847 protein-coding genes, 14 tRNA genes, 4 pseudogenes, 1 riboswitch and 2 other annotated features (2 of these 868 only partly in view) are annotated in these 920231 nt (G+C 53.4%); of the genes and pseudogenes, 501 read left to right on the forward strand and 364 right to left on the reverse strand.

Features of this window, described 5'->3' with window-relative positions; translation table 11 throughout:
- Nucleotides 1–936 carry the final stretch of an NADP-dependent oxaloacetate-decarboxylating malate dehydrogenase gene (gene maeB / locus AAGR08_RS04710; protein ID WP_345828790.1) on the forward strand. Its footprint begins 1344 nt before the window's first position, so 936 of the gene's 2280 nt are visible here — the last part of the coding sequence; the start codon falls outside the window, past its left edge; the stop codon is at nt 934–936.
- 180 nt (nt 937–1116) lie between these two features.
- On the opposite strand, the gene hemF is transcribed toward maeB, so the two are convergent.
- The gene (hemF, locus tag AAGR08_RS04715) at nt 1117–2028 is read right to left on the reverse strand and encodes an oxygen-dependent coproporphyrinogen oxidase (RefSeq protein WP_345828791.1); all 912 of its coding nucleotides are present in this window, start codon (nt 2026–2028) and stop codon (nt 1117–1119) included.
- 47 nt (nt 2029–2075) lie between these two features.
- Complete coding sequence (amiA, locus tag AAGR08_RS04720; protein WP_345828793.1) at nt 2076–2933, reverse strand: N-acetylmuramoyl-L-alanine amidase AmiA; 858 nt, start codon at nt 2931–2933, stop codon at nt 2076–2078.
- A gap of 211 nt (nt 2934–3144) precedes the next feature.
- Here amiA and AAGR08_RS04725 point away from each other — a divergent pair, with 211 nt between their 5' ends.
- The 11 genes from AAGR08_RS04725 to AAGR08_RS04775 all read left to right on the forward strand — a co-directional run bounded on the left by AAGR08_RS04725 (nt 3145) and on the right by AAGR08_RS04775 (nt 12903).
- Nucleotides 3145–3570, forward strand: a complete 426-nt coding sequence (locus AAGR08_RS04725; protein ID WP_097096498.1) for a GNAT family acetyltransferase — start codon at nt 3145–3147, stop codon at nt 3568–3570.
- Nucleotides 3570–4031, forward strand: coding sequence for a DUF2919 domain-containing protein (locus AAGR08_RS04730; RefSeq protein WP_097096499.1), 462 nt, complete (start codon nt 3570–3572; stop codon nt 4029–4031). The genes AAGR08_RS04725 and AAGR08_RS04730 overlap by 1 nt, the downstream gene beginning before the upstream one ends.
- Before the next feature lie 63 nt (nt 4032–4094).
- A complete protein-coding gene (locus tag AAGR08_RS04735; RefSeq protein WP_345828794.1) occupies nt 4095–4709 on the forward strand; it encodes an RpoE-regulated lipoprotein in 615 nt (204 codons plus the stop codon).
- 98 nt (nt 4710–4807) lie between these two features.
- The gene (locus tag AAGR08_RS04740; protein WP_345828795.1) at nt 4808–5704 is read left to right on the forward strand and encodes a Dyp-type peroxidase; all 897 of its coding nucleotides are present in this window, start codon (nt 4808–4810) and stop codon (nt 5702–5704) included.
- A gap of 242 nt (nt 5705–5946) precedes the next feature.
- Nucleotides 5947–6963 carry a sulfate ABC transporter substrate-binding protein gene (locus AAGR08_RS04745; RefSeq protein WP_345828797.1) on the forward strand — a complete coding sequence of 339 codons (1017 nt, stop codon included), beginning with the start codon at nt 5947–5949 and terminating at the stop codon, nt 6961–6963.
- A complete protein-coding gene (gene cysT, locus AAGR08_RS04750; RefSeq protein WP_097096503.1) occupies nt 6963–7796 on the forward strand; it encodes a sulfate/thiosulfate ABC transporter permease CysT in 834 nt (277 codons plus the stop codon). Before AAGR08_RS04745 ends, cysT begins: the two co-directional genes overlap by 1 nt.
- Nucleotides 7796–8668 carry a sulfate/thiosulfate ABC transporter permease CysW gene (gene cysW, locus AAGR08_RS04755; RefSeq protein ID WP_097096504.1) on the forward strand — a complete coding sequence of 291 codons (873 nt, stop codon included), beginning with the start codon at nt 7796–7798 and terminating at the stop codon, nt 8666–8668. Before cysT ends, cysW begins: the two co-directional genes overlap by 1 nt.
- Nucleotides 8658–9746, forward strand: a complete 1089-nt coding sequence (gene cysA / locus AAGR08_RS04760; RefSeq protein WP_097096505.1) for a sulfate/thiosulfate ABC transporter ATP-binding protein CysA — start codon at nt 8658–8660, stop codon at nt 9744–9746. The genes cysW and cysA overlap by 11 nt, the downstream gene beginning before the upstream one ends.
- A 71-nt stretch (nt 9747–9817) precedes the next feature.
- On the forward strand, nt 9818–10699 hold the full coding sequence (gene cysM, locus AAGR08_RS04765) for a cysteine synthase CysM (protein ID WP_345828799.1): 882 nt from the start codon (nt 9818–9820) through the stop codon (nt 10697–10699).
- A gap of 165 nt (nt 10700–10864) precedes the next feature.
- A complete protein-coding gene (locus AAGR08_RS04770; protein ID WP_097096507.1) occupies nt 10865–11545 on the forward strand; it encodes a response regulator transcription factor in 681 nt (226 codons plus the stop codon).
- Nucleotides 11542–12903: an ATP-binding protein gene (locus AAGR08_RS04775; protein ID WP_097096508.1), complete on the forward strand. Its 1362-nt coding sequence runs from the start codon at nt 11542–11544 to the stop codon at nt 12901–12903. Before AAGR08_RS04770 ends, AAGR08_RS04775 begins: the two co-directional genes overlap by 4 nt.
- Before the next feature lie 100 nt (nt 12904–13003).
- Here the strand turns inward: AAGR08_RS04775 and crr are convergent, their stop codons facing one another.
- The 5 genes from crr to cysZ form a co-directional block, all read right to left on the reverse strand.
- Nucleotides 13004–13507, reverse strand: a complete 504-nt coding sequence (gene crr / locus AAGR08_RS04780) for a PTS glucose transporter subunit IIA (RefSeq protein WP_097096509.1) — start codon at nt 13505–13507, stop codon at nt 13004–13006.
- Between the two features lie 41 nt (nt 13508–13548).
- Nucleotides 13549–15276: a phosphoenolpyruvate-protein phosphotransferase PtsI gene (ptsI, locus tag AAGR08_RS04785; RefSeq protein ID WP_097096510.1), complete on the reverse strand. Its 1728-nt coding sequence runs from the start codon at nt 15274–15276 to the stop codon at nt 13549–13551.
- Nucleotides 15277–15433: 157 nt separating this feature from the next.
- A complete protein-coding gene (gene ptsH / locus AAGR08_RS04790; RefSeq protein ID WP_007889063.1) occupies nt 15434–15691 on the reverse strand; it encodes a phosphocarrier protein Hpr in 258 nt (85 codons plus the stop codon).
- Nucleotides 15692–16079: 388 nt separating this feature from the next.
- The gene (cysK, locus tag AAGR08_RS04795; RefSeq protein ID WP_345828818.1) at nt 16080–17051 is read right to left on the reverse strand and encodes a cysteine synthase A; all 972 of its coding nucleotides are present in this window, start codon (nt 17049–17051) and stop codon (nt 16080–16082) included.
- A 140-nt stretch (nt 17052–17191) separates the two neighbouring features.
- Nucleotides 17192–17950 carry a sulfate transporter CysZ gene (gene cysZ / locus AAGR08_RS04800; protein WP_345828820.1) on the reverse strand — a complete coding sequence of 253 codons (759 nt, stop codon included), beginning with the start codon at nt 17948–17950 and terminating at the stop codon, nt 17192–17194.
- A 217-nt stretch (nt 17951–18167) separates the two neighbouring features.
- Here cysZ and zipA point away from each other — a divergent pair, with 217 nt between their 5' ends.
- From zipA to AAGR08_RS04815, 3 genes are all read left to right on the forward strand, one after another.
- On the forward strand, nt 18168–19139 hold the full coding sequence (gene zipA / locus AAGR08_RS04805; protein ID WP_345828822.1) for a cell division protein ZipA: 972 nt from the start codon (nt 18168–18170) through the stop codon (nt 19137–19139).
- Between the two features lie 68 nt (nt 19140–19207).
- Nucleotides 19208–21226, forward strand: a complete 2019-nt coding sequence (ligA, locus tag AAGR08_RS04810; protein WP_345828823.1) for an NAD-dependent DNA ligase LigA — start codon at nt 19208–19210, stop codon at nt 21224–21226.
- A gap of 1 nt (nt 21227) precedes the next feature.
- The gene (locus tag AAGR08_RS04815) at nt 21228–21449 is read left to right on the forward strand and encodes a DUF3820 family protein (protein ID WP_345828825.1); all 222 of its coding nucleotides are present in this window, start codon (nt 21228–21230) and stop codon (nt 21447–21449) included.
- Between the two features lie 28 nt (nt 21450–21477).
- On the opposite strand, the gene AAGR08_RS04820 is transcribed toward AAGR08_RS04815, so the two are convergent.
- The gene (locus AAGR08_RS04820) at nt 21478–22479 is read right to left on the reverse strand and encodes a bile acid:sodium symporter family protein (protein WP_097096516.1); all 1002 of its coding nucleotides are present in this window, start codon (nt 22477–22479) and stop codon (nt 21478–21480) included.
- Nucleotides 22480–22581: 102 nt separating this feature from the next.
- Between AAGR08_RS04820 and AAGR08_RS04825 the strand changes: the two genes are divergently transcribed.
- The gene (locus AAGR08_RS04825) at nt 22582–23502 is read left to right on the forward strand and encodes a LysR substrate-binding domain-containing protein (protein ID WP_345828828.1); all 921 of its coding nucleotides are present in this window, start codon (nt 22582–22584) and stop codon (nt 23500–23502) included.
- Here AAGR08_RS04825 and AAGR08_RS04830 read toward each other — a convergent pair.
- The 5 genes from AAGR08_RS04830 to AAGR08_RS04850 form a co-directional block, all read right to left on the reverse strand.
- The gene (locus tag AAGR08_RS04830; protein WP_097096518.1) at nt 23499–23831 is read right to left on the reverse strand and encodes a FlxA-like family protein; all 333 of its coding nucleotides are present in this window, start codon (nt 23829–23831) and stop codon (nt 23499–23501) included. The genes AAGR08_RS04825 and AAGR08_RS04830 overlap by 4 nt on opposite strands.
- A 171-nt stretch (nt 23832–24002) precedes the next feature.
- Nucleotides 24003–24078: transfer RNA gene (locus AAGR08_RS04835), tRNA-Lys, on the reverse strand.
- A 4-nt stretch (nt 24079–24082) separates the two neighbouring features.
- Nucleotides 24083–24158: transfer RNA gene (locus AAGR08_RS04840), tRNA-Val, on the reverse strand.
- Between the two features lie 41 nt (nt 24159–24199).
- Nucleotides 24200–24275, reverse strand: a tRNA-Val gene (locus AAGR08_RS04845).
- A 52-nt stretch (nt 24276–24327) separates the two neighbouring features.
- Nucleotides 24328–24403, reverse strand: a tRNA-Val gene (locus AAGR08_RS04850).
- 272 nt (nt 24404–24675) lie between these two features.
- Here AAGR08_RS04850 and gltX point away from each other — a divergent pair.
- Nucleotides 24676–26097, forward strand: coding sequence for a glutamate--tRNA ligase (gene gltX / locus AAGR08_RS04855; RefSeq protein ID WP_345828830.1), 1422 nt, complete (start codon nt 24676–24678; stop codon nt 26095–26097).
- A 40-nt stretch (nt 26098–26137) separates the two neighbouring features.
- On the opposite strand, the gene AAGR08_RS04860 is transcribed toward gltX, so the two are convergent.
- On the reverse strand, nt 26138–26491 hold the full coding sequence (locus tag AAGR08_RS04860; RefSeq protein WP_008102134.1) for a YfeC-like transcriptional regulator: 354 nt from the start codon (nt 26489–26491) through the stop codon (nt 26138–26140).
- A gap of 111 nt (nt 26492–26602) precedes the next feature.
- Nucleotides 26603–27391 carry a formate/nitrite transporter family protein gene (locus tag AAGR08_RS04865; protein WP_097096520.1) on the reverse strand — a complete coding sequence of 263 codons (789 nt, stop codon included), beginning with the start codon at nt 27389–27391 and terminating at the stop codon, nt 26603–26605.
- Between the two features lie 351 nt (nt 27392–27742).
- Between AAGR08_RS04865 and AAGR08_RS04870 the strand changes: the two genes are divergently transcribed.
- Nucleotides 27743–27818, forward strand: a tRNA-Ala gene (locus tag AAGR08_RS04870).
- Nucleotides 27819–27863: 45 nt separating this feature from the next.
- Nucleotides 27864–27939: transfer RNA gene (locus AAGR08_RS04875), tRNA-Ala, on the forward strand.
- A gap of 235 nt (nt 27940–28174) precedes the next feature.
- On the opposite strand, the gene AAGR08_RS04880 is transcribed toward AAGR08_RS04875, so the two are convergent.
- Complete coding sequence (locus AAGR08_RS04880) at nt 28175–29365, reverse strand: NupC/NupG family nucleoside CNT transporter (RefSeq protein ID WP_097096521.1); 1191 nt, start codon at nt 29363–29365, stop codon at nt 28175–28177.
- Nucleotides 29366–29732: 367 nt separating this feature from the next.
- Between AAGR08_RS04880 and AAGR08_RS04885 the strand changes: the two genes are divergently transcribed.
- Complete coding sequence (locus AAGR08_RS04885) at nt 29733–30974, forward strand: Nramp family divalent metal transporter (protein ID WP_097096522.1); 1242 nt, start codon at nt 29733–29735, stop codon at nt 30972–30974.
- A gap of 45 nt (nt 30975–31019) precedes the next feature.
- Here the strand turns inward: AAGR08_RS04885 and AAGR08_RS04890 are convergent, their stop codons facing one another.
- Both AAGR08_RS04890 and mgrA read right to left on the reverse strand, forming a co-directional pair.
- Nucleotides 31020–31376, reverse strand: coding sequence for a DUF2502 domain-containing protein (locus tag AAGR08_RS04890; protein ID WP_345828835.1), 357 nt, complete (start codon nt 31374–31376; stop codon nt 31020–31022).
- A gap of 159 nt (nt 31377–31535) precedes the next feature.
- Nucleotides 31536–32525, reverse strand: a complete 990-nt coding sequence (mgrA, locus tag AAGR08_RS04895; protein ID WP_345828836.1) for an L-glyceraldehyde 3-phosphate reductase — start codon at nt 32523–32525, stop codon at nt 31536–31538.
- A 214-nt stretch (nt 32526–32739) separates the two neighbouring features.
- Between mgrA and AAGR08_RS04900 the strand changes: the two genes are divergently transcribed.
- Complete coding sequence (locus AAGR08_RS04900) at nt 32740–34395, forward strand: thiamine pyrophosphate-binding protein (protein WP_345828837.1); 1656 nt, start codon at nt 32740–32742, stop codon at nt 34393–34395.
- Nucleotides 34396–34555: 160 nt separating this feature from the next.
- Entirely contained in the window at nt 34556–35521 is a 966-nt protein-coding gene (glk, locus tag AAGR08_RS04905; RefSeq protein WP_097096526.1) for a glucokinase, read from the forward strand.
- 32 nt (nt 35522–35553) lie between these two features.
- On the opposite strand, the gene AAGR08_RS04910 is transcribed toward glk, so the two are convergent.
- On the reverse strand, nt 35554–36279 hold the full coding sequence (locus tag AAGR08_RS04910) for a LytTR family DNA-binding domain-containing protein (protein ID WP_345828839.1): 726 nt from the start codon (nt 36277–36279) through the stop codon (nt 35554–35556).
- Nucleotides 36276–37967, reverse strand: a complete 1692-nt coding sequence (locus AAGR08_RS04915) for a sensor histidine kinase (protein WP_097096528.1) — start codon at nt 37965–37967, stop codon at nt 36276–36278. The genes AAGR08_RS04910 and AAGR08_RS04915 overlap by 4 nt, the downstream gene beginning before the upstream one ends.
- Before the next feature lie 319 nt (nt 37968–38286).
- Between AAGR08_RS04915 and AAGR08_RS04920 the strand changes: the two genes are divergently transcribed.
- Nucleotides 38287–38811 (forward strand): GNAT family protein, encoded by a 525-nt coding sequence (locus AAGR08_RS04920; protein ID WP_345828840.1) that lies wholly within the window; start codon nt 38287–38289, stop codon nt 38809–38811.
- A gap of 118 nt (nt 38812–38929) precedes the next feature.
- On the forward strand, nt 38930–40165 hold the full coding sequence (alaC, locus tag AAGR08_RS04925; RefSeq protein ID WP_097096530.1) for an alanine transaminase: 1236 nt from the start codon (nt 38930–38932) through the stop codon (nt 40163–40165).
- Between the two features lie 41 nt (nt 40166–40206).
- Here alaC and ypdK read toward each other — a convergent pair whose 3' ends face one another.
- From ypdK to AAGR08_RS04940, 3 genes are all read right to left on the reverse strand, one after another.
- Entirely contained in the window at nt 40207–40278 is a 72-nt protein-coding gene (ypdK, locus tag AAGR08_RS04930) for a membrane protein YpdK (protein WP_099686956.1), read from the reverse strand.
- 202 nt (nt 40279–40480) lie between these two features.
- Complete coding sequence (locus AAGR08_RS04935) at nt 40481–41509, reverse strand: HlyD family secretion protein (RefSeq protein WP_345828841.1); 1029 nt, start codon at nt 41507–41509, stop codon at nt 40481–40483.
- Between the two features lie 5 nt (nt 41510–41514).
- Nucleotides 41515–43116, reverse strand: coding sequence for an MFS transporter (locus AAGR08_RS04940; protein ID WP_345828843.1), 1602 nt, complete (start codon nt 43114–43116; stop codon nt 41515–41517).
- A gap of 151 nt (nt 43117–43267) precedes the next feature.
- Between AAGR08_RS04940 and AAGR08_RS04945 the strand changes: the two genes are divergently transcribed.
- The 4 genes from AAGR08_RS04945 to AAGR08_RS04960 all read left to right on the forward strand — a co-directional run bounded on the left by AAGR08_RS04945 (nt 43268) and on the right by AAGR08_RS04960 (nt 45859).
- The gene (locus AAGR08_RS04945; protein WP_345828845.1) at nt 43268–44053 is read left to right on the forward strand and encodes an IclR family transcriptional regulator; all 786 of its coding nucleotides are present in this window, start codon (nt 43268–43270) and stop codon (nt 44051–44053) included.
- Between the two features lie 7 nt (nt 44054–44060).
- Nucleotides 44061–44513, forward strand: a complete 453-nt coding sequence (locus AAGR08_RS04950; protein WP_097096534.1) for a universal stress protein — start codon at nt 44061–44063, stop codon at nt 44511–44513.
- A 9-nt stretch (nt 44514–44522) separates the two neighbouring features.
- Nucleotides 44523–45326, forward strand: coding sequence for a hypothetical protein (locus AAGR08_RS04955; protein WP_345828847.1), 804 nt, complete (start codon nt 44523–44525; stop codon nt 45324–45326).
- 251 nt (nt 45327–45577) lie between these two features.
- Nucleotides 45578–45859: a membrane lipoprotein lipid attachment site-containing protein gene (locus tag AAGR08_RS04960; protein WP_097096536.1), complete on the forward strand. Its 282-nt coding sequence runs from the start codon at nt 45578–45580 to the stop codon at nt 45857–45859.
- 67 nt (nt 45860–45926) lie between these two features.
- Here the strand turns inward: AAGR08_RS04960 and AAGR08_RS04965 are convergent, their stop codons facing one another.
- Together AAGR08_RS04965 and AAGR08_RS04970 are read right to left on the reverse strand one after the other, a co-directional pair.
- Complete coding sequence (locus tag AAGR08_RS04965) at nt 45927–46079, reverse strand: hypothetical protein (protein ID WP_176519157.1); 153 nt, start codon at nt 46077–46079, stop codon at nt 45927–45929.
- A 284-nt stretch (nt 46080–46363) separates the two neighbouring features.
- On the reverse strand, nt 46364–47581 hold the full coding sequence (locus AAGR08_RS04970) for an MFS transporter (protein WP_345828849.1): 1218 nt from the start codon (nt 47579–47581) through the stop codon (nt 46364–46366).
- A 269-nt stretch (nt 47582–47850) separates the two neighbouring features.
- Between AAGR08_RS04970 and AAGR08_RS04975 the strand changes: the two genes are divergently transcribed.
- Entirely contained in the window at nt 47851–48090 is a 240-nt protein-coding gene (locus AAGR08_RS04975) for a hypothetical protein (RefSeq protein ID WP_097096538.1), read from the forward strand.
- Nucleotides 48091–48128: 38 nt separating this feature from the next.
- On the opposite strand, the gene AAGR08_RS04980 is transcribed toward AAGR08_RS04975, so the two are convergent.
- On the reverse strand, nt 48129–49028 hold the full coding sequence (locus tag AAGR08_RS04980; RefSeq protein WP_345828850.1) for an EamA family transporter: 900 nt from the start codon (nt 49026–49028) through the stop codon (nt 48129–48131).
- Nucleotides 49029–49209: 181 nt separating this feature from the next.
- On the opposite strand from AAGR08_RS04980, the gene AAGR08_RS04985 reads away from it, so the two are divergent.
- Nucleotides 49210–50079 carry an AraC family transcriptional regulator gene (locus tag AAGR08_RS04985; protein ID WP_345828852.1) on the forward strand — a complete coding sequence of 290 codons (870 nt, stop codon included), beginning with the start codon at nt 49210–49212 and terminating at the stop codon, nt 50077–50079.
- Between the two features lie 134 nt (nt 50080–50213).
- Here the strand turns inward: AAGR08_RS04985 and AAGR08_RS04990 are convergent.
- Together AAGR08_RS04990 and AAGR08_RS04995 are read right to left on the reverse strand one after the other, a co-directional pair.
- A tRNA-Arg gene (locus AAGR08_RS04990) sits at nt 50214–50288 on the reverse strand.
- Between the two features lie 87 nt (nt 50289–50375).
- Nucleotides 50376–51290, reverse strand: a complete 915-nt coding sequence (locus AAGR08_RS04995) for a formate/nitrite transporter family protein (protein WP_345828854.1) — start codon at nt 51288–51290, stop codon at nt 50376–50378.
- 244 nt (nt 51291–51534) lie between these two features.
- Here AAGR08_RS04995 and ccmA point away from each other — a divergent pair, with 244 nt between their 5' ends.
- Genes ccmA through mlaA form a run of 10 tightly spaced genes read left to right on the forward strand, consistent with a single transcriptional unit; the run spans nt 51535 to nt 59290 of the window.
- Nucleotides 51535–52149 carry a cytochrome c biogenesis heme-transporting ATPase CcmA gene (ccmA, locus tag AAGR08_RS05000; RefSeq protein ID WP_345828856.1) on the forward strand — a complete coding sequence of 205 codons (615 nt, stop codon included), beginning with the start codon at nt 51535–51537 and terminating at the stop codon, nt 52147–52149.
- Nucleotides 52149–52808: a heme exporter protein CcmB gene (gene ccmB, locus AAGR08_RS05005; RefSeq protein ID WP_097096543.1), complete on the forward strand. Its 660-nt coding sequence runs from the start codon at nt 52149–52151 to the stop codon at nt 52806–52808. Before ccmA ends, ccmB begins: the two co-directional genes overlap by 1 nt.
- Before the next feature lie 57 nt (nt 52809–52865).
- Complete coding sequence (locus tag AAGR08_RS05010; protein WP_345828857.1) at nt 52866–53606, forward strand: heme ABC transporter permease; 741 nt, start codon at nt 52866–52868, stop codon at nt 53604–53606.
- Complete coding sequence (ccmD, locus tag AAGR08_RS05015; protein WP_345828859.1) at nt 53603–53833, forward strand: heme exporter protein CcmD; 231 nt, start codon at nt 53603–53605, stop codon at nt 53831–53833. Before AAGR08_RS05010 ends, ccmD begins: the two co-directional genes overlap by 4 nt.
- Nucleotides 53830–54315 (forward strand): cytochrome c maturation protein CcmE, encoded by a 486-nt coding sequence (gene ccmE / locus AAGR08_RS05020; protein ID WP_097096546.1) that lies wholly within the window; start codon nt 53830–53832, stop codon nt 54313–54315. Before ccmD ends, ccmE begins: the two co-directional genes overlap by 4 nt.
- Entirely contained in the window at nt 54312–56270 is a 1959-nt protein-coding gene (locus AAGR08_RS05025; RefSeq protein WP_345828861.1) for a heme lyase CcmF/NrfE family subunit, read from the forward strand. Before ccmE ends, AAGR08_RS05025 begins: the two co-directional genes overlap by 4 nt.
- Entirely contained in the window at nt 56267–56824 is a 558-nt protein-coding gene (locus AAGR08_RS05030; protein ID WP_097096548.1) for a DsbE family thiol:disulfide interchange protein, read from the forward strand. The genes AAGR08_RS05025 and AAGR08_RS05030 overlap by 4 nt, the downstream gene beginning before the upstream one ends.
- Nucleotides 56821–57276 carry a cytochrome c-type biogenesis protein gene (locus AAGR08_RS05035; RefSeq protein WP_345828863.1) on the forward strand — a complete coding sequence of 152 codons (456 nt, stop codon included), beginning with the start codon at nt 56821–56823 and terminating at the stop codon, nt 57274–57276. The genes AAGR08_RS05030 and AAGR08_RS05035 overlap by 4 nt, the downstream gene beginning before the upstream one ends.
- The gene (gene ccmI / locus AAGR08_RS05040; RefSeq protein WP_345828865.1) at nt 57276–58487 is read left to right on the forward strand and encodes a c-type cytochrome biogenesis protein CcmI; all 1212 of its coding nucleotides are present in this window, start codon (nt 57276–57278) and stop codon (nt 58485–58487) included. Before AAGR08_RS05035 ends, ccmI begins: the two co-directional genes overlap by 1 nt.
- A 35-nt stretch (nt 58488–58522) precedes the next feature.
- A complete protein-coding gene (gene mlaA, locus AAGR08_RS05045) occupies nt 58523–59290 on the forward strand; it encodes a phospholipid-binding lipoprotein MlaA (protein WP_097096551.1) in 768 nt (255 codons plus the stop codon).
- Between the two features lie 46 nt (nt 59291–59336).
- Here the strand turns inward: mlaA and fadL are convergent, their stop codons facing one another.
- On the reverse strand, nt 59337–60623 hold the full coding sequence (fadL, locus tag AAGR08_RS05050; protein WP_097096552.1) for a long-chain fatty acid transporter FadL: 1287 nt from the start codon (nt 60621–60623) through the stop codon (nt 59337–59339).
- A 358-nt stretch (nt 60624–60981) separates the two neighbouring features.
- On the opposite strand from fadL, the gene AAGR08_RS05055 reads away from it, so the two are divergent.
- The 4 genes from AAGR08_RS05055 (at nt 60982) to sixA (ending at nt 65563) form a co-directional block, all read left to right on the forward strand.
- Nucleotides 60982–61278: a YfcZ/YiiS family protein gene (locus tag AAGR08_RS05055; RefSeq protein ID WP_097096553.1), complete on the forward strand. Its 297-nt coding sequence runs from the start codon at nt 60982–60984 to the stop codon at nt 61276–61278.
- A gap of 167 nt (nt 61279–61445) precedes the next feature.
- Nucleotides 61446–62756: an acetyl-CoA C-acyltransferase FadI gene (fadI, locus tag AAGR08_RS05060; protein ID WP_345828868.1), complete on the forward strand. Its 1311-nt coding sequence runs from the start codon at nt 61446–61448 to the stop codon at nt 62754–62756.
- Nucleotides 62756–64885, forward strand: a complete 2130-nt coding sequence (gene fadJ / locus AAGR08_RS05065; protein WP_345828870.1) for a fatty acid oxidation complex subunit alpha FadJ — start codon at nt 62756–62758, stop codon at nt 64883–64885. Before fadI ends, fadJ begins: the two co-directional genes overlap by 1 nt.
- A gap of 195 nt (nt 64886–65080) precedes the next feature.
- A complete protein-coding gene (gene sixA / locus AAGR08_RS05070) occupies nt 65081–65563 on the forward strand; it encodes a phosphohistidine phosphatase SixA (RefSeq protein WP_097097672.1) in 483 nt (160 codons plus the stop codon).
- Between the two features lie 46 nt (nt 65564–65609).
- Here sixA and smrB read toward each other — a convergent pair whose 3' ends face one another.
- Nucleotides 65610–66158 carry an endonuclease SmrB gene (gene smrB / locus AAGR08_RS05075; protein ID WP_097096556.1) on the reverse strand — a complete coding sequence of 183 codons (549 nt, stop codon included), beginning with the start codon at nt 66156–66158 and terminating at the stop codon, nt 65610–65612.
- A gap of 159 nt (nt 66159–66317) precedes the next feature.
- On the opposite strand from smrB, the gene prmB reads away from it, so the two are divergent.
- The 6 genes from prmB (at nt 66318) to AAGR08_RS05105 (ending at nt 71076) form a co-directional block, all read left to right on the forward strand.
- The gene (prmB, locus tag AAGR08_RS05080; RefSeq protein ID WP_097096557.1) at nt 66318–67250 is read left to right on the forward strand and encodes a 50S ribosomal protein L3 N(5)-glutamine methyltransferase; all 933 of its coding nucleotides are present in this window, start codon (nt 66318–66320) and stop codon (nt 67248–67250) included.
- Between the two features lie 46 nt (nt 67251–67296).
- The gene (aroC, locus tag AAGR08_RS05085; RefSeq protein WP_345828872.1) at nt 67297–68382 is read left to right on the forward strand and encodes a chorismate synthase; all 1086 of its coding nucleotides are present in this window, start codon (nt 67297–67299) and stop codon (nt 68380–68382) included.
- Nucleotides 68383–68390: 8 nt separating this feature from the next.
- Complete coding sequence (gene mepA, locus AAGR08_RS05090; RefSeq protein WP_097097673.1) at nt 68391–69215, forward strand: penicillin-insensitive murein endopeptidase; 825 nt, start codon at nt 68391–68393, stop codon at nt 69213–69215.
- Between the two features lie 136 nt (nt 69216–69351).
- Nucleotides 69352–70149: a sulfite exporter TauE/SafE family protein gene (locus tag AAGR08_RS05095; RefSeq protein WP_097096559.1), complete on the forward strand. Its 798-nt coding sequence runs from the start codon at nt 69352–69354 to the stop codon at nt 70147–70149.
- A 67-nt stretch (nt 70150–70216) separates the two neighbouring features.
- Entirely contained in the window at nt 70217–70762 is a 546-nt protein-coding gene (locus tag AAGR08_RS05100) for an elongation factor P hydroxylase (RefSeq protein ID WP_097096560.1), read from the forward strand.
- Between the two features lie 32 nt (nt 70763–70794).
- Nucleotides 70795–71076: a YfcL family protein gene (locus AAGR08_RS05105; protein WP_007889229.1), complete on the forward strand. Its 282-nt coding sequence runs from the start codon at nt 70795–70797 to the stop codon at nt 71074–71076.
- Nucleotides 71077–71105: 29 nt separating this feature from the next.
- On the opposite strand, the gene mnmC is transcribed toward AAGR08_RS05105, so the two are convergent.
- Entirely contained in the window at nt 71106–73118 is a 2013-nt protein-coding gene (gene mnmC, locus AAGR08_RS05110; protein ID WP_345828876.1) for a bifunctional tRNA (5-methylaminomethyl-2-thiouridine)(34)-methyltransferase MnmD/FAD-dependent 5-carboxymethylaminomethyl-2-thiouridine(34) oxidoreductase MnmC, read from the reverse strand.
- Nucleotides 73119–73273: 155 nt separating this feature from the next.
- Here mnmC and fabB point away from each other — a divergent pair, with 155 nt between their 5' ends.
- Both fabB and AAGR08_RS05120 read left to right on the forward strand, forming a co-directional pair.
- Nucleotides 73274–74494 carry a beta-ketoacyl-ACP synthase I gene (gene fabB, locus AAGR08_RS05115; RefSeq protein ID WP_097096561.1) on the forward strand — a complete coding sequence of 407 codons (1221 nt, stop codon included), beginning with the start codon at nt 73274–73276 and terminating at the stop codon, nt 74492–74494.
- Between the two features lie 273 nt (nt 74495–74767).
- Nucleotides 74768–75949 (forward strand): arabinose transporter, encoded by a 1182-nt coding sequence (locus tag AAGR08_RS05120; protein ID WP_097096562.1) that lies wholly within the window; start codon nt 74768–74770, stop codon nt 75947–75949.
- Here the strand turns inward: AAGR08_RS05120 and AAGR08_RS05125 are convergent.
- The gene (locus tag AAGR08_RS05125) at nt 75912–77348 is read right to left on the reverse strand and encodes a PLP-dependent aminotransferase family protein (RefSeq protein ID WP_345828879.1); all 1437 of its coding nucleotides are present in this window, start codon (nt 77346–77348) and stop codon (nt 75912–75914) included. The two genes, AAGR08_RS05120 and AAGR08_RS05125, sit on opposite strands and share 38 nt — an antisense overlap.
- Nucleotides 77349–77434: 86 nt before the next feature.
- Between AAGR08_RS05125 and AAGR08_RS05130 the strand changes: the two genes are divergently transcribed.
- Nucleotides 77435–77878, forward strand: coding sequence for a rhodanese-like domain-containing protein (locus AAGR08_RS05130; protein WP_345828880.1), 444 nt, complete (start codon nt 77435–77437; stop codon nt 77876–77878).
- Here the strand turns inward: AAGR08_RS05130 and flk are convergent.
- The gene (flk, locus tag AAGR08_RS05135; protein WP_097096565.1) at nt 77875–78906 is read right to left on the reverse strand and encodes a flagella biosynthesis regulator Flk; all 1032 of its coding nucleotides are present in this window, start codon (nt 78904–78906) and stop codon (nt 77875–77877) included. The genes AAGR08_RS05130 and flk overlap by 4 nt on opposite strands.
- A gap of 112 nt (nt 78907–79018) precedes the next feature.
- Nucleotides 79019–79924 carry a DMT family transporter gene (locus tag AAGR08_RS05140; RefSeq protein ID WP_345828881.1) on the reverse strand — a complete coding sequence of 302 codons (906 nt, stop codon included), beginning with the start codon at nt 79922–79924 and terminating at the stop codon, nt 79019–79021.
- Nucleotides 79925–80018: 94 nt separating this feature from the next.
- Between AAGR08_RS05140 and AAGR08_RS05145 the strand changes: the two genes are divergently transcribed.
- The 15 genes from AAGR08_RS05145 (at nt 80019) to hisP (ending at nt 94170) form a co-directional block, all read left to right on the forward strand.
- The gene (locus AAGR08_RS05145; RefSeq protein ID WP_345828883.1) at nt 80019–80798 is read left to right on the forward strand and encodes a helix-turn-helix transcriptional regulator; all 780 of its coding nucleotides are present in this window, start codon (nt 80019–80021) and stop codon (nt 80796–80798) included.
- A 57-nt stretch (nt 80799–80855) separates the two neighbouring features.
- The gene (pdxB, locus tag AAGR08_RS05150) at nt 80856–81980 is read left to right on the forward strand and encodes a 4-phosphoerythronate dehydrogenase PdxB (RefSeq protein ID WP_345828885.1); all 1125 of its coding nucleotides are present in this window, start codon (nt 80856–80858) and stop codon (nt 81978–81980) included.
- A gap of 102 nt (nt 81981–82082) precedes the next feature.
- A complete protein-coding gene (locus AAGR08_RS05155; RefSeq protein ID WP_007889262.1) occupies nt 82083–83093 on the forward strand; it encodes an aspartate-semialdehyde dehydrogenase in 1011 nt (336 codons plus the stop codon).
- Nucleotides 83094–83095: 2 nt separating this feature from the next.
- On the forward strand, nt 83096–83899 hold the full coding sequence (gene truA / locus AAGR08_RS05160; protein WP_176519212.1) for a tRNA pseudouridine(38-40) synthase TruA: 804 nt from the start codon (nt 83096–83098) through the stop codon (nt 83897–83899).
- A gap of 36 nt (nt 83900–83935) precedes the next feature.
- Nucleotides 83936–84589, forward strand: a complete 654-nt coding sequence (locus AAGR08_RS05165; protein ID WP_097096570.1) for a DedA family protein — start codon at nt 83936–83938, stop codon at nt 84587–84589.
- Between the two features lie 132 nt (nt 84590–84721).
- Nucleotides 84722–85630 carry an acetyl-CoA carboxylase, carboxyltransferase subunit beta gene (gene accD / locus AAGR08_RS05170; protein WP_097096571.1) on the forward strand — a complete coding sequence of 303 codons (909 nt, stop codon included), beginning with the start codon at nt 84722–84724 and terminating at the stop codon, nt 85628–85630.
- Nucleotides 85631–85754: 124 nt separating this feature from the next.
- Nucleotides 85755–87020 (forward strand): bifunctional tetrahydrofolate synthase/dihydrofolate synthase, encoded by a 1266-nt coding sequence (folC, locus tag AAGR08_RS05175; RefSeq protein ID WP_345828887.1) that lies wholly within the window; start codon nt 85755–85757, stop codon nt 87018–87020.
- Nucleotides 87010–87759 (forward strand): cell division protein DedD, encoded by a 750-nt coding sequence (gene dedD, locus AAGR08_RS05180; protein WP_097096573.1) that lies wholly within the window; start codon nt 87010–87012, stop codon nt 87757–87759. Before folC ends, dedD begins: the two co-directional genes overlap by 11 nt.
- Nucleotides 87760–88010: 251 nt before the next feature.
- Nucleotides 88011–88496: a colicin V production protein gene (gene cvpA, locus AAGR08_RS05185; RefSeq protein WP_064739347.1), complete on the forward strand. Its 486-nt coding sequence runs from the start codon at nt 88011–88013 to the stop codon at nt 88494–88496.
- A gap of 36 nt (nt 88497–88532) precedes the next feature.
- A complete protein-coding gene (gene purF / locus AAGR08_RS05190; protein ID WP_097096574.1) occupies nt 88533–90050 on the forward strand; it encodes an amidophosphoribosyltransferase in 1518 nt (505 codons plus the stop codon).
- A gap of 116 nt (nt 90051–90166) precedes the next feature.
- Entirely contained in the window at nt 90167–90736 is a 570-nt protein-coding gene (locus AAGR08_RS05195; protein ID WP_345828892.1) for a UbiX family flavin prenyltransferase, read from the forward strand.
- A gap of 278 nt (nt 90737–91014) precedes the next feature.
- The gene (gene argT, locus AAGR08_RS05200) at nt 91015–91797 is read left to right on the forward strand and encodes a lysine/arginine/ornithine ABC transporter substrate-binding protein ArgT (RefSeq protein ID WP_097096576.1); all 783 of its coding nucleotides are present in this window, start codon (nt 91015–91017) and stop codon (nt 91795–91797) included.
- Between the two features lie 191 nt (nt 91798–91988).
- Complete coding sequence (locus AAGR08_RS05205) at nt 91989–92675, forward strand: histidine ABC transporter permease HisQ (protein WP_097096577.1); 687 nt, start codon at nt 91989–91991, stop codon at nt 92673–92675.
- Nucleotides 92672–93388 (forward strand): ABC transporter permease, encoded by a 717-nt coding sequence (locus AAGR08_RS05210; RefSeq protein ID WP_097096578.1) that lies wholly within the window; start codon nt 92672–92674, stop codon nt 93386–93388. Before AAGR08_RS05205 ends, AAGR08_RS05210 begins: the two co-directional genes overlap by 4 nt.
- An 8-nt stretch (nt 93389–93396) precedes the next feature.
- Nucleotides 93397–94170: a histidine ABC transporter ATP-binding protein HisP gene (hisP, locus tag AAGR08_RS05215; RefSeq protein WP_097096579.1), complete on the forward strand. Its 774-nt coding sequence runs from the start codon at nt 93397–93399 to the stop codon at nt 94168–94170.
- A 206-nt stretch (nt 94171–94376) separates the two neighbouring features.
- Here hisP and AAGR08_RS05220 read toward each other — a convergent pair whose 3' ends face one another.
- Nucleotides 94377–95324 (reverse strand): sugar-binding transcriptional regulator, encoded by a 948-nt coding sequence (locus tag AAGR08_RS05220; RefSeq protein ID WP_097096580.1) that lies wholly within the window; start codon nt 95322–95324, stop codon nt 94377–94379.
- A 195-nt stretch (nt 95325–95519) separates the two neighbouring features.
- Here AAGR08_RS05220 and dalD point away from each other — a divergent pair, with 195 nt between their 5' ends.
- The 3 genes from dalD to AAGR08_RS05235 are packed head-to-tail and all read left to right on the forward strand — an operon-like array spanning nt 95520 to nt 99703.
- On the forward strand, nt 95520–96914 hold the full coding sequence (gene dalD, locus AAGR08_RS05225; protein WP_345828894.1) for a D-arabinitol 4-dehydrogenase: 1395 nt from the start codon (nt 95520–95522) through the stop codon (nt 96912–96914).
- A gap of 10 nt (nt 96915–96924) precedes the next feature.
- A complete protein-coding gene (xylB, locus tag AAGR08_RS05230; protein ID WP_345828896.1) occupies nt 96925–98394 on the forward strand; it encodes a xylulokinase in 1470 nt (489 codons plus the stop codon).
- Nucleotides 98395–98422: 28 nt separating this feature from the next.
- Nucleotides 98423–99703 carry an MFS transporter gene (locus AAGR08_RS05235; RefSeq protein ID WP_345828897.1) on the forward strand — a complete coding sequence of 427 codons (1281 nt, stop codon included), beginning with the start codon at nt 98423–98425 and terminating at the stop codon, nt 99701–99703.
- A 34-nt stretch (nt 99704–99737) separates the two neighbouring features.
- Here AAGR08_RS05235 and AAGR08_RS05240 read toward each other — a convergent pair whose 3' ends face one another.
- Entirely contained in the window at nt 99738–100634 is an 897-nt protein-coding gene (locus tag AAGR08_RS05240; protein ID WP_097096582.1) for a TIGR01777 family oxidoreductase, read from the reverse strand.
- A gap of 204 nt (nt 100635–100838) precedes the next feature.
- On the opposite strand from AAGR08_RS05240, the gene yfcF reads away from it, so the two are divergent.
- Entirely contained in the window at nt 100839–101480 is a 642-nt protein-coding gene (gene yfcF, locus AAGR08_RS05245) for a glutathione transferase (RefSeq protein ID WP_345828899.1), read from the forward strand.
- 110 nt (nt 101481–101590) lie between these two features.
- Complete coding sequence (yfcD, locus tag AAGR08_RS05250; RefSeq protein ID WP_097096584.1) at nt 101591–102136, forward strand: NUDIX hydrolase YfcD; 546 nt, start codon at nt 101591–101593, stop codon at nt 102134–102136.
- A gap of 64 nt (nt 102137–102200) precedes the next feature.
- Here yfcD and pta read toward each other — a convergent pair whose 3' ends face one another.
- Complete coding sequence (pta, locus tag AAGR08_RS05255) at nt 102201–104345, reverse strand: phosphate acetyltransferase (RefSeq protein ID WP_176519158.1); 2145 nt, start codon at nt 104343–104345, stop codon at nt 102201–102203.
- A 73-nt stretch (nt 104346–104418) separates the two neighbouring features.
- Nucleotides 104419–105621, reverse strand: a complete 1203-nt coding sequence (ackA, locus tag AAGR08_RS05260) for an acetate kinase (RefSeq protein WP_345828902.1) — start codon at nt 105619–105621, stop codon at nt 104419–104421.
- 337 nt (nt 105622–105958) lie between these two features.
- On the opposite strand from ackA, the gene yfbV reads away from it, so the two are divergent.
- The 3 genes from yfbV to AAGR08_RS05275 all read left to right on the forward strand — a co-directional run bounded on the left by yfbV (nt 105959) and on the right by AAGR08_RS05275 (nt 107730).
- On the forward strand, nt 105959–106411 hold the full coding sequence (gene yfbV, locus AAGR08_RS05265; RefSeq protein WP_097096587.1) for a terminus macrodomain insulation protein YfbV: 453 nt from the start codon (nt 105959–105961) through the stop codon (nt 106409–106411).
- A 150-nt stretch (nt 106412–106561) separates the two neighbouring features.
- A complete protein-coding gene (locus AAGR08_RS05270) occupies nt 106562–107056 on the forward strand; it encodes a YfbU family protein (protein ID WP_097096588.1) in 495 nt (164 codons plus the stop codon).
- Between the two features lie 14 nt (nt 107057–107070).
- Nucleotides 107071–107730, forward strand: a complete 660-nt coding sequence (locus tag AAGR08_RS05275) for a sugar phosphatase (protein WP_345828905.1) — start codon at nt 107071–107073, stop codon at nt 107728–107730.
- Between the two features lie 26 nt (nt 107731–107756).
- On the opposite strand, the gene yfbR is transcribed toward AAGR08_RS05275, so the two are convergent.
- Together yfbR and AAGR08_RS05285 are read right to left on the reverse strand one after the other, a co-directional pair.
- Nucleotides 107757–108356, reverse strand: coding sequence for a 5'-deoxynucleotidase (gene yfbR / locus AAGR08_RS05280; protein WP_064739333.1), 600 nt, complete (start codon nt 108354–108356; stop codon nt 107757–107759).
- A gap of 182 nt (nt 108357–108538) precedes the next feature.
- A complete protein-coding gene (locus AAGR08_RS05285) occupies nt 108539–109756 on the reverse strand; it encodes a pyridoxal phosphate-dependent aminotransferase (protein WP_097096592.1) in 1218 nt (405 codons plus the stop codon).
- A gap of 969 nt (nt 109757–110725) precedes the next feature.
- Between AAGR08_RS05285 and lrhA the strand changes: the two genes are divergently transcribed.
- The 15 genes from lrhA (at nt 110726) to AAGR08_RS05360 (ending at nt 127980) form a co-directional block, all read left to right on the forward strand.
- Nucleotides 110726–111649: a transcriptional regulator LrhA gene (gene lrhA, locus AAGR08_RS05290; RefSeq protein ID WP_097096593.1), complete on the forward strand. Its 924-nt coding sequence runs from the start codon at nt 110726–110728 to the stop codon at nt 111647–111649.
- A 658-nt stretch (nt 111650–112307) separates the two neighbouring features.
- Nucleotides 112308–112751: an NADH-quinone oxidoreductase subunit A gene (locus tag AAGR08_RS05295; protein WP_064739331.1), complete on the forward strand. Its 444-nt coding sequence runs from the start codon at nt 112308–112310 to the stop codon at nt 112749–112751.
- A gap of 15 nt (nt 112752–112766) precedes the next feature.
- Nucleotides 112767–113447, forward strand: a complete 681-nt coding sequence (locus AAGR08_RS05300; protein WP_007889318.1) for an NADH-quinone oxidoreductase subunit B — start codon at nt 112767–112769, stop codon at nt 113445–113447.
- Nucleotides 113448–113563: 116 nt separating this feature from the next.
- Nucleotides 113564–115363, forward strand: a complete 1800-nt coding sequence (gene nuoC / locus AAGR08_RS05305) for an NADH-quinone oxidoreductase subunit C/D (protein WP_097096594.1) — start codon at nt 113564–113566, stop codon at nt 115361–115363.
- Between the two features lie 2 nt (nt 115364–115365).
- The gene (nuoE, locus tag AAGR08_RS05310; protein WP_007889323.1) at nt 115366–115881 is read left to right on the forward strand and encodes an NADH-quinone oxidoreductase subunit NuoE; all 516 of its coding nucleotides are present in this window, start codon (nt 115366–115368) and stop codon (nt 115879–115881) included.
- 2 nt (nt 115882–115883) lie between these two features.
- The gene (gene nuoF, locus AAGR08_RS05315; protein WP_176519213.1) at nt 115884–117224 is read left to right on the forward strand and encodes an NADH-quinone oxidoreductase subunit NuoF; all 1341 of its coding nucleotides are present in this window, start codon (nt 115884–115886) and stop codon (nt 117222–117224) included.
- Between the two features lie 102 nt (nt 117225–117326).
- The gene (nuoG, locus tag AAGR08_RS05320; protein WP_345828910.1) at nt 117327–120050 is read left to right on the forward strand and encodes an NADH-quinone oxidoreductase subunit NuoG; all 2724 of its coding nucleotides are present in this window, start codon (nt 117327–117329) and stop codon (nt 120048–120050) included.
- Nucleotides 120047–121024 carry an NADH-quinone oxidoreductase subunit NuoH gene (gene nuoH / locus AAGR08_RS05325; protein WP_007889331.1) on the forward strand — a complete coding sequence of 326 codons (978 nt, stop codon included), beginning with the start codon at nt 120047–120049 and terminating at the stop codon, nt 121022–121024. Before nuoG ends, nuoH begins: the two co-directional genes overlap by 4 nt.
- 11 nt (nt 121025–121035) lie before the next feature.
- Nucleotides 121036–121578: an NADH-quinone oxidoreductase subunit NuoI gene (gene nuoI, locus AAGR08_RS05330; RefSeq protein WP_007889332.1), complete on the forward strand. Its 543-nt coding sequence runs from the start codon at nt 121036–121038 to the stop codon at nt 121576–121578.
- A gap of 10 nt (nt 121579–121588) precedes the next feature.
- Entirely contained in the window at nt 121589–122140 is a 552-nt protein-coding gene (gene nuoJ, locus AAGR08_RS05335; protein ID WP_097096596.1) for an NADH-quinone oxidoreductase subunit J, read from the forward strand.
- Nucleotides 122137–122439: an NADH-quinone oxidoreductase subunit NuoK gene (gene nuoK / locus AAGR08_RS05340; RefSeq protein ID WP_007889334.1), complete on the forward strand. Its 303-nt coding sequence runs from the start codon at nt 122137–122139 to the stop codon at nt 122437–122439. The genes nuoJ and nuoK overlap by 4 nt, the downstream gene beginning before the upstream one ends.
- Nucleotides 122436–124271 (forward strand): NADH-quinone oxidoreductase subunit L, encoded by a 1836-nt coding sequence (gene nuoL, locus AAGR08_RS05345; RefSeq protein ID WP_345828911.1) that lies wholly within the window; start codon nt 122436–122438, stop codon nt 124269–124271. Before nuoK ends, nuoL begins: the two co-directional genes overlap by 4 nt.
- Before the next feature lie 84 nt (nt 124272–124355).
- Nucleotides 124356–125876 carry an NADH-quinone oxidoreductase subunit M gene (nuoM, locus tag AAGR08_RS05350; RefSeq protein WP_097096598.1) on the forward strand — a complete coding sequence of 507 codons (1521 nt, stop codon included), beginning with the start codon at nt 124356–124358 and terminating at the stop codon, nt 125874–125876.
- A gap of 6 nt (nt 125877–125882) precedes the next feature.
- The gene (gene nuoN / locus AAGR08_RS05355; protein ID WP_097096599.1) at nt 125883–127340 is read left to right on the forward strand and encodes an NADH-quinone oxidoreductase subunit NuoN; all 1458 of its coding nucleotides are present in this window, start codon (nt 125883–125885) and stop codon (nt 127338–127340) included.
- Between the two features lie 187 nt (nt 127341–127527).
- A complete protein-coding gene (locus AAGR08_RS05360) occupies nt 127528–127980 on the forward strand; it encodes a GNAT family N-acetyltransferase (RefSeq protein ID WP_345828913.1) in 453 nt (150 codons plus the stop codon).
- Between the two features lie 28 nt (nt 127981–128008).
- Here the strand turns inward: AAGR08_RS05360 and AAGR08_RS05365 are convergent, their stop codons facing one another.
- The gene (locus tag AAGR08_RS05365; protein ID WP_345828915.1) at nt 128009–129667 is read right to left on the reverse strand and encodes a glucan biosynthesis protein; all 1659 of its coding nucleotides are present in this window, start codon (nt 129665–129667) and stop codon (nt 128009–128011) included.
- A 308-nt stretch (nt 129668–129975) separates the two neighbouring features.
- Here AAGR08_RS05365 and elaB point away from each other — a divergent pair, with 308 nt between their 5' ends.
- Nucleotides 129976–130284: a stress response protein ElaB gene (gene elaB / locus AAGR08_RS05370; RefSeq protein WP_008105125.1), complete on the forward strand. Its 309-nt coding sequence runs from the start codon at nt 129976–129978 to the stop codon at nt 130282–130284.
- A 145-nt stretch (nt 130285–130429) separates the two neighbouring features.
- Nucleotides 130430–131626 (forward strand): nicotinamide mononucleotide deamidase-related protein YfaY, encoded by a 1197-nt coding sequence (locus AAGR08_RS05375; RefSeq protein WP_345828916.1) that lies wholly within the window; start codon nt 130430–130432, stop codon nt 131624–131626.
- A 54-nt stretch (nt 131627–131680) separates the two neighbouring features.
- Here AAGR08_RS05375 and yfaE read toward each other — a convergent pair whose 3' ends face one another.
- The 4 genes from yfaE to ubiG form a co-directional block, all read right to left on the reverse strand.
- Nucleotides 131681–131941: a class I ribonucleotide reductase maintenance protein YfaE gene (gene yfaE / locus AAGR08_RS05380; protein WP_061717835.1), complete on the reverse strand. Its 261-nt coding sequence runs from the start codon at nt 131939–131941 to the stop codon at nt 131681–131683.
- Nucleotides 131942–131943: 2 nt separating this feature from the next.
- Nucleotides 131944–133074 (reverse strand): class Ia ribonucleoside-diphosphate reductase subunit beta, encoded by a 1131-nt coding sequence (gene nrdB / locus AAGR08_RS05385; RefSeq protein WP_007889356.1) that lies wholly within the window; start codon nt 133072–133074, stop codon nt 131944–131946.
- Nucleotides 133075–133126: 52 nt separating this feature from the next.
- Nucleotides 133127–135412: a class 1a ribonucleoside-diphosphate reductase subunit alpha gene (nrdA, locus tag AAGR08_RS05390; protein ID WP_097096603.1), complete on the reverse strand. Its 2286-nt coding sequence runs from the start codon at nt 135410–135412 to the stop codon at nt 133127–133129.
- A gap of 531 nt (nt 135413–135943) precedes the next feature.
- Nucleotides 135944–136669, reverse strand: a complete 726-nt coding sequence (ubiG, locus tag AAGR08_RS05395) for a bifunctional 2-polyprenyl-6-hydroxyphenol methylase/3-demethylubiquinol 3-O-methyltransferase UbiG (protein WP_097096604.1) — start codon at nt 136667–136669, stop codon at nt 135944–135946.
- Nucleotides 136670–136845: 176 nt separating this feature from the next.
- Between ubiG and gyrA the strand changes: the two genes are divergently transcribed.
- Together gyrA and rcsC are read left to right on the forward strand one after the other, a co-directional pair.
- Entirely contained in the window at nt 136846–139485 is a 2640-nt protein-coding gene (gene gyrA, locus AAGR08_RS05400) for a DNA topoisomerase (ATP-hydrolyzing) subunit A (RefSeq protein WP_097096605.1), read from the forward strand.
- 164 nt (nt 139486–139649) lie between these two features.
- Entirely contained in the window at nt 139650–142505 is a 2856-nt protein-coding gene (gene rcsC, locus AAGR08_RS05405; RefSeq protein WP_345828918.1) for a two-component system sensor histidine kinase RcsC, read from the forward strand.
- A 39-nt stretch (nt 142506–142544) separates the two neighbouring features.
- On the opposite strand, the gene rcsB is transcribed toward rcsC, so the two are convergent.
- From rcsB to AAGR08_RS05420, 3 genes are read right to left on the reverse strand one after another with little or no spacing between them, the layout of a single operon-like run.
- The gene (gene rcsB, locus AAGR08_RS05410) at nt 142545–143195 is read right to left on the reverse strand and encodes a response regulator transcription factor RcsB (RefSeq protein ID WP_007889370.1); all 651 of its coding nucleotides are present in this window, start codon (nt 143193–143195) and stop codon (nt 142545–142547) included.
- Nucleotide 143196: 1 nt separating this feature from the next.
- Nucleotides 143197–145860: a phosphotransferase RcsD gene (gene rcsD, locus AAGR08_RS05415; protein WP_097096607.1), complete on the reverse strand. Its 2664-nt coding sequence runs from the start codon at nt 145858–145860 to the stop codon at nt 143197–143199.
- Between the two features lie 20 nt (nt 145861–145880).
- Entirely contained in the window at nt 145881–147035 is a 1155-nt protein-coding gene (locus AAGR08_RS05420) for an MFS transporter (RefSeq protein ID WP_345828921.1), read from the reverse strand.
- Nucleotides 147036–147597: 562 nt separating this feature from the next.
- On the opposite strand from AAGR08_RS05420, the gene AAGR08_RS05425 reads away from it, so the two are divergent.
- The 4 genes from AAGR08_RS05425 to ompC all read left to right on the forward strand — a co-directional run bounded on the left by AAGR08_RS05425 (nt 147598) and on the right by ompC (nt 154480).
- On the forward strand, nt 147598–149403 hold the full coding sequence (locus AAGR08_RS05425) for an Ig-like domain-containing protein (protein ID WP_345828922.1): 1806 nt from the start codon (nt 147598–147600) through the stop codon (nt 149401–149403).
- A 72-nt stretch (nt 149404–149475) separates the two neighbouring features.
- Nucleotides 149476–151608, forward strand: coding sequence for a type I secretion system permease/ATPase (locus AAGR08_RS05430; protein ID WP_345828924.1), 2133 nt, complete (start codon nt 149476–149478; stop codon nt 151606–151608).
- Complete coding sequence (locus AAGR08_RS05435; protein ID WP_345828926.1) at nt 151605–152774, forward strand: HlyD family efflux transporter periplasmic adaptor subunit; 1170 nt, start codon at nt 151605–151607, stop codon at nt 152772–152774. Before AAGR08_RS05430 ends, AAGR08_RS05435 begins: the two co-directional genes overlap by 4 nt.
- A gap of 596 nt (nt 152775–153370) precedes the next feature.
- The gene (gene ompC / locus AAGR08_RS05440) at nt 153371–154480 is read left to right on the forward strand and encodes a porin OmpC (protein WP_345828927.1); all 1110 of its coding nucleotides are present in this window, start codon (nt 153371–153373) and stop codon (nt 154478–154480) included.
- Nucleotides 154481–154503: 23 nt separating this feature from the next.
- Here ompC and AAGR08_RS05445 read toward each other — a convergent pair whose 3' ends face one another.
- The gene (locus tag AAGR08_RS05445) at nt 154504–155067 is read right to left on the reverse strand and encodes a TetR/AcrR family transcriptional regulator (RefSeq protein ID WP_345828928.1); all 564 of its coding nucleotides are present in this window, start codon (nt 155065–155067) and stop codon (nt 154504–154506) included.
- Nucleotides 155068–155160: 93 nt separating this feature from the next.
- On the opposite strand from AAGR08_RS05445, the gene AAGR08_RS05450 reads away from it, so the two are divergent.
- Entirely contained in the window at nt 155161–155616 is a 456-nt protein-coding gene (locus AAGR08_RS05450) for a nuclear transport factor 2 family protein (protein WP_345828930.1), read from the forward strand.
- A 6-nt stretch (nt 155617–155622) separates the two neighbouring features.
- Here the strand turns inward: AAGR08_RS05450 and AAGR08_RS05455 are convergent, their stop codons facing one another.
- Together AAGR08_RS05455 and AAGR08_RS05460 are read right to left on the reverse strand one after the other, a co-directional pair.
- On the reverse strand, nt 155623–155775 hold the full coding sequence (locus tag AAGR08_RS05455; protein WP_345828932.1) for a hypothetical protein: 153 nt from the start codon (nt 155773–155775) through the stop codon (nt 155623–155625).
- A gap of 147 nt (nt 155776–155922) precedes the next feature.
- Entirely contained in the window at nt 155923–156036 is a 114-nt protein-coding gene (locus AAGR08_RS05460) for a response regulator (protein ID WP_345828934.1), read from the reverse strand.
- Nucleotides 156037–156177: 141 nt separating this feature from the next.
- On the opposite strand from AAGR08_RS05460, the gene apbE reads away from it, so the two are divergent.
- The 3 genes from apbE (at nt 156178) to AAGR08_RS05475 (ending at nt 159708) form a co-directional block, all read left to right on the forward strand.
- On the forward strand, nt 156178–157215 hold the full coding sequence (gene apbE, locus AAGR08_RS05465; protein WP_345828936.1) for an FAD:protein FMN transferase ApbE: 1038 nt from the start codon (nt 156178–156180) through the stop codon (nt 157213–157215).
- 14 nt (nt 157216–157229) lie between these two features.
- The gene (alkB, locus tag AAGR08_RS05470; protein WP_345828938.1) at nt 157230–157871 is read left to right on the forward strand and encodes a DNA oxidative demethylase AlkB; all 642 of its coding nucleotides are present in this window, start codon (nt 157230–157232) and stop codon (nt 157869–157871) included.
- Nucleotides 157872–158055: 184 nt separating this feature from the next.
- On the forward strand, nt 158056–159708 hold the full coding sequence (locus AAGR08_RS05475) for a multidrug ABC transporter permease/ATP-binding protein (RefSeq protein WP_345828939.1): 1653 nt from the start codon (nt 158056–158058) through the stop codon (nt 159706–159708).
- Nucleotides 159709–159861: 153 nt separating this feature from the next.
- Here AAGR08_RS05475 and AAGR08_RS05480 read toward each other — a convergent pair whose 3' ends face one another.
- From AAGR08_RS05480 to AAGR08_RS05500, 5 genes are all read right to left on the reverse strand, one after another.
- Complete coding sequence (locus tag AAGR08_RS05480; RefSeq protein WP_345828940.1) at nt 159862–160587, reverse strand: 4'-phosphopantetheinyl transferase superfamily protein; 726 nt, start codon at nt 160585–160587, stop codon at nt 159862–159864.
- A gap of 77 nt (nt 160588–160664) precedes the next feature.
- Entirely contained in the window at nt 160665–160868 is a 204-nt protein-coding gene (locus AAGR08_RS05485) for a hypothetical protein (RefSeq protein ID WP_097096619.1), read from the reverse strand.
- A gap of 358 nt (nt 160869–161226) precedes the next feature.
- Nucleotides 161227–161303: transfer RNA gene (locus tag AAGR08_RS05490), tRNA-Pro, on the reverse strand.
- A gap of 70 nt (nt 161304–161373) precedes the next feature.
- Entirely contained in the window at nt 161374–163128 is a 1755-nt protein-coding gene (gene yejM / locus AAGR08_RS05495; protein WP_097096626.1) for an LPS biosynthesis-modulating metalloenzyme YejM, read from the reverse strand.
- A 22-nt stretch (nt 163129–163150) separates the two neighbouring features.
- Nucleotides 163151–163378 carry a YejL family protein gene (locus tag AAGR08_RS05500; RefSeq protein ID WP_007889427.1) on the reverse strand — a complete coding sequence of 76 codons (228 nt, stop codon included), beginning with the start codon at nt 163376–163378 and terminating at the stop codon, nt 163151–163153.
- A gap of 158 nt (nt 163379–163536) precedes the next feature.
- On the opposite strand from AAGR08_RS05500, the gene yejK reads away from it, so the two are divergent.
- A complete protein-coding gene (gene yejK, locus AAGR08_RS05505; protein ID WP_345828942.1) occupies nt 163537–164541 on the forward strand; it encodes a nucleoid-associated protein YejK in 1005 nt (334 codons plus the stop codon).
- Between the two features lie 53 nt (nt 164542–164594).
- On the opposite strand, the gene AAGR08_RS05510 is transcribed toward yejK, so the two are convergent.
- The 3 genes from AAGR08_RS05510 to AAGR08_RS05520 all read right to left on the reverse strand — a co-directional run bounded on the left by AAGR08_RS05510 (nt 164595) and on the right by AAGR08_RS05520 (nt 170751).
- Nucleotides 164595–168380, reverse strand: a complete 3786-nt coding sequence (locus tag AAGR08_RS05510; RefSeq protein ID WP_345828944.1) for a S6 family peptidase — start codon at nt 168378–168380, stop codon at nt 164595–164597.
- A 200-nt stretch (nt 168381–168580) separates the two neighbouring features.
- On the reverse strand, nt 168581–168865 hold the full coding sequence (gene rplY / locus AAGR08_RS05515; RefSeq protein ID WP_097096629.1) for a 50S ribosomal protein L25: 285 nt from the start codon (nt 168863–168865) through the stop codon (nt 168581–168583).
- Nucleotides 168866–168996: 131 nt separating this feature from the next.
- Nucleotides 168997–170751, reverse strand: a complete 1755-nt coding sequence (locus AAGR08_RS05520; RefSeq protein WP_345828947.1) for a DEAD/DEAH box helicase — start codon at nt 170749–170751, stop codon at nt 168997–168999.
- Between the two features lie 164 nt (nt 170752–170915).
- On the opposite strand from AAGR08_RS05520, the gene rsuA reads away from it, so the two are divergent.
- The 3 genes from rsuA to AAGR08_RS05535 all read left to right on the forward strand — a co-directional run bounded on the left by rsuA (nt 170916) and on the right by AAGR08_RS05535 (nt 173561).
- Nucleotides 170916–171638, forward strand: a complete 723-nt coding sequence (gene rsuA, locus AAGR08_RS05525; protein WP_097096631.1) for a 16S rRNA pseudouridine(516) synthase RsuA — start codon at nt 170916–170918, stop codon at nt 171636–171638.
- 12 nt (nt 171639–171650) lie between these two features.
- The gene (locus tag AAGR08_RS05530) at nt 171651–172844 is read left to right on the forward strand and encodes a Bcr/CflA family multidrug efflux MFS transporter (RefSeq protein WP_345828948.1); all 1194 of its coding nucleotides are present in this window, start codon (nt 171651–171653) and stop codon (nt 172842–172844) included.
- Between the two features lie 390 nt (nt 172845–173234).
- Nucleotides 173235–173561, forward strand: coding sequence for a hypothetical protein (locus AAGR08_RS05535; protein WP_097096633.1), 327 nt, complete (start codon nt 173235–173237; stop codon nt 173559–173561).
- Here AAGR08_RS05535 and yejF read toward each other — a convergent pair.
- The 9 genes from yejF to yeiP all read right to left on the reverse strand — a co-directional run bounded on the left by yejF (nt 173558) and on the right by yeiP (nt 184490).
- Nucleotides 173558–175144: a microcin C ABC transporter ATP-binding protein YejF gene (yejF, locus tag AAGR08_RS05540; RefSeq protein ID WP_345828951.1), complete on the reverse strand. Its 1587-nt coding sequence runs from the start codon at nt 175142–175144 to the stop codon at nt 173558–173560. The genes AAGR08_RS05535 and yejF overlap by 4 nt on opposite strands.
- On the reverse strand, nt 175145–176167 hold the full coding sequence (locus tag AAGR08_RS05545) for a microcin C ABC transporter permease (protein WP_097096635.1): 1023 nt from the start codon (nt 176165–176167) through the stop codon (nt 175145–175147). It abuts the gene before it with no gap.
- Complete coding sequence (locus tag AAGR08_RS05550) at nt 176167–177258, reverse strand: microcin C ABC transporter permease YejB (protein ID WP_097096636.1); 1092 nt, start codon at nt 177256–177258, stop codon at nt 176167–176169. The genes AAGR08_RS05545 and AAGR08_RS05550 overlap by 1 nt, the downstream gene beginning before the upstream one ends.
- Nucleotides 177259–177268: 10 nt before the next feature.
- Entirely contained in the window at nt 177269–179077 is a 1809-nt protein-coding gene (locus AAGR08_RS05555; protein WP_345828953.1) for an extracellular solute-binding protein, read from the reverse strand.
- A 65-nt stretch (nt 179078–179142) separates the two neighbouring features.
- Nucleotides 179143–180708: a cyclic di-GMP phosphodiesterase gene (locus AAGR08_RS05560; RefSeq protein WP_345828955.1), complete on the reverse strand. Its 1566-nt coding sequence runs from the start codon at nt 180706–180708 to the stop codon at nt 179143–179145.
- A 284-nt stretch (nt 180709–180992) separates the two neighbouring features.
- Nucleotides 180993–181568 carry a bifunctional murein DD-endopeptidase/murein LD-carboxypeptidase gene (gene mepS, locus AAGR08_RS05565; protein WP_097096639.1) on the reverse strand — a complete coding sequence of 192 codons (576 nt, stop codon included), beginning with the start codon at nt 181566–181568 and terminating at the stop codon, nt 180993–180995.
- Nucleotides 181569–182082: 514 nt separating this feature from the next.
- Nucleotides 182083–182790: a phosphatase PAP2 family protein gene (locus tag AAGR08_RS05570; RefSeq protein WP_345828956.1), complete on the reverse strand. Its 708-nt coding sequence runs from the start codon at nt 182788–182790 to the stop codon at nt 182083–182085.
- A gap of 44 nt (nt 182791–182834) precedes the next feature.
- Nucleotides 182835–183809, reverse strand: coding sequence for a GTP-binding protein (locus AAGR08_RS05575; protein WP_345828958.1), 975 nt, complete (start codon nt 183807–183809; stop codon nt 182835–182837).
- 108 nt (nt 183810–183917) lie between these two features.
- A complete protein-coding gene (yeiP, locus tag AAGR08_RS05580) occupies nt 183918–184490 on the reverse strand; it encodes an elongation factor P-like protein YeiP (protein ID WP_097096642.1) in 573 nt (190 codons plus the stop codon).
- A gap of 152 nt (nt 184491–184642) precedes the next feature.
- On the opposite strand from yeiP, the gene AAGR08_RS05585 reads away from it, so the two are divergent.
- The gene (locus AAGR08_RS05585) at nt 184643–184897 is read left to right on the forward strand and encodes a YkgJ family cysteine cluster protein (RefSeq protein WP_097096643.1); all 255 of its coding nucleotides are present in this window, start codon (nt 184643–184645) and stop codon (nt 184895–184897) included.
- A gap of 125 nt (nt 184898–185022) precedes the next feature.
- On the opposite strand, the gene AAGR08_RS05590 is transcribed toward AAGR08_RS05585, so the two are convergent.
- Nucleotides 185023–185190, reverse strand: coding sequence for a hypothetical protein (locus tag AAGR08_RS05590; protein WP_345828960.1), 168 nt, complete (start codon nt 185188–185190; stop codon nt 185023–185025).
- A 136-nt stretch (nt 185191–185326) separates the two neighbouring features.
- Between AAGR08_RS05590 and fruB the strand changes: the two genes are divergently transcribed.
- Genes fruB through fruA form a run of 3 tightly spaced genes read left to right on the forward strand, consistent with a single transcriptional unit; the run spans nt 185327 to nt 189106 of the window.
- Nucleotides 185327–186457 carry a fused PTS fructose transporter subunit IIA/HPr protein gene (gene fruB, locus AAGR08_RS05595; RefSeq protein WP_345828961.1) on the forward strand — a complete coding sequence of 377 codons (1131 nt, stop codon included), beginning with the start codon at nt 185327–185329 and terminating at the stop codon, nt 186455–186457.
- Nucleotides 186454–187392, forward strand: coding sequence for a 1-phosphofructokinase (gene fruK, locus AAGR08_RS05600; RefSeq protein WP_097096645.1), 939 nt, complete (start codon nt 186454–186456; stop codon nt 187390–187392). Before fruB ends, fruK begins: the two co-directional genes overlap by 4 nt.
- Nucleotides 187393–187408: 16 nt before the next feature.
- Nucleotides 187409–189106 carry a PTS fructose transporter subunit IIBC gene (fruA, locus tag AAGR08_RS05605; protein ID WP_345828963.1) on the forward strand — a complete coding sequence of 566 codons (1698 nt, stop codon included), beginning with the start codon at nt 187409–187411 and terminating at the stop codon, nt 189104–189106.
- Nucleotides 189107–189187: 81 nt separating this feature from the next.
- On the opposite strand, the gene nfo is transcribed toward fruA, so the two are convergent.
- Nucleotides 189188–190033 (reverse strand): deoxyribonuclease IV, encoded by an 846-nt coding sequence (gene nfo / locus AAGR08_RS05610; protein WP_345829864.1) that lies wholly within the window; start codon nt 190031–190033, stop codon nt 189188–189190.
- Between the two features lie 56 nt (nt 190034–190089).
- Nucleotides 190090–191136 (reverse strand): YeiH family putative sulfate export transporter, encoded by a 1047-nt coding sequence (locus AAGR08_RS05615; protein WP_345828965.1) that lies wholly within the window; start codon nt 191134–191136, stop codon nt 190090–190092.
- Between the two features lie 239 nt (nt 191137–191375).
- Here AAGR08_RS05615 and yieE point away from each other — a divergent pair, with 239 nt between their 5' ends.
- The 4 genes from yieE (at nt 191376) to AAGR08_RS05635 (ending at nt 195854) form a co-directional block, all read left to right on the forward strand.
- Entirely contained in the window at nt 191376–192242 is an 867-nt protein-coding gene (gene yieE / locus AAGR08_RS05620) for a DNA-binding transcriptional regulator YeiE (protein ID WP_097096648.1), read from the forward strand.
- 136 nt (nt 192243–192378) lie between these two features.
- On the forward strand, nt 192379–193845 hold the full coding sequence (locus AAGR08_RS05625) for an amino acid permease (protein WP_097096649.1): 1467 nt from the start codon (nt 192379–192381) through the stop codon (nt 193843–193845).
- Nucleotides 193846–193989: 144 nt separating this feature from the next.
- Complete coding sequence (locus tag AAGR08_RS05630; RefSeq protein ID WP_097096650.1) at nt 193990–195069, forward strand: iron ABC transporter permease; 1080 nt, start codon at nt 193990–193992, stop codon at nt 195067–195069.
- Nucleotides 195069–195854 carry an ABC transporter ATP-binding protein gene (locus tag AAGR08_RS05635; RefSeq protein WP_097096651.1) on the forward strand — a complete coding sequence of 262 codons (786 nt, stop codon included), beginning with the start codon at nt 195069–195071 and terminating at the stop codon, nt 195852–195854. The genes AAGR08_RS05630 and AAGR08_RS05635 overlap by 1 nt, the downstream gene beginning before the upstream one ends.
- Nucleotides 195855–195909: 55 nt before the next feature.
- Here the strand turns inward: AAGR08_RS05635 and fghA are convergent, their stop codons facing one another.
- The 3 genes from fghA to AAGR08_RS05650 form a co-directional block, all read right to left on the reverse strand.
- A complete protein-coding gene (fghA, locus tag AAGR08_RS05640; protein ID WP_345828967.1) occupies nt 195910–196752 on the reverse strand; it encodes an S-formylglutathione hydrolase in 843 nt (280 codons plus the stop codon).
- A gap of 12 nt (nt 196753–196764) precedes the next feature.
- Nucleotides 196765–197889, reverse strand: coding sequence for an S-(hydroxymethyl)glutathione dehydrogenase/class III alcohol dehydrogenase (locus AAGR08_RS05645; protein WP_097096653.1), 1125 nt, complete (start codon nt 197887–197889; stop codon nt 196765–196767).
- Nucleotides 197890–197958: 69 nt separating this feature from the next.
- Nucleotides 197959–198870, reverse strand: coding sequence for a LysR family transcriptional regulator (locus tag AAGR08_RS05650; RefSeq protein ID WP_345828968.1), 912 nt, complete (start codon nt 198868–198870; stop codon nt 197959–197961).
- A 100-nt stretch (nt 198871–198970) separates the two neighbouring features.
- Here AAGR08_RS05650 and AAGR08_RS05655 point away from each other — a divergent pair, with 100 nt between their 5' ends.
- The 7 genes from AAGR08_RS05655 (at nt 198971) to mglC (ending at nt 207208) form a co-directional block, all read left to right on the forward strand.
- Nucleotides 198971–200101, forward strand: a complete 1131-nt coding sequence (locus AAGR08_RS05655; RefSeq protein WP_345828970.1) for a YbfB/YjiJ family MFS transporter — start codon at nt 198971–198973, stop codon at nt 200099–200101.
- A 124-nt stretch (nt 200102–200225) separates the two neighbouring features.
- Complete coding sequence (folE, locus tag AAGR08_RS05660; RefSeq protein ID WP_097096656.1) at nt 200226–200891, forward strand: GTP cyclohydrolase I FolE; 666 nt, start codon at nt 200226–200228, stop codon at nt 200889–200891.
- Between the two features lie 52 nt (nt 200892–200943).
- On the forward strand, nt 200944–202104 hold the full coding sequence (yeiB, locus tag AAGR08_RS05665) for a DUF418 domain-containing protein YeiB (RefSeq protein WP_345828972.1): 1161 nt from the start codon (nt 200944–200946) through the stop codon (nt 202102–202104).
- A gap of 142 nt (nt 202105–202246) precedes the next feature.
- Nucleotides 202247–203287 carry an HTH-type transcriptional regulator GalS gene (gene galS / locus AAGR08_RS05670; protein WP_097096658.1) on the forward strand — a complete coding sequence of 347 codons (1041 nt, stop codon included), beginning with the start codon at nt 202247–202249 and terminating at the stop codon, nt 203285–203287.
- Nucleotides 203288–203592: 305 nt separating this feature from the next.
- Nucleotides 203593–204588, forward strand: a complete 996-nt coding sequence (mglB, locus tag AAGR08_RS05675) for a galactose/glucose ABC transporter substrate-binding protein MglB (protein ID WP_345828974.1) — start codon at nt 203593–203595, stop codon at nt 204586–204588.
- A gap of 70 nt (nt 204589–204658) precedes the next feature.
- Nucleotides 204659–206179 (forward strand): galactose/methyl galactoside ABC transporter ATP-binding protein MglA, encoded by a 1521-nt coding sequence (gene mglA / locus AAGR08_RS05680; RefSeq protein ID WP_345828976.1) that lies wholly within the window; start codon nt 204659–204661, stop codon nt 206177–206179.
- 18 nt (nt 206180–206197) lie between these two features.
- Nucleotides 206198–207208 (forward strand): galactose/methyl galactoside ABC transporter permease MglC, encoded by a 1011-nt coding sequence (gene mglC, locus AAGR08_RS05685; protein ID WP_097096661.1) that lies wholly within the window; start codon nt 206198–206200, stop codon nt 207206–207208.
- Nucleotides 207209–207249: 41 nt separating this feature from the next.
- On the opposite strand, the gene sanA is transcribed toward mglC, so the two are convergent.
- The 5 genes from sanA to AAGR08_RS05710 all read right to left on the reverse strand — a co-directional run bounded on the left by sanA (nt 207250) and on the right by AAGR08_RS05710 (nt 212052).
- Nucleotides 207250–207969, reverse strand: coding sequence for an outer membrane permeability protein SanA (gene sanA, locus AAGR08_RS05690; protein WP_097097677.1), 720 nt, complete (start codon nt 207967–207969; stop codon nt 207250–207252).
- A 135-nt stretch (nt 207970–208104) separates the two neighbouring features.
- Nucleotides 208105–209802, reverse strand: a complete 1698-nt coding sequence (locus tag AAGR08_RS05695; protein WP_345828979.1) for an NAD-dependent malic enzyme — start codon at nt 209800–209802, stop codon at nt 208105–208107.
- 160 nt (nt 209803–209962) lie between these two features.
- On the reverse strand, nt 209963–210859 hold the full coding sequence (gene cdd, locus AAGR08_RS05700) for a cytidine deaminase (protein ID WP_345828981.1): 897 nt from the start codon (nt 210857–210859) through the stop codon (nt 209963–209965).
- Between the two features lie 124 nt (nt 210860–210983).
- Nucleotides 210984–211676 (reverse strand): CidB/LrgB family autolysis modulator, encoded by a 693-nt coding sequence (locus AAGR08_RS05705; protein WP_097096664.1) that lies wholly within the window; start codon nt 211674–211676, stop codon nt 210984–210986.
- Complete coding sequence (locus AAGR08_RS05710) at nt 211669–212052, reverse strand: CidA/LrgA family protein (protein ID WP_345828983.1); 384 nt, start codon at nt 212050–212052, stop codon at nt 211669–211671. The genes AAGR08_RS05705 and AAGR08_RS05710 overlap by 8 nt, the downstream gene beginning before the upstream one ends.
- A gap of 125 nt (nt 212053–212177) precedes the next feature.
- Here AAGR08_RS05710 and AAGR08_RS05715 point away from each other — a divergent pair, with 125 nt between their 5' ends.
- Nucleotides 212178–212564, forward strand: coding sequence for a DUF559 domain-containing protein (locus AAGR08_RS05715; protein WP_345828985.1), 387 nt, complete (start codon nt 212178–212180; stop codon nt 212562–212564).
- Nucleotides 212565–212961: 397 nt separating this feature from the next.
- Here AAGR08_RS05715 and metG read toward each other — a convergent pair whose 3' ends face one another.
- On the reverse strand, nt 212962–214995 hold the full coding sequence (gene metG / locus AAGR08_RS05720) for a methionine--tRNA ligase (RefSeq protein WP_345828987.1): 2034 nt from the start codon (nt 214993–214995) through the stop codon (nt 212962–212964).
- Nucleotides 214996–215156: 161 nt separating this feature from the next.
- Between metG and apbC the strand changes: the two genes are divergently transcribed.
- Entirely contained in the window at nt 215157–216269 is a 1113-nt protein-coding gene (gene apbC, locus AAGR08_RS05725) for an iron-sulfur cluster carrier protein ApbC (protein ID WP_345828989.1), read from the forward strand.
- Here the strand turns inward: apbC and AAGR08_RS05730 are convergent.
- Nucleotides 216266–216718 carry a GNAT family N-acetyltransferase gene (locus tag AAGR08_RS05730; RefSeq protein ID WP_345828991.1) on the reverse strand — a complete coding sequence of 151 codons (453 nt, stop codon included), beginning with the start codon at nt 216716–216718 and terminating at the stop codon, nt 216266–216268. The genes apbC and AAGR08_RS05730 overlap by 4 nt on opposite strands.
- A 314-nt stretch (nt 216719–217032) precedes the next feature.
- Here AAGR08_RS05730 and ahpC point away from each other — a divergent pair, with 314 nt between their 5' ends.
- On the forward strand, nt 217033–217596 hold the full coding sequence (ahpC, locus tag AAGR08_RS05735; protein WP_007889514.1) for an alkyl hydroperoxide reductase subunit C: 564 nt from the start codon (nt 217033–217035) through the stop codon (nt 217594–217596).
- Between the two features lie 71 nt (nt 217597–217667).
- Nucleotides 217668–219236: an alkyl hydroperoxide reductase subunit F gene (gene ahpF / locus AAGR08_RS05740; protein WP_345828993.1), complete on the forward strand. Its 1569-nt coding sequence runs from the start codon at nt 217668–217670 to the stop codon at nt 219234–219236.
- Nucleotides 219237–219304: 68 nt separating this feature from the next.
- On the opposite strand, the gene AAGR08_RS05745 is transcribed toward ahpF, so the two are convergent.
- The gene (locus AAGR08_RS05745) at nt 219305–219508 is read right to left on the reverse strand and encodes a hypothetical protein (RefSeq protein ID WP_097096670.1); all 204 of its coding nucleotides are present in this window, start codon (nt 219506–219508) and stop codon (nt 219305–219307) included.
- Nucleotides 219509–219743: 235 nt separating this feature from the next.
- Nucleotides 219744–219839, forward strand: a riboswitch (TPP riboswitch).
- 33 nt (nt 219840–219872) lie between these two features.
- Between AAGR08_RS05745 and thiM the strand changes: the two genes are divergently transcribed.
- The 3 genes from thiM (at nt 219873) to fbaB (ending at nt 222655) form a co-directional block, all read left to right on the forward strand.
- On the forward strand, nt 219873–220658 hold the full coding sequence (gene thiM, locus AAGR08_RS05750; protein ID WP_345828995.1) for a hydroxyethylthiazole kinase: 786 nt from the start codon (nt 219873–219875) through the stop codon (nt 220656–220658).
- Nucleotides 220655–221455: a bifunctional hydroxymethylpyrimidine kinase/phosphomethylpyrimidine kinase gene (gene thiD, locus AAGR08_RS05755; RefSeq protein WP_345828997.1), complete on the forward strand. Its 801-nt coding sequence runs from the start codon at nt 220655–220657 to the stop codon at nt 221453–221455. Before thiM ends, thiD begins: the two co-directional genes overlap by 4 nt.
- A 147-nt stretch (nt 221456–221602) precedes the next feature.
- Entirely contained in the window at nt 221603–222655 is a 1053-nt protein-coding gene (fbaB, locus tag AAGR08_RS05760) for a class I fructose-bisphosphate aldolase (protein ID WP_345828999.1), read from the forward strand.
- A 90-nt stretch (nt 222656–222745) separates the two neighbouring features.
- On the opposite strand, the gene AAGR08_RS05765 is transcribed toward fbaB, so the two are convergent.
- The 5 genes from AAGR08_RS05765 to AAGR08_RS05785 all read right to left on the reverse strand — a co-directional run bounded on the left by AAGR08_RS05765 (nt 222746) and on the right by AAGR08_RS05785 (nt 227781).
- Complete coding sequence (locus AAGR08_RS05765; RefSeq protein WP_097096687.1) at nt 222746–223432, reverse strand: GntR family transcriptional regulator; 687 nt, start codon at nt 223430–223432, stop codon at nt 222746–222748.
- A 98-nt stretch (nt 223433–223530) separates the two neighbouring features.
- The gene (locus AAGR08_RS05770; RefSeq protein WP_097096688.1) at nt 223531–224991 is read right to left on the reverse strand and encodes a mannitol dehydrogenase family protein; all 1461 of its coding nucleotides are present in this window, start codon (nt 224989–224991) and stop codon (nt 223531–223533) included.
- Nucleotides 224992–225035: 44 nt separating this feature from the next.
- Entirely contained in the window at nt 225036–226319 is a 1284-nt protein-coding gene (locus AAGR08_RS05775; RefSeq protein WP_097096689.1) for an MFS transporter, read from the reverse strand.
- 83 nt (nt 226320–226402) lie between these two features.
- The gene (locus tag AAGR08_RS05780) at nt 226403–227413 is read right to left on the reverse strand and encodes a Zn-dependent oxidoreductase (protein WP_097096690.1); all 1011 of its coding nucleotides are present in this window, start codon (nt 227411–227413) and stop codon (nt 226403–226405) included.
- A gap of 292 nt (nt 227414–227705) precedes the next feature.
- Nucleotides 227706–227781, reverse strand: a tRNA-Asn gene (locus tag AAGR08_RS05785).
- A gap of 309 nt (nt 227782–228090) precedes the next feature.
- On the opposite strand from AAGR08_RS05785, the gene AAGR08_RS05790 reads away from it, so the two are divergent.
- Nucleotides 228091–229212 carry a Gfo/Idh/MocA family oxidoreductase gene (locus AAGR08_RS05790; RefSeq protein WP_345829003.1) on the forward strand — a complete coding sequence of 374 codons (1122 nt, stop codon included), beginning with the start codon at nt 228091–228093 and terminating at the stop codon, nt 229210–229212.
- Nucleotides 229213–229417: 205 nt separating this feature from the next.
- Here the strand turns inward: AAGR08_RS05790 and yegS are convergent, their stop codons facing one another.
- The 8 genes from yegS to AAGR08_RS05830 all read right to left on the reverse strand — a co-directional run bounded on the left by yegS (nt 229418) and on the right by AAGR08_RS05830 (nt 243071).
- Nucleotides 229418–230317, reverse strand: coding sequence for a lipid kinase YegS (gene yegS, locus AAGR08_RS05795; protein ID WP_345829005.1), 900 nt, complete (start codon nt 230315–230317; stop codon nt 229418–229420).
- Nucleotides 230318–230548: 231 nt separating this feature from the next.
- Complete coding sequence (gene yegQ, locus AAGR08_RS05800; RefSeq protein WP_345829007.1) at nt 230549–231916, reverse strand: tRNA 5-hydroxyuridine modification protein YegQ; 1368 nt, start codon at nt 231914–231916, stop codon at nt 230549–230551.
- 145 nt (nt 231917–232061) lie between these two features.
- Nucleotides 232062–232769 carry a two-component system response regulator BaeR gene (gene baeR, locus AAGR08_RS05805; RefSeq protein WP_097096694.1) on the reverse strand — a complete coding sequence of 236 codons (708 nt, stop codon included), beginning with the start codon at nt 232767–232769 and terminating at the stop codon, nt 232062–232064.
- Nucleotides 232770–232778: 9 nt separating this feature from the next.
- Complete coding sequence (gene baeS, locus AAGR08_RS05810) at nt 232779–234164, reverse strand: two-component system sensor histidine kinase BaeS (protein ID WP_345829010.1); 1386 nt, start codon at nt 234162–234164, stop codon at nt 232779–232781.
- Nucleotides 234161–235567, reverse strand: coding sequence for a multidrug transporter subunit MdtD (gene mdtD / locus AAGR08_RS05815; RefSeq protein ID WP_097096696.1), 1407 nt, complete (start codon nt 235565–235567; stop codon nt 234161–234163). Before mdtD ends, baeS begins: the two co-directional genes overlap by 4 nt.
- Nucleotides 235568–235651: 84 nt before the next feature.
- Nucleotides 235652–238720 carry a multidrug efflux RND transporter permease subunit MdtC gene (mdtC, locus tag AAGR08_RS05820; protein WP_345829011.1) on the reverse strand — a complete coding sequence of 1023 codons (3069 nt, stop codon included), beginning with the start codon at nt 238718–238720 and terminating at the stop codon, nt 235652–235654.
- Entirely contained in the window at nt 238717–241839 is a 3123-nt protein-coding gene (locus AAGR08_RS05825) for an MdtB/MuxB family multidrug efflux RND transporter permease subunit (RefSeq protein ID WP_345829013.1), read from the reverse strand. Before AAGR08_RS05825 ends, mdtC begins: the two co-directional genes overlap by 4 nt.
- Nucleotides 241839–243071, reverse strand: a complete 1233-nt coding sequence (locus AAGR08_RS05830) for an MdtA/MuxA family multidrug efflux RND transporter periplasmic adaptor subunit (RefSeq protein WP_097096699.1) — start codon at nt 243069–243071, stop codon at nt 241839–241841. Before AAGR08_RS05830 ends, AAGR08_RS05825 begins: the two co-directional genes overlap by 1 nt.
- Nucleotides 243072–243309: 238 nt before the next feature.
- Here AAGR08_RS05830 and AAGR08_RS05835 point away from each other — a divergent pair, with 238 nt between their 5' ends.
- Both AAGR08_RS05835 and AAGR08_RS05840 read left to right on the forward strand, forming a co-directional pair.
- A complete protein-coding gene (locus tag AAGR08_RS05835) occupies nt 243310–244272 on the forward strand; it encodes an aldo/keto reductase (protein WP_097096700.1) in 963 nt (320 codons plus the stop codon).
- 216 nt (nt 244273–244488) lie between these two features.
- Complete coding sequence (locus AAGR08_RS05840) at nt 244489–245823, forward strand: carbohydrate porin (protein ID WP_345829016.1); 1335 nt, start codon at nt 244489–244491, stop codon at nt 245821–245823.
- A gap of 74 nt (nt 245824–245897) precedes the next feature.
- On the opposite strand, the gene yegD is transcribed toward AAGR08_RS05840, so the two are convergent.
- The 3 genes from yegD to AAGR08_RS05855 all read right to left on the reverse strand — a co-directional run bounded on the left by yegD (nt 245898) and on the right by AAGR08_RS05855 (nt 250657).
- Nucleotides 245898–247250 (reverse strand): molecular chaperone, encoded by a 1353-nt coding sequence (gene yegD / locus AAGR08_RS05845; protein ID WP_097096701.1) that lies wholly within the window; start codon nt 247248–247250, stop codon nt 245898–245900.
- Between the two features lie 77 nt (nt 247251–247327).
- Nucleotides 247328–249892 (reverse strand): diguanylate cyclase, encoded by a 2565-nt coding sequence (locus AAGR08_RS05850; RefSeq protein WP_345829017.1) that lies wholly within the window; start codon nt 249890–249892, stop codon nt 247328–247330.
- A gap of 150 nt (nt 249893–250042) precedes the next feature.
- On the reverse strand, nt 250043–250657 hold the full coding sequence (locus AAGR08_RS05855) for a phosphatase PAP2 family protein (RefSeq protein WP_345829018.1): 615 nt from the start codon (nt 250655–250657) through the stop codon (nt 250043–250045).
- A gap of 229 nt (nt 250658–250886) precedes the next feature.
- On the opposite strand from AAGR08_RS05855, the gene udk reads away from it, so the two are divergent.
- The 3 genes from udk to asmA all read left to right on the forward strand — a co-directional run bounded on the left by udk (nt 250887) and on the right by asmA (nt 254123).
- On the forward strand, nt 250887–251525 hold the full coding sequence (udk, locus tag AAGR08_RS05860) for a uridine kinase (RefSeq protein ID WP_007888949.1): 639 nt from the start codon (nt 250887–250889) through the stop codon (nt 251523–251525).
- 72 nt (nt 251526–251597) lie between these two features.
- Nucleotides 251598–252179: a dCTP deaminase gene (gene dcd, locus AAGR08_RS05865; RefSeq protein ID WP_007888946.1), complete on the forward strand. Its 582-nt coding sequence runs from the start codon at nt 251598–251600 to the stop codon at nt 252177–252179.
- A 144-nt stretch (nt 252180–252323) separates the two neighbouring features.
- A complete protein-coding gene (asmA, locus tag AAGR08_RS05870) occupies nt 252324–254123 on the forward strand; it encodes an outer membrane assembly protein AsmA (protein WP_345829022.1) in 1800 nt (599 codons plus the stop codon).
- A gap of 270 nt (nt 254124–254393) precedes the next feature.
- Here the strand turns inward: asmA and AAGR08_RS05875 are convergent, their stop codons facing one another.
- Nucleotides 254394–255953: a TerC family protein gene (locus AAGR08_RS05875; RefSeq protein ID WP_097096706.1), complete on the reverse strand. Its 1560-nt coding sequence runs from the start codon at nt 255951–255953 to the stop codon at nt 254394–254396.
- 791 nt (nt 255954–256744) lie between these two features.
- Between AAGR08_RS05875 and wbaP (AAGR08_RS05880) the strand changes: the two genes are divergently transcribed.
- From wbaP (AAGR08_RS05880) to gndA, 22 genes are all read left to right on the forward strand, one after another.
- Nucleotides 256745–258178: an undecaprenyl-phosphate galactose phosphotransferase WbaP gene (wbaP, locus tag AAGR08_RS05880; RefSeq protein WP_097096707.1), complete on the forward strand. Its 1434-nt coding sequence runs from the start codon at nt 256745–256747 to the stop codon at nt 258176–258178.
- 303 nt (nt 258179–258481) lie between these two features.
- Nucleotides 258482–259612 carry a polysaccharide export protein gene (locus tag AAGR08_RS05885; protein ID WP_097096708.1) on the forward strand — a complete coding sequence of 377 codons (1131 nt, stop codon included), beginning with the start codon at nt 258482–258484 and terminating at the stop codon, nt 259610–259612.
- A 9-nt stretch (nt 259613–259621) separates the two neighbouring features.
- Nucleotides 259622–260056, forward strand: coding sequence for a protein tyrosine phosphatase (locus AAGR08_RS05890; RefSeq protein WP_097096709.1), 435 nt, complete (start codon nt 259622–259624; stop codon nt 260054–260056).
- 12 nt (nt 260057–260068) lie between these two features.
- Nucleotides 260069–262246 (forward strand): tyrosine-protein kinase Wzc, encoded by a 2178-nt coding sequence (gene wzc, locus AAGR08_RS05895; protein ID WP_345829025.1) that lies wholly within the window; start codon nt 260069–260071, stop codon nt 262244–262246.
- Nucleotides 262247–262554: 308 nt separating this feature from the next.
- Nucleotides 262555–263472 carry a glycosyltransferase family 2 protein gene (locus AAGR08_RS05900; protein ID WP_345829027.1) on the forward strand — a complete coding sequence of 306 codons (918 nt, stop codon included), beginning with the start codon at nt 262555–262557 and terminating at the stop codon, nt 263470–263472.
- A 72-nt stretch (nt 263473–263544) separates the two neighbouring features.
- The gene (locus tag AAGR08_RS05905) at nt 263545–264297 is read left to right on the forward strand and encodes a glycosyltransferase family 2 protein (RefSeq protein WP_097096712.1); all 753 of its coding nucleotides are present in this window, start codon (nt 263545–263547) and stop codon (nt 264295–264297) included.
- 154 nt (nt 264298–264451) lie between these two features.
- A complete protein-coding gene (locus tag AAGR08_RS05910; RefSeq protein ID WP_345829029.1) occupies nt 264452–265486 on the forward strand; it encodes a glycosyltransferase family 4 protein in 1035 nt (344 codons plus the stop codon).
- A gap of 57 nt (nt 265487–265543) precedes the next feature.
- Complete coding sequence (locus tag AAGR08_RS05915; RefSeq protein WP_097096715.1) at nt 265544–267754, forward strand: phage tailspike protein; 2211 nt, start codon at nt 265544–265546, stop codon at nt 267752–267754.
- Nucleotides 267755–267980: 226 nt separating this feature from the next.
- Complete coding sequence (wcaK, locus tag AAGR08_RS05920; protein ID WP_097096716.1) at nt 267981–269243, forward strand: colanic acid biosynthesis pyruvyl transferase WcaK; 1263 nt, start codon at nt 267981–267983, stop codon at nt 269241–269243.
- Between the two features lie 4 nt (nt 269244–269247).
- Nucleotides 269248–270471: a glycosyltransferase gene (locus AAGR08_RS05925; RefSeq protein ID WP_097097680.1), complete on the forward strand. Its 1224-nt coding sequence runs from the start codon at nt 269248–269250 to the stop codon at nt 270469–270471.
- On the forward strand, nt 270468–271808 hold the full coding sequence (locus tag AAGR08_RS05930) for an MOP flippase family protein (RefSeq protein WP_097096717.1): 1341 nt from the start codon (nt 270468–270470) through the stop codon (nt 271806–271808). The genes AAGR08_RS05925 and AAGR08_RS05930 overlap by 4 nt, the downstream gene beginning before the upstream one ends.
- Before the next feature lie 326 nt (nt 271809–272134).
- The gene (gene galF / locus AAGR08_RS05935) at nt 272135–273028 is read left to right on the forward strand and encodes a UTP--glucose-1-phosphate uridylyltransferase GalF (protein ID WP_345829032.1); all 894 of its coding nucleotides are present in this window, start codon (nt 272135–272137) and stop codon (nt 273026–273028) included.
- 49 nt (nt 273029–273077) lie between these two features.
- On the forward strand, nt 273078–274091 hold the full coding sequence (gene galE, locus AAGR08_RS05940) for a UDP-glucose 4-epimerase GalE (RefSeq protein WP_345829034.1): 1014 nt from the start codon (nt 273078–273080) through the stop codon (nt 274089–274091).
- Between the two features lie 537 nt (nt 274092–274628).
- Complete coding sequence (locus tag AAGR08_RS05945; RefSeq protein WP_345829036.1) at nt 274629–276050, forward strand: mannose-1-phosphate guanylyltransferase/mannose-6-phosphate isomerase; 1422 nt, start codon at nt 274629–274631, stop codon at nt 276048–276050.
- Between the two features lie 9 nt (nt 276051–276059).
- On the forward strand, nt 276060–277445 hold the full coding sequence (gene cpsG, locus AAGR08_RS05950) for a phosphomannomutase CpsG (protein WP_345829038.1): 1386 nt from the start codon (nt 276060–276062) through the stop codon (nt 277443–277445).
- Entirely contained in the window at nt 277438–278232 is a 795-nt protein-coding gene (locus AAGR08_RS05955; protein WP_345829039.1) for an ABC transporter permease, read from the forward strand. Before cpsG ends, AAGR08_RS05955 begins: the two co-directional genes overlap by 8 nt.
- Entirely contained in the window at nt 278232–279452 is a 1221-nt protein-coding gene (locus AAGR08_RS05960; protein WP_345829041.1) for an ABC transporter ATP-binding protein, read from the forward strand. The genes AAGR08_RS05955 and AAGR08_RS05960 overlap by 1 nt, the downstream gene beginning before the upstream one ends.
- Nucleotides 279445–280683 carry a class I SAM-dependent methyltransferase gene (locus AAGR08_RS05965; RefSeq protein WP_345829043.1) on the forward strand — a complete coding sequence of 413 codons (1239 nt, stop codon included), beginning with the start codon at nt 279445–279447 and terminating at the stop codon, nt 280681–280683. Before AAGR08_RS05960 ends, AAGR08_RS05965 begins: the two co-directional genes overlap by 8 nt.
- Nucleotides 280683–284333: a glycosyltransferase gene (locus AAGR08_RS05970; RefSeq protein WP_345829045.1), complete on the forward strand. Its 3651-nt coding sequence runs from the start codon at nt 280683–280685 to the stop codon at nt 284331–284333. The genes AAGR08_RS05965 and AAGR08_RS05970 overlap by 1 nt, the downstream gene beginning before the upstream one ends.
- A 42-nt stretch (nt 284334–284375) precedes the next feature.
- Nucleotides 284376–285518 (forward strand): glycosyltransferase family 1 protein, encoded by a 1143-nt coding sequence (locus AAGR08_RS05975; RefSeq protein ID WP_345829047.1) that lies wholly within the window; start codon nt 284376–284378, stop codon nt 285516–285518.
- Complete coding sequence (locus tag AAGR08_RS05980) at nt 285515–286627, forward strand: glycosyltransferase family 4 protein (RefSeq protein ID WP_345829049.1); 1113 nt, start codon at nt 285515–285517, stop codon at nt 286625–286627. The genes AAGR08_RS05975 and AAGR08_RS05980 overlap by 4 nt, the downstream gene beginning before the upstream one ends.
- A 129-nt stretch (nt 286628–286756) precedes the next feature.
- Nucleotides 286757–288166 (forward strand): NADP-dependent phosphogluconate dehydrogenase, encoded by a 1410-nt coding sequence (gndA, locus tag AAGR08_RS05985; RefSeq protein ID WP_345829051.1) that lies wholly within the window; start codon nt 286757–286759, stop codon nt 288164–288166.
- 32 nt (nt 288167–288198) lie between these two features.
- Here the strand turns inward: gndA and AAGR08_RS05990 are convergent, their stop codons facing one another.
- The 12 genes from AAGR08_RS05990 to hisL all read right to left on the reverse strand — a co-directional run bounded on the left by AAGR08_RS05990 (nt 288199) and on the right by hisL (nt 298089).
- Nucleotides 288199–289311, reverse strand: coding sequence for a succinylglutamate desuccinylase/aspartoacylase family protein (locus AAGR08_RS05990; RefSeq protein WP_345829053.1), 1113 nt, complete (start codon nt 289309–289311; stop codon nt 288199–288201).
- Nucleotides 289312–289423: 112 nt separating this feature from the next.
- Nucleotides 289424–290221: an ABC transporter substrate-binding protein gene (locus AAGR08_RS05995; protein WP_345829055.1), complete on the reverse strand. Its 798-nt coding sequence runs from the start codon at nt 290219–290221 to the stop codon at nt 289424–289426.
- A 66-nt stretch (nt 290222–290287) separates the two neighbouring features.
- The gene (locus AAGR08_RS06000; RefSeq protein ID WP_345829057.1) at nt 290288–290764 is read right to left on the reverse strand and encodes a YbaK/prolyl-tRNA synthetase associated domain-containing protein; all 477 of its coding nucleotides are present in this window, start codon (nt 290762–290764) and stop codon (nt 290288–290290) included.
- An 88-nt stretch (nt 290765–290852) separates the two neighbouring features.
- Nucleotides 290853–291464, reverse strand: a complete 612-nt coding sequence (hisIE, locus tag AAGR08_RS06005) for a bifunctional phosphoribosyl-AMP cyclohydrolase/phosphoribosyl-ATP diphosphatase HisIE (RefSeq protein WP_345829059.1) — start codon at nt 291462–291464, stop codon at nt 290853–290855.
- A complete protein-coding gene (gene hisF, locus AAGR08_RS06010) occupies nt 291458–292234 on the reverse strand; it encodes an imidazole glycerol phosphate synthase subunit HisF (RefSeq protein WP_097096741.1) in 777 nt (258 codons plus the stop codon). The genes hisIE and hisF overlap by 7 nt, the downstream gene beginning before the upstream one ends.
- Nucleotides 292216–292953 (reverse strand): 1-(5-phosphoribosyl)-5-[(5-phosphoribosylamino)methylideneamino]imidazole-4-carboxamide isomerase, encoded by a 738-nt coding sequence (hisA, locus tag AAGR08_RS06015; protein WP_345829063.1) that lies wholly within the window; start codon nt 292951–292953, stop codon nt 292216–292218. Before hisA ends, hisF begins: the two co-directional genes overlap by 19 nt.
- A complete protein-coding gene (gene hisH / locus AAGR08_RS06020) occupies nt 292953–293543 on the reverse strand; it encodes an imidazole glycerol phosphate synthase subunit HisH (RefSeq protein ID WP_097096743.1) in 591 nt (196 codons plus the stop codon). Before hisH ends, hisA begins: the two co-directional genes overlap by 1 nt.
- Nucleotides 293543–294610, reverse strand: a complete 1068-nt coding sequence (gene hisB, locus AAGR08_RS06025; RefSeq protein WP_345829065.1) for a bifunctional histidinol-phosphatase/imidazoleglycerol-phosphate dehydratase HisB — start codon at nt 294608–294610, stop codon at nt 293543–293545. The genes hisH and hisB overlap by 1 nt, the downstream gene beginning before the upstream one ends.
- On the reverse strand, nt 294607–295683 hold the full coding sequence (gene hisC / locus AAGR08_RS06030) for a histidinol-phosphate transaminase (RefSeq protein ID WP_345829067.1): 1077 nt from the start codon (nt 295681–295683) through the stop codon (nt 294607–294609). Before hisC ends, hisB begins: the two co-directional genes overlap by 4 nt.
- Nucleotides 295680–296987, reverse strand: a complete 1308-nt coding sequence (hisD, locus tag AAGR08_RS06035; protein WP_345829069.1) for a histidinol dehydrogenase — start codon at nt 296985–296987, stop codon at nt 295680–295682. The genes hisC and hisD (AAGR08_RS06035) overlap by 4 nt, the downstream gene beginning before the upstream one ends.
- A 4-nt stretch (nt 296988–296991) precedes the next feature.
- Nucleotides 296992–297891, reverse strand: a complete 900-nt coding sequence (gene hisG, locus AAGR08_RS06040) for an ATP phosphoribosyltransferase (protein WP_097096747.1) — start codon at nt 297889–297891, stop codon at nt 296992–296994.
- Nucleotides 297892–297944: 53 nt separating this feature from the next.
- Nucleotides 297945–298066 (reverse strand) — a sequence feature (His leader region).
- A complete protein-coding gene (gene hisL, locus AAGR08_RS06045; protein ID WP_100396937.1) occupies nt 298042–298089 on the reverse strand; it encodes a his operon leader peptide in 48 nt (15 codons plus the stop codon). It overlaps the preceding feature by 25 nt.
- Before the next feature lie 176 nt (nt 298090–298265).
- Here hisL and AAGR08_RS06050 point away from each other — a divergent pair, with 176 nt between their 5' ends.
- Nucleotides 298266–299093 (forward strand): SDR family oxidoreductase, encoded by an 828-nt coding sequence (locus AAGR08_RS06050; RefSeq protein WP_345829071.1) that lies wholly within the window; start codon nt 298266–298268, stop codon nt 299091–299093.
- A 61-nt stretch (nt 299094–299154) separates the two neighbouring features.
- On the opposite strand, the gene AAGR08_RS06055 is transcribed toward AAGR08_RS06050, so the two are convergent.
- Entirely contained in the window at nt 299155–300432 is a 1278-nt protein-coding gene (locus AAGR08_RS06055) for an FAD-binding oxidoreductase (RefSeq protein WP_345829073.1), read from the reverse strand.
- 74 nt (nt 300433–300506) lie between these two features.
- On the reverse strand, nt 300507–301271 hold the full coding sequence (puuD, locus tag AAGR08_RS06060; protein ID WP_345829075.1) for a gamma-glutamyl-gamma-aminobutyrate hydrolase: 765 nt from the start codon (nt 301269–301271) through the stop codon (nt 300507–300509).
- Between the two features lie 210 nt (nt 301272–301481).
- Between puuD and AAGR08_RS06065 the strand changes: the two genes are divergently transcribed.
- Both AAGR08_RS06065 and AAGR08_RS06070 read left to right on the forward strand, forming a co-directional pair.
- Complete coding sequence (locus AAGR08_RS06065; protein WP_176519214.1) at nt 301482–302900, forward strand: glutamine synthetase; 1419 nt, start codon at nt 301482–301484, stop codon at nt 302898–302900.
- 373 nt (nt 302901–303273) lie between these two features.
- Nucleotides 303274–304632: an APC family permease gene (locus tag AAGR08_RS06070; RefSeq protein ID WP_345829077.1), complete on the forward strand. Its 1359-nt coding sequence runs from the start codon at nt 303274–303276 to the stop codon at nt 304630–304632.
- An 84-nt stretch (nt 304633–304716) separates the two neighbouring features.
- Here the strand turns inward: AAGR08_RS06070 and ygbI are convergent, their stop codons facing one another.
- Nucleotides 304717–305478 carry a DNA-binding transcriptional repressor YgbI gene (ygbI, locus tag AAGR08_RS06075; protein WP_097096753.1) on the reverse strand — a complete coding sequence of 254 codons (762 nt, stop codon included), beginning with the start codon at nt 305476–305478 and terminating at the stop codon, nt 304717–304719.
- 258 nt (nt 305479–305736) lie between these two features.
- On the opposite strand from ygbI, the gene ltnD reads away from it, so the two are divergent.
- The 5 genes from ltnD to AAGR08_RS06100 all read left to right on the forward strand — a co-directional run bounded on the left by ltnD (nt 305737) and on the right by AAGR08_RS06100 (nt 310780).
- Complete coding sequence (gene ltnD / locus AAGR08_RS06080; RefSeq protein WP_097096754.1) at nt 305737–306645, forward strand: L-threonate dehydrogenase; 909 nt, start codon at nt 305737–305739, stop codon at nt 306643–306645.
- 2 nt (nt 306646–306647) lie between these two features.
- On the forward strand, nt 306648–307907 hold the full coding sequence (gene otnK, locus AAGR08_RS06085; RefSeq protein ID WP_345829080.1) for a 3-oxo-tetronate kinase: 1260 nt from the start codon (nt 306648–306650) through the stop codon (nt 307905–307907).
- On the forward strand, nt 307904–308530 hold the full coding sequence (locus AAGR08_RS06090; RefSeq protein WP_345829082.1) for an aldolase: 627 nt from the start codon (nt 307904–307906) through the stop codon (nt 308528–308530). The genes otnK and AAGR08_RS06090 overlap by 4 nt, the downstream gene beginning before the upstream one ends.
- Nucleotides 308530–309309 (forward strand): HPr family phosphocarrier protein, encoded by a 780-nt coding sequence (locus AAGR08_RS06095; RefSeq protein ID WP_345829084.1) that lies wholly within the window; start codon nt 308530–308532, stop codon nt 309307–309309. Before AAGR08_RS06090 ends, AAGR08_RS06095 begins: the two co-directional genes overlap by 1 nt.
- A 118-nt stretch (nt 309310–309427) precedes the next feature.
- Nucleotides 309428–310780: a GntP family transporter gene (locus tag AAGR08_RS06100; protein ID WP_345829086.1), complete on the forward strand. Its 1353-nt coding sequence runs from the start codon at nt 309428–309430 to the stop codon at nt 310778–310780.
- Between the two features lie 118 nt (nt 310781–310898).
- Here the strand turns inward: AAGR08_RS06100 and sbcB are convergent, their stop codons facing one another.
- Nucleotides 310899–312320, reverse strand: a complete 1422-nt coding sequence (sbcB, locus tag AAGR08_RS06105; protein ID WP_345829088.1) for an exodeoxyribonuclease I — start codon at nt 312318–312320, stop codon at nt 310899–310901.
- 202 nt (nt 312321–312522) lie between these two features.
- Between sbcB and dacD the strand changes: the two genes are divergently transcribed.
- The 4 genes from dacD to tmaR all read left to right on the forward strand — a co-directional run bounded on the left by dacD (nt 312523) and on the right by tmaR (nt 316023).
- Nucleotides 312523–313689: a serine-type D-Ala-D-Ala carboxypeptidase DacD gene (gene dacD, locus AAGR08_RS06110; protein ID WP_176519162.1), complete on the forward strand. Its 1167-nt coding sequence runs from the start codon at nt 312523–312525 to the stop codon at nt 313687–313689.
- Between the two features lie 88 nt (nt 313690–313777).
- Nucleotides 313778–314242 carry a GyrI-like domain-containing protein gene (locus tag AAGR08_RS06115; protein ID WP_097096761.1) on the forward strand — a complete coding sequence of 155 codons (465 nt, stop codon included), beginning with the start codon at nt 313778–313780 and terminating at the stop codon, nt 314240–314242.
- Nucleotides 314243–314482: 240 nt separating this feature from the next.
- Nucleotides 314483–315541: an FUSC family protein gene (locus AAGR08_RS06120; protein ID WP_097096762.1), complete on the forward strand. Its 1059-nt coding sequence runs from the start codon at nt 314483–314485 to the stop codon at nt 315539–315541.
- Between the two features lie 161 nt (nt 315542–315702).
- Entirely contained in the window at nt 315703–316023 is a 321-nt protein-coding gene (gene tmaR / locus AAGR08_RS06125; RefSeq protein WP_008110563.1) for a PTS system regulator TmaR, read from the forward strand.
- A gap of 114 nt (nt 316024–316137) precedes the next feature.
- Here the strand turns inward: tmaR and AAGR08_RS06130 are convergent, their stop codons facing one another.
- Nucleotides 316138–317202 (reverse strand): LacI family DNA-binding transcriptional regulator, encoded by a 1065-nt coding sequence (locus AAGR08_RS06130; RefSeq protein ID WP_345829094.1) that lies wholly within the window; start codon nt 317200–317202, stop codon nt 316138–316140.
- A 99-nt stretch (nt 317203–317301) separates the two neighbouring features.
- Here AAGR08_RS06130 and AAGR08_RS06135 point away from each other — a divergent pair, with 99 nt between their 5' ends.
- Nucleotides 317302–318069, forward strand: a complete 768-nt coding sequence (locus AAGR08_RS06135; protein WP_097096764.1) for a YdcF family protein — start codon at nt 317302–317304, stop codon at nt 318067–318069.
- Between the two features lie 117 nt (nt 318070–318186).
- Here AAGR08_RS06135 and AAGR08_RS06140 read toward each other — a convergent pair whose 3' ends face one another.
- Entirely contained in the window at nt 318187–319098 is a 912-nt protein-coding gene (locus tag AAGR08_RS06140; RefSeq protein ID WP_345829095.1) for a ketopantoate reductase family protein, read from the reverse strand.
- Between the two features lie 211 nt (nt 319099–319309).
- On the opposite strand from AAGR08_RS06140, the gene fusA reads away from it, so the two are divergent.
- Nucleotides 319310–321406: an elongation factor G gene (gene fusA, locus AAGR08_RS06145; protein WP_345829096.1), complete on the forward strand. Its 2097-nt coding sequence runs from the start codon at nt 319310–319312 to the stop codon at nt 321404–321406.
- Between the two features lie 347 nt (nt 321407–321753).
- Nucleotides 321754–323367 carry an ABC transporter substrate-binding protein gene (locus AAGR08_RS06150; RefSeq protein WP_345829098.1) on the forward strand — a complete coding sequence of 538 codons (1614 nt, stop codon included), beginning with the start codon at nt 321754–321756 and terminating at the stop codon, nt 323365–323367.
- Nucleotides 323368–323444: 77 nt separating this feature from the next.
- On the opposite strand, the gene AAGR08_RS06155 is transcribed toward AAGR08_RS06150, so the two are convergent.
- From AAGR08_RS06155 to AAGR08_RS06170, 4 genes are all read right to left on the reverse strand, one after another.
- Nucleotides 323445–324392, reverse strand: coding sequence for a fimbrial protein (locus AAGR08_RS06155; RefSeq protein ID WP_345829099.1), 948 nt, complete (start codon nt 324390–324392; stop codon nt 323445–323447).
- A gap of 9 nt (nt 324393–324401) precedes the next feature.
- Nucleotides 324402–326972, reverse strand: a complete 2571-nt coding sequence (locus AAGR08_RS06160; protein ID WP_345829100.1) for a fimbria/pilus outer membrane usher protein — start codon at nt 326970–326972, stop codon at nt 324402–324404.
- A 101-nt stretch (nt 326973–327073) separates the two neighbouring features.
- Complete coding sequence (locus tag AAGR08_RS06165) at nt 327074–327760, reverse strand: molecular chaperone (RefSeq protein ID WP_097096770.1); 687 nt, start codon at nt 327758–327760, stop codon at nt 327074–327076.
- An 88-nt stretch (nt 327761–327848) separates the two neighbouring features.
- Nucleotides 327849–328364: a fimbrial protein gene (locus tag AAGR08_RS06170; RefSeq protein ID WP_345829102.1), complete on the reverse strand. Its 516-nt coding sequence runs from the start codon at nt 328362–328364 to the stop codon at nt 327849–327851.
- A 441-nt stretch (nt 328365–328805) separates the two neighbouring features.
- On the opposite strand from AAGR08_RS06170, the gene AAGR08_RS06175 reads away from it, so the two are divergent.
- The 5 genes from AAGR08_RS06175 to AAGR08_RS06195 all read left to right on the forward strand — a co-directional run bounded on the left by AAGR08_RS06175 (nt 328806) and on the right by AAGR08_RS06195 (nt 334239).
- The gene (locus tag AAGR08_RS06175) at nt 328806–329330 is read left to right on the forward strand and encodes a GNAT family N-acetyltransferase (protein ID WP_345829104.1); all 525 of its coding nucleotides are present in this window, start codon (nt 328806–328808) and stop codon (nt 329328–329330) included.
- A gap of 131 nt (nt 329331–329461) precedes the next feature.
- Nucleotides 329462–330454 carry an ABC transporter permease gene (locus AAGR08_RS06180; RefSeq protein ID WP_345829105.1) on the forward strand — a complete coding sequence of 331 codons (993 nt, stop codon included), beginning with the start codon at nt 329462–329464 and terminating at the stop codon, nt 330452–330454.
- A complete protein-coding gene (locus AAGR08_RS06185; protein WP_345829106.1) occupies nt 330451–331284 on the forward strand; it encodes an ABC transporter permease in 834 nt (277 codons plus the stop codon). The genes AAGR08_RS06180 and AAGR08_RS06185 overlap by 4 nt, the downstream gene beginning before the upstream one ends.
- Complete coding sequence (locus AAGR08_RS06190; RefSeq protein WP_345829107.1) at nt 331281–332888, forward strand: ABC transporter ATP-binding protein; 1608 nt, start codon at nt 331281–331283, stop codon at nt 332886–332888. The genes AAGR08_RS06185 and AAGR08_RS06190 overlap by 4 nt, the downstream gene beginning before the upstream one ends.
- Before the next feature lie 10 nt (nt 332889–332898).
- The gene (locus tag AAGR08_RS06195) at nt 332899–334239 is read left to right on the forward strand and encodes an LLM class flavin-dependent oxidoreductase (RefSeq protein WP_345829109.1); all 1341 of its coding nucleotides are present in this window, start codon (nt 332899–332901) and stop codon (nt 334237–334239) included.
- 64 nt (nt 334240–334303) lie between these two features.
- Here the strand turns inward: AAGR08_RS06195 and AAGR08_RS06200 are convergent, their stop codons facing one another.
- Nucleotides 334304–335089, reverse strand: a complete 786-nt coding sequence (locus tag AAGR08_RS06200; protein WP_345829111.1) for a PhnD/SsuA/transferrin family substrate-binding protein — start codon at nt 335087–335089, stop codon at nt 334304–334306.
- On the reverse strand, nt 334986–336053 hold the full coding sequence (locus tag AAGR08_RS06205; RefSeq protein ID WP_345829113.1) for a fatty acid desaturase: 1068 nt from the start codon (nt 336051–336053) through the stop codon (nt 334986–334988). The genes AAGR08_RS06200 and AAGR08_RS06205 overlap by 104 nt, the downstream gene beginning before the upstream one ends.
- A 204-nt stretch (nt 336054–336257) precedes the next feature.
- Here AAGR08_RS06205 and AAGR08_RS06210 point away from each other — a divergent pair, with 204 nt between their 5' ends.
- The 3 genes from AAGR08_RS06210 to AAGR08_RS06220 all read left to right on the forward strand — a co-directional run bounded on the left by AAGR08_RS06210 (nt 336258) and on the right by AAGR08_RS06220 (nt 338100).
- Entirely contained in the window at nt 336258–337280 is a 1023-nt protein-coding gene (locus tag AAGR08_RS06210; protein WP_345829115.1) for an LLM class flavin-dependent oxidoreductase, read from the forward strand.
- Nucleotides 337281–337485: 205 nt separating this feature from the next.
- Nucleotides 337486–337674 carry a type II toxin-antitoxin system HicA family toxin gene (locus AAGR08_RS06215; protein WP_097096781.1) on the forward strand — a complete coding sequence of 63 codons (189 nt, stop codon included), beginning with the start codon at nt 337486–337488 and terminating at the stop codon, nt 337672–337674.
- A 15-nt stretch (nt 337675–337689) separates the two neighbouring features.
- Nucleotides 337690–338100, forward strand: coding sequence for a type II toxin-antitoxin system HicB family antitoxin (locus AAGR08_RS06220; RefSeq protein WP_345829117.1), 411 nt, complete (start codon nt 337690–337692; stop codon nt 338098–338100).
- Between the two features lie 33 nt (nt 338101–338133).
- Here the strand turns inward: AAGR08_RS06220 and AAGR08_RS06225 are convergent, their stop codons facing one another.
- The 3 genes from AAGR08_RS06225 to AAGR08_RS06235 all read right to left on the reverse strand — a co-directional run bounded on the left by AAGR08_RS06225 (nt 338134) and on the right by AAGR08_RS06235 (nt 341078).
- On the reverse strand, nt 338134–338961 hold the full coding sequence (locus AAGR08_RS06225) for a glycosyltransferase family 8 protein (RefSeq protein WP_345829119.1): 828 nt from the start codon (nt 338959–338961) through the stop codon (nt 338134–338136).
- An 18-nt stretch (nt 338962–338979) separates the two neighbouring features.
- A complete protein-coding gene (locus tag AAGR08_RS06230) occupies nt 338980–340362 on the reverse strand; it encodes a D-arabinono-1,4-lactone oxidase (RefSeq protein ID WP_345829121.1) in 1383 nt (460 codons plus the stop codon).
- A gap of 74 nt (nt 340363–340436) precedes the next feature.
- The gene (locus tag AAGR08_RS06235) at nt 340437–341078 is read right to left on the reverse strand and encodes a TetR family transcriptional regulator (RefSeq protein WP_345829123.1); all 642 of its coding nucleotides are present in this window, start codon (nt 341076–341078) and stop codon (nt 340437–340439) included.
- Nucleotides 341079–341290: 212 nt separating this feature from the next.
- On the opposite strand from AAGR08_RS06235, the gene AAGR08_RS06240 reads away from it, so the two are divergent.
- The 5 genes from AAGR08_RS06240 to AAGR08_RS06260 all read left to right on the forward strand — a co-directional run bounded on the left by AAGR08_RS06240 (nt 341291) and on the right by AAGR08_RS06260 (nt 346509).
- The gene (locus AAGR08_RS06240) at nt 341291–342118 is read left to right on the forward strand and encodes a MetQ/NlpA family lipoprotein (protein ID WP_097096785.1); all 828 of its coding nucleotides are present in this window, start codon (nt 341291–341293) and stop codon (nt 342116–342118) included.
- 12 nt (nt 342119–342130) lie between these two features.
- Nucleotides 342131–343261 (forward strand): ATP-binding cassette domain-containing protein, encoded by a 1131-nt coding sequence (locus tag AAGR08_RS06245; RefSeq protein WP_345829125.1) that lies wholly within the window; start codon nt 342131–342133, stop codon nt 343259–343261.
- Complete coding sequence (locus AAGR08_RS06250) at nt 343242–343901, forward strand: methionine ABC transporter permease (RefSeq protein ID WP_345829127.1); 660 nt, start codon at nt 343242–343244, stop codon at nt 343899–343901. The genes AAGR08_RS06245 and AAGR08_RS06250 overlap by 20 nt, the downstream gene beginning before the upstream one ends.
- 95 nt (nt 343902–343996) lie before the next feature.
- On the forward strand, nt 343997–345196 hold the full coding sequence (locus tag AAGR08_RS06255; RefSeq protein ID WP_345829129.1) for a M20 family metallopeptidase: 1200 nt from the start codon (nt 343997–343999) through the stop codon (nt 345194–345196).
- An 11-nt stretch (nt 345197–345207) separates the two neighbouring features.
- Entirely contained in the window at nt 345208–346509 is a 1302-nt protein-coding gene (locus tag AAGR08_RS06260) for an NtaA/DmoA family FMN-dependent monooxygenase (RefSeq protein ID WP_345829131.1), read from the forward strand.
- Here the strand turns inward: AAGR08_RS06260 and AAGR08_RS06265 are convergent.
- Nucleotides 346506–349214: an AAA domain-containing protein gene (locus AAGR08_RS06265; RefSeq protein WP_345829133.1), complete on the reverse strand. Its 2709-nt coding sequence runs from the start codon at nt 349212–349214 to the stop codon at nt 346506–346508. The genes AAGR08_RS06260 and AAGR08_RS06265 overlap by 4 nt on opposite strands.
- A gap of 212 nt (nt 349215–349426) precedes the next feature.
- Here AAGR08_RS06265 and AAGR08_RS06270 point away from each other — a divergent pair.
- Nucleotides 349427–349537, forward strand: a pseudogene (locus tag AAGR08_RS06270) (diaminopimelate decarboxylase); the annotation flags it as partial.
- A gap of 60 nt (nt 349538–349597) precedes the next feature.
- Complete coding sequence (locus AAGR08_RS06275; RefSeq protein ID WP_097096792.1) at nt 349598–349900, forward strand: helix-turn-helix domain-containing protein; 303 nt, start codon at nt 349598–349600, stop codon at nt 349898–349900.
- 141 nt (nt 349901–350041) lie between these two features.
- On the opposite strand, the gene AAGR08_RS06280 is transcribed toward AAGR08_RS06275, so the two are convergent.
- A tRNA-Asn gene (locus AAGR08_RS06280) sits at nt 350042–350117 on the reverse strand.
- Nucleotides 350118–350624: 507 nt separating this feature from the next.
- On the opposite strand from AAGR08_RS06280, the gene AAGR08_RS06285 reads away from it, so the two are divergent.
- From AAGR08_RS06285 to nac, 4 genes are all read left to right on the forward strand, one after another.
- A complete protein-coding gene (locus AAGR08_RS06285; RefSeq protein ID WP_345829134.1) occupies nt 350625–351548 on the forward strand; it encodes a sugar ABC transporter substrate-binding protein in 924 nt (307 codons plus the stop codon).
- A 32-nt stretch (nt 351549–351580) separates the two neighbouring features.
- Complete coding sequence (locus AAGR08_RS06290) at nt 351581–353065, forward strand: sugar ABC transporter ATP-binding protein (RefSeq protein WP_345829135.1); 1485 nt, start codon at nt 351581–351583, stop codon at nt 353063–353065.
- A gap of 14 nt (nt 353066–353079) precedes the next feature.
- A complete protein-coding gene (locus AAGR08_RS06295; protein WP_097096795.1) occupies nt 353080–354111 on the forward strand; it encodes an ABC transporter permease in 1032 nt (343 codons plus the stop codon).
- 591 nt (nt 354112–354702) lie between these two features.
- Nucleotides 354703–355620, forward strand: coding sequence for a nitrogen assimilation transcriptional regulator NAC (gene nac, locus AAGR08_RS06300; RefSeq protein WP_097096796.1), 918 nt, complete (start codon nt 354703–354705; stop codon nt 355618–355620).
- 15 nt (nt 355621–355635) lie between these two features.
- Here the strand turns inward: nac and AAGR08_RS06305 are convergent, their stop codons facing one another.
- The 8 genes from AAGR08_RS06305 to fliE (AAGR08_RS06340) are packed head-to-tail and all read right to left on the reverse strand — an operon-like array spanning nt 355636 to nt 362602.
- Nucleotides 355636–356055 carry a flagellar protein FlhE gene (locus AAGR08_RS06305; RefSeq protein WP_345829137.1) on the reverse strand — a complete coding sequence of 140 codons (420 nt, stop codon included), beginning with the start codon at nt 356053–356055 and terminating at the stop codon, nt 355636–355638.
- Nucleotides 356052–358154, reverse strand: a complete 2103-nt coding sequence (gene flhA, locus AAGR08_RS06310) for a flagellar biosynthesis protein FlhA (protein ID WP_097096797.1) — start codon at nt 358152–358154, stop codon at nt 356052–356054. Before flhA (AAGR08_RS06310) ends, AAGR08_RS06305 begins: the two co-directional genes overlap by 4 nt.
- Complete coding sequence (flhB, locus tag AAGR08_RS06315; protein ID WP_345829139.1) at nt 358154–359299, reverse strand: flagellar biosynthesis protein FlhB; 1146 nt, start codon at nt 359297–359299, stop codon at nt 358154–358156. Before flhB (AAGR08_RS06315) ends, flhA (AAGR08_RS06310) begins: the two co-directional genes overlap by 1 nt.
- Nucleotides 359300–359317: 18 nt before the next feature.
- Nucleotides 359318–359944: a protein phosphatase CheZ gene (gene cheZ, locus AAGR08_RS06320; protein ID WP_345829140.1), complete on the reverse strand. Its 627-nt coding sequence runs from the start codon at nt 359942–359944 to the stop codon at nt 359318–359320.
- The gene (gene cheY, locus AAGR08_RS06325) at nt 359944–360330 is read right to left on the reverse strand and encodes a chemotaxis response regulator CheY (protein ID WP_097096800.1); all 387 of its coding nucleotides are present in this window, start codon (nt 360328–360330) and stop codon (nt 359944–359946) included. The genes cheZ and cheY overlap by 1 nt, the downstream gene beginning before the upstream one ends.
- The gene (locus tag AAGR08_RS06330; protein WP_345829141.1) at nt 360320–361408 is read right to left on the reverse strand and encodes a chemotaxis response regulator protein-glutamate methylesterase; all 1089 of its coding nucleotides are present in this window, start codon (nt 361406–361408) and stop codon (nt 360320–360322) included. Before AAGR08_RS06330 ends, cheY begins: the two co-directional genes overlap by 11 nt.
- Nucleotides 361405–362262 (reverse strand): CheR family methyltransferase, encoded by an 858-nt coding sequence (locus AAGR08_RS06335; protein ID WP_097096802.1) that lies wholly within the window; start codon nt 362260–362262, stop codon nt 361405–361407. The genes AAGR08_RS06330 and AAGR08_RS06335 overlap by 4 nt, the downstream gene beginning before the upstream one ends.
- Before the next feature lie 16 nt (nt 362263–362278).
- Entirely contained in the window at nt 362279–362602 is a 324-nt protein-coding gene (gene fliE / locus AAGR08_RS06340) for a flagellar hook-basal body complex protein FliE (RefSeq protein ID WP_345829143.1), read from the reverse strand.
- A 278-nt stretch (nt 362603–362880) separates the two neighbouring features.
- Between fliE (AAGR08_RS06340) and fliF (AAGR08_RS06345) the strand changes: the two genes are divergently transcribed.
- From fliF (AAGR08_RS06345) to fliR (AAGR08_RS06405), 13 genes are all read left to right on the forward strand, one after another.
- Nucleotides 362881–364581 (forward strand): flagellar basal-body MS-ring/collar protein FliF, encoded by a 1701-nt coding sequence (fliF, locus tag AAGR08_RS06345; protein WP_345829144.1) that lies wholly within the window; start codon nt 362881–362883, stop codon nt 364579–364581.
- The gene (gene fliG / locus AAGR08_RS06350) at nt 364578–365564 is read left to right on the forward strand and encodes a flagellar motor switch protein FliG (RefSeq protein ID WP_097096805.1); all 987 of its coding nucleotides are present in this window, start codon (nt 364578–364580) and stop codon (nt 365562–365564) included. The genes fliF (AAGR08_RS06345) and fliG (AAGR08_RS06350) overlap by 4 nt, the downstream gene beginning before the upstream one ends.
- On the forward strand, nt 365551–366273 hold the full coding sequence (locus AAGR08_RS06355; protein ID WP_097096806.1) for a flagellar assembly protein FliH: 723 nt from the start codon (nt 365551–365553) through the stop codon (nt 366271–366273). The genes fliG (AAGR08_RS06350) and AAGR08_RS06355 overlap by 14 nt, the downstream gene beginning before the upstream one ends.
- On the forward strand, nt 366270–367634 hold the full coding sequence (gene fliI / locus AAGR08_RS06360; protein ID WP_345829146.1) for a flagellar protein export ATPase FliI: 1365 nt from the start codon (nt 366270–366272) through the stop codon (nt 367632–367634). Before AAGR08_RS06355 ends, fliI (AAGR08_RS06360) begins: the two co-directional genes overlap by 4 nt.
- Before the next feature lie 4 nt (nt 367635–367638).
- Nucleotides 367639–368088: a flagellar export protein FliJ gene (fliJ, locus tag AAGR08_RS06365; protein WP_097096808.1), complete on the forward strand. Its 450-nt coding sequence runs from the start codon at nt 367639–367641 to the stop codon at nt 368086–368088.
- Nucleotides 368085–369191: a flagellar hook-length control protein FliK gene (locus AAGR08_RS06370; RefSeq protein ID WP_345829147.1), complete on the forward strand. Its 1107-nt coding sequence runs from the start codon at nt 368085–368087 to the stop codon at nt 369189–369191. The genes fliJ (AAGR08_RS06365) and AAGR08_RS06370 overlap by 4 nt, the downstream gene beginning before the upstream one ends.
- Nucleotides 369192–369319: 128 nt before the next feature.
- The gene (locus AAGR08_RS06375) at nt 369320–369823 is read left to right on the forward strand and encodes a flagellar basal body-associated FliL family protein (protein ID WP_097096810.1); all 504 of its coding nucleotides are present in this window, start codon (nt 369320–369322) and stop codon (nt 369821–369823) included.
- 5 nt (nt 369824–369828) lie between these two features.
- A complete protein-coding gene (fliM, locus tag AAGR08_RS06380; protein ID WP_097096811.1) occupies nt 369829–370827 on the forward strand; it encodes a flagellar motor switch protein FliM in 999 nt (332 codons plus the stop codon).
- A gap of 7 nt (nt 370828–370834) precedes the next feature.
- The gene (gene fliN / locus AAGR08_RS06385) at nt 370835–371215 is read left to right on the forward strand and encodes a flagellar motor switch protein FliN (RefSeq protein WP_097096812.1); all 381 of its coding nucleotides are present in this window, start codon (nt 370835–370837) and stop codon (nt 371213–371215) included.
- Complete coding sequence (gene fliO, locus AAGR08_RS06390) at nt 371215–371613, forward strand: flagellar biosynthetic protein FliO (RefSeq protein ID WP_345829149.1); 399 nt, start codon at nt 371215–371217, stop codon at nt 371611–371613. Before fliN (AAGR08_RS06385) ends, fliO (AAGR08_RS06390) begins: the two co-directional genes overlap by 1 nt.
- Nucleotides 371613–372359: a flagellar type III secretion system pore protein FliP gene (gene fliP, locus AAGR08_RS06395; RefSeq protein WP_345829150.1), complete on the forward strand. Its 747-nt coding sequence runs from the start codon at nt 371613–371615 to the stop codon at nt 372357–372359. The genes fliO (AAGR08_RS06390) and fliP (AAGR08_RS06395) overlap by 1 nt, the downstream gene beginning before the upstream one ends.
- A gap of 10 nt (nt 372360–372369) precedes the next feature.
- Nucleotides 372370–372639, forward strand: coding sequence for a flagellar biosynthesis protein FliQ (gene fliQ, locus AAGR08_RS06400; protein ID WP_097096815.1), 270 nt, complete (start codon nt 372370–372372; stop codon nt 372637–372639).
- Nucleotides 372639–373418, forward strand: coding sequence for a flagellar biosynthetic protein FliR (gene fliR, locus AAGR08_RS06405; protein WP_345829151.1), 780 nt, complete (start codon nt 372639–372641; stop codon nt 373416–373418). Before fliQ (AAGR08_RS06400) ends, fliR (AAGR08_RS06405) begins: the two co-directional genes overlap by 1 nt.
- A 14-nt stretch (nt 373419–373432) precedes the next feature.
- Here the strand turns inward: fliR (AAGR08_RS06405) and AAGR08_RS06410 are convergent, their stop codons facing one another.
- Nucleotides 373433–373957, reverse strand: coding sequence for a hypothetical protein (locus AAGR08_RS06410; protein ID WP_345829153.1), 525 nt, complete (start codon nt 373955–373957; stop codon nt 373433–373435).
- Complete coding sequence (locus AAGR08_RS06415) at nt 373923–374744, reverse strand: winged helix-turn-helix domain-containing protein (RefSeq protein ID WP_097096818.1); 822 nt, start codon at nt 374742–374744, stop codon at nt 373923–373925. The genes AAGR08_RS06410 and AAGR08_RS06415 overlap by 35 nt, the downstream gene beginning before the upstream one ends.
- A gap of 807 nt (nt 374745–375551) precedes the next feature.
- Here AAGR08_RS06415 and AAGR08_RS06420 point away from each other — a divergent pair.
- Nucleotides 375552–376727, forward strand: coding sequence for a chemotaxis protein (locus AAGR08_RS06420; protein WP_097096819.1), 1176 nt, complete (start codon nt 375552–375554; stop codon nt 376725–376727).
- 596 nt (nt 376728–377323) lie between these two features.
- On the opposite strand, the gene AAGR08_RS06425 is transcribed toward AAGR08_RS06420, so the two are convergent.
- On the reverse strand, nt 377324–378784 hold the full coding sequence (locus AAGR08_RS06425) for a flagellin (RefSeq protein ID WP_345829154.1): 1461 nt from the start codon (nt 378782–378784) through the stop codon (nt 377324–377326).
- A gap of 314 nt (nt 378785–379098) precedes the next feature.
- On the opposite strand from AAGR08_RS06425, the gene fliD (AAGR08_RS06430) reads away from it, so the two are divergent.
- The 3 genes from fliD (AAGR08_RS06430) to AAGR08_RS06440 are packed head-to-tail and all read left to right on the forward strand — an operon-like array spanning nt 379099 to nt 381359.
- Nucleotides 379099–380604 (forward strand): flagellar filament capping protein FliD, encoded by a 1506-nt coding sequence (fliD, locus tag AAGR08_RS06430; RefSeq protein ID WP_345829155.1) that lies wholly within the window; start codon nt 379099–379101, stop codon nt 380602–380604.
- 43 nt (nt 380605–380647) lie between these two features.
- Nucleotides 380648–381058 (forward strand): flagellar export chaperone FliS, encoded by a 411-nt coding sequence (gene fliS / locus AAGR08_RS06435; RefSeq protein WP_345829156.1) that lies wholly within the window; start codon nt 380648–380650, stop codon nt 381056–381058.
- Nucleotides 381048–381359, forward strand: coding sequence for a flagellar protein FliT (locus AAGR08_RS06440; RefSeq protein WP_345829157.1), 312 nt, complete (start codon nt 381048–381050; stop codon nt 381357–381359). Before fliS (AAGR08_RS06435) ends, AAGR08_RS06440 begins: the two co-directional genes overlap by 11 nt.
- A 316-nt stretch (nt 381360–381675) precedes the next feature.
- Here AAGR08_RS06440 and flgN read toward each other — a convergent pair whose 3' ends face one another.
- From flgN to flgA, 3 genes are all read right to left on the reverse strand, one after another.
- Nucleotides 381676–382122: a flagellar export chaperone FlgN gene (gene flgN, locus AAGR08_RS06445; RefSeq protein ID WP_097096824.1), complete on the reverse strand. Its 447-nt coding sequence runs from the start codon at nt 382120–382122 to the stop codon at nt 381676–381678.
- A 22-nt stretch (nt 382123–382144) separates the two neighbouring features.
- Nucleotides 382145–382438 (reverse strand): flagellar biosynthesis anti-sigma factor FlgM, encoded by a 294-nt coding sequence (flgM, locus tag AAGR08_RS06450; protein WP_097096825.1) that lies wholly within the window; start codon nt 382436–382438, stop codon nt 382145–382147.
- Nucleotides 382439–382510: 72 nt separating this feature from the next.
- Nucleotides 382511–383215 carry a flagellar basal body P-ring formation chaperone FlgA gene (flgA, locus tag AAGR08_RS06455; protein WP_097096826.1) on the reverse strand — a complete coding sequence of 235 codons (705 nt, stop codon included), beginning with the start codon at nt 383213–383215 and terminating at the stop codon, nt 382511–382513.
- A 257-nt stretch (nt 383216–383472) separates the two neighbouring features.
- Between flgA and flgB the strand changes: the two genes are divergently transcribed.
- From flgB to AAGR08_RS06560, 21 genes are all read left to right on the forward strand, one after another.
- On the forward strand, nt 383473–383886 hold the full coding sequence (flgB, locus tag AAGR08_RS06460; protein WP_097096827.1) for a flagellar basal body rod protein FlgB: 414 nt from the start codon (nt 383473–383475) through the stop codon (nt 383884–383886).
- A gap of 6 nt (nt 383887–383892) precedes the next feature.
- Nucleotides 383893–384297 carry a flagellar basal body rod protein FlgC gene (flgC, locus tag AAGR08_RS06465; RefSeq protein ID WP_097096828.1) on the forward strand — a complete coding sequence of 135 codons (405 nt, stop codon included), beginning with the start codon at nt 383893–383895 and terminating at the stop codon, nt 384295–384297.
- Nucleotides 384298–384308: 11 nt separating this feature from the next.
- Nucleotides 384309–385007 carry a flagellar hook capping FlgD N-terminal domain-containing protein gene (locus tag AAGR08_RS06470; protein WP_097096829.1) on the forward strand — a complete coding sequence of 233 codons (699 nt, stop codon included), beginning with the start codon at nt 384309–384311 and terminating at the stop codon, nt 385005–385007.
- Between the two features lie 29 nt (nt 385008–385036).
- A complete protein-coding gene (gene flgE / locus AAGR08_RS06475) occupies nt 385037–386272 on the forward strand; it encodes a flagellar hook protein FlgE (protein ID WP_345829158.1) in 1236 nt (411 codons plus the stop codon).
- Between the two features lie 11 nt (nt 386273–386283).
- The gene (locus AAGR08_RS06480; RefSeq protein WP_345829159.1) at nt 386284–387021 is read left to right on the forward strand and encodes a flagellar basal body rod protein FlgF; all 738 of its coding nucleotides are present in this window, start codon (nt 386284–386286) and stop codon (nt 387019–387021) included.
- A gap of 21 nt (nt 387022–387042) precedes the next feature.
- Nucleotides 387043–387825 carry a flagellar basal-body rod protein FlgG gene (gene flgG / locus AAGR08_RS06485; RefSeq protein ID WP_097096832.1) on the forward strand — a complete coding sequence of 261 codons (783 nt, stop codon included), beginning with the start codon at nt 387043–387045 and terminating at the stop codon, nt 387823–387825.
- A 59-nt stretch (nt 387826–387884) separates the two neighbouring features.
- On the forward strand, nt 387885–388586 hold the full coding sequence (gene flgH / locus AAGR08_RS06490) for a flagellar basal body L-ring protein FlgH (RefSeq protein WP_097096833.1): 702 nt from the start codon (nt 387885–387887) through the stop codon (nt 388584–388586).
- Nucleotides 388587–388593: 7 nt separating this feature from the next.
- Nucleotides 388594–389715 (forward strand): flagellar basal body P-ring protein FlgI, encoded by a 1122-nt coding sequence (locus AAGR08_RS06495; protein ID WP_097096834.1) that lies wholly within the window; start codon nt 388594–388596, stop codon nt 389713–389715.
- Nucleotides 389715–390650 carry a flagellar assembly peptidoglycan hydrolase FlgJ gene (gene flgJ / locus AAGR08_RS06500; RefSeq protein ID WP_345829162.1) on the forward strand — a complete coding sequence of 312 codons (936 nt, stop codon included), beginning with the start codon at nt 389715–389717 and terminating at the stop codon, nt 390648–390650. The genes AAGR08_RS06495 and flgJ overlap by 1 nt, the downstream gene beginning before the upstream one ends.
- A 105-nt stretch (nt 390651–390755) precedes the next feature.
- A complete protein-coding gene (gene flgK / locus AAGR08_RS06505; RefSeq protein ID WP_345829163.1) occupies nt 390756–392390 on the forward strand; it encodes a flagellar hook-associated protein FlgK in 1635 nt (544 codons plus the stop codon).
- A 10-nt stretch (nt 392391–392400) separates the two neighbouring features.
- Nucleotides 392401–393294, forward strand: a complete 894-nt coding sequence (flgL, locus tag AAGR08_RS06510) for a flagellar hook-associated protein FlgL (RefSeq protein ID WP_097096837.1) — start codon at nt 392401–392403, stop codon at nt 393292–393294.
- A 77-nt stretch (nt 393295–393371) separates the two neighbouring features.
- Nucleotides 393372–395009 carry a methyl-accepting chemotaxis protein gene (locus AAGR08_RS06515; RefSeq protein WP_345829165.1) on the forward strand — a complete coding sequence of 546 codons (1638 nt, stop codon included), beginning with the start codon at nt 393372–393374 and terminating at the stop codon, nt 395007–395009.
- A 169-nt stretch (nt 395010–395178) separates the two neighbouring features.
- Nucleotides 395179–395910, forward strand: a complete 732-nt coding sequence (locus AAGR08_RS06520) for an RNA polymerase sigma factor FliA (RefSeq protein ID WP_097097683.1) — start codon at nt 395179–395181, stop codon at nt 395908–395910.
- 353 nt (nt 395911–396263) lie between these two features.
- A complete protein-coding gene (gene flhD / locus AAGR08_RS06525) occupies nt 396264–396626 on the forward strand; it encodes a flagellar transcriptional regulator FlhD (protein ID WP_097096839.1) in 363 nt (120 codons plus the stop codon).
- Entirely contained in the window at nt 396619–397197 is a 579-nt protein-coding gene (gene flhC, locus AAGR08_RS06530; RefSeq protein ID WP_097096840.1) for a flagellar transcriptional regulator FlhC, read from the forward strand. Before flhD ends, flhC begins: the two co-directional genes overlap by 8 nt.
- Nucleotides 397198–397280: 83 nt before the next feature.
- Entirely contained in the window at nt 397281–398180 is a 900-nt protein-coding gene (gene motA / locus AAGR08_RS06535) for a flagellar motor stator protein MotA (protein ID WP_097096841.1), read from the forward strand.
- On the forward strand, nt 398177–399094 hold the full coding sequence (gene motB, locus AAGR08_RS06540) for a flagellar motor protein MotB (RefSeq protein WP_345829167.1): 918 nt from the start codon (nt 398177–398179) through the stop codon (nt 399092–399094). The genes motA and motB overlap by 4 nt, the downstream gene beginning before the upstream one ends.
- Nucleotides 399081–401012, forward strand: coding sequence for a chemotaxis protein CheA (gene cheA, locus AAGR08_RS06545; protein ID WP_097096843.1), 1932 nt, complete (start codon nt 399081–399083; stop codon nt 401010–401012). Before motB ends, cheA begins: the two co-directional genes overlap by 14 nt.
- Before the next feature lie 47 nt (nt 401013–401059).
- The gene (locus AAGR08_RS06550; RefSeq protein ID WP_097096844.1) at nt 401060–401554 is read left to right on the forward strand and encodes a chemotaxis protein CheW; all 495 of its coding nucleotides are present in this window, start codon (nt 401060–401062) and stop codon (nt 401552–401554) included.
- Between the two features lie 207 nt (nt 401555–401761).
- Nucleotides 401762–402721: an HTH-type transcriptional regulator Cbl gene (cbl, locus tag AAGR08_RS06555; RefSeq protein WP_008109354.1), complete on the forward strand. Its 960-nt coding sequence runs from the start codon at nt 401762–401764 to the stop codon at nt 402719–402721.
- Between the two features lie 165 nt (nt 402722–402886).
- A complete protein-coding gene (locus AAGR08_RS06560; RefSeq protein WP_345829170.1) occupies nt 402887–403729 on the forward strand; it encodes an oxidoreductase in 843 nt (280 codons plus the stop codon).
- Nucleotides 403730–403924: 195 nt separating this feature from the next.
- Here AAGR08_RS06560 and AAGR08_RS06565 read toward each other — a convergent pair whose 3' ends face one another.
- Nucleotides 403925–404254, reverse strand: a complete 330-nt coding sequence (locus AAGR08_RS06565) for a hypothetical protein (RefSeq protein WP_345829172.1) — start codon at nt 404252–404254, stop codon at nt 403925–403927.
- 186 nt (nt 404255–404440) lie between these two features.
- On the reverse strand, nt 404441–406606 hold the full coding sequence (locus tag AAGR08_RS06570) for an EAL domain-containing protein (RefSeq protein WP_345829173.1): 2166 nt from the start codon (nt 406604–406606) through the stop codon (nt 404441–404443).
- 305 nt (nt 406607–406911) lie between these two features.
- Here AAGR08_RS06570 and phnF point away from each other — a divergent pair, with 305 nt between their 5' ends.
- The 13 genes from phnF (at nt 406912) to phnE (AAGR08_RS06635) (ending at nt 417761) form a co-directional block, all read left to right on the forward strand.
- Nucleotides 406912–407628: a phosphonate metabolism transcriptional regulator PhnF gene (phnF, locus tag AAGR08_RS06575; RefSeq protein WP_345829174.1), complete on the forward strand. Its 717-nt coding sequence runs from the start codon at nt 406912–406914 to the stop codon at nt 407626–407628.
- Nucleotides 407625–408071, forward strand: coding sequence for a phosphonate C-P lyase system protein PhnG (phnG, locus tag AAGR08_RS06580; RefSeq protein WP_345829175.1), 447 nt, complete (start codon nt 407625–407627; stop codon nt 408069–408071). Before phnF ends, phnG begins: the two co-directional genes overlap by 4 nt.
- Nucleotides 408071–408646 carry a phosphonate C-P lyase system protein PhnH gene (gene phnH, locus AAGR08_RS06585; protein ID WP_097096850.1) on the forward strand — a complete coding sequence of 192 codons (576 nt, stop codon included), beginning with the start codon at nt 408071–408073 and terminating at the stop codon, nt 408644–408646. The genes phnG and phnH overlap by 1 nt, the downstream gene beginning before the upstream one ends.
- The gene (locus AAGR08_RS06590) at nt 408646–409722 is read left to right on the forward strand and encodes a carbon-phosphorus lyase complex subunit PhnI (RefSeq protein ID WP_345829176.1); all 1077 of its coding nucleotides are present in this window, start codon (nt 408646–408648) and stop codon (nt 409720–409722) included. Before phnH ends, AAGR08_RS06590 begins: the two co-directional genes overlap by 1 nt.
- Nucleotides 409715–410563 (forward strand): alpha-D-ribose 1-methylphosphonate 5-phosphate C-P-lyase PhnJ, encoded by an 849-nt coding sequence (locus tag AAGR08_RS06595; RefSeq protein WP_345829178.1) that lies wholly within the window; start codon nt 409715–409717, stop codon nt 410561–410563. The genes AAGR08_RS06590 and AAGR08_RS06595 overlap by 8 nt, the downstream gene beginning before the upstream one ends.
- Nucleotides 410553–411314 (forward strand): phosphonate C-P lyase system protein PhnK, encoded by a 762-nt coding sequence (gene phnK, locus AAGR08_RS06600; protein WP_097096853.1) that lies wholly within the window; start codon nt 410553–410555, stop codon nt 411312–411314. Before AAGR08_RS06595 ends, phnK begins: the two co-directional genes overlap by 11 nt.
- A 203-nt stretch (nt 411315–411517) precedes the next feature.
- The gene (phnL, locus tag AAGR08_RS06605) at nt 411518–412222 is read left to right on the forward strand and encodes a phosphonate C-P lyase system protein PhnL (protein ID WP_097096854.1); all 705 of its coding nucleotides are present in this window, start codon (nt 411518–411520) and stop codon (nt 412220–412222) included.
- Nucleotides 412219–413355, forward strand: a complete 1137-nt coding sequence (gene phnM / locus AAGR08_RS06610) for an alpha-D-ribose 1-methylphosphonate 5-triphosphate diphosphatase (protein ID WP_345829179.1) — start codon at nt 412219–412221, stop codon at nt 413353–413355. The genes phnL and phnM overlap by 4 nt, the downstream gene beginning before the upstream one ends.
- Nucleotides 413355–413885 (forward strand): ribose 1,5-bisphosphokinase, encoded by a 531-nt coding sequence (gene phnN, locus AAGR08_RS06615; RefSeq protein WP_345829180.1) that lies wholly within the window; start codon nt 413355–413357, stop codon nt 413883–413885. The genes phnM and phnN overlap by 1 nt, the downstream gene beginning before the upstream one ends.
- A gap of 265 nt (nt 413886–414150) precedes the next feature.
- On the forward strand, nt 414151–414981 hold the full coding sequence (phnC, locus tag AAGR08_RS06620; protein ID WP_345829181.1) for a phosphonate ABC transporter ATP-binding protein: 831 nt from the start codon (nt 414151–414153) through the stop codon (nt 414979–414981).
- Nucleotides 414982–415007: 26 nt separating this feature from the next.
- Nucleotides 415008–415934, forward strand: a complete 927-nt coding sequence (phnD, locus tag AAGR08_RS06625; protein ID WP_097096858.1) for a phosphonate ABC transporter substrate-binding protein — start codon at nt 415008–415010, stop codon at nt 415932–415934.
- A gap of 82 nt (nt 415935–416016) precedes the next feature.
- Complete coding sequence (gene phnE / locus AAGR08_RS06630; RefSeq protein ID WP_097096859.1) at nt 416017–416880, forward strand: phosphonate ABC transporter, permease protein PhnE; 864 nt, start codon at nt 416017–416019, stop codon at nt 416878–416880.
- Nucleotides 416877–417761, forward strand: coding sequence for a phosphonate ABC transporter, permease protein PhnE (phnE, locus tag AAGR08_RS06635; RefSeq protein ID WP_345829183.1), 885 nt, complete (start codon nt 416877–416879; stop codon nt 417759–417761). Before phnE (AAGR08_RS06630) ends, phnE (AAGR08_RS06635) begins: the two co-directional genes overlap by 4 nt.
- Here the strand turns inward: phnE (AAGR08_RS06635) and AAGR08_RS06640 are convergent.
- Nucleotides 417715–420303, reverse strand: coding sequence for an ATP-binding protein (locus AAGR08_RS06640; RefSeq protein ID WP_345829185.1), 2589 nt, complete (start codon nt 420301–420303; stop codon nt 417715–417717). The genes phnE (AAGR08_RS06635) and AAGR08_RS06640 overlap by 47 nt on opposite strands.
- Before the next feature lie 144 nt (nt 420304–420447).
- Between AAGR08_RS06640 and AAGR08_RS06645 the strand changes: the two genes are divergently transcribed.
- From AAGR08_RS06645 to AAGR08_RS06670, 6 genes are all read left to right on the forward strand, one after another.
- A complete protein-coding gene (locus tag AAGR08_RS06645) occupies nt 420448–421953 on the forward strand; it encodes a sugar ABC transporter ATP-binding protein (protein ID WP_097096862.1) in 1506 nt (501 codons plus the stop codon).
- 10 nt (nt 421954–421963) lie between these two features.
- Nucleotides 421964–422947: a ribose ABC transporter permease gene (locus AAGR08_RS06650; protein WP_097096863.1), complete on the forward strand. Its 984-nt coding sequence runs from the start codon at nt 421964–421966 to the stop codon at nt 422945–422947.
- Nucleotides 422948–423115: 168 nt separating this feature from the next.
- Nucleotides 423116–424054, forward strand: coding sequence for an ABC transporter substrate-binding protein (locus tag AAGR08_RS06655; RefSeq protein WP_097096864.1), 939 nt, complete (start codon nt 423116–423118; stop codon nt 424052–424054).
- A gap of 61 nt (nt 424055–424115) precedes the next feature.
- Nucleotides 424116–424799 (forward strand): D-lyxose/D-mannose family sugar isomerase, encoded by a 684-nt coding sequence (locus tag AAGR08_RS06660; RefSeq protein ID WP_345829187.1) that lies wholly within the window; start codon nt 424116–424118, stop codon nt 424797–424799.
- A gap of 11 nt (nt 424800–424810) precedes the next feature.
- Nucleotides 424811–425671, forward strand: a complete 861-nt coding sequence (locus AAGR08_RS06665) for a ketose 1,6-bisphosphate aldolase (RefSeq protein WP_345829189.1) — start codon at nt 424811–424813, stop codon at nt 425669–425671.
- Between the two features lie 3 nt (nt 425672–425674).
- A complete protein-coding gene (locus AAGR08_RS06670; protein WP_345829191.1) occupies nt 425675–426724 on the forward strand; it encodes a carbohydrate kinase family protein in 1050 nt (349 codons plus the stop codon).
- Here the strand turns inward: AAGR08_RS06670 and AAGR08_RS06675 are convergent.
- Entirely contained in the window at nt 426661–427407 is a 747-nt protein-coding gene (locus AAGR08_RS06675; protein ID WP_345829192.1) for a response regulator transcription factor, read from the reverse strand. The genes AAGR08_RS06670 and AAGR08_RS06675 overlap by 64 nt on opposite strands.
- Before the next feature lie 404 nt (nt 427408–427811).
- Here AAGR08_RS06675 and AAGR08_RS06680 point away from each other — a divergent pair, with 404 nt between their 5' ends.
- Complete coding sequence (locus AAGR08_RS06680) at nt 427812–429110, forward strand: NCS2 family permease (RefSeq protein ID WP_345829194.1); 1299 nt, start codon at nt 427812–427814, stop codon at nt 429108–429110.
- A 263-nt stretch (nt 429111–429373) separates the two neighbouring features.
- Entirely contained in the window at nt 429374–429835 is a 462-nt protein-coding gene (locus tag AAGR08_RS06685) for a hypothetical protein (RefSeq protein WP_345829196.1), read from the forward strand.
- 50 nt (nt 429836–429885) lie between these two features.
- Here the strand turns inward: AAGR08_RS06685 and AAGR08_RS06690 are convergent, their stop codons facing one another.
- Entirely contained in the window at nt 429886–431334 is a 1449-nt protein-coding gene (locus AAGR08_RS06690) for an AMP nucleosidase (RefSeq protein WP_345829197.1), read from the reverse strand.
- 429 nt (nt 431335–431763) lie between these two features.
- Between AAGR08_RS06690 and AAGR08_RS06695 the strand changes: the two genes are divergently transcribed.
- The 7 genes from AAGR08_RS06695 to AAGR08_RS06725 all read left to right on the forward strand — a co-directional run bounded on the left by AAGR08_RS06695 (nt 431764) and on the right by AAGR08_RS06725 (nt 438636).
- A complete protein-coding gene (locus AAGR08_RS06695; protein ID WP_345829199.1) occupies nt 431764–432879 on the forward strand; it encodes a branched-chain amino acid ABC transporter substrate-binding protein in 1116 nt (371 codons plus the stop codon).
- An 82-nt stretch (nt 432880–432961) separates the two neighbouring features.
- Complete coding sequence (locus AAGR08_RS06700; protein WP_097096871.1) at nt 432962–433876, forward strand: branched-chain amino acid ABC transporter permease LivH; 915 nt, start codon at nt 432962–432964, stop codon at nt 433874–433876.
- 10 nt (nt 433877–433886) lie between these two features.
- Nucleotides 433887–435167: a high-affinity branched-chain amino acid ABC transporter permease LivM gene (gene livM, locus AAGR08_RS06705; protein ID WP_345829200.1), complete on the forward strand. Its 1281-nt coding sequence runs from the start codon at nt 433887–433889 to the stop codon at nt 435165–435167.
- A complete protein-coding gene (locus AAGR08_RS06710; RefSeq protein WP_345829202.1) occupies nt 435160–436035 on the forward strand; it encodes an ATP-binding cassette domain-containing protein in 876 nt (291 codons plus the stop codon). The genes livM and AAGR08_RS06710 overlap by 8 nt, the downstream gene beginning before the upstream one ends.
- Nucleotides 436028–436777: an ABC transporter ATP-binding protein gene (locus AAGR08_RS06715; RefSeq protein WP_345829204.1), complete on the forward strand. Its 750-nt coding sequence runs from the start codon at nt 436028–436030 to the stop codon at nt 436775–436777. Before AAGR08_RS06710 ends, AAGR08_RS06715 begins: the two co-directional genes overlap by 8 nt.
- Nucleotides 436778–436897: 120 nt before the next feature.
- Nucleotides 436898–438310 carry an EmmdR/YeeO family multidrug/toxin efflux MATE transporter gene (locus AAGR08_RS06720; protein ID WP_345829867.1) on the forward strand — a complete coding sequence of 471 codons (1413 nt, stop codon included), beginning with the start codon at nt 436898–436900 and terminating at the stop codon, nt 438308–438310.
- A 158-nt stretch (nt 438311–438468) separates the two neighbouring features.
- Nucleotides 438469–438636 carry a hypothetical protein gene (locus AAGR08_RS06725; protein ID WP_345829205.1) on the forward strand — a complete coding sequence of 56 codons (168 nt, stop codon included), beginning with the start codon at nt 438469–438471 and terminating at the stop codon, nt 438634–438636.
- 99 nt (nt 438637–438735) lie between these two features.
- Here the strand turns inward: AAGR08_RS06725 and AAGR08_RS06730 are convergent, their stop codons facing one another.
- The 3 genes and pseudogenes from AAGR08_RS06730 to AAGR08_RS06740 all read right to left on the reverse strand — a co-directional run bounded on the left by AAGR08_RS06730 (nt 438736) and on the right by AAGR08_RS06740 (nt 440580).
- Complete coding sequence (locus tag AAGR08_RS06730; RefSeq protein WP_345829206.1) at nt 438736–439248, reverse strand: molecular chaperone Tir; 513 nt, start codon at nt 439246–439248, stop codon at nt 438736–438738.
- A gap of 61 nt (nt 439249–439309) precedes the next feature.
- The gene (locus AAGR08_RS06735) at nt 439310–440146 is read right to left on the reverse strand and encodes a macro domain-containing protein (protein ID WP_345829207.1); all 837 of its coding nucleotides are present in this window, start codon (nt 440144–440146) and stop codon (nt 439310–439312) included.
- Between the two features lie 218 nt (nt 440147–440364).
- Nucleotides 440365–440580 (reverse strand): annotated as a pseudogene (locus AAGR08_RS06740) (hypothetical protein).
- A gap of 474 nt (nt 440581–441054) precedes the next feature.
- Here AAGR08_RS06740 and AAGR08_RS06745 point away from each other — a divergent pair.
- From AAGR08_RS06745 to AAGR08_RS06760, 4 genes are all read left to right on the forward strand, one after another.
- Nucleotides 441055–441861 carry a hypothetical protein gene (locus AAGR08_RS06745; protein WP_064387424.1) on the forward strand — a complete coding sequence of 269 codons (807 nt, stop codon included), beginning with the start codon at nt 441055–441057 and terminating at the stop codon, nt 441859–441861.
- Nucleotides 441858–444314 (forward strand): DEAD/DEAH box helicase, encoded by a 2457-nt coding sequence (locus AAGR08_RS06750; RefSeq protein WP_345829210.1) that lies wholly within the window; start codon nt 441858–441860, stop codon nt 444312–444314. Before AAGR08_RS06745 ends, AAGR08_RS06750 begins: the two co-directional genes overlap by 4 nt.
- 895 nt (nt 444315–445209) lie before the next feature.
- Nucleotides 445210–446490: a hypothetical protein gene (locus AAGR08_RS06755; protein WP_014229976.1), complete on the forward strand. Its 1281-nt coding sequence runs from the start codon at nt 445210–445212 to the stop codon at nt 446488–446490.
- A gap of 9 nt (nt 446491–446499) precedes the next feature.
- Nucleotides 446500–447618, forward strand: coding sequence for a hypothetical protein (locus tag AAGR08_RS06760; protein ID WP_345829212.1), 1119 nt, complete (start codon nt 446500–446502; stop codon nt 447616–447618).
- Nucleotides 447619–447729: 111 nt separating this feature from the next.
- Here the strand turns inward: AAGR08_RS06760 and AAGR08_RS06765 are convergent, their stop codons facing one another.
- Together AAGR08_RS06765 and AAGR08_RS06770 are read right to left on the reverse strand one after the other, a co-directional pair.
- The gene (locus AAGR08_RS06765; protein WP_345829213.1) at nt 447730–448686 is read right to left on the reverse strand and encodes a threonine/serine dehydratase; all 957 of its coding nucleotides are present in this window, start codon (nt 448684–448686) and stop codon (nt 447730–447732) included.
- A 115-nt stretch (nt 448687–448801) separates the two neighbouring features.
- Nucleotides 448802–449830: an NAD(P)-dependent alcohol dehydrogenase gene (locus tag AAGR08_RS06770; protein ID WP_014229973.1), complete on the reverse strand. Its 1029-nt coding sequence runs from the start codon at nt 449828–449830 to the stop codon at nt 448802–448804.
- Between the two features lie 102 nt (nt 449831–449932).
- Between AAGR08_RS06770 and AAGR08_RS06775 the strand changes: the two genes are divergently transcribed.
- Together AAGR08_RS06775 and AAGR08_RS06780 are read left to right on the forward strand one after the other, a co-directional pair.
- The gene (locus tag AAGR08_RS06775) at nt 449933–450856 is read left to right on the forward strand and encodes a LysR family transcriptional regulator (RefSeq protein ID WP_014229972.1); all 924 of its coding nucleotides are present in this window, start codon (nt 449933–449935) and stop codon (nt 450854–450856) included.
- A 367-nt stretch (nt 450857–451223) separates the two neighbouring features.
- Nucleotides 451224–452171: a zincin-like metallopeptidase domain-containing protein gene (locus AAGR08_RS06780; RefSeq protein WP_345829214.1), complete on the forward strand. Its 948-nt coding sequence runs from the start codon at nt 451224–451226 to the stop codon at nt 452169–452171.
- Between the two features lie 193 nt (nt 452172–452364).
- On the opposite strand, the gene mobC is transcribed toward AAGR08_RS06780, so the two are convergent.
- The 26 genes from mobC to araD (AAGR08_RS06910) form a co-directional block, all read right to left on the reverse strand.
- Nucleotides 452365–453111: a MobC family replication-relaxation protein gene (gene mobC / locus AAGR08_RS06785; protein ID WP_345829215.1), complete on the reverse strand. Its 747-nt coding sequence runs from the start codon at nt 453109–453111 to the stop codon at nt 452365–452367.
- Between the two features lie 9 nt (nt 453112–453120).
- The gene (locus AAGR08_RS06790; protein WP_345829216.1) at nt 453121–454980 is read right to left on the reverse strand and encodes a type IV secretion system DNA-binding domain-containing protein; all 1860 of its coding nucleotides are present in this window, start codon (nt 454978–454980) and stop codon (nt 453121–453123) included.
- 699 nt (nt 454981–455679) lie between these two features.
- Complete coding sequence (locus tag AAGR08_RS06795) at nt 455680–455982, reverse strand: TrbM/KikA/MpfK family conjugal transfer protein (RefSeq protein WP_345829217.1); 303 nt, start codon at nt 455980–455982, stop codon at nt 455680–455682.
- Nucleotides 455983–456042: 60 nt separating this feature from the next.
- Nucleotides 456043–457062: a P-type DNA transfer ATPase VirB11 gene (gene virB11, locus AAGR08_RS06800; RefSeq protein WP_345829218.1), complete on the reverse strand. Its 1020-nt coding sequence runs from the start codon at nt 457060–457062 to the stop codon at nt 456043–456045.
- A complete protein-coding gene (gene virB10 / locus AAGR08_RS06805) occupies nt 457052–458371 on the reverse strand; it encodes a VirB10/TraB/TrbI family type IV secretion system protein (RefSeq protein WP_345829219.1) in 1320 nt (439 codons plus the stop codon). Before virB10 ends, virB11 begins: the two co-directional genes overlap by 11 nt.
- A complete protein-coding gene (gene virB9 / locus AAGR08_RS06810; protein WP_345829220.1) occupies nt 458368–459258 on the reverse strand; it encodes a P-type conjugative transfer protein VirB9 in 891 nt (296 codons plus the stop codon). The genes virB10 and virB9 overlap by 4 nt, the downstream gene beginning before the upstream one ends.
- Nucleotides 459255–459938, reverse strand: a complete 684-nt coding sequence (locus AAGR08_RS06815) for a type IV secretion system protein (protein WP_345829221.1) — start codon at nt 459936–459938, stop codon at nt 459255–459257. The genes virB9 and AAGR08_RS06815 overlap by 4 nt, the downstream gene beginning before the upstream one ends.
- Before the next feature lie 222 nt (nt 459939–460160).
- Nucleotides 460161–461192, reverse strand: a complete 1032-nt coding sequence (locus AAGR08_RS06820) for a type IV secretion system protein (protein WP_345829222.1) — start codon at nt 461190–461192, stop codon at nt 460161–460163.
- Nucleotides 461193–461263: 71 nt separating this feature from the next.
- The gene (locus AAGR08_RS06825) at nt 461264–461539 is read right to left on the reverse strand and encodes an EexN family lipoprotein (protein WP_345829223.1); all 276 of its coding nucleotides are present in this window, start codon (nt 461537–461539) and stop codon (nt 461264–461266) included.
- 11 nt (nt 461540–461550) lie between these two features.
- On the reverse strand, nt 461551–462279 hold the full coding sequence (locus tag AAGR08_RS06830; protein ID WP_345829868.1) for a type IV secretion system protein: 729 nt from the start codon (nt 462277–462279) through the stop codon (nt 461551–461553).
- A gap of 22 nt (nt 462280–462301) precedes the next feature.
- The gene (locus AAGR08_RS06835) at nt 462302–465049 is read right to left on the reverse strand and encodes a VirB3 family type IV secretion system protein (RefSeq protein ID WP_345829224.1); all 2748 of its coding nucleotides are present in this window, start codon (nt 465047–465049) and stop codon (nt 462302–462304) included.
- 11 nt (nt 465050–465060) lie between these two features.
- Nucleotides 465061–465339, reverse strand: coding sequence for a TrbC/VirB2 family protein (locus AAGR08_RS06840; RefSeq protein WP_345829225.1), 279 nt, complete (start codon nt 465337–465339; stop codon nt 465061–465063).
- Entirely contained in the window at nt 465336–465980 is a 645-nt protein-coding gene (locus AAGR08_RS06845; RefSeq protein ID WP_345829226.1) for a lytic transglycosylase domain-containing protein, read from the reverse strand. Before AAGR08_RS06845 ends, AAGR08_RS06840 begins: the two co-directional genes overlap by 4 nt.
- Before the next feature lie 72 nt (nt 465981–466052).
- Nucleotides 466053–466274 carry a hypothetical protein gene (locus AAGR08_RS06850; protein ID WP_345829227.1) on the reverse strand — a complete coding sequence of 74 codons (222 nt, stop codon included), beginning with the start codon at nt 466272–466274 and terminating at the stop codon, nt 466053–466055.
- A gap of 393 nt (nt 466275–466667) precedes the next feature.
- Nucleotides 466668–466877: a TraR/DksA family transcriptional regulator gene (locus tag AAGR08_RS06855; protein WP_345829228.1), complete on the reverse strand. Its 210-nt coding sequence runs from the start codon at nt 466875–466877 to the stop codon at nt 466668–466670.
- The gene (locus AAGR08_RS06860; protein ID WP_345829229.1) at nt 466861–467454 is read right to left on the reverse strand and encodes a DUF2857 domain-containing protein; all 594 of its coding nucleotides are present in this window, start codon (nt 467452–467454) and stop codon (nt 466861–466863) included. Before AAGR08_RS06860 ends, AAGR08_RS06855 begins: the two co-directional genes overlap by 17 nt.
- 25 nt (nt 467455–467479) lie before the next feature.
- On the reverse strand, nt 467480–467665 hold the full coding sequence (locus tag AAGR08_RS06865) for an AlpA family transcriptional regulator (RefSeq protein ID WP_095101072.1): 186 nt from the start codon (nt 467663–467665) through the stop codon (nt 467480–467482).
- A gap of 144 nt (nt 467666–467809) precedes the next feature.
- On the reverse strand, nt 467810–468736 hold the full coding sequence (locus AAGR08_RS06870) for a hypothetical protein (protein ID WP_345829231.1): 927 nt from the start codon (nt 468734–468736) through the stop codon (nt 467810–467812).
- A 221-nt stretch (nt 468737–468957) separates the two neighbouring features.
- Nucleotides 468958–469641 (reverse strand): porin OmpL, encoded by a 684-nt coding sequence (gene ompL, locus AAGR08_RS06875; protein ID WP_345829869.1) that lies wholly within the window; start codon nt 469639–469641, stop codon nt 468958–468960.
- Nucleotides 469642–469880: 239 nt separating this feature from the next.
- Nucleotides 469881–470762 carry a sulfite exporter TauE/SafE family protein gene (locus AAGR08_RS06880; RefSeq protein ID WP_345829232.1) on the reverse strand — a complete coding sequence of 294 codons (882 nt, stop codon included), beginning with the start codon at nt 470760–470762 and terminating at the stop codon, nt 469881–469883.
- Nucleotides 470763–470771: 9 nt separating this feature from the next.
- Nucleotides 470772–471539, reverse strand: coding sequence for an SDR family oxidoreductase (locus AAGR08_RS06885; RefSeq protein ID WP_123754986.1), 768 nt, complete (start codon nt 471537–471539; stop codon nt 470772–470774).
- Entirely contained in the window at nt 471539–472423 is an 885-nt protein-coding gene (locus AAGR08_RS06890) for an NAD(P)-dependent oxidoreductase (protein WP_345829234.1), read from the reverse strand. Before AAGR08_RS06890 ends, AAGR08_RS06885 begins: the two co-directional genes overlap by 1 nt.
- Entirely contained in the window at nt 472424–473299 is an 876-nt protein-coding gene (locus tag AAGR08_RS06895) for an SMP-30/gluconolactonase/LRE family protein (RefSeq protein ID WP_345829235.1), read from the reverse strand.
- Nucleotides 473292–474170 (reverse strand): aldose 1-epimerase, encoded by an 879-nt coding sequence (locus tag AAGR08_RS06900; RefSeq protein ID WP_345829237.1) that lies wholly within the window; start codon nt 474168–474170, stop codon nt 473292–473294. The genes AAGR08_RS06895 and AAGR08_RS06900 overlap by 8 nt, the downstream gene beginning before the upstream one ends.
- Entirely contained in the window at nt 474170–474961 is a 792-nt protein-coding gene (locus AAGR08_RS06905) for an aldolase/citrate lyase family protein (protein WP_345829238.1), read from the reverse strand. Before AAGR08_RS06905 ends, AAGR08_RS06900 begins: the two co-directional genes overlap by 1 nt.
- Before the next feature lie 9 nt (nt 474962–474970).
- Nucleotides 474971–476722 carry an L-arabinonate dehydratase gene (araD, locus tag AAGR08_RS06910; RefSeq protein WP_345829239.1) on the reverse strand — a complete coding sequence of 584 codons (1752 nt, stop codon included), beginning with the start codon at nt 476720–476722 and terminating at the stop codon, nt 474971–474973.
- Nucleotides 476723–476938: 216 nt separating this feature from the next.
- On the opposite strand from araD (AAGR08_RS06910), the gene AAGR08_RS06915 reads away from it, so the two are divergent.
- Together AAGR08_RS06915 and AAGR08_RS06920 are read left to right on the forward strand one after the other, a co-directional pair.
- A complete protein-coding gene (locus AAGR08_RS06915) occupies nt 476939–478705 on the forward strand; it encodes a solute:sodium symporter family transporter (protein ID WP_345829240.1) in 1767 nt (588 codons plus the stop codon).
- A complete protein-coding gene (locus AAGR08_RS06920; protein WP_345829241.1) occupies nt 478681–479709 on the forward strand; it encodes a LacI family DNA-binding transcriptional regulator in 1029 nt (342 codons plus the stop codon). The genes AAGR08_RS06915 and AAGR08_RS06920 overlap by 25 nt, the downstream gene beginning before the upstream one ends.
- Before the next feature lie 44 nt (nt 479710–479753).
- Here AAGR08_RS06920 and AAGR08_RS06925 read toward each other — a convergent pair whose 3' ends face one another.
- Both AAGR08_RS06925 and AAGR08_RS06930 read right to left on the reverse strand, forming a co-directional pair.
- Nucleotides 479754–480539, reverse strand: a complete 786-nt coding sequence (locus tag AAGR08_RS06925; protein WP_345829242.1) for a DeoR/GlpR family DNA-binding transcription regulator — start codon at nt 480537–480539, stop codon at nt 479754–479756.
- A 38-nt stretch (nt 480540–480577) separates the two neighbouring features.
- A complete protein-coding gene (locus AAGR08_RS06930; RefSeq protein WP_345829243.1) occupies nt 480578–481474 on the reverse strand; it encodes a sugar kinase in 897 nt (298 codons plus the stop codon).
- Nucleotides 481475–481646: 172 nt separating this feature from the next.
- On the opposite strand from AAGR08_RS06930, the gene yihU reads away from it, so the two are divergent.
- From yihU to AAGR08_RS06970, 8 genes are all read left to right on the forward strand, one after another.
- Nucleotides 481647–482537, forward strand: a complete 891-nt coding sequence (yihU, locus tag AAGR08_RS06935; RefSeq protein WP_345829244.1) for a sulfolactaldehyde 3-reductase — start codon at nt 481647–481649, stop codon at nt 482535–482537.
- Nucleotides 482538–482561: 24 nt separating this feature from the next.
- Entirely contained in the window at nt 482562–483449 is an 888-nt protein-coding gene (locus AAGR08_RS06940) for an aldolase (protein WP_345829246.1), read from the forward strand.
- Between the two features lie 32 nt (nt 483450–483481).
- Nucleotides 483482–484492: an alcohol dehydrogenase catalytic domain-containing protein gene (locus tag AAGR08_RS06945; RefSeq protein ID WP_345829248.1), complete on the forward strand. Its 1011-nt coding sequence runs from the start codon at nt 483482–483484 to the stop codon at nt 484490–484492.
- A 69-nt stretch (nt 484493–484561) separates the two neighbouring features.
- Nucleotides 484562–485989, forward strand: a complete 1428-nt coding sequence (locus AAGR08_RS06950) for an MFS transporter (RefSeq protein ID WP_345829250.1) — start codon at nt 484562–484564, stop codon at nt 485987–485989.
- 94 nt (nt 485990–486083) lie between these two features.
- Nucleotides 486084–487457: an MFS transporter gene (locus AAGR08_RS06955; RefSeq protein WP_345829251.1), complete on the forward strand. Its 1374-nt coding sequence runs from the start codon at nt 486084–486086 to the stop codon at nt 487455–487457.
- Entirely contained in the window at nt 487447–488340 is an 894-nt protein-coding gene (locus tag AAGR08_RS06960) for an aldose 1-epimerase (protein ID WP_345829252.1), read from the forward strand. The genes AAGR08_RS06955 and AAGR08_RS06960 overlap by 11 nt, the downstream gene beginning before the upstream one ends.
- 26 nt (nt 488341–488366) lie before the next feature.
- Nucleotides 488367–488708, forward strand: a complete 342-nt coding sequence (locus AAGR08_RS06965) for a hypothetical protein (RefSeq protein ID WP_345829253.1) — start codon at nt 488367–488369, stop codon at nt 488706–488708.
- A gap of 355 nt (nt 488709–489063) precedes the next feature.
- Nucleotides 489064–489312 carry a hypothetical protein gene (locus AAGR08_RS06970; protein WP_345829255.1) on the forward strand — a complete coding sequence of 83 codons (249 nt, stop codon included), beginning with the start codon at nt 489064–489066 and terminating at the stop codon, nt 489310–489312.
- A gap of 768 nt (nt 489313–490080) precedes the next feature.
- Here AAGR08_RS06970 and AAGR08_RS06975 read toward each other — a convergent pair.
- Nucleotides 490081–491139 (reverse strand): YeiH family protein, encoded by a 1059-nt coding sequence (locus AAGR08_RS06975; RefSeq protein ID WP_345829257.1) that lies wholly within the window; start codon nt 491137–491139, stop codon nt 490081–490083.
- Nucleotides 491140–491502: 363 nt separating this feature from the next.
- On the opposite strand from AAGR08_RS06975, the gene AAGR08_RS06980 reads away from it, so the two are divergent.
- The gene (locus AAGR08_RS06980; protein WP_123754975.1) at nt 491503–492249 is read left to right on the forward strand and encodes a GntR family transcriptional regulator; all 747 of its coding nucleotides are present in this window, start codon (nt 491503–491505) and stop codon (nt 492247–492249) included.
- On the opposite strand, the gene AAGR08_RS06985 is transcribed toward AAGR08_RS06980, so the two are convergent.
- The 4 genes from AAGR08_RS06985 to AAGR08_RS07000 all read right to left on the reverse strand — a co-directional run bounded on the left by AAGR08_RS06985 (nt 492236) and on the right by AAGR08_RS07000 (nt 496108).
- Nucleotides 492236–493231, reverse strand: a complete 996-nt coding sequence (locus AAGR08_RS06985; RefSeq protein ID WP_345829259.1) for an Ldh family oxidoreductase — start codon at nt 493229–493231, stop codon at nt 492236–492238. The two genes, AAGR08_RS06980 and AAGR08_RS06985, sit on opposite strands and share 14 nt — an antisense overlap.
- Nucleotides 493228–494550: a C4-dicarboxylate transporter DctA gene (dctA, locus tag AAGR08_RS06990; protein ID WP_345829261.1), complete on the reverse strand. Its 1323-nt coding sequence runs from the start codon at nt 494548–494550 to the stop codon at nt 493228–493230. Before dctA ends, AAGR08_RS06985 begins: the two co-directional genes overlap by 4 nt.
- 101 nt (nt 494551–494651) lie before the next feature.
- Nucleotides 494652–495821 (reverse strand): UxaA family hydrolase, encoded by a 1170-nt coding sequence (locus AAGR08_RS06995; protein ID WP_095101116.1) that lies wholly within the window; start codon nt 495819–495821, stop codon nt 494652–494654.
- A 2-nt stretch (nt 495822–495823) separates the two neighbouring features.
- Complete coding sequence (locus tag AAGR08_RS07000) at nt 495824–496108, reverse strand: UxaA family hydrolase (RefSeq protein WP_095101118.1); 285 nt, start codon at nt 496106–496108, stop codon at nt 495824–495826.
- Nucleotides 496109–496480: 372 nt separating this feature from the next.
- Between AAGR08_RS07000 and hisD (AAGR08_RS07005) the strand changes: the two genes are divergently transcribed.
- Genes hisD (AAGR08_RS07005) through AAGR08_RS07020 form a run of 4 tightly spaced genes read left to right on the forward strand, consistent with a single transcriptional unit; the run spans nt 496481 to nt 500932 of the window.
- Nucleotides 496481–497794 (forward strand): histidinol dehydrogenase, encoded by a 1314-nt coding sequence (gene hisD / locus AAGR08_RS07005; RefSeq protein WP_095101120.1) that lies wholly within the window; start codon nt 496481–496483, stop codon nt 497792–497794.
- A 10-nt stretch (nt 497795–497804) separates the two neighbouring features.
- A complete protein-coding gene (locus AAGR08_RS07010) occupies nt 497805–498560 on the forward strand; it encodes an SDR family oxidoreductase (protein ID WP_095101122.1) in 756 nt (251 codons plus the stop codon).
- Between the two features lie 29 nt (nt 498561–498589).
- Nucleotides 498590–499918, forward strand: a complete 1329-nt coding sequence (locus tag AAGR08_RS07015; RefSeq protein WP_123754973.1) for an MFS transporter — start codon at nt 498590–498592, stop codon at nt 499916–499918.
- A 6-nt stretch (nt 499919–499924) separates the two neighbouring features.
- Nucleotides 499925–500932, forward strand: a complete 1008-nt coding sequence (locus tag AAGR08_RS07020; protein ID WP_345829266.1) for an alcohol dehydrogenase catalytic domain-containing protein — start codon at nt 499925–499927, stop codon at nt 500930–500932.
- A 416-nt stretch (nt 500933–501348) separates the two neighbouring features.
- Here AAGR08_RS07020 and AAGR08_RS07025 read toward each other — a convergent pair whose 3' ends face one another.
- The 4 genes from AAGR08_RS07025 to AAGR08_RS07040 form a co-directional block, all read right to left on the reverse strand.
- The gene (locus tag AAGR08_RS07025; RefSeq protein ID WP_345829268.1) at nt 501349–502599 is read right to left on the reverse strand and encodes an integrase arm-type DNA-binding domain-containing protein; all 1251 of its coding nucleotides are present in this window, start codon (nt 502597–502599) and stop codon (nt 501349–501351) included.
- A gap of 161 nt (nt 502600–502760) precedes the next feature.
- A tRNA-Asn gene (locus AAGR08_RS07030) sits at nt 502761–502836 on the reverse strand.
- A gap of 103 nt (nt 502837–502939) precedes the next feature.
- A complete protein-coding gene (mtfA, locus tag AAGR08_RS07035) occupies nt 502940–503716 on the reverse strand; it encodes a DgsA anti-repressor MtfA (RefSeq protein WP_097096909.1) in 777 nt (258 codons plus the stop codon).
- Nucleotides 503717–503915: 199 nt separating this feature from the next.
- The gene (locus AAGR08_RS07040; protein WP_097096910.1) at nt 503916–504596 is read right to left on the reverse strand and encodes a hypothetical protein; all 681 of its coding nucleotides are present in this window, start codon (nt 504594–504596) and stop codon (nt 503916–503918) included.
- Between the two features lie 589 nt (nt 504597–505185).
- Here AAGR08_RS07040 and AAGR08_RS07045 point away from each other — a divergent pair.
- Nucleotides 505186–505884 (forward strand): phosphohydrolase, encoded by a 699-nt coding sequence (locus tag AAGR08_RS07045; RefSeq protein ID WP_345829271.1) that lies wholly within the window; start codon nt 505186–505188, stop codon nt 505882–505884.
- A gap of 76 nt (nt 505885–505960) precedes the next feature.
- Entirely contained in the window at nt 505961–506209 is a 249-nt protein-coding gene (locus AAGR08_RS07050) for a hypothetical protein (RefSeq protein ID WP_097096912.1), read from the forward strand.
- A gap of 41 nt (nt 506210–506250) precedes the next feature.
- On the opposite strand, the gene AAGR08_RS07055 is transcribed toward AAGR08_RS07050, so the two are convergent.
- Nucleotides 506251–507852: a methyl-accepting chemotaxis protein gene (locus tag AAGR08_RS07055; protein WP_345829273.1), complete on the reverse strand. Its 1602-nt coding sequence runs from the start codon at nt 507850–507852 to the stop codon at nt 506251–506253.
- Between the two features lie 124 nt (nt 507853–507976).
- Complete coding sequence (gene dcm / locus AAGR08_RS07060) at nt 507977–509368, reverse strand: DNA (cytosine-5-)-methyltransferase (RefSeq protein ID WP_345829274.1); 1392 nt, start codon at nt 509366–509368, stop codon at nt 507977–507979.
- Between the two features lie 128 nt (nt 509369–509496).
- Between dcm and vsr the strand changes: the two genes are divergently transcribed.
- The 5 genes from vsr to AAGR08_RS07085 all read left to right on the forward strand — a co-directional run bounded on the left by vsr (nt 509497) and on the right by AAGR08_RS07085 (nt 511776).
- Entirely contained in the window at nt 509497–509973 is a 477-nt protein-coding gene (gene vsr / locus AAGR08_RS07065; protein WP_345829276.1) for a DNA mismatch endonuclease Vsr, read from the forward strand.
- Between the two features lie 70 nt (nt 509974–510043).
- Nucleotides 510044–510316 (forward strand): hypothetical protein, encoded by a 273-nt coding sequence (locus tag AAGR08_RS07070; RefSeq protein ID WP_345829278.1) that lies wholly within the window; start codon nt 510044–510046, stop codon nt 510314–510316.
- 15 nt (nt 510317–510331) lie between these two features.
- Complete coding sequence (locus AAGR08_RS07075) at nt 510332–511234, forward strand: DUF808 domain-containing protein (RefSeq protein ID WP_345829279.1); 903 nt, start codon at nt 510332–510334, stop codon at nt 511232–511234.
- Between the two features lie 44 nt (nt 511235–511278).
- On the forward strand, nt 511279–511413 hold the full coding sequence (locus tag AAGR08_RS07080; RefSeq protein WP_320204517.1) for a hypothetical protein: 135 nt from the start codon (nt 511279–511281) through the stop codon (nt 511411–511413).
- Between the two features lie 180 nt (nt 511414–511593).
- Nucleotides 511594–511776 carry a DUF2158 domain-containing protein gene (locus AAGR08_RS07085; RefSeq protein ID WP_097096918.1) on the forward strand — a complete coding sequence of 61 codons (183 nt, stop codon included), beginning with the start codon at nt 511594–511596 and terminating at the stop codon, nt 511774–511776.
- Nucleotides 511777–511828: 52 nt separating this feature from the next.
- Here the strand turns inward: AAGR08_RS07085 and AAGR08_RS07090 are convergent, their stop codons facing one another.
- The 3 genes from AAGR08_RS07090 to AAGR08_RS07100 form a co-directional block, all read right to left on the reverse strand.
- A complete protein-coding gene (locus AAGR08_RS07090; RefSeq protein ID WP_097096919.1) occupies nt 511829–513049 on the reverse strand; it encodes a glycosyl transferase in 1221 nt (406 codons plus the stop codon).
- A 26-nt stretch (nt 513050–513075) separates the two neighbouring features.
- Nucleotides 513076–513873 (reverse strand): mannosyl-3-phosphoglycerate phosphatase-related protein, encoded by a 798-nt coding sequence (locus AAGR08_RS07095; protein ID WP_345829282.1) that lies wholly within the window; start codon nt 513871–513873, stop codon nt 513076–513078.
- Between the two features lie 356 nt (nt 513874–514229).
- Complete coding sequence (locus AAGR08_RS07100; RefSeq protein ID WP_097096921.1) at nt 514230–514463, reverse strand: DUF2525 domain-containing protein; 234 nt, start codon at nt 514461–514463, stop codon at nt 514230–514232.
- 311 nt (nt 514464–514774) lie between these two features.
- Between AAGR08_RS07100 and AAGR08_RS07105 the strand changes: the two genes are divergently transcribed.
- Entirely contained in the window at nt 514775–514933 is a 159-nt protein-coding gene (locus AAGR08_RS07105) for a YqaE/Pmp3 family membrane protein (RefSeq protein ID WP_097096922.1), read from the forward strand.
- Between the two features lie 68 nt (nt 514934–515001).
- Nucleotides 515002–515196, forward strand: coding sequence for a protein DsrB (gene dsrB, locus AAGR08_RS07110; RefSeq protein ID WP_097096923.1), 195 nt, complete (start codon nt 515002–515004; stop codon nt 515194–515196).
- Between the two features lie 101 nt (nt 515197–515297).
- On the opposite strand, the gene AAGR08_RS07115 is transcribed toward dsrB, so the two are convergent.
- The 15 genes from AAGR08_RS07115 to fliF (AAGR08_RS07185) all read right to left on the reverse strand — a co-directional run bounded on the left by AAGR08_RS07115 (nt 515298) and on the right by fliF (AAGR08_RS07185) (nt 529294).
- Complete coding sequence (locus AAGR08_RS07115; RefSeq protein WP_345829286.1) at nt 515298–517001, reverse strand: methyl-accepting chemotaxis protein; 1704 nt, start codon at nt 516999–517001, stop codon at nt 515298–515300.
- Between the two features lie 263 nt (nt 517002–517264).
- Nucleotides 517265–517900 (reverse strand): transcriptional regulator RcsA, encoded by a 636-nt coding sequence (rcsA, locus tag AAGR08_RS07120; protein ID WP_097096926.1) that lies wholly within the window; start codon nt 517898–517900, stop codon nt 517265–517267.
- Between the two features lie 630 nt (nt 517901–518530).
- A complete protein-coding gene (gene fliR / locus AAGR08_RS07125) occupies nt 518531–519319 on the reverse strand; it encodes a flagellar biosynthetic protein FliR (protein WP_097096927.1) in 789 nt (262 codons plus the stop codon).
- A complete protein-coding gene (gene fliQ, locus AAGR08_RS07130) occupies nt 519319–519588 on the reverse strand; it encodes a flagellar biosynthesis protein FliQ (RefSeq protein WP_097096928.1) in 270 nt (89 codons plus the stop codon). Before fliQ (AAGR08_RS07130) ends, fliR (AAGR08_RS07125) begins: the two co-directional genes overlap by 1 nt.
- Nucleotides 519589–519628: 40 nt before the next feature.
- On the reverse strand, nt 519629–520360 hold the full coding sequence (gene fliP, locus AAGR08_RS07135; RefSeq protein ID WP_097097688.1) for a flagellar type III secretion system pore protein FliP: 732 nt from the start codon (nt 520358–520360) through the stop codon (nt 519629–519631).
- 2 nt (nt 520361–520362) lie between these two features.
- Nucleotides 520363–520755 carry a flagellar biosynthetic protein FliO gene (fliO, locus tag AAGR08_RS07140; RefSeq protein WP_097096929.1) on the reverse strand — a complete coding sequence of 131 codons (393 nt, stop codon included), beginning with the start codon at nt 520753–520755 and terminating at the stop codon, nt 520363–520365.
- Nucleotides 520756–520757: 2 nt separating this feature from the next.
- On the reverse strand, nt 520758–521168 hold the full coding sequence (fliN, locus tag AAGR08_RS07145) for a flagellar motor switch protein FliN (RefSeq protein ID WP_008105402.1): 411 nt from the start codon (nt 521166–521168) through the stop codon (nt 520758–520760).
- Nucleotides 521161–522168: a flagellar motor switch protein FliM gene (gene fliM / locus AAGR08_RS07150; protein WP_097096930.1), complete on the reverse strand. Its 1008-nt coding sequence runs from the start codon at nt 522166–522168 to the stop codon at nt 521161–521163. The genes fliN (AAGR08_RS07145) and fliM (AAGR08_RS07150) overlap by 8 nt, the downstream gene beginning before the upstream one ends.
- A gap of 4 nt (nt 522169–522172) precedes the next feature.
- A complete protein-coding gene (gene fliL / locus AAGR08_RS07155) occupies nt 522173–522658 on the reverse strand; it encodes a flagellar basal body-associated protein FliL (RefSeq protein WP_097096931.1) in 486 nt (161 codons plus the stop codon).
- A 130-nt stretch (nt 522659–522788) separates the two neighbouring features.
- Nucleotides 522789–524051: a flagellar hook-length control protein FliK gene (locus AAGR08_RS07160; RefSeq protein WP_097096932.1), complete on the reverse strand. Its 1263-nt coding sequence runs from the start codon at nt 524049–524051 to the stop codon at nt 522789–522791.
- The gene (gene fliJ / locus AAGR08_RS07165; RefSeq protein ID WP_097096933.1) at nt 524048–524491 is read right to left on the reverse strand and encodes a flagellar export protein FliJ; all 444 of its coding nucleotides are present in this window, start codon (nt 524489–524491) and stop codon (nt 524048–524050) included. The genes AAGR08_RS07160 and fliJ (AAGR08_RS07165) overlap by 4 nt, the downstream gene beginning before the upstream one ends.
- 22 nt (nt 524492–524513) lie before the next feature.
- Nucleotides 524514–525875: a flagellar protein export ATPase FliI gene (gene fliI / locus AAGR08_RS07170; protein ID WP_097096934.1), complete on the reverse strand. Its 1362-nt coding sequence runs from the start codon at nt 525873–525875 to the stop codon at nt 524514–524516.
- Complete coding sequence (fliH, locus tag AAGR08_RS07175) at nt 525875–526576, reverse strand: flagellar assembly protein FliH (RefSeq protein WP_097096935.1); 702 nt, start codon at nt 526574–526576, stop codon at nt 525875–525877. Before fliH ends, fliI (AAGR08_RS07170) begins: the two co-directional genes overlap by 1 nt.
- Nucleotides 526569–527561 (reverse strand): flagellar motor switch protein FliG, encoded by a 993-nt coding sequence (gene fliG / locus AAGR08_RS07180; protein WP_097096936.1) that lies wholly within the window; start codon nt 527559–527561, stop codon nt 526569–526571. The genes fliH and fliG (AAGR08_RS07180) overlap by 8 nt, the downstream gene beginning before the upstream one ends.
- Complete coding sequence (gene fliF, locus AAGR08_RS07185) at nt 527558–529294, reverse strand: flagellar basal-body MS-ring/collar protein FliF (protein WP_345829295.1); 1737 nt, start codon at nt 529292–529294, stop codon at nt 527558–527560. The genes fliG (AAGR08_RS07180) and fliF (AAGR08_RS07185) overlap by 4 nt, the downstream gene beginning before the upstream one ends.
- 256 nt (nt 529295–529550) lie before the next feature.
- On the opposite strand from fliF (AAGR08_RS07185), the gene fliE (AAGR08_RS07190) reads away from it, so the two are divergent.
- From fliE (AAGR08_RS07190) to AAGR08_RS07200, 3 genes are all read left to right on the forward strand, one after another.
- Nucleotides 529551–529862, forward strand: a complete 312-nt coding sequence (fliE, locus tag AAGR08_RS07190; protein ID WP_345829297.1) for a flagellar hook-basal body complex protein FliE — start codon at nt 529551–529553, stop codon at nt 529860–529862.
- Between the two features lie 120 nt (nt 529863–529982).
- The gene (locus AAGR08_RS07195) at nt 529983–530690 is read left to right on the forward strand and encodes a YnfC family lipoprotein (RefSeq protein ID WP_345829299.1); all 708 of its coding nucleotides are present in this window, start codon (nt 529983–529985) and stop codon (nt 530688–530690) included.
- A gap of 154 nt (nt 530691–530844) precedes the next feature.
- Nucleotides 530845–531996, forward strand: a complete 1152-nt coding sequence (locus AAGR08_RS07200) for an integrase core domain-containing protein (protein WP_345829300.1) — start codon at nt 530845–530847, stop codon at nt 531994–531996.
- A 77-nt stretch (nt 531997–532073) separates the two neighbouring features.
- Here the strand turns inward: AAGR08_RS07200 and AAGR08_RS07205 are convergent, their stop codons facing one another.
- Together AAGR08_RS07205 and AAGR08_RS07210 are read right to left on the reverse strand one after the other, a co-directional pair.
- Entirely contained in the window at nt 532074–533285 is a 1212-nt protein-coding gene (locus AAGR08_RS07205) for a diguanylate phosphodiesterase (RefSeq protein ID WP_345829301.1), read from the reverse strand.
- A 120-nt stretch (nt 533286–533405) separates the two neighbouring features.
- Nucleotides 533406–534053 carry a S24 family peptidase gene (locus AAGR08_RS07210; protein ID WP_345829303.1) on the reverse strand — a complete coding sequence of 216 codons (648 nt, stop codon included), beginning with the start codon at nt 534051–534053 and terminating at the stop codon, nt 533406–533408.
- A 144-nt stretch (nt 534054–534197) separates the two neighbouring features.
- Here AAGR08_RS07210 and AAGR08_RS07215 point away from each other — a divergent pair, with 144 nt between their 5' ends.
- The 4 genes from AAGR08_RS07215 to AAGR08_RS07230 all read left to right on the forward strand — a co-directional run bounded on the left by AAGR08_RS07215 (nt 534198) and on the right by AAGR08_RS07230 (nt 535839).
- Complete coding sequence (locus tag AAGR08_RS07215; protein ID WP_097096942.1) at nt 534198–534587, forward strand: hypothetical protein; 390 nt, start codon at nt 534198–534200, stop codon at nt 534585–534587.
- Entirely contained in the window at nt 534568–534897 is a 330-nt protein-coding gene (locus AAGR08_RS07220) for a hypothetical protein (protein ID WP_345829305.1), read from the forward strand. The genes AAGR08_RS07215 and AAGR08_RS07220 overlap by 20 nt, the downstream gene beginning before the upstream one ends.
- Nucleotides 534898–534907: 10 nt before the next feature.
- Nucleotides 534908–535417 (forward strand): hypothetical protein, encoded by a 510-nt coding sequence (locus AAGR08_RS07225; RefSeq protein WP_345829307.1) that lies wholly within the window; start codon nt 534908–534910, stop codon nt 535415–535417.
- A 155-nt stretch (nt 535418–535572) separates the two neighbouring features.
- Nucleotides 535573–535839, forward strand: coding sequence for a hypothetical protein (locus tag AAGR08_RS07230; protein ID WP_097096944.1), 267 nt, complete (start codon nt 535573–535575; stop codon nt 535837–535839).
- Nucleotides 535840–535859: 20 nt separating this feature from the next.
- Here the strand turns inward: AAGR08_RS07230 and AAGR08_RS07235 are convergent, their stop codons facing one another.
- Nucleotides 535860–536099, reverse strand: a complete 240-nt coding sequence (locus AAGR08_RS07235) for a DinI-like family protein (protein ID WP_007891408.1) — start codon at nt 536097–536099, stop codon at nt 535860–535862.
- A 168-nt stretch (nt 536100–536267) separates the two neighbouring features.
- Here AAGR08_RS07235 and iraP point away from each other — a divergent pair, with 168 nt between their 5' ends.
- Complete coding sequence (gene iraP, locus AAGR08_RS07240) at nt 536268–536561, forward strand: anti-adapter protein IraP (protein WP_097096945.1); 294 nt, start codon at nt 536268–536270, stop codon at nt 536559–536561.
- A gap of 193 nt (nt 536562–536754) precedes the next feature.
- Here the strand turns inward: iraP and AAGR08_RS07245 are convergent, their stop codons facing one another.
- From AAGR08_RS07245 to AAGR08_RS07255, 3 genes are all read right to left on the reverse strand, one after another.
- Nucleotides 536755–537078 carry a DUF6388 family protein gene (locus tag AAGR08_RS07245; RefSeq protein WP_097096946.1) on the reverse strand — a complete coding sequence of 108 codons (324 nt, stop codon included), beginning with the start codon at nt 537076–537078 and terminating at the stop codon, nt 536755–536757.
- 293 nt (nt 537079–537371) lie between these two features.
- Nucleotides 537372–538661: a sugar ABC transporter substrate-binding protein gene (locus tag AAGR08_RS07250; RefSeq protein WP_345829311.1), complete on the reverse strand. Its 1290-nt coding sequence runs from the start codon at nt 538659–538661 to the stop codon at nt 537372–537374.
- 11 nt (nt 538662–538672) lie between these two features.
- Nucleotides 538673–540217 (reverse strand): methyl-accepting chemotaxis protein, encoded by a 1545-nt coding sequence (locus tag AAGR08_RS07255; RefSeq protein WP_345829312.1) that lies wholly within the window; start codon nt 540215–540217, stop codon nt 538673–538675.
- A 219-nt stretch (nt 540218–540436) separates the two neighbouring features.
- Here AAGR08_RS07255 and yedD point away from each other — a divergent pair, with 219 nt between their 5' ends.
- Complete coding sequence (yedD, locus tag AAGR08_RS07260) at nt 540437–540910, forward strand: lipoprotein YedD (protein ID WP_345829313.1); 474 nt, start codon at nt 540437–540439, stop codon at nt 540908–540910.
- Between the two features lie 93 nt (nt 540911–541003).
- Here yedD and fliT read toward each other — a convergent pair whose 3' ends face one another.
- Genes fliT through fliD (AAGR08_RS07275) form a run of 3 tightly spaced genes read right to left on the reverse strand, consistent with a single transcriptional unit; the run spans nt 541004 to nt 543201 of the window.
- The gene (gene fliT, locus AAGR08_RS07265; RefSeq protein WP_097096949.1) at nt 541004–541357 is read right to left on the reverse strand and encodes a flagella biosynthesis regulatory protein FliT; all 354 of its coding nucleotides are present in this window, start codon (nt 541355–541357) and stop codon (nt 541004–541006) included.
- Nucleotides 541357–541764 (reverse strand): flagellar export chaperone FliS, encoded by a 408-nt coding sequence (gene fliS, locus AAGR08_RS07270; protein WP_097096950.1) that lies wholly within the window; start codon nt 541762–541764, stop codon nt 541357–541359. The genes fliT and fliS (AAGR08_RS07270) overlap by 1 nt, the downstream gene beginning before the upstream one ends.
- A 12-nt stretch (nt 541765–541776) precedes the next feature.
- Entirely contained in the window at nt 541777–543201 is a 1425-nt protein-coding gene (gene fliD / locus AAGR08_RS07275) for a flagellar filament capping protein FliD (RefSeq protein ID WP_097096951.1), read from the reverse strand.
- Nucleotides 543202–543538: 337 nt separating this feature from the next.
- Here fliD (AAGR08_RS07275) and AAGR08_RS07280 point away from each other — a divergent pair, with 337 nt between their 5' ends.
- From AAGR08_RS07280 to AAGR08_RS07350, 15 genes are all read left to right on the forward strand, one after another.
- Nucleotides 543539–545215: a FliC/FljB family flagellin gene (locus AAGR08_RS07280; protein WP_345829315.1), complete on the forward strand. Its 1677-nt coding sequence runs from the start codon at nt 543539–543541 to the stop codon at nt 545213–545215.
- Nucleotides 545216–545491: 276 nt separating this feature from the next.
- The gene (uhpA, locus tag AAGR08_RS07285; protein ID WP_097096953.1) at nt 545492–546082 is read left to right on the forward strand and encodes a transcriptional regulator UhpA; all 591 of its coding nucleotides are present in this window, start codon (nt 545492–545494) and stop codon (nt 546080–546082) included.
- Nucleotides 546082–547578 carry a signal transduction histidine-protein kinase/phosphatase UhpB gene (gene uhpB, locus AAGR08_RS07290; RefSeq protein WP_345829317.1) on the forward strand — a complete coding sequence of 499 codons (1497 nt, stop codon included), beginning with the start codon at nt 546082–546084 and terminating at the stop codon, nt 547576–547578. Before uhpA ends, uhpB begins: the two co-directional genes overlap by 1 nt.
- A 12-nt stretch (nt 547579–547590) precedes the next feature.
- The gene (locus AAGR08_RS07295; protein ID WP_141400272.1) at nt 547591–548919 is read left to right on the forward strand and encodes an MFS transporter; all 1329 of its coding nucleotides are present in this window, start codon (nt 547591–547593) and stop codon (nt 548917–548919) included.
- 137 nt (nt 548920–549056) lie between these two features.
- Complete coding sequence (gene uhpT, locus AAGR08_RS07300) at nt 549057–550448, forward strand: hexose-6-phosphate:phosphate antiporter (RefSeq protein ID WP_345829318.1); 1392 nt, start codon at nt 549057–549059, stop codon at nt 550446–550448.
- Nucleotides 550449–550629: 181 nt separating this feature from the next.
- Nucleotides 550630–551832: a flagellin lysine-N-methylase gene (gene fliB, locus AAGR08_RS07305; RefSeq protein WP_097096957.1), complete on the forward strand. Its 1203-nt coding sequence runs from the start codon at nt 550630–550632 to the stop codon at nt 551830–551832.
- A 294-nt stretch (nt 551833–552126) separates the two neighbouring features.
- Nucleotides 552127–553095, forward strand: coding sequence for an HNH endonuclease signature motif containing protein (locus AAGR08_RS07310; protein ID WP_345829319.1), 969 nt, complete (start codon nt 552127–552129; stop codon nt 553093–553095).
- Between the two features lie 143 nt (nt 553096–553238).
- Nucleotides 553239–553961, forward strand: coding sequence for an RNA polymerase sigma factor FliA (locus tag AAGR08_RS07315; RefSeq protein WP_097096959.1), 723 nt, complete (start codon nt 553239–553241; stop codon nt 553959–553961).
- Nucleotides 553962–554012: 51 nt separating this feature from the next.
- Nucleotides 554013–554516 carry a flagella biosynthesis regulatory protein FliZ gene (gene fliZ, locus AAGR08_RS07320; protein ID WP_007891377.1) on the forward strand — a complete coding sequence of 168 codons (504 nt, stop codon included), beginning with the start codon at nt 554013–554015 and terminating at the stop codon, nt 554514–554516.
- A gap of 126 nt (nt 554517–554642) precedes the next feature.
- A complete protein-coding gene (locus AAGR08_RS07325; RefSeq protein ID WP_345829324.1) occupies nt 554643–555629 on the forward strand; it encodes a D-cysteine desulfhydrase in 987 nt (328 codons plus the stop codon).
- A gap of 159 nt (nt 555630–555788) precedes the next feature.
- Nucleotides 555789–556589, forward strand: a complete 801-nt coding sequence (gene tcyJ, locus AAGR08_RS07330; protein WP_097096961.1) for a cystine ABC transporter substrate-binding protein — start codon at nt 555789–555791, stop codon at nt 556587–556589.
- Nucleotides 556589–557257 carry a cystine ABC transporter permease gene (gene tcyL / locus AAGR08_RS07335; RefSeq protein ID WP_064739084.1) on the forward strand — a complete coding sequence of 223 codons (669 nt, stop codon included), beginning with the start codon at nt 556589–556591 and terminating at the stop codon, nt 557255–557257. The genes tcyJ and tcyL overlap by 1 nt, the downstream gene beginning before the upstream one ends.
- Nucleotides 557254–558006: an L-cystine ABC transporter ATP-binding protein TcyN gene (tcyN, locus tag AAGR08_RS07340; protein WP_345829325.1), complete on the forward strand. Its 753-nt coding sequence runs from the start codon at nt 557254–557256 to the stop codon at nt 558004–558006. Before tcyL ends, tcyN begins: the two co-directional genes overlap by 4 nt.
- 236 nt (nt 558007–558242) lie before the next feature.
- The gene (locus tag AAGR08_RS07345; protein WP_345829326.1) at nt 558243–559328 is read left to right on the forward strand and encodes an acyltransferase family protein; all 1086 of its coding nucleotides are present in this window, start codon (nt 558243–558245) and stop codon (nt 559326–559328) included.
- A gap of 450 nt (nt 559329–559778) precedes the next feature.
- Nucleotides 559779–560861, forward strand: coding sequence for an acyltransferase family protein (locus tag AAGR08_RS07350; RefSeq protein ID WP_097096964.1), 1083 nt, complete (start codon nt 559779–559781; stop codon nt 560859–560861).
- Nucleotides 560862–560928: 67 nt separating this feature from the next.
- On the opposite strand, the gene putA is transcribed toward AAGR08_RS07350, so the two are convergent.
- On the reverse strand, nt 560929–564873 hold the full coding sequence (putA, locus tag AAGR08_RS07355) for a trifunctional transcriptional regulator/proline dehydrogenase/L-glutamate gamma-semialdehyde dehydrogenase (protein WP_097096965.1): 3945 nt from the start codon (nt 564871–564873) through the stop codon (nt 560929–560931).
- A gap of 390 nt (nt 564874–565263) precedes the next feature.
- Here putA and putP point away from each other — a divergent pair, with 390 nt between their 5' ends.
- The 10 genes from putP (at nt 565264) to AAGR08_RS07405 (ending at nt 574297) form a co-directional block, all read left to right on the forward strand.
- Nucleotides 565264–566748 carry a sodium/proline symporter PutP gene (putP, locus tag AAGR08_RS07360; RefSeq protein ID WP_345829327.1) on the forward strand — a complete coding sequence of 495 codons (1485 nt, stop codon included), beginning with the start codon at nt 565264–565266 and terminating at the stop codon, nt 566746–566748.
- Nucleotides 566749–566996: 248 nt separating this feature from the next.
- Nucleotides 566997–567830 (forward strand): iron uptake transporter permease EfeU, encoded by an 834-nt coding sequence (gene efeU / locus AAGR08_RS07365; protein WP_345829870.1) that lies wholly within the window; start codon nt 566997–566999, stop codon nt 567828–567830.
- Between the two features lie 55 nt (nt 567831–567885).
- The gene (gene efeO / locus AAGR08_RS07370) at nt 567886–569004 is read left to right on the forward strand and encodes an iron uptake system protein EfeO (RefSeq protein WP_097096968.1); all 1119 of its coding nucleotides are present in this window, start codon (nt 567886–567888) and stop codon (nt 569002–569004) included.
- Nucleotides 569005–569006: 2 nt separating this feature from the next.
- Entirely contained in the window at nt 569007–570284 is a 1278-nt protein-coding gene (gene efeB / locus AAGR08_RS07375; RefSeq protein WP_097096969.1) for an iron uptake transporter deferrochelatase/peroxidase subunit, read from the forward strand.
- A gap of 296 nt (nt 570285–570580) precedes the next feature.
- Nucleotides 570581–570784 carry a hypothetical protein gene (locus tag AAGR08_RS07380; protein WP_097096970.1) on the forward strand — a complete coding sequence of 68 codons (204 nt, stop codon included), beginning with the start codon at nt 570581–570583 and terminating at the stop codon, nt 570782–570784.
- Nucleotides 570785–570856: 72 nt separating this feature from the next.
- On the forward strand, nt 570857–571645 hold the full coding sequence (phoH, locus tag AAGR08_RS07385) for a phosphate starvation-inducible protein PhoH (RefSeq protein ID WP_008105319.1): 789 nt from the start codon (nt 570857–570859) through the stop codon (nt 571643–571645).
- Nucleotides 571646–571827: 182 nt separating this feature from the next.
- Nucleotides 571828–572403 (forward strand): DUF308 domain-containing protein, encoded by a 576-nt coding sequence (locus AAGR08_RS07390; RefSeq protein ID WP_345829329.1) that lies wholly within the window; start codon nt 571828–571830, stop codon nt 572401–572403.
- A 38-nt stretch (nt 572404–572441) separates the two neighbouring features.
- Complete coding sequence (locus AAGR08_RS07395; protein ID WP_345829331.1) at nt 572442–573494, forward strand: catalase family peroxidase; 1053 nt, start codon at nt 572442–572444, stop codon at nt 573492–573494.
- A complete protein-coding gene (locus AAGR08_RS07400) occupies nt 573494–574033 on the forward strand; it encodes a cytochrome b/b6 domain-containing protein (protein WP_345829332.1) in 540 nt (179 codons plus the stop codon). Before AAGR08_RS07395 ends, AAGR08_RS07400 begins: the two co-directional genes overlap by 1 nt.
- A gap of 36 nt (nt 574034–574069) precedes the next feature.
- Entirely contained in the window at nt 574070–574297 is a 228-nt protein-coding gene (locus AAGR08_RS07405; protein ID WP_345829333.1) for a hypothetical protein, read from the forward strand.
- A gap of 99 nt (nt 574298–574396) precedes the next feature.
- On the opposite strand, the gene AAGR08_RS07410 is transcribed toward AAGR08_RS07405, so the two are convergent.
- Together AAGR08_RS07410 and rihB are read right to left on the reverse strand one after the other, a co-directional pair.
- On the reverse strand, nt 574397–575647 hold the full coding sequence (locus AAGR08_RS07410; protein WP_345829871.1) for a NupC/NupG family nucleoside CNT transporter: 1251 nt from the start codon (nt 575645–575647) through the stop codon (nt 574397–574399).
- A 134-nt stretch (nt 575648–575781) separates the two neighbouring features.
- On the reverse strand, nt 575782–576720 hold the full coding sequence (gene rihB, locus AAGR08_RS07415) for a ribosylpyrimidine nucleosidase (RefSeq protein WP_097096975.1): 939 nt from the start codon (nt 576718–576720) through the stop codon (nt 575782–575784).
- Nucleotides 576721–576853: 133 nt separating this feature from the next.
- On the opposite strand from rihB, the gene yeiL reads away from it, so the two are divergent.
- The 3 genes from yeiL (at nt 576854) to AAGR08_RS07430 (ending at nt 578872) form a co-directional block, all read left to right on the forward strand.
- On the forward strand, nt 576854–577540 hold the full coding sequence (gene yeiL / locus AAGR08_RS07420) for a transcriptional regulator YeiL (RefSeq protein ID WP_345829334.1): 687 nt from the start codon (nt 576854–576856) through the stop codon (nt 577538–577540).
- A gap of 177 nt (nt 577541–577717) precedes the next feature.
- A complete protein-coding gene (locus tag AAGR08_RS07425; RefSeq protein ID WP_345829336.1) occupies nt 577718–578302 on the forward strand; it encodes a TetR/AcrR family transcriptional regulator in 585 nt (194 codons plus the stop codon).
- Between the two features lie 30 nt (nt 578303–578332).
- Nucleotides 578333–578872, forward strand: a complete 540-nt coding sequence (locus tag AAGR08_RS07430; RefSeq protein ID WP_097096977.1) for a nuclear transport factor 2 family protein — start codon at nt 578333–578335, stop codon at nt 578870–578872.
- A gap of 252 nt (nt 578873–579124) precedes the next feature.
- On the opposite strand, the gene AAGR08_RS07435 is transcribed toward AAGR08_RS07430, so the two are convergent.
- Nucleotides 579125–579212, reverse strand: a tRNA-Ser gene (locus tag AAGR08_RS07435).
- 244 nt (nt 579213–579456) lie between these two features.
- Between AAGR08_RS07435 and phoA the strand changes: the two genes are divergently transcribed.
- The gene (gene phoA / locus AAGR08_RS07440; RefSeq protein ID WP_345829337.1) at nt 579457–580863 is read left to right on the forward strand and encodes an alkaline phosphatase; all 1407 of its coding nucleotides are present in this window, start codon (nt 579457–579459) and stop codon (nt 580861–580863) included.
- Nucleotides 580864–580933: 70 nt separating this feature from the next.
- On the opposite strand, the gene gap is transcribed toward phoA, so the two are convergent.
- The 3 genes from gap to AAGR08_RS07455 all read right to left on the reverse strand — a co-directional run bounded on the left by gap (nt 580934) and on the right by AAGR08_RS07455 (nt 584596).
- On the reverse strand, nt 580934–581944 hold the full coding sequence (gene gap, locus AAGR08_RS07445; RefSeq protein WP_097096981.1) for a type I glyceraldehyde-3-phosphate dehydrogenase: 1011 nt from the start codon (nt 581942–581944) through the stop codon (nt 580934–580936).
- Between the two features lie 78 nt (nt 581945–582022).
- Complete coding sequence (locus AAGR08_RS07450; protein ID WP_345829339.1) at nt 582023–583003, reverse strand: helix-turn-helix domain-containing protein; 981 nt, start codon at nt 583001–583003, stop codon at nt 582023–582025.
- A 357-nt stretch (nt 583004–583360) separates the two neighbouring features.
- Nucleotides 583361–584596, reverse strand: coding sequence for an acyl-CoA dehydrogenase family protein (locus AAGR08_RS07455; RefSeq protein WP_097096983.1), 1236 nt, complete (start codon nt 584594–584596; stop codon nt 583361–583363).
- A gap of 302 nt (nt 584597–584898) precedes the next feature.
- Here AAGR08_RS07455 and AAGR08_RS07460 point away from each other — a divergent pair, with 302 nt between their 5' ends.
- The 10 genes from AAGR08_RS07460 (at nt 584899) to AAGR08_RS07505 (ending at nt 595394) form a co-directional block, all read left to right on the forward strand.
- Entirely contained in the window at nt 584899–586512 is a 1614-nt protein-coding gene (locus AAGR08_RS07460) for an ABC transporter substrate-binding protein (protein WP_345829341.1), read from the forward strand.
- Nucleotides 586509–587528 (forward strand): ABC transporter permease, encoded by a 1020-nt coding sequence (locus AAGR08_RS07465; RefSeq protein ID WP_345829342.1) that lies wholly within the window; start codon nt 586509–586511, stop codon nt 587526–587528. Before AAGR08_RS07460 ends, AAGR08_RS07465 begins: the two co-directional genes overlap by 4 nt.
- A complete protein-coding gene (locus AAGR08_RS07470) occupies nt 587525–588382 on the forward strand; it encodes an ABC transporter permease (RefSeq protein ID WP_345829344.1) in 858 nt (285 codons plus the stop codon). The genes AAGR08_RS07465 and AAGR08_RS07470 overlap by 4 nt, the downstream gene beginning before the upstream one ends.
- Nucleotides 588382–590004 (forward strand): ABC transporter ATP-binding protein, encoded by a 1623-nt coding sequence (locus AAGR08_RS07475; protein ID WP_345829345.1) that lies wholly within the window; start codon nt 588382–588384, stop codon nt 590002–590004. The genes AAGR08_RS07470 and AAGR08_RS07475 overlap by 1 nt, the downstream gene beginning before the upstream one ends.
- Before the next feature lie 19 nt (nt 590005–590023).
- On the forward strand, nt 590024–591403 hold the full coding sequence (locus AAGR08_RS07480; RefSeq protein WP_097096988.1) for an NtaA/DmoA family FMN-dependent monooxygenase: 1380 nt from the start codon (nt 590024–590026) through the stop codon (nt 591401–591403).
- Nucleotides 591404–591558: 155 nt separating this feature from the next.
- Nucleotides 591559–592398 carry a DUF817 domain-containing protein gene (locus tag AAGR08_RS07485; RefSeq protein WP_345829347.1) on the forward strand — a complete coding sequence of 280 codons (840 nt, stop codon included), beginning with the start codon at nt 591559–591561 and terminating at the stop codon, nt 592396–592398.
- Nucleotides 592399–592519: 121 nt separating this feature from the next.
- Nucleotides 592520–593728, forward strand: a complete 1209-nt coding sequence (locus AAGR08_RS07490; protein WP_345829348.1) for a multidrug effflux MFS transporter — start codon at nt 592520–592522, stop codon at nt 593726–593728.
- Between the two features lie 343 nt (nt 593729–594071).
- Nucleotides 594072–594350 (forward strand): hypothetical protein, encoded by a 279-nt coding sequence (locus AAGR08_RS07495; RefSeq protein ID WP_345829349.1) that lies wholly within the window; start codon nt 594072–594074, stop codon nt 594348–594350.
- A 236-nt stretch (nt 594351–594586) separates the two neighbouring features.
- Nucleotides 594587–595129, forward strand: coding sequence for a TetR/AcrR family transcriptional regulator (locus AAGR08_RS07500; protein WP_345829872.1), 543 nt, complete (start codon nt 594587–594589; stop codon nt 595127–595129).
- A 61-nt stretch (nt 595130–595190) separates the two neighbouring features.
- A complete protein-coding gene (locus AAGR08_RS07505; protein ID WP_097096992.1) occupies nt 595191–595394 on the forward strand; it encodes a hypothetical protein in 204 nt (67 codons plus the stop codon).
- Nucleotides 595395–595469: 75 nt separating this feature from the next.
- On the opposite strand, the gene AAGR08_RS07510 is transcribed toward AAGR08_RS07505, so the two are convergent.
- The 4 genes from AAGR08_RS07510 to AAGR08_RS07525 are packed head-to-tail and all read right to left on the reverse strand — an operon-like array spanning nt 595470 to nt 599449.
- Nucleotides 595470–596783, reverse strand: a complete 1314-nt coding sequence (locus AAGR08_RS07510; RefSeq protein WP_097096993.1) for an MFS transporter — start codon at nt 596781–596783, stop codon at nt 595470–595472.
- Complete coding sequence (locus AAGR08_RS07515) at nt 596776–597411, reverse strand: hypothetical protein (protein WP_345829350.1); 636 nt, start codon at nt 597409–597411, stop codon at nt 596776–596778. Before AAGR08_RS07515 ends, AAGR08_RS07510 begins: the two co-directional genes overlap by 8 nt.
- 2 nt (nt 597412–597413) lie before the next feature.
- Nucleotides 597414–598757 carry an amidase gene (locus AAGR08_RS07520; RefSeq protein WP_345829351.1) on the reverse strand — a complete coding sequence of 448 codons (1344 nt, stop codon included), beginning with the start codon at nt 598755–598757 and terminating at the stop codon, nt 597414–597416.
- A gap of 11 nt (nt 598758–598768) precedes the next feature.
- Entirely contained in the window at nt 598769–599449 is a 681-nt protein-coding gene (locus AAGR08_RS07525) for a DUF2848 domain-containing protein (RefSeq protein WP_345829353.1), read from the reverse strand.
- A 114-nt stretch (nt 599450–599563) separates the two neighbouring features.
- On the opposite strand from AAGR08_RS07525, the gene AAGR08_RS07530 reads away from it, so the two are divergent.
- The 36 genes from AAGR08_RS07530 to AAGR08_RS07705 all read left to right on the forward strand — a co-directional run bounded on the left by AAGR08_RS07530 (nt 599564) and on the right by AAGR08_RS07705 (nt 639753).
- Complete coding sequence (locus AAGR08_RS07530) at nt 599564–600238, forward strand: GntR family transcriptional regulator (RefSeq protein ID WP_345829354.1); 675 nt, start codon at nt 599564–599566, stop codon at nt 600236–600238.
- Between the two features lie 357 nt (nt 600239–600595).
- On the forward strand, nt 600596–601093 hold the full coding sequence (gene tssB / locus AAGR08_RS07535) for a type VI secretion system contractile sheath small subunit (RefSeq protein WP_345829355.1): 498 nt from the start codon (nt 600596–600598) through the stop codon (nt 601091–601093).
- A 29-nt stretch (nt 601094–601122) separates the two neighbouring features.
- Nucleotides 601123–602670, forward strand: a complete 1548-nt coding sequence (gene tssC, locus AAGR08_RS07540; RefSeq protein ID WP_345829356.1) for a type VI secretion system contractile sheath large subunit — start codon at nt 601123–601125, stop codon at nt 602668–602670.
- A 15-nt stretch (nt 602671–602685) separates the two neighbouring features.
- On the forward strand, nt 602686–604026 hold the full coding sequence (gene tssK / locus AAGR08_RS07545; protein WP_345829358.1) for a type VI secretion system baseplate subunit TssK: 1341 nt from the start codon (nt 602686–602688) through the stop codon (nt 604024–604026).
- The gene (gene tssL / locus AAGR08_RS07550; RefSeq protein ID WP_345829359.1) at nt 604023–604697 is read left to right on the forward strand and encodes a type VI secretion system protein TssL, short form; all 675 of its coding nucleotides are present in this window, start codon (nt 604023–604025) and stop codon (nt 604695–604697) included. Before tssK ends, tssL begins: the two co-directional genes overlap by 4 nt.
- A complete protein-coding gene (locus tag AAGR08_RS07555; RefSeq protein WP_345829360.1) occupies nt 604694–606379 on the forward strand; it encodes an OmpA family protein in 1686 nt (561 codons plus the stop codon). The genes tssL and AAGR08_RS07555 overlap by 4 nt, the downstream gene beginning before the upstream one ends.
- Before the next feature lie 3 nt (nt 606380–606382).
- On the forward strand, nt 606383–606874 hold the full coding sequence (hcp, locus tag AAGR08_RS07560) for a type VI secretion system effector Hcp (RefSeq protein ID WP_097097003.1): 492 nt from the start codon (nt 606383–606385) through the stop codon (nt 606872–606874).
- A gap of 203 nt (nt 606875–607077) precedes the next feature.
- Nucleotides 607078–609681, forward strand: coding sequence for a type VI secretion system ATPase TssH (gene tssH / locus AAGR08_RS07565; RefSeq protein ID WP_345829363.1), 2604 nt, complete (start codon nt 607078–607080; stop codon nt 609679–609681).
- A gap of 43 nt (nt 609682–609724) precedes the next feature.
- Nucleotides 609725–612103: a type VI secretion system tip protein VgrG gene (gene vgrG / locus AAGR08_RS07570; protein WP_345829365.1), complete on the forward strand. Its 2379-nt coding sequence runs from the start codon at nt 609725–609727 to the stop codon at nt 612101–612103.
- A 2-nt stretch (nt 612104–612105) separates the two neighbouring features.
- Complete coding sequence (locus tag AAGR08_RS07575; RefSeq protein ID WP_345829367.1) at nt 612106–612912, forward strand: DUF4123 domain-containing protein; 807 nt, start codon at nt 612106–612108, stop codon at nt 612910–612912.
- Nucleotides 612909–613427 carry a DUF3304 domain-containing protein gene (locus tag AAGR08_RS07580; RefSeq protein WP_345829368.1) on the forward strand — a complete coding sequence of 173 codons (519 nt, stop codon included), beginning with the start codon at nt 612909–612911 and terminating at the stop codon, nt 613425–613427. The genes AAGR08_RS07575 and AAGR08_RS07580 overlap by 4 nt, the downstream gene beginning before the upstream one ends.
- A complete protein-coding gene (locus AAGR08_RS07585; RefSeq protein WP_345829370.1) occupies nt 613427–613960 on the forward strand; it encodes a DUF3304 domain-containing protein in 534 nt (177 codons plus the stop codon). Before AAGR08_RS07580 ends, AAGR08_RS07585 begins: the two co-directional genes overlap by 1 nt.
- Nucleotides 613948–616350, forward strand: a complete 2403-nt coding sequence (locus tag AAGR08_RS07590) for a DUF2235 domain-containing protein (RefSeq protein ID WP_345829372.1) — start codon at nt 613948–613950, stop codon at nt 616348–616350. The genes AAGR08_RS07585 and AAGR08_RS07590 overlap by 13 nt, the downstream gene beginning before the upstream one ends.
- A gap of 69 nt (nt 616351–616419) precedes the next feature.
- Nucleotides 616420–616677, forward strand: coding sequence for a PAAR domain-containing protein (locus tag AAGR08_RS07595; protein WP_345829374.1), 258 nt, complete (start codon nt 616420–616422; stop codon nt 616675–616677).
- 238 nt (nt 616678–616915) lie between these two features.
- On the forward strand, nt 616916–617380 hold the full coding sequence (locus tag AAGR08_RS07600; RefSeq protein WP_345829375.1) for a hypothetical protein: 465 nt from the start codon (nt 616916–616918) through the stop codon (nt 617378–617380).
- Between the two features lie 26 nt (nt 617381–617406).
- Nucleotides 617407–617922, forward strand: coding sequence for a DUF3304 domain-containing protein (locus tag AAGR08_RS07605; protein ID WP_345829873.1), 516 nt, complete (start codon nt 617407–617409; stop codon nt 617920–617922).
- Nucleotides 617922–618452, forward strand: a complete 531-nt coding sequence (locus AAGR08_RS07610) for a DUF3304 domain-containing protein (RefSeq protein ID WP_345829874.1) — start codon at nt 617922–617924, stop codon at nt 618450–618452. Before AAGR08_RS07605 ends, AAGR08_RS07610 begins: the two co-directional genes overlap by 1 nt.
- Nucleotides 618452–618982, forward strand: a complete 531-nt coding sequence (locus AAGR08_RS07615) for a DUF3304 domain-containing protein (RefSeq protein ID WP_345829875.1) — start codon at nt 618452–618454, stop codon at nt 618980–618982. The genes AAGR08_RS07610 and AAGR08_RS07615 overlap by 1 nt, the downstream gene beginning before the upstream one ends.
- Complete coding sequence (locus AAGR08_RS07620; protein ID WP_345829877.1) at nt 618982–619512, forward strand: DUF3304 domain-containing protein; 531 nt, start codon at nt 618982–618984, stop codon at nt 619510–619512. The genes AAGR08_RS07615 and AAGR08_RS07620 overlap by 1 nt, the downstream gene beginning before the upstream one ends.
- Entirely contained in the window at nt 619512–620042 is a 531-nt protein-coding gene (locus AAGR08_RS07625) for a DUF3304 domain-containing protein (RefSeq protein WP_097097695.1), read from the forward strand. The genes AAGR08_RS07620 and AAGR08_RS07625 overlap by 1 nt, the downstream gene beginning before the upstream one ends.
- Nucleotides 620030–622468, forward strand: a complete 2439-nt coding sequence (locus AAGR08_RS07630; RefSeq protein WP_345829376.1) for a DUF2235 domain-containing protein — start codon at nt 620030–620032, stop codon at nt 622466–622468. Before AAGR08_RS07625 ends, AAGR08_RS07630 begins: the two co-directional genes overlap by 13 nt.
- Nucleotides 622469–622520: 52 nt before the next feature.
- Entirely contained in the window at nt 622521–623123 is a 603-nt protein-coding gene (locus tag AAGR08_RS07635) for a CDP-alcohol phosphatidyltransferase family protein (protein WP_097097009.1), read from the forward strand.
- Nucleotides 623116–624045 (forward strand): phosphatidate cytidylyltransferase, encoded by a 930-nt coding sequence (locus AAGR08_RS07640; protein WP_345829378.1) that lies wholly within the window; start codon nt 623116–623118, stop codon nt 624043–624045. The genes AAGR08_RS07635 and AAGR08_RS07640 overlap by 8 nt, the downstream gene beginning before the upstream one ends.
- An 8-nt stretch (nt 624046–624053) precedes the next feature.
- Nucleotides 624054–624686, forward strand: coding sequence for a lysophospholipid acyltransferase family protein (locus AAGR08_RS07645; protein ID WP_097097011.1), 633 nt, complete (start codon nt 624054–624056; stop codon nt 624684–624686).
- Nucleotides 624683–626446 carry a bifunctional alpha/beta hydrolase/class I SAM-dependent methyltransferase gene (locus tag AAGR08_RS07650; protein WP_097097012.1) on the forward strand — a complete coding sequence of 588 codons (1764 nt, stop codon included), beginning with the start codon at nt 624683–624685 and terminating at the stop codon, nt 626444–626446. The genes AAGR08_RS07645 and AAGR08_RS07650 overlap by 4 nt, the downstream gene beginning before the upstream one ends.
- A complete protein-coding gene (locus tag AAGR08_RS07655) occupies nt 626439–627758 on the forward strand; it encodes a phosphatase PAP2/dual specificity phosphatase family protein (protein WP_345829379.1) in 1320 nt (439 codons plus the stop codon). The genes AAGR08_RS07650 and AAGR08_RS07655 overlap by 8 nt, the downstream gene beginning before the upstream one ends.
- Nucleotides 627740–628141: a hypothetical protein gene (locus AAGR08_RS07660; protein ID WP_345829381.1), complete on the forward strand. Its 402-nt coding sequence runs from the start codon at nt 627740–627742 to the stop codon at nt 628139–628141. The genes AAGR08_RS07655 and AAGR08_RS07660 overlap by 19 nt, the downstream gene beginning before the upstream one ends.
- 82 nt (nt 628142–628223) lie before the next feature.
- Nucleotides 628224–628481, forward strand: coding sequence for a PAAR domain-containing protein (locus tag AAGR08_RS07665; protein WP_097097015.1), 258 nt, complete (start codon nt 628224–628226; stop codon nt 628479–628481).
- 101 nt (nt 628482–628582) lie between these two features.
- Nucleotides 628583–629596 carry a hypothetical protein gene (locus tag AAGR08_RS07670; RefSeq protein WP_345829383.1) on the forward strand — a complete coding sequence of 338 codons (1014 nt, stop codon included), beginning with the start codon at nt 628583–628585 and terminating at the stop codon, nt 629594–629596.
- On the forward strand, nt 629589–632996 hold the full coding sequence (locus tag AAGR08_RS07675) for an ImcF-related family protein (protein ID WP_345829385.1): 3408 nt from the start codon (nt 629589–629591) through the stop codon (nt 632994–632996). Before AAGR08_RS07670 ends, AAGR08_RS07675 begins: the two co-directional genes overlap by 8 nt.
- The gene (gene tssA / locus AAGR08_RS07680) at nt 632996–634567 is read left to right on the forward strand and encodes a type VI secretion system protein TssA (RefSeq protein WP_345829387.1); all 1572 of its coding nucleotides are present in this window, start codon (nt 632996–632998) and stop codon (nt 634565–634567) included. Before AAGR08_RS07675 ends, tssA begins: the two co-directional genes overlap by 1 nt.
- 62 nt (nt 634568–634629) lie before the next feature.
- Nucleotides 634630–636384, forward strand: coding sequence for a type VI secretion system baseplate subunit TssF (gene tssF / locus AAGR08_RS07685; protein ID WP_345829389.1), 1755 nt, complete (start codon nt 634630–634632; stop codon nt 636382–636384).
- Complete coding sequence (gene tssG, locus AAGR08_RS07690) at nt 636348–637421, forward strand: type VI secretion system baseplate subunit TssG (RefSeq protein WP_097097020.1); 1074 nt, start codon at nt 636348–636350, stop codon at nt 637419–637421. The genes tssF and tssG overlap by 37 nt, the downstream gene beginning before the upstream one ends.
- A 13-nt stretch (nt 637422–637434) precedes the next feature.
- Nucleotides 637435–637941, forward strand: coding sequence for a type VI secretion system lipoprotein TssJ (gene tssJ, locus AAGR08_RS07695; RefSeq protein WP_097097696.1), 507 nt, complete (start codon nt 637435–637437; stop codon nt 637939–637941).
- Nucleotides 637938–638393 carry a type VI secretion system baseplate subunit TssE gene (gene tssE, locus AAGR08_RS07700; RefSeq protein WP_097097021.1) on the forward strand — a complete coding sequence of 152 codons (456 nt, stop codon included), beginning with the start codon at nt 637938–637940 and terminating at the stop codon, nt 638391–638393. The genes tssJ and tssE overlap by 4 nt, the downstream gene beginning before the upstream one ends.
- 43 nt (nt 638394–638436) lie before the next feature.
- Entirely contained in the window at nt 638437–639753 is a 1317-nt protein-coding gene (locus tag AAGR08_RS07705) for a VasL domain-containing protein (RefSeq protein WP_345829392.1), read from the forward strand.
- Nucleotides 639754–639951: 198 nt separating this feature from the next.
- Here AAGR08_RS07705 and ychF read toward each other — a convergent pair whose 3' ends face one another.
- Together ychF and pth are read right to left on the reverse strand one after the other, a co-directional pair.
- The gene (ychF, locus tag AAGR08_RS07710; protein WP_097097023.1) at nt 639952–641043 is read right to left on the reverse strand and encodes a redox-regulated ATPase YchF; all 1092 of its coding nucleotides are present in this window, start codon (nt 641041–641043) and stop codon (nt 639952–639954) included.
- A 111-nt stretch (nt 641044–641154) separates the two neighbouring features.
- On the reverse strand, nt 641155–641742 hold the full coding sequence (gene pth, locus AAGR08_RS07715; RefSeq protein ID WP_345829394.1) for an aminoacyl-tRNA hydrolase: 588 nt from the start codon (nt 641740–641742) through the stop codon (nt 641155–641157).
- Between the two features lie 257 nt (nt 641743–641999).
- Between pth and ychH the strand changes: the two genes are divergently transcribed.
- A complete protein-coding gene (gene ychH / locus AAGR08_RS07720) occupies nt 642000–642275 on the forward strand; it encodes a stress-induced protein YchH (RefSeq protein ID WP_097097024.1) in 276 nt (91 codons plus the stop codon).
- Here the strand turns inward: ychH and AAGR08_RS07725 are convergent.
- The 4 genes from AAGR08_RS07725 to lolB form a co-directional block, all read right to left on the reverse strand.
- Entirely contained in the window at nt 642272–643447 is a 1176-nt protein-coding gene (locus AAGR08_RS07725) for a GGDEF domain-containing protein (RefSeq protein ID WP_345829396.1), read from the reverse strand. The genes ychH and AAGR08_RS07725 overlap by 4 nt on opposite strands.
- 227 nt (nt 643448–643674) lie before the next feature.
- On the reverse strand, nt 643675–644622 hold the full coding sequence (gene prs / locus AAGR08_RS07730; protein ID WP_006118899.1) for a ribose-phosphate diphosphokinase: 948 nt from the start codon (nt 644620–644622) through the stop codon (nt 643675–643677).
- A gap of 136 nt (nt 644623–644758) precedes the next feature.
- On the reverse strand, nt 644759–645616 hold the full coding sequence (gene ispE, locus AAGR08_RS07735) for a 4-(cytidine 5'-diphospho)-2-C-methyl-D-erythritol kinase (protein ID WP_345829428.1): 858 nt from the start codon (nt 645614–645616) through the stop codon (nt 644759–644761).
- Nucleotides 645613–646236 (reverse strand): lipoprotein insertase outer membrane protein LolB, encoded by a 624-nt coding sequence (gene lolB / locus AAGR08_RS07740; RefSeq protein ID WP_097097027.1) that lies wholly within the window; start codon nt 646234–646236, stop codon nt 645613–645615. Before lolB ends, ispE begins: the two co-directional genes overlap by 4 nt.
- A gap of 216 nt (nt 646237–646452) precedes the next feature.
- Here lolB and hemA point away from each other — a divergent pair, with 216 nt between their 5' ends.
- Genes hemA through kdsA form a run of 6 tightly spaced genes read left to right on the forward strand, consistent with a single transcriptional unit; the run spans nt 646453 to nt 651760 of the window.
- Nucleotides 646453–647709 (forward strand): glutamyl-tRNA reductase, encoded by a 1257-nt coding sequence (hemA, locus tag AAGR08_RS07745; protein WP_345829430.1) that lies wholly within the window; start codon nt 646453–646455, stop codon nt 647707–647709.
- A 41-nt stretch (nt 647710–647750) separates the two neighbouring features.
- Entirely contained in the window at nt 647751–648833 is a 1083-nt protein-coding gene (gene prfA, locus AAGR08_RS07750; RefSeq protein ID WP_345829432.1) for a peptide chain release factor 1, read from the forward strand.
- Nucleotides 648833–649666, forward strand: coding sequence for a peptide chain release factor N(5)-glutamine methyltransferase (gene prmC / locus AAGR08_RS07755; RefSeq protein WP_345829434.1), 834 nt, complete (start codon nt 648833–648835; stop codon nt 649664–649666). Before prfA ends, prmC begins: the two co-directional genes overlap by 1 nt.
- 9 nt (nt 649667–649675) lie before the next feature.
- Nucleotides 649676–650074 carry a SirB2 family protein gene (locus AAGR08_RS07760; RefSeq protein ID WP_097097031.1) on the forward strand — a complete coding sequence of 133 codons (399 nt, stop codon included), beginning with the start codon at nt 649676–649678 and terminating at the stop codon, nt 650072–650074.
- Complete coding sequence (gene sirB1 / locus AAGR08_RS07765; protein ID WP_097097032.1) at nt 650071–650880, forward strand: invasion regulator SirB1; 810 nt, start codon at nt 650071–650073, stop codon at nt 650878–650880. The genes AAGR08_RS07760 and sirB1 overlap by 4 nt, the downstream gene beginning before the upstream one ends.
- Nucleotides 650881–650905: 25 nt before the next feature.
- Nucleotides 650906–651760, forward strand: a complete 855-nt coding sequence (gene kdsA, locus AAGR08_RS07770; RefSeq protein WP_097097033.1) for a 3-deoxy-8-phosphooctulonate synthase — start codon at nt 650906–650908, stop codon at nt 651758–651760.
- A gap of 74 nt (nt 651761–651834) precedes the next feature.
- On the opposite strand, the gene chaA is transcribed toward kdsA, so the two are convergent.
- Nucleotides 651835–652920 (reverse strand): sodium-potassium/proton antiporter ChaA, encoded by a 1086-nt coding sequence (chaA, locus tag AAGR08_RS07775; RefSeq protein WP_345829436.1) that lies wholly within the window; start codon nt 652918–652920, stop codon nt 651835–651837.
- A gap of 367 nt (nt 652921–653287) precedes the next feature.
- Between chaA and chaB the strand changes: the two genes are divergently transcribed.
- Both chaB and AAGR08_RS07785 read left to right on the forward strand, forming a co-directional pair.
- Nucleotides 653288–653518, forward strand: a complete 231-nt coding sequence (gene chaB / locus AAGR08_RS07780; protein WP_097097035.1) for a putative cation transport regulator ChaB — start codon at nt 653288–653290, stop codon at nt 653516–653518.
- Nucleotides 653519–653757: 239 nt separating this feature from the next.
- A complete protein-coding gene (locus AAGR08_RS07785) occupies nt 653758–654432 on the forward strand; it encodes a gamma-glutamylcyclotransferase (protein ID WP_176519168.1) in 675 nt (224 codons plus the stop codon).
- A gap of 5 nt (nt 654433–654437) precedes the next feature.
- On the opposite strand, the gene AAGR08_RS07790 is transcribed toward AAGR08_RS07785, so the two are convergent.
- The 8 genes from AAGR08_RS07790 to AAGR08_RS07825 form a co-directional block, all read right to left on the reverse strand.
- Nucleotides 654438–655856, reverse strand: a complete 1419-nt coding sequence (locus AAGR08_RS07790) for a serine/threonine-protein kinase (RefSeq protein ID WP_345829438.1) — start codon at nt 655854–655856, stop codon at nt 654438–654440.
- A 66-nt stretch (nt 655857–655922) separates the two neighbouring features.
- Nucleotides 655923–656873 (reverse strand): hypothetical protein, encoded by a 951-nt coding sequence (locus tag AAGR08_RS07795; protein WP_345829439.1) that lies wholly within the window; start codon nt 656871–656873, stop codon nt 655923–655925.
- A gap of 13 nt (nt 656874–656886) precedes the next feature.
- A complete protein-coding gene (locus AAGR08_RS07800; protein WP_097097039.1) occupies nt 656887–657663 on the reverse strand; it encodes a PP2C family serine/threonine-protein phosphatase in 777 nt (258 codons plus the stop codon).
- Nucleotides 657660–658775 (reverse strand): type VI secretion system-associated FHA domain protein TagH, encoded by a 1116-nt coding sequence (gene tagH, locus AAGR08_RS07805; protein ID WP_345829440.1) that lies wholly within the window; start codon nt 658773–658775, stop codon nt 657660–657662. The genes AAGR08_RS07800 and tagH overlap by 4 nt, the downstream gene beginning before the upstream one ends.
- 33 nt (nt 658776–658808) lie before the next feature.
- The gene (tagF, locus tag AAGR08_RS07810) at nt 658809–659507 is read right to left on the reverse strand and encodes a type VI secretion system-associated protein TagF (protein ID WP_345829441.1); all 699 of its coding nucleotides are present in this window, start codon (nt 659505–659507) and stop codon (nt 658809–658811) included.
- A 13-nt stretch (nt 659508–659520) separates the two neighbouring features.
- A complete protein-coding gene (gene tssM, locus AAGR08_RS07815) occupies nt 659521–661635 on the reverse strand; it encodes a type VI secretion system membrane subunit TssM (protein ID WP_097097697.1) in 2115 nt (704 codons plus the stop codon).
- A complete protein-coding gene (gene icmH / locus AAGR08_RS07820) occupies nt 661635–662849 on the reverse strand; it encodes a type IVB secretion system protein IcmH/DotU (protein ID WP_097097042.1) in 1215 nt (404 codons plus the stop codon). The genes tssM and icmH overlap by 1 nt, the downstream gene beginning before the upstream one ends.
- A gap of 84 nt (nt 662850–662933) precedes the next feature.
- The gene (locus AAGR08_RS07825) at nt 662934–663428 is read right to left on the reverse strand and encodes an SH3 domain-containing protein (protein WP_345829442.1); all 495 of its coding nucleotides are present in this window, start codon (nt 663426–663428) and stop codon (nt 662934–662936) included.
- 360 nt (nt 663429–663788) lie between these two features.
- Between AAGR08_RS07825 and AAGR08_RS07830 the strand changes: the two genes are divergently transcribed.
- Genes AAGR08_RS07830 through AAGR08_RS07845 form a run of 4 tightly spaced genes read left to right on the forward strand, consistent with a single transcriptional unit; the run spans nt 663789 to nt 667900 of the window.
- A complete protein-coding gene (locus AAGR08_RS07830) occupies nt 663789–664253 on the forward strand; it encodes a hypothetical protein (RefSeq protein WP_345829444.1) in 465 nt (154 codons plus the stop codon).
- An 8-nt stretch (nt 664254–664261) separates the two neighbouring features.
- Entirely contained in the window at nt 664262–665413 is a 1152-nt protein-coding gene (flhB, locus tag AAGR08_RS07835) for a flagellar biosynthesis protein FlhB (RefSeq protein ID WP_097097043.1), read from the forward strand.
- Complete coding sequence (gene flhA, locus AAGR08_RS07840; RefSeq protein WP_345829446.1) at nt 665406–667493, forward strand: flagellar biosynthesis protein FlhA; 2088 nt, start codon at nt 665406–665408, stop codon at nt 667491–667493. The genes flhB (AAGR08_RS07835) and flhA (AAGR08_RS07840) overlap by 8 nt, the downstream gene beginning before the upstream one ends.
- Nucleotides 667493–667900 (forward strand): flagellar protein FlhE, encoded by a 408-nt coding sequence (locus AAGR08_RS07845; protein WP_097097045.1) that lies wholly within the window; start codon nt 667493–667495, stop codon nt 667898–667900. Before flhA (AAGR08_RS07840) ends, AAGR08_RS07845 begins: the two co-directional genes overlap by 1 nt.
- A gap of 45 nt (nt 667901–667945) precedes the next feature.
- Here AAGR08_RS07845 and AAGR08_RS07850 read toward each other — a convergent pair whose 3' ends face one another.
- From AAGR08_RS07850 to galB, 8 genes are all read right to left on the reverse strand, one after another.
- The gene (locus AAGR08_RS07850; RefSeq protein WP_345829449.1) at nt 667946–669259 is read right to left on the reverse strand and encodes a cytochrome c; all 1314 of its coding nucleotides are present in this window, start codon (nt 669257–669259) and stop codon (nt 667946–667948) included.
- Nucleotides 669260–669269: 10 nt separating this feature from the next.
- Nucleotides 669270–670871, reverse strand: a complete 1602-nt coding sequence (locus AAGR08_RS07855) for a GMC family oxidoreductase (protein WP_345829451.1) — start codon at nt 670869–670871, stop codon at nt 669270–669272.
- Complete coding sequence (locus AAGR08_RS07860) at nt 670864–671391, reverse strand: sugar dehydrogenase complex small subunit (protein ID WP_097097048.1); 528 nt, start codon at nt 671389–671391, stop codon at nt 670864–670866. Before AAGR08_RS07860 ends, AAGR08_RS07855 begins: the two co-directional genes overlap by 8 nt.
- A gap of 15 nt (nt 671392–671406) precedes the next feature.
- Nucleotides 671407–671862, reverse strand: a complete 456-nt coding sequence (locus tag AAGR08_RS07865) for a heme-binding protein (RefSeq protein ID WP_097097049.1) — start codon at nt 671860–671862, stop codon at nt 671407–671409.
- A 115-nt stretch (nt 671863–671977) separates the two neighbouring features.
- Entirely contained in the window at nt 671978–672862 is an 885-nt protein-coding gene (locus tag AAGR08_RS07870) for a DUF1932 domain-containing protein (protein WP_345829454.1), read from the reverse strand.
- Nucleotides 672863–672865: 3 nt separating this feature from the next.
- Nucleotides 672866–673954 carry a 4-oxalomesaconate tautomerase gene (locus AAGR08_RS07875; RefSeq protein WP_345829456.1) on the reverse strand — a complete coding sequence of 363 codons (1089 nt, stop codon included), beginning with the start codon at nt 673952–673954 and terminating at the stop codon, nt 672866–672868.
- A gap of 3 nt (nt 673955–673957) precedes the next feature.
- Nucleotides 673958–674671 carry a 4-carboxy-4-hydroxy-2-oxoadipate aldolase/oxaloacetate decarboxylase gene (locus tag AAGR08_RS07880; protein ID WP_345829457.1) on the reverse strand — a complete coding sequence of 238 codons (714 nt, stop codon included), beginning with the start codon at nt 674669–674671 and terminating at the stop codon, nt 673958–673960.
- On the reverse strand, nt 674668–675408 hold the full coding sequence (gene galB / locus AAGR08_RS07885) for a 4-oxalmesaconate hydratase (RefSeq protein ID WP_097097053.1): 741 nt from the start codon (nt 675406–675408) through the stop codon (nt 674668–674670). Before galB ends, AAGR08_RS07880 begins: the two co-directional genes overlap by 4 nt.
- Before the next feature lie 128 nt (nt 675409–675536).
- On the opposite strand from galB, the gene AAGR08_RS07890 reads away from it, so the two are divergent.
- Nucleotides 675537–676763, forward strand: a complete 1227-nt coding sequence (locus AAGR08_RS07890; RefSeq protein WP_345829458.1) for a LysR family transcriptional regulator — start codon at nt 675537–675539, stop codon at nt 676761–676763.
- Here AAGR08_RS07890 and aroQ read toward each other — a convergent pair whose 3' ends face one another.
- From aroQ to argS, 5 genes are all read right to left on the reverse strand, one after another.
- A complete protein-coding gene (gene aroQ, locus AAGR08_RS07895; protein ID WP_345829459.1) occupies nt 676764–677195 on the reverse strand; it encodes a type II 3-dehydroquinate dehydratase in 432 nt (143 codons plus the stop codon).
- Nucleotides 677192–678031 carry an amidohydrolase family protein gene (locus AAGR08_RS07900; RefSeq protein ID WP_345829461.1) on the reverse strand — a complete coding sequence of 280 codons (840 nt, stop codon included), beginning with the start codon at nt 678029–678031 and terminating at the stop codon, nt 677192–677194. The genes aroQ and AAGR08_RS07900 overlap by 4 nt, the downstream gene beginning before the upstream one ends.
- Complete coding sequence (locus tag AAGR08_RS07905) at nt 678031–679290, reverse strand: gallate dioxygenase (RefSeq protein ID WP_345829463.1); 1260 nt, start codon at nt 679288–679290, stop codon at nt 678031–678033. The genes AAGR08_RS07900 and AAGR08_RS07905 overlap by 1 nt, the downstream gene beginning before the upstream one ends.
- Before the next feature lie 17 nt (nt 679291–679307).
- Complete coding sequence (locus AAGR08_RS07910) at nt 679308–680687, reverse strand: aromatic acid/H+ symport family MFS transporter (RefSeq protein ID WP_097097057.1); 1380 nt, start codon at nt 680685–680687, stop codon at nt 679308–679310.
- A 454-nt stretch (nt 680688–681141) separates the two neighbouring features.
- Nucleotides 681142–682872, reverse strand: coding sequence for an arginine--tRNA ligase (gene argS, locus AAGR08_RS07915; protein ID WP_097097058.1), 1731 nt, complete (start codon nt 682870–682872; stop codon nt 681142–681144).
- A 605-nt stretch (nt 682873–683477) separates the two neighbouring features.
- Here argS and AAGR08_RS07920 point away from each other — a divergent pair.
- Nucleotides 683478–684038 carry a VOC family protein gene (locus AAGR08_RS07920; RefSeq protein ID WP_345829880.1) on the forward strand — a complete coding sequence of 187 codons (561 nt, stop codon included), beginning with the start codon at nt 683478–683480 and terminating at the stop codon, nt 684036–684038.
- Here AAGR08_RS07920 and AAGR08_RS07925 read toward each other — a convergent pair.
- Complete coding sequence (locus tag AAGR08_RS07925) at nt 684035–685174, reverse strand: PatB family C-S lyase (protein WP_345829465.1); 1140 nt, start codon at nt 685172–685174, stop codon at nt 684035–684037. The genes AAGR08_RS07920 and AAGR08_RS07925 overlap by 4 nt on opposite strands.
- An 84-nt stretch (nt 685175–685258) precedes the next feature.
- On the opposite strand from AAGR08_RS07925, the gene cutC reads away from it, so the two are divergent.
- From cutC to AAGR08_RS07940, 3 genes are all read left to right on the forward strand, one after another.
- Nucleotides 685259–686011 carry a copper homeostasis protein CutC gene (gene cutC, locus AAGR08_RS07930; RefSeq protein WP_345829466.1) on the forward strand — a complete coding sequence of 251 codons (753 nt, stop codon included), beginning with the start codon at nt 685259–685261 and terminating at the stop codon, nt 686009–686011.
- Between the two features lie 236 nt (nt 686012–686247).
- The gene (locus AAGR08_RS07935; RefSeq protein WP_345829467.1) at nt 686248–687105 is read left to right on the forward strand and encodes a hypothetical protein; all 858 of its coding nucleotides are present in this window, start codon (nt 686248–686250) and stop codon (nt 687103–687105) included.
- Between the two features lie 156 nt (nt 687106–687261).
- Nucleotides 687262–687882, forward strand: a complete 621-nt coding sequence (locus tag AAGR08_RS07940; RefSeq protein WP_345829469.1) for a LysE family translocator — start codon at nt 687262–687264, stop codon at nt 687880–687882.
- A 3-nt stretch (nt 687883–687885) separates the two neighbouring features.
- Here the strand turns inward: AAGR08_RS07940 and cmoB are convergent, their stop codons facing one another.
- The 3 genes from cmoB to AAGR08_RS07955 all read right to left on the reverse strand — a co-directional run bounded on the left by cmoB (nt 687886) and on the right by AAGR08_RS07955 (nt 690480).
- Entirely contained in the window at nt 687886–688854 is a 969-nt protein-coding gene (gene cmoB / locus AAGR08_RS07945; protein ID WP_345829471.1) for a tRNA 5-methoxyuridine(34)/uridine 5-oxyacetic acid(34) synthase CmoB, read from the reverse strand.
- Nucleotides 688851–689579 carry a carboxy-S-adenosyl-L-methionine synthase CmoA gene (gene cmoA / locus AAGR08_RS07950; RefSeq protein ID WP_345829472.1) on the reverse strand — a complete coding sequence of 243 codons (729 nt, stop codon included), beginning with the start codon at nt 689577–689579 and terminating at the stop codon, nt 688851–688853. Before cmoA ends, cmoB begins: the two co-directional genes overlap by 4 nt.
- A gap of 79 nt (nt 689580–689658) precedes the next feature.
- On the reverse strand, nt 689659–690480 hold the full coding sequence (locus AAGR08_RS07955; RefSeq protein ID WP_345829474.1) for a DUF72 domain-containing protein: 822 nt from the start codon (nt 690478–690480) through the stop codon (nt 689659–689661).
- Between the two features lie 233 nt (nt 690481–690713).
- On the opposite strand from AAGR08_RS07955, the gene aspS reads away from it, so the two are divergent.
- The 6 genes from aspS to ruvB all read left to right on the forward strand — a co-directional run bounded on the left by aspS (nt 690714) and on the right by ruvB (nt 696195).
- Nucleotides 690714–692495, forward strand: a complete 1782-nt coding sequence (gene aspS / locus AAGR08_RS07960; RefSeq protein WP_345829475.1) for an aspartate--tRNA ligase — start codon at nt 690714–690716, stop codon at nt 692493–692495.
- A complete protein-coding gene (gene nudB / locus AAGR08_RS07965) occupies nt 692495–692926 on the forward strand; it encodes a dihydroneopterin triphosphate diphosphatase (protein ID WP_097097068.1) in 432 nt (143 codons plus the stop codon). The genes aspS and nudB overlap by 1 nt, the downstream gene beginning before the upstream one ends.
- Before the next feature lie 241 nt (nt 692927–693167).
- Nucleotides 693168–693911, forward strand: coding sequence for a YebC/PmpR family DNA-binding transcriptional regulator (locus AAGR08_RS07970; protein WP_097097070.1), 744 nt, complete (start codon nt 693168–693170; stop codon nt 693909–693911).
- Nucleotides 693912–693948: 37 nt separating this feature from the next.
- Nucleotides 693949–694476, forward strand: a complete 528-nt coding sequence (gene ruvC, locus AAGR08_RS07975; RefSeq protein WP_345829477.1) for a crossover junction endodeoxyribonuclease RuvC — start codon at nt 693949–693951, stop codon at nt 694474–694476.
- A 91-nt stretch (nt 694477–694567) separates the two neighbouring features.
- Nucleotides 694568–695182 (forward strand): Holliday junction branch migration protein RuvA, encoded by a 615-nt coding sequence (ruvA, locus tag AAGR08_RS07980; RefSeq protein WP_007889559.1) that lies wholly within the window; start codon nt 694568–694570, stop codon nt 695180–695182.
- Nucleotides 695183–695190: 8 nt separating this feature from the next.
- Nucleotides 695191–696195 carry a Holliday junction branch migration DNA helicase RuvB gene (ruvB, locus tag AAGR08_RS07985; RefSeq protein WP_007889560.1) on the forward strand — a complete coding sequence of 335 codons (1005 nt, stop codon included), beginning with the start codon at nt 695191–695193 and terminating at the stop codon, nt 696193–696195.
- Nucleotides 696196–696202: 7 nt separating this feature from the next.
- On the opposite strand, the gene znuB is transcribed toward ruvB, so the two are convergent.
- The gene (znuB, locus tag AAGR08_RS07990; protein ID WP_097097072.1) at nt 696203–696988 is read right to left on the reverse strand and encodes a zinc ABC transporter permease subunit ZnuB; all 786 of its coding nucleotides are present in this window, start codon (nt 696986–696988) and stop codon (nt 696203–696205) included.
- Complete coding sequence (znuC, locus tag AAGR08_RS07995) at nt 696985–697740, reverse strand: zinc ABC transporter ATP-binding protein ZnuC (RefSeq protein WP_345829482.1); 756 nt, start codon at nt 697738–697740, stop codon at nt 696985–696987. Before znuC ends, znuB begins: the two co-directional genes overlap by 4 nt.
- 77 nt (nt 697741–697817) lie before the next feature.
- On the opposite strand from znuC, the gene znuA reads away from it, so the two are divergent.
- The 3 genes from znuA to lpxM all read left to right on the forward strand — a co-directional run bounded on the left by znuA (nt 697818) and on the right by lpxM (nt 701236).
- Nucleotides 697818–698789: a zinc ABC transporter substrate-binding protein ZnuA gene (znuA, locus tag AAGR08_RS08000; RefSeq protein WP_345829483.1), complete on the forward strand. Its 972-nt coding sequence runs from the start codon at nt 697818–697820 to the stop codon at nt 698787–698789.
- A 13-nt stretch (nt 698790–698802) separates the two neighbouring features.
- Nucleotides 698803–700131, forward strand: a complete 1329-nt coding sequence (gene mepM / locus AAGR08_RS08005; protein WP_097097074.1) for a murein DD-endopeptidase MepM — start codon at nt 698803–698805, stop codon at nt 700129–700131.
- Between the two features lie 127 nt (nt 700132–700258).
- The gene (gene lpxM / locus AAGR08_RS08010; RefSeq protein WP_345829485.1) at nt 700259–701236 is read left to right on the forward strand and encodes a lauroyl-Kdo(2)-lipid IV(A) myristoyltransferase; all 978 of its coding nucleotides are present in this window, start codon (nt 700259–700261) and stop codon (nt 701234–701236) included.
- Between the two features lie 77 nt (nt 701237–701313).
- On the opposite strand, the gene AAGR08_RS08015 is transcribed toward lpxM, so the two are convergent.
- From AAGR08_RS08015 to AAGR08_RS08025, 3 genes are all read right to left on the reverse strand, one after another.
- Nucleotides 701314–702546, reverse strand: a complete 1233-nt coding sequence (locus tag AAGR08_RS08015; RefSeq protein WP_345829486.1) for an MFS transporter — start codon at nt 702544–702546, stop codon at nt 701314–701316.
- Nucleotides 702547–702632: 86 nt separating this feature from the next.
- The gene (gene pyk / locus AAGR08_RS08020) at nt 702633–704075 is read right to left on the reverse strand and encodes a pyruvate kinase (protein WP_097097077.1); all 1443 of its coding nucleotides are present in this window, start codon (nt 704073–704075) and stop codon (nt 702633–702635) included.
- A 107-nt stretch (nt 704076–704182) separates the two neighbouring features.
- The gene (locus tag AAGR08_RS08025) at nt 704183–705037 is read right to left on the reverse strand and encodes a MurR/RpiR family transcriptional regulator (RefSeq protein WP_345829487.1); all 855 of its coding nucleotides are present in this window, start codon (nt 705035–705037) and stop codon (nt 704183–704185) included.
- 371 nt (nt 705038–705408) lie between these two features.
- On the opposite strand from AAGR08_RS08025, the gene zwf reads away from it, so the two are divergent.
- Nucleotides 705409–706884: a glucose-6-phosphate dehydrogenase gene (gene zwf, locus AAGR08_RS08030; protein WP_097097079.1), complete on the forward strand. Its 1476-nt coding sequence runs from the start codon at nt 705409–705411 to the stop codon at nt 706882–706884.
- 187 nt (nt 706885–707071) lie between these two features.
- Nucleotides 707072–707713, forward strand: coding sequence for a bifunctional 4-hydroxy-2-oxoglutarate aldolase/2-dehydro-3-deoxy-phosphogluconate aldolase (locus tag AAGR08_RS08035; RefSeq protein ID WP_345829488.1), 642 nt, complete (start codon nt 707072–707074; stop codon nt 707711–707713).
- A gap of 189 nt (nt 707714–707902) precedes the next feature.
- Here the strand turns inward: AAGR08_RS08035 and purT are convergent, their stop codons facing one another.
- Nucleotides 707903–709081, reverse strand: a complete 1179-nt coding sequence (gene purT, locus AAGR08_RS08040; RefSeq protein ID WP_345829489.1) for a formate-dependent phosphoribosylglycinamide formyltransferase — start codon at nt 709079–709081, stop codon at nt 707903–707905.
- A gap of 161 nt (nt 709082–709242) precedes the next feature.
- On the opposite strand from purT, the gene AAGR08_RS08045 reads away from it, so the two are divergent.
- Both AAGR08_RS08045 and AAGR08_RS08050 read left to right on the forward strand, forming a co-directional pair.
- Entirely contained in the window at nt 709243–709884 is a 642-nt protein-coding gene (locus AAGR08_RS08045) for a DUF533 domain-containing protein (RefSeq protein WP_345829491.1), read from the forward strand.
- 125 nt (nt 709885–710009) lie between these two features.
- Nucleotides 710010–712073, forward strand: coding sequence for a prolyl oligopeptidase family serine peptidase (locus AAGR08_RS08050; RefSeq protein ID WP_345829493.1), 2064 nt, complete (start codon nt 710010–710012; stop codon nt 712071–712073).
- Here AAGR08_RS08050 and exoX read toward each other — a convergent pair.
- Nucleotides 712067–712735 carry an exodeoxyribonuclease X gene (gene exoX / locus AAGR08_RS08055; RefSeq protein WP_345829495.1) on the reverse strand — a complete coding sequence of 223 codons (669 nt, stop codon included), beginning with the start codon at nt 712733–712735 and terminating at the stop codon, nt 712067–712069. The genes AAGR08_RS08050 and exoX overlap by 7 nt on opposite strands.
- A gap of 3 nt (nt 712736–712738) precedes the next feature.
- On the reverse strand, nt 712739–712969 hold the full coding sequence (locus AAGR08_RS08060; RefSeq protein ID WP_345829496.1) for a DNA polymerase III subunit theta: 231 nt from the start codon (nt 712967–712969) through the stop codon (nt 712739–712741).
- Between the two features lie 153 nt (nt 712970–713122).
- On the opposite strand from AAGR08_RS08060, the gene copC reads away from it, so the two are divergent.
- From copC to AAGR08_RS08090, 6 genes are all read left to right on the forward strand, one after another.
- Nucleotides 713123–713500, forward strand: coding sequence for a copper homeostasis periplasmic binding protein CopC (gene copC, locus AAGR08_RS08065; protein WP_097097086.1), 378 nt, complete (start codon nt 713123–713125; stop codon nt 713498–713500).
- A 3-nt stretch (nt 713501–713503) separates the two neighbouring features.
- Nucleotides 713504–714385: a copper homeostasis membrane protein CopD gene (gene copD / locus AAGR08_RS08070; RefSeq protein WP_345829498.1), complete on the forward strand. Its 882-nt coding sequence runs from the start codon at nt 713504–713506 to the stop codon at nt 714383–714385.
- Between the two features lie 33 nt (nt 714386–714418).
- Nucleotides 714419–714766: a DUF2511 domain-containing protein gene (locus tag AAGR08_RS08075; protein WP_176519220.1), complete on the forward strand. Its 348-nt coding sequence runs from the start codon at nt 714419–714421 to the stop codon at nt 714764–714766.
- Nucleotides 714767–715831: 1065 nt separating this feature from the next.
- A complete protein-coding gene (locus tag AAGR08_RS08080) occupies nt 715832–716044 on the forward strand; it encodes a cold-shock protein (protein ID WP_007889586.1) in 213 nt (70 codons plus the stop codon).
- 2 nt (nt 716045–716046) lie between these two features.
- Complete coding sequence (locus tag AAGR08_RS08085) at nt 716047–716190, forward strand: cold-shock protein (protein ID WP_097097704.1); 144 nt, start codon at nt 716047–716049, stop codon at nt 716188–716190.
- 329 nt (nt 716191–716519) lie between these two features.
- Nucleotides 716520–716687, forward strand: coding sequence for a hypothetical protein (locus AAGR08_RS08090; RefSeq protein ID WP_176519171.1), 168 nt, complete (start codon nt 716520–716522; stop codon nt 716685–716687).
- A 48-nt stretch (nt 716688–716735) separates the two neighbouring features.
- Here the strand turns inward: AAGR08_RS08090 and AAGR08_RS08095 are convergent, their stop codons facing one another.
- Complete coding sequence (locus AAGR08_RS08095; RefSeq protein WP_345829499.1) at nt 716736–717017, reverse strand: DUF6388 family protein; 282 nt, start codon at nt 717015–717017, stop codon at nt 716736–716738.
- Nucleotides 717018–717273: 256 nt separating this feature from the next.
- On the reverse strand, nt 717274–718005 hold the full coding sequence (locus AAGR08_RS08100; RefSeq protein ID WP_345829501.1) for a class I SAM-dependent methyltransferase: 732 nt from the start codon (nt 718003–718005) through the stop codon (nt 717274–717276).
- Between the two features lie 255 nt (nt 718006–718260).
- Between AAGR08_RS08100 and AAGR08_RS08105 the strand changes: the two genes are divergently transcribed.
- Nucleotides 718261–718908, forward strand: coding sequence for a metallophosphoesterase (locus AAGR08_RS08105; RefSeq protein WP_345829503.1), 648 nt, complete (start codon nt 718261–718263; stop codon nt 718906–718908).
- A 3-nt stretch (nt 718909–718911) separates the two neighbouring features.
- Here the strand turns inward: AAGR08_RS08105 and rsmF are convergent, their stop codons facing one another.
- From rsmF to yebS, 3 genes are all read right to left on the reverse strand, one after another.
- Nucleotides 718912–720336: a 16S rRNA (cytosine(1407)-C(5))-methyltransferase RsmF gene (gene rsmF, locus AAGR08_RS08110; protein WP_097097118.1), complete on the reverse strand. Its 1425-nt coding sequence runs from the start codon at nt 720334–720336 to the stop codon at nt 718912–718914.
- A 72-nt stretch (nt 720337–720408) separates the two neighbouring features.
- Complete coding sequence (locus AAGR08_RS08115; RefSeq protein ID WP_097097119.1) at nt 720409–723048, reverse strand: PqiB family protein; 2640 nt, start codon at nt 723046–723048, stop codon at nt 720409–720411.
- A complete protein-coding gene (gene yebS / locus AAGR08_RS08120) occupies nt 723017–724261 on the reverse strand; it encodes a membrane integrity lipid transport subunit YebS (protein WP_097097120.1) in 1245 nt (414 codons plus the stop codon). Before yebS ends, AAGR08_RS08115 begins: the two co-directional genes overlap by 32 nt.
- A 217-nt stretch (nt 724262–724478) precedes the next feature.
- On the opposite strand from yebS, the gene AAGR08_RS08125 reads away from it, so the two are divergent.
- From AAGR08_RS08125 to htpX, 4 genes are all read left to right on the forward strand, one after another.
- Nucleotides 724479–724979 carry a GAF domain-containing protein gene (locus AAGR08_RS08125; RefSeq protein ID WP_007889607.1) on the forward strand — a complete coding sequence of 167 codons (501 nt, stop codon included), beginning with the start codon at nt 724479–724481 and terminating at the stop codon, nt 724977–724979.
- Between the two features lie 96 nt (nt 724980–725075).
- Entirely contained in the window at nt 725076–725753 is a 678-nt protein-coding gene (gene proQ, locus AAGR08_RS08130) for an RNA chaperone ProQ (RefSeq protein WP_097097122.1), read from the forward strand.
- 19 nt (nt 725754–725772) lie between these two features.
- Nucleotides 725773–727812, forward strand: a complete 2040-nt coding sequence (prc, locus tag AAGR08_RS08135) for a carboxy terminal-processing peptidase (protein WP_345829506.1) — start codon at nt 725773–725775, stop codon at nt 727810–727812.
- Between the two features lie 219 nt (nt 727813–728031).
- A complete protein-coding gene (gene htpX, locus AAGR08_RS08140; RefSeq protein ID WP_097097124.1) occupies nt 728032–728913 on the forward strand; it encodes a protease HtpX in 882 nt (293 codons plus the stop codon).
- A gap of 48 nt (nt 728914–728961) precedes the next feature.
- On the opposite strand, the gene AAGR08_RS08145 is transcribed toward htpX, so the two are convergent.
- Entirely contained in the window at nt 728962–730344 is a 1383-nt protein-coding gene (locus AAGR08_RS08145) for an MFS transporter (RefSeq protein ID WP_097097125.1), read from the reverse strand.
- 193 nt (nt 730345–730537) lie between these two features.
- Between AAGR08_RS08145 and kdgR the strand changes: the two genes are divergently transcribed.
- Nucleotides 730538–731329, forward strand: coding sequence for a DNA-binding transcriptional regulator KdgR (gene kdgR, locus AAGR08_RS08150; RefSeq protein WP_097097126.1), 792 nt, complete (start codon nt 730538–730540; stop codon nt 731327–731329).
- Nucleotides 731330–731365: 36 nt separating this feature from the next.
- Here the strand turns inward: kdgR and AAGR08_RS08155 are convergent, their stop codons facing one another.
- Nucleotides 731366–731602, reverse strand: coding sequence for a YobH family protein (locus AAGR08_RS08155; protein ID WP_097097127.1), 237 nt, complete (start codon nt 731600–731602; stop codon nt 731366–731368).
- Between the two features lie 223 nt (nt 731603–731825).
- Here AAGR08_RS08155 and AAGR08_RS08160 point away from each other — a divergent pair, with 223 nt between their 5' ends.
- The 4 genes and pseudogenes from AAGR08_RS08160 to rlmA all read left to right on the forward strand — a co-directional run bounded on the left by AAGR08_RS08160 (nt 731826) and on the right by rlmA (nt 734113).
- The gene (locus AAGR08_RS08160) at nt 731826–732101 is read left to right on the forward strand and encodes a YebO family protein (RefSeq protein WP_097097128.1); all 276 of its coding nucleotides are present in this window, start codon (nt 731826–731828) and stop codon (nt 732099–732101) included.
- A 696-nt stretch (nt 732102–732797) separates the two neighbouring features.
- Nucleotides 732798–732869 (forward strand): annotated as a pseudogene (locus AAGR08_RS08165) (DUF2627 domain-containing protein); the annotation flags it as partial.
- 87 nt (nt 732870–732956) lie between these two features.
- Nucleotides 732957–733166 carry a transcription antiterminator/RNA stability regulator CspE gene (gene cspE / locus AAGR08_RS08170; protein WP_008110414.1) on the forward strand — a complete coding sequence of 70 codons (210 nt, stop codon included), beginning with the start codon at nt 732957–732959 and terminating at the stop codon, nt 733164–733166.
- 140 nt (nt 733167–733306) lie between these two features.
- Nucleotides 733307–734113 carry a 23S rRNA (guanine(745)-N(1))-methyltransferase gene (gene rlmA / locus AAGR08_RS08175; RefSeq protein ID WP_345829510.1) on the forward strand — a complete coding sequence of 269 codons (807 nt, stop codon included), beginning with the start codon at nt 733307–733309 and terminating at the stop codon, nt 734111–734113.
- Here the strand turns inward: rlmA and AAGR08_RS08180 are convergent.
- The 4 genes from AAGR08_RS08180 to manX form a co-directional block, all read right to left on the reverse strand.
- Nucleotides 734110–734568 (reverse strand): DUF986 family protein, encoded by a 459-nt coding sequence (locus AAGR08_RS08180; RefSeq protein ID WP_345829512.1) that lies wholly within the window; start codon nt 734566–734568, stop codon nt 734110–734112. The two genes, rlmA and AAGR08_RS08180, sit on opposite strands and share 4 nt — an antisense overlap.
- A 92-nt stretch (nt 734569–734660) precedes the next feature.
- Nucleotides 734661–735506 carry a PTS mannose transporter subunit IID gene (locus AAGR08_RS08185; protein WP_097097131.1) on the reverse strand — a complete coding sequence of 282 codons (846 nt, stop codon included), beginning with the start codon at nt 735504–735506 and terminating at the stop codon, nt 734661–734663.
- Between the two features lie 14 nt (nt 735507–735520).
- Nucleotides 735521–736321: a PTS mannose/fructose/sorbose transporter subunit IIC gene (locus AAGR08_RS08190; RefSeq protein ID WP_097097132.1), complete on the reverse strand. Its 801-nt coding sequence runs from the start codon at nt 736319–736321 to the stop codon at nt 735521–735523.
- Between the two features lie 58 nt (nt 736322–736379).
- Nucleotides 736380–737345: a PTS mannose transporter subunit IIAB gene (gene manX, locus AAGR08_RS08195; RefSeq protein ID WP_345829514.1), complete on the reverse strand. Its 966-nt coding sequence runs from the start codon at nt 737343–737345 to the stop codon at nt 736380–736382.
- 510 nt (nt 737346–737855) lie between these two features.
- On the opposite strand from manX, the gene AAGR08_RS08200 reads away from it, so the two are divergent.
- Nucleotides 737856–739421, forward strand: a complete 1566-nt coding sequence (locus AAGR08_RS08200) for a TerC family protein (protein WP_345829515.1) — start codon at nt 737856–737858, stop codon at nt 739419–739421.
- 55 nt (nt 739422–739476) lie between these two features.
- On the opposite strand, the gene AAGR08_RS08205 is transcribed toward AAGR08_RS08200, so the two are convergent.
- The 4 genes from AAGR08_RS08205 to pabB form a co-directional block, all read right to left on the reverse strand.
- Nucleotides 739477–741039, reverse strand: a complete 1563-nt coding sequence (locus AAGR08_RS08205) for an EAL domain-containing protein (protein WP_345829517.1) — start codon at nt 741037–741039, stop codon at nt 739477–739479.
- Nucleotides 741040–741270: 231 nt separating this feature from the next.
- On the reverse strand, nt 741271–742635 hold the full coding sequence (locus AAGR08_RS08210) for an L-serine ammonia-lyase (protein WP_345829519.1): 1365 nt from the start codon (nt 742633–742635) through the stop codon (nt 741271–741273).
- A gap of 192 nt (nt 742636–742827) precedes the next feature.
- Nucleotides 742828–743397: a CoA pyrophosphatase gene (locus AAGR08_RS08215; protein ID WP_097097136.1), complete on the reverse strand. Its 570-nt coding sequence runs from the start codon at nt 743395–743397 to the stop codon at nt 742828–742830.
- 1 nt (nt 743398) lies between these two features.
- Nucleotides 743399–744754, reverse strand: a complete 1356-nt coding sequence (pabB, locus tag AAGR08_RS08220; protein WP_345829521.1) for an aminodeoxychorismate synthase component 1 — start codon at nt 744752–744754, stop codon at nt 743399–743401.
- Between the two features lie 113 nt (nt 744755–744867).
- Here pabB and AAGR08_RS08225 point away from each other — a divergent pair, with 113 nt between their 5' ends.
- Nucleotides 744868–745065, forward strand: coding sequence for a YoaH family protein (locus tag AAGR08_RS08225; protein ID WP_008110398.1), 198 nt, complete (start codon nt 744868–744870; stop codon nt 745063–745065).
- A 13-nt stretch (nt 745066–745078) separates the two neighbouring features.
- Here AAGR08_RS08225 and AAGR08_RS08230 read toward each other — a convergent pair whose 3' ends face one another.
- Nucleotides 745079–745423 (reverse strand): RidA family protein, encoded by a 345-nt coding sequence (locus tag AAGR08_RS08230; RefSeq protein WP_097097139.1) that lies wholly within the window; start codon nt 745421–745423, stop codon nt 745079–745081.
- 124 nt (nt 745424–745547) lie between these two features.
- Between AAGR08_RS08230 and AAGR08_RS08235 the strand changes: the two genes are divergently transcribed.
- The 5 genes from AAGR08_RS08235 to rnd all read left to right on the forward strand — a co-directional run bounded on the left by AAGR08_RS08235 (nt 745548) and on the right by rnd (nt 751965).
- Nucleotides 745548–747458, forward strand: a complete 1911-nt coding sequence (locus AAGR08_RS08235; protein WP_345829526.1) for an ATP-dependent DNA helicase — start codon at nt 745548–745550, stop codon at nt 747456–747458.
- A 52-nt stretch (nt 747459–747510) separates the two neighbouring features.
- On the forward strand, nt 747511–748209 hold the full coding sequence (gene tsaB / locus AAGR08_RS08240) for a tRNA (adenosine(37)-N6)-threonylcarbamoyltransferase complex dimerization subunit type 1 TsaB (RefSeq protein ID WP_345829528.1): 699 nt from the start codon (nt 747511–747513) through the stop codon (nt 748207–748209).
- A gap of 59 nt (nt 748210–748268) precedes the next feature.
- On the forward strand, nt 748269–748862 hold the full coding sequence (locus tag AAGR08_RS08245) for a Slp family lipoprotein (protein ID WP_345829530.1): 594 nt from the start codon (nt 748269–748271) through the stop codon (nt 748860–748862).
- Nucleotides 748863–749068: 206 nt separating this feature from the next.
- Complete coding sequence (gene fadD, locus AAGR08_RS08250) at nt 749069–750745, forward strand: long-chain-fatty-acid--CoA ligase FadD (protein ID WP_141400251.1); 1677 nt, start codon at nt 749069–749071, stop codon at nt 750743–750745.
- Nucleotides 750746–750843: 98 nt separating this feature from the next.
- Nucleotides 750844–751965: a ribonuclease D gene (gene rnd, locus AAGR08_RS08255; protein WP_345829533.1), complete on the forward strand. Its 1122-nt coding sequence runs from the start codon at nt 750844–750846 to the stop codon at nt 751963–751965.
- Between the two features lie 54 nt (nt 751966–752019).
- Here the strand turns inward: rnd and minE are convergent, their stop codons facing one another.
- Genes minE through minC form a run of 3 tightly spaced genes read right to left on the reverse strand, consistent with a single transcriptional unit; the run spans nt 752020 to nt 753846 of the window.
- Nucleotides 752020–752289: a cell division topological specificity factor MinE gene (gene minE / locus AAGR08_RS08260; RefSeq protein ID WP_007889661.1), complete on the reverse strand. Its 270-nt coding sequence runs from the start codon at nt 752287–752289 to the stop codon at nt 752020–752022.
- 3 nt (nt 752290–752292) lie between these two features.
- Nucleotides 752293–753105 (reverse strand): septum site-determining protein MinD, encoded by an 813-nt coding sequence (gene minD, locus AAGR08_RS08265; protein WP_007889662.1) that lies wholly within the window; start codon nt 753103–753105, stop codon nt 752293–752295.
- Between the two features lie 33 nt (nt 753106–753138).
- On the reverse strand, nt 753139–753846 hold the full coding sequence (minC, locus tag AAGR08_RS08270) for a septum site-determining protein MinC (RefSeq protein ID WP_345829536.1): 708 nt from the start codon (nt 753844–753846) through the stop codon (nt 753139–753141).
- 153 nt (nt 753847–753999) lie between these two features.
- Between minC and AAGR08_RS08275 the strand changes: the two genes are divergently transcribed.
- The 3 genes from AAGR08_RS08275 to AAGR08_RS08285 all read left to right on the forward strand — a co-directional run bounded on the left by AAGR08_RS08275 (nt 754000) and on the right by AAGR08_RS08285 (nt 755713).
- The gene (locus AAGR08_RS08275) at nt 754000–754275 is read left to right on the forward strand and encodes a YcgL domain-containing protein (protein WP_345829538.1); all 276 of its coding nucleotides are present in this window, start codon (nt 754000–754002) and stop codon (nt 754273–754275) included.
- A gap of 267 nt (nt 754276–754542) precedes the next feature.
- Complete coding sequence (locus AAGR08_RS08280; RefSeq protein WP_345829540.1) at nt 754543–755202, forward strand: fumarylacetoacetate hydrolase family protein; 660 nt, start codon at nt 754543–754545, stop codon at nt 755200–755202.
- A gap of 64 nt (nt 755203–755266) precedes the next feature.
- Entirely contained in the window at nt 755267–755713 is a 447-nt protein-coding gene (locus AAGR08_RS08285; protein WP_007889667.1) for a YcgN family cysteine cluster protein, read from the forward strand.
- A 40-nt stretch (nt 755714–755753) separates the two neighbouring features.
- Here AAGR08_RS08285 and dsbB read toward each other — a convergent pair whose 3' ends face one another.
- Nucleotides 755754–756284 (reverse strand): disulfide bond formation protein DsbB, encoded by a 531-nt coding sequence (gene dsbB / locus AAGR08_RS08290; RefSeq protein ID WP_345829541.1) that lies wholly within the window; start codon nt 756282–756284, stop codon nt 755754–755756.
- A gap of 308 nt (nt 756285–756592) precedes the next feature.
- On the opposite strand from dsbB, the gene fadR reads away from it, so the two are divergent.
- The gene (gene fadR, locus AAGR08_RS08295) at nt 756593–757312 is read left to right on the forward strand and encodes a fatty acid metabolism transcriptional regulator FadR (RefSeq protein WP_097097149.1); all 720 of its coding nucleotides are present in this window, start codon (nt 756593–756595) and stop codon (nt 757310–757312) included.
- Nucleotides 757313–757345: 33 nt separating this feature from the next.
- Here the strand turns inward: fadR and AAGR08_RS08300 are convergent, their stop codons facing one another.
- Nucleotides 757346–758881, reverse strand: a complete 1536-nt coding sequence (locus AAGR08_RS08300; protein WP_097097150.1) for a SpoVR family protein — start codon at nt 758879–758881, stop codon at nt 757346–757348.
- Nucleotides 758882–759375: 494 nt separating this feature from the next.
- On the opposite strand from AAGR08_RS08300, the gene AAGR08_RS08305 reads away from it, so the two are divergent.
- Nucleotides 759376–760677 (forward strand): D-amino acid dehydrogenase, encoded by a 1302-nt coding sequence (locus AAGR08_RS08305; protein ID WP_097097151.1) that lies wholly within the window; start codon nt 759376–759378, stop codon nt 760675–760677.
- Nucleotides 760678–760698: 21 nt separating this feature from the next.
- Nucleotides 760699–761769, forward strand: coding sequence for a catabolic alanine racemase DadX (gene dadX, locus AAGR08_RS08310; protein WP_345829543.1), 1071 nt, complete (start codon nt 760699–760701; stop codon nt 761767–761769).
- Here the strand turns inward: dadX and AAGR08_RS08315 are convergent.
- The 6 genes from AAGR08_RS08315 to yeaG all read right to left on the reverse strand — a co-directional run bounded on the left by AAGR08_RS08315 (nt 761762) and on the right by yeaG (nt 770485).
- The gene (locus tag AAGR08_RS08315) at nt 761762–762955 is read right to left on the reverse strand and encodes a multidrug effflux MFS transporter (protein WP_097097153.1); all 1194 of its coding nucleotides are present in this window, start codon (nt 762953–762955) and stop codon (nt 761762–761764) included. The genes dadX and AAGR08_RS08315 overlap by 8 nt on opposite strands.
- 118 nt (nt 762956–763073) lie before the next feature.
- Entirely contained in the window at nt 763074–764540 is a 1467-nt protein-coding gene (gene wbaP / locus AAGR08_RS08320) for an undecaprenyl-phosphate galactose phosphotransferase WbaP (RefSeq protein WP_097097154.1), read from the reverse strand.
- A gap of 376 nt (nt 764541–764916) precedes the next feature.
- On the reverse strand, nt 764917–765150 hold the full coding sequence (locus AAGR08_RS08325; protein ID WP_097097155.1) for a DUF1480 family protein: 234 nt from the start codon (nt 765148–765150) through the stop codon (nt 764917–764919).
- 77 nt (nt 765151–765227) lie between these two features.
- Nucleotides 765228–766955: a potassium/proton antiporter gene (locus AAGR08_RS08330; protein WP_097097156.1), complete on the reverse strand. Its 1728-nt coding sequence runs from the start codon at nt 766953–766955 to the stop codon at nt 765228–765230.
- A 230-nt stretch (nt 766956–767185) separates the two neighbouring features.
- Nucleotides 767186–768460 (reverse strand): YeaH/YhbH family protein, encoded by a 1275-nt coding sequence (locus AAGR08_RS08335; protein WP_345829547.1) that lies wholly within the window; start codon nt 768458–768460, stop codon nt 767186–767188.
- A gap of 90 nt (nt 768461–768550) precedes the next feature.
- Nucleotides 768551–770485, reverse strand: coding sequence for a protein kinase YeaG (gene yeaG, locus AAGR08_RS08340; RefSeq protein WP_097097158.1), 1935 nt, complete (start codon nt 770483–770485; stop codon nt 768551–768553).
- Nucleotides 770486–770892: 407 nt separating this feature from the next.
- Here yeaG and AAGR08_RS08345 point away from each other — a divergent pair, with 407 nt between their 5' ends.
- Nucleotides 770893–771642, forward strand: coding sequence for a MipA/OmpV family protein (locus AAGR08_RS08345; RefSeq protein WP_345829549.1), 750 nt, complete (start codon nt 770893–770895; stop codon nt 771640–771642).
- Nucleotides 771643–771722: 80 nt separating this feature from the next.
- Nucleotides 771723–772574 carry an aldo/keto reductase gene (locus tag AAGR08_RS08350; protein ID WP_345829550.1) on the forward strand — a complete coding sequence of 284 codons (852 nt, stop codon included), beginning with the start codon at nt 771723–771725 and terminating at the stop codon, nt 772572–772574.
- A gap of 12 nt (nt 772575–772586) precedes the next feature.
- Here AAGR08_RS08350 and AAGR08_RS08355 read toward each other — a convergent pair whose 3' ends face one another.
- Both AAGR08_RS08355 and gapA read right to left on the reverse strand, forming a co-directional pair.
- Nucleotides 772587–773459, reverse strand: coding sequence for a D-hexose-6-phosphate mutarotase (locus tag AAGR08_RS08355; RefSeq protein WP_097097161.1), 873 nt, complete (start codon nt 773457–773459; stop codon nt 772587–772589).
- 74 nt (nt 773460–773533) lie between these two features.
- Nucleotides 773534–774532: a glyceraldehyde-3-phosphate dehydrogenase gene (gene gapA, locus AAGR08_RS08360; protein ID WP_007889697.1), complete on the reverse strand. Its 999-nt coding sequence runs from the start codon at nt 774530–774532 to the stop codon at nt 773534–773536.
- Nucleotides 774533–774870: 338 nt separating this feature from the next.
- On the opposite strand from gapA, the gene msrB reads away from it, so the two are divergent.
- Together msrB and AAGR08_RS08370 are read left to right on the forward strand one after the other, a co-directional pair.
- Nucleotides 774871–775281 carry a peptide-methionine (R)-S-oxide reductase MsrB gene (msrB, locus tag AAGR08_RS08365; RefSeq protein WP_345829552.1) on the forward strand — a complete coding sequence of 137 codons (411 nt, stop codon included), beginning with the start codon at nt 774871–774873 and terminating at the stop codon, nt 775279–775281.
- Nucleotides 775282–775283: 2 nt separating this feature from the next.
- Nucleotides 775284–775565, forward strand: coding sequence for a DUF1315 family protein (locus AAGR08_RS08370; RefSeq protein ID WP_345829553.1), 282 nt, complete (start codon nt 775284–775286; stop codon nt 775563–775565).
- A 35-nt stretch (nt 775566–775600) separates the two neighbouring features.
- Here the strand turns inward: AAGR08_RS08370 and pncA are convergent, their stop codons facing one another.
- The 3 genes from pncA to sppA form a co-directional block, all read right to left on the reverse strand.
- Nucleotides 775601–776209 carry a bifunctional nicotinamidase/pyrazinamidase gene (pncA, locus tag AAGR08_RS08375; protein WP_097097164.1) on the reverse strand — a complete coding sequence of 203 codons (609 nt, stop codon included), beginning with the start codon at nt 776207–776209 and terminating at the stop codon, nt 775601–775603.
- A gap of 15 nt (nt 776210–776224) precedes the next feature.
- Nucleotides 776225–777238, reverse strand: coding sequence for an asparaginase (gene ansA, locus AAGR08_RS08380; RefSeq protein ID WP_097097165.1), 1014 nt, complete (start codon nt 777236–777238; stop codon nt 776225–776227).
- Between the two features lie 85 nt (nt 777239–777323).
- Entirely contained in the window at nt 777324–779183 is a 1860-nt protein-coding gene (gene sppA / locus AAGR08_RS08385; protein ID WP_345829556.1) for a signal peptide peptidase SppA, read from the reverse strand.
- Nucleotides 779184–779352: 169 nt separating this feature from the next.
- On the opposite strand from sppA, the gene AAGR08_RS08390 reads away from it, so the two are divergent.
- The 4 genes from AAGR08_RS08390 to AAGR08_RS08405 all read left to right on the forward strand — a co-directional run bounded on the left by AAGR08_RS08390 (nt 779353) and on the right by AAGR08_RS08405 (nt 783341).
- Nucleotides 779353–779904, forward strand: a complete 552-nt coding sequence (locus AAGR08_RS08390; RefSeq protein WP_345829558.1) for an NAD(P)H nitroreductase — start codon at nt 779353–779355, stop codon at nt 779902–779904.
- A 153-nt stretch (nt 779905–780057) separates the two neighbouring features.
- Nucleotides 780058–781101 (forward strand): selenide, water dikinase SelD, encoded by a 1044-nt coding sequence (gene selD, locus AAGR08_RS08395; protein ID WP_345829560.1) that lies wholly within the window; start codon nt 780058–780060, stop codon nt 781099–781101.
- Nucleotides 781102–781122: 21 nt separating this feature from the next.
- A complete protein-coding gene (locus AAGR08_RS08400; RefSeq protein ID WP_345829562.1) occupies nt 781123–783045 on the forward strand; it encodes a DNA topoisomerase III in 1923 nt (640 codons plus the stop codon).
- The gene (locus AAGR08_RS08405) at nt 783045–783341 is read left to right on the forward strand and encodes a YnjH family protein (protein ID WP_097097170.1); all 297 of its coding nucleotides are present in this window, start codon (nt 783045–783047) and stop codon (nt 783339–783341) included. Before AAGR08_RS08400 ends, AAGR08_RS08405 begins: the two co-directional genes overlap by 1 nt.
- A 33-nt stretch (nt 783342–783374) precedes the next feature.
- Here AAGR08_RS08405 and xthA read toward each other — a convergent pair whose 3' ends face one another.
- The 5 genes from xthA to AAGR08_RS08430 all read right to left on the reverse strand — a co-directional run bounded on the left by xthA (nt 783375) and on the right by AAGR08_RS08430 (nt 786015).
- The gene (xthA, locus tag AAGR08_RS08410) at nt 783375–784181 is read right to left on the reverse strand and encodes an exodeoxyribonuclease III (protein WP_345829564.1); all 807 of its coding nucleotides are present in this window, start codon (nt 784179–784181) and stop codon (nt 783375–783377) included.
- Nucleotides 784182–784299: 118 nt separating this feature from the next.
- Nucleotides 784300–784384: transfer RNA gene (locus AAGR08_RS08415), tRNA-Tyr, on the reverse strand.
- Nucleotides 784385–784424: 40 nt separating this feature from the next.
- Nucleotides 784425–784509 (reverse strand) — tRNA-Tyr (locus AAGR08_RS08420).
- A gap of 144 nt (nt 784510–784653) precedes the next feature.
- A complete protein-coding gene (gene purU, locus AAGR08_RS08425) occupies nt 784654–785502 on the reverse strand; it encodes a formyltetrahydrofolate deformylase (protein ID WP_097097172.1) in 849 nt (282 codons plus the stop codon).
- A 57-nt stretch (nt 785503–785559) separates the two neighbouring features.
- Complete coding sequence (locus AAGR08_RS08430; protein ID WP_097097173.1) at nt 785560–786015, reverse strand: YchJ family protein; 456 nt, start codon at nt 786013–786015, stop codon at nt 785560–785562.
- 96 nt (nt 786016–786111) lie between these two features.
- Between AAGR08_RS08430 and rssA the strand changes: the two genes are divergently transcribed.
- The 5 genes from rssA (at nt 786112) to AAGR08_RS08455 (ending at nt 791627) form a co-directional block, all read left to right on the forward strand.
- The gene (gene rssA, locus AAGR08_RS08435) at nt 786112–787017 is read left to right on the forward strand and encodes a patatin-like phospholipase RssA (RefSeq protein WP_097097174.1); all 906 of its coding nucleotides are present in this window, start codon (nt 786112–786114) and stop codon (nt 787015–787017) included.
- 102 nt (nt 787018–787119) lie between these two features.
- Entirely contained in the window at nt 787120–788136 is a 1017-nt protein-coding gene (gene rssB / locus AAGR08_RS08440; RefSeq protein WP_097097175.1) for a two-component system response regulator RssB, read from the forward strand.
- Nucleotides 788137–788329: 193 nt separating this feature from the next.
- Entirely contained in the window at nt 788330–789238 is a 909-nt protein-coding gene (gene galU, locus AAGR08_RS08445; RefSeq protein ID WP_007892362.1) for a UTP--glucose-1-phosphate uridylyltransferase GalU, read from the forward strand.
- 23 nt (nt 789239–789261) lie between these two features.
- Complete coding sequence (locus AAGR08_RS08450; protein WP_345829570.1) at nt 789262–790605, forward strand: UDP-glucose/GDP-mannose dehydrogenase family protein; 1344 nt, start codon at nt 789262–789264, stop codon at nt 790603–790605.
- A 14-nt stretch (nt 790606–790619) separates the two neighbouring features.
- Nucleotides 790620–791627, forward strand: coding sequence for an NAD-dependent epimerase (locus tag AAGR08_RS08455; RefSeq protein ID WP_345829571.1), 1008 nt, complete (start codon nt 790620–790622; stop codon nt 791625–791627).
- Nucleotides 791628–791723: 96 nt separating this feature from the next.
- Here the strand turns inward: AAGR08_RS08455 and hns are convergent, their stop codons facing one another.
- A complete protein-coding gene (hns, locus tag AAGR08_RS08460) occupies nt 791724–792131 on the reverse strand; it encodes a histone-like nucleoid-structuring protein H-NS (protein WP_097097178.1) in 408 nt (135 codons plus the stop codon).
- Between the two features lie 413 nt (nt 792132–792544).
- On the opposite strand from hns, the gene tdk reads away from it, so the two are divergent.
- The gene (gene tdk, locus AAGR08_RS08465; protein WP_345829573.1) at nt 792545–793165 is read left to right on the forward strand and encodes a thymidine kinase; all 621 of its coding nucleotides are present in this window, start codon (nt 792545–792547) and stop codon (nt 793163–793165) included.
- 53 nt (nt 793166–793218) lie between these two features.
- On the opposite strand, the gene adhE is transcribed toward tdk, so the two are convergent.
- Entirely contained in the window at nt 793219–795894 is a 2676-nt protein-coding gene (gene adhE / locus AAGR08_RS08470; protein ID WP_345829575.1) for a bifunctional acetaldehyde-CoA/alcohol dehydrogenase, read from the reverse strand.
- 446 nt (nt 795895–796340) lie between these two features.
- On the opposite strand from adhE, the gene AAGR08_RS08475 reads away from it, so the two are divergent.
- From AAGR08_RS08475 to oppF, 7 genes are all read left to right on the forward strand, one after another.
- Complete coding sequence (locus tag AAGR08_RS08475) at nt 796341–796988, forward strand: YchE family NAAT transporter (RefSeq protein ID WP_345829577.1); 648 nt, start codon at nt 796341–796343, stop codon at nt 796986–796988.
- Between the two features lie 593 nt (nt 796989–797581).
- Complete coding sequence (locus tag AAGR08_RS08480) at nt 797582–799195, forward strand: ABC transporter substrate-binding protein (protein ID WP_345829579.1); 1614 nt, start codon at nt 797582–797584, stop codon at nt 799193–799195.
- 157 nt (nt 799196–799352) lie between these two features.
- On the forward strand, nt 799353–800993 hold the full coding sequence (oppA, locus tag AAGR08_RS08485; RefSeq protein WP_345829581.1) for an oligopeptide ABC transporter substrate-binding protein OppA: 1641 nt from the start codon (nt 799353–799355) through the stop codon (nt 800991–800993).
- An 80-nt stretch (nt 800994–801073) separates the two neighbouring features.
- Complete coding sequence (gene oppB / locus AAGR08_RS08490) at nt 801074–801994, forward strand: oligopeptide ABC transporter permease OppB (RefSeq protein WP_007892378.1); 921 nt, start codon at nt 801074–801076, stop codon at nt 801992–801994.
- A gap of 15 nt (nt 801995–802009) precedes the next feature.
- Nucleotides 802010–802918 (forward strand): oligopeptide ABC transporter permease OppC, encoded by a 909-nt coding sequence (oppC, locus tag AAGR08_RS08495; protein ID WP_007892380.1) that lies wholly within the window; start codon nt 802010–802012, stop codon nt 802916–802918.
- A gap of 11 nt (nt 802919–802929) precedes the next feature.
- Nucleotides 802930–803949: an ABC transporter ATP-binding protein gene (locus AAGR08_RS08500; protein WP_097097183.1), complete on the forward strand. Its 1020-nt coding sequence runs from the start codon at nt 802930–802932 to the stop codon at nt 803947–803949.
- On the forward strand, nt 803946–804950 hold the full coding sequence (gene oppF / locus AAGR08_RS08505) for a murein tripeptide/oligopeptide ABC transporter ATP binding protein OppF (RefSeq protein WP_345829583.1): 1005 nt from the start codon (nt 803946–803948) through the stop codon (nt 804948–804950). Before AAGR08_RS08500 ends, oppF begins: the two co-directional genes overlap by 4 nt.
- A 43-nt stretch (nt 804951–804993) precedes the next feature.
- Here the strand turns inward: oppF and AAGR08_RS08510 are convergent, their stop codons facing one another.
- Complete coding sequence (locus AAGR08_RS08510; RefSeq protein WP_196250121.1) at nt 804994–805323, reverse strand: HI1450 family dsDNA-mimic protein; 330 nt, start codon at nt 805321–805323, stop codon at nt 804994–804996.
- 37 nt (nt 805324–805360) lie between these two features.
- A complete protein-coding gene (gene cls, locus AAGR08_RS08515) occupies nt 805361–806821 on the reverse strand; it encodes a cardiolipin synthase (RefSeq protein WP_097097185.1) in 1461 nt (486 codons plus the stop codon).
- Between the two features lie 162 nt (nt 806822–806983).
- Between cls and AAGR08_RS08520 the strand changes: the two genes are divergently transcribed.
- Entirely contained in the window at nt 806984–807157 is a 174-nt protein-coding gene (locus AAGR08_RS08520; RefSeq protein ID WP_097097186.1) for a YciY family protein, read from the forward strand.
- A gap of 189 nt (nt 807158–807346) precedes the next feature.
- Here AAGR08_RS08520 and AAGR08_RS08525 read toward each other — a convergent pair whose 3' ends face one another.
- A complete protein-coding gene (locus AAGR08_RS08525) occupies nt 807347–807643 on the reverse strand; it encodes a YciI family protein (protein ID WP_007892393.1) in 297 nt (98 codons plus the stop codon).
- 204 nt (nt 807644–807847) lie between these two features.
- On the opposite strand from AAGR08_RS08525, the gene tonB reads away from it, so the two are divergent.
- Nucleotides 807848–808576: a TonB system transport protein TonB gene (tonB, locus tag AAGR08_RS08530; RefSeq protein ID WP_345829586.1), complete on the forward strand. Its 729-nt coding sequence runs from the start codon at nt 807848–807850 to the stop codon at nt 808574–808576.
- Nucleotides 808577–808630: 54 nt separating this feature from the next.
- On the opposite strand, the gene yciA is transcribed toward tonB, so the two are convergent.
- The 4 genes from yciA to AAGR08_RS08550 all read right to left on the reverse strand — a co-directional run bounded on the left by yciA (nt 808631) and on the right by AAGR08_RS08550 (nt 810883).
- On the reverse strand, nt 808631–809050 hold the full coding sequence (yciA, locus tag AAGR08_RS08535; protein ID WP_097097188.1) for an acyl-CoA thioester hydrolase YciA: 420 nt from the start codon (nt 809048–809050) through the stop codon (nt 808631–808633).
- Nucleotides 809051–809104: 54 nt separating this feature from the next.
- Complete coding sequence (locus AAGR08_RS08540) at nt 809105–809644, reverse strand: septation protein A (protein WP_097097189.1); 540 nt, start codon at nt 809642–809644, stop codon at nt 809105–809107.
- 60 nt (nt 809645–809704) lie between these two features.
- Nucleotides 809705–810439, reverse strand: coding sequence for a YciC family protein (locus tag AAGR08_RS08545; protein WP_345829589.1), 735 nt, complete (start codon nt 810437–810439; stop codon nt 809705–809707).
- An 84-nt stretch (nt 810440–810523) separates the two neighbouring features.
- Nucleotides 810524–810883: a YkgJ family cysteine cluster protein gene (locus AAGR08_RS08550; protein ID WP_345829591.1), complete on the reverse strand. Its 360-nt coding sequence runs from the start codon at nt 810881–810883 to the stop codon at nt 810524–810526.
- Between the two features lie 245 nt (nt 810884–811128).
- Between AAGR08_RS08550 and ompW the strand changes: the two genes are divergently transcribed.
- Complete coding sequence (gene ompW / locus AAGR08_RS08555; protein ID WP_345829593.1) at nt 811129–811761, forward strand: outer membrane protein OmpW; 633 nt, start codon at nt 811129–811131, stop codon at nt 811759–811761.
- Nucleotides 811762–811808: 47 nt separating this feature from the next.
- Here ompW and AAGR08_RS08560 read toward each other — a convergent pair whose 3' ends face one another.
- The 6 genes and pseudogenes from AAGR08_RS08560 to AAGR08_RS08585 all read right to left on the reverse strand — a co-directional run bounded on the left by AAGR08_RS08560 (nt 811809) and on the right by AAGR08_RS08585 (nt 818983).
- Nucleotides 811809–812123: a BON domain-containing protein gene (locus AAGR08_RS08560; RefSeq protein ID WP_097097193.1), complete on the reverse strand. Its 315-nt coding sequence runs from the start codon at nt 812121–812123 to the stop codon at nt 811809–811811.
- A 292-nt stretch (nt 812124–812415) separates the two neighbouring features.
- The gene (gene trpA / locus AAGR08_RS08565) at nt 812416–813219 is read right to left on the reverse strand and encodes a tryptophan synthase subunit alpha (protein ID WP_345829595.1); all 804 of its coding nucleotides are present in this window, start codon (nt 813217–813219) and stop codon (nt 812416–812418) included.
- Nucleotides 813219–814412 carry a tryptophan synthase subunit beta gene (gene trpB / locus AAGR08_RS08570; protein ID WP_097097195.1) on the reverse strand — a complete coding sequence of 398 codons (1194 nt, stop codon included), beginning with the start codon at nt 814410–814412 and terminating at the stop codon, nt 813219–813221. Before trpB ends, trpA begins: the two co-directional genes overlap by 1 nt.
- Nucleotides 814413–814458: 46 nt before the next feature.
- Nucleotides 814459–815820: a bifunctional indole-3-glycerol-phosphate synthase TrpC/phosphoribosylanthranilate isomerase TrpF gene (gene trpCF, locus AAGR08_RS08575; RefSeq protein WP_176519222.1), complete on the reverse strand. Its 1362-nt coding sequence runs from the start codon at nt 815818–815820 to the stop codon at nt 814459–814461.
- 7 nt (nt 815821–815827) lie between these two features.
- Nucleotides 815828–817421 (reverse strand): annotated as a pseudogene (gene trpD / locus AAGR08_RS08580) (bifunctional anthranilate synthase glutamate amidotransferase component TrpG/anthranilate phosphoribosyltransferase TrpD).
- Nucleotides 817421–818983, reverse strand: coding sequence for an anthranilate synthase component 1 (locus tag AAGR08_RS08585; protein WP_097097199.1), 1563 nt, complete (start codon nt 818981–818983; stop codon nt 817421–817423). The pseudogene trpD and the gene AAGR08_RS08585 overlap by 1 nt, the downstream one beginning before the upstream one ends.
- 23 nt (nt 818984–819006) lie before the next feature.
- Nucleotides 819007–819111 (reverse strand) — a sequence feature (Trp leader region).
- 154 nt (nt 819112–819265) lie between these two features.
- Between AAGR08_RS08585 and AAGR08_RS08590 the strand changes: the two genes are divergently transcribed.
- The gene (locus tag AAGR08_RS08590; protein WP_345829597.1) at nt 819266–820150 is read left to right on the forward strand and encodes a PHP domain-containing protein; all 885 of its coding nucleotides are present in this window, start codon (nt 819266–819268) and stop codon (nt 820148–820150) included.
- 12 nt (nt 820151–820162) lie between these two features.
- Nucleotides 820163–820783, forward strand: coding sequence for an L-threonylcarbamoyladenylate synthase (locus AAGR08_RS08595; RefSeq protein ID WP_097097201.1), 621 nt, complete (start codon nt 820163–820165; stop codon nt 820781–820783).
- Here AAGR08_RS08595 and AAGR08_RS08600 read toward each other — a convergent pair whose 3' ends face one another.
- Nucleotides 820784–821440 carry a serine protease gene (locus tag AAGR08_RS08600; protein ID WP_345829598.1) on the reverse strand — a complete coding sequence of 219 codons (657 nt, stop codon included), beginning with the start codon at nt 821438–821440 and terminating at the stop codon, nt 820784–820786. It abuts the gene before it with no gap.
- A gap of 820 nt (nt 821441–822260) precedes the next feature.
- Between AAGR08_RS08600 and rluB the strand changes: the two genes are divergently transcribed.
- Complete coding sequence (gene rluB / locus AAGR08_RS08605) at nt 822261–823136, forward strand: 23S rRNA pseudouridine(2605) synthase RluB (protein WP_097097203.1); 876 nt, start codon at nt 822261–822263, stop codon at nt 823134–823136.
- 37 nt (nt 823137–823173) lie between these two features.
- Here the strand turns inward: rluB and cobO are convergent, their stop codons facing one another.
- Together cobO and AAGR08_RS08615 are read right to left on the reverse strand one after the other, a co-directional pair.
- Complete coding sequence (gene cobO / locus AAGR08_RS08610; RefSeq protein ID WP_345829600.1) at nt 823174–823761, reverse strand: cob(I)yrinic acid a,c-diamide adenosyltransferase; 588 nt, start codon at nt 823759–823761, stop codon at nt 823174–823176.
- Nucleotides 823758–824522, reverse strand: coding sequence for a YciK family oxidoreductase (locus AAGR08_RS08615; protein ID WP_345829602.1), 765 nt, complete (start codon nt 824520–824522; stop codon nt 823758–823760). The genes cobO and AAGR08_RS08615 overlap by 4 nt, the downstream gene beginning before the upstream one ends.
- Nucleotides 824523–824696: 174 nt before the next feature.
- Between AAGR08_RS08615 and sohB the strand changes: the two genes are divergently transcribed.
- Complete coding sequence (gene sohB, locus AAGR08_RS08620; protein ID WP_345829604.1) at nt 824697–825743, forward strand: protease SohB; 1047 nt, start codon at nt 824697–824699, stop codon at nt 825741–825743.
- Nucleotides 825744–825769: 26 nt separating this feature from the next.
- Here the strand turns inward: sohB and AAGR08_RS08625 are convergent, their stop codons facing one another.
- The gene (locus AAGR08_RS08625; RefSeq protein ID WP_345829605.1) at nt 825770–826018 is read right to left on the reverse strand and encodes a DUF2498 family protein; all 249 of its coding nucleotides are present in this window, start codon (nt 826016–826018) and stop codon (nt 825770–825772) included.
- 371 nt (nt 826019–826389) lie between these two features.
- Between AAGR08_RS08625 and topA the strand changes: the two genes are divergently transcribed.
- The 4 genes from topA (at nt 826390) to acnA (ending at nt 834118) form a co-directional block, all read left to right on the forward strand.
- Entirely contained in the window at nt 826390–828987 is a 2598-nt protein-coding gene (gene topA / locus AAGR08_RS08630) for a type I DNA topoisomerase (protein ID WP_345829606.1), read from the forward strand.
- Between the two features lie 192 nt (nt 828988–829179).
- A complete protein-coding gene (gene cysB / locus AAGR08_RS08635; protein ID WP_007892425.1) occupies nt 829180–830154 on the forward strand; it encodes an HTH-type transcriptional regulator CysB in 975 nt (324 codons plus the stop codon).
- 494 nt (nt 830155–830648) lie between these two features.
- Nucleotides 830649–830807 carry a YmiA family putative membrane protein gene (locus tag AAGR08_RS08640; protein ID WP_097097209.1) on the forward strand — a complete coding sequence of 53 codons (159 nt, stop codon included), beginning with the start codon at nt 830649–830651 and terminating at the stop codon, nt 830805–830807.
- A 629-nt stretch (nt 830808–831436) separates the two neighbouring features.
- Nucleotides 831437–834118 (forward strand): aconitate hydratase AcnA, encoded by a 2682-nt coding sequence (gene acnA, locus AAGR08_RS08645; RefSeq protein WP_345829609.1) that lies wholly within the window; start codon nt 831437–831439, stop codon nt 834116–834118.
- 34 nt (nt 834119–834152) lie between these two features.
- Here acnA and ribA read toward each other — a convergent pair whose 3' ends face one another.
- Nucleotides 834153–834746: a GTP cyclohydrolase II gene (gene ribA, locus AAGR08_RS08650; protein WP_097097212.1), complete on the reverse strand. Its 594-nt coding sequence runs from the start codon at nt 834744–834746 to the stop codon at nt 834153–834155.
- A 229-nt stretch (nt 834747–834975) separates the two neighbouring features.
- On the opposite strand from ribA, the gene pgpB reads away from it, so the two are divergent.
- From pgpB to yciH, 5 genes are all read left to right on the forward strand, one after another.
- Nucleotides 834976–835740, forward strand: coding sequence for a phosphatidylglycerophosphatase B (gene pgpB / locus AAGR08_RS08655; protein ID WP_345829611.1), 765 nt, complete (start codon nt 834976–834978; stop codon nt 835738–835740).
- A 128-nt stretch (nt 835741–835868) separates the two neighbouring features.
- Nucleotides 835869–836174: a LapA family protein gene (locus tag AAGR08_RS08660; protein WP_097097214.1), complete on the forward strand. Its 306-nt coding sequence runs from the start codon at nt 835869–835871 to the stop codon at nt 836172–836174.
- A 6-nt stretch (nt 836175–836180) separates the two neighbouring features.
- Nucleotides 836181–837350: a lipopolysaccharide assembly protein LapB gene (gene lapB, locus AAGR08_RS08665; RefSeq protein WP_097097215.1), complete on the forward strand. Its 1170-nt coding sequence runs from the start codon at nt 836181–836183 to the stop codon at nt 837348–837350.
- 202 nt (nt 837351–837552) lie between these two features.
- The gene (gene pyrF / locus AAGR08_RS08670) at nt 837553–838260 is read left to right on the forward strand and encodes an orotidine-5'-phosphate decarboxylase (protein WP_345829613.1); all 708 of its coding nucleotides are present in this window, start codon (nt 837553–837555) and stop codon (nt 838258–838260) included.
- Nucleotides 838260–838583 (forward strand): stress response translation initiation inhibitor YciH, encoded by a 324-nt coding sequence (yciH, locus tag AAGR08_RS08675; protein ID WP_097097217.1) that lies wholly within the window; start codon nt 838260–838262, stop codon nt 838581–838583. Before pyrF ends, yciH begins: the two co-directional genes overlap by 1 nt.
- Before the next feature lie 73 nt (nt 838584–838656).
- On the opposite strand, the gene osmB is transcribed toward yciH, so the two are convergent.
- A complete protein-coding gene (osmB, locus tag AAGR08_RS08680; RefSeq protein ID WP_097097218.1) occupies nt 838657–838875 on the reverse strand; it encodes an osmotically-inducible lipoprotein OsmB in 219 nt (72 codons plus the stop codon).
- A 338-nt stretch (nt 838876–839213) separates the two neighbouring features.
- Between osmB and araD (AAGR08_RS08685) the strand changes: the two genes are divergently transcribed.
- The 3 genes from araD (AAGR08_RS08685) to AAGR08_RS08695 all read left to right on the forward strand — a co-directional run bounded on the left by araD (AAGR08_RS08685) (nt 839214) and on the right by AAGR08_RS08695 (nt 842139).
- Nucleotides 839214–839912 (forward strand): L-ribulose-5-phosphate 4-epimerase, encoded by a 699-nt coding sequence (araD, locus tag AAGR08_RS08685; protein WP_345829614.1) that lies wholly within the window; start codon nt 839214–839216, stop codon nt 839910–839912.
- A 231-nt stretch (nt 839913–840143) separates the two neighbouring features.
- Nucleotides 840144–841127, forward strand: a complete 984-nt coding sequence (gene kdgT, locus AAGR08_RS08690) for a 2-keto-3-deoxygluconate transporter (protein WP_097097220.1) — start codon at nt 840144–840146, stop codon at nt 841125–841127.
- A 145-nt stretch (nt 841128–841272) separates the two neighbouring features.
- A complete protein-coding gene (locus AAGR08_RS08695) occupies nt 841273–842139 on the forward strand; it encodes a crotonase/enoyl-CoA hydratase family protein (protein WP_097097221.1) in 867 nt (288 codons plus the stop codon).
- Nucleotides 842140–842154: 15 nt separating this feature from the next.
- Here AAGR08_RS08695 and pdeR read toward each other — a convergent pair whose 3' ends face one another.
- The 5 genes from pdeR to AAGR08_RS08720 form a co-directional block, all read right to left on the reverse strand.
- A complete protein-coding gene (pdeR, locus tag AAGR08_RS08700; RefSeq protein ID WP_097097222.1) occupies nt 842155–844140 on the reverse strand; it encodes a cyclic di-GMP phosphodiesterase in 1986 nt (661 codons plus the stop codon).
- 155 nt (nt 844141–844295) lie between these two features.
- On the reverse strand, nt 844296–844592 hold the full coding sequence (locus tag AAGR08_RS08705) for a YbdD/YjiX family protein (RefSeq protein WP_097097223.1): 297 nt from the start codon (nt 844590–844592) through the stop codon (nt 844296–844298).
- Nucleotides 844585–846651 (reverse strand): carbon starvation CstA family protein, encoded by a 2067-nt coding sequence (locus AAGR08_RS08710; RefSeq protein ID WP_345829616.1) that lies wholly within the window; start codon nt 846649–846651, stop codon nt 844585–844587. Before AAGR08_RS08710 ends, AAGR08_RS08705 begins: the two co-directional genes overlap by 8 nt.
- A gap of 184 nt (nt 846652–846835) precedes the next feature.
- The gene (locus AAGR08_RS08715; protein ID WP_097097225.1) at nt 846836–848770 is read right to left on the reverse strand and encodes an exoribonuclease II; all 1935 of its coding nucleotides are present in this window, start codon (nt 848768–848770) and stop codon (nt 846836–846838) included.
- A 124-nt stretch (nt 848771–848894) separates the two neighbouring features.
- Entirely contained in the window at nt 848895–851201 is a 2307-nt protein-coding gene (locus AAGR08_RS08720) for an FdhF/YdeP family oxidoreductase (RefSeq protein ID WP_345829618.1), read from the reverse strand.
- 244 nt (nt 851202–851445) lie between these two features.
- On the opposite strand from AAGR08_RS08720, the gene AAGR08_RS08725 reads away from it, so the two are divergent.
- Nucleotides 851446–853035 carry a PTS transporter subunit EIIC gene (locus AAGR08_RS08725; RefSeq protein ID WP_097097227.1) on the forward strand — a complete coding sequence of 530 codons (1590 nt, stop codon included), beginning with the start codon at nt 851446–851448 and terminating at the stop codon, nt 853033–853035.
- A 61-nt stretch (nt 853036–853096) separates the two neighbouring features.
- On the opposite strand, the gene AAGR08_RS08730 is transcribed toward AAGR08_RS08725, so the two are convergent.
- Nucleotides 853097–853282: a general stress protein gene (locus tag AAGR08_RS08730; protein ID WP_097097228.1), complete on the reverse strand. Its 186-nt coding sequence runs from the start codon at nt 853280–853282 to the stop codon at nt 853097–853099.
- A gap of 300 nt (nt 853283–853582) precedes the next feature.
- Between AAGR08_RS08730 and AAGR08_RS08735 the strand changes: the two genes are divergently transcribed.
- On the forward strand, nt 853583–854479 hold the full coding sequence (locus tag AAGR08_RS08735; RefSeq protein WP_097097229.1) for a LysR family transcriptional regulator: 897 nt from the start codon (nt 853583–853585) through the stop codon (nt 854477–854479).
- On the opposite strand, the gene AAGR08_RS08740 is transcribed toward AAGR08_RS08735, so the two are convergent.
- The 9 genes from AAGR08_RS08740 to pspF form a co-directional block, all read right to left on the reverse strand.
- A complete protein-coding gene (locus tag AAGR08_RS08740) occupies nt 854476–855597 on the reverse strand; it encodes an oxidoreductase (RefSeq protein WP_345829621.1) in 1122 nt (373 codons plus the stop codon). The two genes, AAGR08_RS08735 and AAGR08_RS08740, sit on opposite strands and share 4 nt — an antisense overlap.
- A gap of 200 nt (nt 855598–855797) precedes the next feature.
- Nucleotides 855798–856586 (reverse strand): enoyl-ACP reductase FabI, encoded by a 789-nt coding sequence (fabI, locus tag AAGR08_RS08745; RefSeq protein ID WP_007892455.1) that lies wholly within the window; start codon nt 856584–856586, stop codon nt 855798–855800.
- A gap of 139 nt (nt 856587–856725) precedes the next feature.
- The gene (gene sapF, locus AAGR08_RS08750; RefSeq protein ID WP_097097231.1) at nt 856726–857529 is read right to left on the reverse strand and encodes a putrescine export ABC transporter ATP-binding protein SapF; all 804 of its coding nucleotides are present in this window, start codon (nt 857527–857529) and stop codon (nt 856726–856728) included.
- A 2-nt stretch (nt 857530–857531) separates the two neighbouring features.
- Nucleotides 857532–858527 (reverse strand): putrescine export ABC transporter ATP-binding protein SapD, encoded by a 996-nt coding sequence (sapD, locus tag AAGR08_RS08755; protein ID WP_097097232.1) that lies wholly within the window; start codon nt 858525–858527, stop codon nt 857532–857534.
- Nucleotides 858527–859417 carry a putrescine export ABC transporter permease SapC gene (sapC, locus tag AAGR08_RS08760; protein ID WP_097097233.1) on the reverse strand — a complete coding sequence of 297 codons (891 nt, stop codon included), beginning with the start codon at nt 859415–859417 and terminating at the stop codon, nt 858527–858529. Before sapC ends, sapD begins: the two co-directional genes overlap by 1 nt.
- Nucleotides 859404–860369 carry a putrescine export ABC transporter permease SapB gene (gene sapB, locus AAGR08_RS08765; protein ID WP_345829625.1) on the reverse strand — a complete coding sequence of 322 codons (966 nt, stop codon included), beginning with the start codon at nt 860367–860369 and terminating at the stop codon, nt 859404–859406. Before sapB ends, sapC begins: the two co-directional genes overlap by 14 nt.
- Before the next feature lie 2 nt (nt 860370–860371).
- Nucleotides 860372–861994, reverse strand: coding sequence for an ABC transporter substrate-binding protein SapA (sapA, locus tag AAGR08_RS08770; protein ID WP_097097235.1), 1623 nt, complete (start codon nt 861992–861994; stop codon nt 860372–860374).
- Nucleotides 861995–862292: 298 nt separating this feature from the next.
- Nucleotides 862293–863720, reverse strand: coding sequence for a trehalose-6-phosphate synthase (locus AAGR08_RS08775; RefSeq protein ID WP_345829628.1), 1428 nt, complete (start codon nt 863718–863720; stop codon nt 862293–862295).
- Between the two features lie 274 nt (nt 863721–863994).
- Nucleotides 863995–864987 carry a phage shock protein operon transcriptional activator gene (gene pspF / locus AAGR08_RS08780; RefSeq protein WP_097097237.1) on the reverse strand — a complete coding sequence of 331 codons (993 nt, stop codon included), beginning with the start codon at nt 864985–864987 and terminating at the stop codon, nt 863995–863997.
- Between the two features lie 164 nt (nt 864988–865151).
- Between pspF and pspA the strand changes: the two genes are divergently transcribed.
- The 7 genes from pspA (at nt 865152) to tyrR (ending at nt 871076) form a co-directional block, all read left to right on the forward strand.
- Nucleotides 865152–865817, forward strand: coding sequence for a phage shock protein PspA (gene pspA, locus AAGR08_RS08785; protein ID WP_097097238.1), 666 nt, complete (start codon nt 865152–865154; stop codon nt 865815–865817).
- 64 nt (nt 865818–865881) lie between these two features.
- Nucleotides 865882–866109 carry an envelope stress response membrane protein PspB gene (gene pspB / locus AAGR08_RS08790; RefSeq protein WP_097097239.1) on the forward strand — a complete coding sequence of 76 codons (228 nt, stop codon included), beginning with the start codon at nt 865882–865884 and terminating at the stop codon, nt 866107–866109.
- A complete protein-coding gene (gene pspC / locus AAGR08_RS08795; RefSeq protein WP_345829630.1) occupies nt 866106–866453 on the forward strand; it encodes an envelope stress response membrane protein PspC in 348 nt (115 codons plus the stop codon). Before pspB ends, pspC begins: the two co-directional genes overlap by 4 nt.
- A 147-nt stretch (nt 866454–866600) precedes the next feature.
- Nucleotides 866601–866849, forward strand: a complete 249-nt coding sequence (gene pspD, locus AAGR08_RS08800; RefSeq protein ID WP_345829631.1) for a phage shock protein PspD — start codon at nt 866601–866603, stop codon at nt 866847–866849.
- Nucleotides 866830–868227: a YcjX family protein gene (locus tag AAGR08_RS08805; protein ID WP_345829633.1), complete on the forward strand. Its 1398-nt coding sequence runs from the start codon at nt 866830–866832 to the stop codon at nt 868225–868227. Before pspD ends, AAGR08_RS08805 begins: the two co-directional genes overlap by 20 nt.
- Nucleotides 868224–869297 (forward strand): YcjF family protein, encoded by a 1074-nt coding sequence (locus AAGR08_RS08810; RefSeq protein WP_345829635.1) that lies wholly within the window; start codon nt 868224–868226, stop codon nt 869295–869297. Before AAGR08_RS08805 ends, AAGR08_RS08810 begins: the two co-directional genes overlap by 4 nt.
- A 213-nt stretch (nt 869298–869510) precedes the next feature.
- The gene (gene tyrR, locus AAGR08_RS08815; protein ID WP_097097242.1) at nt 869511–871076 is read left to right on the forward strand and encodes a transcriptional regulator TyrR; all 1566 of its coding nucleotides are present in this window, start codon (nt 869511–869513) and stop codon (nt 871074–871076) included.
- A 95-nt stretch (nt 871077–871171) separates the two neighbouring features.
- On the opposite strand, the gene tpx is transcribed toward tyrR, so the two are convergent.
- The gene (gene tpx, locus AAGR08_RS08820; RefSeq protein WP_345829637.1) at nt 871172–871675 is read right to left on the reverse strand and encodes a thiol peroxidase; all 504 of its coding nucleotides are present in this window, start codon (nt 871673–871675) and stop codon (nt 871172–871174) included.
- 154 nt (nt 871676–871829) lie between these two features.
- Between tpx and ycjG the strand changes: the two genes are divergently transcribed.
- Nucleotides 871830–872816 carry an L-Ala-D/L-Glu epimerase gene (ycjG, locus tag AAGR08_RS08825; protein WP_345829638.1) on the forward strand — a complete coding sequence of 329 codons (987 nt, stop codon included), beginning with the start codon at nt 871830–871832 and terminating at the stop codon, nt 872814–872816.
- Here the strand turns inward: ycjG and mpaA are convergent.
- A complete protein-coding gene (gene mpaA / locus AAGR08_RS08830) occupies nt 872785–873498 on the reverse strand; it encodes a murein tripeptide amidase MpaA (RefSeq protein ID WP_345829639.1) in 714 nt (237 codons plus the stop codon). The genes ycjG and mpaA overlap by 32 nt on opposite strands.
- A gap of 207 nt (nt 873499–873705) precedes the next feature.
- On the opposite strand from mpaA, the gene AAGR08_RS08835 reads away from it, so the two are divergent.
- From AAGR08_RS08835 to AAGR08_RS08850, 4 genes are all read left to right on the forward strand, one after another.
- Nucleotides 873706–875325, forward strand: coding sequence for a peptide ABC transporter substrate-binding protein (locus tag AAGR08_RS08835; RefSeq protein ID WP_345829640.1), 1620 nt, complete (start codon nt 873706–873708; stop codon nt 875323–875325).
- A gap of 176 nt (nt 875326–875501) precedes the next feature.
- On the forward strand, nt 875502–875924 hold the full coding sequence (locus tag AAGR08_RS08840; RefSeq protein ID WP_097097247.1) for a DUF2231 domain-containing protein: 423 nt from the start codon (nt 875502–875504) through the stop codon (nt 875922–875924).
- Nucleotides 875921–877213, forward strand: a complete 1293-nt coding sequence (locus AAGR08_RS08845; RefSeq protein ID WP_097097248.1) for a sorbosone dehydrogenase family protein — start codon at nt 875921–875923, stop codon at nt 877211–877213. Before AAGR08_RS08840 ends, AAGR08_RS08845 begins: the two co-directional genes overlap by 4 nt.
- 594 nt (nt 877214–877807) lie before the next feature.
- On the forward strand, nt 877808–879190 hold the full coding sequence (locus AAGR08_RS08850; protein WP_345829641.1) for an aminopeptidase P family protein: 1383 nt from the start codon (nt 877808–877810) through the stop codon (nt 879188–879190).
- Between the two features lie 4 nt (nt 879191–879194).
- Here the strand turns inward: AAGR08_RS08850 and AAGR08_RS08855 are convergent, their stop codons facing one another.
- The 4 genes from AAGR08_RS08855 to uxuA form a co-directional block, all read right to left on the reverse strand.
- A complete protein-coding gene (locus AAGR08_RS08855; protein ID WP_345829643.1) occupies nt 879195–880088 on the reverse strand; it encodes a LysR family transcriptional regulator in 894 nt (297 codons plus the stop codon).
- 25 nt (nt 880089–880113) lie between these two features.
- Nucleotides 880114–880887 carry a Uxu operon transcriptional regulator gene (gene uxuR / locus AAGR08_RS08860; RefSeq protein WP_097097251.1) on the reverse strand — a complete coding sequence of 258 codons (774 nt, stop codon included), beginning with the start codon at nt 880885–880887 and terminating at the stop codon, nt 880114–880116.
- 115 nt (nt 880888–881002) lie between these two features.
- Nucleotides 881003–882418, reverse strand: a complete 1416-nt coding sequence (gene uxaC, locus AAGR08_RS08865) for a glucuronate isomerase (protein ID WP_345829645.1) — start codon at nt 882416–882418, stop codon at nt 881003–881005.
- Entirely contained in the window at nt 882418–883623 is a 1206-nt protein-coding gene (gene uxuA / locus AAGR08_RS08870) for a mannonate dehydratase (RefSeq protein WP_345829646.1), read from the reverse strand. Before uxuA ends, uxaC begins: the two co-directional genes overlap by 1 nt.
- Before the next feature lie 228 nt (nt 883624–883851).
- Between uxuA and AAGR08_RS08875 the strand changes: the two genes are divergently transcribed.
- Nucleotides 883852–885153: an MFS transporter gene (locus AAGR08_RS08875; RefSeq protein ID WP_097097254.1), complete on the forward strand. Its 1302-nt coding sequence runs from the start codon at nt 883852–883854 to the stop codon at nt 885151–885153.
- A 14-nt stretch (nt 885154–885167) separates the two neighbouring features.
- Nucleotides 885168–887561 (forward strand): glycoside hydrolase family 31 protein, encoded by a 2394-nt coding sequence (locus AAGR08_RS08880; RefSeq protein ID WP_345829647.1) that lies wholly within the window; start codon nt 885168–885170, stop codon nt 887559–887561.
- A 117-nt stretch (nt 887562–887678) separates the two neighbouring features.
- Here the strand turns inward: AAGR08_RS08880 and AAGR08_RS08885 are convergent, their stop codons facing one another.
- Nucleotides 887679–888224: an NUDIX hydrolase gene (locus AAGR08_RS08885; RefSeq protein ID WP_345829648.1), complete on the reverse strand. Its 546-nt coding sequence runs from the start codon at nt 888222–888224 to the stop codon at nt 887679–887681.
- Nucleotides 888225–888280: 56 nt separating this feature from the next.
- A complete protein-coding gene (locus AAGR08_RS08890; RefSeq protein WP_345829650.1) occupies nt 888281–889183 on the reverse strand; it encodes a ParB/Srx family N-terminal domain-containing protein in 903 nt (300 codons plus the stop codon).
- A 133-nt stretch (nt 889184–889316) separates the two neighbouring features.
- Between AAGR08_RS08890 and AAGR08_RS08895 the strand changes: the two genes are divergently transcribed.
- Nucleotides 889317–889949 (forward strand): DapH/DapD/GlmU-related protein, encoded by a 633-nt coding sequence (locus tag AAGR08_RS08895; protein WP_345829651.1) that lies wholly within the window; start codon nt 889317–889319, stop codon nt 889947–889949.
- Nucleotides 889950–890031: 82 nt separating this feature from the next.
- Here AAGR08_RS08895 and AAGR08_RS08900 read toward each other — a convergent pair whose 3' ends face one another.
- The gene (locus AAGR08_RS08900; RefSeq protein WP_345829653.1) at nt 890032–891000 is read right to left on the reverse strand and encodes a GT-D fold domain-containing glycosyltransferase; all 969 of its coding nucleotides are present in this window, start codon (nt 890998–891000) and stop codon (nt 890032–890034) included.
- Between the two features lie 763 nt (nt 891001–891763).
- Between AAGR08_RS08900 and AAGR08_RS08905 the strand changes: the two genes are divergently transcribed.
- Complete coding sequence (locus tag AAGR08_RS08905) at nt 891764–894124, forward strand: membrane-bound PQQ-dependent dehydrogenase, glucose/quinate/shikimate family (protein ID WP_345829655.1); 2361 nt, start codon at nt 891764–891766, stop codon at nt 894122–894124.
- An 80-nt stretch (nt 894125–894204) separates the two neighbouring features.
- Here AAGR08_RS08905 and AAGR08_RS08910 read toward each other — a convergent pair whose 3' ends face one another.
- Nucleotides 894205–894597, reverse strand: a complete 393-nt coding sequence (locus tag AAGR08_RS08910; RefSeq protein WP_345829657.1) for a VOC family protein — start codon at nt 894595–894597, stop codon at nt 894205–894207.
- The gene (locus AAGR08_RS08915; protein WP_345829659.1) at nt 894594–895757 is read right to left on the reverse strand and encodes an MFS transporter; all 1164 of its coding nucleotides are present in this window, start codon (nt 895755–895757) and stop codon (nt 894594–894596) included. The genes AAGR08_RS08910 and AAGR08_RS08915 overlap by 4 nt, the downstream gene beginning before the upstream one ends.
- Nucleotides 895758–895897: 140 nt before the next feature.
- Here AAGR08_RS08915 and AAGR08_RS08920 point away from each other — a divergent pair, with 140 nt between their 5' ends.
- The gene (locus AAGR08_RS08920; RefSeq protein ID WP_345829661.1) at nt 895898–896668 is read left to right on the forward strand and encodes a DeoR/GlpR family DNA-binding transcription regulator; all 771 of its coding nucleotides are present in this window, start codon (nt 895898–895900) and stop codon (nt 896666–896668) included.
- A 210-nt stretch (nt 896669–896878) separates the two neighbouring features.
- Nucleotides 896879–897595 carry a GntR family transcriptional regulator gene (locus AAGR08_RS08925; RefSeq protein ID WP_097097263.1) on the forward strand — a complete coding sequence of 239 codons (717 nt, stop codon included), beginning with the start codon at nt 896879–896881 and terminating at the stop codon, nt 897593–897595.
- A gap of 1 nt (nt 897596) precedes the next feature.
- On the opposite strand, the gene AAGR08_RS08930 is transcribed toward AAGR08_RS08925, so the two are convergent.
- The gene (locus AAGR08_RS08930) at nt 897597–898796 is read right to left on the reverse strand and encodes an enolase C-terminal domain-like protein (RefSeq protein ID WP_345829663.1); all 1200 of its coding nucleotides are present in this window, start codon (nt 898794–898796) and stop codon (nt 897597–897599) included.
- A 302-nt stretch (nt 898797–899098) separates the two neighbouring features.
- Here AAGR08_RS08930 and AAGR08_RS08935 point away from each other — a divergent pair, with 302 nt between their 5' ends.
- Nucleotides 899099–900466, forward strand: coding sequence for a PTS transporter subunit EIIC (locus AAGR08_RS08935; RefSeq protein ID WP_345829665.1), 1368 nt, complete (start codon nt 899099–899101; stop codon nt 900464–900466).
- Between the two features lie 77 nt (nt 900467–900543).
- On the opposite strand, the gene AAGR08_RS08940 is transcribed toward AAGR08_RS08935, so the two are convergent.
- Nucleotides 900544–901560 carry a lipoate--protein ligase A gene (locus AAGR08_RS08940; RefSeq protein WP_345829667.1) on the reverse strand — a complete coding sequence of 339 codons (1017 nt, stop codon included), beginning with the start codon at nt 901558–901560 and terminating at the stop codon, nt 900544–900546.
- A 202-nt stretch (nt 901561–901762) separates the two neighbouring features.
- Between AAGR08_RS08940 and AAGR08_RS08945 the strand changes: the two genes are divergently transcribed.
- A complete protein-coding gene (locus AAGR08_RS08945) occupies nt 901763–902443 on the forward strand; it encodes a type 1 glutamine amidotransferase domain-containing protein (protein WP_345829668.1) in 681 nt (226 codons plus the stop codon).
- Between the two features lie 87 nt (nt 902444–902530).
- Complete coding sequence (locus tag AAGR08_RS08950; protein WP_345829669.1) at nt 902531–903139, forward strand: TetR/AcrR family transcriptional regulator; 609 nt, start codon at nt 902531–902533, stop codon at nt 903137–903139.
- A 119-nt stretch (nt 903140–903258) separates the two neighbouring features.
- On the opposite strand, the gene AAGR08_RS08955 is transcribed toward AAGR08_RS08950, so the two are convergent.
- Nucleotides 903259–903717 carry an RpiB/LacA/LacB family sugar-phosphate isomerase gene (locus AAGR08_RS08955; protein ID WP_097097269.1) on the reverse strand — a complete coding sequence of 153 codons (459 nt, stop codon included), beginning with the start codon at nt 903715–903717 and terminating at the stop codon, nt 903259–903261.
- A gap of 446 nt (nt 903718–904163) precedes the next feature.
- On the opposite strand from AAGR08_RS08955, the gene AAGR08_RS08960 reads away from it, so the two are divergent.
- The 6 genes from AAGR08_RS08960 (at nt 904164) to AAGR08_RS08985 (ending at nt 910855) form a co-directional block, all read left to right on the forward strand.
- Nucleotides 904164–905498, forward strand: a complete 1335-nt coding sequence (locus AAGR08_RS08960) for an MFS transporter (protein ID WP_345829671.1) — start codon at nt 904164–904166, stop codon at nt 905496–905498.
- Between the two features lies 1 nt (nt 905499).
- Nucleotides 905500–907245 carry a dihydroxyacetone kinase family protein gene (locus AAGR08_RS08965; RefSeq protein ID WP_345829673.1) on the forward strand — a complete coding sequence of 582 codons (1746 nt, stop codon included), beginning with the start codon at nt 905500–905502 and terminating at the stop codon, nt 907243–907245.
- 3 nt (nt 907246–907248) lie between these two features.
- Nucleotides 907249–908022: a triose-phosphate isomerase family protein gene (locus tag AAGR08_RS08970; RefSeq protein ID WP_345829674.1), complete on the forward strand. Its 774-nt coding sequence runs from the start codon at nt 907249–907251 to the stop codon at nt 908020–908022.
- The gene (locus AAGR08_RS08975) at nt 908022–908831 is read left to right on the forward strand and encodes a TIM barrel protein (RefSeq protein ID WP_345829676.1); all 810 of its coding nucleotides are present in this window, start codon (nt 908022–908024) and stop codon (nt 908829–908831) included. The genes AAGR08_RS08970 and AAGR08_RS08975 overlap by 1 nt, the downstream gene beginning before the upstream one ends.
- A 4-nt stretch (nt 908832–908835) precedes the next feature.
- Nucleotides 908836–909693, forward strand: coding sequence for a phosphogluconate dehydrogenase C-terminal domain-containing protein (locus AAGR08_RS08980; protein WP_345829677.1), 858 nt, complete (start codon nt 908836–908838; stop codon nt 909691–909693).
- Nucleotides 909694–909889: 196 nt separating this feature from the next.
- Nucleotides 909890–910855 (forward strand): sugar-binding transcriptional regulator, encoded by a 966-nt coding sequence (locus AAGR08_RS08985; RefSeq protein ID WP_345829678.1) that lies wholly within the window; start codon nt 909890–909892, stop codon nt 910853–910855.
- A gap of 43 nt (nt 910856–910898) precedes the next feature.
- Here AAGR08_RS08985 and AAGR08_RS08990 read toward each other — a convergent pair whose 3' ends face one another.
- Entirely contained in the window at nt 910899–911816 is a 918-nt protein-coding gene (locus tag AAGR08_RS08990; RefSeq protein WP_345829680.1) for a nucleotidyl transferase AbiEii/AbiGii toxin family protein, read from the reverse strand.
- Nucleotides 911817–911819: 3 nt separating this feature from the next.
- On the reverse strand, nt 911820–912593 hold the full coding sequence (locus AAGR08_RS08995) for a type IV toxin-antitoxin system AbiEi family antitoxin domain-containing protein (protein ID WP_345829681.1): 774 nt from the start codon (nt 912591–912593) through the stop codon (nt 911820–911822).
- 245 nt (nt 912594–912838) lie between these two features.
- Here AAGR08_RS08995 and AAGR08_RS09000 point away from each other — a divergent pair, with 245 nt between their 5' ends.
- Nucleotides 912839–914446, forward strand: coding sequence for an ABC transporter ATP-binding protein (locus AAGR08_RS09000; protein WP_345829682.1), 1608 nt, complete (start codon nt 912839–912841; stop codon nt 914444–914446).
- On the opposite strand, the gene AAGR08_RS09005 is transcribed toward AAGR08_RS09000, so the two are convergent.
- The 6 genes in view from AAGR08_RS09005 to AAGR08_RS09030 are tightly spaced (at most 1 nt apart) and all read right to left on the reverse strand, a layout consistent with a single transcriptional unit that may run on beyond the window.
- Entirely contained in the window at nt 914432–915250 is an 819-nt protein-coding gene (locus tag AAGR08_RS09005; RefSeq protein WP_345829683.1) for a rhodanese-like domain-containing protein, read from the reverse strand. The two genes, AAGR08_RS09000 and AAGR08_RS09005, sit on opposite strands and share 15 nt — an antisense overlap.
- Nucleotides 915240–916223 (reverse strand): ornithine cyclodeaminase, encoded by a 984-nt coding sequence (locus AAGR08_RS09010; RefSeq protein ID WP_345829685.1) that lies wholly within the window; start codon nt 916221–916223, stop codon nt 915240–915242. The genes AAGR08_RS09005 and AAGR08_RS09010 overlap by 11 nt, the downstream gene beginning before the upstream one ends.
- A complete protein-coding gene (locus tag AAGR08_RS09015) occupies nt 916223–917221 on the reverse strand; it encodes a D-cysteine desulfhydrase family protein (RefSeq protein ID WP_097097281.1) in 999 nt (332 codons plus the stop codon). The genes AAGR08_RS09010 and AAGR08_RS09015 overlap by 1 nt, the downstream gene beginning before the upstream one ends.
- Before the next feature lies 1 nt (nt 917222).
- Nucleotides 917223–918623: a M20/M25/M40 family metallo-hydrolase gene (locus AAGR08_RS09020; RefSeq protein ID WP_345829687.1), complete on the reverse strand. Its 1401-nt coding sequence runs from the start codon at nt 918621–918623 to the stop codon at nt 917223–917225.
- A complete protein-coding gene (locus tag AAGR08_RS09025) occupies nt 918620–919534 on the reverse strand; it encodes an ABC transporter permease (RefSeq protein ID WP_345829688.1) in 915 nt (304 codons plus the stop codon). The genes AAGR08_RS09020 and AAGR08_RS09025 overlap by 4 nt, the downstream gene beginning before the upstream one ends.
- 1 nt (nt 919535) lies before the next feature.
- A protein-coding gene (locus AAGR08_RS09030) for an ABC transporter permease (RefSeq protein WP_345829690.1) crosses the window boundary here: on the reverse strand, nt 919536–920231 show its 3' portion. 165 nt of this gene lie beyond the right edge of the window; 696 of the gene's 861 nt are visible here — the last part of the coding sequence; its start codon lies beyond the right edge, outside the window; its stop codon occupies nt 919536–919538.

Here is a 920231-nt window from a genome sequence, read left to right on the forward strand (position 1 = left end):
GAAGGGGAGGAGGTGCGCGTGCTGCACGCCACGCAGGAGCTGGTGACGCTCGGGCTGGCGAAGCCGATTCTGATTGGCCGTCCCAACGTGATCGCCATGCGCCTGCAAAAGCAGGGATTAAAAATCGAAGCGGGTAAGGATTTTGAGATCGTTAATAATGAGTCCGATCCGCGCTTCAAAGAGTACTGGAATGAGTATTACCAAATCATGAAACGGCGCGGCGTAACGCCGGAAACCGCCCAGCGTGCGGTGATCGGTAATCCGACGCTGATTGGTGCAATTATGGTCCATCGTGGAGAAGCCGACGCGCTGCTCTGCGGCACCATCGGCGATTACCAGGAACATTACGATGTGGTGGAGAAAGTGTTTGGCCTGCGCGATGACGTGAAGGTGGCGGGCGCGATGAATGCATTGCTGCTGCCGAGCGGTAACACTTTTATCGCTGACACTTACGTTAATGAAGATCCCAGCGCCGAGCAGCTGGCGGATATTACGCTGCTGGCGGCGGAAACCGTGCGGCGCTTTGGGATTGAGCCGCGCGTGGCGCTGCTGTCACACTCCAGCTTTGGTACGTCCAACGCGCCGGGCGCACGTAAAATGCGCGAAGTGCTGGCGCTGATCCAGCAACGTGCGCCGGATTTAGAGATTGATGGTGAGATGCACGGAGATGCCGCGCTGGTGGAGAGCATTCGCCGCGAACTGATGCCGGATAGCCCGCTAAAGGGCACCGCCAATTTGCTGATTATGCCCAACGTAGAAGCGGCGCGCATCAGCTACAACCTGCTGCGCGTCTCCTGTTCAGAAGGGGTCACCGTGGGGCCAGTGTTGATGGGAATCAGCAAGCCGGTACATGTGTTGACGCGTATTGCCTCGGTGCGGCGTATTGTGAATATGGTGGCGTTAGCGGTGGTAGAGGCGCAGACCGAACCGTTGTGAAACCAGGTCGCCATCAATGGCGTAATGCTCGTCAGTTAAGCGTGAATCGGTCACCATGAATGGTGACCCTACGTGGATATCGCCGGGTTTTCGTAGGGTGCGCATTCATGCGCACCTGCATAAACAGGCATTTTTTTTCTTAAGTGAGCGGCATTACGCCATCAATGGCGACCTGACGAGTTATGCCAACCAATCCTTCACCGGCAAAAAATCGCGGTATAACGCGCCTTCGGGAGAGTTGGCTTCCGGTTGATAATCATATTCCCAGCGCACCAGCGGCGGCATCGACATCAAAATGGATTCGGTGCGGCCGCCGGTTTGCAGGCCAAACAGCGTACCGCGATCCCATACCAGATTGAATTCCACATAGCGCCCGCGACGATAGAGCTGGAACTGGCGCTCGCGATCGCCCCATGGCAACGCTTTGCGCTTCGCCACAATCGGCAGATAGGCCTGAGAGAAACCGTTGCCCACCGCTTGCATAAAATCGAAGCAATAGTCGAAATCCGGCGTGTTCAGGTCGTCATAAAACAGCCCACCGATGCCGCGCTGCTCGTCGCGATGCTTGAGGTAGAAGTAATCGTCACACCATTTTTTGTAGCGTGGATAGATATCCTCGCCAAACGGCTGGCACAGATCGTGGGCGGTTTGATGCCAGTGCAGCGCATCGTCTTCGAAGCCGTAATAGGGCGTGAGGTCGAATCCGCCGCCGAACCACCAAACGGGATCGGCACCTGGTTTTTCTGCAATAAAAAAGCGCACGTTGGCGTGGCTGGTAGGGACGTAAGGACTTTCCGGATGCACCACCAGCGACACGCCCATTGCTTCAAAGCTGCGACCCGCCAACTCGGGGCGATGCGCGGTGGCGGAGGCCGGCATTTGGTCGCCATGCACATGTGAAAAGTTCACGCCCGCTTGTTCAAATACCGCACCATTACGCAACACGCGGCTGCGTCCGCCGCCGCCGCCGGGGCGCTGCCACTCATCTTCAGCAAAGCTCGCCTTGCCATCTTCCGCCGCTAATTGGGCGCAAATATCATCCTGCAGCGCCAGCAAAAAGGCTTTGACGCGGGAAATATCGGGATTGCTCATCAGTTACTCGTTCCGGAAATTTGCCGCGATTCTATCACAGGAAAAAGCTAGGCTTCGCGACGATCGACCTCATCAAAGTAACGGGAGATGCCATCGGCAATAGCGCTGGCGATTTTCTGCCGAAATGCCTGGGTGCCGAGCAGCTGCTCTTCATGCGGATTGGTAATAAAGGAGGTTTCAACCAATACCGAAGGAATCGACGGCGATTTCAGCACGGCAAAAGCCGCCTGCTCGGTGTGCTGGCTGTGCAAATGATGCACCGGGCGGATCTGATCCAGCACGTGCTTGCCGAGCGTCAGGCTGTTACGGATGGTGTCAGTCTGCACCAAATCGAACAGAATCTGGTTGAGGTAATGATCTTTATCCTGCACTTCGGCACCGCCCACTTTGTCAGCATCGTTTTCACGCTGCGACAGGTAGCGCGCCATTGCACTGCTGGCTCCGCGGTTGGAGAGCGCAAACACCGACGCGCCGTTGGCGTCCGGGCTGGTATAGCCGTCGGCGTGAATCGACATAAACAGATTGGCGCCATGCTGGTGGGCGATCTCAACACGCTGATAAAGCGGAATAAAGTGGTCGCTTTCGCGCGTCAGGCGGACTTCGATGCGCGGATGCGATTGCAGCAACGTTTTCACGGTATTGGCGATGGCAAGAACGATATGTTTCTCTTCGGAGCCTTCTTCACCTACCGCGCCGGAATCAATGCCGCCGTGACCGGGATCGATCATCACGATACGTTTGCCATTAGCGGCGGGTTTCGGTGGCGTATGGCGCGAGTTGACGCGCAGAGTGCTGTTCTCTTCCGTTGCCTGCACGGCGCGCGGCGACAACACCGCCAGCGCTAAACCGGAAAGAATCAGTTGGCGACGATTGGTAAGGCGCTTAAGCAGTGAAATCTTCTTCATTAACGGGTCCATGACAGGTAAATCCTGCCCAATGTTATAGCGTAACAATGCCCAGGCGGCGACCTCGTAACTATTTCAAGCGTTTACTTTCTATTGCAACTGACTAACAGAAATGTCGCGCTTTTTTTGCACCGTTGTGTCGCCTGAGGGTTGCGCCTGGCAAAGAATGCGTGATAATCAGCGAATTGTGCCTAACAGCAGGGTAACGCCGATGGAAATCCGTTCTTTCCGCCAGGAAGATTTTGAAGAAGTGATCACGCTCTGGGAGCGTTGCGATTTGTTACGCCCCTGGAACGATCCGGAGCTGGATATTGAACGCAAAATGAACCACGACCCGGAACTGTTTCTGGTGGCGGAAGTCGGCGGTGAAGTAGTCGGTACGCTGATGGGCGGCTATGACGGTCACCGCGGTTCTGTCTACTATCTGGCGGTACATCCCGATTATCAGGGGCGTGGTTTTGCCAATGCGTTGATGAATCGTCTGGAGAAGAAGCTGATCGCGCGCGGCTGTCCAAAAATCAATTTGATGGTGCGCGAAGAGAACGATCAGGTGGTGGCATTTTATGAGAAGCTGGATTACGAGCCGGTGGACGCGTTGCTGCTGGGCAAGCGTTTAATTGAAGATCGTGAGTATTAATGATCGGTTTGAAATACCTTCCTGAAGAGTACGATGCGAAAGGGCAGCTGCGGCTGCCATTTCTTTTTTGGCTGATTCTGTTATTGCAGGCGCGCACCTGGCTGCTGCTGGTGATGGCGGGCGCCTCTCGCCAGCAGGGCAACGATTTGCTGGCGCTGTTCTATCCCGATCGCCAAAGCTTCTGGCTGGGACTGGCATTAGGCATCCCGGCGGCCATCGGTTTGTTGTTGACGGGCTATCGTCAGCGCTGGCCGCGTCTGTGGCAAAGCTGGCGCCACGTATTGAGTGCGTCGCTGCTGATAAGCCTGCTGTGGCAAGGCTCCAGCTTGCTGCAGGGGGCGTTTCCCGACTCGCCGCTGCCGCTGTTATTGACGCTCTTCGATTTGCTCGCCTTGTTCTGGCTGCAAACCCAACGGCGGCTACGCGACTGCTTTCTACCAGAGCATCAGCACGTCGAGTAAACTTTTTGCCGGTTTGTGACTCCAACAGGCACGCCAATCGGCTTAGCAGATCAAGGAGTTTTCATGAAAGTTGTTCGTCACGCACTGCTGGTTAGCAGCATAGTTCTGGCTGGCTGCGCCAGTTCGGGTTCTTCTACCAGCTCGAGCGAAAGCCATTGGTACAATCCACTCAGCTATCACTGGTCTGCGCTAAATCCATTGGGCTGGTTTGGCGGATCGCTTGAGGTGACCGAACAAGGCGTGGCGGGCCTGACAAGCACCACGGCGATGTCGGAGGAGGCCATCAATAAAGCGCTAAACGGCGATTATAAACTGCGTCAGGGCATGCGCACGCAGAATGGTCAGGTGGTTGATTTCTGGCAGGCGCTGGATGGCGACAACGTCAAATTGGTGATTAACGGCACCACCAGCGTTGAGCGTGTTGAAGTGCAGGATGCCGATGCTAAAGCGGCAGACGGCAGCAAGATCGGCGACCTGTTCAGTGAAAAATTCAGCAAAGCGTTTAATAACTGCAAAATGGCTTCGGGTTTGGATGCGCATGATGTTGAATGCCGAGCACCGGGCAGCCAGCATATTGTCTTTGTCTACAGCGGTGAATGGCATGGGCCTGAAGGTTTGATGCCATCTGATGACACCCTAAAAAGCTGGAAAATCAGTAAGATCGTCTGGCAGCGTTAATCGATTAAAAGTTGCGTAAACGCACACTGAGTGCGCGGCTTTCCGGTATGATACGGGCGAAAAAATACCGTCTAACCTTCATGCCGGAGAGCACATTCATGTCTCAGTTTCAGAGCGGTATCCTGCTGGAACACCGCCGATTCGCCATTTGGCTCGAAGCCCGCGTTACGGGCGATCTTGATGCGCTACGTCAGGGCAGCAAATCCTTCTTAAAGCAGCTCAATGCGCTGCAATCCCAATTCAGTCAGGCCGGATTAGGCGCGGTGATCGCTTTTGGTGATGCGCTGTGGCGCGATCTACAGGGCAGCGCCTCCGCGCCAGAGCTCAAAGCTTTCGCGCCGTTGGGTAAAGGTATTGCGCCTGCGACCCAACGCGATGTGCTGATCCACATTCAATCACAGCGGCATGACGTGAATTTCGCGCTGGCGCAGGCTGCCATCGGCGCCTTTGCGGATGCCGTTAATATTGAAGAAGAGACGCACGGTTTCCGTTGGATAGAAGATCGTGACCTTTCCGGCTTTGTTGACGGCACGGAAAACCCACAGGGCGAGGCGCGCCAACAGGTGGCGATTATTGGTGAAGGTCCGGATGCTGGCGGCAGCTATGTGTTTACTCAGCGCTGGGAGCACAATCTCCAACTGTGGAATCGTCTGGCGGTAGAAAAGCAGGAAGCGATCATTGGGCGTACTAAAGAGACCAATGAAGAGCTGCCGGGCGATCAACGTCCGGAGACTTCACATCTCAGCCGTGTCGATCTGAAAGAACAGGGCAAGGGCCTGAAGATTCTGCGTCAAAGTCTGCCTTACGGCAGCGCCAGCGGTAAGCACGGCTTGTACTTCATTTCCTACTGTCATCGACTGTATAACATTGAGCAGCAATTGCTGAGCATGTTCGGCGAGCGCGACGGCAAAATGGATGCCATGCTGCGCTTCACTAAGCCGGTTAGCGGCAGCTACTTTTTTGCGCCGTCGCTGGCGGCGTTGCACGCGATTTGATTAAGGTAGGGCGCCATAAATGGCGCCCCTACGAAATCTCGCATTATAGTGTCGCCATTTATGGCGACCTGTTTAACCCGGTTCAATCCCATCCGCTGCATAAACTCTCCCGCCGTCTTATGCTTTTTTAAACTTTGAAATCCCTAAACGATATATAAAACCGTTACAGCTTTCTCCTGAGTTATAAATACACTGACTGCATCTAATGACATTGGCGTAATGGCCGTCTTTCAGGGTGCAGCATGACACTTCCGATTTCGAAAAAATGGCTTGGCGGTATCGCGCTCTCGCTGAGTATCGCGAGTGCGGCGCAGGCGACCGAGTTGCTCAACAGTTCATATGATGTTTCACGCGAACTGTTCGTCGCCCTGAATGCGCCCTTTGAAAAGCAGTGGGACGCTGCGCATCCCAATGACAAGCTGACGATCAAGCAATCGCATGCCGGTTCTTCCAAGCAGGCGCTGGCGATTCTGCAAGGTCTGCGCGCTGATGTGGTGACCTACAATCAGGTAACGGATGTGCAGGTGCTGCATGACAAAGGCCAGCTGATTCCGGCTGACTGGCAACAACGTTTACCCAACAACAGCTCGCCGTTTTACTCCACCATGGCATTTCTGGTGCGTAAAGGTAACCCAAAGCAGATTCACAGCTGGGCCGATCTGGCTCGCGACAACGTGAAGCTGATCTTCCCTAATCCTAAAACGTCAGGCAACGGACGCTATACCTATCTTGCCGCGTGGGGCGCTGCCGATCAGGCTGATGGTAAAGATAAAGCCAAAACTGAAGCCTTCATGACAAAATTTTTGAAGAACGTCGAGGTGTTTGATACCGGCGGTCGTGGCGCAACGACCACCTTTGCCGAGCGCGGCTTAGGTGATGTGCTGGTAAGCTTTGAATCGGAAGTGAATAATATCCGCAATCAGTACGGTAAAGATCAGTATGAAGTGATCGTACCGGAAACGAATATTCTGGCGGAATTCCCGGTGGCGTGGGTCGACAAAAATGTCGAACACAATGGCACCGCTGATGCCGCTAAAGCCTATCTGAATTATCTCTACACGCCTGAGGCGCAGAAAATCATCACCAGCTATTACTATCGCGTAAATAACCCACAGCTGATGGCGCAGCAGAAAGACCGCTTCCCGCAGACCAACCTGTTCAACGTCAACGATGCCTTTGGCGGCTGGGATAACGTGATGAAAGTCCATTTTGGTTCAGACGGTGAGCTGGACAAATTACTGGCAGCGGGGCGCGGATAATGTTCGCGCTGGCGCAAAAACGAGTCTTGCCTGGCTTTGGCTTGAGCCTTGGCACCAGCCTGTTGTTCACCTGCCTGATTCTGCTGCTGCCGATCAGCGCGTTACTGATGCAACTGTCGCAGATGACGCTGACGCAATATTGGGATGTGATTACGCATCCGCAGCTGATCGCCGCGTATAAAGTGACGATTCTGGCGGCGGGGGTGGCATCACTGTTCAATGCGGTATTTGGCATGCTGATGGCGTGGATTTTGACGCGCTATCGCTTCCCGGGCCGCACGCTGCTGGATGGCTTGATGGACCTGCCGTTTGCATTACCCACCGCAGTCGCGGGGTTGACGCTGGCGGGCCTGTTTTCGGTAAACGGCTGGTACGGTCAGTGGCTGGCGCATTTTGATATCAAAGTTTCTTACACCTGGCTCGGCATCGCCGTCGCCATGGCCTTCACCAGCATCCCATTTGTGGTGCGTACCGTGCAGCCAGTGCTGGAAGAGTTAGGACCGGAATATGAAGAAGCCGCAGAAACCCTTGGCGCTACGCGCTGGCAGAGTTTCCGGCGCGTAGTGCTGCCTGAAGTCGCACCGGCTTTACTGGCGGGTACCGCGCTGTCGTTTACCCGCAGCATTGGCGAGTTTGGTGCGGTGATCTTTATCGCCGGTAACATTGCCTGGAAAACGGAAGTGACGTCGTTGATGATTTTTGTCCGCCTGCAGGAGTTCGATTACCCGGCAGCGAGCGCGATTGCTTCAGTGATTATGGCGGCTTCTTTGCTGCTGCTGTTTGCGATCAACACCCTGCAGAGCCGCTTTGGCCGTCGCTTAGGAGGCCACTGATGGCGGAGATTTCACACCTCAATCACGCCGATCGCCAGCCCATTAACTGGGGCAAGTGGCTGCTGATTGGCATCGGCGCGCTGGTTTCCCTGCTGCTGCTGGTGGTGCCGATGGTGTCCATCTTTTGGGAGGCACTTAATCAGGGCTTAGTGGCTTCACTGACTAACCTGAAAGATGGCGACATGCTGCACGCCATCTGGCTGACCCTCTTAGTGGCGCTGATTACCGTGCCGGTGAATATGGTGTTCGGTACGCTGCTGGCGTGGCTGGTGACGCGTTTTACCTTTCCGGGGCGCCAACTGCTGCTGACACTTTTTGATATCCCCTTTGCCGTGTCGCCGGTGGTTGCTGGCTTGATGTATCTGCTGTTCTGGGGCGTTAACGGCCCGGCAGGTGGCTGGCTAGATGCACACAATATCCAGATTATGTTCTCCTGGCCCGGCATGGTGCTGGCTACCATCTTCGTTACCTGCCCGTTTGTGGTACGCGAATTGGTGCCGGTGATGCTCAGCCAGGGTAGCCACGAAGACGAGGCGGCGGTGCTGCTTGGCGCATCCGGCTGGCAGATGTTCCGCCGCGTGACGCTGCCGAACATCCGCTGGGCACTGATGTACGGTGTGGTGCTGACTAACGCACGTGCGATTGGTGAGTTTGGTGCGGTCTCGGTGGTTTCGGGATCGATACGCGGCGAAACCTATACCTTGCCGCTTCAGGTTGAATTACTGCATCAGGATTACAACACCGTGGGCGCCTTTACCGCCGCCGCGCTGCTGACCCTGATGGCAATTGTGACGCTGTTTCTGAAAAGCGTGGTGCAGTGGCGATTAGAGCATCAGCAGAAGCGCCTACAGGAGGAAAATCATGAGCATTGAGATTAAACAAATTAACAAAGCGTTTGACCGCACGTCGGTACTGAACGACATCTCTCTGGATATTCCTTCCGGCAAGATGGTGGCGCTGCTGGGACCGTCCGGTTCCGGGAAAACCACGCTGCTGCGCATTATCGCCGGGCTGGAACATCAGAACAGCGGCCAGATCCATTTTAATGGCAAAGACGTGAGCCGCATCCATGCGCGCGATCGCCAGGTCGGCTTCGTCTTCCAGCATTACGCGCTGTTCCGTCACATGACGGTATTCGACAACATTGCTTTTGGTTTGACCGTACTGCCGCGCCGTGAACGGCCGAATGCGGCAGAGATCAAAAAGCGCGTAACGCGTCTGCTGGAGATGGTGCAGCTGGGCCATCTGGCAAATCGTTTCCCGGCACAGCTTTCGGGCGGCCAAAAGCAGCGTGTGGCACTGGCACGTGCGCTGGCGGTCGAGCCGCAAATTCTGCTGCTGGATGAACCGTTTGGTGCGCTGGATGCGCAGGTGCGTAAAGAGCTGCGCCGTTGGCTGCGTCAGCTGCACGAAGAGTTGAAGTTTACCAGCGTGTTCGTCACCCACGATCAGGAAGAGGCGATGGAAGTGGCCGACACCGTGGTGGTGATGAGCCAGGGCAATATCGAACAGGTGGGTACGCCTGACGACGTGTGGCGCGATCCGGCTACTCGCTTTGTGCTGGAGTTTCTCGGTGAAGTGAACCGCTTTAATGGTGAAGTGCACGGCTCGCAGTTCCACGTTGCCGCACATCGCTGGCCGCTGGGCTATACGCCTGCACATCAGGGCGAAGTCGAGCTGTTCCTGCGTCCATGGGAAATTGATATTTCACGCCAGAGTAGCCTGGAAACACCGCTGCCGGTGCAGGTGCTGGAAATTAGCCCGCGCGGCCACTTCTGGCAGCTGGTCGTGCAGCCAAGTGGCTGGCAGGGCGACGTCTTCTCCGTGGTGTTCGATGGCGATCATACTGCGCCGATTCGCGGTGAACGCTTGTTTGTCGGCCTGCAACAGGCCCGCATCTATCATGGCACTACGCCGCTAAGCCCGGTTGCCTTTGCCGAGAGCGCCTGATATTTTTGACACTCCTTCGGGCGGGACTTTCCCGCCCGAATTATTTGCCTCTCTTTCGTCTGGAATCAAACGTGACCACACTGGAAAATACCATCGGCAATACGCCGTTGATTAAGTTGCAGCGCCTGACGCCTGACAACGGCAGCGAAATCTGGCTAAAGCTGGAAGGCAACAATCCAGCCGGCTCGGTGAAAGACCGTGCGGCCTGGTCGATGATTCATCAGGCGGAGCTGCGCGGTGAGATTAAACCGGGTGATACCTTAATCGAAGCGACCAGCGGTAACACGGGCATTGCGCTGGCGATGATTGCGGCGATGAAAGGCTACAAGCTGCGTTTGCTGATGCCCGATAACATGAGCCAGGAACGTCAGGATGCGATGCGCGCCTACGGTGCTGAATTGCTGCTGGTGACGCGTGAGCAGGGCATGGAAGGGGCGCGGGATCGGGCACAGGCGATGGCCGATCGCGGCGAGGGTCGCGTGCTGGATCAGTTCAACAATCCCGATAATCCGCTAGGACACTATCTCACCACCGGCCCGGAAATCTGGCAGCAAACTCATGGGCGCATGACGCATTTTGTCTCCAGCATGGGCACTACCGGCACGATTACCGGCGTGGGACGTTACCTTAAAGAGTTTGCGCCGACGGTGCAGGTGATTGGCCTGCAGCCGCAAGAGGGCAGTAGCATTCCCGGTATTCGTCGCTGGCCGGAAGCTTATCTGCCCGGTATCTTTCGTCCGGAACTGGTGGATCAGGTGATTGATATGACGCAGCGTGAAGCCGAAGAGACAATGCGAGCGCTGGCTCAGCGTGAAGGTATTTTTTGTGGCGTCAGTTCTGGCGGTGCGGTAGCTGGCGCATTGCGTATTGCTGCGGCTCAACCTGGCAGCGTGGTGGTCGCGATTGTGTGCGATCGCGGCGATCGCTATCTCTCCACTGGCGTTTTCCACTGAGTCATTATTCCCGCATTTTATCTGGCCTGTGCCTACCCTAATGGTGCGCACAGGCCATTCTTGTCTATAGTCTCCGTAATAATCGTCTGTAAGGATCGCGTAAAACCGGCTGCGTTCGTAATGAACTCAGGACAAAATAGCGGCAATTTTGTACGAGAGATAAAGATGAAAATTCTGCTTGTTGATGATGATGTAGAACTCGGCACCATGTTGAGCCAATACCTGATTGCGGAAGGTTTTGAAACACAACTGGTTTTAACCGGTCACGCTGGCGTGGAAGGTGCGTTATCCGGCAACTATACCGCGATGATTCTCGACATCATGCTGCCCGATATGAGCGGCATTGATGTGCTGCGGCAGGTGCGTCAGAACAGCCGCTTACCGGTGATTATGTTGACGGCCAAAGGAGACAACATTGATCGCGTGATTGGTCTCGAAATGGGCGCAGACGATTACATGCCAAAACCGTGCTATCCGCGTGAACTGGTGGCTCGTTTGCGCGCGGTACTGCGCCGCTTTGAAGATCAGGCTCCGGTGCCCGATAAGAAAGAGCTGCTGCGCTGGGGTGATTTGAGCCTCAATCCGGCTACGCGGATTACTGAATGGCAGGGCAAAGCATTTGATCTCACCGCATCCGAGTTTAATTTGCTGGATCTGTTGCTGCGTGCGCCGGATCGCGTGGTATCGAAAGATGAGCTATCGGAAAAAGGCCTTGGTCGCCCACGTGAAGCGTACGATCGCAGCGTGGATGTGCATATCAGCAACATTCGCCAAAAGCTGGCAGCGTTAACGGCTGACAGCGTCAATATTGAAACCGTGCGCAGTATTGGTTACCGCATTCGATGAAACACAGCTATCGCGGCCGCATGTTCTGGAAGATTTTGCTGGGCTTCTGGATTGTGTTTGTCATTATCAGCCAGCTGCTGTGGCTTGGCTTTACGTTATCGGGTAATCGCCATGAGCCACCGGAGATTGTCGCTATTCGACGCATTGTTAATCTGCAAATGGCATCGGCGGTTTCGGTACTGGAACGCGGTGGCTTAAGTTCGCTGGACGATATGATGGCGGATTGGGAACCTAACGATCGTCAATTTTTCTCCGTTATTCAGCATGATAAACCCGTCGCGATGCCTGGTAATGCGCCGCCTGAAACCTTTAGTGCCCCGTTTCATGGACCTTTCCCTGATGTGATTGTGCGTTGGGTGAAAGGGCAGGATGGCAAGCAATACGAACTGCGCTATGACGTGAAGGGGCTGCGCGAAGACAGTTCGATGGGTGGTGGCCGCCCGCGACGTATCCTCAATATCCCGGAGCCGATGTTTACCTTTGCCGGTGCGCTGGGATTACTGTTCAGCCTGCTGCTGGCATGGAACCTGACACGCCCTATGCGTCAGCTGCGCGAGGGCTTTGCGCGCGTGTCCAGCGGTGATCTGTCGGTGCGCCTCTATCCGGTGATGCGTAAGCGCCATGACGAGCTCTCAAATGTTGCACAAGATTTCGATGCGATGGTCGAGCGGCTTGATACGTTGGTGAAAGCGCGTGAAGAGCTGCTGCACGATATTTCGCACGAGCTGCGCTCACCGTTGGCGCGTCTACAGCTGGCGACCGGTCTTGCGCGCCAAACGCCAGCCTCGGTGGAATCCTCGCTCAACCGCATTGATGAAGAAGCGCGCCGTCTGGATAAGATGATTGGCGAGCTGTTGACGCTGTCGCGAGCCGAACATGAGAGCATGCCGGGCGAGCAATATTTCGACCTCACCGGCCTGTTGCACGCGGTGGTCACCGACGTTCGCTATGAGGCTCAGATCCCCGGTGTGAAAGTTGATTTCCAGGTTGATGAAAATGCGGATTATACCGTGCACGGTAATGCCGAGTTGATTCGGCGTGGCGTAGAGAACGTGCTGCGCAATGCGCTGCGTTTTTCGCATAAAGGGCAGCATATCAACGTGAGTCTACAGGCGGAAAATCAGTGGCTGGCGATCAGCGTGCGCGATCAGGGGCCCGGAGTGGATGATGAGAAGCTGTCGAGCATCTTCGATCCCTTTGTGCGCGTGAATTCGCCCTTGATGGGCAAAGGTTACGGTTTAGGGCTGTCGATTGTCCGGAAAGTGATTCTGGCACATCACGGTGAAGTTAAGGCGGTCAATCGCCCGGAAGGGGGATTGGAGTTGACGTTAAGGCTGCCGCGCTGGAAGCAGCAGTGATTTCGTCTGGTATTAGCGAACGCATTGCATTGTTGCGGCTGTAGGACAAAAACGGCACCCAGTGGGTGCCGTTTTTTTATTATCACGAATCAGCCGAAGCTTACTTCTTGATGCGGATAACCGGCGTCTCGCCTACCGTTACCTGACCGGAGAGTTTGATGAGCTCTTTAATTTCGTCCATATTCGAGATCACAACCGGCGTCAGCGTCGATTTCGCTTTCTCTTCCAGCAGTGCCAGATCAAACTCGATCACCACGTCGCCTTTCTTGACCTTCTGGCCTTCTTCAGCGATGCGTTTGAAACCTTCACCTTTAAGCTCAACCGTGTCGATACCGAAGTGAACGAACAGCTCGATACCATTATCAGACTCGATTGAAAATGCGTGGTTAGTTTCGAAAATCTTGCCGATAGTACCATCAACCGGAGCAACCATTTTGTTACCGGTTGGTTTGATTGCGATACCGTCACCCACGATTTTCTCAGCGAATACCACATCAGGTACGTCTTCGATATTTACGATTTCGCCTGACAGAGGCGCAACGATATCAATAGTGCCTGACGCGCTCTCTGATTTTTCGCCAAAAAGTTTAGAAAACAAACCCATGATCTTCTCCTAAGCAGTAATTTGAGGCTAGCGTCCGTGGATCAGCAGAGCGTTTTTTCTTTAATGAATTTGTTAACTAAATTCATTAAATCATCCGCTGTTGGTTGATCCAGAGCCTGCTCCGCCAATGCCTTCGCATCTTCGAAATTAGTATTACGAATAATCTTCTTGATGCTTGGGATTGAAATGGCGCTCATGCTGAATTCATCCAGCCCCATTCCCAGTAACAGTAGTGTAGCACGTTCATCACCAGCCAGCTCACCACACATGCCGGTCCATTTCCCTTCGGCATGTGATGCATCGATCACTTGCTTAATGAGACCGAGAACAGACGGTGACATTGGGTTATAGAGGTGTGAAATCAAATCATTACCACGATCGACCGCCAGAGTATACTGCGTCAGGTCATTTGTCCCAATACTAAAGAAGTCGACTTCTTTCGCCAGATGGCGAGCAATCACTGCGGAAGCTGGCGTTTCTACCATGATGCCCACTTCAATGGTCTCATCAAAGGATTTGCCTTCTTCACGCAATTGCGTTTTCAGCAGCTCCAGCTCGCCTTTCAGGATGCGAACTTCTTCTACTGAAATAATCATTGGGAACATGATGCGCAGTTTGCCGAAAGAGGAGGCACGCAGAATAGCGCGCAGCTGCGCATGCAGGATCTCTTTACGGTCCATCGCGATACGGATGGCGCGCCAGCCGAGGAACGGATTGTCCTCTTTCGGCAGGTTCATGTAAGGCAGATCTTTGTCGCCACCGATGTCCATGGTACGCACGATAACCGCTTGTGAACCAACTGCTTCAGCTACCGCTTTGTAAGCCTGGAACTGCTCTTCTTCAGTTGGCAATGAATCACGGTCCATAAACAGGAATTCAGTGCGGTATAAGCCTACGCCTTCCGCGCCGTTACGCTCTGCACCTGCTACGTCACGTACTGTACCGATGTTGGCACAGACCTCAACCTGATGGCCGTCCAGCGTAATCGCTGGCAGATCTTTCAGTTTTGCCAGCTCATGTTTCTCAGACAGATACTGTGTCTGGATGGCTTTCAGTTCTTCCTGTACTTCTTCAGTAGGATTCACGTAAACCTTGTTGTTTACGCCATCCAGAATCAGGAAATCGCCGTTTTTAACAGTGGCAGTCACGTTGCCGGTACCAACAATCGCTGGCAGCTCAAGCGAACGCGCCATGATCGAGGTGTGAGAGGTACGTCCACCCAGATCGGTAATAAAGCCCAGCACCTTTTTCAGGTTCAGCTGTGCGGTTTCTGACGGCGTTAAATCTTTGGCCACCAGAATAGATTCTTCAGCAATCGCGCTCAGATCGACGATGTGCAGTCCAAGAATGTTCTGCAGCAGACGCTTACCGATATCACGCACGTCAGCGGCGCGCTCTTTCAGGTATTCGTCATCCAGCTCTTCCAGCGCAACGGCCTGGCCTTCAACCACAGAATGTGCGGCAGCGTCAGCAGTAGCGTGATCTTTCTTGATGAGGTCGATGATTTCCTGCTCAAGCTCTTCGTCTTCGAGCAGCATGATGTGACCTTCAAAGATCGCAGCTTTCTCTTCACCGAAGGTTTCACCGGCTTTAATGCGAATGGCTTCGAGCTGTGTAGCAGCTTTGCTGCGTCCATCGAGGAAGCGCTGAACTTCCTGCTCAACCTGATCGTCGGTAATTTTTTTACGACTGATGACGATCTCATCTTCTTTCAGCAGGAGTGCGTTGCCGAAAGCGATACCCGGTGATGCTAAAATGCCTGAAATCATAACCCTACCTTTTAATCACGATGGCTCATTGACCCAATGCGTCGCCACTGTCGCGGAGCAGTACTCTAAGGAAGCAATAACGCGGACAGGTTGTCCGCGATCAAGATATTTGCACTCAATGGGGCAAAGGGGTCGGTTTTGTTGCGAACTGAGCCGGTTACTCCAGCTCAGCCATCAGCTTAACCAGGTGCTCAACCGCTTGCTGCTCGTCTTCACCTTCGGCAGACAGCGTAACAACCGTACCCTGAGTCAGACCCAAAGTCTGCAGTTTGAACAGGCTTTTCGCGCTGGCCGATTTGCCGTTGGAAGTCACAGTGATTTCTGACTGGAAAGCCTTGGCTTCTTTAACGAACTGAGCTGCAGGACGGGTATGAAGGCCGTTAGGTGCGGTAATGGTAACTTCTTGCTGGAACATTCTATTTCCCCAACTTTATCAGGTTTGGTGTTATGGATCTAAAGTCTAGCCTGGAGCCGTAACTTTAGCCTGTATAGGTGCGCTGGTATGGCATAAAGCTGACCAAAAAATGCGCTTGAATAAGTAGGTCATTAACCTGGAAAGATCAAAAACCGCACTGATTCGTCACTCTTCTCATTATGCCGTGATTCGCCGTTTAGCCAAATCAGTAAATCGATTCAGCTTGATCCACTTCAAAGGCAGATTAATTTCAGGCACCGAAATAATTGGAAGCTTAAATACCAGAGCCCTATCACTGAAAGCAATCTGTCTGGTGATAAAAGTGAGATCTGCGCCACAAAAAAGCACCCATGCGGGTGCTTTTTTCATCAGTTTCAGACTTTGTACATCACTGCTGCAGTTCTTTCTCGGTGAAGAGATCGGCAAACAGTGCGGTGCTTAAATAGCGTTCGCCAGAGGAGGGCAGGATCACCACAATATTCTTATTGGCGAAGGCTTCGTCTTCCTGCAGCTTGAGGGCGGCTGCCACAGCAGCGCCTGACGATATTCCCGCCAAAATCCCTTCTTCTTCCATTAACTGGCGTGCCGTGCTGATGGCTTCTTCATTGGTGATCGCCACCACGCGATCGATCAGTTTCAGATCAAGGTTGCCAGGAATGAAGCCGGCACCAATACCCTGAATTTTATGCGGGCCAGGTTTTATCTCTTCGCCAGCCAACGCCTGAGCAATGACCGGAGAATCGGTTGGTTCAACCGCAACGGTAATCAGGTCTTTCTTGCCTTTGGTATTTTTGATGTAGCGGCTTACGCCAGTCAGTGTGCCACCAGTGCCGACGCCGGCGATAAATACGTCCACCTCACCATCGGTATCTTCCCAGATTTCTGGTCCGGTAGTTTTCTCGTGGATTTCTGGATTCGCTGGATTGCTGAATTGCTGTAACAGCACATATTTATCGGGATCGCTGGCTACAATCTCTTCGGCTTTCGCAATGGCACCTTTCATGCCTTTTGGGCCTTCAGTGAGCACCAGATTCGCGCCTAGTGCTTTCAGCAGCTTGCGACGCTCAATTGACATGGTCTCCGGCATCGTCAGCGTCAGCTTGTAACCGCGCGCAGCCGCCACGTACGCCAGGGCAATACCGGTGTTGCCGCTGGTCGGTTCAACCAGCTCAACGCCCGGCTTCAAAATACCGCGTTTTTCCGCGTCCCAAATCATATTGGCACCGATACGGCATTTGATGCTGAAGCTCGGGTTACGTGACTCGACCTTAGCCAGAATGCGGCCGTTACCGATGCGGTTCAGTCGAACCAGCGGCGTATGACCAATTGTCAGAGAGTTGTCTTCATAGATCTTACTCATAGCTCGTCCTTAACTGTATGAAATATTGGGAACCCTCAGAGCATACCTTTTCTTCCGATGTGCGGAAGGAAAGAAATCGTATATCTATATAGCGCACAACCATAAGCCTTAAGCAAAAAAGCATAAGGCAATTTAACGCTTTAGTGGCGCGCGTGTTGCTGTCGATATCGATCAACCCACATCGCCGTTGCGCCGCATACGGCAACGGGCAGGATCGCCAGATTGATAATCGGAATCATAGTAAACAGGCTGACGAGCGCGCCAAATTGCATATTTGCCGTCTTGTGCTGTCGCAATGCGTGGCGCATCTGCTGAAAACTCACTTTGTGGTTATCAAACGGATAGTCGCAATACTGCACTGATAACATCCAGGCACTGAATAAAAACCATAGAACTGGCGCCACAGTTTGTCCAAAACCGGGGATAAAGTGGAGCAGCAGCAAGCCAAATGCGCGCGGCAAATAGTAACCGAGCTTCTGAAACTCCCGCTTCATGATGCGCGGAACATCCTTAATCATGCCCATCCAGCCGCTATCCGGCAGCGGTTTTCCGGTCAAACGACCTTCAAGCTGTTCAGCGAGCAGACCGCAAAATGGCGCGGCAATCAAATTGGCTATCGTAGAGAAGAAATAGCTGAACACCAACACGATCGAAATCACTGAAAGCGGCCATAGCAGATAGCTTAGCCACTGTAACCAGTCGGGGATATGTGACATTAACGCAGGGATCCACTGACCCAGGCGCTGAAACAACCAGATAAAGGCGCCGCCAAGCAGCAGAATGTTGATGATAAGTGGGATAATGACATAGCGACGAATGCCTGGCAGACGCACCAGTTTCCATCCTTCGGCAAAGTAATGAACACCATTAAATGTTGAGACCGAATTCACAGCGGGCATAGCAAGCCTTTCTCCTAAATATGGCGGCGTGGACATCATAACCTGGCTTTTTATCGGTTACAGGCGTGCTTTGTGCGAAAAAACAGCAAAAAAGCGTGGGGCAGCTATCTAATTTGTCAGAAAATACTGCACAGACTTGCACTTGTTTAGCTGGGCAAATACAGTTAGAGGATAAAGTTTGCCGTGGTGGCAAGGTATTGGAACAACAGAGAATACAATGATGCAGGATTTGCGTCTGATATTAATCGTTGTTGGCGCGATCGCCATAATAGCGCTACTCCTTCATGGACTGTGGACCAGCCGTAAAGAGCGCTCCTCCGTGTTTCGTGATCGCCCGCACAAACGTCTGAAACAGCGCGAAGAAGCCGATGAAGATCTGCTGAGCGAAGATGATGATGGCGTCGGCGAAGTCCGCGTACGCCGTCATCGTGATGCTGATGAAGAGCCCGAGTTTACGCCGCGTCCGGTGAGCGCGCCGCGTGCGCCTGAACCTGTGCGTCAGCCGGCTGCACATCAATCCGATCCATTATTAGGCGATCCACTGCTGGATAATGAGCCGGAAGCTCGTAAGCCTGCCGCACCGCAAGCCCCGGTGTCGAAGCCCGCTCCAGTACCGCAACCCATTCAATCCGATCCGCTGCTGGATAATGAACCGCTAGCAGCCACGCAGCCTGCGCCGGAATTTCTGGCTGCGGAAGATGAGCCAGAGCTTGCACATGAAACTCCGGTAGCGCAGCCGCAAGAGGCGCCTAAGCAGGCTGCTGCACCGGGAAGTAAAAAAGAAGCGGTCTTGGTGCTGCACGTCGCTGCACATACCGGAGGCGAACTGAACGGTGAAGCTCTGCTGCAAGGTATTCTGCAGGCTGGCTTCCAGTTTGGTGAAATGAATATTTTCCATCGTCATCTGAGCCCAGCAGGAAGCGGCCCGGTGCTGTTTAGCCTGGCGAATATGGTCAAGCCTGGATCCTTTGATCCGGATGAGATGGGGAATTTCTCCACGCCGGGCATCTCTATCTTTATGATGGTACCGTCATACGGAGATGCGAATCAGAACTTTAAGCTGATGCTGCAATCGGCACAGCGTATTGCGGATGATGTTGGTGGCGTGGTGCTGGATGATGAGCGTCGCATGATGACGCCGCAGAAGCTGGAAACCTACAAAACGCGTATTCGCGAAGTTATCGGTTAATCGCCGCTAATTGACTCAAACTAAATACAACCCCCGCATGTCGGGGGTTTTTTATCGGATAAGAGACTATGAAATCGGTTCAGGAGCAAATTACTGCGCTGCGCACCACGCTACATCATCACGAATATCTCTATCACGTGATGGATACACCGGAAATTCCGGACGCAGAATATGACCGATTAATGGTACAGCTGCGTGAGCTGGAAAGTGCGCATCCTGAATTGATTACGCCTGATTCACCGACGCAGCGCGTGGGCGCCGCGCCGCTAGCGGCTTTTGAGCAGGTGCGGCACGAAGTACCGATGTTGTCTCTGGATAACACGTTTGATGAAGCAGGCTTCCTGGCTTTCAACAAACGTGTGCAGGATCGCCTTAAAAGCAGCGACGATCTCACCTATTGCTGTGAACTCAAGCTTGATGGTCTGGCGGTGAGTTTATTGTATGAGGATGGACTGCTGGTACGCGCGGCAACGCGTGGTGATGGCACAACCGGCGAGAACATTACCGCCAACGTGCGCACTATCCATGCCATTCCGCTGCGGCTGCATGGCGATAACATCCCTGCACGCGTGGAAGTGCGTGGTGAAGTGTTTATCACCGAAAGCGGCTTTGAAAAACTCAACGAAGAAGCGCGTCGCACCGGCGGTAAAGTTTTCGCTAATCCACGTAATGCTGCAGCAGGTTCGCTGCGCCAGCTTGACCCACGCATTACTGCCAAACGTCCGCTGACTTTCTTCTGCTATGGTTTCGGCTTACTGGAGGGCGGAGAGATGCCAGCCAGCCATTGGCAGCGCCTGCAGCAATTTAAAGCGTGGGGATTACCGGTTACCGATCGTATCCGCCTCGCACATAGCGCCGATGAGGTGCTGGCGTTTTATCACCAGATTGAGCAGGAGCGGCCTTCGCTTGGTTTCGATATAGATGGTGTCGTCATCAAGGTTGATTCTCAGGCACTGCAGGAGCAACTGGGATTTGTGGCGCGAGCCCCGCGCTGGGCAGTGGCGTTCAAATTCCCGGCGCAGGAACAGATGACCTTCGTACGTGATGTTGAATTCCAGGTGGGCCGAACGGGGGCAATCACACCCGTCGCGCGTCTTGAGCCGGTGCAGGTTGCTGGTGTCGTGGTCAGTAACGCGACGCTGCACAATGCCGATGAAATAGCCCGGCTGGGGTTACGCATTGGCGACAAAGTGGTCATTCGCCGCGCTGGCGATGTGATTCCGCAGGTGGTTAACGTAGTGGAATCTGAACGCCCTGATGAAACGCGAGAAATTGTTTTCCCAAGTCATTGTCCGGTCTGTGGTTCAGACGTTGAGCGGGTGGAAGGCGAAGTGGTCACGCGTTGCACCGGTGGCCTGATTTGCGGTGCACAGCGTAAAGAAGCGCTTAAACACTTCGTCTCACGTCGCGCGATGGATGTGGACGGCATGGGTGATAAAATCATCGATCAGCTGGTGGAAAAAGAGTATGTCTCAACGCCAGCCGATCTGTTCCGTCTTACTGCCGGTAAACTAACTGGCCTCGATCGCATGGGGCCGAAATCGGCACAGAATGTGGTCGATGCGCTGGAGAAAGCCAAATCCACTACTTTAGCGCGTTTCCTGTATGCGCTTGGTATTCGTGAAGTGGGTGAAGCCACCGCCGCCAATCTTGCAAATCACTTTGGTGAACTGGAAAAAGTGATGAATGCCGATCTCGATGCGCTGATTGAAGTGCAGGATGTGGGCAAAGTCGTCGCTACCCACGTGCGTAACTTTATGGATGAAGAGAGTAATCGTGCAGTAATCCGCGAGCTTACCGAAGAGATCGGCGTACATTGGCCGCAGGTTGAAGTGGTTAACATCGAAGAGATTGATAGCCCGTTTGCCGGCAAGACCGTGGTACTCACCGGGTCTCTGTCAGTAATGAACCGCGATGATGCCAAAGAGCGGCTGATTGCACTGGGCGCGAAAGTTAGCGGCAGCGTATCGAAGAAAACCGATTTACTGATTGCTGGTGAAGCGGCGGGTTCTAAACTGGCGAAGGCGCAAGAGCTTGGCATTTCGGTCATTGATGAAGCGGAAATGATTCGCCTGCTTGGAGCCTGACGTGGATAAACAGCAGCTGGTAGAAATCGCGAATACTGTGATGCCGTTCGGCAAGTACAAGGGCAGGGTGCTGATTGACGTGCCGGAAGAGTATTTACTGTGGTTCGCGCGTAAAGACGAATTCCCGGCCGGTAAGCTAGGTGAATTAATGCAGTTAACGTTGGTGATCAAGAGTGAGGGACTGGAAGGTCTGGTCAAACCGCTCAAACGCAGCGAAGAGTAAAACGGCCCGCATTTGCGGGCCGTTTTATTTAAGATTTCTGAACGTCTACCTGCTGCTGCGCCAGCCTCTTTTCATTACCGGCTTTATAACGCTGGGCAATGAAAGAACATACCATGAGCTGTACCTGATGGAAGATCATCAGTGGCAGCACGATGATCCCCACCGAGCTGGCCGGGAACAGAATGTTGGCCATCGGGACACCGTTGGCGAGGCTCTTTTTCGAACCACAAAACAGCACCACAATTTCATCTGCACGGCTGAAGCCGAACAAACGCGATGCGCCGAGGTTAATGGCTAGCGCAATAAACAGCACCAGCACACTTCCCACCAGAATCCACAGCAAGGTATCAACGCCAACGCGATGCCAAATGCCATTCACTACCGCTTCACTAAAGGCGGAATAGACGACCAGTAGAATGGAAGTTTGATCGGTTTTACCTATCAGGCTGCGATGTTTCTCAACCCAGGCGCCAATCCAGCGGCGCGACAGATGGCCAACCACAAACGGCACCAGCAGCTGCAGCATGATTTTACCAATCTGTTCCAGGCCATTGCTGGGCGCGTCGCTGTGAACATTCATCACCAGATTCACCAGCAGCGGCGAAACAAACACGCCGAGTAGGCTGGATGCGGAAGCCGCGCACACCGCGGCGGCAACGTTACCGCCGGCCATGGAGGTGAAGGCGATAGATGACTGCACGGTCGCGGGCAGAATACACAGATAGATGAAGCCGGTGTAAATCTCAGGGCTGACATTAACCGGATGCCACCAGACAATCAGCAGACCCAGAATCGGGAAAATGACAAAAGTGCTGCACATGATCCACAAATGTAAACGCCAGTGGCTACTGCCGGCAATGATCTTCTCGCGCGACAATTTGGCACCATGCATAAAGAATAGCAGGGCGATGGCGGCGGTCGTTAGGTATTCAAAGAATTCGACAAACCCGCCTTTGGCCGGGAAGAAGCTGGCGAGAAGTACGGTGATGATGAGTTTTACCATCATCGGATCGAGGCGTAAAAATCCCATTGTTAAAATCCGGTTAAATTTAAAAAAATGATGGTGCTGATTGTGCGCTAGCCGCGTTTAGAAATAAAATTGATTTATTGCATCAATCTATGAGTGGAATCGATGAATTATACCCTGCGTCAGTTGCGCACCTTCGTTGCGGTGGCGCATCACGGTAGCTTCAGCCTAGCGGGGCAAGCCATTGGCCTCAGTCAGTCGGCCGTTAGCCACAGTATCAAAGAGCTGGAAGCTGAGATGGGCGTGCGATTGCTGGATCGTACTACGCGTGAAGTGATCTTGACCGAAGCGGGGCAGCAGCTGGCTTCTCGACTAAAACGCTTGCTGGAAGAGTTAAATACCACGGTGCTGGATGTGCGGAGTTACGGCGAACAGCGCAGTGGTACGGTGCGCGTTGCCGCCAGCCAGACGCCTTCGGCGCACCTGATGCCACAATGTTTGGCCAGCAGCCAGCAGCGCTATCCCGATATTCGCGTCATACTGCACGATCGAGTGCAGCAATGGGTGCTGCAAAGCGTGCGCAATGCGGAGGTCGATTTTGGTATCGTCATCGGCCCGCTTAATGATACCGATTTCGATAGCGAAGAGATTCTTCAGGAACCTTTTTTACTGCTCTGTCATGAGAACGATGAGCTGGCGCAGATTGAGCAAGCAGAGTGGTCGATGTTGGCGGGACGCAGCATGGTGCTGCAGGATTATGCTTCCGGTAGCCGCGTGCTGGTTGATGCGGCGCTACAACAGCTTGCGTTAAGTGTGAATGTGGTGCAAGAGATAGGCCATCCCGCCACTCTCTATCCGATGGTAGAAGCGGGCATTGGCATCAGTATTCTGCCAGCGCTGGCGCTGCCGTTACCTTCCGGATGCAAACTCAGGGTGCGAAGACTCTACCCGGAAATAAATCGCAGCCTGATGCTGATTAAGCGAAAAAACCGCTCTCTGACGCCTGCAGCGGAAGCGATCTGGCAAGAGGTGCGTCAGCAGGCCGCTCTGCTGACGCAACAACGCATAGTTAAACCAGCGTTTTAAACGTAAACGTTAATCTGATTGGTATCGGTTGGGCGATTAATGCCATCCGCTTTCGTCGCAGCAGGCTGTTGTGCTTCCTGCTGCTGCTGTGCCTTTTCTGCTTGCTGCTGCTCAATTTGCGCGATTTGCGCTTCAATCATTTGAATCTGTGATTGCAGCATCTGTTCCTGTTCAGATTTTTGCTCATCGGTGAGCGTATCGTCGCTGGAAAGATCTTTCAGCTGTTTGGTAATACTTTGAATCTGTTTGTTTAGACTGGCAATTTCCGAAGTCGAACCGCCGCCGCTGCTCGCCGTACTGATACTACTAACGCTTGATATAGAAGACATCGTTTTCTCCTTGCAATAGACCATTATCGTTATCGGTCAAAGGCGGAGGCGACTTGAGGGTAGGGAGTGTTAAGCTTGCGAAAAGGTTTTGTAGGGATTGAAGGCTTAAGAGGAAGCTAACCTTCTGAGCGCAGAAACGAAAAAAGCGCCAATAGGCGCTTTTCTCTGAATTGGTGGGTCGTGCAGGATTCGAACCTGCGACCAATTGATTAAAAGTCAACTGCTCTACCAACTGAGCTAACGACCCGAAGTGGTGGGTGATGACGGGCTCGAACCGCCGACCCCCTCCTTGTAAGGGAGATGCTCTACCAACTGAGCTAATCACCCACTTCGGTACTGCTTAACAAGAGCGTTTTTCAACTGAGATATGGTGGGTGATGACGGGCTCGAACCGCCGACCCCCTCCTTGTAAGGGAGATGCTCTACCAACTGAGCTAATCACCCATATCTTATCTCTTGTTCACTGCGGGCCAACTCAAAAATCTTCATTTAAGAGTGGTGGGTGATGACGGGCTCGAACCGCCGACCCCCTCCTTGTAAGGGAGATGCTCTACCAACTGAGCTAATCACCCCCGCTGTGTGGAGTCGCATTATAGGGATCCTTTAAAGTGAGTCAACGCTTTTTAAAACTTAAATGTGCGTTCGCTTTAAAAATAATCATCGTGAAGGGCTTTTAGTCAATGTGCTGGTTTTATTAGCAGAAAAGCGTTCAGCAAACCGGGATGCCGCCGCGACAATCATTGAGGAATCATCCTCACCTGCTAGAATATGCGCACTGTTTTTCGCGTTAACCCGTTTTTTTGTCATCCAGACAATGAAACCTGCGCATTTAAGGCAATGCTGAATGAAAATCAAAACTCGCTTCGCACCCAGCCCTACCGGCTATCTGCATGTGGGCGGTGCACGTACTGCTCTTTACTCCTGGCTCTATGCTCGCCATAACAACGGCGAATTTGTTTTGCGTATCGAAGATACCGATCTGGAGCGATCCACACCGGAAGCCATCGAAGCCATTATGGACGGTATGAACTGGCTGAGCCTTAACTGGGATGAAGGTCCGTATTATCAGACCAAACGTTTTGATCGCTACAACGCGGTGATCGACGACATGCTGGAAGCAGGCACTGCCTATAAATGCTATTGCAGCAAAGAGCGTTTAGACACGCTGCGTGAAGAGCAGATGGAAAAAGGTGAAAAGCCGCGCTACGACGGACGTTGCCGCGATAGCCATGAACATCACGACGCAGATGAGCCGTGCGTAGTGCGCTTCCGCAATCCTCAGGAAGGCTCGGTTATCTTTGATGACCAGATTCGTGGTCCGATCGAATTCAGCAACCAGGAACTGGATGACCTGATCATTCGTCGCACCGACGGTTCACCAACCTACAACTTCTGTGTTGTCGTGGATGACTGGGATATGGGCATCACCCACGTGATCCGTGGCGAAGACCATATCAACAACACGCCACGCCAGATCAACATCCTGAAAGCGATTGGTGCAGAAGTGCCAACCTACGCGCACGTATCAATGATCCTCGGTGATGACAGCAAGAAATTGTCTAAGCGTCATGGTGCAGTTGGCGTGATGCAGTATCGCGATGACGGCTACCTGCCAGAAGCACTGCTCAACTATCTGGTGCGCCTCGGCTGGTCACACGGCGATCAGGAAATATTTAGCGTGGCGGAAATGGCTGAGCTGTTCACCCTTGATGCAGTGAGCAAATCCGCCAGTGCTTTCAACACGGAAAAGCTGCAGTGGCTGAACCATCACTACATTAATACGCTGCCGCCGGAATATGTTGCTACACAGCTGCAGTGGCACATTGAGCAGCAGAAGATTGATACCCGCACGGGGCCGGAACTGGCGAAGCTGGTGACGCTGCTCGGCGAACGCTGCAAAACGCTGGTTGAGATCGCTGCCTCTTGCCGTTACTTTTATGAAGAGTTTGAAGCCTTTGATGCGGATGCCGCGAAGAAGCATCTGCGTCCCGTTGCGCGTCAGCCGCTGGAAGTGGTGCGCGATAAATTGGCGGCCATTAGCGACAGCAGCTGGAATGCCGAGAATGTGCACAATGCGATTCAGGCGGCGGCAGATGAGCTTGAGCTGGGCATGGGCAAAGTCGGTATGCCGCTGCGCGTAGCCGTTACCGGTGCGGGTCAGTCTCCCGCGTTGGATGTCACGGTAGAGGCGATTGGTCGTAGCCGTAGCGTAGCGCGAATTGAGAAAGCGCTGGCGTTCATCGCTGAGCGTGAAGCAAACGCATAACCTGATATGAAAAAGCCGGAAGCATGTGCTTCCGGCTTTTTTATTCTTCCTGAATTCCCAGCCTTTCCAGTACGCCGCGAATCCCTTCCCGTAATAACAACGCCGCAAATTGTTCCTGCTCCGCCGCTGTCATTTGCTGGACAGAATTTATTAATAACGCAGGTAACGTATTTTGTTGTGCACCGTAATTAGCCGCCGGTTCGTTCGCGTGGCGGGTAGATTGAACAAAGCTTTTTACGCGTTCATCAATATGAATCAATCGCGCTTTACCACCCTGAACACCGGGTTTCGGCGTGGTTGTCCAGTTTTCACGCTTGATCCATTTATTCACCGTTTGCCGACTGTAGCCCGTTTCCAGCGCGAGCTCCTCGGGGGTAAGCCATTCCTTTTTCACGATGCTGTCCCTGTTAAATACATTAGCTATACATATTACAACAAAACGTAACGGGGAGAAGTAACCTAGGCAGAAAATGCCTTCTGCTCTACAACAAAAGGCATATTTCTATTATTGCGCTTCGCTAACCGCGGCGCTTTCTGGACGGAAAGCGATGAAATAGGTGAGACCAACAAATACTGCGCCGCCAACACCGTTACCAAGAAATACGGCAATAACGTTTGGCGCAAATTCAGCCCAGCTCAGTTGGCCTGCGAAAATTGCGGCCGGCACAATAAACATGTTAGCGACAACGTGCTGGAAGCCAATCGCCACGAAAGCCATCACCGGGAACCACATGCCAAAGATCTTACCTACCACGTCTTTGCTGGCGAAGGCGAGCCAAACGGCCAGACACACCAGCCAGTTGCAGCCAATGCCGGAGATGAAGGCATGCAGGAAATCGGCATTCACTTTGGCGTGGGCAATTGCCACGGTTTTCTTCAGGTAATCACCCTCAGTCATCCCCAGCATGTGACCAAAAAACCAGGCGACCGCTACGCTGCCGATGAAATTAGCAATGGTTACCCAAAACCAGTTACGTAGCACGCTAAAGCCACTGATTCGGCGCGCGAACCAGGCAATCGGCAGGGTCATCATATTTCCGGTGAGCAGTTCGCCTCCGGCCAACACTGTCATAATCAAACCGACCGGGAATACGGCGGCACCCAGCAATACGCCGAATGAGCCCCATTCTGCCGGGAGTTGATTAATAACATGCAGGTCGAGCAGAAAACCGGTGGCGATAAATGCTCCGGCCATAAAGCCAAGAATTAACAAGGTGGAGATAGGCAGGCGGCTTTTAGCTACGCCAGCTTGAATCGCCAGTTGGGCGATCTCTTTTGGGGTATGCAGCGACATAATTCACTTTTCTTTTATTGAACAAAGGGATATTGCTGGCCGGTCATAAAGAGAAAGACCCTGGAAGGATGACCGGTTAATTAGCGCGCTAAGTTTCACACGCACCATTAACGAAAACAAGACTGTTCCTAACATCTTTAACTAAAGTTTAACGATGTAATGCCAGGTCGTTGCCAAATAGCCGAGTGGGAGCGGGCTCAGAAAGGCGGCGCACCCTGAAAAAAGGCTATGATAGCGTGGGGTTGACGCCTTTTTCAGCGATCGAACACAGAACGAGAATTTGACGTTGACACTCAAGAGGCGGTTTCATATTATGCCGTCCGTCGAGTTTACTCGACAGTTTTTCGGTTCGGGGGTATAGCTCAGCTGGGAGAGCGCTTGCATGGCATGCAAGAGGTCAGCGGTTCGATCCCGCTTATCTCCACCAAACAAACCTTCCCAAGGGTTTGACCGAAAAATGATTTCCAGATGTGGGGGTATAGCTCAGCTGGGAGAGCGCTTGCATGGCATGCAAGAGGTCAGCGGTTCGATCCCGCTTATCTCCACCAAATCTCTGTTCGTTCTGAACACATTCAAAAAACCATCAATCTAGAGCAGCGCAATCTATTGTGCGGTTTTGCCGTTTCTCAAATGCGCAGGCAGTAACAGCGGAAATTCAATATCGTGCAAAGATTTTGCCTTCAGCGATGAGGCGGGTGATTGCAGGGGAAAGCAGGGACGATGCGGGATAGAACCGATTGAACAATTAAGATGAGAAGGGCGAGCCGAAGCCCGCCCTGACGATCAGAAGGCCAACACCAGACCGGCAATGGCTGCAGACAGCACGCTCACCAGCGTTGAGCCGTACAGCAGTTTCAGGCCGAAGCGTGAAACCACATTACCTTGCTCTTCGTGCAAACCTTTAATCGCACCCGCCACAATCCCGATTGAGGAGAAGTTAGCAAAGGAAACGAGGAACACTGACAAGATACCTTCCGCATGCGGCGAGAGTTGACCGGCGATTTTCTGCAGGTCCATCATCGCCACGAATTCGTTGGAAACCAGTTTCGTTGCCATGATGCTGCCAACCTGCAGCGCTTCGTGCGAAGGCACACCCATCACCCAGGCAAATGGATAGAACACATAGCCCAACACGCCCTGGAAGCTGATGCCGAAGATCAAATCGAACAGTGCGTTCAGGCCGGAAATCAGCGCGATGAAACCAATCAGCATTGCGGCCACAATAATCGCAACTTTGAAACCGGCGAGGATATATTCGCCCAGCATTTCGAAGAAGCTCTGACCCTTATGCAGATCCTGCAGCTGCAGATCTTCTTCGCTGTCCACGCGGTATGGGTTGATAAGCGACAAGACAATAAAGGTGCTGAACATGTTCAGAACCAGCGCAGCTACCACATATTTCGGCTGCAGCATGGTCATGTACGCGCCGACAATCGACATGGAAACGGTCGACATCGCGGTCGCTGCCATGGTGTACATGCGGCGCTGTGACATTTTGCCGAGGATATCCTTATAGGCGATGAAGTTTTCTGACTGTCCCAAAATCAGAGAGCTTACGGCGTTAAAGGATTCCAGTTTGCCCATACCGTTGACCTTTGACAGCACGGTACCAATGCCGCGAATGACCCATGGCAATATACGGAAATGTTGCAAAATACCGATCAACGCTGAGATGAAGACAATTGGGCAGAGAACATTCAGGAAGAAGAAGGCGAGGCCTTTCTCATTCATGTTGCCGAATACAAAGTTGGTGCCTTCGGCCGCATATTTAAGCAGATGATCAAACACACCCGCGAAGCCTTGTACAAAGCCGAGGCCAACGGATGAGTTAAGGAAGAACCAGGCCAGCAGCACTTCGATCACTAAAAGTTGAACGATGTAGCGAACGCGAATGCTTTTACGATCGTGACTGACCAGCAAGGCCAGCACGGCTACCACCACTAGTGCTAAAATAAAATGCAAAACATGGGACATGTCGGCTCCAAATTTGAGGAGGGTTGTATTTTGCTGCGTATTCTATGTAACGCGTTACTTAAAAACGAGATCAAAACCACATTATAAGTAATCGCTATCGCGTTATTTCTCAGATAAGTCTCACCGCTCACAACCCGGTTACAAATCATTCACAAGAAATATCCACAAAAACATTGTCTATAAAATGACCCAGGAGTAGAGTCAATTCCGTTGCCACTTTTTTGACGAGAACACGCTTTACCTAAAGGTATAGCAATGGCTATACTTCATAGCACTATCTATTAATACAATAACTATAATCAAATTTCACTTGCCTTGCTGACCGCTTAAGCTGCTCGGGTCACATGCATTAAGACAGGGTCAAACTATGTTAGAAAGCCGCACCGTAGAGCGCGCCGCTCGCGGAGCCAGAAAGATCAAGCTCGCCCTGCTGGGTCCCGCGTTTATCGCGGCCATTGGTTATATCGATCCCGGTAACTTCGCAACCAATATTCAGGCCGGCGCCGCTTACGGCTATAAGCTGTTATGGGTGGTGGTGTGGGCTAATGTCATGGCGATGTTGATTCAGCTCATGTCTGCTAAGCTGGGGATTGCCACCGGCAAAAATCTGGCTGAACACATTCGCGATCGCTTCCCGCGCCCGGCGGTGTGGTTCTATTGGGTGCAGGCGGAGATCATCGCAATGGCAACCGATCTCGCGGAATTCATCGGTGCAGCGCTCGGTTTCAAACTGTTATTGGGGATATCGCTTCTGCAAGGCGCGGTATTAACCGGGATTGCTACTTATCTGATTTTGATGCTGCAGAGTCGTGGCCAAAAGCCGCTGGAACTGGTGATTGGCGGTCTATTACTGTTTGTGGCGGCCGCCTATATTGTTGAGCTGTTTTTCTCCCAGCCCAAGGTCAGCGAATTAGTTGTTGGGATGGCATTACCCACGTTACCGACTTCAGATGCGGTTTTCCTTGCTGCTGGGGTATTGGGCGCCACTATTATGCCGCACGTGATTTATCTGCACTCGGCGCTGACGCAGCACGGTAATAAAGGCAGTAAAGCGGAACGCTACTCCTCCACTAAGCTGGATGTGGCGATCGCGATGACCATTGCCGGCTTTGTTAATCTGGCAATGATGGCGACGGCCGCAGCAGCGTTTCACTTCAGCGGCCATTCGAGCATTGTCGATCTTGACCAGGCGTATCTCACGCTGCAGCCGCTGCTTGGTCAGGCTGCGGCTATTGTCTTCGGCCTGAGTCTGGTTGCTGCCGGTCTTTCATCTACCGTGGTCGGTACGCTGGCGGGACAAGTGGTGATGCAGGGCTTTATCCGCTTCCACATTCCATTGTGGTTCCGTCGTACTATCACCATGCTGCCCTCATTTATTGTGATTTGGGCGGGATGGGATCCTACGCGTATTCTGGTGATGAGCCAGGTATTGCTGAGTTTTGGTATCGCGCTGGCGCTGATTCCGCTGCTGTCATTCACCGGAAATCGGGAGTTAATGGGCGACGCAATGGTTAACTCGCGCCTGATGCAGAATGCCGGGCGGCTGATTGTGGTGTTGGTGATCGCACTAAATCTTTACTTGTTAGTGGGTGAGGCGCTCGGCTGGTAAGACGCAGATAAAAGAAAAATCCCGCAATTAAGCGGGATTTTTCTTTTAATGATGGTGATGATCGTGATGGCCACGACGATCGTCATGGCGATGATCGTGACGCCAGTGTTCACGACGTTCGCGTTCATGCCAGCGACGTTCGCGCTCACGTTCATAAGCGCGGTGACGTTTCCACTCTTCATGACGCCACCAGCGATGATCGTTGTACTGATAACGGTCGTTCCACCAGCGCGGTTCGCGCCAGCGACCGCCGTCCCAGTAATTGCCGTGTCGGTCGCGATCGCCGAGATGTAGCGTAACACCCGGAGCTAAATTGATGGTGGCACTATTGGCTTCTGCTGTGTGCGACGCCAGCGGGGATAGAGATGCCAGCAAGGCGGCAAATAAAATGGCACGTTTCATAAACTCTCCTTTTCGGCGGCTTATTACTGCTACCGTTGCGCTATTTTGCCACATCGGACCAGCCATACCTTGAGAATCAATCCGAAAAAACGTGGCGGTACCTCTTTGGAGAATTTTCTGCTACAGAGAACACCCGGCAAAAGCCGGGCGAGTAAGCGTTTACACTAAGATATTATCGATGGCTTTAATTTCATCCGAGCTCAGCGCTGGCTGACTTAACATCTCCACGGCATCATCAATTTGCGCGGTTTTGCTGGCACCGATTAGCACCGAGGTCACCCGCGCATCGCGCAATACCCAGCTTAATGCCGTTTGCGCCAGCTTTTGGCCACGCTGCTGAGCAATGGCCTGCAACTGACGCACTTTTTCCATCTTCTCTTGTGTCAATTGGCTTTCACTCAGGAACTTACTGCCGCTCGCGATACGCGAATCTTCTGGAATACCCTGCAAATAGCGGTCAGTTAATACGCCACCCGCCAGCGGTGAGAAGGCAATGCAGCCAACGCCGTTATCGCCTAGCACATCCAGCAAACCCTGTTCCGGCGTGCGCTCAAACAGGGAATAACGCGGCTGATGAATCAGGCATGGCGTACCGAGATCGCGCAGAATCGCAATTGCTTCAGCGGCTTTGTCCGCTGGATAGTTCGATATGGCGGCGTACAGCGCTTTGCCCTGACGCACCACCTGATCGAGCGCACGCATGGTTTCTTCCAGCGGGGTTTCTGGATCGGGACGGTGATGATAGAAAATATCCACATACTCCAGCCCCATACGTTTAAGGCTCTGATCGAGACTGGAAATCAAATATTTGCGTGAACCCCAATCGCCATAAGGGCCATCCCACATGGTGTAACCCGCTTTCGTCGAGATCACCAACTCATCGCGTAGCCCTTGAAAATCCTCGCGCAGAATGCGACCAAAGTTAGATTCTGCCGATCCCGGAGGCGGGCCGTAATTGTTGGCCAGATCGAAATGAGTAATGCCGCGATCAAAGGCGTGTCGCAACAGTTCACGGCTATTATCGATGCGGGTACTGTCGCCAAAGTTGTGCCATAGCCCCAGCGAAATAGCCGGTAACTTCAGCCCGCTACGGCCACTGCGACGATATTGCATCTGTTGATAACGTTCAGGATGGGGAAAAGCAGTCATGCAGCGTTCCTGTCTCAATAGGGGAGAAAGTGACATCAGCATAGCAGTGTATGCGTTTACACTAAGGTGAAACGCGCCGAAGATCGCAACTTACAGAATTATCTGTCGTCGTAACGAATGCTTGCCACAAATCCCCGCATCGCGATGGTGAAAACCTCGCCAATTCAGCCACATCGCTAATACTCCTGATCATCCCCTTAACAAGGAGCTGTCGATGAAAACCTTCAATGTTGGCGATTATTTACTGCACCGTTTACAGCAATCCGGCATTCGTCATTTGTTCGGCGTGCCGGGTGATTACAACCTGCAATTTCTCGATAGCGTGATTGCGCACCCGGAAATTACCTGGGTAGGTTGTGCGAATGAACTCAATGCGGCCTATGCGGCAGATGGCTACGGTCGCTGCAAGGGCGCAGCGGCGCTGCTGACGACCTTTGGCGTCGGCGAATTAAGTGCTATCAACGGTATTGCTGGCAGCTACGCCGAATATGTGCCGGTGATTCATATCGTTGGCGCGCCAGCGAGTCAGGCGCAGCAGCAAGGGGATTGCGTGCATCATTCACTCGGTGACGGCGATTTTGGCCATTTTCTCCGCATGGCGCAGGAAGTGAGCGTCGCCTCTGCGGTGTTAACGGCGGAAAATGCGGTGGCCGAGATTGATCGGGTGATCGCCGAGGCGCTAGAGCAGCATCGTCCGGGCTACTTGTTACTGGCGGTGGATGTGGCAGCAAGCGATGTTGTGATGCCCAGCGCAATAAACGTCGTTTCTGACCAGCAGCAGCAGCAGGTGGCCGCCGCGTTTGCCGATGCGGCAGAACGCTTGCTGGCACCGGCGCAGCGGGTCGCGCTGCTGGCGGATTTCCTCGCCTCGCGCTGGCAGCTGCAGCCACAGCTCGAAACGCTGCGGCAACTGCGCGCGATTCCGGCGGCCACCTTATTAATGGGCAAAGGCGTGCTGAATGAGCAGCAGCCAGGCTACGTTGGCACTTACGCAGCAGAAGGCAGCAGCGACCACGTACGTCAGGCGATTGAGGACACCGACGTAACGCTGTGCGTCGGCGTGCGTTTTACCGACACCTTAACCGCCGGCTTCACACAAAATCTGCCTGCCGAACGCGTCATCGATCTGCAGCCGTTTCAGGCCAAGGTCGCTGGCGAGGTGTTTGCGCCGCTAACGATGGCACAGGCGCTGGCTGCATTAGTGCCGATTTATCAGCGACACTGCGCGCACTGGCGACTCGCAGAGGGTATGCAGTGTGAAGAAAATGAGCAAATCGATGCGGCGCTAATCAGTCAGAACGCTTTCTGGCAGGCGATGCAGCGCTTTCTGCTGCCGGGTGATATTATCCTTGCCGATCAAGGTACTGCCGCATTTGGTGCCGCGGCACTGCGCTTACCGGTAGATGCGCAATTGTTGGTGCAGCCGTTATGGGGTTCGATTGGCTATACTTTACCTGCCACCTTTGGTGCGCAAACCGCACAGCCCGATCGTCGTGTGATTCTGATAATCGGGGATGGCTCAGCGCAGTTGACGATTCAGGAATTGGGCTCGATGCAGCGCGATGGTCAACAACCGATCATCTTCCTCCTGAATAATGATGGCTATACGGTTGAGCGAGCAATTCACGGCGCCGAACAGCGTTACAACGACATCGCCCAGTGGAACTGGACCGCATTGCCCCACGCAATGAGTGTACAGTGCGCGGCGCAGAGCTGGCGCGTCAGCGAAACGGCACAACTTGAGGCGGTGATGGCGCAATTAATGCTTAATCGCCGCCTGTCGCTGGTAGAAGTGGTGATGGATAAACAGGACTTACCGCCGCTGCTGCGTAAGGTGACCGCCGCGTTGCACCAGCGCAATAGCCGCTAAAATTAGGAAAGTTGCCGCTGTGCAGTGAGGCAGGGGATCGGTAGGCTGTGCAGCATCGTTGAATGGATTACGCCCATCGTGCAGGTGGGCGTTGTTGTTTTATTGGCAGGCTTTTATAGTGTCCTGCAATTGTTTATGACCCAAGCGGAGCAGCAGAAGAATGACAACATACGCCCTGGTCGGCGATGTGGGCGGCACCAATGCCCGCCTCGCATTGTGTGAGGTGGAAACTGGCACAATTTCGCAAGCCGAAACCTTTTCAACATCAGACTACGACAATCTCGAAGCGGTGATCCGTCATTATCTCGACGAGCAAAAGCAGGACATCAAACATGCCTGCATCGCCATTGCCTGTCCGATCACCGGCGATTGGGTGGAAATGACCAATCACGATTGGGCGTTTTCGACCAAAGTAATGAAGCAGAATCTGGCGCTGGAAAGCCTGGAAATCATCAATGATTTCACTGCGGTATCAATGGCGATTCCAATGCTGAGCGAAAAGGAAGTGATTCAGTTTGGTGGCAAGACGCCGGTTGAAGGTAAACCTATCGCCATCTATGGTGCAGGCACCGGCCTTGGCGTGAGTCATCTGGTGCATGTAGATAAACGTTGGATTAGTTTGCCGGGCGAGGGCGGTCACGTCGACTTCGCGCCAAACAGTGAAGAAGAGAGTGACATTCTGGAGGTGTTACGCGCGGAAATTGGCCATGTTTCGGCTGAACGCGTGCTTTCCGGTGCGGGATTGGTCAATCTGTACCGTGCCATCGTCAAGTCTGATGAGCGCGAACCCGAAAATCTTAAACCAAAAGATGTGACCGAGCGTGCGTTGAAAGATACGTGCATCGATTGCCGTCGCGCGCTGTCGCTGTTCTGCGTCATCATGGGCCGCTTTGGCGGTAACCTGGCGTTGAACCTTGGCACCTTTGGCGGCGTCTATATTGCCGGCGGTATCGTGCCGCGCTTCCTCGATTTCTTCAAAGCTTCCGGCTTCCGTGCAGCGTTTGAAGATAAAGGCCGTTTCCGCGATTATCTGGTCGATATTCCGGTATATATGATCACTCACGATCAGCCGGGCTTGCTGGGTGCCGGGGCGCATCTGCGTCAGGTGCTGGGTCGCGAGCTGTAATTCCCTGGGGCGAGCGGCGTCTGCCGTTCGCCTTATAACCTCATCAACTGCCGAAAGGCTTTCACCTTGCTGCGACTCACCGGCACCTGCGCATCCAAATCACGTAACTTCACCAAATAAGTATTGTTAAACCAGGGTTCGATCTCACGTATTTTGCTGAGATTAACGCAATATGAGCGGTGGCAGCGGAAGAACTGCTGCTCCGGCAAACGGCTACAGAATTCACTGATTACCATCGACATCACATAAGCCTCGCGCCGCGTATAAACAAACGTTAGCTTCTCGTGAGCCTCAACATAGTAGATCTCGTTGATATCGGTGACGATAATGCGCTCATCTTTGATCAGATTGACGGTTTGCGGGGTGCTGGCCGAGGGGTTATTAGGCTGAGATTGCTGCTGTACGCTGGCTTCAAGCTTACTCAGCATCGTCACGATACGTGATTCGTGATACGGCTTAAGAATGTAGTCAAAGGCGTCCAGCTCAAACGCTTCTACCGCATGTTCTTTCCATGCAGTGATAAAAACAATCAGTGGCTTATGGGCAAACTGATTGATGTTTTGCGCCAGCAGCATGCCATCGAGCGACGGAATATTGATGTCGAGGAAAATGACATCTACCCGATGATTTTGCAGGTACTTCAGCACTTCGAGCCCATCATCAAAGCAGGCTTCAACGCTGATGTTACTGTGCTGCTGAATCATCCAGCTCAACTCCTGCTGGGCGAGAAACTCGTCTTCAACGATGATGGCTTTCACGTAGAGGTTTCCATGGTATGACGTAACGGAGCAGGGAGCAGCTGACCATTTTTGCTCAGGGTAAAGGCGATTTCTGTCCCGGGATTATGGCGGCTAATGCTCAAACCCTGTCCGGAGAGTAATTTCACCCGATGATGGACATTTAACAGGCCAATTTTGTTGCCGGGCATTTCATTACGTGCCACGCGGTTCATCACATCGTCACTGATCCCTGCGCCCGTATCGCGCACCGCCACGCGGACCTGGTCGCCCAAATCTTTCACGCTCAGCGTTACTACGCCCTTGCCGCGACAAGGCTGAATACCGTGCACGATGGCATTCTCCACCAGTGGCTGAATTAGCAGGCTTGGCAGCGTGAAATGGAGATCCTCATCCACGTCATAAATCATCGTCAACTTATCGCCGAAGCGCGCCTGTTCAATGGCGATATAATCCTTTACCTGCCACAGCTCTTTCTTGATATCGATAAGTTCATCATCGTTGAGTTCGAGGTTGTAGCGTAAATAACGTGACAAATTAATCACCAGCTGGCGCGCCGTATCTGGATTGAGGCGAATCGAGGATGAGATAGCGTTGAGGGCGTTAAACAGGAAATGCGGGTTAATTTTACTTTGCAACGCGCGTAATTCAGCCTTGTTTGCCATCTCGCGTAGCTGCTCAGCGCGTGACACTTCCAGCTGCGTTGAGATAATTTGCGAAAGCCCAATCGCCATCTCTTTTAACGAACCGGTGATGCGATGTGCACGACGATAATAGATTTTTAAGGTCCCGGTCACTTCCCCTTTTTCCCAAAGGGGAATAACCAGCATCGAGTGAATATCTTTGGTACGGTGCGCCTCATCGTTATTCTTAATGATGATTTTGCCGCTGGAGATCGCCTGCGCGGTGGTGGGGCTAATCGCATCGTCACCGTTGTGATAGTTCTGCTCGCCGTAGCCAACGTAGGCTAAAATCTGTTTGTTATCGGTGATGGCGACCGCATCGGCATGAATGTCGGTACGAATGATATCGCATACTTTATGCATCGACTGGCTATCAACCTGACGGAACAGCGGCAGTGTTTTGTTGGCGATTTCCAATGCCAGCTTAGCCTGACGTGCAGCAATCGCCTCTCTTTCACCTTCGACGCTTTGTACCAGCAGCACAATCAAACCAATACTTGATGCGCCGAGGATCATCGGCATAGCAATTTCATAAACAATGGTAAGACCCAGCGCCATGGGCTTGGCCCACAGTACAATTAGCAGCATGGTCAAACTTTCACACAGCATGCCGCCGATAATCCCGGCACGCCAGCGTTGCTCTTTACTAACGCGCTGATTGATCACGCCTGAAGCCACTCCAGCAATAATGCTGGTGATCAAACAAGGTATGGCTGTAATGCCATCCATATCAATCAGATAGCGATGTACGCCGGCAATTAAGCCGGTGGCGATGCCCACCCAGGGACCAAACAGGATGCCGCCGGACATCACCGCAATCACGCGCACATTAAGCAGCGAGCCGTCGACATTAATGCCGGACCAGGTGCTGAACAGCGCGAACAGCGAGAAAATGGCCGTTACTACCACCTTTTCACGCACTGAATGCTCATCTTTTTGCAGCAGTTGACGAAACACACGTGTGCGCGTGAGGAAGAACAGGCAAATCAGCATCAGCGCCGCACGGTCAAACACCGCCAGCAGCATGTCGAAGTGGGAAAGCAAGGGCATCTCTCAGGCAGGAAAGAAAAAGGTATGATAAAAAATGTGATCGCGATCCGCCAGCACCACGACAATCTACAGACCTTTCTCGTAGCCAGGATCAATTTATGCCGCTTCGGTCGCCCTAAATGGCGCCCCTACCTGCTCCGTTCCATAAGGTCGCCATTCATGTCGACCAGGCAATCCCGGTAAAAAGAGGAAAAGTTGAGTAGTAAAAAGAGGATTAGCGAAACCGTGCGCCGATCACTGGTTGTCAGCAGGTCGGTTTGCTATGTTGCCGTATGCAAAAAAGCGGAGCTCAGCCATGCAATTACTCACCCCACGTTTATCCCTTAGTCGGCTGCAACCGGAAGACTGGCAGATTTTCAAAGCGGTGCATGAGGATGTCGCAACCATGACCTGGGTGAGTGAAATTCCTGATGAAAACGATATTCGTCAGCGCTTTAACGAGCGACTTGCGCCGTGGCAGGCGAGTAGTTTCCACATGCTGTGTCTGGTAGCACGAATCAGAGAAACGGACGAACCCATTGGCCTGTTTGGCTGTAGCGCGGAGTGGCATCCCTATCGGCAGGCCGAAGTGGGCTATATGCTGCGCGATCGGTTTACCGGTCTCGGTTTTGGCAGCGAGGCGCTGGATGCCCTTTGTACCTTTCTGCTCCAGGCAGAATTTCATAAGCTGAAAGCGATGGTCATTGAGGGGAATTGGCCGTCGCGACGCATTCTCGAGAAGAATGGTTTCGCCCTGGAGGGAACGTTACGGGATAATTATCTGCTAAACGGCCAATGGGTAAGCGATTGGGTGTTTGGCCGCCTCAATCCAAATAATTAAAATTATTTTATTCTGCTCTCGACAATCTTGTTATCAGCGCGTTATGTTCTTGGTGCGGTCAACACAATGACCCACGTCGCTCGGACGGTCCGGGCGCTTACGTAATCCAGAGGACATCATGGCTGATAACAGCACACCCCGTCGTTTCTCGCGTATTGAACGCCTTCCCCCGTATGTTTTTAACATTACCGCTGAATTGAAGATGGCAGCGCGTCGGCGCGGTGAAGACATCATCGATTTTTCGATGGGTAATCCGGATGGCCCAACGCCGCCGCATATCGTCGAAAAACTTTGCCAAGTGGCGCAGCGAGAAGACACGCACGGTTATTCAACCTCGAAAGGTATTCCGCGTTTACGTCGCGCAATTTCGCGCTGGTACGCCGATCGCTATCAGGTTGAAATCGATCCGGAATCAGAAGCGATTGTCACCATCGGTTCCAAAGAGGGCCTGGCACACTTAATGCTGGCCACACTCGATCACGGCGACACCGTGCTGGTGCCGAACCCGAGCTATCCCATTCATATTTATGGCGCGGTGATTGCCGGAGCGCAGGTGCGTTCTGTACCGCTGGTGGCAGGCGTTGATTTCTTCAACGAGCTGGAGCGCGCGATCCGTGAAAGCTATCCGAAGCCGAAAATGATGATCCTCGGCTTCCCTTCGAATCCTACTTCACAATGCGTTGAGCTGGATTTCTTCGAGCGCGTTATTGCGCTGGCGAAGCAGTACAACGTGCTGGTCATCCACGATCTCGCCTATGCCGACATTACCTATGATGGTTGGAAAGCACCGTCGATTATGCAGGTGCCAGGCGCGCGCGATGTGGCTGTGGAATTCTTTACCCTGTCGAAAAGCTACAACATGGCGGGCTGGCGTATTGGCTTTATGGTCGGTAATAAAGAGCTGGTTGCGGCGCTGGCACGTATTAAGAGCTATCACGATTACGGCACGTTTACGCCACTGCAGGTGGCCGCGATTGCAGCGCTGGAAGGCGACCAGCAGTGCGTGCGCGACATCGCCGAGCAGTATAAACGCCGTCGCGATGTGTTAGTGAAGGGCTTACATGAAGCGGGCTGGATGGTCGATTTGCCCAAGGCATCGATGTACGTCTGGGCAAAAATCCCCGATCACTACGCGCATCTTGGCTCGCTGGAGTTTGCTAAATTATTGCTGCAGGAAGCCAAAGTGTGCGTCTCTCCGGGCATCGGTTTTGGGGATTATGGTGATACTCACGTGCGTTTCGCGCTTATTGAAAACAGCGATCGTATTCGTCAGGCGGTGCGTGGCATTAAAGCGATGTTCCGCGCCGACGGCATTTTGCCAGGAACGGTGAAAGCACTGGAAGAAGAGGAATAAGCGCTGAGTGGGGCGACTGCGCGTCGCCCCGCCTGGCGGCTCTACAGCATCAGTACGAAGGTACCGACCCAAAGCAACAGGAAGAAAGAAATTCCCATCAAAGCGTATCTCACAAAACAACTCCTCTGAGCGGCTACCCAGCGGGCGATCCCAAACCCGCGTAACCCGAACAGAATAAGAGAAAGGTGGAGTTCATAACCGCTACACGCTTTCTTCTCAGGTCGCTCCAGGCAAGCCCAGAACAGGATCGAGCGTTAATTTACGCGGAATTTTGCGGAAAATAAATAGCGCGCTTCTGAGAAGTTGCTCACATTTTCATCGCGCTTCAATTTCCGGTATTGCCGACATGCCAACACGCAGTTTGGCCAGGTCAGCCTGGTTGGCATCCAGCACGATTTTCACCGGAAGACGCTGGACGACTTTAGTGTAATTGCCGGTGGCGTTGTCCGGTGCAATCGCCGAAAAGGTCGCGCCGGTTGCCGGTGCAATGCTATCAACGCGACCGGTAAAAATCTTACCCGGCAACGCATCAATCTTAACCTTCACCGTTTGTCCTTGCTGCACATCTGCCAACTGCGTTTCCAGATAATTGGCGGTGATATAGGTTTGCTGTAACGGAACAACGGCCAGCAAGCGCGTACCGGCGCTGACATAGGCGCCCAGACGCACCGAACGCTGACCCACCATGCCATCGACTGGCGCCGTAATGCGCGTGTAGGAAAGGTTTAGCTTTGCCTGATCGACGTTAGCCTGCGCGGCGGTGACATCCGCTTCCGCCTGTCGTACGGCTGCCTGCAGTACGCCAACCTGCTTAATCGCAGACGCTAACGCGGCTTCACTTTGACGGACGGTGGCGGATGCCGAACGCTGTGTCGAACTGGCTTTTTGCTGGTCGTCTGCCGCAATGGTGCCATTTTTATACAGCTGGTTGTAACGTGCGGCGCTTTGTCCAGCGTACTGGGCGGAAGCCTGATTTGCCGCCACGGTCGCTTTCGCCTGCTCAATAGTGGATTGTTGCTGTTCAAGCTGCGCCTGGCTGCTCAGGCGTTTCGCCTCGCTAACCTGCAAATTGGCCTGCGCGGTTTCAAGCGCCACGCGGTAATCGCGATCGTCGAGCGTCGCCAGCAATTCCCCAGCCTTAACCCGCTGGTTATCCTGCACATTGACGCTGGCGATATAGCCGGAGACTTTCGGTGCAACCAGCGTGTAATCGGCATTAACGTAAGCATCGGTGGTGCGGCGATCGTTGCCGGTCATGGTGGACCAGACAAAAAAGGCTATCGCCAACAGCACCAGTAACAAGGCGCTTAACAGCACCGTTCTTTTCATAGCAAAAGCTTGCATAGCAATTATCCCGACGTCGTCGTTACAGGTTGAATCAGCGTTTGTGGCGGCCAGACGCGTTTTGGCAGCCAGGCGGTTAACAGTAAAAGCAGGGCCGCGAATGCAATCAGCATCTGATAGCAATCGCTCAGGCTCAGCACCATCGCCTGGTGTTTCAGTAAGGTGGCAAAGCCGCTCAGGTTTTCTGCGCTGCTGGCACTGCCGTCAGGCAGCAGGGGGAAACTGCTGCTGGACTGCATGCTGTCAGGGGCGGTCATCAGCCATGCGCGGCCGGTGGCGTTATTGATCAGCACATTGGAGTGAAACTGTTCGCGGTGGCTGATAAACCATTCAACCAGCGTACCAGCCGCGATGCTGGAGAAGCCGCGCACGGTATTGAACATCGCTGAAGCAAAAGGGCCTTCCGGCGGTGCGACCACGCTGGTGGCGCTCATCAACACCGGTAAAATCACCATTGGCTGACCGAAAGCCTGCAGAATCTGAATCAGCCAGAAATTCTGGCGTGCCCAGTCGGTGGTAATGTGCATGCCCAGCAAGCAGGACGTCACCAGTAGCGCGACGCCCGCCGTGAGCATCCAACGGCAATCGACCCAACGAATATTGAGCAGTGCGGCAAGGAACGGCGCTATGAGCAACTGCGGTAAGCCAATGGTTAACGCCAGCGGTGCAAATTGCAGCGTGCGAAAACCCTGCACCTGCGCCAGATAGGCCGAAGGCAGCGCTGAACCCGACAGGGAAAGAATCAGCACGCCTGCCAGCACCAGCAGCCCATGCGCGAGGTTGCGCCTGCCCAGCATTTGCAATTTGAACAGCGGCAGCGGGTGAAACCATTCATTAATAAAGAACACAGTCAGCAACGCCAGCGCGCTGAATAATAGGGCGCAGAATAACGGCGATTCGAGCCAGTCGAGCCGCTCGCCCTGCGTCAGTGCCAAAATTAACAGCGCCATGCCGCTGCAGCCGGTAATCATGCCGAAAAGATCGATCTGTTTGAAACGCTCAAGGCGCAGCGGATCCTGCGGCAAGCCCCAGCCAATCAGCAGCATGGCGATGAGCATGGCGGGAACGACTTGCCAGAATACAAACAGCCAGCTGACCTCATCGGTCCAGAACGCTGCCAGCGAGGCCGCCATATTCGGACCAAAAGTTGCGGTCAGCGCATAGCCCGCTAAACCATAAAGTTTGATTGGCGGCGGCAGGAAGCGCAGTGCGACGGTCATCAGCATCGGCGGCAGCGCACCACCAAACAAACCTTGCACCACGCGCAGCGTAATAAACAGTGGCGCGTTAGGCATTAATGGCAGCAGCAGGCCGCTGAGCATAAAGCCTGCAGAGACGCAGAGCGCAAAGCGTCGCAGTGAAAAGGTGACGGCTAGCCAGGGCGCAATCATCATTGCCGCCACTTCAGCGGCCTGGTAGGCGGAAATGATCCAGCTTCCCTGGTCGTAGCTGATGCCGATAGCGGCGCGGATGTCGGCTAACGCGATATCGGTGACGCGATCGTTCAATCCTGAAGTGAGGGCGGCGATCAGCACGCCAACCAGTCCCAGCGCCAGGCGCAGGGTAAATGGATGGGGCACCGGAGCCGCAGTGGGCTGGGCGTTCATAGCAGGCTTCTCGTTATAATGTTGATGCAGTGTATTGCAATGTGATACAGGCGGCATATTACATATCGATATGCTGTATTGCAATGTGATACAGGGTGTAAAAGTGCGATCATTCGCGCTAGAGTAGGGCAGGCCAAAAAGGAAGAGATAAATGGTTGAACGTCCCTCAAGCCGTGAGGATGAAAAAGCGGGTGGTATTCAGGTCATCGCACGTGCGGCAAAAATTTTAAATGCGCTGGGTGAGCATCCTGGCGGCATGAGTTTGGGTGAAATCGCACAGGTGGTTGATTTGCCGCGCTCCACGGTGCAGCGTATCGTCGCCGCACTGGATAATGCGCAGCTGGTGCGCAGCAGTGGAGCGGGCGGTTTACGCCTCGGGCCTGCGTTGCTTAAACTCATCTCCAGCGTACACAGCGACGTGGTGGATATTGTACGGCCCTTCCTCGAGCAACTTTCATCAGAGATAAATGAAACGGTCTCGCTTTCGCGCGCTAACGGAACGCAGTTATCCATCGTGCACTATGTTGTCGCATCGCGTGAACTACGCGTGGTGCCGCGCATCGGTTTAAATCTGCCGCTGTATAGCACTTCAGGTGGACGCGCGTTGCTGGCGCTGGAAAGCGATGATGATGTGCGCGTGATGATGGGTGAAGCTTATAAAGAGTTGACCGAGATGACGGTGAAAACGCTGCCACAATTGTTGGCATTAATTGCGGAAGTGCGCAGCAGCGGACTGGCGATCGACCGCGGTGAAACGCTGGAGGGCGTTTCAACCATGGCGGTTGCTATCGACACGCTATTTGGTCGATTCTCCATTTCGCTGCTGGTTCCGAGCGCGCGTTTTCATAAACACGAAGCGCACTATCGTGAGCAAATCATCAAGTGCAAAGATGCCTTGATTCGTGAAATTGGCAAAATGACCGCTGTGGAAGGATAACCAACTGATGAAAACCTTGCTGATGGCCATCGATAACTCACCGGTGGCGGAGAAAGTGATTGCGTTGACCATTGAACAGGCATTGGCACAACAGGCTCAGGTCACAGTACTGTGCTGCGTCGATCCTGCTTATTCCTCATGCAATCAGCCGATTGAGATTGACGCGGGTGAAGATCCTGATGATTTTGTCGCGGCGAAAGATGAGCAAAACACCGCCGAAATGGTGGTGCGTCATGCGTTAGCCCCTTTGCTGCGAGCGGGCGTCACCGCCAAAGGGTTAATTCTTGCAGGCGAAGCGGCGGAAACCATTGTTGCGCAATCGTCTCTCTTGCAAGCCAGCATGATTATCATGGGACGGCGTCATCTGTCGCCGTTTAACCGCCTGTTGAAAGGGTCGGTTAGCGCGGCGGTTATTGAGCGCGCCAATTGCCCGGTTTTAATTGATGTTCGTAAGGATTAACGCCGTTCGATGCTCTCGCTTTTTCCTATTACGCTTGCCGCTTTCGCGCTGCTGGCGATCATTATCATTTTGCTGGTGCGCACCACCTCGCTAAACGTTTGGCAAGGGGTGCTGCTGTTTCTGCTGCCGCTCGTTCTGGCGAATTTGCTGTGGTTCAGTTGGCTGCATCCGCGACAGGAGCGGCAGGCGTTAGTCTCTGACGTCGCGACACAGCTCAGCCTCGCGCCCGGTTATCGCCTGCTAAAAATTCAGGAACCCGCGCTGTGGCAGCTGCTGAATCGCGAGCTGCTGCATAAGCGGCTGGAAGGCGTACCCGCCGATCAGGCTCTGGGCGATATGCGTGGTTGGTTGATGGATCTGGTGAATCAGCGCCTCACGCGTGCTCCCGATGCGGCAATTCTCAACTACGTGCGCGTGTCGGTTGAAGAGATGCAGGCGCTGCAACAGCAGGAACCACAGCGCTGCTTCCGCTTCCTCTATCCCCAGGTGAATGGCGGCGTTAACCTGCAACAGGTGCTGTCGCCCGAATTGAATCAGCGAGACGCTCAGGCACTTGAAGCCTTGCTTCAGCAGAGCACCGGTCAGGAACAGCCGCTGGATCAGGCTGCAGCGCAGCGCGATCTGCAAAGCGTCGTGGAGAAGTTGTATGGCAAGTGGGGCGATAGGCTGCAACAACTCAATATGCCTGCTGATACCGCCGTCGATCGCGATGCGATGTGTGCGATGTCGATCGATCTCTATAACGGCATTCTCGCATTGCCTGACAAACAGGCCGCCAATCTTTTGCGTAAGATGGTCAGCCTTACCGGTTAGCGGGCAAAAAAAAGCCCGCTCAGCGCGGGCATAAAGGTCACTTTCCGTATCATTTTTATGTAATCACCTGGTGTGGTGCAGACGTCGTTTTGTCTGAGGGCATCATCGCACCTGTGGTGTGATAAGCAAAACCGTTTGGTTTTATTGATTTGATTGGCAAAAACTTCGCAGTAACCAGACATTTCGCGCTTTACTCCTATAGATGAGCGCGGCGTTGCATTTTAGACTGCGACGCTTGAGAGGACATCCTAATGAAAAAAGTGTTTGTTAGCGCTTTGGCGCTTTTTATGTTGGCCGGGTGCAGTGTCAGCAAGCCGGGAGGATTTGAGCGCGTGGATGAAGATATCAGCTCAAATACCGTACAGTATCGCTACGATCCGCAAAAGCTTAATAAAGATGCCATGGAAATTGACCTGGCAAATTATTGTAGTCAGCGGGGTTTTGACAAAGTGGAATCATTGCCTGCGCAAAAAAGCCATTTGCCCGGATTAAAGAAAGCCTGGTATCAATGCAATTATGCGGTAAAAAGCTAAAAAAATAGGGCGGGATAATTCCCGCCCTTTTCATTTTCTTATTATTTGCTGTGTGTGCTTTGCCCAACTATCTGCGGTGTCCATAACCGCCGTGCCCATGATGCCAGCCTCCACCTCCGTTATGGCCCCAGCCAGGGCCGCCGCGACCGTGATCGATAATACAGCCACTTAACATCGTCATAATGGCTACCACTGACGCAATCTTAATGAGCTTTTTCATGGAGAGTCCTCCTCTGTTCCAATGACGCCAGATTACAGTGGAATAGTGGAGTGAAGATGCAGGAAATGTAGAGTTATTACTGGATGTATTACGGAGTGTGTCAATTAAATGCTAAAAATGGCGGACGCTAAAATAAACCAATCGGAATAGACCGAATGCCTGATAATAATAACGCGATTATTCCGAAAGGCAAGGGTGAATAATTGAGGGTCTTAATAAAAGTGTATTGTGGATAAATGGTGAAGAGAATGACTGCCGCCGAATAAAGCGGCAGTCCGATAGGGTTAATTATTCAATAAAGGTTCTGCCACGGTTTGACGATTTGGCAGACGGATGCTGAGCGACAGCACCAGTGAAATCACCAGCAAGGTCATAATCAGGCTGAAGGTGACGGTAAAACCACCGAACGCAGAGGCGACCAAAGAACCCAGTACGCTGCCGATACCGAAGCCGAGGTAGATTAAGCCATAGTTCTTGGTCAGGTTATTGAGCCCAAAGAAATCGCTCACCAGTGACGGGAATACGGTGATGGTACCGCCAAAGCTAAAGGCGACGCAGGCTAATGACAGGAAGAAGGTGGTTTCATTCATGTGAGTGAACAGCAGAATACTCATACCTGCCAGGGAGACAATCTGCGCGAGCGTAATCACACGAATACGCGCCATTTTGTCCGAAAGCACACCAAGAATAAGACGACCACTGAGATTGGCTATTGCAATCACCGTCACCGCATTCGCTGCTGTCTGCGCGCTAAGATGCACCATGCCTTCGCCGATATCTTTCGCCACGCCAATGACGTACAAACCGCTCATGCAAGCCGTCAGGAACATCAGCGCCAGCATCCAATACTGCGGTAAGCGCATCGACTGTGCGAGGGTATAATCTTTTGCCTCAAGCAGCGCGTTGCCACCACTTTTCTGCATGGGCGCATCACGCATCATCAGCGCACCGAAAATGATCATACTCATGGCCAGGACACCCCAAATCATGAAGGTGTTTTCGAGGCCTTGAGTGCTGAGCAGCGCACCGCAAATAAATTTGAAACCAAGACTTCCTAATCCGTATGCACCAATAGAGCAGGCAGAAATCAGTCCTTTGCGCTCAGGGAACCATTTCACGCAGTTTGATAGTGTCATCAAATAACCGGCACCATCTGCGAGTCCAACCAGGATACCGGCGCTGAGGTACAGCATCATCAGATTGTCGGCATGAGCTGTCAGCCAGAACCCTACCGCCATGAGAATACCTGCGCCGATGGTTACGTTGCGCACGCCAAAACGTTCTTGCAACTTCCCGGCCAGTGATGATGCGATTGCCAGGCCAAGACTGAGCAATCCGAACGAGAAGGCCACCTGGCTGATAGGCGCATCCAGTTTCTGTGCCAGCTGACCGTTAAACAGGCTCCAGGTGTAAACCGAGCCCAAAGCGAACTGAGTGATAATGGTGCCGATTAGAGTAAGTATGCGAGTACGTTGGTAATTCGCGTTGGTTGCTGTTTTCATTTTTGTCTCTCATTCGAGAATGCGGAATCTGAGGCGATAATAAAGTGCCTTCGCGCGTGCGGGGTGGGCATTGGCGCGAAGAGACAAGACAAGGGAATGAAATGCAGCGAAACGGGTATGAATGACATTGCGTTGACAAATCGTGATGTCATTTCAAGCGTAGCGATTGCTGCGGGTAACCATGTGTAAGCAGGTGTATCTTTGGCGCTATATTGCCTGCAAAGCTGGCGATGTTTGCCAGGCTTAAAATTCATTCAAGAGGAGGAAATATGAAAGACCGAGCATATGAATCCACGTCGAGCGAGGATGAGGTTTGCTGCATTATCGGTCAGGCGGTGATCGAGTTAAGCGATGAGCATCAACCAGTGAATAAATCCACATTGTCGCTGAAATTACTGGCAATGGCCGACCGCGACAAAGACGATGAACGCGTCCTGCTTTACTGGATTGCCAGGAAAGCCATCACTAAACCTCACCAGCTCAATATCGGCGTTCAGGGCTGGCGCTAGAGGAACAAAAGAGCGGGCGCAATGCCCGCTCTCGTTTTTCATGCCGGGCGCAAGCGCCTCGGCGTAGGCCAGCGTACAAACATCACCATATTGCCTGCCAAAATCATGACTAAGCCTACAATGGCATTACTGTGCCAATGATACCCCTCATAAAGGGTTGAGAGCGTGAGCGCCACTAACGGGAAGAGTAGCGTGCTATACGCTGCCTGGCTGGCACCGATACGACCCACCAGCGTGAAGTAAGCGCCAAATCCCAACACGGACCCGAATATCGCCAGATAGCCCATGGCGGATAGCCACTGGACGTTCAGCGCTGGAGCCAGCGAGTTGCCGTTAAGTAATGCCAATGCAGCCATCACCAACGCGCCGTAAAGCATGGCGTAGCTGTTGGTGGTGAGCACATCACGCTGCCGACGCTGATGACGCAGGGAAATCATATTTCCGAATGAGAAACCAAGGGTACCAAGCGCACTCAAACCCACACCCCACAACAGTTGCGGGGCGGGATGCGCAGCCTGAATATCATTCCAGAACAGCGCGACAATGCCGCCAAGGCCAAGAACCGCGGCAGGCAGTAGACGAAACGAAGGGCGTTGACGAAAGAAAATCCAGCTGTTGAGTGCGTTGTAAAGTACTGCCATCGAGAAGATGACCGACTCCAGTCCGCTGCTAATCCACGCCGCTGCATGGTAGAAGCAGACAAAGTTAAAGCCAAACACACAGCAGCCTTGTAGCAGGCAAAAGAGGTGATCGCGCTTATCGAGCGCGCGCAGGCGGCGCATCAGTTTTAATATCGCCAACATCACCAGCGAAGCCAGTAAAAACCGCCAAAATACCGCCACCAATACCGGCGTTTTAGCCGCTTCCTGCTGCAAGAAAATGGCGATCCAGGTAGTGCCCCAAATCATCACAACGGCAAGATACAACATTAAATTCATCACAAACTCTCCGGCAAGAACTGGCCCGCAGTGTGGCGCGAATGCTCATCGTCGGCTTGCACGCTTTTGCGAGACAATTGCAAAATCTTGCGCTTTTTCTTTCCTTGTCCTGCCATGGCCTGTTCTCTGTCTGCTGAGATCCGTACACTGTGCGCTAATCAACTGCGAGCGATAGTGAACCATGGCCGATTATCAGACCTTTAACATGTTACAGCGGCATAAAGCGCAACTGCGCGATAGCGTACAGCTTTCGAGCGGTATCAAGCTGGCGGCATGGTTTAACAGCGGCGATCGCGTCACTAACCTCAGTAATCACCATACGCTGAGCTTGTATACCGCCGACGGCTATGAAACATGGCATAAAACTCAGCACGGCTGGCGCAACGGCGGTGGACCAGATCGCTTTTGCCTGATGCCCGGCGGCGTAGAATCGGTGTGGGATATCCGTGCCGATCTCTCCTTTGTTCATCTTTACTGTACCGATGAGCATCTCCGCCATCTGGGTGAGCAAATTTGGGATCGCAGCCCATCACAACTCAATTTGCATGAAAAGGTATTTGCCGCTGACGATCGCATCACGCAGCTCTATCGCCACTTTCTGTTAAGCACCGACTGGCAGCAGCCAGCCAATCAGTTGATGCTGAGCAGTACCTCAACGTTATTGATGACGCATCTGTTACAGCGCTACAGTGATGTGCAGTGGCATACGCCGCAGGTGCGCGGTGGCCTCGCCCCTGCGGTACTGCGACGGATAATGGCTTATATCGACGCGCAGCTCGAACAACCTTTAACACTGGCGCAATTAGCCTCTGAGGCTGCGTTGAGCGAATACCATTTTGCCCGTATGTTCCGTAGTAGCGTCGGCGAAGCGCCGCATCAATACGTCATGCGTCGCCGCATGGATGCCGCTTTGCAGCTGCTGAAATTTAGCCGTCTACCGCTAACGGAAATCGCGTTGCGATGCGGTTTCCACTCATCAAGTCACTTCAGTAACCGCTTCCGTCAACTGCATGGCGTTACGCCTTCGGCATGGCGGCAAGATCAGGGCTAATAGGGCACTAAAAGCGATCGGCTTGAGGCGATTAACCAGCAAACAAAATGAGTTGTGGCGAGAATAATGAGCACGGATGGATGAACGCTTGCCGTAGCGAGAGGGCTGATTTAAGAGGGAGAACGGCAATTAACTGGTGTCCCCTGCAGGAATCGAACCTGCAACTAGCCCTTAGGAGGGGCTCGTTATATCCATTTAACTAAGGAGACGCCGGGCGCGCAGTATAACGCACCACGCGGTTAATTTTAACTACGCGAAGGTTGATCGCTCAATCTATCAACAATATAAGGCCAACCTCACACCTGTTTTTGCTTCTTTTTCCGCTTCTGTTCCGCACGCGCTTTCGCTTTTGCCGCTTCACTCATGTCATTACGAATCTGCGCATGGCTGATCAAAGCAAAAATAAGCGTACCGCCGGTGATATTGCCGAGCAGCGTGGGCAGCGCAAAAGGCCAAAAGAATTCATACCAGGGCAGCGTACCGGCAAACACCAGATACAGCACCTCAACGGAGCCCACCACGATATGCGCTAAGTCTCCGAGCGCAACCAGCCAGGTCATCATGACAATTACCACAATTTTTGCCGCGCCCGCATAGGGGAACATCCATACCATGGTGGCGATAATCCAGCCGGAAATAACCGCATTAGCGAACATTTCGCTTGGTGGGTTTACCATCACTTTTTCGCTGATGGCGGTAAAGGCCTGGCGGGTAGCATCGTCAAAAATCGGCATATGATTGAAGGCTAATGCGCCCAATGCGGTACCGATTAAATTGCCGACCAGCACCACGCCCCACAGGCGCAACAGCAGAGCAAAGTTGCTGCCGGTGGGTTTGTGCATCACGGGTAAAACGGCAGTTACGGTATTCTCGGTAAACAGCTGCTGACGCGCCATTATCACGATGACAAAACCAAAGGTATATCCCAGGTTCTCCAGTAAAAATGCGCCGGGTACGCCTTTCAAATGGACCTGAAAAATGCCTTTTGCCATCAAGGATGCGCTCATCGACAATCCCGCGGCCACGGCAGACCACAGCAGCGCCATACCATCGCGTTCTAACTCTTTTTCCCCATCCTGGCGAATCTCTTCATGAATCGCTGCGGCCTGCGAAGGCAGAGCATCTTCTTCGACTTCAATCTCCTTACCTTGATCTTTTTCATCACTCTCTACATCGTTGTCACTGTTTGAAATCGATGGTGAATGTTTCATGTTTTCCCCTGGTGATAATGCCAATGCGTAATAAGCGTAGTTGGTTTTAGCAAGGGTATTTTGTTACGAAGATTCAAAATAAGAGTAACGAAGTTTTAACTGAGATGGATTTTTGAGCGATTCATTGATCTGATGCGCATGAATACCTCATTTGGGGTAAGGGGTGACGGGCTCACAGGCTTCGGCCCACAGATTCATTGTGGTATTATCCCCGCCTCATTCATTGCCGTGATTCTCCCTTCTTATGCTCGAAGTCATTAATCTCTCATGCGTTCGTGATGAGCGAACCTTGTTTCACGGATTGAGCTTCCGGGTGCAACCGCGCGACATTGTGCAAATCGAAGGGCCGAACGGGGCTGGCAAAACGTCACTGCTGCGCTTGCTGGCCGGATTAAGCCGCGCGGAAGAAGGTGAAGTACTGTGGCAAACACAGCCAATCCGCCAGCAGCGCGAAATATGGCAACAAAACCTGCTGTATATCGGCCATCATCCTGGCGTGAAATCGGTACTTTCTCCATTAGAGAATCTGCATTTCTGGCACGGTAGCAGCAATGAAAACGCGATCTTTGATGCCCTTGAACAGGTTGATTTACTGGGGTTTGAAGAGGTGCCGGTAGCGCAACTCTCCGCAGGGCAGCAGCGACGCGTGGCACTGGCCCGACTGTGGCTCAGCCCGGCATCGGTGTGGATCCTCGACGAACCGCTTACCGCCATTGATAAAGGTGGCGTGGAAAAATTAATGGCGCGTTTCGCTGCTCATGCCGATAACGGTGGTGCGGTGATTCTCACCACGCATCAGGATCTCCCCGGTAATCGGGATCGCGTGCGTAAAATTCGCCTTACTTCGGAGTGGGCTTGATGTTAGGCCGGGTCATTCAGCGCGAATTAAAAATCGCCTTCCGCAGCGGCGCTGAGGTAATTAATCCGCTGTGGTTTTTCCTGATTGTTATCACGCTGTTTCCATTAGGTATTGGACCAGAGCCGCAACAGCTGGCGCGTATTGCGCCGGGCGTAGCATGGGTTGCTGCCTTACTGGCCTCGCTGCTGGCGCTAGAGCGGCTGTTCCGCGATGATTTTCTTGATGGTTCGCTTGAGCAATTACTCCTGCTGCCAACGCCGCTGCCGCTTACTGTGCTGGGCAAAGTGATTGCTCACTGGTTAATTACCGGCCTGCCTTTAATTTTATTATCGCCGCTGGCCGCCTTATTACTCTCGCTGGATTTCTCTGGCTGGCGCGCGATGGCGCTGACGCTGTTACTTGGCACCCCAACGCTGAGCTTTCTGGGTGCGATTGGCACCGGATTGACGGTCGGACTACGACGCGGTGGGGTGTTACTCAGTCTGCTGGTGTTGCCGTTATCGATACCGGTTTTGATTTTTGCCAGCGCAGCGATTGATGCGGCCAGCATGGGATTACCGATCGGGGGTTATCTGGCGATTCTGGGCGCAATGCTGGCCGTGAGCGCAACCTTGTCGCCGTTTGCGACGGCTGCGGCCTTGCGTATTAGTCTGCATTAATTCGTGTCGCCCCAGAGCGGCCGAAATCTGAATTCTTTTTATTGTGAGCAATGCAAAATGTGGAAATGGTTACACCAGTGGGCAAAGCCTGAGCGGCTTTACCAGCTATGCGGTCGCTTGATTCCCTGGTTCGCGGTGCTGGGTGTTGGCACGCTGTTACTCGGTTGGATATGGGGCTTCGGCTTTGCTCCGGCGGATTATCAGCAGGGCAACAGCTTCCGAATTATGTACATTCACGTGCCGGCTGCGATGTGGTCAATGGGCGTATATGCGTCAATGGCGATCGCGGCCTTTATCGGCCTGGTGTGGCAGATGAAGATGGCTGATCTGGTCTCGGCCGCGATGGCGCCGATCGGCGCGGTATTTACCTTTATCGCGTTGGTCACCGGTTCCGCCTGGGGCAAACCGATGTGGGGTACCTGGTGGATCTGGGATGCACGCCTGACATCTGAGCTGGTATTGCTGTTCCTTTATATGGGTGTCATCGCGCTCTACCACTCGTTTGACGACCGCCGCACTGCCGGTCGTGCCGCAGGGATTTTAATTCTGGTTGGTGTGGTCAATCTGCCGATCATTCACTTCTCGGTTCAGTGGTGGAACACCCTGCATCAGGGCTCATCGGGCATTCTCCAGCAGGCCATCGATCCCAGTATGCGTACGCCGCTGCGCTGGTCGATTCTTGGTTACTTGCTGGTGTTCGGTGCCTTAACGCTGATGCGCCTGCGTAATCTGATCCTCTTTACCGAGCGCCATCGTCCGTGGGCGATTGATGTTGCGCAGGGAGGGAGCAAATCATGACGCCAGCCTTCGCATCACTCAGCGATTTCTTCGCCATGGGCGGCTATGCGTTTTACGTCTGGCTGGCCGTCATTCTCACGTTGATTCCACTCTTCGGCCTGGTGCTGCACACCGTGCTCTTTCGCCGCCGAATGCTGGCAGAAATTCGCCAGCGTCAATCCAGGGAGCGCCGCATTCGCGCCGCCAAATCGAAAAAAACGGCCAATGAAGCAGGAGAATCCGTTTGAATATCCGTCGTCGTAATCGCCTGTATGTGGCGATAGCGGTGTTGATCGGGCTGGGCCTGGCAACGTCGCTGGTAATGTACGCGCTGCGTTCCAACATCGACCTGTTTTATACCCCGAGCGAAATTCTCTACGGCAAGGGCGAAGATCATCAGAAGCCCGAGCCGGGCCAGCGCCTGCGCATTGGTGGCATGGTGATGCCTGGTAGCGTTAAGCGCGATGCGAAAACCCTCGCCGTCTCATTCAAACTATATGACGCCAACGGCGTGGTGAATGTCAGTTACGAAGGCATCTTGCCGGACCTGTTCCGCGAAGGGCAGGGCGTGGTCGCGCAGGGGGTACTGGAAGAGGGCAACCTGGTGAATGCCAAAGAAGTGCTGGCGAAGCATGATGAAAAATATACGCCACCTGAAATTGAAGATGCGATGAAGAAGAATCACACCGGACCCGCGTCCGCTTATCAACAGGCGGGAGCGCAATCATGATGCCGGAAATCGGTAGCTTCTTGCTGTGTCTGGCGCTCGGCCTGGCGCTACTGCTGAGTGTTTATCCGCTCTGGGGCGCGGCGCGTCAGGATGCACGTTTAATGGCGATGGCTCGCCCGCTGACGTGGGGTTTGTTTATCTGTGTCGCGGCTTCATTCCTGGTGCTCGTGCACGCCTTTGTGGTGAATGATTTTACCGTGGGCTATGTCGCCACCAACTCCAATACTCTGCTGCCGGTTTACTATCGTATCGCAGCAACCTGGGGGGCGCATGAAGGTTCTCTGTTGTTGTGGGTATTGTTGCTAAGCACCTGGACTTTAGCGGTGGCGATTTTCAGCCGCGGTATGCCGCAGGATGCGCTGGCGCGCGTGCTGGCGGTAATGGGCATGATTAATCTGGGCTTCCTGCTGTTTATCATCCTTACCTCGAATCCGTTTACGCGCACCTTGCCGAACTTCCCGATCGATGGACGCGATCTCAACCCGATGTTGCAGGATATCGGGCTGATCTTCCATCCGCCCCTGTTGTATATGGGGTATGTTGGTTTCTCAGTCGCGTTCGCTTTCGCCATTGCTTCACTGATGGCGGGGCGCCTGGATACCGCATGGGCGCGCTGGTCACGTCCGTGGACCACTGCCGCATGGGTGTTTTTAACCATTGGTATCGTGCTCGGTTCTGCCTGGGCCTATTACGAGCTTGGCTGGGGCGGCTGGTGGTTCTGGGATCCGGTAGAAAACGCCTCCTTTATGCCGTGGCTGGCCGGCACGGCGCTGATGCATTCACTGGCCGTTACCGAAAAGCGCGGTAGCTTTAAGTCGTGGACGGTGTTACTGGCGATTACTGCGTTCTCTTTAAGCCTGCTTGGCACCTTCCTTGTGCGTTCCGGCGTGCTGGTTTCAGTGCACTCATTCGCCTCTGACCCGGCGCGCGGCATGTTTATCCTCGCGTTCCTGGTGATTGTGATTGGCAGCTCGCTGCTGCTATATGCGTTAAAAGGTGGCCAGGTGCGCAGCCGCGTGCAGAGTGAAGCCTGGTCGCGCGAATCCTTCCTGTTAGGCAACAACGTACTACTGATCGCGGCGATGCTGGTGGTGCTGCTGGGTACGCTTCTGCCGCTGGTGCATAAACAGTTAGGCTTGGGCAGTATCTCTGTTGGCGAACCTTTCTTTAATACCATGTTCACCTGGCTGATGGCGCCGTTTGCGCTGATGCTGGGCATTGGCCCGCTGGTACGCTGGCGCCGCGATCAGCCGCAGAAGTTGTGGAAACGTCTTGGCGTTGGTCTGCTGGTAACGCTGATTTTGTCTATCGCACTGCCGTGGCTGTTGCAGGATCGCATCGAAGCGATGACGGTCATCGGCCTGCTGATGTCGATCTGGGTGATCATGCTGACGCTGATGGAGCTGCACGAGCGCGCAACGCATCGCCACCCCTTCTTCAAAGGATTGCGTCATCTCTCGCGCAGCCATTGGGGCATGGTGCTGGGCCATCTTGGCGTGGCGGTCACGGTGGTGGGTATCGCTTTTAGCACCCAATACAGCGTTGAGCGTGATGTGCGTATGAAAGCCGGCGATAGTGTCGACATCCACAACTATCACTTTACTTTCCACGGTGTGCGCAACCTGCAGGGCCCGAACTACAGCGGTGGTGAAGCCATCATTGAAGTGACGCGCAACGGCAAGCCGGAAGCGGTGATGCAGGCAGAAAAACGCTTTTACGCGGCGGCACGCACCATGATGACCGAAGCGGCCATCAGCGGCGGTTTCACGCGCGATCTTTATGCGGCGCTCGGTGAAGAGCTGGATGACGGTTCATGGGCAGTACGTATCTACTACAAGCCTTTTGTTCGCTGGATCTGGTACGGCGGCGTGTTTATGGCGGTGGGCGGCCTGTTCTGCCTGTTCGATCCCCGTTATCGCTCGCGTAAAAAAGCAGAGCGCGAGGAGCTGGCATGAACAAAAAAATCCTTTTTATCCCGCTAGTCCTGTTTTTACTGCTGGCGGCGGCGCTGCTCTGGCAGCTGTCGCGCAACGCCAATGGCGATGATCCTACGCGCCTCGAATCGGCGCTGATCGGCAAACCTGTGCCGGTGTTTAAACTCGAAGCGCTCGATAAGCCAGGTAAAATCTATGACCAGCATGTGCTGACCGATGGTAAGCCGATTCTGCTAAATGTCTGGGCGACCTGGTGCCCAACCTGCCGCGCGGAGCATCAATACCTCAATACGCTGGCGGAAAAAGGCATCCGTGTGGTTGGCCTGAACTATAAAGACGATCGCAGCAAAGCGGTGACCTGGTTGAACACCTTGGGTAATCCTTATGCACTGAGTCTTTATGATGGCGACGGCATGCTCGGCTTGGATCTGGGCGTTTACGGCGCGCCGGAAACCTTCCTGATCGACGGCAAAGGTATTATTCGCTATCGCCACGCGGGCGACATGAACGATCGCGTTTGGCTCGAAGAAGTGAAACCGCTATGGGACAAATATAACCAGGAGGCGGGCGCATGAAACGACTGCTTCTTTTAGTGGCGGGCATTGTTCTCAGTACCAGCCTGTGGGCGGCAATCGATACTTATCAGTTCGATTCGGTACAGCAGGAAGAGCAATACCGCGAACTCACCGCCTCGTTGCGTTGCCCGAAATGCCAGAACAACAGCATTGCCGACTCTAACGCGATGATCGCCGCAGATATGCGCCTCAAGGTCTACGAGCTGATGAAGCAGGGCGAAAATCGTCAGCAGATCATTGATTACATGGTGGCGCGCTACGGCAACTTCGTGACCTACGAACCGCCAGTTACGCCATCCACCTTGATTTTATGGGTGGGGCCGGCGCTGTTCGTGGTATTAGGGGCCGCAATTATTGTTCTGCGTAATCGCCGCGGCAAAACGCGTAGCGAGCTGGACGAAAATGAACAACAGCGCCTTGCGGCGTTACTCAAGCGTGACGGGAAGCCGTAATGACTGGATTCTGGATTACCCTGATTATTTTGTTGCTGGCAGCAATCGCACTGTTTCTGTATGCAGGCTGGCGTCAACGTGAAGTCAGCACGGGCGACCGCGATCGCCTCAATACCGACTTCTATCAACAGCGTCTGCGCGAGCTGGAGCGGGATGAAGAAGAGGGCGTTGTGGCTGAGCGACCGGAAATGGTACGCGAGCTACAACAAACGCTATTAACCGATATTCCACAGCAGGATGCTGCTCATATTCACCACAGCAGCCGCTGGGTATTGCTGCCGGGCGTCATTATGCTGCTGGTGGTGTCACTGGGTATGTATCTGAAAACCGGCGGCCTGGCCCAGCAGACGGCCTTTGTCAGCGTGCAGCAGGCGTATCCCGTGTTGCATGTTCGCGTGATGGATCCCAATGCGCAGCCGCTGACGATGGAAGAGTTGGCCCGCTTACAGCTAGGCTTGCGTAATGCACTGCAAAGTGATGCCAACAACCTTAACGATTGGGCGATGTTAGGGCGACTGGGCATGGTACTGAATAACGCGACCGATGCGGGCCAGGCGTTTGAGCATGCGTTGCAGCTGGCACCTGACAATCTCGAGCTGCAGCAGGATTACGCTGAAGTGCTGACGCGATCCAGCGATCCGCAGGATAATCGTCAGGCCAGTCTGATGCTCAAAGAGCTACTCAAGCGCGATCACAGCGATGTGCGTACCTTGAGCCTGCTGGCGTTTAACGCCTTTGAGCAGCAGCAGTATAACGAGGCGATTGGTGCCTGGCAGGTGATGTTGAAACTGTTACCGCCAGGCGATCGTCGCATCACCATGATCGAACGCAGCATTGAACAAGCGAAAACGGATGCAGGACAGCAAAATAGCAGCCTGGCATTAACGGTGAGTTTGACGCCGCAGGCAGAAAAAATGTTACCGCAAGGCGGAGTGATGTATATTTCTGTGTCTGACGGTGTTTCACCGGTGCCTGTGGCTGTGAAGCGGTTACCGCTGAGCCACTTCCCGTTATCGCTTACGCTTGATGACAGCAATGCCATGATGCCCGATCGCCTACTTTCGGCGCAGCATCAGGTGCAGGTCAGGGTGCGCATTTCGCGCGACGGCAGTGCTAATCCACAGTCTGGTGACTGGTTTGGGTTAAGCGCGGTCACACCCTGGGATGGTCATCAGCAACTGGCTGTGGAAATTAATCAACAGCAGCCCTGAAGCGATACCTTACTGATCCGCACAGGGAGAGAAGAATGAATAACCGCCTGACCGGTTTGGCGTTGGCCAGTTTACTGCTGGTGGGTTGTGCCAGCTCAAAACCGGCCGACACGACGGAACCTGCACAACGCAGCGATCCGTTGGAAGGCTTTAACCGCACGATGTTTAACTTCAACTACAACGTGCTGGATCCTTATGTTTTGCGTCCGGTTGCGGTGGCCTGGCGTGATTACGTGCCGGTACCGGCACGCAGCGGTATAAGTAATGTCCTCGGTAACCTCGAGGAGCCTGCCAGCATGGTCAACGCCATTTTGGTCGGGGAACCGCGTCAGGCGGGCATTCACTTTACCCGCTTCTTCCTTAACACCGTGTTAGGGCTGGGTGGATTTATTGACGTGGCTGGTAAAGCCAACCCAGAGCTGGCACGTGAAGTGCCGCATCGCTTTGGTAGCACCTTAGGACGCTACGGCGTGGGTTACGGCCCGTACGTTGAATTGCCGGCCTATGGCAGCTTCACTGTTCGTGAAGATGGTGGTGACTTCGTCGATACGCTCTATCCCGTGTTGAGCTGGCTGAGCTGGCCGCTCTCCGTCGGGAAATGGACGCTTGAAGGTATTGAAACGCGTGCGCAGCTGTTGGATTCTGATGCGATATTGCGTCAGCAACAAGATCCCTACGCCTTCATTCGCAATGCTTACTTCCAGCGCCATGACTTTATTGCCAACGGCGGTAAGCTGAAGCCAGAAGAAAATCCGAACGCCAGCGCGATTCAGGACGATCTTAAAGACATCGACTCGCAATAAATAAAAAGGCGACTCAATGAGTCGCCTTTTCATATCTCTTGAGACATCAGAACTTATAGTTAAAGCTCGCGCCGTAAAGCCAGGCTTTACCTTCAGAGTTAAAGGTGTAAGGGCCTTCCTCTACGGTGACTTTCTGTCCGTGCATGTAGGAAACGCCTACATCGACTGACGCATCTTCATTGAACGCGTAAGAGGCACCGGCGCTCAGCCACAGACGATCCTGATCGGGGATGGAGATGGAACGCTTGTCGGCAGGAACCGGGCTGTCATCAAAGGCGATACCGGTACGGAAGGTCCAGTTATCGTCATAGAAGTAAGTGGTACCCAACGCAATTCGATAGGCATCGTGGAAGCCTTCATCCTTATAGAACAGCGTCTGGCCATTGCTGCCGGTGGCTTTCAGCTCCTGGAACTGACTCCAGCTGGTGTATGCCAGGCTATAATGCACAGCCCACTGCGGCGCAACTTTATGCCAACCGGAGACTTCCCACATCTCTGGCAGATTCAAGGTCAAGGCACCCGGGATAGTGGTACCGTTTGTACCATACGGCAGACCTAAAGCCAGCGCCTGTGGCGTGCCATTGTAGGCGGAAGGGATGTTGCTCTTATAGTCACCGTCAAAGTCGACTTTTACTTCTGAGCGATAGGTAAAGCCAAAGCGGTTATTTTTATCCACTTCGTACAGAATACCGGCGTTCCAGCCGTAGCCCCATTCATCACCTTTTAAATGCGCAACCTGAGTATCCGCTGGCAGTCCTGCCAATGCACCGGCTTCACCGGCATAACGCTCAATTTTTGCTTTGGCATATACCGCATCAAAACCGACACCAAAGCTAAAGTGTTCATTCAGTCGATAAGCGGTGCTGATATTAAAGTTGCCGGTCATCAAGTCGGTTTTACCGCCGTAGCCGCCCGCGGTATAACCATCGTTAAATTCAGTTGCCAGGCCATAATTAGAGGTTGCAGAGGCGCCAATCCACCATTGATCGTTAATCGGGTGCACGTAGTGAATATTCGGGATCCACTGGTTTGGCGCAATATTCTTCGCATCAAGGCTGCGACCAGACAACGGACTTTGACCGCTAATATCGACTTCGGGATCAATATAAACCGCGCCGATGGAGAAAGAGGGACGATCCATCAGCGCCATGGTGGCTGGGTTTCGGCTGGCAGATGCGGCGGTATCGCCCATTGCGCCTTCACCTGAATAAGCACGACCTAAACCAATTGCTGAAAATTCATTAAGCTGAAAGCCTGCGGCGTAAACATGGGAACAGACGAGCGTTACTGCAGCTGCCACAGCTGACTTTGCAAACAGGTTTTTATGGTTCATGACCACAACCTCATCTAAATTTATTATTAAACGTTGTTACGTCGCGTAACAAAGAGCGGCGAATTGTAGGGACTGACGGCAAAACGACATATCAGACCAGTGCGACGAGTATAGGTCCGACCTGTGTATTTGTTGCAATATTGTTTTTTAAATATTTCTGATTTGATCGATAAAATCAGATCTGCTTAACAAAAACTTAGCGGTTCAACCTCAGCATAACGGTCAATTTTGTTTTGGATCAATTTTTAGTGTGATATTCGTCACTTAGCGACTTGATGATAGATGTGAAAAGGCTGTAGGCGTAGACTTTGCTGCAGAAAATGATCCGATTGTGTTGATTTATCGTCAGGAGAGAATAATGACTGCTGCCATTAATAAATGTAGTGCTAACGAAACGGCTGCCTGCTGCTGTGTAGATGTTGGCACCGTGATGGATAATACCGATTGCACCGCAAGTTGGTCTGGTGTGTTTGCCGATCGTCATGCAGCTGATGCGATGCTCACGCATTTGACTGAAAAAGCGCGTCAGGTGGAATCCGATCCCTGCGATATTCGTGCTGAGTTTACGGAAGAGGGTGACGCGGTGCGTTTGAGCGTCGACTTCACTTTTGCCTGCCAGGCGGAAACCCTGATCTTCCAGCTCGGCTTACGCTAATCCCGTCGCTGCCGGAATCCCCTTCGGCAGCCTTAACTCATTTTCGTGTATTCCCTCGCACTTTTTCCCTCTAGTTATTGGCGACTTAGCAACACTTAGTTAACACTGATGATCAGGTCAGACCTGTTTGGCAATGATGCCCTGGTCGAAAATTACAGGTGATTGCAATGAGCAAAGCGCAGCCGCTGCTGACGCGTCAGGGCGAACGTATCGCCATAACCCACGGATTACGTACCCCTTTTGCCCGTCAGGCGACGGATTTCCATGGCATTCCTGCGCTTGAATTAGGGCGCATGGTGGTGAGTGAACTGATGGCGCGCAGCGAGTTACCGGTGGAAATCATCGACCAGCTGGTGTTTGGCCAGGTGGTGCAGATGCCGGAAGCGCCGAACATTGCGCGTGAAATTGTCCTGAGCAGCGGATTGGGCGTGCACACCGATGCTTACAGCGTGAGCCGTGCCTGCGCCACCAGTTTTCAGGCGGTGGCTAACGTGGCGGAAAGCTTGATGGCTGGCACAATCGATGCGGGCATTGCCGGAGGTGCCGACTCTTCCTCGGTGCTGCCGATTGGCGTGAGTAAAACCCTGGCGCGCGCGTTAGTCGATCTCAACAAAGCGCGCAGTTTCAGCCAGAAGCTCACTATCTTGCGCCGCTTACGTCCACGCGATCTCTTGCCGGTACCACCGGCAGTGGCGGAGTACTCTACCGGGCTGCGTATGGGCGATACTGCCGAACAGATGGCGAAATCGCACGGCATCACGCGTGAGCAGCAGGATGCGTTAGCGCTGCGTTCGCATCAGCACGCGGCACGCGCCTGGCAATCGGGCGTGTTAACGCAGGAAGTCATGCCCGCCTTTGTACCGCCGTGGAAAGCCCCGATCGAGCAGGACAATAATATTCGTTTTAACGCGAGCGCAGCGGATTACGCCAAACTGCGCCCGGCATTTGATCGCCGCCACGGCTCGGTGACGGCCGCCAACAGCACGCCGTTAACCGATGGCGCGGCGGCGGTGATTCTCATGCGTGAAGGTCGCGCGCGTGAATTGGGCATTACACCGCTCGGCTATCTGCGCAGCTATGCCTTTACCGCTATTGATGTCTGGCAGGATATGCTGCTCGGCCCGGCATATGCTTCGCCGCTGGCGCTGGATCGCGCCGGCATCACGCTAAACGACCTCACGCTAATTGATATGCATGAAGCTTTTGCGGCGCAAACCCTGGCGAACCTGAAAATGTTCCGTGACGAACGCTTTGCGCGTGAGGTGCTGAATCGTCCTCACGCATTAGGCGAGGTGAATGAGGAGCGGTTTAACGTACTCGGCGGCTCAATTGCTTATGGTCATCCGTTTGCCGCTACCGGTGCGCGTATGATCACGCAAACGCTGCAGGAACTGCGGCGGCGCGGTGGCGGGTTAGGTTTAGTCACCGCCTGTGCGGCGGGTGGGTTGGGCACCGCAATGGTTCTGGAGGCTGAATAATGAGCGAATCTGCCTTTCATTTACAGATGCGTCTCGACCATGTTGGTGTGATTACCATCGACGTGCCAGGCGAGAAGATGAACACGCTGAAAGCGGAATTTGTACCGCAAATTAAAGCGGTGCTGGATGAAGCGCGTAGCCACAAACAGCTGGCGGGGTTGGTGTTGATTTCCGGAAAGCGCGACAACTTTGTTGCCGGTGCGGATATCAGCATGATCGCCCAATGCCAAACCGCTGAAGAAGCTGAAGCGCTGGCAAAGCAGGGCCAGGATGTGATGGCGATGATTGCCGCGCTACCGTTTCCGGTGGTGGCGGCGATCCACGGCGCCTGTCTGGGCGGTGGATTAGAGCTGGCGCTGGCCTGCGATGCACGCATCTGTACACTTGATGATAAAACGCGCCTCGGCCTGCCGGAAGTGCAGCTTGGATTATTGCCCGGTTCTGGTGGAACGCAGCGTCTGCCCCGACTGATTGGCGTACAGCAGGCGCTGCCGCTGATCCTTACCGGCAAGCAACTGCGCGCCAGGCAGGCGCTCAAACTCGGTATTGTTGATGATGCCGTGCCACAGTCAATTCTGCTGGAAACGGCAATTGCGCGTGTACATAAAGGAAAAGGCGCGCGCAGAGCATTATCGCGTCGCGATCGGTTGCTGCAAGGTCCGGTTGCGCGTCATATCCTCTTTGCGCTGGCGCAACGTCAGACCAACAATAAAACTCAGGGCAACTATCCTGCCGCTGACCGTATTTTACAGGTGGTGCGCATTGGCCTTGAGCAGGGCAGCAGCGCCGGGCATGAGGCAGAAGCGCGCGCCTTTGGCCAACTGGCGATGACGCCAGAATCGGCGGCGCTGCGCAGCCTGTTCTTTGCCTCAACCGCTTTAAAGAAAGAAGCGATGGCGAGTGCCGAACCACGCGAGCTAAAGCAGATTGGCGTGCTCGGCGGTGGTTTGATGGGCGGTGGCATTGCCAGCGTGACGGCGCTCAAGGCCGGTTTGCCGGTACGCATCAAAGACATCAATCTTGCGGGGGTAAACCACGCATTGCAGTACAGCTGGGAGCTGCTGAGTAAAAAGGTGAAGCGACGTCAGCTGAAGGCGGCTGAGCGTCAGCAGCAAATGGCTCGCATCAGCGGCGGTACCGATTATCAGGGCTTTAGCCAGCGCGATCTGGTGATTGAAGCGGTCTTTGAGGATCTGGCGCTGAAGCAGCAGATGGTTAGCGAAATTGAAAGCCATTGCCAGCCGCATACGATTTTTGCTTCCAACACCTCATCGTTACCGATTGGCGATATCGCTGCCAACGCGCAGCGACCGGAGAATGTGATTGGCCTGCATTTCTTCAGCCCGGTGGACAAAATGCCGCTGGTTGAGGTGATTCCGCATGCCAATACCTCGGCCCAAACGCTGGCGACCACAGTACAGCTGGCGCGTCAGCAGGGTAAAACGGCGGTGGTGGTCGCTGACCGTCCCGGCTTTTACGTCAACCGTATTCTTGCACCCTATATAAATGAAGCGCTGCGCTGTTTGCAGGAAGGCGAACCGATCGAGCATATCGATCGTGCGCTGGTAAAATTTGGATTCCCGGTCGGGCCACTCCAGCTGCTGGATGAAGTGGGAATTGATGTTGGCAGCAAAATCAGCCCGATTCTTGAGCAGGCTTACGGGTCGCGCTTTAGTGCCCCCAAGGCCGCAAGCGCGATTCTGGCCGATGGGCGAAAAGGGCGGAAGAACAACCGGGGCTTCTATCACTATCAGCGCTCACGCTGGCCCGGTAAACGCCAAGCTGATGCAGCGATTTACGCACTTTTGCATGTCAAACCGCAGGCGAAACAGAGTGAAACGCAGATTGCGGAACGCTGTGTGTTGATGATGCTGAACGAGGCTGCACGTTGTCTTGATGAGGCGGTGATCCGTAATGCGCGCGATGGCGATATCGCGGCCGTATTTGGTATCGGCTTTCCGCCCTTCCTGGGCGGGCCGTTCCGCTATATGGATCAGCGCGGCATTGGCGATATCGTCAAAGCATTAAGGTCGTTAATGCAGCAACATGGCGATCGTTTCACGCCGAGTGAGGCGCTGGTCGCATTGTCAGAAGAGAAAATGAATTTTTACACTTCTGCACAATCTTGAATAGGCGTACAGATTCAGCGGGTTAGTATGGTGGCCGCGCAACGGCTAGCGCGGCACCATTCTGAGATATGCTTATTTAATAAACAACCGGTTGACTATACTGAAGCCATTGGGGTAAAACACACCGTTCATTCGCAGAATGAAGCGTCTGGTGCTGTGGTACCGGGCGATATCGACAAACAACAGCGGTGCTTTATGCAAGTTTTTATCATGCGTCATGGCGATGCAGCTCTGGAAGCAGCGAGTGATTCCGTTCGTCCTCTCACCCTTTGTGGCTGTGACGAATCGCGTCAGATGGCAAGCTGGCTCAATGGCAAAACGCCAGAAATTGATCGGGTATTAGTGAGTCCTTATTTGCGCGCCGAGCAAACGCTCGCAACGGTACGCGAAACCCTGAAGTTACCGGTAGGGCAGGACGTGCTGCCAGAACTGACGCCGGGTGGCGATCCAGGCATGGTGGCCTGTTATCTGCAGGCGCTGGCGCAAAAAGGCGTTAAGTCGGCGCTGGTGATTTCTCACCTGCCGCTGGTGGGATATTTGGTCTCTGAACTTTGCCCGCAGGAAGCGCCGCCCATGTTCGCCACCTCTGCGATAGCCTGTGTAAACTTTGATGCAGATGCCAGCGAAGGCAAGCTGGAGTGGCAGGTTAGCCCGTCAAAATTGGCCAAAGCCATTTAATCTCTGTGGGCCGCAATCGCGGCCCTATCCTTATCTACCGCAGCCATTACGGCAGTTCAGGCGGTTGCCACTCTTCTACTTCAATCAGCACCAGCAGCGCCGCGTCGCCGCCGAACATTTTCGGTGCCTGATGAAACGCCATCACATGCGGATGTTGCGCGAGCCACAGAGGCGTTTGCTGCTTGAGGATATGTTTGCCGTGGCCAGTCATCACGCTGGCGCAGAACAGATGCTCACGACGACAGGCAGCGATTAAGGCACCAAGTTCCTGTTTGGCTTGCACCTGAGTTAGCCCGTGGAGATCGAGAAAAATCTCCGGCGTGTAATCGCCACGGCGTAATTTCTTCTGCTCGTAGTGGCTAACATCCGCACGCACATAGCGAACCGGTCCTTCACTGGAGAGCAGCGGCTGAAACTCATCAGAGAAATAATGGCTGTTATCCGCCTGTTCTGAAATCAGACGTTTCAGCGGCACTTCACGTGTTTTCACCACCGGCTTGTGCACGATGGTGTCCTGTTTCAGCTTGCGCGTTCCACTCATCAATTGGCGGAACATCTCCTGATCGTCCTGGCTTAGCGGCGTTTTCTTACTCATGGCTTTGTGATTGATTTAGAAAAGACGGGTGAACAGTCGGTGACATACCTTAACCGCAAGCGTTAACAAATGTCAGCTTTTTCACCTCGCCGCGCTGAATTCTGCCCGGCTTCGTGGCACACTATCGGCCGATTGATTTTATGGCCTGCGGAGGGCTACGTGGACAAGATATTCGTCGATGAGGCAGTGAACGAACTGCACACCATTCAGGACATGCTGCGCTGGGCAGTCAGCCGTTTTTCGGCGGCAGGAATTTGGTACGGCCACGGCACGGATAATCCCTGGGACGAAGCAGTCCAACTGGTTCTGCCAACGCTATGGTTGCCGCTGGATATTCCTGAAGATATGCGCCATGCACGTCTGACCGCCAGCGAGCGTCATCGCATCGTTGAGCGCGTTATTCGCCGCGTCAATGAACGCATTCCGGTGGCTTATCTCACCAATAAAGCCTGGTTCTGCGGCCACGAGTTCTACGTGGATGAGCGCGTGCTGGTTCCGCGTTCACCGATTGGTGAACTGATCGAAAACCGCTTTGCCGGTTTGATCGGCGATTCGCCTAATCACATTCTTGATATGTGCACCGGCAGCGGCTGCATCGCGATAGCCTGCGCCTATGCTTTCCCGGAAGCGGAAGTCGATGCGGTGGATATCTCCACTGACGCGCTGGCCGTTGCCGAGCAGAACATTGAAGAACATGGCTTGCTGAACCACGTTACGCCAATTCGCGCCGATCTGTTCCGCAACTTGCCGCCGGTGAAATACGATTTGATCGTCACCAATCCGCCGTATGTGGATGCGGAGGATATGGACGATCTGCCGAATGAATATCGCCACGAGCCGGAGCTCGGCCTTGCCGCCGGCAGCGACGGCCTGAAGCTGGTACGCCGCATTTTGGCATGTGCGCCAGATTATCTCAGCGAGCAGGGCGTGCTAATTTGCGAAGTCGGCAACAGCATGGTGCACATGATCGATCAATATCCCGATGTGCCGTTTACCTGGCTGGAGTTTGATAACGGCGGTGACGGCGTATTTATGCTGACGCGTGAGCAAATCGTAGCGGCACAGCACCATTTCTCATTCTATAAAGACTAAATAAAAGGGCGAGCGCTCGCCCGCAACATCGCAACAAGGAATCAGCATGGCCGGAAACAGCATCGGACAAGTTTTTCGCGTAACCACTTTTGGCGAGTCGCATGGTATTGCGCTGGGCTGCATTGTTGACGGTGTGCCTCCCGGCATTCCGCTCACCGAAGCCGATATTCAGCACGATCTCGATCGTCGTCGTCCCGGCACCTCGCGCTATACCACCCAGCGTCGCGAGCCGGATCAGGTGAAAATTTTGTCCGGCGTGTTTGAGGGCGTGACGACCGGCACCTCAATCGGCCTGCTGATTGAAAATACTGACCAGCGCTCGCAGGATTACGGCGCAATCAAAGATCTGTTCCGTCCTGGCCATGCGGATTACACCTACGAGCAGAAATATGGCCTGCGCGACTATCGCGGCGGCGGGCGCTCTTCCGCGCGTGAAACCGCAATGCGCGTGGCGGCGGGGGCGATTGCCAAGAAGTATCTGCAGATGAAGCACGGCATTGTGGTGCGCGGCTATCTGGCACAGATTGGCGACGTAGCCTGTGAGCTGAAAGACTGGAGCATCGTGGAAGAGAACCCGTTTTTCTGCCCGGATGCCTCAAAGCTGGAGGCGCTGGATGAACTGATGCGCGGCCTGAAAAAAGAGGGCGATTCAATCGGTGCCAAAGTCACCGTGCTGGCTGAAAACGTGCCGCCGGGATTAGGTGAGCCGGTATTTGATCGTCTGGACGCGGATTTGGCGCATGCATTGATGAGCATCAATGCGGTAAAAGGCGTGGAGATCGGCGACGGTTTCGCGGTGATCAACCAGCGTGGCAGCCAGCATCGCGATGAAATCCGCGCTAACGGTTTCCAGAGCAACCATGCGGGCGGCATTCTGGGTGGCATCAGCAGCGGCCAAACCATCAGCGCTAATCTGGCGATGAAACCGACCTCAAGCATTACCGTTCCGGGCAATACCATCACGCGCGATGGCGAAGAAGTGGAGATGATCACTAAAGGTCGCCACGATCCTTGCGTCGGCATCCGCGCCGTACCGATTGCCGAAGCGATGATGGCAATCGTGTTGATGGATCACCTGCTGCGCCAGCGCGCGCAAAACGGTGACGTTAACAGCAACGTTCCGCGCTGGTAAGCCCGATGATGCGCCGTCTGTTCATCACCTGTGCCGCACTGTTGTGCAGTGCGGCGGCCGTTGCCGCGACGCCGTGGCAGCAAATCCATCAGCCGATTGCCGGCAACCCGCAGTCGATTGGCGGTTTCGCCAACGGCTGTATTGTTGGTGCGCAGCAGCTACCGCTGAACTCACCAAATTATCAGGTGATGCGTCAGGATCAGCGCCGCTACTTCGGCCATCCAGACTTGATCGCCTTTATTCAGCGCCTCAGTACGCAGGTTCATCAGCTGCAGCTGGGTCAGGTGCTGATTGGCGATATGGGCATGGCGGCAGGCGGCCGTTTTAGCAGCGGCCACGCCAGCCATCAAACCGGTCTGGATGTAGATATCTGGCTGCAACTGCCAAAAACGCGCTGGAGTGCGCAGCAACTGCTGAAGCCGCAGCCGCTTGATTTGGTCTCTGCGGACGATAAGCAGGTGATCGCACGCCATTGGCAGCCACAAATTGATAGCTTGATTAAGCTGGCAGCGAAAGATGATGAAGTGACGCGTATTTTCGTTAATCCGGCGATTAAAAGACAGCTTTGTGCTGATGCCGGTAGCGATCGTGCGTGGCTGAATAAAGTGCGTCCGTGGTTTGCCCATCGCGCACATATGCACGTGCGTCTGCGTTGCCCAGCAGGCAGCCTTGAGTGCCAGGAGCAGGCCCCGCAGCCGCCAGGTGATGGCTGTGGTGCCGAGCTGGACAGCTGGTTCCTGCCGAAAAAACCTGGCAGCACGCCGCCGGTGAAGAAAACGCCGCCGCCGCTACCGCCGTCATGTCAGGCTTTATTAGATAAACATTTGTTATAACCTCGATTCTTCAACCCGCAGGTGCGTTGGCTGCGCTCGTCCACCCCAGTCACTTACTAATGTAAGCTCCCGGGGATGAACGAGCTTGCCGCCTTCCTGCAGCTTGAATTATCGAGATTATTTAGGAAGATGGTTGATGGATCTTTTTGTTGTCAGCCCGCTGGTCATCGGCGTGCTGTTTTTTGTGGCAATGCTGGCGGCATTCATCGACTCGATTGCCGGAGGCGGCGGCTTGCTCACCGTACCCTCTTTGCTGGCGGCCGGGCTCTCACCCGCTCAGGCGTTAGCCACCAATAAGCTGCAATCGGTCGGCGGTTCCTTCTCCGCCAGCCTCTATTTCATTCGTCGCGGTGCGGTGAAGCTAAATGAGCAGTGGCTGAATATCGCCATGACGTTTCTTGGCGCAATCGGCGGCACCATCCTGATTCAGCATCTGCAAGCGGACGTTTTGCGGCAAATCTTGCCTTTGCTACTGATCTGCATCGGTTTGTGGTTCCTGCTGATGCCGCGTTTGGGGGAAGCGGATCGCGAACGTCGTCTGCACGGTTTGCCCTATGCGCTGGTGGGCGGCGGCTGCGTCGGTTTCTACGACGGCTTCTTTGGCCCGGGCGCGGGTTCTTTCTACGCGCTGGCTTTCGTTACCCTGTGCGGCTTCAATCTGGCGAAAGCCACTGCCCACGCCAAAATCCTAAATTTCACCTCGAATTTCGGCAGCTTGCTGTTCTTTATGTTCGGCGGAAAGGTGGTGTGGGGCACTGGCGTAATTATGCTGCTGGGTGCCTTTATCGGCGCGCGCCTCGGCGCCAGACTGGTGCTGAGCCGCGGTCAGAAGCTCATTCGCCCAATGGTAGTGACGGTTTCGGCGGTGATGAGCGCTAAATTATTATGGGATAGTCACGGCAGCGCATTCATGGCCTGGCTGGCAACCCTGTGATCCAATCCTCGTCAAGACCGGCAGCCAGTGCGACAATGGCGCCGGTTTTTTTTAAAGATTAAAAATTATGAGTACAACACACCATTACGATCAGCTGATTGCCATCTTTGATGGCTGCTTCGTTGACGATTTTCAGACGCGTCTAATTAAAGGCGACGACGAACCTATTTATCTTCCAGCGGATGAAACCTCGCCGTGGAATCGCGTGGTGTTCGCCCACGGCTACTACGCCAGCGGGCTGCACGAAATTTCCCACTGGTGTATTGCCGGTGAAGCGCGTCGCAAGCTGGTTGATTTTGGTTATTGGTACTGCCCGGACGGGCGTGATGCGCAAACCCAGAGCCAGTTTGAAGCCGTTGAGGTCAAACCGCAGGCGCTGGAGTGGTTGTTCTGCGTTGCGGCGGGCTTTCCCTTCAACGTAAGTTGTGACAATCTCGAAGGCGATTGTGAGCCAGATCGCATAGCGTTTCAGCGTAAGGTTCATGCTCAGGTGATGACTTATCTGGAGCAGGGTATTCCGGCACGTCCGGCCCGTTTCATCGATGCATTAATGAATTATTACGGCACGCCGGCGTTGACGGCGGCCCAGTTTCCCTGGCCGGAAGACCTGTGATCCGCGATGGCATTATAAGAAGAGAGGAAGAGATGATCGTAGAATTTGAAACCCGCATTCTGGCCCTGATTGATGATATGGTCGATCACGCCAGCGATGACGAGCTGTTTGCTGGCGGCTATCTGCGTGGTCATCTGACCCTGGCGGTGGCGGAGATTGAACTGAGCGGCGAACATACGCCGGAAGCGCTGCAGACGCATGTCACCAATAGCCTGCAAAAAGCCATTGCGGCTGGTGAACTGTCGCCACGCGATCAGGCGTTGGTTACGGGGATGTGGGACAATCTGTTCCTGCAGGCGCGTCAAAGCGCTTAAGCTGTGGGGGCGATCGCTCGCCCCGCAGATTAACGAGCCGCTTTTTTACCCTTCAGCAATTTTCGTACCCAGTAGCGATTTGGATTCAATGCCGCAAGCGTCGCCGCATCCAGCGGCTGGGGTTCGCCGCTCATTTGCGCTGCCAGCACTTCGGCCGCCAGCGGCGCACTGCATAAACCACGCGATCCCAACGCCCCCAGCACAAATAACCCTGCATGCACTGGCGCTGCGGCCACGGCTTCAGCGCGTGCACGCTGCGCGGGAAGATCCGCATACTGCGTGAGCAAAGCATCGTAATCCGGCGCGCTGCCGCTCATCGGCAGGTGATCGCGGGTGGCACAACGCACACCGTTGCGCGCCTGGTTAGCGGACACATCAACCTGCTGCGGCCATTGGCTTTCTGGCAGGCAGTTAATCAGCCGCTGGCGGTTCTCGAGTTGATCGTCAATACGGAAAGCCGTTGCGGTATCGCCACGATGATAGCTGGCACCAATGCAATGGGTAGCGAAATTCGGACTGACCGGCGTGAGATAGCCGTCGTAACAGAGCACGGTGCGCAGTTCGCCGAGCGAATCATTAGTCGGCACGTGGCTCACCTGACCGGCTACCGCATATGCCGGCAGCATTCTGCTTTGCTCGATATCCAGCAAGGCGTGACCATTCGCCAGTACCACCTGCTGATGCTGCACAGATGGCCGATCGCTAAAGTGCAGCGTCCAGCTTTCATTGTTCCGCGTAAGCTGCGTTACCTGATGCAGCCAGTGAACGCGCAGGCCTTGCGTTTGTGCATACTCCAGCAAATTACTGGTTAACTGGGAAGGGGAAAGCCAGCCACCCTGCGGATAATAGAGGCCGCTGAAACCCAGTTCGACACCTGCGAGCTTTTCCGCCTCTTCTTTATTTACGCCATAAGCGATTTCACGCGGTAGGTCCATGTTGAGCATCTGCGCGATTTTATCCGCACTTTTACTGTCCCAGCCGAGCTGCAGCACGCCGCTCCAGTGATGCTCAAACTCCACCGGCACCCAATCATACAGGCGACGAGCAAAGCCAAAGGCAGCAGGGAAAAAGGTCGCCAATGCCGGATCGTGCTGATTGAGCAGCGGATAGAGCGCACCCTGACGGTTACCGGATGCCCCCAACGCTGGCGCAGCATCAGCACAATATAAGGTGACGCGCCAGCCCCGGCGAAGGAGTGCCAGAGCCAGTACCGCGCTGGCGACGCCGCCGCCAATGAGCGCGACTTCCTGGCTTGCAGCTTGCGGTCGTGCATACCACGGCTGGCTGTGCGGCAGCTCAGCTGCCTGTTCCAGCACACCGATCAGCATTTCACGTTTGTGGCCAAATCCTTTGCGCTTCTGCATGGTGAAACCAGCGTCCTGCAAGCCACGGCGCACAAAGCCAGACGCCGTAAAGGTGGCGAGCGTGCCGCCCGGACGCGCTAAGCGCGCCATGGCGGCGAACAGTGCTGGCGTCCACATCTCCGGATTTTTCGCCGGGGCAAAGCCATCAAGAAACCACGCATCCACCTGGCGATTAAGGCTGTCATCAAAGGTGTGAATTAGCGCGTTAATATCACCAAGCCAGAGATCCAGCGTGACTTCGCCACCGTTAAACAGCACGCGCTGGCAGCCCGGCAATGCCTGCGGCCACTGCTGTTGTAGCTGTTCAGCCCACGGCTGGAGCTCAGGCCAATGCGCATGCGCAGCGATCAAATCCTCGTGCGTCAGCGGGTATTTTTCGCAGCTGATAAAGTGCAGGCGCTGGAGTGGGGCCGTGGGATGCTCGGCGCGGAAGCGATCAAACGCTTGCCACAGTGTGAGAAAGTTCAGACCAGTCCCAAAACCGCTCTCGGCGACGATAAATAAATCGCGCGAATGATCGGCAAAACGGTGCGGAATATGATTACCGTCAAGGAAAACATAGCGCGTCTCTTCCAGCCCATTGTCGTTGGAGAAATAGACGTCACCGAACGCTCGGGACACAGGTGTACCCTGTTCATTCCAGTTTATTTGGGCATGTTCTACTGGGGTAAATTTCACGGGGAAAGGCTCATATTTCAGGCAGTGGCGCGAGTTTAGCGACAGACGTGACATGACGCAAATTTACAAAACGAAATGGCTGATCGGACTTGTTCGGCTTACAACTGTACGCTAGAGTGCACGTCAATCCAAAAGAGTGGAACGAGGACTATTGAATGAAACGTGCAGTGATTACTGGCCTGGGTATTGTTTCCAGCATTGGTAATAACCAGCAAGAAGTGCTGGCTTCTCTGCGTGAAGGCCGTTCCGGTATTACTTTCTCCGAAGAGATGAGAGATGCCGGTATGCGCAGCCACGTATGGGGCAACGTCAAACTGGATACCAACGGGCTCATCGATCGCAAAATCGTGCGTTTTATGAGTGATGCCTCGATCTACGCTTACCTGTCTATGGCTGAAGCGATTAAGGATTCAGGCCTGACTGACGAACAGTATCAGCAAAACCCACGTGTTGGCCTAATTGCTGGTTCTGGCGGCGGTTCTCCGCGTTATCAGGTATTTGGTGCGGACGCTATGCGTGGCCCGCGCGGCCTGAAAGCCGTTGGTCCTTACGTAGTGACCAAAGCCATGGGTTCAGGCGTATCTGCTTGCCTGGCAACCCCGTTCAAAATCCACGGCGTGAACTACTCCATCAGCTCAGCGTGTGCCACTTCAGCACACTGCATCGGCAACGCCGTTGAGCAGATTCAGCTGGGCAAACAGGACATCGTTTTTGCAGGCGGCGGCGAAGAGCTGAGCTGGGAAATGGCCTGTGAATTTGATGCGATGGGCGCGTTGTCGACCAAATACAACGAAACGCCTGAAAAAGCGTCACGTACCTACGATGCCAACCGTGACGGTTTTGTCATTGCAGGCGGCGGTGGTATGGTGGTAGTAGAAGAGCTGGAACATGCTCTGGCACGTGGCGCACATATTTATGCTGAGATCGTCGGTTACGGCGCCACCTCCGATGGCGCAGATATGGTAGCACCTTCAGGCGAAGGCGCAGTGCGCTGCATGAAGATGGCGATGCAAGGTGTTGATACGCCAATCGATTACCTCAACACCCACGGCACCTCAACGCCAGTGGGTGATGTGAAAGAGCTGGGTGCGATTCGCGAAGTATTCGGCGATAACTCACCCTCTCTGTCTGCGACCAAAGCGATGACTGGCCACTCTCTGGGTGCGGCTGGCGTGCAGGAAGCGATCTACACCTTGTTGATGCTGGAGCACGGCTTCATCGCGCCAAGCATCAATATTGAAGAGCTGGATGAAGCGGGTAAAGGTCTGAACATTGTGACCAAGCCGACCGAAAAAGCATTGACTACAGTGATGTCGAACAGCTTTGGTTTCGGTGGCACCAACGCCACGTTAACCATGCGTAAGCTGCCAGCGTAATTGCAGATTTTACAAGGTGCGCATGAATGCGCACCCTACGAAAACCGCGTTATGCCTTCGTAGGGGCGCCATTTATGGCGACCGAATGATGCAAGCATTATCTCAAGGGCCGGTTATCCGGCCCTTGTTGTTTTGACAATCCACCTCCTGCTTGCCTACACTCTCTCTCCGTCCGAAACAAAATTATCAATTCCCATTAAATGTGAACCAAATATCCCGTTTCTGTTATGGCAGCAAGCGCGTGTCTGGTTATGACAAGGAGTTCGCCGCCCGATGATCCCCACTGCCAGCGCAGAGCAGCAATCAGTATTGCCGTTAGCCTGCACCTCATTTGCGGTATTTCTCACCTATCTCACTGCCGGTTTGGCGCTGCCGGTGATCCCGCTGTATGTGCATCAGCAACTCGGCATGAGTAATCTGATGGTCGGCGTAGCGGTAGGAATTCAGTTTTTTGCCACGCTGCTAACGCGCAGCTTTGCTGGGCGGCGTGCCGATCAGCATGGTGCGAAGCTCACTACGCAGCATGGCATGATGGCCATCGCGCTGGTCGGCGTGGCCTATTTGGCGGCGGCACTATTACCGGTGTCCCCTTGGGCGAAGTTTGGTTTGCTGGCGCTAGGGCGACTGTTGCTGGGATTTGGCGAAAGTTTGCTGCTCACCGGAAATCTGACGTGGGGCATGGGGCTGGTCGGCAGCAAACGTTCAGGTCTGGTGATGTCGTGGAACGGCATGGCGATATACGGATCGCTGGCGGCGGGTGCGCCATTGGGGCTGCTAATTAATCAGCACGGCGGCTTTGCAGCACTTGGCGCAGTGGCGCTGCTATTACCGCTGCTATCGCTGGCAATCAATGGCTGGATTCGCAAAGTGCCGGTTGTTGGCGGCGAGCGGCCATCGCTGTTTAGCGTGGTAAAAACCATCTTCCAGCCGGGGCTGGCGCTGGCGCTGCAGGGCACCGGGTTTGCTGTCATCGGTACCTTTACTTCGCTCTACTTTGCGGCGGAAAACTGGGGCAATGCCGGTTTTGCGCTCACGGCGTTTGGCTGCGCCTTTGTACTGGTGCGCGTGTTCTTTGGCGGTTTGCCGGATCGTCACGGCGGCGTGCGCGTGGCGATGGTATCGCTGCTGGTGGAAACCGCCGGATTACTGCTGCTGGCGTTGGCCAGTTCCGGCTGGATGGCGCTGATTGGCGCGGCATTGACTGGCTGCGGCTGCTCGCTGATCTTCCCGGCGCTGGGTGTGGAAGTCATCAGGCGCGTATCGCCGCAGATCCGCGGTACCGCGCTCGGCGGCTTCTCTGCTTTTCAGGATATTGCTTACGGCGCCAGCGGACCATTGACCGGCTTACTGGCGACGGCGCTGGGTTACGGTTCCGTGTATGTTGCGGGTGCCTGCTGCGCTGCGCTGGGAATTCTGGTCACCTGGACGTTTTCGCGTCGTGCGACAGCAGCGTAACCAGCTTATCGCAGGCGCTGATAATCTCACCGGGTGTCAGCGCGGCAAATCCCAATAGCCAGCCCGCTTGCTGCGCTTCCCCCGCATAGAGCGGTGACAGCCGCGGTAACAGTAATCCTCGCGCTTTAGCCTGTTCGGTTAAGTGCGCTTCATCCCCCTGCAGCAACTGCACCGTTAACTGCAAGCCTCCTGCCGCCGGCAGCGGCTGGAGCCAGGGTTGCAGTCGCGTATTGATCTGCTCCAGTAAACAGTCACGTCGACTGCGATATAGCTGGCGCATCAGGCGTAGATGGCTGGCAAAATGGCCTTGCTGCAGAAACTCCGCAGTGATTGCCTGTGGCAACATCGCGCTGTGGCCGTCCATCACGCTGCGCGCGCGCCCAAGCGCCTGGACCAACTGCGGCGGCACCACCATCCACGCCAGACGCAGCGAGGGAAACAGCGTTTTGGAAAAGGTGCCGAGACAGATGACCCGACTGTCGGTTTCTACGCCTTGCAGCGCTGGAGCAGGGCGATCCTCGTAGTGAAATTCGCTGTCGTAATCATCTTCAATTAGCCAGCTATCATGCTGGCGCGCCCACGCCAGCCAGTGCAGGCGGCGCGCCAGGCTCATTGCTGTGCCCGTTGGGTAGTGATGGGCGGGCGTGAGATACACTAATTTCGCGCTGCCACTGAGCGGCATAGCTCCTTCCGCATCCAGCGGCATGGCGCGACAGCGCGCACCGGCGGCGAGAAACGCATTGCGCGCCCCGGGATAACCCGGCTCCTCCAGCCACACCTCGTCGCCCGCATCAAGGAACATTAACGCCAGCAGTTGCAGCGCCTGCTGTGAGCTGGTGAGCATCACCACCTGTTCTGCCGAGCAGCGCACGCCACGCGACAGTGCCAGATAATCCGCCACGGCCTGGCGCAGCGACGGCAGACCAAGCGGGTCGCCATAGCCCATTACGCCACTGCCCAGTGAGCGTTGCACCTGATGAGTGATGCGACGCCACTGTGCATGCGGAAAAGCGCGTAACTCTGGCGAACCGGCGGCGAAGGCGTGAGGAAACGGCGGATCCTGACAGCCGCCAGTCGCCAGCACCTGTTGACCACGCTGGGAAAAACGCGGTGAGCAAGCGACCCGACTTTTCGGCTTGGGCGGCGGCATGCTAATCGAGACAAACGTGCCGCGTCCGCCCTGGCGCTGCAGATAACCTTCGCTTTCCAGCTGCGCATAAGCAGCCTCGACCGTAACGCGTGACAGTGATAAATCGATTGCCAGCTGGCGACTGGCGGGCAGTTGCTGCGCATGCTGCAGATGACCGTTGGCAATTGCCTGACGTAGGGTATTGCACAACCGTTCGCGCAGGCCGCCTTGGGTCTGGTGGCTAAATAGCGCCAAAAATGAGGTCTTCATCGTGGTCTTATTGGGGTGATAGAAGTGGTATCAGCATGCAGACCACTTTGCCGTAAACTGAGAAAAAATCACAGTGGGAGAAGGCAATGTCAGCGGTCTTAAAATTTGCTCCGGCCAGCGCAAACGAAAGCGTGGCGTATTTGCAGCACAAACTGAGCTTTTACACCGATGCGTGGGATTTAGCGCAAGATCTGGCGCAGGGGATCAGCGCGATCGTAGTGGTCGATGCACGTTCTGAGGACGTTTATCAGGCAGGGCATATTTGCAGCGCCATCTCGTTCCCGCATCGCACCATGAATGCGGCATCGACCGCGCATCTCGATCGCAGCAAAGTTTACATCACCTATTGCGACGGCATTGGCTGTAACGGCTCAACCAAAGCGGCACTCAAGCTGGCGTCGCTGGGGTTTCAGGTGAAAGAGCTGATTGGTGGGCTGGATTTCTGGAAGCGCGACGGTCATCCAATGGCATGGGGAATGACAGCAGGCGAATGGCCATCTGCCTCGCCCGCTGCACACTGTGGCTGCTAGATAAGTAACCACAGCAGGAAGGTGAACACCAAGAGTCCGACAATCAGCGTGAGCATTGGACGTTGAGCCAGCGGCTGCGGCAGGATTTGAATAAACGGCGACCAAATCGGCTGCGGGTGCATCTCGCTATCGGCCAGCGGCTGTTCGTGCAGCTTTTCGGCGCGACGGCTAAATAATAGATTCAGCAGATCCTGCGTTTGCGCTGGCGTTAGAACGGTATGGGGCATCGCCTGGAAACGCTGCTGGCTGTAATCCTCCAGCAATCGCTGCTCATCCTGCGTCAGCGGTTGCTTCAGCGAGGTTTCCAGCATCTGCAAGGTCGGCGCGCTGTGCTGACCCAGCGTCTGCCGCACCTGCAAATATTGCGTCAGCAGCGGGAAGTGGCGGGATGGAATCGGATCGCCACTTTTCAGGTTCACCAGCTTCAAGGTGTCGGCCAGCAGCTTCACCGGCGATTCCCCGGTAGTAGCGGCAAGACGTGTAACCTGTTGATTCAGCGATTGCTGCTCTGCCGGCAACAAGCTGCGATCGGAAGATCGCGTTTGCTGCGGTTGCGGAATTGCCATCTGGCCGTTTTGCAGCATGGTCAGCACCTGGCGCAGCTGATCCTGCGACAACCCGCTCAATACCGTTTGGTTAAACTGCTGACGAATAAAGTCGCTCACTGCCTGGCGATTATTGCCCTGCGGCAATTTTTCCAGCAGCTGCTGTAACAGCTGGCGCGTGGCAAGGCTGTTTTGTACCTGGGTCAGACGGCCATTGAGATGCTGCTCTGCCGCCGGGAAATGACGTGATTGCAGCTCACTCTCATTTTTCACGCCAACTTCGTGACGCACGCCTGCCCACAGTTCCGGGGCTTTTAGCGTGCTGAGTGACATGATACGTACAATCAGGCGTTCCAGCGTGGTGCGCTGGGCAGGGGATAACGGTTGTTCACCGGCGGGGCCACCAGGACGGGCTGGGCCAGTGGCTGGCGTTAAAGATGAACGATCGCCCGCGGGCACACCGGGACCGCTGAGAGGTTGCATGGCGGAATCCTTGAAAAACGGGTCAGATCCGGGTGCGCCGGAAAAACGAGGCCACATGATAGCAAAAGCCCCCGGGAAATCCACGGGGGCTACGGTCTTTCCGGATAATAAATCAGGGGGCGGGATCGGGAAGGATAACGTTACGCGGCTTGCGTAACGGAGTTTTCAAACGTTGCGCCAGAATGACGCCCACCAAAGTCATGCCGCCACCAATCCAGTGATAAGCGTGCAGCTGCTCATGCAGGAACAAGACGGCGATAGCCGCAGTAAAAACCGGTACAAAATTCATGAAGAGACTGGTGGTACTGGCACCAAGGCGCTGAACGCCTAAAATCCACAGGAAAGGCGCGATAATTGACGCAAATAGCCCGGCATACAGCACCAGCGGCAGATTATGCACGTTGAGCGATACATCTGGTGCATGCACGAAGCCGGGAATCAGCAGCAGTACGCCAAAGAAAATCTGCACGTAGAGGCTTTGCCAGGTGGGCAGTGGAATCGCCCAGCGCTTAGTCAACACGCCATAAAGCGCGTACGAGGTTGATGCCGCCAGCATCATCAACTCGCCGTTACCAAGACGTTGATTCAGCAACTGCGCCGGATTGCCCTCACTTACCAGCCATACTAAACCCACGAAGGACAGCACGCCGCCAATCAGAATGCCGCGCGTGGGGGCAAGGCGCAGTACTATCAGGCTGAGCAGAATGGTCAGCAGCGGAATGGTGGCGCCGAGAATACCCATCATCACTGCCGAAACGCTGTGCGCCGCGTAATAGGCGAGGCTCTGATACAGCACCATGCCAAGCAGTCCGAGAATCAGCAGTCTCCAGCCGTTGCTTTTTATGGTGTGACGATGACGCCAGACGCCCGGCAGGCAAAACGGGGCCAACACCACCAATGCCAGCAGCCAGCGATAGAAGGAGATCGCCGCAGGATCGATACTTCCTGCCGAAAGTTTGCTAACGATAGTGTTGATCGACCAAATCAGCACCGCGATCAGCGGAAACAAAAAATTCATAGTACAGCTCCTCAGATAATCGCGAATAGTTTACGTTTGACCGGTTTAGACTAGATAGTTAAAATCGGACAATATTTGTTAGTGACCGGACAGAATGAATCTTCAAGTCGAATATCAGCCGCCGATTGATGCACCTCTGCTGCGCTACTTCATGCGCTACGATGCCGTTAACGCGAAAACCGAATATCTGATGCACGCACATGATTGGGGGCAGGTCATATTTGTCACCTGTCGCGTGCTGGAGTTAGAAGTGGAAGGCGAACGCCTGCTGACGCCTGCCGATATACCGATTTGGATCCCGGCAGGGCATCGGCACAGTAGCTATAACCATAACGACGCGCGTTTTCGTACCTTCAACATCGCTGCCGATCTCTGCAGTGGCATGCCGGATAAAGCCTGTTTATTGCATGTCGATACCCTCGTGCACGCCATCATGAATGATTTCGCCCGCCGCGAGCTGGAGCAGCCGCAGACGCAGGCCGACTGGCGTTTGTGTGAAGTGCTGATGGATCGCCTGCACATTGCGCCAGTGCACAACAGCTATTTGCCGATGTCCGATGACAAATTCCTCGCACCGATTCTGCGGGCGCTTGAAGCCCATCCCGGTGATAACACCACGCTGGCACAATGGGCAAAGCGCGTGTTTACCACCGAGCGTACGCTAGCGCGACGCTGTCAGCAGCAGCTGAACATGTCGTTCAGCGAATGGCGTCAGCGTTTACGCTTTTTACGCGCCATCGCGCTGCTTGAGCAGGGCTGCAGCGTGCAGGGCATCGCTCATGAGCTGGGCTACAGCTCAGCCTCAGCGCTGATTGTGATGTTCCAGCAACAGGCCGGAACGACGCCGGATCGCTATCGCAGCCGGTTAGGTTAATCCCTGGCTTTATGCCAAAATATGCCCCGTTGATCTCAACCAGACAGGACCGCCGCAGTGAAAATTCTCGTCGATGAAAATATGCCTTATGCCCGTGAACTGTTCAGCCGCACCGGAGACGTGGTAGCGGTGCCGGGACGTCCGCTGCCGGAAGCTGAGCTGCAGGATGCCAGCGGGCTCATGGTGCGTTCGGTCACGAAAGTGAATGCAGCGCTGCTGGCCGGCACGCCGGTGAAGTTTGTCGGCACCGCCACCGCGGGAACTGACCATATTGATGATGCGTCGCTGGCGGCGGCAGGCATTGGTTTCTCTGCCGCGCCGGGCTGTAACGCGATTGCGGTGGTGGAGTATGTCTTCTCTGCGCTGCTGCTATTGGCGGAACGCGATGGCTTCGAACTGCGCGATCGTACGGTGGGCATCGTTGGCGTGGGCAATGTTGGCGGGCGCTTGCAGAAACGTCTGGAAGCCTGGGGAGTGAAAACGCTGTTATGCGATCCGCCGCGCGCCGATCGTGGCGATAAGGAAACCTTCCATTCACTGGATGAGCTGGTGGCGCAGGCCGATATACTCACCTTCCATACGCCGCTGTTTAAAGAAGGGCCATATAAAAGCTGGCATCTGGCCGATGCGGCGCTGCTGCTGGCGCTCAAGCCCAACACGATTCTGATCAATGCCTGTCGCGGTCCGGTGGTGGATAACGCCGCGCTGCTGGAAATCCTCAAGATGCGCCACGATCTCAGCGTGGTGCTGGATGTGTGGGAGCCGGAGCCGGACTTATCGCTCGACCTGTTGGATAAAGTGGATATCGCTACTGCACACATCGCTGGTTACACGCTGGAAGGTAAAGCGCGCGGCACTACGCAGGTGTTTGAAGCCTGGTGTGACTTTATCGGTCAGCCGCAGCAGGTCTCGTTAGACAGTCTGCTGCCTGCACCGGAATTTGGTGCGATCACGCTGCGCGGCCCGCTCGATCAGCCAACGCTAAAACGCCTGGTACATCTGGTGTATGATGTGCGCCGCGACGACGTGCCACTGCGCAAAGTGGCAGCAAAGCCAGGCGAGTTTGATCGCCTGCGCAAGCAGTACGAAGAGCGTCGCGAATGGTCATCGCTCCAGGTAAATTGCGACAATGCCGAGACGGCGGCGATGCTCAATCAACTCGGCTTCCGTGCCAGTTTGTAAAGTTAATTCAATCACCTGCAATTTTGCGGGGGATAATTCCTAAATCACGGGCGGTGTTTTCACCGCCTTCTGTTTTTGTGTCAATCTCTGGAGTAAACCAACATGTCTGACGGCTGGAATATCGCGCTTTTAGGCGCAACAGGCGCAGTAGGGAACGCTGTACTGGAACTGCTGGCTGAACGCCAGTTCCCGGTTGGTGAATTGTATTTGCTGGCCAGTGAAAATGGCGCCGGCGAGAACAAACGTTTTGAGGGGCGTACCGTGCTGGTGCAGGACGCGGCTGAGTTTGACTGGACGCAGGTGCAGCTGGCATTTTTCACCGCCGGACGTGAAGCCTCGGCGCGCTATGCCGAAGAAGCGGCGAGCCAGGGGTGTCTGGTGATTGATAGCAGCGACCTGTTCGCGCTTGAACCGGATGTGCCGCTGGTAGTGCCGGATGTGAATCCACAGGTGCTGGCGGATTATCGCAACCGCAATATTATTACCGTGGCTGATAGCCTGGTGAGCCAACTGCTGTGTTCGATCAAGCCGCTGGTGGATCTGGCAGGTCTGAGCCGCCTGCAGGTGACCAACCTGATTGCCGCCTCCAGCCACGGTAAAGCCGCGGTTGATGGTCTGGCCGGTGAAAGTGCGCGCTTGCTGAACGGCGTGCCTGCCGAGCAGCACTATTTTGGTCGCCAGCTGGCGTTCAACATTCTGCCGCTGCTGGCTGACAACAACGGCAGCGTGGAGAGTGAGCGTCGCGTGGTTGAGCAGGTGCGTAAAGTGCTGCAGGACGAAGGTTTACCGATTGCGGTCAGCAGCGTGCAGGCACCGGTGTTCTATGGCAATGCGCAGATTGTGCATGTGGAGAATCTGCGTCCGTTGTCGGCAGAAGAAGCGCGCGATGAACTCGGCCGCTCCGGTGATATCAACCTGAGTGAAGAGAGCGATTACCCAACGCAAGTGGGCGATGCGTCTGGCAGCGACGTGCTGAGCATTGGCTGCGTGCGCAATGATTACGGCATTCCGGAGCTGCTGCAGTTCTGGTCAGTCGCCGATAACATCCGCTTCGGTGGTGCATTGATGGCAGTGAAAACCGCCGAGAAGCTGGTGCAGGAGTATTTCTATTAATGTTGTCTGAAGGTAAGACGCTTAAGCTGGCGTTGGGTATTGAGTATGACGGCAGCCGTTATTACGGCTGGCAGCGGCAGAATGAAGTGCGCAGCGTGCAGGAAAAACTGGAGAAAGCGCTGTCGAAAGTGGCGGATCATCCAGTGGTGGTGTTCTGCGCTGGCCGCACCGATGCGGGCGTGCACGGTACCGGGCAGGTGGTGCATTTCGAAACCACCTCGTCGCGTGCCGATGCGGCCTGGACGCTGGGTGTTAACGCTAATCTGCCCGATGACATCGCGGTGCGTTGGGTGAAAGCGGTGCCGGATGAGTTCCATGCGCGCTTTAGCGCCACTGCGCGGCGTTATCGCTACGTGATTTATAACCATCGGCTACGTCCAGCGATTCTTGGTAAGGGTATTACCCATTATTACCATCCATTGGATGCGGAGAAGATGCAGCGTGCCGGCCAGGCGCTGCTGGGCGAGAATGATTTTACCTCGTTCCGCGCCGTGCAGTGTCAGTCACGCACGCCGTGGCGCAACGTGATGCATCTCAACGTTTCGCGTCATGGACCGTACGTGGTGGTCGACATCAAAGCCAATGCGTTCGTGCACCATATGGTGCGCAATATTGTTGGCAGCCTGATGGAAATTGGCACGGGCAATCAGCCGGAAGAGTGGATGGCAACGTTGCTGGCGGCCAAAGATCGCAAGTTGGCGGCGGCGACCGCCAAAGCCGAGGGGCTTTATCTGGTGGCGGTGGATTATCCATCCCACTTTGCATTACCTCAGCCTGCGTTGGGACCGTTGTTCCTCGCGGATTAACCTTTAATTGTTGGATGTCAGGGGAGTCGTGGTTATATGGAGTTTATCCACTTTTTGATCGATTTTATTCTGCATATTGATGTGCATTTGGCCGAGCTGGTGGCGCAGTACGGCGTGTGGATTTACGCCATTCTGTTCCTGATTCTGTTCTGTGAAACCGGTTTGGTCGTGACGCCGTTCCTGCCTGGCGATTCGCTGCTGTTTGTGGCGGGGGCGCTGGCGGCACTGCCGGGTAACGATCTCAATGTACATCTGATGGTGACGCTGCTGGTGATCGCTGCCATCCTTGGTGATGCGGTGAACTACACAATTGGTCGTTTGTTTGGCGAGAAGCTGTTTAGTAATCCGAACTCGAAAATTTTCCGTCGCAGCTACCTGGATAAAACCCACGCGTTTTACGATCGCCACGGTGGCAAAACCATTATACTTGCGCGCTTTGTACCAATCGTGCGAACCTTTGCCCCCTTTGTGGCGGGGATGGGACATATGTCTTATCGCCACTTCGCGCTCTTTAACGTGACGGGTGCGCTGCTGTGGGTGCTGCTGTTCTCTTACGCGGGCTACCTGTTTGGTGACTTGCCGGTGGTGCAAGAGAACCTGAAGCTGCTGATCGTCGGCATCATCGTGGTTTCCATACTGCCTGGCGTCATTGAAGTATGGCGTCACCGTCGTCAGCAGAAGTCACAGTAAGCGCGTAACCAGATTTTTATCCACAGCGTGAACGGGTTGTGGTTTAATGAGCGACATTTACGGCCTGCTGAAGGTGATTTCAGCAGCAATGAGAAGACTGGACCAGGTCAGCATTAAACAGAAAGGTCATCAATGAGCTGGATTGAACGCATACTGAATAAAAGCACTGCCACCCCATCGCGCAAAGCCAGCATCCCGGAAGGGGTGTGGACCAAGTGCGATAGCTGTGGGCAGGTGCTGTACCGCGCCGAGCTGGAGCGTAACCTCGAGGTTTGCCCGAAGTGCGACCATCACATGCGCATGCATGCCCGTGAGCGTTTGCATAGCATGCTGGATGAAGGTTCGCTGGTTGAGCTGGGTAGCGAGCTGGAACCGAAGGATCTGTTGAAGTTCCGCGACTCAAAGAAGTACAAAGACCGTTTGGTTGCTGCACAGAAAGACACGGGCGAGAAAGATGCGCTGGTGGCGATGAAAGGTACGCTGCACGGTATGCCCGTTGTGGCGGTGGCTTTTGAGTTCTCCTTTATGGGCGGCTCAATGGGTTCCGTGGTTGGCGCGCGCTTTGTGCGTGGCGTTGAGCAGGCGCTGGAAGACAATTGCCCACTGATTTGCTTCTCCGCTTCCGGCGGTGCGCGTATGCAGGAAGCGCTGCAATCGCTGATGCAGATGGCAAAAACCAGTGCTGCACTGGCGAAAATGCAGGAGCGCGGCTTGCCGTACATCTCCGTGCTGACCGACCCAACCATGGGCGGCGTTTCCGCCAGCTTCGCGATGTTGGGCGATCTCAACGTAGCGGAACCGAAAGCGCTGATTGGCTTTGCCGGTCCACGCGTTATCGAGCAGACCGTGCGCGAAAAACTGCCACCGGGCTTCCAGCGCAGTGAGTTCCTGATTGAGAAAGGCGCGATCGACATGATCATCCGTCGTCCGGAAATGCGCTTTAAGCTGGCAAGCCTGCTTGCGAAAATGATGAACCTGCCAGCACCGCTGCAGGATGGTAATCAGCCTGATGTGGCTGAGCCGGAGAGCAACGAAGCCTGACAGGCAACGGAAAGGCGCAGCGATGTTTCTTTCCTCCAATGCACCGTCTACACGAAATCCTTCGAGCTGCAGCCAACGCCGCTGCAGCTTGAAGGATGATGTGTATTAATTAAGAACGGGACACATGGATAATTCTCTTCCTCAAGCCACGTCGCCTTTGGCCACGTGGCTTCATTATCTTGAGCATCTGCACTCGCAGGCTATTGAACTCGGTTTGGATCGTATTCAACGCGTTGCTGCACGCCTCGATCTACTCAAACCCGCTCCTTTTGTCTTCACCGTCGCCGGTACTAACGGTAAAGGCACCACCTGCCGCACCCTGGAAACGCTGTTGTTGGCCGCCGGTTATCGCGTGGGCGTTTACAGCTCGCCGCATCTGGTGCGTTATACCGAACGCGTACGTGTGCAGGGTGTGGAACTGGATGAAGCGCTGCACAGCGCCAGTTTTGCCGCAATTGAAGCCGGGCGCGGTGACATTTCTCTCACCTATTTCGAGTTCGGCACCCTGTCGGCATTCAATCTGTTCCGCGATGCCAATCTCGATGTGGTGATTCTCGAAGTTGGCCTTGGCGGACGCCTTGATGCCACCAATATTGTCGATGCTGATGTCGCAGTAATCACCAGCATTGCGCTGGATCACACCGATTGGCTGGGGCCGGATCGCGAAAGCATCGGCCGCGAAAAAGCCGGCGTGTTCCGTGCAGGCAAACCGGCGATCGTCGGGGAAAACGATATGCCGGGCACCATCGCGGAGGTGGCGACGGAGAAGGGGGCAGTGCTGTTGCAGCGCAATCGCGACTGGCAGTGGCAGCAGACCGGCGAGAGTTGGATGTTGCAGGATGCGCACGGTGAACTGCGCGATTTGCCGTTGCCACAGGTGCCATTACCGAATGCGGCGACTGCGCTTACCGCGCTGCGTGCATCGGGCCTGAACGTCAGTGAAGCGATTATTCGTCAGCATCTGCCACGCGCTATTTTACCCGGTCGTTTTCAGACCGTGAGCGAATCGCCGCGCGTGATTCTCGATGTGGCGCACAATCCTCATGCCGCTTATTATCTGGCTTCACGTCTGGCCGCTGAGCTATTGCGTGGCAAGGTGCATGCGGTGGTCGGTATGCTGCATGACAAAGATATCGCCGGTACGCTGGCCGCGCTGGCGCCACAGGTTGATTGCTGGTACTGCGCGCCGCTTGACGGTCCGCGTGGTGCAACCGCTGATGAGCTCATGGCTCATCTGAAAAATGGAACGTCTTACAGCAACGTTGAGGCAGCCTGGCAAGCGGCGCGTCAGCAGGCGCGTCCTGAAGATGTGATTCTGGTGTGTGGGTCTTTCCACACCGTAGCGCAGGTTATGGAATCGATGGCAGCGGAGAACGGCAGTGGCAAGTAAGTTTCAAAATCGCTTAGTCGGTACGGTCATTTTGGTGGCGATTGGTGTCATCGTCTTGCCTGGCCTGCTAGACGGTAAGAAAAAGCATTACAAAGAAGAGTTCGCCGCTATTCCGCTGGTGCCGAAGCCTGACGACCAGCAGGACAGTGAAATGGTTCCACCGGTGACACAGCCTTTACCGGCACAGCCACCGGAAGGTGCAGGCGCGGTGCAGAACCCGGCGAGCGGCAAAACTGCCACCAGCGGCAGCGCGCAGCCGACGCAGAATACCGAGCCAAGCGTAGTGACGCCGCCACCGGTACATCAGCAGGTGCAACCGAAGCCGGTAGAACAGCCGAAGCCAAAACCGGTCGAGCAGCCGAAACCAAAGCCGGTAGAACAGCCGAAGCCAAAACCGGTTGAGCAACCGAAGCCGAAGCCGGTAGAGCAGCCGAAACCGGTTGAGCAGCCAAAACCGGCAGAAACGCCGAAGCAGAGTGAGCCAGCTGCGCCGACGGGGCAGGCGTATGTGGTACAGCTGGGTGCGTTAAAGAACGCCGCGAAAGTGAGCGAGATTGTGGCGCAGCTGCGTCTCTCCGGCTATCGCGCCTTTACCGTTCCGTCATCGCCGGTGCAGGGGCAAATTACCCGCATTTATGTCGGTCCGGATGCTAACAAAGCGAAGCTGCAAGGTTCTCTTAGCGAGCTGCAAAGCATCTCAGGTCTGGGTGGGGTGGTGAAACCTTATAGCGCGCGATAGGGCGCTGATAAGCCGCGCCGATAGTAGAAAAAGGCGCGGCTTTACAAAATTTTTGTAGCGAAGCGCGGCAATAAAATCATTAAATATCAGCAAATTAAATTGCTGATAACACACGGGGCGAGGAAAGTTTTTTTCATCGCCCTTTTTACGGATACAGAACCGGAAAACCCTACGCAAACGTTTTCTTTTTCTGTTAGAATGCGCCCCGAACTGGATGCAGGGGGTGCGATAGCACTGGGCTGGAAGAGTTCATGATCTGGATTGATTACGTCATTATTGCGGTAGTTGGTTTTTCGGCTCTGGTCAGCCTGATTCGTGGGTTTGTCCGTGAAGCCTTATCTCTCGTTACCTGGGGATGCGCGTTTTTTGTCGCCAGTCATTATTACGCCTACCTTGCAGTCTGGTTTACAGGTTTTGACGACGAACTGGTTCGCAACGGCATCGCCATCGCGGTGTTATTCGTGGCCACCCTGATTGTGGGGGCCATCGTGAACTATGTGATCGGCTCGCTGGTTGAGAAAACTGGCTTGTCGGGAACCGACAGGGTGTTGGGGGTCTGTTTCGGGGCGTTGCGTGGCGTGCTGATAGTGTCTGCTATGCTTTTCTTCCTTGATACATTCACCGGCTTTTCCAAAAGCCCGGACTGGCAACAGTCGCAGCTTATTCCCCAGTTCAGTTACATCATCAGGTGGTTTTTTGATTACCTGAAAAGCACGTCGAGTTTTTTACCCCGGTGACACCATCGGGAGTGCGGCTAATGAGGAAATGACAATATGTGCGGTATTGTTGGTATCACCGGTTTTATGCCAGTAAACCAGTCAATCTATGACGCGTTAACGGTGCTTCAGCACCGCGGGCAGGATGCCGCCGGCATTTGTACCATCGATGCTATTAACTGCTTCCGTTTGCGTAAAGCCAACGGTCTGGTAAGCGATGTGTTCGAAGCGCGCCACATGCAGCGTCTGCAGGGCAACATCGGGATTGGCCATGTACGCTACCCCACGGCAGGCAGCTCGAGCGCCTCTGAAGCGCAACCCTTCTACGTGAACTCCCCGTATGGCATCACGTTGGCGCACAACGGTAACCTGACCAACGCGCATGAACTGCGCAAACAGCTGTTCGAAACGGGCCGCCGTCACGTTAATACCACCTCAGATTCCGAAATCCTGCTGAACATTTTCGCGCAGGAGCTGGACCGTTTTCAGCATTACCCGCTGGAAGCCGACAACATTTTTGCTGCGGTGGCGGCAGTGCATCAGCAGGTGCGCGGCGCTTACGCGGTCGTTTCTATGATTATCGGGCACGGTATGGTCGCCTTCCGCGATCCTAACGGTATTCGTCCGCTGGTGCTGGGCAAGCGCGTCATCGCTGATGGCCGCACCGAATATATGGTGGCGTCAGAAAGTGTCGCGCTCGACACGCTGGGCTTCGAGTTCATTCGTGACGTTGCGCCGGGTGAAGCGGTGTACATCACCGAGCAGGGCCAGCTGTCTACCCGCCAGTGTGCAGAAAACCCGAAAACTAATCCTTGCCTGTTCGAGTACGTTTACTTTGCGCGTCCGGATTCATTCCTCGATAAAATCTCGGTGTACAGTGCGCGCGTGCGCATGGGCACCAAGCTGGGTGAGAAAATTGCCCGCGAGTGGGAAGATCTGGACATCGATGTGGTGATTCCCATTCCGGAAACCTCCACCGATATCGCGCTGGAAATCGCGCGCATCCTCGACAAGCCTTATCGCCAGGGATTCGTGAAAAACCGCTACGTTGGCCGTACCTTTATTATGCCGGGCCAGCAGCTGCGCCGCAGCGCGGTGCGCCGTAAGCTCAACGCTAACCGTGCCGAGTTCCGCGATAAAAACGTGTTGCTGGTGGATGATTCCATCGTACGCGGTACCACCTCAGAGCAGATTATCGAGATGGCCCGCGAAGCGGGTGCGAAACGCGTTTACCTCGCTTCTGCGGCACCGGAAATTCGTTTCCCGAACGTCTACGGAATCGATATGCCAAGCGCAACCGAGCTCATCGCTCACGGCCGCGAAGTGGAAGAGATTCGTCAGCTGATTAAAGCCGATGCGTTGATTTTCCAGGATCTGAACGATCTGATCGAAGCGGTGCGTGAAGAAAACCCTGATATCGCCCAGTTCGAGTGCTCGGTATTTAACGGCATTTACGTCACCAAAGATGTCGATCAGCAGTACCTTGAGTATCTGCAGTCACTGCGTAACGACGATTCCAAAGCCATTGCGCGTCAGACAGAAGTAGAAGGTTTAGAGCTGCACAACGAAGGCTAAGCTTCACGTTGTGGCAGAGTAACGGCAGGGCGGGCGCAATCCCGCCCTGTTTGTTTTTGTATTTTTGCTCAGGTAGCCGCTATTATTGCCGCAATCTGAACGGGCAAGGCTGAATTATGAAACGACTGATCATTGGTATTTCCGGCGCCAGCGGCGCAATCTACGGCGTGCGCATGTTGCAGGTGCTGCAACCGCTGGCGGAAGTGGAAACCCATTTAGTGATCAGCCCCGCAGCGCGTCAAACGCTGGCGCTGGAAACCGATTTCACCCTGCGCGAGGTGCAAGCGATGGCCGATGTGGTGCATGACGTGCGCGATATTGCCGCCAGCATCTCCTCCGGCTCCTATAAAACCCTCGGCATGGCAATTGCACCGTGCTCAATGAAAACGCTCTCCGGTATTGTGCATAGCTACAGCGATAGCCTGCTGACGCGCGCGGCAGATGTGGTGCTGAAAGAGCAGCGTAAGCTGGTGCTGTGCGTGCGCGAAACGCCGCTGCATCTGGGGCATCTGCGCATGATGACCACGGCAGCTGAACTCGGTGCGCTTATTATGCCGCCCGTACCGGCGTTCTATCATCGCCCACAATCGATTAGTGAGTTAGTCGATCAAACCGTCAATCGCGTGCTGGATCAGTTTGATATTGAGCTACCGGAAGATCTTTTCACCCGCTGGAGCGGTGCATAATGGTGCATTAATGCACTGACTGTGTGCAATTTCGCGTGCGCGATCACTCTTCGTGCATCTTGTGCACCAAAAGTTAACAATGTCGCTTTTTCTTCCTTATACCGCTGTTATATTTCCCTCACAAACTAAGTGCTTGCGCCGCTTACCGGCGGAGTATTTAGCGCGCCTGTTTACGCTTTAGCCGATTAGCAGAACTGGCATGAAACGTGCACATCTTAGAGCGCAAACCAACACATCACGCACCACATAACAATAAGCACTTCACTTGAGGGTTACCTATGAAAAAGCGAGTTTTGGCTCTTTCTCTGATGCTGGCAATGGCAAGTAGCGCGAGTGTCTTCGCTGCTGTACCACAGACGCTGCGCATCGGAACTGACCCGACTTATCCGCCATTCGAATCCAAGAACGCGCAGGGCCAGCTGGTTGGCTTTGATATCGATCTGGCCAACGAAATTTGTAAACGTATCAAGACTAAATGTACTTATGTGGAAAGTGATTTCGATGCGCTGATCCCGTCGCTGAAGGCGAAGAAAATTGACGCCATCATCTCTTCTCTCTCTATCACCGAGAAGCGTCAGGAAGAGATTGCTTTCTCAGAGAAATTGTATGCGGCTAATGCGCGTTTAGTGGCGCCAAAAGGTTCAACGCTGCAGCCAACCATTGAATCGCTGAAAGGCAAAAACATCGGTCTGCTGCAGGGCACCACGCAGGAAACCTATGCAAAACAGTACTGGCAGCCGAAAGGCGTCACCGTTACGCCATACGCTAACCAGGATCTGGTCTACCAGGATCTGAATGCCGGTCGTATCGATGCTGCGTTCCAGGATGAAGTGCAGGCGAGTGAAGGCTTCCTCAAGCAGCCGGTCGGTGCGAAATATGCCTTTGCCGGCCCAGCGGTCAAAGACGATAAAATCTTTGGCGTCGGCACCGGTATGGGTTTGCGTAAAGATGATGCAGACCTGAAGGCGGCGATCGATAAAGCCTTTGGCGAGATGCGTAAAGACGGTACCTACGACAAGATTGCTAAAAAGTACTTCGACTTTAATGTCTACGGCGATTAATTATCCTGTCTCCTGACCGTCGCCCTTCAAGCCGCAGGAGCGTTGGCAACGTGTATTCATCCCGGTCACTTACTTGTATAAGCTCCGGGGAATTCATACACTTGCCGCCTTCCTGCGACTCGAATGTCTTGGTCAGTGCCGTCTTTGCATTAGGCGGTAATTTTACATTTTCCTCACGACAGGATTGAACCATGTTGTATGGCTATTCCGATGTAATCCTTAAGGGCACCCTTGTGACGCTAGAGCTGGCACTCAGCTCGGTGCTGCTGGCGGTGGTGCTCGGCCTGATTGGCGCTGGTGCCAAACTTTCCCGCAATCGCCCGCTGGCGATGCTGTTTGAAGGCTATACCACCTTAATTCGTGGTGTGCCCGACCTGGTGTTGATGCTGCTGATTTTCTACGGATTGCAGATCGCACTTAATACACTGACCGATGCGCTGGGGCTGGCCCAGTTTGATATCGACCCGATGGTCGCCGGTATTATCACGCTTGGTTTTATCTACGGCGCTTATTTCACCGAAACCTTTCGCGGTGCGTTTCTGGCAGTGCCGAAAGGGCAGATCGAAGCAGCCACCGCCTTCGGCTTTACCGGCTCGCAAACCTTCCGTCGTATTCTGTTCCCGGCAATGATGCGTTTTGCGCTGCCGGGCATCGGCAATAACTGGCAGGTCATTCTGAAAGCGACCGCGCTGGTCTCGCTGCTGGGCCTGGAAGATGTGGTGAAAGCCACGCAGCTGGCAGGCAAAAGTACCTGGCAACCGTTCTACTTCGCGATTGTGGCGGGGGTGATTTATCTGGTGTTTACCACGCTGTCGAACGGCGTGCTGTGGTGGCTTGAGCGCCGCTACACGGTGGGTGTGAAAAGGGCCGAGCTATGATTGAGATTATTCAGGAGTATTGGAAGCAGCTGCTCTGGACCGATGGTTATCGTTTTACCGGCATTGCAATTACGCTGTGGTTATTGATTCTTTCGGTTGTGATCGGCGGTTCTCTTGCGGTATTGCTGGCGATTGCGCGCGTCTCCTCCAACCGCTTTATCTCCACTCCGGTATGGTTGTTCACGTATGTGTTCCGCGGCACACCGCTGTATGTGCAGCTACTGGTGTTTTACTCTGGGATGTACACGCTGGAAGTGGTGAAAGGCAACGAGTTGCTAAACGCCTTCTTCCGCAGTGGACTGAACTGTACGCTGCTGGCGTTCACGCTGAATACCTGCGCCTATACCACCGAAATCTTTGCCGGTGCAATTCGCTCGGTGCCGCATGGGGAAATCGAAGCGGCGCGTGCTTACGGCTTCTCGCCGTTTAAACTCTATCGTTGCATTATTCTGCCCTCGGCTCTGCGCACGGCGCTGCCGGCTTACAGTAATGAAGTGATCCTGATGCTGCACTCCACTGCGCTGGCGTTCACGGCCACGGTGCCGGATCTGTTAAAAATCGCGCGCGATATCAACTCGGCGACCTATCAGCCGTTTACCGCGTTTGGCATCGCTGCGGTGCTGTATCTGATTATCTCTTACGGGCTGATTAGCGTGTTCCGCAAAGCTGAGCAACGCTTCCTCGCGCACGTAAAACCCTCTTCATCGCATTGAGTATCACTATGGCTGAAAATAAATTAAGCGTTACCGAACTGCACAAACGTTACGGTGAACATGAAGTTCTCAAAGGTGTGTCACTGCAGGCTAATGCCGGCGATGTGATCAGCATTATTGGCTCGTCGGGTTCCGGGAAAAGTACCTTCTTGCGCTGCATTAACTTCCTCGAGAAACCGAGTGAAGGCACGATTGCGGTGAACAATCAGCAGATCAATTTGGTGCGTGATACCGATGGTCAGCTGAAAGTGGCCAATAAAGAACAGTTACGCATGTTGCGCACGCGCCTGACCATGGTGTTTCAGCATTTTAATCTGTGGAGCCATATGACGGTGCTGGACAACGTCACCGAGGCGCCGATTCAGGTGCTAGGACTGAGCAAGGCAGAAGCGCGCGAGCGTGCGGTTAAATATCTGGATAAGGTCGGTATTGATGCGCGCGCGCGCGCCAAATATCCGGTACATCTCTCCGGCGGCCAGCAGCAGCGTGTGTCCATTGCGCGTGCCCTGGCAATGGAACCAGAAGTGTTGCTGTTTGACGAACCGACCTCGGCGCTGGATCCAGAATTAGTCGGCGAAGTGCTGCGCATCATGCAGAAGCTGGCCGAAGAGGGCAAAACCATGGTGGTGGTGACGCACGAGATGGAGTTTGCTCGTCATGTCTCTAATCACGTGATCTTTCTGCATCAGGGTAAGATTGAAGAGCAGGGCACGCCGGATGAGCTGTTCGGTAACCCGAAAAGCCCGCGCTTGCAGCAGTTCTTGAAGGGGTCGTTGAAGTAATTCCTGGTCGCCATGAATGGCGTAATGCCGCTCACTTAAGCAAAAAAATGCCTGTTTATGCAGGTGCGCATGAATGCGCACCCTACGAAAACCCGGCGATATTCACGTAGGGTCACCATTCATGGTGACCGATTCACGCTTAACTGACGAGCATTACGCCATGAATGGCGACCCTACTTCGTAGGTGCGCATGTATGCGCACCATTTCATTCCTGCAGCAATCTCAGCGCGGTATCCTCATCGGTCACCAAACCTGATACCCAACCACCCTGCAGTGCGGCACGTATTGCCGGATACTTACGCTCGCTGCCGGCAAAGCCGATAATCTGCCGCTGCGTTCGGCTCTCCAACAGTACGCTGGTGAGCAGCTCATCAGTTTCACCCAACACGCGCTCACCTTGCTGATTGAAAAAGTGCCCGAGCATTTCGCCAACCACGCCGCGCGCGTTAAGCGCTGCCACTTGCGTATCGGTAATAAAGCCCTCGGCATGCAGCGGACATCCGGGCTGAACCTCACCAATGCCAACAAACGCCACATCCGCCTGCAGTGCGCGCAACGTCACGCGTTGGTACACCTGATGCTGAATCCACATCGCCTTATCTTCGGGGGTATCGGCATACAGCGGTGCCGGGATAAAGAAATACTTGCCCTGCATTTTCTCCGCCATCTTCAGCGGTACATCGTAACGTGTGCCCGAATCATCCCGCGCAATTGCGCCAATCATTGATACGCACTGATGCTGCGGCCGTTCTACCCAAGGTAATGCATCGATCATCGAACGTAATGTCTTACCGGAACCAATGCCAAATACCTGCGGTTGCTCGTCATTAATGTATTGCGACATTACAGCAGCGCCTTCTACCGCCAGCATCTGCTGGATGGCATCCTCGTCGAGATTGGCTGAGGGCACCACGCGGCATAGCGTCAGGCCGAACTTATCCTGAATCTCGCGTGCCAGATGCAAACAATGCGTCACCGGATGATCAATTTTCACGCTCACCATACCCATCTCACGCGCGCTTGAGACAAGGCGCTGCGCCACCTGACGCGACAAGCCCAACGCGCGTGCAATCTCCTGCTGCGTCACGCCCGCGACGTAATACATCCAGGCCGCGCGTGCCGCCAGTTCTTGTTTTTTCTCTTCTCTGCTCATCACGCTGTTCCGCCAAAAACGATATGCCATGTTAACGCGAGAGAGAGGATAAGTGTTAATTGAGCAAAAGCCCTAAAATCGAGCAAAAGTTTTAATTGTGATTCAGCTCCCAGAATGATCTTTGCCGCAGGCACTATGCTACACGCCGTCGGGCAAATGCCCTTAATCGTGGCAAATGTTTACTTTGAGGCGAATATGACCAGTAAATCAGTGTGGATGCATATCGGCGCAGGCTCATTTCATCGTGCGCATCAGGCATGGTACCTGCATAAATTACGTGAGCAGGGCGATGACAGCTGGGGTATTGCACTCGGTAATATCCGTGAGGATGCCGCGCCGCTGCTGAACCAACTCTCTGCGCAAGCGGGCGAATACGTGTTGGAAACCGTTACGCCAGAAGGCGAGCGCGCCTATGAAACCATTACGTCGCTGCGCAAAATCCTGCCGTGGGACAGCGACATCAGCGCGCTGATTGATCAGGGTGCAAAGAGTGAAACCCGGGTCATTGGCTTTACCGTCACCGAAGCGGGTTACTACTTGACGCCAGAACATGAACTTGACCTCACGCAGAGTGATGTACAGGCCGACGTAACAGGCGATATCCGCACTATCTATGGTGCGCTGGCGCGCATTCTCGCACAGCGTGTTGCCAACGGCGGTGCTCCGGTTACGCTGCTCAACTGCGACAATCTACGTCATAACGGCGAACGTTTTCGTCACGGCTTTCTCGCGTTTCTTGCAGCAAAAGGCGATCACGCTCTGGCTCATTGGGTGCGTGAAAACACGACCTCGCCGAATACCATGGTCGATCGCATCACACCCCGTCCTACGCCGGATGTGGCTGAGCGCGTAAAAGCCGTCACCGGCAAAGACGACGGCGCAGCGGTGATGGCTGAATCCTTTATTCAGTGGGTGATCGAAGATGATTTTATTGCCGGTCGTCCGGCGCTGGAGAAGGTTGGCGTTGAACTCGTCGATTCCGTGTTGCCGTGGGAAGAGGCAAAAATTCGTATCCTCAACGCCACGCATGCGGCGATTGCCTGGGCCGGTACGCTGATCGGTCTTAATTATATTGATGACAGCACGCGTCAGCCGGCGATTTATCAACTGGCGTATGACTATGTCACGCAGGACGTAATGCCGTCGCTGTCACCCAGCCCGCTGGATCTGGCCGACTATCGCGACGTGGTTCTGGCGCGCTTCAGCAATCCCTACATCAAAGACACCAACCAGCGCGTTGGCGCCGATGGCCTGTCGAAAATCCCCGGCATGGTGACGCCAACGCTGCGTGAATGCTATCAGCGCGGTGCAGAGCCGGCGGCCACCGCAGTATTACCGGCACTATTTTTCCTGTTCCTGCAGCGCTGGGCCAGCGATGCACTGCCGTATCAATATCAGGATGGCATGCTGCAAGCGGACGCGCTGCGTCAGCAGTTTGCTCGTGCCGATGCGCTTAACGCGTTCCTCAGCGATAGCGCGCTGTTCGGCGAGCTGGCGCAGGACAAAGCTTTCCATGCGCTGGTCACGCGCAGCGTTGCCGATTTACAGCAGTGGCTAAAACAGCCAGAACGCGCGCTAGCCGCAGTGTAAGGAGTGCATTATGTATCTCGGCATTGATATTGGAACCTCGGAACTTAAGGCACTTCTCATCAACACGCAGGGCGAGATCGTTGCCTCTAACCATGCCACGCTGCACGTGCAGCGTCCGCACGCACATTGGGCTGAGCAGGATCCTGAGCGCTGGTGGCAAGCCTGTGGCGAGGTGATCGCTGGATTGCGTCAGCAGGCGGCACAAACGTGGAGCGAGGTTCGTGCCATTGGTTTATCAGGCCAAATGCATGGCGCAGTGCTGCTGGATGCGCAGGGGGATGTACTGCGGCCCTGCATCCTGTGGAATGACACGCGCAGCGCGCCACAATGCGAAGCACTGCGCGTGCAGCATCCGGAGATGATGCAGTTGAGCGGCAACATGATCATGCCGGGCTTCACCGCGCCAAAACTACGCTGGGTGGCGGAAAATGAGCCAGAGATTTTCCGCCGCATCGACAAAGTGCTGCTGCCAAAAGATTATCTGCGCTGGCGCATGACGGGACGTTTTGTCAGTGAACCCTCAGATGCGGCGGGCACGCTTTGGCTCGATGTGGCACAGCGCGATTGGTCTGATGAACTGCTGGCGATCACGGGGTTAACGCGCGCGCAGATGCCAGATTTGGTGGAGGGGAGCGCGGTTAGCGCCACGCTACAGGCCAATCTGGCAAGTGAGTGGGGTTTATCGGCCTCGGTTAGCGTCGCGGGCGGCGGCGGAGATAACGCCGCGTCGGCGGTGGGCGTGGGCGCGGTCAATCCGGGGGATGCCTTTATTTCGCTCGGGACTTCAGGTGTGATTTTCGTGGTCAACGATCGCTTACTCGCCGATCCGCAATCTGGCGTACACGCATTCTGTCATGCCTTGCCGGGCCGTTGGCATCAAATGAGCGTGATGCTTAGTGCCGCCAGCTGCCTGCGCTGGTTATGCAATCTGCTGTCGGTTACCGAAAGCCAGTTGATGGACGAGATGGCACAACTCAGCGATGAACAACGGCGTCACGCCCCGGTTTTCCTGCCTTATCTCTCCGGCGAACGCACGCCGCATAACGATCCCGATGCTTCGGGTTCTTTCTTCAATCTGCGACATGAAACACCTCGCGCGCTGCTGGGCTACGCCGTGATTGAAGGGGTGGCGTTTGGGTTGGCAGATGGATTCGCCGTGCTCGGCGATGCGAAGCGGCAGATTCATCAATGCAGCCTTACCGGCGGCGGCGCTCGCAGCACGCTATGGGCGCAGTTGATTGCTGATGTGCTGCAACTGCCGATTGTCACGCATCCCGCCAGCGCGTCTGGCGCATTAGGCGCAGCGCGCCTGGCGTGGCTGGCCGACGGCGGCCTGGAGAGCGAGGTCTGTCTTAAACCATTGGAACAGGCGCGTTATCAGCCGGATGCCGCGCGCGGCAGCGTACTGCAACAGCGACTGCAGGTGTTCCGCACACTCTACGCACAACAGCAGCAGGCGCGTACGTTACTGCCTGATTAACCGGATTACCGAACAGAGGATGATTGTGATGCAATCGAACGAATACTGGTTTGGCTTACCGAAAAAGATGTTTTGGGGCTTCCTCGCCATTGCGATTTTTATGGCGGGTGACGGTTTTGAGATGGCGTTCCTGTCGCGTCATATCACTGACATGGGCTTCTCCCCGGCGCAGTCGGCCGTGGTGTTCACGTTCTATGGACTGGCCGCCGCGCTGGCGGCATGGGCATCGGGCGTGGTGGCTGAATTGATTACTCCACAGCGCGCTATGATGATTGGGTTTGTGCTGTGGATCGTCATGCACACGCTGTTTATGTCGCTTGGTTTGGGGATGCGTAACTATCCGCTAATGGTGCTGTTTTACGGCATTCGCGGTCTGGCCTATCCGCTGTTTATCTACTCATTCATGATGATGCTGGTGCAGGTGCTGCCGCGTGAAAAACTGGCGGCCGCTACCGGTTGGTTCTGGGCGATGTATTCGGTAGGTATCGGCGTGGTAGGCAGCTATTTGCCGAGTCTTACGATCCCGATGCTCGGTGAAACCGGTACGCTGTGGCTGGCGATCGTTTGGGTGGCGTGCGGTGGCGTACTGGCCTACTTCAGCCTGCGTAATGTGCCGGTTGACCGGTCGCGCGTTAATCTGCCGATGCGTGACAAAATGACCGAGATGTCGCGGGCGGTGACCATTCTGTTTACCAATCAGCACGTGTTTTATGCCTGTCTGATTCGCATCATCAATACGCTGTCGCTGTTTGGCTTTGCAATCGTTATGCCGCTGCTATTTGTTGATCGCCTCGGCTTCAGCATCTCAGAGTGGCTGCAAATTTGGGCCGTATTCTTCTTCGTCACCATTTTCACCAATATCTTCTGGGGCATTACCGGTGAGAAACTGGGCTGGATCCGTCAGGTGCGCTGGTTTGGTTGTCTCGGTATGGCGATCTCCAGCCTGGCGTTTTATTACCTGCCGCTGTATGCCGGTCATAACTTCTGGGTGGCGCTGATTCCGGCGGTAATGTTGGGTATTTTTGTCGCGGCCTTCGTGCCTATGACAGCGGTGTTCCCAACGCTCGAACCCCATCACAAAGGAGCTGCAGTTTCGATTTATAACCTGTCGGCCGGATTAAGTAATTTCGTTGCGCCTGCCATTGCCTCAATACTGCTGCCGTTCTTCGATATCGTTGGCGTGGTGTGGGCTTACACCGTGCTGTATGTGTTCGCCGGCGTGCTGACCTTTATCATTCGCGTGCCTCAGCCGGGACATACCCGTGAACCTGTGGCGTTGAAATCTCGCGTCGCGCAACAGCGCAGTTAATACCTCAGGGCGGCCGACGTGCCGCCCTGATTATTCAACCGGCGACATCCTGCAGCGCTTGCTCTAAATCGTACCAGCGAAAACCAAAGCCTGATTCCTCCAGCCGCTTCGGCAACACATGTTGTCCTCCCAGCACCAACACCGATGATTCCCCCATCATCAACTTGATGGCGCTGGCTGGCGTACGCATAAAGGCGGGGCGATGCATCACATGGCCGAGCGTGGCGGCGAACTGTTCATTACGTACGGCGTAAGGCGCAACCATATTAAACGGTCCGCGCAGTTCAGGGTGATCGATCAACCACAGCATGGCGTTGACCAAATCGTCGATATGGATCCATGGCAAATACTGTTTACCGCTGCCTATTGGGCCGCCCACGCCGAGCTTAAACGGCAGCTTCATCTTCGCCAGTGCGCCACCTTCTTTGGCCAGCACCACGCCGGTACGCAGCAAGCACACGCGGGTGCGATCGCTCTGCGCTGCTAAGGCGAGTTGCTCCCAGCGCGCGCACAGCGCATGGGTAAATTCATTGTGTCCAGGGTCTTCTTCGGTGAGCACCAGATCGCCGGTATCCCCGTAAAAGCCGGTAGCAGAACCAGAAATTAAAAACTGAGGTGGGTTGCTGCTGGCGTTTATCAGCGAAACCAGCTGCTCGGTGATCTGCCAGCGGCTTTCACACAGCCGCTGCTTTTGTTGTTCAGTCCAGCGCTTGTCCGCAATGGGTTCTCCTGCAAGATTGATAACGCCATCAATGCCGTTTAAATCAGACTGCTGATTGATACCGGACCACAGTGCCACCCGAGGATCGAGTTTTTCACGTGCGGCGGCGACATCGCGCGTCACCACGCTTACCTGATGACCAATTTGTAATAAGCGCGGAATCAGGTGACGGCCAACTAGCCCGGTGCCGCCCGTAATCAGTAAATGCATGTTGAGCCTCCTTGTAATTTTTTCTCTGCTCAGATTCAGCATAGAAGAGAAGCGCACGCGCGGCGTGACTGGGCTTACGGTTATGAAGAAAAAGGGAAAGTTAGCGCTGGCCTTAGCGAGTAAAGATCCGACCAGCACACCATTGCCTTAGCAAATAAAAATCGGTAAACATGAAGCACACCTGACCCTTACCCGAGGCAGCCAATGAATTATCCAACCATTACTTTGTGGTCCGATTCTTCTTTTTTCAGCCCCTACGCCATGTCGGTTTATGTTGCGCTAACCGAGAAGGGCATTCCCTTCACTCTCAAGCGCGTCGATTTATCGCAGAACGCGCAATGGGATGAAGAGTATCGTGCTCTCTCTCTGACCTGTCGGGTACCGACGCTGCAAATTGATGATGTTGTCCTGACGGAGTCTTCCGCGATTGCTGAGTATCTGGAAGAGCGTTTTCCTGCGCCAGAGTTTGAACGGCTCTATCCGCGCGATCGCGAAAAACGGGCGCATGCGCGTGAAGTACAGGCGTGGTTACGTAGCGATCTGATAGCGTTGCGTGCCGAACGTCCTACTGAAGTGCTGTTTGCCGGTGAGCGTTTTGCTCCCCTGACGCAGGCAGGTGAACGGGCCGCCAGCAAACTGATCTCCGCCGTACAGCGTCTTCTGCCCGATGGTCAGCAAAATTTGTTTGGTGAATGGTCAATTGCTGACACGGATTTGGCGGTGATGATCAATCGCCTGGCGCTGCACGGCGATGCATTGCCGGTGAAGCTGCAGCACTATGCCGAGTTCCAGTGGCAGCGTGCTTCAGTGCAGCTATGGTTAGCGGAATCCGGTAAAACCCGCTAAGCACGATGCGCCTTGCGGAGGCGAAAAGAACGCTTTACCTTACGGCAGATTCTAATAAAGCATGACAACAGGCGCGTGCTGGGCACGCCGAAAACAGAAAAGGGTTACGGATGGTGGATCAAACGGCAGGTGACGGTATCGAGTGGGTTGATATTGTTAGCGAAGAGAACGAAGTCATTGCGCAGGCCAGCCGTGCGCAGATGCGTGCGCAATGTCTGCGTCATCGCGCCACTTATATTGTGGTGCATGATGGCATGGGCAAAATTCTGGTGCAGCGTCGCACTGAAATCAAAGACTTCATGCCGGGTATGCTCGATGCCACTGCCGGTGGTGTGGTGCAGAGCGGGGAAGACCTGCTGGAATCTGCGCGTCGTGAAGCGGAAGAGGAACTCGGTATCGCTGCCGTTCCGTTCGCTGAACATGGACAATTCTACTTTGAAGATCAGCATTGTCGCGTCTGGGGCGCGCTGTTTAGCTGCGTTTCGCATGGTCCCTTCGCGATGCAGGAAGAAGAAGTGGATGAAATTTTCTGGATGACGCCGGAAGAAATCACCGCGCGCTGTGATGAATTCACTGATGATTCGCTGAAAGCGCTGTCGCTATGGCTGAGCCGTAACAGCGATGCTGCACGTCGCAAGCAGAGCAGCGAAGCGTAATTCCGCAGACGTAAAAAAGGCGCCTATCGGCGCCTTTTTGCTTTTTAGCGAGCGGGGAAGGGGATTAGCCTTCGGCTTGCTGGGACTGAATCGCCGTCAAGGCAATGGTGTAAACAATGTCATCGACCAGTGCGCCACGCGACAGGTCATTCACCGGCTTACGCATGCCTTGCAGCATCGGTCCAATGGAGATTAGGTCAGCTGAACGCTGTACCGCTTTATAAGTGGTGTTGCCGGTGTTCAAATCCGGGAAGATGAACACAGTAGCGCGACCTGCAACCGCAGAGTTTGGCGCTTTGGATTTAGCCACGTCTTCCATAATCGCGGCGTCATACTGCAGTGGACCATCAATCACCAGGTCCGGACGTTTTTCCTGCGCAATGCGCGTTGCTTCACGTACTTTCTCAACGTCGCTACCGGCACCTGAGTTGCCGGTTGAGTAGGAGATCATCGCTACGCGTGGATCGATGCCGAAGGCTTTAGCGGAATCAGCAGACTGAATCGCGATTTCGGCCAGCTGCTCTGGGTTAGGATCCGGGTTGATAGCGCAGTCGCCATAGACCAAAACCTGCTCTGGCAGCAGCATGAAGAATACGGAAGAAACCAGCGAGCTGTTTGGCGCGGTTTTAATCAGCTGAAGCGGTGGACGAATGGTGTTAGCGGTGGTGTGAACCGCGCCTGATACCAGACCATCAACTTCGCCGCTTTCCAGCATCATAGTGCCCAGCACCACGTTATCTTCCAGCTGCTCTTGCGCAACAACTTCTGTCATGCCTTTGCTCTTACGCAGCTCAACCAGGCGCGGTACGTAGTTTTCACGTACCACTTCCGGATCAACGATCACGATGCCTTTGCCCAGCTCAACGCCCTGAGCGGCAGCCACGCGCTGAATCTCTTCCGGGTTGCCCAGCAGCACGCAGGTGGCGATGCCGCGCTCGGCACAAATCGCCGCTGCTTTCACGGTACGTGGTTCATCGCCTTCAGGCAGAACAATACGCTTGCCGGCTTTGCGCGCCAGCTCGGTCAGCTGATAACGGAACGCTGGCGGCGACAGGCGACGGCTGCGTTCAGAGGTGGCGGTGAGTGATTCAACCCAATCTTCATTGATGAAGCTCGCTACATACTCCTGCACTTTCTCAATGCGCTGAGTATCGTCGGTTGGCACTTCCAGGTTGAAGCTCTGCAGGCTGAGTGAGGTCTGCCAGGTGTTGGTTTTCACCATAAATACCGGCAGGCCGGTTTGGAACGCACGTTCGCATAGACGCGCGATAGGCGCTTCAATCTGATAACCGCCGGTCAGCAAGACCGCACCGATTTCCACGCCGTTCATCGCGGCCAGACACGCGGCCACCAGCACATCCGGACGATCGGCAGAGGTAACCAGCAGTGAACCCGGGCGGAAATGCTCGAGCATGTGCGGAATGCTGCGCGCACAGAAGGTTACTGATTTCACGCGGCGGGTCTGGATTTCACCTTCGTTGATGATATCGGCATTCAGATGGCGACACATGTCGATAGCGCGCGTGGCGATCAGATCAAAACTCCATGGCACACAGCCCAGTACCGGCAGCGGGCTGTTGGCGAAAAGCTGCTTTGGATCGATGTTGGCGATGCTGGCCTTGGTGGAGTCATCGAAAATCTCTGACAAATCCGGGCGCGTGCGGCCTTGCTCATCAACCGGTGCGTTCAGTTTATTAATGATCACGCCTGTGATGTTTTTATTCTTGCTGCCGCCGAAGCTGCTTTGCGTCAGTTCGATACGCTCTTTCAGCTGGGCCGGAGAGTCGTTACCCAGCGCCATCACGAAGACGATTTCAGCGTTCAGAGTTTTGGCGATTTCATAGTTCAATGCCGAGGCGAACTGATGTTTACGCGTTGGCACCAGACCTTCAACCAACACCACTTCAGCGTCTTTTGCGTTCGCGTGGTAGTTAGCAATGATCTCTTCCATCAGCACGTCTTGCTGGTTAGACCCCAGCAGCGACTCAACGCGTGACATCTGCAGCGGTTCAGCGGCAGGAATCGCGGAGCTTTTACGAATAATGCTGGTGGTTTGGTCTGGCGCATCGCCGCCTGCACGTGGTTGGGCAATGGGCTTGAATACGCTCAGGCGCACGCCTTTGCGCTCCATGGCACGGATCACGCCGAGGCTGACGCTGGTCAGGCCGACGCTGGTGCCGGTAGGGATGAGCATGATTGTACGTGACACGATAGAAACCTCTCAGGTGTTGCAGACTGTCTAAAACAACTCCGTCAGCCTGGGCTGACGGAGAGAAGTGATGTTAGGCGGTGAGACGCGCGGCATCCTGGGCAATGACCAGCTCTTCGTTGGTAGGGATCACCACTGCCGGGCGAGTGCCTTCTTTATTGATGAAGCCTGATTTACCGAAGCGCGCTGCCAGATTGCGCTCGTGATCGACTTCGAAGCCCAGCAGGCCCAGTTTCTGCAAGGAGAGCTCACGTACCATTGCGGCGTTTTCACCGATACCGCCAGTAAATACCACGGCATCCAGGCGGCCTTCCATCAGTGAGGTGTAGCTACCGATGTATTTCGCCAGGCGGTGACAGAACACATCCATCGCACGTTTGGCATCTTCTTTAGTGGCGTAGTTATCTTCCACATAACGGCAGTCGCTGGTGACTTCTGTCAGACCCAATAGACCAGACTCTTTGGTCAACAGTTTGTTGATAGCATCAACGCTCATGCCCAACGCATCATGCAGGAAGAAGATGATCGCAGGGTCGATATCACCGCTGCGGGTGCCCATCACCAAACCTTCCAGTGGGGTAAGTCCCATTGAGGTATCAACACACAGGCCGTTACGGATAGCGGAAACAGAGCCGCCATTACCGAGATGGCAAGTGATAATATTCAGCTCGTTCACCGGCTTGTTGAGCATTTTTGCGGCTTCCTGCGTCACATAGTAGTGACTGGTACCATGTGCGCCATAGCGACGAACACCATGCTCTTTATACAATTTGTACGGAAGCGCATACAGATAAGACTCTTCCGGCATTGTCTGATGGAATGCTGTATCAAAAACCGCCACATTTTTATCGGAAAGATGCGGGAAGTTTTTTAGCGCTTCATCTATACCGATAAGGTGTGCAGGATTGTGCAACGGGGCGAATGAAGACGCATCTTTAATGCCCTGAATAACGGACTCGTCGATAATGACTGATTTGGTTAACTGCTCGCCGCCATGAACAATGCGATGGCCGATTGCAGCGATTTGTGCCGAAAGCTCTGGTTTTTGTGCCAGAATAGTTTTAACGATGAAGTTGAGCGCTTCGCTATGTGCAGCGCCCGCACCCAATGGGGCTTCTTGTTTGCTTCCTTCCAGCTTCCATTTAATGCGAGCTTCAGGTAAATGGAAACATTCAGCCAAACCCGACAAATATTCATCGCCAGTGGCTGGGTTAAGGATGGCAAACTTCAGAGAGGAGCTGCCGCAGTTCAGAACCAGGACTAACTTCGTCGACATGGAAGTACCTATTTGTTAAATAGTGGCTAAAAATAACGCAATCAGACTAACAGCGTAGCCCAGGAAAGCTGGTAGGTTAATGATAAACATCATGTGCTAGTCAAAAAATCGCTGACATGCAAAAAATTTTGGTGATTTTACGCTAATTGTTGATAAGCGCTTAGCGAAACATGGCTCAGACTGTGCTTTTATTGAGCGGAAGCTTCCGGTAATGTTGCTAAAACGGCGTCAGAATACTCACTGTGCCCTGCAAAGACAAAAACTTTTGAAGGATGTCACGTAAAGTTGTGTAGTTATCTATTTATTTTAAATATTGCATATTTAGTTGAGGTCTATCATGGCGAATGAGACAGACAATCCCGGCTGGTTCGGCTTGTTCCAGCGCGGGCAGCGATACATGAAGACCTGGCCAACGGATAAACGCCTGGCTCCGGTGTTTCCTGAAAACCGCGTAGTTAATGCAACGCGCTTCGCTATTCGCTTTATGCCGCCGCTGGCTATTTTTACGTTGACGTGGCAAATCGCGATGAATGGACAGCTCGGTCCGGCGATTGCCACCGCGCTATTTGCCTGTAGCCTGCCGATGCAAGGTTTATGGTGGTTGGGTAAACGCTCCGTTACGCCCCTGCCGCCAACGCTCTTGCAATGGTTTCATGAGGTACGTACTAAGCTTGAAGAAGCAGGGCAGGCTATCGCTCCCGTCGATGGTAAACCTACTTACCAGGCGCTTGCCGATGTTTTAAAACGCGCATTTAAACAGCTCGATCGCACCTTCCTTGACGATCTTTGATCTACTTACGCTTCTACCCGCCAAAGAAATTTCGACAAATCCCGGTTTAAATCAAAGAAAAGTGGTGTGGAGATACACGCATCACTTTCCTTATGTAATCATTTCTTCATTGTTTAAATCTTAAGCGGCCGTCGGGCCCTGGAGCAAACCATGGAAATGACCCATGCACAACGACTCATTCTCTCCAATCAATACCAAATGATGGCGATGCTGGAACCAGATAATGCAGAGCGCTATCGTCGTTATCAGACCATCATTGAACGCGGTTACGGCTTGCAATTACGTGAACTGGATAAGGAGTTTGGGGAATTAACGGAAGCGACCTGCCGCTTACTCATCGATATTATGGAAATGCATCATGCATTGCATGTTTCATGGTCAAATCTGAAAGACGCCAGCGCCATCGACGAGCGTCGCCTGGCTTTTCTTGGTTTTGACGCCGCGACAGAGGCGCGTTATTTAGGCTATGTGCGCTTTATGGTGAATGTTGAAGGACGCTATACCCACTTTGATTCCGGTACGCACGGGTTTAATGCGCAAATACCTATGTGGGAAAAATACCAACGTATGCTGGCGGTGTGGCACACTTGTCCGCGTCAGTATCATCTCAGCGCGAATGAAATTGCGCAGATTATTAATGCCTGAATAAGGAGCGACGTGTGAAGTACAGGGGTTTTCTGTTTGATTTAGACGGCACATTGGTGGATTCACTGCCCGCAGTGATTCGTTCATGGTCACTGTGGGGCGAGCGCCACGGTTTGCCGGCGGAAGAGGTCCTGAGCTATATACACGGAAAACCGGCCATTAATTCGTTGCGCCATTTCATGGCCGGGCAATCGGAAGCGGCAATACAGGCGGAATTTCTGTGGCTTGAACGCTTAGAGGCTGAGGATACGCAAGGGGTGCAAGCCATTCCGGGTGCGTTAGCGTTACTCGCCACGCTGAACGAGTTACAGATTCCTTGGGCAATTGTGACATCAGGTTCGATTCCAGTTGCGCACGCGCGCCATAAAGCAGCAAATCTACCGATGCCAGAAGTCTTTATCACCGCTGAGAATATTAAGCACGGCAAGCCGAATCCAGAGCCTTATTTGCTGGGCGCTGAACGTTTAGGGCTTCCGGCGAGACACTGCGTTGTCGTCGAGGATGCACCAGCGGGCATCATTTCAGGTTTAGAGGCGGGCAGCGCGGTCATTGCTGTAAACGCACCAGCAGATTCGCCGCGTCTCAACGACGTGGCGTTTCGCGTTACGACGCTGGAACCTGTAAAGGTGACGAAAGAGCGTAGCGGCGAGTTTACGCTCTCAATTAATGCATAATGAAACGGGCCTGAGCGGCCCGTTTTTTATAATGGGGTATCTTGCGAAATCTCATCCAATGAAAGGCTAAAGCTGGGGATAAACACCTCAACGAAATAGTCCATCTCCGGCGAGCGACGCTGTGAGAGCGTTTTTTCCAGTCGCGCCTTGGCCAAAAGAAACTCGTTATTACCCGCTGATAACTCTTCCAGACACTTCACGTATGCGCACAACGCATCCGCTTGCTTCACCACCGACTGCTCACTTTCCGTATGTAAATGTTCATCGATTAAGGGGCGATAGGCATCCTGTAATTCTGGTGGCAGCATATCGATCAGTTTCTGCTGAGCAATCTTTTCAATTTTTTTATATTCGTGAGCGATCTGCGCGTTGTAGTACTTCACCGGGGTGGGCAAGTCACCGGTCAGGACTTCGCTGGCGTCGTGATATAACGCCAGCATTGCAATACGCTCGGCATTGAGGTTGCCATTGAATTTTTTGTTTTTGATGATAGCGAGCGCATGCGCGACCATCGCCACTTGCAAACTATGTTCTGAGACGTTTTCAGTACGCACATTGCGCATCAGCGGCCAGCGATTGATCAGTTTGAGGCGGGAGAGGTGGGCGAAAAAATGGCTACGGGTCATGGACTATTCCTGTTCGCACGGCGGGGAAGGTTGACCTTCCCCGAAATACGATAACTATACCCTAAATAATTTGAGATGCAGGAAGGCGGCAGGTGTGAAACTCCCCAGTCGCTTACAAAAGTAAGTCATTGCGGTGACCACACGCAGCCAACCCCGCTGCAATTCGAAGTATAAAGGATATATTACTGGCGATACCCTTGCAGGAAACGACCAAACTTGCTGACGGCCATTTCCAGATCGTCCACGCGCGGCAACGTAACGATGCGCACGTGATCTGGCCATGGCCAGTTGAATGCCGTACCCTGAACCAGCAATACTTTCTCCTGCAGCAGGAAATCCAGCACCATTTTCTGATCGTCAAAGATATTGAATTTCTTCGCATCAATGCGCGGGAACATGTAAAGCGCACCTTGTGGTTTCACACAGCTGACGCCAGGGATATCGTTGATCAATTCCCACGCACGCTGACGTTGTTCGTACAATCGCCCGCCCGGTGTAATGAATTCACTGATACTTTGATAGCCGCCAAGCGCTGTTTGAATCGCATGCTGAGCCGGTACGTTGGCACACAGGCGCATTGACGCCAGCATTTCTAAACCTTCGATATAACCTTTGGCATGTTTCTTAGGGCCGTTCAATACCATCCAACCCTGACGGAAGCCTGCTACCCGATAGGTTTTGGACAAGCCATTAAAGGTAACCGTTAGCAGGTCCGGCGCCAGTGCAGCAATGGAGTGATGCTGTGCTTCGTCGTACAGAATTTTGTCGTAGATTTCGTCAGCGAAAATGATCAGGTTATGCTGACGCGCGATTTCGACGATTTCGAGCAGCAACTCTTTGCTATAAACCGCGCCGGTGGGATTGTTCGGGTTAATAATGACAATGCCGCGCGTACGCGGTGTGATCTTGCTGCGAATGTCATCCAGGTCAGGGAACCAACCCGCCGATTCATCACACAGATAATGTACGGCTTTACCGCTCGACAATGAAACCGCTGCGGTCCACAGCGGATAATCCGGTGCGGGAACCAGCATCTCATCGCCGCTGTTCAGCAAAGCCTGCATTGCCTGCACAATCAGTTCCGATACGCCATTGCCAATATAGATGTCTTCAACTGTTACATCGCGGATGTCGCGCGCTTGATAGTGCTGCATGATGGCTTTTCGGGCCGAATACAGTCCTTTCGAGTCACAATAGCCTTGAGCGCTGGGCAGGTTACGAATGACATCCACCAGAATTTCATCTGGCGCTTCAAAACCAAACGGAGCAGGGTTGCCGATGTTAAGTTTGAGAACTTTGTTGCCTTCTTCTTCGAGACGTTTCGCTTCTTTCAGTACCGGCCCACGGATGTCATAACAGACATTTTCTAGCTTGCCGGATTTATCAATTTGAAAATTCATTATTACCGCCTTTACGGGCAGAGTCCTTTAACCTGCCACCAAAATCAAACCAGCCCAATTTACTCTTCTCAACTTAACAAAAGAAGGGGAGCGCTGGGTTTTGGCGTCTTTGGCACTGATTCATTGTACAGGTGGCGAAAAAGTCATTGAAAATCGATTAATCTGGTTCATTAATCCAGTAATTCTAAAAAAAATGAGATTAAATACTGAGGTGACTTCGTTGCGGTGTAAATGCCTTCTTCCATAGGGAAAGGCATCTATTCAGAAATTTTTCAGTCACAATTGGCTTAAAAAAATATTAGCGACCTGGTGAAATAGTTAAACGAATCTTGTTAGATGATGAAAAAACCTTCAGTAATGATTAAGCACTGGTTGGCGTTACCAAATACAGTTCATTCTCATTCACTTTTTATCTGCGGGATTAACCGCTATTAAACGGGCTAACACCGTGCAAAACACCCGTAAAATAGCATTTGGGCTGTAACTTTCACGTAAGTGCACAGGATTCAGAACCTGGAGGGCTTAAAAAAAGAGCAGTGTTATGGCAGGATGTGTTTGAAAAGCCTTTTGGTCAAAAATTGCGATGTTTTGAACAAAAACATTTCCATTTATAGCGTAAAAATGATTAAGTATAATTTATTATTTGATGCACATTATAGCTTCGCATCGACATAACATGATGTTATCTCTTTTAAACCCGCAGGGATTTTTTCGCGGGGCGCATAGACAACTACGCAGCTTCCAGCACCTGTACGACATACGTCTTCGGCCCAGAAGTTCTGCTGTCTATAATGACGCCACTGCTCTGAACTCAGAGTGGTGCGATCGTCGGCATCCGCCTGACAATTTTTTTCATGGTAGCCTCCACACAGGGGCTGTCATTAAGCACCATTACCTCTTATCTATTTGATAAGACAGGTAATACACCAGGGTAGTAGTTTTAAAAAATCTTATAAGTGAAGAAAAAACATGACTAATGCAAATCGTCCGATACTGAATCTCGACCTCGATCTGCTGCGTACCTTTGTTGCCGTTGCCGATCTGAATACTTTTGCAGCAGCGGCTGCAGCAGTTTGCAGAACGCAGTCAGCAGTAAGTCAGCAGATGCAACGTCTGGAACAATTGGTTGGTAAAGAGCTGTTTGCCAGACATGGACGTAATAAACTGCTGACGGAGCATGGCATTCAACTGCTGGGTTACGCCAGGAAGATCCTTCGTTTTAACGACGAAGCTTGCACCTCTTTAATGTACAGCAACATCCAGGGCGTACTGACCATTGGCGCTTCAGATGATACCTCCGATACCATTCTGCCGTTCCTGCTTAATCGCGTAACGTCGGTTTATCCGAAGCTGGCCATTGATGTTCGTGTGAAGCGCAACCCGTTCATGATGGAAATGCTGAATCAAGGTGAAGTTGATCTGGTTGTGACCACGTCCAGCCCGGGCAATTTCACCCACCAGGTACTGCGTACCTCACCAACGTTATGGTATTGCGCGGCAGATTATATCTTTCAGCGTGGTGAAGCCATTCCTTTGGTTCTGCTGGATGAGCCAAGTCCTTATCGCGATATGGCAATTGATCATCTCAATGAAGCGGGCATTCCGTGGCGTATCTCGTACGTCGCGTCAACGCTGGCTGCTGTGCGTGCGGCCGTAAAGGCTGGTTTGGGTGTAACGGCGCGTCCCGTTGAGATGATGAGCCCAGAATTGCGCGTAATGGGCGCGGCAGAAGGTTTACCGGTATTACCTGATACCCAATACTTGCTGTGCCGTAACACTGATAGCGACAATGAACTGGCTTTGGCCATTTTCAATGCGATGCAGTCAACCAATGATCCTTATAATCTGAGCGCCAATCCAGACGGTACCTTATTGCTGGATGATGAAGAGTAGAGAGTAGACTGCTGGTAATTCCTCGCAAATGGAATGCCTGCTAATTGTTAAAAGTGATAAAAATAAGCCTTAGCGTGGTAATTTCCTGCTAGGGCTTTTTTTATGGCATTTTAAAAGCGTTTTTTTATCCATTTTATCGATGATAATTTTTCTGCGAGTACAAATAATGAAATGTGTTCCATTTTGCTCCAATCTGGAATGCTTTTATCAATTCGTGCCAACTTTCGTGTGCTATTACCCTCGCTCTTCGCTGTTTTTTTCCTCATAAAACCCATTTATGTGCTTTGGATCAAAAAAATACCCCTGATAAGGGGGGGGAATCTCAGGCAAGACCTGTCAAAATATGATTGTTAAATGCACGATCCATGCATGTGAATACCCGCTACACTAAAATTAACCTCACAAACTGAAGCGATTAAGCTGGCGCTGACGAGGTTGGATGTTAATAATATGATGCAGGTGTAAAATAATGTTTGGATACTTTTGTCAAAGTTGACAAAAGGTTATAGAAAGGAGTAAAAACCCCTATAAAATTGCTGCTTTAATGCTAATGACAGCAAAGTTTATAAGGTTTTTTATCCTTCCCTTGAATCGATGTGGTGTGTTTGCTGCAACAGTGCAGGATGCCATCACCACTTTTGATGAGTAAGCAAAGAGTATGTCGACAACTACAGAAGTGATCGCTCATCACTGGGCATTTATTGTTTTTATCGTTATTGCGTTTGGCCTGTGTGCCTTCATGTTGACCGGTGGCTGGCTGTTAGGTGGACGTGCGCGTGCACGACACAAAGACACCCCATTTGAATCGGGTATTGAGTCTGTCGGTGATACTCATATTCGCCTCTCTGCAAAATTCTATCTGGTTGCGATGTTCTTCGTCATTTTCGACGTCGAAGCCCTCTATTTATACGCATGGTCGACGTCCATCCGCGAAAGTGGCTGGGTCGGCTTTGTCGAAGCCGCAATTTTCATTTTGGTGCTCTTGGCAGGCCTGGTTTATCTGGTGCGCATCGGTGCGCTGGATTGGGCTCCTGCGCGTCGTCGCGTAGTAGTCAAATCTATCCCGGTCAGTCACAGCCACACCAACCCTCATAAGCAGTAAAAGCGAGGCAATAAGATGGACTACACGCTGACACGCGTAGACCCGAACGGGGGCGGCGATAACGATCGTTATCCTCTGCAGAAACAGGAAATTGTTACCGATCCGCTGGAGCAACACGTTCATCGCAGCGTCTATATGGGCAAGCTTGAACATGCCCTGCATGACATGGTGAACTGGGGGCGTAAAAACTCACTCTGGCCTTATAACTTCGGCCTTTCCTGCTGCTACGTAGAAATGACCACGTCCTTCACGGCGGTGCATGATGTGGCACGTTTTGGCGCGGAAGTTATGCGCGCCTCGCCACGTCAGGCTGACTTCATGGTGATTGCCGGAACGCCATTTACTAAAATGGCACCGGTTATTCAGCGTTTATATGATCAGATGCTGGAGCCGAAGTGGGTGATTTCTATGGGCGCTTGCGCTAACTCGGGTGGCATGTATGACATCTACTCAGTGGTGCAAGGTGTCGATAAATTCCTGCCGGTTGACGTTTATATTCCTGGCTGCCCACCGCGTCCAGAAGCCTACATGCAGGCTTTACTGCTGTTGCGTGAGTCGATTGGCAAAGAGCGTCGCCCACTCTCATGGGTGGTAGGGGATCAAGGGGTTTATCGCGCCAATATGCAGCCAGAGCGTGAAAGAAAACGTGGCGAGCGTATTGCCGTCACCAACCTGAGAACGCCTGACGAAGTATAAGCTTCCCGTACACGGATGGAGCCACGGCCGCAGCAGAACACCACAATTTAATGTGCGCCGCCATCCTGACGCCTTCTTTTGAGCGCCTGATTACAGGCCGGAATGGTGAGTAACGTATGACTGATTTAACCACGCAAGATCTCGCACAGCCTTCATGGCAAACCCGCGATCACCTGGATGACCCAGTGGTCGGCGAGCTGCGTAACCGTTTTGGGCCGGATGCCTTTACCGTTCAGGCCACCCGTACCGGAATTCCGGTGGTATGGGTGAAGCGTGAACAGCTATTGGAAATTGTTGAGTTCCTGCGCAAGCTGCCAAAACCGTATGTCATGCTGTATGACTTACATGGTTTTGATGAGCGCCTACGCACTAACCGCGCCGGTTTGCCCGCTGCGGATTTTTCCGTTTTCTATCACCTGCTGTCGATTGAACGCAACCGTGACATCATGCTCAAGGTGGCGCTGTCAGAAAACGATTTAAATGTGCCAACCATCACCAAAATTTTTGCCAATGCCAACTGGTATGAGCGCGAAACCTGGGAGATGTTTGGTATCACCTTCAATGGTCACCCGCACCTGACGCGCATCATGATGCCACAGACCTGGGAAGGCCATCCGCTGCGTAAAGATTACCCCGCGCGTGCCACCGAATTCGATCCCTTTGAGCTGACCAAGCAGAAAGAAGATCTGGAGATGGAGGCGCTAACCTTCAAGCCGGAAGATTGGGGCATGAAGCGTAGCACCGCCAATGAAGACTTCATGTTCCTCAACCTTGGCCCTAACCACCCATCTGCGCACGGTGCTTTCCGCATCATTTTGCAGTTGGATGGCGAAGAGATCGTCGATTGCGTTCCCGATGTTGGCTACCACCATCGTGGCGCTGAAAAGATGGGCGAGCGCCAATCCTGGCACAGCTACATTCCGTACACCGACCGTATCGAGTATCTCGGCGGCTGTGTCAACGAAATGCCGTATGTGCTGGCAGTAGAAAAACTGGCGGGCATCACCGTACCGGATCGCGTCAACGTGATTCGCGTGATGCTGTCCGAGCTGTTCCGCATCAATAGCCATCTGCTCTATATCTCCACCTTTATTCAGGACGTCGGCGCCATGACGCCGGTGTTCTTCGCCTTTACCGACCGTCAGAAAATTTATGACGTGGTTGAAGCGATCACCGGTTTCCGTATGCACCCAGCGTGGTTCCGCATTGGTGGCGTCGCGCATGATCTGCCGAAAGGCTGGGAGCGCTTGCTGCGCGACTTCCTCGACTGGATGCCGAAGCGTCTGAAAGAGTACGACAAAGCTGCGCTGCGCAATACCGTGCTAATGGGCCGTTCGCAGGGCGTGGCGGCTTACAACATGGATGAAGCGCTGGCATGGGGCACCACCGGTGCTGGTCTGCGCGCTACCGGTTTAGATTTTGACGTGCGTAAATGGCGTCCGTATTCAGGCTACGAAAACTTCGATTTCGAAATTCCCGTTGGCGCAGGCATCAGTGATGCGTACACCCGCGTTCAGCTAAAAATGGAAGAGATGTGGCAGTCACTGCGTATCCTGGAACAGTGTCTGAACAACATGCCTGAAGGCCCGTTCAAAGCGGATCATCCGCTGACCACGCCGCCACCGAAAGAGCGCACGCTGCAGCACATTGAAACCCTGATCACTCACTTCCTGCAGGTTTCGTGGGGACCGGTAATGCCGGCCAACGAATCCTTCCAGATGATTGAGGCGACCAAAGGGATCAACAGTTACTACCTGACCAGCGATGGCAGCACCATGAGCTATCGCACCCGCGTGCGTACGCCGAGTTTCCCGCACCTGCAGCAGATCCCGTCCGTGATCCGCGGCAGCCTGGTATCCGACTTGATCGTTTACCTCGGTAGTATCGATTTTGTTATGTCAGACGTGGACCGCTAATTATGCACGATCAAAAAATTGCTATTCACACCATCGACCCGACTGAGGTCTTCGTGCTGAGCGAGGCAGAACACCACGCTATCGAGCACGAAAAGCACCATTACGAAGATGCGCGTGCGGCTTCGATTGAAGCGTTGAAGATCGTGCAGAAACAGCGCGGTTGGGTGCCGGATGGCGCGATTAACGCTATCGCAGAAGTACTCGGAATTCCCGCCAGTGATGTGGAAGGTGTTGCCACTTTCTATAGCCAGATCTACCGCACGCCGGTTGGCCGTCACGTGATTCGCTACTGCGACAGCGTAGTGTGCCATATCACCGGTTATCAGGGCATTCAGGACGCACTTGAGCAGAAGCTGAATATTAAGCCTGGTCAAACCACGGCGGATGGTCGCTTTACGCTCTTGCCTACCTGCTGCCTCGGTAATTGCGATAAAGGGCCAACCATGATGGTGGACGAAGATACGCATGTTCATCTGACGCCTGAAGGCATCGCCAACTTGCTGGAGCAGTATCAATGACCATTAAACAGATCATTCGTACTGCCGAAACGCATCCATTGACCTGGCGTCTCCGTGACGACAAGCAGCCAATTTGGATTGATGAATACCGCAGTAAAAACGGTTACGTCGGTGCTGAAAAAGCGCTGAAGGATTTCAGCCAGGACGAAATTGTCGCGGCGGTAAAAGACTCGGGCCTGAAAGGCCGCGGTGGCGCCGGCTTTAACACTGGCCTGAAGTGGAGCCTGATGCCGAAAGACGAATCCATGAACATCCGTTATCTGCTGTGTAACGCCGATGAAATGGAGCCAGGCACTTATAAAGACCGCTTACTGATGGAGCAATTGCCGCATCAGTTAGTTGAAGGGATGTTAATCAGTGCGTTCGCGCTGAAAGCCTATCGTGGCTACATCTTCTTACGTGGCGAGTACATTGAAGCGGCGGTTAACCTGCGTCGTGCGATTGCCGAAGCCACTGAAGCAGGTTATCTCGGTAAAAACATTCTCGGCACCGGTTTTGATTTTGAGCTGATTGTTCACACCGGCGCAGGTCGTTATATCTGCGGTGAAGAGACTGCGCTAATCAACTCGCTGGAAGGCCGTCGTGCCAATCCGCGTTCCAAGCCACCGTTCCCGGCGAGTGCCGGCGTATGGGGCAAGCCGACCTGCGTGAACAACGTGGAAACGCTGTCGAACGTGCCGGCTATCTTCCTTAACGGCGTTGATTGGTACAAAAACATCTCTACCAGTGAAGACACTGGCACCAAGATGATGGGCTTCTCCGGCCGCGTGAAAAATCCTGGCGTGTGGGAACTGCCGTTCGGTACCACCGCACGTGAAATCCTTGAGGATTATGCTGGCGGCATGCGCGATGGCTTGAAATTCAAAGCCTGGCAGCCAGGCGGCGCAGGAACCGACTTCCTCACCGATCAGCATCTCGATCTGCCCATGGAATTTGCCAGCATCGGCAAAGCCGGTAGCCGTTTAGGTACCGCCTTGGCAATGGCGGTCGATCACGAAATCAATATGGTTTCGCTGGTGCGCAATCTGGAAGAGTTCTTTGCACGCGAATCCTGCGGCTGGTGTACGCCATGCCGTGATGGATTGCCGTGGAGCGTGAAGATCCTGCGTGCGCTGGAGCAGAAGAAAGGCCAGCCGGGTGATATTGAAACTCTGCAGCAACTCTGCCGTCAGCTTGGCCCAGGTAAAACCTTCTGTGCCCACGCACCGGGCGCCGTCGAGCCATTGCAGAGCGCGATCAAATATTTCCGTGAAGAGTTTGAAGCTGGCATTGCGCCGCAGGTGTTTGGCAATACCCGAGCCATCGGCGGTATTCAGCCGAACCTGCTGAAAGCGCGCTGGTAATCAGCCGCCGTACACGGAGCTCACCCTGGCCGAAATGGCGAGGGGAAAGAATTAGATGTTTAACGCTCGTCTTAGGGCGAGCCTTACGGAAGCATGTTCACTATGGCTACAATCCATGTAGACGGTAAAGAATATGATGTGAACGGAGCGGACAACCTGCTGCAGGCGTGTCTCTCTCTGGGCCTTGATATTCCTTATTTTTGCTGGCATCCGGCGCTGGGAAGCGTAGGGGCCTGCCGCCAATGCGCGGTGAAGCAATTCCAGAATGCCGAAGATACCCGCGGTCGCCTCGTCATGTCCTGCATGACGCCGGCGTCGGACGGCACCTTTATTTCCATCGACGATGGCGAAGCGAAAGAGTTTCGTGAAAGCGTGGTGGAATGGCTGATGACCAACCACCCGCACGACTGCCCAGTGTGCGAAGAGGGGGGGAACTGCCACCTGCAAGATATGACGGTAATGACCGGACACAGTTTCCGTCGCTACCGCTTCACTAAGCGCACGCACCAGAATCAGGATCTCGGCCCGTTCATTTCACACGAGATGAACCGCTGTATCGCCTGTTATCGCTGCGTGCGTTACTACAAAGATTATGCCGACGGCAAAGATCTTGGCGTTTACGGTGCACATGACAACGTCTACTTCGGTCGTCCGGAAGATGGCACGCTGGAAAGCGAATTCTCCGGTAACCTGGTAGAAATTTGCCCGACCGGCGTATTTACCGATAAAACCCACTCAGAACGTTATAACCGTAAATGGGACATGCAGTTCGCGCCAAGCATCTGCCAGCAGTGCAGCGTGGGTTGTAATACCAGCCCTGGTGAGCGCTACGGTGAATTGCGTCGTATTGAAAACCGCTACAACGGCAGCGTGAACCACTATTTCCTCTGCGATCGCGGCCGTTTTGGTTATGGCTACGTTAATCGCAAAGATCGTCCTCGTCATCCGGTGCAACAGCGCGGCAACGATACGGTCAGCCTGAATGCTGAACAAGCGGTGAATGCGGCGGCGGATGTTCTGCGTCGAGCGAAGAAAGTGATCGGTATCGGTTCACCTCGTGCCAGCATCGAAAGCAACTTTGCGTTGCGTGAGCTGGTGGGCGCAGAAAACTTCTCTACCGGTATGCCGGCAAGTGAGCAGGCGCGCGTGGAGCTGATGCTGAAAGTGCTGCAGGACGGCGGCGTTTACACGCCATCGCTGCGCGAAATTGAAAGTTACGATGCGGTGCTGGTGCTGGGTGAAGATTTGACTCAGGTTGGCGCGCGCGTGGCGCTGTCTGTACGCCAGGCGGTAAAAGGTAAAGCACGTGAGATGGCAGCCGCACAGAAAGTGGCTGACTGGCAAATCGCGGCAATCCTTAATATCGGTCAGCATGCCAAACATCCGCTGTTCGTGACCAACGTTGACGAAACCCGACTGGATGATATCGCTGCATGGAGCTATCGTGCGCCGGTGGAAGATCAGGCACGCCTCGGTTTCGCCATTGCCAATGCGCTTGATGAAAGCGCTCCGGCAGTAAGCGGCTTCGACAGCAAACTGAACGGCAAATTAGATGTCGTGGTTCAGGCGCTGGCGGGTGCGAAAAAACCGCTGATCATCTCCGGTACGCATTCCGGTAGCATCGCAATGATTGAAGCCGCCGCGAACGTGGCGAAAGCTTTGAAAGCGCGTGGAGCGGATGTTGGTATCACTTTGCTGGCCGGTGCAGCGAACAGCTTTGGCCTCGGCCTGATGGGTGGGCAATCGCTGGATAGCGCACTGGAGCAGCTGAGCAAAGGCGAAGCCGATGCGTTAGTGGTGCTGGAAAACGATCTCTATCGTCATGCGCCAAAAGCCAAGGTGGATGCGGCGCTGGATACTACAGCGAATGTGATTGTGGTCGATCATCAGCGTACTGCAACGTTGGAGAAAGCCGGTTTAGTGCTTTCTACCGCCAGCTTCGCTGAGAGCGATGGCACGTCGATTAACCACGAAGGTCGCGCTCAGCGCTTCTTCCAGGTTTATGATCCTTCTTATTACGATAACAGCGTAGTGATGTTGGAAAGCTGGCGCTGGCTGCGCTCGCTGCATAGCGCCATTGAAAGTCGTCATATCGATTGGACGCAGTTAGACCACGTCATTGATGCCACCGTTGCGGCTCTTCCGCAGCTGAAAGGCATTAAGGATGCCGCGCCAGATGCGAGCTTCCGTATTCGCGGACAAAAACTGGCCCGTTCACCGCACCGCAGCAGCGGCCGTACCGCGATGCGCGCCGATATCAGTGTGCATGAACCGCGTCAGCCGCAGGATAAAGACACCATGTTTGCCTTCTCGATGGAAGGTAACAACCAGCCGGGTGCACCACGTTCGCAAATTCCATTTGCCTGGGCGCCAGGCTGGAACTCGCCGCAAGCATGGAACAAATTCCAGGCTGAAGTGGGCGGCAAACTGCGTCATGGCGATCCGGGCGTGCGATTGTTCGAAGCGAGCGATCGCACATTGCCATGGTTCACCGCTATTCCAGAAAGCTTCGTTGAAGGCAGCCAGTGGCGTGTCGCACCTTACTATCAGCTGTTTGGTAGTGAGGAGATGACGCAGCGTTCACCGACATTCCAGAAACGCATGTCTCCGGCCACGCTGGTGATCAACCCTGCCGATGCTGAGAAACTGGGCGTGAATAACGGTTCCTCTGTGGAGCTGGTATGCGCCGGTGAAACGCTGCGTTTGCCGGTACGTTTCTCTGCGTCACTGCAAGCTGGGCAGGTAGGTTTACCCCTCGGTATGCCGGGCGTGCCGCCGTTCCTCTCAGGTGCGCAAATTGACAAACTGCAGGAGGCCGCGCAATGAGCTGGCTGACACCGGATGTTATTGAAATCCTGATCAACATCGGCAAAGCGCTGGTCATCCTGCTGGTAGTGGTAGGTTGCGGCGCCTTTATGAGTTTCGCTGAACGTCGTCTGCTCGGTTTATGGCAGAACCGTTACGGACCGAACCGTGTCGGTTGGGGCGGCTCGCTGCAGCTGGCTGCTGACATGATCAAAATGTTCTTCAAAGAGGACTGGGTTCCGCCGTTTACCGATCGCTTCATCTTTACGCTGGCACCGGTTATTGCCTTCGTATCGCTGCTGCTGGCGTTTGCCATTGTGCCGGTTTCGCCAACGTGGATGGTCACTGACCTGAACATCGGTTTGCTGTTCTTCCTGATGATGGCGGGTCTGGCGGTTTATGCGGTGCTGTTCGCCGGCTGGTCAAGTAACAACAAATACTCACTGCTGGGTGCGATGCGTGCCTCAGCGCAGACGCTGAGCTACGAAGTGTTCCTTGGTTTGTCACTGATGGGTGTGGTGGCGCAAGCCGGTTCATTCAACATGAACGCCATCGTCGAAAGCCAGGCGCATCTGTGGAACATCATTCCACAATTCTTCGGCTTCCTGACGTTCTGTATCGCGGGCGTAGCGGTCTGTCACCGCCACCCATTTGACCAGCCAGAAGCCGAGCAGGAACTGGCGGACGGTTATCACATTGAATATGCCGGTATGAAGTTCGGCTTGTTCTTCGTCGGTGAATACGTTGCGATCACCACCGTGTCAGCGCTGATTGTTACGCTGTTCTTCGGTGGCTGGCACGGTCCGTTCCTGCCGCCATTCATCTGGTTCGCTCTGAAAACAGCGTTCTTTATGGTGATGTTTATCCTGATTCGTGCTGCGCTGCCGCGTCCACGCTATGACCAGGTGCTGTCGTTCGGCTGGAAAGTGTGTCTGCCGTTGACGCTGTTGAACCTGCTGGCAACCGCCGCAGTGATTCTGTCCACCGCGCAGTAAGGGACAATGAAATGACTTTAAAAGATATTGTCGTTGGCTTCGGCACGACAGTGCGCAGTATCTGGATGATAGGCATGCATGCCTTCGCCAAGCGCGAAACTCAAATGTATCCGGAAGAGCCGGTTTATCTGCCGCCGCGCTATCGTGGACGTATTGTGCTGACGCGCGATCCGGATGGTGCCGAGCGTTGCGTAGCCTGTAACTTATGTGCGGTAGCGTGCCCTGTGGGCTGTATCTCGCTGCAGAAAGCCGAGACGCAGGATGGACGCTGGTATCCTGAGTTTTTCCGCATCAACTTCTCACGCTGCATCTTCTGTGGTCTGTGCGAAGAAGCTTGCCCAACCACCGCGATTCAGCTGACGCCAGATTTCGAACTGGGTGAGTTCAAGCGTCAGGATCTGGTGTATGAGAAGGAAGATCTGCTGATTTCCGGTCCGGGTAAATACCCTGAATACAACTTCTATCGTATGGCTGGTATGGCGATCGACGGAAAAGAGAAGGGCGAAGCGGAAAACGAAGCCAAGCCGATCGACGTCAAAGGGTTGTTACCTTAAGGAGCCAGGTATGGAATTTGCGTTTTATCTTTGCGGACTGGTGGCGGTGCTGACGACGTTGCGCGTCATCACGCATACCAATCCGGTACATGCGCTGCTGTACCTGATTGTCTCGCTGCTGTCGATTGCTGGCGTGTTCTTCTCGATGGGTGCTTACTTTGCTGGCGCCCTGGAGATCATCGTCTACGCCGGTGCCATTATGGTGCTGTTCGTCTTCGTGGTGATGATGCTGAACCTGGGTAAAACCCAGCAGGATCAAGAGCGTGAGTGGCTGAAGCCTTCACTGTGGATTGGTCCAGGCATCGTCTCTTTGCTGCTGTTGGTGGTGATGATTTACGCTATCAGCACTGCGCACGATCAGGGTATTGATGGCACCATCATCGACGCCAAAGCCGTAGGTATCAGCCTATTTGGTCCGTACGTTCTGGCAGTGGAACTGGCATCCATGCTGCTGCTGGCCGGTCTGGTGGTGGCCTTCCATATTGGGCGTGAAGAGCGTCACGGCGAAGTGCTGAGCAATCGTCAAGCGGATGCGCAAGCGAATAAGGAGGATCACGCATGATCCCGTTACAACACGGTCTGATGTTGGCCGCTGTGCTGTTTGTTCTCGGCCTGACCTCCGTGGTGCTGCGTCGTAATATCCTGTTTATGCTGATTGGTCTGGAAATCATGATCAATGCCTCGGCGTTAGCGCTGGTGGTGGCGGGCAGCTATTGGGGACAAGCTGACGGCCAGGTGATGTACATTCTGGCCATCAGCCTTGCGGCGGCGGAAGCGAGTATTGGTCTGGCGCTGTTGCTCCAGCTCTATCGTCGTCGTCAGACGCTGAACATTGACACAGTGAGCGAGATGCGCGGATGAATCTTCTCTATTTAACCGTATTATTTCCGCTGATTGGCTTCTTGCTGTTAGCGTTTTCACGCGGTCGCTGGTCGGAAAACCTGTCGGCTGCCGTTGGCATGGGTTCTGTTGGTCTGGCAGCATTGACCACTATTTATGCCGGTTTTGACTTCTTCAACCAGGGGCAGCAGCCGTTCACTCAGGCGCTGTGGACCTGGATTCACGTTGGCAATTTCAATATCAAAGTAAACCTGGTGCTGGATGGCTTATCGCTGACCATGCTGTCAGTCGTCACCGGCGTTGGTTTCTTCATCCACATGTTCGCTTCATGGTACATGCGTGGCGAAGAAGGTTATTCGCGCTTCTTCGCATACACCAACCTGTTCATTGCGAGCATGGTGGTGTTGGTGCTGGCCGATAACCTGATGCTGATGTATCTCGGCTGGGAAGGCGTGGGCCTGTGCTCCTATCTGCTGATTGGCTTCTACTACAGCAATCCAGAAAACGGCAAAGCGGCAATGAAAGCCTTCATCATCACCCGCGTCGGTGACGTGTTCCTCGCTTTCGCGTTGTTCATCCTCTACAACGAACTCGGTACGCTGAACTTCCGCGAACTGGTTGAACTGGCGCCAGCGCACTTCGCTGCTGACAATCACATGTTGCAGTGGGCAACGCTGATGCTGTTGGGTGGCGCGGTCGGTAAATCTGCACAGCTGCCGCTACAAACCTGGCTGGCGGATGCGATGGCGGGCCCAACTCCGGTTTCGGCGCTGATTCACGCCGCCACCATGGTCACCGCCGGTGTCTACCTGATTGCGCGTACGCATGGTTTGTTCCTGTTGACGCCGGAAGTCCTGCATCTGGTGGGCATTGTGGGTGCGGTTACGCTGGTGCTGGCAGGTTTTGCTGCGCTGGTGCAAACCGACATCAAACGCGTGCTGGCCTACTCCACGATGAGTCAGATCGGCTACATGTTCCTCGCGCTTGGCGTGCAGGCATGGGACGCGGCAATTTTCCATCTGATGACGCATGCGTTCTTTAAAGCCTTGCTGTTCCTCTCTTCAGGCTCGGTCATTCTTGCCTGCCACCATGAGCAAAACATCTTCAAGATGGGCGGCCTGCGTAAGAGTATTCCGCTGGTCTACATCTGCTTCCTGGTGGGTGGCGCGGCGCTGGCGGCACTGCCGCTGATCACCGCAGGCTTCTACAGTAAAGATGAAATCCTGTTTGGTGCGCTGGCAAATGGCCACATCAATCTGATGGTTGCGGGTCTGGTGGGTGCATTCCTCACCTCGATCTACACCTTCCGCATGATCTTTATCGTGTTCCACGGCGAAGAGAAAATCCATGCGCACGCCGGCAAAGGCATTACGCATCATCTGCCGCTGATTGTGCTAATGGTGCTCTCCACCTTTATTGGTGCGCTGATTACGCCTCCTTTGGCGGGCGTATTGCCACAGAACGAGTTTGGTGAAGGCGGCAAAGTGATGCTGGAAATCACCTCAGGCGTAGTGGCTATCGTCGGGATCCTGATCGCTGCAGCGCTGTGGCTGGGTAAACGTCAGCTAGTGACCAGCATCGCCAACAGCGCGCCGGGTCGTTTCTTCGGCACCTGGTGGTTCGCGGCCTGGGGCTTCGACTGGCTGTATGACAAGGTGTTCGTAAAACCTTATCTCGGCATCGCCTGGCTACTGAAACGCGATCCGCTTAACTCACTGATGAACCTGCCTGCGCTGCTGTCGCGTATCGGTAATAAAGGATTGGTGGTGAGCGAAAACGGTTATCTGCGCTGGTACGTGGCTTCGATGAGCGTTGGCGCCGTGGTGGTGCTGGCGCTGCTGCTGGTGATGTAAAGATTGATGAGCGGGGCGGGTTCGCTCGCCCAATTAGAATGTCAAAAATTGCCTGAAGTAAGGCAATAAAAAGGGAAGTTTGCCGTGTTATTACCTTGGCTAATAATCATACCTTTTGTCGGTGGCTTGCTCTGCTGGCTGGCGGAGCGCCTTGGCGCGAAAGTTCCGCGCTGGATTGCCATGATCACCATGGGCCTGACGCTGGCGCTTGGCCTGCAGCTCTGGTTGCAGGGAGGCTATTCACTGACGCAGGCTGCGGGTATTCCGCAATGGCAATCGACGTTCTCCGTGCCGTGGATTCCGCGTTTTGGTATCAACTTCCATCTGGCGATTGATGGTCTGTCGCTGCTGATGGTGGTGTTGACCGGCCTGCTCGGCCTGATGGCAGTACTGTGTTCCTGGAACGAAATTGAGAAGTATCAGGGCTTCTTCCACCTCAATCTGATGTGGATTCTTGGCGGTGTGATTGGCGTGTTCCTCTCCATCGACATGTTCCTGTTCTTCTTCTTCTGGGAAATGATGCTGGTGCCGATGTACTTCCTCATCGCGCTTTGGGGGCATAAAGCTTCTGACGGTAAAACGCGCATCAGTGCGGCGACCAAGTTCTTCATCTATACCCAGGCTTCCGGTCTGATTATGCTGGTCGCGATTCTGGCGCTGGTATTTGTGCACTACAACGCAACCGGCGTGTGGACCTTCAGCTATGAAGAGTTGCTGAAAACCCCGATGTCACACACTGTTGAATATCTCCTGATGCTGGGCTTCTTCATCGCCTTTGCAGTGAAAATGCCGGTGGTGCCACTGCACGGTTGGCTGCCTGATGCGCATAGCCAGGCACCGACCGCGGGTTCAGTTGACCTCGCCGGTATTTTGCTAAAAACCGCCGCCTACGGCCTGTTGCGCTTTAGCCTGCCACTGTTCCCGAACGCGTCTGCGGAATTCGCACCCATTGCGATGTGGCTGGGTATTATCGGCATCTTCTACGGGGCGTGGATGGCCTTCTCACAGACTGATATCAAACGTCTGATTGCCTACACTTCGATTTCGCACATGGGCTTCGTGCTGATTGCCATCTACACCGGCAGCCAGTTGGCATTCCAGGGCGCGGTTATCCAGATGATTGCCCATGGCCTGTCTGCGGCGGCGCTGTTTATCTTGTGTGGCCAACTGTATGAACGTCTTCATACGCGTGATATGCGTCAGATGGGTGGTTTGTGGTCGCGAATTAAGTGGATTCCGGGTCTGTCGCTGTTCTTTGCAGTCGCTAACCTGGGTATGCCGGGTACCGGTAACTTCGTTGGCGAATTCATGATTCTGACCGGCAGCTTCCAGGTGGTGCCGGTAATTATCGTAATAGCGACCTTTGGTCTGGTGTTTGCTTCGGTTTACTCCTTGATCATGATGCAACGCGCTTATTTCGGTGAAGCGAAATCGAAAGATCCGCTGCCGGGCATGTCACCGCGTGAGTTTATGACTATCGGCGTATTGGTGGTGCTGTTGGTGCTGCTGGGGATTTATCCACAGCCGATCCTCGACACGTCCCATGCTGCGATGAGCAATATTCAGCAGTGGTTTACCGCTTCAATTTCAACTACAAGGCCGTAATTCGCCATGACAATAACTCCTCAACATCTGATCGCATTACTGCCGCTGTTGATCGTCGGATTGACGGTGGTGGTGGTGATGCTGTCCATTGCGTGGCGACGCAATCATTTTGTTAATGCCACGTTGACGGTGATCGGACTTAACATTGCGCTGTTTTCTCTGTGGTTTGTCGGCCAGGCGGGGGCGATGGATGTCACGCCGCTGCTGCGCGTAGATGGCTATTCAATGTTCTATACCGCGCTGGTGGTATTAGCGAGTCTGGCTACCTGCACCTTTGCTTATCCATGGTTAGCCGGATTCCCGGACAATAAAGATGAATTCTATCTGCTGGTGCTGATTGCGGCTCTCGGTGGGATTGTGCTGGCGAGTGCTAATCATCTGGCGGCGCTGTTCATCGGTATTGAACTGCTATCTCTGCCGCTGTTTGGTTTGATTGGTTACGCCTTCCGCCAGAAACGTTCGCTGGAAGCGTCGCTGAAATACACCATTCTGTCAGCTGCGGCTTCATCATTCCTGCTGTTCGGTATCGCGCTGATCTATGCCGATTCCGGCAGCTTGAGCTTTGTGCAGTTGGGTAAAAGCCTGAGCGACAGCATGATTCAGGAGCCACTGTTGCTGCTGGGTCTGGGTATGATGATTATCGGTCTGGGCTTTAAGCTTTCCTTGGTGCCGTTCCATCTGTGGACGCCAGATGTTTATCAGGGTGCGCCTGCGCCGGTTTCAACCTTCCTGGCTACCGCCAGCAAGATCGCCATCTTCGCCGTGATTATGCGCCTGTTCATGTACGCGCCCGTCACTGATAGCGAAGCCGTTCGAACCGTGCTGGGCATCATTGCCTTTGCCTCGATCCTGTTCGGTAACCTGATGGCGATTTCTCAGAGCAACATCAAGCGTCTGCTGGGTTACTCATCAATCGCGCATTTAGGTTATCTGCTGGTGGCGCTGATTGCGGTGAAAACCCATCAGCTGTCGCTGGAAACCGCCGGAGTTTATCTGGCCGGCTATCTGTTCAGCAGCCTTGGTGCGTTCGGTGTGGTGAGCCTGATGTCGAGCCCATACCGAGGTCCGGATGCGGATACACTTTACTCATATCGTGGTCTGTTCTGGCACCGTCCGATTTTGTCAGCCGTTATGACCGTAATGATGCTGTCACTGGCGGGTATCCCGATGACGCTCGGCTTCATTGGTAAGTTCTACGTTATCGCTTCGAGTGTGAATGCACATCTGTGGTGGTTGAGTGGTGCCGTGGTTGCTGGTAGTGCGATTGGTCTTTACTACTATCTGCGCGTGACGGTGAGTCTGTATCTCAGCCCACCAGAACTGCATAACCGCGATACACAAGCCAACTGGGCATTTACAGCGGGTGGTGTGGTGGTGCTGATCTCCGCAATTCTGGTGCTGCTGCTTGGCGTTTATCCGCAGCCGCTTATCTCGCTGGTGCAGATGGCTCAGCCACTGATGTAATCCAAATTGATGCGACAACTGAAATCGGGCCCACGGGTCCGATTTTTTTTGCCTAAAGGAGGCCGGAATGAGAGTTTGCACACATTGCACAGATAAGGTCTGAGGCGTGTAAAGCTGTTCAATGCGGTGCGCATTAGCGCTGTGGTACTCTTGCAGCATCATTTTTACGCTAAGAAAAGGAATCGCCATGGAAATGCTTTGGCTAGATTGTCACCACAGCGAACTGACCGCAAAGCAACTCTATACGCTGCTCGCGCTACGTAATCACGTCTTCATCGTGGAACAAAAGTGCCCTTATCAGGATATTGATGGCCAGGATTTGGCGGCAGACAATCGCCATATTCTCGGGTTTCTTGACGGTAAACTGCTAGCGTACGCGCGGGTGCTAACACCATCGCAAGAGGGAGCGCCGGTGCTCATCGGCCGAGTCATCGTTTCTGAAGAGGCGCGCGGTTTGAAATTAGGCTATCGCCTGATGGAGAAGGCGCTGGAAAGCTGCGAGAAATACTGGCCACAGCAAGCGGTTTATCTCTCTGCACAGGCACATCTGGAAGGTTTCTACGGAAGGTTGGGCTTTAAAGCGGTCACGGAAGTCTACATGGAAGACGATATTCCTCATATCGGCATGCAGAAAGCATAGCGGCGAGGATCGCTCCTCGCCGCTATCATCAGCCCGGCGTCATCTGCCGATCATCAACATATTTACGCTGGTCTGGCGGCGGCGGGAAGTACTGATAAAGCCAGGTTTCACTTAACGTCTCATCCTTGGTGCGCAGGAACAGACGCATATCTACCGGCTTGGTAGAAGCGCTGCTCGGATACCAGTCAAACAGAATGCGGTAACCGTTCAGCGGTTCGACATAAAGTATCTCGACCTGCTTAAACGTCCCATCAGAAACGGTAATCACCGGCTCAATACCCTTAGGTGCAGCGGCTTTCAAATCACCCCCGACAAAATCAATGGCAAAGCGGCGGCACCACTGATCCGGGAAGTGTTCGCCTGGCGCCCAACCTTCCGGGAAGCCACCAATTCCGGTACGTGTTGCATCGACACGCGCTAAACCACTGCGCACTGGCGGCAACTGGCTCCAGTAAAGCTTATACTGGAAGTTGAATTCGCTACCGGCTTTCACCGGTTCTGACGGCTGCCAGAAGCAAACAATGTTATCCAGCGTTTCACCGGTGGTAGGAATCTCCATCACATTAATGGCGCCTTTGCCCCATTTGCCAATCGGTTCCACCCACAGGCTTGGGCGTTTGTCGTACCAGCCAATCACATCCTGGTAATTTTTAAAGTCATGATCGAGCTGCAGCAGGCCGAATCCACGCGGGTTCTCGTCTTGATAGGCGTTGAACTGCAAGCGCTGCGGGTTATTGAGCGGGCGCGCAATCCATTCACCTTCACCGGTCCACATCGCCAAACGGTCGGAGTCGTGAATTTGCGGATGATAGGTGTTACACATGCGGCGCTCATTGGTACCACAGCTGAACATGCTGGTCATTGGCGCGATGCCGAGCTGGCGGATTTCGTTACGCGCAAACAGATGGTTCTCAACCTCCATCACCACGCGTTTTTCTTCGCAGTGAATGGTGAACTTGTAGGCTCCGGTAATGCTGGCACCATCAAGCAGCGCATACACCACAAACGTGGTGTCATCGGCTTTCGGCGTTTCAAACCAGAAGGCGGTGAAGTCCGGGAACTCCTCTTTGCCATTGCTAAAGGTATTAACCGCCACGCCGCGCGCGGACAAGCCGTACTGGAAGGTCTCATCGACGGCGCGGAAATAGCTGGCGCCGAGGAACGAGACGATATCGCGGCGCGCCAGTTCCGGTTTCTTAAACGCACGGAAACCGGCAAAGCCGAGGTCGGTTTTACCTACCAATTGTTTGGTATCCACGTTGGCATCGTGGTAGTTGAACAGTTCTGGACGGAAGTGGATCTCGCGTGCTTCGCGGCTAGCGGCATCGACCGAAAACATGCGAATGCGGCGCTTAAAACCCATACCAACGTGGAAGAATTGCACATCGAGTACGCGATCGGGAATGTTATTCCACAGCGAGTGATTGGCATCATACTGAATTTCGTTATAGGCCTGAGGCGTTAAATTGGCCAACGTATCGGGCAGGGGGCCGGGTGCGCCACCCCAGGGCTGTTTTGCCAGCGCGGAGGCTTTCTTTTTCAGTGAGTCGAAATCGAAGCGAACCGCGGTACCGTCGGCGATGCCATCATCGGCCCAGGCGGATTGTGCAAACAGCGTGGAGAGACCCGTCATGCCGCTAACAGCGGAGAGGGCCATGGACGCTTTCATAAATTTTCTACGATTCATGCCGGAAATCTAATCCTTAGCTGCTCGGGTGTATTGTGACTGTCGTGCGTGCTTCACACATGTGTGACGCTGAGCGTCAGGCTACAGGGGGTTACGACAGTGGCGAAATTAAAAAATTCAGTCCGCAGAAAATTTATCAGATTAATCAAATAAGCGAAGCAGATTTCGCGCCGCCGGGCCGCGGATAACATAACTTTGCAATGAAATGGATGAAACTCAGTAGAATCCTGGGGAGTCGTCGCCAGCAAAATTGGAATTTATGACTATAGTTAAACCACAACGAGTTAAGAACATGGAGGAACGACATAGTGTCATCATCAGACCAATTTGAAACCCACCTTGACGACGACCTGGCGCTGCTGACCGAAACGCTGGAAGAAGTATTGCGCGCTTCGGGTGACCCGGCCGATCAGAAATACATCGAGCTGAAACTCAAGGCTGAACAAGCGCTGGAGGACGTAAAGTCACGCGTTAGCCAGGCGTCCGACAGCTACTATTATCGTGCCAAAAATGCGGCTTACCGCGCCGATGATTATGTGCATGAAAAACCGTGGCAGGGGATTGGCATCGGTGCCGCCGCTGGCCTGTTTGTCGGTTTACTGCTGGCACGACGTTAAGTTCCAACGGGCGCGATACGCTTCGCGCCCGCTTCCTGCTTCTCCTCTCATTCATTCCCATCAAATCTCTGTTTCGCATCATCCGCGATTGTGTTTCGCCTGCGCGCTTTCTACAGTAAGGCAACAGGGATAAGGAGAACACAACGTGATACGTGTAGAAATGCTCTCAACGGGCGATGAAGTGTTACATGGGCAGATTGTCGATACTAACGCCGCCTGGCTCGCCGATGTGCTTTTCCAGCACGGCTTACCGATGACCAGCCGCAGCACCGTGGGTGATGCGATGACCTCATTGGTTGAAGCCTTGCAGAGCCGCAGCCAGATTGCCGATGTGCTGATTGTGAACGGCGGTTTAGGACCGACCAGTGACGATCTCAGCGCACAGGCCGCCGCCACTGCCAGCGGTAGCGAATTAGTGATTCAGCAAGCCTGGCTGGAAAAAATGGAAGCCTGGTTCGCCAGCCGTGGGCGCGTTATGGCACCGAGCAATCGCAAGCAGGCGGAAATCCCGGCAAATGCTGAGATGCTGGATAACCCGGTCGGCACCGCATGTGGCTTTGCGTTGCAGCTCAACCGTTGCTGGATTTTCTTCACGCCGGGCGTGCCATCGGAATTTAAAGTCATGGTCGAGCAGGAGATCATTCCGCGTCTCAAAGCGCGCTTTGCGTTGCCAGAACCGCCGCTGTGTTTACGCCTCACCACCTTTGGCCGCGGCGAAAGTGATATTGCCGCCGAGCTCGAGCCACTACCGCTGCCGGCAGGCGTGGTGATGGGTTATCGCTCGTCAATGCCGATCATCGAGATCAAACTCACCGGACCCGCCGAGCAGCGCGTGGCGATGGAGCAAGTGTGGCAGCAGGTAAAACTGTTGCTGGCAGAATGCACTATCTTTGAGGGCACCGAAGGATTACCGGCGCTGCTGGCGCGCGAACTGCAGCATCGTGGTTTCCGTCTGGCGCTGAGTGAGCAGTTCACCGCCGGTTTACTTCACTGGCAGCTGGCTGCCGCAAACGTTGCCCTCAGTAAAGCGGAGATCTTGCCGGCGCAGGATGAAGATCTGGAATCATTGGTTGTGCGCACGCGTGATTGGGCGCAGCAGCAGAGTACCGCGCTGGCGTTATCCGTCGGCAATCTGGAAGAGGGCGAGGTATCGATTGCGCTGCACACGCCGGAAGCGAGTTGGGGCCAGCGTGTGAAGTTTATGCATGGTCGTCATAATGTGGAAACGCGGCAGAAAGTGGTGGCGATGATGGCGATGAACATGCTGCGTCGCTGGCTGCACGGTAGCGAGGTCAGCACCGGTCACGGCTGGATTGATATTCTTGAAACAGTCAAAAACTAGCGCGCCGTAGGGTCGCCATTCATGGCGACCTTCTCAATCATGGCTCGATCTCAATCACAGCTCAATCTCAATTTCCCCTTTGGCGCGACAGCAGCAGGGCAAAATCTCGCCTTGCTGCACAAACGCTAACGGAGTTTCCGCATAATCCACTTCGCCTTTCAGTAAGCGCATGCGGCAAGAGCCGCAGTAACCTTCGCGACACTGAAATTCCACGCACAGATTGTTTGCTTCAAGCGTGGCCAGCAGATTAGGGTGATCTTCTGCGCACTCCAGCCGGGAGCCGGAACTGCGCAGAATAACAACAGAACGACTCATAATTACAGCTGGAAGCCGTCGAAATCGTCTTCGCCCACTTCAGAATCAATCTGACCGACCAAATACGAGCTCACTTCCACTTCCTGCGGTGCAACCTGCACGTTATCGGACACTAGCCACGAGTTGATCCATGGAATCGGGTTCGAACGCGTCTGGAACGGCAAATCGAGGCCAACAGCCTGCATGCGGATGTTAGTAATGTACTCGATGTACTGGCACAGAATGTCTTTGTTCAGACCGATCATCGAACCGCCGCTGAACAGATATTCTGCCCACTCTTTCTCCTGCTCGGCTGCTTTCTTGAACAGGTCGTAGCATTCGTCGCGGCACTCGGCGGCAATCGCTTTCATCTCTGGATCGTCTTCACCGGTGCGCAGCAGGTTCAGCATGTGCTGCGTGCCGGTCAGGTGCAGCGCTTCGTCGCGAGCAATCAGCTTGATGATTTTAGCGTTACCTTCCATTAGCTCACGCTCGGCGAAAGCAAATGAACAGGCGAAGCTGACGTAGAAGCGAATTGCTTCCAGCGCGTTGACGCTCATCAGGCAGATATACAGCTGTTTTTTCAGATCGCGCAGGTTAACGGTGACGGTTTTACCGTTCACCTGATGCGTGCCTTCGCCCAGCAGATGCCAGTAGCTGGTCATCTCGATCAGATCATCGTAGTACTTCGAGATATCTTCCGCGCGCGCCAGAATTTGTTCGTTGGTGACGATATCGTCAAACACCACCGCCGGATCGTTAACGATATTACGGATGATGTGGGTGTAAGAGCGCGAGTGGATGGTCTCGGAAAACGCCCAGGTTTCAATCCAGGTTTCCAGCTCAGGAATGGAAATCAGCGGCAGCAGCGCCACGTTCGGGCTACGTCCCTGAATCGAATCCAGCAGCGTTTGATACTTCAGGTTGCTGATGAAAATGTGTTTTTCATGCTCTGGCAGCGCCTGGTAATCGATACGATCGCGCGAGACGTCAACCTCTTCCGGACGCCAGAAGAAGGAGAGCTGCTTCTCAATCAACTTTTCAAAGATGTCATATTTCTGCTGATCGAAGCGGGCAACGTTCACTGACTGGCCGAAGAACATGGGCTCTTTCAGCTGGTCATTTTTGTTCTGCGAGAATGTGGTGTAAGCCATTTTGAGTCCAAATGTGAAGAGGGCCGACCGTTGCGGCCCTGACAAGATGAGATTAGATCTTACATGCGCCGCTTTCGCAGCCATCATCCTGAATAGAAGGCGCCAGATCGTCCTGTGCATCTTCTGCACCATCACGGGTGTTTTGATAGTACAGGGTTTTCACGCCGAATTTGTAGGCGGTCAGCAGGTCTTTTAGCAGCTGTTTCATCGGTACTTTGCCATTGGCAAAACGGCTCGGATCGTAGTTGGTGTTCGACGAAATCGCCTGATCGATAAACTTCTGCATCACGCCAACCAGCTGCAGATAACCGTCGTTGGACGGCATTTCCCACAGCAGTTCGTACTGATCTTTCAGACGCTCATACTCTGGCACCACCTGACGCAGAATGCCGTCTTTGGATGCTTTGATGCTGATGTGACCACGCGGTGGTTCGATACCGTTAGTCGCGTTCGAAATCTGCGAAGAGGTTTCAGATGGCATCAGCGCCGAGAGCGTAGAGTTGCGCAGACCGTGCGTGGTGATCGACTCACGCAGACCTTCCCAATCCAGATGCAGCGGCTCGTTGCATACCGCATCGAGATCCTTTTTATAGGTGTCGATCGGCAGAATGCCCTGCGAGTAAGTGGTCTCTTTGAACCACGGGCAGGCACCTTGCTCTTTCGCCAGTTCGTTCGAGGCTTTCAGCAGGTAGAACTGAATCGCTTCGAAGGTTTTGTGCGTCAGGTTGTTGGCGCTGCCATCAGAATAACGCACGCCGTTTTTCGCCAGGTAATAGGCGTAGTTGATCACGCCGATGCCCAAGGTACGACGGCCCATTGCACCGCGTTGTGCCGCAGGGATTGGGTAATCCTGATAATCCAGCAGCGCATCAAGCGCACGCACTGCGAGGGTTGCCAGCTCTTCCAAATCGTCGAGGCTGTTAATCGCGCCCAGGTTAAAGGCCGACAGCGTACACAGGGCGATTTCGCCGCTTTCGTCATTCACATCGTTAAGCGGTTTGGTTGGCAGGGCAATTTCCAGACACAGGTTCGATTGACGAACCGGCGCGATGCTCGGATCAAACGGGCTGTGGGTGTTGCAGTGATCGACGTTCTGAATGTAGATACGGCCAGTCGAAGCACGTTCCTGCATCATCAGTGAGAACAGTTCAACCGCTTTCACGCGCTGCTTGCGGATGCTGTCGTCTTTTTCGTATTTGGTGTACAGACGCTCGAACTCGTCCTGATCGGCGAAGAACGCATCGTACAGGCCAGGTACGTCAGACGGGCTGAACAGCGTGATGTCTTCACCCTTCAGCAAGCGGGTGTACATCAACTTGTTAATCTGCACACCGTAATCCATGTGGCGCACGCGGTTGCCTTCAACACCACGGTTGTTTTTCAGCACCAGCAGGCTTTCCACTTCCAGATGCCACATTGGATAGAACAGCGTTGCTGCACCACCACGCACGCCGCCCTGTGAGCAGGACTTCACCGCGGTCTGGAAATGTTTGTAGAATGGAATACAGCCGGTATGGAATGCTTCACCACCGCGAATTGGGCTACCCAGCGCACGAATGCGGCCGGCGTTGATGCCGATACCGGCGCGCTGTGAAACGTATTTCACAATGGCGCTGGAGGTAGCATTGATCGAGTCAAGGCTATCGCCGCACTCGATCAGCACGCAAGAGCTGAACTGACGGGTTGGGGTACGCACGCCGGACATAATCGGCGTCGGCAATGAGATCTTGAAGGTAGAGATCGCATCGTAGAAGCGCTTCACGTAATCCATACGGGTTTCGCGCGGGTAGCCAGAGAACAGGCAAGCCGCCACCAGAATGTAGAGGAATTGAGCGCTTTCGTAGATTTCACCGCTGACGCGGTTCTGCACCAGATACTTTCCTTCCAGCTGCTTAACCGCGGCGTAGGAGAAGTTCATGTCGCGCCAATGGTCGATGAACTCGTCCATCTGCGCGAACTCTTCGGTGCTGTAATCTTCCAGCAGGTGACGGTCATATTTGCCCATCTCAACCATCTTCACCACCTGGTCGTACAACTTCGGCGGTTCAAACTGGCCGTAAGCTTTTTTACGCAGGTGGAAGATCGCCAGGCGCGCGGCCAGGTATTGGTAATCTGGCGCATCACGTGAGATCAGGTCTGCGGCAGCCTTGATGATGGTCTCATGAATATCAGAGGTTCTGATGCCATCATAGAACTGAATGTGTGAGCGCAGTTCAACCTGTGAAACGGAAACGTTGTTCAGCCCTTCGGCTGCCCAATCCAGTACACGGTGAATTTTGTCGAGATCAATGCGCTCCTGGCGGCCATCGCGTTTAGTAACGAGCAGACTTTGGTTCATGTCGCGTTTTTACCTGTCCATGCATGAATGACGTATTTATCCCCCATCTATGCACAAGGTCTATGCACAAGCCGCTCGTTGTGAGTAAGCCTGTGAATAAACACTATATATAGGGGGTGCGGGAAGTTTGAACAACAATATGGTGAGTATTCTAGTCAGCAATCTCTTCTTAACAAGAGTTGATTTTCACTAAAAAATCGTCCTTAGAGGGTGGCTAAAATCCTGGATCCCCATGCCGCAAGGCCTGCACATCGTGTCAACCGCTCAGTACTTTTTTTTCACTTTATGATCGAGCGCGTGTTTCTTGCTCAACTGATACGATTCGAGAATTATCTGAGGTCAAATAAGCCCTGACAAGGCCGCCAGCAGCGAACTTATCTAAAATTGCTTATGAATTTTTTGTGACTTGCTAAGCCTATAAAAAAGGCAGGCACGCGTCTAAAAGGAAATTGATCTGGATAGCGGGTCGCCATGAATGGCGACCCTGCTGGCAGAATATTGTAGGGTGCGCATTCATGCGCCCCGGGTTGATCAATCCTGGCGGTGGGTATGAATCATATAGTTCACGTCAACGCCGCGGCCGAGTCGGAACTGATTACTCAGCGGATTGTAGTGCAGGCCAATCATATTTCTTTCGCGCAGCGGCGTTTCATCCACCCAATTCAACAACTCGGCCGGACGGATAAACTTCTTCACGTCATGGGTGCCGCGCGGCACCATGCGTAGCACATACTCTGCACCAAACACCGCCAGCAGCCAGGCTTTGGGATTACGGTTAATAGTGGAGAAGAACACTTCGCCGCCCGGCTTCACCAGTTGTGCGCAGGCTAGCACCACGGAACGTGGATCGGGCACATGCTCCAGCATCTCCATACAGGTCACCACATCATATTGACCAGCATGGCTGGCGGCGTGATCTTCCACGGTTTGCTGTACGTAATTAACGCTGACGCCGCTCTCCAGCGCGTGCAGACGCGCCACTTCCAGCGGCTCCGCGCCCATATCCAGGCCAGTAACCTCAGCGCCTTCGCGCGCCATGCTTTCGGCCAGAATGCCGCCACCGCAGCCAACATCGAGGACTTTCTTACCGAACAGGCCATGGCTGTGCTGCGCAATCCAGCCAAGTCGCAGGGGATTGATACGGTGTAGAGGCTTAAATTCACCTTCTAAATCCCACCAGCGCGATGCCACCGCCTCAAACTTGGCGATCTCGGCGTGGTCAACGTTCTGGCGGCTTTCCTGCGGTTGTTCACTCATTGAATCATCACTCCAGACAAAATATTCCCTCAGTATAAACGCTTAAGCGCGGTGAGCGCATCTCTGGCAGCGAAGGAAAAGCGGCATTAAGACCTGGTTTACGTTCACCGAAGGGAAGCGATGTGATATACTTTCGCACCTTTAAATCCGGGATTATGTAGAGGGATAGCGGCTCCATGAGCGACCTTGCGAGAGAAATTACACCGGTCAATATCGAAGAAGAGTTAAAGAACTCTTACCTCGATTACGCCATGTCGGTCATTGTTGGCCGAGCCTTACCCGATGTGCGTGATGGTTTGAAGCCGGTACACCGCCGTGTGCTTTTTGCCATGAGCGAACTGGGTAACGACTGGAATAAACCCTATAAAAAATCCGCCCGTGTGGTCGGTGACGTCATCGGTAAATATCACCCGCACGGCGATTCCGCGGTATATGAAAGTATCGTGCGTATGGCCCAGCCGTTCTCCCTGCGCTATATGCTGGTTGACGGTCAGGGTAACTTTGGTTCAGTCGACGGCGACTCCGCTGCAGCGATGCGTTATACCGAAGTCCGTATGGCAAAGATTTCCTCGGAGCTGCTGGCTGACCTGGAAAAGGAAACCGTCGATTTCGTGCCGAACTATGACGGCACCGAGCAGATTCCTGAAGTCCTGCCAACCAAAATTCCTAACCTGCTGGTAAACGGTTCTTCCGGTATCGCGGTAGGTATGGCCACCAATATTCCACCGCACAACCTCACGGAAGTGATTAACGGCTGCCTGGCTTTCATCGAAGATGAAGACATTACCGTTGAAGGCTTGATGGAGCACATCACCGGGCCAGATTTCCCGACTGCTGCGTTTATCAATGGCCGCCGCGGTATCGAAGAAGCCTATCGCACCGGGCGCGGCAAGATTTATATCCGCGCGCGTGGCGAAGTGGAAACCGATGCCAAGACTGGACGTGAAACCATTATCGTTCACGAACTGCCGTATCAGGTGAACAAAGCGCGTCTGATCGAGAAGATTGCTGAGCTGGTGAAAGAGAAGCGCGTTGAAGGCATCAGCGCACTGCGTGATGAATCTGACAAAGACGGCATGCGTATTGTCATTGAGATCAAACGCGATGCGGTGGGTGAAGTGGTTCTCAACAACCTCTACTCACTGACGCAGCTGCAGGTTTCTTTCGGCATCAACATGGTGGCGCTGCATCAGGGCCAGCCGAAGATCATGACGCTGAAAGGCATCATTGAAGCCTTCGTGCGCCATCGCCGCGAAGTGGTGACGCGTCGTACCATTTTCGAACTACGTAAAGCGCGCGATCGTGCCCACATCCTCGAAGGCTTGGCGATTGCATTGGCGAACATCGATCCGATCATCGAACTGATTCGTCGTGCACCAACACCTGCAGAAGCCAAACTGGGCCTTTTGGCGCAGTCGTGGGATCTCGGCAATGTGGCTGCCATGCTGGAACGTGCCGGTAATGATGCCGCGCGTCCGGAGTGGCTGGAAGCCGAGTTTGGTATTCGCGATGGTCAATATTATCTGACCGAGCAGCAAGCGCAGGCGATTCTGGATTTGCGTCTGCAGAAACTGACCGGCCTTGAGCACGAAAAACTGCTCGACGAGTACAAAGAGCTGCTGGACCAGATTGCTGAACTGCTTTACATCCTGCAGAGCGCTGAGCGCTTGATGGAAGTGATTCGTGAAGAGCTGGAGCAGATGCGCGATCAGTTCGGCGATGCCCGTCGTACGGAAATCACCGCCAATAGCGCTGACATCAACATCGAAGACCTGATCAATCAGGAAGACGTGGTGGTTACGCTGTCGCATCAGGGGTATGTCAAATATCAACCGTTGACCGACTATGAAGCCCAGCGCCGCGGTGGCAAAGGCAAATCAGCCGCACGTATTAAAGAAGAAGACTTTATCGATCGTCTGCTGGTGGCCAACACCCACGACACCATTCTGTGCTTCTCCAGCCGTGGCCGTCTCTACTGGATGAAGGTCTATCAGCTGCCAGAAGCCAGCCGTGGTGCGCGTGGTCGTCCCATCGTTAACCTGTTGCCGCTGGAAGCCAACGAACGTATCACCGCCATCCTGCCGGTGCGTGAATATACCGAAGGCTTCAACATCTTCATGGCAACCGCGAGCGGCACCGTGAAGAAAACCGCTCTGCAAGAGTTCAGCCGTCCGCGTAGTGCGGGCATCATCGCCATCAACCTGCGTGAGGATGATGAGCTGATTGGTGTGGCGCTGACCAACGGTAGCGACGAAGCGATGCTGTTCTCTGCCGCCGGTAAAGTGGTGCGCTTTGCCGAAACCGCCGTGCGTGCGATGGGCCGTTCTGCCTCAGGCGTTCGCGGTATCAAGCTGGCTGAGAAAGACAAAGTGGTGTCGCTGATTGTGCCACGCGAAGAGGGCGCGATCCTCACCGTGACGCAGAACGGTTACGGTAAACGTACTGCTAATAGCGAGTATCCAACCAAATCGCGTGCAACGCAGGGCGTGATCTCGATTAAAGTCACCGATCGAAACGGGCCAGTTATTGGCGCGGTACAGGTGGTGGATGGCGATCAGATCATGATGATCACCGATGCCGGAACGCTGGTACGTACCCGCGTGTCGGAAGTCAGCGTGGTTGGCCGTAACACTCAAGGCGTGATTCTGATCCGTACTGCGGAAGATGAAAATGTCGTGGGTCTGCAACGTGTTGCTGAGCCGGTGGAAGAGGAAGAACTCGACGCCATCGACGGCAGCGTAGCGGAAGGCGAAGAAGATATCGCGCCGGAAGTGGAAAGCGATGACGAAGCGCCGGAAGCCGACGACGAAGAGTAATCCGTAAGGTGGTTGATAAACGGCAGGTCATTAAATTGACCTGCCGTTTTTTTATCTGAGTTTTATGCTAACGGCGCACGCCAACTGGCTTTTTAGGGCCGATAAAGCTAGTGTATGGAAGCTTTTCAACATCCTGATAACCCCTTACCGCCAGTGAGCCTCTTTTGAAATATCTTGTCTCCTTTCGCACCACGCTCCGTATCTCGCGCTACCTTTTTCGTGCGCTGGCGTTGCTGCTCTGGGCGCTGGGTGCGCTACTGACGACTTTTTACATCATCAATGTGCTGCACGAGAAAGAGAATGCGGTTCGTCAGGAGTTTGCAACGAATTACGGCCAGGCGGAATGGTACATCCGTCACTCTGCTGATGTGATGCGCGAACTGAAATACATCACCGAAAATCGCCTGAGCAGTAGCGCTAACGGTCTGGACGTGTTGAACGGTTTACCTCCGGGCAAAGGCACGCTGCCGCAGTTCACGCCGCTATTTTCCGACGGTGACTGCACCTCAATGAGCAACACCTGGCGCAATTCGCTGGATTCGCTCAGCGACTACATTAATTACTGGAAAAGTAACTTTGCCTCGGCCTATGAATTGAACCGGGTGTTTTTCGTCAGTGGCGAAAATCAGTGTCTGGCAGACTTCACCATCGGCACCAACAATTCAGTCGATCGTGAACGCAGCCTGAAAGCACTGCGCGAGCGTGTCCTGCACTATCGGAATGGTAATGAAGAAGAGCGCCGCAATCCGATGTACTGGATCACCAGCAGCGCGCAGCCAGGCGTCGGCAACTTCTATATGGTCATGCCGGTGTATGTGGCAAACAAACTGCAGGCACTGCTCGGCGTAGAGCAGAATATTCGCCTGGATGAGTTTATTCAGCCGGGCGGTTTACCGCTGGTGGCCACCATCACCGATGAAAACTATCGGCCGCTGATCAGCTCGCGTCGCGGTGGTCCGGGTTACTCGCTGGACGACCTGCCGGACAACAGTACCTGGTTTGGTTATCTCGATAGCTATCGCCAGCTGGTGTTGAAAAAGCCGCTGCCGCCAACCAATCTTAATGTGGTGTGGTCGCTTTCCACCGATGTGTTAATGGATCAGCTCAAACTGATGCTCATTAACGCGCTGTTACTCAACATCTTCACGGCGGTAATTTTGTTCACGCTGGCGTGGATATTCGAGCGGCGTATGTTCTTGCCGGCTGAGGAGAATGCGCATCGGCTTGAGGAGCACGAGCAGTTTAACCGTAAGATTGTCGCTTCTGCGCCGGTCGGTATCTGTATTCTGCGTACCAGCGACGGTACCAATATTCTAAGTAATGAGCTGGCGCACAACTATCTGACGCTTCTCACACAGGAAGATCGCCAGCGGCTGAATGAGATTATCGGCGGTCAGCAGGTCAATTTCGTTGATGTGCTCACGGGAAGTAATACCAACCTGCAGATCAGCTTTGTGCACTCCCGCTATCGCAATGAAAACGTCGCGATTTGCGTGCTGGTGGATGTGTCGGCGCGCGTGCGCATGGAGCAATCGCTGCAGGAGATGGCGCACTCGGCCGAGCAGGCCAGCCAGTCAAAATCAATGTTCCTGGCTACGGTTAGCCATGAGTTGCGTACGCCACTTTACGGTATTATCGGTAACCTCGATCTGCTACAAACCAAAACGCTGCCGAAAGGCGTCGATTCGCTGGTTACCGCTATGAACAACTCCTCGAGCCTGTTACTGAAGATCATCAGCGACATTCTCGACTTCTCTAAAATCGAATCTGAACAGCTGAAAATCGAACCACATCCGTTCTCACCGCGAGAAGTGGTCAATCACATCGCCAGCAATTATTTATCATTGGTGGTTCGCAAGCGTCTGACGCTGTATGTATTTATCGAAAATGATGTGCCGCTGGCGCTGGATGGCGATGCGATGCGTTTGCAGCAGGTCATTTCAAACTTGCTGAACAACGCCATCAAGTTTACCCACACCGGCTGCATCATTCTGCATGCCTATGTTAAAGAGGGGTATCTGGCGTTCCGCGTGCGCGATACCGGCGTCGGCATTCCGGCCAAAGAGGTTACGCGCCTGTTCGATCCCTTCTTCCAGGTGGGTTCTGGCGTGCAGCGCAACTTCCAGGGAACAGGATTGGGTCTGGCGATCTGCGAAAAGCTGATCAACATGATGGATGGCGATATCGAAGTCGATTCCGAGCCAGGCATGGGCAGCCAGTTTATCGTGCGCATTCCGATCTATTCTGGTCAGCTGGCAGCGCCACCGCTGCTGGACGGATTACAGGAAAAAGCCATCTGGCTGGATATGCGCAATGAATATCTCGCCAGCTTCCTGCTGCGTTTGCTGCAACAGCAGGGCATTCAGGCGGCGTATTATCAGGGCCAGGCGGCGAGTGATGATGTCATTATCAGCGATCATGACGAACTTCCCGCACAAAGCGGGCGTGCGTGTATTCGTATCTGCGGTGAGCACATTGATATACCGCAGGAAACCTCCCCGGGGCAGTGGATTCAGAGCAGCGCCATGCTGCACGATTTACCGCAGCTGCTTGGCCGTATTTACCGTATCAATATCAATAGTGAAACCGCCACGCCGCTGCCGCTGGCTACACCGCAGGAAACCGCCAATTACGACGATATTATGGTGCTGATCGTCGATGACCATCCAATCAACCGCATGCTGCTGTCAGAGCAGCTTGGTACCGTCGGTTATCAAACCAAAACGGCACAGGATGGCGTTGATGCATTGAACGTGCTGAGTCGTAACCATATCGATATTGTGCTGAGCGACGTCAACATGCCAAACATGGATGGTTATCGCCTGACGCAACGTTTACGCCAGTTAGGGCACACGTTCCCGGTGATTGGCGTCACGGCGAATGCGCTGGCAGAAGAGAAGCAGCGTTGTATGGATGCGGGCATGGATAACTGTCTGTCGAAACCGGTGACGCTGGATGTGCTAAAAACCACGCTAGCGATGTATGCAGAACGCGTCAGGAAGGGCAGGGAAGGGACGTAGCGAAAGTACGGGCGGTGTGTGCAACACCGCCCGCAAGTATTACTCTTTGTCGACCTGAGTGGCGCTAACGGAAGAGAGATAGTTCAAAAGCGCAATATCGTTTTCCACGCCCAGTTTCATCATCGCTGATTTCTTCTGGCTACTGATGGTTTTGATACTGCGGTTCAGCTTCTTGGCAATCTCCGTCACCAGGAAGCCTTCTGCGAACAGACGCAGCACTTCGCTCTCTTTCGGCGACAGACGCTTGTCACCGTAGCCACCGGCGCTGATGCGCTCCAGCAGTTTTGCCACGCTTTCCGGCGTATATTTTTTACCTTTCTGTAAAGCAGCCAGGGCTTTAGGCAGATCGGTTGGTGCGCCTTGTTTCAGGACAATCCCTTCAATATCCAGATCCAACACCGCGCTCAGGATCGCTGGGTTATTGTTCATGGTAAGAACGATAATCGAGAGATCCGGATAGTGACGTTTAATGTATTTGATCAGGGTGATACCGTCGCCATACTTCTCGCCCGGCATTGAGAGATCGGTAATCAGGACATTGGCGTCCAGTTTGGGCAGGCTGTTTACCAGTGCTGTTGAGTCTTCAAACTCACCTACAACGTTAACCCATTCGATCTGTTCCAGCGACTTACGGATACCGAACAGAACGATCGGATGGTCATCGGCAATAATTACGTTCAAGTTATTCATCTTATTGGTTACCTTGCTGCAGCAGTTGGCTGACGTACGCGTCAATTTCACTGGTGGTATTTTTAATGGTCAAATCGTCACATACTTTTATGTGTTGTTCTAACGCTTCACAAAGCTGTTTACCTGACCCCAGATTGAGCATGGCAAACACGCCTTTCAGGCGATGTGCTGTCTGAGCAAGCGAGGGATAATCCTTTTCCGCCGCTTCAGTATACAGTCTCTTCACATCTGGCGGTACTGTCTCGGTAAACAGCTGGAAATAGCCACCGCTTAACAGCGGTGAGGCTGCTTCATCTTCGCTACTCTCCTCCATTAAATCATGGGCAAGTTGCTTCTCAATCAGGGCCAGCAGTGCATCAAGCAGCGCGTTGCTGAGATTGAAGTTGACCCTGAATTGCTTATCATTCAGTGCGTGATGACCGATTTCGTCACCGGCCAGCAGCAGCGCCCAGCCCGTCATGCGGGCGGGATCGTCGGTTACCAGGACATCATGATCCTGGCCGGTCAAACGTTCGTCGGAAGTCAGGCATTTCGCTCCCCAGTTTTCCAGATGGCGGCAAACAATTTTATGCACGTCTTCAACGGCGATATCGACCAGAGCGGTCACGCCTTCCAGCAGCTTCTCTTCCTGTTCGCCCTGCTGTTCCAGCGCCAGCGGCAGCTGAATGTTATAGCGCGTTCCGATATCGGGTTTAGCGATGATCTCAAGCTGGCCACCCATCTGTTTACACAGCTGTTTACACAGGAAAAATGCCATGCCCGATGCCTGGCCGAAGCGATCTTGCGTAGTATCGCCAAGGTAGGGAAAATCCACATTCGCCAGTTCATCGATGCTCAGGCCCGAACCCGTATCCACCAGCTGCAGCAATACCTGATTGGGTTTTTCCTCGCTGGTTTTAATCTCCAGCGAAATCTTGCCCCAGCGTGTGGTGGTCAGCGAATAGTGCATTAACGTGGTCAACACTTTGCGCAGGGCGCGACGATCGCCAAAGCGCATTTCATCATTGGCAAGATGATTATTCACCACCAGCGCCAGACCTTTACGACGCAGCAACGGCAGGCTTTCCAGCGCGATTTCGTCCAGCATATCCTGCAGATTGAATACGCTGGCATCCGGCGACCAGTCATGCGCTTCGAGGCGATTAAGCAGCACAATGTCATCCACCAGCCGTGCCAATGCCTGACTTTCGTCGAGCAGATCGAGCACGCTTTCATCATCGTCCCGCTGGCTGAGCTGCACCAGCTGCGTCACCATGCTTTGCAAGGGGCGATTCAGCGCATGTCCCAGATTTTGCATCAGTTGCTGGCGCATTTGGTGATTACGATCCAGCACCTGTTGCGCCTTTTGCAGCTTCTTATTGACCAGTAATTCTCGGTCCTGATCGCGCATCATAAACAGCTGCGTATGCGGCGACAGCACGCTGCGCGCATGGCGAATTTCATACACTTCGTTATTGATGGTCGCTTGCAATACGCCCTGATGCTGATCGGACATATTGATGATTTTCTGCAGATTCAGATGTGGCAGCAGGTGTTCAGCGATTTTATTGCTGAGCAGCGTGCGGTTAGTCGCGAAGTCATACACCAGCAAACCCACGGGCAGACTGGCAACAATCTCTTCGTTCAGCATCCGCAGGGAATCGAGTTCGGCGCTCTGGTTCTCGTTAGGACGCAGCGATTGCTGACGCAGCAGGGTGATACCGGCAATCGACAGCAAAAACAGCACAAGATTGATCAACAGCGGCCACATCAGATTATGCAACGTATCCATCGCCAGGCTCGTGAGCGGCACGCGGTACACTAACTGCAACGACGTACTTGGCAGTGAGGCAGCAATTTCCAGGTTAGGGTTAACCAGCGCCACATGGGTACTTTCACTGCTGCTATCGTCGTTGCTGGTGGGGGTGCTGCTGGTTTGCGTGGCATCCTGACGCAGCTGGAAATTCTCCAGCGGCATATTGCGCGGAATCAGATCGTTAACCGGCAGATCAAAGGCCACGACGGTGGCTAAATGGCCCGGCTGGTTGAAGGTGGTGCGCAGGGTAAAGTAGTGATCGTTCTGCCAGGCAAAGTGGCGTAGCGGTGAGAAGCTTTCACGCTCATCCAGCGCATTGGCCTGCTGCAACATTTCGGCGCGGCGGCTATCGACCAGCGTATTGATCGCGCTCTCTTTGTAACGTGTCGCCATATCTTTCAGCGGCAGGGTGGAGATCATGATCAGGCTATTATCCTGACCATTCAGAAAATACATCGACCAGGTTGGATTCTCCGCGCCCCACAGCGTATCAAGATAGTTGGACATGCGCATGGTCATATCCAACGTGCTGCTATCGTGCGATCCAAAAATCAGCGCTTCGGTTTTACGGCGGGTTTTTTCCAGATAATAGACATCCGGGCGCAGACGCGTTTCCTGCAGATTGCTATTCGGCGTTGAGCCGGCGGCGCTGGTGGCAAGATTTTCATAGATCTGCCAGGTGGCAAAGCGCGATGCATCAATGCGTTTCTGCATGGCACGCGCCAAATCGGTCATCGCATAGCGCTTTTCCGTAATCCAGGCATTGACGCTATTGTGCACCATCGCGCCCAGCGCCAGAAAAAGCACCAGGTTAAACACCACGAAAAAGCGCGTAACGTTGCCGGATGTCAGAGGAAATTTATAAAGCATAGTGTCTCAGGACCATGGAATTAGCGCGCAACCCGTCGGGCACTGGCCGCGACGGCCAGCAGTAGCAGAGCGATCAGTAAAAATGCGCCACTCAGGCTGATCCACTGGGATATCAATCCGATTAAAGCCGGACCTGAAAGAATACCCGCATAGCCTAAGGTTGTCATGGCCGAAATCGCCAGATTTGACGGCATATCGTGTTGATTCCCGGCGGCATTGAACAGCATCGGTACCGTATTAGCCAGGCCAAAACCAACCAGCAGGAATGCCAGCAGGGCAATTTGCGGCCATGGCAGTAAAACCGCCAGCGTCATGCCGGCTGCAGCGGCTAATGCGCCGGTTAACATCACCGGATAGCGGCCAAAGTGTTGAATCACTTTGTCGCCCGTCAGACGGCCGATCGTCATCGCCACCGAGAATACCGCGTAGCCCAAGCCAGCATGTGCAGGGCTCATAGCAGGGCTCTGCAATAGCAGTAGCGCGCCCCAGTCGAGTACGACACCCTCGGCAAGAAACAGGATAAAACAGAGCAGGCCAAGGAAAGCCACCCAGCCCCGCGGGATAACCAGCCACGGCTGATCGGGCTGATGCAGACGTTCCTTCATTAACGTCGGCAGGCTCCACACCAGCAGCAGGACGATGAGCACCATCACCACGCCGACGGCTTGCAACGGCGTCAGGCCGCTGCCCAGCAGTAGGCTGACGGAACCCGCGCCAATAATGCCGCCAAGACTGAAGAAACCGTGAAAGCCGGACATCATCGGTTTACGCGCCGCTTTTTCCACTTCAACGGCCTGTACGTTCATGGCGACATCCAGCATGCCGAGCCCGGCGCCAAAAACCATTAAAGTCGCGGCCATCAGCCACATTTCATCAAGCGTCGCCAGCAGCGGCAGGGCAACCAGCACCACCAGCGTGGAACAGAGCATCACCCGACGACCACCGAAGCGCGCGATCAGACCGCCGGTAACCGGCATCGCGGCCAGTGAACCGATGCCCAGGCACAGCAGCAGGCCACCAAGCGATGCACCGCTCAGCGCTAGACGCTGGCTGGCAAAAGGCACTAACGGTGCCCAGGCTGACATGCCCAATCCAGCGATAAGGAAAACGATACGTGTTCCCAGGTTGACACGATGATGCAATTTATTCTGCTGTGCGGCGTCCAGTGCTGTCATAAATGTTATTTTTCATTAGCGTATAAAGCGACGAAGTTTAGCATTAAAGCCAGCGTCGCACCGCGCATCAGAGGATATCCGATCACAAGTTATCAACGCCAGAAACAGGCATATTACCGATTTTTTACCAGACGCCGCGCTTTTCCAGAACTTTCCTGGGCTGTACCAGGCAAAACTGGAGTGACTTAAGTAAAATTTTCCCTGCTGATTGTTGCAGTATACTGATGAGATATACCGCGCGGCACGCGGCTGACACACGATTCTTTTGGCGCTGTCGCAAAGCGCACATTTCCGGATTTTCGCCAATAGGCAGCGACCACGTAAACCCGATATGTTAGCTATCCCATCGGCTCCCGGTGCGGAATAGAGCGAGATCGATATTATTTCTCCCCTTTGGGAGAAAATTTGCTGTGTCTTAATTTCATCCTTGTTACCGGCAGGTAACCCCTTTTCATCAGGCGAAGCGGGCCGTTTATTAACGGCCTGTATGGCGCACCGGTCCGCTTAAAACATTAATAAGCATAATGACTGTGGCAAATCATTTCCTGTAACGAGGTTACCTATGTCTTCACGTCAATCCGAACATCAATTAGCAGCAATTTTGCAATCGGCAGTCAGCCTTTATCCGGTGGATGATAACTCAGCAAGTCTGCAACTTCGCAGCATAGATACCACGCCGCCCGCAGCGCTGCATCCTTATGAACCGATAGCCCAGGATGGCATCATTGCCGCATGGGAGGCGGGCAAAAATATTCACCTGCGCGGACGCGCTGAATCTGAGCCCGGCGCGACGGTTACTTTGACCTTTAACGGTGAAAGCTGGCACAGCACGGTGAATCAATGGGGCTACTGGAATGCATCGATGCCGCCATCGGTACTCCACGGATTGGCTGATGGCGCCTATTCGTTGACGCTCACCATTACCGATAAAGCCGGTAACAGCACCGATACTCAGGTTGAATTTGGGGTTTACGTCGATAAAACTATCAAACCCACGCTCACCGTCGATCCCATCAGCGGTGATAACGCTGTTAACGTTGCGGAAGGGATTTACGGCGTGGACGTGCACGGAAGCGCTACGCATATGCCGAATAACAGCCACGTTACGCTGACGTTAGCTGGTAAAACCTATACCGGTAGCGTTAATGGACAGGGTGAATGGACGGCCACAATCCAGGAACAGGATCTGCAGGCGCTACAGGATGGTGTTTATAGCCTAAAAGTCAGCGCCACCGATCCCAATGGCAAGACCACTACCACGCATCAGGATGTCACGCTGATCACCCATGTCAGCAGCTTGCCGCACATCAGTTTTGACAAAGTGACAGCCGATAACGTCATCAATAAAGAGGAGAGCCAAAACGATCTCACCTTTAGCGGCGATCTCTCCGTGGTGGTGCCGGGCCAGCAACTGTTGCTGTGCAGCGGCGATGCAGTCTATCACGCGCAGATTGGCAGCGATGGGCATTGGCAGGTCACCATTCCAGCCAGCGACGTGGCAAGTTTTATTGCGCTGGGCGAAGTTCGCGTTTATGCGCTGGATGGTGCAGGCAACAGCACCGACGCGATGCTGGAACTGAACGTGGTAACCAAGCTGCCCGACATCTATTACGAAATCAATATCGGTGGTGATACCACACTCAACCAGCAGGAAGCGCAGCACGATCTCAGTTTCTATCTGGAAGGCGTCAGGGAATTGACGATTAAAGGTAAAAACTACACGCCGGTCGATGGCACGGTGACCATCAGTGCCGCAGATTTACAGGCGCTGCCGGATGGTGAAGTATCAGCGCTTGCCACGCGCGGAGATGAGTACGGCAACCATGACACGCAGATCATCGAGAATCTGTTCAACGTTGCTATCCATCAGTTGCCGACAATGACGCTGAATCAACCTTTTGGTGATGGCGTGTTGGATGCGGTGGAGGTTAATAACTGGCATCTGATTCAGGGCAGCAGCACTCATCTTGAGCAGGGCAGTGTAGTCACCTTGACGCTCGGCGATCAGAGCTACAGCGCCACGGTAAAAGCCGATGGTAATTGGTCGCTGACAATTTTAGCCGGGCAGCTCGCTCCCCTTGATGACGGCAGCTATCAGATGAAGGTTAGCGCACAGGATAAAGCGGGCAACGTGGCGACGGCAACGCAGCCGGTAACGATCGACAGCCACGAGGCGGTTGCCAGCGCCAGCAGTGAGCCGGCAGGCACGCTGCTCGCGAATGTCAGTGCAGGCAGCCTCGACCATAGCGATCAACATGGCGATGCGTCGATCCTCCGCGGCAGTGAAACGCATTACAACGCCAGCGACAGCAGCTATACCCTCGCCGATCATCTGCAGCAGCAACACCCGGTGCAGACAGTCGTTTAACCCACATACCAACCGCTAGCGCTCTCAGCTAGCGGTTGCCAGCCTCTTTCCATTGCTTATGAGACCACAGGGATGACTGCACAACCCTTTAACAGCGACAACGGCATCGCGGCGATGCTGCGTGTGGCGGCACGTTTCGGCAAACCAGCGGATGGCAGTACGCTGCATCAGCAGATGCGTTGGTTTCAACATCTGGCTCCCGCGCAACAGTTAGCACGTCTGGCTGAACTACTGGGATTGCATTTCATGCTGATTCCTCACGATAAACTCCGCTGGCGTCAGGAAATTGTTCCGGTGTTGCTACTGCTGGAAAACGGCAGCCTTGCCTTGATTGAAGAGGTAGATCGCGATGGCGGCGTACGCTATTGGCTGAGCGAAGGTGGCGACGTGATGCGTTCAGCCTTGCTGAGCGATTTGTTAGCACAGGCACAGGCCAATGTCGGCGTGATTGGCGTGGCGGCGCGCGGGCGAGATGCGCGCATTGATGAGTTTGTGCAGCCCTATGAGCCACACTGGTTCTGGCATAATTTTCGCGGCATGAAGCGACGCATGGCTGAAATCAGTCTGGCATCGCTGGTAGGCAACGTGCTGGCGCTGGCGGGAATTCTGTTTTCGATGCAGGTGTACGATCGCGTCATTCCCGCGCAGTCACAGCCGACGCTATGGGTGCTGTTTACCGGCGTGTTGCTGGCGGCTGCGCTTGAATATCTGATCCGCCTGATGCGCACTCAGGTTTCCGATCTGATGGGCAAGCGCATCGACCTAAAAATTTCAGCCATGCTGTTCGCGCGTGCCATGAACATTCGTAATGAAGCGCGGCCACGCTCTACCGGATCCTTTATTGCCCAGCTGCGCGAGATCGATCAGGTACGCGAACTGCTGACCTCCACCACGGTGAATGCCGCGGCCGATCTGCCATTCGTGCTGCTGTTTTTATTGATCATGGCATCGATTGGCGGCTGGCTGGTGTTGATTCCGCTGCTGTCGATTCCGCTGATCGTTATTCCGGGGTTGCTGGTACAGATCCCCATGGCGCGGCTGGCGCGGGAAGGGCTACGCGAGAGCGCACTGCGCCAGGCGGTGCTGGTGGAAACCCTTGAAGGGGTGGAAGACATCAAAGCGCTGCAGGCCGAACCCTATTTTCAGCGCCAGTGGGAGCAAACCCACGACGTCAGCGCCACCATCAGCAACCAGCAACGCTTGTGGGGCGCGCGTCTTACCGGTTGGTCAGGAAGCGTCCAGCAGCTCACTTATGCCGGTATGCTGGTATTTGGCGTGTATCTGGTACTTGATAATCAAATCACCACCGGCACGCTGGTGGCCTGTAGCTTGCTCTCTGCGCGCACTATTGCACCGCTCATGCAGCTCACCATGGTGTTCTCGCGCTGGCAGCATGCAAAATCGGCCATGAAAGGGCTGGATGAATTACTGAAAAAGCCGCTCGATCAGCCCGACCGCGCTACGCTGGCGCATTGCCCGGTGCTTACCGGCCATTTTCAGCTGCAAAACGTGCACTATCGCTATGACGATGAGAGCGGGAACAGTGTGCTTAACCTTCCGCAATTGCAGATTACGCCTGGCGAGCGCGTGGCAATTCTTGGCAAAGTCGGCGCGGGCAAATCAACGCTGCTGAAAATGCTGGCCGGACAAGCGCGCGCCAGCCAGGGAAAAGTGTTGGTGGATGGCGTGGATATCACCTGTATCGATCCGGTCGATCTGCGCCGCCAGCTTGGCTGGCTGTCGCAGGATTCCAGGCTGTTCTTTGGCACGCTGCGGCAGAACCTGTTGCTCGGTAATCCGCATGCCAGCGAGCAGGAGATGTTGCAGGCACTGCGCATTAGCGGCGCGCTGGCGTTGGTACAGCAGGATGCTGCCAGCCTCGATCGCATTATTCACGAAGGGGGACGGGGATTGTCCGGCGGTCAACGGCAAATGGTATTGCTTAGCCGGTTGATTCTGCGCCAGCCGCAGGTGGTGCTGCTGGATGAACCCACCGCAGCCATGGATGAACAGCTGGAAGCTCAGGTCATTCGGCAGCTGGCACAATGGGTGACGGGCCGCACGCTGGTGTTGGTAACGCATCGTCCTGCCTTACTGCGTATGGTGGACCGCATCGTGGTAATGGATAACGGACGCATTGTGGCTGACGGGGCGCGCGACGAAATTCTGCGCCACGCCGCGGCGAATAGGGGAGATGCAGCATGAGCATGGTGATCGTCGATAAAGATCTGGCGCGGCGCGAGCGTCGCACGTCGGCCATTATCTGGCTGTGCGTGTTGACGCTGCTGCTGTTTCTGCTGTGGGCGCACTTTGCGGTGTTGGATGAAGTAACGGTAGGCATCGGCAAAGTTACGCCATCAACCCATGCGCAAATGATCGATAGTCTGGATGGCGGCATCGTCAAACAGCTGAACGTGCACGAGGGGACTATCGTGCAGCGCGGGCAGGTGCTGGCCACGCTTGATCCCACGCGCTTTCAAACCAATTTTGGTGAAGCGATTGCGCGCGTCCGCACATTGCGCGCTTCGGCTGAGCGGTTACAGGCCGAGCTCAGCGATCGGCCGCTGAACTTTAGCGCAGAGACCCAGCAATATCCCGAACTGATCGCGCGTGAAACCCAGCTATATCAGGCTCGCCGGCAAAATTTTGTCGAAACGGTTGGCAATCTACGGCAATCCCTCACGTTGGTGCAGGCGGAACTCAATTTGACAGAGCCGCTGATGCTTCGCGGCGCGGCCGGGAAGGTGGACGTTATCCGTCTGCAACGGCAGGTAAGCGATTTGCGTGGCAAAATCGACGAGGCACGTAACGACTATTATGTGCGCGCGCATGAAGAGCAGGTGAAGAACAACGGTGAACTGGATGCGCAGCTGCAGGTTGCCGCGGGAAAACAGGATCTCCTTGCACGTACGACGTTACTCTCGCCGGTGCGAGGCATAGTGAAAGATATTCGCGTCTCTACGGTTGGCGGCGTATTGGAGCCGGGCGGCAAACTTATGGAGATTGTGCCGCTGGAGGATCAGCTGCTGATTGAGACGCGTATCAATCCGCGTGACATTGGCTACATTCGTCCCGGGTTGCCTGCGGTGGTCAAGATCACCGCCTATGATGCCGCCATCTACGGCGATCTCCGTGGGGAGGTGGAAACGGTATCGCCGGACACGCTGCAAGATGAAGTCAAGCATGATGAATTTTATTATCGCGTCTATGTACGCACTAACAAGGCGGAGTTAGTGAATAAGCACGGGCGTAAATTTGCCATTATGCCGGGCATGGTGGCGAATGTTGAGATTAAAACGGGTCAGAAAAGCGTCATGGATTATTTGCTCAAGCCACTGAATAAAGCTAAAGAATCGTTACGTGAGCGCTAGCAATAAGCACCGTATATTAATCCAGCGATCTTTGTTGTCCACGGAAATTAACATTTCTGCATTTAGGCTATCGATTGAACATTATGTGCGAAAATAGGCAAATAATGCGCTAACTCTTATGGGTTAATTTAACCCTGATAATTAACTTTACAGAAAATAAGGATGGGCGCTGGAGAGCAGACAAAAAAATGCCGGACAATCATGTCCGGCGGGAAATTAGGGTAAATCAAATCATTCGGGGTGAATGAAGGTAATAATGAAATAAATGATGATAGCGGGATAATTGTATGCTCTGGCTGAAAATGATTTTTGTCATTCAGTGCGAAAATGTAATTCATGTAATTTATTGATTTTAAGTGATTAAAATGTTTGTTGTCATTAAGTGCTATATTTTTTACCTATCTGTGCTGGTTATTAGTTCCGCTGAATTTACATCCTGAAATAACTAATAAATACACTGAAACACTTTTGGAAATTTAGTAGCATTTTCGTGATAGATTATTGCCCAACATAAAATAACAATGGCTTGCCGGCTGAATTTTTAATCGTTCAGTTCGCAGTGGCATAAATAAAGGCACATTAAAGAGGGTAATAAAATGAAACGTCGCGTTCTCTCCCTGATGATTCCTGCATTGCTGGTAGCAGGTTCAGCAAGCGCAGCTGAAATTTACAATAAAGATGGCAACAAATTAGATCTCTACGGCAAAGTTGACGGTTTGCACTATTTCTCCGACAACTCTGGCTCAGACGGTGACCAGTCTTACCTGCGTTTTGGCTTCAAAGGTGAAACTCAGGTGACCGATCAGCTGACCGGTTACGGCCAGTGGGAATACCAGGCTGCATTGAACACTGCAGAAAGCGAAGGTACCGCTAACAGCTTCACCCGTGTCGGCTTTGCGGGTCTGAAATTTGGTGATGCAGGTTCATTCGATTATGGCCGTAACTACGGCGTGATGTACGACCTGGGCGCCTGGACTGACGTACTGCCAGAGTTCGGCGGCGATACCTACGGTGCGGACAATTTCCTGTTCCAGCGTAGCAACGGTCTTGCCACCTATCGTAATACCAACTTCTTCGGTTTGGTGGATGGCTGGAACTTCGCGGTTCAGTATCAAGGCAAAAACGACAACCCTACCGAATCCTCATCCGGCCGTGATGTGCTGGGCGAAAATGGCGACGGCTACGGTCTGAGCACCACCTATGATCTGGGTTCCGGTTTCGGTATCGGTGCGGCAATGTTCCAGTCTGACCGCACCAATAATCAGAATGGCAATGCGCCAGGTATTCTGGGCCGTGGTGATAAAGCCGAAGCTTATAGCGGCGCGCTGAAGTATGACGCCAACAACATCTACCTGGCCGCGATGTACAGCCGTTCGTACAATGCCACGCGCTTTGGTTCAAGCAGCGCAACCGCTTACGGTTACGCGAATACCGCGGATAACTGGGAATTGGTGGCGCAGTACCAGTTCGACTTCGGCCTGCGTCCTTCACTGGCCTTCGTGTCTTCTCGCGGTTCCGATATCGAAGGGTACGGCAGCCAGAACCTGAAAAAATATGTTGATGTGGGCGCGACCTACTACTTCAACAAAAACATGTCGACCTATGTTGATTACCAAATCAACCTGCTGGATGACAATAACTTCACCGATGCCGCCGGTATCAATACCGATGACGTCGTAGCGGTAGGCCTGGTTTACCAGTTCTAATCGTGATGGAGCGTGACAGCGCGTCACGCTCCCGTTTTCAGCAGTGCGCTTAGCGCGCCTCGCAATATCTCAACTATCTGTTTTGCCTCTTCCCCAATCTGCACCTGTACAATGGCACCTTCAACCAGCAACACAATCTGCGCCGTTTTCATCTGCTGCTCGGGCGCCAGCTTTTCTTTGATTGCCTGCGCCATCTCGTGCTTATGCTGGCGAATCAGTTCGCTGGCTTCAGCTAAGCTGCTGCCTAATTCCGCCGCTGTGTTAATAAAGGCGCAGCCGCGAAAATCGGCATCGTTAAACCAACTCAGAAGTGCCGCGGGCAGGGCATCGTCCAGCGTAACGTGCTGATTCAGTGCAGCGCGAAATGCCGCCATCCAACGCTGATGGCGCTGCTGTAAAAACGCTAAAACCAGCATATTTTTTGCCGGAAAATGACGATAGAAAGTCACTTTCGTCACGCCGGCCTCCGCGATCACTCTATCCACACCCGTAGCGCGAATACCCTGCTGGTAAAACAATTGTTGTGCGCACAACAAGATGCGATCGCGGGCAGAGGCTGCGGCATCAAATATCAGAGGTTCAAGCATAACTAATCCTGTTCAAACATGTAGACAGAATTGTCTACATCCGGCAGGATGAATCAAGTAGACAGACCTGTCTACATGTTCAGGAGAGAAAATATGTTGGTGCCACCGTTTAATCAGGAAACGGCGTTAAAGAAAGTCCGCATGGCGGAAGATGCGTGGAACAGCTGCGACGCTCAGCGGGTTTCATTGGTTTACAGTGAAGATACGCGCTGGCGTAATCGCAGTGAATTCGTCAATGGACGTGCGGAAGTCGTGACATTTCTGCAACGTAAATGGGTAAAAGAGTTGGATTACCGGCTGATCAAAGAGCTGTGGGCGTGGCACAACGATAAGCTGGCGGTGCGATTTGCCTATGAATGGCATGATGACAGCGGCAACTGGTTCCGCAGCTATGGCAATGAGAACTGGCACTTTGGTGCCGATGGCTTGATGATTCAGCGCTTCGCTTGTATCAATGATCTCCCCATCGTTGCAGAGGATCGTCTGTTCCACTGGTCTGCTGGAACGCGCCCGGACGCGCATCCGGGCTTAAGTGAACTGGGGCTATGAAGAAGATTACTGCATCCCGCGCCATTTTTTTGCTTTAGGTGCCGGTTGCAGTGGCGGCGTGGTGGCCATACTGCCTTCCATTGCCACGCCCGCCAACGTAAAGGCCGAGAAACTCAGCCAATGCTGCCATTTACTGTTTTGCGTTTTGCTCTTTTCCATTCTGCACCTCGCTGATGTTCAACTCATCCTCAACGATGCAGAATTCATGCCAGACCACCGCTCGCAGCGCCACGCGCAGCGTCAGCACTTTGCTACACTGCGCCGGCGCTGAAGCGGTGCAGGAGGGGGATTTTCTGGTGCAAAAATTTAACGTCGGCGTGAAGGATAATGTTGAATCAGACGGTGGCGATAGCGTTCCCAGCATCTGTAGCTGCCGAAAATAAACAGTCCGGTGGTCACTGCAATAATGAAATAAACCATCTTAGCTCCTGTAGGTAAAAACGGTGCAGGAACGCGTTATCCTGTCTTAGGGTTCAGCGAACATCAAGCAGCTTTAGATGGATTTACAAGCGATTTATGCTTTGTAACCGGCTGTAGCAACAGTTAATAGATGAGGAAGAGATGCATTTTCAGAATATTCTGCTGATAGGGCTGGTGGCTTTTGCCCTGAGCGGTTGTGAAAAAAATGATAGCCAGCCAGCAATGGTGCTGGAAGGTAAAACCATGGGCACGGTCTGGCGCGTCAGCGTAGCGGGCGTGGCGTCATCACGTCATGCTGCATTGCAGCAATTGATTCAGCAGCAGTTGGATCGCGATGACGGAGAATTATCGACGTGGAAACGCGATTCGGTCTTGTCGCGCTTCAATCAGTATCAGGGCAGCGCACCGCAGGCGGTGAGCAGCGATATGGCGGACATTGTCACCATGGCGCTGCGTATTGGCAAAATGACCGAAGGAGCAATGGACATCACCGTTGGTCCGCTGGTTAATCTGTGGGGTTTTGGCCCAACGAAGCAACCGGCGCACACACCGACGGAGGCCGAAATCACTGCGGCTAAAGCGCTCACCGGTTTGCAGCATCTGCGCGTAATTCAGGGCGTTGAGGGACAATGGCTGCAGAAAGATCTGCCTGGCCTGTACGTGGATCTCTCCACCATGGGCGAGGGCTATGCCACCGATCATCTGGCACGTCTGATGGAGCAGCAGGGCATTACCAACTATCTGGTTTCGGTAGGGGGCGCGGTGCTGAGTCGTGGCGTTAACGCTAACCAGCAACCGTGGCGCGTGGCCATTCAGAAACCAACCGATCGTGAAAATGCGGTGGAAGCACGTGTCGATCTGCAGGGGCACGGCATCAGTACCTCAGGCAGCTATCGCAACTATTATGAACTGGACGGCAAACGTATTTCGCACGTCATCGATCCCGCAACAGGCAGGCCGATAGAGCACAAGCTGGTTTCAGCAACCGTGATAGCGACCACCGCGCTGGAAGCGGACGGCTGGGATACTGGCTTAATGGTGCTTGGCAGCGATCGCGCTCAAGCGCTGGCGCTTAAAGAGCATCTGGCAGTCTATTTGATTAGCAAACAGGGCGATGGCTTTACGCACTGGATGTCGCCACAGTTCAAATCCTTCCTGATCGATCAGAAATCGCAGTAGTAAAGGAGGCGTAAATGTTGGATTTATTTAGCGACGAAGCCCCGTGGCAAGAGCCGCTGGCCGAGGGTGCCGTGATTCTGCGGCGTCGTGCACGCGACAGTGCCGACGCGTTGCTGGCGGCGATTCACCACATTGCCGGGCAAAATCCGTTTGCTCATCGCATTACGCCTGGCGGCCATCGTATGTCGGTGGCGATGACAAACTGCGGCAATTTTGGCTGGTCAACCGATTCGCGCGGCTACCAATATACCGAACAGGATACCAGGAGCGGGCATCTGTGGCCGCCGATGCCTGCGCTGTTCCGCGAACTGGCGCAGCAGACGGCAGAAGAAGCCGGTTTTGCCGCTTTCAATCCCGATGCCTGCCTGATTAACCGCTATGAGCCTGGTGCCAAACTGACGCTACACCAGGATAAAGATGAGAAGGATCTGCGCCAGCCGATCGTCTCTGTTTCGCTGGGTTTGCCAGCGGTGTTTCAGTTCGGCGGCTTTGAGCGTGGCGACGCCACGCAACGCGTATTGCTGGAACATGGCGATATCGTGGTGTGGGGTGGCCCTTCACGCCTGCGTTATCACGGCATTCTGCCACTTAAACCGGGCATTCATCCGCAGGCGGGTGCTTTCCGCTATAACCTCACATTCCGCCGTGCGTTTTAGACTTTTATTTTTGTCAAAGCGTACATTTTTGTCGCGGCGCAATTTATTGCGCGATAAATCGCGCTGCTGCAAAGGTGCGATGAAAAGCGTTTTGCTGAGGGAAATACGGGATGAGAATTATTCTTGCTATCAGCGGGGGCGACATTAAACTGCAGGCTGCTTTATTGACCGCTGGAATTTTTTAATGGCATTGCTGCATGTAGTTTATCGCCAGTACCGCTGGCCTTTTATTGGTGTCATTCTTCTCACGCTGCTGAGTGCCGTGCTCGGTATCGGCCTGATTGCCTATATCAACAACGAACTGATCGTTGCGGTAAATACCTCGATTTCTGTCCTGCCGAGTTTCCTTGGCCAGCTGTTCTTGCTGATGGCGGTTACGCTTGGCTCACAGCTGGCGCTGACCATGCTCGGCCACCATTTTGTCTGGCGTCTGCGCGGCGAATTCATTAAACGTATTCTCGATACGCGCGTAGAGCGCATTGAACAGATTGGTAATGCTCAGCTATTGGCCGGCCTCACCAGCGATGTACGCGCCATCACCATTGCCTTTGTGCGTTTACCGGAGCTGATTCAGGGCATCATTATTACCCTCGGGTCGGCACTTTATCTCGCCTGGCTCTCGCCGAAGATGCTGCTGATCACCAGCCTGTGGCTGGTGGTAACGCTGGTTGGCGGCTGGCTGCTGGTGTCACGGGTTTATCAGCACATGGCTAAGCTGCGCGAGGTTGAAGATGAGCTGTACCGTGACTTCCAAACCATTATTGAAGGACGTAAAGAGCTGCAGCTCAACCGTGAACGCGCGCAGCTGATTTACGAAACCGTGTATCAGGAAAATGCCAAAAGCTATCGCCATCACATTGTACGTGCCGATACCTTCCATCTTAGCGCGGTGAATTGGTCGAATATTATGATGCTGGGCGCCATTGGCATTGTGTTCTTTATGGCTAATGGCCTTGGCTGGGCCAACACCGCCGTCGCGGCAACCTATTCACTGACGCTGCTCTTCCTGCGCACGCCGCTGCTGGCGGCGGTTGGCGCCTTGCCGACGCTGCTGAGCGCACAGGTGGCGTTCCGCAAGCTCAATACTTTTGAACTGGCGCCGTATAATGAAGCGTTCAAAGCATTGCCTAACGTCAGCGACTGGCAAACGTTAGAGCTACGCGATGTCTGCTTCCATTATGGCGAGCGCGGCTTCCAGGTTGGACCCATTAACCTGACGCTGCGTCGCGGGGAATTGGTGTTTCTGATTGGCGGCAACGGCAGCGGAAAATCCACATTTGCCATGCTGCTCACCGGCCTTTATCAACCGCAATCGGGCAGTTTGTTACTTGATGGCAAGGTGGTTGACTGGCATAACCTCGAAGCCTATCGCAAACACTTCTCGGCGGTGTTCACCGATGTGCACCTGTTTGACCGGTTAATCGGCCATCAAGGTCAACCGGCTAATCCGGCGCTGGTGCAGCAGTGGCTGGAACGTTTAAAGATGCAGGATAAACTCAAGCTGGAAGGCAACAGGGTGCTGAATCTGCAGCTGTCGAAAGGACAGAGCAAGCGCCTGGCGCTGCTGCTGGCGGCCGCGGAGGAGCGTGATATTTTGCTGCTCGACGAATGGGCGGCGGATCAGGATCCGCATTTCCGGCGCATCTTCTACCGCGAGCTATTGCCGTGGTTACAAGCTTCAGGCAAAACGGTGTTCGCCATCAGCCACGACGATCACTACTTTATTCATGCCGATCGTCTGCTGGAGATGCGCGAAGGGCAGCTGAGCGAGTTGACTGGCAATGAACGCGACATGGCCACGCTGGATGCGGTGCAACGTACCGATACCGGGCATTGATGTTAGCCGGGAAAGCTTAGCGAAAACCCTTATTGGGCAAGGCGTTGCGCAGGGAGTAAAGTCACTCGCAGCAGAAATCCTCGTTTCTGCGTCCCTAAACATTTCTGTCGTCTTGTGTTGTCACCGGCTCAGGGGAATTTCTGAGCCGGTTTTTTATTTTGTCGGCAACGGATGGATAAGCAGCGTCGTAACGTGCCCTGCGTGGAGCCAGAAGCGCGCCTGTAAGCGGGTATTGCTGGCAAAAGCTGTAGAGAAATCATGCGTTAGCCGCAGCTGAGCGATGCCTTGCGTGATGTCCAGTCCTACGAGTTCCGCCTGCAGAAAATCCATTGGCTGGTGCAGCTGCGGCCACAGCGCTTTATATAAACTCTCTTTCAGCGAAAACAGCAGCGTAGCCGCCTGTGCAAAGGGCAACGGTTGCGCCAATAGTCGCCGCTTTTCATGCTTGCTCATCAGCAAATCGGCCGTCTCCTCTGCGGTTTCCTCTGCCATCACCTGCTCCACATCCACTCCAAGACTCAGCGGCTCACGCGTTGCGGCTACCACGGCAATGTTATGCGTATGCGATAGTGATCCCTGCATGCCGGCTGGCCACAGCGGTGAACGATCGGGCGCATTGCGCAAGATAAAGCCAGGTAAACCGAGTTGCGCCACGCTTTGCTGAACCAGCCAGCGGCTCGCCAGATGTTCGGCTTTACGCTTTTTCACGGCACCTTGTAGCGATTCAGGCAGCGGCAAATGCCACGCCTGATGCAGATCGCTATGCCAATGATTTTGATCGAATTCACACCAGGCGATCGGCAAGCTATCCCGCGTAATACCGGCGGCGCGGATAAAGGCAGAAGAGGGCAGCGCAAGGGGTGTTTGAGAGGGAAACATAAAAAATCACGGCTGACGGAAAATGTAGTTTTACCAGTCAGCCGGATGGAGAGCAAGCTAAAGGGGCTCGCTCACTTTTAGTTATTCGGGGGAATTGCCATACCTTTAATCTGCACCACAAAGTGCTGATGACCTTTGGTGATGCGCGCGCCCCGATCGCACCAGCGCGTGGCCAGACGGAAGAAGTCGTCGCTGCCGATATCGTAAGCCAGTTCCACTTTATTGATACCCGAGTGCAGCAGCTCTTCCGCATCCTGCAGGTTTTTTGCTTTGATGACCATAATGGTTTCCATCGAAAAAACAGGAGTCCTAAGAGTAAGAGAAGTCTGTGACATTTTTGTTTCAGTTTGATGAAGTGCTGTCACAATTCTCCAAAAATGTGATCTGGCTCGGCTTCGGTTGCTTTCGGTAAGTTACTGATTTTTTGACGAGAATGATGATTTTGTTGGCGTAATTCTGATTGTTTTGACGTGATATGAAGGGTGTTAGAACGGGATGAGGCCGAGTGGTGAACTCGCAAGGATAGAGGGTTACGTCATCATTTAGAAAACAGCTTTTGAAAGCGCTGGTTACAACCTGCCGCTCTGTGGAATTCAGGCAAAAAAAAAGCAGCCATAAAGGCTGCTTTCTTCGGGATTTTGGTCGGCACGAGAGGATTTGAACCTCCGACCCCGGACACCCCATGACCGTGCGCTACCAGGCTGCGCTACGTGCCGAACGTGATGGAATATTACTGTTTCTTCGCACGATTGCAATATGAGCAGCATTTAACTGCCTCATTATTAATCAGTTTGCGATGAATCGCTTCTCTTCAGTCAATACCTGTAACAGCAGCGCCAGCTGTGGCTTATGATCTTTCAGCCGTTTGCCGTGGATATCGTATGCGCTATAGCTGCCATTATTATTCAGCACTAACGTTACCGTCGGCGTGGTGACCACCAGCTTGCCGTCTTCGCTGCTGGCAACCCAATCATGGCTGCGTTGTGCGGCAAACAGATCTTCACCCTGCGAATAGTTGGACGGATTAGTGCGCACATGCAGCAGACGCTGCATCAGCGTGGTCATGACGTCTTGCTGATCGGTTAAACGATCGATGGTTTGTGCGGGCGTATTCGGCCAGTGCACCACCAGCGGCACCTGTAGCGTGGCACGATTGCCTGGATTGTCATCGTTGCTATCCGGATTGACGGCACGTTGCGCGGTAATCACGACCACAGTATTTTTCAACAAATCACGCTGTTGTAGCGTTTGCAGCACGGCATTGATTTGCTCATCAACACCGCCAGCCTGACGTAGATAGCTGCGCTGACGCGCCTTCACGTTATCGCCGTTGATGGTGACACCGTTCAGGGCAATCCATGAGAACCACGGCGTACCGTTCGCTTTCTGACCGTTAAGCCAGTTTTGCCACTGCGTTACCGTGGTGCTGTTCGGCTGCGTGTCGGCCTGCGGTAGCGAATAATCCGCTAACAACGCCTGACGATAAAGCGGCTGGCTAAAGCCATCCGAAGAGAACAAGCCGAATTGATAACCTTGTGCATTCAAAGCATTCAGCAGAGCGGAGGGCATACGCGATGCCAGTACGCCATCCATGTAGCTGGAAGAGATGCCGTAGAACAGGCCAAACAGGCCTTTTTCCGGCTGCAACCCGGCGCTGTAATGCTGCGTAAAGCGCACATTTTCGCTGGCAAATTGATTGAGTGATGGCAGCGCTTTGTCCAGCGTGCCGTTATTCAGACCGTCAACGGTTAACACCAGCAGGTTATGGCGCGTGCCAGCATCACGGAAAGTAATGTCGCTGAGCGGATACTGCACCGACAGCGCTTCCGGATCGCCCTGTTGCACCAGACGGCGCTGGTACTCTTGCGCATCCAGCAAGCCGTGACGCTCAAGGAAGCGACGCGCGGTCATCGGATAGGAGAGCGGCAGATTGGCGCGCTGCATGGTAATGGGACGATAGAAATTGGCGTCGGCCCAGATATACAGCAAATGGCTGGCGAAAAAGGCGCTGATAAACAGAGCGGCCAGCGGCTTACCGAACGAACGCCGATTGAGGCTGCGCAGCTTTTGCCAGCTCCAGGTGGCGAACAGCATCTCCACGAGAAAAATCAGCGGCACGCTGATAAACATCAGCTGCCAGTCGCGCGCCATCTCGCTTTGGTCGGGGTTGATCACCAACTCCCACACCACCGGATTAAGGTGGAGGTGGAAGCGGCTGAAGACCGCGCTGTCGACCATAATCAGCGTTAATCCGGCGGTAGCGATAATCGCCGATAGCACCCTAAGCAAGCGCTGTGACATCACCACAAAGGTGAGCGGGAAAATGATCAGCAGATAACCGGCGAAGACGATGAAGCTAAAGTGGCCGATCCAACTGGTATAGGCATAGATGCGGCCCGCAAGCGACGCGGGCCAGTCGGCAACCAACAGATAGCGGCTGCCTAAAATAAACGCGAAGATAATATTAAACAGGGCAAACCAATGCCCCCAGCCGATCATCTGGGAGACTTTTTCACGGTAGCGCTGCCGGTTGGTTACCATATTATGAGGTCAAATCTGCATATTAATGAGCGTTGTCGTCGCGTACGGAAGACTGTAATGCTTCCGCGAAAGATCGTGCCAGGGTGCGGCGTTGAGCCGGTGAAACGCTGGTATTGATCAAATTAGTTACCATGTTACCCAATACCATAAGGGAAAGGTCGGTTGGCGCTTTGTCTTTCTCAAGAATCTGCGCCATCTCTGCGAGGAGCTTTTCCACGCGTTCGTCACTGTAACGGGATGATTGTGGCATATCGTCGTCTAATCAAGGGTGAAAAGGCGGTATATTACCGTAACAACGCACTTTTTTCCGCAATTTTATCGCAAGCAGAGCGATCAGTTTGTGCTGGTAGTTGAAAGCAGCAGCGGGCGGTGTTTGAATACGCGCCTGAGCTAAAAGGAGAGTCTACCATGAGTCTGGATATCGACCAGATTGCCCTGCATCAGTTAGTTAAACGTGATGAAAACCAGCTGGAACTGGTACTGCGCGACACCTTGCTGCCAGCTACCCGCGCGGTTGAAGAGATGGCGGAAGAGCTGCATCGGGTTTACAGCGCCAAAAGCAAAGCTTACGGCCTGTTTAACCAAGATAGCGAGCTGGCGGATGCGCTGCGTAACTGCCGCAAAGGGGAGGATGACTTTCTGGCATTTAGCCGTGCGGCCACCGGTCGCTTGCGCGATGAGCTGAGTAAATACCCCTTTGCGGAAGGTGGCGTGGTGCTGTTCCTGCACTATCGCTATCTCGCCGTGGAGTATTTGCTGGTCGCGGTATTAAACAGCCAGTCGAGCATGCGCGTGAACGAGCAGCTTGATATCAGCAGCACCCATTATCTCGATATCAACCATGCGGATATCGTGGCGCGTATCGACCTTACCGAATGGGAAACCAATCCGGAATCTACCCGCTATTTAACCTTCCTGCGCGGCCGCGTGGGGCGCAAAGTAGCCGATTTCTTTATGGATTTCCTTGGCGCGAGTGTAGGTCTGGATACCAAAGCGCAAAACCGCGGCTTGCTGCAAGCGGTGGATGATTATTGCGCGGAATCGGACCTCGATAAAAATGAGCGTCAGAATTACCGTCAGCAGGTTTACAGCTACTGCAATGAGCAGCTGCAGGCGGGCGAAGAGATTGCACTGGAAGACCTATCCAGTGAATTACCGCCGCTCGGCGAAAAAACTTTCCAGGCCTTCACCCAGGAACAAGGGTATGAGCTGGAAGAAACCTTCCCAGCCGATCGCAGCACGCTGCGCCAGTTGACCAAATTTGCGGGCAGCGGCGGTGGATTAACATTGAACTTTGACGCGATGTTACTTGGCGAACGTATTTTCTGGGACCCAACGACCGATACGCTGACGATCAAAGGTACGCCGCCGAATCTGCGCGATCAGTTGCAGCGTCGAACCAGCAGCAAATAAATGAAAAAGCCGGGCAGAGAGTTGCCCGGTTTTTTTATATAAGGACTTCCTGATCAGAAAGAATAGTTCAGCGCACCGTTGAGTGCGGTGTCGGTCTGATACTTTCCGCCTGCACTGTGCTTCGCCCCTACCTGCAATGACCAGTTATCGCTGATCGGCCCCTCAAATCCTACATGCAGGCGATAGCGGTTGTCGCTCCACGCGTTGTAGACGCGACTGGCGTGGCTGTCTGCAAGCGTCAGCGTTGAGCCGCTGCTGCCCGGCGAATATTGCTTGCTGATATCAGCGAACAGTGACACCTCTGGCAGCACAGAACCCAGACCACGCTTTCTCAGCGCAATGCCGGGCGATACCGACCACGGCGTGGCGCTGCTTAACGCGATATCGGCATCGTAACCCTGCAGCTGATAGCCCGGCAGATAGCCGACGCGGGTTTCCAGGTAAGGTGAGAAGGTGAAGGAATCATCCAACAGCGCGATTTCACGCCCTGCTTTTACGCTTGCCGCCAGCATCTGGCTGGTGCGCTGCGTGCCTTGTACCTCAAGCGCCGGATCCAGCTTTAAATCCTGACGCAGGTGGATATAGCGTGCCGCCAGGTCGGTAAACCAGCCGCTATCTGCCAGCCAGGTGGCATAGGTGCCGAGAGTACTGAGCTGATTTTTAATCGAGCCCGCACCTTTCGCGCGACCCAAACCGTGGCTGGCTATCAGGCCATACCGCCACGCGCCGTCCTGTTTATCTGCGCCCAGTTCAAACGCCTGCTGCTGAATGTTAACGCCCGCTACGCCGCCGTGGTTATAGCGATAACCGCCCCAGACGCCGTGCATCTGCGCATCGCCATGCAGCGTTTGCGCGCGATCGTTAAGTGAAGCGGTAATTTCACTGAACAGATACTGTCGTGACGCCAGCAGCGCGCGGGTGTTGTGCAGCAGGCCGTTATTATCGCTGATGATAAACCAGTCTTCCGGTTTACCCGGCTCGGGTGCGGGATCGATAACCGGTTCAGGTTTTGGATCCGGAGTCGGGTCGACCACTGGATCCGGCGTCGGCACCGGAACGGGATCAATCACCGGCACCGGCGTTTTCGCGATGATCCACTTCACGCGGCCCGCGTCCTCAATGACCTGATAGTCCGGGGTGTAGAGGGAGAATCCCCGTCCGATCGGCGGCAGGGTGAAGTAGTCATGCGCGGTGCCGGCCGGCGCATCCAGCAATACGATCTGGTTCGGAACCTTATCCGGGAAGGTTTCGCCGAGCATAAAGCCGAGATCAAGCGTGTTGCCGGCGCCCTGCGCCGATTTATCAATGTACAGGCTGTCGCTGATGCCGGTTTGCGGGGCAATACCAAAACCCAGCTGCAGGTTGTTGGCATACAGATCTTCTACCCACAGCTGTTTAGGCTGCCAGGTTTTATCGTCATCGGCGAGCGTCGAGATAATGCCGCCCTGCGGCGCGCTGAGGCGCTGCATGCGGCTGTCGCCCGTCAGGTTCCAGAAGGTTTCACCCGACATCGTAACCCGCGCGGCATTTCGGTCGGTGATGCGGCCACGTAAGTCGATCTTACCGAGATGAAGTTCAGCCTGGTCGCCCAGAGTGATATCGCCGTGTACCGTACTGGCGGGCAGGGCGCGTAACGCTGCTGCATCACGCGCTGCGGTTTCGCAGGAAGTTGCAGTGCTCTGTACCGGCGAAACGCAGCGTAAAATCTGGTGTTGATCGTCCGCTCCGGGCTGGTAACCCAGCAGCACCTGGCTGTTGTCACCGGCCTGAATGTTGGCTTTCACCTGCGCGTATTCGCCCACCTGTAGCCGCGTGTTACTGGCGGCGACGATGTTGTCGGCAATAAAGGTTGAGGTGTACCAGTCGTCATCGATGATCAGGCCGCCGGCGTGCGGCACCGGCTGGCCGGAGAGCAGCAGCGTGCCGTTATTCACATTAATGTTGCCGTTGATATTACTGCCGCCGGTCAGCGCCAGCCTGGCAGCAGACATTTCCGGGGAGAAATCAAAGTTAAACTGGCCGTTGACGCCGTCCGGATCGTAAGAGCCGATATAGCCGCGGTAGACCAGATTATTGAACTGCATGGCGCGGTAGGCTCGCGCTTCTTCTGCGTCAAAACCGATATATTTCCAGTAGCTATTGTCCTGCTGATTGGTCGGGAACCAGCTGTAGGTGCTGGTTTTAAGCTGGAAGTATTCAATGCGCTGCGAGCGGTCGTTCCAGTCTTCGTAAATATCGCCAATAGTGCCTGCATGGGTGGCAGAATCCCACTCCTGAATGGTGATATCAGCAGGTTTGAAGCCGGTCAGCGTCAGGCTGGCAGCGCGATCGGCGCTCTGGTTTATCAGCGTGGCACCGCTGTCGGTGTGGTTAATTTTTTTCATCGTCAGGTCGTGGCCGTTCAGATCGAGCCTGCCGCCGCGATAGCCGAAGAAAATATCGTCGCCTGCAACCTGGTTATCGCCATTGAGAACGACCGTCGGGCGGCCGCTGACGATCATCACTCGTGAGAAAGCCTGCTGATTGCCCTGATCGTCGGCCTGCTGATCGAGAATGACGGTGCCGTCGCCGACGTTGAGGCCGCCTTGGTTTTTGCCTTTGGCGTTGACGTGCAGCGTACCAGCGCCAATTTTATGCAGGTCATCATCGGCAAGGCCATTGACCTGCCACAGCACCTTTTTGCCCGCGTCGACTTCAATACCGCCGCCAACCCAGGTGGCAGTAGCGGCCTCCGCTGATTTCACGGTGTAGTTATTTGAGAACTGTAGCTTGCCAGCACCGAGATTAACGGCATCGCTCAGGATGATGTCACCGCCCGCGCCGTTGAAGCGGATATCTTTGCTGGCATCAAGCTCATCAAAACTGGCATTAACCGGAGCAAGATGACGATATTTTCCGTCCAAACCCTGCCAGCTCCAGTTTTGATCTCCCTGATTGATTGATGCGGGATCCCAGACAATATTTCCCGCACCTGCAATGTCAGTTACATCGGGTGAAATATTATCTGCCACAATTTTATCGAAAAAATCATCAGGGATTAATGAAGCATAAGACTCCCTGGTATAGGGTGGGCTACCATATCTGCTACCAGAATGGGCAGCTGCTAATTTCCATTGTTTATCGAATGAATCATAAACGTAGACAGGACTACCACTATCACCGGGCTGGGTAGTAATAGAGAGTGGCGTCGATAGTGGGCTACCAGGGGCGTACTGCTTGTAATAAAAGTAATTCTTTGTGAACTCGACGACAGCTGGATTAATAACACCTCCTGCAAGCCATTTGTATGCGCCTGAGATTTGGTTAACATCCGTTAAGTCGTCATTAATCTGAACCATACCTCCTGAACCAACGCGAGCATAGGCGGTATATCGTGTCCCATGGCCTGCCTTTAATTCACTGTTTTCTACGCGTCCAACAGGTGCGACTTCCGTTACAACCTTATTCAGGCGTGGAAACATGAAGTCCTGATCAATCGCGTCAGATACGGCGTTGCGATTAATAAAATGGTAGCGCTGAGCATATTCTGACGGGCCACCAAAAAAAACGCTGGTCAAGTCTTTTACATGGCGCGCGCTCATCATATAAGACGGTGCCGTTAACACCGCATAACCCCGACGAGATACACTGCTCATGTCCGGCATCGGGAAATCAAGATAGCCGTCCAGCTCGCCATTTTTTTTATAAACCGGAATATTACTCACCCCGACGCGGTATTTGCCCATATTTTCCGCAAAGTCGCGATAGTCCTGCACATTGGTGTCATGCCGCATAACGCCTGCCGAGGAAGACAGGCAGATAAACAGCGTGCCGTAAGAGATGATGTTGGCTTTTTTCACATGAATTCCCTTTCTCATAATTCCCTAAAGTCAAGAAGAAAGGCGTCATAGTTTCATGTAATCGCGCAAAGCTTACGCAGAAACGTCTCAAAGAATTAAGCGGGCAGGAGGGGTAAACGCGGGATTTTAACGCAGGATTTTAGACAAAATAAAAGGGCCGGTTTCGCAACCGACCCTTCTACCAACAACTCATTCAGCGATTAAGCGCGAACGAAGTCGATGTGGTGCAGTTTTGGCTTGAACGGATGACGCTGTACCGCCTGAGCTTTAACCTTCACTTCTTTACCATCAACAACGATGGTCAGCACTTCGCTGTAGAACTCAGGTTTAACCTGCACGTTCATTACGGCGTCGTGGTCCAGTTCGATAGCAACTGGTGCTTCATTACCGCCATAGATGATGGCTGGGAATTTGTTTGCTACACGCAGGCGGCGGCTCGCACCCTTACCCTGGTCTTTACGTACTTCAGCGTTAATAGTGAACATTTGATATCTCTTCAATAATTCCTGCTACAGGCGACCCAGCAACAGGACGGTTATTCAAACTGCTTTTACGGATGCAAAAGCGGGCGGCATTATAGCCCCAAAGGGGGGGCAGGGGCAAATGATTCCGCCGCTCAGCGCAGTTCGTTGGCGCGACGATAACGTCCTTGATAATCAAACATTTTTTCACGAATCTGCCAGAAATGGCCTTTCGCACGTGCTACCACAAAATCGGGATGGCGCAGCAAGGGTTGCAGCGCAATGACATCGGCAGCGGTTTGCCATCCAAGTTCCACGCCTGGCGCGCGCTGATGCGGACGCATAAACACTTGCTCAAAAGCTTTGCGCTGCGCCGGCGTTTGCAGGCGAAAACGCTCGCTTACGCTGGTGCCATCTTCATCAAAATAGCTGGCCTTAAGCCATTCGCCTTTGTCGTCGCGTCCTTGTTCCAGCGTCATGCCGGCACAGCGCAGTACGCGCGCATCTTTCAACTTCAACGCGGCTTTCAGCATATCGTCAGGATCGACCAAAATTTTGTCGCACTGCTGGCAGCGGCGGGCGGCGATGTCATTCTCGGCACCGCAATCCGGACAGCTTTTAAAACGAAAACGATAGTCACACTGTTCGCGCTGGCCTTCATCATCTTCCAGCACACCCTGACAGCGGCGACCAAAATGCTCAATGATGTGGCCATCTTCCGTTGCTTTGCCCCAGAAAGTATTGGCGAAACCGCAAGCGGGACAAAAAACCTGCACCGGCTGATTATCGCTGGCGCCTTTTGGTGCGCCCACTTCCGGCGTGAAAAGATCGTGCGGATTACCGGCGTAATCGAGCACCAGACAATCAGTTTTGCCGGGCGAGAGCCGCAGGCCGCGACCAACAATTTGCTGATACAAACTTACCGATTCGGTGGGGCGCAAAATCGCGATCAGATCAACATGCGGTGCATCAAATCCGGTGGTCAGGACCGCCACGTTGACCAGAAACTTCAGCTGTTGCGCTTTGAACTCGCCAATCAACCGATCGCGATCTTTCACCGCGGTTTCCGCCGACACCAGCGCGCTGTTCTCTGGCAACAGCGTCAGGATTTCTCGCGCATGTTCCACAGTGGAAGCAAACACCATTACGCCGTGCCTGTCCTCAGCAAACTCCACGATCTGGCGGATAATATGTGGCGTCACGCGATGCTGCTGTTTCAGCTCGCGGTTAAGATCGGCCTCACTAAACAAGCCGTTATTTTGTGGAATCAACCGGCTGAAATCATACTGCACCACCGGCATATCCAACCGCTCCGGCGGCACCAGAAAACTGTGTTTAATCATGTAGCGTAACGGCAGCTCATAAATGCAGTCGCGGAACAGCGCTTTCTCATCACCGCGCACCATGCCGTGATAGTGGAACTGATAAATCCAGCCTTTACCGAGGCGGAAGGGCGTGGCGGTTAATCCCAGCAAACGTAGGCTGGGATTGTGCTGACGCAGATGAGCGAACAGCTGCTGATACTGGCTCTCTTCGTTATCACTAATGCGATGACATTCATCAACAATCACCAGTGAAAAGGCGCTGTCGAAGCGATCAAGATTACGTGCTACCGATTGCACGCTGCCAAATACCACTTTGCTTTCACTTTGTTTGCGTTGTAAACCGGCGGCGAAGATATCCGCTTGCAGGCCATATGCCTGATATTTGCTGTGGTTCTGCTCCACCAATTCTTTGACATGGGCCAACACCAGTACACGTCCGCGCGCCAGCCTTGCCAGCTCAGCAATTACCAGGCTTTTTCCCGCACCGGTCGGCAACACAATCACCGCAGGCGTGGTATGACGGCGGAAATGGTTGAGGGTGGCGTCAACCGCCTCTTGTTGGTATGGGCGCAGAGTGAATGACATCGGGGCAAACTTTTTTCTGGAACGGGCGCGCATTATGTCATGAAAGCAGCTGAAACGCAGGATCGCCTCTGTTAGCCGCAGCGGGTTCCCGCTATACTGCCCACACCTTATTCAGGGACAAAACACCGTTTCAGTTTCCCCGCAGTAACAGGCAAAACGAATTCATGCGACTCGAAAAATTCATATCTCAGCAGCTGGAAGTCAGCCGTGCTATCGCTGGACGCGAAATCCGCGCCAAAAAAGTCACGATCAACGGCGAAGTGGTCCGCGATGCGGCTTACAAAGTATTGCCAGACGATGAAGTCGAATATGACGGCAATCCGCTGGTGGTACAGCAAGGCCCGCGCTATTTCATGCTGAACAAGCCGCAGGGTTACGTCTGTTCAACCGACGATCCCGATCATCCTACCGTGCTGTTCTTCATTGAAGAGCCGGCGGCGTTCAAGCTGCATGCGGCAGGGCGCCTGGATATCGATACCACCGGTTTAGTACTGTTAACCGATGATGGGCAATGGTCGCACCGTATTACTTCACCAAAGCATCACCTTGAAAAAACCTATCTGGTGGAAGTGGAAGAGCCGATCGATCCTTCCCTGGTGGAGAAATTTGCGGCGGGCGTACAGCTGCACAATGAAAAAGATCTCACCAAACCGGCGGTGCTGGAGATTCTTGATGAGAAGGCCGCGCGTCTGACGATCAGTGAAGGGCGCTATCATCAGGTCAAACGCATGTTTGCTGCGATGGGTAATCACGTTTCAGCGCTGCATCGTGAACGCATCGGTGACATCGAACTGGATGACGATCTCGGTGAAGGTGAATATCGCGAGCTGACCCAGGAAGAGGTTGATAGCATCGGCCTGCCTGAAGAGCTTAAACAACGTAAATAGCAGGAGAACGCGGTGCGTAAGGAAAAGAATTCACCGGTTGGCTTAGTGATCATTCTCGGATTGCTGGCGATGTTGATGCCGCTCTCTATCGATATGTATCTGCCAGCAATGCCGCAAATCGCCCGCGAATTCGCGGTATCGGCTGGCAGCGTACAGATGACGCTCAACCTTTACATCCTCGGGTTTGCCATCGGCCAGTTAGTATACGGGCCTTTGGCGGACAGCTATGGACGTAAGCCGGTGATCGTGCTGGGAACGCTGATCTTTGCCTGCGCCGCAGCGGCTTGCGCGTTATCACAAACCATCGATCAGCTGATCTTTATGCGTTTCCTGCACGGCTTATCTGCTGCCGCAGCCAGCGTGGTGATCAACGCCCTGATGCGCGATACCTACTCGAAAGAGGACTTCTCGCGCATGATGTCGTTTGTCATGTTGGTCACCACCATCGCGCCGCTGCTGGCGCCGATCATCGGTGGCTGGCTGCTACTGCTGTGGAACTGGCACGCGATCTTCTGGACGCTGGCAGGTGCGGCACTGATTACGACGGTGCTGGTGGTGACACAGATCCGTGAAACGCTGAAGCCCGAGCAGCGCCAGCGTTTTCATCTGCGGACGACGATGAGCAACTTCGTGGCGTTAGTGCGCCATAAGCGCGCATTTAGCTATATGCTGGCAAGCGGATTTTCTTTTGCCGGTCTGTTTACCTTCCTCAACGCCGGCCCCTTCGTTTACATCGAAGTGAATCACGTTTCGCCACAAAACTTCGGCTATTACTTCGGTCTGAACGTGGTGTTCTTATTCGTGATGACATTGATCAACAGCCGCGCGGTGCGCCGCTTTGGTCCGCTGAAAATGTTTCGCCTTGGGCTAGTGATTCAGTTCGCCATGGGCGTTTGGCTGCTTATCTCTAGCGCGCTGGATTTAGGTTTCCTCTCGCTGGTGTTTGGTGTAGCGATGTTCATTGGCTGCGTATCGACGGTATCGTCGAATGCGATGGCGGTGATTCTTGATGAGTTCCCGCATATGGCCGGCACCGCTTCATCACTGGCCGGTACGCTGCGCTTTGGCGTGGGCGCATTAGTCGGGGCACTGCTGTCGTTGGTGAGTATTAACAGCGCCTGGCCAATGGTGGCTACCATCGCGCTGTGTGCCACCGTTTCAATTGTGCTGTTTACCTATGCATCACGCCCGCATCATTCGGTTTAAGTTATTGCGGTCGCCATGAATGGCGACCCTACATGCCTGAAATCCCAACCTTTTCCGTAGGGTCGTCATTTATGACGACCTGGTATTTATTCAAATCTCATCTCACCGCTCGCGAATCCCCATTCATTCGTTATGCTTAATGTTTCCGTAATGTGAAAATTTATAGATAAAAAAGTAACGACATTGCGTCTAAAATGATTGTTAACGGCGGCTGAACAGGGTAAACATAGGCCTAAATGTGAGAAGCCTCGCAAATTATCTATTAGCTACACGCTTTGTGCTTAAAACAAGAAGGCAAACCAAGTCCGCATTCTGAGCTAACCAGGTTGGGATTCACCGCGTTATGCCGTCGTCGTGAATAAAGTAAACGTCTCTGGGGGCCGTATAACTATGCTGCAACTTTCTGTTGTGCATCGCTTGCCACAACATTATCGCTGGTCGGTTGATCATGTAGGTGAAATAGAGCGTCAGGAAACGGCGGATGGCGTGCATGCCGGGGATTTAGTGGTGCTGCGTCTGCTCAGCCACGATGGTCATCCGGCGTTGGAAATTCTGCACCAGCTGCAAGAAACGCTGGCGCAAATTCAGGTCGAGTGCAAAATCGCCGAGTGTGAAGGGCAGCCGTGTCTACTGATTCGGCGTGATGATGAAAGCGCGACCAATTGCTGCCTGAAAAATCAGGGCGTCGCCATTGCTGAAACCTTCGATGGTCATTAATTGATGTCTTTACCCTGTGCGGAAGCCAATAGCTGGCGTGTGTATTCAGCCGTTGGTGCATTAAACAGCGTATCGCAGTCACCTTGTTCCACCACCTCGCCCTGCCGCAGCACAATGAGCTGATGGCAGAGTGCGCGTACTACCTGCAAATCATGGCTAATAAACAGGTAAGCCAGCTGATGCTGCTGCTGTAAGCGGCGCAGCAAGGTCAGGATCTGTTTCTGCACGGAACGATCGAGTGAAGAAGTCGGTTCATCTAACACAATAAGCTGGGGTTCAAGAATCAGCGCCCGGGCGATGGCAATACGCTGACGCTGGCCACCCGAAAACTCGGCGGGATAGCGGTTACGGCTATCGGTATCCAGCCCGACCTCCTGCATCACCGCAATCACCTTTTCTTCTTGTGCGGCCGCGCTGAGTTCAGGACGATGCACCGCTAACCCTTCGGCAATCACTTGCTGCACCGTCATACGCGGATTGAGCGATGAATTAGGATCCTGGAACACCACCTGGATGCGCTGGCGCAGCGGCAGCAATTGTTTCGGTGAGAGCTGATGCAGCGGCTGATCCTCAAACCAAATCTCTCCGCGTGCGGTAATCAAACGCAGCAGAGCCAGACCGGTGGTACTTTTGCCGGATCCCGATTCTCCTACCAGTCCAAGGCTTTCACCCCGGCGTAGCGTAAAGCTAAGATCTTGCAGCGCCATTTTTTCCGCTACGGTACGCCGCAGTAGGCCACGACGGATAGGGAAGCCAACCTGCAGGTTTTTCACCTGCAGCAGCGGTTGCGCATTGTTCAGCGGCACCGGTCTACCATCCGGTTCTGCGTCCAGGAGCTCGCGGGTGTAGGCCTGCTGCGGCTGACTTAACAGTAAATCGCAGCGGTTGTGTTCGATGGTGCGCCCATTGCGCATCACCGTAACGCTATGCGCCAGCTGGCGCACAATGTTGAGGTTGTGCGTAATGAATAGCATGCCCATATTCAGTTCACGCTGCAGTTCGCGTAGCAGCTGCAAAATCTGAGCCTGAACCGTGACATCCAGCGCGGTGGTCGGTTCATCCGCAATCAGCAGCTTCGGCTGGGTAAGTAACGCCATGGCGATCATCACACGCTGGCGCTCGCCGCCTGATAGCTGGTGCGGAAAATCCTGCAGGCGCGATGCCGCATTGTGGATGCCAACGCGATCGAGGCAGCTCAGCATCTCTCCGCGTGCCGCTTCGCGACGCATGCCACGATGCACAGAAAGCACTTCGTACAGCTGCTTTTCCACGTTGTGCAACGGATTGAGCGATACCATGGGTTCTTGAAAGATCATCGCCACCTGGTTGCCACGCAGTCCACGCATCGTGCGCTCGCTGGCCTGCAAAATATCCTGTCCGTTGAACAGAATTTCACCCTGCGGATAGTTGACCGGCGGCTGCGGCAATAAGCGCATGATCGACAGCGCAGTGACGCTTTTCCCTGAGCCGGATTCCCCCACTAGCGCCAACGTTTCGCCCGCATCGATACGCAGCGAGATATCGTCCACTACGCGGCGATCGCCAAATGCCACCGCCAGATGATTAACCGTTAACAGGCTCATTTAGCGTCCTCGACTCGGGTCAAAAGCATCGCGTACTGCTTCACCAATAAAAATCAGCAGCGACAGTAGCAGGGCGAGGGCAAAAAAGCCGGCAAGGCCTAACCACGGTGCCTGTAAATTATTTTTTCCCTGCAGCAGCAGCTCACCCAGTGACGGCGACCCGATCGGCAAACCAAAGCCGAGGAAATCCAGCGATGTCAGGGTGGTGATTGAAGCGCAGAGAATAAAAGGTAGAAACGTCAGCGTTGCCACCATGGCGTTGGGCAACATGTGACGCAGCATAATGCGGCTGTCGCTAACGCCAAGCGCACGTGCGGCACGAATATAATCATAATTACGCGTGCGCAGAAATTCGGCGCGCACCACACTTACCAGACTCATCCAGCCAAACACCACCGTGACCAGCAGCAGCCACCAGAAATTGGGCTGAATCACGCTGGATAGCAGAATCAGCAAGAACAGCGAAGGCATGCCGGACCACACTTCAATCAGGCGCTGGCCGATCAGATCAATGAGTCCACCAAAATAGCCCTGTACTGCCCCCACCACGATGCCAATCACACTGGAAAACAGCGTTAACAGAATGCCAAATAGCAGTGAGATGCGCGTGCCATACAGCAAACGCGCCAGCACATCACCGCCGTTGGCATCGGTACCCAGCCAGTTTTGCATGGAAGGCGGGGAAGGGAAGGGCACATCGGTGGCGAAATTGATGGTGCTATCGCCAAAGCGAATCGGTGCCCAAATCGCCCAACCTTGCTGAGCAATACGCTGTTTCAGCCACGGATCCTGATAGTCAGCGGGGGTGGCGAAATCGCCGCCGTAATCACTTTCGCTGTAGTTGAACAACAGCGGCATATACCAGCGTTGCTGATAGTGCACCAGCAGCGGTTTGTCGTTGGCCAGCAACTCGGCACCCAATGACAGAACAAAAATGATCAGGAAAATCCACAGCGACCAGTAACCACGGCGGTTATGACGAAAACGCTGCCAGCGCTGCTGGTTTACAGGAGATAAACGCATCAGCGTCCCTCAAAATCAATGCGCGGATCGACCAGCGTGTAGGTGAGATCGCTGAGAATGTTCATGAGCAGACCAATTAGCGTGAAAATATACAGCGTGCCGAACATCACCGGATAATCGCGCTGAATGGTGGCGTCATAGCCGAGCAGGCCCATACCGTTGAGTGAGAACATCACCTCAATCAACACCGAACTGGTGAAAAACATGCTGATAAAGGTGGCGGGGAAGCCGGCAATCACCAGCAGCATGGCATTACGGAACACGTGACCGTACAGCACCCGCTTTTCATCCAACCCTTTTGCACGCGCGGTAACCACATATTGTTTACGAATCTCATCGAGAAACGAGTTTTTGGTCAGCATGGTCAGCGTGGCGAAACCGCCAATCACCGTGGCCAGCACCGGCAGCGTGATGTGCCAAAGATAATCGGTGATTTTGCTATACCAGGGCAGCGTATCAAATTGCGGAGAGGTCAGGCCGCGCAGTGGGAACCAGTCGAAATAGCTGCCGCCCGCGAACAGGACAATCAGCATGATGCCGAACAGAAATGCTGGAATAGAATTACCGATGATAATAAAGATGCTGCTCCAGATATCGAAGGGGCTGCCGTTGCGTACCGCCTTTTTAATGCCGAGCGGAATCGATACCAGATAAATAATTATCGTGCTCCACAAACCAAGACTTATCGAGACCGGCAAACTCTCTTTGATCAGCTGCAGCACCGAGGCGCTACGGAACAGACTGTCGCCAAAATCAAAGCGAATGTAGTTCCACAGCATTTCACCGTAACGCTGCAAGAGCGGTTTATCGAAGCCGTAGCGATGTTTAATCTCTGCAATCACTTCCGGATCGAGGCCGCGCGCGCCGCGGTACTGGCTATCGCCGGGATTATCGCGTAGCAAGGCCCCGCGCGTGCCGCTATCACTGCCGCCAGAGCCGGGAATGCCGGTGCTGTGACCAAACTGCACGTTGGCCAATGCCTGATCTACCGGGCCGCCCGGTGCGATCTGCACAATAAAGAAGTTCAGGGTGATAATCGCCCATAAGGTGGGGATGATCAGCAGTAACCTGCGTAAAAAATAGGCTGCCAAACTGCGCTCCTCAGCGTCGATCGGCCGGCAATCGTCCGGCTTTGTTCACATCGTACCACCAGTTTTCCAGACCGGTAGCAAACGCAGGTTTAATCTCGGGATGGGAGAATTTGTCCCAGTAAGCCATACGATCTTCGGCGCTGTACCACATCGGAATCATATAGGCATTCCACAGCAGGATGCGATCCAGTGCCTGACCAAGCGGCAGCAGCGCTTTCTCATCGCCCTGATGATCAACGATCTGCTGTACAAAGTGGTCAACGATGGGATCTTTCACCCGCGGTGTATTCCATGAAGAATCAATGAACTCCGATTGCCAGATAGTCCGCAAGCTGGTCGAGGGCCACGGCATCGCGTAATAGAGTGACGGGATCATGTCGTAATCACCTTCACGTAAACGCCGTAAATATTGCGAGCTGTCAATCTGGCGCAGCGAAACCTGAATGCCCAGCCGTTCGAGGCTGTGCTGGAAGGGCAGCGCCCAGTCATTTTGCGTGCCGCTGCGCATCAGCAATTCGAAGCGGAACGGCTGGCCCGTTTTGACGTTCACCAACTGCTGATTTTTAATCTGCCAGCCAGCCTCTTTCAGCAGGTTCATGGCTTTGAGTAAGTTTCCACGATCGAACCCGCTGCCATCAGAGCGCGGCGGGGCATATTCATTAGTGAAGATTTGCGGCGGCAATTGCGTTTTGTACGGTGCCAGCAATATTAACGCTTCGGCTTTTGGATAACCTTTTGCCGCGTAGACGGTGTTCTGGAAATAGCTGTCAGTCCGTTTATAGGCGCCATAAAATAACGCTTTGTTCATCCACTCAAAATCGAACGCTAGCGTGATGGCTTCACGTACGCGGCGGTCGGCGAACAGCGGTTTTTCATTATTAAATGCCAGCCAGCGGGTATCGGTAGAGACGGTGTTTGGGATCGTCGATTTAACGATAGCGTGACTGGCAAAATTGCGGCCGCGATATTGCGTGGCCCATTTTTTTGCCGAGCTCTCCTCGCGCAAATCATAAGCGCCAGCTTTGAAAGCCTCAAAGGCGACGTTGTCATCCAGATAATAGTCGTAGCGCAGCGTGTCGAAATTGAAACGCCCGCGGTTAACCGGCAGGTTAGCGGCCCAGTAATCCTTTACCCGGCTGTATTGGATAAATTGACCCGATTTGTAAGACGTCACGCGATAGGGGCCGCTGGCAAGCGGCGGATAGCCAATGGGTTCATTGAACTTTTTGTTTTGCCAGAACTTCTCCGGCAAGACCGGTAGCGTCAGCCAGCTCAACACCCGATCTTTATCCGCTTTGGGCATGTCGATGCGCACGGTAAGACGGTTCAGCGCTTTAACTTCTACGCCACGAAACGCCACGCGAAACTGTGGCACGCCTTCGGTCATAAACTTCTGAAACGTAAACGCCACATCCTGCGCGGTGATGGGGGTGCCATCCTGAAATTGCGCATGCGGGTTAATCGACACTTCCATCCAGCGATAATCGCTTGGGTAGCGCGCTGATTCGGCAATCAGCGGATAGTAGCTGCCCGGTTCATCGTCAGAGGTGGTAAACAGACCGTCGTAGAGCGTATCGGTGCCAATGCCTGGATTACCACGCGAGGCGAAACGGTTGAAGTTGTCGTAAGTACCGACCACGGCCAGCGTGATTTTGCCGCCCTTAGGCGCTGCGGGATTGGCGTAATCGTAATGAGTGAAATTCACCGCATATTTGGGGTCACCCAGCTTAGCGAAGGCATAGCTTTCGTTGATGGTCGCGGCCTGCAGCGGCGCAATAGCACTATAAACCAACAACGCTGTGATAAGACGCAGCAGCATAAGTGAGGCGATCTCCTGTGGTAATCCGCACGTTATGGTAGCAGTTTCATGGGGTTCGCGTGATGTTAACTCAGCGCCCGCTGGCGTTGATAATAGCTGATGAGGTTTTCCGGCCTTAACGGGCGGCTAAACAGGTAACCTTGCAAATGGGTTACGCCGCGATTCACCAGCCACGCCGCTTGATCGCCCGTCTCTACGCCTTCCGCCACGGTTTTCAAATTAAGCTTTTTTGCCAGCAGCAACACGGTATCCAAAACCGGAGAGGTGACGGTTTCAGTGCCAATGCTTTGCACAAAACCTCTGTCGATTTTTAGATAATCGAACGGGTATTTTTCCAGATAAATCAGCGCACTGTGACCGGTACCAAAATCATCAATGGCGATCTTAACGTTGTTTGCGTGCAGCCAGGCGAAGATTTCTCCCGCGTTTTTCTCTTTCACCATGGTGCGTTCAGTGATTTCAAAAACATAGTTGAAATGCCCGGCGGGCATGGTGTTCATCCACTCCTCTACATCGCGGCGAAAACTTTCTGAGGCCAGGTGTAGCGGTGAAAGATTAAGGCTAAGACGCGTGCCCTGCGGTAGCTGTTGATGGAGAAACTGAGCATCGCGCGCGACCAGCGTAAAAAGGTGCTGAGTGAGCGGAATAATCAGATTCTGCGTCTCCGCATAACCGATAAAAACATCGGGTGGGATCATGCCTTCCGTCGGATGTGTCCAGCGGAGGAGGGCTTCAACGCCGTATGGCTGGCCGTCATGCGCGGTGACTAATGGCTGGTACTCAACGTGGAACTGGCCCTGTTTAATGGCCAGCATGATCTCTTTGCCCGGCCGCTGATGTCTTGTCAGCAAGAGCCAACTCAATGCCGTGACGAATAACGAGAACAGCAGACCGGTTAGCAGAGCAAGGAGATAATCGCGTGGCGCTAAGGTGGTGCCAAACAGTAAAAAATGCAGGGGGCCATTGTTAAAGGCGATCTCACGCAGCGGAACAGGTAAATCACTGCGGTTTACCACTTGATTGCTGTTGCTCAGCAGCGCCTTGTTGCCCATTACCAACGCCATTCCGGTGATTTCCGGATGGTAGGAAGCCAGCAGCTGATAAGGCGTGAGCGTGATATTCATGGTAGCGAGAATGCCGGTCTCTTCCGCTCCGGGATGCTTCACCCATAACGCCAGCGCCGGTTTGGTCGGCTGCAAAGGTGTACCTTCCAGCAAACGCATATCGCGATCGCGTTCCAGTTCAGATTCAGGAGAAATATCGTTGGCGGCCAGCAGGAAGGCACCGGTTGCCGAGGAGCAGTACGCGTAGCTGTCGCGAACCAGCAATATAGCGCGAATATTCCCAGCGAACGCAGCCCGTGATGTCAGCTCGCGACCAACGCTGTTGCAACTAAATTGTGTGTATTGCTGCAGGGGATAAAGCGTATCCGATAGCGTTGAGATGACCTGTTGTAAATCGTCCCGGCTTTGCGCTAACAGTTGTTCATGTTGCTGGGTGCGCTTCTGCCAGGTCAGAGTTAACAGCACAGTAACGAATAGTAGAAAAAATACCGCGCCTACGATCGCGCTACTCCAGGCGATGCGGCGTGAATAGCTTGCATGACGTTTCAGCGTCCCCGACAGTGGCATGGAGTGCATTCCCCTTGTCTTGCCATTTTTATTATGTTTTTCGCTTTAGTCGCTACCCATTTTTCTTCTTGCGGCCGTGGTAAAAACGGCGTTTGCAGCGCGATGTTTGGGTATCAGGAAGTCAACGAGAATATAACGAGTCAGCAAATAAAGTCTCGTTATATTTTTGATTCTCAATTACTTTTTATGCGTTGGATTTGAGTTAAAAAGCGTTAGGCAAAAAAAAACGCTGCCGTGGCAGCGTTTTCTGATTCTCTGGCTGAGAGGATCTTCAAAGGTGTTCGTTAGCTCGGATTTTTAGCTAAAACCCGACGCGCTTCGCGGTAACGTGCTTTCCAATAACTGTCGTTTAAACTGGAAATCATGACGCCACTGCTGGTAGACGCGTGAACGAAATTATCGTTACCGAGATAGATGCCAACGTGACGACCGGTTGAACCCGCGCGGAACAACACTAAGTCACCTGCACGCAACTTATTGCGTGAAATTTCTTTACCGGTGTCTTGCTGTTCTGACGTTGAACGTGGCAAATCTAAACCGAACTGCTCGCGAAAGGTGCGCTGAACAAAAGCAGAACAATCAATGCCGCGTTTGGTGTCGCCGCCTAAGCGATAACGTACACCTTTCCAGTCACTGTACTGTTCCATGATGCGGGACTTAACGTCCACGTTCTGCACCATTTGTTCAAATTCGTCCTGAGACGCTTGAAGTAAAAAACCATTCTGGTTGTTAACTTCATGATTCTCGTTATTCGCGTTCTGACCGTTATGGGTACTGCTACATGCTGATAAAAGTGTTGCGAGTGCTACTGCGGGAATGATCCGCCTGAGGTATCTCAGTATTGGTTGAGACTTGACCATTATAGGTGTTTTCCTTCGATTTCCTTACGACAGAATGTCGTCAGCCAGATGACAAAACGGATAGAGATTAATAAGTACAACCGTCTAAGACAATTCCTTAATTACTAAAATGTGTTAATGAACACATTTTTGTTGTTTTTGGCACCGCATTTTATGCTGTTGCTTACTAATCGGATTTGAGGTTAACCGATTACAGACCGCGTGGCGAGTGCTTTTATATAAATTTTTATAGCTTTTTTCGATGTGAAATCAATCTGTAACACAAAGGCTATTTTATCAGCAATTCGCAGCGATTTAATAGCCAAATAGCGGTGCAATCAGGGGGTAATTCTGGCGCTAAGGCCGATTTTGAGAGGGGTGGGGCTGGACAAACTCGGAAAAAGGCTATTGTTACGCGTTTTTTATCATAATGTTTTCTTTTATCAGAATAAGGTTAGTTTGCTAATAATCTAATTAAGTTTTCATTAAGCGCGAGCGAGTGACTTTATCTTTTATGATCGCTCGCGCTTAACAATTACGCGTGTGGCTTATATTTGCCCGGAAGTGAACGATTCAACCAATTCACTACCTTGTCGCTGAACGGTGTTAATAAACACCAGCTCATGCCCACCAGAACCACGGATAATGAACCCACAGCGATATCGGTGAACCAATGCGCCCCGGCCATAACGCGCGGCAGAGCGAACACAACGGTAATAATCAAACCCGCCAGGAAGGCGCGGAAGCCGAAATAGCGCCACATAAAGCAGGTAAAAATAATTAGCATCATGCCGTGATCGCCAGGGAAGCTATCTTTCGAAGCATCTTTCGCCGGAATTCCGGTTAATTCACTTACGCGATGCACGTTTTCAAAGAAGAGCGTTGGGCTGGAGTGTTGTACCGGCAGCAAATGGCCGAGCTGGTTAAGAATCACCGCGCTTAGCAGCATGGTGACGCCGATAGCCAGCATGCGACGGCGGCCTTGCGGTGTCTCACGACGCCAGAACCACAGATAAAGCAAACCCATCGCCAGTAGTGAAACCACATCAAAACCGCGGAAGTTAGTGATAGCCACTAAGACAGCGAAGCCGTGATGGTCAACCATCTGATCATTAAAGCCATAAAAAATGGCCTTATCGATACCAAACCAGAACCCGTGATCGGGTGGTAAGTACCATGAAAGGAACAGCATCACCCCCAATGCATTAAGCAGCAGAATGGTGATTAATCGAGAAGCGCGCATAAAAAATAGACTCAAAGTGAAAACAACGTGGCAACCTAACGCATCTAATTTAAACGAATCTTCAACAAGCCCGTCTGCAAAAGATTCCAGTCTGCTGGCTGATGATGGATCAATTCGATACGGCTATCCGGTGGTGTGGTGGGCCGGGTTTCAATAAAGAGGTCCTCACCCTGGCGGTTGATGTTAACCAAACCGTCCGGTGTACGTAACACGCCTTTCACCCGATCAACCGGTGCAAGCCTTGCCCACTCTAGCGCCTGGATCGTATCGAACACCGTATCACCATCAAAAATCCAGCCACAAGAAGCATAGCCCTGGCCTTCATTTAACGCACGTCGCCAGCGCGCCTGACCATCCAGTTTTAATGCCGCCAGCCCTTGTGGACGGGCAGAAGCATGATGATGCGCCGCATCAGGTACCGCACGATCCGCCAAAGCGGGTTGGGCAAGGAGCTCGGGCGCAATCTCTCCCCACGCCGCTTCCACTATTTGACGATCGCCTAAAAACTGCTGCTGCCAATCCTGTAAACGCTGACGATCTTCATCGCTCCAGCGATCGCTTTTATTGGCGACAATAATATCTGCTGCCACCAGCTGGTCGCGAAAATTCTCGTTCGCCACCACACGTGGATCAGCCAGCTGGCGTGGATCGAGCAGCGTTAAAGTTGCATCAACCTGAATCCAGGGCTGATACACGGCAGCGCGCAGCATATTCAGCAGCTGCTTGGGATGACCAAGGCCGGTAGGTTCGATAATCAGGCGATCGGGTTTAGCCTGTTTCAGCAGCATGTTTAGCCCCACCTGCAACGGCAAGCCATTGACGCAGCACATGCAGCCACCGGGAATCTCTTTCAACGTTGCACCGCGATCGGCCAGCAGCGCGCCATCGATACCAATCTCGCCAAATTCATTGACCAGAATCGCCCAGTTTTCATTGGCAGGTTTAGTGGCTAACAGGTGTAGCAGGGTGGTGGTTTTTCCGCTGCCGAGAAATCCAGTGATGAGGTTTACGCGCGTCACAAAAGGGCTCCCAAAGAAAGAGATAATAGGCGCGCGGAAGAGGGGGATCCGGCGCGCACGGCGTTGTTATACTATAACAATCACCGACGGCCGGAAGGAAGTACGATATCAGTCAGCGCGGCCCATATAGCGTCGTTCTGCAATATGAATGCGGATGCGTTCGCCGTTGCTGAGGTATTCAGGCACCTGAATAGACAAACCCGTACTCATAACAGCAGGTTTGGAGCGGGCACTGGCGGAGGCGCCTTTGATGCCCGGCGACGTATCGACAATTTCCATATCAACCGTTTGAGGTAATTCCAGTGCCAGAACCTGGCCGTCCATCGTCAGTACTTGAATGCCCGGAATACCGCCTTCAGGAATAAACAGCAGCTCTTCTTCGATTTGGTCTTTCTTGAAGTTGTAAGGCGTGTAGTCTTCATCATCCATAAATACGTATTCATCACCGTCTATATAAGAGAAGGTGACGGCGCGGCGGCTGAGCGAAATGGCATCAATAATATCGTCGCCCTTAAAACGCTCTTCCACTTTCAAGCCGGTGCGGACATCGGTAAAACGCATTTTATAGAGCGTAGCGGCACCGCGCGCACTGGGGCTTTGCACATCAATGTCTTTCACCAGCAACAGTTTGCCGTTCCAGGTGACAGCCATCCCTTTTTTTATCTCATTTGCCTTTGGCATTGTGCTTTTCTCGCTCACTGAAGGTTAATGCGCGTCACGTTACTCGCGCGACGAAAAACTGGCAAGTGAGGCGGTGTAAAATTGTTGCGCGTGCATGGCATTCACTGCATCAGCCTGTTATTGTCGCGGCGAATTCTCTACAGGAGCGCATGATGTTTTGTCGTGACCAGTGCGGTGCCTGTTGCACAGCCCCCTCAATCTCTTCTCCCATTCCAGGGATGCCGCACGGCAAGCCAGCAAACACGCGCTGCGTACAGCTCGACGAACAGCAGCGCTGCAAAATCTTTGGCTCGCCACTGCGCCCTGCGGTATGTGCCGGTTTACAGCCAAGCGCAGAAATGTGCGGCAACAGCCGCGATAGCGCCATGACTTTCCTGCTCAAACTGGAAGCCGAAACGGCGCCATAAATGGCGGAATATCGTTCGGTTAAGCGCCGTATCAAATCACCGCACCTTCCGTAGCGGCGCGATTTATCGCGCAATGAATTGCGCCGCTACAATCTGTGCTCTCGGTAATGAGGGTTTTTCATGTGTTAACCGACAACCATTACGCCATAAATGGCCAGCTGACGCAGTGCTGAACGATTTGCCTTAATGTGCCCAGCTGTTACAGCAAATGCATCAGCTTGCCTGACGGTAAAAATCTTAAATTCAGCATGAAGTGTGCGTAGCATCAAAAATCTGCTACTCAGATCGCGCATTTTCTTGCCTGAAGGACATTGCTGTACCATATTCCCTGAAACGTTTCAGCGTTGCGACGACGGCCAAGTCCGTGATGCGTGGCGCCTTTTTTTACCCGATAGCTGAAACGATTCAATACAGCAAGCGAGGAGAGATATGTTCCAGCTCGAAGTTCAGGCTATTCATACCGGTGCTAATGCACAGAATAAAGAAGAGGCCATTCGCCAGGTTGCCGCTGCGTTAACGGCTGCGGGAAATGTGGCCGAAGGCTACGTTAACGGCATGCTGGCGCGCGAACAGCAAACTACGACCTTCCTGGGTAATGGCATCGCCATTCCACACGGCACCACCGACACCCGCGATCTGGTACTGAAAACCGGCGTACAGGTTTATCAGTTTCCGCAGGGCGTTGATTGGGGCGAAGGGCAAACGGCGTATGTGGCCATCGGTATTGCCGCGAAATCTGATGAACACCTCGCGCTGCTGCGCCAGCTTACCCATGTGTTAAGCGATGACAGTATTGCTGAACAGCTGAAAAGCGCCTCGGCAGAAGAGCTGCGCGCGTTGCTGATGGGCGAAAATCAGGCGGCTGAGTTCAAATTCGATACCTCGCTGATAGCCATAGATGTTGCGGCCAGCGATTTAATCACCTTGCAGGCGCTGAACGCTGGTCGTCTGCAAGCGGCAGGCGCAGTGGATACGTCATTTATTGCCGATGTGGTTTCGCGTACGCCGTTGAGTCTCGGGCAGGGCATTTGGCTCAGTGATAGCGCTCAGGGCAATCTCGGCAGCGCCGTGGCGATAAGCCGTGCTGCTGCACCTTTCCAGCATCAGGGCGAAAATGTCGCGCTGCTGCTCACCGTTGCGGCTAACGATCAGCGGCCGCTGGAAGTATTGGGCTATCTCAGCAATCTGCTGCTGGCCAACAAAGCTGAACGGCTGCTGAAGGTGGATGCCGCCGGCATTTTGGCGTTGCTGACCAGCGAAGTGGATGAAGCCGCCGAGTCGCTGACCGCGGAATTCACTATCCGCAATGAGCACGGCCTGCATGCGCGTCCGGGTACCGCGCTGGTGAGCGTAATCAAACAGTTCAATAGTGACATCACCGTGACAAACCTTGACGGTAGCGGCAAACCCGCCAACGGCCGTAGTCTGATGAAAGTGGTCGCGCTGGGCGTGAAAAAAGGCCATCGCCTGCGCTTTACCGCCAGCGGCGAAGACGCACAGCAGGCGCTGAACGCAATTGAAGAAGCCATTAATTCTGGTTTAGGCGAGGGGGTTGCATGAGCCGTCGTGTCGCAACAATTACATTAAATCCCGCTTACGATCTGGTCGGTTACACGCCTGAGATCGAGCGCGGTGAAGTTAACCTGGTAAAAACCACCGGTCTGCATGCAGCGGGTAAAGGCATTAACGTTGCCAAGGTACTGAAGGATTTAGGCATCGATGTCACCGTCGGCGGTTTTCTCGGTAAAGAGAATCAGGATGGTTTTCAGCAACTGTTCAGCGAATTGGGCATTGCCAACCGCTTTCAGGTGGTGCAGGGCCGCACGCGCATTAACGTCAAGCTGACGGAAAAAGATGGCGATGTGACCGATCTCAATTTCTCCGGATTTGAGGTTACGGCGCAGGATTGGGATCGTTTCACGGCGGACTCGTTAACCTGGCTCGGCCAGTTCGACATGGTATGCGTCAGCGGCAGCTTGCCAGCGGGCGTTGCGCCAGAAGCATTTACCAAATGGATGAGCGATCTGCGCACGCTCTGTCCTTGCATCATCTTCGACAGCAGCCGTGAAGCGCTGGTCGCTGGTCTGAAAGCCGCGCCCTGGTTGGTTAAACCGAATCGTCGCGAGCTGGAAATTTGGGCCGGACGCAAGCTGCCTGCGCTGCAGGACGTGATTGATGCCGCGCATGAACTGCGCGAGCAGGGCATCGCGCACGTGGTGATTTCTCTCGGCGCAGAGGGCGCGCTATGGGTTAACGCTTCCGGCGAATGGATCGCCAAACCGCCCGCCTGTGAAGTGGTCAGCACCGTGGGTGCAGGCGACTCTATGGTCGGCGGCCTGATTTACGGCCTGCTGATGCGTGAATCCAGCGAGCACACGCTGCGTCTGGCAACGGCAGTGGCGGCGATGGCCGTCAGCCAAAGTAACGTTGGCGTTACCGATCGTACCCAGTTGGCCGCGATGATGGCGCGCGTCGACTTACAACCCGTTAACTAACAGCAGGAGAGCGATAATGAAAACGCTGCTGATAAAAGATTCTTCACTGGGACTGGCATCAGGACATCTGGCGCTGGAACGCTTACGCGCCACTGCGGCGCAGGCCGGATTAACACTCACCGATAATGCCGCTGAAGCAGAGCTGGTGCTGGTTGCGGGCCATAACGTGCCTGATGATGTGCAGTTGGCAGGCAAATCTGTGGCGCGGGTGGATGTGCAGCAGGCGCTGCGCGATCCGCTGGCGGCGATCAATCAAGCCAAAGCGAGCGCCAAAACCTGGCAACCTGCGACGTCGGCAGCTGCCGTACCGGTTGCAGCGCAGAGCAGTGGCCAGAAACGTATTGTCGCGGTGACCGCGTGCCCAACCGGCGTGGCGCATACCTTTATGGCTGCCGAAGCCATTCAGGCCGAAGCAACCAGGCGTGGCTGGTGGGTGAAAGTAGAAACCCGTGGTTCAGTCGGCGCGGGCAACGCCATCACGCCAGAAGAAGTGGCCGCAGCCGATCTGGTGATCGTCGCGGCGGATATCGACGTGGATCTGGCGAAATTTGCCGGTAAGCCGATGTACCGTACCTCAACCAGCCTGGCATTGAAAAAGACGGCTCAAGAGCTGGATAAAGCGCAGGCTGAAGCGAAAACCTATCAGCCGAGCGGCAATCAGACGGCTAGCGCGCAGAGCGACAGCAAAGAGAAAGCCGGTGCGTACCGTCATCTGCTGACCGGCGTTTCCTATATGCTGCCGATGGTGGTGGCGGGTGGTTTGAGCATCGCGCTCTCTTTTGCCTTCGGTATTACCGCCTTTAAAGAGCAGGGCACCCTGGCCGCTGCACTGATGCAAATTGGCGGCGGCAGCGCCTTCGCCCTGATGGTTCCGGTTTTGGCCGGCTTCATTGCCTTCTCGATTGCGGACCGTCCGGGTCTGACACCAGGTCTGATTGGCGGCATGATCGCCACCAGCATTAACGCCGGTTTCCTCGGTGGCATCATCGCCGGTTTCATTGCCGGTTACGCCGCTAAAATGCTCAGCAGCAAAGTGAAACTGCCGCAGAGTATGGAAGCGTTAAAGCCGATTCTGATCATTCCGCTGGTGGCGAGCTTAATTACCGGTCTGCTGATGATTTACGTGGTTGGTAAGCCAGTGGCTGGCATCATGAGCGGCCTGACTCACTGGCTGGCCAACATGGGGACGGCTAACGCGGTTCTGCTGGGGGCGATCCTTGGTGGCATGATGTGTACCGATATGGGCGGCCCGGTGAACAAAGTCGCCTATGCATTTGGCGTTGGCCTGCTGAGTTCGCAAACCTACGCGCCAATGGCGGCGATTATGGCGGCCGGTATGGTGCCACCGCTGGCGATGGGCCTGGCGACGATGGTTGCGCGTCGTAAGTTTAATAAAGGTCAGCAAGAGGGCGGCAAAGCGGCGCTGGTGCTCGGGTTATGCTTCATCTCTGAAGGTGCGATTCCATTTGCTGCACGTGACCCAATGCGTGTGCTGCCATGCTGTATCGTGGGTGGCGCGGTAACAGGCGCAATTTCGATGGCGATTGGCGCCAAACTGATGGCACCGCACGGTGGTTTGTTCGTGCTGCTGATCCCAGGCGCGATTACGCCAGTGCTGGGTTACCTGATGGCGATTGTAATCGGTACCGCAGTGGCGGGTCTCGGCTACGCGATTCTGAAACGTCCGGAAGAAGAGCTGGCGAAAGCAGCGTAACATTCGCCAGACGTGAAAAAGGGGGCCTCGGCTCCCTTTTTTTGTTTATTGGTCGGCATTCATGCCAACCTGGTTATCACATTATCCCTGTTGCTCTGCCTTCAACCACGCAATCTCATCCTTCCAGATATCCGGATTGATGGTTTCCAGAATCATCGGAATGCCGTCAAAACGTTTATCCTTCATCAGCCAGCTAAACGCCGTTTTGCCGATATTGCCTTCACCTAAGCTGTGATGGCGGTCAACGCGGCTGCCCAGCGTGCTTTTGGCATCATTCAGGTGCATGCCGCGCAGATACTGGAAACCAACGATGCGTTCAAATTCGCTAAAGGTCTCCACACAGGCTTCTTCGCTGCGCAGATCGTATCCACCGGCAAAGGCGTGACAGGTATCAATACACACGCCAACGCGCGACTTATCTTCTACATGCTCAATAATGGTGGCGAGATGTTCGAAGCGGAAACCGAGGTTGCTGCCTTGGCCGGCGGTGTTTTCGATGACAGCGACCACGCTGCTGGTTTTATCCAGCGCGATGTTAATCGATTCGGCGATACGCTTCAGACAGGCTTCTTCTTCAATCTGCTTAAGATGGCTGCCTGGATGGAAATTCAGCAACGTTAAGCCAAGCTGTTCGGCACGTTGCATCTCGTCGAGAAACGCATCACGTGATTTTTCCAGCGCTTCCATCACCGGATGGCCAAGGTTAATCAGATAGCTATCGTGCGGCAGGATCTGCGCGGAGGTAAAATTGTAGCGATCGCAGGCGGTCTTGAAGGCATCAATGACTTCACCCGAGAGCGGCGCCGCGCGCCACTGGCGCTGGTTTTTAGTGAACAGCGCAAAGGCTGTGGCTTCAAGTTCGTGGGCACGGATCACTGCCTGGTCCACGCCGCCGGATGCACTGACGTGTGCGCCGATATATTTCATGCCGCTCTCCTGATTGGGCGATTGCTGCTGCAAAGCGCCCATCATAGCGGATGCCGTTAAGCCATGAAATGTTGCACCAGCACATTGAGTGCGCCGCCGCCCAGAATCAACCAGCCAAACATCACCAGTCCAAGCAGCAGCGGTTTAAAGCCAGCCTGCTTTAATGCGCTAAAGCGGGTGGTCAAACCCAGCGCGGCCATCGCCATTGCCAGTAGCAAATTTGCCAGCTGATTGAGCGTGACAACCACCTGGGCAGGCAGTAGATGCAGCGAGTTAAACAGCGCAACGACAATAAACAGCAGCGCAAACCATGGGAAGCTGGCGGATGTCGGCTGTGCAGCCTGCTGGCTACGCTGGCGCTTCAACCAGCTACCCAGAATCAGCAAGAACGGCGCCAGCATCATCACGCGCAGCATTTTAGCGATGACCGCGGTGTTTTCCGCCTCGGCACCCATCGCGTGTCCGGCTGCGACGACCTGCGCCACTTCATGCAGCGTAGAACCGGTGAAGATGCCGAAATGGGCTGCGCTGACGTTAGGCAGCAGCGTCCACAGCAGCGGATAAATCACGATGCCTATCGTGCCAAACAGCACCACCGTCGCCACGGCCACCGCCACTTTTGACGGTGGCGCTTTAACGATAGGCTCGCTCGCCAGCACCGCCGCTGCGCCGCAAATGCTGCTGCCCGCGCCAATTAGCCATACGGTTTCGCGATCCATCTTCAGCAAACGAATGCCGATAAAACAGGTCAGCAGGAACGTTGAGCTGAGCACTAGCGCATCAATCAGCACGCCGCTGATACCCACATCGGCAATCTGCTGCACGGTAATACGAAAGCCATAAAGGATGATACCGAGGCGCAGCAAGCGCTGCTTCGCCAGCAGCACACCACTGTCGCAGTGTTCGGTGATGTGTGGATAAAGGGTATTGCCCAGCACGATGCCCAGGATTATCGCTAAGGTTAGCGCGCCGAATCCGGCACCCGCCAGCCACGGCTGATTGGCTAACCACGCCGCACCACCGGCAATGGCCGCGGTCAGCAGTAAACCCGGCAGCCAGTGATGTAGATGAAACGGGGTTTTATTGACGCTTAGCTCAGCCATATCTTTCTCCTCGTAGGGGCGGCATTCATGCGGATGAAAACCAAAATTAGAAAGCGCACATTCCGTAGCGGCGCAATTCATTGCGCGATAAATCGCGCCGCTACAGAATCTGCGATGATTTATGCCGTGAGTTTGTCTAACGTTTTTCCTATGCCTAAATCCTGCGCTGCGCTGGTTTAAAAGTAAAATTGATAATATATTTATAATTAATCGGAATAAGTAATAGATGAGGAGGGCGCATGCACATCACGCTGCGTCAAATTGAAGTGTTTACCGAGGTGCTGAAAAGCGGTTCAACCACGCAGGCATCACAGGTGCTGGCGCTGTCGCAGTCGGCGGTCAGTGCGGCGCTGGCGGATTTGGAGAATCAACTTGGCGTGCAGCTGTTTGATCGGGTCGGCAAGCGTTTGGTGGTCAATGAGCATGGACGTTTACTCTATCCGCGCGCCGTTGGCTTGATGGAGCAGGCGGGTGAGATTGAGCAACTATTTAAAGAAGATAACGGGGCGATTCGCCTGTTTGCCAGCAGCACCATCGGCAACTATTTGTTACCGGGCATGATCGCCGCCTATCGCCGTGACTTCCCCACGCTGCCGCTGGAGCTCAGCGTCGGCAATAGCCAGGATGCGATTAATGCCGTGGCGGATTTCCGCGTGGATATTGGCCTGATTGAAGGTCCGTGTCACGAGCTGGATATTATCAGCGAACCGTGGCTGGAGGATGAGCTGGTGGTATTTGCCGCGCCCGATGCCGCAATCCTGCAGCAGCCGATTACGCTGGCAGCGCTCGCCGCCGCACCGTGGATTCTGCGCGAGCGCGGGTCGGGTACGCGTGAAATCGTTGATTATCTGCTGCTGTCGCACTTGCCACAGTTTCAGCTCGGCATGGAATTAGGCAATTCGGAAGCGATTAAACACGCGGTGCGTCATGGCATGGGCATTAGCTGTTTATCGCGGCGCGTGATTGCCGATCTGCTTGAGGCGGGCACGCTGGTGGAAGTTGTTGTTCCGCTGCCGCGCCTGACGCGTACGCTCTATCGCATCCACCATCGTCAGAAGCATGTGTCGAAAGCGTTAAGTCGCTTTTTATCGTATTGCCGTGAATAATTGCGGCTTTTATTACGCTGCGGCTAATAATTCCCGGCCGATCATGAAGGTAACTAATAACCCGACGTGAATGCTATACAGCTTGGGTCTTGGTGCTACAATCGCGCCTTATTTTTATCCAGCATAGCGTTTACACATGCATAATGACTCAAAAACAACACAACAACCTGGATTGCGCCGTGAATTAAAAGCGCGTCATCTCACTATGATCGCCATTGGCGGTTCCATCGGTACCGGCCTGTTTGTCGCCTCGGGTGCCACCATCTCTCAGGCAGGACCGGGCGGTGCGCTACTTTCTTATGCGCTGATTGGCCTGATGGTTTACTTCCTGATGACCAGCCTTGGCGAACTCGCGGCCTTTATGCCGGTTTCGGGCTCCTTCGCCACCTACGGCGCCAAATATGTCGAAGAAGGTTTCGGCTTCGCACTGGGCTGGAACTACTGGTACAACTGGGCGGTGACCATCGCCGTTGACCTCGTCGCCTCGCAGCTCGTCATGAATTACTGGTTTCCGGATACGCCCGGCTGGATCTGGAGCGCGCTGTTCCTCGGCCTGATGTTCCTGCTCAACTACATCTCGGTTAAAGGCTTTGGCGAAGCGGAATACTGGTTCTCGCTGATCAAAGTGACCACCGTCATCATCTTTATTGCGGTTGGCGTGTTGATGATTACTGGCATCATGCGCGGCGCTGAAAATGCCGGCTGGCATAACTGGACGGTCGGCGAAGCACCGTTTGCCGGTGGTTTTGCTGCGATGATAGGCGTGGCGATGATCGTCGGCTTCTCCTTCCAGGGCACCGAATTGATCGGCATCGCCGCCGGTGAATCACAGGATCCGGCGAAGAACATCCCGCGTGCGGTCCGTCAGGTATTCTGGCGTATTCTGCTGTTCTATATCTTCGCGATTCTGATTATCAGCCTGATTCTGCCGTACACCGATCCTAAATTGCTGCATAACGATGTCACTGACATCGCCGTAAGCCCGTTCACGCTGGTGTTCCAGAACGCCGGTCTGCTGTCTGCGGCGGCGGTGATGAATGCCGTTATTCTGACGGCGGTATTATCTGCAGGTAACTCGGGCATGTACGCCTCAACGCGTATGCTGTTTAACCTGGCTCGCGAAGGCAAAGCGCCACGTATTTTCGGCAAGCTGTCGAAGGGCGGCGTGCCGCGCAACGCGCTGATCGCCACTACCGTGGTGGCGGGATTGTGCTTCCTGAGTTCGAAATTTGGTAACCAGGAAGTGTATCTGTGGTTGCTGAACACTTCAGGCATGACGGGCTTTATTGCCTGGTTGGGCATCGCCATCAGCCATTACCGCTTCCGTCGTGGCTATGTGGCGCAGGGGCATAGCCTGGCCGATCTGCCGTACCGCTCCGGCTTCTTCCCGCTGGGACCGATTTTTGCCTTTATTCTGTGTCTGATCATTACGCTGGGGCAGAACTATCAGGCCTTCCTTGCCGATCGTATTGATTGGTACGGCGTAGCGGCAACCTATATCGGCATCCCGCTGTTCCTGATTATTTGGTTGGGTTATAAGCTGGCACGCGGCTCTCGCTTCGTGAAGTACAGCGAGATGGAGTTCCCAACGTTTAAAGAGTGAATCGCCATGAATGGCGACCCTACGACACAGAGCGCGCATGATGCGCGCTTTTTTTAACATTTGTTACCTGGATATAATTGATAATTATTATCACCTGCACTATTGTGGCTGCCGTTATGATTTCGACAAGAAACAGGTAGAACAATGCGTACCACGGACGCCACGCTGGTGGCGGAAAACGGCCATCAAGCCGACACCATGACACGTTATCGCCAGGTACTGCGTCAGCGACTGTTGTTGATTGGCGTGTTGGTGCTGGCGATACTGGCATCGGTGATGCTGGATTTCACTCTCGGCCCGGCTGGGCTCTCCCTCGACACTTTGTGGCAAACGCTGACGCATCCCGATGCGGTTGATGCGGGCACGCGCGTGATTGTATGGGACATTCGCTTGCCCTACGCGCTGATGGCAGTGGTGGTGGGGTTTTCGCTTGGTCTCGCCGGTGCAGAGATGCAAACCATCCTGAATAACCCGCTCGCCAGCCCGTTTACGCTTGGCGTTTCGTCGGCGGCGGCCTTTGGCGCCGCGCTGGCCATCATCCTCGGTATCGGTATTCCCGGCATTCCCGATCAGTGGTTTATTTCCGCTAATGCCTTCGTGTTTGCGCTGTTTGCCGCGCTGATGCTGGATGGCGTAACGCGCTGGACTAAAGTTTCGACCTCTGGCGTGGTGCTGTTTGGTATCGCGCTGGTGTTCACCTTCAACGCGCTGGTCTCGATGATGCAGTTCATCGCCAGCGAAGATACGCTGCAAGGCTTAGTGTTCTGGACCATGGGCAGCCTGGCGCGTGCCTCGTGGGAGAAGCTCGGTGTATTAACCGCCGCGTTTGCCATCCTGATCCCGTTCTCCATGCTCAGCAGCTGGAAACTGACCGCGCTGCGCCTCGGCGAAGATCGTGCCGTGAGTTTTGGCATTGATGTGCGCCGTCTGCGTCTGGCGACGCTGCTGCGCATCAGTATTCTCTCCGCGCTGGCGGTGGCCTTTGTTGGGCCGATTGGTTTTATTGGTCTGGTCGCGCCGCACATTGCCCGCATGATGTTTGGTGAAGATCACCGTTATTATCTGCCCGCCAGTGCGCTGGTTGGTGCGCTGGTACTGTCGCTGGCGTCGGTAGCCTCGAAAAACCTGATTCCTGGCGTAATCATTCCGGTGGGGATTGTGACGTCGCTGGTCGGCGTGCCGTTCTTCCTCAGTATTATTCTGCGTCATCGGGGGACGGTGTAATGGAACAGGGATTACGTCTTAGCCATTTCTACGCCGGTTATCCAAAGCGCAAGGTGATTGAAGACCTCAACGTACCCGCACTGCCGCGCGGAAAAATCACCGTGCTGCTGGGACCGAACGGCTGTGGCAAATCAACGCTGCTGCGCGCGCTGGCCGGTTTGAGCAAAGGGCAGGGTGAGCTGTGGCTCAATGGTGAAGAGCTGATGGGCCAGCCGTTTGCCCGGCGGGCGCAGCGCGTGGTTTATCTGCCGCAAAGCTTGCCAGCGGGCGTGCATTTGCACGTGCTGGAATCAATTATTGTGGCGCAGCGCGCGTCAGGTGGCTTGCACAGCGCCTCGAGCGAAGCGGAGATCATGCATCTGCTGGATCAGCTCGGCATCGCGCATTTAGCCATGCGCTATCTCGATCAGCTTTCTGGCGGGCAAAAACAGTTAGTTGGCCTGGCGCAATCGCTGATCCGCCGTCCGGAGCTGCTGCTGCTGGATGAACCGCTGAGCGCGCTCGATCTTAACTACCAGTTCCACGTGATGGATTTGGTGCGCCGTGAAACCCGTCTGCGCAACATTGTCACGGTGGTGGTGGTGCATGATATCAACATCGCGCTACGTCATGCTGACCATGCCCTGATGCTCAAAGAGGGTAATCTGTTGGCTGACGGCGAACCATCAAAGGTAATAACGCCAGAGACGTTGGCGCAGGTGTATGGCGTGCGGGGGCGTATCGAACACTGCTCACGCGGCATGCCGCAGGTGATGATCGATGGATTGGCGGAAACGCTGGTTTAAATAAGGTGCGCATGAATGCGCACCCTACGTAGGGTCGCCATTTCTGGCGACCTCGTTACACCAACAAATGCTTCGCGTGAAAACGCAGATGATCTTCTACGAAGCTGGCGATAAAGAAGTAGCTGTGGTCATATCCCGGCTGAATGCGTAACTCCAGCGGGAAACCTTGCTCACGCGCCACCGCTTCCAGCCGTTCCGGACGCAGCTGATCGGCGAGGAACTGATCGCTATCACCTTGATCGATCAGAATCGGCAAACGCTGCTCAACTTGCTCCATCAACAGACAGCTATCCCATTCGCGCCACGTCTGACGATCCTCTCCCAAATAGGCGGCAAAGGCTTTCTGCCCCCACGGCACTTCAGTGGGATTGACGATGGGCGCAAATGCGGAAGCTGAAGCAAAACGTCCGCCAAGACGCAGCGCCAGCACCAGCGCGCCGTGTCCGCCCATCGAATGACCCATTACCGATTGACGATCGCTCAGCTTAAAGTTATCCGCTACCAGCTCCGGTAACTCTTCGCTGAGGTAGTCGAACATGCGGAAGTTCGCTGCCCACGGCTGCTGCGTCGCATTGAGGTAGAAACCAGCACCCTGACCGAGATCGTAGCCGCTGTCGTTGGCCACATCGTCACCGCGCGGGCTGGTGTCAGGCATGATCAGCACCAACCCCAGCTCCGCCGCCACGCGCTGCGCACCGGCTTTGGTGGTGAAGTTCTCATCGCTGCAGGTTAATCCCGCGAGGAACCACACCACTGGCGGTGGCGCATCGCTCTGCGGCGGCGGCAGAAAAATGCTGAAGGTCATTGGGCAGTTCAGCACCTCCGACTGATGGCGCCAGCGCTGCTGCCAGCCACCAAAAATGCGATGCTCTTCTAATAGCTCCAAAGTGGATGCCATAACGTCTCCTGATTATTTGGTAAAGTGCACCACTGTTCGGATCGATTTCCCTTCATGCATCAAATCAAACGCGTCATTAATCTCTTCCAGCGGAAGATTGTGGGTGATGAAATCATTTAATGCGAACTTACCGTCAAGGTAATCCTGCACGATGCCCGGCAGCTGCGAACGGCCTTTGACACCACCAAAAGCAGAACCGCGCCAGACGCGTCCGGTTACCAACTGGAACGGACGCGTGGAGATTTCCTGTCCGGCACCCGCTACGCCGATGATGACGGATTCGCCCCAGCCTTTATGACAGCACTCCAGCGCCGAGCGCATCACGTTGACGTTACCGATACATTCGAAGGAGAAATCGACACCGCCATCGGTCAGTTCAACAATCACATCCTGAATCGGCTTGTCGTGATCTTTCGGGTTAATCAGATCGGTTGCACCCAGCTTGCGCGCCAGATCGAATTTGCTGGTGTTGAGATCGATACCGATGATGCGACCGGCCTTCGCCATTTTCGCGCCGATAATCGCGGATAAACCAATGCCGCCCAGGCCGAAGATCGCCACGGTATCGCCTTCTTTCACTTTCGCGGTGTTCATCACCGCACCCATGCCGGTGGTGACGCCGCAGCCCAGCAGGCACACTTCTTCCAGCGGCGCTTCTTTACTGATCACCGCCAGCGAGATTTCCGGCACCACGGTGTATTCAGAGAAAGTTGAAGTGCCCATGTAGTGGAAAATCGGCTTGCCGTCTTTGAAGAAGCGGGTCGTGCCGTCAGGCATTAAACCTTTGCCCTGGGTGGCGCGAATCGCCTGACACAGGTTGGTTTTGCCGGAGAGACAGAACTTACATTTGCCGCACTCTGGCGTATAAAGCGGAATCACGTGGTCGCCTACCGCCACGCTGGTGACGCCTTCACCAATTGCTTCTACTACGCCGCCGCCTTCGTGACCAAGGATCGCCGGGAATACGCCTTCTGGATCTTGCCCAGACAAGGTGTAAGCATCGGTATGGCACACGCCGGTGGCCACGATGCGCACCAGCACTTCACCTTTTTGCGGTGGCATCAGATCCACTTCTTCAATTTTCAGCGGTTCGCCAGCTGCCCAGGCAACGGCGGCGCGGGTTTTAATCATGTTCATGCAATCCCTCTTCCTGTAGATGCGGGGGGTAAATAGCCCCGATGGTCGTGATGTCGATAACAAAGAAACTCACTGAGCAACATGCAGCGGATGCCGCAGTTCGTCGTTAACCGGGCGGTCGTCAAATAATTCAATAATCAAATACTTCAGCGCTTCCACGTTGGGGGTAAACGCATCGCGCCGCCACATTAGCCAGGTGGCGGTATCGCGGTAGGCGGGCGGCAACGCATGTTCCTGGACGCGCGCACGGGCAGGCATCTGCGCCAGCACCGAGGCGGGAATCATCGCCACGCCCGCGCCACCGGCCACGCAGGCGACCATCGCGTGATAGGACTGAATTTCCATCACGCTGCTCGGCGCGGTTTGGCTCTCGCGATACCAGGCTTCCAGCTTAGTGCGGTAAGAACAACTGTTACGAAAGGCAAACAGCGTATCGCCCTGGACATCGCGCGCGCTGTTTATCGGCGCATGCTCCGGGCTGGTAATCAGCACCATCTGCTCGTTAAAGGCGATACAGCCGTTGAGGTCATCGTGCGCCACTGGACCATCGACCAGCGCGGCCGCCAGTGTCCCTTCGCGCACTTTGTCGATGATTTCGCCAGAAGTATTAGTGATGAGCGAAAGCTCAACCGCCGGAAAGCGCTGGTGATAGGCCGCCAATAGCGCAGGCAGACGCGTCGCCGCCGTGCTTTCCATCGAGCCCAGCGCGAAATTGCCGCCTGGCTCACCGGCGCGCGCCATATTCAGCGCTTCATCGCTGAGTGCCAGAATACGCTGCGCATAATTGAGAAAATTGTGGCCCATCGGCGACAGGCGAATGCGCTGCTTCTCACGAATAAACAAGTCCACGCCAATTTCTTCTTCAAGCTGACGCAGGCGCGTGGTGAGATTGGAAGGCACGCGATGGAGCTGCTCGGCCGCGCGGGCCAATGAGCCAGACTCGGCGACGGAGCAGAACATGCGGAGTTGTACTAAATCCATATTCTCTTCTCGTAAACAACTTCGTTAGTATTATTCACTTTTCGTGAGTTTAAACGTCATGCATGCTAGTGACAAGTGATAAAAACATCCTGAGGTCGGTATGGCGTTTCGCGTCGCGCTCAGCGCGTTCTTAAGTTTAGTGGTTGCGATGGGGATTGGGCGGTTTGCTTTTACTCCCCAGGTTCCATTGATGATTCATGATGGTCAGTTGACGCTTACCAGCGCCAGTTTGGTGGCGGCACTCAACTATCTGGGCTATCTGTTTGGATCTTTTGATGCCATGCGCGCGCGTAAACGCGTTGAGTGGCGTCTGCAGGTGGGCGTTTGGGGCGCAGTCATATTGACGCTGCTTTCAGCGTGCGTCAGCGGGCCATGGTTACACGGCGTGATTCGTTTCCTGATTGGTTGGGCCAGCGGTTGGGCAATGGTGTTGCTGGCCGCCTGGGCCAGCGAGCAGCTGCACTTGCATGGACGTTCGGGTTTATTGGCCGCGGTGTTTGCCGGTCCTGGCACCGGGATTTTTCTCAGCGGCATGCTGGCTGTGCTGCTGCATGCCAGCGGCGTCAGTGCGGCGTTTGCCTGGGCGGCGTATGGTGTGCTGGCGCTGTTGCTCATTGCTGCCATTGCGCGTTTCCTCCCGCGCACGGGGCAACTGCATCGGCCCGATCAAGCCGCCGATCCGCTGGTGCTGAATGGCGATCTCAAGCGATTAGTGTTGAGCTACAGTCTTGCCGGGTTCGGCTACATTCTGCCCGCCACGTTTATGTCGCAAATGGCGGCAGCGCGTTTCCCTGATAGCGCATTCGCCCAGTTTGTCTGGCCGGTATTCGGCGGCGCTGCGGTGATCGGCATTGTGCTAGGGATCATCACGCGGCATTGGGGCAGCAGCCATCTCCGTCTCGCTATCGTGCTGTGGGCGCAGGCTCTGGGCGTGATTGCGGCGATTGTGATGCCCGGTCTGAACGGCTTGATGCTCGGTGCGCTGCTGATTGGTGGCGGCTTCCTGTGCGTAGTGCAACTGGCATTGCAATATGGCCGCGAGCTGGCGCCGCAGCATACGCGTTATTTAGCCGGATTGTTGACCACCGGCTATGCGGTAGGGCAGTTGGGCGGTCCGCTGCTGTCGTGGATTTCCAGCGTGCTGTGGCATCGACTGGAACCCGCGCTGTGGGTCGCCGGCCTCAGCTTAATCCTTGCAGGTATACTGGTTTTACGCCGCCGTACAGCATGAAAAGCTTTCATCTTCTATCAGATTGATTACTGGATTACAGGCGCGGAGTGTTTCACAATACGCGCTCAGAATTTCCCCCGTGGGCGAAGACCCGCGGGCGCATCACCTGCCGGAGAAGAGTAAGATGAGCACCTTAAGTCAGGAAGCCGCCCTGGTTCACGAAGCGCTGTTGGCGCGTGGTCTGGAAACGCCATTACGCGCGCCGATACGTGATATGGATGATGCCGCGCGCAAGCGTGAAATCGCCGGTCACATGACCCAAATTATGCAGCTGCTGAATCTGGATCTTGAAGATGACAGCCTGATGGAGACGCCCAACCGCATCGCCAAAATGTATGTGGATGAAATTTTTTCGGGTCTCGATTACGCCAACTTCCCGAAGATCACCGTCATCGAAAACAAGATGAAGGTTGATGAGATGGTGACCGTGCGTGATATCACGCTGACCAGTACCTGCGAGCATCATTTTGTGATCATCGACGGCAAAGCCACCGTGGCCTACATCCCGAAAGACAAAGTGATTGGCCTGTCGAAAATTAACCGCATTGTGCAGTTCTTCGCCCAGCGTCCGCAGGTGCAAGAGCGCCTGACGCAACAAGTGTTGGTCGCACTGCAAACGCTGCTCGGCACCAATAACGTTGCCGTGTCGATTGATGCCGTGCACTACTGCGTGAAAGCGCGTGGCGTGAAGGATGCGACCAGCGCGACAACCACTACCTCGCTGGGTGGCTTGTTCAAATCCAGCCAGAACACGCGTCAGGAATTCCTGCGCGCGGTTCGCCACAGCTAATCTTTGGGGCGGCGGTTTGTCGCCCGATTTCCTGTCTCCGTCAAGGCACTCGATGCAACGCTATCTCGCGCTGGATTTCATTCGTGGCTGCGCCATTCTCGGCATCTTGCTGTTGAATATCGTCGGTTTTGCGCTGCCCGCGGCAGCCTATCTAAATCCGGCGTGGCAAGGGCAGGCTTCCACATCTGACGCCTGGACCTGGGCAGTCATGGATGGTCTGGCGCAGCTCAAGTTTCTTACGCTGTTTGCTTTGCTGTTTGGCGCCGGGCTTTATCTGCAAGCGCCGCGCGGCAGCCGCTGGATGTCAGCGCGCCTGACGTTGCTGGTGTTCATCGGCTTTATTCACGCACTATTTTTCTGGGAAGGCGACATTCTGCTGGATTACGGCCTGATTGGGCTGATTATCTGGCGCATGCTGCGCGACGTGCCGTCTGACCGCGCTCTGCTACAAACTGGTGCGTTGCTTTATCTCGTTGGCTGCGGCGTTTTGCTGGTGTTTGGTGCCATTTCGAGCCCGAATCCCACGCGCTCCTGGCTGCCTGGCGCAGCCGATCTGGAATATGAAAGCTATTGGAAAATGCTTGGTGGTTGGGAAGCGGTGCAGAACCGGCTTGACCACTTGTCATCGGGGTTGATGGCGCTGGCCTCCCAATATGGCTGGCAGCTGGCGGGGCTGATGCTGATTGGCGCTGCCCTGATGCGTAGCGGCTGGCTTAGCGGGCAATTTAGCGTGCAGCACTATCGACGCTCTGCAGCATTACTGCTGACGATTGGCTGGCTGATTGCGATTCCAGGCATTGCAGCGCAGTGGATGCTAGGCTGGGAGTTCCGCTGGACCGGCTTTTTTCTGCAAATACCGCGCGACCTCGCCAGCCCGTTCATCAGCCTTGGCTATGCCGCACTTTGCCTCGGCTTCTGGCCGCAAATTGCTTCAACGCGCTTCAGCTATGCCATTCAATGCGTTGGCCGCATGGCATTGAGCAATTATCTGTTACAGACGCTCATTTGCACCACGCTCTTCTATCGTTTCAATCTCTTCCTCAAGTTTGATCGCTTGCATCTGCTGGCCTTTGTCCCGGCAATCTGGCTGATTAACATCTTGTTTTCTGTGCTATGGCTGCGATTTTTCCCACAGGGGCCGCTGGAGTGGCTGTGGCGTAAATTGACGCGTCTTGCCGCCGGAAAAACCACACCTTCTTCCTCCACCAGATAATGATATTCATCACAAAGGTTGCAGAATTGTATGTAACCGCTTTCATTGGTGTGACGTAATTCACGTAGTCGTTCCCTGTGCCCTGCCAGAATAGCGCCGTTACGCGCTTGTCGCGCATTTTCAGCCCCTGTGGAACAGCTGCATGATAACGATTCGTGATGTCGCTCGTCAGGCCGGTGTGTCAGTTGCCACCGTGTCACGTGTGCTCAATAACAGCAGTGCAGTCACCGCCGATACCCGAGAAGCCGTGTTGGCCGCGGTTGATGCACTCGACTATCGCCCTAACGCCAATGCGCAAGCCTTAGCAACGCAAGTCAGCGATACCATTGGTGTGGTGGTGATGGACGTCTCCGACCCCTTCTTCGGCGCATTAGTTAAAGCGGTCGATACCGTGGCGCAGCGCGTACATAAACACGTGCTCATCAGCAACTCATGGCACTTGGAAGAGAAAGAACGCCACGCGATTGAGGTGCTGATACGTCAACGCTGCAATGCATTAGTGGTGCATGCGAAAACGCTTTCAGACGCAGAGCTGATGCAATTTATGGATCACGTTCCTGGCATGGTACTGATTAATCGCACAATTCCTGGTTATGAGCATCGCTGTGTTTGCCTTGATAACGTTACAGGCGCACAGGTTGCCACGCGCATGCTGTTACAGCAGGGCCATCAACGCATTGGTTTTCTCAGCTCCAGTCACCCGATTGAAGATGTGACACAGCGGCGTGATGGCTGGCTGCAAGCCCTGGCAGAGCAGGGTATTCGCCCGCAGGAGGCGTGGATTGCGCATGCCGAGCCCGATATGCAAGGGGGGGAAGCGGCGATGGTGGAACTGCTTGGGCGCAATTTACATTTAACCGCCGTGTTTTCCTATAATGACGGCATGGCGGCGGGGGCATTGACGGCGCTTAAGGACAACGGCATCCAGGTTCCACAGCATTTTTCAGTCATTGGTTTTGATGATATTCCCATCTCAAGATACACCGATCCGCAATTAACTACCGTCCGCTATCCTATTGTTTCCATGGCTAAACTTGCTACAGAACTGGCGCTGAAGGGGGCTGCAGGCGAGCTGGATCAACATGCCACACACTGCTTTATGCCGACGCTAGTGCGTCGTCATTCGGTGGCGCAGCGGCAAATTGTGGAGTCGGTCACTAATTCAGGCGATAGCCCTGTGTAACCGTTTCCAATCTGTGATTGTATTCACAGTTAATTAACATGACGCTCACTATGATGGCAGCGTCTTACCGGACTGAAACATCATGTAACGCTGGGTAATCCTTCTCTCAGCAGGTTTCAGTAGCCGATTGAAATAGTTCACAACACTCTTCAGGAAGCGTTTACGTACAGGGAAGTCAGGATTGCGATGGTGGCCCGGCTTTGCGTTACGCGTCCGCCCCATGGATTCAAATTAAAACCGACGGCGCTGTCTGCCCGCAGGCATTACGGCGCAATGAAATGCCCTACATAAAAACCGGAGATACCATGAATAAGAAGGTTTTCACGCTCACAGCACTGGTTGCCAGCATGATGTTTGGTGCAACTGCGCACGCCGCCGATACTCGCATTGGCGTGACCATTTACAAATACGACGATAACTTCATGTCGATGGTGCGTAAGGACATTGAGAAAGAAGCCAAAACCGTCGGTGGCATCCAGCTGCTGATGAATGACTCGCAGAACGACCAATCCAAGCAAAATGACCAGATCGACGTGTTGATGGCGAAAGGCGTGAAAGCGCTGGCGATCAACCTGGTGGATCCGGCTGCTGCGGCAGTGGTGATCGATAAAGCGAAAGCCAACGATGTGCCAGTGGTGTTCTTCAACAAAGAACCAAACGCCAAAGTGCTGGCCAGCTATCCGAAGGCCTATTACGTTGGTACCGATTCTAAAGAGTCAGGCATTATCCAGGGTCAGCTGATTGAGAAGCACTGGAAGGCGACGCCAGCCTGGGATCTGAACAAAGATGGTCAAATTCAGTTCGCGCTGCTGAAAGGCGAGCCGGGCCACCCGGACGCTGAAGCGCGTACTAAATACGTGATTGATACCTTGAACAAAGACGGCCTGAAAACGCAGCAGCTGATGATGGATACAGCGATGTGGGATACCGCGCAGGCAAAAGACAAAGTGGATGCCTGGCTGTCTGGCCCGAACGCCGACAAAATTGAAGTGATCATGGCCAACAACGATGCGATGGCGATGGGTGCGGTTGAAGCGCTGAAAGCCCACAACAAAACCAATATTCCGGTGTTTGGCGTGGATGCACTGCCAGAAGCGCTGGCGCTGGTGAAATCTGGTGCGCTGGCGGGTACCGTGCTGAATGATGCGGAAAACCAGGCAAAAGCCACATTGGATATTGCCAATAACCTGGCCAATGGCAAAGAAGCCACCGCAGGCACTAACTTCAAGATGGAAAATAAAATCGTACGTGTTCCTTACGTACCAGTAGATAAAGAAAATCTGTCGCAGTTTGTGAAGTAATTCATCCTGGGCGCGGCACTTCGCCGCGCCTTATTGCATCTGACCAACGCTTTATTTAGCCAGGTAAATTATGGCCAGTGAGAATCCGACCACACAGCGTGAATATCTGCTGGAGATGACGAATGTCTCGAAATCATTTCCAGGGGTTAAAGCCTTAGATAATGTGAATTTAAAAGTGCGGCCGCACTCCGTTCATGCATTAATGGGAGAAAACGGTGCCGGGAAATCTACATTATTAAAATGTCTGTTTGGGATTTATAAAAAGGATACGGGGAGCATCCTGTTTCAGGGTGAGGAAATTGATTACAAAAGCTCCAAAGAGGCGCTGGAAAATGGCGTGTCGATGGTGCATCAGGAATTAAACCTGGTTTTGCAACGCAACGTAATGGATAACATGTGGCTTGGCCGTTATCCGCGTAAAGGTGTGTTTGTCGATCAGGATAAAATGTATCGCGATACCAAAGCGATCTTTGATGAATTAGATATTGATATCGATCCGCGCGATAAAGTCGCCACCTTATCTGTTTCGCAAATGCAGATGATTGAGATCGCCAAAGCTTTCTCGTATAACGCCAAAATCGTTATTATGGATGAGCCGACCTCGTCGCTGACCGAAAAAGAAGTAAACCATCTGTTCACCATCATCCGTAAGCTAAAAGACCGTGGCTGCGGCATCGTGTATATCTCACACAAGATGGAAGAGATCTTCCAGCTGTGCGATGAGATCACCATTTTGCGTGATGGACAGTGGATTGCTACCCAGCCGCTGGAAGGGTTGGATATGGACAAAATCATCTCAATGATGGTTGGCCGTTCATTGAACCAGCGTTTCCCAGACAAATCGAACGTACCGGGTGAAGTCATTCTAGAGGTGCGCCACTTAACCTCGTTGCGTCAGCCTTCCATTCGCGACATCTCATTTGATCTGCATAAAGGGGAGATTTTCGGCATTGCAGGTTTGGTGGGGGCGAAGCGAACTGACATCGTCGAAACCCTGTTTGGTATTCGCGAAAAGTCGGGCGGCACCATTAAGCTGCACGGGAAAAGTATTAATAACCACAGCGCCAATGAAGCGATTAATCACGGTTTTGCGCTGGTGACGGAAGAGCGTCGTTCCACCGGTATTTATGCTTATCTGGATATTGGCTTTAACTCGCTTATCTCCAATATTAAAAAGTATAAATCCAGCATGGGATTGCTCGATAATAAACGCATGAAGAGTGATACCCAATGGGTAATTGATTCAATGCGCGTGAAAACGCCGGGTCATCATACACAAATTGGCTCGCTTTCCGGTGGTAACCAACAAAAAGTGATTATTGGTCGCTGGTTATTAACGCAGCCGGAAATATTGATGCTTGATGAGCCAACGCGTGGCATTGACGTGGGTGCAAAATTCGAAATTTACCAACTGATTGCTGAGTTGGCGAAGAAAGAGAAGGGCATCATTATTATCTCTTCTGAAATGCCAGAACTGTTGGGTATTACCGATCGTATTTTAGTGATGAGTAATGGCCAGGTAGCGGGCATTGTTGATACCAAAACGACCTCGCAGAATGAAATCCTGCGTTTAGCGTCATTACACCTTTAATGAAGCAAGGGCTTTAACATGAAAGCGACTACTAAAAAGAATGCGCTAACCTGGTTAAAAGAGGGTGGCATTTATGTTGTCCTGTTTGTACTGCTGGCAATTATTATTTTCCAGGATCCCACTTTTTTAAGTTTAATGAACCTGAGTAATATCCTGACCCAATCCTCTGTGCGTATCATTATCGCGCTGGGTGTTGCCGGTTTGATTGTTACGCAAGGTACCGATCTTTCGGCAGGACGTCAGGTGGGCTTAGCGGCGGTGGTTGCTGCCACATTGCTGCAGGCCATGGATAACGCCAACAAAGTGTTCCCGCATCTGGATACCGTGCCAATCCCGTTAGTTATTCTGACTGTTTGCATCATCGGCGGTGTAATTGGTTTGGTGAACGGTGTGATTATTGCTTACCTCAAGGTAACGCCGTTTATCACCACCCTGGGCACCATGATCATCGTTTACGGTATCAACTCACTCTATTACGACTTTGTGGGTGCCTCGCCGATTGCCGGTTTCGATCCGGGCTTCTCCAAATTTGCCCAGGGCTTCCTGCGTTTCGGTGATTTTAAACTGTCATTTATCACCTTCTACGCCGTCATTGCCATCGTCTTTGTTTGGGTGCTGTGGAATAAAACCCGCTTCGGTCGCAACATTTTTGCCATCGGCGGTAACCCGGAAGCCGCAAAAGTGTCAGGCGTAAACGTTCCATTCAACCTGATTCTGATTTATGCCTTGTCGGGTGTGTTCTACGCGTTCGGTGGGATGCTGGAAGCGGGCCGTATCGGCAGCGCCACCAACAACCTCGGCTTTATGTATGAGCTGGATGCGATTGCAGCGTGTGTCGTCGGCGGGGTGTCGTTTGCCGGTGGTGTGGGTTCAGTGGCGGGTGTGGTAACCGGTGTAATCATCTTTACCGTCATCAACTACGGTTTGACCTACATCGGCGTGAACCCTTACTGGCAGTACATTATTAAGGGCGGCATCATCATCTTCGCCGTGGCGCTGGATTCGTTGAAATACGCGCGTAAGAAGTAACAAACGTCATCAAAAAAGGGTCGCCTTCAGGCGACCCTTTTTTATTTCTGCAACTTCTCTTCCAGCTCTAATAATTGCTCTGGCGTGACCGCCGGATAACTCTGCGCGTCCTCAGGGACTTCATGCACCGCCGGAATTGGCACCAGCGGCCCAAGGAAGCGCGGTTCACGCTTCATCAAATACAAATCCGCCAGCGCGCCTAAACGCGCCCCCACTTCACGGAAACGCACCGACAACATATTCTTCGGCGATGGCACCGCATAACACTGCGCCTGAATGCCTAAATGCAGCGCAATATACAACGCACGCTCACAGTGAAAACGCTGGGTAATAATGATGAAATCGTTGGTATCGAACACTTTGCGCGTGCGCACAATCGAATCCAGCGTGCGAAAACCGGCATAATCCAGCACGATATCTGCCGGCGCTACGCCTGCTTTGATCAAATCGCGACGCATGGTCATTGGCTCGTTATAGCTTTGCTGCGCATTATCGCCGCTCAGCAGCAGATAATTTACCTTGCCGCTATTGTAGGCGTTCAATGCCCCCTGAATACGGTAGAGGTAATACTGATTGATAACGCCGGTGCGGTAATACTTAGCCGTGCCCAAGACCACGCCGACCTGACGATGCGGCAGCGAGGTGACATCTTCATAAATAAAGGGGGCGGTTTTCCAGCTGATCCAGCGATCCAGGCCGAGCGCGGTCGCCACCACCAATAAGATGATGAAAAACAGACCAAACAATACGCGTTTAATCATGCGCGCGGGCACTCGGTTGGCAGAATTCAGAATGGCTAAAGGCTACTTGAGGCGGACGGGGGAAGCAAGTAAACGCCAGTTGGCCGGCGTTTTTTTAAACACGATCGGACCTGCAAAGTCCGATCGTGCTGCGACTTAAATCGAGGTACGGCGATAGTGACGATACTGCGGCAGCCAGAAGTTGTTGCTCACAGCTTTCGACAAGACATCTTCTGAAGTGACAACCGCCACACCAGCCAGCTGCGCCGCTTTACCTACTTCGATGGCAATCAGCTTCGAAACGCCCTGAATATCTTTGATTTCTGGCAGAACCGGTCCTTCACCATCATTCGCCAGCGGTGAACAGTCAGCCAAAGCGCGGCTGGCGGTCATCAGCATCGAATCCGTTACGCGGCTGGCGCCAGAAGCGATTACGCCCAAACCAATTCCAGGGAAGATATAGGAGTTATTGCACTGGGCGATTGGATAGGTTTTCCCTTTCCACGTTACCGGCGAGAATGGGCTGCCGGTGGCAACCAGCGCTGCACCGTCGGTCCAGGCGATGATGTCGGCTGGCGTTGCTTCCACGCGTGACGTCGGGTTCGACAACGGCATAACGATCGGCCGCTTCGTGTGTTTGTGCATTTCGCGGATAATCTCTTCGGTGAACAGGCCGGGCTGGCCAGACACGCCGATCAGAATATCCGGTTTGGCATTGCGCACCACGTCCAGCAGAGAAATTGAGTCGCTGCTGGTGTCCCACTCTTTCAAGCTGTCGCTCTTCTGCACCAGCTTGCTCTGGAAATTAAGCAGATTAGGCAGCTTGTCGGTCAGCAGACCAAAACGGTCCACCATCATCACCCGGCTGCGGGCTTCATCATCACTTAAGCCTTCAGACTTCATCTGCGCGATAATCTGCTCGGCGATACCACAACCGGCAGAACCGGCACCCAGGAATACCACTTTCTGCTCACACAGGCGGCTGCCTGCAGCACGGCTGGCAGCGATTAGGGTGCCAACAGTAACGGCGGCGGTGCCCTGAATGTCGTCGTTAAAGCAGCAGATCTCATCACGATAGCGTTCCAGCAGCGGCATGGCGTTTTTCTGTGCGAAGTCTTCAAACTGCAACAGCACATTTGGCCAGCGGCGATTAACCGCCTGAATGAATTCGTTAACGAATTCTTCGTATTCTTCACCAGTGATACGCGGATGGCGCCAGCCCATGTAGAGCGGGTCGTTCAGCAGCTGCTGGTTATTGGTACCTACGTCCAGCACAACCGGCAAGGTATAAGCCGGGCTGATGCCACCGCACGCGGTATACAGCGACAGCTTACCGATTGGGATGCCCATGCCGCCAATGCCCAGATCGCCGAGGCCAAGAATACGCTCGCCATCGGTCACCACAATCACCTTCACATTCTGCTTGGTGGCGTTTTGCAGCATGTCTTCAATGCGATCGCGGTTGTTATAAGAGATGAATACACCACGTGCTCGGCGGTAGATTTCTGAGAAGTGCTCACAGGCGGCGCCGACGGTTGGGGTGTAGATAATCGGCATCATCTCTTCCAGATGATTATCGAGCAGTCGGTAGAAGAGGGTTTCGTTGGTGTCCTGGATGTTGCGCAGGTAAACATGCTTGTCGTTATTGTTTTTGAAATCCAGGAACTGGCGCCAGGCTCGTTCTGCCTGCTCTTCGATGGATTCCACTGCTTCAGGCAGCAGACCGTTTAGGTTAAATTCGTTACGTTCTTCAAGGCTGAAGGCGCTGCCTTTGTTCAACAGCGGAAATTCCAGCAGGATCGGACCCGCGTAAGGAATATACAGCGGACGTTTACTTTCGTAGTCGAGTTCCATGCAGTGCTTGCTCCGGTTGCAGTGTTTTCTGACGTATCGCCGAGAAAAGGTAACGCCAGTCCATCTGGATGTGAAGAGGGTCTGGCGCCCGATCCTATGAAAATTCCTGCAGATGTACAGCTTTTGTTAACAGAAGGTCACAAAAGCGGTAAAAGGATCACTAAACTGATGTTTTCGAAACTAAAGTAATTGAGAAATCTTCACATCCCAAGGCTGCCAGCGTCGCGCGTGTGGCATCCGACTGACTTAGCGTGCTGCCCTGAGATTCGGCCAGCACGGCCTGCTGAATAGTATCGAGCGCTTCATTGCTCATGTTCATTAAAATCAACGCGGCCTGTAACGGTGGCAAGCTTGGGTTAAAAGCGGCATTTTCCGCATAGCGGCCCGTAAAGGTTTTACCACTCTGGCTGCGAAGTGCTACGCCGCTGTAGCTCTGGCTGTAAGGTGCGTGACTGTGATTTGCGGCCTCAATGGCCGCTTGTTGCAATGCATCACCCTTTACGGCAAAACCATGATTGACCGGCGTTAACAAACGTTCGGTGATGTTCAAATCAGCGGGGCCAAACGCATCCGGCAGATAATCACCGAGCGTGCTCACGGCGCGTCCCGGCAAGCTAATGCGAATTGCGGTGCCGCTATTAAGCTCATTCATGAACTGGCGGCAATGGCCGCACGGCGTGTAGTTGACGGTAATTGCCGCTAATTTCTCTTCACCGCGTAGCCAGGCATGGGTAATCGCACTTTGCTCGGCATGTACCGTCTGCTGCAGCGGCGCGTGCAGGAACTCCATATTGGCCCCGAAATACCAATGGCCGCTAACGCCGCGAGAAATGGCGCCGACGTTGAAATTCGAAACGGTAGCCACAGCGCAACTTGCTGCCAGCGGCAACAGTGCCAGCGCCAGCGCATCATCATCCAGACCGGTAAGCTGTTTCAATTGCGCGATATCCTGAGGACGCAATACGCCATGGAAATCAGCCGCATCCAGCAGCGGCTGGATCGCCGTTTGTAGCGCTGCGGGCAGGGCAGAAAAAGCAGTAGAGAATCGTGGATGCATGATGTGATGACCTCAGTTTCGCGTTAGCGGCAATGCGCCGCCTGACGTTTTATATGTGATCCAAGTCGCTCTGACAATGCAAGCTGATTGGGTTGTTTCAACTTTGCGAGATCTCTCGCAAGTTTTAGCCAAACCAATGCATTAACAGGGGAAAAAGAAAGGGTGCCAGTAACGACGTAATGATGCCGCAGATCACCAGCGCTAAAGAGCTGAATGCGCCTTCCTGATAATCGATCTCTGCAGCACGCGCCGTACCTAACGCATGCGAAGCGTTACCAATCGCCAAACCTCGCGAGGATTTGCTCTTCACCTTAAACAGATTCAGCAACATATGACCAAATACCGCGCCCAGCACCCCGGCGATCAGCACGCAGATCGCACTAATAGCGGGAATACCGTGTAATGAAGCAGACACAGCCATCGCAATCGGCGTGGTAACCGATTTTGGCATGATAGTGGCGGCGATTTCTGGCGTCGCGCCCATCCACAGGGCAATGGCAGTGCCTGACACCATCGCTGTAATGCTGCCAATGAAACACACGCTGATAATGGTTTTCCAGCGTGCGCGAATTTGATGCATCTGCTCGTACAGCGGCAGGGCCAGCGCGACCACGGCGGGTTGCAGTAGCTGATTCAGCAGGCTGCTGCCAGCAAAATAGCGGGCATAGGGCATGTGGGTGATCAATAGGAGCGGAATGACAATCGCCATCGCAACCAACAAGGGATTGACGATGGAAATATTGATTTTCGCCGCCAGCTTGCGCGCCAGCAGATAGGCGATCACGGTCAGCGGTAGCGACCACCAGGCATCAGTCATGGTTTTTCTCCCGCGGACGCTGCATTCGTTCTGCGCTCAGGCCGACAATCAGCAAAACCAGGAAAGTGCTGACCATGCACGACACCACAATCGGCCCAAACTGGGCGGTGAGAATGTCGGTATAACCCATTACGCCTACGCTAATGGGAACAAACAGCAATGCCATGTAGCGAATCAGCAAATGACAGCCGGGTTTGACCCAGTCAACCGGCAGAATTTGCAGCGCCAGCAGTAGGAACAGCAGCAGCATGCCGATAATGCTACCGGGAATAGTGATTGGGAGCAGGGCAGATATCCCCATTCCGGCGTAAAGCGCCGCATAAATAATGATGAAGGCGCGCAGATAGCGCCAGCAGGCAGATAGCACGGAGGGCATGTCAGGCTCCTGTTTTCATGGCGCTTCATCATACGCATTAAGCGCTTAGCGTGCTAGCGATCACATTGGAATGTAGATTCCAGCTTTTTCATCGCGTTCTTTTCCTCTTCTGTGCAGGGTGTAGGGTGGACAAAAAATTCAGGGAGAGGGGAATGATGAAGGCTGTTACACGTCAGCGTGAACTGCGCAAAGCAATGCCAGAATCGGAGCATCAATTGTGGCATTTTTTACGTAACCGGAATTTGTGCGGAGTGAAGTTTCGGCGCCAGCATCCGATTGGACGCTATATTGTCGATTTCGCCTGTATTGAAAGGCTGTTAATCGTGGAGCTTGATGGCGGGCAACATAATGAAGATGCGGCAAAAATTTATGATGAACAACGAACGGCATTTTTACAGCGCAGTGGCTGGCGAGTGATTCGATTCTGGAATAATCAGGTTTTCGAGGAGTTTGATGCGGTGATGGATGAGATATATCGACAGCTGACGCTGCGGCCTGCGCCCTCACCCTAGCCCTCTCCCGCAAGCGGGCGAGGGAACCGTTTTAAGCGAGTATTTGATTCAATGCTCCAACCTAACCATTCCCTCTCCTGCAAGCGGGCGAGGGAACCGTTTTAAGCGAGTATTTGATTCAATGCTCCAACCTAACGATTCCCTCTCCCGCAAGCGGGCGAGGGAACCGTTTTAAGCGAATATTTGATTCAATGCTCCCACCTAACCATTCCCTCTCCCGCAAGCGTGCGAGGGACCGTTTTAAGCGAATATTTGATTCAATGCTCCCACCTAACCATTCCCTCTCCCGCAAGCGTGCGAGGGAATCGTTTTAAGTGAATATTTAATCAATGCTCCAACCTAACTATTCCCTCTCCCGCGCGCGGGAGAGGGCTAGGGTGAGGGAAAACAAAATATCCTACTTAACCGGCATTCCCGGTACTGCGCCGCTATCGACCGAAAGCACGAACAGGTCTTTTCCACCCGGGCCGGCTGACAGCACCATGCCTTCTGAAATACCGAAGCGCATTTTACGCGGCGCGAGGTTGGCGACGATGATGGTCATTTTGCCAACCAGCACGGAAGGGTCCGGATACGCCGCGCGAATACCAGAGAAGATCTGACGCTTCTCGCCGCCCACATCCAGCTCCAGACGCAGCAGCTTGTCAGAACCGTCTACCAACTCGGCTTTCTCAATCAGCGCCACACGCATATCGACCTTGGCGAAATCATCAATGGTGATGGTGTCACCAATTGGCGCATCGGCCAGCGGCCCGGTTGCTGCAGGCTTATTTGCCGCCGCCGCATCCTCTTTTGAGGCTTCAACCAGCGCCTCAACTTTGCTCATCTCGATACGGCCATACAGCGCTTTGAACGGTGCTACGTCGTGATCGAGCAGCGGTTGCGCAATCGCATCCCAGCTCAGTTCGCTCTGCAGGAAGGCTTCAGTACGCTCACTCAATGATGGCAGCACCGGCTTCAGCCAGGTCATCAGCACGCGGAACAGGTTGATGCCCATTGAGCAAATGGCTTGCAGATCGGCATCACGGCCCTCTTGTTTCGCTACCACCCACGGCGCCTGCTCATCGACATAGCGGTTAGCCAGATCGGCCAGCGCCATGATTTCACGAATCGCACGGTTAAATTCGCGGCTGGCCCAGGCTTCGCCAATCCTTTCAGAGGCATCAACAAAGGTCTGATACAGCGCCGGATCGGCCAGCTCGCTCGCCAGTTTGCCGCCAAAGCGTTTGGTCAGGAAGCCCGCGTTACGCGATGCCAGGTTAACCACTTTATTCACCACATCCGCATTCACGCGCTGCACGAAATCTTCCAGATTCAGGTCGATATCGTCGATGCGTGAGGAGAGCTTGGCCGCGTAGTAATAACGCAGGCTGTCGGCATCCAGATGCTGCAGCCAGGTGCTGGCTTTAATAAAGGTGCCGCGCGATTTCGACATCTTCGCGCCGTTTACCGTTACATAACCATGCACGAACAGGTTGGTTGGCTTGCGGAAGTTGCTGCCTTCCAGCATTGCCGGCCAGAACAGGCTGTGGAAATAGACGATATCTTTACCGATAAAGTGATACAGCTCGGTGGTAGAGTCTTTCTTCCAGAACTCGTCGAAATCGATATTGCCGCGCTTATCGCACAGGTTTTTAAATGAACCCATGTAGCCGATTGGCGCATCCAGCCAAACGTAGAAGTATTTGCCCGGCGCGCCTGGAATTTCGAAGCCAAAGTAAGGCGCATCGCGAGAGATATCCCACTGCTGTAACCCCGATTCGAACCACTCCTGCATTTTATTCGCCACCTGCTCCTGCAGCGCGCCTGAACGCGTCCACGCCTGCAGCATGGCGCTGAAGGACGGCAGATCGAAGAAGAAGTGTTCGGAATCACGCAGCACCGGCGTGGCGCCAGAAACCACCGATTTCGGGTCGATCAGCTCGGTTGGGCTGTAGGTCGCGCTGCACACTTCGCAGTTGTCGCCATATTGATCCGGTGATTTACATTTCGGGCAGGTGCCCTTGACGAAACGGTCCGGCAGGAACATGCCTTTCTCAGGATCGTACAGCTGCGAAATGGTACGGTTCTTAATAAAACCATTCTCTTTCAGACGACCATAAATCAGCTCGGACAGCTGACGGTTCTCATCGCTGTGCGTCGAGTGATAGTTGTCGTAGCCGATGTTGAAGCCGGCGAAATCGGTCTCGTGCTCTTGCTTCATTTCGGCAATCATCTGCTCTGGTGCCACACCCAACTGCTGCGCTTTCAGCATGATTGGCGTGCCATGGGCGTCGTCAGCACAGATGAAGTGAACCTGGTTGCCACGCATTCGCTGGTAACGGACCCAAATGTCAGCCTGAATGTGTTCAAGCATGTGACCGAGATGGATTGAACCGTTTGCGTACGGCAGTGCGCACGTTACCAGAATTTTTTTAGCGACTTGAGTCATGTTTGCGTAGCGTTCCGTTGAAGAAAAATCGGGTTTAGATGTTAACCGAAGCACTCTCTGGCGTAAACACGACAGGACATCCGCGTCACTTTTAGCGCCTATCTGATATTATTGAACAGACACCGCCGCAATCTGGCGAGATGAAAAAACAAGGAGTAGGGATGACTTCACAATCCCAGCAACATCATTCACCTGAAGCGCTGCGGGCCCTGGTCAGCGGCGTGCTGAGTGACTTTGAACATCCGACGCTGCAACACAACCTCACCACGCTGAAAGCTTTGCGCCACGTGGCGCTGCTGGATGACAAGCTGCATATCGAGCTGGTGATGCCGTTTGCGTGGGCCAGCGCCTTTGAAGTTTTGAAAGCGCAAACCAGTGCAGAATTGCTGCGCTTAACGGATGCCAGCGCCATCGACTGGCGGCTGCGCCACGATATTGCCACGCTGAAGCGCGTGAAAAACCATCCAGGTGCGACCAGTGTGAAAAATATCATCGCGGTGAGTTCTGGCAAAGGTGGCGTAGGCAAATCCAGTACCGCCGTGAATATGGCGCTGGCGTTGATTGCGGAAGGTGCGCGCGTGGGGATTCTTGATGCGGATATTTACGGCCCGTCAATTCCCAACATGCTCGGCACCGAAAATCAGCGTCCCACTTCACCGGATGGCACGCACATGGCGCCGATTATGGCGCACGGCCTGGCAACCAACTCCATCGGCTATCTGGTAACCGACGATAACGCCATGGTGTGGCGCGGCCCGATGGCCAGCAAAGCCCTGATGCAGCTGCTGAACGAAACCATGTGGCCGGATCTCGACTATTTGATTCTCGATATGCCGCCAGGCACCGGCGATATTCAGCTTACGCTGGCGCAGAACGTGCCGGTGACCGGCGCGTTAGTGGTGACGACGCCGCAGGACATCGCGTTAATCGATGCACGCAAAGGCATGGTGATGTTTGAGAAAGTGAGCGTACCGGTACTGGGCGTGGTCGAGAACATGAGCATGCACATCTGTAGCCAATGTGGCCACCACGAACCGATTTTCGGCAGCGGCGGCGCGCAGAAGCTGGTGGAGGATTACCACACCCGCCTGCTGGCACAGCTGCCGCTGCACATTACGCTGCGTGAAGATCTGGATGATGGTGAACCAAGCGTGGTGCGCCGTCCTGACAGTGATTTTACCGCGCTGTACCGCCAGCTGGCAGGACGCGTCGCGGCGCAGCTCTATTGGCAGGGTGAAATCATCCCGGGCGATATTGCTTTCCGCGCGGTTTAACGCCGTCCACTTTCGCTGGCGCGAGCCGCCAGCGGAAAATGCATCAGCACATATTTTCCCTGCTCACTTTCGCCAACCGCTTCACGCCGCCAGCCGTGTTTCAGATAAAAATCCATCGCCGCCTGATTCTTTTGCAAGCATTTCAATGCGCCGGTGGAGGTGAAACGTTCTTGAACCTTTTCCAGCAGCGCGCTGCCAACGCCTTGCCCTTGCGCATCCGGATCGACATACAGGCTATGCAGGAAGTTGTCGTTATCCAGCACCGCCGCAAACCCCACGCGATGCCCGTCCAGTTCGGCCACCAATACGGTTTCACCCAAAATCACCGCATCAAAATCTTCTAATTGCCAATCATCGCCAGCCAGCCACGTCCAGTTATGGCGACGCGCGGCCAGATACAGCGTGCGCAGAAAAGGGCGATCGGCTTCGTCAAAAAAACGTATATGCACTCAACAACTCCATTCTCGTGATTTGCAGGTGCGCATAAATGCGCACCCTACGAAATCCTCACGGGTCAAATGTAGGGGCGCCATTCATGGCGACCAGTTAATGATTAAGCCATCAGTCAAAAGTAGCAGTTTCACGCCGAAAAGATAAAGCCTGTCAGAACAACGGCTTTTTTGTGTAGAATGCCCGCGCGAGCCGCATGAAATCTGGCGTCGGCGCTTTGATAGCTTTTGGTTATCTGATTGATAACGTCTGCATATTAGAAGTTGGCCCGAAAATTCTGTAACTTGCATCACATCTTTTAACGGAGGTCACCATGTCCATCATTAATACCAAGATCAAACCATTTAAAAACGCAGCGTTCAAAAACGGCGAATTCATCGAAGTCACCGAGAAAGACGTTGAAGGTAAATGGAGTGTTTTCTTCTTCTACCCGGCTGACTTCACCTTCGTATGCCCAACCGAACTGGGTGACGTTGCAGACCATCATGAAGAGTTCCAGAAACTGGGCGTAGATATCTACTCTGTTTCTACCGACACGCACTTTACCCACAAAGCCTGGCACGGTTCTTCTGACACCATCGCAAAAATCAAATACGCGATGATCGGTGACCCAACTGGCGCGCTGACCCGTAACTTCGAAATCATGCGTGAAGACGAAGGCCTGGCAGACCGTGGTACCTTCATCGTTGACCCGGAAGGCATCATTCAGGCGATCGAAATCACTGCAGAAGGCATTGGCCGTGATGCATCAGACCTGATCCGCAAAGTGAAAGCAGCACAGTACGTGGCTTCTCACCCAGGCGAAGTTTGCCCGGCAAAATGGAAAGAAGGCGAAGCAACGCTGGCTCCATCACTGGACCTGGTTGGCAAAATCTAAGCCAACATCACGCCATTCGATCTTTCTCTATCGGGTGCTACGGCACCCGATTTTCATGACAGGAACTCACTATGCTCGACACCAATTTAAAAACCCAACTCAAGGCTTACCTTGAGAAACTAACGAAACCGGTTGAGTTGATTGCCACATTGGATGATGGCGCTAAATCGGCAGAGATCCGTACTCTGCTGGTCGATATCGCGAGCTTGTCAGATAAAGTCAGCTTCCGTGAAGAGAACGATCGTCCGGTGCGTAAACCCTCTTTCCTGATTACTAACCCAGGCAGCCAGAGCGGTCCGCGCTTTGCCGGTTCGCCAATGGGCCATGAATTCACTTCACTGGTTTTAGCCCTGCTGCAAACCGGTGGACACCCTTCGAAAGAAGCGCAGAGCCTGCTGGATCAAGTGGTAGCGCTGGAAGGTGATTTCCATTTCGAAACCTATTATTCACTGTCGTGCCACAACTGTCCTGACGTGGTACAGGCGCTGAACCTGATGGCGGTACTGAATCCGCGCATCAGCCATACCGCGATTGATGGCGGTATGTTCCAGAACGAAATCACCGAACGCAACGTGATGGGCGTGCCAGCGGTATTTCTGAATGGCAAAGAGTTCGGTCAGGGCCGTCTGAGCCTGGCGGAAATCGTCGGTAAAGTGGACACCAACGCCGATAAACGCGCGGCGGAAGAGCTGAACAAACGTGATGCCTATGAAGTGTTGATCGTCGGCAGCGGCCCGGCGGGCGCGGCAGCGGCCATCTACTCGGCACGTAAAGGTATTCGTACTGGCCTGATGGGCGAACGCTTTGGTGGCCAGGTGCTGGACACCGTCGACATTGAAAACTACATCTCCGTGCCGAAAACCGAAGGCGCCAAGCTGGCCGGTTCATTGCGCGCTCACGTTGATGATTACGATGTGGATGTGATTGATACCCAGAGCGCCATTAAGCTGATTCCTGCGGCGAAAGAGGGCGGTCTGCACGCGATTGAAACCGCATCCGGCGCGGTACTGAAATCTCGCAGCATCATCATTGCCACCGGGGCGCGCTGGCGCAACATGGGCGTGCCGGGCGAAGAGCAGTATCGCACCAAGGGCGTCACCTATTGCCCGCACTGCGACGGTCCGCTGTTTAAAGGTAAACGCACGGCGGTGATCGGCGGCGGTAACTCAGGCGTTGAAGCGGCGATCGATCTGGCCGGTATTGTTGAGCACGTTACGCTGCTGGAATTTGCCAGCGAAATGCGCGCCGATAAAGTGCTGCAAGACAAACTGCGCAGCCTGAAAAACGTCGACGTGATCCTGAATGCGCAGACCACGGAAGTGAAAGGTGACGGTAGTAAGGTTACCAGCCTGACCTACATCGATCGTAATAACCAAACCAGCCACGAAATCGCGCTGAGCGGCATCTTCGTGCAAATTGGCCTGCTGCCAAACACCACTTGGCTAGAAGGTGCGGTTGAGCGCACTAAAATGGGCGAAATCATTATTGATGCCAAGTGCGAAACCAGCCTGAAAGGCGTATTCGCCGCCGGCGACTGCACCACGGTGCCATATAAGCAGATCATCATCGCCAGCGGTGAAGGTGCGAAAGCCTCACTCAGCGCCTTTGATTATCTGATTCGTACTAAACCGGCTGAATAATTTTTGCGATAGCCACGCAATAGCCCTGCAACCTGTGTTGCGGGGCTTTTTTTTATCTTTATACGTCCTTAGCCTAACCAGCGTTTTGCTTCGGCATCGCTGATATCGCGGTAATAGACTTTATGCAGTCGTTCACCGCAGCTTTTGCATTGTGCTTCTACATGAGTAGAGAAATAGTGGCGACCCGCTGGCGAAATTGCACCTTTACGGGATATTTGGACGTTGCGCCATCGATGTGCATGCGGAATAAAGCTGAAGAATTTTAATTTCATTATCGCTACCGGATTGGGGTGGGCGGTGTCTGTCTTTAAATCCGGGATGCCATTAGGCCGATTTTCACGCGAGATGGGCTTGATATTTATCAAGCGTTATTCAGACAGGTCTCGATTTTAAGGTGGTGCGGCGTGGAACGTCCTCGTTCGCCCACGATGAATGAACGAGGCATCCACTGATTTACAAGCTCCGATGCTGCCATTATCCTGTCTGCGGCATGAAGCAATACATTCATGCTATGACTCGGGGTGCCCCTGTAACACAGGGCTGAGATACACCCGCTGACCTGATCTGGATAATGCCAGCGTAGGGAAGTCAGATGCCTGACCGCATTCGCCTTCTTGATCGCCGGTTGGGAGCTTTATGACACAGCCTAACCTTCTCTCCACTGCGCAACTCGCGCAATCCTTGCTCCTCCTGCGACAGCAAGCGCCACTGGTGCACTGTATGACCAACGACGTGGTGCAAACCTTTACCGCAAATGTATTGCTGGCGCTGCACGCTTCTCCGGCGATGGTGATTGATGCTGAAGAGGCCGCGCAGTTTGCCGGGTTTGCCGATGCGTTATTGATAAACGTCGGCACGCTAACGCGCGATCGTCGAGACGCGATGTTAGCGGCGGTGCAGGCCGCGCAAAAAGCCGGCACGCCGTGGACGCTGGATCCGGTTGCGGTCGGCGCATTAACGCTGCGCACCGAATTCTGCCAGCAGCTGCTTAGTCTGCATCCGGCGGCGATTCGTGGTAACGCCTCAGAAATTCTCGCCCTGGCTAATCAGGCAACGGGCGGTCGTGGCGTGGATAGTCTGCATCAGGCCGATGCCGCGCTGAGCGCTGCGCAACAGCTGGCGCGTGACTATGACACTGTCGTCGCCGTAACCGGCGAAGTGGATTACGTTACCGATGGCACTCAAACGTTGGCGATCCCCGGCGGGAGTCCGCTGATGACGCGGGTGGTCGGCACCGGTTGCGCGTTGTCGGCGGTGGTGGCGGCTTTCACCAGCTTACCGGGCGAGCGTCTGCTGCATGTGGCCGCTGCCTGTCGTGTGATGTCGCTAGCCGGTGAAATCACGGCGCGTCAAGTCGAGGGGCCGGGCAGTTTTGCGTCGGCTTTTCTTGATGCGCTCTGGACGCTGGAGATGACAGTATGAAACGCATCAACGCATTAACCATCGCCGGTACCGATCCAAGTGGCGGCGCCGGTATCCAGGCCGATTTGAAAGCCTTCTCCGCGCTGGGCGCGTATGGCACCAGCGTCATCACTGCGCTGGTGGCGCAGAATACCTGCGGCGTGCAGTCGGTTTATCGTATCGAACCCGATTTTGTTGCCGCGCAGCTCGATTCGGTGCTGGACGATGTGCGCATTGATAGCGCAAAGATCGGCATGTTGGCAGAAACGGCGATCGTTGAAGTGGTGGCCGAGCGGCTGAAACGCGCCAGCCTGCCGTTTGTGGTGCTGGATACGGTAATGATTGCCAAAAGTGGCGATGCGCTGCTGTCGCCGGATGCGGTAGCCAGCGTACGCGAACTGCTGCTGCCGCAGGTCTCGCTGATCACGCCGAACCTGCCGGAAGCCGCAGCACTGTTGGGGCGCGCTATGGCGCAGGATGAAAAAACCATGCTGCAGCAGGGCGATGCGCTGCTGGATCTTGGCTGTGAGGCGGTGCTGATGAAAGGGGGACATCTTAGTGATGCCGAGAGCCCGGATTGGCTGATCACCCGCGCGGGACGCCAGCGTTTTACCGCGCCGCGCGTCAATACCCAACACACGCACGGCACCGGTTGTTCACTCTCAGCGGCGCTGGCCGCACTGCGGCCACGGCATAATGATTGGGCGGCGACGGTGGCTGAAGCCAAAGCCTGGCTGCAGCAGGCGCTGCTGCATGCCGATTCGCTGGAAGTGGGCAAAGGCATTGGGCCAGTGCACCATTTCCATCAGTGGTGGTAGGGCGTAACGCCAGATTGCCGCTTTTTCACTGCGAATCCGTCTGAAAAATGGAGTCAGCAATTTGCCAGCCTGCGGCATTCCGGTCCAGGCTGTTGGGGGGAAATCGACAGGTGTCGGTTCCAATCCAGCCATTTATCAGGAGCGAACATGACGGACATCGTACAGTTATTGGGCAAAGAGGCGGATAGCCTTCTTCAACATCGCTGCATGACCATTCCAGCGGACAGCCTCTATTTACCCGGCGCGGATTATGTTGATCGTGTGATGATCGACAACAATCGTTCTCCTACCGTATTACGCAACATGCAAACCCTGTACAACACCGGACGTCTGGCGGGCACCGGCTATTTATCCATTCTACCGGTCGATCAGGGCGTGGAGCACTCGGCGGGCGCATCGTTTGCTGCCAATCCTGCCTATTTCGATCCGAAAAACATCGTTGAACTGGCGATTGAAGCCAGTTGCAACTGCGTGGCGTCCACATACGGCGTTTTGGCTTCGGTTTCGCGTCGCTACGCGCACCGTATCCCGTTTATGGTGAAGCTGAACCATAACGAAACCCTGAGCTATCCAACGCAATACGACCAAACGCTGTATGCCAGCGTGGAGCAGGCGTTTAATTTAGGTGCGGTAGCCGTTGGCGCCACCATCTATTTTGGCTCTGAGCAATCACGTCGGCAGATTGAAGAGATCTCTGCGGCGTTTGAACGCGCACACGAGCTGGGAATGGTGACGGTGCTGTGGGCCTATCTGCGTAATGATGCATTTAAGAAGGAGGGGGTAGATTATCACGCCAGCGCCGATCTGACCGGCCAGGCCAACCATCTGGCGGCCACCATCGGTGCGGATATCGTTAAGCAGAAGATGGCTGAGAATAATGGTGGCTATAACGCCGTGAAATTTGGTCACACCGATGAGCGCGTGTACAGCAAACTGACCACGGAAAATCCGATTGATTTGGTACGTTATCAGTTGGCGAACTGCTATATGGGGCGCGCAGGTTTGATTAACTCAGGCGGTGCCTCTGCCGGTGAGACAGATATCGCTGAATCGGTGCGTACGGCGGTGATCAATAAGCGTGCGGGCGGTATGGGGCTGATCCTTGGCCGTAAAGCGTTTAAGAAGTCGCTGAAAGAGGGCGTGCAGTTGATTAATGCGGTGCAAGATGTCTATTTGTCGAAGGATGTGTCGATTGCGTGATTGCGTGAAAGGTCAGCATAAATGCTGACCCTACAACACATTGAATATTATGCATATCGTAGGGTCGCCATTCATGGCGGCCTCTTAGCATCAAGGCGCCTCAAACCACTCGCTGTTGCGCTCAGCGATGGGCGTGATGGTCAAAATCATTTCCTGCAAATGGCGGCGCATCGCGCTTTCAGCGGCTTCAACGTCATGCGCTTTCAACGCATTGAAAATATCTTCGTGCTGCTGAATCAACCGTTCCGGCGGTGAGACTTCACTCAGCGTCAGAAAGCGTACGCGATCCATGGTGGCTTTAATATTCTCCACCGTTTCCCATGCCAGCAGGCAATGGATCCCTTCGGCAATTAAGCGATGGAACTCATCGTCCAGCGCTAAAAAAGCCTGACTGTCATGCCGTTCGGCGGCCAAACGCTGCAGCTGCAGATTGTGCTCCAGCGCCATCAGTCCCGCTGCATCAATCTCCTGCGCGGCGCGGCGGACGACAGCAATCTCTACCGCTTCACGGATAAAACGGCCGTCGGCCACGCGCTGAGCGGAAATCTTGCGCACGAAAGTGCCGCGCTGCGGTAAAACCTGTACCAATCCAGCTTCGGCCAGTTTAATAAAGGCTTCACGTACCGGCTGACGGGAAACGTTAAAGCGCGCCGACACTTCCTTCTCCGACAGCAGCGAGCCCGGATGAATGACACAGGTCACGATATCTTTACGCAGGTAACGATAGATCTGCTGATTTACCGGTTCGCTGGTGGTTATGGTATAGGCAGTCGACATGCAGCAATATCCGTATTACGGCTGGCATGTGCCAGCCCGATGAGAAAGGTTCAGTCTAATCAGCACGCTGCGTCTGCGCTACTCATTTATGAAGGCGCTTAGCCTTGTGTGACAAGGGCATGCACCGTGGCGCGCGCGCCCTGATTCACTAACTGCTGATAGAGCTCGGTCACACGGGTGACAAAGGCGGTGTGCTGCAGCAGATCGTCGCCGAACACCGCCTTCAGCCCCAATAGCGCTTTGACGCGCGCTGCGCCTTCCTCACTGTTGGCCACGATGTCCGCCAACCGATCTTTCAGCGGATCGCGGATCTCAATCGGCGCGCCTTGCTCGTCCACGCCGCTGACATAGCGCATCCAGCCAGCCACACCCAGCAGCAGATAATCGCATGAGGTGCCGTTGCGCAGATGCCAGCGCACGCTATCGAGCAAACGCTGCGGCAGTTTTTGCGTGCCGTCGGTGGCGATCTGATAAGTGCGATGCTTAATGGCGCGATTTTCGTAGCGTGCAATCAGTGAGTTGGCATAGGCCTCGAGATCGACGCCTTGCGTACGCAGCGTAGGTGCCTGATCCTGCAACATCAATGCACGAGCCGCCTGGCGATAGCTGGCATCAGCCATGCAATCGCTGATGTGGTCGTAACCGGCCAGAAAGCCAAGGTAGGCGAGGAACGAATGGCTACCGTTCAGCATGCGCAGCTTCATCTCTTCGAACGGTAATACGTCGCTGACCAATTCCGCGCCGGCGTTTTCCCAGGCCGGGCGGCCGTTTACGAAGTTGTCCTCAATCACCCATTGAAAGAACGGTTCGGCTTCCACCGCCACCGGATCGCGGCTGCCTAAACGTGCGCTCAGCGTGTCGAATGCCGCATCGGTCATGGCCGGAACGATGCGATCCACCATGGTTGAAGGGAACGTGATGTGCGTCTGGATGTAGGCCGCCAGTGCCGGGCTATGGCGCTCCGCCAGCTGAGTCACCACATTGCGCGTGACGTGGCCGTTTTCCGGCATATTGTCGCATGACATCACGCTAAACGGCGGTAGATTACGTTCACGACGGCGAATAATCGCCGCCAGAATCAGCCCCGGTAACGAACGTGGTGCCGTTGGATGTGCGAGGTCATGCACGATATCCGGATGATCGGGATTCAGCTTGCCGCTGGAGGGCATATAGCAATAGCCTTTCTCGGTCACCGTCATCGAGACAATTGCCACTTCCGGCTGGCTCATGGCTTCAATCACCGCCTCAATGCCGTCACTTTTGCCGTGCAGCGCCTGCGTCACCACGCCAATCACGCGCGTGTGCAACGTCTCATCGGCCATTTCCGTCAGCGTGTAGAGCAAATCCTGCTGACGCAGCGCCTGAATCAGCTCGCCGCTGTTGAGATTCACTTCGCAATAGCCCCAGTCGCTGCCCTGTGCGGCCAGTTTATCGGTCGCAAGCGCCTGATGCGCACGATGAAACGCACCAAAGCCAATGTGCACCATACGGGTTTTGAGTTGTGTGCGATCGTAAGAAGGGCGTTGTACATCAGCGGGGAGGCGTTCAAGCTCTAACATAATCATTCCTTTTAGCAAATGGGGCGCTGAGCGCCCCACGAGAATTACACCGAAACTGGTTTGTTGTTGGCCTTGGGTTCACGAATCACCAGCAGCACCAGCAGGGCACCGACACCCGCCACTGCACCCGCCAGGATAAACGCACTGTCGAATTTACCCGAGTGCTGTACGATGAAGCCGGTGACGACAGGGCCAATAACGCCTGACAAGCTACCAATCAGGTGGATAAAGCCGCTGATGCTGCCGACACGGCTTTTGTGCACCACGTCCTGCACGATTGCCCAGTAAATCGCGCCGGTGATGTAGAGGAAGAAGATGGAGATCGACATCATGATCACCGCCGAGTTGACCTCTTTTATCGTACCTGCCAGCGCTACGCAAATAGCGGCGGCGGTAAGTGAAACCACCAGCACAATTTTGCGTGATAGCAGCAGTTTACCGGTGAGGTTGAAAATCTTATCGGAAATCCAGCCACCCAGCGCCAGGCCCACGAATCCGACAATCCACGGGATCATGGTGGTGATGCTCATCGCTTTGATATCGAGGCCATGCGCCTGCACCAGATACGCCGGGAACCAGCTCAGGAAGAAGAACAGAATGTAGTTGTAGCAGAAGAAGGCAAACGCGGTGACCAGAATGATCGGCTGGCGCAGGTAGAAACCCAGTCCGTGCGCGTTGCCGCTCGGGTCGATAACGTCAGCCGGTTCTTCGGCTTTCAGTTTTTCCACCAGCGCACGCTCTTCTGGGGATACGCGTTTACTTTTCGCCGGGTTATCTGCAGCAAAGAAGAACCACAGCGCCAGCCACACGAAACCAATTGCGGCGATGACGACAAACGCCGGACGCCAGCCGAACGACAGCGCCAGATAGCCGACAATCGGCCCAGCAACAGCGCCGCCCAGCGGTGAACCCGAACTCAGTAAACCCATCGCCGTCGCGGCTTGTTTTTTCGGGAACCAGCCGTTAATGGCCTTGTTCGCTGAGGCAGAAATCGGCCCTTCCGCCATGCCAAACAGCACGCGCAGAATCATCATTGACCAGAAACCGGTTGCCATGGCGGTCAGGCCGCAGAACAGTGACCACATGCCGACGGCGGTGCCGAGTACGATGGTCGGGCCGAATTTATCGGTCGCTAAGCCACCGATAAAGTTGAAAAGGGCGTAACCAAAGAAGAAGCTGCCGAAAATCATGCCGAACTGTTCGGCGTTAATCGTCAGGTCTTTTTCCACCAAAGGTACGGTCAGCGAGAGGGCGATACGATCGAGGTAATTGATCATAAACACCAGGAACAACAGCAGTACGAGGGTCCAGCGCAGGTTCTTAAACATAGAAACTCCGTCATCGTCATTTTTTATAGTAATAATGCCGGCGGGTTATGACCGGCATGGGGACACCTGGTGTGCGGGTTAACTTAACCCATTTGTAGGATCACTTTGCAGCAGGTGCGGGGATCTTTTTCGAACAGCGTCATGGCTTGCTCAACGTCCGCCAGCGGGAAATAGTGTGTTACCAGCTTTTCCGGCTGGATCTGACCTTGCTCAATCCACTCAATCACCTGTGGAAAGCGATTGCTGTTGAGGCGAGAGGTGAACAGCGACAGCTCTTTACTGGTGAGACTTTGCTGCGTAATGCTGCAAGGTTCGCCGGAGAAGCCGAGCAGACCGATGCGCGCCGCAGGTGAGGCGAGAGCCGCGGCTTCAGCGAGAATAGACGGATGGCAGGCGGCATCAATAATCAACGTGGGTTGCACACCTTCAAGCTGGGCTGCTAACGGGATTTCGCTGTTGTTAAACACGCCATCGGCACCGTTTTCCTGCGCTAGCGCCAGACGCTCCGGCAGACGATCGACCACCAGCACCTGCTCGACGCCGTACACGCCTTTCAGCACCTGAATAGCGGTAAGGCCCATCGGGCCGGCACCGTAAATCAGCGCCACATCGTTCGGCTGCGGTTTGAGAAAGGCGGTAATATTAGCGGCAATGGTGAAAGGCTCAACCATGCTGGCAAGTTTATCGGGAACGCTATCGGGCAGACGGTAGGCATTTTTCGCCGGTGCCACCGCATACTCACTAAAGCCACCGTCGCGATGTACCCCAATCACCTGCAGCTCTTTGCACACATTAGGGCGGCCAATAGAGCAGGGATAGCAGTGACCACAGCTCACCACCGGATCGACAGCCACACGTTCACCAATGCGATTGTTTGCCACGCCATCACCTACGGCATCAATCAGGCCAAAGAATTCGTGACCGATCACGCGCGGATATTTCGCAAAAGGATTATGCCCATGCCAGATATGCACATCAGAACCGCAGATGCTGGCATATTGCACTTTAACGCGTACTTCACCTGCAGCGGGCTGCGGCAGCGGGCGCTCTGCCAAAACTAATTCACCGGGTTGTTCAATCACCACACTTTTCATCATTTACTCCTTGCCTGCTGCCAACCTAAGTTGTGAAGCCGGCATCAATGGGAAAGCAATGCTGAAAAAATACGCGCACCAATACTACCATACAAGTCGGCGTTGCAGAGTTGTGAAGAAAGTCACAGAGCGTGAAACAGGGAGAGATGATTGCAGTGCGTAAGTTGTTCCATCACTCAGGAACTCTTTTACAGGGACGCCATGTATGGCGATCGTGATATCAAGGCAGGCTAAATGGTGCCGTTGAAAAAGACAAAACCCGCTCAGGTTTCCCTGAGCGGGTTTTTAAATCTGGCTCCTCTGACTGGACTCGAACCAGTGACATACGGATTAACAGTCCGCCGTTCTACCGACTGAACTACAGAGGAATCGTTTGAACGGGGCGCATATTAACGAGCAGGCTGCACCTTGTCAAAACTCTTTTTCACAATTTTTTCTGACTGCTGAATAAAGCGTCAATTCCAGTGTTGATGCTGCTTTAAAGCCGAAAATAGCGCCAGCCGTAGCCGTATTTGTGATGGTCATCACCAATCTTATGCAAAATTACATTCTGATTTGTCGTTTTTGTCAGATACCTCGCATGCATGATCACAGATATTTCATTTCGTCGTTGTCGCGCCAAAAAGCGAAACATATATTCCATATCACTTGATACTCGAACGAACGCAGGAATCATCATGAACAAAGTCAGAATCGGTATGATTGGCAGTGGATATATTGGTCGTTGTCACGCGATAGCCTATGCGCAGGCCCCCACGGTTTTTGCCCTGAAAGGGGAAATCGTGCGTGAAATGCTGGCGGAAGTGAGTCCAGACCTGGCCGCGAAACAGGCGGCCACCTTTGGCTTTGCGCGATCTACCGGCGACTGGCGCGAGCTGGTACGCGATCCCAACATCGATGTTGTTGATATCTGCGCGCCGAATTTCCTGCACAAAGAGATGGCGCTGGAAGCAATCCGTAACGGCAAGCACGTCTATTCCGAGAAACCGCTGTCGCTGTCGGTGGCGGATGCGGAAGAGATGGTTCAGGCGGCGCAGCAGGCCGGTGTGAAAACGCTGGTCGGCTTCAACTACATGAAGAATCCCACCAGCCAGCTCGCGCGCGAGATTATTGCTCGCGGTGAAATCGGCGATGTGGTGCACTTCTATGGCACGCACAATGAAGATTATCTGGCGCATCCGGAAACCCCGCTCGACTGGCACTGCCAGAAAGCGCTGGCAGGATTGGGCGCGCTTGGCGATTTGGCCGCACACATTGTCAACATGGCGCACTACCTGGTTGGCGATATTGATGAAGTCAGTGGCGATATGATGACGGTAATTCAGCAGCGCCCGGATCCGAAAGATACTTCGCGCCTGTTGCCGGTGGAAAACGAAGATCAGGCCAGCGCGCTGCTGCGTTTCAAAAACGGTGCGCACGGTGTGTTTGAAACATCGCGCATCGCCTGTGGCAGTAAAATGGGCCTGACCTATGTGGTTACCGGCACCAAAGGCACGCTGCGCTATACCCAGGAACGCATGGCCGAGCTGGAGCTGTATATCCATGATGAACCGGCAGGGCGCCAGGGATTCAAAACCATTTTGACCGGTCCTGCGCATCCGGACTACGCCAATTTCTGCGTCTCAGCCGGGCACGGTATTGGATTTAACGATCAGAAGACCGTTGAGATTCGCGATTTAATTAACGGTATTGCGGCAGGCGATCGTATGTGGCCCGATTTCGCCGAAGGATTACAGGTGCAGAAAGTGTTGGAAGCCGTGGCTGTTTCAGCGCTGGAACGCCGCTGGATGAAGGTGTAATGACGAGATTTATGCCAAATCGTAGCGGCGCAATTTATTGCGTAATGCTCGTCAGTTAGGCGTGAATGGGTCACCATGAATAGTGACCCTACATGGATATAACCGGCTTTTCGTAGGGTGCGCATTTATGCGCACCTGCATAAAAAGGCTTTTTTGCTTAAGTGAGCGGCATTACGCATTTATTACGCCGCTACGGTAATGTGCGTTAAGCCAGCAACGGGCACTGCGGTGGTAAACGACAGCTCAGCGCACCCGGCATCACTTCAATGTCAAACGCGCTGCCGCTGAGCGGTTCGCCATCCAGATTAAACGTCATTTCATGCGGTGAGCGAATGGTCAATGACTGCAGCTGCGCTGAAACGATATTCGGATTCTCATCATCACGCGTCAGCGAATGCAGCAACGTCGGCAATAACTCTTGCGCGGTGACGATGCTCAAATTCAGTTGCCCGTCATTAATCAGCGCATCCGGGCAAAGCCTTTGGCCGCCACCCGCCTGACGTCCATTACCAATCCCAATTACCAGCGCATCGCCCTGCCAGTTGAAACCGGGGCCGCTAATTTCACAGCTGTCCGGCTTCAGGGCATCCACACGCATCAAACCGTGAATAAAGTACGACACGCCGCCCAACGCTGATTTCAGCTTTTCGGGCGTTTCGGTGGTAATACGGGTGCCAAAACCGCCGGTCGCCATATTGATAAAATAGCGATTGCCGTTGACGCGCGCCAAATCAATCGCGGTAGCTTTTCCTACCAGCGCCAGCCGCAGCGCCGGCTCCATACCTTCCGGAATACCCACGCTGGTGGCGAAATCATTGGCGGTACCGAGCGGTAAAATACCCAGCGCTGGGCGCTGCGGTTCCGGCAGCTGTGCCAGCGCCGTTGCGACTTCATTAATCGTGCCATCGCCGCCGCCCGCCACCACGGTTTCTGCCTGCAAATCGACCGCTTCCTGCACATAGCGATCGCCATCACCCTTTTCGAACGTGACGCGCACCGCCAGATTAAAGCCTTCGTCACGCAGCGTTTGCACCGCAGCGCGCAAATCTTCATTACCTGCGCCTTTCCCATTGAGGATTAACAGCGTCAGCGGTTTATTTTGCATTATCAGTTCCTTGATGCCAGAGAAAGAGAAGTGGTTATAGCATAGCTGCGGCGAGAACTTTATCGGCGGGCGATGAAAAAAGAAAACCCGCACGGGGGAGCCGGGCGGGTGAATGAGGTGGTTCCTGTTACAACCTGCTGATTATTGTTACTCGTTAGCAGCAGGCGGGATTCTAAAGCGGGACGATGCGGCGGTCTGTGATCCTGTTCTAACTTCACCGCTTTCTTTTCATTATGTGCGATTTTTGCCGTGCGGATCGTAAGTGCTGTTGCCGTCGGTGAAGTTACGCAGCAACAGGGCAAAGGACAGATTGACCGATTCTGGCACCGGGATCCAAACGCGATGCCCATCGCCCGGAGCAACGTCAACCGCCGCGCCTTTATCATTCTGCATGCTTTCGAGCCGGCAGTTGAGATTGCCTTCCGGCGTCATGATCTCCACGGAATCCCCCAGCATAAACTTGTTTTTTACCGCAATCTGCGCCCAGTCACCGCGACGTTCACCGGTAAATTCACCAACAAACTGCTGGCGCTCTGAGATAGAAAATCCGTTTTCGTAGTTCTGATAACTGTCATGGGTGTGACGACGCAGAAAACCTTCGGTGTAACCGCGATGCGCCAGACCTTCCAGCGTCTCCAGCAGCGCGGGATCAAAAGGTTTACCCGCGGCGGCATCATCAATGGCACGCCGATAAACCTGGGCGGTACGTGCACAGTAGTAGAAGGATTTGGTGCGGCCTTCAATTTTTAATGAGTGCACGCCCATTTGGCTTAGCCGTTCAACGTGTGCCACGGCGCGCAGATCTTTGGAGTTCATGATATAGGTGCCGTGTTCGTCCTCGAAGGCACTCATCATTTCACCCGGGTTTTTCTTCTCTTCCAGCATGAATACGCGATCGGTATTAGCGCCGAGGCCGAGCGTTGGCGCCTGCACGTTGACCGGCTCATGAAAGCCGACAATATTACCGACCTCATCCTGCTTACCTTCTTCCACTTTGTATTCCCAGCGGCAGGCGTTGGTGCAGGTACCCTGGTTCGGGTCGCGCTTATTGAGGTAACCGGAGAGCAGGCAGCGGCCGGAATAAGCCATGCACAACGCACCGTGCACGAAGATTTCAATCTCCATTTCCGGCACCTGCTGGCGAATTTCGGCGATCTCATCCAGCGACAGTTCACGTGACAGAATGACGCGGGTTAAACCCATTTGCTGCCAAAACTTCACCGTCGCCCAGTTCACCGCGTTGGCCTGCACTGACAGATGGATCGGCATTTCCGGGAAGGCTTCACGCACCAGCATAATCAGCCCAGGATCGGACATGATCAGCGCATCCGGCTGCATCGCCACCACCGGCGTTAAATCGCGGATAAACGTTTTAAGTTTGGCGTTATGCGGGGCGATATTGACCACCACGTAGAATTTCTTACCCAGCTCATGAGCTTCATGAATGCCCGCAGCCAGTACCTCATGGGTGAATTCATTATTACGTACGCGCAGGCTGTAACGGGGTTGCCCGGCATAGACCGCGTCAGCGCCATAGGCAAAGGCGTAACGCATATTCTTCAGCGATCCCGCTGGAGAAAGCAGTTCAGGTTTAAACATGGAATGTCTCACTGATGTCAGGTCAGCATGCCATCGTGGATGGCAGGTGCAGCGGCCGCGTCAGGCGGCCCTGCAAAAGGTGGGGAATTGTAGGCAGGGCCACACCCGATGTAAATTGACCTGGATCAATGTAACCCGTTACGGGCTACAACAAGCGGCAAACGTCCGCTTCCCAGCGATAACCCATACCGTACACCGCGCGGATAAACGGCTGTTCCGCATCCAGATTTTCCAGCTTACGGCGCAGGTTTTTAATATGGCTATCGATGGTGCGATCGGTGACCACGCGATAATCATCATAGAGGTTATTTAGCAGTTGCTCGCGCGAGAAGACTTTTCCCGGCTCCAGCGCCAGGGTTTTCAGCAGACGAAACTCGGCGGGCGTCAGTTCCAGTTGCTGTTCGCGCCAGCTGGCCTGGAAACGACTTTCATCAATGTGCAGAGGGGACGCCTGTTGCGCCTCCTCCGGCGAGCGTTTGACCCGGCGCAGAATGGTTTTAACGCGAGCCACCACTTCACGCGGGCTAAACGGCTTGCAGACATAGTCATCGGCGCCAATTTCCAGCCCAAGCAGGCGGTCGATCTCTTCGGTACGCGCGGTAACCATGATGATCGGTAGCTCAGAGAAGCGGCGAATTTCACGGCACAGCGTCAAGCCATCGCGGCCTGGCAGCATCAAATCCAGCAGCATCAGGTCAGGTGGCGTTTGCTGTACATAGTTCAGCACCTCGTTGCCATCAGCAATATGGTGCGTGCGGTAGTTGGACGCCTGCAGATAATCAATCATCAGCTGCGCCAGTTTGGGCTCATCTTCTACGACAAGGATCAGAGGATCGCTATTTTCCGGGCTCATAAGTTGCGTCTAGTGAGGAACATACGGCAAGTTTAGCCTGATTTGCAGTCCACCTAAATCAGAGTGATCTGCACTGATGCTGCCGTTATGCGCTTCAGCGATATTTTTACATATCGCCAGGCCAAGCCCAGAGCCGCCGCTGGCGCGATTGCGTGAACTTTCGGCACGGAAAAAACGCTCAAACAGTTTTTCCTGATGAGCAGGATCAACACCCGGTGCGCTATCCGCGCAGGTCAGCTGCCAGTAATCGCCCACGTGCTGCATGCTGAGCTGGACCACGCCGCCGGCATCGGTATAGCGCAGGCTGTTTTCCAGCAGATTAGTGAACAGCTGCATCAGGCGGTCGGGGTCGCCAAAACTCTCCGCCTGAGGAGGAATGGCCAGATTGAGGGTTAAACCGCGGCTGCGATAGCGTTCGCCAAAGCTGCCCGCCACCACTTCCAGCAGATTCACTAAATCTACCGGCTGCTTGCGATAAGCAAGAGCGCCCGCGTCGGAGAGCGACAGCTGATGCAGATCGTCCACCAGCTTGGTGAGTAGCGAAACTTCACTTTGCAGCGAGCTAATAGCATCGGGCGTGAGTTTGCGTACGCCATCCTGCATCGCTTCCAGTTCACCGCGCAGGATAGCCAGCGGGGTACGCAGCTCGTGGGAAATGTCGGCCATAAAGGCGCGGCGGTTGCTTTCGTTCTTTTCCAGCGAGCTGGCGAGCTGATTAAAATCGCGTCCTAACTGGCCCAACTCATCACTGCTGCCCACTTCCACGCGCGTGGCGAAATTGCCCGCCGCCAGATGATGCGTGCCATCCACCAGGCGTTTCACCGGCGCCAGCAGGCCGCGTGCTAAGAGCCAGGTGACCAGCGCCGCCAATAATCCCGTAAGCGCGACAATCATCCAGCTGGTGCGCCGCTGTTGCTGATCAAAATTAATATCGGTGCTGCGCGTCAACCGTTCGGCAGGTGAGGCAATCACCCAGCCGACAATCTTACCGTTGCTGAGGGTGATGTTACGCCGCGTGCCTTCCGGCGGCACCGGCTGGCGCGGGCCGGATAATACTTTATATTGCTGATCGATAATCCAGAATTGTGTGCGCCAGCCGTGTGGCGGTAGCTGATTGCTGCTGCCGGGATTCTGCTCTAATGAGCGCAAAATCGAGAACACCAGCCGATCATTGGTGCGCAGAAAATCCCAGTTGCCGTGCTGCTCATATTGATCGGCCAGCGCATCGCTCAGCAAGGTTAAGCGCTGCTCGTTGCCTTTTTTGATGTAATCCACAAAACCATGTTCAAAGCTGAGACGTACGCCCCAGTGCATAGTGATGATCACCAGCATGCAGGTAGAGAAAATCGCCGCAAACAGTTTGGCGCCAATGCCCAGTTTTACCGGCCGTTTCATCCTTTACTCCTGCTTCTTAAATCAACGTTTTTACTGACATCTTTTGGCACCCGCCAGAACACCAGCGCAGGCAGCACAATCACCAGCGCCATGCACAGATAGGTGTAGATGAAGGTCTGATGGGCGGCCGCGCTATCGGTAATGACGCCATGGCCGAAGGCACCGAGCAGTAAACCGGCAACGGTGACGCCAATACTCATCGATAGCTGCATAATCATTGAAAGCAAACTGTTGCCGCTGGAGGCGAGATCGTCCGGCAGCTCTTTCAGTGTCAGAGTATTCATGGAGGAGAAGCGGATGGCATTGACCATACCCTGGAGTAACAGCACTACCGGCAGCAGCCAGATCCAGCCGAGCAGCGCCACCAGCGGGAACAGCAGCACCACCAACGCCAGCGCGATCGTGGCACCCACCAGCGCATGGCGATAGCCGAATATATTCACAATGCGGACCACTACGCGTTTCGTCCCCATATTGCCGAGCACCATCGGAATCATCATTAAACCGGCGTGGAAAGGGCTGTAGCCAAGGCCAACCTGCAGGAAAATCGGCGTCATAAACGGCAGCATGCCGCTACCGATGCGCCCGGTAAAACTGCCGAGCAGCCCAATGGAATAGATGCGGTTATCGAACAGTTTCAGGCTGAATAGTGCGTTGTCATTGTTGCGGCCATGCATCAGATAGAACAGCAGGGAAAACACGCCAACTAAAATCAGTAAGCCGAGCAGCAGTGGGGAACCGCCCGAACTGCGCTGCCCGTCGAGCGCCAGCGTCAGCGTTGCCATGCCTACCGCCAGCAGCACAAAACCGAGAAAATCGAAGCGCCGCGTTTGCATGGTGTAATTGGGCATCAGCGTCAACGTGGCAATTGCGCCAATGATGCCAACCGGGATGTTAATCAGGAAGATCCAGTGCCAGCTGGCGTACTGCACCAGAATGCCGCCCAGCGCCGGACCGAGTAGCGGACCAATCTGTCCCGGCGTGGTGACAAAAGTCATCGCCGACATGTATTGCTCACGCGGCACGATTTTCATCACTGTTAATCGCCCAACCGGCACCATCATTGCGCCGCCAATGCCTTGCACCACGCGCGCCATGATCAGCTCATCAAGCGTGCTGGAGAAGGCACACAGCAGCGAACCAATACTGAACAGCACGATGGCGCAGAAGAAAATATTGCGCACGCCAAAGCGGTCGGCCAACCAGCCGCTGATGGGCAGCGTCACCGCGACCGTCAGCACGTAGGAGACGATGACCGAATGCATATTTAGCGGGCTGACGTTGAGATCGCGCGCCATCGAGGGGATGGCGGTATTTACGATGGTGGTGTCCAGCGCCTGCATAAAGAAGCCAAACGCGACGATCCACAGCTGCCAGCGCACGGTAGCGTTTTTGGTGTCCACTGAATCTCCTCTGTTATACGGTCAGCATAAATGGCGACCCTACAAATGTGGGGTGCGTAGAAGCGCCATTCATGGCGACCTCCCTTAATCCGTCACCAATACCCTCTTCTTCTTCCGCCGCAGCTTATCCATCATCAAATACACCACCGGCGTGGTATAGAGCGTCAGCAGCTGGCTCATCGCCAAACCGCCCGCGATGGTAATACCGAGCGGTTGGCGCAGTTCAGCGCCGTCACCGCTGGTTAACACCAGTGGCAAAGCACCAAACAGGGCGGCCAGCGTCGTCATCAGAATCGGGCGGAAGCGCAAGAGACATGCCTGGAAAATGGCGTCGCGCGCCGACAGATTGCCGTTGCGCTCGGCCTCAAGCGCAAAGTCGACCATCATGATGGCGTTTTTCTTCACGATACCGATCAGCAGCAAAATACCGATCAAGGCAATCAGGCTGAACGGCGTGCTGAACAGCTCCAGCGCCAGCAGTGCACCAACGCCCGCCGACGGCAGGGTAGAGAGAATGGTCAGCGGATGCACGTAGCTCTCATACAGGATGCCCAGCACGATATACACCGCCGCAATCGCCGCCAGCATCAGGTAGAGCTGGTTGGATTGCGACTGCTGGAACACCTGCGCAGTACCGGCAAAGCTGCCGCGTACGGTGGAGGGCACGCCAATCGCCGTCACCGCGCGATCAATCGCCTCGGACGCCTGCGACAGCGATACGCCTTCCGGCAGGTTAAACGAGATGGTGGAGGCGGCCGACAAGCCTTCATGGTTCACCGAAAGCGGCGCATTTGCCGGTTGCCACTTAGCAAACCAGCTGAGCGGAATCGCTTTACCGTCGCTATTGATCACGAACATCTGATCCAGTGAGCTGATGTCCTGGGTGTAGCGCGGATCGACTTCCATCACCACTTTGTACTGATTAAGCGGCTGGTAAATGGTGGAAATCTGACGCTGACCAAAGGCGTTATTCAGTAAGGCATTGGCTGCCGAGACATCAATGCCTAGCCGCGCCATGCTTTCGCGATCGTAAGTCAGATTCATTTCGCTGCCGTTATCCTGCTGATCCGAATTGACGTCGGCCAGCTCCGGCAACGCGGCAAAGACCTGGCGTATTTTCGGTTCCCATTCACGTAAATCATTCAGGTTATCGGACAGTAAACTGTACTGATAGCTGGCATTTGATTCGCGGCCGCCGATGCGAATGTCCTGCACCGCGTTAAGATAGAGGTTCGCGCCGGGTTCTTTCGCCAGCTTGATGCGCAGTCGTGCAATCACCTGCTGTGCGCTTTCGCTGCGCTCAGAGAGCGGTTTCAGCGAGACAAACATCGAGCCGCTGTTGGTGCGCGATCCGCCGGTAAAGCCGGTGACGTTATCCACCGCCGGATCGGCCTTGATGATGTTCATGAAATCCTGCAGCTTGCCGCGCATCGCCTGGAACGAAATACTCTGATCCGCCGAAATAAAGCCTTGCAGGCGGCCGGTATCTTGTTCCGGCATAAAGGTTTTCGGGATCGCGATAAACAGCCAGACGGTGAGTGCCACGGTGCCAAGCAGCAGCATTAATACCCAAATGGCGTGATTCAGCACCCAGCCGAGCGATCGCGCGTAGCCGTTTTGTACCTTGAGCAGCAGTTTGCCAAAACCGCGCGTGCGCGGCTGGCTGCGCTTTTCCTGCGGCTTCAGCACGTAGGCGCACATCATCGGCGTCAGCGTGACCGAGATAAACAGCGAGATAAGAATGGCCACCGACAGCGTAATGGCAAATTCAGAGAAGAAGCGGCCGATAATCCCGCCTATCATCAGCAACGGCAGGAACACGGCAATCAGCGACAGGCTCATCGACAGCACGGTAAAACCCACTTCGCGCACGCCGGTTAAGGCTGCATGCAACGGTTTCATCCCCGCTTCAACGTGGCGCGCAATATTCTCCAGCACCACAATGGCGTCATCCACCACAAAGCCGGTGGCGATAGTCAGCGCCATCAACGACAGGTTATTCAGGCTGAAGCCGCACAGATACATGGCGGCGAAGGTGCCAATCAGCGACACCGGCACCGCAGCGGCGGGGATCAGCGTGGCGCGCCAGTCGCGCAGAAAGGCAAACACCACCAGAATCACCAGCGCCACGGCGATAATCAGCGACTGCTCCACCTCATGCAGCGAGGCGCGAATAGTCGGTGAGCGATCCTGGGCGATTTGCAGATCGATGGCGGCGGGAATAACCTCATGCAACGCCGGCAGCTCGCTGCGAATGCGGTCGACGGTATCGATGATGTTGGCTTCCGGCGATTTCCGCACCACCAGTAACACCGCCGGTTTACCTTGGGTCATACCGGCGTTGCGTACGTCCTGCACCGAATCCTGCACGTTGGCGACATCGCTGAGCCGTACCGCTGCACCGTTGTTGTAGTGCACCACCAGCGGCTGATATTCGCTCGCCGTTTGCAGCTCATCGTTGGTGCGCACTTGCCAGCGCTGCTGCACATCATCAATCGCACCCTGCGGACGGCGCTGATTGGCATTGCTGATGGCGGTGCGCACCGCATCGAGCGACACGCCCTGGTTGAACAGCGCCTGCGGATTCAGGTCGACGCGCACCGCCGGCAACGAGCTGCCGCCCACCGTGACGTCGCCGACACCCTCAATCTGCGAGAGCTTCTGCGCCAGCTGCGTTGAGGCGTAATCATACAGCTGACCGGGATTATAAATATCCGAGGTCAGCGTCAGAATCATGATCGGCGCATCGGACGGGTTGGCTTTGCGATAGCTGGGACGGCTCGGCATACCGGTGGGCAACAGGCTTTGTGCCGCGTTGATTGCCGCCTGCACGTCGCGCGCTGCGCCGTTAATGTCGCGATCAAAATCGAAGACCAGAATGATGCGCGTACTGCCGAGCGAGCTGGTCGAGGTCATTTCGCTTACGCCAGCAATGCGGCCGAGCGAACGTTCCAGCGGCGTCGCCACCGAGGCCGCCATGGTTTCCGGTGAAGCGCCGGGCAGGGAGGCGGAGATCAAAATCACCGGGAAATCCAGCTGTGGCAGCGGCGCGACCGGCAGCAGGCGAAAGCCCAGAATACCGGCCAGCGCTATCGCCAGCGTCAGCAGCGTCGTGGCAACGGGACGATGGATAAACAGGGCGAAAAACTTCACGATGCCGCCTCCGAGCGCTTAAAGCGACGGCGCGTAGCGTGGGCGAGACGATCGAACAGCAGATAGATCACCGGTGTGGTGAACAGCGTTAATACCTGGCTGACAACCAGGCCGCCAACCATCGCAATCCCCAGCGGACGCCGCAGTTCGGCACCCACGCCAGTACTCAGCATCAGCGGCAGCGCACCGAGCAGTGCCGCCAGGGTGGTCATCAGGATCGGGCGGAAACGCAGTAAGCACGCCTGATAAATTGCCTCGCGCGGCGGCATGCCTTGCTCACGTTCCGCCGCCAGGGCGAAGTCGATCATCATGATGGCGTTTTTCTTCACAATGCCGATGAGCAGGATAATGCCGATGATGGCGATGATATCCAGCTCGTTGCCGCTCAGCATCAGCGCCAGCAGTGCACCCACGCCCGCCGTCGGCAGCGTCGAGAGAATGGTAATCGGATGGATAAAACTCTCATACAGCACGCCAAGCACGATATACATCGCCACCACCGCGGCCACAATCAGCCACACGGTGCTGGACAACGCGGCTTCAAATGCCAGCGTGCTGCCCTGGAACTGCGTCATCATTTCTGCGGGCATGCCGACCTGATCTTCCGCCGCGCTCACCGCTTTCACCGCATCACCCAGCGAATAGCCCTCCGCGACATCAAACGAGAAGGTGGCGGAGGGGAACTGGTCGAGATGATTAATGCTTAACGCCGCGTGACGTTGCTCGATCTGCGCAATGGCGCTCAGCGGTACACTGCCGCCATCGCTGCTGTTGAGCCGAATACCGTCGAGGCTTGCCAGCCCTGGCGTGGCATCGTTGTTCTGCTCCAGCACCACGCGATATTGGTTGGCTTGGGTGTAAATGGTAGAGATCAGCCGCTGGCCAAAGGCGTTATACAGTGCATTATCGACGTCGGCCATGCTAATGCCTAGCCGGCTGGCGCTGTCGCGATCGACGCGCACAAAGGCTTCCAGGCCTTGATCCTGCCAGTCGCTACTGACATCACGCAGCTGAGGCAGCGTGTTGAGCTGTTCCAGCAGCTTCGGCACCCAGGTGCTGAGCGAATCCAGCGATCCGGATTGCAAGGTGAACTGGTAAGGTGTGCGGCTGGCCTGAGTGTCAATGGTCAAATCCTGCACCGGCTGCAGCCACAGCGAGACGCCCGGCACCTGCGCTAACGCCTGCTGCAGGCGCTGCTGTACCGCTGGAATACGATCGTCACGTTGGTTGAGCGGTTTGAGGTTGATTTGCAGCCGTGCGCTGTTGAGCGCAGCGTTGGTGCCATCGACGCCGACGAATGACGTCATGCTTTGTACTGCCGGATCTTTCATGATGATTGAGGCAACATCGCGCGTGCGTTCAGACATGTTGGCATAAGAGACCGACTGCGGTGCCTGCAACGTGCCCTGAATGATGCTGTTATCCTGCTGCGGGAAGAAGCCCTTGGGGATCACCACCCACAGCAGCACGGTGATCACCAAGGTGCCCAGCGCAACGGAAAGGGTGAGCCACGGATGACGCAGCACGCGCGTTAATCCGCGGCCATAGCTGGCGATCACGCGATCAAACAGCGCTTCGCTCGCCCGGGAGAAACGGTTCTGTTTGCGCAGCGATTCGACGCTCAGCATGCGGGCGCACATCATCGGTGTCAGCGTCAGCGACACCACGGCAGAGATCAAAATCGCCACCGCCAGCGTCACGGCAAATTCACGGAACAGGCGACCAATCACATCGCCCATAAACAGCAGCGGAATCAGCACGGCAATCAGCGAGAAGGTGAGGGAGATAATGGTAAAGCCTATTTCCCCCGCACCTTTAAGCGCCGCGGTGAGCGGTTTTTCGCCTTTTTCGATATAGCGCGAAATGTTCTCAATGACCACGATGGCGTCATCGACCACAAAACCGGTGGCGATGGTCAGCGCCATCAGCGTCAGGTTGTTGATCGAGAAACCGAGGAAATACATCGCGGCGAAGGTGCCGACCAGCGATAACGGCACGGCGACCGCAGGAATAATGGTCGCCGGCACGTTACGCAGGAACAGATAGATGATCATCACCACCAAACCCATCGCCAGCATCAGCTCGTGCTGCGTATCGCTGACTGAGGCGCGGATGTTGGTGGTGCGGTCGGTGAGCAGCTTCACATCCACCGATTTCGGCAGCGTGGCGGTCAACGTTGGCAACATCGCGCGAATGTTATCGGCGGTGGCGATGATATTGGCGCCCGGCTGGCGCTGCACATTGAGTACGATTGCCTGCTGGCGGTTAGCCCAGGCGCCAAGCCAGCTGTTCTCCGCCCCTTGTTCAATGGTCGCGACATCGCCAAGCCGCACCGGTGCGCCGTTGTTGTAGCTGACGATCAGCTTGCGGTAGTCCTCCGCCGAGGTCATCTGGTCGTTGGCCGACAGCGTAATTGAGCGGGTTGGACCGTCAAGGCTGCCTTTCGCCGAGTTCACGTTGGCGTTGGTGATGGCAGTTCGCACGGATTCGCTGGTCAAACCGAGTGCGGCCAGCGCCTGGGTGTTCATTTTCACCCGTACCGCTGGGCGTTGTCCGCCCGAGAGCGTCACTAAACCGACGCCAGACACCTGCGAGATTTTCTGCGCTACGCGGGTTTCCACCATATCCTGCACCTGCGTAAGCGGCATGCTGGTGGTCGTCACCGCTAACGTCATGATCGGCGGATCTGCCGGGTTTACTTTGCTGTAAACCGGCGGATTAGGCAGATCGCTCGGCAGCAGATTGGTAGCGGAGTTGATCGCCGCCTGGACTTCCTGCTCGGCCACATCCAGTGGCAGCGTCAATTGAAACTGTAACGTCACCACCGAAGCTCCGCCTGAACTCTGCGATGCCATCTGTTTCAGGCCGGACATCTGGCCAAACTGGCGTTCCAGCGGGGCGGTGATGGATGAGGTCACCACATCCGGACTGGCGCCAGGATAGAGCGTTACCACCTGAATCGTCGGATAATCCACTTCCGGCAGCGCGGAGACCGGCAGAAAACGGTAGCCGAGTACGCCTGCCAAAAGAATGGCGATCATTAATAGCGTGGTGGCAACCGGGCGCAGAATAAATAGGCGTGATGGGCCGCCGCTGGCGTCTGGAGGCATGACCTGCATTATTGACGCTCTCCACGTGCCGGCTGCGCGGCGCGCGTGCTGTGCGTTGCGGTGCTTTGCGGGGCGACCACTTCTACCGTTGAGCCTTCGGTCAGACGATCGAGGCCGTCGGTCACCACGCGATCGCCCGCTTCAAGTCCGGCGCTAATCACCACTTTCTGGCTATCCTGCAACCCGGCCGTGACGCGTTTTTTGCTCACTTTATTGTCGCTGTTCACTACCCAGACAAAGTGGCCATCGTTACTCATTTGCAGCGCAGCGGTCGGAATCACTACCGCATCTTGCAAGGTGTCGACTTTCAAACGGGCGTTAACAAACTGGTTGGGAAACAGCGTGTCATCTTCGTTGCTGAAGCGCGCTTTAAGCTTGATGGTGCCGGTGGTGGCATCAATCTGGTTATCCAGACTCAACAATGCGCCCGTGGTCAGTAACGTTTTATTGCTGCGATCCCAGGCTTCGACGATGAGCGGCTGGCCGCTTTTCTGCGCCTTGAGAATTTGGCTGATGTTGTTCTCTGCGACGCTGAATACCACGTCGATCGGGTGCGTTTCAGTGATCACCACTAAACCGGTGGTATCGCCAGAGGTGATGTAGTTGCCGACATCAACCTGTTTCAATCCGACGCGTCCGCCGATTGGCGCAGTAATACGGCTATAGGTGAGATTAAGCTGGGCGCTAGCAACATTGCCTTCATCGGCTTTGATGGTGCCGAGGGTTTCGCTGACCAGCGAGCGCTGCGTATCAAGCTCCTGCTGCGAAACCAGTGACGTTTTCGCCAATTTTTCATAGCGGCTGAGATCGCGACGCGCATTGGCAAGCGTGGCCTGGTCTTTTGCCAGCTGACCCTGCGCCTGCGTTAACGCTACCTGGTAGGGACGGGGATCGATTTCCGCCAGCAGCGCGCCTGCGGCGACCTGTTGACCTTCCTGGAAATGCAGCGCCATTAGCTGCCCATCAACCCGGCTGCGCACCGTCACGGTATTCGCGGCGGTCACCGTGCCAAGGCCGCTCAGATAATAGGGCACGCTTTGGGTGGTGGCCGTGGCTGCCTGCACCGGTGCTAACGGACGACGAGCTGAGCCGCCGCCAGCCCCGCGTCCCCGATGCTGCTGGCCTTCCGCCTGCGCCTGTTTATTTGGCTCTGCTGGATGCTGCCACCAGAAATATCCTCCTGCCAGCACGGCGATGACAGTGATAGCTAGCAAAGTTGTTTTTAGTCGACGATTGCTCAATGTGTGTGCTCTCCAGCGGTTTCGTTTTCCCCAAATGCGAAAACAAAAAAGCCGTTTCGCAAACGAAATGATTGTAGTCGCCCGAATCGGGCAAAATTTGAAGGAAATAAGAATATCGCCCCGGCGAGGCTAAGTATTCATATTCTGTAAATATTCTGGCAGTAATACGCATAAGCGCATCGATTTACTTTGCTAAGCTCAATAACAGGCATGTCTCGTTTGAATAAAGGAGAACAAAATGAGTCAACAAAAACTCCGCCAGCTTGGCGACAGTGGTATTGAGGTTCCCCGTCTTACGTTTGGCGGCAATGTATTTGGCTGGACGGTAGATGAAAAGACCTCATTTTCACTACTGGACGCGCTGGTGGAGAAAGGCTTGTTCTTCATTGATACCGCCGATGTCTATTCGCGCTGGGCACCGGGCAATGAAGGCGGTGAGTCGGAAACGATTATCGGTAAATGGCTGAAGAAAAGCGGCAAGCGCGACCGCATCGTGCTGGCGACCAAAGTGGGCATGGAATTGTCACCCGAGAAAACCGGGCTGAAGCCCGCCTACATTCGCCAGGCGGTAGAAGATTCGTTGCGTCGTCTGCAAACTGACGTCATCGATCTCTATCAGGCGCACCGCGATGATGACACCACGCCGCTGCTGGATACGCTTAAAGCCTTCGATTCGCTGATCAAAGAGGGCAAAGTGCGCGCTATTGGTGCGTCTAACTACAGCGCCAACCGTCTGCAGGAAGCGTTGGATGTGAGCAAGCAACACGGGCTAGCGCGTTATGAAACTCTGCAGCCGGAGTACAATCTGTACGATCGTCAGGAGTACGAGAGCGGACTGGAACAGGTGGCGGTGAAAAATGGCCTGGGTGTGATTAACTACTATTCGCTGGCCAGTGGTTTCCTCAGTGGCAAATACAAAAAACCGGAAGACGCCAGCAAAAGTAAGCGCGGGCAGGGCATCGTGGATAAATATCTGAACGAACGCGGCAAGCGCATTATTGAAGCTTTAGAAGATGTTGCTGCGTCACACGATGTTTCGGCAACGCAGGTCGCGCTGGCGTGGCAAATCGCGCGTCCCAGCATTACCGCGCCGATTGTTAGCGCCACATCGCTGGCGCAACTGGATGAGTTGGTAAAAGCAACTCAGCTTGAGTTGAGTAAGCAAGAAATCGAAGAACTGGCGAGCGCCAGTAAACTGTAATGATTTAGGGGCGTTACGGCGTCCCTTTATTTTCATTTTTTGCCACGCAAAAAATGCCATTCCTGCTAAAAAATTTCCATTCATCGATCGTCGTCACAATTGCGCTAACCCACTGGCAACATTACCCTTACTGCGCACATATTTGCAAAAACTGACATATCCCCAGCACTATCCTCTGTTCGATCCCTTTCAGTCACTCATATAAGAAAAATTATCATGAACAGAAAAGAAGCAGTGCAGCAATTACCTCGCCTGGCAGCGGGAACCTTGATGTTTGCGATGCTGAGTGCCTCAGCGATGGCCGCTGATGCATTCAGTTACGACTCACCCTACATGTTTGGCGATTGGGGCGGATACCGATCGCAGCTGGAAAATGACGGCATTAAATTTGACGTCAACTACACCATGGAAAGCGCCTCTAACCTCGGCGGTGGTGCCGATACTAATACCTCCATGCGTTATAGCGATCAGTGGGCGTTTGGCGCGAACTTCGATCTGCAAAAGCTACTTGACTGGCAGGATGCGCAGTTCCAGGTAACGATTACCGATCGTAACGGTCAGAACATCTCCGATCAGGTTGCCGATCGTCGTACCGGTATGCTCTCTTCCACCCAGGAAGTTTACGGACGTGGACAAACCTGGCGCTTAACCCAGTTTTGGTTGAGCAAAGGTTTGTTTGATAACACCGTGAACCTGAAAGGTGGTCGCGTGACCGTCGGTGAAGACTTCGATAACTTTGACAGCAAGTTCCAGAACCTGGCATTTGGTAGCGGCCAGGCCGGTAACTGGCGTGGCGATCGCTGGTTCAACTGGCCTGTTTCCCAGTGGGGCGGCCGTGTGAAAGTGAACTTCACGCCGGAAGTATTCTTCCAGGTAGGCTTCTATAACCAAAACCGCGCGAACTACGATCGCGGCGATGGCTTCCGTCTCGACACCAGTAACTCTGAAGGGAATCTGGTGCCGGTGGAGTTGGGCTGGAAACCGACCTTAGGCGCAGACAAGCTGCCGGGTAATTACCGTATTGGTTATTACTACTCGTCAGCTAACGGCGATAACTACGGCAGCTGGCGTGATGGTGCGTACCAGAGTAAGGATCACGCCTACGGCGGTTACGTGCTGTTGCAACAACAGCTGACCGCGCAAGGCGGCGATGTCAGCCGCGGCCTGGGCGTAACCGTGCAAGCGGTGATGAATGACCACAAAACCTCAAAAACAGACAACTATCAGTCCGTTAGCTTTACCTGGAAAGGGCCGTTCGATGCACGTCCACAGGATGAGATTGGCGTAGGTGCGGCGCGTATTCACGTCAACAGCGCCTATACGCGTTCGCTGCGTGACCAGAACGATGCCAACGGTGAAACCAACTTCGATAGCCCAACCTATCTGCCGATTCAGGATGGCTCGGAGTACAACTATGAGATTTACTACAACGCCCAGCTGACCAAATGGCTGCAGCTGCGTCCGAATCTGCAGTATGTGGTGGCGCCGGGCGCCGTGAGCGAAGTGAAAGATGCGTTTGTTGGTGGGATTAGTGCGAACGTGAATTTCTGATATTTAATGTGGGTCGCCATCAATGGCGACCCTACATCCGATCGTAGGGGCGTCATTTATGCCGCCCAATTAGCTTAACCGAACATTACTTCCGCCCAGCGCGCCAAACCGGCTGTGACCGATCCGAAATCATCGCCACCGGCGATCGGCGTATCGGGAAGCGCCTGCTGTAATGCGGCGCGAATGACTGGAGAACGTGCACTGCCGCCGGTGAGGTAGATCACTTCGGGTTGGGTTTCGCAGGTGGCAAGGGCCAGATGCACCTGTTCAAGAATACGCTCCAGCGGCTGATTAATGGCTTCTTCCAGCTGTGTCGCGCTGATTTGGGCCTGTAACTGGGCGGCGATAAACGCCAGTGAGGCATCGCTTTCGGTGACTTCCGACAGCGCAATTTTGCTCTCCTCAGCCGCGCGCACCAAACGATAGCTCAGCTTCTGCTGCCACACCTTCAGCAGATGCGCCACCTTGTCGCCTTGCTCGGCATCACGAATTAAATCACGCAGCAGCTTGCCGCTGGCGGCGGAGTAGAAATCACTTTGCGCTGGCACATCGTTAATGGCCACCGCGTTCCACCATGGCAACGCAGGTAGCGCGGTCCCTTTCTGGGTGTTGCCTCCCAGACCAAGCAGTGGCATCAGGGTTTTGAACGCGAGCATGATGTCGAGATCGTTACCGCCCACGCGGCAGCCGCTGTGTCCCAGTAAACTTTCCCGGCGATCGGTTTTATTGCGCCACTCCGGGCCCATCAGCAACATTGAGCAGTCGGTGGTGCCGCCGCCGATATCCACCACCAGCACGCGCGTCTCTTTCTCCAGCGTGGCTTCGAAATCCAGACCCGCTGCCACCGGTTCAAACTGAAACTCCACATCACGGAAACCCGCACGCTGTGCCGCGCGCAGCAAAATGCCTTGCGCCTGCTGGTTGGCGTCTTCGCCACCTAATCCCTGGAAGTTAATCGGGCGACCAATCACCGCTTGCTCAATCGGGCGATCGAGCTGGGTTTCACCCTGCTGGCGGATGTGCAGCATCATGGCGCACACCAGATCTTCAAAGAAGGCGATTTGCTGCGGTTTCAGGCCGTTGGCGCCGAGGAAGGATTTTGGTGATTTCACGAACCACACTTCTTCGGGATCGACCATATATTGCTGCAAGGCGGTTAAGCCAAACTGCACGCTACCCGGCGTGACATCAATATCTTCTTCGCGGTTAAAGCGCAGCGCACGCTGCAATAATGCCGTGCCTTCACTGTCTGGCGTTGGCACCTGATGATGGCGATGTAGCCATTCACTGATCGCTTCGCGCGTTGGTGCACAAATCATGGAGGGAAGCAGTCGCTGACCATTCTCCAGCGTCAGCAGACGCGGCGTGCCATTATCACTGACTGCAATTGAACAGTTGGCCGTGCCGTAATCGAATCCGATAAACATATTTATCCCCCATGCCGGAAAAAAGGGGGCGACTTTAGCGCAGCCAGCGCGGGCTGGCAATGGGTAGACGTGGCAGATTACATCTGCACTTCCTGATAAACATGATACTGACCACGGCCGGCATGTTTTGCGCTATAGCAGGCAACATCCGCCTGTGACATCACTACGGTGCTGATGCAATTGTTTTCATCGATTTGCGTAATGCCTGCACTTGCGCCGACGTAATAAGGTGCATCGTGCCATATAAAACGGTGTTCGCTCACCGCCGCAACTATCTGCTGTACCACATCCCGCACCTGATCCACTTCACAGTTCGGTAAGAGCAGGCCAAATTCATCGCCACCTAAGCGCGCCAGCATATCGCTGGAGCGTAGATAATGCGGCATCAGTTCTGCGAGCTCGCGCAGTAGCGCATCACCCGCGGCGTGTCCGGCGGTATCATTGACCGCTTTAAATTTATCGAGATCGATAAACACCAGGACATGCTGGGTGTGGTGGGTCGCGGCATCGTTGACCAGGCGTTTCAGCCGCTGCTCAAAGCTATGACGATTCGGCAGGCGCGTCAGCATGTCGTGTGAAGCGCTGTAGCTCAGGCGCTTCATCACTCTGCGGGATTCGCTGACGTCCTGAATAACCATCACCGCGCCGATGCTGCTACCCGCTAAGGTTTTCAGCGGCGTAATGCTGTAGTGGATCTCCACTAATGCGCCATCCGGCGTGTGCAGCACCAGCTCTTCATCAAGATCGGGTGAGATTTTTTCACCGGGCAGTTGGCACAGCAGCAGATTATCCACGCGCGGCCCGGTTTCGCCGCGGGTAATATTAAGGAGTTCGGTAATCGGCACGCCTGCGGCTTTCTCTTGTGACCAGCCGCTGAGCGTTTCTGCCACCGGATTCATAAAGGTAACGCGCATTTCATCATCGGTACTGATGACCGCTTCACCGATAGAATCCAGGGTGATTGCCATGCGCTCTTTTTCCTGGAATAGCGCTTCGTTCAGCGCGCGCAGCGGCGTGATGTCCTGACAGATGCCCAACATGCGTTCAATCTGTCCATCCTGACTCAGAATGCGGTTGGCCTCAGAGCGCACATAGCGCGGGCCTTCGGGCAAATTAATACGGTATTCAATCTGGAAGGCGCTGCGGCGCTCAATGGCCTGCTGAACAATCAACGCTGCGCTTTCGCGCTCTGCCGGGTCGAGCAGATGCAGCCACAAATCATAGGTTGGCGTTTGGTGAGGAGCCAGCGCAAACAGCTCATACATGCGTTTATCCCACAGCATTTCGCCGGTTAGCAAATTCCATTCCCAGACGCCAATGCCGCCGGCTTCGTTCGCCAGCGTGATGCGCTCCATCAGGCGGCGATTTATCTGCTCGCTCTGCTTCAGTTCGGAAATATCGATAATCTGCGCGATGAAATAATGCGGCTGCAGCGCAGCGTCGCGCACCATAGAGACGGTCAGCCGCGCCCAGACGATCTCGCCATCTTTGCGGAAATAGCGCTTCTCCATGGTGTACGTCATGATGTCACCGGCCACCAAACGTTGCAGCTGCTGCAGATCGCTGTTGAGATCGTCAGGATGCGTAATTTGCTGAAAGGTCAGCTTTTTTAACTCATCCGCCGGGAAGCCCAGCGTCCGGCACAGCGACTGATTAACCTGCTGCCAGCCACCGTTGGGAGAGACCAACGCCATGCCAATGGCCGAATACTCCATGGCATTGCGAAAGCGCGTTTCACTCTCGCTGATATGGCGCTTTTCGCGCTGGAAAGCATCCATCACCAGCGCCATAGCATGACTGGGCAGCAGCACCAGCAGGAACGGTAGCCAGGTGCTGACCTGGCCCAGCAGCAGGCCATTTTGCGTCAGATTCACCCAGTTAAAAGCGAGCAGTATCGAGATGAAACTGGCATTCAGGAAGAACAGCAGGAAAGCTTCAAATTTCGGCAGGCGTACCGAACACCAGAACAGGATCACTACGATAAAGGTAAAGGGCCAGGGCAGAAAGCGCAGCGATAAATAGCTTGCCAGCAGGGTGCCGAACAAGGTCAGGCATGTTTCCAGCTGGCGGCCGGGCGTAATCAACTGGCGCAGCGGTTTGTTGGGCCAGAGCAGCAAAACGGGGCCAAAAGCCAGTACGCCAATCACTTCCGAAATAACCCACGTTGAGAAAAAGGGCAGGGAAGCGTGACCTTCGACATGCAACATCCATAACGCCAGCAACCCACCGAGCAGCGGCGCAAGCAGGCCAGCGCATAACGCAAAACGCACCCAGTCCAGCAGCGAATTGAGCGGCGCGCGGCGATCGAGCAGGGCGCGCAGCATCAGGCCACCCAGGATAGCCTGACACATATTTAAGATGGCAAATTTAATGTTGCTGAGGGCGGGGCCAATAATGATGAGACTCGCTAACGCAGTGCCAATCACGCACGCGATAAGCAATAAAGGCACATATTTTAAAGGCGCCCGAAACACAATGACGGTCATCAGCGCGGTGGAGTACCACAGCGGGGAAATACGTCCGCTAATGACAATCAGTTCCAGACAAAACAGCGTCAGCAGAAAAGCCAGCGCGCCAAAAATTAGCGCATGAAGCCAGGTATTTTGCGGTCGATCCTGTGAGGTTAATATTTCGAGGGTCATGCAGGAATCCAGCTGCGCCACATTGGAAAATGCGCCAATCTAATCTCTATTTTTCATGCTAGCACATCTGTTTAAGATCTCTGTGGGGAAATCTATTTTACGGCTTATTCCCTGAATTAATTGGCCCTTTGCGCACCAAGGGCCAAATGATTAATGGCGAAAAAGATCGGCGCGGGTGTAAGGTTTTTCCAAACCTGCAAGGTTGGCCGAGAAACGTTCAAGAAACTGTTGTGTGGTTGCTACACGCCCATGACCGAGCAGTAACAGCGGCACCAATAATGCCACGCTGATCTGCGCCAGGCTGAAGCCTTTTAGCGCAGTGTGGCGCTGGCTCAGTAAGAAAGCCGTGCTGAGCATGAAGCCCAACATCAGTCCAGCCAGCACTTCGCTTTTTGAGTGGGCATGAATCACCAGGCGAGATAAACCGACCATCAGCGGGATCAGGTAGCCAACGCCAATCGTGACCACGCGCCAGCGCGGCGACCAGCGCCCGGAGACCAGCCACATCATGACCGGCCACAGCGTGGCAGACATGGCGCTGTGGCCGCTAAAACCGGTAAAGTTGAATCTGGCGCTACCAATGCCAAAGCCAAGGAACATAATTTTCGAGATGCTCACCAGCAGGCCGGCGAGACCAAAGGCTAACACCCAATACCAAACGGTTTGGCGGTTGTCGCTTTTCCAGGGTAAAACGAGTGCGATAATCACCGCGGTGGGGATCAGCAACATGCTGTCGCCAAAATAGGTCAGGGTTTTCCAGCTCATACTTTTCCTTGCGGCTCTTATTCGATAGCCAATACGGTTACAGTATTGGCAGATGAACAGTGTATCGATTAAGCGTCTGGCTGCAAAAGGGGATATTCTGAAAAGCCGCTGGCCCATTTCTCTGGCATCAAACCGGTGAAATACCTATAATTGCCGCCAACTAACCCTCTCATTCGGCCCGTTGCAGCTTCGGCTTAGGCAGGCTCCAGTTATCAGGTCTTAAAAAAGTATGACTGACAAGTCTCATCAGTGCGTGATCGTTGGCATCGCAGGTGCATCCGCATCCGGAAAAAGTCTTATCGCCAGCACGCTCTATCGTGAAATCCGTGACCAGGTCGGTGACGAGCATATCGGTGTGATCCCCGAAGATGCCTACTATAAAGATCAGAGCCACCTCACCATGGAAGAGAGGGTAAAAACCAATTACGACCATCCGAGTGCGATGGATCACGATTTGCTACTGCAGCATCTGCGTGCGATCAAGGCAGGACAGGATATTGAGTTGCCGGTTTACAGCTACGTTGAACACACCCGCACCAGCGATTGCATTCATCTCAAACCCAAGAAAGTGATCATCCTTGAGGGCATTCTGCTGTTAACCGATGCGCGCCTGCGTCAGGAGATGAATTTCTCCATCTTCGTCGATACGCCGCTGGATATTTGCCTGATGCGCCGCATGAAACGCGATGTGAATGAGCGCGGACGTTCGATGGATTCAGTGATGAGTCAGTATCAGAAGACGGTGCGCCCTATGTTCCTGCAATTTATTGAACCTTCTAAGCAGTACGCTGACATCATTGTGCCACGCGGCGGGAAAAACCGTATCGCGATTGATATCCTTAAGGCCAAGATTAATCAGTATCTTTAACGACACGGCGTCCGGATGAGCGTGACGCGCTGTCGTAGCCTTTCGCTACACTTAAATCAGGGAGTACCAGCGATGAGATTATGCGATCGCGATATTGAAGCCTGGCTGGACAACGGAAAGTTGGCGATTGAGCCGCGCCCGCCAGTGGAACGTATTAACGGCGCGACGGTAGATGTCCGTCTTGGCAATCAGTTCCGTACGTTTAGCGGCCACACGGCAGCTTTTATCGATTTGAGTGGTCCGAAGCACGAAGTCAGTGCCGCGCTGGACCGCGTCATGAGCGATGAGATTGTGCTACCGGAAGGCGAAGCCTTTTTCCTGCATCCGGGCGAACTGGCGCTGGCGGTGACGCTGGAATCGGTGACCATTCCAGACGATTTGGTCGGCTGGCTGGATGGACGCTCTTCGCTGGCGCGTCTTGGTCTGATGGTGCACGTGACGGCACACCGCATCGACCCTGGCTGGCAAGGCCGTATCGTGTTGGAATTCTACAACTCGGGCAAACTGCCGCTGGCGCTGCGTCCGGGCATGTTAATTGGTGCTTTGAGCTTTGAGCCATTATCAGGCCCGGCGGCACGCCCGTATAACCGCCGCGAAGATGCGAAATATCGTGGTCAGCAGGGCGCGGATGCCAGCCGCATCGACAAAGACTGACTAAAAAAGGCTTGCCAAAATACGTCGAGGTGCAGCAAGGCGGCAAGCGAGTCAATCTCCGGGAGCTTACATCAGTAAGTGACTGGGATGAGCGAGCGCAGCCAAGGCTGCTGCAACTTGAAGTATCAAGGCAATGAGGATTTGATGAGAAGAGTGATAACAACACTGGCCATCCTGTTAGTGGTGGTCGTAGCGGGCATGACGGCACTGGTGTTGCTGGTCAATCCCAACGACTTTCGTACCTATATGGTGCAGCAGGTTGAGCAGCGCAGTGGTTATCAGCTTCAGGTGAGCGGCGATCTGCGCTGGCATGTCTGGCCGCAGCTGAGCATCCTTGCCGGGCGCATGAGCTTAACCGCACCCGGCGCCACACAGCCAATGGTGACAGCCGATAATATGCGGCTGGATGTCAATCTTTGGCCGCTGTTATCACATCAGCTCAGCGTCAGCCAGGTGATGCTAAAAAATGCCATTATCCGTGTAACACCCGAAAGCGACGCGCAGAAGCCAAGCGGTGCGCCGGTGGGGCCGAGCGATGCGGAACCGGTCAGCAGCGTTAATAATGGCTGGTCATTCAATATCGGCAAACTGCGTCTGGCAGACAGCCTGCTGATTTGGCAACAGCAGGGCGGCGATGAGTACAACTTCCGCGACCTCAATCTCAACCTCGATCAGGATGCCAGCAAGCAGGCGAATATCGAACTCGCTACGCGTGTCTCGCGCAACCAGCGCAACTTCAGCGTAAATCTCAAAGGGCAAATGAATGTGGCGCAGTATCCACATCGTCTGGTTGGACAGTTGAGTGAGCTGAACTATGCGCTGGACGGTGCCAATCTACCGCCGCAGGGGATTAAAGGGACCTTGAGCGCTCAGGGCGAATGGAACGGCGATAACCAGCACTTCTCACTGCAAAACATGCAGCTTACCGCCAATGACAGTGCGCTAGACGGCAACGCTGAGGGGCGTTTGGCATTACCGCAGCAGCTCAATCTGGCGCTGCATGCCACCACGTTAAATCTCGATAATTTGATGGCCAGCGCGCCCGCGACTGACAGCAGCGCCACACAGCACGCCAGCGTCATGCGGACCCCGGTGATCGCCGAGCCGCGCATGCGCGATAACAGTGACTCGCCGCTTAATCAAATGGATCTGATGCTCAACCTCACCGCAGATAGCAGCGTGTGGCGCGGCTTAACGCTCACCAGTTTACAGATCGCTGCCAGCAATCAGCAGGGGTTAATGACGCTGAGTAAGCTGCAGGGGAAATTCGGTGAAGGCCATTTCTCTCTGCCGGGAACGGTCGACATTCGCAATCCGGTGACGCAAGTCACGCTGCAGCCAGAACTGGAGAACATCGCGATTGCGCCATTGCTCAAAGCGTTAGAGCTGCCGGAAACCTTGCAGGGTACCATTTCTCTGCAGGGCGATCTCAGCGGAGCAGGCTTGAGTATTGAAGAGGGCAAACGCAACTGGCAGGGCAGTGCAGATCTGGAAGCGGCCAATCTGCAACTGGCACAGCTGAATCTGCAGCAGATGGTGCGTCGTGCGGTGGCGCGCGTCAGTAATCGCGTAACTAACGATCAGCCTGACGATCAGGGCATTCAGCAGTTGAGCGGAAGAGTCAGCCTTAAGCAGGGCATTATCTCCATGCCGGACTTGCAAGGTGGCAACAGTCGCCTGGCGGTACAAACTAAAGGCAGTGTCGATCTGGTGAAACAGCAGTTGGATGTCACCGTCAATATGATGCTGCGCGGCTGGAAGGGTGACGATAAGCTCGCCAATTTGTTGAATCAGCAAACCATTCCGCTGCGCATGTATGGCGGATGGAATAATTTGCAGTATTCGTTACCGGTGGATGATGTGGTGCGTCAGCAGCTGCAGAACCAAGCTAAATCCCGCCTGAATGAATGGCTGGATCGCCAGCAACCGCCGAAGCAGCCGTAACAATATTCGTAGAGTTGCCATTGGTGGCGACCTGGTGCGCATTAATGCGCACCCTGCAATGGGCCGGTGCGAATGTTGTAGGGGCGCCAATCATGGCGACCTGGTGCGCATTAATGCGCACCCTACAATGGGCCGGTGCGAATGTTGTAGAGGCGCCATTCGTGGCGACCTGGTGCGCATTAATGCGCACCCTACAATGGGCCGGTGCGAATGTTGTAGGGTCGCCATTCATGGCGACCTGGTGCGCACCCTACCAAATATTCAACCTTGTTATATCGATGCCACCGGCACAATCTCTACCTTCTGCACGCGGTGGTTCTCCACCTGCAGCGTCCGCAGCAAATAATCGCCAATCTGTAACTCTTCCCCTTCCTGCGGCACATGCTGCAGGCTATCCATCAGTAATCCCGCCAGCGTGTGATAATTACGTTTCTCATCCAGCGGCAGGCGCACATAAACCGCTAAATCCTCCAGCGGCATATGCCCATTCGCCACCCAACCCCCGTCTGGCAGCGGCTGTATATCGTAGCGCGCGTCCACTTTTTCCCCTTCAATGGGCAGATTACCCGCAATGGTTTCCATGAGATCGCTCAGCGTAACCACCCCTTCGACCGATCCAAACTCATCGACCACGAAGGCAAAATGAGTACGAGCATTGCGGAACTGCTCCAGCGCTTGCAGCAGCGTAACGCGCTCAGGGAAGATCAACGGTTGGCGAACCAACGCGCGTAAATCCAGTGATTTGCTATGCAGTGATTGATGAAGCAGATCAATGACGTGTACCACGCCAAGCGGGTCGCGTCCCTGCTCGGTAATAAGAATGCGCGTATGTTGATTACGATCGAGCTTGGCCATAATCTCCGCGGGATCTTCGCTGAGGTCGATGTGTTCAACGTCATGGCGCGAGGTCATGATGCTATTAATCTGCCGCTGGCCCAGTCCCAGCACACGCGCAATCATGCGTCGCTCCTGACGATTAAACAGCGCGCCTTCTTCGCTGTCGCCCACTAATGAAGCGGTATCGGCATCCAGTTCTGCGCGCTGTGCCTCGCCACGCAGAATGCGCAACACCGCTTCCGATGTGCGTTGGCGCAGCGGGCGGCCTGCAGAGAGATAACGCCGGCGATTGAAAATGGCCAGCTGGTTAAGGATCTCTATCAATATTGAGAAGCCGATAGCGGCGTAGAGATAGCCCTTGGGAATAATGAAACCCACACCTTCTGCCACCAGGCTGAAACCAATCATCAGCAGGAAACTCAGGCAGAGAATCACAATGGTGGGATGGCCATTGATGAAACGCGTTAACGGCTTGCTCGCCAGCAACATCAGCAATATCGCGACGGTGACGGCGGCCATCATCACCGGCAGCTCATTCACCATGCCAACGGCCGTGATCACCGAATCCAGAGAGAAAATGGCATCCAGCACCACTATTTGCGCCACCACCGGCCAGAATTTAGCACCGCTCTTATTTTGACCCGTTTCCTCATCACCGCCTTCAAGGCGGCTGTTCAGCTCGGTAGTGGCTTTATAAAGAAGAAAGAATCCTCCGGCGAGCAGCAGCAGATCGCGCGCGCTGAAGTCGTGTTGCCACAGCGTTAACAGCGGTTGAGTCAGCGTAACCAGCCAGGAAAGTGAGGCGAGGAGCGCTAAACGCGAGATCAGCGCAAGCAGCAGGCCAAATATGCGCGCCCGATCGCGCAGCGTCGGCGGCAACTTTTCTACGAGGATGGCAATGAAAACCAGGTTATCAATGCCCAATACCAACTCCAGAACGATTAGCGTTACTAATCCAGCCCAGAGCGATGGATCAACGATCCACTCCAACATGTGTTAATCACCTTAATGTCTAGGGGTTGAGCTTTATCTGATGATAGTGAATTGTCGAAGAGGGCACAAATACCTTCCAGCGCGTTGAATTCGCGCAACAGGTCAAGCATGCACAATATTCATGTTGGTTGTCCGCGAAAGATAAGACGAAAGTATGGATAAACAACGCAGCAAAGTGAAGGCCACTATTATTTCTTATCCGCAGCTAAGCACGTGCATTTTTAATGCAAAATAATGATGCGGGGAGTATCGAATTAATCTGAATTTTAGCGGGGAATGGCCTGAAAGCGCTGGCACCAATACTTATCGCTGGTAGTCTTTTTCCTAAAATAGTGCAGGGAAGACGGGGCCTACTTGTAAACAAGCCAGTAATAACTAGTATAGCAACGTGTTAGTAAATGTCTGCGCCAATGTTGTTAATAGCGTGCTCTTCAGCCTCCTAATGTTGTGAATTGTGATCGCACGCGGACCACGGCCAGTAATTAGCGCATAAATGCCGCATAAAACAGGCTGTAAATAGGATGATGAAAGCGGCATTGGCAGCGACAGCCAAGGGCGGTAGCGTGCCTGAAGCGCGTTTTTACTCGGTAATAAAGTCTGTCACTGTGGCAAGGGAAGTCAGACTAATCTGTTGGTATTAATCATAATTCTCTTGCTTACTAAAGTAAGAATTGGTTTGGCCTCAGAGAATTTGCCGCAGATTGCCTCAACGAATGCAGCGAATATATCGCTCATTTATTAAACAGCATTGAGGCGTTAGGGATTAGAGAAATAATATAAAAGAGTTAAATATGCGCGATAACGAAATTACATATAAAAGTCTTCTGACCAAAATTTTACTGGCGTGCTCGGATTTAATTTGTTTCAACGCGGCGTTGTTTATTGCTATGGCGCTGATTAATTCGTTCACCGACTCACCATTGGCAGATATATCTGAAAAATATCTGCAGTTAAAAATAGCCACGCACATTGCGCTGTCGGTTATTTGTGTAGGCTGGTTCTGGGTTCGCCTGCGTCATTATACCTATCGCAAGCCATTCTGGTTCGAGCTTAAAGAGATCTTTCGTACCATTCTTATATTTTCTGTCATTGATTTGTCAATTTCAGCACTTTCACAATGGCAAATGTCTCGCTTCGTCTGGGTCACTACCTGGATCCTGGCGCTGATTCTCCTGCCGCTGGCGCGTGCCATCTCCAAGCGCGTGCTGAATCATTACGGCATGTGGAAGAAGCAGACCATCATTATCGGCAGCAGCCGCAATGCACAGGAAGCCTGGCAGGCACTGCAGAGCGAAGAAGTGATGGGCTTTGATGTCATTGCCTTTTTCGACGTGGACAAAAGCTGCCCACAAGCCAGCATTTCGGGCGTGCCGGTGCTGCACAACGAGCAAGAGCTGTGGCAGCTGACCAACAGTGAAACCCAATTCATCGTCGCGGTGGAATTTGAGCAGAGCCAACATCGCGATCACTGGCTGAAAACCTTAGCCATGCATAATTGCCGTTCCGTATCGGTGATCCCCACGCTGCGCGGCGTACCGCTTTACGGCACTGACATGGCCTATATCTTCAGTCATGAAGTGATGATTCTGCGTGTGAATAACAACCTGGCGAAGCGCACCTCGCGTTTCCTCAAGCGCACTTTCGATATCGTTGGCGCGCTGAGCATCATCCTGGCATTGTCTCCGGCGTTACTGGTGCTTGGCTTTATGGTGGGTCGCGATGGTGGACCGCCTATTTATGGTCACGAACGTGTGGGGCTCAACGGCCGCAAATTCAAATGCCTGAAATTCCGCTCAATGGTGATCAACTCGAAAGAGGTGCTGGAAGAGGTACTGCGTACCGATCCGGTGGCGCGCGCCGAGTGGGATAAAGACTTCAAACTGAAGAACGATCCGCGCATTACCAAAGTCGGCCATTTCATCCGTAAAACCAGCCTGGATGAGCTGCCGCAGCTGTGGAACGTGGTACGTGGCGATATGAGCCTGGTCGGCCCTCGCCCGGTGATTGAAGATGAACTCTGCCGTTATGCCGGTGATGTCGATTATTACCTGATGGCGAAACCAGGCATGACGGGATTGTGGCAGGTTAGCGGTCGTAACGACGTTGACTATGAAACGCGCGTCTATTTCGACTCGTGGTATGTCAAGAACTGGTCGCTGTGGAACGATATTGCGATTCTGTTCAAGACGGTTGGCGTAGTACTCAAACGCGATGGCGCCTATTGATAGACAGCGGGGCAGGGGACGAATGTGGTGTCCTCGCCTATAAACTGCCGGCGCTGGGCGTGTCGTTATAAAAACAACTGCCGTCAATGCGCCTGATTAAACGGGTTATTTGCCGGCTGATGAATTACCCACTTTAATTGATGTCGTCTTATGGCACGGTGACAACATAAAACCAAGGGAGCGCATAATAATGACCCACAGTTTCAGTGTTTAACCCGTCACATTAATTTTTTGTAAGACGCTTACACAGCGGGCGATTTCGCCTCTATCAATCATTAACTGATAGCGAAGAATCAGATGATAATGAAAACTAAATTGATACCTTTACTGGTATCCGCGACTTTTCTCTCCGGATGTACCATTGAGCCGGGTTCTCACCTTTCCACCAGTGGAAAAGATGTCATTGAGCAACAGGATAGCAACTATGACATCGACAAATATGTAAACGTCTTCCCGCTCACGCCGCGTCTGGTTGAGCAGATGCGTCCGAAGCCGTTGGTCGCGCAGGCTAACCCGCTGCTGCAAAATGAAATCCAAAGCTATGAATATCGCATCGGTGTGGGCGACGTGCTTAACGTCACCGTTTGGGATCACCCCGAGCTGACCACCCCAGCCGGTCAGTACCGTAGCGCCAGCGACACCGGTAACTGGGTACAGGCCGATGGCAGCATCTTCTACCCGTATATCGGTAAAGTGCGCGTAGCCGGTCGTACCGTGACAGAGATCCGCACCGAGATGGCGCGCCGTCTGGCACAGTTCATCGAGAGCCCGCAGGTTGACGTTAACGTCGCCTCGTTCCGTTCGCAGAAAGCCTACATCACCGGTTCTGTGACGACGTCGGGACAACAGCCGATCACCAACGTACCGCTGACCGTACTGGATGCCGTGAACGCCGCAGGCGGCTTAGCCGCCGACGCTGACTGGCGCAACGTGGTGCTGACGCACAACGGTAAAGAACAACGTATTTCGCTGCAGGCGCTGATGCAAAACGGCGACCTGAGCCAGAACCACCTGCTTTATCCGGGCGATATCCTTTACGTACCTCGTAACGATGACCTGAAAGTCTTCGTGATGGGTGAAGTGAAGCAGCAGTCAACGCTGAAAATGGACCGCAGCGGCATGACGCTGGCTGAAGCACTGGGCAACTCGCAGGGTATGGATCAGACCACCTCTGATGCTACCGGCGTGTTCGTAATTCGTCCGATTCGCGGCGCCAATCGCACTAAGATTGCCAACATCTATCAGCTGAACACGAAAGATGCGGCATCCATGGTGATGGGTACCGAATTCCAACTGGAGCCGTACGACATCGTCTACGTCACCGCCACCCCAATTACCCGTTGGAACCGTGTGATTTCAGGTCTGCTGCCGACCATCGTCGGTGTAGACGACGCCAGCTCCGCGGCACTCCGTTTCCGCACCTGGGGTAACTAAGGTTTCGCCATGATTAAGTCCGTGTTAGTCGTCTGCGTCGGCAACATTTGCCGCTCCCCTACCGGGGAGCGTCTGTTCAAACGCGCACTTCCGAATATCCGGGTTGCTTCTGCAGGGCTGGGCGCTCTGAAAGGTTATCCGGCCGATCAGACCGCGCTTGATGTGGCCGCCGAACACGGCGTGTCGCTCGAGGGCCATCAGGCACAACAGTTAACGGCCAGCATGTGCCGTGACTTTGACCTGATTCTGGTGATGGAAAAGCGTCATGTTGAGCAGGTGAATCGCATCGATCCAGCCGCACGCGGAAAAACCATGCTGCTTGGGCACTGGCTCAACCAACAGGAAATTGCGGATCCGTACAAAAAAAGTCGCGAGGCCTTTGAAGAGGTCTACGGGTTACTGGAAAACGCTACCCAGAAATGGGTCAACGTATTAAGCCGATAGTTGGGATTATCCATGAATATCAAAAACAAGGTTATGACCGCGCCAAAGGAAGATTCGAATGGATGGGATCTGGCGCATCTTGTGGGACAGCTGATTGATCATCGCTGGATCATTGTTGCCGTTACCGCATTCTTTATGCTGGTGGCGACCCTCTACACACTGTTTGCCACGCCAATCTACAGCGCCGATGCCATGGTGCAGGTTGAGCAGAAGAACACCGCCTCGGTTCTGAACGAGCTGCAGGATGTATTGCCGACGACGCCAGCTTCCGATACCGAGATTCAGATTGTTGAATCCCGCATGGTAATTGGTAAAACGGTTGCCGACCTCGGTCTGGACACGGTGGTGCAGCAAAAGTACTTCCCGGTGATTGGTAAAGGTATGTCGCGCCTGATGGGCAACAAACCGGCGCAAATCGCTATCTCACGTCTGGAAATTCCGCAGTCTATCGACAAACGCACCGTGCAGCTGGAAGTGACTGGCCCAGAAACCTACACCGTCACCAACAATGGCGACGAGCTGTTTAAAGGTCGGGTTGGACAACTGGAAAACCACGGCGACGTGACCATGTTGGTCAGTGGTATTCAGGCGGACGAAGGCACCAGCTTCAACGTAACGAAACTCAGCGAACTGCAGGCGATTAAAAACGTTCTGGGTGCACTGACCGTAGCGGATAAAGGCAAAACCACCGGCGTCCTTGGTCTGGAGTATCAGGATGAAGATCCAGAGCAGGCCAGCCGCGTACTGAACCAGATCGTTAACAACTATCTGCTGCAGAACGTTGAGCGCAAATCAGAGCAGGCAGAGAAGAGCCTTGAGTTCCTGCGCACTCAGCTGCCACAGGTGCGTAGCAACCTGGATGAGGCTGAAGATAAGCTGAATACGTTCCGTCGTCAGAATGAGTCAGTGGATATGTCGCTGGAAGCCAAATCGGCACTCGACTCTTCTGTGAGCGTGCAGAGCCAGCTGAACGAACTGACCTTCAAAGAAGCGGAAGTTTCCCAGCTGTTCACCAAAGATCACCCAACGTACCGCGCCCTGCTGGAAAAACGCAAAACGCTGGAAGATGAGCAGGCAAAACTGAATAAACGCATTTCAGGTATGCCACAAACTCAGCAAGAGATTCTGCGTCTGACGCGTGATGTGCAGTCAGGTCAGGAAATCTACATGCAGCTGCTGAATCGTCAGCAGGAGCTGGGCATCAGTAAAGCCAGCACCGTCGGTGATGTGCGTATTATCGATGGCGCTGAAACGGCCGGTAGCCCGGTGGCACCGAAGAAGCCGCTGATCATCGCTGCTAGCTTGATTCTCGGCTTGATGCTCTCTGTAGGTCTGATTCTGCTGAAAGCGCTGTTCCACCACGGCATCGAAAATCCAGAGCAGCTGGAAGAGCTGGGCATGAACGTCTATGCCAGCGTACCGCTCTCTGAATGGCAACGTAAGAAAGATACCGAAGCGTTGGCGCGTCGCGGTCATAAAGAGAAAAGTGACCCGCACAATACGCTGCTGGCGTTGGGTAATCCCACCGATCTGTCAATTGAAGCGATTCGTAGCCTGCGTACCAGCCTGCACTTCGCCATGATGGAAGCGAAAAACAACATCCTGATGATCACCGGTGCAAGCCCAGGTATTGGTAAAACCTTTATCTGTGCCAACCTGGCAACGCTGGTATCAAAAGCGGGTCAGCGCGTGCTGTTCATTGATGGTGATATGCGCCGCGGCTATACCCACGAACTGCTGGGTGCGGATAACAAATCGGGTCTGTCAAACGTGCTGTCAGGTAAAAGCGAGTTCTCGCCTGCGATGATTCAGAAAGGCGTTTACGGCTTCGACTTCCTGCCGCGTGGTCAGGTACCGCCGAACCCGTCTGAGCTGTTGATGCACCGTCGTATGAGTGAGCTGCTGGATTGGGCGAGCAAAAACTATGACCTGGTATTGATTGATACGCCGCCGATTCTGGCCGTCACCGATGCCTCTATCATCGGTAAGCTGGCCGGCACTTCGCTGATGGTGGCGCGTTTCGAAACCAACACCAGTAAAGAACTGGATGTCAGCTACAAGCGCTTTGCGCAGAATGGCATCGAGATCAAAGGCGTCATCCTTAACGCCGTCGTACGTAAAGCGTCGAATGCCTATGGTTATGGCTACGACTACTACAACTACGAATACGGCAAAGAAACCAAAAGCTAAGCAGTAAACAAAGGGGGCGGTTTACCGCCCCTTTTTTATGGCAAAGACGCTTTACGCCAGGTGCGCAATAATGCGCACTCTACGTCTTGTAGAGGCGCCATACAGGGCGACCGGTGCAATTTTTATCGGGTGCATTTTGTGCCCAAACACATACACACAGCACAGTCTTAGGTATTCCCGTGATGGTACGTAAAGTCCTAATGAGAAAAGATACTAACGGCATGATTTTTCAGAGCAAAGCCGATTCCTTTCTCAGGGCCGAACGCGATACCGTTGAATCTGGAACAGCTGTTTAAGAGGTGCTGGCAATGCAGGACATCCGCTTCTCAATTGTAATTCCCGCGTATAACGCGTCGAAATCGATTGTTACGACGCTTGATTGCGTCAAAGCGCAAACCTATCGCAATTTTGAAGTCATCATTGTGGATGACAAATCGGCTGATGCAGCCGAACTGGCGCAGGTAGTACGCGGCGAGCGTTATCAGGATCTGGATATCAAACTTGAGCTGTCTGAGGTGAAACTTAACGGCGCGGGTGCCCGTAATAAAGGCATCGAATTGGCAACGGGCGATTTTATCAGCTTCCTTGATGCCGATGATGAGTGGCATCCCGAGAAACTGCGGGTAGTCAGTGAAACCATCGCCAGGCTCGACGCGCAGGGCAAGTCACGCTACGTCATCTTTAGTCAGGTGAACATCCATCAGGATGGCAGCTTCCTCAAGGTGATGCCGATGCAACCGCCCGGTAAAAACGAAACCGTGGCTGAGTATCTGTTTGGCTGTTATGGCTTTATCCAGACCAGCACCATTGTGTTGAAGCGTGAAGATGCAGCGAAAATCCAGTTTGATGCGCGTTATATCCGTCATCAGGATTACGATTTCTGTATTCGTGCCGACCGCATGGGTTATGACTTCGTGATGATCGACAAGCCGCTGGCAACGTACCATCTGGTGACCAAATTTGGTTCCAAGCACAAAGGCGAGTCGGTGAAATACTCGTTCTTCTGGCTCGATACCATGAAGCCGCATCTGACCACGCGCGATATCCATACTTATAAGGCATTCAAGCTACCGCTGCGCTACAAGATGGATGGCAAATCGCTGCAGGCCAGCCTCAGTTTCGCGCGCTACTTCTTTCTGACCAATCGTGACAATCGCGCTTACTTCATGAATCGCCTGCTCGATAAGGTCAAGTCACGCTTCACGGGTAGAAGAGCCGTTTCCTGATTCACTTATTTGACTTTCACTTGCTCCCATAACGGGGGCAATTTTTTGGTTCCTGAAACTCCGGGTAGATAAATGACAAATCATGTTGGCACCATCGGTATTGTGATGCCGATGTATAACGCGCGGAATACCGTATTGCGCGCGGTTGAGTCGATCAGCAACCAGACCTACAGCGACTGGCATCTTTACCTGATCAACGACAAATCGACCGATGATTCACTTGCTCTGGTGCGTGAACACTGTCAGGACACGCGTATCACCATCCTGGATAACGAGATGAATCTTGGTGCCGCCGAGACCCGTAACGTTGGGCTGCGCGCGGCAAAAGAAGAGATCATCGCGTTTCTTGACAGCGATGATGAATGGCACGTGGAAAAGCTGGCGGAGCAGGCAGCGGCGATCGCCGCTGGCGACGATTTTGTGATTACGCACTATCACTACAAAACCAAAACCGCCGATCACGACATTACTTACAGCAAACCCTACCTGCAGCAGGAAAACTTCGTGAAGAAGCAGTATCGCGTGTGCTTCTCATCGGTGTGTTTCCGCCGTCCTCCTCAGGGCATCTTCTTCCAGCGTAAAGGTCACGAAGATTTCCTGTTCCTCTATGAATTGTTCCAGCGCTACAAACAAGCCCGCGTGATCCAGAACATCCTGGTCAACTATTACGAGCTGGGTGATTCCCTGTCACGTAACAAGAATAAAGCGGCGAAGTGGCACCTCGAACTATTAAGAATTATCTATAAAAACAATCCGTTAAAAGTATATTACTATTACACGTGGTACATGGTGAATGGCGTCCTTTTCGCTCTTAAGCATCGTTAGACCCGGCATCCTTCGCGCTGCAACTGCGTTGGCTGCGCACGTCCACCCCAGTCACTTACTTCAGTAAGCTCCGGGGGATGGTCGCACTTGCCGCCTTGTTGCAGCATGAATGATTTGGGTCTCAATTAAACAGTCGTTGAGGTGGAAAGGATTAATGAAAAAGATCGTTTTGGTGATTAAAGATGCCTACTCGTATGCGGGCACGGAAAACATCTGCAACTTTATGTCTGAGTGCCTCGGCGAACAGCATGACGTCACCATTTACTCGCTGGAAGGCAGCGGCAAAACCTTTTATCCGTTTGAACGGGTGAAGAAAATTGTCAGCTTTGAAGGCCACAGCAACCCGATTAAAAGCGCCGTCGCTAGTATTCATCAGGAAGGCTTCGACACCGTATTTCTGATCAGTATGGGCCGCCTGAGCGTGATGTTTGCGTTCTGGAACCTGATGGCGCTGAAGAAAAAGCGTTTTAAAGCCTATGCCTGCGAACATATCGCGATTAACTCCTTCAGCAAGCCAATCAAGTTGCTGAAATGGCTGATGCTGCGCTATTACGACCAGGTGATCGTCTTAACCGACAAAGATCATCAGGTGTTTAATCGCTGGAACATCGCCAGCCAGCAAATCCCCAATCCTGTGGTTTATAAGGCGTTTCAGCGCCAGACGCGCAGCCGCCAGGCATTAGCGGTGGGGCGTCTTGATAACCAGAAAGGCTTCGACCTGCTGCTGGATATCTGGGCGGATTTCAGCAAGAAACATCCAGAGTGGACGCTGGTGATTGCCGGTGACGGTGAACTGCGTCAGCAGCTGCACGACCAGGCTGCGGCGTTGGGGATCACCAACAGCGTCAACTTTGTTGGCAAAGTCAGCAATATCAACGATTACTATCGCGAAAGCGACATGGCGCTGATGACCTCGCGCTACGAAGGCTTGCCGCTGGTGCTGCTGGAAGCGAAATCCTGGTCGCTGCCGGTGGTGGCATACGATTGCCCAACCGGCCCGCAGGAGATCATCAATCATGGTGAAGATGGTTTCCTGGTGCCGATGAATGACAAAACCCAGTTCTTAAAGCGCATGGAACAGTTGGCCAGTGATGATGCCCTGTTCTACGCGATGAGTGAAAAAACCAAAGAAACCGCGCTCAAGTTTGACGGTAACCAGATCAAACAGAGCTGGCTCGCGCTTGTTTAGCGACAACTATCGTGCCTCGGGAATCCTTTTTGGCCGTATAACCACGGGAATTGAAGCATGAAAAGAAGAGAAGTCTTGCAGACCGCAGCCTCCTCCATTGTTGCCGCGCTCTCGGTGAGTGCGTTTTCCAGCTACGCCGCAAAAAGCGGCCAACCGGCCTTAAAAGCGGTCGATCCCTCTAGCGTACCGCCGGGCGATGTACCGATTTTAACGCCAGAAAACGTTTACACCATGCCGCCACAATTCTGGCAGAACTTTGAAGGCAAACTGTGGATTGGTAAGGCGGGTAGCGATGCCAGTCAGTCCGGTAATCAAATCCCGGTTTTCCTGCGCGACGCCAATGGCAAAGTGTCACAAATCAGCCAGCCTATCGCGCTGAATAAGGGCAACTTTGCGCAATTTATTCATGATAACGCCGCGTTAATTGCCGATCCTGCTCACTCAATGGTGGTGGAAGATAATCAGGGCAATACGCTGTTTTCCATCAGCGATGTCTCACGCCCTAATCAGAGCAACTTCAGCCAGCGTCTGGCGCAGCCGAACGGCTATCAGCTGATTGGTGAAATCCCGTCGGTCGAAGAGCTGCGCAAAACGCGTCCGCTGTTCGCCGGTGCCAAAATTAAGCTGAAAAGCTGGCACGAAGGGCTGGAAGTGGGCGGCGGCGAATTCGTTGGCACCTTCGGCGATGGCAAAGATGATGGCGGCGTGAACTTCAGCGGCAACGGGTTTACCTGGCGCCGCGTGGTAGAAGATTTTAACCGTCTGACGCTGTTTGATTTCGGTGCGATTGCCGATGGCAAAACCGATACGGCACCAGCAATTAAAGCCATGTACCAATGGTCGATTGATGCCAGCCAGCAAATCTGCGTGCAGTTCCCGGCGGGGACCTTCTTCGTCACCGAATGTGATTTTGGTGACGAAGGACGTCGCTTCTTCCGCATTTCCGGCGCCATGGTCAACTTTGGATACTTCCCGGCGACCACGCTGGTCTCGGATGGACGTTCTGAATTTTTGTTCCAGGTGAATGCGCGCTGGACCGAAATCTCCAACCTCAACTTCAACGGTAACAACGATAAGCGTCCCAACAAGCAGGGCTTGTTCCGCAATACCTGCCCGGGTGGCCAGTTCTTCCGCGGTGCCTGCTTGCGCTTCAATCAGGTCGGCGGTGTTTCGCTCAGCCTGCTGGATACGCTGGATTGTAAAATCGATCAGTGGTACGCCAACGCCTGTACGGGTGATGTGATTAAAGCCAGCTGGTCAGGACAAAAGGCGGGAGCCTGGGATCACAGCACCGCGATTGAGCTCTCTAACTTCAATGCTCAGCACTGTAAAGGCGGCATGGTGCTGAATCTGCCGCGCTGCAGCCAATCGATCATTCATAACGGCTGGATTGAACACAGTGATTTTCCTGGCGATATCTCGAACGGACAGTGGATTATTGATGCGCTGAGCATCGAGGATTGTAAGAACCCGCTCAATGCACGCAACTCGCGCCTGAATATGCGTCAGACCAATTTGCAGTCGGGCAGCTGGATTGATAACTCGCTTGAAGGCGATCGCTGGCTGAACATTTGGGAGATGGGCTCAACGCGCGTTGAATCTTACGGCGTGGCGATTGATGGCAGCCTGAAATACAACTACATCACTTCGCGATTCCGTCTGACCAACAACACCAATCAGGAAACCTGGTTTGAGTTGGGCAACTTCTATTCGCCGACGGTGGGCGATAGTTGGGAAATCGAAGTGTTTGGCCAGTCGCAGTTCAGCAACGGCACCACTAATCAGCCGTTGATGGAGGTTATCGACGGCAAAGGCACGGGTGGACGCGCGGTAATCCATCTGCAGCGCAAGAAGAGCAAAGCTGAAGCCAGCTGGTCAGCCGAAGGCAGCTCGCCTGTGGTTGAGGTGCGTATTGAGCCACGCACCGAGACCGATACCAAAGTGTTCGTCAAGCTGGCGGGCTGGACGCCGACCACCGCGGTGCTGATTAAAAGTACCGCCAAGGATCGCTTCCTGACCGGTCGCTGTGCGCGCGTGGATGCCGTGATGGACAAAGGCGCGCCGGGGAGCGGCACCCAGCAGGCTCCGCAGCGCTTTAGCCTGCACAATGGTAAAGCGGGCGTCGGTGGCAACGAGCAGGGCGATTTGCTGCTGGCATCGCGCGCGCTGAAGCCGGAACAGGTGGATACGCGTGAGCCGAAGGGATTTATTTCCGTCGTCATTAATGGTGAGCAGGTGGCTATGCCGTATTTCGCCATTAAATCGTAATCAGTGATGGATAAAACCGGTCGCCATTAATGGCGACCCTACCTTGACTCAGCATTTGATGATGGTTTTGTAGGGTGCGCATTGATGCGCACCGGATAGCAGTACCGCTGTTTAGCACTACTTTTTGGGTTTTGATCCCATTGCAGTCATTTAACACAGAGTTCACTTTGCCAGTTCGATAGTTGGCGGCTTGTAAAAATTACAAAAATTTTTCCGGAGTTTTTTTATGAAAATTTTATTGGTAGGAAACCATACCTGTGGAAATCGTGGGGATGGCGCGATTTTACGTGGGCTGATTGATTCACTCAACTCTGCGCGCGCGGATTTGCAGATCGATGTCATCAGCCGTTATCCGACAAGCTCTGGCTATTTATTGCAGCAGGATATTCAGCAGGATTCCCTGTTCCTGCATAACAGCAAATCTGGCAAGGGTTTAGTGGGCAGCCTGAAACGCAAAGTGGCGAACCGTCTGATGCCCGACATCATGATGGCGCATCTGGGAAAAGGCGGCCTGTACAAATCATTTTCGGTGCCACCGCATTTGGCGGCGTTCACTAAAAGTCTGGCGCAATATGATGCGATCATTCAGGTTGGCGGCTCGTTCTTCGTCGATCTGTATGGCGTCACGCAGTTCGACCACGCGCTCTGTGCGTTGATGGCGAAAAAGCCGCTGCATATGGTAGGCCACTCGGTGGGGCCGTTTGAAAATCCACGCGTCAACGCGCTGGCCAACTTCGTGTTCGATCGCGTCGATAGCCTGGTACTGCGCGAGGAGGTGAGCCACGATCGTCTGAAACAAGACGGCGTTACCACCAGCAAAGTGAAGAAGGGCGTCGATACCGCCTTCCTGGTGCAGGCTCGCGAAGTGGAGAATCCCAGCCACAATCTGCTGCACTGGCAGGCAATTATCAGCGCGCGCAAAACCATTGCCATCACCGTTCGTGAACTGGCGCCGTTCGATAAACGTCTTGGCGTGACGCAGAAAGAGTATGAAGCTGCCTTTGGGCGCGTCATCAATGCGATGATTGCTGAGGGTTATCAGGTGGTTGCATTTTCAACCTGCACCGGTATCGACAGCTACGCCAAAGATGACCGCATGGTGGCGCTGACGCTGCGCGATCATGTCGAGCATCCTGAGCATTACCATGTCATCATGGACGAATTCAACGACCTCGAACTCGGCATCCTGCTGAGCCATTGTCATCTGACGATTGGTACCCGCCTGCACTCTGCCATCATCTCCATGAACTTCGGTACGCCGGCCGTGGCTATCAATTATGAGCACAAGTCGCTTGGTGTGATGAAGCAGCTCGGCCTGCCGCAGATGGCCACCGATGTGCAGAGCCTAATGGATGGATCGCTCATCGATAAAGTGCAGACGGTGCTGGCCGACTACGACAATGTGAAACGCAAAGTTGATACCGCGGTGGCGCAGGAGCGTGAGATTGGCAACCGCATTACAGCAGAAATTCTCAACGTCCTGGGGTGAAGTGATGAAGCTGACCTTTTTCACCATGCGTTTTCCTGTTGCCTCTGAGACGTTTGTGCTCAATCAGGTGACGCATTTCATCGACGCAGGCTACGACGTGGAGATTATCTCCGTGTTTCCGGGTGATATGATCAATCGCCACGCCGCGTTCGATGACTACAATTTGGCAGCGAAAACCCACTATTTACTGCCGGAAGAGAAGGTATCCAACCTTGATAAGCTGACGCAGCGTATCGGTTTGATACTGCCGAAAATCACCAAGGGCGCGTTACTTAAGTCGCTAAACGTGCGCCGCTATGGCGCACAGGCCAGCAAATTACTGCTGCCGGCGATTGTCGCCAACACTAAGCAGCCTTACACCGCCGATGTTTTCCTGGTGCACTTTGGCTATGCCGGCGCGCTGGCTAATAAGCTGCGCGAACTCGGCGTGCTGAAAGGCAAACAGGCGACAGTGTTCCACGGCGCGGACATTTCACGTCGTCATATTCTTGAGGAGCATAAGCTCGACTACATCAACCTGTTCAAACAGAGCGAACTGATGCTGCCCATCAGCCACCTGTGGGAAAACAAGCTGATTGAGATGGGCTGCCCGCGGGAAAAAGTGCGCGTGACGCGCATGGGCATCGAGCCGGAGAAATTTAACTTCCGACCGCGCGACGCGTTCCATCAGCCGCTGCGTATCGTTTCGGTGGCGCGTCTGACCGAGAAAAAAGGGTTGGATGTGGCGGTGAAAGCCAGTGAAATTCTGCGCAATAACGGCGGCCAGTTCCAGTTCACCATCATCGGTAACGGCGAGCAGGATGGCATGATGCGCGAGCATATTGCGCGCGCCGGACTGCAGGAGTTCGTCACCATGCCGGGCTTTAAACCGCAGGATGAGATTCGTCAGGCGTTGAACGAAGCAGACATCTTCCTGCTGCCGTCCAAAACCGCGGCGGATGGCGATATGGAAGGCATCCCGGTGGCACTGATGGAAGCGATGGCGGTTGGCTTGCCGGTGGTGTCCACCTATCACAGCGGCATTCCCGAGCTGATTGAGAATGACGTGAGCGGCTGGCTGGTGGCGGAAAACGATCCGGACGAGCTGGCGGCGACGCTGCTGCGTTTGTCACGCGGCGATGTGGATGTGGCACCGGTGGTCGCGGCGGCGCGGCAGAAAGTGGAAACTGAGTTCAATCAGCACATCGCTTACGGTGAGCTGGCGAAAATTCTGGAGCGCATGGTGTGAGCGGATTAAAAAAACAGGCCGTTTGGCTGTTTGGTAGTACCTGTTTTGCCGCATTGCTTCAGGTGTTACAGCTCGCCGTACTGGCGCGCAAACTGGAAACCCACGAGCTGGGGTTACTGGCGATCATCAATGCGATTCTGGCGGTAGCGACCGTGCTGCAGGATATGGGCATGAGCAGCTACATCGTGCACCGTCAGGATATCAATCGCCGTGAACAGAGCACTATTTACTGGGTGAACGTCTCGCTCAGTTTTTGTACTGGCCTGATTATGCTGGCGATTGCCTATCCGGTGGCGTGGTTCTATCACCTGCCGGAACTGGTGGGGCTGATTATGCTCACCAGCCTCAACTTCCTGGTGCTGGGACATTTGTCGCAGTATCAGGCGCACTATGTGAAAACCAAACGCATGGTAACGCTGGCGAAGATTGAGATGGCCACCAAGCTGTTTGCGTTCCTGTGCACCGTAGCGATGCTGTATTTCACCTCTCTGACGGTCGCCGCAGCAATTCTTGGCCTCTTTATCAATGCCTTTACGCGCATTCTTTGCATGATCTACTTCGGCGAGAAATCGTGGCGTCCCACCTGGGAATTCGACGGAAAAACCTTTGTTAGCGCCGTGCGTTACGGCATCTATCAGCTCGGTTCGCAGACCATTAACCAGCTGCGTACCCAGGCAGATGCGCTGATCGTCGGTAAAGTGATGGGTGCGGAGATGCTGGGGATTTACTCGCTGGCAAAAGAGCTGATTCTGCAGCCGCTGAAGTTGGTTTCGCCGGTGATTAACCGTCTGGCTCTGCCGCGCTTTGCGGAGAAGCAGCAGGATCCCGAGCAGCTGAAAAAGCTGTTCCTGAAAGGCACCTTCGTCATCATGCTGTTCAGCAGCGCGATGTATCTGGCAATTGGTATCCTTTCACCGGTGATTGTGCGCGTGCTGTACGGCGCTTCGCACGAGCAGGTTTACCATCTGATTCCACTGATGCTGCTGTTTGGCATGCTGCGTCCGATGGGCGGCTTAACCGGCGCGATTTCGCAGGCGAACGGGCGCACCAACGTTGAGTTTTACTGGAACATTGTAGCGAGCCTGGTGGTGGTAGCCGTTCTTGCAACGACCTATATCTGGCCGAATGTGCTGTACGTGGCGCTGACGCTGTCGATTTCGCAGGTGCTGATCTCTGCCTTCGCGCATCCGTTCTTCATCAAGCCGGTGATTGGCATTCGCTTTTTGCCTTATGCGCGCCAGTGGGTATCGGTATCGGTGGTGTTCGTTGGCCTGATGATGCTGGTGAACCACTTCAATCTGTTTATTATGCCAGAGTGGTTTGAAGGCATGTTGTAGTCATCAACTTCAAACACGCGCGATGAATCGCGCCGCTACAGCTGACGCAACATTTTCACGGCCCGTAGCGGCGCCATTTATGGCGCGATGTTGGCACACCTTTCTATCAATCTCTGGTCTCATCATCACAAATCCTTTCACGATTTTTCAGCGGTTTAGGGCATCCGTTTCCCATTGGGACTGCGGCGTTTTTACCGGCCAAAATGGCGATTTTTGATGGTGTGACAGAGAGTTAGTGTCGGATTTTCAGATTAAGATTATACTTGCTCGACCGGCCGATCCTGCATAATCGACCTCACGCATTCACTTCATGAAATGGAATAAATATGACCAAGCTTAAAGCAGTAATCCCCGTTGCAGGTCTCGGTATGCATATGCTTCCGGCGACGAAAGCCATTCCGAAAGAGATGCTGCCAATCGTCGACAAACCAATGATTCAATACATTGTTGACGAATGCGTCGCGGCTGGCATCAAGGAGATTGTGCTGGTCACGCATGCTTCCAAAAATGCAGTGGAAAACCACTTCGATACCACCTACGAGCTGGAAGCGCTACTTGAAGCACGCGTTAAGCGCCAGTTGCTGAGCGAAGTGCAGTCAATCTGCCCGCCAGGCGTGACCATTATGAACGTGCGTCAGGCTAACCCGCTGGGTCTGGGCCACTCCGTCTTGTGCGCGCGTCCGATGATTGGCGATAACCCGTTTGTGGTTGTGCTGCCAGACGTGCTGCTGGATGATTCCACCGCTGACCACCTGCGTTACAACCTCGCTTCCATGGTTGCGCGTTTCGAAGATACTGGCCACAGCCAGGTACTGGCAAAACACATGCCAGGCGAAGATCTGACCGAATATGGCGTGCTGACCACCGAAGAGCCAATTGATAACCCGGGCGATATCAGCACCATTACCAGCTTTGTTGAGAAGCCAGAAGCGGGCTCAACCGATTCCGATCTGACCGCGGTTGGCCGCTACGTGCTTTCTGCGGATATCTGGGAAGAGCTTGAGCGTACTGAGCCAGGCGCATGGGGCCGCATTCAGCTGACCGATGCTATCGCCTCACTCAGCAAGAAGAAGCCTGTGGACGTGCAACTGCTAACCGGTACCAGCTACGACTGCGGCCGTAAACTGGGTTACATGCAGGCATTCGTCTCTTACGGCTTGCGTAACAACGCACAGGGTCGTGATTTCCGCGAATCCATCCAGAAAATCCTGGCGAAATAAGCTTTCTCATTCTCTACCGCGCCCATCGCGCGGTTTTAAAGGAGTACACATGGCTATTTTGGTAACGGGCGGGGCAGGCTATATCGGCTCCCATACGGTGCTGGCGCTGTTAGAGCGCGGCGACGACGTGGTGGTGCTGGATAATCTTTGCAATGCCTCACGCGAAGCTATCAATCGCGTAGAGAAGCTCTCCGGTAAAAAAGCCGTCTTCGTTGAAGGCGACATCCGCGATCGCGCCTGCCTGCGTGACCTGTTTGCCACCAACGATATCAGCGCCGTGATTCACTTCGCCGCGCTGAAAGCCGTTGGCGAATCCACGCGCATGCCGCTGGAATACTATGAGAACAACGTCGCCGGTACCGTGGTGCTGTTGGAAGAGATGCGCGCTGCTGGCGTGTGGAACTTTATCTTCAGCTCATCCGCTACCGTTTATGGTGCAGATGCGCCGGTGCCGTATGTGGAAACCACACCAATCGGCGGTACCACCAGCCCGTACGGCACCTCTAAGCTGATGGTTGAATTCGTGATGCGCGATTTCGCGAAAGCCGACCCGAATTTCAAAGCCATCGCGCTGCGCTACTTCAACCCGGTTGGCGCACATGAATCTGGCGAAATCGGTGAAGACCCAAGCGGCATTCCTAACAACCTGCTGCCGTATATCGCACAGGTCGCGATTGGACGTTTGGATAAGCTGGGCGTATTCGGTAACGATTATGACACCCCAGACGGCACCGCACAGCGTGACTACATTCACGTTGTCGATTTGGCGGAAGGGCACCTGAAGGCGCTGGACCATCTGGCGAAGGTTGAAGGCTACAAAGCTTACAACCTCGGCGGCGGCGTGGGCTTCTCCGTGCTGGAGATGATCAAGGCGTTCGAGAAGGCGTCTGGTAAGCTGATTCCGTACGAGTTCAAGCCACGCCGTGATGGTGATTTGCCGGCGTTCTGGGCGGATGCAAGTCTCGCCAATACAGAGCTGGACTGGCGCGTGACGCGCGGGATTGATGCCATGATGCGTGATACGTGGAACTGGCAGTCGAAGAATCCGAATGGATTTAAGTAAAGCTGAATGTATAATTAGAAGCCCGGCAAATGCCGGGTTTTTTTACGTCTTAATAATTTTTCCTGCATCTAGATTGATTGAAATTTATTCGCCAAAATCATTTTGATAGCAGGAAAACTCCTAAACGCAAATCAGTATAAAATATCCAGCAGCTCTATCCATCTTGCTGTTTTAGCATGAAAATTACCGAGGCTTTAATTGTCTGAAAAATAGACTATATTCTTTTGAATCATTTGGTTGGGTTCAGCTCATCCGATAAGCCACTGTGAAGATTCCAGGCTAATCCATGAGACAATAACCATGTTAATTCGGCAGCACAAAATGTATTATTTGCGGTGGTCTCAGACTGAGTCAGTTTTTGCAGAATAATTGAGCGCTTAACAGTCTGAGATAAAAAGCACAGGATTGACTTGTTACACAGCAAAGTGGTTGCTGCAAGCCAAGGGCGGTAGCGTGGCTGTTTTTTATTTTTGATGAAAAAATAACCCGCTGATAAATGATATAGCAGTCTAAAAGAGACACATTAGAGGTTGTGGAATGTTACTTCCCGTAATCATGGCCGGAGGAACCGGCAGTCGTTTGTGGCCCCTTTCACGCGAACTCTATCCCAAGCAGTTCATCAGCTTGCATGGACAGCACTCAATGCTGCAGGAAACGGTAAATCGCCTTAACGGCGTGGAAGCCCGTGCTCCGCTGGTGATTTGTAATGAAGAGCACCGTTTTCTGGTTGCAGAGCAGCTGCGTCAAATCAACAAACTTTCACACAACATTATTCTCGAACCGGTCGGCCGTAATACCGCTCCGGCGATAGCTCTCGCGGCCATTAATGCGATTGAGCAGGGTGATGATCCTGTGCTGCTGGTTCTGGCTGCTGATCATGTGATCGAAAACTGCGAGGCATTTCATCAAGCTATTTCAACGGCTACTAAATATGCCAAACAGGGGCATTTAGTTACTTTTGGCATTGTGCCAACAGGCCCCGAAACCGGTTACGGTTATATCCATCGTGGTGCACAGATTGCCGGTTCCGAAGATGCGCCATTTGGCGTGCAGCGCTTTGTTGAGAAACCAAATTTAAAAACCGCAGAAGATTATTTAGCGTCCGGTGAATATTACTGGAACAGCGGTATGTTTATGTTCCGTGCCAAGCGCTATCTGCAAGAGCTTGAGAAGTTCCGTCCCGATATTCTGGAAGCCTGCCATCGAGCAATGGCTAATGTTAATGAAGGCAGCGACTTCATCAGCATTGATAAAGAAGACTTCACTGCCTGTCCAGATGAATCGGTTGATTATGCCGTGATGGAAAAAACTGATGCTGCGGTGGTTGTGCCACTTGATGCAGGGTGGAGCGATGTCGGCTCATGGTCAGCGCTGTGGGAAGTAAACGAGAAAGATGCTGCAGGCAACTCGCTCAAAGGTGACACTTTCCTGCATAACACCAAAAATTGTTACATCAATAGCGAAGATCAATTAGTCGCTGCCATTGGCGTGGAAGATTTGGTCATCGTTAATACTAAAGACGCGGTGCTGGTAGCGCGTAAGGATCAGGTACAAGACGTTAAACGCGTGGTCGAATTCCTGAAGAGTGAATGTCGTAGCGAATATCGTCGCCACCGCGAAACGTATTGGCCTTGGGGACGCTGCGATTTAATCGTAAATACCGGTCGATTTAACGTAAACCGCATTACGGTGAAACCAGGTGAAGCATTTGATCTGCAGATGCATTACCACAGAACTGAGCACTGGGTCATTCTTTCCGGAACGGCCAAAGTTACTATTCAGGATAAAACCTTGCTGCTGACGGAAAACCAATCGACCTTCATCCCGATTGGCCACCAGCATACGTTAGAGAACCCGGGCAAAATTCCATTAGAACTCCTCGAAATCCAGTCTGGTTCTTACCTTGGTGATGATGATCTTATCTTGATTAAAGAACAGTTTGCTCGCAAAGAAGGATAATAAGAAAAAATGGAAGCACTGACTTGTTTCAAAGCGTATGACATTCGCGGTGAGCTTGGTAAAGAGCTCAATGAAGATATCGCTTATCGTATTGGCCGCGCTTACGGCGAATTTATCAAACCCAAAACCATTGTGGTTGGAGGCGATGTCCGCCTGACAAGCGAACCGCTTAAAATGGCGCTGGCAAATGGCTTAATGGATGCCGGCACCGATGTGCTGGATATTGGTATGAGTGGCACAGAAGAGATCTACTTTGCCACTTTCCATCTGGGAATTGATGGTGGCATTGAAGTAACGGCCAGCCATAATCCTATGAATTACAACGGAATGAAATTAGTTCGTGAAGGTGCACGCCCTATAAGCGGTGACACTGGTTTGCGTGATGTTCAGCGCCTCGCGGAAGCTAATCAATTTGCAGAAATTGATCCTGCCAAGCGTGGTAGTTATAAGCAGATTTCCGTTCTGGATGCCTATGTTGATCATTTGATGGGTTACATTGATTTGGCTAATTTTAAAAAGCCAATGAAGCTGGTGATTAACTCAGGTAACGGTGCCGCTGGTCATGTGATTGACGAGATTGAAAAGCGCTTCCAGCAGGCTAATGCTCCGGTTAGTTTCATCAAGGTTCATCATCAGGCAGATGGTCACTTCCCGAACGGTATTCCTAATCCTCTGTTACCTGAATGCCGCAAAGATACGTCTGATGCAGTGCGTGAGCATACAGCAGATATGGGTATTGCCTTTGATGGTGATTTTGATCGCTGCTTCCTGTTTGATGAAAATGCGGAATTTATTGAAGGCTATTACATTGTTGGTCTATTAGCCGAAGCGTTCTTAAAAAAAGAACAAGGTTCTAAAATAATCCACGATCCTCGACTCAGCTGGAATACGGTTGATGTCGTCAATAGTGTGGGAGGAACCCCGATAATGTCAAAAACAGGGCATGCATTCATTAAAGAACGTATGCGTGAAGAAGATGCTGTTTATGGTGGTGAGATGAGCGCCCATCACTATTTTCGTGATTTTGCCTATTGTGATAGCGGCATGATCCCATGGCTTTTAGTGGCTGAGCTCCTCCAAACGAATGAGGCGAGTCTTCAATCTTTAGTCAAAGAGCGAATGGCTAAGTTTCCCGCCTCCGGTGAAATTAATCGCAAAGTTAATAATGCTGCCAAACTCATTGAGTTGATAGAAGACAAATACAGTGCAGGCGCTCTGGAGATTGATAAAACTGATGGACTCAGTATGTCGTTTGAGGATTGGCGTTTTAATTTGAGAACGTCCAATACTGAACCATTAATGAGATTGAACGTAGAGAGTCGACAGAATCCTGAGCTCATGATGAAGAAGACATCAGATATATTGTCTTTACTTGATAAGGGTAATTATGTTTGACATGTTGAAATCTATTTATCAATATCGCGGTTTTATTATCAGCAGCATAAAGCGAGATTTTCAATCTCGTTATCAAACAAGTATGTTAGGAGCACTATGGTTAGTGCTCCAACCACTTGCGATGATTTTAGTGTATACATTGGTTTTTTCTCAAGTAATGAAAGCCAGAATGCCTGATAACACAGGATCATTTGCATATAGCATTTATCTTTGTTCAGGTGTTTTAACGTGGGGGCTGTTTACCGAAATTTTAGATAAAAGTCAGGGCGTATTTATTAATAATGCCAACTTGATAAAAAAACTCAGCTTCCCTAAAATTTGTTTGCCGTTAATTGTTGTCGCATCAGCTATACTTAATTTTTTAATAATTTTTTCACTTTTCATTATATTCCTTATATTTACCGGAAACTTCCCTGGATGGCTGATTCTAACAATGATTCCAGTTATCTTGCTGCAAATAGCATTTGCGACAGGGTTAGGGATGATCTTTGGTGTTGTGAATGTGTTTTTCAGAGATGTTGGGCAGTTTGTTGGTGTGTTATTACAATTCTGGTTCTGGTTTACCCCGATTGTCTACGTATTAAATTCTCTGCCTCAATGGGCGCACAAAATCCTTATGTTTAATCCGGTTGCACGTCTGATGCAGTCTTATCAGGGGATATTTGCTTACCATAAAATACCAGAATGGAGCTCACTAATTCCGGTACTGATTTTGAGTATTATCTTTTGTGTCTACGGATTTATTTTATTTAGAAGACACGCGACTGAAATGGTGGATGAACTCTGATGACTCATATCTTGGTTTCCGGCCTTGGAAAAGCATACAAAATTTATCAGAGAAAAGTTCATCGATTGAAGGAATGGATGATTCCCGGTATTAAGCCGCAACACTCCCTTAAGTGGATTTTGAAAGATATTAATTTTGAAATAAATGAGGGTGAAGCAGTTGGCATCATTGGCATCAATGGTGCTGGAAAGAGCACATTGCTGAAATTAATTACTGGCACAGCTAAACCTACGACAGGTAATATTGATATTTCAGGCCGTGTTGCCGCAATGCTTGAACTTGGTATGGGATTTCATGCGGATTTCACCGGCAGGCAAAACGTCTACATGTCTGGCCAATTACTCGGCTTGTCGATTGAACAAATTAATCAACTAATGCCAGAAATTGAGTCCTTTGCTGAGATTGATGACTATATTGACCAACCCGTCCGAGTTTATTCAAGTGGTATGCAGGTAAGGCTGGCCTTTAGCGTGGCAACGGCTATTCGACCAGACATCCTGATCATTGATGAAGCGCTGTCGGTTGGAGATGCCTATTTCCAGCACAAAAGTTTCGAACGCATTCGCGAATTTAGAAGAAAGGGAACAACATTGCTTCTAGTCTCGCACGATAAGCAGGCTATCCAAAGCATTTGCGATCGAGCCATCCTATTAAACCAAGGTGAGGTGGCTATGGAGGGGAAACCAGAGGCTGTAATGGATTATTATAATGCGCTGCTTGCAGATAAAGAAAAAAAATCAATTAAGTTGAGTGATAATAATGGAAAATTAGCGACGCTCTCAGGTACTGCAGAAGCGCGTATTAGCCGTATAGAGCTGCTAAATGAAGATAATGAGTCGATTGAAACTTTACAGGTCGGAGAAGCTGTCTCACTAAAAATTCAAGCTGATATACATGACGATATTGATGAATTAGTCGTGGGCTATGTTATTAAAGATCGCTTAGGGCAGCCTGTGTTTGGTACAAATACTCATCACATGAATAAAGTGTTGAGTGGGATTGCGGCTGGAAAAAAAATTGAGTATACCTTTAGTTTTGACGCCAATTTGGGCGTTGGCTCCTATTCCATTGCAGTCGCTTTACATTCATCAGATACACATGTTGCTAGAAACTATGAATGGCGCGATCTTGCTTTAGTTTTCACAGTTGTGAACAGCGGTAAACCATCCTTTATAGGCGTAGCCTGGATGCCACCCCAATTGGAGATTAAAGGTGAGTAATAATTTTTACCGTGCATTTGAAGACAAACATCGTGGTAGCGTTGCCGATATCCGTCAAAGATTAACAGTATACTTGCCGTTAATTACTAAACTTAATTCTTACTTTCCTGATGCGAGCGTCGTCGATATAGGTTGCGGACGTGGTGAATGGTTAAAATTACTGCGTGATAACAATATTCAGGCAGTAGGGGTCGACCTTGATGAGGGGATGCTTGCTGAAGCACATAAAGATGGCCTCACAGTTGAATTAGACGATTGTATCAATTTTCTCAAGAGGCAAAATAGTGACAGTGTTATTGCAGTCACGGGCTTTCATATTGTCGAGCATCTTCCGTTTGAAATTGTTCATACGCTGGTACTAGAAGCGCTTCGGGTATTAAAACCCGGTGGTCTTCTTATACTTGAAACGCCGAACCCCGAAAATATAAGTGTAGGAAGTTGTTCGTTCTACATGGATCCTACTCATCATAACCCTATCCCACCGGAACTATTAAAGTTTCTGCATGATTATTATGGATTTGAAAGAACGCGAATAGTCAGACTCCAAGAAAGTGCCCGAATTAAAGATAGTTCTTCTAAACTTACACTATCGGAAGTATTGAAGGGGGTCAGTCCGGATTATAGTTGTGTTTCTCAAAAGGCAGCTTCTCTAGAGTTAACTACCGAATTTGACGAGTTTTTTGTTAAAAAGATCGGTGTAACCTTAGATGAACTTGCTGATCGCTACGATATGGTAATAGGAGATAAACTGGATGTTATCTCCTTGGAGCATGCTAAGGAAATTGAAAGCATTCGTGCTGAAATTAAAAGAAATAATGATTTTAATAAAGAATTAGAACAAAGATTGTCTGCAGTTTATTCTAGTAATTCTTGGCGCATTACTGCTCCTTTACGGGGTATGATAGAAATAGGTAAGCGTGCAAACGTTGCTCGTAAAAAAGGCCATAAATATCTTGCTAAAGCTATAGTACGCAAAATATTGCAGCGGCTTGTCCTTGTGTCCATGAAATACCCAAAGGCTAGGTCTGGAGTTTTGGGCTTGATGCGTAAACTCGGAATATATTCTTTAGTAAAGAGTGTATATTTTAGATCTTTAAAAGAAAAAAAACACGTGCATCATTATAATAATTCTTCATCTGTATCGCATTTTGATAATTTGACAACCAGGGCTAAGGAGATCTACCAAGATCTTCATGACCATGAAGTAAAGAATCATAAAGGTAATAAATAATGAGAATTATAATCGATTTACAGGGCGCACAAACTGAAAGTAGATTCAGAGGGATAGGGCGCTATTCATTATCTATTACTAAAAGTTTACTACGTAATAACAGGTACCACGACTTCTATGTTCTTCTTAATGGTAACTTTGAACATACTATTGAGGGCATAAAAAATACTCTAGATGGTCTGTTACCTGAAAAAAACATTCTGGTATGTCAACTACCGGCACCTCTTCGTGCCTGCGATGAAGGAAATGAATGGAGACAGAGTGCTGCTGCAATTATTCGCGAGGAAATGATACGCACACTTTCAGTTGATTGGGTTTTTATTACTAGCCTATTCGAAGGTCATATTGATGACGCCACGCTCACCATTAAAAAATTGCAAACCAATACGAAAGTAGCGGTGCTTCATCACGATCTTATACCCTTAGTCAATGAAAAGACTTATCTGCAAGATGGTCATTTTCGCCAATACTACATGAAGAAAATTGAATGTCTGAAAATAGCAGATCTTATTCTGACAAATTCAGATTATACCGCCCATGAAACTCATAAATGTTTACCTGAAGCTTTAGGTAAAATTGTTTCAATCTCATCTGCCACTGAGGATGACTGGTACGATAAAGAGATCATTGATATTACAATCGATAAAGTAAAAGAAAAATTCTCAATCAATAAAGATATTATTCTTTATGCGCCTGGTGGTTTTGATAAGCGTAAAAATTTTGAAAGACTTATTGTTGCATTTTCTGAAATTGAACCTGAACTGCGCTTTAGTAAGCAATTAGTTATTATCAGCAAGGTCAATGAGGCTGAACGCAACTATCTGCTATCTATCGTAAAAAAGGCAGGTCTGTCAAAAAATGATGTTATTTTGACCGGTTATGTTAGTGATGATGAACTAATTCTTCTCTATCGGAACTGCTTCCTATTTATTTTTGCCTCTGAGCATGAAGGGTTCGGGCTTCCTATTTTAGAAGCAATGAGATGTGGCGCGCCAACAATTGGTTCGAATGTGACCAGTATACCTGAAGTTATTGGGTTGGAAGAGGCGCTTTTCGACCCATTTTCTGTCAACTCCATCAAGTGTAAAATTCGTGACGTTATTATTAATGACAAATTCCGTCATTCCCTCCAAAAGCATGCTTCGAGTCAAGCCACAAAATTTTCTTGGGACATTTCTGCTCTACGTGCTCTTGAAGCTCTTGAACACTTCGAGTCTGAAATCAATGTTGCAGGCGGGAGTACCTTAGAGGCTATCTCTGCAATCGACAGCATAAAAAAAATTAGCACCAAAGTGAGGCCTAATGATCAGGACATTTTACGCGTCGCCGAGGCGCTAGACCGTAATCTTAAACGGGTAGAACTGAATCATGTTCTATCTAAACCATTGGAATGGCAGGTCGATGGCCCCTTTGACTCATCTTATAGTCTCGCCTTGGTCAATCGTGAATTTGCTCGTGGCCTTGCCAGAGAAGGCGTAGAGATTATTCTGCATTCCACTGAGGGGCCTGGCGATTTCTCCCCAAACTTATCTTTCATGCAAAGATCGGCCAATGCTGACTTGCTAGCATGGAATGAGAAGGCTGACAAAGAGAAGACTCAATCAGTTTCCATTCAGTCACGTAATATCTACCCGCCAAGAGTGTCTGGGCTCAATTCTAAGGTAAAATTTTTACACTGTTATGCTTGGGAAGAAACGGGATATCCGCTTGAGTGGATTCATAGTTTTAATCAAGAGCTTGATGCGGTTCTCTGTACTTCACACCATGTTAAAAAGATTCTCATTGATAACGGCCTGCGCATACCTGCAATAGTAACGGGTAATGGTTGTGATCACTGGGAAAGTGTTTACGCAAAGGACTACTCACTTGGAACCATTAAAAGATTCCGTTTTCTGCATGTCTCATCATGCTTCCCGCGTAAAGGGGCAGAAGCAATGCTTGAGGCCTACGGTCAAGCATTCAGTCGTGAAGATGATGTGACTTTAGTCATTAAGACTTTTGACAACCCCCATAATACAATCTCTGAGAGCCTTGAAGCATGGCAGAAAGAACGCCCGAATTTTCCTGAGGTTATCATTATCAAAGAGGATCTTGACGAAAGTAGCCTTAAGAGCATCTATGAACAATGCGATGTGCTCGTTGCGCCAAGTTGTGCGGAAGGCTTTGGGCTACCCATTGCGGAAGCCATGTTGAGTGGAATGCCTGCTATTGTCACAAACTGGAGCGGGCAAAAGGATTTTTGTGATTCAACGAATAGTTGGCTGGTGGATTACCATTATGCTCATGCCAAAACTCATTTTGGTCTTTACTCTTCTGCTTGGGTCAATATCGATGTTGATGACCTGGCGAGAAATATGAAACTTGCAGTGTTGACACCAAGAGAGCAGCGAAGTGAAATGGCTAAAAACGGACGTGAGAAAATTCTTTCTGGCTTTACGTGGTCTGCTGTCGCACAGCGTTCTGTCTCTGCAATACGTTCTCTTGAAACTAAAAATTGGGAGTGTAATCAACAAGCAAAAATAGGTTGGATAACGACCTGGAATACCAAATGCGGCATCGCAACTTACTCACAGCATTTGATTGATAATATGTCTGGTGTTAATCCAGTTATTTTTTCACCCAATGGGCAAGAGCTCATTGACAAAGAAAATGACTTTAGTATACGTAGTTGGAATATTGGTAAAGAAAGAAATGATTTCGACTCTATCATCCAGCATATAGAGCGTATTGGACTTAATACTATTATTATTCAGTTTAATTTTGGATTTTTTAATCATGCCGAGCTGTCAGAATTAATCTACGCATTAAAACAAAAAAATGTAGTTATTGTGATGACACTGCATTCGACAGTTGATCCTGAAAAGAAACCAGAACAGAATTTTAAATTAGAGCATATGCTTGATGCCTTAAAATGCTGTGACCGTCTGTTAGTGCATTCCTTTGCCGACATGAATCGCTTAAAGTCTCTTGGGGTGGAAGAAAACGTAATGCTTTTTCCCCATGGTGTTTTAAGCAACGGAAGTTTATCACTTAAGCCACAAACTAAAAAAAGCATGCCAGTTATCGCTAGTTATGGTTTCTGCTTACCTCATAAAGGTCTTAGTGAAATTGTACAAGCGGTAAAAATTCTAAGAGACCAAAACAATACAGTTAAATTAAAACTGGTTAATGCTGAATTTCCTGTTGGTGAGTCCCGAGATTTAATTTTTGAATTGAAAAAATATGTTAACGAAAATAATATTTGCGATCTCGTGGAATTCCATAATAGTTTCTTATCTGATGATGAAAGTTTAAACTTATTGTCAGAAGCTGATCTGCTCCTTTTTGCCTATCAAGATACTGGGGAGTCTGCTAGCGGGGCGGTACGATATGGGATGGCTACAAGCAAACCTGTTATGGTTACTCCTATTCCCATCTTTGACGACCTTGGTGATGCAGTATTTAAGTTTAATGGATTCACTGCCGCCCAGATTGCTAAAGACATCACTACACAGCTTAATGAAATTAAAAGCGAAAGCCCGAAATGGGAAGCGGTTACGAATTCAGCGGAGAGTTGGCGCAGTCAGCATGATTATCGTGTTGTAGGCATGCGACTTGATAATATCTGTAACGGTTTGATTAGAAATAGAGTAATCAAAGATTTCAATTAATTGTACTATGAGCCATAGTTATAAGGCTCTCATGAGGAATTTATGAAGGTTATTCTCTCTATCGAACCAATAAAATATCCCATAACAGGTATTGGTCGTTATACTTACGAATTAGCAAAAGCGTTAAAAAAAATAAAAAAAATCGATGAGCTTCTCTACTTTGATGGGAAAAAGATTGTTCAGGATATACCTGATGAAAACACAGGTATAACATTATCACATGGATTAAAAAACATTCTTAAAAACAATTCCGCAGCAATTAAAATATATCAAACGCTTTCACCAAAAATAAAAAAAAGAATACTGTCACGCTACGGCAACTATATTTATCATGGTCCGAATTTTTTTTTACCAGAGCATGAAGCTAAAAAAGTGTGTACATTTCATGATCTCAGTCCGTTCATATACCCGAGTTTTTTTGAGCCGAAAAGGTGTAAATACACCCAGCAAGAAATTCTAAAAGGACTTAAACGCAGCGATTTTATTATTACGGTTTCGGAATATATCAAAAAAGAACTGTGTGAGCGTTTCGATTACCCGAGTGATAAAATAAAAACTACGCATTTGGCTGCTTCAAAGAACTTTTTTCCGAGGGATGAGTTACAAACATCATCGGTATTAAAAAAATATAACTTAAAATACCAAGGGTTTTCACTATTCGTCGGCACTATTGAGCCCCGTAAAAATATAGTTTCTCTCATCGACGCTTATGAATCTATGCCAGCTGAACTTAGGCTCTCTTATCCACTGGTTATTAGTGGGTTTAAGGGGTGGAGAAACGAGCAGATTCTTTTTAGAATTAAAAAAGCACAAAGTGAGGGATGGCTGATTTACCTGGGATATATTCCTAATGCGGATATACCTCTGCTTTACAGTGCAGCCAAAGTATTTTGTTTTCCCAGTAATTATGAGGGGTTTGGCTTGCCTGTTTTAGAAGCACTACAGTCTGGTGTTCCGGTAGTATGTTCAAATAACTCCTCATTACCAGAGGTAGCCGGTGAAAACTCATTTTTTCATGAGGCAGGGGATGTTGAGGGTATACGAAATCAGCTCGAAATTGCATTATGCTCTGATGAACATAGAAATCATGCAATTGAGCGGGGAATCATTCATGCCAGACGTTTCAGTTGGGAAAAGTGCGCCCAACAAACGATGGATGTTTATAAAGAATTAATTCATTTATGATAAAAGTTCTTCATTTTTATAAAACTTATTATCCAGATACGTTCGGTGGTATTGAACAAGTTATATTCCAACTTGCCGAGGGCTCAAAAAATAGCGATATTGAGACTAATGTTCTCTCATTGACCCCCGGTGAGACAAATCTTAACGCAACCATAGCCTCTCATAACGCCTTCAAGATCCATTCGGATTTCTCCGTAGCATCAAGTCCATTTTCATTTAGCGCACTATCACTGTTTAAAGAACTTTCAAGTGAGGCCGACATTATTCATTACCACTTCCCATGGCCATTCATGGATGCTTTGCATTTTATTTGTAAGATAAACAAGCCAACGGTAGTAAGCTATCATTCTGATATAGTGCGTCAGAAGAAATTACTAAAAATTTACACACCATTAATGCATAAGTTTTTATCATCTGTAGACAAGATAATTGCTACTTCACCAAACTATGTGGAAACAAGTCCAACCTTAAAAAAATACCTAGATAAGGTTGAGGTAATACCTATTGGAATTAATCAGGAAGGGTATGACCTACCAAATTCCGCGGTGCTTAATTCCTGGCGAACCAGACTACCTGAGCGTTTTTTTCTTTTTGTCGGAACACTTCGTTATTATAAAGGATTGCATGTACTATTAGATGCTAATAAGGATAAAGATTTCCCAGTAATTATTGTGGGATCTGGACCCATCGAGAATGAATTGAAATTGCAAGTCGAAAAACTTGGTCTCAAGAATATTATTTTCCTTGGTGCACTAGATGACGTTGATAAAATAGCGTTGTTACATCTCTGCTATGCGATGGTTTTCCCATCACATTTAAGATCAGAAGCATTTGGTATTTCATTATTAGAAGGGGCGATGTTTAGCAAACCTCTCATCTCGAGTGAGATAGGTACAGGAACATCATGGATAAACATTCATAATGAGACTGGTATTGTCATTCCACCATCTGATCCGGAAGCATTGGCAATGGCGCTAGAGACATTGTGGGAAAACCCGGAATTGGCAAAGACTTACGGAAATAAGGCTTACGAGCGTTACCGGGAACATTTTACAGGTGAAAAAATGGTCTCAGCATACCAGTTTCTGTATAAGTCATTGATAAGTTAGTTGTTTTTTTGGTTGGTGACTTTAGCATCATTCACTACCCGAATATGACTGTAGTGAGTTAACATAATTTCCACCTTTGTTCGCCAGCAGAATTTGTCTGGTAATGAGACCTTCAGACAGGAGTACAAAATGTCCAAGCAACAAATCGGTGTTGTAGGTATGGCAGTAATGGGCCGCAACTTGGCTCTTAACATTGAGAGCCGCGGTTACACTGTTTCTATCTTCAACCGTTCACGCGAAAAGACTGATGAAGTCATCGCTGAGAACCAAGAAAAGAAACTCGCTCCTTTCTATACTGTTGAAGAGTTTGTTGAATCGCTGGAAAAACCACGCCGTATCCTGCTGATGGTACAGGCTGGTGAAGCGACTGATAAAACCATCGCTTCCCTGACTCCGCACCTGGATAAGGGCGATATCCTGATCGATGGCGGTAACACCTTCTATAAAGACACCATTCGTCGTAACAAAGAGCTTTCTGACCAGGGCTTCAACTTCATCGGTACCGGCGTTTCTGGTGGTGAAGAGGGTGCACTGAAAGGGCCATCTATCATGCCTGGTGGCCAGAAAGAAGCATATGAACTGGTTGCGCCTATTCTGGATAAGATCGCTGCGCGTGCGGAAGATGGTGAAGCTTGTGTAGCTTACATCGGCCCGAATGGCGCTGGTCACTATGTGAAGATGGTACATAACGGCATCGAATACGGTGACATGCAGCTGATTGCTGAAGCCTATGCGCTGTTGAAAGGCGCGCTCGGTCTGAACAACGAAGAGCTGGCTGAAACATTCACCGAGTGGAACAACGGCGAGCTGAGCAGCTACCTGATCGACATCACTAAAGATATCTTCACCAAGAAAGACGAAGACGGTAAATATTTGGTTGATGTGATTCTTGATGAAGCAGCCAATAAAGGTACCGGTAAATGGACCAGCCAGAGCTCACTGGATCTTGGTGAGCCGCTTTCACTGATCACTGAATCTGTATTTGCCCGTTATTTATCTTCCCTGAAAACCCAGCGCGTTGCGGCTTCCAAAGTATTGAGCGGCCCGCAGGCGAAAGCCTTCACTGGTGATAAAGCTGAGTTCGTAGAAAAAGTGCGTCGCGCTCTGTATCTGGGCAAAATCGTTTCTTACGCTCAGGGCTTCTCTCAGCTGCGCGCTGCATCGGAAGAGAACAACTGGGATCTGCATTACGGTGAGATTGCTAAAATCTTCCGTGCGGGTTGCATCATCCGTGCTCAGTTCCTGCAGAAAATCACTGATGCTTACGCGAACGATGCAGACATCGCTAACTTGCTGCTGGATCCATACTTCAAGAATATCGCTGATGAATACCAGCAGGCGTTGCGTGATGTTGTTTCTTATGCAATTCAGAATGGTATCCCGACGCCAACCTTCTCAGCGGCGATCGCTTATTACGATAGCTACCGTTCAGAAGTTCTGCCAGCTAATCTGATTCAGGCTCAGCGTGACTACTTCGGTGCTCATACTTATAAGCGCATCGATAAAGATGGCGTATTCCACACCGAGTGGTTGGATTAATAGCAATAAGGCTTCCTTCGGGAAGCCTTTTTTTATACCAACAACTCCCCCCGTCTCCCCGCATTCTCCCCAGCCAGCCGCACCACCAGCATCCCAGCCGTGACAAACTTAGTCAGATTCCTTGCATACAGCACGCCACCAAATTCCGCCACCAGCGGTGTTACCTGGTCGGTAATCGGATCTACGACCTCCGCGACAACTTCCCCTGCTTTAATCCATTCACCCAGCTTGCGTCGATACAAAACCAGCCCCGAATGCGCCGCATGGATATACTCACAGCCTGCCAGCTGAGTCGCTGGATGGAGCAGGGCAGGGGAATCACCCAATTCACCGGTGATATAGCCGCCTTCAATCAGCGCATTGATGATCGCGTCAGCATCCTTTTCCGCCTGCTCTGGTGATACATCTGCCAAACCGCGCAGCTCCAGCGTTACCGGCAGCAATCCGCGCGGCATAGGGTACTCGTCGCCAAAGCGCTCAGCCAGGGTTAGCCACGGCTCACAGCAGGCTTCATCAAACGGCTCACCACCTGATATCTGTGCCAGCAGCTGCACTTCACTTCCCAGCCAGCGCGCCAGCGGTTCGATATCCGGCCACGCGTGCGGCGTGGTGTACAGATGCGGCAGCGCGTCCCAATCGCAGTGCAGGTCAATCATCAAATCTGCCTGGCTGGCCATACGCATCAGCGTAAAGCGCTGAGAATCGAGCTCGGTGCGCGCCATCAGGCTGCGATAGTGACGATCGATCGCCTCGCGAATCAGACGTTTGTTTTCGTATTCACTCTGCGTGAGCGAGTCTGCCAGCTCCTCAATCAGGGCTTCTCCCAGTGCCGGGAAGCGGCGATTGAAGTCCTGACCCGATAAAGTATGAAAACGGCCCAGATGGCTGCCGTGCCAGTGTTGGCCCATCGCCAGAGGATTAGCCACCGGCACCAGTGTGATTTTGGATTTGAGCTTGCCAGCAGATTCCAGCGCTAATAGCTTTTGCTTCAAATACCATGCCACCGCCATACCTGGCAGTTCATCGCCATGCAGAGCGGCCTGAATATAAACGCGCTGCTGCGAATCAGTACCAAAGTGGAAACTAACAATTTCGCGTTGCGTGCCCAGCGAGGCGCTTAATAGAGGATGATGTTGTTGTTGCATAACGCTATCGATGTCCTTTATTCATGGCACGCTTTCAGCGACGCCAGATGCATTTTCTGATGGAATTATAGTGCTGAGTGCAAAAAGGGCGGCAAAAAAGCCGCCCAAAAGATTACTGCTGGATGGAGATGTCAGTCGCGAAGTACTGTTTCTGAATTTTATCGAAAGTGCCGTTGTTCTTCAGTTCGGCAAACGCGTTATCCAGTGCGGTTTTCAGTTCGGTGTCGCCTTTACGCAGACCAATGGCGGTGCCTGGACCGATAATCGGATCCTGCACAATCGGGCCCGCCAGTTCGAAATCTTTACCCTGCGGATGCTTCAGGAAGCCATTGGCCGCCTGTGCCGCATCGGTGAACACCACGTCAAGTCGGCCTGAAATTAAGTCGCTCTCAACCTGCGCCTGATCGCCGTAAGGCACCACCTGCACGCCGTGTGGTTGCCATTTAGCAAGTGCATAACGCTCCTGCACCGTGCCTTGCTCAACGCCCACGGTTTTGCCTTTCAGTGATTCGGCGGTTGGCAGCAGGCCGGAGCCTTTACGCGCAATCAGTTGAGTATGGGTGTCATACAGCGGCACGGTGAAATCAATCTGCTTCAGACGCTCTTCGGTGATGCCCATATCAGACAGAATGGCATCAAACTTACGCGCTTTTAGCGCCGGGATCATGCCATCGAACTGGCTCTCTACCCAGACGCATTTGGTTTGCATCTGTTCGCACAGCGCATTGCCGAGATCGATATCAAAACCGACCAGCTTGCCCTGTGGCGTTTTGGATTCGAATGGGGGATAGGTTGGATCAACCGCGAAACGCACCTGATCAATTTTCGCCTGTGCGCCGAATGCGCAACCTGCCAGCACAGCCAGCGCCAGCGTCTGACGCAGGCGGGCGGTAAAACGAGAACTTGCCATAATATCGGTCTTCTTGTGTTGTGATGTTGAATCACGAAGAGTACCGCTCACCGTCGGACATGGCAATTAGAGGATTATTTTCATCACGTTACCATTATGCAGCGCCTGATAATCCGCGATATTCAGCACCACCGACTGCTCCAGCAAGCCTGCATTAAAGGCAATTTCGTCATAGCGTTCAAACAGCAGCGGATCCACCACTAATTGTAAATCCGGATGGAAACTAAACGGCGGAATGGCACCAAACACGCAGCCGGTTAGCGCATCCACTTCCGCCGGCGAGGCCAGCGACGCACGACGGCCGCCAACTGCCGCTGCCACTTTGCTGAGATCGGCTTGCCGATCGGCGGGCAACACCGCCAGCACATGCTGTTTGATGCCGTTACCTTTCACATGACACACCAGCGCTTTCGCGCCTTGTCCCACTTCGGTACCGCGAATCGCCGCCACCGCTTCACATTTGCCAGTCGCTTCATGCGTCATCACGCGATAGCGCGCCCGATGCTGGTCGAGCAGGGCGAGCAGTTTTTCATGGGTGGTCATGTTTTTTTCCATGCTGATGAATAGCGTAGGGTGTGCATTTATGCGCACCTGGAAGATTGGTCGCCATGAATGGCGACCCTACGGAAAATTATTTATGCCGCGCGCGCAGATTATTAATGATGGTACTCAAATCCAGCTCCTGATCCTGCAGCAGCACCATTAAGTGATACAGCAGATCAGACGCTTCATTGGTCAACTCGTGACGATCGTTAACCGTGGCCGCCAGCGCGGTTTCCACGCCTTCTTCACCCACCTTCTGCGCAATGCGCTTGGTACCGCTTGCGTAGAGCTTTGCGGTATACGAGCTCTCCGGATCGGCGGTTTTGCGTGAAGCCAGCAGCTGCTCCAGCTGGTAGAGGAAAGTCCAGTCTGGCGCCGCCGGCGAGAAGCAGCTTGAGGTGCCGAGATGACAGGTTGGGCCAATCGGATTGGCCAGCACCAGCAGCGTGTCGTTATCGCAATCCGGCGTGATGCTCGCCACTTGCAGGAAGTGGCCCGAGGTTTCGCCCTTGGTCCACAAACGGTTTTTGGTGCGAGAGAAGAACGTTACGTTGCCCTCGCTGAGGGTTTTTTGCAGCGCTTCCTCGTTCATATAACCGTGCATCAGCACTTCACCGGAAACATTGTGCTGGACGATAACAGGCATCATGCCCGCAGTTTTGACCCAATCCAGCTTGCTCAGTTGTTCTGCAGTTAACACGCGCGAATCTCCACACCGTTGTCGATCAGGAAGTTTTTCAACTCACCGATATTGATAATTTGTTTGTGAAACACCGAAGCGGCCAGCGCGCCATCAACGTTCGCCTGCTCAAAGGCCTCGAGGAAATGCGGCATGGTGCCTGCGCCGCCGGACGCGATCAGCGGCACTTTGCAGACGTCGCGCACTTTCTTCAGCTGCACCAGATCGTAGCCGTTACGCACGCCATCCTGGTTCATCATATTGAGGACGATTTCACCTGCGCCCAGCTTCTGCACTTCCTGCACCCAATCGAGGGTTTCCCACGTGGTGACTTTGGTGCGCGCTTCGTCGCCGGTGTACTGATTAACGTGATACTTGCCGCTCGCGTCGTCGAACCAGGTATCAATGCCCACCACAATACACTGCACGCCAAAGCGATCGGCCAGGCGCGTAATCAGTGTAGGATCGGCCAGCGCCGGGGAGTTGATAGAAATCTTGTCAGCGCCGAACTGCAGAATGCGCGCCGCGTCTTCCTCACTCTTAATGCCGCCCGCCACGCAGAAAGGAATATCAATCACTTCCGCTACGCGCGATACCCAGCTTTTGTCCACCACGCGGCCATCCGATGAGGCGGTGATATCGTAGAACACCAGCTCGTCCGCGCCTTCCTGCGCATAACGCTGCGCCAGCGGCACGATGTCGCCAATGATTTCGTGGTTGCGGAACTGAACGCCTTTCACCACTTGCCCGTCACGCACATCGAGACAAGGAATTATCCGTTTTGCCAGCATGCAATCGCCTCCGCCACCGTGAATTTATCTTCCAGTAAAGCGCGACCAACGATCACGCCCTGGGCGCCGCTGCCGCGTAAAGCGGCAATGTCATCCAGCGAACCGATGCCGCCGGAAGACTGGAAAGCGATATCCGGGAAGGCCGCAGACACCTCTTTATACAGCGCGACGTTAGAGCCGCTCAGCGTGCCGTCGCGAGAAATATCGGTACACAGCACATGCTTGAGGCCAACCGGCAGATACCAGCCAATCACCTCTTCCAGCGTGACGCCCGCCGCTTCCTGCCAGCCGCTGATCGCCACGTCTTTGCGATTATTGGCATCAATGCGCACATCTAATGCCAGCACGATGGCGTCCGCGCCAAACTCGCTAAACCAGCTTTTCACCTCTTCCGGTTGCTTCACCGCGGTGGAACCGACCACCACGCGCGTAGCGCCGGCAGCCAGCAGCGCCGCCACGTCATCACGGTTGCGGATGCCGCCGCCCACCTGCACCGGCACATTTACGCCGCGCAGCAAGGTGGTGAGCAGGGGAATCTGGCGTTTCGCCGGATCTTTCGCGCCGGTTAAATCCACCAGATGCAGCACCTCGGCGCCCTGGCGTTCGTAGTCCTGCAAGCGTGGCAGCGGGTCGCTACCGTAATCGCGCTGCTGGCCGTAATCGCCCTGATGCAGGCGCACCACTTTGCCGTCGATTAAATCTAATGCGGGGATAATCATCACATCTCCAGGAAATTTTTCAGCAGCTGCGCGCCGGCTTTGCCCGAACGCTCCGGGTGGAACTGCACGCCAAAGAAGTTATCTTTCTGCAGGGCCGCGGTGAACGGATGGCCGTAGTCGCACTGGGCGATGGTCGCCGCATTCACCGGCATGGCGTAGCTGTGCACGAAATAGAAGTAGCTGCCATCGGGAATATCGCGGAACAGATGATGACCCGCTTTGGCGGTGATCTGATTCCAGCCCATGTGCGGCAGCGGTAAACCTTGCGTATCCATCAGCGACACCGGTTCATCGATCAAACCGAGCGTGGTCACGCCACCGTTCTCATCGCTGCCGCGGCCGAGCAGCTGCATACCGAGGCAAATGCCGAGCACCGGCTGGGTACAGGCTTTGATCAGGTCGATGAGATCGCGCTCCTGCAGCTGACTCATCGCCGCCTGCGCGGTACCTACGCCCGGCAACAGCAGTTTGTCAGCATGCAGCACCACGTCCGGATCGCGGCTAACCTGCGGCGTGTAGCCAAGGCGCTCAATCGCCCACTTCACCGACGACAGGTTGGCGCAGCCGGTATCAAGGATCACCACGTTCATCACAGCACTCCTTTCGAGCTCGGCAGGGTGTTGCCTTCCACGCGAATTGCCTGGCGCAGCGTGCGGCCAAAGGCTTTGAACAGACTCTCCACGCGATGGTGATCGTTGCGGCCTTTGGTTTTCAGGTGCAGCGTGCTCATCATGGCGTAGGAGAGCGAGCTGAAGAAGTGCTCAACCATCTCGGTGCTGAGATCGCCGACGCGCTGATAGCTGAATTCGGCTTTGAATTCGATGTGCGGGCGGCCCGAGATATCCAGCGCGCAGCGCGCCAGGCACTCATCCATTGGCAGCACGAAGCCGAAACGGCCGATGCCACGTTTGTCGCCCAGCGCTTTCAGCAGCGCTTCGCCGAGCGCCAAACCGGTATCTTCTACCGTGTGGTGATCGTCGATATAGAGATCGCCTTTTACATCAATGTTCATGCGGAAGCCGCCGTGCACCGCAATCTGATCCAGCATGTGATCAAAGAAGCCGACGCCGGTGTTAATTTTGCTGCCGCCTTCGCGGTCCAGCCACACTTCGACTTTAATCTGCGTCTCTTTGGTGTTGCGTTGCACCAGCGCGTAGCGATCGCGCTTAGTCAGGCGAGCCTGAATCGCATCCCAATCTTCGCCTTCCGCGCCGTAGCGCAGGCCCTGAATGCCCATGTTTTGCGCCAGCTGAATGTCGGTGAGACGATCGCCAATCACATAGCTGTTGGCGGTGTCCAGCGCGCCAGCGGCCAGCCAGGCTTCCACCATTTTGGTTTTCGGCTTGCGGCAATCGCAGTTATCTTCCGGCATGTGCGGGCAGATCAGGATGTCGCTGAAGTTCACGCCTTGCGAGCTGAGGATCTGCATCATCAGGTTGTGCGGACCATCAAAATCGGCCTGCGGGAAGCTGTCGGTGCCTAAGCCATCCTGATTAGTGATCATCACCAGCTGATAACCGGCTTCCTGCAACGCCAGCAGTGCGGGAATGGCGTTTTTCTCAAACGCCAGCTTCTCCATACGATCCACCTGATAATCGCTTGGTGGCTCAGAGATGAGGGTGCCGTCGCGGTCGATAAAAAGGATCTTCTGACTCATGCTTGCTCCACTGATAAGGCTTGCAGCGCGGCGATCAGGCGCTCGCACTCTTTACGGGTGCCGATGGAGATGCGCAGGCATCCCGCAAGGCCGGGGTTTTTGTTTTGGTCGCGCAGAATAATGCCTTGATCCCACAGCGTTTTAAACACTTTTGGTGAATCCGTGAAGCGCGCCAGAATGTAGTTGGTTTCACTCGGGAACACTTGCTGCACCACCTCAATCTGCGGTAACTGCTCAAACAGCCAGGCGCGATTGGCGTTCAGTTCGGCGACGTGCTGGCGCATCAGCGCGATGCCTTGCTCGCTCAGCGCCTGCCCGGCGACATCGGCCACCGGCGTGGCGAGTGGATAGGGCGCAATCACCTTCATCAGTAGATCGATCACCGGCTTGTTCGCCAGGGTGAAGCCGCAGCGCAAACCGGCCAGCGCAAAGGCTTTTGACAGCGTACGCAGAATCACTAAATGCGGATAATCCTGCAGCCAGCTCGCCAGCGTCGCTTCCGGGCAGAACTCGATATAGGCTTCATCAGCCACCACCAGCGCTTTACCGGCGGTCATCGCCAGCAGCTCGCGGATGTCATCCTGATTGATCAGGTTGCCGGTGGGATTGTTCGGGCTGCACATATAGACAACTTTTACGCCGTCGATCTGCTCGGCAATCGCTGGCAGATTGAGCTGCCAGTCGTCGAGCGCGGCTACGGTGCGATATTCAATGCCGATGGTTTCGGCACTGACGCTGTACATGCCGTAGGTTGGCGGGCAGAACAGAATGGCATCTTTGCCCGGCTCGCAGAAAGCGCGCATCAGCAGCTCAATGCCTTCATCGGCACCGCGGCTCACCAGAACCTGCTCCGGTGTTAAACCGGCGTAAGCGGCGTAACGCTCAATCACCAACTTCGGCTGGCATTCCGGATAGCGGTTTAGCGTCTGCTGCGACAGCTCAAACGGCACCGGCAGCGGGAATTCGTTGGCGTTCAGCCACACATCACCGTTGCCACCCAGACGACGCGCCGATTGATACGGCGTTAGCGCGCGCACGTTGGCGCGCGCTAACTCTTCAATATTCAGGCTCATGCTTGCTCCTTCAGCGCGGCAACACGCAGGGTAACGGCATTTTTATGGGCTTCCAGCTGCTCGGCGGCGGCCAGGGTTTCAATTGTCGCGGCAAGATTAAGGAAACCTTGTGGCGTTAACTCTTGCACCGTCATACGTTTCTGGAAATCGGCCAGTCCAAGGCTGGAACAGGTGGCGGTGTAACCGTAGGTCGGCAGCACATGATTGGTGCCAGACGCGTAATCGCCCGCCGATTCCGGCGACCAGTCGCCAAGAAACACGGAACCGGCGCTGGTGATGCTGTCTACCAGCTCGCGCGGCTGACGCGTCTGAATAATCAGGTGCTCCGGGCCGTACAAGTTGGAGATCTCGATGCACTGATCCAGGTCGCGCAGCACAATCAAACGGCTGCTCTCTAACGCCTGACGCGCGGTGGCGGCACGCGGCAGCTGTGCCAGCTGTTCCTCAACCGCTTGCGCCACGCCTGCAGCCAGCTGCAGCGACGGCGTCAGCAAAATCACCTGCGAATCCGGGCCGTGCTCCGCCTGCGACAGCAAATCGGATGCCACGAATGCCGGCGTTGCGCCTTCATCCGCAATCACCAGCACTTCCGATGGACCGGCAGGCATATCAATTGCCGCACCGTCGAGACGCTGGCTGACCTGACGTTTCGCTTCCGTCACATATGCGTTGCCTGGGCCAAAAATCTTGTCCACTTTCGGCACAGTTTCGGTGCCGAAGGCGAGGGCAGCGATGGCTTGTGATCCGCCAACCTGAAACACCTCTTTCACACCGCACAGCTGCGCGGCGTAAAGGATTTCATCGGCAATCGGCGGCGGCGAGCACAACACCACGCGGCCGCAACCGGCGATACGAGCTGGCGTCGCCAGCATCAACACGGTTGAGAACAGCGGGGCGGAACCGCCAGGAATGTACAAACCCACCGATTTCACCGGCCGGGTAATCTGCTGGCAGCGTACGCCGGGCTGGGTTTCCACATCCACTTCGGCAAGAATCTGTGCGTTGTGGAAGGTTTCAATATTAGCCATTGCGGCAGCCATTGCCTGTTTCAGCGTGTCGCTCAGGCGGTCGCTGGCGGCTTGCATCTCTTCTGGCGTGACGCGCAAATTATCCACCTGCGCCTTGTCGAAGCGCGCGCTAAATTCGCGCAGCGCTGCATCGCCTTCATTTTTCACTTTTACCAGCACGTCGCGCACGATGTGACTGATGCTTTCTGAAGCCGACATCGCCGGACGCATCAGCAGCGCTTGCTGCTGCTCTGCGCTGCACTGTTGCCAATCAATCGGTGTCATCAGGTTGCTCATCGTGTTACTCCAACATTTTTTCAATTGGCAGTACGAGGATTGAGCTGGCGCCCAGCGCTTTCAGCTTTTCCATGGTTTCCCAGAACAGGGTTTCGGTGCTCACCATGTGCATCGCCACGCGGCTCACGTCACCGGCCAGCGGCAGCACGGTTGGACGCTCGGCGCCCGGCAGCAGGGCAATCACTTCTTCCAGACGCTCGCTTGGCGCGTGCAGCATGATGTACTTAGACTCACGCGCTTTGATCACGCCCTGAATGCGCGTCATCATTTTATCAACCAGTTCCTGCTTGGCGGCAGGCAGTTCGCCGTCGCGCTGAATCAGCACCGCTTTAGAGCGATAGATGACTTCCACTTCGCGCAGACCGTTGGCTTCCAGCGTGGCGCCGGTAGACACCAGGTCACAAATCGCATCGGCCAGGCCAGCACGTGGTGCGACTTCGACAGAACCGTTCAGCAGACAGGATTTGAAGGCGACGCCTTGTTTATCGAGATATTTCTTCAGCAGGTGCGGATAAGAGGTGGCGATGCGGGCGTTATTCAGGCATTGCGGGCCGGTGTACTCTTCATCAACCGGCATCGCCAGCGACAGGCGACAACCGCCGAAATCCAGACGACGCAGCGTGAAGTAGCGCGGATCTTCGCCCTGAGCACGGCGGTTCAGCAGCTCTTCTTCCAGCACGTTCTCACCGACGATGCCGAGATCCACTACGCCATCCATCACCAGGCCAGGAATATCGTCATCACGCACGCGCAGGATATCGATGGGCATGTTCTCCGCAAACGCAATCAGACGCTGCTGCTGAAGGTTGATTTTGATACCGCAGCGGGCCAGCAGTTCGCGTGATTCATCGCTTAAACGGCCAGATTTCTGCATAGCTATGCGAATTCGGGTGTTATCTAACATGGTTCCTGTCCTCTTATTCAATCCTGTCTGAACGTATTGGGTTGCGTCCGCCCATAAAAAAACCCCCGGAAGAAGATCTTCCGGGGGCTCTCTTTGCGTTCGCACCACTGGAAGATCCTAATCGTCTCCCAGCACACATCGCCTGAAAGACTAGTCAGGATGATGGTGATGATGGTGGTTGAACTGAACGCGTGTCATAGTAAATTCCGTTGCTGAATGAGTATTCATTTGCGTGCTGATTAACCTAACGAAGATGGTGACAATTGGCAACCCTTTTTTAAGCGTCAATTTCCGGAATCTCCCGAAACAGTTTGCGCTGGTTTGGCACATCTACCGGCACTAAGATGAAGTCTGAGCCCATAGCAGGAGTCGATATGAAAAAGGTCGCGATTGTAGGTCTGGGATGGCTGGGTATGCCGCTGGCGATGGCGCTAACGACACGCGGCTGGCAGGTGACCGGCAGTAAAACCTCGCCGGATGGCGTGGATGCCGCACGCCGCTGCGGCATTGAGGCGTTTCAGCTGGTGCTGACGCCCGAACTGGAGTGTGAAGCCGAAGAATTAGATACGCTGATGGCGGTGGATGCGCTGGTGGTGACCTTGCCCGCCAGCCGCACGGTGAAAGGCGCGGAAGATTACATGCAGGCAGTACAGAACGTGGTGGATACTGCGCTGGCGAAAAAAGTGCCGCGCATCATTTTTACCAGCTCATCGTCAGTTTACGGCAGTGGCGAGGGCGTGATGAAAGAGAACAGCCCGCTGCAGCCGGAAACGGTGGCCGGTAAAACGCTGGTGGAACTGGAAAACTGGTTGCACGATCTGCCGGGCACCAGCGTGGACATTGTACGACTCGCGGGATTAGTGGGACCGAATCGTCATCCGGGGCGTTTCCTGGCGGGCAAAACCGGGCTGGAAAATGGCGGCCACGCGGTGAATCTGGTGCATCTCGACGACGTAGTGGATGCGATTGTGCTGCTGCTGCAAACGCCGAAAGGCGGGCATGTTTACAATCTGTGTGCCTCGAAACATCCGTCGCGCGACAGTTTTTACCCCAGCGTGTCGAAGCAGTTAGGGCTAGAGCCGCCAACGTTTGTGGCGGAGCCGGAGCGCTCGGCCGGAAAAGTGGTGGATGGCTCAAAAATCGCCAATGAGCTGGGCTTTGAGTACACCTACGATGACCCGATGAAAATGCCGCTGGAGTAGTTTTTCAGGTGCGCATTAATGCGCACCCTACGATGTAGGGGCGCCATTCATGGCGACCTGGTCACACCCCAAACCGATCCCTTAACGCATACCAGGCCGCGCCCATCGCCGTGAGCGGCACTTTAAATCTTCGTCCGCCCGGAAATGGCAGGTGCGGCAGTTTCGCGAACGCATCAAAACGCTCCGCATGCCCACGCAGCACTTCAGCAATCAACTTCCCAGAGAGATGCGTACAGGTAACGCCGTGGCCGCTGTCGCCCTGCATAAAGAAGGCATTCTTCTCCACCTGGCCGAACTGCGGCATGCGCGACAAGGTCAGCAGGAAATTGCCGCTCCAGCGATGGCTGATTTTGATATCGCGCAGCTGTGGGAACGTACGCAACAGTTTAGGACGAATCAGCGCTTCGATATCATCCGGCTCGCGCGCACCATACACCACGCCACCGCCATACAGCAGGCGGTTGTCGGCAGTCAGACGGAAGTAATCGAGCAGATAGTTACAATCTTCCACGCAGTAATTGTTTGGCAACAACCCTAGCGCCTGATCGCGCGTTAAAGGTTCGGTGGTGACGATTTGCGAGCCGCACGGCATACTTTTGCGGCTCAGGCGCGGTTCGAGCTGCGCAGGTAAATAGGCATTGCCTGCAAAAATCACAAAGGTGGCGGAGACTGCTCCTTTGGCGGTTTTTATTCGATGCGGTGCGCCATATTGCACTTCAATTGCCGCCGATTGCTCATAGATGCGTCCGCCATGGCGGCGAATGGCTTCTGCTTCACCCAGCGCCAGATTCAGGGGATGCAGGTGGCCGCCGCGCTTATCGAGTAATCCACCCACATAACGATCGGTGGCGACTTCGCGGCGAATAGCGCGTTCATCCAGCAGTTCCAAATCGTGATTGCCATAGCGGGCCCAGCTGGCTTTCTGGCTGCGCAGGTGGCCCATTTGTCGCTGATTGAACGCCGCAAAAATCCCGCCGGGACGATAATCACAGGCAATGGCATAACGATCGATGCGATCGCGAATAATCTCCGCGCCTTCAAACATCATGCTGCCAAGCAGTTGTGCGGTCTCTTTACCGTAACGCTGCTCAATCACATCCACATCCCGGCTGTAGGAGTTCACCACCTGGCCGCCGTTACGACCGCTGGCGCCGAAGCCAATTTTTGCCGCCTCTAACACCACCACATCGTAACCGGCTTCCGTCAGAAACAGGGCGGAAGAGAGGCCGGTAAAGCCTCCACCAATAATACAGACATCACACTGCACCGATTCTTGCAGTTCAGGCCACGGCGCGTGAGCGTTGGCGGTGGCCGCGTAATAACTTCCCACATGTTGCATAACATCCTCCTTAAGCGCGCAACCTTAGAAATGAGCTGACGTATGCACTTTTCCAGATGCCAAAGTGGCACGATTCATGGCTGTTTTTCGTTGTGATAATGGATAGCGGCCTGGATAAAGGCCGCAAACAACTGGCGCGAAATCGGATCGCGATCGGAGTGCCATTCCGGATGCCACTGCACGGCAAGCGCGAAAGGGTGCTGGCGCAGGCTTACCGCCTCAATCAGCCCGTCGGGCGCACGTGCTTCGACGCGCAATTGCGGCCCAGGCTCGCGAATGCCCTGACCATGTAATGAATTGACAGCAAACGCCTCGCTGCTGCCGAGCAGCTGGCTCAGCATGCCATCAATTTCTGGCTGCACCTCATGCACCGGCGCATACTGCTCATCCAGCGACAGCGTGTCGTCTTCCCGGTGTTCGTGGAAAAGATGTGTCATATGCAATTGGCGATGCAGCGCGCCGCCGTTCGCGACCACCAACTCTTGCAAGCCGCGACAGATGCCAAACATCGGCATCTTTTTACCCGCCGCATGTGTGATAAGCCCGAAGGCGAGACGATCGCGCGCCGGATCGGCATGCGCCTCTTTGCCATCCTCGCCATAGTGCCAGGGTTCGATATTGCTGGGGCTGCCGGTCAGCAAAATGCCATCCAGCACCGTCATACTGTTTTCTAATAGATGTGGAGAATGCATCAGTTGGTGGGGCAACGGCAGCGGCACGCCACCGGCCAAAACGACAGCGTCGAGATACTTGTTGTGAACCGTTTGCGCTGAATGGTTGCCAATAACATTTTGGCACATCACTACACCAATCAAAGGCTTGTCAAAAATAATGCCCATAACGTCTCCGCGCTGCTGTTCAATATTTTCGCCGAAATGGCACGGCTGGCGTTAAAAGTGTGCAATGTTTTGTCAATCTAGCAACCGCTTGTTCGTTCTTCAAACAGATTTGTTACATTTGCACACTTTTTGCGTTAGCGCTATGTTAGAGGAATGGCTGTTATTTTGAGCATTGCGCGCACCAATTCTAAACGGTAAAGGGCGGGTGGGATCATGACGAACCTCGTAGAAGTAGAAGACTTCACGCGACATAGTGAAGAGAAACGAACAAGCGCGTTCCAGCTGGAGGTAAAAACCTGGCTGGAACGCCATCCTGAAACGCAGTATGTCGATATTCTTCTTAATGATTTAAATGGGGTATTTCGCGGTAAACGCATTCCCATCGCCGCATTGGCAAAACTGGAAAAAGGGTGTTATTTCCCTGCTTCGGTCTTCGCCATGGATATTCTCGGTAATACCGTCGAAGAAGCCGGACTAGGACAGTCATTAGGCGAACCCGACCACCTCTGCATACCGGTTCCCGGAACCTTAATCCCCTCAGCCGCCGACCCCACGCACATTGCGCAGCTGCTGCTCACCATGTGTAACCAAGATGGCACTCCCTTTGACGTTGAACCCCGTAATGTCCTCAATCGGCTGTGGCAACAGCTGCGCAATCGAGGATTGTTTCCGGTGGTAGCGGTAGAGCTGGAGTTCTATCTGGTGGATAAGAAGCGTGATGCGGAAGGATTTATTCAACCGCCGTGCTCGCCGGGCAGCGATGAGCGCAACATGCAGAGCCAGGTTTATTCGGTAGATAATCTCGATCATTTCGCCGACGTGCTGCGTGATATCGACACTCTGGCGAAGCTGCAGGGCATTCCCGCCGACGGCGCACTGGCGGAAGCGTCGCCCGGACAGTTTGAAATCAACCTGCATCACACGCGCGATGTGCTTAAAGCCTGCGATCATGCCATCCAGCTTAAACGCCTGGTGCGTCAGGTGGCGGAAAATCACGGCATGACCGCCACCTTTATGGCGAAGCCTTATGAAGAGTATGCGGGCAGCGGTATGCATGTGCACATCAGCATGCTGGACGCCGCCGATCACAACGCCTTTGCGCTGGATGACGGCAGCGATTCACCGCTGATGAAACGCGCGCTGGCGGGCATGATCGATCTGATGCCGGCTTCGATGGCGCTACTGGCGCCAAACGTTAACGCCTATCGCCGTTTTCTGCCCGAAGCCTATGTGCCGCTGCAAGCGTCATGGGGGCACAATAATCGTACCGTAGCACTGCGCGTACCCTGCGGGGATATGGATAATCACCGCATTGAGTATCGCGTGGCGGGAGCCGATGCAAATCCCTATCTGGTGGTGTCAACAATTCTTGCCGGAATTTTGCACGGTTTAGATAATCAGCTACCCTTACCGCATGCGGTGCAGGGCAATGGACATGAGGCAGAAGGGCTGGCGTTACCGATTCGGCAGAGCGATGCGCTGTATGAATTCGAGAATAGCTATCCGCTGCAAAAGCTGCTGGGTGAGCGTTTTAGCGGGGTGTGGCACAGCTGCAAACAGTATGAACTGATGCAGTTTGAGCGCCTGATCACCGCCACAGAGATCGACTGGATGCTCAAGAATGCTTAACCGCCTGAAGAATTGATCTAACGTCTTGTGCCGATGGCATAAGTTGGGGCAAAATACGCGCCCTGCAAAATGAGAAACTAACCGACGTTAACCACGTCGGTTATTTTTTTGCATGATGTACTCACTGACATTTAAACGAGGCCGGACACGCATCCGGATAGATAGATACTGACAAACACGCGTTGTGCGTGAGATTTGAGGAAAACAAAGATGGGACTGTTTAACATTGCACCAGCTCAGGCTGGTTCTCGCTTTCGTGATGATTACGGCGCGGCGACAATCGCAAACACAAAAATCACTTCTCACTGCAGCAAATTGCGCAGTATCCCTGTAGCCCAACCGATCGCGGTTGTCGCTTGCGGGGGACTGAACAATGTCGCTTAACACCTCTGCCGCACCTCAGCGTGCACACCTGAAAAAATCTCTGACCTTGATCCCGGTTGTCATGATGGGCTTGGCGTATATGCAGCCAATGACCCTGTTTGATACTTTCGGTATCGTGTCTGGATTAACCGACGGCCACGTCGCCACCGCTTATGCTTTCGCCCTGATCGCGATTCTGTTTACTGCCGTGAGCTACGGCAAGCTGGTACGCCGCTTCCCATCTGCGGGCTCCGCTTACACCTATGCTCAGAAGGCAATCAGTCCGCACGTCGGCTTTATGGTTGGCTGGTCATCACTGCTGGACTACTTGTTCATGCCGATGATCAACATCCTGCTGGCGAAAAGCTATTTTGAAACGCTGGTGCCGGGTATTCCGTCGTGGATTTTCGTGGTGCTGCTGGTGGCCTTTATGACCATCTCTAACCTGCGTGGAGTCAAAACCGTTGCCAACTTCAACAGCGTGATCGTGGTGCTGCAAGTGGTGGTGATGGTCGTGATCACCGGCATGGTGGTTTACGGTGTGGCACACGGTGTGGGCGAAGGGACATTGGTCAGCAGCAAACCGTTCTGGTCTCAGGATGCACACGTGGTGCCGATGATTACCGGTGCGACGATTCTCTGCTTCTCGTTCCTCGGCTTTGACGGCATCAGCTCGCTGTCGGAAGAGACCAAAGATGCTGAACGCACTATCCCACGCGCGATTTTCCTCACCGCGCTGATTGGTGGTGTGATCTTCATTGGGGTTTCTTACTTCCTGCAGCTGTACTTCCCGGACATTTCGCGTTTCCAGAATCCGGACTCTTCACAGCCAGAAATCATGCTGTTCGTGGCGGGTAAAGCGCTGCAGATTGGCATTCTGATCTTCTCGGTGGTGACGGTATTGGCTTCCGGGATGGCCGCACACGCTGGTGTTTCACGTCTGATGTACGTGATGGGCCGCGACGGCGTGTTCCCGCAGCGTTTCTTTGGTTTCGTGCATCCGAAATACCGCACGCCGTCATTGAACGTGCTGCTGGTGGGTGGCGTGGCGCTGCTGGCAATCAACTTCGACCTGGTGACAGCGACCGCGCTGATTAACTTTGGTGCGCTGGTGGCATTTACGTTTGTCAACCTGTCGGTGATTGCCCAGTTCTGGATCCGTGAAAAGCGTAATAAGACGCTGAAAGATCACCTCAACTATCTGTTGCTGCCAATCATGGGCGCTCTGACGGTAGGTGCGTTGTGGATTAACCTGGAAGAGACCTCAATGGTTCTCGGCCTGGTGTGGGCGGCGATTGGTATTATTTACCTCGCGTTTGTCACCCGTACCTTCCGCAATCCGGTTCCGCAGTTCAGCGAAGAAGTGTGATTTAAATGACCAGGTGCGCATAAATGCGCACCCTACAACCTAGGGTCGCCATTCATGGCGACCTGGTCGATAATCCCAGCAAACTCATCCCGCGATCACCAACTCCCACTTCCCCGCACTCAACGCTTCACGTCCCGCTTTGCTCAACTCCGCATCGGTAATCAAAGTATCAAACCGCTCCAGCGGCAGCGCCAGATACGTCGCAATCTTGTTGTACTTCGAGCTGTCGCTCAGCAACACGCGTTTGCTGCTGACATCGCTCGCCGCCTGCTTTACCGGCACTTTATCTTCGTCCGGCGTATACAGCCCGCGCGGACCCCAGCAGGAGGCCGAGATAAAGGCGATATCGATCGCCAGCTGGCGTAAATTGCGCGCCGCGGCTTCACCAACGCTCGAGCGATTCTCCCGGCACACCGTGCCGCCAGTGTGGATCAGCTTGCAGCCGCTGCTCTCCATCAGCAAACGTGCAATCACAAAATCATTGGTCACCACCAGCAAATCGTCACGTTCCGCCAGTTCGCGTGCCAGCGCCAGTGTCGTGGTGCCGGCATCCAGATAAATGCAGCTGTTTCGCGGAATATGACGTGCGGCGTACTGCCCAATCGCCATCTTTTCGCTGCTGTACATGCTGGTTTTTGCCAGATGCGACGGTTCGGCCGCTAAACGATCCGCCGAGCGCACACCACCCGAAACCGACAGCACCGCGCCTTGCTCTTCCAGCTTCTGTACGTCGCGACGAATCGTCATGTGCGACACGCCCAATCGTTCTGTTAGCTCGGCAATGCTCACGACGCCGCGCTCGGCAACCAACGCTAAAATTTGCTGATGACGTTCAACCGGAATCACACGCCTCTCCCGAATTATCATTTTTTCACATTGTAGATCATCGATTCACAGCCCGCAGCACAATTTATGTTGCCGAAATTTCAGTAAAAAGCGCGGCTGACGGGATTTACTTCCGCCATTATTGCGTTGTGAATCCCTGTTAATCCTTAAGCAGGTAAGTTAATTTTTGTGATGTTACGCACGTTTATTGCCCGATATCTGCGGCAGACTTAACACCAATGAACAAATTATCACTTAAATTAACAATGGAGGTCTGCTGTGTCAGCAACCGTGAATAACATCGGCGTGATTGGTTTAGGTTCCATGGGCATGGGTGCCGCGCAGTCTTGCATCCGTGCAGGATTAAATACCTGGGGAGTTGATCTCAATCCGCAGGCGCTGGAAACCCTGCGCCAGGCCGGTGCACGCGATGCCCAAGCCTCCGCCGCCCGCTTTGCGGCCGAACTGGATGCGGTGCTGCTGCTGGTGGTTAACGCCGCGCAGGTGAAGGCCATTCTATTTGGTGAAAACGGTGTGGCGGCGCAGCTCAAGCCGGGCACGGTGGTGATGGTCTCTTCTACCATCTCTTCACAGGATGCGCAGGCGATTGAACAGCAGCTGGCACAGCATCAACTTTTAATGCTGGATGCGCCGGTTTCCGGCGGGGCAGCCAAAGCCGCGGTCGGGGAAATGACGGTCATGGCTTCCGGTAGCGATGAGGCGTTTGCGCGGCTCAAGCCAGTGCTGGATGCGGTGGCGGCGAAAGTCTATCGCGTTGGCAGCGAAATCGGTCTGGGATCCACCGTTAAAATCATTCACCAGCTGCTGGCGGGAGTGCACATTGCCGTGGGTGCCGAAGCGATGGCATTGGCCGCGCGCGCCGGTATTCCGCTGGACACCATGTACGATGTGGTGACCAACGCGGCGGGTAACTCATGGATGTTTGAAAACCGCATGCGTCACGTAGTGGATGGCGATTACTCGCCGAAATCCGCCGTGGATATCTTCGTGAAAGATCTCAATCTGGTGGCGGATACCGCTAAATCGCTGCACTTCCCGCTGCCGCTGGCCTCGACCGCGCTCAACATGTTCACCGAGGCCAGCAATGCCGGGCACGGTCGCGAAGATGACAGCGCGGTGATCAAGATTTTCAGCGGCATCACGCTGCCTCAGGCAAAGGAGCAGTAATCATGCGTTTAGGCGTCATTGCGGACGACTTTACCGGTGCCACCGACATTGCCAGCTTCCTGGTTCAGCACGGCCTGCCGACCATTCAATTTAACGGCGTGCCACAAGGTCAGGATGAAGTAAGCGCGCAGGCAATTGTGATCAGCCTGAAGTCACGATCGTGCCCGCCGCAGCAGGCGATCGCACAGTCGCTGGCGGCGCTAGAGTGGCTACAACAGCAGGGCTGCGATCGTTTCTATTTCAAATATTGTTCCACCTTCGATAGCACCGATCAGGGCAACATCGGCCCGGTGACCGATGCGCTGTTGGCGGCGTTAGGTGAAACGCAAACGGTGATCTCGCCGTCGCTGCCGGTCAACGGCCGCACCGTGTATCAAGGCTATCTGTTTGTCGCCGACCAACTGCTGTCTGAATCCGGCATGCGCCACCATCCGGTAACGCCGATGACCGACAGCAATCTGGTGCGCCTGATGACGCGTCAGGCCAAAGGTCAGGCGGCGGTGATCAATGCAGCACTGCTTGATCAAGGTGCCGACGCGGTGCGTATGCAGCTGGAGAGCTTGAAAGCGCAGGGCATCAACTATGTGGTGCTGGACGCGCTGCACGAGCAGCATCTGCTGACGCAGGGCGAAGCGCTCAAAGCGATGCGTCTGGTGACTGGCGGTTCAGGACTGGCGATCGGGATTGCCCGCGCCTGGGCGACCCAGCAGCAGAACAGCGATGCCGAGCAGGCGGGACGTCCGCAGGGCAAACGCGCGGTGGTGATCTCTGGCTCTTGCTCGCAAATGACCAACCGCCAGGTGCAGGCGTACCGCCAGCAAGCGCCATCGCATGAAGTGTTGGTTGAACGCTGTTTGGAAGACGCCGAAGGTTATGCGCAAACGCTGTGCGATTGGGTGGCAGCACATCATCAGCCTGGGCTGGCACCGTTGCTGTTCGCCACCGCCGATGCGCAGCAGCTGCAGGCGATTCAGCAGCAGTACGGTGCCGCGCGCAGCAGCGAAGCGGTCGAGCAGTTGTTTGCGGCGGTGACACGTGAACTAAAAGCGCGCGGCTGGCAGCGTTTTATCGTCGCCGGCGGCGAAACCTCGGGCGTGGTAGCGCAAAGCCTGGGCGTTACCGCATTCCACATCGGACCGATGATTTCGCCGGGCGTGCCCTGGGTGCGTGACATCCATCAGCCGCTGTCGCTGGCGTTGAAATCCGGCAACTTTGGTGACGAACAGTTCTTTTCCCGCGCACAAACGGAGTTTTCACTATGACCGAACAACAAGCACGCAATGAGATGGTGCAGCTCGGCGCCTCCTTCTTTCAGCGCGGCTACGCCACCGGCTCGGCGGGCAATCTGTCGCTGCTGTTAGAGGACGGCAATCTGCTGGCCACGCCTACCGGTTCGTGTCTTGGCGAGCTGCAGGCCGATCGCCTGTCAAAAGTGACGCTGCAGGGCGAATGGCTTTCCGGCGACAAGCCATCGAAAGAAGTGGCGTTTCACCGCGCGCTTTACCTGAACAATGCGGAGTGCAAAGCGGTGGTGCATCTGCACAGCCACTATTTGACCGCGCTCTCTTGCCTCAACGATCTCGACAATGAAAATTGCATTCGCCCGTTCACGCCGTACGTGGTGATGCGCGTGGGAGATGTGCCGGTGGTGCCATATTACAAGCCGGGCGATGCGCGTTTAGCTGACGATCTGGCTAATCTGGCCTCGCGCTATAACGCCTTCCTGCTGGCGAATCATGGTCCGGTGGTGGTAGGCAAATCACTGCGCGAAGCCGCCAATAATACCGAAGAACTGGAAGAGACCGCGCGTCTGATGTTTACGCTCGGCGACCGCTCAATTCGTTATCTCACCGCTAACGAAGTGGCGGAATTGAGGAATGTCTAATGCCTAAGTTTGCAGCCAATTTATCTACGCAGTTTGGTGAACAGCCGTTTATCGCGCGTTTTGCCGCCGCGGCTAACGCCGGTTTTCGCGCCGTCGAGTTTTTGTTCCCGTATGATTTCCCAGCAGACGTCATCAAAGCGGAGCTGGAGAAACATCAGCTGGAGCTGGTGCTGTTCAACACCGCGGCGGGCAACGTGCAGGCGGGCGAATGGGGCGTTTCCGCCATTCCGGGCCGTGAAGAGCAAGCGCGTGGCGATATCGACCGTGCGCTAGAGTACGCGCTGGCTTTGAATTGCCAGCAGGTGCATGTGATGGCAGCCACGCTACCCAACGGCGCCGATCGCGCAGAGTATGAAGCGACTTTTGTGCAGAATATGCACTACGCTGCCGAGCGTTTTGCGCCGCACGGCATTCGCCTGTTGCTTGAGGCGCTCAATCCCGTGACCAAGCCGAATTACCTCTACTCCAGCCAGTATCAAACGCTATTGATGATGGAGCGTATCGATCGTCCTAACGTCTTTACCCAGCTCGATCTGTTTCATGCGCAGCTGGTGGACGGCAATCTGACCCATCTTATCCGTGAATACGCCGGGCGTTATCGTCATATCCAAATTGCCTCGGCGCCGCATCGCCACGAGCCTGACGAAGGCGAAATCAACTATTCGTATCTGTTCAACCTGCTGGATGAAGTGGGCTACGACGGTTGGGTGGGGTGTGAATATATCCCGCGCGGCCGCACCGAAGCCGGTCTTGGCTGGTTCGCGCCCTACGCAAAATAACCCGGGTTTTACCGCTCAACACAGGGCTTTTGTGCGCTGTGTTGGGCAAGTCATACCTTAATCCGTCAACACCAGAGAAATCTGTACCTAAAAAATACTTATAAGATAGAGGGTTACCATGTCTACCGCGTTGTTACTCGCCATTGCTACCGCCAGCATCGTGATCTTGCTGTTGCTGGTAATTAAAACCAAAGTGCACCCCTTCGTGGCGCTGATAATTGTCAGCCTGCTGGTCGCCATTGCCACCGGCATTCCGGCGGACAACATTATGGAAACCATCTTTAGCGGGATGGGCAATTTGCTGGGGCATATCACCATTATCATCGTGCTGGGTGCGATGCTCGGCGCGGTGATTGAAGCCTCGGGCGGGGCGGAATCGCTGGCGCAGCGCTTTAGTAAATCGCTGGGTATCAAACGCACCGTCGCGGCGCTGACCATGGCAGCCTTTATCCTCGGCATTCCGGTGTTTTTTGAGGTTGGTTTTATCATCGTGATTCCGCTGATTTATGGCTTCACCAAAGTGGCGCGCGTCTCGCCGCTCAAGTTTGGCTTGCCAATGGCGGGCGTGATGTTAACGGTGCACGTGGCGCTGCCGACGCATCCAGGCGCAGCGGCGGCCGCCGGTATTTTGCATACCGACATGGGCTGGCTGATGATGCTGGGGATTATGATCTCGATTCCGGTTGGTATTGTCGGCTACTTCGTCGCGAAAGCGATGAACATGCGTCAGTATCATCTTTCGGTTGATGTGCTGGAACAACTGCAGCTGGCGAAACCCGAAGGCACGGCGAAAAACGACGCGCCACCGCCGGGTGCGCTGACCATTACCGGGCTGATCATCGTGCCGATCCTGTTAATCGTCCTGGGAACGTTGGCTCACACCACGCTGGCAGAGGGCAGCGTGCTGCGCTCGGTAATGACGGTCATAGGTACGCCGGCGATTGCGTTACTGATTGCGCTTGGGCTAGCGGCGTGGCTGCTGGGCGTGCGTCGCGGCTGGAGCAAAGAGAAGCTGGAAGATCTGACTGGCCGCGCCATCCCCAGTTCTGCCAGCGTGATTCTGGTAGCGGGCGCAGGTGGGGCATTTGGTAAAGTGCTGGTGGAGTCCGGCGTGGGTAAAGCGCTGGCGCTGACGCTGGAAACACTGCATCTGCCGCTGGTGCCCGCAGCCTTTATTCTGTCGCTGGCGCTGCGTGCATCGCAGGGCTCGGCCACGGTAGCGATTCTCACCACCAGCGGCTTACTGAGTCAGGCGGTGGGCGATGTGACGGATATGCAGCGCGTACTGGTGACGCTGGCAGCCTGTTTCGGCGGATTAGGTTTGTCACACGTCAATGATGCGGGTTTCTGGGTGGTGACGCGCTATCTGGGCTTATCGGTCGCCGACGGTTTGAAGACCTGGACAGTGTTGACAACCGTGATGGGCCTGAGCGGTTTCGCGCTGACGTGGCTGGTGTGGGGAATGATTTAAGGGTTCCCTGGTCGCCATGAATGGCGACCCTACAAACGGGCATTGCGTACGGTCGCCATTCATGCAGTCATTGCGTAGGGTCGCCATTCATGGCGACCTGTCACCAGACCGCAGAGGACTAAGACACCAGCTCCTGCGCATACAAATACAGCGCCTTCAGCTGCGCCATCTTCTCTGCATTACCCTCATGCAAACTCGCCAGTGACTCCAGCTCCAGCAGGAACGCCTGCACACGCTCAGCATTGAGCGCTTCGCGGCGGTGCTGCAACCAGCGTTGCTGCTCGGCATCATCCAGCGTGCCGGGGAAATTACGCGCCCGATAGCGGAACAGCAGTTTGGCAATGCGCTTATCTTCAAAGGTTAAATCCAGCGCCGGTAAATTCTGCGGCGGCGTCTGGCGCACAATGTTCATACCCGCGCGATCGGCATCGCTAAAGAATCCGTCATACAGCTGCGCATCCACGTCATCTGTAGGTTTAAACGGCTCCGCTTCGGCAAACAGCGCCACCACTTTTTCCCGCACTTCCGCATGCTCGCGCAGCACCTTGAGGTTCGCGAGGCAGCGTTGGCGATCGATACCTAAGCGCGCAGCATCTTCCGGACGCAGCGTGCTCGCCGGCGCCAGCACCGGACATTTATTGATATGGACCAGCTTAATCGGCACGGCAGGAAGATCGCCTAACTCGCTGCTACGCGTATATAAACGCTCGCGCAGTTCGTCAGATTCCAGCTCAAGCAGCGGCGACATATCACCGGCCAAATCAGCGACAATCAGCGCATTGCGGTTATCCGGATGCCACGCCAGCGGCACAATCCAGCTGGTGTTGCCGCGCGCCGCGCCGAACATGCCGGAAACGTGCACCAGCGGCTTCATCTGCGGGATATCAATCAGCGTCATCAATTTCTGCTTGTTGCGATGGGTAAACAGAAACTCAAACAGCTTCGGCTGCTTCTCTTTCACCAGTTTCGCCATCGCCAGCGTGGCATACACGTCAGACATCGCATCGTGCGCCTGTTCGTGCGCCACGCCGTTGGCCTTAGTGAGATGCTCCAGCTTAAAGCTCGGGAAGCCGTCATCATTTTCCGGCCAGACAATGCCTTCCGGACGCAGCGCGTAGCAGGCGCGCATCACATCCAGCAGATCCCAGCGCGAATTGCCGTTTTGCCAGCTCCAGCCATAAGGATCAAAGAAGTTGCGATAGAAGATATTGCGCGTCACTTCATCGTCAAAACGCACATTGTTGTAACCAATCACACAGGTTTGCGGCTCGCTAAACAGGCCGTGAATGCGCTCGGCAAATGCCGCTTCTGTCACGCCACGCGCTTTGGCGGTTTGCGGCGTAATGCCGGTGATCATCACCGCTTCTGGCTGCGGCAAATAATCGTCCGCGGGCTGGCAGTAAAACACCTGCGGTTCACCTACCGCATTGAATTCTTTATCGGTACGCAGGCCAGCAAACTGCGCCGGGCGGTCCAGCGAAGGACTTTTACCGAAGGTCTCATAATCGTGAAATAAGAAGGTGAACTCAGAGGCGGGCACGGCATTATCCTGGCTGTGGAGAATCAACGCACAGGATAGTCGTCCCTGGGTGGCAGTACAACCTTGATCATCCTCGCTGCGAGCAGGCGCGCAGCATTTAGGCGCAGTTCATACTTTTTTTCAATTTATTCAGATCTGTAAGCGCTATTTGCCGTAAAACGTGCGGCGGTAAATTCATTTTTTTGATTTCGAGGAAGAAGTGTTGAAAAGGCGTCTGCTGGTAACTGTATCTGGAATGATTGTTTGGGCATCGTTGGCGCAGGCCGACGACAGCATGCCGTTTCCCCTGACGCCACCGCCGATTGATGCGGCTTCGTGGGTGCTAATGGACGCCACTACCGGCCAGATTCTGACCGCCGGTAATCCGGACGAAGAGCGCAACCCGGCAAGTTTGACAAAACTGATGACCGGCTATGTGGTCGATCGCGCTATCGATCAGAATAAAGTCAGCCGCGATGACAAAGTCACCATCGGTAAAGATGCGTGGGGCGCAGGCAATCCGGTGTTCAAAGGCTCTTCACTGATGTTCCTCAAACCAGGCGATCAGGTTACGGTACGCGATCTGATGCGTGGCGTGATTATCGATTCCGGTAATGATGCCTGTGTGGCGCTGGCGGATCATGTCGCCGGTAGCGAAGCCAGTTTCGTCACCATGATGAACAGCTACGTGCAGAAGCTTGGTTTAACGCACACCCACTTCGAAACCGTGCACGGCCTCGATGCGCCGGGTCAACACACTACCGCACGCGATTTAGCCGTGCTGTCACGTGCCATCATCAGCGGCGAGCCCGATTTCTACGCCATGTACGGCGAGAAAACCCTGACCTGGAATGGTATCACCCAAAACAACCGCAACGGCTTGCTGTGGGACCAGAATCTGCACGTCGATGGCCTGAAAACCGGTCATACCGAAAGCGCTGGCTTCAATATCATCGCGTCGAATGTGGTAGGGCGTCATCGCCTGATCGCGGTGATTATGGGCGGCAAGAGTCCGAAAGGGCGTGAAGATCAGGCTCGTAAACTGTTGGTGTGGGGCCAAAACAACTTTGATACCGTGCAGCTGTTCCACGCGGGCAAGAAAATCGGTACGGAAAACGTCTGGTACGGCAATCCGCACCAGGTGGATGTCGGCACCACCCAGGATATCTATCTGTCACTGCCGCGCACTGAAGTTTCCAATGTGATGGCCAAGTATGTGATTGATCGCAAAGACCTGGAAGCACCGTTAAAAGCGGGCGAGCAGATTGGTGAAATCCAGGTGATGGACAAAGATAAGCAGCTGGCAAGCTATCCGCTCTACACGCTGCAAGCGGTTGATCAGGCAGGCATCATCACGCGCATCAGCGATTACCTGAAAAAGAAACTGTAATCCATCGCGTATTTTAGCGTTGCCATCATCGCCGCTACACGGCGGTGATGGCACAATCGAGCTTTCTGCTGCTGATCTGAGGCAAAGTATGAAAGCATGGATTGTTGAACGTCATCCGCAAAGCTGGCTTGGCTATCACCTGCAAGGACCGTGGGAGGAGACCGTGCCGCGTGGCTTTGACCGACTGAAACGTTGGGTCAGTGAGCATGATGCGAAAGGTGAATGGCTGGCTATTTATTACGGTAATCCGCGAGAGCTGTCGCCGGAAGAGTTGCGGGTTGAAACGGTGATTACTGCAGCGGAAGCGGTTATTCCCGCCCCCGGTGACGATATCGAAAAAGGCCTGTTGCCCGGCGGACGCTATTTCCATGCCCGCGTCGAGGTACGTAATAACGAATTTTATGAGGCGTGGTGCAGTTTGTTCGATAAGTTAAACAAGCAGCGTGAATGGCAAGTCGATAATCGTCCCTGTTTCGAACAGTACCTTTCCGACGGATCCGACAGCGGCAACTGGCTGGTGGATATGTTCATTCCGGTGCGTGCGGCTGAATAAAATACGCGGTCACCATAAATGGCGACCCTACAAAACACGCCCGTAGGGTCGCCATTTATGGTGACCGATTCAATCACCGCACAAAACCCGATGCGTTACATCAATGTTTCTATTGAGAAAACCAGATGTAACATGCATGTTTTATTTCACGTAAAGACGAAAAAGATTGCGTTCAACCCTGATGGTTCGCGTCTTGCCAGGGTAACATAGCGCGCAAATCGTTACCGTTCCCGGACAACCATGTTACGCGCCGACAAGCCCATCTCGCCGATTGAGTTCTGGTTCTACCGCCACTATCGCATCATGCATGGTGTACGCATCGCTATCGCCTTTGTGCTGTGCTTCCTGTTTGTACGCCTCACCGATATTCCCGAAGGCACCTGGCCGCTGATTACGCTGGTGGTAGTGATGGGGCCAATTTCAACCTGGGGCAACGTGCTGCCGCGCGTAGTCCAGCGCATCAGCGGTACCTTCGCCGGTTTACTTTCCGGCTTGATTGCCCTGAAGCTGGAGCTGTTTTCCCTGCCGGTGATGCTGGTGTGGTGCGCCATCGTGATGGTGGTTTGTGGTTACCTGACGCTGGGAAAACATCCCTATATGGCGTTGCTGATCGGCATCACGCTTGGCGTGGTGGTGGGCGCACCGGCCGGCGATTTCACTATCGCCATGTGGCGCGGCGGGGATGTGATTCTGGGGTCGCTGATGGCGCTGCTGTTTAGTGCCATCTGGGCTCAACGCGCTTACACCCATTGGCGCATCCAGCTGTCAGATGCTTTCATCGCCATGGCGAAACTGCATCACACCGGTTTTTCTGCCAATTTGCTGGAAAAACCGCGCCTGAATAAACCTTTCCAGAAGCTGCTAAGTGCCGTCATCAAAATGCGTTCGCTGCTGGATCCGTCAAGCAAAGAGACGCGAATTCCGAAATCGGTGTTTGAAGCGATCCAAACTATCAATCGCAATATGGTAAACACCATGCAGATGCAAATTGATGCGTGGTGGTCGTCGCGTGAAAGTCATCTGATTATGCTCAATGCGCCAACGCTGCGCCGCACCCAGCAGATGACGGAAGACACGCTTAATGCGCTGGCCACGCTGGTGGTGAAAGGGGAAACCGAAGAGATCACCGCTAACAGCCTCGTACTGGAGGAGATCACCCAGGAGCTGGAGCAGCTCATCGCTAATCGCAGCGGACGTCCAGAAACGACGGCAATTTACGGTTACGTCTGGCTGAGCCTGGAGCAGGCGCGTCAGCTGGAGCGGATGACCGATTTAGTGCGCCTGGCGTTGCGCAAATAGTTTTCTCAGGCAATGACTTAATGTGAATCACGCTTTCTTTGCGCTAAGATAAGCGCCAGTCCGAATTTAGCTGTGAAAATTGCAACCCTTGCGGTCAAACCGCTAAGCTAAACGTTATGACTATTCCGCCTGCCGATGCAGGCCTTAAGAAAGGTGCCAACATGGAAAATGCCAAGCAATCATTTCAGGACGTACTGGAGTTTGTGCGTATGTTCCGTCGTAAAAACAAACTGCAGCGCGAAATCGTGGATAACGAGAAGAAAGTCCGTGATAACCAGAAACGTGTGTTGCTGCTGGACAACCTGAGCGAATACATCAAACCTGGCATGAGCATTGAGGCGGTGCAGGAAATTATCGCCAGCATGCGTGTGGATTATGAAGACCGCGTGGATGAGTACATCATTAAAAACGCTGATCTCTCCAAAGAGCGTCGCGAGCTGTCGAAAAAATTGAAAGCGATGGGCGAGCCTAAAGCGCAGTAATTCTCAGGGGCCGAAAGGCCCCAAATTTCAGGAAGCAACACCAACCTGTAGCGGCGCAATTGATTGCGCTATTTTTATACCCGTTTCAAAATCGCGCCGCTACCAAATGTGCAGTTATGTGCTGCTCAATCTGCGCGCCAGCGCCTGCAGCTGCTGTGCAATCTCCCTTACATTCACCTGACCTTGCTGCGGTGCCGCCGTGGTTTCACGCAATACCAGCTCGGTTTCCAGTCTCTCATCCGCCAACGTGCCGCCTTCCAGCTGTGCCACTAAGCGATCGGCGCTTATCGCGCCCAACTGCTGCAAATCCTGGCGCACGGTGGTTAATGGCGGCTGATACCAGGCGCTTTCTGCCGTGTCGTCGTAGCCAATCAGCGAAATCTCTGCGGGGATATTCACGCCGTGCTGATGCAGCGCCCGCATCGCGCCAAGCGCCATCTGATCGTTGGCCACCAGTAGCGCCTGCGGTAACTTATCCGGCAACTGCGCCAGCACGGCCTGATAGCCCGATGCCGCGCTCCAGTCACCGCTCAGCACGCAGAAAGGCGTGAGCCGATGTGCTGACAGCGCCTGCTGCCACGCGGTGAAACGCGCACGTGCCGATGCCGAGCGTTCAGGCCCATTCAACACGCCAATCTGCTGATGGCCGAGCGCCACCAGATGATCCACGGCCTGTTTCGCCCCCGATTCGCTCTGATATTGGCACTGCGCCACCATGGCGCTGCGCTCTACATCCAAAAACAGCGTCGGTTTATTACCGCACTGCAGCTGAATCTGTTCGGCTTGCTGCGCATCCAGCGGCAGATTGATCAGCAGCGCATCAACCCGTTGCGCCAGCAATTCATTTACCGTGTCCTGCGGCGCGCTGCTGGCATTCGCCATGGCAATCACCAGGTGATAACCCTGCGCCGCCGCACGTTGCTGAATTGCCGAGGCAATTTGTGCGGGCGCCATCAATGCGAGATCGCTGGTGGCGAGACCCAGCGTGCGGGTGTTTTTACCCGCCAGCTGCTGCGCGACCCGATTCGGCACATAGTTGAGCTGCTGCATCGCCGCTTCTACTTTGGCGCGGGTGCGCGGCGAAACCTGCTCGGAGTGGTTGAGAACGCGGGAGACGGTTTGGTAGGAAACCCCCGCCAGATGGGCAACATCATCAAGGGTTACGGAACGCGCAGTCATGGATCTCTCCTGAAGATTAAGCGGCGAGTGTAGCAAATTTTTCCCTGCCGACGCGCGCTTAAGCCGCTACACTGCCAAAGTGAAAATGAGGAGAAAGGCATGCAGCTTAACAACGATCACATTCAGGATATCAATACCCTGGCGACCTGGCTGGCACTGGATCACATGCCGCAAACGGGCACGCTCGACGTCGATTTAGCCATTCTGGCCGGCCACGCGGTGCTGCCAAACGTGGAGGCGGTCATCGCCCTGGCGAAAAAGTATCAGCTGCCGTTATTGGTAAGCGGCGGCATTGGCCACTCTACATCGTTATTAGCAGAGATGCTGAGCACACATCCGCTGTATCGCCAGATTGAGACCCAAGGCAAAAGCGAAGCAGAACTGCTGGGCGACGTAGCGCGCGTGTTTGCCGCGCTGCCGGACGATCAGCTGCTGCTGGAAACCGCCTCTCGCAACTGTGGCGAAAATGCCGCTTTCAGTCAGAAATTACTGGATGAGCACAGCTGGCAGCCGCAGCGCGTGCTGCTGGTACAGGACCCGCTGATGCAGCGGCGCACGTGGGAAACCTTCCGCTATCAGTGGCGCGACCGCGCCGATGCGCCGGAATTTATCAGCTGGCCGGTGTTTGTGCCGCAGGTGATGATGGATGCGGGCATGCTACGCATTATTGGTGCGCCGCCGCAGGGCTTGTGGTCGATGGAACGTTTTCTGTCGCTGCTGATGGGGGAAATCCAGCGCCTGCGCGACGACGAAAATGGCTACGGTCCACGCGGCAAAGGTTTCCTCGGTCATGTAGATATACCGGAAGAGGTGGAAGCGGGCTGGCAGCGGTTGAAGCAGCTGCCGGGCGTGCAGTCACGTCTGTAATAAACGCCGCAAAACCTGTAGCGGCGCAATTTATTGCGCAATCCCTGTGCCGCCATGGATATGCGCGATAAATCGCGCCGCTACGATAGGTGCCTTTTTACGTAACGGCGCTCACCATTAACGACTCTGCACATACACCTGCAAATTGACATACACCGCGTTCAGCAATGGTGTCACCACGCCACTGCGCGCACCACGCACCAGCAAATCACCAATCACCTGATCGGCCTCAATCTCGTATCCCTGGGTTAAATCCCGGTACATCGATGAGGTCATCGCCGCTTTAGGATTATTCAGCGTCTCATAAATCTTCGCCGTCACCGCCGGGCGCTGTTGATAACCTTCGGCGCTTAACACCGCCAGTACTTCACCAAAAATTGTTTGCAGCAGCGCTTCGCCACCTTGTGCGTTCAACACCTGTTGCGTATTGCCGCGCGCGATACAGCACACCGCACCGAGCGTGCTCAGCAGCAGCCATTTTTCCCACAGTTCGCTGATAATGTTGTCGGAGAAAAGGGTGTCAAACTGCGCCGCGCGCAGGGTTTCATCTATTCGCTGCAGGCGCGCATCGTTATTGCCATCCAGCGCGCCGTAATAGAGCATATGCAGCGGCGTCATCTGCACCACTTCGCCGTTTTCACCCAGCGTGGCGTTGATTTTACACAGGCCGCCAATCACCTTGTCACCAAAGCGCGCCCGCAGCGTGTCGATATGACGCATCCCGTTAAGAATGGGCATGATCAGCGTGTCAGGACCCACGGCGGGGGCGATATCGTTTATCGCCTGTTCCAGGGCGAAGCTTTTCACCGTCAAAATAATCAGATCAAAATGGCTGTTAAGCGAATCCGCCTGCGCCAGCTGAGGTTGCAAAACTTCTGTGCCATCAGGCGTTTTCAGCACCAGCCCGGTTTGCTGCAGCTGCTGAAAACGGCGCTCGCGCACCAGAAATGTTACATCACGTCCTGCTTGCGCCAGACGCGCACCGAAATAACCGCCGGTTGCACCGGCACCGACCACCAGAATGCGCATGATTCAAACCCTGTCAGAGTGAAAGCCTTACCTTAAAGTGCCGGGCGATGGCTTTCCAGCCCGTAAATGCTGAATCACATGCAAGTTTTTAACGATGAGTAAAAAAGGCTCAAACTGTTCGTATTTATTCGTACAATGGGTTTAGGCTGTTGCGCAGCGGCGGGCAATGGTGCGCGCCGCTCTTTCCAGTCGAGAAGACTAAGGACGCATCATGCCCCGAACCCTCCCCATCGAACGTTATCGCAACATCGGCATCTCCGCGCACATCGATGCCGGTAAAACCACCACCACTGAGCGCATCCTGTTTTACACCGGAATGAGCCACAAGTTAGGTGAAGTGCACGATGGCGCGGCAACCACCGACTGGATGGCGCAGGAGCAGGAGCGTGGCATCACCATCACGTCGGCGGCGGTAAGCTGCTTCTGGCCGGGTATGGACGGCAGCTTTACGCCGCACCGCATCAACATCATTGATACCCCCGGGCACGTTGACTTCACCATTGAAGTCGAGCGCTCAATGCGCGTGCTGGACGGCGCGGTGATGGTGTATGACGCGGTTGGCGGCGTGCAGCCGCAGTCGGAAACCGTGTGGCGCCAGGCCAACAAATACCGTGTGCCGCGCATCGCCTTCGTTAACAAGATGGATCGGCAGGGCGCAGATTTCTTCCGCGTGGTGCAGATGATGAAAGATCGCCTGCACGCCAATCCGGTGCCGATTGTGATTCCTATCGGCGCCGAAGAGCACTTTAGCGGCGTGGTCGATCTCAATAAAATGCGCGCGATTTACTGGGACGATGCCAGCCAGGGCATGAGCTTTAGCTATGCTCCGATCCCCGCTGAATTGCAGGCGCTGGCGGCCGAGTGGCGTGAGAACATGGTCGCGGCGGCGGCAGAAGCCAGCGACGCGCTAATGGATCGCTATCTTGAGCTGGGCGATCTTAGCGAAGACGACGTCATTGCCGGTTTGCGCCAGCGCACGCTGCAGGGTGAAGTTCAGCCAATGCTGTGCGGCAGCGCGTTCAAAAACAAGGGCGTGCAGCGCATGCTGGATGCGGTGATTGAGCTGATGCCATCGCCGCTCGACGTACCGGCGGTGAGCGGCGTCAATGAGCAGGGCGAACACGACGAACGTCATGCCGATGACAGCGAACCGTTCTCGGCGCTGGCATTCAAGCTGATGAGCGATCCCTACGTTGGCCAGTTAACCTTTGTGCGCGTCTACTCCGGCGTGCTGCGTAAGGGCGACAGCGTGTGGAACGCGGTGAAAGGGCGCAAAGAGCGCATCGGCCGTATCGTGCAGATGCAGGCTAACGATCGCATTGAAATTGAAGAGATTCGCGCCGGCGATATCGCCGCCTGCGTTGGCCTAAAAGAGGTCACCACCGGTGAAACGCTGTGCGATCCCAACGCGGTAATCACGCTGGAGCGCATGGAGTTCCCCGACCCGGTGATTTCGCTGTCGATAGAGCCGAAGACCAAGAGCGATCAGGAGAAAATGGGCCTGGCGCTGCAGCGGCTGGCGGCGGAAGATCCGTCGTTCCGCCTGCATACCGATGAGGAATCCGGCCAGACGATTATTTCTGGTATGGGCGAGTTGCATCTGGAGATTATCGTTGATCGCATGAAGCGCGAGTTCGGCGTGGAAGCCAACATTGGTCGGCCGCAGGTGACTTATCGCGAAACCATTCGTAAAACGGTGCGCGAGGTGGAAGGCAAGTTTGTGCGTCAGTCCGGCGGTAAAGGCCAGTATGGCCACGTGGTGCTGACGCTGGAGCCGCAAACGGCGGGTGCCGGTTTTGCCTTTGAAGATGCCACCAAAGGCGGCGTGGTACCGCGCGAGTTCATTCCTTCGGTAGAGAAGGGGATTCGTGAGGCGCTGAACAGCGGCGTGCTGGCCGGTTATCCGGTGGTGGACATCAAAGCCACGCTGACGTTTGGCTCGTATCACGACGTCGATTCGTCAGAAATGGCGTTTCGTATGGCGGCGATCTTTGGCTTTAAAGCCGCAGCGAAGCTGGCCGATCCGGTGATCCTCGAACCGCTGATGCAGGTGGAAGTGGAAACGCCGGAAGAGTATGCCGGTGGCGTGATGGGCGATCTCTCATCGCGGCGCGGGACCTTGCAAGGCATGGATGAGCGCTTTGGCGCCCGCATTATTCGCGCCGAAGTGCCGCTGTCCGAGATGTTTGGCTACGCCACGACGCTGCGTTCGATGTCACAAGGCCGCGCCACCTACAGCATGGAGTTTGCGCACTATGCCGAAGCGCCGCGTAATGTGGCTGAAAGCATCATCGCGGCTCGCACGTAATTATGTCGTAGGGTGCGCAGTAATGCGCACCGGGTAAAGAAAGGTCGCCAATAACGGCGTAATGCTCGTCAGTTAAGCATGAATCGGTCACCATGAATGGTGACCCTACGTGGATATCGCCGGGTTTTCGTAGGGTGCGCATTCATGCGCACCTGCATAAACAGGCATTTTATTGCTTAAGTGAGCGGCATTACGCCAATAACGGCGACCTTTCTCGTATTTAACAAATCCATTGTCACTATTGTCGTTTTACTTTTATTTGTCCGGATTTTAATAATTCAGCGGGAATTAAATACGGGCCAGATGACGGCCATCAATAATATTTACCTGCATTCACCAAGGACAATATGAAATTAACGTCAATAGCGTTGGCCTTAGGCTTTAGCCTGCTGGGAAACACCGTTAGCGCGCTGGCTGCCGATCAGCCCGTCAGCGGCGGCACGCTCACTGTCGGCGTGGAAACCGAACCGACCACCTTTAACCCGCAGCTCAACGGCCAGGACAAAGCGGAAATCACGCTGCGTAACTTCTGGGAATCGCTGCTGGCACGCCGTCCGGACGGCAGCTTTGTGCCGTGGCTGGCTGAGAGTTATCAAGCCAGCCAGGAGGGCAAAGTCATCCGCTTCAATCTGCGGCGCGACGTCACCTTCTCCAACGGCGAGAAGTTCGATGCCAACGCGGTGGCCGAGAACTTCCGCCAAACCCAGGTGGCGCAATACTGCGCGGGCACCAGCCTGTGCCTGATGGGTTCGCACATCGATAAGATTGAAACCCCAGACGATCACACCGTTGTGATCACCCTGAAAGCGGTCTATTCACCGTTTCTCTCCTTCGCCGCAGGGTTGCAAATTCTGGCCCCCGCCAGCTGGAAATCACCGCAGTTGAAATCGGGCGGCAAAGATTTGGCTGGCACCGGGCCGTTTATTCTCGAGAGCTATGAGAAAGGCCAGCAGGTGACTTACGTTAAAAACCCGAAATATAACTGGGCGCCAGCCACTGCTAAACATCAGGGTCCGGCGTATCTCGATCGCGTGACGTATCGTTTCCTGCCGGAATCATCGGTACGCACCGGCGCGCTGCTCTCCGGGCAGGTGGATGCGATCGAGGGCATTTCGGGCAACGATGCCGGCGAATTTAAAGACAATAGCGATTTTACCTACCAGCACGCGCTGAACACCGGTACGCCGTATTCACTGTTCCTCAACGTGGAATATGGTCCGACGCAGGATGTGAAGGTGCGCCAGGCCCTGCTGCAGGGATTGGATATCGATCCGCTGCTGAAGTCGGTCTATCGCGGTGAACGCACCCGGGCGTGGGGCATCACCTCGCCGATCGATCCGCTTTATAACAACCAGCTGGAAGGCAAGTACGGTAACAATCCGGCTGCCGCCAACAAGCTGCTGGATGAGGCGGGCTGGCAAACCCGTGATAGCGAAGGCTTCCGTACCAAAGCGGGCCAGCGTCTGCGTATCGAGCTAATTCAGGCGCAGGCCACGGTGCGCGATCAGCGAGACGTGCTGCTGCAGGCGATTCAGGCGCAGGCGCGTCAACGTCTTGGCGTCGATCTCAAGCTGAACTATGTTGATTCGGGAACCTATGCCGATGTACGTAAGAGCGGTAAGTTCGGCACCATTGCTAACTCCAACACGCCCACCGATGGCGTGGATATTGAAAACCACTATCGTCCAATAGCGCAAGGTGGGGCGATTAACTACAGCCGCGTCAACGATGCGAAGATCAATGGGCTGCTAGATAAAGCCGCCAGCACGCTGGATCTGCCGCAGCGCCGCGATGACTACAGCCAGCTGCAGCAGGTGGCATTGTCGCAGCTGGCGCTGGCCGTGCCGCTGTATGAACCGGAAGATCAGTTAGCCACTGCCCGTTATGTGCACGGCTACGGCTTCCGCAGCTATAAGCAGATGCCGGAAAGCGTTTACGATGTGTGGTTGAGTCAACATTAATCGTGCGAAAAGGCAAAGATTGCAGCGGGCAGTCATCACTCTGTCCGCTCGATTTTAATTGCCAGAGGCTATTTATTTCAGTTGTATGTCATCGTGAACGTCGCCGTGGTATTTGCCGTTCCGCTCTCAATGTTTGCTGCGGTTTGATAATAGCGAGCGGTGAGAGCAAGTTGTTTTAAACCGGCCGCATTAGCGGTACCAAAGTTAAGCTGCTTCCCTAATGCCACCACTTGGGTACCTTTGAGTATTTGAATACCGATGCCGGATGCCTGGTTTTTCCCGGCAGTGAGAGCAAGAACACCCGCTGGGCCTGCAGACGTACCTTCCAGCGACAGTTTAATCTTGGTTTTTGCATCGCAATTAAGATCAATCGTAAAGTCTTTCGGCTTAGCGGTTGTCCCTTTACCTTTAAAATCTGAGATGACCGCATTATCAAGTTTCACGTTAACGGTTTTAGTCATCAGCGTGCAGGCTACGGGGATAATAGTATTCGTACCTGTCAGCGCCAACGTAGTGCGATATTTTGGTTCGGGTTCAGCATAAAAATAGGCGAGCGTACCGGTGGTTAAATTGCCCGCACCGACACTCCCGGTGGATAATTTTATTAATGTAGCGCTTAACGGATCGGGCATTGAAAGAGAGGCATTTGCGGCCATAGGTTTGCTAAACGGAACATTGTTAAGTGACTGGTGAATTTCTATGCCTATTCCAGGAATATTGGTTTCATAAATCGTATTTCCAAAGCTGCTGGCGCGAGTAAATAGCACCGGTACGCCTCTATAATTCCAGGCTTGAGTGCAACGAAACAGCGTGGATCCGCCGCTAATTTGCCCCGTAAACGCTGAGGTGATAAAAGCGCCTGCTGGATAATCGCGTTGTACAATGACATTGCCAAAACTGATATTACTAATGATCTCTTTCCCTGCCACTCCCCATGCGCAAGCTGCGGATACCGTATGGGATACCCCGAAGAGTGAGCTGATGATTAACCCTAATAAGAATCTATTTTTATTGTTAGGGAGCATGGTTATTCCTTATTTACAGCGCGCAACAGCATGCTTAATTGCGCTGTTTTGCTGTTTATCTAAGGGCAAAGTAAAATCTGCCTGGCATTGTTGCGTGGCACCATTCCCCCATTTCACCTCCAGCACGCCACGTTGTGCTACGCCGCTCAGATACACCTGACCACCCTCGCCAACAATACTGCTGTTGTCGTTGTCACCAAGAATATGCGCCGAGGCACCAAATGGCACCAGGCCGTCATGGCGTGTCAGAGTGATTAACGCTCGGCTGCCGACGCGGGTTTTAAACTCTGCCAATACCAGCGCGCCTTTCGTCGGAACCACGGTTGCCGTGGCGCTATCAATATCGAGTTCTTCGCCATAGGTATTGGTATCAAGCGCTACGCGGTTATAGCGATACGGAGTGGCGTAGGGGATAACGGCGTAGCCGCGCCAGTCTGTTTTTACGCCGGTATTGTTTTGTACACTCACGCCACTGGCTCCCGGTGCGCGTACCACGATAGCGCTGTCGCCAATGGCTTGCCCTAACGTTACTCCGTACGGATGCGCGACGATTGAGCCCTGCGCACCGTAGTTCACCTGACGTGAGTTACGGCTGTAGTTGTAGCCTGCATCTATTTCGCCAACGCTCGCTTTGTAAGTCGCATTTACATCACCGCCATATCCCTGGCCGCGACGATCGTAATTCTGCTGTACCAGATAATTCAGGTTGTTATCTTGCAACGTCGTCCCGGCCAGGCCCACGCTGTGGGAGGTGCCGCTATTTTGGCTGTGGCTCATGCCATAACGTGCCCAGCTGCCGGAAAGGAGTTTATCCAGCGGGATCTGCAAATTAAAAGCGATCTGGCGATCGTCTTTCGCCACTCCCGGCGTCTGGCTATGGGTGTAGTTTAAACCGTAGTTGATCCCTCGATGGGTTGCGCTATAACCCACTGAAATATTGCGCTCTTTACCACTTTGCTGCCAGTAATCCTGCTGGGAAGCCGCAACATAGAAACTGCCGATGCCAAAAAAGGATTGGTTAATGTTCAGCATTGCCTGGCTGCGTTTGTTGTAGCGTAAACGCCAGACATCATTCTGGCTGGCATTCACCTCATTGGCTTCCTGCAAACTATAGAAACCCGACGTGGAATAACGGTAGCCTGCCAGCGTGAAGCTGGTGCCGGTTGCCGCAATCTCTTTGGCATACTGAAAACGATAAGACTGACCACGGTGCGCCGATCCATCACGCAGCTGGGTTTGGGCCTGGGTGACATCCACCGAAACCGATCCCCAATCACCAAAACTATGGCCTACCCCCAACGCTGCCGAGTGATAGTGGTTGGCACCTTGTACACCACCGTACAGCGTATTAGATCCCGGCAGGCCATAAAGTGCCGTTGCCTGAGCAAAACCCGGGGGACTGCCGCTTGCGTAAGTGGAACGATAATGGCCTGTCGTGGCTGAGTATTTCAACTGGCCTTCGCGCTGCATGATGGGAACAGCAGAGAAAGGCTGAACGGAGACCCGCTCTGAGCCATCTGCCTCGCGCACGACGACCTCCAAATCACCGCTGGAAGCGGTAGGGTATAAATCCCGGATAACAAAGGCGCCTGGCGCAACATAGGTTTGGTAAATAACGTAGCCATTTTGACGCACCGTAACCTGCGCATTCGACTGGGCAATACCGCGGATCACCGGGGCAAAACCGCGCAGGCTATCAGGCAGCATATTTTCATCTGAGGTGATTTGCGCACCACGAAATTGCACGCTCTCGAACACATCGCCTGGCGTGGCGCTGTCTCCCAGGGTGAGTTGGCCTTTGAGAAACTGGATATCGCGCTGGAGATAGGTGCTAATGCTCTGCCAGCTGGCTGGCTGCTGCGTGCTGCTTGAGAACGTTGAGTAATTACGCAGCCGCCAGGCACCAAGGTTTAGGCCACCGCGCAGATTGAGGAAATTGCTGTTGAGACGGGCGTTACCGTATTGGGTCTTTGCACCGCTGTAGCGGTAGTTCAACTGTGCCGATGTCATTCCCTGATCCCAAAGTGCCGAATCGGTTGTACTGCGGGCAGCAACGTTTAACGCGGCCTGCGGGATACTGACATCAAGGCGCTGCTGGTTAAAATCGAAGTGGCTCGCGGCATCTGGAATCACGCTGGCCAAATCACTGACGGGTTGATCCTGAGGAAGAGAGGCAAGACCGGGAAAGGCCTCTGTCTTCACACCCATCGCGCTGAGCTGAGCCGGCGTAAATTCCGGTAACAGGTGATCTTTACTGGCGATGAAATTGACATCCCGGGTTGCTAAATGTTGACCATTCACAGAGATATCTACCCGGTACTTGCCGGGTAGCTGATTGTCACCAGACAAAAACTGTGAAAGATCACTGGCAGCCTGGCCGCTGTCTGAAATTTCAAGGGCTGCAGGATTAAAATAGACTTCCGCTGCGGCTTCGCGACACTGCAGAGACACACCGACTGCAAGGGTCAGAGCAACACAATAAGCCGCTTTGGAATAAGTAAAATCATGGATATTACGTGGCGCGCCGGCGCGTTGAATGAGTGCATGTCGAGGCTGTTTTAGGGTGATTGTAGACTTCATGACTCATAGTTCCGCGTGTGAAGATGACATGCACCGAAAAGGGTGCTCAACAACGCCTCCTCTTCGTCACCAGCAGGAGACATTAAAATTGCTGCAAAGGGTTAGAATGAACGGGTTTCTGCGGCGGTAATCCCGCCAAAATCATTGATCATTTGCCAGGTGACCGAGCTGCTCTTAGGGTTATCCAGCGGCAGCGTCATGGACGATTTCGGGGCAATCATGCCAGGATCTTTGAGGGCAAAACCCCCCACCGTGAGGCTGTTAAAAGAGAGGAAATAGGGCGTTGGGTTGTTGATGGCAAGATGGTCGCCCTGCTTGCTAAAGGTCAGCTGTTTATACGCCAGCGCGGCACCCTCTTTTAAGGCGGCTGGGCGGTAAAATAACTTGATCTTGGTTTTGACTGAGATGAGCAGGCGGTTAGTGTCTGTACTTTCCGAACCCGGTATCGCTTTGATGTTGGCCCAAAATACCGATTCACGATCGTCGGGGAGATTGCCGCCGGTGCGAACGATACGCAGAATGTTTTCTTTACCTCCATCCAGGCGGAAAAGCGGTGGTGTAATAATAAAAGGCGGTTTCTCTTCATTAGCCTGCGGATAAGATTCAACCCACGACTGAACAAGGAATGGGGCTTTTTTATCGGTGTTCTTAACCGGAATTGAGGTTTCTTGCTTCCCGGCATCGTAAATAATACGCGTACCGCCAACCACAACGCTGGCTTGCGCTGAATGCAGTGAAATTACCCCTGAAAGCGTGACACAACAAAATGCAGCTAATAAACGAGTCATTTTATTTCCTCTGCTTGTGATTTTTAAATATCTCCTCATTAAAAATAACCCGCCGACCATGCGGATTATTTAAATTGAAGAGAGAAGATTAGTTATAAACAATGGTGAAGTCGGCTGCGGCTTCTGCTGTCCCGTCAGTCACGGTTGCCGCGGTGGACTGATATTTTGCAAAGTAAGTCAGGGTAGCGGTGGTGGTAAGATTTTGGGATTTTGATGTGCTCCCAATTGGGATTAACGTTACGCCATCATCTTCAAACAGGGCAATACCGAGGTTTTTCGCCGTGCTCGCTCCGCTTAACGCCAGCAGTTTACGGTTATCTGCGTGAGTCGGACCGGTGAAGTTAACGGCAGCCGCAGTGATTGCGGCCGGGCAGGCGGTCAGATCGATTGAAATTTGGCGACTACCGCTGGTGGCGCCGATTGCGCTGAAATCGCTGGTTGCGACTCGTCCGAGGTCAATATTCTGGGATTTTGTTGTCGCACTCACGGTGCAGGCATCCGCCGAGACAGTACCGGTAAAATTAAGGGTGCCACTGGCTGCATGCGCCGTAGAGACCAGGGCGGATCCCGCCAGAACCGCTAAAATAAGACTTTTTTTCATCATGGTGTTGCTCTCCATGCTCAACCATTTAATCATCTGAGCAATTAGTTAATAATTTTTTTAATGTAAGTACATCATTTGCAGAGCGTAGAAATTGTTCCGTAAATGATGTGGTCCCATTAAAATTTATTTATAAGAGGGCGGCAATGGAGTGAATTCTTAGTGGTTTGTAGGAAAATTCCGATCCCGTTAAATAATGACTTTAATCAATATTTGTCCGGCAAGGCGACACAATATGATGAATAATTAAATTTATTTTAAAAATAAATGGATATTATTTTATGCTGAGGCGCGGTGTGAAGCCTGACCGGCAGCCATCTGCGTAGTAAGGATGAACGGATTTATTATTCCCATATTCTACACATCGATTGCCACTATTCTCGTTTTACTTTAATCCGTCGGATTTTAATACTTTCCTCAACCATGATTACGGAAAGGGTCACTATGAGCCAGCTGATTGAAGTCGCTACCGCCGACGATGCCGAAGAAATTTTTGCTCTGTTGCAGCGCGCCTATGCGGCGCTGGTGGCGCTGGATGTGCATTTCACCATTTCGCAGGGCAACGTCGAGCAGGTTCGCCGCGTTATCGAACAGGAAACCGTGCTGGTGCTGCGCAAGTGGAAACGCGCGGTCGCCACCGTCACGGTGCGTTTTCCGTGGCAGCAGGATGAACATGCGCCCTCATCGTGGCCTTTCATCCACTGGTTCGCCGTCGATCCCGATTACAAAGGGCAGGGTTACGGCCGCGACATCATCACCTATGCCGAAGAGACACTGCTGAAGCAGACGCTAAAAGCACCGGGCGTCTATCTGGCCACTGCCACCAAACATCCGTGGCTGAGCGAGCTCTATTTGCGTCGTGGCTATCAACCTTTCCATCACCGCATTAATCCATTAGGCGAGGCGCTGGTGTTTCTGAAAAAGGAATTTACCCCGCCAGCCGAGCAACCCGTCGCCAAAATCGCCTGAATAACCAAAAAAGCACCTGCAACGTTGAGGGATCTTATGCAAGCGAATTCATTCACTCTCGCGCTGGGTGTGGTCTGCCTGCCGGAAGCGCGTCGTTATCTGGCTCAGCCCTCACTCATCAGGAGGCGAAGATGAGTCTGGAAAGCATTGTCACGCGCACGCCACGCGCACCTCGGCCATTGATGTGGCGCAGCGACCTAACGCGCCGTATCGTCAGCCGCCTGTTGGGCGGCGTACTGGTGCTGTGGGCAGCGGTTTCGCTGGCGTTTCTCGGCGTGCATCTGGCACCAGGCGATATCGTCAGCCTGCTGATTGGCGAACAGCTGCGCACGCCGGCGATTGAAGCAGCGATCCGCGCTGAATGGGGCTTGAACGAGCCGCTGTGGTGGCAATATCTGCACTATATGTGGCGTGTGCTGCACGGCGATTTTGGCCGCTCCTACATGCTCAATACTGAAGTCAGCCATCTGCTGGCGACGCAGCTGTGGCCCACCATCAAACTGACGCTGGCAGCGCTGCTGGTCAGCATCCTGTTTGCGGTGGCGATTGCCGTCGGCACCGCACATCGCCGCATCGGACGCCGCATCGCCAACGGTTTTGAACTGCTGTTGGCCTCCACGCCATCGTTCTGGATGGGCATTGTGCTGCTGTTTATTTTCAGCTTTACGCTGCGCTGGTTCCCGGTGGCGGGCGATCGCTCGCTGTCGTCGCTGGTGCTGCCGGCGCTGGCGCTTGGGCTGGCGCAGGGCGCCGTAATTGCCCAGCTGCTGCGCCGCGAACTGGAGCGCGCGCTGGATGCGCCGTTCACCCTGACGCTGCGTGCGTGGGGCGTGGGTGAAACCACCATTCGGCTGCGTCACGCGCTGCGGCATGCGGCGCTGCCAGCGGTGACCTTAACCGGCTGGCTGGTGGGCGGCTTGCTCAGCGGCGCGGTGATCACCGAGCAGGTGTTTGGTCGTCCCGGCCTCGGTAAATTAACGGTGGATGCGGTGCTGGCGCAGGATCTGCCGGTGGTGTTGGCGGTGGCGATTCTGTCGGCGCTGATTTACGTGGTGATGAGCACCGTAGTCGACATCCTGTCGCTGTGGATCGATCCGCGCCTGCGTGGGGAAACGAAATCATGATTGCCGCGCTGCAACGTCACCCTGTTTCACTGCCCGCCGCCGTGTGGGCTGCCATTCTGTTTCTTATTGTCTTAGCTATCGCGGTGATTGCGCCGCAGTGGCTGGCGCACAGCGATCCGCTGCTGGCCGATCCGGTCAATGCTCAATTGCCGCCTTCGGCGCAGCACTGGCTTGGCACCGATCAGCTGGGACGCGATCTGTTAACGCGAGTGATTTACGGCAGCCGCTATTCGCTGCTGATCAGCGTGGCGGCGATGGCGCTGGCGGTAGTGTTTGGCACCTTGCTTGGGCTGGTGGCTGCGCTGGCGCGTGGCGTGGTAGATGAGCTGCTCAGCCGTGCGGTGGATGTGATTTCCGCCTTTCCCGATCTGCTGCTGGCGCTGATGCTCATCGCCTTCACCGGGCCCGGCACCAATAACCTGATTATCGCGCTCGGTGTGGCTTCGGTGCCGCGTTTTGCCCGTGTGGTGCGCGCACAAACCTACAGCGTGATGACCTCTGGCTACGTTGAGCAGGCGCGTACTTTTGGCCTGTCGCGCTTCACGCTGATTACGCGCCACATTCTGCCGCACGCCATTGCGCAGGTCCCGGCACTGGCCACGCTCGGACTTGGCACCGCGATTATCGGCACCGCCGGATTAAGTTTCCTCGGCATGGGGCCGCAGCCGCCAACCGCGGAATGGGGCCTGATGCTGGCGGAAGGGCGCAACTATCTGCGTAATGCCTGGTGGATTGCGGTGTGGCCGGGCGTGTTTATCACGCTGACGGTGATTGCGGTTAACACGCTGGGCCGTTACTGGCAGGCACGTTTTGAAGGGCGTTCAACATGAGTCAGCCATTTATTGATATCCATAATCTCTCGATTCGCTTCGGTCCACAGCAAGTCGTGAAGAATCTCAGCCTGCAGGTGGCGGCGGGAGAATCAGTGGCGCTGGTCGGGGAATCTGGTTCCGGCAAAACCCTCACCGCGCGCAGCCTGCTCGGCCTGCTGCCGGAAGGGGCCATCGTCACTGCCGATCGTTTTACCATCGACGGACGCGATATGCGCCATGCCAGCCGCAGCGACTGGCGTGCGCTGCGCGGTCGCCGCATTGGCTACGTATTGCAAGACGCGCTGGTGTCGCTCGATCCGCTGCGCCGCATTGGTCAGCAGTTGGGCGATGCGTTAAGCGCCGCCGGCCATCGCGGCAATCTGCACGATAAAAGCATCGAGTTGTTACAGGCTGCGGGCATTCACGATGCGGAGAGCCGACTGGAACGTTATCCGCATCAGCTTTCGGGCGGCCAGCGTCAGCGTGCGCTGATTGCCACCGCGCTGGCGGGGACGCCGACGTTATTGATTGCCGATGAACCGACCACCGCGCTGGACATGACGGTGCAGCGCCAGATTCTGCAGCTGCTGGCGCAGAGGCGGCGTGACGGCCACGGCCTGCTGCTGATCAGTCACGATTTGGCGGTGGTGGCGGAGCTGGCCGATCGCGTGCTGGTGATGCGCGATGGCGAAGTGGTGGAGCAGGGCCACAGCGGCCCGCTGCTGCAACGTCCACAACACGCCTGGACGCAGCGCCTGCTGCGCGCGGTGCCGACGCCCGCCACGCGCGGTTTACGGCTCAGCGCCGCCGAGCCAACGCCGCTGCCGCCACGGCCGCAACGCAGCCACGCGCCGCTGCTGGAAGGCATCGGTCTGCACAAGGCCTATGGCGATCGTCTGGTGCTGAATGACATCAACTTCACGCTGCATGCCGGCGAAACGCTTGGCGTGGTCGGTGAATCCGGCTCGGGCAAAACCTCGCTGGTGAAAGTGGTGATGGGTTTAACCGAGCCGGACAGCGGCACGCTGCTGCTGGAAGGTGAGCGCTGGGATCGTCTGCCGGAGAAAGCGCGCCGCGCCCGGCGTGCGCGCCTACAGCTGATCGCGCAAGACCCGTTCAGCTCCTTCGATCCGCGTTACACGGTGGAAAAAATCATCGGCGAAAGTCTCGATAGCGCCGGTATTTACGGCGACGCGCGGCGTCAGCGCGTGCGCCAGCTGCTGGACGAAGTGCAGCTCGGCGATCGCTTTCTGCAGCGCTATCCACAGCAGCTGTCCGGCGGCCAGCGTCAGCGCGTGGCGATTGCGCGCGCCTTTGCCCCCAATCCAGCGCTGCTGGTGGCCGATGAGCCGGTGAGCGCGCTGGATGTATCCGTGCAGGCGCAGGTGCTGGATCTACTGGCCGATATGCAGGCCGAGCACGGCACCGCGCTACTGTTTATTTCGCACGATCTCGGCGTGATCCAGCATCTGGCGGATCGTGTGCTGGTGATGCAGAACGGACAAGTGGTGGAGAGCGGGGCGCTGCAGCAGGTGTTCGCCGCGCCGCAGCATCCGTGGACGCAAAAACTGTTACAGGCGCTGCCGGCGATCCCCGACTGGCAGCCGGCAAATGCATACTAAGGAGAGCAGAATGAGTCAGACACAACGCCAGCTGCGGCTGGGCGCGATTATTCAGGGCGTATCCGGCAACATGTCGGCCTGGCGCCATCCCGATGCGGTCGCGGATGCCAGTATTAATGTGGATTACGTGCTGGATCTGGCGCGCAAAGCGGAGCAGGCGAAGATCGATTTCTTGTTCGTGGCCGACGGCTTGTACATTACGCCGCAGTCGATTCCGCACTTCCTCAATCGCTTCGAACCCATCACCTTGCTGTCGGCGCTGTCGCTGGTGACGAAACACATCGGCCTGGTCGCCACGCTCTCAACGTCCTACAGCGAACCCTTTACCGTGGCGCGGCAGTTTGCCAGCCTCGATCATCTTAGCGGCGGCCGCGTCGGCTGGAACGTGGTGACCTCGCCGCTGGAAGGCTCGGCGAAAAACTTCTCACGCAGTAGCCATCCGGAACACGATGAGCGCTATCGCGTGGCAAGCGAATATCTGCAGGTGGTGAAAGGACTGTGGGATTCGTGGGAAGGCGATGCCTTTGTGCGTGACAAGCAGAGCGGAGAATTTTTTGCTGCCGACAAGCTGCACACGCTGAACCATAAAGGCCAATACTTCTCGGTACAGGGGCCGCTAAACGTGGGGCGCTCACCGCAGGGACGGCCGATTGTGTTCCAGGCGGGCGCCTCCGAAGCGGGGAAAGCCTTTGCCGCAGAAGCTGCCGATGCCATCTACACGCGACAGGAAACGCTGGAGCAGGCGCGCGAGTTCCGCGAAGATGTGCGACGTCGGCTAGTGGCGCGCGGCCGTGATGCCGACGAGATTCGCGTGTTTCAGGGCATCAGCGTAATTATCGGGGAAACGGAACAGGACGCCGAACGGCGCTATCAGCAAACCGCCGAGCTGGTGACCATCGATAAAGCGCTGGAGTATCTTGGCCGCTACTTTGAACATCACGATTTCAGCCAATATGCACTGGATGAACCCTTTCCGGAGATTGGCGAGCTGGGCAGCAACAGCTTCCGCAGCACCACCGATAAGATTAAACAGAACGCGCGTGAACGCGGTTTGACGCTGCGTCAGGCCGCGCTGGAGGAGGCCACGCCGCGCCCGAGTTTCCTTGGCACGGCACAGCAGGTGGCGGACGGGCTGGCAAACTGGTTCCTGGCCGGCGCCACCGACGGATTTATCGTGCGCGGCGGCACGCCAACGGCGTTTGATGATTTTGTGGCGCAGGTGATTCCGCTGTTGCAGGCGCGCGGTATCTATCGCCATGAGTACGAAGGCGAGACGCTGCGGGAAAATCTCGGGCTGGACGAGCCAGAGAACCAGTTCGCGGTGCAGCGCAGAAGTCAGCAGGTGGCGTGATGTTCGCCAGGTCGCCATAAATGGCGACCCTACTGTAGGGTGCGCATTCATGCGCACCTGGACATTACAAAGCCGTTACGCCCAGCGCCGCAGCAGCATCCTTCCACGCTTTAACTTCATCATAAAACGCCCGTTCGGTGACGCTGAAGCCGCCAATCAAATTCTCATGCAGCAGATCCTGATAACGCGGATCGCTGGTCAGTTCTTGCAACGCGCTGCGCAGTTTCACCAGCGTTGCCGCATCGGTTTTGGCTGAGGTGATCAGCGGCAGTGCGGCACACAGCGGCGTTTCGCCGATGATCTCCAGCCCTGCCAGCTCGTGAGGGAAATTGCAGCGCAGCAGCGCCCAGGTGATGCAGTCGATCGCCGCGATATCCGCGTGGCCGGCACGCAGCGCCGCCAGCGATTGGCGATGACTGCCGCTAAAATGCGTCTCGCTAAAGAATTTTCCATCCTGCGCCAGCGGCGCAATCACGTAGCGCAGCGCGTTAAAGCCGGAGTGCGAATCGTTGCTGTTGCACACTGCACGTCGACCACGAAAATCGCTGAGTGTCAGGTGCTCATCTTCGCTGCGCGCCACCAGCCAACTGCGATAGCGCGGGCCGTCGCAGCCCTGTGCACTTGACTGAAAGGTGCCAACCAGCTGCACATCCGGCAGCAGTTCTACCAGCGGATAGCCGCAGGTTTGGCTCAGCAGCAGTGCGTCATCGCGCCAGTGCGGCAGTAAATCCTGCGGCCACGTGACCTCAGCCTGCACGCCGCGTTGCTGCAGCAGCGTCGTTAGCGCTGAGGTCAGGCCGATCGTCGCTTGATGATTGATGTGGTACATCGGTAACGAAATGATGGGCATTCTGTGCATCCTTATGCGTGCCCGGATGGGCAGTAACATCAACTGATTTGCGCCAGAAGCGCGCTAACCATTCGCCATAACCGGCGACGCGAAAACCGTGATTACGCTGGTGGTAGCTATCGCGATACAGCAAATAGACTTTGCGCAGGCCATACCACGGCAAACCGGGCAGATCGTGATGTACAGAATGATAGTTGAGATTGAGGAACAACAGACGCCAGGGCAGGGCAGCTTCATTATTTACCGAGCGCGCCAGCGGCTCTTCTTCAGCACGATGCTCGTAGAAAGAGCGCACCTTCGTTAGCATCAGCGCCGGGTAGCTTACCGCCAGCACGAACCACAGCGGCGAAAAGCCTTGCTGCGTCATCCAGTAAAACAGTCCGCTCAGCAGCGTGAGATGGCTGATCCACATCGCCATGGCCGGTTTATCGCGCTGGATAAAAGACGTAATGAGGGTGTTGATGGTCGTCGCCATATCAAACAGCGGACCCAGCAGTAAGCGTCCCGGAAAGGTGTTGCGCAGATGAACGATCTGCTGCTGCCATGGCTTGAGCTGTGCCCAGCGTTGCGGTGAAAGATAATAGGTTTCAGGATCGTCGTCGGGATCGGTCAGCGTGTGATTGCGGTGATGCGCCAAATGCGAATCACGATACAAACCATAGGGATACCACACCGCCAGCGGCAGGGTACCGAAGAGCTGGTTGAGGCGCGGCAAACGCGTCGGATGACCGTGAATCAGCTCGTGCTGCAGCGAAAGATACCAGGTGGTAAAGAAGATCAGCAGCAGCGTGCTGAGGGCTAACCCCAGCGTTTGCCAGTAGATGACGCAGGCAAACCAGCCGCCATAAACGACCACCATTAATAGCCACGTCGGCAGCTCGCTGCGCCACAGCCAGCTGCGCGCCAGTTGATGTACCACCTCGCGCTGTTGCGCATTGAGATAAGCCGCTGTCCCTTTACTCATGAAGAAATTGCACCTGCCAAACGGGAATATGACAGCGAAGATGATTGATCTGCGTGACGATCACAAAGAATCTCTTTTTCTTAGTTATGCAAAAAAGTTGATGATGCGCGCGAAATCTATTGGCTATCAGTCACCTCGTCTGTGGCGTAACCTTGCTGTATCGAAAACGCTCGGGCCAATGCGGCCCACGGGGAGAATTTCAACATGAAAAAAATTGGCTTTTTATCTTTCGGTCACTGGACCCCATCACCACAATCGGCCACCCGCTCCGCGCAGGATGTACTGCTGCAATCGATTGATCTCGCAGTTGCTGCTGAAGAGTTAGGCGCGGATGGCGCTTATTTCCGCGTGCATCATTTTGCACGTCAGCTTAGCTCACCGTTTCCGCTGCTGGCGGCGGTGGGGGCGCGGACTAAAAAAATCGAGATTGGTACCGGCGTGATCGATATGCGCTACGAAAATCCGCTCTATATGGCGGAAGATGCCGGTGCGGCGGATCTGATCTCCAACGGTCGTCTGCAGCTGGGTCTGAGCCGGGGTTCACCGGAGCAGGTGATTGAAGGGTATCGCTACTTTGGATTTAATCCGCAGAACGGTGAGAGCGATGCTGATATGGGGCGTCGTCACACTGAAGCGCTGCTGGAAGTGCTGCGCGGTGAAGGTTTTGCCAAGCCCAATCCACAGCCGATGTTCCCGAACCCGCCGGGCCTGCTGCGTCTTGAGCCCTTCTCAGCCGGTTTACGTGAGCGCATCTGGTGGGGATCCGGTTCCAATGCCACGTCGATTTGGGCGGCACAGCAGGGCATGAACCTGCAAAGCTCCACCCTAAAAGATGATGAAACCGGCGAACCGTTCCACGTGCAGCAGGCGAAACAGATTCGTGCCTATCGTGCAGCCTGGGAAGCCGCCGGACATCAACGCACGCCGCGCGTTTCGGTAAGCCGCAGTATTTTCGCACTGACCAACGACACCGACCGCGCCTACTTTGGCCGCAGCGGACAGGATCAGGATTCGGTTGGTTTCCTCGATGAGAAAACCCGTGCGATCTTCGGGCGCAGCTACGCCGCCGAGCCGGATAAGCTGATCCAACAGCTGGCGCAGGATGAAGGGATTGCCGAAGCCGATACGCTGCTGCTCACCATCCCGAACCAGCTGGGCGTGGATTACTGTGCGCACGTGATTGAAAGCATCCTCATCCACGTCGCACCCGAGTTGGGCTGGCGTTAAGTCTCCAGGTGCGCAGCAGTGCGCACCTGACCTGAAACTGCGCGGTCTTTTGTAGGGGCGCCATTCATGGCGACCGATTCACGCTTAACTGACGAGCACTACGCCATTCATAGCGACCCATAAAATAACCCCAATAACTCCAAATCTTGCAATGCGGAGTTATTGGGGTTATTTTTATGTTTTCAGGATGCAGTAAGGCAAGTGCATGGATAGCAGATCATTGATGGCTGAGATTAAGGCCGATGGTTGGGAACTGATACGCATTAACGGTAGCCATCACCATTTCGTCCATCCCGTAAAAAAAGGATTGGTGACGATACCGCACCCAAAAAAGGATTTGCCGATAAAAACGGTGAAAAGTATCAGGAAACAAGCCGGACTGATTGTCCATTAATTGAAAGAGGTAAATATGTTTTATCCCATTGCGATTGAAGCTGGCGATCGATCGACAGCATTTGGCGTTACCGTACCGGATTTGCCGGGCTGTTTCTCGGCCGGTGATACCTTAGAAGAAGCAGTGAAAAACGCCAAAGAGGCGATTATCGGTCATTTAGAGTTGATGGTAGAACTCGAGCAGGATATTCCGGCGGTTTCCGATCTTAAAACGCTGATGAAAGATGCGGAATATGCCGGTTATGTTTGGGTGCTGATTGATGTGGATGTCACGCGAATTCTTGGTGGGTCTGAGAAAATCAACGTTACCTTACCGAAGTTGCTGATTGATCGTATTGACCGTTGCGTAGCGACACACCCCGAATTCAAAACCCGTTCAGGTTTTCTGGCGCAGGTGGCGCTGGAACGTATTGCGAAAACCCGCTGATTAACCGGTGCGCAGCAATGCGCACCTTATTTATCAATCCGCACTCAGCTCCCACCACAGCTTATCCAGCGCGTAATAACGGTCGCGCTCAGCTGCGGGCTGGTTCAAATCGCGCTTCCACGGTTTGGCCAGAATGAAATGCAGGTTCTTCACATCCTCTTCGCGCCACATCGCACTGTGCTGGAACGGCAGGGTTTTCAGCGCGTTGTAAATATACGGCAGCGGCAGCCAGCGATTCTCGAACACTTCATTGAGTAAATCCTGCTCGGAGAACGGATAACGGCGCAGATCGCTAATCGCCGCCACTTTCTCTTGTAACCACTTAAACACCGACAAATCAGGTTTTAGCACCAGGAAACCGCCGTTCAAATAGCGATCCAACGTGGCGGGAGCCGCCTCGCCGCGATCCTGCCAGGTGTAATGACAATTCTCCGGCTGCCAGCTGGCCGGATAGCTGGCGATGTTATTTGGATTGCAGCGACAGGCGTGACATGCTGCCAACGCATGTTTGCCGAGATCGAGCGTAAACAGCTCGTCCATATTGCGCAGCACCAGCATGTCGGCATCCAGAAACACCACGCGTTCGCAGTCGACCAGCTCCCACGCGCGCAGCTTGCTCCACACTTCGCCAAACTGCGCGGAAGCGTAATGCTGCTCTAGCTCGGCATTCGGCATCAGCGGCTCCACCGGATGGATCACGCAGCCCAGCGCCTGCAGCGCTTCTCGCGTTTCCAGATCGATAGCGTCTGTCACCATCACAATCAGCGGCCAGCGCGTTTCGCTGCGTTTCAACGAGCGGTGTAGCGCTTTCACACCAATAAAATAGTCAGGCTGCGTTAACAGCGTTACCCATGCAAACATGGCTTCTCCCCTTCAAACTTAATCAAACAAAGCAGTGACATAGTCATTGCTAAAACGGCGTTGCGGATCGAGCTGGTTACGCACTTCGCGGAAGGCGTCCCATTGCGGATAGATATCGCGCCACTGGTAGCGCTGCGGATCGTAATATTTGCCCCAGTGCGGACGTCCACCTTCGGCCGCCAGCAGCTTCTCCACTTCAGTAAGAAAGTGCAGGCCATCTTCCGACAGTGAGCCATCGTCGGCGTAATACACCACAAAGCCGAAGAAGCAGGTCGCGTGCTGATACGCCGGGCTGAGCCAGGCTTCAGACGCGCCAGTACAACGCAGGATAATTGGATAGTGCATATGCGGATGGTTCTCGGCATACCACGCTTTGATCTTGCTGATAATCTGCGGCGTTTTCTCCAGCGGCACGCCGATCTCAACGTTGATTTGCGGCACCGCAATGCCGCGGCAAAATAGCTGATAGATATCGCCGCTGATGTCGGTGAAATCGCGGAAGCGCGTCACGGTGCGGAACTGCTTGCCGCCTTTGCCGTGAATCTGCGTATCGCGATGCATCTGTGCCAGCGTCTGATCGATGGTCTCATTCAGGCTGCTGTCGGTATCATCGCCGTGCTCAATCACTTCACGCTGATTGGCGTACCAGGCTTGTGACTCCGCTTCACTGGCTTCATGCGCGTTCCACACATGCATCAGGTTGTCATCGACAAACCACCAGGCTTTGCTCATCTCATACTGCTGATTCCACGCCACCAAATCCTGCTCCAGCGTATCGGCGGAGACGGCAAACTTGTGGCAGGTAAACAGGCGGAAAGGACGCGTGCGCAGCGTCACCGCGGTCACAATACCCAGCGTGCCGAGCGACACCTGCGCCGCAGCGAAATCGGGCTCGCCGCGTACCAATTCACGCACGCTGCCGTCGGCCAGCACCATGCGAATGCGCAACGCTTCATCGGCCAGCGAGCTTTGTGCCAGGCCCTGGCCGTGCGTGCCGGTTGCCATAGCCCCGGCCAGCGTTTGAACCGCAATTACGCCCGGCGAGGAGGCCAGCATGCGATCCATCTCAGTAAGCTGGCTGTAAACCTGCTCCAGCGGCGTGCCGGCGGCAAAGGTCACGCTATCAGCGTCATGCGCAATTACGCCGTTAAAGGCGCTGAGATCCAGCAGCAGATCCTGCTCATGCACCCCTAGCATGCGGCCCGGTGACAGGCGGCTGCCGAGCACGCGCACTTTGCCGTTGGCGGCGCGCAGCAGCTGTTGGAGCTCCGCCTCATTTTGCGGCTGCTGTAACTGATTGCGCTGACCAACCACCGTGTTCTGCGCCCAGTTCCACAGTGCGCTGTCCTGGTCGGTATTGTGCGTATGACGTAAGGGATAAAGGTGGGGGTCTTTGTTCACTACGGCGTTCCTTAGTCTGAGGTCTGTGACGGTCCCAAGAGTTTAAGCGTAGACCATCACAGCGAAGCCGCAGACTACGGGGCTTTGCGCACATATCGTAGCGTGGCGGTGACCGCTAACTGCCGATTACGGCGGATGCTGTCCTCCTCACTATCGTTCGGGGTGAACAGCGTATGAAAGGTGTAGCGATTGGAGACGTGGTGCACACAAATACTGCTCAGCAGACGATGCACATCAACGGTGTCGAGCTGATCGATAAACAGCCCTTGCTGCTGGCCGCGCGTCAGGATGTCATCAAGCAGATCAAGCGCGCTTTTATTCAACGCTTTGATGCGTTCAGACTGAATGATGTAGCGCCCGCGCAGCAGGTTTTCGGTACATACCAGCCGCATAAAGTCAGGATGTGAGACGTGATAATCAAAGCTAGCCTCCACCAGTTTGGTCATTGCCAGCTCAGGCTCCATTTCGGCAAGATTCAGCCCGGTTTCATGCTGACGTATTGCCTGGTATACCTGTTCAAGTACTTCAATATAGAGCTGCTCTTTGTTGCCGAAGTGATAGACCACCATGCGTTTGGTGGTTTGCGCATGATCTGCAATCTGCTCCAGACGCGCGCCCTGCATGCCGAACTCCGCGAACATTTTCAGGGCACCGGCAAGGATGCGTTTCTTAAGCCCTTCAGGGTCATTTTTCCGTTTCGTTGTAGTGTCCGACATAGCGCTCAATAACAGGTTTTTCAAAAGGGGGATGGTAACACAGCCATTTTCTCGCTTGTGACGAGGTGAGCGGCGTGCAGCTTTATGCTTTTCAGGAATAGCATTCCCGAATAAATCATAATGCAGGAATAAGCAACTGCGTATACTGCGGTCATCTGTCATTACGACAGCTTATTTTGACTCGCGCAATTATAACGATTGGGAAATATTTTATGCACACACGTCTGGCATCCGTTAAAAATAAATTCTTGTTATCCGCTGGCGCGCTGCTACTGGCCAGCGCGGCGCTATCGCCATTGTCTCTGGCCCACGCTGCCGACAAAACCTCGATTAAAGTCGGCATTATCAGCGGCGAAGATGAAGATGTTTGGCGCGAAGTGATCAAACAGGCGGCAGCCAAAGGTCTGACGGTGAAAACCGTGATTTTCAACGATTACAACCAGCCGAACGAAGCGCTGCAAAATGGCGAAGTGGATGCCAACGCCTTCCAGCATCAGCCATTCCTCAATAACCAGATCAAGGTGAATCATTACGACATTGTGCGCGTGGGTGATACCGCGGTGTGGCCGATTGGTCTCTACTCGAAGAAAGTAAAAAAGGCGGCAGAGTTGAAAGAGGGCGCGGTGATTGGCGTGCCAAACGATCCCTCTAACGAAGCGCGCGGTCTGGTGCTGCTGGAGCAGCAGGGGCTAATCAAGCTGAAGCCAGGCGTGGGTATTGCGGCCACCACCGCCGATATCACCGCGAACCCGCATCATCTGCAAATCAAAGAGCTGGATTCCGGCATCATTGGCCGTTCCGTTCCTGACCTCGACGCTGCGGTAGTGAACACCGATTGGGCGTTAAAGAGTGGCCTGACAACCGCCGATCGTATTGCCCAGGAGCCGGTAAAAGATAACCCGTACAACAACTTCATCGCGGTGAAGAAAGAGAACGTGAGCGCGCCGTGGGTGAAAACGCTGGTGGCTTCTTATCAGAACGACGCCGTGAAGACCGTGTTTGACAAAGTCTACAAGGGCACGGGCGAAACGGCCTGGTAAGGAACGAAAAAGATGACGTTATTCTCAGGAGCCGAAACCCCCTTCAGCACGTTGCAACGCGGCGTGGTCGACAGCGCGCATGACGAAGCGCAGGTAACGTTTCGCGACAGCGGCAGCGTAGTGCGCTTGCAGGGAGTATCACGTCGCTTCGGGCAAACCCGGGCGCTGCACGCTATCTCGCTGACGGTGCAGAAAGGCGAAATTCTTGGCCTGATTGGGCGCAGCGGTGCCGGTAAATCGACGCTGATTCGCTGTCTTAACGGGCTGGAACAACCTGATGAAGGCGTTATTGAAATTGAAGGCCGGAACATCACCGGCCTGTCAGAAAAGCAGCTGCAAACGGTGCGCAGCCGCGTTGGCATGGTGTTTCAGCACTTCAATTTGCTTTCGGCCAAAACCGTGGCGCAGAACGTGGCGCTGCCGCTGAAAATCGCCGGCATGGATAAAGCGCAGCGCCAGCAGCGCGTGACGGAACTGCTGGATCTGGTGGGATTAGCGGACAAAGCGCAAAGCTATCCGGCGGCGTTATCCGGTGGTCAGAAACAGCGCGTCGGCATTGCGCGCGCGCTGGCGGCGAGTCCGGCGCTGCTGCTGTGTGATGAAGCCACTTCCGCGCTCGATCCGGAAACCACGCGCTCGATTCTGGCGCTGCTCAAATCGCTTAATCAAAAACTCGGCATCACCATTTTGCTGATCACCCATGAAATGGAGGTGATCAAATCCGTGGCGCATCGCGTGGCAGTCATCAATGCCGGAGAAATCATCGAACAAGGTCCGGTGTGGCAGGTGTTTGCCCATCCGCAATCGGATCTGACCCGCACGCTGCTGCGGGGATTGCTGCCACAGCTGCCAGAAAACCTGGCCGCACGCATCAGCGATCAGAAGCAGGGCGACGCCATCTACAGCGTGCATTTTGCCGGTGACGATGCGCAGGGCGATCTGTTAACCCGCTTTGCGGCCGCGCTGCCAGGTAAATTCCGCCTGCTGCAGGGCGGTGTTGATCACATCCAGCATTACGCGGTAGTGCGTTTCTTTATTGCGCTCCCGGCGGCAAACGCGGCCGATGAGCAGCAGATTCTCAGCTGGCTGCATGCGCAGCAGGCACACGTGGAGTTGGTGGGTTATGTCGCCAGTTATGATTGATCTTTTGCTGAATGCGCTGGGTGAGACGGTATTAATGACCGTGATCTCTGGCCTGTTTTCACTGGTGGCGGGTTTGCCGCTCGGCTTGATTCTGGTGATGACCAGCCCGGGCGGGATTGCCGAACATCGCGGCGTTAATCGCGTGCTGGGGCTCATCATCAACGGCTTCCGCTCGCTGCCGTTCATTATTTTGCTGGTGGCACTGATTCCCTTCACGCGCTTCCTGGTCGGCACGTCGCTCGGCACCTGGGCGGCGATTGTGCCGCTTTCGATTACCGCGACACCTTACTTCGCGCGCGTCGCCGAAGTTTCCTTGCGCGATGTCGATCGCGGGCTGATCGATGCGGTGCGCGCCATGGGCGCCAGCAAGCTGCGCATTGTCTGGGACGTGCTGATCCCAGAAGCGCTGCCCGGCATTCTTTCGGGTTTTGTGGTGACGCTGGTGGCACTGATTGGCGCTTCGGCGATGGCCGGTGCGATTGGCGCAGGCGGATTGGGGGATTTGGCTATTCGTTACGGTTATCAGCGTTTTGAAACCTCGGTGATGATTGCGGTGATCGCGGTGCTGATTGTGCTGGTCTGCGGCATTCAGTGGGTTGGTGACCGATTGGTGCAGCGTATTGATAAGCGTCATGCCTAATCGGTGGCCATGAATGGCCACCCTACGAAGGCCGGTGCAAATTTTTGTAGGGGCGCCATTTATGGCGACCGCCGCATAGCAAAAGGAGAGTATCTATGACGCTGAATGCCCTTCAGCTCACCCTGGAAAACAGCCTCGAACAGCACAGCGCCGCCTATCTCAAGGTCTCGCAGGCGATATTCCAAAACCCGGAAACCGGCAACAACGAGTATTTCGCCAGCGAACAGCTGACGCAGCTGCTGACGGCGCAGGGCTTTGACGTCACGCGTAACGTCGCCGGACACGAAACGGCTTTTTATGCGGTAAAGACCAGCAGCAAACCCGGTCCAACTATCGCTTTTCTGGCGGAGTATGACGCGCTGATCGGCATCGGACACGCTTGCGGCCACAATCTGATTGGCACCACCAGCGTGGCTGCGGCCATCACGCTTTCCCAGGCGCTGGAGGAAACCGGCGGCCGCGTGGTGGTGCTGGGTACGCCAGCCGAAGAGGGCGGCTTAGCCGGGCCGGGCGGCCCCAAGGGCAACGTGAAGAAACGTTTTGTCGAAGCCGGATTACTGAAAGATGTCGATGTGGCGCTGATGGTGCATCCCGCCGGTAAAACGCGCTTGACTGAATCGACACTGGCGAATAATCACCTCTACTTCCACTTTTACGGCAAGCCGTCACATGCCGCCAGCGCGCCACATGAAGGTATCAATGCGCTGGATGCGCTGGTGTTGCTCTACAACGGCATCAGCGTGCTGCGTCAGCAGCTGCCGGACGGCATGCGCGTGCACGGTATCATCACCAACGGTGGCCAGGCGCCGAACGTTATCCCGGAATACGCTTCGGCGCACTACTACATCCGTGCCGACAGCCGTGAAGTGGTCGAATCGCTCGAACCACGTCTGCGCGCCATAGCCGAAGGCGTGGCGCTGGCGACCGGCGCGCGCGTTGAAATTGATCATCAAATTGGCCCGCGCGATTTCAAACTCAATCCGGCACTCGATGCGCTGCTGCTGGATGAGTTCATCGCCGCAGGCGAACAGGTCGATTTGTCACCGCAGCAGAATAAAGTCTCTACCGATGCCGGCGACATCAGCCATGCGGTGCCAACGGCGCATCCGTGGCTGAAAATCGGCCCTGACGATCTGATTTTCCACACCGTGCCGTTCCGCGAAGCCGCTAACTCAGCGCGCGGTTATCAGGCGCTGTTGATAGGTGCTCGCGTGTTAGCGCGCACCGGATTGCGCCTGCTGACCGACGCGGACGCATTAAACCATGTCAAAGCGGATTTCGCGCGACAACCATAAAGGAGAGTGTTGTGTCGCAAACCTATCGCAGAAAATTGAAAACGCTGGTCGGTGCCAGCAGCGTGATCTCCGCCGCTAACGACAGCCAGCCGGGAGTGGGGATCGCGCGTGCTATCGAACTGGCGAAGATTGCCGAACGCGAAAAAATTACCGGGCTGTTCACCGCTGATTTGCTGCAGGCCGATCCGGCGGGCTTAGCGGGCACCACCGGCACGCAGGATCCGCTGATTGCGCTCGCCGCGTTGAGCCAGGTGACGTCACACATCGGTTTGATCGCCACCGTCAGCACCAGCTGGCTGCATCCGTACAATCTGGCGCGTCAGGTCGCCACGCTCGATCACATTAGCGGCGGGCGTGCGGGCTGGAATGCGGTGACCTCCTCCGTTGGCGAGGAAAACTTTGGCGAAAGCCCGCTGCCGCCACCGCAGGAGCGCTATGCGCGCGCCACCGAATTTATCGAAGTGATGAACGCGCTGTATGACGCCAACGAGCGCGCGGCGGTGCAGCGCACCGCCAGCGGCGGCATTCGTCTCGATCATACTAAACTGCATCCGATCAACTACCGCGGTGACTATTTTCAGGTTGCCGGACCGCTTAACGTGCCGCCACCGCCGCAGCGCCGTCCGGTACAATTCCAGGCGGGACAGTCCGAGGCGGGCGTGACGCTGGGCGCGCGCTATGCCGAAGTGATTTACACCTCGCAGCCGACCTTTGAGGCCGCGCAGACGTTTGTGGCTGAGGTGCAGCAACGCGCACGACGTTTTGGTCGTGAGCATAATCCTCCACTGATCATGAATTCCTTCCACGCCATCATTGGTGAGAGCGACGCTGATGTCGCGCGTCGCCTGCGCGAAAAACATGAACGCATCAACTATGAGCAAGGACGTTTACGCGTGGCGGATATGTTAGGAGGCGAAGTGGATCTGCACGATGTGCCGCTTGACCAGCCGCTACCGGCGGCGTTGATTCCTGAAGTGACGCAGGTGCATCGTCGTCAGGGCCGTGCCGCCATCTTCCGTGGCTATGCGCTGGAAGGATTAACGCTGCGCGAGCTGATCATCAAAGCCGAAGAGACCGGCCACTGGTTTGTCGCCGGCACGCCAGCAACGCTGGCGGATGCCATCGAACAACGTTACCGGGCTGGCGTACTGGATGTGATTTCACTGCATGGCCTCGGGCAGCCGGACCAACAGGATTTGCTGCTCAACGGCCTGCTGCCGGAACTGCGCCGCCGCCAGCTGATTGATACGGATTATGTGGGCAGTGATTTCCGTAGCAGCCTTGAGCTGGCGGCGTTACCTGTGATTAATTAAGCCGATTGCGGACTTACGAGAAGGCCAGTTTGTTCCCGGTGCAGCGCTTTGTTCAGGAAGTCCGCAATTTTCTCTTCAATGTGGCTATCTATGGTGCGCAAACGGAGAAGCGGGATATCACATTTATCGAGCACTGACTGCTTCAATTGATCACGTTCCGCTTGTAGCGTTTCGGCGTGCTGACCACCGTCAACTTCAATAACGCCAAGCGGCTGTTTACCCACGCGATAATAAAGTACAAAATCGCAGCTCGCGCCTTGATTCATAAACTGCTCTTCACGCGACGTGAAGAGGCTACTCGGCGCAATAATTAACTGTTTGAGTGGAATCTGGTTATGCAGCTGGAGCGAAGAAAATTGCGCGAGTTTTAGCGCATCTTTAATTAAACGTGCGGCAATCTGCTCAGATTTATAATTTGAATCCTCAGGATTAAGTCGTGCTTTTAACGTATCAAGAGACTGGTCATACTCTTCATAAAGAAGGTCGAAAGCAGAAACGACCGGGCTTTGATAAACGTTATCGTTATCTGCATAATATTGCATATAGCGAATCAGTGCGGCGATGTGTTGGTTTTTTTGGGTAAACACATTATCACCCGTCACCAAAGTAAAATGACGTTTAGCGCGCGATACTGCCACATTAATCAGTTGCGGGTCATCAACGAATGCCAGGGATTTTGAGCTGGCTTTTTTATCGAGTACCGTCGAAAATACTATTTCATCACACTCCCGCCCTTGAAACTTATGCACGGTTGCGCTGACAAAATCCTGACCTAAATAGCCTTCAGAGAGATCAACCTGCGCATTATAAGGGGCAATAAAGCCGCGCTGAGATTGTTCCTGCCAGTCCAGAGCATTCATTGACTCGATTTCACGTAGATTACTATTATCCCGATTATGATTACCCTTAGCGGTAATCACTAAAGATAAGGCTTTTTCACCCCGATCGCGTGTCATGGCAATTAATTGATTATCGTAGAACTGTTTATTACAAAATTGAATGATTTTAGGATGACATCGGTAATGCTCTTTCAATAACGTGACAGGGAGGTTCTTGCCGTATACGCTCAAAACTGAATCCAGCAGGCTATGACGTTGGCAGTCGTAAGCTGCCTCGGGCGCTGTAATATCAAACGGTAATTTCGCCGGTACGTGTGGAAGTTGCTTGCGGTCACCGACAATCACAACATTATGCGCACATGCCAATGCAAAGACGCCGGGTAAAATATCCTGCTGCGATGCTTCGTCAATAATCACGTAATCCAGCGGGTTATCAGAGCCAACGGAACTGATAATTGAGTAAGTTGTGCTACCAATAACAGGAAAACGCTGTAAAAACGCGCTGAAGTTTCTACGGTAATTGCCTTCGTTGATCTCTTCCACCGGGGTGAGATGTTGGCTCAGATGAGCCTGTAAACAGTCATGCGAATTCTGCGAAATGGCTTTAATCACCTGCGAAACATCGCGATGAACTAATTGCTTTTCAGCATGGGCAAGCTTCTCTTTTGCCAGCGTGAGGCGCTGGCGATAGTAGTGGCGCTGTAGAGCATAGAAACAGGCCAGACGTTTTTCCGGTGTCTTAAGTGGCCGGGTATCAATAATGCCGAAGCGGAAGAACAGTGTAAAACGCTGCGCTAAGCCTATTTTCTCACGCTTCATAGATTGCAATAATGCCATCAAATCCGTGCTTTTTTGCGGTGTCAGGCGATATTTCTCAACTGGCCATCCTGAGGAAATAGAGTGGTTGCTCATCCATTGCGAGAGGTATTTTTCCTCAATTTTTAATTCCTCAATCTCGGCCAGGTAGCGTGCTTTATCACACTGCGCATGCAGATGGGATTTAATCTCAGTAACCGCTTTAGCGATCTCTTCTTTTCGCGGTGCAATATTTTTCCAGCAATTTGGCAAAGTAGGGAGTTGGGCAAAAAAATTCGCCTTGTTATCGTTGCTACCGAGTTTCGCCACCACATGCCCTAATCCATACTCTTCGAGTTTCTGATAGACATTCTCTACAGCAGCATTGTTATTGGACACAACGGCAACGCTTTTATTCTCCATAAGAATATTAGCAATAATATTAAGAATGGTTTGGGTTTTTCCGGTGCCTGGAGGACCTTCAATGACGGAAAGTTGCGAACTAAATGCCTGCTCTACGGCCTGTATTTGGCTGTGATTCATGCCAAACGGGTAGATTAGCTGAGGTGAAAAATTGCGCCTGGCATTATTGCCCGCGAGGTAAGCATGTAAAGCAGTATCATTTATCGGAATGATTTTCGATAGTTGATTGGCCAGGTTTTCAGCAATCACCGTTTGATCGGTGGAAGCACTTTTGACGCGAGCCTGTGCCATTTCGACCAGATAGGAAAATAACGCTTTATCTTTATAGTCCGCAGGGTGATAAATTTCCGCCTTATCAGCCATCATGAGGTAGCGATAGCTATTACCGGGGTAGGTGTAAAGTACATATTTATTACCGACCATCACGGCATTTTCAATTTTCTGAAATGTAGTGGTGCCTTTCTTACGCAATAGCGTACCGCTAATAGGGCTAATTGGCTCAATTTGGCATTCAGTGAATGGCCACGAATACGATTTACCGGAGTGAAAAATCCCTTTAAGTTCCAATTGCTTATTATTATTGTATTTCAACTTCCAGTCTTTAAGTTGAGCGGTGCGGTCTTCACCGTTCACTATGATCGTCGTCATTTCCCCATCCATGAGTAGCGTTAATGATTGAAGGACTATAACCGCAGACGTGATGTGGGTGAAGTTTTCTCAGCCATTCTTTCTTATGACTCTTCTGGAACCCGTCTCCACACTTTGCTTCAAGCTTAATGCACCATTTTCCACATCTATGCACACTCCACTTATCGCTTTACACCTATATAGCATTTGACCTATATTGACAAGGAGGCATTGTGTGGAAGATAGAGACAACCGACAGATTTGATCGCTGGCTAATGTCGCTTGATGATGTTGACCGGGCTTGTGTACTGGCAAGCCTTATCGTTTTGCGAGAAAAAGGTCCCGCTGGCCGAGCGAGAATTTGCCAGGTATTTAGATAACAAGAGATGAAAAGGAGAGAGGCGATGGGCAGAACGCTAGAACAGATCCTCGCTGATGAAAAGCCTGAAGTGGTTGCCTGTGCCAAGGCTCTGGCGGAAGAGACCTTGCTCAACATTCATTTAGCGGAGCTGCGTGAGAAAGTGCAGAAAACCCAAGTGGAAATGGCGCAGGCGCTCAACATCAAACAACCTACCGTTGCGGGCATGGAAAAGCCGGGCCGCGACCTTAAGCTTTCTACGCTGAAGCGCTATATCGAAGCGGCGGGTGGAAAATTGCGGGTGGATATCGAATTACCAGACGGTTCGCATTACGAATTTGTGGTGTAACCATCAGCAAGTTATGTTCTGAAATCCCTTAAGGTGCGCATTTATGCGCACCATGAAGGTGGTCGCCATAAAGTTACGACCTTACTAAGTGCATAAAACACAAAAGCCCGCTCAGGTTTCCCTGAGCGGGCTTTTTAAATTTGGCTCCTCTGACTGGACTCGAACCAGTGACATACGGATTAACAGTCCGCCGTTCTACCGACTGAACTACAGAGGAATCGTGTGAACGAGGCGCATATTAGCGATGCCGATCCCCATTGTCAAAGCCCGACTGCACACTTCTGGTTTAAGTGCGCGTAAAAGCAGCGGAATGACGCTTTTTTGCCTTGAACGATCAGATTCTAAACTGCCAACAGGATCTCACTTTAAACGCAATTCCTTTGAGATGTTAGAGGCGTGTCAAAGTTTTGTTATTTGCCGATTTTAAAACAATCGTTTCAGTGCTTTTATGATGAAAGTTTCAAATGTGGAGTGGATGAAATAAATGAACTGCTCATCACCACCTGCGAAACGCGCGCAGGCAGCTAAAACAGAATTGAGAAAATAACACATTGATAATTATTAGGTTGTAATAAACAGATGCAGTAAGCCAATAGCGTTAGACCAGAAGCCTTACCTCTACAACCACAAAAAAAACGCCAGCGATGTTGAGTGAATGTAAAAGATATTTTTCATTCGTCGTCTCAGCCAACCTGAGCATGTTAACGAAAAAGAAGGGTTACCTATGAAATTCAAAAAAGCGTTAGTGACTTCCCTGTTAGCTTGCATGTTGCCTGCCGCAGTGATGGCAAAAGACCTTCAGGTGGGCGTCTCTATGGCGCTGTTTGATGACAACTTCCTCACCATTCTGCGCACCGCAATGCAGAAAGAGATGCAGAAAGACAACATCAAAGGTCAGGTCGAAGACGCGAAAGGCGACGTTTCACAGCAGCTGCAGCAGGTTCAGAACTTCATTGGTCAGGGCGTTGACGCCATCATCGTTAACCCGGTAGACACCAACGCGGTAAAACCACTGGTGGACGCGGCGGCGAAAGCGGGCGTGCCGCTGGTGTTTGTTAACCGCAAACCGGCGGGTGAACTGAAAGACAAAATGGCCTTTGTCGGTTCCGACTCTGAACTGGCCGGTCGTCTGCAAATGGAAGCGTTAGCGAAAAAAATGAACGGCAAAGGCAACGTGGCGATTCTGCTGGGTGACCTCGCCAACGAATCGACCCGCGAGCGCACCAAAGGTGTTGAAGCGGTCGTCGCGAAATATCCTGGCATCAAAGTGGTACAGAAGCAGACCGCTAAATTCATGCGTAACGATGCGGTAGACGTGGTGAGCAACTGGTTAACCGCCGGTGATGACATCCAGGCCATTGCGTCTAACAACGATGAAATGGCCATTGGTGCACTGCAGGCGCTGGGTAAAAACCCGAACCACATCCTGGTTGCCGGTGTTGATGGCACCCCCGATGCGCTGCAAATGATCAAGAACGACAAAATGGTCGCCACCGTGTTCCAGGATGCTAAAGGCCAGGGTGAAGGCGCGGTACAAACGGCGGTCAAACTGATTAATGGCGAGAAAGTGCAAAAAGTCGTCGATATCCCGTTCCAGCTGATCACCAAAGACAATTACGAAAAGTTCGCCAGTCAGAATCAAAAATAACCGTTCCCGACTTAGCCGTACGGAGGTGATGTATGACCGCTTTTGCGCTTGAAGCCGAAGGCATCAGCAAGTTCTTCCCCGGAGTGAAGGCACTCGACAATGTCTCACTGCGTATAAAACCGGGGTCGGTACATGCCCTGATGGGTGAAAATGGCGCGGGCAAATCCACTTTAATGAAATGCCTTATCGGGATGTATCGTCCCGATAAGGGCACCATTCGCATTAAAGGGGAGCCGGTGCAGTTTCAGGACACCATGGATGCCTTGCGTTCTGGCATCTCCATGATTCACCAGGAGCTCAATCTGGTGCCTTACATGACCGTGGCCGAAAACATCTGGCTCGGTCGCGAACCGATGAAGTACGGCTTTGTCGATCACGGCAAACTCAATAAGCAAACGCAGGAGTTGCTGAACCGGTTGAATATCCGTCTGAAAGCGGATCGTATGGTCGGTGAGCTTAGTATCGCCTCGCAGCAGATGGTTGAAATTGCTAAAGCGGTATCGTGGAATTCGGACATCGTGATCATGGATGAACCGACCTCGGCACTGACAGAAACCGAAGTGGCGCATCTGTTCACCATCATCCGTGACCTGCGCGAGCAGGGTAAAGCCATCATCTATATCAGCCACAAAATGGATGAAATCTTCGCCATTACCGATGAGATCAGTATCTTCCGCGACGGTTCCTGGGTGGGCAGTAATGACACCAGCCACTATACCCGCCAATCGTTGATTACCCAGATGGTGGGCCGCGAACTGACGCAGCTGTTCCCGAAATTTAATGGGGAAATCGGCGAAGATGTGCTGACGGTGCGTAATTTAACCTGCAAAGACCGTTTTACCGATATCAACTTTACGGTGCGCAAGGGTGAAATTCTTGGCGTTGCCGGCTTGGTAGGTGCAGGGCGCAGCGAAGTGATGGAAAGCCTGTTCGGCATGGAGAGCTTCGACAGCGGTGAAATCCTGATTGATGGCGTCCCGGTGAAGATTGATTCCCCCTCCACGGCGATTGAGAAGGGCATGGCGTTTCTCACCGAAGATCGCAAAAAGTCCGGGTTGTTCCTGGTGCTGTCGGTGATGGAGAACATGAGCATCGTCAACATGCCGGATTACATCCACAAAAGCGGTTTTGTCAGCCATATCAAAATGGCGCAGGACTGCATGGATCAGATTCGCAAACTCAACATCAAAACCCCCACCATGGATCAGATCATCAATAACCTCAGCGGCGGTAATCAGCAGAAGGTGCTGATTGCGCGCTGGCTGCTGGCGCAACCGAAGATCCTGATCCTCGATGAACCGACGCGCGGTATTGATGTTGGGGCCAAAGCAGAAATTTATCGTTTGATCAGTGAACTGGCAAACCGTGGCGTCGCCATCATCATGGTGTCGTCCGAACTGCCAGAAATTCTCGGCATGAGCGACCGCGTGATGGTAATGCACGGCGGACGTATAACCGGCATCCTCGATAAAGAAGAGGCCAATCAGGAAACCATTTTGTCGTTGGCATCCGAGTGAGGCGTGAGACACCTATGAGTAATGTAAAAATTTCGGCCCCGCAGGCCGCAGAACAACCCTCTTTCTTCAGCAACCTGCGTCATAAGCTGCCTAAAGATACGGGTATTTTTGTTGTGATGGTGGGCATTGCCCTGATCTTTGAAATCGCAGGCTGGTACGTTCGTGACCAATCCTTCCTGATGAACACCAACCGCCTGGTGCTGATTGTGTTGCAGGTGGCGATTATCGGGATTATCGCCGTGGGCGTGACGCAAGTTATTATCACCACCGGTATCGATCTATCGTCCGGTTCGGTTATCGCCTTAACTGCGGTCGTCGCGGCGAGCCTGGCGCAGACCTCCGATAGCCTTACGCCAATGTATCCCTCATTGGTCAACCTGCCCGCCGTGATTCCGATTGTCGCCGGCATCGGAGTAGGGCTGTTGTGCGGCGTGATGAACGGTGTACTGATTACCAAAACCGGGATTCCTCCGTTTATCGCGACCCTCGGCATGATGGTTTCCGCGCGCGGTCTGGCGCAGTACTACACGCAGGGTAATCCGATCAGCTTCCTGTCAGATGGCTTTACCTCCATCGGCCAGGGCGCAATGCCGGTGATTATTTTCCTGGTGGTGGCGTTCCTGTTCCACATTGCGCTGAAGCACACCCGCTACGGCAAATATGTCTACGCGATTGGCGGCAACATGACCTCCGCCAAAGTGTCCGGCATCAACGTTAACAAGTACCTGATCATCGTCTATACCATCGCCGGTGCGCTCTCAGGGCTGGCGGGTGTGGTGCTGGCGGCGCGCGTGAGTAGCGGCCAGTCAAGTATGGGCATGGCCTACGAACTGGACGCCATCGCCGCAGCGGTTATCGGCGGTAGCAGCCTGATGGGCGGCGTTGGACGCATCACCGGTACGCTGATTGGCGCGGTGATCCTCGGACTGATTAAGAGCGGCTTTACCTTTATTGGTGTCGATGCGTACGTGCAGGACATTATTAAAGGCATCATCATCGTTGCCGCGGTTTCAATAGATATGCACCGCAACCGCAAAAAACGCTGATACGCTTCATACTTCGCGCTGTAGCGGCGTTGGCTGCGCCCGTTTACCCTGGTCACATAGTTGTCTATGCTCCCAGGGCTAAACGGGCTTGCCGCCTTGCTATAGCGCGAAGTATTTTGCGTATCGACACCGTGCATTTAACACAAAAATTCTCTCGGTCGGTTCCCTCTCCCGCGAGCGGGAGAGGGCCAGGGTGAGGGACAGCGCGCACCCTCCCCACCACATAAGTTTTCCTGCTGGTTAATCCCCTTCTTTCCCGCTCGTTTGGTTTCATTAACGCTATTTCTGCCCTTTATTGGCTATTTCTGCACCATACCCACTCATCGCGTCATCACTTTTTTGCACGCCTGCCTCGCATTTTCCGCACCATCGCAGTGCAACCTGATGCGTTCTTAATCCTTTTGCGTCATCGCCCGCGCTTATTAACCCGTTCGAGGTAATCACAAACGCTTATTTTCCGTGCCTTTAGGAAAAATCCGGCCATGCTTTTTTACCGCTTGAATAAACCTGGCCTGCATATTGCAACTTCATCTACACAAGCCAGCAGGCTGAGACGCCCAACCTGGGTATTCGGGGATTGACGGAGGCAACATGAATTTAAGACGACTCAAGTACTTTGTAAAAATCGTCGATATCGGCAGCCTGACTCAGGCAGCAGAAGTGCTGCACATCGCGCAGCCTGCGCTTAGCCAGCAGGTCGCTACGCTGGAAAATGAACTCGATCAGCAATTGCTGATCCGCACCAAGCGCGGCGTGACGCCAACCGAGGCCGGTAAAATTCTCTATGCCCACGCCCGTACTATTTTGCGTCAGTGCGAACAAGCGCAGACGGCGGTGATCAATGCCGGGCAGGCATTAAATGGTCAGGTATCGATTGGCTTAGCGCCGGGTACCGCCGCATCGTCACTTACCATGCCGCTGCTGCACACGGTGCGCGAGCAATTCCCCGATGTGCTGGTGTATCTGCATGAAAACAGCGGCACATCGCTGAATGAAAAAGTGATGAACGGCCAGCTGGATATGGCCGTGCTGTACGATCGCGCGCCGACGGCGGGCATCAACAGCATTCCACTGATGAAAGAGGAGCTTTACCTGGTGGGCGCCACGGCGTGTCCGGGCACCACGGTCGATCTGGCAGACGTCGCGCAGATGAGCCTGTTCCTGCCGCGTGATTACAGTGCGGTGCGCAAACGTGTGGACGAAGCCTTCTCGCTGCGCCGCCTCAGCGCTCGCATTATTGGTGAGATTGAGTCAATCTCGACGTTGACCGCCGCCGTAGCGAGCGGCATGGGCGTCACAGTATTGCCTGAATCCGCCGCGCGGGCGCTGGTCAGTTCAACACATGCTTGGATGGCGCGGATTAACAGCCCGTCGCTGAATTTGCCGCTGTCACTGAATATCTCGGCGCGTTTGCCGCTGTCGCCATCGGCGCAGGCAGTGAAAAACATTCTGCTGTCACTGCTGAATAAGCCGATGGTGGAAGATCGTGAATTGATGTTGGTGGGCTAAAATCGCAGCCAGCCGTTAACGCTTAACCTGGTAACCTATCGTGACCTGGTTACTGAGCACCGTGAGCGGCGGCTGTAAGGGCCCACGACGTATCGAGAAGTATTCGAAGTGGAAGGGCCCAGCCGCCGGAAAACCGGCGGGCAGGGTAATCTCACCCTGTTGTGCGGGCAAAGGTACGCAACGGCTGACGCTGCAAAATTGCAGGCGCAGCCCTTGCGGCGCCGGGCCATCCATTTTGATCTGCCATTGCAACGTCTCCGCGCTGGCATGTTGGGGCAGCGCCCCGGTGCTCTGAACGGGACGGCTTTTCAGCCTCTGCTTGCCGTGCGTCAGCGTGCCGCCGTAGCTTGCGCTGCTCCACGACCCGCTCGCCGCACCGGCCAGCGGCGATGCCGCCAGTAGCAGCATCCCCATTCCCAGCATCAAACACTTCATGCTTTACTACCAATCATCCACGTCATGCGCACATTACGCTGCGTGTTGATCTCCTGGCTGGAGAGCACCGCCATCTGTGGGAACATGCGGCGCAGATAGCGTGACAGCATCAGACGCAGCGATGGGTTAACCAGCAGCACCGGCGGTGCGCCAAGTCCTTCCTGATGCATCAACGCTTTCTCCGTCTGTTTCATCAGGTTTTCCGCAATACCCGGCTCGATGGCGCTGCCGCTCTGAGTCGCCTGCACCAGCAGTTGCTCCAGAGACATATCCAGCCCAATCACCTGAATATCCTCTTCGCCTGGGAACCACTGCTGCGTGATGGCGCGAGCCAGTCGGGCGCGCACGCGGGCGGTCAGATCGTCGGTATCGCTGTTCGGGCCGGCAAACTCGGCCAGCGTATCAATAATGGTACGCATATCACGAATCGGTACGCGCTCAGACAGCAGGTTTTGCAAGACCTTATGCAACATGGTCAGGCTAATGACCGCTGGAATCAGATCTTCCACCAGTTTTGGCGCATGTTTCGTCAGCTGATCGAGCAGCTGCTGCGCTTCCTGACGGCCAAACAGCTCTTCCGTATGGGTAGAGATCAAGTGATTAAGATGCGTGGCCACCACGGAGCTCGGATCCACCACCGTATATCCCAGCGTCTGCGCCAGTTCGCGATGTACTTCATCAATCCAGCGAGCAGGCAGTCCAAAGGTTGGCTCGGTACAGGCGGTGCCGGGAACTTCACCCTCCGCGCAGCCGGGATCGATCGCCATCCAGCGATCGGGCTGAACTTCCCCGTGACCAATCTCCACGCCTTTCAGCAGGATGCGATAACGCGTCGGCGGCAGGTCGAGGTTGTCACGAATATGCACCGCCGGCGGCAGGAAGCCCATTTGCTGAGCAAACTTTTTACGAATGCCGCGTACGCGCGTCAGCAGCTGTCCGTTCTGCTCCTGATCCACCATGGGGATCAGGCGGTAGCCCACTTCCAGCCCTAGCTCATCTTCCATCTGTACGTCCGACCAGGTGGCTTCATTCACCTGCGCCGCTTCGGCTTCCGCCATCATCGGATCGTGTGAGACAGAACCTGATGCGCCAGATTTCTTCTGCTCAGCCTGACGGCCACGCAGCCACCATGCGGTGAGCAGCAGCACGGCAGTAAACAGCAGGAAGACAAAGTTTGGCATGCCCGGAATCAGACCGAGCAGGCCAATTACCGCGGCGGCCAGCAGCAGTACGCGCGGAGAGGTAAACAGCTGGCTCACCATCTGCTCGCCAACATCCTGGTCGTTAACCACGCGTGTCACCACCACACCCGCAGCGGTAGAGATCACCAGACCCGGAATCTGTGCCACCAGACCATCACCGATGGTCAGCAGGGTGTAGGTTTCGCCCGCCATTCCCGCGGACATATCGTGCTGCATCACGCCAATAATCAGTCCACCGATAATGTTGATGGCCATGATCATTAAACCAGCGATGGCGTCGCCGCGCACAAACTTACTGGCACCGTCCATCGACCCGTAGAAGTCGGCTTCCTGCGTCACCTCTTTACGGCGACGCTTGGCTTCATCTTCGCCAATCAGGCCGGCATTCAGATCCGCATCAATCGCCATCTGTTTGCCCGGCATCCCATCAAGGGTAAAGCGCGCACCCACTTCAGCGATACGGCCGGCACCTTTGGTGATGACCATAAAGTTGATGATGATCAGAATCACGAAGACGATAATACCGATGGCAAAGTTGCCGCCCACCAGGAAGTGGCCAAAGGCCTCCACCACTTGGCCAGCCGCGCCGGCACCCGTATGGCCGTGCATCAGGATCACACGCGTTGAGGCCACGTTCAGCGCCAGGCGGAGCAGGGTAGAGAACAGCAGCACCGTCGGGAAGGCCGAGAACTCCAGCGTATTCTGGGTGAACATCGCCACCAGCAGAATCATGATCGACAGCACGATGTTGAAGGTGAACAACAGGTCCAGCACGAAAGTTGGCAGCGGCAGGATCATCATCGCGAGGATGGTCATGATCAGCACTGGCCCCGCCAGCACCTGCCATTGGGTTTCCTTCATGTTGGGCAAACGTAATTTTGTGGCGAGGTTAGCCATCACTCTTTACTCTCTTGTGCGAAATCCAGCGCGGCCGGAACCGGAAGGTCTTTCGGCAGCTGCGGGCGTTGACCTAAGCCTTTTCGCCAGCGACGCAGGCTATAAACCCAGGCCAGCACTTCAGCTACGGCGTTATACAATTCAGTGGGAACCGGTTGTCCCGGTTCACAATGGCGATAAAGGGCACGCGCCAGCGGCGGCGCTTCCAGCATGGGTACGCGGTTTTCGTCCGCCAATTCACGGATGCGTAGCGCAATCAGACCGCTACCGCTGGCCACCACAATCGGTGCCCCCATACTGCCTTCTTGATATTTCAGCGCGACCGAATAGTGGGTGGGGTTGTTCACCACCACGTCTGCTGCGGGCACATCGCTCATCATGCGTGATTGCGCCATCTGGCGTTGAAGCTGCCTGACGCGACCTTTCAGCTGCGGATCACCTTCCTGATTTTTGAACTCGTCTTTAATCTCCTGACGACTCATACGCAGCTTTTTAAAGTGGCTCCACAGCTGGTAAATCACATCGAAGGCCACCATCGGGATTAGTGACAGGATGATCACCAGCATGCAGCCGAGCAGCAGGCGGCTAATGTCACCTAATGCCATGCCGAGCGGTTCAAACACCAGCCCAATAAACTTCATCTTGTTGAGCCAGAGAAACAGTCCGCCACCGATCCCCGCCAGCGATACTTTCAGAATCGCTTTAGTCATTTCAGACAGCATCTGCGAGGAGAACAGGCGCTTGATACCGCTGATCGGGTTCAGTTTCTTCGCGCTGAACTTGATCGCTTTCCCGCTCAGATTGAGGCCGCCAATGATGGAAGGCGCCACCAGGGCGGTAATAAACAGGCCGCCGACAAACGGCAGCATCGCCAGAAAGGCGCTGCCGAGTAGCGCACCGGCGTGATGCAGCATATGTTGAGGGTCGCTCACCAATAGCCGGTCAAACACCAAACCGTTATGCAGCATATGCATCAGTTTGCGCGCCAGATGATCGCCGCCGGAAACCATCAATCCCCAGCCAACCAGCAGCATCGCGAGCGTGGTTAACTCACGCGAGCGCGGAATCTGTCCCTCTTCCCTCGCCTTCTGTTTTCGGTGGGGTGTGGGGTCTTCCGTTTTGTCGTTTTCACTCTCTTCGGACATAGGTTTCGCCAGGCCGGGTTAGAAGCCGAGCGACTCCAGCAGGTCATCTACCTGATCCTGAGACGTGGCGATGCCTTCTGCCATGGCATCGATTTGCGGACCGTTTTTCAGATTTTCCATCTCAGGCGGCGCGACGGCTTCACGTTCACCCATGTTTTCAACCAGCACATTAATCAGCTCTTTCTCCACGGTCTCAATCACATGCATCAGGCTTTGTAGCACCTGGCCGGTGAGATCCTGGAAATCCTGCGCCATCATGATTTCGGTCAGCTGGCGATTGGTCAGCTGGGTTAATTCCGGTACCTGTTGCAGATAGCCGCGCGTCGCTTTAACCAGCTCGCGCGCATCGTCCAGCGGCTGTGGATTGGCGAACCAGGCATCCCAGCGTGCGCTCAGCTGCGTGGCATTTTCGCTCAGCGTATCCTGCAGCGGACGGGCCACTTCAACGCTGGTTAACGCACGATCGGCGGCCTGTGAGGTTTTACCCACCACATAGTTAAGGCGATCGCGGGTATTGGGAAAGGCATCGGCCACTTCCATAATCGCCTGCTCTAGCCCGAGATTGGCCATGCTATTACGCAGCAGGCGAGTCAGCTGACCAATGCGTAAAAAGAGATCTTTCGTGTTATCCGAAGCCATGCTCATTACCCAAGTTTTTCAAAAATTTTGCCGAGCTTCTCTTCCAGCGTGGCAGCGGTAAACGGCTTAACGATGTATCCATTGGCACCGGCCTGGGCGGCGGCAATAATATTTTCGCGTTTGGCTTCAGCGGTAACCATCAGCACCGGCATTTTCGCCATAGCGGGATCGAGGCGAATGGTTTTCAGCAGTTCCAGACCGTCGATATTCGGCATGTTCCAGTCGCTGACCACGAAATCGAATTCGCCAGCACGCAGCTTATTCAGCGCATCCTGTCCGTCTTCGGCTTCTTCAATGTTCTTGTAACCCAGGTCCTGCAGCAGGTTACGTACGATGCGTCGCATGGTGGCGAAGTCATCGACCACCAGAAAACGCAGGCTTTTATCCGTCATGTGAGTTGTCTCCTGAACGTCCGGCAGACGTTCTGTTTCGTTGTTTGTTATGGCTAAAACTGTCCAGCAGGTGCTGGCTGATATCATCGAGATCGACCACCGCTTTCACGCCGCCCAGCGCTATGGCTTCGCGCGGCATGCCAAACACCACGCAGGTGGCTTCGCTTTGCGCCAGGGTGTAAGCGCAAGCGTTGTATAACGCCAGCATGCCGCGCGCGCCGTCGTGGCCCATGCCGGTGAGAATGGCGGCGCTGGCGTGTCGACCGGCATGCAACGCCACCGAGTGAAACAGCACATCCACCGAAGGACGATGGCGATTCACTTCCAGCGCGTTGCTCAGGCGAACGGCATAACCTTTGCCCTGACGCACGATCTCCATGTGCAAATCGCCTGGCGCAATCAACGCGGTGCCCATCTGCACGCGCTCACCATCCTGCGCTTCACGCACGTTGATCGCGCAAAGCGAATCGAGGCGCTGTGCAAAGGAGCGGGTAAAGCCCGCGGGCATATGCTGGGCAATCACAATCCCCGGGCAATTGACCGGCATCTGCACCAGCACCCGGCGCAGTGCTTCGGTGCCGCCGGTGGAGGATCCGATGGCAATGAGACTTTCGTGACCCACGCGCGCGTCAAAAATGGGCTGACGCTGCTGCGGGCTGGCGTGACCCTGGCCCAACCGGGCTTTTGCCGAACTGCGAATCTTCTCCACCACGCGTTCGCCCCACTCTTGCCAGTCGCTGTTGGTGTGCGCATCGGGTTTGGCGATAAAATCCACCGCGCCCTGTTCCAGCGCACGCAGAGTGGTGTGTGAACCCTGCGTGGTCATGGATGAGATCATCACGACCGGCATTGGGCGCAGCCGCATCAGGCGGGAAAGAAACTCCAGCCCATCCATGCGCGGCATATCGATATCCAGCGTCAGCACATCCGGATTGAGTTTCTTGATCAGCTCGCGCGCCACCAGCGGATCCGGCGCGGTGGCCACCATTTCCATATCCGGCTGCTGATTGATGATGGCGCTGAGCATGTTGCGCATCAGTGCGGAATCATCCACGGCCATGACGCGAATCCGCTTCACGCGCGGCTCTCCAGCACTTCATATACCGACTGCCCGCGTAGACGCAGCGGGATATTCGGATAGTTGAAATGTTCGGAATGGCCGACAAACAGCAACCCACCGGGTTTCAGCATGCGGGCAAAGCGTTGCAGCAGACGCTCCTGGGTAGGTGCATCAAAGTAGATCATCACGTTACGGCAAAAAATCGCGTCGACAGACTCAGGCACGCTTGCCCAGTTGGCATCCAGCAGGTTGAGCTGCAGATAGTTGATGCTCGCCAGCAGTTCACGCTTCACCTTCACCATTTCACTGTTCTCACCCGAGCCGCGTAAAAAATAGTGGCGCTTCTGCATCAGCGACAGCGTGTCTAAATCGCTCAGACGGTAGACGCCCGCTTCGGCCCGGGCTAACACGTCGGTATCAATATCCGAGGCCCAGATACGCGGTCCGGAAAGGGAGGCGCCGAGCGTTTCATTTAGCGTCATGGCGATTGAGCAGGGCTCTTCACCGGTAGAGGCGGCGGTGCACCACACGCGGTAGCCGTTCCGGCGTTGATGCGCGTGCTGCGCCAGCACCGGAAAATGGTGGGCCTCACGGAAGAAGGAGGTCAGGTTAGTGGTCAGCGCATTAATGAATGTTTGCCACTCCGGATGTTCCGGATGGGATTCAAGAATCTGCGCGTACTCGCTGAAGTTATTCAGCGCCAATTCATGCACACGACGCGAAAGACGATTAAAAATCATCTCGCGTTTATGGGCATTAACCACAATACCGGCGCGGCGGTAAATTAATTTGCCAAAGCGCGCTAATTCGCCATCCGATAAAATCAGCTGATGACGTAATAAGCGCGCAGAGTTGCTAGTAATTAGGCTCATAGAATATTAACAAGCCTTAAACCGGCGTGTTCATTATTTCCTGATAGGCGCTAATCATCTTATTTCTCGCCTGCATACCGAAGCTAAATGAAATTGATGACTTCTGCATAGAGAGCATAACGTCATTCAGGCCAATATCACTGGCGCCAGACATCCATTGCTGCGTGGTATTCTTGGCATCGAGCTGAGTTTTGTTTATTTCATTGATACTGTTAAATAGCGCATCTGAAAAAGAGAAGCCTTTCTCGGGCGCGTCCAGTCTGGCTTTCGGTGCGCCTGAAAGCTGCTGCGCCTGGGTCTGGATCTGATCAAGCACGCCACGCATGAGTGTTGCTGACATTTTTTACGTCCTGAGTGAGTAAAATAAAACGCTATTTGTTAATACTGAGTTAATTGCACATCTTTTAAACGTCAGCAGCTTAACATGTATATAAAACCTGAAGAAAATCCGATAAGCGAACAGAACTTTGAGCTTATCCGGGATTAAATTTTCCCCTAATGCGTCGATAATGCCTGCCTGAAAATTCTCCCACGAATTTGAATTTGTCGTTATCGGTATACGCTCAGGCGTCAGCCGGCACGCATTATCGATACATGATATTTCTTACAGGATCAGGCATGAGTGCCACATTGAATGATTTAACCAACAACCCGGCTGAGCAATTTAAATCGGCAATATCATGGCTGCGTAGCAGCCCGAAATTGCTATTGGTGATTTGCGCCGCCGCGGCATTGTCAGTGATTATCGCGCTGATGTTCTGGGCGAAAGAGCCGGACTATAAAGTGTTGTTTAGCAACATCAGCGATGAGGATGGCGGTGCCATTGTCGCGCAGCTGTCTCAGCTCAACGTCCCGTATCGCATTGATACACCGGGCGGGGTGATTATGGTGCCGGAAGCCCAGGTGCATGAAGTGCGCATGAAGCTGGCGCAGCAGGGGCTGCCGAAAGGTGGCGAGGTAGGCTTTGAGCTGATGGACCAGGAGAAATTCGGCACCAGCCAGTTCAGCGAGCAGGTGAATTACCAGCGCGCGCTGGAAGGCGAACTGGCTCGCACCATCGAAAACCTCGGTCCTATCCAGCTGGCACGTGTACATCTTGCGGTACCGAAGCCCTCGATGTTTGTGCGCGACCAAAAGCTGCCAACGGCATCGGTGACCGTCAACCTGATTAAAGGCCGGACGCTGGATGAAGGGCAGGTGGTGGCGATCACCCATCTGATCTCCAGTGCGGTCACGGGTTTGACCGCAGAGAACGTCACCATCGTCGATCAGCGTGGCAATCTGCTGACGCAACGTGGCGTGGGTGGCTTACAAACTTCACAGCTGAAATACACCAGTGAACTGGAAAATGATTATCAGCAGCGCATCCAGCGCATCCTGGCGCCGCTGGTGGGCGACAGTAATGTGCGTGCACAGGTCACCGCGCAGCTTGATTTCACCCAGCAAGAGCAAACGCAGGAACAGTATCAGCCGAACGCCGATCCACAAAAAATGGCGATTCGTAGCCGTCAGGCCAGCCTTGCTGAGCAGGGCAATGGTCGCGCCACCGGCGGCGTGCCTGGTGCGCTGAGCAACTCGCCACCAACGCCAGCGTCGGCACCGATTACCCAACCGCTAAACACGGCGGCAGCGGAGGCGAAGAAAGGCACCAATGCGAATAGCACCACGACGTCAACGTCCACGCCTGCCAGCAGCGGACAGCCTTTTAACAACCGCAGTGACGAAACCACCAACTTCGAGCTGGATCGCACGCTGACGCACATCAAATCCAACATGGGCAGCATTCAACGTCTTTCGGTCGCGGTGGTGATTAACCATCTACCGCAGGGCGAAGAGGGCAAAGTGCAGCCGCTGAGTGAGGCGGAGCTGACGCGCATTAGCGCGCTAGTGAAAGAGGCGATCGGCTACAGCGAAAGCCGTGGCGACAGCGTCAATATCATGAACTCGCCGTTCAACGGCATTGTGGAAGAGCCGCTGCCGCCGATCTGGAAGCAAGAGCGATTCCAGTCACTGATGATGACGCTGGCCCGCTATCTGATGATTGCGCTTATTGCCTGGGTGATGTGGCGCAAGCTGGTTCAGCCAGCGTGGCTGCGCCACCACGAGATCACCTTGCGCCGTCTTGAGATTGAAAAAGAGACGCGTCAGGAAGAGATTGCGGCGAAAAAACGTGCCGCCGAGAAGGAAGCCAGCGATCGGGCGCAGCAGCGCGTCGATACCGAAATCAACAGCCAACAGCTGCGTGAACTGGCGGAGCAGGAGCCACGCGTCATTGCTCTGGTTATCCGTCAGTGGATGAATAAGGAACACACTAAATGAAGGCCTCAGATAAAAGCGCCATTGTCATGCTGACGCTGGGCGATGAACTGGCCGCTGAGGTGTTTAAGCATCTCAATGCCCATGAGGTAAAGCAGATCAGTAGCTCTATGGTCAACATGGCGGGATTCACCCATGACCAGATGGCTGCGGTACTGCGTGAGTTCAAGAAAGACTCAACCGAGTACGCTGCGCTCAGCCTCAACACCAACGATTATCTGCGCAGCGTGCTGGTTAAGGCGCTGGGCGAAGAGCGCGCGACCTCGCTGCTGGAAGATCTGCTGGATACCCATCAGGGCACCAACGGTATCGAAACGCTGAACTTTATGGAGCCGCAGTCGGTGTTTGACCTGATCCGCGAAGAGCATCCGCAGATCATCGCCACCATCCTCGTGCACCTTAAGCGCAACCAGGCGGCTGATGTACTGGGCAAATTCGAAGATCGCGAACGTAACGACATTATGTTGCGTATTGCCACCTTCGGCGGCGTTCAGCCAGCTGCGCTGCAGGAGCTGACCGAAGTGCTGAATAACCTGTTGCACGGTCAGAATCTCAAACGCAGCAAAATGGGCGGGGTACGACCTGCCGCAGAGATTCTCAACCTGATGAAATCGCAGCAGGAAGAGCTGGCCATTGAGGCCGTGCGTGAGTTCGATGGCGAACTGGCGCAGAAGATCATCGACGAGATGTTCCTGTTCGAAAACCTGGTCGAAGTGGAAGATCGCAGCATCCAGCGCCTGTTGCAGGAGATCGAGAACGAAACCCTGCTGATTGCGCTGAAAGGGGCCGACGAACCGCTGCGCGAGAAATTCTTCTTCAATATGTCGCGTCGTCAGGCGGATCTGATGAAAGAAGATTTACTGTCGCGCGGACCGGTACGCCTGTCGCAGGTGGAAGCGGAGCAGAAAACCATCCTCAACGTGGTGCGCCGCCTGGCCGAAACCGGCGAAATCATCATCGGAGGCAGCGACGATGCCTACGTTTGATAAAAAGTTTGAGCAGGCCAGCGGCACGGAATGGCGCAGCTGGCAGCCTGATAACCTGCTGAGTGATACCAGCGCCGTGGCCGCACCGCTGCCAACGCTGGATAGCCTTCAAAGCGAACAGGACATTCAGGCCGAACTGGCCCGCTTACGCAAGCAGGCCGAACAGCAGGGATATCAGCAGGGGCTAAGCAGTGGTCAGGAAGAGGGCCGCAAGCAGGGTTTTGACGCGGGCGTACGCGAAGGCCGCGAAGCCGGACTGGCACAGGGCAAAGCCGATGCCGTCGCCCAGCAGCAACAGCTGCTGCGTCAGGCCGAGGGCTGGGTCAGCAATTTTAAACTGGCGATGGACAGCCTGGAAAGCCTGGTGCCGGGGCGTCTGGTGCAGCTTTCATTAATGGCGGTGCAGCAGCTGTACGGATCGGCCAGCGTGGCGGACAACACGGCGCTGCTGAAGCAGATCCGCAACCTGATGAAACAGGACGCGCTGCTGCACGGCACCATGCAACTCTACGTGCATCCAGACGATCGGCAGAATGTCGCCGCCGCCATGGGTGACACCCTGGCGCAGCTGGGATGGGAGCTGCACAGCGATGCGCAGCTGGCCCCCGGCGGCTGCCGCATCATCTCGCCGGAAGTGGAGTTTGATGCCAGCCTGGAAACACGCTGGCAGGCGCTGTGCCAGCTGGCGCGCGAGGAGCTGTCACAATGAGTCAGCAGTTGAAAAACTGGCTGCAGGCGCTGGATCGTGTGGAAGAGAAGCTGGGCGACATGCCCTGTTTCCGCCAGTACGGCAAACTCACGCGCGCCACCGGTCTGGTGATGGAAGCCGTTGGGCTCAAACTGCCGATTGGCGCGCTGTGCGTTGTTGAGCGTCGCACCAGTCAGGGCATTAGCGCGGTAGAGAGCGAAGTGGTGGGCTTTAACGGCTCCACGCTCTACCTGATGCCGCTTGAGCAGGTAGATGGCATTCTGCCCGGCGCACGCGTGTACGCGCCCGAAGCCGATACCAGCCAGGGCAAACAGCTGCCGGTTGGGCCGCACCTGTTAGGCCGCGTGCTGGATGCGCAAGGGCGGCCGCTGGATGGTCGTCCACCGGCCGGTAAACCAGCCGCCAGCCTGTTCACGCCGGTACTCAATCCGCTCCATCGCGATCCTATTAAAACCGTGCTGGACGTGGGCGTACGCGCCATCAACGGCCTGCTGACGGTCGGTCGTGGCCAGCGTATGGGCCTGTTCGCCGGATCGGGCGTGGGTAAGAGTGTGCTGCTAGGCATGATGGCACGCTTCACCACCGCCGATGTGATCGTGGTGGGGCTGATTGGTGAACGTGGCCGTGAAGTGAAAGATTTTATCGAGAACATTCTCGGTGAAGAGGGACGTGAGCACGCGGTGGTGATTGCCGCGCCTGCCGATGTCTCGCCGATCCTGCGCATGCAGGGTGCCGTTTACGCGACGCGCATCGCCGAAGATTTCCGCGATCGGGGCATGAACGTGCTGCTGATTATGGATTCCCTGACGCGTTACGCCATGGCGCAGCGTGAAGTGGCGCTGGCCATTGGTGAGCCACCGGCGACCAAAGGGTATCCACCGTCGGTCTTTGCCCGTTTGCCCGCGCTGGTTGAGCGCACCGGTAACGGTATGCCTGGCGGCGGTTCCATCACCGCGTTTTACACCGTTCTGACCGAAGGCGACGACCAGCAAGATCCGATTGCCGATTCGGCGCGCGCCATTCTGGATGGCCATATCGTCCTGTCGCGCCGGCTGGCAGAGCAGGGGCATTATCCTGCGATTGATATTGAAGCGTCAATCAGTCGTGCCATGACCGAACTGATCCCGCACGCGCAGTACCGCAAAGTGCAGCGTTTTAAACAGCTGCTCTCTGCCTATCAACGTAACCGCGATTTGGTCAGCGTAGGTGCCTATGTAAAAGGCAGCGATCCCTTGCTCGACCAGGCGATTAGCCAATATCCGGACCTGGAGGCCTTTCTCCATCAGGCCATCCATGAACGCAGCGGCTATGACGACGCGATCGGCGCGCTGAACCACCTGTTTCCCACCCTAACGGAATAAGCTGATGAAGGTAAAAAACCCGATGACCCTGCTGCGGGATATGGCAGAAGAGAAGCTGACGGATACCACTCGCGCGTTGGGTGGCGTGCAGCAGCGCTTGCAGGATGCGGTTCAGCAGCATGAGCAGTTACAGCACTATGAGCGGGAGTATCAGCACTCGCTGCGCCAGGGAATGATGGAGCGCGGCATGTCGATGGCCGATCTGGTGAATCACCAATCCTTTGTTTTATCCCTTAACCAGGTGGTGAAGCAGCACGCTACCCACGTTAACCGCTGTGAAAAGGCGGTGGATCAAGCAAAGGCCAGCTGGGTGCATGACAAACAGCGCTTGAACGCGTTTGAAACCTTGATTGTGCGACGTGAAACCGCGCGTGCTCAGGTGGAAACACGGCAGGAACAGAAGTTGATGGATGAGTTCGCCCAACGGGCCGGACAGAAACGAGAGAGACTATGAATATTGACGTTACTGCACTGCTCAGCGGCGGTGCAGATCTGCTGCCAGCGAAAGGGAAATTTACCGGCGCGGACTTTGCTGTCGCCCTGGACGATAAGCTGCAGAACCTGGGCCTGGTGCACACCGCGTTGCCGACGGGGCCAGCGATGCTATTGCCTGGCGATGTGGCCCTTGCCGATCTGATGCCCGAGCTCGAAGCAGCCGTGTTGCCAGTAGAACTGAGTGACGCGTTGCCCAGCGATCTCGCCGCCGCGCTGGACAGCCTCGTACCGCAACAGGGCGAGACGCTGGTGGAGCAGGCTGAGCGGGAAGCAGACCCGCTGGCGCTGCTCGAAACGCTGGTGCCGGGCAATCCACAATGGCAGCTTCAGCAGCTGGTGAGCCACAACGTTGCCTCGGCAGCGGAAAATGGCATCACCGTGAAGGCCGCAAAAGACCCCGCGCCGTTAACCGAAGCGTTTGGCGCATTGGCAAAAGCCGCCGCTACCGAGACGAAGACACCCGGACCGGGCAAAGAGCCTTCTCTGGCTTCTATGATCGCCAGCAGCAGTGCCGCGCCACAGCACAGCGAGACGCTGCCTGGCAATGAAGCCAGCGTGGTAGCCGCAGTGGCGGCTCCCGTATCCGCGCCTGTCCGTAACAACGTTAGCATCAGCGCCGTCGCTACCGTGCCTTATGCGCCGCAAACACCCGAATGGAAGCAGGCAGTTAGCCAGCAGATTGTGATGTTCAGCCGTAACGGCGTGCACAACGCCGAAATTCGTCTTCATCCTGAAGAGCTGGGCTCGTTACAAATCAGCCTGCGTTTGCATCAGGAGCAGGCGCAGATTCATATCGTCAGTGAACATGCGCAGGTACGTCATGCTCTGGAGCAGGCGATGCCGCAGCTGCGTGCCGCCATGGCGGAATCAGGATTGCAGCTTTCGCAGGCGAGCGTCAGCGCTGATAACCCCTATGCCGGCGCAGGTGCGCAGGGCGAATCGTCAGAAAATCAGCATCCGGCACCGCAGCAGGGGGATGAAAACAGCGTAGAAGAAGAAACTTCGCCTGTTGTGATCAACCAAACCGCGGGAAATATCCACGGAATCAATACCTTTGCCTGAAGTGCTGAAATAGCTTCATGTATGAAATTTTATCGCCTGATTATTCAGCGGATAACCTGGACTACAATACCGGCCATGCGAATGACAGGGCTGTGAACCGTCTTTCTTTATTTTAGAGCTAACAATCAATGAGTAAGAAAAAGCAAAATGCCACGCAGGGTGGAAAATCACGCTCGCTGCTGGTTCCCCTGTTGTTGCTAATTTCCGTCGCCGCCTGTAGCGCGGCGGGATATTTATTCTGGCAAATGAAGTCAGCTAAACCGGTGACGGAAGAGGCTGAGCAGGCAGAAGTCGTCCAGCCGGCGGTAGAAATTAATCCGCTTTATTTATCGCTGAATACCTTTACCGTCAGCCTTAAGCCAACCAGCAATGAAGCCGATCGCGTGTTATTTATTGGCATATCGGTGCGCGTGGCCGATCAGCCATCGCTGCTGCTGCTGGAAAAATATTTGCCGGAATATCGCAGTCGTCTGTTTATGTTATTAACCCAGCAGACCTATGAAGCGTTATCCACCGATGAAGGCAAGACGCAGCTGATTGCAAGTTTGAAAGAAGAGATGGCAAAGCCCATCGGTAAAAACCTGGCGGTGAAACCTACCGATATTTTAATTAATGAATTTATTCTGCGGTAAATATTATGGTGGATAGCTTCTTATCACAGGATGAAATTGATCAGCTGCTTAATGCCGATAGCGGTAGCAGTAGCAGCAACGAAAATGCCGGTGGCGAAGTGGACGGGGGCATTAAACCCTACGATCCGCATACGCAACGCCGGGTAATTCGTGAACGACTTCATTCGCTAGAAATAATTAATGAACGCTTTGCCCGACAGTTCCGTATGGGACTGTTTAATTTACTGCGCCGTAGCCCGGATATCACTGCGGGCAATATTCAGATTCAGCCATACCATGAGTTTGCCCGTAACCTGCCGGTGCCAACCAACCTGAATCTGCTGCATCTGAATCCGCTGCGCGGCACCTCGCTGATGGCGTTTTCGCCAGGGCTGGTGTTTATGGCGGTGGACAATCTGTTTGGTGGCGATGGCCGTTTCCCCACCAAGGCCGACGGGCGGGAATTTACCCCGACCGAACAGCGCGTTATTCATCGCATGCTGTCAATGGCGCGTGAAGCTTATGAATTCGCCTGGAGCACCATCTATAAAATTAAAACGGAATACATTCGCTCTGAAATTCAGGTGAAGTTTACCAATATCACCTCGTCACCCAATGATGTGGTGGTGACCACACCGTTCTCGGTGGAAATTGGTTCACATCGTGGCGAATTTAATATCTGTATTCCTTTCAGTTCGATTGAGCCTTTACGTGAATTGCTGAGTAATCCGCCGATGGATAACTCACGTTATGAAGATGCTAACTGGCGCGGATTACTTGCCAGTCAGATGCGTGAAACCCAGCTGGAGCTTGTTGCCAGCTTTGCGGGTGTGGAAACGCGGCTTTCGAATGTGATGCAAATGAAGAAAGGTGATGTCATTGCCTTCGACAAACAAGAGCTTATTGAAGCCAGCGTCGGCAACGTGCCGGTGCTGAAAGCGAAATATGGCTCCGTAAATAATCAATATGCTCTAAAGGTCGAACAGATGGTTCAGCCAGCATTATCATCATTAACTAAGGACTAATTTCCCTATGAGTGATATGAACAACTCGTCAGGCGGTGAAGAGAGTATCGACAACCTTTGGGGTGACGCACTGAGCGAGCAACACTCGGCGGGAATAAGCGAACACATGGCGAGCTCTCCGTTTTCAGATGACATGAATCTGATCCTCGATATTCCGGTAAAAATGACCGTGGAATTGGGCCGTACCAAGATGACCATTAAAGAACTGCTGCGTTTAAGCCAGGGTTCGGTGGTCTCGCTGGATGGTCTGGCCGGTGAGCCGCTGGACATTCTGATTAATGGTTATTTAATTGCGCAGGGCGAAGTGGTGGTGGTCTCCGATAAATTCGGTATCCGTATCACCGATATTATTACGCCTTCTGAACGCATGCATCGTTTGAGCCGCTAATGAATACCGCTGCCCCGCTTGTCCAGGCTGCACCTGCCAGCGACGTATTGGCGACCGACTCTGTACTGATGACGGTGACCGGTGCGCTGGCGCTGATTATTCTCGCCATGGTGATCCTGGCCTGGATTGTGCGGCGCAGCGGTCTTTCCCGTCGCTTACACGACAGCCAAAATGTAATGACGCTGGTGGCGACCAAGTCGCTCGGCAACCGTGAACGCCTGGTGCTGGTAGATGTCGGCGATCAGCGTCTGGTGCTGGGCGTCACGGCCACGCAGATCGCCTGCCTGAACACGCAACCGCGTCCGGAAACCGAACCTGCTGCTACGCCGCCGGCCAGCAACTCCTTCCCGCACATGCTGGAATCTTTCCTGCAGAAATACCGCAAGGAAAACCGCTAATGAAACGTCGTCAATCCGGTCAGCTGCTGTTGCTGGCCGCCGGGCTACTATTGCCCGTCGTCAGCGCGCTGGCGGCCAACAGCGATATCACTCTCGCACGTCCAACGGGCGAAGAGGGCTGGTCACTGCCGGTGCAAACGCTGGTGCTGTTGAGTGGCTTTACCTTTATCCCCGGCGTGTTGCTGATGATGACCGGTTTCACCCGCATCGTTATCGTGTTTGGCCTGCTGCGTAATGCGCTCGGCACGCCCACGGCGCCGCCGAATCAGGTGATTGTCGGTCTGGCGCTGTTTCTCACTTTCTTTGTGATGTCGCCGGTGTTCAACCAAATCTATGACAAAGCCTGGCTGCCGCTGCAGAGCAATGCAATTTCCATGGAAGAGGCGCTGACTGAAGGGGTGAAACCGCTGCGCGGATTTATGCTGGATCAGACGCGTGAACGTGACCTGGCGATGTTTGCCACTATCGCCAAAAAAGAGAACATCGCCACGCCTGAAGAGGTGCCGCTCAGTATTCTGGTGCCCGCTTTTGTCACCAGCGAACTGAAAACTGCCTTCCAGATTGGCTTCACCATCTTTATTCCGTTCCTGATCATCGATTTAGTGGTGGCCAGTATTCTGATGGCGCTCGGTATGATGATGGTGCCGCCCACGACAATCGCGCTGCCGTTTAAGTTGATGCTGTTTGTGCTGGTTGACGGCTGGCAGCTGATCATCGGTTCACTGGCGCAAAGCTTCTTTAGCTAAGGACACGGAAATGACTCCCGAAAGCGTAATGGCGATGGGCATGCAGGCGATCAAAGTGGGATTAATGATCTCCGCGCCGCTGCTGCTGGCCGCCCTGGTAACCGGTTTGATCATCAGTATCCTGCAAGCCGCCACGCAGATTAATGAAATGACCATGACCTTCATCCCCAAAATCCTGATGATTGTTGGTATCGCGGTGGTATTAGGACCGTGGATGATGAAGATCTTTATTGAATATGCCCGTACGGTATTTACCAGCATTCCCTTTGTGATTGGCTAATGGCGTTTGGAATCCCGCTCGAGCAGCTCTACGCCTGGATGAGCCACTATTTCCTGATTATGGTGCGCATTGGCGCGGTGCTGCAGGTGGCGCCGGTCTTTGGCGAGCGCAGCGTGAGCGCGCGTTTGCGGCTCTGTTTAGCCTTATTGATTGCGCTGCTGCTGGGTTCCAGCATTCCGGATGCCGGCATTGGCATTTACTCGTGGAGCGGCGTTGGCGTGATGGCAAAGCAGCTGCTGATTGGCGCGGCGCTCGGGCTGACCATGCAGCTGCTGTTTGCCGCGGTACGTTTGGCAGGGGAGATCATCGGCATGCAGATGGGCCTCTCTTTCGCGACCTTTTTTGACCCCAGCAGCGGCAACAGCCCGGTCATTTCACGCTTCCTCAACGTTCTGGTTACGCTGCTGTTTCTCACCTTTAACGGCCATTTATGGCTGCTGGCCTTCGTGGCGGAAACCTTTCATGCGCTGCCGATAGATGCAACACCGCTGCACAGCGGCGGCCTGCTTTACGTGGTGAAAAGCGCCGGGATGGTTTTCAGCCAGGGATTAATGCTCGGCCTGCCGATCATCGCGCTGCTGCTGTGCATTAACTTTATTCTGGCGCTGCTGAATCGCCTGACGCCGCAGCTCTCCATTTTTGTTATCGGCTTCCCGCTCACGCTCAGCATCGGTATGGTGGCGCTGTTCCTGCTGGCGCAAACGCTGGCACCTTTCTTTGAACGTCTGATGGAGCGGGGATTCGATACGTTAGCAGAGTTAGTGCTCGCGCTGTTTTAATCGCCGTGCCAGCCTCAATTCATGCAGGCAATACGCGCCACCGTTTCGACGCCCGTCGCCATCACCTTGCCATCCAATAAATAGAGCGAAGTGGTACCACTTTCACCATTATGCAGCGCCGGGAAGACGTAGGTTGAGACATCGTCATCGCTGCTCTGGTCGCCAATACGGCGGTTATGGCCGGTAATGGTCATCTGCAGCAGGTTGTTGGTAATGCTGCCCTCAAAACGCACTTCACGATTCACCGTCACCGGCTGTCCTACGCGCTGCCCGTCGCTGAAACGCGACAGGCTACCGACAAAGGTGACATGCCCACGGCTAATGCTGTCGCGGTAGCTGCGGTAGCTGCCGCGCAGCAGCGCCACGTCTTTGCCTTGCTTGATGTCATAAAACGACACCGGCATTACGCACTGCGATTTCAGCGGTGAGGTGTACATCGTGTGGATGACAAAACCACCAATCGCCGCCGCGAAGCCGCCAATAAACAGCAGCATCATCGGCAGGTTAATAAATTTTAAAATAGAACGATTCACAGTCATTCTCTGCGTCCTGGAAGGGTTGCTGGCAGGCAATCAGGCCCTGATGATGCGTCGATGGGCTGGCCCCCAGCGTGATATACAGCACTTTCGCCGGTTTTTCTAACGGGCGTTTGCTAATGACATGATTCTCATAAGTGCTCAGGGTTGCCTCAATCAGCGCCTGCTGATCCTGACGATCCTGGGGCACGAATACCTGCGTATCGGCAGGCACGCCGGGACCACTCCAGGGCACGAACTGGATGTGATCCAGCCGGGCCATAAACTGACCGTACAGCGTATAGGCGACGATCAAACCGAGTATCACGCCGCAGCAGCCTGCCGCACTCCATCTGAGCCACCGCCGGTTGCGGGGTTTCGGCTGGACTGCGGCAAGTGGCAACGCTTCTGAAAGCGTGACCTGCGGTGCACGAGTGGGTTGCGGAGGAGCATCGGTAGCGTAAGGAGGCGCGGGTGTTGCCTGGGGTTCATGGATCAGCAGACGGTAACCGCTGCGGGTGACGGCTAACAGAGAAATCTCCTGCTGTGACGCCAGGGTGTGTAGGGCACGCCGTAGCTTGTTGATCATCACCCGCACACTGTTATCAGTGACTTCTACTCCCGAACTGCGCCAGCCGATATCCATCAGCTGCTCCTGAGATAACACTTCACCTTCCGCCTCAACCAGCGCCTGTAAACAGAGGCTGGCGCTGGCCGGTAGATTAACACTTTCCCCGTCGGACAGCCGTGTCAGCGTTCGCGTCTGTACATCCAGCGTCATTGACGATCCGATCGCAATGTGATTCAACATAGATAATTGATTCTTCTGTGTTTTTAGAGGGAACAATCTAATAATTGTTTTTATTAACGTTCACAACTTCGCCAGTTTCAGGGGCGTATGAAAAGGTGCCAGTTTTTTAAGCCCAAAGCCTGTTTTTTTCAACCAGCATAGGGGGTATGAATTGGCACAATTAATATTATTAATCACCTGCTAATCAAACATGACGCCCCTTTCATTAAGCGTCAGGGGCATTTAATAACATTAACGCGGGCGCTGATAGCAGCCAAAGACCACTCAGAATTGGCTGCGATAAAACTCACCCGGCTGCACCTACCTGCTACTAACTATAGACACTGGCTTCGCGCACTGTGGCATGAATATGCGCAAACTTCCCATCCACTACTGACTAACAAATCGGAAAAGTCCGAGTTGATTTGCGGCCGCGATTATATCAGTACTTACGCATTTTTTACCAGAAATGTCATTAATATTAATTAATGGTTTCTCATAACTCCCTTTCCGCTGAGGTCCGCTATTTGCCTGGACATTATCAATGCTAAAAACTCTTTCACCGCTAATGAGTTGGCAAAAATGGTGCGGAATTCTAATGGAGTTTTAACGGGGCCGATTATGATTTACGTTATTATTTATGGACGCTTTAGCGGATTAATACTTTGAAATGCTTGTTTCATCACATTATCCCTTCTGACGCATCAATATTGCGCGCTTATCAACCCTTTGAATCCGCTATTTAGCCGAGGCTTCCGCCACCAGCCGTAATAAAATAGGCTCAGGCTGGCGGCGTCCTGCTGCCGTGGTATTACAGGTATTGATTCCATGATCTTTGCACTTATCCTGGTTGTTATCCTTATTACGTTGCTGGTATTAGTTCAGGCGGGGATTATTCCGCGCTTTATTAAGTCTGAAGGTGAGCGGCTGCGCTCCCAGGTCGATGAGTTAGCCGAGCAACTGCGCGGCCAGCTCGATCGCGTTGAGGCCCAGCAGCGCTCAGTGACCGAGAGCGTGGTGACATTGAGAAGTTACACGCTGGATAAGCCGCTGGCGGGCAATGGCTTGCTGGATGATGTTTCCGGTAGCGAACGCCACTTCTTTAATGCGCTGGTGCGTGAGTTGAGCGATCGTCTCGGCGGTCGTATCTGGATTGTTGAAGATACCGGCCGCATTGTAGGCGATGCCGCAGGCGCCGCAGGTCAGCACTCACTCAGTGAAGGTGATTTGCCGATGGCGATTCCCTTACGTTCGCTGCTGGCGCAAAGCGGTGAGGCGCTGCGCCACACCACTTTTCGCAGTGCCAGCGGTGAGCACACGCTGATTGTGCAGCCGATCGTTGAAACGCCGTGGATGCTAGCCATCGATGTGCCGACGCGTCGCCTTGGCGAGCGGCCCGACATCCCGCTGCACAAGCCGTGGCCGCTGGCGGTGATGGTATTAGTCTCGACCTTAACGCTGCTGCGCAGCCTCAATTTGCATCTGGCGCGTATGAATGATGAGTTACCGACCCTGCTGCGCCATGAGGTGCCGGCGGTGCGCGATCAAAGCGCCCAGCTGCCACCGCTGATGCAGGAGATTGGCGAGCAAATGGCCGTTATGGCGCGCGCGGCGATCCGCGTCGGCCAGCAGAATGAAAGCCTGCTACAAACACCGGAGGCCAACGCCAATCGAGTGGCGATGCTGGCCGACAGCGTTGCCGGCATTGTGCAGACGCTGCAGGGGTTGCAGGAAGCCGCCTCGGTGATTGCAGACAGTTCCGGCGCGCTGGTGCAACTTGCCAGCCGGGCTTACAGTTACTCACTGCATCAGGAAGAGAGCATTTTTGCCGTGGAAGCACGCAATCTGGCGCAGCGCTGCGCCCGCTCTTCGAAAGAGCTGCGCGCACTGATTACCGATGCCATTATGCAGGCGCAGGGCGATACGCCGCTGCAGAATAACAGTGTGCTGATTGAGGAGGTTTATTCCTCGGCGAATACGCTGCTGCAGCGCACCAACGGCTAAAGACCATGGCCAGCGCTAAATAGGTTTGCGCGCGTGTTGCATTAAAAACCCTCCAGCGGAGGGTTTTTTTATGGGCGCAATTCGTTCAAGGCCCGCTTTCCGTTAATCAATGAAAGGTTTCGTGCGGGGGATGGGGGCGCTTATTTCCTGTTCGCCATCAATGGCGTAATGGCGCGCAGTTAGGCGCCGTTTTACATCACCGCACCTTCTGTAGCGGCGCGATTTATCGCGCAATGCATTGCGCCATCAGGTCGTGCTCCTGCAGTCATTATCGTTTTCGCAGGTTGCACCGCCGTATCAGGCATGGGTATTTCGTAGGGTGCGCAGTAATATCAGCCACGGTTGTTTCGTAGGGTGCGCATTAATGCGCACCAGGCAGCGCGCGGTAATATCAGGCACGGTTGTTTTGTAGGGTGCGCATTAATGCGCACCAGGCAGCGCGCAGTAATATCAGGCACGGTTGTTTCGTAGGGTGCGCATTAATGCGCACCAGCAAAATCCCATAATCAGCACGCAAAAAAAAGCCCTCCGCGACGGGAGGGCAAAAGATGCATGTAAGTGCAACTTAATGTGAGGTGTACAGCGTTATTTTATTATTAACGCAGCAGGCTCAGTACGTTCTGTGGAACCTGGTTAGCCTGGGACAGTACGGAAACACCGGCCTGCTGCAGGATGTTAGAACGGCTCATTGCTGAAACTTCAACAGAGAAGTCTGCATCCTGAATACGTGAACGTGCTTCAGTGGTGTTGATCACGGTGGTGTTCAGGTTAGCGATGATAGAGCTGAAACGGTTCTGAATCGCACCCAGATCCGCCTGGAAGTTGGTCACTTTAGTCAGTGCGCCGTCCAGGGTTTCCAGCAGAGAATCGTTCGCCGCAACTTGCACTGCCTGAGCATCAGCCGTACGCGCTAAGTTGGTGTCTACAGTCGCTGCACCGGTATCGTCCATGGTGAACTGATGCACGTCACCATCTTTATTAACTGCGTAGTAAGTACCCGGGTTTTTATCATCAGCAACGATTTTAATGCCGCTGGCTTTCGCGTCTGAGCCAAATGCATCATTGGAAATCTGGTTCAGCATCGCCGCATCCAGCTTGAATTTCTTGCCGCCTGCTTCAACCAGGTCGTCACCTTTTTTCACGTTGCTCAGGCTGGTCAGGGTGCTTGGGCCATTGACCAGCACGTCTGAATCCAGTTCATTCAGCTCACTAATTACTGACGCATCTGCTAATTCTACAGGATCGACAAGAGGATCCGTCCCTGGAGTAGTAGTAAGCTTCATCTCATACGCTTTACCGCTATCTTTATCTACCGCAAAGATGCGTGTAGTTGTACCTTCGGTAACCGTTCTGATTTCCCCTTTACCATTAGCAATACCCGCTTTACCAGCGATTGTATCAATATCACCTGCAACAATTTTATAAGGAGTTTTTGCACCGACATCGATTTCAGAGCCATTTGCGTTAAGATCGCCCGCCGCCTTGAACTGTGAACCTTTCACCGCAGAAGACTGCAGCTTAGCGAACTCAGCGTCAAAGTCGTCCAGGTTCAGGGTTTCCAGGTCCATTTTGGTCAGGTCGATGTTGATGGTCTGGCCATCTTTGTCGCCGATCTGAATGGTCAGTGCATCTTTAGAACCGTCCAGCACGTTAACGCCGTTGAAGTTGGTGGTTTCAGAGATACGCTTGATTTCGTCCAGACGGGCAGTGATCTCTTTCTGGATTGACGCGCGGTCATCAGAAGAGTTGGTGCCGTTTTTCGCCTGTACGGTCAGTTCACGGATACGCTGCAAGTTTTCGGTCACTTCGTTCAGCGCGCCTTCAGTGGTCTGCGCCAGTGAGATACCGTCGTTGGCGTTACGACCAGCCTGAGTCAGGCCACGGATAGAAGAGGTGAAGCGGTTAGAGATGGCAAGGCCAGCGGCATCGTCTTTCGCGCTGTTGATACGCATACCTGAAGAGAGACGCTCGATAGCAGTACCCAGAGAAGTCTGTGATTTGTTCAGGTTGTTTTGAGCCATCAAGCTCAGTGAGTTGGTATTAATGACCTGGGCCATGATCGAATTCCTTTATAAAGTTAATTTTAAGAACTGCTGCTGAGAAATATGCGTCTGTTGTTGCGCATACTCCATTCATCGGTGGGCAGGAAAATCACATAAATATTTTTTTGAATTTTTTATTAATGCCAATAAATAGCTACAAAATTGCCGCCAATTATATGATTAGCGCCGGCTAATTCCGCAATAAGCGGCAAGGTGTGTATTTTATCGACGATAGCGTTGTTGCCGCGAATGTAAAAAATTAAACTTATTCCCGGAAATTCCGATGGGAAAAGAAGAACACTTCTTATATTGCTTACAGGAACCTTATTATGGCGATTGCACCAATTTCTGGCTTGGGTGGATCCGGACTCGATATTCAACAACTGCTGGGCCAGCTTGAAGCCGCAGAAAGTAAAAAGCTTAACCCCTATTTACAGAAACAAAACAGTTATAGCGGCCAGCTCTCTGCCTGGAGCAAGATTTCCAGCTCGCTGGACGCATTAAAAACCAACCTGGGTAAACTGCAGGATGAAGGTTTTAACGGCGTCAGCATTGGCGATAACAAAGCCTTTAAAGCCACCGCAGGTAAAGGCGCCATTCCTAACAGCTACTCTGTGGCGGTGGCGCAGTTGGCTAAGTCGCACAAAATTGGTTCAGCCGCGCAGGACACCAACGATGCGCAGTTGGGCAACGGCAGCGACACGCGCACTTTAAAAATCACCGTCGGTGAAGGCCAGCCGATGGAAGTGACGCTCAAAAATGATGAGACATCGCTGGTGCAGATCGCGAAAAAGATCAACGCCCAGAACGGTGACGTCAACGCCACGGTGATGGCGGCGGAAGGCGGCAAGTTCAAACTGGTTGTCACCTCCAAGAAAACCGGTAGCGAAGGCGAGATTAAGATGGAGGTTAGCGGGGATGATACGCTGGCTGGCGTGCTGGATTATGGTCCAGGCAAAACCTCCGGCATGGAAGAAATGACCAAAGCGCTTAACGCCAAGATGTACATCGACGGAGAGCTTGTAGAGCGCAGCTCAAACACTATTACCGATGCCATTGAAGGCATTACGTTTGAACTGCGTGAAGTCTCCGAAATTACCAAAGATGAAGGCGATATTGAAAAGAACGAATATAAGCCTGAAACCCTCGCGGTAACCGCCGACACCTCCAAAGTCAAAAGCATGATTGAGGAGTTCGTCAAGCAGTACAACGCCTTCCTCAGTACTGCTTCCAGCGTTAGCGTTTATAAAGAGCCTATCAAGAACGCCGACGAACTGGCACAGCAAAACCCCAACAACGGCGCGCTGTTTGGGGATGGCACGCTGCGCCGTTTAAGCAGCCAGATAAAATCAGCGGCAGTGGGCAGCTATAGCGATATCAGCAAAGTTTTCCCTTCGCTGGGTAGCCTGGGCATTAGCGTTAAATTTGATGAATTTAAAGCGGGCCAGGAGAGCACCGGGACAATGGGCATGCTCACCATCGACAGCAAAAAGCTCGAAGAAGCGCTGAAAAACAATCCAAAAGAGGTGGAAGCGCTGTTCCTCGGCAAAGATGGCGCCGAAGGCCTGAAAGGCAAGATGGATGGACTGTTCAAAACCTATCTGGGCGATAACGAAGGTTACCCTAAAGTTGAGGGCGCTATCGCCACGGCGAAAAAAGGCATTGAGGCCCAGGATAAGCGTAATGAAAAGCAGATCAGCCGTATTGAAGATCTGATCAAGCAAAGCCTGGCGCGTAGCCAGAAAGAGTTCATCCGTCTCGATAAAGCGATGACAGAAATGAATAACATGAGTACCCAGCTGCAGTCTGCGCTGCTCGGTATGATGAACAGTTAATCCCTAATTCCCGGGCAGCGCGTCTGCCCGGCAGGACAAAATGATGTACAGCAAAACCGGCAAGAATGCCTACTCTGATGTTTCCCTCGACAGCCAGGTTTCTGGCGCCACGCCGCACCAGCTCATCACCATGCTGTTTGACGGTGCGATAAATGCGATGCGCCGCGCTGAAATCTATTTTCAAACCGGCAACGTGGCGCGCCGCGGAGAGATGATTTCACGCGCGATCAACATTATCGACAACGGCCTGCGTTCCGGGCTCGACCATGAAATCGGTGGCCAGATTTCCGCCGATCTTGAGCGTTTATATGAATACGTTTCACGCAGCCTGTTGGAAGCCAGCGTCAATAAATCAGGCGAGCAGTTGCCGCACCTGATCACGCTGATGGTTGATTTGTCTGAGACGTGGAAAGCCATCGAACCGCAAGCACGTCAGGTGAGCCATGCAAAATAAGATAATGGCGCAGATCATGCAGCTGCAGGAGGTAAACCAGCAGCTGCAAGCGTTGGCCAGTAAAGAAGAGTGGGCGGCATTCAGCGAGCAGATCGGTGCCTATTTAGCGCAGATGCAGGCGTTATGCCAGCGCGATTTTACGCAGGAGCCGGAGACGCTCACTGCGCAGCAGCTTGCGGCGCTGCTGACAGAAGATGCCCAGCTGCGCACCCTTATCAAATCCCGCCTCTCTATCCTCAGCCAGGATATGTCCGCAATGCGCAAATCGCGCAGCTCTTCCCAGGCGTATAACGCCGTTTAATTCTTGTCAATTACCGGCGTGCGGTCGCCGTTGATGGCGTAATGCCGATCGGTTAGCGCCGTATCAAATCACCGCACCTTCCGTAGCGGCGCGATTTATCGCGCAATGAATTGCGCCGCTACGGAAGGTGCTCTCGGTAATTTCATGGCTTATTATCAATGGCGACCCGAAGGTTTCGTAGGGTGCGCATTCATGCGCACCTGCATATACGCAATTTATTGCGCGCGTTGCCTACCGGGATAGTGATTATTCTTTTACGCCGGGCAAAAAAAACTCGCCGTGAAGGCGAGTAAATAAACATCCAGAGGTCAGGAAATCAGATACTAATATTGTATTTGCGTCCGCTCGGCAGATTATTGGATTCTCCTGCGGGGCCATAAAGTGTGCTGGTATTGTGGCCGACTTTCTCTACCACTTTTTGCATTTGCTGATTCTTCTTCATATGGCCTTGCAGCAGATGTTCCACTTGTAAATTAAGTGATTTGGTAATGCGCACGCGTTCGCTTACCAATTGCCAGCAGGCAAATAATTTGCTGTGTTGATGGTAGGGCGCTTCAAGCGCAGACTGCTGCTCCTGCTGGCGACGCAGTTCATCATAATATTGAATGGTCGACAGCAGCTGACTTTTATTATCGGTCAGGATTTGCAGTGAAACCGGGTTTATCTGCGTGCGATTTAGCTGATTGACTTCCTCAATCATAATCGCCTCTAGTTCGTCCAGAGACGTTTTCATCTGTGTCAAAATAGGAAAAAGCTTTTCCATAACTTAAAAAGGCCTGCAATTATTAAAACTGAAAGAGTTCCTGCACCAGCGATTGCGCTATTTTCTCGGGCTCAATCGGCATTTCGCCTGCGGCTAATGCGGCACGGATTTCAGCAACGCGCGCATAATTTACGTCGCGGCTGTCGTTGGTTTGAATCTGTTTGGTCAGCGCACTCAGGGTGACTTCGGTTTTATCCGCCTTTGCGCGGCCAGCAGATGACGGTTCATTATTCTGCGTCTGTGAGCGGGTGCGCATATCCTGCGTGGCGGCGATCGTGTTAATCGCTGCGGTTGCTTTGGTGCTTTCAATACTCATATTCATCCTCGCCAGTTTTAGGTGTGCCACTGCGTATAAACTAGTCATCGGTGATTGGCGAAAAAACTAAAATTATTGTTGTAAAAAAATCGTCACCTGGCCGTCTTCGTTCACTTTGCCATTGATTGTACGACCATTATTGAGCCGAACTTTTAACGTATCGTTGACCGCCGCGTTGTTCATCGCCTTGCCCTGGCTGCGAATACGCAGGCCCGCCGAGGTGGTGACCAGGTCAACGGTTTGTCCTGAGCGCAAGCGCCACTGCTGGCGCAACTGACTCTGTACTAACGGCTTTCCCAGCGCTAACCCCCGGGTCAAACGCTGACCCACAATCTCATTGGCTTCAAACACGAGTCCCAGCGGTTGTCCCTCCAGATTTCCCGTTACGCGCTTAATATCGCCTGGCTGGATGATGTCACCACCGGCCAGATCGTGGGCGGCCACCCACCAGCTGCCCTGGGCGCTGATGCGCACCGGTAGGTAGTGATTGCGCTTGCCGCAGTTGGCGATCACCGTGCGCTTGCCGGTCAGGCGTGTATCGTGTCCCGCCAGTCGCAGCTCCGGGTTTTCACATAACGCCGCCAGCTGCTGTGGCGTGGCCAGCAGCTCCACGGTGCGCACGATGTCAGTGTTCACTTCCACCTGAGGTGAAAGCAGCGCATCCAGGCGCGTTTGCAGCCGCTCAATGGCGGAGGGCGTATCCGGCACGCTGGCGATTAACGGCAGCGAACAGCAGGCCAACGCGGTAGCGAAGATTTTTACAAGAGGGATTTTCATCCGGGGTGCCTTAAATATAAAAAGAAAACGTGTGCTGTATTCAGCGTGATTAAATTATAACCGCTGATGCGTTGCTTTTAATGCGGTAAATGGCAACACCTTTGTCGCCATTTACTCGCTTCATTCCTCTCAACCCGCATTGCTTTATTTTATGAGTCTAAATGCGTTTATTTCTGTCGACTCTTCGCAGTGTGATAATTCACCGCTGCTGTCTACACTATCGCCGGTAAAATAATCTGTAGCAGGAGCCATCTTTAATGGTCAATAAACTGGACGACGCGTTTCGTTTTCAGCAGCAAGCGCTGGGTTTACTCTCGCGCCGCCAGGATATCCTGGCATCAAATATTGCCAATGCCGACACGCCGGGTTATCAGGCGCGTGACATTGATTTTACAAAGCAGTTAAAAAACGCCATGGATAATCAACAAATGGCGAAATCACCGGTCTCACTGGCATTAACGTCAGACCGGCATATTGCAGCCAAAGGAAAATTAATTGACGACGATCAATTAATGTATCGCATTCCGGATCAGCCGAGTGCCGATGGTAATACCGTGGATATGGACCGCGAGCGCGTTAATTTCGCGGATAACGGCGTGAAATATCAATCCGGGCTGACCTTCCTTGGCGCGGATATTAAGAAAATGATGACGGTATTAAACCAGGGGTAATGATCAGTGTCACTTTTCAGCATATTTGATATTTCCGGCTCAGCGATGGCGGCGCAGTCACAGCGCCTCAACGTTAGCGCCAGCAACATGGCGAACGCCGACAGCGTCGTCGGTCCAGACGGCCAGCCGTATCGCGCACGTCAGGTGGTGTTCTCGGTGGAGGCACAGGCCGGTCAGGATGTCGGCGGCGTGCGGGTGAGTGACGTTGTGGAGAGCAGCGCGCCGGATCGCATGGTGTATGAGCCGGGTAATCCGCTGGCCGACCAGCAGGGCTATGTGCGCATGCCCAACGTCAACGTGGTGGATGAGATGGTGAACACCATCTCCGCCTCACGCAGCTATCAAGCCAACGTAGAAGTGATGAACTCTGCTAAGAGCCTGATGCTGAAAACCTTAACCCTTGGCCAGTAAGGACTGAGCACATGGTTTCTGCAGTAAATAACAGCGTTAACTCAGCATCATCGGGCAACGGCAGCGCCGCCGCCGATTTATCCGACAGCTTTATGCAGCTGTTGGTGGCACAGATGCAAAATCAGGATCCCACCAATCCCATGGACAACAACCAGCTCACTTCACAGCTGGCACAGTTCAATACCGCAGCGGGCATCGAGAAGCTGAATACCGCAGCGCAAAATATGCAGCAGACGATGATTTCGCTGGGAAGCATGAATGCGGCGTCATGGGTTGGGCGTAGCGTGCTGATGGAAGGGGATCCTAAGGTGACCGTGGGCCGCAATAACGAAATTCTGCCGATCGCCGATACGAACGCGACGCCAGAGTCTCAAGACTTCAACTTCTACCTGAAGAACGATGCTGACACCGTCACCGTGACGCTGACCGATGCGGAAGGCAATGCCTACACCGCAGATCTGAAAAACGTTAAGGCGGGCACCAAGAAATTCAGCCTCGACGATCTGAAAGAATTCAAACCGGCTGAACCCGCGCCTGATACCGAGTACACCGTCACTTTCAGCGCCAAAAAAGGTGAGGACACCGTTGATGTCACTGGCCTGACGGCAGAAACGGTCGCGGGTGTGACCTTAACCGACGCAGGCCCGTACCTGCACCTGGTGGGTCGCGACGATATGGTTACGCTGGCCGATATTTTTGTCATCCAATAATAATCCCTCTTACTTTCTGGAATTTTATTATGAGTTTTTCTCAGGGCCTGAGCGGCCTTAATGCAGCATCTAAAGCGCTGGACGTGGTAGGCAACAACATCGCCAACTCCCAGACCGTTGGTTTTAAAGCCGGTTCGGTTTCATTTGCCGACATCTTCGCCGGTACCACCGGTTTGGGTGTGCAGGTTGCGGGCATCAACCAGGACTTCAACAGCGGCAGCCTCGCATCAACCGGACGCGATCTGGATATCGCGATCGATGGCAAAGGCTTTTTCCGTTTTGTGAACGAGGGCGGCAGCGTGTTCTACGGCCGTAACGGCCAGTTCAATACCGATGAAAAGGGCAACGTCATCAACAGTTCCGGCATGTACCTGACCGGCTACCAGGCCACGGGCACACCACCGAAAATTGAGCCAGGCGCGCCGATTGGCCCGATCCGCATTCCTACCGATGATATGCAGCCAGAAGCCTCAACCGCCGGCACGCTCACGGGCAATCTGAAAGCCGATGACGACAAGGTGATCACCAGCGCCTTTGATGCGGAAGATCCAAGCACCTATAACTTCGTCAGCCAGATCGAAGCCACCGACAGCCTGGGCAGCAAGCACACCGTCAAAGTCTATTTCGTCCAGACCTCGCCGGGTGAGTGGAAAGCCTATGCGGGTGATGAAACGTCACCCGTAATGACCGGTACCCCGCCAAAACCTAGCTATTCACAGATGCAGCTGAAGTTTGATGCCAGCGGCAACCTGATCCCTGGCACCACCGTCCCCGCTGGCGGCGTCATGACCGTTGCGGGTGCTGCGCTCAACGGCGCCAACCCACTTAATCTGCAGCTTGATTTAAAAGCGCTGACGAAAAATGCCAGCGACAGCCTGGTGAAACTCGGCGAAATCGATGGTCAGGCACCGGGTAAATACCAGAACTTTAAGATTGGCGATAACGGCGAAGTGGTTGCCACCTACAGCAACGGTAAACGTCAAACCGTGGCGCAGATCGTGCTGGCCGATTTCCCCAATACCAGCGGTTTGCAGTCGGAAGGTAACAACGTCTGGTCAGAATCATCGAGCTCAGGTCAGCCGTTCCTCGGCGCGTCCGGCACCGGCAGTTTTGGTGACGTCAACGGCAGCATGCTGGAGCAGTCGAATGTCGATATGGGCGCGGAGATGGTCAACATGATCGTTTATCAGCGTAACTACCAGTCGAACTCGCAAACCATTAAAACCCAGTCTGAGCTGTTGCAGACGCTGGTTAACCTGCGTTAAGGACGGCCTGAATGGATCGCGCAATATATACCGCCATGAGCGCCGCCAACGCCTCGCTCAATCGCCAGGCGGTTACCTCCAACAATCTGGCGAACAGCTCAACGGCCGGTTTCCGCGCGCAGCTGGCGGCGTTCCGCGCCGTTCCGGTGGCAGGCGAAAGCCTCAACACCCGTGCGCTGGTGGCGGAATCAACGCCGTTCCACGACGAGAGCATGGGTCCCATCACCCACACCGGACGCAACCTGGACGTGGCGCTGCCACAGAACGGTTGGCTGGCGGTGGAAATGCCGGACGGCAGCGAAGCCTATACCCGCAACGGCACCATTGAGGTGGATAACCAGGGCGCGCTGAGCGTCGGTGGTCGTCCACTGATGGGCGATGGCGCGGCGTTAACCGTGCCGCCGCAGTCGGAAGTGACCATTGGCGCGGACGGCACCATCTCCGCGCTGGGCGGCGGTGACGATGCCACCGCGCTGGTGCAGGTCGGCCGCCTGAAAATGGTCAATGCGGAAATGAGCAGCCTGCTGCACGGCGATGATGGCCTGTTCCGTTCCGCAGCGGCGGGCACCCTGGCGCAGGATGAGCAGCTGCGCCTCAGCCCCGAAGCACTGGAAGGCAGCAACGTCAGCCCGGTTAAGGCGATGGCAGAGATGATCGCTAACTCACGTGGCTTCGATATGAACATGAAAGTGATTCGTACCGCCGACGAAAATGCCCAAAAGGCTAACCAGTTACTGAGCGTCGGCTAAGCCGCGCCAAGGAGCATCAACATGATTCGTTCTTTATGGATCGCAAAAACCGGTCTGGAAGCACAGCAGACCAACATGGACGTTATCTCCAACAACCTGGCGAACGTGAATACCAACGGCTTTAAGCGTCAGCGTGCGGTATTTCAGGATCTGCTGTACCAAACCATGCGTCAGCCTGGCGCGCAGGCATCTGAAGGGAGTTCGCTGCCAAGCGGCCTGCAGCTTGGTACCGGCGTGCGTCCCGTCTCGACCCAGCGTGTTCACACGCAGGGCGGACTGAACCAGACCGGCAATGAGACCGATGTGGCGATCGAGGGTAAAGGTTTCTTCCAGGTGCAGTTGCCGGATGGCAGTACCGCTTACACCCGCGATGGCCATTTCGATAAAAATGAGAACGGCCAGCTGGTAAATGCCGAAGGCCACCCGGTGCAGCCGGGCATCACCGTACCGGCGGATGCCAAGAAACTGGAAATCAGCGCCGACGGTATTGTTAGCGCTACTGTGCCTGGCCAGGCGCAGCCACAGCAAATTGGTCAGCTGACGCTGGCGACCTTCGTCAATGACGCCGGTCTGGAGAGCATTGGCGGCAACCTGTATCGCGAAACCCAGTCATCCGGTGCGCCAAATGAGCTGAACCCGGGCCTGGAAGATGCCGGTACGTTGAAGCAGAGCTACATCGAAACCTCCAACGTCAACGTGGCCGAAGAGCTGGTGAACATGATTCAGGTTCAGCGCGCTTACGAGATCAACAGTAAAGCGGTATCCGCCTCGGATCAGATGCTGCAGCGTCTTTCTCAGCTGTAATTTCCCTCTCCGGGCGCGGCCTGCAACACCCGCCACGCCCGGACTATTACGACATTGAAATGAAAACTTCTTTCTATACCTTGCCGCCGGTTGCGGTCATCGCCTGTGCACTGCTGCTGAGCGGTTGCGCCCACATCATGCAGAAACCGCTGGTCACCGGCCCCACCTCGGCCGCGCCGACGCCGATGGCGACGACGGTCACCAGCGGTTCGCTGTTCCAGGCGGGCCAGTCGATGAATTATGGCTATCAGCCGATGTTTGAGGATCGCCGCCCGCGTAACGTCGGCGACACGCTGACGGTGCTGCTGCAGGAAAACGTCAGCGCCAGCAAAAGCTCTTCTGCCAGCGCCAATCGTGACGGCTCTGCCGGTGCGGGCCTCACCGCCTTGCCGGGTAAGCTCAAAGGCTGGCTGGGTAATGGCAAAGCAGATTTTGACGCCAGCGGCAGCAACGATTTCTCCGGTAAAGGCGGCGCGGCAGCGCGTAATACCTTCACCGGCACCATTACCGTTACGGTCAACCAGCTGTTGCCGAACGGCAATTTGCAAGTGGTGGGCGAAAAGCAGATCGCCATTAATCAGGGCACCGAGTTCATTCGTTTCTCTGGCGTGATTAACCCGCGCACCATCAGCGGCAATAACACCGTGCCATCGACCCAGGTGGCCGATGCGCGTATCGAATATGTCGGAAACGGCTATATCAACGAAGCGCAGAATATGGGCTGGCTGCAGCGCTTCTTCCTGAACCTTTCTCCATTCTGATACGGCAATGAAAAAAGAATCCCTGTTTGTATTTTTTAGCATCCTGCTCATCGCCTGTACGGTGATGCTGCCGGGTGCGGCGAAGGCAGAACGCGTGCGCGATCTGGCTACGGTGCAGGGCGTGCGTTCTAACGCCCTGATGGGCTACGGCCTGATTGTGGGTCTGGATGGCACGGGCGACCAGACCATGCAGGCGCCCTTTACCGGCCAAAGCCTGAATAACATGCTGTCGCAGCTCGGCATTACCGTGCCGCCGGGTACCAATATGCAGCTGAAAAACATCGCGGCGGTGATGGTGACGGCAGAGCTGCCACCGTTTGCTCGTTCCGGCGATAAGCTGGATATCGTGGTCTCTTCGCTGGGTAATGCGAAAAGTCTGCGCGGCGGAACGCTGCTGATGACGCCGCTGAAAGGCGCGGATAACCAAATCTACGCCATCGCACAGGGCAACGTGCTGATCTCCGGCGCGGGTGCTTCCGCAGGCGGCAGCCGCGTGCAGGTTAACCAGCTCAACGGCGGGCGCATCAGCTCGGGCGCCACGGTTGAGCGCGAAATACCCAATGATTTTGCCAGCCAGAACGTGGTGCGTTTGCAGCTGAATGAATCCGATTTCTCGCTGGCGCAACTGATCAGCGATGAGATCAACCGTCGCTATAACGGCGGCGCGGCCATTCCTGAAGATGCACGTACCATTCGCCTGTTTGCCCCGGCCACCGGCCCAGAGCGCGTACGCTTCCTTGCGGCGGTTCAGGATATTCCGGTACGCGTTAGCGTGCAGGATGCCAAAGTGATCGTAAATTCGCGCACCGGTTCGGTGGTGATGAACCGGCATGTTTCGCTGGATGCCTGCGCCGTGGCGCACGGTGCGCTGACGGTGGAAGTGACGCAAAACAATGTGGTCAGCCAGCCGGACACGCCGTTTGGCGGTGGGCAAACGGTGGTCACGCCGCAAACCGATATCTCGGTGCGTGATAACGGCGGTTCATTGCAAAGCGTACGCAGCAGCACCGATCTCAATACCGTGGTGCGCGCGCTGAACACGCTGGGTGCCACGCCGAATGAGCTGATGTCGATTCTTGAGGCGATGAAAAACGCCGGTTGCCTGCGGGCGAAACTGGAGATCAATTAATGGATGCGATGGATAAGTTTGATCGGCCAGCCTTTGATGTGCGCTCGCTGGATAAGCTGAAACGGGAGGCCGGGCGGCAGTCGCCCGGCGCCTTAAAAGCCGCGGCGCAGCAGATGGAGGGCATTTTCGTGCAGATGATGATGAAAAGCATGCGCGATGCCACGATCAAAGACGATCTGCTGCATAGCCAGTCGTCGGAGATGTTTACCGCCATGCACGATCAACAAGTTGCACAAAACATCGCCGAGGGAGGACAGCTCGGCTTTGCCGATCTTATCGTCCGCCAGCTCGGCGGTGAGAGTGAACAACATAACCTCAGCGCACCCGGCAGCGATCCGGTGTCACTGGCGGCAGGCAAGCCCACCGCCTTCGCGCGTGCCGCCACCGGACCGGTACGTTTACCGGCACCGGTATCATTTGGTAACCAGACCATCAGCGGCAACAACTTTATTGCCAAGCTGATGCGTCCGGCGCAGGCGGCCGCGCAGCAGAGTGGCGTGCATCCGCATCTGATTCTGGCGCAGGCCGCGCTGGAGTCGGGCTGGGGTCAGCGTGAAATTCCGGCCGCCGATGGCAGCCCAAGCCACAACCTGTTCGGCATTAAGGCGACCGGCGACTGGAAAGGTAAAACGGCTGAGATCACCACCACCGAATATATCAACGGCGTGAAGCAGAAAGTGAAAGCCGCCTTCCGCGTATATGACTCCTACGAACATGCGCTGGCAGATTACGCGAAGTTATTGACCAACAATCCACGCTACAGCCGTGTGGTGAATTCCACCACGGCGGAGCAGGGCGCGAAAGCGCTGCAGGCGGGCGGTTATGCCACCGATCCGGCCTACGCAACCAAACTCATCAATATTATTCAAAAGGTCAAAGGGGATATTCAGCAGGGCGTTTCAGCCTATAAAACTGACCTGGCGCAATTATTTTGAAGAAGGTGTTTTAGAGATTTTTACTATCACCGATGAGTTATATACCGACTGAATATTTTGGCCTGGCGGCAATTAGCAGGTCATCTTGATATCTACAGAGAACTTATGAATAACCTGTTTAATTTAGCGAAAAGTGGCTTGAATGTAGGTCAGTCCGCTTTAAATGTTGTGGGTAGCAACATGATTAATGCTACGTCGCAGAACTATAGTCGTCGTGAAATGATTATTGGGGAATCGGGTGGCCTCGCCACGGCGCAGGGTTTCTACGGCTACGGCGCCAGAGTGAACAATATTAGCCGTGTCTACGATGCGTTTACCAATACTCAGCTGCGGGATTCAGGCTCTAAACTTGGGGCGCTGGACGGACGTTATCAGCAGTTGGCCGATATCGATAACATGCTGGGCGATGTGTCGGACAACGTTTCGGTGTCACTGAACAACCTGTTTAAATCGATGGCAACGCTGAGCGGCGATGCCTCCGATGGCCCGGCACGCGCGGCGGTGTATAGCTCACTCGGCGTGTTAACACAGCGCTTTAACGAAAGCGGTAAGCGTCTGGATAATCTGGAAAAAAGCACCAACAGCCAGATCGATCTGAGCGTCAAAGATATTAATGCCTACACCCAACAGCTGGCGGAGATTAACAAGCAGCTGGAGCGCGTGCAGGCACAGAATGGCTCCGCGCCGGCCGATCTGCTGGATCAGCGTGATGCCCTGCTGGAATCGTTAGCTTTGCAGGTTGGCATTGATGTCACCGAGAATAAAATCACCGGCCGCGTTGACGTCACGCTGGCAGATGGTCGCCCGCTGGTGTTTGGTGAAGAGCAGTACAAACTCGCCACGTCCCCTTCGCCGAGCGATCCCAATAAAACCATTGTCTCTTACGTGAACAAAGAGGGTAAAAGCGAGGCGATTAACGAATCCAGCTTTACCAAAGGCCGCCTGTCGGGCTTGTTCAAGTTCCGTAATGAAGATCTGGAGCTGGCGCGCAACGAACTGGATCAAATTGCGTTCCAGATGGCCAGCCGCTTTAACGAACAGCATCGTCAGGGTTATACGCCAGCGGGCGACGCCGGTGGCGACCTGTTCAAGCTGCCCGATATGCAGGTCTTTGCCAATACGAAAAACACCGGCACGGGCAATCTCACCAATGGCAAAGTCACGGATTACACCAAAGTAAATGCTGAGGATTACAGTATCAGCTTTGACGGTAGCCAGTGGACAGTGACGGGTTCGGACGGACGCACCGTGCCAGCCACGCTCTCCGGCGATACCCTGGCCTTTGACGGCGTAGAGATTGATGTGCCGGCGGGTGCCGCTTCGGGCGACAGTTTTACGCTCAACCCGGTCGCCGGTGCCGCAACCGGCATTAGCCGTGCGCTGGCCAGCGCGCAAGACTTTGCCGCGTCCGACGCTAAGGATGGCGGCCCAAGCAATAACAACAACCTGGAAAAAATGCTGAAAATCCAGGACGAGAAACTGATTGGTAAAAGCACGCTGAGCGAAGCCTATTCCAGCCTGGTGGGCACCATCGGTTCCAACGCCCGCGCCGTGCAGTCGAATATGACGTCAGCCCAAATTGATGCCGACACCAAACTTGAAACCAAGCAGGCCTTCTCGGGTGTCGATCTGAATGAAGAAAACGTCAATATGACGATGTTCTTACAATATTACCAGGCGAGCGCGCAGATGTTGCAAACCGCAACGTCGTTACTCGACACCCTGTTAGCCATTAAATAAGGAAAATATAATGCGATTAAGTACGCTTTATATGTTTAAACAAAGCGCTGAAGGTATGTCGAAGCGCGTAAGTGATAATAATGATGTGCTGTTACGCCTTTCTAATATGAAATCATTATTGCGCGCCTCAGACGATCCGAGTGCTGCCACCAGCGCGGTAAAATCGCAGGATGCGCTGGCGAAGCAGGAGCTGTACAAAAATGTCCGTTCATCGACGCGTAATGCATTGCAGCATGAAGATAATATTTTAAGCGGCGTGGGCAATTTAATGACCACCAGCCTGACGGAAAAAATCGTTGCGGCGAAAAGCGATACTTACTCAGCAGAAGATCGCGCTGCGTTGGGGAAAGAGCTGCAGGGTATTCGTGCCAATCTGCTGGATCTGGCGAACAACCGCGACGGCAGCGGCCGCTACATCTTCTCCGGTTTTAAAACCGACAGTCCGGCTTTTGATAGCAGCGGCACCTATATCGGTGGTGGGGAAGCGCGCAAGCTGACGATTGCGGACGGCACCGAAATGACGGTGGGGCATTTGGGCAACGACGTGTTTGGCGATCTGTTCAAAGACCTGGATGGAGCAATCACCGAACTGTTGCGCGATCCCCTCGACCCGGATGCCATGCAGGCGGCGCTTAGCGTTGCGAGCAAAGCAGTCGATTCCGGCATTGATCGCCTGGGTAAAGCGCAGGCTGAGCTGGGGACTAATTTGCAGCAGATCGACGCATTAGATATGAATGGCGATACGATGATCAACGATCTAACCGTGCAGGTGCAGACGGCGATTGGTTCTGATTACGAAACCATGACCAGCCTGTTGATGGATTCCAAAATGTCGGAATTTTCCCTCACGGCTTCGATGATGGTATTCCAGTCAATGCAGAAGATGAATTTATTCAATAAATAATCGCTTCACTCCTTTATTCACTTTCCAGGACGTCTTACCGCCAGCCGTTTCTCTGCTGGCGGTAGAGAACACAAACTATGTTTAATAATTTGAAAATATATACCAGGTTGAGCCTGGTGATTGGCGTTTTCGCCATGACGCTAATGGGCGTGACGGCATTCACGACCTATAACACCTATATCAATAATCTTAACTTTAAACGTATTTTAGTGGCTGCAACTAATAGCGACCAGATGCGTGATGCCGCCTATAACATTAGCGCCGCGCAGGCGAATATTGGCGACATGATGATGATGGTGATGCGCGGTGAAACCGTTTCGCCGGAAACCGAAATGCTCACCAAAAATGTGCTGAAAATGTCTCTCGATGCCGTGGACGACTATATGGCTTCCCCGTTCAATAATGACCAGGAACAGCGGGCTGCCGCTGAAGTGAACAGCGCATTTAACGATCTTTATACGGCGGTGCAGGCGAATCTGGAAGCGGTGCATAGCTCGCGTGAATACCGTCATACGCCAGCGAACCTTCAGTCGCTGCGCAGCGCGCTGCGTGAAAAAATCAATCAGTTTAGCCTGATCGCTGACCAACACAGTGATGAAGCGGTGGCGACGGCAGAAGCGGACTATAACGCCATGATGGTGTTGGGCTGCACGGTGGTGGTGATTGCGCTGGTGATGTTGTTCATGGTGCGCTACTGGCTGCGCCGCGCGCTGGTGAAGCGCATGGATATGACGATTGATGTGCTGAAACGCGTGGGTTCTGGCGATCTCAGTAACGTCATTGAGCATGGCAATCGCGATGAAATTGGCGCCATGCTGGCCGAACTTGAAGCGATGCGCGCCTCTCTCAGCAGTACGATTTTCAGCATTCGTGAAGGCGTAGTGCGCATGCACACCAATTCACAAGAAATTGCCCAGGGCAATAACGATCTCTCTTCTCGCACCGAGGAGCAGGCCGCTGCGCTGCAGCAAACCGCCGCCAGCATGGAGCAGATCAAAACCACGGTACGGCAAAATGCCGACAACGCCTATGCCGCACGCCAGCTGGCGGAAAGCGCCAGCAGCAATGCGCAGCAGGGTGGTGAATCGATGCAAAACCTTGAGCAGATCATGGTGCAAATTACCGATAGCTCGCGTCAGATCGCCGACATCAACGGCGTCATCGACAGCATTGCCAACCAAACTAATATTCTGGCGCTGAACGCTGCGGTTGAAGCGGCACGCGCGGGTGAGCAGGGGCGTGGATTTGCCGTCGTGGCCGAAGAAGTGCGTAATCTGGCGAAACGCAGTGCCGAAGCGGCCAAAGAGATCAATACGCTGATCAATACCTGCGTAAGCAATATGGATAGCGGCTCACGTCAGGTGAATCAGGCGAGCGTAGTGATGCAGGATATCGTCACGTCCGTGGCGCAGGTGCGCCAGATTATGGGTGAAATTACCTCCGCATCCGATGAGCAGAGCGCCGGAATCAATCAGATTTCCCAGGCCGTCAACGAAATGGATCTGGTGACGCAGCAGAACGCCGCGATGGTGGAAGAAGCGGCGATGGCGGCAGGTGAGCTGGAAGCGCATTCTGACGAGCTGGAAAAACTGGTGGCGCAATTTGCGCTTGGTGAACGCGTTACCAGTCAGCACGATTTGCTGCCGATGAAAATGCACGCGCCACGTTTACACGCGAAGCCAGATAATAACCACGCCCAGTGGGAAACCTTTTAATTTATTCAAAGGCGATAAATAGCCGCACCTATTGGCGCTTTCTCAACGTAATTACGCAAACAGGCTAATTAAGTACCGGAAAGCGCCATGTTATAAAGCCTTATTGCACTATTTGAAAAGGCGTTTTCACCGGATAATTCTCACTGAGAATATGGGGTGGAAAAGTAACGTGAACGGTATTTATACAGCCGAAGGGCTGGAAGATAAAACAGCGCTGTGGTCGAAATACCACTATCTGGTACGGCAGGAAGCTTTACGCTTACAAAAGCGATTGCCGGCCAGTGTCGAGCTGGACGATCTTATTCAGGCTGGTGCCATCGGTTTTTTAGGTGCTGTTGAAACGTTCGACCCAAAGAAAGGCGTCACGCTCAGCGCCTGGATAATACAACGCGTGCGCTGGTCATTAATGGATGAATTACGTGAACGTGATTGGGTGCCGCGTCGCGTCAGAACCCATTCACGTGAAATGGTTGCCATTATTCGTGAAATAGAACAAGAGCAGGGGCGTGAAGCCAGCGAGCTGGATATTGCTGAGCGCATGGGCATTTCTCTCAACGAATTTCATCAAATGCTGGCCGATACCAATACCAGCCAAATGTATTCGATAGAAGAGTTGCAGGAAATGTCTCCGGATGCCTGGGAAACATCAACCGACGAACATGAATCGCTCAATCCGCTATATGAAACCATTCAGAATAAGCTGGTGGAGAGTATTGCTGAGCATATTCGTTTTTTTCCGGAGCGCGAGCAGCGTATCCTGCAGTTCTATTATCAACAAGATCTTAACATGAAAGAGATTGCCTTGATTCTTGGCGTGACGGAAACGCGCGTTAGTCAGTTGCATAGTCTGGCAATTAAACGCTTACGCAGCAGGATGGATGATACCTCGTTCGAGGTATGAAGCCAGGGTGTTAATAATGTTAACAGCGGTTAAAATAGAGGCTTAATATTAACGCATAAGGTTTAAGAACGTTTAACAGCTCAATAATCATAGTTTAATCATAAGGTTAGTGAATAACATCGGATTAGGCCTGTTTTCGGCTGATTGCCAGGAATAATCCTAGAAGTTATGCTTTTTCCACTTTCCGATGAGGTGGTTTTCATTAGTCTGGAATATGGGTTATCCACTCTACACATTGGTGTGAAATAAATGTGAACGAGCGGTGTTGCAGAGATGCGAATTTCCAGCTGATACCAATGATCACCTTTTTGATTTTACCTGTTTATGATTAATAAACTTTGAGGTGTTACTCAGTGTCTAATTTCGATGAATATCTTCAACACATCCATGATATCAATTTGTCATATCTACTGCTTGCTCAGCAGATAATCCGTCAGGATAAGTTTGCTGCTGGTTTCCGCCTGGGATTATCCGAGGGAACTATGGATAACTTAAAAGAGTTGTCCCTGCCGCAGTTAATGAAGTTGGCGGCAACCAATCAATTTATATGCCGACTTCGTGTTGATGATGAAGTGGTCATCGAAAACCTAACCAAGGATTCACGTATAGAAGCACTGCAGCAAATTCATACTGGCATCATTCTTTCAACCAATTTGCTTAATTCACTCAGTGAAGCACCGGCAGAAGTTGCAGAGCGAGGTGTCTGGAATGTGTGAGAAAAGCCTGCTGCAAGAAGTACACGAAGTAAATATTGCGATGGAGCTGATTACCCTCGGCGCGCGTATGCAGATTCTGGAAACGGAAACCTCATTAAGCCGTCGTCGCCTGTTGCGCTTATATAAAGAGTTACGCGGTTGCCCGCCACCGAAAGGGATGCTGCCGTTCTCAGAAGACTGGTTTATGTCCTGGGAACAAAATATACATTCGTCGATGTTTTATAACATCTACCTCTATTTAAAAAGTACCGAGAAGGCACCGTCCATCCAGACGCTGATGAAAACGTATCGTTTATATCTGGAACAGTGCCCATCACGAGAGGGTGATAAACCGGTACTGGGGCTGACGCGTGCCTGGACATTATTACGCTTTATTGATTGCGGCATTATTTCGCGTAAAGCCTGCAGCGTATGTCAGGGCGGTTTTATTGTGACCACGGAGTTTATCAAAAATCCGTTCACGTGCAGTTTGTGTAGTCCGCCATCGCGTGCATTTAAGAAGTCTCAGGTGAATTTTGCTAGCGAGTCGAGCCCGCTGGCTGCCAGCAACTTTATGTTGGTAAACGCCTGATCCCCTGACAGGTGCGGCTAACAAGATGGCAAGTAGCCGGCGTGGTTTTACCGCGCCGGAGATAAAATCAGAAAGGAGAAGTTGTGTTAGTTATCATTGGCTATCTTGTGGTTATCTTCACTGTCTTTGGTGGTTTTGTGCTCTCCGGCGGTGAACTTGCCGCCCTGTTCCAGCCGCTAGAACTGCTGATTATTGGTGGTGCTGGCGTTGGCGCCTTCATTGTTGGTAACAACGTTAAATCCCTCAAATCTACCGGTCGCGCGGTTGCCAGGCTCTTCGTAGGTCGACGTTATAACAAAGCGGTCTACATGGATCTGATGGCGATGCTGTTTTTGCTGCTGACCAAAAGCCGCGTGCATGGCCTGATGACGCTGGAGAAGGATATTGAAGATCCGCAGAACAGCGAGATTCTCAGCGCCTATCCACGTCTGATGAGCGATCCGATGCTCAGCAACTTCGTCATGGACTACTTCCGCCTGATGATTGGCGGCAGCATGAATTCGCATGAGATCGAAGCGTTGATGGACGAAGAGATCGAAACCTGTGAAGAGGAGCTGGAAGTCCCGGCGCAGAGCCTGAATAACGTCGGCGATGCGTTTCCGGCTTTTGGTATTGTCGCGGCGGTAATGGGCGTGGTGAACGCGCTGGCCGCAGCCGATCGTCCTGCTGCTGAGCTGGGCATGCTGATTGCCCACGCGCTGGTGGGGACCTTCCTCGGTATTCTGATTGCTTACGGCTTTGTTCTGCCGCTGGCCACGCTGCTGCGCCAGAAAAGTAGCGATCAGGTGAAGATTTTGCAGTGCATCAAAGTCACGCTGCTCTCCAGCCTGAACGGTTACGCGCCGCAGATTGCGGTGGAATTTGGCCGTAAGACCATTTACACCAGCGAACGTCCCTCTTTTGAAGAGCTGGAAGAGCACGTGCGCGAAGTGAAATCGAACGCCAGCCTGAAATCCAAACCCTCGGATGCAGCTGCCGCATGAAAAAAGATACGCCGATTATTGTCCGCAAGCGCAAGAAGCATAAACACGCGCACCATGGCGGCACCTGGAAGATCGCTTACGCCGACTTTATGACCGCCATGATGGCGTTCTTTTTAGTGATGTGGCTGCTGTCGCAATCCGATCCCACGCAGCGTGAGCAGATAGCCGATTACTTTCGCGTGCCGTTAAAACCCGCCCTGGCGCAAGGCAATAAAACCAGCCTGAGCGACAGCGTGATCCCCGGCGGCGGTGACGATCTGGTTAAAAAAGATGGCGAAGTCTTTAAAAAGCAAATGGATGCGGTGAGCCGCCAGCAGGCGCTGGAAAGTCTGCGACAGGCGAAGAAAAAGCTGCAGCAGATGATTCAAACCGATCCGCGGCTGAACAACTTCAAATCCAATATTTTGCTCACCCTTACCAACGATGGGCTACTGATCCAGATTACCGATTCGCAAAATCGACCGATGTTTAAGATTGGTAGCGAAATACCGGAATCCTATATGAACGGCATCCTGCAAGCGCTGGTGCCGTTGCTGAATGAGCTGCCTAACAAGATCAGTCTGACCGGTCACACCGATTCACTGCCGTATTCGGGCGGCGTCGGCGGCTATAGCAATTGGGAGCTCTCCACCGGCCGTGCCAATGCGGTTCGTCGTGTGCTGGTGAGCGCCGGATTGAGTGATGAACGCTTCCTGCGCGTCATCGGCAATGCCAGCCACTTGCCGTTAGAGGATGTGGCACCAGACGATCCGCGCAATCGCCGCATCAGTATTCTGGTGTTGAGCCGCAGTAAAGAGCAGGCGATCCGTAGCGAAACCCGCAGCGTGCAGCCGGTATCCGAGGTGCCGGAAATGGCAGAAATTAACGGCGCTCAGCTGAAAGAGGTTCAGGGTTACACCGATGGACGTGAATGATTTTTCGCAGATTTTCTTCAGTGAGGCGGAAGAGCTGCTGGCGGATATGGAGCAGCATCTGCTCCAGCTGGATCTGGCTTCGCCGGACAAAGAGCAGCTTAACGCGATTTTCCGCGCGGCCCACTCGCTGAAAGGCGGCGCGGGCACGTTTGGCTTCAGTGCGCTGCAGCAAACCACTCATCTACTGGAAAACCTGCTGGACGAGGCGCGCAGCGGCAAACTGATGCTCAACCGTAACCACATTAACCTGTTTCTGGAAAGTAAAGACATTATGCAAGCGCAGCTGGAAGCGTATCAGTCTTCGCAGGAGCCCGATGAGGCGAGTTTTCACTATATTTGTCAGGCGCTGCGTGAGATTGCCTTGCTGGAGCAGGGCGAGCCGGTAACGCCACCCGCAGCGGCGGTGGTCGCTGCCAGCCCCGTTCCGGCGCAGAGCGGTGATGAATCGCTTTTACGCGTTACCCTCAGCGCGGTTGAGCCGCGTGAACAGACACTGCTTCGTGAAGAGCTGCAGCATCTTGGCACAATCATGCAGGTGGAAAGCCTCGGCAACAGCATGACCGTGGATCTGCTCACCAGCGTCACCGCCGAGGAGATCTCTGCGGTGCTCTGCTTTGTGCTGGACGACACGCAGATCCTGATTGAATCGACAGCGGCAGCGGAAGTGAGCGCGCCAGCGCCCGTTATCGCACCGCCTCCGGTGGTGGCAGAAAAACCTGCGCCAGCAGTTGCTGCCGCTGCGCCGCGTGCGGCGAATCAGGAATCAAGCAGCATTCGCGTGGCGGTCAGTAAAGTTGACCAGATCATCAATCAGGTTGGCGAGCTGATCATCACCCAGGCGATGTTGTCACAGCTCACCAATTCGCTCGAGCCCGGCAGCTACGACAGGTTGCAAAACTGCGTGGCGCAGATGGAGCGGAATACGCGTGAGCTGCAGGAATCGGTGATGTCGATCCGCATGATGCCGATGGATTACGTGTTCAGTCGCTTCCCGCGCCTGGTGCACGATTTGGGCTCGCGCCTCAATAAGCAGGTGGAGTTGACGCTAAAAGGCGGATCGGCCGAACTGGATAAGAGCCTGATTGAACGCATTATCGATCCGCTGACGCATCTGGTGCGTAACAGTCTTGATCACGGTATCGAATCTCCCGAAGAACGTCTGGCGAAAGGCAAACCGGCGTGCGGCAATTTAACGCTTTCGGCGGAACATCACGGTGGCAACATCGTGATAAAAGTGACGGACGACGGTGCTGGCCTGAACCGTGAAAAAATCCTCGCTAAGGCGCGCTCGCAAGGGATGAACGTCAGCGAGACGATCAGTGATGACGACGTGTGGATGCTGATTTTTGCTGCCGGTTTCTCTACCGCCGAAAGCGTCACCGATGTCTCAGGACGCGGGGTGGGCATGGACGTGGTGCGGCGAAATATTCTGGCGATGGGCGGCCATGTGGATATTCACTCCCGCACCGGAGAAGGCAGCACGATCAGCATTTTCCTGCCGCTGACGCTGGCGATTCTCGACGGCATGCTGGTGAAAGTGGCCGATGAAATCTATGTGCTGCCGCTGGGCGCCGTCATGGAATCCCTGCAGCCGAAAGAAGAGATGATCTGCCGCTTTGTCGGTGAAGAGCGCCTATTGCAGGTGCGCGGTGAGTATCTGCCGCTGGTGCTGTTGCGTCAGCGCTTCGCGGTCAATGGCGACGCGCACAGCGACGATGGCATTGTGGTGATTGTGCAGAGCGCGGGCGTCCGCTATGCGCTGTGGGTCGATCAACTACTCGGCCAGCAACAGGTGGTGGTGAAAAACCTTGAGCAGAACTACCGCAAAGTGAAAGGCGTATCGGCCGCGACGATTCTTGGTGACGGCAGCGTGGCACTGATTCTGGATGTGGTTGAGCTTTCGACCCTTAACGATTAGCAGCAAACGCTCGCGCGCCAACGCGCGGGTGTGGAAGGAGTTTTAGCATGTCAGTTTCCCTGGCCAACAAAGACGCCGTGGCGCAAGAGTATTTAGTTTTCCGTCTCGGCGACGAAGAGTATGGCATTGATATTCTCAAGGTACAGGAGATACGCGGTTGCGATCGCGCCACGCGTATCCCCAACTCGCCAGATTTTATTACCGGCGTGACCAATCTGCGCGGCGTCATCGTGCCCATCATCGATTTACGTTTGCGTTTTCATTTGCCCGTTACGGAAGATGATAAAGACACGGTGGTGATTGTCCTGAACTTTGGCGATCGCATTGTGGGCATCGTGGTGGATGGCGTGGTGGACGTGCTATCACTGGAAGCCGATCAGATCAGACCTACACCCGACTTCACCTCGGTGCTTTCCAGTGATTATCTGCTGGGCCTTGGCGTGATCGACACCCGCATGATCATCCTGGTTAACATTGGTAAACTGCTGAGTCGCGAAGAGATGGAATTGATGGATTCCCTCGTCGACGGCCAGCCACGCTAAGTCACACGTTCATTACTTACGCTGTAGCGGCGCAATTTATGGCGCAATGCCGTGCGCCGCTACCCTGCGTAATGCCTGTCAGCTATTCAGCTCCCATCGCCTTCCCTTATTACTATTCCGCATAACACACCGTTTTTTATTATTTGTTGCAATCACACCAACTTCATAACATGGGCGAAACAGGGGCAGGAATCAGGAGAAAAGGGTGTGAATTTCCAGCAACTTAAAATTATACGTGAAGCGGCCCGTTGCGAGTTCAACCTGACTGAAGTGGCGAATACGCTGTTTACTTCCCAATCCGGGGTAAGCCGCCATATTCGCGATCTGGAAGATGAGCTGGGCGTGGAAATTTTTATTCGTCGTGGCAAGCGACTCCTCGGCATGACCGAGCCGGGCAAAGCGTTGTTGACCATTGCTGAACGCATCCTTGATGAAGCGGGCAAAGTACGCCGCTTAGCGGATGTGTTTACCAATGAAACCAGCGGCGTGCTGACTATCGCTACCACCCATACCCAGGCGCGTTACAGTTTGCCGCGCGTGATTAAAGCGTTTCGACAGCTCTATCCGAACGTGCGTCTCGAGCTGAATCAGGGGTCGCCGCAGGAGATTGTCGCTATGCTGCTGGCCGGTGAAGCCGATATCGGTATTGCCTCCGAGCAGTTGGTGAACAACAGCAGCCTTGCGGCGTTTCCCTGGTTCAGCTGGCATCACTCGCTGCTGGTGCCGCACGATCACGAGCTGCTGCAGCATCAGCCGGTGACGCTTGCCAGCCTTAGCCGCTATCCGCTGATCACCTATCGTCAGGGCATTACCGGCCGTTCGCGCGTCGATCGTGCCTTCCAGGCGGCAGGACTCAGGCCGGATATCGTGCTCAGCGCGCAGGATTCCGACGTGGTGAAAACCTACGTTGAGCTGGGCCTTGGCGTGGGTATTCTCGCCGATCAGGCGTGTGATATTTACGAAGGCGAAGATCTGGTAAAAATCGATACGCACCATCTTTTCGATGCTAATACCGTATGGCTGGGACTGAAGCGCGGACAACTACAGCGCAACTACGTGTGGCAGTTCCTCGAGCTGTGTAATGCTAATCTGTCGCTGGAGGAGATCAAACGTCAGGCGCTCTCTTACGAAACCGAGAACGAACCGGCCATCGATTTCCAGATCTGATTGTACTTTTCCCTCACCCTCTCCGGCTGGCTGGAGAGGGAACCAAGTCCTGCGGCCTGTTCATGGCGCACGCATCGCTAATCACCCTTGACCGGGTTTGCCATAGTTACTCTCTTTGCCCGGTGAGGTTTCATTGGGCCTATTCACATTGAAGGGGACGTTACTATGGCTTCAGCAACTACGCCAGTTTGGTTCATTTCAGGCTGTTCAACCGGTTTTGGTCGCGAACTGGCGCAGCAGACCATTGCGCGCGGCTTCAACACGGTTGTTACCGCACGTGATGTATCAAAAGTGCAGGATTTAGTGAGCGGACACGATAACGCGCTGGCTCTGGCGCTGGATGTCACCGATCAGGCCAGCATCGAACAGGCCGTGAACGCAGCGCTGGCGAAATTCGGTAGCGTTGATGTGCTGGTTAATAACGCCGGTTACGGGTATCAAAGTTCGGTGGAAGAGGGTGAAGAGAAAGAGATTCGCGCCCAGTTTGATGCCAACGTGTTTGGCCTGTTCGCGCTAACCCGCGCGGTGCTGCCTGCCATGCGCAAAGCGCGCAGCGGCCATATCATCAATATCACCTCGGTCGCTGGTTTTATTGGCTTCGCCAGCTCGGGCTACTATTCGGCGAGCAAACATGCGGTGGAAGGGTGGTCTGACTCGCTGGCGCTAGAAACCGCACCGCTGGGCATTCACGTTACCTGCGTCGAACCTGGCCCGTTCCGCACCGATTGGGCCGGACGCTCGCTGCATCAAACCCCCAGCAAGCTGCCGGAATATGCTGAAACCGCAGCAGCGCGCATGAAATCTACCTCGGAATACAGCGGCACCCAGGCGGGCGATCCGGCTCGTGCAGCCAGTGCGATGATCGCCATCACCGAACACGCCAATCCACCGCGCCATCTGGTGATGGGCGCATGGGGTTACGACGCGGTGACCAATAAATTGAAAGAGCGCCTGACGCAGATCGAAGCGTGGAAACAAACCTCGATTGAGACGGATTTTCCATCGTAAACAGATCTCTGTGTTGCTTGTAGGGTGCGCATTTATGCGCACCTGGTAATGTGGTCGCCATGAATGGCGACCTTACGGTTTTCCAGATACATACAACCTGTCCAGTTCCCATTTCATGGGATTCTCTTCAATATATCTGCGGATGTTCAGTAATTCGTGCTCATCCCGAATCACGCGATCATAAAAGCTGCGCTGTCATACCTTTATCCCAGTTTCACGCGTTATCTCCGCTTTAAACCAATTAACAATATTCAGCAGGGACCGATGTGTGCTTTCATTTAGCCAAATAATGCCATGCAGGTGATTCGGCATCAGGACAAAGGCATCAAGAGTTATCGCGGTATCGCGTTGTGATAAGGCCTGCCAGGCTTTAATGGCATAATCCCCAATCGGCGTGAGGCAGAATTCTGTTGCGATGAATAGGCCAAATAAAGGTGCGCGGCGATGGCAAACCAGGGTGATGAAATAGGCGCCGTTGGTGCGGTAATCATGATTTTTCAAGCGTGGATATTTACGGTTCTTCATCATGGCCTCCTTGCCGACATAATATTATTTTATTTGCGGCGAGAAGGCGATGAAGGTTGTTTAATTTTGAGGGACGTATTCAGAGTTAATTTATTGCGCGTGGCGCGGTTATTCAGGTCGCCATAAATGACGACCCTACACCGAGACCGTAGGGGCGCCATTTATGGCGACCTGGTATTCTGGCGATCACACCATTTTCTCTATCTCTTCGAACGGCACGGCGTGGCTGAACAAATACCCCTGCAGCTGGTTGCAGCCGGCATCAGCCAGCGCATTCTTTTGCCCTTCGGTTTCAACCCCTTCGGCGGTGACCGTTAAGCCCATCGCGTGGCCTAACCGCACCACCGATTCAACAATCGCGGTGGAGTTCTGCGCCACGCCGAGCGACTGCGTAAATGAACGATCGATTTTAATCTTATCCACCGGGAAGGTGCTGAGGTAGTTCAGGCTGGAATAACCGGTGCCAAAATCATCCAGCGCAATGCGGAAACCGGCTTCGCGCAGCGCGATAATGCTATTGCGCGCCTCATGTTCATCTTCAATCAGCACACCTTCAGTGATCTCCAGCTCCATATGTGTGGGATCGGCACCTTCTTCCCGCACAATTTCAACAATGCGCTCAACAAAACTGCTGGCGCGAAACTGTACCGGCGAAACATTCACCGCCACAACGATATCGGGCAGCCTGAGCGCGGTTTTACAGGCTTCACGTAGCACCCACTCGCCAAGAGGAATAATCATGCCGGTCTCTTCGGCAATGGCAATGAAATCACCCGGCGAGACATCGCCTCGTTCGGCGTGATGCCAGCGCAGCAGCGCCTCAAGGCCTACCACGCGCTGGCCGCTGATATCCATCAGCGGCTGATACCACACCGCCAGACCGTCACATTTCACCAACGCCTGACGTAAATCCGCCGCCATTTGCTGGCGCGTGCGCAGCGATTCATCCATCACTTTCTCAAACTGACGATACTGGCCGCGTCCGTGATTTTTCGCTTCATACAGCGCGATATCCGCTTTACGCATCAGCTCAAGCCGATCGATGCCATCCTTCGGTGCCAGCGCCAGACCGACGCTTACGCCGACCCATAATTCACTGCCCACCCATTGATATGGCTCGCTGAGGCGAGCAATGATGCGGTTCGCCAGCGATTGCACCTGGCCAATATTCTCAACATCCGGCATGACAATAATGAACTCGTCGCCGCCAATACGACCGACCGTATCGCTGGCGCGCACGATGTCGTTGAGACGGCGCGCCACCTCCATGATCATTTCGTCGCCCGCGTGATGACCGTAGGTATCATTGATGTTTTTAAAACGATCCAGATCCAGCAGCAGCAGCGCCACGCGCTGGTCGTGGCGTCCGGCCAGCGCCAGCGCCTGGGTTAAACGATCTTCCACCAGCGAACGATTCGGTAAACCGGTCAGCACATCATGAAACGCCAGATGCTGTGCCTGCGCTTCACTGGCGCCCAGTTGCAATAACGACTGCGACAGTTTCAGCGACGAGGTCCAGATACGCCGTACCATAAACAGGCACAGCAGCGTGATTAACATCACCGACAGCAGCGTTGAAGGACCGATGGTGCGCAGCATCTGAGCGCCAGGCTTGTCCGGTTGCCAGCTAAGATAGCCGACGGGATTGCCCTGCTGAGAATTGAGCAGGTAGCGCGCTTTGGTTTTTCCCGCCGGTTCAGTGTCGCTAAAGTGCAGCTGCCGCAGCTGGCTGCGATCGGAGAGATTACGCAAATAGCCATCATCAAGAAATTTAATGCTCACCAGGCGATAGCGTCCCGCCTGTTTCGTGCTGCTGATGTCACCCACCGCCAGCGCGGCGGCGCGTTGACCAATGCGCACAAAATCAGCGCGATCGGCAGGACCCGCCGCCACATCGCTGCTGAGCACCAGCGGACTCTGCAGCATCTCTTGCAAATAGGGACCCACGCGCTTATCGGGCACCGGTTGGCCGTTGCGCCAGACATTAACCAGCTGATTATCGCGATCCAGTAAGATCACCAGCTGGTGGTCAAACATGTCATACAGCCAGCCGCCGACATTTTGCGTCAGCCAGCTTTGGTCGGGATGCGCTAACGCCAGCTGATCGGCCAGCGGTGACCAGCGCGTCAGGCTGCGCAGCTGGCGCAGATGCTCACTGAGACTTTGCGCGAAGGAAGCCTCAATCATACGCTGCTGCTGATCGCGTGCTTCATTGTTGGTGAGCGAGGTCCCCCAGAACAGACCCATCCCCGCGCCGGCAAAGGTCAGGAGTAAAATAGCCATCAGCGGCAAAATAACTTCACGGACAAAGTTACCGCGAAAACCATCCGATAGTTTTAATGCGTTAATCATTTTGAGATTCGCCTGACAAGAAGGGTTCATCTTTTAACTTAGCAGAACTTACCCAGGCTGCACGGAGTAAGGGAAGCGATAAGTCAGTGAAAATGGACGCAAATTTTTTGAACATGGTCACAAAGGAAACAGTTAAAGATAGTTTATTGAATTAACCCGCTTTGCCCCACGTTCCTCCTGCCGTAAAGCAAATTCATCTTTGCGTCATTGAGCCGTCACGGCGCTGTCATCTACTGCCCGCAATGTAATCGCCATCCCGCAGCGAGCGTCGCTGCACTCCTCAACCACATGAGGTATTGAGCGTGATGGAGATATCCAGACATCCGACCACTGTGTACCAGGCCGTTGCCGCCCAGCTGGAGCAGGCGCTGCAGGAGCGCTATCGCTGCGGCGATTATTTGCCTTCCGAGCAGCAGTTGGCGGACCACTACGAAGTCAATCGCCACACCTTGCGCCGCGCGGTCGATGAGCTGGTCAATAAAGGCCTGCTGCAACGGCGTCACGGCGTGGGCATTTTGGTGCTGATGCGTCCTTACGATTATCCGCTGCATGCACAGGCGCGCTTTAGCCAAAACCTGATGGAGCAGGGCAGTCATCCCACCAGCGAGCGTTTGCTGGCGGTAATACGTCCGGCCAGCGGCGATGTGGCCAGCGCGCTGGGCATCAGTGAGGGTGACAACGTTATCCATCTGCGCACGCTGCGCCGGGTTAATGGTGTTGCGGTTTGCGTGATTAATCACTTCCTCGCCGATCTCAGCTGGTGGCCCGCGCTGCAGCAGTTTCACAGCGGTTCGCTGCATGACTTTATGCAGCAGCAGCTGGGCTTAAGCCTGACGCGCAGCCAAACCCGCATTAGCACTCGCCGCGCGCAGGCGAAAGAGTGCAAACAGCTGGAGATTGCCCTGCAGTCGCCGCTGCTGTGTGTGCGCACCCTGAATAAGCACCGCGACGGCAAGGTGGCGGAATACTCCGTTAGCCTGACGCGCGGCGACATGATTGAACTGACTCTGGAGCACGAATGAAACAGCAAACAGCCCGCCAGCACTGGCTTTCGGTGCTGGCCCACAGCGAAGCCAGCAGCCTGAATGCGCACTGGCAGCCGCTGCACTTAAACCCGGATTTTGAGCGCGTGCGTCCGGCGGAAACCGGATTAACCCGCCTGCAGGCGCGTATGGGCGGCAGCGGCAAGCGCTTCGTGATGGGCGATGCCACGGTAACGCGCGCGGTGGTGAAACTGCACGACGGCACGCTCGGTTTTAGCTACGTGCTGGGGCGCGATAAATCCCACGCCGAGCGCTGCGCGTTAATCGATGCACTGCTGCAACAGCCGGAAACCCAGGCGCTGTTACAGGAAAAAGTGATTGCCCCGCTGGCGGCGCTGCGTGAAGAGCAGCGTCAGCTGCGCGCGCGGGAAATCGCCAGCTCCAAAGTGGATTTCTTTACGCTGGTTCGCGGAGATAACTGATGACATTACTGGCAAGTTTTAACCATCCGGTTGCCGATGCACAGCGCGCCTTCCGCCGCATCCTCAAAGCGATGAGCGAGCCGGGCGTGCTGGTGTCGCTGCCGCTGCAACAGGGCTGGGGCGATCTGTCGCCGGCGGCCACGGCGGTGCTGTTGACGCTGGTCGATCAGGAGAGCGCACTGTGGCTCGATGGTCGTATCGATAACGAGGTGGTGCGCAGCAACCTGCGCTTTCATACCGGCGTGCCGATTGTCGCTGAGCGCGATGCACCGTTCGCCTTGACGCATGCGGCGGCCAATCCCGATCCGGCACTGTTTGCGTCTGGCGACAATATGTCGCCAGAGAAGAGCACCACGCTGATTGTTGAGGTGCCATCATTGAGCGGCGGTTTGACGCTGCGCCTCTCGGGCCCAGGTTTACGTGAACCGCGCGCCATTGCACCGCAGCTGCCGGAGGCGATTCTGCACTACCTGCGCGAGCGTCCGCATCCTTTCCCGCAGGGCGTGGATCTGATTTTCACCTGCGGTGAAGCGATGATGGCGCTGCCACGCACCACCGACGTGGAGGTGTGCTGATGTACGTTGCGGTTAAAGGGGGCGAGAAGGCGATTGCCAGCGCCCATGAGCTACAGGCCGATTTGCGGCGGGGCGACCGCGCGCTGCCGGAGTTGCAGTGCGACCAGCTGGCGCAACAGCTCGGTTTAGCGGTCGATCGCGTGATGACCGAAGGCGGCATCTATGATCCGCAGCTGGCGGCCTTAGCCATCAAACAGGCGAGCGGCGATTTAGTGGAAGCGATTTTCCTGCTGCGCGCCTATCGCACCACGCTGCCGCGCCTCGCCGATAGCCTGGCGCTGGCAACCGATGAGATGCGCCTTGAGCGCCGCATCTCCGCGGTCTACAAAGATCTGCCGGGCGGCCAGGTGCTGGGTCCCACCTACGATTACAGCCATCGCCTGCTCGATTTCACCCTGCTGGCCAATGGTGAAACGCCGGCGGCGCAGCGTGACGATCAGGCGCTACCCGAACGTTGCCCGCACGTGTTCAGCATGATGACCCATGAAGGATTGGCGGCGCGCGAAGAGGATGACGGCAGCGAGCCGTGCGACATCACCCGCGAGCCGCCCGGTTATCCCGCCACGCGCGCGGCGCGTCTGCAACAGCTGGTGCGCGGCGACGAAGGCTTCCTGCTGGCACTCGGCTACTCGACGCAGCGTGGCTACGGCCGTAACCATCCGTTCGCCGGCGAAATTCGTACCGGTTATCTCAGCGTCTCGATCTGCCCGGAAGAGCTGGATTTTGACATCGAGATCGGCGAAATCCTGCTGACCGAATGCGAAATGGTGAACGGCTTTACTACTGAAACCGCCAGCGCGCCGCACTTCACGCGCGGTTACGGCTTGGTGTTTGGTCGCTCCGAGCGCAAAGCGATGGCGATGGCGCTGGTGGATCGTGCGCTGCAGGCACCGGAGTATAACGAACGGATTGCCGGTCCAGCGCAGGACGAAGAGTTTGTGCTGTCGCATGCCGACAACGTGGAAGCGGCGGGCTTTGTCTCGCACTTGAAACTGCCGCACTACGTCGATTTCCAGGCGGAGCTTGAGCTGCTGAAACGGCTGCGCCAACAGCATCAGGAGCAGAATCATGAGTGAGTTAACCGGCTACAACAACGGTTATCTGGATGAACAAACCAAACGCACCATCCGCCGCGCAATATTAAAAGCAGTAGCGATTCCCGGTTATCAGGTGCCGTTTGCCGGACGCGAAATGCCGATGCCGTATGGCTGGGGCACCGGCGGCATTCAGATCACCGCCAGCATCATTGGCGATGCCGATGTGCTGAAGGTGATCGATCAGGGCGCCGATGACACCACCAACGCGGTATCGATTCGTCGCTTCTTTGAGCGCGTCAGCGGCGCGGCAACCACCGAACGTACGGTTGATGCCACGCTGATTCAGACGCGGCACCGCATTCCCGAAACGCCGCTGGAAGAGGATCAGATCCTGATTTTCCAGGTGCCAATCCCGGAACCGCTGCGTTTTATTGAGCCGCGCGAGACCGAAACCCGCACCATGCACGCGCTGGAGGAGTACGGCATCATGCAGGTGAAACTGTATGAAGATATTGCCCGCTACGGCCACATCGCCACCACCTATGCCTACCCGGTGAAGGTCAACGATCGCTACGTGATGGATCCGTCACCGATCCCCAAATTCGACAACCCGAAGATGCACATGATGCCGGCGCTGCAGCTGTTTGGTGCCGGACGTGAAAAACGCATCTATGCGCTGCCGCCGTTTACCAAAGTGGAAAGCCTCGACTTCGACGATCACCCGTTCAGCGTGCAGCAGTGGGATGAACCCTGCGCGCTGTGCGGTTCGCGCCACAGCTACCTCGACGAGGTGGTGATGGATGACGCCGGTACGCGCATGTTTGTCTGCTCCGATACCGATTTTTGCCACCAGCAGCAGGAACAACAGCATGCACAGTGAACAGCCGCTGCTTGCGGTCAACAATCTGACGCACCTTTATGCGCCAGGCAAAGGGTTTGAAGAGGTGAGTTTTGAGCTCTATCCTGGCGAAGTGTTAGGCATTGTCGGGGAATCCGGTTCGGGCAAAACCACGCTGCTGCGCAGCCTGTCGGCGCGGTTAGCCCCGCAGCAGGGCAATATTCTTTACCGTGCGCAGGATCTTTATCAGCTGAGCGAGAGCGATCGCCGCCGCCTGCTGCGCACCGAATGGGGCGTGGTGCATCAGCATCCGCTGGATGGTTTGCGTCCGCAGGTGACGGCGGGCGGCAACATCGGTGAACGCCTGATGGCGGTGGGCAATCGCCACTATGGCGATATCCGTAAAGAGGCGATGCGCTGGCTGCAGGATGTCGAAATCCCCGCCAACCGCATCGACGATCTGCCCACCACTTTCTCCGGCGGTATGCAGCAGCGCTTGCAGATTGCGCGCAACCTGGTGACGCAGCCGACGCTGGTGTTTATGGATGAGCCGACCGGTGGTTTAGATGTGTCGGTGCAGGCGCGCCTGCTGGATCTGCTGCGCACGCTGGTGCGCGAGCTGAATCTGGCGGTGGTGATTGTGACGCACGATCTCGGCGTGGCGCGTTTGCTGGCGCATCGTCTGCTGGTGATGAAGCAGGGCCGCGTGGTGGAGAGCGGGCTGACGGATCGCGTGCTGGACGATCCGCATCATCCGTATACCCAACTATTGGTTTCGTCGGTGTTGAGTTAACCACGACGCGGTCATGAATAAGGTCGCCATAAATGGCGACCCTACGACGTGCCATATGTTGGGTCGCCATTTATGGCGACCATCAGACAGCGACGTGCCAGAGGTAAGGGCGCCATTTATGGCGAACTCACGATATCCAAATGTAACCGTAACGCCTTGTAGGGTCGCCATTTATGGCGACCAACCAACATCAGGACATCAACATGCAACCTTTATTGCGCGTAGAGCAACTCAGCAAAACTTTTGTGCTGCACAACCAGAGCAGCGCCGCGCTGCCGGTGTTGCAGGATGCCAATCTGGAAGTCAGCGGCGGCGAATGCGTGGTGTTACATGGCCGTTCGGGCAGCGGAAAATCCACGCTGCTGCGCGCGCTATACGGCAACTATCAGGCCAACAGCGGGCATATCTGGCTGCAACATCAGGGCGAATGGATCGACATGGCTAATGCCCCCGCGCGCCAGATTCTGGCGATTCGCTGCCATACCATCGGCTGGGTCAGCCAGTTTCTGCGCGTTATTCCACGCGTGCCGACGCTGGAGATCGTCATGCAGCCGCTGCTGGAGCGCGGCACCGAGCGTGCCTTCTGCGAAAAGCGCGCCAAAGAGCTGCTGACGCGCCTCAACGTGCCGGAGCGTTTGTGGTCACTGGCGCCGTCCACTTTTTCCGGTGGCGAACAGCAGCGCGTCAACATCGCGCGCGGTTTTATCGCCGACTATCCGGTGCTGCTGCTGGATGAGCCGACCGCCTCGCTGGATAGCGCCAACAGCGCCGCGGTGGTGGAACTGATTGAACAGGCGCGCGCCCGCGGTGCCGCCATTGTCGGTATTTTCCATGACGAAGCGGTGCGTGCACGCGTCGCCGATCGCCTGCACGTCATGCAGCCAGTGAACACAGGAGCAGAAGCATGATTATTAACAACGTCCGGCTGGTGCTGGAGCAGGAAGTGGTGGCCGGATCGCTGGAGATCCGCGACGGGCGCATTGCCAGTTTCAGCGACAGTCGTAGCCAGCTGGCGGGCGCGCTGGATGGCGAAAACGCCTTTCTGCTGCCGGGCCTGGTAGAGTTGCACACGGACAATCTCGATAAATTCTTCACGCCGCGACCGAAAGTCGATTGGCCCGCGCACTCGGCAATGAGCAGCCACGATGCGCTGATGGTCGCCAGCGGCATTACCACGGTGCTGGATGCGATTGGCGTTGGCGACGTGCGCGATGGCGGCCATCGTCTGGATAATCTGACAAAGATGATCGACGCGATTCAGGACAGCAATCGCAAAGGGATTAACCGCGCCGATCACCATTTGCATCTGCGCTGCGAGCTGCCGCACAACACCACGCTGCCGCTGTTTGAGGCGCTGATGAACACGCCGGAGCTGTCGCTGGTGTCGCTGATGGATCACTCGCCGGGCCAGCGTCAGTACGCCTCGCTGGAGATGTATCGCACCTATTATCAGGGCAAATATCAGCTCAACGACGCGCAGATGGATCAGTTTGAACGCGAACAGCTGGCGCTGGCCGCTGAGTTCTCGACGCCGAACCGCAATGCCATCTCCAGTTTGTGTCGTTCGCGCGGCATTCCGCTGGCCAGCCACGATGACGCCACCGCGGCGCATGTGGCTGAGTCACACGATGTTGGCAGCGCCATCGCCGAATTTCCCACCACGCGGGAAGCAGCGCGCGCCTCGCGTGAATGTGGCATGCAGGTGTTGATGGGCGCACCGAATATCGTGCGCGGCGGATCGCACTCCGGCAATGTAGCGGCGGCGGAACTCGCCAGCCACGGCCTGCTGGATATTCTCTCCTCCGACTACTATCCCGCCAGTTTGCTCGACGCGGTGTTCCGTTTGGTCGCCGATGAACGCAATACGCTGACGCTGCCGCAGGCGGCGGCGCTGGTGACGTGTAATCCGGCGCAGGCGATTGGCCTGCACGATCGCGGGCGCATCGCCGAAGGGCTGCGCGCCGATTTAGTACTGGCGCATACCGATCATGGCCATTCACACATTCGCCACGTCTGGTCGCAAGGCAAGTTGGTGTTCTGATGGCGCGCCTCATCTGGCTGACCGGACCTTCGGGCGCGGGCAAAGATAGCCTGCTGAACGCGCTGCGTGAGGCACCGCCGGATAATCTGTTGATCGCCCATCGCTACATCACGCGCGCAGCCGATGCCGGCGGCGAGAATCATGTGGCGCTGAGCGAGGCGGAGTTCCGGCGACGTGAAGCGCTGGGGCTGTTTGCCGTGAGCTGGCAGGCGCACGGTCTGCATTATGGGCTGGGCGAGGAGATCGATCTGTGGCTGGCGCGCGGTCTTAACGTGCTGGTCAACGGTTCGCGCCTGCATCTGCCGATAGTGCAGCAGCACTATGGTACGCAGCTGCTGCCGCTGGTGTTGCAGGTGTCGCCGGAAGTGCTGGCGAAGCGGCTGCGGCAGCGCGGGCGGGAGTCAGACGTTGAGATCGCAAAACGTCTGGCGCGTGCGGCCGAACCGCTGCCGGCACACTGCTATGCGCTGAATAACGATGGTGAATTGCGCGATACGCTTGAGCATTTGCGGCAATTGTTGGCTGATTGACCGTAATACACACCGCCGCACCAGGTCGCCATAAATGGCGACCCTACGACACCGGGCACGTGATTTTGTAGGGGCGCCATTTATGGCGACCTAATACACACCGACGCGGCAGGTCGCCATAAATGGCGACCCTACGACGGGCCAATGTGCATTTTTCGCGTCCGTACCACGCTGTCACCGTTTAATCACTTTACTGTCATCAAGCTTTCATGCGATTTGCCCGTAATAGCGGGCAATCAACCACTCAGAAGAGATGGAGTGCATCATGGCACAGGCATTACTGAAAACCGTCGTCGACAATCCGTTCCCGCCCATCACCGGGCAGGGCAACAAGGTGCTGTCGGTGCAAGGATTGTGTAAAGCGTACGGCGCTAACAAGGTGCTGGATAACGTCAGCTTCGATCTGCATGCGGGCGAGCTGGTGGCCGTGATTGGTCGCTCAGGCGCAGGCAAATCGACGCTGCTGCATATGTTGAACGGCACCATCAGCGCCTCACAGGGCGCGATTCTCAGCAATCGTCAGGGCGAAGTGGATCGCGATGTGGTGACGCTGAACAGCCGCCAGATGCGTGAATGGCGCAGCGAATGCGGCATGATTTTCCAGGATTTCTGTCTGGTGCCGCGCCTTGATGTGATCACCAATGTGCTGCTCGGCCGTTTAAGCCAGACCTCAACGCTGAAATCGTTCTTCAAAGTCTTTTCCGAAACCGACCGCGCTCGCGCCATTGAACTGCTGCAGTGGATGAACATGCTGCCGCAGGCGCTACAGCGTGCAGAAAACCTCTCCGGCGGCCAGATGCAACGCGTGGCGATTTGCCGGGCGCTGATGCAGAACCCGCGCATCCTGCTGGCGGATGAGCCGGTAGCGTCACTCGATCCGAAAAATACCAAACGCATCATGGACGTGCTGCGCCAGGTGAGCGAGCAGGGCATCAGCGTGATGGTCAACCTGCACTCAATCGAACTGGTGCAAAGCTACTGCACGCGTGTTATCGGCATTCAGCGCGGCAAAGTGCTGTTTGATGGACATCCTTCCCAGTTGACCGACGGCCTGATGCATGAGCTGTACGGCGACGAAATTAACCAGCTCCACTAACTTCCACGGCAAGAGAACAACCACCAATGAAACTGACCTCTTTAGCTTTACTGACTATGGCGATGGCTTTTGGCGTTAACGCAGCGGATGCACCAAAAGAACTGAACCTCGGTATTCTCGGCGGCCAGAACGCCACACAGCAGATTGGCGATAACCAGTGTGTGAAAGATTTCTTCGACAAGGAGCTGCAGGTCGATACCAAACTGCGCAACTCCTCAGATTACTCCGGCGTGATTCAGGGCCTGCTGGGCAACAAGATTGATCTGGTGCTGAGCATGTCGCCTGCTTCTTACGCCTCGGTTTACCTGCAGAACCCGAAAGCGGTAGATATAGTCGGCATTGTGGTGGATGACAAAGACGGTTCACAGGGTTATCACTCGGTGGTGATCGTCAAAGCCGACAGCCCGTACAAAAAACTGGAAGACCTGAAGGGCAAATCGTTCGGCATGGCCGATCCCGATTCCACCTCAGGCTTCCTGATGCCGAATCAGGCATTCAAGAAAGAGTTTGGCGGCACGGTTGATGATAAGTACAACAACACCTTCTCCAGCGTCACCTTCTCCGGCGGCCACGAGCAGGACATTCTCGGCGTGCTCAACGGCCAGTTTGATGGCGCGGTAACCTGGACATCGCTGATTGGCGACCGTGAAAGCGGCTATACCTCCGGCGCGTTTGGTCGCCTGATTCGTATGGATCACCCGGACCTGATGAAGCAGATCCGCATTATCTGGCAGTCACCGCTGATCCCGAACGGCCCCATTCTGGTGAGCAACAACCTGCCCGCTGATTTCAAAGCGAAGGTGGTGGCCACCATCAAGAAACTGGATAAAGACGATCACGGCTGCTTTGTTAAAGCGGTGGGCGGAACCCAGCACATCGGCCCGGCAACCGTGGCGGATTATCAGAACATTATCGATATGAAGCGTGATTTGATGAAGGGTTCGCGCGGGTAAGCGATAAAACGGTGCGCATTAATGCGCACCCTACATTGTAGGGTCGCCATTCATGGCGACCGGGTTACACAGGAATCCCCTCTTGACCGATTTCGAACACTACTACCAACGCATCCGCCGTCAGCAAAAGCGCGACTCGCTGCTGTGGTCGCTGCTGTTGCTGGCGCTCTATCTGGCCGCGGGCAAGATGGCGGAATTCAATCTGCTCACCGTCTGGCAATCGTTGCCACACTTCTTTGATTACATCGGCGCAACCCTGCCGGTGCTGCACCTGCCGTTGCTGTTTGCCGATGGCAAAACCGAAGGTTCGCTGGCCTATTGGGGCTACCGTCTGCACTTCCAGCTGCCGCTGATCTGGGAAACCTTACAGCTGGCGCTGTCGTCCACCATCGTGGCGGTAGGCATTGCCGCCGTGCTGGCGTTTTTCGCCGCCGATAATACGCAAACGCCGCGCAGCCTGCGCATCGCGATCCGCGCCTTTGTCGCCTTCCTGCGCACCATGCCGGAGCTGGCGTGGGCGGTGATGTTTGTTATGGCATTCGGCATTGGCGCCATTCCCGGCTTCCTCGCGCTGGCGCTGCACACCGTCGGCAGTTTGACCAAACTGTTCTACGAAGCGATTGAGAGCGCCTCGGATAAACCGGTGCGCGGCCTCGCTGCCTGCGGGGCCAGCAAACTGCAGCGCATGCGCTTCGCCTTCTGGCCGCAGGTTAAACCGACGTTCCTCTCCTACAGCTTTATGCGTCTGGAAGTTAACTTCCGCTCCTCGACCATTCTTGGCCTGGTTGGCGCGGGCGGGATCGGCCAGGAGCTGATGACCAATATAAAACTCGATCGTTACGATCAGGTCAGCATCACGCTGCTGCTGATTATTGTGGTGGTTTCGCTGCTGGATACCTTGTCTGGCTGGCTGCGTCGCCGCGTGGTGGAAGGAGAGATGCAATGATTACGCTGGCACCGGATGTCGCCAAACTCAAACAGCAGCACGCCGCCCTGTTTGCCGCTCAGCAGCGCTATTTGCGTCGCGTGGCGCTGGTGGCGCTGGCTATCGTGCTTTACTACCTGTTCTTTTTTGCATTTTTTGGCATTGAATGGAGCCGCTTTCTCATCGGCTGCCAGCAGCTTAGCCGCTATTTCCTGCGCATGTTTGTCTGGCAGGATTTCCTCAACTGGCCGTTTGGCTACTACTTCACCCAGGTGGGGGTTACGCTGGCGATTGTGTTTTCCGGTACGCTAACAGCCTCACTGATTGCGCTGCCGGTTTCGTTCCTCGCGGCGCGTAACGTGATGCACGATCCCGTGACGCGGCCGATTTCACTGGTGGTGCGTCGCGTGCTTGATGTATTGCGGGGCATCGACATGGCGATCTGGGGGCTGATCTTCGTGCGCGCCGTGGGCATGGGGCCGCTGGCGGGCGTGTTGGCGATTGTGGTTCAGGATGTTGGCCTGCTCGGCAAACTGTATGCCGAAGGGCACGAAGCGGTGGAGCGTTCACCGAGCCGCGGCCTTAGCGCGGTGGGCGCTAACAGCCTGCAAAAACATCGCTACGGCATCTTCACCCAGTCGTTCCCGACCTTTCTCGCGCTCAGCCTGTATCAGATTGAGTCCAACACGCGGTCGGCGGCGGTGCTTGGTTTCGTCGGCGCCGGCGGTGTGGGGCTGGTTTATGCCGAGAACATGCGTCTATGGAACTGGGATGTCGTGATGTTCCTGACCATTATACTGGTGGCGGTGGTGATGATCATGGACGTGGTGTCCAGCAAGCTGCGCAAACGCTATATCACCGGGAAAGGGGTGCCGCTGTGGCAGCCTGCCGCGCGCGATTAAGCCGTGCACTGCGTTGCCAGGCGCGCTCCAGCACCTGCACCAGCTGCGCCTGCTGCCAGGGTTTCGCCAGCCGCTCACACAGCGGCAGCGTGACCTGCGTCTGACGCAGATCCTGACCGCTGATTAAGATTGTCGCCAGATGCGGCCACTGCGCCTGCGCCTGGCGAATCACGTCCGCACCGTTAAGCCCGCCCGGCAGCATCAAATCACTGATCAGCAGCTCAACATCTGGCGTCTGGCGCAGCAGTGCCAGCGCGCTTTCGCCGTCACCGCACTCCAGCGTCAGGTAACCGAGCTGATGCAGATGTTCACACAGCGTTTGCCGCACCGTGGGTTCATCATCCAGTACCAATACCAGCCGATCGCTGCTGATCTCCGGGGTAAAGGCCGACGGCAGCGCCACCGGCTGCGCGGTATCCGGCGCGCGTGGCAGCAGCAGGCGCATGGTGGTGCCTTGCCCCGGCGCGGTTTCCAGTTCTATCTGCCCGCCGGACTGACGCACAAAGCCATACACCATCGATAACCCCAAACCGCTGCCGCTGCCGATCGCTTTGGTGGTAAAGAATGGCTCAAACACCTGTTCACGCACCTCCGTCGACATGCCACAACCGTGATCGATAACCTCAATCGTGACGCGATCGCGTTTGCCGTCCGCTTCCTGCTTGCGCTGGTTCCAGATGCGCAGACGGATTTCTCCGCTTTGTTGCTCCATGGCATCGCGCGCATTCACCACCAGATTCATCAACGCATTTTCCAGCTGGCCGGCATCGATCCACGCCGGCCAGCCGGGACGCTGTGCATCCACCACCAGCTGCTGTCCCGGTAACAGCGCGTGCTGCAACAGCGAGTGCAGATTGTCTACCAGCTCCACCACCGATACCGCACGCGGGTAGAGCGCCTGTTTGCGCGAGAAGGCCAGCAGGCGCTGCGTTAATTGTGCGGCACGGTCGGCCGCCTGACGGGCACGATCGATGCGGTTGGCGAGTGTGCCGGGCGGCAGCTGATCGACGGTGAGCGCCAGGCTGCCAATGATCACCGCCAGCAGATTATTGAAATCATGCGCCAGTCCGCCGGTTAGCTGTCCAACCGCTTTCATCTTCTGGCTGTGCAGCAGCGCCTCTTCCAGCGCTTTGCGCGTGGTGCGCTCCAGCACGGTGTTCACCATGCCACGACGCGGCACCGGGCTGAAACGCAGCTCCAGCGTGCGGCCATCATCCAGCCGCACTTCCTGGGCATCCGCTAGCCCGTTGAGCTGGATATTGACGCGGGTTAGCAGCTGCTGATAGTGCAGGCCGCGATGCAGTTCGCGCGGCGCGATACCCAGCAGCTCGGCATATTGCGCATTCCACACCACCAGCTGGCCGCTGTTGTCAAACAGCGCAAAGCCGTCGCGCATCGCCAGAAAGGTGGATTCCAGCTGGTTGCTTTTCTCTTTCAGCAGGCGTGAGGTGTGCGCCAGCGAGGCGGTATTACGCGCAAACACGTTAAAGGCGCGCGCCAGATCGCCAAGCTCATCGCGCCGCGCCAGACCGGGTACGTTGACGCTCTTTTCACCCTGTGCCAGCCGCGTCATGGCGTGGGCGATCGCCGTCAGGCTGGAGCCGAGATTGCGGTAAATGTAGTAACCCGCGTAACCAGTGATCAGCAGCGCCAGCAGCATAAACAGGCCAATAAAGCCGATGATGGAATCCAGCTCCTCGTGAGTCACTGCGCTGCGCGCATCGCTCTGCTGCGCCACCAGCTGCACGTAATGGGTGATGTCTTCATTGAGCATCGCCACCAGCGCTTTAATGCGGTAGGTGGCGTAGGCGATAGCGATATCACTCTGCTCAAGCTGCTGCGCCACGGGTAGCAAACTGCTGCTGGTCGCGATCAGCCGTTGTGCCTGGGTATTTAACACGCCGCTCAGTGCTAACGCGTGCCACTGGCGCAGCACCGTTTGCAGCTGCTGCACCGCCGCTTGTGGCGCCGTGGATTGAATCGCCACGCTTAACAGGCTGTGGGTTTGCTGACGCAGCGCGTCAGAAGGGGAATTGGCGTGAGTCAGGAGATCAATACGATTAAGCAGCAGCTGCGCTTGCCACAGGCCGCTTAGCATCACGTTGCGCTGCAAGTGGCGTTGATGACCTTCTCGCAGCAGTTGATTAATGCTCAGTTCCAGCATCTGGCTGCGTTCACGAATCCGCGTGAGCAGCTGCGGTTGCTGAGCGGCCAGCGGCGCGTGGGCTAGCAGCGTCAGCGACTGCTGCAACGCCCGTTGGGTTTGCTGCAATCGAGCCGACTCGCTCTGATACTCCAGCGCGCCGACCACCTGCGACAGGCGCACTGAGGCAATCGCCACATTGGCGGTATCGCGCGCCAGCGCCAGGCTGCCATTCATATCGGCCAGGGTTTGTGCCTGTGCCTGTTCCTGAATGTGACCGGCGTGGCGAAATCCAAAAATCGCCACCAGGCCGACTGCCAGCGTGACCGACATCACCAGCAGGTTAAACAGCAGCAGGCGACTACGCGCGCCAGCGTGCCAGTGCAGACCGTGACTCATTTTCGCCACCTCTAACCGCTCAACTCCCGGCGAGTATAGAAGCGCGAGCGGGGCGAAATATGACAAATATGAACGGTCGCTGACATTTTCCATTTATCTGGGCAGGCTTTACTCGCTGCAACCTTTGCCAGCAGGAGCCTCTCAATGGACGGCACACCGATACTCTCGATGCGTGGTATCACCCGGCGCTTTGGCAGTTTCTATGCGCTCAAGGGCGTGGATCTCACGGTCTGGCCCGGTGAAGTGCATGCGCTGATGGGTGAAAATGGCGCAGGCAAAAGTACTTTGATGAAAATTCTGGCCGGTGCTTATACCGCCAGCAGTGGGGAAATTCTTATCGACGGCCAGCCTTATGCGATTAAAGGCCCTAAAGAGGCGCTGGCGGCGGGCATTACGCTGATTTATCAGGAGATCAACCTGGCACCCAATCTCACGGTGGCGGAGAACATCTTTCTCGGCAGTGAAATCACGCGCGGCGGGCTAGTGAAGCGTCGCCAGATGGCGGAGGAGGCGCAGCGGGTGATCGATCGGTTGGGCGCACAGTTCAACGCCACCGATCTGGTGAGCCGTCTCAGCATTGCCGAGCAGCAGCAGGTGGAGATCGCCCGCGCGCTGCACCGTAACAGCCGCATCCTGGTGATGGATGAACCTACCGCGGCGCTCTCCAATCGCGAAACCGAACAGCTGTTTGCGCTGATTAAACGTCTGCGCAGCGAAGGCATGGCCATCATCTATATCAGCCACCGCATGGCGGAAGTGTATGAGCTTTCAGACCGGGTGAGCGTCCTGCGCGACGGCGAATATGTGGGCAGCCTGACGCGCGAACAGCTCAACGCCAGCGAGCTGGTGCGCATGATGGTGGGCCGTCCGCTCAGCGACCTGTTCAACAAAGACCGCACGATTCCGCCTGGCGACATCCGCCTGGCCGTCAATCACCTGAGCGACAAACACAAAGTGCATCCCAGCAGCCTGGTGGTGCGCGCCGGCGAGATCGTCGGCCTGGCGGGATTGGTCGGTGCCGGGCGCAGCGAGCTGGCGCAGCTGATTTTTGGTGTGCGTAAACCCAGCAGCGGCGAGATCTGGATCGATGGCGAAAAGGTGCAGATTCACTCCCCGCGCGATGCGATTGCGCGCGGCATCGGTTTTCTCACCGAGAACCGTAAAGAGCAGGGCCTGTTTCTCGAGCTGGCGGCGCAGGACAACATTGTGATGGCGACGCTGGAGCGTGATGCCAGCTACGGCCTGCTGAATCGGCGCAAAGGGCAGAAGATCGCCAGCGAAGCGATCGATTCGCTCAACATTCGCGTGCCGCACGCTCAGGTGCGGGCCGGTGGTTTATCCGGCGGCAATCAACAGAAGCTGCTGATTTCACGCTGGGTGGCGATTGCGCCCCGCATCCTGATTCTTGACGAGCCGACGCGCGGCGTGGATGTCGGCGCTAAGAGCGAAATCTACCGCATGATGCAGCAGATGGCGCAGCAGGGCGTGGCGATTTTAATGATCTCCAGCGAGCTGCCGGAAGTGGTGGGCATGAGCGATCGGGTGTATGTGATGCGCGAAGGTTCTATCGCCGGTGAGCTGAGTGGGGCAGAGATTAGCCAGGAAAACATTATGACACTGGCCACCGGCGCACAGCCGGTTCAGGCCTGAGGAGACCGCAATGACCAGTGAAACCGCACGCGTAAAAAGCCCGACGCTCAAGCGCGCGTTAATGAGCGACCTGCTGCAAACCGTCGGCATCCTGCCGATTCTCATCCTGATCGTGGCGGTGTTTGGCTTTGTCACGCCGAACTTCTTCACCGAGGGCAATCTGCTCAACATCACACGTCAGGCTTCGATCAATATCGTGCTGGCGGCGGGCATGACTTTTGTGATCCTCACCGGCGGCATTGATTTGTCAGTGGGATCGATGCTCGGCACCACGGCAGTGGTGGCGATGGTGGTATCGCTCGATCCGGCATTTGCGTCGCTCACGATCCCGGCGGCACTGGGGGCCGGGCTGATTATGGGGTTGTTCAACGGCGTTCTGGTGGCGTGGGCAGGGCTACCGCCCTTTATTGTTACGCTGGGTACCTATACCGCGATGCGCGGCGCGGCCTATCTGCTGGCCAACGGCACCACGGTGATTAACTCCGACATCAATTTTGAGTGGATAGGCAACGGCTATCTCGGGCCGGTGCCGTGGCTGATCGTTATCGCCTTTGCGGTGATTGCGCTGTGCTGGTTCATTCTGCGTCGCACCACGTTGGGCGTACACATCTACGCGGTGGGCGGCAACGTGCAGGCGGCGCGCCTCACCGGTATCAAAGTTAGCGTGGTGCTGCTGTTTGTCTACGCCATGAGCGGCTTGCTGTCCGGACTCGGTGGGCTGATGAGCGCCTCGCGCTTGTATAGCGCCAACGGCAACCTCGGCGTCGGTTATGAGCTGGATGCGATTGCAGCGGTGATCCTTGGCGGCACCAGTTTTGTCGGCGGTATCGGCACCATCACCGGTACGCTGATTGGTGCGCTCATCATTGCCACGTTGAATAACGGTATGACGCTGATGGGCGTCTCCTATTTCTGGCAGTTAGTGATTAAGGGCGCGGTGATCATTATCGCGGTGCTGATCGATAAGTATCGGACACGGCATCACGTGGGTTGAGATTGTGCGTGCTGGCCCTCACCCCAGCCCTCTCCCGCAGGCGGGAGAGGGGGCCGCCCGAGCAAGCTGAAATTTCAAAGTCCGCTCCACCTAATCATTCCCTCTCCCGCTGGCGGGAGAGGGCTAGGGTGAGGGTAAAAAACCAAAAAAAGCAGGAGAACATCGACTATGCGTTTTAATCCGATTGTAACCGGGCTGCTGGCGGCGACGCTGTTCAGTGCTGGCGTGGCTCAGGCAAAAGAACTGAAATCTATCGGCGTGACGGTGGGCGATCTTGCCAACCCGTTCTTCGTGCAGATCACCAAAGGCGCAGAGCTCAAGGCGCGGGAGCTGGCGGGCGACAAGGTCAATGTGACGCTGGTGTCCAGCGGCTACGATCTTGGCCAGCAGGTGGGCCAGATTGATAACTTTATCGCCGCCAAAGTGGACATGATCATCCTTAACGCCGCCGATTCCAAAGGCATTGCGCCGGCGGTGAAACGTGCGCGTGACGCCGGCATTGTGGTGGTGGCGGTCGACGTGGCGGCTGACGGCGCCAACGCAACCATTACCTCCGATAACACCGCCGCCGGGGCGATGGCGTGTAAATACATCTCCGATCGCCTGAAAGCCAAAGGCAACGTGGTGATCATCAACGGGCCGCCGGTCTCTGCGGTGCAGAACCGTGTCGAAGGCTGCATGAACGAGCTGAAGACTCATCCTGATATCAAACTGCTCTCTTATAACCAGAACGCTAAAGGCAGCCGTGAAGGTGGCCTGGAAGTGATGACCGGCCTGCTATCTGCTAATCCGAAGATTGATGCGGTATTCGCCATTAACGATCCCACGGCGATTGGGGCTGATTTAGCCGCGAAACAGGCGCAGCGTAACGAGTTCTTTATTGTTGGCGTCGATGGATCGCCAGACGGTGAAGAAGCGCTGAAACGCAAAGGCTCACTGTTCGTCGCGACGCCGGCGCAAGACCCGCAGGTGATGGCAGCGAAAGCGGTCGAGATCGGTTACGACATTCTGCAGGGTAAACCAGCGCCGGATAAGCCGGTGTTGATCCCTGTGACGATGATCGATCGTAATAGCGTAAGCAGCTACAAGGGCTGGACGGTGAAATAATCCCGAGAGATGTAGGGTCGCCATTCATGGCGACCTGAACCCCGAAACGCGAGGAGCTTTCATGCAACGCTCTGAAGTGAATGCAATTTTACAACGTACCCGCGAATTTTTTATACGTCAGGATGTGCATCTGCCGCCGTGGGCCGATTTCGGCCTCGCGCAGTGGCGCGCGCTGGATAAACAGGCCGCCGATGAACTGCTGGCGCTGCACCTCGGCTGGGATGTCACCAGCTTCGGTGCCGACGATTTTACGCAAACCGGTTTAACCCTGTTCACCCTGCGCAACGGCTCGCGCGGCGGCCGGCCGTGGGGCAAGCCCTATGCCGAGAAGATCATGCATGTGCGCGAAGGGCAGATCACGCCCATGCATTACCACCCGCAAAAGATGGAAGACATCATCAATCGTGGCGGCGGCAATCTGATCGTCACGCTGCATAACCGGGCGGGCAATCAGCTGGCCGATACGGCGGTGAATGTCACGCTGGATGGCATCCGCCAAACCCATGCCGCCGGTTCGCAGTTACGCTTATCGCCCGGCGAAAGCGTCACCTTGCTGCCTGGCATCTGGCACAGCTTCTGGGGCGAAGAAGGTTACGGCGACGTGCTGGTGGGTGAAGTCTCAATGCCCAACGACGACGAACATGACAATGTTTTTCTCACGCCGCTGGCGCGCTTTAATCCGCTTGATGAAGATGAAGAACCGCGCTGGCTGTTGTGTAACGAATATCACCGCTGGCTGGCATAAAGGAGCCCATCATGGCACTGATTTCCCTGGCGCAGGGGTTAACTCATGCGCAGCAAAACAGTTACGCGCTCGGCGCGTTCAACGTCCTCGACACGCATTTCCTGCGGGCGCTCTTTCAGGCGGCAGAGCAGCAGCGCTCACCGTTTATCATCAGCATCGCCGAGGTGCATTTTAAATATGTCAGCCTTGAACATCTGGTGGCGGCGGTGCGCACCGAAGCGGCGCTGCACGACATTCCGGTGGTGCTGCATCTCGATCACGGCCTGCATTTTGAGGCGGTGATGCAGGCGATTCGTCTCGGCTTTACCTCGGTGATGTTTGATGGATCGACGCTCAGCTACGACGAAAACGTGCGCCAGACGCGCGAAGTGGTGAAGATGTGCCACGCGCTCGGCGTGTCGGTGGAAGCGGAGCTCGGTGCGGTGGGCGGCGATGAAGGCGGTGCGCTGTTTGGCGAAGCTGACAGCGATAAATTCACCGATCCGGCGCAGGCCGCTGACTTTGTCCGCTCAACCGGTATTGATTGCCTGGCGGTGGCGATTGGCAACGCACACGGCAAATACAAAGGTGAACCGAAGCTCGATTTCGACCGGCTGGCGGCGATTCGTACCTCGGCGGGCATTCCGCTGGTGCTGCACGGTGGTTCAGGGATCAGCGATGCTGACTTCCGTCGTGCCATCAGCCTTGGCATCAACAAAATTAACTTCTACACCGGCATGTCGCAGGCAGCGCTGGGCGCGATTGAAACGCAGATTAGCCAGCGTGATGCACGCTATGACGCCTTTGCCGAGCTGTTGATGGCGGTGGAACGTGATATCGCCAACGTGGTGGCGCAGCAGATGCAGGTGTTCGGCAGCGCCGGGAGGGCCTGAAAGATGGCGCGTAATGGCATCATCGGGGCGGGCAGCATGCTGGTGGACCACGTACAGCGTATCAGCCACTGGCCGGAGCAGGGCTGGCTGACGGAAATTCATCACAGCGAAAAATGCAGCGGTGGGGCGGCGCTCAATGTGCTGTTTACGCTGGCGCGCATGCAGGTGAATTTGCCGCTGGCGGCCGTGGGTATGGTCGGTGAAGACAGCGATGGCGAGTATATAGTGCAACGGCTGGACGAACATCACATCGATCGTCAGTTTGTGCAGCAAACGCGCCTTAGCAGTACCGCGATGACCCAGGTGATGACCGCGCCGGATGGCCAGCGCACTTTCTTTCACGCGCGCGGCGCGAATGCACAGCTCGACCTGGCACATTTTGCCGCCGTTGTGACGCCACACCGCATCTTCCATCTGGGATATTTGCTGTTGCTGGATAGTCTCGATGTGCCCGACGACGACTATGGCACGCGCAGCGCACGTTTATTGGCGCAAATGCAGCAGCGCGGCTACCTCACCTCACTCGATCTGGTCTCGCGCGCGGGGGAATATCGTCCGCTGGTGCTGCCCGCGCTGCGTTGGCTCGATTATCTGGTGATCAATGAGCTGGAAGCGCAATCGCTGACCGGCGTGCAATTACGGACAGCGCAAGGTCTTGCTGCGCCGGAAGCTTTCGCTGCCGCTGCGGCATGGCTGATGCAGCAGGGCGTGCGTCAGCGTGTGGTGATCCATGCACCGGAAGGCGCGTGGGGACAGCAAACCAATGGGGAAGGGCGCTGGCAGCCAGCGTGGTGCTTAACGCCAGAAGAGATTGTGGGCAGCGTGGGGGCGGGCGATGCGTTCTGCGCTGGCGTGTTGTATGCCAGCCATGAAGGCTGGTCGCTAACGGAAACGCTGAAGCTGGCGCATACCTGTGCCAGTTTTAATCTGCATGCCGCAAATGCGCTGGACGGCACCCGGCCACTGGCCGAGATGCAGCGCTGGATGGATCAGGCGATCTGCGTTTCGCGCGCCGAAGAGGCTGGTCGCATGACGTCGGCGGAAAAAACGTAGCCGAGTCCGCGGATGGTGCGGATAAGGCTGGGCTGATGCGGATTGGTTTCGATTTTACGCCGCAGCCGCATGATCAGCACATCAATGGTGCGATCGAAAACGTCGAGGCTTTCGCTGTGCGTTAGCTCCAGCAGTTGATCGCGGGTTAACACTTTACGCGCATGTGCCACCAGCGCGCGCAATAGCGTGTACTCGCCCTGGGTAAGCGGCACACTTTCACGTTGCGGATTAAAGAGCTGGCAGCGCGCATCATCCAGACGCCAGCCGTTAAATTGCCAGCCCTCATCCTGCAGAATTTCCGGCTGCGCCAGCCGCCCGCAGCGACGTAATGCGGCCCGCGCACGCGCCACGACCACGCGCGGATTAAACGGCTTGGCGATGTAATCGTCCGCCCCCATCTCCAGGCCTACCACCATATCTGCTTCCGAGCCCATGCCGGTTAACATGATCACCAGTACATCGGGACGCTGCCGCTGCATCTGTTGCAGCACCAGCAAACCATTGGTATCGGGCAGCATCATATCCAGCATCACCAGCGATATTTCCGGATGCAGTGCCAGCAGCGTGAGCGCATCTTTACCCTGATGGCAACTGTAAACAGTAAAAACATGTTCATTTAAGACATCATGCAGCAGTTCGCATATCGCACGATCGTCATCGACCACCAAAATCGCGGGCTTCATGGGGGCGCCTCTTTTGTTACGAAAGGGTTAAAAGCAGTGTAACCCGGCGTTTTTTGCTTGCTGAAACCAGCACCAGAAACGTGAGCGCCATCGCCTGTGATAGTACGAAAGCGTGCTGTGCAGCACCATTTTGCCGTCATCATCGCGGGGAGGGAAAACGATTGCGCGGCAGCGGTGCAATGCACCATAATCGCGCCTCGTTATGGTTCAGAATTATCTTAGCCCCACAGGTAATCAGAAACGTAATCGATTGCGTACGAGGCTGGCATAGCTATTGCTATTAGAGACAAGGGTAAGCGGACGATTTCACTCAACGCCGCCTAGCCTTCACTACAAAAATAAACATGTAAACCACATTGGCAAGTGAGAACGCGCATTGGTGCCGACTCCGCTCATGAGAGATGATGATGTTAGAAAAACTCTTCAAATTAAAAGCGCATAACACAACGGTCCGCACGGAAATCATTGCGGGTATCACGACCTTTCTGGCGATGGCCTACATTCTGTTTGTTAACCCGAGCATCCTCGGCGCAACCGGCATGGATAAAGGCGCGGTCTTCGTCGCAACCTGTCTGGCGGCGGCGATTGGCTGTGTGCTGATGGGCCTGATCGCTAACTACCCGATTGCCCTTGCACCGGGCATGGGCCTTAACGCCTTCTTCACTTATACCGTGGTTCTGCACATGGGATACACGTGGCAAGTCGCACTGGGCGCGGTGTTCTTGTCAGCGGTGATTTTCTTTGCCATGTCGCTTTTCAAAATTCGTGAGTGGATTATTAACAGCATTCCGCTGCCGCTGCGTGCAGGCATTGGTGCTGGCATCGGCCTGTTCCTGGCGATTATTGCCCTGGAAGGCGCGGGTATCGTGGTGGACAATCCGGCAACGCTGGTTGGCCTGGGCGATTTGACCAAACCTGGCCCGCTGTTAGCGCTGCTTGGCTTCTTTATCATTGTGGTGCTGGAAGCGCGTCGCGTAACCGGCGCGGTACTGATCGGCATTCTGGTGGTCACCTTCATTTCTATGGGTATTGGCCTGACGCCGTTTGGCGGTGTGTTCTCCGCGCCACCCTCCATTGCGCCGACCTTGATGCAGCTGGATATTGCTGGTGCGTTTAATGTGGGCCTGGTGAGCGTGATTTTCGCTTTCCTGTTTGTGGATGTGTTCGATAACACCGGCACTTTGCTGGGCGTGACCAAACGTGCAGGATTAGCGGATGAGCAGGGCAACGTGCCGAAAATGGGCCGTGCGCTGATTGCCGATAGCGCCGCTGCACTGTTCGGTTCGCTGCTCGGCACCTCAACCACCACCAGCTATGTGGAATCTGCTGCAGGCGTTAGTGCCGGTGGTCGCACCGGTTTGACGGCGATTGTGGTAGCTATCCTCTTCCTGCTCAGCCTGTTCTTCTCGCCGCTGGCGGGCAGCGTACCGGTGTATGCAACGGCACCTGCGCTGCTGTTTGTGGCGGTATTGATGGCCTCGGGTTTAGCGGATATTGACTGGAAAGACATCACCACTGCGGCGCCAGTGACCGTGACGGCGCTAACCATGCCGCTGACTTATTCCATCGCCAACGGTATTGCCTTTGGCTTCATCACCTGGACCGTGGTGAAACTGCTGAGTGGACGCACCAAAGAGGTGAATCCGGCGCTGATTATTCTGTCAATTCTGTTTGTCATCAAACTGGGTTGGCTGAGCGCATAATGGTTATTTAACGGAAGCCCGCTCGGGCTTCCGTGTCTGCTGTTGCAATCCTCTGCTTATTTTCTGCGTGACACCTCGCAATCCCCTTTGATGCTCTCTTCTCTTCCCTCTCGGGTCGGCCTAGGCTGTGCGTGTTGTTTAATCCTGCCCTGTAAAATAGTGCTGCGAATGGCGGGATCGTGGAATGTTAACGCTGCGCAAATCTGTTTCACTGGCTGGGTTGGTGGACGGATTGAAAGAAAGCGATGGAAAAGGATTCGGTGATGGATTACCCCATTAGCAATACAACTCGTGTGTTCCGACCGCTAATTTTTGACCTTGGTAACAAAGGAGATCACCAAATGGAACAATTAACCAAACGGGTTGAACAGCTGGAAAAAACTACCCAACAGATTCAGATGGATGTGGCTGTGCTAACCGCGCGTTCTGAACATTTTGCTACTAAAGCGGATATTGAAACGGTGCGAACCGAGCAGGGCGTAATGCGCTTCGAAATCATGGGAGAACTGGGAGAACTTGAAAAACGCATTGATATAAAGTTTGAAAGGATTGATAAAAAGTTCGACAAGATTGATAAAAAGTTCGACAAGGTTGATGAAAAATTCACTCAGTTGAACGATAAAATTTCTCAATTAAATAACAGCTTAACCTGGAAAATCATGTTACCGACTTGCCTTCTGGTGTTGGCGTGGTTTGTTCAGAATATTGTTTTGAAAATGTCATGACGCGCTTTACTGCACTGTTCCGGCCCCACAAGGGCCGGAACTCATCATGATTATCTAAACGGTGGCTCGTTGAAGGTTCTGAGCTTCCTTGAGTGCAGCTTATCGCCCTCGGCACGCAGCAGTTCCACCGCGCAGATGCCGATCTGCAGGTGCTCAGAAATCGCCCCTTCATAGAAGCGGTTTGCCTGGCCAGGCAGTTTGATCTCGCCGTGCAGTGGTTTATCTGATACGCACAGCAAGGTGCCATAAGGTACGCGGAAGCGGTAACCCTGCGCGGCGATGGTAGCGCTCTCCATATCGACCGCCACGGCGCGACTCAGGTTGAAGCGCAGCGCAGAAGCGGAGTAGCGCAGCTCCCAGTTGCGGTCATCGGTGGTGACGACCGTACCCGTACGCAGGCGCTGCTTAACCTCTTCGCCCGGCATGCCGCTCACCGCTTTGGTGGCGTCATACAGCGCGCGCTGCACTTCGGCGATGCTTGGGATCGGGATATCCGGCGGCAATACACTGTCGAGTACGTGATCGTCACGCAGGTAGGCGTGTGCGAGGACATAATCGCCAATGGTCTGGCTTTCACGCAGGCCGCCGCAGTGGCCAATCATCAGCCAGGCGTGAGGGCGAATCACTGCAAGATGATCGCAGATGGTTTTAGCATTGGATGGACCCACGCCGATGTTCACCAGCGTAATGCCGCGACGATTCGGTGACGTCAGATGCCAGGCGGGCATTTGGTGTTTTTTCCACGCCAGATCGGACATCATCGCCGTTGGGTCTGGTGTCTCGGCGGTGATCACCACCTCACCGGCACAGGCCAGGCTGTCATACGGCGTGCTGGGATCCTGCACTTGCTCAATGGCCCAGCGTACGAATTCATCTACGTAGCGTGTGTAGTTGGTAAACAGCACGAACGGCTGGAAATGCTCAACGCTGGTGCCGGTGTAGTGACGCAGACGTGCCAGCGAGAAATCGGTGCGCAGCGCATCGAAGTGCGACAGCGGGAAAATGGCATTGGCGTGGAACAGGCCGTCTGCCGTTTCATCGCCAATCTGCGACAATTCGGTGGTGGGGAAATGGCGCGCGATGCTGGCGCTCATGGAGCGATCGAGCGACAAACCGTCGATCACATACGGATAAGGAATTTCCTGCTGTGATGGCCCCACTTCAATCTGCACGTCGTACTCCTTCTCCAGCATTTGCAACTGCTCGTTAAGGTAGTGACGCAGCAGCGCCGGGCGCGTGATGGTGGTGCTGTAGCTGCCCGTATGGGTGAAGCGTCCCCAGGCGCGGGTGCGATTTTTCTGCGGGCCTTCGCCCAGCCAGGTGATACGCAGCTGCGGATAAACAAACAGGCCTTGTTGGCGTGCGGCTTCATCCGGCACTTGTCCGGTTGCCGTGAAATCGCGAATGGCGTTGCGCAGGGCGTCAACCGCCGCATCATAAAGACGCTCTAATTCGTCCAGCGCTTGCTGGCTGCTTAATCCGTTCCGTTGCGTGTTCATAGGTTCTCCTTCAGGAAACGTGGACCGTTTTCACCAGAGCATAGCGGATAAACCCCTCACGACGATGAAGAATCTGTGATCAACCGCATTCTGCACCATCGCGGTGCTGGTGTGTGGCGTAACCTTGGCTATGTTTATGATCAGCAGGGATGTTACATCGCGTGTCTCCAGTCCTGGCGCGATGCCAATGCAAAAACCGCCCGCGTTATAATAAGTTGGCGAGATTATTGCTTGATTTTCAACCGTAGCCTTAATGAACCTATGCTGTTGAGCTCAGGGCGCACATTGATGCGTGACTGAAAGCAGATCGCCATGAGTGGCGATCTCAGGGGATTTTATTGGCCGCACGCTGTTCCGCCGAAGTTTCAGAAATTGATTTCTCCCAGGCCGTGGTATGGCTCCGTTCCTGACCCGTTGAGGATTGAAAGCATGTCTTTGAAATTCATAAAACACCCAATGAAGGTGGCGATTGCAGGTTGTTTAAGCGTGGCTTTTTACGCTCAGGCAGATATTAAAATTGGCGTGGCCGGTCCTTTCTCGGGGCCCAATGCGACCTACGGCGCGCAATACTGGAAAGGCGCCAGCCAGGCGGCGGAGGACATCAATGCCGCCGGCGGCATTAACGGTGAGAAAATCGTGCTGGTGCAGGGGGACGACGCCTGCGAGCCAAAACAGGCGGTCTCTGTCGCTAACCGCTTAGTTGATCAAGACAAAGTGATGGCGGTAGTGGGCCACTTCTGCTCCTCCTCCACCATGCCGGCGTCGGAAGTCTATGATGAGGCTGGCGTGCTGGCGATTACGCCTGGATCTACCAACCCGCAAATCACCGAGCGTGGTATGAAAACCATGTTCCGCATGTGTGGTCGTGACGACCAGCAGGGCGCAATTGCCGCCGACTACATCATTGATAAGCTCAAAGCCAAAAAAGTCGCGATTATTCATGACAAGGACACCTACGGTCAGGGCTTAGCGGATGCCACGAAAGCCTCGCTGGAGAAGCGCGGCGTAAAAGAGGTGCTGTATGAAGGGCTTTCGCGGGGTGAGAAAGATTTCAATGCGCTGGTCACGAAAATTGGCGCGCTGAAACCTGACGTGGTCTATTTCGGCGGCTGTCATCCGGAAGCCGGTCCGTTGGTACGCCAGATGCGTGAGCAAGGCGTGAATGCTGCCTTCTTCTCCGGCGACTGCATCGTCACCGAGGAGATGGTGACGGCGGCAGGCGGCCCGCAATACACCAAAGGGGTGTACATGACCTTTGGCAACGATCCGCGCACCATTGCCGATGGTAAAGCGGTGATCGAGAAATTCCGCGCCGGCGGTTTTGAGCCCGAAGGTTACACCTTATATGCCTATGCTTCCGTGCAGACGCTGGCAGCCGCGTACAAAGCGGCCGGTAAAGATAACGCTAAAGCCAGCGACTGGCTGAAAGCTAACAGCGTGGATACCGTGATGGGCAAAAAAGCGTGGGATACAAAAGGCGACCTCAAAGTCTCGGATTACGTCGTTTATCAGTGGGATGACAAAGGCAAATACCACCAGCTGTAATCTGCCACGCGGCCCCGCACGTTGCGGGGCTATTCGCGATTGAGCGTGAGGTGTGCGCTCCCATTGATTACGAGACGAGATTATGGACGCCTTCTTCTTACAGCAACTGATTAACGGTTTAACGCTGGGTGCGGTTTATGGCTTGATCGCCATCGGCTACACCATGGTTTACGGCATCATCGGCATGATCAACTTCGCCCACGGCGAGGTGTATATGATCTCCGCCTATCTGTGCGCAATTGGCTTATCGCTCCTCAGTTTCTTTGGCATTCACTCCTTTCCGCTGCTGATTTTCGGCACCCTGATCTTCACCATCATTGTTACGTCGGCCTACGGCTGGGCGATTGAACGTATTGCCTATCGGCCGCTGCGTAACTCAACGCGGCTTGCACCGCTGATCTCGGCGATTGGCATGTCGCTGATTTTGCAAAACTATGTACAGCTTAGCCAGGGACCGAATCAGCAGGGGATTCCAACGCTGCTGACGGGCGTGCTGCGCATGGAGATTGATGGCGGCGTGGTGCAAATCACCTGGACTAAAATTTTCATTTTGATCGCGGCCTTGTGCGGCATGGCGCTGCTAACGTGGGTTATCCAATACACCAAGCTGGGGCGAATTTGCCGCGCGGTGCAGCAGGACCGGCGCATGGCATCGATTCTCGGGATTAATACCGATCGGGTGATCTCGCTGGTTTTTGTCATTGGCGCGGCGATGGCCGGATTAGCTGGCGTGCTGGTCACTATGAATTACGGCACTTTTGATTTCTACGCCGGATTCATCATTGGTATTAAAGCCTTTACCGCGGCGGTGCTCGGCGGCATCGGTTCGCTGCCGGGTGCGATGCTGGGCGGATTGCTGCTCGGCGTGGCGGAAGCGCAGTTCGCTGGCATGGTGAACTCGGATTACAAAGATGTGTTCTCGTTTTCGCTGCTGGTGGTGATTTTGATCTTCCGCCCGCAAGGATTGCTGGGACGGCCGCTGGTTGCGAAAGTGTGAGGACGTTTTGATGAAGGCAATGACGCAAAATCCGCTGCGCCAGGCACTGCTCGACACGCTGCTGGCAGGACTGGTGGCGCTGGTGGTCTTTGGGCCGATCGTTGGCGTAGTGCTTGATGGTTACAGTTTCACACTCTCACCGCAGCGCGTGGGGCTGCTGGTGGCCGTGGTGATGGCGGGACGCTTGCTGTTTAGCGTGTTTATCCTCGCCCCCTTTGGCCAGCGCGTTATGCGTAAGTTTGCCGTCGGGGATGATGGCGTTTACGTGCGCGATCCCGGCTACCGCTCGCGCCTGCGCTGGATTCTGCCGCTGCTGCTGATCGTGGCGCTGGCCTTTCCGTTTCTTTCCAGTAAATACCTGCTGACGGTGGCGATTCTTGGCCTGATCTACGTGCTGCTCGGGCTGGGTTTAAACATTGTGGTGGGGCTCGCCGGGTTGCTCGATTTGGGCTATGTCGCCTTCTACGCCATCGGCGCGTACGGCCTGGCGCTCGGCTATCAATACCTTGGATTGGGCTTCTGGAGCATGCTGCCACTCGCCGCGCTGCTGGCCGCTTTTGCCGGTGCGCTGCTGGGATTTCCGGTGCTGCGCATGCACGGTGATTATCTGGCGATTGTTACGCTCGGCTTCGGTGAAATTATCCGCTTAGTGCTGACTAACTGGCTCTCTTTTACCGGAGGGCCGAACGGCGTTTCTGTACCGTCGCCAACCTTCTTTGGCCTTGAGTTTGGTCGGCGCGCGCGCGAGGGGGGCGTGCCGTATCACGAGTTCTTTCATGTCACCTACAACCCAAATATGAAGTTTATTTTCATTTACGTGGTGTTGGTGCTGGTAGTGCTGCTGGTGCTGTGGATCAAACATCGCCTGACGCGCATGCCGATTGGCCGTGCCTGGGAAGCGCTGCGCGAAGATGAAATTGCCTGCCGCGCCATGGGGCTCAATCACGTATTGGTTAAGCTTTCCGCCTTCATGCTGGGTGCTTCCACCGCGGGCATTGCCGGAGTATTTTTTGCCAGCTATCAGGGCTTCGTTAATCCCACGTCATTCACCTTTTTTGAATCAGCGCTGATCCTCGCCATTGTGGTACTCGGCGGTATGGGCTCGACGCTCGGCGTGGTGTTGGCGGCGTTTGTCCTGACGGTGGCGCCCGAACTGTTGCGCAGCTTTGCCGAGTATCGCGTGCTGCTGTTCGGCATGCTAATGGTGCTAATGATGATCTGGCGGCCGCGCGGCCTGGTGCGCACCGCACGCGTCGGTGTGCCGTTACGCAAAGGAGTGCGCCATGAGTGATGCCATCCTGCAAGTGACCAACCTGATGATGCGCTTCGGCGGCATTAAGGCGTTGAATGATGTTAGCCTGGCGGTGGAGCGCGGATCGGTGACCTCACTGATTGGCCCGAACGGCGCAGGCAAAACCACGGTCTTCAACTGCCTGACCGGTTTTTATCGCGCGACGAGCGGGCGCATTGTGCTCAATGCCAACCAGCGCAGCACCGATGTGATTCAGGTGTTGGGACAAAAAATTCATGCAACAGACTTTATCCATCCGGCACGGCTCGGCTCGCGTCTTTGGTACAAGATGTTTGGCGGCGCGCATCTGGTGAACCGCGCCGGGTTGGCGCGCACCTTCCAAAATATTCGGCTATTTCGTGAGATGTCGGTGATTGAGAATTTGTTGGTGGCGCAGCATATGCAGGTCAATCGCCAGTTGCTGGCGGGAGTACTGAACACGCGCGCCTATCGCCAAGCGGAAAATCGTGCACTCGATCGCGCTTTCTACTGGCTGGAAAATGTTGATTTGGTCTCCAGTGCTAATCGGCTGGCGGGCACACTCTCTTATGGTCAGCAGCGCAGGCTGGAGATTGCGCGTGCCATGTGTACACGACCAGAATTGATTTGCCTGGACGAACCGGCGGCGGGGTTAAATCCAGTGGAGACTGAGGCGCTGAGCCAGATTTTGCATCGCTTGCGCGCCGACCATCGCATCAGCGTGCTGCTGATTGAGCACGACATGCCGATGGTGATGCGCATTTCTGACCACATCGTGGTGCTGGATCACGGTGACGTGATTGCGCAGGGCACACCGCAGCAAATTCGTCACGATGCCAAAGTGATTGCCGCTTATCTGGGTGCAGAAGAGGAGAGCGACCATGGCTGAACCGATGCTGGCGTTTGAGCAGGTGGATGTGTTTTACGGTCCGCTGCAGGCATTGAAACAGGTTTCATTAACCGTTAATCAGGGTGAAACCGTGGCGCTGATTGGCGCCAACGGGGCCGGTAAATCGACCCTGTTGATGTCAATTTTTGGCCAGCCGCGCATTGCCAGCGGTGAAATTCGTTTACGCGGTGAAGCGATTAGCCAGCGCTCAACTCATTTCATCGCCGCCAGCGGTATTGCGCAGGCGCCGGAAGGGCGGCGCATTTTTCCCGATATGACGGTAGAAGAGAATCTGCTGATGGGCACCATCGCCATTGGTGAGCGCTTTGTTAAGCAGGACAAAGAGCGGATGTACCAGCTTTTCCCGCGCCTGCTGGAGCGGCGCAAACAGCGCGCCATGACGCTTTCCGGTGGCGAGCAGCAGATGCTGGCGATCGCCCGCGCGTTGATGAGTCGCCCCAAATTATTGTTGCTGGATGAACCCAGTCTTGGGCTCGCGCCGATTGTGGTAAAGCAGATTTTTGCCATCCTGCGCGAGCTAACGCAGCAGGGAATGACGCTGTTTCTGGTGGAGCAGAATGCCAGGCATGCGCTGCAGCTGGCGGATCGCGGTTATGTGATGGTCAATGGCGAGATTCGCCTCAGCGGAAGCGGGGCCGAGTTGCTCAATAACGACGACGTGCGCAGCGCCTATCTGGGAGGTGCAGCCGATCCTGCGGTGCTGGCGACAAAAAGTTTGTAATAATGATTAAATGGTGATGGGAAACACTTTGCATATTTGTCAGTGGCCTATCATCATTATTACTCTTCTTCCTCTCCAAAGTGATTTGGAAATCCCTTGCAAAATCCTGGCGTAGTAATGATGCGGGCGGTTAGAAATACGGCGTGGTATCCCAAACGTCGCTCTTATCGCACGCTGTTCTGGCGTGAAATTACCCCCTTAGCCGTGCCGATCTTCATCGAAAACCTCTGTGTGATGCTCATGGGTGTCCTCAGTACCTTTTTGGTGAGTTGGTTAGGTAAAGAAGCCATGGCGGGCGTGGGTCTGGCCGACAGCTTCAATATGGTGGTGATCTCTTTCTTCGCGGCAATCGATCTCGGTACCACGGTGGTGGTGGCGTTTAGCCTGGCCAAGCGCAACGGTAAGCGTGCGCGCGCGGCAACGCGTCAGTCGCTGGGACTGATGACCGCGCTGGCTTTTGTGCTGGTTATCGCCATTGAGTTCTGGGGACACCTGATCATTGATGTGATTGCCGGCAGCGCGGATCCCAAAGTGAAAGAGCTGGCGCTGAGCTATCTGCAAACTTCGGCGTGGAGCTATCCAGCGGCGGCGATTGCGCTGATTGGCAGCGGTGCACTACGTGGTGCGGGCAACACTAAAATCCCGATGCTGATTAACGGCGGCATGAACATTCTCAACATCGTGATCAGTAGCGTACTGATATACGGCTGTATGGGTTGGGAAGGATTGGGCTTTGTCGGCGCCGGATTAGGGTTAACCATTTCACGCTATATTGGTGCGGCGGCGGCGATTTACGTGCTGTATCGCGGCATTGCTCCAGCACTGAAAATCTCCATCGCCAGCTATTTTCGTCGCTGGGATCGCAACATTCTGATGGAAGTGTTGGGCATTGGCGTTCCCGCCAGTATCGAATCGGTGCTGTTTAACGGCGGTAAATTGCTGACGCAGATTTTTGTCGCTGGTATGGGCACCAATGAAATCGCCGGGAACTTTATCGCCTTCTCGATTGCTACGTTGATCAACCTGCCGGGCAATGCCCTCGGATCGGCCTCAACCATCATTACGGGACGAAGGCTGGGGCTTAATCAGGTGATGCAGGCGGAACGGCAAATCAAACATGTGTTCTGGCTGGCGATGATCGGATTGTGTTCGCTGGCGTTAATCACCGTACCGCTCGCCGGAACCCTGGCGCAGTTTTATAGTCGCGATCCGGAAGTCATCTCGGTGACGAAACATCTGATTTGGCTGAATGCCGCTTTTATGCCGATTTGGACTGCTTCGTGGGTGCTGCCCGCCAGCCTGAAGGGCGCACGCGATGCGCGCTACACCATGTATGTGTCGATGTTCAGTATGTGGGGCGCACGCGTGGTGGCCGGGTATTTCCTCGGCATAGTGCTGGGCATGGGCGTGGTGGGCGTGTGGCTCGGTATGTTCCTCGATTGGACGGTGCGCGGCCTGTGCTTCTGGTGGCGTTTAAACAGCGGCAAATGGCTGAACAATTACCATAAGATGATGGCCAAAAGCAGGGAATAGGGGGATTTCCTCCGGTGGCGATGGATTTGTAGAGTGCGCATTGATGCGCACTTTTTTTTATATGCATCAGCTGGCAAAGAAGCGCACAACTAATCGTTTTGGTTATATGGCGGGATGAGGTTTACTGTCAGCGTCAATCAATTACGGAGATGCTGACCATGAAAAATTTCTTGCAGCAGTGGTTTAACCAGCTACTCAACGGCGCGACCAAACCCGCAGAAGAGCGCGAGTTCGATCTCAGTAACCACATCGATCTACTGATTCCGCTTAGCCAACTGTATGGCGTTGAATTCCATCCCTCGGTGTATCGCTACTATGAGAGATGAGCGCTTACATCATGTAATGCGCTACAGCTACTGGAATGAACTGTGCGCTGTTGAATAAAAAACCCGCTGTTAGGCCAGCGGGTTTTTTTATGTGCGGCATTAACTGAACGCGTTTTTTACAGCCTGATAATCCCAATAGTAGGTACCATCCTTCAGGAAGCACATAGCAACGTGAGTACCTGCATTCCGTATGGCATCAGGGCATTTGTCTTTATTCACTGAGGCCGCGTTGTAAAGCACGATGATTTCAAGATTGTCCTTTATTGCTTTCTCACACTCATACTCGATGTAGCTACGATGATCTACCGACCGCCCTTTTGAACAAGAGCTTGTCCAACTACGGTAACTCGCGCAATACTGACAACGACCACTGCGGGCCGTTTTAGTATTTTTTCCAACAATAAGCACAAATTTTTTTGATGAATTAAATCTTGTTGCCAGTGAGGATTTGATACTGCAGTTTAAACTGCTGTCGCGGGCTTGTGTTAAGTCATGTGCATCGGTAAAAGAAAGACCCCAATGTTTACTCTTATTCCAGTGATGTAACTGATCGATGGCGTCTTTATCGCCATCCCATTCGCCCGCAATATAGGTTCTGGTACGGTATACCATAAATAATCACTCCTTTGTTATTTTGCATACATATCGCTTAACCAGAGCGTTAAGCTCTGCGCTACAATCCATTTCTTGCTGACTGGAGGTCAAATAAGTTGATTTGGCTGATCTTGTCTTTATGAATCATGATGGTTAATTTTGCGGGGTGTTTAAATCGCATTTCACTCACTCGGAAAGTCCAGAGCATAATTTTCGATAGTTCTTCATCATTGATCCGCTTGTGTCCCTTTATTCTTGTGATGCCTGACCCAAAAATAGGCACCGTGACGCTTTTCTGGGCATACACACGATTAACGCTATCCCAAAAATTAATCAGAAACGCCAGGTATTCAGGCATTGATAAATGGGCTTCATTAAATTTATTAAACCGGGCAAAAGCCGTTAACAGATAATCGTCCCAGACGCAGATGGTTCCAAGCTTATAACTTTGATTTTTACCTGATAATCTAGTGGTATTAAGCGCGGCAACATCCTCCCTTGCATAGGCATAATTATCAATGTGTTCATCCAGTTTTTCTCGCGAACAGGAGAGATGCTCAGTAATAAACTTACCGTTGAGACTTTGACGTGCGATGACGATATCATCTACCTTCGTATCAAAGTACTCGTTAAAAGCAATCGCCTTGAGACCTTGCTCCGCAAAAATATCACCCGTTTTAATCGTTACCGTGCTGCCTTCAACGGTCAAATTAATTGCTCTAAGCTTATTCGCCCTGCGCCAGATGAAAAGATAAACCAGGATTAATAGGATAATGCATGTCACGCCTGCGATATCTTTATATTCTAGCGGGATATCCTTAAATAAAACTACCGCAGCGATGCAACCAGTAATAGCTGAAGCATAGTTACAAAAATCGCTTCTCACTTTTGCATCAAAAAATCTGACTTTTAACATATCCGACTTTCCTTTGTTATGAGTGGTATCCTTAATCCCTAAGGCTCATTCGCAATTGAAAGTAAACGTGAGACAGCCAAAAATCCACATAAAATATACGTGTTTAATTAAAAGTATGATCCAGCGACAGGTAATTTTGAAAACCTGGGATTTTTTTAAGTTGTTGATAACAGTTTTGTATCTTCACGCTGTCGGAAACCACAATGCAAAAAGCCCGCTTAGTTTCCTAAGCGGGCTTCTCTAAATATGGCTCCTCTGACTGGGATCGCCTTTGCCAGCAACTGGCTAATAAGTAAGCTAAACCTGAATCTTCATCCTGTCAAGACCACCAAAATGACCACCATTAGTTGTGGATTATATAAATCTGGTTATAAGCATTCAATATCCCCTAATTGTGTCGCTGGGAAGCCTACTTGTGCGGTCGTAGCTGCTATAAAAATAGTGCTGACTAAGGCCCAAATGACTCGTTAGCAAAAAGCGGTTTGTTCGCTTTTTGCTCGTAGAGGATTTGTTGCCTGGCTTGCCCACTGCGAGTCAAAACGGCTGGTATTGTAACCGATACATCATGACCGTTCAGAAAAATCGGTGGTCATGATAAGCCTAACTAAAAGGAGCTCTTAACTGAGTGCTTACATTGCAAAATCACAGCGTATGAGTAGAACGTCAATAGGTTGCGAAAGTAGTGTATACAATGATAGAGCAAGTTATAACATAATAAAATTAGTTAACTATATGATATGAAAGGATTTTATTGCATTAAAAATGTATTATTAGTCGTTTCATAGCATTTCGACGTCAATTGCTGAGTCAGGAAAAAAAGATCACGTCTATGAGATTATTCACATTCTGACACATAAAATTGTGTGATATTATTAGACAAAATTTAATCATCTCAAGAGTAGTAGAACTTGAAAACGTTAGATGGCGTCCAAATTTTGCTCAAAAGTGGCTATGGTTTATGTCACATATCGAATTTTTCTGATGAGCTCAAGCAAGCACTTAAGAATCATCTTACACGGATTTGCCATGGAGAAACTCACTCTAGGAGCGGATATGCAATGTATCGGTATAAACCAACAGTTGAAGCTTTTTTAGAGAGGTATGAAAAAAAACCTGCAAAAACTCAAAAGGGAATGATTGGTGAATTTCTTTCACATATCATTATCAATGAGCTTTTAGATAATTTCGAAACCGCTTCGCCTTTTTTTAATCTTGAAGAGAAAAGTATTAAGAAAGGATTTGATTTGCTTTTATATTCAACATCAGATCATAAAGTCTGGATTACTGAAGTTAAATCTGGTGAGTTACGGAAAGGGAAGGATGTTAATGAGACTTCTCAACTTCTTTTGAGTACAGCGTATAACGATCTAAAAACTAGATTAAATGAAAATGAAATCAATCATTGGGCTAATGCGATGAATGCGGCTAGCATTGCTATTTCTCAGCATAGAAATTATAAGGATGTAGTACTAGATCTTCTTGCCATTGAAGGTGAAAAAACATCTGAAAAGAAATCAACTAGCACTGATAATTATGTATTTTTTATTTCTAGTTTATTCCACGACATAAAATTTAAAACTATCGAAAAAACTGTTATGGATTTTCAAAAAAGTATGGTCGAAAAAGCTGAATTTGCAGATGTTTTTTGTTTTTCTATTCAAAAAAGTACTTTAAATAAGGTTGTCGATTTCTTGATAGAGGAAAGTAAAAAGTGAACAAAAAAAATTCTCAGCCTCTAACTTTACTTCAATTAAAGAAAACAGAAATTTATAACTATTATTCCAAGTTGTTTCTCAGAAAAGAATTAACTATGAGAGAGATACAAACATTACTGTCATTGACGATTGTTTTTGTAAATCAGGAGGATATTCACATAAGAAGGTTTGGTTATAGGATAGCTTTGCTTTATGCCAATAAGACAAAGGATTATATTCCGTTATATGAGATTGCCATAAACCAAGGTCTAATTCCTGTAGCTAAACATCTTAGTGATGATTATTTAACATCTGATAACGATACATTCATTAAAACTTTATCTGATAGTTTCGCTGATAACTTTTTTGAGAATGGAATCACATTGACTCAACAGCAAAGTGATATGAACTTTTTCCTTCAAGAAAGTCCAGATAATAATGTTGCTATTGTAGCGCCTACATCGTATGGGAAATCTAATATTATAATTGAAGAAATAAAGAAAACCCTTGGTGGAAATAGATGTGTTATCGTACCGTCTAAAGCATTAATCTCACAAACAAAAAATAACATTATAAAATCATATAATACAAAAGTGAAAGTAATAACTCATCCTGAGATGTACAAAAAAGGAGAGGATAATATTTTTGTTTTAACTCAGGAGCGAGCTTCTAAGTTATTATCAAAAAATAAAGATTTTTACTTCGATCTTCTATTAATAGATGAAGCTCATAATCTTCTGGAAAATACAAATAGAAGTAAATTATTAGCTAATGTAATCTGCCGAGCAATTTTTCGTAAAAAAAATCTTAAAATTAAATATTTCACGCCGTTTTTGAATGATGCTAATAATCTTGCATTAAAAAAGATAGACCAAAAAATTGCAGACTATAAAGTAAATGAATATGTTAAAAGTGAGATTATCTATCTTTATGATTACAGAACTCAACATGAAAATTTTCAACGATATGATCAATTCCTAGATAAGTGGAGCAGCATAAAGAAAACTTCAAATAATCATATTGAGCTCATTAAAAATAAGTCGTTAGATAAAAATATTATATACTTTAATAGCCCCAAAAAATTAGAAAATTTTTCTAGAGAACTTTCTCAATCCCTTCAGGATATTACCTGTGCTGTTGTAGATAAAGCTTGTATGGAGTTATCAGAAAACATTGATGAAAACTACCTTATTATAAAATGTCTGAAAAAGGGGATTGTGTATCATCACGGATCAATGACAGATAATGTGCGGCTATATATTGAAACGATATTTAAAAAATCTCGGCATGTTAAATATCTTGTAACTAACTCAACTCTTCTTGAAGGCGTTAATTTACCAGTAGAAAGGTTATTTATTTTAGAAAATAAAAAAGGCCGGACCTCATTAAACCATTCCCAATTCAATAATCTTGCGGGCAGAATCAACCGATTTGGTGATGTTTTTAATAATGATAAGCCAATCCAAATTAAAAAACTATTGCCAGCCATATTTATAATCGGAACTGAACAATATACTGGGAAAAAAACGAATTTAGCTGATTTTATTAAAAAGGTTTCTAAAGTTGATAGCAAAAGATTTGATCAGGTAAATAATGTTTTATTAAATGAAACCACAATAAATGAATATAATATAGATGAATTTAACAGATCTATTGATGATTTAGAAAATCTCGAGCAAGGAATAGTTCCGGATTATAAAGGTAAATATGTGGAAACGGAAATTGGGAAAATATTATACGAAAATAATATATCTGAACTAAATATACATGATTGTGAACATACTATTCAGGAAGAGATTGATCATTACCGTCAGAATCAGGATTTAATATCTGATGAGGAATCATTAATATCCTTGATTTCATCATTATTCATTAACAAGATAATTGATGATGGAAAATACAATGACTTAACCAGGTTGAAAAATTTGGATGCACAAAAATTTTACGCGATGTTTTTAACTTGGAAGGTAAAAAACACACCTTTCAAATTAATTATTAGAAACTTTTTAAGTTATTGGAATAGTATTCCAAAAGATACGCAGAAAGAATTCGTATTTGTTGGAAAATGGGGTGATGAAACATTCGGGAATGGATATCGTGAATACTGGGTTAACATTAATAAAAAAACAAATGCTGAAAAAATAAATCTAGCTATAGTGAGAATTAAAGAAGAAGATGATTTTTTAGATTATCAAATATTTAAATTTATTGAGGTGATTAATGAGGTTGGTCTTATTGAGGAAACCTTTTATCTCAAGATAAAGTATGGCACTAAAGATAAAAGAATAATTTCATTAATAAATGATGGGTTTAGCCGAGGCTTATCTGATCTACTTGTTAATAAATATGACAGGCATCTAATCATATCTAAAAATGGCGACGTCACTATCGATAAAGAAATGATGAAAGCAATGGTGAAAAATAAAGAGAGTGAAATGTTGTTGCTAGAGGCGAAGTTAAATATTGGAAATTAAAAATTATGATGTTTGGATGTCGTTTTAAAAATATTCCCAGTACTCAAAGAATAAAAAAACTGGGAATAGTATCCGAAGAGATGGTTAATTAGATTGTATTCTTTATAATAATGGTGGTGCTGAAAGTGTTGTGGAATATCTAACTCTGGAGGCTGAAAGTAGAAGATTTAATTGCATTAATTCATGGGGGGCGGCTATTTATTCCGCGATTTCTGAAAGTGAATGGTTCTGTAATGGTGGTTTTAAATATTAATTATTCGATAGCTTTGATTTTTCATTTGAAAATTTTTTAATTATAAGCTTAAGGTTAATTTTACGTCGTAATGTAGTTTGTAGTCAAAGGAATTATAATGGAAATGATCCAGTACAAAAACTACTGCTGAGTAGCGAGGGGCTACATATTGGCATTTGGATTTTTTACTCCCGCCGGATTTCTGTCGGTCTTTTCGTGAATTTTGTTTCCATAAAGACCTCTCCGTGCAAGGGCAAAGTACACGTATTCTTTACATTTACGAGACACTACGTATCCGTGAAACATGACTGTCAGGTGACCTGAAAAGAAATATTATGCCACTGATAAAATAGCTAGATGAAGACCTCTGATTTTACAGTGAACTTATTTTTGGCTAGGGTAAAAAATGGAAATCTCAAAAACGGCATGGAGATAAAATGGATATTCTTACAGTAGGGTCCCAAATCAGCATTAAAAGAGCTTCTTGATGACAACACCATTGTCTGAAACTTATATGCAGGTGTTCCAACATTTATTAACATGCTATAATAAGGTATGTTACATGTTAATCTACTCGAGAAAGATAGAAATTTGTTATCATAATACTATACTACCCTTCAAAAATAGATGTTTAAAATCAATGGATTATATAATGGGTCGCTAATGAACATAACAAAAATTGCAGAGTTTTCCTATGATTTACATAGCGCTTTAGGTGAGTATGAAACACCTGAATTTGATTATCTAAAGAAACTTGGAATGGCAGCAACTCTCGCGGTTCATATTAGAGGGCTTGGCACTATACCATACGATGTTTTAAAGCAGGTTTCGTACCATTATTTTAAAATTCCATCAATGGCTTTGGATCAAGTTTTAAAAATTCTAGATGATCTTGAGTTCATTGAGCTTATAGGTACACGTTCCAAAACAACTGCTGTAATTCCTAAGATTCCACATTTTAAAAGTGTTTATGATGTGATTGGTAATTATGCAGAGGAAAGTGACCTGAGCGAGACAGAATCTGTAATGCTCGCAATTCTGAGTGAGGTTTATAATAAACCTGAGAATAAACAGAAGCTTATAAATACGCTGGGCGCCGATAGTAATACATTCGATATGTGTATGAGGTATAGTGAGGAAGGGGGCTTGCTACGAACTCACAAAGCAAGAGGTAAAGATATTATCCTTAGTCCGTACTATTTTGCAGATAACCTTGATGGATTAGCTGATTTAACAGCGAAATCCGGCTCTTCGAATATAAGCCGCGTTTTGAATAAACTAAAAGCTAACCAAGGATGGCCTCTTTCAATGGTTGTCAATAACCAGGAAATTGGAGGGAATAAGATGGATCCCGTTGAACTTTCTCTTGTACAGGTAATGGCTTCTGAAGGTATATTAAAACCTCCGTCCATACGATTTGGTAATGGGGTGTTAGAGCAATTTGTTTTTACTCCAAATCCTGGGGCTATGCGCTTAAACTCGGCTAATAGAGAGATATATGAACGTGCAATGGCTTTAGTATCTTGTGTACGGAAAGGACAACTTATGCCCGCTCAGTATAGAATAAGATATCCTTTGGCAATTTTACGGGCTCTTCGGGATAAGGGATATCTTAATAGTAATTCTGAGGCAAGCGATCAATATAAAAATCTCGTTTTTATGAAGGTTGCATATCTCAAACCCATATCTGGGGACAGATGCGAATTAGTATTGATAAAAACCGAAGAGAATTTTAATGCTTTAGATATAGCAATTAAGCTACTGTCTACTGGAGAATTGGCTAATTTGGAAGTCAACGCTGAGGCGAGACTATCTTTTTCTAGAGATGAATCTTACATTCAGTCTATTATCTCATCTTCAGATATGAGAAAAAGAAAGCAAGTTCAAATAGTGGCTGAAGCTAAACATGAAATGGATCAGTTACTACTAAATTTGAATATTTAAGGGTTATTTATGGCTGCTTTGGATAAAGATACATCTCAAAAAGAGAAAGCTATACGTTATTGCATATCGAACGGAATTCTTCCTTATCTTGAGGTTGTTGTTAATAACGTCAGAGAGATTTCAGACATTCGTACAGTAATTACTGATCTTGACGTTTTAGGATTGGAGGTTTCTAGGCGGGGGGGAATCCAAAAAACCCTGTTTGATTGTAAAACCGTTGGTAAGATGAGTGCAATTAACAGAGCGTTCTGGGCCGCTGGTGTAATGGCATATATTGGTTGCAACGAGTCGTATGTCATTTTAGCAAAGAAAGCAACTGAAGCGCATCGTGTTAGTGCAAAGACATTAAATGTCCATCTTTTTCAGGAAAGTGATTTTGAAAAATATGCTGAATCTGCAAATATAAATTATTTGGATAGGAAAAATTACTCCACACATATTTCATCTTGGCATTCCTATTATTTGATTTTTGAAAAAAATGATCATCTTAAAAGTTTAGGAGAGTACGTTAATACTCGCATTCCACTCGAAGTTGATTTTGCAAAATCTCTTAGAGAGTTATTGGGTATTGTTAGGCTAAATAAAGGAGAGCTGAATCCTGAGAAAGATGAACACATGTCGGTTTACAGTTCTATCGTTCTAAGTTTTTTATTAGTTATGATTCCAATTACTTCTCAATTAGCTGATGTTTTTGATGTTCAAATGAATCAGTCTGAGTATGAGAAAGTTTTGCGCTATTATGTTTGGGGCGGCCGTGATAGTTATATTCAGCGCAGAGACCTTAAAAATGCAGTTCAGGAAGTTTCTGGAGGAAAAAAAGGGGAGCTTGAGTTACCAGGTTGGGAAAGATTTGTTGATGTTTCCAGAAGCTTGTTAGAGGCACCTGTAGACATAAAAGACGCACTAATACCATGCCGAGAGCTTTCATTAAGATATGTGTCTGAGCGTGACGGATATAAAGATTTTCAGCTATCCATCTTATTGAGAAGATCAAATAGGATTGTTCAATTTATGATAGCAGCGTCAGGATATTTATACTCATCTGCCGGTTTACCCAAAGACTTTCATGATAAATTTAAACAGGATGTATCCTTACTTTTGGACTTAAAAACCCCCAACACTCTTTAACGTAACGTATTGGGAGGGGTTCACCTCCCATTATCGCTATCTAATTTTTTCAAAATACCCTTGAGTCGGGTAACATTATGCGCAATAGTCTTAGACTACTTAACAAATACCTCAACAATTTGCCCATATATTCATTTCTCGTTGCGTAACGTTGCCCCCACATACTATGAGCCCAATGATCGCATCTTTGGGGAGGTTGGGGATTACAGCGAGAGCTGCGGGAATAAGCGTCCCGGCTGCTGGCTCAACCCACTGCCTGGCTTGCTCGCCGAATGAAATCATGCCTTGTATGGCGTCGCTATCCGATACGGTGATGACCTTTTGAATGTAGCGCTGCGCGTGTTCAAGCATAAGGCGGTCAATCACAGGGACGCCAAGGGTTGAAATGGAAGAAGTGATATCCACGTTGACGGGGTTTCCTGCCCTCAATGCCTGGTACATCGAACTGGCTCCCTCCGTTTCCACTCCCCATATCCGGATGTCTGGGTTACGGGATTTGAGTACCGTCGCAATGCCTGCCAGCATTGCACCGCCACCCACCGCAACAAATAAATCGGTCAGTGTAGGGCAATCTTCCATCAGTTCGAGTGCAAGGGTTCCGTATCCTTCCGCAACCAGTGTATCGATACAGTCATCAATTATGTGGTATCCCTGCTCTGCAAGCGTCCTTGCCCGTTCAAACGCGGAGCTGACATCTTTTTCAAGAATAACAGTGCTGCCGGAATGGCGTATTTTTTCAATGGATGAGGCCGGGGCGTTTTCTGGCATAATCACGGTCACGTTTATATCAAACGCTTTGGCCGCTTCTGCCACTGCGATACCAAAGTTACCGCCACTGACGGCAGCGAAACGGTAATCTCTCAGATTACCGGAAAAAGCGGAAAGCAGGTTCAGTACTCCCCTGGCTTTAAAAGAGCCACCCGTCTGCAAATTCTCCAGTTTGAGAAACACCTTTCTTCCCAGCATATCCGACAATCCCGGAGACAAAACCGTGGGGGTCCGAATGACCGATTTTTTAATCCTTTCAGCAGCGGTGATAATCGAAGACAGAGTAATGTAAGTGCTCATCAGTATGTCTCTTATTGAAAGCGAACGGGTAAAAAGACCATAAGAAAATGAGGAGGACAATGTCCCCCTGCATGCCATACGTGATAGTAGACTTTTTCTGTTTACGCCCCAAATGCTAACCGATTCGGATGACGATTTTCCCGAATGGTCCTTCTTCCAGATGTGTGAAGGCTGCCTGCGCGTCAGCGAAATTGTATATTTTATCAATCACGGGTTTAATCTGATGGCGGTCAACAGTCTGACATAAATCTTCAAGAGCCCGACGGTGGCCCACGGTAATCCCCTGAATAACTGCTCTTTTAAGCATCAGGGGGAAGGCAGGAAGAATCATCTCATTGCCTTTAAGGAAACCAATCTGAGCAATCCTGCCTCCCGGCGCAAGGGCATCCGCAGACTGGCGCAAATTATCCCCGCCGATAAGCTCCAGAATATGGTCAAATCCACATCCCCCGGTTAGTTCAGCAACCCGCAATGACCATTCCGGTGTCAGACTGGTGTTGATTAAACCTGATGCCCCAAGCGCCTTTGCACGCTGTAGCTTTTCTTCACTCCGGGAGAGAACGGTCACTTCCGCGCCCAGAGCCCGCGCCAGCTGGAGCCCTGCCAGTGCCACACCGCCGGTTCCCTGGACCAGCACCCGCTGCCCCTTTCTGAGATTTCCTGTTTCCACCAGCGCGAACCAGGCTGTCAGGGCCGCAACCGGCAGAGTGGAAACCTCCTCGTCACTCAGCGAGTCAGGAGAGGCGACAGCCACATCTTCGTGGAGTATGACATATTCAGCCAGCATTCCGGGCAGCGGACCGCCCAGTGAGCGGCCATGATGGACCATATCTTCCGGCGCATCGCCATCCAGCCACTGCGTCCAGAAATTTCCAGTGACCCGGTTTCCTGTAGTGAAACGGGACACACCCGGCCCCGTTGCGACAATAACACCCGCCATATCCGAAACGGGCGTGAAAGGCATTTCCGGGAGGTCAGGCAGCAGTTTCCCCTCCAGCACCAGTTTATCTCTGTAGTTAAGGGAGACCGCAGAGACTTTAACCAGCAACTCGTTATGTCCTGGTTCCGGCAAAGGTACTTCTGCCAGGTGGAGGTTTTCAGTGCCGAAAGACGACAACTGCCAGCGTTTCATCATTTGAGCCATAGTGATTTCTCCTGTAAGTCGGAAAAATCATCTTATTGACAACAATACGGCGTGTATCGCGATATAAAGGAAATACATTTCCTCCCTGATGGAGACAATTGAATGGCATTTATCCTGCATTCTCAGTTACTCAGCATGGCCGCTTTTGTGCATACCGTGGAGACAGGCAGCTTTACAGCCGCCGCCGTCCGGATGGGCGTATCAAAATCGGCTACCGGCAAACATGTCGCCCGCCTTGAACAACGGCTCGGTGTTAAACTGCTGAACCGTACCACCCGAAGCATCAACCTGACCGAAGAGGGAGAACTGTATTACCGGAGCTGCCTCAACGTTTTGGATGAGCTTGATGAAGCAGAATCTCTTCTGGCGTCCCGCAAAAAGGTGGTTTCAGGTACGCTGCGCATCAGCCTCCCCGTATCATATGGCAGGATTTGCGTCATGCCTGTCCTTGCAACGCTGTGTACTGAGTATCCGGAGCTCAGACTGGATATCACTTTCACCGATCGCCGGGTAGATCTTATCGAGGAAAATATCGATCTTGCTGTACGGCTCGGTGATACAGGAAACTCTGCCAGTCTTTCCGGGCGAAAAATCGCCACTCAGCGTTCTGTCATTTGCGCTTCTCCTGCATACATTAGTCGTCACGGCCTGCCTGGCAGCGCAGAAGAACTGCTTTTACATGCCTGCCTGGGCTTTTCCAGGGATGGCAGAGTATTACCCTGGAAAGTGCTGGATGAAAATGGCCGTCTAACCCTGATTGAACCCACTATTCGCCACATTGTCAGCCACGGTGAAGCACTGCGGGATGCGGCTGTCAGTGGTATGGGGATTGCCTTCCTGTCAACATGGCTGGCCGGAGACGAAATCGCTAAAGGGCAACTGAGGATTATACCTGTTACGACCCCCGAGTATGATGCCCCGGTTACGGCGCTGTGGCCTGTTTCAAGAAATCTCTCACCCCGGATCCGGGCGGTGGTGGACAGACTGTACGCTGCGTTCAATGAGGAGACTGCCCGGACCCGGTAGTGATGAATGCCGGAACGAGACAATTTAAGAACAAACCGCCCCCGGTTAGCAGGATCGTCTCGCCCGGCAGAAAAGCATGCTAACACCTACATGAAGTTCCTGTCAGTGCCGGTCTCAGACTCAACACCACCAATCTACTTTTCACCACTGCGGAGTAAGGGGCGCTAGGCCCGGCTATGCAGGGGCAGTTTTTTCTCCTGTGCGCTTTTCGTTCCTCTATCGGCTTCCGGTTAATCGTTTCCCAACACAACCCGTCCCGCAAGGATAAATGGCACGCATGCTGCGTCCTTGCGTGCCGGAACGATGTCGGGAAAGCGAACCGTCAGGCGATACGAAGACGAAAATCACACACTGACGGAGAAAAACCATGACGATATCCCTGCATACCACCCGGACAAGCGCCCCTAACACCGCAGCGGCGACCAGCGTATCCCCGCTGGAGCAGTCAGGCTCCTCAAAAACGAAATTTTCTAAAACCAGAACCGACATTTATCAGACCGTTACTGAGAACATCATTGTAGCACTTGAAGCCGGTGTAAAACCGTGGTCCTGTCCGTGGAAGCGAGTATCCGGCATGTCTGGAATGCCATCTAATTACGCCACTGGCACGGCTTACAGCGGCATTAATATTATGCTGTTGTGGTGCAGCGCATCAAAACAGGGTTTTAGCGATTCACGCTGGATGACTTACAAACAGGCACAGGCTGCAAGTGGGCAGGTTCGCAAGGGGGAACATGGCACTACAGCCATTTTCTATACGACCCTCGAAAAGGAAAACGATGCCGGAGACGTTGAACATATCCCGATGCTGAAAACCTTTACCGTGTTTAACGTTCAGCAAATCGACGGTTTGCCTCTGACAACTGAAACGGTCAGCCCGGAAGCAACCTTTGACCCGTTACCGCAGGCTGAAAATCTGTTCAGGAAGAGCGGCGCAAACATCATCGAGAAAGGAAAAAATGCTTTTTTCCGACCCTCAACTGATGAAGTCTGGCTACCGGAGCGCTATCTGTTTTCAGATGCAGCTAATTTCTACGCTACCGGCCTGCATGAGCTGGTTCACTGGGGTGGTGGCAAAAAACGCCTGAACCGTGAAATGAAAGGGAAGTTTGGCAGTGCAGATTATGCAGAGGAAGAACTGGTGGCGGAGCTGGGAAGTGCTTTTCTGATGGCGGACCTGGGGATTGATGGAGAGGTACAGCATGAAAGCTATATTGCTTCCTGGCTGAAAGCGCTGAAAAACGACAAGCGTTATATTTTCAAAGCGGCCAGCGCCGCCTCTAAAGCACATCGTTACCTGATGGATAAACTCTGAGACCGGAATGAGACAACCGCAAGGGAATGCGGTTACATGGTTTTTAACCGGCAACGCTGCAAGGCGCAAACTGAGGCGGAACGCAGCACAGCGAGTACCGAACAGTCTGCGCCTCGCAGTGGAATAAAAAAATTCCGGCCTGGCGATATCGCCGCCAGGCCGGTGAGGCCATCACGATGGCCTGAGTAAAAGCTTACGTATAGCTGCCTAATGACAGGTGTTTCAGTTCATCAAAGGTATAAATGCGAAACACCCGACGGTGGCGTTCTTCCAGCGGGACGTGCTGATGGTTGATGATGACATGCCTGATGCTGTCAAACAGCAGTTCAAGCGCACGCTTCTTCTGCGGATCGGGCACAACATAAAAAACGTAAATCCACTGCTTGCGGGTACGTGCCAGCAGGTGACTTGCCATGATCGACTGATAACGGGCTCGGGTTTTCAGGCGGCGCTCGGTTTCAATGGCAATAACGTTACCGTCAGGCAGGGTCAGTAACCCGTCCGGGCGATGTTTCACCTGATACTGGCTGATAAAAGTGGTCCGGTCGCAGTTAATCCATCCCGAAGCACCTTTTTTCTCCAGAATAAGCCTGGCGGCCTGATTATCAAGATGGTGCTCCAGCGTCCAGCCGGTGATTTTTGATGGTTCAAACCGCGCAGGAAAGATTTTATCATTCGGGGTTAATACCACCGCCAGCCCGTCGCTGGTGATCCCCCATAATGAAATCCTGATTGTCCGTGATTCAATCATATGCTTCTGGATTAACCCCATTCGCTCCGTTTTTGCCAGCAGCGAATAAAGCGACTTATGATCCCGGAAACCAAATAACTGCATCAGCGTTTTAAAATCACTGTAGGTTTCTTCTTTCAGGAAGTTCAGCAGTTGTTTTATTTTTTCGTTGTTACGCGTCTGGCGCTCGTGAAAGGACGAAATCAGCATAACCGCTCCTTAAAAATCCAGCGGGGACAGGTGTTCTTCATCATCAGGTTTCGGTTTTACCGGTTTTACTTCGCTTTCGTCGAAGAAAAGAGCCGGGTGCGTTGTCATCACATCCGGCATGGCTGGTTTATCATCCTCGCCAAAATCCAGCATTATCTTCACCGTGGCTGCCGCTGCGGCAATATCAGGGGAAACCGAAAAGATTTTTAGCTGACGCTTTCTGACCTTTATCGGTGAAATCAGTGAGGCAGAAGGTAGCGTTTTTGTCGTAAAGATAAAGCCGACAAAATCGGGCAGGTTCAGGATCATATTGCTGTCAATAAAGAAACGTTCGGCCTGGCGGATTGTGCGCTCACTGTCGATGGTTTCCGTCAGCATATTATCCGTCTTAGCCTTGCGGAGTTCGTCATCCACCAGAATAGTGCCTGACATTCTCGCCACCCATTCCGCCGTATCAGGGTCCATAACCCGGTAAACCAGTTTGAATTTGGCATTTTCAACGACCGCACCGACAACGGCGTCACCTTTCAAATCTGCCGGGCAGTCTTTTAAATCGGCGATGGACTGGTGGTCCATAATAATGTGTACGCCTTTATCCCGCGCCGCACCTAAACCTTCCAGCGCTGGCCTGGATAAATGGTATTTCAGCTCGGAAAGATAAACAGCAATAGGGCGGGGGACGTCCGTTACTCGATCGCGCTTTTCTGCTAACTGGTAAAGGCGAACCAACAGCATGCGCTGGGCGGTAATAATTTTGCTGTTTCGCATGGAGCCAATAACATAACAGCAGCCGCCTTCATCAAATATGTGCTTGAGCGAAAAGCCTTCCGGTGAATTAATGGCATTTAATAATGCCAGCTCTTCAATCTTACCGAAAAACGCTTTGATTTTTTCGGCAATGCTCTGAACGTAGTCACCGTTATAAACATCACGGAGAGTTGCCGATGGGTTATCACTGACAAATTGCGCGGCCATACGTGCGGCTTTTCGGTCATCAATGCGATAAAAATCCGATTCCTGTCCTTTTTCCGCCAGGCTGAAACCTGCAACAAACAATTCTTCCAGTTCATCGGGCGTGATATCTTCAATCAGGTTTAACTGGTATTGCTGTTTTCGCAGGTCAATTAAGGCAAAAGGCTTGCCTGCATCCCTACAGGCTTTGCGGTAAAGATGCGGTGCCCATTCATCATCCTTGGGGTCCATAACAAACACACCTTCACCGGCCAGAATGCTTTGATAAAGCAATATCCCGGCGGCCACCCCTTTACCGGCTCCGGTGGTACCGATAATATCTGCGTGCTGTTTCTGCCAGTCTTTTAACGGGAGATACATTGGTTCGTTCTCCCTGTCCATGCCAGTAAAAATGCCTTTCTTCAGGTCAATATAATCCAGTGGATCATAATGCAGTGTTTCCGGCAGCAGGGACTTTACAGTACGGACATCGGTGCGCAATTCCCGTTCAAGGGTGCTCTTTTTAACAAGGTGTTTCTTTATTCTGTCCAGTTCCGGCGTGAATATTCGGCGAAGCACAATATGAAGAATAACCCCGATTACAGTAAAAGCAATCCGTACTGACCAGGCCAGTACCGTATTATCACTGGAGAGTCTGATTTTATAAAGCCACTGAAAGGAGCCGATAACGACCGGAGCCATTGTGCCAGATATAAAACACAACAGGGAAAAAGCGATAATCAGCTTTTTCCAGAACGGAGCTTTCTGCCGTTCATCGGTTTTCATCGACGCAAAAAACGGCATCGTGAGCCCCGCTAATAACGCCAGTATCAGTTGTTGCTGTTGCATAAAAGCGAGCAGCGCCAGCATCCCGTTCACTATCGGCGACAGTGAAGCGGCCAGCTTATTTAAAATCATCGTGCCTCCTTCGTCAGCTATTCGCCCCATGACATCGCCCCATCAATCCGCCCCACGGTGTCGGGCGAAAAGACGGGGCGAACGTCAGGGACGAAGAAGATGGCCGCGTTGCGGCCATGTGCAGAGAAGCATGCTTCCCTGCACGAAACGGCGCGCGCCGGTACATGCGGGCTGGACGCCCTTATTGCCTGTCGCATGGGGGTAATGTTGTGGCTGGACGCCGCGCCAAAACCCCCAGGGTCAACAGCGGCACACCGTCGCCCGCTACGCGCGACCAACCCCTTTAAGACGGTCGCTTTCGCCTTTTTCTTCCCTTAGCTCGTTCCTCGCAGCGGGAATAAAAGGGAAGCTGACCTTTAAAGGGGTTGGTCGCGCCACGCTACCGGCTTTGGGCCGGAGACTTAGCCGCGACGGTGTGCGGGGCTTCGCCCCCCGGGTAAACCGCTGTCGTGGGCGACAGCTTTTCGCTCGCCGGGGCGGCGAAATTTATCCGGCTCCCCCCGGCCTGCAAAATCCGCGTGGGCGCGGCTGTTTGCAGGTGAGGCGCGGTGCCTGAATTATTTTCGCTCCTTAACCCGCGAAAATATTTCTGTCCGCTGCCTCATTTTTACGGCCCCTGTTTCTTCGCTCCTTAATCCGCGAAAAACAGAAGCCGTAAAAACCTGAAAAACGTCATGTTCTGTGCCCGTCTCGCCAGTATTAACCACGAACGCGGCCATATTTACTGATGATCTTACCGATAGCCGCAGGGTCTGCCGAATCACATTCACTTAAAAATGATTGTCTGGCATCGGCCGTATGGTCAGGAAGATAACCGTGCTTATTCTTTTTCACGATATTAAAGAATGCCCGTTCAGCGGAATGACATTCATTGCCGCCGCCATTCCCGGTTATTTTACCGTACATACATAACACCACTTCGCAAGCGTCAGCAGCGATTGCTGATGTTGAATATGATGCTATAACGCCGAGAAATAATACGGACAGTATGACTTTCTTCATTTCAGTCACCATTATGATTAATGAAAGGTTACGTATCCTGGGTAATGTTGTTTGCCAGAGTTATTGTCTGAATGTCTCTTTCATACTATTTAAATGAACTGGCTTAAAGTAAATATCACACATCCGGCGCACATCGCCGTGTATATCAATACTGATGATGACATCAATACTTTTAAGTACCTTGCGTAACAGTACATCAAAAGGAATGTTCCGGCAGTCCGGGTTTTCATAGCAGCGGTCAATGATCCCTTCAATGCATTCTTCCGGGTTGCCCGCATGCAGGGAGGTGATTAATCCCTCATGCCCGGAACCAATAATTTTCAGCGCGTCCCACGCTTCCCTCCCGCGAATTTCTGCCAGTAAAATCCGGTCAGGGTTCATACGATAATTAGCACGGATCAGCCTGCCGGGCGTGACAATGGCGTTATCCCCGGCATCCGCCGGGTAAAAAAGATGCACATAATTGGCATGGTGATAAAAGCGGATTTCGGGATTATCCTCAATCGTTACCAGCCGGAGATGCAGCGGAATATAATGCAGCAGCGTTTTCATATAGGTGGTTTTGCCGGAGCCGGTTTCACCCACAATAAAAATCGTTTTGCCGTATTCCACCGCCTTTTCCATAAAGCGGGGAATATCCCCGCTGTGATATAACCGGACCAGTGCATTATCCTGGCTTTCCGTTTTCTCCTGACCAGCCACACGCTGATAAAATCCCGTATCAATCCATGACTGATGTGTTTTTTGCCCGAATGACGGTTTGCGCAGGGTAATAGATACGGTATTTCGCTCACAGGCCGGGGGAATAATCGCCTGAATACGCTCGCCGGATTCGAGCGTGGCCGACAGTATCGGTGACGTATCGTCAATATTAGCGTCCTGCCAGGAAGCCAGTGCTCTGGCAAAGGCATGACACTGACGCAGCGTGACCGGGGATTCACGCTGCTGCCATGCCCCCTTTATTTTGGTGTGCAGTTCCCCCGGTCGGTTAATCGCGATTTCGGTCAGCCCTTCGACTGGCAGATAATCACCGAACAGCTGATTTTTCATAAAATCCAGTGACAGGTTTTCAGCGCTCATACCATTTCTTTTTCAGCCGTAGTTGATAAACAGAGGAAAAATCAATATCCGTGCCGGTCATGATGCCGATCACGTCTCCCTGGTTCAGGTACATCGTGGGCGGGATACTGATGCTGTTTTCCAGCGTCGTTTTCGCCATTTCCGCCGTGGCGGCGCGGGTGTTTTCGGTGTAGTCGGTATTGCGGTCTTTACCTGGCGCGGCATCTGATGCCGCTGCCGCCACGTCCTGCACGGTACTCAGCATCAGGGCGTTGCCGAAACGCTCCCAGAAATGGCTGTCGATCCAGCCTGCGATCCCCGCCTCACCGAGCGGGCCGGTGGCCTGCGTATCGGTGAGCGGGATTTGCAGGCTGCCGGGCTCCGGCGTGCGCAATTCCGTCCACAGCACAAACATCCGGCTGCGCCCGTGTTGCAGTGCGCCGGTGCGGTAGACGCCACGGGCGACCGTTCCTGCCGGGATCAGCTTCACATGGTTACTGGCGCTCCAGACATTCTCACCGATCAGGCAGGAGATATGACCGCCAACATCGGATACGAAGCGCCGCATCATCGAACACGGAATATAGCGGTCCACCGGGATATAGAGATCGGGATCAAGGCCCAGCCGTCTGACACCGGTGACGCGGGCAACGCCCGGATTGTCGTTGTTATTGCTGCCTGCCGGTGCTGTCGTATCCGGGCAGCGCAGGCGTCCATCTTCGCCACTGACCAGTACCGACTGACAGGATGTATACGCCGTGGAGGCTGACGGTCTGCCTGACGTTTCCGTGTTGCTGCGCACTCCGCTTCGGGACGTGCGTGTATTGTCGCCTGAGCCTGTACTGCCGCTGTTCAGCCCGTTTGCCAGTGCTGCCGCCTTGTTCAGGGCGGGCGGCCCTGGCGGCAGAGCTGGAGTGGCAGGGGCCCTCTGACTGGCAGGGCCCGTGCTTTCCTGCCTCCCTGGCCCGAACTGGCCAAACGGATTACTGTCCATGCCCAGATTTTTACGCTCCTGCTGCACCGCCCCGGAGGAGGGCGGCGGCGCGGTGTCAGATCCTTTCTCATCACCCCTTTTCAGGGCGCTGAGAAGACGATCGCCACCGGATGCCAGCGCGATGACCAGGACCAGACTCAGCAGGCTGACGATCAGCGTGCGGCGACCGGAAGCTTTACGGAAACGGGTCACTTCCGGCTGACCAGGCGATGTTTTCTGCTCCGGCTCCTGATATGCCATTGCCGCGCGGGCGCGGGCGCGGGCGCGTTCGCGGGCTTCTGCTTCCCGTTCTGCGGTGGTTTTTTCCGGTTCGTCCGGGAAAGATTTGTCGGTCATTTGGCCTCCAGCGTAACGGACGGCGAAACGGTGTCACTGCTGGTCAGCGGGATACGCCCGAATCCGTCGTTTTCGATCCCCACCACCGAGGTGCCGTAACGCAGAACCAGCTGCGGCGATGCCGGAACCACCATCACGGTGTAGTTGCCCCGTTTAACCGTTCCGGGCGTGACCGCCTGCTCCTGGCCGTTAACCACCCGGAAAACGGAAGGCAGGGTTTTCGTGGGGGAAAAACCGATATACGCGAAACGACCGTCATCCCAGGTAAAGTCCGGGGCGATGGCGGCGGAACCGGCGGCCACCCGTTTTGTATAGCGCCAGTTGCGCGGTGTGGTGGTCTGCCCGAATGCCGCTGCTATCCGCTGCCGGTCCAGTGCTTCCTGCTGATGTTGCTGACGGGTGGCGCTGGCGGCGGCAGACTTTTTCCGCAGTTCGTCGGGATAGCGGTAGCGGATAACAAAGGACTGGGCGGGCGAGTCTTTATCCAGCACGTTCAGCTCCAGGCTGTAATCGCGCTTTGATGTCACCACGAACAGATTGGTTTTCCAGTCTTTTGCCATCGGCAGAAACACCTGGCTGACGTTGTTGCCGCTGGCATCCGTGACCGGCTGGGTAATCGGGTTCGGGCTGACGCCCACCCGGTTATCGCTTTTCGTCACGGTCCAGCCTCTGGGAAAACCTGCCTGCGCATCGATAACGGTTTCATCATCGTCAAACACCAGCATGGTGACGTAGCCAGGACGGGTACTGACGACCGTGGCGTTCTGGCTGTTGTATGTGACGTTCTGCATCCGGCTGTCATACGCGCTGCCGCGCGGTGTCGCTGCGCTCCATGCCACGCATGACACCATTAAGCCAGAGAGGAGCAGGGTATGTTTCAGCATCATTCCCCCCTCAGCTCTTTATCGCGCTGGTAGCTGGTGACGATAAAGCCCAGCGGGTTCACTTCGCGCTGGCTGTCGGTCAGTTGCCGGTGTGGGACGTAGCGGTAAGTGAGACGGATATTCCACACATCCGTTTTCACGGAATTATCAGCAACACGACGAATTGTGCGCTTGATACGCAGGGTTGCCAGATTATCCGGCCCGGTGGCAGGCGCATGCACATTGGAAATAATGTCGATATAAACGACATATTCCGCCTTGTTAAAAATCATGTCCGGGGCCTGGTCGCCGTTAAACCCGTCCAGATAGTCCCGGTTTACGCTGTCGCTGTTAAATAACTGTACGTCGTCATAATCACGCTGGAGGGAGAAATAATTATATCCCTCGCGGAGTCTGACATAGTGTGCAGCCAGTGAATGCGCCAGTGCCTTTTCAGACGAAATATCCCGTTCCTTCACGCGGGTCATATATTCATAGCGCCCGGTCTGTTTATCCACTGACCATAATTCAGTGTCGGTGGTTTTCAGCGGCAGCAGAATAATAATGGCCGTAATCGCCATTGCGGCCAGAATCAGTCCGGCAGCGGCCACCCGCCAGGCGGTTCTTCGGGAACGCTCTTCTTTTTCCAGCAGGATGGATTCAAAAGAGCGGGAAAAATTAACAATGTTCTGAATATCAGACATGGTGAGTCAGCTCCTGAATGATGGCGGGGGAATTCACCGGCTCGGGTTCGCCGGATATAGGCGGAAGGTCGCCCTGATGCCGTGCGCAGCCCGTGAGCGCGCACAGTATCAGAAGGAAGATGCTGAATTTCATGGAAGCCCCTTATCGTATGGATGCGGGAATGCCGCACCGGTGGCGCAGGCCACGGCGTGACGGGGAAAGGAAATTAAGGGTCGGGAGGATTAACGGTGACGCTGCCGGTTCAGACGTTTCATGCTTTCGATGGCGGCGGCGCGTTTTTGCCAGGCGCTCACGGTTTTACCCGCGCCTGCGCTGGTGAGCCTGCCGGTCGACGCGGCGACGGCCATGCCGCCTTTCGCAGCCAGGCGGGCACCACCCTTTACACCCGGACCGGTGAGGTCGGCGGATTTATTCGCCAGTCCGCTCAGACCACTCATGGCTGCCCCCTGCAGCACCGCCTGTACGGCGGCCCCGCTGAGTGCGCTGGCGAGCTTCGCGGAGAACCAGACCACCACACCCGCCGCCACCCCGGCCAGCAGGCATTGCGCCGCCAGCGTGACCATATTGGTTTCAGCGGATGTTTTTGTTGCAGCATCCAGTATTTTATTCAGGTAATTAATGGCGATACGGATGGATAAGGCAGAAAACATGATCGTTAATATTGCCGCGAAAATCGTTTTCAGCCAGTTATCAAACATCGGTTTAAGAAAACCGTACAACAGGCAGAAAATAAAGAGCGGCGCGGTGGTCGTCATTAACAGGATGGTGATTTCGGCGAGCAGGTTCACAAAGGTGGCTGCCATCAGCAGGACAATAGAGCCGCCCCATACCAGGACTTCGGCAAGGCCGCCATTTAGTTTGACGTAAGTTGAGGTGTCCATATTAAATAACTTTTGCCCCAGCGCCTGTGCCTTTTCCCAGACAGTATCGAGCAGCGCCCAGACGTTATCATCACCGCTGATACCGTCTTTAAGTCCCTGGATAGCCGCTACTGCCATATCCAGCCAGCCATCCCGGTTTAACACAAAGGTGATGATAAGCAGCATTCGCCCCACATCCCAGACGACATCTTCAACCGGGGTCCGGAGTTTGCCAGCCAGCGTCTGATAACCGCGGAACAGTATAAATAAGGTAAAAGAGCTGACAATGATGACGCTGATCATCGTGCCGTAAGTGGAAGACTGGCCTTCCAGTACGGCATTCAGTCCATCCATGATGTTTTTGTCCATACCAACAAAAATACCACCGGACATGGTGTCTCACCTGATATATAAAGAAAGGAATTAAAAAACAGGGAGAATTCCCTGTTTTGCTGGAGGAAAAATTACTGCGTCACAGCATTTCGTTTTTCAGCTTCCTGCTGAAATATCGCCTCAAATTTCTCCTTAACCCCGGGCTGGCCTTCCTGTGCAAACATAAGTGCTGCCCGGTGGGCAAATTCGCAGTTATCGCTTGCCTCGCCATCCTTCAGGCATTGCGTATAAACCGCATAAGTTTCGTCAGGATGCTGCTTATACCAGGTTTCGGATTTGGTTTCCTTGCAGCCGGACAGTAATATCACGCCTGAGAGTGTGCATAAGGTGAAAAAGGATCTGAGCACAGATAACCTCCTTATAAATTATTAAAGTCACCAACAGGTGCCGTTAGCTGCTGCTGTTCAAAGGCTGTCTGTCTTTGCTGCTCCAGCAATGTCGTTCGCTGTTCAGCCTGTCTGACAGACATCTCCCACTGATTCGTCAGCGCATTTAACTGTACGCTTTTCGCCGCGATGGCGTTAGCCAGATCCTGAGACTCTTTCGAGTCCTGCGCATTCGATATACGGTCAGATAAGTCTGATATATCGCTGAGTGTGCTGTTGATCCTGTTTTCAACCTTAGTGGTATTCTCAATCGCCATTGCCTGGTTGAGGATTATCTGTTTACAACTGTCGGCTAGGGCCTGAGAATTTATTCCTTCCTGTTCCGGGCTGCATACGCTGAACGATTTGTATTTACTGTAAAGGTTTTGCAGTTCAGAAGAATATGAACTGTTCTGCGTGGTCAGCAGAACATCCAGTGAAATACCGTTCTTACGAAGATTATCAATGTCGGTTTTCAGGTTTCGGGCATCGCTGAGAAAACCCTGAATATCCCGCACGCCGGTTGCGGTAGCCAGTTGCTTCTTATATGCATCAAGTTCACTTTTATAATGGGTAACCGTATCCTCCCATTGCTGTAATTTCCGCATCCACTGGTTAATGGATTCGGTATTCTGCACGGCGTCGAAAACCGGTATTCCGGCGCTGAACGCCTGCGTCGAGAAAAATAACGATAATGCCAGAAAGGTATATCTGGTACGCATATCAATGACCTCCGTATGAATATTAGATTGCTCGCTCAAGGAAGGTTTCTTTCCATTGATCAGGTCGCATGCCGTACTGATAAATGGCATCGAATATTTTCAGGTTGTCCTCACTGCCGCTGAGAAGCCGGGTGAGTTTACCCAGTCCGGACAGATCCATTTTCGCCATTGCCACAAACGGGCGGGTTTCTCCGGCCTGCAACGGTGTTTTCAGGATGACCATATAATGCTCGCCCGGATCCAGGTTCCTGACCGTCTCATAAACGCTGTCCGGCACTTTCATTTTCTCCACGTAATCCGCATAGCTGGCTTTCGGATTGGCGAGGAAAATCTGGGTACCGCACTGCTCAATAATCGCCGGGGCGATGGGATGTCTGACGATTTCATCCGGTGACTGTGTTGCCGGAACGAAGATACCGTTCAGCTTTCGGATGACTTTCAGCATATTGAGGGAGAAGCGGGAAAATTCGACATCGGCCAGCCAGCGCCAGAACTCATCCATAAACATCACCAGGCGGCGACCGTCCAGAAGACTGGTCACACGGTACAGCAGGTAAAAGGTGATGGGGCCGCGAATATCGTCATCATCAAGAAATTCGGTGCCGTCGATACCAAAGTTATCGACATCGCTGATGGTGAAAGTATCAGCCTCGTTATCAAACACCCAGCCGAACTCGCCCCCCTGCGCCCACTGTTTCAGGCGAATACGCAGCCCGTTGGTGCGGGCGTCTGTGGTCGGCGGCTCCGGCAGCACTTCCAGCAGCCGGGTGATCCCGAACCGGCGGTACTCCGGTGGATAGTCCAGCATGATGGTGTCTACGGCGGCACTGATCCGTTCCTCATCGCGTGGATCGAGCGGCTTACCGTTACGGCGGAACAGCATGCGCACCAGCCGTTTGATGAAACTGATGTTCCGGCGGGTTGGCTCCAGCGCAAACGGGTTGAATCCGGTGGGCTCGCCGGTACGGATGCGGAAATAACGCCCGCCCGCCTGGCGGATCGCCATCTCCGCCGCCCGGTCCTTATCGAAATACACCGTGGTCAGCCGTTTGAGGGTGGCAGAAGGCGCAAATGTCGCCGGGTTACGGTACTTCTGCATCAGTTGTTGCATGACCGTCATCAGCAGGGTTTTGCCGGAGCCGGTTTTCCCGATAATCGCCGTATTCCCTGGCGTTTTCTCACCGGTGTCATCCCGCCCGGCCTGGCTGTCGTGAAGGTTCAGGTAATACCCGCCACCGCCGGGCGATGTGAGGATGGCGATGGCTTCCCCCCACGGATTGCCGCTGCGTTTGTGGGGATGGAAGTTATGCAGGCAGGCCATATCGGCAAAATTCTGGCTGCTGACGGCTACCAGTCGGGGACGCAGCGTATAGACGCCCGGCAGTTGCGCCAGATATGCGGCGGGCAGTGACAGGGTGGAGAGCGTCGTCATAATACCCAGATCGGCGAAGGGCTGGGCCAGAACGTTAGTGTCCTTCACCACCTGTCCGGCACTGTCTGAGGAGATCAGCAGGGAAAAGTGGAATTTACCGCACGACACATGCCCGGACTGGAGCAGGTCGCGCAGGACAATCAGCTCTTCGCGCTGGGAAGTCGCGTCGTCGTCCGTGGAGTTAAGTCGTTTTTCCGCCAGACGGATATGATCCTGCGCCTCATCCCGTGCCATACAGGTAAAGGACTGCGTCAGAACATACTCGCTTTCGGCGTACAACAGTGCGTCCAGCATACCGGTATGGGTTTCGGGGGAATAATCCTTAATCTCCAGGCTGCGGAAGAAGCGGGAACCGCTGACCGTCTGGCATTCACCGGTGTCGGTGGTTAAAAACACGTCCGGCGTGCTTAACGTTTCATAAAACGGCGAGCGCGTTACGGCCACTTTCTGCCACTGGCCGGTGATCAGGCGGTGGAAGAACGCCAGTTGCGAGGAATATACCCGCCCGTTTTCTTCATATATCCCCAGCGGCATTGCCATATAGCGGGATAATGAAGATTCCAGTGCTTCGCGGTATTCCAGCATGATTTTGAGCGCGTCATCCAGTGCTGCCTGGCGTTTACCGTGCGGTTGCGCTTTCATGGTTTTCTTCTCAATCTGAGAGAACGGTGCGTAGCAGACGGTGAAAAACAGCCGGTGCCGCCAGAACGGTTTTTCTTTTACCGGCTGGTAATACCGACGTGTTACCTCATCGGAAAAGGGAATACCCGAACAGGCTTCAAAAGCATCATGGTATTTTTCACGGAGCCGGTGAATATAGAATGTTAACGGCAGACCCTCATACGAACGAATAACGTTATTCAGGTGCGTAGCCATCAGGGTCAGGTGATGTTCGTCTTCACATTCAAAGACTGTGCCGCCCAGCTCCCAGGTGGCAACAAAATCACGGTGACGGTTTCTGATGACGTAAGGGTGAATATGGGAGGAGTACGGAATATATTTATCCAGCGTAATACGCTCGTTTAATTTCATTTTCTGATAAAACTCCGAGACATCAACGTTATCGTACTGGTTAGCCAGAAGGGCATTCGCGCCAAAATGGGTATTGGTGAAAAGTCGTCCACGGGTTTTAAACGCCAGCCAGAGCAGACTGAAATAATGCATGTCCTTTCGGGTTTTATTTTTCATTTCCGCCCAGGCAGGAATGAGCAGAACCGCCAGGTAATAGCTGACATAGACCGCCAGCAGGACGATGGCCCCGCTGACGAGAACGAACGGCACCAGAGGAATCCCCATAATGGCGGCAGGCCGCGTCAGTGCTTTATTCAGCGTAGCCATCGTTACCTCTCTTATGATGCCCAGTAGGCACCGAAGCCGGATGCGCCGACAATCAGGATCGCGCCGATGATTACGTTACGCATGTCGTGCAGGCTCTTGCCGTCGAACAGCACCTTGTAGCCCACCCACATGGTCGCCAGTGTGATGGTGACGGCGGCCAGTCCCAGCAGGCCAGTCGAAGTATTGCTCAGTGTCTCACTGGCCTTGTTAAATCCGCTGTCTGCCGCCAGCGCCGGGGCAGACAGCAGCACGGAACCAACAGCAGAGTAACGGCGTTTACGCATGATCATTTCTCCTCATCAGGGGTAACAGGGATAGCGTCGCGAATGACGGAACCGGGATAATGCAGGGAAGTCAGGATCGGCGCAGTGGCACCGGCAGGCTCGCCGCGCAGCACAACGGCGGGATAACGGATTGACGGTTGTGTGCTCGGGTCAGGGACACGCTGCCGGTCTTCCCGGGTGGACGGGACGACATAGCCAATGCGCTGTACGTAGCTGGTCTGGTTAAAGGCGGATTCCGGTCGCTGGCCGGTTTCAAAGTTGCCGGAGTAGTAACAACTGAGTGCTCTTTTCAGGGTGCCGCCGCGCCGGTAACAGTCGGCGAGAATGCGCTCAAATACCGACAGATTGATGCAAGGGTTAAGCATGTCGCTGGCCGTGACGCCGTAATGGCGGAAATTGGTGCTGGTGATTTGCATCAGGCCGACCGAATAGCGTCGCTCCTGTGTCGCCAGCTGTCTGGTGAGGCGGATCGCCTCCGGCAGACTTGTGGGGAAATGTGAAATCACGCCCCGGCTGTCTGGCAGAATTTCAGCAATGGCGTAAGGGTGGAAGCCGGATTCGACCCGTGCGACATCAAGTGACGTGGACGGGTGAATACTGGCGGCGCACTGCACCGCCAGTGCCAGAAAGGCAGAGGTGGAAATCATGCTGGCCTCGTAACAAAGAGACCGGCGGCTTATAGAAAAGTACGCCGCCGGGGGAGAAGAAGAGAAAATGGATTAAGCGGCAGCGGAATCCTGTGAAATGTCGCTTTCTTCTCTCGGTTCGAGCAGCACCACCCTGCCGGAAACCGCGATACCGGGAATCAGCACAATATTCAGGCCGGACTTGCCGTTATGCGCGAAGGCCACGCCAACTTTTGTCCAGTACGTGTTTGTTTCGCCCTGAGCATCGGGCTGACTTTCCTGGGTAACAAAGACGTGATAAGCCGGTTTTCTCATGTAATTTCCTTTAATCAAAAACAGTAAATAAAATAAATGAATCACATCCCGGTTCTGCATTCCGGTTTTAACGGGTCAGCGAGAACATTCAGCGGCACCCTGAATTGTAGTTATGTGACAGCCCGATCCATTTTGTTAAAGAGCAATGCCCGGCCCGGACGAATTAATGTCCATCGGGGCAACTATGCTGTAACGTCGTTTTCAGAATCGAATATCTGGCTCGGGATATAAATGAGAAACTCAAAACAAAAAGAAGAGAGAAAGATAGTGGAGTATTTAAGATGGAGTGAGGATAATGAGGATGTAAAAAACACGACAGAGTGGTATTCACATTCACCGTGAATAATAAAGACGTGCTGAGATATAACATCTCTACACGTCCTTTTTATCCTGTCAGCGGCTACTACGTTCAAGTTTTTCCTGACATTCCGTACAGGTGGTTACACCCCGCAGTGCTTGTCGTCTCTTTTCTGGAATGGGTTTACCACATAAACGACAGTGGAATAATGATGGCGCTGGCCCTGGTTTAAATCGATTCTGCTCAATCATCTCATCCAGTCGCTGTTCATTAAATTCCTGATCGCGGTCAATCACATCCGGCATGTGGCGTCCTCCTGTTGGCGATGATGTCCTGTTCGCACAGCACGATACGCTTCCAGACCGTGGTGAGTGATAGTCCTTCGGGCTTTGGCATCAGGGATTCCGTCACCTGCATCATGGCGATCAGTGCGGCGGGCGATTCAAGGTTTTCCACCCGGCGCTGTTGCCATTGCAGCCAGATAGCAGCATCCGTCTTTTCATCCGGTTCAGGTGTCCGGCCATACGGCACGCTGACACCCAGCAACCTACGGCGAAGGCAGACTTCATTTGATGTCAGGCCAAAATAGTGTTTGAGCAACGCTATAGAGCCACCCAGGTGGATAGCCCGGTTAATCACCTGTTGATGCCGGTATTCCTGGCGGGCCTGCGCCAGTAAATGATGCAGCACATCATGGCGGACAGTGATCGAAACAAAGGGTGCCGTCGCCCGGCTGACAATAAACAGTTCATCAAGGGATAACTGATCGAGAGCATTTATTTCGTCGAAAGTGAATCCGAGGGACTCGCAGTAACGAATATTGCCTTCTTTCAAAGCATGAAGGACGTCGGTTAATACGTCATAATTTAATGATGGGACCATAACTCTTTATCTCCATTAAAAATTTTCAGCGGTTGGTTAATTTAATGGTAATCCAGTCATCAATTTCAGACTCCAGCCACGCTACACTGGCAGGGCCAATTTTAATGGAGCGAGGAAAATCGCCATTTTTCATATACAGGTAAATTTGAGAACGTTTCAGGCCGGTTTTTTCTTCGACCTTTTTCAGACGTAATAACTGATGAGATGTCATCATTTTCTCCTGTGGTGAAATAACCCGGTATACCCATAGATGACAAAAAAGCACAGCGACAAACACAAGGAAAGCTGATAAGCCCGTATTAAGGGTGGGTAGACTCTTAATACGGGTTATTTATTGAGATGAATAAGGATGTTATTAATCGTGTAAGGATGTTGAGGAAGGAGAACCCCGCTTCAGTGCATTTTTCAGCGTGTCACCACTCAAATGGTCAGTAATGCCGTCATCAGACGCCCACTGCTCAAAAATAGACAGGAGTTTATAGGGTTGTCGGATTAAAGGACTGATGGTTTCATTATGCTTGCAAGCCAGCCATAACATGCGTGATAAAGGCGTGGAGATACGTGTTGAGGGGGATGTTATCGCCATATTTTTTGTATATGAATTGATAAGTCTTTCGAGTTCAGAATGTCGGATAACGAAGCAGGCATCTGCTGGTAATTCATGAAGAGGGAAGTAATCGTTCCGGCACAACGGATGTATTTTACTGGTTGATAATTCTGAAGCAACGTCCAGAACACGACTTTCCGGAAGTTTCGCCATCTGTTTTTTCATCCTGTCCTGCCATGTGGTTTTCTCAAATAACTGAAACACCCCTTCTGATATAGTGACTGTAAGTCCATAATTAATGGTTTCTGTGTCCGCAACCGGTAATGGGAGATTCAACGTGTTAGCAAGTAAGCGCTGAATCAGCACGTATTCATAACCAAGTAGTGTTGTGTCTATAATCCTTTGTCTCGGGTTAAAATATTTCCCCTCTGTACTTATAATTAGATTTCGATTTTTTAAAAAGCAGTTTTTTTCTAGCAGGCAGAATCGTCGAAATGGTGTGTCGGAAACTAGGTGTAGTTTAGGTTTATATCCAGAGACTCTTACTTTACCTAACAAAACTGAAGACTGAAAATAGATGGATAGGTTAATTTTGCCACAGAGTGCATTGCGATAAATGTCACTTTTGGTTATCTTTATACCTTCCGTTTTGTTTACTATTCTGACGGCTTCTTTTATAGTGAGCCAGTCAGGCATGTTATTTTTATTATTCAGGAGGAGAATGTTGGCTGTCATAGTTGGCCTCTTTTTTGTTACGAAATTCCCTGTGTCTCTCATCCCCCCAAGATTGTTTGTTTAACTGAATTGCTGTAAATTAATTTTATGTATGGTGTTGAGAATCGATATGTCATGATTTTTGATAAGAGATAGCATTAAAAACTTTGTTAATGCTGCTAGACAATTTTTGTTAGTTGAAAGTCGCTTAAATTCAGCGACTTTCTTTATATTATTTATCGCTAAAAGAAATATTTTACCCCTATACGAATCTGATTTTGTTCCCGATGGTAGGGTTCGACATTGCGATCTAACCAACGTAACTCAAAGTAGGGTAGCCAGTTTTGATTAACCCGATATTTAAAGGTATTGGTGATTTCCCAGTGATAGTCTTTGCCATTATTACTGTGAAAGTCATTTATCCGCATAAAGTAATGAGGTTCGAAGGTATAAGAAAATTTATCTGTAATAATGAAATTCCAGTAGTTGCCGATTTCATAAGTGTCATTATTATCCTGTTCACCATTCAAATCGGTTGAGCTGTAGTTATTATGGTTATATCGGTTACGTACGGTAAGATTAAACCAGGGCGTAAACTTATAATTGATGTCGAGATAAACGGCACCACTGGAACCCACGCTTTTATCGGTAATTAACCCTCCAGGTTGAATCGTTAATTTATCCGTCGGCTTGAATAACGGATACCAGCCTTCGATTTCGTTATAGCCATGCTTTAACTCGTCCTTACGTTGTAGAGTATAGGTATTGGTGAGCATAAGACCCGCACCCATATCAAAGTTATAGCCAACGCGCAGCATGATTTCTTGTTGATCGGATGCCAGATTATATGCCTCGCGGTTTTCCACATAAGCACCGGCAAAAACAGAGGTAGAGATACCAGAAGATAACAGAAGTATCGCGTTTATTTTTTTTCATGATAAATCCATTTTTTAACGTAGGGGAGCCCCTATCCATCAAAATGGATAGGGCGGTAATAATAAAAAAGAGGTCTTTTAGTTATTCACAATGCCGGGTTGTGTTGTTTTTTTCGTTGGCCAATTTCCTCGATAATAAAAGTGAAGCGGGTTTCATTGAGTTTATAAAAGATGCAGATAGATGGAGGTAGTACGTAAAACTACCTCCAGGGGAGATTAGCTAATATTTACTATGTTTTATTCGCCTCGTCCGCTGCACGGATAGCGGCGACCTTTTTACCGAACGCTAGGTGCAGAATCACCAGCAGGCCGAACACCGGGAGTAATGCACTTAGTGCTGAAATTCCGGTCGCGCCTTTAATCAGCATCGCCCCTGACGCTATCAGCAGTAAAAACACCATGATACGGAACGTTTTCACTGAGATGCGTTTATGCACGAACTGGCCGACGATAGAACCTAAGATCATGGTCGGGATGCAGAAAATGACCAGCTTAAAGGTCGATATCGTCAGAATACCGCTGGTGGCCAAGCCGCCAACAATCGCAATGTTGTTCGCGGTAAAAAACGCGTTCAACGTACCGCGGAATGCTGCCGGTCCTAGGTTACGCAGCATGCCGTACATCACGACCGGCGGACCATTGGTAGAGAAAGCTGCACCGAGTGCCCCTGCTATCGCTCCCATCGGCGCGGCAATCCAGCATTTGTCATATACCGGCAGACGCGGGATAAACAGGCTGTAGAACGAGTAGATAATGATAAAACCGCCAAGTCCTATCTTCATTATGTGGTCAGGAAGATAGGACAGTGCATACAGTCCAACCGGAATCCCGGCAAACGAGAACAGAATCAGCACCATTGCCGATTTCCAGTCTGTCTCTTTACGCGACAGCCAGGTGGCATATAGCGCGGTCGCCGTTCCGACCATTACCGACATTGGTGCTGCCATTTTTAACGGCAATACCATTGTGATAAGGGGCATGGAGGTCAGACCGCCACCAAACCCGGCACAGATTCCCACGAAGGTATACAGAAACATCACGGCGATAACGATAAGCATTGCGCTGGTATCCAGCGTTGCGCCGTCCGGAGTAAACAGGGTAAAGAAGTCCATAGCCGCACCTTAGTTGAGCGAAAGCCCTGCATCGACGATGAAATCCTGGCCTGTGCAGCCACTGGATTCATCGGATGCCAGGAACAGAGCGAGTCTTGCGCAGTGCGTACCGTCAAGACGGAATTTGAGCGCCTGCATTTCGATAAACTGGTTTACTGCCGCCGGATCGAGTTTCGCCCACATGGCGTCCTGTTTCGGTGTCCGGATCGCGCCAGGCACCAGGCTGTTCACGCGTATGCCACGAGCCCCTAGTTCCTGCGCCAGAGTACGGGTGAAGCCATGAATTGCCGCTTTGGACAGGGAATAGCAGACGCGACCCGGGCGGCCACGCATCCAGTTAATGGAACCCATATTGATAATGCTGCCGGTGCCTTTACGCGTCATCCCGGGAATAACAGCCTGAATGGCGAACAGATGATGGCGTAAATTCACATTGATGCGGTTGTTAAAATACTCTTCGGTTAAATCGTCAATAGTATGGTGGTCGTCACTGCCTGCATTATTAATAAGAATATCCACATCGCCTAGATTCTGAATAACGGCGGCGAAGCACTCTTTTAATTGTGGAATATTAGTGACATCGCAGGGTAAAAAGAAACATCCCATTTCCTGCGCCAGTTTTTCGCCAGCCTCTCTATTAAAGTCCAGGAAGGCAACGTGAGCACCCTGGTCAACAAAGGCGCGAACATAATCCTCACCAATGCCGCTGGCCCCACCGGAGATGACGACAACTTTATCTTTCAGACTTTTATAAATAACATTATCATACGTGTTCATTATTTACCTTCTGTATTATCTTTTGAATTTGTTTTGACGACTTTATAGGTGGCACTGAAATCTTCTTCACCGAGACCGTCTTCCAGTCCGCAGTCATATACCCCTTTGACGACATCCACGCCGGGCAGATTTAATCCAGATTCAACGAGCATGGCTTTCATGATATTGACGTCTTTCGCCATATTCTGCAGAGAGAACGCGGTGCGGTAATCTTCCTGCTTCAGGCTATTTATTTTGCTGTCCAGATACCAGTTCGTCGCGCCGCCATAGGAAATAGCCTTGTGGAAATCGGTTTTGTCGATACCGTAATGATCGGCAGTGGTCAGCATTTCGTTAACGCTATTCTGAATGCCCGCAACCATCAGGTTATGCAGGATTTTCATCACTAAACCGCGTCCATTCTCACCCATATGAATCTGGTTGTTACCCATCATCGCCAGCACAGGCTTCACTTTTTCCCATGCAGATTTGTCACCGCCAATATAAATCCCCAGTTCACCTTTTACTGCTGCGGGAACCGATTTGACGACGGGCGCGTCCAGCATAATGGCACCCGTTTTTTCAACCTGACGGGAAACCTCAATAGAAACGGAAGGATCAATAGTCGACATATCAATGGCGATTTGTCCTTTATGTAATCCGGGGAGTAGTGCTTTATAGACTTCCCGCACATGCTCGGAGCGTGGAACCATACTAATAATAACGTCAGCGGTGTCGGCTATTTCCCGAATGGAAGCCGCGGGTTTCGCCCCCGCAGTGACTAACCGGGAAACTGCATCCTGATTAATGTCATAGACCAAAACATCACCGGAAAATTTGCTGATGATATTTTTGGACATAGCTTCGCCCATCAGGCCAAGCCCGATAAATCCAATCTTTTTCATTTATTCGCTCTCTTTAAATTTAGCTTTTGCAACTCCAGAAACAGCAACATCCAGAGTAAATATTGCCCCGGACAGCGGGCGTTCCTGTATTTCTTCCACGGTCATATTTTCCCGCGTGGTGGTGATAAATAATGTTTTCATATTCTCACCGCCAAAACAGACCATGGTAGGACAGCGTACTGGCAGCGAATATTCCTGCAAAACGTCCCCTTGTGGAGAAAACCGCGCGATTCGCCAGCCGTCAAAGAGCGCGCTCCAGTAGCACCCTTCGCTATCCATCGCCGCGCCGTCTGGCCTGCCGTTGCCAGGCGGAAAGGTTTTCCATACCTGACGTGGACCGGATCTACCGTTTTCATCCAGCGGCGCGCGATAAATCACGTGATTTGGCGTGTCGCTGGTGTACATCCATTTTTGGTCAGCTGAAAACGCCAGTCCGTTTGCGCCCAGAATGTCGCACTGCAATACTGTTGTTTTCAGCATGGCATCAACCCGGCAGAGCAGGGCGCCGTTGTAATCACGCGGCCCCCAGTATGTTCCGGCGTAAAAGCGGCCAAGCCAGTCAGTACCCCCATCATTGAAACGTGCGAGCTGTGGATTATTCGGGTTATCACAGACCTTCTGTTGCAGGTTGCCATGTTCATCGGTCAGCCAGATACCGGTACGCATGGCGACAATAAAGCCGCCACGCTCGCGCAGCGCGAAACATCCCACCTCTTCCGGAAAATGAAAAACGGCCTGCTTACCCGTGCGTAGGGTGTAGCCGTGGATCTGTTTTTTCAGGATATCTGTCCAGTAGAGCGTTTGCGTGTCGGCATCCCAGGTTGGGCATTCCGGTAGCTCGCCCTGATAATCAAAAAGAAGCGTCGGGTTATTCATCGTCAGACATCCTTATGGTCATCTCCAGCGTCAGCGTGCTGCCGGGGAGAACGATATCCATCGCCTGCTCGCTGCTGTCGGGCGGAAAAATATTGATGGCATTGTTGATGTGGCTTACCGGCTCAATTGCGACGACATTGCGCTCAAGGCCGGGAATGAAGAATACGGCGTTTGGTGCGTCGCTGGTGAGCGTGGCGCTAATCCCTCGTGAAGGCCAGCGTACCGCGGCTTCTCCGTTCCAGCCGGTAAAACAGTTGTCCACCGATTCAGGTACCGGTTGACGAAATACCCGGTAGTCCCACAATTCCGGCGTAGCGATTTCACGACAGGGCAGGCTGTCGTCGCCATTCAGCCATACGCGTTGCGCCGCAAAATAGACTTCGCTGCGGTCCGCATAGGCGAAAAACGGATGAAACCCCAGCCCGGCAGGAACAGGAATGTCAGCCAGATTGCGGTAATTCAGTGTCATCGTCAGGCTGTTTTCTGTGAGCGCAAAAACCTGCTGCGCTTCCCACGGCCAGGGCCAGCCCTCTGATGCCGGACGCTGCAGTGTGAGGACAATAGATTCGCCGCTTTGTTGCGCTCGCCATTCCTGCTGCCAGCCGTTGCCGTGCAGGGCATGAGGATGGTTGCCAAAGTTACGTGCCACGACCCTGTCGCGCCCGGCGAAGTGAAAACGGCCATTGGCAATACGGTTTGACCAGGGAACGAGAGGGTAACTACCGCATAAATTCGCGCGCTGTTCGCCCTGCGGATTGAGTGGCCGCAGAATGTCATGCCCGCGCCAGCGCAACCAGGCGAGCCCGCCGCCTAGTGCTGGCGCAACGGCGATGTGAACATCGCCGCAGGTGCCTTCAATGAGCAGGGTCATTAATACACCTCACCGCCACGAATGCTTAACTGCTCACCACGGATGGCTGCCAGCTGTTCTTTCGCGCGTGCCAGCAGGAAGCTCATATCGGATGCCAGCGCCACAAAAGTAAAACCCATCTGTTGGTATTTATTGGCCAGGTCTGGATTGCCGCCAACAATGCCGCACGGTTTGCCCAAACGCTGGCAGACCTCAAGCCCACGCTTGATCATCGTCTGTACTTCCGGGTGGGACGGATTGCCCGGATGGCCCATCGCAGAGGAGAGGTCGCCGGGGCCGATAAAGAAGCCGGTAATGCCTTCCACTTCGTTGATGGCATTGATATTGCCAATGGCTTCCGGCGTTTCGAGTTGCAGGATAAGGCACAGTTCATCATGCGCCTCCTGCACAAAACGAGGGTTACCGCCCCAGCCGGATGCACGGTGCATCGCGGCAAAACCGCGTTTGCCATACGGTGGATAATAGGCAGATTCGACGGCTTTTTTCGCCTCTTCAACGGTGTTGATAAACGGGATCATTAGCGACATAGCGCCGCCATCCAATGCCCGTTTGATCAGCACAACATCGTTACCTGCCAGTCGGTAGAGCGGTGTTGTGGTGTGGTTAACGCTACGGATTGCACGATCAATACGGATGGCGTCCAGCGTATCGACAGCGACATGTTCCTGGTCCAGTACCAGGAAATCGAATCCCACCGTGGCCATGGCTTCGGCGACCGTATCACTACCGGTCATCATCCAGGTACCTAACATACGTTCTCCGGATAGAATGGCGTGCTTAAAGTTATTCATGACTGTTCCTTAAAAAATAGGGGGTTCCGGGACATCGCTGCCGGATTGCAGAAAGTCAAAATCGCAACCTTCATTTGCTTGGGTAACATGTTGCTGATAGAGCGCAGCCCAGGAACGACCAAAGACTTTGTGTTGTGGGATGAAGGCGGCGCGGCGGCGTTCGAGTTCTGCGTCATCGACCAGCATATTCAATGTGCCTGCTGCGATATCCAGCGCGACCAGGTCACCGGTTTTGACCAGCCCGAGTGGCCCGCCAATGGCGGCTTCGGGGGCGACATGCAGAATGCAGGTGCCGTAATGGGTACCTGACATACGGGCATCGGAGATGCGCACCATGTCGGTTACGCCCTGTTGCAGCAGTTTTTTGGGTATCGGCAGGTTGCCCCATTCGGGCATGCCCGGTGCGCCAACAGGACCGGCGTTACGCAGGATGATGACCGTATCTTTGGTGACATCCAGATCCGGGTTATCGAGGGTGTCAGACAAGGCCTGATGCGTATCGAAAACCAGTGCCGGGCCGATGTGTTTACGCAGATGTGGGCTGGCGGCGGAGGATTTCATCACCGCTCCGTCCGGGCAGAGGTTGCCGCGCAGTATGGTGAGCGCGCAGCCCTGCGACAGCGGGATGACCGGGTTATTCAGATCGCGAATCACGTCGTCGTCATAGCATTGCACCTGCTCGATCCACTGGCTGATGGGGATGTTCGTTACCCCGACGGTTTCGGTATGCAGGAAGCCGATCAGTTTTTTCATCAGCGCTTTCATGCCGCCAGCGAAGAAAAAGTCGTCCATCAGGCAGGTACCGGAAGGGAAAAGATTCGCCAGTACCGGGATTTTGCGCGCGATTGCTTCCATATCTGCCAGATTCAGCGGAATTGACGCACGATTCGCCATCGCAATCAGGTGGATGGCCGCATTCGTTGAGCCGCCCAGGGCCATATAGGCGACGATGCCGTTGAGGAAGTTCTCTTTTTTCAACCAACGAGACGGCTTATGGTCGTACCACACCATGTCGACAATTGTCTGACCGCACTGCGCTGCCATTTGCGGGTGGCGGCAATCCGCCGCAGGAATGGAACTGGCGCCTGGCAGAGTAAAACCCATAGCATCAGCGATAGAGGTCATGGTGGATGCGGTACCCATGGTGTTGCAGGTACCGATCGAACGAGTCATCGCCCCTTCCAGCTCTACCCAGTCGTGTTGGGTGATTGCCCCAAGGCGCAACTGATCCCAGTATTTTTTGGTGTGCGTGCCTGCTCCCGTTGCCTGACCGTGCCATTTCCCGGTGGTCATTGGCCCCGCCGGGCAGAAAATCAGTGGGATATCCATCGACAGTGCGCCCATCAGCAGTGCGGGTGTGGATTTATCACAGCCGCCAAGCAGGACGACGCCATCAATGGGGTGCTGGCGCAGCAGTTCTTCGGCTTCCATGGCGAGGAAGTTGCGATACAGCATGGTGGTGGGTTTTACCATCACCTCGCCCATCGAGAGTGCTGGAAGCTCTACCGGAAAGCCGCCAGCCGCCCATACGCCGCGCTTAACGGCTTCCGCCCGCTCACGCAAATGCGAGTGGCAGGCGCTCATGTCGCTCCAGGTATTGATAATGCCGATAACAGGTTTGCCGAGGAACTCTTCCCGGGCGAAGCCCATCTGTTGTGTGCGTTGCCGATGCGCAAAAGCTCTGATCGTTTCCGGCGCGTACCAGCGTTGGCTGCGCAGTTCCCCGATCTCACGGCGAGTTAAGCGATCCTTATTGAACATAGTCGTCATTGCCTTACGTTTGATTTGTTTTTACAGTAATATCGTAGCGCTACGATTAGCAATATGAATAAGACGTAATATGTGACAAGGGACACAATTTCCACGATCTATTTATGGTTTTTCTTAGTGGACTTCAAACTTTCGTAAAAAGGCCAATTACCTGCATTTTTCCCGTGTGATAGTACTCCGATATCCAGGCCAGGAAGGGGCACTTTTATGGAAATGTTATTTTCTGTCGGCACATTTCTGCTTTTTTTAATTTTCGTAGCGCTATGTTCATATCGTAAAACAAAAGGGATTTCTGAATCTGGCGTAGAAGGATTTTTTCTGGCGGGGCGTGGATTAACCGGCTACTTTATTGCCGGTTCTCTGCTGCTTTCTAACCTTTCAGCGGAACAGCTGGTGGGGCTGAACGGCAACGCTTACCGCTTTGATATTAGCGGCATGGCCTGGGAGAGCACCGCAGCGGTTGCAACGGTGGTGATGGCGATATTTTTTCTGCCGCGCTTTTTACGTCGCGGTATTGCCACCATGCCGCAGTTTCTGGAAACCCGCTTCGACTGCACTACCCGGCGCATAGTCAGCATCATGCTGCTGGTGGGATACGCGGTGATGGCCAATCCGTGCAGCCTGTATCTCGGTGCCATCACTATGAACGAAATGTTTGATTTTCAGCAGATTTTCCATCTTCCCTCCTGGGGCGCGATTGGCGTGCTGGCGTTTGCGATGGGTGCGGTTGGTGGGCTGTACGCCACGCTGGGCGGGCTTAAAGCTGTGGCGATTTCTGATACGATCAGCGGCATCATTTTACTTGTTGCCGCCTTGTTGATTCCGGTGCTCGGTCTGTTCGCCCTGGGGGAAGGCTCATTGCTAACGGGTAGCAAAATGCTGTTAAATCATCCCGATCAGCTCAATGCGATTGGTTCTGAAAGGTCGTCGGTGCCGTTCAGTACGATATTCACCGGGATGCTGTGCGCAAACATGTTCTATTGGTGTACTAACCAGATGATTATTCAACGCACGCTGGGGGCTAAATCATTGGCGGAAAGCCAGAAAGGGGTACTGCTGGCGGGTTCCATCAAACTGCTGGTACCGTTAGTCATGGTGCTGCCGGGGCTGATCGCATTTAACATGTTCGGCCCGGTTTTCGCCAATGCCGACTATGCTTACCCCGAGCTGGTGAAGGCGGTGCTGCCGTGGTGGTTGATTGGGATGTTTGCGGCGGCCATTTTCGGGACGGTAATAAGCCACTTCAATTCCATCATCAATTCCAGCGCCACGTTGTTTGTGCTTGATCTCTATGGACCATTAACCGGTTGTAAAAATGAGAAAAAGCTGGTAAGAGTGGGTAAGATGGCATCCGTGATGTTTTCTCTGATCTCAATCATTATCGCGCCGCTGTTGCTCCGCAGTCCGAATGGCATTTTTGATTTAATGCGTCGGTTTACCGGTTTTTACAACATCCCCATTATCACTATTGTGCTGGTGGGGTTTTTGACACGCCACGTGCCGGCACTGGCGGCGAAATGCGTACTCATTTTCCATATCATCGCGTATGGCCTGTATACCTTCACGTCGTTGAATTCACTTATCCCTCTGCACTTTATTCATATCATGGGTATTTTGTTCGTCGTTGAAGTGGCAATCATGCTGTTGATTGGCAAGGCGCGCCACATTGACTGGATTGAACCGCACGTACCGCCCGCTAAAATCCCCATGAAAAAATGGCGCTACGCGCTGCCTGTGAGTGTTATTATGATGACCGTTTTAGTCAGTATTTTTATTACCTTGTCCCCGCTGGGGCTGGCGGCGAAAACCGGGGTTCCGGACAGTTTCGTCTGGCTGTTGGCAATAGTGTGGACTACAGCATTAATACTGATTCTGGTATTAACACGACGTCATCGTGCCGGCGAACACACGCCAATGCCGCTGGCGTTGCAGGAAAGTGTGGGAGAGGAATGCGCCAGAGATCACGCCAAATAGTGAAACTTGATGATGTTGCTGAAAAGGCGGGCGTTTCGCCTTCCACGGTTTCTCTTTATATCCGCCAGCCTGACCGCGTATCTGATAAAACCGGAAAGAAAATTCAGGCTGCCATTGATAACCTGGGTTATGTGCATAACAAAATCGCCAGTCAGTTTACCGGCGGGCAGAGCAGCAATATGGCCGTGGTGCTGCCTTCGCTGGCGAACACCTTTTTTAGCCATGTGGTGCAGTGCATTGAATCCACCGTTAGCGCGCAGGGTTTCCAGCTGTCGATTGCTTCCCATGACCACAGTCTGGATAAAGAAGAAGAGCAAATTCGCTCTATTTTGCAATGGTCGCCCGCGGTGATTGCCATTGCCGGGGCCGATCACAAGTCGTCGACGTTGAAAATGCTGCGTAACAGTGGCGTTCCGGTGGTACAGATGTGGCAGGTTAACGGCGGTGCGTTCCCGGCTCAGGTCGGCAACAACCATGAGCAAATTGGCTACACTGCCGCGCGTTACTTGCTGGAAACCGGGTGCGACAAGCTCGCCTATTTCACCACGCGCTTTGATGATGATATCCGGGCACGCATTCGTTACATCGGTTTTTGCCGCGCGCTGGAAGAGCATAACAAAACGCCGTTGCTGGTTGATATTCCCCGGTCAGAAAACATCTGGCAGGCCAGTCGCGAAATTCTGACGAAAACCCTGGTCAAAGAGCGCGGGCTGGACGGTATTTTCTGTACCAGCGACGCCATTGGCACCGCGTTGCTTATGGAGGCGCAGGCCAGAGGTATAGCGATTCCGGAGAAGCTTAGCATTTTGGGTTACGGTGATTTCCCCTCCAGTGCATGGCTTTCCCCGACGACACTGAGCAGCGTAAATCTTAATGCGGATACTATGGCTGTATGCACGGCAGAGATGATGTTGAAAATGAGCGCTAACAGGAGTTATGAAGGCGAAATAGTCGATGTGGGGTTTGAGATTATGCCGCGAGGCAGTACGCGACTGCCGTTTTGAAACGGTGCCCGGTTTTCCGGGCACGCGCAATCATGTTGATCCGGTCAGGCGTCATCCTCAGCAATGACCAGTTCCACCTTGTCTTCTTCCAGCAGTTGCCGAAATGCCGCAGGCGGCTGTTTATCAGTAAAAAATGCTTTGACCTTGCGTGCATTGCCAATCGAAACGGCCGCAGATGCGTGGAATTTTGTATGATCGGCGACCAACAACGTGTGGCGGGCATGGGCCATCATAGTTTTGGCGACGATGGCTTCATTCACGTCAAACTCGAGTAACGTGCCGTCGTTCTCAATGGCACCTACGCTGGTGATAAGGTAGTCCGCCCGGAAGCCCTCAACGAAACTCACCGTTCCTGGCCCAACGATGCCGCCATTGTGCGAGCGCAACATGCCACCTGGTACCATGACTTCCAGATTCTGGTTTTTATACAGAATTTGCGCCACGCGCAGGCTATTAGTGATGATGCGCAGGTCCTCGCGGCCCAATAGCGCACGGGCGACGGCTTCAACGGTCGTCCCGATAGTAATAAACACGGTGCAGCGTTCAGGAATATAATCCGACACCGCATTGGCCATTTCCCGTTTTTCCTGGGTTAATGACAGTTCACGCTCTTCAAACGCGGTGTTCATGACGCTCGAAACGCGCCCGGCCCCGCCGTGGTGTCGGGTGATTAAACCCTGCTCACTCAACTTACGAATATCGCGGCGGATAGTTTGGGTCGAAACATCCAGTAATTGCGCGAGCTCTTCAATATTCATATAGCCACGTTCAGCGATGTAGTGAACAAGCTGATCGTGTCGCGGATTACCGGTCAGTTCGGTGATGCTCATGAACACTCCTGTTAGTTCCCCTGTAAAAACCTGTTATTTTATGCATAAAGTGACAAAAATGACGCGATTTTCTCACGTTCTGGTATACCCGCACGTCCTCCGGGACGCGTACATTTCATTGCGGCCACTGCGCTGGCGAACTGTACGGCGGTTTCTGTCGGCATGTTTTCCGCCAGCGCCAGAGCGAGCGCGCCGTGAAAAACATCGCCGGCACCGGTGGTGTCTACTGTTTTGACGACAAAGGCCGGTAGGTGACAAAAACGATCATACTCTTTCCATAATGCGCCTTCCGCGCCCTGAGTAACATAAACACGTCCATCCGTTTGCGCGGCAGCTTTGTTTAGACTCTCTTCTGTGTCCTCACATCCGGTCATCCGTTTCAGGCCGGGTGCAGAAAAAACGGCATGGTCAGCCAGGGCAACCAGCGGCGTGATGTCCTGCGGTGTGACATCGGCATCCAGCAATGTCGGGACACCCGCAGCCCGTGCCAGTTTAAAGGCTTTTGTAGTACCGTCATGCCAGCGAACATCGGCGAGCACCATATCATATTGCGAAAAATCAATAGATTCGAGCCAATCTGTGTCGACCGGAAGATCCGGGCTGGGATAGTTGATGATGATCCGCTCACCGTGCTCATCCACCAGAATGGCCGATTGTGAAGATCGTGCCTGCGGTACCTGAAGGCAATGCTGTGTATTCACGCCAAACTGCTGGAGTTCGGCAATTAATGTCTTACCGCAGCTGTCGTTCCCAACGCGGCCGATAAAATCGACCTCTGCGCCAAGACGCGCAATCGCTACTGCGGCCGTAGCTGCAGGCCCTCCGCCGGTTTCCTGGTACTGGTCCGACTGGTATTTACCGCCGCCTGTCGGTAACGCATTCATATAGTAAATACGATCCTGTACGGCAATCCCTACACACGCAATTCTGGTCATCGTTGTCTGTTCCTGTTTTATTTTGTCGTCTAACGCTCATTTTAATGACATAAATGATCAAATTAGTGACGAGTGTCTGGTTTTTGGGTATGGATTACAAATATGATCAAAAACAGACGAAAATTGCTTGTTTGTTGTAGTTTTTTGCTCATTCAGTTACAGGAGAGTGTTCATGTCCATCATCGCATTTTTAGGGCTTGGCCAGATGGGAAGCCCTATGGCCAGCAACTTGTTGCGTAAAGGCCATTCCTTACGTGTTTTCGACCTCAACCCACAGGCAGTCAACGCACTGGTGGGAAAGGGCGCGGTTGCTGCAACGACACCCGCAAATGCCACCCTGGATGCCGAGTTTATCATCACCATGCTGCCTAATGGTGACATTGTCCGCGATGTCCTGTTCGGTGAAACGGGCGTGTGCGAAACGCTGAGTTCAAGCGCGCTGGTGATCGACATGTCCACCATTCACCCCCTGCAAACCGATGCGCTGATTAGCGAAATGGCTGAAAAAGGCCACGCCATGATGGATGCGCCGGTTGGACGCACTTCTGATAACGCCAAAGACGGCACCTTGCTTATTCTCGCGGGTGGTACGCCTGAACAGGTTGAACGCGCCCGCCCGATCCTGATGTGCATGGGGTCGGAGCTGGTAGACGCGGGCGGGCCTGGAATGGGGATTCGCGTCAAACTGATTAACAACTATATGAGTATCGCGCTCAATGCGCTTTCCGCCGAAGCCGCGGTGCTGTGTGAATCCTTAGGCCTTGATCTCAATGTCGCTATCAAGGTGATGAGCGGCACGGCGGCAGGTAAAGGCCACTTCACCACCACCTGGGCGGGCAAGGTGCTGAAAGGCGATCTCTCTCCGGCCTTTATGGTCGACCTTGCGCTGAAAGATCTGCGTATTGCCGTTGACGTCGCCCGACAGACCGGCGCACCGCTGGGTATGGGGGAAGTCGCCGAAACCTATTACCAGTCAGCCAGCCACGACGGCCGGGGCCGCCAGGACTGGAGTGCCTTGTTATCTCAGGTTCGCCGCCTTGCTGGCCGACCAGACTCTCTTTAATTATCGATTACGACAGGAGTAATTATGTCTTCCCTGAACACCCCTTATACCCTGAAAGATATCTCGCGTCCGGGCGGTGGATTCGCCATGCTGGCCGTCGATCAGCGCGAGGCTATGCGTTTGATGTTTGCCGCTGCGGGTCAGCCAAAACCGGTTGCCGACAGCGTACTGACCGATTTTAAAGTGGCGGCGACGCGCATTCTTTCTCCTTATGCTTCCGCCGTGCTGGCTGATAAACAATTTTGTCTCGAGCAGATTATTGCACAGGGCGCGGTGGCTGATAGTTGCGGTCTGATTGTAGCCGCCGATCATTTCGTGCCGGGTAACGGTATTCCGGTTGATAGCGTGGAAATCGACCGGGCTATCGATCCGCACCGTGTACGTGAAATGGGCGGTAAGGCCATGAAGCTGCTGGTGCTGTGGCGTGAAGACGAACCGGCAGACGAGCGTCTTGCGATGATCGATGAGTTTGTTCAACGCTGCCGCAGTGCCGGTCTGGTGAGCATCATAGAGCCGGTTGTTCGTCCGCCGCGCCGCGGCAGGGAATTTGACCGCGAGAGCGCCATTGTAGCCGCTGCCGCCGAACTCGGTAGCACCGCGGCTGATCTTTACAAAGTGGAAATGCCGCTGGGCGGGAAGGGCAGTGAAGGTGAACTGCTGTCGGCCTGCCAGAAACTGAATGACCAGATGAATATGCCGTGGGTCATCCTTTCATCAGGCGTTGAGGCCGATGTCTTTGGCCGCGCTGTGCGTATTGCTATGAAAAGCGGGGCATCCGGTTTCTTGGCGGGCCGTGCGGTCTGGGCATCGGTTATTGGCGCGCAAGATCCGCAAACCATGCTGCGCGATGTGTCAGTCCCGCGTCTGCAGAGGCTGGCCGAGATTGTTGATGAAGGTATTTCTCAGCGTTAACACAAAACCATAAGCGCATCAGGAGAACAACCATGGACAAAATTACCCAAGTTTTATTTTCCGATATTGGAAAGGTCACGACGCAGTATGTCGAGCAGCCACACCAGGAACTTAAGCCTCACGAAGTCCGCATTGCCCCGGCATTTTTCGGGATTTGCGGTTCGGATTTGCATGTATTGAAAGGCGGACATCCGTTCGCCAAACCGCCCGTCGTGCCTGGGCATGAAATTGCGGCTCGCGTGACCGAAGTGGGCAGCGATGTGGTGAACGTGAAGTCAGGCGATCATGTGGTGGTCGATCCCATCATGGCCTGTATGGAGTGTCGTGCCTGTAAAACCGGGCGCTTTAACCTGTGCGAGCCGCCGCATGTGGCGGGTTTTCGTGCGCCGGGCTTTGCTCGTTCTCAGCATGTCGTGCCGGCGCGCAACTGCCATATTGCACCTGCCTCAATGCCGTTAAAAGTGCTCGCGTTTGCTGAACCTGCCGCCTGTGCGCGTCACTGCGTAACACGCATGCCGCAAGCCTCGCTGGAAAGCGTGCTGGTGATTGGCGCGGGCACCATTGGTCTGTCGATTGTGCAGGCGCTGCGCATCATGGGCGCGGGTGAGATTACCGTTATCGAACCCGATGCCGCTAAACGTGCTCTGTCAATCAAACTGGGTGCCGCACAAGCCTGTGCTCCCGGTGAGCTGGATGCGCAGGCCCGTTTTACTGGTGTGATTGATGTAGTTGCCGCGCAGGCGACGCTCAATGAGGCCTGCACCCGCGTGTATGCCGGTGGCACCGTGGTTTGCATGGGGGTACCGAGCGGCCCGCGTGAAATTCCGCTGCCCATGATGCAGCGTTTCGAACGCGACCTGCTCAACTCCGGCATGTACATCCCCGAGGATTTTGATGCGGTAATCGAATGGCTGGCTGACGGGCGCTTTGATACCAGCGAGCTGGTAACAGACATGTTCCCGGTGAGTGAAGCCGCCGCGGCGTTTGAACGCGCACAGCAAAATGATTCCATCAAAGTCATGCTGCAATTCGCCGACGCGTAATGGGCCACAACCTCTGACAGGCGCCGCACCAGGGCGGCGTCCCCTACAACAAAAGAAAAGGATATTGTGATGGTACAAATCACCAGTCCTGCACCTTACTCAATAAGTCGTCCACAGGACGTGATTGATATTGTTAATAAAAACTCGGCTGTTAACGCAAGTGCAGGCGTTATATTCATTGCGCTGGGCGGCATTTTGATTGATGCCTATCAGGCAGCGATGGTGGGTTTTGGTAATAAATATATTGCGGCCCAGTTTGGTATCTCCCCGGGTCTTGCGGCGACGGTAAACGCCTCAGTGCTGATTGCGGCACTTATCGGCGGCCTGCTGGCAAACCGTGTCATCAACCGTTTTGGCCAGCGTCGCGCATTTTTGATTGGTATGGCGTTGTGTACTTTAGGGGCTGCAGCCGTGGCCGTTGCGCCCAATATCTGGTGGGTACTGGTCTGCCGTGTGGTAATGGGCTTCGGACTGGGTATCGACTTCCCGTTGGCGACCAATGCCGTGGCAGAGCTTCGCGGCTCCACGTCGAAAAAAACCGGCACATCGGTCAACCTGTGGCAGATGGCGTGGTATGTGTCGACCACCGTGGTGTATCTGGTGCTGTTGCCGCTGCTGCTTTCCGGGATTGGGGAAGACCAGCTCTGGCGCTACGGCATTTTCATTGGCGCCGTGTTCGCCGTTATCATCATGATCCTGCGCTACGTCTTTATTGGTGAATCGGCCATGTGGGCGGCACGCGTCGGTCGCTATGATGAAGCTTGCGATATCTTGCGTAAACGCTATGGAGTACATGCCAGCGTGGCGCAGGAAAAATCCATCACTCAGGCCACGCAGAGTGAAAACAAAATCCACACCGGGTACGGCATTCTGTTCAACGGGCGTTATCGCAAACGCACCATCCTGGGATGCATTGTCGCCACGATGCAGGCATGGCAGTACAACGCGGTGGGCGTCTATTTACCGCTAACGCTCGCGGGTATTCTGAGCGGCGGTCTGACGGGGGCACTCTCCGGTTCGGCGGTGGTTAACGCCCTGTGCGGGATCTCCGGTGGCCTGATTGGTTCTCTGATCCTGCAGCGCTTAGGGACACGTCTGCAGTCAATGTATGGCTTCGCCGTCGTGACTCTGGCGCTGCTGGCACTGGGCGCGCTGGCCACGACCAATCCATGGCTCTCTCTGGGGCTGCTGGGTGCCATCATTTTCTTCCACTCAGCTGGACCTGGCGGGCTGGGGATGACGATCGCCACGCTCTCCTATCCACCGAGTATTCGCCCGACGGGTGTCGGTTTTGCCCGCGCGATTATGCGTACCGGTGCGATTGCTGGCCTTATATTCTGGCCTATGCTTTGGGGCGCGTTAAAGACGGATGCCTTCTTCTGGCTGGCGCTGGTGCCTTTCCTCGGTTTCATCACGTGCGCGCTGATTAAATGGGAACCGTTGGGAGCCAACGTGGATGCGGAAGACGCTCAGGTATTAGCTGAACTGGAAAAATAATAACGCGCCCGGCATGTATCGATGCGCGATGACCTGTACCTGCTGTGGGTGAATTTCACCCACAGTTTTCTCACCGCTACGGAGAGGAAACACAATGTCTGAAAGATTAAATGAACCCGCTGCCGGACTCTCCGGCAAAGCGATGCGCCGCGTCGTCATGGGAAGTTTCGCTGGCGCATTACTGGAATGGTATGACTTTTTTATTTTTGGCACCGCCGCCGGGCTGGTGTTTGCGCCGTTGTTTTTCCCCGATAGCGACCCCTTTATTGGCGTTATCGCGGCTTTTGCCACCTTTGGCGTCGGCTTCCTCACTCGCCCGCTGGGTGGCATTGTTTTCGGTCATTTTGGCGACAGAATTGGCCGTAAAATTACCCTTATCTGGACGCTGGGCATTGTCGGTACCTCCACATTTCTGATCGGGTTTATTCCCACTTATCACGATATTGGTATTTGGGCTCCGCTGCTGCTGATGGCGCTGCGCCTAATTCAGGGGTTTGGCTTGGGCGGTGAGTATGGTGGAGCAGCGCTGATGACCATTGAATCTGCGCCGCAGAAGAAACGGGGTTTTCTGGGCTCATTACCACAAACGGCCGCTTCCGTCGGCATCATGCTGGCGACCGGGATTTTTGCGCTCTGCAACCATCTGTTGTCCCAGGAGCAATTTCTTTCCTGGGGCTGGCGTATCCCGTTCTGGCTGTCGGCGCTAATGCTGGCGGTGGGGATGTTCATTCGCCTGCATACCGAAGAGACTCTGGATTTTAAACAACGGCAGGGAAAGGTGCATGAAACGAAAGCACCGCCGCCGCTGATTGAGCTATTCCGTAAACACCCGAAAAATATCTCGCTGGCGCTGGGTGCGCGTCTCGCTGAGAGCGTTTCCTCAAATATTATCAACGCCTTTGGCATCGTCTATATCTCCACGCAGCTGGCGCTTTCCCGAGAAATTCCGCTAACCGGCATGTTGATTGCCTCCGCCATCGGGATAGTAAGTTGCCCGTTGGTGGGCTGGATTTCCGACCGCGTGGGGCAACGCAAAATCTATCTTCTGGGAGCAGGATTTTGTGTGCTGTTTGCGTTTCCCTTCTTCCTGCTTCTGGGCACCAAAAGCGTGGCGATTATCTGGATAAGCATGATTCTGGGCTACAACTTTGGCCCGACGATGATGTTTGCCGTTCAGCCAACGCTGTTTACCCGTATGTTTGGCACTCAGGTGCGTTACACGGGACTCTCTTTTGCCTATCAGGTATCTGCCATTCTCGGTGGTATGAGTCCCCTTATTGCCTCAAGTTTGTTGGCATTAGGGGGCGGCGAGCCCTGGTATGTGGCCACCTTCTTATTCGTTGTTTCTGTGGCGTCGTTTGTATGCGTCTGGTTTATCGAACCGCTGCCGCTCAATACACCCCAGGGAAAGGCGCAAAAATTGACACAAGATTATCACTTTCTAAGGAACCAATCTCATGAACAATAAAGGGGAAAATGCACATTTTCAGGCACTGCAACAGGCGTTTGATGCGTCCTGGCCGGGGCCGATGGGTGATGCCATTACATTGAAATGTAGGCATGTTGAGGTGACGGTTTATCCTCAGGATGCCGCCCGGATGACGTCGCTACGGGTATTTGGCTATGAATTACTGCGCCAGTGGAACCCACAGCGTCGCGCGTTTCAGTATGGTTCATTTCCTATGGTGCCGTGGGTTGGGCGTCTGGGTAATGGCCAACTGGATGTGAACGGGAAAATCTGGCAATTGCCCGCCAATAAACCTCCTCATGCGCTGCATGGGATGGCGTGTTATTCCTTGTGGGAGGTTGTTGAACAAACTCATGAGAGTCTGACACTCCGTATGACACTGGCAGACCCGTGGCCGTGGAAAGGCTATGTTATACAGCGGATTGCGTTGCAGGGCGATGCGCTAATCATGCATCTGGAAATTCACAGTGATGCAGATACGTTTCCGGCCTCTGCAGGGTGGCACCCCTGGTTTTTGAAACATCTGTATTCCGATGGTGACCAGAGTGAACTGGGCGTTCAGTTTTCAGCGGACTGGCAAGAGGAGACTGGCGAGAATGAACTTCCCACCGGTAAGCGGATAACACCACAACCAGGCCCCTGGGATGATTGTTTTGGTTTTATCCGAGGGGTACACGCCAGTCTTGTTTGGCCCGGCCGGCTGACGCTGAAGATGACTTCTACTGCTCATAGTCTGGTTATCTTTGATAAGCAACCTGATGCGACTTGTGTCAACCCTTTAACTCAGGCACCTAATGATATTAATCGAATACCACAGTATGTGACTCAGAATCAACCGCTTATTATTTCATCTGAGTGGAAATTTACCAAACATATTAATTAGTAGATTGTCTGACCTGGAGAAAAATCATGTCCAAATTATGTTCGTTACATAACGGAGCAGGTGCATTTAATCGCTCACATCAGGCATGGTATTTTAATCAGCTTATTAATCTGGAAGATGCCAAATGGGAATTTGCTTTAGGTAATATCAGAAGTGATGCCGATCAAACTCTGAATGCGCTAATGTTGCAAAAAGGAGAATATGTACTTGATACGGTCACCCCGGAAGGTACCCATAACTTTGAAAAAATCGCCAGCATAACGAAAATAATCACAAGAGGAAATAAAAATGCTGCGCTAATAAATCAAGGTGCACTTAGTTATACTCGAGTTATTTCCTTTGCCGTTACTGTGGGTGGATATTTTTAAAAAAATGACTTTAGGCTTGACCAGTCGCATCCTGATATTGCCAATGACTTAAAATATGGAAATGAGCCTTGTACTATCTATGGTGTTTTAAGAGGCCTTCTGGCATACAGAAAAGAAAAAGGTGATAATAAAGTCACTTTGCTGTGTTGCGATAACCTTAGACATAATGGTTCACGTTTCTATCAAGGTTTGCTGGAGTTTATTTCTCTAACTGGAGATAATGCCCTACTAAACTGGGTAAAAGAGCATACTTCAGCGCCCAACTGTATGGTTGACAGAATCACCCCCAAGTCCAGATGCTGAGTTAACAAAAAGAGTAAAAAATTCCCTTGGTTTTAATGATGACTGCCCGGTCATGTCTGAATCTTTTATTCAGTGGATCATTGAAGATAATTTTGCAGCTGATCGTCCAGCACTGGAAAGAGTCGGTGTCATGTTTGTTAAAAATGTGGAGCCTTATGAAGAGGCAAAAGTTCGGATCCTTAATGCCACACATGCATTCTGTGCGTGGGCTGGGACCCTTATTGGGAAAACATATATCCATGAAGATATTGCTACTCACGTTATAAAAAAATGGCATGGGATTACATTACTAACGACGTGATCCCTTGTTTAAACTCTGGCACAATGGATCTTACAGAGTATCGTGATATTGTGTTATCAAGGTTTAGCAATGCATGGTTAAAAGAAACCAACGCAAGGGTATCCTGCGAAGGGTTTACAAAAAATTCCAGGATTTGTCGTCCCTTCAATTGTTGAAAATAGAGTTAATGGTAAAAATGCAATATCAACTATCAAAGTAGTCGCTATGTTTTTTTTGTTTTTGAAAGCATGGCATGAAAAGAAGATTCCTTATGAATATAAAGATACAATAATGGATGTTGCAGAAGCTCATGGTTTTTTTTGATAGTCAAGATCCTTTATGGGGGTATTGCTCATCAGAGAAACTATTTGCAAATATAATTGATTTAAATCTTTTCTATAAAAATCTCAAACAGGAAGTTGTTGAAATAGAAATCTGGATGCGAAATGTGCATTCTGAATCGTCGCCGGATTAACAAACCCTGCGGGCTGAAGGATCTTCAAAAAACGAAATTTTACATCAATAAGAAAACGGCAAATTTGCCGTTTTCTTATTAAAGCGTAAAAACAGACGCTCAATTTGAAGACTAGTCAGCCCGAAAGCAGACAAAGAAAAGCATGCATCAGGTTGTGATCCCTGGTTAATATTGAATCGCCACAGATAATTTAGACACTTCCGAACCGTCGTTGGTCTGACCCCACCCCGGTAGACAACGCTACCCTGTATGTCGAGATACAAAGAAAAGTCTATGGGCACACCACAATTCGCCCCTGAATTTTACATTATTCATCATCCCAACCAGTGATGGATGAGCAGATTTATCATCCCGCCACCAACGACTAACCAGATAAACAAAATTAACCCCAACAAAAAAGGACGCAATCCGGCGTTTTTAAGTTGACTGATTCTTGTCGATAATCCCAGCGCAGCCATCGCCATCGCCAGCAATACGTTATCCAGGACATTGATGCCTGATACCATGGCGGGCGGTAAAAAGTGGAATGAGTTAAACAGTGCGACCAAAATAAATATCAGCGCAAACCACGGAAAGGTGATGCGTTTCTGGCGAGTTCCGACTTCGCCCACGTACCGGTTCACCATCGCTCCCAGTACCAGCAGAAAGGGCGCCAGCATCATGACCCGCAGCATTTTCGCTATCACTGCGGCGTTTTCGGTGTCCACACTCACTGCATGACCGGCCGCGACCACTTGTGCTACTTCATGCATGGTTGAGCCGGTATAGATGCCAAACTGTGTCAGTGAAATGCCGGGCAGCGCATGGGCAAATTCGCGCCAGATAAAGGGATAAAGAAAAATACCCAGCGTGCCGAAAATTACCACCGTTGCCACAGCCACCGCGACTTTTGACGCTTCTGCTTTTACTACGGGCGCGGCTGCCAGGACTGCTGCAGCACCACAAATGCTGCTGCCAGCGCCGATTAACCAGGCGGTTTTTCTATCGATTCCTAACAAGCGATAGCCCAGAGTGCTGGCAATAATAAAAGTGCTGCACAGCATTATCACATCGATCATGACACCACTGACGCCTACATCCATCACCTGCTGAAAAGTCAGGCGGAACCCGTACAGAATGATGCCAAGACGCAGTAATTTCTGCTTGGAAAACTGCATTCCTTCATCACAATACGGATGAATCGACGGATACACAGTATTGCCCACCGCAATGCCGACGATGATGGCCAGTGTCAATGCACCCAAACCGAGGCCAGACATAATGGATTGATTGCCCAACCACGCGGTAGTAAAAGCGATAATCGCCGTTAGCAATAGGCCAGGGATGAAACGCTTGAAGCTTTGTGAATGTTTCGTCAGGGATAATTCGGCCATAACTTTCTCCTCATGTATAGGACTGAGCATGAGAGTAAATCGACCAAAAGAATAATTTATTATAACGTTATCGCTAATCTGAATATCAGATATAGACTCATCAGGAACAAGGCTTCTGTGTCAATGCCACTCAGTATTAAGTTAATACTGCAATACTATCAGATAATTAATTGAGTTCCCGGCCAGTGTAGCAAGATAAAAATCACGCTTCTCAGAGGAAAAACGTGAGCCGCGCTGAATAGTAACAATAAAAAACCAGCTGAATAGCGTGATTCAACGCGATCAGGATGCTCGGAATTCCTATATATGTCATAGTGTGAATAGTCAGCATTGCCCTATGTCGTTCTTAGTGAGGAAGACATCATGAGTCAGGACATTCCTTTATCGGCTGAAATGAAATCGGCCGTCTTTCAACCGCTTTATCTGCAAATCAGCCAGTTATTGCTGGAAAGAATAGCCTCCGGCGAATGGCCAGCAGGCACTTATATCCCCAGCGAGGCGAGTCTGGCAGATTCCTATAATGTCAGCATTGGTACCTTGCGTAAGGCCTTAAATGAGCTGGTGAGTAACAACGTGGTTATCCGCTACCAGGGTAAAGGCACGGTGGTTGCTGCACATGATTCCGATAGCGCATTATTTCGGTTTTTTAATATCCTGCGTGAAAATGGCGAGCGTTCACTGCCGCTGTCGCGAGTGTTGGCGCGTCATCTGCGCACCGCATCAGAAGAAGAAGCGCTGGCGCTGGATATTGAGCCTGGCAGTAAGGTCATCCATATCTGGCGCGTGCGTGACCTGGATGGTGCTCCCGCCATTCTTGAACACGTCTATATTGATGCAGCACGCTTCCCAGGGATGGATCGTGAACCTGACATCCTGCCGAACACGCTTTACCAACTGTACCAGCAGAAATATGCCTGTACCGTTGCCAATGCGCATGAGCAAATTAAAGCGATAAATGCAGGACCGGATGAAGTCCTGCATCTGGAGGCGGAAGAGGGGGAGGCACTGCTGCGCATTTACCGCATTGCGCGGGATTTCCAGGATAAAGCTGTGGAGTATCGTGTATCCACTGTGATGACGCGGCACCACGCCTACTTTAACCAGCTCTGATTCGCAGCTGCTCCAGCAAAGCAGCCGGCAGTGAAATCTGCGTGCTGTTTTGCTGCGCTACTGCCTGACGACGTTCTCCAGGCAAGCGCACGCCTGGTTGCTGCTGCATGGCTGCAAACAACTGCTCGCTGTGTTGCAAATATCCTGCGGAGAAAAACGCGGGGTTCAGCAATAACAGCAACTGTGCAATATGTGGCGGTCCTCCCTCGGTATTGAAAAATGAACTGGCCTGAAAACCATAATTGCTGCCAGTCAGACCAGCGGTGAGCAGTTCAACCATAAGTGCCAGGGCCGCCCCTTTTGTGCCGCCCGCCGGTGCCATGCTGCCCGCTAGTGCGGCGTCAGCATCTTGCGTGGGATGCCCACCTCTGTCCAGCGCCCAGCCCAGCGGAATAGCCTCTTGCTTCTGGCTGGCCAGCATAATTTTGCCGCGCGCCACTTCTGAGAGCGAAAGGTCAATGACCAGAGGATGCTGATTCTCACGCGGAGAAGCAAAAGCTATGGGGTTGGTGCCAAACAGCGGGGTGTTGCCTCCCCATGGCGCCATTGCAGCCGGGCCGTTGCTGAATGCGAGGCAGACCAATCCCTGACGCGCGGCCTGTTCAGCGTAATATCCGGCCATGCCGAAATGGTGCGAGCGGCTAATAGCCACCGCCACAATGCCGCAATGCTGCGCCAGGGCGATCCCGTGATCCAAACCTCGCTGCACGGCAGGAAACGCCAGGCCGGAATCGGCATCAACATTCACCGCGCTGCCATACTCTGCCAACACGGACTGCGCATCTGGCTTCAGTTTACCGATATCCAGCTGATCGAGATAGAATGGCAGTCTGGCAAAGCCGTGAGAGGCGATGCCAGCTTGCTCGGCTGCCATCAATGCGGCGCAGGTATCCGCCGCTGATACAGAACTGACGCCGGATTTTCGTAGTGCCTGTTGAGCAATAATGCTGAGTTCTTCTACCGCCAGCGTAATGTGACTCATTGCAATGTACTCCTCTCTTCTCGTGTGGCCGGCATTGGCGTGTCGACATTTTGCTGTTCTGGCAGAGTGATTACCCCCGGCCCCTGTCGTAGTTGTTCATGTAGCTGTGCCAGATCGAGTTTCTTTTCCCAACGGGCGATCACCAGCGTCGCCACCACATTACCGATCATGTTGGTGACGGCGCGCATCTCATTGAGGATGCGATCAATGCCCAGCACCAGCGTGATACCTGCCAGCGGAATAATGTTATGAGTTGCCAGTGTGGCAGTTAACGCTATCAGCGCCGCCCCCGCAACGCCTGCGCCACCTTTTGATGTGAGCAACAGAATCAATAGCAGGCCAATTTGTTGCCACAGTGTCAGGTCGGTATTGGTGGCCTGAGCAATAAATAGCGAAGTCATAGTGAGGTAAATCGCTGCACCATCAAGGTTAAATGAGTACCCTGTTGGCAACACCAGCCCGACAATGGCGCGGTCGCACCCCAACGTCTCCATTTTTACCATCAGGCGCGGTAGTACCGATTCGGTGGTTGAGGTGCCCAGCACAATTAATAACTCTTCCCGGAAATAGAGGATGAGCCGCCACAGGTTGACGCCGACCAGTTTACAAATCAGACCCAGTACGCCGCCAATAAACAGAAAACTGGTGATATAGAGACAGACAATCAACATGCCAAGGTGTTGCAGGGAGGTGAGACCATATTTACCCACGGTAAAGGCGATGGCACCGAAGGCACCCAACGGTGCCAGGCGCATGATGAGCTCGACAATCCGCATCAAGACTTCGCCGCACTGCTCGATCGTTTTGGTGATGAAGGCGCTGCGCTGCGAAACCAGCGAGAGCGCAACCCCAAACAGCACCGAAAATAACAGTACCTGTAGTAAGTTCCCTTGGGCAAAGGCGCCAATCACCGAGTCTGGAATTATCTGCTCCAGGAAGCCTTTACTGTGCTCACTGATGCTAACGTAATGATTTACGGTGCTGCCGTCCAGCTTACTGGCATCAATATTCATGCCTGCGCCTGGTTTGATCACATCGGCCACCACCATGCCGATAATCAGCGCCAGCGTGGTGACCACTTCAAAGTAGATTAGCGTCTTGCCGCCGACTTTGCCGACCTGCTTCAAGCTCTCCATCCTTGCAATACCAATCGCCACGGTACAGAAAATCACTAAGGTCACGATCATCTTTATCAGACGGATAAAGGTATCGCCGAGGGGTTTCATCTGAACGGCAAAATCAGGAAAGGCGTACCCCACAGCAACTCCGGCGACCAGGCCAATAAGAACCTGGACGTAAAGGTGCTTGAGCATTCGCATTGAGTTGTCCTCGCGAAGCCTGGCGGCTGCGAACCGTCGCTCGGGAAGCCGCCGCAGGCGAGTAAAGAGATGACGCCCGCCACTGATGGCGGGCAGGTATGTTACGCACTTTCAAAAATACGGGTCAGGACAAACTCACGATGGCCGAGCGCTTCAGCGGCGGTGAGTCGCCCGTTAGCGGTACGCAACAGTGACTCAAGCAGCGCATCCCCGGCCCCATCCATATTCATTTCGCGGCGCAGCACGGCTGAGACATCCACATCGATATGTTCTGACATGGTGCGCACCGTGCGTGGATTCGCACACACTTTGATGACCGGCAAAATCGGGTTGCCAATGACGTTCCCCTGGCCGGTCGGGAAGAAGTGCGCTACATAACCGGCCGCCGCGCACAGAGTGACCATTTCGGCTGCTGCAGATGAGGAGTCCATGAACCACAACCCGGGTCCGGTGGGGGTTTCTGCTTTATCCAGTACGCCATCGACCCGACATTTCTTACCGATCTTCTGAATATTGCCCAGCGCTTTCTCTTCGATGGTCGTGAGCCCGCCCTCAATGTTGCCTTTAGTGGGCTGCGATTCCGAAAGATCGCTGGTTTTCCAGCGGTCGATCATTGCGCTGTAGCGATCAAACATGAACTGGAACTTCTGGCGCACATCGTCATTGGCGCAGCGCGCAGCCACCAGATGTTCGCCGCCGGTCAGCTCGGAGGTTTCGCCAAAGACCAGGGTGTTACCGTTCTCATACAGGCGGTCAAACAGGTTGCCCACAGAAGGATTAGCACCGCATCCCGAAGTCGTATCAGACTCGCCGCATTTGGTCGATACCCAAAGCTCGCTGATGTCGCAAGTTTCCCGCTGCAGTTCAGATGCATATTGTGAAAACTCTCTCGCTTTGCGTGAGGCGGCGCAAATGGTGTTGTGATCTCCGTTCTGCTCGATCCAGAAACCGGCTACCGGTTTACCCGTGGCTTTAATGCCGTCAACCACGCGTTGAGTCCAGCCAGGCTCAATGCCAATCACAATTACTGCCGCCACGTTCGGGTTGCAACCCGTACCAATCAGGGTGCGGAAATGGAGCTCCAGGTCTTCACCGAACTGCAGGCGACCATAAGGATGGGGCAGCGCTATGGTCCCTTTGATATTGTTTGCCACCGCTTCTGCTGCTGCATTGGAGATATCATCTACCGGCAGTACAATCACGTGATTACGAATACCGACACGACCATTTTCACGACGATAGCCTGAGAACTGACGTCCTTTGATTTCCATCATTACCACCTTTTAGTTTTAACGTTGTGTACGTGTAGATGTTCGCCCTGCTGGATTGCCGCCACGACGCGGCCAATGTCTTCACCGTATTTGATCACGGTGTCATTTATCGCCAGATCGCGAATTGCCAGCTTATGGCCGATTGGAATGGCATCTTTCACTGCAAATTCAATGGTTTTGTTTTGATCCATTATCCAGCCTGTCAGGGTTTGACCAGCCTCGATCCCTTCCACCACCACGACTCCTACTGAGTCGCCATCATCGTGAACCACGAAATCAATACTCATTACAGCCTCCGATTGTCGAACAACAAATGAACTCATGTATATGACATATTATAGATGAGTTGAGATGGCAAAATTTATTTCGATTTTGCCGACTTTTTTGCGAGCGGCTTCACGAATGCAGGAACAGATGGAAACAGGAGATGAGAGGACAAATCTCTAACCAGTTAAGACGGTGATTTATAATAGTTTAATTTATAAGGCTTAAAGCCAGGAGGTTAAAATGTGATCGCCTTATGAGTTTTGCGGATTGAAGTCGATCGCGATCACTTTTTGTTCAATTCGATTTTGCACTATTTACGCATGCTCACTATAGATAAATGCAGTCATATATATGACACATGATTTCACCTTTAATTTTGTCTGGAGATGCGTATGTCAGTTACCTGGTTAAAGAAAGCAACTAAATCACCGGAATCCAACACGGCTGAAGCGCGGCAGGTGGTGGAAGAGATGCTCGCCACGATTAAGTCGCAGGGTGAAGATGCAGTGCGGCAATACGCCAGGAAACTTGATAACTGGAAAGGCGACATCATCCTGACACCGGAACAGATTGCGATGCAGGTCCGCGATGTGCCAGCGGAAGTCAGAAAGGATATCGACTACGCCATTGAACAGGTTTACACCTTCGCCTGTGCGCAGCGTGAATCCATCCAGGATTTTGAGGTGACACTGCCATCAGGTCTTGTGGCCGGACAAAAGGTGCTGCCGGTGACCACTGTCGGCTGTTACGCACCGGCTGGTCGCTATGCGCACATAGCTTCCGCTTACATGGGGGTGGCCACTGCGAAAGCGGCTGGGGTAAAGAATATTATAGCCTGTTCAGGCCCTTATCTGAGCCAAAGTATTCATCCTTGCGTGCTCTACGCTTTTCACCGTGCTGGCGCGGATACCATTATGACGCTGGGTGGTGTACAAGCCATTGCCAGTATGGCGTGGGGGTTGTTTAGCGGTAAGGCGGCGGATGTTGTGGTGGGACCGGGCAATAAATTCGTTGCTGAGGCGAAACGTACGCTGTTTGGTCAGGTGGGCATTGATGTCTTTGCCGGACCTTCAGAAGTGGCGGTGATTGCCGATGAAAGCGCTGATGCCGACATCGTTGCCAGCGATCTTGTTGGGCAGGCGGAGCATGGTCATGAATCCCCTGCGTGGCTGTTTACCACATCACGCGAACTGGCTGACGCGGTGATGCTCAAAGTCCCACTGCTGATTGCCGAACTGCCGCCGGTAGCTCGCGATGCAGCGAGCTGCGCCTGGCGCGATTATGGCGAAGTGATTGTTTGCGACAGTCGCGAAGAGGTGGTGGAAGTTTCCGATCGTTACGCTTCCGAACATCTTGAGGTGCATACCCGCGATTTGAACTGGTGGCGCGATGCGCTCAGCTGTTACGGCTCGCTGTTCCTCGGCGAAGAAACCACGGTGGCATTTGGGGATAAGTGCAGCGGACCGAATCATGTCCTGCCTACTAAGGGCGCAGCACGCTACTCCGGTGGACTCTCCGTTCACAAATTCCTCAAAACCCTGACATGGCAGCAGATGCCCCGTGATGCCATACCGCAGATTGCCGAAACCACCGCGCGTATTTCACGCATGGAGGGCATGGAGGCACATGCGCGCACGGCCGAGGTGCGTCTCGCGAAATACTTCGCGGGTCAATCATTCCAGCTCGGTTCACCTGTTACGCGCTAAGGAGGTTGCGATGCAAGCGGCAACATTATTCAACTTAACGGGCAAAACCGCGCTGATAACCGGCGGTGGCAGCGGCATCGGTTTTGCTATCGCGCAAACGCTGGCTGCAGCAGGCGCGCAGATCGTTCTTGCGGCGCGACGCGAGGGGCAGTTGGCTGAAGCCACACAGCACTTGATTCAGCAGGGTGCGCAGGCGCGTTATTGCTGTGCCGATGTGACGCAGATGGCGGCATTACAGGCTCTGGCGCGTGAAAGTGCTGATGCCGATATTCTGGTGAATGCTGCAGGCGTTAATCTGCGCCAGCCATTCGAAGAGGTAACAGAAGCAGATTGGGATCAGCAGCTGTCGCTCCACCTTAAAGCCCCGTTTTTTCTTACTCAGGCGCTGGCGCCCCGTATGGCACAGCGCGGTTGGGGGCGCATCATCAATATCGCGTCACTGCAATCACACCGCGCTTTTGATAACAGCGCACCCTACGGCGCGGGCAAAGGGGGCATTGTTCAGCTTACCCGCGCGATCGCACAGCGATGGGGACGTGACGGTATCACCTGTAATGCTATCGGTCCGGGCTTCTTTCCTACCGCACTGACCGGCCCCGTTTTTGCCGACCCCACCATTCGTGAGCGACATGCCGCGCGAACCTGTCTGGGGCGCAATGGCGAAATGAACGATTTACAGGGCGCGACGCTGCTGCTTGCCAGTGACGCCAGTGCCTATATCACCGGGCAAATATTGATGGTGGATGGCGGTTACAGCGCTATCTGAATCAACATTTATGTGGAGAGAAATACATCATGCAAACACCTGCTGCCGGCAATCTGCGACGCGTCACGTTGTCGAGCCTGTTTGGTTCGACTATAGAATGGTATGACTTTTTCCTTTACGGCACAGTCGCGGGAATGGTGTTCAACAAACTCTATTTTCCGGAAGGCGACCCCTTTATCACCACGCTGCTCTCTTACGGCGTATTTGCCATTGGCTTTTTAACCCGGCCATTAGGTGCCATCATTTTTGGGCATTTCGGCGATACGCTGGGCCGAAAAAAGATGCTGATCCTGACGTTGGTGATCATGGGTGGTGCTACCGTGGTGATCGGGCTTATTCCTGGCTATCACCAAATTGGTCTGTGGGCACCGTGCTTACTGATTCTGTGTCGATTAATTCAGGGTATCGGATTAGGCGGTGAGTGGGGGGGGGCGGTGCTCATGACATTTGAATCTGCACCGGAAAAACATCGCGCTTTCTTTGCCAGTATTCCACAAATTGGAATGTCCCTTGGCCTGCTGCTGGCGTCAGGTGCGATTGGTCTGGCTTCGTATTTGCTGCCCGATGAGGCCTTTATGTCGTGGGGTTGGCGCGTGCCGTTTATACTTAGCGGTGTCTTTGTCATCATCGGCACCTACATCCGTAAAAACGTCGCAGAAACCGAAGATTTTCTCAAAGCGCAGGAGGCGCGTAAGCATGCACCGAAACGCATCCCGCTGGTGGAGCTGTTCCGCAATAACACCAAACTGGTGTTTACCTGTATGGGGATGCGGCTGATTGACGGTGTGTTCTTCAATATTTTTGGCGTTTTTTCCCTGACTTATCTGACGCAAAACCTGAATATTCCGCGCGATCAAGCCATTGTCGCGATCCTCGCCAGCGCCTTTGTCATGAGCTTCTTTATCCCGTTCTGGGGCTACATGGCGGATCGCTGGGGGCGTGCGCGCATCTTTGCCATGGGGGCAACGCTTTCAGCACTGTCGGCGTTTCCTTCGTTCGCACTGATGCATAACCATCCCGACAACATCTGGCTGGTATGGGCCGCCATCGTGATCCCGTTTGGCATTTTCCATGCCGCCGTGTTTGGCACCCTGTCATCGGTCTATTCAGAGTGCTTTGATGCCTCGGTGCGCTATACCGGTATCTCATTTGCCTATCAAATTTCCGGAGTATTTGCGGGTGGTCTGACACCTGTGCTGGCTACGATCTTCTCTAACATGCTCGGTGGTCGTCCTTGGCTCATCTGCGCGTATGTATTGGTTATCGGCCTGACCAGCGCTGCATGTGCGCTCTATCTGTGGCGACAAACCCACGGTGCCGGTCGGGTGACGGTGACAAATTCTGTATTGATTAAGTGAGAGCTTATGAAAACGTTGATTTACAGCCGTCCTTATCAGATGGCCATTGAAGAACGCCCTTACCCGCAACTGGCAGCGGGGCAAGAGCAGGTGGTGATCCGCATTGGCGCGGCGGGCATTTGTGGTTCCGACATGCATGCCTTTCATGGCCAGGACCCACGCCGACAGCCAGGGTTGGTTCTCGGCCATGAACTGGCAGGAGAAATTGTGGAGAGTCAGTCGCCACGTTTTCTACCTGGCGATCGTGTCACCGCCAATCCGCTGATTACCTGTGGGGTGTGTGAATACTGCCGCCAGGGACGCGACAATTTATGCAGCGACCGTCATATGGTGGGAATGGATTGGCCAGGCGCGTTTGCTGAGTTTATGGCCATTCCTGCTCGTTCGGTGGTGCCACTGCCAACTGGTATTTCTATCCAGCATGCGGCGCTGACTGAACCGGCGGCCACGGTAGTTCATGCCATGCGTTTAACCCAGCGGACGTTAACGCAACCGTTGGCGGAAACGCGAACGCTGGTGATTGGTGGCGGTGCGATAGGTTTGTTAACGGTATTAGTGCTGCGGGCATGGGGTTGTCGTCACATCACGCTGGCTGAAACCAATGCGCTGCGTGCTGAGGCGGCTGAGCGCTATACCGGTTGCATCAGTATCAACCCAATGGAAACCAGCATCAGCGAGTCGAGTCATCAGTTGGTGGTTGATGCTGTGGGTGCGGCTGCAACACGTCAGATGGCTATTCAGGCAGTTAAACCAGGAGGGGTGATCATGCATATTGGCTTGCAAGCGTGGGCCAGCGAGATAGATATGCGCAAAATCACGCTTGGCGAGATCATGCTGCTGGGCACCTATACCTACACCATGGACGATTTCTGCCTCGCTCTGTCGATGCTGGAAGAGGGGGCACTTGGGGAGCTTGGCTGGGTGGAATCGCGGCCACTTAGTGAAGGTGAACAAGCCTTTGCCGATCTGGAATCACAGCAGGTTTCAGCTGCGAAGATTTTACTTATACCTTGAAAAAAAGCGGTGCCAGGGCGCCGCTTTCGCCGACTCATCACATCCATAATGGTTGATTTTTTGATATTCTTATATTCACAACTGGACAAGTGTTCCATTCAATTATGCATTTCCGGTCTTAGAATTTCTGAGATGTACAATCTTTTTGAGCTATACGATAGAGTACCGAAGGAAAGCCACTTTCTTCCTTACAACAGCCATGACAGACCTCTGCCACAATTCTTTTCAGTGCGTTGCGCCTGGACTAAAGCCGGAGGAACGTATCTCCGGCGAACATCGACATAGCTTTACGTCTATTTCCCGGACTGGGTTCTTTGCACAACAATCCATTCCACTTCATGCAAGCCAGAAGTAGATCTTGCTATGGCTTTACTATGTTGAGACTGTCGATTCAATAGTCAGGTCGTAGAATTACTCTATTTCCTACCTAAAATATACGGAGGTACATAAGATTTATGGCAAGTATCAAGATAATCCGACCACCACTGCATTATCGCCTTGCGGGCTTCCAGATGCTCAGCTTTATGAATGTAAGCCAGACGCACGGTGTTGCGCTCCTGATGGCTCATCTGGCGCTCCACCGCATCCTGCGACCATAACCCGGACTCCATCAGGGCACTGCATGCCATCGTCCGGAAGCCGTGGCCGCAGATATCCTGTTTCGTGTCGTATCCCATAAGGCGCAGTGCCTTGTTGACCGTGTTTTCGCACATCGGCTTGTACGGGTTATGGTCGCCGGGGAACACCAGTTCATAGCCACCGGATATTACCTTGATTCGTTTCAGAATGACTATGGCCTGTTCTGAGAGGGGGACAATATGAGGGGTACGCATTTTGGCTCCACGCCCGGAATAACGCACGTCTGCTATGGCTTCACGGATGGCGGGTATCGTCCAGATTCTGTGTCTGAAATCAATCTCTGACCAGCGGGCGAAACGTAGTTCACTGGAGCGAATAAACACATGCAGCGCCAGCAGGACAGCAAACCGGGTCAGTTCACGGCCCTGATGATATGCCTCAATGCGTTCAAGCAGTTCAGGCAGCCGCTCCAGCGGCAGGGCGGGATAATGCCGTCTGGCAGGAGGTGCCGTCACGCCGTCAAGGTTTGCCGCCGGGTTGTTATCGATTAATCCCTGGTGGACCGCATGGCGCATGATATTACTGACGTGCTGCCGCGTGCGGGACGCGACTTCCAGCAGGCCTTTTTCTTCAATCCCTTTCAGCAGATCAATGAAATGACGGGGTTTAAGTTCGGTAACTGACAGATGTCCGACAACCGGAAAGACATGATTGTTCAGGCTGGCAAGCAAACGGTCAGCGGTATTCTGCGACCATTTTTTATTGCTTTTATGCCAGGCCAGCGCCACGGTTTTAAACACCTTCTCAGTAGGGCAGGCATCGCGTTCTATGGCTCGCTGCTTTACAGGGTTGATTTTGAGCGCCAGCATCTTTCGGATACCTTCGCGCTGCTGGCGGGCATCAGACAGGGAGACGGCAGGATAGGCACCTAGTGCAATGCGGGATTCTTTGCCGTTTATACGGTATTTGAGATACCAGTGACGTGAGCCGCCGGGTTTGATAAGAAGGTACAGACCGTGAGAATCAGAAACTTTGAATGGTTTTGCGGATGGTTTTAAGTTGCGGATTTTTGAGTCGTTAAGAGACATTTGGGGGTCACTCCGTCATCGAACCAACTTGACCCCAAATCTGACCACCAAATTCTTCCGATGCAGAGGGAAAACTGAAAATGCATCGGGAAGACTTTTCAGGCCAACTTATTGAATTCGAATCATATAAGGATTCGCAAAGCGGCATGAAAACAGGAATTTGGCTCCTCTGACTGGACTCGAACCAGTGACATACGGATTAACAGTCCGCCGTTCTACCGACTGAACTACAGAGGAATCGTGTGAACGAGGCGAATATTAATGGCGCCTCAGTCAGGTGTCAACAGCTTAAAACGTATTTATATTCAATTGGCTAGCAATAGTACAAAGCGATCGCGATTTAAGCAGGTTCTGATGTCAATTGCGCCAGGCGTGCCAGCGGGTCCTGACGATAGAATTGCTGGAGATGCTGATACATCACTGGAAAACGGTTGGCCAATAAATCAGGCGCGCTGAAGAAGTATTCCGACAGCACCGCAAAGCATTCTGCGGCATCGCTGGCGGCGTACGGATCGATGGTGGCGGCCTGTTCACCCACCAGCTCCACTTCGGCTTCAATCTCAGCCATGGCGTGTTGCAGATCTTTTTCCCAGCTGGCGACATCGCGCAGTGCCATCACCGGAATGCCGCTGGTGTAGCCGCTGCCGCGCGCATCGAGCTTATGTGCCACTTCGTGAATCACCAGATTAAATCCGGAGAGATCAAAGGAATCCTGAATATCGAGCGCATTCAGCACCACAGGGCCTTGCGTCCAGCTTTGTCCGGCATGCACTGCGGGCGCGTGATGCACTAGGCCATTGTCATCTTCCCAGCGATCGTCAACATTAAACGGTTCGGGATAGATCAGCACTTCATGAAAGCCATCGAGCCACTCGACGCCCAGTTTCAATACCGGCAGGCAAAATAACAACGCCAGACGGGTGAGCAGCAGTTCATTGAGCTGCAGGCCTTGCAGTGGAGAAATTTTTTTCTGCTGCAGAAAGCGCTGCGCGAGGGCAACAAGAGCGTGCTGTTCCTGGTGATCGAGCAGGGAGAAGATCGGTTGCGCCAGCGCCTGCTGCCAGGGAAGCGCTACGACTGAAGTCTCTCTTTGCGCATGCCACGGCCATTTGAACATCGCATCACTCACTCTTCAGGGCGAAAACAGTATCCTGACGCGGCGAAGAGAAAATTGCCAGCGCGGAATCAAAGCCGACTATTCAACCAGTTAGTTAGCGATGTGTCTGTGATAAAGGTGGCAAACCGGGAAGTAAGATCGGAAGGGGAGAGGTCGCCACGCATGACGACCTTAAATGACGCAGTTGATGGCAAACGCTTTACCCTGCGCGTTCAATACGTTCAAAGGCAATGACCCATACCCAAGGATTAACTTCCCAGCTGGTGGCGCCATACTGTTTCTGCCACGCTTTGCGATAGGCTTCTTTCGGTGATTCCGCATTCATGTTCATGGTGAAGAAGTTATTCAGGAAGTGCGTATCGGTCTGGACGCCCTCCGCCATAATGTCGTCTTCACTGATATCCTGAATTTTCTCGGCCCGCACTGAGGTAATTCGCAAATCGATACGACTGGCCCAGCGCGGCATATGTATTGCTGTTTGCCAGCCAAACTGCTCGGCATTGTGCAAATGCTCATCCAGTTGCCCCAGCTCGTTGCTGTCGGCGCGATACTGGCAAAAGGCGGGATGGCGGAACGGCAGCGGATCGCGCTCGTATTCAGCCAGCTGCTCTTCAGGAACGATGGGGCCACGCCAGGTTTCACGTACCCACAATCCGTCACCCGCCTGGCCATACGGGCAGTGTGAGCTGACATCGGTCATCGACATTAATTTATAGCCGTGCAGGTGGTTAGCGCTGACGTCAAACGCATGTACGCCTTCATGGTGATCCTGGCCTGGACCAAAGGCCTGCGTTTTCATAATGCGTCGGGTCTGTGTCTGCTGGCCAACCAGCAGGGCGCGCACCCGCTGTTCGGAAAAAAGAATCGGCCGTTCTTTCATTGCATACCTCATATTGTTTCACCAACCCGGAAAGTGCGAAGCATCCTCCGCATCCGTAGATGAGAGGAGTAGCATAATGGGTTTGAATCAGTTTGCTTAATAATTTGTCGCCTCAGTATCAGGCAATTCTTGCAATTTTAGGTTTTAAAAATGGTTCATAAGCAAAATGTGTGCTGAAAAAGACTTCGACAGAATCGGAAGCCAGAATTTTTCCAGATACAGTACGTTATAAAGGCCAGAATGGGAACCTTTTCAGATTATGTCGCGTTGAATAACCCGTTTTAACGGCAAAAAGACAGCATATTTAACTGGAATAAAACCCTGCCGCGAAATTTGTTGATGACCTAAATAGATTACCGCCATTAAACAGAGTTAGTTAACTAAAACGACGCTAAGGAAATGCCGAAAGCGTAATGGGTGCTGGGCAAGCGGCGTTAACAGCGCTATAACATGATCGGGATCGCATTTTTTTGCTTAGCACATCCAGGAATGATGTAAAAAAAGTGTCATTACCCAGCCGCTATGATGTCCGCAGGAGCAGCACCCTGTACAGGCAGTGCTAAATAACAGCAATAAAAGGAGAAGCACGATGTCACTCACCCGCTGGCAACAACGCTATGAGAACTGGCTGCAGCTGAACTGGTTGCACGATGACAAAGCCCACGATATCGCGCATCTGCGCCGCGTGTGGATGAGCGCGAAACGCATCATGCAGCACAGCGATGCCGATCCGATGGTGGTCCTCACCGCCTGCTATTTCCACGATGTGGTTAACCTGCCTAAAAACCACCCTGAACGCCATTTGGCCTCAACCTATGCCGCGCAAGAGACACGCCGAATCCTGCAGCAGGATTTCCCCGATTTCCCGTTTGAGCGTCTGGATGCCGTGGCCCATGCAGTTCAGGCGCACAGCTTCAGCGCCCGCATTGCGCCACAAACGCTGGAAGCGAAAATCGTCCAGGACGCCGATCGTCTGGAGTCTTTAGGTGCTATCGGCCTGGCGCGCGTTTTCTACACGGCAGGAGCGCTTGGACGGCCGCTGTTTGATAGCGAAGACCCGCTGGGAAAAGAGCGTGAGCTGGATGATGTAAAGTGGACGCTGGACCATTTTCAGAAAAAGCTGCTCGGTTTACCGCAAACCATGCAGACGGAAGCAGGGCGTCTTCTGGCGGAGCATAACGCGGAATTTCTGGTGCACTACATGGGGAAACTTTGCGCAGAACTACAAGGCAACCTGACCTCAATTGACGAGTCAGTATTAAGAGATTTTAGCCCCATACACTCTTAATATTAAATTTTTATGACAGTCTGTTAACTTTCACCTGCTTCCGCTACGTTGTTGTAAATCAAAAGGGAGTATGAAAATGACCGAGACCGTTAACTTAACCATTAAAATTGACCCGGCGCTGAAAGATCACATCAAGCAGTTAGCCGCAGATAACCAAATCTCCATGAGTCAGGAGATCGTTAACCGCCTGCAGGCCAGTTTAGATGCGGTTGAGCACCCGGCCATTGACAGCCTGGATACGCAAGAAGCCTGTACCGAACAGCTTTCAGCCGCCGAATTGAAACAGGTTCGGGCGCTGCTGAAGAAAAGCAAGAAGAAGAAATAAGCAGAAAACCCGTCGATTGACGGGTTTTTTATTACGCGGCGTTAAATGTCGTGAATACGGAACTGCTGCGCGCGCTGCGCCAGACGGTCAGATAGCGCACGCAACTGCACGGCAGATTGCACCTGTTGCGCATTCAGGGCTTCGTTTTGCTGCAGCTGGTCGCTCATCTCGACCACTTCTCGGGCTATTTTTTTCACCCGATGGCTCTGTGCCGAACTGTTTTGCTGCAGCTCGTTCAGCTGCGTCACAATGCCGGAAACCGCACCGCCGATCTGTGCAAAAAGCACTTCCAACGCCTTAACCTTATCGAAACCATCATTGACGTGCTGCTGTGTGTGCTGAATCAGTCCATCGATCTGTCGCGTTGATGCGCCGCTTTGCTGAGACAGTAAGCCCATCTCTTTGGCGACCACCGAGAAACTGCGCCCATAAGCACCTGCATGCGCGGACTCAATCGCGGCATTCAGTGATAGCAGGCGTGTTTGCATCGAAAGGCTATCCAGCATGCCGACAATACCGGCGATATCCCCTGACGCGGCGACAATCTGCTGCATCTGATTTTCCATTTTATCGACTTCTACGGCGCAATTGCGCATCAGATCATCCGCCGATTGTGCTTCCTGGGTAGCCTGCAGCGAAAACTGGGTCCCAATCTCCACCTCTTCAGAGACGCGATCTAAACGCTGCGACAGATGATGGAAGCTGGCGTTTTGCTTCTGATGTTGCTGCATCACCTTCTCATTGTGTTGCTGCATCTCTTCGGCACCGGCGGCGACGCTCACCGCCACGGTGTTGATGTCGCTAACAATCTGTTGCAGGCCGCTGCGCATGGTATCAATCGACTGGAACAGTTGGCGCGTCTCGAGCGATTGACGACGCGGCGTGTCATGACAGGCGATCAGGTCGCCAGTGGCAATCTGTGCCAGCTGTCCGTTGGCACGCCGCAGCGGCAACAGGACCCCGCGCATCAGCAAGCCGGAGGCCAGCACTAACAAGAGCATCAGTACCGCGCTAACAATGAGCGACAGATTACGGCTCTGCTTCAGCGTGCTTAGCGTATTGTGATTCACGCTGCCGAGTTGCTGATTGGCCTGTTCAATCTCATTAAACCAGGCATCATTGAACTGTTGCTGGAACGCCTGCATCGGCACCATAAAGAAGGCATTGATGTCGTTGGCAGCCAGACCTTTCAGCTGCTCCTGTAAACCTGCCGCCAGCATGGCAAACCCTTGTGCCAGCGGGCTGTCAGCCCTGGCATGATAAGCGGTAAATTGCCGCTCGGCCTGGTTAAGCGAATCACTGGCGGCGGCGGCCAGACTTTTCCAGCTATCCACCGAGCCACTTTGCTGATCCTGCATTAAATAAATCCCGGCGCGGTGGCTATTGTCGCTGGCGGTGAGCAGTTCGATGCGGGCTTTATCCAACAGCGCCAGGCGTTCGCGCAGCTGATTAGCCTGCTGCAGCGATGTCTGCGTCTGGTTTACATGCCCGTTGAGTAGCAGGACGCCGGCAAACTGCAGCAAACAGAACAGCACAATGAACAACAGGAACTGACTCCGCAAACTGGTGAGCCATAGCGGGATGCGCAGAGAGAAGCGCGAGCGCAGCCGCAGCGGCAGCGCGATAACGGAAAGGAGTGACATCGAACGCCTCCAAAAAATAAAAAAGGAGTATTGGCAGCGTGCGTGACAGTTTGGTGACAGCGGGCGCGATTCTGCTGAAAACAGCATAAAGCGCGGCCCTAAATGAAATTGTGGTCCTGAAGCGCTAACTGTTTTGGCGCGCGTGTTGTTCAATCAGCGGCAATAGCAGCTGTGCGACCGCAGCAAATACCGGCACCACCACCGAGTTGCCAAACTGCTTGTAGGCCTGAGTGTCTGAGACGGGAATACGAAAATGTGTTTCGCCTGGCGCTTCAAATCCCATCAGACGGGCACATTCGCGCGGCGTCAAGCGGCGTGGGCGACGCGCCATGTTTGCGGGGTGCTGGAAGTCCGCTTCGCCTTGTGCCTGATCCCAGCCACGATCGATGAGGATTTCCGAGCCATCTTTGTAATAACGCGCCGATAGGGTTCGCACGCAGATATTGGCTTTACGCGGATCGTTGAGGCCAAAGCCGAATCCATTGCCTTTGGCTTTATGCTTTTTCGCATACTGGTACAGATAATTCCACAGGGTTGGCGACAAGGTGTATTTTGCCTCCGGCTGCGGCTCCAGCAGGCTCTGTAATGAAGGAACCTGTTGCGGGTAGAGCGCGGGCAGGGCGCGCAGGGAAAACCCCTTGCTGAGCCCGCTATCACGGCGAATCCCTACCAGCACAATACGTTCACGATGCTGCGGCAGAAAGTGACGCGCATCGACAATTTTCGCATCCGGCAAGCCGCTGTCGTTGGCGTCCGCCACGTCATAGCCCAGCTCATCCAGGGTTGACATGATGATGGCGAAGGTGCGTCCTTTATCGTGGCTTTTAAGGTTTTTGACGTTTTCCAGCACAAAGAACGGCGGCTTCTTGGCCGCAAGAATGCGCGCGACATCGAAAAACAGCGTACCCTGCGCTTCACACTCAAACCCGTGCGCGCGACCAAGCGCATTCTTTTTGCTGACGCCCGCCAGCGAGAAGGGCTGACAAGGAAAGCCCGCCAGCAATACCTGATGATCGGGAATAGCGCGATCGATAGAGTGATAAATCGCCTGCTCATCATCGATGCCAGCCGGTTGTGTCACCAGACGAATATCACTGTTGAACTGATGCTGAAGCGGATCGCTATATAAATTGGCTTTGTAAGTGCGCACGGCTTCTTTATTCCACTCGCTGGTGAACACGCACTGCCCGCCAATCTGCTCAAAGCCACGGCGAATACCGCCAATACCGGCAAACAGATCGATAAACTGGAATGTAGCGTGATCATAGTGGGCCGGACGTGCCGGGAGCAAGGCTTGCAGGCTGGCCACTTCACGGCTTGAGAGCACCGGTGCCACACTTTTGCCCGTACGGATGCGATTCAAACGCGGCACGCTCCAGTCGAGGCCACCGGCTTCGCTAAGCGTTGTCACCACATCACGCGCGGCATAGATATCGAGCACCTGCAGTAACAGCGACGTCGCGTCATCCTGAGAAGAGGTGGAAGGGACGGGCGCGGCGGGGTCGAGAGCTAGCATGCGTATTTCCTTAACAGTGAGGCGGCTATGCTAACACTCATCACGCAACGAGGAAATTGGCGCGGTGCTTGCTTTCGCTTTTGAGCTAAACCGCTAAAGTTGAAGGAGCGCCAAAACAAGGAGACGCCATGGCAGACGTCCACTCGCAAGCTATACGCAGCAAAAACATGCGCGCCATTCGTAATAAGGATACGGCGATAGAGCAGCGCATTGCGTTGATTTTGAAAGATCGCGGCTTTACCTATCGCGTGCAGGATAAGGCGCTGCCCGGCAGGCCTGATTTTGTCTTGCCCGCGGAGAGAGCAATTATCTTTGTGCATGGCTGTTTCTGGCATCGCCATCACTGCTATCTCTTCAAAATGCCGGCCACGCGCTCTGAATTCTGGAGTGGCAAAATCAATAGTAACGTCGAACGCGATCGACGTTACATTCAACAACTGCGAGAAGGAGGCTGGAAAGTACTGATTGTTTGGGAGTGCGCGCTGCGTGGCAAACTGCAGCTGGAGGACGGCGCGCTGATAGAACGCCTGGAAGAGTGGCTGTTGGCGGTTGACGACAGCAGCGAAATCGATCATCAGGGTTTGCATCACTATCACGTTGATTAACGCGTGATTGTTGCTTTTAGCGGTTATAACAGTTTAGATCTCCCTTTTCTCTGGAGCGCGGAATCGAGCCATGAGCAGCATCAAACTTACCGTTAAGCGCCTGTATCAACTCCGCGATGAGCGGATGGTGAATACCCACGCCACGGCGCGCATTTATCTTGGCGACCGGCTGGTAGCCACCGAAGAGATCAGCGGCATGACGGAAAGTCCGGTAAGCAAGTATCTGCATGCCGACGATCTGAGCGGGCCGTTACGCGTGGAATGGGACTGTGTGGGCATTGCCGATATGTCGGTCACGGCAGTTGAGCGTTGCCCCTGTTGTCAGGATCACGAACCGAAATAAATAAGGAATACCACTTTGGCAGGATCCAGTTTACTCACGCTTCTGGACGATATTGCGACCTTGCTCGACGATATCTCAGTAATGGGCAAAGTAGCGGCAAAGAAGACCGCCGGCGTATTGGGCGACGATTTATCACTCAATGCGCAACAAGTTAGCGGCGTAAAAGCCAATCGGGAACTGCCCGTTGTATGGGGTGTGGCGAAGGGCTCTTTTCTTAACAAATTGATCCTCGTGCCGCTGGCGCTGCTTATTTCAGCGTTTGCGCCGTGGCTGATTACCCCGCTGTTAATGATTGGCGGTGCCTATCTCTGTTATGAAGGGGTGGAGAAGGTGCTGCACAGCCTCAACCACGATAAGGCGGAACAAAGCCCGGAGGCGCGGCAGCAGCGGCTGGACAAGCTGGCGCAGCAGGACGCGCGGGCCTTTGAAAAGGATAAAGTTAAGGGCGCGGTGCGCACGGACTTTATCCTCTCGGCGGAAATTGTGGCGATAACCCTGGGGATTGTCTCCGAAGCGCCGCTGCTCAATCAGGTGCTGATCCTGGCCGGCGTGGCGATTTTAGTCACTATCGGCGTTTACGGTATCGTGGCGATGATTGTGAAAATTGACGATCTCGGTTTCTGGCTCAAGGAGAAATCCTCCACGGTCGCGCAGGCAATAGGTGGCGTGTTACTGGCGCTGGCCCCCTGGCTGATGAAAATCCTGACGCTGGTGGGCACCCTTGCGATGTTCCTGGTCGGTGGCGGCATTGTGGTACACGGCATTACGCCGTTACATCATGCCATCAGCGAATACAGCGCCGGGTTCAACGGTTTTATCTCCGCTCTGCTCAGCAACGGTGCTAATTTGGTGATTGGCTTTATCATTGGGTCGATCGTGCTGCTGGGCGTAAATCTGATTGCTAAGCTGCGCAGCTAGCGGTTATAAAGCGCTGTAAATTTCTAATCACGGTCAGGAGAACGATGATGAACGACGATATGTTTGAATTTGATATCGATGCACAGCTGGAACAGGCTGAGGCCAAAGCAGCAGAAAAAGCCAATGAAGTCCCTGTAGATCTCAGCGATGAAGCGGATTGCGAAGGCTGCAAAATCTAATTTTCCTGTCCAGGACGTGCGCTAAAAGCCGACAATAAAAATTGTCGGCTTTTTTTATTATCAGCATTTTTAACTGCTTATTCTGATTTAGTAGAAGTAATAGATTTATCGTATAGGAAAAAAACGTGCACAGCTGCTATACCTAAAATCGTTCATTCAACGGTTAAAGGAGGGTGCGGTATGATCTTTGCAATCAGTGACGAAGTTCAGCACAAACAGGGCGGACCCACGATGGTGGTGACCGGCTATGCCAGCGGAATGGTCGAGTGTCGTTGGTATGACGGCTATAGCGTGCGCCGTGAAGCATTTCACAGTGACGAACTCAGCCACTCTTCTTCTGGCGCGCAACAGCTGGCCAGTTAAATACATTCGGGACGGTAACAGCGCCGTCCCGAATGTAGTTCTCCCTCACAAGCTACACCTTGCCGTCATTATCCTCTTCTACTGCCTGATAGATGCGTTGCAGGATGTCGGGAAACGCCGACTGCACGCGGCTCCAGCTCGGAATAAAAGGCTTCTCGTTAGGACGTTCAATAAAGGCCTGTCCGGCATCGAGAATCGCCTGAGTAAACATTTCTACCGCCGCTTCTTCGATGTGTTGATCAAACTTGAGGCCGTTCATGGTGGCTTCGTGGTTATAGATCTCCATCATATCCAGCGCATTACGATAGTACGTTGCCTTCAGCACGCGGAACGAATCGCTGGTGAGCGGTACGCCCATGGTCGCCAATTTACGTAATAACGACTGCACAATATCATTGCTCATGCGCTTTAATCCGCCGGTGCCATCATCTTCAGCCAGCGGCTGATGTTTGTGGTCGTAATTATCGGCGATTTCAACCTGGCAGGTTTGGCGGGTGGTGTAATTACGATAGATCTCTGAAAGCACGCCAATTTCCAATCCCCAGTCGCCGGGAATTTTAATGCCGTTAAGCACGTGAGTACGCATGGCAAATTCACCAGACAGCGGATAGCGGAAGCTGGTGAGGTAGTCGAGATACTCCGAATGGCCATAAACCTTTTGCAGCGAGCGCAACAGCGGTCCCACCAGCAAACGCCCCACGCGGCCATTTAGCTTGCCGTCGGCCACGCGTGCATAAAAACCTTTGCAGAACTCATACTGAAAAGCCGGATTGGCGAGCGGATAGAGCAGACGCGCCAGCATACCGCGCTCATAGGTGACGATATCGCAGTCGTGCAGTGCCACGCACTGGGTGCGATCGGAGGCCAACGTGTAGCCGGTACAGAACCACACGTTGCGACCTTTGCCGGGCTGGCTCGGCGATAATCCCTCTTTATCCAACTCGGCATCCAGCGCTTTCAGCCGCGGTCCATCATTCCACAAAATGCGATGCCGCTGCGGCAGGCGCGAGAAAAATTCACGTGCGAACAGAAACTGGTCGCGATCGGCGCGATCCAGACCAATCACAATCTCGTCGAGATAGGGGACTTTCGCCAGTTCGTTGACGATGTTGTCCAGCGCAGGGCCTTCCAGCTCGGAGAACAGCGACGGTAAAATGAGCCCCATTTTGCGTTTGCGCGCAAAGCGCACCATCTCTTTTTCCAGCGATTCAACGCTGCGGTGGGTGAGATTATGAAAATTAGTAATGACACCATTCTGGTAAAAATCACTCATCGTCTCATCCTGTATGGGTTAGGTCGTTACTCAGTCGGCGCCAGAAAATAATCCAATCCTTCACGCCAGCCGTGTGGACCGACGTGCGCGGTGTGGTAAACATTTTGCGTATCGCTACGTTGCAAATTCACCGGCGTTTTACTGAAGCCTTTTATCACCACGGCATAATCTGCGCGCTCCAGCATCGGTATATCATTCGGGCCATCACCTAAGCCTAAGGTTATACGTGCTTTGCCTTCCTGCTGGGCGACATGCTGCTGAATCTGCTCCAACGCCATCCCTTTACCCGAGCCTGCTGGCATCACATGCCAGAAACGCCCGCCCTGGGTTAGCGCGAGATTATGCTTGGCCAGCGCGCTGCGAAATGCCGCTAAGCGGTGTTCGTCATCACGCCACAACACCACTTCGGAGGCTTCACGCAGCCGGCTTTGGCTGGCCTCGGCCAACGTTAACCCGGTGAAACGCGCGACCTCAGCATCGCTAAATTCATGAAAACCGTTGAAGCGGAAGTGGGATTGCAGAGCCTTGAGCGTTTGGCACAGCGCGCGATAGGCGGCGCTGGGTTCGGTGTGCGCGGTGTGCGCGCCGCTTAGCACCACGCGCGCGCCGTTTTCGGCAATAAAGGGCGCGCCGGTAATGCCCAGTCGCTTCTGCAGCGGTATGATTTCGGCCGCGGTTTTACTGGAACAAATTACCAGCGGAACCTGATGTTGTTTCAGGCGTGTCAGCCATTCACTGGCGGCATCCCAGTTGTAGTCATGATGGTCTAGCAACGAACCATCAAGGTCGGTAACGATCATTAGGGAGTCAAGACTCAGCACCATCACACTCCTTACGCCAGTGGCATCCGTAAAGCGAAGAGTAATCAGTATAATAGCGGAATCGCGATCACACTTTTTCCCGGGCTATTGGCCGCGATAACCAGGATAATTCTTAAATGACAGAGGAAGCCGCATCATCTATGCGCACTTCGTGCATGGAAAATAGTGAGCAGTGACGCGGCGTGCAGGGTTTTACCGCTGAAAGGTTATGCAAAAATGTTCGATTTACGTGCAGGGTTAAGACTTGTCTTAAGTAAGCTAAAGCGTAATCTGACAGGGTGTTAAGAATTCCCTGGTGTAACGAATTTACTGAATTATTTTACCCGGCCTTCCCGCCGGGTATTTTTTTGAAATCGATTTCAACGGTTCACTTCGCTGATGGCGAAATCACGAATATCCAGTTCAAAGGCTTCGGCTAGCTCAGTGTAAGAATCATAGGCCTCTCCGTTTACCCTGACGCGATGGGCTTGCTCAGCTTCCATGAACTCTTTTACCTCGCCCGAGGTTCTCTTCTGTATCGCGTCAAGTAAAGCATCAACATCAATATTCACTTCGCGCTGCACATTCTCGCTGTACTCTTTTGCCGTAGTCATGGTGGCCTCCCAGAGGCGATCCGCTGTCATTTCAGTATAGACGCTGATGCAAAGAGGGCGGCGGGGGGAATTTAGGCAAAAAAAAGCCCGCGCTGCGCGGGCAAAAATCCTTGTTACTTTTAGGTTGACTGCGCCTTTGGGGTTGGTGCAGTGCGAATAAGTGTACGAGCAGCCCGCGTCAAAAGTCTCTCTGCGAAACGTAAAGAAAACGAAAAGCCGCATCTTGACAGAGTTTTACCTCGTTTGAAGTGCATTGTGCGCAGCAGCGTCTATGCTTAGCGCTTATTGATAAGTGATATCAGGGAGTTAGTATGGATTTTCTTCGTATTGTGATTGCGATTTTACTGCCGCCGCTGGGCGTGTTTCTGCAGGTCGGTTTTGGTGGCGCCTTCTGGCTTAATATTCTGCTGACGCTGTGCGGTTACATTCCGGGCATCGTGCATGCGGTGTGGGTTATTGCACGACGCTGATCGCGATCAGGCGCTGTTGATTATCTTCCGTTACACTGTGTCGCAGGACAATTTGTGGAGAGTAATCAATGAAGGTGAATGACCGCGTTACGGTAAAAACCGACGGTGGCCCGCGTCGTGTAGGTACGGTGCTGGCCGTTGAGGCATTTAACGAAGGCATCATGTACTTGGTGGCGCTGGAAGATTATCCGCTGGGCATCTGGTTCTTTAATGAAAGTGAGCATGCGGAAGGGGTGTTTGTTGAGCCGTATGAAGGGGCTTGATGGCTTTTGCCCTTACCTACTTATTCCCTCTCCCACCTGTGGGAGAGGGGCAGGGTGAGGGGCAACCCGCACCTAGATCTCAAACTGCGCCCCCATCCAAATTAAAACGTCTCCCAATTATCATTTCCCGACGTCGCCAAAGCGGCGCGCGGCGCTAAGTTCGGCGTGCGCAACGTGGGCTGCGCGGCTTTAGCAGCCTGGGCCACCGGGCTATCACTCAAACGGAAGACCGCTACCGCCTGCGTCAAGCGCCCTGCCTGATCTTCCAGTGAAGCCGCCGCGGATGAGGCTTCCTCCACCAGCGAGGCGTTCTGCTGCGTCACGTTATCCATTTCGGTAACCGCCAGGCTCACCTGCTGAATGCCACGGCTCTGCTCGTCCGATGCGGCGGCGATTTCGGCCATAATATCGGTGACGCGGCGTACTGCTTCAACAATTTCACCCATGGTGTTACCGGCTTCACCTACCTGACGTGAACCATTGGTAATTAAACCCACCGATTCAGCGATCAGCGTTTCAATCTCTTTCGCCGCCTGCGCACTACGCTGTGCCAGATTACGCACTTCGCTGGCTACCACTGCAAAGCCACGGCCTTGTTCACCGGCTCGCGCCGCTTCAACCGCGGCATTCAGCGCCAGAATATTGGTCTGGAAAGCGATGCTATTAATGACGTTGGTGATCTCAGCAATTTTCTTCGAACTGCCGGAGATATTGTTCATGGTTTGCACCACGCCATTGACCAGATCGCCGCCGCTGCGTGCTTTGCCTGAGGCATCTGCGGCCAGCTGGCTGGCATGATGGGCATTTTCGGCGTTCTGTTTCACCGTGGCAGTTAGCTGCTCCATGCTGGCTGCGGTTTGCTCAAGCGCCGACGCCTGCTCTTCAGTCCGCGACGATAAATCGGTGTTGCCGGCAGAGATCTCGCTGGAGCCCTGATAGATCGCCACCGCGCCTTCACGCACCGTACCTACCGTGCGTACCAGCGATGCCTGCATCAATTGCAGATTATGCAGCAGGCTGCCAATCTCGCTGCGGCCATAGGCTTGCTCGGGCGCAGTCAAATCGCCCTGAGCGATGCGTTCGATACGGTCGACGGATTGACGCAGCGGCGAGATCACCACGCGACGCAGGAAAACAAAGGTAAGCAGTACCAGCACTAAAGCCGCGGCAAAAGCGGCCGCCATGGCAATAAATCCTACGCGTGATTGATGGGCGGCTTCAGCGTTAATCGTTTCCGCCCGGTCGGTGCGGATTTTAATCGCTTTCAACAGCACATCGTTATACGCATCATCCAGCTTGCGCGTGACGTCCGTTTCCTGCGCCACGATGCCTTCAAAGCTGCCTTGCTTAGCCGATTCAATCATCGGCTTGAGGCCTTTATCGATGTAGGCGTTGAAGCTGGTGGTCAGCGGTTCATCAAGCGCAATGTCAGCCGGGGTTTTCGCCTTGCGATCCATATAAATCTTGAAGCCTTCACGCGCCTGCTTAATCCGCATTTCGGTGCGGGCTAAATCGGCACGATAACCGTCCATTTCACCAATACGCGCGGCCGCACCCGATTGCAGTACATTGAGACGCGCGGTGCGCAGGTGGTTTGAGCTATTAGAGATGCCCATACGGATTTGAATCTCTTCCGTGGCATCGTTCAGGGAGTTGTTACTTTGAATTAAAAAGTAGCTGGCGAGTCCAATGCACAGGGCAAAAAGCAGCAGAATGCCACCAAAGATCATACTGAACAGAGGCATCAGGCGCAGGTTCTGCCAGACGCTGAGCTTATATTGCTCATCAATCGATGCTGTTTTCATATCCTTGCTCTCATGTAGGTAGGTGTTATGAGAGTAAGCATCGGCAGGGCTGGAGAAAGGATTAGACAGGAAAGTGGGATCAAACTCGCAAAACGTAAAAGGGCCAATCACGCGATTAGCCCTTTTACTCTGCATACTTCAAGCTGCAGGCAGCGATGGCTGCAGGTGTTTACCCCAGCCACTTACTTGAGTAAGTCCCTGGAATTCATCCCGCTACCGCCTTCCTGCCGCTTGAATTATTTTGGGAAATTAACTTCAGGTAATTATCGCACGTTAACATAAATCCCTGAGGTGACATTATCAGTCAAGCGGACAACATGATAAATAACCTGCTTATTATGGGTTTTAATTTTGCGCTTAATATTACCTTTGTGTGACGAAACGGTTTTAGCTTTAATTTGCATCTTGTCTGAAATTTGAATGGTGTCATGGCCTGACATCCACATTTTCAACATATTAGATTCAGTCTGACTTAATGTCAGCGGATGCACGTCGAGCCCAGCAGAAATACGCGGCGAAGCGTTGAGTTTCTTTTGCAAGTAGGTTCCTAACAAGGAATCCAACGTCGAGGTTTTTATCGATTTTGATGTAATAATCAGGTTCTTACGAACGTAGAGGTATTCCTCAAAATGGATATTCGAGATCGCCATGAAAATAAAGAATAAGGTATCAGGATGCTGCATAATAATGGCACGAATACGATCGCTAGAATCGGATTCGTGAATAAAGCACTCTTCGTTGATAAACACGACGCCCGGCTTTATTTGTTCACATCTTTGCTGCAATTGTTCAATGTCAGACACAGGAGTAATATTTTTCTTTTTAACTCCCTTGGCAGACATATAGTCAGACAATCCGAGGCGTGTGTAATTACATGAATCCATAATAATCGTTGGCATTATAGCGACCCTCACCAATTTGTTATCCGTTTAAATCAACGATGAATACGCGTTTGCGGTACGAGAGAAATTTCCAAAGACACTTTTTTATTCTGCTCGGCAGATTGGCGATAGTTATCCATGCGCCATCATGACTCTTCCCTGAACCGTGCTGCGAAGTTATTTTTTTTAGTACATCCACGTCACTCTTCACCCAGCCATAGCGGGAATAGCTGAGAATTTGCATTAAGTGTTTAATTCGCTCTGTTTTGAGAGCCCTGTCACTATCGCGCAGATCACAGACAAATCTGATAGGACAATTCTTAAAAACATTTGAATCGCGAAAGTGTGACGCTTTAGCGAGCGTTGACAATGCCGGAAAAAAGGGATTTAGACAAGAAAAATCGCTGTGAATTTTTTTTTGTTTAAAAACAGCCCTTTGAGCATTTCAACACCCAATCCCCAAGGTTTGTCACCTTAAGAATCGTCTGACTAAAATACGCGAAGCGCGGTTTAATAAGAATAATTTTCACCTAAAATGCGCATTTATCAGAATATCCTCAGTTGATTTCTGAGAAATATGGTTTGAAAAATGCACAGACTGATTTTGATTGCTTAACTATTACTTAAGGGCGTCTACAGAATAGTTAATCAACTTGCGCGGGAAAGTTCTGACATAAACTGGGCGAGTAAATCAAAGACTTCGCTAAACAGATGTTCGCAAAAGGGAGCAAGCAGCGGCATCATCATCCCTACGCTGAGTATGCCCACCGTTAAGGTAATCGGGAAGCCAATGGCAAAAATGGAGAGTTGTGGTGAAACACGGTTTAACAAACCTAGTGCCATGTTTAGCGTGAGGAGCAGAACTATTAAGGGCAGCGCTAACATCATGCCATTAAGGAAAATTAATCCGGCGGACTTCACTAATGCCATAAAGGCATTGGCGTTGAGTGGCTGATCGTTAATCGGCAAAGTATGAAAACTGTCCACCAGCAGTGAAATCAGCCAAAGGTGGCCGTTGAAGGTCAGAAACAGCAGCATGGCCAGCATGTCGAGAAAACGCGCTAACACCGGCATGTTTAATCGACTACCGGGGTCAAAAAAGGTGGCGAAGGACAACCCCATCTGCAAGCCAATCACTTCACCCGCCATACGCACCGCGGCAAACGCGAACTGCATGGTCAGCCCAATGCTGATGCCAATCAGCAACTGTTGCAGCAGCAACCAGAATCCAGCTGGGGTAAATAAGGTGACCTCCACCGGCGGCAATACCGGAATGATGATCCAGGTAGTGAGCACCGCCAGGCCAATCTTTACGCGTTTCGGGATCGATTTTTCGCTCAGCATTGGCGCGCTGGCAAACAGCGCCAGTAAACGCACCATCGGCCAGAAAAATTGTGCGACCCAATGGATCAGCTGGCTGCTATCGAGGTTGATCATCAGCCAATGATGTAAGGCAGGTTGCTAAACAGCGTGCGGATATAGTCGAGCATCAGGTTGAGCATCCACGGACCGGCAATTACCGCCGTTGCCGCCACGGCCATGATTTTGGGAATAAAGGAGAGCGTCTGTTCGTTAATCTGCGTGGCGGCCTGCAGCACGCTGATAATCAAACCGCTTACCATGGCCACCAGCAACATCGGTGCCGCCATTAACAGGGCGACGCGCATTGCTTCCTGGCCCATAACCATTACTGATTCAGGTGTCATGCTGCACTCCTCGAGAAAGAAAGGTGAGGGCGAACGCCACTCAAGAGTAGAAACTTTGCGCCAGTGATCCCACCAGCAGCTGCCAGCCATCAACCAGCACGAACAGCATCAGCTTGAACGGCAGGGAAATCGTGGCGGGCGGTACCATCATCATCCCTAAGGCCATCAGTACGCTGGCCACCACCAGATCGATAATCAGGAAAGGGATAAACACGGTGAAGCCAATCTGGAAAGCGGTTTTCAGTTCGCTGGTAACGTAGGCGGGCAGCAGAATTCGCATCGGCACCGCTTCCGGTCCCTGAATCGGCGCGGTATTGGCCAGGCGCGCAAACAGTGCTAAATCCGCTTCCCGCGTTTGACGCAGCATAAATTCACGCAGCGGCTGCGCCCCTTTATCAATGGCGTCCGCCATGCTGATTTTGTCCTGGCTGAACGGCACATAGGCGTCGGAGTAAATCTTGTCGAAGGTGGGCGCCATGATAAAGAAGGTCAGAAACAGCGCCAGGCCCAGCAGCACCTGGTTCGGCGGCGCGGAAGGCGTACCGAGGGCGTTACGCAGCAGACCAAACACAATGATGATGCGGGTGAAGCTGGTCATCATCAGCAACACCGCCGGTATAAAGGTCAGCGAGGTGATGAACACCAGGGTTTGCACCGGCAGTGACCAGCTCTGGCCACCGTTTGCCAGCGGCTGGCTGATTAAACCCGGCAGCTGCGCATGGGCAACCGGTGCCAGCAACAGCAGCGGCAGAAGAGGAAGTAATCGACGCATCATTAAGGTTTTCCGGGACGTTTAACCAGATTCTGGAATAGCTGACGAAAATCCTGCGGTGCCGCACTGTTCCCGGTCTGTTCTTCCGGGGGCAGCGGCGGTAAAGAGTGCAGATGCGTGATTTGCTGAGCTGTCACGCCCAACACTAAACGCGCATCGGCGGTATCCACAATCACCACACGCTCACGCTGACCCACCTGCACGGTGGCGCTGACTTTCAACGCCTGGCCCGTCACCGTTTTCGGGGCAAAACCCAGGCGCTTTGCCAGCCAGCCGCAGGCCAGAATCAGCAGCACAATTACCGCCAGTACGCTGCTGACTTGTCCAATCACCGAGCCGGTAGAGACCACCGGCTGGCTGTGAACCGGCTGTGCGGTTTGCGTGTTTTTTAACATGCTTAACGGCTCAGGCGACGCATACGTTCAGACGGCGTAATGATGTCGGTGATGCGCACGCCGTACTTATCGTTCACCACCACCACTTCACCTTGCGCAATCAAATAGCCGTTGATGAGAATATCCAGCGGCTCGCCGGCCAGCCCATCCAGCGCTACTACGGAACCCTGCGTCAGACGCAGCAGCTCTTTGATAGTCATCTTGGTGCGGCCCAGTTCCACGGTCAGTTTGACCGGGATATCCATAATCAGATCGATATCCTGCAGCGAACCGCTGATGCCAGGATTCTCGAGGGATTTGAAGACATTCTCGGTGGGATCGGGCGCGCTGGTGGTGGTTTGTTCATTCATAGCTGCAGCCCACAGATCGTCCGCGGAGATGTCGTCGTCGGACGGTTTCTTGCTGTCACTCATCGGGCTGTTCCTCGTTCAGCGAATTCAAAATCGGGTTAATCAAATGTTCTACACGCAGGGCATACTGACCATTGATGGTGCCGTATTGGCTGGTGAGCACCGGTACGCCATCGACGTGGGCAATGATGCGGTCCGGCTTCTCAATGGGCAGGACGTCACCGGGTTTCAGCTGCAAAATGCGCGACAGGCGCAGCGATGTTTCCGCGAAGTGGGCAATCAGCTCCAGCTCCGAGTGCTGCACCTGTTTCACCAGATTGTCGCGCCAGTGATTATCTTCCCGACGCGAGTTTTCCAGCGGTGGATTGACCAGCAGCTCGCGCAGCGGCTCAATCATCGAAAACGGAATACAGATGTTGAATTCACCCACCAGGTTACCAATCTCCACCTGGAACGGCGTGTTAACCACGATGTCGTTTGGTGAGGTGGTGATGTTGGTGAATTTCACCTGCATCTCTGAACGCACGTACTCCACGTCCAGCGGGTAAATCGCCTTCCAGGCATCGCTGTAGCCATCCAACGCCAGCTTCAGCATGCGGCGAATCACGCGCTGCTCGGTATGGGTGAACTCACGGCCTTCCACTTTGGTCGGAAAACGACCGTCGCCGCCAAACAGGTTGTCGACAGCAATAAACACCAGGCTCGGTGAAAACACCACCAGCGCCGTACCGCGCAGCGGCTTCAGGTGGATCAGGTTCAGGTTGGTTGGCACCGGCAGGTTGCGGGCAAACTCGTGATACGGCTGAATCTTGATCGCACCCACACTAATATCTGGGCTACGGCGCAGCAGGTTAAACAGCGCCATACGGAAATGACGGGCAAATCGCTCGTTGATGATCTCCAGCGCCTGCAGACGCTCACGCACCACGCGACGCTGGGTATTGGGATCATAGGGACGGATATCGCCATCTGCCCCTTTGGAACTGTTCTCTACTTCCGCACTGTCACTGTCGCCATTAAGCAGCGCGTCAATCTCAGCCTGGGAGAGAATGCTATCGCCCATTAAATCACCTCAAAATGAAGGCGGTAAACAGCACGTCACTGACTACCTGAGTCGGTTGATTTTTTACCAGCGGCGGCGCCAGCACCTGTTTGATCTGCTCAACCAGGGCCTGCTTGCCTTGCTCGGTCGCCAGCACGGTTGCGCTTTGACGCGAAAGCAGCAACAGCAGACGGCTGCGCACTTCAGGCAGGTAATCATTCAACCGACGACGGGTGTCCTCATCGGGCAGACGCAGGGTGAAGCCCACGTACAGCACACGGTCGGGATCGTTGTCAGGATTGACCAGGTTTACTGTAAACGTATCCATTGCAAAAAATACTGGAGCAGGCGGTGGCTCGACTTTCGTCGCTTCCGTTTGACTGCCCTCGTGTTTATTCATCATTCGCCAGACTGCATAGCCTGCCACGCTGCAAGCGGCCAGCGTTACAATCAGTAACACCGGAATTAGTAGTGAACGTTTGCGGCCTTTTGCTTTCGCGTTATCAGACATGTTTGCAGTTACTTCCTGTGAATTATGGGCAAGCCTCTCGGCTTACCTGGACAGATTATCCCGCGTCTTAAGTCAAACAATGGGAAGAAAAGACGCGGGTTTTACGCTTACCTTCAGCGTTTAGCGGCTGTCAGGCAAAGATATCGACAGCGCCGTTACCGGCCACGCGCGCTTGAAGGGCTGCCGGGACGGCAATAGGCGTTATCTCGTTGTCATTGTCCTGGGAGAGGGTAAAGCTGCCGTGCTGTCCGTCACGACGTCCTTCCTGCTGGCCTTGATAACTCTGGCCCTGTGCGAAGGCGTCGCTGCTGACGTTACTCTGTCCCAGGTTTATACCGCTCTCCGCCAGCGCTGTACGCAGCTGAGGAAGAGCCGCTTCCAGCGCGGCCCTCACTTGGCTGTGGCTGGAAACCATTGTTAACTGTGCCTGATCCTTATCGAGACTCAGGTTGATCTGGATAGCGCCCAGATCCTGCGGATGTAAGCGCAATTCGGCGTTCTGCTGCCCATTGCGACTGAACATCACAATCTGCTGACTCAGCGCCTGCTGCCACTCGTTACTGCCGAGCTGCGCATTCAGCATCGGCGTCGACGGGGTGGTGCTGGTCGAGGCGGTGCTGGTCATGAGCGAACTGGTGCTGCTTAGCGGTGCGCTGGTTAACGGCGTTACCGGATCATTGCTGCTTTGTGCCGCGCTGCGCTCTTCCGGTTTGCTTAGCGTATTCAGCACCTGTTTGAAACTTTCATCCAGCGTTAGCCCGCCGGTGTTGCTTGCCGTGGTGCTCGCGCTGCTGGTCTGCGTGTTGGCGGCCGTTTGCGTTAAGAGGTTTACAGCATCGCTGGACTTCTTCTGGCCACTCTGCGGCTGCGCCTGTTCTTCTTTTACTGCACCCTGCAGCGAACTGCTTAACAATGCCGAATTAAGCGAAGCGCGCGTATCGGCATGGCCGTCGTTCACGCTGTTACTTACCGTTGACTGACTGGTGCGGTTCTCGAGTGCCACCGGCAACATGGCAAATAATGCCTGCACATTCTGTAAGTCGCTGGCACTTAACGAACTTGCCTCACTCTTGTCTTTATCATCGGCTGAATTCAGCGTGGCTTTAGGGTTAACCGGCTGTAAAAGTGTGTTTAACGCCTCGGGTTTCTCCAGCGCCTGCAATAACGCGCTTAATGACGCTTTTGTGACGTCTTTTTCATCAGCTTTTGCTGTCAGATCAGACGATTGCGTGTTAACACCTTGTTGCTTCGCCAGGGTTAGCAAGCGGTTACCCAGCTCAGTAATAAATCCCTGCGGCAGCGTATCCACGCTTTGCACAAGATCGCTGGAAACTGAACTGTCTGCGTCTCCTAAACCCGAGGTTTGCGTTGCAACTGTTGGCAGCGTAATCATTCGCCTTTCCTCAATGCGGCCCGTTGGGCAAATTCATCCATCCGTTTCTGATCGAGACGGTTTTCCTGTCGTAATGCATTTTCCTCAGCGCGCGTAATCAGCGTTTGATAGGCATTGAGTCGCTTGTGCTTTTCGCGCCAGTTGCTCAGCGCGGTTTCCAGACGCTGATTCCACTGCGAAAGCTGTTGGCGATGCTGATCGATGGCTTTTTCCAGCGTCTGAATAAACTGGTGATAATTGGTCCAGCGGGTGCTGGCGATGCCGCCGGACATATCCTGATTGAGCTTATTGCGGTACTCATCCTGATAATCCAGCAGCATGGTGAGCTGCTCATCGGCTTGCTGTACGCCGCGACGCATATCGCCGAGATGAATCACGGCGCTCTCCAGCTCTTGCTCTGCCAGATCGCGCAGCTTATTGATAGCACTGGCCGTTTTCATGGCTTAACCTCGCTTCTAAGCGCTAACCGAACATCGCCTGCAGATGCAAACAGGCATCGTCGTAGTCGCTGCGTTCGAATATGCCCTGATGCAGGAAGGCTTCCATTTCCGGATAGAGCTTGATGGCTCGGTCCAGCATCGGATCGCTACCTGCGGCATACGCACCCACACTCACCAGATCGCGGTTACGCTGGAAGCTGGAGAGCAACTGTTTGAACTGACGCACGCGTGCATAGTGCGACTCATCAATTAATGAGGTCATGGCACGGCTGATTGACGCTTCAATATCAATCGCCGGATAGTGACCGGCTTCCGCCAGACGACGAGACAGCACAATGTGACCGTCGAGAATCGCGCGTGCCGAGTCGGCAATCGGGTCTTGCTGATCGTCGCCTTCGGTCAACACGGTATAAAAAGCGGTAATCGACCCGCCGCCGTGGGTGCCGTTACCGGCACGCTCTACCAGCGCTGGCAGTTTGGCAAACACCGAAGGTGGATAACCTTTGGTTGCCGGTGGCTCACCGATGGCCAGCGCAATTTCACGTTGCGCCATGGCGTAGCGGGTGAGGGAATCCATAATCAGCAGCACGTGCTGGCCGCGATCGCGAAAATCTTCAGCGATACGCGTGGCGTACGCGGCACCCTGCATACGCAGCAGCGGTGAAACATCCGCTGGCGCGGCGATCACCACCGAACGCGCGCGGCCTTCTGCGCCCAGGATGTTCTCAATGAACTCTTTGACTTCACGGCCACGTTCACCAATCAAGCCCACCACGATCACATCGGCTTTGGTATAACGCGCCATCATGCCCAGCAGTACGCTTTTACCTACGCCAGAACCGGCAAACAGGCCCATACGCTGGCCGCGACCTACGGTAAGCAGCGCATTGATGGCGCGCACGCCGGTATCCAGCACATCTTCAATGGGCGTACGCTGCAGCGGGTTGAATGGCGCAGTAATCAGCGGCGCACGATAGCCGGTTTCCGGCGCGGGCAGACCATCCAGCGGTTTGCCGCTGCCGTCCAGCACGCGGCCCAGCAGCTCCGGACCCAGCAGCATCTGCTTGCCGCTTTGACCGTTATCACCGCTCACGCGCGCATACACGCGGGCGCCGGGTAAAATGCCGTCCACCTCTTCTAACGGCATCATCAGCAGTTTCTGCCCATTAAAGCCGACCACTTCACTCTCAACCTCGGTGATCTTGCTGCCATCGCTACGTTCAATGATGCAGGTGGCGCCGAGCGGCAGTTGTAAACCCGTTGCTTCCAGCACCAGGCCGGTCGCGCGCGTCAGGCGACCGTAACGGCGCACCGTTTGCACCTGTGAAATGCGGTCTTCGAAGGCATCGAGTGCGCCGAGCCAGCGCGAGAGACGCGAGGTCATTACAGTGTCCCCGGAGCGGCCAGGCGGCACAGCTCCTGCCAGCGCGTGGCCACGCTAGCGTCAAGGTCGCCATCTTCGGCGCTGAGTTTGCAGCCGCCGGGATGCAGCGTGCTATCGGCCAGCAAGCGCCAGCCGTGCAGATCCAGCGTTGGACCGAGCGTCTGCTCGATGCGCTGCAAATCATCCGGATGGACGCGCAGCTGCGGTTTGCCGCTGAACATGGGTTCCTGCTGAATCAGCTGTTGAATTTGACGCAGCAGGGCGCTGCCATCCACCTGCGTGGCCTGGCCAATCACGGTACGCGCCGCTTCCAGCGCCAGCTGCATCAGGCGTGAGGCGATGACGCTGTCCAGCGCTTCAAGCGTGTGATGGAACTCGGTGACCAGCTGCTGCATGCGCGCCTGTAACGGCGCCTGTTGCTGCTGCGCATCGGCTAAGCCCTGCTGAAAACCGGCGTCGTAGCCGTTCTGCTGCGCTTCGGCAAAGCCTTTTTGGTAGCCTTCGCTGTAGCCCTGCGTCTGCGCATCTTTTCGCATCTGCTGCTGCATGCGCTCCAGCTGCTGTTGCTGTTCAGCTTCAGCGCTCAGCTCAACATCCTCTTCCGGCTCCGCGGGCTGCGGCTCCGGTTCGGCGCTGAAGGGGCTGCCTAAATCATCAGGCTGCCAGCGCTGCCAGGCGCGGGCGGAAAAGGCATCAGACATAAGTTTCCTCGCCTCCGCCAATCACCATTTCGCCAGATTCCGCTAAACGACGCACCACCAGCAGGATGGCTTTCTGTTCGTTCTCCACCGCAGACATTCGTACCGGACCACGGTTGGCCAGATCGTCGCGCAGAATATCGGCGGCACGCGCCGACATGTTCTTGAGGAACTTCTCGCGCAGCGGCTGTTCGGCGCCTTTCAGGGCGATCAGCAACTGCTCGGATTCCACTTCCTGCAGCAGGCGCTGGATGCTGCGATCGTCCACTTCCACCAGGTTTTCGAACAGGAACATCTCGTCGATGATCTTCTGTGCCAGCTCGCCATCGAAATCGCGTACCGCTTCGATAACCGCTTCTTCCTGCTGAGTTTTCATCAGGTTGATAATTTCTGCTGCGGTCCTTACACCGCCCATCTTCGCGCGCTTGAGGTTGGTACCATCCAGCAGGCCATTGAGCACTTCGGTCAGTTCGGCCAGCGCGGCTGGCTGGACACCACCGAAGGTGGCGATACGCAGCATCACATCGTGGCGCAGACGCTCGTCGAACAGCGCCAGAATATCGGCCGCCTGACCACGTTTGAGGTGGACAAGAATGGTGGCGATAATCTGCGGATGCTCGTCGCGGATAAGGTCGGCCGCTGCCTGAGGCTCCATGAAGTTGAGCGTTTCCATCCCGCTGGTGGTCTCGTTCTTCTCGAGAATATCTTCCAGCAGGCTTGAGGCGCGCTCCTCGCCCAGCGCCTTGATCAGCACCGAACGCAGGTATTCATTCGAGTTGAGGCTCAGCGCGGCAAACTGTTCCGCATCCACTTCAAATTCGCGCAGCACTTCGGTTAGCTGCTTATGCGACACCTGCCGCATGCTGGCCATCGCCGAACTGAGGTGCTGCACTTCACGCTGATTGAGGTGTTTGAACACTTCCGCTGCGCGCTCTTCGCCAATGGTCATCATCAGAATGGCGCTTTTCTCTGTACCGGTCAGACTCATAGTTCTTTACTCATCCATTCACGGATAACCAGCGCCACAACGCGCGGATCGTTTTCAGACATGTCGCGGATGCGCTGGCTCATCACCTCGGCGCTCATGCGATTGGTGGATTTGCGCTCCTGATCCAGCTCGTCTTTGCTGAGCTGCACGCTATAGGCTTCCTCTTCTTCCATCGCCGCGGCGCGGGCTGCTGCGGCTTCGGCCGCCGCTTTCTCTTCTTCTTTCTTACGCATCAGCTGAGGACGTACCAGCTTGCGATAGAGGATGAAGCCCACCAGCGCGACCAGCAGCCAGCGACCTGCGGTCATCAGCTGATCGAAGAACGCTTGTTGCTGCCAGAATGGCAGGTCGCCGCCGCTTGGCTCGGTCATGTTGAACTGCGAGTTCACCACATTGACGCTGTCGCCACGCGTTTGCGAATAGCCCATGGCTTCGCGGGTTAAATCTTCAATTTGTTTGATCTGCTGATCGTTCAGCGCCACCGCTTTGCCTTTACCGTCATCGCGGTAGTTCACCACCACGGCAACGGAGAGGCGCTGCACGTCACCGACGTTCAGCTTGGTATGACGAATGGTGCGATCCAGCTCGTAGTTAACCGTGTCGTTACGGGTGGAGCTGCTTGGGCCACTCGCTTGTGCGGTGCTGGTGGTGCTGCCGTTGTTCTGCGCATTGGCGTTGGCGTTTTGCCCATTCGCATTCTGACCGTTGGCATTATTGTTATTGTTGTTCTGCGGATTGGTCACCGGCGCGGTGTTTGCAGGCGCAGGCTGATTGGACAGGGCGCCAGGCACGCCGCCCGGATAGGGGCTGCCATTCTGTTCGGAATTGCTGGTCTGGCGCGAACGCACCGCCGTGCTGTTCGGATTGGCGTTCGGCTGGTATTTTTCGTCGGTCTGTTCGCTGCGGTCAAAGTTGATCTGCGCCGTCACCTGCGCATGTACGTTGCCCTGGCCAACAATTGGATTCAGGATCGCTTCAATGCGCTGCTGGAAGCGCGCTTCAACTTCCGAAGCATATTTCAGCTGGGCATCGTTCAGATCGCGACCTTCGCTGTCAGAACGCGTCAGCAGGCGACCTGACTGATCGACCACCGTCACGTTACCCGGCGGTAAACCTGCCACGCTGCTGGAGACCATATGCTGAATGGCCTGAATCTGGCCTTCATCTAATGCACGTCCCGGCTGCAGGTTCAGCGTTACCGAAGCGGATGGCGCTTTCTGTTCACGCACGAACAGCGTCGGTTTTGGCATCGCCAAGTGTACGCGTACGCTTTTTACCGGGCCAAGCGTCTCGATAGTGCGTGAAAGTTCACCTTCTAGCGCGCGCTGGTAGTTGACCTGCTCACTGAACTGGCTGATGCCGAACTTCTCTTTATCCATCAGCTCGAAGCCAACATTGCCGCCCTTCGGCAGACCCTGTTGCGCGAGGCGCAGGCGCAGCTCATGCACCTTATCGGCGGGCACCATCAGCGCGCCACCGTTCTCGGCGAATTGGTAAGGGATATTCATCTGCGTTAGCTGGGTGACAATCGCGCCGCCATCCTCATCAGAGAGGTTGTTATAAAGGACGCGATAATCAGGCGCTTTAGCCCACAGCACCAACGCAAAAACCACCGCGATAACCGCAGCGGCAGCAACAATTAAGGGAATACGCGGATTGGCGCGCAGGCGGGCGAGAAGGTCACTGAAGCCTTTCTTTGCTGTATCCTGTGTAGCGGCTGCACTCGCATTCATGACCGTTTCCTGCCTGACATAATTGACCGGGTGTGGTGTTGTGGTGACAAAACGTACTCCCTAATATTTCCCCCCTAAAATCGGCAGGGGCAAAGAATAAATTCCACTTCAATGCGGGCATTATTTGATGAATCGTGTCACTTCGATGGTTGGATAAGCCGGGTTTTTTGCGTTCATTTAGCGCCTTTGTCCTATTGACACTGTGTTAACTTTCTCATCGTGAAAATTTAATCCCTTCTTTAATGAGGAACAGGCAATGTCAATTCAGGCGATTGATGGCGTGTTGCAGCAGCTGCAAATGACGTCTTTACAGGCCAGCGGCAAGCAGGCTGAGTCAACCAATCAGGTAGATTTCAGCGCCACCATGAAAGCGGCACTGGACAAAATTAGCGACACCCAAACGACAGCCCGCACCCAGGCGCAGGATTTCGAAATGGGCAAACCGGGCATTCAGCTCAATGATGTGATGGTCGATCTGCAAAAATCCTCAATATCTATGCAGATGGGCGTGCAGGTGCGTAACAAACTGGTGTCGGCGTATACCGATATCATGAACATGCAGGTGTAGTTTCAGGTATAGTTCCGCGCGGTGATTGTTGTCGTGTCAGGCGGGCAGGGCGGGCTGTTACAGTGTGCAACCGGGGTCCCGGCCTTACGTGCGGCATTATTTAGAGAAGAGGATTCTCACGTGAAGAATGGCCTGCTGTTGTTAATCGCTGTTGTCCTGCTGTCGGGATGCGACAAGGATGAAGCGACGTATTACCCGCAAATGAAAAACTACGCCTATCTCTATCAATTCGAAGCCCTGCCGGGCAAGGTAAAAAATACCCATCAAACGTTGTTCACTGCCGATGGCCAGCAAATCTTTGACGTGAATGTCGATTTTGATCGCGACGGCTGCCTTGCGCATGTTAAATCCGTCGGCAAAGAGGGCGAGGTGATTGAAGTTTCGCGCGAAGGCGATCGGTTAATCGGCAGCGAGAATGGTCAGGACGTTGTGGTGACGCTGGATAAAAACTGCGCCATGGTGAAGAAGGTTACGCCGGCGCTTAGCGTGGATATTGCCTATAACAAACAGGGTTTGGTTGAGCAACTCTCATCGCCAGCCTCCGACGTGGCTTTTCATCTGGCTTATAATAATGCCGGTGACATGGCGGTGTTAAGTATTACCCAAGCTGGAAAAGAAATGTCGCGTGCCACCGCAGTCCGGGACGCGGATAAGAAAAAAATCTCGGATGTGGTCACCACGGTAAAGCGTAACGATCAAATAAAAACCGTCAGCAACCTGTGCAAATATAAAAATAATGTCCCTTATTATTGCGACATTATTACTGCGGACGCGGCAGGTAAGGTGATGGACAAGCAGTACGGCAATATCGAAGTGGCTTATTATTAGTGCGGTTATTTTGGTGCGCATCAATGCGCACCTTATACAGGAATGCGGCGGTTTTGCTTAGGTCGCCATTCAGGTACAAACCGGGCACATAGGTAACACTTTAGACCGGGCACATGGGTAACAGTTATAAATGGCATAGCAGAGGAGACTCACTATGCCCTGGACTGAGACCGTTACCATGCAACGCCTTGATTTCATCCGTGCCTGCGAAGCAGGCACGCATTCCATTTCTGAACTCTGTCGTCTCCACGGTATCAGCCGCAAAACCGGCTATAAGTGGCTCTCCCGCTTTGAGCCTGCGGCGCTGTCCTCTCTCGAAAATCACTCCCGCGCGCGCCTCACTCAGCCGGAAAAAATCCCGCCGGACATCGCCGATCGGCTGGTGCTGTTCCGCATGCAGCACCCCGACTGGGGACCTAAAAAAATCCGTCACTGGTTCCTCAACCACAACGCCGACTTCATCGTGCCCGCTGCAAGCACCATTGGTGACCTGCTGAAAAATGAGGGCCTCGTACCGGACCGCCTGAAGCGCAAACGCACTCCCGGCAACGTGCAGAAGCTCACCGTCGCAGAAAAAAATAATCAGGTCTGGAGCGCCGACTTCAGGGGGCGGTTCCGCCTGAAAGACGCGCGCTACTGCCGTCCGTTCACGCTGACGGATAACCACAGCCGCTACCTGCTGGCCTGCGAGGCCAGTTACGTGGAGACCACCGCGTTCGTGCGCACATGCATGGAGAGGGTGTTCCGGGAGTGCGGGCTGCCTGACGTCATACTCACCGATAACGGCTCCCCTTTTGCCGGGCCCGGTATTGCCGCGCTGACAAAGCTAAACGTGTGGCTGATAAAGCTGGGTATCCTGCCGGAGCGCATAGCGCCGGGTTGCCCCGGACAGAACGCACGCCATGAAAGAATGCACCGCTCGCTAAAGGCCTCAATGAGCCATGGCAATATCTTCACCACGCTGGCGGAACAGCAGGCCTGGTTCAGCAGCTGGCAGGAGGAGTTTAATCATGAAAGGCCACACGAGGCCCATGAAAATAAGCCGCCGGCAAGCTGCTGGACGCCATCAGCCCGGCAGTGGGATGGGCGGGTGCCGGAGGTTAATTATCCGGAGGGTGCGAAGCTCTTCAAAGTGGGAGAAAAAGGTGACCTGAGACTGAACGGAAGAACGTTCCTGAGCGCATCGCTGTGCGGAGAATACGTACGGTTCCTGGAGGTAGATGACGGAATCGACGTCATCCTCTTCGACAGGCTGATACTGGCGTATTATGACCAGTCAGAAAAACGTATTATCCGGATAGACTGAGCACAAATGTGTTACCTATGTGCCCGGTCTGATCTGTTACCCATGTGCCCGGTCGTACCTTCACGGCGACCGCAAGGTTATTTAATTTCCGGCCACGCCACGGACGGGAATCCATTCAACAGCGGATAGGCAAACAGGAAACCCTGGAACTGGCTAATGCCCGCGGCTTCCAGCCACATCCACTCTTCTGCTTGCTCAACGCCTTCGGCTATCACCGCAATCTCCAGTGACGCGCAGCACTTAATGATCGCGTGCATAATGGCCTGTTTGGGGCCGCTTTTATGGACATCACGAATAATTTCCCGATCGATTTTAATCTTGTCCGGCTGGAATTTTGATAACAGCGACAAGCCGGCAAAGCCCGCACCAAAATCATCCAGCGCCAGACTGATACCCGCCGCCTTAAGCTTTCTGACTTCAGCAGCGAATTCATCGGAGCGTGAAATGATCTCGTTTTCGGTCACTTCCACAATAATCTGCTGGGGAATTAATCCACTCGCTTCAATCTCTTGCAGCAGGAAATCCACCGCATTGGGCACCGCCACCAGCGACATCGGTAAGAGATTTACCGACAAACGGTGATCGCCGATACCCAATTGATAGGCCAGCTTAAACGCCAGGCTTTTGGACTGAATATCCGCATGGTAAATGGCCTCGCCCCCGAAGGCGGAGAAATACTCCTGCGGAGAGCCGCCGGTCGGGGTGCGGATCAGTGCTTCGTAAGAGGTTACGCGCCGGGCAAAGGGATCGATAATTGGTTGAAACGCAAAACGACAATCCTGCAAGGTATCAGCAAAATCGATGAGCTCCGTTGCATCGGCTTCATCGGCAATAAATTCCCAGGTATTGGCCGGGGGAATTTCAAAATAGTTCTCTTTATCGCGCGCCACTACGAAGGTTCGCAAGAACTGCAGCGCGCGATCTTTGTAGGTCAGCTGATAACGGGAGGTACCTTTATCCAGCACCGCTTGCAACACGGTATCTTTGTCATGTTCGCGCAGATCAAACAACTCCATCCCTACCTTGCCAAAACGGCGCTCTGGGGCGAAGTCATGCATCAACTCGACAAGATTATGATGGCGCGCATCCTGGCAAATACGCTGATAAATGCCCTGCACGGCGTCACGTGGCCCCTCCAGCAGCTGGAAAAAATGCAGGCCATCAAATAACAAGATGCCGGTGACATCGAAGTTTTTGTTTTTACTGTTGGCTTTAGCAACCATATCTTCGAGCGTTTTGATCGGCACGTGATCGTGCAAATGGCTGCGATAAATTATCGTGGTAAGCATGGCGATTGTCCGGCTAATTTCTAATTTTGTGGCTACATTAACAGGCAATCGCCCGGGTCTGTCCAGAGCTTGTCGCGCCTGGCGTAAACTTTTTTTAAAATAATAGGTTAACCGAAGCGGTTAACGGCTGCGATATCGCCGCAATTCCATTAGCGTGCCAATAATTTCCAGCCTGGATGTTGCAGTATGCAGGTGCGGGAAATCGTCATTAGCCGGGCGCAGCGCGAACGTTTTCTCGTCATGCTGCTGGGTTTGCAGGCGATAAAAACGCACCATTGCCGCGCCATCCACTAACGCCAGCACCGTATCTCCGGGCTGTGGCGCAACCTGTGGATCAAAGATTAAGGCGTCCCCGGGCCGGTAGTCGGGCAGCATCGACTGATCTTCCACCGTTACCGCCAGCGCCGCATCGCTCAGCGTTGCTTCCCGATAGAGAAAATGTGTGGCCTGCTGCTGTAACAGCAGGCGCGCTTCACTCAACCATTCCGACGCTTGCGCAAGACTTATCAATGGCACCGCAGTCACCGGCGCGCGCCTGGGCGCAGCGGTAAACACCTCGCCATCGCCATCAATGATCCACGCTGCCGTGCATTGCAGCCATTCCGCCAGGCGCAGCAAATTTTCACCGCGCGGCACGGTTTCCTCCTTTTCCCACTGCGATACCGCGACATGCGACACCCCGATCCCTTTCGCCAGGGTTTGCTGTGTCAGTTGCAGTGCTTTACGTCGTGCCCGGATGCGTTCACCGGAAGATTCTTTTTTCATCATCTTGACATCTCCTGAAGAATTAACTTAAGTATACTTAAATTCATAGATTAAAGTAAACTTAAATTCAGGCGTTGACCGCAAAGCTGGCAAGGGTGGTCAGCGTGCTTTTGGGGCGCAACCCTTGCCAGGGTTGAGAGGTGAAGCATGGAAAGTAGTTTGGTCACCAGCGTAGGTGCGTTGCTTCTCGGCGGCGGCGCTGCAGCTGTGTTCTGGAAACCATTAATGGCGGGTATCGCCGCCATTGTGACCAGCAATCGCGCTGGCGGCGAGATCATCACCAGCTACAAAGAGCAGGTGATGCTGCTCAAAGAGGGCCATGCACTGATGCGTCAGGAAAATGACGAGCTGCGCATTCGACATGACAAAAATCTGCGGCGTATCTCTTCGCTGGAAACCGATCTGCGGCTGATAAAAAACGCGCTGAGTATTTTGCTGGCCACCACAGAAGCCGAACACAGTGAGAAGTTCCGCCATCAGGTCAACCAACTTATCACCACTCTGGAGGAGAGTCGCGATGATGCAGATAAACAGTGAGTACGTAGTGAAAAACCATCGGCGCCAACTGTTCCTCGGCGGCTTTCTGCTGATGTTATCGCTGATGTGCGTCGCGATGACGGTGCTGTTTTTGTTCGTTAGCAACAGTGCCAATCAGCGGGTGGAGGAGATTCGCCAACAATATCGGACGATATCAGAACGCCGTGAAGCCCGCGTGGCAGAGCTCACCAACCAGCTGGTGACGCTGCAAAACAAGCTCGACGATTTATCTAATCATCCCGTTAGCACGCGCGCTGATGAGGGTAAACCGGCTGAAGGAGACTCGTCGCCGCCTCAACCCAAGCGTTAAGGAGGGCATTATGCGCATTATCCAGCGGATCGCAGCCAGCCTTGGCCGACTGTGGTCTTTATTAAGTCAGAAGGAGAAAACGATGAGCGATCAAACTGTAATCGATCCAACCAGCACCACTATAGCCAGCGCCTCGGCGGCAAGCGCGCAAACGTCGTCGCCCGCCGAGGACTTCGCCAATGAAATTGCCACGGCGGCACCGGCGTCAGTTGCTGCGGCGCCAGCGGCCACTGAGGCGGCACCCGCCGCCGCAGCGGCTCCTGTTACCCCGGTAGCTGCCGAGGCGGCTCCTGCCGCTGCACCGGAGGCCGTTCCCGCCACCCCCACGGCGGTCTCTCCTCCCGCTGCAGCCGAAGCCGTACCGGCCGCCGCCGCGCAGGAGGTCAGTCAGGCGCGGCAGGACGTCTCGGAGGGCGTGAAGGATTTTGCCCAGGCCTTCAGCTTTGTAGAGCAGGGGGTGATCAAATTGGGGGATGCCGCGAAAGATGAGTTGATAGATCTGGCGAGGAAGTATCTGTAATGCACAACTACTCGCCCGGGGGGACAGGGATGTCCCCTGTTTATTAACAGGTTTAGAGAGTTCCGATTATTCCTAAGGCGACTTCGATATTTTGCACTACCTTTAATCATTCAAGCGTTATTTAAACCGGCTTATTAAGCGAGAAGGAAGATAGCATGAGTGATACAGAAACTGTAAAAACCAAAACTGACTACTTACGTGATGTCACCTCCCAGCTTAAAGAGATGCGCCACTATGCGCAGACCAACACGGAGACGCTTTCTGCCCACTGGCTGGCCTTTGATGCAGGTGAGTATAAAGACAGCGAATATGCGGGACGTTTCGATACGTTGCTGAACAAGCAAGGCAAGCTGCTGGATGATATTGATGAGGCGATTCAGGACCTGGAAATCGCCGTTAACCATGCCGAGCAGGAAAGCTAAGTTCGCATCGCTCTGGTGGCCTAATCGGCCACCAGCCACATCTCCGCTTCATCGAACATCTCTTCAACAATCCGCGCAATCGTTGCTTTGTCGTTCTTACTCATATCGGTATCAATCGCATTACGCTCCATTGGTTTGACGCGTACCTCAATATCCGGAAAGACGCGCTGTACACGCTTTTCCAACTCCTGCAAAATCATCTCGCGTGCACCCGGTAAACCGGCCACATTGCGCTTATCGTAAATCAGCTCCACAAACATCAGGGCGTTCCATTTAGCGGATCGGGTGCGTCATAATACTGTAAATAAAAACAGGGGCAAGCGGTGACGCCACGACCATGACATTTTTTGTTGCGTCATGCAGACGGTGGCGAATTTGTACCAGCACATCAGGTTGTTCGTCGATTGAGATTTTTAACGGGGGTTAAGATGCGCCAACTGGTTATCGATATCTTGCTGAAAATGGCAAAAATGGATGTGGAAGCAAAAGAGCTGGTGGCGCAGGTTGAGGCGCAGTCACTGCTGATTGCCGCACTGCTGATTCAGGCAAAAGAGGATAATTCACTCACCATTTCCGAGACAGTGCAGGATGCAATTGTTACGGCATCACGCGCGTCGCAGGAGTTTTTACAGTCGGATGTTGATCTGCTGCTCACGCACGTCAATCGTCTTTTGGCAGTGGCGAGTTATATTGAAGTCAAAGGGATAGAGCGAGAAGGGTAAAAAATATAACCTCTGGAAGTGGAAATCCAGCAACACTTCCAGAGGCGGTGCAACCGCACCATTCGTTCAAGGACAATCTACGACTGATGTCGTAGGCAGTAACTTATACAAGTTTTAGTGACTTGTACAATTATTTCCTGATCGATTTGTGTGGTTGGAGATATCTACCTAATGCATTTTCATCACGTTGGGGTTAAAGCTCGTTTTTAATGCAGAACGCTTCCCACGTCATGCCTAACGCTTCCGCGTGAGATTTTAGATACTTTTCAATGGCATCCGCCGCCACTGCTTTGTCTGGCTCAGCCAGCTGAATAGAAAAAAGCATGCCGTCCAGCTTCTTCTGACGTAAAAACGCCGCGTAAATGCGTTCAGCATGCCACGCGCGTAAATCGGCTAATGACAGGCTCGCCTGCTGCGCATCACTCTCGGTAAGTTCATCCAGGGCGGCCTGGAAATCGGGATGGGCGGCGAAAAACATGGTGCGTGCCTGAGCGTAATACTCTTCTGGGGTTTTCATTCGCGGTTCCTGCATATCAACTTGCGCGCTAGTGTAACGTGCATGGGCGATGTTGTCAGGCTGGTCGGTGCGCATGAATGCGCACCCTACAACATCCCCGCCGGTCGGCCGTAGGGTCGCCATTTATGGCGTAATGCTCGTCAGTTAAGACATGAAAAACCCTCATTACCAAGAGCACACCTTGTAGCGGCGCAATTCATTGCGCGATAAATCGCGCCGCTACGGAAGGTGCGGTGATTTGATACGGCGCTTAACCGAACGACATTACGCCATTTATGGCGACCACAACCCTCTCAATGCCGCTGTTGATAAAGGCGCGTAACGTCCTGCTGATTCTTCTCGAGCGTCTCATCCAGCGTCAACTTGCCGCTCAGCATATCCGCCATGTTCTGCCCAACCGCATTGCCCATCTGGTCAAACCCTGGAATGCTCACGTACTGCACGCCCTGATACGGCACCGGATTGAGCGTGGGTTGCTCCACGGTAGCCGAATCAATGGCTGCACGCACCTGCGCGGCGTAGGGCGCCAAACGCTGATAGCGGGCTTGCTGATAGGTTGAATTGCGACTGCCCGGCGGCACCGCGCCCCAGCCAACGGTATCAGCCACCTGCTGGATGTACTGTTTTGAGGTTGCCCAACTAATAAAGGCGATGGCCGCGTCACGATTCGGGGTATTGGCCGGTACTGCCAGCGCCCACGACCACAACCAGTTCGAGCCGTTACGCGTAATACCGCCAGGCGCAGGCGCAAAGGCCAGCTTATCCGCCACCAGTGAGATCTGCGGATTGACCAGCAAACCTGCGGCCACCGTACTGTCGATCCACATCGCGCACTTACCCTGCGCCGTCAGACGCAGTATCTGACCGAAACTGTTCTTTACCGTGTCTGGCGGCCCATCCTGCTTCACCATTTGCAGATAATCACCCAGCACTTCACGCCACTCCGGGGAATTCAGCGTGGGTTGCCAGTTCTCATCGAACCACTGCGCGCCGTAGGCGTTGGCCATGGTGGTGAGCAGCGCCACGTTGTCTCCCCATCCCGGCTGACCACGCAGACACAGGCCATAAATGCCTTTCTGCGCATCGGTGAGTTTGGCGGCGAAGCGTTTAATATCGGTCCAGTCGGGATTGTCAGGCATGGCTAAACCTTTCTCCGCAAACAGGTCTTTGCGGTAGTAGGTCATGCTGCTTTCACCGTAAAACGGCAGGGCATACAGCGTCTGCTGCCATGACAGGGCTTTGCGTACCGGGGCAATCAGATCATCGCTGTCATAGTCTGCCGGCAACGTATTCAGCGGCGCCAGCCAGCCTTTTTCACCCCAGAGCGGCGCTTCATAGGTGCCAACGGTGATGACATCAAACTGCGCCTGGCCGCTGTTCATCGCCGACAGCACCGCCTGACGCAGCGCGCCATCGTCCATGACGTGCCACTGCAGTTTGATATCAGGATGTTCCTGTTCGTAACGTGATGATAGCTGCTGCATTATCGTCATATCGCCGTTAGCGATGGTGGCGATGTTCAGCGTGGTGGCCGCGTGGCTCAGCAGCGGCAACGCCAGCAGCGTGGCGAGAAGTTTACGCATAGTGCGGCTCCTTAGCGCTGTTGTAGGCGGAAGAACGACATCTTCTCCACCAGTAATCCAGCATGTTCGCTGACGGTTTGGCTGGCGGCACTGGCTTCCTGCACCAGCGAGGCGTTTTGCTGGGTGGCGCCATCCATCTGGATCACGGCGGTATTCACCTGTTCGATACCGCTGGATTGCTGGCGGCTGGCGACGGCGATTTCACCGACGATATCCACCACCCGCGCCACGCCGAGATTGATATCATTCAACATCGCGCCAGAGCGCTGTACCAGCGCGCTCCCCGCTTCAACTTTCCCCACGCTGGCATCGATCAGGGCTTTGATCTCATGCGCTGCTCCCGCCGATCGCTGCGCCAGCTGACGCACTTCGGCGGCCACCACGGCAAATCCACGGCCCTGTTCGCCCGCGCGCGCGGCTTCCACGGCGGCATTCAGCGCCAGCAGGTTGGTCTGGAAGGCGATCTCATCGATCACGCGGTTAATATCTGCGATACGCTTGCTGGAGGATTCAATCTCCGCCATTGCGCTCACCGCATCTTGCAGCACGCTGCTGCCGCGTTCCGCCTGATGGCGCACGTCGGTCGCCAGCTCGTTGGCCTGCGCCGCGTTATCGGCGTTATGCTTCACCGTGGCGGTCATCTGCTCCATGCTGGCGGCGGTCTGCTCCAGCGAACTGGCCTGGGAATGGGTACGTTCGGAGAGATCGTCATTGCCGTCGGCCATCTGGCGCGCCGCATCGCTGAGCGCCGTGGCGCTTTCACCCACTTCACGCACAATCTCTGCCAGCCGCACATCCATGCGCAGTAACGATTGCATCAGTTCGCCCATCTCATCGCGCGAAACGGTGCCAATATCATGGTTCAGTTCCCCAGCGGCTATTGATTCGGCCAGCTCACGCGCCTGGCCAATCGAACGGTTGATGGAGCGAATCAGCAGCCAGCCCGCGACCAACGCCACGCTAAGCCCGCCGAGCAGGATAACTATTAGGCTGTTACGCGCCAGCTGGTAATCGCTGTTGCTCTGCTGGTAGGTGAGTTCCGCATGCTGGCGCATCAGCGCATCCAGCCGATCAATATCCTGCTGGAGCAGCTGGCTACCACTGCGCAGGCGGGTTTCAATCACCACTAAGGCCGCCGAAGGGTTACCGCTTTTCAGCAGTTCGCCGGCGTCTTTCAGCGCCGATTGCCAGCCGTCGAGGTGGGTGATGAACTGCTGACTCAGCGGCCTGGTTTGCGCATCAAACGCCAGCTGTTGCCAAGTGTGGCGATCTTTGCCGATCTGCTCGCCGTATTGCGCGATGCGCGCCAGGCGTTTTTCCACTTCGCTGCTGTCGGTCCAGTAGCGCAGCGCATCAAATAGCGTAGAGGATTGCTCCTGCACCATGCGGTACAGGCGCGAGGAGTATTGCAGCGGTAATAATTCGTTCTGGTAGGCGTTTTGCGCCCGTTGGTCGGCGGCGCGCAGGCCAATGATTCCCCAGATGGCGGCCACAATCAGTAAAATGCACAGCAGGCCGACAATGGCGGTTAAGCGCGCACGAAGGGTCAGTCGCATAACGGTATTCTCCGTAATGAAGATAAGTATGTAGTAGGTAATTATTATTTTTTGCAGATCCATTAACTCCAGGATGAGTTATCGGCGCATTAATAAGCGGCTTGAGTTTTTTATGTCGGCCTGAGTGGGGAAAAACGCGTGTGGGGCGGTAGATATCTTGCGTAACTCACTGGAAAAATTATAACGTAGCCGCCATTGAAGCGAGTCTGGGGACTGAGAATGAAAAAGTGGACGATACTGGCTGCGCTGGCGCTGAGTGGCTGTGCGCAAATCAGCAACTATGAAGAGGCCGTGAAAACCCCGGCACCGCTGGAACTGCAGGGCAACTGGCAAACCGCAGGCCCGCAGAGCAAGCTGATTAGCAAGCAGGCGATGGGTAGCCTGATTATTGGTGCGCAGGGCGATACGCTGGATTGCCGACAGTGGCAGCGCGTGATTGCCAAGCCGGGTAAATTGACGCGTCTGGACGACGAGTGGGTCAACGTGACGCGTCAGGTGCGCGTGATGCCGCTGGTGCTGGAGAACGGTGAGCTGCGTTACGATGGCTTGCGCCTGCGTAAGGTGGATCGCCCAACCGTTGAGTGCCAGCAGGCGCTGGAAGAAGTGGCAAAGCGGCCGCAAGACGCGGTGATTCAGGATATCGAGCCAGAGATTATGCGCCCGGTTTCGGTGTCTTCTAAGCCGGCACAATAATCCTCAGGTCACCATTTAGGATGACCTGGAAATCAGAAAAAAGGGTGAGAAGATAACCTTCTCACCCTTTTTCATGTAGGACATCGCAACCAATCAACCTTGCGGCAAATACACGCTGCCTTGCTTGCCATACGCGCTCATCACCGATTTCTGCATCGACGATTGCCCCACTAGCTGTGTCAACTCGTCCATACGCAGTTGCAGCAGACGTTTAACTTCGCTCTCATTATCAAGGATGTGGCGTAATACCGGACGCAGCTGCTCTTGCAGCTGACGCGACGGTGCGGCGGCTTCGGTTGTTTGCGCCAGTCTTTGCACCGCACTGACATAATCCACTTCCTTGCTAATCAAATCATCCCATTCGCCTTCTGCTGCCAAACGCAGCATTCCATGGCTGAGATCGAGTAACTGTTGGTAAACGGTGATCAGTGGCGGTGCAATATTCATTAAACGGCGTCCTGAAGGTTTTGAGGTTGTACGACTTCTTTCCAGGCATCAGCGATATTCCGCAAAAGGCCTTCAACTTCTTCGAGGGCTTCCACATCGTTACGCAGATTGGCCTGTACCAGACGGCGAACCATATAGGCGTAAAGGCCTAACAGGTTATCGGTCAGGTCATCGCCTGATTGCTCATCGAGGCCCTGTTTCAGTCCGCCTTCGATGATGTTAATGGCCTTGGAAATCGAGTTGCCTTTTCCCTGGATATTGTTGTCCTGCATAAACAGGCGCGCGCGCACTAAGGCGCTGATCGCACCGTCGAACAGCAGCGTAATCAGTTGCTGCTGGTTGGCGCTCATCACTGAGCTTTCGACACCAATTTTTGCGTAGGCTTGTGTGCCTGTAGCGCTGTACATGGTCACTCCTTACTATTTAGAACTGCTGCTCGACGTCATGTTGTCGAACTGCTGTGTCAGGTAATCGCTGGTGCTGTTCAGCGAGCTCATGGTGACGTCGAGTTGCGTAAACTGCGTTTTGTAACGCGCAATCAGGGCGTTGATGCGCGTGTTCATGTTGTTGTACTGCTCTGTCAGGTTGTTCAGCGTCTTACTGACACCGTCTTTCGCCGACTGAATGCTACCGGTGGACGACAGCCAGCCGGTCAGGTTAGTCGCCAGTTTGGTGGTGATGCCGGTGGTTTTACCGTCACCCACAATCATCTCTTTTACCCCGGCAGGATCTTTAGCCAACTCGGTTTTCAGTTTGTCTGAATCCAGCGTCAGCTCACCGCTAGTGGGATCGCTGGTGATGCCGATTTGCGCCAGGGTTTTGTAGGTGGAAGAGCTGGCGGTATTGGTCAGCAGGCTTTTGATCTGCGTTTGAATGGTGCGCAGGGTGCTATCGCCAACCAGTGCGCCATTACTTGAGTCCTGCGTATCTGAACCGACATCAACGGCGGTGTATTTGGTCAGACTGGTGAACTGGTCCAGCAGATTGTTGTAAGCATCCACAAAGTTGGAGATCGCGGTGGAGGCTTTAGACGTGTCCTGGGTGATGGTGAGCGTTTGGTTGCCGCTGGTGACATCATTCAGGTTCAGGGTAATGCCTTCTAACGCGTCGCTAATGGTGTTGGTGCTGCTGGTGATCGCGACATTGTTGACCGTTAATTCAGCGTCTTGCGCTTTTACGCTGACGGTGAGCGGATTCTCCGCATCGGTTTTCGTGGCATCAAAGCCGACAATGCCTTGCAGCGTGTCATCGCCGGTCACGGTAACGGAAGAAACCGCATTGGCTTCACCGGTTTTTGACGCGGTCAGTGACAGACGATAAGCGCCATCACCGGTTTTAATGATACTGGCGCTGACGCCGGCGTTCGCGCTGTTAATGGCATCGCGCATTCCGGTCAGCGAGGTTTGGTCGCTGGTCAGCGTGATGTCTTTGCTGGTGCCATCTGAAAGTTTGATGGATAGCGTACGGCTGGCATCGGAGCTGCCGAGCGCGGTGGTGTTGCTGCTTTGCACACCGGAAGTCAGGGTTTGCGCCTGCGCCAGCTGCGTCACGCTGATGCTGTATTTGCCGGCGATGGTGCTGCCCGATGTAGTCGCACTGAACGCCGAACTGCTGCTGGTGGCGCTGGTGGCGGTAAATAAGTCTGCGCTGTTTAATGCGGTATTGGCGCTCTGAAAGGTGGTCAGGGCGCTGGATAACGTGCCATAGGCGCTCAGCTTCGCGGTATAAGCGCTCTGCTGATTAGAAATAGGAGTAAGAGAGGCTTTTTCTGCCGTACTTAAGTTATCCAGGATGGTACTTAAATCGAGGCCTGAACCGATACCGAGGGTAGAAATTGTGGTCATGTTGTTTCCTTTCTATGTCGACACGGAGAATCAATACCGCGGTTATCGGCTCGTTATGGGCAAAGTTTAGAATTATTTACCAGCGGGTAATAAAGCGAATAGCGTATATAGAGAAGGGTATTTCGGGCGCTAGAAAAATGATCGGGTTAGCCTAAAGAAGTAGTCGGGTAGGGCGATAAAGATAAGCGTGACAGGTTGAAGGGAAAATTTTTCACCTGGTACTAAAAAAAATCTAAAGGTTGTTTAAGGGCAGACGATAACAACTTTGACGGCGCTGAAGCCGGCGGGTTGAAGCCCACACCTTAACCGAAAGACTTGATTAACAGGAATATTTATCATGGCCCAAGTCATTAATACCAACAGCCTCTCGCTGATCACACAGAACAACATCAACAAAAACCAGTCTGCGCTCTCTACCTCTATCGAGCGTCTGTCATCTGGTCTGCGTATTAACAGCGCAAAAGACGATGCAGCAGGTCAGGCGATTGCCAACCGCTTCCAGTCTAACATCACCGGCCTGACTCAGGCGGCGCGTAACGCCAACGACGGTATCTCTGCAGCGCAGACCACTGAAGGCGCACTGTCAGAAATCAACAACAACTTACAGCGTGTTCGTGAACTGACCGTACAGTCTCAGAACGGCACCAACAGCCAGTCTGACCTGGACTCAATTCAGGACGAAATCAAATCACGTCTGGACGAAATTGACCGCGTATCAGGTCAGACTCAGTTCAACGGCGTGAACGTACTGTCTAAAGACGGCACCCTGAAAATTCAGGTTGGCGCAAATGATGGCCAGACCATCAACATCGACCTGAAGCAGATTGACTCTAAGACTCTGGGCCTGAACGGTTTCAACGTGAATGGTACGGGTTCAATTGCTAACAAAGCGGCAACTGTAAGCGACCTGACCGCAGCAAACGGCACCTTGGCTGCTGGTGAATACACCGTTACTACTGATTTCGACAAATTAACTGCTGATTCTGCCTTCGCTAAACTGAAAGACGGCGACACAGTGACTTTGGCTACTGGTGCTAACGCAGGTACTTATACTTACGATGCTGCCAACAAAAACTTCTCTACCACTGTAACTGTTGCTACTGGTGCCGATACCACTGCACTTGGTGCAAGCTTGAAAGCTGACGCAGGTCAAACTAAATCAGGCACTTACACCTCTTCAACCGGCAAAGTTAACTTCGATACTGATGCATCAGGCAATATCACCATCGGCGGCGCAGCAGCATACATCACTACCGATGGCGCACTGACCACCAACAACGTTACTGGTGCAACTGCGGCGACCATGTCTGATTTGTTCTCTAAAGCGGATACAGGTGCTACTGCAGCAACCGTTAGCTTTGATAACAAAACTTACAACTTCGCAAGCGGCGGCAATGGCGTAACTTACAAAGATTCTGTTTCATCTGATGCGCTGCTGGCTGACGTTAAAGCTGATGCAACAGCAACCGATGTGACTATCAAGTTCAATTCAGAAGCCTTGAACTACACTGCGACCTTCACTGCAGGTACTTCTACTGATACTTACACAGATAACGACGGTGCATTGACTACCACTGCATCTTTCAATACCAAGTATAAGGTTGATGCAGATACAGGTTCAGTAACTGTTTCTGGCGGTACTGGTACTGGTAAATATGCAGCTAACGTAGGTGCAACTGCATACGTAAGCTCTACCGGCAAACTGACCACTGACACCAACAGCGCAGGTACAGCAACTTCAGACCCACTGGCCGCTCTGGACTCAGCTATCAGCAGCATCGATAAGTTCCGTTCAAGCCTGGGTGCGATTCAGAACCGTCTGGATTCAGCGGTAACTAACCTGAACAACACCACCACTAACCTGTCTGAAGCCCAGTCTCGTATTCAGGATGCTGACTACGCAACTGAAGTTTCAAACATGTCTAAAGCACAGATCATCCAGCAGGCGGGTAACTCAGTGTTGGCTAAAGCTAACCAGGTTCCACAGCAGGTTCTGTCTCTGCTGCAGGGCTAATCGCTCTAAGTTCCTTGCTTATCAAACCCCGCTTCGGCGGGGTTTTTTTATACCTGCATATTATGAACATGCAGGTAATTGCTCATAATTCGCCGGTAAATACTGCAAGTGATACAAGTCGGTCACCATAAATGGCGCCCCTACAGAACCGCGTAGGGGCGCCATTTATGGCGACCGATACGTCATTGCACAAACTTAACCCCGCCACGCAATCCGCTTGAAGCTTCCCCGGCTTATCGCTAAGGTAAGCGCGTTTTTTCGCCGCCAGGAAACCCCATGACCACCATTGCGCTCATCGACGACCACATGATTGTCCGTTCTGGTTTTGCTCAGTTGCTCGGGCTGGAGCCAGATTTTCAGGTTGTCGCCGAATGCGGTTCCGGGCGCGAAGCCCTCAATCAGCTGCCGGGGCGCGGCGTGCAGGTGTGCATCTGCGATATCTCGATGCCGGATATCTCCGGGCTGGAGCTGTTAAGCCAGCTGCCAAAAGGCATGGCGACCATCATGCTGTCGGTGCATGACAGTCCGGCGCTGGTGGAGCAGGCGCTCAATGCCGGCGCGCGCGGCTTTCTCTCTAAGCGCTGCAGCCCCGATGAGCTGATCGCCGCGGTGCATACCGTGGCTAAAGGGGGCTGCTATTTAACGCCCGATATCGCCCTGAAACTTGCCTCCGCCCGTCAGGATCCGCTCACTAAGCGTGAGCGTCAGGTGGCCGAGAAACTGGCGCAAGGGTTGGCGGTGAAAGAGATCGCCGCCGAACTGGGCCTGTCGCCAAAAACTGTTCACGTTCACCGCGCCAATTTGCTGGAAAAACTTGACGTCAGTAATGATGTTGAGCTGGCGCGCCGCATGTTTGATGGCTGGTAATGCAGCCACTTTTTTCGCGGCTGATTGCCGTCATCGCCAGTTTTTGTATCTTCTCCGCCGCTTGGTTTTGCCTGTGGAGTATCAGCCTGCACCTGGCCGATCGTCCCGAACTGGCGGTATTGTTGTTTCCGTTTGGTTTGCGTCTGGGGTTGATGTTGCAGTGCCCACGCGCCTACTGGCCGGTGCTGCTGGCTGCGGAGTGGTTGCAGCTGTATTGGCTCTCCCGCGAAGTGGCGCTGGCGCATCTTCCACTACTGATGCTCGGTAGCCTATTGATGCTACTGCCGGTGGCGTTGATCTCCCGCTATCGCCATCAGCGCGACTGGCACACGCTGCTGTGGCAGGGCGGTGCGATGGTGTGCGCAGCGCTGCTGCAGGCATTGCCGTGGATCGCGCAGCCAGCGGCGCTGAACGTCGTGCTGCTCACGCTGACTGGCGCGCTGACTATTGCGCCGACCTGTTTGGTTATCTGGCACTATCTCACCAGCACGCGCTGGCAGCCGCTCGGCCCTTCGCTGGTCGGACAGCCGGTTAACTGGCGCGTGCGTCATCTGTTTGGTTATGTGCTGCTGTTTATCGTCAGCTTGTGGTTGCAGTTGGGGCTTCCCGATGAATTATCACGCTTCACGCCGTTCTGCCTGGCGCTGCCGATTATTGCGCTGGCGTGGCATTATGGCTGGCAGGGCGCACTGATCGCTACGTTGATGAATGCGATTGCGCTGATCGCCAGCCAAACCTGGCACGATCACGCGGTTGATCTGCTGCTCTCTCTGCTGGCGCAAAGCCTCACCGGGCTGCTACTGGGCGCGGGGATCCAGCGGCTGCGTGAACTCAATCAGTCGCTGCAAACCGAGTTGGCACGCAATCGCCGCCTGACGGAACGCTTACTCGAGACCGAAGAGAGCGTACGTCGCGAAGTGGCGCGCGAGCTGCACGATGATATCGGTCAAACCATCACCGCCATTCGCACTCAGGCCGGGATCATGCAGCGTATCAGCCCGGAAAGTGGCGTAAAGCAGAGCGGCATGCTGATCGAACAGCTGTCGCTGGGCATTTATGATTCGGTGCGTCGCCTGCTAGGACGCTTGCGTCCACGCCAGTTGGACGACCTCTCGCTGGAGCAGGCTATCCGCTCGCTGATGCGGGAAATGGAGCTGGACGGGCACGGCATTATTAGTCATCTGGACTGGCATATTGACGAACGGCGACTGAGCGAAGCGCAACGCGTCACGCTGTTTCGTGTCTGCCAGGAAGGGCTCAATAACGTGGTTAAACATGCCAGCGCCCGCGCGGTGACGCTGCAGGGCGCGTTGCTGGACGAAGGGCTCATGCTGGTGATCGAAGACGATGGCTGCGGATTGCCTCAGGGATCGCCGCAGCAAGGCTTTGGCCTCGCCGGGATGCGCGAACGGGTTTCGGCCTTGGGCGGCACGCTGAGGATTTCCTGCACCCACGGTACGCGCGTCAGCGTCACGTTACCGCTGCGCAATGGATGACAACAAAAGATGATATTCAGATTTCTCAACGCGCCGGCCAGCGCTGCACCGCTGCAGGATAAGGCGGCGATTGATGCGCGTTATCGCTACTGGCGTCGCCATATCATGATCACTATCTGGCTCGGCTACGCGCTGTTCTATTTCACTCGTAAAAGTTTTAACGCGGCATCGCCGGAAATTCTGGCAGCGGGTGTGATGACGCGCACCGATATCGGCCTGTTAGCGACGCTGTTTTACATCACCTATGGTCTCTCGAAGTTTTTCTCCGGCATCGTCAGCGACCGCTCCAATGCGCGCTACTTCATGGGAATGGGGCTGATCGCCACCGGCGTGGTGAACATCTTGTTTGGCTTCTCCACTTCGCTGTGGGCGTTCGCGCTGCTATGGGTGCTGAATGCCTTTTTTCAGGGGTGGGGATCGCCGGTTTGTGCGCGCCTGCTCACCAGCTGGTTTTCTCGCACCGAGCGCGGCGGCTGGTGGGCGCTGTGGAATACGGCGCAAAACGTCGGTGGGGCGCTAATCCCGATGATTGTCGGTGCCGCCGCACTGCACTATGGCTGGCGTGCGGGCATGATGATTGCCGGCGGATTGGCGATCGTGGCCGGGATTTTTCTCTGCTGGCGTCTGCGTGACCGTCCGCAAACGGTGGGTTTGCCTGCGGTAGGCGACTGGCGCCACGATGCGCTGGAGATCGCGCAGCAACAGGAGGGCGCAGGGCTGAGCCACAAAGCGATCCTCACCAAATATGTATTGCTGAATCCCTACATCTGGCTGCTATCGCTGTGCTACGTGCTGGTTTACGTGGTGCGTGCCGCTATCAACGACTGGGGCAATCTCTACATGTCTGAGACGCTGGGCGTTAATTTGGTGACGGCCAACTCGGCGGTTACCATGTTTGAGCTGGGTGGCTTCGGCGGTGCGTTAGTGGCGGGATGGGGATCGGACAAATTATTTAACGGCAATCGTGGGCCAATGAACCTGATCTTTGCCGCCGGGATTTTATTGTCAGTGGGATCGCTCTGGCTGATGCCGTTTGCCAGCTATGTGATGCAGGCGGCGTGCTTCTTTACCATCGGCTTTTTTGTGTTTGGTCCACAGATGTTAATTGGCATGGCGGCGGCGGAGTGCTCGCACAAAGACGCTGCGGGTGCGGCGACCGGCTTTGTGGGCCTGTTTGCCTATCTGGGCGCGTCGCTCTCCGGGTGGCCGCTGGCGCGCGTGATTGATGTGTGGCACTGGAGCGGTTTCTTCGCGGTTATCGCCTGTGCGGCGGGCATTTCGGCCTTGCTGCTGCTGCCTTTTTTGCATGCTCAAACCCCACGCCATCGCGAAGAAGTGTGATGTATCCCCGCTTTTTGCGTTCACATCGCCAAAACTAAGAAATTTTCCCGGTTCTGCCGGGCGGTTGTCGCAGGCCGAAACCGCTGCTGATTTTTACAATGCCTGCCATTACGCAGGTCATTAATCAGGAGCACTCCATGCTGGCTTTCTTAAATCAGGTGCGCAAGCCGACCCTGAATCTGTCGCTCGAAGAGCGGCGCAAGATGTGGTTCAAACCCTTTATGCAGTCCTATCTGGTGGTCTTTATCGGCTACCTGACCATGTATCTGATCCGCAAAAACTTCAACATTGCGCAAAACGATATGATCACCACCTACGGACTCAGCATGACGCAGCTGGGGATGATTGGGCTGGGTTTCTCCATCACCTACGGCGTGGGTAAAACGCTGGTTTCCTACTACGCCGATGGGAAAAATACCAAGCAGTTTCTGCCATTTATGCTGATCCTTTCGGCAATCTGCATGCTGGGTTTCAGCGCCAGCATGGGCGCGGGTTCGGTCAGCCTTTTCCTGATGATTGCGTTTTATGCCCTTAGCGGCTTTTTCCAAAGTACCGGCGGCTCGTGTAGCTACTCCACCATCACCAAATGGACGCCACGCCGTAAGCGCGGCAGTTATCTGGGAATGTGGAATATTTCGCATAATCTGGGCGGTGCGGGGGCTGCAGGCGTGACGCTGTTTGGTGCTAACTACCTGTTTAATGGCCACGTTGTCGGCATGTTCGTTTTCCCCTCTATCATCGCTTTGGTGGTGGGTTTTATCGGTCTGCGCTACGGCAGCGATTCACCTGAATCTTACGGTTTGGGCAAAGCCGAAGAGCTGTTTGGTGAGGAGATCAGCGAAGAGGATAAGGAAACCGAAGATCAGGCCATGACCAAATGGCAGATTTTTGTCGAGTACGTGCTGAAGAACAAAGTGATTTGGCTGCTGTGTTTCGCCAACATCTTCCTGTATGTGGTACGTATTGGTATCGATCAGTGGTCAACGGTGTATGCCTACCAGGAATTAAAGCTGTCGAAAGAGGTGGCGATTCAGGGCTTCACGCTGTTTGAAGTCGGCGCGTTAGTCGGCACGCTGCTGTGGGGCTGGTTATCGGATCTGGCGAATGGCCGTCGTGCGCTGGTGGCGTGCGTGGCGCTGGCATTGATAATCGCCACGCTCGGTATTTATCAACATGCCAGCAATCAGTACGTCTATCTGGCTTCGCTGTTTGCCCTTGGTTTCCTGGTGTTTGGTCCGCAGCTGCTTATTGGCGTTGCCGCCGTCGGCTTCGTGCCGAAAAAAGCCATTGGCGCTGCCGATGGCATCAAAGGCACCTTTGCTTACCTGATTGGTGATAGCTTCGCAAAGCTAGGCTTAGGGATGATCGCCGATGGCACGCCAATTTTTGGTTTGACCGGTTGGGCCGGAACCTTTGCCGCGCTTGATGCGGCCGCAATCGGCTGTATCGCCCTGATGGCGCTGGTAGCCGTATTCGAAGAGCGTAAAATTCGCCGTGAAAAGCGCCTGCAACAGTTAAAGGCGGCATAACGAACGACGTGAAAAACAGTGCAAACCGCTGTTCTGTGTGAAACCCCGCTTTGGCGGGGTTTTTTATTGTCAGGATAGCCAATAGCCTTGTCAGCTTTTGACAAAATTGAATACGCCTGAATATTGCTATGCTAGCCGCCATTTTAATTTTCAGATTGTCTGAATTTCAGCAGGATTGGTTATGAAAGAGATTTCCATCGTCGAACCCGTTTTTTTTACGCAGTTTAAATGCTCGGGTGGAGCGTGCCGCGACCACTGCTGCAAAGGATGGAATATCGATCTGGATAAACCTACCGTTAATCGCTATTTGAAAACCCGGGATGCCACGATTCGTGCTATTGCGGCAGAAAATATTATCACCACCAAAAAAAGTTATAAAAAGTGGGGCTTGATTAACGTCAGTGATAATAAAAGCTGCGCGTTTATGGATGAAAATCGCCTGTGTAGCATCCACAGTAGCATGGGGGCAGCAGCATTAAGCCCTACCTGCGCCATCTATCCGCGCGCCGAGAACATCTTCAAATACCATATTCAGAAGAGCCTGACCTTATCCTGTCCGGAAGCCGTACGTCAGCTGCTTTCGGGACCAGAAGCCATGCTCTTTAATGAAAGTAAAATCGTGAAGCCTCATGGCTATAATACGGATAGCCTGGATCAGGGCGCGCAGCTGATTAATTTGATGTGCTCCACTATCATCAATAGCAGTGGAACAGAAGTTGAAGAGGGATTATATGGCATTGCGCTACTGTTCCTTTATCTGGAAAAACTCGATGATGACGCAGAGAAATATGAAAAATTAGAAGCGTATTATTACGATATCATTGCCTCTCTTCAGCGTGGTGATATTAAAAATAGCATCAATGAAATTGAGCCTGACCATCAGCTACAGTGGTCATTACTGGTGCGCTTACAGGGCTATCTGGGCGCGCGACCCACTTCTCGCGGTTGGGGCGCGCTGAATCATTATGCTCATCGGCTGGCTTATATTCAGAGTGAAGGCTTGAAACAAAACGATATGCTGCAGCCGATGCAGAGATTACGTTGCGCGTGGCATGAGAAGGTAATGCCATGGCTCTCCGCGCATCCGCATATCATGAGTAATTATTTAAAGTACCGCATCTACACCGATGGTTTTCCCGCCGATCGCACCATCACGCCGCTGGCGAATCTTTACCTGCTGGTGGCGGAATGGTTCCTGATTAAGTCGCTGATGGCAGCCAGTGCAGATTTGACCGGCAAGATTGATGAAAACGACATGATCAATATCCTCTACAGCTTCCATGCGGTAACCAAGCACGATCAAATCTCAACCGCAGCATTCCTGCAAGAGATCGAACATACCAAAGTGAATGATGATCTTTCGCTGGTTTATTTATTGAAGTAATGCTTGAACCAGGGGCGTTAAACATCGCGCTTTTATTCCAGGTGCGCATGAATGCGCACCCTACGAAAACCCGGCGATATCCACGTAGGGTCACCATTCATGGTGACCGATTCACGCTTAACTGACGAGCATTACGCCATTTATGGCGAGCGGCACGATGGAGCCGCTGGTGCTTTAACGCTTGCAACCTTAGAAAAGTAACCATTGTGTTACAGTCCGCCTCACTTCTGCCGATAATCCCCCTCAGAATCATTTCCATTTTTTCGCCACATTTTTTCCGTTTCTGGGGTGTCTATGCGCTTCAATTATGACTTGTTACCGGGTGAGCTACTGACCTTCGAAGAGATTGCCCTGCGCTATACGCAGCAGCATCCAGACGAGAAAGAACTTACCGCGCGCGGCTTGCTGAGCCCGTCGACCAGTTTTCGCAATTTGGTGATCCGCGCGGTGTTCGCGCAGGAAGAGATTAACAGTCCGATGGAGGATCTGCTGTTCGTCTCAGACGATAACGAGCGCAAAAATTATCTGCGTCGCTTCGAACACTATTTGAAAAGTCAGCAGGCGTTTCTCTACTTCCGGCGTAACGAGGAAAGCCGTAAGGAGGGGCGCTGGAAGGTGGTGGGCGAAACCCATGTGTTTGCCATGCTCGATCCCAGCTCCGCAGCGGCGCAAAACCTGCTCAATAGCCGCGGCTATAAGCTGGTGCTAATGCGCCAAACCGAAGAAGAGGAGTATTGGCAACTGTTTGATGCGCAAGCACACCCGTGTTTTCCGCTGTCGCGCAAAATTCAGTTCGTGGTGGTGCTGAGTACGCCACAGCAGAAAGTGCCGAGCGGCGTGATGCCCGGCACCGAAGTGGGGCGACGCGTGAAGGCTAAAGTGTTCCAGCGCGCCAGCCAGGCGGAGTTCACCTCGGCGGTCAAAGCGCGTTACGGCGCCTGCATCATTACCGGTACGCGCCTGACTGAGCGGCACAGCTGGCCGTGGGTGGAAGCCTGCCATATTGATACGCAAGAGAATGAAGAGGGTTTTCTCGCGGACAACAGCGCCGACAACGGATTGTTCCTGCGCAGTGACCTGCAGCGGCTATTTATCAACAAAATGATAAGCATCAACGCGGAAACCGGGCAGGTGTTGTTTAATCCAGCGCTGGAAACTGAAGCGTTCATTACCCCTTTTTATCAGGCACTTGAGGGCAAGGTTTGCGCATTATGGGACGCGGTACCGCCGGGCACGCGGCAGCGGCTGCGTAACATGCGCTAAGGCTTGCGCGGATGGCGGAGCGATTCACCGCCATCCATAACAAATTTGAAATAACCTCGCTTTTGCCCGCCTATTCTGCCAATCAAAACCCCTACAGAATTGGATAATCATGCCGATAACTTTATTAACGCAGGGTAGTCAACGTGAACGATCTCTATACCGCCGATGGCGTGATGGATAAGCATTCGCTCTGGCAGCGCTACGTTCCTCTGGTGCGGCATGAAGCGTTGCGCTTGCAGGTACGTTTGCCAGCCAGCGTTGAGCTTGACGATCTGCTGCAGGCCGGTGGCATTGGCTTATTGAATGCCGTGGAGCGCTACGACGCGCTACAGGGCACCGCCTTTACCACCTACGCCGTGCAGCGTATCCGGGGTGCAATGCTGGATGAGCTGCGCAGTCGCGACTGGGCGCCACGCAGCGTGCGCAGAAATGCGCGCGAAGTAGCCGGTGCCATGCATCAGGTAGAACAAGCGTTGGGGCGCTCGGCTACCGAGCAGGAAGTGGCTGAGCGACTGAATGTTTCGCTGGAGGAGTATCGGCAGATTCTGCTCGATACCAACAACAGCCAACTCTTCTCCTACGACGAGTATCGGGAAGAACACGGCGACAGTGCGGAGCTGGTGACGGAGGGGCACGAGGAAGCCAACCCGCTTCATCAGTTAATGGAAGGAAACCTACGTGACCGCGTAATTGAAGCGATTGAGGCGTTGCCTGAACGTGAAAAACTCGTGCTCACACTGTACTACCAGGAAGAACTGAACCTGAAGGAGATTGGCGCGGTGCTGGAAGTGGGAGAATCCCGCGTCAGTCAACTGCACAGTCAGGCGATCAAACGCCTGCGTGCCCGATTATCGGGGGCGCGCTAACAGACTCAGTTCCTGGCGTTCGAAAAAAACAATAAAACCGGGGACTCAGCAATGGGAGCCAAAGTTAAAGCCAGACCTTTAAGTCGCTATCTTAAAGACTATAAGCACAGCCAAAGCAATTGTTCACACTGTGGCAAAGTTTTAGACCGTATGGCGTTAGTCTTTCGCGGCCAGATCATCAATAAAGAGGCCATCGCACGCATGGACCAAATGATTGACGATCAGGTGTGGATGAAACTCCAGCCAGAATTGACCGCCTTGTGTCGTTTCTGTAGCGATATTTTTTGTAACACCCATCCGAATTACTTCGACATTATGGCGTTTAAGCAATACCTGTTCGAGCAGACCGAGATGAGCCACAGTACCATACGTGAGTATGTGGTCCGTTTGCGTCGGCTTGATGACATGCTGAAGGCGAAAAACTTCCCGGCAGATCGTTTGCGCGGTAATAGCTGGCATGAATGTCTGGAGAACGATCTGCCCGATGCGGGTAACAACAATTACCGCATTGCACTGCGTAAATATGACCAGTTTTTAGGCTGGCAGCAGGGCTGATGGCGATCCGCCCCTTGTTGTTGTCGAGCATGACAGCAACAAGGGCACGCACGATGATTTCCGGGTGCGACTTTTCTCATCTTCTGCAACACTGTATGGATAATTGCACATTGCCTGGAGGCTGCATTGTCCTTACATCTTCTGCACCAGTTCCCCCGTCTTGAATTACTCGGTGCGCCTACGCCGCTTGAGCATTTGCCCCGGCTTTCTGATTATCTGGGTCGCGATATCTTCATCAAGCGCGATGACTTTACGCCGGTGGCGCTGGGCGGCAACAAGCTGCGTAAGCTCGAATTCCTGGCGGCCGATGCGCTGCGCGAAGGCGCCGATGTGCTGCTGACGGCGGGGGCCATTCAATCCAATCATGTGCGGCAAACGGCGGCCGTCGCCGCTAAGCTCGGCCTCAAGTGCGTGGCGCTGCTGGAGAATCCAATTGGTACCACTGCCGAAAACTATCTCAGTAACGGCAACCGCCTGCTGCTCGATTTGATGGATGTGGAAATTGTTTTGGTCGACGCGCTGCACAATCCTCATCAACAGCTGGCAGAACAGGCTGAACGCCTCGAGGCACAGGGATTCCGCCCTTATATTGTGCCGGTTGGCGGCTCCAATGCGCTCGGCGCGCTTGGCTATGTGGAATGCGCGCAAGAGATCGCCCATCAGAGCGAAGGCGTGGTGGATTTCGCCGCGGTAATAGTCGCATCCGGCAGCGCCGGAACGCATGCCGGGCTGGCCATTGGTTTGGAGCAGCTGTTACCCGATACCGAACTGGTGGGCGTGACCGTATCGCGCAGCGTTGAGGCGCAGCTGCCGGTGGTTGAGCGCATACGTAGCGCACTGGCCGAGCAGTTAGCCGTGCAGGCGAAAGCGCCGATTACCCTGTGGGATGACTACTTCGCGCCGCGTTACGGCGAGCCGAACGAAGAGGGGATGGCGGCGGTTAAGCTGCTGGCGCGCCTCGAAGGCATCATGCTCGATCCGGTTTACACCGGCAAAGCGATGGCAGGATTAATCGATGGCATTGCACAAAACCGCTTCCGCCGCGAAGGCCCGTTGCTGTTTGTGCATACCGGCGGATCGCCAGCGTTATTTGCTTATCACCCTTCGGTCTGAGAAAGATTTTAAAAACGGTTTATAATCCGGCGGTTATTAAGAAACGGTCGCCATGAATGGCGACCCTACAATGGATTGGCTCGGTTTTCGTAGGGTCGCCATTCATGGTGACCGATTCACCAACAAAGCACACAACACATCACAATAAATGGGGTAAACATGACTTTCTCTCCAATTCGTCGCCAGATGGTGATGGGCATGATGGCGGTCGCGCTGGTGGCGGGCGTTAACGTCAAATCCTTCGCCGCAGAAGATCTGCTGGCAAAAGTAAAGAGTAAAGGCGAGCTGCGCGTCGGTCTGGAAGGCACCTATCCGCCGTTCAGCTTCCAGGATGAAAAAGGCCAGCTGACCGGCTTTGAAGTTGAGTTCGCGCAGGCGCTGGCACAGCACCTCGGCGTGAAAGCCGATCTGCGTCCGACCAAATGGGACGGCATGCTGGCGTCGCTGGACTCTAAGCGCATCGACGTGGTGATCAATCAGGTAACCATTTCTCCAGAGCGCAAGAAGAAGTATGACTTCTCTACGCCGTACACCATTTCTGGCGTGCAGGCGCTGACGCTGAAGCAAAACGCGGCGGGCATCACCAAGCCGGACGATCTGTCAGGCAAGAAAGTCGGTGTCGGTCTGGGTTCTAACTACGAACAGTGGCTGCGTGACAACGTGAAAGGCGTGGATATCCGCACCTATGATGATGACCCAACCAAATATCAGGACCTGCGTTCAAAACGTATTGATGCCATTCTGGTGGATCGCTTAGCGGCGCTGGATTTGGTGAAGAAAACCGGCGATACCATGGCGGTAGCGGGGCCAGCCTTCTCCCGTCTGGAATCCGGCGTGGCGCTGCGCAAAGGCAACGACGATCTGCTGAAGGCAATCGACGCGGCCATCGCCGATATGCAGAAAGATGGCTCACTGAGCAAACTGTCTGAAAAATGGTTCGGCGCGGACGTCACTAAATAATGCAGGAAAGCTTACAACTGGTGCTGGATTCAGCACCATTTCTCTTAAAAGGCGCGCTGTTTACGCTGCAGCTGAGTATCGGCGGGATGTTCTTCGGCCTGATACTCGGCTTTGTGCTGGCGCTGATGCGTCTGTCGCACTTCTGGCCGATTAACTGGCTGGCGCGTATTTACGTGTCGATATTCCGTGGCACGCCGCTCATCGCCCAGCTGTTTATGATCTATTACGGTCTGCCGCAATTTGGTATCGAGCTGGACCCAATCCCCTCGGCGATGATTGGTTTGTCGCTGAATACCGCCGCCTATGCTTCTGAATCATTGCGTGGCGCAATTGCTGCGATTGAACGCGGGCAGTGGGAAGCCGCCGCCAGTATTGGTATGACGCCGTGGCAAACGCTGCGCCGCGTGATTCTGCCGCAGGCCGCGCGCACCGCGCTGCCGCCGTTGGGCAACAGCTTCATCAGCCTGGTGAAAGATACCTCGCTGGCCGCCACCATTCAGGTGCCGGAGCTGTTCCGTCAGGCGCAGCTGATCACCTCTCGTACGCTGGAAGTGTTCACCATGTATCTGGCGGCCTCGCTGATTTACTGGGTGATGGCAACCGTGCTGTCGGCATTGCAAAATCGCCTGGAAGCGCATGTGAATCGTCAGGATCGGGAGGGTAAATGAGTGCAATTGAAGTTCGTCAGCTGGTGAAACAGTTTCACGGCCAGACGGTGCTGCACGGTATCGATCTCGATGTGGCACCTGGTGAAGTGGTGGCGATTATTGGCCCGAGCGGTTCGGGTAAAACTACGCTGCTGCGCTGTATCAATCTGCTGGAAGTGCCGGAAAGCGGGCATATTAAAGTGGGTGATATCGCCATTGATGCGGCGCTCGGCCTCAACAAGCAGAAGCAGCTGGTGCGCCAGTTGCGGCAGCAGGTGGGATTTGTGTTCCAGAACTTCAATCTGTTCCCGCATCGCTCGGTGCTGGAGAACATCATTGAGGGGCCGGTGATCGTCAAAGGCGAGCCGAAAGCCGAAGCCGTTGCACGAGCACGTGGTTTGCTGGAGAAAGTGGGATTGCACGGTAAGGAACAGAGCTTCCCGCGTCGTCTTTCCGGCGGACAGCAGCAGCGTGTGGCAATTGCCCGCGCGCTGGCGATGCGTCCGGAGGTGATTCTGTTTGATGAACCTACTTCGGCGCTCGATCCGGAACTGGTGGGGGAAGTGCTTAGCACCATCCGCGCGCTGGCGCAGGAGAAACGCACCATGGTGATCGTTACCCATGAGATGAGCTTCGCGCGTGACGTGGCGGATCGCGCCATCTTTATGGATCAGGGACGAATTGTAGAGCAGGGCGCAGCTAAAGCGCTGTTCAGCAATCCACAGCAGGCGCGTACCCGGCAATTTCTCGACAAATTTCTTAACCAATAATCTTAAGCGTCGTCAGCAATGGCGGCGCTTATCTGCATTTCGCTCGCCATAATTCCTCTCAGTTTTTTCCTAAAATAGCTGCATGCTAATTTTATAACGTCATGATTTTTATGACGATATGGTTATTGACGGGTTTTAAGTGTGCCTCTGTTTCCTGATTAGGAAAGTCCCGATTGAGACATCTTTGTAATTATAAATAATTCTTTACAAATTCATGGCGCAATTAGGACAAATTAATGAGTACTGCCAGGAAAGAGGTCCTCTGGATCAACACGCTCAAAGGAGGCTGTATTTTGATGGTGGTGCTGCATCACTCCATCATCACCACCTTCGCTCCCTCACTTCACCACCTGACAGCCGGACTGCTGCCTGCGCATTGGTGGGTGGCGTTCAATACCTATCTCTCACCGCTGCGCATGCCCGCTTTCTTCTTCGTTTCCGGTTTGCTTGCGGCCAGTTCCATTACTAAAAAAAGCTGGAAAGAGGTCTTCACCAAGAAGTTCAGCAACATCGTTTATCTCTATCTGCTGTGGGGCGTGATTCAGTGGCTCAGCATTCATTATATCTCCACCCATTTGGGGGAGCGGCTTTCCAGCACCAAAAACGCCGCCTACGCCGATACGCCGTTTGAGTTCATTAAGCTGCTGATGACCTCGATGACCAGCCTGTGGTATCTCTACGCGCTGGCCGGTTTCTTCCTATTCACCAAGCTGTTCCACAAGCAGAAGATCGCGCTGCTGGCGTTAGGAGTGGTTGCCACTTATGCGGCGCAGTTCAGCCTGATTCCCGGCTGGGGCCCAGCCAGCGTGGCGCAGAACTACCTCTACTTCCTGATCGGGGTGTTCTTCAGCCAGGCATTAATTGAGATAAGCGAACTGAAGCGCCAGCACTGGCTGCTGCTGGGTGGCATTGCGCTGATTGGCATGCTGCATCATGTCGGCGGCATCTACAAAAACCCGTTCTACAGCGTGCTGACCATCGTGTTTGGCATCGTGCTGTGCCGCTTCCTGAACGAACGTTTCAATATGGCGTGGCTCAACTGGATTGGCCGCAACACGCTGCAAATTTACGTGCTGCATCGCATCTTTATTGAGCTATTAGGGCTGAGCGCGATTGCTCTGGCGTTGCACTACGGCTGGTTTGGCAATGCCACCTTCAGCTGGGCATGGGCGCTGCTGATGCCAATTACCGGCGTTGCACTTTGTACCAGCATTTCGCTGCTGGTGTGGACGCTGCTCAACCGTGGTCCGGGCCGCATGCTGTTCCTTTATCCCCGCCTGCTGCGCAAACCGGTATTAGCAACGAAAAGTGAACCGCAGTAAAAATAATCCTGCCGGGCCAGTTCGCTGGTCCTCAATATGTTTTATCCCAGGTCGCCATGAATGGCGACCCTACAAGCACACGGCTAATATTCCTGCTTATCCATTTGCCACATTAAATATTCTTTTTTCCGGAATTTGATAATAATTTGGTATGCGATAGGGCGGATTGTTCTTAATTTCTTCTCATAATGTTTTCTATACCTCTTCTGGTTAATATTCTTTTAGTGACTCTAATTAAGGCAAATTTCCTTAGTGTGTTCAGGGTTCTATTTTTGTCTGGATCTGTAAAGTATTGTTATATCAGGACCACAAAAAAATATTTAAGACTTTCGCTACATCATGCCCGCTCGGCCTGTTGAATAATCGTCTAATAATCATAAATGCTTCATGACTTATTAGAACCTATTTCCCCTTAAGACCTACACAGCAACAGCAGCGGGAGTCAATGATATGAATAACACCCAAAAAGAAGATATTGCATGGATAAATACGCTTAAAGGAGCATGCATATTGCTGGTGGTGTTGTATCACACCGTATTACCTGGCTTCGAAGGTACCGTTAAATTATTGTCAGCCGGCTGGATCCCGGCAGAAATATGGGTGCAGTTTAATACGGTGTTATCGCCGCTGCGTATGCCCGCCTTCTTTTTTGTCTCAGGCTTACTGGCCACCAACGGTATTTTAAATCGGCAGTGGAAACAGGTGTTTACCAGCCGCATCACCAATCTGTTTTATCTCTATATTTTATGGGGGTTTATTCAATGGTGGTCGATTGTGGGAATTTCGACGGAAATCACCGGGCAACGTATTTCGCAGAACCTTAACGCGGCGTATGCCGGTTCGCTGCTGGAGTTCCTCAAGCTGACGTTCATGGCGATGAGCACCTCGTGGTATCTGTACGGCCTGGCGCTCTATTTCCTGTGCGCAAAAATATTTAAGCAGCAGAAAGTGGCGCTGCTGGTGGTGGCGATTGCACTTAACTACCTGGCGGTGGAGAAGATTATCCCCTTCTGGGGACCCCAAAGCGTGGCGCAGTACTTCCTGTTCTTCCTGTTGGGCGCTTTCTGGAGTCCAATGATGCTGCGTATGAGCGAATGGCGTCGTGAAAACATCGTGCCGTGGGCTCTGCTGGCGGCATTGTCCGGTATTCACATGATCTTTGGCCTGGATAAGAGCCTGTTCATGTGTATTCTCGCGGTACTGGGTAGCGTAGCGGCGTGCCGCTGGTTGAATGCGCATTTCAAGATGAGCTACTTAAACTGGGTTGGGCGCAACACGCTGCAAATCTACGTGATACACCGCATCTTCATTGAGTTTTTCGGCATGTCAGCGATTCTGTTTGCCCAGCGTCATCACCTGTTCGAGCAGGCATGGTTCTCCATCCTGTGGGCCTGTTTCTATCCGCTGGCGATCGTTGGGATTTGTTCGCTGTGTTCAGTCGCGGTATGGCAGGTCACCAATCGTGGGTTGGGGCAGTCGCTGTTTGTGTTCCCAACGCTGATTGGCTTAAAGCGGAATAAGTCGGCGGCGTAAAAATGGGTCGCCATGAATGGCGACCCTACACGTAGGGTGCGCATTGATGCGCACCTGGCTGTTATCGTCAACCGATGGTCATCAAACTCGCATTACCGCCCGCTGCGGCGGTATTGACGCTCAATGAACGCTCAATCAACAAACGCTCCAGCAGCAGATTGGTTTCACCACGAGCAAAGCCCTGCACCGAAATAATCGCGCCCTCGCGTGCCGCCACCTGCTCACACAGGCTGCGCAGTTGATCGGCATCACCGTGATAAATCACGGCATCAAACTCGGCCGCCAGCACCTCCTTCACCAGCTTGATGTGCGCTTGTACCTCGGTGGGCAATGATTTACGCCACGCACGATGCAGTTCATCATCCTGCCACAGCGCGTGACTGCCAACGCTGGTGACCGCCGCTAACTGCGTCAGCGCATCTTGCTCGTTATCGGCGATGCACAGCACATGTTCGCGCGGCAGCAGAGTGAAGGTATTGCGTTCACCGGTTGGACCCGGCAGCAGACGCACGGTACCCGCTTGCGCCAGTTCGTCGTAACGCTGGCACAGCGCCAGCAGTTCAGGTTTGTCTTTTGCCCACTGTTGCAGCGCCTGATGCGCGCGCATCAGTTGCGCGCGCACCGAACTGTCGACCGGACGTTCAGCATCCTGACGATCAAAGGTGATGCGTAGCGCACCGTCTGGACGGTTGGCCAGTAGACGATAGAGATAGAGCGGGCCGCCGGCTTTCGGACCGGTGCCGGATAACCCTTCGCCGCCGAACGGCTGCACGCCCACGACCGCGCCCACCATATTGCGGTTCACGTAGAGGTTGCCGACCTTCGCGTTGGCCGTGACCTGGGCGATAGTTTCATCGATACGGGTGTGCACGCCGAGCGTCAGGCCGTAACCCGAGGCGTTAATCTGTTCGACCAACTGCGGCAAGGCGTTTCGCGTGAAACGCACCACGTGCAGCACCGGACCAAACACTTCTTTATCCAGGTCGCCTACCTGATCCAGCTCAATCAGCGTGGGCTTAATAAAGGTGCCGCTGTTCCACTCTTTAGTGTCCTGCGGATTTTCCTGCGCCGCCTGATAAACCTTGAAGCCTTTACTGCGCAGCGCCTGAATATGGCGTTCGATATTGGCTTTCGCTTCGGCATCAATGACCGGACCAATATCGGTTGATAAGCGCTCCGGGTTGCCCATGCGGCACTCGGCCATCGCGCCACGCAGCATTTTCAGCGTGTGGTCGGCCACATCATCCTGGATGCACAACAGGCGCAGCGCTGAGCAACGTTGACCGGCGCTATCAAATGCCGAGGCAACGATATCTACCACTACCTGTTCGGTCAGCGCCGACGAATCGACGATCATGGCGTTCATGCCGCCGGTTTCAGCAATCAGCGGGGTTGGACGGCCTTGCGGATCGAGACGGCCTGCCAGATTGCGCTGCAGCAGCGTGGCGACGGCGGTTGAGCCGGTAAACATCACGCCGCGCACGCGCTCGTCGCCGGTGAGTTGCGCGCCAACGGTTTCGCCCTGGCCCGGCAGCAGTTGCAGCACGCCAGCAGGCACGCCGGCATCCAGCAGGATTTGCACCGCCTGTGCGGCAATCAACGGTGTTTGTTCGGCCGGTTTTGCCAGCACGCTGTTACCGGCGGCGAGCGCGGCGGCAATTTGTCCGGTGAAGATGGCCAGCGGGAAGTTCCACGGGCTGATGCACACTACCGGGCCGAGCGGTCGATGGGTTTCATTATCGAAATCGTCACGCACCATGCCGGCGTAGTAGTAGAGGAAATCGACCGCTTCACGCACTTCGGCGATGGCGTTGTTGTAGGTTTTACCGGCTTCACGCACCAGCAAACCAATCAGCTGCTGCATCTGGCCCTCCATCGCTTCGGCGGCACGCTCAAGAATGGCGGCGCGCTCCTGCGGTGGCGTGGCGAACCAGATCGGACCGGCATTCACCGCCGCATCCAGCGCGTCCGACACTTCGGCTTCGCTGGCTTCTCGCACGCTGCCGACCACGTCCGCCGGTGCGGCAGGATTAAGCACCGGACGGCTAACGCCTGCACCTAATTCACCTGCCACCAGCGGCTGCGCGATCCACGGCTGGCTGGCGCTGTTGAGCAGGGCGCTGGACAGCGATGCCAGGCGATGTTCGTTAGCCAGATCGAGACCCGCTGAGTTAACACGCTTCGCGCCATACAGATCGCGCGGCAGCGGAATTTTCGGATGCGGCAGACCGATCGCGCCTTCGGCAACGCCCATCTTCTCTACGGCGGCAACCGGATCGGCCACCAGCTCATCCAGCGGCAAGGTGTTATCGGCGATGCGGTTAACGAATGAGGTATTGGCCCCGTTCTCCAGCAGACGACGCACCAGATAGGCCAGCAGCGTTTCATGCGTACCCACCGGCGCGTAAATGCGGCACGGACGATTCAGTTTGCCGTCCGCCACTTTCCCCACTACCTGCTCATACAGCGGTTCACCCATGCCGTGCAGGCACTGGAATTCGTATTGGCCTGGATAGTAGTTATTACCTGCCAGCTGATAAATCGCCGCCAGCGTATGCGCGTTGTGAGTAGCAAACTGCGGATAGATCAGGTTTGGCACCGCCAGCAGTTTACGTGCGCACGCCAGATAGGAAATATCGGTGTAAACCTTGCGGGTGTAGACCGGATAGCCTTCCAGCCCATCAACCTGCGCGCGTTTAATTTCGCTATCCCAGTACGCGCCCTTCACCAGGCGGATCATCAGGCGGCGACGACTGCGCTGTGCCAGGTCGATCAGCGCATCAATCACAAACGGGCAGCGTTTTTGATACGCCTGAATCACGAAGCCGATACCGTTCCAGCCTTCCAGTTCCGGCTCAAAACAGAGTTTCTCCAGCAGATCGAGCGACAGTTCCAGACGATCCGCCTCTTCGGCATCGATGTTGATACCGATGTCATAGGAGCGCGCCAGCAAGGTTAACGATTTGAGGATCGGATAGAGTTCGTCCATCACGCGCTCATACTGTGCGCGGCTGTAGCGCGGATGCAGTGCCGACAGCTTAATTGAGATGCCTGGACCTTCATAAATACCGCGCCCGTTGGAGGCTTTGCCTATGGCGTGAATCGCCTGCTGGTACGACACCAGATAGGCTTTGGCATCGCTGGCAGTCAGCGCCGCTTCACCCAGCATGTCGTAGGAGTAGCGGAAGCCTTTCTCTTCCAGCTTGCGCGCATTGGCCAGCGCTTCAGCGATGGTTTCGCCGGTCACAAACTGCTCGCCCATCAGGCGCATCGCCATATCCACGCCTTTACGGATCAGCGGCTCGCCGCTCTTGCCGATGATGCGGTTGAGGGAGCGCGACAAGTTGGCTTCGTTATGGGTGGACACCAGACGCCCGGTAAACAGCAGACCCCAGGTTGCCGCGTTGACAAACATCGACGGGCTGCGGCCAAGGTGTGATTGCCAGTTTCCGTTGCTGATTTTGTCGCGGATTAACGCATCGCGCGTCGGCTTGTCAGGGATGCGCAACAGCGCTTCTGCCAGGCACATCAGCGCCACGCCTTCCTGTGAGGAGAGGGAAAACTCCTGCAGCAGGCTTTGTACCATGCCCGCGCGACCGGTTGCCCCTTTCTGATGGCGCAGCTTATCGGCGAGGCTGTAAGCCAGCTGATGCGTTTTCTCCGCCAGCGGCGCAGGGAGGCGCGCCTGTTCCAACAGCATCGGCACCGCATCGGTTTCCGGACGGCGCCATGCGGCGGTGATCGCGGAGCGGCTCACCGACTGCGGTAAAATATGTTCAGCGAAATCGAGGAAAGGCTGCAGCGCCTCTTCTGGCACGCCTTCATCAGCGGCGGCATCGATCAGCAGCTGGGGAATTTCTGGCACCGATTCACCAGCTTCCAACTGCTCCAGATAGTTAAAAATCGCCTGCTTGATCAGCCAGTGTGATGTGCGGTCAAGCTTCTGTGCTGCCAGTTTAATGCGGTCGCGGGTGGCTTCATCCAGCTTCACGCCCATGGTGGTGGTTGCCATGCTTTCCTCGTCCTCGAATAGTGATTCAACGCTTGCGTGGCAGCAATATCACTCATGTTGCAACTTTGTGCAACCTATGTTGCCAGCAGGCCGTCATGAATGACGACCCTACATACAACGTCTGGCTTCGTAGGGTCGCCATTCATGGCGACCAGGGTGCAACCAGAGTGTGATCCGGTGCAACCTCCCATCAGAAAAAACGCAGCATTAGTGTCATCATTGTGACGGCTGTGTTAAATGCATTGTGCCTACTGGCCCTTTGCGGCAGGATACCGCGCCTTAAGAGGAATCGCTTTCTCTGGATGCGGTGAAATCATGCTGCTGTCCCGTTCCGACAGCGCTGATTAACAAGATTTCTCTTGATGGATCAAATAATAAGTGGAGAGACAGATGAGTGTAAGTACACCGATGTTGGTGACCTTTGTAGTATATATCCTTGGGATGGTGTTAATCGGTTTCATCGCCTGGCGATCAACCAAAAGCTTCGATGATTATATTCTCGGTGGCCGCAGTTTAGGCAGCGTGGTAACCGCACTTTCGGCGGGCGCTTCCGATATGAGCGGCTGGTTATTGATGGGGCTGCCTGGCGCCATTTTCCTTTCCGGCATCTCGGAAAGCTGGATCGCCATCGGCTTGATCATTGGCGCCTGGCTGAACTGGCGCATCGTTGCCGGCCGCCTGCGCGTGCAGACCGAGCATCACGATAACGCCTTAACCTTGCCAGATTTCTTCTCCAGCCGTTTCGAGGATAACAGCAAGCTACTGCGCGTTATCTCGGCGGTGGTTATTCTGATCTTCTTCACGATTTATTGTGCTTCCGGCGTGGTGGCCGGTGCGCGTCTGTTCGAAAGTACCTTTGGGATGGATTACCAAACCGCACTGTGGGCCGGTGCGGCGGCTACCATTCTGTATACGCTGGTGGGCGGTTTCCTCGCGGTGAGCTGGACCGATACCGTGCAGGCGAGTCTGATGATTTTCGCCCTGATTTTGACGCCGGTGATTGTGATTTTGGCGGTGGGCGGCCTGGATGATTCGCTGGCGGTGATCAGAGCAAAAAGCCTTGAAAACCTCGATATGCTGAAAGGCCTGAACGTTGTGGCGGTGATTTCCCTGCTCGGTTGGGGCCTCGGCTACTTTGGCCAGCCGCATATTCTGGCGCGCTTTATGGCGGCGGATTCGCACCATACGATTCGGACGGCACGTCGCATTGGCATGATTTGGATGATTCTGTGCCTTGCCGGAGCCGTTGCCGTTGGCTTCTTCGGCATTGCCTACTTCCAGAACCATCCCGAGCATGCGGCGGGCGTAAGCCAAAACGGCGAGCGCGTGTTTATCGAGCTGGCGCGCATTCTGTTTAACCCGTGGATCGCGGGCATTCTGCTGTCGGCGATTCTGGCAGCCGTTATGTCCACGCTGAGCTGCCAGCTGCTGGTGTGCTCCAGCGCCTTGACCGAAGATTTGTATAAAGGCTTCCTGCGCAAAAACGCCAGCCAGAAAGAGCTGGTGTGGGTAGGGCGTTTGATGGTGCTGGTGATTGCGTTGATCGCTATCGCGCTGGCGGCGAATCCAGAGAACCGCGTGCTTGGCCTGGTGAGCTACGCCTGGGCTGGCTTTGGGGCGGCGTTTGGGCCAGTGGTGCTGTTTGGCGTGTGCTGGAAGCGCATGACGCGCAACGGTGCGCTGGCTGGAATGGTGGTGGGTGCGCTGACCGTGCTGCTATGGAAAGATTATGGCTACACCGAGCTGTATGAAATCATCCCGGGCTTTGCCTTCGCCAGTATTGCGATTGTGGTGTTCAGCCTGTTGGGGCGAGCTCCATCTGAGGCCGCTCAGCAGCGCTTCGCCGCCGCAGAAGCGCAGTATCAAAGCAAATAATCTGTAGGGGCGCCATTGATGTCGACCCGGTGCGCATCAATGCGCACCCTACGAACACCGCATCGTTTCGTTGTAGGGTCGCCATTCATGGCGACCAGTCCAAATATTCCCCCTCTGCAAACCGCAAAAGCAAAATTAATTTCTCGCGGTGACTTGTATTTTCCCCTTCGATAATGATAATCGATATCGTTCGCACTTTACGTATTTTTACCTAAGGTTTACCCTCCTTAACATTCAAGAGGTTGATGATGTTCGTCCCGTTTCTCATCATGCTGCGCGAAGGTCTGGAAGCAGCGCTCATCGTCAGCCTGATTGCCAGCTATCTCAAACGCACCCAGCGCACACAATGGTTCCCGGCGATGTGGGCTGGCGTATTTATTGCTGCCGCGCTGTGTCTGGCACTCGGCATCTTTATCAATCAAACCACCGGCGAGTTTCCGCAGAAGCAGCAGGAGCTGTTCGAAGGCATTGTTGCGGTGGTTGCAGTAGTGATCCTGACATCGATGGTGTTCTGGATGCGCAAAGTGTCGCGCAATATCAAAGCCACGCTGGAAAAATCGGTTGATAACGCGCTGCAAAAACAGGGCGGCAGTGGCTTTCCGCTGGTGCTGATGGTGTTTCTGGCGGTGGCGCGTGAAGGGCTGGAATCCGTGTTCTTCCTGCTTGCCGCGTTCACGCAGGACGTAGGCTATGCGCCACCGATTGGCGCAGTACTCGGCCTCGCTACTGCGGTAGTGCTGGGCATGCTGCTTTACTATGGCGGCATTCGCCTCAATCTGGCGCACTTTTTCCGCTGGACCAGCCTGTTCATTCTGTTTGTTGCCGCAGGGCTTGCCGCGGGCGCTATCCGCGCTTTCCACGAAGCCGGTTTATGGAATCACTTCCAGGATGTGGCGTTTGATCTGAGCAATACGCTTTCGACGCACTCGGTATTCGGCACGTTATTGGAAGGTATTTTGGGCTATCAGGAAACGCCAAGCGTCAGCGAAGTGGCGGTGTGGCTTATCTATCTGATTCCGGCGCTGCTGCTGTTTGCCTTCCCAGCTCGCCCATCAATCACCACGGCTCGAACTACGCGCTGAATTTAAAATCAGGCGCGATTGCGCGCCTGTTCTTCCATGTAACAGGGATATCACTATGACGATTCGCTTCCGCCGCAAGGCGCTGTTGGTTGCTATGCTGGCGCTTTCCGGCGCCGCTTCTGCTGCTGCCGTCCCGCAAGTCACGGTTACCGTGACCGACAAGCAATGTGAGCCGATGTCGCTCAATGTGCAGGCGGGAAAAACCCAGTTCATCATCAAAAACAACAGCCAGAAAGCGCTGGAGTGGGAGATCCTGAAAGGAGTGATGGTGGTGGAAGAGCGTGAAAATATCGCGCCAGGCTTCAGCCAGAAACTCACCGCCAATCTGGAAGCGGGCGAATATGATATGACCTGCGGCCTACTCAGCAACCCGAAAGGCAAGCTGGTGGTCAGCGGTGATGCGAAGAAAGCAGCGACCGGCAAGCCAGACGTACTGGAGCTGGTGGGGCCTATCGCCGACTACAAAGTTTATGTAATGAATGAAGTGAAAGAGCTGGTGGCGGGCACCAAAGCGTTTACCGACGCGGTGAAAGCCGGCGATATCGAAAAAGCCAAAGCGCTGTTTGCGCCAACGCGCGTGCATTATGAGCGTATTGAACCCATCGCTGAGCTGTTCTCCGACCTGGATAGCAGCATCGATGCACGTGAAGACGACTTCGAGAAGAAAAACGAAGATCCAAAATTCACCGGCTTCCATCGCCTGGAAAAAATCCTCTTCGCGGATAACACCACCAAAGGGGCTGAACCCTTTGCCACTAAGCTGAACCAGGACGTGCTGGATCTGCAAACGCGCATCAGCGAACTGGCGTTCCCACCAGCGAAAGTGGTGGGCGGGGCGGCAGGCCTGATTGAAGAAGTGGCCTCCAGCAAGATCTCAGGCGAAGAAGACCGTTATAGCCGCACCGATCTCTCTGACTTCCAGGCCAACATTGATGGCGCGCAGAAAATTGTTGATCTGCTGCGTCCGCTGCTGCAGAAAAACAACCCGCAGCTGCTGGCAAAAGTGGATGCCAACTTCAAGAAAGTGGACGGCATTCTCAGCAAATACCGCAGCAAAGACGGTTTTGAATCGTACGAGAAACTGACCACCGCCGATCGTAATGCGCTGAAAGGCCCGATTACCACTCTGGCAGAAGATCTCTCCCTGCTGCGCGGAACCTTAGGTCTCGACTAATCATGACGCATAAAAATGACGCGGCGCAGCCGTCGCGTCGTCGCTTATTGCAGGGATTAGGCATGTTGGGCGGCGCGGCCGCCCTCGGCGGCGGCTGTCCGTTTCATACGGCAGCCGCCGACAGCTTTTCTCCCGGCACGGTTGCACCCAACGCGCGTCAGCAGGCGCAACCTTTTTACGGCGCGCATCAGGCGGGAATTGTGACGCCGCAGCAGGCGTCAATGATGCTGGTGGCGTTTGATGTGCTGGCCAGTGATAAGGCCGATCTTGAGCGGCTGTTTCGCTTACTCACCGAGCGCTTTGCGTTCCTGACGCAGGGCGGACCGGCACCGGTGGTGACCAACCCGCAGCTGCCGCCGATGGATTCAGGAATTCTCGGTGCCGATATCGCGCCTGACAATCTCACCATGACCTTGTCGGTTGGCGCGTCGCTGTTTGACGAGCGCTTCGGCTTGAGCGCGCATAAGCCCGCACAGCTGCAAACGATGACGCGCTTCCCTAATGATTCACTGGATGCAGAGCAGTGCCACGGCGATCTGTTGCTGCAAATCTGCGCTAACACGCAGGACACGGTGATCCATGCGCTGCGTGACATCATTAAGCGCACGCCCGATTTGCTGGCGGTGCGCTGGCGACGTGATGGGTTCATCGCCGATCATGCGGCACGCAGCAACGGCAAGGAGACGCCGATCAACCTGCTGGGATTCAAAGACGGCACCGCTAATCCCGATACCCATAATCCGGCGTTGATGAATCAGCTGTTGTGGGTGACTGACGAGCAGCAGGAACCGGCATGGACGCACGGCGGCAGCTATCAGGCGGTGCGCATCATTCGTTTCCACGTCGAGATGTGGGATCGCACGCCGCTTGGCGAGCAGCAAACCATTTTTGGTCGGGAGAAGTTATCCGGCGCGCCGCTTGGCATGAAAAACGAGCATGACGTACCGGATTACAGTAAAGATCCCGATGGCGATTTGATTGCGCTGGATGCGCATATCCGTCTCGCCAATCCGCGTACGCCGCAAACCGACAGCAGTTTAATGCTGCGGCGCGGTTACAGTTATTCCAGCGGCATAACCGGTTCGGGTCAGCTGGATATGGGCCTATTGTTTGTTTGCTATCAGCATGATTTAGCAAAAGGGTTCATTACCGTACAGCAGCGGCTTAATGGCGAAGCGCTGGAAGAATATATTCGCCCAATTGGCGGCGGCTACTTTTTCGCGCTGCCAGGCGTAGCGGATGAAAATCATTATCTGGCACAATCTTTACTGCAAGCCTGATTAATAAATGCACAATGCCTGCACGTCAGAATGCGCTGCAGGCTTTTTGTTACGCATTCCTTAAACTTTCCTCTGGTCGTAGCCGCTTCCGAATGTTCCTAAAAAGTTAGACTTATCCCCAATTAACCATCCCTTTGATAATTTTGAGAAATTTAATTTAAGATAAACGCGCTCAGGCTTCGCTTATCATTTTTTCTTTGCTGGGAAGTAAAATTACTGTTGCAAACTACCGCAAATATGATGCACTTTATTCATAAGCGTTGTCAGTTGTGTGGCTAAGCCACTGGAGTTCGCGCATGATTCGTCTCTCTCTGGGACAGTTAAATAGTTTCAATACACGCAGTACACTGCGGGGGATTTCTTCCCTCAAAAGCAACCTCTCTTCAATTAACACTTCGTTCTCGTTCAATCTCAGTTTTTTTACCGGTGCGCGCCTGCGTTTCGGCGCTGTTGCACACCATTCTCACTGGCTCAAAACGGCTTACAAGGAAGCCAAATAAACCTCTAAAGCGTTCAAGTCATCGCCGCGGGTGATCCGCCGTGATAAATGAAACCAACTGTAAGGTGCCACTATGGGAAGACAGAAAGCAGTGATCAAAGCACGTCGTGAAGCCAGACGCGTTATTCGTAGCGACTCTCGCAGTCACCGTCAGCGTGAAGAAGAATCGGTCACTTCGCTGGTGCAGATGGGTGGGTTGGATTCGATTGGTATGGCACGTGATGCACGTGACCGCGGGCCGATTGAAGCCAGAAATGAAGCTCAGGCACACTATCTCCATGCCATAGAAACGAAACAGCTTATTTTCGCCACCGGTGAAGCCGGCTGCGGAAAAACCTGGATTAGCGCAGCCAAAGCGGCTGAGGCCCTGATCAATAAGGACATCGAAAGGATTATTGTGACGCGCCCGGTTCTGCAGGCGGATGAAGATCTCGGTTTCCTCCCAGGAGATATTTCCGAGAAATTCGCGCCTTATTTCCGACCGGTATATGACGTTCTGGTTAAACGTCTCGGCGCTTCCTTTATGCAATACTGCCTGCGACCCGAAATCGCCAAGGTAGAGATCGCGCCCTTCGCATATATGCGCGGACGTACCTTTGAAAATGCTGTGGTGATCCTTGATGAGGCACAAAACGTCACCGCCGCACAGATGAAGATGTTCCTGACGCGCCTGGGTGAGAACGTGACGGTTATCGTCAACGGCGATATTACCCAGTGCGACCTGCCGTCCCATGCCAAATCTGGCCTCGCCGATGCGCTAGCGCGCTTCGAAGAGGATGAGATGATTGGCGTGGTACGTTTCGGCAAAGAGGATTGCGTCCGTTCAGCGCTGTGTCAACGCACGCTGCACGCTTACAGTTAACCGTTTGATTGAGAATGTAGTAGCAAAGTAAAACCCGGCGAAAGCCGGGTTTTTTTGTTTAACCTTCTGCGCTTTATCCGTTTCTTCAGCCATTGACAATAATTCTACCAACTAGTAGGTTGATTGTCATTAAGGCAGCCTTTCGCTCCTTTTTTAACAATCCATAATCGTCTGGAGTCACAATGCTTAAAGAACAGGCTGTTAATTCCGCTGTTGGCAATGAGCAATGGCTAAAACGCTATTACTTTATCCGCGCACTGTTTTCAATTATTTGGGTTGCGGCTGCATTTTCGCTGGGTCAGCACTCAGCAAAGGTGGGGGCAGTATTATTGGTTATCTATCCCCTTTGGGACGCCATTGCTAACGTTGTTGATGCGCAGCGCAGCGGCGGAATAAGTCATAACCCGATCCACATGACAAATATTATTGTCAGCGGGCTGACAACCATTGCGGTTTACCTTGCGTTGTCCCACAGCATGAACTGGGTTATTGGCGTATTTGGCATCTGGGCTATTTTGTCAGGATTGCTGCAGCTGGGTGTCGCAGTAGGCCGCTGGAAAAATTATGGCGCACAGTGGACGATGATCCTTAGCGGCGCTCAATCAGCCCTGGCAGGCGTTTTTTTTATTGTGCAGGCACAAATGATCGTACCGCCATCGATAGTGAATATTGCCGGTTATTCCGCAGTGGGGGCCGCTTATTTTCTGATTTCCGCAGTGTGGTTAACGGTGAGTGATATTCGGCGAAAAAAAGCCTAAGCGATAATTTATTATTTATTGAGCAGCGTGAGAAAAACATGAAAACAGCTCCACTTTCTACTAACCAGAAAATGTTTCGTCTGGCTATCGTTGGTCTTATTCCACTTGTACTGGTACTGCTATTTTTATGGGCGGGCGGATGGCTGGCACCCAATCGACTGAGCGCAGATAAAATTATTGACGTGTTACAGAAATCTGGCGGAGAACATCCTGGATATCGCCGTAATCATGCCAGAGGGATTTGTGTTATTGGTCAATTTACATCTAATGGTAACGCCAGTGCATTTTCGCGTGCCCTGGTATTTACCGCTGGTAGCACGCCAGTTATCGGGCGATTTGCTATCGCAGGGGGCGTTCCTACTGTGCCGGATTATGCTGTTCCGGTGCGGAGTATGGCTTTACAGTTTCGACAGAAGAATGGCGAGGAGTGGCGCACGGGAATGAACGCCATGCCTTTCTTTCCGGTGGGGACCACTGAAGCATTCTATGAATTGCAAACGGCAACGCTGCCTGTTCCGGCCACCGGTAAACCCGATCCGGAAAAATTAAAGGCATTCGTTGGCAAGCACCCGGAAATAACGGCATTTTTCGGTTGGTTGAAGAAATATGTGCCTTCGTCCAGTTGGGCAAGCGATAGTTTTAATAGTCTGAATGCCTTCTTCCTGATTGATAAAGCGGGCAATAAGCATCTGGTTCGCTGGAGCATGGTGCCAGAAACCGCTTTTCAACCGATGAGCGATGAGAATAAAAAAGATAAGGATTTTCTGCAAAACGATATTGTTCAGCGACTGAAACAAGGCACGATAAAGTGGAATTTAATGATTACCCTGGCAAACCCTGAAGATAAGGGTAATGACTCAAGTAAAGTATGGCCATCCGATCGAAAAGTGATTAATGCAGGGACGCTGATATTGACGCAAGCCATTCCACAGGCGCAGGGACCCTGTAACGATATTAATTATGATCCGCTTATTTTACCGGACGGAATAGCCGCATCGGATGACCCAATACTGAATGCACGCTCATCCGCGTATGCCAAATCTTATAATTTGCGTACGCGTGAACAGTCACACCAGGCAGGAGCTCAATGATGAAACAAGTTGATTATTTCCATCCCGCTTTACGTGCGCTGCACTGGTTAATGGCTGCGGCGATTCTTGCCATGCTTTTTATTGGTGTTGCAATGGTCTCCACCGTTTCCTCGCTGCACAGCTTTCTGGTATCAATCCATAAACCCCTTGGCGTGATGATATTGTTATTAGTCGTAGTGCGCCTGTGGTTGCGATACGCTACCGCCAAACCAAACTTACCGGATACCTTGCCAGGCTGGCAGCGTCTTATGGCCCATATTTCACATGGGGTGCTCTATGTATTGATGCTGGCTCAACCGCTGATTGGCTGGGCCATGTTGTCCGCTGCGGGATATCCTGTGACTCTCGGTGCAGGAATCGTTTTACCGCCCATCCTGCCGATGAATAATGATGGGTATGCGCTGCTGCGTCCTCTTCATTCGATCGTCGCCTTGCTCTTATTCATTACCGTGATGCTGCACCTGGCCGCGGCGTTATTCCATGCGCTGATATTACGAGACGGTGTCTTCCGCAGCATGACAGGTAGCCGGAAGCGTTGAGGCATTTTGCCCATGGAGTTGAGATAAGGAGGTTATGTGAATATTTATCCATTCGCGAGGGATAGAAAAGTTATTCCCTCAGACTGCAGTGGTGAAATGCGACCAAATATTGAAATTCAGCCTGAAGAGAGAATGAGAATAACACGTGAATTTGCGTTGGCATTTTCGAAGAAACTGCTTGAAGATAACGAGCTCAACGCCATTGCTCCCTTTGTTATCGATAAAATTGTGGTGATGCTGATAAACGAGTCCCGCCGCTTTTAAAATGTAATGCAGTGTATTCGTTATAAAATCGGTAAAAACGCCAGGCGTTGTTCTGCTCTATAAGATCTCATTGAACATCAGCCTGGCGCATTCCTTTACTTATGCAATACCAATGAAGAAGCCAGCAATGGTGGCGCTCATTAAGTTAGAGAGTGTGGCTGCGGCCAATGCTCGCATGCCAAGCTGAGCAATTTCTGCCGTCCGCTGTGGCGCGATGGCCGAGAATGCGCCAACCACAACGCCAATAGAACCAAAGTTGGCAAAGCCACACAGTGCGAAAGAAACAATTGCAATCGTTTTACTGTTTAATGCGCCAGGCGCGTGCAGATAGGGCGAAAAGCTGAGATAAGCCACAAACTCATTAATCGCAAGCTTTTGGCCAATCAGACTGCCAGCAAGCGATGCGTCATGCCAGTCAACCCCCATAACCCAGGCAAGCGGGGCCAGTAAATAGCCAAATATCCCTTCCAGACTTGCGTGCCCCTGGCCAAACAGCCCAGCAATGCCACCAATAATGCCATTGATAAGGGCGATAATCGCAACAAAAGCCATCACAACTGTAGCAACGCCTGCTGCAATCTTTAGTCCGGTTATTGCCCCGGTCGCCGCTGCTTCAATCACGCTTTTAGGCGGTGTTTCGCTGAAGGAGAGATTATCAAAAACAACCTGAGTCTCTTCCGTTGCTGGACTCAGAATGCGGGCAAAAAGAATGCCGCCGGGGATGGCCATCAACGATGCCGCAAGTAAATAATCAATTGGTACACCGAGCCCGGCATAGCCAATCATGGTTGATCCCGCAATTGAGGCCATGCCGCTACAAATAGCGGTAAACAGTTCATTGCGGTTCAGACGATTAATGAAGGGTTTAACGATCGCCGGAATCTCATTTTGACCAAGGAAAATGGTGGTAACGGCGACAAAAGACTCAATTTTACTGATATTGAGTGCTTTTTGGAAAATAGCACCCAGTACCCGGATCAATAACTTCATCACGCCTATGTAATACAGCAGGCTCACTAATGCAGTCATAAAGATAATGGCGGGTAATACATGAAAGGCGAACACAAAACCGGCACCATTAAATACTCTGTCCATATCTGGTCCCGCTAATGCCCCAAATATGAATGTGCTGCCAGCATCACTGTAATTCATTATTTTATGTACGCCGGTGGCGACTTTCTCAGCCAGCCATTTGCCCGGAGGTAAATAAAGAATCGCTCCGCCAATGGCTATTTGTAAAAGGATTGCAGCACCTACCGTTCTTATACTGATTTTTCTTTTATTTACTGACAGCAAGTATGCGATGGCCAGTAATACCACCATACCCAAAAAACTTCTCATTATATTCATAATGATTATCTCGTCATAGTCGATTTCGGTATGTCTGATATCTCTATGGGCGACGGCAAACTGCCCATCGGGAGTAATTGGCATGCAATAAATTTCCCCTCTTTTGCATGCCATAACGGAAATGGAATTGGTCGTTACGATCGGGGGTACATCTGTACACACTCTTCCACCAAATCCCAAAACCATTGGGTATCAATAGTGATCCCAACTTTGGCATTGGCGGGTATTCCCATTACACCCAGCTCATCGCATACCGTACGGCCATAGCATGGGCCGCTATTCACATCGACTTCGACATACATGTCCTGAGTTTTAATGCCTTCCGGGTTAATCAAATAGCCAATACAGGTTGCGTCATGAACCGGTCCGCCCGCTAAGCCATAATTCTCAAACTGCGTTTTGAGGGTGAAATTCATGATGTCACTGAACAGTTGCCCAGCTGGACCGCCAACTTTCTCCATACGGGCGATGACCTCTTTTGTGCAGACGGTTTGGTTGGTTAAATCGAGCCCCATCATTACCAGCGGTGCACCTGAAGTGAATACGACACGTGCCGCCTCCGGATCGGCGTAAATATTGAATTCGGCAGAGGGAGTAAAGTTTCCCGTACCGTAGGCGCCCCCCATTAGTACGATCTCTTTGATTTTTGGGATGATGGCTGGCTGCATGCGCATGGCGACCGCAATATTGGTCAAGGGCGCTACCGGAACGAGCGTGATATCTCCGTCGCTGGCCATCAGCGTGTCAATCAGATACTGAACCGCATGCTTGCTTTCTGCCTGACGCGTTAAGGGGCCAAATACCGGACCATCCAGCCCCGTTTCGCCGTGAATATTATCTGCCACGATCTGCTGGCGCATAATCGGCTGCGGCATTCCAGCATAAACCGGAACATCAATGTTTAAATGTTGGCAAACATTCAATCCGTTGATCAGCGTTTTCTCGAGGGTCTGATTACCCGCAACGATAGTAATACCGAGTAAATTAATCGCCGGATGTTTTGCTGCCATCATAATTGCAATAGCATCATCATGACCCGGATCACAATCCAGAATAATTTTTCTCTGCGCCATTTCTCATTTCCTCTATTAGGGTTGGAATAACATGCATTTTTTAACTGTGTGATAAAAATGCTGTGTCAACGCTTTAACCCTAACAGCTAAAATTGTATGTTAAATATGAGAAATCTCACATCGGGAAACGATTATGAAAGAAATCCATAATGAAGATCTGAAGAGGAAATTAATTGAAAATTCAGACTATACAGCGAAATTTTCTGTTGAGGTGATGGCGGAAACCCGACTGCTTCATATCATGGCCGGTGATTATATCGTGAAAGAAGGTGAGCAACCGGCATACCTGTTTTATCTTGCAAGAGGCAGGGCGAAACTGTATGCGACATTAGCCAATGGACGAATATCATTAATTGATTTCTTTGCAGCGCATTGTTTTATCGGGGAGCTTGAACTTATCGATCAGCAGCATGAACCGCGTGCCGTTCAGGCGATAGAGGAGTGCTGGTGTCTGGCGTTACCCGTTAAACCTTTCCGGAAAAGACTGTTAAGTGATGCTATTTTTTTACGTCATATTTGTATTAGCTTAACGCATAAAAATTATCGGAATATTGTGTCGCTCATCAGAAATCAATCCTTCTCGTTGGTTAACCGGCTGGCGGCTTTTATCCTATTGACGCAGAATGGTGATGTTTATCACGAAAAGCATACGCAGGTTGCAGAATATATGGGGGTGTCATATCGCCATCTCTTATATGTCATTGCGCAACTGACGCAGGAGGGGTTATTAACTAAAGCCAGGTCTGGTTATATTATCAAAAATAAAGGTGCGCTTATTGAATTAGCGCGTGAGATGGAAGCAGAGGGCGCGCTGCCTTGAGGATTTATTTTTTATAATATTATTTTTAGCGGTAAATGATTTAGTGTTTTTCTTAACTAAATTGCATTCGATCTTCAACCTACCAACTAGTAGGTTTCCCTTGACTTTAAGGCTCTATCTCTTTAGTTTTACGATAAGAGTTATGCGTGTTGAATAAGTACATTGTTTAGGAAATTTATGCTGATAGAACGCTCACCCAAAGCCAGAGAAATCATCCTCCACACCAGGCAGTTGCTGACCTCGGGTGGCTATAACAGCTTTAGCTATGCTGATATTGCTGAATTGGTTCAGATTCAAAAAGCCAGTATTCATCATCATTTCCCCAGTAAAGTTGAACTGGTGCAAGCTGTCGTTGCGGAATATCGTGAGGAGGCCAGAATGGGAATGGCGGCGTTGGAGCAGAACCTCAACGATCCTCTGCTGGAACTGCAGGCTTATATCGATTACTGGTCAGCCTGTATTAGTGAGGGAACGTCTCCTTTCTGTATTTGCGTCATGCTTTCGGTGGAACTGCCTAAGTTGCCGCGAGAAATATCTTCTGAAGTGAGCGGGCATTTCTCCGATCTGGCCGATTGGCTCACAGCGCTACTGCGTAAAGGGGAAATCAGCGGCATTTTTCAGCTTGATGAGGCGCCAGAGACCCAGGCCAAATCTGTGATGGCAACCGTTCATGGGGCGATGTTGGCCGCCAGAGCGCTCGAAAACACAGCGTTATTCCAGGAGATTGTGCATCCAGTCATCAACAGACTTATTCATAAATAGCGATAAATCGCGCTGCTGGAGATAAGATTTATGACTGAAATAACTACCCAAAAATTAGAACAGCGACTGCAAATCATTGAGGATAAATTAGCAATATATGAGCTGATTGCTTCCCATCCGCCCAGCGCAGATACCGGTCTTGCCGAATATACCGCTGCTGTTTATATGGAGGAGGGCACTTTTAATCGTGGTGAGGAACTGGATGGGGCAAAAGGGGTCGATGCGATCGCTGCATTTATTCTCCGACCGGCACACGAGGAAGCGATTAAAAGTGGGCTTGCGCATTTTACTGGATTACCGCTGATTGATTTGCGCGGCAACAAAGCCATAGTGACCTCCTATTTACAGCTGTTGCAGCTGGATAAACAGGGTGAGCCGCGTGAAATGGCCAATCATGGTTACTCAACCGGCTATCGCATTCATCGGGTAGTGGTTAATCGCTGGGAGTTAGAACGTCATGAAGGGCGCTGGAAAATTCATAGCAGAACCCTTCTTCCAGTAGACGGCACAGATGCCCCTCGCGAGTTATTGGCGCGCGGTCTTTCCGATGTGCTTAAGGCGACACGTTAGTCTACTCGGCTGAAATTTCGTCGCTGTGCTGGGTGCAAAAAAAAAGTCTGAACGTGAGTTCAGACTCTTCTTCGGAATGTGGCGGTGAGAGGGGGATTGATTCGCTGCGCTCACCCTGCGGGCAGCGTCGCAGGCTCCGCTGTCCAACTGGCTGCGCCAGTTGTCAAACCCCGTCGGGGCTTCTCACCCCCTCTCTCTGCAGAATAGGCAAAAAAAAAGTCTGAACGTGAGTTCAGACTCTTCTTCGGAATGTGGCGGTGAGAGGGGGATTCGAACCCCCGATACGTTGCCGTATACACACTTTCCAGGCGTGCTCCTTCAGCCACTCGGACACCTCACCACATTTTTTTGCCAACCGCGCTGGGTCAACGGGGCGCTACTATAGGGAGATCGCTGAAAAGGGTCAAGCGCTATTTTCTCCTTTTGTTCTATCCGCTTAAGCTCTGAGCGTATTGCCTTCGGCTTGCTCACCCTGCCTGTTCTGTCATCAAATTATCCTCTCTGTGTCACAAAAGCGTCACCGCACTGTCGCAGACTTGTCCGCGGAAACATTTGGTTATATTTACAGCTAAGGATGCTTATTAATGAAATCCATACTTCTCTTTACGGTTACGCTGCTGACTTCTCTGATCGCGACGTTAGCAGTGGCAGATGATGCAAATTATTCACGCGCCGCCACCGGCGATATTACCGAGCACGGCGGCGCGCGTCGTCTGACCGGCGACCAGACCGAGGCGTTAAAAGCCTCATTAATCAATAGCACCGCGAAAAACGTGATTCTGCTGATTGGTGATGGCATGGGCGATTCGGAAATCACCGCCGCCCGCAACCAGGCGCGCGGCGCCGGCGGTTTCTTCCCCGGCCTGGATGCGTTGCCGCTCACCGGTCAATACACCCATTACTCGCTGGACAAGAAAACCCATAAACCCAATTACGTAACGGATTCTGCCGCGTCGGCTACTGCGTGGGCCACCGGCACCAAATCCTACAACGGCGCGATTGGCGTCGATGTTAATGGCAAAGATCAGGTGACGATTCTTGAGCTGGCGAAAGCCGCGGGTAAAGCCACCGGCAACGTCTCGACCGCTGAACTGCAGGATGCCACGCCAGCCGCCTTAATGGCACACGTCACCTCGCGCAAATGCTACGGCCCGGAGAAAACCAGCGAGCTGTGCCCGGGCAACGCGCTGGAGCAGGGCGGTAAAGGATCGATTACTGAACAGCTGCTGAAAACCCGCCCAGATGTCACGTTGGGCGGCGGTGCGAAGTCCTTTAATGAAACCGCCAAAGCCGGCGAGTATCAGGGCAAAACCCTGCGTGAACAGGCGCAGGCGCTGGGCTATCAGTGGATTGATAATCTGCAGGGCATGAATGCCATTCAGCAGGCCGATCAGAGCAAACCGCTTCTGGGCCTGTTTGCCGATGGCAATATGCCGGTGCGTTGGCAGGGACCGAAAGCCAGCTATCACGGCAACATTGATAAGCCGGTAGTGACCTGTGAAGTCAATAAAGATCGTCCGGCTTCAGTACCGACGCTGGCGCAGATGACTAAAAAGGCCATTACTCTGCTGAGCACTAACGACAAAGGTTTCTTCCTGCAGGTGGAAGGCGCATCGATTGATAAGCAGGATCACGCGGCGAACCCGTGCGGTCAGATTGGTGAAACCGTGGATCTGGATGAAGCGGTACAGGAAGCGCTAGCGTTTGCGCGCGAGCATGGCGATACGCTGGTGGTGGTGACCGCCGATCACGCCCACAGCAGCCAGATCGTTGAAAACGGCACCAAAGCACCGGGCCTGACGCAAGCGGTGAATACCAAAGATGGCGCGGTGATGACCATCAGCTACGGTAATTCAGAAGAGGATTCGCAGGAGCATACCGGCACGCAGGTGCGCATCGCGGCGTACGGTCCGCATGCGGCGAATGTGGTGGGATTAACCGACCAGACCGATCTGTTCTTTACCCTGAAGGACGCGATGGGACTCAAGTAAGGTGTTAAAACGGTCGCCATAAATGGCGACCCTACGATTTTCGTATGGTGCGCATTGATGCGCACCAAAATCACAATCCGCGTTTTGCCATTAAGCGTGCCAAATCTACCAGACGATTTGAGAAGCCCCATTCGTTGTCGTACCAGGCAAGAATCTTCACCAGATTGCCGCCAATCACCAGCGTTGAGAGTCCGTCGATAATCGATGAACGGGCATCGCCCTGATAATCGCTAGAGACTAATGGTTCGTCGCTGTAGCCCAAAATACCTTTCAGCGGGCCTTCTGCGGCCGCGGCTTTAAAGGCGGCATTCACCTCTTCAGCGGTGACATCGCGTTGCAGCGTTACGGTTAAATCGACGATCGATACCACCGGCACCGGCACGCGCAGTGAATAGCCGGTCAAACGCCCCTCCAGCTCAGGGATCACGCGGCCCAGCGCCTTTGCCGCGCCGCTGGAATAAGGCACAATCGACAGCGCTGCCGCACGCGCACCGCGCAGATCTTTCTCGGGCTGATCGTGCAGCACCTGGCTGTTGGTATAAGCATGCGTGGTATTCATTAACCCGTGCTCGATACCAAATGCCTGATGCAATACCGCCGCTGCCGGCGCTAAGCCGTTGGTGGTACAGCTGCCGTTACTCACCACAAAATGCTGTTGCGGATCGTAACGTTGATCGTTAACGCCGAGCACAATTGTCAGGTCATCATTTTTGCCGGGTGCGGAAATAATCACACGTTTGGCACCGCCGCTGGTGATATGCACGGCGGCTTTGTCGCGCTCGGTAAAGAAGCCGGTAGCTTCAATTACGATATCGACGCCGACATCGCGCCAGCGAATATTGGCCGGATCGCGCTCGCTGAATACGCGCACCGCTTTGCCATCGATGCGTAATTCGCCTTCACCGGCTTCCACTTCAGCGGGCAGTCTGCCGAGCAGAGAATCGTGTTTTAGCAGATGCGCGAGGGTCTTACTGTCGGTGAGGTCGTTAATGGCGACGATCTCAATATCATCGCTGCCAAGTGCTGCACGAAAAACGTTGCGTCCGATACGGCCAAAGCCGTTAATGCCGATCTTAGTCATGATTGACTCCTTTTCCGAAGATGCTGGAGTCACTGTAGGCTGATGCGCATCTGGCGTAAACGCCAAAAAAGGATCACTTTACGCCAATTTTCTGCAGTGAAAGCGCTGGCGATATTCTCCGGGTGTGAGATGCAGCTGGCGCTCAAAGCTACGGCGCAGATTAATGCTGCTGCCAAAGCCGGTGGCGAGGGCAATGCGCTCCAGCGTGTCGTGGCTCTGCTCTAAACGCTCGCGCGCAGCGGCGAGTCGCGCTTCGGCGACGTAACGCGCGGGAGGTACGCCGGTTTCACGGGTGAAGACGCGGGTGAAATTGCGCGGACTCATGGCGACACGTTCTGCCAGCTTTTCCACCGCCAGCTCGTCGGCCAGGTTTTCACGGATCCAGCGCTGCAGTTCACCGATTACGCCCAGTCCGCCCGGCGCTTGCAGGTGGAAGCGGCTGAACTGCATCTGCCCGCCAGGACGGCGTAAATACATCACCATATCCTGGGCAATATCGCGCGCCACGCTGAAGCCGAAATCCTCTTCCACCAGCGCCAGCGTCAGGTCAAAGCCTGAACTGACGCCGCCGGAGGTCCACATGCAACCGTCCTGAATATACAGCGGACCGCCTTCAACGTGGACGAGCGGATAGCGAGACTGCAGGGTATCGAGCAGGCGCCAGTGTGTTGTCGCCCGGCGGCCATCAAGCAAACCCGCCTCAGCCAATAACATCGCGCCGCCACAGACCGAAACCACACGACGCGCCTGCGGTGCCGCCAGCTTGATAAAATCGACCACCATGTTGCCCTCTTCGGCGGTGTCGCCGCGTCCGGTGATCATAATGGTGTCCCAGGCGTTACGCGGATCAACGTCCGCCAGTTTCAGATCGGCCAGTAAATTGAGGCCAGATTGGCCGTGAATCACCTGATGCGATTGGGTGGTAGCAAGGCTAACGCGATAGCGTTGTTGATCAACGCCCCCCGGTAAATGTTGATTGGCGCGCATCAGGATATCGGCGATGCCTGCGGCTTCGAACAACATGCCGCCGTCAGGCACAATAATCAGAAAGGTTTTCATGGCATAAAAAAGACACTTAAACGAAATAGGCCAAAGTGTCTCATGGGTTAAGCAGCTAGCACAACCTGTAGGGTGCGCATTTATGCGCACCTGGATGTCAGGTCGCCATAAATGGCGCCCCTACAACAGATCGGTGCCAATCCCGTAGGGTGCGCATTTATGCGCACCTGGATGTCAGGTCGCCATAAATGGCGCCCCTACAACAGATCGGTGCCAATCCCGTAGGGTGCGCATTTATGCGCACCTGGATGCCAGGTCGCCATAAATGGCGCCCCTACAACAGATCGGTGCCAATCCCGTAGGGTGCGCATTTATGCGCACCTGGATGTCAGGTCGCCATAAATGGCGGCCCTACGCTTAGGTAGCCGATTTATCCGCCACACCGATCCGCCACTGCTCCGGCGGTAAGGTGCCATTCACCGCAAAATCACCGACGATACGATCTTTATAGATACGGGGATTGTGTGAGGAGAGGGTGCGCGCATTGCGCCAGAAGCGATCCAGCGCCAGCGGTTTCAGCGTGGCCGATGCACCCAGCGCATCGAAGAGCGTCGAGCTGGCATTAAGCAGCAGATCGCTCACCACATTGAGCGACTGCGATACTTCCAGCTCGGCAATCGCCACCGCCTGGTTTTCCCGTTCCTGATCGCCACTCAGATGCGCATCAAACGCGCGTTGTATCGCGCTGGCGGCGTGCAGCACTATCGCACCGCTGCTGTAGGCCGCGCCGCGCAGGCGTCCAACCACCTGCAAAATCTGCGCATCCTGGGCGGCACGCGGCGCATTGCCGTTGCTGTAGGTACGCGTACGAGACGCCACCTGCTGTGCCACTTCGCCGCTTTGGGCGCGGCCAATACCCGCCAGCGTCGCCAGATGGATCAGCTGATAGAAAGCTGGTGAATAGCGGAAATGCACCTCTTCTTTGATGTCATCCGCGCCGATGAGCACATTGTCAAAAAGCGCCGTACCGCTGGCGGTGAGCGTTTGGCCAAAGCCATTCCAGTCATCCAGCACCGTCACGCCCGGTGCGGAACGTGCCAGTGTCACCGAAACGCCTTTGCCATTTTCATCAGTGATGCCAACATCAATCCAGTCGGCATAGAGCGAACCGGTGGTGTAAAACTTCCTGCCGTTGAGCCGCCAACCGTCGCCGTGGCGCTCAATGCGCGTGGAGAATTCTGACTGACGCGCATCGCCGGTTTCGCTCCACGCCGGGCCGACAATTTCACCTTGCCCCAGCCGCGCCAGCCACTTCGCGCGATAGCTGCTGCTACCGCTGTTCAGCACGTTCTCGACGAAACCGAGATGTCCGCGAATCGATTGCACAAGGTTGGAATCCGCTTCGCCCAGTTCGATCAGCAAATTGAACAGCTCGGGCAGCGTGGCACCGAGTCCACCGGCGCTTTCCGGAACGCGCAGGGCGGTGAATCCGCTCTGCTTCAGCCAGGCAATTTGCTCGATTGGCAGCTGGCGTGTTAACTCTCGCTCAATCGCACCTGCGCGTATTTTCTGAAATACCGGGCGAAAGCGTTCCGCCAGCTGTTCATACCGAGGCGACGGATCGGCACCCCAACCTAATTCGATTTGCGACATAGCGTTCTCTCCGGCAAAGACATTATCCCATTACTATGTCATCGCCACCGAACACCAAATAATGCTTTTTCTCACTAAGCTATTTCGCTGCATTGATATAAAAATGATATTTCACTATGTGGAACAAAAAATCCCATTTCGCATATTCACTGCCGATATTGTTATTTGCCGGGATTTATATCTGTGCTCTATTCAAACGCTATTCCAAAAATATTCATTAAATTTCCAGATAACACCTTTTCACGTGGAGTAGGTCCGCGCGGAAATAAGTTATTGGCTTGCATTAGGGAAACGGTAGCAAAATGAGAGTAAAGCCCATTCAGCGATTAATCATTCCGATAATGGCGGCATTGAGCTGTGCGGCGCTGCCAATTAACGTCAGCGCCGCAGCGTCTTCACCCACCTCCAGCGATGGCACGCTGGTCTATTTGCATGAGCAGGAGCCGCCTTGCTTATGGGGCGGTTGGGTGCAGCAAGCGTATTTATCACGTCAGGTGTTTGATTATTTAGTCAGTTACGATAAAGGACAAATCCGTCCCTGGCTGGCATCCAGCTGGAGTGAATCTGCCGATCGTAAAACCATTACGTTTCATTTGCGCCATGACGTGAAATTTACCGATGGCGATATTTTTAATGCCGACGCGGTGATTGCTAATTATCCCGCATGGCAGAAGGGAATTGGTTGGCACGGATTTACCTATATGACCGGATTTACCAAAGTCGATGATTATACCGTGGCGCTGCATTTATCCGAGCCCAATCCGGAAATCTATAACGTATTAGCGAATGGGCATTACGGTTTTCAATCGCCAGATTCGCTGGCGCATAACAGTAGCGAGCAGAAGTGTTTGCGCCCGGTGGGCACCGGACCGTGGAAAGTCGCGCGTTGGGTACGCGGCGATGGCATCAGTTTTGTGCGCAACGACGATTATCGTTGGGCACCGCCGAATGCGCACCATAACGGGCCGGCTTATATCAAACACCTGGAGTGGAAATTCGTGCCCGATGCCACCACGCGCTGGGGCGCGCTGGTCAGCGGCGGCGCGGATGTGATCTACCAGCCGCCGTCGGCGCAGTGGCAGGCGCTGCAACAGCATTATCAAACCTTGTCGTACGTCGCGACCGGTCGTCCACAGGCGTTCTCCTTTAATGTGCAGCGCGGTCCATTCACCGATCGGCGCGTGCGCCAGGCGTTTGCTTATGCGCTGGACCGCAAGCAGATCGTCAAAACGGTGTTCAAAGGCGCAGTGCCGTATGAGGGCAACGGCTCGCTGAGCAAAAGTACGCCGCTCTACCTGAACGTTGACGACCGCTACTCGCTGAATATCGCCAAAGCCAATCAGCTGCTGGATCAAGCGGGCTGGACCGGACGTGATGCCGCCGGTTATCGCACCAAAGACGGCCAAACGCTCGATGCCCGCTTGCCGTTTATCCAGGCGATTATCGACCAGGAAGGCGCGCTGATGCTGCAGGCGGTGCAGGATCAGGTCAAACGCGTTGGTATCAAGCTGGATCTGATTCCGCTGACGCAAACCGAAGGCTTTGCCGGTGCGCGTTCGCGTCCGGCGGATAAGGAAATCAGCTTTGGTTACTGGGTATGGCCCTCGCCCAATATCCTCGACATCGTTTACAACCACGCGCTGAACGGCGCATTCAACGGCAACAACACCAGCTTTTTCAATAATCCCGAAGTGGAAGCGCAAATCCTCGATGCGCAGCGCGAGCCCAATCCCCAGCTGCGCCAGCAGAAGTTTGCGGTGCTGCAAAAGTGGTTTGACGATCAGGCGATTGCCATCGGTGGCTACAACTTCACCTACAACGTCGCCATCGCCCACCACATCCGCGGGCTTTGGCAGGATGAGGGCAACGGATTGCTGAACTTTAACGATGCGTACTTCGTGCAGGAGAAGCCATGAGTGAATTAACTTCCGCGCCGCAGACCAGCGCCACCCGGGTTGAGGAGCGGGCCGTACCACGCCGCCGCCGCGTGGCGCTGTTGCGCACCCTGAGTGTGCGCATTGCCTCGGCGCTATTTGTGCTGTGGGGCACCATCACCGTGACCTTTTTAGTGCTATCGGTGCTGCCGGGCGATCGCGCCACCATTTTGCTGAATATCACCTCCGGGCAGGTGATTGAGCGCACGCCGGCCGAGCTGGCGCCAATCAATGCGCAATACGGGTTCGATAAGCCGATCGTTGAACAGTATCTGCACTATTTCTGGCAGCTGCTGCACGCCGATTTTGGTTTCTCCTTCGAGTTGCAGCGTCCGGTGGTGCATATCATCGCTGAGCAGCTGCTGCCGACCTTTACGCTGGCGATAGCCGCACTGCTGCTGGCGTGGATTATCGCCATTCCCTGGACGCTGTTAACCGCCGGGCGCAATCGTCGGCTGGCGGCGTTTGGCTCCGCAGTGGAAACCATCATGGCCGGCTTGCCGCAGTACTGGATTGGCATCCTGCTGCTGATTGTCTTTGCCATCGCTCTGCGCTGGTTCCCCGTCGTCGGCGGCACCAGCCTGCTGGGCACGGTGCTTCCGGCGATCACGCTGGCAATTCCGTTGGCGGGCTTTATTGGCCACGCAATACGCGGCGAGTTTGAGCGCAGCATGCAGCAGCCGTTTGTGCTGTCGGCGCGGGCGCGCGGCATGAGCCTGGCGGGCGTGCGATGGCGCCACGTGTTGCGCCACGCGCTGATCCCCGCCATCACCTTAAGCGGCTGGGCGATTGGCAACCTGCTGTCGGGCGCGGTGCTGGTGGAAGCGGTATTTGCCCGCCCGGGACTCGGCAACGTGCTGGTCAATGCGGTCAGCAACAAGGATTTCGCCCTGGTCTCTGGCATCGTGATTCTGATCAGTTTCCTCTACATCGTCATTAACCTGGTGGTTGACCTGATTTACCTGATCGTCGATCCCCGCCTGCGAGGTCGCGCATGACAACTCATCTCACTGATTATGCTGGCCCGCAGACGCAACGTGCCGGCTGGCAGCTGCCGGTTTCGGTACTGCTTTCCGGCATCGTAGCGCTGTTCTTTATTGTCGCAGCGCTAACGCCTGGCGCGTTGGCCACCCACGATCCCTTCGCCACCGATCTCTATCGCGCGCTGCAAGCTCCTTCGTGGGCTAACTGGCTCGGCACCGATGACATTGGCCGCGATCTGTATAGCCGCATTATCTGGGGCACGCGCCAGTCGTTGCTGATTGGTATCGGCGCCATGGCCATCGCGCTGTTCGGCGCCATTGTGCTGGGCTTCAGCGCCGCGCTCGGTCCGCGCTGGTTGGCCGAACCGGTGAATCGCCTGCTGGAGATTCTGCTGGCGTTTCCCACCTTGCTGCTGGCGCTGCTGTTTGTCGCCTTGCTGGGTCCGTCCGCCAGCAGTTTACTGATCTCGGTGGGCATCGGCACCGCGCCGGGCTACGCGCGACTGGTGCGCGCGCAGGCGCTGCAGGTGAAGCAGTCCGGCTATGTCGAGGCGGCACGTGCGCTTGGCCATCCGTGGCATCGGTTGTTTATCCAGCACATCGCGCCCAACGTGTTCCGACCGCTGTTCTCACTGGTGGCGTTGGGCATCGGACAATCGGTGGTGTGGGCATCCGGCTTGTCGTTTCTGGGTTTAGGCGTGGTACCGCCGTCGCCGGAGTGGGGCGCGCTGCTCGAAGCCGGAAAAATTAACGTCACCGTGGCGTGGTGGCTGGAAGTGTTGCCGGGCATTGCGATTGTGCTGGTGGCGCTGTCGTTTACGCAAATCGGCCGCTACATCCAGCAGCGGGCCGAAGGAGAGAAGCGCTGATGAGCAATAACGTGATAGAAGTCCGTGACCTGAACATTTGGGCCCGCGCTGAGAATGCCGCGCCGCGCCATATTGTGAAGAACGTTAGCTTTGCGCTGCAACGCGGTCAATGTCTGGCGCTGGTCGGTGAATCAGGCTCGGGAAAAAGTGTTACCGCACGCGCGCTGGTGGGATTGGCGGGCGAGCAACTGCAGGTGCAGGCCAACACGCTCAGTCTGCACGGTGAAGCGCTGCTCGGGCGCAGCGAAAGTTGGTGGCGTCGGGTGCGCGGCAGCAAAGTCGGTTTTATTTTGCAGGATGCGCTGGTGTCACTCGATCCGCTGCGGCCGGTAGGCAAAGAGATTGCCGAAGCGCTGACGCTGCACGGCTGGGGCAATGCCGCCAGCCGCCAGCAGAAAGTGCAGGCGCTGCTGGAAGAGGTGGGCGTGCCGCAGGCAGCCTATCGCGCCAGCCAGCGACCGGGCGAACTCTCTGGTGGTCTGCGCCAGCGCGCGCTGATTGCCTCGGCGATTGCGCTGCATCCGGATGTACTGATCGCCGATGAGCCGACTACCGCGCTGGATGTCACGGTGCAGGCGCAAGTGCTGGAGGTGCTGCGGCAGATGCTGGATCGCGGCACCAGCGTGATTCTAATCAGTCACGATTTGGCCGTGGTGGCCAAAATCGCCGATCAGATTCTGGTGATGCAGGGCGGCGCGATTGTCGAAGCGGGAACGGCGCAGCAGGTGTTGCAGCAGCCGCAACATCCCTATACCCAAGGGTTGATCAACGCCATTCCCAGCGAACACACCAAAGGACAGCGCCTTTCCGGCAGCGCGCCCGGCGCGCCCGCGCCAGCGGGGGTTAAATCAGCGGACGTGCTGCTGGAAGCGCGCCATATCGTGAAGCGTTTTCGGGGGCACAGCGCGGTTGCCGATGTTTCCTTTACGCTGCGACGCGGTGAAACGCTGGGTATTGTGGGTGAATCGGGTTCTGGCAAAACCACCTTGTCACGCATTGCGCTGGCGCTGGAAGCGCCGGACAGCGGCGAGGTGCTGTTTGCCGGCCAGCCGTGGAGCCACGCGTCCGCTGCCGCTCAGCGTGCCATTCGCCGCCAGATTGCCGTGGTGTATCAGGATCCGCTTTCATCTTTCGACCCGCGCTGGCGGGTGGCCGACATCCTGCTGGATGCGATTGCCTTAGATCAGCATCCGGCAACGCACACCCCGCGTGACCGCGCCATCAGCCTGCTGCAATCGGTTGGACTCGGCGCGGAACATCTTAACCAATGGCCGGCGCGCATGTCGGGCGGCCAGCGTCAACGCGTGGCCATTGCCCGTGCCATCGCCACCCATCCGCAGGTGATCGTGCTGGATGAGGCGGTCTCCGCGCTGGACGTCACTATCCAGGCGCAGATTCTCGATCTGCTTAGCGATCTGCAGGCGCAGCTTGGCGTCAGCTATCTGTTTATCTCGCACGACCTCGGCGTTATCCATCACATGAGCGATCGCGTGTTGGTGATGCAAAACGGTGAGGCAGTCGAGCAGGGCGCCGCCGATGAGGTGTTCTATCGTCCGCGCCATCCCTATACCCAGAAGTTACTTGCCTCGCTGCCACGTCTGGCTGCGCTGGAAATCGCCTAACTTTGCTACCGGAGCGAACATGTCACGCGAACTGATTTATAACGGATTTTTGCACCTCACGCCCAACCACCACAGCCACGGCTACTGGCGCACGCCGGAAGGCCAGGTGCAGTATGGCTACAACCAGCTGGATGCCTACGTAAAGACGGTGAAAACCCTGGAGAAAGGGCTGTTTGATACCTTGTTCATTGCCGATGTGGTGGGGGTTTACGACATCGAATATGGCGATGGCAAAACCACCATCAGCGCCGGCACGCAGTTCCCCGAACCCGATCCGATCACCATCCTCTCGGCGCTGGGGCTGGCCACGGAGAATCTGGGATTGGTGGTGACCAGCAACGTGATTCAGGCGCACCCGTTCTCGTTTGCACGCCAGATCTCCTCGCTGGATGAGTTTACCCGCGGTCGCATTGGCTGGAATATCGTCACTTCGTATCTCTCCAACGGCTTCCGTAACTACGGTTATCAGGACATCGTGCCGCACGACGAGCGCTACGAATGGGCGCAAGAGTATCTGGATGTGGCGTACAAACTGTGGGAGCTGTCGTGGGAAGAGGGCGCGGTGCTGCACGATCCCGCCACCAATCGCTTTTTCGATGCCGATAAAATTCACAAAATTAACCATGTGGGCAAGCGCTATCGCGTGGAGGGGCCGCACATTGTTGAGCCGTCGCCGCAGCGTAGCCCGGTGTTCTTCCAGGCCGGCAACTCCGACGCCGGACGTCGCTTTGCCGCCCGTAATGCCGAGGTCACATTCCTGCCATCACAAACGCCGGATACCGCGCGCAAAGATATCGCCATCCTGAATCAGGATGTGGTGGATTACGGTCGTCAGCCTGAGGATTTGAAAAAACTGGTGATGCTTTCTACCGTGATCGGATCCACCGAGGAGGAGGCAAAGCGCAAGCAGCAATATCTGTTCGACAACATTGATATCAACGCGCTGCAGGGGTTCTACAGCGGCGGCTCTGGCATCGATCTGGCGAATATCGATCCTGATACGCCGTTAACCGAGCTCAGCCGCCGCGAGGAGTTTAGCCAGCATATGCGCTCGAAATTTCGCATTGCGGTAGATGCGGATTACGGGCAGGGGCGCGTGCTGACGTGGCGTGAGTACCTGATCCAGCACGCGTTGCTGCCGGGTCGTTTTGCCGGTACGCCAGAGCAGATCGCCGATCGCGTGCAGCAGTTTGCGGATGCGGGTGTGGATGGCTTTAACGTGGTGCCTGTCACCACGCTCGGCTGGTGGGATGAGTGGGTTGAGCATGTGGTGCCGGTACTGCAGAAGCGCGGTCTGGCGCAGAAGGCGTATAAGCCCGGCACGCTGCGCGAGAAGATTTTTGGCAAAGAGAGCAGGCTGCCAGCGTCGCATCCGCAAAGGAAATTAACGTTGGGTTAAATGTTACCCGGTGCGCATTAATGCGCACTCTACAAAATCGTGCGGTCGCCAATCATGGCGATCGCTCTTCCCGCCTGATAAGCATTTGCGCGACGCAGCATGGCTTTTTTATTATGCTGATAAAAATGGATGTTTTACTTTATAGGGAATTCGTTATGCATAATCGCCTCGATCAGTTTCTAATCCATCCCCCCGCACTGCGCTTAACCGGCATCCGGCGTTTTGCCGTGGAGTTTATCTGGTTTGGCATTAAAGAAGCACGCGCTTGCTTATTTGCCGGCTTATTCTTTCTGGCGATATTCACGTTACCGCGCGCCGGTATGTTCGGTCTTGCACGCTATGATCTGTTGCTGATTATCGCCGTCGCTATTCAGTTATTGATGGTCACGACGAAACTCGAAAGCTGGGATGAACTGAAATCCATCACGCTGTTTCATTTGCTCGGTTTCGGTTTAGAGCTGTTTAAAACCTCATCGGCGATTGGTTCATGGCATTATCCTGAGGCAGGCTGGAGCAAAATTGGTGGCGTACCTTTATTCAGTGGCTTTATGTATGCGGCGGTAGGCAGTTACATAATCCAATGCTGGCGATTGATGGATCTGAAAATTCGCCATCATCCTCCCATTCTGTATGCGGTACTGCTCTCATTGGCGCTGTATGCCAATTTCTTTACCCATCATTTTATCGGCGACTATCGCTGGTATATCGCAGCAGTGGCGTTGGGTTTGTATGCGCGCTCAGTGGTGGTTTTTACGCCTTACGATCGTCCTTTCCGTATGCCGCTGCTGGTGGCGTTTATCCTGATAGGCTTTTTCATCTGGCTAGCGGAGAATCTGGGGACATTATTGGGCGTATGGCAATATCCTAATCAAATAGGGGCGTGGGCAACGGTACATGTCGGCAAATGGGGCGCCTGGTCGCTACTGGTGATGATGACGTTTACCATTACGCTGTTTCTCAAGGATATTAAAAAACGCGTACACATTGCGCAGTGAGTCATGGAAAATTAGTGCGCCTATTGATGAATTTCCCTCATAGGCGCAATCCTCTTTCAGGCCATTATCTTCACCATCCCATCCGCTACTATAGGCGAATTCGATCTCTCTGGAATTCAATATGGATCTCGCCTCCACGCGTTCTCAATCCTTTATCGTCAAATCGAGCGGTTTGCCCTTTATCCTCATTTTGAGTGCGTTGATGGCGATCACCTCGTTATCCACGGATATCTATCTGCCTGCCATGCCGCTGATGGCGCAAGAGCTGCACGGCGACGCCGAACTGACCATTACCGGATTTCTTATCGGCTTCTGTATTGCCCAGCTCATCTGGGGGCCGCTCAGCGACCATTTTGGCCGCAAAGTGCCGCTGTTTATCGGATTGGTGCTGTTTGTGATCGGTTCTGTGGGCTGTGCGCTCTCCAGCGATATTACGCAGATTGTGTTCTGGCGCGTGTTTCAGGCGTTAGGGGCCTGTACCGGACCAATGCTGGCGCGCGCAATGATCCGCGATCTCTTTGCGCGCACCCGCGCTGCGCAGATGCTCTCCACGCTAATGGTTGTCATGGCGATTGCACCGATTGCCGGGCCGCTGCTGGGTGGGCAGATGATCAAAGTCACCTCATGGCACACGATTTTTTGGCTGCTGGCGGCCATCGGCTGCGTCATGCTGATACTCATGTGCTGGTTGCCCGAAACCTTACCGGCGGACAAGCGGGTAAAAGCGTCGCTCACCGGAGCGTTTAGCAACTATTTTGCCCTATTGAAAAACCGCCATTTCATGCGCTTTACGCTGTGCGTGGCGTTCTACTACGTGGCGGCTTACGCCTTTATTACCGGCTCGCCGTTTGTTTACATCACCTATTTCGGCATTGATGCGCAGCATTATGGCTGGCTGTTCGCGCTGAATGTGGTGGGGTTAATGGCGGTAAGCATGGTGAACCGACGTTTGGTGCACCGCTATCCGCTGGAGTCGTTGCTAAAAATAGCGGTGACCACCGCTACCCTCGCTGCGTTAATTTTGGCGCTGAGCGCCAAACTGGCCTTCGGCGGCATCCTGATGATTATTCTGCCGGTGTTTGTGTTCTTCTCGATGAACGGCATTATCGCGGCAACCTCCACGGCGGCCGCCATGGATACCGTGCCAACTATGGCGGGTTCCGCCTCGGCGCTCATCGGCTCGCTGCAATACGGCAGCGGCATTATCTCGTCGTTGCTGCTGGCGCTACTCAGCGATGGTACGCCCTGGACCATGGCGTGGATTATCGCGCTGTTTACCGTGGCAAGCGCGGTGATGGCGCTCAGCGCCGCCACGGTCAAATCCGCTTAATGTTTTGATTAAGAGGAGGTTGAGTGGGCATCACCAGAAGGGGCAACTCATGGATGCAGTTAATAAACCCTGGCTGATTACCGTGTCCAATTAAAACAATCCTCAGGCGTTAGACACCATCAAAGTCATTGGTGAACGCTATACCGCAGCGTTGCAGGCGCGTGTTGGCGGCTAATCGCGATAAAGCTTGTGGCACTTATTGAAAATGCCACAAGCGTTTCTATTGATTGAATGTTGATTAAACCTCCTCTTTTTAGCATTTGACGTTTTTTGCTCAATCGGTATGCTCTGCAAAGTCAGGATCCTCCGGCCAGGATTGGTCAAGACGGTTACAGAGAACTCCATGAAAAATAGTGATGATAAAAAGTTGTGCGACATCTTAATCGGCGAAGCTGTTATTGAATTATTTAATGAGGATGCGCCGGTTTCGCGCGCCACGCTCATCGGACAATTAGAGAAAATGCTGCATGCCGCTGACACGCCAGAAAAAAAACGCGTTGCCAGGCTAGCGCTTGAGACGATTAAGACCGGCAGTGAAATGAACAACAATGAGAAATCTGGCGAGGGTGTAATGAGCTTCTTTGCTAAAAACATCGCGGCAGATGATTCCACCAAACACTGACTTCGACAGTGCAGTTCCCCGCTTAATGATTACGTAACTCTCGGTTATATAATGAATTAACAGCAAACAGGTGTACATTCTCTTCTCTATTGCGATAAAGTTAGCGCTGCAAAGAACCAGCCGACCACTTTTGGAAACCAGCCATACGTCATGCGTCAACTATGCCTAAAACGTTAACCACTGAAGCGAAAAGCCGAGAACGGGGCCGCCCGAGAGAGTTTGATATCGACCAGGCCCTGGATAAAGCGATGATCGTTTTTCGGCAAAAAGGTTTTCATGCTGCCTCCATGCATGACCTGGGCGACGCCATGGGATTAACGGCCGGTAGCATTTATAAAGCCTTTAAAGATAAACGCAGTCTGTTTCTTAACGTGTTTGAACGCTACCTTTCGGTGCGCAACGCGGACCTGCGTCAACGGCTGGCGCGGGTTACAACCGGTCGCGAAAAACTTGCTGAGCTGCTGCAGTTTTACCTCGATTCTGCTCGGGCCGTGGAGGGACGAACCGGGTGCCTGGTGGTTGGCAGCGCGATTGAACTGCAGGTGTTAGATGACGACTTGTCGCAGCTGGTGAGTGAGGCGGTGATGCGTAATAAAAACTTTCTCGCTTCTTTACTGCGACTCGGGCAGGAAGATGGATCGGTCTCGCAAAAACTGGATACCGATACCGCGGCAGGATTGATTCTGTGCATCGCCTTCGGTATGCGGGTAGTAGGCAAGATCGCCGATGTAAAAGATGAACCAGAGACCATCAAGTTAGTCATGAAGTTGCTGGATTAACATTTGTCTAATTAGGAGGTGGGCACTTCCTAAATAAGCGAAGCGTGAGGCAGGAGGGCAAGTGAAAGACGAAGATACAGACATTACGGATGATATTCGTGCACTGGTAGGGCGCGTGGTTTCACATATTCTCCGGCCCGATGAGGCGCTTAGCGTACAGGAACTGATTGGTGCCCTGTACCGTTTGAGCTTACGCTCGTCAGACAGCAAGACGAAAAGCGCCTGTGAGAAAGCGATTCGTATTCTGGCCAAAAAACTGCATTAATCCACTCGATGGTGCGGAACATTCTGCTCTCCTGGGCTGAAAGTTGGCACTCCCTCGCCAAACTCAATAAGCGAATTACAGCGGTCGGTGCGCTGTCTCTTTCGCTTTCCACAGCGCAAAAAGCGTAATCAGTAACGCCAGGCTGACATACAGCGACACCCACAGCGTGCTACCCATCTCCTTATACAGAGAGGTAATAATCAGCGGCGCAAAGCCACCTCCGATAATACCCGCTAGCGTATAGGCCAGCGAAGAACCCGCGTAACGCACATGGCTGGGGAACTGCTCGGTCACAAATGCTGCCTGCGGGCCATACATCACCGCATGAATCAATAGGCCAACGATCACCGCCAGCACGATCAGCACCGGTTGCGAGCTGTCGAGCAGGACGAAGAAGACAAATGACCAGACAATCGCTAGCAAAGCACCGACAATGTAGACTGGTCGGCGGCCTAACTTATCTGAAAGCGCGCCAAACATCGGTACGGTAATCGCATTGCCTATCGCGCCCAGCATGGTGGCCATCAGGGCCAGCGGACGCGGCAATTGCAGCACCGTGGTGACGTAGGTCAGCGTAAACACCACCACCAGCGCGTACAACACATCCGAGCCAATGCGCGATCCCCCCGCGATCAGCAACTCACGCGGATAGCGAAGGAACACCTCTTTCAGCGGCGTATGGGTGGTTTTCTCGGCTTGTTGCATCGCGACAAAGGTTGGCGTCTCTTCAACGCCGCGACGCAGCCACAAGCCAAAGGTTACCAGCAGCAGGCTCAACAGGAAGGGAATACGCCATCCCCACTGCTGGAACTGTTCACCGCTTAACGCCACCGTGACCAGCGTGATAAATCCGGTACCAATTAACGTGCCGCAGGAAGGCCCAACCTGTGCGAACGAAGCATTACGCCCGCGTTTACTGGCATCGCCATGTTCCATGGAAAGTAGCACCGCACCAGCCCATTCACCGCCCAGCGCGATACCCTGAATAAAACGCAATGCCACCAACAGCAACGGACTCCAGATCCCCCACACCGCATAGCCGGGCAGCAGGCCCATGAGCGCGGTAGTGACGCCCATAATGACCAGCGTGGTGATCAGCACCGCTTTGCGGCCAGCTACGTCACCCAGATGGCCAAAAATCATCCCGCCTACCGGACGTGAGACGTAACCCACCGCATAGGTGGAAAACGCCAGGATGGTGCCGACGAGTGGATCGAAGTCAGGGAAAAATACGTGGTTAAACACCAACGCGGCCATGATGTTATAAACCGTAAAGTCATACCACTCGAGTGCCGTGCCAATCGAGCTGGCCGCCGCAAGGCGACCGGTTTTGGCGTGGCCAGTGCGCTCGCGTGCAGGGTGCTGCAGTGTCGAATCGGTATTAGCCATGTGCCATCTCCTGTTTGGTTAACTGCCAGCTGAGGGAGTAAAGCTGAGCATCTGCATTCAGCGCCTGTGCGGCGCTGGCGGCGAGGGTTTTACATATCTGCACGTCGCGGCAGGTCACTAGCAGCATGGGATGCATGGGGCGATTTCCCCTATTTTCCCGGGGAAGAGGGGAGCTCAACGTGGTATCTGGCGTTAACAAACGCGAAGCGATATAGCCCGGCGTTTGCTGCACGCTTTTTTGCCAGCCGTCCAGTAATGCAACATCTGTTCCTGACGTAAGCGTCAGCACCGCCAGATGGCTGCCAGTGCCCTGACCATGCTGGTGGGTGATGGCGCACACCCGGCGCATGGGATTGATCATGTTGTTGAGATTCTTCACCGACCATTCCGTCTGACGCGTGAAGGCTGCGTGATAATCCGCGCTGGTGAAGGCCTCAAGCGATTCTGTTTCATACAGACCGAGATACTTCCGCTCCGCCTCTAAGGACTGATAGCGTGTGCCAGAAAGGAAGCCTTTGATGGCAACGCGCTCTTCCACGTGCTCGTGGTCATACCATTGGTTGAAATCCGCTTCATCTGCAGCCTCGATATGGGTGGCGACATACAGCATGCCATGGGGTTGAGTCATGATCAGATACTCCGTTTCAGGGTGGTTTCAATCGCGGCAGCCCAGCTGAGTAATGCAGCATCGTTGCCATGGGTTGAGGACAGCATCAGGCCAACCGGCGCAGCGCCAGGTTGATGACAGGGGAGAGAGATCGAACAGCCATCCAGCATGTTGATCACGCTGGTATTGCGCAGCATCAGCATGTTGACCTGCATGTAGCGCGCAGGATCGTTAAGTTCGTGAAGAGTGGGGGCGATAAGCGGCACCGTGGGCATTAACATGCCATCGAAGGGCGCAATCGCGTTCTCAACGCGCTGTTTCCAGTCAGCTCGCTGCTGGTACAGCGCGCTGGCCTCTTCGTGGGTTAGCAAGCTACCGCGTTTAATGCGCGTCAGGACCTGCGGATCGTAGGCATCGGGCTGAGAATGAACGTAATGCTGATGCCATTGCCAGGCTTCCCAGGCCGTGATACCGCCGCGCGAGTTGATCGTTTCAAGCTCTGCCAGTTCGTGCAGGGGCAGCTCAGTCAGCGTTACGCCCTGCGCACGAAGCTGCCCGAGTGCGTGCAGCCATGCCGCACTGACATGTTGATCAAGGCCTTCCAGCACGCGCGTTTGCGGGATAACGAAATGTGCGTCAGAAAGGCGGCGTTCATCAATGGACAGCGGTTCGTCGGCAATCACGCTATCGAGCAGCCAGCAACTGCGCACGTCATGGGCAATCACACCAATGCTGTCGAGCGACGCGGCCAGCGGCAAGGTTCCGGTTTGATCAATACGACTGGCGCTGGGTTTGAAACCGGTTAAGCCGCACAGCGCAGCGGGAATACGCACGGAGCCGCCGGTATCGGTACCGACCGCCGCCAGACACATGCCATCGGCCACGGCCACGGCGGCCCCGGAAGAAGAGCCGCCGGGGATTCGCTGTTCAGTGCGCTGCCACGGATTGGCGGGCGTGCCGTAATGCGGGTTAATACCAAGACCGGTAAAAGCGAATTCGGTCATATTGGTTTTGCCGACGATGGCTGCTCCCGCCTGGCGCAGCCGTTCTACCATGCTGGCGTTAGACGTTGCCTTTGCAGCATTGCTGAGTAAACGCGAGCCGGCGAGCGTCACTTCGCCGGCGACATCAAACAGATCTTTGATGCTGATCGGCAGGCCATCGATCGCGCTATTTGGCTGGTGCTGTTGCCAGCGCGCGTTCGCCTGCCGAGCTTGCTGCTGCGCCTCGGCCAGATAGGTTTGGGTAAAGACGCGTTTACCTTCGCCGGACTCCGCCGCGATGGCGTGCAGAGCATCAGACACTAACGTTTCGGGCGTGATGTGCCCGGCGAGCAGTTGCTGGCTCGCTTGCCATAACGTTGTCATAGAGGTTCCTCTTAGGCGATGACCGGCAGCGAGCCAGTAATATAGGTATGTTCCAGCGTGCGGTTGAGCAGCGGGTCGTGCAGCGCCATGCGAAACTCGCTCGAAGGGCGAATGCCACCGATCGCGCTAAGCGTGCCGCATGACATAGCAAAACCTTCTTCAACCTGACGATCAGTAAAATAGCGGTTTAATAAATCCATCGGCGTGAGAAGAGCGGATAGGGCGCCTTGCTGATAGGTAATCCAATCACCGTTTGTTTTGATCCAGGCGCGGAGCTCGAGCCGATCCCAATGCGCTTTCACTTCTGACAGGCGCCAGGCGTGTCCGGCGACAGGTTTAATGCAGGCCTGCTTTGATAGCGCCACGCTAAAGGTTTCCAGATGGCGATCGGTGTGGTCTGAGATCAGTGAAACCCAATACTCGCCGCGATGGAAAAACACGAAGGGCTCGGCTTCGCCGGAGGTTTCCTCGCCCACCACTTCCAGGCGTATTTGCTGGCTGAGCTGATTCGTCGCAACGCGATAAAACAGCGGGACCGCACCAGGAGCGGGCACGCCAAGTGCTTCCAGCTCCCTGATATGGTGCAACACGGCTGCCCGATCGCGGCCCACCCAGCCGGCGATAACCAGCTCTTTGACCTCAACGTCCAGTACTGCTGCGTCTGCGTTATCAGTTGTAAAACGTAATTGCATGGTTTGATCTCCATTTGAGAAATTCGTGTGAAATTTCACAGTGATTTCAATCTAGCCATTTTCATGCCAGGTTTTTGTGTAATATGTCTCAGTTACCTAATAAGGATTTGCGCGATGAGTAATGTGATTGCTGAAAATGTGAGCTCGCCAGCCAGCCCAAAGAGTATTTCTCTTAATGAACGAGCCTATCTGGCTTTTAAACACCGCTTGATCACCCTGCGGTACAAGCCCGGGGACTATCTCAACATCGCGCAGGTAATGGATGATCTTGAGATGGGCAGAACACCTATCAATCAGGCCGTGCACAGGCTGGAAACCGAAGGTTTATTGCAGATCATTCCGCGTAAGGGTGTGATGGTGTCGCCGCTGTCAATGGATGATGCGCTGGAGTTAATAGAAGTGCGGCTGGTTAATGAAGCGCTGTGCCTACGTCTGGCGACGCAGCGCGTCAACGCTGCGCAGATTACCTATTTACGGGAAATTAACCAGCGCATTGCCCGCGCCAGTGAATTACACGATCGGGAACAGATGATGCTGCTTGACCGCGAGTTCCATCAGGTGCTGGCGGATATTGCAGCCAATAGCCGTCTGGCCGATATCCTGAGCATCATTCATGCTCAGGCACAACGCTTCTGGGCGACGACACTGTCGAGCGCCGCACATATGAATGAAGTTATTGCTGAACATGAGGCAATTATTGCGGCGCTGGAGAAGGGCGATGCCGAGCAGGCGGAAGACGCGGCACGCATTCATATCTACTCTTTCAAACAGGCTCTGCTGAATAACTGAACGGCCTATTATAATGATTGTGTGCCGGCGACAGTGCTTAACCGAGGGCTGGGCGGGTGAGTGAAAATGCCTACCCAGCAAATAATTAGAAAAATTGTATTATTTCCCTCAGAAAAATCCCTTCTTGTGTCGTATTGATCAAAAAAATAGATTTTTATTTAGGAGAATTCCTAATCGATTTTCTAAAAACCCTCAATGACTTAAGTGAAATTCCAAGAAATTTCCTATAAAAAACAGGAATAAAGCGACAGCGCTGTGCGTTGCTTTACTGATGCGACCTCATATATATTCCCGGCGAAACACACAGGGAAAGTGTGCCTATGCGTGCTTTCCGCGCCATTTTTACAAGGAGTAAATATGAGCAACTCTTATCAGAATGAAATCCCTAAAGCACGTATCAACCTCAAACTTGACCTGCACACCGGCGGCAGTGCGAAAAAAACCGAGCTGCCGCTCAAATTGCTGGTCACCGGTGATTTCAGCAACGGCCAGGAAGATCGTCCGCTGTCTGAGCGCGAAAAAATCAACGTCAATAAGAACAACTTCAACAGCGTGCTGGCCGACATCGCACCTTCCGTTAACCTCATCGTGCCTAACACCCTGGCCGGCGATGGCAGCGAAGAGAACGTGGCGCTTAACTTCCGCGACATGAAGGACTTTGAGCCGGAGCAGGTCGCCCGTCAAATCCCGCAGCTGCGCGCCATGCTGGCAATGCGTAATCTGCTGCGCGACCTCAAATCGAACCTGCTGGATAACGTCACCTTCCGCAAAGAGCTTGAAGCCATCCTGAAAGATCCCGCACTGAGCGACGAACTGCGTAGCGAGCTGTCTGCGCTGGCCACCGATCAAGCCTGATCATCCCCGTAACGGACTATAGAGAGAGAATGCTGATGTCAGTTCAGAATGAAACCCATGCTAATGGCGCAACCACCGTGCTGGAACGCCCGGCGGCAGGCGGCGTATACGCTTCGCTATTTGAAAAAATCAACCTTAATCCGGTCTCCGAGCTGAGCGATCTGAACGTCTGGCAGGACAGCCAAGCGATGTCAGATGCCACCGCTGACGAGCGCGTCACCGCTGCGATGCAGGTGTTTCTGACGCGCTTAAAAATCAGCGGCGCAAAAGTCGAGAAGCTGGATAAAAACCTGCTGGATCATCATATCGCCGAGCTTGATCGCCAGATCAGCCGCCAGCTGGATGCGGTGATGCATCACGACGAATTCCAGAAGGTAGAATCGGCGTGGCGCGGCCTGAAATCGCTGGTGGATAAAACCGACTTCCGGCAGAACGTGAAAATTGAAGTGCTCGACGTGTCGAAAGATGACCTGCGTCAGGACTTTGAAGATGCGCCGGAAATCATCCAGAGCGGCCTTTATCTGCAAACCTATGTGGCTGAATACGACACGCCGGGCGGCGAGCCGATTGGCGCGGTGATTTCTGCCTATGAGTTTGATGCCTCCGCGCAGGACGTGGCGCTGCTGCGTAACCTGTCGAAAGTCGCCGCTTCGGCGCACATGCCGTTTATCGGTTCCGTTGGCCCGCAGTTCTTCCTGAAAGATTCGATGGAAGAGGTGGCGGCCATAAAAGATATCGGCAACTACTTTGACCGCGCCGAATACATCAAGTGGAAATCATTCCGTGACACCGACGACGCGCGCTACATCGGGCTGACCATGCCGCGTGTGCTCGGTCGCCTGCCGTACGGCCCGGACACCGTGCCGGTGCGCAGCTTCAACTATGTGGAAGAGGTGAAAGGCCCGGACCACGACAAATACCTGTGGACCAACGCTTCGTTCGCTTTCGCTGCCAATATGGTGCAGAGCTTCATCAGTAACGGCTGGTGCGTACAAATCCGCGGTCCGCAGGCGGGTGGGGCAGTCCAGGATCTGCCGATCCATCTGTACGATCTCGGCACCGGCAACCAGGTGAAAATCCCGTCTGAAGTCATGATCCCGGAAACGCGCGAGTTTGAGTTCGCCAATCTCGGCTTTATCCCACTCTCTTACTACAAGAACCGCGACTACGCCTGCTTCTTCTCGGCCAATTCGACGCAGAAACCGGCGATCTACGATACCGCCGATGCCACCGCCAACAGCCGCATCAACGCGCGTTTGCCTTATATCTTCCTGCTGTCGCGCATCGCGCACTATCTGAAGCTGATCCAGCGTGAAAACATCGGCACTACCAAAGATCGCCGCTTGCTGGAACTGGAGCTGAACACCTGGGTGCGCACGCTGGTCACCGAGATGACCGATCCGGGCGACGAGTTGCAGTCTTCACATCCGCTGCGCGATGCGAAAGTGCTGGTGGAAGATATCGAAGACAACCCGGGCTTCTTCCGCGTCAAGCTGTTCGCCATCCCGCACTTCCAGGTGGAAGGCATGGACGTGAACCTGTCGCTGGTGTCGCAGATGCCGAAAGCGAAAGCGTAAGGGCGGAGATCAGGGATGAAAACAGAGCAACCACTTTGGGGCCGGGGCACCATGATCTCGCCTCAGCACTTTCAGCAGCAGTCTGCCTGGCAGGCCTGGCAGGGCGAATGCATCGCGCGTATGGGCCTTAATCAACCCTGGGGCGTGCTGCAGGCGGAGTTTGAGCCAGAGGCGCTGAAACTCGGGCGTTTGCAGCCGCGCCATCTGCACCTGCGATTCAGCGATGGCACGTTGGTGGATACACAAAACGCCGATCCGCTTCCCCCCACGCTAACGCTTGAGGCGGAGCAGAAGGAAGTGACGGTTGTGCTGGCGCTGCCGCAGCTCTACGCCAGCGGCGGCAATTGCCTGCAGGAAAGCGACGTGGCTGAACGCCCGGTGCGTTTTCGCCAGCGTTGGCGTGATGTTCGCAATCTGTTCGGGGATGACACCCGGCAGGTGGCGGTATTGCAACCCGAGTTGACGCTGCGTTATGCGCATCAGGACAACAGCGACTGGCTGACCTGCCCGGTGGCTCGCCTGCAGCAAGATGCGCAGGGTGACTGGATGCTGGACGATAAATTCCTACCGCCGCTGCTGATGATGAAGTCGAGTCCATGGCTTATCACCGCGTTGGATCTACTCATAACACAACTAGATGCACGGCTGGCACGCTTGATGGCGATGCGCCGCGAAAGCAATCAACGTATGGCCGATTTTGCCGTTGCTGATGTGTCATTGTTTTGGCTGTTGAATGCGCTTAACAGCGCTGAACCGGTGCTGGCCGATTTTGTGCGTCATCCGCAAAGTCCGCCGGAGCGGCTCTATCCTGAGCTGGCAAGACTGGCGGGCAGCCTGCTGACATTTTCGCTGGAGCATCAGGTCAGTGCCATTCCCGCTTACCGGCATGACAGCCTGAACGACGTTTTTCCGCCGTTGTTCAGTTTGCTAGGTACGCTGCTTGAAGCCAGCCTGCCGTCGCGCATGGTGGCGATTGAAATGACCCACGATCGTCGGCTGCGTCAGTGGCATGCGCGCCTGAATGATCCCCGCCTGCGCGAAGAAGCCGATTTCTATCTTTCCGTACGTTCTCCACTGCCGGTGGTCCAGCTGCAAGAGCAATTCCCGCGCCAGTGTAAAGCGGGTAGCCCTGATGACGTCATCGCGCTGGTCAATAGCTCGCAGCTGGGTATCCCTCTAAAACCGCTCAGCCACGTTCCGGCTGCTATTCCGCTGCGTATGGAGAATCAGTATTTCTCACTGGATCTGTCTCACCCGGCGGCACGAGCAATGCTGGAGAGCGGTAGCTGCATGTTTTACGTCCCCGGCACGCTGGGTGACCCGGAACTGGAACTCTTTGCGGTGCTGAGATCATGAGTACACCCTCACAAACCATCGACATTGATGCGCTGCTGCAAAATACCTGGCTGCAGGTAATCAGCCTGCGGCACGGGCCAGAATTTACTGAAGACGGAGGACTGACCCTTTGGCAACGCTGCGTCGCAGATGCCGAGCATGTGCAGCGTGTGCTACGGGAAGCGGGTGTGAGTCGCGAGGGTTGTCATGACATTCTTCTGGCTCAGTGCGCGCTGCTGGATGAAGCGGTAAAAGGGCGCGGGGTGCAGGATGATGCTTGCTTACAGTGGTATCACATGCCGCTGCAGGGGCACTTTCTACAGACCATGGACGCGGGCGAAACCCTGTGCGATCGCATGCAGCAGGTGCTGGCCCAGCCCGAAGCGGATCCGCTAGTGCTGACCTGCTTTCATCGCGTGATGCTGCTGGGCTTTCTGGGTGGTTATGCCTCTGCAGATGCGCCCGCCCGTCAGCACTTGATGATAGCGCTGGCTAAACGCGTGCCTCCCTTCACGCGCCCAGCAGATGCGCCTTTGCTGTCGTTGGCACACGGTGGGCTGAGCATGGGCTGGTTAAGCCTTTGGCCAGTGCGAATTGGACTGACAGCACTGCTGCTGGCGGCACTGTGGTGGGGCCTAAACCACTGGCTGGATCACCTGATCACAACGCTGTTGCCTGGAGTGAAAGGATGACGCCGTTGCTTCAGCGCTTACTGGCGCTCTGGATATGGCTGCTCGCCGCCGTGTTGTGCCTGCTGTTTCTACCGGTGGCACGCAGCTCCGCCATTCTGCTTTTGCTGACCATTACGCTGATTATCGGCACAGTGATGTTAAAGCTTTCAAGACGCCGCATAAAAGCAACCGGCCAGTTATGGAGTGATTTACCCGCTGCGACTTACCGGCATCCGGTGGTGCTGTGCTGCGGCGATCATGGTCTGTCTGAAGCGGAGCCAGTACGTCTTTTGCCGCAGGGTTGCTTTATTCGCGTAGTAGATAGCAGCGAACTGCAGCACAACGTGCGTCAATTATTGCAGATGCGTCCCGGCTGGGGCTGCCAGATTTCCATCTGTATGAGCATCATTCCGCAGCAGCAGCATGACAACGCAGTGCTGGAAAATGAACTCTTTGCCCTCCGCTGGCAAATTGCGCTACTGCGCCGTGAAACCTGCCAGGCACTACCGCTGCTGATTAATGTGGCGGTTGCTGGCGCGATGACCTTGTGTACGGCTCCACTCTGGCAGGTGCAGCTGGCGGAAAGGCGTCCACAAATCTGGCTGGATGATGCCTCACCGCGCGGCTTAGATGAATGGATGCAGGCGGGCGGCGCAACAGCGATGCAGCAGTATATCCTGCTCAACTCACTGGATGCGTGGTTACGCCAGCATGTGCTGCGTGTACTGACAGATTCGCATACCGACGTCGCCTCAGTGAAACCCGGCGCTATCATGATGCAACTGCAACCCGGCACACTGGATGCGGAGCACGATTCGCTGTGGCGTGCATGGCTGCTGCTGCACACCACGATCGCCAGCGCCGGTTCTGCTACTGACGCTGCAACCATTCTTCCGGAGTTTGTCCTTCCGTTGCTGCCGCAAGGCCGTGGCCTGACGCCACGCATGCGTGCACTGCGCATGGCGCTTAATGCATTCGCAGTTTCTACAGCTATCGCCCTATGTGCGGTTGCCATGAACAATCAATCGTTGATCCAGCGCATCGCGTTTGACCTCGGACATTATTACCGCATCGCCATGACGGACTACGCGCCAAAACTGGCGGCGGTTGAGGTCCTGCGTGATGACGCGAAGCAGCTAGATAAGTATGCACGGCAGGGTGCGCCATTACGGTTTGGGCTAGGCCTTTACCAGGGCAGTTATCTTCACCTGCCCGTATTGCGTGCCATCGGCACCTGGCTGCCAGAACCCAAACCCATACCTGCGCCCAAACCTCAACCCACGCTGGTAAGACTGAATGCCATGTCGCTGTTTGATTCGGGCAAATCCGTCCTGAAAACGGGCTCAACCAAAGTGTTAGTTAACGCACTGGTTAACGTTAAGGCGAAGCCAGGTTGGTTGATTGTGGTAGCGGGCCATACCGACGACACCGGCAATGTGTTGCTGAACCAAAAACTCTCACTGAAGCGTGCTGACGCAGTCCGCGAATGGATACGTGATACCGGTGATGTGGATGAGAGTTGTTTTGCGGTACAGGGGTTTGGCCAGAGTCGCCCGATGGCGAGCAACGCAACCGCCGAGGGGCGCGCAGCAAACCGGCGCGTTGAGATCAGTCTCGTGCCTCAAGCTGACGCTTGTCAGGCACCGGGCGCTTTCCCTCCGTCATCACAGGATGGTGACGGTAATCATGAAGAAAAGGAGTAACACATGGCAATTCCCGTTTATCTGTGGCTGAAGGACGATGGCGGTGCGGACATTAAAGGATCGGTGGATGTACAGGACCGTGAAGGCAGCATCGAAGTGGTGGCGCAGGAACACAACCTGTACATCCCGACCGACAATAACACCGGCAAGCTGACCGGCACGCGTATTCATACGCCGTTCCTGCTTACCAAGGAGATCGACTCGTCCAGTCCGTATCTCTATAAAGCGGTAACCACCGGGCAGACGCTTAAATCGGCCGAGTTCAAATGGTATCGCATTAGTGACGCAGGCCAGGAGGTCGAGTACTTCAACACCAAGTTGGAAAACGTAAAGGTGGTGAAGGTCAATCCGTTGATGCACGACGTTAAAGACCCGTCAAAAGAGAAGCACAACCATCTTGAGCAGATTGAGTTGCGCTACGAAAAAATCACCTGGACCTACAAAGACGGCAACATTATTCATTCCGATTCATGGAATGAGAGAGCGACAGCATAACGGCTGTAGGGGCGGTCCCAGCGGACCGTCCATCTCGTAGGGTCGCCATTCATGGCGACCAAAACGCGTACCGCTCTAGATGCCTGATGATTCCATCTTCGACGGGTGAAATCACTAGTCATTTCCACATCAGACCTACTGACCTTATGCGCTTTGGTACATAGCGACGGGCGGTAGCGTGCCCCAATCAGGAGAACTTTGCTATGGATAGTCAGTCAGCCGCACTGCTGCGTCGCCTTAACCCGTTTTGCGCGCAGGCGCTGGAAGCCGCTGCCTCGCTGTGTCAGACCCGCGCGCATGCGGAAATTCAGCCGGAACACTGGCTGCTCAAGCTGCTGGAACAGGGCGAAGGCGACATCACCGTGATTGCGCGCCGCTATGAGTGGGATATGGATGCCATCTGGCAGGATTTGCTGGCATTTCTCGATCGTCAGCCGCGTGCGGTACGTGGTCGCCCGCAGCTTTCCTCGGCACTGGAAGCTTTATTGAAACAGGCGTGGCTGATGGCCTCGACTTCAGATAACGCCCCACAAATCCGCAGCGTGCATCTGTTGATGGCGCTGGCCGAACAGCCGTCGCTGGTGCGCTGTGAAGGGCTGTGGCCGCTGCTGAGTCTGCGCATAAGCCAGCTGGAGCGCCTACAGCCGATGCTGGACGCGCAGTCCGATGAGCGTGCAGAAGCGGAGCAGCCGGAAATGCCGGTCAGCACGTTCGAACAACCCTCCGCAGCAGGCCCGAACAAAACCCCATCTGCCGAAGCGCTTGCGCGCTTCACCCGCGACGTCACCGCTGATGCGCGTAATGGCAAAATCGACCCCGTATTTGGCCGCGACAACGAAGTTCGCCAGATGATTGATATCCTGTCGCGCCGCCGCAAGAACAACCCGATTCTGGTCGGCGAGCCGGGCGTGGGTAAAACCGCGTTGGTGGAAGGGCTGGCGCTGCGCATCGCTGAAGGTAACGTGCCGGACAGCCTTAAACTTGTGAGTGTGCATACATTGGATCTCGGCATGCTGCAGGCGGGTGCGGGGGTGAAGGGCGAGTTTGAGCAGCGCCTGAAAAACATCATCACCGAGGTGCAGGCTGCGCCTCATCCGGTGCTGCTGTTTATCGACGAAGCGCACACCATTATCGGCGCGGGCAACCAGGCGGGCGGCGCCGATGCGGCCAACCTGCTGAAACCAGCGCTGGCGCGCGGCGAATTGCGCACCATTGCGGCCACCACGTGGAGTGAATACAAGCAGTACTTCGAGAAGGACGCCGCGCTGGAGCGCCGCTTCCAGATGGTCAAGGTTGACGAGCCAGACGACGACACTGCGTGCCTGATGCTGCGCGGCCTTAAGTCACGCTACGCTGAGCACCACGGCGTGCATATCACCGACGCGGCGGTGCGCGCCGCCGTCACGCTGTCGCGCCGCTACCTAACCGGTCGCCAGCTGCCCGACAAGGCGGTTGACCTGCTTGATACTGCCGCTGCGCGCGTGCGCATGAATCAGGACACGGTGCCGGAGGTGATTACTCGTTTGAGAGCGAAGCTTGACGGGCTGAACCTTGAGCAGCGCGCCATTCTTGACGATGAAGCGCTCGGCAGCGCTATCCCGCACGAGCGTCTGGCCGAAATTGAAAGCCAGATAGCAATAATTGATGAAGAACTTGAGACGCTTGAGCAGCGCTATGCAAAGGTGCAGTCGCTGATGCAGCAGCTGCTGGCTGGCCGCAAAGCTGGGACACAGCATGGCAATATCGCCAAACTCCAGACTGAACTTGATGCTTTGCAGCCCGGCGAGCCACTGCTCACCGCCGACGTTGATGCGCGCATCGTCGCGAGCGTAATTGCCGACTGGACCGGCGTGCCGCTCTCTTCGCTGATGAAGGATGAGCAGGCCGAACTCTTGGCGCTGGAAAGTCAGCTCGCTACCCGCGTGGTCGGTCAGGATGCCGCGCTAAACGCCATCGCCCAACGCCTGCGCGCTGCTAAAACCGGGCTTACCTCAGAAAATGGCCCGCAGGGCGTGTTTCTGCTGGTGGGCAGCAGCGGCACCGGCAAAACCGAAACCGCGCTGGCGCTGGCGGATTTGCTGTACGGCGGCGAGAAGTCGTTAATCACCATCAACCTCAGCGAATACCAGGAAGCGCACACCGTTTCCCAGCTCAAAGGTTCACCGCCGGGCTACGTTGGCTACGGCCAGGGCGGCATCCTCACCGAAGCGGTGCGTAAGCGTCCGTACAGCGTTGTGCTGCTCGACGAAGTGGAAAAAGCGCACCGCGACGTGATCAATCTGTTCTATCAGGTATTTGATCGCGGATTTATGCGCGACGGCGAAGGACGTGAGATCGATTTCCGCAATACCGTAATCCTGATGACCTCAAACCTCGGCAGCGACTCGCTAATGCAGCTGCTGGACGAAAACCCGCAAGCCACCGAATCCGAACTTCAGGAGTGCCTGCGCCCACTCCTGCGCGACCATTTCCAGCCCGCGCTACTGGCCCGCTTCCAGACGGTGATTTATCGCCCGCTGGCACGCGAAGCCATGCGCGTCATCGTGGAAATGAAGCTGAAGCAGGTGAGCCAGCGTTTGCAACGTCATTACGGCATGCGTACCACCATCGGCGAAGATCTGTTCGACATGCTCACCGATGCGTGCCTGTTGCCGGACACCGGCGCGCGCAACATCGACAGCCTGCTCAATCAGCAGATTTTGCCGGTTATGAGCCAGATGATCCTGCAGCATCGCGCCAGCGGCACCTTAAGAGACAGACTGACGCTGGATACCAGTGAAGAAGGCGATGTGATCTTTACGTTCTGAGTGAACGAAGGTTTTCTGTACGCGGCAATAAAAGGATTTCACCATGACAGATAAGGCCATTATCACCTTCAGCCACAGTCATCACCAGCTGAAGGTCAAAGACGCCTCATTCCCGCTGGACGTGCTCAGCTTTGAAGGCACGGAGACGCTGAGCGCGCCGTTCAGCTGGAACATCATCTTCACCAGCACTGACAAGCACATCAGCCGCGAAGCAATGCTGCTGAAACCGGCGTCGCTGACGTTGTTGCCATCCCCGCAGAGCCTTAGCGAGCTGCTGCACAAAGCCGGGCCGCTGCGCGTGGTGCAGGGCGTGGTCACCGGCTTTGATGCGCACGGTGTCTCGGCGGACGAAGCGCGCTACGCCATCACGCTGCAGCCGCGCCTGGCGCTGCTGGCGCGTACCCGGCAGAACGCCATCTGGCAGGACATGTCGGTGCCGCAGATTGTCGAAGCCATCCTGCGCGAGCGCCACGGCATGCGCGGGCAGGATTTTGTATTTAACCTCGGCCGCGACTACCCAAAGCGCGAGCAGGTGATGCAGTTTGACGAGGATGACCTGCGCTTCGTCTCGCGCCTGCTGGCGGAGGTCGGCATCTGGTTCCGCTTCACCACCGACACGCGTCTCAACATCGACGTGGTGGAATTCTATGACGGCCCGCAGGGCTACGTGACCGGTCTGACGCTGCCCGCCGTGCCGCCATCCGGTCTGCACGACAGCGGCGTGGAGTCGGTTTGGGCGATGGAAAGCCGCTTTCGCGTGGTGGAGAAAACCGTCAGCACCCGCGATTACAACTATCGCGACGCCACCGCCGACATGAATGCGCAGGCCGATGTCACCGGCGGCGACGACACCACCTACGGTGAAGCCTATCACTGGGCGGATAACTATCTGCAGGCGGGCGAGGTTTACAGCGCAACGCCTGCAACCGAAAGCGGCGCGTTCTACTCCCGGTTGCGCCACGAGCGCTACCTCAACCGGCAGACGCAGCTGAGCGCCAAATCCAGCAGCGCGACGCTGATGCCCGGCGTGGTGGTGCGCGCCAGCGGCAGCAACGCGGCGGAGGTGTTTCGCAGCGGCGTGGTTATCACCTCGCTGGTCTGCCGCGCGGCGCGCGACAGCAGCATGGAAACCGCGTTTAACGGCATCCCGGCGGAAGGCCGCTACAGCTACCGTCCGGAACCCGCGCCGCGCCCGGTGATGGCCGGTACCTTACCGGCGCGCATCACCAGCACCACCACCAACGATACCTACGGGCACATTGACCGCGACGGACGCTATCGCGTCAATATGCTGTTTGACCGCGCGGGCTGGGAAAGCGGTTTCGAAAGTTTATGGGTGCGCCAGGCGCGCCCGTTCGCCGGCGACACCTACGGGCTGCACCTGCCGCTGCTGGCGGGTACCGAGGTGGCGATAGGCTTCGAGCACGGCAACCCTGATCGTCCATACATTGCCGGCGTGCTGCATGATTCGTCACGCGCGGACCACGTCACCATCCGCAATTACAAACGCAATGTGCTGCGCACGCCCGCCAACAACAAGCTGCGCCTCGACGACACGCGTGGGCAGGAGCACATCAAGCTCAGCACCGAGTATGGCGGTAAAAGCCAGCTGAATCTCGGACATCTGGTCGACAGTGAGAAGCAAAAGCGCGGCGAAGGTTTTGAGCTGCGCACTGACAGCTGGGGAGCCATCCGCGCCAGCAAAGGGCTGTTTATCAGTGCGGACGGGCAGACGGCGGCGCAGGGAAATGCGCTGGAGATGAAGCAACCAATCAGCCTGATGAAAGGGGCGGTCAATCAGCTCACTGAGTGGGGAAGTGTTACTCAGACACACCGGAGTTTTTCGCCGGACATAGAGACACTGAAGTCCCTACATAAAAATGCAGATGAACTGAAAGGATCAGCGATGCTGATCAGCGCGCCAGAAGGGATCGGTGCAGTAACGCCGGAAGGGATGTTGCTTAACAGCGGTAAAGGCCTGTATTTACAGAGTCTTGGCGAAGTGAATCTCGTCAGTGCACAGCGACTGTCAGCGAATGCATCGAAGGCAATATCGCTGCTTGCCCAGCAGGAGGGCATGCGTCTGGTCTCTGCAAAAGGCCCGCTTCAGGTGGAGTCACATGCCGACACGCTATCTTTGACATCCCTTAAAGATGTCACGGTGCAATCCACGCAAGGTCACCTGCAGCTCACGGCCAAAAATGGCATTACTATTGGCTGCGGTGGTGCGTATATCAAGCTAACGCCTGCGGGAGATATCGAAATTCATGGACCGGGTTTAATTAGCCTGAAAGGCCAGCATGACTGGCAAGGGCCGGCCAGCGAGGATTTCCCTGCACCTGATTTGCCTTCATCAGTTTGTAAAGAGTGTCTCAAATTAGCTCAGCAGCGGGCGCAAGGCTTTGTGCCGAGGGAGACGTAATTATGGATAACATTAGCCACTGGTTGAATAAAGTCGAGCTGACTTGCCAAAAAATAGAACATGAGCACATTGATATTATTATTGATCAATGCGGTGCTGGGTTTTCTGTTATTCCGGCGCTTAAAACTTTTGGTTCCGAGATTAGATGGTATTCGCTTTTTGAAGGATTGCCTGAGAACATTTATTTAGAAGATGCTCCACTATTAGTACGCATTAATCTGAAAAAAGAGCAGCAAATTATCTGGTTGTATGAGCTTGCTCGTGAAGTCACAAGCAATGCGCCTTTAATGGTAATAGGCTCCTCCTGGTCATTTGAAGACTTATCTGAATGGCTTGGGCAGTGTACAGATGCTAATCACGAGGAAAGACCAGGAATTTTTCGGTTTTGGGATTGTCGCTTATTTCCATTTTTATTTAGCCATATACTCAATGACGATCAGCAACAGGCTCTTAACAACCCTGCACTGTTCTGGAGTTGGTTAGATAGAGATGGACAACCTGTTTTAAAACAGGGGGGCGGTTCTATTCGAGAGAGTTATGAACCTTGCCAGCCTTTCACCTTAACCGACCCTCAATTTGAAAGCCTAATGTGTTTATCCGATGCGAAACAATATCTTCGATATCAACCGTTTCCTGAAAATTACTTCAATTCAAAAGAAGCTGAATTTTTTTATTGTTTTAATGGCATGTTAGATGCGACAAAAAATCATGTTCTCTTTGAAGAAAAAAGATATGAATGGGTTATGAAAGGTATTGCTGAAGGTCGATTTATAAACGATTCACTGCCAAATAATATGAATCCATTATGAAAGCCTACTTATTAATTCTTGCTGGTGCTTTATTGTTACTTAAAGGATGCGATGATACTGACAGTTCTCGTGATGGAGGAGGTTCGATTAAAGGCATCAATCACACTCACTGGGCAATCAATCATTTCAGTGTAAATAATCAATCTGCTATCGATATTATTGTTCCCTGGCAAGGCGGAGGTGGCGGTTGCTGTTTTGGTGTTTCAGAAAAATGGAAGCCAGGAATGACAGTGAAAGTCGATTGGCAAACAGGTGAGGCTTCCACTAAAGATTTTCCTGGTTTTGAAAATACCGAAAAATATCTCGCTTGGGAGAATATGATAAGAAGCAGTCATAGAAACATCACAAAAAATGTACCTTTACCAGATTACAATGGAGAAAAAACTTGTGGCATTACGGTACATTTTTTTCCTTGCGATCAAATAAAGGTGACAACCAGTTGTGATGGTTATGGGAGCCCAAGCTATCCAATTAAAGAACCTATTGAAATGGAGGGGCCTACAGAGTGCAAATAATGAAAAATTTAAAGGTTGTTACATTATTTTTTATTTTCCTAAGCATTCTTTTCATCACGGGGTGTGATCGTGGTGATGATGCTCGTGGCGGAGGTGGTACAATTAAAGGAATAAATCATACACATTGGGCAATCAATCATTTTAGCGTAAATAATCAATCAGCAATTGATATCATTGGTCCCTGGCAGGGTGGTGGTGGGGGGTGCTGTTTTGGTGTTTCAGAAAAATGGAAGCCAGGAATGACAGTGAAAGTCGATTGGCAAACAGGTGAGGCTTCTACTAAAGATTTTCCTGGCTTTGAAAATACTGAGAAATACCGTGCATGGGAAAAGATGATAATAAATAGTCATAGAAACATCACGAAAACTGTACCTGTCCCAGATTACAATGGAGAAAAAACATGTGGCATTACTGTCCATTTTTTTCCTTGCGATCAAATAAAGGTGACAACCAGTTGTGATGGATATGGTAACCCTAGATATCCAATTAAAGAACCCATTGAAATGGAGGAGCCAAAGTCATGTCCAAAGTGAATTTAGATATTTCCTGGTACCCACCATTATTCCCAAGAAAAGGACGGCTGCCTACCAGATCTGTTTTGGTGGGCTATAATTGTAAGCAACAGGATAGCCTGGAATTGGCTTATCGGAATGAGCTTTGTAAAGTAGCTGAACGTAGAGTTGAGCCGCCTTGCTGCAAAACATTGCACATTAGTATTTTTTTCGATGGTACGGGAAATAATATCAATAATGATGTTTTTTTATCTAAAATAAAACATCCAACCAATATAGCTCGATTATTTCGTGCCACTATTGGCCAAGGATACGCAGGTGGGGTTCCAGGTAATGGTGAAACACTGGTTGATCCTAAGGATACATCTGGGAATAAATACTATAAATATTATATTCCTGGTGTCGGAACTCCGTTTCCTGAAGTGATGGACCTTGATTACAGTACACCAGGACTTGCAGCGGCGACTTATGGTGAAGAAAGAATTAACTGGGCATTGATTCGAATTATCGATGCACTACGACGCACGCTGGGATTGCCTGAACTCTCCGATGCTGAGAGTTGGAAATCTGTAAAAGCGATGACGAGCAAAATCGTATCTAGTTCCGTGCCCGGGTATTTCTCAAGATTGAGAGAGTTCAGAAAATTATTAAAAGATATCGAACCCAGTCTTAAGCTGGCACTACAACAACCTGAACCTGGAAAACCTAAGCTGTTAGGCATTAAGCTTTATGTCTATGGTTTTTCTCGTGGTGCTGCATCCGCTAGGGCTTTTATTAATTGGTTAGTCAGGCTCTTGCCGGGAGGATTGAACCAAAATGCAAAGCCGGAACTTTGTCTGACACTAGATGGAGCTGATTGGAAACTCCCTCTGAGTGTTGAGTTTCTTGGTTTACTTGATACGGTAGCCTCTGTTGGTGTGGCTCATATTTCTCCGTTTGCGGAAGGGCATATGGGATGGGCAGATGGTGCAATGGAGTTGCCAGATAATGGGTTGATTAAAAACTGCGTACATTTTGCTTCTGCCCATGAGCAGCGACTCTGTTTTCCATTGGATTCAATCTGTCGCCATGATGGAACCTATCCTTCGTATGCTAAAGAAGTTGTCTATCCAGGAATGCACTCGGATATCGGCGGCGGTTATCCACCGGGAGACCAGGGAAAAGCTAGTGTTAGTAATGGTGATGACCTATTATCTCAAATAGCCCTTAATGATTTGTATGCTGCTGCATTCTCATCCGGGGCCCCTTTGAAAGTAATTAAAGAATCACTACCCGATGATTTAGTCAATGATAAATGGAGAGCGCTATCAGCTGAGCAGGTCATTGAGTTTTCTACAACCGAGTCTCTTGCTGCTAAATTTAACAGCTGGCGGCAATTAACATTGAATATTTACAGTGATTACGAAGTTTCAGATGAGGACACCTATCAATATAAACCTATTCGTTGCCCTGTTAATATTATAGAAGCTATAAATGATCAACTTGCTTGGATCACTGCATGGCGTATTGGTCGCTATGCAAATGGAAGTTATAAAACAATACGCTTTTACATCGATTCCGCCGCAGATGGAATGGACAAAGATAGCGACCCCGATGTTAGGGAGAAATCTGAATCAGAACGCGATAAAGCTCAAGCTAAAACTGAAGGTAAAAGAACAAAGCTAAGAATGTCACGCTGGGACAGTGAATATATTCCACTACCCCCCGGAATAAAGGATTTTGATCCTGCATTGGGTCAAACACAATTACGCGAAGCCGCGGAAGAGTTCCGTGCCGATTATCAAAAAAAACCTCGACCACGCACTGGTAATTATATTTTTCGTCTTGCCGATAGCCTAAGTGGCTTTGTTTACATATTCAGTGACGATGATAAATCTGCTGAATATGAACGCATAAAAAAATCGGCTACCGATAAAGTTAAGATATTATTCTCATCACAACACGATGACTCTGCTGCTAAAAACTTGGTTGTTGCATTGTTCGATGATCAGATACACGACTCCAGAGCCTGGTTTCTGCATGGAACCTTTGGTGACAGAGAACCTTGGGGAAGTTATTTCCTTTACCGCATGATCTACTTTGGTGAGGTGATGAGTAAGAACGTCACACCGATAATTAAATATGGTCGTTTCCTTGAGTGGCGAATGAAAAAAGCTGTTCCATGGCTTGGCGTAGTGGTTGAACGTTATGAGAAAATGCCAACAGCTTCAGCCGAAGCTTCTGGTACATGCATCAACCAGAAAATCTCCCTGATAAATACGTCGGAAAATATTCAAGTAGAAAATACATCCAAATTACGCGTTCAGTTAGCGTTGACAAATACAGTTAAAGGAAGTAGTGCCATCCAGCATTCTATTAACGAGGAACAGTTTGTCAGCACCAAATCGGCGATAGCAGAGTTGTGGTCATAGCAGGCTTTAAACAGATAAGTAGTTAATAAATCCCTATCGAGATATCTGGTGTTAAGAAAAGGAATTCCAATGAAACAAGTCATTCGAGAAGGCGATGCCTTACGGGAATTCGGCGGTAAAGTTCTGGCAGGACATTATCTCTGTTTTGGTAAAGGTATCGCCGTGGTCGGCGATCCGGTTCAGTGCAACTTTCACGGAATGAATTCGATTGCTGAAGGTAGTTCATTGGCAAAAATCGATGGTCAGCCCGTCGCACTTCACGGCCATAAATGCGCCTGTGGCTGCACGCTGGTCAGTTCGTTCCCGGATTGTGGTATTGCATCGTGAGGCTGCCACCTTCTTTTCCGCCGCATCCTGAATCTGCATCACCTAATAATAAGCTGGCTGCTTATCAGTGCCGCATTATTGTCCTTCAGCTCTGCGGTAATCGCTTTACTCATGCCGGAGGAAAAGCGTGGACTGAACACCATAGCTGTGGCGGCTGTAATTATGATGCTACTGTTGATAGCCTGGCTCACGCGCATATTGTGGTATCGCTGCAACCGGCATAACAATAATCTGGCCAATGGATTTACTGGCCAAATGGTTGCAGAATTGTGCCGATGGCCGACATGAAGGGCGCTTAGGAATTCTTCGCTTTTATGATCCACGATTATTTCCTCTTCTAACAGCTGATTTATTAAATGAAGAACAGAAATCACAAATTCATAGACCCGTTGTGTTTTGGAGCTGGATAGACAGAGATGGTGTTGCACAGTTGATAGCGGGTAATGGTGCCGCACCTTTAAGTGGTGAAAAAATGTCACATATTGATCTCAGCGATCGTCAGCTGGATTATCTAATGTGCGTTTGTGATGTAAATATTATGCTGAACTATCAACAAAGCGTCATTCCCGAACATCTGTCACAGGAAACGTTGTTTCAGATTTGTTATAAAGCGATGTGCGAGGCCTCAGATAAAGATTTAATTATGGATGAAGATCGCGAGCGTTGGGTTGAAGGAAAGTTGGCAGAAGTAATCGTCGGCTAACTAATCGCAAGGAAGGAATGAAACAAATGATACTATTTTTCTTTAATTTAATTGCGATAACTATATCAGTCTTCATTTTGCTACCAAACGCTCAAGCTGTAGGTGGCGTGATTAAAGCTATTAATCATACTCACTGGGCAATTAATCATTTCAGTGTTGATGGCCAGTCAGGAATAGATACTATCGGTCCATATCAGAGCGGCGGCGGTGGTTGTTGCTTTGGGGTGCCAGCTAAATGGCAATCGGGAATGACAGTTAAAATTGAATGGGAAAGTGGTGAAGCATCTACTAAAGGATTTCCTGGATTTGCAGATTATGATAAATACATTGCTTGGGAAAATAAAATGAAGGCTAATAATCGTCAGCATAATAAAATAGTTTTGGTCCCTGATTATAGTGGACAGGATGTTTGTGGCATTACCGTGCATTTTCTTCCCTGTGATGAAGTTAAAGTAACCACCAGTTGCTGGTCACCACGCAACGAAAATTATCCAATTAAAGAGCCTTTACGGATGAAGGAGCCAGCCGTATGTCCAAAATAATGAAAAATTTTCGCTTCTGTATATTACTCTCTCTCACTTGTTTATTGTCCGCCTGTGCTCAGGAAAATGCTAATGCGGCCAGCGGTGGTTCCGGGGTGATTAAAGCTATCAACCATACACATTGGGCAATTAATCATTTCAGTGTTAATGGCCAGTCAGGAATAGATAATGTCGGTCCATATCAGGGCGGCGGCGGCGGTTGTTGCTTTGGGGTGCCAGCTAAATGGCAACCGGGAATGACAGTTAAAATTGAATGGGAAAGTGGTGAAGCATCTACTAAAGGATTTCCTGGATTTTCTGACCGAGAAAAATACAATGCGTGGCTAAAAAAAATGAAAGCTAATGACCGAGAGCACACGAAAATCGTTCTATTACCAGATTACAACGGGCAGGATACCTGTGGAATTACTGTTCATTTTCTTCCCTGTGATGAAGTTAAAGTAACCACCAGCTGTTGGTCACCACGTAATTCAAACTATCCGATTAAAGAGCCTTTACGGATGAAGGAGCCAGCTGTATGTCCAAAGTGATGAAAAATTTTCGCTTCTGTATATTACTTTCTCTCACTTTTTTATTTTCCGCCTGTGCTCAGGAAAATGCTAATGCGGTTAGCGGTGGTTCCGGGGTGATTAAAGCTATCAACCATACACACTGGGCAATCAATCAATTCAATGTTGATGGCCAGTCCGGAATAGACTCAATTGGCCCTTATCAAGGGGGCGGTGGTGGTGGTTGCTTTGGTGTGCCAGCTAAATGGCGGCCGGGAATGAGGGTTAAAATTGAATGGGAAACAGGTGTTGGCTCATCAGATGATTTTCCAGGTTTTGCCGATTGGGAAAAGTATTTAGCCTGGACTAAGAAAAACCACGAGCAGAAGAGACAGCACAGTAAGATAGTATTACTTCCGGATTATAACGGACAGGATACTTGTGGGATTACTGTTCATTTTCTTCCTTGTGATGAAATTAAGGTCACCACCAGCTGTTGGTCTCCGCGTAATGCTAACTATCCAATTAAAGAGCCTTTACGGATGAAGGAGCCAGCCATATGTCAAAAGTGATGAAAAATTTTCGTTTCTGTATATTACTCTCTCTCACTTTTATATTGTCCGCCTGTGCTCAGGAAAATGCTAATGCGGCCAGTGGTGGTTCCGGAGTGATTAAAGCTATCAACCATACACACTGGGCAATTAATCATTTCAGTGTTAATGGCCAGTCAGGAATAGACTCTATCGGCCCTTATCAAGGCGGTGGTGGTGGTTGTTGCTTTGGAGTGCCAGCTAAATGGCAACCGGGAATGAATGTGGAAATTGAATGGGAAACAGGAGTTGGAGAAATGGATGGTTTTCCAGGATATGAAAATGAATTGAAATTTCTCGAATGGACAAGGAAAATAAAATCTCAAATACGCTCTCATAACCAATTGGTTACAGTTTCGGATTACAATGGACAGGATACTTGCGGCATTACTGTTCACTTTCTGCCTTGTGACAAAGTTAAAGTCACTACCAGCTGCTGGTCTCCGCGTAATGCTAATTATCCTATCAAAGAACCTTTAAGGATGAAGGAGCCAGTCGTATGTCCAAAATAATGAAAAATTTTCGATTCTGTATATTACTCTCTCTCACTTGTTTATTGTCTTCCTGTGCTCAGGAAAATGCTAATGCGGCCAGTGGTGGTTCCGGGGTGATTAAAGCTATCAACCATACACACTGGGCAATTAATCAATTCAGTGTTGATGGCAAGTCCGGAATAGACTCAATTGGCCCTTATCAAGGGGGCGGTGGTGGTTGTTGTTTTGGTGTGCCAGCTAAATGGCAACCGGGAATGAAGGTCGAAATTGAATGGGAAACAGGAGTTGGAGAAATGGATGGTTTTCCGGGATTTGAAAATTGGGAAAAATACCAGATTTGGAAAAAGAAAATGCAGGCACTAAATCGCCAGCATAAGAAGACAGTTTCTCTCCAAGATTATAATAATGAGGATACTTGCGGAATTACTGTTCATTTTCTTCCCTGTGATGAAATTAAAGTCACCACCAGCTGTTGGTCACCACGCAATCCCAACTATCCGATTAAAGAGCCTTTGAGGATGAAGGAGCCTGCCGTATGTCCAAAGTAATTGAAAGAGATTTAGTCTGGTATCCGCCATCTTTCCCTCCTCAAGGGCGTTTACCGGATTCCGCGGCGTTAGTTGGATTAAATTGCAAAAAACAAGACAGTGAGGAACTTGAATACCGCCAGGCGCTGTGTGTGGCTGCTGGGCAGCGAGTAGAACCGCCATGCTGCAAAACGTTACATATCAGCATATTTTTTGATGGAACGGGTAATAATCTGAATAACGATTTATATTTGTCTAATCCAAAACACCCAACAAATATTGCACGTTTATTTCGCGCTACCATTGGCAGTGGCTATGCAGGTGGCGTTGGACGGGATAACGGCGAACTATTTGATATTAACGAAACCGGAGCTGATAAGTATTTCAAATTTTATCTACCCGGCGTCGGTACGCCATTTCCGGAAATAAACGATCTTGATTACAGTATTATAGGGCTGGCACTAGCGCATATGGGTGAAGAACGTATCAACTGGGCGCTGTTACGCATTATTGATGTGCTGAATTATGTTCTGAAAGAAAAGTGGATGAGCAATGCTGAAGTTCGCAAGGCTGTTAAGAACATGGGAACAACCTGGGCGCGGCTTGGATATGGCGGCAGTCATAATCGCTATGAAGAATTCACGAGGCAGCTGAGCTCACTCAAGTCTCTGTTGAAACCCGCGCTTGATCAACCCGAGCCAGGAAAACCAAAACTGCTGGGTATCAAGCTGTATGTTTATGGCTTCTCGCGTGGTGCGGCAACTGCTCGTGCTTTTGTTCGTTGGCTCTGTGAACTGCTCCCACCGCCAGAAGTGGAAAATACGAAACCGGAGCAATGCTTAACTATTGATGAACTGAAAATTCCGATCAGTGTTGAATTCCTGGGATTGCTTGATACAGTCGCTTCAGTGGGAGTCGCCCATATTGCTCCATTAGCGGAAGGCCATATGGCGTGGGCCGATGACACCATGGAATTGCCTGACGAAGTCACTTATGGTGGTTTGATTAAACGTTGCGCTCATTTGGTTTCATCCCATGAACAACGGCTATGCTTTCCTCTGGATTCTATTCGTAGGTGTAATGGAAAATATCCAGAGAACAGTATTGAGGTGGTTTATCCTGGCATGCATTCGGATGTTGGTGGGGGATATCCTCCAGGGGATCAAGGGAAAGCTAATGGTCCTAATGATAGTCTCCTTCTATCACAGATTATTTTGAACGACATATATTGTGAAGCGTTTAATGCAGGGGCTCCTTTGAAAGTTCCTGAAGATTCGTTATCTAATCAACATGCGAATGATAACTGGAGAAAATTGCCACTGGAAGTTATGGGAGAATTTCTTATACATAGAAACTTGATTAAGCGATTCAACGCTTGGCGAGAATTCACCCTCAACCAATCCACCCCAAAAGAGTTCAGCTCTCAAGAAGCAGCAGATTACAAACCTGTACGAGCAACAGCGTCGTTAGAAGCGGTGATTGAAGATCAAATGGCATGGATCACCGGCTGGCGTATTGGGCGATATGCGCATGAAACACTGATTAATGCACGTTTTTATGAGGAAGCGACTAATAGTGACAATGATCCTAAACAGTATCAGATTTCAAAGAAAAACAGAGAGGACAAGCAGGGAGAAATAGAATCCAAAAGAGTCGCCGAAAAATGTAAGTATTCAAAAGAAGAGCTGAAAGATATCGTTATGCCCGCCGGCGTTAAGGATTTCGACCCAGATATTGCAAAGCGACAACTGTGGGAAGCCGCACGTGAATTTCGTGAAGACTATCAAGGTAAGTTTCGTTCGCAGAAGGGTGTTGTTCAGGTCGTTATAGATAATCTGGTTGGTCGAACGATTTTTCGCATCAATACCGATGATGAAGTAGCAGAGTTTAAAAAAATGAGAACGGAAGGCGATGTAATGTATAAGTTGCTCTTTCCATTCTCAGATGAATCCCGTAATGCTACTAACCCGTCCGGATTGGTTAGATCGCTATTCGATAATCAGGTACATGATTCTCGCGCCTGGTTTTTGTATTCCGCATTAGGTACACGTGAACCCTGGGGCGGATATTTCCGTTACCGAATGATCTATTTCGGCAATAAAAGTAATAAGTCATTATCACCATTGGTCATTGCCGGTGATGTTGTTGGCGCGGTATCACCTGTGGCGGGTGTTATTATCAGTTTAAAGCAGAAACAAGATTTCAAAAAAGTCTTTGGGCTTGCAGCAACAGCTGGCCTTGAAGCATTCGATATCGAAATGCGCGACGTGCAGACCAATGAGCTTATCCCCATGCTGCCGGATGCTGCACAACAACAGCAATTCACAGATGAACCTGGAGCAGTGGTTGCAAACTATAAAGCTGTCGCTGATGAGCACAACTTAATGATGGCTAAGAATTCGATTCTTTCGGATTGGTCGAATAAAGAAAAAACTCTATCTGCATAATTTATTTTTCGAAAAAATAGCTGGAAATAAAATAAATGGCAGGAGCCCTATTATGACGTTATATGACATCAAACCTAAGTTTCAAAACTTACTCAGACCAATTGTAATTATGCTGCATGCGAAAAGAGTTACCGCAAACCAAATAACATTACTAGCAATGCTGGGGTCAATAATATTGGGCGGGTTGCTAATATTCTTTTCACAACCGTCACTATTCATTTTACTCCCGCTGTTTTTATTCTTTCGTATGGCGCTAAATGCTATTGATGGCATGTTAGCTAGAGAGTTCAATCAGCAATCAACGCTTGGCGCAATTCTCAATGAAGTTGGCGATATTATTTCAGATGCTGCACTCTACCTCTCATTCGCTTTTTTAACCGGCGTATCTGCATGGTTAGTCGTGCTGATGGTGTTGCTTTCATGGCTTACTGAATTCTGTGGCGTTATTGCTCAGACTTTGACGCACATCAGGAATTATCGAGGACCATTAGGAAAAAGCGATCGCGCTTTTCTATTAGGAGCATTAGGTCTGTTTATTGCTTGCTGGCCACAATATATTGACGTCGCCAATAAGGTTTTCACTGCCATGTCGTTGTTACTGGTATGGACCTGCATCAATCGTTGCCGAAGTGCGATGGAGGTGAATAATGCCTGACGCCTCGAAGATACTATATTATTGCTTTGGTGGGATATTTAGTGTTTTATTACTCGCTACCCTGACTCTCTTCATTCTGAAACAAACTCGTCCACAACGTGACTGGCTAGAGTTACAGCAGCGAATTAATAGTTGGTGGGTAATCATCAGCCTGTTTTCTCTGGCAATGTTGTCACCCAAGTGGTTGGCACTGACCTTCTTTGGTTTACTCAGTTTTCTTTCGTTAAAGGAATATCTGACGTTAGCGCCGACACGACGTTCAGACAGCGTGCCTTTGCTGTGGATGTATGCTGCCATTCCGCTGCAATACATCTGGGTGGGAATGTCGTGGTATGGGATGTTCATTATTTTCATCCCCATTTATGTATTTCTATTCTTGCCTGCGCGCATGGTTATTGTCGGTGATACCAAGGGGTTTTTGAACTCTGCATCGATTATACATTGGGGCATGATGACCACGGTATTTTCATTAAGTCATGTTGCTTATTTGATGATGCTGCCGGGCACGTATACTATAGCAGGGGCGTTACTGGTTATTTTCCTTGTCGGCTGCACTGAGCTCAATGATATTTCGCAATATCTTTGGGGTAAGTCGTTAGGGAAAATAAAAGTCATACCTAAGGTTAGCCCAAATAAAACCCTGGCCGGGTTATTGGGTGGTGTATTCACCACAACGCTGCTGGCGGGCATTTTTGGCCCGCTGCTGACACAGATGGATTTGATTCATTCTATTGGCGCTGGTGTGATCATTGGTTTAAGCGGATTTTGCGGTGACGTGGTGATGTCAGCCATTAAACGTGATTTTGGCGTTAAGGACTCTGGAAAACTGCTACTAGGACACGGCGGTATTCTCGATCGTCTCGATTCACTGATTTATACCGCGCCGCTATTCTTCCATTTCTATTATTACTTCTACATGTAGAGGCGCTGATGAATCGGTTTTTACGCTGGATATTTACGCTATGTATCGCTTATCCCGTCGTCTGGATTTGGTTGGGTGTACGTGTTAGCGATCGCAAGAAATTACCGGTAGAGGGGCCGGCGATTATTGTGACAAACCATAATAGCCATCTGGATGTATTGACACTGTTTACCTTGTTCCCACTAAAGACATTGGTAAACGTTCAGCCAGTTGCCGCGGCTGATTATTTTCTAAAGAACAAAGTCATTGGCTGGTTCGCGCTGAAAGTCATTGGCATTATTCCGGTTTATCGCGGCGCCCATTTAGCTAATCCGTTGCAAGCCTGTATTGATGCATTAGCAAAGAATAGAATCGTCATTATTTTCCCAGAAGGCACGCGCGGAGAGCCTGGAAAAATTTCGGAGATTAAATCGGGTATCTGGCATTTAAGTCAGCAGTGCCCCGATGTACCTATTATTCCTGTTTACATGCACGGTCTGGATCGTGCGATGGGTAAAGGTCAGAAAATCCCCGTCCCTTTTTTTATCGACATCTTTATTGATAGTCCAATCGATTATGACGCGGATAAAATCATTTTTAAAACATCACTCTTAAATCGCTTTGTCGCTTTAGAGCAACTAGCCACAAGGAAAGCATCATGAGTAAGGAAGCGCGTTTATTTCAGGAAGGTACATTCTTAGCCAGCGATGAAACATCGTTATTTTTTCGCCACTGGCCAGCCACGGAAGTGAATAGCAATAAAGTCATTGTGCTGTTTCACCGTGGGCATGAACACTCTGGACGCCTGCAACATATTGTGGATGAACTGATGATGCCCGATACGCGATTTTATGCCTGGGACGCACGCGGTCACGGCAAGTCACCCGGCGAACGCGGTTATAGCCCAAGCCTGGCTCGTTCAGTATTAGATGTTGATGAGTTTGTACGTTTTGTCGCACAGGATGCGCAGATTAAGCTTGAGGATATTGTCGTGATTGCACAAAGCGTTGGTGCGGTGCTGGTATCAACCTGGGTTCATGATTACGCGCCAAAAATTCGTGGCATGGTACTGGCATCTCCGGCATTTAAGGTCAAATTATATGTGCCGTTTGCTCGTGTCGGTCTGAGAGTAATGCAGCGTATGCGTGGCTTGTTCTACGTTAACTCTTACGTGAAAGGTAAGTTTCTGACCCACGATCCTGAACGTATCGCGAGTTTTGAGCAGGACAAATTAATCACGCGACAAATAGCCGTTAATATCTTGCTAGATCTCTACAAAACGGCGGAGCGCATTGTTGCTGATTCTTCAGCTATCACTCTGCCTACGCAATTACTTATTTCAGGTGATGATTTTGTGGTGCATGCGAAACCGCAAAAACAGTTTTATGCCGGTATCCGTAGCGCAATAAAAGAGCAGCATATTTTACCCGGTTTTTATCACGATACGTTGGGTGAGAAAAATCGTTCTCTCGCGTTCGATAAAATGAAAAGTTTTATTGACCGACTTTATGAAGCTCCGCCTTATGCATTCGACTACAGCAATGAAGATCGCTGGAGTCCAAGTGCAGATGCATATCGTGAATTGCAGGCGCCACTGAAATCCCGATCGCTGGAAGGGATGTGTTATTCGGCTTTGAGTTTTGGCATGAAAACCATTGGCAGGCAATCTAAAGGCATGCGTCTGGGTTATGAAACCGGCTTCGATTCAGGTAGTACGCTGGATTACGTTTACCGCAATCAGGCTGAAGGTTTTGGCATTCTTGGTCGCATCATTGACCGTAACTATCTCAACAGTGTTGGCTGGCGTGGCATCCGCGTGCGGAAAGTGAACATCCAGCAGATGATTGTGCAGGCTGTTGCGCAACTTCAGGCCAACAATATGCCAGTGCGAGTAGTGGATATCGCTGCCGGACACGGTCGCTACGTGTTGGATGCGCTAGAACAACAGCAGGGCATTGAAAGCATTTTGCTGCGGGATTACAGCGATTTGAATGTGGAAAAAGGCCGATCAATGATTGAGCAGCGTGGGTTGAGCCACATTGCTCAGTTCAAAAAAGGCAACGCATTTGACTATGATTCTCTTGCCTCTATCAATCCAGCGCCAACATTGGGCATTGTTTCTGGCTTGTATGAACTGTTCACAGATAACGACTTAATAAAAACCTCGCTAGCGGGTCTTGCTGCTGCCATACCTCCGGGAGGTGCTTTGGTTTACACCGGGCAACCCTGGCACCCGCAGTTAAAAACCATCGCTTATACCTTAACCAGCCACCAGAATGGCATCCCGTGGATGATGCGTGTACGTAGCCAGAAAGAGATGGATGCGTTGGTGGAGCAGGCCGGTTTCGAGAAATGCCATCAGGTAATTGATGAATTTGGCATCTTTACCGTATCGCTGGCAGTGAGAAAGCAGCATGTCTGAGTTAACTCTCATGCAGAAAAAATATAGCCTCTGGAAACAGGGGCTATGTTGGTTGCTGTTATTAGGACCGTTTTTCTTTCTCAGCTACGGGCAGGTGAATCTGTACACGGCGACGAGGAGTGATATTGGCAGCATTGTGTTCAATTGGGAACGCGCCATTCCCTTTATGCCGTGGACCATAGTGCCTTACTGGAGCATTGACCTGCTGTATGGCATTTCGCTCTTCATCTGCACATCAAAACAAGAGCTGACCCGTCACGGCTGTCGGTTGCTTGCTGGATCCTTTATTGCTTGTGTTGGGTTTCTACTTTTCCCACTAAAATTTACCTTTATTCGACCAGACATACAGGGGATGTTTGGTTGGTTATTTTATCAGCTTGAACTGTTTGATTTGCCTTTTAATCAGGCTCCTTCGTTGCATATTATCCTCACCTGGCTGCTGTGGTTACGTTTTCGTCAGCATTTAACCCGTAGTGCCAGACTGGTTAATGGCGCATGGTTTTTGCTTATTGCGCTTTCAGTGTTGACAACCTGGCAGCATCATTTTATTGATGTGTTCAGTGGCTTTATTGTGGCAGTGGCAATTAGCTATGTAATTCCAATAAAAGATCGATGGCGATGGAAGGTGCCCTCGTCACACGAATTGTGTCTGGCTGCCAAATATTTCCTTAGTAGCTTAATCTGTTTAATGGCAGGGGTATTGATTCCATATGGCTATTTTCTATTTTGGCCTGCCGTTGCTTTATTTATTGTCGCGTCTGGCTACGCAGGCCTTGGCATAAGTGTATTCCAGAAAAGTAGTGGAGGATATTTGTCTCTCTCAGCGCGATTCATACTTAACCCTTATTTAATCGGAGCCTGGTTTTCAAAACAGTGGTTCTCTCATTCACTAGCCAAAACATCATTGATTTATGATGGTATATCTCTGGGTGGTTTTCCTGATAAAACGCCGAAGCAAGAAGCGGTGCTTGATCTTACGGCTGAGTTTCATCGTAGTTCTGGTATGCGGCGTGCATGGTGCGCACATCCATTGATGGACTTAACAGTGCCTGATATTGGCAATATCAGCCATGCTGTCGCCAAACTCACTGAGCTAAAGAAAAAACACCGCACAGTTCTCGTTTGCTGCGCATTGGGTTTATCGCGGAGTGCAACGGTTATGGCTGCCTGGTTAGTAGCAGAACGACATGTTAGTTCCGTTGCTCAAGCCATCGATCATATAAAAAAACAGCGTCCGCAGGTGGTATTGACATCTGATCATATTCAACTGCTGGAACATTTTCAGGAAATTCAATGCAAAACATCGGGCTAACTAATCGAATTGTGCAAATTCATTTATCTAGTTGGCGTTATTTTGCACTGTTAACTCTCCCTCCACTGGTATTGGCTTTTAACCTATTATATTCGTTGCAAAGTTTATTGTTGTTAATCCTGTTTTTAACAACGCATTACTTTTGCTGGCGTTTATGGCTGGACGAGCGGCTTTTTACATTGCTGGATAGCGAAAGCGATCTTGTTTTATTTGATGCGGGAATGTCGAACTTATGGGCAGGAAAAGATTTAACGACCCGCAGCCTGAATGAGCGTTGGGCAGGGGCGCGAGGATTATTTTATCGGGCGATATACGCGCTTATTGCTCTTTGGTTGGTTTCTCTTTTTTCAGTTATTTATCTTTTTTGGACATTAGCAGAGTAAGTTTATTAATGATGTAGATTACGTCATTCCAACTCTGAATTGCCCTGCTAATTAAATTTGCCTTAATGTTAAGGAAAACATCATGACAAATGTTATTCGTGAAGGCGATACCTTACGCGAGTATGGCGGCAAGGTATTGGCCGGGCATTACAACTGCTTCGGCAAAGGTTTTGCTGTTAAAGGCGATCCGGTGAAGTGCAATAAACACGGTATGACGACCATCGCGGAAGGCAGTTCGTTAACCCGATTCGATGGTCAACCCGCCGCATTACACGGGCATAAATGTGCCTGCGGCTGCACGCTGGTCAGCTCATTTCCTGATTGCGGTATCGCATCGTGAGGATGCCGCCCAGTTTTCCGCCATGCTCGCCAGCCAGTTCCCCCAATAATAAGCGCTGGTTAATTGTTGGGGTGGCGTTGATATCGTTCAGCTCTGCCTTTATGGCTTTACTCACGCCCGTTGAACAGCGTGGTGTTAATACCTTGGCAGTATCGACGGTGATCGCAGCGTTGCTTTTTCTGATGTGGCTAGCACGTATTTTGTATTACCGCTGTGCCGTGCATAACGGTCGTTTTTACCAGCAATTGGTCGAGTATGAGCAACAGCTCTGGTGGCAGCAGCATCAGCAAGTAATTGGGCTACACGATATTGTGTTGCTCGGCCCTTCAGGGACTGAGCCGCAGCATTGGTCCCGGCTGCTGCTGCGTGAACATCGTTCACCGCAACCAGTGACGGAATCGACTGGTCGAGCACTGCGATTGCCGCAGATCGTTACTAAAGACTCAGGCACACGTGAAGCCCAGTTAGCGAGTTTATTGGTGCTGCAGTGGCGAAAACAGCGGCCTGATGCACTGGCATTACCTCCCAGACTTTTTTACTGGCTGGGATCGCCTGGAGCCTGGCAAGCATTTACGCAGCAAGCATCTGTTACGTTTCCTGAGCTATTACTGCCCGAACAGCCAGAGAACTGGTTGGGGGAAGCCTCGTTAGCAACGGTCATCGAGAAGATAAACAATGCAACGGTGGATCAAACCATTCTTATTGCGGGTTGTGCATCACAACCCGCAATAAGCAAAGATCTGCCCGCCGGAGAAGCGGCTGTGCTGTGGTTGGTGGGGCGGGAGGGCGTGGTGCAGTTAAATCGTGGTGAAATTTGCGATTCATCCACGCTGGCCAATGCCTGTCAACGCGCGCTTGAACAGAGCGAGATAAGCGAGCCACCTGACGCCTGTCTGCTTTTCACGCTTCCTGAGGATGAGCTTCCTTACCTCAATGGCTGGAATCTGACACATCATGTGCAGGACGCTAACTGGGGAATAACGGGAAATATGGCAGCGTTAATTCTCATGTCACTCGCCGCACTCAATACGCAACAACAAGGAAAGCCCAGCGCCTGGATTGCACGCGATCTGACCGCTGGTTACACCACGGGAATTGTTAAAACTTATGGATAAGGATCAAAAGCCTTCAGTCACCTCGCCGTTGGCAACCGCAGCCCTTTTTTTTATTTTCGTAACTTTATTCGACATTGTCGGTAGCGGACTCTGGTGGTGGCTCTCTTTACAACTGACCACCGAGTGGGAACGGCTGCGCCCAATGCTATTGATCAGTTTTCTTGTCTGGATAATCACAGGCAGCCTGGCCGTCATCGTGGTGATGTGCTGGCGGTTATGGATAAAACGATCTGTTACGTTGCAACCCTTTGCATCCCCAAAAAGCACAACCGATAGCAGCACGCAGAGCACGCTGTTGGAACTGTGTCAGCATCTTAAGGCACGTTACGGCTGGTTATGGCGGCGGAAAGTACGCATGTTACTAATCACCGGCGATGAGGCCGCTGTTGAAGCCCTCATTCCGGGACTCATTCATCAGCAGTGGCTGGAAGGCGCTGGCGTAGTACTGATTTATGGCGCCAGCCTTGGTGCTGAACTGAACACAACCACGGTTCAACTCCTGCGCAAGCTGCGCCGCAGTCGCCCATTGGACGGCATTGTTCTGGTGCACGGTTCCGATACTGCTCTCACACCACAAAAAAGCGATGCAGCGATGCGCTCGCTGGAGAAGATTGCCACCGCGCTGCGCTGGCGTGCGCCGGTGTGGATCTGGCAGCTCGGTCATAGTGACTGGCCGCAGCCAGAGCGTGAAAACAACGCAGTAGGCGCAGTGTTTCCGGCGAAAGCGCAGCCGGAAGATATAGCTCAACAGCTGGAAAGCCTGGTCACTCCGTTACGTGAACGCGGTCTGGCGCAGGTCGCTCACAACATCAGCCACGACTGGCTGCTGCGTCTGTCGCATCAGCTTGCCAGCGGTGAAAGTCAGGCCTGGCAGCAGCGCTTAGCGCCGTGGCTGGACCCGGCGCGTCGCAGTTTACTGCGTGGTCTGGTGTTCAGCCTGCCGGAAGCAAAGCCTGCGCTGGACAGCGTGCATCCTCAGGCATTATCCGACAGTGCGCTCTGGCAGGGAATCGCGTCAGACCGCGCCAGAGGCTGTCGCACCGGGCTGCCTTGGCAGCAGACGCTGGCCTGGTCGTTGATGAGCCTGATGCTGCTCGGCGGTGCAGGCATGCTGGCGTCTGCGCTGTTCAACCGCCATGAGATTGTCAGCGCGGCGGATAAAGCTGAGGTACTGGTGAATTCAACCAAGGTTGATGATGCGCAGCTGATTGCGCTGCATGGCCTGCGTAACGATCTCGGGCAGCAGCAGCACTGGCTACAGCACGGCGCGCCCTGGTATCAGCGCTTCGGCATTAACCATACGCAGCAGTTGCATGATGCGATGTTGCCGTGGTACGGCGTCGCAGCGCAGCGGCTGATCCATGAACCGGCGCGCATCGCACTTGAAGAGAGGCTGACTTATCTGGCCGGCCTGCCTGCCGCCAGCCCGCAGCGCGCCACGCTGGCGCAGCCGGGTTATAAGCAGTTAAAGGCCTGGCTGATGATGGCGCGCCCGGAGCGCGCTGAACCGGCATTTTATGCGCAGACCATGGCGACCGTTCAGTCGGAATATCCCGGCATTTCAACGTCGTTGTGGCAGACGCTGGCCCCGGATTTGTGGGCATTCTATGCCGCGTCGTTGCCGTCGCAGCCGGGTTGGCGCATCAAACCCAATGCGTCGCTGCTGAGTCAGGTACGCCAGGTGCTGCTGCTGCAGACCGGCCAGCGCAACGCCGAGATGACGCTATATCAAAACGTCCTGCGCGACGTGCGCCGCAACTACACCGATCTGACGCTGGAAGATATGACGCCGGGCACCGATATGCACCGGCTGTTCAGCAGTGACGACAAAATTCCGGGCGTGTTTACGCGCAAGGCGTGGGAAGGCGGCGTGCGCCAGGAGATTGAGAAAGCGGCCAACACCCGGCGCGATGAAATCGACTGGGTGCTCAGCGACACTCGCAGCGCCGTGCCGCAGGAGATTTCCCCGGAAGCACTGAAGGCCCGGTTAACCCAACGCTATTTCAGTGACTTTGCCGCCAGCTGGCTCAACTTCCTCAATGGCATCCGGCTTAACCCTGCGCAGAATATTGCCGACGTCACGGACCAGCTGACGCTAATGAGCGACGTGCGTCAGTCACCGCTGATTGCGTTAATGAACACGCTGGCGTGGCAGGGCCAGACCGGCCAGCAGCGCGAGGCGCTGTCAGACACGCTAATCAATTCAGCCAAAGACCTGATCGGTCAGAAAGACAAGCCAGTGATCAGCCAGAAAGCCACCGGCCCCGAAGGTCCGCTGGATGTGACCTTCGGCCCGCTGCTGGCGCTGACCGGCAAAAACAGCGGCTCTCAGCTGATGGCCGCCGACAGCAGCCTGACGCTGCAAACCTATCTAACCCGTATCACCCGCGTGCGCCTGCGCCTGCAGCAGGTTGCCGCCGCACCGGATCCGCAGGAGATGCTACAAACCCTGGCGCAGACGGTTTTCCAGGGCAAGAGCGTTGACCTTACTGATACGCAGCAATACGGCAGCCTGATGGCGGCCAGCCTCGGCGAAGAGTGGAGCGGCTTTGGCCAGACGATGTTCGTCCAGCCGCTGACGCAGGCGTGGGAAACCATCCTGCAGCCATCGGCGGTGAGCCTGAATGCGCAGTGGCAGCGCTCCATCGTGGAAAACTGGCGCACTGCGTTCGACGGGCGCTATCCATTTGCCGCCGGGCAAAGCGACGCGTCGCTGCCGATGCTGGCGGAGTTTATCCGCCGCGATGCCGGACGTATCGACAGCTTTCTCAGCAGCCGTCTCGGTGGCGTGTTGCAAAAAGAGGGCAGCAGCTGGGTGCCGGATGCGGCTCACAGCCAGGGATTAACCTTCAATCCTGTCTTCCTCAAGGCGGTTAACCAGCTGCGCGAGCTCTCCGATATTCTGTTTACCGACGGCACGCAGGGCATCAGCTTTGAATTGCAGGGCCGCGCCGCGCCAGAGGTGATTGAAACCCAGCTGATGCTTGATGGTCAGCCGCTGCGGTATTTCAATCAGATGGCGACCTGGCAGGCGATGCGCTGGCCGGGCGACAGCCTGAAGCCGGGCACGCTACTGACCTGGAGCGGCGTGAAAAGCAGCGCGCAGATATACGGCGATTATCCCGGCACCTGGGGCTTTATCCGCTGGCTGGAGGAGGGGAAACGTGAGCGCCTCGATCGCAGCCGCTGGCTGCTGAGTTTCACCACGCCGGATAAGCGCACGCTGACGTGGGTGCTACGCACCCAGATGCGCGACGGTCCGCTGGCGCTGCTGCGCCTGCGGGGTTTTACGCTGCCGACGGAAATTTTCAGCGTGGATGCGGCCAGTGCCTCCGAGGCAATGGCCCCGCGTGAAACAAGCACGGATGACTTCATCACCAATATGGACGGAGCAGAATAATGACCGCGATGATAGAACTTGTTCGCGCCTGCAGCGTGGATGAATCCACATTGAGAAGCCAGGCGCGGCAACACTGCAGCGACTGGGCGCGCTGGCTGGAACCGATCAGTCAAGCGTTGCCCGCCGGAGACGATCCGGCTTACGACGATCAGTTTATGCAGATCCGCGAAGAGGTGAATAAGCTTTCCGGGTTTGATACTGACGCCATCGCCCGCCTGTCGGAATCGCTGCTGACAACCGTGAGCAAGGATATCCGGGTGATCACTTTTTACGCGTGGGCGCGCCTGCATCAGGACGGCGAGCAGGGGCTGGCGGAAGGACTGGAACTGCTGGCAGCCGCGCTGCATCAGTTTGGTGGAAAGCTGCATCCGCAGCGCAGCCGCAGTCGCCAGGGCGCGCTGGCCTGGCTCGGCAGCGCCAGAATGCTCGACAGCCTGACGCTGTGGCCGGAAGCCGATATCGCGCGGGTTTGTCGTATCAGCGGCGCACTGCTGCTGATTGAAGATGCGCTCAGTGAAGATGAGCGTAACGGACTTCAGCCGCTGTTGCGTGCGCTGGAGCTGCGACTGGCGCAGAACGGCGGAGCCAGCGCCATGGTGCCACTTAACAGCCCGACGCATGCGGACGTAGATGATTCAGCCCTTGCCGCACTCGCGCCGGTCAACTCCGGCGAAACGCTGAAGGCGCAGGCAAAAGTGCTGGCAAACTACCTGCGCGAGCAGCCCGGCGGCTGGCTTTCCGCGCACCATCTGATGAAAAGCGTGCGCTGGGATACCATCCTCAATCTTCCCGCGCTCGGACCCGGCGGCAATACGCGTTTGCCACCGCCGAAACCCGATCATCGTGCACACCTCAAGCGCCTGTATCTGCAGCAAAGCTGGACGGAGCTGCTGGAACTGACCGACTCGCTGTTTGCGCAGGCCATCAATCACGTGTGGTTCGATCTGCAGTGGTACGCCTGTGAAGCGCTGAATCGTCAGGACAAGGGCGCGGCGCTGGCGAACATTGTGCAGCAGGATTTGCATGGGCTACTGTCAAGGTTGCCGGGACTGGAAACGCTCTGCTATTCAGACGGCACGCCGTTTGCCGATGAGGTGACCCGCAGCTGGATCGCGCAGAAAGTGATGGGCGATATACGCTTAACGGACAGTGATACGCCGTTTGCCGGGCCGGACAACGACATTCTGTCACTGGAAAGTGAAGCGGTGGAAAAAGCGGAAACAGAGAGCGTCGAAGCTGCGCTTGCCTGGCTGCAGATGCGTCCAGGCTCCAGCAATACGAAAGATCAGTGGCTGCTGCGCCTGCTGATGGCGCGAGTATGCGAGCAGTTTGGTAAGAGCGAAATGGCACTGCATCTGCTGGATGAACTTAACCAGCATGCCGGCACACTGACGCTTGCGCAGTGGGAACCAACCTTATTATTCGAAGTGCGCGCCCGGCGGCTGAAGCTGCTGCGTGCCAGGGCTGCGCGTAGTGAAAGTGAACGCACGCGCATTCAGCCGGAAATGGACGCGCTGTTGTCCGGCCTTATCACGCTTGACCCGCTCAGGGCCGCAATCCTCTGCAGCTGACTTCTGCTTTTCAACTTCCTGTCGCCTGATTCTCTCCGGCGGCACATTACTTAGTGAATACCATGGACGATTTAACCCTGCGTTATTACGACGCTGAAATGCGCTACCTGCAGGAAGCGGGCGAAGAGTTCGCCCGCGCCCACCCTGAACAGGCGGCGATGCTCAATCTCGACAAAGCCGGTGCCCGCGATCCCTACGTTGAACGATTGTTCGAAGGCTTTGCCTTTATGGTCGGCCGGCTGCGGGAAAAGCTCGACGATGACCTGCCGGAACTCACCGAAGGGCTGGTGAGCCTGCTGTGGCCGCACTATCTGCGCACTATCCCGTCGATGTCGGTGGTGGAGTTCACGCCCGACTGGCGCGAGATGAAGGAGCCGATGCGCCTCGCGCGTGGCTTTGAAGTGATCTCTCGGCCGGTCGGTGAAAAAGGCACACGCTGCCGTTACACCACCACGCGCGCCGTGCAGGTGCTGCCGCTGGCGCTGGAATCGGCAAAGCTGTCAACCGATGCCGCCGGACGCTCGGTGATCCGCCTGCGCTTTAACGGTGGGGCACTGGCCGACTGGAGTCGCATTGATGTCAGCCACATTCCGCTCTATCTCAATGCCGATGCGCCGCTGGCCTGCGCGCTGCACGAAGCATTAACGCTTAACGCCGCCAGCATTACACTGCGTTTGCCAGGCGAAACCGACAGCCGCCGCTTTGACGGCCACTTCAGCGCGCAGGGTTTCAGCGAGAAAGATCGGCTGTGGCCGGGCGATGAGGGCAGCTTCAGTGGTTATCAGCTATTGCTGGAATACTTTACCTTCCGCGAAAAATTCATGGCGGTGAATCTGCGCGGGCTGGAGCAGGTGGCGCTGCCCGCATCGCTGCCGTGGTTTGAACTCGACGTGGTGCTGGCCCAGCGCTGGGAGCATGATTTCCAGTTCAGCGAAAAGCATCTGCGCCTCAACGCCGTGCCGGTCATCAACCTGTTCGCGATGGAGTCCGATCCTTTGATGATCAACGGATTACAGACCGAATATATGCTGCGACCGATGCGCGTGCAGGACGGACATACCGAAATTTATTCGGTAGATTCAGTAATTTCATCGAAAGGTCTGCCGTATGTGCCATTCAGCAGCTTCCGCCACAAAGGTGGGATGCTGCGTCATGAAGCGCCGGAACATTACTATCACACGCGCGTGCGGCGCGGGCCTTCCGGGCTGCACGAAACCTGGATGATCCTCGGCGGCGAAGCCTTTGATAATCACAGCCTGCCGGAGAACGAAAGCCTGTCGGTAAGCGTCACCGGCACCAACGGCCAGCTGCCGCGTCGCGCGCTGCAGAGCACGCTGCTGGATACCGCGGTGAGCAGCACCGACGTGGCGATGCAGGTGCACAACCTGTGCGCGCCGACGCTGCCATGCTATCCGCCCAATCGTGACCGCTTTCACTGGCGTGTGCTGAGCCATCTCGGTTCCAGCTTCCTGTGGATGATGGATAACGCCGAGGTGCTGCGCGGCACGCTGGCGCTGTATGACTGGACGCACAGCGAAATGAACCGCCGTCGTCTGGAGGCGATTCTGCACGTTTGCCACAAAGAGACCGAACGCTTTGAGCAGGGCTATCTGTTGCGCGGCGTGCAGATTGAAATCACCCTCGACAGCAGCGGCTTTGCTGGCCGTGGTGATATCTGTTTGTTTGGCGAGATGCTTAGCCGCTTCTTCGCGCTGTATACCGATATCCACCTGTTTAACCGTCTGATTTTAATCCTGCAGCCAACCGGAGAGCGCCTCGAATGGGAAGAGAAGCACAACCGCCGCATCTCCGGCTGACGCCACGGCTGGAGCAGGAGCTGACGCGGCTGAACTTTTACCGCTTCTGCCAGTTGATAGAGCATCAACACAAAGATAAGCCGCCACTGGGCAGCACTAACAAACCGGAAAACGACGCGGTGCGGCTGCTGCCACATCCCGGCATGGGGTTTCCGGCTGGCGAGCTGAAAGCGGTCGAGTACAGCGACAGCGATGATGCTGCGCCGCCGGTAGTGCGCACCACTTTTCTCGGATTGTACGGCGTCGATTCACCGCTGCCGGGCGCATATGTCGATGACATCACGCAGCGCGATGAAGGTCATGAAGCGCTGCAGGGATTTCTGGATATTTTTAACCATCGTATTCTGACGCAGTTTTATCGTATCTGGCGCAAATACTCGTATCCGGCAACCTTCGAAGCGGGCGGCAGCGATAAAACCTCGCAGTCGCTACTTGGGCTGGTGGGGCTGGGTATTCCGGGAACCGGCAGGCATATCGCCACCCCGGTTTCGCGCTTTCTGGCGCTGCTGGGCGTCATGCGCCAGCCGGGCAGAACGGAAGAGGGCATTCGCGCGCTGGTGCGTTTACTGGCGCCCGGCACTTCGGTTCGCGTGCAGCCGCACTGTCTGCGCCCGGTGCGAGTCAACCATCCGCTGGAATGCGAGTTCGTACTCGACGGCAATGCGCCGCTGGGCGATGAAGCAATGGATGCCAACAGCCAGTTGCTGATTGAACTGCAAACTTCCTGCGCGGATGAAGCACGACGCTGGCTTCCAGACGGCCAGCTTTATCAGGATTTTTTGGCTTTGCTGCGAGTTTATCTTGGCTGGCGTTACCGGGCACGCATCCGGCTACGGCTGGATACGCATTTATTAGCAGCGCCGGCGCTAGGAGAGACACCTTTCTGGCTCGGCATGATTGGCGTGCTGGGTGCTGAAGAAGCGAATTGCCCTCCCGATATCCCCCAAACGTTTACCACTGAGCTAGGCAGTTATTCAGGTTTGAGCTCGGCCGAAATTTACAAGGAAAAACAACGTGTTATTTACTACTTTGATTAAAACTCGTTACGCGATGGTGTGTAGTGCAGTACTACTGATCTCTGGCTGTGGTTTGCAGCAGAAGGTGAGTGACGGAAGCGCGGCAGCATTTGATGCAATTTTTTACAAGCAGATTAAAACGCTGCATCTTGATTTTGCCGCCCGCGAAAGTCTCAACAGCGACAGGCGCGAGCATAATCCGCTGTCCCAGCCGGTAATGGTGCGCGTATTTCAGTTGAGCGAACGTAAAGCTTTTGACGGTGCGGTGTATCAACAGCTAACCGGAGATGTGAAGAACGTACTTAACGGTGAGGTTCTGGCCGATCGTGATGTGGTGATAACCCCCGGTGGGGATGTGGCGCTGAATATGCCGATGGAAAAAGAGAGTCGCTTTATTGCGGTGGTTGCGCTGTTTCAGCAGCCGGATATGGCCAAAAATAACTGGCGGCTGGTGCTGGAACGTAATGATTTAGATCCGGACAGGGCGCGCGTCATTGAATTAAGCAGCAACAGCTTGAGCCTTGTAGAGAAGAAATCATGAGTGCTGGTCACCATCAGCCTTCGCTGTATGAGTTGCTAAAAGGGGGCTTTGCTGGAGGACTAGAGTTGCATCAGGTGAATGAGCGGGATCAGGTGATTATGTCCGTGCTCGACAACATGCAGCGCATCCTCAATACCCGCGCTGGATCGCTATCGCATATTCCTGATTACGGGCTGCCGGACATGACACGTATCCTGCAGGGGATGCCCGGCACCGCACATCAGTTGCTGTTTACACTCTCAGCAGTGCTGCTGAAATACGAACCTCGTCTGAAACGTATTGATGTAGTTTTACTTGAACAAAAGATCCCCGGCGAACTGCGCTATGCTATTGACGCTGAACTGAAAGACGTTGGCCTGGTGCGCTTCGGAACAGAGTTTATGCCCGAAGGCCGGGTGATGATTCGCCATATGAAACAACAGCAGTATCTGGATATTCGCACTCCCCTCTGAAATCATTTTTTCGCCTGCCATTCAGGCGTAACGGAACTCAGCAATGAACACATCTCAATCACGCCAACTGAAGACGGGCGGCGACCCTCGCTGTTTCAAAGAATACGCCGCGCTTCGCCACGAAATGCAGAAGTTATCTCATCCAGCACGACCTGACGTTAACTGGCGGCTTGCCTCTGATTTATGTTTGACACTGTTCGAACAAAACGGCGTGGAGTTGCAGACCGCCACCTGGTATACCGTCTCCCGCGCTCACCTCGCGGGCATTGATGGCATGCGCGAAGGACTGGCGGTGCTGGTGGCATTGCTGACCCGGCAGTGGCCAATACTTTGGCCGCAGCCAGTTCAAACGCGGATTAAGTTACTGGCGTCGTTGAGTCGGCGCTTGCAGCAATATTTGCGCAGCCAGACGCTAACGCAGAATGATTTAACCGCGCTGAATCAGGTTGCCAGTTTGCTTAATACAGCCGGTGATCATCTGCAGCGTCTGGATCTACGGCAGAGCAGCCAGCTGGATAGGCTATTGGATCGTATCCGCAACGCGGTAGCTGCTCTGGAGCGTGGTGATGTGGTGCAACAGAATGGCGCCGCAGCAAATCAACATGAACATTCGGCGTTGGCTGTGCCAATGGGGGGCTGGGTTTATGTGGCAACGGCCGAGAGCACGGTATCGGAAAGGCGTCGATTGTGGCGTCGGGCTTTTTTCGCCGGTATCGGCTCAGCGCTGCTGGTTGTCGCAACGCTGTCTGCCGCATGTTATTTCGTTCGCGATCCCGCTTTTAAGCGTGAGCTTTTGGCATCAGTGGCGCCACTATCTCCGTTGCTGGATGCTGCATCTGTACAGAAATTGAAGGAACGTGCGCCCGGCTGGCTCAACGACGATGACTGGCTGAATCTTACACAGCAGCAGTTGGATGAGCTTTTAGCAGCATCCCCTGCATGGCAGCTAGAGCGCGGCAGTGCGCTGGTTCTGCAGGCGAACCAACTGCTGCCAAATGGCGTTGATGCGGCGGCCATGAGAACGCGCTGGAATCAGCAACTGCTCGCAGCCTCGTTGCCAGCGGAAAACATGGTTGGCTGGCAGCAGGGTATGGATCAGCTTAAAGCCCTGGCGCAGCGGTTAGATGAGGTGGACGAAAAAGGCGGCAGATATCTGACCGTCAGCGAGCTGAAAACCGCTGTCTACGGTATCTCGCAGGCACTGAGTCACACCGTGCCAGTAGAGGAGCAGTTACGTCAGCTAAAACAGTTGATTGACCAGAATGATGATGCCGCGCAGGGTAATGTGAAACCGGTGGAGATGCACCTGAATCAGCTGATTGCCTCTTATCATTTACTGACCCTGCCGCAACATCAGTAATGCTTTCTGAACATGCGACATTTACGTCGAGTAATATTTTAGCTTGGATTGAATAACAGTAGCGCGCATGCAACGGTCATGCTGTGCGCAATTTTTGCTTCGCGCTATGAAATAAAAATCCACGCAAGCGCGTGGATTTAATGTTTTCCTGTCGTTGCCATGAGGTTTAATAAAACCTCATGAGACAACACATTTTATTTAGACGTTAAATAAGAAGTTCATCACGTCGCCATCTTTGACGATGTACTCTTTACCTTCGGAACGCATCTTGCCGGCCTCTTTCGCGCCTTGTTCACCTTTATAAGCCACAAAGTCTTCAAAGGCGATAGTCTGTGCGCGGATAAAGCCTTTCTCAAAATCGGTGTGGATTTTACCGGCCGCCTGTGGCGCTGTAGCGCCTACCGGAATGGTCCATGCACGCACTTCTTTCACGCCAGCGGTGAAATAGGTTTGCAGGTTCAGCAGCGCATAACCGGCGCGGATCACGCGGTTCAGACCCGGTTCTTCCAGACCCAACTCCGCCATGAACTCGTCACGTTCATCATCTTCCAACTCGGCGATGTCAGACTCAACGGCAGCACACACCGGAACGACGACAGAACCTTCGGCTTCGGCAATGGCACGTACCTGATCGAGGTACGGATTGTTTTCGAAACCGTCTTCGTTGACGTTAGCGATATACATGGTCGGTTTCAGCGTCAGGAAACTGAGGTAGCGGATGGCCGCTTTCTCGTCTGCATCCAGCTTCAGCGCACGCAGCATGCCAGCTTCAGACAGATGCGGCAGGCATTTTTCCAACGCAGCCAGTTCAGCTTTGGCATCTTTGTCGCCGCCTTTGGCTTTCTTCTGGCAACGCTGAATGGCACGTTCGCAGGTGTCGAGATCCGACAGCGCTAGCTCGGTGTTGATCACGTCAATATCTTCCGCCGGGTTAACTTTGCCCGCAACGTGGATGATGTTGTCGTTCTCGAAGCAGCGCACCACGTGGCCAATGGCTTCAGTTTCACGGATATTAGTCAGGAACTGGTTACCCAGGCCTTCACCTTTGGATGCGCCCTTTACCAGACCGGCGATATCAACAAATTCCATGGTGGTTGGCACCACACGCTGTGGTTTAACGATTTCGCTCAGCTGATCGAGGCGCAGATCGGGCATTGGTACTACACCAGTGTTTGGCTCGATGGTGCAGAACGGAAAGTTGGCTGCTTCGATACCCGCTTTGGTCAGCGCGTTGAACAGGGTGGATTTACCGACGTTCGGCAGGCCCACAATACCGCATTTAAATCCCATGGTCTGATTACCTTTATCACTGAGTGCGCAGCGCTGCTCATTAGCGCCGACAGATTCAAAAAATTTCGCGCATTATACACAGAATTGCCCTCTGCGGCGCGGGAATTGGCCTTAGCCAGCCTTGAAGGCATGCAGGCGGTTCATCGCCTTAATCTTGTCTTCTTTTAGCCACAGTTCGGTGCAGCGCACCGCTTCGTCTACCGCATCGTCAATCAACTTTTGTTCGCTGGCGGGCGGCTTGCCTAGCACGAAACCGGTGACTTTATTGCGATCGCCAGGATGGCCGATGCCGACGCGCAAACGGTGAAAATTATTGTTATTGCCTAGTTTGCTGATGATGTCTTTGAGGCCGTTGTGACCGCCGTGGCCGCCGCCTTGTTTGAACTTTGCCACGCCCGGAGGTAAATCCAGTTCATCGTGCGCCACCAGAATCTCTTCCGGCGCTATGCGATAAAAGGTCGCCATCGCTGCCACCGCTTTACCGCTGAGGTTCATAAAGGTGGTCGGCACCAGCAGGCGCACATCTTCACCCGCTAAAGATAAGCGTGCGGTGTAGCCATAGAATTTAGGCTCATCCTTTAATGACTGATTGTTACGACTCGCTAGCAAATCTACATACCAGGCACCCGCATTATGGCGCGTTGCGGCGTATTCAACGCCGGGATTGGCCAGCCCCACAATCAGTTTAATGCTGCTCACGTTGTTTATCCTGTCTTGCTGCGGAAAGGGCGATAGTTTACTGCCTGTCGGTGCGAATCACAAAGTGCACCAATAACCGGTAATGACGCCCAGTGACTAATCAATTTCTATCGAAATCAAGGTGCTGGCAGTAAAGTTTCGTCAAAGGTTGTGAAGGAACTGTGATCCTGTACGCAACTTAAGCGGCAGCTATTGCCTAAGCTTATGGCTAATTAACCATACGTGCTGTTTTGCTTTTATAAGGATGGAGGTGAATCATGAAACGTCAACAATGCCGCGTAGTAGGTAATAGCTTGATGTGTTTGGGTTTACTGACGATGGTTCTTGGCGTCGGGTATTCCATTATTAACCAGCTTCCTTCACTCAATCTGCCGCAATTTCTGGCACATGGTGCCATGTTCAGCATCTTTGTCGGCGCCTTACTTTGGCTGGTGGGTGCGCGCGTCAGCGGACGTGAAAGAGTAGAAGATCGTTACTTTTGGTTGCGTCATTACGGCGACAAACGCTGCCGTCGCAATCACTCTTCACATTAAGTCATTACTGATTCTCTAAGCGGCCGTTCCTGAACGCGATATCGTTCAATGCAATTACGGCCGCTGGCTTTAGCGCGATATAACGCTTCATCAGCCAGCGCCAGTAAAGCGGGAAAAGGCTGACCAGGCTGAAGAGCGGTAGCAAAACCGATACTCACGGTATAACGGACGTCGTTAGGCTGTGATATCTGTGTCGCTAACCGGATACGCTCACAAATCAGCTGTGCTTGATCTTCATTACCAGGCAATATCGCTGCAAACTCCTCACCGCCCAGACGGGCAAAATGACCACCCTCCGGCAACACAGACTGCACCACCTGACAAAAATCTATCAGGACCTGGTCACCTTGTTGATGGCCATAGCGGTCATTAATAGTTTTAAAATGGTCCAAATCGAACAGTATTGCGCTGTAAATAAACGGTTGTGATGGGCGTGAGCTGCGCAGCACCACTTTATCCGCTTGTTCAAATAAGGCGCGACGGTTCCACACGCTGGTGAGAGGATCGTGCATTGAAGCCAGTTTGTGTGCCACCTGAGCGCGCTCGTTGACCATCGCCAGAATCGTAAAGGTCAGGCCGATGACAAACAAAATCGATTCCAGAATGACGTAAACCGAGAAACTTGACCCCCCAATGGCACCATGTACCGGCGAAGCCACTGCATCATCAAGGAAGATGCGCGTCACGTGAAACAGTAAATGAACCCACAGTAGAAACTGCGCTGGCCAGAAGGTGACGGTGAGGGATGCGCGTACGCGCCACAGCAAGCGAATCAGCGCGCCAGTAAAGATAATGCACAGCAGGCAAACCACCAGAACACGCTTTGGTTGGCTGTCATAGAATTCGGGGAATAAACATAAAGTGGCCCATAGTAAACCGCCGCCCATCCAACTCATTCCGATAGGTTTTCCGCAGAAAATGCGAAAAGCGTTAAGCAGATTGCCATAGGCAAAGAGCAGCATTACATTGCCGATGACCACCGGTAGAAAATGGAATCCGGCACTGCGCATGCTGCTGAGAAATACCGCCGCTAACGTTAAAACCAAGGCCAGCGTGGTGCAACCCAATACGCGATCATATTGCCCGCCAACCCAGGCAAAGATCAAAATGATACTTAAAAACCCCAGCACATAGAGCTCACAAACAAACAGCGTGTAGATGTCGAGAGGCATAGTGGTCGGAGCTCTTAGTAAAAGTGTCGAGAAAAATACCATTAATCATTGGACCACTAAAGTGCGGCAATAGGTGTGGGATAAAAAGAGTGGATGGCAGCGAGAATAGCGGGTTTTAACGGAATTTATCGCGGAAATATCAGCAGGGAAAGCGGCTTAATCGGTGAGTAACAACATATGGACTGACAAAGAAAAACCGGGCACGAAGCCCGGTTACATGCGATGAATTAATGCTCAAACATCGCAGAGATAGATTCTTCGTTACTGATGCGACGAATCGCTTCGGCCAACATGCCAGACAACGTTAAAGTACGCACGTTTGGCAGAGATTTCATCTCTTCGGACAACGGAATGGTATCGCAGACAATCACTTGATCAATGACAGACTTACGCAGATTTTCCACCGCATTGCCTGAGAAGATTGGGTGAGTGGCGTAAGCAAACACACGTTTAGCGCCGCGCTCTTTCAATGCTTCAGCCGCTTTGCACAGCGTACCGCCGGTGTCGATCATATCGTCGACCAGTACGCAGTCACGACCTGCAACGTCGCCAATGATGTGCATCACCTGGGAAACGTTCGCACGCGGGCGGCGTTTGTCGATGATAGCCATATCGGTATCGTTGAGCAGTTTGGCGATAGCGCGCGCACGCACTACGCCACCAATGTCTGGGGAAACAACGATTGGGTTTTCCAAACCAATCTGCAGCATATCTTCCAGCAGAATTGGGCTACCAAATACGTTATCGACCGGGACATCAAAGAAGCCCTGAATCTGTTCAGCATGCAGGTCAACGGTGAGAACACGGTCAACGCCCACGCTAGAGAGGAAATCGGCAACCACTTTGGCGGTGATAGGAACACGAGCAGAACGCACACGGCGATCCTGACGCGCATAGCCAAAGTAAGGAATAACAGCAGTAATACGACCAGCAGAAGCCCGACGCAATGCGTCGACCATCACAACCAGCTCCATCAGATTATCGTTGGTGGGGGCACAGGTGGACTGGATGATGAAAATATCACCACCGCGTACATTTTCGTTGATCTGTACACTTACTTCACCATCACTGAAACGGCCAACAGCGGCGTCTCCGAGGCTAGTGTAAAGGCGGTTGGCAATGCGTTGTGCTAGTTCCGGGGTGGCGTTACCAGCAAATAGCTTCATATCAGGCACGAGAAGAACCTCAGGCTTGGCGTCCAGAGAATGAACGGCTCTAGAGTAACCGGCGAATACCAAAGAGCATGTTCATACGGGTGTGTTAATGCGCAACGTGCAGTATCTGGAACGTGTGACACCGTCACGTAAACGCTTATAGCCCAGAAAGTGTGCGCTGCAACGGCGAGATATTAAGCCCGCGCGCCACAAATCCGCAAATCCATTTCGGGGCAAGCTCCAGCACCTGACGTGCGGCGGACTCGGTGTCAAATTCAGCAAACACACAAGCTCCGGTCCCAGTCAGGCGCGACGGCGCGTATTCTAGCAGCCAGGAAAGCAGCTCATCAACCTTACGAAAACGTTTTCTTGCCACAGTCTCACAATCATTGTGAAAAGGCCGCTGTAATAGTTCATCTAATGTGCGGATTGGCGAATCGCGCGTCAAATCGGGATCGCGGAACAGATCGGGGGTAGCGATACTGACGCCTGGATGCGCCACCAGATACCATTTTTCTGCAGGGGCGGCTGGCTGCAACTGTTCGCCGACGCCTTCAGCAAAGGCCGCGTGACCGCGCACAAACACCGGCACATCGGCACCCAACTTGATGCCAATCGTTGCGAGTTCATCATCGCTGAGAGCGGTTTGCCATAGATGATTGAGAGCGACGAGCACCGTAGCGGCATCCGATGAGCCGCCGCCAAGACCGCCACCCATCGGCAACACTTTCTTCAGCGCAATCGTTGCACCGGCCAACGCGGGTAATGTGCCCCGCGCGGCGGCACATTGCTTTAACGCCAGCGCGGCCCGCACAATCAGGTTTTCTTCATCCGGCACGCCGTCCAGCGGCGTCAGGAGCGTAATCTTATCGCTGCTATCAGGGATGATCTCCAGCGTGTCGCCGTAATCAAGAAACTGAAACAGGGTTTGCAGATTGTGGTAGCCGTCAGGGCGACGGCCGGTAATGTACAGAAACAGATTCAGTTTTGCTGGCGCCGGCCACGTGGTGATCATTTTGTGGTCCAGCTATCCATGCGCAGTTTGATACGCTGACCGCCTTCGGTTAGCTCCAGATTCGCCGGCAGCGGCGGGTTAATTTTGCTGTCGTAATCGGAGATATTCACTTTCCACTGCTGTCCATTGCGGCTGTAATTCAGGCTTTGCAGCTGATAGTTACTATTCAGCTGATAATCGCTCGCATCGCCCGGGAGGCCCATCATCCACTGACGCAGGTTGGCGAGCGGGATATCCATACCGGTAAGCTGTGAAATCATCTTCTCAGCATCGTTGCTCACGTAGCGCTTGCCTTTGTTATCCACGATCTGTACCACCGATCCTTGCGCATCAAGCTGCAATTCAGTGCTGCCCAGCGGGTTGGTCAGCAACAAGCGATAGCGATCGGCGGCGGTTTGCTGCCAGTTAAAGCGCGCATAAACTTTTTGCTTGTCGGAGAGGTAAGCGAACGCGCCGCGCGTCTGATACTGACTAATTTTTGCGACGGCCTGCTGGTGCTGTTGCCATTGCGGTGACGTGGTGCTTGGGCCCGGACCTTGTGGTTTGTTAATGGTACATGCAGCCAGTAACACGCTGGCAAGGGGTAAAAGGCGCAGTAACTTGCGCGGGGGCAAATGCATCACGTGGTCATCTCCTCAGACACGTTTTTACTTCGTAACCGATAACGCTAACCATCCACGGGTAAGCCGTCAATGCTGTTGTAGCGATAATTGCGCACGTTCAGTTTAATCTTATTACAGTCATAGGCTTTGTATGGCTTTTCTTGACCTGTGGCATCTTGTAGAATGCGCTGCACAAAACCCTGACAATTATTGGGATATCCCAACCCGAATCACATGACGCTGCTTGCACTCGGAATCAACCACAAAACTGCACCTGTTGCGCTGCGCGAACGCGTTGCGTTTACACCTGACTCGCTGGAACTGGCGCTGAATAGCCTGCTGTCCCAGCCGATGGTGCAGAGCGGTGTGGTCCTTTCGACCTGCAACCGTACCGAACTCTACCTCAGCGTAGAGCAACAAGCGGATCTGCAAGAAAAACTGGTGCAGTGGCTGTGTGATTATCACGATTTGCGCGAAGAGGATGTGCGTAACAGCCTTTACTGGCATCAGGATAACGCGGCGGTCAGCCACCTGATGCGCGTTGCCAGCGGACTGGACTCACTGGTGTTGGGTGAACCACAAATTCTCGGTCAGGTGAAAAAAGCCTTTGTGGATTCATCACGCGACCACGCGCTGAGCAGTGAACTGGAGCGGATGTTCCAGAAAACCTTCTCGGTGGCTAAGCGTGTCCGCACTGAAACCGAAATCGGTGCCAGCGCGGTGTCCGTTGCCTTTGCTGCTTGTTCACTGGCACGGCAAATCTTTGAATCCCTGAGCACCGTCAACGTGCTATTGGTGGGTGCCGGCGAAACAATTGAGCTGGTGGCGCGTCATCTGCGCGAACATAGCGTTAAAAAGCTGATGATTGCCAACCGCACCCGCGAGCGCGCTCAGCTGCTGGCCGATGAAGTCGGCGCGGAAGTGATTGGCCTGGGCGATATCGAAACCCGCCTGGCCGACGCCGACATTATTATCTCTTCCACCTCCAGCCCGCTGCCGATTATTGGTAAAGGGATGGTGGAACGCGCGCTGAAAGCGCGTCGCAATCAGCCGATGCTGCTGGTTGATATCGCCGTCCCGCGCGATGTCGAGCCGGAGGTGGGCAAGTTGGCCAATGCCTACTTATATAGCGTTGACGATCTGCAAGCCATCATCGAGCAGAACATGGCGCAGCGCAAAGCGGCCGCCGTGCAGGCTGAAAGCATTGTGGTGCAGGAGAGCGGCGAATTCATGGCTTGGCTGCGCGCGCAAAGTGCGGTTGAGACTATTCGTGAATACCGCACCCAGGCTGACGAAGTGCGTGCTGAACTGCATGAACGCGCGTTAATGGCGTTGCGTCAGGGCGCCGATGCCGAAAAAGTCCTGCAAGAACTGGCCCACAAGTTGACCAACCGTTTAATCCATGCACCAACCAAATCACTGCAGCAGGCCGCGCGCGACGGCGACAGCGAACGCCTGCAGATCTTACGTGACAGCCTCGGTTTAGAGTAATCTGGTCAGTCACGACCTATCACTGGGATACCCGCTATTACATGAAGAGCTCTATTGTTGCCAAGCTGGAAGCGCTCCAGGAACGCCATGAGGAAGTGGAAGCGTTACTGGGCGATGCCGGCGTGATTGCCGATCAGGATCGTTTCCGTGCGTTATCACGCGAATATGCCCAGCTTAGCGACGTCACCCGTTGTTTCCGTGAATGGCAGCAGGTGCAGGAAGATGTTGAAACTGCCGAAATGCTGTTGGAAGACCCGGAAATGCGCGAGATGGCGCAGGAAGAATTGAAAGCGTCGCGTGAGAAGCGCGAGGAATTAGAACAACAGCTGCAAGTGCTGCTGCTGCCGAAAGATCCCGACGATGAACGCTCGTGCTTTGTCGAAGTGCGTGCCGGCACCGGCGGTGATGAAGCGGCCATTTTCGCTGGCGATCTATTCCGCATGTACAGCCGTTACGCGGAAGCGCGTCGCTGGCAGGTGGAGATCATCAGCGCCAACGAAGGCGAACACGGCGGCTATAAAGAAGTCATCGCCCGCATCAGCGGCGACGGCGCTTATGGCCGCTTTAAGTTTGAATCGGGTGGCCACCGCGTGCAGCGTGTGCCGGAAACCGAATCGCAGGGCCGCATTCACACCTCGGCGTGTACCGTCGCGGTGATGCCGGAGCTGCCAGAAGCTGAGATGCCGGAGATTAACGCGGGCGATTTGAAAATCGACACCTTCCGTTCTTCCGGTGCGGGTGGTCAGCACGTTAACACCACCGATTCCGCCATCCGTATCACCCACTTGCCAACCGGCATTGTGGTGGAGTGCCAGGATGAGCGCTCACAGCACAAAAATAAAGCCAAAGCGTTGGCGGTGCTGGGCGCACGTATTCATGCCGCCGAAACCGCCAAGCGTAATGCCGCTGAGGCCTCCACGCGCCGTAACCTGCTCGGCAGCGGCGACCGTTCCGATCGCAACCGCACCTATAATTTCCCGCAGGGGCGTGTCACCGATCACCGCATCAACCTGACTGTTTATCGTCTCGACGAGGTGATGGAAGGCAAACTTGATGCTTTGATCGAGCCGATTGTGCAGGAGTATCAAGCCGATCAGCTCGCTGCCTTGGCTGGACAGGATTGATGAATGTCCGTCGCTGGCTACAGCAAGCGGTGGTAGCGCTCTGCGGCGGTGATAGCCCAAAGCGCGATGCCGAAATTTTGCTGGGCTTCGTGACGGGCAAATCCCGCAGCTGGCTGGTGGCATTTGATGATGCGGAACTTGATGAACGGCAGCAGCAACAGCTCAAGGCGTTGCTGGCAAGGCGCGTTAACGGTGAACCGATTGCGCATCTGGTGGGCGAGCGTGAGTTCTGGTCGCTGCCGTTACGCGTCAGTGATGCCACGCTGATTCCACGTCCGGATACCGAAGTGTTGGTGGAGCAGGCGCTGGCGCATCTGCCAGCAACGGCAACGTCACTGCTGGATTTGGGCACCGGAACCGGAGCCATCGCGCTGGCCTTAGCCAGCGAGCGACCACAGTGCCAGGTTATCGGCTGCGATCGTATTCCTGCCGCGGTGGAACTGGCGCAAGACAACGCGCAGCGTCTGCATATCAACAACGCGCACTTCATGCTTAGCCACTGGTTTAGCGATCTTCCTGCCCAACGCTTTGACCTGATTGTCAGCAATCCTCCGTATATTGATGCCGCCGATGAACATCTGCAGCAGGGCGATGTGCGCTTTGAGCCGCTCAGCGCGCTGGTGGCGGACGATCAGGGCCTGGCCGATTTACGCTTCATTATTCACACCGCGCCGCAATGGTTGCAGCCTGGTGGCTGGCTGTTGTTGGAACACGGTTGGCAGCAGGGCGCGGCCGTACGCGCGATGATGATGCAGCACAATTACCAGATGGTAAGCACCGTTGACGATTACGGCGGGAATCCGCGCGTCACTTTGGGACAATTTTTCAATTAAGGAACGACGATGGCGAGCTGGTATCCCCTGATCAAACATTTCCATTTACTGACTGTAGCCTTAACGATCAGCCTGTTTCTGCTCCGTTTCTATTGGCAGTGCACCGGTTCAGGCATGCTGCAGCGCCGCTGGGTGCGCATTGCGCCGCATATTAACGACACCTTTTTACTGATAAGCGGCGCGCTGTTAGTGATGATTACTCACTTTTATCCGTTCACACCGCAAGGAAGCTGGCTGACGGAGAAGCTGTTAGCGGTTATTATCTACATCGCCTTAGGTTCCGTGGCATTGAGCCGTCGCCCACGTAAAATGGGGACACGTTGGATCGCCTGTCTGGTTGCAATCGTTGCCTTGTTGATTGTGATTAAGCTGGCGATGACCAAAATGCCGTTATTGGGGATTGTATGACCTCGCCAGAGCAACTTGATTACAGTAAAACGCCGTTAAGTGAAGCGGTGATTGGTGCCACATGCGCCATACGCAATGATTTTTCCGCGCCATCCGTGCAGCAGCAGCTGGCCGCGCTGGTCGAGGAAGCCCGAGCGTTTATCAGCAGTGAAAAAGATGCCGATCTGCAGCTCGAGAAGCTGTTAGAACTGTTTTATCGTCAGTGGGGATTTGGTGGTGCCAGCGGCGTCTACAACCTTTCGGATGCGCTGTGGATCGACAAAGTGCTTTCGAGCCGCCAGGGTACTGCGGTTTCGCTCGGCGTGATTCTGCTGCATATCGCCGATGAGCTAGAGTTACCGCTCATGCCGGTCATTTTCCCTACGCAGCTGATTTTGCGTGCGGACTGGTTAGACGGCGAGATGTGGCTAATTAATCCGTTCAATGGCGAAACGCTGGATACGCATACGTTAGAAGTATGGCTTAAGGGCAATATTAGCCCAACCGCTAAGCTGTACAATGATGATCTCGACGAAGCGAAAACGATCAACGTCATGCGCAAAATGCTTGATACGTTGAAATCGGCGCTGATGGAAGAGAAGCAGATGGAACTGGCGTTGAACGTAAGCCAGGTGCTGCTGCAGATCGATCCCGACGATCCCTATGAGATCCGCGATCGCGGCTTGATATACGCGCAGTTAGAGTGTGAACACATCGCGCTGACCGATTTGACCTATTTTGTTGAACAGTGTCCTGAAGACCCGGTTAGCGAAATGATTAAAGTGCAGATTCACGCCATCGAACAGAAGCAGGTGACGCTGCACTAAGCCTCAGAAGATATAAGGAAAGGTCATGACACAGAAAGTAGTGAGTATTGGCGATATCAAGGTCGCAAACGATCTGCCATTCGTTCTCTTCGGCGGCATGAACGTGCTGGAATCGCGCGATCTCGCCATGCGCATCTGCGAACATTACGTTAAGGTCACCGACAAACTCGGCATCCCTTACGTATTCAAAGCCTCTTTTGATAAAGCTAACCGTTCATCCATCAAATCCTATCGCGGTCCGGGTTTGGAAGAGGGGATGAAAATTTTTCAGGAGCTGAAGCAGGCTTTCGGCGTGAAAATTATCACCGACGTACATGAAGCTTCCCAGGCGCAGCCTGTAGCGGACGTGGTTGATGTGATTCAACTGCCCGCCTTCCTCGCCCGTCAGACCGATCTGGTGGAAGCCATGGCGAAAACGGGCGCCGTGATTAACGTGAAGAAGCCGCAGTTTGTCAGCCCAGGCCAGATGGGTAATATCTATGACAAGTTTGTGGAAGGCGGCAACGATCAGGTCATTCTTTGCGATCGCGGCAGCAACTTCGGTTACGACAATCTGGTGGTCGACATGCTCGGCTTCAACGTAATGAAGAATGTCACCAAAAATAGCCCGGTGATCTTCGACGTTACCCACGCGCTGCAAACGCGCGATCCGTTCGGTGCTGCATCTGGCGGTCGTCGTGCGCAGGTGGCTGAACTGGCGCGTGCCGGTATGGCGGTTGGCATTGCTGGCCTGTTTATCGAAGCGCACCCGGAACCGAACAGCGCCAAGTGTGATGGTCCTTCCGCGCTGCCGCTGGACAAGCTGGAGCCATTCCTGGTGCAGATGAAAGCGATTGACGATCTGGTGAAGGGCTTCCCAGAGCTGGACACCAGCAACTGATTGTTTCAGATGTAAAAAAGGCGCCGATGGCGCCTTTTTTATTGCCTGGTTGCCATGAATGGCAACCCTACGGTTTACAGCATAATCGTCAACAAATAGCCGGCAAACAGCGCCAGATGTGCAGCACCATTCAGTACGTTGGTACGGCCAGTTGAGAACGAAATATGGCACAGAATCAGCACGGCACTCATGATCACCATCTGCGGCGGCTCAAGACCAAACACCAATTGCTGATCGGTCAAGGTTGCGATGATGGTGACGGCGGGCACGGTTAATGAAATCGTTGCCAGCACTGAACCAAAGAACAGATTCATCGCGCGCTGTACCTGATTCATCAACACCGCTTTAATTGCACCTAATCCTTCTGGCGACAGAATCAACAGCGCCACCAGGAAACCGGTGAACTGCTTCGGCGCGTTCAGCTCTGTCAGCAGGCTTTCCAGTGGATTGGCATTCATCTTGGTGACGCTAATTACCGCGATCAGATGCACGACAAGCCACGCGGTGTGCCATAGCGAACTGTGCGCGGAGGGTTTGCCATGATGCGGATCGTCGCCATCATCTTCATGCTCATAAACGAAGAGACTCTGATGCGTTTTGGTCTGAATCAACAGGAACACGCCATACATGGCGGCCGATATTGCGGCAATAATCAGCGCTTGTGCGGTGGAGAAGTTGCCACCCGGTAATGCATTGGGAAATACCAGCACCAGAATCGCCAGCGGGAAAATGGCGATCATGTACTGCTTAACCCCCGCCAGATTGACGTACTGGGTGGCAAATTTACGGCCACCCAGCAGCAGGGCAAAACCAACTAAACCGGCGGTGACGATCATGATGATGGAGTAGAGCGTATCGCGCATCAACGCGGGGGCGGCATCGCCTGTCGCCATTAGCGCGGAGATAAGGCTTACCTCCAGAATGACCACGGAAAGGCTGAGAATCAGCGAGCCATAAGGTTCACCTAAACGGTGGGCCAATACATCCGCATGACGTACAACGCTAAAGGCGCTGCTCAGAATGGCGACTAGCGCCAGTAGGTTGATGCCGATAACCGGCAGTAGCGCTGTCTGGTTGCCAAAAAAACTCAGCACAGCCAGCGCAGCAACGGGGAAAATCAGTGAGTACTCGGTGTGGCGGGTTTTCTCATGTCCAGGCATTTACCATCCTCTCCGGGAAAAAGTACAAAGCAGGCAATCATTGCCTGATAAATATAATGAGTTTTCTGACGCAACGCAGTGTAACTTTTCATCAGCCAGGCTGCTGCGATTTTACGCGACTTTACCAAAGGCGTTTCTTATACATAACAGGGAGAAAAGTCAGATTATCACCGGATTAATGCATATATTCATTACGTTGGAATAGTATTTTGCTAAGTTTCAATGGTGGTTAAAGCCATTAATAAGTACTTATGATGTACTTTATAGCGGTTTAAATCTTTTTTTACGCTCCTGCCAGCAAAAGTAACGATTTGCGTTTTATCACAGATGTTCCAGGCTTAGGTTTTAGTGTGAAACAGGAGGAAATATGCCTTATTCATCTAACCGTGAGTTGCCCGACAGTGTGCGCCATGTGTTGCCGAGTCACGCACAAACCATCTATCAGAAAGCCTTCAACAGCGCCTGGGATCAATATAAAGATCCTGACGACAGACGTGGCGACGAATCTCGCGAAGAGGTTGCCCACAAAGTTGCCTGGTCAGCCGTTAAACAAGAGTATGCCAAAGGTGATGATGATAAGTGGCACCCTAAAAACTAGTCTGTGAAGCGGGTCATTTTGGCCCGCATTCCTGCTTTTCCCCGCGCTATTCAAGTTTCTCGCCAGGCAGCCGATGCTATTTACAGAGAATTTCCCCTTTGTGATCGGGGTCAATGTTGAATTTTTTGTTAAAAATGAATTAATGTCTTCTCTTAAGCCGACGTAATAGGCGTCGACGTTAAGACATCAGTTTTAAGATGCTGCACCGGCGAGATGTTTGCATAGTAGAGGAGACCGTAGTGTTAACCCGGGAATTTTTATTAAAAGCAGATTGCAAAACATCATTTGGTGATATTGACGAGGCGCTACTGTGGAGCTGTGAACAGCGTGCGGCATCGCTGGCGGCAACGCTTGCGTGTCGTCCTGACCAGAGTCCAGTGTGGATCTTTGGCTATGGCTCGCTGATGTGGAACCCCATTTTTGAAGCGGAAGAAGTGGCGTCTGGCCGGCTGGAAGGTTGGCACCGCGCCTTTTGTCTACGTCTGATTGCGGGTCGCGGTACGGTCACGGCGCCGGGACGCATGCTGGCACTGAAAGAGGGCGGGATGACCAGCGGTCTGGCGTTTCGTTTGCCAGAATCGCGATTGCATGATGAGCTCGAACTGCTGTGGAAGCGTGAAATGATTACCGGCTGCTATCTGCCAACCTGGTGCGAACTGGCGCTGGAGGATGGACGTAACGTCACCGCGCTGGTCTTCATTATGGATCCTCGCCATCCACTGTACGAGACCGATTCATGTCGTCGCACTATTGCGCCACTGATCGCGCAGGCCAGCGGCCCGTTGGGCACCAACGCACAGTATCTCTATGCACTGGAGCAGGAGCTGGGCAAGCGTGGCATGCAAGAAGAGGCACTGACGCGGCTGGCGGCTGAAGTTAGGGCGCTGCAGAACCAGAATACAGCAGCGCGCTAACCTCGTTACTGCGCAGGATTGATCAGCCAGGTTCCCGGCTTGTCGATGGTCAAGGATTGACTGTGCACCTGGCTACCATTATGCACTTCAATGCGATAACTCCCGGCGGCCAGATTCAGCGAGGCAAAACCGCTACTGGATGGTTTCACATCCTTCGCCTCACCATTTAGCATCACGTTTTCACCCGCCTGTAAACGCAGATAAACCGTCGCCATGGTTGGCGCGCTGCTCGCCACCGCTTTATTTTCGGCGACAGCAGGCGTGGCAGGTGAGGTTGTGGCAGCCACTGGCGGCGTTTCGCTGTGATGATTGGTTTTCCACACCACGCCGATAACGGCTAACACGGCAATGACCGCGGCAGCGACTAAACCTGGGGACAAACGGCGTACGTTGCGCGGCGTTAAGGGTTCAACGGCGGCAGCGCCGTGATTCACCGCCAGCACCTGAGGCTCTGGTGGGGCGGCTAATGGCTCAACGGGCGGGATCGGCTCAGCAGCGACCGGAAGCGTTGTCGACAGAGACTCAACATCGCTGACCGGTAAATCAATCAGGTTGGCAAACGCATCAATGCTTTGTGGACGATCTTTCGGCTTCATCGCCAATGCGCAGTCAATCGCATGCAGCAGCGGCAGAGAATAGCCTTCTGGTTTGCGTTCAACCAGGGGCTGATAGTTGTCCTCAATGCAGCGCACCACGCTGACCGGCGGCGCATGACCGGTGATCAGGTTGTGCAATACCGCACCCAGCGCATAAATATCCGTCCAGGGACCTTGCTCGATTTCACCCTCTTCGCTGTACTGCTCAATCGGGGCAAAGCCTGGCTTCAGCATGATCTCGGTTTCGTCAGAAAGGTTACCAATCTCTTTGCGCGCTGATCCGAAATCAAGCAATACCGGCAGCTGGTTCTCCTGAATCTGGATGTTATCCAGTGAGATATCGCGATGCAGATAACCGCCAGCATGAATGGTGTCAATAGCGCCAAATAGCGGCGGCAACAGGCGACGGATCCAGCCTTCATCAATGCTGTCCGGGCTGGTGATTTGCCACTCTTTTAACGTCATCCCGCTGTAATACAGCGTCCCCATATAGGCGGTGCCGTTCTGTTCCCAGAAACGGAGTACGTGAAGCAAACCGGGATGATTGAAGCGTGCCAGCAGCCGCGCCTCCTGAATAAAGCTGTTACGCCCGGCCGTAAATAATTTGTGGAATCGCTCCCCGCGAAGTTCCAGCGACATGTCTGCCGCGCGCACCGCCAGTGATACCGGCATGTACTCTTTAATGGCGATGGTGCGCTCCAGCTGATGATCCCAGGCACGGTAAACAATGCCAAAGCCGCCGCCGCCAATCACTTCCTTGATTTCAAATTCATTAAACCGGTAGCCCGCAGGAAGGGCGTTGGGTGTATGGTTTTCGTTTGCCGACATAGTGAACTCTCTGAACACGTCCTGTAGCGCCCCGTCAGGTGACTGACGGCAGGCAACGACCGCTAATTAATTAATGTTACGCCAGGCACCAATCGCCGGATCGGCGAGATCCGCATGCAGGGTGTCAATCAGTAACACAGTCACTTTTTGCTGTGGCATAAATTGCGGCAACCAAACGCCGCGTAACGTTTCAACCCGCTTTTTCAGCACATCGCTATCCTGATCGGCGGTTTTATCCATTTTCACTAACAGCGTGCCGGTGAAGCGCCATACGTGTTGTTGCGCATCAAAGGGCAGCACGAGCCAGCTATCATCGGCATCCGGACGCGTAACAATCATGCGTTGGTTATTTACCGAAACAACTTCCAGCGGCGGGCCGCTTAATTTCAGGTCAGCAATCGGATAGCCTTGAGTGAAGTTCAACGCCACCGTGCGCGCTTTACCTCCGCTCATTAAGGTCATTTCACTCGGACCTTCCAGCCACCCTTCCGTCGAGCAGTGTTGTTGTGGATTATCGGGAATAAAGAGCGACTCGCCTTTGTCATCCCACCAGGTGCGGAAGTGGCAACCGCCTGGCAACGCAAAGTGCTGCAGCGGCGTGCTATCGGCCGGACGCGACAGATCGAGCGGTGCAGCGTTGCTGCTGGTTGCGCTGGCTGTGGCATCGTTTATTACAATTGGACGCCAGTTCTGTAATTTGGCTGCGCTGCCATTCGCTAGTACGCTGCCGTCTTTATTGGTCATTTGCCAGGGAAGCTCATCCAGCAGGCCGCATTGATTTGCCAGCAGCGTACCGACGCGCGGCAAGAAGCTGGTCAGAATGCTGGAGTCGGTGCTTTTGCCCGAGACAATTCGCAGCGGCAGCGTCTCTTTACACCAGTCGTTCGGTGCCTTACTTGCCACGTCATCAATGTAGACTTCCAATGACAGGCTTGGTGAATACACCACGCGATAATCTTCTGCCTGCGCATTAAAGGCCAGCAACAGCGTTGCGAAGCCCGTCAACCACACTTTCATAAGAATCCTTGCATCAATAACGTGACGGCAGAAAACGTGCCGCATCAGCCTGGGAGTAAAGCAGCGTCGCTTCCTGCGGTTCGCCAATCCAGACTGCCAAAGCACTGAGATTGTCGCTTTTTACACTGCGGTTAACGGCTTGTTCCATCAAAGTCAGCCACTCTTCGCAAGCATTTACCATGCGCAGTGCAAGTTCCATTTCGTGGGTGGTGAGATTGAGCCAGAATCCGTCGCTGCAGACGAGAAACGCGTCGCCATCGGTGAGCGAAATCACTTCGCTAAACGTGGCCGGACGCGCCGGTTCAACACCGAGCGCATTATAGAGTAAATTACTGTTAATGCCGGTATTTTCATAGCCTGCTTCACGTAACTGCTGGGCCAGGCTGTGGTCACGCGTCACTTGATTTAGCACCCCATGACGGAAGTGATAAACCCGGCTATCACCCGCGTGCGCCCACCATGCGAGCTGTTTTTCGCGGTCGATAAACAGGGCGGCGAGGGTGGTGCTCATGCGTGAAAAATTCGGATTGTTTCCCTGTGCCTCAATCAACACCTGCTGGCAGTGTTCTATCGCCGCGCGCGTGCTGTCTGGCGTGAAGCTCGCGCTGCGCTGCAGCTGCTTCAGCAGGGTATCGCGCACCAGCTGCGCCGCCATATCACCGCCAGGCAAGCCGGCAACACCGTCACACACCAGAAAACAGGCTCTGCTATCGTCCAGCTCGACGCCGGTACGATCCTGATTCTCGTCGCGCATGCCTTGCTGGCAACGACTGGCAAACATCATCTTCATGCGTCTTCGGTCCGCGTTTGGGAATCTTTATATTGATTCACTTCCATATCGTAGGCATGCAAGAAGGCTTCCCCGAATAGCGTGTGGAAGTCATCTTCGATCTCGCCTGCGGTACGCTGGTAGTGGCGTGAGAAATAGTCCCACAACGCTGCTTTACGCCCGCCGCTTAACGCCAGCTTCGGCAACACACCATCTTTGCGCGCTTCTTCTTCCAGACGCTGAGGATTAAACGATTGCAGCATCGCGGCGATAATGGCCCTGATACCGGCAATCATGCCGAGCTGATGCGCCTGTAAATCCACCAACGCATCGCGCACCGCCGGTTCTGGCGGCATAAAGCCAGGCATCTGGCTTTGATACATCTGCATCAGAACGGTTTTGCCCGAAGGCAGGATTTTGAAAGGATTATTGGCTTCGTTAAGGATCATCGTCATATCTGCTTTCACCCCGCGCTTCAGAATCGAGCGCGAGGAGAGCAGGGCAACGGTACCTTGCGAAAACAGGCTCAGCATGCGGCCGGTAACCCGCATTTGCTCCTCGGTAATCGTGGTCTGGTGACCGTTGTTCAGCCCCATACCTTCCAGCAGCGCAGCAATCAGCTTGTCCTGGCTGGCACCGGGCAACACATTGGGTAACGTGGGGACATCGCTTTGCGGATCGATAGCCAGGCGGGGATCGTTACGGCGCTCGCTACGTGCTGCCGGTTCGGGAATGACTTCCGGCTGCTGCAACATGCCGAGCGGGTCGTCAGCGTTATCGGTAAAGAAAGCCAGCGGGTCGTCCTGCTTACTCGCATTAAGCGTGTTGGGATCGCGAACTTCAAGCTGGTACTCACCAATTTGCAGCGTATCACCATCCTGCAACGCGACTTGTGTACCGCGTTGCAGCGCGACGCCATTCAGCACCACCGACGTGACGCTTCCCTGGTTGGTTAAACGGCATTCCCCCTCAGGAGAAAGGTGCACCAGTGCCTGCAGACGTGATATCGCCCGCGATTCGTCTGGCAGCACCAGGTCGTTATCCTGGCTACGGCCGATGGTGCCGCCGGGCGGTTTGAACGCAACCGTTTTTGCCGGCACATCCGTATTGCACTGCACAATGGTAAATTGCATGAGTCATCCCGTTAATAAGGCAAACGCGGCGGCCTATTCAAACATGGGTGGATAGAGGCCGTTGCGGCCCGGCTGTGCACCAGACGCCGGGTTAAACAATAACGAAAACAGTTGCGCAGTCAGCGGACCACTATGCTTGTGTGTGGCATGACTAAAACCGTCACTGCGATTACTCCACCAGTAGCTCATGTGCTGCTGCGGATCAAATTTGTCGGCCACTTCACGCCAGCTTAACGTGCAGGGCAGATCGGCAAAACCAATCACATCCATGATGTCGCTGCGCTGCGTATCCGGCACCATCAGCGGCGACAGCTGCTGCATTTTCTGCTCTAAAGCATCGGGATTGAGCCGATCGCGCACTGCGCTCATCAGCAGCGCTCCCAATTCCTGAAACCAGTCGCCGGACATCGCCAGCTGCGAGCTGTGCCAGTGACTGAGAGGGAAGCTGCGCAGAGCTAACAGCGGCCATGCGCGTCCTACACGATCGCTGGAGGGCAACAAACAGCCCATCTGTACCTGCTGACGCAGAGGGGAAAGCGGCAGAACAAAGTTCCATACCGGCGCGCGTAGAAATTGTGCCGTGCTGGCCTCAGGTTGTTGATGCCAGTGCACCAAACCCTGCTGAAACCAGTGGCTCCAGGGCGTCACGGTATTTTCACTGAGACGTTGGCGCAAAAAATCGCCGGTTGCCGGTAGTTTGCCATACCAGCCTGGCGCAGTGTGTTTCGGCATCGTTACCTCACCATTACTCACTGTGTCTGGTCAATCGCTGCGAAACGACGCGCGGCGTGATCGCCAGCGTATTGCTGCTTTCACCGGCATTTTTCAGATTCTCCGCAAGTTTGCGCATCATTAGAGCGTTATCACGCGCATAAGGCGAAGACTGTATTTGCTGATCCAGCAGCTGACTGAGATGCCAGTCGAGCTGCTGCAGATCGCGCGCGCTCACCTCGTTAGGCAATGACCGCTGCAGATTTTGCATCAGCCAGCCACGCAGAAATTCACCGTCATAATTACGTGGCTGATACAACATCTGATAGGCACGCAGCGCATTACGACTGTATTCGTTATCGTTACCCGGGTCGTCACGCAGCAGATTGGTGATTTGCTGTGCTACGCGGGGCAACAGTAAAGACTTAAGTGCATTTTGATAAAGCACCCAGGCCGCATCGCTCACCTGGGTGCCGCGATAAAGGCCAACGCGCATGGTAAGCGGTGGATTGTCGAGGGAAAAGCGCTCAGACAACGGCAGTTTTACCAGGTTATTTAAGAAGGGTAGCAGATCAAAAATATTATCGGCGGGCTGATGAATCACCTGCTGGCTTTGAACCGTAATCGGACCGATGCGCTCAGCCACCTGATCTAAATAATGCTGATTCTGAATGTAACTGGTCAGCCACAAACAGGAGAGCAATAGCAGAGCGCCCGTCAGCACACCATAGCCAATCCAGTGGAACAGGCGATTACGATATTCCCAACGGCGATTGCTGCCGGCAAGGCCACTTTCACGAAATACCAGATCGCTGAGTAAATCGCGAATAAAGAAACTTTGTCCTTTATTGCCGGGAATCGGGCTGCTGCGATTGACGCTATCCCAGGCCGCCAGGCTGCTCTCACCGGTATGGGGCAGCTGTAACTTGCGATTCAGCTCACCCATGATGCGATCAAAGGGTAAACCCTCCTGCGTCCCGCTGGTAAAGAAGAGGCCGCGCGGTGACCAGGCTATCGGCTCCTGATGGCTGGAAAAAACCACGTCGAGATACTCATTCAGCAGGGGACGCAGCGAACTGAACTCTTGCGGGAACAGGAAGCTGTCGGCACGCTGCGTGAGATCGCGTTCACTGGCCATCACGTCTGCCAGCTGGTGCTGCAAACGCTGCTCTAAATGCTGATATTGCTGGCCGAAGCTGCGATGCCAATCCTCTTTATGCGGCTTACCGGGTTCCCAGGGAAAGGTAAAACCCCAGATAGCATCGCGCTGCGGCTTGCTCTGATTGCCATAGAAACTCATAAACCCTTTCAGCAGATCGGTTTTGGTCACCATCACGTAAACGGGAAAATGAATGCCGGTATGCTGATGTAACTCCGCCATGCGCTCACGCAGTGCGCTGGCCTGGGCATGACGTGCTTCAGCCGAGTCGGTGAGCAGGTCAGAGACGCTGATGGTCATGATCACGCCGTTGATCGGCTGACGGGTACGATAGCGCTTCAGTAGATTGATAAAGCTCTGCCACTCAGCGCCATCGCGGGCACGCTGGCTCTCCTGTAAGGCGTAACGCCCTGCGGTATCGATCAGCACTGCGCTATCGGTAAACCACCAGTCACAATGGCGCGTGCCGCCAACGCCGCGAATGGCGGCCTTGCCGAGACTGTCGGTGAGCGGGAATTCAAGCCCGGCGTTCAGTAAAGCAGTGGTTTTACCGGCACCCGGTGCGCCAATCATGACGTACCAGGGGAGCTGATACAGGTAATGGCTTTGAAAGCGTGCCAGCCAGCTCTGCTGATGACGGCGACCAAACTGGGTGCGTTTCAAACGCAGTGCAGCTTCACTAAAGCGCTGGGCCAGCAGCGTGTCCGTCGCCTGACGATCGGACAACTCTTCATGGCTCATCTGCTGCAGGCGATTAAGCAATTTACTATTGAACCAGCCGCGCCACAGCGCAGGAATAAACTGGAAGAGCAGCCAGAGCAAGAACAGCATTCCTACCGCCAGCTGGCGCGGAAGTACCGGCTCAAGCGGGCGCGTATCGCCCCAGCTCCACAGCGGTCCAAGCATCCACAGCACGCAACTCAGCGCCGTGACGCCAATCAGGCTCCACAGCAGGCGATGGGTTAACAGATGTTGCAGTGACGCGCGCATCATTGGCCTCCCTGATGATTGCCGAGTGTTTCCGGAGTGGCAAACAGGGTAATTTCAACCCGACGATTACGGGCACGATTTTCATTACTGTCGTTGGGCAGCAGCGGATTGCTGTCACCACGTCCTTCCGCTTTCACGCTGTGACCTTCGGCTAATTGTGGATTAAGCAGCTGTGTGATCGCGCGCGCGCGGGCAAAAGAGAATTCATAGCTTGAGGCGAAGCGGCCATCCACCGGACTATTATCGGTGTACACCGACACCAGCACCGTGCCCTTGACGGTTTTCATGGCGCTGGCAACGTGTGCTAGCAGGGCACGACCGACCTGATTCACGACGGTGCCATCGCTGGCGAACAGCTTGTCAGCGGGGATGATCACTTTGCTGCCAAAAGCACCGTCGCTGACTTCCAGTTGGCCCGCGGCAATGACATCATTCAGACGTTGATGCAAATCGAGCAGGGCTTGGGGTGAGGTGGGACGTCGTCCCGGCGTGATTTGCGGCAGTGGCGTTTGATAAATGTTACGTAGCAAGGGTTCAGCCGCATTACCCAGCCGCCAGTTAAGCCCGCTATAAATCAGGCTGGCAATCAGCGCGGCTAAGGTAATGCAGGCCCAGAGCGGCACCATCGGGCGGGTTAATGTACTCACCAGTGGATGCACTTCCACTAAGGGCACGGCGGGCTCGGCACTGGATGGGCGATTTTCAGCAATTAATTGCGCCAACCGTTTGCGGATGGCTTCACACTGTGCCCGGCCACTTTCACTGCCGCGATAACGGCCTTCATAACCAAGTAGCAGGCAATAGTGGATCACTTCCAGCAGCCACACATGCTGCTGCGGACTTTGTGACACGCGCGATAGCAGCTGGAACACCTTTTCTCCGCCCCAGCTTTCATTATGAAAGGTCACTAACATGCCATTGCCAGACCATACGCCGCGCGTGCCCCAGGGCGTTTGCGCTGCTGCTTCGTCCAGCACGCTGCACAAACAGTAACGCGCGCCAATAATCATCTCAAACGGCAAGCCTGCTTGCTTACAGCGTTGTTCAAATTGACGGATCTCTTCAATCAGCAACTGACGCAGACCAGCAGGATCGTCATGCGTGGCGGCCTGCCGTATACGGACGACGGCATTCAGGATCGGTGCTGCGGCATTAAGCAAAAGGTTATCATTGCCCGCGACAATGCCATCGCGAGCAAAAGAATCCTGAGTCATTAAATCTCGGTTATCCAGGCAAGGGCGAAAATCACAGCCCGCAGAATGTAAACATCTGCGGGCATTGTGCGCCGGATTGCATTATCAGTCTAAAATCCAGGTCGCAGTATCGTTAGTGCGACAAGCTTTGCTCGCGCCTCCAACGGCCACACAGACCTGTTTACTATTACGGCGAGGACGCGGGCGGTCGCTACGGATGGTCGCGTCATAACGGCTGCTTTCCACGCCTGCTTTCGGTGGAATATAGCCAATCAACTGGCCGTTTGGCTCATCGGCCACGGCCAGCCAGCTGTGTTCAACACGGCCAAGCACTTCAAATGGTTTAGCGTTATCGAGATAGCGCACCACCTTGCCGCCAAAATCAGGCGTGGTCATCACCGATGCGGCATACAGCGCGCGATAACTCTCATTAACCGGCGTGAATTCGTTAGGTGCTGCCACCGCATGACGATGAACCAGTTTGACACCATTTACTTCACTGGTTACCAGCGTGTCATCAGTAACGGGTGGCGGCGGCGCTTTACATGCAGCCAAACTTAACACCGCCAGCAACACAAGCACGAGACTCTTATTCACCATGATCCTCAAATTTCATCAGATTAGCTGCAGAGTAATCTGCGGCACGAGCCTTTAAGGCAGGCAGATTAGGCAGCGAGAAAGCCATCAAAAAAACAGACAGATTACAGAAAGATAGTGCTGAACTAAGTCTACCTAAGACTTTTGAGAATTCAAACCATTGCACCAAGAGAAATCCCGTGCTACCGGGCGAAAAAGCAGCGCAGGCCGATGATATAAAACACTTAGTCCTGGCGAAAGATAAGCTGAGTTAATTTATTTGTTGGGGTTAGCAAAAGGCGGTGCTGATGTTGCTTTTGCCTGGTGTTAGTACCAATTAAAAATGGTAAATAAGATTAATCTATTTAACGGAATTAAAAAAGATTGCCCGGCGAAACAATTTTCAAAATTTCGGAATTTCCGGGCGTTTTCTGCACGCCATTCAGCGTAGCACGGCATGGCTTTTGCTTAAGGATAGTGGACGCAGATCGCCGCGCTGCACAACGCCTGTGCAGCTGGCGCGCCCAGATAGTGCAGATTTCTGTCAATCATTTCATTTCTTCCTGCGTGAGCGGCCTGCATCACGCATTTAGCCTTTGGCACACACTTTGCAATACCTTTACTGACATTGTGCATTTGTTTCTCGTTAAGCGTGAAACGAGTGCTTTGGATAAAGGCGTCCTGCCCATGTTGCGCGCATGTGGCTGGACGCCTTTTTTTATTCCGCTTAGCGGTTATAACCGTCCGCAATTTCACTTATGGCTAAATAAACTCACATTTCTCCCCTTTAATCCGCGCTTTAGCCGCGTGGGCTTTTGGCATTCTATGCTCAGAATTCCTGCCCGCTGAGGTGCGTTGTGGCTGAAGAGAGTAACGAGGACAAAACAGAATCGCCCACCCCCCACCGACTTGAGAAGGCGCGTGAGGAAGGGCAGATTCCGCGTTCGCGCGAGTTGACTTCAGTGATGATGCTGTTGATTGGACTGCTGATTTTATGGGTAGGCGGCAACAGCATGGCAGAGCGGCTGGCGAGCATGGTCGCCACGGGTTTCCGTTTCGATCACGGCATGGTGAGCGATGACAAGGTCATTATCGGGCACATTGGCAGCCTGATTAAGCAGGCCATGATTGCGCTACTGCCGCTGATGGGCGGCCTTGTGGTGGTGGCGATTGCCGGACCGATGGCGCTGGGCGGCCTCAACATTAGCGGTAAATCCATCAAGCTTGACCTCAAGAAGCTCAATCCGTTGAGCGGTATTGGCCGCATGTTCTCCGGCCAAACCGCTGCGGAGTTAGTAAAGTCGATTATGAAAGCGGTGCTGGTTGGGCTGGTTGCCGGTTGGTACATCTGGAGCCACTGGGAAGAGATGCTGCGGCTGATGAGTGAACCGCCGATTAACGCCCTGCATCACGGCTTATCAATGATGGCCGCCAGCTGCGGGTTGGTCATGCTGGGATTATTCCCGATGGTTGGCTTTGACGTGTTCTGGCAGCTGTATAGCTACTTCAAAAAGCTGCGCATGACGCGTCAGGAAATTCGCGACGAGCATAAACAAAACGAAGGCGATCCGCACGTTAAAGGGCGTATTCGTCAGGCGATGCGCGCTGCCGCAAGGCGCCGCATGATGGCCGACGTGCCAAAAGCGGACGTTATCGTCACCAACCCCACTCACTATTCGGTGGCCCTAAAATATCAGGAAGGGAAGATGAGTGCTCCCAAAGTGGTTGCCAAAGGGGCAGGTGATATTGCGCTGAAAATCCGCGAGTTAGCCAAAGAGCATCGTATTCCCATTCTTGAGGCGCCGCCGCTTGCGCGCGCGCTGTATCGACACACGGAAATCGGCCAGTTTATTCCCGGCGCACTCTATGCCGCCGTGGCTGAAGTGCTGGCCTGGGTCTGGCAGCTGCGACGCTGGAAGCGCGAAGGCGGCCTGATTCCAAATAAACCTAAAAACCTGCCGGTGCCGGCAGACATGGACTTTGCAGGAGAGAACAGAAACGATGGCTAACTTAGCCGAGAAGCTGCGTTTACCGAGCAACTTTAAAGACACGCAGTGGCAGGTACTGGCCGGTCCGGTACTGATCATGCTAATCCTCTCGATGATGGTGCTGCCGTTGCCTGCATTCATTCTCGACCTGCTGTTCACCTTTAACATCGCGCTGTCGATCATGGTGCTGCTGGTGGCGATGTTCACCCAGCGCACGCTGGAGTTTGCAGCATTCCCAACCATTCTGCTTTTCTCCACCTTGCTGCGTCTGGCGCTTAACGTTGCTTCTACCCGAATCATTTTGCTGGACGGTCATACCGGCGCCGATGCGGCCGGACGCGTGGTAGAAGCCTTTGGCCACTTCCTGGTTGGCGGTAACTTTGCCATCGGTATTGTGGTGTTTATCATCCTGGTCATCATCAACTTTATGGTGATCACCAAGGGTGCGGGGCGTATCGCCGAAGTGGGCGCGCGTTTTGTGCTTGATGGTATGCCTGGTAAGCAGATGGCCATTGATGCTGACTTAAACGCCGGTTTAATTGGTGAAGATGAAGCCAAGCGCCGCCGTAGTGAGGTAACACAGGAAGCGGATTTCTACGGCTCGATGGACGGTGCGAGTAAATTCGTGCGCGGTGATGCCATCGCCGGCATTCTGATTATGGTGATCAACGTTATCGGCGGTTTGTTGGTCGGCGTGGTGCAGCACGGCATGGATCTCGGTCACGCCGGTGAAACTTATACGCTATTGACCATCGGTGACGGCCTGGTGGCGCAGATCCCCGCGCTGGTGATCTCAACGGCTGCGGGTGTAATTGTGACGCGCGTCAGCACCGATCAGGATGTTGGCGAACAGATGGTGAGCCAGCTGTTTAGAAATCCACGCGTACTGATGTTGAGCGGCGGCGTTATCGGTTTACTCGGTCTGGTTCCGGGCATGCCGAACTTTGTCTTTCTGCTGTTTACCGCTGGCTTACTGGGCCTGGCCTGGTGGCTGCGCGGGCGCGAAATGCAGCCGAAGAAACCGGCGGAATCTGCCAGTCTGGTAAAAACCCAGGAGACGCCAGCCACCGTCGAGGCCTCCTGGACCGACGTACAGCTGGAAGATTCGCTGGGCATGGAAGTGGGCTATCGTCTGATTCCGATGGTCGATCACCTGCAAAATGGCGAACTGCTGGGGCGTATCCGCAGTATTCGTAAGAAGGTGGCACAGGAGGTCGGTTTCCTGCCGCCGGTGGTGCATATCCGTGACAACATGGAGCTGCCGCCTGCGCGCTACCGCATTCTGATGAAAGGTGTGGAAATTGGCAGCGGCGATGCCTACCCGGGCCGCTGGATGGCGATCAACCCGGGCACCGCCGCGGGGTCGTTGCCGGGTGAGCCGACTGTCGATCCAGCCTTTGGACTGGCGGCGATTTGGATTGATAGCGCGTTGAAAGAGCAGGCGCAAATTCAGGGCTTTACCGTGGTAGAAGCCAGCACCGTGGTGGCTACTCATCTTAATCATCTGATTGGCCAGTACGCCAGCGAGCTGTTTGGCCGTCAGGAAGCGCAACAGCTGTTGGATCGCGTCACGCAGGAGATGCCGAAACTGACGGAAGATCTGGTGCCGGGTGTCATCACCTTAACCACGCTGCATAAAGTGCTGCAAAATCTATTGACCGAGCGCGTGTCGATTCGTGATATGCGCACCATTATCGAAACGCTGGCGGAACATGCGCCGGTACAGAACGATCCTCAGGAGCTAACCAGCGTGGTGCGCGTGGCGTTGGGACGCGCGATTACCCAGCAGTGGTTCCCTGGAAATGGCGAGGTGCAGGTGATTGGCCTTGATGCCACGCTGGAACGCTTGCTGCTGCAGGCGCTGCAGGGCGGCGGTGGACTGGAACCGGGCCTGGCGGATCGCTTACTGGTGCAGACGCAAGGTGCGCTGCAGCAGCAAGAGATGGTCGGCGCTCCGCCGGTGCTGCTGGTGAACCATCCGCTGCGTGCGCTGCTGGCGCGCTTCCTGCGTCGCAATCTGCCACAGCTGATCGTGCTGTCGAACATGGAGTTGACCGACAACCGGCAGATCCGCATGACAGCCACCATTGGAGGCAAGTAATGCGCCGTTGGTGCTGGGCATTAATGATGTTACCGATAATAGCGTTGCCGCTCGCTGCCAATGCGGCCACCGGTGCCTGGACCGCCAACGCCAGCGGCCCGAGCCTCGGCGTGCGCGGTAACTGGATGAAATCGCCGGCGCTGCGTGCGCCGTCATCCGCACCGGGCACTATTTCCGTAGTGAACTGGCGCTATCAGCTTAGCCGTCCTGCGCCGTCGGGTTTGGTGGTGCGCTTATGTGCCGCCGATCGCTGTGTCGAAATCGAAGGGGCCAGCGGCAGTACGCGTGGTTTAGCCAACGTTGCCGCGGAAGAGACGCTGCATCTGGCCTTTGGTTTTCAGGGCCAGGGCGCATTGCCGCCGGGCTTGCGCGTGGTGAGCAGTGAAGTGACGGTAAATTATCATTAGCCCTTAAACTATCGGCGACGCTTGTCGTGCCGCCGATAGCCACGCTTAAGGTTTATCCCCCTGACTAAAGATGGGGGGCGAAGCCAGCTTTGCATCCTGCCTCAATGCCTTAACCTGTTTTGCACTCACCTTAGCCGCGGCCGGATTGCCAAACTGCTGGCTGACAAAATTACTGACGTCAGCCACCTGCTGATCGCTCAGCTCCGGCGCAAAGGCGGGCATAAACACTTCACCTGCGCGCATATGGCGGCGCACGCCGTTGAGGATCACGGATACCACATTGCGCCCATCTGCCGCGCCGGTGCTGGTGTGATGGAACAGCGATGGATAAGCATGGAAGCCCGTGCCCGATCCCGCACCTTCCGCGCCGTGACAGCTGGCGCAGTTACCGGCAAACAGCACCGCGCCGGGCTGCGCGTTGCGCGTGCCGTCGTCTGCGCCGCGCAGAGCAATCAGCGCCGTTGAGGGCTGTCCCCAACTGTCGCGCGGCTGGCTTTGCTGCTTATCCGGCTGTGGCTTAACGGTGCGCAAATAGGTAGCGATATCCTGCAGGTCACTGTCCGGCAGATATTGCAGACTGTGCTCAATCGCTTCTGCCATCGAGCCAGAGGCGCTGGCTTTATTGGCAACAAAGCCGGTTTTTAGGTAGGTCACCAGCTGCTGCTGGCTCCAGCTGCCAATGCCTGCCTGTTTGTCCGGGGTAATGTTGTACGCCATCCAGCCGCCGAGATCGCCACCGGCCAGCGCTTTATCGCTGTCCATGCCCATGGTCAGATTACGCGGCGTATGACAGGTGCCGCAGTGCGCCAATGCCTCGACCAAATAGCGACCATTATTCCACTGCGCGCTCTGCTGCGCATCGTTCTGTAATTCGCCCTTCTCGAAATTAAACCACTTCCAGAAGCGCATGCCCCAACGCTGGTTGAACGGGAACGGCAGGTCGGTTTGCGGTGACGCCTGATGAACCGGTGGCATCGACAGCAGATACGCTTTGATCGCCAACACATCATCGCGCTTCATTTTGGTGAAAGAGTCATACGGCATCGCTGGATAGAGCTGTTCGCCGTTTTTGCCAATGCCATCGCGCACTGCAGCAACGAACTGATCGTCACTCCAGCTACCAATACCGAACTGCTTATCGGATGAGATATTGCTGCCCCAAATCTGACCGAAAGGGGTACTGACGGCAAAGCCGCCGCCAAAGAGTGGACCGTTGGTGGCGGTATGGCAGGCGGTACAATCGCTGGCGCGTGCCAGATATTCACCGCGTTTAATCTGCGCGTCGTTGTCTGCCGCCTGCGCTACTGCACACTGCATCAGGAGCAGCGCGATAGCGGCCTGAAGAACTACAGGTTTCATCGGATGCTCCTTACAAGCTTGCCAGCACGCTATCGGCCATGCGCAGCGCTAGCGCGGTACCGGTCAGGGTGGAATTGACCGTCGACGCCGAGGGCATGATGCCGGTGCCGGCGATAAACAGGTTCGGGTGGTCGTGAGTTCGGCAGTGGCCATCTACCACCGAATCCTGTGGATTACTGCCCATAATCATGGTGCCGGTAATATGCTGGTTGTTATCGTAAACGCCGCGCGGACTGTAAATCGCCTCCGTTCCGCCCATCTGTTTAACCATACGTTGGAAGTCGACCATCGACTGGTCATAACCGCGATGCACGTACTCCGGGAAGCGGTAATGAACCTCCAGGCGTGGAATGCCCCAGGCATCCTTTTCCGTTTTGCTCAGCGTGACGCGGTTTTGCGGTTCCGGCAGCATCTCCAGCAGGCACTTCAGCTGGACAAAACGCTCGGCCTGGAAGGCCAGCTTGTCGTTGAGCGCCTGGCCGTAGTAACCCTGACGCACCAGACGTTCGGTGAGATAGCGCACCGGTGAGGTGTTGGACAGATCGATGCGCAGCGCCGAGCGTTCAGCACGGAAATCGCCATCCCGTAGGTTGTTAATGCTGCCTGGCCGCATCGGCCCACGACCAAACCACACCGGTTCATCAGCGTAAAACTCCACCGACGATCCCGGATGATCCATCAGATTACGGCCCACCATACCGGAACGGTTGGCGATGCCGTGTGGATATCGTTCGCTGGTGGAAAGCAGCAGGATTTTCGGGCTCTCGATGCCATTCGCCGTCAGGACAAACTGTTTGCCGGTGACGCGATGGCGCGCTTTGTTTTGATCGAGGTAATGTACCGCCTGAATCGTCCCTTTATCGTCAGCTTCAATGCGAAACACCACCGCGTTGGTGACAATTTTCACGCCGGCATCCAGCGCCTTACGGGCGGCAATACCACCGTGATATTGCGCATCAATCGGACACACCGGCATGCAATTATTGTTGCCACAGCAGGCCGGGCGACCATCATAAGCGATGCTGTTGCGCGCCTGTGGACCAATGCCAACCTCATAACCCAGCGGACCGAGACGCTGCTTCAGGCGATCAAAACCGTACGGCAGCGGAATGCCTGGTAGCGGGTAAGGACGTGAGCGCGGCGAAGCCAAATCGCTGTCGCCAGAAACGCCCATCTGATACTCGGCGTCGCAGTAGTAGGGTTCCAGCTCGGCATAGCTGATCGGCCAGTCGCGGCCAATGCCGTACAGTGATTGAATACGCATATCGTTAGGCAACAGACGGAAAGCCTGCCCCGCCCAGTGCCAAGTGGTGCCGCCGGTGCCGCGCAGATATTGGGCGCGATAGGGATCCGGGCCTTTCTGGATCAGGTAATTGTTATCGCTGGGGATGAATTTCGGCTGCGGCGCCCACGGTTGCGGCGGGTAAGGTTCAGTGAAATCGCCTTTAAACGGCGAGTTGCGGAAATATTCTACTGCCCGATCGCGCTTAATCTCCGGGCCGGATTCCAACATGAGTACCGAGGCGCCGGCGTTGGCCATCTTCAGTGCCGCCAGTGAACCGGCAATACCGGCTCCGATCACCACCACATCGGCGCTTAATGAATCAGACATGTGCTCTCCTTGCTGGCGGCTGCGTCCAGAAGTTAGGTTGTCCCGGCGCATAGCTCGGGGGTAACAGCGAATCGCGTACCAGTTGATAGCTGACAATATTTTCAAAGGCGATGCACTGCGGCCTTGGCAGCGGGCCGACGACACCCAGATACCAACCGGAAACCAGCGCCTGATAAAGATCGTTCAGGGCTTTGGGTTGGGTACTCAACAGCGTCAGAAGCGTGCCGCCGTTGGCGACGGGTTGCTGTTGCAGTAGCGTGCTGAGCGTATCAAGTTGGCTATCCAACTGCGGGACATGGTCGTGCAGCCAGCTGTACAGGCGCTGTGCCAGTAGCGTATCCGGCTGTTCCAGCCCGGTGAGGGTGACGGAAATTGCGCGAAAACTGGCGGAGGGTGCAACCGCGGCGGCCAGCGGGGGTGCCGCGAAAGCGAGGTTGCCGGGCAGCACCTGCCTCAGGACGCCAGCCACCAGCAGGCCCGCCGTGCCGGTCAATAGCCGGCGGCGTGAAAGAGTCATCATGGAAATCCCCGAAAGTTATTTCAGCGCCTGAGCGGCAGCCTCTGAAGCCTGATTATCCAGTTCCTGTTTGGGGGTGCTGACGCCAACGGCACCGACCACTTCACTCTGTAGCTGGAGCGGGAACCCCCCGCCGAGTGCGACGGCATGCGGGATGGCGAGAACGGTGGTTTCGCCACTCTGTAAGCGCTGCATAAATTTCAGCGAGGGGGTGTGATACAACGCCGAGGTGCGGGCTTTACCTATCGCGGCATCGACACAACCCGGCGAGGCGCCGTCAAGGCGCTGGAAGGCCAGCAGCGTGCCGCTGGCATCAACCACGGCCACGCAGCCGGTGCTGTGCTGCGCGCTGATGCTATTTTTTACACGGGTCATAACCTGATTGGTGAGGCTGGCGTCCAGCGCGGCGGCGCTGGCCTGGCCAGCGCCCGCTGCCAGTAGCAGGGAAAGGGCGACAGATGCTCTACTCTTCATTTTTTGCTTCCGATATTTATTGTTTTAAACGTGCTTCTCGTCTCGCTTACGCTACGCTGTTGCAAAAATGTAAACAATTGCCGATAAACAAAACGCATACCGCTTTCCGTATAACTCATTGAGGTGGATAGATCTTATCCAGCGTCTCTTGCCAGATAAACGGTGTCAGTTGTTGATAGCGCAGGGAGCGGGCGTTTAACGCATCTATCAGCCCTTGCTGTGTCGCAACAATTGCTGCGCTCATCGCGGCCGGCACCTTGACGTCTTGCAGTGTTTTCACCACTTCCTGCATCTCTTCCGCACGTCGCTGGCCGTGCTCCGCCACGCGGCTAATCAGGTAGTGCGGCAGCCGATCGTTCCAGCCCAGCGAAGGAAAACTGGCGTGCAGCGAGTCAAGTACCGCTTGCTCGACGCCGTACTGTCGTGCTGCGCTCAGGCATTCAGTGGTCAGCGCTTCCAATCCTTTAATCATCACGCTACGGCACATCTTGATCGCCGAAGCTTCACCCACTTCGCTACCCAGCATGCGGCTGTTGCAACCGAGCTGTTGTAGCAGCAGCTGTACTTGAGCTGCCTGAACGCCGCCGATCAGCAGCGGCGTGTCCAGCCGCTTGGGCGGTACCGGCGCCATTACCGCCACGTCAATATAGCTGGCACCGGCGGCATTAATCGCTTCAGCCGCGGCACGTTTGGTATGCGGCGCCACTGAGTTAAGATCGAGAAAATGCTGCCCGGCCCGCAATAGCGGTGCGGCCTGCTGCGCCACGTTTAGCGCCTGCGATGCGGTCACCGTGGAGAGCACCAGCGCGGCATCCTGCAACGCTTCAGCCAGCGAGTCGGCCAGCCGCACGCCGCTGTGCTGCGCTTTTTGCCGTAGCGCGGGCAGGTTCTCCGCCTCAAGCGCTTTACGATCCCATACCGTTATCGCATTGCCCTGCGCCTGTAAGTCATGGGCCAGAATGCCGCCCGCTTCGCCAAAACCGATAAAAGTGATGTTCATCAATTACTCCTTGCTGAAAGGCCAGATCGCCGCTGGAATCAACACTTCACCGGCAAAAATCGCGCGTGCGGTGCGCAGCAAACCGCAGCTCGCCAGTGGGTTATCACCGCTGCGCTGTAGCAGTACGCTGAACTCACCGCTCGGGTGTTCCACGCTTAGGCGCTGCTGAGGCGCATCGCTGGTGCGCGCCAAGCCGTCGGCGACGCTACCCGGGATCAGACAGGCGCTGGCGACGCTCACCGCGCCGAGCACGCCAATCGAGGCGTGGCAGCGGTGGGGAATAAAGGTGCGTGAGCTGATCGCACCGCCGTGACGTGCCTCAGCCAGCAGGGTCACTTTCGGCACCGTGCGCTGGCTGACATCACCCAGATTCATGCGTGGCCCAGCCTGCAGCCGAATCGACTCCAGCCGCTGTTTCAGCTCGCTGTCGTTATCTAATTCGTCGCGGCTTTCATAGCCGCTGCGATTAACATCCGCAGCTCGCACCAGGATCACCGGCATACCGTTGTCGATACAGGTGACGTCGATGCCGTCAAAGCGATCGCGCGGTTGACCGGTCGGCAGCAGGGCGCCACAGCTCGATCCCGCAATATCTTTGAAGGTGAGGGCGATCTCGCCCGCCGTGCCCGGTACGCCGTCAATGCGCAGTTCGCCGTCATAGTCGACTTCCCCGCCGGGCGTGGCGAACGTTGCTTCGGCGATTTGCCCGGTGTTCTGCATAAAGATGCGCACCGTGGTGCGTTCACGGCCCGGCGCAACCAGCCCGCGTTCGACCGCGAAGGGCCCAACGGCAGCGAGAATATTGCCGCAGTTTTGCCCGTAATCGACGCGGGGTTGATCGACGTTGACCTGGGCAAACAGGTAGTCGACATCGGCATCGTCGCGGCTGGACGCGCTGACGATCGCCACTTTGCTGGTCAGCGGATCGGCGCCACCCAGGCCATCTATCTGGCGAATATCAGGCGATCCCATTACCGCCAGCAGCACCCGGTCACGCGCTGCGGGATCGGCTGGCAGATCCTGCGCCAGAAAGCAGGCGGCTTTTGAGGTGCCGCCGCGCATCAATAAACAGGGAATGCGACGCTGGCGCATGGCTTACTCCTCCGGTTGATCAAGCGTGTCGAGATAGCGCAGGCCTTTTTCCGCCAGGCGCGGGCGCATCTGGTAAATATCCAGCCCCAGCTCACCGTCTGCCAGGCGGGCGCGTTTACTCTCCTCTAGCGCTTCACGCTGACGCGCTTTTTCTGCCACGCTGGCGGCGTTACTGCGTGGCACCACTACCACGCCGTCGTCGTCGGCCACGATCACGTCACCGGGCCAGACCAGCTGTCCGGCGCACACTAGCGGGACATTGACCGAACCGAGCGTCTCTTTCACGGTGCCTTGCGCATACACCGCACGCGACCAGACCGCGAAACCCATTGCGCGCAGCGTGCGGCTATCGCGCACACCCACATCCGCCACCAGTCCGCGTACGCCGCGTGACTGAAGCGAGGTTGCCAGCAGATCGCCAAAAAAGCCGTCACTGCACGGTGAAGTGGGCGCTACCACCAGCACATCGCCCGGCTGACACAATTCCACCGCCACGTGGAACATCCAGTTATCGCCTGGTGCCACCAGCACGGTGATTGCACTGCCAGCAATGCCACAATCCTGCTGAATGGGGCGAATGGCGGGATTGAGCAAGCCTGTGCGCCCCTGCGCTTCGTGTACGGTGGCGACACCTGAGCGGGCCAGGGCGTCGATATCTGCAGCAGCAGCACGTTGAATAGTGCGCACCGCCACGCCTTTTTTACCGATGAGGCTCATGCCAAATCCTCCGTTACGCGTGGGAAGATGCTTTGATAGCCTTCGCCATAAACGATATCGCGCTGGCTGGTGATCCCGACGTTGCGCTTGGCCTGCACGCCGCGCTGCTGTGCGACGCGCGTGTAGTATTCCCACAGATGTTCCTGCCCGGCCATGCACTGAATCGCCTGATATTTTTTATCCCACACTGAGGTGATATCCAGCAGCACATCCGGTTTCCAGTTGCACTGCTCTGGCTGATGCGGTTCGAAGCAGTAAACCGGCGGTGCGCCAACGATTTTTTCGCCCGGACGATAACCTTCAGCCTGGGCGATGATGCGCGCTTCCTGCGCAAGGTGCGTGGCCATCGGGTGATCGTAGTTGTAGGGATCCTGCAATGAGTGGGTCAGGACAAAGTGCGGCTGCACCCGACGATAAACATCGGCCAGGCGGAACAGGGTTTCTTTGTCGGCACGCAGCGGGTAATCGCCAAGGTCAAAAAACTCGATGCTGGCCCCCAGAATGTCGGCCGCCGCCTGCGCCTCGCTGCGCCGGGCAGTTTTCACTTTCTCTTCGCTCATCTCCCCTTTACGCCACAGCTTGGCCGATTCACCGCGTTCGCCAAATGAGAGACAGACAACGTGCACCGCGTAGCCCTGTGCATGATGAAGCGCGATGGCGCCACCCGCGCGCCAGACGAAATCTGCTGAGTGCGCGCTGACCACCAGCGCGGTTTTTTTAGCTGTATTTTCGGTCATGCTTAGTCCTCCGCTGTTTTTTCCATGCTGTCACTGCGGGCGCGGTGCGGATAATTCATTTGATTGCAGCGGGTATGCGTTTTATTTATATTGCGACATCGATCGGTGGAGAAAGTGGGCAGGGAAAGATGGCGAAAAATGCGAATCAGGAACTGACAAACTTGATGCAAATCAGAGCCTTTTGTCAGGTAGTTGCGCAGGGCAGTGTCTCTCGTGCGGCAGATGAATTATTTCGCACCCAGTCGGCGATTACGCGCGCCATTCGCGACCTTGAAGTCACGTTAGGCGTCACGCTGTTTGAGCGCCATGCTGGCGGCATGATGCTGACTGACTTCGGCAAATGTGTATTGCCGCGCGCCTTACGCGCGATTGAGGAGTTGCATCAGGTACCGCAGCGCCTGGCTAAACTGCAGGGGCGTGGCGCACAGCGTAGCGATGCCGAACCGCTGTGGTTGTTCAACGTGCGGCGCCTGCAAATTTTTATCACCTTATGTCAGACACGACATATGCAGACGGTGGCGACGCGTCTCGAACTCAGCCAACCTGCAGTGAGTGCCGCACTGCGCGTGCTGGAAAATGGAGCAGGTATCGCGCTGCTGGAACGCACGCCACAAGGCATGATGCCTTCACTCGCTGGACGCGAAATCGAGCCTAACGTGCGACGTGCGCTGAATGAACTGCGCCATATTCCGGCTGATATTGCCGCTCGCAGTGGGATTCTGGAGGGGACAGTGCGCGTCGGTGCCTTGCCGCTGGGTCGCACGCGGATATTGCCGCAGGCGATCGTGATGCTGACGGCGCGTTATCCGGGGGTTCGCGTGGTGACCAGTGAAAGCGCCTTTGGCGTGCTGGCCGCGGAAATGCGCTCCGGCGATGTTGATTTTATCTTTGGTGCGCTGCGTCGCGATGAAGAGGCGCTAGACGTTACGCGAGAAACGCTGTTCTCAGAGCGTATGGTGTTGCTGGCGCGCCACGATCATCCGCTGGTGGGACGTGAGATTGCTACCGACGATTTGCGCGCTGCGCGTTGGGTATTGCCGCGTTCGGCAACGCCAGCGCGCTATCTGCTGAATAACAGTTTCCAGGCGATGGGCATTCCGGCGCCGGATCCGGTGGTGGAAACCGGCGATCTGGCACTGGTGCGTGGCTTGCTGCTGCAGTCGGATATGCTGGCAGCTGTTTCTGCCCATCAGCTGGAAGTTGAGCTGGCATCCGGCGCGCTGGTGGCGCTGCCGGTGCCTTTACCGGATACCGCGCGCGCCATCGGGCTGACGGTGCGCGCGGGCTGCCTGCACTCTCCAGCAGCGGATGCGTTGATCCACTGCCTGCGTGAAGTGTGCGGGCCGGGAGAATAGTCAGCCTGCGCGTGCCGCTTCCATCAATGCATAACGGTAGCCGCGAATGCCGTAGCCGCAGATCACGCCCTGCGCGACGTCCGAAAGATAGGAGTGGTGACGGAAGGGCTCACGTTTATGCACGTTAGTGATGTGCACTTCCCATAGCGGTAATGCCACGCCGGTGACCGCATCACGGATCGCCACCGAAGTGTGCGTCCATGCCGCGGGGTTGATCACCAGCGCCTGAGCCTGCAGGCGAGCCTGCTGTATCCACTCGATCATTTCACCTTCGTGGTTAGTCTGGCGAAACTCAATGGCAACGCCCAACTCTTCGGCCGTCGCCCGGCACAGCGCTTCCACGCTTTGCAGCGTGTCGGAGCCATAGGTTGCCGGCTCGCGGGTGCCCAGCAGATTAAGGTTCGGGCCGTTCAGTACATAGATGGTTCTCATCGTGACTCCTGTGATTCAGTAAAACCAAACAGCCGCTTTGGCGTGTGCCACAGCACCTGGCGGCGGCTCTTTTCGTCGGGGATCAGCTGTTCGATAAGCAGCAGTTGGGTACCCATATCCATGCGTTCGCTGGCGCGCAGGAAGGGCCAGTCGGATCCCCACATGCAGTTTTCCGCACCGAAAGCATTCAGGAGTGCGAGCAGATAAGGATGACCATCTGCATAGGGATAGGGCTGCTGGGAAAACTTCGCCAGCCCGGACAGTTTCACGCTGGTGCGCTGCTGATCGGCCAGCGACAGCAGCGCCTGAAACGCCGGTTGCTTCAGGCCCGCGCTAACGTCCGGTCGACCTGAGTGATCGATCAGCAGGCGCGTGCGGGTACGCGACAGCAGCGGCATCAGTGCCAGCAGCTGGTCGTTCTGCACCTGGATTTGGGCAAACAGATCCAGCTCCGCCAGCCTGCCCATCAGGGCATCCAGCTGGATAAACGGTTCGGTGCCCAGCATCGCCACGTTAAGCGCGATCCCGACGATGCCCTGCGCTTTCAGGCTGGCGAGCGTATCGCTATCGACATCACGCGGCGTGACCGCAATCCCCTTGAAACGGCCTTCACCGCGCTGGATGGTATCCAGCAGGCAGCGGTTGTCGGTGTTGTAACCCGAGGTTGGACCGACAATCAGCGAATGGCGGATGTTGTAGGCCTGCATCACGGCGCGATAGTAATCCGGCGTTGCCAGCTCGTGCCCGTCTGGGTTATAGGCGCTTTCGGGCGCCCAGGGAAAGTTTTTAGGGTCAAAAACGTGGTGATGGCAGTCGATGACCGGTTGCGTAAACATCAGTCTGCTTTCCCCGCCACCGAATAGAGCACCTGTTGATTGCGCGTCTGCTGGAACTGCTCCAGCGTTTCGCCACGCATCGCCGAGTAGATATGCAGGTTAGAGACGCCAACCACCGCGCCGAGTTTTTCCAGCAGGAAGAAACTGACGCCATAATGGATCATGCCGCGCCAGTCGAGCTGGGTGATGAGTGCTTGCTCTTCAGCGGTTAACCCCGCTTCCTGATACAGCGCCTGCGGGGCTTCGCGGAACCGCTTACGCCATTCAGGTTGAATCATGCGGTGCAGGAAGCGGTTGATTCGCAGCGCTTTCAGGCTGCGCGCCTGGGTAAAGGGATAGGTGCCTGGCAGTTTTTCCACACCGCTCAGCTGCAGATTAATCTTGTCGCGCTGGCGCTGATGTACATCTACCGGTGCCTCACGCGCCTGGTTTTCGAGGATTAGCGTGGCGATGCCGGTCATCGAAGGCAGATAATAGTCCTGATGCAACTTCTCGACGTTAGCCGACAGCGCACCGCGCATGATCAGCCACATAATCACTTCCGCACCTTCCAGACCGCCGAGCGTGGCGTATTCCGCCAGAGTGATTTCGGTCAGGCGTTCAGGATCGTTGATCAGCAGATCGATAAACTGCGCATCCCATTCTGGATTATTGAAGCCGCAGCGCTCGCCGTGCACCTGATGAGAAACGCCACCGGTCGCCACCACCGCAACCTTCAGATCCTCCGGGAAACTCTCCACTGCGCGTTTCAGCGCCTGACCCAATTTATAGCAACGGCGCGCCGTTGGAATCGGGAACTGTAAAACGCCCACCGCCAGCGGAACCACCTGCATTGGCCAGCCGCCTTGCCACGGTGCCAGCGCCGAAAGCGGAGAAAATAGCCCGTGATCCAGTGCTTTGTCCTGGAAGAATGACATATCGAACTCATCGGCCATCAGGCTGGCACCAATATGCTGCGACAGCGCCGCATGGCCTTTTACCGGCGGCAAATCGCGCGGTCCGCCACCTTCATCTGCGACGGCATATTCATCATCAATGCCCAGTACAAAGGCCGAGTAGTGATCGAAAAAGAACGAGGTAACGTGATCGTTAAACACATACAGCAGCACATCCGGTTTCTTCTCTTCCAGCCAGCGCTGCATCGGCGCAAAGCCATCGAATATTGGCGCCCATGCGCCTTCCTGCTGTTTGTTGTGATCGACCGCGAAGCCAATGGTGGGGGTATGAGAAACTGCCAGACCGCCTATGATTTTAGCCATGAGTTGTGACCTCTATTTCATCGATTATTCAGGGTACGCGACAGGGACGGCAGGTCATTAAGGTCAATGCCTTTGACCTGACGCGTCACCTGCGCAGGGTGATGTCGGGTGATGGAGAGTGCCGCCAAAACTGCCGGGAGCGACAAAACGATAAAAATAGCGGTTTGCCCAGGAAAAACGCCGAGCAGCACGCCGCCCAGAGAAGAGCTGATAATGGCACCGCTACGGCCAATACCGTGCATCCAGCACACGCCAGTGGCACGCATTTCGGTAGGGTAGAATGCGGGAGAAAATGCCTGCAATCCGGTTTGCGCCCCGTTGATGCAAATACCCGCCATGAATACCAGCAGTGCCAGCACCGTAGGACCAAAGCCCCAGATTCCCTGCGATACTAGGCAGAAACTGCCCAGCAGATAGAACAGAGCAATCACGTATTTAGCTTTAAAACGATCCATCAACCCGCCTACCAGCAGGCCGCCAACCGTTCCGCCCAGCTGGAATAAGCCGGCAACAATCGCTGCGCGCTCCAGCGTCACGCCGCCGGACCGCATAATGGTCGGCAACCAGCCGTTGAGCAGGTAGATGACAAACAGTCCCATAAAATAGGTCAGCCACAACACCAGCGTACCGCCGGCATAACCACGGCTGAACAGTTGTAGCACCTGGGCTTTCTTCGGGATCACCGGGGCATTAAGAACGAAGGCGGTCCCTACCGCGAACTCACCACCGAGGCGTTTAAGCACGGCGGCAATTTTGTCCCGACTGACTTTGCGTACCACCATATACATGGCCGATTCGGGTAATAGCCACAGCAGGAGGGGCAACATCAGCAGTGGCAGCAGGCCGCCAAAGCCCAATACCGCTTGCCAGCCATAGTGCGGCAACATGCCGGCAGCAATAAAACCACCCAGGCCGGAACCAATATTAAAGCCGCTGTACATTACGGTGATCATCAGGCTGCGGCGGCGTTCCGGCATGTATTCCGACACGAGGGTGACGCAGTTTGGCATGACCGCCCCGAGACCGAGGCCGGTGAGAAAACGTAACGCGCCCATTTCCAGCGGCGTACGAGCGAAAGCGCTCATCAGGCTAAAGCAGGCAAAGACAGCGATTGACAGCAGCAGCACCCTTTTACGGCCGAATTTGTCGGACCACGGGCCGGCGATCAGCGCACCGATTGCCACGCCAAACATGGCGGCGCCAAGAATCGGCCCCATTTCCGCATGACTAATGCCCCAATCCTCAATCAGGGCTGGTGCAATGAAGCCCATTGCTGCCGCGTCATAGCCATCAAACATGATGATGATGAAACACAGGGCAAGGGTCAGCCACTGGTATCCGGTGATCGGGCGGGCGTCGATCCAGCCTTTTACATCGATAATGTCGTGATTGCTCATAGGATACGCTCTGATTTTTTTATTAATAACATCGCTGGGTTAAACCTTTTCTCTGCGCTAATTGACATTAACGGCATCACTTTAACCCGACGGCAGGGAGAGTTATTATTATTTTTTGCTGTTAAAACAGCTTGTTAAATGTATTTTTGTTTCGGGTTCGATTACCAAATTAGGGGGGCTGAGTAGGTTTGTCTGCCATAAAATGGTTATCAAGGTATGAGTTTTGTTTATTTGGTGAGCTGCGTCGTAAATTTTCAAATCCGCGGATTCAGGAAAAAAAGCCGTAAGAGGATGGAGAGAACGCAGACGAAAAAGCGTGGTGAGATCGGTGGACTATGGGTGAAAAAGGGCGGCCATCAGCGTAGGAGACAGGCGACGAGAATGAAAACGAAAGGGGATGGATAGACGTGTAAGTAAGCGGAGAATGCCGCGAGGCATGCTCCGCCTGAAGATATTACATACGTTCGACGGTTTTAATGCCCAGCGTATCGAGGCCTTGTTTCAGCGTCTTTGCGGTTAACGCGGCGAGCTGCAATCGGCTGTGACGGATATTCTCATCTTCAGCCGAAAGAATCGGGCAGTGTTCATAGAAGCCGGAGAATTGACCCGCCAGTTCATACAGGTAAGCACACATCACGTGTGGTGTACCGTCGCGCGCGACCTGAGTAATCACTTCTTCAAACTGCAGCAGACGCGTTGCCAGCTGCGCTTCACGCTCTTCGGTCAGCACGATGTCGCCGCTCAGGCTATCTGCATCAATACCCGCTTTGCGGAATACTGACAGCACGCGCGTATAGGCATACTGCATATAGGGCGCGGTATTACCCTCAAAGGCCAGCATGTTGTCCCAATCGAAAATGTAATCGGTGGTGCGGCTTTTCGACAAATCGGCATATTTTACTGCGCCGATACCGACCACTTCTGACAGATCTTTCAGCTCTTGCGCTGACATCTCCGGATTTTTCTCACTCACCAGCGCATGCGCACGTTCCACTGCTTCGTCCAGCAGATCGGCCAGGCGAATGGTGCCACCGCTGCGGGTTTTGAACGGACGGCCATCTTTGCCCAGCATCATGCCAAACGCATGGTGTTCAAGCGGGACGGATTCCGGCACGTAGCCAGCTTTGCGTACGATGGTCCATGCTTGCTGCAAATGCTGATGCTGGCGCGAATCAATGTAGTAAAGCACGCGATCGGCATGCAGTGTTTCGTAACGGTATTTAGCACAGGCGATATCGGTGGTGGTATAGAGATAGCCGCCATCTTTCTTCTGGATGATCACGCCCATCGGTTCACCTTCCTTGTTTTTGAACTCATCAAGGAAAACCACGGTGGCGCCTTCGCTGGTCACTGCCAGACCTTTTTCACGCAGGTCGGCGACAATACCCGGCAACATATCGTTGTACAGGCTTTCACCCATCACATCATTACGTGACAGGGTCACATTAAGGCGGTCATAAACCAATTGGTTCTGGCTCATGGTGATATCAACCAGTTTCTTCCACATACTGCGGCAATATTCATCACCGCCTTGCAGTTTCACTACGTAGTTGCGTGCGCGCTCGGCAAAGGCTTCGTCCGCGTCGTAAGTCACTTTAGCTTCACGATAAAAGGCTTCTAAATCGGCCAGCGCGATCGCTTCATGATTCTCGTTCTGCTGCTTTTCCAGATAGGCAATCAGCATGCCAAACTGCGTGCCCCAGTCACCTACGTGGTTGGCACGGATAACGTGATGTCCGAGAAACTCCAGCGTGCGCACGGCAGCATCACCAATGATGGTGGAGCGCACGTGGCCCACGTGCATCTGTTTCGCCACATTGGGCGCGGAGTAGTCAATCACGATAGTTTGTGGTTTAACGGTGCTCACACCCAAACGTGGCAACTGCAACGCCTGGGCGGTTTGCCCGGCTAACCACTGACGATCAAGGAAGATATTGATAAAACCGGGGCCGGCAATTTCAACTTTGCTGGCGATACCGGTGAGATCCAGATGCTGAATCACCTGCTCAGCCAGTTGTCGCGGTGCCTGACCAAGCTTTTTCGCCACGGCCATGATACCGTTTGCCTGATAATCACCGAACTGCACCTTCGCAGACTGACGAACCTGAGGTTCGCAATCGGCAGGCGCACCCGCCGCTACCATTGCCTGACTGACTTTGTCGGAAAGAAGAGCCTGAATATTCACCGCGTTACCTTCATATGCTGAAAAGGCCCGCCAGCAGGCGGCGAGCCGATGTCGTCATCCCACAACTGTACGGCGGGACGGAAAAATAAGAGGGGAAGTATACGTGAAATGTTAAGTTGCGTCAGCTTTTCGGTATGCTATGAGTGGCCACGTCGGGCCTCCAGCGCCGATTAACGGCGCCGTGAGTGACGACGAGGATTTTTAACAGTTTTGTCTTCACGGGCCTTCCAGTGGCGGGAAATTGCAAATCCCATTAGTGCAATCAGGACCGCGACAACAATGAGCATAGACATAAGGCCGTTCCTTGTAGTGGTGAAACACAAATTTATAAGAAAGGGTAGCAAGCTGCAATTGTTTGGAACTTAAATAAGACTTATCTCATTGTATTAACTATTATTAATAATAACAGTAGGTTAGGTCAATTTCATAAAGTAACTACTGGACCTGTTTTAACGATAAATCTGAAATGAATGGGCTATTTATGCTGTTTTAGGGCATTTCTTCACTGAAATCGGATGAATCCGACAATTTTGTCAAGTGGAATCAACACTTATCAAATTTCATATTGATTAATAAACGTGAACTGATATTGAGGTAATGGCGTGATGCAGACCCACTTTCCGCAGGAACTGGATGACTTAGAACAAGACCTGATGCGTTTTGCACAATCTCTTGAACATTTTGCTGAACGTTTAGGCATTAATCTGGCGGACCATGAAGCCGATCATGTGGCGGTGCGCTGCCACCAATTTGCGACAGCGGAACGCTGGAAAGCCGGATTTTTGAAAATGGGGCACCAGTTTTCACAGGCAATTATTAATGGGCGTCCAATCTGCCTGTTTAAACTGCATCAGCCGCTAAACCTGGCCGGCTGGCAAGTCGATGTGATTGAACTGCCGTGGCCGGGCGAGAAACTCTATCGCCATGAAGGGTGGGAGCATGTGGAGATTGTGCTGCGCGGCGATCCGGAATCGCTGGGTAAGCGTGCGATGGCCTTGCTTTCCGATGAGGCTTTGACGCAGCCTGGCATCTCTTTCAAGACCAGTGCGCCAAAAGGGGAGAACGAGCGCTTGCCCAACCCGACGCTGGCCGTTACGGACGGGCAAACCACCATTAAGTTTCATCCCTGGCGATTAGAGGAGATCGTTGCCAGCGAACAGGATTAACCGCGCGCAGCGACCGCATGCTGCAAACGTGTTACCGCCTGCTCAAGCGTGACGCGGGTGCAGCCAAAGTTAAAACGCACAAAGCGATCATCACCAAAATCGCCGCCAGGTGAAAAGCCCAGCCCATGCTGTTCAAAGTAAAGCGCGGGAGTGTCGACAGCGAGTCGACTGGCATCGATCCAGCCGAGATAGGTTGCTTCCGGCGCAGTCATGCGCAGTGCTGGCAGGGCATTGACCTGTGCCACCAACCGATCGCGATTAGCGCGTAAATAATCGAGCTGGGCAGTCAGCCACTCCTCGCCATCCCGCCACGCAGCCTCTGCCGCTACGAGCGCCAGGATATCAACGCCTGGCACGATCCCTTCACGGACCTGCTTAAAGCGTTGTCTTAATTCGCGGTTGGGAATGATCGCCAGTGATGCGCCTAATCCTGCGATATTGAAGCTTTTTGACGGGGAAATCAGGGTAATACTGCGCTGTGCCGCATCCTCACTCAGCGTCGCGAATGGAATATGGTGCACGTCCGGTGATAACAATAAATCGCAATGAATTTCATCGGAGCAAACAATCAAATCATGCTGCTGTGCAAACGCCAGCTGCGCCTCAAGCTCATCCCGACGATAAACCGTGCCACATGGATTATGTGGATTGCATAACATCAGCAGGCGTTCATTTCCCTGCATGGTGCTGGTGTTGAGATCCATGACCCATCGATCGCCCTGCAGACGCATGGGTAGGTTCACCTGCGTGCGCTCGGCCAATTGTGCAGCGGTACGAAAAGGGGGATAAATCGGCGTGGGAGCAACGGTAGACTGGCCAGACTCTGTGAACGCGCGGACCGAAAGATTTAAACCGCATACGACGCCCGGCAGCAACACCAGCCAGTCGGGCTGAATATGCCAGTTGTAGCGCTGCGCTAAGCGGGAAATAGTGATATCAATCAATCCGTCTGGCGCTGCGCCGTAGCCAAATACGCCATGATCCGCACGCTTTTTAATCGCCTCAATCACGGCAGGCGGAGACCTGAAATCCGTGTCAGCCACCCATAACGGCAACACATCACGATCGCCATATTTGTGCCATTTCAAACTATCGCTGTGACGACGGTCTATCCATTGATCAAAATCGAATGCCATTGTGCGAGTTCCACGTAAACTATCCAATTAAGCAGATTAACTGAAGCATTCCTCCCGAGCCAGAAGTCATGAAAGGAGCATGGTATGACGAAACTGGAAATTTGTTGCTACGGCATCGATTGTGCAATGACTGCGCAGCAATCCGGTGCCGATCGCGTGGAGCTGTGCAGTGCGCCACGCGAAGGTGGGTTGACGCCTTCAGCTGGCGTGTTGGAAGCGGCACGCCGTGAAATTTCGATCCCGGTTCATCCTATTGTCCGTCCGCGCGGTGGCGATTTTTGTTACACCCCGCGAGAGTTTGAGACGATGAAATCTGATGTCTCACTAATGCGTGAATTGGGCTTTCCGGGATTGGTTATAGGCATGCTGGATGAAGATGCGCATGTCGATATTGCCCGTATGCAGCAGATTATGGCGCTGTGTGATGGCATGGCAGTGACGTTTCATCGCGCCTTTGATTTATGCCACAGCCCTAAACGTTCGCTAGAAGTGCTGGCTGATTTAGGCATCGCGCGTATTCTGACTTCTGGCCAGCAACAGAGTGCCGAAGCAGGAATTGCATTATTACGGGAACTAAATGAGCACAGCACAGGTCCGATTATTATGGCCGGTGCGGGCGTACGCTTGAGCAATATTCAGAAGTTTATCGACAGTGGATTGCAGGAAGTCCACAGCTCCGCCAGCCGCTTAGTCGCTTCGCCGATGCGCTACCGTAAAGCCGGTGTTTCAATGTGCTCCGAAGCGGAAACCGATGAATTCAGCCGCTACTGCGTTGATGGTGATGTCGTTGAAGCCATGAAAAGCATGACGCAGTTAACCGACGCCCGGGTAGCCTGAATCCGCACCAGTTTTGCCGCGCAGCACGCCAGTTCACATGACGTGATGTTTGCAAGTACCAACCCCAGCATTTTTGCTGGGGTTCTTTTTGTCTATCCCCTTCATACTTCAGGCTACAGATAGGTTGGCGGCGTGCGTTCCTGTCGTTCGAATTTTTTGGGAAAGATTTCAAGTCGTAATAGCGTGTTCCAGCAAATGATGCTTTGATTACTTATGGCTTCGTACGGATAACCTTCATGAAATCCTTCCCTTGTGCCGTTTTAGTGCTGCTTATTCCTTACTGTGGTATCGCGCTGGCGGCAAGTTCCGCGTGTCCGCCGCTGAGTAAAAATATCACCAGCAGTAACAATTGGATTATGCTGGGTGGCGATGCCAAAGGTGCGGTGCGTCAAGTGGTGGCCGGCGAGTTTGGCAAAGATGTTAATTCGCAAAAGCGCGTGCTCGGTCAGTTTAATCAGTGCGGCGATTTGATGGTGGCCGATATCTCCTATGACAAAAATGAAGGCAACGTTTTACTGACCATGGAACAGCATATCGCCCGCGTGCAGCGAGGCTGGGTGGCGGAATATGCTTATCTGGTCAAAGTCATCAAGGCTGGTCAGGAAGAAGTTGTAGATAACCGGCAGGGCACCATTAGCTGGCAAATCGGACAGCACGGCAACATTGTCAGCTCCTCCGATAAATTTACCAGCATGGGCAAAGAGGGCTTTACCGACACGACATATCGCTATGACAAACAGCTCCGCGTTGAAAAAAGCGTGGCGCGCGGTAGCGACAGCATGAGCAACGGCGAAAACAGCTGGCGCTGGAATCCGCAGGGATTGGTCATTTCATCCACCAGCGCACGCAGCAAAGATATCTACAGTTATGACAACCAGTGGCGGGAACTGCGCCTGAATGGCACCTCGACAACGCCGGTTAGCACGCTGCGCTCGGTGGATGAATGCCAGCTGTGGGATGAGGTGGGCAACTGTACATTGAGCTATCTGCATGAAACCGAAGTATTTGCCAAAGGCACCATTGAGCGCCATCTTAGCTCAGCCTATAAATATCAATACTGGAACTCGCCAGGCGAATCAGCCGCCCAGGATTAACGCCAATCCCGCATAAAGGCTGGAAATCAGGGCCGCGGAGTAAAGCTTCCGCCGCATGGATGCGGCGGCAGAGGCCACAAGGATGCGTCCACGACGCCTTTACGCAGCGGCCCTGATTTCTAGCCTGAAACGCACCGGAGTAATAGAGAACATCCTATGACCCTAATCCTTTCATTCCTCTTCGCCATTACCATTTTGACACTCACTCCCGGCTTTGATACTGCGCTGGTACTGCGTTCCGCCGCCGTGCAAGGCTGGAAACGCGCCTCGGTAACGGCGCTGGGCGTCACGCTCGGCTGTTTGGTGTGGGGCGTTGCGGTGGGACTGGGTTTGGGCGCGCTGCTGCTGGCCTCGGAAATGGCTTATAACCTGCTGAAATGGATCGGTGCGGCGTATCTGCTTTATCTTGGCGTCAAACTGTTGATCAATCCGCGCACGCAGGCGGAAGAAGGGCAGCGCGCGCAGAGTAAAGAACAACGTTATTTCGCCTGCTTCACGCGCGGTTTATTTGGCAACCTGCTTAACCCCAAGGTCGGCGTATTCTATGTCACCTTCCTGCCGCAGTTCATTCCGGCAGGCGCATCGGTGCCGCTGTGGTGCACGCTAATGGCGTTGACGCACATGGTGATTGGTCTGGTGTGGAATGCCGTGCTGATTGGTGGCAGCCAGTACTGCGCGGCGCATCTGCGTCGTCCTGCGGTACTGAAAGTGATGGATCGCCTGACTGGCTGCGTATTTATTGGCTTTGCCGCGAAGCTGGCGCTATCGCGGCGTTAAGCTTTACGGTTTGCGGGCCACGAGTACGGCGCGCAGCGGCGCGGGATAACCTTCGACCGTTTTGCTGCTGTCGTTAGGATCAAGGAATTCGGCCAGCGATTCGCTGGTCATCCAGCTGGTGCGTCGCTGCTCTTCCACCGAGGTCACCGCATAATCGGCAATGCGCACATCCACAAATCCGCATTTTTCCAGCCAGCTCTTCAGCGCGGCGGCAGAAGGAATAAAGTAAACATTACGCATCTGCGCATAACGTTCACCCGGTACCAGCACCGCGTTCTCGTCGCCTTCAATCACCAGCGTTTCCAGCACCAGCTCGCCGTCACTGACCAACTGATTTTTCAACTGCATAAGGTGATCGAGTGGCGAACGACGATGATAAAGTACGCCCATCGAAAATACGGTATCAAACGCCTGTAACGCTGGCAGTTGTTCAATGCCCAGCGGCAGCAAATGCGCACGACGATCGTCGCCCAGCAGCTTACGTACCGCCTCGAACTGACACAAAAACAGCTGCATGGGGTCGATACCCACCACCAGTTTCGCCCCAGCACCGATCATGCGCCACATGTGATAGCCGCTGCCACACCCGACATCGAGTATCGTGCGATGCGTTAGGGGGGAGATGTGCGGCAACACGCGATCCCATTTCCAGTCAGAACGCCATTCGGTATCGATCTCGGTACCGTACAGCGAATAGGGACCTTTGCGCCATGGCATCAAATTGCGCAGCAAATTTTCAATACCCAGACGTTGACGATCGGTCAGATCGTTGGCATCCGCGCTCACGCTGTGCAGTAAATCCAGCTTGTGCGGTGCAAGCAGGGGGAGATAATCAACCGACTTCTCCCAATCGCGGAATTTACCGTGCAGGTTTTCACGCTGCCATGCGGCAACTTGCGCAGGTAAGACTTCCAGCCAGCTGGCGAGCGGGCCGGTGGCAATTTGCTGATAAAAACGGCCAAACTCAATCATTTCAACGCCACCAACGAACCAAAATTAAAACACTGGAACCATAACTCTACATGTTTGAAACCGGCGGTTTTCAGGCGCGCTTTATGCGCCTCCACGCTGTCGGTCAGCATCACGTTTTCCAGCATGCTGCGTTTCTGGCTGATCTCCAGCTCGCTGTAGCCGTTCGCGCGCTTAAAATCGTGATGCATGTTGAACAGCAGTTCACCTACGTCAGCATCTTCAAAACTGAACTTCTCAGACAGCACCAGTGCGCCACCCGGATTCAGACCGTTAACGATTTTCTTTAATAATTCGAGACGGGCGGGCGGCTCAAGAAACTGCAGGGTAAAATTCAGTACCACCAGCGAAGCATTCTCGATATGAATATCCTGAATATCCGCTTCGATCACCTGAACCGGCGTGTCGGCACGGAAGGCGTCGATATGACGGCGGCAGCGTTCCACCATCGCCGGAGAATTATCCACGGCAATAATTTGGCAGCCTGGCACATGAATATTGCGGCGCACCGACAGCGTGGCTGCGCCCAGCGAACAGCCGAGATCGTAAACCTGGCTATTCGGCTGTACAAAGCGTTCTGCCAGCATGCCAATCATCGAAATGATGTTGGAATAACCCGGCACCGAGCGCTGAATCATATCGGGAAAAACTTCAGCTACGCGCTCGTCAAAGGTCCAGTCGCCCAGCTTATCAATGGGCGCGGAAAATAGCGTATCGCGATCAGACATAATGAAAAGTCCGGAGAGAAATCGGAAAGGGCGCTATTTTGGCAGAAACTGCCGCACGCTGCACGTTGTAGTGTTGAGTTTAGAATAGCGTCGATTGTTGCAGCCACTCAGGTAGATTGCGCAGTGTCGGCTCCAGCTGCTGCAATTGCGGCCACAGCGCCTGAACCAGCGGAAACACGTCGCCCATGTCTGGTGTATGAATAAACAGCATGGGATCGCTCTCTTTTTGCCATGCTTGCAGCTTACTGCGCCACGGCTGAAACAGGGGCACGCTCTCCGCCACGCTATCACTGCCAATGAAGCGCACCATAGGTTGCGATCCGGTACGCACAGCATGTGGCGGCACGCGCGGTTTTTGCGATCGCGCCTGCACCGCTGCGACAGACTGCGAGTTTGAGGCATGCACCGGGCGACTATCGAGCATCACCCGATTAATTCTACGATCCAGCAAACCGCGATTCAGCGCGCGTTCGGCTTCACCTTTGGCAAAAAACGCATGATGACGCACTTCCACGCCATAGTGAAAATTGCGCGGCAAGCTATCCAAAAAGAACCATAAATCACCAAGCTGTGCGGGAGAGAATGCCGCGGGCAGTTGCAACCAATATTGACCGATACGGTTACTCAGCGGATCGAGCAGACGGAAAAACGCCGTCAGCAATTCATCACAGTTACGCAGGCCAGATTGGTGACTGATGCTCTCGGGAAATTTGAAGCAGAAGCGGAAGTCATCGTGGGTCATATCCCGCCAGCGCATCACCACTTCCGGCTTCGGCAAAGCATAAAGTGTGGTGTTGCCTTCCACGCAGCCAAACAGCTGTGCGTAATCGGCCAGCGTCTCTAAACCGAACTGTTTCCAGCGCGCGTGCTGCCATTGTGGTAAGCCAATGCGAAGTGTCAAACGCGAACTCCTTAATCCTTTAGGGGCGGGAAAGGGCGGCATAATGTACCCTGTTTTGATGTCGGCAGGAAAAACAGCGCGATAAAGCCTATTGTTTTGTCCGCTTTGATCTGGCTCCACTTATCCTGCCTGGGTTTTTCCATTATAATAGCCGCCTTTTTTGCGACAGCATCTCATAAGGTTACGCGGCCTGATGTTGTCTGGCAGCAGCGGCGAAGTTAAAAGGATACGTTATGCGTACAGAATATTGCGGACAGCTCAATCTGTCTCATGTGGGTCAGCAAGTCACTCTCTGCGGCTGGGTAAATCGCCGTCGCGATCTGGGTAGCCTGATTTTTATCGATATGCGCGACCGTGAAGGTATCGCACAGGTGTTCTTCGATTCCGATCGTCAGGACGCTTTCCAGCTGGCATCTGAACTGCGTAACGAATTCTGTATCCAGATCACCGGCACCGTGCGTGCACGTGATGAAAAAAACAAAAACAGCGACATGGCCACCGGTGAAGTGGAGGTGTTTGCGCATGAACTGAACATCATCAACCGTGCTGAACCTCTGCCACTGGATTCGAACCAGATCAATAGCGAAGAAGCGCGTCTGACTTATCGCTATCTGGATTTGCGTCGTCCGGAAATGGCTCAGCGTTTAAAAACCCGCGCTAAAATTACCAGCTTCGTGCGTCGCTTTATGGATGACCAGGGCTTCCTCGATATCGAAACGCCAATGCTGACCAAAGCAACACCGGAAGGCGCGCGTGACTATCTGGTGCCGAGCCGCGTACACAAAGGTAAGTTTTACGCGCTGCCGCAGTCACCTCAGCTGTTCAAACAGCTGCTGATGATGTCGGGTTTTGATCGCTATTATCAAATCGTTAAGTGCTTCCGCGACGAAGATCTGCGTGCCGACCGTCAGCCTGAATTCACCCAGATCGACGTTGAAACCTCGTTCATGACGGCTGAGCAGGTACGTGAAAAGATGGAGCGTCTGATTCGTGAGCTGTGGATCGACATCAAGGGCGTCGATCTCGGTGACTTCCCGCAGATGACCTTTGCGGAAGCGATGCACCGTTACGGTTCCGATAAGCCAGACCTACGTAATCCCATGGAGCTGGTGGACGTTGGCGATCTGCTGAAAAATGTCGAGTTCCAGGTGTTCGCGGGCCCCGCTAATGATGCCAAAGGCCGTGTAGCGGCGCTGCGCGTTCCAGGCGGTGCTGCATTAACGCGTAAGCAAATTGATGAATACGGCAAGTTTGTTGAAATCTATGGCGCCAAAGGCCTGGCGTGGATGAAGATTAACGAACGTGCTAAAGGCTTCGAGGGCGTACAGAGCCCGGTAGCGAAATTCCTCTCTGCAGAGATCGTCGAAGCGATCCTGAATCGCACATCAGCACAAGATGGTGACCTGATCTTCTTCGGTGCCGACCGCGCTAAAGTGGTGGCGGATGCGCTGGGTGCGTTGCGTCTGAAGGTGGGCCGCGATCTGCAGATCACCGATGAAAAAGCCTGGGCGCCGCTGTGGGTTATCGACTTCCCAATGTTTGAGGAAGATGAAGAGGGCGGCCTGGCAGCGATGCACCATCCGTTCACCTCGCCGAAAGCGATGAGCGCCGAAGCGTTGGCGACCGATCCGGTACAGGCAGTAGCCAATGCCTACGATATGGTAATTAACGGCTACGAAGTGGGCGGCGGTTCGGTACGTATCCACAGCGGCAAAATGCAGCAGACGGTGTTCAGCATCCTGGGAATCACCGAAGAAGAGCAGCGCGAGAAGTTTGGCTTCCTGCTCGACGCCCTGAAATACGGCACACCGCCGCACGCGGGCCTGGCCTTTGGTCTGGATCGACTGACCATGCTGTTAACGGGTACCGATAACATCCGTGATGTGATCGCGTTCCCGAAAACTACCGCAGCAGCATGTCTGATGACTGAAGCGCCAAGCGAAGCCAATCCAGCCGCCTTGTTGGATCTGGGTATTTTGGTGGCACCGAAGAAAGAAAAGTCAGAGAACAAGTAATGGGCTATAAACATCCGGTATCGGTGCTGGTAGTGATTTTTGCGCGAGATACCGGCCGGGTGTTAATGCTGCAGCGACGTGATGACGACAGCTTTTGGCAATCGGTTACTGGCAGCCTGGAAGCGGGTGAAAGCCCACATCAGGCGGCTCAGCGCGAAGTGTTAGAAGAGCTCGCCATCGACATAGCGGATGAAAAGTTAGTGCTGGACGATTGTCACAAAGAGATCGAGTTTGAAATCTTCCCGCACTATCGCCATCGTTACGCGCCGGGCACCACGCACAATCGCGAACACTGGTTCAGGTTGGCGTTACCCGCAGAGCGTGAGCTTCTGCTCACCGAGCATCTCGCCGCGCGCTGGCTCGACCCCGCCGCTGCCGCAGCCCTCACCAAGTCCTGGAGTAACCGCCAGGCAATTGAAGAATTTATCTGAATGCTCGCCGCCGCGCGTTATTCCGGTGGCGAATGCATTAAGTTTTATGAATCTGGTGAGTTTTCAATGAACGCACCGAACAATATCGAACAGTCAGGCGTAATCGGCGCCGCGAGGTTGTTCACCGCCAGCGCACAGCAACCGGAGCGTACTTATGTACGTGAGGATTGCGAGCACTGCCGGGGGACAAGATCGCAAGTAAGATAGCCTGCACCCAGTAAAAGATCGGAGAATATGTAAGATGGCTGGACACAGTAAATGGGCGAATACTAAGCACCGTAAAGCTGCTCAGGACGCTAAACGCGGTAAAATCTTCACCAAAATCATTCGCGAGCTGGTTACCGCTGCGAAGCTCGGTGGCGGCGATGCCGGTTCCAACCCGCGCCTGCGCGCAGCGATGGACAAAGCCCTGTCCAATAACATGACCCGCGATACCATGAACCGCGCAATTGCACGCGGCGTGGGCGGCGAAGATGATTCCAACATGGAAACCATCATCTATGAAGGTTACGGTCCGGGCGGCTCTGCTGTGATGATCGAGTGCCTGAGCGACAACCGCAACCGTACCGTTGGCGAAGTGCGTCATGCCTTCACCAAAACCGGCGGTAACCTCGGAACTGACGGTTCAGTTTCTTACCTGTTTAGCAAGAAGGGTGTTATCTCCTTCGCGCCAGGCCAGGACGAAGATGCGGTAATGGAAGCGGCGCTGGAAGCCGGTGCCGAAGACGTCGTCGCCTATGATGATGGCGCAATTGACGTGTTCACCGCGTGGGAAGAGCTGGGTGCGGTGCGTGATGCGCTGGAAGCTGGCGGCTTGAAAGCGGACACCGCTGAAGTCTCAATGATCCCTTCAACCAAAGCCGAAATGGATGCCGAAACTGCGCCGAAACTGCTGCGCCTGATCGACATGCTGGAAGACTGCGATGATGTGCAGGAAGTGTACCATAACGGTGAAATCTCTGATGAGATCGCAGAAACGCTGTAATGGCGTTGCTTAAAACCCCACTTACCGGAGACGCGCTGTGGCGATAATTCTCGGGATCGATCCCGGCTCGCGCGTCACCGGTTACGGTGTTATCCGCCAAACCGGCCGCCAGCTCACCTATCTGGGCAGCGGCTGTATCCGCACCAGCGTCACCGATTTGCCGTCGCGCCTCAAACTGATTTACGCCGGCGTCTGCGAAATCATCACGCAGTTTTCACCTGATTACTTCGCCATTGAGCAGGTGTTTATGGCGAAGAATGCTGACTCAGCGCTCAAGCTGGGCCAGGCGCGCGGTGCGGCGATTGTGGCTGCGGTGAATCACGATTTGCCGGTATTTGAATATGCAGCGCGGCAGGTGAAGCAAACGGTAACCGGCACCGGTGGTGCAGAGAAAAGTCAGGTACAGCACATGGTGCGGACCTTGCTGAAACTGCCGGCGAACCCGCAAGCTGACGCCGCCGATGCGCTGGCGATTGCCATCACCCACTGCCATATGAGTCAAAATGCCGGACGTATAAGTGACACAAAACTGGTGATGACGCGCGGTCGAATGCGATCGGGTTAGCGGAAACGAAACGCTATACGAGGCTGGATATTCATCCAGCTTTTTTTATGCTATAAACGCAGGCTTACTTACAGATTAAGGAATCGCTCAGGTGATTGGTCGTTTACGAGGCAACATTCTGGAAAAACAGCCGCCGCTGGTGTTAATTGAAGCGCACGGCGTCGGTTATGAAGTGCACATGCCAATGACCTGCTTTTACGAGCTGCCGGAAATTAATCAGGAAGCGATCATCTTTACCCAGTTCGTGGTGCGTGAAGATGCGCAGCTGCTGTTCGGTTTCAATAACAAGCAGGAGCGCACGCTGTTCCGCGAGCTGGTGAAAGTGAATGGCGTGGGGCCAAAGCTGGCGCTAGCGATCTTGTCGGGCATGTCAGCGCAGCAGTTCGTTACTGCGGTTGAGCGACAAGAGATTGCGTCTTTGATTAAACTGCCAGGCGTAGGCAAAAAAACCGCCGAGCGCTTGATCGTGGAAATGAAAGACCGCTTCATTGGTATGCACGGCGATCTGTTTGGCGGTGACTCAACCTTTACATTGACGACGCCATCAGCCGCGCAGGATAACAACGATGCTGAAGCAGAAGCCGTATCGGCACTGGTTGCCCTCGGTTATAAACCACAGGAAGCCAGCCGCATGATCAGCAAAGTGGGAAAACCGGACGCGGATTGCGAAACCCTGATTCGCGAAGCGCTGCGCGCAGCTATTTGAGGTAAAGCATGATTGAAGCCGATCGCCTGGTCTCGGGCAGTTCCTTTAACGAAGAAGAAACGCTCGATCGTGCCATTCGACCTAAGCTGCTGACGGAATATGTGGGTCAGCCGCAGGTGCGCGAGCAAATGGAGATTTTCATCCAGGCTGCGAAACTGCGCGGCGACGCACTCGATCATCTGCTGATCTTTGGTCCGCCGGGATTGGGTAAAACCACGCTGGCCAACATCGTAGCCAATGAAATGGGCGTTAATCTGCGCACGACGTCGGGGCCGGTGCTGGAGAAAGCGGGCGATCTCGCAGCGATGCTGACCAACCTCGAACCGCATGACGTGCTGTTCATCGATGAAATCCATCGCCTTTCACCGGTAGTGGAAGAGGTGCTGTATCCAGCAATGGAAGATTATCAGCTGGATATTATGATTGGTGAGGGCCCGGCGGCGCGTTCCATTAAGCTCGACCTGCCACCGTTTACCCTGATTGGCGCCACCACACGTGCGGGTTCATTAACTTCGCCGTTGCGCGATCGCTTTGGCATCGTCCAGCGTCTTGAATTCTATAATGTCCCTGACTTACAGCACATCGTTGGGCGAAGCGCAGCCTGTCTTGGCTTGGCGTTGAGCGAAGAGGGTGCGTTAGAAATCGCGCGTCGTGCGCGCGGTACGCCACGCATCGCCAACCGGTTGCTGCGTCGTGTACGGGACTTTGCGGAAGTGCGCGCCAACGGTAATTTGAGCGGCGAAGTATCGGCTAGCGCGCTGGATATGCTTAACGTCGACAGTCAGGGGTTTGATTATATGGACCGCAAACTGCTGCTGGCGATCATCGACAAATTCTCGGGTGGTCCGGTTGGGTTAGATAATCTGGCTGCGGCGATTGGCGAGGAGCGGGAAACGATCGAGGATGTGATTGAACCCTTCCTGATTCAACAGGGATTCATTCAGCGCACGCCGCGTGGCCGTATGGCAACGCAGCATGCCTATAAACATTTTGGTATCAGTCGCGAAGAGTAAACCGGCGTTAAGCCGCCGGTTTTTTTGCCATGCTGATAATGAACAGCACTGCGGCACATAATACAACTGAAGGACCGGCTGGCGTATCGTAAGTGGCGGAGAAGGTTAGCCCGCCGGTTACCGCAACAATACCGACAATCACGGCAAAACCCGCCATCTGCTCTGGCGAGCGCGAGAAACGACGCGCCGTCGCCGCCGGGATAATCAGCAGCGATGTAATGATCAACGCGCCGACAAATTTCATTGCCACACCGATGGTTAAAGCGGTCACCAGCATCAGCATCAAACGCGTACGCTGAATGTTCACGCCATCCACCTGTGCCAGCTCAGGGCTGATGGTCATCGACAGCAGAGCGTTCCACTGCCACGCCATCACGGCTAACACAATCGCTACGCCTCCGCCCATCATCCACAGGTCATCTGGCGTGACCGCCAGCAGGTCACCAAACAGATACGCCATCAGATCGACACGCACACCTTGCATCAGGCTTACCACCACTAAACCCAGCGACAGCGCACTGTGCGCCATAATGCCGAGCAGTGTGTCGATAGCGAGATGTGGGCGACGCTCCAGCCATACCAATCCCAGTGCCAGACAGACGGTAACCAGAATCACTGCATAGTAAGGATTAACGTTGAGCAGTAAACCAAACGCCACACCTAGCAGCGATGCATGGGCAAGGGTGTCACCAAAGTAGGACATACGGCGCCAAACCACAAACGAGCCAAGCGGACCGGCGGCCAGCGCCAGCAAGACGCCACCCAGCCAGCCAGGTAATAACAGTTCAATCATGACGGGCCATTTCCTTTGCGCAGAACAATGCGTCCCTGTAAATCGTGACGGTGATTATGATGATGACGATAGATTGCCAGCTGCTGCGCACCGCGCGGCCCAAACATGGCGATAAATTCAGGATGCTGCGAAACGGCTTCGGGTGTCCCGGAACAGCAGATGTGATGATTAAGACACAGCACTTCATCGGTTTTCGCCATCACCAAATGTAAATCATGCGAGACCATTAGCACGCCACAGTTTAGCTCGCGACGCAGCTGATCGATCAAATCATACAGCGCAACCTGGCCGTTCACGTCAACACCCTGGGTTGGCTCATCCAGCACCAGCAGTTGAGGATCATTCAGCAGCGCTCGCGCCAGTAAAACACGCTGGGTTTCCCCGCCAGAGAGTTTTTGCAGCGGCGCATTAAGCAGATGTCCACCCTGTACGCGTTTTAACGCGGGCAAAATCGCATCACGTCGGGTACCGCGCGAAAGACGCATGAAACGCTCAACGGTGATTGGCAATGTGGGATCAATGTGCAGTTTCTGCGGCACGTAGCCGATGCGCAAATCAGCAGCGCGCTTGACGGTGCCGCCGGTTGGTTTAAGCAGCCCGAGCACCGTGCGAACCAACGTCGATTTGCCAGCGCCATTCGGGCCCAGCAGAGTGAGAATTTTCCCGCGTTCGAGCGTAAGGCTAATGCCTGCTAGCACCGGGCGCTGGGAGAACTTCACTGAAATGTTTTCAAGAGTAACAAGTGGCAGCATGATATTTACGGGTTGCATAGAATTTCGAATGTTATAATATCACATTCCATCACCTGGTCACGATGGAATGTCGTATTATGTTACACAATAAAAAACGTCTTATTTTCACCCTCACTGCTGCGGCAATCGCTACCTCAGCCGCACTGCCTGCGCACTCAGCGGTGGTGGCTTCAATTAAACCCATCGGATTTATCGCAGCCGCAATCGCCGATGGCATTACACCGGTTGAAGTGTTGCTGCCTGACGGTGCTTCTGAACATGATTATGCTCTGCGTCCTTCCGATGTAAAACGTATAAAAAACGCAGACTTAGTGGTGTGGACCGGCCCGGAAATGGAAGCCTTCCTGACCAAGTCAGCGGCAGAATTACCTGCCAATAAAAACCTCGAGATCGCCGCTTTGCCGGAAGTAAAACCGTTATTGATTAGCGGCGATGATGATGATGAGGAACATGAGCACGATCACGATCATGACCTTGCCTCAGAAAAGTCTGAGCAACAAGACCTGTCTCATGCTCACCACCACCATGGGCAATTTAATATGCATCTGTGGATGTCCCCTGAGATCGCAAGGCAATCTGCGGTTGCAATCCATGGGAAATTATTGGAACTTATGCCGCAAAGCAAAGCCAAACTTGACGCTAACCTGCAGCAGTTTGAGGCAGAATTAGCCAACGCGGATACACACATTGGCGCGCAACTTGCGCCTGTGCGGAATAAGGGTTATTTCGTTTTTCACGATGCGTATAGCTACTTTGAAAAACATTACGGTTTGTCACCATTAGGGCATTTTACCGTCAATCCTGAAATCCAACCGGGCGCCCAGCGTTTACATCAAATACGAACACAGTTGGTTGAGCAGAAAGCCGTATGCGTTTTTGCTGAACCACAATTCAGGCCGGCCGTCATCGATGCCGTGTCTCGTGGAACTGAGGTGCGTAAAGGCACGCTCGATCCATTGGGCATGGGGATCAGCTTAACAAAAGATAGCTACGTGAAATTCCTTTCACAGCTGTCGAGCCAGTATGCGAGCTGCCTGAATGGAGCATGAGGAATAAGTAAAAGTGCAGCAGATAGCCCGCTCTGTCGCCCTCGCATTTAATAATTTGCCGCGCCCCCACCGCGTTATGCTGGGTTCATTAACCGTAGTGACTTTGGCCGTCGCCGTTTGGCGGCCATACGTTTATCATCCCCATGATGTTGCACCCATCGTGAAAACTATCGCGCTGGATAAAGACGAACTGCGGACCTTGCTGCCCGAAGCCAGCGAGCCGATTGACCAAACCACCGAAGAGCCGGAAGAAGATATTCCTGCCGACGACATTGATAAAGACGTCCCGGACAATTCAAACGTCCATGATTACACCGTCTCTTCAGGCGATACGCTGAGCAGTGCGCTGAATCAGTACGGTATTGAGCTGGGCGATATCAATGCGCTGGTTAGCAGTGATAAAGACCTGCGCAATATGCGCGTCGGCCAGCAACTTAGCTGGACGCTGGACGCGGATGGCCAACTGCAAACCTTCAGCTGGGAAATCGATCGCCGTGAAACCCGTACTTATCAGCGCGCCGATAACGGTAGCTTTACGATGCAGCAGGCGCTGCAAAAGGGTGAATGGCAGAACAACGTGCTGAAAGGCGAAGTGCGAGGCAGTTTTGCTGCCAGTGCTCAGCGGGCGGGATTGACCAGCGCAGAAACCAGTAACGTCATCAAAGCAATGCAGTGGCAGATGGATTTCCGCAAGCTGCGCGCAGGCGATGATTTTAGCGTACTGATGTCGCGCGAAATGCTCGATGGCAAAAGTGCACAAAGCCAACTGCTTGGCGTACGTCTGCGCACCGGGGGCAAAGATTACTACGCCTTCCGCGCGGAAGATGGCAAGTTCTACGACCGTAACGCATCTGGCCTGGCACGTGGTTTCATGCGTTTCCCAACGGTTAAGCAGTATCGCGTCTCCTCTAACTTCAATCCTCGCCGTCTTAATCCGGTGACTGGGCGTATCGCACCGCATAAAGGTGTCGATTTCGCCCTGCCTATCGGCACGCCGGTATTGGCGGTGGGTGATGGGGAAGTGGTGATGGCGAAGAACGGCGGCGCGGCGGGCAATTACGTGGCCATTCGCCACGGCCGTCAGTATATGACGCGTTACATGCATTTGAGCAAGGCGCTGGTGAAGCCTGGACAAAAAGTGAAACGAGGCGATCGCATTGCGCTCTCGGGTAACACTGGACGCTCTACTGGCCCACATCTGCACTATGAAGTGTGGATCAATAACCAGGCTGTCAATCCATTAACGGCGAAACTACCACGCATGGAAGGGCTGACCGGCAAAGATCGCAGCACTTATATGGCGCAAGTGAAAACCTGGCTGCCGCAATTAACGCTGAAATAGCGCACATTTTCGCGTAACACCGGAAAAACCGACGGATTCTTCGTCGGTTTTTTGCTATCTGGCGCATGAAGATTGCAAAATAAACCATCGTCACTATTATTGACCGGTCATTGTCAGAGGCGAGTGCATGGAAACCCGAAAGAAAAATAACAGTGAGTTTATTCCCGTTTTTCAACGTTCTTTTTTGAAGCCGAAATACTGGGGCAGTTGGTTGGCGGTTGGCGCGCTGGCTGGCATGGCGTTGCTTCCCGCCAAAGTGCGCGATCCTATTCTGGGTGGATTGGGCAAGTTCGCTGGCAAGCTGGCGAAAAGTGCGCGTCGTCGTGCGCTGATCAATCTCTATTATTGCCTGCCAGAATTGAGTGAGGCGCAGCGCGAAGAGATTGCTGATCGTATGTTTGCTACTGCACCGCAGGCGATGGCAATGATGGCGGAGCTCGGCTTACGCAATCCTGCACACGTGCGAAAGCGTGTTGAGTGGCACGGCAAGGAAATCATTGAGCAGCTGCAGACGAATAAAGAAAATGTCATTTTCCTGGTGCCGCACGGTTGGGCGGTTGATATCCCGGCCATGCTGTTGGCGTCTGAAGGCCAGATGATGGCGGCGATGTTCCACAATCAGAGCGATCCGTTAATGGATTATCTGTGGAATACCGTGCGTCGCCGTTTCGGCGGGCGTATGCATGCGCGTAACGATGGCATCAAACCGTTTATCGCTTCGGTGCGTCAGGGCTACTACGGCTATTATCTGCCCGATCAGGATCATGGCGCAGAGCACAGTGAGTTTGTGGATTTCTTTGCCACTTACAAAGCCACGCTACCGGCCGTGGGTCGTCTGATGAAAGTGTGTCGCGCCCGCGTGGTACCGCTTTTTCCGGTATATAACAGCGAAACGCACCGGCTGGAAATCTATGTGCGTCCGCCAATGGACGATTTGCTGGAAGCGGATGACAACACGCTGGCTCGTCGCATGAATGAAGAAGTTGAAGTATTTGTGCGTCCGCATCCTGAGCAGTACACCTGGATTTTGAAGCTGCTAAAGACGCGCAAAGAAGGGGATATCGAACCTTATGCGCGCAAAGAACTTTATCCGCGCAAGAAATAATTCGTTGAGTCGCCATTGATGGCGACCAGGTGCGCATCAATGCGCACCTTCCAACATGCCAGGCTCTAATCTGTCAATCACGCTGCTTTTACATGACTGCGACGTTTCCGTTCACGCAGGAAGAGCGTCACCAGACCAAACCACAATACGCCAGCCGCAAAGTTGATGCCGCTAAACCACGGCGTACCGCCGCTGAAATAGCCACTTTTTGCCAGCTCAATACCTACGGCTAAGGTCAGAATACTGATCATGCCGAGCATTGCCGCGACGCTGCCTTTGCCTTCGTCACTGGAGTAGAGCGTTAAGCGATAAAGTCCAGCGTTCACCATGCCTGCGCCAAATGCGTACAAGCTCAAACCTGCTGTCAGCAGCAGATAGGTGTGGCTATTAAGCAAATTCGCCAACAGCGCAATACTCAACCCAATCAGGATTGGCCATGCGGCAAATTTTACCGGCTGCTCAATCGGAACGCGGCCCGCCAATTTGCCCAACGTGATATTCCCGGCAATCATTGCTAAAAATACCGGCAGCAGCAGTAGAGCATATTGCATCCGCGACAGCCCTTCATCGTGCATCAGAATCACCGGCGACAGGGCTACCCATGTAAGGATGGGAATAAACACTAAACCAATCGCAAATGATCCATACATGACCTGGCGATCGCGCGCTAAACGCGCATAGCCACGTGCCAGCGTGGGCAAGGCGATGGAGTGGCTGCGATCGCCAGCGGTTTCTGGCATTACGCGCCAAAGCAGGGCAAAAGCGATGACGCTGCAGATGGCAAACAGCCAGAACATGCTGCGCCACTCGCCAACCGTGAGCCACGCGGCGCCGGCCAAGGGTCCAGCTAACGGCGCCAGCAGCGCAACGTTGGCCATCAGCGCCATCATGCGCACTGCCAGTGCTTCAGCAAAGGCTTCCTGCACTGCCGCATAGCTGACTGCGCCAATGAAACACAGGCTGATGCCCTGAATGAACCGCAGCGCGACAAACTCTTCAATGCTGCTGACCCAGGTGGTGAGAATACAAGCGGCAGCAAAGAACAGAATGCCAAACAGCAATACGGGGCGACGGCCATATTTATCGGAAAGCGGGCCAAGCAGCCACTGCAATACAACGCCGCCCATCAAATAAGCGGTCAGCGATGTTGATACCCATTCAGGACCCACGCCGAATTCTGAGGTCACCAGCAACATGCCGGGCTGAATCATGTCGTGCGCGATATAGGTCGCAAATTCGAATAACACCAATGCGAGCGGAAACAGCAGTACGCGCCCGGTAAGTTGGGTAATAGGTTGATAGCGGGCCATCTGGCCTCCTTGTCAAAAAAATAAAAACGCGACTGCCAGGCAGTCGCGTTTGTCCATGTTGTTACAGCCGCTGTCGGTAGTGCGTATTAATCTACGCGCAGCACACGGCTGGTATTGGTGGTACCGGTGGTCGCCATCACGTCGCCCTGGGTGACAATCACCAGGTCGCCTGACACGAGGAAACCTTTGTCGCGCAACAGATTCACTGCATCGTGCGCGGCGGCAACACCGTCATTATTACTGTCGAAAAATACTGGCGTAACGCCACGATAGAGCGCCGTGAGATTCAGCGTACGTTCGTGACGTGACATGGCGAAGATCGGCAAACCAGAGGTGATACGTGACGTCATCAGCGCAGTACGGCCTGATTCAGTCATGGTGATGATGGCTGAAACCCCTTGCAGATGGTTGGCAGCATACATCGCAGACATCGCAATGGCTTCCTCAACGTTATCGAATTGCACCTCAAGGCGGTGCTTGGAGACGTTAACGCTAGGGATTTTTTCTGCGCCGAGGCACACCTTAGCCATTGCGGATACGGTCTCTGCCGGATATTGGCCCGCCGCGGTTTCGGCCGAGAGCATAACGGCATCGGTACCATCGAGCACGGCATTCGCCACGTCCATCACTTCCGCACGCGTTGGCATCGGATTGGTGATCATTGATTCCATCATCTGCGTAGCGGTGATGATGGTGCGGTTTAGCTGACGTGCGCGACGAATCAGCGCCTTCTGAATACCGACCAGTTCCGGATCGCCAATCTCAACACCCAGATCACCACGCGCCACCATTACCACATCTGATGCCAGAATGATGTCATCCATCGCTTCCTGTGAAGCAACGGCTTCTGCACGTTCAACTTTCGCCACGAGCTTAGCGTCGCAACCGGCATCGCGCGCCAGGCGGCGAGCATAGTTCATATCTTCGCCGTTACGCGGGAAAGAAACAGCGAGATAATCCACGCCGATTTTGGCGGCTGTGATGATATCGACTTTGTCTTTCTCTGTCAGCGCGTCAGCAGATAAGCCACCACCCAGTTTGTTGATACCTTTGTTGTTGGAAAGCGGGCCGCCGACGGTTACTTCGGTGAATACTTTGGCGCCCTGGACTTCCAGCACTTTCAACTGCACGCGACCATCATCCAGCAGCAGAATATCGCCCGGCACCACATCTTCTGGCAGGCCTTTATAGTCAATACCGACTTTCTCTTTATCGCCTTCGCCTTTGCTCAAATCGGCATCCAGCAGGAAGCGGTCGCCAACATTAAGGAAAACTTTGCCTTCTTTGAAGGTTGATACGCGAATTTTCGGCCCCTGCAGGTCGCCAAGAATCGCCACGTGGCGACCTAATTTCGCGGCAATCTCACGCACCTTGTTGGCGCGCTGCTGATGATCTTCTGGTGTGCCGTGGGAGAAGTTGAGTCGTACAACGTTAGCACCTGCCGCGATGATTTTTTCGAGGTTATTGTCGCGATCGGTGGCTGGACCGAGGGTTGTAACGATCTTGGTTCTTCTGAGACGTCTGGACATGAAGGACTCCGTTAGCAAAGTAGCGTGTCGCTCTCAAGTGACACGTAGTGTTCATCTATTCTATATGATTGATGGGCTGTGATTCGACTCACATTGTGAATGTGATGTTAATTATTTTCCTGCGGCTGTTTCTCCAGGCGCGAATCTTTTAGCGCTTCTTTCACCCGTTTCAGATTCTCACGGAAAGAGGCGCCGCGCTCAAGGGTAAACCCCGTCGCCAGTACATCAACCACGGTTAATTGTGCCAGGCGGGAAACCATCGGCAGGTAGATATCGGTATCTTCCGGCACATCCAGCGTCAATGCCAGCGTCGCTTCTGCTGCCAGCGGTGAACCCGGAGAAGTGATAGCCAGCACAGTGGAAGCGTTTACACGCGCCAGGCGAGCCAGTTCTATCATATTTTTGGTGCGGCCAGTATGCGAGATGAGAACAAATACATCATTTGGTCCACTATTTATGCAACTCATGCGCTGGATCACAATATCCTCTGACCAGATGACCGGCAGATTAAAACGCAGAAATTTGTTGGTGGCATCGTGTGCGACCACGGCGGAGGCGCCCAGACCGAAAAAGGCAATTTTATGCGCTTTTGTAAGGGCCAAAACTGCCTGATGAATCACCTCTACATCGAGCTGCTGACGCACGCGACTCAAACCGGCTAGTGCAGAATCAAAAATCTTATGGCTAAAGCTTTCGACGCTGTCATTTTCTTCCACATCACGGCTGACCCAGGTTGGGCCTTTTGCCAGACTCTGCGCGAGCTGCAACTTGAAATCAGGAAAGCCGCGTGTGCCCATGCGATGACAAAAGCGATTCACCGTGGGTTCGCTGACGTCAGCGGCACGTGCAAGCGTGGCGATGCTGGAGTGCATCGCCTGTTGAGGAGCAGCAAGAATCTGTTCTGCTACTTTACGTTCCGATTTGCTCAGCGCCGCTAAATGCGCCTGAATCTGTTCCAGCATGGTTTAACCTAATGACCGTCAATCACTTTTCCGCGTTCACCGATGGATGAAATCGCTGCCAATTCTCAAGAATATACCGTGTAATAGAGGCACGCACGCAGCGAAGGACAAATGTAAGCGCGAATTTTTTGCGATACTTTGATCGCTGACGTGTTTTGCCGCGACAAACATCGAAACAGAAAAAGTGCTCAAATGGCACGCTACAACACACTTAACACCTTTAATTCGTTCACAGTTAACGCCAGCAAAGGCTGCGTTCGGGTTGTCCTGAACCAGCGAAAAACGTACATTGTGCTGTAAGAAAATTACAATAAGGACCTGGCGTGATGAGAACGCTCAAGCCGGGTATATCCTGCAACGAGGAGAGGAAAATGGCGGTTACACAAACAGCCCAGGCATGCGATCTGGTGATTTTCGGTGCCAAAGGCGATCTTGCTCGCCGTAAACTGTTGCCATCACTGTATCAGCTGGAAAAAGCCGGTCAGATTCATGAAACCACTCGCATTATTGGCGTAGGCCGCGCGGATTGGGACAAGGATGCGTACACCAAAGTGGTTCGTGAAGCGCTGGAAACCTTCATGAAAGAGAAAATCGACGAAGCGCTGTGGGACACACTCAGCAGCCGTCTCGATTTTTGTAACCTCGACGTTAATGACACCTCGCATTTCACCAAACTGGGCAAAATGCTTGACCAGAAAAATCGTGTCACCATCAACTATTTCGCCATGCCGCCAAGCACCTTCGGCGCAATTTGTGACGGTTTGGGCGCCGCGAAGCTGAACGCCAAACCGGCACGCGTGGTGATGGAAAAGCCGCTTGGCACCTCACTGGAAACCTCGCAAGAGATCAATGACAGCGTCGGCAAATACTTTGAAGAGAGCCAGGTCTTCCGTATTGACCACTATCTCGGTAAAGAGACGGTGCTTAATCTGCTGGCGCTGCGTTTCGCTAACTCGATTTTCGTTAACAACTGGGACAATCGCACTATCGATCATGTGCAGATTACCGTGGCAGAAGAAGTGGGCATTGAAGGCCGCTGGGGTTATTTCGACAAAGCCGGTCAGATGCGCGACATGATTCAGAACCACCTGTTGCAGATTCTGACGATGATCGCCATGTCGCCGCCGTCGGATCTCAGCGCGGATGCCATCCGTGATGAGAAAGTGAAAGTGCTGCGTTCCCTGCGTCGTATTGATCAGACTAACGTGCGCGAGAAAACCGTACGTGGCCAATACACCGCGGGCTTTGTGCAGGGTAAAAAAGTGCCGGGCTACCTGGAAGAAGAGGGCGCCAATAAGCAGAGCGCCACGGAGAGCTTTGTCGCCATCCGCGTCGATATCGATAACTGGCGTTGGGCTGGCGTGCCGTTCTATCTGCGTACCGGCAAGCGTTTGCCGACCAAATGCTCTGAAGTGGTGGTCTACTTCAAGAACCCAGAGATGAACCTGTTCAAAGACTCTTATGCCGAACTGCCACAGAACAAATTAACCATTCGTCTGCAGCCGGACGAAGGTGTGGATATCGAAATCCTGAATAAAGTGCCGGGACTCGATCACAAACATAAGCTGCAAACCACCAAGCTGGATCTGAGCTATTCAGAAACTTTCAACCAGTCGCATCTGGCCGATGCTTACGAGCGTCTGCTGCTGGAAACCATGCGCGGCATTCAGGCGCTGTTTGTGCGTCGTGACGAAGTAGAGGCCGCCTGGGGCTGGGTGGATTCCATCATTGATGCCTGGAATGCCGATGCCGAAGCGCCGAAGCCGTATCAGGCTGGCACTTGGGGGCCGGTGGCTTCTGTCGCGATGATTACGCGCGATGGCCGTTCCTGGAACGAGTTCGAATAATCACGCGTTGCTAAGCCCGCCGAATGTGCGGGCTTTTTTTTGCCGAAAATTCCTTTATCTGAAAAGTGAACCCGGGTTTCAAAAAAAATTGATATCCGATAGACGTCGCTCCAGCCAATCTTGTATGGTAGGTCCCAATTATTGACAGCGTGGCTGCGCGCCGGGCTGATGCAACTAAGGAAACGTGATGAAGAACTGGAAAACAAGTGCAGAACAGATCCTGAAAACTGGCCCGGTAGTGCCGGTCATCGTGGTGAACAAACTGGAACATGCAGTGCCGATGGCGAAAGCGCTGGTTGCGGGCGGTGTGCGCGTGCTGGAAGTGACGCTGCGTACGCCGGTAGCAATGGATGCACTGCGCGCCATGATTAAAGAAGTGCCGGAAGCGATTGTTGGGGCAGGTACGGTGATTAATACACAGCAGTTGAAAGAAGTCACAGATGCCGGTGCACAATTTGTTATCAGCCCAGGATTAACAGAGTCCCTGCTGAAAGCGGCGGTTGAAGGTCCGGTACCTTTGATTCCGGGGATCAGTACCGTATCTGAACTGATGACCGGTATGGATTATGGTCTGCGCGAGTTCAAATTTTTCCCGGCTGAAGCCAACGGCGGCGTAAAAGCGCTGTCAGCGATTGGTGGACCCTTCCCACAGGTGCGTTTCTGCCCGACGGGCGGCATCTCTCCGGCAAATTATCGTGAATACCTGGCCCTGAAAAGTGTGCTATGCATTGGGGGCTCATGGTTGGTACCCAATGATGCGCTGGAAACCGGCGACTGGGATTGCATTACGCGTCTGGCGCGTGAAGCGGTTGAAGGGGCACGCGCGTAACGGATTTGTAGGGTCCTATACATGGCGTAGTGCCCATCAGTTAGCGTGAAACGGTCACCATGAATGGTGACTCTACGTGGATATAGCCGGGTTTTCGTAGGGTGCGCATTTATGCGCACCTGCACAAAGAGGCATTTTTTTGCTTAAGAGAGCGGCATTACGCCATTCATGGCGACCTCTTGAACTCACTTACCCTTCAACTTTCACCGCAGCTGCACTGGCTACAGCACGCGCAATCGCCTCATCGGTGGTTTCACCGGTTGCTAACGCAACGCCCAAACGACGCTGACCTGCAATTTCCGGCTTACCAAACAGACGCAGCTGCAAGCCCGCACCCAGCGCGGCTTCGATATTGACGAACTGCACGTCGTGGCTGTTGAGCTCAGGCAAGATCACCGCTGAAGCGGCTGGGCCATATTGACGAATACCGCCAATCGGCAAGCCAAGGAAGGCGCGGACATGCAGTGCGAACTCCGACAGATCTTGTGAAATCAGCGTCACCATGCCGGTGTCATGCGGACGCGGTGATACTTCGCTGAACACCACTTCATCACCACACACAAACAGCTCTACGCCAAACAGACCATAGCCACCGAGCGCTTTCACCACATTAGCAGCAATATCCTGCGCGCGTTGAAGCGCCAGCTCGCTCATCTGCTGCGGCTGCCAGGATTCACGGTAATCGCCATCTTCCTGGCGGTGACCAATCGGGGCGCAGAAATGGATGCCGTCAACCGCGCTAATGGTAAGCAGGGTGATTTCAAAATCAAACTTCACCACACCTTCAACGATTACGCGACCGGCACCGGCACGTCCGCCTTGCTGCGCATAATCCCAGGCTTTGTCCAGCTGACTGGCTTCACGGATGAAACTCTGGCCTTTACCGGAGGAACTCATCACCGGTTTTACGATGCACGGGAATCCAATCGCGTGGGCGGCGGCGACAAAGTTCTCTTTACTGTCGGCAAACTGATACGACGAGGTTGGCAGAGACAGCTCTTCCGCTGCCAAACGGCGAATACCTTCGCGGTTCATGGTCAGGCGTGCGGCGCGGGCTGTCGGCACCACTTTCTGGCCCTGCGCTTCCAGTTCCAGCAATTTTTCGGTAGCGATCGCCTCAATTTCAGGCACCACAAAATGCGGCTTTTCCTGGGCGATTAACGCGGCAAGCGCCTCGCCATCCAGCATATTGATCACGTGGCTACGATGCGCAACGTGCATGGCGGGCGCATCGGCATAACGATCCACTGCGATCACTTCTACACCGAGACGTTGGCACTCCAGCGCCACCTCTTTGCCTAATTCACCTGAACCTAACAGCATGACACGCGTGGCGGCAGGGCGCAGCGCGGTTCCGAGAGTTGTCATAATTTCACCTTAGCAGTCAAAATGCGCGCGCAGTATAAACGAAAACGTTTGCGTACTCACGCTTTCGCCATCATCAGGTTTGCCATACTTTTCCCGCTCTGACGTTATCTGACACAAGCTGCGGCAGCATGGAGAGCGAAAACTTAAACAGGAGTTAAACGATGAGCAATTGGCTGCAGCAAATTCAATCGGTGTTGGCGAAAAAGGGTGGAGACGGAAAATCCGGCGGCTTAAGCGATATGCTGGCACCCGGCGCTTTGGGCGGATTGGCGGGATTGCTGGTCGGCAGCAAATCGACGCGCAAGCTACTGACTAAATATGGTGGCAAAGCATTACTGGTGGGCGGCGGCGCGGCGGCCGGGGCTCTGCTGTGGAACAAATATAAGCAGCGCGTGCGTGAAACGCATCAGGACGACGCGGGATTTGGCCAGCTACAAACGCCAATGGATCAGCGTGCAGAGCGCTTAGTGACGGCGCTGGTCTTCGCGGCGAAGAGTGATGGACACATCGACGATCGTGAACGCGCGGCGATTGAGCAGAACATTCATCAAGCGGGGTATGGCGCACAGGCTGAGGCGCTGATTCAGCAGGCGATGAATCGTCCACTCGATCCCAATTGGTTGGCGGCAGATGTGAAAAATGAAGAAGAAGCGCTGGAACTCTATTTCCTTAGCTGTGCGGCAATAGATGTTGACCACTTTATGGAGCGCAGCTATCTCTCCGCGCTGGGCGATGCGTTAAAAATCCCTCAGGATGTCCGCGATGGCATTCAACGCGATATTGAGGCTGAAAAAGCAGCGTAATTCTGCGCGAAGGCTGCATGCGCGGCTTTCGCTTCTTCCTGGGTGGCAAAATCTGCAAGCAGCTTGGCATCGTGCGTGATTAGTGCCACGCTTGCTGGATATTGTCCTTCAGGGAGAAGAGTTTTATGAAGCAGCCATACGCGAAAAAAATCCCTCACGTAATGAATCTGCATGGCGACACGCGTACCGATAATTATCATTGGTTGCGCGATGACGAACGCGAAAATCCGGAGGTGCTGGCCCACCTGCATGCTGAAAATGATTACGGACGGGCGATGATGGCGTCGCAGAGTCCATTACAAGATCGGGTATTGAAAGAGATCGTTGACCGCATTCCGCCGCAGGATCACTCAGTACCCTATGTGAAAAATGGTTATCGCTATCAAAGCCGTTATGAAGTCGGCAACGAATATCCGGCTTATTTCCGTCAGCCGATTGAGGCGCCCGCTGATGAGCCGTGGCAGCTGCTGCTTGATGGCAACCAGCGTGCCGCCCACAGCGATTTCTACACCATGGGCGCGCTGGCCATCACGCCGGACAATCAAGTGATGGCATTGGCAGAAGATTTCCTTTCACGTCGCCAATACGGCATTCGTTTCCGCAATCTTGCCAGCGGTAGCTGGTATCCGGAAGTGTTGAACAACGCGTCATCCAGCGTTGCCTGGGCCAATGATTCCCGCACGCTTTATTACGTGCGCAAACATCCTAAAACGCTGCTGGCCTATCAGGTATGGCGCCACGAGCTGGGACACCCGCAGTCTGACGATCAGCTGGTGTATGAGGAGAAGGACGATACCTTCCATCTCAGCGTGCACAAAACCACCTCTGAACATTTCATCCTGATTGCTCTGTACAGCACCACAACCAGTGAGATTCTGCTGATCGACGCGGAATATCCAGATGCGCAGCCGCAGACGTTCTGTCCGCGTCGACGCGACCACGAATACAGCATCGATCACTACAACCACCAGTTTTATATCCGTTCAAATCGCGACGGCAAAAACTTCGGTCTCTATCGCAGCGCCTGGCTGGCGGAAGCACGCTGGCAATCGTTAATTCCCGCACGGGACCACGTGGTGTTGGAAGATTTCCAGTTATTCCGCCATTGGCTGGTCGTGGAAGAGCGGCAGCACGGCGTTAACACCTTGCGCCAGATCAACTGGGAAAGCGGGGAGAGCTTTGGGATCGCTTTTGACGATCCAGCCTATGTTACCTGGCTTGCCTATAACCCTTCCCCGGAAAGTGACACGCTGCGCTACGGCTATTCCTCGATGACGATGCCGACCACACTTTTTGAGCTCAATATGGAAACGGGCGATCGCCGCGTGCTGAAGAGGACGCCGGTGCCGGGCTTCAAATCTGAGGATTATAAAAGCGAACATTTGTGGATTACGGTACGCGATGGTACGGAAGTTCCGGTTTCACTGGTCTATCACCGTAAATATTTTCAGCGTGGCAACAATCCGCTGCTGGTTTACGGTTACGGTGCCTATGGCAGCAGTATGGATGCCAGTTTTGGCACCAGCCGTATTAGCCTGCTGGAGCGCGGCTTCGTTTACGCCATCATTCATGTGCGCGGCGGCGGTGAACTCGGTCAACAGTGGTATGACGGCGGCCGGCTGAAGAACAAGCTGAACAGCTTCACCGATTTTATTGATGTTACCGAAGCGCTGGTGGCGAAAGGCTATGGTAATCCACAGCGGCTCTATGCGATGGGCGGCAGCGCGGGTGGATTATTGATGGGCGGGGTGGTGAATATGGCACCCGATCTGTTCCATGGCGTGGTGGCGCAGGTGCCGTTTGTGGATGTGGTCACCACAATGCTTGATCCTTCGATTCCCCTCACCACCGGTGAATACGACGAGTGGGGCAATCCCGAGCAGGCGGAATTTTACCATTACATCCTTCAATACAGCCCGTATGACAATATTGAGGCTAAAGCTTATCCGCATCTGCTGGTTACCACCGGCCTGCACGATTCGCAGGTACAGTATTGGGAACCCGCCAAGTGGGTAGCGAAGATGCGTGAGCTTAAAACCAATGACTCACTGCTGCTGCTGTGTACCGAGATGGATTCGGGTCACGGCGGGAAATCGGGCCGTTTCAAAGCTTATGAAGGTGTGGCGCAGGAGTTTACTTTCCTGATTGGCCTGGCACAGAGTAGCTTGCCAGACCGCGCCGATTACTGATCGCTTTTCACGTACTTGCGCAGCGCCTGCCGTAATGGTGGGCGCAAATCGCGTACATTTTCCAGCACCCAGCGCAGATAGCCCGGATCTTTGCGCGCGATGCTGCCGATACTCTGCCCGCGATATTTCCCGAACGGGAACACATCACCACTTACGGCTGCCGGCTGGCACAAGTTCGCCATCTGCTCGGCATTCCAGCCAGACGTTTCCATAATGCGGATCAGTAGCGCGGCGGTGACGTAGCAGTCATACAACGCGCGGTGCGCATGCAGATTGGCGGGTGGCGTCACGTCAAGCTTCAGGCTATGACGCAATGCCTGATTACCGTATTTTATCCCCGGCCACAGCTGACGTGCCAGCGTCATGGTGCAGATCCATTCGCCTGGCATGGTTGGCAGCATGCGGCGATCAAAACTGGCATTGTGCGCCACGTAATGTGCAGCGCCGTGATAGCGGCCAATCGCTTCTTCAATGGTAGGCTTGCCAACCACCATCGCTTCAGTGATGCGATGCACCGCCATGGCCTGGCGACCGATCGGGCGATCCGGACAGATCAAATCACTCATTGGATTAACGATTTGGCCGTTAATGACATCAACCGATGCCACTTCAACCACGCCACCCTGTAAGCCACAGGTTTCGGTATCAATAACACGTAACATAGATTACTTCTGCTTAGGTTCGTAGGGCAGGCGTGACAAGCTGAGCGAGGCCTGGCGATAGTTCATTAGACGTTGACGAAACCATTCACGCAGCGCTTCGGGTTGCTCGCGCTCCACCATTTCGGCTACCACCGGCATATTGTAGCGCTCTTTAAAGGCGACGCCTGCGGCAGCCAGATCGACATTCACTTTATCTTTCTCTTCCTGCGAGAGCAGGGCAAGGTTTTGGCTCATGTATTTCTCCTGATAAACAGGGGCAAAAGTAATGGTTTCGCCGCGCTGGATCAAGGAGATTGGATCGCACCGCAAGTCTCGACACCTGCAGATCGGCGGCGTATCCTGCTGCCACGTTTGCGGTGTGTTGCCGCACTTAAAAGGGAAGAAGTGATGAAGAAAACCGCGTTAAGCCGTGTTATGGCGCTGTTGCTGGCGTCATCAACGCTCACCATTAGTCAGTTTGCGCTGGCTCATGCTCATCTTAAAACCCCGGTGCCAGCGGATAAAGCCGTGGTTAATAGCTCCCCACAGAATCTGACGCTGACCTTTACCGAAGATGTTGAAGTGGCCTTTAGCGGCGTGGAAGTGCTTAACGCGCAGCATCAGCCGGTTGCAGTGGAAAAAGCCAAACTCAATGGTAAGCAGCATGATCAGCTGATTGTACCGATCGCCCAACCGCTGCCGTCAGGTAGCTATCAGGTTAACTGGCATGTGCTGTCTGTCGATGGCCATAAAACCAAAGGCAGCTATAGCTTCAGCGTGAAGTAATTGATGAGTTTGACCACGCTGTGGATAAGCTTGCGGGCGCTGCATTTTATGGCGCTCTTGTTGCTTGCCGGCAGCGCGTTTTATACCGCTCTGCTGGCACCGCTACGCTATCGCTCTTTGCTGGCGCAGCATTTAGGGTTGATATTAGCGAGCAGTGCGGTACTGAGTTTGCTTAGCAGCGTGCTGATGCTGGCGACGCAAACCGGCTTGATGAGCGGCGATTGGCGTAACATCAGCGATCCTGACACATGGCAAGCAGTGCTACAAACGCGCTTTGGCGTGGTTTGGCGTTGGGAAATTGGCTTCGCACTGCTCAGCGCACTGTCATTACTGCTAAAAGGCACGCTTCGCCAGAAGATGCTATTGCTCAGTAGCCTATTGCAGCTTATCGCTTTAGCCGGTGTGGGCCATGCGGCAATGCGCGATAGTTGGGCTGGTGTGCTACAGCAGGCTAACCACGCGCTACATCTGATTGCCGCCGCATTCTGGGCTGGGGGTTTAGTGCCTTTGTTACTGCTGATGCGAGACGCTCGGCACACTGCATTTCGCCGCGATGCAATCCGCTGCATGATGCGTTTTTCGCGCTACGGGCACCTTGCGGTGGCGCTGGCGCTGCTCACCGGCATTATGAATAGTTTGTTGATTGCAGGTTCACCGCTGAATTGGCAAGCCACGCTATGGAGCAAGCTATTGATAGTGAAGGTCTTGCTGGTGATGCTGATGGTTTTGATCGCGCTGGTTAACCGTTATCTTTTGGTTCCGCGTTTTCGCCTCGCAACCAGTGATGCATCACCGCTGTTTATCCGCCTGACGCAGCTTGAGCTGCTGCTGGCAATGGGCGTTATCGGGTTAGTGAGCGTGTTCGCCACGCTGCCACCGGCCTGAATGTGTAATTAAAGAAGATGAAACGAGGTTGATATTTTGCTGAAGAAATTGATTCCAGCTGGCGTATTGATGGCGCTGTGTGGCCAGGCAATGGCTGCACAGATTATTACCGTCAGCCGCTTTGAGATTGGTAAAGATAAATGGCCGTTTACCCGCGAAGAAGTGATGCTCACGTGTGAAAAAGATGGTGCACTATTCGCTATTAACCCCAGCACGCTGTTGCAGTATCCGCTTAACGATATTGCCTATGCGCGCAAAACTGCTGGACAAGGTACGCTGCAATCCATTGATACCATTGTTGCTGACGATAAAGCGCACCCGGGGCAGAAAATGAGCCTGCAGCCGATTGTCGATCGTGCTCAGCAGCTGTGCGGTAAGTAATCCTTTCTTTATCAGGCGTAGCGCACAGTTTTGTCGCTGCGCTTGTTCTCCCGTTCTGTCAGCACGATCACAGAGTTGACAGCTTTCCTTACCAATCGTGACGATTGGCTGGAAATTAATCACTCGTGGTCTACCTTTAAATGGCAAGGCGTCCTCGCCTGCAAAAATGCCAACTTTTAGCGCACGGCTCTCAAAGAGCCATTTCCCTGGACCGAATATAGGAATCGTATTCGGTCTTTTTTTGTGCATTTGATTTATAACGATAAAAACAAAATGTCCGAATATCTGATATCCGGTCTAAACCCTCACGTAACCTAGGCCACATGAGGGTTTACACACTCACTTCTTCGCTAATTTTTTATTTCATCTCCCCACAAGATCCGACAGATGATCAGTGCTTATGGTTTTGACTTTTGTTAACCATTTGCCTGATGCGCTAGGCTTACCTTCAAACAGCCTTCTACACTTAAATCTCAGAGCAACATAAGGAGGGGATATGTCTGACCGACCGATTGAAGCTGATGAGCTTGACGATGATTCTAAGGCTAAACCAGATGAGCACGACAAGGACGACGAGAGCTTAGCCCCTGAGTCAGGAGATAAGCAGCCTGACTGACAATAAAACCCACCTCTCGGTGGGTTTTATCACTTGAAGGTGCCGTCAATCCACGCAGAGTAAGCCGTAACCGGTATCCGTTTTAGTAAACTTATTTAATATCGTGGATAGCTAGCGGGCTCAATGAACGAATATTTTGCTAGATGTATTCGCCTGTTGAGCGGGGAAGCATTTGAATTCATTTTTCCGCACAAAATTTGCATGCAAAACGTAGCCGCTTTTTTGCTCTAAGCAAAAATATAAAATATTTCCGCTTGCTTGTGCTGAGGATACATGCGTTAATGCTTCGTCGGTCTGAATAGCAGACAGTTAGAAGGTTAGTTCCCATTGTATTTCTCATCCCAGTTAGTGCCGCTTCAAGCCCTTTCTCTTGAGTCTTATCCTAAGTTCTGATTCGTATCTGCAACTCGGCCCTTAACGCCAATAGGCTCATTTAAAAGGTAAAAATTATGTCTAATAAAATTCTTGGAACGGTAAAATGGTTCAACTCTGAAAAAGGCTTCGGCTTTATTTCTCCTGAAAATGGCAGCAAGGACGTTTTCGTCCACTTCTCAGCCATCCAGGGTACTGATTATCGCTCACTTGATGAAGGTCAGCGTGTTGAGTTTTCAGTTGAAGATGGTCCAAAAGGCCCTTCAGCAACAAACGTATTAGGTCTGTAATTATTCGCATTTATCATCGTTTAAGATGTCCGCATTGCCAGGGTTCACAATATCGCACCTCAGCGTTCGATATTACTAAAATGAATCCCCATGGTGCTAAATGCATTTTCTGCAAATCATCAATGATTGTGTTGAAAGCTGCATAATAACGGATATTCTCCCCTGACTTTTAGTAGGGGTTATCAGGCGATTGCCTGATACCAGCATCACTAGCACTGCTTAGGCAGTGCTTTTTTTATGTAAAAAATTCCCGTTTATGAACCAATCCCCGCGTCGTCTTTGGCATGATTGCGCACTGTTTAGCTGACCATTACGGTTAGCAGCGAAAGTTGGATGCTAGCGCATGGTCACACAATTATCGACATTAGTGATATTGGCAGCATGAACAGTGCGGGCAAATAGCTGCAGTCAACAGGTGTGAAAAATGGTATAACGTTGGCGCATCCGTTTTATGGTCGGCTAATAAGGATCTTTCATGGCAAACACACAATATCTTCTCTGGGTAATGATTGGCACATTAACTTTGCTTTGCATCTTTATTGGTGTCGTTGTTGGTCGGGCAAAAACGCCGCGTATCGGGGTAATGACATTCTCAGGTTTATTAGCCTTCTTCCTGCTGGCTATTTTCTTTATCACCCGTTAACGCGGTAGCCGCTATTTGCCACACTTAGCGTGTGGCAATTGACCTCAGTTATGAGGTGGAAGGGTGCAGAGTGGCGCGGTGTTGCGCAATAAGTTGGTCTGCCAGATAACGGTCAGATTCATGCTGCGATATATAATATTCATACGGATCCTTTACACCTAAACTTTCGATATAATCAAGGTGCGCTTGTTTTATTTCCCGATTAATATATTGAACAACTTCCAGACCTAACTCATCGGCGTAAACAGGGGCTTTACTTTTTATCGTGCGGATCAAATCCGCGTTATTTTGCATAAAGGCTTCCAGGTCGATCTTATAATAATCTTTCATTGGCTCACTCCTTAAGAAATTACCGTCCTGAAAGTCTAGCAAAGGCCATAAAAATGATGTGGCTGAAGATGCCTGTTAGTGCATCTAACAAAACACAAAGATGATAATGATAGTTAATATCATTTAACTTGTTTGAATGCGTTTGAACACCTAAAGTAGTTGCCGTCCCTCACAGAGCTAACGCCTTTAATGAGCGCCGGAGATAAGCGCCGGAAGGGATTTCAACGGGGCTGCAGGATGCAGCCACGGTTGAAGTTTAGCGAGGTTTTCGTGCTGCCAGTAAAAACATCATTGGACGATCGCGCTCTTCTGCCAGTGCGGGATTCTGTTGTAACTGCTCGTCGCTCGGCCCCCATTCATCAAGGTGAACGATTTCAAATCCTGCGCCAATCAGCGCATTAACCCAGGTCGCCAGTTTGCGGTGCTGTTTTTTTACGCCATCGGCAAACCAGTTGCTAATGCGTTCTCCTTCCTGCTGATAGTGGTTTACCGGCCAGCTGCGCTGCTGCTTGTCATCCAAAATCCATTGCTGTTGCGTTGGCGCGGTATAAATCGGGTGCTCACATGAAAACACCAACATTCCGTCCGGCGCTAATGCATTAAAAAGCGTGGCGAAAAGCGCATCAATGTTGATGAGGTAATGCAGGGCAAGAGAGCTATAGGCGAGATCGAAGGTTTCACTGAGCTGCAGCTTTTCCAGATCGGCGCGCTGATAGCGAATGCCGGCTCCCTGCGTCATCTTCGCGGCTTTTTCCAGCATTTTCTCTGAAACATCCAGCCCCAGCACGTCACGCGCGCCTTGCTGTTGTGCATAGCGGCAAAACCAACCATAGCCGCAGCCTAAATCAAGAATGTGCTTATCAAGTAAATCGGGAAGCAAAGCGCGTAAGGCTGGCCATTCTGGCGCGCCGTCTAATCCGTGAACGGAACGGGGCAGAGTGGCATAACCGGCAAAAAAATCAGGATCGTCGTAAATATTCTGGCTCATAAAAGCTCCTTTATATGATGCGCAAAGGAGTTTAGGCGTTTGGGGATGAATGTAAAGTCAGGTAACTATCCCACCAGTAACAAATGCACCAAACGAGCGAGTGACTCCAGCAGCAGCAGGCTACCGATAAAGATGACAACTAATACACCAATGAATTGTTTACGGCCGCTCATGCTGTTCCCTCCGCTGGCAAACCTCACCGGACTATACTTTATTCCGGGTTCACTAAACTTCCATTCAACCGGGGAAGATTACATGCTTTATCAAACGATACGTGCCCAAATGTGGCGAAAAATTTGGGTGGTAGGCGATTTACACGGTTGCCGCGCCCAACTTGATGCACAGCTTCTGCAGCGCGATTTTGATAAGCAGCAGGATCTCTTACTTTCGGTTGGCGATTTGATCGATCGTGGGCCAGATAGCCCGGGCTGTTTACAGCTGCTGCAGGAGCCGTGGTTTCGCTGCGTGCGCGGTAACCATGAGCAGATGGCGCTCGCGGCCCTGGAAGGAAAAGATCAGACGTTATGGATGATGAACGGCGGTGACTGGTTTTGGCAGTTGAAGGGAGCCAGCTTAATTGCGGCGAGACATGCATTGAAGCGCTGCGCCGAATTACCCCTCATTCTGCATCTGGATTTGGGGCATCGCGTTGTAGTGATTGCGCATGCTGATTATCCTGCCAGTCACTATGCGCTAGGGCAGGATGTTGATTGGCAACAGGTGGTGTGGAGCCGGGAACGGCTGGGGCACCATCAGCGCGGACGTTCTGCCAACATTGATGGTGCCAGCGACTTTTATTTCGGCCACACGCCACTGGAACAGCCGCTAAACATCGCAAATCAGCACTATATCGATACCGGCGCGGTATTTGGTAATCACCTCACGCTAGTACAGCTGCAATAACGCTTAGCGGAAAAGACGCCCGTCGCGCACCAGCTCACGCGGATAGCTATTTTTAATCCGATTGCCGACCTTTTTCGCCAATCCCAACGGTTGCTGCTGATAGGTGACGATCACTTCATCGCGATTTGGCAACGTATCGGGATGGATATCCTGACCACGATACCAGGTCTCCGCTTCTGCATCTGTGAGTGCAAATTCCAGTTCACTACCGGGCTGTGATAACGCGACGACAGCTTCATGTTGCCACCGATAACCTTTCGGGAAGGTCTCCGCCAGCTTGAGGCCGATGCGCGAGAAGCGTACTTTACCCAGCCAGCTTTCCAGAGCCGAGGGGAACAGCCACAGCTCTTTGTCACGTTGCCACAACGTGTGGTTCTCATCCCAATGCAAGCCCACTTTTGCTGCAGCCTGTTGCACTTCCGCGCTTAGCTTACGGCTACAGGGCGAGAAAGGCAGTTTGCCAACCTTATAAGTGGGGGCAGGCAACGCGGGAAGGCGGGCGGTTTTACGCAGGCGCGCAACAAAGAAACCTTCGCTATCGAAGATCTGCGGGAAAACGTGCAGGAATCCTTCCGGTGTCGATGCCTGTTCCGCGCCGGCAAACAGACCATTAAGTGGTACGATTTCTACTGCGTCGGGATAACGCTGTTGCAACCAGTGAATGACCTGTTGGTTTTCGATCTGATTCAGCGTGCAGGTGGAGTAGATCAGCGTACCGCCAGGCTGCAACGCGTGGAAAGCGCTATCGATGAGATCGCGCTGGGTATCAGCGATCGCTTCGGTACTGGCCAGCGACCAGTTGCGCAAGGCGTCAGCATCTTTGCGCACCACGCCTTCGCCGGAGCAGGGCGCATCCAGCAGAATGGCATCGAAGCGTTCCGGTAGCGCCGCACCAAATACGCGCCCATCGAAATGGGTAAGCGCCACGTTGCTCACGCCGCAGCGGCTAATGTTGGCGTGCAATACCTTAACGCGACTGGCGGAATATTCATTAGCCAGAATGGCACCCTCATTGCGCATCAGCGCGGCCATCTGCGTGGTTTTGGATCCTGGCGCTGCAGCCACATCCATCACCTGACGCGCGTCCGGCGCGGCATCAAACAGCGCGGTGACCGGCAGCATCGAACTGGCTTCCTGAATGTAGAAAAGTCCGCTGAGGTGTTCCGCGACGCTACCCAGCGGCAGCGATTCATCGTCACGCTCAATCCAGAAGCCTTCGGCACACCATGGAATGGGCGATAAGCGCCAGCCATAATCGGCAGTGCGTGCCAGAAAATCGGCGACGCTAATTTTTAAGGTATTAACACGTAAGCTGCGGCGCAGCGGTTGCTGGCTGATGGCGAGAAAACGTTGCAGTTCGGCTTCGTCAGCAAGGCTTACACGCATAAGCGTGAGGAAATCTTCAGGAAAGCGATCGGACACGAGCATCTACCGGGAAACAAAATGAGCGCGAAGTGTAACACGCTAAAAAGAATCGGGCAGCCAGGCTGCCCGATTTGCTTAAGGTTGATTAGGATCCGGAATTGCCGTGCCCCAATTGCGCCACTCTTTTGGCGCTTCATCCTGCAGCAGGAAGTGCTTGTTGGCGCCGGCCTGTGGTGCTAACGGCACCGTTGGCGGCGTCGCAAACTGCACGCCGCCACGAATGAACTGTTGGAAAGTACCGGTTTTCAGTACGCCGCCAATCAGGCCGAAATCAAAGTTATAACCGGACGCCAGCCAGAACACCGAGTTGTTACGCACCAGATGTTGGTATTTCTTGCTGATGCGCAGGGCGATTTGCACACGATCCGCCATGTTACCCAGCGAGGTACCGGTAACGGTGCCAACCTCGACGCCACGGAACAGCACAGGTGTACCTACCGATAGCGAGCCGGCTTCGGCGGCATCAACGTATATGGTCAGGCCGTTGAGGTAGCGTGAATCGGTGATGGTGCTTTCCTGCAGTTCAAACGTACGTGCGGGTGCACCTTTGCCCGGGTCGACGTTAACGTAAGGCTGCAGCAGCGTTTCCAGATGATTAACACCTGCCGGAGAAATCTCAGGTGACACCACCGAGAAACGACTGCCGATACGCGCGAAATCCTGCACGTACTCCGGATAAAGTACCGCTTTTGCCACTACCTGATTGTTATCCGCACTCAGCGCCAGCGATTCAACCTGACCGATGTTAATACCGAGATAACGAATCGGCATCCCGGCCGCCAGTTTGCTGGCATCAAAAGTATGTAAGGTGATCTGGCTGCCGACAGCACGCGCCGCGGTTTCTGATGGATAAAGCACACGTTTCACGCCTTTCGCTGCCTGCGCGCCGGTGAGATTATCGAAGCTGATGGCCCCTTTCAGCGCCCGGTTGAGCGGCGAAGCCTGCACGGTTAAGCCGCTACCGTTGAGTTGGACTTTTGCACCGCCTTCGGCCCAGAACACGCTCTCACTGGTCAGTAACTTGCGATACTGCGGTTGGATGTGAATTGAGATTTCAAAGGCATCTGTGCGCGGTACGACATCAACCACTTCGCCGACCTGGAATTTACGATAAAGCAGCACCGATCCCGCCTGCACGTCCGGCAAACTGTTAGCAGTGAGTTTCAGCGTAGTCGGTGGCTGCTCTCCGACAATGCCTTCTTCCGCACGTTCTGCGTCGGCATATAAAGGGTAACGGTTTGATGGGTTACCTTTCGCGCCCGGGATCAGGCGAATTCCGCCATCGACCCATTCGCGCGCGCTCGCGCCCAGCACCTGCATCCCATCGAGGCCAAACTTCACGTCGAGGCGGCTATTCACCACAAATTTACTGTCAGCGTGGACCAGCTGACGGTGTTCCGGATTGATAGCCGCCACAAAACTGATGCCGTCTTCGTCCAGAGAGCGTGAGATGACCTGGCCAATCTTCATGCCGTACAGCATGACTGGCTGACCAGCATCAATACCATAGGTTTCCGGTGCACTCAGTTTAACCGTGAGCACATCCGGTTTCTGCAGCAGGGTTTCGCTGGCGGGCAGCACGGTGAAATGATCCTGTGGCTCACCTTCGCCGGGCACCAGTTCAAAGGTGTTGCCCGTCAACAGACTACTCAAATTGGTGTCAGTCAGGCTGATTTTAGGGGTGCGCATCTCGATACGCGTCCCGCTGCGCATCAGGCCGGTTACCGAAGGATCCACCGTCAGTTCGCCCGTGACTTTGCCGCCATCCAGCAGATTAAGTTTGGTTAAGGTGCCGACTTCCAATCCCTGATACATCAGCGGCGTACTGTCTGCTTTAAGGTTGTTGCCGCTCGGCAGATCCAGCTGGACCTGCACGCCTCGCTGGCTTCGAGCCAGATCGGGATAGAGTTGATAGGTTTCATCAACCTTGGCCTGCTGGCCGTCATTCGGCGAATCGAAGGCAATCGCGCCATTGACTAACGCGGCTAAACTCTCCAGCTTCACTTTGGCACCGCTCAGGCTGACGTCCGCATCTACGCCCGAGACATTCCAGAAGCGGCTCTGCTTCTTCACCAGATTGATAAAGCGACGCTCAATCAGCACATCGATAGTTACCCCATCGGTGCTGTTATTCAGGCTGTAATCATAAACACGGCCTACCGGAATTTTGCGGTAATAGACCAAAGAACCGGTGTTGAGCGAACCCAGATCCGGCGCGCGCAAGTGGATCAGGAGTTCACCGGTATTGACGCGATATTTCGGTTGGGTATCAAGCGCAGTGAAGTGATCGCTCTCTTTACCTTTGCCCGGCATCATACCGATGTAGTTACCGCCGACCAGAGCATCAAGCCCGGACACGCCTGCCAGCGATGCCTTTGGCGTGACGAGCCAGAACTGGGTGTCTTCACGCAGCGCATCACGCATATCGCTTTTGATACTGGCCTTAATCTGGATGCTGCGATAATCATCGCTCAGCACGATGCCTTGCACCGTGCCCACTTCCACACCTTGATAACGGATCGGCGTACGACCCGGCACAATCCCATCGGCGGTCTGGAAGTTTATGGTGATCGTCGTACCGCGCTCCTGATAATTGGTCCATAGCAGCCAGCCAGCAATCAGCAGGGCGATAATAGGCAATAACCAGAACGGCGAAATCTTGCGCTTATTGCGCAGATTGGCGCTAGTCGGTGTAGTCGGCGTTTCCTGTTGCATGTGCATCCCAGATCAGGCGGCTATCAAGCCACTCTACAGCCATAATGGTCAGGATCACGGCGGAGCCAAAATAGAAGGCGGCCGGTCCCATGGTAAAAGCCAGAAGCTGATCGCGATTGACCAGCGACATGGTTAACGCAATGACAAACAGATCCAGCATCGACCAGCGGCCCACCCAGGTTACGGCGCGCAGCAGACGAATGCGGGTTTTTATGCCCTGTTCGCATTTGAAATGGATGCTGAGTAGCAAGGTCAACATCACTAACACTTTGGTAAACGGCACCAGAATACTGGCGATAAACACCACTGCAGCAACGGGCACATTTCCGGATGCCAAACCAAGAATACCGGAGAAGATGGTATCTTCGCGACGCGCCCCGTTAACGTAAACCACTGAGATCGGTAACAGGTTGGCGGGGATCAGCAGCACAATCGAGGCAATCAACGCGGCCCAGGATTTCTGCAGACTGTGGCGGCGGCGATAATCAAGTGGCGTGTGACAACGAGTGCAGCGGCCTCGCTCATCGGGTGTGCCAGTTTGATGGCAATTAAGGCATACCTGCCACTCTTCCGGCGGCGAGGTCGGCATGGATTGGGGATAATAGTGTTCCCATAGCTGCTCAACGTTAAGATGAATCAGCGTCAGCAGGCTCAGCACCGTCAGTGCGATATAGGCCACTAAACCATAACCGACTTCCAGCGCGGCATAATCCTGCACCTTTATCGACGCCACCGCCACGCCGACCAGATAGATATCCAGCATCACCCACTCTTTCAGCTTATCCAGCATCAAGAGCACCGGGCGAAGATTCATGCCGAGGGCGTTGCCGATCCACAAATAAATAATGCCAGCTACCAGCGTGACCGGCGCGCCAATGGTACAAAACGCCACCATTGAGGCGGTGAGGGTATTGCCCTGCTGCGCCATCTGAATCACGCCTTCCAGCAGGCTGGCATTAATTCGCATGCCGAGCAGGCGGATATCCACCAACGGCAAGCTGAAGGCGAAAGGCATTAACACGATCATCACCACCGCCATGGCGGTGAGGCGCGTCATTGACCAATCACGACCACTTTGGATTTGAGCATGACAGCGGGGGCAGTAGGCTGTCTGATGCGATTTCACATCCGGTAAGGAAAAAAGGGTATCGCATTGCGGACAACGCTGATAACGTGCGTGGGGCAACGTCTGGCTGATAGCGTGAATTTTCATAGGTGACGCAAGTGCCCATCGTTCGTTACGGTTACCGGCATGCTGAGCAGAGCAAATCTGCCTGCAACATTCAGTGGTACAAGAATAGTCTTATCCACCGAATGCTAAGGGTATAGTAACTAACAGAATGATTCACCTGATGCGCCTGGATTATTAGTGCTTATTTTAACAACTGAGTGACAGTAAGGTCACCCCAGTGATGAGTTATGGTTAAACAATGAACAAAAAAGCTTTTTACGAGGATTTGAATCGCGATGTCCGCGCCTTGTTGGCGGGTGAAACCTCGTTCCTGGCCGCGCTCGGCAACTGCAGTGCGCTGCTATTTGAACGCCTCGAGGGCGTGAATTGGGCAGGATTCTATTTGCTTACTGAGCCGAATACGCTGGTACTGGGGCCATTTCAGGGCAAAATTGCCTGTGTGCGTATTCCGGTGGGCAAAGGCGTGTGCGGTACGGCGGTGGCCGAAGACAAAGTGCAGCTTGTTGAAGACGTGCATGCATTTCCTGGACACATTGCCTGTGACGCAGCCAGCAATGCAGAAATCGTGATTCCTCTGAAAGTAAATGGCACCCTCGTAGGTGTTTTAGACATTGATAGTACGGTTTATTCTCGCTTCGATAGCGAGGATGAAGCGGGGCTGGTGGCCCTTACCGACGGGCTTTGTGAAGTGCTGGCGGGCAGCGACATCGTAAAATTTATTCAGCTGACGCACAGCTAATCGACTGGATCACATAGCATTTGGCGATGTTGTCATTATAATGTCGCCTGTTCATGCCTGCTCTGGTCGGCAAATCCGTTGTAATCAGGAAATTTCATGGAAAATCAACCTAAGTTGAATAGCAGTAAAGAAGTCATCGCCTTTTTGGCGGAGCGTTTTCCGCAATGCTTTAGCGCCGAAGGCGAGGCGCGTCCGCTCAAAATCGGCATTTTTCAAGATCTGGTCGAGCGTGTTCAAGGCGAACTGAGCCTGAGCAAGACGCAACTGCGTTCTGCCTTACGTCTATATACCTCTAGCTGGCGTTATCTTTATGGCATCAAAGCCGGTGCCATTCGTGTTGATCTCGACGGTAACGCCTGTGGCGTGCTGGATGAGCAACATGTAGAACATGCGCGCAAGCAACTGGAAGAAGCCAAAGCTCGCGTGCAGGCGCAGCGCGATCAGCAGAAAGCGAAAAAGCGTGAAGCCGGTGAAGAGACCGCTGAACGTCGTCCGCGTAAACCTGCTCCGCGTAAAGCTGCCGCAGGCGATGCGCCGCGTCAGCCACGTCCTCAGGCGCCGCGTGCGGCCACTGCCGAACGTAAGCCTGCGCAGCAGCCACGTGCTAAACCTGTCACTGATACCTCAACATTGCAACCCGGCCAGAATATCAAGGTGACTGCAGGCAAAGGTGCAATGGACGCTACCATTCTTGAAATCACCAAAGATGGCGTTCGGGTTCAGCTCGCTTCCGGCATGGCAATGATTGTGCGCGCAGAACATTTGCAGTTCTGAAACGGAGGCTGACCCTGGCATGAACAATATTTTCAAGATCGGTATGATCGCGGGCCTGCTATTGGCAGGCCCCACCTTTGGCGCAGATAACATTACGCGTGCCGACCAGATTCCACAGCTACATGAAGACCCGCAGCATCCAACCGTCAGTGAACGCGTTACCTCGCGCTTTACCCGTTCCCACTATCGCCAATTCGATTTGAATCAGGACTTTTCAGCGAAAATTTTTGATCGCTACCTGAATCTGCTCGATTACAGCCACAACGTGCTGCTGGCCTCGGATATCGCGCAATACGCTGATAAGAAAACCACCGTGGGCGATGAGTTCCGCAGCGGTAAGCTGGATGTGTTTTACGATCTCTACAATCTGGCGCAGAAACGTCGCTTCGAGCGCTATCAATATGCGCTGAGTGTTCTGAATCGCCCCATGAATTTCACCGGCAATGACACCATTGACATTGACCGAGCAAAATCGCCCTGGCCGAAAAGCGTTGATGAGCTGAACGCGCTGTGGGATGCCAAAGTAAAATACGATGAACTGAGCCTGAAACTGGCCGGTAAAGATGAAAAGGATATCCGTGAAACGCTGACCAAGCGTTACAACTTTGCCATCCGTCGTTTGGCGCAAAGCAATAGTGAAGATGTGTTCCAACTGGCGATGACCGCGTTTGCGCATGAAATCGATCCGCACACGAACTATCTTTCACCGCGCAATACCGAGCAATTCAATACTGAGATGAGCCTGTCTCTGGAGGGGATTGGTGCGGTACTGCAGATGGATGACGATTACACCGTAATCAACTCGATGGTGGCGGGTGGACCTGCTGCGAAGAGTAAATCGATCACCGTTGGCGATCGTATCGTTGGCGTTGGTCAGCCGGGCAAACCGATGGAAGATGTTATCGGCTGGCGTTTGGACGATGTGGTTTCCAAAATTAAAGGGCCGAAGGGCAGCAAAGTGCGTCTTGAAGTCCTGCCTGCGGGTAAAGGGACCAAAACCCGAACGGTCACGTTGACGCGTGAGAAAATCCGTCTGGAAGATCGTGCCGTAAAAGGGACCGTGCATAACGTCGGTAAAGAGAAAGTCGGCGTGCTGGATATTCCAGGCTTCTACGTTGGTCTGACTGACGACGTAAAAGTACAGCTGCAGAAACTGCAAAAGCAGAACGTCGACAGCATCGTGATTGATCTCCGTACTAACGGTGGCGGCGCGTTGACCGAAGCGGTTTCCCTGTCGGGTCTGTTTATTCCGAGTGGTCCGGTGGTGCAGGTGCGTGATAACAATGGCCGTGTGCGTCAGGACAGCGATAACGACGGGATTGTGTATTACAAAGGTCCGCTGGTCGTACTGGTGGACCGCTTCAGCGCCTCCGCTTCTGAAATCTTTGCCGCGGCGATGCAGGATTATGGCCGAGCACTGATTGTCGGCGAACCGACTTTCGGTAAAGGTACCGTGCAGCAATACCGTTCACTGAACCGAATTTACGATCAGATGTTGCGTCCAGAGTGGCCAGCGTTAGGTTCCGTGCAGTACACCATTCAAAAGTTCTATCGCATCAACGGTGGCAGTACACAGCGCAAGGGCGTTACGCCTGATCTGCTGATGCCCACCGGCGTAGAGGCTGCAGAAACAGGTGAGAAGTTTGAGGACAATGCACTTCCATGGGACAGCGTAAATGCGGCCAGTTATACCAAAACCGGCGATATCGCGCCGCTGGTACCGCAGCTGACCAAAGAGCATGCAGACCGCATCGCGAAAGATCGTGAATTCCAATACATCATGAAAGATATTGCACGCTTTGATGCCATGAAGGACAAGCGTAATATCGTGTCGCTCAATCTTGCCCAGCGTGAGAAAGAGAACCACGAAGATGATGCATTACGTCTGGAGCGTATTAACGCGCGTTATCAGGCGGAAGGCAAAGCACCGCTTAAGAGCATTGAAGATCTGCCGAAAGACTACAAAGAACCCGATCCGTATTTAGATGAAACGGTGAAAATCGCTAACGATATGGCGCAGCTGGAAAAAAATCAGCCGGCAGCCGAAGCAGCGAAATAATCCTTTGGCTTGAAATCAGCACCGCTCCGGCGGTGCTTTTTTTTGCGTGAGAATTATTTTCTACTGGATGGCACGCACTGAATTGCGCAGGCTGCCATCTAATGTAAAGTTATGTCTTTTTAGGCACTTAAAGATTAAGGTTGCTTGAAATGCGTGGCAATGACCATAGGATAGGTATCCGCGCATGAGCGCGTGAACAACTGAGGAAGAATAACGTTTATGATGCGTATTGCTCTTTTCCTGCTCACCAACCTGGCGGTGATGTTGGTATTCGGACTGATATTAAGTCTGACAGGAATCCAGTCAAGCAGTGTTCAGGGCCTGATGATTATGGCAGGTCTGTTTGGCTTTGGCGGTGCGTTTGTTTCACTGCTGATGTCCAAATGGATGGCGTTACGATCCGTTGGCGGTGAAGTCATTGAACAACCCCGTAATGAGACGGAACGCTGGCTGATGAATACCGTTGGCCGCCAGGCTCAGCAGGCCGGCATTGCGATGCCGCAGGTGGCAATTTATCACGCGCCGGATATCAATGCTTTTGCTACTGGTGCGCGCCGCGATGCTTCGCTGGTTGCCGTTTCTACCGGACTGCTGCAAAACATGAGTCGTGATGAAGCGGAAGCGGTCTTGGCGCATGAAATTGCCCATATCGCCAACGGTGACATGATTACCATGACACTAATTCAGGGTGTGGTGAACACCTTTGTTATCTTCATCTCGCGCATTCTTGCGCAAATCGCTTCGGGCTTCCTGTCCGGTAATCGCGATGGTGAAGAGAGCGGGAACGGTAATCCAATGGTTTATTTCGCCGTCTCGATGGTGCTAGAGCTGCTGTTCGGTTTCCTCGCCAGCCTGATTACCATGTGGTTCTCACGTCACCGTGAATTCCACGCTGATGCAGGTTCTGCGAAGCTCGTGGGGCGTGAGAAGATGATTGCGGCGCTGCAGCGTCTGAAAACCAGCTACGAGCCGCAGGAACCGAGTAGCATGATGGCGTTTTGCATTAACGGCAAAAACAAATCGTTGAGTGAGTTATTCATGTCACATCCGCCGCTTGATAAGCGTATCGAAGCGTTGCGTACGGGTGAATACCTCAAGTAATTGCGATTTATTGCAGAACAAGGGCGCTTAACGGCGCCCTTGTTATTTCTATGATTCGACGGTCGCGCGTGATTGCGTCATACGTGCCAAACTCACTACCGCAGCGACGGTGGCAAAGCTGCCAGCCAGCACCAGCGACGCATGAGTACCGCTATCATTGAAGAGATTAAACATCAGTGCCACCAGCGCTGCGCCGCTACTTTGTCCCACTAAACGTGCGGTGCCCAGCATTCCACTGGCACCACCGCTACGATTACGCGGTGCAGCTGAGATGATGGTGTGGTTGTTCGGTGACTGGAACAAACCAAAGCCGGCACCGCACAGCATCATACGCCAGATAATATCCGCATCGGTTGGCTGCGTGGGCAGCAGCGCCAGCAGGAAAAGCCCAGCGGCGAACATCGCTAATCCCAATCCGCCTAATAATCCCGCATGGAATTTCTCAATCAGCCGACCCGCAATCGGCGCCATTACCATCGTCGCGAGCGGCCACGGCGTTAATAGCAGGCCCGTTGCGACTTCATTGCGCCCCAGCACGTTTTGCAGGAAAAACGGCAGCGCCACCATCGCCAGCATCTGTGCGCAGAACGAGCAAATTGAGGTGCCAATCGATAGTGAAAAAATGGGGATACGCAGTAAGTCCACAGGTAGCAGCGGAACGGGCATGGCCAGTTGCCGACGAACAAATATCACACCCACCAGCACCAACGCCACCAGTTCGGCCACAATCAGCCAGCCGTTCTGTCCCTGAGAAAAGCCGCTGAGCGCGGAAATCAGCAGGCCAAAGAACAGTGCATTCATAATGGCACTTGGCACATCAAATTTTTGTTGTTTTGCTTTCTGAGTGTTATCAGGCAGGAAACGCAACGCTAGCCACAGCGCGATAATCCCTAAAGGAACATTAATCAGGAATAACCACTTCCAACTGGCGACTGAAAGAATGGCCGCTGCAACGGTGGGTCCTGCTGCGCTGGATACGGCAACAATCAGCGAGTTAATCGCCATCCCACGCCCAAGAAAGCGCTGCGGGTAGATGATGCGAATCAGTGCCGTATTCACGCTCATCAGCGCTGCACCGCCAAAGCCTTGCAGCACACGAGCAACCGTCAGCATATTCAGCGAGGAGGAGAGGGCGCAAAACAGCGACGTGGCGATGAACAGGGCCAGCCCGACCTGATAAATGCGCCGATAACCGAGCATATCTCCGAGAAACGACAGCGACAGCAGCGAGATAACGATCGCGATTTGATAGGCGTTAACAATCCAGATTGACTCTGCTGGGCTAGCATTGAGTTCGCGTGCAATGGTGGGCAAGGCTACATTAGCGATGGCGCCATCAAGTACCGCCATCATGATGCCAAGCGCAATGGTGATTATCGCGCCATAGCGCTGGGGAACGGGTAAACCATCCTGAGAAACGGTTAAAGACATAAGTTAGATAAATGAAGGGGGTGAATATCATCATGCTAATCAATTCGCTGGCGAAAAGCACCGCATTCATTGACATAAAATTACGTGTGAATGTGTCACTGAGTCTGGGTCGTTGCCGCCAGCGATGGGAAACGCATATACTGACGATTCTGTTCCGTTTTTTTTGAAACACTTTCAAAAAAGGATACGCGCCATGGCGAGTAGCGAAAATGACAAACAGCCGGACTCCGTTTCATCAGTAATGAAGGTGTTTGGCATTTTACAGGCGCTGGGGGAAGAGCGCGATCACGGTATTACTGAATTATCCCAACGCGTTATGATGTCGAAGAGCACCGTTTATCGCTTTCTGCAGACCATGAAGTCGCTCGGCTACGTGGCGCAGGAAGGGGAGAGTGAGAAATATTCGCTGACTCTCAAACTGTTTGAACTCGGTGCCAAAGCCTTACAGAACGTTGATCTGATTCGTAGTGCAGATATTGAGATGCGCGAACTCTCGCGCTTAACGAAAGAAACCATTCATCTTGGTGCGCTGGAAGAAGACAGCATCGTCTACATCCACAAAATCGATTCGCTGTATAATTTGCGAATGTATTCCCGCATAGGTCGCCGTAATCCATTGCATACCACGGCAATTGGGAAAGTGCTGCTTGCCTGGCGTGAGCGCGCTGAAGTGCAGGAAATTCTAAACGAAGTGGAGTTTCGTCGCAGCACAGCGAAAACCATTGTCACGGCCGAGGCGCTATTGGCCGTTTTGGATCAGGTCAAAGATCAAGGTTTTGGCGAAGATAATGAAGAGCAGGAAGAGGGATTACGCTGCATCGCAGTACCGGTATTTGACCGTTTTGGCGTGGTGATCGCCGGGCTCAGTATCTCATTTCCAACTATCCGCTTCTCTGAAGAGGCGAAAAATGAATATGTTGCGATGCTGCATCGTGCAGCACGAAATTTGTCCGAACAGATGGGCTACCACACTTATCCTTTTTAACGATTAAAAACGGGCTGTTGCCAGCCCGTTTCATCATTAGTTATCGACGACTTCGCCACTTTTCTTCAGCAGTGGACAATCCGTTACGCCAACGATTCCGCTATCTGTGTGCAGGTACTGTGCCGTGATCATGCCGCGCGCCGTTAAGTAGCTACACTGCAGTCCTAATCCTGCCGCATTCTTGTTGCTACCGGTGAGGACACCATAACCCGTAAGCAGCATGGCCAGCCAAATCAGCGCTACTAACCCAATCGTGCGAATAAGTAATTTCATGCTTTCTGTTCTCCTTGTGATACATAACGCAGCTGTCCTGACGTTGCTGCCAAACCTACTGTAGTAGCATGCCTCGCTTTAGCCAACGGATCGATCAGAGATAACTGAAAGACGTAACGCTGCGGGATAATCTGCTTTCAGCCGCTACCCATTATCTTTTCTGCCGCCAGCGAGTAGAATCAGCGGCGGAGTAGAGATTTGATTTTTGACTATAGAGGCAGTTATGAATGAATTAGCCGCAAATACCAGTCCGCTGTTAACCTATGGCGTCCTGTCCCTGATCATTATTGTGGCCTTTATCGCCTGGTTCTTCGTCAATCGGGCCAGCGTGCGAGCCAGCGAGCAAATTCAGCTGCTGGAAGCGCTAATAGAAGAGCAAAAGAAACAGAATGTACTGCTGCGTCGTCTGGTCGATGCACAGCCCACCACAGCAAAACCAGTTGTCGATGAAGACGCGAATGAACAACGCGATTTTATTCGGATGATCCCTGAACGCTAAGCATGTCATAAGCCATCGTAAGCGATGTGATAAATCCTCTGCCGCGCACTATAATGGTGCGCAGCAGTTTTTCTACCAGATGTTCATTGTATGAGAAGTACCACTATGAATAGCCATGAAAGATGGCCGGGTGAATATCATCTAAGATTAATCCTAAGGCGCTATCATTAAATCAGGCCTTGTGCTGTTTTTTATAACATTTAATTGTCAGGTGCTTAGAAAAAAATGAGATAAATGCCACATCATTATGAATGCTTTTATATGGGGCGCATATTATTTGCTTCTCCTGCTTTTGGTGCAGAACAATTACTAACTTATACCGAATAAAGCTATTTGTACAAGATTTGTACTGCGCACAATTGTTGCGTGGCAGGCTAACTTTTTGGTGGAATATTTTATTCGTGCCATATTAATGCAATATTTTTCCCGTATTGTTAATGGCTTAAAATGTGTCGTTGAATGCTTCACCGCTACGCTTGACTAATAGGGGTATTAACGCTAACTATACTGAGTGATAACCTTTTTTTGCCCAGTTTATTCTTCCGCTGTCAATACACAGTAGGATGAAGAAAGAGGCGTTAGCAGGTGAATTAGCTAATTATGTGCGTCACGTCGATCACCGTTTAAAAATGGCTTGCCATTAATTTGCGAATATGTGATAACAAATCGTGGGTCAAACGAGGTACAGTTCTGTTTATGTATGGCATCTTCAGTAAAGAAGTTACGAGTAAAGACGTTGACGTTGAATACCGCTTCCTTGCCGAACCTTAAATTAGTGCCTCATTCAGTAATGTCTCTGGTTTATCTGTAAGTCTGCCCTTAGGGCAATATAAACATCGAAAGGAAATTTGCGAAATGGCAAAGATTAAAGGTCAGGTTAAGTGGTTCAACGAGTCTAAAGGTTTTGGTTTTATTACTCCTGCTGACGGTAGCAAAGATGTGTTCGTACACTTCTCTGCAATCCAGGGCAATGGTTTTAAAACTCTGGCTGAAGGCCAAAGCGTTGAGTTCGAAATCCAGGACGGCCAGAAAGGTCCAGCTGCGGTCAACGTTACCCCAATCTGATTTCGATCTCAGGCTCGGTGCCATGCACCACTGATAAGAATCTTAAAGCCCTGCTCTCTGAGCAGGGCTTTTTCTTTATTCTTTCTGTTACCAATTGTCCAGGGTAAACTGCGCCGCGAAACGCTAACCCGGAGTTATCTATGTCGTTGATTTGCCCACTTTGTCATCAGCCTCTTCTCCAGCAGTCCAACAGCTTCCGCTGCGATGCGGGACATCAGTTTGATCAGGCTAAAGAGGGGTACGTCAATCTTCTGCCGGTGCAATATAAGGGCTCGCGAGAACCCGGTGACAGTGTTGAAATGCTGCAGGCGCGTCGAGCGTTTCTTGATGCCGGACACTATCAACCTTTACGTCAGAGCGTTGCAGGGCTCCTTGCGCAACAGCTGGGGTCGCACTCATCGCAGGTATTGGATATCGGCTGTGGCGAAGGTTATTACACGGCGGCGATGGCTGAAGCACTGCCTCAGGCAAAACTATTTGGTCTTGATGTGGCTAAGGCAGCGATACGCATGGCGGCTAAGCGCTATCGCAAGGTGAAATTTTGTGTGGCATCAAGCCAGCGTTTACCGTTTGCGGATGCAGCGCTGGATGGGGTCGTGCGTATTTATGCGCCCTGCAGCGAAGATGAGTTGGCGCGCGTCATTAAGCCGGGCGGCATCGTATTGACGGTGACGCCAGGGCCACACCATTTGCGGCAGTTTAAAGCGCTTATCTATCGCGAAGTGCAGCTTCATGCGGCTGAGGAGAAAGCGTATGCAGGTTTTAAGTTGGCCGATCGGCAGAACCTGCATTACAACATGAAATTAAGTGGGGCTGACGCTGTTAGCTTATTACAAATGACGCCATTTGCCTGGCGCGCACGTGAAGAAGTCTGGCAAAACCTCGCAGCGTCCAGCGAGTTTAGCTGTGATGCCGATTTCACGCTCACACTGTGGCGGCGCGATTAACGCGCTTCCACGAGCGTAGTGTAAATCCGCTCCAGATCGTCAAGCTGCTTTACGGCAATCAGCAGGCGACGTTGTTCCAGCTGCATCACCAGAATGCCGTCTTCAGACAGATTCATGCTTTGGATGCGCCGATAATCAATCCATACAACACCATAAAACAGGCCACTCTCCTTCATCAGCAGTTTTGGACTGCGAATCCAGAATAACCACACCGACATGAAACACAGCGCCATCAGCAAATTGGTAGTGAGCTGGGTTCCATGATTATCGATGTTGTTCCATAACAGAATCAGCAGTAACACAATGAAAATAGCGCTATCTATCTTGTGGCGGCGGCGCAGCGCGACACGCAGTTTAGTCGGTCCATTACGGCGCGGTAGGATCGCTTCGTCATAGATGGCATACAGCGCGAAACCTGCAATAAGCAGGGCGATTAGGGCGTCAGTCAGTGACATTAGGTGTTCTTCCTCAACCGAATTTACCTCAACGTGGGCGCTCAGGTAATGCCGTTCGAAAATAGCCGGGAGCCGAGCTCCCGGCCAGATTGTTACAGACCGAGCAGGCCAATCCAATAGCCGAAGATACCAATGGCGAAGAAGCCAACGATAATCCACAGCGCATTGACTTTACGACGCAGCAGCCACATACAACCAAAGGTCAGCAGCAGCGGAATCAGGCCAGGCATCAGCTGATCGAGGATCGACTGAACCGTCGTAACGGTGGTTTTCCCTGTCTGGTCGGTGATGCGTGACACCACCAGCGGCACATTCACATGCGTCCACTTGTTGACCAGCGCCCCCATGACAAAGAGGCCGAGAATCGACGCGCCCTCCGTCAGTTTCTGCAGGAAACCGCCGCCCATATCGCTGACGATATCGACACCTTTCCGATAGCCGTAAGCCACACCGTAATAACGGGTCAACATACGCACCACGTTGAACAGGATGAAGAACAGCAGCGGGCCTAACAGGCTACCGCTCATCGCGATACCGGCGCCCAACGCCGCAAACACCGGGCGAACGGTACCCCAGAAGATCGGGTCGCCAACACCCGCGAGCGGGCCCATTAAACCAACTTTGATACCGTTGATTGCGGCATCATCGATAGCCGCACCGTTAGCGCGTTGCTCTTCCATCGCCATTGTTACGCCGAGCACAGGTGCAGCAACGTATGGATGGGTGTTGAAGAACTCCAGGTGACGTTTAATCGCCTGTTTACGATCGTCGTTGTTTTCCGGGTAAAGGCGACGGATCACCGGCACCATTGAGTAGCAAAAACCCAGCGCCTGCATACGTTCAAAGTTCCACGAACCCTGAAACAGGTTGGAGCGCAGGAACACACCGCGGACATCGCCAGGGGTGAGTTTCTTTGGAGTGTTAGTTGTATCAACCATGATTTCACCTGTTCCTAGTCGAGTTCGTTATCGAGGTCATTGTTTGCAGGACCGGCCGTTGCAGCACCTGCAACGCGGTTATATTTCGGTGCCAGCTGGATATACAGCACCGCCATCACCACGCCAATCACGCCCAGCGCAACCAGGTTGAAGTTGGTGAAGGCTGCAGTGACGAAGCCAAGGTAGAAGAACGGCATCAGGTAGCCCGCACGCATCATGTTAATGACCATGGCGTAACCAACTACCACGATCATACCACCGGCGATGTTCAGGCCATTGGTAACAACTTCAGGAATGGAGTTCAGCAACTCCTGAACGATGCTGGTACCCACAGAAATCGCCACGATCAGCGCAGGAATCGCAATACGCATTGCCTGCAAGACCAGAGCGGAAACGTGAATCCAGCTGATTGCGCTCAGGTTGCCTTTCTCCGCTGCCTTATCGGCGGCATGCTGGAAGGCGACGGTGATGGTGCGCACAATGATGGTCAGAACCTGGCCAGCCGCGGCCAGTGGAATAGCCAGCGCGATACCCGCACCCACGCTTTGCCCACCCGCGATAACCAGAATGGTTGAGATGATGGAAGCCAGCGCAGCATCAGGTGCAACCGCAGCACCGATGTTCATCCAGCCCAGCGCGATCATCTCCAGCGTACCGCCGATGATGATACCGGTTTTCATATCGCCAAGAACCGCACCAATTAAGGTACAAGCCACCAGCGGGCGGTGGAATTGAAACTCATCAAGAATCGATCCCATCCCGGCGATACAGGCCACAATAAATATCAAAATGATTTGTAGCGTGGTTATCTCCATTGCATTTCTCCTCTGCAAGGTCTCTAAAATTCGCCCGCATTCGCAGGCAAAGGGCGAACTACGGATTGACCTTGGCGATCAGGTCCATCATTTTCAGTCGCTGATCGCTGGAAACTTTACGCACTTCCAGTTCGATACCGCGCTCGTTAAGTTTGCGGAACGCGGCGATATCTTTCTCATCGACAGATACCGCATTGTTCACCTGCGTTTTGCCCTGACGGAATGCCATGCCGCCGATATTGACGGATTTGATATCCACGCCTTGCTCAACAATCCTTAAGACATCCGTTGGATTGGTAAACAACAGCATCACCTTGTCCTGACCATATTTTGGGTTATTCCAAACGCGGACCATTTTGTCGACATCCACTACGTGCGCGGTTACGCCCGGCGGTGCAACTTGAGTCAGCAAGGTCTTGCGCACATGATCGTTAGCCACTTCATCACTGACGACGATAATGCGCGTGACGTTGGTTTCTTTCGTCCAGCGCGTTGCCACTTGCCCGTGAATCAAGCGGTCATCAATACGCGCAAGGCCAATTTTCATATGATCGCCCGGACCCATCGGTTTTTGCGGCTGGGCAGGGGCTTTTGCCACCACCGGTGCCGCAGCCGCTGGAGCAGGCGTTTCGGTTTTGAGCGCTTTAACGCCTTCACGACCGGCCTCAACTGCGATATGAATCAGTTCCTGCAACGATGGATTGTCATCACGTCCCATCAGCGTTTCCACCAACATCGGAATGTTGACGCCGGCGATGACATCATAGTCAGGTTTGTCTACCACAATACGGCTGGCCGCGTTAAACGGACTGCCACCCCAAGTATCGACCAGGAACAACACGCCCTTTGACGTGTCGAGATCGGCTAGTCGTGCCTGATACTTTTCGATTAGCGTTTCTGCATTTTCGCCGGGAACGAAATCAATCCATCCGACATTTTCCTGCTCACCCAACAGCATTTCTGCTGTTTTAAGCAACTGTTCTGCCGCCCAGCCATGTGTACCAATTACAATAGCAATGGTCACTTGCTACCTCCGTTCGCGTGAGAGATTCTCGGGCAGTGCCGGGAATCATTGAAAATTACCGTTAGTGTTTCAGGTGGATCGTTAGGTCTAAGATGAAGAAAGGCATCAATAAAAAAAACGAAACTATCCGCTGCACAGCGATAAGGTCGCGATTTATTTTAGTGATCGAAAAAATAAATTATGTGATGTTTGTCAGCTATTCAGAGCGTAACGGCGCTAATGTACGCTTTTGTGCGTTATTCAGGCGTTTGCGTAGATATTTGTAAATGTAATAAATTTTTTTGACGCCGTTGATGTAACTGATACATTACTCCTCTGTTTATTACTCAGGAGTACCGGGCTTCAGCTCACCTTTATGGACCGTCACCGACGTCGCTCAACATCTTCTCTGCGCGTTACCGCGCACGCCTTTACGCACTTTAGCGTTATCACCGCCTTTAACGATCCCGCGTCTCACCTTCCGGTGCAGGCTCAAATACGTGCATCTTCACGTTCAGTAAGGAGTCATTGATGGAATTTCTCTTTGATCCCTCAATCTGGGCCGGATTGCTCACGCTCATCGTGCTCGAAATCGTTCTTGGCATTGATAACCTGGTCTTTATCGCCATCCTCGCGGACAAGTTGCCGCCGAAGCAGCGTGATAAAGCCCGTCTGATCGGCCTGTCGCTTGCTCTGGTCATGCGTTTGGGCCTGCTGTCACTGATCTCCTGGATAGTGACACTGACGCGACCCCTATTCAGCGTAGGCGATTTCAGCTTTTCCGGACGAGATTTAATTCTGTTGTTCGGAGGTTTGTTCCTGTTATTCAAGGGAACCATGGAGCTGCATGAGCGACTCGAGAACCGCGGGCTGGAACATCAGGGCAATAAAGGCTACGCCAGCTTCTGGGCGGTGGTGATTCAAATTGTTGTGCTGGATGCCGTATTTTCACTTGATGCAGTGATCACTGCGGTGGGTATGGTAAACCATCTGCCTATTATGATGACGGCAGTTGTTATCGCCATGGGCGTGATGTTGCTGGCTTCAAAACCGCTGACTAACTTCGTCAACGCTCACCCAACTGTGGTGGTGCTGTGTCTGAGCTTCCTGCTCATGATTGGTTTGTCCCTGGTGGCGGAAGGCTTTGGGTTCCACATTCCTAAAGGTTATCTGTACGCCGCGATTGGCTTCTCAATTATCATCGAGTTGTTCAACCAAATTGCGCGCCGTAACTTTATTCGTCATCAGGAACATCGGCCGATGCGCGAACGTACCGCAGAAGCGATTCTGCGTTTGATGGGCGGACGCCAGCGCAAACAGGCAACCACCGCGGAAGAAACCTCATTGACTGAAGCGATGCCGCAGGAAGCCTTTAAGGACGAAGAGCGCTACATGATCAACGGCGTGTTAACGCTCTCTCAGCGCTCTATCCGCAGCATTATGACACCGCGCGGTAATATCTCCTGGGTTGATGTTTCGCGTCCGCTGGATGAAATCCGTATTCAGCTGCTGGATACGCCGCACAGTTTGTTCCCGGTATGTCGCGGTGAACTGGATGAAATCATTGGCGTGGTGCGGGCTAAAGAGCTGCTGGTGGCGCTGGAACATGGAATGGATGTGGCCACCTTCGCCGCCAATACGCCGGCGATTGTGGTACCCGAAACCCTGGATCCGATAAACCTGCTGGGCGTACTGCGTCGCGCGAAAGGCAGCTTTGTTATCGTTACCAACGAATTTGGTGTGGTACAGGGTTTAATCACGCCGCTCGATGTACTGGAAGCGATTGCCGGTGAGTTCCCGGATGAAGATGAAACGCCGGATATCATTGCGGATGGTGACGGTTGGTTAGTGAAGGGCGGCACCGATCTGCACTCGCTGCAACAGCTGCTGGATCATCACGAATTGGTGAAGGCCGATGAAGATCACGCCTCGTTAGCCGGTTTGCTGATTGCGCAAAAAGGCCAGCTGCCGCTCCCGGGAGAAGTGATTGATCTGCCACCGCTGCATTTCCAGGTCATTGAGGCGACGGAGTACCGCATCGACCTGGTTCGAGTAACGAAAGATAAGCCCTATGACCACGAAGAACATGAAGAGTAAATCATTGTGCGGGGATAAATAAAAAACGGCCACTCCATAGCGAGTGGCCGTTTTTTTATGCGCTTAACTCGCCCTGATGCCGTTCCAGCCAAAGCGGGAAGTCTTCAATCGGCATTGGGCGCGCGTAGAAATAGCCTTGTAGATGATCAACACCCCGTTCACGCAGATAGTGCGCCTGCTCCGCAGTCTCAACGCCTTCTGCCACCAGAGAAATATTAAGGCGCTGCGCCAGCGAAATCACCATGTCCGTGACGGTAGCATTAATCGCATCAGTACCAATCGCCGCGGTAAAAATCTTGTCGATTTTCAACACGTCGGGTTTGAGATCCTTCAGGTAAGCCAGCGAACTGTGGCCGGTACCAAAATCATCAATCGCCAGGCGAACACCAATCTCATGTAACTGCGCTACCACTGATTGATCAATCACCGGCAAGGCATCTCGTTCAGTCAACTCTACCACCAGCTTCGGAAGCGGGTTGGCCGGCCACCAGATAGTTTGAAGATCATCGACGATTGCACGGTCACGGAAATGGCTGGCGGCCACGTTGATGGCAATATGGAATGAGGGACACTGCGGCAGATTCGGCAATTCATGCACGACTTTAGCCAGGACAAAGCGCGTCAAAGGCGCAATCAAATTTTGTCGCTCGGCAAGTGGAATAAACACGTCCGGCGCAATCCACCCCTGGCGCTGGTTATGCCAGCGCAGCAGCAGCTCCATGCCGTCACACTCTCCGTTTTGGGCATTGATCAGCGGTTGGCAATAGACCATGAATTCGTTGGCGGCGATGCCATAACTGATTTGCCAGCTAAGGCTCATCCGGTTTGCCGTCGCCAGCCAGACCATATACCCCATCAACAGGCTCAGCATCAACGCCAGCGGCAGTTGCGAAGGCAGCGTATTCAGTGCCAGACGCGCGGGTGAGGGGCCATAAAGGGTGATACTAAACGGATAGCGCAACGACGCTTGATCGTAAGCGACTTCATCATCAGCGGGCACGGTATGTTCAATCAGCGGGTTGCCGTACTCAAGGCTTTGGCCGCCTACATTGAAAATGGCACGCTCTACCCATGGCAGTTGGGGTTCTAGCAAATAATTGGTCATCAATTCAATATTAATGACTTGCAGCAGGCCTTCATGATTATTGAGTGATTTAGGTGTCCAGAGCAGCAGCACCGGCGAACCTTTCAACAAGTCATTATCGGTAACCAGCATCATGCGCTGATTGTTAAGTGCCAGCTCAGGATAAGTTTGACTAAAGGAGAGGTTTAACGGGCCAAAAATACTGGAGCAGTATAGCGTATCATCCTGCACCAGTAGCACGGTACGCACGGTTTGCAGTGAGGCGATTTTTTCTATCAGCGGGTAGCGTACCTGAGCGCAAGGTACGCCCACTAATCCGAGCGTGTTGTTGGCGGAAACGTCCAGCGGCGAGAACATACGATCAAATCGTTCGATCGCGCGGGTAGCGAAATTCAGTGACTGCTGCTCAATGCGCGACTTCTCTTCGACATAGCGAAAAGTCAGCGTCAGAACCAGAACCAGCGAGGCGATCGCTAACGCAATAAGCAGACGCTTACGGCGAAATTGACCCACAAATTGCTGGGGAACGAGCATCAGTAACCACCTTGCAAAATCAAAGATTGAAGCCAAATTAACGTGTAGGTTATCGGCATTGAGGCGGCCAGGTTTAGCGCCGCTGAATAAAAAAAACAGCACTAAAAAAAGCGCGGCCACTCAGGGCCGCGCGCGAAATTAATGTATCTGGTTTACTCACAGGGAGGTAGCAACAGATGCAGAAAAATAATCAACTGTTGCTTTAATCATCACCAACGCGGTGAGTTCAGGTTAGTCACACTGAACTTTAATCGCCAGACCACCGCGCGAGGTTTCACGGTATTTTGCGTTCATATCTTTGCCGGTTTCGTACATCGTCTCAATGACTTTATCTAACGAAACACGCGGTTCCGTGGTGCGGCGCAGCGCCATGCGCGCAGAGTTGATGGCTTTTACTGAAGCAATGGCATTACGTTCAATACACGGCACCTGAACCTGGCCGGCGACGGGATCGCAGGTCAAACCAAGATTGTGCTCCATGCCGATTTCGGCGGCGACACAAACCTGTTCCGGGCTGCCACCCAAAAGTTCCGCCAGCCCGGCGGCGGCCATCGAGCAGGCCACGCCCACTTCGCCCTGACAACCGACTTCAGCACCGGAAATAGAAGCGTTCATTTTATACAGCACGCCAATCGCCCCGGAGGCGAGGAAGTAACGAATGAAAATGTCAGGTGTGACGGTTTCAATAAAATGATCGTAGTAGGCCAGCACCGCCGGAACGATACCGCAGGCGCCGTTAGTTGGCGCAGTGACTACACGTCCACCGGCAGCGTTCTCTTCATTCACCGCCAACGCAAACATATTCACCCAGTCGATGACGTCCATAGGATCGTTTGAGTGTTTATTGGAGGAAACCAATAAACGGCGCAGGGAAGCTGCCCGGCGTGGCACACGCAGTGGACCCGGCAGTACGCCTTCGGTATTGAGACCGCGATCGATACATGCCTGCATGGTTTGCCACACGTGACCAAAATAGGCGTGAATCTCATCGCGGCTATGCAGTGCCAGCTCGTTTTTCATCACCAAACCCGACAGCGACAAACCGCTTTCACGGCAGTGGCTCAGCAACTCTTTGGCGGAATTAAACGGCCAGGGAACAGAAACCTCATCCAGCACCGGCTGACCAAAGTGCTCTTCATCGACGATGAAACCGCCGCCGATGGAATAGTACGTTTTGCTCAGGATCAGTAGATCACCCGCGAAGGCGTACACCGTCATGCCGTTTTCATGCAGCGATAAATTCTCGCTGCGGAACACCATACCGCCTTCGCGAGGGAAATCCACTTCGCGCGCGCCGTTGGCTAACAGCAAGCGTTCGCGCTGCTCAACGTCTTTGATGAAGGCGGGAATGCCATCGATATCAACGGTGGCCGGTTCGAAACCCGCCAGCCCCATGATAATGGCGATATCGGTGTGGTGTCCTTTGCCCGTCAGCGACAGCGAACCGTAGACATCAACCGATATGCGCGTGACGTCTTGCAATTTGCCTTGTTCGGCCAGCAGGTCAACAAACTGTTTGCCCGCTTTCATTGGGCCAACGGTATGCGAACTGGATGGACCGATGCCAACTTTAAACATGTCAAAAACACTAATCACAGGTGACACTCCTCACAAATCTTATTCTGCACGGCACCAGCCGTTTATGCGGCTAATAGTAATCGCCCATGCCGCACAACGAGCAGCTTTTCGCATGAAATAAACTAATTATAAACCACAGAAATAGTTATCCATTTGCACAGTTGTGAGGCGGATCGATTATTTTGCGGGAAGGTTGGTGAAATCGAGGGATCAGGGCAGCGCGATCTGCTGACTCAGCGCGCGAATGATGCCCGCTGTCATTCCCCAAATAAAGTAATCCTCATACCATGACAACCACACCTGATGCTGGCGATGACCACGGCGAAGCGTCAGTCCACTATAACGGCTAAGGCGCAGCGCTTCGGAGAGCGGCATGGCAAAGGCGCTTTCAACTTCGTCGGGATTGAGGCGCAAAGCGAGATCGGCAGGAATAATGCCCACCACTGGCGTAACGGCAAAACCGGTACTGCTGGTGACGGGTGGCAGCACGCCAATAATTTGCACCTGCTGTGGCAAAATACCCACTTCCTCCTGCGCTTCACGCAGCGCCGTGTGGATAAGTGAAGAGTCCGTGGCATCCTGCATACCGCCAGGAAAGGCGACCTGGCCCGCATGTTTCCGCAAATGAGAGGAGCGACGTGTGAGCAACAACCCAGGCTCCGCGCCATCAATCACCGGCACCAGCACCGCCGCGCGTCGACCACTAATGACACTTTTTGGAGTATGCAGCGGTGGCTGCAATACAAAGCGGCTGACGAACTGTTCCAGCGTCAAATTCATCTCATTCCTCATGTCGCAAGCTGGGCAAGATACGGTTCACCTTATGGAAGGTTTCCTGATATTCAGCGTCGAGGTTACTGTCCGCCACTAATCCGCCACCGGCTGAGCAGTAAAGCTGTTGATTTTCTGCAATGAGTGTACGAATGGTGATGCTGGTGTCCATACGACCGCACAGGCTGATATACCCGATACTGCCACACCATGCGTTACGGCGATGTGGTTCTAACTCTTCGATAATCTCCATCGCGCGGATTTTTGGTGCGCCAGTAATTGAACCGCCGGGGAAGCAGGCGCGAAGCAGATCGGTAGCTGTCAGCGTTTCCGGCAAGTGCGCCCGAATGGTGCTGACAAGATGATGCACTGCTGGAAAAGGTTCAACCACAAAGAGTTCGGGAACGCTGACGCTGCCGGGTGTGGCAACGCGACCAATATCATTGCGTAACAGATCGACGATCATGAGGTTCTCGGCGCGATCCTTCTCGGAGTGAGCCAGTTTTTCCGCCTGCAGGCGGTCGGCTTCTGCGTCATCGAGGCGCGGTAATGTCCCTTTAATTGGGCGTGTTTCTATCTCCTGCCGTTGCAGAGAAAGGAAGCGCTCCGGTGATAGGCTGAGCAACGCACTGTGTGGCAAACGCAGAAATGCGCTAAACGGCGCGCGATTCGCCTGGTTAAGGCGTAAAAAGGCCTGCCATTCACCGCCGCGATAGCTAGCCCTGAAACGCTGCGCGAGATTAACCTGATAGCAATCACCGGCCTGAATGTAGGCCTGCACCGCCTGAAAGCGTTGTGCATAATCGTCAAAACTGAGGTTTGATTGCCACTCGCTGGTCAACGTAAAGGGATCCGTTTCCACAGCCGTTTGCGCTTGTAGCCATTGCCAGCGTTTTTCTGCGCTATTCAGGGAAACTAGCGTCAGTTTCTGTTGATGATGGTCGGCGATCAGCGCCCAATCATAAATACCTATCGCCATGTCTGGCGTTGAGAGATCTTGCTGCGCATGGTGCGGCAGCGTTTCGAAGCGCCGCCCCAGATCATAGCCAAAGAGCCCCATGGCGCCGCCCTGGAAGGGAAGATCAGGATTGAAATCGGGCGTGGTACCTAAAGCCACGCAGTGCTGTTGCACCAGCGTAAGCGGATCGGCTGTAGAGTGAGTCACCGCATCTCCGCAGATAATTTCGGTGCTTTCGCCGCGCGTGGTCAGCGTTGCAAGCGGATCGGCGGTGAGGATATCAAAGCGGTTATCCGCGTGATTCGCCTGGCCAGAACTCAGTAACATCGCCCAGGGTTGATGGGCAAGGGGAGAGAAAAGGTGTACCAGCGTTTCAGGCGTATACTTCAGTACGAGACTATTTACCATTGTGGGACAAATCACTTCAGCAAGCAGGTCGCTAGCCTGGCATATTTTTTTGTTGCTGGCACCCGTTTGTTCCTCGTGGTAATAATGCGTCCCCCTTGTACCAGGAGAGAATTATGTTTACAGGTCTTCCAGCGTTATCTCACGAGCAGCAGCAGCAGGCGGTTGAACGTATTCAGGAGTTAATGGCGGGTGGTATGTCGAGCGGGCAGGCGATTGCACAAGTTGCGCAGGAAATTCGCCAAACCTATAAAGGCGAAGCTATTCGGGCGATGTTCGAAGACGATGAGGATGAAGAAGACGACAACGAATAACGCCCAAACAGCTTTACAGCGCGGCGATGATTTTAATTTCGACTTTATACTTCGGATTCATCAAGCCTGCTTGCACGGTGCAGCGCACCGGGGCATTGCCAGGCGAGACCCACGCATCCCAGGCGCGGTTCATTGCCGGGAAATCAGCCTTGTCGACCAGAAAAATGGTGGCATCAAGGATCTTACTTTTATCCGATCCCACGCGTGTAAGAATGGCGTCAATCACGGCTAACGCATTGGCCGTTTGCGCTTCTGCATCTTCATCCAGATTTTCCGGTACGCTGGTGTAATACACGGTTTGGTTATGCACTACGGCTTCGGACATCCGGTGTTCCGGATCAATACGCGTAATAGTCATGTGGTTCTCCTTTAGTTTTGCCGCGCTAGCCTGCCATATCCCAGGGGCGAATGTCATCTGTTGTGGTCGCCCAGGTGGAATCCTGACATAATTACAGTGGTTTTTAACGATGATGTGAGGAAGTGTGGCAGACGATTTTGCAGCTGATGGCGCGCTGGCGCAGGCGATTCCGGGGTTTAAACCGCGTGAAGCGCAGCGGGAAATGGCGAAAGCGGTAACCGAAGCGGTCAAAACAGGCGGCGAGCTGGTGGTTGAAGCGGGTACCGGTACCGGTAAAACCTATGCTTATCTGGCACCGGCGCTGCGTGCGAAAAAAAAGGTCATTGTCTCCACCGGTTCCAAAGCGTTGCAGGATCAACTGTACAACCGCGATCTGCCCACCATCGCGCGCGCCTTGAAGTTCAGCGGAAAAACGGCGCTGCTTAAAGGGCGATCCAACTATTTATGCCTCGAACGTCTTGAGCAGCAAAATCAAACCGGTGGCGATCTTAGCGTGCAGGCGCTGGGTGATTTGATCAGCGTGCGCGGCTGGTCGTCAGAAACCACAGATGGCGATGTCAGCAACTGCAGCGGCGTGGCAGAAGACAGCCCAATCTGGCCGTTTGTCACCAGCACCAACGATAACTGCCTCGGTAGCGATTGCCCGCTGTATAAAGATTGCTTTGTGGTGAAAGCACGCAAAAAAGCCATGGATGCCGACGTGGTGGTGGTGAATCACCATCTGTTTCTCGCCGATTTGGTGGTGAAAGAGGGCGGCTTTGGTGAACTCATTCCCGAAGCCGATGTGATGATCTTCGATGAAGCGCACCAATTACCGGATATCGCCAGCCAGTATTTCGGCCAGCAATTATCGAGTCGGCAGCTACAGGATCTCGCCAAAGACATCATCATTGCCTATCGCACCGAAGTGCGCGATGTGCAGCAACTGCAAAAATCCGCCGACCGCCTGGCACAGTGCGCGCAAGACTTTCGTTTGACGCTGGGAGAGCCCGGCTTCCGCGGCAATTTGCGCGATTTGCTTAGCGATAACAACATCATGCGCATGTTTACGTTATTGGATGATGCGCTAGAGCTCTGCTACGACGTCATCAAACTTTCGCTAGGACGTTCAGCCCTGTTGGATGCTGCATTTGAACGTGCCGCGTTGTATCGCACGCGCCTGAAGCGTTTGCGAGCGATTGATGAGCCGGGCTTCAGCTATTGGTATGAGTGTAACAGCCGTCATTTTACGCTGGCGCTGACGCCGCTTTCCGTGGCGGAACGTTTTCGCGAGGTGATGGATAACCGCAAAGCGGCGTGGATATTCACCTCTGCGACGCTGGCCGTGAATGAGCAAATGAGCCATTTCTCCAGCCGCCTCGGTGTCGATAATGCGACTACCATGATTCTCGACAGCCCATTCGACTACACCCAACAAGCGCTACTCTGCGTCCCGCGTAATATGCCCGAGCCAAATCATCCCGGCGGTGCGCGGCAGCTGGCACGCATGATGAAACCGCTTATCGATGCCAATAAGGGCCGCTGTTTCTTCCTTTGTACCTCGCACAAGATGATGCGCGAGTTAGCGATAGAGTTTCGCGCCTCAATGACCTTGCCGGTGCTGCTGCAGGGCGAAACCAGTAAAGGACAGTTGCTGAAACAATTTCTTGAAGCCGGTAACGCCTTGCTGGTGGCGACCAGCAGCTTCTGGGAAGGCGTTGATGTGCGCGGTGAAGCGCTGTCACTGGTGATCATCGACAAGCTACCGTTTACGTCGCCGGAAGATCCGCTGCTGAAAGCACGCATGGAAGATTGTCGTCTGCGCGGCGGCGATCCTTTCAATGATGTGCAACTGCCCGATGCGGTGATCACCTTGAAACAGGGCGTGGGTCGATTGATCCGTGATACTGACGATCGTGGCGTGTTGGTGATTTGCGATCAACGTCTGGTTTCGCGTCCTTACGGCGGCCTGTTTCTTAACAGCCTGCCGCCCACGCCGCGCACCCGCGATATCGCTCGCGCCATTGAATTTGTTCGTCAGCCGCTGGATCGGTAATTTCTGCCAGGCTGTGATAAGATGCGCGCCATTTTGACTCTCTGAGGTTGTTATGTCCGTCCGAATTTTAGCCCTGGACACGGCGACAGAAGCCTGTTCTGCCGCGCTGCAAAACCTGCAGCAGATTGATGCCCGCTTTGAAATCGCCCCGCGCGATCACACCCAACGTATTCTCCCGCTGGTTCAGGAGCTGTTGCAGGCGCAGCAGCTGGATCTGACCGCGCTCGACGTGCTGGCATTCGGCCGCGGTCCGGGCAGCTTCACAGGTGTACGCATTGGCATCGGTATTGCGCAAGGGCTGGCGCTGGGCGCGAATTTGCCAATGATTGGTGTTTCCTCGTTAGCCACGATGGCGCAGGGCGCGTGGCGTCTGACGGGTGCGACACGTGTGCTGGCAGCAATTGATGCGCGTATGGGTGAACTCTATTGGGCTGAATATCAACGCGATGAACACGGCGAATGGCAAGGTGCGGAAACAGAAGCGGTGCTGAAACCCGAAGCCGCACAGGAACGCATCGCCACGTTAGCGGGTGAATGGACCACGGTGGGAACCGGCTGGCAGGCATATCCACATCTGCTGTCATCGCCTGGTGCCGTCCTTAAGGCTTCTGCAGTGTTATTGCCTGCGGCTGAAGATATGCTGCCGCTGGCGCTCAGCGCCTGGCAACGTCATGAAGCGGTAGCGGTTGAGAACGCCGAACCGGTTTATCTGCGTAATGAAGTGGCATGGAAAAAGTTGCCGGGACGCTAAACGGCGCGCAACTAATTTCTACGCGCCCAGTCTAAACAGAGAAATACAGGAGAAGTACTATGCCAATGAGTCGTAAAGGGATGTCTGGCGCTCTGTTAGCCTGCGCACTGCTGATAAGCGGCTGTGTTTCGGTGCCAGATTCAATTAAAGGAAGCTCGCAACTTCCACAGCAAGATTTGTTACGCGTGATGAATGCGCCGGAACTGTATGTCGGTCAGGAATCTCGTTTTGGCGGTAAAGTGGTTAAAGTGACGAATCTGAACGGGTCAACGCGTCTGGAAATTGCCACTCAACCACTGGATGAAAGTGCGCGACCGCGTTTAGGATCGGCATCCGTTGGCCGTATTTATGCGGATATACGCGGGTTTGTTGACCCGATTGATTTGAATAACCAATACATTACCGTGCTGGGCAACATTAAAGGGACGGAAAAAGGGGAAATCGGTAAGGCGAGCTACAACTTTGTCGTTGTTGATGTGCGCGGTTATCAGCGCTGGCATTTGACGCAGCAGGTGATGACGCCGCCACAACCTATCGATCCTTACATTTGGTACGGACCCACGCGTCATCATCCGGGCTACTGGGGACCAAATCCTTATTGGGGGATGAATTTCGGCGGGCCGGCTCAGGTGCAAACTATCCTCACCGAATAACGTTGTCTGTATTTTTATGGCCCGGTCGCGGTGCTTGCGACCGGGCCTTTTTATTGGGCGCGCAACCGATGCGCGAAATTTAGTGATGCGCTTCGCAACCTGAAAATGCCAAAACAGGCAAACTGGTACAATCAGTTAAAATATTGTTAACAACACTGATTGTCGAGGCGGCGATGGCTATACAACAAGAATATCGGGGTGATTCTTTGAATAAGGTTTGGCTCAAACGCTATCCGCCAGATGTCCCAGCGGAAATTAGTGCCGATCGCTACACTTCGCTGGTCGATCTTTTCGAGCACGCAACACAGCACTATGCCGATCAGGTGGCATTCATCAATATGGGGCAGCCGATGACCTATCGGCAGCTGGAGAAGCAGAGCCGCGCGTTTGCTGCCTGGCTGCAGCAGGGGCTGGGGCTCAAGCAGGGCGATCGTGTGGCGTTAATGATGCCAAATCTGCTGCAGTATCCTGTCGCGCTATTTGGCGTGCTGCGTGCTGGTATGGTGGTGGTGAATGTCAATCCGCTCTATACGCCGCGCGAACTTAAGCATCAGCTAATTGATAGCGGTGCCAGCGCTATCGTGATTGTCTCTAACTTTGCCCATACGCTGGAAAAAGTGGTCGCTGAAACGCCCATCAAGCATGTGATGCTTACCCGCATGGGCGATCAGCTGGCACCGGTAAAGGCGACGCTGGTGAACTTCGTCGTTAAATACGTGAAAAAGCTGGTACCGAAATATCATCTGCCCGGTGCGGTTCCGTTCCGCAGTGCTCTACAGCAGGGCGAACAGATGACCTATCAGCGTCCGGCCATCACCAACGACGATCTGGCATTCCTGCAATATACCGGCGGTACCACCGGCGTTGCCAAAGGCGCGATGCTGACGCACCGTAATATGCAGGCCAATCTGGAACAGACCAAAGCCACTTACGGCAAACTATTGCGTCCGGGTAAAGAGCAGGTGGTTACCGCGCTCCCGCTGTATCATATTTTTGCGCTGACGGTGAATGGGTTGCTCTTCCTCGATCTCGGCGGGACTAACCTGCTGATTACTAATCCGCGCGATATTCCAGGCTTTGTCAAAGAGCTCAGCAAATTTCCGTTTACCGCCATCACCGGCGTGAATACGTTATTCAATGCGCTGCTGAATGATGCCAATTTCAACAAACTGGATTTCTCCACGCTGCGGCTGTCCGCAGGCGGCGGTATGGCGGTGCAAAAAGCGGTGGCCGAACGTTGGGAAAAACTCACGGGCCACTATTTGCTGGAAGGCTATGGCCTCACTGAATGTTCGCCGTTGGTGTCTGTCAATCCCTATGACATTACCTGTCATACCGGCAGTATTGGTTTGCCGGTGCCTTCAACAGATGTGCGCATCGTGGACGATGAAGATAAAGATGTTCCGCCAGGTGAACCGGGTGAACTGTGCATTCGTGGTCCGCAGGTGATGACAGGCTACTGGCAGCGCGCCGATGCCACCGATGAAGTGCTGAAAAATGGCTGGCTGCATACCGGCGATGTTGTTACCGTTGATAGCGAAGGCTTTATTCGCATCGTCGATCGTAAGAAAGACATGATTCTGGTGTCGGGCTTTAACGTGTATCCTAACGAGATTGAAGATGTGCTTATGCAGCACGAGAAAGTGCGTGAAGCGGCGGCGATTGGCGTACCGAGCGATCTTTCGGGTGAAGCCGTCAAAGTGTGTATTGTGAAGAAAGATCCTTCCTTAACGAAAGAAGAGGTGCTGGATCATTGCCGTCGTCAGCTCACCGGCTACAAAGTGCCGAAGATTATTGAGTTTCGTGACGAGCTGCCGAAGACCAATGTGGGCAAAATTTTGCGCCGTGAATTGCGTGATGAGGCGAAGCGAGAAGGGCAGTAACGTACCCTTCTCCCCAGGTTAACGCCGGCACAGTCCGGCGTTTTTATTGCTTTTAACATGGAGCGCTGCGCGTAGTTTGCCGCAGCGAGAAAGACAACGTGAATTACACCCTGATCGACCAAAATGACCAACTGGCCGCCGTTTGCGAGAAAGCTCGCCAGCATACAGCCGTGGCGCTGGATACTGAATTTGTGCGTACGCGCACTTACTATCCGCAGCTCGGCCTGATTCAGCTGTTTGATGGTGATCAGCTGATCCTGATCGATCCGCTTAACATTAGTGACTGGACGCCGTTTGTCGCTCTGCTGCAGGATAAGCAGATCACTAAATTCCTGCACGCCGGTGGCGAAGATCTTGAAGTTTTCCTGCACCGTTTTAAATGCCTGCCCAATCCGATGGTTGATACACAAATCCTGGCGGCATTTATCGGCCAGCCGCTATCGTGGGGCTTTGCTTCAATGGTGATGCATTTCAATCAAATCGAATTGGATAAAAGCGAATCGCGTACCGACTGGCTCGCGCGTCCGCTGACCGAGCGTCAGTGTGAATACGCAGCGGCCGATGTGGCCTATCTGCTTCCTATCGCCCATCAGCTGGTGGCGCAAACCGAAGCTGCGGGCAATATGGCGGCGGCGCTAAGCGAATGCGATACGTTGTGCCAGCGCCGTCTTGATGTGCTGCAACCGGAAGAAGCGTGGCGTGATATCACTAACGCATGGCAGTTACGTCCGCGTCAGCTGGCCGCCTTACAGCGTCTCGCAGCATGGCGTTTAAACATCGCACGTCAGAAAGATATGGCGGTGAATTTTGTGGTGCGTGAAGAGAATTTGTGGAAAGTGGCGCGCTTTATGCCGGGCAGTCTTGGCGAGTTGGACCATTTAGGTCTTAATGGCCATGAGATCCGCTTCCACGGTAAAGCGATGGTGGCATTAGTCGCCGAAGCGCTGGCACAGGATGAAACTACCTTGCCGCAGCCGCTGCCAAATCTGATCGATCATCCGCACTACAAGCAGGCGTTCAAAGCCATTAAGGCGCTGGTACAGCAGGTGAGTGAAGAAAGCGGATTTAGTCAGGAGTTGCTGGCATCACGTCGCCAGATCAATCAGGTGCTGAGTGTTCATTGGGGATTGAAGAGCGCTTCGCGTACACCGGAACTGCTTTCTGGTTGGCGCGGCGATCTGCTTAAAGCCGGTATCGACGAGATTCTGCAGGCGCTTTAAGACAGCATTTTCCCCTGCGCAACAACGCAGGGGAAAATCAGGAAACCGCTTTAATCATTTAGGAACGTCTTCCGGCTCCGGCAGTGTTACGTTGAGCTCAAGGATAGAGATATCATCCCCTTTCTGATCCAGCTGAACGGTCACCATATCCGGGTCAATTTTTACGTATTTACAGATCACTTCCAAAATATCGCGCTTCAGCTGCGGCAGGTAATGGGGCTCACTGTCACCCCTTCTGCGTTCGGCTACGATAATCTGTAGCCTTTCCTTGGCTATATTGGCTGTGTTCTTCTTACGGGATAAAAAGAAATCAAGTAATGCCATTGGTTATCCCCCGAACAGGCGTTTAAGGAAACCCTTCTTCTCTTCTTCAATAAAGCGGAAGGGGCGTTCTTCGCCAAGCAGGCGATCTACGGTATCAGCATAGGCTTTACCGGCGTCAGCGTTTGCGTCGAGGATCACCGGCTCACCCTGGTTAGAAGCACGCAGCACAGATTGATCTTCCGGAATCACACCAACCAGCGGAATGCGCAGAATTTCCAGCACATCTTCCATGCTCAGCATATCGCCACGCGTCACGCGGCCAGGATTATAACGGGTCAACAGCAGATGCTCTTTTACCGGATCCTGGCTGTTCTCGGCACGACGTGATTTAGAGGAGATAATGCCAAGAATACGGTCGGAGTCACGTACTGAAGAGACTTCTGGGTTGGTGGTGATGATCGCTTCATCCGCGAAGTACAACGCCATCAGTGCGCCAGTTTCAATACCCGCCGGTGAGTCGCACACAATAAAGTCGAACTCCATCGCCGCCAAATCGTTTAGTACCTTCTCAACGCCTTCACGGGTCAGCGCATCTTTATCACGCGTTTGCGAGGCGGGCAGAATGTAGAGCTGCTCGGTGCGCTTGTCGCGGATCAGCGCCTGATTCAGGGTGGCATCGCCCTGGATAACGTTTACAAAGTCATAAACCACGCGGCGTTCACAGCCCATGATTAAATCAAGGTTACGCAGACCGATATCGAAATCGATAACGACGGTTTTTTTGCCTTTCTGCGCTAACCCGGTAGCGATGGCCGCGCTTGACGTGGTCTTGCCAACGCCCCCTTTACCCGATGTAACTACAATAATGCGTGCCATAAATGTTGATTTCCTTAACGAAAGAAAAGGGGCTTAATTAAGTGTCTGAATGGTGAGTGCGCCTTCCTGGAGGCTCAGGCGCGCAGCTTTACCAAAAAATTCCGCCGGAATCTGATCAATCATCCAATATTCCCCGGCAATTGAGACCAACTCTGCGGCGAGGTTGGTGCAAAAAATCTGGCTATCGCTTTGGCCGCCCACGCCGGCGAGTGCACGCCCACGCATCATGCCGTAAATGTGGATATTGCCGTCTGCGACCAATTCCGCGCCGGCGCTGACGCTGCTGGTGACAATGAGATCGGCATTGCGCGCATAAATTTGTTGTCCCGAACGCACCGGTGTATTGATGATGCGCGTTTTACTGGTGCCTTCCATTACCGCAGGGGCAATCGGCGCGGCCTCAGTAACAGGGGCACTTGTCTGTTTGCGATTCTCTTTACCTTCAGAAAGAACCGGCAAACCTGCGCGGGCAATCATTTTTTTCAGGGCTTCATCTTTGCAACCGCTAACGCCAACAATACGCAGCCCGGTAGCCATTACCGCTTGTTGCATCTGCTTCCAGTTAATGTCGCCGGTTAACGCTGACACATTGAGCACCACAGGTGCATTCTGCAAAAAGGCGGGAGCCTGATCGATTTTGTCCTGTAGCGCCTGACGAATCACCTCGGGTTGCGAATGATGCAGATGAACGACTGATAGGGTAAAACTGCTTCCCTTAAATTCGATTGGCGTTTGCGACATCTGTGCTGACTCAGTCCTGTTTTACGACCCTTAAATGTACGTCGATAAAATCGGCAATAACATCAAACGGTCAATATTCGAAGTTCTGCAAGCATGTTATAGTTACTGCTATATTCAGGCAAGTGACGCCACCGGTTAATTCGAGTAAAAAATATGTTTTGTGTGATCTACAGAAGCCCGCAACGTGAACAGACTTATCTGTATGTTGAAAAAAAAGACGATTTCTCACGTGTCCCTGAAGAACTGCTGCGTGGCTTCGGCAAACCCCAGCTGGCAATGGTGCTGTCACTGGATAAGCGCGACAAGCTAGCCAACGCTGATATCAATAAAGTTAAGCAAGGATTAAGCGATCATGGCTATTATTTGCAAATTCCGCCGCCGGTTGAAAGTCTGCTCAACATTCATCTCGATCAGGGTAAAAAAGATTAATTCAGATTCATCTGTAAATATATCCTGTAAAAATAATCAGTGCTATTTGCGTTAATTAACTGCCCGCGTAAAACTTTTATTGCGGGCAATTATCAAAACGCTTAGTCGATTTTGTCGCAAAGAATTAACGACTTTTGACAATTTCCGCCACGCCAGCCGTGATAAACCCGCTAATATATTCCTCCTCAGCCTGCCGCGTTCCGGCGCTGAAACAGACAGCGTCGCCAGCATCACTGGCGGCATACACAACTAAAGCAGGGGAATAGCATGTATCAGCATCGTAACTGGCAAGGCGCTCTGTTGGATTATCCCGTCAGCAAAGTGGTTTGCGTTGGCAGCAACTATGCGAAGCACATCAAGGAGATGGGCAGCGCCACGCCCACTGAACCGGTGGTGTTTATCAAACCAGAAACCGCGGTATGCGATCTGCGCCAGCCGCTGTCGATTCCGACAAATTTTGGTGAAGTGCATCATGAAGTTGAGCTGGCGGTACTGATTGGCTCGACGCTGAAGCAGGCGAACGAAGAACACGTGGCGAAGGCCATTGCCGGCTATGGCGTCGCGCTGGATTTGACCTTACGTGATGTGCAGGCCAGTTTGAAGAAAGCGGGCCAACCCTGGGAAAAATCCAAAGGTTTCGATAACTCGTGTCCATTGTCGGGTTTTATTCCCGTTGCTGAGTTTAGCGGCGATCCACAGAACACCGAACTGAAGCTGGTTGTTAACGGCGAAGTGCGCCAGCATGGCACTACTGCGGATATGATCCACAAAATCTTGCCGCTGATTGCCTACATGAGCCAATATTTCACCCTGCGCGCGGGCGATGTGGTGCTGACCGGTACACCCGAAGGCGTTGGCCCAATGCGCTCTGGTGATAAGCTGGAAGTCTCGCTTGCCGGCCATGGTATCGCGACTCGCGTACTGTAAAACTTGCATCACCGCACCTGAACCTTTATAAGGTGCGGTCTTATTATTAACCCGGACCGCCATCATGACTGAACAACCTTTCTGGCAGACAAAACGCCTTGACCAAATGAACGACGCAGAGTGGGAATCTCTATGCGACGGCTGTGGCCAATGTTGCTTGAATAAGTTGCAGGATGCGGACACGGATGAAATCTACTTTACCAACGTGGCCTGCAATCAGCTGAACATCAAGACCTGCCAGTGTCGCAGCTACGAGCGTCGTTTTGAGTTAGAAGAGAATTGCATAAAGCTGACGCGTGAAAATCTCACCAGTTTTGAATGGTTGCCACGTACCTGCGCGTATCGCGTGTTAGGGGAAGGGAAAACCTTGCCAGCCTGGCATCCGCTGATTGCCGGTTCGAAAAAGGCGATGCATGCTCAGCGCATTTCAGTGCGTTTTATTGCGGTGCGCGAGAGTGAAGTGCGCGATTGGGAAGAGCATATCATTGATCGACCCGATCGCAACGGGTAAGCGAGAAACAGGCAGCCTTGGCTGCCTGTTTTGTTACTGCTTAACGCCCGAACAGATCGCGGCGTTTTGGTTTGAACGGTTGCGCAATCAGTACCAGCAGCGCGACTAACAGATATGCCGCGAAAATGACGATCATCCACTGCGGCATGCTCCAGGTGAGGAACGTCCAGCCACGCTCGGCGCAGTCGCCACTCGCCACAAACACCGCTGGCAGCCATTTATCCAGCGGTAACCAGGTAGGGAAGCGGGCGGCAAAGTCGCAGGTCACAAACGGATTAGGATGCAGCTGAATCATGGTGTGTTCGTAAGAGAGACGAGCCCCTTCATAGGCGCTATAGATCCAGATGAGGATCGCCGCCCAGCGCAGTGGCGTTTTCGGTGCAATCGCTCCGACGATACCCGCACCTATCACGCCGAATAGCGCGCAGCGTTCATAAATACACATTACACAAGGCTGTAATCCCATAACGTGCTGGAAATACAACGCAGTCAACTCAAAGGCCAGTGCTGTTAGGGCCAGCAGTAGCCAGGCACCTCTTCCATACGAGCATTGATTCAAATATCGCAACATAGTGCTTTTCCTGTAACCGTTAATGTGTCGCAGTGTAAACCAAAAGCGTAACCGTGCCAGCCAGGCAATAGGAAAAAATCTTAAACAAAAATGACTTAAGTCGAGTTCCGTTGAAAAAAGAGGGCATGGAGTGAAAGAGGAGAAGCCGGCATAGCGCAACCCTGTGCTTCTGCTTGAAGGGGGCCTGAGATCGCGACTGAATTTTGCGCCAGCGCGCGCTTTTAATCGGTTGGCAGGCTATTTCCGCTATAGCCGCTCTGGTATGATGAGTCGCATTACGATAAAGAAAGTAACGAGAAATAAATGCTATGGTGATTAAGGCGCAGAGCCCTGCGGGATTTGCTGAAGAGTATATTATTGAGAGCATCTGGAATAGTCGTTTTCCACCGGGATCTATTCTGCCTGCCGAACGTGAGCTTTCTGAACTGATTGGCGTAACTCGCACCACGTTGCGCGAAGTGCTGCAGCGACTAGCTCGCGATGGCTGGTTGACCATTCAGCACGGCAAACCGACGCGCGTTAACGATTTCTGGGAAACCTCCGGTTTAAACATTCTCGAAACTCTGGCTCGTCTCGACCACGATAGCGTGCCGCAGTTGATTGATAATCTGCTGTCGGTGCGCACGAATATTGCTTCCATTTTTATCAGCCGTGCGCTGCGTCATCATCCAGATAAAGCGCGTGAAGTACTGGAAAATGCGTTGAGTGAGGAAGACAAAGCAGAGGCTTATACCGAGCTGGATTACCGTGTGTTCCGCGGATTGGCTTTTGCTTCTGGAAATCCTATTTATGGTCTGATTTTAAATGGCCTTAAAGGACTTTATACCCGCGTTGGTCGTCACTATTTCTCCAACCTGGAAGCGCGTGAGCTGGCGCGTAACTTCTATCGTCAGCTGGCGGATTTGTGCGTTGCCAACCCTTCACAGGAGCAGATCGTTGATAGCGTGCGCGACTATGGTCGTCGCAGCGGCGAGATTTGGCACAAAATGCAGAAAAGCATGCCGGATGATTTAGCCAGCAAACGATAAAGAAAAACCGGACTTCACAGTCCGGTTTTTTTGTTATAGCGATGGACCGCGCGCGGGCGAACGATCCAGCAACTCTACGCTGCCATCCTCATTCTGCTGCTCAAGAATGACATCAAAGCCCCATAAGCGATGTACATGCTTCAGAACTTCTTTACGGCTCTTATCAAGCGGCGCCCGCTGTTGCGGCACGTAACGCAACGTTAAAGAACGATCGCCGCGTAAGTCGACGTTATAAACCTGAATGTTAGGTTCCAGATTGCTCAGATTATATTGCGCCGACAGCTGCTGCCGAATCGCGCGATAACCCGCTTCGTCATGAATAGCCGCAATTTCGAGGAAATTGTTGCGGTCATCGTCCATCACCGTAAACAACCGGAAATCACGCATTACTTTTGGCGACAGGAACTGGCTGATGAAGCTTTCATCCTTAAACTCGCGCATCGCAAAATGCAGGGTCTTCAGCCAATCTGAACCGGCAATATCAGGGAACCAGTAGCGATCTTCTTCGGTAGGTGTCTGACAGATGCGCTTGATATCCTGGAACATTGCGAAGCCCAGTGCATAGGGGTTGATGCCGTTATACCACTGGCTGTTATACGGCGGCTGATACACGACATTGGTGTGGCTGTGCAGGAATTCCATCATAAAGCGTTCCGACACTTTGCCCTCGTCATACAGATGATTCAGGATGGTGTAGTGCCAGAAGGTGGCCCAACCTTCATTCATCACCTGCGTCTGTTTCTGCGGATAAAAGTATTGACTGACTTTGCGGACAATACGCAGCACCTCACGTTGCCAGGATTCCAGCAGCGGTGCATTTTTCTCCATGAAGTAGAGCAGATTTTCCTGCGGCTCAGAAGGGTAGCGTGAAGCCTCAACGTGCACCGACTCCTTCTCTTTGCGCGGTAGCGTGCGCCACAGCGTATTCACCTGGCTCTGCAAATACTCTTCACGACTCTGCTGCCGTGCTTTCTCTTCCTGCAGTGAAATCTTTTGCGGGCGCTTGTAACGATCAACACCGTAATTCATCAGCGCATGGCAGGAATCCAGTAGACGTTCCACTTCTTCCACACCGTAGCGCTCTTCGCAATCGGTAATGTAATTTCGCGCAAACAGCAGGTAATCGACGATTGAACTGGCATCGGTCCAGCTACGGAACAGATAGTTATTTTTGAAGAAAGAGTTGTGACCATAACAGGCGTGCGCCATCACCAGCGCCTGCATGGTCATGGTGTTCTCTTCCATCAAATAGGCGATACACGGATTGGAATTAATGACGATCTCATAAGCCAGGCCTTGCTGACCGTGCTTATAGCGTTGTTCGGTTTCGATGAATTTCTTGCCAAACGACCAGTGTGCATAGTTGATCGGCATACCCACGCTGGAGTACGCATCCATCATCTGTTCGGAGGTGATCACTTCGATTTGGTGCGGGTAGGTTTCCAGCCCGTAGCTTTTCGCTACCCGGTCAATTTCCGCCAGATAATCATCCAGCAGTTCGAAGGTCCAGTCTGGGCCATCACTGAGTCGTTTACTGCTGCGGGTTGGCTCGTCAAAGATTGTCGTCATAGCGCACCTCTGTTTTGCAAGCGGCAGGGATTACCTGTCACGATCGTTTAAGGCCTCATCCTGAGTAAAGATGGCCCAATAAAACTGAGCGAACACTTCAATGATAGTCCACTGTCGCTTATCCGAAACTGGATCTCAATCGAATTCTTTTGGCAGAAAATCATTCAAAAAGCGCCAGTTAAGACGCCGCATGTGATAAATATTGGTTTTATTATGGATTGCAGAGTAATGCTCTGTTTATAAGTTAAATGTATGACTGCGGCGCTTTCTCCTGAAAAAAGAGTAAACCACTCCCTGACGCATAATAAATGGCTGAATAACGGTTTTAAGGCATAAAAAATCCTGATTTTTGATGTGCTGCATGATTTCAGTGTGCAGGCAGGTGAAAAACATGTGAAATATGTCGATCGAATGTAAGATTTGATTGGCGGTGAAATTATGCTGCCTTGGGCTTGGTTAGTAGTTAATTGTTCTTTTGCTGCGACGAGGGGCTTATGCGCGTAGTGATTCTTGGTAGTGGTGTGGTTGGGGTTGCAAGCGCCTGGTATCTGGCTCAGGCCGGACATGACGTCACGGTGATCGATCGTCAGCCCGCAGCGGCGTTAGAAACTAGCGCCGGTAACGCCGGACAGATATCGCCAGGCTATGCCGCGCCCTGGGCGGCGCCGGGCGTGCCGCTCAAAGCGGTAAAATGGATGTTCCAGCGTCACGCCCCGTTGGCGGTTCGTCTCGATGGCAGCAAGTTCCAGCTGGAATGGATGTGGAATATGTTGCGTAACTGCGACATGCAGCACTATCAAGAGAACAAAAGCCGTATGGTGCGCATTGCGGAATACAGCCGCGACTGCTTGAAAACGCTGCGTGCCAGCACCGGTATCGCTTACGAAGGTCGCCAGGGCGGGACGCTGCAACTTTTCCGTACTCAGCAGCAGTTTGAAAGCGCCAGCAAAGATATTGCTGTGCTGCGCGATGCCGGCGTGCCGTATGAGTTGCTGGAAGCGCATCAACTGAAAAATGTCGAACCGGCGCTAGCGGCCACGGCACACAAACTTACCGGCGGTCTGCGTTTACCTAACGATGAAACTGGCGATTGCCAATTGTTTACCCAGCGTCTGGCTGAGATGGCCGCAGCGGCGGGCGTCACCTTCCGCTATAACACGTCGGTGGATCAACTGCTGCGCGAAGGTAACCGCATTTATGGCGTGAAGTGTGGCGATGAAGTGATTAAAGCCGATGCGTATGTGGTGGCGTTTGGTTCCTATTCGACGGCGCTGTTGAAAGATATCCTTTCAATCCCGGTGTATCCGCTGAAAGGGTATTCGCTGACGATTCCAATTAAAGATGCCGATGCTGCGCCAGTTTCCACCATCCTTGATGAGACCTACAAAGTGGCGGTGACGCGCTTCGACGATCGCATCCGCGTGGGCGGCATGGCGGAAATTGTTGGTTTTAACACCAAACTGTTGCCAGCACGACGTGAAACGCTGGAGATGGTGGTCCGCGATCTCTATCCTGAGGGCGGATATGTTGAACAGGCCACGTTCTGGACCGGATTGCGTCCTATGACCCCGGACGGAACGCCAATTGTTGGACGCACGCCGCTCTCCAATCTCTATCTCAATACCGGCCACGGCACGTTGGGATGGACGATGGCGTGTGGTTCCGGTCAGCTTCTGGCTGATTTAATTTCCGGTCAGAAACCGGCGATCGCCGCAGATGATTTGTCCGTGCTGCGCTACCTGCCGGGTTTTGAGCCCCATTCGTCGCCACTGCGTAACGCCAGCGCGACGCGTTAAAACCTCAGGGAGAGTTAAAGCATGTCACGTCCAACCGGTGCCACCATCAATCAACAGGCGCTGCGTCACAATCTTGCTACTGTGCGTCAGGCTGCTCCACACTCGCACGTCTGGTCGGTAGTAAAGGCTAATGCGTATGGTCACGGTGTTGCACGCGTGTGGCAAAGTCTCGCCGAAACTGATGGGTTTGCCCTGTTAAATATGGAAGAGGCCATCCTGCTGCGTGAGCAGGGATGGAAAAAACCGATTCTGCTGCTGGAGGGGTTTTTCCATGCGGAAGATTTAACGCTGATCGATCGTTATCGCCTTACAACCAGCGTGCACAGTAACTGGCAAATTCAGGCGCTGGCGAAAGCGCGGCTGTCGGCGCCGGTTGATGTTTATCTGAAAATTAACAGCGGCATGAATCGGCTGGGTTTCCGACCGGAACTGGCGCAGGCGGCATGGCAAAAACTGCGGGCTTTGCCGACTGTAGGTGAGATGACGCTGATGGCGCACTTTGCCGATGCGGAAAATCCGGATGGCTTAATTGAGCCGATGAAGCGTGTGGAGCTGGCGGCAGAAGGGTTGCATTGTCCTCGTTCCTTGTCGAACTCTGCGGCCACGTTGTGGCACCCGGAAGCACATTTCGATTGGGTACGTCCCGGCATTATTCTCTATGGCGCGTCACCCAGCGGTGACTGGCAGGATATCGCCAGCACCGGATTGCAGCCGGTGATGACGCTTAACAGCGAGATCATTGGCGTACAGCAATTAAATGCCGGTGATGGTGTTGGTTATGGGTATCGCTATCATGCTCGTGCCGCACAACGTATTGGTATTGTCGCCTGCGGTTACGCCGATGGTTATCCACGCCACGCACCAACGGGCACACCCGTTTGCGTTGATGGTGTGCGCACGCAAACCTTGGGCGCGATCTCCATGGACATGATGATGGTCGATTTGGAACCTTGCCCGCAGGCCGGAATTGGCTCGAAGGTTGAGCTGTGGGGTAATCAGGTTAAGATCGATGAGGTGGCAAAAGCCGCCGGAACAGTGGGTTACGAGCTGATGTGCGCGCTCGCGCCACGCGTTCCGGTTGAGGTTATTTAAGCGCGGTCACGCTGCCGCGCATATTTTTGCTGCAGCGCCAGGCGATGAGGGCCAGCGCTGCACCCGTCAGCATCATCAATGCCAGAGACGATTTCTCCGCCACCGGTAGGGCCACGATGGCCATACTTCCACCGGCACCGCACGCCATCTGTATAAATCCTTGTAAGGCTGCAGCGACACCGGCCTGCTGTTGATACGGCTCCAGCGCATAGCTGGTGGCCGGTCCGACGGTAAACGCTAATCCTGCCACAGAAACGGCCACCGGGATCATGTATAGCGCCCAATGGTTTTGCCATGCGGCCGGAAACAGTGCGGTGCCCATCATCAGCAGAATGGCGCCAATCAACATCGTCGCAAAACCCATCGCCAGACAGAACGGGCGTCCCGCTTTGCGAATGGTTTTATTCACGAAGGCGCTTACCAGCATGATCCAAAAACCATTGGCGCCAAAGGCGAAGGAGAATTGGAGTGGCGTGAGGCCGCCTTCGGTCATCAACACATGCGGCGCCAGTGAAACATACGTTAGCACCATGCCCAACGCACCGGCATTAGCAAATGCGAAGGCAAGGAAGCGTGGTTCACGCGCAATTGCGCCATACTGCGCCAGCGGCAACCCTTTTACCCGCAGCGTGTCTGCAGGGCGCGTTTCTGGCAGCCAGATGACGACAATCAATCCGATAACTACCGCATAACCGCACAGGAACCAGAATGGTGCGCGCCAGCCATAGGCTTCCGCCAGAATACCACCCAGCAGGGGAGCCAGTGCCGGAACAATATTCAGTGCGCCATTGAGAAAACCGTAAGCGCGAGCCGCATCTTCACCACTCAGGCGATCGCGCACGCCACTAAAGGCCACTACTGCGCTGCAGCACACGCCGCAACCCTGGATGATGCGCGCCAGGAAGAACACCGGCCATTGCGTGGCGGTGGCCGCAACGATGCTGCCAATGATGTACAAGCCCAGGCCAATCAGCGCGATTGGCTTACGGCCAAAATTATCAACCAGTGGTCCGGTTACCAGCTGACCGATACCCATCACCAGCAAAAACAGAGGAATGGTGAGCTGGATGAGGCTCACCGGGCTGTTCAGGCCATCGGCGATTTGCGGCAAAGTGGGGAGGTAAAGATCAATGCCAAGCGGTGCCAGCAGCACGAGGCTTAGAAGTATCAGGGTGAATTTTTGCATTACGTACCGAAACGACCTGTTAAACAAGCGGGAAGGGTAATGACTCTGTGAGGAAAAAGAAAGGGATAAAAAGAAAAGGCGATGCCTGCCAAACTGCGCAGGCATCGCGTCGAGGGTATTAGTAAGCGCCGTCGCGACGCACCACGACACCCGCGGTTTTAAACAGAATGGCGATGTCCGTCCACAGCGCCCAGTTTTTAACATACCAGGAATCGAAGTAAACGCGCGTATCGTAATCGATATCGTTACGGCCGCTGACCTGCCACAAACCTGTCATGCCGGGTTTGGCCATCAGGTAATAATCCACATCACCCGCATAGCGTTCCAGCTCTGCCTCGATGACGGGGCGTGGGCCCACCAGGCTCATTTCACCGCGAATCACATTCCACAATTGCGGCAGCTCATCAAGGCTGGTTTTACGCAGGAAGTTACCAATTTTGGTCACGCGCGGATCGTTTTTCAGTTTAAAGTCACGATCCCATTCCGCACGCGCCTCTTCGCTGGTTGCCAGAAGGTTCTGCAGCACTTCTTGCGAGTTGGTTACCATTGAGCGGAACTTAAGGCATTTGAATTTCACGCCATCCTGACCGACGCGCTCATGACCATAAATCGCATTACCGCCGTCACGCTTCACCATTGCACATAGCAATCCAAATACCGGACCAAGGAACACCAGCAGCATAGAAGCGACAACAATATCGAAGGTACGCTTCAGGAAACGAGAAGAGCGTTTCGCCAGGTTGTTGCTCACGCGCAAAATCATCACTTCATGGCTGAAGATGAATGACATATCGGTACCATACAGCGGTACACCGCGCAGCGTTGGGATCACGGAGATCGACCGACACTTCATTTTAGACAGGAACTTCAGCCATTTATCGCGCACCACTTGCTGCTCATATTCTGTGGCGACGATAAATTGCGTGTTGTCGCGGTCCATGGTTTGCCAGTTGATATCTTTCCAGGTGATAACCGGTACGCCGTTAACTTTTTCATGCTGCTGGTCATCATCGAGGGAGATAAAGGCCTGCACGTTGTAGCCCAGGATCTCCTCGCTTTGTAACGCGGCATAGGCTTCCATGGCGTTTTTACCAGAACCAATGATGATGGTTTCCTTCTGCCATTGACCTGCGCGGTTAATGGCCCGCTTAACCACGGCTCGCATCAGCGGCAGCAGCAGCAGGGCATAGGTCCAGCTGAACACCCATACCATGCGGGAGAAGTCCCATTTTGAAAAGGCAATCAGCGCCAGATCAAGCAGAGAGAAAACAAACAGCGTTTTAATCACCTCTTTTAATTCAAACCAAAACGGTTTGCGGTAGGTGTAATGGCGCATCCGTACCCAGAACCAGGCGGTACAAAGTACGGACAAACCTAACTGCGCAATAAAACGATATTCAATCTGTTGAGGCGGAATAAACGTATCCAGTTCACCCCAAATACCTTGCACGGTGGCGGCAGATAAAAACAATGCCAGATTTAATGCTATTAAATCGGAGACACTCAGTGCGACTTTTGCGATGAGGTTTTTGCGCAGTCCGCTCCACGAGCGGGTTGCATTGTTCATTATTAAAGTACTTGCCATAAAACCTGCTCTCTTTTCTTAAGTAAAAGATGGCCTGACCAGAATCAAGTACGCGCTCAGGAGTGGTCCGCTGAAAATCAGGAAAAATAATATTTTCAGCGAGATATAAGTCAGTGCTGCCATAAGCGCTGCATGGAAAGGACCGTTTGAGACGTGATACACGTCACGAAAAGCTGCAGCAACGGTTAAGAGTATGCAGGAGTTATTTGACAGAGTTAATATGGAAATAGTCTGAAAAGGAAATAAATGACTAAAGAAATAATGGGGTAATCTGATGAAAAATAAGGCTAAAATCTCAATGTTCGACAATATAATGCTTGTTTTTAAGACTGCTTTTCGGAATCACCGCCATTTTAATAAATGGCGGTAACGACAATCAGGCAGGTTTTTTTAGTACCCACAGGTCCTGCTCCTTGTCATAGTGCCCAATTTGCAAATCGACAGCCTTACCATCAATTGACGCTGGCACACTGGTTTCACTGTCCCAGCCGTCGAGTTGGTCCACCAGGCCGGGATTGGTTTTGCCAGGAATACTCACAGTCTCCATATTGTCATTATTGAACGTTGCATCAACAATTTCATAGCGACCGATTTTTACCACGTGTTCCATTATATTCTCCCGTGTTTGCTGGGTTGAATAGTGAGCATAGTCGTTAACACGCAGTTTACGAGCGTTAAGAGCTCGGATTATTCCTTCTCTTCCATTACGCGCACGCCAATTTTGACGATCTGATTATCTTCTTTTTCGGCCACGGTCCAGGTGAGTTGGTTCCACTCGACCTGATCGCCAACCACCGGTGTGCTGCCCAGCAGGCTCATCACCAGCTGACCCAGCGACTGTTGATCGTTCGTCTGCTCATCCAACTCGAGCCCGTATATTTGCGCCACATCGCGCAGGCGAGCGTCTGCATCCAGAATAAAATCACCAAAGAAGCGCTGATCCAGCGCCACCGGCGGCGATTGGCTGAACATTTTGCCAAGGGCAGGTAAATCACGTTCACGACCAATAACGCAGAGTACATCACCCTCTTTTAGCCGCGTATTACCATTCGGGTGCATCAGTGCGTTATCGCGGAACAGGGCAGCAATTCGTGTTTCTCGCGGCATCTGCAAATCACGCAGCGCTGCTCCCACACACCATTTGTCCGCGCTCAATTGATAAATGAATTGCTCCCAGGGATTCTCAGGATGGATATCCAGCCCAACCCGGCTGATTGGCGATGCGGTTGGCGGTACCACAACTTTTGCACGTTTAGCGGCATAGCCCAGTGACGTACCTTGCAGCATCAGCGACACCAGCACGACAAAGAAGGCGATGTTGAAGTAGAGTTTGGCATTTTCTAATCCAGCCATCATCGGGAATACCGCGAGGATAATCGGTACGGCGCCGCGTAGGCCAACCCAACTGATAAAGATGCGTTCGCGTCCGGTGAAGCCTTTGAAGGGCAGAAGACCAACCAGAATGGAAAGGGGGCGCGCGACTAAAATTAGCCACAAGGAGAGAATCATCGCCGGCACAGCGATGTGCCATAAGTCGGACGGCGTCACCAGCAAGCCCAGCACAATGAACATGCCAATTTGGCTCAGCCAGGCCATGCCATCAAAGGTTTGCAAAATACCGTGGCGGTTGCGAATGGGGCTGTTACCCAGCAGGAAACCGCACAAATAAACCGCCAGAATGCCGCTGCCTTCCATGACGGTGGTTAGCGCAAAGACGATGATGCCACCGCTTACCGCCAGCAGTGGATACAAACCTTGCGCGAGATTAATACGATTAATTAACTGCTGCAGCGCCCAGCCGCCACCAAGGCCTAATACGATGCCTAAACCGAATTGCTGTACCAGATGCACCACGAACATCCAGCTCAGACCGGATTGGCCCTGCTGAATCATGTCGATCAGCGTGATAGTAAGAAACACCGCCATCGGGTCGTTGCTGCCGGATTCGATTTCCAGCGTAGAGCTCACGCGCTCGTTGAGACCTTTATCGCCTAAAAGCGAAAACACCGCGGCGGCATCAGTGGAACCGATAATCGCCCCGATCAGGAAGCCCTGCATTAAATCAAGTTTGAATAACCACGCGGCAGCGACGCCGGTTAAACCGGCGGTGATCATCACGCCGACGGTCGCCAGCGATAGCGCCGGTCCAAGAGCCACCTTCAACGAGGAGGCTTTGGTACGCATACCGCCGTCCAGCAGGATGATAGCTAACGCAAGGTTAGAAACCAGATAGGCAACCGGGTAGTTGTCGAAGGCAATACCACCAATGCCATCAATTCCGGCCAGCATGCCGAGCGCAAGGAAGATGACCAGAATGGGAATGCCAAGGCGTGACGAGAATGAACTCAGCAAAATACTTGCTGCAACCAGCACGGAACCAATAATGAACAAACTGTAAATCATGCTGGTATTCAACGGCGTTCTCCTGCGGCGGGACCAAAAAAACAAACTGCGGGGGGATTCACACAGATAAGCTGAAAAGATAATGCCTTATCAATAGCTTGTCAGCGCTTAATTGCACTTTTTTTCATTCTGCGGGTCGGCATCCCATATAAGGTTAAATTCGTATGAAAAAAGCACAGTTTTCAGGGGGAGTGAGCGTAGCCGCGGAAAAGAAAAAGCCGGTCGGTGACCGGCTTATAAATTTAGGCTTCAGCAGCCTGTTTGTGGAAAAGTTCTCTAAATACAGGGTAGATGTCCTCTGGCTCGCGAATATGTTGTATCGCAAAGTTATCGAACATCGCCTGCAGGTGCTCGTACTCGCGCCATAAGGTCTGATGAGCTCGGCGCGTAATCTCGATGTAGCTGTAATAACGTACTACTGGCAGAATATGTTTGGCTAAAATCTCGTGACAGAGTGGAGAATCATCAGCCCAGTTATCGCCATCCGAAGCTTGCGCCGCGTAGATGTTCCATTGTGCCGGGTCATAACGCTCTTTCACCACCTCATCCATCAGTTTAAGTGCGCTTGAAACGATGGTGCCGCCGGTTTCCTGCGAGTAGAAGAACTCCTGTTCATCCACTTCTTTCGCTTGCGTGTGGTGGCGAATGTATACCACGTCAACGTTCTTATAGGTTCGGCTCAGGAACAGATACAGCAGGATATAAAAGCGCTTCGCCATATCTTTAGTCGCTTGATCCATCGAACCTGACACGTCCATCAAGCAGAACATGACTGCCTGGCTGGAGGGTTCCGGCCGCTTTTCAAAATTTTTGTAACGCAGATCAAAGGTATCAATAAACGGCACCCGATCAATGCGCGCACGCAGTTCAGCGATCTCTTTGCGTAACCGCTCTTCTTCCAGCAATTGAGCCGGCTCGCTGTTCTCCACCTCTTTCAGTGTGTCTTCCAGCTCATGCAGCATGCGACGTTTACCCGCAGTCATCGCCGTCCGACGAGCGAGCGAATTCTGCAGCGAACGCACCACGCTGATGTTGGCAGGCACACCGTTTGAGGTGAATCCGGCACGGTGCGTTTTGTACTCGTTTAGCTGACGATGCTGATTCTTGCGCAGATTCGGCAGCGCAAGATCCTCAAATAACAGATCGAGATATTCGTCTTTAGAAATCTGGAAAACGAATTCATCCTGGCCTTCACCATCCTGACTGGCGTTGCCCTGGCCGCTTCCACCGCCACCGCCGCCTTGTGGACGCTCGATACGGTCGTTCTGCACGAAGTGATCGTTCCCTGGGTGGACGCGATGGCGACTGCCGCCGCGACCCTGATGGAAACTCGGTTCATTAATATCGTCAATTGGAATCGAGACCGATTCGCCGCTCTCGACATCGGTCACCGAACGCTTATTGATGGCCTCGGAGATCGATTGCTTGATTTGCGACTTATAACGGCGCAGAAAGCGCTGCCGATTGACGGCGCTTTTATTCTTACCGTTCAGACGCCGATCGATAAAATAGGCCATAAAACTCCCCCAAACTGCATTGCAAGCTCAGGCCGGGATACCCGGCCTCATGTTACGGCACCATGATGCCGCATCGCTTACAGGTAACGATTATGACGATTTACGCACGCGCAGATACCACTCGCACAGCAGGCGTACTTGCTTGCGGGTATAGCCTTTTTCCATCATGCGATCGACAAAATCATCGTGTTTTTTCTGTTCGTCCGTCGAGGTCTTGGTATTAAACGAAATCACCGGCAGCAACTCTTCGGTATTCGAGAACATTTTCTTCTCGATAACCGTGCGCAGTTTTTCATAGCTGGTCCAGTTTGGATTGCGGCCGCTGTTCTGCGCGCGGGCACGCAAAACAAAGTTAACAATCTCATTACGGAAATCTTTCGGGTTGCTGATCCCAGCAGGTTTCTCGATCTTTTCCAGCTCTGCATTGAGTGACTCGCGGTCGAAGAGCTGTCCGGTATCAGGGTCGCGATATTCCTGGTCCTGAATCCAGAAGTCAGCGTACGTTACGTAGCGGTCAAAAATGTTCTGGCCGTATTCAGAGTAGGATTCCAGATAGGCGGTTTGAATCTCTTTGCCAATAAACTCGGCATATTTCGGAATCAGGTAGCCTTTCAGATGCTCAAGGTATTTCTCCGCCAGATCCTGCGGGAACTGTTCGCGCTCAATTTGCTGTTCCAGCACATAAAACAGGTGCACCGGGTTAGCCGCCACTTCGGCATGGTCAAAGTTGAACACGCGTGACAAAATTTTAAACGCGAAGCGCGTAGAGAGCCCGTTCATGCCTTCATCTACGCCCGCGTAATCATGATACTCCTGCCAGGATTTCGCTTTTGGATCGGTATCTTTCAGGCTTTCACCATCATATACGCGCATTTTTGAGTAGATGCTGGAGTTTTCCGGCTCTTTCAAGCGCGACAGAATTGAGAAGCGGGCCAGCGTTTCCAGCGTTCCCGGTGCGCAAGGAGCAGTGGTTAACTCACTGTGATCCAACAGCTTATTGTAAATCTTAATCTCTTCAGAAACGCGTAAGCAGTAAGGCACTTTGACAATGTAAACACGGTCAAGGAACGCCTCATTGTTTTTGTTATTACGGAAAGTGACCCATTCTGATTCATTGGAGTGCGCCAGAATGATGCCATTAAACGGCAGAGCAGAGATGCCCTCAGTCCCGTTATAGTTACCTTCCTGCGTGGCGGTCAGCAGCGGATGTAGCACTTTGATTGGCGCTTTAAACATCTCAACGAATTCCATCACACCCTGGTTCGCGCGGCACAATGCACCTGAGTAGCCGTAGGCATCAGGATCGTTCTGCGCGTGATTTTCCAGTTTGCGGATATCCACTTTACCAACCAGCGCAGAGATGTCCTGATTGTTCTCGTCACCCGGCTCGGTTTTAGCTATAGCAATCTGTTCCAAAATTGACGGCCAGACTTTTACCACTTTAAAGCGAGTGATATCACCGCCGTATTCATGCAGACGCTTCGCTGCCCAAGGCGACATGATGGTGCCGAGATAACGCCGCGGTACGCCATACTCTTTTTCCAGGATATTGGCATCTTCCTGCGGGTTGAACAGGCACAGCGGATGATCATTTACCGGGCTGCGTTCGCCATCCGCGCTTAACACGTAAATCGGCACTCGCTGCATCAGCGCTTTCAGTCGTTCAGCCAGCGACGATTTACCGCCGCCCACTGGGCCCAATAAGTAGAGAATCTGTTTCTTCTCTTCCAGACCTTGCGCAGCGTGCTTCAGGTAGGAGACGATTTGCTCAATCGCTTCTTCCATACCGTAAAACTCTTCAAAGGCAGGGTAGCGTCCCATGACGCGGTTGGAGAAGATTCTGGAAAGGCGTGGCTCTTGCGCAGTGTCAACCATCACCGGCTCACCGATGGCCATTAAGAGTCGTTCGGCAGCGTTGGCGTATGCACTACGATCCTGTTTACAGATGGCGAGGAATTCCTGTAGTGAGAATTCTTCATCCTTGGCAGCTTCATAACGCTGACGATAGTGATCGAATATATTCATAGCGATGCCCGTCCTTTCGTTTTTAGCACAGGTAAAGGAGCGTAATTAAAGGTTATAGCAGCTCCCGGAAGATATTCTTTAATGAGTACAGCAACCCTTATGCCAACCTGACGTTTTTTTATCGGGATACACAATTATTTCGGTTACTCTGCTCGTACAAAAAGTCTCGTCTTACATTTAACTGTAGAAGGCAATCAGAAAACCTGCTGCCACTTTTAACCTTAATCAGCGATATATCAATAACAAAGTCTCATAAGCACTGAGACAATCAACCTAAGCATGGATAGCAAGGAGGCGGCTCAGATAATTCCTCCGCGCCGCCTCCAGAGCATCATTAAACGTTAACCGATAGCAAAAATTTGGTTAGACTCTACGTGTGATTGTTATATTAATGGACTGAATAAATTGTGAACCAATTCAAACTTAAAGCGCTTGCTCTTGTTGTTCCTTGTTATTTTGTGGCGTTCGCCACTCATGCAGAAACCTTAACTCTTGGGGCTTCGGTCATTTATGCCCAGTCTCCTTATAAGGGGGGACAAGACCGCTATCTGCCGATTCCTGTGATTAATTATGAAGGTGAAAACTTCTGGTTCCACAGTCTGCAAGGCGGCTATTACTTGTGGAAAGACCCACAGAATCAGCTCTCGCTAACCGTACTGGGTTCGCCTCAGGAGTATGATCCTAAAGATAACGATTTAGGCGATATGAAAGCGCTCGATAAGCGTCGCATGACGCTGATGGCAGGTGCTACTTATCGTCACGTCGCCGATTGGGGGATTGTGCGTACTGCGCTGCTCGGCGATGTACTCAATGACAGCAATGGTATGCTGTGGGATCTTACCTATCTTTATCGTTTCGATTTTGGCGCATTAAGTCTGACGCCGGGTATCGGTGCGATATGGAACAGTGCCAATCAGAACCGCTATTACTATGGTGTTTCATCACACGAAAGTACCCGTACTGGCATCGCTGAATATCACCCAGATGACAGTTGGTCGCCTTATGTGGAAATGAACGCCAGCTATCAAATTACTGATAGCTGGAATGCCAGCTTATCTGGTCGCTATACGCGCTTTGACAGCGAAATTAAAGACAGTCCAATGGTCAATAAAGAGGGGCAGTTCACCCTCTGGACCGGCATTAGTTATACCTTCTGATAAGCAAAGTGGACGCCTCATAATGAGGCGTTTTTCTTACATTGCACCAATAATGAGCCCCGTAATGGAGCGGAGGAGGAGTGATGAAAACCATAACGTTTCCCGGCGAAGCCGCCATTCCTGCAATTGGGCAGGGAACGTGGTACATGGGCGAGAATGTTGCTCAGCGCCGTCAGGAAATTGCCGCGCTACAGGCGGGGCTGGAACTCGGATTAAAGGTTATTGATACCGCCGAGATGTATGCCGAAGGGGGTGCGGAGGAGGTAGTTGGTGAAGCGCTGCGCGGGCGTCGCAATCAAGCCTGGCTGGTGTCAAAAGTTTATCCATGGAATGCCGGGGAAGTTGATGCCATTGAGGCTTGCGAGCGCAGTCTTCGCCGTCTGCAAACCGATTACCTCGATCTCTACCTATTACACTGGCGCGGTAATGTGCCTTTAGAAGAAACCCTGCGTGCGATGGAATCATTGCAGCAGCAAGGTAAGATTCGTCATTGGGGCGTATCCAATTTCGACAGTGCCGACATGCTGGAACTGTGGAATGAGCCAGGCGGCAAAGCCTGCTTAACTAATCAGGTGCTTTATCATTTAGCCTCCCGGGGCATTGAGTATGATTTGCTGCCTGAATGCCAACGCCGTGGCATGCCAATCATGGCGTATTGTCCGTTAGCGCAGGCGGGACGCTTAAGAAAGGCGCTGTTCGAGAATGCGCATCTGCAGCAAATTGCACAACAGAAGAGCATTAGCGTGGCACAATTAATGCTGGCGTGGGTCATTCGCATGGAGGGTGTTTTAGCGATCCCTAAAGCCAGCAGTGAAGATCATGTGCGACAGAATGCTGCCGCGCTAAGTATTCATCTCAGTCAGGAAGAACTCACGATTATTGATGGGGTGTTTCCAGCGCCGCAGAGTAAAACAGCGCTGGATATCGTATAGCCCTGCAGAAGTTTATTTGTTGACGACCCGAAGGGTGGCGCTCAGGCGAGCAGGAGATTCACCTGCACTTTTTAATGGCTTACTAATCCGTGCCGTTTCAACACATACCATGGTTTTATATCCCTCATTGGCCATGTCGCCCATGCTGCAGGATAGTTCAGGACCGGGATTCCACGTGACAACGTCACTTTGATAATGGTGATAAACTTCAATCTGACGTTTACCCGCTCTATCATGGATTACACTACAATCATCTGCGGCAGTATGGACACGATCCACTCGATTGGGATAGGTCTGTTTGCCATCGGATTCCCCAATCGAATTATCGTTAACTTTATCGATAAAGCTCTTTCCTAAGCCACTGACTTCCACTTGCGCAATATCGGCAACCTGAAAATAGCTGTGCAGCGCGGCTGTCGCTTCATAGTCACCATATGCTTCCAGCTCAATTTCACAGTGCTCTGCGATGCGGAAGCGAGCGAGCAGAGTAAAGTCATGCGGCCACAGTTTTTTGGTCTGTGCGTTGCTTTCCAGCGTAAAAGTCAGCATGACGGCATCATCGTTTTCGTCATGCGCAGTCAACGTCCACGGCATATTGCGCGCGAAGCCATGCGCCGGTTCGCCTGCTGGACCAAACCATGGCCAGCAGATCGGCACGCCACCACGAATCGCTTTACCGGCAGTAAATGGTGTCTTTTCACTGAGCCAAATTACCGGTTGTTGTCCACTCGGCTGCCATGAAAGGAGATGTGCGCCCTGCAGCGCAATGGCCGCGCGGACTTTTGGATGGCTTACCACCAGAATCGGTAAATCACCTTGCTGACGCTGTGACAGATAGGGGGTGATTTGATTCACTACCGGAAGGGTATATAGCGTATCTTGCATTGTCAGACCTTCTCTTCATCCAGTCGAAAAAAAGGGGTGACCGAAGTCACCCCTTGTCTGTTTCACCGCTTTGCTTACTTAGAAGCAACCAGTGCAATCAGGTCCAGAACTTTGTGTGAGTAACCTGTTTCGTTATCGTACCAGGAAACCAGTTTCACAAAGTTGTCGTTCAGAGCGATACCCGCTTTAGCATCGAATACTGAAGTCAGAGTTTCGCCGTTGAAATCGGTAGAAACGACGTCATCTTCGATGTAGCCCAACACGCCTTTCATTTTGCCTTCTGACTCAGCTTTGATCACTGCACAAATTTCTTTGTAGGTCGCTGGTTTTTCCAGGCGAACAGTCAGGTCAACAACAGACACGTTTGGCGTTGGAACGCGGAATGCCATACCGGTCAGTTTGCCGTTCAGTTCTGGCAGAACTACGCCTACTGCTTTAGCCGCACCGGTAGAAGATGGGATGATGTTCTGTGCTGCGCCGCGGCCGCCGCGCCAGTCTTTATGAGACGGGCCATCAACAGTTTTCTGCGTAGCGGTGGTTGCATGAACGGTGGTCATCAGACCTTCAACGATGCCGAAGTTATCGTTGATAACTTTAGCCAGCGGTGCCAGGCAGTTGGTGGTGCAAGATGCGTTAGAAACGATGTCCTGGCCGGCATATTTGTCAAAGTTAGCGCCACGCACGAACATTGGGGTGCTGTCTTTAGATGGACCCGTCAGAACTACTTTCTTCGCACCAGCGGTGATGTGTTTACGTGCAGTTTCGTCGGTCAGGAAGATACCGGTCGCTTCAGCAACAACGTCAACACCCACTTCGTCCCACTTCAGGTTAGCCGGGTCTTTCTCAGCAGTAACACGGATTTTCTTACCGTTAACAATCAGCGCACCGTCTTTAACTTCTACAGTGCCGTCAAAACGACCGTGAGTAGAGTCGTACTTCAGCATATAAGCCATGTAATCGGCGTCGAGCAGATCGTTGATCGCGACGATTTCGATGTCAGAACGCTGCTGTGCAGCACGGAAAACGATGCGACCGATACGGCCAAAACCGTTGATACCTACTTTGATAGTCATATATTCCACCAGCTATTTGTTAGTGAATAAAAGGTTGGCTGTAAAATTACAAAAACCTTACCAGGCGTCAAGCGGAATCGTGTCAATTGTTGCGACAGGTCAATTCCGACACCAGGAATAATTCGTTGCGCAATCGCTTACGCAGCACCCTTATTGCGCGCCTATGTTACGCCGAATGCAGGCTGAAAAGGGATGAGTTTTGCAAAGGGTGATCCCCATCACAAAATCGTGCTCTTGCCGAGATGTCAGAAGCGTTAGCACGAAAAAAGACCCGATAGATGTTGTACGTTTGTTAGAATACTAGTCGATTTTTTCAGAATGACACTCCGGAAGATAAAATGGCTAAAGACACCGCACCCGAGGCAAAAATCGCGCAGCTATCCGAAATGCAGCGCTATGTTACTCAGCATCGTGGAACGGAGCCCCCTTTTTCGGGCGCGTTGCTGCACAACAAGCAGGAAGGAATTTACCACTGCTTAGTTTGTAATTCGCCGCTGTTCCTCTCCGAAACGAAGTACGATTCAGGCTGTGGCTGGCCAAGCTTCTATCAACCTTATAGTGATGAAGCTATTCGCTATCTGGAAGACGATACGCATGCTATGCACCGCGTCGAAATTCGCTGTGGTAACTGCGATGCTCATCTTGGGCATGTATTCCCGGACGGCCCTCAACCAAGCGGCGAGCGCTATTGCGTAAACTCCGCCTCGTTGAATTTCACTGATGAGCAGGGCAATCAGCAAGAGGGTTAAGCATGAAACAGGAACTGGAAACGATGCTGGCGGCAATGACGCCGGAAGTGTATGCGCGTTTATCTACGGCAGTTGAAACGGGCAAATGGCCGGACGGCGTCGCGCTGACGCAAGAGCAGAAAGATAACTGCCTGCAGCTGGTCATGCTGTGGCAGGCACGCCACAATGACGATCCGCAACATATGACCATCAGTAAAGGTGGGGATATGGTGATGAAGTCGAAGAAACAGCTTAAAGAAGATTTCGGTATCGAGCCCGATGTCACGCGCATCAACTTGCACTAAAAATAAAAAAGGGCTGGTTGCTCCAGCCCATATTTTCAGATTAATACCGCACCTTGCGCTTCCATCTGCGCGAACGCAATATCGCTATCATCCGGATTCAGGTTCACACCGCGGCAGCCTTCTTTAACGACCTCGACGTTGTAGCCCAGTTCTAACGCATCCAGCACGCTGTATTTGACGCAGTAATCGGTAGCAAGACCTAACATCACTAAATCGCTGATGCCTCGCTCACGCAGCCAGTTGTCGAGTTCTGTTTTGCGTCGATGTCCGTTATCGAAAAAAGCGCTGTAGCTATCGACTTCGACATCACCACCTTTGTGGAATACCGCATCAATCAGTGCGCGATCAAGTTGAGGATGGAAATCCGCGCCTGGAGTGTTTTCAATGCCGTGATCCGGCCACCAGATTTGCGCTAATCCGTTTAACTCACCTAGCGTGTAAACGGGTTCACCTGAAATGGAGGCAAAACTGCCATGATTGGCAGGATGCCAATCCTGCAATGCCACGACACACTCGCCCCGGTCATGAAACTCTCGCGCAAAGCGATTTGCTACCGCCACGGTTTGATCACCATCACGAACCGCCATTGGGCCGCCGGGGCAAAAATCGTTTTGAATATCGATAATTATCAATGCCCGTTTCATCAGTTTCGCTCCGTATTAATCTTCGGTCAGTTCGCCGCGTAAATTCTGCTGCATTTTGGCACGAATTTCCGAACTGGTAAGATTCTGGCTCAACAAAAAATGCAGTTTGGTTAATGTCGCTTCAACCGTGAGATCAAAACCACTGATGACGCCGGCATGCTCTAACGCATTACCCGTAGCATAACCACCCATATTCACTTTGCCAGACATGCATTGCGTGAGGTTCACGACGACAATGCCACGATCGCTGGCCTGTTGCAGTTCTGCGAGGAATTCAGCGTTCTGTGGTGCGTTACCCACGCCATAAGAACGCAAAATCAGCGCTTTCACCGGTTGACGCAGGAAATTACGTACCACATCCGCAGAAATGCCGGGATAGATCGTGACAACACCAATCGGCTGCGGCGTGATCGGGTGCACCATCAATTCACCATGGCCTTGCGGTGCTGCGGGCGTATTCAGGCGTTTTATATGAATCCCTGCTTCCAGTAAGGGGGGCAGATTCGGTGAAGCAAAGGCATTGAAGCCATCGGCGTGCGCTTTGGTGGTTCGGTTGCCACGAAACAGCGTGTTATTGAAGAACAGGGCCACTTCGTTGATAGGATAATTTGCTGCAACGTAGAGTGAATTGAGCAAATTTTGTTGCCCGTCAGAACGCAATTCGGCCAATGGAATTTGTGAACCTGTCACAATGACCGGTTTGGCGAGGTTCTCCAGCATGAATGAGAGGGCTGACGCGGTGAAGGCCATTGTGTCAGTACCATGCAGGATGACAAAACCATCATAGCGATCGTAGTTTTGCTTAATATCATTAGCAATCGATTGCCAATCCTGCGGCGTCATATCCGAGGAGTCCATCAGCGGCTGATATTCGTGGATAGTAAAATCGGGCATTTCAGGTCGATGGAACTCCGGCATCGTAGTTAGCTGCTGCTGGAGATGACCGGATACCGGAATATAGCCCTGCGCCGAACGCTGCATCCCGATGGTGCCGCCCGTGTAGGCCACATAGATATTTTTCTTTTGCATGAAGAAGCTCAGACTTGCCGTAAAACGCGCAGTATAAGGGGATTGCCAACGAAAAGCAGCCCGACCAGCGGCCGGGCTGTAAAGATTAGCGTACGTTGCCGCAGTTTAGGCAGAAAGCGTAGCGGTTTTGCGGATCGTTAAGATTATTAAGCAATCCCGGTTGTTCTTTCACAGCGCTCATCACATCGAGCATTGGAGCAGGGAGCCAAACCTTAAGGGCGGCGGGTAAAACGGCTTGTACCGAGGCGTTCATCTGATTTAACAGCAGATCAATCATACCCGGATCATCCTGATACCAGCTCAGCTGTGGTTTGCCGACCTTAGCCAACTCAGCGGCTTTTGCCACGGCATCATCAAAGTCGCCCAACGCATCAACCAGCCCATTGGCTTTGGCATCACTTCCGGTCCATACGTGGCCCTGTGCAATGGCGTTAATTTGCTCGGGTGTTTTATGGCGTGATGCCGCCACTAATCCAACGAAATTACGATAGCCATTCTCAATCGTCAGCTGCATCAACTGTTGTACTTCAGTCGGCAGCGCTTTAGTCGTGGCCATATCTGCCAGCGGTGAGGTGGCAACACCATCTGTATGCACGCCAATGGCGCTAAGGCTGTTTTCAACGGTGTTAATCACCCCGAAGATACCGATGGAACCGGTCAGGGTGCTCGGTGCCGCCACAATGTAATCCGCCGGTGTTGAAATCCAGTAGCCGCCAGATGCCGCCATACCGCCCATCGAAACGACCACCGGTTTACCGGCGTCGTGCGCCGCAGCCAGCTCTTCACGTATTGCCTCGGAGGCGGTAACGCTGCCGCCAGGACTATTGACGCGCAGTACGATGGCTTTGATTTTTGGATCGAGTCGCGCATCACGAATCTGAGATGCAGTGGTATCACCACCGACATTTCCGGCACTCTCTTCACCGTCCATAATGGCGCCGCTGGCGAGGATAACCGCAATGTTGCCATCCTGATTCTGAGGCGGTTGTTTAACGGTATAGTCGTAAATGCTCACGCTGCGATAATCGTTATTCGCTTTATCCCAGCCAAAGGTTTTGACCAGCTCCTGATCGGCGGCTGCGCGCGTATCAAGTACATCCACTAACTTATTATTCAGCGCATATTTCGCTGAATCGCCCTGAACGGCTTGCAGGCCGCTAATAATGCCCGCTGCGCCTGGGAACAATTGGTCGGTTGTGATCTGGCGGTTAGCCGCCACCGTATTCAGGTAGTTCCGCCAAAGCTGACCAACCCAGCGACCGTCGGCATCGCGCGCTTCGGGTGACATATCGTCGCGCAGGAATGGCTCAACGGCAGATTTATAGGTTCCGACGCGGAAAACATGTGAACTGACTTTTAATTTATCCAGCAGCGTTTTGTAATAAAGGCCATTGGTGGCAAAACCGTGCAGATCCACCGTACCTTGCGGCGAGAGATAAACTTTGTTGGCGAAGCTGGCAATATAATATTGTGCCTGGCTATAGCTATCGCCCACAGCATAAATCGGTTTGCCAGCATCGCGGAATTCACGCAGCGCTTTACCAACATATTGCAGGGAAGGCTGATCGCCGCCGGCAAAGTCACGCAGTTCAAGCACGATGCCAGTGATGTTTTTATCCGTCTTCGCCTGGCGGATCGCATCAACCACATCAAACAGAGAGTTTTCCTGCAAACGATCGCTATTCGCGCCCAACAGCTGGCGGCTGATGCGGCTTAGACGATTACTGACGGAAGGTTTGTCGACCAGAACACCGCTCAGATCGATTTTCAGTGCACCTTGCTGGACCGGTTCATTACTGCTTGAACTGGAAACTTGCATCCAAATCCCGACGCCCGCCAGAATCAATACAATAAGAAATAAATTAAGAATAAATTCCCGAATAAAATTCAGTACCCGCCAGCTCCAGCGGAACAGACCGGAAATAATTCGCCACAGTGTGCGCATAAACTCTCCATATTCACGTAACAGGGCAGCCAGCACGCGGTCAGCCCCGATGTCGCGTTCATCCTAAAGAGCGGCGTGCGAAAAGTCAGCAGGAAATCGCGCCAGACTGTTACAAAAGATCGTGCTGTGCCAGGATTAGGCCACGCTTTTTATTCATGGGAGAAGAATAATGGATGCATTGGATTTATTAGTGAATCGTCGCTCGGCCTCACGCCTGGCAGAACCGGCTCCAACGGGTGAAGCCCTGCAAAATATTCTGCACGCCGCCATGCGCGCGCCGGATCACGGCACGCTGCAGCCATGGCGCTTCATTATTGTTGAAAATGAAGGGCGCGATCGCTTTAGCAACGTGCTGGAACAAGCCGCACGCGATAGCAACTTGGAGCAAAAAGCCATCGACAAAGCGGCTTCGGCGCCATTCCGCGCGCCGATGATCATCACTGTAGTGGCGCATTGTGAAGAGAATGCCAAAGTACCGCATTGGGAACAGTTGGCCTCTGCCAGTTGCGCGGTAATGGCGATGCAGATGGCTGCTGTCGCGCAAGGCTTTAACGGCATCTGGCGTAGCGGGCCATGGACCGATCATCCACTCGTTCGTGAAGCGTTTAGCTGCCGTAAGCAGGATGCGATTGTTGGTTTTCTCTATCTGGGTACGCCGCAGTTGAAAGCCAACACCACGGTTGTGGCGCCTGACACTGCACGGTTTGTCAGTTATTTCTGACAGACAGCGGCGAGCTTATGCGGCACGTTATGCGCTTTGACAGAGATTGCACACAGCCTGTGCGAAAGATCGAGGTTAGGCCGCGCAGCACTTACCACCAGCTTGCAGCCAGGCTAACATAGCGCCTTCTGTTTAGCGCATAAGGACCTCGCCATGAGTGAATCACTCCGTTTAACGCAGTACAGCCATGGTGCTGGATGCGGCTGCAAAATTTCGCCGCAGGTATTGGAAACCATTCTCCACAGTGAGCTGAGTCCATTTCACGATCCGCAACTGCTGGTCGGTAATGAAACGCGTGATGATGCCGCAGTGTACGATCTTGGCAACGGTACAGCGGTGGTCAGCACCACGGATTTCTTTATGCCGATCGTCGACGATCCCTTTACCTTTGGCCGTATCGCCGCCACCAATGCCATCAGCGATATCTATGCCATGGGCGGGAAACCCATCATGGCGATCGCCATTCTAGGCTGGCCCGTGAATGTGCTGAGTCCGGAGGTGGCGCAACAGGTGGTCGAAGGCGGCCGCGCCGCTTGTCAGGCCGCGGGAATCGCGCTGGCTGGTGGTCATTCGATTGATGCGCCAGAACCTATCTTTGGTCTGGCCGTTACCGGCATTGTTGATGTGGCAAGAGTGAAAAAGAACAGTGCAGCACAGGCAGGATGTCAGCTATTCCTTACCAAGCCGTTAGGGATTGGCATTCTGACTACCGCTGAGAAAAAAGGCCTGCTGCGTTCAGAACATCAATCCTTAGCGGCTGAGGTGATGTGCCAGCTCAACAACGCCGGCGCAGACTTTGCCAAACTTGATGGCGTCAGTGCCATGACCGATGTGACGGGTTTTGGCTTGCTGGGGCATTTGAGTGAAATCTGCCAGGGTTCAGGGCTGCGTGCTGAGCTGATGGCAAAGAATGTGCCGCGACTGGCGGGCGTAGATGACTACATCGCTGCGGGTGCGGTACCGGGTGGCACCAGCCGTAATTTTGCCAGCTACGGTGCATCTATTTCTCCTCTTGATGATGCAACACGCGCACTGCTTTGCGATCCGCAAACTTCCGGCGGTCTGTTAGTCGCGGTTCAACCTGACGCCGTAGAAGAGTTTCAGCGTTGCGCGACAGAAGCAGGTGTCACTGCCGCGCTAATAGGCGAGTTGTTTGCCGCCAACGTAGATCATCCTCTGATTACCGTAATTACCTGATGTTAAGGAACGACGCCATCCATGCGTTTGTTTATTGCTGAAAAACCTAGCTTAGCGCGTGCGATTGCCGACGTGTTGCCGAAACCGCATCGTCGTGGTGATGGTTATATTGCCTGCGGGAATGACCAGGTTGTGACCTGGTGTGTTGGGCACCTGTTGGAGCAGGCGCAGCCCGATAGTTACGACAGCCGCTATGCGCGCTGGAATCTGGCCGATCTGCCGATCATTCCTGATAAGTGGCGCTTACAGCCGCGTCCTTCGGTAGCGAAGCAGCTGAAAGTGATCGAAGGATTGCTGCAGCAAGCCAGCGTTGTGGTGCATGCGGGAGACCCCGACCGTGAAGGCCAACTGCTGGTGGATGAGGTGCTGGATTACCTGCAACTCGCGCCAGAAAAACGCCAAACGGTACAGCGTTGCCTGATTAACGACCTCAATCCTTCGGCAGTAGAACGTGCCGTCGGGCGCTTGCGTGAGAACCGTGAATTTATTCCGTTGTGCGTGTCGGCATTGGCGCGCGCACGTGCCGACTGGTTGTATGGCATCAATATGACCCGCGCATGGACCTTGCTGGGGCGTAATGCCGGTTACGATGGCGTGCTGTCAGTCGGGCGTGTACAAACGCCGGTGCTGGGCCTGGTGGTGCGTCGCGATGAAGAGATTGAGAACTTTATCCCGAAGGATTACTTCGAAGTCAAAGCACACATCGTCACGCCAAAAGACGAACGCTTTGTTGCCAGCTGGGTGCCGAGTGATGCCTGTGAGCCCTGGCAGGATGAAGAGGGGCGATTGTTACATCGACCGCTGGCGGATCACGTGCTGGAGCGTATTAACGGCAAACCTGCGCTGGTCACCGGCTATAACGATAAGCGCGAATCGGATACTGCGCCGCTGCCGTTTTCACTTTCAGGCCTGCAAATTGAAGCAGGTAAGCGTTTTGGGCTCAGCGCGCAGACCGTATTAGATTGCTGCCAGCGGCTGTATGAGACTCACAAGCTGATCACTTATCCGCGATCTGACAGCCGCTATCTGCCTGACGAGCACTTTGCCGGGCGTCATGCGGTATTGAACGCCATACAGGCACATCAGCCCAATTTAACGCCACCCGCTGATTTTAATCCTGACCAGAAGAATCGCTGCTGGGACGATAAAAAAGTGGATGCTCACCACGCGATTATCCCCACCGCTCGCGCCAGCAAAGTGAATCTTACGGAAAATGAAGCCAGCATTTATGGGTTAATCGCGCGTCAGTATCTTATGCAGTTTTGTCCGGATGCGATCTTTCGCAAATGCGTTATCGATCTCGACATCGGCGGAGGAAAATTTATTGCCAAAGCACGCTTTCTGGCTGAGGCAGGTTGGCGTGCACTGTTGGGCAGCAAAGAGCGTGATGAAGAGAACGATGGCACGCCGCTGCCGGTAGTCAGCAAAGGCGATGAACTGCTGTGTGAGCGTGGTGAAGTGCTGGCAAAGCAAACGCAGCCGCCGCGTCCGTTCACCGATGCGACCTTGTTATCGGCAATGACAGGCATAGCGCGTTTTGTTCAGGATAAAGAATTAAAGAAAGTTCTGCGTGCGACCGATGGTTTAGGTACGGAAGCTACGCGTGCAGGCATTATAGAATTACTGTTCCGCCGCACTTTCCTGGTAAAAAAGGGACGCTATATTCATTCAACGGAGGCTGGTAGGGCGCTGATTCATGCGTTGCCTGAAATGGCTGCTCGTCCGGATATGACGGCGCAATGGGAGTCCACACTGACACGCATCAGTGAAAAAGCCTGCCGATATGATGAGTTTATGCAGCCGCTGGTCAGCACCTTGATTGGGCTGATTGGTGAAGCGCGCCAGCGTCCCTCGTTACAGGCCTTTCGCGGATTGACAGCGCCTGGCCCAAAAAAGAAAGCCAAACCTAAAACGGCTCGTCGCAAAACCAAGGAGACAGAGTGATGCGGAATGTAATGATATTGCTCAGTGGACTGCTGTTATGCAGCACTGCCGCGCTGGCTAATCGCCAGCCGGAAAATAATCGAATGGGAAATACCGATGTCGTGGTAGATATGCCGCCAGAAGTCTGGACACAGGGACAAAATAATCGGCAAAGCAACTGCATGCAATGCTGTACCTATGAGAACCGCAGCTATTCAGAAGGGGCGGTAGTAAAGGCGGAAGGTGTATTACTCCAGTGCGGACGTGATGAGAAAGCGATAGGCACCAATCCGCTTATCTGGAAGATCATCAAATAAAAGCGCGTGGCGTAAAAACGCCACGCTGCTGTATCACAGCTTGAATGTTGACCAAACCGGTGCGTGATCCGACGGCTTTTCCATACTGCGAATGTCGTAATCAATGCCACTATCAACACAGCGCGAGGCCAACGGTTGGCTCGCTAACAGCAAGTCAATGCGCAGTCCACGGTTATCATCGAAGCCTTTTGAACGGTAATCAAACCATGAGAAACGGTCGTTGGTTGCTGGGAATTTATCGCGCCAGGTATCAACCAGCCCCCACTGCAGTAAGCGATCCATCCATTCCCGCTCTTCTGGCAGGAACGAACACTTCCCGGTACGCAGCCAACGTTTGCGATTATCCTCACCAATGCCGATGTCAAAATCAGTGCTGCTGATATTCATGTCACCCATGATTAACACCGGTTTATCAACGGCCAGCTGCTGCTCAAGATAGTTCTGCAAATCGCGGTAGAACTTCTCTTTGGCCGGGAATTTGGTCGGATGGTCGCGACTTTCACCCTGAGGGAAATAACCATTGATTACGGTAATATTACCGATAGAACTCGGTATTTCCGCCATGATCAAACGACGCTGTGCTTCTTCGTCATCACCTGGGAAACCACGACTCACGGTAATTGGTTCAGCTTTAGTCAGCAGCGCGACACCATAATGTCCTTTTTGCCCATGATAGAACACGTGATAGCCCAGTTTGCTAACGTCTTCGAGCGGGAACATATCGTCATGCACTTTGGTTTCCTGCAAGCCGATGACATCTGGCTGATGCTGTTCAACTAATGCTTCTAATTGGTGCGGGCGTGCGCGCAAACCGTTGATGTTGAAGGAGACAAATTTCATTTCGCTGCCATTTTTATCCGCAAAAGAGTGTCGGGATGGTAACGAGTTTTTCGGCAAAAGTCATGGTGCGTAGCGGGAGAAATCAACAAGTAAAGCGAAAGGGAGGGAAGACATTGGATGGTGGTGGGAGAAGGATTCGAACCTTCGAAGTCTGTGACGGCAGATTTACAGTCTGCTCCCTTTGGCCGCTCGGGAATCCCACCAGGGATGTTACATATTGTGGCTTCAGGGAGACGATTCAGATGGTGGTGGGAGAAGGATTCGAACCTTCGAAGTCTGTGACGGCAGATTTACAGTCTGCTCCCTTTGGCCGCTCGGGAATCCCACCACTGGCCTGAATCATTGCCTCTTAAAGCGGGGCGCATCATACCAAATGCGCTCAGCCTGTAAAGCACCGTCACTGAAAATAAAAATCGTTTGCCCACTTTTTATGCGTGGCGCTGAAGAGTTGTGCAGTTCAGCGCCAAAGCGGTTAAAGAATGATCGTGCGGTTGCCGTAAACGAACACACGCTGACCCAGCACTTTATACAGTGCGCGGCTCAATACATTCTTCTCTACATCACGTCCAGCACGCATCATCTCTTCTGCGGTATAGCTGTGATCGACGTTTATAACGTCCTGCATGATGATTGGACCTTCATCAAGGTTATCGTTCACATAGTGCGCGGTTGCGCCGATGATTTTCACGCCGCGCTCATACGCCTGATGATACGGACGTGCGCCGATGAAAGCCGGCAAGAAGGAGTGGTGAATATTGATGATCTGATTAGGGTAGCGCTGCACGAAGGCCGGTGTTAATACGCGCATGTATTTGGCCAGCACCACGTAATCCGGCTGATAGCGGTCAATTTCGTCTGCCATACGGTTATCGTGTTCTTCGCGCGTGTGGCCTTCATGACTCACCATCACAAACGGAATGTCGAAGCGTTCGACCAACGAGCGCAGCGTTTCATGGTTACCAATGACCGCCGCAATCTCCATATCAAGACCGCCAAAAGCGCTTTTCATCAGCAAATCGCCCAGGCAATGTGCCTCTTTGGTGACCAGAATGACAACACGACGACGGCCTGCGCTCTGTAATTCACGCACTGATCCTGCTGGCAGTGCGCCATCAAGATCGGCCAGCAAGGTGTTGTCGTTAAAAATACCTTCCAGCTCAGTGCGCATGAAAAAGCGCCCGGTACGGTGATCGACGAACTCATTATTTTGCACAATATTGAGCTCGTGCTTGTAGCAAATATTAGTAATTTTGGCGATCAGACCTTTCGCATCTGGGCAAATGGTACGTAATACTTTTCGTTGGATGGTTTGCGCTTGCATCTCGATCAGAGTCCTGTCAAAGCGATGAATGGTAAAGCCGTTGTGTATCTGTCCAGATTAGCCACAACATTTTTTGTATTTTTTATCGGAGCCACAAGGACAGCGATCGTTACGTCCCAACTCAGGTGTTGTTCCGTCTACATAGTACCAGCGTTGATCCTCGCGAAGAAAGCGTGAACATTCATAGATCGCCGAAGTACGGCCTTTTTCGAGGTATCGCGCAAAAAACGTTACGAAGGCTTCATTCTCATGGCTTCCTTGATTACAACAAGTTACATTCAAGCCCAGCCATTCAGTACCGGAAAAACTTTCGGATAATAACGTCTCGAGATCCGCCACCCGTTTACTGGAGTGCCAGGTTGCAGCCAGCCAGGCAGCATTTTTGACAACATAGGCGGTGTAGCGTGAGCGCATTAATTGCTCAGCACTTAATGGGTTCGCTTGTCCAATCAGAAAGGGCTGACAACATAAGCTATACTCCTTTCCGCTGCAGCAAGGGCACTTTTCAGACACGTCATCTCCTGGAAGTGATTAAAGTAAATTAAAGCGTGCGCTATGGTAGCCGACTGTCAGGCGTGATGCTACGCAACAAGCCAATCACGAGGTGAGATGAGAAAAGTAAGGATCGGGCTGGCACTGGGTTCAGGTGCCGCTAAAGGTTGGGCACACATTGGTGTTATTAATGCGTTAGAACGAGCAGGCATTGAAATCGATGTCGTGGCGGGTTGTTCAGTCGGCGCGTTGGTTGGCTCAGCCTATGTGAATGGCCGGCTGGGTGTGATGGAAAAATGGGTGAGCGCATTCCGCTATTGGGATGTCATCCGTCTAATGGATCTCTCGTGGCAGCGCGGTGGTTTGCTGCGGGGGGATCGGGTTTTTAGCCATATCCGGCAACTCATCCCAAACGAGTTAATTGATGGATGCGATAAACCTTTTGGGGTTGTGGCAACCAATCTCAGTACGGGAAGAGAGGTGTGGTTAACGGAGGGAGATTTACATCAAGCTGTGCGTGCGTCCTGTAGTATGCCAGGCTTACTACCACCTATCGCTTACAATGGATATTGGTTGGTGGATGGTGCAGTAGTGAATCCCGTACCCATCTCATTAACCCGCGCGCTAGGTGCCGACATCGTTATTGCTGTGGATCTCCAGCATGACGCACACCTGATGCAGCAAGATTTACTTTCAGTGACACCGCAAAGCGGTGAAGAAGCGGCGGCAGTTGAAGCGCTGAGTTGGGGAAAAAAATTGCGTCAGCGCATTGTGGGTTTGACGCAACGCCGAGCTACTCAAACGCCGGGTGCGATGGAGATTATGTCTACGTCCATCCAGGTACTGGAAAATCGCCTGAAACGTAACCGCATGGCGGGCGACCCGCCGGATGTGCTGATTCAGCCGTTTTGTCCTCAAATTTCCACATTGGACTTTCATCGTGCAGAAGAAGCCATCGCGGCTGGCAAGGCCGCCGTTGAGAAAAAAATGGATGAACTATTACCGCTGGTCCGTAGCAGATAGTCAGGTTGTTCATTCACAGGTGTTGCTACTTCAGCCAATTCTGAAAGGCGCAACTGCATTTTATGAACCACTATTGAATTATCTGGTACGCAGGGGGAGAGAATGGAGAAACCGCTAATCGGCAAAAAGATTCTCATTGTCGAAGATGAGGTCGTTTTCCGTTCATTAATTGACAACTTATTGACCAACTTGGGCGCCAGCACATTAGCAGCCGGTGATGGTCTCGATGGCTTAACACTATTATCCGCTCAGTCGGTGGATTTGGTTGTCTGCGATCTTGAAATGCCGCGTATGGGCGGCATTCCGTTTGTTGAGCGTATTCGCAGCCGCGGCAATAACGTCCCCATACTGATTATCTCGGCAACGCAAAATATGGCCGACATTGCCCATGTGCTGCGACTGGGGGTACAAGATGTGCTCCTTAAGCCGCTAAAAAACCTTGAGCGCTTCAGAGAGGCGGTTTTTGAGTGCCTTTATCCCTCGATGTTCACGTCGAAAGTCGAGGAGGACGAGCAGCTTTTCCAGGATTGGGATGCGTTAGTCAGCGATCCCCTTGCCGCCTCCAAGCTGCTAAAACAGTTGCAACCACCCGTGCAGCAAACGATCGCCAATTGCCGCATTAACTACCGTCAGTTGACGATGGCAGAACAGCCGGGTTTAGTGCTGGATATTGCGGCACTGTCTGATAACGATCTTGCTTTCTACTGTCTTGATGTTACCAGGGCAGGTGACAACGGGGTTCTGGCCGCACTTTTATTGCGGGCGTTATTTAATGGCTTGCTACAGGAACAATTATCCGGTCAGAAACAGCGATTGCCAGAGCTTAATGGATTATTACGTCAGGTTAACATGTTGTTGCGGCAGGCCAATTTGAGCGGACAATTCCCGCTATTAGTTGGCTATTACCATCGTCAGCTCAAGAATCTGATTCTGGTTTCAGCTGGGCTTAATGCGACGTTGCATATTAATACTCATCAAATTCAACTCAGTAATGGTGTGCCGCTTGGTACTATGGGTAGCACACATCTCAACCAAATCAGCCAACGTGCCGATGCCTGGCAGTGTCATATCTGGGGCGCCGGTGGGAGGCTTCGCCTGATGCTATCAGCGGAAGAATAACCCATCGGATTAAAATTTTTCGCGGGTTGAAGACAGGACCAGGGGCAGGCTTTACACTTGGGTAATAGTCTTAAATTCCGCGGATTAACTCCATCCAGGATAAATCCGTCTGATAGTAACTGGTATACTCATTTCGTTTTTAAACCGACATATCAAGTATTAACTTGAACGGCCTATTAAGAGAGGTATTTAGATGTCTGCCTATAAGACTAAAGTAAAAAAAGCGGTAATCCCTGTTGCAGGTCTTGGTACGCGTATGCTGCCTGCGACGAAAGCTATTCCAAAAGAGATGTTACCGCTTGTCGATAAGCCGTTGATCCAGTATGTCGTGAATGAGTGCATTGCAGCAGGCATTAATGAGATTGTGCTGGTTACACACTCTTCTAAAAACGCCATTGAAAACCACTTTGACACCAGTTTTGAATTGGAATCAATGCTGGAAAAACGTGTTAAGCGCCAACTGTTGGATGAAATCCAATCTATCTGCCCACCGCATGTCACCATCATGCAGGTTCGTCAGGGCATTGCTAAAGGTTTAGGCCATGCGGTGATGTGTGCACATCCACTGATTGGTGATGAACCTTTCGCCGTTATCCTGCCAGACGTAATCATTGATGAATACGAATCTGATCCAACCAAAGACAACCTGGCAGAGATGCTGACCCGTTATGAAGAGAGTGGTCGTAGCCAGATCATGGTTGAGCCGGTTGCTGATGTCACCGCTTATGGTGTGGTTGACTGCCAGGGTGCCGATCTTGCCCCAGGCCAGAGCGCACCAATGGTTGGCGTCGTTGAGAAGCCAAAAGCTTCTGAAGCCCCGTCAAACCTGGCTGTGGTTGGACGCTATGTGTTATCTGCTGATATCTGGCCGCTGCTGGCGAAAACACCTCCAGGTGCGGGTGGCGAAGTTCAGTTGACCGACTCCATTGCTATGCTGATGGAAAAAGAGACGGTAGAAGCCTATCACCTGAACGGTGTAAGCCATGACTGCGGTAACAAACTGGGTTACATGCAGGCTTTTGTTGAGTACGGCGTTCGTCATCCAGTGTTGGGTAAAGATTTCACCCAATGGCTTGAAGGCGCAGTAGGCAATAAAAAGTAACTCAATAAACACAGGATAATTCAATGAAAGTCACTGTATTTGGTATCGGCTATGTCGGTCTGGTTCAGGCTGCGGTGTTAGCCGAAGTCGGACATGACGTTCTCTGTATTGATGTCGACGAAAAGAAAGTCGAAAACTTGAAGAAAGGTCATATTCCGATCTTTGAACCGGGCCTGACGCCGCTCGTAATGTCAAACTATGAGTCTGGTCGCCTGAAGTTCAGCACCAATGCGGAAGAGGGCGTAAATCATGGTGTAATGCAATTCATCGCTGTGGGTACGCCTCCCGATGAAGATGGCTCTGCCGATCTGAAATATGTGACCGCAGTTGCGCGCACCATTGCACAGCACATGAACGATCATAAAGTCGTTATCGACAAATCCACTGTACCCGTTGGTACTGCGGATCGGGTTCGTGCGGTAATGACTGAAACCCTGCAGAAACGCGATGTAAATATTGCTTTTGACGTGGTTTCTAACCCGGAATTCCTCAAAGAAGGTGCTGCAGTTAATGACTGTATGCGTCCGGAGCGCATCGTGGTTGGTACTGACAACGATGAAGTTGTTGAATTGCTGCGTGAACTTTACGAGCCGTTCAATCGTAACCACGATCGTATGATCTTGATGGATATTCGCAGTGCAGAGCTGACGAAGTACGCGGCGAACTGTATGTTGGCCACCAAAATCAGCTTTATGAATGAGATCTCAAACCTGGCTGAGCGTCTGGGAGCCGACGTTGAGAAAGTGCGTCAGGGGATTGGTTCTGATTCACGTATCGGCTATCACTTCATCTATCCTGGCTGTGGCTATGGCGGTTCGTGTTTCCCGAAAGACGTACAGGCGCTGATTCGCACTGCTGAATCAATCGGTTACACTCCACGCCTGCTGCAGGCCGTTGAGGACGTTAACGACTCGCAGAAGAACAAACTGCCGACTTTCATTAAGCGCCATTTTGGCGACGATCTACGCGGCAAAACGTTTGCTCTGTGGGGACTGGCGTTCAAACCTAATACGGACGACATGCGTGAAGCATCCAGCCGTGTGCTGATGGAAACGTTATGGGAAGCTGGCGCAACAGTTCAGGCATTTGACCCGGAAGCGATGGATGAAGCTCAGCGCGTTTACGGCCATCGTGATGACCTGAAATTGATGGGCACTAAGGAAGCTGCGCTACAGGGAGCAGATGGCTTAGTGATTTGCACAGAATGGCAAAACTTCCGTGCACCAGATTTCGATGTCATCATGACCGCGTTAAAACAACCCGTGATTTTTGATGGTCGTAACCTGTATGATCCAGAGCGTATCAGCAAGCGCGGCTTTACGTATTATGCAATCGGCCGCGGAGCGTCTATTCAAATCGTAGAATAAATAATGAGGGATGTATGAAGTTTCTGGTCACCGGCGCGGCAGGTTTTATTGGATTTCACGTCAGCCAGCGCTTGCTGGCAGCGGGTCACCAGGTTGTCGGTATCGATAATCTGAATGACTACTATGATGTCAGCCTTAAGCAGGCCCGTTTAGATCAGAATGCTAAACATCCCAATTTTATATTTGTAAAAATGGACCTGGCGGATCGCCAGGCCATTTCTTCTTTGTTCGCAGAACACAAATATGAGCGTGTAATTCACTTAGGCGCGCAGGCTGGCGTACGTTATTCAATTGAAAATCCCCACGCTTATGCCGATGCTAATTTAATCGGTCACCTCAATATTCTTGAGGGCTGTCGCCATCATAAAATTGGCCACTTGCTATATGCCTCATCCAGTTCAGTTTATGGTCTGAACCGCAAAATGCCTTTTTCAACGGATGACTCCGTTGACCATCCTGTTTCACTGTATGCGGCCACAAAAAAAGCTAACGAGTTGATGTCGCATACTTATTCGCATCTCTATCAACTGCCAACCACTGGATTACGTTTTTTCACTGTTTATGGTCCATGGGGACGCCCAGATATGGCGCTTTTCAAATTTACGCGTGCGATGTTAGCAGGTGAGAAAATTGATGTTTATAACAATGGGCAAATGACCCGCGACTTTACCTATATTGATGATATAGCCGAAGCGATTGTTAGATTGCAGGATGTTATCCCGCAGCCAGATGAAGCCTGGACTGTAGAAGCAGGCTCACCGGCAAGCAGTTCTGCGCCTTATCGTGTTTACAACATTGGTAATAGCCAGCCAGTCAGTTTAATGACATATATTGAATCGCTGGAAAAAGCGCTGGGAATTGAGGCAAAGAAAAATATGCTGCCAATGCAACCTGGCGATGTGTTGAGTACCAGTGCTGATACGCAACCGCTTTATGAGGCGATTAATTTCCGTCCGCAAACCGGCGTAGAGCAGGGTGTCAAAAATTTTGTTGATTGGTACCGAAGCTTCTATCAACAATAAATCTCTATGAAAAAAGGAAGCCTTTGGCTTCCTTTTTCTTATCTGGTGTAAAGTGAACGCGCTCTTCACTAATCACAATTCGAAGCACTGGAGAGATTACAGCAGGAAATCGTCCAGTTTTTTACCTTGTTCTTCAATAGCTTTTTTAATCACAGCAGGCGTACGTCCCTGGCCGGTCCACGTGCGGTTGTCACCGTTCTCATCAACATAGGAATATTTAGCTGGACGAGCAGCACGCTTGGTTTTACCCGGTGCTTTCGTTTCAGATAAAGCCTGCAATAGCTCATTTGGATCGATGCCATCCGCAATCAACATCTCACGATATTGTTCCAGTTTGCGATTACGTTCTGCATTTTCCGCTTGTGCATGGGAATCTTCTTCACGACGCTCGTTGACCACAACTTCGAGCTTTTCCAGCATCTCTTCTAATGTTTCCAGAGAGCATTCACGAGCTTGTGCGCGCAATGTACGGATATTATTAAGAATTTTAAGTGCTTCGCTCATTGTCCTGATCTCAAAATATAATAAATGGGAGTGGTTCTGCCAACTCATAATAGTGGTGCAAAAAAATAACTGCAATAGCCAGATTTAAAAGCAAAACGTAAATTAAAAATTAGAGGTGGGTTTTGAACGCTGCGCAAAATATATTTAGGCGTTTTGTAACTTTCTTTGGCAGTGATTTTGTACGGTATGCTTGGCATTCCGTGAATTCCTTCACTTCAGTGGTAATAGTAATGAATCAAATATTAGCGCATGAACTACTTTATCAAATTGTGCTATGTTCGTAATGTAGACATCTAAAGAGCGTGGTGCTGTTGTTAAATTGAGCAGATGATAAAAATAATGCATCGCTACAGCTTTACAACTTTATGGTAAACTGCGGCGCAACGAATATAGGTTGCGATGAGATTCTTCTGATGGCCCAACTTTATTTTTATTACTCTGCGATGAATGCAGGTAAATCAACGGCTCTACTACAATCTTCCTATAATTACCATGAGCGCGGTATGCGTTCACTGGTTTATACCGCAGAAATTGATGATCGCTTTGGTGCCGGCAAGGTCAGTTCACGCATCGGACTATCGTCTCCGGCTTTTTTATATAACGCTAACACGCAACTGGATCAGGAAATAGCCAACGAGCATGCTAAGCAACCCGTGCATTGCGTGCTGGTCGATGAAAGCCAGTTCCTCACGCGAGAACAGGTTAGGGCATTGTCTAATGTAGTAGATAATCTGGATATTCCCGTATTGTGCTACGGCTTACGTACGGACTTCCGCGGTGAGCTATTTATTGGCAGCCAATATTTACTGGCTTGGGCTGATAAACTTGTCGAGCTAAAAACCATCTGTCACTGTGGCCGTAAAGCTAGCATGGTGTTGCGCCTCGATGCCAACGGAAAGCCTTTCAGTGAGGGGGAGCAGGTCGTAATTGGTGGCAATGAACGTTATATCTCTGTGTGCCGCAAACATTATAAACAAGCTATTGATGAAGGCTCATTAAGGGCGATATATGGGACACAACAACCGCAGGCTTAGTTTTTAGGCAGATGAAAAAACCCGCCGAAGCGGGTTTTTTAAGTTAAAACTATTTAGGCTTTTTTGGTTTTCTTCTCGATTTTCACTCCTGCTTTTGTCTCAGCAGCTTTTTCACTGTAAGACTCAGAGAATTCACGACCGTAGAAGGTATCCAGCATAATTTGTTTCAGTTCAGCAATCAGCGGATACCGAGGGTTGGCGCCAGTACATTGGTCATCGAATGCATCTTCTGCCAGTTTGTCTACTTTCGCGAGGAAATCAGCTTCCTGTACACCCGCTTCGCGGATAGAGGTTGGAATTCCCAGCTGTGTTTTCATCTCTTCCAGCCAGGCCAGCAGTTTTTCAATTTTCTGCGCGGTACGGTCGCCTACAGCTGAAAGTCCCAGATGATCTGCCACTTCAGCATAACGACGGCGTGCTTGAGGGCGGTCATACTGGCTGAAAGCCGTCTGCTTAGTTGGATTGTCATTCGCGTTATAACGAATCACGTTTGAGATAAGCAGCGCATTAGCAAGGCCATGCGGGATGTGGAACTCAGAACCCAGTTTATGCGCCATAGAGTGACATACTCCAAGGAATGCGTTAGCAAACGCAATACCCGCGATAGTCGCTGCATTGTGAACACGCTCACGTGCAACCGGATTTTTAGCGCCGTCACGATAGCTGGCAGGCAGGTTCTCTTTCAACAATTTCAGCGCCTGAAGTGCCTGACCATCTGAATATTCATTGGCTAATACTGACACATAAGCTTCAAGTGAGTGTGTCACCGCATCAAGGCCGCCAAATGCGCAGAGAGAACGCGGCATATCCATCACCAGATTAGCATCAACAATTGCCATGTCTGGGGTTAGTGCATAGTCCGCAAGCGGATATTTCTGGCCTGTTGCATCATCAGTAACTACCGCAAATGGAGTCACTTCAGAACCTGTACCAGAGGTGGTGGTGATGGCAACCATACGTGCTTTCACCCCCATTTTTGGGAACTTATAGATACGTTTACGGATGTCCATAAAGCGCAGCGCCAGCTCTTCAAAATGCGTTTCAGGGTGTTCGTACATGACCCACATGATTTTTGCAGCGTCCATCGGTGAACCACCGCCGAGGGCAATGATCACGTCAGGTTTGAAACTGTTCATCTGTTCCGCGCCTTTACGCACAATGCTCAGCGTTGGATCTGCCTCAACTTCAAAGAACACTTCAGTTTCAATGCCGTGTGATTTCAGTACGCGAGTAACTTGATCGGCATAACCGTTATTGAACAGGAAGCGGTCAGTAACGATGAAGGCGCGTTTAGCCCCGTCAGTTGCCACTTCTTCAAGGGCAATCGGCAGTGAGCCGCGACGGAAGTAGATAGACTTCGGAAGTTTATGCCACAACATATTTTCAGCTCGCTTGGCCACGGTTTTCTTGTTGATGAGATGTTTAGGTCCCACGTTTTCAGAAATGGAGTTACCCCCCCATGAACCGCAGCCCAGTGTCAGTGACGGAGCCAGCTTGAAGTTATACAGGTCACCGATACCGCCTTGTGACGCTGGGGTATTGATAAGAATACGAGCGGTTTTCATTTTATCGCCGAAGTAGTGTACGCGCTCAATCTGATTATCCTGGTCGGTATACAGACATGAGGTATGTCCAATACCACCCATGGTTACCAGTTTTTCCGCTTTATCAACGGCGTCGTGGTAATCCTTAGCGCGATACATGGCTAATGTCGGTGATAATTTTTCATGCGCAAACGGTTCAGACTCGTCTACCAGCTTCACTTCACCAATAAGAATTTTGGTGTTTGCCGGTACGGTAATCCCCGCCAGTTCGGCAATTTTCGCTGCCGGCTGTCCTACAATGGCGGCATTCAATGCACCATTTTTCAGGATAATGTCCTGAACGGCCTTCAGCTCCTGGCCCTGCAACAGGTAACCACCGTGGCTCTCAAAGCGTGCGCGTACAGCGTCATATGCTGAATCAACCACAATTACAGATTGTTCAGAAGCACAAATCACGCCGTTATCAAAGGTTTTCGACATCAGAATTGATGCAACTGCACGTTTAATGTCGGCTGTTTCATCAATCACGACTGGGGTATTGCCCGCGCCAACGCCAATGGCAGGTTTGCCAGAGCTATACGCCGCCTTCACCATGCCTGGACCACCGGTGGCAAGGATTAAATTGATATCTGGGTGATGCATTAATTGATTCGACAGTTCAACCGATGGGGCATCAATCCAGCCAATGATGTCTTTCGGTGCACCTGCAGCGATTGCAGCTTGCAGAACAATATCAGCCGCTTTATTCGTGGCATCTTTTGCGCGCGGATGTGGGGAAAAAATGATGCCATTACGGGTTTTCAGGCTGATCAACGCCTTGAAAATAGCAGTAGAAGTTGGGTTAGTGGTAGGTACAATACCGCAGATTAAGCCAATGGGTTCGGCAATGGTGATGGTGCCAAAAGTGTCGTCGGTTGCAAGGATACCGCAGGTCTTTTCATCTTTATAGGCATTGTAAATGTACTCTGAAGCGAAGTGGTTTTTGATCACTTTATCTTCAACAATACCCATGCCAGATTCGGCGACGGCCATTTTGGCCAGTGGAATACGGGCATCTGCAGCGGCGAGGGCGGCAGCGCGGAAAATTGCATCCACTTGTTCCTGACTAAAATTAGCGAATTCACGCTGTGCCTTTTTAACACGCTCTACCAGTGCATTAAGTTCGGCAACATTAGTAACGGCCATAGTGCTCTCCTGAAGGAAGTTAAACTCTTTTAGTAAACAAGCCTGATCCAGAAGTATAGTCACGCTAAGCTTATAAATTGCTCAAGTTAACAACTGTATTGTCTTTGCTTACTAAAAGGGTTTCCTGGTCAAGATGCCTAAACGCTCCGGAAGTGGTTTCAATGGGGTAAGATTACCCCTGTTGAGGTAGGTAAATAATGATTTGGATCAATTCGAACCCAAGCTGACACCTTTCAGCACTAACTTTCGCAAGTAAAGTTAGTGTGCTTTGCCACATTCTCTGAACGCTCAAGCTGCATCGTTATAACTTTTGAGTAACAGTAGTCAGATAAACTGGTTATGACCGGGACAGGTAGCATAATTTTCTGCCTTTACCTCTGGTTTTACGCCCGGCTTTTGCACTACATTAAGCGCGATTTTCAATTCAGACCTTACCGGAGCCCACTTTGAATCCCGTACTACTCGATCTTTCCGGCTACATTAAGTTTTTTGTCGGGTTGTTTGCCTTAGTGAATCCGGTGGGCATCATCCCGGTTTTTATCAGTATGACCAGCTACCAGGGTGTAGCGGAGCGCAACAAAACCAATCTTACGGCAAATTTGGCCGTCGCCATCATTCTCTGGACTTCCCTTTTTCTCGGGGATGGCATTTTACATGTCTTTGGTATCTCAATTGATTCGTTCCGTATTGCGGGGGGAATCCTGGTTGTCACCATAGCGATGTCGATGATCAGCGGGAAGCTCGGGGAAGATAAGCAAAATAAGCAGGAGAAGTCTGAGAGCGCCATTCGTGAAAGTATTGGCGTGGTGCCACTGGCCTTACCATTAATGGCGGGGCCCGGTGCGATAAGTTCAACCATCGTCTGGAGCACGCGCTATGACAGTTGGCAAAATTTACTTGGCTTAAGTATTGCGATTGCCATTTTTGCTTTTAGCTGTTGGCTTCTTTTTCGTGCTGCACCTTTAATGGTTCGGTTACTTGGTCAAACGGGGATTAACGTCATTACGCGTATCATGGGCTTATTATTAATGGCTTTAGGTATCGAGTTTATCGTAACTGGCATGAAATCGATTTTTCCTGGACTCCTTAACTGACCCCACAGTTATTTTTTTGTAACGCCGCATGTTTGACCCAAAATGGTGCGCGCAAGTGATTAATTGCACCATTTTGGTTATTTTATTCTTGTTGCTAAAGTCATCGCAGCCATCATCACTTTTACTACTAACTTTTTAGCCCGCATCTAAAAGCGCTTCAATATTGTGATAATTATCACAGATAAATCTTCTGCCTAATTCGTACTAATTAGCATGTTTAAAAGGTTATTCGCCAATTCAATAACGAATAGTAGGGCTGATGAAGAGTTATATGGTTATATTGGAATAACTTATTAAAAAATAGCTAAGATGGATAGATCACATGCAAAATCATCAAAAATTATTTTAAAATCAAAAAATTAGATGATAATTCTGGATAAAAATTAACTCTTTCACTGCATGTCCGATCGTGATAAAAGAGAATCTGCTAACATTTTTGCAGTTTAGCTTTGGCGCGCGGGCAACGGTTCTGATAATTTCGGCTCATCCACAAATTTTTTTCTGATAGCGACAAATGTGTACGCTTTTTGCTTACACCCTATCAGGCTTATGAGTAAGGTTGATATTTGTTGATGAAATGCATGGTAGCGAAAATGGCTGCACCTTCGGTGCTAGCCTTATGCCTTGCGGGAATACTGGCACAGAGCCAGGCAGCACAAATCCCGGCTGGTACCCCATTATCAGATGTGCAACGGATTGTTATTAATAATGGCAGTGAAGTAGCAACATTAGATCCGCAAAAGGCAGAAGGCGTGCCTGAATCGAATGTCATGCGTAATTTACTGGAAGGGCTCGTTGAAACCGACAATAACGGACAACTGGTGCCAGGCGTCGCCAGTTCGTGGCAAAGTGACAACGGCCGTATTTGGACTTTTACGCTGCGCAACGATGCGCGATGGAGTAATGGCGAACCGGTAACCGCGCATGACTTCGTTTATAGCTGGCAGCGTCTGGCCGATCCTAAAACCGCGTCGCCCTACGCCAGCTATTTGCAAACTGCACACCTTGAAAATATTGACGCTGTTCTATCTGGCAAAGCTGCGCCTGGTGAACTCGGCGTTAAAGCTCTCGACGACCATCACCTTCAGGTTACCCTTTCTGAACCCGTTCCCTATTTTGTTGCCATGCTGGCGCACAGTGCCATGAAACCGGTTTATCGTCCGGCCATTGAGCAGTGGGGTGAGCAGTGGACACAGCCGAATCACTATGTAGGCAATGGCGCTTTTACATTAAGTGAATGGGTGGTGAATGAAAAAATCGTGGTTAAACGCAATCCTGACTATTGGGATAATGCACATACCGTAATCGAGGAGGGTGTGTTTTTACCGCTCTCCTCGGAAAATAGTGATATTAATCGCTATCGCAGCGGGGGGACCGATATGACTAACAGCGCGGTCCCGCCAGAGATGTTTAAAAAACTGCAGCAGGATCTCGGCGACGAGGTCAAAGTCAGCCCTCTTTTATGCACGTTTTACTATGAAATTAATAATAAAAAAGCGCCTTTCAATGATGGGCGCGTGCGTGCCGCTATAAAGTTAACACTTGACCGCGACATTATTGCGCAAAAGATTATGGGGCAAGGACAAATTCCTGCCTATGGCTTAACACCGCCGTTCACCCATGGCATTACACTTTCTCCTCCTGCCTGGGCACAACAAACCCAGGCAGAGCGAAATGCCACGGCGAAAGAATTATTAGCGCAGGCGGGTTTTAACCCACAAAATCCGCTGCGTTTTACGCTGCTGTATAACACATCTGAGCAGAATAAGAGGCAGGCGATCGCTGCAGCATCAATGTGGCAAAAGAATCTCGGTGCTGTGGTCACATTACAGAATCAGGAGTGGAAAACGCTACTTGAAACGCGGCATCAGGCGCAGTACGACGTGGTCCGTGCAACCTGGTGCGCCGATTATAACGAACCGTCAACTTTCCTGAATATGTTATTAAGCGGTTCGTCGATTAATACGGCCTTTTATAACAGCCCAGAATTTGATCAATTAATGAAGCAAACACTCATGCATTCGGATGAAGCAGGCCGTGCCTCGCTTTATCAGCAGGCGGAAGCGCAACTCGATAAAGACTCGCCCATTGTGCCAGTCTATTACCGCGTTAGCGTGAGACTGGTTAAGCCTTGGGTTGGCGGCTTCACCGGTAAAGACCCGCAGGATATGCTGGCGTTGAAATACTATTACATAAAGAAACATTGAGTAATGTATCGATCCGACGCTACAGTCGGACGGCACTTTACCGTGGTAAACCCTAAAGGGTGATTCGGGTCTTCGTTCAGACAGGCGAAGACCACCCGAAAAGGGGACGCCAGGCGATGAATCGACCTGGTAAAGATAATAAAACTGGAGCGTAATAATGAACAACATCACGAAAAAAAGCCTGATTGCTGCAGGCGTATTAGCAGCAATCGGCGCGCTGGCAGGGAATGCCGCGCTGGCAGCAACAGTGCCAGCAGGCGTTGAATTGGCAGCAAAACAGGAGTTGGTCCGCGGTAACGGCGATGAGGTACAGTCGCTGGATCCACACAAAATTGAAGGTGTGCCTGAAGACAACATCGCGCGTGACCTATATGAAGGCCTGATCACCAGCGATAGCGATGGCAAGCCGGTACCGGGCGTGGCTGAAAGCTGGGAAAATAAAGATTATAAAGTCTGGACCTTCCATCTGCGCAAGAACGCTAAGTGGTCTAATGGTGAGCCGGTAACCGCACAAGATTTCGTTTACAGCTGGCAGCGTCTGGTCGATCCAAAAACCGCATCCCCGTATGCTAGCTATCCGCAATATGGCCACATCGTGAATGTTGATGACATCATCGCTGGCAAAAAGCCAACCTCCGATCTTGGTGTCAAAGCAATTGATGATCATACGTTGGAAGTGACGCTGAGCGAGCCGGTGCCGTACTTCTACAAGTTGCTGATTAACTCCGTCATGTCTCCGGTATATAAACCCGCCATCGACAAATTTGGCGATCAGTGGACCCAACCGCAAAACTGGGTGGGCAATGGCGCCTTTAAACTTGAATCACACGTAATTAACGAGCGTGTGACGCTGGTGCGCAATCCGCAATATTGGGATAACGAGCACACCGTATTGAACAAAGTGACGTTCCTGCCTATCAACTCTGAAGTCAGTGATGTTAACCGTTACTTCTCTGAAAACGGCAGCGATATTACTTATAACAACATGCCCATCGAGCTGTTCAAAAAGCTGCAGCGTGATAATGGCAAAGAGTTGATGGTGAAGCCGTATCTCTGCACCTACTACTACGAAATTAACAACCAGAAAGCGCCATTCACCGATCCACGCGTACGTACCGCACTGAAGCTTGGTCTGGATCGTGACATCATGGTGAACAAAGTGCTGGCTCAAGGCCAGCAGCCGGCTTACAGCTTTACTCCGCCAGCCACCGATGGTATGGAACTGTTGCCACCAGATTGGTTCAAGTGGGATCAGAACAAGCGTAATGAAGAAGCGAAAAAACTGCTGGCTGAAGCGGGTTATACCGCAGATAAACCGCTGACCTTCAATCTGCTGTACAACACCTCCGATCTGCATAAAAAACTGGCGATCGCCGCTTCTTCTATCTGGAAGAAAAATATCGGTGTGAACATCAAGCTGGAGAACCAGGAGTGGAAAACCTTCCTGGATACGCGCCATCAGGGCAACTTTGATGTTTCCCGTGCCGCATGGTGTGCCGATTACAACGAACCCACATCGTTCCTGAACATCATGCTGTCTGACAGCAGCAGTAACACCTCACATTATAAGAGCGCTGACTTCGATAAAGTTATCCACGATGCCGTTAAAGCCACAGACGATAAGGCGCGTGTAGCGGATTATCAGAAGGCAGAGCAGATTTTGGATAAAGACAGCACCATCGTGCCAGTTTACTACTACGTCAACGCACGTCTGGTGAAGCCTTACGTGGGTGGTTATACCGGTAACGATCCGCTGGATAAAACCGTCGATAAAAACCTGTATATCATTAAACATTAATAGCACTCAGGCTATCGACAGTGGCGGTGCTGCGGCACCGCCTTTTTAATTTGTGAAGCAACAGCCTGGTAGGTACGGCAATGTTAAAATTCATCCTGCGTCGGCTCCTCGAAGCCATCCCGACGCTATTTATTCTCATCACCATCTCTTTCTTCATGATGCGACTGGCACCCGGCAGTCCATTTACCGGCGAGCGTGTGCTGTCGCCAGAGGTGATGGCAAATATCGAAGCGAAATACCATCTCAACGATCCGATAGGCAAACAATACCTGAGCTATCTGGTGCAGTTAGCACACGGTGATTTTGGGCCATCGTTCAAATACAAAGATTACTCGGTGAATTATCTGGTAGGCCATGCCTTCCCGGTTTCAGCCAAACTCGGCCTGGCGGCATTTTTCCTCGCCGTGGTGCTGGGCGTGACGGCCGGCGTCATCGCGGCCTTGAAGCAAAACAGTCTGTGGGATTATGCCGTGATGGGGGTCGCGATGACCGGCGTGGTGATCCCCAGCTTTGTCGTGGCACCATTACTGGTGCTGGTCTTTGCGATAACCCTGCGCTGGCTTCCTGGCGGCGGCTGGAACGGCGGCCAATGGAATTACATGCTGCTGCCGATGGTGGCGCTCTCATTGGCCTATATTGCCAGCATCGCGCGTATTACCCGCGGTTCGATGATTGAAGTGATGCACTCAAACTTCATCCGTACAGCACGCGCTAAAGGCTTGCCGCTGCGTCGTATCGTGCTGCGCCATGCGCTGAAGCCCGCTATGCTGCCAGTCTTATCCTACATGGGGCCAGCATTTGTCGGCATTATCACCGGTTCAATGGTGATTGAATCTATCTATGGTTTGCCTGGCATCGGTCAGCTGTTCGTTAACGGGGCACTGAACCGTGACTATTCGCTGGTGATGAGTCTAACCATTCTGGTTGGCGTGCTGACCATTCTGTTTAACGCGATCGTTGATGTGCTCTATGCCGTTATCGATCCAAAAATCCGTTACTGATTGTGGAGCTCGCCCATGATGTTAAGTAAGAAAAACAGCGAAGCTCTGGATGCCTTCAGTGAAAAACTGGAAGTCGAAGGGCGCAGCCTCTGGCAGGATGCGCGTCGCCGCTTTATTCACAACCGTGCTGCGTTCATCAGTCTGTTGGTGTTACTGGTAATCACGCTGTTCGTAGTGTTTGCACCTATGTTGTCGCAGTTCAAATATGACGATACCGACTGGGCGATGATGTCTGCCGCGCCGGATACGGTTTCTGGCCACTGGTTTGGTACCGACTCATCGGGACGCGATCTGCTGGTGCGCGTCGCGATTGGTGGCCGTATTTCGCTGATGGTCGGCATCGCTTCCGCCTTGATCGCGGTACTGGTGGGCACGCTCTATGGCTCATTAGCCGGTTATCTGGGCGGTAAAATTGATTCAGTCATGATGCGTATCCTCGAGATCCTTAACTCCTTCCCGTTTATGTTCTTCGTCATCCTGCTGGTAACCTTTTTTGGTCGCAACATTCTGCTGATCTTTGTGGCAATTGGCATGGTGTCGTGGCTGGATATGGCGCGTATCGTGCGCGGTCAGACACTGGGCCTGAAACGTAAAGAGTTTATCGAAGCGGCGCAGGTAGGGGGCGTGAGTACTTTCAATATCGTACTGCGTCACATCGTGCCTAATGTGCTGGGTGTGGTGGTGGTGTACGCCTCGCTGCTGGTTCCGAGCATGATTCTGTTTGAATCTTTCCTCAGTTTCCTCGGACTCGGTACGCAAGAGCCCCTGAGTAGTTGGGGCGCGCTGCTCAGCGACGGTGCTAACTCAATGGAAGTGTCGCCGTGGTTGCTAATGTTCCCTGCAGGCTTCCTTGTGGTCACGCTGTTCTGTTTTAACTTTATCGGCGATGGCTTGCGTGATGCCCTCGACCCGAAAGATCGTTAAGGAGTTTCCCGATGACTATCCATGAATTTCAGCCAGCAATAGCTGCGCGTGCGGGAAACGGTAACCTGCTACTGGATGTAAAAGATTTGCGTGTCACCTTTAGTACTCATGATGGCGATGTAACAGCTGTGAACGATCTCAACTTTTCACTGCATGCAGGTGAAACGCTTGGAATTGTGGGGGAATCTGGCTCAGGTAAATCGCAAACTGCGTTTGCCCTGATGGGGCTGCTGGCGAAAAATGGACGTATAGGCGGTTCGGCGAAGTTTAACGGCGAAGAGATCCTTAATCTGCCGGAAAACAAGCTCAACAAGCTGCGTGCTGAGCAGATTTCGATGATCTTCCAGGATCCGATGACGTCGCTCAATCCCTATATGCGCGTGGGTGAGCAGTTAATGGAAGTGCTGAAGTTACATAAGGGCATGAACAGCGCACAGGCGTTTGAAGAGTCAGTGCGTATGCTGGACGCAGTGAAAATGCCGGAAGCACGTAAACGCATGAAGATGTTCCCGCACGAGTTCTCTGGCGGTATGCGCCAGCGTGTAATGATTGCGATGGCGCTACTGTGTCGGCCAAAACTGCTGATTGCTGATGAGCCCACCACCGCGCTCGACGTGACTGTTCAGGCACAGATCATGACGTTGCTGAATGAGCTCAAGCGCGAATTCAACACCGCGATCGTGATGATTACCCACGATCTCGGTGTCGTAGCGGGAATCTGTGACAAAGTGCTGGTGATGTACGCCGGTCGAACGATGGAATATGGTCGCGCGCGCGATGTGTTCTATCAGCCTGCGCATCCGTATTCAATTGGCCTGCTGAGTGCAGTGCCACGTCTGGATGCCGAAGAAGGTGAGTCGCTGACCACTATTCCTGGCAACCCGCCAAACCTGCTGCGCTTACCACAAGGCTGTCCATTCCAGCCTCGTTGCGCCTACGCCATGGACATTTGCGCCAAGGCACCGCCGCTGGAACCTTTTGCTGAAGGTCGTCTGCGTGCCTGCTTCAAGCCGGTGGAGGAGTTAGTATGAGTGCCGTAGTTGAAGAGAAAAAAGTCCTCCTCGAGATCGCCGATCTTAAGGTGCACTTCGAAATTAAGGATGGCAAACAGTGGTTCTGGCAGCCGCCTCACACGTTAAAAGCAGTTGATGGTGTCAGCTTGCGTCTCTACGAAGGTGAAACGCTCGGCGTTGTGGGTGAGTCGGGCTGCGGAAAATCGACGCTGGCTCGCGCAATTATCGGGCTGGTAAAAGCCACTGAGGGACGCGTAGCGTGGCTCGGTCGCGATCTGCTGGGGCAAAGCCAGGAAGAGTGGCGCCAGGCACGCAGCGATATCCAGATGATCTTCCAGGATCCGCTGGCGTCGCTTAACCCGCGTATGACCATCGGCGATATCATTGCTGAACCGCTACGCACCTATTACCCGAAAATGCCGCGCCAGGAAGTAAAGGATAAGGTAAAAAGCATGATGATGAAGGTCGGTTTACTGCCGAACCTTATCAACCGCTATCCGCATGAGTTCTCTGGCGGTCAGTGTCAGCGTATTGGCATAGCGCGCGCTTTAATCCTTGAACCGAAACTGATCATCTGCGATGAACCTGTGTCGGCGCTGGACGTATCGATCCAGGCGCAGGTCGTTAACTTGTTGCAAAAGTTGCAGCGCGAAATGGGGCTGTCGCTGATCTTTATCGCGCACGATCTGGCGGTGGTCAAACACATCTCCGACCGCGTACTGGTGATGTATCTTGGCCATGCCGTGGAGCTGGGCACCTACGATGCGGTGTATAACAATCCGCAGCATCCTTATACGCGTGCGCTGATGTCGGCGGTGCCGATTCCTGACCCTGATCTGGAGAAGAATAAGCAGATCCAGCTGCTGGAAGGGGAACTACCGTCGCCAATTAATCCGCCATCAGGTTGCGTATTCCGTACGCGTTGCCCGATTGCTGGCCCAGAGTGTGCAAAAACGCGGCCGCTGCTGGAAGGCAGCTTCCGCCATGCGGTTTCGTGTTTAAAAGTCGATCCGCTATAAATAAAAACGCCGGGTGGATGCCCGGCGTTTTTTTATAGGATACTTACTCGCGCCATAGAATGTGGCAGAGCTTGTGATCTTTTTCACGGCACAGCAGGACGCGCGCGAACACATCAGTAATCGGCTCGCCATCGGCTTCGCCCAATCCAATCACCACTTCAGCGAAGAAGTCGGGGTTCAGATCGAAATCCACATGTTCCTGCCAATCTTCAGAAGGATCGAAAAGCTCTGCGCCCCCGCGCTCTTCAAACTGCAGATTGAAAAGAATGATGTCTGCGGGATCAAGGTTGTCGCCTGCCAGCTCAAGAAAAATATCGTAAGCCTGCTCCAGCGTTTCATCTTCAGTAAGGCGATTATTTAAATCCATGGTCATTCCTGCTTGCCGTGAGGCGGTAATATTTTCGCTCGTTTTACAGTAAAGGACTAAAGAAGTAAAACAGTCGTTCAACGATGCGCTGCCACCAGGCACGTTTCGCCCAGCGCGCACCATCCAGTAAGCGTGAGCGGGCGATATAATCATCTTGTACCGTGGCGAGATCGCTGCCGAAGCCATCATCATCTACCACCAATGTGATCTCAAAATTAAGCCAAAGGCTGCGCATATCCAGGTTAACAGTGCCCACTAAACTCAGTTGCCCATCCACCAGAACGCTTTTGGTATGCAGTAAGCCATCTTCAAACTGATAAATTTTTACGCCGGCTTCGAGCAGTTCGGTGAAGAAGGCGCGGCTAGCCCAACCAACCAGCAACGAATCATTGTGGCGCGGTACAATAATGCTGACTTCAACCCCACGTAATGCAGCGGTGCAGATGGCGTGCAGCAAGTCATCGCTGGGTACGAAGTAGGGCGTTGTCATGATCAACTGCTCACGTGCTGAGTAAACCGCGGTGAGCAGTGCCTGATGAATCATATCTTCCGGAAAGCCGGGACCGGAGGCGATCACCTGAATGGTATGGCCACTTTCCTGCTCGAATGGCATGACATTCGCATCAGGTGCCGGCGGCAGAATACGTTTACCCGTTTCAATTTCCCAGTCGCAGGCATACACAATGCCCATTGTGGTGGCCACGGGACCTTCCATGCGTGCCATCAGATCGATCCACTGTCCGACACCGGCATCCTGCTTAAAGAAACGTGGATCGACCAGATTCATGCTGCCGGTGTAGGCGATGTAGTTATCGATTAGCACCACTTTCCGATGCTGGCGTAAATCCATACGACGCAGGAACACACGTAGCAGGCTTACCTGAAGCGCTTCAACCACATCGATGCCCGCATTGCGCATCATATTGACCCACGGGCTGCGGAAGAAGGTGACGCTCCCGGCTGAATCCAGCATTAAGCGGCAATGTACGCCGCGCCGCGATGCAGCCATCAGTGATTCTGCTACTTCATCGGCTAACCCGCCGGGATGCCAGATATAGAACACCATCTCGATATTATGGCGCGCCAGCTGGATGTCGCGAATCAGCGCATGCATGACATCATCGGAGCTGGTCAGCAACTGCAACTGATTGCCTTTAACGCCAGCAATCCCCTGGCGATGACGACACAGCTCAAACAACGAGCGCGCGACTTCGCTATGTTCTGTGGCGAAAATGTGGCGGCACTGCGTAAGATCGTTAAGCCATTTAGCGGTTGAAGGCCACATGGTGCGGGCACGTTCAGCACGCCGTTTGCCCAAATGCAGTTCACCAAATGAGAGATAAGCGATTATACCCACCAGCGGCAATATATAGATGATCAGCAGCCAGGCCATTGCCGAGGTCACCGCGCGCCGTTTCATCAGAATGCGTAGCGTGACACCCGCAATCAGCAACCAGTAGCCAAAGAGCAGCAACCAACTGATAAGGGTATAAAATGTGGTCATTAAGTGGACATCCTGTTCGCGCTTTGAAGTGCAAAGTTTACGTGCTGATCACAGGTAGTGAAACCTTTAATCGTGAATGACACTTCGATGAAGGTTTCGATTTGGCATTTTGGAGCAGATCTTTATAATCCCTGCCGAGTTTAGCCTGTCTGAGAGGATGTGATGAGACGCAGCAAAAATGAAGTGGCGCGCTGGAGAATGTTACGTCAGGTACATCGTCGCCGTGCTCGCTGGCTGGAAGGGCAATCGCGTCGATACAAACGTATCCACACCATTCGTCATCAGGTGGCGCAACAACATCGGCGCTCTATTCTATTTATTTCACAAATGGTCTGATTGGCATACGCGGCTTTATGCGCCGCGTAGCACCACGATCACGTTGACCATCTGTAATGCTGCTGCTAGTACAATTAGCATGACGATGTGCTGTCGTGCGTTGCGCCAGCCTTGCTGACGCCATACTAGGAGTGCCCTGCCAATGAGTACAAACACCGCCAAAAGCAGTAAAACAGGCTGCCACATAAATCAGAAAACGCGTTTAAACGGCTTAACCGCGACTTTCTCATAGACGCCTGCTGCGATATAGGGATCATCTTTGGCCCAGGATTCCGCGACTTCCAGTGAGGAGAACTCAGCGATAATCACGGAGCCGGTGAAACCCGCCGGACCTGGATCATTACTATCAACCGCTGGTAGCGGGCCTGCAGCAATCAGACGGCCTTCATCCTGCAGCAGCTTCAAACGAGCAAGATGCGCGGGACGTACCGAATTGCGTTTTTCCAGTGAATCAGCGGTATCTTCCGCATAAATGACGTAAAGCACGATGGGATACTCCCGTTAGACTTGCCGAAATTGCGTGACACGTTAAGTGATCGTTAATCAGAGTGCAAACGAAAGATATTTACACTGTCATTCAGCGCAAAGAGGGTTAAAAAAGCCTTAAAATGGGTGCCTTACACATCGCTTATTGAAACTGATTGCTATTTGCATTTAAAATCTGCGCTTCACTCAATGAACATGAATGATATGACCACGTTGACTACGCCTTTTCCTACACGTACTCCTGTTGCTGTAATTTTATCCGTGGTACTTCACGGTTCGTTGATTGCTGGCATTCTCTATGCATCCTTTCATCAGGTCATTGAAGTTCCAAAAGCGTCACAGCCAATTAGCGTGTCCCTTGTGGCACCGGAAGTGCAGCCAGAGCCTGCACCCGCAGAGGTGACACCGCCTCCGCCAGAGCCCGAACCAGAGCCAGAAGTGGCGCCTGAACCGCCCAAGGTTGAGCCAGTGCCCATTCCTAAACCGGAACCTAAGCCGAAGCCTAAACCTAAACCGAAGCCTAAGGTTGAGAAAAAGCCTGAGCCGAAACCACGGCAGGAAGTGAAGCCACAGGAAAATTTGGTCAAACAAGAGGCGCCAACTACGCAGACACGCCCAACGACAGCACCTAAAGCAAATCCGACTGCGACCCCAAGCGTTTCAGATGGCCCGAAAGCGATGAATGTGAGTAAGCCCGCCTATCCCGCGCGTGCATTTGCGCTGCGCGTAGAAGGACGCGTACGCGTGCAGTTTGATGTGGATAGTGATGGTCGCGTAGACAACGTGGAGATTTTATCTGCTGAACCGCGCAATATGTTTGAGCGAGAAGTGAAACAGGCTATGAAGAAATGGCGCTATCAACCCGGTCGTCCAGGTAAAAATCTGACCATGAATATCGTTTTCCGTATTAATGGCGGCGCGAATATCGAGTAAAACCATGTGATTGATGAGCAAAAAGAAAGCGGTCAGATGACCGCTTTCTGCGTTTTAAACATCGCTTAGATGACTTCTGCCGGGCGGCAGGGGGCGAGATTGCCCGGTGTTATCAACGGCCACGTAGACAAATACCGCTTCAGTGGCACAGTAAGTCTGACCGATAGGTTCAGACGAGACTTTCTTAATCCACACTTCAACATTGATGGTCATCGAACTATTGCCGGTGCGGATGCAGCGAGCATAGCAACTCACCACATCGCCCACCGCTACCGGTTTGAGGAATGTCATCCCATCAACGCGCACGGTGACAACGCGACCTTCGGCAATCTCTTTCGCCTTAATGGCGCCGCCCATGTCCATCTGCGACATCAACCAGCCACCAAAAATATCGCCATTGGCATTGGTATCTGCGGGCATTGCCAGAGTGCGCAATACCATTTCGCCTTGCGGCGACTTATGTTTTTCTTCCATTGCTCAGTTCTTTTGCAGGTGAAGAGAAGCCCGACAATATCGGGCGGAGTTGCTTTATTTTTGTTCTTGTTGCGGCATCTGTCGCCAGATATATACGCCGCTTAGCAGGGTGAAGAGTAGGGTCAGGCCGGTCAGACCGAACACTTTAAAGTTAACCCAAAACTCCTGCGATAACCAAAACGCAACATAAATATTTGCCAGACCGCAAGCGAGGAAAAAAATCGCCCAGGCAATATTGAGATGACGCCAAACGCCTGAAGGTAGCTGTAGCTCTTTACCTAGCATGCTTTGGATCAACGGTTGTTTCATGAACCACTGGCTATAAAGCAGCGCCAGTGCGAACAAGGAGTAGATCACGGTGACTTTCCATTTGATGAACTCATCGTTATGGAACACCAGCGTTAGCGTGCCAAAAACGGCTACCAGCACGAAGGTAAAAATGGTCATCTTTTCCAGCTTACGATACAGCACCCAGCTGACGACCAGCGCCAGGCCAGTCGCAACAATGAGTGCGCCAGATGCCACAAAAATGTCGTACAGCTTGTAAAAGATGAAGAAAACTACCAGGGGAAGAAAATCGAGTAACTGCTTCATAGCGTTTCCAATTAGGGCAGGAGCGTTCAGTTAAGGGCGCCCAATTGAGCGCCTTAACGATTAACGTAACAGCATATAGAGCCGGTACAGATAGATAATTAATACAGCGGAGACCAGATTGCCCAGCGCGTTTAACACCACGGAAGCGATGTTCGCAGGAAGTACGGTCAGCGATGAAAAGAAGAACATTAAAACGATCTTTGCCAGCAGCCACAGCACGATCGCTGGCGCAATGACCTTAATGTTTTTCCACGCGAGACGCATACTGGCACGCATGGCAGCGAAGACCCCTTGCTTTTCACTGGCCAGAATCACTGGCGCCAGCGAAAACAGTATCGCCAGAATCACGCCCGGTACCATCAGTACCATAAAGCCCAGTTGCACCAGCAGCGTGATCAGGAAAGTTTGCAACAGTAGCTTTGGTAGCATGGGCGCAGAAGCGCCAATCGCACGCAGCGCACTGACGCGTTGTCCACCAGAAACCATGGGGATCAGGCATAGCATGCCACCCAGCAGCAGCGTGTTGCCAATCAGGGCCGCGAAGGTTCCCGCCGCAGATGCACGCAGGAGAATTCGTTGCTGATCGGGTGACATATTCTGCACGAGCTCAAACAGCGACGATGCACTGTCATCTGACTGACTTAACAACGATAGCTGCTCTTCATCAGGCGTTAACGCATGGCCGACAATCACAGTAATGAACGAGGTCAGCAGTGCCATCAGTAAAATAGTAACCAACTGATGGCGCAAAAAATTTCCTGTGTCACGGTATAACGAGCTTGCCGTGATAGACATGTAAACTCCTTGAAAGAACCGGATTAATTAACCCGGCGATTGTACATGTTCTATTGGCGTGCTGGCACCCGCATTGCGATAACTTTATGTCATCTCAGGTAAAGAAGGGTGAAAAAGGGCGGGAAGGCCATAGCGCGCACGGGCGCGATCGCAGGCTTCGTTCACCTCCCCGTTCTCTCCAGACATCGAAAATTCACGGCAAGGCGACGGACGTTGCTGATAAATACCGCAGGATACGCAGCCGCCAACGTCCCCTTGCAGCGCAATACAGTGCGGCTGACGATCGTTGGTACCGCGCATATTGCGCATCAGTAGGCCTAACGGTTCGGTTAACTCAACGGGGACGGTACCGGCGCCATCATCGGCTTCGGCCCAGTAAAAGGAGACACGGAAGTACGCGCAACATGCGCCACACGTCATACAGGGGTTAAGTAAATCGCTCATCTGATCGCCCGCTACTCCTCATGCATCGAATCAAAATCACTCAGGAAAAAGTAAAATAATCACCCGCAAAAATTTTCGCAAGCAGACAATTATTGCGTCGTGTAAAGCCAAAATTGATCTGAATCAATTCATTGTTTTTTAAGTGATTAATTTATATTGAGGAAGATGATCTTTTACCAAAAAAGGGGTAAATGTTGTGCCGCGAACACGATTAAGACCCTACTTTATTTGGCAAAGGAGTGATTATGAAACTGGCAAAATGCGCGCTGCTAATGGCACTGGCCATCCCGCAACTGGCACTGGCTCATGAAGCAGGTGATTTCTTTATGCGCGCAGGTAGCGCGACCGTACGTCCGACCGAAGGCTCTGACAATGTGCTGGGAATGGGCGGCTTCAATGTAAGTAACGATACCCAACTTGGTTTAACCTTTACCTATATGGCGACGGACAACATTGGCGTTGAATTGTTAGCAGCAACCCCCTTCCGTCATAAAGTTGGCCTCGGCGCCACCGGCAACCTCGCCACCGTGCGCCAGCTGCCACCGACATTAATGGCGCAATACTATTTCTTTGATAGCAATAGCAAAGTGCGTCCTTATGTCGGCGCGGGTATCAACTACACCACTTTTTATGATGCAAAATTCAATCAGACAGGCAAAGACGCCGGTTTAAGCGATCTCAGTGTGAAAGATTCGTGGGGCCTGGCGGGGCAGGTTGGTTTAGATTATCAAATCAACCGCGACTGGATGATGAATGCATCGCTGTGGTACATGGACATTGATACAGAGGTGAAATTCAAAGCCAACGGTGAGCAGCAAAATATTAATACTCGCATCGATCCCTGGGTATTCTTCTTCGGCGTGGGTTACCGTTTCTAACGGGGATGCCGTAAAGGAAACGGGCGACCAGATGGTCGCCCGTTGTGTTATTTAATCTGCATATTGTTAACCACAGATTTAACACCCGCTACGCTGCGCGTTACTGCAACGGCACGGTTAGCCATCTGTGGTGAGCTAACAAAACCACTCAGCTGGACTTTGCCCTTGAAGGTTTCAACGTTGATCTCAGTAGATTTCAGCGATTCATCATTTAACAACTGTGCCTTAACTTTGGTGGTGACAACCGTATCGTCGATGTATCCACCCGTGCCTTCTTTTGTTGCTGTTGGTGCACAAGCGCTCAGCGTCAGTGCCACTACTGCAGCCATCAAAAATCCTGCAACGACTTTGAAAAAATTCATTGGTTATCTCCCTGTCTTAGATGATGTTTCGCCGCAATGGGGCGGCGCAGTTAATTGTGGTCTGAGCTTGCGCAATCGGCAAACCCCTCGATGCGAAAAAGTTAGAAATGCGTGATTTTTGCCACTTATTGATCCAATTACACGTTTATCAACCAGGTTAGGCTGGTGGTGCAGGTTAAAAGTGATTTTGATTGATTAAAACGAGCAGATCTGAGCGGCAGCACAGACGTTGCAGGGAAACAAAATGTAGAAACGAGACCTTATCCGCGTGCGCGAATAAGGCCTCGTGATTTTAGAGGGTGGCTGCTTTCAGGTTGCTAACGAAGGTTTTCAGTTCGCTGAGCAGGCTGGCGGGATCGTTTTGGTTACGTTCAATGATTTTCACAATCGCTGAGCCGGAAATTGCACCTGCAGCGCCTGCTGCAATGGCGTCCTTTACCTGACCTGGCTCGGAAATACCAAACCCCTGCAGCGGCGGAGCCGCATTGAATTCACGCAGCTTCTCAACCAGATGATGCAGCGGCTGGCTTGCACGATTCTCTGAGCCGGTAACACCAGCACGGGACAGCAAATAGGTGTAACCGCGACCGTGCTGAGCAATTTCGTGCAGTAGCGCATCGTCCGCATTCGGCGGACAGATAAAGATCGGTGCCACGTTGTGGCGCATTGCTGCCTGACGGAATGGCGCCGACTCCTCTACCGGAACATCCGCTACCAGCACCGAATCCACACCCACGGCGGCGCACTGCGCATAAAAATTATCGATACCTTTACTGAACACCAGATTAGCGTACATCAGCAGACCAATCGGCAGGTCAGGATATTTCTGGCGTACGGTTGCCAGAATTTCAAAACACTGAGCCACGGTGGTACCGGAGGCAAAGGCACGGAGCGTAGCGCCCTGGATGGTTGGACCATCTGCCAGCGGATCGGAAAACGGAATACCGAGTTCTAAAGCATCTGCGCCGCCAGCGACTAACGTATCAATGATCTTCAGCGACAGTTCAGGCGTGGGATCGCCGAGGGTGACGAAGGGCACAAAAGCGCCTTCTTTTTTCGCCGACAGACGTTGAAACAGCTGATTATAACGTTCCATCAGATCTCTCCCTTGGCTTTCAAAATATCGTGAACGGTGAAGATGTCTTTGTCGCCGCGGCCGGAGAGGTTAACCACCAGCAGCTGCTCTTTATCCGGATTCTCGTGAATCATTTTCAACGCGTGAGCCAGCGCATGCGATGACTCTAACGCAGGGATAATCCCTTCTGAGCGACATAGCTCTTTAAAGGCGCTGAGCGCTTCGTCATCAGTAATCGAGACATATTCCGCACGGCCAATACTGTTCAAATGTGCATGTTGCGGGCCAACTGACGGGAAGTCCAGACCGGCGGAAATCGAGTAGGACTCTTCAATCTGGCCTTCTTCTGTCTGCATCATGGGCGCTTTCATGCCGAAATAGATCCCCACGCGACCATGTTTTAGCGGTGCGCCGTGTTCACCGGTTTCGATACCGTGACCAGCAGGCTCAACGCCGATCAGACCCACGCTGGTTTCGTCGATAAAGTCAGCAAACATGCCGATCGCATTCGAACCGCCGCCAACACAGGCTAACACCGCATCTGGCAGGCGGCCTTCGCGTTCCAGAATCTGGGCTTTTGTCTCTTCACCAATCATGCGCTGGAATTCACGTACGATGGTCGGGAACGGGTGCGGACCCGCCGCGGTGCCGAGCATATAGTGCGCGGTTTCGTAGCTGCCAGACCAGTCACGCAATGCCTCATTACAGGCATCTTTCAATGTTGCGCTGCCGCTGTGTACCGGAATGACCTCCGCACCCATCAAACGCATACGAAATACGTTTGGCGACTGGCGTTCAACATCTTTAGCACCCATATAAATGCGGCACTTCATGCCGAGCAGGGCGCAGGCTAACGCCGAGGCCACGCCGTGTTGACCCGCGCCGGTTTCAGCGATGATCTCATTTTTACCCATGCGCTTCGCCAGCAATGCCTGACCCAGCACCTGGTTGGTTTTGTGTGCGCCGCCGTGCAGCAGGTCTTCACGTTTCAAATAAAGGCGCGTTTTTGTGCCTTTGGTGAGATTACTACACAGCGTCAAAGCCGTTGGACGCCCGGCATAGTTTTTCAGCAGGTCAGTAAACTCGGCCTGAAACTCCGGATCGCGCTGTGCTTCGACGAAGGCATTTTCCAGCTGGCGCAGCGCTGGCATCAGGATTTGCGGCACATATTGGCCGCCAAACTCGCCAAAATAGGGATTCAATAACGTGGTCATTTTTTCATCTTCCTTATTCGGTCCGCACGATGGCGGGCAAGCGAAATTAATAGGCGCGCAGCGTGCGGAATACCGCTGCGACTTTACCGGCATCTTTAATGCCCGGGGCAGACTCTACGCCAGAGTTGAAGTCGAGGCCGGCACAGCCGAGTTGAGCGGCTTCGACGCAGTTATCAGCGCTTAAGCCACCGGCCAGCAGTACATTGCCGAGATCCTGACCTTGCAGCAGTGACCAATCGAAACGCTGACCGCTACCGCCCTGGCCGTTATCGAACACGTAGCGATCAACATGTTGCCAATCACGTGCCGGCAAATGCTCCTTGATGCTGAGCGCTTTCCAAATCTGCGTCTCAGCGGGGATGGCGGCACGCAGCTCTGCGACAAATGCTCGGTCTTCATCACCGTGCAGCTGTACGGCTGCAAGCTTCAAGGTTAACGCTGAGGTGACAATGTCACTTATTGCGTTATTGCGGAATACGCCTACGTATTTCAATGGAGCAGCAGACTGAACCACTTGCGCTTGTTCAATACTGATTTGACGCGGCGAACCTTCAGCGAAAATCAGTCCACCGTAGATGGCTCCGGCTTCTTGTGCCACTCGTGCATCTTCGGCGCGAGTCAGACCGCAAACTTTGTTATCACCGAGTAACACGCGACGCACGCCAGCGGTGAGATTAGCTTCTTCCATCAGCGCGGAACCAATCAGGAAGCCATTCGCGAAATGGCTTAACTCACGCACTTGCGCATAGTTATGAATTCCCGATTCGCTAATGACCGTTACACCATGCCCAAGGCGCGGCGCCAGCTGACGCGTGCGGTTGAGGTCGATGGATAAATCACGCAGGTCGCGGTTATTAATCCCAACCACTTTGGCTTCCAGTGCAATTGCGCGCTCCAGCTCTGCTTCATTGCTCACTTCCGTCAGCACGCCCATTTTCAGGCTGTGCGCTACGGCGGCGAGTTGGCGATATTGTTCATCATCCAACACCGAGAGCATCAGCAGAATGGCGTCGGCTTGGTAGTGGCGGGCCAGATAGATCTGATAAGGATCGATGATGAAGTCTTTACACAACACCGGTTGCGTAATGGCCGCGCTGACAATAGGCAGGAACGAAAAATCGCCCTGGAAGTATTTTTCATCGGTTAACACCGATACCGCAGAAGCGTAGTGACGATAAACGCCAGCAATAGCCGCAGGATCGAAATCCTCGCGGATCAGCCCCTTAGAAGGCGATGCTTTTTTGCATTCCAGGATGAATACCGTGCGCGAACCACGCAGCGCATCGTAAAAATGACGTGCGGCAGGCTGTAAATCGTTCTGGAACGTGGCGAGCGGCTGCTGTGCCTGGCGCGCCTCAACCCACACGGCTTTGTCTTGTACGATTTTCTCTAAAACAGTGCCCTTAATACTCATCTCATCCTCTCGCTGCCAGAGCGACAACGCGCTCATAAGCCTGTCCGCTGCGAATGGCAGCGATGGCGCGCTGTGCGTTGTCGCGCAAATCTTCATTTCCGAATACTTTCAGTAACATTGCGACGTTCACCGCAACGGCCTGCTCATGGGCCGACTGGCCTTTACCCTGGAGTAAACGGGTAAGAATGTCACGGTTTTCTTCCGGCGTCCCGCCAGCCAGCGCGTCTTTATCATGGAAGCCAAAACCGAAGTCCTCTGGCGTCAGCTGATAACCGGTAATCTCACCATCGCGCAACTCGGCCACTTGCGTTGGACTATGCAGCGCGACTTCATCCATGCCGCCACCGTGTACCACCGCTGCACGCTGATAACCCAATACTTTTAGCGTTTGCGCAATCGGCAACACCAGTTCTGGGCTATACACGCCAATCACCGCGAGTGGAGGACGCGCCGGATTAATCAGCGGGCCCAGCACATTGAAGATGGTACGTGTTTTCAGCTGTTGACGTACCGGCATCGCGTGACGGAAACCGCTGTGGTACTGCGGCGCAAACAGAAAGCAGACGTTCAGGTCATCCAGCGCCTTGCGGGCTTTTTCCGCCGGCATGTCGAGATTAATGCCAAATGCCGCCAGTAGATCGGATGAGCCTGATTTACTGGAGACGCTGCGGTTACCATGCTTGGCAACTTTCAAACCGCAGGTAGCCGCCACAAAGGCGCTAGCGGTGGAAATGTTGATACTGTTGCTGCCATCACCGCCGGTACCGACGATATCGGCAAAGGTGTAATCCGGACGCGGAAACGGTTTAGCATCTTCCAGCAGCGCTGAGGCCGCGCCGGCGATCTCCTCCGGACGTTCACCACGGACTTTCATGGCAACCAGCGCGGCGGCCAACTGCGTTGGTTCCAGCTGACCAGTAATAATGGCGCTAAATAGCTGATGACTTTCGCCCTGGCTCAGCGTTTCAGACTGATAAAGTTTTTCCAGAATAGTTTGCATCATAATCTCCCTATTACTTCGCCAGCGCCCAGGCCAACGTCTGTTCTAACAAGCGTGCGCCCTGAGTGGTGAGAATGGATTCGGGGTGGAACTGGAAGCCGCATACACGGTCAGCATCGTGGCGCACAGCCATCACCATGCCGTTGTAGCTGGCGTTTACAGTCAACTCCGCAGGCGTATTGCTGCCCACCAGCGAGTGATAACGCGCTACCGGCAGCGGGTTACTCAGGCCGGCAAACATGCCTTCTCCGTCATGGGTAATAGAAGAGGCTTTACCATGCAGTATCTCGCCAGCCTGGCCGACATGGCCGCCGTAAGCTTCGACAATCGCCTGATGGCCGAGACAGATACCGATAATTGGCAGACGGCCGCGCAGGGCTTGCAACAGATGCGGCATACAGCCGGCATCCTTTGGCGCGCCGGGACCCGGTGACAGCATCAGGATCGGATTCTCCATGTGCTGCAGGCGTTCAATCAGCACGTCAGCCGGTACGTTGTTGCGATAAATCACCACGTTGTGGCCGAAGGTGCGCAGCTGATCAACGAGGTTGTAAGTAAAGGAGTCGATATTATCGAGCAGCAGGATATCGGCCATCAGAAAATCTCCTTGCAGTGATGGGCAGTTGCGATGGCACGTAATACCGCACGCGCTTTATTGCGGCTCTCGTCCGCTTCTGCCTGCGGTTGAGAATCCAGTACCACGCCGGCACCGGCTTGCACGGTGGCAACGCCGTCTTCTACCCAGGCCGAACGGATGACAATACACGTATCGAGGTCACCGTTAGCGGTGAAATAACCCACGGCGCCGCCGTAGCTGCCGCGACGGGTGCCTTCTTTTTCAGCAATCAGCTGCATGGCGCGAACTTTCGGCGCACCGCTCAGCGTGCCCATATTCATGCAGGCGCGATAGGCATGCAGCACGTCGAGGTCTTCACGCAGCGTGCCAACCACGCGTGACACCAGATGCATCACAAACGAGTAGCGGTCTACTTTGGTTAAATCAGCAACGTAGCGGCTGCCCGGTACGCAGATGCGTGCCAGATCGTTGCGCGCTAAATCAACCAGCATCAGGTGCTCCGCCATCTCTTTATGGTCGGTGCGCATTTCCAGTTCGATACGGCTATCAAGATCGCGATCCAGCGAGCCATCAGCGTGACGACCGCGCGGGCGCGTACCGGCAATCGGGTAGATCTCAATCTGCCGTGATGTGGCGTCATACTTCAGCGAGCTTTCCGGAGAGGCACCAAACAGCGCGAAGTCCTGATCCTGCATAAAGAACATGTAAGGACTTGGATTACTGTTTTTCAGCGTGTCGTAAGCGGCGAGTGGTGAAGGGCACGGCAGCGAGAAGCGACGAGAAGGGACCACCTGGAAGATTTCGCCGATACGAATCGCTTCCTGCATCTCACGTACTACGCTGCAATACTCTTCATCGCTTTGGCTGGTGCTTAACGTCATCTGCTCAACGCGTTGCACGGGTAAGGCAGGTGCGGCTTGCGTCATCTGACCGCGTAGTTGCTCAATGCGGCCTTGCAGACGCTGAAACTCGCTGGTGGACGGGCTAAACAAGCTGGCCTGAAGGCGCGCACTGCGCTGTTGGTGGTCGATCACCAGCAGGGTTTCAGCCAGATAGAAGCAGTAATCCGGGCAGCGCTGTTCGTTGCGCAGTTGAGGTAAATCTTCAAAGCCTGCGACTAAGTCATAGGCGAAAAGACCCCCTAGCAACATCGCTTCGCGCTCCTCTTCCGGGCTGTTAACCAGCTGGGGGATCAGGCGCAGGGCATCGAACACCGAAAGCGCTTTCAGGCGGGAATCTTCATCCTGTAAACCCTGCGGCTGGGAAAAATGGAGTTCACGACCGTCGGGACGCACTTCAATACGCACGTCAGAGGGCAGCGCCTCATCCAGCAGTGGCAAGATAGCGCGACCATTTTCAGACAGTGCTTTAATCGTAACGATATTGCCAAGTGCACTGACGCGCAGCGCACTATCAACAATCAGCAGGCTTTTCAGGTTCTGTTTGCTGTCGATATCCGCGGATTCAAGTAGCAAAGTTGCTGGACGTGCGCCGCATAGCTGATGGAACACTGCGGCCGGATCTTCGCGGTAGGGCGCGGTACCGGTTATCAACTTCAATGTAGGTTTCGCAATAGCCATAATGGATTCTCTGAATTTCGCTCAAAAAAAAGCCCGCTCGGTGGCGGGCTTAGGTATCTGCACAGCGGTTACGCAAGTTGTGCACGACGACGTCGCCCGTTCAAGGGATCATCGTGCCACCAACCATTTAAATGCGTACCCAAAATAGCCATGATTAAATACCCGTTACGTGTGAACTTGTGTACTAGTTAACTGGTTCGGGCGAAAAAAGTCAATACCCTTTTTCAGCCAGGGGCAAAATCGTTATCATGCCTGCCGGTTTACGCTGTTGCTGGAGTTATCTTGTCGGACATTGCTCGCTTTCCCCTTTACGATTTACATAGCCATACGCTGGCTTCTGACGGACTGTTGTCGCCTACCGCACTGGTACAGCGCGCGGTTGAAATGAAAGTTGGCGTGTTAGCGATCACCGATCACGATACCGTTGCGGGCGTCGCGGAGGCGAGGGCTGCCGTGCAGCAGCAGGACCTTCCGATCCGCGTGCTGGCCGGTTTAGAAGCCTCAACGTTATGGGAAAATCATGAAATCCATATTGTGGGGCTGAATGTGGATTGCCAGCATCGCGCGCTGACAGAATTCCTTGCGCATCAGCATCAGTGTCGCCTCGACCGTGCACAGCAGATGGCTGAACGGCTTGAGCGTGCACGTATTCCCGATGCGTTAGCCGGCGCTCAGCGTCTGGCGCAAGGCGGTATGATCACGCGCGGTCATTTTGCGCGCTATCTGGTGGAGATTGGCAAAGCCGATAATATGGCGCAGGTATTCAAAAATTATCTGGCGCGAGGGAAAACCGGCTACGTGCCTCCGCAATGGTGTACAATTAAACAAGCCATTGATGCTATTCATCATTCTGGCGGCTATGCCGTTTTAGCGCATCCGGGGCGTTACGGCCTTTCCGCAAAATGGCTTAAGCGATTGATTGCGCATTTTGCCGACGTGGGCGGGGACGCGATGGAAGTCGCGCAGTGTCAGCAGGCACCAAACGAGCGTACGCAGTTGGCAACTTATGCGCGTGATAATCAGCTAGCAGGGTCGCAAGGATCAGATTTTCACCAACCTTGTCCGTGGATAGAACTGGGCCGCAAATTATGGCTTCCTGGTGGCGTCGAGCCCATTTGGGAGCGCTTCCCCGATTTGGCACCCAGCATTGCTGTTGCAGACAGGTGATATGAGGTTTCTATGAGTCAATATTTTCACATTCATCCCGACAATCCGCAGCCACGCCTGGTGAATCAGGCCGTCGACTATCTGAATAAAGGCAGCGTGATTGTCTATCCTACCGATTCGGGTTATGCGCTGGGCTGCAGGCTGGAAGAGAAGAATGCCATGGAGCGGATATGCCGTATCCGTCAACTGGATGGCAACCATAACTTTACGCTGATGTGTCGCGACTTGTCGGAACTGTCGACATATGCGCAGGTCGATAACTCGGCGTTCCGTATTCTGAAAAATAATACGCCGGGCAATTACACTTTCATTTTGAAGGCGACTAAAGAAGTGCCGCGCCGTTTGATGAATGATAAACGTAAAACTATAGGTTTACGCGTGCCATCAAATCCCGTCGCGCTGGCGTTGCTGGAACGTCTTAACGAGCCAATGATGTCGACCTCGCTGATGTTGCCCGGCAACGATTTTACCGAATCCGATCCTGAAGAGATTCAATACAGCATTGGCAAGCTGGTGGATCTGATCATCGACGGTGGCACGCTGGGACAGCAGCCCACTACGGTTATCGATCTCACCAGCGATGCGCCAGTGGTGGTGCGGGAAGGTGTCGGCGACATCCGTCCCTTCCAGTGATTACACATGGTCAGGCGTGATGCTCTGCGTCTGACCAATATTTGCCTCCAGCCATTTGCTGAAATCGCTATACGGAATATAAAGAGAGACATCTTTTAAGATGACTTTCTTACTGCGTACATTCGCAATTTCATGACTGTAACCCACAATGACGCCACCAATGGTTTGGTCAGCATTATATACCGCGCCGCCCGACATTCCTTGCACTACGCCAGCATTAGATGCCATCGCCATGCAGGGCTTTTTATTCCATTTGTTAGTGATAGCGGTGCGCGCTAAATTAACGCCGCTTGATTCAACCGGCATAGCGGAAATAAAGCTATAGCCATACATTTTAATGGGTTCGCCAACGGCGCTATTACGGAATTTAGCCAGAGTTTCCGGGCTGTTTTTATGGTAAATAATCGCGACATCGCAATAGGGATGATACGCCTTCACCCGCTGAACGGCGGTTTTCGCGACGTGAGCCGCCGTCAGGCTATATTCTGGCGTTAAAGGAATGGTTGTGCCGAGGATGCCCAAACCCAGCACAGTCGGGATGCCCGTCACGCTCATATCAACGTGCTGCATCGCGGTACGACTGTACTCAGTGTGGCCCACGGAACAACCGCTCAGTGCCAGCGCCGCAAGCGCTGGCCAAAGCAGAGAGGTTTTCATGGCAATAATCTTCATAAAAGCATGTCAGTAAAATCCCTGGTGAAGACTTTCGACATGCGAATTAAATTCATTCCGTAAATGAATAAACGCATCAAATCCCGCGTGCGCCCGTTTGTTTATATATCAGTGAAATTACACAGTGAACGTTAATGGGTTGTTAACTGAACGAATGTAAATTGTAATAATAAAAATGGTTATAATTACGACACACTGGATTTCAGGCTCAAATTTTACACAGTTTTCTCATCATAACAATTCATCAAATTTAATCTGAATCAAAAAATACAAAAATACAGACTTAATCCAACCTGTAGTGCCAATTAACTATTAATTTAAATTTATTGGATTTTAAAGGCTCACTTAAGGTTGTTGATTAGATTTTTATGCTGTTTTATCGTTTTTACTTAGATTTAATGTTGGTGCTAGCCTTTTCATGTGGCGCGCTCTGCTGCCTGAGGAGTGATGAAAAAGGTTAATCTATCACGTCGCTTAAGTGGGTTTGATTTTCTTAAGAGCAGGCGATGTTCTAACTGATAATATTTCAGTCACTTGGCATTGAGTGTGTGTTCAGCAACCGGGATGATCTATCAGTGGGATCAATGTTTAATTTCTTCGCCCCTATTTGGCGATGTTTATCTGGCCCTCTGTTATCGGCAGCAAAGGAAAAGGTGTTAACAAAACTTGCGTTAGTGTAAAATCTCGGGCCGTCTGAGATTGCGGAAGCGATGCGCAGCGGTAACAGATTCTGATATGGGAATTGGTAATCCCTGTATCGTACCTCTTCTTACCACGACGCCTGGGAAGGCGACAACGAGGCTCCATGAGCGAAAAATTACAGAAAGTATTAGCGCGCGCCGGTCACGGTTCGCGTCGCGAAATCGAAACCATGATTTCAGCCGGACGCGTCAGCGTTGACGGCAAACTGGCGACGCTTGGCGATCGTATCGAAAGTGATAAGTCCCTGAAAATCCGTATTGATGGTCATCTGGTTTCAATCGCTGAATCAGCAACCGAAGTGTGCCGCGTGCTGGCGTACTACAAGCCGGAAGGTGAACTCTGTACGCGTAACGATCCCGAAGGGCGTCCAACGGTCTTTGATCGTTTGCCGCGTCTGCGTGGTTCACGCTGGATTGCCGTTGGCCGTCTGGATGTGAATACCTGCGGCTTGATGCTGTTCACTACTGATGGTGAACTGGCTAACCGCCTGATGCACCCAAGCCGTGAAGTTGAGCGCGAATATGCCGTACGCGTGTTTGGCGAAGTGGATGACGATAAAATTCGTCAGCTGAGCAAAGGCGTGCAGCTTGAGGACGGTCCGGCATCATTCAAAACCATTAAGTTTGCCGGTGGTGAAGGTATCAACCAGTGGTACAACGTAACGCTGACCGAAGGACGTAACCGTGAAGTGCGTCGTCTCTGGGAAGCCGTTGGTGTGCAGGTGAGTCGTCTGATGCGCGTACGTTATGGTGATATTCAACTGCCCAAAGGGTTGCCTCGCGGCGGCTGGATGGAGTTAGAGTTACCGGCGGTAAACTATCTGCGTACCTTAGTTAGCATGCCGGAAGAGACGGTGACCAAAGTGGCGGTGGAAAAAGATCGTCGTCGCACTAAAGCCAACCAAATCCGTCGCGCGGTAAAACGTCACGGCGTGGTCAGCAATACTCCGCGTCGTAATAATACAAAACGCGGTTCCTGATACGAAAAGTGACGCCGCATGGTGTGGCGTCACTGATTTACCAGTCTATGCCTTGCTGTGCCTGAATGCCGGCATCAAATGCATGTTTAACCGGACGCATTTCCGTCACGGTATCCGCCATATCCAATAGCGTGCGATGGCAGCCGCGGCCCGTAATAATTACGCTTTGCTGCGATGGTCGTTGTTGTAGCGCCTGAATTAACTCATCCAGCTCCAGATAATCCATGCTTACCATGTAGGTGATTTCATCGAGGATCACCAGATCCAGGCTCTCATCCGCTAACAGTCGGCGTGCCTGCTGCCACACCACACGACAGGCGGCAGTATCGGTATCGCGGTTTTGTGTCTCCCAGGTAAATCCGGTGGACATGACCTGAAACTCAACGCCGTGCTGTTCCAGCAAATTGCGCTCGCCGTTTGGCCATGCGCCTTTGATGAACTGCACGGCGGCGACCTTTTTGCCGTGACCGCAGGCACGCAGCGCAGTGCCAAATGCAGCGGTGGTTTTACCTTTGCCGTTACCGGTGAATACCATCAAGATGCCGCGCGTTTCGGTGGCGGCGGAAATACGTGCATCTACCTGTTCTTTCAGGCGCTGCTGTCGCTGCTGGTGGCGATCGCTCATGCGGTAGCGGGCCCCGCTTTACGTCCAGGCTGCGCATCAAAGCTGATGCCCGTTTTACGGCGGCTGTCATCGCCCATTAAATAGAGATAGAGCGGCATCAAGTCGGCGGGTGTTTTGAGCAAATTCGCATCCTCTTCCGGGAATGCGCTGGCGCGCATTTTGGTGCGCGTACCGCCAGGATTGATGCAGTTTACGCGCAGATGACGATTTTTATACTCATCAGCCAGCACCTGCATCATACCTTCAGTAGCAAACTTTGATACCGCATAAGCGCCCCAGCCAGCACGTCCGGTCCTGCCGACACTGGATGTGGTAAATACCAGCGAGCCAGCATCTGATTTCAATAGCAGCGGCAGCAAGGCCTGGGTTAAATAGAAGGTGGCATCAAGGTTAATCTGCATGACATTGCGCCAGATGGCGGGATCAAGTTCTTCCAGCGGCACGATTTCGCCGAGGATGCCGGCATTATGCAGCACGCCATCAAGACGAGGCACCAGGGCAGCGATCTGCAGCGCTAATTGCTGGCAACTTTCCGGCGTGGCGTCGGCGAGATCCAGTAAAAATGACGCGGCAGGCTGCTTATTCAGTTGGTTGATAGTGTGTTCCGTGCGCTGCAGCGTCTCCGCATTGCGCCCTAACAGAATGACGCGTGCGCCATAGCGCGCATAGGTAAGGGCGGCTTCACGGCCAATACCGTCTGAAGCACCGGTGACAAGAATGATACGATTTTCCAACAGGTCGCTTTTCGGTTGATAATGCACAGCGATGTCCTTTATAGGGGATCAGCAGGTTTTTGGCTTTATGCCTTAAATCGCCGTCAGGTGCAATCGATCTGCCTCGCATTCTGTGCCGCCTGGCGGCATTTCAGGCGACGGCAAGGTGTAAAGCGGGTAAACTTGAGCCCGTTGTAATTTACTGTTTAATAAGGCGGCAGAATGGATTTTTTCTCCAGTTACGGATTATTTCTGGCTAAAGCCGTCACCGTGGTGGTGGCGATTGCAGCTATTGTTTTGATTGTGCTCAATGCCGCGCTGCGTAAACGTCATAGCGGCGGTCAACTGCGCCTGACGCATCTCGACGACGATTATCGCGAGATGAAGGAAGATCTTCAGCTCGCTAAAATGAAGCCACAGGCACAAAAAGTATGGCTGAAGCAGCATAAGAAAGAAGAGAAGCACAAAGCCAAAACCGAAAAGCGCAATGCCAAAGCAGGCATCAGCGAAGCGGCAAAACCTACGCTTTATGTACTTGAGTTTAAAGGCAGCATGGATGCCAGCGAAGTGACCTCGTTGCGTGAAGAAATTTCTGCCGTGCTGGCAGTGGCAACGGCGGGCGATGAAGTTCTGCTACGGTTGGAAAGCCCCGGCGGCGTGGTGCACGGCTACGGTTTGGCTGCTTCCCAGCTTCAACGCCTGCGCGATGCGGGACTGCAGCTTACCGCTGTGGTAGATAAAGTGGCCGCGAGCGGGGGGTATATGATGGCTTGCGTTGCAGATCGTATCGTTGCGGCGCCTTTCTCTATTATTGGCTCCATTGGCGTGGTTGCGCAGATACCTAACTTCAATCGTCTGCTGAAACGCAACGATATTGATGTCGAATTGCACACCGCCGGCCAGTATAAGCGCACTCTGACGCTATTTGGTGAGAACACTGATGAAGGGCGTGAGAAGTTCCAGGAAGATCTCAACGAAACCCATCAGCTGTTCAAAGATTTTGTACAGCAGATGCGCCCATCACTTGATCTGAACAAAGTGGCGACGGGAGAACATTGGTATGGCCGTCAGGCGCTGGATTTAGGGCTGATTGACGAAATTGGCACCAGCGATGCGCTGATCATTAATCATATGGAGCGCTTCACCGTGCTGGGCGTGCATTATGCCCGTAAGCGTAAAATGATGGATCGCTTTACCAACAGCGCCAGTTTGGCCGTTGAACGGTTGATTCTGAAAATGTGGCAGCGCGGCGACAAGCCACTGTTGTAATCGAGCCCGGCAAATGCCGGGCTTTTTTATGCCAGACGATAGTGAGCGGAGAGCTCAACGGCGAGGTGTTTAAACACATTAAACACCTTGGTGGTTTTGGCGGTGGGCAAGCCTTCATCATCAAGAAAATAGGGGCCGCGAAACACCAGTACGTCACCTTGTTGAATCACATCATTCGCTTCTAATCCGATAAAATAATCGTCGTGCTCTTTGGTTAACTGATTCGCTATTTCCAGTAACGCCTGGCGTGAAATAGATTCCATTGGTTCTGACATTTTCCACTCCTTTTTTTGACAGCCAATTTTCTCCTTCTATATTACTTGCGAGTCATCGCGTTCAGCAAATCAGCATTGCGTTATAAAACTGGCGCAAAATTAAGCAGAATGCTAATTAAGTTGCGTAACGGATTTTATCAGGTAGAGTGTGGGCGATTCAGCTTTCAGGGAGATCACACCCGGATGTGTGATACTGTCAGATGGAAAACTCGCTCCTAATCATAAAGTTGCAGAAGTCGACGCAATCTGGCCTGAGATTATCCCTGCTGCCTTGAAATGAGAAATGTTGGCAGCAATATTGAACCCATTGGGTTTTGGGACCTCCAATTCTCTCCCGTTTATCAGGACGTTTCATTTAGGTAAAGGTACATATGGGTAAAGCACTCGTAATCGTTGAGTCCCCGGCAAAGGCCAAAACAATCAATAAATACCTCGGTAATGACTACGTGGTGAAATCCAGCGTCGGTCATATCCGTGATTTGCCGACCAGCGGTTCAACTGCCCGTAAAAGTGCCGACGGGGAAAAGGCGAAAACTGGCAAAAAGGTTAAGAAGGATGAGAAAGCCGCATTAGTCAACCGTATGGGTGTTGATCCCTGGCATGGCTGGGAAGCGGATTATCAAATTCTGCCTGGCAAAGAGAAAGTGGTTGCTGAGCTGAAAAACCTTGCTGCTGATGCCGACCACATCTATCTCGCAACCGACCTTGACCGCGAAGGGGAAGCCATTGCCTGGCACCTGCGGGAAGTGATTGGTGGCGATGACAAGCGTTTCAGCCGCGTGGTGTTTAACGAAATCACCAAGAATGCAATTCGTCAGGCGTTTGAGAAGCCGGGCGAGCTTAATATCGAACGTGTTAATGCCCAGCAGGCTCGCCGTTTCATGGACCGCGTCGTTGGTTACATGGTGTCGCCGCTACTGTGGAAAAAAATAGCCCGCGGTTTGTCAGCCGGCCGCGTACAGTCTGTTGCTGTTCGTCTGGTGGTGGAACGCGAGCACGAGATCAAAGCCTTCGTGCCGGAAGAGTATTGGGAAATCAATGCTGATTTTGCCACGCCAAAAGGTGCCGATCTGGCGATGCAGGTTACGCATCAAAATGATAAGGCGTTCCGCCCGGTCAATCGTGAGCAAACTCACGCTGCGGTCGCTATTCTGCAGAAAGCGCGTTATGAAGTGCTGGATCGTGAAGATAAACCGACCAGCAGCAAACCCTCTGCACCTTTCATTACCTCTACGTTGCAACAGGCAGCCAGCACGCGTCTTGGCTTCGGTGTGAAGAAGACCATGATGATGGCACAGCGTCTGTATGAAGCCGGCCACATTACTTATATGCGTACCGACTCCACCAACCTGAGCCAGGATGCGGTGGCGATGGCGCGTGGCTACGTTGAAAGCAGCTTTGGTAAGAAATATCTGCCAGAAGCGCCGAACACCTATGCCAGCAAAGAGAACTCGCAGGAAGCGCATGAAGCGATTCGTCCTTCAGATGTGAATGTCGTGGCAGAACAGCTGAAAGATATGGAAGCTGACGCACAAAAACTGTATCAGCTGATATGGCGTCAGTTTGTTGCCTGCCAGATGGTACCGGCGCAGTACGATTCCACCACGCTGACCGTGGGCGCGGCTGAATTCAAATTGAAAGCCAAAGGGCGCACGCTGCGTTTTGATGGCTGGACGCGCGTGATGCCTGCGCTGCGCAAGAATGATGAAGATCTGACGCTGCCACCGGTTGATGTCGGCGACACGCTGGATTTGAAAGAGCTGATGCCAAGCCAGCACTTTACCAAGCCGCCGGCGCGCTTCAGCGAGGCTTCGCTAGTGCGCGAGCTTGAAAAGCGCGGAATTGGCCGTCCATCGACTTATGCATCAATTATTTCGACCATCCAGGATCGCGGTTACGTTCGCGTAGAGAACCGCCGCTTCTATGCTGAAAAAATGGGTGAGATCGTCACCGATCGTCTGGAAGCGAACTTCCGCGAGTTGATGAACTATGACTTCACCGCACGCATGGAAAACAGCCTCGACCAGGTTGCCAATAACGAAGCCGAGTGGAAAGCCGTGCTCGACTCTTTCTTCAGTGATTTCAGCCAGCAGTTAGACCATGCTGAAAAAGATCCGGAAGAGGGCGGCATGCAGCCGAACCAGATGGTATTAACGTCGATTGATTGCCCGACGTGCAGCCGTCCTATGGGGATCCGCACTGCCAGCACCGGTGTTTTCCTGGGTTGTTCTGGCTATGCTTTGCCGCCTAAAGAACGCTGTAAGCAGACCATTAACCTGATTCCGGAAAATGAAGTTCTCAACGTGCTGGAAGGCGATGATGCCGAAACCAACGCGCTGCGCGCACGTCGCCGCTGCCAGAAGTGTGGTACGGCGATGGATAGCTACCTGATCGATAATCAGCGTAAACTGCACGTCTGCGGTAACAACCCAGAGTGTGATGGCTACGAAATCGAGCAGGGCGAGTTCCGTATCAAGGGCTATGACGGTCCTGTTGTTGAGTGTGAGAAATGTGGTTCTGAAATGCACCTGAAAATGGGGCGTTTTGGCAAGTACATGGCTTGTACCAATGATGATTGTAAAAATACCCGCAAAATTTTGCGCAACGGTGATGTCGCCCCGCCAAAAGAAGATCCGGTGCCGCTGCCAGAGTTGCCGTGTGAAAAGTCAGATGCTTATTTTGTATTGCGTGATGGCGCAGCTGGCGTGTTCCTTGCTGCCAATACCTTCCCTAAATCGCGTGAAACACGTGCGCCTTTAGTGGAAGAGCTGCAACGCTTTGCCGATCGTCTCCCTGAAAAGCTGAAATATCTGTCGGAAGCGCCCGCCGCCGATCCGGAAGGTAATAAGACGATGGTACGTTTTAGTCGCAAAACAAAGCAGCAATACGTTTCATCAGAAAAAGACGGCAAAGCTACAGGCTGGTCAATGTTCTATATTGACGGCAAGTGGCAGGAAGCTAAGAAGTAATCCTCCAAGGCCAGCGTCAGCTGGCCTTTCTCTTATCCTTATAGCTAATCGTTCTACATTCTTCCCTTAACTGATATAGTAGTTATAGAACTCTTTTCGTTTCGCTGACTCGCTTTCCCTCCCTCTGCTGTCATCAAGGCGGAAACACGCCTGCAGGGAATGCACCTCTGTCGCTACCAGGAAGATATAACTATGAAATTGCAGCAGTTGCGTTACATCGTCGAAGTGGTCAATCACAATCTCAATGTCTCATCGACCGCCGAAGGCTTATACACTTCGCAACCCGGCATCAGCAAGCAGGTACGCATGCTGGAAGATGAGCTCGGCGTGCAGATTTTTGCTCGCAGTGGTAAACATCTGACTCAGGTCACGCCAGCGGGTGAAGAGATTATTCGTATTGCGCGTGAAGTCTTATCGAAGGTGGATGCGATTAAATCTGTCGCCGGTGAACATACCTGGCCAGATAAGGGATCGCTCTATGTCGCGACGACGCACACACAAGCACGCTATGCGCTTCCTGGCGTGATTAAGGGTTTCATTGAACGCTATCCACGCGTCTCGCTGCATATGCACCAAGGCTCGCCGACACAAATTGCTGAAGCGGTTTCCAAGGGGAATGCGGATTTTGCTATTGCCACTGAAGCACTGCATCTGTATGACGATTTGATTATGCTGCCTTGCTATCACTGGAATCGCGCCATCGTTGTGACGCCCGATCATCCGCTTGCGGGCAAATCAAATGTGACGATTGAAGAGTTGGCAGATTTTCCTTTAGTCACTTACACCTTCGGTTTTACCGGGCGTTCAGAGCTGGACACTGCATTCAACCGAGCAGGATTGACGCCACGCATCGTATTTACCGCTACCGATGCGGATGTGATTAAGACCTACGTGCGTTTAGGCTTAGGTGTGGGGGTTATCGCCAGCATGGCAGTAGACCCCATTGCCGATCCGGATTTGGTGCGTATAGAAGCTTCAGAGATCTTTACCAATAGCACGACTAAAATTGGCTTCAGACGCAGCACTTTTCTGCGTAGCTATATGTATGATTTTATTCAACGTTTCGCACCTCATCTTACGCGTGATGTGGTGGATGCTGCGGTAGCACTGCGTTCTAATGAAGATATTGAAGCGATGTTCCGCGATATCAAATTACCTTTCAAATAATTACCTAACTCATTATTTTGCCAAGGTGTCCAGTGGGCACCTTCGGAATCCCATAGCGCTTAGCGCCACGAGTAGATCAAAAAAATTCCATTATTTTTATGTAAATGAAACATGGGTCACATGTTTTTCTATTGTTAGTTATTAAATGCGAATCAGTACACAATTTTTACCTTGCTACTTTGCAGCACGCCAGGAATATTCCCATACTCCAGTTAAGAGTTGATGGAGAAGGGCTTTTTTACTGGGTTAGCGAATTAAACTCAAATTTAAAGTGGATCTAATTTGGTGCTAACTCAAATTTACAATGTAACTATTTAATTAATAGTTATCGTGGCAATTAAATTTATCTCATCAATTTTTTGTGTTTTGATAAATAGCGTTAATCGTTGTGCTCAATAAAAATAACTGGATTTTCGGTCTTAACAAGTTTAGGATTCGTCCTAAATCTTAATCGTTGTCATCAATCGTTTTATTGAGAGTGATTATCAAAAACTATGAACACGAGAATAACTGTACAGCCGGATTTCCGGACTAAAAGCACCAAAGTTGAGCGTTCTGGTAACACTCGTCGCAAGGCTTGGTTGACTGTCTTCGCTGCTTCAGCACTGTTCTGGGTAGTGGTGGCATTAATGATTTGGCGTATGTGGGGTTAAGCCATGTGGGCAAATACTCTTAGTCGTAAACACCCGGTTGCTGCGCGTCAGTCGCAAACGCCAGCATGTAAAGCGAAAGACGTTGTTTCGAAAGAACCGCAAGTCACCATTCCTGCATCGTGGGAATTGAGTGAGAATCAACGTAATTTTATCGAATCATTCATGGATCCGAAGTCCAAATAACGCAGTGTGCATTCCGCTCTTTATAGCGCTATTTAGTCCCTCATTTTGCCGGATTATCCGGTGGGCAAGTTAAAAGCCCGTCCTTTAACACTCAGCATTAAAAAAACGGTGTCATCAGTACAACGCTGACGACGGTGGACTTTTTTTGCCCGGAATCCGGGAGGGAGTGAATCATGAACCTCAATACAACAACCTTATCCTGGTTTGGCGTATATACCTTTTCGTTTGCTTTTTGGGCAGCAGCCTTTTGGGCAATGATGTAATCCCTAACGCAAATTAAAAATGAATTACTTGAAATGCCCTGACAAATGTCGGGGCATTTTTTATTACGTTAAAATGTGTCAATTCGTGTTGTTATCAAAACGTTAACGAAAATGTGGTCTATCTTTAAGCTAAACCTTGCAGTCACTGAGGTTTAAAAAGAGATCTACTTACATGGAGGCGCTATGTCGTTAACGTTACGCGAGCACAGTCAGGACACGCTGAATGTTCGGGCAAAAAAATATCACTATTACAGCCTGCCGAAAGCAGCTCAGCAATTGGGCAACATCGATCGCTTGCCCAAGTCAATGAAAGTCCTGCTTGAAAACCTGTTGCGCTGGCAAGATGGAGAGTCGGTTACGGCCGAAGATATTGAGGCACTGGTAGCATGGCAAAAAGAAGCGCATGCCGATCGTGAGATTGCTTATCGGCCAGCCCGTGTTCTAATGCAAGACTTCACCGGCGTTCCCGCCGTGGTGGATTTAGCCGCTATGCGTGAGGCGGTAAAACGTCTTGGCGGTGATGTCGCCAAAGTGAATCCGCTCTCGCCCGTTGATTTGGTGATTGACCACTCCGTTACCGTTGACCATTTCGGCGATAACAAAGCCTTCGACGAAAACGTACGTTTAGAAATGGAACGCAACCATGAACGCTATGTTTTCCTGCGTTGGGGCCAGAAAGCCTTTAACCGCTTTCGCGTTGTACCACCGGGCACCGGCATTTGTCATCAGGTGAACCTGGAGTATCTCGGCAAATCTGTGTGGCATGAAACGCAAAATGGGCAAGAGGTTGCTTACCCCGATACGCTGGTTGGGACCGATTCGCACACAACGATGATCAATGCGCTGGGCGTATTGGGTTGGGGGGTGGGCGGCATCGAGGCCGAAGCGGCGATGCTGGGCCAACCGGTCTCTATGCTCATTCCTGATGTGGTCGGTTTTAAACTCACCGGCAAATTGCGTCCCGGTATTACCGCGACCGATCTGGTGCTAACCGTCACTCAAATGCTACGTAAGCATGGCGTAGTCGGTAAATTCGTTGAGTTTTACGGCGATGGCTTAGCAGATCTGCCGCTTGCTGACCGCGCCACTATAGCCAACATGGCGCCCGAATATGGCGCGACCTGTGGCTTCTTCCCCGTTGATGAAGTGACGCTTAGTTACATGACGCTCACCGGTCGTGACCAGGAGCAGGTAGAGTTGGTCGAAGCCTATGCTAAACAGCAGGGAATGTGGCGTAACGCTGGGGACGAGCCTGTGTTTACCAGTTCCTTAGCGCTGGATATGGGCGAAGTCGAATCCAGCCTGGCTGGACCAAAACGTCCACAGGATCGTGTATCGCTTGGTGATGTTCCTGATGCTTTTGCTGCCAGTAATGAACTTGAAATCAATCAGGCGCAAAAGCCGCATAAAACCGTGAGCTATCGCGACAGTGAAACCGGTAAAAGTTATCAGTTAGATGATGGCGCCGTGGTGATTTCTGCTATTACGTCCTGTACCAATACTTCTAACCCAAGCGTGTTGATGGCTGCGGGGTTGCTAGCGAAGAATGCAGTTGAGCGCGGACTGATGCGTAAACCCTGGGTTAAAGCTTCGCTGGCGCCTGGTTCGAAGGTGGTTTCTGATTATCTGGACGTCGCGCAATTAACGCCTTACCTGAACGATCTGGGCTTCAATCTGGTCGGCTATGGCTGTACCACCTGTATCGGTAACTCAGGCCCATTGCCTGATGCTATAGAAAGCGCCATCAAAGAGGGTGATCTTACGGTTGCTGCCGTGCTCTCTGGTAACCGTAATTTTGAAGGTCGTATTCATCCCTTGATCAAAACCAACTGGCTGGCATCTCCGCCGCTGGTGGTGGCGTATGCATTAGCGGGCAATATGAAGCTCAACCTGCAATCCGATCCGCTTGGAAAAGATCGGCAGGGCAATGATGTATTCCTGAAAGATATCTGGCCGTCGCCTGAAGAAATTGCAGCGGCGGTGCAAAAAGTGACCAGCGATATGTTCCACAAGGAGTACGCTGAGGTCTTTAACGGCACGCCTGAATGGCAACAGATCAAGGTCAGCGAAGCGGCAACCTATGATTGGGACGGCGATTCCACCTATATTCGTTTATCACCCTTCTTTGATGATATGGAGAAAACACCGCAGCCAGTACAAGATATCAAGGGCGCACGCATTCTGGCGATGCTCGGTGACTCCGTAACAACTGACCACATTTCGCCTGCGGGCAGCATCAAAGCGGAAAGTCCTGCCGGACGCTATTTACTCTCGCACGGCGTTGAACGCACCGATTTCAACTCATACGGCTCGCGTCGTGGTAACCACGAAGTGATGATGCGCGGTACATTCGCCAACATCCGCATACGCAATGAGATGGTGCCGGGGGTGGAGGGAGGTTACACCAAACACTTCCCCAGTAACGAGCAGCTAGCGATTTATGACGCGGCGATGAAGTATCAGCAGGAAGGCGTACCGTTAGCGGTGATCGCCGGCAAGGAGTATGGCTCAGGTTCCAGCCGTGACTGGGCTGCAAAGGGTCCACGCTTGCAAGGCGTGCGCGTGGTTATTTCCGAATCGTTCGAACGTATTCACCGTTCCAATTTGATTGGCATGGGCATTTTACCGCTAGAGTTTCCCGCAGGTGTCACTCGCAAAACGTTAGGATTAACCGGTGAAGAGTACATTGATGTGGCGAATCTGGCGCAACTTAAGCCAGGTGGAACCGTGACGGTAACGCTGACACGCGTGGATGGGAGTAAAGAGACGCTGGAAACGCGCTGCCGAATCGATACCGGCAATGAGCTAACCTACTACCAGAACGATGGCATTTTGCACTATGTGATACGCAACATGCTCAATTAAAAAAAAGCCGGGATTTCCCGGCTTTTTTATCTGCTCAAGACTTCGGTAGCAGATGACCCATCTTTTCGGCTTTGGTATCAAGATAGTGGGCATTTTTTGGATTACGCCCCACAACCAGCGGTACACGCTCTACGATGTTAATACCGGCTTCACTCAGGATCTCAACCTTGCGTGGGTTATTCGTTAGCAAGCGCACTTCATTGACGCCCAACAGTTTGAACATATCTGCACACAAGGTGAAATCGCGCTCATCCGCGGCGAAACCGAGTTGATGATTCGCTTCAACCGTATCGTAGCCCTTATCCTGTAAGGCATAAGCACGAATTTTATTCAACAAACCAATGTTGCGGCCTTCCTGGCGATGGTACATCAAGATACCGCGCCCCTCTTCAGCGATAGCCGTTAACGCGGCCTCCAGCTGAAAGCCGCAGTCGCAGCGTAAGCTGAACAGGGCATCGCCAGTCAGGCATTCGGAATGGACGCGTGCCAGTACCGGATTGTGATCGCTAATATCTCCATAAACCAGCGCGACATGGTCGTGCCCGGTTGCCAGTTCTTCAAAACCAACCATAAGGAAATCTCCCCATGGCGTGGGCAGTTTGGCTTCTGCTACCCGTTTAAGCTGCATGTGACTCTCCAGAACCTTCAGAGGATGCGCTATCATCATGATAACGCACGGGCCCAGGTGGCCCGATGAAACTTACGCTATTGTGCCACAACCCGAACTCTCGCCGTTAATCGGTCAGAGTGATTGTAGTGATAAAGCACAATTATCCAAGCCGCAATGGGTATGTTATTCTTTTTTCAGCTAAAGTTATGCATGCCGCGCGTGTTGCAGCAGATCTTAAAGGAAGCGAATGTTAAACATCATCAAGCGGACCACCTTCGGGGCGTTTTTATTATTGCTGATGCCCGTGGGCGTGTGGATATCGGGTTGGCAGTGGCAGCCAGGAGAAAGCAGTAAGATACTGCGCCTGTTGTTTTGGATGACGGAAACCGTAACCAGCCCATGGGGGATTATCACCAGCATTATTCTCAGTGCCTGGATGCTATGGTGCTTACGTTTTCGTCTCAAACCCGCGATTTTGCTTATTCTCATAATGAATGGGGCAATTCTTGCCGGCCAGTACACCAAAACCTCCATTAAAGAGCATGTCCAGGAACCTCGACCCTATGTGATTTGGCTGGAAAAAAGCCATGGCATTAGCGGCGATGAGTTCTATCAGCTGCATCGTACCGAGCGCAGTGAGATGGTTTCCACCTTATTGGCCAATGATACGCAGCTGCCTCAATGGTTAAAAAATCATTGGGCCTTTGAAACCGGCTATGCATTTCCTTCCGGGCATACTATGTTTGCAGCCAGCTGGGCGTTATTGGCGATCGGCCTGTTATGGCCACGCAGGCATATTAAGACGGTCGCAGTGTTGTTTATTTGGGCAACAATGGTGATGGGAAGCCGCCTATTACTGGGTATGCACTGGCCGCGTGATGTAGTTATGGCAACAATCATTTCCTGGGTATTGGTGACGCTAGCAACCCTGTTGGCCCAGCGTTTTTGCGGCCCTCTAACGGTTCCCCCCGCAGAGCAGAAGGAGATTGCGCAGCGCGATGATGGATTGTAATTACGCTATTTGTCCCCATATGATTGATTGCGCTTGCAGAAAAATGCGCTAACTGATGCGGGGATAAGCAGCATCAATGGCGCTTTTTTGGCATACTTCTCTTGGATAACCTCTCGACAGGATGCATTGTGAAATATTTGCTAATTTTTCTCGTGGTTTTGGTCATTTTTATTATCTCCGTTACGCTCGGAGCGCATAACGACCAGGTCATCACTTTTAATTATCTGCTTGCGCAGGGCGAATTTCGTATTTCTACTTTACTCGCCAGTCTGTTTGGCGCCGGGTTCCTGCTTGGCTGGGCGATTTGTGGTCTGTTCTGGCTACGCATACGCGTATCACTGGCCAACGCGCAGCGAAAACTAAAGCGTATTCAGGCGCAAAATGAGCAAGCTACTGCTGTGACAACGTCACCTACTGTTAGCCGTCGGGATTAATTTTCGATGCTTGAACTGCTGTTTTTGCTTCTTCCTGTTGCGGCGGCGTATGGCTGGTATATGGGCCGCCGCAGTGCGCATCAGGATAAGCAACAAGAAGCGAATCGCCTGTCACGTGAATATGTGGCGGGGGTTAACTTCTTACTCTCCAATCAACAGGACAAAGCGGTTGATCTCTTTCTCGATATGTTGAAAGAGGACAGCGGCACAGTTGAGGCGCATTTGACGCTGGGCAATCTGTTCCGTTCGCGAGGCGAAGTTGATCGCGCTATTCGTATTCACCAGGCATTGATGGAAAGCGCTTCGCTCAGCTACGAACAGCGTTTGCTGGCGATCCAGCAACTTGGACGTGATTATATGGCAGCGGGGCTTTACGACCGCGCCGAAGACATGTTTGGTCAGCTGGTGGAAGAAACGGATTTTCGCATTGGTGCGCTCCAGCAACTGTTACTGATTCATCAGGCGACCAGCGACTGGCAAAAGGCCATCGAAGTGGCCGAAAAACTGGTTAAACTCGGTAAAGACAAACAAAAAGGTGAAATCGCCCATTTCTATTGCGAGCTGGCATTACAGGCGCTAAGCAGTGATGACCTTGATCGTGCAATGACGCTATTGAAAAAGGGTGAATCAGCCGATCATCAGAGTGCGCGTGTTTCGATCATGATGGGCCGTATTCTGATGGAGCAGGGCGAGTACGCCAAAGCTGCCAGCCGATTGCAGCGCGTGCTGGAGCAGGATAAAGAACTGGTAAGCGAAACCTTGCCTATGCTGGAAACCTGCTATCAGCGACTGAATCAAGCCGAAAACTGGGCCCAATTTTTACAACGCTGCGTTGATGAGAACACGGGCGCAGCGGCAGAACTCTATCTCTCCGACATCCTTGAGCAGCAGCAAGGCCCAGAAGCCGCGCAGTTATACATCAATCGTCAGCTGCAGCGGCATCCGACAATGCGCGTATTCCATCGCCTGATGGATTTCCACTTACATGAAGCTGAAGATGGACGGGCGAAAGAGAGTTTGATGGTCCTGCGTGACATGGTAGGTGAACAGATCCGCACCAAACCGCGCTATCGCTGCCAGAAGTGTGGATTTACGGCGCATGCACTGTACTGGCATTGTCCATCCTGTCGTGCGTGGTCTTCCGTTAAACCCATTCGTGGACTCGACGGCCAATAGTGGCCGTGATGTTCTTTTTATAGCACGATATAGTTACAACATACAGTAGGGTTTACGCTTTTGCGACTCCTCAACATCGTGCATAGGCTCGTCGGTCAGGTTCGTTAGATTTGGTAGCGTGATTGTGGTCACCGTTCTGCGCAGGTAGAATGCTTGCCGTTTGTCCATCGCGCCTGCGGGTGCCTGTCACTGAGGAAACGTTATGCCTGTAACCACTTCACCCATTCTGGTGGCTCTCGACTATCATGATCTCAACAGCGCGCTGCAGTTTGTTGACCGCATTGATCCAAGCCAGTGTCGGCTGAAAGTGGGCAAAGAGATGTTCACGTTATTTGGTCCTGCACTGGTGAAGCTGCTGCAGGAGCGCGGTTTTGAAGTGTTCCTCGACCTCAAGTTTCACGATATCCCAAACACGACGGCACATGCTGTGGCAGCCGCTGCCGATTTAGGCGTGTGGATGGTAAATGTTCATGCAAGCGGTGGCGCGCGCATGATGAATGCGGCGCGTGAAGCGTTAGTACCCTTTGGGAAAGATGCACCATTGCTGATTGCCGTCACCGTGTTAACCAGCATGGATGAGAGCGATTTGAAAGGTCTGGGTATTACACTTTCCCCGGCTGAGCAGGCAGAGCGCCTGGCGCGTTTAACCCATGATTGCGGTCTGCACGGCGTGGTTTGCTCTGCACAAGAAGCCGCGCACTTTAAGCAGGTAATTGGCAAGGATTTTGCGCTGGTAACGCCTGGCATTCGGCCCGCAGGCAGTGATGCAGGCGATCAGCGACGCATCATGACGCCGCAGCAGGCTAAACTGGCGGGTGTGGATTATATGGTTATTGGTCGTCCAATTACCCAATCCGCCGATCCGGCAGCAACCCTGCAGCAAATCCTGCATAGCTTACAGGAGGCATAATGGCTCAGGACAATCGACTGGTATATTCGACGGATAGCGGTCGCATTACGCACGAAGAAGAGAAAGCGCCGCGACCAAAAGGCGATGGCATTGTACGAATTCAGCGTCAGACTAGTGGTCGCAAAGGAAAGGGCGTTTGCCTGATCAGCGGTATCGATCTTGATGATGCAGCACTTGAAAAGCTCGCCGCTGAATTGAAGAAAAAATGTGGTTGTGGCGGTGCGGTAAAAGAGGGCGTGATCGAAATCCAGGGCGACAAGCGCGATGTGATTAAGACGCTGCTGGAAGCCAAGGGTATGAAAGTAAAACTCGCCGGCGGTTGAAACAGTTCGGGCCACGTTATCGGTGGCCCGTTGATCGGTAGATGCGCTGCGTAGCCTGCGTATTATTGTTTTATTACTTACTCACCTGATGGCCGATGATACCGCCGACGGCCGCGCCGCCAATAGTACCGAGCCCGCTGCCGTTGGTTAGCACGGAACCACCAATGGCACCCGCACCCGCACCAATTGCGGTATTGCGATCGCGTTTCGACCAGTTGGAGCAACCGCTCAAGGCAACAACTAAAGTGGTAGCCAGTAAGGCTGCGGTTAAACGTTTCATTGTTGTAGTCATTCACTTCTCCTTGATTGTTAACACAGAGGTAACACTGTAAGTATAGATGTTGTCCTCCAAAATTCTCCTTCGTCACATCCTATGCCGTCGATAATCACCGTAAAATGCGTTGCCCTATTCATCCTGCAACAGCATTCAAACTGGGAGAGATCAGGTCCGCATCAATGCTTAGATAAGTCTAAACTTTGCGCATTGTTTCCGAAGATAGAAAAGTCTTAATTTACACCGCATTTTTGGTGCCTCAGCCACTTTTCGCTGCTTTTATAGCGATTCCTTCCATAACGGTTTCCTGGCCTGCTCCTCACAATTGAGGTATCACAGTTCTCAGGAGAAAAATCATGCTGGAAGCGTTAAAGCAGCAGGTACTGGAAGCGAATCTCGATTTACCACGCTATAACCTGGTGACCTTTACCTGGGGCAATGTCAGTGCCGTGGATCGCGAACGCGGTCTACTTGTGATCAAGCCTTCTGGCGTGAAATACGAGGATATGCGGCGCGACGATATGGTGGTGGTGGAATTAGCCAGCGGCAATATTATAGAAGGCAAAATGCGCCCGTCATCTGACACGGCGACGCATCGCGCACTCTATCTGGCGTGGCCGGACGTTGGCGGTATTGTTCACACGCACTCGCGCCACGCGACTATCTGGGCTCAGGCTGGGCGTGAGATTATTGCATTAGGTACCACGCATGCGGATGATTTCTACGGCACCATCCCTTGCACGCGCCAGATGAAGCGTGAAGAAATAGAGCGAGATTATGAGTGGAATACCGGGCAGGTGATTATTGAAACCTTCGCACAACGAGGGATTCATCCCAATGCCGTTCCGGCTGCGTTGGTTAATTCACACGGTCCTTTTGCCTGGGGTAAAGATGCGCACGCTGCGGTGCATAGCGCCGTGGTGTTGGAGGAAGTTGCCTATATGGCGTTGCACACTGCCAGGCTTCAAGCTGAGTTAACGCCCATTTCTCAAACATTGCTCGATCTACACTACCTGCGCAAACATGGTCAAAACGCATGGTATGGACAGAATTAAGGGTATGCAAAATGAGACAGGCGCCTGAGGGCGCCTTTCTTTTTCCCGCCATTTCAACTGGTATGGCGATGCACATCATAAATTCAAAATGATCAACCAATAAAAATAAAACACTGTTTCATGAATAAAGGTGCGATCACTTTTTTCCTTGTCACCCGCCGTTATCTTGCTCCCCATGCCTTCCGGCAATTGAAACGCACCTCCCTTTGGCTCAGTTAAGGTGACAGACCTATGCATATTAAACGGGCAATCGATAAAATTCCTGGCGGTATGATGTTGATTCCGCTGTTTTTAGGCGCGCTATGCCATACTTTTTCCCCCGGCGCGGGTAAATATTTCGGTTCTTTTACTAATGGCTTGATGAGCGGTACGGTACCGATCCTGGCGGTGTGGTTCTTCTGCATGGGGGCGTCAATCAAACTGAGCGCCACCGGCACGGTGTTGCGTAAATCCGGTACGCTAGTCCTCACTAAAATTGCCGTCGCCTGGGTTGTCGCGGCGATTGCCTCACGCGTGATGCCGGAAAATGGTATTGAAGTGGGGATGTTTGCTGGTCTTTCTACGCTAGCCCTGGTAGCCGCCATGGATATGACCAACGGCGGTTTATATGCCTCAATCATGCAGCAATATGGATCGAAAGAGGAGGCGGGAGCCTTTGTGTTGATGTCGCTGGAATCGGGACCGCTGATGACCATGGTGATCCTCGGTACCGCAGGCATCGCTTCATTTGAACCCCACGTTTTTGTTGGCGCAGTACTGCCGTTTATTGTCGGATTTGCGCTTGGCAATCTCGATCCGGAACTGCGCGATTTCTTTGGTAAAGCGGTTCACACCTTGATTCCCTTCTTCGCTTTCGCGCTGGGTAATACCATCGATTTGGCGGTGATTGCTCAAACGGGGATGTTGGGCATTTTGCTGGGTGTTGCGGTCATCATTATTACCGGCATTCCTCTGATTATTGCCGACCGCTTCATCGGTGGCGGCGACGGCACGGCGGGAATCGCGGCTTCCAGCACTGCCGGAGCCGCGGTCGCCACGCCGGTCCTGATTGCAGAAATGCTGCCGCAGTTTAAACCGGTTGCTCCTGCTGCCACGGCATTAGTCGCCACGTCGGTGATAGTGACGTCTGTAATCGTGCCTATCATCACCGCTGTTTATTCAAGACGCGTTAAGCGTTCTCATGTTGCCGTAGGGCAACGCGCTGCCATCAAGTAAGCCCGCTAATGCTTCCCCGGCCGATGGTCGGGGATATCTCTGGATTTTGCTTTATAAATCAATCTCTCATTTGGTCTGGCCTCACTCTGGATTACGCTGATGTGGCGTTTAACGCACCACATAAACATAAACAGAGGATGAGACAATGACAGTAATTAACCAACCCACATGCAGACTGTTCACCGAAGTTGGACAAACCACACAGCTCGCGGCCTACTATGAAGAGGGCCGCCACACCATGTGGATGATGCTGCGTGCGCAACCACGCCCGAGTTTTAACCACGAATTAATCGAGGAGATCATGAACCTGAGCTATTCCGCCCAGCGTTCCGGTCTGCCAATTGATTTTTGGGTCACGGGTTCGTTAGTACCGCAGATGTTTAACGCCGGCGGCGATCTGCGTTTCTTCGTAGAGTGCATTCGCAATAATCGTCGTGAAGCGCTGCGCGCTTATGCACGTGCCTGTGTCGACTGCATCCATTCCGCAGCGCGGGGGTTTGATACCGGAGCGGTGACCCTGGCAATGATTGAAGGCAGTGCGCTCGGTGGCGGTTTTGAAGCGGCGCTGGCACACCACTTCATTCTGGCGCAGAACAGTGCGCGCATGGGGTTCCCCGAGATCGCCTTCAACCTGTTCCCCGGCATGGGCGGTTACTCCCTGGTGGCGCGTCGGTCTGGCATGAAGCTGGCCGAAGAGCTGATTATGGAAGGGGAGTCACACAGCGCGGAGTGGTATGAGACGCGTGGCCTGGTCGATAAAGTGTTCCAGCCGGGCGATGGTTATCGCACTACGCGGACCTTTATCGACACGCTACGTCCAAAGTTGAATGGCGTACGTGCCATGCTCAAAGCACGTCAACGTGTGCTGCAGCTGTCACGGGCAGAACTGATGGATATAACGGAGGATTGGGTAGATTATGCCTTCACGCTGGAACCGAAAGACATTGCCTATATGGAACGTCTGGTACAACTGCAGAACCGGCATAGCGCTTCCATGCGCAAAGCCGGTTAATCTCGCTAACCGGCATTAGACGCGGGCAGGATGCTTAGCCAGCCAATGCCCGAGCTCTTCTGCGGGCATTGGTTTTGCATAATAATAACCTTGCCGCCCATCGACACCGTTGGCCATCACAAACTTCTCTTCAGCTTCGGTTTCAATGCCCTCAGCAATCACCTGCAGCTTAAGGGCTTTAGCAACGGCAACAATCGCACGGACCAGCGATTGTGCAACAGGTTGCATATTGATATTACGCACAAAACTCTGATCCAGCTTAATGGCATCAATAGGGATACGCGCCAGCTGGGAAAGAGAAGAGTAGCCGGTACCAAAATCGTCAAGATGAATCTCTGCGCCAAGTTCCTGAAACTGCTTCATCAACATCAGGGCGCCCGCTTCATTCTCAATTAAACAGCTTTCCGTCAGTTCGATATCAATCGGACAATCCGTCAGGCCCGCTTCACTTAAGGCATGTTTTAGATCGGTATAAACACTTTGATCGATCAGCTGCTTAGCTGAAACATTCACGGCGACACGCAGGTAGATGCCTTCACTACGCCACTTAATGATTTGCTGCAGAACATTGAGCATGACCCAGCGACCCAGCGGCACAATCAATCCTGACTCCTCCGCATAGGAAATGAAGTCGCCCGGCGGCACCAAACCGCGTTCGGGAGAATTCCAGCGTACCAGCGCCTCTGCGCTAACCACGTCGCCTTTAGCATTGAGTTTCGGTTGGTAATGCACCACCAGATGATCCAGCTCCAGCGCTTTACGCAGGTTGGTATCCAGCCAAAGATACTCGAACACGCGCTGGTTCATCTCATTGGCGAACACGCAGAATTTACCGCGACCATTCTCTTTCGCGTGGTACATCGCCGTGTCGGCGTTACGAATCAGGCTTTCGCGGTCTTCGCCATGCAGCGGGGCGAGGGCGATGCCAATCGAGCAGCCGCTATAGACCTCAATCAGGCCAATGCGGAACGGTTGGCGCAGGCGCTCAAGAATGCGCGACGCCATCGCTTCTAACGCGGCCTGGCTGGTGTGTTCCGCCAGCACCACGAATTCATCGCCACCAAGACGCGCCAGGGTTTGATCTTTACCCAGACAGCTGAGGATGGCTAACGATACCGCCTGCAGCAGCTGGTCGCCGAACATGTGGCCATAGGCGTCGTTAACCTTCTTAAAATTATCTAAATCAAGATAAACCACGCCGGTTTGACTGCCCTTTGCCAGCTCCAGTGCCAGGCTGATCTGCTGATGGATGGCGTTGCGATTAGGTAATCCGGTCACCGTATCGGTATTGGCCAGAACACGCAGCCGTTCCTGCGCTCGACGCTCTTCTGTGATGTCGGTTCCAGAACAGATGAGGAAAATTTCATTTTTCCCGCTACCGCTGTGTACGAACTTATTACGAAACAGAAACAGTCGCTGACCTTTGCGGGTTTTAATCCAGCGCTCAACTTCATATGAACTGCCTTCACGGAAGAAGCCGGTGATGTTGCGCCGTGATGCCTGGGCTTCCTGTTTAGTCATAAACAGCTGAAACACGTTGCGGCCAATCACTTCCTGCTCTTTCAGCCCGGTATACTCTTCGCTCAAGCGATTAAATCGTTGAATATTACCGCGTTGATCGAGGATCACAATCACCGAGTTTGCTTCAGAAACCACCTGCTCGGCAAAAGATAAGCCCAGCGTCAAATCTCGCGCGACGGCGGAGGTATCGCCCCAGGCTGAGGAGGTTCCTGCCCAGGTTGATTGGTTAACTTTACGGCCGACGAAATGCATCGGCACCGGCTCGCCGTGCAGCGACAGCGTAAGGTTGATACTGGAGGTAATGACCGTCATCGCGCGAAGTAAACTGGCCTGCGCGGGGGTAAGCGGAACCGCCATATTGGTGTTAGCGTTCTCATCTTCGGCAAAATGCAAAGCATCACTATCTGAAGTTAAACGCCAATGAGGGCTGGTGGTGCCAAACAAGGTATATAGCAACGTTTGCCCTTGTTCATCGGTCATGGAAACTTCCTCCGGGGGAATGCTCAGCGGGCGGTATCTCATTATTTTAGCAACAGTATTCAACCTCCTGCGTCAGCACAAGGTGCAAATTAAATATATTTTTGTTTTTACTAAAGAATGGCACGAAAAAGCCCCGATAAACGGGGCTGAAGTCTTTAGCAAGGGCACTTACCCAGCTTGCCTGGCTGGCTGGGAAAGCGCGCATCGAGGCAGTGACGGTGAAAAGCGCGCTCATCCATTGGAGCGTGCGTTGGATGATGTTCGCGCATATGCTTCAGATAAGTTTCATAGTCATGAACGCCGACCATTAAACGAAAACTTTGCTGCAAACCCCGCCAGAGTCGCTGCCAGCGCGTAAGATTTTGCCCACCCGCTGCAGGTGTGATTGGTAAGCAGTGCTGAATTTGCCACGCACCGGTGGGCTTTCTCCACTGAAAAATGGACTCAGACATTTCGCACCTCTTTGCGCAGGGAGATTTCGGATTCATGGGTAGTCGGCACTGTGCTGTTGAGTGCGCGACGGATCACGAAGAAGGCTGCCACTAGCATGGTGACCGCCACCAGCATGAAGAAGGCGCACAGGGCCGCGTTAATTTGATTGCTAAACACGATGGTTTGCATATCGGCAACGGTCTTGGCCGGAGCGATAACGATGCCGTCATCGATACCTTTGCTGAATTTGTTCGCCTGCGCGAGGAAACCAATGGAGGGCTTCTCGTGGAAGATCTTCTGCCATCCGGCCGTCATTGAGGTGATGAACAGCCAGGCGGTAGGTAAAATAGTGACCCACGCGTAGCGCTGCTTCTTCATCTTGAACAAGACAACGGTGCCGAGAATCAGCGCCATCGACGCCAGCATCTGGTTACCGATGCCAAACAGTGGCCACAGCGTGTTAATCCCGCCAAGTGGATCGACCACGCCCTGATAAACGAAGAAGCCCCATCCTGCTACCGCCACGGTGGTGCCGGCCATATTACCCAGCCATGAACGGTTATTGGCCATCGACGGTACCACGGTGCCCACCAGGTCCTGCACCATAAAGCGACAGGCGCGGGTACCGGCATCAACCGCAGTAAGAATAAACAGTGCCTCAAAGAGAATCGCGAAGTGATACCAGAACGCCATCATGGCCCGGCTGTTAAATACCTCGGTAATAATATGCGCCATGCCTACGGCAAAGGTCGGCGCACCACCGGCACGTGACAGAATCGTGCTTTCGCCGACGTCGCGGGCAATGCCGCTCAACATTTCCGGCGTCACGACAAAGCCCCAGCCGTTGATGGCCTGCGAGGCACTTTCCACCGTAGTCCCAATCAGTGCGGCAGGAGAGTTCATGGCAAAGTAAACGCCCGGGTCGAGCACCGAAGCGCAAATCAGCGCCATAATCGCCACGAACGATTCCATCAACATCGCGCCATAGCCGATAAAGCGAATATGACTTTCGCGCTCCACCAGCTTCGGTGTGGTTCCGCTCGAGACCAATGCGTGGAAGCCGGAAATCGCACCACAGGCAATAGTAATAAACAGAAACGGGAACAGCGCGCCGGAGAATACCGGGCCGCTGCCATCGATAAATTTGGTGACGGCGGGCATCTTCATTTCCGGCATAGCAAACAGAATGCCAATCGCCAGACCAATGATGACGCCGATTTTCAGGAAAGTAGAGAGATAATCGCGTGGTGCCAGCAGCAGCCACACCGGCAGCGAAGAGGCAATAAAACCGTAGATCACCAGCACCCACGTCAACTCAGTGCCTTTGAGCGTAAAGAGCGGCCCCCAATAAGGATCGGCTGCCACGTTGCCGCCGTAGATGATCGCCGCCATCATCAGTACGAAGCCAATAATCGACACCTCGGCAATTTTTCCCGGCCGCAGGAAGCGCATATACACGCCCATAAACAGCGCAATCGGAATGGTGGCAGCGATGGTAAACAAGCCCCACGGACTGTTTGCTAACGCTTTTACCACCACCAGCGCCAGCGCTGAGAGGATGATAATCATCACGCCCAACGCACCGAGCATGGTAACCACGCCCGCGAACGAACCGAGCTCCTGACGCGCCATCTCACCGAGCGAACGGCCATCACGACGCGTAGAGATGAACAGAATCAGAAAGTCCTGCACCGCACCGGCAAACATTACGCCAACCAGAATCCAGATAGTGCCGGGCAGAAAACCCATTTGCGCCGCGAGAATTGGGCCAACCAGCGGACCTGCACCAGCAATCGCCGCAAAGTGGTGGCCGAACAGCACCCATTTATTAGTGGGGACGTAATCGAGGCCGTCACTTAAGCGTTCCGCGGGTGTGCGACGACGATCGTCCAGTTCAAAGATGCGTTTAGAGATAAACAGGCTGTAAAAGCGGTAGGCAATGCTGTAGCAGGCGACCGAGGCAATCACTAGCCAGACGGCGTTGACGTGTTCGCCGCGACTGAGCGCCAGCATGGCAAATGCGCCTGCGCCAATTAACGCCACCGCTAACCAGATGACTCCGGTTTTGACGTTGTTCATGAGTTAACTCCTTGTAGAGACCGGGAAAAGAGGCGATCGAATACAACAAGTTAAAAGTAATGTAATGAATTGTTAACGACAGGGGTTAGCAGCAGAAGTGTGAAGCAGAAAGCAAATTTAACCTTTGCGAAGGTGATTGCAATGAAATGCGGGATAACGGCTGTTATCCCGCGAGTTTTCATGCTCAGGCGGCTGGACGGGCAACCACGCTGCGGGTTTCCATGCGCACTTCCGCAATGGTCACATCAATGATGTCGGTGACGCGATAAGCGACTTCACCTTTAATCTGCACGGTGCCGCTCTCCTGAGAGCACACCAGCTCATCACGCACCGCGTGGATGAACGGAGCAGGAATAAAGGCGACCGCGCCATTTTCCTGCAGGCGGACGCGCATACCGCCACGTGACACGTCGATGATCTCGGCGCTGAACTTGCGATCGGTACCAGCAAACGGCGCCAGGAAGCGCGCATAGAGCCAATCACCGACATCGCGTTCAGCCATACGGTTCAGGCGACGACGCTCGCTCATGATCGTCGTCAGCTCGTCCTGCGGACGGGCAATGCTGTCACCGCGCACAATCGCTTTCAGCAAACGATGGTTTATCATGTCGCCAAACTTACGAATCGGCGACGTCCAGGTGGCGTAGGCTTCAAGACCGAGACCAAAGTGCGGGCCTGGCTCGGTGCTGACTTCCGCAAAAGACTGGAAGCGACGGATGCGGCTGTCGAGATACTGCGTAGGCTGCGCATCAAGTTCACGACGTAGCTGGCGGAAGCCTTCCAGCGTGGTAATCGCCTGTGGATCAACGGTGATGCCGTGACCTGCCAGCACGCCTGCGGCCTGCTCTGCATTGGCGAGGTCGAAACCGGTATGCAGGTTGTAGATACCAAAGCCCAGCTTCTCCTGCAGCACTTTTGCGGCACAGACGTTAGCGAGGATCATGGATTCTTCAACGATGCGGTTAGCGATGCGACGCGGCTCGGAAATGATATCCAACACTTCGCCTTTCTCGCCCAACACAAAGCGGTAGTCCGGACGATCTTTGAACACCAGCGCATGGGTTTGACGCCACTCGCTGCGCGCCAGGCACAGCTGATGCAGCAGGCGAATTTGCTGAGCAATCGCCTCGCTTTCGGGCTGCCAGCTGCCGCTGTTTTCCAGCCAATCGGAGACGTTGTCATAAACCAGTTTGGCTTTGGACTCGATCCACGCGGCAAAGAAGTGCACATCGTCAGCCAGGCTGCCATCTTTCAACACGGTTACGCGGCACGCCAGCGCCGGGCGACGTTCGTTCGGACGCAGTGAACACACGTTGTCAGACAACTCGCGCGGTAACATCGGAATGTTGAAGCCCGGCAGATAGTTAGTAAAGGCGCGTTTAGCGGCCAGCTTATCCAGCTCGCTGCCTTCCGCGACATAAGCGGTAGGGTCGGCGATAGCGATAGTCAGTGACAGATTGCCGTCGGCATTCTCTTCCACATACAGCGCATCATCCATATCCTGGGTGCTGGCGCTGTCGATGGTGACAAAATGCAACGCGGTTAAATCTTCACGCTGGAGATTTTCGTCGAGCATCTCACCAAAGCCGACGTCAGGCGCCTGGCGTTCGAGGTTATGACGTGACAGCGTGACCCACCACGGGGCGAGATGATCGTCCGCCGTGACAATGAATTCGGTCAGTTCAGCATAGAAGCCACGGTCGCCTTTCAGCGGGTGACGGCGCATTTCTGCCACTGCCCAATCCCCGTTCTGGAAATCGTGGCTCACGCTACGCTCGGCGCGACACGGAATCGCGTCTTTCAGCAGCGGATGGTCCGGCACAATCGACAGGCGATCGTCCTTCCTTTGTACGCGGCCGACAAAGCGGGTCAGGAACGGCTCAACCAGGGTTTCCGGCTCGGCACTCTCGCGGTCTTTATCGGTGTGGATCACGGCCTGAATGCGGTCGCCGTGCATCACTTTCTTCATCTGCGGTGGCGGAATGAAGTAGCTTTTTTGAGCATCAACTTCAAGGAAGCCAAAGCCTTTTTCCGTACCTTTAACAACACCTTCAACACGCGGAGTCTGCGCATGAAGCTTCTCTTTAAGCTGCGCGAGCAGCGGATTATCCTGGAACATAATTTATATAGTTTCGTGGCCTAAGAGCGGCTGACAGTTTTACGCGAATCGCGTGCGCGCGGCAAGGTCAAAACAGGCTAAAAAGCCGCTTTACGCGGCTTTTTACCTTCTGATAACGCTTTGGTTAGGCGATGCGTTGTGAGGGCAAGGCGGCAGTTAATGCCAGCTTGACCGGCACCGATTTTGAGGTCGGCGTACCGCTGCCGTCGCCAAAGCTGGAGAGCGGTACTAGCGGGTTGGTTTCCGGATAATAGGCGGCGAGATTGCCGCGCGGAATATTGTACGGCACCAGCTTGAAACCACTAACGCGCCGCGTTAATCCGTCATTCCACAGCGTTTCAATATCCACCAGCTGGCCCTCGCTGAAACCTAACGACGCCATATCATCCGGATGGATAAATACCACTTCGCGCTGGCCATACACGCCTCGATAACGGTCATCGAGGCCATAAATGGTGGTGTTGTACTGATCGTGTGAACGTAGAGTTTGCAGCGTAAACGGCACGGCCACATCACCCAACTGCGGGAACAGGGAAGTCGGCAGGGCGGCGGCGCTGAATTCTGCCCGTTTACTCGGTGTGTTGAAGCGCAATTCTGCGGCGGCATTGCCGAGATAGAAACCGCCGGGGATGTCGCACTTGTTATTAAAATCGTCAAAGCCCGGAATGGTCGCAGCGATGTGATCGCGAATCAGATCATAATTACCCGCCATTGCCAGCCAGTCGATTTTCTCGCTGCCTAAGGTGGCATGCGCAATACCCGCAACGATCGCGGTTTCGGAACGCTGCGTCTCCGCCAGCGGAATCCCCACGCCTTCTGAGGCATGTACCATGCTGAAAGAGTCTTCCACAGTGATGTACTGATTACCGCTGGCCTGACGATCGCGTTCGGTGCGGCCCAGGGTTGGCAGAATCAGTCCTTCATGGCCCGGCACCAGATGGCTGCGGTTCAGTTTGGTACTGATGTGCACGGTCAAACCGCAATGCTGCAACGCCTCTTCGGTGACGGGGGAGTCGGGTGCTGCCGCCGCGAGATTTCCGCCTAACGCAATCAGCACTTTCACTTCATCACGCAACATCGCATTCAGCGCTTCAACGGTGTTATGACCGTGCTCGCGCGGCGGTTCAAAACCAAAGTGGGTACCCAGTGCATCAAGGAACGGCTTGCTCGGCTTTTCATCGATACCCATGGTGCGGTTGCCCTGCACATTACTGTGGCCGCGTACCGGACACAGGCCCGCGCCTTTTTTGCCCAACTGGCCAAACAGCAATTGCAGGTTGGTGATTTCGCGTACGGTGTCCACTGAATGTTTATGCTGGGTGATACCCATCGCCCAGGTCACGATGACGCGCTCAGCGCTTTGATAAATTGCCGCGGCTTCACGTATCTGCGCTTCGCTCAGACCGGATTGACGCACGATATCGTCCCAGCGGGTGTTATCTACGGCGGCTAGATATTCCTCAACGCCTTGGGTATTTGCGCTAATAAACGTCTGGTCAAAAATGCCCGTTTCGCCAGCCGCCAAACGTTCACGCTGCATTTCCAGCAACGTTTTCACCATGCCGCGAATCGCCGCCATATCGCCACCGAGATTGGGCTGGTAATAGGCAGAACTAATCGTACCGGCCATCGATGTGACGATTTCCAGCGGCTTTTGCGGATCGGCAAAACGCTCCAGCCCGCGCTCGCGCAGGGTATTGAAGGTGACGATTTTCGCGCCATGATCGGCAGCGTGACGCAGGCTGTGCAGCATGCGCGGGTGGTTGGTGCCTGGATTCTGACCGAAGACGAAAATCGCGTCCGCATGATCAAAATCGTCGAGACGAATGGTGCCTTTACCCACGCCGATGCTGCGTTTCAGGCCGGTGCCGCTGGCTTCGTGGCACATATTGGAGCAGTCGGGGAAGTTGTTGGTGCCCATCACACGGCCAAACAGTTGATAAAGCCATGACGCTTCATTGCTGGCACGACCCGATGTATACAACTCCATCTGGTTTGGATGATCCATCGCCTGCAGGTGCTGAGCAATCAGCGCAAAGGCGTCATTCCAGCTAATCGGTTCGTAATGGTCGGTGGCACTGTTGTAGCGCATTGGGTGGGTTAAGCGGCCCTGATATTCGAGAAAATAATCACTTTGCTGATAGAGGGTGCTCACGCTGTGCTGGGCAAAAAAATCTGGAGCAACGACGCGTCGCGTCGCTTCCCAGGTCACGGCTTTTGCGCCGTTTTCACAGAAACTAAAGGTACTTTTGTTGTCATCGCCCCATGCACAACCCGGGCAGTCAAAACCGCGCGCTTTGTTCATGCGCATTAAGTTACGCATGTTTTTCAGCGCTGCTTTGCTATCAAGGACAAAACGGGTAGTCGCTTCCAATGAACCCCAGCCGCCCGCCGCGGCGCGATAAGGTTGAATCTTACGTTTAAATTTCATAGTTGCAGGCTTATTTGTTTATGAGTTGTTATCAGAATATGTCTTCTGTTAGCGGGAAGTGTGCGACTCTCCTTAAAAGTTGTCTAATTGATTGGTTTAATGGAGCGATAGGCGGCGTTTATCGCAAAAAGGTAGCAAAGCGTGACTTATATCAAATTTTTCCCGCTGGTCAGGTGCGTGAGTTACGTGCTGCAGGAATAACTGACTAATAATTGCTCTTTCAATGATGAGAAGGGCACGCAGCATGAAGAATCTGGCCAGCCAAATTCACGCTTTCGGTAAAGCTTTGATGATGCCGATCTCGGTGATCGCCGCCGCAGGGATCTTTCTTGGGTTAGCCGCCGCAATGCAAAACCCGGCAATTACCGGAGATGCTTTCGCCAATCTGCAGGTGCCACAACTGATCATTGGTTTTATTCGTAAAGTGGCGGGAGCGCTGTTTGCCAATCTGCCGCTGTTCTTTGCCGTGGCCAGCGCCATTGGACTGGCAAAAGCCGAGAAGCCCACCGCCGCATTCGCCGCAGTGATTGGTTATATCGCCATGAACGTCGGCATCAGCTCCACGCTGGCGTCGAAGGGCTTGACGGCGGCGACCACCACGCCAGAAGCATTGCAAAAGGCTGGCATGGACCAAACCGCCGCGATGATGACCTCCGCCGAATACATCGACATGCTCGGTATTTTTACTTACAACATGAGCGTGCTGGGCGGCGTGATCGCAGGTTTGATTACCGTGGTGTTGCACAACCGGTTTTATACGCAGCAGCTGCCCACGGCCATCAGCTTCTTCGGTGGACGTCGTTTTGTGCCGATCGTCACGGTGGTGGTGTTGCCGCTGGTGGGCGTGCTGCTGGCATTGATTTGGCCGACCATCGGCGAAGGCATCGCGTGGGTTGGCCTGATGATTGGTAAAAGTGGGCAATATGGTGCTTTTTTGCTTGGCACCAGCGAACGCCTGCTGATTCCCACCGGCTTGCACCATATTCTCAATGAAACCGTACGGTTTACGCCGATTGGTGGCATGGCGACGGTGGAGGGGCAAAGCGTTGTGGGCGCGCTGAATATCTTTAATACTTCGCTGACGCATCCCGGCGCGATCCCGGATGATACGGTGCGCGGTGCCACGCAATTCCTTGCCCAAGGCAAGATCCCGGTAATGATGTTTGGTTTACCGGCCGCCGCACTCGCGATTTATCACACCGCACGGCCCGAGCATAAACAGCGCGTTAAAGCACTGGTGCTGGCGGGTGCATTAACGTCCTTTACTACCGGTATCACCGAGCCGCTGGAGTTCTGCTTCATCTTCGTTTCGCCCGTGCTCTATATCCTGCATGCGGTGCTCACCGGCTTGTCCTTTATGCTGATGTCGATGCTGCACCTGATGATCGGTAACGTGCAGGGCGGCGCCATCGATTTGGTGGTATTTGGTATTCTCGGCGGCACGAAAACCCACTGGTGGTGGACGATTGTGCTGGGGGTGATGTATGTGCCGATTTACTATTACGCCTTCCGGTTTGTGATTACGCGCATGCGTGTGGAAACGCCGGGGCGCGAATCTGATGAGGAGCAAAAACCGGAGCAGGTGGCGGCTGATGAGCGCACCAAAGTGATCATTAGCGGGCTCGGCGGTGAAGCCAATATAGAAGATGTCGATTGTTGTTTTACCCGGCTGCGGGTACGGGTCAAAGAGATGAAGCAAGTGGTCGATCAAACCTTGCTCACGACCGGTGCCAATGGGGTTAATCGCGTCAGCGAACATGATGTGCAGGTGATTTACGGCCCGCAGGTTGAGAAGATTGCTAACGAGGTGAAAAGCGCTCTGGGCGTGGCGTAAAGCGTTGCTTGATAACAGCAACGCTGATGCCAATCCCTGGCAGACAACATCCTAAGGCGCCTTACTCAGACTTCGTTGGAGGACGACGGCTTATTTTGCCTCCTTTCCGACCCGCTTCGACGGCTCTTTCAGGATCGTTTCTGAAGTTACCACCGCTGGCCTGGCCTCCCGCCTTGCCAGCTTCTCTGGCACGTTCCGGATTGTTGGCAAAATTCCCTGCGCCGCCTCTGTAGCTCTGTTTGTTCATAGGAAGACCTCTTATCAATGTTCCATTAGATTTAAGGACTAGCTAGTCACGCTGACAATTTTAGACGCTGGTTGCAGTAAGGCCAGTGAGCGAGGTGTAAATAATTGAAGTTGGAGAAAGAATTCAATGGGTAAGGCATACCCGGGAATAAAATGAAGGGGTTACATTGACATCACTGGCGGGCTGGTTGAACATCCCCCGGTTTTTCCCGGCACGATTATTTGGCGCTCGCCTGCTGGGTAACACGGCATTTTTAGGTAGCCGACGTCATCTTTCATCACTTATTGCTGGACAAATAAAATAGACATCAAACAGTTAATTTATCTGTGTAACCTGGAACGCGAACGCCACTTTGGACGTGCGGCTGAGGCCAGCTTTGTTAGCCAGCCAACGCTTTCAATGCGGCTGAAAAACCTTGAGCGCGAGTTAGGGTTATCGCTGATCAATCGCAGCAACAATTTCGATGGTTTCACGCCGGAAGGCGAGCGCGTACTGACGTGGGCGCGGGAAATTGTCTCGGTTTATCAGGGTTTAAAGCTGGAAGTGGAATCGCTCAAGCATGGCGTGAATGGCACCTTGCGGCTGGGCGTGATGCCGCAGTGCAGCGTGGCGCTGCCGGCATTATTAAAGGCGGTTGAAATACGCTACCCGCAGCTTGATTATCGCGTTTCAGCGATGAGCGCCGATCAGCTTTTAGAGGCGCTCAACAGCCACACGGTAGATGGCGGGATTGGCTTCTTTGAGCTGACCTCCTTACGCGAGCTGCATTTTCAAACCGCTCTGTTAAAAGATCCCGGCGTGGAAGCACTTTTCAATCCTCACTATTTTCCGGCACTGCTTGAGCATGAAACGCTGTCGCTATCGATGCTCGCCAGCCACCCGCTGTGTCTGGCCGAGCCAACGCGCTATTTTCGCCGTTATCTCGACGGCCAGCTGCGTGAAACTGGCCTCATTCCGCGCGTTATCGTTGAAAGCGCGTCAATTATGCAACTGTTGCAAAGTACGCAGGTGGGATTGGGCGTAATGGTGTCGCCATGCGGCCATCTGCTGCCGGAGCTGTTACAGAATCTGGCGCGTCGGCCAATTGAGATTGCCCCAATGGGGCGCCAGGCAGCGTTGGTGATTGCCGAGCCAGGCAGAGCTTCACCGCTGGCTCAGCACTTCTTTGATGAAGCGCGTCGGCATCTGCCCGACTAACGGGTTTCTCCTAACGCCATCAGCACGCGGTCCTGCCAGTTAGCAAACGCCACGGCTTGTAACAGCGTAAAGATGCGTTCGGTGCCCCAGCCCGCATTGAGCAGGGGTTGCAGATGTGCCGCGCTAAAGCGATCGGGCTGGCGGGTTAACTGGGCGCCAATCGCTATCACCGGCGATGCAGTACCCGCGTTCTCCACATCCTGTAGCAGCGCCGCGCGCCATTCGCCCGTCAGTTGCCCGAACTGGCGGCGACAACCCAGCACGCGTGCGCAGACCGCTTGTGCCAGCGCCTCTTCCGCAGCGAAATGTGTGCTCAGTCGCTGCTTCAGAGTGGCGAAACCGTACAGCGCTTGTGCATCGTGTACCAATAACCAGATCGCGTCATCTACCCCGTCAATTCCCTGACAGAAAGTCACCGCTGCCAGCTGTTCGGCGCTGGCATAGCGCAATTCCACCGGTTTTAGCGCAGGCTGCCAGCCAGCGCTGCTGGCAAACAACGCTGCGCTGGCATCGGGTGGCGGAGAAACACCAGGGATCCAGCGTACCGGCAAGCCCATCATCGCGTGCAGCGAGGCCACAACGCGCGACTGATAGCTGACAAACCCGATAAGTTGGTTCAGCGTGACGATATCGGGCTCCGACAATCCCACTGCATCCAGCGCGCTGATGCTGTTAGTGGTGATCAATTCAGGCTGCATCGCCAGCTGGCGAGCATATTGGGTAATTTGCGTCAGGCGATTGTTACTTTCACGTGAGGAATCCGGGCCTGGCAAAGGATTAAGCCGCGCAGAATAGTGATTACACAGGCGCTGAACGCCGGCCACCTGCGCTACCGTCAGCGCGGTACTAAGACGATCGTACAGCGTCAAGGTGTGGGTCAAACTGGTCGCGAGCGTATCGGGAAACAGGATCTGGCTCAGGTCGCGTGCGGCCAGCAGTGTGGGCTGAAAACGCGTCAACAGCGGCTGGAGTGCGGTGGCTTCCTGTTGCAAACCGAGCAGAAAACGGTCTTCGATATAGGCGGCTTCGGGCACCAGCGGTGCGGTGGCGGTAGTATTAGGGCGAGTCTGGCTTTCATAAAACCAGTGGTCATGGCCGGGAGAACGGCGTTGTTCCATGGTCATTCCTTTCGCTAAAAACGGACTTGCTGCACGGCGTGCGAATCTGAAAAGCAGGCGTGCAACAAAGGGCTAGCTTATCGTCGCTGAACGGCTGTCCACGGCAAAAGAATGATGGGGAATAATTAATAGCTTACGAGTATAAGGAGGGATGTTTTTGTATAAAGAGGTCGCCATAAATGGCGACCCGATGATAACGCTTACTTTAATTCCAGCTCGTTCATGGCGGCAATGCTGAAGCCGCCATCAACGTGTACCACTTCACCGGTGATACCACCCGCGAGGTCAGAACACAGGAAAGCCGCAGAGTTACCCACGTCTTCGATGGTCACGGTACGACGAATCGGGGTCACCGCTTCGCAATGTGCCAGCATCTTACGGAAATCTTTGATGCCTGACGCGGCCAGGGTACGGATTGGACCAGCAGAAACGGCGTTAACACGCGTGCCTTCAGGACCCATCGCGTTCGCCATGTAGCGAACGTTGGCTTCCAGAGACGCTTTAGCCAGACCCATCACGTTGTAGTTCGGGATCGCGCGCTCTGCGCCGAGGTATGAGAGGGTCAGCAGGGCAGAATTCGGGTTCAGCATTGCGCGGCACTCTTTTGCCATCGCCACAAAGCTGTAGGCGCTGATGTCGTGCGCAATTTTGAAGCCTTCACGCGTAACGGCGTTCACGTAGTCACCATCCAGCTGATCGCCAGGCGCGAAACCGATGGAGTGAACGAAACCGTCAAATTTCGGCCAGGTTTTTGCCAGTTCGGTGAACAGCGCAGTAATGCTCTCGTCTTCTGCGACATCGCAAGGCAGAACAATGTCTGAACCCAGATCTTTGGCAAACTCTTCCACACGACTTTTCAGTTTGTCGTTCTGGTAGGTGAAAGCCAGTTCTGCGCCCTGTTTGTGCATCGCCTGCGCAATACCGTAGGCGATTGAGAGTTTACTGGCAACGCCAGTAATCAGAATGCGCTTACCGGAAAGAAAACCCATAGCTGTAATCCTTTTGGTCATTGTTGTTGGCGGTCGCGATGGTTAAAAAGCAGGCGACCGACGTTAATCTCGTGCGAAGTCTAGCACGTCTCTATAAATGCGGTAAATCGCACCGCGTTTTCCACGCTGCGGTGCGGCATCAGCGCTCACGTCGCCAGGCTTCGGCGGTTAAGGCTTCACCAAAATGGCTGGCGATCAGGCGTTTGGTTAGATCATGTAACGGCGAGGCCAGCACATCGGCGGTGCCGCCGCGCTCCACGACTTCGCCCTGATGCATTACTAATACCTGATCGCTGATGTGCTTCATCATGCCAAGGTGCTGCGTGACATAGATATAGGCGATGCCGTGCTGCTCCTGCAGTTCCAGCATCAGATTCACCAGCTGCGAGCGCATGGTCATATCCAGTGAGGCAAGGGCTTCATCGGCAACGATCACTTTTGGCTGCAAAATCAATGCGCGTGCCAGCGCCAGGCGCTGTTTTTGTCCGGGCGCCAACATATGTGGATAGTAGCCAGCATGATCGCGCAGCAAGCCGACCTGGCGCAGCGTGGCGATAATGCGTTTCTCGCGCGCTTCATCGTCGAGTTCTGTATTCAGACGCAGCGGAAAATCAAGAATCTGGCTGACGCGCTGCCGCGGATTGAGCGAGGTGGAGGGATCCTGAAAAATCATGCGGATGCGCTGGCTCCGGTAGCCATAGTCGCCGTACTCCAGCGGATGATCGTCAATCAGCATTTCACCCGCGGTGGGTTCCACCATGCCGCTCAGCATTTTCGCCAGCGTGGATTTCCCCGAACCGTTTTCACCGATCACCGCCAGCGTCTGCTTTTCACGCAGGGTAAAACTGACGCCTTTCACCGCCTCAACGTGCTGGCGACGAAACAGGCCGGTACGATAGCGATAGGTTTTGCTCAGGTTGCGTACTTCCAGCAAGGTGTCCATGACTACTGGCCCTCCATATTTAGCGGGAAGTGGCAGGCGAACAGGTGGGCTTTGTTACCGGTCAGACGCGGAGTCTCAATGCATTTTCGCTGCGCATACGGGCAGCGTGGACCAAGACGGCAGCCAATCGGCAAATGTTCCAGCGACGGGATCGCGCCAGACAGCGTATTTAATCGGCTTTTGTGCGGCAGCGCGCTGCCGAAATCGGGCATCGCGCGGATCAGCGCCTGAGTATAAGGATGGTGCGGCGTATCCATAAGATCTTCGCTTTGCGCCGTTTCCACCGTCTGGCCGCAATACATCACGTTGATGCGGTCAGCCCATTGGCTCATCGTGCGCAGGTCGTGGCTGATCAGCAAAATCGTGGTGTTGTTATTCTGATTGAGGCGGCTCAGCAGGCGGAAAATCTGCGCCTGCGTGGTTGGCTCCATGGCGTTGGTCGGTTCATCGGCGATCAACAGGCGCGGCTGATTGGCCAGGGCGATAGCGATCATCACTTTCTGGCATTCACCGTCGGTTAATTCGTACGGGAAGCTGCGCATGATGTCTTTATGATCTTTGATGCCAACGCGGTGCAATAGCTCAATCGCGCGCACTTTACGCCAGAACCACAGGCGCTGATACCAGCGACCTTTATGGGTCCAGCGCGGAATGGCCTGCATCAGTTGGCGGCCAATGCTTTCTGAAGGATCGAGACAGGATTGCGGCTCCTGGAAAATCATCGAGACATTGTGGCCGACAATACGTCGGCGTTCGCGCGGCGACAGACGCAGCAGGTCGACGTCGTCAAATACCATGCGATCGGCGGTGACGCGCCAGTTATCTTTCGTTACGCCACAAATGGCTTTGGCGATCAGGCTCTTGCCCGATCCTGATTCACCGACCAGCCCGCGCACTTCACCTTCGGTAAGCGTCAGATTGATGCGGTCGACCGCTTTGACCGGACCGTCAGCGGTCATAAATTCGATGGTCAGATTTCGGATATCCAGTAGCGGCATTATTCAACTCCCGCTTCTACTGCGCGACGGATACCATCGCCCAGCAGGTTAACGATCAACACGCTCACCATCAGTGCCACGCCTGGCAGCATCACCGTCCAGGGCGCCACGTAGATCAGCTCCAGCGCGTCACCGAGCATTGCGCCCCATTCGGGTGAGGGCAGCTGCGCGCCAAGATCGAGGAAACCGAGCGCCGCGATATCCAGAATCGCCATTGACAGCGAGCGGGTAATTTCGCTCACCAGCAGCGGCAGCACATTCGGCAGCACGGCGTTCCACAGAATATTCAGATTGCGCGCACCATCGAGGCGCAGCGCCACCACATACTCTTTCTCCATCTCATCATGTACAGCAGTATAGATTTCGCGCACTAAACGTGGGATCAGCGCCAGAAACACGGCCAGCATCGCATGTTCCAGACGCGGCCCGAGAAAGGCCACCACGATAATCGCCAGTAATAGCGAAGGAATCGACAGCAGCGTGTCCAGCACGTGGTTCATTACCGCCGAACGCACGCCGCGCGTTATGCCAGCGAAGATACCGAGCACCAGCGCGCAGATCGTCGCTAACACCGTAACCAGAATGGCGGACCCCACGGTGGGCGCCACGCCGCTTAACAGGCGGCTCAGTACATCGCGCCCAAGATCGTCGGTACCAAGAAAGAAAGAGACATCGCCATAGCGCGACCACGAAGGCGGCAGCAGTTGATAACCCAGGAATTGCTGGTCAATGCCATAAGGTGACAGCAAACCACCGAACAGACAGAGGAAGAGCAGGATGCCAAAGCCGTACAAACCGACCATGCCGCTGGTGTCGCGGTATAAGCGCTGCCAGCTGCGACGCAGCGTGCTGGGCAACCGCTTCTCGTCATAGACATTATCGTAGGGCATACCATTCCTTATGTTTCAGCGGATTGAGTGCCGCACCGAGAATATCGGATAACACGCTAACCAGAATGACCAATCCACCGACCACCATCACGCCAGCAGAAATTGCTGCGTAGTCCTGCTGGCGAATCGCATTAATCAACCAGCGACCAAGGCCTGGCCAGTTGAACACCACTTCGGTAATCATTGCTAATGTCAGCATGGTGGAGAATTGCAGCCCAAGACGAGGAATCACCGGCGGCAGCGCATTATGTAATACGTGACGGCGAATCACCGTGAAGCGCGACAACCCGCGCGTTGCGGCAGCTTTGACGTAATTTTTGTCCATCACGTCGCTGGTGCTGCTGCGCAGTAGGCGGATCATCTCGGTAGCCGGCGCAACGGCCAGCACTATCACCGGCAGAATCATATGCGTCAACGCGCTCACCATCATTTCATGGCGCCAGGGCGAATGGCTCAGCCAGGCATCAATCAGCGCGAAGCCGGTGACATTTTGCACCGGATAAAGCAGATCGAAGCGTCCGGAAACCGGCAGCCAGCCGAGGGTCAAGGAGAAGAAAAGGGTAAAGAGCAGCGCCAGCCAGAACACCGGCATTGAGAAACCCAGCAGCGCCAGGGCGCTAATCGCTTTATCCTGCCACTTTTTCCGCATCACGCCGGCGCAGATCCCCAATGGAATGCCAACCAGCAGCGCCAGAATAAACGCCATTACGCACAGCTCTAGCGTGGCGGGAAATACTTCGCGCAGTTGAATATCGATTGGCTGACCGTTGGTACTGGATACGCCGAAATCGAACTGCAACAGGCCTTTAAACCAGAACCACCAGGCATCAAACAGCGATGCACCTTCCAGCGGCGCGTTGGGTGTGAAGTAACTGAGACTGAAGCTCACCAGCGAAAGCAAGAATAGGGTGATCAGCAGCAGTAGCAGACGACGCAAAATATAGATGATCATGCTTATTCCTCGCTGCTCTCATCACGATAAACGCCGGCAAAAGAGGCGTTACCAAACGGGCTCAGTACTAAGCCTTTAATGTCATGTCGATAGGCTTGCAAACGCAGCGAAGAGGCCAGCGGCAATACCGGCAGCTCCTGCGCCAAAATCTGCTGCGCTTTGTCGTAGCTATCGATGCGCGCCGAAAGCTGTTGCGACAACAGCGCATGTTGCAGCGCTTCGTCAAACGCCGGCGAACACCAGTGCGCATAGTTGGTCTGCGAGCGGATAGCGGCACAACTCAGAAGCGGACGGAAGAAACTGTCGGGATCGTTACTGTCGGTGGCCCAACCGGTTAGCGTGAGATCGTGATTCATCTCCATCAGCTGCGCTTCCTGGAATCGGCCTTCCACCGGCGCGATGGTCACCCGCACGCCAACCTGAGCCAAATCGGCCTGTAACAGCTCAGCGGTTTTCAGCGGGCTAGGATTCCATGACTGTGAAGAAGAGGGCACCACTAAGCGTAAATGCAGGTCTTCCAGACCGAGCGCCTTCAGTGCTTCTCGTGCTTTCGCCGGATTATATTCGGTAACGTGTGCATCGTTGTCATAAGCCCATGACGCGCGCGGCAGAATCGAAGCCGCCGTTTCTGCGGTGCCGTAATAAATCGACTCCATCAAGCGTTCGTTATTGATCGCCAGTGCCAGTGCATGACGCACTTCCGGGCGATCGAGCGGGGGTTTACGGGTGTTAAACGCCAGATAAGCGATATTCATGCCGGGTCGCAACGTCATACGCAGACGCGGATCGTCGCGCAAAATGCTCAGCTGGCTGGCGGCAGGATAGGCCAGCACATCACATTCACCGGTCAGCAGTTTAGATAAACGTCCGGTCCCGCCGACGCCCAAATCAATCACCACTTGCTGCAGCCGCGGTACGCCTTTCCAATACTGCGGATTACGTGCCAGCCGCAGATATTGCCCGGTACGGTATTCACTCAGCTGGAACGGGCCAGTACCTACTGGCTCGCGATCCAGCTGCTCTTGTTGGCCTTTAGCGCTGAGATTGTTGGCGTACTCCTGCGACAAAATTGGCGCGTAATGGGTGGCGATGTGCCAGAGGAAGGAGGCGTCTGGGCTGTTGAGGCGGATTTCAACCGTATCGCTATCCAACTTTTTAACGCTCTGCACTGAATCGGCGAACTGCAGGCTGTCGAAATAGGGATAGCTGCCACCGTTGACGTTATGCCACGGATGCTTACGGTCAAACATGCGCGCAAAACTGAACACCACATCGTCGGCATTCATTTTGCGCGTCGGTTTAAACCCGTTGGTGTGCTGGAAGGCCACGTCTTTGCGCAGGTGGAAACGGTAGGTTGCACCGTTATCTCGCACTTCCCAGCTCTCAGCCAGATCGGGAATCAACCGATAGGTATAAGGATCGACGTCCAGCAGCCGATCGTACAGCTGTGCCGCGAGCGTATCGACCACCAGGCCGCTGCTTACCATTTGCGGATTGAACGTATTAACCGTGCCGTTCACACAATAGACAAAGCCGCTGTGACGGATATTGTCGGTTGGCGCGGCCCACGCTGACGCACTCATGATGCTGAGACCAAGCAGCAGAGAAGGGAATAGTTTTGGCATAGAACTCAACGATTCTGAGGCAATAGCGTGAGTGTATCCCAAACCGCTCGGAGTCCCAAAATTCGCGACGCTTCTGCTGTGTTTTTCGCCAAAGTGGCGATGAGGTAATCACAATCTTAGTGTGGAAATGAGAAAAATTCTCAATTAGGGCTTTACAGATGATAATAAGAATGATTATTATTCATCTGCGCTTCGACGGTGGCTCTACCGAAGAAGAGCACGACATTGCTCACATTGCTTCCAGTATTAGTTGCCCGCACGCTGTGCGGGCTTTTTTTTGTCCAGGTTCGAGCCAGCGTTAATAACGCAGGCGTCCACTGAAGCCATTCGAGAGCATCACGCCTGATTTTACGCTCAAATCGGCCTCTTGTTCGCGCGGTTGCAAGGCGTTGATGAAGGCTTCCGCCCACGTATAGCAGTTATGCAGGTGAAGATTTTTCATCAGGCTCGCGTGACGTTCGCGGCGCACGGAAAGTGGCATGATGAGCGCGGTATGAATGGCATCTGCAATCGCATCGGGATCGTAAGGATTGACCACCAGCGCCCCCTGCATCTGCTCGGCGGCACCGGCAAACTGTGACAAAATTAAAACGCCGGGATTAGTATGATCCTGCACGGCGACATAGGTTTTAGCCATCAGGCTCATCCCGGCTATCAGCGGTGTTACCAGCGCCACGCGCGCCGCACGGTAGAATCCGCACAGCTCTTCTCGCGAATAATGATTGCTCAGATAACTCACGGGATACCAGTTCAGCTCACCATGAATACCGTTCATTTCGCCGCAGCGCGTCTCAAGATCGCGCGACAATTCTTTAATGCGATGAGAATAGCCGGACGCCATAGAAGCGAGCTGCACCAATGTAAATTTGTGGTGGTACTCTTCATGTTGACGAAGTAATACCTCAATCGCGCTGATACGGTAGGGCGTGCCGGTGCTATCGTCGAAGTGTCCGCTGCTAAGAATGATATTCTCCGGTAAGGTTTCACGGCACTGCTGTTCCATAAAAAGGCAGCTGTTGCTTTCAGCCAGCGCGCTGGTTTCCGCCGTATCAATGCCCACTGGAAATACACCAACGCTTAACTGGCGGCCATGAATCCGCAGCGTATAAGGCGAGAGGTGTTCACAGCGGAAACGCGATCCTACCCATGCAGTGAAATTGTTCATATCCTGGGTGGTCTGGAAACCAATCAGATCGGCACACAATAATGAATCGGCCAAATAGCGCCAGTTGGGTATCGATTCAAAAGATTGCCCGGCGGGAAAAGGTTGATGGAAAAAGAAACCAATACGATTGATTAGCCCCGCATCGCGCAGCATTTTAATACTGGGAATCAAATGATAATCCTGCAACCAGATATCATCATCGGGCATGGCATAATCACTAATAGCACGCGCATAGGTTTCATTAAGCCGCATATAGCCAATCTGGCTACTGGTTGAAAATCGAGCCATGTCAGGTCGCTGATGAAAGACCGGCCACAATCCCTGATGAATATATTGATGGTAACCCTCTTCATATTCAGCTTTGGTTAAGCGAAATGTCAGCGTGTCATATTCATTGCCTTTATTAAAATTCAGCTCACGGTGCAGCTCTGAAGAGAGAGTCTCGAACTCACCGCTCCATTTCACCCACATTCCACCGCGGCGCGCTAATATGCTTTCATAAATAGTGGCGAGAGTTGAGTGACTATTCTGACTGTGCGAAACCAATATTAAGCCTGACATAGTTTTTACCTGTTGCTTAACCTGCCTGTTCTCGATTTCTGGCAGAGCGTTAAAAAAAGGTTGATGTAAAAGGAATTGAAGAAAGCCGCTCATTATTTAACGTTCGCGCGTATTAATGAACGGCCGAGTCCTGCCAGTTAACTCGATATTTTCCATTTATTGCTATTCCTGCGCATCTTTCAGGGTTGTCGATAGAATTAATCTAGCCGACTCACCCGTAAAAAAGCCGTAAAAATAGCGGTGAAATTTATAAATATTTAATAATCGATATTATTCAATTTACCTTCATCTCTATGCCGTGCTTTTTCATCATTGCGCGTAATTGATGGTAAGTCACACGTAACAGTTCGGCGGCGCGGCGCTGGTTGTATTTGGCCTGCTGCAAACTCACTTCCACTAACTCACGTTCCTGCTGGTTTTGCCATTGGCGTAAATCAAGCGGCAGAGAAGGCAGGGGAGCTGCTGTCGGTTCGGAGTGAATTGGCAGCGGCGTGCGCGGAGCAAACGGGTTAATAATGATATTATCCAGCGGCTCTTCAGCGCTGTGATGGCGATACACGGAACGTTCTACCACGTTTTTTAATTCGCGTACGTTACCGGGCCAGCTGTGCTTCAGCAGCGTCAGCTGGGCGCGCTCGCTAAAACCGGGGAAGAGAGGCAAACCTAATTCGCGGCACATCTGAATCGCAAAATGTTCAGCCATCACCAAGATATCGCTGCGACGTTCGCGCAACGGCGGCAGTTGAACCACATCGAAGGCCAGGCGATCGAGCAGGTCCGCGCGAAATTTTCCGGCGCTGGCCAGCGCGGGCAGATCTTCATTCGTTGCGCAGACCAGGCGCACATTGACCTGCAGTGATTGATTGCCGCCAACGCGCTCCAGCTGGCCATATTCAATCACGCGCAGCAGTTTCTCCTGCACCAGCATCGGCGCGGTGGCGAGCTCATCAAGAAAAAGTGTGCCGCCGTCGGCGCGCTCAAAGCGGCCCAGATGACGTTTTTGCGCCCCGGTAAATGCACCGGCTTCATGGCCGAACAGTTCGGAGTCGAGCAGGTTTTCATTCAGCGCAGCACAGTTGAGGGAAACAAAAGGGCCTTCCCAACGGTTTGACAGATAATGTAAGCGGCTAGCGATAAGCTCTTTGCCGGTGCCGCGTTCGCCGACCACCAGTACAGGTTTTTCTAACGGCGCCAGACGCGAGACCTGCTCCAACACCTCCAGAAAGTTATTCGACTCACCCAAGAGATTGTCACTACCGTTTGCCATGATGAAATTCGCCACTGATTAATCAATTTCACTACCTTAAGTGATGTCGTGGCGGATGTAAAATAAACAAAGTCATTAAAATCAAGCAACTAAAAGTTGGCACGCGAATTGTATTAGTGAATAGCGCCTTGCGCACCTACCTACAAAATTAGAGGAACATCATTATGGGTATTTTTTCTCGTTTCGCCGACATCGTGAACGCTAACATCAACTCTCTGCTGGAGCGCGCCGAAGATCCGCAGAAACTGGTACGCCTGATGATTCAGGAAATGGAAGACACGCTGGTTGAAGTGCGTTCTACCTCCGCTCGCGCGCTGGCGGAAAAGAAACAGTTATCGCGCCGCATTGAGCAAGCTGAGATTCAGCAGACTGAATGGCAGGACAAAGCCGAACTGGCGATTAATAAAGGTAAAGAGGATTTAGCGCGTGCTGCATTAATCGAAAAGCAGAAACTGACCGATTTGATGGCGGCCCTGCAGCAGGAATCGGCGCAAGTGGAAGAGACGCTGGAACGCATGAAAGGCGAGATTGGTGAGCTGGAGAATAAACTGACCGAAACCCGTGCGCGTCAGCAGGCATTAACACTGCGTCACCAGGCTGCGTCCTCTTCACGTGATGTACGTCGTCAGCTCGACAGCGGCAAACTGAACGATGCAATGGCGCGTTTTGAATCCTTTGAGCGCCGTATCGATCACATGGAAGCCGAAGCGGAAAGCCAGCGTTTTGGTAAACCGAAAGGTTTGGATCAGGAGTTTGCTGAACTGAAAGCCGATGATGAAATCAGCCAGCAGCTGGCCGCACTGAAAGCCAAAATGAATCGCAGTGAGTGATCGCCACGGGCCTGGCCGCAGGCCCGAGTTAAAAGGGTGTAAATGATTAAGGAGAGTCGAATTAATGAGCGCACTTTTTCTCGCCATACCGTTAACGATCTTTGTGCTATTTGTCGCACCAATCTGGTTATGGCTGCATTACAGCAACAAACGCAACGGCGGTGCAGATTTGTCATCGAATGATTTGCAGCGTTTGCAACAGATCACCCAGGATGCACGTCGTATGCGTGAGCGTGTGGAAGCATTGGAAGCCATTTTGGATGCCGAACATCCAAACTGGAGGCAGCCATGATGAACGGTCGTAAACTGTGGCGCATACCCCAGCAGGGTAAAGTGCGCGGCGTCTGTGCCGGTATCGCCGAATACCTGGATATTCCGGTGCGTCTGTTGCGCGTCATTGTGGTGCTGTCGCTGTTCCTTGGGTTGTTTATGTTCACCATCGTTGCCTATTTTATTCTCGGTTTTGTGCTGGATGAGAAGCCCGCCGATGCCGCGGGTGAACGCACTCCGAGCGCACGGGAACTGCTCGACGAGCTGGAAGCCACGCTACACAGCGACGAACGTAACGTGCGTGAGATTGAACGCTATGTCACCTCGGAAACATTTAGCGTGCGTAGCCGCTTCCGCCAAATCTGATTTTACCCGTCATACTTCAAGCGGCAGATGCGTTGGCTGCGTGACCTCACCCCGGTCACTTACTAGAGTAAGCTCCCGGGGATTCAGGCACTTGCCGCCTTTCTGCCGCTCGAATTATTTTGGTTAAAAAGTGAAATAGGAAACTGTATGCAAACTCAACGTTTTACTGCTCTGCGCCGTCGCGCGACACCTGCGTTGATGTCGGCGGGGAAATTTATCATCATTAGCGCAGTAACTTACGGGCCCGGCGGGATTGCTGGCTGGGCGGTGAAATCGGTGGCGCGCCGTCCGCTGCGCCTGTTGCTGGCGGCCGCCCTGGAACCGTTGCTGAGCAAAGTGTTCAAACGCTTGTCGGCACGATTCATCAGGGAGAACGATGAAAAGACTGCAAAATGAATTGATGGCGCTGATGAACCGCGGTGTTGACCGCCATCTGCGCCTGGCGGTTACTGGCTTAAGCCGCAGTGGCAAAACCGCGTTTATCACCTCGCTGGTTAACCAGCTTCTCAATGTACACAGTGGCGCGCGTTTGCCGCTGTTTTCCGTGGTGCGCGAAGATCGGCTGCTGGGCGTGAAGCGCGTACCGCAGCGTGAACTGGGTACGCCGCGTTTCACCTACGATGAAGGTCTGGCCCAGCTGTATGGCACGCCGCCCATGTGGCCAACGCCCACGCGGGGCGTGAGCGAAATGCGCCTGGCGCTGCGCTATCGGCCCGATGAATCGCTGCTGCGCCATTTCAAAGACACTGCCACGTTGTACCTTGAAATTGTCGATTATCCCGGCGAATGGCTGTTGGATCTGCCGATGCTGGCGCAGGATTACCTTAGCTGGTCACGCCAAATGGTCGGGCTGTTGCAGGGCGATCGTGCTGCGTGGTCAGCGCACTGGCGCAGCCTGTGTGCCGATCTCGATCCTTTCGCGCCAGCCGATGAGAATCGCCTCGCCGCGATTGCTGCTGCCTGGACTGATTACCTGCATCACTGCAAAACCGAAGGCTTGCACTTTATCCAGCCGGGACGCTTTGTGCTGCCGGGCGATATGGCGGGTGCGCCGGCGCTGCAGTTTTTCCCCTGGCCGCAGGTTGAAGAGATGCAGGTCAGCAAACTGGCGCAAGCCCCCGCGGGCAGCAACTTTGCCATGCTGCAGCAGCGCTTCAACTACTATTGCCAGCACGTGGTGAAAGGTTTCTATAAGAATCACTTTCTGCGCTTCGATCGCCAAATTGTGCTGGTCGATTGCCTGCAGCCGCTCAACAGCGGACCGCAGGCGTTCAACGATATGCGCCTGGCGCTGACCCAGCTGATGCAGAGCTTCCATTACGGCCAGCGCACGCTGTTCCGCCGCCTGTTTTCCCCGGTCATCGACAAGCTGCTGTTTGCTGCCACCAAAGCCGATCATGTGACTGCCGATCAACATGCCAACATGGTCTCTCTGCTGCAGCAGCTGGTGCAGGATGCGTGGCAGAACGCGGCGTTTGAAGGGATCAACATGGATTGCCTTGGTTTGGCGTCGGTGCAGGCCACCGAAAGCGGCTTGGTTGATCATCGTGGCGAGAAGCTGCCTGCGTTGCGTGGCCATCGTCTGGCCGATAACGAAGCGCTCACGTTTTATCCCGGCGAAGTGCCGCCGCGTTTGCCTGGCCACGGTTTTTGGCAGCAGCAGGGATTTCAGTTTGAGCAGTTCAGACCGCAGCAGCTGGATGTCGACCGTCCGCTACCGCACATTCGCATGGATGCTGCGCTGGAATTTTTACTGGGAGATAAATTGCGATGAGCGATGAAACACCTTTAAAAGGGCGCATTGATTTTGCCCGCCCGCTGACGGTAGAAGCAGAAAAACCGCTGCGCGCCGCGCAAACCTTCACCCCCGAAAGTGAGAGCGTGTTTCTTGCCACGGCAGAAGCCGAGCCGCTGGAAGAGGGTCAAGGCGAAAAAGCGGTGGAGGCGGCACTGCGTCCTAAACGGAGCCTGTGGCGCAAAATGGTTGGCGTTGGGCTCGGTATTTTTGGCGTCAGCGTGGTGGCGCAGGGCGCACAGTGGCTGCACGATTCATGGATCACGCGCGACTGGTTTGCGCTCGGCACGGGCATTGCCGGTGGATTGATTGTTGCGGCGGGCGCTGGCGCGCTGATAGGTGAATGGCGTCGCCTGTATCGTCTGCGCCAACGTGCCGAGGAACGCGATATTGGCCGCGAATTGTTGCACAGCCACGGCGTCGGTAAAGGGCGGGCGTTTTGCGAAAAACTGGCCCAGCAGGCGCAGCTGGACCAGGCGCATCCCGCGCTGCAACGCTGGCATGCGGCATTGCATGAAACCCATAACGATCGGGAAATTGTCACTTTATATGCCCAGCTGGTGCAGCCGGTGCTGGATCGCCAGGCGCGACGTGAAATTAGCCGTCATGCCGCGGAATCCACCTTGATGATCGCCGTTAGCCCACTGGCGCTGGTGGATATGGCGTTTATCGCCTGGCGCAACCTGCGGCTGGTGAATCGCATCGCGGCCATTTATGGTATCGAGCTGGGTTACTTCAGTCGTATCCGCCTATTCCGGCTGGTACTGCTCAATATGGCGTTCGCCGGTGCCTCGGAACTGGTGCGTGAAGTGGGGATGGACTGGATGTCGCAGGATCTCGCCGCGCGCCTCTCCACCCGCGCTGCGCAAGGGATTGGCGCCGGTTTACTCACTGCGCGTCTTGGCATCAAAGCCATGGAGCTGTGTCGTCCACTGCCATGGCTGGAAGAGGACAAACCGCGTCTGGGTGATTTCCGCCGTGAGCTGATCGGCCAGCTTAAAGAAACGCTGGTAAAAAGTGGGGATAAACCAGGGAAGGCTGCTAAATAATCAGCTGTTGCTTACCTTTCACGCTAGCCGTGGCGTGAAAGGTGAAATTATCTGTGTTAACGCCTGGATTTGGCGGGATTTTTGTTGGTCGCTCCGCTACACTTCCCTCTATCACCTGCCTCTGGCTGTCAACTTTTCATGACAGGCCTCTTCTGAGGCGCTGCAAGTTAGCGTATTATCACTAAAATCAAAACCTGACTAAGGCTCATCGCAATGCGTTTGGAAGTTTTCTGCCAGGACCGAATCGGTCTGGCGCGCGAGTTGCTCGACCTGTTAGTTGCCCGCAATATTGACCTGCGCGGCATCGAAATTGCGCCACTCGGCCGCATTTACCTCAATTTTACCGCGCTGGAGTTTGAACCCTTCAGCAATCTGATGGCGGAAATTCGTCGTACACCTGGCGTGACAGATGTGCGCACCGTCTCGTTTATGCCATCTGAACGCGAACATCGTGCATTGAGCGCGCTGCTGGTGGCGATGCCGGAGCCGGTGTTGTCGATCGATCTAAAAGGCAAGGTCGAGCTGGCGAATCCCGCGGCACAAAACCTTTTCACGCTTGATGAACAGAAGCTGCGTAATCAAAACGTTGGCACGCTAATCACCGGCTTCAACTTCCAGCGCTGGCTGGAGAATGAGCGGGTTGATGCTCAGGCGCAGCATGTGGTGATACAGGGACGCGATTTCCTGATGGAAGCGCGGCCAATTTATCTGGCAGAAGAAGAGGGCCAGAGCGATCTGCCGGTCGGCGCGATGATTACGCTGAAATCAACGGCGCGCATGGGGCGACAGCTGCAAAACCTCACCGTCACTGACGAATCAGAATTCGATCATATTGTGGCGGTAACGCCAAAAATGCGTCAGGTGATCGATCAAGCACGCAAACTGGCGATGCACGATGCTCCGCTGCTGATCGTGGGCGATACCGGCACCGGCAAAGATATGCTGGCGCGCGCCTGCCACTTGCGTAGCGCGCGGGGTAAAAAACCTTTCCTCGCGCTTAACTGCGCCTCGTTGCCGGATGATGTGGCTGAAAGCGAACTGTTTGGCCACGCAGCGGGCGCGTATCCTAATGCACTGGAAGGCAAAAAAGGGTTCTTTGAGCAGGCCAACGGCGGCTCGGTATTGCTGGATGAGATTGGCGAAATGTCGCCACGCATGCAGACCAAACTGCTGCGCTTTCTCAATGATGGGACGTTCCGCCGCGTGGGTGAAGAGCATGAAGTGCATGTTGATGTGCGCGTGATCTGCGCCACGCAGAAGAACCTGATTGAGTTGGTACAACGCGGCGAATTTCGTGAAGATCTGTTCTATCGTTTGAATGTGCTGACGCTGAATCTACCGCCGCTGCGTGAACGTCCGCTGGATATCCTGCCGCTAACGGAAATGTTTGTGGCGCGCTTTGCCGATGAGCAGGGATTACCGCGTCCACGCCTGTCATCGCAGCTGGCACCGTTTCTAACTCGCTACAACTGGCCGGGTAACGTGCGGCAGCTAAAAAATGCGCTGTATCGCGCGCTGACGCAGCTGGAAGGTTACGAACTGGGACCGCAGGATATTGTGTTACCGGAGCAGGCGCTGGATGTGTCGCTGGGCGAAGAGGCGATGGAAGGATCGCTGGATGACATTACCAGTCGCTTTGAACGTTCGGTGCTCACGCGTCTGTATCTCTCCTATCCCAGCACACGCAAACTGGCCAAACGCCTGGGCGTATCGCATACCGCAATCGCTAATAAGTTGCGTGAGTATGGATTGGGGCAGAAGCGCACCGAGAGCGAGTAGCCGCTGGCCGCGATGATGTGGCAGCAAGGCGCGCATTGATAGGCGCGCACACTAAAAACGCCGCCTCAATAGGGCGGCGTTTTTAATACAAAAAATTACTTCAACGCAGCCAGCGCCGCATCATAGTTTGGCTCTTCGGTGATTTCGTTCACCAATTCGCTGTAAATCACTTTATCGTTTTCATCCAGCACCACCACAGCACGCGCGGTCAGGCCTTTTAACGGGCCATCAGCAATCGCCACGCCATAGTTTTCTTTGAACTCAGCACCACGCAGTGAAGAGAGCGTGATTACATTGCTGACGTTCTCCGCACCGCAGAAGCGTGACTGCGCAAAAGGCAGATCTGCCGAAATGCAGAGTACAACGGTATTGTCCGCTTCACCCGAGCGTTGGTTAAACTTACGCACCGATGCGGCGCACACGCCAGTATCGATGCTTGGGAAAATGTTCAGAACTTTACGTTTGCCTGCATACTTAGCAAGGGAGACATCACTGAGATCTTTGGCGACCAGGTTGAAAGGCTTTGCTTGCTCGCCAGCCTGCGGGAAGTGACCTGCAACAGGTACCGGACTACCCTGGAAGTGAACAGTCTGAGACATACGATTTCCTTTTTTAACAAGTGAATATCTGACTTTAGCCGCGTCAGAACAGATATAGCGTTTGTTTATGACATAATTTTTAAGGGTTTACGAGCGCCTTTCCGGGCGATAATCGAGCCGGCTCGCAATTAACATGCGGATTTAAGGAGAAAGAATGAGAACAGTGAAGAGTTATCCGGAAGCCTGGCCGCTCCATTCGCCGTTTGTTATTTCGCGCGGCAGCCGCACCGAGGCGCATGTGGTGGTGGTGGAAATTGAGCAGAACGGCATCAAAGGGGTGGGTGAAGCCACGCCTTATCTGCGTTACGGCGAAAGCGAAGCCTCGGTATTGAAACAGATTGCCTCGCAGTTGAGTGCGCTGCAGAGCGGCATGACGCGTGAAGCCTTGCAGCAGGCGTTACCTGCGGGTGCAGCGCGTAATGCTATCGACTGCGCCTTGTGGGACTTAGAGCGGCAGCAGCAGAGCAAAAGCCTGGAGGAATTGTGTGACGTTGCACTGGCTAAGGAAATCACCACCGCGCATACCATCAGCATTGATACCCCGGATGCGATGGCCAGCAGCGCGCAGGCGCTCTGGCAACATGGTGCGCGTCTGCTAAAGATCAAAATGGATGACCATCTCATCAGCGAACGTCTGGTGGCGATTCGCTCCGCGGTACCGGATGCCACGCTGATTGTTGATGCGAATGAATCCTGGCATGCCGAGGGATTGGCGGCTCGCTGCCAATTGCTGGCCGATTTGAACATCGCCATGCTTGAGCAGCCGCTATCTGCGGCACAGGACGACGCACTCGGTAACTTTATCCATCCCTTGCCGATCTGTGCTGATGAAAGCTGCCATACCCGTGAGAGTTTGCCCCAGCTAAAAGGGCGCTATGAGATGGTGAACATCAAGCTGGACAAAACCGGCGGTTTAACCGAGGCGCTGGCGCTGGTCGATGCCGCTCGTGAGCAGGGATTTGCCATTATGCTCGGCTGTATGCTGTGCACATCACGGGCAATTCGTGCGGCATTACCGCTGACGTCACGGGCGACATTTGCGGATTTGGACGGCCCAACCTGGCTGGCTGCCGATGTTGAACCGTCGCTGCATTTCACGCACGGCGTACTTAAGCCGCTGGCTGCCAGCGCAGCAGATTAATCATCGCTTCGAGGTAAACTTCGGTGGCTTCGTCCACCGAAATCGGCGGCATTTCGGCGGTGATGCACAGCAGACCGAGATCGTCGCACCAGCTGCCAAACGAGCCCTGCGTGGCATACCCAACGCTGCTGACAACCGGCAACGCCGTTTGCTGCGCCAGCCACTGCGCTAACTCGCTGTGATGAGGATCGTCAATGCAGGCGAGCGGTTCATGCCAGGAAACCACCCAGCTTGGTTTGATCTGATGGATCAGCTGACACAGCGCGCGGGTTTCAGGCTCGGATGACGGCCCCGATCCCGTTGAGAGCACGACATCACGCTCATCCGCTTCGCTGTTCCAGCGATACACCGTGTCGCCGCTCTGCCAGTTAGCGGCAGGGAAGTTACGGTTGAGATCGACGCCATTAGCGTTGGCGCGCAGCCCCAGCTGACAGCCGTCAGGATTCACCGCCAGAATCACGTGATGGCGGCGCAGCGAGTCCGGCAGGGTACGCATCGCGCCGGATAACGTGGCGATGGCGGCATTCTCGTCGCCGTGTGTACCGGCGATAATGAGCCCACTTTCTGCATCAGCGGCCGGGGCGGGAAACCACAGCAGCGGCGTGCCCAGCACCGATTGCCCGTATTGTTGCCAGACGGCGTCCAGCTTGCCGCGCAGCGGACGCGGATGGTATGACGACATAAGGTTCCTCATTGAAATGCTTCCAACTCCGCCAAAAGCGTTCTGGCGCGCAAGAAAAATGTGACCGGCAATCCAGCCTCAACATAACGGTAAACAGCACGCAGGGAAATAGCTATATATCAATCAGCGATTTGCGATAAAGTGCCGAAAGTTGCTGGCGACATAATCCTGTTTGCTGTCGCCGTTTTTACGGGTTAAGGAGTGGTAATGAAATTAACGTTCCGCAAGACGCTGGCTGCCTTAGTCGTCACCAGCGCAGTTTCACCCGCATTTGCCGCCAACATTCCGCCGGGTGCACAGTTGGCTAGCTCGCAGGAAATCGTCCGCCATATTAAAGATGAGCCCGCTTCACTGGATCCGATGAAGGCGGTAGGCCTGCCGGAAATTCAGGTCATGCGCGACTTGTTCGAAGGACTGACGAATCAGGATGCCCATGGCAAAATCGTGCCGGGGGTGGCACAAAGCTGGAGCAGCAACGATAACAAAACGTGGATCTTCACCTTGCGTAAAGAGGCGCGCTGGTCAAATGGCGAGCCGGTCACCGCGCAGGATTTTGTGTATAGCTGGCAGCGTTTAGTTGAGCCAAAGAACAGTTCACCTTTTGCCTGGTTTGCTGCGCTAAGCGGTATTGAGAATGCGGAAGCCATCACCAAAGGGCAGATGAGCGCCGATAAACTTGGCGTGACCGCTACCGATGCAACACATCTCAAGGTGACATTGTCACGTCCCGTGCCGTGGTTCCCGAGCATGGTCGCCAACGCCGCGACGTACCCGGTCTCGCAAAAAGTGTTAGAAAAAGAGGGCGATAGTTGGACTTCGCCGGGCAAGCTGGTGGGAAATGGGGCTTATCAGCTGCAGGAACGCGTGGTGAATGAAAAAATCGTACTGGTACGTAACAGCCATTACTGGGATGACAAAGAGTCGGTACTGACCAAGGTCACGTTCCTGCCGATTAACGAAGAGTCGAGCGCCACCAAGCGTTATCGCGCCAATGATATCGATATCACTGAATCCTTCCCCAAAAATATGTACGCGCTGCTGAGGAAAGAGTTACCTGGCCAGGTTTACACGCCGGATCAGCTCGGTACCTATTATTACGCATTTAATACTGAGAAAGGGCCGACCGCGGATGTGCGCGTACGTAAGGCGCTGTCGTGGAGCATCGATCGCCGTATTATCGCCGAGAAAGTACTGGGCACCGGTGAGAAACCGGCCTGGCATTTTACGCCGGATGTCACCGCTGGCTTCACGCCACAGCAAAGTTATTTGCAACAGCACAGTCAGCAGGAGCTCAATGCCCAGGCCAAAGCGTTATTGACGGCGGCGGGTTATGGGCCGGGTAAACCGCTGCATTTGACGCTGCTGTACAACACTTCTGAAAGCCATCAGAAAATCGCGATTGCCGTGGCGTCGATGTGGAAGAAGAATCTTGGCGTGGACGTCACCTTGCAAAATCAGGAGTGGAAGACCTATATCGATAGCCGTAATAGCGGCAGTTTCGATGTGATTCGCGCGTCGTGGGTGGGCGATTACAACGAGCCATCGACCTTCCTCAGTTTGCTGACTTCCACTCATAGCGGCAATATCGCGCGCTTCCACAGCGGCGATTATGACGCGGTGCTCACGAAAGCGAGTAGGGAAACCAGTGTGGCGGCACGCAACGCTGACTACAACAAAGCCGAACAGATCATTGCCGATCAGGCACCCATTGCTCCGATCTATCAATACACCAATGGACGTTTGATAAAGCCGTGGGTGAAAGGTTATCCGATCACCAATCCAGAAGACGTGGCGTATAGCCGCGAACTGTGGATTGAAAAGCACTGATATCGCTAAGCCGCCGAGAACCTTTGACGGCAGATAAGTCATCATTTTTAAAAAGTTAGATAAGTGTTAAACGTTACTGTTTATCTTTACTAATATTTCACAGGTGGTGGCACGTTGTTGCAATAAAGCGAACCGCGTACGCCATCTGATGATAATACGGTAAAAGGGAGAGAGTAATGTTCTATACCTCAGGAAGATCGGTGTTCGGCGTGACGCTCTACACATTGCTAGAACCGCTGCCGCTGGGCTTTTTCGTTGCGGCCTGGTTTTTCGATATCCTCTATCTGCAAACCTTCGTCATCATGTGGACCAAATCCGCCAGCTGGCTGATTGCTATCGGTCTGGTGTTGGCCATCCTGCCACGTTTAATTAGCCTGGTTTATTTATTTCGCGGGGCCAGGTCGAATGAAAAGACCCATTTCTGGCTGTCGCTGCTGGCTATCGTGCTGGCGGTGGTGAACGCCTTTATTCATAGCCGTGATGCGTATGCTGTGGTGCCCATGGGCGTCACGCTCTCGACGCTGGTGGTCGCGCTGTTGCTGATCGCTAACGTGCAGCTGGTGCTGCGAGATCGCCGTACACAAGGAGGTCGCGCATGAAATACGTACTTAGCGCGATAACGCTCGCGATGTTGCTCAGTGCCTGTGATGACGGGGCACTGATCGATCCGCAAAAGCAAATTGGTGCTAACCCTGAACTGCCGCAGGCGCAGAACTTCTTTATGCCGCCAATGCAGGTGCCGGAAGGCACGCCGTGGAAAGCCGGCGAAATGCCGAAAGTGGCGGATGGGCTGAAGATCGAGAAGATCGCCGATCGGCTGCAACACCCGCGTCAGGTACTGGTTCTGCCTAATAATGATGTACTGGTGGCGGAATCGAATGGTACGCCAAAGCCTACCACCGCGCCTAAGCAGCTGATCATGGGCCTTGTGCAGAAAGCCTCAGGCAAAGGCGGTGAGGGTGGCAATCGCATAACGCTGCTGCGCAACGTGAACGGAAAATGGGAGCAGCATCGCTTTATTGAAAACCTCACGGCGCCGTTTGGTATGCAGCTGGTTGGTAACACGTTGTATGTGGCGAACGCCGATAGTCTGGTGAAGTTCCCTTACGAAACCGGGCAAACCGAGATACGCACGCCGCCCGTAGAGGTCACAGAACTGCCGGGCGGACCGATTAATCATCACTGGACGAAATCGCTGCTTGCCAGCCCTGACGGCAGCAAGCTGTATGTCGGGGTAGGTTCAAACAGCAACGTGACGGAAAATGGTATCGGCGAGGAGTATCGCCGCGCGGCGGTGCTGGAGGTGGATGCGGCGAGCGGTGCCAGTCGTATCTACGCCAGCGGCCTGCGCAACCCAACCGGCTTACAATGGGAACCGCAGAGCGGCAAGCTGTGGGCGGTGGTGAATGAGCGTGATGAGATTGGCTCGGATCTGGTGCCGGATTATATGACGTCGGTGCAGGATAAAGGCTTCTACGGCTGGCCGTACAGCTATTATGGTCAACACGTCGATGAGCGCGCGCAGCCGCAAAGGCCGGATCTGGTTGAGAAAGCGATTAAACCGGATTATGCACTCAGCTCGCATGTCGCACCGCTCGGCCTGTTGTTCTATGGCGCAGATAACATGCCGCAGTATCGTGGCGGAGCGTTTATCAGCGAACACGGCAGCTGGAACCGCACGCCGCTTAACGGCTATCAGGTGGTGTGGGTCAAGTTCGAAGACGGGAAGCCGGTAGGGCAGCCACAGCCGGTGGTGACAGGCTTCCTCACCGACGATCAAAAGCAGGTGCGAGGCTTACCGGTTGGCTTAGCCACCGATCAGCAAGGCGGCGTGTTGATTGCGGATGATGCGGGCAACGCTATCTGGCGTATCAGTTCCGCGCGGTAATGCATCGCAGATAATAAAAAAGGATTTGGCTTAAACGCCAAATCCTTTTTTTTATGTTCGCAAACCGGCTGGTAACCGCGCTGCGAACGGGGTGCTCAGCACTCCTCACACAGGCGATAATAAAATGTGCGGCGAGATATTTCAAGTTTTGCAATAATACTGTATGGTTATACAGGTGTTGAGTGACGAGCGAAGCCTCATTGTTTTTCTGATGACTCCAGGGGCGCGGATAGTCAAATCCCGGCAGGTTTCAGGTGGTGCTGGCCTGTGGCTTTCACAATGAGAGCCGCTCAGCACTCCTCACACAATGTGCTTAGGCCGTCGGCGGGTGGAGTCAAAGCCCCGGCGGCTGAAAGGCGCGCTCCTGTCAGAGGAGAAGGAAAGTGATGGAAATTGTTCGATTGCTACTGGACTTAGTCCGGGTCATCTTGCAAATCATCGTTGCCCTTTTGCAACTGACCGGTCAGGCGCACTGACCGGAACTTGAAACAAGGCGGAGCTCACCCCTCCGCCTTTTTTCGTTTGCATCAAAATCCTGCCCGGCAAAAGACGCTACTATCTCAGGCAACTATTTGCACTGCGAGGAAACGCATCATGGCAATCAAATTTGGCCCCCTCACCGCGCCGGTGAAGTTTAGTGACGTTGAGCCGGTCTCTCTCTCCGATGACACCCTGCTAAAACGAAAAAATACGCTTCTGGCAGGCATGAAACGGCAGGGTTTTGATAGCCTGGTGATTTACGCGGACAAGGAACATGGGAGTAATTTCGAGTATCTCACCGGATTTATTCCGCGTTTCGAAGAGGGGCTGTTACTGCTGGACCAGTCCGGACGCTGCACGCTGGTATTAGGCAACGAAAACCTCAAGCTGGCACGTTTCTCACGCGTAGCGGCTTCGCTGGTGCACACGCCTTTCTTCTCACTGCCCAATCAGCCGATGGAGAATGAAGTTCCGCTGGAACAGCTTTTCGCTGATGCGGGCTTAAATAACAGCAACAAGGTTGGGCTGGTGGGATGGAAGATGTTCACGCCCGCAGCGGGAAATGGTCACACACTCTTTGATTTGCCATATTTCATCGTTGATGCCATAAAACGGACGATGAAAGATGACGCGGTGCTGGAAAATGCCGTCCACCTTTTTATTGGCGATCACGGTGCCAGAACCACCTGTAATGCGAACGAAATAGCCCATTACGAATATGGTGCCAACCTCGCGTCGAACTGTATGCTGGATGCGCTCAATGCCATTGAGGTTGGCGTACGTGAAACCGAGCTGGGCGCACTACTGAGTGGCGAAGGGCAATCCCACTCGGTGGTAACTATTGCGGCGACCGGCAGTCGTTTCGCTAACGCGAATCTCTATCCAACCTATAAAAAAATACAGCGCGGCGATCCGCTTTCACTTACCACCGGTTTCAAAGGTGGCCTCTCAAGTCGCAGCGGTTTTGTCATCGCTGAAGCGGGTGAACTGCCGCAAAGCCAGTCCGATTATCTGGATCGCATCGCAAAACCCTACTTTGGCGCCGTGGTTGCCTGGCTGGAAAATATTCGCGTCGGAACCCGCGGTGGCATGCTTTACGATCTTATTGAGCAGGTTTTGCCGAAGCAGCATTTCGGCTGGCATCTTAATCCCGGACATCTGGTGGCGGATGAAGAGTGGATGTCATCGCCGATTTATCCGCGTTCGGTTGAAGTGCTGAAAAGCGGCATGATGCTCCAGATTGATATTATCCCCGCGGTTGCGGGTTACAGCGGCGCGAGCGCGGAAGAGTGCGTAGCGCTGGCTGATACGGCGTTACAAGTGGAGATTCGTCATGCCTATCCGGCACTGTGGCAGCGTATTGAGACCCGCCGTCGTTATTTGCGAGAGGTGATTGGCATTCAGCTCAGCGCAGATGTATTACCGCTGTCGAATAGCGTGGCCTATTTGAGGCCGTTCTTTTTGGCGAAGCATCAGGCGCTGAGCGTGGAGAGATAAAACCTTAACCTTTGTATTTTATGGCTTCGATTAATTTCTCAAATGCGGCGGTGTGCTGTTTGCGGCTGGGGTAATAAAGATAATATCCGCTAAACGGTTCGCACCAGTCATCCAGGACCGTTTGCAATTCGCCGCTGGCGATGTGTTTGCTAACGGTATCTTCTGGCACAAAGGCAATGCCCATGCCAGCAAGCACGGCATCAATACGCGACGCCAGATGATTAAAAATAAGTTGTCCATCCACTTTCACGCGAATCGCTTTGCCCGCTTTGCTGAATTCCCAGCTGTATAAACCGCCCAGCGTGGGAAGGCGCATGTTGATACAGTTGTGGTTCTGCAATTCGTAAGGTGTGGCGGGGATTCCGTTTTTTTGCAGATATTCCGGTGCAGCCACGGCAACCATTTTCCAGTCTGGGCCGATCCTCACCGCCACCATATCTTTTTCAATGCTTTCACCCAGCCGTACTCCCGCATCGAAACGGCCACTTACGATATCCGTTAACGTATTGTCAACCGAAAGTTCAACGTTAACCTCTGGATAAGCCTGCACAAACGGTTTAAGCAGCGGCCATAAGGTTGAGGACAACGCATGCTCCCCGGCGGTAATGCGAATATTCCCCGAGGGCCTGTTTTGATTGTCGGTCAGTTGCAGCAGGGCCTTTTCAATGTCAGCCATCATCGGTGCAACGCTTTTTATTAAGTTATCACCGGCTTCGGTAGGCGCCACGCTGCGGGTAGTGCGCGTTAAGAGTCGCGTGTTTAAACGCTCTTCCAGACCGCGAATTGAATGGCTCAATGCAGATTGTGAAACGCCTAATTTTGCTGCGGCACGGGTAAAGCTACATTCGCGCGCCACCATGATTAAATAGATGAGGTCGTTAAAGTTTTCCCGAAGCATGTGGTTGACCTTTTCGATTACGCTCTTAATTAGGATTTCGGGTGACGTACAAAGGCCAGGATTCAAACAGGTAGCCATCGAAATCGATATCGTCGACGTCCGAAAACTCCAGCAGCCGCTGCTTCACGTTCTCAAGATGTTCCCACATTGCCTGTTTAGCGGCGCGTGCATCTTTTTTGACCAGCGTAGCGAGGATCTTCTTGTGATCGTCGAGCCACTGCTTACGGTAATCGTTGTTAATCAGATGGCGATGCAGCTGGCTCCACATCACATTATCTTCGCGCCACTGCCAGGATTGCTTAAACAGCTCAACCAGCATGCTGTTGTGCGTGGCTTCAGCAATCGCCAAATGGAAATTGCGATCGCCATTTTCACTTTGGTTAACCGCGCCAGAGGCCAGCTCTTTTTCTTCCAGTTCCAGCGCCTGGCGCATTTTCATGATGTCTTCACGCGTCGCCTGCAGCGCAGCAAATTCGGCAATATTACTCTCCAGCAGCTGACGCGCCTGCAGCATCTCAAACGGCCCCGCATCGTTACTGGCTTTTTGTGATGATGCCGGGTGTGGCGGGGTGTCGTGAATCACATAAATACCAGCACCCCGACGCACCTCAATTAACCCTTCCAGCTCCAGCATGATCAGAGCTTCACGCACTAACGTGCGCGTCACGTCGAGCAGTGCTGCAAGTTCACGTTCCGGCGGCAACCGTTGACCAACGGCGTACTGCTTTTGCGTAATCATATTACGTAGCATTTCGCCCACTTCCTGATACGGACGCTGAGCTGAAGTTGGAGTTTTCATTGTGCTCTTTTCTTTGCGTTAAGGGATTCACAACCTCTGAGGCTGGCGAGCTCAGAGGCGCGCACTATAACATAGTGAATAAGAATCGGCCTGGACCACGTATCACAGGCTGCTCTCACGCCGTGTTCAGGGAAAAATAGCGCCTGGCATTGTTGAAACAGATATCGCGGATCATGCCACCCAGCATTGGCTCATCCGCAGGTACTATCCCGTCCTTAACCCACTGCGCCAGCAAATTACACATAATGCGGCGAAAATATTCGTGTCGCGTGTAGGAGAGGAAACTACGCGAATCGGTCAACATACCGACAAACTGGCTAAGTAAGCCAATTTGTGACAGCTGTTCCAACTGACGCAGCATGCCATCGCGCTGATCGTTGAACCACCAACCAGAACCAAACTGCACTTTGCCAGCCATGCCTGCGCCCTGGAAGTTACCGGCCATGGTCGCCAGCACTTCGTTATCACGCGGATTGAGGCAGTACAGAATGGTTTTTGGTAAGCAATCGTCGATGTCCATCGCATCCAGCAGGCGCGCCAGCGGCCAGGCAATATTATTATCGCCAATTGAATCAAAACCGCTATCTGGCCCCAGCAGGCGGAACATGCGCGTACTGTTATTACGGATGGCGCCAATGTGCAGCTGCATCACCCAGCCGCGGCGGGCATATTCACTGCCGAGCCACACCAATATCGCCGTGCTAAATTGTGCGATTTCCAGTTCATCCAGCTGATTACCGCAGCGACGTTTCTCCAGGATTGCGTCGAGTACGTTATCTGCTGGCACCGGCGCAAAGCGCAGGGTTTCGATGCCGTGATCCGATGCGCGGCAGCCGTGGGCAGAGAAGTGATCGAGGCGGCGCAACAGGGCACGGCGCAACGCCTCGACGCTATCGATGGCGATATCCGCTGCCGCTTCCAGCTGCCCCAGATAGGCGACGAAGCCGTCCAGCTCAATTTTAAACACCTTGTCCGGACGCCAGCTCGGCGCGACCTCAATATCAATGCTGGCGTCATCGGCGATCTGGCGATGGTAGCGTAGTGAATCGACCGGATCGTCGGTGGTGCCGACCATACGCACCTTCATCTGGCGCATAATACCGCGCGCGGAAAATTCAGGCAGCGCCAGCTTTTCGGCACAGCGGTGCCAGATGTCAGGCGCGGTGTCCGGGCCGAACAGCGTATCAGTGATGCCAAACGGCCGGCGCAGTTCAAGGTGGGTCCAGTGATAGAGCGGATTTCCCAGCGTCTTCGGCACGGTATGCGCCCAGGCGAGATACTTATCGTAATCGCTGGTGTGCTTGCCGGTGATCAAGGATTCATCTATGCCCGCCGCACGCAGCGCGCGCCATTTATAGTGATCGCCTTCCAGCCAAATCTGGCCGAGATTGGCGAAGCGCCGATCTTCCGCAATCTCCTGCGGATTCAGGTGGCAGTGGTAATCGTAGATTGGCATGTCAGCCGCGAAATCATGATATAAACGCCGCGCGGTGTCACTTTGCAGCAGAAAATCCTCATCCATAAAGCGCATTACCGGGCTCCCTGATTCGCCGCTGTGTCAAAATAGGCGCGATGAATCGCCAGCTCAACGCCGCGAATCTCAGCCAGCCCTTTCAATCGACCAATCGCCGAATAGCCGGGATTGGTTTTCTTCTTTAGGTCATCCAGCATCTGGTGACCGTGATCGGGGCGCATCGGGATAACATCTTCCTGACCGGCTGCTTTGCGACGATGCTCCTCTTCGGCAATCGCTTTAATCACGGCAAACATATCGACATCGCCACCCAGATGCGCCGCCTCATGGAAGCTCTTTGGATTCTCTTCACGCTTTGTCGAACGCAGATGCGCAAAGTAGATGCGTGGGCCAAAGCGTTTCACCATACCGGCTAAATCATTTTCTGCCAGCACGCCATACGAACCGGTACACAGGGTGAAACCATTGGCCGGACTGCTAACGATATCAATCATCCACTGCAAATCGTCGGCATTGGATACGATGCGCGGCAAGCCGAGAATCGGGCGGGGCGGATCGTCCGGATGTACCGCCATGCGCACGCCCACTTCCTCGGCAACGGCAATAATCGCCCGCAGGAACCTGGCAAAATTCTCACGTAGTTCAGCTTTACCGATGCCGTCATAGCGTGCCAGCTGCGCGCGAAATTGGTCCAGCGTATAACCTTCTTCAGCACCGGGTAATCCGGCGATAATGTTGCGCGTCAGGCGTTCGCGGTGTTGTTCGCTCATCTGCCCAAAGCGCTCGGCGGCCTCGGCAATCTCTTGTGCACTGTAATCCCGCTCCGCACCGGGGCGCTGCAAGATATGCAGTTCAAACACCGCAAACTCAATCTGATCAAAGCGCAGCGCTTTGGCACCATCCGGCAGCAGGTATTCGAGATCGGTGCGCGTCCAGTCAAGAATCGGCATGAAGTTGTAGCACACGGTGGTAATGCCGCACTGCGCCAGATTGCGCAGCGACTGCTGATAGTTGCTGATCCAGTGCTGACAGCGGCCGCTGCCGGTTTTGATCTCTTCGTGAATCGGCACGCTTTCAACTACCGACCACACCAGGCCTGCGGCTTCAACCAGCGCTTTACGCTGCTGGATTTCTGCCACTGACCACACTTCGCCATTGGGGATGTGATGCAGCGCCGTGACGATGCCGGTTGCGCCAGCCTGGCGCGCATCGGCAAGAGAGACTGGATCGTTTGGGCCATACCAGCGCCAGGTCTGCTTCATGTTGTTACCTCACTAAATGTGGTTGACCAATATAGTCATTTAGCGTGTTTCACTCATCATTAATCACGCCGTTAGCGGTTAAAACTCTGCTCTTTGTGGAATTAAGTCAACCTAGTGAGTGATTTTGGTTAACCAGATCACAAATGCGACATCACGCTGGCGACCACTTTCCACAACTGTGTTTCACTCATGGCGAATGATGAGAAATGACTCAATATGGAGAGGCCGATGAACCGCAGTTTAAATCCAGGCATAACCGCTGCAGGCACCAAACGCACCTGGCGCAATCTGCGCTGGTGGGTGCTGGTGCTGTTCTTAGCAGGCGTTACGGTCAACTACATCACCCGTAACTCGTTAGGCATTCTGGCGCCCGAACTCAAAACCAGTCTCGGCATCACCACCGAACAATATTCGTGGATTGTCGGCGCATTCCAGCTGGCGTACACCTTCTTTCAGCCCCTTTGTGGCTGGCTGATCGATGTCATTGGCCTCAAGCTCGGCTTTCTCATTTGTGCCTCCATTTGGGCACTGGCCTGCTTGTTTCACGCGGGGGCGGCCAGCTGGGTGCATTTAGCGATTCTGCGGTTTGTGATGGGGGGCGCAGAAGCGGCAGCCACGCCGGCTAACGCGAAAGTTATAGGCGAGTGGTTTCCAAAAAAAGAGCGCCCAATTGCCGCCGGTTGGGCGGGGGTAGGTTTCTCCATCGGCGCGATGCTGGCACCGCCGATTATCTACTTCGCTCACGCTTCCTTTGGCTGGCAGGGGGCGTTCTTATTCACGGGCTGTCTGGCGCTGGGCTGGGTGGTGCTGTGGTGGCTGTTCTATCGCGACCCTGAGCAGCATCCCAATCTGCAGGCGTCCGAACTGGCATTTATTCGTCAGGACAACGAGCCACCGGCGGTAAAACTGCCTTTCTTTACCGCGTTGAAAACCGTGTCGAAAAACAAACGCTTCTACGGGATCGCCATTCCCGCCTTTATGGCGGAACCCGCCTGGGGCGTGCTGAGTTTCTGGGTGCCGCTTTATCTGGCGAAAGAGTTGGGCATGGACCTGAAGCAGATCGCCATGTTCGCCTGGCTGCCGTTCCTCGCCGCTGATTTAGGCAGCGCGGCCAGCGGTTATTTGACCCGCCTTTACACCAAAATTTTTGGTTTTACTCAGGTTAACTCCGTGGTGGCAAGCTCGGTGACCGGTGCATTTCTGATGCTGTCGCTGGCGATGGTGGCGGTCACCAAAGATCCCTATGTTGCTATCGCGCTGATCTCAATTGGCGGTTTCGGTCATCAAATCATCTCCTGCATGCTGAGCGCGCTGGTGGTAGAGAAGTTTGATAAAGGGCAGATGGCAACCGTCAACGGTATGCGCGGTTCGTTTGCCTGGATCTCCAGTTTCCTGTTCTCGCTGCTGATCGGCGTCACTGCTGACACCATCGGTTTTAATCCACTGTTTGTCGCCATGGGCTTTTTTGACCTGATCGGTGCGGTATTCCTGATTGCTTTTATTGCTGAACGTCGCGCACAGCGCGCCTGAATAAGTAGGTAACGATGAAAACGTTAAAAAATTGGTCTTTAGCTGGCTCTGATGCGCATCATGTGGCGCTGACCGTCGACGGTAAACACACGCTCTGCCTGTATGTGCTGGAATCGGGGATGTTTCGCGTGGCGATTAAACGTCAGGGCGCCTATACCCTCGACAGAACATGGAGCATTGCGCCGCAGAGTGATGTGCCGTGGGAAGGGCGTCAGCGTGACAGTCTGGCGGGCTTCTCACTGCCGGGCTTTACGCTTGAGGAGGAGGGCAGCACGCTGGTGATCGCCACCGATAAGCTACGCGTAATCGTGCATCAGCCGCTGGCGCTGGAGTGGCAATATTGCGACGGCGCCGGCGCGTGGCAGCTGCTGACCTGCGATCGCCCGACCAGCGCCTATCAACTCAATGCACACGGCGATGGCGTGGCGCACTATCAGCGCCGCATGCCTGATGACCGTTACTATGGGCTGGGTGAGAAAAGCGGCGACTTGCAGCGCAACGGTCAGCGTTATGAAATGCGCAACCTGGATGCTATGGGCTATAACGCTTCTTCGACCGATCCGCTCTACAAACACGTGCCCTTTACCATTACGCGCCGCGACAACGTCAGCTTTGGTCTCTACTACGATAATCTCAGCAGCAGCTGGTTTGATCTGGGGAACGAGCTCGATAATTATCATCAGCCGTATCGCCGCTGGCAGGCGGAGAGTGGCGACATCGATTACTACCTGTTTGTTGCTGATAAGGTACTGGATGTCACCAAGGCTTTTGTGCGTCTAACCGGGAAAACGCTGTTCGGCCCGAAATGGAGCCTCGGTTACAGCGGTTCAACCATGCATTATACGGATGCGCCAGACGCGCAAAATCAGTTGATGAACTTCATTCATCTGTGTGAAGAGCATGATATTCCGTGTGATTCATTCCAGCTTTCATCGGGTTATACCTCCATTAACAACAAGCGCTACGTGTTCAACTGGAACTACGACAAAGTGCCACAGCCGGAAGTGATGAGTCAGGCGTTTCACGATGCCGGCTTGCGCCTCGCCGCTAATATCAAACCGTGCTTGTTGCAGGATCATCCGCGTTACAACGAAGTGGCAGAGCAAGGGTTGTTTATTCGCGATTCTGAAGCCGATGCGCCTGAGCGCTCGGTGTTTTGGGATGACGAGGGGTCGCATCTTGATTTTACCCATCCTGGTGCCGTGGCATGGTGGCAGGAAAATGTCACCAAACAGCTGCTGGAAAAAGGTATTGATTCCACCTGGAATGATAACAATGAATATGAGGTGTGGGATGGCGAGGCGCGTTGCCACGGCTTTGGCACACCCATTGCCATCAAACACATTCGTCCGGTGATGCCGCTGCTGATGATGCGCGCCTCTATGGAAGCGCAGCAGCGTTTCGCCCCGGAAAAACGTCCTTTCCTGATTTCACGCTCCGGCTGCGCCGGGATGCAGCGCTACGTGCAAACCTGGAGCGGTGATAACCGCACCAACTGGACCACGTTACGCTACAACATTCGCATGGGATTAGGCATGAGCCTGTCTGGTTTGTACAACGTGGGACATGACGTGGGCGGTTTCTCTGGCGATAAGCCCGATGCCGAACTGTTTGTGCGCTGGGTACAAAACGGCGTGATGCACCCGCGTTTTACTATTCATTCCTGGAATGACGATCGCACCGTAAATGAGCCCTGGATGTACCCGGCCGCCACACCTGCGATTCGCGCCGCGATTGCGCTGCGTTATCGTCTGCTGCCGTATCTCTATACGCTGCTGTGGCAGGCTCATGCTGATGATGAGCCGATGTTGCGTCCAACTTTCCTCGATCACGAGCAGGACGCGCAGACGTTTGCCGAATGCGATGAGTTTATGCTGGGGCGCGATCTACTGGTGGCCAGCGTGGTCGAACCCGGCCAGCGCACGCGTCGTCTGTGGCTGCCCGATAACCAAACCGGCTGGTATGATTTTGCCAGTCAGCGATGGTATAGCGCCGGTCAGTGGGTCACGCTGGGCGCGCCGTTAGAAACGCAGCCGATGCTGGTGCGAGCCGGTGCGGGATTACCGCTCAGCGAGCGCCTGCGGCATGTGGATGCCAACGCTGACGATTGCCGCACCCTGCAGCTGTTCCCACTACAGGGCAAAGGCGTGACGAACGGCATGCTGTTTGAGGATGATGGCGAATCATGGGGCTACCAGCAGGGCAATGCGCTATGGCTGAACTGGGAAATGCGCAGCGATGCTCAGAGCATTCATCTCACCTTTACCCGCAAGGGCACTTTCCAGCCGGCATGGCAGAGGTTGAAAGTGACATTGCCAGTAGGTGAACAGCGTAAGCTGTTGATTGACGGTGTAGAGGTGAATAGCGCGCAGGCTGAGGTCGTATTGGCGCAGATAGCGTCTGCGTAATGCGTTATTTATCGATCGCCAGGCGTGGCGATCGATAATGACCCGCGCGGTTTCCTAAGGTGCGCAGCGATGCGCAACAGAATCATCAAATGCCAGGCCACAACGGCGGTGGCGGCGTTAATCGATAAGCTTTTTCGCCCGGGCCAACAGAAATGCCGTCACCGATGTCGCATCGGTAATTTTTCCCGCCAGGATCAACGCCAGAAAGTCGGCAGTTTTCATTCTACTCGCCGTCAAACCCACTTCTTCCGCATCGAGATTTTGTCCCTGATACGTCAGATCCCGCGCCAGATAAATGTGATAGCCCTGGGCGGAGTAGCCCTGAGCTAGCTTCTGATAACCCACATAACTTAACTCCCCGGCGACCAGGCCCGTTTCTTCTAAGAGTTCACCCGCGGCAAGATCTTCTGGCGCGGCATTGGGCGTCAGTTCCCAGCTACCTTGAGGTAACTCAATGGTGCGTTCACCAATGGGATAACGGTACTGTTCAACCACATAAATGCTGTCATCTTCGATGGGCAGAACGACCACAAAGTCATCTTTTTCGATTACCGAATAGATACCTTCGCTGCCATCCGCCCGCTGAATTTTATCTTCTTTCAACGTTAACCAGCGATTGCGGTAAATCTCTTTAGATACAAGCGTATGGATTTCGGCTTTCACATCATCCTCCAACGTAATAATAGAAAAGGCGGAAAGATCCTCCGCCTGAAGAGAGATTACTGCGCAAAGGCCCACGTCAATTTGCCGTTATCAGAAACCAGCTTATCCAGCTTCTTCTCATTCACTTTCTTACGCGCGCCCAGCTTTTCAGCGGTCAGCGGTCCGCTATCGCTGTGCGCAATCACCGTTTCTTTCGGGATGCTGATCATTTTCTCAGCGATTGTTTTCAATGCATTGGCGTAACCACTGCGATCTTTCAGATCAAACGTTTTAAGCGGCAGCTGGGTTTCAAGCCACTTTCCCCAGTAAAACTCAAGGAAAGGCGGCGGATTTTGTTCTTTATCGAAGCCGATATCACGCACGAAATAGACCAGCGAGCGATATTCATCATTTTGCATATGCTTGTGTCCTAGCTCTTTGGGTAACGCATCGGGTTGGACCTTACCAGAGGGCGTATCCAGCCACACCAGATGTGCCGTCTCCATCTTTTGCCAGAATGCCGACATGGTCGGCAAGCTACGGAAGTCATCAGTGATGCGCACCTGAACCGGCGTGTTGAGACCGGCGATATCGGCAAAATTACTGAAGGTATGGTGGCCATCGGTGAGATAAAGCGTGTTATCGGGTGCAATTACGGCGGTTTTCATCGGGCCTGGTTCGCTACCGACCGGCAGCTTGCAGCTGAAGCTACTGGGTTGAGTGAGGCGGGATTGACGATCAAACTTATCGACCCCCTTTTGCCCCATGCTTTCGCAGTAATCATCAAAGAGTTTTTTGGGTTCGGCTTCATAACGATGTTGCTTGTAATCCAACTGGCGATAGCCAATGGCCGCCTGCGTAGGATGAAGCTGCGCCAACTGAACTTGCACAATGTCACCGGCTTTAATGTCGGCGGGCAGTGCGGCAGAAGCCTGTCCGGCTGACCACAATAACGCCAGAATTGACCAGGGTGTTCTCATTCCATTTCCTCAAATCGCCAGTCACAGAGGCGCACAATAGCATTACTGTCATCTTTGCGCTGTAGCGTTGTGGCTGGCGGTTGCCCCGCGGCAACCGGTTATCCAGACATCTGACCACAACGGAGCATGTATTATGGCACTTGCTGCTGTGCAACCGGCAAAACTGCAACAGACCTTTATCGATCCAAGCGTGCGCATGCGCGAAACCAGCATTGGTCAGCAATGTGAAGTGCTGGCGCAAAGCTATCTCGAATATAGCGAATTAGGCGATTTCTCCTACCTCGGCGAACATTGCTGCGTGGCTGATGCACAGATTGGGCGCTTTACGGCGATAGCTAATCAGGTACGTATTGGTGCGCCTAATCACCCGATGGATCGTGCCTCTCAACACCGTTTCACCTACTGTCCGGAATATTACGATACACAATCACAGCGCGATGCGGGCTTCTTTGCCGATCGTCGTGCCGACCGCGTTATTATTGGCAACGACGTGTGGATTGGCCACGGTGTGATTGTCTTGCCGGGCGTAATGGTGGGCGATGGTGCCGTATTGGCGGCGGGGGCGGTGGTGACCAAAGATGTGGCGCCGTACACCATTGTCGGCGGCGTTCCGGCTAAAGTCATTCGTGCGCGCTTCGCCGCTGACATTGCCGCACAGCTACAGGCGATAGCCTGGTGGCACTGGCCGCTGGAGAAAATCATGGCCAACCTGGCAGACTTTCAGTCTTCCGATCTCACCCTTTTTTGCCAGCGACATGCAAACTGAAGGCAGAAAACGGCAGCGTGTTTTCGTCTGCCATCACACGCCAGCGCAAAATGGATGTCGTTGCGATGGCGTGTGACGTGCATCAGACCATCGGGGGATGGATGGTCATCGCTGACAACACGGCATCCTGTGGCAGCCCGACATGCAGCAAAATTTGCTGGCGATAGTGTTCGTCAGCGTCGCGCGACGTATCGCTCAGCAACATGCCCACCTCATTAACGTTCTTACCGGCCACTTGCACTTTGTCACGTGCCGCACTGCGCATCCATTCGTACTCAATATCGATATGACCCGTATCAATACAGCGAATACCGTGCTGGCTGAGATCGTAAGCCAGTACGGTGGCAGTAGGTCCGAGCGACATCAGCACCATATCGTAGTCGCGCGCATGCGCCAGCACCGAGCTGTAAAGATCGTTGTAAACCGAGAAGGCATTACGATTAAGCGTGGTAATGCGCTTAATGTCTCGGGCACCGGCTAACAAATCGTTGCCGATACCGAGGCGCGTACCGCTGCCTTCTACTATCAATATCTTTTTGTCGTGAAATAGCTGCTTAAATTTAGTGAAAATACGCGTCGCTTGCTGCTTATCTTTATAATCATGATATGGACGCGTCACGGAAGTATTGCCGTAGAGATAATTCTTTTTTAATAACGCTTCATAATGACGAAAATAAAAGGCCTTATGAAAAAACCAGAATAGGGCTGAACCAAAACGCATATTGCCGGTGCCGCGAAAAGCATCGGGCAGACATAATAAGCACGGATTATTTAGCTGACTTCCGCGACGCAGAATCTCTTTTAGACGAATTGAGAGACGTTCATCGAAGGCCTGGAAGCCAATATTTTTAAATAGCGTCATCTCCAGTTCTCCATCGCCATAGCGACTAATGGACAGCTTGTCGTTGCTGAGCAGCAGGTCAACGGTTTGCTCGGGTGACAACACCTGATATTGACGAGCGTGTGCGTTAGCAACGGGAAACCTAAAAGCAGCATGTGTGAATTTAAAAGGAAAACGTAATTTACGATAAAGGGAGTCTGCGCTGATCATAATAACCTTCTTTTTTTAAGCGGCTTAGCCGCACAGCAGTAAGGTGATGTATATCACGCTTACCCGAACAGCGCAGGCTGAGGAAACTCCCAAAATAATATTTCAAGCCGAAGGCTAATCAATGACAATAAACACAGGGCAAGTTTAAAAAAACAGAAAATGAATAATAATGGGGTTGTGGATACTACCGCGTTTATTATTGCCAGGAATAATCGCAATGACTGTAACCTGATTAATAAAACAATTTCATCTGATGTTTAAGCATACAAACTCCGATCGCAATGGTTTCGCCCAAACGATCGCGCTGCGTACGTCTGGCGGGTTTTGTACCTGTTCATCGCTTTTGCATGATAAGGAAAGCGAGAAAATAATGAGCGGGCTAATCAAGTGATTTCCATAACGTTTCCCTGGTATGCATAACCGCATGAGTTTATCGCTTCAGCGCGCGATACAACTCAGTTTCGCAGCGCAATCAATGGTGAGGAAATGCGTCAGTACCGTGCATTTACGCGCAGTTTCGTTATCAAAAAATGCGGTTTATTTGCATCAATGATTAATTCTCTCAACGAAAATGAAACGTGATTTCAGTCACATTATGAGCGGAACGGCGGCTGGCAGCGATAAGCCAAACTACATTCATAAGCGGAGCTAACGACACACTTGGCAACGGGTTTTTACTTAACAGTAACGTACGTTAAAATTTTGTTGATTCTATGTGGGTTAATTTTTGAGGTTTTTTGATGAAAAAGGTTGAGGGATTAGCATGGTTAACAAACTAACCAGCATCGTGCTCGCGATCCTCGCGATTGCCTTGTTGTATATGGGCGGCAAGCTACTGATGCTGGGCGGCAGTGCATTTTATGCACTGATGGCGGTGGGATTACTGATCACCGCCATTTTACTGTTCCGCAACCAGCGCAGTGCGCTGGCGCTATATGCAGTACTGATGTGGATTACGCTGGCCTGGATTATCTGGGAAGTGGGCTTTGACAAGTGGCAGTGGATCCCGCGCGGCGATCTGTTCGGCGTGATCGGGCTGTGGCTGGCAATGCCGTGGGTAGTGAAACCGCTCTATCGCGGTGAGCGCCGTTTCCATAGCTTCCTGGGCGGCACGGTGATGATCATGATTGTGGTGGTGATTGGTCTGTGCTTCTACGATCCGGTTCCGCAGGAAGGCACCATCAGCAATGCGCGCGAGCAAAATAGCGAGCAGGGCGCGGCTAACGACTGGACCGCTTACGGTGGATCCTCTGATGGCCTGCGTTTCTCCGCGCTGAACCAGATCAGCAAAGAGAACGTTAAAAACCTCGAAGTCGCATGGACTTATCACACCGGCGATCTGCGTCAGGATGCGGATGCGACCGAATACACCTTCGAAGCGACGCCGCTGAAAGCCAATGGCATGCTCTACTTCTGTACGCCGCATAATGAAGTCCACGCGCTCGATCCCGAAACGGGCGCTGTGAAGTGGAAGTTCACGCCAAATAAAGATCGCTCTTACCTGCAGCAGCATCAAACCTGTCGCGGCGTGAGCTATTACGAAGACGCACCGGTTGCCGCGCAGGAGAATGCCGCCAACCCGGCGATCTGCCGTAAGCGTGTCTTTAATGCCACCACTGACGCGCAGCTGATCGCGCTGGATGCCGATACCGGCAAACCGTGCGCCGATTTCGGTGAGAACGGTGTGGTTGATCTGCATGCCAATATGGGTGAAGTGCGTCCCCATGCGCTGATGCAAACCGCGGCACCGCTGGTGGCGGGCAAGCTGGTGATCGTTGGCGGTTCGGTGATGGACAACGGCTTCAACAGCGGTAACCCGTCAGGCGTGATTCGCGCGTATGACGTGCAAACTGGCCGTCTGGTGTGGAACTTCGATCCGGCTAACCCGGAAAACACCGCACCGATCGCCGCAGGCCAGAACTATCCGCAGGACACGCCAGTGGCGTGGGGCACGCTGAGTGCTGACCTGAAAAATGGTGTGGTCTACGTGCCGTTTGGTAACGCTTCACCGGATGAAGTGGGTATTGAACGCGATCCAAACAGCAACACCGAGAAGTTCCGCGATGCGCTGGTGGCGCTGGATCTGCAAACCGGTGCCTTCAAATGGCGCTATCAGAGCTCCAACCACGATCTGTGGGACCGCGATAATCCGTCACAGCCTTCGCTGGTGGACATCGATTATCAGGGCCAGAAGCAGCCTGTGGTGATTTTGCCAACCAAAACCGGCAACCTGTTTGTGCTGAATCGTCTTACTGGCCAGCCGGTTTATCCGGTGAATCAGGTGAAGGTTTCAACCGAAGGTGGCGTAGCGGGCGAGAAATTTGCCGCGACGCAGCCGGTATCCAGCCTGAACTTTATCCCGCAGCCGTTGACCGAGAAATCAATGTGGGGTATCACGCCGTTTGACCAAATGTCATGCCGTATGGATTTTCGTAGCCTGCGCTACGACGGTAACCCGTGGACGCCAGCAACCGAAGCGGGGGCGCTGATCTTCCCGGGTAACATTGGCGTGTTCAACTGGGGTTCTGTCGCCGTCGATCCGCAGCGTCAAATGCTGATTGCCGCGCCAGTGCGTCTGGCTTACAAATACAATCTGATCAAACGTAGCGAGCAGACCGCCACCGAGCGCCTGTTCACCAAAGATGGTCAGCCGTACTGGAATGAAAACTTCCACGGTGATTATGCCATTCACATTCAGCAGCTGGCGTCTGGTCTTGGCATTCCTTGTGTTGCTCCACCCTGGGGCCGTATGGTGGGTGTGGATCTTAAGACCGGTAAAACCGAATGGCTGCGCCGCGTCGGCGTCACCAAAAACCTGAAAACCAGCTTCCTGCCTGGCCGCTTCCCAATCGGTTTCCCGATGGGCATGGTGGCGCACGGTGGTCCGTTGCTGACGGCGGGTGATTTGGTGTTCCATGGGGCAACGGCGGATAACTTCTTCCGTGCTTACGACAGCACCACCGGTGAACTGCTGTGGCAGACTGAACTGAGTGCCGGTGCGCAGGCCACGCCATCTACCTTTATGGGTAAAGACGGCAAGCAGTACGTGGTGATTGCCGCTGGCGGCCACGGTTCGCTTGGCACCCAGGCGGGTGACAGCGTGGTGGCATTCCGTTTGAAATAACCCCGACTACATCGAGTTAAGGCGCCCATTGTGGCGCCTTTTTTTATCTGCTTCGCGTTAAATAAAAGCTATCGCGCGGTTTACTCATCATCACTGACAATTTCAATCAGATTGCCGTCAGGATCCCGAATAAGGGCTTCATAGAAACCATCTCCGGTTATCCGCGCCGGACTGACTAAAATCTTCTGCTCCGATGCCCGTTTGACCATCGCATCCACATCTTGCCTGGCGCCAACGTTAATCGCGATATGTGCCCATCCGGTCAGTTCTGTGCCATTCGCTCCTTGTGCTAACGCTTCCAGAGCCATAAGTTCGATGGTGGCGCCTTCATGTAAACGAATGAAGTGAGAACGAAAACCAGGGCGATTTTTGCTGATATAAAGTTCATTCGATGTTCCGCCAAAAAAATCCTGCCAAAAATGTTGCTGGGCAGTCAAATTGTTGGTCCATAACGCCACGTGCGCAATTTTCATGCGTTCTCTCCTGCAGGGGTTTTATTGCCTAAATTGAGCGTGAGTGACAGTGCAGCGACGACAAGCATCAGCACCATGATGAGTGAGAATGAAAGCGCGAGAGAGCTGTAGTGGGCAATGTAACCAATTATCGCCGGACCACTTAAAACCCCGAGGTAGCCTAATGTTGTCATTGCGGGTACCGCCACTGCCTGTGGCATTACTTTCTGTTGTCCCACCGCGGAGAACATAACCGGTACGATATTGGCGCAACCGGCACCCACAAAAACGTATCCCAGCAGCGAGAGAGACCATGAGGGAATAAAAGTCACCAGCGCCAGTCCGGCTGCCGCAGTGAGCGCGCCCACCAGAACCACCGGCAGCCGTCCTAGCAGAGAAATAATGCGGTCTCCGGTAAGTCTCGCCAGCGTCATCGCCACAGCAAAACAGGTATAACCCAGCCCACCCAAGGTTTCAGGAATATCCCGCACCTGCGTCAGATAAACGGCACTCCAGTCCAGCACCGTTCCTTCCGTCAGGAATACGGCAAAACAGATGAGGCCCAGCAGTAATACGTGCCCGCGCGGCACGGCGAATGCCGGCCCCTCTTTAGGATTGGCATAGGTTAGAAGTCCCGGAAAACTGAGTATGGCCAACACCATCACCGTGAACGTCACCAGCAGCGTTGCGGCCAACACGCTCATGCCCAATGACAGCAGCACAGTCATAACCCCTGCGCCCGCGATGCCGCCGAAGCTGTACATGCCATGAAATCCGGACATCAGTGGCGCAGCCGATTGCTTCTCAACGAGAATGGCCTGAATGTTCATTGCGCAATCCGTCACGCCAACACCCACACCAAAAATCAGGAGAACCAGGCCAAGTAGCAGAGGATCGGCAATAACCGCCAGTAGCGGCGTGCTCAGGATAATCAATGCGATGGCGACAACGATGACGCGGCGACAGCCAAAACGGCTGGTCAGTAGACCCGTTACCGGCATAGCGATCAGCGCACCAAAGCCAAGACAGAGCAGCAAGGTGCCAAGCATCGCTTCGTTGACTCCTGTGTTATTGCGCGCGAACGGCACAATGACGGCCCAGGTGGCGGTGACAAACCCGGCAATAAAAAAAGTCAGACGCGTAGCGCGGCTGGGAGTCATGCTGCTGAGATGCTGAATCATTTCATTCCTCTTTTTAGATGGATAATAATCCCTGGGAGCAACGGGGTGGTTCATTGCGCCTGCATGCAAGATTGACAATCTGCAAACATTTGCGCGATCATGCTCATTGTAGATCGATTTTGATGGATTAAGGAATATTTATGCTCGATTATGCTGCCTTTCCGGATCAGCGACAAGCGCTGATCAAACAGATCCTGCAAGAGCAGGGACGGGTCGTCTGTGTTGACCTCGCCAGACAATTGGGCGTTTCAGAACACACTATCCGGCGTGATCTGCACGAACTGAGTAAGGAAGGTATTTGCAAGAAAGTATACGGTGGCGCTGTAATACAGTTACCTGAAGCGGGCACTTTTCTGCTGCGAAAAGAGCAGAATCACGCAGCAAAGGAGATGATCGCGACGGCCTGTGCCAGCCTTATTAAAAACGATAGCTGTGTATTTATCGATGCGGGAACAACCAATTTGGCGATGGCCCTGGCTTTGCCAGAGGCGTTGTCATTAACGGTGGCAACAAACGCGCCGGATATCGCCGCCGTGCTTTTAAAACACCCCAATATAGATGTCATCATGCTGGGTGGGCATATTGATAAAAAAAGCGGAGGCTGCGTAAGTCACACAGCAATAGAGCAACTGCGCAACATCCATTTTGACCAGGCCTTTATTGGCGGATGCGCCATGAGCCCTGAATCAGGTCTGACAGGATTTGATTTTGCCGATTGCGAATTTAAAAATGTGGCTATTAAACAGAGTAACCAAACGATTGTTGGTCTTACGGCGGATAAAATCCCCGGCGTTGCAAGATTCGCGGTGGCTGGCTGTGACGAAATCCATGTTTTAGTAGTGGAGGAGCAGCTTAACAAGGCGTTTTACAATGCATTTCGTGCAGAAAATATAACGTTAATAACGGTTTAGAAGGAGATATTCCGATGCGCGAGTTTTTTATCCAATATTATAAAAATACCAGCAAGGTGGAGTCTTCACGAATGAGAAGGATATCGATCTCGCTAAGAATGAAACTCTTGCATGAAATTATGCAATGGGACTTGTTCGATGACGGTAAAAATGAAATGTAGTGCTGACATGGTATTATCCTCCCGTCAATGATAGGAGGAGGGTAATCTAATGAAAAAGAAAGAGTTCGTTACCCAGGATTTGCTGAGCAAAATTTATCAGGAAGACACATCCGCGCCCCGCAAATTGCCACCTGAGCGTCAGCTGGCGGAAGAGTATGGCGTTTCACGTTTTACCATTCGGCAAGCGCTGGAAAAACTGGTCAGTATTGGAGCCGTGCGTATCGTGCAGGGTTCAGGCATCTGGATAAACGAGACGGTACGTAATAACCCGCTCGTCTATAATTCAATCACTGAAAAACGTTTTGATCAGATACATTACCGCTCTCTTAGCCTGCGTAAGCGACGTCCTGATAGCGACGAGCAACAAATATTTGCCATCAACGATGAGGCATTTATCTGGGAATTTTCCCGCCTGCGCTATGTTGATAATATCGCGGTGCAGATTGAAACCTCGCGCATGCCCGCGCAATTATTTTCCGATCTTACGGGGGAAATAATCGAGCGTTCTATTCAGCAATATGTTTTAGCCAGGGGCTATCACATTTCACATTTGCTAACCAGCTACCGGGCTATTAGCGTCAATCGCGATCAGGCTACGCTTCTTGGCTGTAAAAAAGGCAGCCCGGCGATGCATATCATTAACCGCGGCATTCTTCAGGGAGGACAGGTATACGAAATCAGCGACATTGTCGATATTGATTACACCTGCACCTACCTGATTCCTCATAATCCTGACAATCTGCGCTTTCGTCAGAAACAGCGTTAAATTATGGCGTATGAATAGTGCCGTCCGGCAGGCGACTTTGTGTCCACTCATGCGGACGGTAGACCACCGGATATTTCTCCGCCAGCGCTTGATCAAAGGTTACGCCGATACCCGCCGCTTGTGGCGGATAAATATATCCCTTGTTAACGTTAGGTGCGCCCGGGAACATCGCATCCGTCAGCGATGAGCGTGGGATAAATTCCTGAATGGCAGCATTGTGTAAATGAATATTTAGATGCGTATTCACGGCGACACCGATAGGCGTCATATCACCTGGGCCGTGCCATGCTAACCGTATTCCGAATGCCTGACACAGCGCCGCCAGTTTAAGCGCTGGCGTGATGCCACCAATTTGCGAAATGTGGCAGCGAATGAAGTCGATTCGGCGATGAATGATCAACTCATGCCATTCGGCTGGATTATTAAATAATTCACCTAATGCCAGCGGCACGGCACTCTGCTGGCGTAACTGTGCCAGCCAACCGGTTTGCGCCGGAGGAAGAACATCCTCGAGAAAATAGGGCATATAAGGTTCCAGTTGTTTAACCAACTGAATCGCTTGCTGCGGAAATAACCGTTCGTGAACATCATGCAGAATTTCAAATTGATGACCATATTTGGTTCTCAATGCACGAAACATCTCAACCGTATTTGCCATGTACTGTTGCTGAGAATAATAAGCGCCGGCGGTACCCTTTTCTGGAGCATGGAGATCCTGGGCGGTACCGCCGTAAAACCCCAACTGACAGCGAATATGACGGTAGCCAATTTCTAGCGCTTGATCTACTGAGGCATAAAGTTCTTCCAGCGTTTCACCACTGGCATGGGTATAAGCTGCAATCGCATCGCGTGATTTCCCCCCCCATAATTGATACAAAGGCATACCCGCCAGCTGCGCCTTAATATCCCACAATGCCATATCAATACCGGAAATAGCATTATTGGTTACCGGACCGTTTCGCCAATAGGCATTAACGTTCATCATTTGCCACAGATCTTCAATATTATTGGCATCTCGCCCGACCAAAAGGGGAACCAGATACTCATCGACCATCGTTTTTACAGCCAATGGACGCTGTTGAAAAGTGGCACAGCCGTGTCCCGTAATGCCTTTATTGGTCGTAACGCGTACGGTAATGAGATTATGGCGATCGGGACGAGTAATAAAGCAGTGAATACTTTCGATAATAGTTGGGGTCACAAAGAAAACTCCTCTGGCACACTCACCGCGTTTAACAGTAAGGCAGAATGATATGAAATTTTTACCCTATGATTGCTGGGTTTTTATTAAGACGCAAACCCTTTTTATGTAATAAATATTGGTTAAAAAAATGCGTGATTTCTCTTTAAAAAACAGACCAATTTTCGATTTTTCGTGTCATAAAGCCTGTTGAGTGTGGTTTTGTGATCCTCATCATGATTTATTGGTTTGTTTTGCCTGGGTTCATTTATTACCATCCAGAGCAGATTTCATCAGGGCAGTTTTTTCCCTTAGGAGCAAGTATGGGAACGCAGGAAGTCATAGGAAATATCATTCAGTTAGTGGGCGGAAAAAATAATATCAATAAAGTCTGGCACTGTATGACTCGGCTGCGCTTTGATCTTGTTGATGACAATAAAGTTAATCAGAGTGGAATTAAAGCGCTGCCCGGTGTTCTGGGGGCGCAAATGCAAAGCGAACAGTTTCAAATCATTATTGGGCCGAAGGTAAATAGTTGGTATGAGCAACTCGTGCCCGTGCTGAATAACGATAATCAGCCGCAGATACAGCGGGAAAAAACGCGTAAAAGCGTCGTTTCCCTGTTTATGGATACCGTTTCCGGTGTATTTGGACCCATTGTTCCCGCCATTGCTGGCGCAGGGATGATCAAAGGATTACTAGCCGGTTTGGTGGCATTACAGCTGATCTCGGCAAAGAGTGATACGGTAATGGTGATTGATTTAATCGCCAGCGGCGTGTTCTATTTTTTACCGTTTTTCCTGGCGGTCTCTGCGGCTAAAATCTTTAAGACCAATGAATATCTGGCCGCAGCCGTTGCCGCGTGTTTGATGTATCCGTCATTAATCGATGCAGCTAAAGCGCTGGCCGCACATCAGGAAGGTGCCGTAAACGCATTCTGGTTTATGGGCCTGATTCCGGTTTCGGTATTCAACTATGCCTCCAGTGTTATTCCGGTCATCTTTTCAATTCTGGCACTGAGTTATATCCACCGCTGGGTTGATCGTATTATGCCGGAAGTGTTGAAAACGGTCTTTACGCCAACGTTAACGCTGTTTCTCGCCGCGCTCACTGCGCTAGTGGTGATTGGCCCGATGGGTATTTGGCTAGGAAAGGGATTAGCGTTATTTATTGAAGGCTTGTTCAGTATTTCATCCAGCTTTGCCGGTTTGATTGTGGGTGCCATTCGGCCGCTGGCGGTACTTACCGGTATGCACCATGCAATGACACCCATCGCGCTGCAGAATTTCAGCGATCGCGGTTATGACATGTTGATGCCGATGATGTTTATGGCAAATATGTCAATCGCAGGAGCGACCTTTGCCATATGGAAATTGAGTAAAAATCGGCAGGATAAGGTCGTAACGCTTTCAGCTGCGATCTCAGCGTTATTAGGCATCACAGAACCTGCGCTGTTTGGGGTATTAACGCGCTATAAAAAAGCGTTTATCGCCGCCACCATATCCAGCGCGCTCGCTTCCGCGTTTATTGGTTTCTTTGGCGTACGTTTATATGGCTATATCCTTTCCAGCATATTTAGTCTGCCGGCTTACATCGGACCGTACTTTATCTGGGCCGTATCGGGCGTGGTGATTGCGCTGGTCTTGTCCTTTAGCCTGACGATAATACTGGTAGGCAAAGAAACTGATTAAGCTGTGCAGTCTGAGCAGGGGTAAATAAGCAAACGGCATATCGAACGTTGGTCGCCACACGTGGCGACCGAAGCTATTTAGCTTACGTTGCTCACCAGCCAGGTTTCCAGCTGGCTCAATTCATTAATCTGACCCGGATAGTCTGTTTTCAACTGCTGCAATTGCGCCAATATCGTGTCCGGCCGGTACATTGTCCCTTGCAGACGCATCGCCAGCGCTTCTAAAGGGGAGGGATTAAGGCTGTCAGTGAATATCTGGCAGCGAGAAATCACACCACGCTCAACATCAAAGTGGATCTCCACGCCGCCCCAGACAAAGCGTTCATTAAGCAGATGCGAGAAATCGGGTGCGCTGCCGAAATTCCACTCCCAGCTACTTTGTCGGGCAAATTGCTCCTTGAAACCGGGCAATTTCGGTAGCACGGCGGGGGAGATGTGCTCCGGTTCGCAGGCTTCCTGATAATAATTAAAGTAAGCAGCAACGACCTCACGACAAATCGTATCAAAGCGAATATCCGGCACTAATTCAGCAATGTTGGCCACGCGTGAGCGCACAGAACTGATGCCTTTCGCCTGTAATTTTTTGATGTCGGGGTTGAGGTACTCGGCAAGACGCGACAAATCCGCATTCATCAGAAATGTACCGTGATGAAAACCGCGATCCGGCGTTTCACGATAGGCGGAGCCCGATATTTTGCGCATTTCGCCCGCCACGTTGACCACAATATCGTTGCGGCCGGAGGCTTCGGCGGGAATACCGAGCCGTTCTAATGCACGCAGGATGATGGCCGTAGAAACCGTTTTATCGTATTGCGGTTTTCCGGCCATAAAGGTGAAGCAGCAGTTACCCAAATCGTGAAACACCGCGCCACCGCCGCTGCTGCGGCGCGCCAGCTTGATACCGTCCTCGGCCATACGCCGAGTGTTGCACTCTTTCCACGGATTCTGGGCTCGCCCAATTACCACGGTTTCGGCATTCTGCCAAAGAAAAAGCACGCGCTGCGTTGTCGGCATTTGCCGAAAAATGCACTCCTCCACAGCAAGGTTAAACCAGGGATCGTGCGAGTCTGAGATAAGCAAACGTAAGGTGGACATCATTCCTCCAGTTCCATGAGAAAGGGCAAGCGGAAGATAGGTTACGCTTAAGTGGATTGAAAGGTAAGAAACGAGGGCGCATGACATTTTACTAAAATTGCCTCAGGCTCTAGACGACTGGTCTATTAGATGTTAACGTGAATTTAAGCGCTAGACGACTGGTCTAGTTTGAATATTTAATCCTGGCAACTGGAGATTGACGATGAAAATTCTTATGGTTCTCACCTCGCACGATCAATTAGGCGATACCGGACGTAAAACCGGCTTTTGGCTGGAAGAGCTGGCTGCGCCTTACTACGCGTTCAAAGATGCCGGGGCCGACATCACGCTGGCTTCACCGAAAGGCGGCAAGCCGCCGTTAGATCCTAAAAGCAACGAACCTGATTTCCAGACCGAACAAACCCATCGCTTCGAAGCCGATGCCGCAGCAACTCAGCAACTTGCGGCCACCGTACGTCTGGATAGCGTAACGCCAGCCGATTACGACGCCGTGTTTTACCCTGGCGGTCACGGCCCGTTGTGGGATTTGGCCGAGGATAAGCATTCCATCGCGCTGATTGAAGGCTTCCTCGCGGCAAACAAACACGTCGCGTTGGTATGTCATGCGCCGGGCGTGTTGCGCCATGTCAAAACGCCAGAAGGGAAGCCGCTGGTGCAGGGGCGCAATGTTACCGGCTTTACCAATAGCGAAGAGGAGGCCGTTGGCCTGACAAAGGTGGTGCCATTCCTGGTGGAAGACGAACTGATTGCCAAGGGCGGTCTGTATTCTAAAGGTGCCGACTGGAGTTCTTACGTGGTTAGCGATGGCCTGCTGATCACTGGACAAAATCCAACATCCTCAGCCGAGACCGCACAACAGCTGATAAAGCAATTAGCTCAGTAAAGGCCGATTAACGGGAGGCGAACGTGTCGTCCGCCTTCCATTTTCCTGAGCATAGACGACTGGTCTAGTATTTGATAATCTTGGGCTATGACTACTGCATCCCAATTACATAGCCACGAAATCCGCGATCACATCCTTGCTACCGGCCAACGTATCATGGCAGGCAAGGGGTTTTCGGCTGTCGGATTGAATGAAATCCTCACCGATGCTGGCGTGCCGAAGGGTTCGTTCTATCACTATTTCAGTTCGAAAGAGGCGTTTGGCGTAGCGATGTTGGCGCGCTATTTTGATGATTATCTCACCGATCTCGATAGTACCTTGGCCCAGCCGGATCTCACCATGGCACAACGTTTGATGAACTACTGGCAGCTGTGGCGTGAGACACAATCGTTCTCCGATTGTCAGGGCAAGTGCCTGGCGGTGAAGCTGGGCGCGGAAGTCGCCGATCTTTCGGACAGTATGCGCGTTACGCTGCAGAACGGCACTTCAGGGATCATCGCACGTCTGGCGGAGGCGTTAGAAGCGGGCGTGAAAGAGGGATCCCTGGTGATTGATGATAAACCGTCCCTCGTGGCAGAAAGCCTTTATCAGCTGTGGGTGGGGGCCAGCATCATGGTGAAAATCGTGCGTCATACTGGCCCGTTTGATTCAGCCATGAGCATGACGCAGAAAATTATTCGTATTACCGCGCAATAACACGGTCCTTCCGCCTCAGCCACCCTTATGCGGGTTTTCGCCAGGGAAACCCTATGCGCTTTGTTTTGATCGCCATTCTTGGTGCTGCAAAAGTACGCAGCAGGGCGCGAGCGCGGCGCTTATTTAGCGTGGGAAACTTGCTCGTAGTAACCGATTTTCTCAACTTTAGCGGTAGAGCCGCCCCCTTCGAACTCTGATGCCAGCCAGGCATTGACAATATTCTTAGCCAGCTCAGGGCCAATAACGCGCGCGCCCATGGTCATGATCTGAGCGTTGTTGCTCTTACGGGCACGCTCGGCGGAGAAGGTATCGTGGCACTGCGCGGCGCGCACGCCTTCCACCTTGTTTGCGACAATAGCCACGCCGATGCCGGTACCGCACAGCAGGATACCGCGCTCAAACTCTTTTTTCTGAATGGCGGTAGCCAATGCAAATGCCACATCCGGATACATCGGACGATCGTTTTGCGCATCATTGGTGTAATCCGTTACCACAAACTCTTTCTCTTCCAGCAGTTTTTTAATCACGTTTTTCAATTCGATAGCCGCATCATCGGCGCCAATAGCGATTGTTTTCATCGTCGTTCTCCAGCAGGGTTGGCATGGTCGCCTGCACTTTTGTTCAGCAGGCGAGAAGATGTTCATAAGCAGCCTGCCATATAATTAATCATATGTTCAAGTGTTGTTCATATGGAAGATGCCAGATATCGCCCGTTAATGCGCTTGAAATCACCATACCAGTGTGATTTTGGCCGCTGCATTGAGCAAAAGTCCGATAATAACTGCAAAATCGAATCTCATGAGCGCGCTCACACTTTCGTGTATTGCGCTTGAGGTGTGCGCAATTATCCGTGTACTGTTCATTTGTTCGCATAGCTTTACTAATGTACAAGAAGACCCATTAAGGACTCGAACATGCTGCATTTACACCTTACCTCTCAGTTCGCCTGCCGCCAGCGCGCCCTTAGCGCTGGGCCAACACCGCTTAACGAAATGAATAACTCCGCATGTCCTGGAGGTGCGTTATGAACCAGCCAACCGTCACGGCGGTGGAAAAGTCCACCATCAGAAAAATCTCCTGGCGTTTAGTGCCGTTCGTGGCGCTGATGTTCTTTATTAACTTTCTCGATCGCACCGCGATTTCGTTTGCTGGCCCCAACGGCATGACGCAAGACCTCGGCCTGACGGCGCTGCAGTTTGGTTTAGCATCAGGCATCTTCTTTATTGGTTACATCCTGCTGGAGGTGCCCAGCAACCTGGCACTGCATAAGTTTGGCGCGCGTCGCTGGCTGGCGCGCATCATGATCAGCTGGGGGATTGTCTCGCTGTTGTTCACATGGGTAAGCAGTGTGGAAGGTTTGTATACGCTGCGTCTGCTGCTCGGCATCGCTGAGGCTGGCTTCTTCCCGGGCGCGATCCTCTACCTCAGCATGTGGGTACCTGGCCGGCATCGCAGCAAAATTCTATCGCTGTTCTATCTTGCGCAACCGCTAACCGTGGTATTTGGCGCACCGTTAGCCGCTTCATTAATTGAGCAGCATGGTCTGTTCGGCATGGCCGGCTGGCGCGTGATGTTTATGGGCGTCTCAATTCCCGCAATTCTGATTGGGTTTGCTGCACTTTTCTGGCTGGTGGATTCGCCGCGCCAGGCTAAATGGCTGACCTCCGAAGAGAAAACCTGGCTTACCGCTGAGCTGGAAGCCGAGCATCAGCAGAAGCAGGGCCATCAGAAACACAGCCTGCGCTCGGTAATGGGTAACGGCCGCGTATGGATGCTGTGCCTGATTTACTTCGGATTCATATATGGTCTGTATGCGCTGGCGTTCTTCCTGCCAACCATTATTGCTGGCTTCCAGCAGCAGTTCGGCACCACCTTTAATGTCATGCAGAAAGGATTGATTACCGGCGTGCCGTACCTGATCGCGGCGGTGGTGATGTTCTTCTGGTCGAAAGACGCTGCGCGTCGTGGCTGCAAAACCTGGCACATCGCCATTCCGGCGCTGGCAGGCGGCATCAGCGTGCCGCTGGCGCTGTATATGGATTCGCCGTTCACCACCATCATGGTGATTGCGATTACCGCCAGCGCCATCTTCGCCGCGTTACCTAACTTCTGGACATTACCGACGCAATTCCTGACCGGTGCATCTGCGGCGGCCGCGATTGCACTAATTAATACCTTAGGAAACGTAGCGGGCTTCTCTGCGGGCTACATCACCGGCGCGCTGCATGACGCGACTAACAGCTATGCCTTGCCGATGTTTGTGGTTGGTGGATTCATGCTGCTGTCAGCCTTCCTCATGCTGTTACTTAACCGCCGTCGCTCGCCGTCTCAGCCGATCTCTTTTGCTCAGGAGCATTAATATGACGTACCTGTTTAACCAACCCTCAGCCTTCGCCGCTGAGCTGATTGAAGGCTTTGTCGCCGCCAATGCCGATAAAGTGCGTCAGGTTACTGGCGGCGTGGTGCGCAGTACCCGCAGCGAGCCGAACACCGTGGCGGTAATTGTCGGCGGCGGATCGGGCCACTATCCGGCGTTTGCTGGATTGGTTGGACAAGGCCTGGCACACGGCGCGGCGATGGGCAATTTATTCGCTTCGCCCTCGGCGCAGCAAATCTACAACGTTGCACGTGCGGCGCATAACGGTGCTGGCGTGCTGCTGATGTTTGGCAACTATGCGGGTGATGTTTTGCACTTTGCCCAGGCCTGCGAACGTTTACGGGCGGAAGGCATCGCCTGTGACGTGCTGGCGGTCACCGACGATATCTCCAGCGCGGGCAAAGAAGAGCTGGAAAAGCGTCGTGGCGTGGCAGGCGATCTTTGCGTCTTTAAAGCCGCCTGCGCCGCTGCTGAAGCGGGGCACGATTTGGCCGCCGTGGTAAAACTGGCACAGCACGCGAATCAACGCACCCGCACCTTTGGCGTGGCGTTTGCCGGTTGTACTCTGCCAGGCGCATCGCATCCGCTGTTTGAAGTGGAAAAAGGGCGCATGGCGCTGGGATTAGGCATTCACGGCGAGCCGGGCATTAAAGAGACCGACATGCCGAGCGCAGATGAGTTGGCGGAGATCTTCGTTGAGCGCCTGCTCAATGAATTACCCGTTGATATAAAGCAAGCTGAAGGTCAGCGCGTGGCAGTGATCCTCAACGGTTTGGGCTCGGTGAAATATGAAGAGCTGTTTGTGGTTTATCGCCGCGTCGCGCAGCTGCTGGACGCAGCAAAAGTGCAGATTGTCGAACCTGACGTCGGCGAATTTGTCACCAGTTTTAATATGGCTGGCGCGTCACTGACGCTGATGTGGCTGGATGAAACGCTGGAAACCCTGTGGCGTGCGCCAACCAATACGCCAGCCTATCGCAAAGGTAGCGTGCTGGTTGCAGAACCCCTGAGCGCCACGGAGCGAGAGGAAAGCCGTGAAGAAGCCTTGCCTGCCGCGACCGCTGAATCGCAGGAAAGCGCCAAACGCGTTCTGCAACTGCTGGAATCAGTGGCCGATATGTTACAACGTAACGCAAAGCGGCTTGGCGACATTGATGCGGTCGCTGGTGATGGCGACCACGGTATTGGTATGGAGCGTGGCGTGCTGGGCGCAGTAGCAAAGGCGCGTGACGTTGCCGCGCGCGGTGCGGGTGCTGGCAGTTTACTGTGCCGGGCGGCAGATGCGTGGGCTGATAACGCCGGCGGCACGTCTGGCGCATTGTGGGGCGTGGCGCTCACCGCGTTGGGCACTGCGCTGGGCGATCGTTTCACACCCGATGCGCAGCGCGTGGCAGCGGGTGTGCGTGCAGCCAAAGAAGGCATCATGCACTTTGGTAAAGCGCGCGTGGGTGACAAAACCATGGTTGATGTACTGGTGCCGTTTAGCGACAGCTTAAATGCGGCTGTTGCAGAAGGCGCATCGTTAACCGATGCCTGGCTGGGGGCGGCGCAGGTGGCAGACAAAGCCGCGCAGGATACCGCGCAGCTGGTACCAAAAATGGGCCGCGCACGTCCGCTGGCAGAAAAAAGCCTGGGCACACCCGACGCAGGCGCAATTTCACTCGCTTTAATCGTGAATACCGTGGGCGATCTGCTAAAAGAACAGAGTACGTCTGAACAAGGAGTTTGAAGCATGTCTCAGCCAAAAGTCTGGCTTGGCGTCAGTTTAAAAATGTACTTCGGTTATCAACAAACGCTGCAGTGGTGTCGCGATGTGGCAGCCATTGCCGGGCATCCGGCCGTAAAAAGCGGTGAAGTGGGTTTATTTGTCTTACCGGCTTATCCCGCCATTCCGGCAGTGGCGGAGATCTTTGCTAATACGACGGTGCGTTTCGGCGGTCAGGATGTTTGCCAGGCGGAGAACGGTGCATGGACCGGTGAAGTCAGCGCCAGCATGCTGCAAGAGCTGGGCTGTTCGCTAGCCGAAATTGGTCATGCGGAACGCCGTCGTCACTTCCATGAAGATAAAGCGCAAATCGCTGCCAAGGTCGCGATGTCGCTGCGCCACGGCATCACGCCCGTGCTGTGCATCGGTGAAGAACAGCAGGCGGATCCGCAGCAGGCGATCGCGCTGTGCGAGCAGCAGCTGGCCGAAGCCTTATCTGACGCCGCGCAGCAGGGATTAGAAGGTGAAGTGTTCTTTGCCTACGAACCACAATGGGCAATCGGCGCGCCGCAGCCCGCGCCGGACAGCTACATCCGCGCGGTGTGCGCCGGCCTGCAGCAGCTCTCTACGCCGCCGGGTATCACGCTGAAAGTCATTTATGGCGGCAGCGCCGGTCCGGGGCTGATTCAACGCCTTGGTACAGACGTGAATGGCCTGTTCCTGGGACGTTTTGCTCACGATCCGCAAGCGTTGGCCCAAATTATTGAGGAAGCCAGCGTGTTGGCTCAGGAGCGCCGTTAATGAGCCGGATAGGACTCAGCACTTACGCTTTTTTCTGGCGCATGTCGTCAAACGTACCCAACCCGCTGACGTTGGAGCAGATGCTGCAGCAGACCGCGGACCTCGATATCTCGGTGTTTCAAATTTGCGACTATCCGGCGATTGAAAGCTGGTCCGACGCGCAGCTGCTTACGCTGCGTCAGCAGGCCGATACGCTGGGTATTACGCTGGAATTAGGTACGCGTGGTCTGGCTACCGCCCATTTGCAGCGTTATCTGCATATGGCGGAAATTCTCGATGCTCACGTGGTGCGCTCGATGTTTTATACCGCCGATCATCGCCCGTCGCTGGATGAAGCCACCAATCTGATTGCTGCCGTGTTACCCGATTTCGCCCGCCAGCAGGTGCGTCTCTGCCTGGAGACGTACGAGCAGGTCAATAGCGGCGTGATGATGTCGGTCATCAATAAGTTTCTGTCGCCGTGGCTGGGCGTGTGTCTTGATCCCGCCAACTGTGTCGCTGGGCTGGAGCTGCCGGAGCAGGTGATCGCCAACACCGCCGCGCGCGTCGGCAATCTGCACATTAAAGACTTTGCCTTCACGCGTCGTGATGGCTGGGTTGGCTTTACCTTTGCCGGCTGCCCGATGGGCGAAGGTTTGCTGGATTACGATCGGATGATCGCCAGCGTGCGCCCGGTGGATAAAGGCATTAACCAAATCGTCGAACACTGGTTGCCGTGGCAAGAGGATGCTGCCGTGACCTGCGAGCGAGAAGCCGAATGGACTCGCCGCACCGTTGAATTCTTACGCAGTAAACAAAATCAGGAGTAACAACATGAGCGTGCAACTGAAAACCATCACCGTGATAGGTGCCGGCGGTAAAATGGGTATGCGTATTTCTGCCAACTTGCAGAAAAGTGATTACCAGGTGTTTTACTGTGAGAACTCACCAAAAGCGCAAGAACAGGTTAGCGCGCAGGGCCGCGAACTCTCTGATGCCGCCTCCGTGGTGCCTTTAAGTGACGTGGTGATTCTGGCGGTACCGGATATTGTATTGGGAAAAGTCTCTGAAGGCGTGGTGCCACAGATGAAACCGGGCGCGATCCTGCTGACGCTGGATCCGGCTGCCGCGTACGCGAATTTGATCGCCCATCGTGATGGCATTGAATACGCGGTGGCGCATCCTTGCCATCCGTCGGTATTCCTTGAGCGTTATACCCAAGAAGAGCATGCGGATGCTTTCGGCGGCATCGCAGCGGTTCAGCACGTGGCGGCCTCGTACGAAAGCGGTTCTGATGCGCAGAAAGCCGAGCTGAGCAAGGTGATAAGCGTGATGTACGGTCCGGTTGAGCACGTCCATTGGGTAACCGTGACGCAGCTGGCGTATCTGGAACCGACGCTGGTGGAAACCGTCGCCTGCATGGTCGGTGCCTTCATGAAAGAAGCGTTGGACGAAACCGTGAAACACAGCGGCGTGCCGGAAGAAGCGGCCAAGGCGATGTTGTATGGTCATATTCAGATTGCGCTGGCCGTCGCCTTCCGTGCCACCAACCCGTTCTCCGATGCCTGCATGATCGCCATGGAATATGGGCGTGAGAAGATCGTTAAACCTGACTGGAAACAAATTTTCGATCAGAAAGAGCTGGATATCGTGATTGCCCGCATGCTGAAAATCGACGCTATCAAGCGCTAAGCGTGATGCCCGATCGACTCGCGGCGCGGTTATCTGGCGAAGCGAGTCGTATCAATGATATAACTCCCTGCCTAAGTCACATCAAGCCGGTATTTTGTAGGGGCGCCATTCATGGCGACCAGGTGCGCATAAATGCGCACCCTACGTGGCGCGCTTGCAGCATCTTCGCATAACACCCAAACAAGACAGGTTACGGATGGAAAAAAACACGCTCTCTCAGGACTCCGAACTGCTGACGGAAATTGCCGTCGCCTATTATCAGGACGAAATCACCCAGGAGGAGATTGCGCGTAAGTTTGGGATTTCCCGTATCAAGGTTGGCCGCTTACTCAAACGCGCACGTGAAGAGGGCATCGTCGAAATCAATGTGCGTTATCACCCGGTGTTCAGCACCCGTCTCGAACAACAGCTTCAAAATCGCTTCCCGCAACTGCAACGGGCGCTGATTGCCCTGGATCAGCCGGACCAGGAAGAGCAGCGTCGTCAGGTTGCCGCGCTGGTGTCGTCACATTTAGCGCAGTCGCTGAAAGACGACGCCATTGTCGCCGTTGGGCAAGGGCGCAATGTGGCTGCGGTTGCCGATCATCCCGGCCAGGTGCCGACACGCAATTGCCTGTTCATCAGCGGCATTGGCGGCACCCATCGTCCGGGGGATGCCATCAACGCAGATCACATCAGCCGTCGCATGGCGAAGAAATTTGGCGGCATCAGCGAAACGCTTTATGCGCCCGCCTATGTTGAGAATCGGGCGCTGCGTGATGCCTTTATGCAAAACGGCACCATCAAGGAAACGCTGGATCGTGCACGCAAAGCGGATGTGGCGCTGGTGGGCATCGGCGACATGAACGAAAACAGCTATATGGTCAAACTTGGCTGGTTTACGCCGCACGAAATCATTGATGCCAGCGTCAATCAGGGGGTAACCGGTGATGTGGCGGGCTATGACTTCTTCAATTCGCAGGGCCAGCACGTTGATACGGTGATGAACGACCGGGTTATTGGCCTCAGCATTGAAGAGTTACGCAAAATTCCCTGTGTGATTGCCATTGCCGCAGAGAATACCAAAGCGATGGCCATTCTTGGCGCACTGCGCACGGGGGCGATTGATATTATTGCGACAACGGCGCAGAACATCCGCACGATTTTGAGTTTGTCGCAATAATGTTCAGGATTAACAGCTGGAACTTTTTCTAAAGTCTCAGCTGTTAAACGATTTGCAAAACGCTCTCCAATTTTCTTAACGCAGCAGCATGTTTAGCCGCTGACATAGTCGATAAATTTTTCAGTTTCCAACGTACGGCGGGAAGTTGATCAACGCGGTCCAGATCGAGCAGCCCCCAGTTAGGTTGCAGATTTTTAAAAGAGAGCAAAAAGTTGCGTTCCTCAATAGTCAATGATGTATTAATTATGTTAATTAATTGAACTCTTGTTTCCTCGAGTTCCTTCAATGACACGTCTCTCTCGGCCATATGACGAAATTCACCATCATAGATACTTGAGATATCTTTTAACTGTGGTTGTAGTAGTTCAGCAAGCGGTCGCGGGTGACTAATTAAATAGATCAACAGTGCTTTTCTCAATTCTTGAGTAATTCCTTCATTCTCTAAAAGAAACTTCACATCAAATAGATCACGGGGATGCTGTCGGTCAAGCGCCGCACATATTTTTCCAGCATATAGGTCGGCAAAGGAAACGACTTTCATTTCAGTAAATCCGAACTCATCTTCCACAGACTCAGAGACTTGCAGTATCTCGGATTCATATACGGTTCCACGTAACACTGGAGATAACTCAATTTTAATCTGCACGCCTGAGCGCGTAACCGTTAGTCGCAATGCATCATTCTTATCCTCATAAGAACGAACCACACTACAGCCCACCAGCTTAATGCCTATCTCAGCGGCTATATCATCAAGTGTCTTCTTTATTGTTGTTAACGCTTCAGTACGTTCTAATGAAGGTAGAAATACGAGATCGATATCGATAGATAAGCGAGGTAATTCACGGATAAAAAGATTGATGGCCGTTCCACCTTTTAACGCAAAACAGCTATGTTGGGATATCAATGGCAGTATTTTCAGAAGTAACTGCACTTGCCGATAATAGAGACTCGTTCTGTCCATAGATCACATTTCCCTTGGAATCGTAATGTTCCATTTATTATCCAGCTTGCCACCTCGAGATAGCTCACGTTTGCCCGAACCGAAATCATACTTGTCAGGTTTAAGATATTTGAACCAGGCATGATTATGTCGTTCAGCTAGCCACATAAATAATCGCTTTGCTTTAATACTGAAGCAGGCTCGCAGAAGCTCATCCATTTTTCGAGGTGATAGCGTTGAGAGACCCTGCATGAGTTGGTCTGCATGTTCAAAGCTGATCGTTTTGGGAACCTCGGTTAACACTTCCAATATGGCTTTTTCAGGTGTGGAATAGCGTAAGGAGGGTAATGATTCATTCCAGTGCTCTTCACGAAGATATTTAATCTCATACATAAGTGATTCGGGCCAGATTCTTTGGGTGCTATGGCATACGAACTGTGCATTCACATTGATTTTGCTCGGCCAGATAGGCATTGGCGCTATAGAGTAGAGTTGAACACTGGCTGATTTGCATCGCAATTGATAGTGCGCCAGACCTTCAAGGTTCAAGGCCGTTAAACCACCGACATGTATGGGGTGTTGCATCATCCGTTGTAAGGAGGTGATGATGCCTTTCCATAGTAGAGGGGCTGGATCACGCACATAAACCCCAGGTGTGAGCGATATTAGCGTACCGCTCTTCACCGCATTATCGATGAAATGTGGATTTAAACCTTGAACCTCTAGCCATGACTTTGTCGCGACTAATCCGGAGGGCACCAGTTTCTGGAGCATATTTCTGCTCTCAACATTCAACATGTATCACCCGTTGCTAAAACTAAATATTAGCGGCAGTTATTGCCGTTGATAAAGTGAATAGTAAACCAAACTGACCCGAGAGTTTACTTTTTATAAAATCTACGGCGATAATCGCCGTAGATTTGGGGTGCTACAAACCACTCAATAGGCTTATTCCGTCACGCGCAGTACCATAACCTAATGGTCTTGTTCCCCCTATCTTCAGGATATATCCTGTATTTTTCCCTATTGAGAATCCCTGCCAGATGAATAGCGCCCGCTTGCTGTCGGTTGAAAATCTTTCACTACAAACTCACGATCGGCGGCAGCTGGTGCAGAACGTCTCGTTTCATCTTGACCAGCGGGAAATACTGGCTCTGGTTGGCGAGTCGGGTTCTGGCAAAACCTTAACCTCCCTGGCGCTGATGAACTTGCTGCCTGCCGGTGTGCAGCAAAGTGGCGGTCGCGTGGTTTTCAATGGGGATCCGCTGGATGCTCGCAAAACCCAATTACTGCGCGGATGCCGCATTGCCACGGTGTTTCAGGAGCCAATGACCAGCATGAATCCCACGCTGCGCATCGGTGAACAGATCGCCGAAGTGCTGGTGCGGCATCAACAATTTAGCTGGAAGCGGGCCCAGCAGGAAGCGATTGCGCTGCTGGATCGCGTCGGTATCGTTAATCCGGCACAGCGAGCGCGCCAGTATATTCATCAATTATCGGGCGGTATGCGCCAACGCGTGATGATCGCCAGCGCCATCAGCGGACAGCCGGAATTGCTGATTGCGGATGAGCCGACCACCGCCCTGGATGTCACCATTCAGGCGCAGATTCTGGCGCTGCTGCAAGAGCTGCAGCAAGAAATGGGGATGGGGATCTTATTGATCACCCACGATCTGTCCGTGGTGGCACGTTACGCCGATCGCGTGTGCGTAATGCAGCACGGGCAGCTGGTTGAGCAGGGAGCAGTACTCAACACGCTCGGCGCGCCACAACATCCTTACACGCGCAAATTGATTGCCGCCTCGGCGGTGCAGATGCCGGAAGCCCTAACAATGGCCGATCAGCCGCCGCTGCTGATGCTACGTGATATCAGCAAAAGCTATCCGCTGCCGCGTCGCATGCCGCTGTGGCCAGCCAAACGCCAAACCGTTTTACACCCGGCTAATCTAACGATTGCGCAGGGCGAAATCGTCGGCTTGATTGGTGAATCCGGCTCCGGAAAAACCACGCTGGGCAGCGCGGCGATTGGTTTGATTGCCGCAGATGCCGGCGAAGTGCATTTCCAGGGCCAGCATCTGCAAGGTCGCCAGCTAAATACGTTACGCCGTCACGCCCAGATTATCTTCCAGGATCCTTACGCGAGTCTTAACCCCAAAATTTCGGTGGGTGAACAGATTGCCGAGCCGCTGCGCGTGTGGCACTTGCGACAAGGCGCTGCGGTGGATGAGCGGGTAAAAGAGTTGCTGACGTTAGTGGGGTTGAAAGCAGAACATGCGCATCGTTTACCAGGGGCATTTTCCGGCGGTCAGCGCCAGCGGATTGCGATTGCACGCGCGCTGGCAATGGAGCCGAAGCTGCTGGTGGCGGATGAAGCGGTTGCTGCGCTGGATTTATCGGTACGCGGGCAGATTCTGGCGCTGTTTAATACGCTACGGCACAAGCTGGGATTATCGGTGCTGTTTATCAGCCACGATCTCAGCGCGGTACGGCAGCTGTGCGATCGGGTCGTGGTGATGTATCACGGTGAAATCGTGGAGTCGGGCATAACGGCGAGCGTGATCAACCATCCGCAGAACCGCTACACGCAGCAATTGCTGGCGGCAGCGCCGGATGTCCAGCAGGCGCTGGCGCAACGATCAGCTGCCGTGTAGTAGCGGCAGTTCAGGGTGTTCAGCCCACTCGTGCCAGGATCCGACATACACTGCGACATGCGCAAACCCCGCCAGCTTTAATGCCGCCCATACCGTGGCAGCTCGCGCGCCGCGGTGGCAATAAACCTGTAATTTCGCGCTTTTATTCAGCCCTGCGGCCGTAGCGCGAGCCTCAATGTCATCAGCCGTGCGGAAATGACCGTCGCTGACCACGTCTTCCCAAAACAGCAGCTGAGAATGAGGAATACGTCCCGCGCGCTGACAGCAGGCGTGGGCAAAGCTACCGTCAAATTCGCTGGGACGACGGGCATCTACATTGATTACCGTCACGCCATCCGCCGTTAACACCTGCTCACGGATGCACACCACATCGCGATTCCACGCGCGGGCGTTTGCGGCGGGTGGATGCGCCACCGTTCGACTTAAACCTAATCCTGGCGTGAGGTCAAAACCCGCCGCCTGCCAGGCCTCCACGCCGCCATCCAGAATTAGCGCATCATCGCGCTGTAGCAGCCACGCAAACCACGCGCCGCGCGGCGAACGCATTCCCACCTGCTGCTCAAAAAAAACCGGCGTGGCGCCAGGATAGCTAGTAAACATTGGTTGCAGCGCGGTGGCCGCTTCTGCCGCCATCACCGCTAAACCTGGCTCGCTGCTGTCGTCGATAAAATAGTCATAGACGTTACAGTGCTGCGCGTCGGGCAAGGTGGCGCGTTGCCAGTCGGCAAATTCGCGCACGTCGATCAGCAAAAAAGCTTCGCCCTGCGCCTGACGCTGGTGGAGGGTTTGCACATCAATGATCATGCTGAACTCCCGAAAACAGCGACTGCAGGGTGCCGAGTGCGTTGTGCTCTGCGGCCTGTAACACGCGAGCGGCGAGGGCGATATCAAACACGTTGAGGCCAAACGAGGAGAAATAGACGCTATCATCCGCTGCCGGGCGCCAGCCATCGACGAGCAGCGCGCAGAGATCGGCAGCGACATCTTGCTCTCGAAACTCACCGGCGCGGAACATCTGAAACAGGCTTTTTGCGCTACGCTGGGCGAAATCACCCCAGGCATCAACCACCACTTTGCTGCTGGCATGGATGGCGGCAAAACTCACTTCGTGGTAGCCCACCTGTACAATAATCCGGCCAGGACGCACCGCCGCTGCATCAACAATCGGCTGCGCTGCGCTGGTGCAGGTCAGCACGGCGTCGTAGGGTTGCGCCAGCGCCAACTGCAGATTGGATTCAATCTGCACATCGTGCAACGCCATGAGTTTTTCGCCAGAGCGATTCCAGACGCCAATCTGTTCCAGCTGTGGAAACAGCTGATGTAGCATGTGCAGATGCGTCTGCGCATGCAGGCCTGCTCCTAGCAACAGCACGCGTTTCACGGGTTGTGGCGCAGCCAGCTGCAGCGCCAGCGCGCTCACGGCGGCGGTGCGGGCGGCAGTTAACGCACCGCTGGCCAGCAGACCACGGGGAAGACCGCTTTGCGCATCGTTGATCAACGTTAAGGCTAACGCGGCGGGCAGGGTGTCCGGACGCTGAGGACGATGAGCCGTCCACTTCACGCCCGCTACGTTATAACTGCCGCCGACGCGCGCCGGTAACGCATAAGCTTTACCCAACGGCGTGCCGAGATCGATGTGATTTTCGGCGGGCATCTGCGCCTCACCGAGGCGCATCAGACGGATTACGGCTTTGACATCCTCAAGCGCCAGGGCGATATCGTTACCCCCCAATTGCGCGACGGTGGCTTCATCCAGCACCCGCAATAACGCGTCCATCACGGCTCCAAAAGACGGTCGGCGAACGGATAGAGCGCCGGAGAACCGCCGCAGTGCACGAAAGTAACGCGCGAACCCTGCGGAATACGCCCCAGCTCCACCAGCGAAAACAGGCCGTGCATCGCTTTTCCGGTGTATACCGGATCCAGCAGCACGCCTTCCAGCTGGGCGAGTTTGTAGATGGCATCAATACCGCCATCGGATGGCACGCCATAAGCCTGGCCAACATAGCCATCTTCAATCCAGATATCGTCCGGTTGCCACCGCTGCGGCCATTGCAGCAGGTCGGCACAATCCTGCGCCATGCCGGCAATGCGTGGCTGAAACCAATCGGCTTTGGCGCTGACGCTGATGCCAATCACCTTGGTCTGCGGCCAATAGCGCCGCGTTCCCACATGCAATCCAGCCAGCGTGCCGCCAGAGCCGGTAGGCGCAACGATAAAATCTGGCGCGGGCGTGTGATGGGGAGCCAGCTGCGCCGCCATCTCTTCCACGGCGCGCACATAACCCAACGCGCCGAGTGGCGTCGCGCCACCCAGCGGAATAATCATTGGCGTTTCACCTTGGGCGATCGCCGCATCAGCGTGCGCCTGCATCGCACCTTCAATCTGCGTGAAGTAGCCGTCGGGATCGAGGAACTGCACCTCGGCCCCGAACAGCTTGTCCAGCAGCAGATTCCCTTGCCAGCTCGCGGGCGGATTGCCCCGCAGCACCAGCACTGGACGCATGCCAAACTTGCGCGCCGCGGCGGCCACCATGCGGGCGTGGTTCGATTGATGCCCGCCGGTGGTGATCACCACATTGACGCCGGTTTTGCAGGCCTCCGCCATCAGATACTCCAGCTTGCGGACTTTGTTGCCGCCGCCGCCGAAGCCACTGTAGTCATCGCGTTTGATCGTCAGCGTAATCCCAAGTGCCTCACTGAGCCGCGGCAGCGGCTCGTGAGGCGTGGGGAAGAAGCCGAGCGGAACGCGTTCAAACTCTTCAACTGATTTCATTTTATAGCCTTGTATTTTTATGTACTGCGGTGTTTCCCTGGTGTGGCGCGACCCGGCCAATGGCCGAATCATTGAATGCGGTGAGCCACAGGCTCATGGATTGCTGGAAGCGTTCGAGTCCTGCCAGCGTAACAAACTCGTTGACGGCATGGGCGTTGCCGCCGTGGCCTAATCCGCCAATCAGAAAGGCGGGCGCGACGGCGGCAAAGGCATAGGCGGGCGCGCAGCCCGGTGCCCACGGCCAGATTTGCGGAGCGGCGCCCAGCGTTTGATAGCTGGCGATCAGTGCATCTACGCCGGGGGCGTGGCGGCTAAAGCGTACGCCGGGATAGCGATCGAACAGCTGCAGTTCGCAGCCGGCTAAATCCGGCTGCGCCAGGCGCTGCTGGGCGGCGGCAATCATCGTGTCCTGATCGAAGCCTGGCGGAATGCGGAACGCCAACTCGGCACTGGCGCGGAAAGGAATCACGCCGCGTCCGCCCGGCGGATCGCTGTGCAGCTCGGCCAGCGTCAATACCGCACTGCCGAGCAACGTTTGCAGACTGCTCAAGGTGTCGCCTGCAATCATCAGGCGCTGGCTGCGACGAAAACGCAGTTCGTCATGAATGCTGAACTGCTCGGCTAAGCTCGCCAGCAGCTGATTCGCCTCATCATCGGGCATGCTGCGCGCCAGCACGCCGCTGTGTTCGGCGGGCGCAATGGCATGCAAGGCCTGCACCAGGCGCCACGCGGGATTGGCGATCCAGCCGGCATTGCTGGCATGAATTGCTGAAGACGGTCCGCCCCAGTCGCCGCCGGTCACGTTCAGACGCCCGGATGCCAGTCCGGTAAAGCCGAGGTAAACCCGCGGTGCGCCACCGCCGTATTCGCACAGTGAGGGAAACAACACCGCTTCGGCGGGAGCGATCGGGCAAGGCTGCTGCGCCAGATAACGCCGCAGCGCGCCGCTGCCGACTTCCTCTTCACCTTCTAACAGAATTTCGATATTAAAATTGAGCTGTTGGCTGTGCTGCATTTCGCGCAGCAGAATCAGCAGGGCAGCCACCGGTCCTTTATTGTTCTCGGCACCGCGCCCGACAAATACCTGGCCCAGTTCAGGCCACTCAACGATGCCGCCGATAAACGGCGCTACGTCCCAACCGGCGTCATCCGCAGGCATCACGTCATACATGTTGTACAACACCACGCTTCTGTCGCTGCCGTTATCAATGCGCACATGCACCAGCGGCGGGGACTCGTCGTGTTGCGTCGCCACCGGATGGATAATGGCAGCATTGAGCTGCTCCACCATCCAGCGTTCCAGCCAGGCTGCCAATCCACGCTGCGCAGATAACTGGCCGGCCACGCTCGGCCAGCGCGTCAGTTCACTCAGCAGTTCTAAGGTGGCAGCAAGGCGACTCATAAACGAATCCTCGGGTTTAGCACCAGATAGAGCAGGTCGATCAGCAAATTGATCGCCACAAACACCACCGCGGCGAGTAGCACAATCGCCTGCACCAGCGGGAAGTCGCGGTTTTGAATCGCCTGAATCGCCAGACGACCAATGCCCGGCCAGGCAAAAATAATCTCGGTGACCAGCGCGCCGCCCAGCAGCGAGGCGAAATACATGCCCTGCACGGTGATCACCGGAATCAGCGCGTTGCGTAAACCGTGGCGCACCACGATGCGCCAGGCGCTCAGCCCTTTAGCGCGCGCGGTGCGAATGTAATCCTGTTGCAATACGTCCAGCAGGCTGGCGCGCGTCAGGCGGGCCACGGCGCTCATGTAAAACGCGCCGAGGCTCAGTGCGGGCATCACCAGCGCGGCGAAGGTGCCGTAACCGCTGGATGGCAGCCACTGTAATTTCAAACTAAACAGTAGAATCAGCAGTAATCCCAGCCAGAACACCGGAATCGCCTGGCCGGAAAAGGCCAGCAGACGGCAGGTTAAATCCCACAGGCTGTGCGGGCGCAGGGCGCTGATAATGCCGAGTAGCAGGCCCAGCAGTGAACTCCATGCCAGCGCACTGACCGCCAATAGCGCGGTCGCGGGCAGACGCTCAGCTATCAGCGCCAGCACCGGCTGACTGTAACGCAGCGATTCACCCAAATCGCCGTGCAGCACGCCGCTGAGATAGTGACCGTATTGCCAAATCAGCGGACGATCAAAGCCCATGCTGTGGCGAAAGGTATCCATCTCCTGCTGGCTGGAGCCCGGCGGCATCATCAGCGCCGCCGGATCGCCCGTCATATGCAGGCTAAAGAAAATCAGCAGCGACACCCCGAGCAGCACTAACATAGATTGACCAAGGCGATTGAGCAGAATGTTCAGCATCTTAATCCAGCCTTGTATGCGTGCGACGTAACAGCGCATCGCCCAGCAGGTTGCAGCCAATCACGAGCGCCGCAATCACCAGGCCGGGATAGAGCACCAGCCACTGCGACAACAGCATATATGAGCGTCCTTCGCCGATCAGATTACCCAGCGTTGGCGTCGGCGGCTGGATCCCCATGCCGAGAAAACCTACCGATGCTTCCAGCACGATCAAACGCGGAATATCCAGCGTCAGCAACACCACCAGCGGCGTCAGCAGATTGGGCAGGATATGGCGCAGCAGCACGCGCAGCGGCGAGAAGCCCATCGCGCGCACCGCCTGAATATATTCCAGCTCGCGAATTTCTAAGGTTTTGGCGCGCGCCACGCGGGCATAAATCGCCCAGCTGGTGCAGCCCATAATCACAATGATGTTGGTGAGCGACGCGCCCATCAGCGCAATCACCAACAGAATTAACAGAATAAACGGCACCGCCAGCTGGATGTCGATCAAGCGCATGATCAGCGCATCCACCCAACCACCGGCATAGCCAGCCATCATCCCCAGCGCCACACCAATCACCGCGCCAATCACGGCGGCGACCAGCACCACCAGCAGCGACAAACGGGTGCCCGCCAGAATCCGCGAGAGCAAATCACGGCCGAGTTGGTCGGTACCCAGCCAATGTGTTGCCTGCGCGCCGGGCGTACCCGGCGG

The sequence above is a fragment of the Pantoea sp. BRR-3P genome (assembly GCF_039621635.1).
Lineage (GTDB): Bacteria > Pseudomonadota > Gammaproteobacteria > Enterobacterales > Enterobacteriaceae > Pantoea > Pantoea floridensis.

Excerpts from the sequence above, each read along its gene's own strand:
- hemF (WP_345828791.1), bottom strand. The coding sequence starts at position 2,028 with ATGAGCAATCCCGATATTTCCCGCGTCAAAGCCTTTTTGCTGGCGCTG.
- amiA (WP_345828793.1), bottom strand. The coding sequence starts at position 2,933 with ATGAAGAAGATTTCACTGCTTAAGCGCCTTACCAATCGTCGCCAACTG.
- AAGR08_RS04725 (WP_097096498.1), top strand. The coding sequence starts at position 3,145 with ATGGAAATCCGTTCTTTCCGCCAGGAAGATTTTGAAGAAGTGATCACG.
- AAGR08_RS04730 (WP_097096499.1), top strand. The coding sequence starts at position 3,570 with ATGATCGGTTTGAAATACCTTCCTGAAGAGTACGATGCGAAAGGGCAG.
- AAGR08_RS04735 (WP_345828794.1), top strand. The coding sequence starts at position 4,095 with ATGAAAGTTGTTCGTCACGCACTGCTGGTTAGCAGCATAGTTCTGGCT.
- AAGR08_RS04740 (WP_345828795.1), top strand. The coding sequence starts at position 4,808 with ATGTCTCAGTTTCAGAGCGGTATCCTGCTGGAACACCGCCGATTCGCC.
- AAGR08_RS04745 (WP_345828797.1), top strand. The coding sequence starts at position 5,947 with ATGACACTTCCGATTTCGAAAAAATGGCTTGGCGGTATCGCGCTCTCG.
- cysT (WP_097096503.1), top strand. The coding sequence starts at position 6,963 with ATGTTCGCGCTGGCGCAAAAACGAGTCTTGCCTGGCTTTGGCTTGAGC.
- cysW (WP_097096504.1), top strand. The coding sequence starts at position 7,796 with ATGGCGGAGATTTCACACCTCAATCACGCCGATCGCCAGCCCATTAAC.
- cysA (WP_097096505.1), top strand. The coding sequence starts at position 8,658 with ATGAGCATTGAGATTAAACAAATTAACAAAGCGTTTGACCGCACGTCG.
- AAGR08_RS04770 (WP_097096507.1), top strand. The coding sequence starts at position 10,865 with ATGAAAATTCTGCTTGTTGATGATGATGTAGAACTCGGCACCATGTTG.
- AAGR08_RS04775 (WP_097096508.1), top strand. The coding sequence starts at position 11,542 with ATGAAACACAGCTATCGCGGCCGCATGTTCTGGAAGATTTTGCTGGGC.
- crr (WP_097096509.1), bottom strand. The coding sequence starts at position 13,507 with ATGGGTTTGTTTTCTAAACTTTTTGGCGAAAAATCAGAGAGCGCGTCA.
- ptsI (WP_097096510.1), bottom strand. The coding sequence starts at position 15,276 with ATGATTTCAGGCATTTTAGCATCACCGGGTATCGCTTTCGGCAACGCA.
- ptsH (WP_007889063.1), bottom strand. The coding sequence starts at position 15,691 with ATGTTCCAGCAAGAAGTTACCATTACCGCACCTAACGGCCTTCATACC.
- cysK (WP_345828818.1), bottom strand. The coding sequence starts at position 17,051 with ATGAGTAAGATCTATGAAGACAACTCTCTGACAATTGGTCATACGCCG.
- cysZ (WP_345828820.1), bottom strand. The coding sequence starts at position 17,950 with ATGCCCGCTGTGAATTCGGTCTCAACATTTAATGGTGTTCATTACTTT.
- zipA (WP_345828822.1), top strand. The coding sequence starts at position 18,168 with ATGATGCAGGATTTGCGTCTGATATTAATCGTTGTTGGCGCGATCGCC.
- ligA (WP_345828823.1), top strand. The coding sequence starts at position 19,208 with ATGAAATCGGTTCAGGAGCAAATTACTGCGCTGCGCACCACGCTACAT.
- AAGR08_RS04820 (WP_097096516.1), bottom strand. The coding sequence starts at position 22,479 with ATGGGATTTTTACGCCTCGATCCGATGATGGTAAAACTCATCATCACC.
- AAGR08_RS04825 (WP_345828828.1), top strand. The coding sequence starts at position 22,582 with ATGAATTATACCCTGCGTCAGTTGCGCACCTTCGTTGCGGTGGCGCAT.
- AAGR08_RS04830 (WP_097096518.1), bottom strand. The coding sequence starts at position 23,831 with ATGTCTTCTATATCAAGCGTTAGTAGTATCAGTACGGCGAGCAGCGGC.
- gltX (WP_345828830.1), top strand. The coding sequence starts at position 24,676 with ATGAAAATCAAAACTCGCTTCGCACCCAGCCCTACCGGCTATCTGCAT.
- AAGR08_RS04865 (WP_097096520.1), bottom strand. The coding sequence starts at position 27,391 with ATGTCGCTGCATACCCCAAAAGAGATCGCCCAACTGGCGATTCAAGCT.
- AAGR08_RS04880 (WP_097096521.1), bottom strand. The coding sequence starts at position 29,365 with ATGTCCCATGTTTTGCATTTTATTTTAGCACTAGTGGTGGTAGCCGTG.
- AAGR08_RS04885 (WP_097096522.1), top strand. The coding sequence starts at position 29,733 with ATGTTAGAAAGCCGCACCGTAGAGCGCGCCGCTCGCGGAGCCAGAAAG.
- AAGR08_RS04890 (WP_345828835.1), bottom strand. The coding sequence starts at position 31,376 with ATGAAACGTGCCATTTTATTTGCCGCCTTGCTGGCATCTCTATCCCCG.
- mgrA (WP_345828836.1), bottom strand. The coding sequence starts at position 32,525 with ATGACTGCTTTTCCCCATCCTGAACGTTATCAACAGATGCAATATCGT.
- AAGR08_RS04900 (WP_345828837.1), top strand. The coding sequence starts at position 32,740 with ATGAAAACCTTCAATGTTGGCGATTATTTACTGCACCGTTTACAGCAA.
- glk (WP_097096526.1), top strand. The coding sequence starts at position 34,556 with ATGACAACATACGCCCTGGTCGGCGATGTGGGCGGCACCAATGCCCGC.
- AAGR08_RS04915 (WP_097096528.1), bottom strand. The coding sequence starts at position 37,967 with ATGCTGCTGGCGGTGTTTGACCGTGCGGCGCTGATGCTGATTTGCCTG.
- AAGR08_RS04920 (WP_345828840.1), top strand. The coding sequence starts at position 38,287 with ATGCAATTACTCACCCCACGTTTATCCCTTAGTCGGCTGCAACCGGAA.
- alaC (WP_097096530.1), top strand. The coding sequence starts at position 38,930 with ATGGCTGATAACAGCACACCCCGTCGTTTCTCGCGTATTGAACGCCTT.
- AAGR08_RS04935 (WP_345828841.1), bottom strand. The coding sequence starts at position 41,509 with ATGCAAGCTTTTGCTATGAAAAGAACGGTGCTGTTAAGCGCCTTGTTA.
- AAGR08_RS04940 (WP_345828843.1), bottom strand. The coding sequence starts at position 43,116 with ATGAACGCCCAGCCCACTGCGGCTCCGGTGCCCCATCCATTTACCCTG.
- AAGR08_RS04945 (WP_345828845.1), top strand. The coding sequence starts at position 43,268 with ATGGTTGAACGTCCCTCAAGCCGTGAGGATGAAAAAGCGGGTGGTATT.
- AAGR08_RS04950 (WP_097096534.1), top strand. The coding sequence starts at position 44,061 with ATGAAAACCTTGCTGATGGCCATCGATAACTCACCGGTGGCGGAGAAA.
- AAGR08_RS04955 (WP_345828847.1), top strand. The coding sequence starts at position 44,523 with ATGCTCTCGCTTTTTCCTATTACGCTTGCCGCTTTCGCGCTGCTGGCG.
- AAGR08_RS04960 (WP_097096536.1), top strand. The coding sequence starts at position 45,578 with ATGAAAAAAGTGTTTGTTAGCGCTTTGGCGCTTTTTATGTTGGCCGGG.
- AAGR08_RS04965 (WP_176519157.1), bottom strand. The coding sequence starts at position 46,079 with ATGAAAAAGCTCATTAAGATTGCGTCAGTGGTAGCCATTATGACGATG.
- AAGR08_RS04970 (WP_345828849.1), bottom strand. The coding sequence starts at position 47,581 with ATGAAAACAGCAACCAACGCGAATTACCAACGTACTCGCATACTTACT.
- AAGR08_RS04975 (WP_097096538.1), top strand. The coding sequence starts at position 47,851 with ATGAAAGACCGAGCATATGAATCCACGTCGAGCGAGGATGAGGTTTGC.
- AAGR08_RS04980 (WP_345828850.1), bottom strand. The coding sequence starts at position 49,028 with ATGAATTTAATGTTGTATCTTGCCGTTGTGATGATTTGGGGCACTACC.
- AAGR08_RS04985 (WP_345828852.1), top strand. The coding sequence starts at position 49,210 with ATGGCCGATTATCAGACCTTTAACATGTTACAGCGGCATAAAGCGCAA.
- AAGR08_RS04995 (WP_345828854.1), bottom strand. The coding sequence starts at position 51,290 with ATGAAACATTCACCATCGATTTCAAACAGTGACAACGATGTAGAGAGT.
- ccmA (WP_345828856.1), top strand. The coding sequence starts at position 51,535 with ATGCTCGAAGTCATTAATCTCTCATGCGTTCGTGATGAGCGAACCTTG.
- ccmB (WP_097096543.1), top strand. The coding sequence starts at position 52,149 with ATGTTAGGCCGGGTCATTCAGCGCGAATTAAAAATCGCCTTCCGCAGC.
- AAGR08_RS05010 (WP_345828857.1), top strand. The coding sequence starts at position 52,866 with ATGTGGAAATGGTTACACCAGTGGGCAAAGCCTGAGCGGCTTTACCAG.
- ccmD (WP_345828859.1), top strand. The coding sequence starts at position 53,603 with ATGACGCCAGCCTTCGCATCACTCAGCGATTTCTTCGCCATGGGCGGC.
- AAGR08_RS05025 (WP_345828861.1), top strand. The coding sequence starts at position 54,312 with ATGATGCCGGAAATCGGTAGCTTCTTGCTGTGTCTGGCGCTCGGCCTG.
- AAGR08_RS05030 (WP_097096548.1), top strand. The coding sequence starts at position 56,267 with ATGAACAAAAAAATCCTTTTTATCCCGCTAGTCCTGTTTTTACTGCTG.
- AAGR08_RS05035 (WP_345828863.1), top strand. The coding sequence starts at position 56,821 with ATGAAACGACTGCTTCTTTTAGTGGCGGGCATTGTTCTCAGTACCAGC.
- ccmI (WP_345828865.1), top strand. The coding sequence starts at position 57,276 with ATGACTGGATTCTGGATTACCCTGATTATTTTGTTGCTGGCAGCAATC.
- mlaA (WP_097096551.1), top strand. The coding sequence starts at position 58,523 with ATGAATAACCGCCTGACCGGTTTGGCGTTGGCCAGTTTACTGCTGGTG.
- fadL (WP_097096552.1), bottom strand. The coding sequence starts at position 60,623 with ATGAACCATAAAAACCTGTTTGCAAAGTCAGCTGTGGCAGCTGCAGTA.
- AAGR08_RS05055 (WP_097096553.1), top strand. The coding sequence starts at position 60,982 with ATGACTGCTGCCATTAATAAATGTAGTGCTAACGAAACGGCTGCCTGC.
- fadI (WP_345828868.1), top strand. The coding sequence starts at position 61,446 with ATGAGCAAAGCGCAGCCGCTGCTGACGCGTCAGGGCGAACGTATCGCC.
- fadJ (WP_345828870.1), top strand. The coding sequence starts at position 62,756 with ATGAGCGAATCTGCCTTTCATTTACAGATGCGTCTCGACCATGTTGGT.
- sixA (WP_097097672.1), top strand. The coding sequence starts at position 65,081 with ATGCAAGTTTTTATCATGCGTCATGGCGATGCAGCTCTGGAAGCAGCG.
- smrB (WP_097096556.1), bottom strand. The coding sequence starts at position 66,158 with ATGAGTAAGAAAACGCCGCTAAGCCAGGACGATCAGGAGATGTTCCGC.
- aroC (WP_345828872.1), top strand. The coding sequence starts at position 67,297 with ATGGCCGGAAACAGCATCGGACAAGTTTTTCGCGTAACCACTTTTGGC.
- mepA (WP_097097673.1), top strand. The coding sequence starts at position 68,391 with ATGCGCCGTCTGTTCATCACCTGTGCCGCACTGTTGTGCAGTGCGGCG.
- AAGR08_RS05095 (WP_097096559.1), top strand. The coding sequence starts at position 69,352 with ATGGATCTTTTTGTTGTCAGCCCGCTGGTCATCGGCGTGCTGTTTTTT.
- AAGR08_RS05100 (WP_097096560.1), top strand. The coding sequence starts at position 70,217 with ATGAGTACAACACACCATTACGATCAGCTGATTGCCATCTTTGATGGC.
- AAGR08_RS05105 (WP_007889229.1), top strand. The coding sequence starts at position 70,795 with ATGATCGTAGAATTTGAAACCCGCATTCTGGCCCTGATTGATGATATG.
- fabB (WP_097096561.1), top strand. The coding sequence starts at position 73,274 with ATGAAACGTGCAGTGATTACTGGCCTGGGTATTGTTTCCAGCATTGGT.
- AAGR08_RS05120 (WP_097096562.1), top strand. The coding sequence starts at position 74,768 with ATGATCCCCACTGCCAGCGCAGAGCAGCAATCAGTATTGCCGTTAGCC.
- AAGR08_RS05125 (WP_345828879.1), bottom strand. The coding sequence starts at position 77,348 with ATGAAGACCTCATTTTTGGCGCTATTTAGCCACCAGACCCAAGGCGGC.
- AAGR08_RS05130 (WP_345828880.1), top strand. The coding sequence starts at position 77,435 with ATGTCAGCGGTCTTAAAATTTGCTCCGGCCAGCGCAAACGAAAGCGTG.
- flk (WP_097096565.1), bottom strand. The coding sequence starts at position 78,906 with ATGCAACCTCTCAGCGGTCCCGGTGTGCCCGCGGGCGATCGTTCATCT.
- AAGR08_RS05140 (WP_345828881.1), bottom strand. The coding sequence starts at position 79,924 with ATGAATTTTTTGTTTCCGCTGATCGCGGTGCTGATTTGGTCGATCAAC.
- AAGR08_RS05145 (WP_345828883.1), top strand. The coding sequence starts at position 80,019 with ATGAATCTTCAAGTCGAATATCAGCCGCCGATTGATGCACCTCTGCTG.
- AAGR08_RS05155 (WP_007889262.1), top strand. The coding sequence starts at position 82,083 with ATGTCTGACGGCTGGAATATCGCGCTTTTAGGCGCAACAGGCGCAGTA.
- AAGR08_RS05165 (WP_097096570.1), top strand. The coding sequence starts at position 83,936 with ATGGAGTTTATCCACTTTTTGATCGATTTTATTCTGCATATTGATGTG.
- accD (WP_097096571.1), top strand. The coding sequence starts at position 84,722 with ATGAGCTGGATTGAACGCATACTGAATAAAAGCACTGCCACCCCATCG.
- folC (WP_345828887.1), top strand. The coding sequence starts at position 85,755 with ATGGATAATTCTCTTCCTCAAGCCACGTCGCCTTTGGCCACGTGGCTT.
- cvpA (WP_064739347.1), top strand. The coding sequence starts at position 88,011 with ATGATCTGGATTGATTACGTCATTATTGCGGTAGTTGGTTTTTCGGCT.
- purF (WP_097096574.1), top strand. The coding sequence starts at position 88,533 with ATGTGCGGTATTGTTGGTATCACCGGTTTTATGCCAGTAAACCAGTCA.
- AAGR08_RS05195 (WP_345828892.1), top strand. The coding sequence starts at position 90,167 with ATGAAACGACTGATCATTGGTATTTCCGGCGCCAGCGGCGCAATCTAC.
- argT (WP_097096576.1), top strand. The coding sequence starts at position 91,015 with ATGAAAAAGCGAGTTTTGGCTCTTTCTCTGATGCTGGCAATGGCAAGT.
- AAGR08_RS05205 (WP_097096577.1), top strand. The coding sequence starts at position 91,989 with ATGTTGTATGGCTATTCCGATGTAATCCTTAAGGGCACCCTTGTGACG.
- AAGR08_RS05210 (WP_097096578.1), top strand. The coding sequence starts at position 92,672 with ATGATTGAGATTATTCAGGAGTATTGGAAGCAGCTGCTCTGGACCGAT.
- hisP (WP_097096579.1), top strand. The coding sequence starts at position 93,397 with ATGGCTGAAAATAAATTAAGCGTTACCGAACTGCACAAACGTTACGGT.
- AAGR08_RS05220 (WP_097096580.1), bottom strand. The coding sequence starts at position 95,324 with ATGAGCAGAGAAGAGAAAAAACAAGAACTGGCGGCACGCGCGGCCTGG.
- dalD (WP_345828894.1), top strand. The coding sequence starts at position 95,520 with ATGACCAGTAAATCAGTGTGGATGCATATCGGCGCAGGCTCATTTCAT.
- xylB (WP_345828896.1), top strand. The coding sequence starts at position 96,925 with ATGTATCTCGGCATTGATATTGGAACCTCGGAACTTAAGGCACTTCTC.
- AAGR08_RS05235 (WP_345828897.1), top strand. The coding sequence starts at position 98,423 with ATGCAATCGAACGAATACTGGTTTGGCTTACCGAAAAAGATGTTTTGG.
- AAGR08_RS05240 (WP_097096582.1), bottom strand. The coding sequence starts at position 100,634 with ATGCATTTACTGATTACGGGCGGCACCGGGCTAGTTGGCCGTCACCTG.
- yfcF (WP_345828899.1), top strand. The coding sequence starts at position 100,839 with ATGAATTATCCAACCATTACTTTGTGGTCCGATTCTTCTTTTTTCAGC.
- yfcD (WP_097096584.1), top strand. The coding sequence starts at position 101,591 with ATGGTGGATCAAACGGCAGGTGACGGTATCGAGTGGGTTGATATTGTT.
- ackA (WP_345828902.1), bottom strand. The coding sequence starts at position 105,621 with ATGTCGACGAAGTTAGTCCTGGTTCTGAACTGCGGCAGCTCCTCTCTG.
- yfbV (WP_097096587.1), top strand. The coding sequence starts at position 105,959 with ATGGCGAATGAGACAGACAATCCCGGCTGGTTCGGCTTGTTCCAGCGC.
- AAGR08_RS05270 (WP_097096588.1), top strand. The coding sequence starts at position 106,562 with ATGGAAATGACCCATGCACAACGACTCATTCTCTCCAATCAATACCAA.
- yfbR (WP_064739333.1), bottom strand. The coding sequence starts at position 108,356 with ATGACCCGTAGCCATTTTTTCGCCCACCTCTCCCGCCTCAAACTGATC.
- AAGR08_RS05285 (WP_097096592.1), bottom strand. The coding sequence starts at position 109,756 with ATGAATTTTCAAATTGATAAATCCGGCAAGCTAGAAAATGTCTGTTAT.
- lrhA (WP_097096593.1), top strand. The coding sequence starts at position 110,726 with ATGACTAATGCAAATCGTCCGATACTGAATCTCGACCTCGATCTGCTG.
- AAGR08_RS05295 (WP_064739331.1), top strand. The coding sequence starts at position 112,308 with ATGTCGACAACTACAGAAGTGATCGCTCATCACTGGGCATTTATTGTT.
- AAGR08_RS05300 (WP_007889318.1), top strand. The coding sequence starts at position 112,767 with ATGGACTACACGCTGACACGCGTAGACCCGAACGGGGGCGGCGATAAC.
- nuoC (WP_097096594.1), top strand. The coding sequence starts at position 113,564 with ATGACTGATTTAACCACGCAAGATCTCGCACAGCCTTCATGGCAAACC.
- nuoE (WP_007889323.1), top strand. The coding sequence starts at position 115,366 with ATGCACGATCAAAAAATTGCTATTCACACCATCGACCCGACTGAGGTC.
- nuoG (WP_345828910.1), top strand. The coding sequence starts at position 117,327 with ATGGCTACAATCCATGTAGACGGTAAAGAATATGATGTGAACGGAGCG.
- nuoH (WP_007889331.1), top strand. The coding sequence starts at position 120,047 with ATGAGCTGGCTGACACCGGATGTTATTGAAATCCTGATCAACATCGGC.
- nuoI (WP_007889332.1), top strand. The coding sequence starts at position 121,036 with ATGACTTTAAAAGATATTGTCGTTGGCTTCGGCACGACAGTGCGCAGT.
- nuoJ (WP_097096596.1), top strand. The coding sequence starts at position 121,589 with ATGGAATTTGCGTTTTATCTTTGCGGACTGGTGGCGGTGCTGACGACG.
- nuoK (WP_007889334.1), top strand. The coding sequence starts at position 122,137 with ATGATCCCGTTACAACACGGTCTGATGTTGGCCGCTGTGCTGTTTGTT.
- nuoL (WP_345828911.1), top strand. The coding sequence starts at position 122,436 with ATGAATCTTCTCTATTTAACCGTATTATTTCCGCTGATTGGCTTCTTG.
- nuoN (WP_097096599.1), top strand. The coding sequence starts at position 125,883 with ATGACAATAACTCCTCAACATCTGATCGCATTACTGCCGCTGTTGATC.
- AAGR08_RS05360 (WP_345828913.1), top strand. The coding sequence starts at position 127,528 with ATGGAAATGCTTTGGCTAGATTGTCACCACAGCGAACTGACCGCAAAG.
- AAGR08_RS05365 (WP_345828915.1), bottom strand. The coding sequence starts at position 129,667 with ATGAATCGTAGAAAATTTATGAAAGCGTCCATGGCCCTCTCCGCTGTT.
- yfaE (WP_061717835.1), bottom strand. The coding sequence starts at position 131,941 with ATGAGTCGTTCTGTTGTTATTCTGCGCAGTTCCGGCTCCCGGCTGGAG.
- nrdB (WP_007889356.1), bottom strand. The coding sequence starts at position 133,074 with ATGGCTTACACCACATTCTCGCAGAACAAAAATGACCAGCTGAAAGAG.
- nrdA (WP_097096603.1), bottom strand. The coding sequence starts at position 135,412 with ATGAACCAAAGTCTGCTCGTTACTAAACGCGATGGCCGCCAGGAGCGC.
- ubiG (WP_097096604.1), bottom strand. The coding sequence starts at position 136,669 with ATGAGTGAACAACCGCAGGAAAGCCGCCAGAACGTTGACCACGCCGAG.
- gyrA (WP_097096605.1), top strand. The coding sequence starts at position 136,846 with ATGAGCGACCTTGCGAGAGAAATTACACCGGTCAATATCGAAGAAGAG.
- rcsB (WP_007889370.1), bottom strand. The coding sequence starts at position 143,195 with ATGAATAACTTGAACGTAATTATTGCCGATGACCATCCGATCGTTCTG.
- rcsD (WP_097096607.1), bottom strand. The coding sequence starts at position 145,860 with ATGCTTTATAAATTTCCTCTGACATCCGGCAACGTTACGCGCTTTTTC.
- AAGR08_RS05420 (WP_345828921.1), bottom strand. The coding sequence starts at position 147,035 with ATGACAGCACTGGACGCCGCACAGCAGAATAAATTGCATCATCGTGTC.
- AAGR08_RS05425 (WP_345828922.1), top strand. The coding sequence starts at position 147,598 with ATGTCTTCACGTCAATCCGAACATCAATTAGCAGCAATTTTGCAATCG.
- AAGR08_RS05430 (WP_345828924.1), top strand. The coding sequence starts at position 149,476 with ATGACTGCACAACCCTTTAACAGCGACAACGGCATCGCGGCGATGCTG.
- AAGR08_RS05435 (WP_345828926.1), top strand. The coding sequence starts at position 151,605 with ATGAGCATGGTGATCGTCGATAAAGATCTGGCGCGGCGCGAGCGTCGC.
- ompC (WP_345828927.1), top strand. The coding sequence starts at position 153,371 with ATGAAACGTCGCGTTCTCTCCCTGATGATTCCTGCATTGCTGGTAGCA.
- AAGR08_RS05445 (WP_345828928.1), bottom strand. The coding sequence starts at position 155,067 with ATGCTTGAACCTCTGATATTTGATGCCGCAGCCTCTGCCCGCGATCGC.
- AAGR08_RS05450 (WP_345828930.1), top strand. The coding sequence starts at position 155,161 with ATGTTGGTGCCACCGTTTAATCAGGAAACGGCGTTAAAGAAAGTCCGC.
- AAGR08_RS05455 (WP_345828932.1), bottom strand. The coding sequence starts at position 155,775 with ATGGAAAAGAGCAAAACGCAAAACAGTAAATGGCAGCATTGGCTGAGT.
- AAGR08_RS05460 (WP_345828934.1), bottom strand. The coding sequence starts at position 156,036 with ATGGTTTATTTCATTATTGCAGTGACCACCGGACTGTTTATTTTCGGC.
- apbE (WP_345828936.1), top strand. The coding sequence starts at position 156,178 with ATGCATTTTCAGAATATTCTGCTGATAGGGCTGGTGGCTTTTGCCCTG.
- alkB (WP_345828938.1), top strand. The coding sequence starts at position 157,230 with ATGTTGGATTTATTTAGCGACGAAGCCCCGTGGCAAGAGCCGCTGGCC.
- AAGR08_RS05475 (WP_345828939.1), top strand. The coding sequence starts at position 158,056 with ATGGCATTGCTGCATGTAGTTTATCGCCAGTACCGCTGGCCTTTTATT.
- AAGR08_RS05480 (WP_345828940.1), bottom strand. The coding sequence starts at position 160,587 with ATGTTTCCCTCTCAAACACCCCTTGCGCTGCCCTCTTCTGCCTTTATC.
- AAGR08_RS05485 (WP_097096619.1), bottom strand. The coding sequence starts at position 160,868 with ATGGTCATCAAAGCAAAAAACCTGCAGGATGCGGAAGAGCTGCTGCAC.
- yejM (WP_097096626.1), bottom strand. The coding sequence starts at position 163,128 with ATGGTAACCAACCGGCAGCGCTACCGTGAAAAAGTCTCCCAGATGATC.
- AAGR08_RS05500 (WP_007889427.1), bottom strand. The coding sequence starts at position 163,378 with ATGCCACAATCATCCCGTTACAGTGACGAACGCGTGGAAAAGCTCCTC.
- yejK (WP_345828942.1), top strand. The coding sequence starts at position 163,537 with ATGAGTCTGGATATCGACCAGATTGCCCTGCATCAGTTAGTTAAACGT.
- rplY (WP_097096629.1), bottom strand. The coding sequence starts at position 168,865 with ATGTTCACTATTAACGCTGAAGTACGTAAAGACCAGGGTAAGGGTGCG.
- AAGR08_RS05520 (WP_345828947.1), bottom strand. The coding sequence starts at position 170,751 with ATGTCATTCACTCTGCGCCCATACCAACAAGAGGCGGTTGACGCCACC.
- rsuA (WP_097096631.1), top strand. The coding sequence starts at position 170,916 with ATGCGACTCGAAAAATTCATATCTCAGCAGCTGGAAGTCAGCCGTGCT.
- AAGR08_RS05535 (WP_097096633.1), top strand. The coding sequence starts at position 173,235 with ATGCTGCAACTTTCTGTTGTGCATCGCTTGCCACAACATTATCGCTGG.
- yejF (WP_345828951.1), bottom strand. The coding sequence starts at position 175,144 with ATGAGCCTGTTAACGGTTAATCATCTGGCGGTGGCATTTGGCGATCGC.
- AAGR08_RS05545 (WP_097096635.1), bottom strand. The coding sequence starts at position 176,167 with ATGCGTTTATCTCCTGTAAACCAGCAGCGCTGGCAGCGTTTTCGTCAT.
- AAGR08_RS05555 (WP_345828953.1), bottom strand. The coding sequence starts at position 179,077 with ATGCTGCTGCGTCTTATCACAGCGTTGTTGGTTTATAGTGCTATTGCG.
- AAGR08_RS05560 (WP_345828955.1), bottom strand. The coding sequence starts at position 180,708 with ATGCCACTGTCGGGGACGCTGAAACGTCATGCAAGCTATTCACGCCGC.
- mepS (WP_097096639.1), bottom strand. The coding sequence starts at position 181,568 with ATGGTCAAGTCTCAACCAATACTGAGATACCTCAGGCGGATCATTCCC.
- AAGR08_RS05570 (WP_345828956.1), bottom strand. The coding sequence starts at position 182,790 with ATGCGCGCTTCTCGATTAATCACCATTCTGCTGCTTAATGCATTGGGG.
- yeiP (WP_097096642.1), bottom strand. The coding sequence starts at position 184,490 with ATGCCAAAGGCAAATGAGATAAAAAAAGGGATGGCTGTCACCTGGAAC.
- AAGR08_RS05585 (WP_097096643.1), top strand. The coding sequence starts at position 184,643 with ATGTTTTGTCGTGACCAGTGCGGTGCCTGTTGCACAGCCCCCTCAATC.
- AAGR08_RS05590 (WP_345828960.1), bottom strand. The coding sequence starts at position 185,190 with ATGCGCGATCTGAGTAGCAGATTTTTGATGCTACGCACACTTCATGCT.
- fruB (WP_345828961.1), top strand. The coding sequence starts at position 185,327 with ATGTTCCAGCTCGAAGTTCAGGCTATTCATACCGGTGCTAATGCACAG.
- fruK (WP_097096645.1), top strand. The coding sequence starts at position 186,454 with ATGAGCCGTCGTGTCGCAACAATTACATTAAATCCCGCTTACGATCTG.
- fruA (WP_345828963.1), top strand. The coding sequence starts at position 187,409 with ATGAAAACGCTGCTGATAAAAGATTCTTCACTGGGACTGGCATCAGGA.
- nfo (WP_345829864.1), bottom strand. The coding sequence starts at position 190,033 with ATGAAATATATCGGCGCACACGTCAGTGCATCCGGCGGCGTGGACCAG.
- AAGR08_RS05615 (WP_345828965.1), bottom strand. The coding sequence starts at position 191,136 with ATGGCTGAGCTAAGCGTCAATAAAACCCCGTTTCATCTACATCACTGG.
- yieE (WP_097096648.1), top strand. The coding sequence starts at position 191,376 with ATGCACATCACGCTGCGTCAAATTGAAGTGTTTACCGAGGTGCTGAAA.
- AAGR08_RS05625 (WP_097096649.1), top strand. The coding sequence starts at position 192,379 with ATGCATAATGACTCAAAAACAACACAACAACCTGGATTGCGCCGTGAA.
- AAGR08_RS05630 (WP_097096650.1), top strand. The coding sequence starts at position 193,990 with ATGCGTACCACGGACGCCACGCTGGTGGCGGAAAACGGCCATCAAGCC.
- AAGR08_RS05635 (WP_097096651.1), top strand. The coding sequence starts at position 195,069 with ATGGAACAGGGATTACGTCTTAGCCATTTCTACGCCGGTTATCCAAAG.
- fghA (WP_345828967.1), bottom strand. The coding sequence starts at position 196,752 with ATGGCATCCACTTTGGAGCTATTAGAAGAGCATCGCATTTTTGGTGGC.
- AAGR08_RS05645 (WP_097096653.1), bottom strand. The coding sequence starts at position 197,889 with ATGAACATGATTAAAACCCGCGCCGCCGTTGCCTGGGCAGCTGGCGAA.
- AAGR08_RS05650 (WP_345828968.1), bottom strand. The coding sequence starts at position 198,870 with ATGGATTTAGTACAACTCCGCATGTTCTGCTCCGTCGCCGAGTCTGGC.
- AAGR08_RS05655 (WP_345828970.1), top strand. The coding sequence starts at position 198,971 with ATGGCGTTTCGCGTCGCGCTCAGCGCGTTCTTAAGTTTAGTGGTTGCG.
- folE (WP_097096656.1), top strand. The coding sequence starts at position 200,226 with ATGAGCACCTTAAGTCAGGAAGCCGCCCTGGTTCACGAAGCGCTGTTG.
- yeiB (WP_345828972.1), top strand. The coding sequence starts at position 200,944 with ATGCAACGCTATCTCGCGCTGGATTTCATTCGTGGCTGCGCCATTCTC.
- galS (WP_097096658.1), top strand. The coding sequence starts at position 202,247 with ATGATAACGATTCGTGATGTCGCTCGTCAGGCCGGTGTGTCAGTTGCC.
- mglB (WP_345828974.1), top strand. The coding sequence starts at position 203,593 with ATGAATAAGAAGGTTTTCACGCTCACAGCACTGGTTGCCAGCATGATG.
- mglA (WP_345828976.1), top strand. The coding sequence starts at position 204,659 with ATGGCCAGTGAGAATCCGACCACACAGCGTGAATATCTGCTGGAGATG.
- mglC (WP_097096661.1), top strand. The coding sequence starts at position 206,198 with ATGAAAGCGACTACTAAAAAGAATGCGCTAACCTGGTTAAAAGAGGGT.
- sanA (WP_097097677.1), bottom strand. The coding sequence starts at position 207,969 with ATGATTAAACGCGTATTGTTTGGTCTGTTTTTCATCATCTTATTGGTG.
- AAGR08_RS05695 (WP_345828979.1), bottom strand. The coding sequence starts at position 209,802 with ATGGAACTCGACTACGAAAGTAAACGTCCGCTGTATATTCCTTACGCG.
- cdd (WP_345828981.1), bottom strand. The coding sequence starts at position 210,859 with ATGCATCCACGATTCTCTACTGCTTTTTCTGCCCTGCCCGCAGCGCTA.
- AAGR08_RS05705 (WP_097096664.1), bottom strand. The coding sequence starts at position 211,676 with ATGACTGATGCCTGGTGGTCGCTACCGCTGACCGTGATCGCCTATCTG.
- AAGR08_RS05710 (WP_345828983.1), bottom strand. The coding sequence starts at position 212,052 with ATGCCCTCCGTGCTATCTGCCTGCTGGCGCTATCTGCGCGCCTTCATC.
- metG (WP_345828987.1), bottom strand. The coding sequence starts at position 214,995 with ATGACTCAAGTCGCTAAAAAAATTCTGGTAACGTGCGCACTGCCGTAC.
- apbC (WP_345828989.1), top strand. The coding sequence starts at position 215,157 with ATGACTTCACAATCCCAGCAACATCATTCACCTGAAGCGCTGCGGGCC.
- ahpC (WP_007889514.1), top strand. The coding sequence starts at position 217,033 with ATGTCCATCATTAATACCAAGATCAAACCATTTAAAAACGCAGCGTTC.
- ahpF (WP_345828993.1), top strand. The coding sequence starts at position 217,668 with ATGCTCGACACCAATTTAAAAACCCAACTCAAGGCTTACCTTGAGAAA.
- AAGR08_RS05745 (WP_097096670.1), bottom strand. The coding sequence starts at position 219,508 with ATGAAATTAAAATTCTTCAGCTTTATTCCGCATGCACATCGATGGCGC.
- thiM (WP_345828995.1), top strand. The coding sequence starts at position 219,873 with ATGACACAGCCTAACCTTCTCTCCACTGCGCAACTCGCGCAATCCTTG.
- thiD (WP_345828997.1), top strand. The coding sequence starts at position 220,655 with ATGAAACGCATCAACGCATTAACCATCGCCGGTACCGATCCAAGTGGC.
- fbaB (WP_345828999.1), top strand. The coding sequence starts at position 221,603 with ATGACGGACATCGTACAGTTATTGGGCAAAGAGGCGGATAGCCTTCTT.
- AAGR08_RS05765 (WP_097096687.1), bottom strand. The coding sequence starts at position 223,432 with ATGTCGACTGCCTATACCATAACCACCAGCGAACCGGTAAATCAGCAG.
- AAGR08_RS05770 (WP_097096688.1), bottom strand. The coding sequence starts at position 224,991 with ATGTTAGAGCTTGAACGCCTCCCCGCTGATGTACAACGCCCTTCTTAC.
- AAGR08_RS05775 (WP_097096689.1), bottom strand. The coding sequence starts at position 226,319 with ATGTTTAAGAACCTGCGCTGGACCCTCGTACTGCTGTTGTTCCTGGTG.
- AAGR08_RS05780 (WP_097096690.1), bottom strand. The coding sequence starts at position 227,413 with ATGAAAAGTGTGGTGATTGAACAACCCGGTGAATTAGTTTTGGCAGAG.
- AAGR08_RS05790 (WP_345829003.1), top strand. The coding sequence starts at position 228,091 with ATGAACAAAGTCAGAATCGGTATGATTGGCAGTGGATATATTGGTCGT.
- yegS (WP_345829005.1), bottom strand. The coding sequence starts at position 230,317 with ATGCAAAATAAACCGCTGACGCTGTTAATCCTCAATGGGAAAGGCGCA.
- yegQ (WP_345829007.1), bottom strand. The coding sequence starts at position 231,916 with ATGTTTAAACCTGAACTGCTTTCTCCAGCGGGATCGCTGAAGAATATG.
- baeR (WP_097096694.1), bottom strand. The coding sequence starts at position 232,769 with ATGAGCCCGGAAAATAGCGATCCTCTGATCCTTGTCGTAGAAGATGAG.
- baeS (WP_345829010.1), bottom strand. The coding sequence starts at position 234,164 with ATGAAACGGCCGGTAAAACTGGGCATTGGCGCCAAACTGTTTGCGGCG.
- AAGR08_RS05825 (WP_345829013.1), bottom strand. The coding sequence starts at position 241,839 with ATGCAGGTCATGCCTCCAGACGCCAGCGGCGGCCCATCACGCCTATTT.
- AAGR08_RS05835 (WP_097096700.1), top strand. The coding sequence starts at position 243,310 with ATGAGTCAACAAAAACTCCGCCAGCTTGGCGACAGTGGTATTGAGGTT.
- AAGR08_RS05840 (WP_345829016.1), top strand. The coding sequence starts at position 244,489 with ATGAACAGAAAAGAAGCAGTGCAGCAATTACCTCGCCTGGCAGCGGGA.
- yegD (WP_097096701.1), bottom strand. The coding sequence starts at position 247,250 with ATGTTTATCGGATTCGATTACGGCACGGCCAACTGTTCAATTGCAGTC.
- AAGR08_RS05850 (WP_345829017.1), bottom strand. The coding sequence starts at position 249,892 with ATGACCCTCGAAATATTAACCTCACAGGATCGACCGCAAAATACCTGG.
- AAGR08_RS05855 (WP_345829018.1), bottom strand. The coding sequence starts at position 250,657 with ATGAGCTGGAAAACCCTGACCTATTTTGGCGACAGCATGTTGCTGATC.
- udk (WP_007888949.1), top strand. The coding sequence starts at position 250,887 with ATGACTGACAAGTCTCATCAGTGCGTGATCGTTGGCATCGCAGGTGCA.
- dcd (WP_007888946.1), top strand. The coding sequence starts at position 251,598 with ATGAGATTATGCGATCGCGATATTGAAGCCTGGCTGGACAACGGAAAG.
- asmA (WP_345829022.1), top strand. The coding sequence starts at position 252,324 with ATGAGAAGAGTGATAACAACACTGGCCATCCTGTTAGTGGTGGTCGTA.
- AAGR08_RS05875 (WP_097096706.1), bottom strand. The coding sequence starts at position 255,953 with ATGTTGGAGTGGATCGTTGATCCATCGCTCTGGGCTGGATTAGTAACG.
- wbaP (WP_097096707.1), top strand. The coding sequence starts at position 256,745 with ATGCGCGATAACGAAATTACATATAAAAGTCTTCTGACCAAAATTTTA.
- AAGR08_RS05885 (WP_097096708.1), top strand. The coding sequence starts at position 258,482 with ATGAAAACTAAATTGATACCTTTACTGGTATCCGCGACTTTTCTCTCC.
- AAGR08_RS05890 (WP_097096709.1), top strand. The coding sequence starts at position 259,622 with ATGATTAAGTCCGTGTTAGTCGTCTGCGTCGGCAACATTTGCCGCTCC.
- wzc (WP_345829025.1), top strand. The coding sequence starts at position 260,069 with ATGAATATCAAAAACAAGGTTATGACCGCGCCAAAGGAAGATTCGAAT.
- AAGR08_RS05900 (WP_345829027.1), top strand. The coding sequence starts at position 262,555 with ATGCAGGACATCCGCTTCTCAATTGTAATTCCCGCGTATAACGCGTCG.
- AAGR08_RS05905 (WP_097096712.1), top strand. The coding sequence starts at position 263,545 with ATGACAAATCATGTTGGCACCATCGGTATTGTGATGCCGATGTATAAC.
- AAGR08_RS05910 (WP_345829029.1), top strand. The coding sequence starts at position 264,452 with ATGAAAAAGATCGTTTTGGTGATTAAAGATGCCTACTCGTATGCGGGC.
- AAGR08_RS05915 (WP_097096715.1), top strand. The coding sequence starts at position 265,544 with ATGAAAAGAAGAGAAGTCTTGCAGACCGCAGCCTCCTCCATTGTTGCC.
- wcaK (WP_097096716.1), top strand. The coding sequence starts at position 267,981 with ATGAAAATTTTATTGGTAGGAAACCATACCTGTGGAAATCGTGGGGAT.
- AAGR08_RS05925 (WP_097097680.1), top strand. The coding sequence starts at position 269,248 with ATGAAGCTGACCTTTTTCACCATGCGTTTTCCTGTTGCCTCTGAGACG.
- galF (WP_345829032.1), top strand. The coding sequence starts at position 272,135 with ATGACCAAGCTTAAAGCAGTAATCCCCGTTGCAGGTCTCGGTATGCAT.
- galE (WP_345829034.1), top strand. The coding sequence starts at position 273,078 with ATGGCTATTTTGGTAACGGGCGGGGCAGGCTATATCGGCTCCCATACG.
- AAGR08_RS05945 (WP_345829036.1), top strand. The coding sequence starts at position 274,629 with ATGTTACTTCCCGTAATCATGGCCGGAGGAACCGGCAGTCGTTTGTGG.
- cpsG (WP_345829038.1), top strand. The coding sequence starts at position 276,060 with ATGGAAGCACTGACTTGTTTCAAAGCGTATGACATTCGCGGTGAGCTT.
- AAGR08_RS05955 (WP_345829039.1), top strand. The coding sequence starts at position 277,438 with ATGTTTGACATGTTGAAATCTATTTATCAATATCGCGGTTTTATTATC.
- AAGR08_RS05960 (WP_345829041.1), top strand. The coding sequence starts at position 278,232 with ATGACTCATATCTTGGTTTCCGGCCTTGGAAAAGCATACAAAATTTAT.
- AAGR08_RS05970 (WP_345829045.1), top strand. The coding sequence starts at position 280,683 with ATGAGAATTATAATCGATTTACAGGGCGCACAAACTGAAAGTAGATTC.
- AAGR08_RS05975 (WP_345829047.1), top strand. The coding sequence starts at position 284,376 with ATGAAGGTTATTCTCTCTATCGAACCAATAAAATATCCCATAACAGGT.
- AAGR08_RS05980 (WP_345829049.1), top strand. The coding sequence starts at position 285,515 with ATGATAAAAGTTCTTCATTTTTATAAAACTTATTATCCAGATACGTTC.
- gndA (WP_345829051.1), top strand. The coding sequence starts at position 286,757 with ATGTCCAAGCAACAAATCGGTGTTGTAGGTATGGCAGTAATGGGCCGC.
- AAGR08_RS05990 (WP_345829053.1), bottom strand. The coding sequence starts at position 289,311 with ATGCAACAACAACATCATCCTCTATTAAGCGCCTCGCTGGGCACGCAA.
- AAGR08_RS05995 (WP_345829055.1), bottom strand. The coding sequence starts at position 290,221 with ATGGCAAGTTCTCGTTTTACCGCCCGCCTGCGTCAGACGCTGGCGCTG.
- AAGR08_RS06000 (WP_345829057.1), bottom strand. The coding sequence starts at position 290,764 with ATGACCACCCATGAAAAACTGCTCGCCCTGCTCGACCAGCATCGGGCG.
- hisF (WP_097096741.1), bottom strand. The coding sequence starts at position 292,234 with ATGCTGGCAAAACGGATAATTCCTTGTCTCGATGTGCGTGACGGGCAA.
- hisA (WP_345829063.1), bottom strand. The coding sequence starts at position 292,953 with ATGATTATCCCCGCATTAGATTTAATCGACGGCAAAGTGGTGCGCCTG.
- hisH (WP_097096743.1), bottom strand. The coding sequence starts at position 293,543 with ATGAACGTGGTGATCCTTGATACCGGCTGCGCCAACCTGTCGTCGGTG.
- hisB (WP_345829065.1), bottom strand. The coding sequence starts at position 294,610 with ATGAGTCAGAAGATCCTTTTTATCGACCGCGACGGCACCCTCATCTCT.
- hisC (WP_345829067.1), bottom strand. The coding sequence starts at position 295,683 with ATGAGCCTGAATATTGAAGAGTTAGCGCGCGCCAACGTGCGCGCGCTA.
- hisD (WP_345829069.1), bottom strand. The coding sequence starts at position 296,987 with ATGAGCAACCTGATGACACCGATTGATTGGCAACAGTGCAGCGCAGAG.
- hisG (WP_097096747.1), bottom strand. The coding sequence starts at position 297,891 with ATGTTAGATAACACCCGAATTCGCATAGCTATGCAGAAATCTGGCCGT.
- AAGR08_RS06050 (WP_345829071.1), top strand. The coding sequence starts at position 298,266 with ATGAAAAAGGTCGCGATTGTAGGTCTGGGATGGCTGGGTATGCCGCTG.
- AAGR08_RS06055 (WP_345829073.1), bottom strand. The coding sequence starts at position 300,432 with ATGCAACATGTGGGAAGTTATTACGCGGCCACCGCCAACGCTCACGCG.
- puuD (WP_345829075.1), bottom strand. The coding sequence starts at position 301,271 with ATGGGCATTATTTTTGACAAGCCTTTGATTGGTGTAGTGATGTGCCAA.
- AAGR08_RS06070 (WP_345829077.1), top strand. The coding sequence starts at position 303,274 with ATGTCGCTTAACACCTCTGCCGCACCTCAGCGTGCACACCTGAAAAAA.
- otnK (WP_345829080.1), top strand. The coding sequence starts at position 306,648 with ATGCGTTTAGGCGTCATTGCGGACGACTTTACCGGTGCCACCGACATT.
- AAGR08_RS06090 (WP_345829082.1), top strand. The coding sequence starts at position 307,904 with ATGACCGAACAACAAGCACGCAATGAGATGGTGCAGCTCGGCGCCTCC.
- AAGR08_RS06095 (WP_345829084.1), top strand. The coding sequence starts at position 308,530 with ATGCCTAAGTTTGCAGCCAATTTATCTACGCAGTTTGGTGAACAGCCG.
- AAGR08_RS06100 (WP_345829086.1), top strand. The coding sequence starts at position 309,428 with ATGTCTACCGCGTTGTTACTCGCCATTGCTACCGCCAGCATCGTGATC.
- AAGR08_RS06115 (WP_097096761.1), top strand. The coding sequence starts at position 313,778 with ATGAAAGCATGGATTGTTGAACGTCATCCGCAAAGCTGGCTTGGCTAT.
- AAGR08_RS06120 (WP_097096762.1), top strand. The coding sequence starts at position 314,483 with ATGTTACGCGCCGACAAGCCCATCTCGCCGATTGAGTTCTGGTTCTAC.
- tmaR (WP_008110563.1), top strand. The coding sequence starts at position 315,703 with ATGGAAAATGCCAAGCAATCATTTCAGGACGTACTGGAGTTTGTGCGT.
- AAGR08_RS06130 (WP_345829094.1), bottom strand. The coding sequence starts at position 317,202 with ATGACTGCGCGTTCCGTAACCCTTGATGATGTTGCCCATCTGGCGGGG.
- AAGR08_RS06135 (WP_097096764.1), top strand. The coding sequence starts at position 317,302 with ATGCAGCTTAACAACGATCACATTCAGGATATCAATACCCTGGCGACC.
- AAGR08_RS06140 (WP_345829095.1), bottom strand. The coding sequence starts at position 319,098 with ATGCGCATTCTGGTGGTCGGTGCCGGTGCAACCGGCGGTTATTTCGGT.
- fusA (WP_345829096.1), top strand. The coding sequence starts at position 319,310 with ATGCCCCGAACCCTCCCCATCGAACGTTATCGCAACATCGGCATCTCC.
- AAGR08_RS06150 (WP_345829098.1), top strand. The coding sequence starts at position 321,754 with ATGAAATTAACGTCAATAGCGTTGGCCTTAGGCTTTAGCCTGCTGGGA.
- AAGR08_RS06155 (WP_345829099.1), bottom strand. The coding sequence starts at position 324,392 with ATGCTCCCTAACAATAAAAATAGATTCTTATTAGGGTTAATCATCAGC.
- AAGR08_RS06160 (WP_345829100.1), bottom strand. The coding sequence starts at position 326,972 with ATGAAGTCTACAATCACCCTAAAACAGCCTCGACATGCACTCATTCAA.
- AAGR08_RS06165 (WP_097096770.1), bottom strand. The coding sequence starts at position 327,760 with ATGACTCGTTTATTAGCTGCATTTTGTTGTGTCACGCTTTCAGGGGTA.
- AAGR08_RS06170 (WP_345829102.1), bottom strand. The coding sequence starts at position 328,364 with ATGATGAAAAAAAGTCTTATTTTAGCGGTTCTGGCGGGATCCGCCCTG.
- AAGR08_RS06175 (WP_345829104.1), top strand. The coding sequence starts at position 328,806 with ATGAGCCAGCTGATTGAAGTCGCTACCGCCGACGATGCCGAAGAAATT.
- AAGR08_RS06180 (WP_345829105.1), top strand. The coding sequence starts at position 329,462 with ATGAGTCTGGAAAGCATTGTCACGCGCACGCCACGCGCACCTCGGCCA.
- AAGR08_RS06185 (WP_345829106.1), top strand. The coding sequence starts at position 330,451 with ATGATTGCCGCGCTGCAACGTCACCCTGTTTCACTGCCCGCCGCCGTG.
- AAGR08_RS06190 (WP_345829107.1), top strand. The coding sequence starts at position 331,281 with ATGAGTCAGCCATTTATTGATATCCATAATCTCTCGATTCGCTTCGGT.
- AAGR08_RS06195 (WP_345829109.1), top strand. The coding sequence starts at position 332,899 with ATGAGTCAGACACAACGCCAGCTGCGGCTGGGCGCGATTATTCAGGGC.
- AAGR08_RS06200 (WP_345829111.1), bottom strand. The coding sequence starts at position 335,089 with ATGCCCATCATTTCGTTACCGATGTACCACATCAATCATCAAGCGACG.
- AAGR08_RS06205 (WP_345829113.1), bottom strand. The coding sequence starts at position 336,053 with ATGAGTAAAGGGACAGCGGCTTATCTCAATGCGCAACAGCGCGAGGTG.
- AAGR08_RS06210 (WP_345829115.1), top strand. The coding sequence starts at position 336,258 with ATGAAAAAAATTGGCTTTTTATCTTTCGGTCACTGGACCCCATCACCA.
- AAGR08_RS06215 (WP_097096781.1), top strand. The coding sequence starts at position 337,486 with ATGGATAGCAGATCATTGATGGCTGAGATTAAGGCCGATGGTTGGGAA.
- AAGR08_RS06220 (WP_345829117.1), top strand. The coding sequence starts at position 337,690 with ATGTTTTATCCCATTGCGATTGAAGCTGGCGATCGATCGACAGCATTT.
- AAGR08_RS06225 (WP_345829119.1), bottom strand. The coding sequence starts at position 338,961 with ATGTTTGCATGGGTAACGCTGTTAACGCAGCCTGACTATTTTATTGGT.
- AAGR08_RS06235 (WP_345829123.1), bottom strand. The coding sequence starts at position 341,078 with ATGTCGGACACTACAACGAAACGGAAAAATGACCCTGAAGGGCTTAAG.
- AAGR08_RS06240 (WP_097096785.1), top strand. The coding sequence starts at position 341,291 with ATGCACACACGTCTGGCATCCGTTAAAAATAAATTCTTGTTATCCGCT.
- AAGR08_RS06245 (WP_345829125.1), top strand. The coding sequence starts at position 342,131 with ATGACGTTATTCTCAGGAGCCGAAACCCCCTTCAGCACGTTGCAACGC.
- AAGR08_RS06250 (WP_345829127.1), top strand. The coding sequence starts at position 343,242 with ATGTCGCCAGTTATGATTGATCTTTTGCTGAATGCGCTGGGTGAGACG.
- AAGR08_RS06255 (WP_345829129.1), top strand. The coding sequence starts at position 343,997 with ATGACGCTGAATGCCCTTCAGCTCACCCTGGAAAACAGCCTCGAACAG.
- AAGR08_RS06265 (WP_345829133.1), bottom strand. The coding sequence starts at position 349,214 with ATGACGACGATCATAGTGAACGGTGAAGACCGCACCGCTCAACTTAAA.
- AAGR08_RS06275 (WP_097096792.1), top strand. The coding sequence starts at position 349,598 with ATGGGCAGAACGCTAGAACAGATCCTCGCTGATGAAAAGCCTGAAGTG.
- AAGR08_RS06285 (WP_345829134.1), top strand. The coding sequence starts at position 350,625 with ATGAAATTCAAAAAAGCGTTAGTGACTTCCCTGTTAGCTTGCATGTTG.
- AAGR08_RS06290 (WP_345829135.1), top strand. The coding sequence starts at position 351,581 with ATGACCGCTTTTGCGCTTGAAGCCGAAGGCATCAGCAAGTTCTTCCCC.
- AAGR08_RS06295 (WP_097096795.1), top strand. The coding sequence starts at position 353,080 with ATGAGTAATGTAAAAATTTCGGCCCCGCAGGCCGCAGAACAACCCTCT.
- nac (WP_097096796.1), top strand. The coding sequence starts at position 354,703 with ATGAATTTAAGACGACTCAAGTACTTTGTAAAAATCGTCGATATCGGC.
- AAGR08_RS06305 (WP_345829137.1), bottom strand. The coding sequence starts at position 356,055 with ATGAAGTGTTTGATGCTGGGAATGGGGATGCTGCTACTGGCGGCATCG.
- flhA (WP_097096797.1), bottom strand. The coding sequence starts at position 358,154 with ATGGCTAACCTCGCCACAAAATTACGTTTGCCCAACATGAAGGAAACC.
- flhB (WP_345829139.1), bottom strand. The coding sequence starts at position 359,299 with ATGTCCGAAGAGAGTGAAAACGACAAAACGGAAGACCCCACACCCCAC.
- cheZ (WP_345829140.1), bottom strand. The coding sequence starts at position 359,944 with ATGAGCATGGCTTCGGATAACACGAAAGATCTCTTTTTACGCATTGGT.
- cheY (WP_097096800.1), bottom strand. The coding sequence starts at position 360,330 with ATGACGGATAAAAGCCTGCGTTTTCTGGTGGTCGATGACTTCGCCACC.
- AAGR08_RS06335 (WP_097096802.1), bottom strand. The coding sequence starts at position 362,262 with ATGAGCCTAATTACTAGCAACTCTGCGCGCTTATTACGTCATCAGCTG.
- fliE (WP_345829143.1), bottom strand. The coding sequence starts at position 362,602 with ATGTCAGCAACACTCATGCGTGGCGTGCTTGATCAGATCCAGACCCAG.
- fliF (WP_345829144.1), top strand. The coding sequence starts at position 362,881 with ATGAGTGCCACATTGAATGATTTAACCAACAACCCGGCTGAGCAATTT.
- fliG (WP_097096805.1), top strand. The coding sequence starts at position 364,578 with ATGAAGGCCTCAGATAAAAGCGCCATTGTCATGCTGACGCTGGGCGAT.
- AAGR08_RS06355 (WP_097096806.1), top strand. The coding sequence starts at position 365,551 with ATGCCTACGTTTGATAAAAAGTTTGAGCAGGCCAGCGGCACGGAATGG.
- fliI (WP_345829146.1), top strand. The coding sequence starts at position 366,270 with ATGAGTCAGCAGTTGAAAAACTGGCTGCAGGCGCTGGATCGTGTGGAA.
- fliJ (WP_097096808.1), top strand. The coding sequence starts at position 367,639 with ATGAAGGTAAAAAACCCGATGACCCTGCTGCGGGATATGGCAGAAGAG.
- AAGR08_RS06370 (WP_345829147.1), top strand. The coding sequence starts at position 368,085 with ATGAATATTGACGTTACTGCACTGCTCAGCGGCGGTGCAGATCTGCTG.
- AAGR08_RS06375 (WP_097096810.1), top strand. The coding sequence starts at position 369,320 with ATGAGTAAGAAAAAGCAAAATGCCACGCAGGGTGGAAAATCACGCTCG.
- fliM (WP_097096811.1), top strand. The coding sequence starts at position 369,829 with ATGGTGGATAGCTTCTTATCACAGGATGAAATTGATCAGCTGCTTAAT.
- fliN (WP_097096812.1), top strand. The coding sequence starts at position 370,835 with ATGAGTGATATGAACAACTCGTCAGGCGGTGAAGAGAGTATCGACAAC.
- fliO (WP_345829149.1), top strand. The coding sequence starts at position 371,215 with ATGAATACCGCTGCCCCGCTTGTCCAGGCTGCACCTGCCAGCGACGTA.
- fliP (WP_345829150.1), top strand. The coding sequence starts at position 371,613 with ATGAAACGTCGTCAATCCGGTCAGCTGCTGTTGCTGGCCGCCGGGCTA.
- fliQ (WP_097096815.1), top strand. The coding sequence starts at position 372,370 with ATGACTCCCGAAAGCGTAATGGCGATGGGCATGCAGGCGATCAAAGTG.
- fliR (WP_345829151.1), top strand. The coding sequence starts at position 372,639 with ATGGCGTTTGGAATCCCGCTCGAGCAGCTCTACGCCTGGATGAGCCAC.
- AAGR08_RS06410 (WP_345829153.1), bottom strand. The coding sequence starts at position 373,957 with ATGACTGTGAATCGTTCTATTTTAAAATTTATTAACCTGCCGATGATG.
- AAGR08_RS06415 (WP_097096818.1), bottom strand. The coding sequence starts at position 374,744 with ATGTTGAATCACATTGCGATCGGATCGTCAATGACGCTGGATGTACAG.
- AAGR08_RS06420 (WP_097096819.1), top strand. The coding sequence starts at position 375,552 with ATGATCTTTGCACTTATCCTGGTTGTTATCCTTATTACGTTGCTGGTA.
- AAGR08_RS06425 (WP_345829154.1), bottom strand. The coding sequence starts at position 378,784 with ATGGCCCAGGTCATTAATACCAACTCACTGAGCTTGATGGCTCAAAAC.
- fliD (WP_345829155.1), top strand. The coding sequence starts at position 379,099 with ATGGCGATTGCACCAATTTCTGGCTTGGGTGGATCCGGACTCGATATT.
- fliS (WP_345829156.1), top strand. The coding sequence starts at position 380,648 with ATGTACAGCAAAACCGGCAAGAATGCCTACTCTGATGTTTCCCTCGAC.
- AAGR08_RS06440 (WP_345829157.1), top strand. The coding sequence starts at position 381,048 with ATGCAAAATAAGATAATGGCGCAGATCATGCAGCTGCAGGAGGTAAAC.
- flgN (WP_097096824.1), bottom strand. The coding sequence starts at position 382,122 with ATGGAAAAGCTTTTTCCTATTTTGACACAGATGAAAACGTCTCTGGAC.
- flgM (WP_097096825.1), bottom strand. The coding sequence starts at position 382,438 with ATGAGTATTGAAAGCACCAAAGCAACCGCAGCGATTAACACGATCGCC.
- flgA (WP_097096826.1), bottom strand. The coding sequence starts at position 383,215 with ATGAAAATCCCTCTTGTAAAAATCTTCGCTACCGCGTTGGCCTGCTGT.
- flgB (WP_097096827.1), top strand. The coding sequence starts at position 383,473 with ATGGTCAATAAACTGGACGACGCGTTTCGTTTTCAGCAGCAAGCGCTG.
- AAGR08_RS06470 (WP_097096829.1), top strand. The coding sequence starts at position 384,309 with ATGGTTTCTGCAGTAAATAACAGCGTTAACTCAGCATCATCGGGCAAC.
- flgE (WP_345829158.1), top strand. The coding sequence starts at position 385,037 with ATGAGTTTTTCTCAGGGCCTGAGCGGCCTTAATGCAGCATCTAAAGCG.
- AAGR08_RS06480 (WP_345829159.1), top strand. The coding sequence starts at position 386,284 with ATGGATCGCGCAATATATACCGCCATGAGCGCCGCCAACGCCTCGCTC.
- flgG (WP_097096832.1), top strand. The coding sequence starts at position 387,043 with ATGATTCGTTCTTTATGGATCGCAAAAACCGGTCTGGAAGCACAGCAG.
- flgH (WP_097096833.1), top strand. The coding sequence starts at position 387,885 with ATGAAAACTTCTTTCTATACCTTGCCGCCGGTTGCGGTCATCGCCTGT.
- AAGR08_RS06495 (WP_097096834.1), top strand. The coding sequence starts at position 388,594 with ATGAAAAAAGAATCCCTGTTTGTATTTTTTAGCATCCTGCTCATCGCC.
- flgJ (WP_345829162.1), top strand. The coding sequence starts at position 389,715 with ATGGATGCGATGGATAAGTTTGATCGGCCAGCCTTTGATGTGCGCTCG.
- flgK (WP_345829163.1), top strand. The coding sequence starts at position 390,756 with ATGAATAACCTGTTTAATTTAGCGAAAAGTGGCTTGAATGTAGGTCAG.
- flgL (WP_097096837.1), top strand. The coding sequence starts at position 392,401 with ATGCGATTAAGTACGCTTTATATGTTTAAACAAAGCGCTGAAGGTATG.
- AAGR08_RS06515 (WP_345829165.1), top strand. The coding sequence starts at position 393,372 with ATGTTTAATAATTTGAAAATATATACCAGGTTGAGCCTGGTGATTGGC.
- flhC (WP_097096840.1), top strand. The coding sequence starts at position 396,619 with ATGTGTGAGAAAAGCCTGCTGCAAGAAGTACACGAAGTAAATATTGCG.
- motB (WP_345829167.1), top strand. The coding sequence starts at position 398,177 with ATGAAAAAAGATACGCCGATTATTGTCCGCAAGCGCAAGAAGCATAAA.
- cheA (WP_097096843.1), top strand. The coding sequence starts at position 399,081 with ATGGACGTGAATGATTTTTCGCAGATTTTCTTCAGTGAGGCGGAAGAG.
- AAGR08_RS06550 (WP_097096844.1), top strand. The coding sequence starts at position 401,060 with ATGTCAGTTTCCCTGGCCAACAAAGACGCCGTGGCGCAAGAGTATTTA.
- AAGR08_RS06560 (WP_345829170.1), top strand. The coding sequence starts at position 402,887 with ATGGCTTCAGCAACTACGCCAGTTTGGTTCATTTCAGGCTGTTCAACC.
- AAGR08_RS06565 (WP_345829172.1), bottom strand. The coding sequence starts at position 404,254 with ATGAAGAACCGTAAATATCCACGCTTGAAAAATCATGATTACCGCACC.
- AAGR08_RS06570 (WP_345829173.1), bottom strand. The coding sequence starts at position 406,606 with ATGATTAACGCATTAAAACTATCGGATGGTTTTCGCGGTAACTTTGTC.
- phnF (WP_345829174.1), top strand. The coding sequence starts at position 406,912 with ATGGAGATATCCAGACATCCGACCACTGTGTACCAGGCCGTTGCCGCC.
- phnG (WP_345829175.1), top strand. The coding sequence starts at position 407,625 with ATGAAACAGCAAACAGCCCGCCAGCACTGGCTTTCGGTGCTGGCCCAC.
- phnH (WP_097096850.1), top strand. The coding sequence starts at position 408,071 with ATGACATTACTGGCAAGTTTTAACCATCCGGTTGCCGATGCACAGCGC.
- AAGR08_RS06590 (WP_345829176.1), top strand. The coding sequence starts at position 408,646 with ATGTACGTTGCGGTTAAAGGGGGCGAGAAGGCGATTGCCAGCGCCCAT.
- AAGR08_RS06595 (WP_345829178.1), top strand. The coding sequence starts at position 409,715 with ATGAGTGAGTTAACCGGCTACAACAACGGTTATCTGGATGAACAAACC.
- phnK (WP_097096853.1), top strand. The coding sequence starts at position 410,553 with ATGCACAGTGAACAGCCGCTGCTTGCGGTCAACAATCTGACGCACCTT.
- phnL (WP_097096854.1), top strand. The coding sequence starts at position 411,518 with ATGCAACCTTTATTGCGCGTAGAGCAACTCAGCAAAACTTTTGTGCTG.
- phnM (WP_345829179.1), top strand. The coding sequence starts at position 412,219 with ATGATTATTAACAACGTCCGGCTGGTGCTGGAGCAGGAAGTGGTGGCC.
- phnN (WP_345829180.1), top strand. The coding sequence starts at position 413,355 with ATGGCGCGCCTCATCTGGCTGACCGGACCTTCGGGCGCGGGCAAAGAT.
- phnC (WP_345829181.1), top strand. The coding sequence starts at position 414,151 with ATGGCACAGGCATTACTGAAAACCGTCGTCGACAATCCGTTCCCGCCC.
- phnD (WP_097096858.1), top strand. The coding sequence starts at position 415,008 with ATGAAACTGACCTCTTTAGCTTTACTGACTATGGCGATGGCTTTTGGC.
- phnE (WP_345829183.1), top strand. The coding sequence starts at position 416,877 with ATGATTACGCTGGCACCGGATGTCGCCAAACTCAAACAGCAGCACGCC.
- AAGR08_RS06640 (WP_345829185.1), bottom strand. The coding sequence starts at position 420,303 with ATGAGTCACGGTCTGCACTGGCACGCTGGCGCGCGTAGTCGCCTGCTG.
- AAGR08_RS06645 (WP_097096862.1), top strand. The coding sequence starts at position 420,448 with ATGGACGGCACACCGATACTCTCGATGCGTGGTATCACCCGGCGCTTT.
- AAGR08_RS06650 (WP_097096863.1), top strand. The coding sequence starts at position 421,964 with ATGACCAGTGAAACCGCACGCGTAAAAAGCCCGACGCTCAAGCGCGCG.
- AAGR08_RS06655 (WP_097096864.1), top strand. The coding sequence starts at position 423,116 with ATGCGTTTTAATCCGATTGTAACCGGGCTGCTGGCGGCGACGCTGTTC.
- AAGR08_RS06660 (WP_345829187.1), top strand. The coding sequence starts at position 424,116 with ATGCAACGCTCTGAAGTGAATGCAATTTTACAACGTACCCGCGAATTT.
- AAGR08_RS06665 (WP_345829189.1), top strand. The coding sequence starts at position 424,811 with ATGGCACTGATTTCCCTGGCGCAGGGGTTAACTCATGCGCAGCAAAAC.
- AAGR08_RS06670 (WP_345829191.1), top strand. The coding sequence starts at position 425,675 with ATGGCGCGTAATGGCATCATCGGGGCGGGCAGCATGCTGGTGGACCAC.
- AAGR08_RS06675 (WP_345829192.1), bottom strand. The coding sequence starts at position 427,407 with ATGAAGCCCGCGATTTTGGTGGTCGATGACGATCGTGCGATATGCGAA.
- AAGR08_RS06680 (WP_345829194.1), top strand. The coding sequence starts at position 427,812 with ATGATGTTAGAAAAACTCTTCAAATTAAAAGCGCATAACACAACGGTC.
- AAGR08_RS06685 (WP_345829196.1), top strand. The coding sequence starts at position 429,374 with ATGGATTACCCCATTAGCAATACAACTCGTGTGTTCCGACCGCTAATT.
- AAGR08_RS06690 (WP_345829197.1), bottom strand. The coding sequence starts at position 431,334 with ATGAACACGCAACGGAACGGATTAAGCAGCCAGCAAGCGCTGGACGAA.
- AAGR08_RS06695 (WP_345829199.1), top strand. The coding sequence starts at position 431,764 with ATGTCTTTGAAATTCATAAAACACCCAATGAAGGTGGCGATTGCAGGT.
- AAGR08_RS06700 (WP_097096871.1), top strand. The coding sequence starts at position 432,962 with ATGGACGCCTTCTTCTTACAGCAACTGATTAACGGTTTAACGCTGGGT.
- livM (WP_345829200.1), top strand. The coding sequence starts at position 433,887 with ATGAAGGCAATGACGCAAAATCCGCTGCGCCAGGCACTGCTCGACACG.
- AAGR08_RS06710 (WP_345829202.1), top strand. The coding sequence starts at position 435,160 with ATGAGTGATGCCATCCTGCAAGTGACCAACCTGATGATGCGCTTCGGC.
- AAGR08_RS06715 (WP_345829204.1), top strand. The coding sequence starts at position 436,028 with ATGGCTGAACCGATGCTGGCGTTTGAGCAGGTGGATGTGTTTTACGGT.
- AAGR08_RS06720 (WP_345829867.1), top strand. The coding sequence starts at position 436,898 with ATGCGGGCGGTTAGAAATACGGCGTGGTATCCCAAACGTCGCTCTTAT.
- AAGR08_RS06725 (WP_345829205.1), top strand. The coding sequence starts at position 438,469 with ATGAAAAATTTCTTGCAGCAGTGGTTTAACCAGCTACTCAACGGCGCG.
- AAGR08_RS06730 (WP_345829206.1), bottom strand. The coding sequence starts at position 439,248 with ATGGTATACCGTACCAGAACCTATATTGCGGGCGAATGGGATGGCGAT.
- AAGR08_RS06735 (WP_345829207.1), bottom strand. The coding sequence starts at position 440,146 with ATGTTAAAAGTCAGATTTTTTGATGCAAAAGTGAGAAGCGATTTTTGT.
- AAGR08_RS06755 (WP_014229976.1), top strand. The coding sequence starts at position 445,210 with ATGAACATAACAAAAATTGCAGAGTTTTCCTATGATTTACATAGCGCT.
- AAGR08_RS06760 (WP_345829212.1), top strand. The coding sequence starts at position 446,500 with ATGGCTGCTTTGGATAAAGATACATCTCAAAAAGAGAAAGCTATACGT.
- AAGR08_RS06765 (WP_345829213.1), bottom strand. The coding sequence starts at position 448,686 with ATGAGCACTTACATTACTCTGTCTTCGATTATCACCGCTGCTGAAAGG.
- AAGR08_RS06770 (WP_014229973.1), bottom strand. The coding sequence starts at position 449,830 with ATGGCTCAAATGATGAAACGCTGGCAGTTGTCGTCTTTCGGCACTGAA.
- AAGR08_RS06775 (WP_014229972.1), top strand. The coding sequence starts at position 449,933 with ATGGCATTTATCCTGCATTCTCAGTTACTCAGCATGGCCGCTTTTGTG.
- AAGR08_RS06780 (WP_345829214.1), top strand. The coding sequence starts at position 451,224 with ATGACGATATCCCTGCATACCACCCGGACAAGCGCCCCTAACACCGCA.
- mobC (WP_345829215.1), bottom strand. The coding sequence starts at position 453,111 with ATGCTGATTTCGTCCTTTCACGAGCGCCAGACGCGTAACAACGAAAAA.
- AAGR08_RS06790 (WP_345829216.1), bottom strand. The coding sequence starts at position 454,980 with ATGATTTTAAATAAGCTGGCCGCTTCACTGTCGCCGATAGTGAACGGG.
- AAGR08_RS06795 (WP_345829217.1), bottom strand. The coding sequence starts at position 455,982 with ATGAAGAAAGTCATACTGTCCGTATTATTTCTCGGCGTTATAGCATCA.
- virB11 (WP_345829218.1), bottom strand. The coding sequence starts at position 457,062 with ATGAGCGCTGAAAACCTGTCACTGGATTTTATGAAAAATCAGCTGTTC.
- virB10 (WP_345829219.1), bottom strand. The coding sequence starts at position 458,371 with ATGACCGACAAATCTTTCCCGGACGAACCGGAAAAAACCACCGCAGAA.
- virB9 (WP_345829220.1), bottom strand. The coding sequence starts at position 459,258 with ATGATGCTGAAACATACCCTGCTCCTCTCTGGCTTAATGGTGTCATGC.
- AAGR08_RS06815 (WP_345829221.1), bottom strand. The coding sequence starts at position 459,938 with ATGTCTGATATTCAGAACATTGTTAATTTTTCCCGCTCTTTTGAATCC.
- AAGR08_RS06820 (WP_345829222.1), bottom strand. The coding sequence starts at position 461,192 with ATGTCCGGTGGTATTTTTGTTGGTATGGACAAAAACATCATGGATGGA.
- AAGR08_RS06830 (WP_345829868.1), bottom strand. The coding sequence starts at position 462,279 with ATGCGTACCAGATATACCTTTCTGGCATTATCGTTATTTTTCTCGACG.
- AAGR08_RS06835 (WP_345829224.1), bottom strand. The coding sequence starts at position 465,049 with ATGGCTACGCTGAATAAAGCACTGACGCGGCCTGCCGCCATTATGGGG.
- AAGR08_RS06840 (WP_345829225.1), bottom strand. The coding sequence starts at position 465,339 with ATGATCATGCGTAAACGCCGTTACTCTGCTGTTGGTTCCGTGCTGCTG.
- AAGR08_RS06845 (WP_345829226.1), bottom strand. The coding sequence starts at position 465,980 with ATGATTTCCACCTCTGCCTTTCTGGCACTGGCGGTGCAGTGCGCCGCC.
- AAGR08_RS06850 (WP_345829227.1), bottom strand. The coding sequence starts at position 466,274 with ATGAGAAAACCGGCTTATCACGTCTTTGTTACCCAGGAAAGTCAGCCC.
- AAGR08_RS06855 (WP_345829228.1), bottom strand. The coding sequence starts at position 466,877 with ATGCCGGATGTGATTGACCGCGATCAGGAATTTAATGAACAGCGACTG.
- AAGR08_RS06860 (WP_345829229.1), bottom strand. The coding sequence starts at position 467,454 with ATGGTCCCATCATTAAATTATGACGTATTAACCGACGTCCTTCATGCT.
- AAGR08_RS06865 (WP_095101072.1), bottom strand. The coding sequence starts at position 467,665 with ATGACATCTCATCAGTTATTACGTCTGAAAAAGGTCGAAGAAAAAACC.
- AAGR08_RS06870 (WP_345829231.1), bottom strand. The coding sequence starts at position 468,736 with ATGACAGCCAACATTCTCCTCCTGAATAATAAAAATAACATGCCTGAC.
- AAGR08_RS06880 (WP_345829232.1), bottom strand. The coding sequence starts at position 470,762 with ATGGACTTCTTTACCCTGTTTACTCCGGACGGCGCAACGCTGGATACC.
- AAGR08_RS06885 (WP_123754986.1), bottom strand. The coding sequence starts at position 471,539 with ATGAACACGTATGATAATGTTATTTATAAAAGTCTGAAAGATAAAGTT.
- AAGR08_RS06890 (WP_345829234.1), bottom strand. The coding sequence starts at position 472,423 with ATGAAAAAGATTGGATTTATCGGGCTTGGCCTGATGGGCGAAGCTATG.
- AAGR08_RS06895 (WP_345829235.1), bottom strand. The coding sequence starts at position 473,299 with ATGAATAACCCGACGCTTCTTTTTGATTATCAGGGCGAGCTACCGGAA.
- AAGR08_RS06900 (WP_345829237.1), bottom strand. The coding sequence starts at position 474,170 with ATGACCCTGCTCATTGAAGGCACCTGCGGCGATGTTCACATCGCCGTT.
- AAGR08_RS06905 (WP_345829238.1), bottom strand. The coding sequence starts at position 474,961 with ATGAATAACTTTAAGCACGCCATTCTATCCGGAGAACGTATGTTAGGT.
- araD (WP_345829239.1), bottom strand. The coding sequence starts at position 476,722 with ATGTTCAATAAGGATCGCTTAACTCGCCGTGAGATCGGGGAACTGCGC.
- AAGR08_RS06915 (WP_345829240.1), top strand. The coding sequence starts at position 476,939 with ATGGAAATGTTATTTTCTGTCGGCACATTTCTGCTTTTTTTAATTTTC.
- AAGR08_RS06920 (WP_345829241.1), top strand. The coding sequence starts at position 478,681 with ATGCGCCAGAGATCACGCCAAATAGTGAAACTTGATGATGTTGCTGAA.
- AAGR08_RS06925 (WP_345829242.1), bottom strand. The coding sequence starts at position 480,539 with ATGAGCATCACCGAACTGACCGGTAATCCGCGACACGATCAGCTTGTT.
- AAGR08_RS06930 (WP_345829243.1), bottom strand. The coding sequence starts at position 481,474 with ATGACCAGAATTGCGTGTGTAGGGATTGCCGTACAGGATCGTATTTAC.
- yihU (WP_345829244.1), top strand. The coding sequence starts at position 481,647 with ATGTCCATCATCGCATTTTTAGGGCTTGGCCAGATGGGAAGCCCTATG.
- AAGR08_RS06940 (WP_345829246.1), top strand. The coding sequence starts at position 482,562 with ATGTCTTCCCTGAACACCCCTTATACCCTGAAAGATATCTCGCGTCCG.
- AAGR08_RS06945 (WP_345829248.1), top strand. The coding sequence starts at position 483,482 with ATGGACAAAATTACCCAAGTTTTATTTTCCGATATTGGAAAGGTCACG.
- AAGR08_RS06950 (WP_345829250.1), top strand. The coding sequence starts at position 484,562 with ATGGTACAAATCACCAGTCCTGCACCTTACTCAATAAGTCGTCCACAG.
- AAGR08_RS06955 (WP_345829251.1), top strand. The coding sequence starts at position 486,084 with ATGTCTGAAAGATTAAATGAACCCGCTGCCGGACTCTCCGGCAAAGCG.
- AAGR08_RS06960 (WP_345829252.1), top strand. The coding sequence starts at position 487,447 with ATGAACAATAAAGGGGAAAATGCACATTTTCAGGCACTGCAACAGGCG.
- AAGR08_RS06965 (WP_345829253.1), top strand. The coding sequence starts at position 488,367 with ATGTCCAAATTATGTTCGTTACATAACGGAGCAGGTGCATTTAATCGC.
- AAGR08_RS06970 (WP_345829255.1), top strand. The coding sequence starts at position 489,064 with ATGTCTGAATCTTTTATTCAGTGGATCATTGAAGATAATTTTGCAGCT.
- AAGR08_RS06975 (WP_345829257.1), bottom strand. The coding sequence starts at position 491,139 with ATGGCCGAATTATCCCTGACGAAACATTCACAAAGCTTCAAGCGTTTC.
- AAGR08_RS06980 (WP_123754975.1), top strand. The coding sequence starts at position 491,503 with ATGAGTCAGGACATTCCTTTATCGGCTGAAATGAAATCGGCCGTCTTT.
- AAGR08_RS06985 (WP_345829259.1), bottom strand. The coding sequence starts at position 493,231 with ATGAGTCACATTACGCTGGCGGTAGAAGAACTCAGCATTATTGCTCAA.
- dctA (WP_345829261.1), bottom strand. The coding sequence starts at position 494,550 with ATGCGAATGCTCAAGCACCTTTACGTCCAGGTTCTTATTGGCCTGGTC.
- AAGR08_RS06995 (WP_095101116.1), bottom strand. The coding sequence starts at position 495,821 with ATGGAAATCAAAGGACGTCAGTTCTCAGGCTATCGTCGTGAAAATGGT.
- AAGR08_RS07000 (WP_095101118.1), bottom strand. The coding sequence starts at position 496,108 with ATGAGTATTGATTTCGTGGTTCACGATGATGGCGACTCAGTAGGAGTC.
- hisD (WP_095101120.1), top strand. The coding sequence starts at position 496,481 with ATGTCAGTTACCTGGTTAAAGAAAGCAACTAAATCACCGGAATCCAAC.
- AAGR08_RS07010 (WP_095101122.1), top strand. The coding sequence starts at position 497,805 with ATGCAAGCGGCAACATTATTCAACTTAACGGGCAAAACCGCGCTGATA.
- AAGR08_RS07015 (WP_123754973.1), top strand. The coding sequence starts at position 498,590 with ATGCAAACACCTGCTGCCGGCAATCTGCGACGCGTCACGTTGTCGAGC.
- AAGR08_RS07020 (WP_345829266.1), top strand. The coding sequence starts at position 499,925 with ATGAAAACGTTGATTTACAGCCGTCCTTATCAGATGGCCATTGAAGAA.
- AAGR08_RS07025 (WP_345829268.1), bottom strand. The coding sequence starts at position 502,599 with ATGTCTCTTAACGACTCAAAAATCCGCAACTTAAAACCATCCGCAAAA.
- mtfA (WP_097096909.1), bottom strand. The coding sequence starts at position 503,716 with ATGTTCAAATGGCCGTGGCATGCGCAAAGAGAGACTTCAGTCGTAGCG.
- AAGR08_RS07040 (WP_097096910.1), bottom strand. The coding sequence starts at position 504,596 with ATGAAAGAACGGCCGATTCTTTTTTCCGAACAGCGGGTGCGCGCCCTG.
- AAGR08_RS07045 (WP_345829271.1), top strand. The coding sequence starts at position 505,186 with ATGTCACTCACCCGCTGGCAACAACGCTATGAGAACTGGCTGCAGCTG.
- AAGR08_RS07050 (WP_097096912.1), top strand. The coding sequence starts at position 505,961 with ATGACCGAGACCGTTAACTTAACCATTAAAATTGACCCGGCGCTGAAA.
- AAGR08_RS07055 (WP_345829273.1), bottom strand. The coding sequence starts at position 507,852 with ATGTCACTCCTTTCCGTTATCGCGCTGCCGCTGCGGCTGCGCTCGCGC.
- dcm (WP_345829274.1), bottom strand. The coding sequence starts at position 509,368 with ATGCTAGCTCTCGACCCCGCCGCGCCCGTCCCTTCCACCTCTTCTCAG.
- vsr (WP_345829276.1), top strand. The coding sequence starts at position 509,497 with ATGGCAGACGTCCACTCGCAAGCTATACGCAGCAAAAACATGCGCGCC.
- AAGR08_RS07070 (WP_345829278.1), top strand. The coding sequence starts at position 510,044 with ATGAGCAGCATCAAACTTACCGTTAAGCGCCTGTATCAACTCCGCGAT.
- AAGR08_RS07080 (WP_320204517.1), top strand. The coding sequence starts at position 511,279 with ATGATGAACGACGATATGTTTGAATTTGATATCGATGCACAGCTGGAA.
- AAGR08_RS07085 (WP_097096918.1), top strand. The coding sequence starts at position 511,594 with ATGATCTTTGCAATCAGTGACGAAGTTCAGCACAAACAGGGCGGACCC.
- AAGR08_RS07090 (WP_097096919.1), bottom strand. The coding sequence starts at position 513,049 with ATGAGTGATTTTTACCAGAATGGTGTCATTACTAATTTTCATAATCTC.
- AAGR08_RS07095 (WP_345829282.1), bottom strand. The coding sequence starts at position 513,873 with ATGGTGCTGAGTCTTGACTCCCTAATGATCGTTACCGACCTTGATGGT.
- AAGR08_RS07100 (WP_097096921.1), bottom strand. The coding sequence starts at position 514,463 with ATGACTACGGCAAAAGAGTACAGCGAGAATGTGCAGCGCGAAGTGAAT.
- AAGR08_RS07105 (WP_097096922.1), top strand. The coding sequence starts at position 514,775 with ATGGATTTTCTTCGTATTGTGATTGCGATTTTACTGCCGCCGCTGGGC.
- dsrB (WP_097096923.1), top strand. The coding sequence starts at position 515,002 with ATGAAGGTGAATGACCGCGTTACGGTAAAAACCGACGGTGGCCCGCGT.
- AAGR08_RS07115 (WP_345829286.1), bottom strand. The coding sequence starts at position 517,001 with ATGAAAACAGCATCGATTGATGAGCAATATAAGCTCAGCGTCTGGCAG.
- rcsA (WP_097096926.1), bottom strand. The coding sequence starts at position 517,900 with ATGCCAACGATTATTATGGATTCATGTAATTACACACGCCTCGGATTG.
- fliR (WP_097096927.1), bottom strand. The coding sequence starts at position 519,319 with ATGATCAACCTCGATAGCAGCCAGCTGATCCATTGGGTCGCACAATTT.
- fliQ (WP_097096928.1), bottom strand. The coding sequence starts at position 519,588 with ATGACACCTGAATCAGTAATGGTTATGGGCCAGGAAGCAATGCGCGTC.
- fliP (WP_097097688.1), bottom strand. The coding sequence starts at position 520,360 with ATGCGTCGATTACTTCCTCTTCTGCCGCTGCTGTTGCTGGCACCGGTT.
- fliO (WP_097096929.1), bottom strand. The coding sequence starts at position 520,755 with ATGTTAAAAAACACGCAAACCGCACAGCCGGTTCACAGCCAGCCGGTG.
- fliN (WP_008105402.1), bottom strand. The coding sequence starts at position 521,168 with ATGAGTGACAGCAAGAAACCGTCCGACGACGACATCTCCGCGGACGAT.
- fliM (WP_097096930.1), bottom strand. The coding sequence starts at position 522,168 with ATGGGCGATAGCATTCTCTCCCAGGCTGAGATTGACGCGCTGCTTAAT.
- fliL (WP_097096931.1), bottom strand. The coding sequence starts at position 522,658 with ATGTCTGATAACGCGAAAGCAAAAGGCCGCAAACGTTCACTACTAATT.
- AAGR08_RS07160 (WP_097096932.1), bottom strand. The coding sequence starts at position 524,051 with ATGATTACGCTGCCAACAGTTGCAACGCAAACCTCGGGTTTAGGAGAC.
- fliJ (WP_097096933.1), bottom strand. The coding sequence starts at position 524,491 with ATGAAAACGGCCAGTGCTATCAATAAGCTGCGCGATCTGGCAGAGCAA.
- fliI (WP_097096934.1), bottom strand. The coding sequence starts at position 525,875 with ATGACCTCGCGTCTCTCGCGCTGGCTCGGCGCACTCGATGCCTTCGAA.
- fliH (WP_097096935.1), bottom strand. The coding sequence starts at position 526,576 with ATGTCTGATGCCTTTTCCGCCCGCGCCTGGCAGCGCTGGCAGCCTGAT.
- fliG (WP_097096936.1), bottom strand. The coding sequence starts at position 527,561 with ATGAGTCTGACCGGTACAGAGAAAAGCGCCATTCTGATGATGACCATT.
- fliF (WP_345829295.1), bottom strand. The coding sequence starts at position 529,294 with ATGAATGCGAGTGCAGCCGCTACACAGGATACAGCAAAGAAAGGCTTC.
- fliE (WP_345829297.1), top strand. The coding sequence starts at position 529,551 with ATGTCAATTCAGGCGATTGATGGCGTGTTGCAGCAGCTGCAAATGACG.
- AAGR08_RS07200 (WP_345829300.1), top strand. The coding sequence starts at position 530,845 with ATGCCCTGGACTGAGACCGTTACCATGCAACGCCTTGATTTCATCCGT.
- AAGR08_RS07205 (WP_345829301.1), bottom strand. The coding sequence starts at position 533,285 with ATGCTTACCACGATAATTTATCGCAGCCATTTGCACGATCACGTGCCG.
- AAGR08_RS07210 (WP_345829303.1), bottom strand. The coding sequence starts at position 534,053 with ATGATGAAAAAAGAATCTTCCGGTGAACGCATCCGGGCACGACGTAAA.
- AAGR08_RS07215 (WP_097096942.1), top strand. The coding sequence starts at position 534,198 with ATGGAAAGTAGTTTGGTCACCAGCGTAGGTGCGTTGCTTCTCGGCGGC.
- AAGR08_RS07220 (WP_345829305.1), top strand. The coding sequence starts at position 534,568 with ATGATGCAGATAAACAGTGAGTACGTAGTGAAAAACCATCGGCGCCAA.
- AAGR08_RS07225 (WP_345829307.1), top strand. The coding sequence starts at position 534,908 with ATGCGCATTATCCAGCGGATCGCAGCCAGCCTTGGCCGACTGTGGTCT.
- AAGR08_RS07230 (WP_097096944.1), top strand. The coding sequence starts at position 535,573 with ATGAGTGATACAGAAACTGTAAAAACCAAAACTGACTACTTACGTGAT.
- AAGR08_RS07235 (WP_007891408.1), bottom strand. The coding sequence starts at position 536,099 with ATGTTTGTGGAGCTGATTTACGATAAGCGCAATGTGGCCGGTTTACCG.
- iraP (WP_097096945.1), top strand. The coding sequence starts at position 536,268 with ATGCGCCAACTGGTTATCGATATCTTGCTGAAAATGGCAAAAATGGAT.
- AAGR08_RS07245 (WP_097096946.1), bottom strand. The coding sequence starts at position 537,078 with ATGAAAACCCCAGAAGAGTATTACGCTCAGGCACGCACCATGTTTTTC.
- AAGR08_RS07250 (WP_345829311.1), bottom strand. The coding sequence starts at position 538,661 with ATGCGTAAACTTCTCGCCACGCTGCTGGCGTTGCCGCTGCTGAGCCAC.
- AAGR08_RS07255 (WP_345829312.1), bottom strand. The coding sequence starts at position 540,217 with ATGCGACTGACCCTTCGTGCGCGCTTAACCGCCATTGTCGGCCTGCTG.
- yedD (WP_345829313.1), top strand. The coding sequence starts at position 540,437 with ATGAAAAAGTGGACGATACTGGCTGCGCTGGCGCTGAGTGGCTGTGCG.
- fliT (WP_097096949.1), bottom strand. The coding sequence starts at position 541,357 with ATGAATATTGCACCGCCACTGATCACCGTTTACCAACAGTTACTCGAT.
- fliS (WP_097096950.1), bottom strand. The coding sequence starts at position 541,764 with ATGTACAGCGCTACAGGCACACAAGCCTACGCAAAAATTGGTGTCGAA.
- fliD (WP_097096951.1), bottom strand. The coding sequence starts at position 543,201 with ATGACCACAATTTCTACCCTCGGTATCGGTTCAGGCCTCGATTTAAGT.
- AAGR08_RS07280 (WP_345829315.1), top strand. The coding sequence starts at position 543,539 with ATGGCCCAAGTCATTAATACCAACAGCCTCTCGCTGATCACACAGAAC.
- uhpA (WP_097096953.1), top strand. The coding sequence starts at position 545,492 with ATGACCACCATTGCGCTCATCGACGACCACATGATTGTCCGTTCTGGT.
- uhpB (WP_345829317.1), top strand. The coding sequence starts at position 546,082 with ATGCAGCCACTTTTTTCGCGGCTGATTGCCGTCATCGCCAGTTTTTGT.
- uhpT (WP_345829318.1), top strand. The coding sequence starts at position 549,057 with ATGCTGGCTTTCTTAAATCAGGTGCGCAAGCCGACCCTGAATCTGTCG.
- fliB (WP_097096957.1), top strand. The coding sequence starts at position 550,630 with ATGAAAGAGATTTCCATCGTCGAACCCGTTTTTTTTACGCAGTTTAAA.
- AAGR08_RS07310 (WP_345829319.1), top strand. The coding sequence starts at position 552,127 with ATGCGCTTCAATTATGACTTGTTACCGGGTGAGCTACTGACCTTCGAA.
- fliZ (WP_007891377.1), top strand. The coding sequence starts at position 554,013 with ATGGGAGCCAAAGTTAAAGCCAGACCTTTAAGTCGCTATCTTAAAGAC.
- tcyJ (WP_097096961.1), top strand. The coding sequence starts at position 555,789 with ATGACTTTCTCTCCAATTCGTCGCCAGATGGTGATGGGCATGATGGCG.
- tcyL (WP_064739084.1), top strand. The coding sequence starts at position 556,589 with ATGCAGGAAAGCTTACAACTGGTGCTGGATTCAGCACCATTTCTCTTA.
- tcyN (WP_345829325.1), top strand. The coding sequence starts at position 557,254 with ATGAGTGCAATTGAAGTTCGTCAGCTGGTGAAACAGTTTCACGGCCAG.
- AAGR08_RS07345 (WP_345829326.1), top strand. The coding sequence starts at position 558,243 with ATGAGTACTGCCAGGAAAGAGGTCCTCTGGATCAACACGCTCAAAGGA.
- AAGR08_RS07350 (WP_097096964.1), top strand. The coding sequence starts at position 559,779 with ATGAATAACACCCAAAAAGAAGATATTGCATGGATAAATACGCTTAAA.
- putA (WP_097096965.1), bottom strand. The coding sequence starts at position 564,873 with ATGGCAACCACCACCATGGGCGTGAAGCTGGATGAAGCCACCCGCGAC.
- putP (WP_345829327.1), top strand. The coding sequence starts at position 565,264 with ATGAGTGTAAGTACACCGATGTTGGTGACCTTTGTAGTATATATCCTT.
- efeU (WP_345829870.1), top strand. The coding sequence starts at position 566,997 with ATGTTCGTCCCGTTTCTCATCATGCTGCGCGAAGGTCTGGAAGCAGCG.
- efeO (WP_097096968.1), top strand. The coding sequence starts at position 567,886 with ATGACGATTCGCTTCCGCCGCAAGGCGCTGTTGGTTGCTATGCTGGCG.
- efeB (WP_097096969.1), top strand. The coding sequence starts at position 569,007 with ATGACGCATAAAAATGACGCGGCGCAGCCGTCGCGTCGTCGCTTATTG.
- AAGR08_RS07380 (WP_097096970.1), top strand. The coding sequence starts at position 570,581 with ATGATTCGTCTCTCTCTGGGACAGTTAAATAGTTTCAATACACGCAGT.
- phoH (WP_008105319.1), top strand. The coding sequence starts at position 570,857 with ATGGGAAGACAGAAAGCAGTGATCAAAGCACGTCGTGAAGCCAGACGC.
- AAGR08_RS07390 (WP_345829329.1), top strand. The coding sequence starts at position 571,828 with ATGCTTAAAGAACAGGCTGTTAATTCCGCTGTTGGCAATGAGCAATGG.
- AAGR08_RS07395 (WP_345829331.1), top strand. The coding sequence starts at position 572,442 with ATGAAAACAGCTCCACTTTCTACTAACCAGAAAATGTTTCGTCTGGCT.
- AAGR08_RS07400 (WP_345829332.1), top strand. The coding sequence starts at position 573,494 with ATGAAACAAGTTGATTATTTCCATCCCGCTTTACGTGCGCTGCACTGG.
- AAGR08_RS07410 (WP_345829871.1), bottom strand. The coding sequence starts at position 575,647 with ATGAATATAATGAGAAGTTTTTTGGGTATGGTGGTATTACTGGCCATC.
- rihB (WP_097096975.1), bottom strand. The coding sequence starts at position 576,720 with ATGGCGCAGAGAAAAATTATTCTGGATTGTGATCCGGGTCATGATGAT.
- yeiL (WP_345829334.1), top strand. The coding sequence starts at position 576,854 with ATGAAAGAAATCCATAATGAAGATCTGAAGAGGAAATTAATTGAAAAT.
- AAGR08_RS07425 (WP_345829336.1), top strand. The coding sequence starts at position 577,718 with ATGCTGATAGAACGCTCACCCAAAGCCAGAGAAATCATCCTCCACACC.
- AAGR08_RS07430 (WP_097096977.1), top strand. The coding sequence starts at position 578,333 with ATGACTGAAATAACTACCCAAAAATTAGAACAGCGACTGCAAATCATT.
- phoA (WP_345829337.1), top strand. The coding sequence starts at position 579,457 with ATGAAATCCATACTTCTCTTTACGGTTACGCTGCTGACTTCTCTGATC.
- gap (WP_097096981.1), bottom strand. The coding sequence starts at position 581,944 with ATGACTAAGATCGGCATTAACGGCTTTGGCCGTATCGGACGCAACGTT.
- AAGR08_RS07450 (WP_345829339.1), bottom strand. The coding sequence starts at position 583,003 with ATGAAAACCTTTCTGATTATTGTGCCTGACGGCGGCATGTTGTTCGAA.
- AAGR08_RS07455 (WP_097096983.1), bottom strand. The coding sequence starts at position 584,596 with ATGTCGCAAATCGAATTAGGTTGGGGTGCCGATCCGTCGCCTCGGTAT.
- AAGR08_RS07460 (WP_345829341.1), top strand. The coding sequence starts at position 584,899 with ATGAGAGTAAAGCCCATTCAGCGATTAATCATTCCGATAATGGCGGCA.
- AAGR08_RS07465 (WP_345829342.1), top strand. The coding sequence starts at position 586,509 with ATGAGTGAATTAACTTCCGCGCCGCAGACCAGCGCCACCCGGGTTGAG.
- AAGR08_RS07470 (WP_345829344.1), top strand. The coding sequence starts at position 587,525 with ATGACAACTCATCTCACTGATTATGCTGGCCCGCAGACGCAACGTGCC.
- AAGR08_RS07475 (WP_345829345.1), top strand. The coding sequence starts at position 588,382 with ATGAGCAATAACGTGATAGAAGTCCGTGACCTGAACATTTGGGCCCGC.
- AAGR08_RS07480 (WP_097096988.1), top strand. The coding sequence starts at position 590,024 with ATGTCACGCGAACTGATTTATAACGGATTTTTGCACCTCACGCCCAAC.
- AAGR08_RS07485 (WP_345829347.1), top strand. The coding sequence starts at position 591,559 with ATGCATAATCGCCTCGATCAGTTTCTAATCCATCCCCCCGCACTGCGC.
- AAGR08_RS07490 (WP_345829348.1), top strand. The coding sequence starts at position 592,520 with ATGGATCTCGCCTCCACGCGTTCTCAATCCTTTATCGTCAAATCGAGC.
- AAGR08_RS07495 (WP_345829349.1), top strand. The coding sequence starts at position 594,072 with ATGAAAAATAGTGATGATAAAAAGTTGTGCGACATCTTAATCGGCGAA.
- AAGR08_RS07510 (WP_097096993.1), bottom strand. The coding sequence starts at position 596,783 with ATGGCTAATACCGATTCGACACTGCAGCACCCTGCACGCGAGCGCACT.
- AAGR08_RS07515 (WP_345829350.1), bottom strand. The coding sequence starts at position 597,411 with ATGACTCAACCCCATGGCATGCTGTATGTCGCCACCCATATCGAGGCT.
- AAGR08_RS07520 (WP_345829351.1), bottom strand. The coding sequence starts at position 598,757 with ATGACAACGTTATGGCAAGCGAGCCAGCAACTGCTCGCCGGGCACATC.
- AAGR08_RS07525 (WP_345829353.1), bottom strand. The coding sequence starts at position 599,449 with ATGCAATTACGTTTTACAACTGATAACGCAGACGCAGCAGTACTGGAC.
- AAGR08_RS07530 (WP_345829354.1), top strand. The coding sequence starts at position 599,564 with ATGAGTAATGTGATTGCTGAAAATGTGAGCTCGCCAGCCAGCCCAAAG.
- tssB (WP_345829355.1), top strand. The coding sequence starts at position 600,596 with ATGAGCAACTCTTATCAGAATGAAATCCCTAAAGCACGTATCAACCTC.
- tssC (WP_345829356.1), top strand. The coding sequence starts at position 601,123 with ATGCTGATGTCAGTTCAGAATGAAACCCATGCTAATGGCGCAACCACC.
- tssK (WP_345829358.1), top strand. The coding sequence starts at position 602,686 with ATGAAAACAGAGCAACCACTTTGGGGCCGGGGCACCATGATCTCGCCT.
- tssL (WP_345829359.1), top strand. The coding sequence starts at position 604,023 with ATGAGTACACCCTCACAAACCATCGACATTGATGCGCTGCTGCAAAAT.
- AAGR08_RS07555 (WP_345829360.1), top strand. The coding sequence starts at position 604,694 with ATGACGCCGTTGCTTCAGCGCTTACTGGCGCTCTGGATATGGCTGCTC.
- hcp (WP_097097003.1), top strand. The coding sequence starts at position 606,383 with ATGGCAATTCCCGTTTATCTGTGGCTGAAGGACGATGGCGGTGCGGAC.
- tssH (WP_345829363.1), top strand. The coding sequence starts at position 607,078 with ATGGATAGTCAGTCAGCCGCACTGCTGCGTCGCCTTAACCCGTTTTGC.
- vgrG (WP_345829365.1), top strand. The coding sequence starts at position 609,725 with ATGACAGATAAGGCCATTATCACCTTCAGCCACAGTCATCACCAGCTG.
- AAGR08_RS07575 (WP_345829367.1), top strand. The coding sequence starts at position 612,106 with ATGGATAACATTAGCCACTGGTTGAATAAAGTCGAGCTGACTTGCCAA.
- AAGR08_RS07580 (WP_345829368.1), top strand. The coding sequence starts at position 612,909 with ATGAAAGCCTACTTATTAATTCTTGCTGGTGCTTTATTGTTACTTAAA.
- AAGR08_RS07585 (WP_345829370.1), top strand. The coding sequence starts at position 613,427 with ATGAAAAATTTAAAGGTTGTTACATTATTTTTTATTTTCCTAAGCATT.
- AAGR08_RS07590 (WP_345829372.1), top strand. The coding sequence starts at position 613,948 with ATGTCCAAAGTGAATTTAGATATTTCCTGGTACCCACCATTATTCCCA.
- AAGR08_RS07595 (WP_345829374.1), top strand. The coding sequence starts at position 616,420 with ATGAAACAAGTCATTCGAGAAGGCGATGCCTTACGGGAATTCGGCGGT.
- AAGR08_RS07600 (WP_345829375.1), top strand. The coding sequence starts at position 616,916 with ATGGATTTACTGGCCAAATGGTTGCAGAATTGTGCCGATGGCCGACAT.
- AAGR08_RS07605 (WP_345829873.1), top strand. The coding sequence starts at position 617,407 with ATGATACTATTTTTCTTTAATTTAATTGCGATAACTATATCAGTCTTC.
- AAGR08_RS07610 (WP_345829874.1), top strand. The coding sequence starts at position 617,922 with ATGAAAAATTTTCGCTTCTGTATATTACTCTCTCTCACTTGTTTATTG.
- AAGR08_RS07615 (WP_345829875.1), top strand. The coding sequence starts at position 618,452 with ATGAAAAATTTTCGCTTCTGTATATTACTTTCTCTCACTTTTTTATTT.
- AAGR08_RS07620 (WP_345829877.1), top strand. The coding sequence starts at position 618,982 with ATGAAAAATTTTCGTTTCTGTATATTACTCTCTCTCACTTTTATATTG.
- AAGR08_RS07625 (WP_097097695.1), top strand. The coding sequence starts at position 619,512 with ATGAAAAATTTTCGATTCTGTATATTACTCTCTCTCACTTGTTTATTG.
- AAGR08_RS07630 (WP_345829376.1), top strand. The coding sequence starts at position 620,030 with ATGTCCAAAGTAATTGAAAGAGATTTAGTCTGGTATCCGCCATCTTTC.
- AAGR08_RS07635 (WP_097097009.1), top strand. The coding sequence starts at position 622,521 with ATGACGTTATATGACATCAAACCTAAGTTTCAAAACTTACTCAGACCA.
- AAGR08_RS07640 (WP_345829378.1), top strand. The coding sequence starts at position 623,116 with ATGCCTGACGCCTCGAAGATACTATATTATTGCTTTGGTGGGATATTT.
- AAGR08_RS07645 (WP_097097011.1), top strand. The coding sequence starts at position 624,054 with ATGAATCGGTTTTTACGCTGGATATTTACGCTATGTATCGCTTATCCC.
- AAGR08_RS07650 (WP_097097012.1), top strand. The coding sequence starts at position 624,683 with ATGAGTAAGGAAGCGCGTTTATTTCAGGAAGGTACATTCTTAGCCAGC.
- AAGR08_RS07655 (WP_345829379.1), top strand. The coding sequence starts at position 626,439 with ATGTCTGAGTTAACTCTCATGCAGAAAAAATATAGCCTCTGGAAACAG.
- AAGR08_RS07660 (WP_345829381.1), top strand. The coding sequence starts at position 627,740 with ATGCAAAACATCGGGCTAACTAATCGAATTGTGCAAATTCATTTATCT.
- AAGR08_RS07665 (WP_097097015.1), top strand. The coding sequence starts at position 628,224 with ATGACAAATGTTATTCGTGAAGGCGATACCTTACGCGAGTATGGCGGC.
- AAGR08_RS07670 (WP_345829383.1), top strand. The coding sequence starts at position 628,583 with ATGGCTTTACTCACGCCCGTTGAACAGCGTGGTGTTAATACCTTGGCA.
- AAGR08_RS07675 (WP_345829385.1), top strand. The coding sequence starts at position 629,589 with ATGGATAAGGATCAAAAGCCTTCAGTCACCTCGCCGTTGGCAACCGCA.
- tssA (WP_345829387.1), top strand. The coding sequence starts at position 632,996 with ATGACCGCGATGATAGAACTTGTTCGCGCCTGCAGCGTGGATGAATCC.
- tssF (WP_345829389.1), top strand. The coding sequence starts at position 634,630 with ATGGACGATTTAACCCTGCGTTATTACGACGCTGAAATGCGCTACCTG.
- tssG (WP_097097020.1), top strand. The coding sequence starts at position 636,348 with ATGGGAAGAGAAGCACAACCGCCGCATCTCCGGCTGACGCCACGGCTG.
- tssJ (WP_097097696.1), top strand. The coding sequence starts at position 637,435 with ATGGTGTGTAGTGCAGTACTACTGATCTCTGGCTGTGGTTTGCAGCAG.
- tssE (WP_097097021.1), top strand. The coding sequence starts at position 637,938 with ATGAGTGCTGGTCACCATCAGCCTTCGCTGTATGAGTTGCTAAAAGGG.
- AAGR08_RS07705 (WP_345829392.1), top strand. The coding sequence starts at position 638,437 with ATGAACACATCTCAATCACGCCAACTGAAGACGGGCGGCGACCCTCGC.
- ychF (WP_097097023.1), bottom strand. The coding sequence starts at position 641,043 with ATGGGATTTAAATGCGGTATTGTGGGCCTGCCGAACGTCGGTAAATCC.
- ychH (WP_097097024.1), top strand. The coding sequence starts at position 642,000 with ATGAAACGTCAACAATGCCGCGTAGTAGGTAATAGCTTGATGTGTTTG.
- AAGR08_RS07725 (WP_345829396.1), bottom strand. The coding sequence starts at position 643,447 with ATGCCTCTCGACATCTACACGCTGTTTGTTTGTGAGCTCTATGTGCTG.
- ispE (WP_345829428.1), bottom strand. The coding sequence starts at position 645,616 with ATGATCACCACGTGGCCGGCGCCAGCAAAACTGAATCTGTTTCTGTAC.
- lolB (WP_097097027.1), bottom strand. The coding sequence starts at position 646,236 with ATGCATTTGCCCCCGCGCAAGTTACTGCGCCTTTTACCCCTTGCCAGC.
- hemA (WP_345829430.1), top strand. The coding sequence starts at position 646,453 with ATGACGCTGCTTGCACTCGGAATCAACCACAAAACTGCACCTGTTGCG.
- prfA (WP_345829432.1), top strand. The coding sequence starts at position 647,751 with ATGAAGAGCTCTATTGTTGCCAAGCTGGAAGCGCTCCAGGAACGCCAT.
- prmC (WP_345829434.1), top strand. The coding sequence starts at position 648,833 with ATGAATGTCCGTCGCTGGCTACAGCAAGCGGTGGTAGCGCTCTGCGGC.
- AAGR08_RS07760 (WP_097097031.1), top strand. The coding sequence starts at position 649,676 with ATGGCGAGCTGGTATCCCCTGATCAAACATTTCCATTTACTGACTGTA.
- sirB1 (WP_097097032.1), top strand. The coding sequence starts at position 650,071 with ATGACCTCGCCAGAGCAACTTGATTACAGTAAAACGCCGTTAAGTGAA.
- kdsA (WP_097097033.1), top strand. The coding sequence starts at position 650,906 with ATGACACAGAAAGTAGTGAGTATTGGCGATATCAAGGTCGCAAACGAT.
- chaA (WP_345829436.1), bottom strand. The coding sequence starts at position 652,920 with ATGCCTGGACATGAGAAAACCCGCCACACCGAGTACTCACTGATTTTC.
- chaB (WP_097097035.1), top strand. The coding sequence starts at position 653,288 with ATGCCTTATTCATCTAACCGTGAGTTGCCCGACAGTGTGCGCCATGTG.
- AAGR08_RS07790 (WP_345829438.1), bottom strand. The coding sequence starts at position 655,856 with ATGTCGGCAAACGAAAACCATACACCCAACGCCCTTCCTGCGGGCTAC.
- AAGR08_RS07795 (WP_345829439.1), bottom strand. The coding sequence starts at position 656,873 with ATGAAAGTGTGGTTGACGGGCTTCGCAACGCTGTTGCTGGCCTTTAAT.
- AAGR08_RS07800 (WP_097097039.1), bottom strand. The coding sequence starts at position 657,663 with ATGAAGATGATGTTTGCCAGTCGTTGCCAGCAAGGCATGCGCGACGAG.
- tagH (WP_345829440.1), bottom strand. The coding sequence starts at position 658,775 with ATGCAATTTACCATTGTGCAGTGCAATACGGATGTGCCGGCAAAAACG.
- tagF (WP_345829441.1), bottom strand. The coding sequence starts at position 659,507 with ATGCCGAAACACACTGCGCCAGGCTGGTATGGCAAACTACCGGCAACC.
- tssM (WP_097097697.1), bottom strand. The coding sequence starts at position 661,635 with ATGCGCGCGTCACTGCAACATCTGTTAACCCATCGCCTGCTGTGGAGC.
- icmH (WP_097097042.1), bottom strand. The coding sequence starts at position 662,849 with ATGACTCAGGATTCTTTTGCTCGCGATGGCATTGTCGCGGGCAATGAT.
- AAGR08_RS07825 (WP_345829442.1), bottom strand. The coding sequence starts at position 663,428 with ATGGTGAATAAGAGTCTCGTGCTTGTGTTGCTGGCGGTGTTAAGTTTG.
- flhA (WP_345829446.1), top strand. The coding sequence starts at position 665,406 with ATGGCTAACTTAGCCGAGAAGCTGCGTTTACCGAGCAACTTTAAAGAC.
- AAGR08_RS07845 (WP_097097045.1), top strand. The coding sequence starts at position 667,493 with ATGCGCCGTTGGTGCTGGGCATTAATGATGTTACCGATAATAGCGTTG.
- AAGR08_RS07850 (WP_345829449.1), bottom strand. The coding sequence starts at position 669,259 with ATGAAACCTGTAGTTCTTCAGGCCGCTATCGCGCTGCTCCTGATGCAG.
- AAGR08_RS07855 (WP_345829451.1), bottom strand. The coding sequence starts at position 670,871 with ATGTCTGATTCATTAAGCGCCGATGTGGTGGTGATCGGAGCCGGTATT.
- AAGR08_RS07860 (WP_097097048.1), bottom strand. The coding sequence starts at position 671,391 with ATGATGACTCTTTCACGCCGCCGGCTATTGACCGGCACGGCGGGCCTG.
- AAGR08_RS07865 (WP_097097049.1), bottom strand. The coding sequence starts at position 671,862 with ATGAAGAGTAGAGCATCTGTCGCCCTTTCCCTGCTACTGGCAGCGGGC.
- AAGR08_RS07870 (WP_345829454.1), bottom strand. The coding sequence starts at position 672,862 with ATGAACATCACTTTTATCGGTTTTGGCGAAGCGGGCGGCATTCTGGCC.
- AAGR08_RS07875 (WP_345829456.1), bottom strand. The coding sequence starts at position 673,954 with ATGCGCCAGCGTCGCATTCCCTGTTTATTGATGCGCGGCGGCACCTCA.
- AAGR08_RS07880 (WP_345829457.1), bottom strand. The coding sequence starts at position 674,671 with ATGAGCCTCATCGGTAAAAAAGGCGTGGCGGTGCGCACTATTCAACGT.
- galB (WP_097097053.1), bottom strand. The coding sequence starts at position 675,408 with ATGACCGAAAATACAGCTAAAAAAACCGCGCTGGTGGTCAGCGCGCAC.
- AAGR08_RS07890 (WP_345829458.1), top strand. The coding sequence starts at position 675,537 with ATGGCGAAAAATGCGAATCAGGAACTGACAAACTTGATGCAAATCAGA.
- aroQ (WP_345829459.1), bottom strand. The coding sequence starts at position 677,195 with ATGAGAACCATCTATGTACTGAACGGCCCGAACCTTAATCTGCTGGGC.
- AAGR08_RS07900 (WP_345829461.1), bottom strand. The coding sequence starts at position 678,031 with ATGTTTACGCAACCGGTCATCGACTGCCATCACCACGTTTTTGACCCT.
- AAGR08_RS07905 (WP_345829463.1), bottom strand. The coding sequence starts at position 679,290 with ATGGCTAAAATCATAGGCGGTCTGGCAGTTTCTCATACCCCCACCATT.
- AAGR08_RS07910 (WP_097097057.1), bottom strand. The coding sequence starts at position 680,687 with ATGAGCAATCACGACATTATCGATGTAAAAGGCTGGATCGACGCCCGC.
- AAGR08_RS07920 (WP_345829880.1), top strand. The coding sequence starts at position 683,478 with ATGCAGACCCACTTTCCGCAGGAACTGGATGACTTAGAACAAGACCTG.
- AAGR08_RS07925 (WP_345829465.1), bottom strand. The coding sequence starts at position 685,174 with ATGGCATTCGATTTTGATCAATGGATAGACCGTCGTCACAGCGATAGT.
- cutC (WP_345829466.1), top strand. The coding sequence starts at position 685,259 with ATGACGAAACTGGAAATTTGTTGCTACGGCATCGATTGTGCAATGACT.
- AAGR08_RS07935 (WP_345829467.1), top strand. The coding sequence starts at position 686,248 with ATGAAATCCTTCCCTTGTGCCGTTTTAGTGCTGCTTATTCCTTACTGT.
- AAGR08_RS07940 (WP_345829469.1), top strand. The coding sequence starts at position 687,262 with ATGACCCTAATCCTTTCATTCCTCTTCGCCATTACCATTTTGACACTC.
- cmoB (WP_345829471.1), bottom strand. The coding sequence starts at position 688,854 with ATGATTGAGTTTGGCCGTTTTTATCAGCAAATTGCCACCGGCCCGCTC.
- cmoA (WP_345829472.1), bottom strand. The coding sequence starts at position 689,579 with ATGTCTGATCGCGATACGCTATTTTCCGCGCCCATTGATAAGCTGGGC.
- aspS (WP_345829475.1), top strand. The coding sequence starts at position 690,714 with ATGCGTACAGAATATTGCGGACAGCTCAATCTGTCTCATGTGGGTCAG.
- nudB (WP_097097068.1), top strand. The coding sequence starts at position 692,495 with ATGGGCTATAAACATCCGGTATCGGTGCTGGTAGTGATTTTTGCGCGA.
- AAGR08_RS07970 (WP_097097070.1), top strand. The coding sequence starts at position 693,168 with ATGGCTGGACACAGTAAATGGGCGAATACTAAGCACCGTAAAGCTGCT.
- ruvB (WP_007889560.1), top strand. The coding sequence starts at position 695,191 with ATGATTGAAGCCGATCGCCTGGTCTCGGGCAGTTCCTTTAACGAAGAA.
- znuB (WP_097097072.1), bottom strand. The coding sequence starts at position 696,988 with ATGATTGAACTGTTATTACCTGGCTGGCTGGGTGGCGTCTTGCTGGCG.
- znuC (WP_345829482.1), bottom strand. The coding sequence starts at position 697,740 with ATGCTGCCACTTGTTACTCTTGAAAACATTTCAGTGAAGTTCTCCCAG.
- znuA (WP_345829483.1), top strand. The coding sequence starts at position 697,818 with ATGTTACACAATAAAAAACGTCTTATTTTCACCCTCACTGCTGCGGCA.
- lpxM (WP_345829485.1), top strand. The coding sequence starts at position 700,259 with ATGGAAACCCGAAAGAAAAATAACAGTGAGTTTATTCCCGTTTTTCAA.
- AAGR08_RS08015 (WP_345829486.1), bottom strand. The coding sequence starts at position 702,546 with ATGGCCCGCTATCAACCTATTACCCAACTTACCGGGCGCGTACTGCTG.
- pyk (WP_097097077.1), bottom strand. The coding sequence starts at position 704,075 with ATGTCCAGACGTCTCAGAAGAACCAAGATCGTTACAACCCTCGGTCCA.
- AAGR08_RS08025 (WP_345829487.1), bottom strand. The coding sequence starts at position 705,037 with ATGCTGGAACAGATTCAGGCGCATTTAGCGGCGCTGAGCAAATCGGAA.
- zwf (WP_097097079.1), top strand. The coding sequence starts at position 705,409 with ATGGCGGTTACACAAACAGCCCAGGCATGCGATCTGGTGATTTTCGGT.
- AAGR08_RS08035 (WP_345829488.1), top strand. The coding sequence starts at position 707,072 with ATGAAGAACTGGAAAACAAGTGCAGAACAGATCCTGAAAACTGGCCCG.
- purT (WP_345829489.1), bottom strand. The coding sequence starts at position 709,081 with ATGACAACTCTCGGAACCGCGCTGCGCCCTGCCGCCACGCGTGTCATG.
- AAGR08_RS08045 (WP_345829491.1), top strand. The coding sequence starts at position 709,243 with ATGAGCAATTGGCTGCAGCAAATTCAATCGGTGTTGGCGAAAAAGGGT.
- AAGR08_RS08050 (WP_345829493.1), top strand. The coding sequence starts at position 710,010 with ATGAAGCAGCCATACGCGAAAAAAATCCCTCACGTAATGAATCTGCAT.
- exoX (WP_345829495.1), bottom strand. The coding sequence starts at position 712,735 with ATGTTACGTGTTATTGATACCGAAACCTGTGGCTTACAGGGTGGCGTG.
- AAGR08_RS08060 (WP_345829496.1), bottom strand. The coding sequence starts at position 712,969 with ATGAGCCAAAACCTTGCCCTGCTCTCGCAGGAAGAGAAAGATAAAGTG.
- copC (WP_097097086.1), top strand. The coding sequence starts at position 713,123 with ATGAAGAAAACCGCGTTAAGCCGTGTTATGGCGCTGTTGCTGGCGTCA.
- copD (WP_345829498.1), top strand. The coding sequence starts at position 713,504 with ATGAGTTTGACCACGCTGTGGATAAGCTTGCGGGCGCTGCATTTTATG.
- AAGR08_RS08080 (WP_007889586.1), top strand. The coding sequence starts at position 715,832 with ATGTCTAATAAAATTCTTGGAACGGTAAAATGGTTCAACTCTGAAAAA.
- AAGR08_RS08090 (WP_176519171.1), top strand. The coding sequence starts at position 716,520 with ATGGCAAACACACAATATCTTCTCTGGGTAATGATTGGCACATTAACT.
- AAGR08_RS08095 (WP_345829499.1), bottom strand. The coding sequence starts at position 717,017 with ATGAAAGATTATTATAAGATCGACCTGGAAGCCTTTATGCAAAATAAC.
- AAGR08_RS08100 (WP_345829501.1), bottom strand. The coding sequence starts at position 718,005 with ATGAGCCAGAATATTTACGACGATCCTGATTTTTTTGCCGGTTATGCC.
- AAGR08_RS08105 (WP_345829503.1), top strand. The coding sequence starts at position 718,261 with ATGCTTTATCAAACGATACGTGCCCAAATGTGGCGAAAAATTTGGGTG.
- rsmF (WP_097097118.1), bottom strand. The coding sequence starts at position 720,336 with ATGCTCGTGTCCGATCGCTTTCCTGAAGATTTCCTCACGCTTATGCGT.
- AAGR08_RS08115 (WP_097097119.1), bottom strand. The coding sequence starts at position 723,048 with ATGCAACAGGAAACGCCGACTACACCGACTAGCGCCAATCTGCGCAAT.
- yebS (WP_097097120.1), bottom strand. The coding sequence starts at position 724,261 with ATGAAAATTCACGCTATCAGCCAGACGTTGCCCCACGCACGTTATCAG.
- AAGR08_RS08125 (WP_007889607.1), top strand. The coding sequence starts at position 724,479 with ATGAACAAAAAAGCTTTTTACGAGGATTTGAATCGCGATGTCCGCGCC.
- proQ (WP_097097122.1), top strand. The coding sequence starts at position 725,076 with ATGGAAAATCAACCTAAGTTGAATAGCAGTAAAGAAGTCATCGCCTTT.
- prc (WP_345829506.1), top strand. The coding sequence starts at position 725,773 with ATGAACAATATTTTCAAGATCGGTATGATCGCGGGCCTGCTATTGGCA.
- htpX (WP_097097124.1), top strand. The coding sequence starts at position 728,032 with ATGATGCGTATTGCTCTTTTCCTGCTCACCAACCTGGCGGTGATGTTG.
- AAGR08_RS08145 (WP_097097125.1), bottom strand. The coding sequence starts at position 730,344 with ATGTCTTTAACCGTTTCTCAGGATGGTTTACCCGTTCCCCAGCGCTAT.
- kdgR (WP_097097126.1), top strand. The coding sequence starts at position 730,538 with ATGGCGAGTAGCGAAAATGACAAACAGCCGGACTCCGTTTCATCAGTA.
- AAGR08_RS08155 (WP_097097127.1), bottom strand. The coding sequence starts at position 731,602 with ATGAAATTACTTATTCGCACGATTGGGTTAGTAGCGCTGATTTGGCTG.
- AAGR08_RS08160 (WP_097097128.1), top strand. The coding sequence starts at position 731,826 with ATGAATGAATTAGCCGCAAATACCAGTCCGCTGTTAACCTATGGCGTC.
- cspE (WP_008110414.1), top strand. The coding sequence starts at position 732,957 with ATGGCAAAGATTAAAGGTCAGGTTAAGTGGTTCAACGAGTCTAAAGGT.
- rlmA (WP_345829510.1), top strand. The coding sequence starts at position 733,307 with ATGTCGTTGATTTGCCCACTTTGTCATCAGCCTCTTCTCCAGCAGTCC.
- AAGR08_RS08180 (WP_345829512.1), bottom strand. The coding sequence starts at position 734,568 with ATGTCACTGACTGACGCCCTAATCGCCCTGCTTATTGCAGGTTTCGCG.
- AAGR08_RS08185 (WP_097097131.1), bottom strand. The coding sequence starts at position 735,506 with ATGGTTGATACAACTAACACTCCAAAGAAACTCACCCCTGGCGATGTC.
- AAGR08_RS08190 (WP_097097132.1), bottom strand. The coding sequence starts at position 736,321 with ATGGAGATAACCACGCTACAAATCATTTTGATATTTATTGTGGCCTGT.
- AAGR08_RS08200 (WP_345829515.1), top strand. The coding sequence starts at position 737,856 with ATGGAATTTCTCTTTGATCCCTCAATCTGGGCCGGATTGCTCACGCTC.
- AAGR08_RS08205 (WP_345829517.1), bottom strand. The coding sequence starts at position 741,039 with ATGCTCGTTCCCCAGCAATTTGTGGGTCAATTTCGCCGTAAGCGTCTG.
- AAGR08_RS08215 (WP_097097136.1), bottom strand. The coding sequence starts at position 743,397 with ATGAATTTGACGCTGGAACAGTTCGTCAGCCGCTTTGTATTGCAGCCA.
- pabB (WP_345829521.1), bottom strand. The coding sequence starts at position 744,754 with ATGGTAAATAGTCTCGTACTGAAGTATACGCCTGAAACGCTGGTACAC.
- AAGR08_RS08225 (WP_008110398.1), top strand. The coding sequence starts at position 744,868 with ATGTTTACAGGTCTTCCAGCGTTATCTCACGAGCAGCAGCAGCAGGCG.
- AAGR08_RS08230 (WP_097097139.1), bottom strand. The coding sequence starts at position 745,423 with ATGACTATTACGCGTATTGATCCGGAACACCGGATGTCCGAAGCCGTA.
- tsaB (WP_345829528.1), top strand. The coding sequence starts at position 747,511 with ATGTCCGTCCGAATTTTAGCCCTGGACACGGCGACAGAAGCCTGTTCT.
- AAGR08_RS08245 (WP_345829530.1), top strand. The coding sequence starts at position 748,269 with ATGCCAATGAGTCGTAAAGGGATGTCTGGCGCTCTGTTAGCCTGCGCA.
- minE (WP_007889661.1), bottom strand. The coding sequence starts at position 752,289 with ATGGCATTACTTGATTTCTTTTTATCCCGTAAGAAGAACACAGCCAAT.
- minD (WP_007889662.1), bottom strand. The coding sequence starts at position 753,105 with ATGGCACGCATTATTGTAGTTACATCGGGTAAAGGGGGCGTTGGCAAG.
- minC (WP_345829536.1), bottom strand. The coding sequence starts at position 753,846 with ATGTCGCAAACGCCAATCGAATTTAAGGGAAGCAGTTTTACCCTATCA.
- AAGR08_RS08275 (WP_345829538.1), top strand. The coding sequence starts at position 754,000 with ATGTTTTGTGTGATCTACAGAAGCCCGCAACGTGAACAGACTTATCTG.
- AAGR08_RS08280 (WP_345829540.1), top strand. The coding sequence starts at position 754,543 with ATGTATCAGCATCGTAACTGGCAAGGCGCTCTGTTGGATTATCCCGTC.
- AAGR08_RS08285 (WP_007889667.1), top strand. The coding sequence starts at position 755,267 with ATGACTGAACAACCTTTCTGGCAGACAAAACGCCTTGACCAAATGAAC.
- dsbB (WP_345829541.1), bottom strand. The coding sequence starts at position 756,284 with ATGTTGCGATATTTGAATCAATGCTCGTATGGAAGAGGTGCCTGGCTA.
- fadR (WP_097097149.1), top strand. The coding sequence starts at position 756,593 with ATGGTGATTAAGGCGCAGAGCCCTGCGGGATTTGCTGAAGAGTATATT.
- AAGR08_RS08300 (WP_097097150.1), bottom strand. The coding sequence starts at position 758,881 with ATGACGACAATCTTTGACGAGCCAACCCGCAGCAGTAAACGACTCAGT.
- AAGR08_RS08305 (WP_097097151.1), top strand. The coding sequence starts at position 759,376 with ATGCGCGTAGTGATTCTTGGTAGTGGTGTGGTTGGGGTTGCAAGCGCC.
- dadX (WP_345829543.1), top strand. The coding sequence starts at position 760,699 with ATGTCACGTCCAACCGGTGCCACCATCAATCAACAGGCGCTGCGTCAC.
- AAGR08_RS08315 (WP_097097153.1), bottom strand. The coding sequence starts at position 762,955 with ATGCAAAAATTCACCCTGATACTTCTAAGCCTCGTGCTGCTGGCACCG.
- wbaP (WP_097097154.1), bottom strand. The coding sequence starts at position 764,540 with ATGGCAAGTACTTTAATAATGAACAATGCAACCCGCTCGTGGAGCGGA.
- AAGR08_RS08325 (WP_097097155.1), bottom strand. The coding sequence starts at position 765,150 with ATGGAACACGTGGTAAAAATCGGTCGCTATGAAATTGTTGATGCAACG.
- AAGR08_RS08335 (WP_345829547.1), bottom strand. The coding sequence starts at position 768,460 with ATGGCCTATTTTATCGATCGGCGTCTGAACGGTAAGAATAAAAGCGCC.
- yeaG (WP_097097158.1), bottom strand. The coding sequence starts at position 770,485 with ATGAATATATTCGATCACTATCGTCAGCGTTATGAAGCTGCCAAGGAT.
- AAGR08_RS08355 (WP_097097161.1), bottom strand. The coding sequence starts at position 773,459 with ATGCAAGATACGCTATATACCCTTCCGGTAGTGAATCAAATCACCCCC.
- gapA (WP_007889697.1), bottom strand. The coding sequence starts at position 774,532 with ATGACTATCAAAGTAGGTATCAACGGTTTTGGCCGTATCGGTCGCATC.
- msrB (WP_345829552.1), top strand. The coding sequence starts at position 774,871 with ATGGCTAAAGACACCGCACCCGAGGCAAAAATCGCGCAGCTATCCGAA.
- AAGR08_RS08370 (WP_345829553.1), top strand. The coding sequence starts at position 775,284 with ATGAAACAGGAACTGGAAACGATGCTGGCGGCAATGACGCCGGAAGTG.
- pncA (WP_097097164.1), bottom strand. The coding sequence starts at position 776,209 with ATGAAACGGGCATTGATAATTATCGATATTCAAAACGATTTTTGCCCC.
- ansA (WP_097097165.1), bottom strand. The coding sequence starts at position 777,238 with ATGCAAAAGAAAAATATCTATGTGGCCTACACGGGCGGCACCATCGGG.
- sppA (WP_345829556.1), bottom strand. The coding sequence starts at position 779,183 with ATGCGCACACTGTGGCGAATTATTTCCGGTCTGTTCCGCTGGAGCTGG.
- AAGR08_RS08390 (WP_345829558.1), top strand. The coding sequence starts at position 779,353 with ATGGATGCATTGGATTTATTAGTGAATCGTCGCTCGGCCTCACGCCTG.
- selD (WP_345829560.1), top strand. The coding sequence starts at position 780,058 with ATGAGTGAATCACTCCGTTTAACGCAGTACAGCCATGGTGCTGGATGC.
- AAGR08_RS08400 (WP_345829562.1), top strand. The coding sequence starts at position 781,123 with ATGCGTTTGTTTATTGCTGAAAAACCTAGCTTAGCGCGTGCGATTGCC.
- AAGR08_RS08405 (WP_097097170.1), top strand. The coding sequence starts at position 783,045 with ATGCGGAATGTAATGATATTGCTCAGTGGACTGCTGTTATGCAGCACT.
- xthA (WP_345829564.1), bottom strand. The coding sequence starts at position 784,181 with ATGAAATTTGTCTCCTTCAACATCAACGGTTTGCGCGCACGCCCGCAC.
- purU (WP_097097172.1), bottom strand. The coding sequence starts at position 785,502 with ATGCAAGCGCAAACCATCCAACGAAAAGTATTACGTACCATTTGCCCA.
- rssA (WP_097097174.1), top strand. The coding sequence starts at position 786,112 with ATGAGAAAAGTAAGGATCGGGCTGGCACTGGGTTCAGGTGCCGCTAAA.
- rssB (WP_097097175.1), top strand. The coding sequence starts at position 787,120 with ATGGAGAAACCGCTAATCGGCAAAAAGATTCTCATTGTCGAAGATGAG.
- galU (WP_007892362.1), top strand. The coding sequence starts at position 788,330 with ATGTCTGCCTATAAGACTAAAGTAAAAAAAGCGGTAATCCCTGTTGCA.
- AAGR08_RS08450 (WP_345829570.1), top strand. The coding sequence starts at position 789,262 with ATGAAAGTCACTGTATTTGGTATCGGCTATGTCGGTCTGGTTCAGGCT.
- AAGR08_RS08455 (WP_345829571.1), top strand. The coding sequence starts at position 790,620 with ATGAAGTTTCTGGTCACCGGCGCGGCAGGTTTTATTGGATTTCACGTC.
- hns (WP_097097178.1), bottom strand. The coding sequence starts at position 792,131 with ATGAGCGAAGCACTTAAAATTCTTAATAATATCCGTACATTGCGCGCA.
- tdk (WP_345829573.1), top strand. The coding sequence starts at position 792,545 with ATGGCCCAACTTTATTTTTATTACTCTGCGATGAATGCAGGTAAATCA.
- adhE (WP_345829575.1), bottom strand. The coding sequence starts at position 795,894 with ATGGCCGTTACTAATGTTGCCGAACTTAATGCACTGGTAGAGCGTGTT.
- AAGR08_RS08480 (WP_345829579.1), top strand. The coding sequence starts at position 797,582 with ATGGCTGCACCTTCGGTGCTAGCCTTATGCCTTGCGGGAATACTGGCA.
- oppA (WP_345829581.1), top strand. The coding sequence starts at position 799,353 with ATGAACAACATCACGAAAAAAAGCCTGATTGCTGCAGGCGTATTAGCA.
- oppB (WP_007892378.1), top strand. The coding sequence starts at position 801,074 with ATGTTAAAATTCATCCTGCGTCGGCTCCTCGAAGCCATCCCGACGCTA.
- oppC (WP_007892380.1), top strand. The coding sequence starts at position 802,010 with ATGATGTTAAGTAAGAAAAACAGCGAAGCTCTGGATGCCTTCAGTGAA.
- AAGR08_RS08500 (WP_097097183.1), top strand. The coding sequence starts at position 802,930 with ATGACTATCCATGAATTTCAGCCAGCAATAGCTGCGCGTGCGGGAAAC.
- oppF (WP_345829583.1), top strand. The coding sequence starts at position 803,946 with ATGAGTGCCGTAGTTGAAGAGAAAAAAGTCCTCCTCGAGATCGCCGAT.
- AAGR08_RS08510 (WP_196250121.1), bottom strand. The coding sequence starts at position 805,323 with ATGACCATGGATTTAAATAATCGCCTTACTGAAGATGAAACGCTGGAG.
- cls (WP_097097185.1), bottom strand. The coding sequence starts at position 806,821 with ATGACCACATTTTATACCCTTATCAGTTGGTTGCTGCTCTTTGGCTAC.
- AAGR08_RS08520 (WP_097097186.1), top strand. The coding sequence starts at position 806,984 with ATGAGACGCAGCAAAAATGAAGTGGCGCGCTGGAGAATGTTACGTCAG.
- tonB (WP_345829586.1), top strand. The coding sequence starts at position 807,848 with ATGACCACGTTGACTACGCCTTTTCCTACACGTACTCCTGTTGCTGTA.
- yciA (WP_097097188.1), bottom strand. The coding sequence starts at position 809,050 with ATGGAAGAAAAACATAAGTCGCCGCAAGGCGAAATGGTATTGCGCACT.
- AAGR08_RS08540 (WP_097097189.1), bottom strand. The coding sequence starts at position 809,644 with ATGAAGCAGTTACTCGATTTTCTTCCCCTGGTAGTTTTCTTCATCTTT.
- AAGR08_RS08545 (WP_345829589.1), bottom strand. The coding sequence starts at position 810,439 with ATGTCTATCACGGCAAGCTCGTTATACCGTGACACAGGAAATTTTTTG.
- AAGR08_RS08550 (WP_345829591.1), bottom strand. The coding sequence starts at position 810,883 with ATGAGCGATTTACTTAACCCCTGTATGACGTGTGGCGCATGTTGCGCG.
- ompW (WP_345829593.1), top strand. The coding sequence starts at position 811,129 with ATGAAACTGGCAAAATGCGCGCTGCTAATGGCACTGGCCATCCCGCAA.
- AAGR08_RS08560 (WP_097097193.1), bottom strand. The coding sequence starts at position 812,123 with ATGAATTTTTTCAAAGTCGTTGCAGGATTTTTGATGGCTGCAGTAGTG.
- trpA (WP_345829595.1), bottom strand. The coding sequence starts at position 813,219 with ATGGAACGTTATAATCAGCTGTTTCAACGTCTGTCGGCGAAAAAAGAA.
- trpB (WP_097097195.1), bottom strand. The coding sequence starts at position 814,412 with ATGACCACGTTATTGAATCCCTATTTTGGCGAGTTTGGCGGCCAATAT.
- AAGR08_RS08585 (WP_097097199.1), bottom strand. The coding sequence starts at position 818,983 with ATGGCTATTGCGAAACCTACATTGAAGTTGATAACCGGTACCGCGCCC.
- AAGR08_RS08595 (WP_097097201.1), top strand. The coding sequence starts at position 820,163 with ATGAGTCAATATTTTCACATTCATCCCGACAATCCGCAGCCACGCCTG.
- AAGR08_RS08600 (WP_345829598.1), bottom strand. The coding sequence starts at position 821,440 with ATGAAAACCTCTCTGCTTTGGCCAGCGCTTGCGGCGCTGGCACTGAGC.
- rluB (WP_097097203.1), top strand. The coding sequence starts at position 822,261 with ATGAGCGAAAAATTACAGAAAGTATTAGCGCGCGCCGGTCACGGTTCG.
- cobO (WP_345829600.1), bottom strand. The coding sequence starts at position 823,761 with ATGAGCGATCGCCACCAGCAGCGACAGCAGCGCCTGAAAGAACAGGTA.
- sohB (WP_345829604.1), top strand. The coding sequence starts at position 824,697 with ATGGATTTTTTCTCCAGTTACGGATTATTTCTGGCTAAAGCCGTCACC.
- AAGR08_RS08625 (WP_345829605.1), bottom strand. The coding sequence starts at position 826,018 with ATGTCAGAACCAATGGAATCTATTTCACGCCAGGCGTTACTGGAAATA.
- topA (WP_345829606.1), top strand. The coding sequence starts at position 826,390 with ATGGGTAAAGCACTCGTAATCGTTGAGTCCCCGGCAAAGGCCAAAACA.
- cysB (WP_007892425.1), top strand. The coding sequence starts at position 829,180 with ATGAAATTGCAGCAGTTGCGTTACATCGTCGAAGTGGTCAATCACAAT.
- AAGR08_RS08640 (WP_097097209.1), top strand. The coding sequence starts at position 830,649 with ATGAACACGAGAATAACTGTACAGCCGGATTTCCGGACTAAAAGCACC.
- acnA (WP_345829609.1), top strand. The coding sequence starts at position 831,437 with ATGTCGTTAACGTTACGCGAGCACAGTCAGGACACGCTGAATGTTCGG.
- ribA (WP_097097212.1), bottom strand. The coding sequence starts at position 834,746 with ATGCAGCTTAAACGGGTAGCAGAAGCCAAACTGCCCACGCCATGGGGA.
- pgpB (WP_345829611.1), top strand. The coding sequence starts at position 834,976 with ATGTTAAACATCATCAAGCGGACCACCTTCGGGGCGTTTTTATTATTG.
- lapB (WP_097097215.1), top strand. The coding sequence starts at position 836,181 with ATGCTTGAACTGCTGTTTTTGCTTCTTCCTGTTGCGGCGGCGTATGGC.
- pyrF (WP_345829613.1), top strand. The coding sequence starts at position 837,553 with ATGCCTGTAACCACTTCACCCATTCTGGTGGCTCTCGACTATCATGAT.
- yciH (WP_097097217.1), top strand. The coding sequence starts at position 838,260 with ATGGCTCAGGACAATCGACTGGTATATTCGACGGATAGCGGTCGCATT.
- osmB (WP_097097218.1), bottom strand. The coding sequence starts at position 838,875 with ATGACTACAACAATGAAACGTTTAACCGCAGCCTTACTGGCTACCACT.
- araD (WP_345829614.1), top strand. The coding sequence starts at position 839,214 with ATGCTGGAAGCGTTAAAGCAGCAGGTACTGGAAGCGAATCTCGATTTA.
- kdgT (WP_097097220.1), top strand. The coding sequence starts at position 840,144 with ATGCATATTAAACGGGCAATCGATAAAATTCCTGGCGGTATGATGTTG.
- AAGR08_RS08695 (WP_097097221.1), top strand. The coding sequence starts at position 841,273 with ATGACAGTAATTAACCAACCCACATGCAGACTGTTCACCGAAGTTGGA.
- pdeR (WP_097097222.1), bottom strand. The coding sequence starts at position 844,140 with ATGACCGATGAACAAGGGCAAACGTTGCTATATACCTTGTTTGGCACC.
- AAGR08_RS08705 (WP_097097223.1), bottom strand. The coding sequence starts at position 844,592 with ATGTCTGAGTCCATTTTTCAGTGGAGAAAGCCCACCGGTGCGTGGCAA.
- AAGR08_RS08710 (WP_345829616.1), bottom strand. The coding sequence starts at position 846,651 with ATGAACAACGTCAAAACCGGAGTCATCTGGTTAGCGGTGGCGTTAATT.
- AAGR08_RS08715 (WP_097097225.1), bottom strand. The coding sequence starts at position 848,770 with ATGTTCCAGGATAATCCGCTGCTCGCGCAGCTTAAAGAGAAGCTTCAT.
- AAGR08_RS08720 (WP_345829618.1), bottom strand. The coding sequence starts at position 851,201 with ATGAAATTTAAACGTAAGATTCAACCTTATCGCGCCGCGGCGGGCGGC.
- AAGR08_RS08725 (WP_097097227.1), top strand. The coding sequence starts at position 851,446 with ATGAAGAATCTGGCCAGCCAAATTCACGCTTTCGGTAAAGCTTTGATG.
- AAGR08_RS08730 (WP_097097228.1), bottom strand. The coding sequence starts at position 853,282 with ATGAACAAACAGAGCTACAGAGGCGGCGCAGGGAATTTTGCCAACAAT.
- AAGR08_RS08740 (WP_345829621.1), bottom strand. The coding sequence starts at position 855,597 with ATGGAACAACGCCGTTCTCCCGGCCATGACCACTGGTTTTATGAAAGC.
- fabI (WP_007892455.1), bottom strand. The coding sequence starts at position 856,586 with ATGGGTTTTCTTTCCGGTAAGCGCATTCTGATTACTGGCGTTGCCAGT.
- sapF (WP_097097231.1), bottom strand. The coding sequence starts at position 857,529 with ATGGACACCTTGCTGGAAGTACGCAACCTGAGCAAAACCTATCGCTAT.
- sapD (WP_097097232.1), bottom strand. The coding sequence starts at position 858,527 with ATGCCGCTACTGGATATCCGAAATCTGACCATCGAATTTATGACCGCT.
- sapC (WP_097097233.1), bottom strand. The coding sequence starts at position 859,417 with ATGCCCTACGATAATGTCTATGACGAGAAGCGGTTGCCCAGCACGCTG.
- sapB (WP_345829625.1), bottom strand. The coding sequence starts at position 860,369 with ATGATCATCTATATTTTGCGTCGTCTGCTACTGCTGCTGATCACCCTA.
- sapA (WP_097097235.1), bottom strand. The coding sequence starts at position 861,994 with ATGCCAAAACTATTCCCTTCTCTGCTGCTTGGTCTCAGCATCATGAGT.
- AAGR08_RS08775 (WP_345829628.1), bottom strand. The coding sequence starts at position 863,720 with ATGTCAGGCTTAATATTGGTTTCGCACAGTCAGAATAGTCACTCAACT.
- pspF (WP_097097237.1), bottom strand. The coding sequence starts at position 864,987 with ATGGCAAACGGTAGTGACAATCTCTTGGGTGAGTCGAATAACTTTCTG.
- pspA (WP_097097238.1), top strand. The coding sequence starts at position 865,152 with ATGGGTATTTTTTCTCGTTTCGCCGACATCGTGAACGCTAACATCAAC.
- pspB (WP_097097239.1), top strand. The coding sequence starts at position 865,882 with ATGAGCGCACTTTTTCTCGCCATACCGTTAACGATCTTTGTGCTATTT.
- pspC (WP_345829630.1), top strand. The coding sequence starts at position 866,106 with ATGATGAACGGTCGTAAACTGTGGCGCATACCCCAGCAGGGTAAAGTG.
- pspD (WP_345829631.1), top strand. The coding sequence starts at position 866,601 with ATGCAAACTCAACGTTTTACTGCTCTGCGCCGTCGCGCGACACCTGCG.
- AAGR08_RS08805 (WP_345829633.1), top strand. The coding sequence starts at position 866,830 with ATGAAAAGACTGCAAAATGAATTGATGGCGCTGATGAACCGCGGTGTT.
- AAGR08_RS08810 (WP_345829635.1), top strand. The coding sequence starts at position 868,224 with ATGAGCGATGAAACACCTTTAAAAGGGCGCATTGATTTTGCCCGCCCG.
- tyrR (WP_097097242.1), top strand. The coding sequence starts at position 869,511 with ATGCGTTTGGAAGTTTTCTGCCAGGACCGAATCGGTCTGGCGCGCGAG.
- tpx (WP_345829637.1), bottom strand. The coding sequence starts at position 871,675 with ATGTCTCAGACTGTTCACTTCCAGGGTAGTCCGGTACCTGTTGCAGGT.
- ycjG (WP_345829638.1), top strand. The coding sequence starts at position 871,830 with ATGAGAACAGTGAAGAGTTATCCGGAAGCCTGGCCGCTCCATTCGCCG.
- mpaA (WP_345829639.1), bottom strand. The coding sequence starts at position 873,498 with ATGTCGTCATACCATCCGCGTCCGCTGCGCGGCAAGCTGGACGCCGTC.
- AAGR08_RS08835 (WP_345829640.1), top strand. The coding sequence starts at position 873,706 with ATGAAATTAACGTTCCGCAAGACGCTGGCTGCCTTAGTCGTCACCAGC.
- AAGR08_RS08840 (WP_097097247.1), top strand. The coding sequence starts at position 875,502 with ATGTTCTATACCTCAGGAAGATCGGTGTTCGGCGTGACGCTCTACACA.
- AAGR08_RS08845 (WP_097097248.1), top strand. The coding sequence starts at position 875,921 with ATGAAATACGTACTTAGCGCGATAACGCTCGCGATGTTGCTCAGTGCC.
- AAGR08_RS08850 (WP_345829641.1), top strand. The coding sequence starts at position 877,808 with ATGGCAATCAAATTTGGCCCCCTCACCGCGCCGGTGAAGTTTAGTGAC.
- AAGR08_RS08855 (WP_345829643.1), bottom strand. The coding sequence starts at position 880,088 with ATGCTTCGGGAAAACTTTAACGACCTCATCTATTTAATCATGGTGGCG.
- uxuR (WP_097097251.1), bottom strand. The coding sequence starts at position 880,887 with ATGAAAACTCCAACTTCAGCTCAGCGTCCGTATCAGGAAGTGGGCGAA.
- uxaC (WP_345829645.1), bottom strand. The coding sequence starts at position 882,418 with ATGCGCTTTATGGATGAGGATTTTCTGCTGCAAAGTGACACCGCGCGG.
- uxuA (WP_345829646.1), bottom strand. The coding sequence starts at position 883,623 with ATGAAGCAGACCTGGCGCTGGTATGGCCCAAACGATCCAGTCTCTCTT.
- AAGR08_RS08875 (WP_097097254.1), top strand. The coding sequence starts at position 883,852 with ATGAACCGCAGTTTAAATCCAGGCATAACCGCTGCAGGCACCAAACGC.
- AAGR08_RS08880 (WP_345829647.1), top strand. The coding sequence starts at position 885,168 with ATGAAAACGTTAAAAAATTGGTCTTTAGCTGGCTCTGATGCGCATCAT.
- AAGR08_RS08890 (WP_345829650.1), bottom strand. The coding sequence starts at position 889,183 with ATGAGAACACCCTGGTCAATTCTGGCGTTATTGTGGTCAGCCGGACAG.
- AAGR08_RS08895 (WP_345829651.1), top strand. The coding sequence starts at position 889,317 with ATGGCACTTGCTGCTGTGCAACCGGCAAAACTGCAACAGACCTTTATC.
- AAGR08_RS08900 (WP_345829653.1), bottom strand. The coding sequence starts at position 891,000 with ATGATCAGCGCAGACTCCCTTTATCGTAAATTACGTTTTCCTTTTAAA.
- AAGR08_RS08905 (WP_345829655.1), top strand. The coding sequence starts at position 891,764 with ATGGTTAACAAACTAACCAGCATCGTGCTCGCGATCCTCGCGATTGCC.
- AAGR08_RS08910 (WP_345829657.1), bottom strand. The coding sequence starts at position 894,597 with ATGAAAATTGCGCACGTGGCGTTATGGACCAACAATTTGACTGCCCAG.
- AAGR08_RS08915 (WP_345829659.1), bottom strand. The coding sequence starts at position 895,757 with ATGATTCAGCATCTCAGCAGCATGACTCCCAGCCGCGCTACGCGTCTG.
- AAGR08_RS08920 (WP_345829661.1), top strand. The coding sequence starts at position 895,898 with ATGCTCGATTATGCTGCCTTTCCGGATCAGCGACAAGCGCTGATCAAA.
- AAGR08_RS08925 (WP_097097263.1), top strand. The coding sequence starts at position 896,879 with ATGAAAAAGAAAGAGTTCGTTACCCAGGATTTGCTGAGCAAAATTTAT.
- AAGR08_RS08935 (WP_345829665.1), top strand. The coding sequence starts at position 899,099 with ATGGGAACGCAGGAAGTCATAGGAAATATCATTCAGTTAGTGGGCGGA.
- AAGR08_RS08940 (WP_345829667.1), bottom strand. The coding sequence starts at position 901,560 with ATGTCCACCTTACGTTTGCTTATCTCAGACTCGCACGATCCCTGGTTT.
- AAGR08_RS08945 (WP_345829668.1), top strand. The coding sequence starts at position 901,763 with ATGAAAATTCTTATGGTTCTCACCTCGCACGATCAATTAGGCGATACC.
- AAGR08_RS08950 (WP_345829669.1), top strand. The coding sequence starts at position 902,531 with ATGACTACTGCATCCCAATTACATAGCCACGAAATCCGCGATCACATC.
- AAGR08_RS08955 (WP_097097269.1), bottom strand. The coding sequence starts at position 903,717 with ATGAAAACAATCGCTATTGGCGCCGATGATGCGGCTATCGAATTGAAA.
- AAGR08_RS08960 (WP_345829671.1), top strand. The coding sequence starts at position 904,164 with ATGAACCAGCCAACCGTCACGGCGGTGGAAAAGTCCACCATCAGAAAA.
- AAGR08_RS08965 (WP_345829673.1), top strand. The coding sequence starts at position 905,500 with ATGACGTACCTGTTTAACCAACCCTCAGCCTTCGCCGCTGAGCTGATT.
- AAGR08_RS08970 (WP_345829674.1), top strand. The coding sequence starts at position 907,249 with ATGTCTCAGCCAAAAGTCTGGCTTGGCGTCAGTTTAAAAATGTACTTC.
- AAGR08_RS08975 (WP_345829676.1), top strand. The coding sequence starts at position 908,022 with ATGAGCCGGATAGGACTCAGCACTTACGCTTTTTTCTGGCGCATGTCG.
- AAGR08_RS08980 (WP_345829677.1), top strand. The coding sequence starts at position 908,836 with ATGAGCGTGCAACTGAAAACCATCACCGTGATAGGTGCCGGCGGTAAA.
- AAGR08_RS08985 (WP_345829678.1), top strand. The coding sequence starts at position 909,890 with ATGGAAAAAAACACGCTCTCTCAGGACTCCGAACTGCTGACGGAAATT.
- AAGR08_RS08990 (WP_345829680.1), bottom strand. The coding sequence starts at position 911,816 with ATGGACAGAACGAGTCTCTATTATCGGCAAGTGCAGTTACTTCTGAAA.
- AAGR08_RS08995 (WP_345829681.1), bottom strand. The coding sequence starts at position 912,593 with ATGTTGAATGTTGAGAGCAGAAATATGCTCCAGAAACTGGTGCCCTCC.
- AAGR08_RS09000 (WP_345829682.1), top strand. The coding sequence starts at position 912,839 with ATGAATAGCGCCCGCTTGCTGTCGGTTGAAAATCTTTCACTACAAACT.
- AAGR08_RS09005 (WP_345829683.1), bottom strand. The coding sequence starts at position 915,250 with ATGATCATTGATGTGCAAACCCTCCACCAGCGTCAGGCGCAGGGCGAA.
- AAGR08_RS09010 (WP_345829685.1), bottom strand. The coding sequence starts at position 916,223 with ATGGACGCGTTATTGCGGGTGCTGGATGAAGCCACCGTCGCGCAATTG.
- AAGR08_RS09015 (WP_097097281.1), bottom strand. The coding sequence starts at position 917,221 with ATGAAATCAGTTGAAGAGTTTGAACGCGTTCCGCTCGGCTTCTTCCCC.
- AAGR08_RS09020 (WP_345829687.1), bottom strand. The coding sequence starts at position 918,623 with ATGAGTCGCCTTGCTGCCACCTTAGAACTGCTGAGTGAACTGACGCGC.
- AAGR08_RS09025 (WP_345829688.1), bottom strand. The coding sequence starts at position 919,534 with ATGCTGAACATTCTGCTCAATCGCCTTGGTCAATCTATGTTAGTGCTG.